At 61.3% G+C, this 922,746-nt stretch carries 821 protein-coding genes, 7 tRNA genes, 2 other RNA genes, 10 pseudogenes and 3 riboswitches (2 of these 843 cut by a window edge); of the genes and pseudogenes, 409 read left to right on the top strand and 431 right to left on the bottom strand.

The genetic code is table 11. From position 1 onward, the window contains the following. Positions 1–684: the 5' portion of an MlaE family ABC transporter permease gene (locus CH92_RS20560; protein ID WP_051517619.1), read on the bottom strand. It extends 414 nt beyond the left edge of the window; the window shows 684 of its 1,098 coding nt (coding positions 1–684); the start codon lies at positions 682–684; its stop codon lies off the left edge, out of view. 394 nt (positions 685–1,078) lie between these two features. On the opposite strand from CH92_RS20560, the gene CH92_RS20555 reads away from it, so the two are divergent. Further along, positions 1,079–1,486: a VanZ family protein gene (locus tag CH92_RS20555; RefSeq protein ID WP_025243641.1), complete on the top strand. Its 408-nt coding sequence runs from the start codon at positions 1,079–1,081 to the stop codon at positions 1,484–1,486. Between the two features lie 7 nt (positions 1,487–1,493). Here CH92_RS20555 and CH92_RS20550 read toward each other — a convergent pair whose 3' ends face one another. Next, a complete protein-coding gene (locus tag CH92_RS20550) occupies positions 1,494–2,171 on the bottom strand; it encodes a DUF2238 domain-containing protein (RefSeq protein WP_025243640.1) in 678 nt (225 codons plus the stop codon). Positions 2,172–2,333: 162 nt separating this feature from the next. On the opposite strand from CH92_RS20550, the gene coxB reads away from it, so the two are divergent. Genes coxB through CH92_RS20520 form a run of 6 tightly spaced genes read left to right on the top strand, consistent with a single transcriptional unit; the run spans position 2,334 to position 8,753 of the window. After that, positions 2,334–3,350, top strand: coding sequence for a cytochrome c oxidase subunit II (gene coxB, locus CH92_RS20545; RefSeq protein ID WP_025243639.1), 1,017 nt, complete (start codon positions 2,334–2,336; stop codon positions 3,348–3,350). Continuing rightward, positions 3,347–5,875, top strand: coding sequence for a cytochrome c oxidase subunit I (ctaD, locus tag CH92_RS20540; RefSeq protein ID WP_025243638.1), 2,529 nt, complete (start codon positions 3,347–3,349; stop codon positions 5,873–5,875). The genes coxB and ctaD overlap by 4 nt, the downstream gene beginning before the upstream one ends. Then, positions 5,872–6,294, top strand: a complete 423-nt coding sequence (locus CH92_RS20535) for a hypothetical protein (RefSeq protein WP_025243637.1) — start codon at positions 5,872–5,874, stop codon at positions 6,292–6,294. Before ctaD ends, CH92_RS20535 begins: the two co-directional genes overlap by 4 nt. Further along, on the top strand, positions 6,291–6,920 hold the full coding sequence (locus CH92_RS20530) for a cytochrome c oxidase assembly protein (protein ID WP_025243636.1): 630 nt from the start codon (positions 6,291–6,293) through the stop codon (positions 6,918–6,920). The genes CH92_RS20535 and CH92_RS20530 overlap by 4 nt, the downstream gene beginning before the upstream one ends. Further along, positions 6,901–8,145 (top strand): c-type cytochrome, encoded by a 1,245-nt coding sequence (locus CH92_RS20525; protein ID WP_200869631.1) that lies wholly within the window; start codon positions 6,901–6,903, stop codon positions 8,143–8,145. Before CH92_RS20530 ends, CH92_RS20525 begins: the two co-directional genes overlap by 20 nt. 2 nt (positions 8,146–8,147) lie before the next feature. Continuing rightward, positions 8,148–8,753, top strand: a complete 606-nt coding sequence (locus tag CH92_RS20520) for a DedA family protein (RefSeq protein ID WP_025243634.1) — start codon at positions 8,148–8,150, stop codon at positions 8,751–8,753. Between the two features lie 61 nt (positions 8,754–8,814). Here CH92_RS20520 and CH92_RS20515 read toward each other — a convergent pair whose 3' ends face one another. The 3 genes from CH92_RS20515 to CH92_RS20505 are packed head-to-tail and all read right to left on the bottom strand — an operon-like array spanning position 8,815 to position 12,391. Next, positions 8,815–9,999 carry a polysaccharide pyruvyl transferase family protein gene (locus CH92_RS20515; protein ID WP_025243633.1) on the bottom strand — a complete coding sequence of 395 codons (1,185 nt, stop codon included), beginning with the start codon at positions 9,997–9,999 and terminating at the stop codon, positions 8,815–8,817. Between the two features lie 8 nt (positions 10,000–10,007). Next, positions 10,008–11,066: a nitroreductase family protein gene (locus tag CH92_RS20510; RefSeq protein WP_025243632.1), complete on the bottom strand. Its 1,059-nt coding sequence runs from the start codon at positions 11,064–11,066 to the stop codon at positions 10,008–10,010. After that, on the bottom strand, positions 11,063–12,391 hold the full coding sequence (locus CH92_RS20505) for a flippase (RefSeq protein ID WP_025243631.1): 1,329 nt from the start codon (positions 12,389–12,391) through the stop codon (positions 11,063–11,065). Before CH92_RS20505 ends, CH92_RS20510 begins: the two co-directional genes overlap by 4 nt. An 884-nt stretch (positions 12,392–13,275) precedes the next feature. Between CH92_RS20505 and CH92_RS20500 the strand changes: the two genes are divergently transcribed. After that, positions 13,276–14,013 carry a 2OG-Fe(II) oxygenase gene (locus tag CH92_RS20500; RefSeq protein ID WP_025243630.1) on the top strand — a complete coding sequence of 246 codons (738 nt, stop codon included), beginning with the start codon at positions 13,276–13,278 and terminating at the stop codon, positions 14,011–14,013. Between the two features lie 186 nt (positions 14,014–14,199). Here the strand turns inward: CH92_RS20500 and CH92_RS20495 are convergent, their stop codons facing one another. From CH92_RS20495 to CH92_RS20475, 5 genes are all read right to left on the bottom strand, one after another. Further along, positions 14,200–14,592 (bottom strand): GFA family protein, encoded by a 393-nt coding sequence (locus tag CH92_RS20495; protein WP_025243629.1) that lies wholly within the window; start codon positions 14,590–14,592, stop codon positions 14,200–14,202. A gap of 316 nt (positions 14,593–14,908) precedes the next feature. After that, a tRNA-Thr gene (locus CH92_RS20490) sits at positions 14,909–14,984 on the bottom strand. Between the two features lie 75 nt (positions 14,985–15,059). Beyond that, positions 15,060–16,292 (bottom strand): methyltransferase, encoded by a 1,233-nt coding sequence (locus CH92_RS20485; protein ID WP_025243628.1) that lies wholly within the window; start codon positions 16,290–16,292, stop codon positions 15,060–15,062. 93 nt (positions 16,293–16,385) lie between these two features. Further along, positions 16,386–17,762 (bottom strand): TRAP transporter large permease, encoded by a 1,377-nt coding sequence (locus CH92_RS20480; RefSeq protein WP_025243627.1) that lies wholly within the window; start codon positions 17,760–17,762, stop codon positions 16,386–16,388. Then, entirely contained in the window at positions 17,755–18,300 is a 546-nt protein-coding gene (locus tag CH92_RS20475) for a TRAP transporter small permease subunit (RefSeq protein WP_025243626.1), read from the bottom strand. The genes CH92_RS20480 and CH92_RS20475 overlap by 8 nt, the downstream gene beginning before the upstream one ends. A gap of 196 nt (positions 18,301–18,496) precedes the next feature. On the opposite strand from CH92_RS20475, the gene CH92_RS20470 reads away from it, so the two are divergent. Then, positions 18,497–19,600: a TRAP transporter substrate-binding protein gene (locus CH92_RS20470; protein ID WP_025243625.1), complete on the top strand. Its 1,104-nt coding sequence runs from the start codon at positions 18,497–18,499 to the stop codon at positions 19,598–19,600. A gap of 65 nt (positions 19,601–19,665) precedes the next feature. Here CH92_RS20470 and CH92_RS20465 read toward each other — a convergent pair whose 3' ends face one another. The 4 genes from CH92_RS20465 to CH92_RS20450 form a co-directional block, all read right to left on the bottom strand. Continuing rightward, positions 19,666–20,091 (bottom strand): OsmC family protein, encoded by a 426-nt coding sequence (locus CH92_RS20465; RefSeq protein ID WP_025243624.1) that lies wholly within the window; start codon positions 20,089–20,091, stop codon positions 19,666–19,668. Positions 20,092–20,194: 103 nt separating this feature from the next. Continuing rightward, the gene (locus CH92_RS20460) at positions 20,195–20,503 is read right to left on the bottom strand and encodes a DUF2388 domain-containing protein (RefSeq protein WP_025243623.1); all 309 of its coding nucleotides are present in this window, start codon (positions 20,501–20,503) and stop codon (positions 20,195–20,197) included. Positions 20,504–20,566: 63 nt separating this feature from the next. Continuing rightward, entirely contained in the window at positions 20,567–24,943 is a 4,377-nt protein-coding gene (locus tag CH92_RS20455) for a PAS domain S-box protein (RefSeq protein WP_038623604.1), read from the bottom strand. 222 nt (positions 24,944–25,165) lie between these two features. Then, complete coding sequence (locus CH92_RS20450; RefSeq protein ID WP_025243621.1) at positions 25,166–26,815, bottom strand: L,D-transpeptidase family protein; 1,650 nt, start codon at positions 26,813–26,815, stop codon at positions 25,166–25,168. Between the two features lie 226 nt (positions 26,816–27,041). On the opposite strand from CH92_RS20450, the gene CH92_RS20445 reads away from it, so the two are divergent. Beyond that, positions 27,042–27,749, top strand: coding sequence for a murein L,D-transpeptidase catalytic domain family protein (locus CH92_RS20445; protein ID WP_025243620.1), 708 nt, complete (start codon positions 27,042–27,044; stop codon positions 27,747–27,749). Between the two features lie 137 nt (positions 27,750–27,886). Here CH92_RS20445 and CH92_RS20440 read toward each other — a convergent pair whose 3' ends face one another. Together CH92_RS20440 and CH92_RS20435 are read right to left on the bottom strand one after the other, a co-directional pair. Next, on the bottom strand, positions 27,887–29,671 hold the full coding sequence (locus tag CH92_RS20440) for a GspE/PulE family protein (protein WP_025243619.1): 1,785 nt from the start codon (positions 29,669–29,671) through the stop codon (positions 27,887–27,889). 399 nt (positions 29,672–30,070) lie between these two features. Continuing rightward, positions 30,071–31,435, bottom strand: coding sequence for an inorganic triphosphatase (locus tag CH92_RS20435; protein ID WP_025243618.1), 1,365 nt, complete (start codon positions 31,433–31,435; stop codon positions 30,071–30,073). Between the two features lie 103 nt (positions 31,436–31,538). On the opposite strand from CH92_RS20435, the gene CH92_RS20430 reads away from it, so the two are divergent. From CH92_RS20430 to argA, 4 genes are all read left to right on the top strand, one after another. Further along, complete coding sequence (locus tag CH92_RS20430) at positions 31,539–32,216, top strand: TIGR00153 family protein (protein WP_025243617.1); 678 nt, start codon at positions 31,539–31,541, stop codon at positions 32,214–32,216. Between the two features lie 39 nt (positions 32,217–32,255). Then, on the top strand, positions 32,256–33,521 hold the full coding sequence (locus CH92_RS20425) for an inorganic phosphate transporter (RefSeq protein ID WP_025243616.1): 1,266 nt from the start codon (positions 32,256–32,258) through the stop codon (positions 33,519–33,521). Between the two features lie 99 nt (positions 33,522–33,620). Further along, on the top strand, positions 33,621–34,775 hold the full coding sequence (gene argE / locus CH92_RS20420; RefSeq protein WP_025243615.1) for an acetylornithine deacetylase: 1,155 nt from the start codon (positions 33,621–33,623) through the stop codon (positions 34,773–34,775). 104 nt (positions 34,776–34,879) lie between these two features. Further along, positions 34,880–36,181, top strand: a complete 1,302-nt coding sequence (argA, locus tag CH92_RS20415) for an amino-acid N-acetyltransferase (protein ID WP_025243614.1) — start codon at positions 34,880–34,882, stop codon at positions 36,179–36,181. 35 nt (positions 36,182–36,216) lie between these two features. On the opposite strand, the gene CH92_RS20410 is transcribed toward argA, so the two are convergent. The 4 genes from CH92_RS20410 to CH92_RS20395 all read right to left on the bottom strand — a co-directional run bounded on the left by CH92_RS20410 (position 36,217) and on the right by CH92_RS20395 (position 40,999). Beyond that, positions 36,217–36,399 carry a hypothetical protein gene (locus CH92_RS20410; protein WP_025243613.1) on the bottom strand — a complete coding sequence of 61 codons (183 nt, stop codon included), beginning with the start codon at positions 36,397–36,399 and terminating at the stop codon, positions 36,217–36,219. Positions 36,400–36,577: 178 nt separating this feature from the next. After that, complete coding sequence (gshA, locus tag CH92_RS20405) at positions 36,578–38,167, bottom strand: glutamate--cysteine ligase (protein ID WP_025243612.1); 1,590 nt, start codon at positions 38,165–38,167, stop codon at positions 36,578–36,580. A 117-nt stretch (positions 38,168–38,284) separates the two neighbouring features. After that, complete coding sequence (locus CH92_RS20400; RefSeq protein WP_025243611.1) at positions 38,285–38,674, bottom strand: PaaI family thioesterase; 390 nt, start codon at positions 38,672–38,674, stop codon at positions 38,285–38,287. Between the two features lie 3 nt (positions 38,675–38,677). Further along, positions 38,678–40,999: a Tex family protein gene (locus CH92_RS20395; protein WP_025243610.1), complete on the bottom strand. Its 2,322-nt coding sequence runs from the start codon at positions 40,997–40,999 to the stop codon at positions 38,678–38,680. A 362-nt stretch (positions 41,000–41,361) separates the two neighbouring features. Between CH92_RS20395 and ompR the strand changes: the two genes are divergently transcribed. Both ompR and CH92_RS20385 read left to right on the top strand, forming a co-directional pair. Beyond that, a complete protein-coding gene (gene ompR / locus CH92_RS20390; RefSeq protein WP_025243609.1) occupies positions 41,362–42,096 on the top strand; it encodes a two-component system response regulator OmpR in 735 nt (244 codons plus the stop codon). A gap of 97 nt (positions 42,097–42,193) precedes the next feature. After that, a complete protein-coding gene (locus CH92_RS20385; RefSeq protein ID WP_025243608.1) occupies positions 42,194–43,510 on the top strand; it encodes an ATP-binding protein in 1,317 nt (438 codons plus the stop codon). A 91-nt stretch (positions 43,511–43,601) separates the two neighbouring features. Here the strand turns inward: CH92_RS20385 and rimK are convergent, their stop codons facing one another. Together rimK and CH92_RS20375 are read right to left on the bottom strand one after the other, a co-directional pair. Then, positions 43,602–44,507 (bottom strand): 30S ribosomal protein S6--L-glutamate ligase, encoded by a 906-nt coding sequence (gene rimK / locus CH92_RS20380; RefSeq protein ID WP_025243607.1) that lies wholly within the window; start codon positions 44,505–44,507, stop codon positions 43,602–43,604. After that, positions 44,504–45,001, bottom strand: coding sequence for an ATP-dependent zinc protease (locus tag CH92_RS20375; protein WP_144381061.1), 498 nt, complete (start codon positions 44,999–45,001; stop codon positions 44,504–44,506). Before CH92_RS20375 ends, rimK begins: the two co-directional genes overlap by 4 nt. A 74-nt stretch (positions 45,002–45,075) precedes the next feature. Here CH92_RS20375 and CH92_RS20370 point away from each other — a divergent pair, with 74 nt between their 5' ends. Beyond that, a complete protein-coding gene (locus CH92_RS20370) occupies positions 45,076–45,468 on the top strand; it encodes an RNA-binding S4 domain-containing protein (protein ID WP_025243605.1) in 393 nt (130 codons plus the stop codon). Here CH92_RS20370 and CH92_RS20365 read toward each other — a convergent pair whose 3' ends face one another. Genes CH92_RS20365 through CH92_RS20290 form a run of 16 tightly spaced genes read right to left on the bottom strand, consistent with a single transcriptional unit; the run spans position 45,469 to position 63,313 of the window. Next, positions 45,469–46,224, bottom strand: a complete 756-nt coding sequence (locus tag CH92_RS20365) for a carbohydrate deacetylase (RefSeq protein ID WP_038623198.1) — start codon at positions 46,222–46,224, stop codon at positions 45,469–45,471. A gap of 8 nt (positions 46,225–46,232) precedes the next feature. Next, positions 46,233–47,390 (bottom strand): GNAT family N-acetyltransferase, encoded by a 1,158-nt coding sequence (locus CH92_RS20360; RefSeq protein ID WP_051517574.1) that lies wholly within the window; start codon positions 47,388–47,390, stop codon positions 46,233–46,235. Beyond that, positions 47,387–48,088 carry a GNAT family N-acetyltransferase gene (locus CH92_RS20355; protein ID WP_025243604.1) on the bottom strand — a complete coding sequence of 234 codons (702 nt, stop codon included), beginning with the start codon at positions 48,086–48,088 and terminating at the stop codon, positions 47,387–47,389. Before CH92_RS20355 ends, CH92_RS20360 begins: the two co-directional genes overlap by 4 nt. Beyond that, positions 48,085–50,010, bottom strand: coding sequence for a hypothetical protein (locus CH92_RS20350; protein ID WP_025243603.1), 1,926 nt, complete (start codon positions 50,008–50,010; stop codon positions 48,085–48,087). The genes CH92_RS20355 and CH92_RS20350 overlap by 4 nt, the downstream gene beginning before the upstream one ends. After that, positions 50,007–51,317 carry a lipopolysaccharide biosynthesis protein gene (locus tag CH92_RS20345; protein WP_025243602.1) on the bottom strand — a complete coding sequence of 437 codons (1,311 nt, stop codon included), beginning with the start codon at positions 51,315–51,317 and terminating at the stop codon, positions 50,007–50,009. Before CH92_RS20345 ends, CH92_RS20350 begins: the two co-directional genes overlap by 4 nt. Next, positions 51,314–52,309, bottom strand: coding sequence for a polysaccharide deacetylase family protein (locus CH92_RS20340; protein WP_025243601.1), 996 nt, complete (start codon positions 52,307–52,309; stop codon positions 51,314–51,316). The genes CH92_RS20345 and CH92_RS20340 overlap by 4 nt, the downstream gene beginning before the upstream one ends. A 3-nt stretch (positions 52,310–52,312) precedes the next feature. After that, positions 52,313–53,449 carry a glycosyltransferase gene (locus CH92_RS20335; RefSeq protein ID WP_025243600.1) on the bottom strand — a complete coding sequence of 379 codons (1,137 nt, stop codon included), beginning with the start codon at positions 53,447–53,449 and terminating at the stop codon, positions 52,313–52,315. After that, on the bottom strand, positions 53,442–54,407 hold the full coding sequence (locus CH92_RS20330) for a glycosyltransferase (protein ID WP_025243599.1): 966 nt from the start codon (positions 54,405–54,407) through the stop codon (positions 53,442–53,444). The genes CH92_RS20335 and CH92_RS20330 overlap by 8 nt, the downstream gene beginning before the upstream one ends. Beyond that, a complete protein-coding gene (locus CH92_RS20325) occupies positions 54,404–55,777 on the bottom strand; it encodes an O-antigen ligase family protein (RefSeq protein WP_025243598.1) in 1,374 nt (457 codons plus the stop codon). Before CH92_RS20325 ends, CH92_RS20330 begins: the two co-directional genes overlap by 4 nt. Beyond that, positions 55,774–56,883 carry a glycosyltransferase family 4 protein gene (locus CH92_RS20320; RefSeq protein ID WP_025243597.1) on the bottom strand — a complete coding sequence of 370 codons (1,110 nt, stop codon included), beginning with the start codon at positions 56,881–56,883 and terminating at the stop codon, positions 55,774–55,776. Before CH92_RS20320 ends, CH92_RS20325 begins: the two co-directional genes overlap by 4 nt. Beyond that, positions 56,856–58,448: a GumC family protein gene (locus tag CH92_RS20315; protein ID WP_025243596.1), complete on the bottom strand. Its 1,593-nt coding sequence runs from the start codon at positions 58,446–58,448 to the stop codon at positions 56,856–56,858. Before CH92_RS20315 ends, CH92_RS20320 begins: the two co-directional genes overlap by 28 nt. 14 nt (positions 58,449–58,462) lie before the next feature. Continuing rightward, positions 58,463–59,464, bottom strand: a complete 1,002-nt coding sequence (locus tag CH92_RS20310) for a polysaccharide biosynthesis/export family protein (protein WP_025243595.1) — start codon at positions 59,462–59,464, stop codon at positions 58,463–58,465. Positions 59,465–59,473: 9 nt separating this feature from the next. Then, positions 59,474–60,121, bottom strand: a complete 648-nt coding sequence (locus tag CH92_RS20305; protein ID WP_025243594.1) for a cobalamin biosynthesis protein CobQ — start codon at positions 60,119–60,121, stop codon at positions 59,474–59,476. Continuing rightward, the gene (locus CH92_RS20300) at positions 60,121–60,885 is read right to left on the bottom strand and encodes a sugar transferase (protein WP_038623591.1); all 765 of its coding nucleotides are present in this window, start codon (positions 60,883–60,885) and stop codon (positions 60,121–60,123) included. Before CH92_RS20300 ends, CH92_RS20305 begins: the two co-directional genes overlap by 1 nt. After that, positions 60,885–61,958: an NAD-dependent epimerase gene (locus CH92_RS20295; protein WP_025243592.1), complete on the bottom strand. Its 1,074-nt coding sequence runs from the start codon at positions 61,956–61,958 to the stop codon at positions 60,885–60,887. Before CH92_RS20295 ends, CH92_RS20300 begins: the two co-directional genes overlap by 1 nt. Next, positions 61,955–63,313: a UDP-glucose dehydrogenase family protein gene (locus CH92_RS20290; RefSeq protein WP_025243591.1), complete on the bottom strand. Its 1,359-nt coding sequence runs from the start codon at positions 63,311–63,313 to the stop codon at positions 61,955–61,957. The genes CH92_RS20295 and CH92_RS20290 overlap by 4 nt, the downstream gene beginning before the upstream one ends. 293 nt (positions 63,314–63,606) lie before the next feature. Between CH92_RS20290 and hslO the strand changes: the two genes are divergently transcribed. From hslO to CH92_RS20275, 3 genes are all read left to right on the top strand, one after another. Continuing rightward, positions 63,607–64,494 (top strand): Hsp33 family molecular chaperone HslO, encoded by an 888-nt coding sequence (hslO, locus tag CH92_RS20285; RefSeq protein WP_025243590.1) that lies wholly within the window; start codon positions 63,607–63,609, stop codon positions 64,492–64,494. A gap of 153 nt (positions 64,495–64,647) precedes the next feature. Beyond that, positions 64,648–66,189, top strand: a complete 1,542-nt coding sequence (locus CH92_RS20280) for a phosphoenolpyruvate carboxykinase (RefSeq protein ID WP_025243589.1) — start codon at positions 64,648–64,650, stop codon at positions 66,187–66,189. Between the two features lie 290 nt (positions 66,190–66,479). Then, a complete protein-coding gene (locus tag CH92_RS20275) occupies positions 66,480–67,082 on the top strand; it encodes a nitroreductase family protein (protein WP_025243588.1) in 603 nt (200 codons plus the stop codon). Positions 67,083–67,164: 82 nt separating this feature from the next. Here the strand turns inward: CH92_RS20275 and CH92_RS20270 are convergent, their stop codons facing one another. Next, positions 67,165–67,413 (bottom strand): DUF2790 domain-containing protein, encoded by a 249-nt coding sequence (locus CH92_RS20270; RefSeq protein WP_025243587.1) that lies wholly within the window; start codon positions 67,411–67,413, stop codon positions 67,165–67,167. 493 nt (positions 67,414–67,906) lie between these two features. Between CH92_RS20270 and CH92_RS20260 the strand changes: the two genes are divergently transcribed. Together CH92_RS20260 and CH92_RS20255 are read left to right on the top strand one after the other, a co-directional pair. After that, on the top strand, positions 67,907–69,832 hold the full coding sequence (locus CH92_RS20260) for a RecQ family ATP-dependent DNA helicase (protein WP_025243585.1): 1,926 nt from the start codon (positions 67,907–67,909) through the stop codon (positions 69,830–69,832). Between the two features lie 207 nt (positions 69,833–70,039). Continuing rightward, on the top strand, positions 70,040–71,674 hold the full coding sequence (locus CH92_RS20255) for a methyl-accepting chemotaxis protein (protein ID WP_025243584.1): 1,635 nt from the start codon (positions 70,040–70,042) through the stop codon (positions 71,672–71,674). A gap of 17 nt (positions 71,675–71,691) precedes the next feature. On the opposite strand, the gene CH92_RS22420 is transcribed toward CH92_RS20255, so the two are convergent. Further along, complete coding sequence (locus tag CH92_RS22420; protein WP_256059228.1) at positions 71,692–71,814, bottom strand: hypothetical protein; 123 nt, start codon at positions 71,812–71,814, stop codon at positions 71,692–71,694. Between the two features lie 358 nt (positions 71,815–72,172). On the opposite strand from CH92_RS22420, the gene CH92_RS20245 reads away from it, so the two are divergent. From CH92_RS20245 to CH92_RS20220, 6 genes are all read left to right on the top strand, one after another. Then, entirely contained in the window at positions 72,173–73,090 is a 918-nt protein-coding gene (locus tag CH92_RS20245) for an aldo/keto reductase (protein WP_025243582.1), read from the top strand. 32 nt (positions 73,091–73,122) lie between these two features. Beyond that, positions 73,123–74,427 (top strand): NTP/NDP exchange transporter, encoded by a 1,305-nt coding sequence (locus tag CH92_RS20240; RefSeq protein ID WP_025243581.1) that lies wholly within the window; start codon positions 73,123–73,125, stop codon positions 74,425–74,427. A 67-nt stretch (positions 74,428–74,494) separates the two neighbouring features. Continuing rightward, positions 74,495–75,076: an Sbal_3080 family lipoprotein gene (locus CH92_RS20235; RefSeq protein ID WP_025243580.1), complete on the top strand. Its 582-nt coding sequence runs from the start codon at positions 74,495–74,497 to the stop codon at positions 75,074–75,076. A gap of 188 nt (positions 75,077–75,264) precedes the next feature. Beyond that, positions 75,265–75,690, top strand: coding sequence for an HPF/RaiA family ribosome-associated protein (locus tag CH92_RS20230; protein ID WP_025243579.1), 426 nt, complete (start codon positions 75,265–75,267; stop codon positions 75,688–75,690). A gap of 153 nt (positions 75,691–75,843) precedes the next feature. Further along, positions 75,844–76,407 (top strand): hypothetical protein, encoded by a 564-nt coding sequence (locus CH92_RS20225; protein WP_025243578.1) that lies wholly within the window; start codon positions 75,844–75,846, stop codon positions 76,405–76,407. A gap of 920 nt (positions 76,408–77,327) precedes the next feature. Further along, positions 77,328–78,476 (top strand): sensor histidine kinase, encoded by a 1,149-nt coding sequence (locus CH92_RS20220; protein WP_025243577.1) that lies wholly within the window; start codon positions 77,328–77,330, stop codon positions 78,474–78,476. Between the two features lie 594 nt (positions 78,477–79,070). On the opposite strand, the gene CH92_RS20215 is transcribed toward CH92_RS20220, so the two are convergent. Continuing rightward, a complete protein-coding gene (locus CH92_RS20215; RefSeq protein ID WP_025243576.1) occupies positions 79,071–79,283 on the bottom strand; it encodes a cold-shock protein in 213 nt (70 codons plus the stop codon). Positions 79,284–79,715: 432 nt separating this feature from the next. Then, on the bottom strand, positions 79,716–80,615 hold the full coding sequence (locus tag CH92_RS20210) for a LysR family transcriptional regulator (protein WP_025243575.1): 900 nt from the start codon (positions 80,613–80,615) through the stop codon (positions 79,716–79,718). A 102-nt stretch (positions 80,616–80,717) separates the two neighbouring features. On the opposite strand from CH92_RS20210, the gene CH92_RS20205 reads away from it, so the two are divergent. From CH92_RS20205 to CH92_RS20190, 4 genes are read left to right on the top strand one after another with little or no spacing between them, the layout of a single operon-like run. Next, positions 80,718–81,956 (top strand): 3-hydroxyacyl-CoA dehydrogenase, encoded by a 1,239-nt coding sequence (locus CH92_RS20205; RefSeq protein WP_025243574.1) that lies wholly within the window; start codon positions 80,718–80,720, stop codon positions 81,954–81,956. Positions 81,957–81,958: 2 nt separating this feature from the next. Then, the gene (locus CH92_RS20200; RefSeq protein ID WP_025243573.1) at positions 81,959–83,749 is read left to right on the top strand and encodes an acyl-CoA dehydrogenase C-terminal domain-containing protein; all 1,791 of its coding nucleotides are present in this window, start codon (positions 81,959–81,961) and stop codon (positions 83,747–83,749) included. A 24-nt stretch (positions 83,750–83,773) separates the two neighbouring features. Further along, a complete protein-coding gene (locus CH92_RS20195; protein ID WP_025243572.1) occupies positions 83,774–84,937 on the top strand; it encodes an iron-containing alcohol dehydrogenase in 1,164 nt (387 codons plus the stop codon). Positions 84,938–84,994: 57 nt separating this feature from the next. Next, positions 84,995–85,438 carry an acyl-CoA thioesterase gene (locus CH92_RS20190; protein WP_025243571.1) on the top strand — a complete coding sequence of 148 codons (444 nt, stop codon included), beginning with the start codon at positions 84,995–84,997 and terminating at the stop codon, positions 85,436–85,438. 285 nt (positions 85,439–85,723) lie between these two features. Here CH92_RS20190 and CH92_RS20185 read toward each other — a convergent pair whose 3' ends face one another. After that, the gene (locus CH92_RS20185; protein ID WP_025243570.1) at positions 85,724–86,182 is read right to left on the bottom strand and encodes a YMGG-like glycine zipper-containing protein; all 459 of its coding nucleotides are present in this window, start codon (positions 86,180–86,182) and stop codon (positions 85,724–85,726) included. 138 nt (positions 86,183–86,320) lie between these two features. Further along, positions 86,321–87,409: a substrate-binding domain-containing protein gene (locus CH92_RS20180; protein WP_025243569.1), complete on the bottom strand. Its 1,089-nt coding sequence runs from the start codon at positions 87,407–87,409 to the stop codon at positions 86,321–86,323. Between the two features lie 200 nt (positions 87,410–87,609). Between CH92_RS20180 and CH92_RS20175 the strand changes: the two genes are divergently transcribed. The 5 genes from CH92_RS20175 (at position 87,610) to fdhD (ending at position 93,699) form a co-directional block, all read left to right on the top strand. Continuing rightward, on the top strand, positions 87,610–88,104 hold the full coding sequence (locus CH92_RS20175) for a formate dehydrogenase subunit gamma (protein WP_025243568.1): 495 nt from the start codon (positions 87,610–87,612) through the stop codon (positions 88,102–88,104). Further along, complete coding sequence (locus tag CH92_RS20170; RefSeq protein ID WP_025243567.1) at positions 88,101–89,663, top strand: formate dehydrogenase beta subunit; 1,563 nt, start codon at positions 88,101–88,103, stop codon at positions 89,661–89,663. The genes CH92_RS20175 and CH92_RS20170 overlap by 4 nt, the downstream gene beginning before the upstream one ends. A gap of 15 nt (positions 89,664–89,678) precedes the next feature. Continuing rightward, the gene (gene fdhF / locus CH92_RS20165; RefSeq protein WP_025243566.1) at positions 89,679–92,522 is read left to right on the top strand and encodes a formate dehydrogenase subunit alpha; all 2,844 of its coding nucleotides are present in this window, start codon (positions 89,679–89,681) and stop codon (positions 92,520–92,522) included. A gap of 75 nt (positions 92,523–92,597) precedes the next feature. Next, positions 92,598–92,837 (top strand): formate dehydrogenase subunit delta, encoded by a 240-nt coding sequence (locus CH92_RS20160; RefSeq protein ID WP_025243565.1) that lies wholly within the window; start codon positions 92,598–92,600, stop codon positions 92,835–92,837. 40 nt (positions 92,838–92,877) lie between these two features. Then, positions 92,878–93,699 (top strand): formate dehydrogenase accessory sulfurtransferase FdhD, encoded by an 822-nt coding sequence (gene fdhD / locus CH92_RS20155; protein WP_025243564.1) that lies wholly within the window; start codon positions 92,878–92,880, stop codon positions 93,697–93,699. Between the two features lie 175 nt (positions 93,700–93,874). Here fdhD and CH92_RS20150 read toward each other — a convergent pair whose 3' ends face one another. Together CH92_RS20150 and yrfG are read right to left on the bottom strand one after the other, a co-directional pair. Continuing rightward, the gene (locus CH92_RS20150) at positions 93,875–95,968 is read right to left on the bottom strand and encodes a hybrid sensor histidine kinase/response regulator (protein ID WP_025243563.1); all 2,094 of its coding nucleotides are present in this window, start codon (positions 95,966–95,968) and stop codon (positions 93,875–93,877) included. Between the two features lie 201 nt (positions 95,969–96,169). Beyond that, complete coding sequence (gene yrfG / locus CH92_RS20145) at positions 96,170–96,850, bottom strand: GMP/IMP nucleotidase (protein WP_025243562.1); 681 nt, start codon at positions 96,848–96,850, stop codon at positions 96,170–96,172. Positions 96,851–96,970: 120 nt separating this feature from the next. Here yrfG and nudE point away from each other — a divergent pair, with 120 nt between their 5' ends. From nudE to CH92_RS20130, 3 genes are read left to right on the top strand one after another with little or no spacing between them, the layout of a single operon-like run. Further along, positions 96,971–97,537 carry an ADP compounds hydrolase NudE gene (gene nudE, locus CH92_RS20140; protein ID WP_025243561.1) on the top strand — a complete coding sequence of 189 codons (567 nt, stop codon included), beginning with the start codon at positions 96,971–96,973 and terminating at the stop codon, positions 97,535–97,537. Beyond that, positions 97,534–98,349, top strand: coding sequence for a 3'(2'),5'-bisphosphate nucleotidase CysQ (gene cysQ, locus CH92_RS20135; protein ID WP_025243560.1), 816 nt, complete (start codon positions 97,534–97,536; stop codon positions 98,347–98,349). The genes nudE and cysQ overlap by 4 nt, the downstream gene beginning before the upstream one ends. A 58-nt stretch (positions 98,350–98,407) precedes the next feature. Next, a complete protein-coding gene (locus CH92_RS20130; RefSeq protein WP_051517573.1) occupies positions 98,408–101,317 on the top strand; it encodes an ATP-binding protein in 2,910 nt (969 codons plus the stop codon). Positions 101,318–101,330: 13 nt separating this feature from the next. Here CH92_RS20130 and CH92_RS20125 read toward each other — a convergent pair whose 3' ends face one another. Together CH92_RS20125 and CH92_RS20120 are read right to left on the bottom strand one after the other, a co-directional pair. Continuing rightward, positions 101,331–102,323 (bottom strand): asparaginase, encoded by a 993-nt coding sequence (locus CH92_RS20125; RefSeq protein WP_025243558.1) that lies wholly within the window; start codon positions 102,321–102,323, stop codon positions 101,331–101,333. A 59-nt stretch (positions 102,324–102,382) separates the two neighbouring features. Beyond that, positions 102,383–103,828 carry an alanine/glycine:cation symporter family protein gene (locus CH92_RS20120; protein ID WP_025243557.1) on the bottom strand — a complete coding sequence of 482 codons (1,446 nt, stop codon included), beginning with the start codon at positions 103,826–103,828 and terminating at the stop codon, positions 102,383–102,385. 151 nt (positions 103,829–103,979) lie between these two features. On the opposite strand from CH92_RS20120, the gene CH92_RS20115 reads away from it, so the two are divergent. Continuing rightward, a complete protein-coding gene (locus CH92_RS20115) occupies positions 103,980–104,801 on the top strand; it encodes a helix-turn-helix domain-containing protein (protein WP_025243556.1) in 822 nt (273 codons plus the stop codon). Positions 104,802–104,854: 53 nt separating this feature from the next. Here CH92_RS20115 and CH92_RS20110 read toward each other — a convergent pair whose 3' ends face one another. Both CH92_RS20110 and CH92_RS20105 read right to left on the bottom strand, forming a co-directional pair. Next, positions 104,855–105,613, bottom strand: coding sequence for a substrate-binding periplasmic protein (locus CH92_RS20110; RefSeq protein WP_025243555.1), 759 nt, complete (start codon positions 105,611–105,613; stop codon positions 104,855–104,857). Between the two features lie 386 nt (positions 105,614–105,999). Continuing rightward, positions 106,000–107,424, bottom strand: coding sequence for an aspartate ammonia-lyase (locus CH92_RS20105; RefSeq protein WP_025243554.1), 1,425 nt, complete (start codon positions 107,422–107,424; stop codon positions 106,000–106,002). A 191-nt stretch (positions 107,425–107,615) separates the two neighbouring features. Here CH92_RS20105 and CH92_RS20100 point away from each other — a divergent pair, with 191 nt between their 5' ends. Continuing rightward, on the top strand, positions 107,616–108,542 hold the full coding sequence (locus CH92_RS20100; RefSeq protein WP_025243553.1) for a LysR substrate-binding domain-containing protein: 927 nt from the start codon (positions 107,616–107,618) through the stop codon (positions 108,540–108,542). A gap of 48 nt (positions 108,543–108,590) precedes the next feature. Here the strand turns inward: CH92_RS20100 and CH92_RS22370 are convergent. After that, positions 108,591–108,748 (bottom strand): annotated as a pseudogene (locus CH92_RS22370) (zinc-dependent alcohol dehydrogenase); the annotation flags it as partial. A gap of 215 nt (positions 108,749–108,963) precedes the next feature. Here CH92_RS22370 and purE point away from each other — a divergent pair. The 5 genes from purE (at position 108,964) to CH92_RS20075 (ending at position 112,162) form a co-directional block, all read left to right on the top strand. Next, on the top strand, positions 108,964–109,455 hold the full coding sequence (gene purE, locus CH92_RS20095; protein WP_025243552.1) for a 5-(carboxyamino)imidazole ribonucleotide mutase: 492 nt from the start codon (positions 108,964–108,966) through the stop codon (positions 109,453–109,455). Then, positions 109,455–110,540, top strand: a complete 1,086-nt coding sequence (locus CH92_RS20090; protein WP_025243551.1) for a 5-(carboxyamino)imidazole ribonucleotide synthase — start codon at positions 109,455–109,457, stop codon at positions 110,538–110,540. The genes purE and CH92_RS20090 overlap by 1 nt, the downstream gene beginning before the upstream one ends. Before the next feature lie 101 nt (positions 110,541–110,641). Further along, on the top strand, positions 110,642–110,893 hold the full coding sequence (locus CH92_RS20085; protein ID WP_025243550.1) for a GlsB/YeaQ/YmgE family stress response membrane protein: 252 nt from the start codon (positions 110,642–110,644) through the stop codon (positions 110,891–110,893). A gap of 50 nt (positions 110,894–110,943) precedes the next feature. Beyond that, complete coding sequence (locus CH92_RS20080; protein ID WP_025243549.1) at positions 110,944–111,474, top strand: DUF3299 domain-containing protein; 531 nt, start codon at positions 110,944–110,946, stop codon at positions 111,472–111,474. After that, on the top strand, positions 111,464–112,162 hold the full coding sequence (locus CH92_RS20075) for a uracil-DNA glycosylase family protein (protein WP_423832678.1): 699 nt from the start codon (positions 111,464–111,466) through the stop codon (positions 112,160–112,162). Before CH92_RS20080 ends, CH92_RS20075 begins: the two co-directional genes overlap by 11 nt. A 5-nt stretch (positions 112,163–112,167) precedes the next feature. Here the strand turns inward: CH92_RS20075 and CH92_RS20070 are convergent, their stop codons facing one another. From CH92_RS20070 to panM, 17 genes are all read right to left on the bottom strand, one after another. Continuing rightward, the gene (locus CH92_RS20070) at positions 112,168–113,247 is read right to left on the bottom strand and encodes an FAD-dependent oxidoreductase (protein WP_025243547.1); all 1,080 of its coding nucleotides are present in this window, start codon (positions 113,245–113,247) and stop codon (positions 112,168–112,170) included. A gap of 230 nt (positions 113,248–113,477) precedes the next feature. Beyond that, positions 113,478–114,374, bottom strand: a complete 897-nt coding sequence (locus CH92_RS20065) for a D-hexose-6-phosphate mutarotase (protein WP_025243546.1) — start codon at positions 114,372–114,374, stop codon at positions 113,478–113,480. A gap of 147 nt (positions 114,375–114,521) precedes the next feature. Beyond that, a complete protein-coding gene (locus tag CH92_RS20060; RefSeq protein ID WP_025243545.1) occupies positions 114,522–115,211 on the bottom strand; it encodes an ABC transporter permease in 690 nt (229 codons plus the stop codon). Beyond that, complete coding sequence (locus CH92_RS20055) at positions 115,208–115,903, bottom strand: ABC transporter permease (protein WP_025243544.1); 696 nt, start codon at positions 115,901–115,903, stop codon at positions 115,208–115,210. Before CH92_RS20055 ends, CH92_RS20060 begins: the two co-directional genes overlap by 4 nt. Positions 115,904–115,965: 62 nt before the next feature. Then, positions 115,966–116,721, bottom strand: coding sequence for an ABC transporter substrate-binding protein (locus CH92_RS20050; protein ID WP_025243543.1), 756 nt, complete (start codon positions 116,719–116,721; stop codon positions 115,966–115,968). Between the two features lie 16 nt (positions 116,722–116,737). Continuing rightward, entirely contained in the window at positions 116,738–117,511 is a 774-nt protein-coding gene (locus CH92_RS20045; RefSeq protein ID WP_025243542.1) for an ABC transporter ATP-binding protein, read from the bottom strand. A 295-nt stretch (positions 117,512–117,806) separates the two neighbouring features. Then, complete coding sequence (locus CH92_RS20040; RefSeq protein ID WP_025243541.1) at positions 117,807–119,864, bottom strand: BCCT family transporter; 2,058 nt, start codon at positions 119,862–119,864, stop codon at positions 117,807–117,809. Positions 119,865–120,081: 217 nt separating this feature from the next. Further along, positions 120,082–120,837: a substrate-binding periplasmic protein gene (locus CH92_RS20035; protein WP_080690046.1), complete on the bottom strand. Its 756-nt coding sequence runs from the start codon at positions 120,835–120,837 to the stop codon at positions 120,082–120,084. Positions 120,838–121,065: 228 nt separating this feature from the next. Continuing rightward, the gene (gene hsdR / locus CH92_RS20030; protein ID WP_025243539.1) at positions 121,066–123,399 is read right to left on the bottom strand and encodes an EcoAI/FtnUII family type I restriction enzme subunit R; all 2,334 of its coding nucleotides are present in this window, start codon (positions 123,397–123,399) and stop codon (positions 121,066–121,068) included. Positions 123,400–123,464: 65 nt separating this feature from the next. Further along, entirely contained in the window at positions 123,465–124,457 is a 993-nt protein-coding gene (rhuM, locus tag CH92_RS20025) for a RhuM family protein (RefSeq protein WP_025243538.1), read from the bottom strand. A gap of 24 nt (positions 124,458–124,481) precedes the next feature. After that, complete coding sequence (locus tag CH92_RS22365; RefSeq protein ID WP_025243537.1) at positions 124,482–125,642, bottom strand: restriction endonuclease subunit S; 1,161 nt, start codon at positions 125,640–125,642, stop codon at positions 124,482–124,484. After that, entirely contained in the window at positions 125,639–127,093 is a 1,455-nt protein-coding gene (locus CH92_RS20015; RefSeq protein ID WP_025243536.1) for an N-6 DNA methylase, read from the bottom strand. The genes CH92_RS22365 and CH92_RS20015 overlap by 4 nt, the downstream gene beginning before the upstream one ends. 113 nt (positions 127,094–127,206) lie before the next feature. Beyond that, a tRNA-Phe gene (locus tag CH92_RS20010) sits at positions 127,207–127,282 on the bottom strand. Positions 127,283–127,454: 172 nt separating this feature from the next. Continuing rightward, the gene (locus tag CH92_RS20005) at positions 127,455–127,727 is read right to left on the bottom strand and encodes an oxidative damage protection protein (RefSeq protein WP_025243535.1); all 273 of its coding nucleotides are present in this window, start codon (positions 127,725–127,727) and stop codon (positions 127,455–127,457) included. Next, positions 127,724–128,791, bottom strand: coding sequence for an A/G-specific adenine glycosylase (gene mutY / locus CH92_RS20000; RefSeq protein WP_025243534.1), 1,068 nt, complete (start codon positions 128,789–128,791; stop codon positions 127,724–127,726). Before mutY ends, CH92_RS20005 begins: the two co-directional genes overlap by 4 nt. An 11-nt stretch (positions 128,792–128,802) precedes the next feature. Further along, positions 128,803–131,028 carry an AsmA family protein gene (locus tag CH92_RS19995; protein WP_025243533.1) on the bottom strand — a complete coding sequence of 742 codons (2,226 nt, stop codon included), beginning with the start codon at positions 131,026–131,028 and terminating at the stop codon, positions 128,803–128,805. A 142-nt stretch (positions 131,029–131,170) separates the two neighbouring features. Then, positions 131,171–131,569, bottom strand: coding sequence for an aspartate 1-decarboxylase autocleavage activator PanM (gene panM / locus CH92_RS19990; protein ID WP_025243532.1), 399 nt, complete (start codon positions 131,567–131,569; stop codon positions 131,171–131,173). Positions 131,570–131,860: 291 nt separating this feature from the next. Here panM and hisB point away from each other — a divergent pair, with 291 nt between their 5' ends. The 7 genes from hisB to CH92_RS19955 all read left to right on the top strand — a co-directional run bounded on the left by hisB (position 131,861) and on the right by CH92_RS19955 (position 136,893). Continuing rightward, on the top strand, positions 131,861–132,454 hold the full coding sequence (gene hisB, locus CH92_RS19985; protein WP_025243531.1) for an imidazoleglycerol-phosphate dehydratase HisB: 594 nt from the start codon (positions 131,861–131,863) through the stop codon (positions 132,452–132,454). Continuing rightward, positions 132,454–133,092, top strand: coding sequence for an imidazole glycerol phosphate synthase subunit HisH (gene hisH / locus CH92_RS19980; protein WP_025243530.1), 639 nt, complete (start codon positions 132,454–132,456; stop codon positions 133,090–133,092). Before hisB ends, hisH begins: the two co-directional genes overlap by 1 nt. Next, the gene (locus CH92_RS19975) at positions 133,092–133,352 is read left to right on the top strand and encodes a DUF2164 domain-containing protein (RefSeq protein WP_025243529.1); all 261 of its coding nucleotides are present in this window, start codon (positions 133,092–133,094) and stop codon (positions 133,350–133,352) included. Before hisH ends, CH92_RS19975 begins: the two co-directional genes overlap by 1 nt. A gap of 35 nt (positions 133,353–133,387) precedes the next feature. Further along, positions 133,388–134,131, top strand: a complete 744-nt coding sequence (gene hisA, locus CH92_RS19970) for a 1-(5-phosphoribosyl)-5-[(5-phosphoribosylamino)methylideneamino]imidazole-4-carboxamide isomerase (RefSeq protein ID WP_025243528.1) — start codon at positions 133,388–133,390, stop codon at positions 134,129–134,131. Between the two features lie 99 nt (positions 134,132–134,230). Next, on the top strand, positions 134,231–135,001 hold the full coding sequence (gene hisF, locus CH92_RS19965) for an imidazole glycerol phosphate synthase subunit HisF (protein WP_025243527.1): 771 nt from the start codon (positions 134,231–134,233) through the stop codon (positions 134,999–135,001). Positions 135,002–135,076: 75 nt separating this feature from the next. Then, positions 135,077–135,823 (top strand): substrate-binding periplasmic protein, encoded by a 747-nt coding sequence (locus CH92_RS19960; protein WP_025243526.1) that lies wholly within the window; start codon positions 135,077–135,079, stop codon positions 135,821–135,823. A gap of 323 nt (positions 135,824–136,146) precedes the next feature. Next, a complete protein-coding gene (locus CH92_RS19955; protein ID WP_025243525.1) occupies positions 136,147–136,893 on the top strand; it encodes a substrate-binding periplasmic protein in 747 nt (248 codons plus the stop codon). Positions 136,894–136,900: 7 nt separating this feature from the next. On the opposite strand, the gene CH92_RS19950 is transcribed toward CH92_RS19955, so the two are convergent. The 4 genes from CH92_RS19950 to gpmI all read right to left on the bottom strand — a co-directional run bounded on the left by CH92_RS19950 (position 136,901) and on the right by gpmI (position 142,010). Then, positions 136,901–137,704, bottom strand: coding sequence for a divergent polysaccharide deacetylase family protein (locus CH92_RS19950; protein ID WP_025243524.1), 804 nt, complete (start codon positions 137,702–137,704; stop codon positions 136,901–136,903). A gap of 3 nt (positions 137,705–137,707) precedes the next feature. Then, on the bottom strand, positions 137,708–139,045 hold the full coding sequence (locus tag CH92_RS19945; RefSeq protein WP_025243523.1) for a S41 family peptidase: 1,338 nt from the start codon (positions 139,043–139,045) through the stop codon (positions 137,708–137,710). A gap of 43 nt (positions 139,046–139,088) precedes the next feature. Then, positions 139,089–140,351, bottom strand: coding sequence for a murein hydrolase activator EnvC family protein (locus tag CH92_RS19940; protein WP_025243522.1), 1,263 nt, complete (start codon positions 140,349–140,351; stop codon positions 139,089–139,091). A gap of 123 nt (positions 140,352–140,474) precedes the next feature. Beyond that, complete coding sequence (gene gpmI, locus CH92_RS19935) at positions 140,475–142,010, bottom strand: 2,3-bisphosphoglycerate-independent phosphoglycerate mutase (protein ID WP_025243521.1); 1,536 nt, start codon at positions 142,008–142,010, stop codon at positions 140,475–140,477. A 140-nt stretch (positions 142,011–142,150) separates the two neighbouring features. Here gpmI and CH92_RS19930 point away from each other — a divergent pair, with 140 nt between their 5' ends. The 3 genes from CH92_RS19930 to secB all read left to right on the top strand — a co-directional run bounded on the left by CH92_RS19930 (position 142,151) and on the right by secB (position 143,402). Next, positions 142,151–142,564 (top strand): rhodanese-like domain-containing protein, encoded by a 414-nt coding sequence (locus tag CH92_RS19930; RefSeq protein ID WP_025243520.1) that lies wholly within the window; start codon positions 142,151–142,153, stop codon positions 142,562–142,564. 2 nt (positions 142,565–142,566) lie between these two features. Continuing rightward, positions 142,567–142,821 (top strand): glutaredoxin 3, encoded by a 255-nt coding sequence (gene grxC / locus CH92_RS19925; RefSeq protein ID WP_025243519.1) that lies wholly within the window; start codon positions 142,567–142,569, stop codon positions 142,819–142,821. An 86-nt stretch (positions 142,822–142,907) separates the two neighbouring features. Next, on the top strand, positions 142,908–143,402 hold the full coding sequence (gene secB, locus CH92_RS19920; protein WP_025243518.1) for a protein-export chaperone SecB: 495 nt from the start codon (positions 142,908–142,910) through the stop codon (positions 143,400–143,402). A 60-nt stretch (positions 143,403–143,462) separates the two neighbouring features. On the opposite strand, the gene CH92_RS19915 is transcribed toward secB, so the two are convergent. Next, positions 143,463–144,440: an NADPH:quinone oxidoreductase family protein gene (locus CH92_RS19915; protein WP_025243517.1), complete on the bottom strand. Its 978-nt coding sequence runs from the start codon at positions 144,438–144,440 to the stop codon at positions 143,463–143,465. Positions 144,441–144,618: 178 nt separating this feature from the next. Here CH92_RS19915 and CH92_RS19910 point away from each other — a divergent pair, with 178 nt between their 5' ends. After that, positions 144,619–145,023 (top strand): flagellar basal body-associated protein FliL, encoded by a 405-nt coding sequence (locus CH92_RS19910; protein ID WP_025243516.1) that lies wholly within the window; start codon positions 144,619–144,621, stop codon positions 145,021–145,023. 31 nt (positions 145,024–145,054) lie between these two features. On the opposite strand, the gene CH92_RS19905 is transcribed toward CH92_RS19910, so the two are convergent. After that, on the bottom strand, positions 145,055–145,504 hold the full coding sequence (locus CH92_RS19905; protein WP_025243515.1) for an EVE domain-containing protein: 450 nt from the start codon (positions 145,502–145,504) through the stop codon (positions 145,055–145,057). Between the two features lie 195 nt (positions 145,505–145,699). On the opposite strand from CH92_RS19905, the gene CH92_RS22150 reads away from it, so the two are divergent. Then, positions 145,700–145,849 (top strand): hypothetical protein, encoded by a 150-nt coding sequence (locus CH92_RS22150; protein ID WP_167332193.1) that lies wholly within the window; start codon positions 145,700–145,702, stop codon positions 145,847–145,849. A 36-nt stretch (positions 145,850–145,885) separates the two neighbouring features. On the opposite strand, the gene CH92_RS19900 is transcribed toward CH92_RS22150, so the two are convergent. The 4 genes from CH92_RS19900 to CH92_RS19890 form a co-directional block, all read right to left on the bottom strand. After that, complete coding sequence (locus tag CH92_RS19900) at positions 145,886–146,503, bottom strand: 5-formyltetrahydrofolate cyclo-ligase (RefSeq protein WP_025243514.1); 618 nt, start codon at positions 146,501–146,503, stop codon at positions 145,886–145,888. Between the two features lie 6 nt (positions 146,504–146,509). Further along, positions 146,510–146,688: non-coding RNA, 6S RNA (gene ssrS / locus CH92_RS21780), on the bottom strand. 33 nt (positions 146,689–146,721) lie between these two features. Beyond that, positions 146,722–147,036, bottom strand: coding sequence for a cell division protein ZapA (locus CH92_RS19895; RefSeq protein ID WP_025243513.1), 315 nt, complete (start codon positions 147,034–147,036; stop codon positions 146,722–146,724). Continuing rightward, on the bottom strand, positions 147,033–147,242 hold the full coding sequence (locus tag CH92_RS19890; RefSeq protein WP_025243512.1) for a TIGR02449 family protein: 210 nt from the start codon (positions 147,240–147,242) through the stop codon (positions 147,033–147,035). The genes CH92_RS19895 and CH92_RS19890 overlap by 4 nt, the downstream gene beginning before the upstream one ends. 122 nt (positions 147,243–147,364) lie before the next feature. Here CH92_RS19890 and CH92_RS19885 point away from each other — a divergent pair, with 122 nt between their 5' ends. The 9 genes from CH92_RS19885 to gcvP all read left to right on the top strand — a co-directional run bounded on the left by CH92_RS19885 (position 147,365) and on the right by gcvP (position 159,687). Next, positions 147,365–147,919, top strand: coding sequence for a YecA family protein (locus tag CH92_RS19885; RefSeq protein ID WP_025243511.1), 555 nt, complete (start codon positions 147,365–147,367; stop codon positions 147,917–147,919). Between the two features lie 14 nt (positions 147,920–147,933). Beyond that, positions 147,934–149,265 carry a Xaa-Pro aminopeptidase gene (gene pepP / locus CH92_RS19880; protein ID WP_025243510.1) on the top strand — a complete coding sequence of 444 codons (1,332 nt, stop codon included), beginning with the start codon at positions 147,934–147,936 and terminating at the stop codon, positions 149,263–149,265. Positions 149,266–149,267: 2 nt separating this feature from the next. Continuing rightward, positions 149,268–150,446, top strand: coding sequence for a 2-octaprenyl-6-methoxyphenyl hydroxylase (gene ubiH / locus CH92_RS19875; RefSeq protein WP_025243509.1), 1,179 nt, complete (start codon positions 149,268–149,270; stop codon positions 150,444–150,446). A gap of 192 nt (positions 150,447–150,638) precedes the next feature. Beyond that, complete coding sequence (locus CH92_RS19870) at positions 150,639–151,859, top strand: 2-octaprenyl-3-methyl-6-methoxy-1,4-benzoquinol hydroxylase (protein WP_025243508.1); 1,221 nt, start codon at positions 150,639–150,641, stop codon at positions 151,857–151,859. Positions 151,860–151,965: 106 nt separating this feature from the next. Next, positions 151,966–152,967 carry an extracellular solute-binding protein gene (locus CH92_RS19865; RefSeq protein ID WP_025243507.1) on the top strand — a complete coding sequence of 334 codons (1,002 nt, stop codon included), beginning with the start codon at positions 151,966–151,968 and terminating at the stop codon, positions 152,965–152,967. A 430-nt stretch (positions 152,968–153,397) separates the two neighbouring features. After that, complete coding sequence (locus CH92_RS19855) at positions 153,398–155,014, top strand: ABC transporter permease (protein ID WP_025243505.1); 1,617 nt, start codon at positions 153,398–153,400, stop codon at positions 155,012–155,014. Positions 155,015–155,156: 142 nt separating this feature from the next. After that, positions 155,157–156,239, top strand: a complete 1,083-nt coding sequence (gcvT, locus tag CH92_RS19850; protein ID WP_025243504.1) for a glycine cleavage system aminomethyltransferase GcvT — start codon at positions 155,157–155,159, stop codon at positions 156,237–156,239. A gap of 77 nt (positions 156,240–156,316) precedes the next feature. Further along, positions 156,317–156,706, top strand: coding sequence for a glycine cleavage system protein GcvH (gcvH, locus tag CH92_RS19845; RefSeq protein ID WP_025243503.1), 390 nt, complete (start codon positions 156,317–156,319; stop codon positions 156,704–156,706). Positions 156,707–156,810: 104 nt separating this feature from the next. After that, positions 156,811–159,687, top strand: a complete 2,877-nt coding sequence (gene gcvP / locus CH92_RS19840; protein ID WP_025243502.1) for an aminomethyl-transferring glycine dehydrogenase — start codon at positions 156,811–156,813, stop codon at positions 159,685–159,687. 97 nt (positions 159,688–159,784) lie between these two features. On the opposite strand, the gene yihA is transcribed toward gcvP, so the two are convergent. Then, a complete protein-coding gene (gene yihA, locus CH92_RS19835; RefSeq protein WP_025243501.1) occupies positions 159,785–160,426 on the bottom strand; it encodes a ribosome biogenesis GTP-binding protein YihA/YsxC in 642 nt (213 codons plus the stop codon). 261 nt (positions 160,427–160,687) lie between these two features. Between yihA and CH92_RS19830 the strand changes: the two genes are divergently transcribed. From CH92_RS19830 to CH92_RS19810, 5 genes are all read left to right on the top strand, one after another. Further along, positions 160,688–161,320, top strand: a complete 633-nt coding sequence (locus tag CH92_RS19830; RefSeq protein ID WP_025243500.1) for a c-type cytochrome — start codon at positions 160,688–160,690, stop codon at positions 161,318–161,320. 182 nt (positions 161,321–161,502) lie between these two features. Continuing rightward, positions 161,503–162,132, top strand: a complete 630-nt coding sequence (locus CH92_RS19825; RefSeq protein ID WP_025243499.1) for a thiol:disulfide interchange protein DsbA/DsbL — start codon at positions 161,503–161,505, stop codon at positions 162,130–162,132. Positions 162,133–162,138: 6 nt separating this feature from the next. After that, complete coding sequence (locus CH92_RS19820; RefSeq protein WP_038623188.1) at positions 162,139–163,008, top strand: endonuclease/exonuclease/phosphatase family protein; 870 nt, start codon at positions 162,139–162,141, stop codon at positions 163,006–163,008. Further along, a complete protein-coding gene (locus CH92_RS19815) occupies positions 163,005–164,858 on the top strand; it encodes a GGDEF domain-containing protein (protein ID WP_025243497.1) in 1,854 nt (617 codons plus the stop codon). The genes CH92_RS19820 and CH92_RS19815 overlap by 4 nt, the downstream gene beginning before the upstream one ends. Positions 164,859–165,000: 142 nt before the next feature. Next, the gene (locus CH92_RS19810; RefSeq protein WP_025243496.1) at positions 165,001–165,780 is read left to right on the top strand and encodes an N-acetylmuramoyl-L-alanine amidase; all 780 of its coding nucleotides are present in this window, start codon (positions 165,001–165,003) and stop codon (positions 165,778–165,780) included. Positions 165,781–165,787: 7 nt separating this feature from the next. On the opposite strand, the gene CH92_RS19805 is transcribed toward CH92_RS19810, so the two are convergent. From CH92_RS19805 to algB, 3 genes are read right to left on the bottom strand one after another with little or no spacing between them, the layout of a single operon-like run. Then, complete coding sequence (locus CH92_RS19805) at positions 165,788–166,195, bottom strand: DUF1330 domain-containing protein (RefSeq protein ID WP_025243495.1); 408 nt, start codon at positions 166,193–166,195, stop codon at positions 165,788–165,790. 35 nt (positions 166,196–166,230) lie between these two features. Then, positions 166,231–168,018, bottom strand: a complete 1,788-nt coding sequence (locus CH92_RS19800) for a KinB sensor domain-containing domain (RefSeq protein ID WP_025243494.1) — start codon at positions 168,016–168,018, stop codon at positions 166,231–166,233. Next, positions 168,015–169,361 carry a sigma-54-dependent response regulator transcription factor AlgB gene (gene algB, locus CH92_RS19795; RefSeq protein ID WP_025243493.1) on the bottom strand — a complete coding sequence of 449 codons (1,347 nt, stop codon included), beginning with the start codon at positions 169,359–169,361 and terminating at the stop codon, positions 168,015–168,017. Before algB ends, CH92_RS19800 begins: the two co-directional genes overlap by 4 nt. Before the next feature lie 294 nt (positions 169,362–169,655). Here algB and CH92_RS19790 point away from each other — a divergent pair, with 294 nt between their 5' ends. From CH92_RS19790 to CH92_RS19775, 4 genes are all read left to right on the top strand, one after another. Further along, on the top strand, positions 169,656–170,090 hold the full coding sequence (locus CH92_RS19790; protein WP_025243492.1) for a ferritin-like domain-containing protein: 435 nt from the start codon (positions 169,656–169,658) through the stop codon (positions 170,088–170,090). 201 nt (positions 170,091–170,291) lie between these two features. Then, on the top strand, positions 170,292–170,528 hold the full coding sequence (locus CH92_RS19785) for a hypothetical protein (RefSeq protein WP_025243491.1): 237 nt from the start codon (positions 170,292–170,294) through the stop codon (positions 170,526–170,528). Between the two features lie 75 nt (positions 170,529–170,603). Beyond that, on the top strand, positions 170,604–170,774 hold the full coding sequence (locus CH92_RS21775; RefSeq protein WP_003282841.1) for a DUF1328 domain-containing protein: 171 nt from the start codon (positions 170,604–170,606) through the stop codon (positions 170,772–170,774). A 488-nt stretch (positions 170,775–171,262) separates the two neighbouring features. Next, positions 171,263–172,492 carry a nucleoside recognition domain-containing protein gene (locus CH92_RS19775; protein ID WP_025243490.1) on the top strand — a complete coding sequence of 410 codons (1,230 nt, stop codon included), beginning with the start codon at positions 171,263–171,265 and terminating at the stop codon, positions 172,490–172,492. Between the two features lie 58 nt (positions 172,493–172,550). Here the strand turns inward: CH92_RS19775 and CH92_RS19770 are convergent. The 5 genes and pseudogenes from CH92_RS19770 to CH92_RS19750 form a co-directional block, all read right to left on the bottom strand. Then, positions 172,551–173,554, bottom strand: a pseudogene (locus CH92_RS19770) (AbrB family transcriptional regulator). A gap of 1 nt (position 173,555) precedes the next feature. Further along, positions 173,556–175,070: a tripartite tricarboxylate transporter permease gene (locus CH92_RS19765; RefSeq protein ID WP_025243489.1), complete on the bottom strand. Its 1,515-nt coding sequence runs from the start codon at positions 175,068–175,070 to the stop codon at positions 173,556–173,558. A gap of 2 nt (positions 175,071–175,072) precedes the next feature. Next, the gene (locus CH92_RS19760; RefSeq protein ID WP_025243488.1) at positions 175,073–175,516 is read right to left on the bottom strand and encodes a tripartite tricarboxylate transporter TctB family protein; all 444 of its coding nucleotides are present in this window, start codon (positions 175,514–175,516) and stop codon (positions 175,073–175,075) included. Between the two features lie 61 nt (positions 175,517–175,577). Next, the gene (locus tag CH92_RS19755; RefSeq protein WP_025243487.1) at positions 175,578–176,552 is read right to left on the bottom strand and encodes a Bug family tripartite tricarboxylate transporter substrate binding protein; all 975 of its coding nucleotides are present in this window, start codon (positions 176,550–176,552) and stop codon (positions 175,578–175,580) included. A 33-nt stretch (positions 176,553–176,585) separates the two neighbouring features. Beyond that, complete coding sequence (locus tag CH92_RS19750; RefSeq protein ID WP_025243486.1) at positions 176,586–177,848, bottom strand: OprD family porin; 1,263 nt, start codon at positions 177,846–177,848, stop codon at positions 176,586–176,588. 178 nt (positions 177,849–178,026) lie between these two features. On the opposite strand from CH92_RS19750, the gene CH92_RS19745 reads away from it, so the two are divergent. Then, positions 178,027–178,698 (top strand): response regulator, encoded by a 672-nt coding sequence (locus tag CH92_RS19745; protein WP_025243485.1) that lies wholly within the window; start codon positions 178,027–178,029, stop codon positions 178,696–178,698. Further along, entirely contained in the window at positions 178,691–180,097 is a 1,407-nt protein-coding gene (locus CH92_RS19740; RefSeq protein ID WP_025243484.1) for a sensor histidine kinase, read from the top strand. The genes CH92_RS19745 and CH92_RS19740 overlap by 8 nt, the downstream gene beginning before the upstream one ends. A gap of 1 nt (position 180,098) precedes the next feature. Here CH92_RS19740 and CH92_RS19735 read toward each other — a convergent pair whose 3' ends face one another. Further along, positions 180,099–182,006, bottom strand: a complete 1,908-nt coding sequence (locus CH92_RS19735; RefSeq protein WP_025243483.1) for a sensor domain-containing diguanylate cyclase — start codon at positions 182,004–182,006, stop codon at positions 180,099–180,101. Positions 182,007–182,412: 406 nt separating this feature from the next. Between CH92_RS19735 and CH92_RS19730 the strand changes: the two genes are divergently transcribed. Further along, entirely contained in the window at positions 182,413–183,378 is a 966-nt protein-coding gene (locus CH92_RS19730; protein ID WP_025243482.1) for a TAXI family TRAP transporter solute-binding subunit, read from the top strand. Between the two features lie 121 nt (positions 183,379–183,499). Next, positions 183,500–186,052 carry a TRAP transporter permease gene (locus CH92_RS19725; protein WP_025243481.1) on the top strand — a complete coding sequence of 851 codons (2,553 nt, stop codon included), beginning with the start codon at positions 183,500–183,502 and terminating at the stop codon, positions 186,050–186,052. A gap of 134 nt (positions 186,053–186,186) precedes the next feature. Here CH92_RS19725 and CH92_RS19720 read toward each other — a convergent pair whose 3' ends face one another. Then, on the bottom strand, positions 186,187–187,872 hold the full coding sequence (locus CH92_RS19720) for a Na/Pi cotransporter family protein (protein ID WP_025243480.1): 1,686 nt from the start codon (positions 187,870–187,872) through the stop codon (positions 186,187–186,189). A 301-nt stretch (positions 187,873–188,173) separates the two neighbouring features. On the opposite strand from CH92_RS19720, the pseudogene recC reads away from it, so the two are divergent. The 5 genes and pseudogenes from recC (at position 188,174) to CH92_RS19695 (ending at position 198,406) form a co-directional block, all read left to right on the top strand. Continuing rightward, positions 188,174–191,390, top strand: a pseudogene (gene recC / locus CH92_RS19715) (exodeoxyribonuclease V subunit gamma). Further along, positions 191,387–194,813, top strand: a pseudogene (locus tag CH92_RS19710) (UvrD-helicase domain-containing protein). Before recC ends, CH92_RS19710 begins: the two co-directional pseudogenes overlap by 4 nt. 277 nt (positions 194,814–195,090) lie before the next feature. Next, positions 195,091–196,941 (top strand): exodeoxyribonuclease V subunit alpha, encoded by a 1,851-nt coding sequence (gene recD, locus CH92_RS19705; RefSeq protein WP_025243479.1) that lies wholly within the window; start codon positions 195,091–195,093, stop codon positions 196,939–196,941. 136 nt (positions 196,942–197,077) lie between these two features. Further along, positions 197,078–197,527: a hypothetical protein gene (locus CH92_RS19700; protein ID WP_025243478.1), complete on the top strand. Its 450-nt coding sequence runs from the start codon at positions 197,078–197,080 to the stop codon at positions 197,525–197,527. Between the two features lie 93 nt (positions 197,528–197,620). Continuing rightward, positions 197,621–198,406 carry a substrate-binding periplasmic protein gene (locus CH92_RS19695; RefSeq protein ID WP_025243477.1) on the top strand — a complete coding sequence of 262 codons (786 nt, stop codon included), beginning with the start codon at positions 197,621–197,623 and terminating at the stop codon, positions 198,404–198,406. A 76-nt stretch (positions 198,407–198,482) separates the two neighbouring features. Here CH92_RS19695 and CH92_RS19690 read toward each other — a convergent pair whose 3' ends face one another. Continuing rightward, entirely contained in the window at positions 198,483–199,391 is a 909-nt protein-coding gene (locus CH92_RS19690) for an AEC family transporter (RefSeq protein ID WP_025243476.1), read from the bottom strand. 184 nt (positions 199,392–199,575) lie between these two features. Between CH92_RS19690 and CH92_RS19685 the strand changes: the two genes are divergently transcribed. Next, positions 199,576–200,775 (top strand): GGDEF domain-containing protein, encoded by a 1,200-nt coding sequence (locus CH92_RS19685; RefSeq protein ID WP_025243475.1) that lies wholly within the window; start codon positions 199,576–199,578, stop codon positions 200,773–200,775. A 12-nt stretch (positions 200,776–200,787) separates the two neighbouring features. Here CH92_RS19685 and CH92_RS19680 read toward each other — a convergent pair whose 3' ends face one another. After that, positions 200,788–201,189 (bottom strand): acyl-CoA thioesterase, encoded by a 402-nt coding sequence (locus CH92_RS19680; protein WP_025243474.1) that lies wholly within the window; start codon positions 201,187–201,189, stop codon positions 200,788–200,790. Between the two features lie 218 nt (positions 201,190–201,407). Here CH92_RS19680 and CH92_RS19675 point away from each other — a divergent pair, with 218 nt between their 5' ends. The 5 genes from CH92_RS19675 (at position 201,408) to phoU (ending at position 208,419) form a co-directional block, all read left to right on the top strand. Next, on the top strand, positions 201,408–202,376 hold the full coding sequence (locus tag CH92_RS19675) for a PstS family phosphate ABC transporter substrate-binding protein (RefSeq protein ID WP_025243473.1): 969 nt from the start codon (positions 201,408–201,410) through the stop codon (positions 202,374–202,376). Positions 202,377–202,585: 209 nt separating this feature from the next. Continuing rightward, on the top strand, positions 202,586–204,862 hold the full coding sequence (locus CH92_RS19670) for an ABC transporter permease subunit (RefSeq protein WP_025243472.1): 2,277 nt from the start codon (positions 202,586–202,588) through the stop codon (positions 204,860–204,862). A gap of 77 nt (positions 204,863–204,939) precedes the next feature. After that, positions 204,940–206,610 carry a phosphate ABC transporter permease PstA gene (pstA, locus tag CH92_RS19665; RefSeq protein WP_025243471.1) on the top strand — a complete coding sequence of 557 codons (1,671 nt, stop codon included), beginning with the start codon at positions 204,940–204,942 and terminating at the stop codon, positions 206,608–206,610. A gap of 81 nt (positions 206,611–206,691) precedes the next feature. Then, a complete protein-coding gene (pstB, locus tag CH92_RS19660) occupies positions 206,692–207,522 on the top strand; it encodes a phosphate ABC transporter ATP-binding protein PstB (protein ID WP_025243470.1) in 831 nt (276 codons plus the stop codon). Positions 207,523–207,696: 174 nt separating this feature from the next. Beyond that, on the top strand, positions 207,697–208,419 hold the full coding sequence (phoU, locus tag CH92_RS19655; protein WP_025243469.1) for a phosphate signaling complex protein PhoU: 723 nt from the start codon (positions 207,697–207,699) through the stop codon (positions 208,417–208,419). A 231-nt stretch (positions 208,420–208,650) separates the two neighbouring features. Here the strand turns inward: phoU and CH92_RS19650 are convergent, their stop codons facing one another. Beyond that, on the bottom strand, positions 208,651–209,565 hold the full coding sequence (locus tag CH92_RS19650) for a LysR family transcriptional regulator (protein WP_025243468.1): 915 nt from the start codon (positions 209,563–209,565) through the stop codon (positions 208,651–208,653). A gap of 89 nt (positions 209,566–209,654) precedes the next feature. Here CH92_RS19650 and CH92_RS19645 point away from each other — a divergent pair, with 89 nt between their 5' ends. Continuing rightward, positions 209,655–210,575 carry a DMT family transporter gene (locus CH92_RS19645; protein ID WP_038623576.1) on the top strand — a complete coding sequence of 307 codons (921 nt, stop codon included), beginning with the start codon at positions 209,655–209,657 and terminating at the stop codon, positions 210,573–210,575. A gap of 100 nt (positions 210,576–210,675) precedes the next feature. On the opposite strand, the pseudogene CH92_RS19640 reads toward CH92_RS19645, so the two are convergent. Further along, positions 210,676–212,024: pseudogene (locus CH92_RS19640) on the bottom strand (GTPase/DUF3482 domain-containing protein). A gap of 177 nt (positions 212,025–212,201) precedes the next feature. Next, the gene (locus CH92_RS19635) at positions 212,202–213,611 is read right to left on the bottom strand and encodes a DUF2868 domain-containing protein (RefSeq protein WP_025243466.1); all 1,410 of its coding nucleotides are present in this window, start codon (positions 213,609–213,611) and stop codon (positions 212,202–212,204) included. Between the two features lie 206 nt (positions 213,612–213,817). On the opposite strand from CH92_RS19635, the gene CH92_RS19630 reads away from it, so the two are divergent. Next, on the top strand, positions 213,818–214,063 hold the full coding sequence (locus tag CH92_RS19630) for a DUF4282 domain-containing protein (protein WP_025243465.1): 246 nt from the start codon (positions 213,818–213,820) through the stop codon (positions 214,061–214,063). Between the two features lie 108 nt (positions 214,064–214,171). Here CH92_RS19630 and CH92_RS19625 read toward each other — a convergent pair whose 3' ends face one another. From CH92_RS19625 to CH92_RS19615, 3 genes are read right to left on the bottom strand one after another with little or no spacing between them, the layout of a single operon-like run. Next, a complete protein-coding gene (locus tag CH92_RS19625; protein WP_025243464.1) occupies positions 214,172–215,683 on the bottom strand; it encodes a tripartite tricarboxylate transporter permease in 1,512 nt (503 codons plus the stop codon). Positions 215,684–215,707: 24 nt separating this feature from the next. Continuing rightward, positions 215,708–216,199: a tripartite tricarboxylate transporter TctB family protein gene (locus CH92_RS19620; RefSeq protein WP_025243463.1), complete on the bottom strand. Its 492-nt coding sequence runs from the start codon at positions 216,197–216,199 to the stop codon at positions 215,708–215,710. A 14-nt stretch (positions 216,200–216,213) separates the two neighbouring features. Then, a complete protein-coding gene (locus CH92_RS19615) occupies positions 216,214–217,191 on the bottom strand; it encodes a Bug family tripartite tricarboxylate transporter substrate binding protein (protein ID WP_025243462.1) in 978 nt (325 codons plus the stop codon). Between the two features lie 218 nt (positions 217,192–217,409). Here CH92_RS19615 and CH92_RS19610 point away from each other — a divergent pair, with 218 nt between their 5' ends. Next, positions 217,410–218,600: a CaiB/BaiF CoA transferase family protein gene (locus CH92_RS19610; protein ID WP_025243461.1), complete on the top strand. Its 1,191-nt coding sequence runs from the start codon at positions 217,410–217,412 to the stop codon at positions 218,598–218,600. 191 nt (positions 218,601–218,791) lie between these two features. Here the strand turns inward: CH92_RS19610 and CH92_RS19605 are convergent, their stop codons facing one another. Then, positions 218,792–219,907, bottom strand: coding sequence for a glycerophosphodiester phosphodiesterase (locus CH92_RS19605; RefSeq protein ID WP_025243460.1), 1,116 nt, complete (start codon positions 219,905–219,907; stop codon positions 218,792–218,794). Positions 219,908–220,060: 153 nt separating this feature from the next. Here CH92_RS19605 and folA point away from each other — a divergent pair, with 153 nt between their 5' ends. After that, on the top strand, positions 220,061–220,576 hold the full coding sequence (gene folA, locus CH92_RS19600) for a type 3 dihydrofolate reductase (RefSeq protein WP_038623185.1): 516 nt from the start codon (positions 220,061–220,063) through the stop codon (positions 220,574–220,576). A gap of 93 nt (positions 220,577–220,669) precedes the next feature. After that, positions 220,670–221,347 (top strand): YitT family protein, encoded by a 678-nt coding sequence (locus tag CH92_RS19595; protein ID WP_025243458.1) that lies wholly within the window; start codon positions 220,670–220,672, stop codon positions 221,345–221,347. Positions 221,348–221,353: 6 nt separating this feature from the next. On the opposite strand, the gene CH92_RS19590 is transcribed toward CH92_RS19595, so the two are convergent. Further along, complete coding sequence (locus tag CH92_RS19590) at positions 221,354–221,809, bottom strand: metallophosphoesterase family protein (protein WP_025243457.1); 456 nt, start codon at positions 221,807–221,809, stop codon at positions 221,354–221,356. Between the two features lie 108 nt (positions 221,810–221,917). Here CH92_RS19590 and CH92_RS19585 point away from each other — a divergent pair, with 108 nt between their 5' ends. Continuing rightward, complete coding sequence (locus tag CH92_RS19585; protein WP_025243456.1) at positions 221,918–223,036, top strand: NAD(P)/FAD-dependent oxidoreductase; 1,119 nt, start codon at positions 221,918–221,920, stop codon at positions 223,034–223,036. Here CH92_RS19585 and CH92_RS19580 read toward each other — a convergent pair whose 3' ends face one another. Further along, positions 223,037–224,425 (bottom strand): nucleobase:cation symporter-2 family protein, encoded by a 1,389-nt coding sequence (locus CH92_RS19580; protein WP_025243455.1) that lies wholly within the window; start codon positions 224,423–224,425, stop codon positions 223,037–223,039. Between the two features lie 149 nt (positions 224,426–224,574). Here CH92_RS19580 and CH92_RS19575 point away from each other — a divergent pair, with 149 nt between their 5' ends. Beyond that, the gene (locus CH92_RS19575) at positions 224,575–224,934 is read left to right on the top strand and encodes a DUF1090 domain-containing protein (RefSeq protein ID WP_025243454.1); all 360 of its coding nucleotides are present in this window, start codon (positions 224,575–224,577) and stop codon (positions 224,932–224,934) included. Positions 224,935–225,027: 93 nt separating this feature from the next. On the opposite strand, the gene CH92_RS19570 is transcribed toward CH92_RS19575, so the two are convergent. Beyond that, on the bottom strand, positions 225,028–226,566 hold the full coding sequence (locus CH92_RS19570) for a nucleobase:cation symporter-2 family protein (RefSeq protein WP_025243453.1): 1,539 nt from the start codon (positions 226,564–226,566) through the stop codon (positions 225,028–225,030). A 483-nt stretch (positions 226,567–227,049) separates the two neighbouring features. On the opposite strand from CH92_RS19570, the gene CH92_RS19565 reads away from it, so the two are divergent. Continuing rightward, on the top strand, positions 227,050–228,783 hold the full coding sequence (locus tag CH92_RS19565; protein ID WP_025243452.1) for a DUF4153 domain-containing protein: 1,734 nt from the start codon (positions 227,050–227,052) through the stop codon (positions 228,781–228,783). 70 nt (positions 228,784–228,853) lie between these two features. On the opposite strand, the gene ilvD is transcribed toward CH92_RS19565, so the two are convergent. The 6 genes from ilvD to CH92_RS19530 form a co-directional block, all read right to left on the bottom strand. Beyond that, positions 228,854–230,692 carry a dihydroxy-acid dehydratase gene (gene ilvD, locus CH92_RS19560; protein WP_025243451.1) on the bottom strand — a complete coding sequence of 613 codons (1,839 nt, stop codon included), beginning with the start codon at positions 230,690–230,692 and terminating at the stop codon, positions 228,854–228,856. A gap of 324 nt (positions 230,693–231,016) precedes the next feature. Beyond that, on the bottom strand, positions 231,017–235,363 hold the full coding sequence (locus CH92_RS19555; RefSeq protein WP_025243450.1) for an MBG domain-containing protein: 4,347 nt from the start codon (positions 235,361–235,363) through the stop codon (positions 231,017–231,019). A 75-nt stretch (positions 235,364–235,438) separates the two neighbouring features. Further along, positions 235,439–237,103, bottom strand: coding sequence for a ShlB/FhaC/HecB family hemolysin secretion/activation protein (locus CH92_RS19550; protein ID WP_025243449.1), 1,665 nt, complete (start codon positions 237,101–237,103; stop codon positions 235,439–235,441). Between the two features lie 125 nt (positions 237,104–237,228). Then, positions 237,229–238,191: an AraC family transcriptional regulator gene (locus tag CH92_RS19545; RefSeq protein ID WP_025243448.1), complete on the bottom strand. Its 963-nt coding sequence runs from the start codon at positions 238,189–238,191 to the stop codon at positions 237,229–237,231. Positions 238,192–238,632: 441 nt separating this feature from the next. Continuing rightward, complete coding sequence (locus tag CH92_RS19535; RefSeq protein ID WP_025243446.1) at positions 238,633–239,829, bottom strand: class I SAM-dependent rRNA methyltransferase; 1,197 nt, start codon at positions 239,827–239,829, stop codon at positions 238,633–238,635. A gap of 166 nt (positions 239,830–239,995) precedes the next feature. Beyond that, entirely contained in the window at positions 239,996–240,535 is a 540-nt protein-coding gene (locus CH92_RS19530) for a type 1 glutamine amidotransferase domain-containing protein (protein ID WP_025243445.1), read from the bottom strand. Between the two features lie 117 nt (positions 240,536–240,652). Here CH92_RS19530 and CH92_RS19525 point away from each other — a divergent pair, with 117 nt between their 5' ends. From CH92_RS19525 to CH92_RS19515, 3 genes are all read left to right on the top strand, one after another. Continuing rightward, positions 240,653–241,516 (top strand): HDOD domain-containing protein, encoded by an 864-nt coding sequence (locus tag CH92_RS19525; protein ID WP_025243444.1) that lies wholly within the window; start codon positions 240,653–240,655, stop codon positions 241,514–241,516. 57 nt (positions 241,517–241,573) lie between these two features. Further along, positions 241,574–242,386, top strand: coding sequence for a bifunctional DNA-formamidopyrimidine glycosylase/DNA-(apurinic or apyrimidinic site) lyase (mutM, locus tag CH92_RS19520; protein WP_025243443.1), 813 nt, complete (start codon positions 241,574–241,576; stop codon positions 242,384–242,386). Positions 242,387–242,501: 115 nt separating this feature from the next. Beyond that, positions 242,502–242,843 (top strand): hypothetical protein, encoded by a 342-nt coding sequence (locus CH92_RS19515; protein ID WP_025243442.1) that lies wholly within the window; start codon positions 242,502–242,504, stop codon positions 242,841–242,843. 321 nt (positions 242,844–243,164) lie between these two features. On the opposite strand, the gene CH92_RS19510 is transcribed toward CH92_RS19515, so the two are convergent. The 6 genes from CH92_RS19510 to CH92_RS19485 all read right to left on the bottom strand — a co-directional run bounded on the left by CH92_RS19510 (position 243,165) and on the right by CH92_RS19485 (position 249,131). Continuing rightward, complete coding sequence (locus tag CH92_RS19510; RefSeq protein WP_025243441.1) at positions 243,165–243,416, bottom strand: YfhL family 4Fe-4S dicluster ferredoxin; 252 nt, start codon at positions 243,414–243,416, stop codon at positions 243,165–243,167. Between the two features lie 138 nt (positions 243,417–243,554). Continuing rightward, entirely contained in the window at positions 243,555–244,037 is a 483-nt protein-coding gene (coaD, locus tag CH92_RS19505) for a pantetheine-phosphate adenylyltransferase (RefSeq protein WP_025243440.1), read from the bottom strand. A gap of 499 nt (positions 244,038–244,536) precedes the next feature. Next, positions 244,537–245,556, bottom strand: coding sequence for a hydrolase (locus CH92_RS19500; protein WP_025243439.1), 1,020 nt, complete (start codon positions 245,554–245,556; stop codon positions 244,537–244,539). A gap of 89 nt (positions 245,557–245,645) precedes the next feature. Next, complete coding sequence (rsmD, locus tag CH92_RS19495; RefSeq protein ID WP_025243438.1) at positions 245,646–246,245, bottom strand: 16S rRNA (guanine(966)-N(2))-methyltransferase RsmD; 600 nt, start codon at positions 246,243–246,245, stop codon at positions 245,646–245,648. Next, complete coding sequence (locus tag CH92_RS19490; RefSeq protein WP_025243437.1) at positions 246,245–247,786, bottom strand: M16 family metallopeptidase; 1,542 nt, start codon at positions 247,784–247,786, stop codon at positions 246,245–246,247. The genes rsmD and CH92_RS19490 overlap by 1 nt, the downstream gene beginning before the upstream one ends. Continuing rightward, positions 247,779–249,131 carry a M16 family metallopeptidase gene (locus tag CH92_RS19485; RefSeq protein WP_025243436.1) on the bottom strand — a complete coding sequence of 451 codons (1,353 nt, stop codon included), beginning with the start codon at positions 249,129–249,131 and terminating at the stop codon, positions 247,779–247,781. The genes CH92_RS19490 and CH92_RS19485 overlap by 8 nt, the downstream gene beginning before the upstream one ends. Before the next feature lie 236 nt (positions 249,132–249,367). On the opposite strand from CH92_RS19485, the gene ftsY reads away from it, so the two are divergent. From ftsY to rpoH, 4 genes are all read left to right on the top strand, one after another. After that, positions 249,368–250,717 (top strand): signal recognition particle-docking protein FtsY, encoded by a 1,350-nt coding sequence (gene ftsY / locus CH92_RS19480; RefSeq protein WP_025243435.1) that lies wholly within the window; start codon positions 249,368–249,370, stop codon positions 250,715–250,717. Next, entirely contained in the window at positions 250,714–251,385 is a 672-nt protein-coding gene (ftsE, locus tag CH92_RS19475; RefSeq protein ID WP_025243434.1) for a cell division ATP-binding protein FtsE, read from the top strand. Before ftsY ends, ftsE begins: the two co-directional genes overlap by 4 nt. After that, complete coding sequence (ftsX, locus tag CH92_RS19470; RefSeq protein ID WP_025243433.1) at positions 251,382–252,392, top strand: permease-like cell division protein FtsX; 1,011 nt, start codon at positions 251,382–251,384, stop codon at positions 252,390–252,392. Before ftsE ends, ftsX begins: the two co-directional genes overlap by 4 nt. A 110-nt stretch (positions 252,393–252,502) precedes the next feature. Further along, positions 252,503–253,357, top strand: coding sequence for an RNA polymerase sigma factor RpoH (gene rpoH / locus CH92_RS19465; RefSeq protein ID WP_025243432.1), 855 nt, complete (start codon positions 252,503–252,505; stop codon positions 253,355–253,357). An 86-nt stretch (positions 253,358–253,443) separates the two neighbouring features. Here rpoH and CH92_RS19460 read toward each other — a convergent pair whose 3' ends face one another. Then, positions 253,444–256,002, bottom strand: coding sequence for a hybrid sensor histidine kinase/response regulator (locus CH92_RS19460; RefSeq protein ID WP_025243431.1), 2,559 nt, complete (start codon positions 256,000–256,002; stop codon positions 253,444–253,446). A gap of 208 nt (positions 256,003–256,210) precedes the next feature. Further along, positions 256,211–256,921: a monofunctional biosynthetic peptidoglycan transglycosylase gene (mtgA, locus tag CH92_RS19455; protein ID WP_025243430.1), complete on the bottom strand. Its 711-nt coding sequence runs from the start codon at positions 256,919–256,921 to the stop codon at positions 256,211–256,213. A 69-nt stretch (positions 256,922–256,990) separates the two neighbouring features. Here mtgA and CH92_RS19450 point away from each other — a divergent pair, with 69 nt between their 5' ends. The 5 genes from CH92_RS19450 to CH92_RS19430 all read left to right on the top strand — a co-directional run bounded on the left by CH92_RS19450 (position 256,991) and on the right by CH92_RS19430 (position 260,831). Next, positions 256,991–257,365 carry a DUF423 domain-containing protein gene (locus CH92_RS19450; protein ID WP_025243429.1) on the top strand — a complete coding sequence of 125 codons (375 nt, stop codon included), beginning with the start codon at positions 256,991–256,993 and terminating at the stop codon, positions 257,363–257,365. 78 nt (positions 257,366–257,443) lie between these two features. Then, positions 257,444–257,659 (top strand): sulfur carrier protein ThiS, encoded by a 216-nt coding sequence (gene thiS, locus CH92_RS19445; RefSeq protein WP_256378236.1) that lies wholly within the window; start codon positions 257,444–257,446, stop codon positions 257,657–257,659. 84 nt (positions 257,660–257,743) lie between these two features. Beyond that, the gene (locus CH92_RS19440; RefSeq protein ID WP_025243427.1) at positions 257,744–258,538 is read left to right on the top strand and encodes a thiazole synthase; all 795 of its coding nucleotides are present in this window, start codon (positions 257,744–257,746) and stop codon (positions 258,536–258,538) included. Positions 258,539–258,609: 71 nt separating this feature from the next. Continuing rightward, positions 258,610–259,320 carry a tRNA (guanosine(46)-N7)-methyltransferase TrmB gene (trmB, locus tag CH92_RS19435; protein ID WP_025243426.1) on the top strand — a complete coding sequence of 237 codons (711 nt, stop codon included), beginning with the start codon at positions 258,610–258,612 and terminating at the stop codon, positions 259,318–259,320. 173 nt (positions 259,321–259,493) lie between these two features. Beyond that, the gene (locus tag CH92_RS19430; RefSeq protein WP_025243425.1) at positions 259,494–260,831 is read left to right on the top strand and encodes a DUF1329 domain-containing protein; all 1,338 of its coding nucleotides are present in this window, start codon (positions 259,494–259,496) and stop codon (positions 260,829–260,831) included. Positions 260,832–261,018: 187 nt separating this feature from the next. Here CH92_RS19430 and CH92_RS19425 read toward each other — a convergent pair whose 3' ends face one another. From CH92_RS19425 to CH92_RS19380, 10 genes are all read right to left on the bottom strand, one after another. After that, positions 261,019–261,342: a DUF3392 domain-containing protein gene (locus CH92_RS19425; protein ID WP_025243424.1), complete on the bottom strand. Its 324-nt coding sequence runs from the start codon at positions 261,340–261,342 to the stop codon at positions 261,019–261,021. Between the two features lie 9 nt (positions 261,343–261,351). After that, positions 261,352–262,566, bottom strand: coding sequence for a radical SAM family heme chaperone HemW (hemW, locus tag CH92_RS19420; protein WP_025243423.1), 1,215 nt, complete (start codon positions 262,564–262,566; stop codon positions 261,352–261,354). Next, a complete protein-coding gene (gene rdgB / locus CH92_RS19415) occupies positions 262,563–263,159 on the bottom strand; it encodes an RdgB/HAM1 family non-canonical purine NTP pyrophosphatase (RefSeq protein WP_025243422.1) in 597 nt (198 codons plus the stop codon). The genes hemW and rdgB overlap by 4 nt, the downstream gene beginning before the upstream one ends. Continuing rightward, a complete protein-coding gene (locus CH92_RS19410; protein ID WP_025243421.1) occupies positions 263,156–263,578 on the bottom strand; it encodes a DUF4426 domain-containing protein in 423 nt (140 codons plus the stop codon). Before CH92_RS19410 ends, rdgB begins: the two co-directional genes overlap by 4 nt. Before the next feature lie 23 nt (positions 263,579–263,601). Beyond that, the gene (gene metW, locus CH92_RS19405) at positions 263,602–264,201 is read right to left on the bottom strand and encodes a methionine biosynthesis protein MetW (protein ID WP_025243420.1); all 600 of its coding nucleotides are present in this window, start codon (positions 264,199–264,201) and stop codon (positions 263,602–263,604) included. A 9-nt stretch (positions 264,202–264,210) separates the two neighbouring features. Beyond that, on the bottom strand, positions 264,211–265,350 hold the full coding sequence (gene metX / locus CH92_RS19400) for a homoserine O-succinyltransferase MetX (protein WP_025243419.1): 1,140 nt from the start codon (positions 265,348–265,350) through the stop codon (positions 264,211–264,213). A 79-nt stretch (positions 265,351–265,429) separates the two neighbouring features. Further along, positions 265,430–267,391, bottom strand: coding sequence for a dynamin-like GTPase family protein (locus CH92_RS19395; protein WP_025243418.1), 1,962 nt, complete (start codon positions 267,389–267,391; stop codon positions 265,430–265,432). A gap of 120 nt (positions 267,392–267,511) precedes the next feature. Next, a complete protein-coding gene (locus CH92_RS19390) occupies positions 267,512–268,102 on the bottom strand; it encodes a YggT family protein (protein WP_025243417.1) in 591 nt (196 codons plus the stop codon). A 276-nt stretch (positions 268,103–268,378) separates the two neighbouring features. Continuing rightward, entirely contained in the window at positions 268,379–269,206 is an 828-nt protein-coding gene (gene proC, locus CH92_RS19385; RefSeq protein WP_025243416.1) for a pyrroline-5-carboxylate reductase, read from the bottom strand. A gap of 12 nt (positions 269,207–269,218) precedes the next feature. Further along, the gene (locus tag CH92_RS19380; RefSeq protein WP_025243415.1) at positions 269,219–269,932 is read right to left on the bottom strand and encodes a YggS family pyridoxal phosphate-dependent enzyme; all 714 of its coding nucleotides are present in this window, start codon (positions 269,930–269,932) and stop codon (positions 269,219–269,221) included. Between the two features lie 66 nt (positions 269,933–269,998). Here CH92_RS19380 and pilT point away from each other — a divergent pair, with 66 nt between their 5' ends. Further along, positions 269,999–271,033 carry a type IV pilus twitching motility protein PilT gene (pilT, locus tag CH92_RS19375; RefSeq protein ID WP_025243414.1) on the top strand — a complete coding sequence of 345 codons (1,035 nt, stop codon included), beginning with the start codon at positions 269,999–270,001 and terminating at the stop codon, positions 271,031–271,033. A gap of 76 nt (positions 271,034–271,109) precedes the next feature. Continuing rightward, positions 271,110–272,255 (top strand): PilT/PilU family type 4a pilus ATPase, encoded by a 1,146-nt coding sequence (locus CH92_RS19370; RefSeq protein ID WP_025243413.1) that lies wholly within the window; start codon positions 271,110–271,112, stop codon positions 272,253–272,255. Here the strand turns inward: CH92_RS19370 and CH92_RS22455 are convergent, their stop codons facing one another. Next, the gene (locus tag CH92_RS22455) at positions 272,256–273,635 is read right to left on the bottom strand and encodes a TIGR03915 family putative DNA repair protein (RefSeq protein WP_025243412.1); all 1,380 of its coding nucleotides are present in this window, start codon (positions 273,633–273,635) and stop codon (positions 272,256–272,258) included. Then, positions 273,635–274,846: a putative DNA modification/repair radical SAM protein gene (locus tag CH92_RS19360; RefSeq protein ID WP_025243411.1), complete on the bottom strand. Its 1,212-nt coding sequence runs from the start codon at positions 274,844–274,846 to the stop codon at positions 273,635–273,637. The genes CH92_RS22455 and CH92_RS19360 overlap by 1 nt, the downstream gene beginning before the upstream one ends. Positions 274,847–274,982: 136 nt before the next feature. On the opposite strand from CH92_RS19360, the gene CH92_RS19355 reads away from it, so the two are divergent. After that, positions 274,983–275,381 (top strand): NINE protein, encoded by a 399-nt coding sequence (locus CH92_RS19355; RefSeq protein WP_025243410.1) that lies wholly within the window; start codon positions 274,983–274,985, stop codon positions 275,379–275,381. Positions 275,382–275,434: 53 nt separating this feature from the next. On the opposite strand, the gene CH92_RS19350 is transcribed toward CH92_RS19355, so the two are convergent. From CH92_RS19350 to gshB, 7 genes are all read right to left on the bottom strand, one after another. Next, a complete protein-coding gene (locus tag CH92_RS19350; RefSeq protein WP_038623181.1) occupies positions 275,435–276,706 on the bottom strand; it encodes a dihydroorotase in 1,272 nt (423 codons plus the stop codon). Then, positions 276,706–277,722 carry an aspartate carbamoyltransferase catalytic subunit gene (locus CH92_RS19345; RefSeq protein WP_025243408.1) on the bottom strand — a complete coding sequence of 339 codons (1,017 nt, stop codon included), beginning with the start codon at positions 277,720–277,722 and terminating at the stop codon, positions 276,706–276,708. Before CH92_RS19345 ends, CH92_RS19350 begins: the two co-directional genes overlap by 1 nt. Positions 277,723–277,732: 10 nt before the next feature. After that, positions 277,733–278,245 carry a bifunctional pyr operon transcriptional regulator/uracil phosphoribosyltransferase PyrR gene (gene pyrR / locus CH92_RS19340; protein ID WP_025243407.1) on the bottom strand — a complete coding sequence of 171 codons (513 nt, stop codon included), beginning with the start codon at positions 278,243–278,245 and terminating at the stop codon, positions 277,733–277,735. 20 nt (positions 278,246–278,265) lie between these two features. Next, on the bottom strand, positions 278,266–278,691 hold the full coding sequence (gene ruvX, locus CH92_RS19335; protein WP_025243406.1) for a Holliday junction resolvase RuvX: 426 nt from the start codon (positions 278,689–278,691) through the stop codon (positions 278,266–278,268). After that, positions 278,688–279,257 carry a YqgE/AlgH family protein gene (locus CH92_RS19330; RefSeq protein ID WP_025243405.1) on the bottom strand — a complete coding sequence of 190 codons (570 nt, stop codon included), beginning with the start codon at positions 279,255–279,257 and terminating at the stop codon, positions 278,688–278,690. Before CH92_RS19330 ends, ruvX begins: the two co-directional genes overlap by 4 nt. 93 nt (positions 279,258–279,350) lie before the next feature. After that, positions 279,351–280,247, bottom strand: coding sequence for an energy transducer TonB (locus tag CH92_RS19325; protein ID WP_025243404.1), 897 nt, complete (start codon positions 280,245–280,247; stop codon positions 279,351–279,353). A 197-nt stretch (positions 280,248–280,444) separates the two neighbouring features. Further along, positions 280,445–281,407, bottom strand: a complete 963-nt coding sequence (gshB, locus tag CH92_RS19320; RefSeq protein WP_025243403.1) for a glutathione synthase — start codon at positions 281,405–281,407, stop codon at positions 280,445–280,447. A gap of 236 nt (positions 281,408–281,643) precedes the next feature. Here gshB and pilG point away from each other — a divergent pair, with 236 nt between their 5' ends. The 8 genes from pilG (at position 281,644) to CH92_RS19280 (ending at position 294,859) form a co-directional block, all read left to right on the top strand. Then, the gene (gene pilG, locus CH92_RS19315) at positions 281,644–282,051 is read left to right on the top strand and encodes a twitching motility response regulator PilG (RefSeq protein ID WP_019339789.1); all 408 of its coding nucleotides are present in this window, start codon (positions 281,644–281,646) and stop codon (positions 282,049–282,051) included. Between the two features lie 44 nt (positions 282,052–282,095). After that, positions 282,096–282,461, top strand: a complete 366-nt coding sequence (pilH, locus tag CH92_RS19310) for a twitching motility response regulator PilH (RefSeq protein WP_021206021.1) — start codon at positions 282,096–282,098, stop codon at positions 282,459–282,461. Between the two features lie 33 nt (positions 282,462–282,494). Further along, positions 282,495–283,031 (top strand): chemotaxis protein CheW, encoded by a 537-nt coding sequence (locus tag CH92_RS19305; protein ID WP_025243402.1) that lies wholly within the window; start codon positions 282,495–282,497, stop codon positions 283,029–283,031. A gap of 79 nt (positions 283,032–283,110) precedes the next feature. Continuing rightward, positions 283,111–285,159 (top strand): methyl-accepting chemotaxis protein, encoded by a 2,049-nt coding sequence (locus CH92_RS19300; RefSeq protein ID WP_025243401.1) that lies wholly within the window; start codon positions 283,111–283,113, stop codon positions 285,157–285,159. Positions 285,160–285,218: 59 nt separating this feature from the next. Next, positions 285,219–286,085 (top strand): CheR family methyltransferase, encoded by an 867-nt coding sequence (locus CH92_RS19295; RefSeq protein WP_025243400.1) that lies wholly within the window; start codon positions 285,219–285,221, stop codon positions 286,083–286,085. Positions 286,086–286,096: 11 nt separating this feature from the next. Continuing rightward, the gene (locus CH92_RS19290; RefSeq protein WP_025243399.1) at positions 286,097–293,347 is read left to right on the top strand and encodes an Hpt domain-containing protein; all 7,251 of its coding nucleotides are present in this window, start codon (positions 286,097–286,099) and stop codon (positions 293,345–293,347) included. Continuing rightward, complete coding sequence (locus tag CH92_RS19285) at positions 293,340–294,392, top strand: chemotaxis protein CheB (protein ID WP_025243398.1); 1,053 nt, start codon at positions 293,340–293,342, stop codon at positions 294,390–294,392. The genes CH92_RS19290 and CH92_RS19285 overlap by 8 nt, the downstream gene beginning before the upstream one ends. Then, entirely contained in the window at positions 294,389–294,859 is a 471-nt protein-coding gene (locus CH92_RS19280; RefSeq protein WP_025243397.1) for a chemotaxis protein CheW, read from the top strand. The genes CH92_RS19285 and CH92_RS19280 overlap by 4 nt, the downstream gene beginning before the upstream one ends. Positions 294,860–294,924: 65 nt before the next feature. Here CH92_RS19280 and CH92_RS19275 read toward each other — a convergent pair whose 3' ends face one another. Further along, positions 294,925–295,653, bottom strand: coding sequence for a 16S rRNA (uracil(1498)-N(3))-methyltransferase (locus CH92_RS19275; RefSeq protein ID WP_025243396.1), 729 nt, complete (start codon positions 295,651–295,653; stop codon positions 294,925–294,927). 79 nt (positions 295,654–295,732) lie between these two features. Further along, a complete protein-coding gene (locus tag CH92_RS19270; RefSeq protein WP_025243395.1) occupies positions 295,733–297,139 on the bottom strand; it encodes an adenosylmethionine--8-amino-7-oxononanoate transaminase in 1,407 nt (468 codons plus the stop codon). Positions 297,140–297,304: 165 nt separating this feature from the next. Here CH92_RS19270 and CH92_RS19265 point away from each other — a divergent pair, with 165 nt between their 5' ends. The 5 genes from CH92_RS19265 (at position 297,305) to adeC (ending at position 304,436) form a co-directional block, all read left to right on the top strand. Beyond that, positions 297,305–297,859, top strand: coding sequence for a cytochrome b (locus CH92_RS19265; RefSeq protein WP_025243394.1), 555 nt, complete (start codon positions 297,305–297,307; stop codon positions 297,857–297,859). Positions 297,860–297,905: 46 nt separating this feature from the next. Continuing rightward, complete coding sequence (locus CH92_RS19260) at positions 297,906–298,481, top strand: YceI family protein (protein WP_025243393.1); 576 nt, start codon at positions 297,906–297,908, stop codon at positions 298,479–298,481. A 214-nt stretch (positions 298,482–298,695) separates the two neighbouring features. Then, positions 298,696–299,868, top strand: coding sequence for an efflux RND transporter periplasmic adaptor subunit (locus CH92_RS19255; RefSeq protein WP_025243392.1), 1,173 nt, complete (start codon positions 298,696–298,698; stop codon positions 299,866–299,868). A 6-nt stretch (positions 299,869–299,874) separates the two neighbouring features. Continuing rightward, positions 299,875–303,009 carry an efflux RND transporter permease subunit gene (locus CH92_RS19250; RefSeq protein WP_025243391.1) on the top strand — a complete coding sequence of 1,045 codons (3,135 nt, stop codon included), beginning with the start codon at positions 299,875–299,877 and terminating at the stop codon, positions 303,007–303,009. Further along, positions 303,006–304,436: an AdeC/AdeK/OprM family multidrug efflux complex outer membrane factor gene (gene adeC, locus CH92_RS19245; RefSeq protein WP_025243390.1), complete on the top strand. Its 1,431-nt coding sequence runs from the start codon at positions 303,006–303,008 to the stop codon at positions 304,434–304,436. The genes CH92_RS19250 and adeC overlap by 4 nt, the downstream gene beginning before the upstream one ends. 93 nt (positions 304,437–304,529) lie before the next feature. Here adeC and CH92_RS19240 read toward each other — a convergent pair. The 4 genes and pseudogenes from CH92_RS19240 to CH92_RS19225 form a co-directional block, all read right to left on the bottom strand. Then, a pseudogene (locus CH92_RS19240) lies at positions 304,530–306,121 on the bottom strand (DEAD/DEAH box helicase). A gap of 236 nt (positions 306,122–306,357) precedes the next feature. Next, on the bottom strand, positions 306,358–307,209 hold the full coding sequence (metF, locus tag CH92_RS19235) for a methylenetetrahydrofolate reductase [NAD(P)H] (RefSeq protein ID WP_025243389.1): 852 nt from the start codon (positions 307,207–307,209) through the stop codon (positions 306,358–306,360). Between the two features lie 81 nt (positions 307,210–307,290). Further along, positions 307,291–308,700 carry an adenosylhomocysteinase gene (gene ahcY, locus CH92_RS19230; RefSeq protein WP_025243388.1) on the bottom strand — a complete coding sequence of 470 codons (1,410 nt, stop codon included), beginning with the start codon at positions 308,698–308,700 and terminating at the stop codon, positions 307,291–307,293. A gap of 23 nt (positions 308,701–308,723) precedes the next feature. Continuing rightward, positions 308,724–308,876, bottom strand: a riboswitch (S-adenosyl-L-homocysteine riboswitch). Positions 308,877–308,967: 91 nt separating this feature from the next. Then, complete coding sequence (locus CH92_RS19225; RefSeq protein ID WP_025243387.1) at positions 308,968–310,221, bottom strand: cation:proton antiporter; 1,254 nt, start codon at positions 310,219–310,221, stop codon at positions 308,968–308,970. A gap of 318 nt (positions 310,222–310,539) precedes the next feature. Between CH92_RS19225 and CH92_RS19220 the strand changes: the two genes are divergently transcribed. Further along, positions 310,540–310,974: a hypothetical protein gene (locus CH92_RS19220; RefSeq protein ID WP_025243386.1), complete on the top strand. Its 435-nt coding sequence runs from the start codon at positions 310,540–310,542 to the stop codon at positions 310,972–310,974. A gap of 72 nt (positions 310,975–311,046) precedes the next feature. Then, positions 311,047–311,493 (top strand): c-type cytochrome, encoded by a 447-nt coding sequence (locus CH92_RS19215; protein ID WP_025243385.1) that lies wholly within the window; start codon positions 311,047–311,049, stop codon positions 311,491–311,493. 23 nt (positions 311,494–311,516) lie between these two features. Here CH92_RS19215 and CH92_RS19210 read toward each other — a convergent pair whose 3' ends face one another. Together CH92_RS19210 and ligB are read right to left on the bottom strand one after the other, a co-directional pair. After that, on the bottom strand, positions 311,517–311,897 hold the full coding sequence (locus tag CH92_RS19210) for a DUF1090 family protein (protein WP_025243384.1): 381 nt from the start codon (positions 311,895–311,897) through the stop codon (positions 311,517–311,519). A gap of 61 nt (positions 311,898–311,958) precedes the next feature. After that, positions 311,959–313,629, bottom strand: coding sequence for an NAD-dependent DNA ligase LigB (ligB, locus tag CH92_RS19205; RefSeq protein WP_025243383.1), 1,671 nt, complete (start codon positions 313,627–313,629; stop codon positions 311,959–311,961). A gap of 376 nt (positions 313,630–314,005) precedes the next feature. Here ligB and CH92_RS19200 point away from each other — a divergent pair, with 376 nt between their 5' ends. The 3 genes from CH92_RS19200 to CH92_RS19190 all read left to right on the top strand — a co-directional run bounded on the left by CH92_RS19200 (position 314,006) and on the right by CH92_RS19190 (position 316,321). After that, entirely contained in the window at positions 314,006–314,935 is a 930-nt protein-coding gene (locus CH92_RS19200; protein ID WP_025243382.1) for an ABC transporter ATP-binding protein, read from the top strand. Continuing rightward, entirely contained in the window at positions 314,932–315,693 is a 762-nt protein-coding gene (locus CH92_RS19195) for an ABC transporter permease (RefSeq protein ID WP_025243381.1), read from the top strand. The genes CH92_RS19200 and CH92_RS19195 overlap by 4 nt, the downstream gene beginning before the upstream one ends. Positions 315,694–315,757: 64 nt before the next feature. Next, positions 315,758–316,321 carry a DUF2780 domain-containing protein gene (locus CH92_RS19190; RefSeq protein ID WP_025243380.1) on the top strand — a complete coding sequence of 188 codons (564 nt, stop codon included), beginning with the start codon at positions 315,758–315,760 and terminating at the stop codon, positions 316,319–316,321. Between the two features lie 63 nt (positions 316,322–316,384). Here the strand turns inward: CH92_RS19190 and metK are convergent, their stop codons facing one another. The 4 genes from metK to CH92_RS19170 form a co-directional block, all read right to left on the bottom strand. After that, positions 316,385–317,575: a methionine adenosyltransferase gene (metK, locus tag CH92_RS19185; protein ID WP_025243379.1), complete on the bottom strand. Its 1,191-nt coding sequence runs from the start codon at positions 317,573–317,575 to the stop codon at positions 316,385–316,387. 15 nt (positions 317,576–317,590) lie between these two features. Further along, a complete protein-coding gene (locus CH92_RS19180) occupies positions 317,591–318,592 on the bottom strand; it encodes an ArsR/SmtB family transcription factor (protein WP_025243378.1) in 1,002 nt (333 codons plus the stop codon). 79 nt (positions 318,593–318,671) lie between these two features. Then, the gene (locus CH92_RS19175; RefSeq protein ID WP_025243377.1) at positions 318,672–319,274 is read right to left on the bottom strand and encodes a LysE family translocator; all 603 of its coding nucleotides are present in this window, start codon (positions 319,272–319,274) and stop codon (positions 318,672–318,674) included. Next, positions 319,271–320,167: a TauD/TfdA family dioxygenase gene (locus tag CH92_RS19170; protein WP_025243376.1), complete on the bottom strand. Its 897-nt coding sequence runs from the start codon at positions 320,165–320,167 to the stop codon at positions 319,271–319,273. Before CH92_RS19170 ends, CH92_RS19175 begins: the two co-directional genes overlap by 4 nt. 166 nt (positions 320,168–320,333) lie before the next feature. Here CH92_RS19170 and CH92_RS19165 point away from each other — a divergent pair, with 166 nt between their 5' ends. The 7 genes from CH92_RS19165 (at position 320,334) to fba (ending at position 327,684) form a co-directional block, all read left to right on the top strand. Further along, a complete protein-coding gene (locus tag CH92_RS19165; RefSeq protein WP_144381055.1) occupies positions 320,334–321,254 on the top strand; it encodes a LysR substrate-binding domain-containing protein in 921 nt (306 codons plus the stop codon). Between the two features lie 106 nt (positions 321,255–321,360). Further along, positions 321,361–323,358: a transketolase gene (tkt, locus tag CH92_RS19160; protein ID WP_025243374.1), complete on the top strand. Its 1,998-nt coding sequence runs from the start codon at positions 321,361–321,363 to the stop codon at positions 323,356–323,358. 164 nt (positions 323,359–323,522) lie between these two features. After that, complete coding sequence (epd, locus tag CH92_RS19155) at positions 323,523–324,569, top strand: erythrose-4-phosphate dehydrogenase (protein WP_025243373.1); 1,047 nt, start codon at positions 323,523–323,525, stop codon at positions 324,567–324,569. Between the two features lie 49 nt (positions 324,570–324,618). Next, positions 324,619–325,779 (top strand): phosphoglycerate kinase, encoded by a 1,161-nt coding sequence (locus tag CH92_RS19150; protein WP_025243372.1) that lies wholly within the window; start codon positions 324,619–324,621, stop codon positions 325,777–325,779. Between the two features lie 110 nt (positions 325,780–325,889). Then, entirely contained in the window at positions 325,890–326,084 is a 195-nt protein-coding gene (locus CH92_RS21765) for a hypothetical protein (protein ID WP_025243371.1), read from the top strand. A gap of 27 nt (positions 326,085–326,111) precedes the next feature. Then, on the top strand, positions 326,112–326,444 hold the full coding sequence (locus tag CH92_RS19145) for an MliC family protein (protein ID WP_025243370.1): 333 nt from the start codon (positions 326,112–326,114) through the stop codon (positions 326,442–326,444). Positions 326,445–326,619: 175 nt separating this feature from the next. After that, entirely contained in the window at positions 326,620–327,684 is a 1,065-nt protein-coding gene (gene fba / locus CH92_RS19140) for a class II fructose-bisphosphate aldolase (protein WP_025243369.1), read from the top strand. 64 nt (positions 327,685–327,748) lie between these two features. Here fba and CH92_RS19135 read toward each other — a convergent pair whose 3' ends face one another. Continuing rightward, entirely contained in the window at positions 327,749–328,126 is a 378-nt protein-coding gene (locus CH92_RS19135; protein WP_025243368.1) for a response regulator, read from the bottom strand. A 216-nt stretch (positions 328,127–328,342) separates the two neighbouring features. Here CH92_RS19135 and CH92_RS19130 point away from each other — a divergent pair, with 216 nt between their 5' ends. The 5 genes from CH92_RS19130 (at position 328,343) to CH92_RS19110 (ending at position 331,169) form a co-directional block, all read left to right on the top strand. Then, the gene (locus CH92_RS19130) at positions 328,343–328,963 is read left to right on the top strand and encodes a class I SAM-dependent methyltransferase (protein ID WP_025243367.1); all 621 of its coding nucleotides are present in this window, start codon (positions 328,343–328,345) and stop codon (positions 328,961–328,963) included. A 202-nt stretch (positions 328,964–329,165) separates the two neighbouring features. Next, complete coding sequence (locus CH92_RS19125) at positions 329,166–329,444, top strand: DUF3509 domain-containing protein (RefSeq protein ID WP_025243366.1); 279 nt, start codon at positions 329,166–329,168, stop codon at positions 329,442–329,444. A 128-nt stretch (positions 329,445–329,572) separates the two neighbouring features. Then, a complete protein-coding gene (locus tag CH92_RS19120; protein WP_025243365.1) occupies positions 329,573–330,046 on the top strand; it encodes a hemerythrin domain-containing protein in 474 nt (157 codons plus the stop codon). A 529-nt stretch (positions 330,047–330,575) separates the two neighbouring features. Beyond that, positions 330,576–330,917, top strand: coding sequence for a hypothetical protein (locus tag CH92_RS19115; protein ID WP_025243364.1), 342 nt, complete (start codon positions 330,576–330,578; stop codon positions 330,915–330,917). Between the two features lie 63 nt (positions 330,918–330,980). Further along, positions 330,981–331,169 carry a hypothetical protein gene (locus tag CH92_RS19110; protein WP_025243363.1) on the top strand — a complete coding sequence of 63 codons (189 nt, stop codon included), beginning with the start codon at positions 330,981–330,983 and terminating at the stop codon, positions 331,167–331,169. Between the two features lie 55 nt (positions 331,170–331,224). On the opposite strand, the gene CH92_RS19105 is transcribed toward CH92_RS19110, so the two are convergent. After that, on the bottom strand, positions 331,225–332,409 hold the full coding sequence (locus CH92_RS19105; protein WP_025243362.1) for an NAD(P)/FAD-dependent oxidoreductase: 1,185 nt from the start codon (positions 332,407–332,409) through the stop codon (positions 331,225–331,227). 213 nt (positions 332,410–332,622) lie between these two features. Next, a complete protein-coding gene (gene yccS / locus CH92_RS19100) occupies positions 332,623–334,809 on the bottom strand; it encodes a YccS family putative transporter (RefSeq protein WP_025243361.1) in 2,187 nt (728 codons plus the stop codon). 192 nt (positions 334,810–335,001) lie between these two features. On the opposite strand from yccS, the gene CH92_RS19095 reads away from it, so the two are divergent. Continuing rightward, on the top strand, positions 335,002–336,480 hold the full coding sequence (locus CH92_RS19095) for a PhoX family protein (protein WP_025243360.1): 1,479 nt from the start codon (positions 335,002–335,004) through the stop codon (positions 336,478–336,480). 254 nt (positions 336,481–336,734) lie between these two features. Here CH92_RS19095 and dbpA read toward each other — a convergent pair whose 3' ends face one another. Then, on the bottom strand, positions 336,735–338,114 hold the full coding sequence (gene dbpA / locus CH92_RS19090) for an ATP-dependent RNA helicase DbpA (RefSeq protein ID WP_025243359.1): 1,380 nt from the start codon (positions 338,112–338,114) through the stop codon (positions 336,735–336,737). Between the two features lie 124 nt (positions 338,115–338,238). On the opposite strand from dbpA, the gene CH92_RS19085 reads away from it, so the two are divergent. The 4 genes from CH92_RS19085 (at position 338,239) to CH92_RS19070 (ending at position 342,173) form a co-directional block, all read left to right on the top strand. Next, entirely contained in the window at positions 338,239–338,757 is a 519-nt protein-coding gene (locus CH92_RS19085; RefSeq protein WP_025243358.1) for an ATP-dependent zinc protease, read from the top strand. A 762-nt stretch (positions 338,758–339,519) separates the two neighbouring features. Next, positions 339,520–339,783 carry a DUF4212 domain-containing protein gene (locus CH92_RS19080; RefSeq protein WP_025243357.1) on the top strand — a complete coding sequence of 88 codons (264 nt, stop codon included), beginning with the start codon at positions 339,520–339,522 and terminating at the stop codon, positions 339,781–339,783. Between the two features lie 6 nt (positions 339,784–339,789). Beyond that, positions 339,790–341,559 (top strand): sodium:solute symporter family protein, encoded by a 1,770-nt coding sequence (locus CH92_RS19075; RefSeq protein WP_025243356.1) that lies wholly within the window; start codon positions 339,790–339,792, stop codon positions 341,557–341,559. 92 nt (positions 341,560–341,651) lie between these two features. Continuing rightward, positions 341,652–342,173: a hypothetical protein gene (locus CH92_RS19070; protein ID WP_025243355.1), complete on the top strand. Its 522-nt coding sequence runs from the start codon at positions 341,652–341,654 to the stop codon at positions 342,171–342,173. A 107-nt stretch (positions 342,174–342,280) separates the two neighbouring features. Here CH92_RS19070 and CH92_RS19065 read toward each other — a convergent pair whose 3' ends face one another. The 11 genes from CH92_RS19065 to CH92_RS19015 form a co-directional block, all read right to left on the bottom strand. Beyond that, positions 342,281–342,502 (bottom strand): hypothetical protein, encoded by a 222-nt coding sequence (locus CH92_RS19065; RefSeq protein WP_025243354.1) that lies wholly within the window; start codon positions 342,500–342,502, stop codon positions 342,281–342,283. Then, a complete protein-coding gene (locus CH92_RS19060) occupies positions 342,499–343,623 on the bottom strand; it encodes a PepSY-associated TM helix domain-containing protein (protein ID WP_025243353.1) in 1,125 nt (374 codons plus the stop codon). Before CH92_RS19060 ends, CH92_RS19065 begins: the two co-directional genes overlap by 4 nt. Then, positions 343,623–346,049: a TonB-dependent receptor gene (locus tag CH92_RS19055; RefSeq protein ID WP_025243352.1), complete on the bottom strand. Its 2,427-nt coding sequence runs from the start codon at positions 346,047–346,049 to the stop codon at positions 343,623–343,625. The genes CH92_RS19060 and CH92_RS19055 overlap by 1 nt, the downstream gene beginning before the upstream one ends. A gap of 130 nt (positions 346,050–346,179) precedes the next feature. After that, a complete protein-coding gene (locus CH92_RS19050; RefSeq protein ID WP_038623176.1) occupies positions 346,180–347,166 on the bottom strand; it encodes a FecR domain-containing protein in 987 nt (328 codons plus the stop codon). After that, positions 347,163–347,681, bottom strand: coding sequence for an RNA polymerase sigma factor (locus CH92_RS19045; protein WP_025243350.1), 519 nt, complete (start codon positions 347,679–347,681; stop codon positions 347,163–347,165). Before CH92_RS19045 ends, CH92_RS19050 begins: the two co-directional genes overlap by 4 nt. 135 nt (positions 347,682–347,816) lie before the next feature. Continuing rightward, on the bottom strand, positions 347,817–348,518 hold the full coding sequence (locus CH92_RS19040; RefSeq protein WP_025243349.1) for a 3'-5' exonuclease: 702 nt from the start codon (positions 348,516–348,518) through the stop codon (positions 347,817–347,819). After that, the gene (locus CH92_RS19035; protein ID WP_025243348.1) at positions 348,515–350,449 is read right to left on the bottom strand and encodes a putative nucleotidyltransferase substrate binding domain-containing protein; all 1,935 of its coding nucleotides are present in this window, start codon (positions 350,447–350,449) and stop codon (positions 348,515–348,517) included. Before CH92_RS19035 ends, CH92_RS19040 begins: the two co-directional genes overlap by 4 nt. 178 nt (positions 350,450–350,627) lie before the next feature. Next, on the bottom strand, positions 350,628–351,032 hold the full coding sequence (locus CH92_RS19030; protein ID WP_025243347.1) for a hypothetical protein: 405 nt from the start codon (positions 351,030–351,032) through the stop codon (positions 350,628–350,630). Positions 351,033–351,043: 11 nt separating this feature from the next. Beyond that, positions 351,044–352,225 carry a hypothetical protein gene (locus tag CH92_RS19025; protein ID WP_025243346.1) on the bottom strand — a complete coding sequence of 394 codons (1,182 nt, stop codon included), beginning with the start codon at positions 352,223–352,225 and terminating at the stop codon, positions 351,044–351,046. Positions 352,226–352,245: 20 nt separating this feature from the next. After that, the gene (locus CH92_RS19020; protein ID WP_025243345.1) at positions 352,246–353,868 is read right to left on the bottom strand and encodes a methyl-accepting chemotaxis protein; all 1,623 of its coding nucleotides are present in this window, start codon (positions 353,866–353,868) and stop codon (positions 352,246–352,248) included. A gap of 199 nt (positions 353,869–354,067) precedes the next feature. Next, positions 354,068–356,248, bottom strand: coding sequence for a malate synthase G (locus CH92_RS19015; protein WP_025243344.1), 2,181 nt, complete (start codon positions 356,246–356,248; stop codon positions 354,068–354,070). 262 nt (positions 356,249–356,510) lie between these two features. Here CH92_RS19015 and CH92_RS19010 point away from each other — a divergent pair, with 262 nt between their 5' ends. Further along, positions 356,511–357,029 (top strand): glycine cleavage system protein R, encoded by a 519-nt coding sequence (locus CH92_RS19010; protein WP_025243343.1) that lies wholly within the window; start codon positions 356,511–356,513, stop codon positions 357,027–357,029. A 12-nt stretch (positions 357,030–357,041) separates the two neighbouring features. Here the strand turns inward: CH92_RS19010 and rarD are convergent, their stop codons facing one another. Then, entirely contained in the window at positions 357,042–357,935 is an 894-nt protein-coding gene (rarD, locus tag CH92_RS19005) for an EamA family transporter RarD (protein ID WP_025243342.1), read from the bottom strand. 195 nt (positions 357,936–358,130) lie between these two features. On the opposite strand from rarD, the gene CH92_RS19000 reads away from it, so the two are divergent. After that, positions 358,131–358,898 carry an SDR family NAD(P)-dependent oxidoreductase gene (locus CH92_RS19000; protein WP_025243341.1) on the top strand — a complete coding sequence of 256 codons (768 nt, stop codon included), beginning with the start codon at positions 358,131–358,133 and terminating at the stop codon, positions 358,896–358,898. Continuing rightward, positions 358,895–360,505, top strand: a complete 1,611-nt coding sequence (treF, locus tag CH92_RS18995; RefSeq protein WP_025243340.1) for an alpha,alpha-trehalase TreF — start codon at positions 358,895–358,897, stop codon at positions 360,503–360,505. The genes CH92_RS19000 and treF overlap by 4 nt, the downstream gene beginning before the upstream one ends. A 67-nt stretch (positions 360,506–360,572) precedes the next feature. Here the strand turns inward: treF and CH92_RS18990 are convergent, their stop codons facing one another. From CH92_RS18990 to CH92_RS18980, 3 genes are read right to left on the bottom strand one after another with little or no spacing between them, the layout of a single operon-like run. Further along, on the bottom strand, positions 360,573–361,070 hold the full coding sequence (locus CH92_RS18990; RefSeq protein WP_025243339.1) for an LEA type 2 family protein: 498 nt from the start codon (positions 361,068–361,070) through the stop codon (positions 360,573–360,575). A gap of 13 nt (positions 361,071–361,083) precedes the next feature. Then, positions 361,084–361,845 carry a slipin family protein gene (locus CH92_RS18985; protein WP_025243338.1) on the bottom strand — a complete coding sequence of 254 codons (762 nt, stop codon included), beginning with the start codon at positions 361,843–361,845 and terminating at the stop codon, positions 361,084–361,086. A gap of 3 nt (positions 361,846–361,848) precedes the next feature. Continuing rightward, positions 361,849–363,231 (bottom strand): NfeD family protein, encoded by a 1,383-nt coding sequence (locus CH92_RS18980; protein WP_025243337.1) that lies wholly within the window; start codon positions 363,229–363,231, stop codon positions 361,849–361,851. 213 nt (positions 363,232–363,444) lie between these two features. Between CH92_RS18980 and CH92_RS18975 the strand changes: the two genes are divergently transcribed. The 7 genes from CH92_RS18975 to CH92_RS18945 all read left to right on the top strand — a co-directional run bounded on the left by CH92_RS18975 (position 363,445) and on the right by CH92_RS18945 (position 371,204). Beyond that, entirely contained in the window at positions 363,445–364,278 is an 834-nt protein-coding gene (locus CH92_RS18975) for an MBL fold metallo-hydrolase (RefSeq protein WP_025243336.1), read from the top strand. Continuing rightward, positions 364,278–364,496 (top strand): hypothetical protein, encoded by a 219-nt coding sequence (locus tag CH92_RS18970; RefSeq protein WP_025243335.1) that lies wholly within the window; start codon positions 364,278–364,280, stop codon positions 364,494–364,496. The genes CH92_RS18975 and CH92_RS18970 overlap by 1 nt, the downstream gene beginning before the upstream one ends. 207 nt (positions 364,497–364,703) lie before the next feature. After that, complete coding sequence (locus CH92_RS21760; protein ID WP_003282625.1) at positions 364,704–364,862, top strand: YqaE/Pmp3 family membrane protein; 159 nt, start codon at positions 364,704–364,706, stop codon at positions 364,860–364,862. Positions 364,863–365,075: 213 nt separating this feature from the next. Next, on the top strand, positions 365,076–368,585 hold the full coding sequence (locus tag CH92_RS18960) for a response regulator (protein ID WP_025243334.1): 3,510 nt from the start codon (positions 365,076–365,078) through the stop codon (positions 368,583–368,585). Position 368,586: 1 nt separating this feature from the next. Continuing rightward, the gene (locus CH92_RS18955; protein ID WP_025243333.1) at positions 368,587–369,405 is read left to right on the top strand and encodes a CheR family methyltransferase; all 819 of its coding nucleotides are present in this window, start codon (positions 368,587–368,589) and stop codon (positions 369,403–369,405) included. After that, the gene (locus CH92_RS18950) at positions 369,402–370,004 is read left to right on the top strand and encodes a chemotaxis protein CheB (protein WP_025243332.1); all 603 of its coding nucleotides are present in this window, start codon (positions 369,402–369,404) and stop codon (positions 370,002–370,004) included. Before CH92_RS18955 ends, CH92_RS18950 begins: the two co-directional genes overlap by 4 nt. 3 nt (positions 370,005–370,007) lie before the next feature. Next, positions 370,008–371,204 (top strand): hybrid sensor histidine kinase/response regulator, encoded by a 1,197-nt coding sequence (locus CH92_RS18945; protein WP_025243331.1) that lies wholly within the window; start codon positions 370,008–370,010, stop codon positions 371,202–371,204. A 19-nt stretch (positions 371,205–371,223) separates the two neighbouring features. On the opposite strand, the gene CH92_RS18940 is transcribed toward CH92_RS18945, so the two are convergent. The 6 genes from CH92_RS18940 to CH92_RS18915 all read right to left on the bottom strand — a co-directional run bounded on the left by CH92_RS18940 (position 371,224) and on the right by CH92_RS18915 (position 376,743). Then, on the bottom strand, positions 371,224–371,877 hold the full coding sequence (locus CH92_RS18940) for an HAD family hydrolase (protein ID WP_025243330.1): 654 nt from the start codon (positions 371,875–371,877) through the stop codon (positions 371,224–371,226). Further along, positions 371,877–372,878 carry an ABC transporter ATP-binding protein gene (locus CH92_RS18935; protein WP_025243329.1) on the bottom strand — a complete coding sequence of 334 codons (1,002 nt, stop codon included), beginning with the start codon at positions 372,876–372,878 and terminating at the stop codon, positions 371,877–371,879. The genes CH92_RS18940 and CH92_RS18935 overlap by 1 nt, the downstream gene beginning before the upstream one ends. Positions 372,879–373,041: 163 nt before the next feature. Next, positions 373,042–373,839 carry an ABC transporter permease gene (locus tag CH92_RS18930; RefSeq protein WP_025243328.1) on the bottom strand — a complete coding sequence of 266 codons (798 nt, stop codon included), beginning with the start codon at positions 373,837–373,839 and terminating at the stop codon, positions 373,042–373,044. Next, positions 373,826–374,674 (bottom strand): ABC transporter permease, encoded by an 849-nt coding sequence (locus CH92_RS18925; protein ID WP_025243327.1) that lies wholly within the window; start codon positions 374,672–374,674, stop codon positions 373,826–373,828. The genes CH92_RS18930 and CH92_RS18925 overlap by 14 nt, the downstream gene beginning before the upstream one ends. A gap of 59 nt (positions 374,675–374,733) precedes the next feature. Beyond that, a complete protein-coding gene (locus tag CH92_RS18920; protein WP_025243326.1) occupies positions 374,734–375,537 on the bottom strand; it encodes an alkaline phosphatase family protein in 804 nt (267 codons plus the stop codon). A gap of 147 nt (positions 375,538–375,684) precedes the next feature. Then, positions 375,685–376,743: an ABC transporter substrate-binding protein gene (locus CH92_RS18915; RefSeq protein ID WP_025243325.1), complete on the bottom strand. Its 1,059-nt coding sequence runs from the start codon at positions 376,741–376,743 to the stop codon at positions 375,685–375,687. 348 nt (positions 376,744–377,091) lie between these two features. On the opposite strand from CH92_RS18915, the gene CH92_RS18910 reads away from it, so the two are divergent. Further along, a complete protein-coding gene (locus tag CH92_RS18910; protein WP_025243324.1) occupies positions 377,092–377,808 on the top strand; it encodes a UTRA domain-containing protein in 717 nt (238 codons plus the stop codon). Positions 377,809–378,192: 384 nt separating this feature from the next. Here CH92_RS18910 and CH92_RS18905 read toward each other — a convergent pair whose 3' ends face one another. The 3 genes from CH92_RS18905 to CH92_RS22345 all read right to left on the bottom strand — a co-directional run bounded on the left by CH92_RS18905 (position 378,193) and on the right by CH92_RS22345 (position 381,652). Then, positions 378,193–378,792 carry a hypothetical protein gene (locus tag CH92_RS18905; RefSeq protein WP_025243323.1) on the bottom strand — a complete coding sequence of 200 codons (600 nt, stop codon included), beginning with the start codon at positions 378,790–378,792 and terminating at the stop codon, positions 378,193–378,195. Between the two features lie 1,376 nt (positions 378,793–380,168). Then, complete coding sequence (locus tag CH92_RS21975) at positions 380,169–381,236, bottom strand: hypothetical protein (protein WP_144381051.1); 1,068 nt, start codon at positions 381,234–381,236, stop codon at positions 380,169–380,171. A gap of 113 nt (positions 381,237–381,349) precedes the next feature. Continuing rightward, positions 381,350–381,652, bottom strand: a complete 303-nt coding sequence (locus CH92_RS22345; protein ID WP_235206175.1) for a hypothetical protein — start codon at positions 381,650–381,652, stop codon at positions 381,350–381,352. Here CH92_RS22345 and CH92_RS22340 point away from each other — a divergent pair. Further along, positions 381,644–381,916, top strand: coding sequence for a hypothetical protein (locus CH92_RS22340; RefSeq protein WP_235206174.1), 273 nt, complete (start codon positions 381,644–381,646; stop codon positions 381,914–381,916). The two genes, CH92_RS22345 and CH92_RS22340, sit on opposite strands and share 9 nt — an antisense overlap. 277 nt (positions 381,917–382,193) lie before the next feature. On the opposite strand, the gene CH92_RS18885 is transcribed toward CH92_RS22340, so the two are convergent. The 14 genes from CH92_RS18885 to CH92_RS18820 all read right to left on the bottom strand — a co-directional run bounded on the left by CH92_RS18885 (position 382,194) and on the right by CH92_RS18820 (position 402,041). Further along, positions 382,194–382,415, bottom strand: a complete 222-nt coding sequence (locus tag CH92_RS18885) for a hypothetical protein (RefSeq protein WP_025243320.1) — start codon at positions 382,413–382,415, stop codon at positions 382,194–382,196. Positions 382,416–382,540: 125 nt separating this feature from the next. Next, the gene (locus tag CH92_RS18880) at positions 382,541–383,128 is read right to left on the bottom strand and encodes a hypothetical protein (protein WP_235206173.1); all 588 of its coding nucleotides are present in this window, start codon (positions 383,126–383,128) and stop codon (positions 382,541–382,543) included. Between the two features lie 25 nt (positions 383,129–383,153). Further along, positions 383,154–383,606 (bottom strand): hypothetical protein, encoded by a 453-nt coding sequence (locus CH92_RS22095; RefSeq protein WP_025243318.1) that lies wholly within the window; start codon positions 383,604–383,606, stop codon positions 383,154–383,156. A 40-nt stretch (positions 383,607–383,646) separates the two neighbouring features. Then, the gene (locus tag CH92_RS18870) at positions 383,647–383,835 is read right to left on the bottom strand and encodes a hypothetical protein (protein ID WP_025243317.1); all 189 of its coding nucleotides are present in this window, start codon (positions 383,833–383,835) and stop codon (positions 383,647–383,649) included. A 121-nt stretch (positions 383,836–383,956) separates the two neighbouring features. Further along, the gene (locus CH92_RS18865) at positions 383,957–385,039 is read right to left on the bottom strand and encodes a hypothetical protein (RefSeq protein WP_235206172.1); all 1,083 of its coding nucleotides are present in this window, start codon (positions 385,037–385,039) and stop codon (positions 383,957–383,959) included. A 17-nt stretch (positions 385,040–385,056) separates the two neighbouring features. Continuing rightward, positions 385,057–388,374 carry a toxin VasX gene (locus CH92_RS18860; RefSeq protein WP_025243315.1) on the bottom strand — a complete coding sequence of 1,106 codons (3,318 nt, stop codon included), beginning with the start codon at positions 388,372–388,374 and terminating at the stop codon, positions 385,057–385,059. Then, complete coding sequence (locus CH92_RS18855; protein ID WP_025243314.1) at positions 388,371–389,261, bottom strand: DUF4123 domain-containing protein; 891 nt, start codon at positions 389,259–389,261, stop codon at positions 388,371–388,373. Before CH92_RS18855 ends, CH92_RS18860 begins: the two co-directional genes overlap by 4 nt. Further along, positions 389,251–391,320 (bottom strand): type VI secretion system tip protein TssI/VgrG, encoded by a 2,070-nt coding sequence (gene tssI / locus CH92_RS18850; RefSeq protein ID WP_025243313.1) that lies wholly within the window; start codon positions 391,318–391,320, stop codon positions 389,251–389,253. Before tssI ends, CH92_RS18855 begins: the two co-directional genes overlap by 11 nt. A 190-nt stretch (positions 391,321–391,510) precedes the next feature. Next, complete coding sequence (locus CH92_RS18845) at positions 391,511–392,029, bottom strand: Hcp family type VI secretion system effector (protein WP_021206448.1); 519 nt, start codon at positions 392,027–392,029, stop codon at positions 391,511–391,513. A 281-nt stretch (positions 392,030–392,310) separates the two neighbouring features. Continuing rightward, entirely contained in the window at positions 392,311–393,771 is a 1,461-nt protein-coding gene (gene selO, locus CH92_RS18840; protein ID WP_025243312.1) for a protein adenylyltransferase SelO, read from the bottom strand. 80 nt (positions 393,772–393,851) lie between these two features. Beyond that, positions 393,852–397,166 (bottom strand): mechanosensitive channel MscK, encoded by a 3,315-nt coding sequence (gene mscK, locus CH92_RS18835; protein WP_025243311.1) that lies wholly within the window; start codon positions 397,164–397,166, stop codon positions 393,852–393,854. Positions 397,167–397,279: 113 nt separating this feature from the next. Continuing rightward, positions 397,280–399,025 carry a potassium/proton antiporter gene (locus CH92_RS18830; protein ID WP_025243310.1) on the bottom strand — a complete coding sequence of 582 codons (1,746 nt, stop codon included), beginning with the start codon at positions 399,023–399,025 and terminating at the stop codon, positions 397,280–397,282. A 192-nt stretch (positions 399,026–399,217) separates the two neighbouring features. After that, positions 399,218–401,020 (bottom strand): acyl-CoA dehydrogenase, encoded by a 1,803-nt coding sequence (locus tag CH92_RS18825; protein ID WP_025243309.1) that lies wholly within the window; start codon positions 401,018–401,020, stop codon positions 399,218–399,220. A 118-nt stretch (positions 401,021–401,138) separates the two neighbouring features. Further along, positions 401,139–402,041, bottom strand: coding sequence for a polyprenyl synthetase family protein (locus CH92_RS18820; protein WP_025243308.1), 903 nt, complete (start codon positions 402,039–402,041; stop codon positions 401,139–401,141). Positions 402,042–402,165: 124 nt separating this feature from the next. On the opposite strand from CH92_RS18820, the pseudogene fni reads away from it, so the two are divergent. The 5 genes and pseudogenes from fni to CH92_RS18795 all read left to right on the top strand — a co-directional run bounded on the left by fni (position 402,166) and on the right by CH92_RS18795 (position 408,125). After that, positions 402,166–403,199 (top strand): annotated as a pseudogene (gene fni / locus CH92_RS18815) (type 2 isopentenyl-diphosphate Delta-isomerase). A gap of 43 nt (positions 403,200–403,242) precedes the next feature. Further along, positions 403,243–404,529: a glycosyltransferase gene (locus tag CH92_RS18810; RefSeq protein ID WP_025243307.1), complete on the top strand. Its 1,287-nt coding sequence runs from the start codon at positions 403,243–403,245 to the stop codon at positions 404,527–404,529. Further along, positions 404,522–405,688, top strand: a complete 1,167-nt coding sequence (gene crtY / locus CH92_RS18805; protein ID WP_025243306.1) for a lycopene beta-cyclase CrtY — start codon at positions 404,522–404,524, stop codon at positions 405,686–405,688. The genes CH92_RS18810 and crtY overlap by 8 nt, the downstream gene beginning before the upstream one ends. Continuing rightward, positions 405,685–407,202 (top strand): phytoene desaturase, encoded by a 1,518-nt coding sequence (locus tag CH92_RS18800; protein WP_025243305.1) that lies wholly within the window; start codon positions 405,685–405,687, stop codon positions 407,200–407,202. Before crtY ends, CH92_RS18800 begins: the two co-directional genes overlap by 4 nt. Further along, positions 407,199–408,125: a phytoene/squalene synthase family protein gene (locus CH92_RS18795; RefSeq protein ID WP_025243304.1), complete on the top strand. Its 927-nt coding sequence runs from the start codon at positions 407,199–407,201 to the stop codon at positions 408,123–408,125. Before CH92_RS18800 ends, CH92_RS18795 begins: the two co-directional genes overlap by 4 nt. A gap of 40 nt (positions 408,126–408,165) precedes the next feature. On the opposite strand, the gene CH92_RS18790 is transcribed toward CH92_RS18795, so the two are convergent. Both CH92_RS18790 and CH92_RS18785 read right to left on the bottom strand, forming a co-directional pair. Further along, on the bottom strand, positions 408,166–408,660 hold the full coding sequence (locus tag CH92_RS18790) for a sterol desaturase family protein (RefSeq protein ID WP_025243303.1): 495 nt from the start codon (positions 408,658–408,660) through the stop codon (positions 408,166–408,168). An 87-nt stretch (positions 408,661–408,747) separates the two neighbouring features. Next, a complete protein-coding gene (locus tag CH92_RS18785; RefSeq protein ID WP_025243302.1) occupies positions 408,748–409,791 on the bottom strand; it encodes an NAD(P)H-dependent flavin oxidoreductase in 1,044 nt (347 codons plus the stop codon). A 145-nt stretch (positions 409,792–409,936) separates the two neighbouring features. Here CH92_RS18785 and CH92_RS18780 point away from each other — a divergent pair, with 145 nt between their 5' ends. Next, positions 409,937–410,776: a 23S rRNA (adenine(2030)-N(6))-methyltransferase RlmJ gene (locus CH92_RS18780; RefSeq protein WP_025243301.1), complete on the top strand. Its 840-nt coding sequence runs from the start codon at positions 409,937–409,939 to the stop codon at positions 410,774–410,776. A gap of 102 nt (positions 410,777–410,878) precedes the next feature. On the opposite strand, the gene CH92_RS18775 is transcribed toward CH92_RS18780, so the two are convergent. Further along, the gene (locus tag CH92_RS18775) at positions 410,879–411,853 is read right to left on the bottom strand and encodes a serine/threonine protein kinase (protein ID WP_025243300.1); all 975 of its coding nucleotides are present in this window, start codon (positions 411,851–411,853) and stop codon (positions 410,879–410,881) included. A 67-nt stretch (positions 411,854–411,920) separates the two neighbouring features. Continuing rightward, positions 411,921–412,628 (bottom strand): ComF family protein, encoded by a 708-nt coding sequence (locus CH92_RS18770; RefSeq protein WP_025243299.1) that lies wholly within the window; start codon positions 412,626–412,628, stop codon positions 411,921–411,923. 83 nt (positions 412,629–412,711) lie between these two features. On the opposite strand from CH92_RS18770, the gene bioB reads away from it, so the two are divergent. The 10 genes from bioB to CH92_RS18720 all read left to right on the top strand — a co-directional run bounded on the left by bioB (position 412,712) and on the right by CH92_RS18720 (position 425,003). Further along, positions 412,712–413,767, top strand: a complete 1,056-nt coding sequence (gene bioB, locus CH92_RS18765; RefSeq protein ID WP_025243298.1) for a biotin synthase BioB — start codon at positions 412,712–412,714, stop codon at positions 413,765–413,767. 84 nt (positions 413,768–413,851) lie between these two features. Beyond that, a complete protein-coding gene (gene bioF, locus CH92_RS18760) occupies positions 413,852–415,033 on the top strand; it encodes an 8-amino-7-oxononanoate synthase (RefSeq protein WP_025243297.1) in 1,182 nt (393 codons plus the stop codon). Next, entirely contained in the window at positions 415,026–415,748 is a 723-nt protein-coding gene (locus tag CH92_RS18755) for an alpha/beta fold hydrolase (RefSeq protein ID WP_025243296.1), read from the top strand. Before bioF ends, CH92_RS18755 begins: the two co-directional genes overlap by 8 nt. Next, complete coding sequence (gene bioC / locus CH92_RS18750) at positions 415,745–416,569, top strand: malonyl-ACP O-methyltransferase BioC (RefSeq protein WP_025243295.1); 825 nt, start codon at positions 415,745–415,747, stop codon at positions 416,567–416,569. Before CH92_RS18755 ends, bioC begins: the two co-directional genes overlap by 4 nt. Next, positions 416,566–417,249: a dethiobiotin synthase gene (bioD, locus tag CH92_RS18745; protein WP_025243294.1), complete on the top strand. Its 684-nt coding sequence runs from the start codon at positions 416,566–416,568 to the stop codon at positions 417,247–417,249. The genes bioC and bioD overlap by 4 nt, the downstream gene beginning before the upstream one ends. A gap of 94 nt (positions 417,250–417,343) precedes the next feature. Then, positions 417,344–417,601, top strand: a complete 258-nt coding sequence (locus CH92_RS18740; protein ID WP_025243293.1) for a hypothetical protein — start codon at positions 417,344–417,346, stop codon at positions 417,599–417,601. A gap of 227 nt (positions 417,602–417,828) precedes the next feature. Next, on the top strand, positions 417,829–419,634 hold the full coding sequence (locus CH92_RS18735; protein ID WP_025243292.1) for a phenylacyl-CoA dehydrogenase: 1,806 nt from the start codon (positions 417,829–417,831) through the stop codon (positions 419,632–419,634). A gap of 150 nt (positions 419,635–419,784) precedes the next feature. Continuing rightward, a complete protein-coding gene (locus tag CH92_RS18730; RefSeq protein ID WP_025243291.1) occupies positions 419,785–421,098 on the top strand; it encodes a GGDEF domain-containing protein in 1,314 nt (437 codons plus the stop codon). A gap of 98 nt (positions 421,099–421,196) precedes the next feature. Next, positions 421,197–422,990, top strand: coding sequence for an acyl-CoA dehydrogenase C-terminal domain-containing protein (locus CH92_RS18725; protein WP_025243290.1), 1,794 nt, complete (start codon positions 421,197–421,199; stop codon positions 422,988–422,990). Between the two features lie 234 nt (positions 422,991–423,224). Further along, a complete protein-coding gene (locus tag CH92_RS18720; protein ID WP_025243289.1) occupies positions 423,225–425,003 on the top strand; it encodes an acyl-CoA dehydrogenase C-terminal domain-containing protein in 1,779 nt (592 codons plus the stop codon). A 380-nt stretch (positions 425,004–425,383) separates the two neighbouring features. Here the strand turns inward: CH92_RS18720 and msrA are convergent, their stop codons facing one another. Then, positions 425,384–426,034: a peptide-methionine (S)-S-oxide reductase MsrA gene (gene msrA / locus CH92_RS18715; protein ID WP_025243288.1), complete on the bottom strand. Its 651-nt coding sequence runs from the start codon at positions 426,032–426,034 to the stop codon at positions 425,384–425,386. Between the two features lie 100 nt (positions 426,035–426,134). Beyond that, positions 426,135–428,810, bottom strand: a complete 2,676-nt coding sequence (locus CH92_RS18710; protein ID WP_025243287.1) for a bifunctional diguanylate cyclase/phosphodiesterase — start codon at positions 428,808–428,810, stop codon at positions 426,135–426,137. 113 nt (positions 428,811–428,923) lie between these two features. Here CH92_RS18710 and CH92_RS18705 point away from each other — a divergent pair, with 113 nt between their 5' ends. Continuing rightward, the gene (locus CH92_RS18705) at positions 428,924–429,451 is read left to right on the top strand and encodes a hypothetical protein (protein WP_235206171.1); all 528 of its coding nucleotides are present in this window, start codon (positions 428,924–428,926) and stop codon (positions 429,449–429,451) included. Positions 429,452–429,564: 113 nt separating this feature from the next. On the opposite strand, the gene aceF is transcribed toward CH92_RS18705, so the two are convergent. Continuing rightward, complete coding sequence (gene aceF / locus CH92_RS18700; RefSeq protein WP_025243285.1) at positions 429,565–431,568, bottom strand: dihydrolipoyllysine-residue acetyltransferase; 2,004 nt, start codon at positions 431,566–431,568, stop codon at positions 429,565–429,567. A gap of 27 nt (positions 431,569–431,595) precedes the next feature. Then, on the bottom strand, positions 431,596–434,241 hold the full coding sequence (gene aceE / locus CH92_RS18695) for a pyruvate dehydrogenase (acetyl-transferring), homodimeric type (RefSeq protein WP_025243284.1): 2,646 nt from the start codon (positions 434,239–434,241) through the stop codon (positions 431,596–431,598). A gap of 279 nt (positions 434,242–434,520) precedes the next feature. Here aceE and glnE point away from each other — a divergent pair, with 279 nt between their 5' ends. The 18 genes from glnE to CH92_RS21970 all read left to right on the top strand — a co-directional run bounded on the left by glnE (position 434,521) and on the right by CH92_RS21970 (position 455,874). Then, positions 434,521–437,466 carry a bifunctional [glutamate--ammonia ligase]-adenylyl-L-tyrosine phosphorylase/[glutamate--ammonia-ligase] adenylyltransferase gene (gene glnE / locus CH92_RS18690; protein WP_025243283.1) on the top strand — a complete coding sequence of 982 codons (2,946 nt, stop codon included), beginning with the start codon at positions 434,521–434,523 and terminating at the stop codon, positions 437,464–437,466. Positions 437,467–437,511: 45 nt separating this feature from the next. Continuing rightward, positions 437,512–438,435 carry a branched-chain-amino-acid transaminase gene (gene ilvE, locus CH92_RS18685; RefSeq protein ID WP_025243282.1) on the top strand — a complete coding sequence of 308 codons (924 nt, stop codon included), beginning with the start codon at positions 437,512–437,514 and terminating at the stop codon, positions 438,433–438,435. A gap of 81 nt (positions 438,436–438,516) precedes the next feature. After that, positions 438,517–439,551 (top strand): lipopolysaccharide heptosyltransferase II, encoded by a 1,035-nt coding sequence (gene waaF / locus CH92_RS18680; RefSeq protein WP_025243281.1) that lies wholly within the window; start codon positions 438,517–438,519, stop codon positions 439,549–439,551. Continuing rightward, positions 439,552–440,553: a lipopolysaccharide heptosyltransferase I gene (gene waaC, locus CH92_RS18675; protein WP_025243280.1), complete on the top strand. Its 1,002-nt coding sequence runs from the start codon at positions 439,552–439,554 to the stop codon at positions 440,551–440,553. Further along, positions 440,553–441,671, top strand: a complete 1,119-nt coding sequence (locus CH92_RS18670) for a glycosyltransferase family 4 protein (protein WP_025243279.1) — start codon at positions 440,553–440,555, stop codon at positions 441,669–441,671. Before waaC ends, CH92_RS18670 begins: the two co-directional genes overlap by 1 nt. After that, positions 441,671–442,477, top strand: a complete 807-nt coding sequence (gene rfaP / locus CH92_RS18665; protein ID WP_025243278.1) for a lipopolysaccharide core heptose(I) kinase RfaP — start codon at positions 441,671–441,673, stop codon at positions 442,475–442,477. The genes CH92_RS18670 and rfaP overlap by 1 nt, the downstream gene beginning before the upstream one ends. Next, positions 442,477–443,211 carry a lipopolysaccharide kinase InaA family protein gene (locus CH92_RS18660; protein ID WP_025243277.1) on the top strand — a complete coding sequence of 245 codons (735 nt, stop codon included), beginning with the start codon at positions 442,477–442,479 and terminating at the stop codon, positions 443,209–443,211. Before rfaP ends, CH92_RS18660 begins: the two co-directional genes overlap by 1 nt. Continuing rightward, entirely contained in the window at positions 443,208–444,659 is a 1,452-nt protein-coding gene (locus tag CH92_RS18655) for a lipopolysaccharide kinase InaA family protein (protein WP_423832608.1), read from the top strand. Before CH92_RS18660 ends, CH92_RS18655 begins: the two co-directional genes overlap by 4 nt. Before the next feature lie 12 nt (positions 444,660–444,671). Continuing rightward, a complete protein-coding gene (locus CH92_RS18650) occupies positions 444,672–446,426 on the top strand; it encodes a carbamoyltransferase family protein (RefSeq protein ID WP_025243275.1) in 1,755 nt (584 codons plus the stop codon). Next, positions 446,413–447,525 carry a glycosyltransferase gene (locus tag CH92_RS18645; RefSeq protein ID WP_025243274.1) on the top strand — a complete coding sequence of 371 codons (1,113 nt, stop codon included), beginning with the start codon at positions 446,413–446,415 and terminating at the stop codon, positions 447,523–447,525. The genes CH92_RS18650 and CH92_RS18645 overlap by 14 nt, the downstream gene beginning before the upstream one ends. Before the next feature lie 6 nt (positions 447,526–447,531). Beyond that, positions 447,532–448,416, top strand: a complete 885-nt coding sequence (locus CH92_RS21750; protein WP_272889399.1) for a DUF6625 family protein — start codon at positions 447,532–447,534, stop codon at positions 448,414–448,416. Next, positions 448,413–449,675 carry a capsule biosynthesis protein gene (locus CH92_RS18635; RefSeq protein WP_025243272.1) on the top strand — a complete coding sequence of 421 codons (1,263 nt, stop codon included), beginning with the start codon at positions 448,413–448,415 and terminating at the stop codon, positions 449,673–449,675. Before CH92_RS21750 ends, CH92_RS18635 begins: the two co-directional genes overlap by 4 nt. A gap of 18 nt (positions 449,676–449,693) precedes the next feature. Next, entirely contained in the window at positions 449,694–451,307 is a 1,614-nt protein-coding gene (locus CH92_RS18630) for an aldolase catalytic domain-containing protein (protein ID WP_025243271.1), read from the top strand. An 8-nt stretch (positions 451,308–451,315) separates the two neighbouring features. Then, complete coding sequence (locus CH92_RS18625; protein WP_025243270.1) at positions 451,316–452,062, top strand: 3-deoxy-manno-octulosonate cytidylyltransferase; 747 nt, start codon at positions 451,316–451,318, stop codon at positions 452,060–452,062. Continuing rightward, entirely contained in the window at positions 452,062–452,718 is a 657-nt protein-coding gene (locus tag CH92_RS18620) for an HAD family hydrolase (protein ID WP_235206170.1), read from the top strand. Before CH92_RS18625 ends, CH92_RS18620 begins: the two co-directional genes overlap by 1 nt. A gap of 80 nt (positions 452,719–452,798) precedes the next feature. Then, a complete protein-coding gene (locus tag CH92_RS18615) occupies positions 452,799–453,989 on the top strand; it encodes an O-antigen ligase family protein (RefSeq protein ID WP_025243268.1) in 1,191 nt (396 codons plus the stop codon). After that, positions 453,989–454,822: a hypothetical protein gene (locus CH92_RS18610; protein ID WP_025243267.1), complete on the top strand. Its 834-nt coding sequence runs from the start codon at positions 453,989–453,991 to the stop codon at positions 454,820–454,822. The genes CH92_RS18615 and CH92_RS18610 overlap by 1 nt, the downstream gene beginning before the upstream one ends. An 83-nt stretch (positions 454,823–454,905) precedes the next feature. After that, entirely contained in the window at positions 454,906–455,874 is a 969-nt protein-coding gene (locus tag CH92_RS21970; RefSeq protein ID WP_144381049.1) for a hypothetical protein, read from the top strand. Here the strand turns inward: CH92_RS21970 and CH92_RS18605 are convergent. Then, the gene (locus tag CH92_RS18605) at positions 455,836–456,447 is read right to left on the bottom strand and encodes a phosphotransferase (protein ID WP_025243266.1); all 612 of its coding nucleotides are present in this window, start codon (positions 456,445–456,447) and stop codon (positions 455,836–455,838) included. The genes CH92_RS21970 and CH92_RS18605 overlap by 39 nt on opposite strands. Before the next feature lie 35 nt (positions 456,448–456,482). Between CH92_RS18605 and msbA the strand changes: the two genes are divergently transcribed. From msbA to hldE, 4 genes are all read left to right on the top strand, one after another. Beyond that, positions 456,483–458,300: a lipid A export permease/ATP-binding protein MsbA gene (msbA, locus tag CH92_RS18600; RefSeq protein ID WP_025243265.1), complete on the top strand. Its 1,818-nt coding sequence runs from the start codon at positions 456,483–456,485 to the stop codon at positions 458,298–458,300. Beyond that, a complete protein-coding gene (locus tag CH92_RS18595) occupies positions 458,300–459,196 on the top strand; it encodes a GNAT family N-acetyltransferase (protein ID WP_025243264.1) in 897 nt (298 codons plus the stop codon). The genes msbA and CH92_RS18595 overlap by 1 nt, the downstream gene beginning before the upstream one ends. Positions 459,197–459,199: 3 nt before the next feature. Further along, a complete protein-coding gene (locus tag CH92_RS18590) occupies positions 459,200–460,594 on the top strand; it encodes a PIG-L deacetylase family protein (RefSeq protein WP_025243263.1) in 1,395 nt (464 codons plus the stop codon). An 82-nt stretch (positions 460,595–460,676) separates the two neighbouring features. Next, the gene (gene hldE / locus CH92_RS18585; RefSeq protein ID WP_025243262.1) at positions 460,677–462,098 is read left to right on the top strand and encodes a bifunctional D-glycero-beta-D-manno-heptose-7-phosphate kinase/D-glycero-beta-D-manno-heptose 1-phosphate adenylyltransferase HldE; all 1,422 of its coding nucleotides are present in this window, start codon (positions 460,677–460,679) and stop codon (positions 462,096–462,098) included. Positions 462,099–462,140: 42 nt separating this feature from the next. Here hldE and CH92_RS18580 read toward each other — a convergent pair whose 3' ends face one another. The 4 genes from CH92_RS18580 to CH92_RS18565 all read right to left on the bottom strand — a co-directional run bounded on the left by CH92_RS18580 (position 462,141) and on the right by CH92_RS18565 (position 465,452). Then, the gene (locus CH92_RS18580; protein WP_025243261.1) at positions 462,141–463,028 is read right to left on the bottom strand and encodes a hypothetical protein; all 888 of its coding nucleotides are present in this window, start codon (positions 463,026–463,028) and stop codon (positions 462,141–462,143) included. A gap of 42 nt (positions 463,029–463,070) precedes the next feature. Beyond that, entirely contained in the window at positions 463,071–463,880 is an 810-nt protein-coding gene (locus tag CH92_RS18575; protein ID WP_025243260.1) for an aldo/keto reductase, read from the bottom strand. After that, positions 463,877–465,052 (bottom strand): NAD(P)/FAD-dependent oxidoreductase, encoded by a 1,176-nt coding sequence (locus CH92_RS18570; RefSeq protein ID WP_025243259.1) that lies wholly within the window; start codon positions 465,050–465,052, stop codon positions 463,877–463,879. The genes CH92_RS18575 and CH92_RS18570 overlap by 4 nt, the downstream gene beginning before the upstream one ends. A 67-nt stretch (positions 465,053–465,119) precedes the next feature. Beyond that, positions 465,120–465,452 carry a DMT family transporter gene (locus CH92_RS18565; RefSeq protein WP_025243258.1) on the bottom strand — a complete coding sequence of 111 codons (333 nt, stop codon included), beginning with the start codon at positions 465,450–465,452 and terminating at the stop codon, positions 465,120–465,122. Positions 465,453–465,598: 146 nt separating this feature from the next. Between CH92_RS18565 and waaA the strand changes: the two genes are divergently transcribed. Beyond that, positions 465,599–466,867: a lipid IV(A) 3-deoxy-D-manno-octulosonic acid transferase gene (gene waaA / locus CH92_RS18560; RefSeq protein WP_025243257.1), complete on the top strand. Its 1,269-nt coding sequence runs from the start codon at positions 465,599–465,601 to the stop codon at positions 466,865–466,867. Positions 466,868–467,016: 149 nt separating this feature from the next. Here the strand turns inward: waaA and CH92_RS18555 are convergent, their stop codons facing one another. After that, on the bottom strand, positions 467,017–468,468 hold the full coding sequence (locus CH92_RS18555; protein ID WP_025243256.1) for a TolC family outer membrane protein: 1,452 nt from the start codon (positions 468,466–468,468) through the stop codon (positions 467,017–467,019). Between the two features lie 184 nt (positions 468,469–468,652). Further along, a riboswitch (TPP riboswitch) is annotated at positions 468,653–468,758 on the top strand. A 103-nt stretch (positions 468,759–468,861) separates the two neighbouring features. On the opposite strand from CH92_RS18555, the gene thiC reads away from it, so the two are divergent. Together thiC and cytX are read left to right on the top strand one after the other, a co-directional pair. Further along, positions 468,862–470,742 carry a phosphomethylpyrimidine synthase ThiC gene (gene thiC / locus CH92_RS18550; RefSeq protein WP_025243255.1) on the top strand — a complete coding sequence of 627 codons (1,881 nt, stop codon included), beginning with the start codon at positions 468,862–468,864 and terminating at the stop codon, positions 470,740–470,742. 334 nt (positions 470,743–471,076) lie between these two features. Next, positions 471,077–472,372, top strand: coding sequence for a putative hydroxymethylpyrimidine transporter CytX (cytX, locus tag CH92_RS18545; protein WP_025243254.1), 1,296 nt, complete (start codon positions 471,077–471,079; stop codon positions 472,370–472,372). On the opposite strand, the gene CH92_RS18540 is transcribed toward cytX, so the two are convergent. Continuing rightward, complete coding sequence (locus CH92_RS18540; RefSeq protein WP_025243253.1) at positions 472,344–473,072, bottom strand: DUF3298 and DUF4163 domain-containing protein; 729 nt, start codon at positions 473,070–473,072, stop codon at positions 472,344–472,346. The two genes, cytX and CH92_RS18540, sit on opposite strands and share 29 nt — an antisense overlap. A 225-nt stretch (positions 473,073–473,297) precedes the next feature. On the opposite strand from CH92_RS18540, the gene nudF reads away from it, so the two are divergent. The 9 genes from nudF to CH92_RS18495 all read left to right on the top strand — a co-directional run bounded on the left by nudF (position 473,298) and on the right by CH92_RS18495 (position 482,663). Further along, positions 473,298–473,915 carry an ADP-ribose diphosphatase gene (nudF, locus tag CH92_RS18535; protein WP_025243252.1) on the top strand — a complete coding sequence of 206 codons (618 nt, stop codon included), beginning with the start codon at positions 473,298–473,300 and terminating at the stop codon, positions 473,913–473,915. Next, on the top strand, positions 473,912–474,358 hold the full coding sequence (locus CH92_RS18530) for a DUF1249 domain-containing protein (protein WP_025243251.1): 447 nt from the start codon (positions 473,912–473,914) through the stop codon (positions 474,356–474,358). Before nudF ends, CH92_RS18530 begins: the two co-directional genes overlap by 4 nt. 174 nt (positions 474,359–474,532) lie before the next feature. Then, the gene (gene cpdA / locus CH92_RS18525) at positions 474,533–475,348 is read left to right on the top strand and encodes a 3',5'-cyclic-AMP phosphodiesterase (protein WP_025243250.1); all 816 of its coding nucleotides are present in this window, start codon (positions 474,533–474,535) and stop codon (positions 475,346–475,348) included. A gap of 125 nt (positions 475,349–475,473) precedes the next feature. Then, positions 475,474–476,091 (top strand): YqiA/YcfP family alpha/beta fold hydrolase, encoded by a 618-nt coding sequence (locus tag CH92_RS18520; protein ID WP_025243249.1) that lies wholly within the window; start codon positions 475,474–475,476, stop codon positions 476,089–476,091. 18 nt (positions 476,092–476,109) lie between these two features. Beyond that, positions 476,110–477,996: a DNA topoisomerase IV subunit B gene (parE, locus tag CH92_RS18515; protein WP_025243248.1), complete on the top strand. Its 1,887-nt coding sequence runs from the start codon at positions 476,110–476,112 to the stop codon at positions 477,994–477,996. Further along, on the top strand, positions 477,993–478,976 hold the full coding sequence (locus CH92_RS18510) for an esterase-like activity of phytase family protein (RefSeq protein WP_025243247.1): 984 nt from the start codon (positions 477,993–477,995) through the stop codon (positions 478,974–478,976). Before parE ends, CH92_RS18510 begins: the two co-directional genes overlap by 4 nt. Beyond that, positions 478,973–479,500, top strand: coding sequence for a retropepsin-like aspartic protease family protein (locus CH92_RS18505; protein WP_025243246.1), 528 nt, complete (start codon positions 478,973–478,975; stop codon positions 479,498–479,500). Before CH92_RS18510 ends, CH92_RS18505 begins: the two co-directional genes overlap by 4 nt. Continuing rightward, complete coding sequence (gene parC, locus CH92_RS18500; protein WP_025243245.1) at positions 479,497–481,755, top strand: DNA topoisomerase IV subunit A; 2,259 nt, start codon at positions 479,497–479,499, stop codon at positions 481,753–481,755. The genes CH92_RS18505 and parC overlap by 4 nt, the downstream gene beginning before the upstream one ends. 269 nt (positions 481,756–482,024) lie before the next feature. Further along, positions 482,025–482,663, top strand: coding sequence for a PqiC family protein (locus CH92_RS18495; RefSeq protein ID WP_235206169.1), 639 nt, complete (start codon positions 482,025–482,027; stop codon positions 482,661–482,663). 272 nt (positions 482,664–482,935) lie between these two features. Here CH92_RS18495 and CH92_RS18490 read toward each other — a convergent pair whose 3' ends face one another. After that, the gene (locus CH92_RS18490; RefSeq protein WP_025243243.1) at positions 482,936–484,498 is read right to left on the bottom strand and encodes an AhpA/YtjB family protein; all 1,563 of its coding nucleotides are present in this window, start codon (positions 484,496–484,498) and stop codon (positions 482,936–482,938) included. A 205-nt stretch (positions 484,499–484,703) separates the two neighbouring features. Between CH92_RS18490 and serB the strand changes: the two genes are divergently transcribed. Beyond that, on the top strand, positions 484,704–485,918 hold the full coding sequence (serB, locus tag CH92_RS18485; protein ID WP_025243242.1) for a phosphoserine phosphatase SerB: 1,215 nt from the start codon (positions 484,704–484,706) through the stop codon (positions 485,916–485,918). A gap of 155 nt (positions 485,919–486,073) precedes the next feature. Here the strand turns inward: serB and CH92_RS18480 are convergent, their stop codons facing one another. From CH92_RS18480 to CH92_RS18460, 5 genes are all read right to left on the bottom strand, one after another. Next, complete coding sequence (locus tag CH92_RS18480) at positions 486,074–488,140, bottom strand: EAL domain-containing response regulator (protein ID WP_025243241.1); 2,067 nt, start codon at positions 488,138–488,140, stop codon at positions 486,074–486,076. A gap of 61 nt (positions 488,141–488,201) precedes the next feature. Continuing rightward, entirely contained in the window at positions 488,202–490,034 is a 1,833-nt protein-coding gene (locus CH92_RS18475) for a hypothetical protein (RefSeq protein ID WP_025243240.1), read from the bottom strand. A gap of 155 nt (positions 490,035–490,189) precedes the next feature. After that, entirely contained in the window at positions 490,190–491,092 is a 903-nt protein-coding gene (asd, locus tag CH92_RS18470; protein WP_025243239.1) for an archaetidylserine decarboxylase, read from the bottom strand. An 11-nt stretch (positions 491,093–491,103) separates the two neighbouring features. Continuing rightward, positions 491,104–491,919, bottom strand: a complete 816-nt coding sequence (locus CH92_RS18465) for a rhodanese-like domain-containing protein (RefSeq protein ID WP_025243238.1) — start codon at positions 491,917–491,919, stop codon at positions 491,104–491,106. A 44-nt stretch (positions 491,920–491,963) separates the two neighbouring features. Further along, a complete protein-coding gene (locus tag CH92_RS18460) occupies positions 491,964–493,478 on the bottom strand; it encodes an HDOD domain-containing protein (protein WP_025243237.1) in 1,515 nt (504 codons plus the stop codon). A gap of 166 nt (positions 493,479–493,644) precedes the next feature. Here CH92_RS18460 and motA point away from each other — a divergent pair, with 166 nt between their 5' ends. Then, positions 493,645–494,496, top strand: coding sequence for a flagellar motor stator protein MotA (gene motA / locus CH92_RS18455; protein WP_025243236.1), 852 nt, complete (start codon positions 493,645–493,647; stop codon positions 494,494–494,496). Positions 494,497–494,504: 8 nt separating this feature from the next. Next, on the top strand, positions 494,505–495,518 hold the full coding sequence (gene motB / locus CH92_RS18450; RefSeq protein ID WP_025243235.1) for a flagellar motor protein MotB: 1,014 nt from the start codon (positions 494,505–494,507) through the stop codon (positions 495,516–495,518). A gap of 41 nt (positions 495,519–495,559) precedes the next feature. On the opposite strand, the gene rsgA is transcribed toward motB, so the two are convergent. Next, positions 495,560–496,591, bottom strand: a complete 1,032-nt coding sequence (gene rsgA / locus CH92_RS18445) for a small ribosomal subunit biogenesis GTPase RsgA (RefSeq protein WP_025243234.1) — start codon at positions 496,589–496,591, stop codon at positions 495,560–495,562. 126 nt (positions 496,592–496,717) lie between these two features. Between rsgA and CH92_RS18440 the strand changes: the two genes are divergently transcribed. Further along, positions 496,718–497,494, top strand: coding sequence for a hypothetical protein (locus CH92_RS18440; RefSeq protein ID WP_038623134.1), 777 nt, complete (start codon positions 496,718–496,720; stop codon positions 497,492–497,494). Positions 497,495–497,556: 62 nt separating this feature from the next. Beyond that, positions 497,557–498,099: an oligoribonuclease gene (gene orn / locus CH92_RS18435; RefSeq protein WP_025243233.1), complete on the top strand. Its 543-nt coding sequence runs from the start codon at positions 497,557–497,559 to the stop codon at positions 498,097–498,099. Positions 498,100–498,155: 56 nt separating this feature from the next. On the opposite strand, the gene CH92_RS18430 is transcribed toward orn, so the two are convergent. The 3 genes from CH92_RS18430 to CH92_RS18420 form a co-directional block, all read right to left on the bottom strand. Then, a complete protein-coding gene (locus CH92_RS18430) occupies positions 498,156–498,797 on the bottom strand; it encodes an oxidoreductase (protein ID WP_025243232.1) in 642 nt (213 codons plus the stop codon). A gap of 20 nt (positions 498,798–498,817) precedes the next feature. After that, complete coding sequence (locus CH92_RS18425) at positions 498,818–500,497, bottom strand: C13 family peptidase (RefSeq protein WP_025243231.1); 1,680 nt, start codon at positions 500,495–500,497, stop codon at positions 498,818–498,820. 75 nt (positions 500,498–500,572) lie between these two features. Continuing rightward, positions 500,573–501,028 (bottom strand): MaoC family dehydratase, encoded by a 456-nt coding sequence (locus tag CH92_RS18420; RefSeq protein WP_025243230.1) that lies wholly within the window; start codon positions 501,026–501,028, stop codon positions 500,573–500,575. 184 nt (positions 501,029–501,212) lie between these two features. On the opposite strand from CH92_RS18420, the gene CH92_RS18415 reads away from it, so the two are divergent. Genes CH92_RS18415 through CH92_RS18405 form a run of 3 tightly spaced genes read left to right on the top strand, consistent with a single transcriptional unit; the run spans position 501,213 to position 502,903 of the window. Then, a complete protein-coding gene (locus CH92_RS18415) occupies positions 501,213–501,575 on the top strand; it encodes a CidA/LrgA family protein (protein WP_025243229.1) in 363 nt (120 codons plus the stop codon). Further along, positions 501,575–502,291 carry an LrgB family protein gene (locus CH92_RS18410; protein ID WP_423833192.1) on the top strand — a complete coding sequence of 239 codons (717 nt, stop codon included), beginning with the start codon at positions 501,575–501,577 and terminating at the stop codon, positions 502,289–502,291. Before CH92_RS18415 ends, CH92_RS18410 begins: the two co-directional genes overlap by 1 nt. A gap of 9 nt (positions 502,292–502,300) precedes the next feature. After that, on the top strand, positions 502,301–502,903 hold the full coding sequence (locus tag CH92_RS18405) for an LON peptidase substrate-binding domain-containing protein (RefSeq protein WP_025243227.1): 603 nt from the start codon (positions 502,301–502,303) through the stop codon (positions 502,901–502,903). A gap of 19 nt (positions 502,904–502,922) precedes the next feature. Here CH92_RS18405 and CH92_RS18400 read toward each other — a convergent pair whose 3' ends face one another. Continuing rightward, positions 502,923–504,242: a bifunctional DedA family/phosphatase PAP2 family protein gene (locus CH92_RS18400; protein ID WP_025243226.1), complete on the bottom strand. Its 1,320-nt coding sequence runs from the start codon at positions 504,240–504,242 to the stop codon at positions 502,923–502,925. Between the two features lie 265 nt (positions 504,243–504,507). Here CH92_RS18400 and CH92_RS18395 point away from each other — a divergent pair, with 265 nt between their 5' ends. The 11 genes from CH92_RS18395 (at position 504,508) to lipB (ending at position 514,647) form a co-directional block, all read left to right on the top strand. Next, the gene (locus tag CH92_RS18395; protein ID WP_025243225.1) at positions 504,508–505,773 is read left to right on the top strand and encodes a glutamate-5-semialdehyde dehydrogenase; all 1,266 of its coding nucleotides are present in this window, start codon (positions 504,508–504,510) and stop codon (positions 505,771–505,773) included. Next, on the top strand, positions 505,773–506,432 hold the full coding sequence (gene nadD, locus CH92_RS18390) for a nicotinate-nucleotide adenylyltransferase (RefSeq protein WP_025243224.1): 660 nt from the start codon (positions 505,773–505,775) through the stop codon (positions 506,430–506,432). The genes CH92_RS18395 and nadD overlap by 1 nt, the downstream gene beginning before the upstream one ends. Positions 506,433–506,446: 14 nt before the next feature. Next, positions 506,447–506,806 (top strand): ribosome silencing factor, encoded by a 360-nt coding sequence (gene rsfS, locus CH92_RS18385; protein ID WP_021209688.1) that lies wholly within the window; start codon positions 506,447–506,449, stop codon positions 506,804–506,806. Positions 506,807–506,813: 7 nt separating this feature from the next. Beyond that, entirely contained in the window at positions 506,814–507,281 is a 468-nt protein-coding gene (gene rlmH, locus CH92_RS18380) for a 23S rRNA (pseudouridine(1915)-N(3))-methyltransferase RlmH (RefSeq protein ID WP_025243223.1), read from the top strand. Positions 507,282–507,297: 16 nt separating this feature from the next. Beyond that, complete coding sequence (mrdA, locus tag CH92_RS18375; protein ID WP_025243222.1) at positions 507,298–509,187, top strand: penicillin-binding protein 2; 1,890 nt, start codon at positions 507,298–507,300, stop codon at positions 509,185–509,187. Positions 509,188–509,225: 38 nt separating this feature from the next. Then, complete coding sequence (gene rodA / locus CH92_RS18370; protein WP_200869681.1) at positions 509,226–510,329, top strand: rod shape-determining protein RodA; 1,104 nt, start codon at positions 509,226–509,228, stop codon at positions 510,327–510,329. A 47-nt stretch (positions 510,330–510,376) separates the two neighbouring features. Next, positions 510,377–511,360, top strand: coding sequence for a lytic murein transglycosylase B (mltB, locus tag CH92_RS18365; RefSeq protein ID WP_025243220.1), 984 nt, complete (start codon positions 510,377–510,379; stop codon positions 511,358–511,360). Further along, positions 511,357–512,346, top strand: coding sequence for a septal ring lytic transglycosylase RlpA family protein (locus CH92_RS18360; RefSeq protein ID WP_025243219.1), 990 nt, complete (start codon positions 511,357–511,359; stop codon positions 512,344–512,346). The genes mltB and CH92_RS18360 overlap by 4 nt, the downstream gene beginning before the upstream one ends. Positions 512,347–512,410: 64 nt before the next feature. Continuing rightward, the gene (locus tag CH92_RS18355; RefSeq protein ID WP_025243218.1) at positions 512,411–513,568 is read left to right on the top strand and encodes a D-alanyl-D-alanine carboxypeptidase family protein; all 1,158 of its coding nucleotides are present in this window, start codon (positions 512,411–512,413) and stop codon (positions 513,566–513,568) included. A 61-nt stretch (positions 513,569–513,629) separates the two neighbouring features. Beyond that, positions 513,630–513,914 carry a DUF493 domain-containing protein gene (locus tag CH92_RS18350; protein ID WP_025243217.1) on the top strand — a complete coding sequence of 95 codons (285 nt, stop codon included), beginning with the start codon at positions 513,630–513,632 and terminating at the stop codon, positions 513,912–513,914. Between the two features lie 76 nt (positions 513,915–513,990). Then, positions 513,991–514,647 carry a lipoyl(octanoyl) transferase LipB gene (gene lipB / locus CH92_RS18345; protein ID WP_025243216.1) on the top strand — a complete coding sequence of 219 codons (657 nt, stop codon included), beginning with the start codon at positions 513,991–513,993 and terminating at the stop codon, positions 514,645–514,647. 90 nt (positions 514,648–514,737) lie between these two features. On the opposite strand, the gene lipA is transcribed toward lipB, so the two are convergent. From lipA to leuS, 6 genes are all read right to left on the bottom strand, one after another. Further along, positions 514,738–515,790 (bottom strand): lipoyl synthase, encoded by a 1,053-nt coding sequence (gene lipA, locus CH92_RS18340; protein ID WP_025243215.1) that lies wholly within the window; start codon positions 515,788–515,790, stop codon positions 514,738–514,740. Between the two features lie 416 nt (positions 515,791–516,206). Then, positions 516,207–517,487, bottom strand: a complete 1,281-nt coding sequence (locus tag CH92_RS18330) for a lytic murein transglycosylase (RefSeq protein ID WP_025243213.1) — start codon at positions 517,485–517,487, stop codon at positions 516,207–516,209. A gap of 60 nt (positions 517,488–517,547) precedes the next feature. Continuing rightward, complete coding sequence (gene arfA / locus CH92_RS18325; protein WP_038623555.1) at positions 517,548–517,706, bottom strand: alternative ribosome rescue factor ArfA; 159 nt, start codon at positions 517,704–517,706, stop codon at positions 517,548–517,550. A 98-nt stretch (positions 517,707–517,804) separates the two neighbouring features. Then, entirely contained in the window at positions 517,805–518,833 is a 1,029-nt protein-coding gene (gene holA / locus CH92_RS18320; protein WP_025243212.1) for a DNA polymerase III subunit delta, read from the bottom strand. 42 nt (positions 518,834–518,875) lie between these two features. Next, entirely contained in the window at positions 518,876–519,481 is a 606-nt protein-coding gene (lptE, locus tag CH92_RS18315; protein ID WP_025243211.1) for an LPS assembly lipoprotein LptE, read from the bottom strand. A gap of 45 nt (positions 519,482–519,526) precedes the next feature. Further along, the gene (gene leuS, locus CH92_RS18310; RefSeq protein WP_025243210.1) at positions 519,527–522,133 is read right to left on the bottom strand and encodes a leucine--tRNA ligase; all 2,607 of its coding nucleotides are present in this window, start codon (positions 522,131–522,133) and stop codon (positions 519,527–519,529) included. Positions 522,134–522,389: 256 nt separating this feature from the next. Between leuS and CH92_RS18305 the strand changes: the two genes are divergently transcribed. Beyond that, positions 522,390–522,848: a hypothetical protein gene (locus CH92_RS18305; protein ID WP_200869630.1), complete on the top strand. Its 459-nt coding sequence runs from the start codon at positions 522,390–522,392 to the stop codon at positions 522,846–522,848. Between the two features lie 71 nt (positions 522,849–522,919). Next, positions 522,920–523,693 carry a YdcF family protein gene (locus CH92_RS18300; RefSeq protein ID WP_025243208.1) on the top strand — a complete coding sequence of 258 codons (774 nt, stop codon included), beginning with the start codon at positions 522,920–522,922 and terminating at the stop codon, positions 523,691–523,693. Positions 523,694–523,723: 30 nt separating this feature from the next. On the opposite strand, the gene lnt is transcribed toward CH92_RS18300, so the two are convergent. The 10 genes from lnt to CH92_RS18250 all read right to left on the bottom strand — a co-directional run bounded on the left by lnt (position 523,724) and on the right by CH92_RS18250 (position 533,455). Further along, a complete protein-coding gene (gene lnt / locus CH92_RS18295; protein ID WP_025243207.1) occupies positions 523,724–525,238 on the bottom strand; it encodes an apolipoprotein N-acyltransferase in 1,515 nt (504 codons plus the stop codon). Between the two features lie 97 nt (positions 525,239–525,335). Then, a complete protein-coding gene (locus CH92_RS18290) occupies positions 525,336–526,184 on the bottom strand; it encodes an HlyC/CorC family transporter (protein WP_025243206.1) in 849 nt (282 codons plus the stop codon). A gap of 38 nt (positions 526,185–526,222) precedes the next feature. Continuing rightward, entirely contained in the window at positions 526,223–526,690 is a 468-nt protein-coding gene (gene ybeY / locus CH92_RS18285) for an rRNA maturation RNase YbeY (RefSeq protein WP_025243205.1), read from the bottom strand. Beyond that, positions 526,683–527,690 (bottom strand): PhoH family protein, encoded by a 1,008-nt coding sequence (locus CH92_RS18280; RefSeq protein ID WP_025243204.1) that lies wholly within the window; start codon positions 527,688–527,690, stop codon positions 526,683–526,685. The genes ybeY and CH92_RS18280 overlap by 8 nt, the downstream gene beginning before the upstream one ends. 144 nt (positions 527,691–527,834) lie before the next feature. After that, a complete protein-coding gene (gene miaB, locus CH92_RS18275) occupies positions 527,835–529,175 on the bottom strand; it encodes a tRNA (N6-isopentenyl adenosine(37)-C2)-methylthiotransferase MiaB (RefSeq protein WP_025243203.1) in 1,341 nt (446 codons plus the stop codon). A 183-nt stretch (positions 529,176–529,358) separates the two neighbouring features. Beyond that, complete coding sequence (locus tag CH92_RS18270) at positions 529,359–529,901, bottom strand: tetratricopeptide repeat protein (RefSeq protein ID WP_025243202.1); 543 nt, start codon at positions 529,899–529,901, stop codon at positions 529,359–529,361. A gap of 120 nt (positions 529,902–530,021) precedes the next feature. After that, complete coding sequence (locus CH92_RS18265; protein WP_025243201.1) at positions 530,022–530,651, bottom strand: hypothetical protein; 630 nt, start codon at positions 530,649–530,651, stop codon at positions 530,022–530,024. 5 nt (positions 530,652–530,656) lie between these two features. Next, positions 530,657–531,940 carry a glutamate-1-semialdehyde 2,1-aminomutase gene (hemL, locus tag CH92_RS18260; protein WP_025243200.1) on the bottom strand — a complete coding sequence of 428 codons (1,284 nt, stop codon included), beginning with the start codon at positions 531,938–531,940 and terminating at the stop codon, positions 530,657–530,659. A gap of 67 nt (positions 531,941–532,007) precedes the next feature. Beyond that, on the bottom strand, positions 532,008–532,646 hold the full coding sequence (gene thiE / locus CH92_RS18255) for a thiamine phosphate synthase (RefSeq protein WP_025243199.1): 639 nt from the start codon (positions 532,644–532,646) through the stop codon (positions 532,008–532,010). A 14-nt stretch (positions 532,647–532,660) separates the two neighbouring features. Next, on the bottom strand, positions 532,661–533,455 hold the full coding sequence (locus CH92_RS18250; RefSeq protein WP_025243198.1) for a hydroxymethylpyrimidine/phosphomethylpyrimidine kinase: 795 nt from the start codon (positions 533,453–533,455) through the stop codon (positions 532,661–532,663). 251 nt (positions 533,456–533,706) lie between these two features. Here CH92_RS18250 and CH92_RS18245 point away from each other — a divergent pair. Further along, positions 533,707–535,638: pseudogene (locus CH92_RS18245) on the top strand (sensor histidine kinase); the annotation flags it as partial. A gap of 274 nt (positions 535,639–535,912) precedes the next feature. Then, positions 535,913–537,562: an acyl-CoA dehydrogenase family protein gene (locus CH92_RS18240; RefSeq protein ID WP_025243196.1), complete on the top strand. Its 1,650-nt coding sequence runs from the start codon at positions 535,913–535,915 to the stop codon at positions 537,560–537,562. A gap of 13 nt (positions 537,563–537,575) precedes the next feature. Here CH92_RS18240 and CH92_RS18235 read toward each other — a convergent pair whose 3' ends face one another. Then, complete coding sequence (locus CH92_RS18235; RefSeq protein WP_025243195.1) at positions 537,576–538,547, bottom strand: threonine dehydratase; 972 nt, start codon at positions 538,545–538,547, stop codon at positions 537,576–537,578. A gap of 80 nt (positions 538,548–538,627) precedes the next feature. On the opposite strand from CH92_RS18235, the gene CH92_RS18230 reads away from it, so the two are divergent. Both CH92_RS18230 and amn read left to right on the top strand, forming a co-directional pair. Beyond that, positions 538,628–539,971, top strand: coding sequence for a PLP-dependent aminotransferase family protein (locus tag CH92_RS18230; RefSeq protein ID WP_038623126.1), 1,344 nt, complete (start codon positions 538,628–538,630; stop codon positions 539,969–539,971). Positions 539,972–540,047: 76 nt separating this feature from the next. Then, entirely contained in the window at positions 540,048–541,520 is a 1,473-nt protein-coding gene (amn, locus tag CH92_RS18225; RefSeq protein ID WP_025243194.1) for an AMP nucleosidase, read from the top strand. Positions 541,521–541,626: 106 nt separating this feature from the next. Here the strand turns inward: amn and CH92_RS18220 are convergent, their stop codons facing one another. From CH92_RS18220 to CH92_RS18200, 5 genes are all read right to left on the bottom strand, one after another. Then, on the bottom strand, positions 541,627–542,199 hold the full coding sequence (locus tag CH92_RS18220; RefSeq protein ID WP_025243193.1) for a HupE/UreJ family protein: 573 nt from the start codon (positions 542,197–542,199) through the stop codon (positions 541,627–541,629). Positions 542,200–542,302: 103 nt separating this feature from the next. Continuing rightward, on the bottom strand, positions 542,303–542,917 hold the full coding sequence (ureG, locus tag CH92_RS18215; protein ID WP_025243192.1) for an urease accessory protein UreG: 615 nt from the start codon (positions 542,915–542,917) through the stop codon (positions 542,303–542,305). An 834-nt stretch (positions 542,918–543,751) separates the two neighbouring features. After that, a complete protein-coding gene (locus CH92_RS18210) occupies positions 543,752–544,429 on the bottom strand; it encodes an urease accessory protein UreF (protein WP_025243191.1) in 678 nt (225 codons plus the stop codon). Further along, the gene (gene ureE, locus CH92_RS18205) at positions 544,426–544,926 is read right to left on the bottom strand and encodes an urease accessory protein UreE (RefSeq protein ID WP_025243190.1); all 501 of its coding nucleotides are present in this window, start codon (positions 544,924–544,926) and stop codon (positions 544,426–544,428) included. Before ureE ends, CH92_RS18210 begins: the two co-directional genes overlap by 4 nt. Before the next feature lie 162 nt (positions 544,927–545,088). Then, positions 545,089–545,571 (bottom strand): GNAT family N-acetyltransferase, encoded by a 483-nt coding sequence (locus tag CH92_RS18200; RefSeq protein WP_025243189.1) that lies wholly within the window; start codon positions 545,569–545,571, stop codon positions 545,089–545,091. A 347-nt stretch (positions 545,572–545,918) separates the two neighbouring features. Here CH92_RS18200 and CH92_RS18195 point away from each other — a divergent pair, with 347 nt between their 5' ends. From CH92_RS18195 to CH92_RS18185, 3 genes are all read left to right on the top strand, one after another. Next, complete coding sequence (locus CH92_RS18195; protein WP_025243188.1) at positions 545,919–546,791, top strand: DMT family transporter; 873 nt, start codon at positions 545,919–545,921, stop codon at positions 546,789–546,791. A gap of 97 nt (positions 546,792–546,888) precedes the next feature. Next, a complete protein-coding gene (locus tag CH92_RS18190) occupies positions 546,889–547,752 on the top strand; it encodes an isocitrate lyase/PEP mutase family protein (RefSeq protein ID WP_025243187.1) in 864 nt (287 codons plus the stop codon). Between the two features lie 58 nt (positions 547,753–547,810). Next, the gene (locus CH92_RS18185) at positions 547,811–548,980 is read left to right on the top strand and encodes an MFS transporter (protein WP_025243186.1); all 1,170 of its coding nucleotides are present in this window, start codon (positions 547,811–547,813) and stop codon (positions 548,978–548,980) included. Here the strand turns inward: CH92_RS18185 and CH92_RS18180 are convergent. Next, a complete protein-coding gene (locus CH92_RS18180; protein WP_025243185.1) occupies positions 548,977–549,696 on the bottom strand; it encodes a TorF family putative porin in 720 nt (239 codons plus the stop codon). The two genes, CH92_RS18185 and CH92_RS18180, sit on opposite strands and share 4 nt — an antisense overlap. Positions 549,697–549,995: 299 nt before the next feature. Between CH92_RS18180 and CH92_RS18175 the strand changes: the two genes are divergently transcribed. Together CH92_RS18175 and CH92_RS18170 are read left to right on the top strand one after the other, a co-directional pair. After that, positions 549,996–550,262 carry a DksA/TraR family C4-type zinc finger protein gene (locus CH92_RS18175; protein ID WP_025243184.1) on the top strand — a complete coding sequence of 89 codons (267 nt, stop codon included), beginning with the start codon at positions 549,996–549,998 and terminating at the stop codon, positions 550,260–550,262. Positions 550,263–550,358: 96 nt separating this feature from the next. Then, positions 550,359–550,805, top strand: coding sequence for a hemerythrin domain-containing protein (locus tag CH92_RS18170; RefSeq protein WP_025243183.1), 447 nt, complete (start codon positions 550,359–550,361; stop codon positions 550,803–550,805). On the opposite strand, the gene CH92_RS18165 is transcribed toward CH92_RS18170, so the two are convergent. From CH92_RS18165 to CH92_RS18135, 7 genes are all read right to left on the bottom strand, one after another. Then, positions 550,802–551,989: a GAF domain-containing sensor histidine kinase gene (locus CH92_RS18165; protein WP_025243182.1), complete on the bottom strand. Its 1,188-nt coding sequence runs from the start codon at positions 551,987–551,989 to the stop codon at positions 550,802–550,804. The two genes, CH92_RS18170 and CH92_RS18165, sit on opposite strands and share 4 nt — an antisense overlap. A gap of 100 nt (positions 551,990–552,089) precedes the next feature. Beyond that, entirely contained in the window at positions 552,090–553,562 is a 1,473-nt protein-coding gene (locus CH92_RS18160) for an NCS1 family nucleobase:cation symporter-1 (RefSeq protein ID WP_025243181.1), read from the bottom strand. Between the two features lie 657 nt (positions 553,563–554,219). After that, positions 554,220–555,920, bottom strand: coding sequence for an urease subunit alpha (gene ureC / locus CH92_RS18155; protein ID WP_025243180.1), 1,701 nt, complete (start codon positions 555,918–555,920; stop codon positions 554,220–554,222). 115 nt (positions 555,921–556,035) lie between these two features. After that, a complete protein-coding gene (locus CH92_RS18150; protein ID WP_025243179.1) occupies positions 556,036–556,341 on the bottom strand; it encodes an urease subunit beta in 306 nt (101 codons plus the stop codon). Next, complete coding sequence (locus CH92_RS18145) at positions 556,338–556,847, bottom strand: GNAT family N-acetyltransferase (protein ID WP_025243178.1); 510 nt, start codon at positions 556,845–556,847, stop codon at positions 556,338–556,340. The genes CH92_RS18150 and CH92_RS18145 overlap by 4 nt, the downstream gene beginning before the upstream one ends. A gap of 64 nt (positions 556,848–556,911) precedes the next feature. Further along, positions 556,912–557,214, bottom strand: a complete 303-nt coding sequence (gene ureA, locus CH92_RS18140; RefSeq protein ID WP_025243177.1) for an urease subunit gamma — start codon at positions 557,212–557,214, stop codon at positions 556,912–556,914. Positions 557,215–557,357: 143 nt separating this feature from the next. Continuing rightward, positions 557,358–558,191: an urease accessory protein UreD gene (locus CH92_RS18135; RefSeq protein ID WP_025243176.1), complete on the bottom strand. Its 834-nt coding sequence runs from the start codon at positions 558,189–558,191 to the stop codon at positions 557,358–557,360. A 483-nt stretch (positions 558,192–558,674) separates the two neighbouring features. Here CH92_RS18135 and CH92_RS18130 point away from each other — a divergent pair, with 483 nt between their 5' ends. From CH92_RS18130 to CH92_RS18110, 5 genes are read left to right on the top strand one after another with little or no spacing between them, the layout of a single operon-like run. Further along, positions 558,675–559,538, top strand: coding sequence for a branched-chain amino acid ABC transporter permease (locus CH92_RS18130; protein ID WP_025243175.1), 864 nt, complete (start codon positions 558,675–558,677; stop codon positions 559,536–559,538). Next, positions 559,539–560,567 carry a branched-chain amino acid ABC transporter permease gene (locus tag CH92_RS18125; protein ID WP_025243174.1) on the top strand — a complete coding sequence of 343 codons (1,029 nt, stop codon included), beginning with the start codon at positions 559,539–559,541 and terminating at the stop codon, positions 560,565–560,567. Continuing rightward, the gene (locus tag CH92_RS18120; RefSeq protein WP_025243173.1) at positions 560,560–561,327 is read left to right on the top strand and encodes an ABC transporter ATP-binding protein; all 768 of its coding nucleotides are present in this window, start codon (positions 560,560–560,562) and stop codon (positions 561,325–561,327) included. Before CH92_RS18125 ends, CH92_RS18120 begins: the two co-directional genes overlap by 8 nt. Beyond that, entirely contained in the window at positions 561,314–562,021 is a 708-nt protein-coding gene (locus tag CH92_RS18115) for an ABC transporter ATP-binding protein (RefSeq protein WP_025243172.1), read from the top strand. The genes CH92_RS18120 and CH92_RS18115 overlap by 14 nt, the downstream gene beginning before the upstream one ends. Positions 562,022–562,045: 24 nt before the next feature. Further along, complete coding sequence (locus CH92_RS18110; RefSeq protein ID WP_025243171.1) at positions 562,046–563,194, top strand: ABC transporter substrate-binding protein; 1,149 nt, start codon at positions 562,046–562,048, stop codon at positions 563,192–563,194. A gap of 81 nt (positions 563,195–563,275) precedes the next feature. On the opposite strand, the gene CH92_RS18105 is transcribed toward CH92_RS18110, so the two are convergent. The 6 genes from CH92_RS18105 to urtA form a co-directional block, all read right to left on the bottom strand. Beyond that, positions 563,276–565,510, bottom strand: a complete 2,235-nt coding sequence (locus CH92_RS18105; RefSeq protein ID WP_051517569.1) for a DUF6351 family protein — start codon at positions 565,508–565,510, stop codon at positions 563,276–563,278. Positions 565,511–565,966: 456 nt separating this feature from the next. After that, positions 565,967–566,665, bottom strand: coding sequence for an urea ABC transporter ATP-binding subunit UrtE (gene urtE, locus CH92_RS18100; protein WP_025243170.1), 699 nt, complete (start codon positions 566,663–566,665; stop codon positions 565,967–565,969). A 227-nt stretch (positions 566,666–566,892) separates the two neighbouring features. After that, positions 566,893–567,732, bottom strand: coding sequence for an urea ABC transporter ATP-binding protein UrtD (gene urtD, locus CH92_RS18095; protein WP_025243169.1), 840 nt, complete (start codon positions 567,730–567,732; stop codon positions 566,893–566,895). Beyond that, on the bottom strand, positions 567,729–568,808 hold the full coding sequence (urtC, locus tag CH92_RS18090; RefSeq protein WP_025243168.1) for an urea ABC transporter permease subunit UrtC: 1,080 nt from the start codon (positions 568,806–568,808) through the stop codon (positions 567,729–567,731). Before urtC ends, urtD begins: the two co-directional genes overlap by 4 nt. A gap of 319 nt (positions 568,809–569,127) precedes the next feature. Beyond that, positions 569,128–570,699, bottom strand: coding sequence for an urea ABC transporter permease subunit UrtB (gene urtB, locus CH92_RS18085; protein ID WP_025243167.1), 1,572 nt, complete (start codon positions 570,697–570,699; stop codon positions 569,128–569,130). 280 nt (positions 570,700–570,979) lie between these two features. Continuing rightward, the gene (gene urtA, locus CH92_RS18080) at positions 570,980–572,248 is read right to left on the bottom strand and encodes an urea ABC transporter substrate-binding protein (protein ID WP_025243166.1); all 1,269 of its coding nucleotides are present in this window, start codon (positions 572,246–572,248) and stop codon (positions 570,980–570,982) included. A 338-nt stretch (positions 572,249–572,586) separates the two neighbouring features. On the opposite strand from urtA, the gene CH92_RS18075 reads away from it, so the two are divergent. Further along, positions 572,587–573,228 (top strand): pseudouridine synthase, encoded by a 642-nt coding sequence (locus CH92_RS18075; protein WP_025243165.1) that lies wholly within the window; start codon positions 572,587–572,589, stop codon positions 573,226–573,228. Positions 573,229–573,235: 7 nt separating this feature from the next. Here the strand turns inward: CH92_RS18075 and CH92_RS18070 are convergent, their stop codons facing one another. From CH92_RS18070 to CH92_RS18055, 4 genes are all read right to left on the bottom strand, one after another. Further along, the gene (locus CH92_RS18070; protein ID WP_021210252.1) at positions 573,236–573,454 is read right to left on the bottom strand and encodes a DUF2788 domain-containing protein; all 219 of its coding nucleotides are present in this window, start codon (positions 573,452–573,454) and stop codon (positions 573,236–573,238) included. Between the two features lie 171 nt (positions 573,455–573,625). Then, on the bottom strand, positions 573,626–574,105 hold the full coding sequence (locus tag CH92_RS18065) for an Lrp/AsnC family transcriptional regulator (protein WP_025243164.1): 480 nt from the start codon (positions 574,103–574,105) through the stop codon (positions 573,626–573,628). A 296-nt stretch (positions 574,106–574,401) separates the two neighbouring features. Continuing rightward, positions 574,402–575,337, bottom strand: a complete 936-nt coding sequence (locus CH92_RS18060) for a cation diffusion facilitator family transporter (RefSeq protein ID WP_038623118.1) — start codon at positions 575,335–575,337, stop codon at positions 574,402–574,404. Further along, positions 575,337–575,753, bottom strand: a complete 417-nt coding sequence (locus tag CH92_RS18055) for a hypothetical protein (RefSeq protein WP_025243162.1) — start codon at positions 575,751–575,753, stop codon at positions 575,337–575,339. The genes CH92_RS18060 and CH92_RS18055 overlap by 1 nt, the downstream gene beginning before the upstream one ends. Positions 575,754–576,060: 307 nt before the next feature. Between CH92_RS18055 and CH92_RS22335 the strand changes: the two genes are divergently transcribed. Both CH92_RS22335 and hrpB read left to right on the top strand, forming a co-directional pair. Continuing rightward, positions 576,061–576,564, top strand: a complete 504-nt coding sequence (locus tag CH92_RS22335; RefSeq protein ID WP_038623116.1) for a hypothetical protein — start codon at positions 576,061–576,063, stop codon at positions 576,562–576,564. Between the two features lie 59 nt (positions 576,565–576,623). Further along, complete coding sequence (gene hrpB, locus CH92_RS18045; RefSeq protein ID WP_025243160.1) at positions 576,624–579,077, top strand: ATP-dependent helicase HrpB; 2,454 nt, start codon at positions 576,624–576,626, stop codon at positions 579,075–579,077. Between the two features lie 63 nt (positions 579,078–579,140). Here hrpB and CH92_RS18040 read toward each other — a convergent pair whose 3' ends face one another. After that, the gene (locus CH92_RS18040; protein ID WP_235206168.1) at positions 579,141–579,848 is read right to left on the bottom strand and encodes a substrate-binding periplasmic protein; all 708 of its coding nucleotides are present in this window, start codon (positions 579,846–579,848) and stop codon (positions 579,141–579,143) included. Between the two features lie 239 nt (positions 579,849–580,087). Between CH92_RS18040 and CH92_RS18035 the strand changes: the two genes are divergently transcribed. Then, positions 580,088–580,930, top strand: a complete 843-nt coding sequence (locus CH92_RS18035) for an SDR family oxidoreductase (protein WP_025243158.1) — start codon at positions 580,088–580,090, stop codon at positions 580,928–580,930. Positions 580,931–580,953: 23 nt separating this feature from the next. Here CH92_RS18035 and CH92_RS18030 read toward each other — a convergent pair whose 3' ends face one another. Next, positions 580,954–581,361 carry a VOC family protein gene (locus CH92_RS18030; RefSeq protein WP_038623112.1) on the bottom strand — a complete coding sequence of 136 codons (408 nt, stop codon included), beginning with the start codon at positions 581,359–581,361 and terminating at the stop codon, positions 580,954–580,956. A gap of 68 nt (positions 581,362–581,429) precedes the next feature. Beyond that, positions 581,430–582,110: a YciC family protein gene (locus CH92_RS18025; RefSeq protein WP_025243157.1), complete on the bottom strand. Its 681-nt coding sequence runs from the start codon at positions 582,108–582,110 to the stop codon at positions 581,430–581,432. A 117-nt stretch (positions 582,111–582,227) separates the two neighbouring features. Here CH92_RS18025 and CH92_RS18020 point away from each other — a divergent pair, with 117 nt between their 5' ends. The 4 genes from CH92_RS18020 (at position 582,228) to CH92_RS18005 (ending at position 585,482) form a co-directional block, all read left to right on the top strand. Continuing rightward, positions 582,228–582,701 (top strand): NYN domain-containing protein, encoded by a 474-nt coding sequence (locus CH92_RS18020; protein WP_025243156.1) that lies wholly within the window; start codon positions 582,228–582,230, stop codon positions 582,699–582,701. Between the two features lie 247 nt (positions 582,702–582,948). Next, positions 582,949–584,274: a DEAD/DEAH box helicase gene (locus CH92_RS18015; protein ID WP_025243155.1), complete on the top strand. Its 1,326-nt coding sequence runs from the start codon at positions 582,949–582,951 to the stop codon at positions 584,272–584,274. Between the two features lie 192 nt (positions 584,275–584,466). Continuing rightward, on the top strand, positions 584,467–585,177 hold the full coding sequence (locus CH92_RS18010) for an AzlC family ABC transporter permease (RefSeq protein ID WP_025243154.1): 711 nt from the start codon (positions 584,467–584,469) through the stop codon (positions 585,175–585,177). Beyond that, positions 585,174–585,482, top strand: coding sequence for an AzlD family protein (locus tag CH92_RS18005; RefSeq protein WP_025243153.1), 309 nt, complete (start codon positions 585,174–585,176; stop codon positions 585,480–585,482). The genes CH92_RS18010 and CH92_RS18005 overlap by 4 nt, the downstream gene beginning before the upstream one ends. A 50-nt stretch (positions 585,483–585,532) precedes the next feature. On the opposite strand, the gene CH92_RS18000 is transcribed toward CH92_RS18005, so the two are convergent. After that, positions 585,533–586,786 carry a TIGR03862 family flavoprotein gene (locus CH92_RS18000; RefSeq protein WP_025243152.1) on the bottom strand — a complete coding sequence of 418 codons (1,254 nt, stop codon included), beginning with the start codon at positions 586,784–586,786 and terminating at the stop codon, positions 585,533–585,535. A 71-nt stretch (positions 586,787–586,857) separates the two neighbouring features. Next, positions 586,858–587,778: a histone deacetylase family protein gene (locus CH92_RS17995; protein WP_025243151.1), complete on the bottom strand. Its 921-nt coding sequence runs from the start codon at positions 587,776–587,778 to the stop codon at positions 586,858–586,860. 77 nt (positions 587,779–587,855) lie between these two features. Between CH92_RS17995 and CH92_RS17990 the strand changes: the two genes are divergently transcribed. The 3 genes from CH92_RS17990 to CH92_RS17980 all read left to right on the top strand — a co-directional run bounded on the left by CH92_RS17990 (position 587,856) and on the right by CH92_RS17980 (position 589,963). After that, the gene (locus tag CH92_RS17990; RefSeq protein ID WP_162163109.1) at positions 587,856–588,419 is read left to right on the top strand and encodes a GNAT family N-acetyltransferase; all 564 of its coding nucleotides are present in this window, start codon (positions 587,856–587,858) and stop codon (positions 588,417–588,419) included. A gap of 81 nt (positions 588,420–588,500) precedes the next feature. After that, the gene (gene tesB / locus CH92_RS17985) at positions 588,501–589,370 is read left to right on the top strand and encodes an acyl-CoA thioesterase II (RefSeq protein WP_025243149.1); all 870 of its coding nucleotides are present in this window, start codon (positions 588,501–588,503) and stop codon (positions 589,368–589,370) included. Further along, positions 589,367–589,963: an HAD family hydrolase gene (locus tag CH92_RS17980; protein ID WP_025243148.1), complete on the top strand. Its 597-nt coding sequence runs from the start codon at positions 589,367–589,369 to the stop codon at positions 589,961–589,963. The genes tesB and CH92_RS17980 overlap by 4 nt, the downstream gene beginning before the upstream one ends. A gap of 160 nt (positions 589,964–590,123) precedes the next feature. Here CH92_RS17980 and trxA read toward each other — a convergent pair whose 3' ends face one another. The 4 genes from trxA to CH92_RS17960 form a co-directional block, all read right to left on the bottom strand. Beyond that, positions 590,124–590,993 carry a thioredoxin gene (gene trxA / locus CH92_RS17975; protein ID WP_025243147.1) on the bottom strand — a complete coding sequence of 290 codons (870 nt, stop codon included), beginning with the start codon at positions 590,991–590,993 and terminating at the stop codon, positions 590,124–590,126. 89 nt (positions 590,994–591,082) lie between these two features. After that, the gene (thpR, locus tag CH92_RS17970) at positions 591,083–591,613 is read right to left on the bottom strand and encodes an RNA 2',3'-cyclic phosphodiesterase (RefSeq protein WP_025243146.1); all 531 of its coding nucleotides are present in this window, start codon (positions 591,611–591,613) and stop codon (positions 591,083–591,085) included. A gap of 64 nt (positions 591,614–591,677) precedes the next feature. Further along, positions 591,678–592,361, bottom strand: coding sequence for a class I SAM-dependent methyltransferase (locus CH92_RS17965; RefSeq protein ID WP_025243145.1), 684 nt, complete (start codon positions 592,359–592,361; stop codon positions 591,678–591,680). Continuing rightward, positions 592,358–592,789, bottom strand: coding sequence for a YbaY family lipoprotein (locus tag CH92_RS17960; protein WP_025243144.1), 432 nt, complete (start codon positions 592,787–592,789; stop codon positions 592,358–592,360). Before CH92_RS17960 ends, CH92_RS17965 begins: the two co-directional genes overlap by 4 nt. 114 nt (positions 592,790–592,903) lie before the next feature. Here CH92_RS17960 and nrdR point away from each other — a divergent pair, with 114 nt between their 5' ends. Further along, the gene (nrdR, locus tag CH92_RS17955) at positions 592,904–593,368 is read left to right on the top strand and encodes a transcriptional regulator NrdR (RefSeq protein ID WP_025243143.1); all 465 of its coding nucleotides are present in this window, start codon (positions 592,904–592,906) and stop codon (positions 593,366–593,368) included. Further along, entirely contained in the window at positions 593,365–594,474 is a 1,110-nt protein-coding gene (gene ribD, locus CH92_RS17950) for a bifunctional diaminohydroxyphosphoribosylaminopyrimidine deaminase/5-amino-6-(5-phosphoribosylamino)uracil reductase RibD (RefSeq protein WP_025243142.1), read from the top strand. Before nrdR ends, ribD begins: the two co-directional genes overlap by 4 nt. Before the next feature lie 38 nt (positions 594,475–594,512). On the opposite strand, the gene CH92_RS17945 is transcribed toward ribD, so the two are convergent. After that, the gene (locus CH92_RS17945) at positions 594,513–595,280 is read right to left on the bottom strand and encodes a hypothetical protein (protein ID WP_051517614.1); all 768 of its coding nucleotides are present in this window, start codon (positions 595,278–595,280) and stop codon (positions 594,513–594,515) included. A gap of 768 nt (positions 595,281–596,048) precedes the next feature. Here CH92_RS17945 and CH92_RS17940 point away from each other — a divergent pair. The 10 genes from CH92_RS17940 to CH92_RS17895 all read left to right on the top strand — a co-directional run bounded on the left by CH92_RS17940 (position 596,049) and on the right by CH92_RS17895 (position 603,171). Continuing rightward, positions 596,049–596,717, top strand: a complete 669-nt coding sequence (locus tag CH92_RS17940) for a riboflavin synthase (RefSeq protein WP_025243140.1) — start codon at positions 596,049–596,051, stop codon at positions 596,715–596,717. Positions 596,718–596,735: 18 nt separating this feature from the next. Then, complete coding sequence (ribBA, locus tag CH92_RS17935) at positions 596,736–597,815, top strand: bifunctional 3,4-dihydroxy-2-butanone-4-phosphate synthase/GTP cyclohydrolase II (RefSeq protein WP_025243139.1); 1,080 nt, start codon at positions 596,736–596,738, stop codon at positions 597,813–597,815. A gap of 193 nt (positions 597,816–598,008) precedes the next feature. Next, positions 598,009–598,485, top strand: coding sequence for a 6,7-dimethyl-8-ribityllumazine synthase (gene ribE, locus CH92_RS17930; protein WP_025243138.1), 477 nt, complete (start codon positions 598,009–598,011; stop codon positions 598,483–598,485). Beyond that, positions 598,482–598,967 (top strand): transcription antitermination factor NusB, encoded by a 486-nt coding sequence (gene nusB, locus CH92_RS17925; protein WP_025243137.1) that lies wholly within the window; start codon positions 598,482–598,484, stop codon positions 598,965–598,967. The genes ribE and nusB overlap by 4 nt, the downstream gene beginning before the upstream one ends. An 11-nt stretch (positions 598,968–598,978) precedes the next feature. After that, positions 598,979–599,941, top strand: a complete 963-nt coding sequence (gene thiL / locus CH92_RS17920; protein ID WP_025243136.1) for a thiamine-phosphate kinase — start codon at positions 598,979–598,981, stop codon at positions 599,939–599,941. A 41-nt stretch (positions 599,942–599,982) separates the two neighbouring features. Next, complete coding sequence (locus CH92_RS17915; protein ID WP_038623109.1) at positions 599,983–600,483, top strand: phosphatidylglycerophosphatase A family protein; 501 nt, start codon at positions 599,983–599,985, stop codon at positions 600,481–600,483. 87 nt (positions 600,484–600,570) lie between these two features. Then, positions 600,571–601,218 (top strand): retropepsin-like aspartic protease family protein, encoded by a 648-nt coding sequence (locus tag CH92_RS17910; protein ID WP_025243135.1) that lies wholly within the window; start codon positions 600,571–600,573, stop codon positions 601,216–601,218. Between the two features lie 119 nt (positions 601,219–601,337). Then, on the top strand, positions 601,338–601,955 hold the full coding sequence (gene ribA / locus CH92_RS17905; RefSeq protein WP_025243134.1) for a GTP cyclohydrolase II: 618 nt from the start codon (positions 601,338–601,340) through the stop codon (positions 601,953–601,955). Then, on the top strand, positions 601,952–602,371 hold the full coding sequence (locus CH92_RS17900) for a hypothetical protein (protein WP_025243133.1): 420 nt from the start codon (positions 601,952–601,954) through the stop codon (positions 602,369–602,371). The genes ribA and CH92_RS17900 overlap by 4 nt, the downstream gene beginning before the upstream one ends. Continuing rightward, positions 602,371–603,171, top strand: a complete 801-nt coding sequence (locus CH92_RS17895) for a cobalamin-binding protein (RefSeq protein ID WP_025243132.1) — start codon at positions 602,371–602,373, stop codon at positions 603,169–603,171. Before CH92_RS17900 ends, CH92_RS17895 begins: the two co-directional genes overlap by 1 nt. A gap of 42 nt (positions 603,172–603,213) precedes the next feature. On the opposite strand, the gene CH92_RS17890 is transcribed toward CH92_RS17895, so the two are convergent. The 6 genes from CH92_RS17890 to CH92_RS17865 form a co-directional block, all read right to left on the bottom strand. After that, on the bottom strand, positions 603,214–605,088 hold the full coding sequence (locus tag CH92_RS17890; RefSeq protein ID WP_025243131.1) for a TonB-dependent receptor domain-containing protein: 1,875 nt from the start codon (positions 605,086–605,088) through the stop codon (positions 603,214–603,216). A 101-nt stretch (positions 605,089–605,189) separates the two neighbouring features. Continuing rightward, positions 605,190–605,405, bottom strand: a riboswitch (cobalamin riboswitch). A gap of 409 nt (positions 605,406–605,814) precedes the next feature. After that, positions 605,815–607,710, bottom strand: a complete 1,896-nt coding sequence (gene dxs, locus CH92_RS17885) for a 1-deoxy-D-xylulose-5-phosphate synthase (protein WP_025243130.1) — start codon at positions 607,708–607,710, stop codon at positions 605,815–605,817. Between the two features lie 121 nt (positions 607,711–607,831). After that, positions 607,832–608,719 carry a (2E,6E)-farnesyl diphosphate synthase gene (gene ispA, locus CH92_RS17880; protein ID WP_025243129.1) on the bottom strand — a complete coding sequence of 296 codons (888 nt, stop codon included), beginning with the start codon at positions 608,717–608,719 and terminating at the stop codon, positions 607,832–607,834. Continuing rightward, positions 608,716–608,958 carry an exodeoxyribonuclease VII small subunit gene (locus CH92_RS17875; protein WP_025243128.1) on the bottom strand — a complete coding sequence of 81 codons (243 nt, stop codon included), beginning with the start codon at positions 608,956–608,958 and terminating at the stop codon, positions 608,716–608,718. The genes ispA and CH92_RS17875 overlap by 4 nt, the downstream gene beginning before the upstream one ends. Positions 608,959–609,051: 93 nt before the next feature. Further along, on the bottom strand, positions 609,052–609,822 hold the full coding sequence (locus tag CH92_RS17870; protein ID WP_025243127.1) for a sulfite exporter TauE/SafE family protein: 771 nt from the start codon (positions 609,820–609,822) through the stop codon (positions 609,052–609,054). Positions 609,823–609,963: 141 nt separating this feature from the next. Further along, positions 609,964–610,392 carry a Cd(II)/Pb(II)-responsive transcriptional regulator gene (locus tag CH92_RS17865; protein ID WP_235206167.1) on the bottom strand — a complete coding sequence of 143 codons (429 nt, stop codon included), beginning with the start codon at positions 610,390–610,392 and terminating at the stop codon, positions 609,964–609,966. Positions 610,393–610,495: 103 nt separating this feature from the next. On the opposite strand from CH92_RS17865, the gene CH92_RS17860 reads away from it, so the two are divergent. Then, a complete protein-coding gene (locus CH92_RS17860) occupies positions 610,496–611,122 on the top strand; it encodes a cation transporter (protein ID WP_025243125.1) in 627 nt (208 codons plus the stop codon). 6 nt (positions 611,123–611,128) lie between these two features. On the opposite strand, the gene CH92_RS17855 is transcribed toward CH92_RS17860, so the two are convergent. The 3 genes from CH92_RS17855 to CH92_RS17845 form a co-directional block, all read right to left on the bottom strand. Next, positions 611,129–612,127, bottom strand: a complete 999-nt coding sequence (locus CH92_RS17855) for an SDR family oxidoreductase (RefSeq protein WP_025243124.1) — start codon at positions 612,125–612,127, stop codon at positions 611,129–611,131. A gap of 34 nt (positions 612,128–612,161) precedes the next feature. Further along, the gene (locus CH92_RS17850) at positions 612,162–613,622 is read right to left on the bottom strand and encodes a vitamin K epoxide reductase family protein (protein ID WP_235206166.1); all 1,461 of its coding nucleotides are present in this window, start codon (positions 613,620–613,622) and stop codon (positions 612,162–612,164) included. A gap of 223 nt (positions 613,623–613,845) precedes the next feature. Beyond that, positions 613,846–614,328, bottom strand: a complete 483-nt coding sequence (locus CH92_RS17845; protein ID WP_038623106.1) for an ATP-dependent zinc protease — start codon at positions 614,326–614,328, stop codon at positions 613,846–613,848. A 321-nt stretch (positions 614,329–614,649) separates the two neighbouring features. On the opposite strand from CH92_RS17845, the gene CH92_RS17835 reads away from it, so the two are divergent. Next, positions 614,650–615,537, top strand: coding sequence for a manganese catalase family protein (locus CH92_RS17835; RefSeq protein ID WP_025243120.1), 888 nt, complete (start codon positions 614,650–614,652; stop codon positions 615,535–615,537). A 139-nt stretch (positions 615,538–615,676) separates the two neighbouring features. On the opposite strand, the gene CH92_RS17830 is transcribed toward CH92_RS17835, so the two are convergent. The 13 genes and pseudogenes from CH92_RS17830 to galB form a co-directional block, all read right to left on the bottom strand. Then, the gene (locus CH92_RS17830) at positions 615,677–617,929 is read right to left on the bottom strand and encodes an MHYT domain-containing protein (RefSeq protein ID WP_235206165.1); all 2,253 of its coding nucleotides are present in this window, start codon (positions 617,927–617,929) and stop codon (positions 615,677–615,679) included. Between the two features lie 263 nt (positions 617,930–618,192). Continuing rightward, on the bottom strand, positions 618,193–619,464 hold the full coding sequence (locus tag CH92_RS17825; RefSeq protein ID WP_025243118.1) for an OprD family porin: 1,272 nt from the start codon (positions 619,462–619,464) through the stop codon (positions 618,193–618,195). Positions 619,465–619,577: 113 nt separating this feature from the next. After that, on the bottom strand, positions 619,578–620,900 hold the full coding sequence (locus CH92_RS17820) for a TRAP transporter large permease (RefSeq protein ID WP_025242122.1): 1,323 nt from the start codon (positions 620,898–620,900) through the stop codon (positions 619,578–619,580). Continuing rightward, positions 620,897–621,424, bottom strand: a complete 528-nt coding sequence (locus CH92_RS17815; protein WP_025243117.1) for a TRAP transporter small permease — start codon at positions 621,422–621,424, stop codon at positions 620,897–620,899. Before CH92_RS17815 ends, CH92_RS17820 begins: the two co-directional genes overlap by 4 nt. Positions 621,425–621,479: 55 nt before the next feature. Beyond that, on the bottom strand, positions 621,480–622,529 hold the full coding sequence (locus tag CH92_RS17810) for a TRAP transporter substrate-binding protein (RefSeq protein ID WP_025243116.1): 1,050 nt from the start codon (positions 622,527–622,529) through the stop codon (positions 621,480–621,482). Between the two features lie 484 nt (positions 622,530–623,013). After that, entirely contained in the window at positions 623,014–623,850 is an 837-nt protein-coding gene (locus CH92_RS17805; RefSeq protein ID WP_025243115.1) for an ABC transporter ATP-binding protein, read from the bottom strand. Continuing rightward, on the bottom strand, positions 623,847–624,767 hold the full coding sequence (locus CH92_RS17800; protein WP_025243114.1) for a FecCD family ABC transporter permease: 921 nt from the start codon (positions 624,765–624,767) through the stop codon (positions 623,847–623,849). The genes CH92_RS17805 and CH92_RS17800 overlap by 4 nt, the downstream gene beginning before the upstream one ends. Before the next feature lies 1 nt (position 624,768). Further along, positions 624,769–625,513, bottom strand: a pseudogene (locus CH92_RS17795) (FecCD family ABC transporter permease). Then, on the bottom strand, positions 625,513–626,421 hold the full coding sequence (locus CH92_RS17790) for an ABC transporter substrate-binding protein (protein ID WP_025243113.1): 909 nt from the start codon (positions 626,419–626,421) through the stop codon (positions 625,513–625,515). Before CH92_RS17790 ends, CH92_RS17795 begins: the two are co-directional and overlap by 1 nt. 234 nt (positions 626,422–626,655) lie before the next feature. Continuing rightward, positions 626,656–627,546, bottom strand: coding sequence for an NAD(P)-dependent oxidoreductase (locus CH92_RS17780; protein ID WP_025243111.1), 891 nt, complete (start codon positions 627,544–627,546; stop codon positions 626,656–626,658). An 11-nt stretch (positions 627,547–627,557) separates the two neighbouring features. Then, positions 627,558–628,652 carry a 4-oxalomesaconate tautomerase gene (locus CH92_RS17775; RefSeq protein WP_025243110.1) on the bottom strand — a complete coding sequence of 365 codons (1,095 nt, stop codon included), beginning with the start codon at positions 628,650–628,652 and terminating at the stop codon, positions 627,558–627,560. Between the two features lies 1 nt (position 628,653). Next, positions 628,654–629,370 carry a 4-carboxy-4-hydroxy-2-oxoadipate aldolase/oxaloacetate decarboxylase gene (locus tag CH92_RS17770; RefSeq protein ID WP_025243109.1) on the bottom strand — a complete coding sequence of 239 codons (717 nt, stop codon included), beginning with the start codon at positions 629,368–629,370 and terminating at the stop codon, positions 628,654–628,656. After that, complete coding sequence (gene galB, locus CH92_RS17765; RefSeq protein WP_025243108.1) at positions 629,367–630,104, bottom strand: 4-oxalmesaconate hydratase; 738 nt, start codon at positions 630,102–630,104, stop codon at positions 629,367–629,369. The genes CH92_RS17770 and galB overlap by 4 nt, the downstream gene beginning before the upstream one ends. Before the next feature lie 157 nt (positions 630,105–630,261). Here galB and CH92_RS17760 point away from each other — a divergent pair, with 157 nt between their 5' ends. After that, a complete protein-coding gene (locus CH92_RS17760) occupies positions 630,262–631,413 on the top strand; it encodes a LysR family transcriptional regulator (protein WP_025243107.1) in 1,152 nt (383 codons plus the stop codon). 171 nt (positions 631,414–631,584) lie between these two features. Here the strand turns inward: CH92_RS17760 and CH92_RS17755 are convergent, their stop codons facing one another. From CH92_RS17755 to CH92_RS17730, 6 genes are all read right to left on the bottom strand, one after another. Continuing rightward, positions 631,585–632,583, bottom strand: a complete 999-nt coding sequence (locus tag CH92_RS17755; RefSeq protein WP_025243106.1) for an MBL fold metallo-hydrolase — start codon at positions 632,581–632,583, stop codon at positions 631,585–631,587. Positions 632,584–632,659: 76 nt separating this feature from the next. Next, positions 632,660–633,916 (bottom strand): gallate dioxygenase, encoded by a 1,257-nt coding sequence (locus tag CH92_RS17750; protein ID WP_025243105.1) that lies wholly within the window; start codon positions 633,914–633,916, stop codon positions 632,660–632,662. An 18-nt stretch (positions 633,917–633,934) separates the two neighbouring features. After that, positions 633,935–635,281, bottom strand: a complete 1,347-nt coding sequence (locus tag CH92_RS17745; RefSeq protein WP_025243104.1) for an MFS transporter — start codon at positions 635,279–635,281, stop codon at positions 633,935–633,937. Positions 635,282–635,442: 161 nt separating this feature from the next. Beyond that, positions 635,443–637,146, bottom strand: a complete 1,704-nt coding sequence (locus tag CH92_RS17740; RefSeq protein ID WP_025243103.1) for a tannase/feruloyl esterase family alpha/beta hydrolase — start codon at positions 637,144–637,146, stop codon at positions 635,443–635,445. A gap of 518 nt (positions 637,147–637,664) precedes the next feature. Continuing rightward, the gene (gene ppa, locus CH92_RS17735) at positions 637,665–638,192 is read right to left on the bottom strand and encodes an inorganic diphosphatase (RefSeq protein WP_015275614.1); all 528 of its coding nucleotides are present in this window, start codon (positions 638,190–638,192) and stop codon (positions 637,665–637,667) included. 139 nt (positions 638,193–638,331) lie between these two features. Beyond that, entirely contained in the window at positions 638,332–639,144 is an 813-nt protein-coding gene (locus CH92_RS17730; RefSeq protein WP_025243102.1) for a zinc-dependent peptidase, read from the bottom strand. A 141-nt stretch (positions 639,145–639,285) separates the two neighbouring features. Between CH92_RS17730 and CH92_RS17725 the strand changes: the two genes are divergently transcribed. Continuing rightward, positions 639,286–639,714: a RidA family protein gene (locus CH92_RS17725; protein WP_025243101.1), complete on the top strand. Its 429-nt coding sequence runs from the start codon at positions 639,286–639,288 to the stop codon at positions 639,712–639,714. Between the two features lie 48 nt (positions 639,715–639,762). Here the strand turns inward: CH92_RS17725 and eutC are convergent, their stop codons facing one another. The 4 genes from eutC to exaC form a co-directional block, all read right to left on the bottom strand. Beyond that, a complete protein-coding gene (eutC, locus tag CH92_RS17720; protein ID WP_025243100.1) occupies positions 639,763–640,578 on the bottom strand; it encodes an ethanolamine ammonia-lyase subunit EutC in 816 nt (271 codons plus the stop codon). 226 nt (positions 640,579–640,804) lie between these two features. Then, on the bottom strand, positions 640,805–642,199 hold the full coding sequence (locus CH92_RS17715; protein WP_025243099.1) for an ethanolamine ammonia-lyase subunit EutB: 1,395 nt from the start codon (positions 642,197–642,199) through the stop codon (positions 640,805–640,807). A 180-nt stretch (positions 642,200–642,379) separates the two neighbouring features. Next, positions 642,380–643,828 carry an ethanolamine permease gene (gene eat, locus CH92_RS17710; RefSeq protein ID WP_025243098.1) on the bottom strand — a complete coding sequence of 483 codons (1,449 nt, stop codon included), beginning with the start codon at positions 643,826–643,828 and terminating at the stop codon, positions 642,380–642,382. A gap of 161 nt (positions 643,829–643,989) precedes the next feature. Beyond that, on the bottom strand, positions 643,990–645,510 hold the full coding sequence (exaC, locus tag CH92_RS17705) for an acetaldehyde dehydrogenase ExaC (protein ID WP_025243097.1): 1,521 nt from the start codon (positions 645,508–645,510) through the stop codon (positions 643,990–643,992). Positions 645,511–645,714: 204 nt separating this feature from the next. Between exaC and mpl the strand changes: the two genes are divergently transcribed. The 3 genes from mpl (at position 645,715) to CH92_RS17690 (ending at position 648,366) form a co-directional block, all read left to right on the top strand. Continuing rightward, positions 645,715–647,064: a UDP-N-acetylmuramate:L-alanyl-gamma-D-glutamyl-meso-diaminopimelate ligase gene (mpl, locus tag CH92_RS17700; protein WP_025243096.1), complete on the top strand. Its 1,350-nt coding sequence runs from the start codon at positions 645,715–645,717 to the stop codon at positions 647,062–647,064. A 299-nt stretch (positions 647,065–647,363) separates the two neighbouring features. Further along, the gene (gene ubiX, locus CH92_RS17695; protein WP_025243095.1) at positions 647,364–647,993 is read left to right on the top strand and encodes a flavin prenyltransferase UbiX; all 630 of its coding nucleotides are present in this window, start codon (positions 647,364–647,366) and stop codon (positions 647,991–647,993) included. 88 nt (positions 647,994–648,081) lie between these two features. Further along, entirely contained in the window at positions 648,082–648,366 is a 285-nt protein-coding gene (locus CH92_RS17690; protein WP_025243094.1) for a YceK/YidQ family lipoprotein, read from the top strand. Positions 648,367–648,379: 13 nt separating this feature from the next. Here the strand turns inward: CH92_RS17690 and queG are convergent, their stop codons facing one another. Beyond that, positions 648,380–649,477: a tRNA epoxyqueuosine(34) reductase QueG gene (gene queG, locus CH92_RS17685; RefSeq protein ID WP_025243093.1), complete on the bottom strand. Its 1,098-nt coding sequence runs from the start codon at positions 649,475–649,477 to the stop codon at positions 648,380–648,382. 187 nt (positions 649,478–649,664) lie between these two features. On the opposite strand from queG, the gene CH92_RS17680 reads away from it, so the two are divergent. From CH92_RS17680 to CH92_RS17630, 11 genes are all read left to right on the top strand, one after another. After that, positions 649,665–651,158 (top strand): bifunctional ADP-dependent NAD(P)H-hydrate dehydratase/NAD(P)H-hydrate epimerase, encoded by a 1,494-nt coding sequence (locus CH92_RS17680; protein WP_025243092.1) that lies wholly within the window; start codon positions 649,665–649,667, stop codon positions 651,156–651,158. Next, positions 651,146–651,616: a tRNA (adenosine(37)-N6)-threonylcarbamoyltransferase complex ATPase subunit type 1 TsaE gene (tsaE, locus tag CH92_RS17675; RefSeq protein ID WP_025243091.1), complete on the top strand. Its 471-nt coding sequence runs from the start codon at positions 651,146–651,148 to the stop codon at positions 651,614–651,616. The genes CH92_RS17680 and tsaE overlap by 13 nt, the downstream gene beginning before the upstream one ends. A 17-nt stretch (positions 651,617–651,633) precedes the next feature. Beyond that, the gene (locus CH92_RS17670; protein ID WP_025243090.1) at positions 651,634–653,049 is read left to right on the top strand and encodes an N-acetylmuramoyl-L-alanine amidase; all 1,416 of its coding nucleotides are present in this window, start codon (positions 651,634–651,636) and stop codon (positions 653,047–653,049) included. Beyond that, complete coding sequence (mutL, locus tag CH92_RS17665) at positions 653,046–654,923, top strand: DNA mismatch repair endonuclease MutL (protein ID WP_025243089.1); 1,878 nt, start codon at positions 653,046–653,048, stop codon at positions 654,921–654,923. The genes CH92_RS17670 and mutL overlap by 4 nt, the downstream gene beginning before the upstream one ends. Before the next feature lie 73 nt (positions 654,924–654,996). Beyond that, complete coding sequence (gene miaA / locus CH92_RS17660; protein ID WP_025243088.1) at positions 654,997–655,968, top strand: tRNA (adenosine(37)-N6)-dimethylallyltransferase MiaA; 972 nt, start codon at positions 654,997–654,999, stop codon at positions 655,966–655,968. A 90-nt stretch (positions 655,969–656,058) separates the two neighbouring features. After that, positions 656,059–656,313, top strand: coding sequence for an RNA chaperone Hfq (hfq, locus tag CH92_RS17655; RefSeq protein ID WP_021206763.1), 255 nt, complete (start codon positions 656,059–656,061; stop codon positions 656,311–656,313). A gap of 12 nt (positions 656,314–656,325) precedes the next feature. Next, positions 656,326–657,627, top strand: a complete 1,302-nt coding sequence (gene hflX, locus CH92_RS17650) for a ribosome rescue GTPase HflX (protein WP_025243087.1) — start codon at positions 656,326–656,328, stop codon at positions 657,625–657,627. A gap of 98 nt (positions 657,628–657,725) precedes the next feature. After that, complete coding sequence (hflK, locus tag CH92_RS17645) at positions 657,726–658,907, top strand: FtsH protease activity modulator HflK (protein WP_025243086.1); 1,182 nt, start codon at positions 657,726–657,728, stop codon at positions 658,905–658,907. Further along, the gene (gene hflC / locus CH92_RS17640) at positions 658,907–659,779 is read left to right on the top strand and encodes a protease modulator HflC (RefSeq protein WP_025243085.1); all 873 of its coding nucleotides are present in this window, start codon (positions 658,907–658,909) and stop codon (positions 659,777–659,779) included. Before hflK ends, hflC begins: the two co-directional genes overlap by 1 nt. A gap of 278 nt (positions 659,780–660,057) precedes the next feature. Next, positions 660,058–661,245 carry an ATP phosphoribosyltransferase regulatory subunit gene (locus tag CH92_RS17635; RefSeq protein ID WP_025243084.1) on the top strand — a complete coding sequence of 396 codons (1,188 nt, stop codon included), beginning with the start codon at positions 660,058–660,060 and terminating at the stop codon, positions 661,243–661,245. A gap of 86 nt (positions 661,246–661,331) precedes the next feature. Further along, positions 661,332–662,627 (top strand): adenylosuccinate synthase, encoded by a 1,296-nt coding sequence (locus tag CH92_RS17630; protein ID WP_025243083.1) that lies wholly within the window; start codon positions 661,332–661,334, stop codon positions 662,625–662,627. Positions 662,628–662,816: 189 nt separating this feature from the next. On the opposite strand, the gene CH92_RS17625 is transcribed toward CH92_RS17630, so the two are convergent. Beyond that, positions 662,817–662,903: transfer RNA gene (locus CH92_RS17625), tRNA-Leu, on the bottom strand. Between the two features lie 103 nt (positions 662,904–663,006). Continuing rightward, a tRNA-Leu gene (locus tag CH92_RS17620) sits at positions 663,007–663,093 on the bottom strand. A 204-nt stretch (positions 663,094–663,297) separates the two neighbouring features. Between CH92_RS17620 and rnr the strand changes: the two genes are divergently transcribed. The 8 genes from rnr (at position 663,298) to dnaB (ending at position 672,748) form a co-directional block, all read left to right on the top strand. Next, positions 663,298–665,823, top strand: coding sequence for a ribonuclease R (gene rnr, locus CH92_RS17615; RefSeq protein WP_025243082.1), 2,526 nt, complete (start codon positions 663,298–663,300; stop codon positions 665,821–665,823). Continuing rightward, positions 665,820–666,569 carry a 23S rRNA (guanosine(2251)-2'-O)-methyltransferase RlmB gene (rlmB, locus tag CH92_RS17610; RefSeq protein WP_025243081.1) on the top strand — a complete coding sequence of 250 codons (750 nt, stop codon included), beginning with the start codon at positions 665,820–665,822 and terminating at the stop codon, positions 666,567–666,569. Before rnr ends, rlmB begins: the two co-directional genes overlap by 4 nt. A 193-nt stretch (positions 666,570–666,762) precedes the next feature. After that, positions 666,763–668,937 (top strand): PAS domain-containing sensor histidine kinase, encoded by a 2,175-nt coding sequence (locus tag CH92_RS17605; RefSeq protein WP_025243080.1) that lies wholly within the window; start codon positions 666,763–666,765, stop codon positions 668,935–668,937. 180 nt (positions 668,938–669,117) lie between these two features. Further along, on the top strand, positions 669,118–669,540 hold the full coding sequence (gene rpsF / locus CH92_RS17600; RefSeq protein WP_025243079.1) for a 30S ribosomal protein S6: 423 nt from the start codon (positions 669,118–669,120) through the stop codon (positions 669,538–669,540). Positions 669,541–669,568: 28 nt separating this feature from the next. Then, entirely contained in the window at positions 669,569–669,799 is a 231-nt protein-coding gene (gene rpsR, locus CH92_RS17595) for a 30S ribosomal protein S18 (RefSeq protein ID WP_019340128.1), read from the top strand. A 34-nt stretch (positions 669,800–669,833) separates the two neighbouring features. Further along, the gene (locus tag CH92_RS17590) at positions 669,834–670,727 is read left to right on the top strand and encodes a hypothetical protein (RefSeq protein WP_025243078.1); all 894 of its coding nucleotides are present in this window, start codon (positions 669,834–669,836) and stop codon (positions 670,725–670,727) included. Positions 670,728–670,747: 20 nt separating this feature from the next. Then, positions 670,748–671,194, top strand: coding sequence for a 50S ribosomal protein L9 (gene rplI / locus CH92_RS17585; RefSeq protein ID WP_025243077.1), 447 nt, complete (start codon positions 670,748–670,750; stop codon positions 671,192–671,194). Between the two features lie 159 nt (positions 671,195–671,353). Beyond that, positions 671,354–672,748, top strand: coding sequence for a replicative DNA helicase (dnaB, locus tag CH92_RS17580; RefSeq protein ID WP_025243076.1), 1,395 nt, complete (start codon positions 671,354–671,356; stop codon positions 672,746–672,748). A gap of 1 nt (position 672,749) precedes the next feature. Here the strand turns inward: dnaB and CH92_RS21960 are convergent, their stop codons facing one another. Together CH92_RS21960 and CH92_RS22415 are read right to left on the bottom strand one after the other, a co-directional pair. Beyond that, positions 672,750–672,902: a WYL domain-containing protein gene (locus CH92_RS21960; RefSeq protein ID WP_144381040.1), complete on the bottom strand. Its 153-nt coding sequence runs from the start codon at positions 672,900–672,902 to the stop codon at positions 672,750–672,752. A 201-nt stretch (positions 672,903–673,103) separates the two neighbouring features. Further along, positions 673,104–673,232 carry a hypothetical protein gene (locus CH92_RS22415; RefSeq protein WP_256059244.1) on the bottom strand — a complete coding sequence of 43 codons (129 nt, stop codon included), beginning with the start codon at positions 673,230–673,232 and terminating at the stop codon, positions 673,104–673,106. Between the two features lie 400 nt (positions 673,233–673,632). Here CH92_RS22415 and alr point away from each other — a divergent pair, with 400 nt between their 5' ends. The 3 genes from alr (at position 673,633) to drt3b (ending at position 678,758) form a co-directional block, all read left to right on the top strand. Further along, on the top strand, positions 673,633–674,712 hold the full coding sequence (alr, locus tag CH92_RS17570) for an alanine racemase (protein ID WP_025243075.1): 1,080 nt from the start codon (positions 673,633–673,635) through the stop codon (positions 674,710–674,712). 795 nt (positions 674,713–675,507) lie between these two features. Beyond that, complete coding sequence (gene drt3a / locus CH92_RS17565; RefSeq protein ID WP_080690017.1) at positions 675,508–676,782, top strand: antiviral reverse transcriptase Drt3a; 1,275 nt, start codon at positions 675,508–675,510, stop codon at positions 676,780–676,782. Beyond that, positions 676,779–678,758: an antiviral reverse transcriptase Drt3b gene (drt3b, locus tag CH92_RS17560; protein ID WP_025243073.1), complete on the top strand. Its 1,980-nt coding sequence runs from the start codon at positions 676,779–676,781 to the stop codon at positions 678,756–678,758. The genes drt3a and drt3b overlap by 4 nt, the downstream gene beginning before the upstream one ends. A gap of 587 nt (positions 678,759–679,345) precedes the next feature. Here drt3b and CH92_RS17555 read toward each other — a convergent pair. From CH92_RS17555 to CH92_RS17540, 4 genes are all read right to left on the bottom strand, one after another. Continuing rightward, positions 679,346–679,918: a recombinase family protein gene (locus CH92_RS17555; protein WP_025243072.1), complete on the bottom strand. Its 573-nt coding sequence runs from the start codon at positions 679,916–679,918 to the stop codon at positions 679,346–679,348. 220 nt (positions 679,919–680,138) lie between these two features. After that, positions 680,139–680,909: a DUF4145 domain-containing protein gene (locus CH92_RS21740; protein ID WP_080690016.1), complete on the bottom strand. Its 771-nt coding sequence runs from the start codon at positions 680,907–680,909 to the stop codon at positions 680,139–680,141. 570 nt (positions 680,910–681,479) lie between these two features. Beyond that, positions 681,480–682,985: a hypothetical protein gene (locus tag CH92_RS21955; protein ID WP_144381038.1), complete on the bottom strand. Its 1,506-nt coding sequence runs from the start codon at positions 682,983–682,985 to the stop codon at positions 681,480–681,482. A gap of 122 nt (positions 682,986–683,107) precedes the next feature. Then, on the bottom strand, positions 683,108–684,580 hold the full coding sequence (locus CH92_RS17540; protein ID WP_025243070.1) for a site-specific integrase: 1,473 nt from the start codon (positions 684,578–684,580) through the stop codon (positions 683,108–683,110). A 237-nt stretch (positions 684,581–684,817) separates the two neighbouring features. Here CH92_RS17540 and CH92_RS17535 point away from each other — a divergent pair, with 237 nt between their 5' ends. Then, the gene (locus CH92_RS17535) at positions 684,818–687,103 is read left to right on the top strand and encodes a YgiQ family radical SAM protein (protein ID WP_025243069.1); all 2,286 of its coding nucleotides are present in this window, start codon (positions 684,818–684,820) and stop codon (positions 687,101–687,103) included. A 53-nt stretch (positions 687,104–687,156) separates the two neighbouring features. Here the strand turns inward: CH92_RS17535 and CH92_RS17530 are convergent, their stop codons facing one another. Together CH92_RS17530 and CH92_RS17525 are read right to left on the bottom strand one after the other, a co-directional pair. Then, the gene (locus tag CH92_RS17530) at positions 687,157–689,121 is read right to left on the bottom strand and encodes a methyl-accepting chemotaxis protein (protein WP_025243068.1); all 1,965 of its coding nucleotides are present in this window, start codon (positions 689,119–689,121) and stop codon (positions 687,157–687,159) included. Between the two features lie 48 nt (positions 689,122–689,169). After that, the gene (locus CH92_RS17525; RefSeq protein WP_025243067.1) at positions 689,170–690,783 is read right to left on the bottom strand and encodes a response regulator; all 1,614 of its coding nucleotides are present in this window, start codon (positions 690,781–690,783) and stop codon (positions 689,170–689,172) included. Positions 690,784–690,998: 215 nt separating this feature from the next. Between CH92_RS17525 and CH92_RS17520 the strand changes: the two genes are divergently transcribed. Next, positions 690,999–692,054, top strand: coding sequence for a DUF2333 family protein (locus tag CH92_RS17520; RefSeq protein WP_025243066.1), 1,056 nt, complete (start codon positions 690,999–691,001; stop codon positions 692,052–692,054). Positions 692,055–692,090: 36 nt separating this feature from the next. On the opposite strand, the gene CH92_RS17515 is transcribed toward CH92_RS17520, so the two are convergent. The 4 genes from CH92_RS17515 to CH92_RS17500 all read right to left on the bottom strand — a co-directional run bounded on the left by CH92_RS17515 (position 692,091) and on the right by CH92_RS17500 (position 696,461). Beyond that, a complete protein-coding gene (locus tag CH92_RS17515) occupies positions 692,091–693,431 on the bottom strand; it encodes a sigma-54-dependent transcriptional regulator (RefSeq protein WP_025243065.1) in 1,341 nt (446 codons plus the stop codon). Between the two features lie 114 nt (positions 693,432–693,545). Continuing rightward, positions 693,546–695,138 carry a sensor histidine kinase gene (locus CH92_RS17510; RefSeq protein WP_025243064.1) on the bottom strand — a complete coding sequence of 531 codons (1,593 nt, stop codon included), beginning with the start codon at positions 695,136–695,138 and terminating at the stop codon, positions 693,546–693,548. Then, positions 695,128–695,364 carry a PP0621 family protein gene (locus CH92_RS17505; RefSeq protein WP_025243063.1) on the bottom strand — a complete coding sequence of 79 codons (237 nt, stop codon included), beginning with the start codon at positions 695,362–695,364 and terminating at the stop codon, positions 695,128–695,130. The genes CH92_RS17510 and CH92_RS17505 overlap by 11 nt, the downstream gene beginning before the upstream one ends. A gap of 95 nt (positions 695,365–695,459) precedes the next feature. Beyond that, positions 695,460–696,461 (bottom strand): outer membrane protein assembly factor BamD, encoded by a 1,002-nt coding sequence (locus CH92_RS17500; RefSeq protein ID WP_025243062.1) that lies wholly within the window; start codon positions 696,459–696,461, stop codon positions 695,460–695,462. Positions 696,462–696,736: 275 nt separating this feature from the next. On the opposite strand from CH92_RS17500, the gene rluD reads away from it, so the two are divergent. The 6 genes from rluD to CH92_RS17470 all read left to right on the top strand — a co-directional run bounded on the left by rluD (position 696,737) and on the right by CH92_RS17470 (position 701,623). After that, positions 696,737–697,711: a 23S rRNA pseudouridine(1911/1915/1917) synthase RluD gene (rluD, locus tag CH92_RS17495; RefSeq protein ID WP_025243061.1), complete on the top strand. Its 975-nt coding sequence runs from the start codon at positions 696,737–696,739 to the stop codon at positions 697,709–697,711. Continuing rightward, the gene (pgeF, locus tag CH92_RS17490; RefSeq protein ID WP_025243060.1) at positions 697,708–698,442 is read left to right on the top strand and encodes a peptidoglycan editing factor PgeF; all 735 of its coding nucleotides are present in this window, start codon (positions 697,708–697,710) and stop codon (positions 698,440–698,442) included. Before rluD ends, pgeF begins: the two co-directional genes overlap by 4 nt. Before the next feature lie 184 nt (positions 698,443–698,626). Then, positions 698,627–701,197, top strand: coding sequence for an ATP-dependent chaperone ClpB (gene clpB, locus CH92_RS17485; protein WP_025243059.1), 2,571 nt, complete (start codon positions 698,627–698,629; stop codon positions 701,195–701,197). Positions 701,198–701,380: 183 nt separating this feature from the next. Continuing rightward, positions 701,381–701,456 (top strand) — tRNA-Asn (locus CH92_RS17480). Between the two features lie 9 nt (positions 701,457–701,465). Then, a tRNA-Pro gene (locus CH92_RS17475) sits at positions 701,466–701,542 on the top strand. Positions 701,543–701,547: 5 nt separating this feature from the next. Further along, positions 701,548–701,623 (top strand) — tRNA-Lys (locus CH92_RS17470). 154 nt (positions 701,624–701,777) lie between these two features. Here CH92_RS17470 and CH92_RS17465 read toward each other — a convergent pair. The 3 genes from CH92_RS17465 to CH92_RS17455 all read right to left on the bottom strand — a co-directional run bounded on the left by CH92_RS17465 (position 701,778) and on the right by CH92_RS17455 (position 705,772). Continuing rightward, positions 701,778–703,073 carry an NAD(P)/FAD-dependent oxidoreductase gene (locus tag CH92_RS17465; RefSeq protein ID WP_025243058.1) on the bottom strand — a complete coding sequence of 432 codons (1,296 nt, stop codon included), beginning with the start codon at positions 703,071–703,073 and terminating at the stop codon, positions 701,778–701,780. Between the two features lie 60 nt (positions 703,074–703,133). Then, complete coding sequence (locus CH92_RS17460) at positions 703,134–703,307, bottom strand: DUF3094 family protein (protein ID WP_038623095.1); 174 nt, start codon at positions 703,305–703,307, stop codon at positions 703,134–703,136. 164 nt (positions 703,308–703,471) lie between these two features. Next, a complete protein-coding gene (locus CH92_RS17455) occupies positions 703,472–705,772 on the bottom strand; it encodes a DUF1631 domain-containing protein (RefSeq protein ID WP_025243057.1) in 2,301 nt (766 codons plus the stop codon). Between the two features lie 332 nt (positions 705,773–706,104). Here CH92_RS17455 and nadC point away from each other — a divergent pair, with 332 nt between their 5' ends. After that, on the top strand, positions 706,105–706,953 hold the full coding sequence (gene nadC / locus CH92_RS17450; protein ID WP_025243056.1) for a carboxylating nicotinate-nucleotide diphosphorylase: 849 nt from the start codon (positions 706,105–706,107) through the stop codon (positions 706,951–706,953). Positions 706,954–706,992: 39 nt separating this feature from the next. On the opposite strand, the gene CH92_RS17445 is transcribed toward nadC, so the two are convergent. Continuing rightward, a complete protein-coding gene (locus tag CH92_RS17445; protein ID WP_025243055.1) occupies positions 706,993–707,424 on the bottom strand; it encodes a YhcB family protein in 432 nt (143 codons plus the stop codon). 249 nt (positions 707,425–707,673) lie between these two features. Here CH92_RS17445 and CH92_RS17440 point away from each other — a divergent pair, with 249 nt between their 5' ends. The 3 genes from CH92_RS17440 to zapE all read left to right on the top strand — a co-directional run bounded on the left by CH92_RS17440 (position 707,674) and on the right by zapE (position 711,004). Beyond that, complete coding sequence (locus CH92_RS17440; RefSeq protein WP_025243054.1) at positions 707,674–708,300, top strand: alpha/beta hydrolase; 627 nt, start codon at positions 707,674–707,676, stop codon at positions 708,298–708,300. A gap of 93 nt (positions 708,301–708,393) precedes the next feature. Further along, positions 708,394–709,752 carry a tryptophan--tRNA ligase gene (locus CH92_RS17435; protein ID WP_025243053.1) on the top strand — a complete coding sequence of 453 codons (1,359 nt, stop codon included), beginning with the start codon at positions 708,394–708,396 and terminating at the stop codon, positions 709,750–709,752. A 157-nt stretch (positions 709,753–709,909) separates the two neighbouring features. Beyond that, positions 709,910–711,004 (top strand): cell division protein ZapE, encoded by a 1,095-nt coding sequence (gene zapE, locus CH92_RS17430; protein ID WP_025243052.1) that lies wholly within the window; start codon positions 709,910–709,912, stop codon positions 711,002–711,004. A gap of 139 nt (positions 711,005–711,143) precedes the next feature. Here zapE and CH92_RS17425 read toward each other — a convergent pair whose 3' ends face one another. Beyond that, on the bottom strand, positions 711,144–712,133 hold the full coding sequence (locus tag CH92_RS17425) for a GlxA family transcriptional regulator (RefSeq protein WP_025243051.1): 990 nt from the start codon (positions 712,131–712,133) through the stop codon (positions 711,144–711,146). 169 nt (positions 712,134–712,302) lie between these two features. On the opposite strand from CH92_RS17425, the gene nfi reads away from it, so the two are divergent. The 6 genes from nfi (at position 712,303) to CH92_RS17395 (ending at position 717,781) form a co-directional block, all read left to right on the top strand. Further along, positions 712,303–713,031 carry a deoxyribonuclease V gene (gene nfi / locus CH92_RS17420; protein ID WP_025243050.1) on the top strand — a complete coding sequence of 243 codons (729 nt, stop codon included), beginning with the start codon at positions 712,303–712,305 and terminating at the stop codon, positions 713,029–713,031. 72 nt (positions 713,032–713,103) lie between these two features. After that, positions 713,104–713,655 (top strand): 1,6-anhydro-N-acetylmuramyl-L-alanine amidase AmpD, encoded by a 552-nt coding sequence (ampD, locus tag CH92_RS17415; RefSeq protein ID WP_025243049.1) that lies wholly within the window; start codon positions 713,104–713,106, stop codon positions 713,653–713,655. 23 nt (positions 713,656–713,678) lie between these two features. Beyond that, entirely contained in the window at positions 713,679–714,515 is an 837-nt protein-coding gene (gene ampE, locus CH92_RS17410) for a regulatory signaling modulator protein AmpE (RefSeq protein ID WP_025243048.1), read from the top strand. 252 nt (positions 714,516–714,767) lie between these two features. Further along, positions 714,768–716,798 (top strand): methyl-accepting chemotaxis protein, encoded by a 2,031-nt coding sequence (locus tag CH92_RS17405; protein ID WP_025243047.1) that lies wholly within the window; start codon positions 714,768–714,770, stop codon positions 716,796–716,798. 99 nt (positions 716,799–716,897) lie between these two features. Then, positions 716,898–717,416: a DUF5872 domain-containing protein gene (locus CH92_RS17400; protein ID WP_025243046.1), complete on the top strand. Its 519-nt coding sequence runs from the start codon at positions 716,898–716,900 to the stop codon at positions 717,414–717,416. Then, a complete protein-coding gene (locus CH92_RS17395; protein WP_025243045.1) occupies positions 717,413–717,781 on the top strand; it encodes a DUF3140 domain-containing protein in 369 nt (122 codons plus the stop codon). Before CH92_RS17400 ends, CH92_RS17395 begins: the two co-directional genes overlap by 4 nt. 186 nt (positions 717,782–717,967) lie before the next feature. Here the strand turns inward: CH92_RS17395 and CH92_RS17390 are convergent, their stop codons facing one another. Genes CH92_RS17390 through ada form a run of 3 tightly spaced genes read right to left on the bottom strand, consistent with a single transcriptional unit; the run spans position 717,968 to position 720,115 of the window. After that, positions 717,968–718,747: a TatD family hydrolase gene (locus CH92_RS17390; protein WP_025243044.1), complete on the bottom strand. Its 780-nt coding sequence runs from the start codon at positions 718,745–718,747 to the stop codon at positions 717,968–717,970. 35 nt (positions 718,748–718,782) lie between these two features. Further along, on the bottom strand, positions 718,783–719,028 hold the full coding sequence (locus CH92_RS17385) for a hypothetical protein (protein ID WP_025243043.1): 246 nt from the start codon (positions 719,026–719,028) through the stop codon (positions 718,783–718,785). Between the two features lie 49 nt (positions 719,029–719,077). Next, positions 719,078–720,115, bottom strand: coding sequence for a bifunctional DNA-binding transcriptional regulator/O6-methylguanine-DNA methyltransferase Ada (gene ada, locus CH92_RS17380; RefSeq protein ID WP_025243042.1), 1,038 nt, complete (start codon positions 720,113–720,115; stop codon positions 719,078–719,080). 158 nt (positions 720,116–720,273) lie between these two features. On the opposite strand from ada, the gene CH92_RS17375 reads away from it, so the two are divergent. Then, a complete protein-coding gene (locus tag CH92_RS17375; RefSeq protein ID WP_025243041.1) occupies positions 720,274–721,164 on the top strand; it encodes a PA4780 family RIO1-like protein kinase in 891 nt (296 codons plus the stop codon). Positions 721,165–721,522: 358 nt separating this feature from the next. Here the strand turns inward: CH92_RS17375 and CH92_RS17370 are convergent, their stop codons facing one another. From CH92_RS17370 to CH92_RS17360, 3 genes are read right to left on the bottom strand one after another with little or no spacing between them, the layout of a single operon-like run. Further along, positions 721,523–723,019, bottom strand: coding sequence for an efflux transporter outer membrane subunit (locus tag CH92_RS17370; RefSeq protein WP_025243040.1), 1,497 nt, complete (start codon positions 723,017–723,019; stop codon positions 721,523–721,525). Beyond that, a complete protein-coding gene (locus CH92_RS17365; RefSeq protein WP_025243039.1) occupies positions 723,019–726,072 on the bottom strand; it encodes an efflux RND transporter permease subunit in 3,054 nt (1,017 codons plus the stop codon). Before CH92_RS17365 ends, CH92_RS17370 begins: the two co-directional genes overlap by 1 nt. A 4-nt stretch (positions 726,073–726,076) precedes the next feature. After that, complete coding sequence (locus CH92_RS17360; RefSeq protein WP_051517568.1) at positions 726,077–727,159, bottom strand: efflux RND transporter periplasmic adaptor subunit; 1,083 nt, start codon at positions 727,157–727,159, stop codon at positions 726,077–726,079. 220 nt (positions 727,160–727,379) lie between these two features. Between CH92_RS17360 and bfr the strand changes: the two genes are divergently transcribed. Continuing rightward, a complete protein-coding gene (bfr, locus tag CH92_RS17355; protein WP_025243037.1) occupies positions 727,380–727,844 on the top strand; it encodes a bacterioferritin in 465 nt (154 codons plus the stop codon). A 93-nt stretch (positions 727,845–727,937) separates the two neighbouring features. Then, complete coding sequence (locus CH92_RS17350) at positions 727,938–728,138, top strand: hypothetical protein (RefSeq protein WP_025243036.1); 201 nt, start codon at positions 727,938–727,940, stop codon at positions 728,136–728,138. Between the two features lie 48 nt (positions 728,139–728,186). Here the strand turns inward: CH92_RS17350 and cueR are convergent, their stop codons facing one another. Both cueR and CH92_RS17340 read right to left on the bottom strand, forming a co-directional pair. Continuing rightward, positions 728,187–728,585: a Cu(I)-responsive transcriptional regulator gene (gene cueR, locus CH92_RS17345; RefSeq protein ID WP_025243035.1), complete on the bottom strand. Its 399-nt coding sequence runs from the start codon at positions 728,583–728,585 to the stop codon at positions 728,187–728,189. A gap of 96 nt (positions 728,586–728,681) precedes the next feature. Further along, positions 728,682–731,063: a heavy metal translocating P-type ATPase gene (locus CH92_RS17340; protein ID WP_025243034.1), complete on the bottom strand. Its 2,382-nt coding sequence runs from the start codon at positions 731,061–731,063 to the stop codon at positions 728,682–728,684. A gap of 155 nt (positions 731,064–731,218) precedes the next feature. Here CH92_RS17340 and CH92_RS17335 point away from each other — a divergent pair, with 155 nt between their 5' ends. After that, positions 731,219–731,410: a heavy-metal-associated domain-containing protein gene (locus tag CH92_RS17335; RefSeq protein WP_025243033.1), complete on the top strand. Its 192-nt coding sequence runs from the start codon at positions 731,219–731,221 to the stop codon at positions 731,408–731,410. Positions 731,411–731,453: 43 nt separating this feature from the next. Here CH92_RS17335 and CH92_RS17330 read toward each other — a convergent pair whose 3' ends face one another. Further along, positions 731,454–732,089, bottom strand: a complete 636-nt coding sequence (locus tag CH92_RS17330; protein WP_025243032.1) for a TetR family transcriptional regulator — start codon at positions 732,087–732,089, stop codon at positions 731,454–731,456. Positions 732,090–732,294: 205 nt separating this feature from the next. Here CH92_RS17330 and CH92_RS17325 point away from each other — a divergent pair, with 205 nt between their 5' ends. After that, positions 732,295–733,494 (top strand): Bcr/CflA family multidrug efflux MFS transporter, encoded by a 1,200-nt coding sequence (locus CH92_RS17325; RefSeq protein ID WP_025243031.1) that lies wholly within the window; start codon positions 732,295–732,297, stop codon positions 733,492–733,494. Between the two features lie 24 nt (positions 733,495–733,518). Here CH92_RS17325 and CH92_RS17320 read toward each other — a convergent pair whose 3' ends face one another. After that, the gene (locus CH92_RS17320; protein ID WP_025243030.1) at positions 733,519–734,532 is read right to left on the bottom strand and encodes a zinc-binding alcohol dehydrogenase family protein; all 1,014 of its coding nucleotides are present in this window, start codon (positions 734,530–734,532) and stop codon (positions 733,519–733,521) included. 107 nt (positions 734,533–734,639) lie between these two features. Between CH92_RS17320 and CH92_RS17315 the strand changes: the two genes are divergently transcribed. Further along, complete coding sequence (locus CH92_RS17315) at positions 734,640–735,557, top strand: LysR family transcriptional regulator (protein WP_025243029.1); 918 nt, start codon at positions 734,640–734,642, stop codon at positions 735,555–735,557. A 29-nt stretch (positions 735,558–735,586) separates the two neighbouring features. Here CH92_RS17315 and CH92_RS17310 read toward each other — a convergent pair whose 3' ends face one another. Together CH92_RS17310 and CH92_RS17305 are read right to left on the bottom strand one after the other, a co-directional pair. Next, entirely contained in the window at positions 735,587–736,537 is a 951-nt protein-coding gene (locus CH92_RS17310; protein ID WP_025243028.1) for an adenosine deaminase, read from the bottom strand. Between the two features lie 469 nt (positions 736,538–737,006). Next, positions 737,007–737,597 (bottom strand): IMPACT family protein, encoded by a 591-nt coding sequence (locus CH92_RS17305; RefSeq protein WP_025243027.1) that lies wholly within the window; start codon positions 737,595–737,597, stop codon positions 737,007–737,009. A gap of 326 nt (positions 737,598–737,923) precedes the next feature. Here CH92_RS17305 and CH92_RS17300 point away from each other — a divergent pair, with 326 nt between their 5' ends. Next, the gene (locus tag CH92_RS17300) at positions 737,924–738,253 is read left to right on the top strand and encodes a four-helix bundle copper-binding protein (protein ID WP_025243026.1); all 330 of its coding nucleotides are present in this window, start codon (positions 737,924–737,926) and stop codon (positions 738,251–738,253) included. A 57-nt stretch (positions 738,254–738,310) separates the two neighbouring features. Here the strand turns inward: CH92_RS17300 and CH92_RS17295 are convergent, their stop codons facing one another. From CH92_RS17295 to dksA, 3 genes are read right to left on the bottom strand one after another with little or no spacing between them, the layout of a single operon-like run. Beyond that, complete coding sequence (locus CH92_RS17295) at positions 738,311–738,952, bottom strand: DUF1826 domain-containing protein (RefSeq protein WP_025243025.1); 642 nt, start codon at positions 738,950–738,952, stop codon at positions 738,311–738,313. Then, entirely contained in the window at positions 738,952–740,154 is a 1,203-nt protein-coding gene (gene zigA, locus CH92_RS17290) for a zinc metallochaperone GTPase ZigA (protein ID WP_025243024.1), read from the bottom strand. Before zigA ends, CH92_RS17295 begins: the two co-directional genes overlap by 1 nt. A gap of 9 nt (positions 740,155–740,163) precedes the next feature. Further along, the gene (gene dksA, locus CH92_RS17285; protein ID WP_025243023.1) at positions 740,164–740,568 is read right to left on the bottom strand and encodes an RNA polymerase-binding protein DksA; all 405 of its coding nucleotides are present in this window, start codon (positions 740,566–740,568) and stop codon (positions 740,164–740,166) included. A 261-nt stretch (positions 740,569–740,829) separates the two neighbouring features. Between dksA and CH92_RS17280 the strand changes: the two genes are divergently transcribed. The 3 genes from CH92_RS17280 to CH92_RS17270 are packed head-to-tail and all read left to right on the top strand — an operon-like array spanning position 740,830 to position 742,118. Then, positions 740,830–741,267 carry a GFA family protein gene (locus tag CH92_RS17280; protein ID WP_336434061.1) on the top strand — a complete coding sequence of 146 codons (438 nt, stop codon included), beginning with the start codon at positions 740,830–740,832 and terminating at the stop codon, positions 741,265–741,267. 21 nt (positions 741,268–741,288) lie between these two features. After that, on the top strand, positions 741,289–741,687 hold the full coding sequence (locus CH92_RS17275; RefSeq protein ID WP_025243021.1) for a VOC family protein: 399 nt from the start codon (positions 741,289–741,291) through the stop codon (positions 741,685–741,687). Beyond that, positions 741,684–742,118: a hypothetical protein gene (locus CH92_RS17270; RefSeq protein ID WP_025243020.1), complete on the top strand. Its 435-nt coding sequence runs from the start codon at positions 741,684–741,686 to the stop codon at positions 742,116–742,118. Before CH92_RS17275 ends, CH92_RS17270 begins: the two co-directional genes overlap by 4 nt. Before the next feature lie 183 nt (positions 742,119–742,301). Here CH92_RS17270 and CH92_RS21735 read toward each other — a convergent pair whose 3' ends face one another. Then, the gene (locus tag CH92_RS21735) at positions 742,302–742,463 is read right to left on the bottom strand and encodes a helix-turn-helix domain-containing protein (protein WP_235206164.1); all 162 of its coding nucleotides are present in this window, start codon (positions 742,461–742,463) and stop codon (positions 742,302–742,304) included. Between the two features lie 87 nt (positions 742,464–742,550). Continuing rightward, positions 742,551–743,009, bottom strand: a complete 459-nt coding sequence (locus tag CH92_RS17260; RefSeq protein WP_025243019.1) for a hypothetical protein — start codon at positions 743,007–743,009, stop codon at positions 742,551–742,553. Positions 743,010–743,283: 274 nt separating this feature from the next. Between CH92_RS17260 and CH92_RS17255 the strand changes: the two genes are divergently transcribed. Then, positions 743,284–744,309: a CNNM domain-containing protein gene (locus CH92_RS17255; protein ID WP_025243018.1), complete on the top strand. Its 1,026-nt coding sequence runs from the start codon at positions 743,284–743,286 to the stop codon at positions 744,307–744,309. 57 nt (positions 744,310–744,366) lie between these two features. On the opposite strand, the gene CH92_RS17250 is transcribed toward CH92_RS17255, so the two are convergent. The 19 genes from CH92_RS17250 to CH92_RS21910 all read right to left on the bottom strand — a co-directional run bounded on the left by CH92_RS17250 (position 744,367) and on the right by CH92_RS21910 (position 760,727). Next, positions 744,367–746,595 (bottom strand): esterase-like activity of phytase family protein, encoded by a 2,229-nt coding sequence (locus CH92_RS17250; protein ID WP_025243017.1) that lies wholly within the window; start codon positions 746,593–746,595, stop codon positions 744,367–744,369. Positions 746,596–746,801: 206 nt separating this feature from the next. Next, entirely contained in the window at positions 746,802–747,683 is an 882-nt protein-coding gene (locus CH92_RS17245; RefSeq protein ID WP_025243016.1) for an isocitrate lyase/PEP mutase family protein, read from the bottom strand. A 788-nt stretch (positions 747,684–748,471) separates the two neighbouring features. Continuing rightward, a complete protein-coding gene (locus CH92_RS17235) occupies positions 748,472–748,942 on the bottom strand; it encodes a hypothetical protein (protein ID WP_025243014.1) in 471 nt (156 codons plus the stop codon). 87 nt (positions 748,943–749,029) lie between these two features. Beyond that, positions 749,030–749,386 carry a hypothetical protein gene (locus tag CH92_RS17230; protein WP_144381036.1) on the bottom strand — a complete coding sequence of 119 codons (357 nt, stop codon included), beginning with the start codon at positions 749,384–749,386 and terminating at the stop codon, positions 749,030–749,032. Positions 749,387–749,478: 92 nt separating this feature from the next. Continuing rightward, positions 749,479–749,877: a hypothetical protein gene (locus CH92_RS21950; RefSeq protein WP_144381034.1), complete on the bottom strand. Its 399-nt coding sequence runs from the start codon at positions 749,875–749,877 to the stop codon at positions 749,479–749,481. A 100-nt stretch (positions 749,878–749,977) separates the two neighbouring features. After that, positions 749,978–750,388 (bottom strand): hypothetical protein, encoded by a 411-nt coding sequence (locus CH92_RS17225; RefSeq protein WP_025243012.1) that lies wholly within the window; start codon positions 750,386–750,388, stop codon positions 749,978–749,980. Between the two features lie 90 nt (positions 750,389–750,478). Further along, positions 750,479–750,781 carry a hypothetical protein gene (locus CH92_RS21945; RefSeq protein WP_144381032.1) on the bottom strand — a complete coding sequence of 101 codons (303 nt, stop codon included), beginning with the start codon at positions 750,779–750,781 and terminating at the stop codon, positions 750,479–750,481. A 95-nt stretch (positions 750,782–750,876) separates the two neighbouring features. Beyond that, positions 750,877–751,158, bottom strand: coding sequence for a hypothetical protein (locus CH92_RS17220; RefSeq protein WP_235206163.1), 282 nt, complete (start codon positions 751,156–751,158; stop codon positions 750,877–750,879). 1,723 nt (positions 751,159–752,881) lie between these two features. Then, entirely contained in the window at positions 752,882–753,133 is a 252-nt protein-coding gene (locus tag CH92_RS21940) for a hypothetical protein (RefSeq protein ID WP_144381030.1), read from the bottom strand. Between the two features lie 771 nt (positions 753,134–753,904). Further along, on the bottom strand, positions 753,905–754,192 hold the full coding sequence (locus CH92_RS17210) for a barstar family protein (RefSeq protein WP_025243009.1): 288 nt from the start codon (positions 754,190–754,192) through the stop codon (positions 753,905–753,907). A gap of 123 nt (positions 754,193–754,315) precedes the next feature. Next, a complete protein-coding gene (locus CH92_RS21935; protein ID WP_144381028.1) occupies positions 754,316–754,648 on the bottom strand; it encodes a hypothetical protein in 333 nt (110 codons plus the stop codon). Positions 754,649–755,043: 395 nt separating this feature from the next. After that, positions 755,044–755,553, bottom strand: coding sequence for a hypothetical protein (locus CH92_RS17205; protein WP_025243008.1), 510 nt, complete (start codon positions 755,551–755,553; stop codon positions 755,044–755,046). Positions 755,554–755,637: 84 nt separating this feature from the next. Next, on the bottom strand, positions 755,638–756,243 hold the full coding sequence (locus CH92_RS21930; protein WP_144381026.1) for a HEPN domain-containing protein: 606 nt from the start codon (positions 756,241–756,243) through the stop codon (positions 755,638–755,640). Between the two features lie 132 nt (positions 756,244–756,375). Beyond that, positions 756,376–756,834 (bottom strand): hypothetical protein, encoded by a 459-nt coding sequence (locus CH92_RS21925; RefSeq protein WP_144381024.1) that lies wholly within the window; start codon positions 756,832–756,834, stop codon positions 756,376–756,378. A 74-nt stretch (positions 756,835–756,908) separates the two neighbouring features. Continuing rightward, a complete protein-coding gene (locus tag CH92_RS21920; RefSeq protein WP_144381022.1) occupies positions 756,909–757,472 on the bottom strand; it encodes a hypothetical protein in 564 nt (187 codons plus the stop codon). A gap of 1,190 nt (positions 757,473–758,662) precedes the next feature. After that, positions 758,663–759,355 (bottom strand): hypothetical protein, encoded by a 693-nt coding sequence (locus CH92_RS21915; protein WP_144381020.1) that lies wholly within the window; start codon positions 759,353–759,355, stop codon positions 758,663–758,665. Between the two features lie 108 nt (positions 759,356–759,463). Then, positions 759,464–759,829, bottom strand: coding sequence for a DUF4087 domain-containing protein (locus CH92_RS17200; RefSeq protein ID WP_025243007.1), 366 nt, complete (start codon positions 759,827–759,829; stop codon positions 759,464–759,466). Positions 759,830–759,913: 84 nt separating this feature from the next. Then, positions 759,914–760,255 carry a hypothetical protein gene (locus tag CH92_RS17195; RefSeq protein ID WP_025243006.1) on the bottom strand — a complete coding sequence of 114 codons (342 nt, stop codon included), beginning with the start codon at positions 760,253–760,255 and terminating at the stop codon, positions 759,914–759,916. An 85-nt stretch (positions 760,256–760,340) separates the two neighbouring features. Next, positions 760,341–760,727 carry a hypothetical protein gene (locus CH92_RS21910; RefSeq protein WP_144381018.1) on the bottom strand — a complete coding sequence of 129 codons (387 nt, stop codon included), beginning with the start codon at positions 760,725–760,727 and terminating at the stop codon, positions 760,341–760,343. 153 nt (positions 760,728–760,880) lie between these two features. Between CH92_RS21910 and CH92_RS17190 the strand changes: the two genes are divergently transcribed. After that, positions 760,881–761,846 carry an integron integrase gene (locus CH92_RS17190; protein ID WP_025243005.1) on the top strand — a complete coding sequence of 322 codons (966 nt, stop codon included), beginning with the start codon at positions 760,881–760,883 and terminating at the stop codon, positions 761,844–761,846. Positions 761,847–762,111: 265 nt separating this feature from the next. On the opposite strand, the gene CH92_RS17185 is transcribed toward CH92_RS17190, so the two are convergent. The 3 genes from CH92_RS17185 to CH92_RS17175 all read right to left on the bottom strand — a co-directional run bounded on the left by CH92_RS17185 (position 762,112) and on the right by CH92_RS17175 (position 764,421). Continuing rightward, complete coding sequence (locus CH92_RS17185; protein WP_025243004.1) at positions 762,112–762,513, bottom strand: VOC family protein; 402 nt, start codon at positions 762,511–762,513, stop codon at positions 762,112–762,114. 166 nt (positions 762,514–762,679) lie between these two features. Next, a complete protein-coding gene (locus CH92_RS17180; RefSeq protein ID WP_025243003.1) occupies positions 762,680–763,975 on the bottom strand; it encodes a PQQ-dependent sugar dehydrogenase in 1,296 nt (431 codons plus the stop codon). After that, positions 763,972–764,421, bottom strand: a complete 450-nt coding sequence (locus CH92_RS17175; protein WP_025243002.1) for a DUF2231 domain-containing protein — start codon at positions 764,419–764,421, stop codon at positions 763,972–763,974. The genes CH92_RS17180 and CH92_RS17175 overlap by 4 nt, the downstream gene beginning before the upstream one ends. A gap of 389 nt (positions 764,422–764,810) precedes the next feature. Here CH92_RS17175 and CH92_RS17170 point away from each other — a divergent pair, with 389 nt between their 5' ends. After that, positions 764,811–765,542 carry a GntR family transcriptional regulator gene (locus CH92_RS17170; RefSeq protein ID WP_025243001.1) on the top strand — a complete coding sequence of 244 codons (732 nt, stop codon included), beginning with the start codon at positions 764,811–764,813 and terminating at the stop codon, positions 765,540–765,542. A gap of 365 nt (positions 765,543–765,907) precedes the next feature. Here CH92_RS17170 and CH92_RS17165 read toward each other — a convergent pair. From CH92_RS17165 to CH92_RS17145, 5 genes and pseudogenes are all read right to left on the bottom strand, one after another. After that, a pseudogene (locus CH92_RS17165) lies at positions 765,908–766,279 on the bottom strand (hypothetical protein); the annotation flags it as partial. 152 nt (positions 766,280–766,431) lie between these two features. Continuing rightward, the gene (locus tag CH92_RS17160) at positions 766,432–767,262 is read right to left on the bottom strand and encodes an NYN domain-containing protein (RefSeq protein ID WP_025242999.1); all 831 of its coding nucleotides are present in this window, start codon (positions 767,260–767,262) and stop codon (positions 766,432–766,434) included. An 88-nt stretch (positions 767,263–767,350) separates the two neighbouring features. Then, positions 767,351–767,809, bottom strand: a complete 459-nt coding sequence (locus tag CH92_RS17155; protein ID WP_025242998.1) for a DUF2214 family protein — start codon at positions 767,807–767,809, stop codon at positions 767,351–767,353. 4 nt (positions 767,810–767,813) lie between these two features. After that, positions 767,814–769,193 (bottom strand): MATE family efflux transporter, encoded by a 1,380-nt coding sequence (locus CH92_RS17150; protein ID WP_025242997.1) that lies wholly within the window; start codon positions 769,191–769,193, stop codon positions 767,814–767,816. A 157-nt stretch (positions 769,194–769,350) separates the two neighbouring features. Continuing rightward, positions 769,351–769,644 carry a hypothetical protein gene (locus CH92_RS17145; RefSeq protein ID WP_025242996.1) on the bottom strand — a complete coding sequence of 98 codons (294 nt, stop codon included), beginning with the start codon at positions 769,642–769,644 and terminating at the stop codon, positions 769,351–769,353. Between the two features lie 209 nt (positions 769,645–769,853). On the opposite strand from CH92_RS17145, the gene CH92_RS17140 reads away from it, so the two are divergent. Then, positions 769,854–770,789 carry an SdiA-regulated domain-containing protein gene (locus tag CH92_RS17140; RefSeq protein ID WP_025242995.1) on the top strand — a complete coding sequence of 312 codons (936 nt, stop codon included), beginning with the start codon at positions 769,854–769,856 and terminating at the stop codon, positions 770,787–770,789. Positions 770,790–770,965: 176 nt separating this feature from the next. Here the strand turns inward: CH92_RS17140 and CH92_RS17135 are convergent, their stop codons facing one another. The 5 genes from CH92_RS17135 to cra form a co-directional block, all read right to left on the bottom strand. Beyond that, positions 770,966–771,526, bottom strand: coding sequence for a DUF4136 domain-containing protein (locus tag CH92_RS17135; RefSeq protein WP_025242994.1), 561 nt, complete (start codon positions 771,524–771,526; stop codon positions 770,966–770,968). Positions 771,527–771,552: 26 nt separating this feature from the next. After that, complete coding sequence (locus CH92_RS17130) at positions 771,553–772,158, bottom strand: DUF4136 domain-containing protein (RefSeq protein WP_025242993.1); 606 nt, start codon at positions 772,156–772,158, stop codon at positions 771,553–771,555. Positions 772,159–772,178: 20 nt separating this feature from the next. Further along, a complete protein-coding gene (locus CH92_RS17125) occupies positions 772,179–772,928 on the bottom strand; it encodes a methyltransferase domain-containing protein (RefSeq protein WP_025242992.1) in 750 nt (249 codons plus the stop codon). Then, positions 772,925–773,230: a nucleotide pyrophosphohydrolase gene (locus CH92_RS17120; RefSeq protein ID WP_025242991.1), complete on the bottom strand. Its 306-nt coding sequence runs from the start codon at positions 773,228–773,230 to the stop codon at positions 772,925–772,927. Before CH92_RS17120 ends, CH92_RS17125 begins: the two co-directional genes overlap by 4 nt. Positions 773,231–773,298: 68 nt before the next feature. Continuing rightward, positions 773,299–774,300, bottom strand: a complete 1,002-nt coding sequence (gene cra / locus CH92_RS17115; protein ID WP_025242990.1) for a catabolite repressor/activator — start codon at positions 774,298–774,300, stop codon at positions 773,299–773,301. Between the two features lie 199 nt (positions 774,301–774,499). Between cra and ptsP the strand changes: the two genes are divergently transcribed. The 4 genes from ptsP (at position 774,500) to CH92_RS17095 (ending at position 782,594) form a co-directional block, all read left to right on the top strand. Next, on the top strand, positions 774,500–777,382 hold the full coding sequence (gene ptsP / locus CH92_RS17110) for a phosphoenolpyruvate--protein phosphotransferase (RefSeq protein ID WP_025242989.1): 2,883 nt from the start codon (positions 774,500–774,502) through the stop codon (positions 777,380–777,382). After that, a complete protein-coding gene (gene pfkB, locus CH92_RS17105; protein ID WP_025242988.1) occupies positions 777,382–778,320 on the top strand; it encodes a 1-phosphofructokinase in 939 nt (312 codons plus the stop codon). Before ptsP ends, pfkB begins: the two co-directional genes overlap by 1 nt. Before the next feature lie 20 nt (positions 778,321–778,340). Then, positions 778,341–780,077, top strand: a complete 1,737-nt coding sequence (locus CH92_RS17100; RefSeq protein ID WP_025242987.1) for a fructose-specific PTS transporter subunit EIIC — start codon at positions 778,341–778,343, stop codon at positions 780,075–780,077. Positions 780,078–780,194: 117 nt separating this feature from the next. After that, positions 780,195–782,594, top strand: coding sequence for a membrane-bound PQQ-dependent dehydrogenase, glucose/quinate/shikimate family (locus tag CH92_RS17095; protein WP_025242986.1), 2,400 nt, complete (start codon positions 780,195–780,197; stop codon positions 782,592–782,594). A 3-nt stretch (positions 782,595–782,597) separates the two neighbouring features. On the opposite strand, the gene CH92_RS22050 is transcribed toward CH92_RS17095, so the two are convergent. The 3 genes from CH92_RS22050 to CH92_RS17085 all read right to left on the bottom strand — a co-directional run bounded on the left by CH92_RS22050 (position 782,598) and on the right by CH92_RS17085 (position 783,887). Continuing rightward, on the bottom strand, positions 782,598–782,753 hold the full coding sequence (locus tag CH92_RS22050) for a hypothetical protein (protein ID WP_158491126.1): 156 nt from the start codon (positions 782,751–782,753) through the stop codon (positions 782,598–782,600). A 161-nt stretch (positions 782,754–782,914) separates the two neighbouring features. After that, positions 782,915–783,256: a zinc ribbon domain-containing protein YjdM gene (locus CH92_RS17090; RefSeq protein WP_025242985.1), complete on the bottom strand. Its 342-nt coding sequence runs from the start codon at positions 783,254–783,256 to the stop codon at positions 782,915–782,917. A 148-nt stretch (positions 783,257–783,404) separates the two neighbouring features. Continuing rightward, positions 783,405–783,887, bottom strand: coding sequence for an acyl-CoA thioesterase (locus CH92_RS17085; RefSeq protein WP_025242984.1), 483 nt, complete (start codon positions 783,885–783,887; stop codon positions 783,405–783,407). A gap of 349 nt (positions 783,888–784,236) precedes the next feature. Between CH92_RS17085 and CH92_RS17080 the strand changes: the two genes are divergently transcribed. Beyond that, positions 784,237–784,917: a c-type cytochrome gene (locus CH92_RS17080; RefSeq protein ID WP_025242983.1), complete on the top strand. Its 681-nt coding sequence runs from the start codon at positions 784,237–784,239 to the stop codon at positions 784,915–784,917. Between the two features lie 32 nt (positions 784,918–784,949). Here the strand turns inward: CH92_RS17080 and CH92_RS17075 are convergent, their stop codons facing one another. Beyond that, complete coding sequence (locus CH92_RS17075) at positions 784,950–785,264, bottom strand: hypothetical protein (RefSeq protein WP_025242982.1); 315 nt, start codon at positions 785,262–785,264, stop codon at positions 784,950–784,952. A 149-nt stretch (positions 785,265–785,413) separates the two neighbouring features. On the opposite strand from CH92_RS17075, the gene CH92_RS17070 reads away from it, so the two are divergent. Beyond that, a complete protein-coding gene (locus tag CH92_RS17070; protein ID WP_025242981.1) occupies positions 785,414–786,952 on the top strand; it encodes a catalase in 1,539 nt (512 codons plus the stop codon). A 77-nt stretch (positions 786,953–787,029) separates the two neighbouring features. Next, positions 787,030–787,581, top strand: coding sequence for an ankyrin repeat domain-containing protein (locus tag CH92_RS17065; RefSeq protein WP_025242980.1), 552 nt, complete (start codon positions 787,030–787,032; stop codon positions 787,579–787,581). Here the strand turns inward: CH92_RS17065 and cynS are convergent, their stop codons facing one another. Continuing rightward, a complete protein-coding gene (cynS, locus tag CH92_RS17060; protein ID WP_025242979.1) occupies positions 787,582–788,031 on the bottom strand; it encodes a cyanase in 450 nt (149 codons plus the stop codon). It lies immediately after the preceding gene. Between the two features lie 156 nt (positions 788,032–788,187). Beyond that, positions 788,188–788,949, bottom strand: coding sequence for a phytanoyl-CoA dioxygenase family protein (locus tag CH92_RS17055; RefSeq protein WP_025242978.1), 762 nt, complete (start codon positions 788,947–788,949; stop codon positions 788,188–788,190). A 476-nt stretch (positions 788,950–789,425) separates the two neighbouring features. On the opposite strand from CH92_RS17055, the gene CH92_RS17050 reads away from it, so the two are divergent. Both CH92_RS17050 and CH92_RS17045 read left to right on the top strand, forming a co-directional pair. Beyond that, entirely contained in the window at positions 789,426–789,887 is a 462-nt protein-coding gene (locus tag CH92_RS17050) for a tetratricopeptide repeat protein (protein WP_025242977.1), read from the top strand. Between the two features lies 1 nt (position 789,888). Beyond that, positions 789,889–790,500, top strand: a complete 612-nt coding sequence (locus CH92_RS17045) for a superoxide dismutase (protein WP_025242976.1) — start codon at positions 789,889–789,891, stop codon at positions 790,498–790,500. A gap of 148 nt (positions 790,501–790,648) precedes the next feature. Here the strand turns inward: CH92_RS17045 and CH92_RS17040 are convergent, their stop codons facing one another. The 3 genes from CH92_RS17040 to CH92_RS17025 form a co-directional block, all read right to left on the bottom strand. Continuing rightward, a complete protein-coding gene (locus CH92_RS17040) occupies positions 790,649–794,305 on the bottom strand; it encodes an AAA family ATPase (RefSeq protein ID WP_025242975.1) in 3,657 nt (1,218 codons plus the stop codon). Further along, positions 794,302–795,537 (bottom strand): exonuclease SbcCD subunit D C-terminal domain-containing protein, encoded by a 1,236-nt coding sequence (locus CH92_RS17035; RefSeq protein WP_025242974.1) that lies wholly within the window; start codon positions 795,535–795,537, stop codon positions 794,302–794,304. Before CH92_RS17035 ends, CH92_RS17040 begins: the two co-directional genes overlap by 4 nt. A gap of 1,147 nt (positions 795,538–796,684) precedes the next feature. Continuing rightward, a complete protein-coding gene (locus tag CH92_RS17025) occupies positions 796,685–797,554 on the bottom strand; it encodes a helix-turn-helix transcriptional regulator (RefSeq protein ID WP_025242972.1) in 870 nt (289 codons plus the stop codon). A gap of 332 nt (positions 797,555–797,886) precedes the next feature. Here CH92_RS17025 and CH92_RS17020 point away from each other — a divergent pair, with 332 nt between their 5' ends. After that, positions 797,887–798,102: a hypothetical protein gene (locus CH92_RS17020; protein WP_025242971.1), complete on the top strand. Its 216-nt coding sequence runs from the start codon at positions 797,887–797,889 to the stop codon at positions 798,100–798,102. Between the two features lie 38 nt (positions 798,103–798,140). Here CH92_RS17020 and CH92_RS17015 read toward each other — a convergent pair whose 3' ends face one another. The 4 genes from CH92_RS17015 to CH92_RS17000 are packed head-to-tail and all read right to left on the bottom strand — an operon-like array spanning position 798,141 to position 800,744. Continuing rightward, positions 798,141–799,469, bottom strand: a complete 1,329-nt coding sequence (locus tag CH92_RS17015; protein ID WP_025242970.1) for a sensor histidine kinase — start codon at positions 799,467–799,469, stop codon at positions 798,141–798,143. After that, positions 799,466–800,131 (bottom strand): response regulator transcription factor, encoded by a 666-nt coding sequence (locus tag CH92_RS17010; protein WP_025242969.1) that lies wholly within the window; start codon positions 800,129–800,131, stop codon positions 799,466–799,468. The genes CH92_RS17015 and CH92_RS17010 overlap by 4 nt, the downstream gene beginning before the upstream one ends. Beyond that, a complete protein-coding gene (locus CH92_RS17005; protein ID WP_025242968.1) occupies positions 800,131–800,436 on the bottom strand; it encodes a PepSY domain-containing protein in 306 nt (101 codons plus the stop codon). Before CH92_RS17005 ends, CH92_RS17010 begins: the two co-directional genes overlap by 1 nt. Next, on the bottom strand, positions 800,436–800,744 hold the full coding sequence (locus tag CH92_RS17000; RefSeq protein WP_025242967.1) for a PepSY domain-containing protein: 309 nt from the start codon (positions 800,742–800,744) through the stop codon (positions 800,436–800,438). Before CH92_RS17000 ends, CH92_RS17005 begins: the two co-directional genes overlap by 1 nt. A 163-nt stretch (positions 800,745–800,907) precedes the next feature. On the opposite strand from CH92_RS17000, the gene CH92_RS16995 reads away from it, so the two are divergent. Together CH92_RS16995 and CH92_RS16990 are read left to right on the top strand one after the other, a co-directional pair. Then, entirely contained in the window at positions 800,908–801,267 is a 360-nt protein-coding gene (locus CH92_RS16995) for a copper-binding protein (protein ID WP_025242966.1), read from the top strand. A 98-nt stretch (positions 801,268–801,365) separates the two neighbouring features. Beyond that, complete coding sequence (locus CH92_RS16990; RefSeq protein ID WP_025242965.1) at positions 801,366–801,632, top strand: PepSY domain-containing protein; 267 nt, start codon at positions 801,366–801,368, stop codon at positions 801,630–801,632. 225 nt (positions 801,633–801,857) lie between these two features. Here CH92_RS16990 and CH92_RS16985 read toward each other — a convergent pair whose 3' ends face one another. Then, positions 801,858–803,651: a thiamine pyrophosphate-requiring protein gene (locus CH92_RS16985; protein WP_025242964.1), complete on the bottom strand. Its 1,794-nt coding sequence runs from the start codon at positions 803,649–803,651 to the stop codon at positions 801,858–801,860. Between the two features lie 194 nt (positions 803,652–803,845). Then, positions 803,846–804,631, bottom strand: a complete 786-nt coding sequence (locus tag CH92_RS16980) for a DUF899 domain-containing protein (protein WP_025242963.1) — start codon at positions 804,629–804,631, stop codon at positions 803,846–803,848. A 177-nt stretch (positions 804,632–804,808) separates the two neighbouring features. On the opposite strand from CH92_RS16980, the gene CH92_RS16975 reads away from it, so the two are divergent. Further along, complete coding sequence (locus CH92_RS16975) at positions 804,809–805,696, top strand: pseudouridine synthase (protein WP_025242962.1); 888 nt, start codon at positions 804,809–804,811, stop codon at positions 805,694–805,696. A 119-nt stretch (positions 805,697–805,815) separates the two neighbouring features. On the opposite strand, the gene CH92_RS16970 is transcribed toward CH92_RS16975, so the two are convergent. Then, a complete protein-coding gene (locus CH92_RS16970) occupies positions 805,816–807,399 on the bottom strand; it encodes a peptide chain release factor 3 (RefSeq protein ID WP_025242961.1) in 1,584 nt (527 codons plus the stop codon). A 587-nt stretch (positions 807,400–807,986) separates the two neighbouring features. Between CH92_RS16970 and CH92_RS16965 the strand changes: the two genes are divergently transcribed. Then, a complete protein-coding gene (locus CH92_RS16965; RefSeq protein ID WP_025242960.1) occupies positions 807,987–809,150 on the top strand; it encodes a type III PLP-dependent enzyme in 1,164 nt (387 codons plus the stop codon). Between the two features lie 75 nt (positions 809,151–809,225). On the opposite strand, the gene CH92_RS16960 is transcribed toward CH92_RS16965, so the two are convergent. Both CH92_RS16960 and CH92_RS16955 read right to left on the bottom strand, forming a co-directional pair. Further along, a complete protein-coding gene (locus tag CH92_RS16960; RefSeq protein ID WP_025242959.1) occupies positions 809,226–810,041 on the bottom strand; it encodes a tetratricopeptide repeat protein in 816 nt (271 codons plus the stop codon). Next, a complete protein-coding gene (locus CH92_RS16955; RefSeq protein ID WP_025242958.1) occupies positions 810,042–810,722 on the bottom strand; it encodes a Fe2+-dependent dioxygenase in 681 nt (226 codons plus the stop codon). Between the two features lie 161 nt (positions 810,723–810,883). Between CH92_RS16955 and CH92_RS16950 the strand changes: the two genes are divergently transcribed. After that, positions 810,884–813,166, top strand: a complete 2,283-nt coding sequence (locus tag CH92_RS16950; protein WP_025242957.1) for a TonB-dependent receptor — start codon at positions 810,884–810,886, stop codon at positions 813,164–813,166. A gap of 351 nt (positions 813,167–813,517) precedes the next feature. Here the strand turns inward: CH92_RS16950 and CH92_RS16945 are convergent, their stop codons facing one another. The 5 genes from CH92_RS16945 to CH92_RS16925 all read right to left on the bottom strand — a co-directional run bounded on the left by CH92_RS16945 (position 813,518) and on the right by CH92_RS16925 (position 818,231). After that, on the bottom strand, positions 813,518–815,086 hold the full coding sequence (locus CH92_RS16945; protein WP_235206162.1) for a sulfite reductase subunit alpha: 1,569 nt from the start codon (positions 815,084–815,086) through the stop codon (positions 813,518–813,520). A 168-nt stretch (positions 815,087–815,254) separates the two neighbouring features. Beyond that, positions 815,255–816,130: a DUF4198 domain-containing protein gene (locus tag CH92_RS16940; RefSeq protein ID WP_025242955.1), complete on the bottom strand. Its 876-nt coding sequence runs from the start codon at positions 816,128–816,130 to the stop codon at positions 815,255–815,257. Between the two features lie 29 nt (positions 816,131–816,159). Then, complete coding sequence (locus tag CH92_RS16935; RefSeq protein ID WP_025242954.1) at positions 816,160–816,669, bottom strand: DUF2271 domain-containing protein; 510 nt, start codon at positions 816,667–816,669, stop codon at positions 816,160–816,162. Between the two features lie 10 nt (positions 816,670–816,679). Next, positions 816,680–817,273, bottom strand: a complete 594-nt coding sequence (locus CH92_RS16930) for a PepSY-associated TM helix domain-containing protein (RefSeq protein ID WP_025242953.1) — start codon at positions 817,271–817,273, stop codon at positions 816,680–816,682. 265 nt (positions 817,274–817,538) lie between these two features. Continuing rightward, positions 817,539–818,231, bottom strand: a complete 693-nt coding sequence (locus CH92_RS16925; protein WP_025242952.1) for an SIMPL domain-containing protein — start codon at positions 818,229–818,231, stop codon at positions 817,539–817,541. 149 nt (positions 818,232–818,380) lie between these two features. Between CH92_RS16925 and CH92_RS16920 the strand changes: the two genes are divergently transcribed. Next, a complete protein-coding gene (locus CH92_RS16920; RefSeq protein ID WP_025242951.1) occupies positions 818,381–819,634 on the top strand; it encodes an ATP-binding protein in 1,254 nt (417 codons plus the stop codon). 33 nt (positions 819,635–819,667) lie between these two features. Then, the gene (locus tag CH92_RS16915) at positions 819,668–820,228 is read left to right on the top strand and encodes a response regulator transcription factor (RefSeq protein ID WP_025242950.1); all 561 of its coding nucleotides are present in this window, start codon (positions 819,668–819,670) and stop codon (positions 820,226–820,228) included. On the opposite strand, the gene CH92_RS22045 is transcribed toward CH92_RS16915, so the two are convergent. Then, entirely contained in the window at positions 820,225–820,455 is a 231-nt protein-coding gene (locus CH92_RS22045; protein ID WP_025242949.1) for a hypothetical protein, read from the bottom strand. The genes CH92_RS16915 and CH92_RS22045 overlap by 4 nt on opposite strands. Positions 820,456–820,497: 42 nt before the next feature. Between CH92_RS22045 and CH92_RS16905 the strand changes: the two genes are divergently transcribed. From CH92_RS16905 to CH92_RS16890, 4 genes are all read left to right on the top strand, one after another. Beyond that, positions 820,498–821,439 carry an AEC family transporter gene (locus CH92_RS16905; RefSeq protein WP_025242948.1) on the top strand — a complete coding sequence of 314 codons (942 nt, stop codon included), beginning with the start codon at positions 820,498–820,500 and terminating at the stop codon, positions 821,437–821,439. A 173-nt stretch (positions 821,440–821,612) separates the two neighbouring features. Next, positions 821,613–822,593 carry a M23 family metallopeptidase gene (locus CH92_RS16900; protein WP_025242947.1) on the top strand — a complete coding sequence of 327 codons (981 nt, stop codon included), beginning with the start codon at positions 821,613–821,615 and terminating at the stop codon, positions 822,591–822,593. Further along, on the top strand, positions 822,586–822,930 hold the full coding sequence (locus tag CH92_RS16895) for a hypothetical protein (protein WP_235206161.1): 345 nt from the start codon (positions 822,586–822,588) through the stop codon (positions 822,928–822,930). Before CH92_RS16900 ends, CH92_RS16895 begins: the two co-directional genes overlap by 8 nt. 17 nt (positions 822,931–822,947) lie before the next feature. Continuing rightward, positions 822,948–823,370, top strand: a complete 423-nt coding sequence (locus CH92_RS16890; protein WP_025242945.1) for a bactofilin family protein — start codon at positions 822,948–822,950, stop codon at positions 823,368–823,370. Between the two features lie 85 nt (positions 823,371–823,455). On the opposite strand, the gene CH92_RS16885 is transcribed toward CH92_RS16890, so the two are convergent. The 6 genes from CH92_RS16885 to gatC all read right to left on the bottom strand — a co-directional run bounded on the left by CH92_RS16885 (position 823,456) and on the right by gatC (position 829,463). After that, complete coding sequence (locus CH92_RS16885) at positions 823,456–824,544, bottom strand: calcium/sodium antiporter (protein ID WP_025242944.1); 1,089 nt, start codon at positions 824,542–824,544, stop codon at positions 823,456–823,458. 30 nt (positions 824,545–824,574) lie between these two features. Continuing rightward, the gene (locus tag CH92_RS16880; RefSeq protein WP_025242943.1) at positions 824,575–825,660 is read right to left on the bottom strand and encodes a calcium/sodium antiporter; all 1,086 of its coding nucleotides are present in this window, start codon (positions 825,658–825,660) and stop codon (positions 824,575–824,577) included. 30 nt (positions 825,661–825,690) lie between these two features. After that, positions 825,691–826,074: a septal ring lytic transglycosylase RlpA family protein gene (locus CH92_RS16875; RefSeq protein WP_025242942.1), complete on the bottom strand. Its 384-nt coding sequence runs from the start codon at positions 826,072–826,074 to the stop codon at positions 825,691–825,693. Positions 826,075–826,253: 179 nt separating this feature from the next. Continuing rightward, on the bottom strand, positions 826,254–827,699 hold the full coding sequence (gene gatB / locus CH92_RS16870) for an Asp-tRNA(Asn)/Glu-tRNA(Gln) amidotransferase subunit GatB (protein ID WP_025242941.1): 1,446 nt from the start codon (positions 827,697–827,699) through the stop codon (positions 826,254–826,256). 10 nt (positions 827,700–827,709) lie between these two features. After that, complete coding sequence (gene gatA / locus CH92_RS16865) at positions 827,710–829,161, bottom strand: Asp-tRNA(Asn)/Glu-tRNA(Gln) amidotransferase subunit GatA (protein ID WP_025242940.1); 1,452 nt, start codon at positions 829,159–829,161, stop codon at positions 827,710–827,712. Between the two features lie 14 nt (positions 829,162–829,175). After that, on the bottom strand, positions 829,176–829,463 hold the full coding sequence (gene gatC / locus CH92_RS16860; RefSeq protein ID WP_025242939.1) for an Asp-tRNA(Asn)/Glu-tRNA(Gln) amidotransferase subunit GatC: 288 nt from the start codon (positions 829,461–829,463) through the stop codon (positions 829,176–829,178). 312 nt (positions 829,464–829,775) lie between these two features. Here gatC and mreB point away from each other — a divergent pair, with 312 nt between their 5' ends. The 8 genes from mreB to tldD all read left to right on the top strand — a co-directional run bounded on the left by mreB (position 829,776) and on the right by tldD (position 841,307). Next, positions 829,776–830,813 carry a rod shape-determining protein MreB gene (gene mreB / locus CH92_RS16855; RefSeq protein ID WP_025242938.1) on the top strand — a complete coding sequence of 346 codons (1,038 nt, stop codon included), beginning with the start codon at positions 829,776–829,778 and terminating at the stop codon, positions 830,811–830,813. Positions 830,814–831,085: 272 nt separating this feature from the next. Continuing rightward, positions 831,086–832,039 carry a rod shape-determining protein MreC gene (gene mreC, locus CH92_RS16850; protein ID WP_025242937.1) on the top strand — a complete coding sequence of 318 codons (954 nt, stop codon included), beginning with the start codon at positions 831,086–831,088 and terminating at the stop codon, positions 832,037–832,039. Next, positions 832,036–832,524, top strand: a complete 489-nt coding sequence (mreD, locus tag CH92_RS16845; protein ID WP_025242936.1) for a rod shape-determining protein MreD — start codon at positions 832,036–832,038, stop codon at positions 832,522–832,524. The genes mreC and mreD overlap by 4 nt, the downstream gene beginning before the upstream one ends. An 84-nt stretch (positions 832,525–832,608) precedes the next feature. Further along, entirely contained in the window at positions 832,609–833,199 is a 591-nt protein-coding gene (locus CH92_RS16840; RefSeq protein WP_025242935.1) for a Maf family protein, read from the top strand. A gap of 89 nt (positions 833,200–833,288) precedes the next feature. After that, the gene (rng, locus tag CH92_RS16835; RefSeq protein ID WP_025242934.1) at positions 833,289–834,746 is read left to right on the top strand and encodes a ribonuclease G; all 1,458 of its coding nucleotides are present in this window, start codon (positions 833,289–833,291) and stop codon (positions 834,744–834,746) included. 417 nt (positions 834,747–835,163) lie between these two features. Next, a complete protein-coding gene (locus CH92_RS16830; RefSeq protein ID WP_025242933.1) occupies positions 835,164–838,970 on the top strand; it encodes a YhdP family protein in 3,807 nt (1,268 codons plus the stop codon). A 46-nt stretch (positions 838,971–839,016) separates the two neighbouring features. Then, positions 839,017–839,862 carry a carbon-nitrogen hydrolase family protein gene (locus tag CH92_RS16825; protein WP_025242932.1) on the top strand — a complete coding sequence of 282 codons (846 nt, stop codon included), beginning with the start codon at positions 839,017–839,019 and terminating at the stop codon, positions 839,860–839,862. 2 nt (positions 839,863–839,864) lie between these two features. Then, positions 839,865–841,307, top strand: coding sequence for a metalloprotease TldD (tldD, locus tag CH92_RS16820; RefSeq protein WP_025242931.1), 1,443 nt, complete (start codon positions 839,865–839,867; stop codon positions 841,305–841,307). A 58-nt stretch (positions 841,308–841,365) separates the two neighbouring features. Here the strand turns inward: tldD and yjgA are convergent, their stop codons facing one another. Continuing rightward, entirely contained in the window at positions 841,366–841,887 is a 522-nt protein-coding gene (yjgA, locus tag CH92_RS16815) for a ribosome biogenesis factor YjgA (RefSeq protein ID WP_025242930.1), read from the bottom strand. Positions 841,888–841,993: 106 nt separating this feature from the next. On the opposite strand from yjgA, the gene pmbA reads away from it, so the two are divergent. Continuing rightward, positions 841,994–843,340, top strand: a complete 1,347-nt coding sequence (pmbA, locus tag CH92_RS16810; protein ID WP_025242929.1) for a metalloprotease PmbA — start codon at positions 841,994–841,996, stop codon at positions 843,338–843,340. A 29-nt stretch (positions 843,341–843,369) separates the two neighbouring features. Here the strand turns inward: pmbA and CH92_RS16805 are convergent, their stop codons facing one another. The 10 genes from CH92_RS16805 to CH92_RS16760 all read right to left on the bottom strand — a co-directional run bounded on the left by CH92_RS16805 (position 843,370) and on the right by CH92_RS16760 (position 850,486). Further along, on the bottom strand, positions 843,370–843,642 hold the full coding sequence (locus tag CH92_RS16805) for an HPr family phosphocarrier protein (RefSeq protein WP_025242928.1): 273 nt from the start codon (positions 843,640–843,642) through the stop codon (positions 843,370–843,372). Positions 843,643–843,650: 8 nt separating this feature from the next. Further along, a complete protein-coding gene (gene rapZ / locus CH92_RS16800) occupies positions 843,651–844,508 on the bottom strand; it encodes an RNase adapter RapZ (protein WP_025242927.1) in 858 nt (285 codons plus the stop codon). Positions 844,509–844,631: 123 nt separating this feature from the next. Continuing rightward, complete coding sequence (ptsN, locus tag CH92_RS16795; RefSeq protein WP_025242926.1) at positions 844,632–845,096, bottom strand: PTS IIA-like nitrogen regulatory protein PtsN; 465 nt, start codon at positions 845,094–845,096, stop codon at positions 844,632–844,634. A 6-nt stretch (positions 845,097–845,102) separates the two neighbouring features. Next, complete coding sequence (hpf, locus tag CH92_RS16790; protein ID WP_025242925.1) at positions 845,103–845,411, bottom strand: ribosome hibernation-promoting factor, HPF/YfiA family; 309 nt, start codon at positions 845,409–845,411, stop codon at positions 845,103–845,105. Positions 845,412–845,491: 80 nt separating this feature from the next. Beyond that, a complete protein-coding gene (locus tag CH92_RS16785; RefSeq protein WP_025242924.1) occupies positions 845,492–847,000 on the bottom strand; it encodes an RNA polymerase factor sigma-54 in 1,509 nt (502 codons plus the stop codon). 148 nt (positions 847,001–847,148) lie between these two features. Then, a complete protein-coding gene (gene lptB / locus CH92_RS16780) occupies positions 847,149–847,874 on the bottom strand; it encodes an LPS export ABC transporter ATP-binding protein (protein ID WP_025242923.1) in 726 nt (241 codons plus the stop codon). Next, entirely contained in the window at positions 847,874–848,422 is a 549-nt protein-coding gene (gene lptA / locus CH92_RS16775) for a lipopolysaccharide transport periplasmic protein LptA (protein ID WP_025242922.1), read from the bottom strand. The genes lptB and lptA overlap by 1 nt, the downstream gene beginning before the upstream one ends. Beyond that, positions 848,409–848,981, bottom strand: a complete 573-nt coding sequence (lptC, locus tag CH92_RS16770) for an LPS export ABC transporter periplasmic protein LptC (protein ID WP_025242921.1) — start codon at positions 848,979–848,981, stop codon at positions 848,409–848,411. Before lptC ends, lptA begins: the two co-directional genes overlap by 14 nt. An 8-nt stretch (positions 848,982–848,989) precedes the next feature. Continuing rightward, positions 848,990–849,511, bottom strand: coding sequence for a KdsC family phosphatase (locus CH92_RS16765; protein WP_025242920.1), 522 nt, complete (start codon positions 849,509–849,511; stop codon positions 848,990–848,992). Next, on the bottom strand, positions 849,512–850,486 hold the full coding sequence (locus tag CH92_RS16760; RefSeq protein ID WP_025242919.1) for a KpsF/GutQ family sugar-phosphate isomerase: 975 nt from the start codon (positions 850,484–850,486) through the stop codon (positions 849,512–849,514). It abuts the gene before it with no gap. A gap of 260 nt (positions 850,487–850,746) precedes the next feature. On the opposite strand from CH92_RS16760, the gene CH92_RS16755 reads away from it, so the two are divergent. The 11 genes from CH92_RS16755 (at position 850,747) to hisC (ending at position 859,368) form a co-directional block, all read left to right on the top strand. Next, positions 850,747–851,562, top strand: a complete 816-nt coding sequence (locus tag CH92_RS16755; protein ID WP_025242918.1) for an ATP-binding cassette domain-containing protein — start codon at positions 850,747–850,749, stop codon at positions 851,560–851,562. Next, a complete protein-coding gene (gene mlaE / locus CH92_RS16750) occupies positions 851,555–852,352 on the top strand; it encodes a lipid asymmetry maintenance ABC transporter permease subunit MlaE (protein ID WP_025242917.1) in 798 nt (265 codons plus the stop codon). Before CH92_RS16755 ends, mlaE begins: the two co-directional genes overlap by 8 nt. Beyond that, positions 852,352–852,810, top strand: a complete 459-nt coding sequence (mlaD, locus tag CH92_RS16745) for an outer membrane lipid asymmetry maintenance protein MlaD (protein ID WP_025242916.1) — start codon at positions 852,352–852,354, stop codon at positions 852,808–852,810. Before mlaE ends, mlaD begins: the two co-directional genes overlap by 1 nt. Before the next feature lie 10 nt (positions 852,811–852,820). After that, positions 852,821–853,471: an MlaC/ttg2D family ABC transporter substrate-binding protein gene (locus tag CH92_RS16740; protein ID WP_025242915.1), complete on the top strand. Its 651-nt coding sequence runs from the start codon at positions 852,821–852,823 to the stop codon at positions 853,469–853,471. Further along, positions 853,464–853,790 carry an STAS domain-containing protein gene (locus CH92_RS16735; protein ID WP_025242914.1) on the top strand — a complete coding sequence of 109 codons (327 nt, stop codon included), beginning with the start codon at positions 853,464–853,466 and terminating at the stop codon, positions 853,788–853,790. The genes CH92_RS16740 and CH92_RS16735 overlap by 8 nt, the downstream gene beginning before the upstream one ends. Further along, the gene (locus CH92_RS16730; RefSeq protein ID WP_025242913.1) at positions 853,787–854,269 is read left to right on the top strand and encodes a phosphate-starvation-inducible protein PsiE; all 483 of its coding nucleotides are present in this window, start codon (positions 853,787–853,789) and stop codon (positions 854,267–854,269) included. Before CH92_RS16735 ends, CH92_RS16730 begins: the two co-directional genes overlap by 4 nt. 98 nt (positions 854,270–854,367) lie before the next feature. Next, on the top strand, positions 854,368–854,607 hold the full coding sequence (locus CH92_RS16725) for a BolA family protein (protein WP_025242912.1): 240 nt from the start codon (positions 854,368–854,370) through the stop codon (positions 854,605–854,607). A 103-nt stretch (positions 854,608–854,710) separates the two neighbouring features. After that, positions 854,711–855,976, top strand: a complete 1,266-nt coding sequence (murA, locus tag CH92_RS16720) for a UDP-N-acetylglucosamine 1-carboxyvinyltransferase (protein ID WP_025242911.1) — start codon at positions 854,711–854,713, stop codon at positions 855,974–855,976. A gap of 117 nt (positions 855,977–856,093) precedes the next feature. Then, positions 856,094–856,723 carry an ATP phosphoribosyltransferase gene (gene hisG / locus CH92_RS16715; RefSeq protein ID WP_025242910.1) on the top strand — a complete coding sequence of 210 codons (630 nt, stop codon included), beginning with the start codon at positions 856,094–856,096 and terminating at the stop codon, positions 856,721–856,723. 132 nt (positions 856,724–856,855) lie between these two features. After that, complete coding sequence (gene hisD / locus CH92_RS16710; protein ID WP_025242909.1) at positions 856,856–858,166, top strand: histidinol dehydrogenase; 1,311 nt, start codon at positions 856,856–856,858, stop codon at positions 858,164–858,166. 146 nt (positions 858,167–858,312) lie between these two features. After that, the gene (gene hisC, locus CH92_RS16705) at positions 858,313–859,368 is read left to right on the top strand and encodes a histidinol-phosphate transaminase (protein ID WP_025242908.1); all 1,056 of its coding nucleotides are present in this window, start codon (positions 858,313–858,315) and stop codon (positions 859,366–859,368) included. Between the two features lie 39 nt (positions 859,369–859,407). Here hisC and algW read toward each other — a convergent pair whose 3' ends face one another. Beyond that, positions 859,408–860,565, bottom strand: coding sequence for a Do family serine endopeptidase AlgW (gene algW, locus CH92_RS16700; RefSeq protein ID WP_025242907.1), 1,158 nt, complete (start codon positions 860,563–860,565; stop codon positions 859,408–859,410). A gap of 217 nt (positions 860,566–860,782) precedes the next feature. Between algW and CH92_RS16695 the strand changes: the two genes are divergently transcribed. From CH92_RS16695 to cysN, 3 genes are all read left to right on the top strand, one after another. Further along, on the top strand, positions 860,783–861,541 hold the full coding sequence (locus CH92_RS16695) for a Nif3-like dinuclear metal center hexameric protein (protein WP_025242906.1): 759 nt from the start codon (positions 860,783–860,785) through the stop codon (positions 861,539–861,541). A 175-nt stretch (positions 861,542–861,716) separates the two neighbouring features. Next, the gene (gene cysD, locus CH92_RS16690; protein WP_025242905.1) at positions 861,717–862,634 is read left to right on the top strand and encodes a sulfate adenylyltransferase subunit CysD; all 918 of its coding nucleotides are present in this window, start codon (positions 861,717–861,719) and stop codon (positions 862,632–862,634) included. Positions 862,635–862,646: 12 nt separating this feature from the next. After that, positions 862,647–864,545, top strand: a complete 1,899-nt coding sequence (cysN, locus tag CH92_RS16685; protein WP_025242904.1) for a sulfate adenylyltransferase subunit CysN — start codon at positions 862,647–862,649, stop codon at positions 864,543–864,545. A 117-nt stretch (positions 864,546–864,662) separates the two neighbouring features. Here the strand turns inward: cysN and CH92_RS16680 are convergent, their stop codons facing one another. From CH92_RS16680 to CH92_RS16670, 3 genes are all read right to left on the bottom strand, one after another. Beyond that, complete coding sequence (locus CH92_RS16680; protein ID WP_025242903.1) at positions 864,663–865,100, bottom strand: YtoQ family protein; 438 nt, start codon at positions 865,098–865,100, stop codon at positions 864,663–864,665. 289 nt (positions 865,101–865,389) lie between these two features. After that, the gene (locus tag CH92_RS16675; RefSeq protein ID WP_038623084.1) at positions 865,390–865,908 is read right to left on the bottom strand and encodes an REP-associated tyrosine transposase; all 519 of its coding nucleotides are present in this window, start codon (positions 865,906–865,908) and stop codon (positions 865,390–865,392) included. 1,197 nt (positions 865,909–867,105) lie between these two features. Beyond that, the gene (locus tag CH92_RS16670; RefSeq protein WP_025242902.1) at positions 867,106–867,573 is read right to left on the bottom strand and encodes a pilin; all 468 of its coding nucleotides are present in this window, start codon (positions 867,571–867,573) and stop codon (positions 867,106–867,108) included. Between the two features lie 225 nt (positions 867,574–867,798). On the opposite strand from CH92_RS16670, the gene pilB reads away from it, so the two are divergent. The 5 genes from pilB (at position 867,799) to yacG (ending at position 872,816) form a co-directional block, all read left to right on the top strand. Further along, complete coding sequence (gene pilB, locus CH92_RS16665; protein ID WP_025242901.1) at positions 867,799–869,505, top strand: type IV-A pilus assembly ATPase PilB; 1,707 nt, start codon at positions 867,799–867,801, stop codon at positions 869,503–869,505. Between the two features lies 1 nt (position 869,506). After that, entirely contained in the window at positions 869,507–870,724 is a 1,218-nt protein-coding gene (locus CH92_RS16660) for a type II secretion system F family protein (RefSeq protein ID WP_025242900.1), read from the top strand. A gap of 2 nt (positions 870,725–870,726) precedes the next feature. Next, positions 870,727–871,593: a prepilin peptidase gene (locus CH92_RS16655; protein WP_025242899.1), complete on the top strand. Its 867-nt coding sequence runs from the start codon at positions 870,727–870,729 to the stop codon at positions 871,591–871,593. A gap of 420 nt (positions 871,594–872,013) precedes the next feature. Then, positions 872,014–872,622: a dephospho-CoA kinase gene (coaE, locus tag CH92_RS16650; protein ID WP_025242898.1), complete on the top strand. Its 609-nt coding sequence runs from the start codon at positions 872,014–872,016 to the stop codon at positions 872,620–872,622. Then, complete coding sequence (yacG, locus tag CH92_RS16645; RefSeq protein WP_025242897.1) at positions 872,619–872,816, top strand: DNA gyrase inhibitor YacG; 198 nt, start codon at positions 872,619–872,621, stop codon at positions 872,814–872,816. Before coaE ends, yacG begins: the two co-directional genes overlap by 4 nt. Positions 872,817–872,867: 51 nt before the next feature. Here yacG and CH92_RS16640 read toward each other — a convergent pair whose 3' ends face one another. Together CH92_RS16640 and CH92_RS16635 are read right to left on the bottom strand one after the other, a co-directional pair. Further along, entirely contained in the window at positions 872,868–873,560 is a 693-nt protein-coding gene (locus CH92_RS16640; RefSeq protein WP_025242896.1) for an energy-coupling factor ABC transporter permease, read from the bottom strand. Between the two features lie 106 nt (positions 873,561–873,666). After that, the gene (locus CH92_RS16635; protein WP_025242895.1) at positions 873,667–874,704 is read right to left on the bottom strand and encodes an NADP(H)-dependent aldo-keto reductase; all 1,038 of its coding nucleotides are present in this window, start codon (positions 874,702–874,704) and stop codon (positions 873,667–873,669) included. Between the two features lie 393 nt (positions 874,705–875,097). On the opposite strand from CH92_RS16635, the gene rplM reads away from it, so the two are divergent. The 7 genes from rplM to CH92_RS16600 all read left to right on the top strand — a co-directional run bounded on the left by rplM (position 875,098) and on the right by CH92_RS16600 (position 879,928). Beyond that, on the top strand, positions 875,098–875,526 hold the full coding sequence (gene rplM, locus CH92_RS16630; RefSeq protein WP_019342644.1) for a 50S ribosomal protein L13: 429 nt from the start codon (positions 875,098–875,100) through the stop codon (positions 875,524–875,526). A 14-nt stretch (positions 875,527–875,540) separates the two neighbouring features. Then, positions 875,541–875,933: a 30S ribosomal protein S9 gene (gene rpsI / locus CH92_RS16625; RefSeq protein ID WP_021209313.1), complete on the top strand. Its 393-nt coding sequence runs from the start codon at positions 875,541–875,543 to the stop codon at positions 875,931–875,933. A 252-nt stretch (positions 875,934–876,185) separates the two neighbouring features. Beyond that, positions 876,186–876,779, top strand: a complete 594-nt coding sequence (gene petA, locus CH92_RS16620) for a ubiquinol-cytochrome c reductase iron-sulfur subunit (RefSeq protein ID WP_025242894.1) — start codon at positions 876,186–876,188, stop codon at positions 876,777–876,779. Beyond that, a complete protein-coding gene (locus tag CH92_RS16615) occupies positions 876,779–877,990 on the top strand; it encodes a cytochrome b (protein ID WP_025242893.1) in 1,212 nt (403 codons plus the stop codon). Before petA ends, CH92_RS16615 begins: the two co-directional genes overlap by 1 nt. Continuing rightward, on the top strand, positions 877,990–878,799 hold the full coding sequence (locus tag CH92_RS16610) for a cytochrome c1 (RefSeq protein ID WP_025242892.1): 810 nt from the start codon (positions 877,990–877,992) through the stop codon (positions 878,797–878,799). Before CH92_RS16615 ends, CH92_RS16610 begins: the two co-directional genes overlap by 1 nt. 85 nt (positions 878,800–878,884) lie before the next feature. Continuing rightward, positions 878,885–879,502: a glutathione S-transferase N-terminal domain-containing protein gene (locus tag CH92_RS16605; protein ID WP_025242891.1), complete on the top strand. Its 618-nt coding sequence runs from the start codon at positions 878,885–878,887 to the stop codon at positions 879,500–879,502. Positions 879,503–879,514: 12 nt separating this feature from the next. Beyond that, positions 879,515–879,928, top strand: a complete 414-nt coding sequence (locus CH92_RS16600; RefSeq protein WP_025242890.1) for a ClpXP protease specificity-enhancing factor — start codon at positions 879,515–879,517, stop codon at positions 879,926–879,928. A gap of 82 nt (positions 879,929–880,010) precedes the next feature. On the opposite strand, the gene CH92_RS16595 is transcribed toward CH92_RS16600, so the two are convergent. The 4 genes from CH92_RS16595 to CH92_RS16580 form a co-directional block, all read right to left on the bottom strand. Continuing rightward, positions 880,011–880,589, bottom strand: a complete 579-nt coding sequence (locus CH92_RS16595; protein ID WP_025242889.1) for a BON domain-containing protein — start codon at positions 880,587–880,589, stop codon at positions 880,011–880,013. Then, the gene (locus CH92_RS16590) at positions 880,586–881,179 is read right to left on the bottom strand and encodes a phosphoheptose isomerase (protein WP_025242888.1); all 594 of its coding nucleotides are present in this window, start codon (positions 881,177–881,179) and stop codon (positions 880,586–880,588) included. Before CH92_RS16590 ends, CH92_RS16595 begins: the two co-directional genes overlap by 4 nt. A 103-nt stretch (positions 881,180–881,282) precedes the next feature. Further along, a complete protein-coding gene (locus CH92_RS16585) occupies positions 881,283–881,651 on the bottom strand; it encodes a YraN family protein (RefSeq protein ID WP_025242887.1) in 369 nt (122 codons plus the stop codon). Further along, positions 881,648–883,408 carry a penicillin-binding protein activator gene (locus CH92_RS16580; protein ID WP_025242886.1) on the bottom strand — a complete coding sequence of 587 codons (1,761 nt, stop codon included), beginning with the start codon at positions 883,406–883,408 and terminating at the stop codon, positions 881,648–881,650. The genes CH92_RS16585 and CH92_RS16580 overlap by 4 nt, the downstream gene beginning before the upstream one ends. Positions 883,409–883,532: 124 nt before the next feature. Here CH92_RS16580 and rsmI point away from each other — a divergent pair, with 124 nt between their 5' ends. The 18 genes from rsmI (at position 883,533) to lpxC (ending at position 902,901) form a co-directional block, all read left to right on the top strand. Then, the gene (gene rsmI / locus CH92_RS16575; protein ID WP_025242885.1) at positions 883,533–884,405 is read left to right on the top strand and encodes a 16S rRNA (cytidine(1402)-2'-O)-methyltransferase; all 873 of its coding nucleotides are present in this window, start codon (positions 883,533–883,535) and stop codon (positions 884,403–884,405) included. A gap of 95 nt (positions 884,406–884,500) precedes the next feature. Next, an RNA gene (gene rnpB / locus CH92_RS21520) (RNase P RNA component class A) lies at positions 884,501–884,859 on the top strand. Positions 884,860–885,152: 293 nt separating this feature from the next. Further along, on the top strand, positions 885,153–885,608 hold the full coding sequence (mraZ, locus tag CH92_RS16570; RefSeq protein WP_025242884.1) for a division/cell wall cluster transcriptional repressor MraZ: 456 nt from the start codon (positions 885,153–885,155) through the stop codon (positions 885,606–885,608). Further along, positions 885,605–886,552, top strand: a complete 948-nt coding sequence (gene rsmH / locus CH92_RS16565; protein WP_025242883.1) for a 16S rRNA (cytosine(1402)-N(4))-methyltransferase RsmH — start codon at positions 885,605–885,607, stop codon at positions 886,550–886,552. The genes mraZ and rsmH overlap by 4 nt, the downstream gene beginning before the upstream one ends. Positions 886,553–886,569: 17 nt before the next feature. Further along, on the top strand, positions 886,570–886,839 hold the full coding sequence (gene ftsL, locus CH92_RS16560) for a cell division protein FtsL (protein ID WP_144381105.1): 270 nt from the start codon (positions 886,570–886,572) through the stop codon (positions 886,837–886,839). Continuing rightward, on the top strand, positions 886,836–888,572 hold the full coding sequence (locus CH92_RS16555) for a peptidoglycan D,D-transpeptidase FtsI family protein (protein WP_025242881.1): 1,737 nt from the start codon (positions 886,836–886,838) through the stop codon (positions 888,570–888,572). Before ftsL ends, CH92_RS16555 begins: the two co-directional genes overlap by 4 nt. Then, entirely contained in the window at positions 888,572–890,035 is a 1,464-nt protein-coding gene (locus CH92_RS16550) for a UDP-N-acetylmuramoyl-L-alanyl-D-glutamate--2,6-diaminopimelate ligase (protein WP_025242880.1), read from the top strand. The genes CH92_RS16555 and CH92_RS16550 overlap by 1 nt, the downstream gene beginning before the upstream one ends. Further along, positions 890,028–891,404: a UDP-N-acetylmuramoyl-tripeptide--D-alanyl-D-alanine ligase gene (locus CH92_RS16545; RefSeq protein ID WP_025242879.1), complete on the top strand. Its 1,377-nt coding sequence runs from the start codon at positions 890,028–890,030 to the stop codon at positions 891,402–891,404. The genes CH92_RS16550 and CH92_RS16545 overlap by 8 nt, the downstream gene beginning before the upstream one ends. Continuing rightward, on the top strand, positions 891,404–892,486 hold the full coding sequence (gene mraY, locus CH92_RS16540) for a phospho-N-acetylmuramoyl-pentapeptide-transferase (protein ID WP_025242878.1): 1,083 nt from the start codon (positions 891,404–891,406) through the stop codon (positions 892,484–892,486). Before CH92_RS16545 ends, mraY begins: the two co-directional genes overlap by 1 nt. A gap of 6 nt (positions 892,487–892,492) precedes the next feature. After that, the gene (gene murD / locus CH92_RS16535; protein WP_025242877.1) at positions 892,493–893,836 is read left to right on the top strand and encodes a UDP-N-acetylmuramoyl-L-alanine--D-glutamate ligase; all 1,344 of its coding nucleotides are present in this window, start codon (positions 892,493–892,495) and stop codon (positions 893,834–893,836) included. After that, positions 893,836–895,068, top strand: a complete 1,233-nt coding sequence (gene ftsW / locus CH92_RS16530; RefSeq protein WP_038623079.1) for a putative lipid II flippase FtsW — start codon at positions 893,836–893,838, stop codon at positions 895,066–895,068. Before murD ends, ftsW begins: the two co-directional genes overlap by 1 nt. Beyond that, positions 895,058–896,128, top strand: a complete 1,071-nt coding sequence (murG, locus tag CH92_RS16525; protein ID WP_025242875.1) for an undecaprenyldiphospho-muramoylpentapeptide beta-N-acetylglucosaminyltransferase — start codon at positions 895,058–895,060, stop codon at positions 896,126–896,128. The genes ftsW and murG overlap by 11 nt, the downstream gene beginning before the upstream one ends. Further along, positions 896,121–897,581: a UDP-N-acetylmuramate--L-alanine ligase gene (murC, locus tag CH92_RS16520; RefSeq protein WP_025242874.1), complete on the top strand. Its 1,461-nt coding sequence runs from the start codon at positions 896,121–896,123 to the stop codon at positions 897,579–897,581. The genes murG and murC overlap by 8 nt, the downstream gene beginning before the upstream one ends. Next, complete coding sequence (locus CH92_RS16515) at positions 897,578–898,522, top strand: D-alanine--D-alanine ligase (RefSeq protein ID WP_025242873.1); 945 nt, start codon at positions 897,578–897,580, stop codon at positions 898,520–898,522. The genes murC and CH92_RS16515 overlap by 4 nt, the downstream gene beginning before the upstream one ends. A gap of 3 nt (positions 898,523–898,525) precedes the next feature. Beyond that, positions 898,526–899,383 (top strand): cell division protein FtsQ/DivIB, encoded by an 858-nt coding sequence (locus CH92_RS16510; RefSeq protein ID WP_025242872.1) that lies wholly within the window; start codon positions 898,526–898,528, stop codon positions 899,381–899,383. Between the two features lie 12 nt (positions 899,384–899,395). Further along, positions 899,396–900,643, top strand: a complete 1,248-nt coding sequence (ftsA, locus tag CH92_RS16505) for a cell division protein FtsA (protein WP_025242871.1) — start codon at positions 899,396–899,398, stop codon at positions 900,641–900,643. Positions 900,644–900,690: 47 nt separating this feature from the next. After that, positions 900,691–901,878, top strand: a complete 1,188-nt coding sequence (ftsZ, locus tag CH92_RS16500) for a cell division protein FtsZ (RefSeq protein ID WP_025242870.1) — start codon at positions 900,691–900,693, stop codon at positions 901,876–901,878. A gap of 111 nt (positions 901,879–901,989) precedes the next feature. Beyond that, entirely contained in the window at positions 901,990–902,901 is a 912-nt protein-coding gene (gene lpxC / locus CH92_RS16495) for a UDP-3-O-acyl-N-acetylglucosamine deacetylase (RefSeq protein WP_025242869.1), read from the top strand. A 101-nt stretch (positions 902,902–903,002) separates the two neighbouring features. Here lpxC and CH92_RS16490 read toward each other — a convergent pair whose 3' ends face one another. After that, on the bottom strand, positions 903,003–903,536 hold the full coding sequence (locus CH92_RS16490) for a ferritin-like domain-containing protein (protein ID WP_025242868.1): 534 nt from the start codon (positions 903,534–903,536) through the stop codon (positions 903,003–903,005). A gap of 256 nt (positions 903,537–903,792) precedes the next feature. Beyond that, positions 903,793–904,191, bottom strand: coding sequence for a Rho termination factor N-terminal domain-containing protein (locus tag CH92_RS16485; protein ID WP_025242867.1), 399 nt, complete (start codon positions 904,189–904,191; stop codon positions 903,793–903,795). Between the two features lie 392 nt (positions 904,192–904,583). Between CH92_RS16485 and rfbD the strand changes: the two genes are divergently transcribed. Continuing rightward, positions 904,584–905,510 carry a dTDP-4-dehydrorhamnose reductase gene (gene rfbD, locus CH92_RS16480; RefSeq protein ID WP_025242866.1) on the top strand — a complete coding sequence of 309 codons (927 nt, stop codon included), beginning with the start codon at positions 904,584–904,586 and terminating at the stop codon, positions 905,508–905,510. A gap of 128 nt (positions 905,511–905,638) precedes the next feature. Next, positions 905,639–906,538 carry an AEC family transporter gene (locus tag CH92_RS16475; protein ID WP_025242865.1) on the top strand — a complete coding sequence of 300 codons (900 nt, stop codon included), beginning with the start codon at positions 905,639–905,641 and terminating at the stop codon, positions 906,536–906,538. A 2-nt stretch (positions 906,539–906,540) separates the two neighbouring features. Here the strand turns inward: CH92_RS16475 and CH92_RS16470 are convergent, their stop codons facing one another. Together CH92_RS16470 and CH92_RS16465 are read right to left on the bottom strand one after the other, a co-directional pair. Continuing rightward, on the bottom strand, positions 906,541–907,296 hold the full coding sequence (locus CH92_RS16470; protein ID WP_025242864.1) for a VC0807 family protein: 756 nt from the start codon (positions 907,294–907,296) through the stop codon (positions 906,541–906,543). An 88-nt stretch (positions 907,297–907,384) separates the two neighbouring features. Next, positions 907,385–908,335 (bottom strand): lysylphosphatidylglycerol synthase transmembrane domain-containing protein, encoded by a 951-nt coding sequence (locus CH92_RS16465; RefSeq protein WP_025242863.1) that lies wholly within the window; start codon positions 908,333–908,335, stop codon positions 907,385–907,387. 204 nt (positions 908,336–908,539) lie between these two features. Here CH92_RS16465 and CH92_RS16460 point away from each other — a divergent pair, with 204 nt between their 5' ends. Further along, complete coding sequence (locus CH92_RS16460) at positions 908,540–909,796, top strand: cytochrome P450 (protein ID WP_025242862.1); 1,257 nt, start codon at positions 908,540–908,542, stop codon at positions 909,794–909,796. 61 nt (positions 909,797–909,857) lie between these two features. Here the strand turns inward: CH92_RS16460 and CH92_RS16455 are convergent, their stop codons facing one another. From CH92_RS16455 to CH92_RS16405, 11 genes are all read right to left on the bottom strand, one after another. Beyond that, a complete protein-coding gene (locus tag CH92_RS16455) occupies positions 909,858–912,650 on the bottom strand; it encodes a hybrid sensor histidine kinase/response regulator (protein WP_025242861.1) in 2,793 nt (930 codons plus the stop codon). A 115-nt stretch (positions 912,651–912,765) separates the two neighbouring features. Continuing rightward, positions 912,766–914,055, bottom strand: a complete 1,290-nt coding sequence (gene purD / locus CH92_RS16450; protein WP_025242860.1) for a phosphoribosylamine--glycine ligase — start codon at positions 914,053–914,055, stop codon at positions 912,766–912,768. A gap of 199 nt (positions 914,056–914,254) precedes the next feature. Beyond that, positions 914,255–915,859 (bottom strand): bifunctional phosphoribosylaminoimidazolecarboxamide formyltransferase/IMP cyclohydrolase, encoded by a 1,605-nt coding sequence (purH, locus tag CH92_RS16445; protein WP_025242859.1) that lies wholly within the window; start codon positions 915,857–915,859, stop codon positions 914,255–914,257. Between the two features lie 83 nt (positions 915,860–915,942). Continuing rightward, positions 915,943–916,263, bottom strand: coding sequence for a DNA-binding transcriptional regulator Fis (gene fis / locus CH92_RS16440; protein WP_025242858.1), 321 nt, complete (start codon positions 916,261–916,263; stop codon positions 915,943–915,945). Beyond that, complete coding sequence (dusB, locus tag CH92_RS16435; protein ID WP_025242857.1) at positions 916,260–917,273, bottom strand: tRNA dihydrouridine synthase DusB; 1,014 nt, start codon at positions 917,271–917,273, stop codon at positions 916,260–916,262. Before dusB ends, fis begins: the two co-directional genes overlap by 4 nt. Positions 917,274–917,470: 197 nt before the next feature. Continuing rightward, a complete protein-coding gene (locus tag CH92_RS16430; protein WP_025242856.1) occupies positions 917,471–918,751 on the bottom strand; it encodes a DUF3426 domain-containing protein in 1,281 nt (426 codons plus the stop codon). Between the two features lie 115 nt (positions 918,752–918,866). Further along, positions 918,867–919,748: a 50S ribosomal protein L11 methyltransferase gene (gene prmA / locus CH92_RS16425; RefSeq protein WP_025242855.1), complete on the bottom strand. Its 882-nt coding sequence runs from the start codon at positions 919,746–919,748 to the stop codon at positions 918,867–918,869. A gap of 147 nt (positions 919,749–919,895) precedes the next feature. Continuing rightward, positions 919,896–921,245, bottom strand: coding sequence for an acetyl-CoA carboxylase biotin carboxylase subunit (accC, locus tag CH92_RS16420; protein WP_025242854.1), 1,350 nt, complete (start codon positions 921,243–921,245; stop codon positions 919,896–919,898). 17 nt (positions 921,246–921,262) lie between these two features. Beyond that, positions 921,263–921,721, bottom strand: coding sequence for an acetyl-CoA carboxylase biotin carboxyl carrier protein (gene accB / locus CH92_RS16415; RefSeq protein ID WP_025242853.1), 459 nt, complete (start codon positions 921,719–921,721; stop codon positions 921,263–921,265). A gap of 80 nt (positions 921,722–921,801) precedes the next feature. Beyond that, entirely contained in the window at positions 921,802–922,245 is a 444-nt protein-coding gene (gene aroQ, locus CH92_RS16410) for a type II 3-dehydroquinate dehydratase (RefSeq protein WP_025242852.1), read from the bottom strand. Between the two features lie 154 nt (positions 922,246–922,399). Then, a protein-coding gene (locus CH92_RS16405; protein ID WP_025242851.1) for a protein-disulfide reductase DsbD crosses the window boundary here: on the bottom strand, positions 922,400–922,746 show its end. Its footprint extends 1,435 nt past the window's final position; only the last 347 of its 1,782 coding nucleotides appear in the window; its start codon lies beyond the right edge, outside the window — the gene reads right to left on this strand; its stop codon occupies positions 922,400–922,402.

The following is a 922,746-nucleotide window of genomic DNA, read 5'->3' as shown; positions in this document are numbered from 1 at the left end:
TTTCATCGCTCCGATCTGCGCGGCGAAGGCGCTGGCGGTGCGCCCGGCGAGCAGGATAGCGGCCAGCAGTACGCCGAATTCGCGCAGGAAGGAAAACGCCACCAGGTTGACCGTGTAAATAGTCGCGCCGAAATCGGCCAGCACCGTGGCGCCGAGAAACGCCACCACGGCGCCGACCAGAAAGGTCAGCAGTGCGACGATGGGGATCGCGTCCAGCCCGGTCTGCTCGATATGCGCCACCAGCGAGGTGATCCGCCACCGGCGTGGACTGAGGATGACGGTGAACAATGTCTGCAGGGTCAGGCCGATAAAGCCGAGCAGGGTGCGTTGCAGGTTCCAGATACTGGACACGCTGCGGCCCACGTGAGCCAGAACATCGGCAATCCCGTTGGTTTCAGGCTTCTGTTGCGCTGGCGGCCTATCCAGCGCGGCGGCGACGGTTTTCAGCAGCGCCTGACGTTCCGCGGGCAGTTCCGGCGCCCACTCGCTCAGGCGGGCCACCCGCGCCGGGCCGAGCAGCTCCGCCAGCAGCCCGGCACCAGCCGTATCCAATTCGCCAAGCGCATGCAGCTCGATCTGATCGGCGTCGGTCACCTGGCGTCGAGCCCGCTCGACCTGACGCCGGAGGGTGGCGTAATGCGGCAGCGTCCAGTCGCCCTCGATCGCCAGAATGACGGCCTGGATATCACCGTTCGGGCGTCGCTGGAGGTTGCCGGGTAGAGAAGTGGGGTGCGTCAACGTGGTGTCCCATCATGCAAGTGGCGATGAAGCTGCACGCCTGGTCGCCGGGGTATTGGCCAGCCTTCCATCATTCGGACCCTGTTCGCGCGGTTACGTTTAGGCGGTGGCCTGCGGCGGCAGCAATGGGTTGGTACCGCGCAATTTGTTACAGGCTGGCACGAACTATCGATGGATTTGGCCCTCCATAGCGTGCACGCCGACGGACATGCTCGGTACGCATCGCATCGAGGGGCTGCTATCTTACGCCGCCTCTGCTGATGTCATCACTAAGCCCGGCATCGGGCCCTGCCAACGTTCCCGTACTTTTTCACGATCCCAGAGAGGCTATCGGTTGCCCATGAATTGCTTGCGTCTCCTGCCGTTTTTCGCGGTTCTGGCGGTCATCGTCTTCAGCGGACTACGTCCGGAGCCCATCCCGCAAGTGTTCGATCAGCAGGACAAGCTGCATCACATGCTTGGCTTTGCGGCCTTGATGTTCTCGCTGCGCCTGGCTTTTTCGCAATGGAGTGTCATCTGGTCGATCGCGGCCAGCGTGGGCGTTTCCGCTCTGATCGAGATCGCTCAGAGCCTTTTGCCTAATCGCGAGGCGTCACTCGGCGACATGCTGGCCAATTCGCTCGGGGTCCTGCTTGGCTGGGGTTGTTCGCATCTGGCGTATCAGTGGTACCTGCGTCGGATCGGCGTGACCAGCGATCCCGAGGTACCTGATGCGGCAGAGCGCCTAGGCCATCCCGAACGCCTCTGAGCCGCTCTCACGACCGCGCGGCTGATCGGCCGGACGAGCCGCGGCGCAGGGCCTGGCGGGCTGCGCCGGACAGCATTGTGGTCAGAACCATGGCGACGATCGCACCGGCCGCTGCCAGGGCCATGTCTTTCTGCGGATCCCAGCGATCGTCCTGGGTGGCGAGAAACGTTCGTCCCTCCCCGGCGCTGAGTGCCTCTGCCCCGAACCACTCGATCAATTCATAGATCGCCGAGGTCGAGAGCACAATGTCCACTGGCAGGAGCAGACTCCAGAGGCCGGGGCGCAAGCCCAGGCGGATAAGCACCTCGCGGATCGGATAGGCCAACAGCAAGCCGTAGCTGAGGTGGGCAAGGCGGTCGAACTGGTTGCGCTCCCAGCCAAGTGCCTGGTTCAGGCTTTCTCCCGTCAGCGCTTGCCACCAGTCATCGTAGGGTACCTTCGCGTAGGTGTAGTGCGCGCCCAGTTGGTGGATGCACAGGTAAATAACGATCAACGTCGCCGCAGCGGGCGAGGGCAGGTAATGCCGGTGGCCGAGTAGCAGGGCGACGGCCAGCACGAGCACCAGCTGGTTTTCCAGCAGCCAGTCATGGCGGTCTACGGGGGAAATGGCCAGCGCTCCCCATATCGCCAGGAACAACAGCAATAACGTCAGCAAATAGCGCCGGTGACTGCGGTCGGCATCCATGTTTTCTCCTTGAACGTCATGTACCTGTCCGTTTGGACCAGCGCAACGACGAGAGAGTCCGTTAGCCCCCGTCAGGCCATCGATACGTGGGGGCGAATACTGCTATCCAACTTTTTGGCGTGCTTGTGTGTCACACGAACGTGATCTTCGACGAGCCGGACCATGTGGTTTCAGCTGAGCAATGACATTCTGCGAGCAAGCCAGTGGCAGCGCGGCTTCTGCTTGGTGCTGGCAGCATTGCTGGCGGCCTGCGATGGCCGGCAATCGGCGCTCGACCCCGCCGGCACCGGTGCCGAAAGCATCGCAACGCTGTTCTGGTGGATGTGCGGTGGAGCGCTGCTGATCTGGGCTGCGGTGATGGCCATCACGCTTTACGCGACTCAGGCGCACCCCGAAGAGCACGGAATTCGCAGCGCCCGTTGGCTGATCCTGGGCGGCGGCGTCATCTTTCCGGTGGTCGTGCTGACCGGCCTGCTGATCTACGGGCTGATGTTGATGCCACAGCTGAGCTCGTCCGAAGACGTTTCCATGCGGGTGGAAGTGTCGGGTGAGCAGTGGTGGTGGCGGGTGCGCTATCGGACTGACGAGGGCGAAGCGATAGATCTGGCCAACGAAATTCGCCTGCCGGTCGGCCAGCGTGTGGCCTTCAGTCTGACCAGCCCGGACGTGATCCACTCGTTCTGGATCCCCTCGCTGGGCGGTAAGGTCGACATGATTCCCGGGCGCACCAATCAGTTGGTGCTTGAACCGACCCGGACGGGCTCCTTCCGCGGCGCCTGCGCCGAGTATTGCGGCACCTCCCATGCGCTGATGGCCTTCCCGGTGGTGGTGATGGAGACAGCGGCATTCGACGAGTGGCTCGCCCAGCAGGCACAGCCGGCGCAAGAGCCGGAATCGGCGCTGCAGCGTCAGGGCCAGCATGCCTTTCTCAGCAACGGTTGCGGCGCCTGCCATCGGGTACGCGGCACCGAGGCGGACGGCACGGTTGGCCCCGACCTGACTCACGTCGGCAGCCGCTTGAGCCTGGCGGCCGGCATTCTGCCCGCCGATATCGACGCCTTCCAGCGCTGGATCGGCCATACCGGAGAGATCAAGCCCGACGTCAGGATGCCCACGTTCGGCATGTTGCCGAATGACCAGCTGACGGCCATGGCGCACTACCTGAAGGGCCTGGAATGAGCGAGCCGATTGAGTACCGCGACCCGCAGGAGAAGGCCCGAGCCGAAGCGCAAGCCGAACGCCTGGCCGCGGCCTGGAAGACGCCCACCGGCTGGCGCTACTGGTCGGCGGTGAACAACACCGAGGTGGGGCTCTGGTACACCGGCGTGTCGTTTCTGTTCTTCCTCTTCGCCGGCGTGCTGGCGATGCTGATTCGCGCTCAGCTGGCCGTGCCGAATAACGATCTGCTGTCGGCTGAAACCTATAACCAGGTGTTCACCCTGCACGGCTCGGTAATGATGTTTCTGTTCGGCGTGCCGATCTTCGAGGCGTTTTCCATCCTGATCCTGCCGCAGATGCTAGGCGCACGGGACTTGCCGTTTCCGCGGCTGTCGGCCTATGGGTTCTGGTGTTTCATCATTGGCGGTGTATTCGTCTGCGGCTCGATCTTCTTCAACGTCGCACCTCAGGGCGGCTGGTTCATGTACCCGCCGCTGACCACCACTTATCAGGACGGCCTCGGCGCGGACATCTGGCTGCTCGGGCTGTCATTCATCGAGGTGTCGTCGATCGCGGCGGCGGTGGAGCTGATCGTCGGCGTGCTGAAAACGAGACCGCCGGGCATGCGTATCAACCTGATCCCGCTCTATTCCTGGTACATCCTGGTGGTGGCGGGAATGATCCTGTTCGCCTTCCCGCCGCTGATCGCCGGCGACTTGCTGTTCGAGCTGGAACGCGCCTTCGGCTGGCCGTTCTTCGATGCCAGCCGCGGCGGCGATCCACTGCTGTGGCAGCACCTGTTCTGGATCTTTGGTCATCCCGAGGTGTACATCATCTTTCTGCCCGCCGTGGCGCTGGTGGCGACCATCGTGCCCACCGCCGCTCAGCGGCCCATCGTCGGCTACACCTTTATCGTGCTGGCCGCGGTGGGTACCGGATTCATCAGCTTCGGGCTGTGGGTGCACCACATGTTCACCACCGGCATGCCGGGCATTTCGCTGGCGTTTTTCTCGGCGGCATCCGAGGCGGTGGCAATTCCGACCGGGGTTCAGATCTTCTGCTTCCTGGCCACGGCGCTGGCCGGGCGCTTCCTCAAATCGGTGCCGATGCTGTTTGTTGCTGGCGCGCTGGCGATTTTCGTCCTCGGCGGCCTGACCGGCGTGATGGTGGCGCTGGCGCCGTTCGACTTCCAGGCCCACGACACCTATTTCATCGTCGCTCACCTGCACTACGTGCTGATCGGCGGCATGCTGTTCCCGGTCATCGCCGGGCTCTATTACTTCTTCCCGCTGGCCATGAGCAAGACGCTGTCCGATCGCCTCGGGCGGATCGCCTTCTGGCTGATGTTCATCGGCTTCAACATTGCCTTCCTGCCGATGCACTTCACCGGCTTGCTGGGTATGCCGCGGCGCGTCTACACCTATGCGCCGGACATGGGCTTCGATGTGCTCAACATGGTGTCAACCGTGGGGGCCTTCATCCTCGCTGGCGGCGTCGCGGTGCTGGTCTGGGACGTGTTGCGGCCCAAGGGCAAACAGTCCTATAGCAAGCGCAATCCGTGGAACGCCGGGACGCTCGAGTGGCTGGCCGAGATGCCCGGTATGCCTTGGGGGTCCCGTTCGATCCCAATCATCAAGAGCCGCTACCCGCTTTGGGATCAGCCCAACCTCATGCGCGACGTCGATGCGGGGCGCTTCTACCTGCCCGATGCGGAGGAGGGCAAACGCGAGACGCTGATCAGCAGCATCATCGATGCCGAGCCGATCCAGTGCCTGCGCGTGCCAGGCCCGACCTTTCTCAGCTTGTGGGCGGCGATCTTCACCGGCGGGCTGTTCATCTTCGCCACATACAGCTGGTATGTCGCGGCGCTCATCAGCGGTGGCCTCGCCCTGATTACCATTTTGATCTGGCTGTGGACCGGCACCGCAATGATTCCGGAGAAGCCGCAGAAGGACATCGGTCTGAATGTAACGGTGCCGCTCTACGCGTCGGGCGCGAAATCGGTGGGCTGGTGGGCGACCTTCATTACCATGATCGGCGACATGAGCGCGTTCGGCAGCCTGGTGTTCGGCTATTTCTTCTTCTGGACCGTGCATGACGATTTCCCTCCCGCCGATGCCTCCGGGCCCGGCGTGTTCTGGCCAGTGCTGGCCCTGGGATTGATTGGGGCATCCTGGGCGCTGACGCTGCTGGCGCGGCGCTGCAATGTCCGGGACCAGGCGGTGGGTTTCTACGGCTCGCTGGGGCTGGCGACAATCTGCACCCTGGCGGGGGGTTATTCGATGTGGGCCGGCCCGCATTTCAGCGGGCTCGACCCGACCAGCAACGTGTATCCCGCGACGGTCTGGGTGCTGGTGCTCTGGTGCCTGCTGCACCTGGCCATCGGCCTGATCATGCAGCTTTACTGCCTCGCGCGCCGCGCCGCCGGCAGAATGACCGCGGTGTACGACATCGATATCCGCAACGTCGCGCTGTTCTGGCATTTCATGCTCATCACTGTTGGCGCGACGGTCGCGGTCATCGCCGGCTTCCCGGAGGTGTCATGAGTGAAAACCTGAGCGAACAGCGGCCCATTGATCAGCAGGCGCCTGAGGCACCGCCGGAAGAACGCGAGTCGCTTTGGCTGCTGACCTTCAGCCCGACCATCTGGGCTGTGCATTTCGTGCTGTCCTACACGGCCACGGCGGTATGGTGCGCGAAGGTGGCGGGCCGCAGCGGCGAGCTGGGCGACATTCGCCTCGCCATCGGCGTACTGACGTTGATTGCGCTGGTCGGCATCGCACTGACCGGCTGGCGCGGCTGGCGCCATCACTCGTTCGGCAATGCAACGGCACCGCATGACTTCGACACGCCGGGCGACCGTCATCGCTTCCTTGGCTTTTCGACGCTGCTGCTCAGCGGCCTGAGCTTCGTTGCGACGATTTTCGTCGCGCTGTGCGTGGTCTTCATCGGGAGCTGCAGATGATCTGGCGCCCCCTGTCGCTGATGCTGGCGCTGGTCACGCTGGCGGTGGTCTGGCTCGGTCCGCTGCCCGCCATGGCCGATCAGCTGTTCGTCGGTCATATGCTGATGCACGTGATGGTGGTGGCGGTGGCGGCGCCATTGATGGCGATCGGACTGGCTGGCGGCCGGCTGGACCTTTCCAGCCGGATGCCTTTTCTTTTCTCACCGATTCTGGCCTCGGTGATCGAGCTGTTCGTAGTGTGGGCCTGGCACATGCCGGCGTTGCATCATGCGGCGCGAACCTCCACGGACGCGCAAATGCTGGAGCAGGGCAGCTACCTGTTCGTCGGGTTGCTGGTGTGGCTCGCGGCATTCGGCGGGGTCAGGCATCGACGTGCCCTGGCCGGAATCGCCGGGCTGCTGCTGACTTCCATGCACATGACACTGCTCGGCGTGCTGCTGGCGATGTCCAGCCGACCACTGTTCGAACACACTGGCTCGGCGCTGTCGGGCCTGAGCCCGCTGGAGGACCAACAACTGGGCGGCGTGATCATGCTGGTGTTCGGCGGCACCAGCTACCTGATCGGCGGGTTGTGTCTGCTCGGTGGACTGTTACAGGACAAGCGCGATGTCGTCTCGCTCAGCTAGGTCGTTGTTCTGCCGCGTGGCGATGCCGGTGCGTCGCGGGTTGCGCTGGCTGACCGGTGGCTCCTGGCGACGTGTGGTGGCGGGCATCGCGCTGCTGTCGGTGCTCGCCGGGGCGGGCGGCTTTCTGCTCGCCTCGCTGGGGCTGGTCGCGATCAGCGCCAGCTCCGGGCATTGGAAGGCGACCGGCTGGATACTGCACTACGTAATGCGCCGCGCGGTCAGCACCCAATCGATGGGCATCGAGGTGCCGCCGCTCGACGATCCGGCATGGGTGCTCAAAGGCGCCGGGCATTATCACACCGGTTGCCTCGCCTGTCATGGCGGGCCCGGAAAGAAGCGCTCGCTGATCGTGCAGCAGATGACACCCGAACCGCCATTCCTGCCGCCGCGCATAGCGCACTGGGAGCCCCAGGAGCTGTTCCTTATCGTCAAGCATGGCGTCAAATTCACCGCCATGCCCGCCTGGCCGGCGCCGCAGCGCGACGATGAAGTCTGGGCAGTGGTGGCCTTCCTGCAAGCGCTGCCGGGGATGTCCGAGCAGCGCTATCGCGAGCTTGCGCTAGGGGATCGCACTGAGGACAGCCGCGGGTCACGGACCGCCGAAGGTGCCGGGACTCAGGACGATGCGCTGGGCCCGGTGCTGGCCGACTGCAGCCGCTGCCATGGCATTGATGGAAACGGGCGTGGCGGGGCCGTGCCACGGCTGACCGGGCAGAGCCAGGCCTATTTGCTCGGCGCCTTGCAGGCCTACGCCGGAGGCCAGCGCTACAGCGGCATCATGCAGCCGATCGCCGCCGGACTTGAGCCGTCTGTGTTGAAGGCGCTGGCCAGGCATTACGCTGAGCTGCCGGTGTCTACCCGAGCGGATGAACCCCAAGCCTCGGCTGAAGCGCTCGAGCGCGGCCGGGCACTGGCCGAACGCGGCGTGCCGGAACGGGGTGTGCCGTCTTGTGTGCATTGCCACGGACCGAAGCGCTCGCCGCGCAACCCGATGTACCCTGGTATTGCAGGACAGTACAGCGGCTACCTGAAGCAGCAGCTGGAATTGTTCACCGCCGGCCAGCGCGGTGGCAGTGAATACGCCAACGTCATGCATAGCGCCGCGCAGCGCCTCACGCCGGAGCAGATGCAAGCGGTGGCGGATTATTACGCTTCGCTGCCGTCAGACGCGTCGCCTCCCCTGGCGGAAGAGGCGCTCAATCCATCCCAGTCACGACAGAGGTAGCGATGTTCGACAAGATCGTCGAAGTGGTTTCGGCATTTGGCTATCTCGGCGTGTTCGCGCTGATGTTGCTGGAAAACATCTTTCCACCTATCCCCTCGGAGCTGATCATGCCGCTGGCCGGCTTCGTCGCGGCGCGTGGCGAGCTGAACTTCGTCGGCGTCATTGCCGTAGGCACGGCCGGCTCGGTGGTGGGTGCGCTGCCCTGGTATTACGCCGGCGCCAAGCTTGGCCAGACGCGCATGAAGCGTCTGGCCAAACGCTGGGGACACTGGCTGACGCTGTCGACGAAAGACATCGACGCGGCGAGTCGCTGGTTCGACCGGCATGGAAAGGCGGCGGTGTTTTTCGGCCGTCTGATGCCGGCGGTGCGAACGCTGATCTCGGTGCCGGCCGGTATCGTCGGTATGCCGATGACCCTGTTTCTGATCTATTCGAGCCTGGGTTCGCTGATCTGGACGGCCCTGCTGGCGCTGGCGGGTTTTGCGCTCGAATCGCAATACGAGAAGGTCGCGGAGTACCTCGACCCGATCTCAACCGGCGTGGTGGTTCTGTTCGTCCTTTACTACCTGTACCGGCTGCTCCGCCAGCGTTTTGCCCGGCCTGACTGAGCAGGTGGGCTGAAGCCCACGCTGCCCTTTCAATGCCTCAACAGGTCGCTGCCGTCGAGGCTCAGACCGCGCCTACCGCCGCGTGGCGATCGTGGCGGATGCGCTCGCATTGATCGATCACCGCGAAGACCTGCTGCCACATCTGCTCGGACTGTTGCTTGAGCTGATCGGTGCGCGCCTGGATCAGCGTCTTGATCCGCTCGCTCTCGTCGATCACCAGATCGATCTTGCGCTTGATCTCGGCCTCGTCGGTGGTGACCTGCACCAGCCCTTCGGGAAATCCGTAGTCTTCGAAGAGCATCTGGTACTTGTGGCTCCAACCCGTCGCCAGCGCCGGCACGCCCTGAGACAACGCACTGACCAGGCCATGAAAACGACTGCCCAGGGTGCCGCTACAGGCCCCGAGGATGCCCTTGATCTCCAGCGCGCCGCTTTCCTTGACGATCGGGATGCCGCCGACGGCTGCCGACAACTCATCAGCCAGCCGTTGGTCATCCTTGCCTTCATGCACCAAGACAAAGGGCTTGGCGTTCTTTTCCAGCAAGTAACGCGTGCAGCTGATCAGAAACGGCAGGTAGGCATCGCGGGTCTGCTGGTCGGTTTTATCGAGCATCCTGCAGTTGGGCACGATGCAGAACCGGTTCTGCTCGGTATCGAAACCCGACGGAAGCACGCCGGTAATCAGATTGGTGAAGTCCGGCGACTGCTTGATCTTGCTCTGCTCGCCGACCAGGCCAGTCAGGTGCTCGTAGGAGACGCGTTCGCGCGGGAAGATCAAGTCGACGTTGTTAACCACGGTCTTCATCGCCGCCTGGTTCTTCTCCGACTTGAACGGCCCAAGCGCCTGGGGCATGAGGATTACGCGGGTGCCGTTCTTCTTCCAGCGCTTGGCCGACTGCGCGAGCTCGGCGCAGGGGCTCTCGCCCCATTGATCGCTGTAGGCGAAGCCGGCCGCGTCGATGACCACATCAACCTCTTTATCCAGCACCACGCCGTACATTTCGCGGAGCTGGCGCGGCGCGAAATTGGCCAAAGTGCCCCATTGAATCCCATAGCGCCACAGCCAGGCCTTGGGATAAAAACCCAGCTGGACCAGCTTGCGGAACGGCTGCTCGGCTTTCTTCGGAGTGGGTGCCATGACGAAGGTAGCGTCTGGATACCGGGCCTTCAGCTTCTGCAGCGCCGCGTGCAACATCAGCTCAGCGCCTTTATTGACGAAGCCTGCCTTTCTGATCTCGATAATCATCGCTTACCTCAGTTGTATACGATCAAGTCTTTCTCGGTCTTCTTGTCCGAATAAGGAATCCCTCCCGTTGGATCGGCGTAACCCACGGCGAGCAGCATCACGGTGCGCTCGTGGTAGGCCAGGCCCAGAATCTTTGCCAGTTGGCGCTCGCGTTCTTCGACGTCCGGCCAGTTGATCGAGCAGCTGGACAGGCCCAGGCTCTCCAGGGCCAGCATCAGTTGCATCGCTGCCAGCGAACCGTCGATATAGACCACGTGGCGGTCGCGCGCTTCGGGGTAGCAGCCCAGATCGCCGACCACGGCGATTACGCACGGCAGGTTGTCGTGGAAGCCCGCAGTGCCGCCGGCGCACTTGGCGACCTCGGCGGCCTTTTCCTTGCCGTTGCTGACATAGAAACGGAACGGCTGGCGATTGCAGGCCGAAGGCGCCAGCGCCGCGGCACGGACCGCCTGCTCCAGCAGCGCGTTGCTGACGGGCTTGTCCTGATACCAGCGCACCGAGCGGCGCCGGCGGAACAGCACCATCAGCTCGTCATAGCTGACCGGGCAGTCCGGCAGTTGGCTGTGCGGGTAGGGCACGCAGCGGCTCGCGTCGTCGCCACCCTCAGTGCTGGAAAAGGCCTGCCTGGCCGAATCGATGCGCGAGGTGCTGCCGACGGCGGAGAAATAGTCGGTAAGGACATCGTTGGCCCACCGTTGCTGGCCGCTGTTCACTCCGGCCTGGGTTGCATCGGCGTAGCAAGCGACTGTCGGGCCTATGTAATCCTCAGCAAAGGTGGCACGACGCGGCCGCATGATCAGCCCTTTCTCCAAGCGATGGACGTTACGCCGCAAGAAAGCGTCGTTCTCGCCCTTACCGCGCATCAGCCGGGCGAACTTGAGACGGCCGAGCAGTACGGCACGGTGCTCCCGGTCGAACTCGCGGCTGATCAGGCAGTAATAGAGTGAGGACAAAAAGCCGTTGGAGGAAAACAGGCGGACCAGGGCCAGATTGGTATTGTCCCGGGTCGCCTTGATCGCATGCTTGACTGGCTCGGGCAAGGCTCTGGCGAGAGACATGAGGCTCATCGGACTGCTCCTACGGCATTGAATACATAACGAACTGGACTGAACATCGACTTGGTCATCATGAAGAACACCGGGCGGGTCTTCTTGTGCACCATCAGCGCAGCGTACGAAGCGACTGCGTAAGAAATGAGGGTCGCCATGGCTGCGCCTTCGCCGCCGTACTGCGGGATTAACACCAGGTTAAGACCGATGTTGGCCAGCGCGCCGAGGCCTTGGGTAATCAGGGAAAACATCAGCGCGCCCTCGATCAGGATCCAGCGACTGAACGCCGCACGCATGAAGATGAACACACCCGCCCAGATATGGATGGTGAGAATCGATGCGGAGTTCTGGTACTCAGCGCCGAACAGCAGCTCAATCAGCGGCCCGGCGACAAGTGACACCAGCACCGCAACGACTATGGCGAGGACGAATAGCACGTCGAGCAGCTGTTGGAACCGCCGGTTGAATAGCGCCGAATCGGCCTCATGCAACTTGATCAGCTTGGGAAAGAAGGAGGCGACGATGGCGGTCGGCAGGAAATACCACGCCTCGGACAGTTGCGCGGCGACGGCATAGACGCCCACTTCCTCGGCGCCGACCATCCACTTGAGCATGACTTGGTCGATCTTCATGTAGATCACGGCGAAGATCGAGCCGAGGTAGATGATCCACCCCTGGCTGAGCAGCTCCCTGGCCTTGGCGAAGCTGGCTTTCCAGCTCATCAGCGAGACAGTCGTGGTGCCCTTGTAGAGCAGTGCCAGGATCACCGCAGCCATCACGAACTGGGCGGTATGGGCGAAAGCAAAGGCCACGACTCCGGCACCGCTGAACACCAGCAACAGCTTGATGGCGGCCGACAGCAGAATCGCGCTGGACTTCGCGATGGCCGGATACTTGGCCTGTACCTGTGACTGGAACCAGTACTCCACCACATCGAATGTCTGGAAGAAGATGGCCGAGGCAACGACCAGCAGCATCCAGAATTCCGTGCCGCCAACTTCCTCGAACAACACCGCGTAAAGAAGGATGAGAGCGAACCCGAGCGCCATGCCGGTCAGTTTCAGCATGAACGTGGTGCCCAGGGTTTCCGGAACCTTATCTGGCTGCTTCACTACCTCCCGCACCACCAGCCCAGCCAGGCCCATATGGCCGGCAGAAGCAAAGATGGCGGTCATGGAAATGGCATAGGCGAGAATCCCGAACTGTTCCGGCCCCAGATAGCGGGCCAGCAGGATCGCCATGAGGAAGCCCACGCCGATGTTCAGCAGCCGCTCCGCCATCATCCACGACGCGTTGAACAGATAGAGCTTGAGTTTGTTGAAAAGAGTCGTGATCGCGGTCATCGAGTGGCCTGGCTCCTCAAGGCTGGCTCCGTGGCGGCAAGCATTGCCTTTCAGTTGCGCTGGAGTGTGGCGACGGACAGCTGACCGCGATTTGCCCGTCATGTTCCGGCCGCTGACAAATGCTTGAGATATAACGGTCGATCGCGCGCAGACCCCCGGCGAAAGGCCACCAGGCTCTCTATACCCGCACATGCAGCACTGGCGGGCACTGTACGAGCGAGACGGGAATGTGGAGCCAGCGTGCATCGAGCCGCGCCATGCGTTCCGTTCCGACCAGCTGCATTGGAGGAAAAGAGCGCATCGGCAACGGCATCTGCAGACGGTCTGCTTAATCTGATGGCGTTTTCATCTCAAAAGTGGAACTTTTGCCATCGTTGCTTCTCTTAATCCTGCTGCCGATGCTAGCCGCACCCTGTCGCACTTCGATGCGTCATGGTGCGCCTAGCACCGGCGTCCAGCTTGCCTCGCTTGGGCTGGGTAAGGCTGCCGCGAAGGATTTCGCAAGCGCCAGGGCCGGCGTGAGGATTGCTGCTCGGAGCGGCTAAAAGGGATAGGACTCAGCCTAAATCGGAAAAGCCCCGCATCGTTTGATGCGGGGCTTTTTTTGTGCCGTGCATCCGGTGCGTTGCAATCCAAACGCCCGGAGGCGCCTTGATCGAAAAAAAACGGCTCATGGTCGCCTGTTGAAACGGATCCTCCATCCGTGTTCGAAAGCTAGAAGCGGAATGCGGGCACAGGCGCGCCAGTCCACACTGAGTCGACTAACGCAGACGAGCAGGCCACTCATGATTTAGGTGCAGAGCAAGGCCGAGTGGGCTATCAGCGCGCTTATCGCTGACGGGTATCGCTTGGGGTGCATGCGAACGGCAAGAGCAGGGTGAGCGATGACCAGTTCAACAGGTGGCTTGGGTTGTGACACGATCGAGCAGCGGATCAGTGGGTTCGACTGGCTGCAGGCCGCTGAGGACTTGGATGCATACGGCTATACCGTGCTCAAAGGGCTGCTTTCACCGCGAGAATGCAAGCTACTGATCGAGTTGTATGACCGGGACGAGATTTTCCGAAACCGAGTCGTCATGCAGCGCCATGGTTTCGGTCGTGGTGAATACAAGTATTTCGGTTATCCGCTTGGGTCGCTCATCGGCGAATTGAGAACCGCGCTCTATCCCCACTTGGCGCCCGTCACCAACCGTTGGAATCAGGCGTTACGCATTGACATGCGCTATCCGCTGGTACTTGCCGATTTCCTCGCCCTCTGCCACGCCGCAGGGCAGTCGCGGCCTACACCCTTGTTGCTGCGGTACGGTCAGGACGACTACAACTGTCTGCATCAGGATGTCTACGGGGAACATACCTTTCCGCTGCAAGCCACGATTCTGCTGTCTCGACCGGGCCACGATTACACGGGCGGCGAGTTCGTGCTCACCGAGCAGCGCCCAAGGATGCAGTCCCGCGCGGAAGTCGTCCCCCTCCAACTGGGTGACGCCGTGATATTTGCAGGCCGGCACCGACCGATCCCAGGCAAACGGGGTTTCTATCGAGTCAACATGCGGCACGGGGTAAGCCGCATCCGCACTGGCCACCGCTACGCGGCGGGGATCATCTTTCACGATGCGCTGTAGCCTTGGGCTTGCTGGACTTGCAGATCAGCTCGATACGCGCAGCACGCGCTCTGAATTTGCCCGACGTTCGTTTGAGTGACAGCACTGGTGTAGCCCGAGCCGAGGTGAGCGCATTTATGCTCCACTCCGGCTTGAAGACCGACGGGGTCAGCCGCCATCAGAACCTCTTGGCGCAGCGCGTGTTACCTACTCTTCCACACGACTCGTGCCTTCACGGTCATGCTCGTATCGCCTCGTGAGTGGAAACGGCGGCAACCAGGACTCGCGACGGACGATCCAGCTTTCATAGGTTGGCATCAATTGGTCTGGAGCATCCAGGGAGCCCAGGTTCACTTCGATTTCGTCTGCAGTGCGGGCAAAAACCGACGAGCCGCAACGGGGACAAAAAAACCGCCCGGCGTAATCGCGTGTTTCGCCTTCGATCGTCACCGCATCCTGCGGAAACACCGCGGCGGCAAAAAACAGAGCCCCGTGATGCTTGCGGCAATCGAGACAATGACAAAGGCCGACCCGGTACGGGAGCCCCGACGCCACAATCCGGACGCTCCCGCAAAGACAACCGCCTTTGAACTGGTCCATGCTGCGCCTCCTTTGAAATCAATCGCTCGGGTTGTTTGCCGCGCGACTTCTACCGGGCGTCCGGGAACGGCGCCCGGCTTATGCGGCTAATGGCTTTACGGCATCGCCAGAATGCACGGGACGGCATACGCTGTTTTTGATTAACGACGCTCTTGATTGTTCATTGGCGTGCTGCGCCGAAAAGACGAGCTGGGGAGGCATGCTGCAAGAATAAACGGAGTCAACCAAAGGGCCTCCGCTGTAGACAAACCTTCCACGCGGAAAACACTTAGGCAACAAAAAAGGGCTACGCTTTCGCGTAACCCTTTGTTCTGTATGGTGCCGGCACCAAGAGTCGAACTCGGGACCTACTGATTACAAGTCAGTTGCTCTACCAGCTGAGCTATACCGGCTAAAAGATGGGCGCCATTATAGCCATTGCTCGCGGCGAGTAAACTGTTTGTTGTCAGTTGTTTGCATCGTATCGTTCAGGTGTTTGCGCGGTGGGCGTCGAGCTCGGCGATTAGCATCAGATTACGGGGGGTCAGCTCGGCTGGGCAGAAGGTGCCCAGCCGTACCGCGTAGCCGTTTTCGGCCAGCAGCAAGGCGCGGTCGAGCAGCAGCCAAAGTTCCAGCGGGCGGCGGAACAGGCCGCGCAGCAGCTCCAGATTGCGTACTTCGGCCAGGCGTTGCCAGCCGCATCGTTCGAGGGCGGTCCAGTCCGGCGCGGGCGGTTCTGGCAGCTCTTTTAACGCGGCCAGGTCGCGGCAGTACCGTTCGAAGCTTTTTTTCAGCCAAGTGGCCGGTAGCGAAGGCGTCGGCAGGTAAGCGTCCTCGCCGCGGAATTCACGTTGAAGCAGGTCGAAGCCCAGGCGCCAAGCCATCGATTGATCGCGTTGGCGCCTTTCCCGGGCGCCGGCGGTAACCGTTTCGTTGAGGGGCAGGCCGAGGTCGTCGCGCGAGAGCTGTAGATCCGACCGTGCGACAAGCTTCGACATCGGCTGGTAGTGGGTGGTCTGGATGCGGTTGTAACAGCAGGGGGCGATTGCCAGTTGGCGGCAGCGCTGCGCGATGCTCAGATCGATCAGGCGGACATGCAGATCGCCGCAGGCATGCAGCGCGACCGGCGTCACCATCGGGTCGAGCAGTGCGGTCGCGCCTTCATCCATCACGTCCTGCTGGCGATGTGTCGCGGGGATGCCAAGTCGCTCGCTGAGACGGCTGCCCGCAGTGACCAGCGTCGAATCCCATTCCAGACAGGTCAGCGCGCCACCGCGAGCAGCCAGAAGACGTCCGAGATGACCCTTGCCCGCGCACCAATCGAGCCAATGTGCTGGGTGCTCACTGAACGCCAGTGCGGAGCCGAAAGCCTGAATCTGCAGCCATTTGCGTCCAGGTACGTCGACCAACTGCCGGACATCAGTGCACGGGTTCGTCGACCCGGGCAGCAGGTCCATGACGCTCAGGCTCTTGGCCTGCGCGGCCAGCTGGGGGAATGGAGCGGGTGCCGTGAGGTCGGCGGGATGGTTGTGCGACGCCTCGGCTTCTGCCAGCGAGCGGCTGCGCAGCCATCGGGCCAGCTCTGGATGGGCCGTCTCCCAGGGCAGGCGCCGGTGAGTGAAAGGGCGCGGTCGCCATAACGCCTGATGGTTCAGCAGAAAGGCGTCGAGCTGCTGAAAGCGTTCGGCCAGCTGCGCGTGACTGAATGTGTCGGTGGCCATGAGGGCTCGGCGATGGTGGCATGGTGCGTATGATCGCGCCAAAACCGGTTGCCGAAAAGTCAGACGCCCGTCGAAACGGGCGTCTGCACGGGACTATTTGCCGTAAATCTGCTCGGGCAGCCAGGTGACCAACCCAGGGAACTGGTAGGCGACTACCAGCAGCAGGAGCTGAATCAGGATGAAGGGGACGACACCTTTGTAGATCGTGCTGGTGGGCACCGATTTGGGCGTCACGCCGCGCAGGTAGAACAGCGCGAAACCGAAGGGCGGCGTGAGGAAGGACGTCTGCAGGTTCAACGCAATCATCACGCCAAGCCATACCGGATCCAGCCCCATGGCCAGCAGTACCGGCCCGACGATCGGCACCACCACGAAGGTGATTTCGATGAAGTCGAGGATGAAGCCCAGCAGGAAGATCACCAGCATGACCACGAAGAAGGCGCCGAGTACGCCGCCTGGAAGCTGGGCGAACACGTCTTCGATCAACACTTCGCCGCCAAATCCTCGGAACACCAGCGAAAACAGCGATGCGCCGATCAGGATCAGGAACACCATGGCGCTGATCTCGGTGGTGCCATAAGCCACCTCGCGCAATTGGCCGAAGTTCAGCTTGCGCTTGTACAGGGCCAGCACCATCGCGCCCAGCGCGCCCAGCGCGGCGGCTTCGGTCGGGGTCGCGTAACCGGCGAGGATCGAGCCGAGCACGGCGCTGATCAGCAGCAGCGGCGGCACCAGCGCGTTGATCAGCTTGCCCCACTCGATCGGGCCAAGCTCTTCCTGCGGCAGCGCCGGCAGTTTCTTCGGCTGAAAGATCGCCACGGCGATGATGTAGAGAATGTACATGCCAACCAGCAGCAGGCCCGGGAGCAACGCGCCGACGAACAAATCTCCGACTGAGACGGTCTTTGGCGAGAAGATGCCCATCTTCAATTGCGCTTGCTGATAGGCGCTGGACATCACGTCACCCAGCAATACCAGCACGATCGACGGGGGAATGATCTGGCCCAGGGTGCCGGTGGCCGCGAGGGTGCCGGTGGAGATGGCAGGGTCGTAGCCGCGGCGCAGCATGGTAGGCAATGCCAGCAGCCCCATGGTTACGACTGTAGCGCCGACGATGCCGGTGCTGGCCGCGAGCAGCGCGCCCACCACGCAGACGGAAATCGCCAGACCGCCGCGCAGGGTGCCGAACAACCGCGACATGGACTCGAGCAGGTCCTCGGCTACACGACTTTTTTCCAGCATCACGCCCATGAACACGAACAGCGGCACGGCCAGCATCGTTTGATTGTTCATGATGCCGAACAGACGGTTCGGCAGGGCGCTCAGGTAGCCAGCGTCGAAGGTGCCGGTGACTACGCCGATACCGGCGAACAGCAGCGAGACGCCGCCAAGGGTGAACGCCACGGGGTAGCCGGCCATCAAGGCTGCGCAAATGCAGACGAACAACATTATCGCCATCAGCTCAACCATGCTTCACCTCCGGCGCCGGCATGCGACCGGCTACGATGTAGCCTGCCTTGATGATCTCGGCAATGCCTTGCAGGGCCAGGCAGAAGACCAGAACCAAGATGATGCTTTTTTGCAGGTAGACGAAATGAAGCCCGCCCGTTTCACTGGAGGCTTCAAACGTCGCCCAGGAATTGCCGACGTAGTCCCAGCTCGCCCAGCCGAGAAACAGGCAGACGGGTAGAAGAAACAGCAGAGTGCCGAGCACTTCGACCAAGGCCTGGTAGCGGGGGCTGAAACGCTGATAGAAGATGTCGACGCGAACGTGGCCGTTGCGCTGCAGGACCCAGGCGGCGGCGCCCATGAAGACCAACGCGTGCGCGTAGAGGACGGCTTCCTGCAGCGCCGCGGCGCCGATGCCGAAACCGTAGCGCAGCACCACGACGACGGCGGTGCCGAGGACCAAAAATATTGTCAGCCAGGCACATGCCTGTCCGAAGCGGGCGTTCACGGCGTCGATCACCCTGGCGAGACCGAGCAGTGGAGGGGCGTGTTTCGACATGGCAGATCCTTTATTGTTATGGCCCAGAAGGCCGGCGATTCTAGGCGGCTGCGCGCCGGAGCCGCAACCGGCAGTACTACGTACGTAGTGAATGTACGTAGTCGCAGTGCTTGAGTGAGAGATAGCCATATGATAGCTAGAACCACCTGAGTTCGGGGGTTCCGATATTCAGCATTACAACAACAAGGAGTGACCCATGAAACGTCGTCAAATTCTGGCCGCCGCAGGTGTCGGTCTGGCTGCAACCGCACTGGCGGGTTGCAACAAGGAAACCGAGAAGACCGCAGCCAAATCCGAAGGCAGCGCAAGCGCCGAAAAATTCAACTGGAAGATGGTTACCTCGTGGCCGAAGAACTTCCCCGGTGTGGGCGTCGGCGCGGAAAACTTCGCCAAGCTGGTCAATGAAATGAGCGATGGCCGCCTGACGGTCAAAGTCTACGCCGCGGGTGAACTGGTTCCGGCACTGGAAGTGTTCGACGCTGTTTCACGCGGTACCGCAGAGATGGGGCATGGCGCGCCTTACTACTGGAAAGGCAAGGTTCCGGCCGCACAATTCTTCTGCGCATTGCCGTTCGGCCCCAACGCTCAGGAAATGAACGCCTGGCTGCACCGCGGCGGTGGCATGGAGCTTTGGGAGGAGGTGTACAAGCCTTATGGTGTATTGCCGATGGCGTGCGGCGCTACCGGCGTACAGACCGCTGGTTGGTTCAACAAGGAGATCAATTCGGTCGACGACTTCAACGGTCTGAAGATGCGTACCCCGGGTCTGGGTGGCGAAGTGCTGACCAAGATGGGTGGGACCGTGGTGAACATGCCGGCCGGTGAGATCTTCACCGCGCTGCAGACCGGTGCCATCGACGCCACCGAGTGGATCGGCCCGTACAATGACCTGGCCCTGGGCCTGCACAAAGCGGCGAAGTACTACTACACGCCAGGCTGGCAGGAGCCGAACGTGACCTTCGAACTGGACGTCAACCTCAAGGCCTGGGAAACCCTGCCGGAGGATCTTAAGGCTATCGTTCGGGCCGCTGCTCGTGCAGTCAATGGCGACATGCTCGACGATTACAACGCCAAGAACATGGAAGCACTGGAGCAGCTGCGCGAACAGGGCGTCGAAGTGCGTCGTCTGCCCGATGACGTGCTGGCCCGCCTGAAGGACGTCGCGGCCGAAGTGGTCGATGCCTCCGCTGCAGCCGATCCGGTTGCCAGTAAGGTCTGGGAGCAGCAGAGCGCCTATCTCAAGCGCCTGTACGGGTACGCCGAGCTGAACGAAAAAGACATCTACAACATCCGCGGCTAAGCGCTCAGCTCTGCCGATACGAAAACGCCGCCCACTGGGCGGCGTTTTCGTTACAGCCCGTCGTATCAGCTTTCCAGGGTTGCGCTCAAACTGATCTGGGCGTTGAGGACTTTGGATACCGGGCAACCTTCCTTCGCCTGATTGGCGATTTGCTGGAACTGATTGTCGTCGGCGCCGGGAACCTTGGCCTTCAAGGTCAGGGCGATCGCGGTGATCGAGAAACCTTCGCCATCTTTGTCCAGGGTAACTTCCGCCTTGGTGTCAATACGCTCGGCGGTCAGACCGGCCTGGCCGAGCATCATCGACAACGCCATGGAGAAACAGCCGGCATGGGCTGCGCCGATCAACTCTTCGGGGTTGGTGCCAGGTGTGTCTTCAAATCGGGTGTTGAAGCCGTAGGGATTGTCCTTCAGGGCGCCGCTCTGGGTGCTGATGGTGCCTTTGCCCGTTTTCAGGTCACCTTGCCAGATGGCGGATGCGGTTTTTTTCATGTTTCCTCCGGATGCTGCAAGTGGATGAATGGCAGAGCTCGCCCGCCGTCTGACCGCACGCGGAGCGATATGGCCGACCAGAGCCGGTCGGCCAGCTTCGTGATTACTGCTGTTCGGCTGCGAGAATGGCGCTCGCCAGTTGCATGTCGCTCGCCTGCAGCTGAGGCTGCTCACTGCGTATCTTCAAGAGCATCGCTTCGAGATAGGGACCGCGAATGGCGCCGTCGCTGGCCACGAAGCTGCCGGCGTCCTCGCGTGCGGCAGCGACCAGTTTGTCGTCGCGGGAGGTCATGTAAGTGGAGGCGGTAGTCGCCCCCGAAGACAGAATCTGACGGACGAAGTCGCCGTCCGCCATTGCCGCGCCAAAGGGAATGCAGCTAAGAGTAATCGCTGCCAGTAGGGTCTTGCGCATGATTGATGCCTCCGCTTGATTCTCCTTTAGAGAGTGCGCGGCGGCTGGCAGAGTTCCTCGTCGTTATCCGCTGCGCTCGATCAGTTGGCGAACCTTGGCGCCGAGCATGTCGATGCTGAAGGGTTTGGCCAGCATGTCCATGCCCGGGGCGAGGAACTCTCCGCGAACCTCGGCGTTCGGTGCATAGCCGGTGATGAACAGCACGCGCAGCGCCGGCCGGTGCTGGCGGGCTATCTCGGCCAGTTGTCGGCCGTTGAGACCCGGCAGTCCGATATCGCTGACCAGCAGATCGATACGCTGATCGCCCTGCAAATGGGGCAGCGCGCTGGCGCCGTCCACGGCTTCGAGAACCTGGTAGCCCAGTTCTTGCAGCACTTCGACCACCAGCATGCGAACGGCGGCTTCGTCTTCTACTACCAGCACGGTTTCATTGGCCTGGGCGCCCTGGATCGCCACGGGTGGGGTGTGATGATCCTCCTGCTGTTGCGTCTGGGTCCGATTGCGGGGCAGGAACAAAGTGATCAGCGTGCCCTGACCAGGCGTGCTGTCGATACGCACATGGCCGCCGGTCTGCTTGACGAAGCCATAGACCATCGACAGGCCGAGGCCGGTGCCCTGGCCGATGGGCTTGGTGGTGAAGAACGGATCGAAAGCCTTGGCGACCACTTCAGCCGGCATGCCGGACCCATTGTCGGCGACACTGAGGGTGACGTAGTCGCCCGGCTCGGGGCCGTCGGGCTGCGAATCGCTGATTTGTACGCAACCGGTCTGAATGACCAGCCTGCCACCGTCGCCCATGGCGTCGCGGGCGTTGATCACCAGATTGAGCAGGGCGTTTTCCAGTTGGTGCGCATCGGTGTAGGCCTGCCAGGGATCCGACTGCAAAACGGTGTCGAGCTGGATGTGCTCGGCCATGGTCCGGCGCAGCATGTCCTCCATCGACCGCACCAGCTGGTTGACATCCACCGGTTGTGGGTCGAGTGACTGGCGGCGGGCGAATGCCAGCAGACGGTGGGTCAGAGCCGCGGCACGGTTGGCCGAACTGGTCGCCGCATCGACATAGCGGCTGAGGTCGCTCAACCGTCCGCTGGCGACCCGGCGCTGGATCAGATCGAGCGCGCCCAGCACGCCGGTCAGCATATTATTGAAGTCGTGAGCGAGGCCGCCGGTGAGCTGGCCGATGGCTTCCATCTTCTGCGCATGGCGCAGGGTTTCCTCGGCGCGCGCGCGCTCACCCATCTCCACATGCAGCAGGTGGTTGATCTCCGCCAATTCGCGGGTGCGCTCGGCAACGCGCCGCTCGAGGTTGTCGTTGAGCTCGCGTAGCGCTTCTTCGGCCGCCACCTGTGCGGTGATGTCGGTGTTGGTACCAAACCAGTGCGTGACCTGGCCGAAGTCATCGCGAATGGGTACGGCGCGTGCGAGAAACCAGCGGTACTGCCCGTCCTTGCCACGCATCGGAAACGTTTCTTCCCAAACCGAACCGATGGCTACGGCGCGCTTCATCGAGGCGCTGACACGCATGTGGTGATCGGGATGGTGCACCGACCGCCAGCCCAGCGCGCGCATGGCTTCAAAGGTGGTGCCGGTGTAATCGTACCAGCGCTTGTTGTACCAATAGATGCGCCCTGTCGGGTCCGCCATCCAGGCAAACTGGCTCATGTTGTCGGCAAGGGTACGGAACTGCTCTTCACTGGCGCGCAAGGCCTGTTCGGCGCGCATCCGCTCGTCTGCGGTCCAGGCGCGGTCGGCGACTTCGCGGATAAAGGAAATGTCGTCTTCGGCCCACTGTCGCGGACGGTCCTGCAGCAAGATCAGTGCGGCGCTCAGGCGCCCTTGTTCCTGCAGCGGCACGCAGACCAGACTTTGTATGCGTCGCAGCCTCAAGCTTGCCGCTTGCGCGGCGGTGCGGGTGTCATGCAGGACGTCGTCTACCACCACCAGTTCGTCATTCTGCAGGTCGTAAACGAAGTCGCCGTAATCGGCGAAGCACATGTGCTCGCTGTAATCACCCAGCGCACCGTCGCTCCAGTAGCGTTCGATAGTGGCGTACTGGCCACCGGGGTCGACGGTCAGGAAGGCGGCGCGGGTTACGTTGAGGGTCATGCCCAAGGCGCGCACAGCCGCCGCGACGATGGTGGCGCTGTCCGGCTGTCCGCGTAGCAGATCGCCCAGTTCCATCAGTACCGATTGTCGCTGCCCGGTTATCTGACGCTCCTGTATCTGTTCCTCGAGCAGGGCGTTCATGCGCAGCAGCTTCAGCTCTGCGTTGCGTTCGGCGGTGATTTCCCGGGCGGTACCGAGCAGGCGTATTCCGCCGTCGGCATCGAGCAGGCGCCGGCCGCGGTTGGTCAACCAGCGGAATCGGCCGCTGGTCTCGTCATAGACTCGATAATCGAGATTCAACTCGCCGTCACCGACGCCTTCCAGGGCGTTGCGGAAGGCATCGAGCAGGATGCGCCGATCATCGGCGTGGACCCGTGCGAGAAATTCGTCGACGGACAGTGCCGACTCGTTCGGGGCGAGTCCGGCAAGCGTCTTGAGCTGCGCATCCCAATGCAGCGTGTTGCGCTCGAAGTTGTACTCCCAGACGCCGATCGAGGCGATTTCGTTGGCCAGGCTGACCCGCTGTTCGGCCTCGAGCAGAGCCTTGCGCGCCCTCGTGCGGTCCGCGGCTGCGCGGATGCGCTCGGCCACTTCGCGCACGAGCGAGATATCGGCTTGGCTCCAAGGTCTTGGTTGACGACTAGCGAACAGTAGAAAGGCGCAATTGGCGGTCTGTTCCAGGAGCGGTGCCAGCAACAGGCTGCGGTAGCCGAGATGATCATGCAGGGCGTCGCAATTTTCAGGACAGCCAGCTTCGTCCAGCAGGTCTTCGAACGGCACGATAAGGCCCTGCGACAACCGCAGGTGCAGGATTTGCGCGCATTCCCCAAGCAGATACGGCTCGGCGTGATTGCCGGCGTCCGGGGGCCAGTACTGGTCGATGACCAAGCCATCGCGCTCGTCGAGATGACCGCTGGCAATGCACTCGATCGACATCAGTGGGGCCAGTTGCTCGGCCATGATATCGGTCAGCTCGATACGGCCATCGGTGTCCTGAAGATGGTCGCTGAGATCCAGCAGGTAGGCCTGCTGCGCCTCGCCGCGCGCGCGCTCGCTAATATCGGTAAAGGTGCAGATCGCACCTTGCAATACCCCATCGCGGTAGAGCGGCGCGACCCGGTACTCCACCGGCAGGCTGCTGCCGTCCTGTCGGAAGAACAGTTCGTATTCGACATGCGCAGGCTCGCCGGTGCTGGCGGTTTGCTGGATCGGGCAATCCTCGACGGCATAGGGCGAGCCGTCGGGGTGGCTGTGGTGAATGACCTGATGGATCTGCTGGCCGAGCACCTGATCCTTGCTGGCAAAGCCGAGCAGTCTGACGAAAGCCTCGTTGCACAGGGTGACGAAGCCGCGGGTATCGACGGAATAGAAGCCCTCGCTGGCCGAGTCCAGCAGGCTGCGGGTAAACGCCTCGCTTTCCAGCCGTTCGGTCTCGGCGCGGCGCCGCTCGTGTATGTCCTGGGCCACCAGCACCCAGTGCAACAGGCGACCGTCCTGGTCGTAGACTGGCGCGCCGGAGCCCTGGAACCAGCGCGGGCATCCGTCGGCAGCGAGCAGGGGCACTTCGAAGCTGCCCGATTTACCGCTTTTCAGCGCCGAGCTCCATTGCTGCAGCACCGCCTCCCGGTGGTCCGGCGCGACGGCGTTCAACCAGCCCCAGCCGGCCGATGCGCTGGTCGACAGACCGGTGAAGTCGCACCAGTAGCGATTGCAGAAAATCAGCGAGCCGCTGGCATCGCATTGCCAGATCACCTGAGGGCTGAGGTCGACCAATGCGCGATAGCGCTCCTCGGCCTCGCGAACCGAGGCCGCATAACTCAACGCGCCCTCGTTACTCGGATCATTCTCGTTGGCTGCGAGGTCGCGGCGCCGCTCCAGCAGCGCCATGAGCTGATGGGCCAGCGTCTGCAAATACGCAAGCTGCCGCTCCGACAGCTGCTGCGGCTGGCTGTCCATCACGCACAGGGTGCCGAGCGGCAAACCTTCCGGGCTGTGCAGCGGCGCGGCGGCGAAGCAGCCGGACAGGCCTGCGGCGAGTGGCTCATCGGCCAGACTGGGGATCACCAGGGATTGTGAACAGCTGATTGCGCGGGCGCAGAGTGCCCGGTCCGGCTCTTGGGGATCGTCTTCGTTGCTGATGAAGCTTTTGAGCCACTGACGATCGCCGTTGATGAACACGATGGCCGCGCTGGAGCAGCCGCACAGCTCCGCCGCGAGCAGTGCCAGATCGTCGAACACCGCTTCTGGCGGGATGCTAATGGTGCGGTAGCGGCTTGGCGCGGCCGGTGGGTTGGCCCCGCTCGCCGTGTTGTTGTCTTGGTTCTCCAGATTCACGATTTCTGCTCGGCTATCCATGGCGGCGAGAATGACGTGCTCAGCCGTATGGCCCGAGCAATTGCGTGTAGCGGTGCTGCTTGATCATCTGTCGGTAGTTGCGGCTGCGAAAGATACTCTGGGTGGGATTTGTGGCAAGTAAACCTTGGCCAGCGGACAACCTGCCAGTGCCGCCGGTCCGGTCGCGGGCCTGCGGCCGCTCGGTCTCCCGTTGCCTGGTGACTACCGGCCACTGACGTCGGGCGGCGGCCCCTCGAGTAACTGTAGCCGGTCGGTGGCCAGCAGTGCGGCCAGCAAGTCGGGGTCGCGATGATAGATGTCTGGCCGGTAGTGCGCATGCCCGGCGCTATCCGCTTCGGCTGTCCAGTACGCCAGAAGTATCGGAGTGGGTTCGGCCAAACCGAGCTCGTGCGTCTGGCCCGTCGCGAGCAATCGAGTGAATCGGTCGTGCTCACCATCGGTCAGTAGCAGATCGACCAACTGCATCACCGACTGGACCCTGACGCAGCCGGAACTGAATGCGCGCTGAGAACGGGCGAACAAGCCCTGGCTCGGCGTGTCGTGCAGGTAGATCGAAAAGGGATTGGCAAAACGAATGACCAGACGTCCGAGCGGATTGTCGGGGCCCGCTGCCTGACGCAGGAGAATCCTGCCGGGGCTGCTCCAGTCGATGTGCTCCGGGTCCAGGATATTGCCCTGGTAGTCGAGCACCTGCAGGTTCTGACTGGCGAGATAGCCCAAGTCCTCACGGATCTTGGGCAGTTTATCTTCGCGCAGGATGGTCGGCGGCACGGTCCAGGTCGGGTTGAGGGTGAGGCGGGTGACCGTCGACTTGATCGCCGGCGTCTGCCGGGTGTCGCGGCCGACCTGGCTGCGAGCCTCCCAGAGTGGTTGATCGTCGCGAAAATAGATGACCCGTCCGCCGGCGATGTCGACCAGCAGCGAGCGTGCCTCGATGTCGCGAGACAGCCAGCGAAACCGTTCCAGGTTGATTTTCAGCTGATTCAGCCGGTCGCTCGGCGTTGCGTTCAGCGCGGCCAGTGTATCGGCGCCCAGTACGCCGTCATCCTGCAGTCCGTGGCGGATTTGAAAGGCTTTGAGTGCCTGCTCGACAGGGCGGCTGTAGCGCGCCTCAAGCTCCCCCGTAGCGACCACGTCAACCAGATAGCCGTCGCTGGCCAGGCGCTGGCGCAACAGCGGCACTCGCGGGTCCGACATGCCAGGGCGCAAGGTCGGGCCCGGCGGGATCGGCAGCCATCGCTGCGCAGGTTCGGCGCGCAGACGCGCATGGGCCTTGCGCAGGTTGTGGTACTGCTCGAGCGCCGGGCGCGCCCTGTCGAAGGCCTGCGCGAGATGCGTCAGACCGTCGTCGGCGATTTCCAGTAAGCGGGCGTCCGCTTCTTGTTGGGCCGCGGCGTTGGGGCTGCGCCAGACCGGCTCTAGACGATCCTGCGGCAAGCGCCCTTGAGTCAGGTGCCGCAGCGCCAGCAGATAGGCGTGTGAGGCGAGGATGTCGCTGCACTCGCGATGCAACGGTTCGGCCGTGGCCGTCTGCATGGCGTGACGAATGGCCTCGGGATGGTAGATCGCTGAATTAAGCCCGTCGTCATCCAGCCCATGGAGTTGCTCGAGCAGTTCATCAAGTTGCGCGTAGGAGGTCCACAACGCTGCGAACTGGTGACGGCGATAGAGTTCGGTCAGCTGCGGCAGAGCGCTTTGATCGATCTCGGCAACGGGACCCTCACAGACGCTGGGCAGCGCCTGCAGGGCGGTGCGGATGGCGTTGTATGGCTCGCTGGTGGGTTGCGCCACCGCCAGAACGGGTACGAGCAACACAGCGCTAACCAGACGAAATGCATGTTTTTTGTACAACGCTTCACTCCCGGTCATCCCACCGACTGCTAGACTGCGCCGCTGATCCGCTGCGGTTTGGGAAGAAACCAGACCCAGCCGGGTCACTACAAAATGATCTGTCAGACGAAGTGGGAGCCTGTCCGCTCCCGTCTGACCTGTTTCGCTGTCGCCTCCCGGGCCGCAGCGTGTAAGGCGCCAGCCAAAAGGGATGTGTGGCCTAGGCGTCGGTGAGGTAGTTCAGCACATGATGGTTTCGTTCCGGCGCCTTTGTCTTTTGGCAGGCCTGATCCTGTCTACGCCGCTTCTGGCGGCCAGCCCCTCCTATCAACCGATCGTGGATCGCCTGGCCCCGCTGGCTCCCACGCTCGACGCTAAAGTGCTCACGCACGCCGTCGCAGCCATGCAATGCGCGGTAAACAACGGCGCCAGCCCGTCGCAGCGGCTAGCGGTAATTGACTTCTCGCTGCCCTCGTCGGAACGACGACTCTGGATTTTCGACCTGCAACAGCGGCGATTGTTGCTAAAAGACTTTGTCGCTCACGGAATGAAATCCGGCGAGAACCTCGCCACGCGTTTCTCCAATGTGCTCGGTAGCCATCAGTCGAGTATCGGTCTGTTCCGCACGGCCGAGAGCTACAGCGGCAAGCACGGCTACTCGCTGCGTATGGACGGACTTGAACCCGGCGTGAACGATCTGGCGCGTGAGCGGGCCATCGTGATTCATCCGGCCGATTATGTGAATCCCGCTTGGATAGCGACCCAAGGCCGCATCGGCCGCAGTCAGGGTTGCCCCGCGGTGCGCCCCGAAGTGGCGCGCATGGTGGTCGATAGCCTAAAGGGCGGCCAATTCATGTTTTCCTGGTATCCGGATCAGGAGTGGTTGCAGTCCTCGGCCTACCTGAACTGCGAACCCTCGCGGGTCGCGGGAATATTGGCGGCGAGGCAGGGCTGACTTTACGGTTAGCAGGTGGGGTCGCGAACAAGGCATCGTCTGGCGTAGGGTGGATCACGCTTTATCGATCCACCGGGCAGTGTCTGTAGATGCAAAATCGACATCCACCCTACGATTCGCCCAGCGTCCAGCCCGGCCTATTTCTGCTCGCTCTGCGGCGTCACTCGTAGAACTTCCTCCAAGGTAGTCAGCCCCGCGGCGATCTTCTGCGCACCGGACAGCCGCAGGCTGTGCATGCCGTCCTTGAACGCCTGGCGGCGCAGGGCGATGAGGTCGGTATCGGCGGTGATAAGCGGTTTGATGGCGTCATTGAGCAACATGATTTCGTAGACCCCGGCACGCCCGCGATAGCCGGTATCGCGGCATTCGATACAGCCAATAGCCTGCTGCGCGTTGCTCGGCAGCGGCGCGTTCCAGGGTTTGGTCAGGGCCTGCCAGTCATCGGCATCGAGCTGAACCGGTGCTTTGCAGTGAGGGCACAGGGTACGCACCAGACGCTGGGCCATGACCCCGAGCAGCGTCGCCCGCAGCAGGTAGTGCGGCACGCCCAGTTCCAACAGCCGCGTAATCGCTGACGGTGCGTCGTTGGTGTGCAGGGTCGACAGCACCAGGTGGCCGGTCAGCGCTGCCTGGATCGCCATTTCAGCCGTTTCCAGATCACGGATCTCGCCGACCATGATGATGTCGGGGTCCTGGCGCATCAGCGCACGCACGCCGCTGGCGAAGGTCAGCTCGATGTTGTGTTGCACCTGCATCTGGTTGAAGGCGCCTTCGATCATCTCGATGGGGTCTTCGATGGTGCAGACGTTTACTTCCGGCGTCGCCAGTTGCTTGAGCGTGGTGTACAGCGTCGTGGTCTTGCCCGAGCCGGTAGGGCCGGTCACGAGAATGATGCCGTTGGGCTGCCCGGTCATGCTCTGCCAGCGCCGCAGGTCTTCAGCGGAAAAACCCAGCTGGTCGAAGCCCTTGAGCAGCACCTCAGGGTCGAAGATGCGCATCACCATTTTCTCGCCGAACGCGGTCGGCAGCGTCGACAGGCGCAGCTCGACTTCGCCGCCGTCCGGCGTCTTGGTCTTGACCCGGCCATCCTGCGGTTTGCGTTTCTCGGCGACATTCATCCGCCCCAGCGTCTTCAGCCGGCTAACCACCGCCATCGCCACCTGCGGCGGGAACTGATAAACATTGTGCAGCACGCCGTCGATGCGGAAACGGACGGTGCCCTGTTCGCGACGAGGCTCGATGTGGATGTCACTGGCGCGCTGATCGAATGCGTACTGGAACAACCAATCGACGATGTTGATGATGTGCGAGTCGTTGGCGTCCGGCTCCTGGTCGCTGGCGCCGAGGTTGAGCAGTTGCTCGAAGTTGCCCGTGCCGCTGACCTTCTGGTCGGTTGCGGTGGCGCCGCTGACCGACTTGGCCAGGCGGTAGAACTCGACGGTAAAGCGCTGCAGGTCGACCGGATTGGCCACCACGCGCTTGATCGGTCGCTGGAGCACGTGGGTGAGGTTGGCTTCCCAGCTTTTAACGAAGGGTTGGCTGCTGGCAATCGTCACCGCCGAGCTGTCCACCGCCACCGCCAGGATTTTGTGCCGCTGGGCGAATGCATAGGACATCAGGGGGGTGACGGCTGCGACGTTGATCTTCAGCGGGTCGATGCGCAGGTAGGGTTGTCCGGCCTGCTCGGCGAGCCAGAGGGTGAGGCTTTCCAGGTCGAGTTTCTTCGCCGGCCGTTTCAGGTCGTCGAGTTGCTGGGCTGCGAGGAACTCCAGCGGATGCTGATGACTGTTCGCTGCACTGCGCCGCAGGGTCATGCATTGCTCGGCGGTTTCCTGCGACAAGCGCCCTTGGGTGACCAAGTCACGCAGCAGGTCATTGAGGTCGAGGAAGCGATCCTGGGCAGGTGAATTCAACACAGACATGGGCTCTTTGGTCGTGGCTGGAGCGAAGGTCAAGCTTGCCGCGAAACGCGCGCTCTGTCTCGCTGAGCAGTTCAGCTTTGCGAATTCGTCGGTGCGTCGTCGATGAGTGACGGCGCCCCTAGGATGCCGGATCGGGGAAAAGCAGGGTAAATGCGGCTTTTGGCATGGTCCGTAACCACCGCTCGGTGAGCGCCACCCGGTGGATCGGTGAAGCGAGATCCACCCTGCGTTTACTCTGTTTGCAGGGTGGGCTTCAGTTTCGTAGGGTGGGCTTCAGCCCACCAAGGTCGCGGCGGGCCTGCAACAGGCAGGCGAGGCTTTGGCCACGGCAGTGTGTGCGAACAAGCGGTGGGCTAAAGCGCAACGCCGCCCGGCCCACCCTGCGCTTTGGCCACCAGCCTACTTGGTCAGCATCTTCCAAGTCTTGACCGTCGACACAACGCGAGCCTGCTCGATACGCGCATCGAGCAGCTCGTCACTCAGCGGTTGTCCTGCAAGCTCGTACAGCTTGCCCAATTCACCATACAGACGGTCGGCTTCCGGCAGCTCCAAGGTCGCGCGGGCCAGGTGCAGCCAGACCAGCAGCCGCTCCATGCGCGGCCGTTGTTCGGCAAGGTCTTCAGGCTGCTGCTGGTAACGCAGCAGTTGCAGTGCCTCGGCTTCTTCGCCCAGCAGGCGTGGCAGCCAGTTGCCCAGCTCGGCTGCACCCTGGCGGTTGCCACGGGTGTTACGCTCGGCGGTCCAGCCCCGGCGCAGCAGCCAGAGCGAGGCACGGAGCGAGAACAGACCCCAGCGCGGCTCGGCTAGCTCAGCGGCGAACTGTTCGGGTGCCGTCTGACGCACGCTTTCGTCATCCCGACCGGCGTCCACTCGCGGCCGCCAATCCTGGATCAGCGCGTCGAGTTGCTCGCGCAGTTCACGGCTGGTGGCGCGCGGTGCGGCCTGACCGAGGCTACTGAGCAACGCGCGCAGTTCGATAAGTTGCTGCAACCATTCAGCGAGCAGCTTCCAATGGCCGTTGAAGCGATATTGTTCGGCGAGCCGCTGGCTGTTGCCCAAGAGCTGCCACGCCAGGGCAGCGAAGGCGTCATCCAACGGCATGGTCGCTTCGAGCTGCGGTGCTGGCAGGCTCAGCGAATAGCTATCGGTGTCATACAGGCGGTAGCCGCGCTCGGCCTTGCTGATATCGCAAGGCATCAGCGCGAGATCAGCGGCGAGCTCGGCGGCCAGTTCCAGCAGGGCTTCGGGTTCGCCCTGGCGCAGCTCCAGCTCCAGTTCGCAGATTTCCTCGCTCTGTTTGCCCACTGAGACCTTGCCCAGGTCCAGTGCTGCTTCGATGACTACCTTGGCCTTGCCGCGACCCCAGGCGATCTCCGCTTTTTCGCGGACGAAATCGGTGGTGAAGATCGGTTTCAGTGTCTTCTTGTCCAGCTCGGCGAGGCTGGTAGGCCAGCAGTCGTCGGTGAGCTTTTTGGTATCCAGCTTGGCCTTGTCCAGGTACCAGTCCCACTCGTTGCGCTCGGACAGGCCGGCAACGCTTTGGCCACGGCTTTTCAAGGTCTGGATGAATTGCTCGCCGTCGCGGCGCAGGCGCAACGCGACCTCTGCCTGAGCAAGCTCGCGGGCGGGCGTGTCGAAATACTGGTTGAATAATTCATGCCGCTGCCAGCCGCTCTTGTTGCGCTTTTTCAGCAGCGGGTGATCACGCAGCGCCAGCAGGGTTTCGCGACTCGCGCGCAGTTTGATTTCGGTTTCTTTCTGCATGATGCCGAGATGATGCCTATGTTGAGTGTGACTGATGTCACGCGGTAGCGGCCCTTTGAGGTCGTCCGTATACTTGCCGCCTTCTGAAGCCGGGGTGTTCCCTATGCCAATCAATCCTTTCGTCAGCCTGTTTGGACGCTCGCCAATCGGGCCGATGCAACAGCACATGGCCAAGTCTCACGAATGTGCCGCCAACCTGGTACCGCTGTTCCAGGCGATCACAGCAGAAGACTGGGAGCGGGTCGAGCTGATCCAGAAGGAAATGGCCCGACTGGAAAACGAGGCCGACAAGCTCAAGAAGAGCGTCCGTCAGCATCTGCCGAAAAGCCTGTTTCTGCCGGTGCCGCGCTCGGATCTGCTGGAGCTGCTGAGTGTACAGGACAAAATTGCCAACCGTGCCAAGGACATCGCCGGCCTCATGCTGGGCCGCTGCATGACCATACCGCCGGCCCTGCAGCCGGAGATGATGGCGTTCGTTCAGCGTAGCGTCGACGCCAGCTGTCAGGCGCTCAAGGCGCTCAAGGAGCTTGATTCGCTGCTCGAAACAGGTTTCGCCGGCCGTGAAGCCACGCTGGTTGAAAAGATGGTCGAAGAGCTCGAGGAGATCGAGCGTGAAACCGACCGCATGCAGATCACGGTGCGCCGTGCCCTGTTCAAGCTGGAAAAGGAATTACCTCCAGTAGACGTAATGTTCCTCTACAAGATCATCGAATGGATCGGTGACGTAGCTGACCGTGCCGAGCGTGTCGGCAACCGTCTGGAACAACTGCTGGCGCGCTGAGGCGCCAGCGTCCTTTCTGGGTTCAACAGGTAATTTTTTATGTCATTTATTGCGGAATACGGCTTCGTACTCCTGGTTCTTGCCTGCGCCTTCGGTTTCTTCATGGCCTGGGGCGTCGGCGCCAACGACGTGGCGAATGCCATGGGCACCTCGGTCGGCTCTCGTGCACTGACCATCAAGCAGGCCATTGTCGTGGCCATGGTGTTCGAGTTCTGCGGCGCCTACCTGGCTGGTGGCGAAGTCACCGAGACCATCAAGAACGGCATCGTCGACGCCGAAATCATCTCGCCCGATCTGATGGTGCTGGGCATGATGTCGGCATTGCTGGCCGCGGGCACCTGGCTGATGATCGCCACCCTCAAAGGTTGGCCGGTTTCCACCACGCATTCGATCATCGGCGCGGTGATTGGCTTTGCAGCGGTCGGCGTATCCACCGAAGCGGTGCACTGGAACGCTATTGGGCCAATCGTCGCGAGCTGGGTGGTGACGCCAATGCTCTCGGGTGTCGTCGCCTTCGGCCTGTTCATGAGCGTGCAGAAGCTGATCATCAACACCGATGAACCTTTCCTCAATGCCAAACGTTTCGTGCCGCTGTACATGTTTCTGACCGGTTTCATGGTTGCGCTGATGACCGTGACCAAGGGCCTCAAGCACGTCGGCCTGTCGCTGACCAGCGGGCAGGGCATCCTGCTGGCGCTCGCCATTGGTGTGTTGGTGGCTTTGATTGGCGTCGCGCTGCTGTCGCGGATCAAGGTCGATGAAGAGGCGGATCGGGGTTTTCATTACGCCAGCGTGGAGAAAGTCTTCGCCGTACTGATGATCTTCACCGCCTGCTCGATGGCCTTCGCCCATGGCGCCAACGATGTCGCCAATGCGGTCGGGCCGCTGGCCGCCGTGGTTGGGGTCATCCAGTCCGGCGGCGCGGCCGAGATTGCAGCCAAGTCGGCGGTGCCGGGTTGGGTGTTGCTGCTAGGTGCCGTGGGCATCGTCATCGGTCTGGCGACCTACGGTTACAAGGTGATTGCCACTATCGGCCAGGAAATCACCGAGCTGACCCCGAGCCGTGGGTTCGCTGCCGAGCTCGCGACTGCGACTACGGTCGTAGGCGCCTCGGCGATCGGCTTGCCGGTGTCGACCACCCACACGCTGGTCGGCGCGGTACTGGGCATCGGCATCGCCCGCGGTATCGGTGCCCTTAACCTGGGCGTGGTCGGATCGATCTTCATGTCCTGGTTGATTACCCTGCCGGCGGGCGCCTTCCTGGCGATCCTGTTCTTTACCATCCTCAAGGCGATCTTCGTCTGATTCGCATCGCTGGCCGCAGTTTTTCCCCGTAGGGGACGCTGCGGCGGCGTATTTCATGTTTCACTGAGCGCCTTCGTTTCCGTCTGTAGGAGACTGCCGGTGCCCATCCCCTCGTTCAAAGATCAGTTCGCCGCTCTGATTGCTGCGCCTTCGGTGAGCTGCACCCAGGCGCATTGGGACCAGACCAATCGGCCGGTCATCGACCTGCTCGCCGGCTGGCTGGGCGATCTCGGTTTCGTCTGTGAAACGCAGGAAATCACGCCCGGCAAGTTCAACCTGCTCGCCAGTTACGGCACCGGACCGGGCGGGCTGGTGCTGGCCGGGCATAGCGATACCGTGCCCTTCGACGGTGAGCTGTGGACCGCAGACCCGTTGCGTCTGCGCGAGGCTGATGATCGCTGGTACGGCCTCGGCAGCTGCGACATGAAAGGCTTCTTCGCACTGATCATCGAAGCCGTGCTACCCCTGCTCGATCAGCCATTCAAGCAGCCGTTGTTGATCCTGGCGACCTGTGACGAAGAAAGCTCGATGTCCGGCGCGCGCGCGTTGGCCGACGCGGGGCGGCCATTGGGGCGTGCCGCGGTGATCGGCGAGCCCACCGGATTACGGCCAGTGCGCTTGCACAAGGGCATCATGATGGAGGGCATCGAGATCCATGGGCAGAGTGGCCACTCCTCCAATCCGGCCTATGGCCATAGCGCGCTGGAAGCGATGCACGAGGCCATGGGTGAGCTGATGACGTTGCGCCGCGAGTGGCAGGACGAGTACCACAATCCCCTGTTCGATGTGCCGCAGCCAACGCTCAACCTCGGCTGTATCCATGGCGGAGACAACCCCAATCGCATCTGTGGGCAATGCTCGCTGGAATACGATCTGCGACCGTTGCCTGGGATGGATCCGGCATCATTGCGCGCAGCGATTTCAGAGCGCTTGCGGCCGGTCGCAGAGAAGCATCAAGTGAAGATCGATCTCGCGCCGCTGTTCCCCAGCGTGCCGGCCTTCAACCAGCCCGCCGATGGTGAGCTGGTCAAACTGGCCGAGCGGCTGACCGGCCACGTTGCCGAGGCAGTGGCCTTCTCTACCGAAGCGCCTTATCTTCAGCAGCTTGGCTGCGAAACGCTGGTGCTCGGCCCGGGCGACATCGCCTGTGCCCATCAGCCGGACGAATACTTGGATCTCGACAGAATCGAACCCACCGTGAGGTTGTTGCGCGCAATGATCGAACACTACTGCTTGCAACCAAGCCGAGGATAGGAGCAGGTTCGGCGATTTCCGAATCGCGGCATGGATCTGCTCCCTGCCTCCCATCACTCGACCCGGCTTCCGGACTGAACAAGCGGTTACCTAAGGCTTTTGCAATGCACAATTACGTCACCTGGCTTCGCGACTCTTCGCCCTATATCAATTCGCATCGCGACCGCACCTTCGTGGTCATGCTGCCTGGCGATGCGCTGGAGCATCCGAATTTCGGCAATATCGTCCACGACCTGGTGCTGCTGCACAGCCTCGGCGTGCGTCTGGTGCTGGTGTTCGGCTCGCGCCCGCAGATCGAAGCGCGGCTGGCCGCTCGGGGCATCGAGCCGCGCTTTCACCGCGACTTGCGCATCACCGATTCGGCGACCCTGGAATGTGTGATCGATGCCGTCGGCCATATGCGTATCGCCCTCGAGGCCCGCTTGTCGATGGACATGGCGGCCTCGCCAATGCAGGGCGCGCGTTTGCGTGTGGCCAGCGGTAACTTCATTACCGCTCGGCCCATCGGCGTGCACGATGGGGTCGATTACCAGCACACCGGGGAAGTCCGTCGCGTCGATCGCAAGGGCATCGGTCGGCTGCTCGATGAGCGGACTATCGTGTTGCTGTCACCGCTGGGCTATTCACCCACGGGGGAAATCTTCAACATCGCTTGCGAAGATATCGCCACTCGCGCCGCCATCGACTTGCAGGCCGACAAGTTGGTGCTCTACGGCTCCGAGCGCGGCCTGCGTGATGTAGGCGGCAAGCTCGTACGCGAGCTGCGTCCGCCGCAGATCCCGGCCTATTTGGAACGCCTCGTCGGCACCTACCAGGCCGAGCTGCTCGATGCCGCCGCCCAGGCTTGTAAAGGTGGTGTGCGGCGCAGCCATGTAATCAGCTACGCCGAAGACGGCTCGCTGCTCAACGAGCTGTTCACTCGCGATGGTGGCGACGGCACCCTGGTGACGCAGGAGCAATTCGAGCAGCTGCGTGAGGCGACTGTCGAAGACGTCGGCGGGCTAATCGATCTGATTACGCCACTGGAAGAGCAGGGCATCCTGGTGCGGCGATCCCGCGAGGTGCTGGAACGCGAGGTGGAGCAATTCACCATTGTTGAGCGCGATGGACTGATTATCGCCTGCGCCGCGCTCTACCCGATCGCCGATTCGGATTCCGGTGAGCTGGCCTGTCTGGCCGTGAACCCGGAATACCGCCATGGCGGGCGCGGCGACGAACTGCTCGAGCGCATCGAGGCGCGGGCACGCAAGCTGGGTCTGAAGACCCTGTTCGTGCTTACCACGCGCACGGCGCACTGGTTCCGCGAGCGCGGCTTCGAGCCCAGCGGAGTCGAGCGTCTACCGGCGGCGCGGGCCTCGCTTTACAACTTCCAGCGGAACTCGAAGATTTTCGAAAAGGCGCTGTGAGCGGCATGGCGACCTCCCCGCCATGCCATCTCGGTTCAATACGGCGTCGTGTCCGGCGCCGCTCCGTGTGCCTTGCTCACCGTTGCACTTGAAAGGAGAGCAGTTCGATCGGTAATCGCTTGGTCAAGCTGGACAATCAAGCCGATCAGTAAAGCGACGGTAATGGCCATGGTCAGGCTTCCTTTGCGGGCCGAGACCAACAGGTCGAACAGGGACATGAACGCACCTCTCTTGTTCTTTTTCTAGTTCAAGTGCCGCTGCGCGTTAATAGCCGAGCGCCGGGGCAGAACATTGGAGAGAACGGAGGGTGCAAAAGATTCAAGCGAAACGGCAGCGATCCCGCAGAGCCGCTCTAACAACCTTTCCAGAGCGGCCATAGCAGGACATAAATACCGTTTATGGTGAAGCGAGGCGGGTCAAACTGCGCTGGTAGTCCGCGACGAAGCTGTCGAAATCTTGCGTATCGCTTGCCTCCACTTCCGCCTGTTGTGCCAGCGAGTCACGTGCCGTCCCGTCGAACCAGGCCATGTCGGCTTCAGGCAAGGTGTGGCTGCGGAAGTAATCGGCGTGCTGGCGTGTCTGGCGCAGGGCGAACTCGCTGAAACTTTCGCCATTGTTGCGGAGCGCGTCCAGTACCTGTGCCGAGGGTGTCAGGGCGCTGTCGGCGATCTTCGCCCGCTGGGCTGCGAGGGCCAGAGTATGCTGTTCATCGCCGTTGCTCTGATCCAGAAGCGCTGCCACCTTGCCGATTTCGTCGACCAGCTCGCTGGCCCAGGCCTGCAACGTGATGTTCTCGCCACCGCGACGCAGTTCCAGCCCCGGCTTGCGGCCCTCCTTGACCACCTTTAGGAAGTTATCGTTGCTGGCGCGGCACTCGCCTTCGACCAGGCATGGGCTCTGTTGCAGCGCGCAGAACAGCAGGAAGGCATCGAGAAAGCGTGCTTCGCTGACGTCGATGCCCAGCGGCAGGAAGGGGTTGATATCCAGACAGCGCACTTCGATGTACTGGATGCCCCGTGCGCGCAGTGCATGCAACGGCCGCTCGCCGCTGGCGGTGACCCGCTTGGGGCGGATGTTCGAGTAGTACTCGTTTTCGATTTGCAGCACGTTGGTGTTGAGCTGCTGCCAGTTGCCGTCGGCGTCCTTGGTGCCCAGCGCCGCATACTCGTGATAGGGCGTCGAGACCGCCTTGTGCAGGCTGCTGGTGTAGCTCGGCAGGTCGTCGTAGCACGGCGTGAGGCCCGCCTGAGCATTGCTTTGGTAGCCCAGATCGCTCATGCGCAGGCTGGTAGCCCAGGGCAGGTAGAGGGTGTCTTCGTCGAGTTGCTCGAGCTGGTGCGACCGGCCACGCATGAAGCTCGCGTCCAGCGCCGGCGAGGCACCGAACAGGTACATCAATAGCCAGCTGTAGCGTCGGAAGTTGCGGATCAGGGCGATATAGCGCCAGGACTGATAGTCCTGCTGTGGGCGGTCGTCACCTTCGTCAGCCTGCAGCACGGACCACAGCGCTTCAGGCAACGAGAAGTTGTAGTGAATGCCGGCGATGCATTGCATGGTCTTGCCATAGCGCAGCGCGAGGCCTTGGCGGTAGACATACTTGAGCCGGCCGATATTGGAGCTGCCATATTCGGCGATGGGAATCTGCGACTCTTCCGGCAGATGGCCGGGCATCGACGGGCTCCAGAGAAACTCGTCGCCGAGCTTGCTGTAGGTGTAGCGATGGATCGCGTCCAGCTCGGCCAGCGTCCGCTCCGGATCTATCTCGGTGCCGGTTATGAACTCCAGCAGCGCCTCGGAATAATCGGTGGTGATCTTCGGATGCGTCAGCGCCGAGCCCAGTGCACGCGGATGCGGCGTCAACGCCAGCTCGCCATGGCCATCGACGCGCAAACACTCGCGCTCGATCCCGTGCAGGCATTGTAAAAGCAGCGGAAGGTTAGGGTGCTCGGCCAACAATGCCAGGCGGTGGGAGAGGAGGTCGCTCAAGTTTGGGTTCCTTCACGCATCAGTCGGCACAATATGGGGCGGCGAGCGATAAGCTTCAAGCCACAAGAGAGGGCTCGGTGTGCTTAGTTGACGCTCGTAGCGTGTTGCCTGCCGCTTTCAGAGGCAGGCGAAGGTTGATTGCGCCTTGGCCACCAGCTTCTCGCCTTGATGAACTTCGGCTTCCAGCACCTGAGTGCGTCTCCCGCCATGCACCACCCAGGCGCGACAGAGCAACTCGCCGTCCGTCACCGGGCGGATGTAGTTGACCTTGCATTCGAGGGTCACGCTGTTCGGCGAGCCATCGCCCAGGCTATGGCTCGCCTGACCCATGGCGGTATCGATCAATGAGAACAGCGCGCCGCCGTGCAGCTTGCCGTGCAGGTTGCGCAAGCCGTCATGCATCTTCAGGCTGAGGATGGCCTCGCCGCCTTCCGCTTTGAGAATCTCAAGGCCTAGCAAGCGCCCGAAGGCGCTGCTGCTGCCGATCGCTTCGGCTTTCGCGCTCACGGTTTATTTCCTCAGGTTTTTGGCATTGGCGAACAGCGCGGCCATGGCGTTGTTGGCCGGTGCAGGCTTGGCTTCGGGCTTGCTCGGCTTACGCTCGCCGCGGCCCTGGCCGTTGCGGTTGTTGCCGCCGCCGCGCATGTTGTCTGCTTTTTCGCCAGGGGTGTCGCTCATGCGCATGGACAGGCCGACGCGCTGGCGTGGGATGTCCACCTCCATGACCTTGACCTTGACGATATCGCCGGCTTTGACCACTTCGTAAGGATCCTTGACGAACTTCTCCGATAGCGCCGAGATGTGCACCAGCCCGTCCTGATGCACGCCGATATCGACGAAGGCACCAAAGTTGGTCACGTTGGTCACCACGCCTTCGAGCACCATGCCGGGCGTGAGGTCGCTGAGCTTCTCCACGCCTTCCTGAAACTCGGCCGTTTTGAACTCCGGGCGCGGATCGCGGCCGGGCTTTTCCAGTTCCTGAAGGATGTCGCTGACGGTGACCAGACCGAAACTTTCATCGGTGAATTGCTTCGGATCGAGACGCTTGAGGAAGCTCGAATCGCCGATCAGTGAGCGAATGTCGCGGCCAGTATCCGTGGCAATGCGCTTGACCAGTGGATAGGTTTCCGGGTGAACGGCCGAGGCGTCGAGCGGGTTGCTACCGTTCATGACACGTAGAAAGCCGGCGGCCTGTTCGAAAGTCTTGTCGCCCAGGCGTGGCACTTTTTTCAGCTCGCTGCGCGCCGTGAAGGCGCCATTGGCGTCACGGTAGGCCACGATGTTCTGCGCCAGTGTGGTGTTCAGGCCAGAGATGCGCGCCAGCAGAGCCACCGAGGCAGTGTTGACGTCGACGCCGACAGCGTTCACGCAGTCCTCGACCACCGCATCCAACGAGCGCGCCAGCTTGAGCTGGGACACGTCGTGCTGGTACTGGCCGACACCGATGGCCTTGGGCTCGATCTTCACCAGCTCGGCTAGCGGGTCCTGCAGGCGACGGGCGATAGACACCGCACCGCGAATCGAGACGTCCAGATCGGGGAATTCCTTGGCCGCCAGCTCCGAGGCCGAGTACACCGAGGCGCCGGCTTCGGAGACCATCACCTTGGTCAGCTTGAGGCCCGGTACCTGCTTGATCAAATCGGCGGCCAGCCTGTCACTCTCGCGGCTGGCCGTGCCGTTACCGATGGCGATCAGGTCGACGGCATGCTTTGCGCAGAGCTTGGCCAGCACGGCGAGGGTGCCATCCCAATCATTGCGCGGTGCATGCGGGTAGACGGTGGCGGTGTCGAGCAACTTGCCAGTGGCATCGACCACCGCGACCTTGCAGCCGGTGCGCAGGCCCGGGTCCAGGCCCAGGGTGGCGCGCGGGCCGGCCGGTGCGGCCAGCAATAGATCATGCATATTGCGGGCGAAGACGCCGATGGCATCGTCTTCGGCTTTTTCGCGCAGCTCGCCGAGTAGATCGGTCTCTAGATGGGTGTAGAGCTTGACCTTCCAAGTCCAGCGCACCACCTCGCCCAGCCACTTGTCAGCGGCACGGCCGCGGTTGGCGATGCCGAAGCGCTCGCCAATCATCACTTCGCCCGGGTGCATGGTGCCCGGCGCCTCGTCACCGACTTTCAGGCTGACGCTGAGCACGCCTTCATTGCGGCCGCGGAAGATCGCCAGGGCGCGGTGCGACGGCGCGCTCTTGAGCGGCTCGTCGTGCTCGAAATAGTCGCTGAACTTGGCGCCTTCGTTCTCCTTGCCCGGCACCACGCGTGCGCTCAGGGTCGCGTTCTGGCTGAGGAAATCACGCAGCTTGGCCAGCAGGTTGGCGTCTTCGGCGAAACGCTCCATGAGGATGTACTTGGCGCCCTCAAGGACCGCCTTGACGTCGGCGAAGCCTTTCTCGGCGTCGACGAAGCGTGCGGCCTCGCTCTCAGGATTAAGCTCGGGGTTGGCGAAGATCGCATCGGCCAGCTCGCCAAGACCGGCTTCCAGGGCGATCTGGCCCTTGGTGCGGCGCTTCTGCTTATAGGGCAGGTAGAGGTCTTCGAGGCGGGTCTTGGTGTCGGCGAGGTCTATCTCGCGCTTCAGTTCGGGCGTCAGCTTGCCTTGTTCCTCGATGCTGGCGAGGATTGATGCGCGGCGATCGTCCAGCTCGCGCATGTAACGCAGGCGCTCTTCGAGTAGGCGCAACTGGGTATCGTCGAGGCTACCGGTGACTTCCTTGCGGTAACGGGCGATGAAGGGCACGGTAGAGCCTTCGTCGAGCAGCGCCACGGTGGCGGCAACCTGTTGCGGGCGCACGCCCAGTTCAGCGGCGATACGGGAATTGATGCTGTCCATGAACCTACCTGGGTCAGTCAAACCATGCAGGCCGAGCCTGCGCGAAAGGGCAGGATTATAAAGGCAGCTGGAAGCTTGAAGCTGAAAGTTGGAGGAAAAAGCTGACTGGCCCGCGAATGGCTTCTCTCACGCACCAGCCCGCCAGACAAATGTCGCTGCCCCGCCACGTCTGCGCCGCGAAACGGCGCGGTCAGTCTGCTTTGGAAGGGCGGGACAGCGTTGAATGGTCGTGGTGGAAGCGCTTCGTGGGTTTCCACTCTACGGGCCGAGCTTTCAGCTTCCGCAAAATCTGCTAACAATGGCTTCCGTTGCGCCGTCATCACTATGCGCATAATGCGTTGACGATTTTTCCGGGAGTTCCCATGAGCAGCACTGCGTCCGCCAGCGAAGGCGAAAAGATCCTCATAGTCGATGACGACGCGCGTCTGCGGCGCCTGCTCGAGCGCTTTCTCGACGAGCAGGGCTATCGCGTGCGTACCGTAGAAAGTGCCGAGCAGATGGATCGCGTGCTCAGCCGCGAGTTGTTTCATCTGGTCGTGCTGGATTTGATGATGCCCGGTGAGGATGGGTTATCCGCCTGTTCGCGTCTGCGCACTGGCGGCAATCAGATCCCGATCATCATGCTCACCGCCAAGGGCGACGAGACCAGCCGGATTCAAGGGCTGGAACAGGGGGCCGACGACTATCTGGCCAAGCCCTTCAATCCGCGCGAGCTGCTGGCGCGGATCCGCGCGGTACTGCGCCGACAGGCGCCACAGGTGCCGGGTGCACCCGGAAGCGAAGACGAGACGGTAGCCTTTGGTGATTACGAGCTGTTCCTCGGTACCCGCGAGCTGAAGAAAGGTGATGAGATACACATGCTCACCACCGGTGAGTTCGCCGTGCTCAAGGCCCTGGTTCAGCACGCCCGCGAGCCGCTGACCCGCGACAAGTTGATGAATCTGGCGCGCGGTCGCGAGTGGGACGCGCTCGAGCGCTCCATTGACGTGCAGATTTCACGCCTGCGCCGTCTGATCGAGCCGGATCCGTCCAAGCCACGCTATATCCAGACCGTCTGGGGCGTGGGTTATGTGTTCGTGCCCGATGGCAATAAGTGAAGCCGCAAACTGCGAGGCTCAAGCTGCAAGGAGAAACGCTACGGCACGGCGCGCCTCTGCTTTTTCTTGCCGCTTGTAGCTTGAGACCTGCAGTTAAATGAAAACCCCGCTCTGGTTCCCGCAAAGTTTCTTCGCTCGCACCCTGTGGATGGTGCTGATCGTCGTGCTGTTCTCCAAGGTATTGATGCTGGTGTACCTGATGATGAACGAGGACGTCATGGTCGATCGGCAGTACAGCCACGGCGCGGCACTGACCCTGCGCGCCTACTGGGCCGCCGATGAAGAGAACCGCGAACGCATTGCCGAGGCCGCTGGCTTGCATCGCATCAGTGATGACGAGGTGCCCCCCAGCGAATATCACTGGCCCTACACGGAAATCTTTCAGCGGCAAATGCAGACCGAACTCGGTGGCGAAACCGAGGTACGGGTGCGTATTCAGCCGCAGACGGCGATCTGGGTGCGGGCGCCGAGTCTGGGCCCGGACTGGCTACAGGTGCCGCTCTATGCGTATCCATTGCGCGGACAGCGAATCTGGAGCGTGCTCGGCTGGTTCCTCGGGATCGGGCTGTTGTCCACCGCGGCGGCATGGATTTTCGTCAGCCAGCTCAACCTGCCGCTCAAGCGGCTGGTCTACGCGGCGCGGCAGATCGGCAAGGGCCGCAGCGTGCGGCTGCCCATCAGCGACACGCCAAGTGAGATGACCGAGGTCTATCGCGCATTCAACCAGATGGCCGAAGACGTCGAACAGGCCGGGCGCGAGCGCGAGCTGATGCTGGCCGGCGTTTCCCATGACTTGCGTACGCCGCTGACCCGTCTGCGCCTATCGTTGGAGCTGATGACCAGCGATTCCGAACTCACCGAAGATATGGTGCGTGACATTGAGGACATGAACGCGATCCTCGACCAGTTCCTCGCCTTCGTCCGGGACGGCAGCGACGAACCGGTGGAAAGCGTCGACCTGGGCGAGCTGGTCCGCGAAGTCGTGGCGCCCTATAACCAGTACGGTGAGAACGTGCGCCTTTGTGTCGAGCCGATGCCACCACTGGCGCTGCGCCGGGTATCGATCAAGCGCCTGTTGGTCAATCTCATCGAGAACGCCTTGCGCTACGGGGGCCATGGTGTCGAAGTCGCCGCTTACGTCTCCGATGACAGCAGCGCGCCCTATGTGGTGCTCAGCGTGCTCGACCGGGGGGTCGGTATCGACCAGGGCGAGTTGGGAGAAATCTTCAACCCGTTCATCCGGGGTGACCGTGCTCGCGGTGGGCAGGGTGCCGGGCTGGGATTGGCCATCGTCAAACGCATCGCTTCTCAGCATGGCGGTGTAATCGAACTGCGCAATCGTGAAGGTGGCGGATTGGAGGCACGTGTCAGCTTACCGCTAGGATTAGTCCTGCCTCGTCAGGCTCGAAGCTGATCGCCAAAAAAAGCGCATAAATGCTAATGCCGATGTCGCGCAAGGCGCAGGACCGTTCCGACGCCTGAGCTGGCGTCGGCTCGCCGGCTGTTCAGCCCTTGCCTTTGGTTCGGGTCAGGTGAGGGCCGGCGTTCTTCTCCAGGTATTGAATGATCAGTCCGGCAACATCCTTGCCGGTCGTTTCTTCGATTCCGGCCAGGCCGGGGGAAGAGTTCACCTCCATCACCAGCGGGCCGTGATTGGAGCGCAGGATATCCACGCCAGCCACGCTCAAGCCCATGACCTTGGCGGCGCGGATGGCGGTCATGCGCTCTTCCGGAGTGATCTTGATCAGGCTGGCGGTGCCGCCGCGGTGCAGGTTGGAGCGAAATTCGCCGGGCTTGGCTTGGCGTTTCATCGCGGCGATCACCTTGTCGCCGACGACAAAGCAGCGGATATCCGCGCCGCCGGCTTCCTTGATGTATTCCTGCACCATGATGTCCTGCTTCAGGCCCATGAAGGCTTCGATCACCGACTCGGCGGCCGTGGCGGTTTCGCACATGACCACGCCGATGCCCTGAGTCCCCTCGAGCACCTTGATGACCAGGGGCGCGCCGTTGACCATCCTGATCAGGTCGGCGATGTCATCCGGCGAATGGGCGAAGCCGGTCACCGGCAGGCCGATGCCGCGTCGCGCCAGCAATTGCAGCGAGCGCAGCTTGTCCCTTGAGCGGGCGATGGCCACCGATTCGTTGAGCGGGAAGACGCCCTGCATCTCGAACTGGCGCAGCACGGCGCAACCATAAAAGGTGACCGAGGCGCCAATCCGCGGGATCACCGCATCGAAACCTTCCAGCGGACGGCCACGGTAGTGAATCTGGGGTTTGTGACTGGCGATATTCATGTAGGCGCGCAGGGTGTCGATCACGACGACCTCATGGCCACGTTGTTGGCCAGCCTCCACCAGGCGGCGGGTCGAATACAAACGTGGGTTGCGCGACAGCACGGCGATTTTCATTGGGCACCGGGAGAGGTAAGGGTCTGGGGTTTTTCCTGCACGTAGGTGCGTGCAGGGTCGACCAGCCATTTGCCGTCCATCAGGGCTTTTGACCCCAGCAGCAGGCGATAGCGCATGGTCTTGCGACAGGTAAGGGTAAATTCCACGGCCCACAGATGAGAGCCCAGCGCCAACAGCGTGCGCACCACATAGCGGGTTTGTGCATGGCCATTGGAACTTTTGATCGTCTTGCGTGCGACTACTGGCGCTTCACAGCGGTGGCGGCTCTGTACCAATGTACCCAGGTGCGCCGTGAAACGGACCCAGCGTTCGCCATCGCGCTTGAATTCGCTGATGTCGGTCGCATGCAAGGCGGAGGTGCTCGCGCCGGTATCGATCTTTGCGCGCAGGCCGACCACGCCGAGCTCGGGCAGAGCGATCCATTCGCGCAAACCGATGACTGTTTGGAGGTCAGGACTGTTCAACAAAAGCGTACCCAGTAGATTTCCGCGCATTCTAGACGGGGTGCATGACAACCGCATCTACCTGTACGAATCTATGACAACAAGACGGCTAACCGAGTTGAGTGATGAGCGAAAAAGATGACGGCAAGGTCCGGTTGGACAAGTGGTTATGGGCCGCGCGCTTCTTCAAGACGCGGGCGCTGGCAAAGGCTGCCATTGAGGGCGGCAAGGTGCACTGCCGTGGCGAGCGCTGCAAGCCGAGCAAGGAACCCAAGCTCGGCGAAGAATTGGTGATTCGCGCCGGCTTCGACGAACGCACCGTGGTCATTCGCGCCTTGTCGGCCGTGCGCAAGGGCGCGCCGGAAGCGCAACTGTTATACGAAGAAACGGCCGAAAGCCTGTCCCGGCGGGAAAACGCAGCGGCTATGCGCAAGGCAGGTACCCTCGGCGTCGAGACCGATGGCAGGCCGAGCAAGAAGCAGCGTCGCGCCTTGCAGCGCTTTCGTTCTGAAGGCTGATCAGAGCTGGGCATACCCAATACGCTGAACCTTGGGAAGGCTACGTTGCAGCAGTTCGTCCAGACGGATTTCGGCGTCCAGGTATTCGTCGCCGAAGCCATCCGCTAGTTGGGTTGGATGGGCGATGATTTCCAGGGTGCCATGCGCGGGCAACCGAGTGTTCGTGAGATCGAAGGGGGTACAAGAGAAGTCCGCAGTTCGCCCGGCAAGCTGGCGCAGGCGGCGGTTGAGTAACCGCTTGAACAGACGCTTGGGCAGGCTGATGTTGCGCCCCAGGTTACGTGCCGGACGCAAGGGCACGTTCTGCTCGGCGGCGAAGCGTGCGAGCTCTTCGCCCACCGGCCACAGGTTGTGAACGTGTTGATGGGAATCCAGATGGCTTGGCCGAATTCCCTGGTCCAGACAGTGTTGCCACTGCGTCTGGATTTCTTGACGTACCGCCTTGCGGACCGGTCGGGAAAGCCAAAGGCAGCGCTGCGTGAGACTTAGGTCGAATTCTCCCGCAGGCGAACAGAACTCTCGATACTGGGTAATGGCCTCAGTCAGAGGTCGTCCATAGGTTAGGTTCAGATGCAGGCCGATGCGACCGCGAAGGCGCTCCGTCTTGATAAGTTGGCAAGCTGCCTCGAAGGCAGGAGCATTGGCCATTAACGTTGCCGAACTGATCACCCCTTGACGGAAGGCAGCGGCGATCACCTGATTGTTTACGCTCGACAGGCCGAAGTCATCGGCGTTGATGATCACTCTGAATGGCATACCGGTTCTCATGAGTCAGCAGGAAGGTTGCTCGATGCGGCTGCGTTCGGCGCCTTGGTCTGACGCCGGCTACGCCACGCCTGCAGCCGCGGCTTGATCCGTACCCACAATCCGTAGGCGAGCCCAAGCGCGATGCCGGCAGGTCTGCGAGAATAGAAGCTCCATCGCAGATGCTCGACCTGACCTGTCATGCGCTCATGAAGTTGATGGCTGGACTGGTGCAGGCTGATCCGTGAGGCGTCAATGTAATCCCAGCCTTCATCGAGCCCCCAATGGAACCACTCGTCCAGCAACAGTCGGCCGCTACCCAGCGAAGCGTATTCGGGCAAAAATGCAAGGTTGTAATCGTATAGCCGACCCTGATCGAGCAGGCCGAGGCGATAGCTGATGCAGCGGCCCTCGAGCGTCAGTTGCACCACACGGACTCGGCCTTCCGCAGCCAGTGCTGTGAATCCCTTGATGGTCCAGTCCCGGTGGGTGCCTGGGCTGAAGATTCCAATTCCGTCATCGCCTTTCCAGCTTGCGTCTTCGACGATGGCGAGCTGTTCCAGGCACGGGCCAATGGTCGTTGCATCGGGCGTGAGTCGTTTCACTACGGCGCCGCAAGCTTGCGCACGTTTGCGTGCGCGGCGCAGCTTGTAGCGGGTATCGCCCGCGACCTCCTGGCGATCGGCTTCGCTCAGTTGATGTTCCGGCACGCGACAGCTGGTGCGCGCTTCCCATTGCCAGCTTTGGCTAGCCCAGTGTTCGAGCAAATTGCGGTGTTTCGGGCTTGCAGGAATTTCGTTGAGCTGCAGCCGCGCATGGGGCATTCGCCTGCGAATGGCCATCAAGGCCGGTTCGAGCAGCTGGTCGGCACCTACGTCCAGCATCAAGCCGACCCGGTCGCTCAGCGGATGGCCCAGGTGCCTGACTTCACTGATCGTCACGCCGAACACGCGAAGTGGACAGCAGATCAGCGGGATGCAACCAACCAGCCGATCGCTCTGCCAGAGCAACAACACCTGCAGCGAGCACGTGGGAGCGAGTTCACGCTCGGCAGCCTGCAACCAGGCCAGACGATTGAACGGCGTGCTTTGTGCCAGTTGCTCGCACAGTGCTTCATACGCCACTGCGGGAAACTTCGGTGAGCACAGGCTTGTTTGCCACTCCAGGCGTTCGGTCATTCGTGGTGCTCCGCCGTGGTCGGCTGGGTGTTGCGGATGTTGAATTTGGATTTGCGTATGTGCTGGAGACGTTTGCCGTCATATCGGGCATAGCGATGGAAGTTCAGGCAATTGAACAGGCAATAGGTGTGAATGCTTTCACCCACTTCCTCGAATCCCAGCTTCACGTGCATTTTCAGCGCGGGCTGGTTGTTCATGTTGACCACTGCCCGCGTGTGGCTGAAACCCTCAGCCAGAAAGGCTTGCCATGGGTCTCGCTGCAACAGCACCGCCATGCCCGTACCCCGATAGGGCTGCGCCACTTCTCCGGCGAACTGATAGATGCGACCGGGCGGCAGACGCAGCCAGCAGTGGTAGGTCTGGTCATCGTAATAGTCACTTCGACTGAACCACGCCATGCCGATTACCTGGCCATCCGCGTCGAGATAGGCTTCACCGAGGCTATCGGAGCGGATGAGCGACAGGAGTCCCGATGTGTATGCCGCGAAATAGCGATCGAACGCCGGCAGTAGCGCCTCCGTGATACGTTCCTTCCGCCAGCTGCTCTGGCGAGGATAACGAGGCGCGGGCAAATCCAACGCGCGCTCCATCCAGATCAGTTCATCGTGGCGATAGACGTAACGTGCCCATAGCAGTCGAGCGCTCCCAATGAGGCCCTTGCGCCTAATCTTGCCGAGCAGGGTGAGTGATTCCGTCATGGTCGTTCCCAATCCATCGAGAACAGCGTTTCTCCCGGCAGAGAAAAGCTGAGGGTGTCCCGGTCACAGCGCCAGCGTCCTTCGCGCTCGGTGCTGTCCGGGCCGAACAGTGTCAACCGGAACGCGTTGGCACAACTGACCGCTTCGATGCGTACCTTCTGCTCTCGAGGCACCTTGTTTACGCCCAGCACACGACGTCGCACCGCACCCTCGGTCGGCGCATCCAGTGCCAAGGCGTCGACTTCGAATGCGTCATTTTCCATTTTCACGACCCGGTTGCCCCAATGCCTGGCGATGAACGCCTGCGCCAGGCCTACCGGTTTGAGTGCGTACCCGCCTTGACCGTCTGCGCGCAGCATGCCTTTCGGGTAATCCGGTTCGTCGGCGGCCTGGAAGTAATTGATCATATCCAGCAAACCGTCCTGTGACGCGTTGATGACGACCGATGCCCACCAGAGCGAGGCGAAATGCGTGTTCTGCTCGTAGGGGCTGAGACTCGATCCGCTGGAGATATTGGTCTGGTCCAGGAGCAATGCCTTGCGCGGCCGGGCATGTTCATCCAGCCCGACCAGTTTCGCTGCAGCGAGGACGCTGTCCCGGTAGACGCGGGTAGCGAGCAGATCGCGCACCATCCACTCATGCCAGGCCAGGGCGTCGATGTATGAGCCGTGGCGCGCCAGTAGACGCGTGGCCCAGCCCGCCCCGCGGCGCTGTGCCGCGTTGTCGCGTGTCGGCCCGTTGACCAGTCGGGAGCTGGCCGGCATCGCAATGCGGACACCTGCAGCATAAGCACCCGTGCTGGCGCGGATCTGCCGACTGAGTACGGCGAAATAGCGTTCGAAGCTGTCGAAGTCCGGATAGTTGAGGTTCGGCTCGTCGGCAACGGCAAGGTAATGCAGGCCGCCACCGAGTGCACGGCTGTCATCCAGCCAGGCAGCGAGACCGGAGAGGGTGGTCGCATCGGCCATCAGCACTGCCCTACGGCCGCTGCCTGCTAGCAATGTGACGCTGCGCTCGATGCCGAAGCGTTCCTGGTAGATCTCGCGAAACGGGCGCTCTCTGTCGGGCTGCTGGCTCAACACGTCGACAAAGCTGTAATAGCCGCCAGCTTGCGGCTTGAGCAGATCCAGCGCGGCAAATGCCGACTCCGGTGGAGCGGCATAGGGTAATTCGATACCGACTGACGGCGCGGGGCCTAGCACGACGTCGTCGAGCCTGAGTCGGACCTCGCCTGGATCCCAGTGCGGAGCTCGCAGATGATCGGGACGCTGGGCGAACAAGTTGGGCGTCCCATCGAGCCAGAAGGCCGCTTTACCGCTACCCACCAGCTTCAATTGCCAGACCTGGTCCTGTTTTGACACAGGAAGGGCGACCTGATCGAAATGCGAGTAGGTGTCGTAGGCTTTGAGCATCAGCGACACTTGCTGCCCGTCCGCCAGCCGGCGTGCCTGTAGTGACTGCACGCCGCCGTGATACTTGCCAGCCAGTACGGCCCGCTCACCGGCGCGAGTGTGGAAATACAAAGTCACGTTACGGCTGACGTCAGCGCTGAAATGCAACTTCACCGGCTCGAGCATGGCAGCGACGCTGTCGGTATGGCTGACCTGGTAGTCGCGAAAGCTGTATCCCGGGATCTCCAGGCGATACGGGGCCGAGGCTTCGGAGAGGGACCACCGCTGCTGCCCACTCGTTTCGCTCGCCAGGATAGTCCGGTCCGCCAGCAACTGGCCTCGGCCATCGACCAGATAAAGGTGCTCTTCATTGGCTTCCGCTTGCCAGGCGGGGTGCCAGCTGATTTGCAGTTGTTGGGTACCTTGCGGGTAGAGGTACAGGGTGCCGTCGCGCAGCGCTTGCCAGTTAAGGTCGGCCGCAACGATCGGGTTGGACAGCAGGCCTACCAGGAGTGCAATGATTCGCTTCATGTCGTGACCTCCCCACCCTTCAGAAGCGGGCGCAGCCGGGCGATATCGCTTGGCAGGATAAACAGCGTATGGATCAGTGGCACCTGACTGATCCGACAATAGAACAGCAGCATCGCCAGGCTGACCGCCAGATACGCCACTGAGGATGCGAGGCCGGCACCAACGATCCCCAGTGGTGGGATCAACAGTAGATTGAGTAACACATTGAGCGCTGCACCGGCGCCCATTATCAGCGATACGCTTCCCGGCCGGTTCTTGCCAAGCAGGTCCAGGCGCAGAATGCTGGCATAGCACAGACCGAACAGGCCAGGCAGCAAGGCTAAGAGGGCGGGATAGGCGGGCGCGTAGTTCACGCCGAACAGGCTTACGATCAGCCACTGGCCCAACAACGCCATGCCTGTACAGGCGACCAGCATCACGGTAGCGGTGACACGCAACGCGAACGGGGTGAGCTGTTTGATGCCTTCACCTTGCCTGAGCAGGCGCTTCATCAGCGGGGTAGTCACTGCCTCCGGTACGATCAGCAGCAGCTCGGCGGCTGCAGTGGCCATTGCGTAGTAACCCAACGCTTCGCTGCCGATAAAAGCGCCGATGAACAGGTAGTCCGAGCGCAACAGCACCTGTTGGAACAAGACGTCGGGGTGACTCTTGCTGCTGTATCGCAGCAGCTCCCGATGACTGCTCGCGTCCCAGCGCAACCGCAATCCATGGAAGCGGCCAAGCCAGTACCAGCCCGCTACCGCCACCAGCGCTATGCCCAGTAGCCAACTGACCACCGCGGCCTGCAACGCCGCGTCTTTCCACATCCAGAAGAGTGCCAGGAACAACACCAGCGGCGCCGCCGATTCGAGCAGCCGAAGGGCGTTGAACGAAGTGACTCGGCCGTCGGCATTGTGCAGCGTCAGCAAGCCGCTCTTGAGGACGGTCAGTGGTACCGCGAGCAGCAGGATCCAGATCAGCGGCCCGAGCTGGCGCGCGGTATCCAGCTCCGAGCCGAACTGATCGGCCAACAGGACCCCGCACAGCGTCAAAAGGCCGGCCGAAAGGCAGCCGAACACCACTATTTGCGTGAGTAGCAGGCCCATGGCGCGTTGCTGGGCGGCTTGATAGCCCAGCGCCGTATTCAACCCGCCGCTGGTAAGCGCAGCCAGCAGATCTGGCAGAGCGCTGAGCAACGCGAACAAACCTCGCTCGGAGGGGCCGAGAATTCGTGCGAGCAGTACGTTGCGCAGCAATCGCAGGCCGATCATGGCCAGGCGAGTGCCTACGCTCAACGCGAGATGACGCAAATATTGATGTCGGCTCACTGCGCCAGGCTCCGCATCAGGCGCCAGGCGAACAGCCCCGGATGACGAGCCATTGGGTGACTGACACCGATGCGGGCCAATGCCAGAGGATCATCGCCGTCACGGTAGAGCCCGGGATGGGTACCGAGGGCGCGCCGGTAACCGAGCTGAGCGACTGCCTGGCGAACGCGGCTGTCGTGATCGCCATTGGGGTAGCAGTAGATCGGTAGCGGTGTTTGGCAATGCGTTGCAAGCGCCAGATGGCTGCGCTGCAGATCGTCGGTTAAGGCTGCATCGTCCAGTTTCGTGAGAATACCGTGCCCGGCACCGTGCGGACCGAAGCGTACCCAGCCGGAACGCTCCAGCTCGGCGACTTGCTCCCAGTTCATCGCATGCAGTGCTTCCTGCGGGCAGGCGTTGGCCAGGTGTTGCAGCGTCGTGGCAGGTAGCGCCTTGAGCGATTGTAGATAGATCGCCAGGGCTCGGCTGCGGCGCCGTTCGGGAAGGGAGTCGAAGTTTGCCGGCAACGGTGGCGCGCCACACTCGGCCAAGCGTTGCAGCAAGAGGCTTCGGGCCGGTGCGCCAGCGCTGCACCACAGGGTTTCACCGATGCTTTCCCACCAGAACCCCCGCGGGTTGCCGATGAAATCGGTCGACAGAAAGATGCTGGCGGGTACCCGATAGTGGGCGAGCAGCGGATAAGCCACTTCCGCGTTGTCCCGCCAACCATCATCGAATGTCAGCGCGATCCGGGTCAGGCCATCCGAGGGGGCGGTGAGCAGATCTTCCAGTGGAACGCATACGAAGTGCTGCCGCAGCCAAGCGAGCAGGCGGGCGAAGGCCAGCTGGCCGATACAGAGCTCGGCCCGGTGAGGCAAGGCCGCTGCGTTGTCGTCGGCCAGCACGCGGTGCAGCATGAGAATCAGGCGTGCACCGCGAAGCTTGTTGCGTCCGCCGGGACTGTTGAACTGAAGCCAACCGAGTGTGGCCTTGCACGTTTGAGAGGGAGTCATGGCTTAGCGATTCTGCTGAGGATTCCATTGCTGATAGCTGTGTCCTCGCAGGAATTGCCAGAGGCCACCGCACATTCCGGCCAGGGTCACAAGCAGGAAGGCCGCCAGCCGGAATGGCTTGGGCAGGATGCCACGGGTGTCGAGCAATCCTAATAGACCGACTGCATAGCCGGCCAGCTGCGCGATCACGAACAGTCGGTAGAACGGTCCAGTGTCGTGCAGCCAGACGCTGCTGAGTAGCAGCGGAACGAGCAGGACTGGCGCCAGTCGACGAATCAGTTTGTGACTGACAAGCGCTACCGCATAGAACCCGTGACGTAAGGGATTCATCAGCGTACGGCGGCAGGCCAGGCTCTGCAGCCCACCGACGGTAACGCGCAAACGACGACGGAACTGCTTGCCGATCTCGTCCACGCCCTGATCGAGTACGACCGCATCGTCGGCATAGACGATACGCTTCCCTGCCACGGGTGCGCAGGTGCTGAGGAAGAAGTCGTCGTTGACCTGTGCTGGCACTGTCTGGAACAGCTCGCGGCGCAATGCGAGCAGCGCGCCGTCAGTGGATACCATGCAGCCGGTGCGGTTCTCGGCACGGCGCAGCCAGGCTTCGTAATGACGGTACAGGCTATCGCCCAGACTCAGCGCATGGCCTGGGTCGGGAATGACCATGTGTCCACCGACGCAGCCTACGTCCGGATCCGCAAAAGGGGCCAGCAACCGGCCGAGGGTGCGCTCGTTCCACTGATTGTCGGCATCGGTGAACACCAGCACGTCTCCGTCGGCCAATGCGACGGCCGCATTCAGCGCGGCGGCCTTGCCACCGCGTGGCAGATCCAGCACCTGGATGCTGGAGTCTTCCAACGCGCGGGCGCGGCTGACGGTGTCATCGCTTGAACCATCGCTGGCGACGATGATCTGCAAGCGCGTGGCTTGATAGTCCTGCGTCAGCAGTGCTCGCAACTTTTGCTCGATGTGTGCTGCTTCGTTGTGCGCTGCGATGACCACGCTGACGGACAACGGCTCGCTGGGGAGTAGCGGCTTGACTCGGGTGAATACGGCAAGCAACGCAAGAGTCAACGGGTAACCCAGATAGGCGTAGGCCGGGAGCAACAGGCAAAGCCAGAACACCAAATCAGCCACGGGCAGGTCTCCTGGCGGTCCAATTGAACAAGCTAAACAGGAAGGCCCCGCCGGCGAGATGCAGGCGCAGCCAATGCAGAATCCACAGTTGCAGCGTAAGCGTCGGGTCACCCTGACGGACACTTTGGCGCAGGCTGAGCAGTAGCGCCGGCGCTGTGCTGACTGCTCCGAACACCAGTGCCAGCGGGAGCAGGCCACCGACGATTGACGATAGCGCCAGCAATGTCGGCAGCCAGTTGCTCAGCGCGAGCATTGGAAAACGCAACAGCCGCCAGTGGGCATACGCCCGGGTGCGCAGCAACTGCAAGTGGCTGCCCTGACGCCAGAGCTCCTTGCCGAACCATTCGCTCCAGCAGGCTTCGTAACCCCAGTGCAGTACGCTGGGCGATTTCAGCAACAGCTGGCGTGCACCCAGGCCGTGCAGGCGCAGGCCGAAATCCTTGTCTTCTCCGGTACGCAACTGCTCGTTGAATCCGCCGGCGGCTTCGAAGGCATCGCGAGGCAGGCAAAGATTGGCGCTGGGCAGCCAGCTTGGACGTTGCTCGGCGGCGGCCGGCAGACTGCGGCGCTGCCAGGCGCGGGCATACCAAGGGGCTTGCCTGGGCGTATCGCACGCCAGGGCGAGCACGTCGGCATCGCCGCGCTCCGCGCGGGATGTCCATTGCCGCAACCAATCGAGCGGCACTTCAATGTCGGCATCGAGAAAGGCCAGGCTGTCATATCGGGCGGTGGCGGCGCCGCGGTTGCGCAGCGCGCCAATGTAAAGACCAGGTTGATGCAATACGCGAGCGCCGCCTGCCTCGGCGAGCGCCGGCCCTTCGTCGCGCGAGCCGTTGTCCACCACGATCAGCTCACAGGCGAGCTCCGCAGCGTCGGCGGCGGCCCGCGCAGCCTTCAGGGTCCGAACGATGTGCCGGGCCTCGTCGAACATGGGGATGACGATGCTGATTCCGTTCACGCGGTGTGCCTCATGCGGGCGAGCCGGGCTTCAGCATCGAGCCTCAGATAGCCGGACAGCCCGAGCATGATCCACAGGTATTTGTGGTTGGGTGCACTGAGGAACATCAAGAACAATGCCACCGCCAGAAAGCTCAGGGCCAGGTGCGTGGCCAGGTCGGCCCGTTCGGCATCGCCGCACGCTTGCGACGCCTGCCGTGCTCGCTCGAAGTTGCGAAGACCGAACAGGATTAGCGCAGTGAATAACAAGCCGCCCGGTATACCAATCTCGCTGAACAACTCCAGATAGGTATTGTGTGCCCGACGGTAGAGATCGGCGGTGCCGGCCTCCTCCGAAAACGCCTTGGCAAAGCCGGTCGCCGCGTAGTGCACCGGGAAGGTGCCCGGGCCGCTGCCGGCCAGCGGATTGTCGCGGATCATCTGGCCGCCGACGACCAGATAGGAAGCACGACGCCCGAGGGAAGCGTCCTGGTGGGCATTGATGCCGGACTTGAGTTCGACAAGCGATTTGATGCGCGCCACGTAATCGGCCGGCAGCGACATCAGACCCAGGGGTATCACAATGGCCGCTCCCAGCAGGACGAAGCCGAAATGCCGCGAGCGGATCTGGCTTAGCTCGGCGCGGTGATGCCAGAGTCCGATCAATAAGCAGCCGACCAGCACCACCAGTCCAGAGCGGGAGTCGGTCTTGGTCATCCCCGCCAGTAACAACAGGGTGACCGCCAGCCAGGCCAGTCGTGTCAGCAGGTGGCGCGCACGCAGCGCAAGCCAGGCGGACATTGGCGCGGCAAAGGCGATCAACAGGGCGAAATAGTTGGCATCTTCGAGTAGGCCGATTGCCCGGCCGCCGACCTGATGCTTGGCCGATACCAACGCCATCGCGCAGGTTGCGGCCACGCTCAGCGAGACCAGCCTGAACAGCATTTTCAGGTCCAGCTCCGCGGCGACCAGCACGGTAATGAAAAACAGCGCCAGACCCACGGCCAGCTCGCGCAGGTGGCCGAAGGATAGGCCATATCGTTCGCTAAACATCAGGCTGATCAGATAGGCGAGGATGAACAGCGAAAGCGGCCGCCAAAGGTTGTTTCGCAAACGCTCGGCTGGCATCTGTCGTAACAGCAACTGCACGGCGAGGATGCCGATCATCGAGACGCCCAGCAGCTTGGCTCCGGTGAATTCGCTGCCCTTGAACAGCCCCTCGAATGGCACCAGCGCGGCGATGGCAAGCAGTCCCCAGGCGGGACGGCGGTACAGGACCGCCAGGCCCGCCAGACCTAACACCACGAAAGGCGCGAGGAAGGGCCACGGGCTGGCCAGTAAGCCCAGGCAAAGCAGTGCCAGCACACCGCCCATGGCCGCCGTTGCGATCATCCTGTCAGCCCTCTGGCTCGGTAGTACAGTTGCGCCCAGCGCTCGGCGAGCCGGGGGAGGTGATAGCGGCTGCGCTGTGTCGAATGCGCCTGAGCAGATAAGCGCTCGGCAAGGCCGGGCTCGCAGATCAGACGCTCGACCTGCTCGGCCAGGGATGCGGTGTCGCCGGGTGTCGCCAGCAGGCCGTCGTGGCCGTGGCTGAGCATGTCCGGTATGCCGCCGACCGCGAACGCTGCCACCGGAATCCGTGCCTGCATGGCTTCGAGCAGCACCATCGGAGTGCCTTCGGTGCGCGAACTGATCACCAGTGCTGACAGCCGTCCAAGCCAGGCGGGCATATCCTGCTGATAGCCCGGCAGACGAATGCGTTCCGCCAGGCCGGCGGCATCGATGCGCGCCTGCAGATGTTCACGTTCAGCGCCATCACCCAGCAGAACGGCACTCCAGTCGAGGTGGCGCTGACACAGCGGGATCAACGCGTCGAGAAACAGATCGGGGCCCTTCTCGGCGCTGAGGCGACCGACGTAGCCGATCCGGGGCGCCTCGGTGCGATCTCCGGCGGGCAGGGCGGTTGGTTCAGGCAGACCATTAGGAATCACCTGGAGCTTGTCCTGGCGAATACCTGCCGCACGGTGGATGCGTTCGATGCTATCAGCGACACAGACCACTTGGCGTACCGGCGGCAGGCGGCACAGTTGCAGGCTCACCCAGGTGTAGAAGCGCTGCTTGGGGCTACGTGGGGTGAAGCCGTGCTGGGTGGTCACCAGGGGCAGGCCAAACAGCGTGGCAGCGATGCAGCCGTAGATCATGCCCTTGAAATTATGGGTATTGATCAATGGCTGCTCGCTGCGGCGCTGGCGCACATGATGCAGCAAGGCGCCCAGACTCCGGCAGGCGAGGCAGTCCACACCTGCCTGGCGAAAGCGCTCGATCAACCCCATGGGTGCGTCGAGGAACACCACCTGATGCCGGCCCTGCATGGCCAGGCAGTGATCCTGCAGCATGCGTTCCGCGCCGTAGAAACCGCCACTGCTGATCAGATGAATGACCGGCAGGGCCGCTGGTCGCTCCACTTCGTTCACTGACGTATCCAGTACCAAACCCATGGCCAGCTCCAGGCCTTCGGTGCCGGTGGTTGTGGAATCTCTTTCTCGTTGATCACCATCAACACAGGTAAGCCGAGGTGTTCGGTCAACTGCGCCGGATGCTTGAAGCGATGATCAAAGAATTCGCGCAGGTAGCCGAGCGCTACGGCGAGCATCAAGCCGGTCAGCAGGCCGAGCGGGAGAATCAGCATAGGCTTGGGAAAGGCCGGCTCTGCCGGTTCGTATGGCCAACTGAGCACTCGCGCATTGGACGCGCTGCCGTCGAGCAGACCTTGCGAGCGGCTCTCCTCATATCGCTGGGTATAGGTGAAGAAGGCCTTGTGGAGCGCATCGATTTCCGTGTCGAAAAGACGAAGTTGTGCCTGTACGTTCTGCAGGTCCCCTACGCGGGCCTTGTATTGGCCGATGCGCTCGGTCTTCTGCGCAATCACCTGTTGCAGCGTGACGAGCTCGCTATTGCGCTCGAGGATGCGGTTCTCCACAACCTTGAGGAACTGGTCGCGCGTACGGGCGATCCGCTCGCGTTGCTGCAGTACCGGCAGGCTGCCCTCCTGGAACGAGGCGGTGGCGTTGCCATAGCTGCTGACCTGGTCGATCAGCTTTTCGCCGAGCTGTTTGATCTCTCGGTCTTCATAGGCGGCGTTGTCCACCGTGTGGGTGAAGGTGAACGGGAAGGTCGCGTCATTGAAGCTGGCCTTACGGGCAGCCGCCAGATTGGTGGTGAGATAGTCGAGCCAGCGCTGGTTTTCCAAAAAGCGGTCACGGTACAGGTTCAGTGCCTGTTCTTCGGTGTTGATCGCATTCAGGCGGAAGGTGATCTCCTCCTTGGGGTCCGATGCGCCAATGCTCTCGAGCAGGCCCCTGCGACGCTCCTCCAGTTCGCCGATGCGCACCTGATACTGGCTCTTTTTCTGCTCGAAAAAAGACTCCGGGAGGTCGTTGGACTGCAGGTTCTGGCGGCTCTTGAGGTAGTTTTCCAAGAGCCGGGTGACCAGCATGGTGCCCAGTTCGGGATCGGGGAAGCTGTAACTCACCGAGATGACATTGGACCCGGGCAGGGTTTCCACGGTAAGCGCTGCGCTGGCCTGCTCGGTCATGGCGTCGATGGTCCCGTCACGTACCGGGTCGATATCAAGTCCCAACGCGTCGCGCAGCGGGTTGATGACGTATTCTCGCAATGGGTTGGCGACATAGGTGCGCAGCGGTTCGAGCACCAGCATGTGGAACACGCCTTGGCTCGGGCTGTACACACCTTCGTTGTGCAGCTGGCGAACGGTTTCGCGCATTAGCGAGGGCGAGCGAAGGATGTTGCTTTCCGTTTCCATGTCGGCCAGCGAGGGCGGCAGGAACTTGTCCGTCTCTTGGCTCAGGGCCGTGTTCGCGTCGCTTTGGGGCAGCTTTTTGGACTGCACCAGGACTTCGGCAGTGATGTCGAAGGTTTGCTTGAGCACCAGCGGCATCAACAGCGTGATGACGGCAAATACCAGGAAGACCCGTTTGATCAGCTGGCGGTTGGCAAAGAAAATCCGCAGAAATTCATGCAGATAGTTTTCTTTCGGAGACATGACCTGCAGCCTGTTCAATTGTCGTCTTCCTTATTGTCGACCCGGTACGAGAAGCCGAAGCCGATTCCGTTGAACAGCAGCACATCGGCGACCTGTTGGCTGATTTCCCCGGCCCGTGCGAGTTTGGTTTTCGGCACGTAAAGCAGGTCGTCCGGTTGCAGATAGGCGAAGGTGTCGGCCGAGGCGTTCAGCGCGTCGCCAACGTCGTACAGCCGGGCCTCCATCTGGTCGCCCTTGCGTCGCATGATCACCACCGAATCCAGGCGCGCCAGCGGGTTGGCGCCGTGCGCCAACGTAAGCGCCTCGAGTACCGAGACCGGCCGCCGGATCGGATAGACGCCTGGTTGGGTCACTTCGCCGAGCACGAAGATCTCATTGGCGGCGGTACTCTTGAGCAGCGCGTCCACTTGCACGTTGGCTGGATGCGCGGCGTAGCGCTCGTTGAGCGTGCTGTTGAGCTGGGCGAGAGTCATGCCCTGGAGCTCGACCGCACCGATGAGCGGAAACATGGCACGGCCATCGGAGCCAACGGTGATCTCGCGACTCAGCCCTGTGGCCGGATGGTTCAGGGTCAGGCGCAGGTTTTCCTCGGCGGTGAGCGGCCGCGGTATCGACAACGAAACAACCGGGCGCTTGAGAATCGTCCGATAGCTGCTGATGACCTTGTCCTGGGCCTGCATGGCCGTCATGCCGGCGATCGCCAGCGTACCGGCGTAAGGCAGCTCGATGGTGCCGTCGGGCATGACCAGCTTGGTGCCGCTGAGCTCAGGTGCAGTGAGAAAATTGATCTCCACCTGATCGCCGGCCTGGATACGGTAAGCCTGCGGGCTTGTGTGGTCGATATAGAAGATCACGTCCAACACGTCCTGAGGACGCAATGTCTTTTCGATCTGGAACACTTCGGTGCGCAGCGCATCGGCGGGTGCGGCTGTCACAATTTCTGCAGGCATGTGCTGCACGGCCGGGCTGGAGCAGCCGGCCAGAGCAAGAAGCAGGGGTATCGGTTTGAGATTCATCATGGCTGCTCAGAGTTGGTCATAGACCCATTTGGGCATGTAGTACTTGCGTGCGTTAAGCACGCTTCCCAGCAGCTTGGCTCCGGCCTGCGCGAGCCGCTGCGCGGCGGCCTGTGCGACTTCCCAGCGCGTTTCTTCGGCGCGCACTACGAGGATCACACCGTCTACCAGCGAACCGATGGTTAGCGTGTCGCCGCCGGTGTAGACGGCTTCGCCGTCGATCACCACGAAGCGATAGCGTTCGCTGAGTTGCGCGAGGAGCTGTCTTAGCGATTCGGCTGACAGCCCGTTGCCGTCATTCCTGCGCTTGCCCAAGGGCAACAAATGGAACGGGTAGGAGGGCAGCTCAACCAGGCAAGCATCCAATGACGTCAGGTCGTTGCCAGCGCCCAGGTCTAGGAACCCCGGCTGTTGTTGCAGGCCCAGCTGGCAGGTGATGCTGTTGGATGAAAGGCTCGCATCAATCAGCAGAACCTTTCCGCTGCACGCCGCGGCGAGCTGCTGGACCATGGTGATGGCACTTGTCGTCACACCGCAGCCGTTATTGGCAGCGGTCAGCAGCAGCACCTGCTGGTCCTGATCGAGGACGGTGGAGGCGAGGTTGATTTCGCTGGGGGTGGCGATGTCCAGACGGATGGTCGGAAGTGAACCGTCCATTAGCTTGCTCCATGGCCGCTGACGACCTTGAAAGGGGTTTTGATGAGGATTTTCAGGTCCAGCCAAGGGCTTTGCCGGGTGATATAGGCCAAATCGAGGGCGACACGGTCTTCGAAATCAATATCGCTGCGCCCGGATATCTGCCAGAGCCCAGTGATACCGGGGTAGATGCTGAGCCGAGCGAGGTGATGGTTGTGGTAGCGCTGCGCGTCGAACGAAGTCGGTCGCGGCCCTACCAGGCGCATGTCGCCGCGCACCACATTGAACAGATTGGGCAGCTCATCGAGGCTGGATCGCCGCAACCAATGCCCTATGCCGGTTACTCTGGGGTCGCGTTCGATCTTGAAGTCCACCGAGTCGGTGCCGTGTTTGTTCAGATGGCGCAGTCCTTCTTTCAACTCTTCGGCGTTCACGACCATGGTCCGGAACTTGAACATGCCGAAGCGGCGCCCACGAAAGCCCGTGCGTTGCTGGACGAAGAAGATTGGCCCCTGGCTGGTGAGTTTGATGCTGATCGCGACCGCGAGCAGCAACGGTGAAAGCGTTATAAGCAGCAGGGCGGCGGACAGGGCTTCGGTTACGCGCTTGGTAAGCGAAAGGCTCCATGGAGTACCACCCGGTCGGCCCAGCAGCCAGCCGCGCTGCTGAAGCAGGACGGCAGCATCGATCTTCCTGCGCAAAGCCGGGTTGCGGCGCTTTTCTCGGCCCGGCCGGTGCTTTTCTGCGACCTGCTCAGGCGCCAGTTCTTCGACGGATGTCTCCATCATGCTACTGCTCCATCGGGCAGGGGCGATCTGGAGTAGTCGTCGAGTATCGGTACGCAGAGCGGGCGTAGGTAATAGTCCCGGAACCATGCGACGAAGCGCGCAAGGCCTTCATCCAAAGAAGTGCATGGCGTGAAGCCGATTGCCGCTTCCAATGCGCTGGCGTCGGCGCAGGTATTGATCACATCGCCTGGCTGCAGCGGCAGCAGTTGCAGCTCGGCCTCGCGTCCCAGCAGGCGGGCCAGCGTGTCGACGTAGGTGCGCAAATGAACCGGGCGGTTACCGCCGATGTTGTAGAGGCGCCAAGGCGCCATGCTGGTCGAGGGGTTCGGCTCGTCGCGGTTCCAGTGTTGATCGTGCCGAGGCGGTAGCGGCAACAGGCGCACCAGACTCTCGACGATGTCGTCAATGTAGGTGAAGTCCCGTTGATGCTCGCCGTGGTTGAACAGCTTGAGTGGCTGACCGTGGCTGATGGCGTTGGCGAACAACACGGGTGACATGTCCGGGCGGCCCCAAGGGCCGTAAACCGTGAAGAAGCGCAGACCGGTCGTCGGCAGACCGAACAGGTGGCTATAACTGTGGGCCATCACCTCGTTGGCCTTTTTGCTGGCGGCGTAGAGTGACAGCGGATGATCGGTGTTGTGCTGTTCTGAATAGGGCGTGCAGTGGTTGGCCCCGTATACCGAACTGGAGGATGCGAAAATCAGGTGCGCCACCGGGCGGCGGCGGCAGGCCTCGAGCAGGTTCAGGAACCCGGCGAGGTTGCTATCCAGATAGGCGCGGGGGTTATCCAGCGAGTAGCGTACGCCTGCCTGCGCGGCCAGATGCATGACTGCTTCCGGACGATGCTCTGCGAAGAGCTGCTCGAGTGCGTGGTCATCCTTCAAGTCGATCCGGTGCAGTGGGAAATTGCCCGCCGTTTCGCGCACCCAGCGCACCCGTGCGTCCTTGAGTTGAGGGTCGTAATAATCGTTGAAGTTATCCAATCCGATAACCTCATGCCCCTCTTGCAACAGGCGCAGCGTGGTATGCGCGCCGATGAAACCTGCTGCTCCGGTCACTAGTATTTTCATGCTGGGACCGACGCGCTTGCGGGGCGGATATAGGGTAGGCCGATGCCGAAGTAATGCAGCCCGGCGTTCGCCAATTGCTGAGGGTTGAACAGGTTGCGGCCGTCGACCACCAGACGTGCTCGGAGCTTTTTCTTCAACTCGTCGAAATCGACCACGCGGAAAGCTTTCCACTCAGTGCAGATCGCCAGCGCGTCGGCATCCTGCAGGGTGTCGTCGCGGGTCGCGCACAGCTCCAAGTCACCTCTATAGCCATAGATGCGGCGGCATTCAGTCATCGCCTCCGGATCAAATGCTCGTACATGGGCGCCCTCTGCCCAGAGCGCCTCCATGAGATAGCGACTCGGTGCTTCTCGCATATCGTCGGTGTTGGGTTTGAAAGCCAGGCCCCAGACGGCGATGGATTTGCCAGCCAGGCCTTCGGGGAACTGAGCCTTGAGCTTGCGCAACATGATTTGACGCTGATCGTCGTTGACTCGGGTGACCATTTTGAGCAGGCGGGGCTCGAGGCCGTTTTCTTCTGCGGTATGGATCAGTGCCTTCAGATCCTTTGGAAAACACGAGCCGCCGAAGCCGCAACCCGGATAAATGAAGTGGTAGCCGATCCTTGGGTCCGAGCCGATACCTTTGCGCACCGCCTCGATATCAGCGCTCAAGCTTTCCGCCAGATTGGCCAGCTCGTTCATGAAGCTGATGCGGGTGGCGAGCATGGCATTGGCGGCGTACTTGACCAGTTCGGCGCTGCGGTTGTCCATGTACATTGTGCGTTCATGATTGCGATTGAACGGCGCGTACAGCTCCGCCATCTGCGCCTGAGCGCACACGTCCTGGCTCCCGATAATGATGCGATCCGGCCGGCTGCAATCGGCGACTGCGCTGCCTTCCTTCAGAAACTCAGGGTTCGAAACGACGCACGCGCTCAGCTGCGTTTTGCCGCGCGCTTCAAGCGCTGCACGTACTTCCGCTCGCACTCTGTCAGCCGTACCAACCGGCACAGTGGACTTGATCACGAGCGTGCGGTCCTGCTCCATTAGGCCCGCAACCTGGCGGGCGACACTCAGAACATGTTGCAGGTCTGCAGAACCGTCCTCGTTTGGCGGCGTGCCCACCGCGATGAAGATGACTTTGCCATGAGTCACGGCGTCGCTCGCCTGAGTGGTGAAATGCAAGCGTCCTGCCTTGATGTTCTCCTCGAGCACGGCGGCCAGACCGGGTTCATGGATAGAGGGAATTCCCCGCTGCAGCTGAGCAATTTTCTGCTTGTCGACGTCAGCACATATGACCTGATGACCTACATCAGCCAGAATGGCCGCCTGAACCAGGCCGACGTATCCTGAACCAAAGACGCTAACTTCCATGATGCACCTGAGATGTCGAAGCTTGACATCAAAATGATATCACTGGCCAAAAGCCAGTTTGATTGAATTTTGTGAGGAGCTGTGCCTTTTCCGATAATTGGATGGCGCCTTTATCTTGACGACGTGAATTTTCTGTCGTCCGAACCGCTGGTCGGCTGCCGGTGCGTTATGTCTGCCACGGCGCCGCGCTCGTCGCGTCCGTTTTTGAATCGGGGCGCTTTTTCTTGGACGGGTGCGAGCCTGCCTCTAGAATTGAGGCTTTCGTTTTATTCCTGACTAAATATGAGCTTGGCATGTCCGATTACACCCAGCGTTTCCTTTTCGACGAAACCGATGTGCGTGGCGAGTGGGTTGGGCTCGAGCGCAGCTATGCCGAGGTTCTTGCCAAGCACAGCTATCCGGAGCCGGTCGCCCAGTTGCTGGGCGAGTTGCTCGCGGCGGCGGCTTTGCTGGTGGGTACGTTGAAGTTCGACGGTCTGATGGTGCTGCAGGCGCGGTCATCCGGCGCGGTGCCTCTGCTGATGGTCGAGTGCTCGAGCGATCGTGAGGTGCGCGGCATCGCCCGGTATCACGAAGAGCAGCTGACGCCAGGCGCGACCTTGTCCGAACTGATGCCTGAAGGCGTGCTGGCGATGACCATCGATCCGGCTAACGGGCAGCGTTATCAGGGGATCGTCGCGCTGGATGGCGTGACCTTGGCAGAAAGCCTGTCGAACTATTTTGCCTCGTCCGAGCAGTTGCCGACGCGCTTCTGGCTTGCCGCCGATGGCCGCCGTGCCTGCGGCATGTTGTTGCAGCAGCTGCCGGCTGATCGCATCCGGGGCGGTGAAGAGCGCGAAGCGAGCTGGCAGCACCTGCGCACTCTGGCTGATACCTTGTCGACCGAAGAATTGCTGGGTCTCGATACTCAGACCGTGCTGCATCGTCTTTACCATGAAGAGCAGGTCCGCCTGTTCGAGCCGCGTTCAATCGTTTTCCGCTGCAGCTGCTCGCGCGAGCGTTCGGCGAATGCGGTCATCAGCCTCGGTCAGCAGGATGCCGAAGAGCTCCTGCAGGAGCAGGGCGGGGCCATCACTATTGATTGCCAGTTCTGTAATCACAGCTACCGCTTCGATGCGGCCGATATCGCTCAGCTATTCGCTGGTGCGGGAACCCAAGGGCCTTCCGGCACGCGTCATTAAAGGGCGAGGGGCGTAGAACCTTTTCGCCATTACGCCCTCATACCCAGCGCAGCGTCGTTTCTGTCATAATCGCGCGCACTTTTTTTCGATGTAGTTCATTGTTTGGTGGGCTACAACAGCATGGAGGATTCGGCCTAGGCCGACGGAAAGCTCATGACGCAAGCTATTAACGCCGTGTACGTTGATATCAGCACCGCTCAGTTGATCGAAGAAGCCATCAAGCGCGGTGAAGGTGAACTGGCCGCCAATGGCGCGCTCGTTGTCAAGACTGGCCACCGGACCGGTCGCTCGCCAGCTGATCGCTATATCGTTGAAGAGCCCAGCACTCAGGATTCTATCGCCTGGGGCCCGATCAACCGCCCATTCCCTGCCGACAAATTCGATGCGCTATGGGAGCGCGTCGAGGCCTTTAACAAGGCGCAGGACCACTTCGTATCCCACGTGCATGTAGGCTCGTCCGAAGGTCACTACCTGCCTGTCAAGATGACCACCGCCACCGCCTGGCAGAACCTCTTTGGCCGCCAGCTGTTCATCAACCCGGAGCCGTACAACGCTGCCGGCAAAGATGAATGGCAGGTTCTTAATGTGGCCAACTTCGAATGTGTTCCCGAGCGCGACGGCACCAACTCCGACGGCTGCGTGATCATCAATTTCGCTGCGAAAAAGGTCCTGATTGCTGGCATGCGCTACGCCGGCGAAATGAAAAAGGCCATGTTCTCCGTGCAGAATTACCTGCTGCCGGAAGCCGATGTACTGCCGATGCATTGCGCCGCCAACATTGGCGAAGACGGTGACGTTACCCTGTTCTTTGGCCTTTCCGGTACCGGCAAGACCACCCTGTCTGCCGACGAGTCACGCTACCTGATCGGCGACGACGAGCACGGCTGGGGCACCGGTGTGGTGTTCAACATCGAAGGCGGTTGCTATGCCAAGTGCATCGATCTGTCCGAGAAGAACGAGCCGGTGATCTGGAAGGCCATCCAGTTCGGCACCGTGCTGGAAAACGTGGTGCTGAATGACGAGCGCGTCGCCGACTACACAGATGACAGCCTCACTCAGAACAGCCGCGCAGCCTATCCTCTGGAGTATGTCGAGAAGCGTTCCGAGAAGAACCTCGGTGGAGAACCGAACGCGGTGATCTTCCTGACCTGCGACCTCACCGGCGTACTGCCGCCCGTGTCGATCCTCAACGAAGAACAAGCGGCTTACCACTTCCTTTCAGGTTACACCGCCCTGGTCGGATCCACCGAAATGGGTTCTGGCAGCGGCATCAAGTCGACCTTCTCCACCTGCTTCGGCGCGCCGTTCTTCCCGCGTCCAGCCGGTGTCTATGCTGAGCTGTTGATCAAGCGCATCCAGGCGTTTGGCTCGAAGGTTTATCTGGTCAATACCGGCTGGACCGGTGGCGGTTACGGCGTGGGCAAGCGTTTCAACATCCCCACCACCCGTGCCGTGATCGCGGCGATCCAGAGCGGCGCGCTGATTGGCGCGGAAACCGAGCATCTTCCGATCATCAATCTGGACGTGCCGAAGGCCGTCGCCGGTGTCGACACCCAGCTACTGAACCCGCGCAACACCTGGGCTGATACCGGTGCCTACGATGAAGCAGCGAAGGAACTGGCGAACAAGTTCATCGAGAACTTCAAGAAGTTCGAGGTCTCTGATGCCATCAAGGCGGCCGGCCCGCAGCTCTAAGCTGTAGCGCACGTGCCTTGGAAAAGCCGCCTACGGGCGGCTTTTTTTGAGCCATCTGAAATTAAAGACAAGCTGTTGAGCACGTTGCGGGGCTTGGCTCTACCTCGTCTGTAACGCAGGGACGCAGCGTGGCTGTTTATCTCACCTCTTTAAGCCAGCGCTGACCGCTGAACCGCCGGTACCCAACGCATCGGGCAGATTGATGGATTCCATCAGCCAAGGCAGATGGATTCGATGATTGGCTGCGCATAGCATAGCGGCCTCGTTTATCCCTTTATTGGAGCTACGCCATGCAGATCGAAGAAGCCATTCAGACCCGTCGCGCCGTTAAAGTCTATGACCCTGCTTTCGAGCTTAGCCGCGAGGAAAAGGACGAGCTGCTGCAATTGACGCTGCTCGCCCCGTCGGCCTTCAACCTGCAACACGTGCGCTTCGTCGAGGTGAGCGATCCAAATTTGCGCGCGCAAATCCGTGAAGTGGGTTGGAATCAGGCGCAGATGACCGATGCCTCGATGTTGGTGGTGGTATGCGCTCAGGTCGATAGCTGGGAAAAGAATGTCCGTCGCGTTTGGGAAGGTGCTCCGGCCGAAGTGCAGGATTACATGGCCGGTGCCATCGACAACTACTACCGTGACAAGCCTCAGGTACAGCGTGACGAAGCCATGCGCAGCTGCGGCCTGATGGCCCAGACGTTAATGCTCGCCGCACGCGGAAAGGGTCTGGATTCCTGCCCGATGGATGGCTTCGATTTCGATGCCGTGGCCAAGCTCATCAACCTGCCGGAAAACCATGTCATCGCCATGATGGTCGCGGTCGGCAAGCGAGCCGCCGAGCCGAAGCCGCGGATCGGCAAGCTGCCGTTCGATGAAGTGATCATTCGCGATCGGTTCTAACCGGTTCCGCACAAGAGTAAACGGTTGAAGCGAGGCGCGCCGATCCTGCTCGGGCAGATCGGCAGCGGCTATTGCGCACCGGTCAGTTCTGGTTCTTGCAAGTATCGGCGAGTGTCCGGTAGGCCAGTTTCCGGATTTCGCCGGAAGAATCTCGATAGGTCATGACCGCGTCGGTCACTTCGCAGTAAGGCGTCGGTTTGATTTTGATGGTCATCACCGAGGCGATATCAAGCTTGGTGCCGTAGGTGTAAGGCTCGGCTTCGGCACTGTTGGCGTGAGCGAGCGAGGCGGCTGAGAGCAGCAGGGCAGCGGTAGCAAGGGTAACGCGCATGGCAGGAAATCCTGTTTTTGATCTATAGGTATGTCCTGTTCGCGGGGCGGGATCACCTGATCCGGCGGCGCTTGTGCTTGTTTTCAGGAGCCCGGCAATCGTAGAAGTTGCTAGCTTGCTAACGATAATTGCCGATTCCAATGCCGCCCATTGATCTAAACGGCTGGCCGTTTCGGTTGCTGGCTCGGCCGGATTACCAGCTGCCGCGCTGCCTTCACGCGTTTTCCAGACGGCTGACCGTTCCTGCCGCGCGGCTTTGCAGTACCGTCTCCTTCCTTTTGCTGCCCTTCGGCTCCGGCCGAACGAGCGACCCGGCATGATCGAGCAGGCTCTCGGCCTGACATTCCGCTACGACAGTTTTCGCATTGGCCGTGGGACGCCGGCTTTTCAAAACCATCGGCTCCTTTCTGGTGGATCGGTGAAGGGTGATCCACCCTACGCCGAGCCCCTCCGTTTGCTACCCTCCGACCTCCAGTCAAAGGAGTGACTCAGCATGATCGAACAGACCCTCAAGCAAACCTTCGGCTACGACGGCTTTCGCCCTGGCCAGGAACAGGCCATTCGCACTGTGGTGGCCGGGCGCTCGGCTGCCGCGATTTTCCCGACCGGGTCAGGCAAGTCGCTGTGTTATCAGCTACCGGCGCTGCTGCTACCGCACCTGACGTTGGTCGTCTCGCCGCTCTTGGCGCTGATGCAGGACCAACTGGCCTTTCTGCACCGCCATGGAATCGCCGCGGCCAGCATCGATTCTGCACAGAGCCGCGAGCAGGCCAACGAGACCATGACGCGCGCCAAGTCGGGCGAGTTGAAAATCTTGATGATTTCGGTGGAGCGCCTGAAGAACGAGCGCTTCCGCCACTTCATCAGTCAGGTGCCGATCTCGCTTTTGGTGGTAGACGAGGCGCACTGCATCTCCGAATGGGGACATAACTTTCGCCCGGACTATCTCAAGCTTCCGGACTACCAGCGCCAATTCAACATTCCACAAACACTGCTGCTTACCGCCACGGCGACGCCACCGGTCATCGCCGACATGCAGGCCAAGTTCGCCATTGCTGCGCAGGACGTGGTGACCACCGGATTCTATCGGCCGAACCTCAGCCTCCTGGTTGAGCCGGTCAGCGGGTTCAACAAGCAACGGCGGCTGGTGGAATGGCTGGCAGACAAGGGCGGCCAACCAACCATCGTCTACGTCACTCAGCAGAAGACCGCCGAGCAGGTCGCTGAACATTTGGCGTCGCGAGGCTTTCCCGCCAGTGCCTACCACGCGGGCATGGCCCACGAGCTGCGCGAATCGATCCAGCGCCGCTTCATGAGTGGCGAGCTCAACTGCATCGTCGCCACCATTGCCTTCGGCATGGGTATCGACAAGTCGGATATCCGCAACGTGGTGCACTACGACCTGCCCAAGTCGGTGGAAAACTACAGCCAGGAAATCGGCCGGGCCGGGCGCGACGGCGAACCGTCGGATTGCCTGGTACTGGCCAATCGCGACAGCCTCAACGTGCTGCAAAACTTCGTTTATGGCGACACGCCGGAACGCGAGGGCATCCGCTGCGTGCTCGACGAGCTTTTGCAAGCGGGCTCGAATGGGCAATGGGAGCTGATGCTCAACCAGCTGTCCGATCAGAGCAACATCCGCCAATTGCCGCTGAAGACCCTCCTGGTGCAACTGGAACTGCGGGGCATCATCGCCCCACGCTTCGCTTATTTCGCCGAATATCGCTTCAAGTATTTACTGGAACCAGAGGTGCTGTTGGCGAAGTTCGAGGGCGAGCGGCGGCAGTTTGTTGAGGCCATCGTGCACAGCTCGGCGTGGGCGAGAACCTGGTGCACTTTGGATTTCGATGCGCTCTATCAGCAGCACGGCGCCGACCGCGCCCGGGTGGTCAAGGCGCTGGAATACTTCCAGGAGAAAGGCTGGATCGAGCTGGAAAGCAAGCAGATGACCGATGTCTATGCGCTGCTGGACTCGAGCTTCGATACCGACGCTTTGAGTACCGAGCTGCATGCCTACTTCAAGCAGCATGAAACAAGTGAGATCACCCGCATCGATAACATGCTGGCGCTGTTCGAATCGCGCGAATGCCTCAGCCAACGGCTGGCGGCCTACTTCGGCGACCGGCGGGCGCCGCTGCAGTGTGGTCACTGCTCGGTCTGCCGCGGCCAGGTGGCGGAGCTTCCCGAACCGCCGTCCCTGGCGCCTCTCGCTGACGTTGATGTGGCGGGCCGGTGCGCGGATTTCAGCCAGCGTTACCGGCAACTCAAGGCCGGCGCGCCCACCGCTGAATGCCTGACGCGCTTTCTCTGCGGCATCAGCGTGCCGGTGTTCACCAAGCTCAAAGCACGGCAGATCTCCGGTTTCGGCTCGCTGGAGGCCTATCCCTACGCCGAAGTGCGCGAGCGGCTGGCGCGGTAGCGCCCGATCTTTCAGCGTGCCCGCCCATCCCATCTGTGATGTCTATCCAGCCGAGTGTTGCGGCGAGATGGCTGGGTTCATAGGCTGCGTTCGGCGTGGCTTGAGGGGCTCCGTCGTCCTCATCTGTGATTGTACAAATATCGACCAACCACCCTGTTGTCGCTGGCAGCGCGGCCGATAAAACGTACAAGCCTCAGGAGCTATGCCATGTCTCGCTTTTTTGCCGACCTCGGATTCCGCTGGAAAATAACCCTGCCTATCAGCGCGCTGGCCGTACTGCTGGCGTTGATGGGTGTTGTCGGTATGCACGGCATCGACCGGGTTGCCAGCTCGAGCGAGCAGTTGGCGACGCGTCACCTGCCGGGCATCAGCCTATTGCTCAATGCCGACCGGGATCTCTACCAGGCGCTTGTCGCAGAACGCAGTCTGCTCGACAGCGAGGCGGCCGAGCACTATCAAGCGCTCAAGGCCAGTCACGCGGAGAATCTCAAGCAGGCCTATGATCGCGTGCAGAAGTTCGCTGCCATGCAGCCTGGTGCCGAGGCGCTGGCATTGGTCGAGCAATTCAATCGCGGTTTTCAGCAGTGGTCGGAGTCCTCGCAACAGGTGATTGCACAGATCGATCGCGAGCCAGAAGCTGCCAGTACGCTGAGCTTCGGCGACAGCGAGGTGCGATTTGATGCCATGCGCGATGTCATCGACAAGCTTGGCGAGCTTGAAGACCAGGCGGCGAACGCCGAAGGCCAGCGTGCAATAGCTGAAGGCGCTGCGACGTCCATGCAGCAACTGGCCGTGCTGGTAGTCGGCCTGCTCGGCTGCGCGCTTTTGATCCTTGGCCTGCCTTTTGTGGTGCTACATCCGATGCGCCGCCTGCTTGATCGTGTTCAGCAAATTGCCGAGGGCGACGGCGACCTTCGCACCCGTTTAGAGGTGCGGTCGGCTGACGAGCTGGGTCAGTTGGGCAACGCATTCAACCGCTTTCTCGACAAGCTGCAACCCTTGATAGCAGAGGTCGGTCGCGTAACCGGCGAGGTCGATGCGGCAGCGCGCAGCATTGCCGATATGGCCGCGACCAACGATCAGCTGATCAGCGGTGAGCACGCAGCGGTGGATCAGGTCAGCACCGCTGCGACTGAAATGAGTGCAGCAGTTCATGAGGTGGCGCTCAATGCGCAAAACGCCTCGGATGCCGCGCGCAATGCGGATGCCCAGTCGCGTCAGGGGGCTGCGGTGGTCAGCAGTACCATCCAGTCGATCCGTCAGCTCGCCCAAGAGGTGGAAGGCGCTTCACAGACCATCGAAGCGTTGGCCGAAGAAGCCGCCAGCATCGGCGCCGTGCTCGAAGTCATTCGCGGCATCGCCGAGCAGACCAACCTGCTGGCGCTCAATGCCGCTATCGAAGCGGCAAGAGCCGGCGAGCAGGGGCGTGGTTTTGCCGTGGTTGCTGATGAGGTCCGAGCGCTGGCGGCCCGGACTCAGGAATCGACCAAGGATATCCAGTTACGCATTGAGCGACTGCAGGGTGGTGTCGCCAAGGCTGTACAGGCGATGCACGCCGGCAGCGGCAAGGCGCGCGACAGTGTCGAACGCGCTGCGGGTGTCGATCAGGTGCTGGCCGAGACCACCCATTCGGTTCAGCGTATCAACGATATGGCCGCGCAGATCGCGACGGCTTGCGAGGAGCAGAGCAGCGTCACCGAAGAGATCGCCCGTAACATCAGCGATATTCGCGATCTTTCCAACGATGCCGCCGCCAATTCCGGCCGGAGCATGCAGGCCAGTCAGCAGCTGTCGGCGCTGTCGCAGAGCCTGGCGACGCTGGTCGGACGCTTCCGCGTTTAAGCTTCAGGCTGCCGCTGTTAGACGCCGGCTTTCGCGCCGGCGTCGAGCGCGTTCCAGAGCAATTTGCCGAGCCCGGTATCGTCTGGCAGTAGCAGTAGACTTAGCAGGAACACCAGAATCAGGCCCAGCGCATAGGCCATGCTGATCAGTCGCTTTCTTCTGCTCCGGCGTGGTCTTGGCGCAGGGGTAGCCGGCATACGGGCGCGCCGGGAAGGGTTCGGGTGCATCATTGTCTCGATAGGGCGGGGCCGGTAGGCGGTTGGAAGCCCATTCGGCACAGGCCGATGGCGATGCGCAGTTAAACGCAAATGAAATCATATTGCCACTATGACTGCGCTTATCCGATGAAGTGATTCTTTACATGGCTGGCGGCCTTTTCCGCATTCATGCAGGCAACTGAAACAAACGGAAAAGCTCTTATTCAGGGGCTGGCCGGTGGTTTCGGCTGCGTCGACCATACTCAAGCCTCGATACGCCGACCGAACCGGAGAACCGCCCATGCAGACGCGCCGCCAGCTGCTCCATCGTTCCGCCCTGTTAGCCACCATTGCCGCCTGTGGCACCTTATGGCCGTTGTTCGCCCGAGCTGCCGAACCGTTGCGCATGCGCAAGATTCCAACCTCGGGCGAATTACTCCCGGTGGTCGGGCTGGGCACCTCCCGTACCCACGACATCAGCCTCGACGATAGTGAAATGCAGGACCTGCTCGAGGTGCTGAGGGTATTAGTCGAAGGCGGCGCCAAGCTGATCGACACCGCTCCGAGCTATGGCAATGCCGACCGAGTGGTGGGCGAACTGGTTCAGCGGCAGAGCGCACGCGAGCAGGTGTTCCTCGCCACCAAGGTATCGTCCACTGGCCGCGAGCGTGGCCTCGCGCAGATCGAGGACAGCTTCAAGGCACTGCAGACCGACACCATCGACCTGATCCAGGTGCACAACCTGCAGGACACCAGCACTCAGCTCGGCCTGCTGCGTGAGCTCAAGGAGCAAGGCCGCATCCGCTATATCGGGGTGACGCACTATGTCGAATCCGCGCATGACCGATTACTCGAGGTGCTCAAGCAGGAGCCTGTCGACTTCGTCCAATTCAACTACTCGGTCAGCGAGCGCAATGCCGAGAAGCAGCTGTTGCCGTACTGCGCCGACAACGGTATCGCGACGCTGATCAACCGACCCTTTACCCGTGGCAACCTGCTCTCGCGGGTGAAGGGCAAGCCGCTGCCGGCGTGGGCGGCCGAGATCGACGCCAGTTCCTGGGCGCAACTGCTGCTCAAGTTCATCCTGGCCGAGCCAGCCGTCACCGCGGTGATCCCCGCAACCTCCACGCCGCGCTATATGGCCGACAACATCCTGGCTGGGCAGGGCCGGCTGCCGGACGCGCGCCAGCGGCAACTGGTCGTTGAAGCCTTCCAGTAACTGCCGTTGCGCGGGATGCCTTCGGAGGCTGAATGATGACTTCGCTTGCCGCGCGGGCTTCCGCGCTGATCAACGCCCGCCCTGGTGAGCTGAAAGCGGCGCTGGCCGGTTTCGGTCTGTTCTTTTGCCTGTTCGCTGGCTATTTCATGCTGCGGCCGATCCGCGAGTCGATGGGTATCCAGGGCGGCGTCGACAATCTGCAGTGGCTGTTCACCGCGACCTTCTTCTCTATGCTGCTGGCCGTGCCGCTGTTTGCCTGGCTCAACTCGCGCGTGGCACGCATTCATTACATCGATTGGGTGTACGGCTTCTTCTGCCTCAACCTGCTGCTGTTTGCCGGGCTGTTCTTTGTTCTGGGCGACAGCATCTGGCTGGCGCGGGTGTTCTACGTGTGGATCTCGGTCTACAACCTGTTCGTGGTTTCGGTGGCCTGGAGCCTGATGGCCGACGTGTTCGATGCGCCTCAGGCACGCCGTCTGTTCGCCTTCATCGCAGCTGGAGCCAGCGTTGGGGGGCTTGTCGGGCCGGCTCTGAGCGCCTTGCTGGTGGGCCTGCTTGGGCAGTTCGGCCTGATGCTGCTGGCGGCGCTGCTGCTGGCGGCTGCGGTGGCGATCAAGCACTACCTGATGGCGTGGCGCGAGGTGCTGGGCGCTGGCCGACCCGGCGCCGAACATGCCGAAAGCCCGCGGCGGCCGGTCGCCGGCAATCCGTTCAGCGGTCTGACGCGGGTGCTGGGTTCCAGCTATCTGCTGGGCATTGCTGCCTTTGTCCTGCTGCTGACCACGGCCAGCACCTTTCTTTACTTCGAGCAGGCGCGATTGGTCGCCGAGCTGTTCCCGGACCGCGCTGAGCAGGTGCGGGTATTCGGCGTGATCGACTTCGTCGTGCAGGCCGGCGCACTGTTGTCCCAGCTGTTCATCACCGGACGCATCGCCCAGCGCCTCGGGGTACGGGTGCTGCTGGTGGCGGTGCCGGCATTGGTCTGCCTGGGTTTCATCGGCTTGGCGATGGCCCCGACTTTCGCCGTGCTGGCTGCGGTGATGATTGTGCGAAGGATCGGCGAGTACGCCTTCGTGCGACCGGGGCGGGAAATGCTCTTCGCACCGCTGGACGCGGAGAGCAAATACAAGGCGAAGAACTTCATTGATACCGTGGTCTATCGTGGCGGCGACGCTATGAGCGGCTGGGTCAAGAGCCTGCTCGACAGCCTCGGCCAAGGTGCGGTGCTAGTCGCCCTGGTCGGCGCCGTCTGTGCCGCGGTGTGGGGTGCCGTGGGCTGGTTCCTCGGTGGGCGTGCCGATCACGTCAATACAGAGAAGCTGGCGGGGCGCGACTAACGGTGCGAGGCGGCTTAGATCGATTGATGGCAAAATGCCTGCTCTCTCATTCGGACAGGACGTCACCATGCGCGCCGCCCCGCTGTTTTTGCTTATCGCGACGCTTTCCATCACTGGCTGCAGTATCAAGCAGACCGTCACGCCTGCCAGCCTGTCCGCCGAGCTGGCTCCGGAAATCTGCACGATTCCCGCAGTGGGCCTTCGCGACGGTTTTAACACCACCTACCAGCAGTTGCTCAGGGACAAAGGCTTCAAAATCCGCCAGTTGGCTGCTGGCAGCAGCCCGGAGCGCTGCCCGCTCAGCACCACCTATACCGGCACCTGGCGTTGGGATCTGCTGCTTTATATGAACTACGCCGACATCCGCGTCTTCGAGAGAGGCCGCCAAGTGGGCCAGGCCGAATATGACGCGCGCTGGGGCAGCGGCCGGTTGGACAAGTTTATCAGCGCTGAAAACAAGATCGCCGAACTGACCCACCAGCTCTTCCACACTAGTGCCCGCGGGCTTGGAACGGCCGGTCCCCAGGTCGCCGAGAGCACGCCGCTGAGCAAGGACGCCTACCGCGCGCAGCAACTGCAGCGGTTGCTGAGTGAAAACCTGCCCTACGAGGAATACCAACGCCGCTATCGGCAGCTGACAGAGGAGTAGCGCGCGGCTTGATAGCAGTAAATGACTCATCATGACTGGCTCCGCCACTCCCTCTGCAATGGTTCACTGACCTGCGGCAGGTGGGGCAATCCTGCCCAGGCGAGAATCCAGCCAGACGAAGCCGCTGAACCTCGGCGGTACAGGCGCCTCGAACCTAAGTAGGTACGTCATAAACCAGGAGTAGTCGCATGCATGTTCAAGTCAACAGCCATCACATCCCCGGTAGCGTCGAGTTGCATGAGTGGGTAGGGTCGACCATAGAGGAGCGGCTGGAGCGATTCGACGAGTTCCTCACCCGGGTCGAGGTGCACGTCAGCGACGAGAACGCACAAAAGGCTGGTGCCGATGACAAGCGCTGCCAAATAGAAGCGCGGCCCAAGGGCCACCAAGCCGTCTCGGTGACCCATAAGGCTGAGTCGGTGCAGTTGGCTGTCGACGGCGCCGCTGAGAAGATGCGCCATGCCCTCGAACACCTGATGGGCAAGTTGGACACCAAAGTATTGTCGGCTGGTGAGATCAACGATCCGTTGCTTGACGAGCAACCGCAGGCCGTCAAGGACGCGATGCTCGAAGAGGAATTCCTGGAAAAGCAGGATGAACTCGATAAGCCATGAGCCCACGCCCCGCCTGATGTCCGGTGGGGAGCACGCTTGAGCTCCGATACAGCTCCCGAATGACGGCCGCCGCTGCGCGCGGCAGCCGTCGGATTTGCGGAACCGGCAGACCGGACGGCTTTCGAAGCCTTATCCCTCTTTTCGGTTACCTCCATGCAGATCATTCTGGTGCGTCACGGTCGACCCGCTCATTCGGCCGCGCCCTGGAGCACGCCGGCCGGCATGAAAGCCTGGGTCGAACGTTACAACGCCGCGAACATAGCCGCTGATGAGCGTCCCGAGAGGCTTGTGCAGCTCGCCGGCTCGGTTGGGGCGGTGCTATGCAGTTCATTGTTGCGGTGCGTGGAATCGCGCTCATGCCTAAGCTGTGAATGCGGCATTGAACCCGATCCCTTGTTCGCCGAGGCGCACCTGCCATACCCGGACTGGCCCGTTCCGTTGTTGCCCTCCCGTGTCTGGCGGGTAGCTTTTCGCACGGCCTGGTTCTGCGGGTTCGCCGATCATACCGAGCACGTTGACGAGTCGACCCGGCGTGCCGGCGCCGCCGCCGAAAAGCTGATCCAGCTGGCTGAAGCGCACGAAAGCGTGCTTCTTATCGGGCATCGGGTCATGAACGTGCTGATTGCAAAACAGCTGCGCAAGCGTGGCTGGCGCGGCCCGGCGTTGCCGCTCCTAACGAAGTATTGGGAACCCAGTCATTACCACAAGCGCCTTTGACCTGTGCCACCCATCCCCCTGCTAAGAACTAATACGTATCGATAGTAGGGCTATTGGCTGCGCTCGGAGCTTTCAGGTTGCAGGACCTGCAAGCGTCGCTCGTCTCGATGCGCCGAGACGCCGCCAGCATGGCGAATGTCCCTTATTCCGGGGCTTACAGCGTGGTTGGCCCGTAATCATCGGTTCCGATAGTGGTGCTCATTGCGCGCTTCATAATGGGCGAGACGATGCGGGTATAGCCAAAGGCTTACAAAAGGTTGCGTCGATCACCGCTTTAGCTTGCTGCGGCGAATGATTAATCTACACCCACTCTGAAGCGCAGGACGCGCTCAGGATCAGGAAGATCGACCACTGCCAGGACGGCGCTCGAAAGGATTCGATACGGTCAGGAAAAAACCCGCTTCGGCGGGTTTTTTGCATTCTGAACATCGGCTTGTTTATCGCCAGTCATGAAACAAGCGCTGGTTCGCTCGTGCGACCGATCTGATTAGGCTGGCCTAGGCTCTTGGGATGCTGTTGGCTAGCAAGCGCGCCGGGGTGGCGAACTGCGCGGCTTTTCACCATCTCTAATCGATGAATAAGCTGCATGCAATTTGTTGTTATGCCTCGCGTATTGCGTTAACGCGGCCACCTTCTGAACGCCTAAAAACGATGCCTAACACTTCGGCATGGAAGAGTAATAACACCTCAGTGGGTTGAACGCGCCGCGCCATGTTGTTTTTACCGATTCGTTTTATATCCGTCGGTCGGAGTCGGCACAATAAAACAATTGGCCGTGATGGCTATACGATACTATCGTTTCTCTCCTTCAATCCCATGCTGTTAGTGGCAAGTAATGCCAATACAGCACCGGCAAACCCCGCCCAGTTTGACGTCCCTGCGCCGAGTTGACCGCCCCTTTATTGCGGAGCTATACCCCGATGCGCCTTGCCCATTTCATCATCAGTAATCTCGAGCCGATTCTGCAGGCATGGGAAGACTTCGCCAAAAGCATTACGCCAGCAACCAGAGCGATGGATTCGGTTGAACTGCGCGACCATGCCGAGCAAATGCTTAGAGCCATTGCGGCAGATCTGCAAACGCCGCAGACGCTCGCTGAGCAAATCGACAAATCTAAGGGCAATGCGCCGGACCGCGAGGACGAAACCGCCGCCGAAACGCACGCGGTGACTCGTCTGGTAGCCGGCTTCACCATCGACCAAATGGTCTCTGAATATCGCGCCTTGCGCTCTAGCGTGTTGATGCAGTGGCTTCGTGAAATCAAAAGCGGCACGGATTTCGAAGTGGAAGACATGATCCGGTTTAACGAGGCCATCGATCAGGCGCTCGCTGAGTCGATCGCAAGTTACTCGCGGGCTGTGGAGGCATCGAGAAATGTTTTTCTCGGTATTCTCGGACACGATTTGCGCACGCCGCTGGGCGCAATACTGCTCGGCTCCGAGGTGCTGCTTCGGGCCGAGGAAATGGGGATCCGGCAGACCAAGATCGCGTCGCGCATCTATACCAGCGTCAAGCGGGCAAACAAGATTGTCAGCGATCTACTTGACTTTACCCGCTCGCAAATTGGCACCGGCATCCCCGTACAGATGACAGAAACCAACCTGACGTTCATATGTGAAAGCATGGTCGAGGAAGTTCGTGCTTACCATCCGCAATGCAATATTGTCCTTGAATCAAGCGCGGAGCTGATTGGCCAATTCGATGCGTCGCGGATGGAGCAGGTGTTTTCCAACCTGATCGGTAATGCCGTTCAGCATGGAAACGAGACCTCGCCAATCATCGTCAGCCTCCAGGCTGATCGCGGCTTCGCGGTGTTTTCGGTACGCAACCAGGGCGAACCGATAGCCGAAGAGGCGATCCCCTACATTTTCAACCCCATGAGCCGGCATTCTCAGTACGCCGCAGGCGAACATGGGCCCAACTCAGGGCTGGGGCTTGGTTTGTATATCGCCGGTGAAATCGTCGCGGCGCATCAGGGGCGTATCGAGGTGGATTCAAAAGCCGACCAGGGCACCGTCTTCACCGTCAGGTTGCCAATGGCTACGCCGGTATGCGGGAACGAGGCGTGACGGCTAGCCGGTTGCGTGACGCGTGCTGATCGGTATGGATGTCGGGAGGCAAGCCCGCATAACAGGCTATCAACAAGAGCGGTTGCAGGTGATGCATGCATTTATCGCGACCGCTCAGCCGGTTAGATATCTCGCTGGCAAAACGGCCCAGTCAGCTTCGGTAGTAGTCCGATCCATATACCAATCGCAGGCTGCACCAATCCATGAGTGCCAAGTAGCGTTTTCCCTCATGGTCTGCCGCAGTGTTTGAGCGGATGGACGCAATGCTGGCCAACCCAGAAGCAATCGACATGGGACGCTACACCGTTGAGCACCGTCTCGGTGGCCTCAGATGAGGCCGACTTGTTGATGGTCAGAGCCGTTCAGCGTCGCGCGATATTGTTAGCGGTACACGCCTAAAACAAACCATCGAGCCGCGACGTACTAGGGGGCGTAATGAAAGGGTCGAGCTATTGGCCGGAGCACGCCCTGCACTGTTTTATAGCCGAAAAAGCAAATGCCCCGAACCAGTCGGGGCATTTGCTTTTATCTACCGCTGCTTTGCGTGCTGTTTTTACATAGCCAGCGAAGCGGGGTTTTCCATACCAGGCGCCTTTAAGAGACTTGAACCTGATCGGCCTGCATCCCTTTCTGACCTTTGGTGGCCATGAAAGAGACCGCTTGGCCTTCGCTCAGGCTTTTGAAACCTGAGCTTTCGATCGAACGGTAATGAACGAACAGGTCTTCACTTCCATCAGTCGGAGTGATGAAACCGAAACCTTTCTCATCGTTGAACCACTTTACTGTGCCATTTTGACGATCAGACATGATGTATTTCCCAAGTTGTTTTTTAGGCTGCGACACTAAACATTCAGCGCCGAGACTGAGAAGCTAGAAGCAAAACGAACCAAGGAGATGAAACTGATGAAACATCAAGCTGGGTGTCGAAGTGTTAATTGCGAAGCAGTGCGAGGCAATATACGCAGATAAAGAAATAAGTACAGATATATATTTTTATTTGTATTTATATAGCTAGATAGGTAGCAAAGATTATCCGTTCGGTGAAGTTAAGCGGCTGTTAATTATCGGTATTATTCGACAGGAACCGTTTGTCATTGAGGCGCTTCCATGCAGTGTTCCGCAGGCCTTGGATTGGAGGCCCCTTGCTGTCCGGCCAAGTCATCATCCCCTCGCTCGTTGAAAAGAAATTTTATTTCCGCATCGAGTCGTTCAGGATGCCCATTGCTCGTGCGAACGGCTTCATTGGCGCGAAACGGCCACGATCTGCTCGATCAGCCACTGCAATGCGGCATCCCGTTCACGCTGGGCGACGCTGACGATATCCAACTGAAAGGCGCCGAGGTCGAACGGCAGATCGAACAGTCGTAAGGGCAACAGCTTCGCGAAATGCCGGGCGAGCTGGGTTGGAAGCACGGCGGCCAGATCGCTGCTGGCGACGATGTGGGCGGCCTGGAGGTAGTTGGGCGTGGTGTAGACGACGTCGCGAGCCAGGTCGTGGTCTTCCAGCCATTGATCGACCATTCCTCGGGTCTGCCCGCCATGGACCCACAGGTGGCGCAGGCGCAGAAATGCCGGAAGATCGAGCGTGTCGCCGACCAGCGGATGGTCCTGGCGTAGCGCGATTTGCAAGGTTTCGTTGGCCCAGCGGCGAGTGTGGAAACGGGTGGGCACGTCGTGAAAGCGGCCCAGCACCAGATCCAGTTCGCCATGATCCAGCGCTTCGGCCGGCAGCGACGGTGTCAGGTGCTTGATCGCCAGCTGGATCCCCGGTGCCACGTTTGCCAGATGCGCCATCAGCGCTGGCATGCAGATCAACTCGACGTAGTCGGTCACGGCAATGACGAAGCGCTGGCGGCTAGTGGTTGGATCGAAGAAGTCACCGGCATTGAGCGTGTGCTCGATCTGCTGCAGCGCATCGCGGATCGGCGCCTCCAGGCTCAGCGCCCGGGGCGTGGGTTGCATGGTGCGGCCGACGCGTACCAGCAGTGGGTCGTCGAGCAATTCACGCAGGCGATTGAGCGCATTGCTGACAGCCGGTTGGCTGAGTGAAAGCCGCTCGGCGGCACGAGAGACGTTGCGATCACGCAGCAGGGCGTCTAGTACGCGGAGCAGGTTGAGATCGAAGCTATAGATATTCATCGGATGAATCGGAAGTATCACAAGACTAAATTTCAAAAATAGTAGCGTCTTCATCTAAGGTAGGTCTTCTGTTTTTTCTGCCTTGCGACGAGGACTGCTGCAATGAGCCAAACCCGCTTCGATATCCAGACCGCCGCCGTGATTGGTGCGGGCACCATGGGCCGCGGTATCGTCATGAGCCTGGCCAACGCCGGCGTGCAGGTGCTGTGGCTGGATAACAACCCCGAGATGCTGGAGCAGGCGCTGGGCGTGGTGGCTGACACCTACGCGCACAACGTGCGCCAGGGTCGCATCGACGAGACTCAAGCGGCTGCGCGACGGGCTTGCATCAGCAAGGCGGCGGATTACCAAGCGCTGGCCGATGTCGATCTGGTGATCGAAGCGGTATACGAAAACCTCGAACTCAAGCAGAACATTTTCCGCGAGCTAGACGGCATCGTTAAGCCCACCGGCATTCTTGCCAGCAACACCTCGGCGCTGGACATCGATGCCATCGCTGCCGTTACCGCGCGCCCGGAGCAGGTCGTGGGCCTGCACTTCTTCAGCCCGGCGCACATCATGAAGTTGCTGGAAATCGTCCGCGGCGCGAAGACCTCGAAAGCGGTACTGGACGCGTCCACCAACTTGGGCAAGCGCATGGGCAAGGTCAGCGTGATCGCTGGCAACTGCCAGGGTTTCATTGGTAACCGCATGCTCGCCACCTACGTACGCGAGGCACGCATGATGCTGCTCGAAGGCGCTTATCCGCATCAGGTAGATGCTGCGCTGCAGGCCTTTGGCTTCGCCATGGGGCCGTTCCGCATGTACGACGTGGTCGGTATCGATCTGGAGTGGCGCGCCCGCGAACTGGCTGGTAAGGGTCAGGACGAGCCGGAGGTACAGGTCGACAATCGCCTCTGCGAGCTGGGTCGTTTCGGTCAGAAATCTCGCATGGGCTACTACCGCTACGCTGAGGGCAGCCGCCACGCTGAGCACGATCCGGAGGTGGATGCGCTGGTGCAGCGCGAGTCCGAGCGCCTCGGATTCCAGCGCCGCGATATCGGCACTGAGGAAATTCTCGAACGCTGCCTGCTGGCGTTGGTCAACGAGGGGGCGAAGATCCTTGAGGAAGGCATGGCCGAGTCCAGTACCGATATCGACACCGTCTACCTCAACGGCTATGGCTTCCCGGCGGAAGTTGGTGGGCCGATGACCTGGGCCGATCGCCAGGGTCTGCCGGCCATTCGTGATCGCCTCAGCGCCTTGGCCGAGCGTCACGGCGAGCACTGGCAGCCTGCCGAGCTGATCGAAAGCCTGGCCACCCTAGGCGGCCGTTTCGTCGATTACAAGAAGGAGGCTTGAGCATGGAATACAAGGCGCCCCTGCGTGACATGCGCTTCGTCTTGCACGAGCTGTTCGACGCCAGCGCTCATTGCGAGCTGCTCGGCAACGGCCTGGATCGCGAGCTGATCGATGGCGTGCTGGAAGAAGCCGCGCGCTACACCGGCGGTGAGATCGCGCCGCTCAATCGCAACAGCGATGAAGAAGGCGTGACCTTGGAAAACGGCGAGGTCCGCACGCCGCAGGGCTTCGTCGAAGCCTACAGGCAGTACGTCGATAACGGCTGGGCAAGCATGACTGGGCCGACCGAGTATGGCGGCCAGGGCTTCCCGCAACTGGTGGCCTGCAACTTCCACGAGATGCTGATGGGCGCCTCGCTGTCCTTCCGCATCTATTCCGGCCTGACCGAAGGCGCGGTGCTGGCGCTGTACAAGCACGGCAGCGACGAGTTGAAGAACGCCTATCTGGAGAAGCTGGTCAGCGGCCGCTGGAGCGGCACCATGTGCCTGACCGAGCCGCAGGCCGGCACGGATCTCGCGCTGCTGCGCACCAAGGCCGAACCCCAGGCGGACGGCAGCTACCGGGTCAGCGGCAGCAAGATATTCATCTCCGGCGGCGAGCACGACATGAGCGAGAACATCGTGCATCTGGTGCTGGCGCGCCTGCCGGATGCGCCGGCCGGGGTGAAGGGTATCAGTTTGCTGCTGGTCCCCAAGTTCATCGCCAAGGCCGACGGTACGCCGGGCGAGCGTAACGCACTGAGCTGCGGCGCCATCGAGCACAAGATGGGCATCAAGGGCGCCGCCACCTGCGTGATGAACTTCGATGGTGCCACCGGTTGGATCGTCGGCGAGCCCAATCAGGGCCTGGCGTGCATGTTCACCATGATGAACGACGCACGTTTCCAGGTCGGCCTGCAAGGTCTCGGCATTGCCGAACAGGCGTACCAGGGTTCGCTGGCCTATGCCCGCGAGCGTCTGCAATCGCGCGGACTGGCTGGCGCTCAGCATCCGGACAAGGTTGCTGACCCGATCATCGTGCATCCTGACGTGCGGCGCATGCTGCTGACGCAGAAAACCCTGGTCGAAGGCAGCCGCATGCTGGCGGCGTACTGCGCCCGTCAGCTAGATCTGGAACACGGCCATCCCGAACCAGGCTATCGCAAGGCGGCGAGCAAGCGCGCGGCGTTGCTGATCCCCATCGTCAAAGCCTTCTTCACCGATATGGGCCAGGAGGTCGCCAGCTTGGGCGTGCAGGTCTATGGCGGCCACGGCTATATCCGTGAGTGGGGCATGGAGCAGCTGATGCGCGACAGCCGCATCACGCAGCTTTACGAGGGCACCAATGGCATCCAGGCGCTGGACTATATCCGTCGCAAGCTGCTCGGTGACGGCGGCGCGGAGCTGTCGGCGCTGCAGGCGGAGTTCAGCGAGATTTGCGACCAGCAGATCGATCGCCCGGCGCTGCGTGAAATGGCGGCCAAGGTGCAGGCGCGGATCGGTGAGTGGCGCGAGTTGAGCGCCGAGATCATCGCTGCGACCGGGCGCGATCCGCAGGAAATCGGCGCGGTGTCGGTAGACTTTCTGCAGTACTCGGCCTATGTGTTGTTGGCCGGGCTCTGGCTGCAGGCAGCGGCGCGGGCCCAGGACGCGCTGGAGCAAGGCGCAGGCGAGCAGGCGTTCTACCAGGCCAAACTGGCCAGCGCGGATTTCTACTTGCGCCGCGTACTGCCACGAGCGAGTGCGTATCGCGAGGCGATCCAGGGCGGTGCGAATTGCCTGATGGCGCTGCCGGAAAGCGACTTCGCGTTTTGAGCTAATCAATCACAGGAGGCACCGATGCATCCGTTCAGCTTTGCTACAACCGCTCAATTGATCTGCGAGCCCGGCTCGTCGCGCCGCCTGGCCAGCCTCTGCCAGGAGCGCGGCGCGCGCTCGGTGCTGGTTGTGACCGACCCGGGCATCACCCGTTTCGGCCTGCTCAGCGAAGTACTGCCGGGCTTCGAGACCGAAGGGCTACAGGTCGCGGTCTACGATCAGGTCATCGCCGACCCGCCGGAGCACATCGTCATGGCGGCGGTAGAACAGGCCAAATCGCTCAAAGCCGATCTCATCATTGGCTTCGGTGGTGGAAGCTCGATGGACGTGGCCAAGCTGGTGGCACTGCTGGCGCATCCGGATTGCTCGCAATCGCTGCAAGACATCTACGGAGTCGGTAACGCCAAGGGCAAACGTCTGCCGCTGATTCAAGTGCCGACCACTGCTGGCACCGGGTCCGAGGTCACCCAGATCGCCATCATCACCACTGGCGAGACGACCAAGATGGGTGTGGTCTCGCCGATGCTGCTGCCGGACCTGGCGCTGCTGGATGCCGATCTCACCCTTGGCTTGCCGCCTGCAGTGACCGCCGCCACCGGTATCGACGCCATGGTGCATGCCATCGAGGCCTATACCAGCGCATTGAAGAAGAACCCCATGTCCGACCTGCTGGCTCGCGAGGCGCTGCGCCTGCTGGCCGCCAACCTCGACGAGGCGGTGCACAACGGGCAGAACCGCGAGGCGCGGCAGGCCATGCTGCTAGGCGCCTGTCTGGCCGGCCAGGCGTTCGCCAATGCGCCGGTGGCGGCGGTGCATGCGTTGGCTTATCCGTTGGGCGGCAATTTTCATATTCCGCACGGGTTATCCAATGCGCTCGTACTGCCGCAGGTGCTGCGCTTCAACGTCAGCGCCGCGACGACGCATTACGGCGAGCTGGCGCCGATCATCCTCGGTGACCGGCTGCGCACCGATGACCCTTCGACCTACGCCGAGCAGCTGATCGAGGAGTTCGAGCAGATGAGCGCACGCGTTGGCCTGCCGACCCGTCTGCGCGATGCCGGCGTGCCGGAAGACATGCTGCCGCAGCTGGCCAAGGAGGCGATGCTTCAGCAGCGCCTGCTCGTCAACAATCCGCGCGAAGTCACCGAGGCCGACGCCTTGGCGATTTACCAAGCAGCATACTGAGCCGCGCGCTGCGTCGCGTTAGCGTGGCGCAGCGCTTTGCCTACTCAAGGATTCCCAATGGCCGAACAACCGCAGCATTTGCGTGCCGACTACCGCCACTTCCAGCCGATCACTACGCGCTGGCATGACAATGACATCTACGGCCACGTGAACAACGTCGTCTATTACAGCTATTTTGACAGCGCGGTGAATGCTTACCTGATTGAACGCGGTGGGCTGGACATTCACGAAGGCGAGGTGGTGGGGTTCGTGGTCAGCTCTTCGTGCGACTACTTCGCCTCGATCGCCTTTCCCGATGCGCTTGAAGTCGGTCTACGGGTTGGCAAGCTCGGCAACAGTTCGGTGCAGTACGAATTGGCAATCTTCAAGGCGGGTGATGACCAAGCCTGTGCGGCCGGGCGCTTCGTGCATGTATTCGTGAATCGTGCGAGTAATCGGCCAACTCCGATCCCGAGTGGTTTGCGCCAAGCGCTGGAAGCGCTGGTTGTGGTGGCCGATTAAGCTCGGGCTGTGCCCGATATATTCCGGTGACCGAAGATTTGCAGCCACCTTGGCGCGCCTTAAGCCAACGAGTTGTAGATCTGTGTAGCTGGGCGCTGGCGTAGTTGCGCCAGTCATCGTCTGGCGCCGATCTCAGTGGTTACGCCAGACGCTGGAAGTGAGTCTTGGTTGGCGAATAAATCAGGGTCCGCAAGCGCTCCTGAATTTCCGCAAAGCCAAGCTCGTCGGACAGCCCCGCTGTGCGTGATTGCCAGATGAATAGCATTGGCGCCGCGGAGCGGCTGTTCAGTCGTGATGCTGCTTGTGTTTGTGCTTGTAGTGACCCTTGGCTTTGCCGGGATGGTAACGGCGATCGTCACGGTAGCGGCGCTCGCTGCGATCGTCATCATCGTCGCCGTAAGCATTGCCAATTGCGCCACCGGCGCCGCCACCCACGGCCGCGCCAATCAAACCACCGGTACTGCCGCCGACGCGCTGGCCGATCACGTTACCTCCTGCCGCGCCGAGCCCGCCACCGATGGCAGCCTCGGTGCGGCTGCGCTTGTCAGCACCAACCATACCGCCAGCGGCGCCGCCGACACCGGCACCGATGGTGGCGCCTGTCGAACCGCCGAGATGCTCACCGACCACCGTGCCGAGTGCACCGCCCAGAGCGCCGCCAACGGCGGCTTCGGTGTTACTTGCCATGGCGAAACCACCGCTGGTCAGGCCGAGAAGGAGGAGGAGCAACTGCGCAGACTTCATGAACACCTCGAGGACAGAGTCGCCTTGCGGCGAGAATGGCGCGATAGACCGTCGTTGCCCATGTGGGTTCCCGCTTCGCTTGTTCGCTCGCCAACGTTGGGATGCGATTCACAATTCTGCCAGTCGGATGATAAGGGTTCAGATCAGGCTTTCTCGGCTCCATTGCTCCAGCGCCTGGGTCAACAGCAGCACCTCGCCCGGGCGGCTCAAGGCGTAGCCCGGCAGGCGGCTGATGCGCGCCTGAAAGTCGGGGTTCTGCAATACCCGTAGCAGCGCGGTCATGGCGGGCAGGTCGAGGCTATCCTCGCGGCACAGTAGGCAGTAGTGCTCGCGCGCGACGGGGATGAAGTCGAGGCCGAACTGGCGCGCCGCCGCTTCAACACCGAAGCCGACATCGGCCATGCCGCTGGCGACATAGGCGGCCACTGCCGCGTGGGTGAACTCCTCGTTGTGCAGGTTGTGGATCGCGGAGCTGTCCAGGCCGTCGCGGCGCAGCAGGTCCTCAAGCAGCAGGCGCGTGCCAGACCCCGGCTCGCGGTTGACGAAACGCATGTCGCCACGCATCAGGTCCGCCAGTCCCTCGATGCCGAGCGGATTGCCGGGGGCGAGTATCAACCCCTGGGTGCGCACGACAAAGGTAATCACCCGCTGGTCGGAGCGTAGCCAGGGCTGGATGCGGTTCATGCTCAGCGCCCCGAGCGGCCCGGCCGGCACGTGCAGGCCGGCCACCTCGCAATCGTGGCGGTGGAGGGCGATCATCGCCTCGCTGCCGCCGCGAAATTGCACGTCCCATTGCCAACTGGGGTCGCGTTCCAGCCACTCGCGCAGCGCCGCCACGGCGAAGCCGTGGCTGGCATGGATGCGCAGGCCGGGATTGCTGGCCTGCAGCACCCGGTTCAATTCCAGCTCCAGCTCGCCAGCGAGGTTGTCCAGCTGGGGCGAGAGTCGCGCGCGGATACGCTGGTCGGCCCATAGCAACTTTTCCCCCAGCGGCGCCAGGCGCGCACCCTTGCCGCGCTCCAGCTCGATCAGCGGGCTGCCGAAGAAAGCCTGCCATTTGCCCAGCAGGTTCCAGGCATGGCGGTAGGAGTAGCCGACCCGAGCGGCGGCCTCGGTCAGCTTGCCGGTGTCGTGTACGGCCTGCAGCAGCTCCAGTCCCTGGGGGTCGAGGCTGCTGCCGTCGTGCTGATGAAAACGCCAGCGCGGCTGGATATCGATACGGATCATATGATCATGACTTCATATTTGTTTGGCTGTATGCCCATGCTAGTGTGCCGTTCATGGGCGCTTTGCGGCCAAGTATAAGAACTTCAATTCATATGTGGCGAGCCCTTTAGGGGCCGCCTGGGATACGCGCCCATCAGCCGTGATGTGTGGCGCTTGTCTCCCGACAGCACCGGTTATAGCCGCCGGCTGGAGCCTAGAACATGGCCACTCTTCCCCAGCGCTTCGCCCCCGAGCATTGCCAGGCCGTCGCCCGCGAGGTATTGGTCGCGCACCGCGGCCAGCCAGGCGCGCTGCTGCCCGTCCTTCATGACATCCAGGACCGCCTCGGCGCGATACCACCGGATTTGTTGCCGTTGATCGCAGAGGACCTCAGCCTGTCACGCGCCGAGGTGCACGGGGTGGTCAGCTTCTACCACGACTTCCGCGCGACGCCGCCGGGTCGCCAGGTGCTCAAGCTGTGCCAGGCCGAGGCATGCCGGTCGATGGGAGTCAAGGCATTGACCGTCGAGCTCGAGGAGAAACTCGGCCTGCAGCTTGGCGAAACCCGCGAAGATGGCAGCCTGAGCTTTGAAGCGGTGTATTGCCTGGGTAACTGCGCCTGTGCACCGAACGCCATGCTCGATGGTGAGGTGCATGGCCGCGTCGATGCCGAGGGCCTGCTGGAATTGCTGGCTGAACGGGAGGTGCGCGTATGAGCGAGGCCATTACCGTCTATGTGCCACGTGACGTCACCGCGCTCAGTCTGGGTGCCGACAAGGTGGTCCAGGCCATCACTGCCGAGGCTGCGGCCCGTGGCATCGAACTGAAACTGGTACGAAATGGCTCGCGCGGGCTGTTCTGGCTCGAGCCTCTGGTCGAGGTCGCCACCGCTGCTGGCCGTGTCGCCTACGGCCCGGTCAAGCCAAGGGATGTCGCCGGTCTGTTCGACAACGGTTTTCTTGAAGGCAAGGCCCACCCGCTGGGCCATGGGCCGACCGATGAGATCGAATACCTCAAGCGCCAGGAGCGGCTGACCTTCGCTCGCGTGGGCATCACTGATCCGCTGTCTCTGGATGACTACATTGCCCACGACGGCTACCGCGGCCTTAAACGTGCATTGGGCATGACGCCCGAGGCGATCGTCGCCGAAGTCACCGAGTCCGGCCTGCGCGGTCGCGGCGGTGCCGCATTCCCCACCGGCATCAAATGGCGCACCGTGCTTGGCTGCGAAGCGGCGCAGAAGTACATCGTCTGCAACGCTGATGAAGGCGACTCGGGCACTTTTTCCGACCGCATGGTGATGGAAGACGACCCCTATGTGCTGATCGAGGGCATGACCATCGCTGGTCTGGCCGTCGGCGCGACCATGGGCTACCTCTATCTACGTTCCGAATATCCGCACGCCGAGGCCGTGCTCAAGACGGCGATCGCCAGCGCCTGTGCTGCCGGCTACCTGGGTGACGACGTGCTTGGCAGCGGAAAGGCCTTCCACCTGGAGCTGCGCCGCGGCGCCGGCGCCTATATCTGCGGCGAAGAAACCGCGCTGCTGGAAAGCGTCGAAGGCAAGCGCGGCACCGTGCGGCCGAAACCGCCGCTACCTGCCATCGAAGGGCTGTTCGGCATGCCGACGGTGATCAACAACGTGATCTCCCTGGCCTCGGTGCCGATCATCCTCGACAAGGGCGGCGCCTATTACAAGGATTACGGCATGGGCCGCTCGCTCGGCACGCTGCCAATCCAGCTGACCGGCAATATCGCCCGCGGCGGCCTGATCGAGAAAGCCTTCGGCATCACGCTGCGCGAGTTGCTTTACGAATACGGCGGCGGTTCGGCCAGCGGTCGGCCGATCCGCGCGGTGCAGGTCGGCGGCCCGTTGGGCGCTTATCTGCCGGAATCGCAGTTCGATACGCCGCTGGATTACGAGGCCTTCGCCGCGCTCGGTGCGGTGCTTGGCCACGGCGGTATCGTGGTGTTCGACGACACGGTCGACATGGCCGACATGGCCCGTTATGCCATGGAGTTCTGCGCGGTGGAATCCTGCGGCAAATGCACGCCGTGCCGAATCGGCTCGACCCGCGGCGAGGAGCTGCTCGACCAGATCATCGTCGCCCGTTCCGAAGGTCCGCAGACGGGACGCATCGAGCTGCTCAAAAGCCTGTGCGACACCATGCTCGGCGCTTCGCTCTGCGCCCTCGGCGGGATGACTCCTTACCCGGTAATGAGTGCACTCAATCATTTTCCAGAGGATTTCGGCGACACCGCCGAAGCCCGCTGATCCGGAGGCATAGACATGGCCCTGTATCGTGAACTCGACTATGGCACTCCCGCCCGCACCGGCGCCCCGGTAACGGTGGAAATCGACGGCACAGCGATCAGCGTGCCCGCGGGCACCTCGGTGATGCGCGCCGCTCAGGAAGCCGGCATTTCTGTGCCCAAGCTGTGCGCCAGCGATAGCCTGGAGCCGTTCGGCTCGTGCCGTCTGTGCACGGTGGAGATCGAAGGCCGGCGAGGCTTCCCGGCCTCCTGCACCACTCCGGTCGAACCGGGCATGAAGGTGCGCACGCAAAGTCCGAAACTGGCGGAACTTCGCCGCGGCACCATGGAACTTTACATCTCCGACCACCCGCTGGACTGCCTGACCTGCTCGGCTAACGGCAATTGCGAGCTGCAGGACATGGCCGGCGTGGTCGGCTTGCGCGAGGTGCGCTACGACCCGGTCAAGACGCATCTGGCCGAGGCCAAGGATGAATCCAACCCCTATTTCACCTATGACCCGGCCAAGTGCATCGTCTGTAACCGCTGCGTGCGCGCTTGCGAGGAGGTGCAGGGCACCTTTGCCCTGACCATCGATGGCCGTGGCTTCGATTCGCGGGTAGCCGCCAGCCAGGCTGAGAACTTCCTCGATTCCGAATGCGTGTCCTGCGGTGCCTGCGTGAATGCCTGCCCGACCGCCACCCTGACCGAGAAGTCGCTGATCGAGATGGGCCAGGCCGAACGCAGCGTGACCACCACCTGCGCGTATTGCGGTGTCGGCTGCTCGTTCAAGGCTGAGGTCAAGGGCAACGAAGTGGTGCGTATGGTGCCGAACAAGAATGGCCATGCCAACCACGGGCATGCCTGCGTCAAGGGCCGTTTCGCCTGGGGTTACGCCACGCACCCGGACCGCATCAAGACGCCGATGATCCGCGACAGTATCAACGAGCCCTGGCGGCCGGTGGACTGGGACGAAGCGATTGGCCATGCCGCCAAGCGTTTCAAGGAAATCCAGGCGCAGTACGGCCGCGATTCGGTCGGCGGGCTGACCTCCTCGCGTTGCACCAACGAGGAAACCTATCTGGTACAGAAGCTGGTGCGAGCGGCCTTTGGCAATAACAACGTCGACACCTGCGCCAGGGTTTGTCATTCACCAACTGGCTACGGCCTGAAAGTCACGCTTGGCGAATCCGCCGGCACCCAGGACTTCGATTCGGTGCTGTCGGCCGACGTGGTGCTGGTGATCGGCGCCAACCCCACCGACGGCCACCCGGTGTTCGGCTCGCAGCTCAAGCGCCGTCTGCGCGAAGGTGCGCGGCTGATCGTTGCCGACCCGCGCGGTATCGACCTGGTGCGCAGCCCGCACATCAAAGCCGAGCACCATCTGCAACTACGCCCCGGCAGCAACGTCGCTCTGCTCAACAGTCTGGCCCACGTGATCGTCACGGATGGACTGGTCAACGAGGCCTTCGTCGCCGAGCGCTGCGAAGCCGAGGCTTTCGAGCAATGGCGCGCCTTTGTAGGCGAGCAGCGCAACAGCCCCGAGGCGATGCAGGAGCTGACCGGCGTGCCGGCTACAGAAGTGCGCGCCGCCGCCCGCCTGTACGCCACCGGCGGAAACGCGGCGATTTATTATGGTCTGGGCGTCACCGAGCACAGCCAGGGGTCTTCGACCGTGATGGCCATCGCCAACCTGGCCATGGCCACCGGCAATATCGGTCGACCAGGTGTCGGGGTGAACCCGCTGCGTGGGCAGAACAATGTGCAAGGCTCCTGCGACATGGGTTCCTTCCCCCATGAACTGCCAGGCTACCGTCATGTTTCCGATCCGGTAGCACGGCCACTGTTCGAGCAAGCCTGGGGCGTCACGCTGCTCGACGAACCAGGGCTGCGGATTCCAAACATGCTGGCGGCGGCGCATGCCGGTACCTTCAAGGGGCTCTATATCCAGGGCGAGGACCCGGCGCAGTCCGACCCCGACACCCAGCACGTCACCGATGCGCTCAAGGCCATGGAGTGCGTGGTGGTGCAGGACCTGTTCCTCAACGAAACCGCCAAGTACGCTCATGTGTTCCTGCCGGGCGCGTCCTTCCTGGAGAAGAACGGCACTTTCACCAACGCCGAACGGCGCATCTCGCCGGTGCGCAAGGTGATGCCGGCGCTGGCTGGCAAAGAGGATTGGGAGGTGACGGTGGCGCTGTCCAACGCCCTCGGCTATCCGATGAACTACACCCATCCGTCGCAGATCATGGATGAGATTGCCCGTTTGACGCCGACCTTTACCGGGGTCAGCTACGCCAAACTCGATCGCATGGGCAGCATTCAGTGGCCATGCAACGACGAGGCGCCGGAGGGCACGCCGATCATGCATGAGAACGCCTTCGTGCGCGGCAAAGGTCGCTTCGTGATCACCGAGTTCATCGCCACTGATGAGCGTACTTCGCGCAAGCGTCCGCTGGTGCTCACCACCGGACGGATCCTCTCGCAGTACAACGTCGGTGCGCAGACCCGACGTACCGCTAACAAGGCCTGGCACGCCGAGGACATCCTCGAGCTGCATCCAGTGGACGCCGAGGACCGCGGCATCAAAGACGGCGACTGGGTCGGCATCAACAGCCGGGCAGGCGAGACGGTGATGCGCGCCAAGGTCACCCAGCGCATGCAGCCGGGTGTGGTGTACACCACCTTCCATCACCCGGAATCCGGTGCCAACGTCATCACCACGGACAACTCGGACTGGGCCACCAACTGTCCGGAGTACAAGGTTACGGCGGTACAGGTGAACAAGGTCGAGGTGCCGTCGCAGTGGCAGCAGGAATTCCAGGCCTTCACCCGCGAGCAGGTCGAGTTCCTGCCGCGGATACAGGTTACCCAGCTGTGAAACCCGGCGGCGGGCCAGTGCGGCCCGCCGGTGGCTCCTGTTTTCTCTTCAGCGCATCGAGGTATGCAGATGGGCATGAATGCCACGCAACTGATCAAGATGGCCAACCAGATCGGGGCTTTCTTCGCCTCACAGCCCGACCCCGTCCAGGCGCGCACTGACTTCGCTCAGCATCTGAAGCGTCAGTGGGACCCACAAATGCGCACGGCGCTCTACGCTCACCTGGACGCCAATGCGGGCGAAGGGTTGAGTGCGTTCGCCGTGCAATCACTGCGCGGGCTGCGTGAGCAGATAGAACCGCAAGTGCGTGCCTGAGTCGAATATCCTTACAGCTCGACTGCAAGGAATCACCGATATGCCTCGTCCTGCGCCCCTCAGTACCGCCGCGCCTGGCGCCAGCTCGGCGCCGGATGTTTACAGCTATGCCGAACTGGACGAAGGGGCAGCCTCAGGCGGTGCGGTGCTGGCCGAGGAATGCGCGCTGGCGATCGCCTATAACGGCATCAGCCATGCGGTGATGATGGTCTCCCCCAGTGCGCTGGAGGACTTCGTGGTCGGCTTCAGCCTGAGCGGTGAAGTAGTTGGCGGTATCGACGAGATACACGACATTCAGCTCAATCGCCGTGGTGACGCGTTCAGCGCCGAAGTGCAGATCGGCAACCGGGCGTTCTGGGCACTCAAGCAGCAGCGCCGCAATCTGGCAGGTACCAGCGGCTGCGGTCTTTGCGGCGTAGAGGCGATCGAGCAGGCGTTGCCGCAATTGACCGCGCTGGCGTCCAGCCCGTTGCCGCCAGCGGCGCACCTGCATGACTTGCGCGCGAGGATTAACGATGCGCAGCGTCTGGCGCGGCAAAGCGGTGCGCTGCATGCCGCGCTGTTCGTTGACGAGCAGGGCGAAGTCGTCCTGTGCCGCGAGGACATTGGCCGCCACAACGCATTGGACAAGCTGATCGGCGCGCTGCGTCGTGAAGGCCGTGACGGCCGACAAGGCTTCGCCGTGGTTACCAGCCGCTGCAGCCTGGAGCTGATTCACAAGGCCGTGCGTGCGGGTTTATCGACCCTGGTCAGCCTCTCCGCACCGACCGATCTCTGTGTGCGCTGGGCGCGCCAGCATCGGCTCAATCTGATCCACCTGCCACACCACAGCGCGCCACGGGTCTACAGTCCCCTGCAATAATGCCCCTGACCCCGGATGTCCGACCGGCATATAACGAGCAGCCGGGAAGCATCGAGACACCCGGCGCTGTTCAGGGTCGGCAGGCCCGGTGATGAACGGGCCGTGCGCCGATCTCGTCGCGAACGGCTCCGGACGATATTTCGATGCGTGTCGCGTGAAGGACGTATCCGCTGCGTTAGAGATCGGGCGTCAGCATGTCGCGCACGCGCGTCGCCAGATGGTCGATTGAGAATGGCTTGCTGATCATATCCATGCCGGTGTCGAGAAAGCCGCTGCTGGCGGCCTGCTCGGCGTAGCCGGTCATGAACAGCACGCGTAACCCGGGGCGGTGCTGACGGGCGATGTCGGCCAGTTGACGACCGTTCATACCCGGCAGGCCGACGTCCGAGATCAGTAGGTCGATGCGCTCGCTGCTCTGCAGAATCGTCGCTGCGGCGTTGCCTTCGGCCGCCTCCAATGCGCGATAGCCGAGCATGCCCAACACGTCCAACACCAGCAGACGCACGGCTGGATCATCCTCCACCACCAGCACGGTTTCACCCTGTAGTGCCTGTGGCGCCTGTCCCGAGGGCTCCGTGAGCGCTGCCAGCGATGCCACCCCGTTGTACGCGGGTAGATAGAGCGTGACTTCGGTACCGTTACCGGGTTCGCTGCGGATCTGCACGTGACCGCCGGCCTGGCGGGCGAAGCCGTAAATCATCGACAGCCCTAGGCCGGTGCCCTGGCCGATGGGTTTGGTGGTGAAAAATGGCTCGAAGGCGGCGGCCAACACCTTGCGCGTCATGCCGAAACCAGTGTCGATCACGCTGAGACTGACGTAGCGTCCGGGGGCCAGCTCGCCCACCTCGGACGGGTGCCGCAACTGCACGTTGGCGGTGGCGATGTAGAGGCTGCCACCGTCGGGCATGGCGTCGCGGGCGTTGATCACCAGATTGAGCAAGGCGCTTTCCAGCTGGTTCTCGTCACTGTTGGCCGGCCACAGATCCGGCGCCAACATGGCGTCGATCAGGATATGACTGCCGAGGGTGCGCGCCATCAGGTCGCGCATCGATTCAACCAGGGCATTCAGATCGACCCGCTTGAGGTTCAGCGGCTGGCGCCGGGCAAAGGCGAGCAGCCGATGGGTCAGTGCGGCGGCGCGATTGGCCGAATTCACCGCGGCATCGATGAAGCGCTGGGTTTCGCCGTGGCGGCCCGACTGGTTGTACCGTTGGATCAGGTCCAGCCCACCGATGATACCGGTGAGCATGTTGTTGAAGTCGTGGGCGATGCCGCCGGTGAGCTGGCCGACCGCTTCCATCTTCTGAGCCTGGCGCAGGGCTTCCTGTGCCTGTTCGCGGCTGGCCATCTCCGTGACCAGCCGCTCATAGACTTCGGCCAGGGCCTCGGTGCGTTCCTGCACGCGGCTTTCCAGCGTCTCATTGAGTTCGCGCAACGCCTGCTCGGCCTGCCAGCGCTCGGTGACATCCTGCGCCAAGACGAAGAAACCCTCCACCTGGCCGTTGGCGTCGCGTCGCGGCAGGTAGTGCATCCAGGTACGGCGAAGCTGGCCGTCCTGATGGGGCATATGCGCTTCGAATATGGCCTCTTCGCCGGCCAGGGCGGCCTCGATCTGCGCGCGGCGCTCGTTGTAGGCTTGCTCGCCGACTACGTCCGACAGGTGCTTGCCGTAAAGCGATTCGGGCGTTTGGCCGAACCACGTTTCATAGTGGCGGTTGTTGTAGCGATAGCACGCCTCGCGGTCGACATAGCCAATGAGAACCGGCAAGGCGTCAGTGATCATGCGGATCTCCGCTTCGCTGCGGCGTAGCGCTTCGCCCTCGCTGTGCCGCAGGCACAACAGTTGCCCGCTGATTGCCTGGCCGTCGCGGATTGGGCTGAGCGCCAGGTCGAGCCAGGCGACGGAGCCATCGGCTCTGGCAAGACGGTGATTGCGCAGCAGGCATGGTCGGCTGCGCTCGCTGGTTTCCAGCGCCTCGATCAGATCAGGCCAGACGGCGCGCCAGGTGGTCGCGATAGGCACACCCAGTGCGGCAGGGTGGCGCTGACCGATCAACGCGGCATGAGCGTCGTTGTACAGCTGTATACCGGTTTTGCCCCATAGCACGCACATGGGTAACGGCGCCTCGAGCAGCGTGTCGAGCAGGACGCGCAGCGAGGTGGGCCAGCTGTCGAGCGGGCCCAGTAACGTGGAACTCCAGTCATGGTCGCGGATGCGTTCGCTCATTTCACTGGTAGCGGCCGGCCAAGGGCCTGGGTTTACTGCCATAGGTTGTCCATCGATGCGCGGCGGGCCAGTTGGCCAGTCGTCGCGTTTACGCGGCATCGTTTGCCTGGTGCGGCGCAGCCGGGGGCTGAGCCTCGTTGTCTTGTCTGTTTGGACGCATCGCCATGCTAATCATTTCTGTCGAACGGCTACTGGCTTAGAAGCGACCTCAGCCCTCTGGAATCGAGTCAGCGCGGCGTCCGTTCAAGCCGGATAGCCCTGCAGGCTGCGAATCAGCTCCAGGTAGTCGTCAACGGCGGTGAATTCTTCAGTGTTTTTTTGCCCGCGACGGCTATCCGGCTCGCTGATCGCCAACAGGTGAGCCACACCAAAATCGCGAGCACTGCGTAATACCGGCAAGCTGTCGTCGATGAACAACGCCGTCGCTGGATGGAAGTCCAGATCCGCTTTCAGGGCATCCCAGAACTGTGCCTGCTCCTTGGGAAAGCCGTAGTCATGCGAGCTGATCAGCCGATCGAACCAGGGCGCCAGCTCGATACGCTCAAGCTTCAGGGACAACGAATCACGATGGGCATTGGTGATCAAGACCACCCGCTTGTCTGCGTCACGCAGGGCGGCGAGAAACTCGTCGGCGGCTGGGCGTAGGGCAATCAGGTGGGCGATCTCGCGTTTCATCTCGCGGATCGGCAGGTTCAGCTCCTGGGTCCAGAAGTCCAGGCAGTACCAGGTGAGTTTGCCCTCGTGCTCATTGAACAGCGGGGCCAGTTCCAGTTCGGCCATGGCGCGGCTGATGCCGTGCAGCTCGGCGTAGCGCTGGGGCAGGCATTCGAGCCAGAAGTGGTTATCGAAATGCAGGTCCAGCAAGGTGCCGTCCATGTCCAGCAGGACGGTATCGATATCGGACCAGGGCATTGAAGCGATCATGACGGGCTCTTTTTCGGCGATTGGTGCAATGGTGCGGCAGTGGTCGGTTCGATGCAAAGCGTTCGCGGCGATGGCAAAAAGGCGGGTTATGATTGCGGTTCGCGTTTCAAGGATATCCCCATGCGCCAGAAACCTACTGTGCTTGCCCGTGAGATCGTTGCCACCAGCCGTCTGTTCCGTGTCGAGGAGCTGCAGCTGCGGTTTTCCAATGGTGTCGAGCGCACCTACGAGCGGCTGGTCGGCCAGGGCACCGGCTATGGTGCGGTGATGATCGTTGCGCTGGATGCCGACGGGCGGGCATTACTGGTCGAGGAATACTGCGGTGGCACCGACACCTATGAGCTGTCGCTGCCCAAAGGGCTGATCGAGCCGGGCGAAGACGTGCTCGATGCCGCCAACCGAGAGTTGAAGGAAGAGGCCGGTTTCGGTGCGCGCCGCCTGGAGTTGATCGCCGAGCTGTCCCTCTCGCCCGGTTACATGAGCCAGAAGATCCAGGTAGTACTGGCCCGCGATCTCTATCCCGAACAGCTGCCGGGCGACGAACCCGAGCCGATGCGCGTCGACCGGATCGATCTGCGCGAGTTGTCGAGCCTGATCCAGAATCCGCAGTTCAGTGAAGGTCGCGCCCTGGCGGCGCTGTATCTGTCGCGAGACCTGCTGACCGAGCGAGGGGAGTTTGCTCAATGAGCCATCCGTATCTGGCCAGGGTCATCGACCTTGTGCGCGACGCCGGGCAGGCGATCCTGCCGCACTGGCGCAACGACGTGCGGGTGCACGAGAAGGCAGACGCCTCGCCGGTGACGGCGGCCGATCTGGCGGCCCATCATCTGTTGGCCGACGGTCTGCGTGCGCTGGATCCGAGCATCCCGGTGCTGTCCGAGGAAGATTGCAACCTGAGCCTGGCCGAACGCGCTGGCTGGACCCGCTGGTGGCTGGTCGATCCGCTGGACGGAACCAAAGAATTCATCGCCGGCAGCGAGGAGTTCACCGTCAACGTGGCGCTGATCGAGCAGGGGCGGGTGTTGTTCGGCGTGGTGGGCATTCCAGCCAATGGCCGATGCTATTACGGCGGTGCCGAATTCGGTGCCTGGCGTGCCGAAGCCGATGGCGCGGCGCAGCCGTTGCAGGTGCGTCACGAACCGGCCGAAGGGTTCACCGTGGTCGCCAGCCGTCGCCATTCGAGTCCGGCGCAGGAACATTTGCTGGACGGGCTGCGCCAACGCTTCGGCGAGCTGGTGCTGGCCAGCGTCGGCAGCTCATTGAAGTTCTGCCTGCTGGCCGAGGGCGCCGCCGACTGCTATCCACGCCTGGCGCCCACTTCGCAGTGGGACACCGCCGCTGCCCAGGGGGTACTCGAGGGCGCAGGGGGGGAGGTACTGGATATTGGCGGCGCTACGTTGACGTACGAGGCGCGTGAAAGCTATCTCAACCCTTCCTTCCTGGCGTTGCCGCGCGGTGTGGCGTGGCGTGCGGGGCTGATCGAGCTGGCGAACCGCTGAGTCGCTCCGCTATCGGTCATTACACTGAAGGCGGTCCGGTTGCGACCATCGCAGAAGCATGGTCAAACGGGCGCCTGAGTCGGATCGCTGGAGCAGCGTAGTGTCGTTGAAAACCCCTGTCGGGATACGTCAATGGATTTGGCGCGCTTTCGTTCAGAGCGCGCTGATTCCGCTAGTGCTAGTCGAAGTGGTGTTGATCGCGGTGTACCTGCTGACCAACACCGCCATTCGCGATGCGCAGATCGAGCATCTGCGCGAGACGGCGCTTGCCGAGCTGCAGACGGCAGTCGACCGTGAGGCGCGGATCATCAGCCAGCAGCTGGAACAGGTGGCGAATGCCACCGCCTTGTTCCGCAATTTCGCCCTCCATGCGCTGGAAGATGGCAGCCCGGTGGCGCCCGCACCGCTGAAGCTTGCCGAGAATGGCGTTCGTTATAGTCCGCTCGATGAGGGCGGCGCGGCCAGCTTCTACTCCGCCGCCACTGCGCCCGAGCAGCAGGATCTGGAAAAGGTGGCGCGCTTGCACCGACTCGATCCGCTGATGAAAGAGCTGCATGCAGGCAACCCGCTGATCGCCAGCCTCTATTTCAACAGCTGGGACAGCTATAACCATATCTATCCCTGGTTCAACACCGCGCAGCAGTATCCGCCGGACATGGACATCCCCCGCTACAACTTCTATTACCTGGCCAACTCCTGGCAAAACCCGGCGCGGCGGGTGGTCTGGACCGACGTCTATCTGGATCCGGCCGGGCATGGATGGATGATGTCGGCCATCGCACCGGTGTATCGAGGCGATTTCCTGGAAGGGGTCAGCGGCATCGACATCACCGTCAGCGGCATCCTGCAACAGATCGCGAGGTTGCGCGTGCCTTGGAATGGCTACGCCATGCTAGTCAGCCGCGACCTCAACATCATGGCCTTGCCCGAAGCGGGCGAGCGCCAGTTCGGCCTCGCGGAGCTGACCGAGCACTCCTATGACGAAGCGATTCGGCGAGAGATCTTCAAGCCTGAGGAATTCCGTCTCGGGCGTCATCCGGGCACCGAAGAGCTGGCCAGGACCATCGTCGCGCAGGCCGACGGTGTGCAGCGCTTGAGCCTTGATGACGGCCAACAACTGGTGGCCTGGGCTACGGTGGGGCCGACCGGCTGGCACCTGCTGGCGGTGGTGGACGAGGCCGCGGTGTTCAGCCAGACCACGACCCTGGCCAGCCACTATCGGCAAATCGGCTACCTGCTGATTGCCGGCCTGTTGCTGTTCTATCTACTGTTCTTCGCTTATATGTGGTTGCGTGCGCGGCGGCTCAGCCAGGCGCTGCTCGCACCCATTGCCAGCGTCTCGCAGATGATGGGACAGATCGGCCTGGGGCAGTGGCGGCCGGAGCCGGCCGCCTCCGACATTCGTGAACTCGACGACCTGGCGCAACACACCCAGGCCATCGGTGGCCAGCTGGAGCTCAGCGAGGCGCAGCGGACGCAGGCGCAGAGACGTGTCGAACTGGTGCTCGAGAGTTCCACCGAAAGCCTCTGGGAAATCGACATGCGCAGCGCCATGCTGCAACTGCGGGGGCGCCTCCCGGACCGCTTCGGCTTACCTGCGTCGAAACTTGGCAATGAACAGTTTTTGCAGCGCATCCATCCGCGCGATCTGCCACGCGTGCATGCAGAGGTGGCGCGCATGCGGACGGGAGATGCCACACGCTATGAGTGCGAGTTCCGCTTTGCCGACGCGCTCGGCGAATATCACTGGCTGCTGAGTCGCGGCCGCGTGCTCGAGCGCGACCCGCAGACCGGCGAGGCCACGCTCTTGGCCGGCACCCATGTCGATATCGATGCGATCAAGCGAGTCGAAGAGGATCTGCGTCACGCCACTCAACTGGCCCAGGCGGCCAACGAGGCCAAGACCCACCTGATGTCGAGCATCAGTCATGAGCTGCGAACGCCGTTGAATGCCATCCTCGGCTTCGCCCAGCTGATGCGCATGGACTGTTCGCCTGAAACCGATCCAGAGGCGGCCGACTACCTCGATGAAATCCTGCTGGCCAGCCGTCACCTGAATCAGCTCCTCGCTGACATTCTCGACTGGTCGAGCCTGCAGGCCGAGCGGCCACGGCTGGAGCTCAAGCGGGTCGAGGTCGGCGCACTGATGCGTGAATGCGCCGAGTTGGTCGCGCTCGATGTGCAGCGCCATGGCCTGCAGTTGGCGCTCGAACTGCCGACGGCACCCATCGAGGTGCTGGCCGAGCCGAGACGGCTGCGTCAGGTACTGCTCAACCTGCTGTCCAACGCGATCAAGTACAACAACCCATCCGGTCAGATACGCCTGGGCATCGAAACGGTCGCCGGGCAGGTGAGGCTGTTGGTCGAGGACACAGGACTGGGCATTGACGAGGCATTGCAGGCACAGCTGTTCGAGCCGTTCCAGCGTCTGGGTCGTGAAAATTCGAATATCCAGGGCGCTGGCATCGGCCTGTCCCTGAGCCTCGAATACGCCAAGTTGATGAGCGGCAGTATTGGCGTGAAGAGCAAGTTGGGCGCCGGTAGCCTGTTTTGGATTGCACTGCCGGTTCTCGTGCCGGAGCCTGTCCTGCCGGCCCACGAGCGGCCGAGAATCGTCTACGTGGAAGACGATCCGGCCAGCCAGCTGTTGGTGCGCAAGGCGTTGGCCGACATCGGCGAGATCAGCGTGATCGATAACGGCCGGACGGCACTCAAGCATGTGCTCGCCGATCCGCCGGAATTGTTGCTATTGGAACTCAATTTGCCCGAGCTTAAGGGCGCCGAATTGCTGGCGCTGCTGCGCCAGACGCCGGCTACACGGGGTTTGCCGGTCATCGTGCTGAGCGCCTCCGACGAGCCAGGTAATGTGATCGACTGTCAGGCTCGCCTGGCCAAGCCGCTGGACCTCGACGAGCTACGCCGGCAGGTCCGCGCCTGTTTGCAGGCGCTGGACCTCAGCCCGGACTGAATCGTCGACGTCGCTAGTCGGCACGCTCGCCGCAAAGATCCAGGGCGAACCAGTGTTCGGTTTCGGTCTGCGACAAACCCGCGCCGAGCAGGGCGAACAGCTTGCCCAGCGCCGCTTCGCGGGTCATGCCTCCGCCGGAGATCAGCCCGCTGGCCGCCAGCTTGCTGCCGGCAGCGTAGATGCTGAACTCGACGTGACCCTGCGGGCACTGGCTGATTGCCGCCAGGACCACGCCGCGCTCATGCGCGTCCTTCAATGCCGCCAGCAGCTCGGCATCGTCCGCCGGGCCCGTCCCGCTGCCGTAGCATTCGAGCACCACCCCCCGCACGGCACAGGCCAGCAGGGCGCGCAGCTGTGACGCCTCGATACCCGGATAGAACGGCAATATCGCAAGGCTGACGGGCTGGCGCGGTTGACGATAGTCGAGCGTGGTCGGGATGCCCTGTGCACGTTCACCCTGACGCAGACGAGGCGCGACACCGAAGGCGTCCAGCGTCGCAGTACCGCGTTTGCTGGCCCGAACGCCAGACATCAGCTTGCCGCTGAAATACAGGAATACGCCAGGCTCGACGCCGGTCTGCAGCGTCTGCATGGCGCCAAACAGGTTGCTCCAGGCATCGCTGCCAGGCGCACCGGCTGGCAGCATGGCGCCGGTCAACAGCACTGGCACCTCTAGCCCGAGCAGCAGGAAGCTCAGGGCGGCGGCGCTGTAAGCCAGGGTATCGGTGCCATGCAGCACCAGCACGCCATCGCAGCCGTCCTGCTCGACACCGGCCCGAATGGCCTCGACCATGGACAGCCAGTTGCTCTGGTTCATGTTGGCGCTATCGATTGCCGGCAGCAGCTCGCGGAATTGCCAATTGGGTAGCGTCAGCTGGGGTTGCTGATCCTGCTGCTCGCGTAGCCTGCTGGCGAAGCCGGACGCAGGCATCAGACCCTCAGCGCTCTGTTGCATGCCGATGGTGCCGCCGGTGTACAGCACCAGGACATTTCTGGAAGCCGGCATAGGGATCTCCTATATGAAAACAGGGGCCAGCGGCCCCTGTTCAAACGATGCGGAGCAACTCAGTGCTGAGGTGCCTGGCTGGCTGCGGTCGCATTCTTGAGCGGCGTATCACTGCCAATCCCGGCTGGCCAGACATTTGGGTCCAGGTCCAGATCGGCGAAGTTCTTCCGATCAAACACCGGCGACTCCACGCCCGCATCACGCTGGCTGTCGTAGTCGCGCATCAGGCGCAGACCAACCTTGAACAGCAGGGCCAGGGCGATCAGGTTGCAGATCGCCAGCAGACCCATGGTGACGTCGGCAAAGCCGAACACCGTGCCCAGATCCTGGATCGAGCCCCACATCACCAAGCCGATCACCATGACCCGGTACACCTGCACCGGCCAGCGTTTCTCGGTGAAGAAGCCCAGCGCATTCTCGCCGAGGTAGTAGTTGTAGATCAGGGTGGTGAACACGAACAGCAGCAGCGCCACGCTGATGAACACCCGGCCCCATTCGCCAACGACCGCAGCGACGGCCGATTGCGTCAGGACCACACCGGCCATCTCGCTGCCCGGCTCGAACACGCCGGAGAGGATGATGATCAGCGCCGTGCAGCTGCACAGCACGATGGTGTCGATGAACACACTCAGCGACTGCACGATGCCCTGCGCCACCGGGTGCTTGACCTCGGCGACTGCCGCCACGTTCGGCGCGCTACCCAGGCCGGCTTCGTTAGAGAACAGACCGCGCTTGACGCCCATGATGATCGCCGCGCCGATGCCGCCGGCAAACGCCGGTTCAAGGCCGAAGGCGCTGCGGAAGATGGTGCCGAAGGCTTCCGGAATGTCGCCCGCGTTGCTGCCGATCACGAAGATCGCCATCGCAATGTAGGAGAACGCCATGATCGGCACCAGCACGTCGGCGAACTTGGCGATGCGCTTGATGCCGCCGAAGATGATCAGGCCGATCACCACCATCAACACGATGCCGCTGACGAAGGTCGGCACGCCGAAGGTGTCGTTCATCGAGCTGGCCACGGTATAGGACTGCACGGCGTTGAAGCCGAAGCCAAAGGTCACCAGCAACAGCAACGAGACCACGATGCCCAGCCAGCGCTGACCGAGACCGTGCTCTATGTAGAACGCCGGGCCGCCGCGATAGCTACCGTCGGGTTCGCGGCGCTTGTACAGCTGCGCCAGGGAGCATTCGAAATAGCTGGTGGCCATGCCGACCAGGGCCACGATCCACATCCAGAAGATCGCGCCAGGGCCGCCGAGCATGATGGCGACCGAGACACCGGCGATGTTGCCGGCACCGACGCGGCCGGCGACGCTGAGCATCAACGCCTGGAAAGAACTGAGCTGGCCCGGCTGGCGTTTGAAGGCTTCGCCGAAGATCTGAAACATGCTGCCGAAGTAGCGAAACTGGACGAAGCGCGAGGCGATGGTGAAGAACAGGCCGAGGCCTATCAGCATCACGATGAGCAGCTTGCTCCAGATGAGATCGTTGAGAAGATCGAGCATGGCGGAAGGGTCTCTCTTGTTGTTTTGACGAGTGTAAGATCGCAGCCGTGAAATGGTTGGCCAGACGCCCCGGTCATGCAATTACGCGGATCGCGGCGAACTGACGCGAGTTGATGCTAGAATCGCGCCGGTCGCATCACTGGGCTCGATCATGCAAGACCACCTCGGCGCCAATCTCAAGCTGCTCTGCAGCCATTACCGCTCGATTGCCGAGGTCTGTCGCAAGCTTTCGATCAACCGGGCGCAATTCAACAAGTACCTGAATGGCCAAAGCCGTCCGACTGCGCACAACCTCAAGCGCATCTGCGATTTCTTCGGGGTCGAGGGCTACGAACTGAGCTTGCCCGGTGAGCAGTTCGCACAGTTGATCGGTCTGCGGCGAAACGATCAGGAGCGCATTGCCGCCAGTGACCCACTGCTGGAACTGTTCCAGCCGATGCGCGACAACGCTAACAGCCTGTCCCGTTACTGCGGCTATTACTTCGAATACGCCAATTGCATGTCGGTGCCGGGGCAGATCCTGTTATCGCTGGTGCATTTGCGCGAGGACCGCGGCAGCTTTGTCTTCGAACGCCAGGAACGCCAGGAACAGTCGCGCCCCGATAATCCCAAACAGGAAGACGGAGTCGTGCGCTGCCGCTACCTGGGCGCCGCCTTCTATCTGCAGGATCGATTGTTTCTCATCGACTACGAGTCGCTGACAGACAATGAAATGAGCCAGACCATCCTGATTCCCAGCTTCAAGAGCCGTATCAGCCGCCTAAACGGCCTGAAGACCGGCGTCTCCAGCGGAGATCGACGCACGCCCGCCTGTACCCGCGTGGTCTGGGAATACCTCGGTACCGAGATTAACCGGGTCAATGCCTACCGGCAGGTGATGCTCTACGGACTGGACGATCCGCGGATCGATCCAGAAATCCGCGAGCGGTTGGCGTCGGCGCAAATGCGCGACGGTTTGTTCGAAATCGAATAGCCGTCCGGCGTTCGCCGGGTCGGCAGGAACCTTCAGGCCGAGCCGATGCGGCTTCAGCAGAGCTCAGGATGCTTGACGCAGCTGCCATAGCCTTCAGTCTTCATCTGTTCCAAGGCGTTTTGCAGGCGAGTGATCACTTCATCCGGCGTGTCCTTGTTGAGTGCCAGGTACAACGGCGCCGAGTTGAATACCAGCACCGTGTTCAGGCCGCTCACGCCTTCCTGCTTGGCGTAGTAGCGCCATACCGGGTCGGACGTCGCCCAGAGGTCGATCTTGCCGGTAAGTAACTTCTGCAGATTTTCCTGATCGCGCAGCGCGTTCACCGGTTCAAGACCTTGAGCCTCGACGCGCTGGCTCACGGCGCTGCTCTTGTAGGCACCGATCCTGTATCCCTTGGCCTGGGCGAGGCTGGTCAGCTTGAGGTTCGAACCGGGCGCCGAGAGCAGGACGCTTTCGTACTGCGCGATGGGGCCGACCCACTTGAACAGTGATCGGCGCTCATCGGTCATCGACGTCGAGAACAGGCCGTGATTGGGCAGATCCAGGGTCGATTGGTAAATGCGATCCCAGGGGAAGCGCAGCGTCATCGAATAGGCGATGCCGGCGCGCTTGAACATCTCGCGCACGGTGTCGGCGCTGATGCCACGGATATGCTCTTCCTTGGCGAAGTTCTTGCCGCCCTCGGCCATGTTGAAGGGCGGGAAGTTCTCGGTCTGCAGGACCACTTCGTAGCCCTTCGGGAGGTCCGCCTGGGCGACCGGCGCGGCAATGAGAGAGCTGAACAACAGGGTAAGCGTGAGTAGTTTGCGCATGAGGCCTCCAGAAAATCGGCGGAGTCTACGCAAGGCCCAAAAAACGCGGCTTGTGCCGTATCACGCTTTGATCAGTGGGGCTGACGCCGCCTCGCCCGGATCGCGGCTCTGTCTGCTGGTTGGCCGGACCGCCGACTCAAGGCGGCCCCACGTGGTTCATTCCTTGTGGCTGCTGTTGTACCTGCCCTGATCCAGCTCGTCCTCGCTGCGCCTGACGCAGGAGAATCCGTTGCGACAGGGCCAGGCGACCGAACAGGCGAAAGGGCGTACGAAGCGTGAAGCTCCGAGCCATTGGGATACGTGTTTGTTGTTTTTATTGGGAAGAGCCATCTGCTGTGGCTCGACATGAATGGCGCCCGGTAGAACTGGCGCTTTTGCAGTTACCGTCAGGCTTTCAGTGGCACCAGTCGCGGCGCGATCATGTTTTCCGGGCGCAGGATGTCGTCGAGGGTGGCGTCGTCCAGCAGCTGTTCTTCGCGCACCAGTTCCAGCACGCCGCGACCGCTGAGCAGCGCCTGGCCGGCGATGCGCGTGGCGTTCTCGTAGCCGATATAGGGATTCAGCGCGGTGATCAGGCCGATGGAGTTTTCCATCAGCTGCCGGCAGCGGTCCTCGTTGGCGGTGATGCCGACGATGCAGTGCTCACGCAACATGTCCATGGCGCGCTGCAGCAAGCGGATCGAGTCGAACAGCTTGAAGGCGATCAGCGGCTCCATGACGTTGAGCTGCAACTGCCCGGCTTCGGCAGCCATGGTTAGCGCCAGGTCATTGCCGATCACTTCGAACGCGACCTGGTTGACCGCCTCGGGGATCACCGGATTGACCTTGCCCGGCATGATCGAGCTGCCCGGCTGGCGCGGCGGCAGGTTGATCTCATTGATGCCGGTGCGCGGGCCGCTGGAGAGCAACCGCAGGTCGTTGCAGATCTTCGACAGCTTGACCGCCAGACGCTTGAGCATGCTGGAAAAGGTGACGAAGGCGCCCATGTCCGAGGTGGCTTCGATGAGGTCGGCGGCCGGTTTCAGCGGATGCCCACTGATGGTCGCCAGGCGCTGGACGGCCAGGGCCTGATAGTTCGGGTCGGCGTTGATGCCAGTGCCGATGGCGGTGCCGCCGAGGTTCACTTCGACCAGCAGCTGCGGCGCGATCAGGCGCAAATGCTCGAGGTCTTCACCAAGCGTAGTGGCGAAGGCCCGGAATTCCTGGCCGAGGGTCATGGGCACGGCGTCCTGCAGCTGGGTACGGCCCATCTTGAGGACGTGGGCGAATTCCTCGCCTTTGCCGGCGAAAGCCCCGACCAGGCTGTCGAGGCTGGCCAGCAGGGTGTCGTGACCCAGCAGCAAGCCCAGGCGGATGGCGGTCGGATAAGCGTCATTGGTCGACTGCGCCATGTTCACGTCGTTGTTCGGATGCAGCTGGCGATACTCGCCCTTGGCGTGGCCCATGTATTCCAGCGCCAGGTTGGCGATCACCTCGTTGGCGTTCATGTTGGTCGAGGTGCCGGCGCCGCCCTGGATCATGTCGACGACGAATTGCTCGTGATGCTCGCCGCGGATCAGGTGCGCGCAAGCTTGGGTAATGGCTATGTGTTTGGCATCGCTGAGATGGCCCAGCTCGCGGTTAGCGTCCGCCGCTGCCTGCTTGACCATGGCCAGCGCCACTACCAATTTTGGGAAGTGCGACAGCGGCACACCGGACAGGTGGAAGTTGCGCACGGCGCGCAGGGTCTGGATGCCGTAATAGGCGTCGGCGGGTACTTCGAGGGAGCCAAGCAGGTCTTTTTCGAGGCGGAAGGATGCAGCGGAGGACATGAGGTTCTCATCCGAGAGCAAAGCGGCATTTGCCGTGAAGGCCGCTAACATAAGCGCTGAGGACCTTTTTCGGCCAATGCCGTTAAACGCTGGCCTATGCACAATCGGCATAATGACGATGTGACGTCGTTTGGCTGGCGAGCGTTATTGCGCTTCATCCCGATCCCATTCCCAGCCTGCCAGGAGCCGGCATGAACATCGAAACCAAGTGGCTGGAAGACCTGGTCGCTCTGGCGGCGACCCGCAGTTTCTCCCAAGCCGCCGAGCGACGCTTCGTCACTCAACCAGCGTTCAGCCGGCGCATTCGCAGCCTGGAGAACACCCTGGGCCTGACTCTGGTGAACCGCGCCCGGACGCCGGTGGAGCTCACCGAGGCGGGGCAACTGTTTTTGGTCACGGCGCGCAACATGGTCGAGCAGCTGGGCGAGGTGGTGCAATACCTGCACAACCTCGAGGGGCAGCGCGGCGAAGTGTTGCAAATCGCCGCTGCGCATTCGCTGGCGCTCGGTTTCTTTCCGGGTTGGTTGGCCCGGCTGCGTCTCGATGGTGTGCCGGTCAACAGCCGGCTGGTGGCAACCAACGTCGGCGAGGCGGTGCATTCCCTGCGCGAAGGTGCCTGCGACCTGATCCTCGCTTATTACGATCCGGATGCTGCGCTGCAGATGGATCCCGAGCTATTTCCGTCGCTGGCACTGGGGCGCACTGAAATCGTGCCGGTGTGCGCCGTCGACGAGGTGGGCAGACCGCTGTTCGATCCCGACAGCGGCCAGACCGTACCGCTGCTGGCCTACAGCGCCGGCGCCTCGCTGGGGCGATCGGTGAACCTCTTGCTGCGCCAGCGCGGCCTGCGCTCATCGACCGTGTACGAGACGGCGATGGCCGACAGTCTTAAAAGCATGGCGATGCAGCGGCTGGGCCTGGCCTGGGTGCCACGGCTCAGCGTGACTGCCGAGCTGGAGCGTGGCGAACTGGTGATCTGCGGCGGCGAGCACTGGCGGGTGCCGCTGGAAATTCGCCTGTATCGCTGTGCGCTGGTACGCAAGGCACCCGTACGACTGCTCTGGCGCAAGCTGGAAAGCGGCGCGGGTCAGGCTGGAGACATGGCGTTCGAAGATTGAGTGTGGCCCGGGCGCGAGCTCAGCGCGTATGGGCCTTCCCTGACATGCTCAGGACAATGCGCCGTCGATGGTGCCCGCACGCATCTGGTCGAAGATCGTGATGTCGTCCAGCTTGCCGGTTGGATGGTCGCCTTGACCAGGCTTTCGGTGGCTAAATCCAGCGCTTCCTGCAGGTCGGCAACGGGGCCGACGATCGAACCGGTGATCCAGCGATGCCGATGGCCTTGAGCACAGCATCGACGATCCCTAGGTGATCGGCGGCATTGCCGGACGCACGGTCGCAGGTGCCGGCGGGCGGGGGCTTGCGCTATACTGCGCGGCCTTCGGTCGGACCGGTTCCGGCCATGTACCTGCACGGCCGCGCTGTTTTCAGCGCGGCCGTTGTTCCTGATGCGCCTAGGCGCCGAAGAGAGGCACGACGATGACCGCACTGGTAGGCGTGATCATGGGCTCCAAGTCCGACTGGTCCACCTTGAGCCACACCGCAGACATGCTGGAAAAGCTCGGCATTCCGCATGAAGTCACCGTGGTGTCAGCGCACCGCACCCCCGACCTGCTGTTCCAGTACGCCGAACAGGCCGAAGCGCGCGGTTTGCGCGTGATCATTGCGGGAGCCGGCGGCGCCGCCCATCTGCCGGGCATGTGTGCGGCCAAAACCCATCTGCCGGTCCTCGGCGTGCCGGTGCAGTCCTCGATGCTCTCGGGTGTGGATTCGCTGCTGTCGATCGTGCAGATGCCAGCCGGTGTGCCGGTTGCCACCCTGGCCATCGGCAAGGCGGGCGCGATCAACGCCGCGCTGCTCTCGGCCAGCATCCTTGGCCATGAGTTTCCCGAGTATCACGCCGCGCTGAAGACATTCCGCGATGAACAGACTCAAACCGTGCTCGACAACCCGGACCCGAGGAACGCGTAATGAAGATTGGCGTGATCGGTGGCGGCCAACTAGGCCGCATGTTGGCCCTGGCGGGGACGCCGCTGGGCATGAACTTCGCCTTCCTCGATCCGGCACCGGATGCTTGCGCTGCTGCCCTGGGCGAGCATTTGCGTGCCGACTACAGCGATCAGGACCACTTGCGCCAACTGGCCGACGAGGTCGATCTGGTGACCTTCGAATTCGAGAGCGTGCCAGCGGAAACCGTTGCGTTTCTTTCGCAATTCGTCCCGGTCTACCCGAGCGCCGAAGCGCTGCGTATCGCCCGTGATCGCTGGTTCGAGAAGTCCATGTTCAAGGATCTCGGCATCCCGACGCCCGAGTTTGCAGATATCCAGTCCCAGGCCGATCTAGACGCCGCCGCGGCTAGCGTCGGCCTGCCGGCGGTGCTGAAAACGCGCACGTTGGGCTATGACGGCAAGGGCCAGAAGGTCCTGCGCAAGCCGGGCGATGTCGCCAGCGCCTTCGCCGAGTTGGGCAGCGTGCCCTGCATTCTCGAAGGCTTCGTGCCGTTCACCGGGGAAGTCTCGCTGATCGCCGTGCGCGGTCGTGATGGCGAAGTCTGTTTCTATCCGCTGGTCCACAACACCCACGAGGAAGGCATCCTGCGATTGTCGGTCGCCAGCATCAATCATCCGTTGCAGTCGCTGGCCGAGGAATACGCCGGGCGCGTACTGACCCAGCTGGATTATGTCGGTGTGCTTGCCTTCGAGTTCTTCGAGGTGGATAGCGGGCTCAAGGCCAACGAAATTGCGCCGCGTGTGCACAATTCCGGTCACTGGACCATCGAAGGTGCCGAATGTAGTCAGTTCGAGAATCATCTGCGCGCTGTGGCAGGTCTACCGCTGGGCTCGACGGCCAAGGTCGGCGAGAGCGCCATGCTCAACTTCATCGGTGAAGTGCCGGCCGTGGAGAGTGTCATTGCCGTCGAGGATTGCCATCTGCATCATTACGGCAAAGCGTTCAAGGTGGGTCGCAAGGTGGGCCATGCCACGCTGCGCTGCCCCGATCGTGCCACGCTGGACCGGCAGATCACCGCCGTCGAGTCTCTGATCAGCCGCGAATGATTCTCTAACCGTCTGGCTTGTTGGATTTGCCAGCGAACTGGCTGGCTCGCCTCCTGTCCGAGAATACGTAACGCTTATTTTCGGACTTGAGGAGATCGCCAATGGGCATCATCGGAACCATCATCATCGGCCTGATCGTAGGCCTCATCGCACGCTTCCTGAAGCCCGGCAACGACAGCATGGGCTGGATCATGACCATCCTGCTGGGTATCGGCGGTTCGCTGCTGGCCACCTATGGCGGTCAGGCGCTCGGTCTCTATGAAGCGGGCGAGGGTGCAGGCTTTATCGGCGCCGTGGTCGGTGCGATCATTCTGCTGGTGATTTACGGCATGGTTACCAGCCGTAAGCATTGATCCGCTCGGGGCCGTGCCTGGCGGCCCCGTTTTCCTACCGTTCGGTTGCCATGCGCCAGATATTTATCTTCCTGCTGCTGTGCTGTATCTCGTTCGTTCAAGCCGCTCCGGCGGAGCTCGACTGGCTCGAGCTGATGCCTGCCGAGGATCGCAAGGCGTTGGAAGAGATGCCGGAAATCGAGCACAACTCCCCTGAAGCCGGTGGTTTCAGTGATCAAGGCGGGCTCAAGCAAGGGAGCGGCCTGCCAGCGGTGATGTATTCGGCCAAGACGGTGCCCTCATTGAATGGCAAGCCGGTGCGTCTCGGTGGTTACCCCGTACCGCTTGAAACCGACAACAAGGGCCGCAGCACCGAGTTCTTTTTGGTGCCCTATCCCGGCGCCTGCATCCACGTGCCGCCGCCACCGCCGAACCAGATCGTGATGGTCCGCTATCCGAGCGGCATAGTCCTGGACGATATCTACGCGCCGATCTGGGTTGACGGCACGCTGCAGATCGAACCGGTCAGCAATGACCTGGCCGATGCGGCGTATGTGATATCGGCCGCCCAGGTGACGCTGGTGGAGGAAAGTGACTTCTAAGCCGAAACGCAGCACGACCTTGCTCGATCAGGCAGAGCGTGACGCTTTCCGCGCGCTCGCAGCCGAGACCGAAGGCATCGATGTATCGGTCTATCAGAAATTCGACAAAGACCCGCTGGAGCCGATCATCGGACTCGGTCGTGCGGACGCGCCCATCGCCTTCTTCGGACGTGATCCGGGGCGCGAGGAGGTTCGTTATGGCGAGCCTTTCATTGGCGGCGGCGGTCAACTGGTGCGGCGTGCGCTCTATCGGCATTTGCACGACAAAGACTTGCCGGATTTCGAGGCGAGCCGGGCGGTCGGCGCAGGCTTTTTCTGGATTAATACGGTGCCCTACAAACCGCTGGGTAATCGCGCCTGGTCGATGGCGGTCAAGCGTCGTTTTCATCCGCTGATGCGCCAGGTGCTGATCGATAACTGGTGCGGTCGCGACATCGTCACGCTCGGTCGCGAGGCTTTTCTCTGGTTCGGCCTGGAGCAGCCGCGCGAGGTGCGCCAGCAGCTTGAGGCGTACTGGCAGCGCGAAGACCGTTTCATTGCCTGTTTCGATATCGAGCTAACAACAGAGCAGGGCGCTACACGGGCGTTTCGTTTGCACCCGCTGCCACACCCATCGCCACGCAACCGCGCCTGGTTCGAGCGCTTTCCGGCCCTGCTGGAAGCCCGCCTGCAGCAATTGCTCGATTGAGCACGTCAATCTACGCCGCCATGACGGCGCATGAAGCGGCGATCGATATGATCCTTCCAGCGGCCCAATAACCGACCTTCGGCCGCCAGGCTGCCCCAGCTCAGCAGTGCGCCGCGTTGACCGTCGGCCAGCAGGGCGAGGCTGTGCGTCGGTGGATGGTAATGGCGCAGTGGCTGGCCGATGGCCGCACGCCCGAGGTTGGTGGCGAGTACGGCGGCCTGGCGCACCGCATGAACGCCGTTGTGAGCGGCGCCGGGAAGGCTGGCGCAGTCGCCGCTGGCGAAAACGTGTGGATGCGAGCGGCTTTGAAGCGCCGAGGAAATTTCTACGAAGCCGCGTGCATCCAATCGCAAGCCAGACTCGCGCAGCCACTCAAGGGGGCTGGGCCCGGTTGCGACGACCAGACGCCGACCCTGCCAGCGGATCTGACCCTCGCCGATCAGCGTATTGCCATGCACCGCCTGGATTGGGGTCTGCTCGTAGACCTGTACGTCGGCCCGTTGCAGTTGTCGTAGCGCGAGGCGGCGCAAGCGTGGCGGATGCCCGGTAAGCAGCTCGCCATCGGAGAACAGATGGATAGCGGGCGCTCGTCCGGCCATGGCCAGCGCCAGCTCGACGCCTGCCGCGCCGCCGCCAAGAATCGCTAACGGTTCGGGGATTTCCTGCCACTGTTGCCAGCGCCGGATGAAGTCGGCGAACGGTTTCACCGAAAGCAGCTCCATGCCGTCGCCGGATTGTTCCGGTAGCCAGGGCAGGGAGCCCAAATTGAGCGACAGCCAGGTGCTGCGTAACGTCTCGCCCGTCGCCAGAAGCAGCTCGGGGGTTTCCGGAAGCAGCGCCACCATCGTGCCCTGGATGAACTCGACTTCGGCCGCTGCACAGAGCTTGGGCAGCGCGATGCGGCATTGGCGGGTCTGGTAACGCTCGGCGATAAGGCCAGGCATCATGCCCGAGTACCAGGCATGGGGTTCGGCCGAGATAAGGCCGATCCGGCCCAAGGGGCGTTCACGGCTGGCCCATTGGCGCAGCGCGCCGAGGTGGCTATGACCAGCACCGGCAAGCAGTAGGTCGAAGTCAGTATTCATGGCGCATCAGAGCAAAGCTGATGCGGACAAGGAACTGGGTTGGCTAGGGCTCGTGTGTCGCAGCGCGGCATCCTTGGCATCGAGATCCTCCAGAGCATCGCAACTGACCGGCAGGCTGCATCAGCAGCCGCCCAGCGGTCGCCAGGGCGGTGATGAGATGCTCGTTGCAGTATAGATTCAATGCGGCTGGATGCCTGAATCTTGGCTATCGAGGCGGTCGACGTTTCGGCCTAGAGCATTTCGACGCCGATCGAGACGCCCAAGGTGTGACTGGCGCCAGGGGACAGCCGGACCATGTCGTCCAGCACGTTTGCCGTCTCGATGCAGAGCATCCGCTGCCAGGCATCATCGGCGAACTGTGACAGGCGCTGCGCCTTGGCAATCCATGGGTTCCACAGCACGGCCGAGCGGGAGCCGAGAGTCTTCAAGGTGATCCGGCGGTTGAGCCCTGGATCACGCAGGCACAGGGTCGGCGGCAGCTCCAGGTAGATACGGTCGGTTTCGCCATCGAAGGCGAGATCGCCCTGCTGCTGGCGTTGCTGCCAGGCGTCCAGGGTTTCGATATAGGGGAGGCCGTCCAAGCCTTCCACCGAAACCTGATGGATGTCGCTGATGGCGAAATAACTGTGTAGCGCCTGGGACAGCGCGACTTCTGCATGACCACGGTTGTGGCTGGTCAGCGCCAAGTGAAGGCCTTTGCCGTCCAGGCGAATTTGCAGCTTCAAGTCCACGGCGTGAGGCCAGCCAGGCAGGCTGCCCGCTTCGTTGCAGGCGAATTCCAGGGTGACGCCGTCGGCGTCGGTGTTGGAGTCCTTCAGCAGCCAGTCGATGTTGCGCACCAGCCCGTGCGCCGGGGCCGGTTGGCTGCCCCGGTAGGCGTCCTGGATTGACTGCGGGTTGCGGATCAGGTCGCCGAACCAGGGCCAGCAAACCGGGACCCCGCCACGCACCGCCTGGCCGCGTTCGAAGGCTGCCTCTTCGCTGAGCCAGATGACCGGCGGCGCATCCCCCTGGCGATAGCTGAGCACCTGCGCGCCCTGTTCGGCGACGATCAGTTCGGCGGCACCGTTGCGGATGCGCCAGCAAGGCAGTTGGTCCATTTCGATGCGCTGGATGTCTACGGGCATGGCAGTCTCGTTGGCAAATGCTGGGTTGTTCTGACCCTGATCACGCCAGAGGATTCCGCCACGGCCCGGTTTTGGCTGGCCGGCCTGCGGGACGGACTCAACAGCTGCCAGACGTGTGTCGAGCCGTCCAGTCTTGGCAGCGGAGTCTCAGCGCCCCTGGCAGGCATCCACGCGCAGCCAGCGCTCCAGCAGTTTGAAGCCCTGCATCAGCATGAACGCAATGATCAGATAGATCAGGCCTGCGGTGAGGAACATCTCTTCGTGCATATAGGTGCGCGCGGCGATCTTGCGCGCCATGCCAGTCAGTTCGAGTAGGGTGATGGTGCTGGCCAGGGCGCTGGCCTTGAGCATCAGAATCACTTCGTTGCTGTAGGCCGGCAGGCCGATTCGCGCCGCGCGCGGCAGGATGATGTGCCACATCGCCTGGCTACGCGACATGCCCAGCGCGCGCGCCGCTTCGATTTCCCCTGGCGGCACATTCTGGATCGCGCCGCGGATGATTTCGGCGATATAGGCGGCGGTATGCAGCGTCATGGTAATGATCGCGCACCAGTACGGATCGCGCAGGAACGGCCAAAGCGCGCTTTGGCGAACCACCTCGAACTGCGCCATGCCGTAGTAGACCAGGAACAGCTGCACCAGCAGCGGTGTGCCGCGGAAGAAAAAGATATAGCCGTAGGGCAGGGCGCGCACCGCCAGGATGCGTGAGGAACGGGCGATGCCCAGCGGCAGCGCGAGAATCAGCCCAGCGACGACCGAAGCGCCGACCAGTTGCAGGGTCAGCCAGGCGCCGTCGAGGAAGCTTGGCAGCCACTTTATGAACAGTTCCCAGCTCATGCGGTGCTCCTGGCGAAGCCGCGACCGGCGCGTTTTTCGAGGAAATACATACCGGTCATGGCGATAACGGTCAGGCCCAGGTAGATGAAGGCGGCGACGACGAAGAAGGTGAAGGGCTCCTTGCTGGCGGTGACGGCGATTTGCGAACTGCGCATGATCTCGTCCAGGCCAATCACCGAAACCAGCGCGGTGTCCTTCATCAGGATCATGAACAGGTTACCCAGGCCGGGCAGGGCCAAGCGCCACATCTGCGGCAGGATCAGCCGCAGGAATATCCGTCGCTTACCCAGCCCGAGAGCCAGCCCGGCTTCGCGATGGCCCTTGGGAATAGCCAGCAACGCGCCGCGAAAGACTTCGGTGGCATAGGCGCCGAAGCACAGACCGAGGGCGATGGTGCCGGCGGTAAACGGGCTCAGGGCAAGATTCTCGATACCGAATATCTCGCCAATGCCACGCACCAGGCCGATGGTGCCGAAATAGATCAGCAGCACCCACAGCAGTTCGGGTACGCCGCGGACGATGGTCGAATAGGTGCCGCCTATCCAGCGCAGGGCGGCGAACGGAGAAGTCTTGGCAAGTGCGCCGAGCAGGCCGAGCACGAGGCCCAGGGCCAGCGCTGCGAGGGCCAGCTGAATGGTCATCCAGGTCCCGGCGATCAGCGCCGGACCGAATCCATGAAGGTCGGGAATCATATGGGCTCAAACACCAAAGCCCGACCTACCAGTGCTGGCGGCCGGGCTTTGATTCAGATGGATCAGTAAATATTGAAAGGGAAGTACTTGGCGTTCAGCTTCTCGTAGGTGCCGTCTGCTCTAATCTCAGCCAGCGCCTTGTTCAGCTTCTCGCGCAATTCATCGTTGCCCTTACGCACGGCGATGGCGATCTTGTCGTTGTCGAACACGGGCTCGCCCTTGAATTCGAAATCCTTGCCGGCATCGCTCTTGAGCCATTCCCACTGCACGAAGGAATCGGCGAGGATGCCATCGACGCGGCCCGAGGCCAGATCCAGGTAGGCGTTCTCCTGGGTGTCGTAGAGCTTGATATCGACCACGCCATCCATGTTGTCTTCCAGCCAGGTGCCGGCGATGGTGGCCCGCTGGGCGCCGATGGTCTTGCCGTCCAGGTAGCTTTCGTCAGTCTTGAAATCAACCGATTTGGGCGCTACGAACTGCAGCTTGTTGGTGTAGTAGTGGTCGGTGAAGTCGACGGCATTCTTACGCTCTTCGGTGACCGACATGGACGCGGCGAGGAAGTCGAACTTGCCAGCGTTCAGGGCGGGAATGATGCCGTCCCAATCGGAGGTCACCACTTCGCACTCGACTTCCATCTTGGCGCAGAGCGCGTGGGCGATATCCAGGTCGAAGCCGACCACCTGGCCGCTGGCGTCGATCAGGTTGAAGGGTGGATAAGCGCCCTCGGTACCGATGCGCAGCTTGTCGGCGGCAAAGGCGTTGGCGCCGAGCATCAGGGTGGCGGCGGCGGTCAGCAGAATTTTCTTATAGCTTTTCATGCGATGTGTTGCTCCATTAGCGATGGCTGGACATGAACTGTTTACAGCGTGCCGATCGGGGGTTGTCGAACACCTGCTCGGGCGTTCCTTGCTCTTCGACCAGGCCCTGGTGAAGAAAAACCACCTCACTGGAGACCTGTTTGGCGAAGTTCATTTCATGGGTGACGAGCAGCATGGTTCGGCCCTCATCGGCCAACGACCGAATCACTGCAAGCACTTCTTGTACCATTTCCGGGTCTAGCGCCGAGGTCGGCTCGTCGAACAGGATGACCTTGGGTTGCATCGCCAAGGTGCGTGCAATGGCCGCGCGCTGCTGCTGACCGCCGGACAGCTGGTTGGGGTAGACATGGCGCTTGTCAGCAATGCCCACCTTGGCCAGCAAGGCTTCGGCGCTTTCAATGGCTTCGGCCTTGCTCAGACCGAGCACGCGCCGCGGCGCCTCGATGATATTGTCCAGGACACTCATGTGCGGCCAGAGATTGAAATTCTGGAACACGAAGCCGAGCTTGCTACGCATCAGGTTGATCTGCTTGGCGTCCGCGGCCACCAGCTCGCCGTCTTTGGCGCGTTTAAGGCGCAGCGGTTCGCCAGCGACGAAAATCTCGCCCTCGTTGGGGTTTTCCAGCAGGTTGATGCAGCGCAGGAATGTCGATTTTCCGGAGCCGGACGAGCCGAGGATGGAGATCACGTCGCCGTCGCGCGCTGTCAGCGAGATGCCCTTGAGTACTTCCAGATCGCCGTAGCGCTTGTGCAGGTTGCGGATTTCCAGTGCTGGGATGGCCTCAGCCATTGAGCTTCCTCTTCTCGGACCAGGACGTTGCGTGGTCCTTTTCTGTGTAAATTGCGCTCCGGCCGACTGCTCGCCTTCCTGGCGAGGCGCAAACCTAGCATGGGCGGGGACATGCGCCAAGCGCGGCGCCATACCAACTTTCGTGACCAGCCGGTCACCGATGGCTGGTCGCGATAATCGGTCTTCTATATATAGATGAATTTAGCGCCGTTGCCCGAAAACCCGGAGCGGAACGCCGACCGATAATTGCGTGACTGGCGGCGAATGCTTACGCTGAGGCGCAGCGCAAGGGCTCTCATGGCTGATCGGGCTTGGGCAGATCTGTTTCGCCGCCCAGCATTTCGTCATGTTCTTCCATTTTCCACGGCAGGCTCCCCGGTGACATGTGCAAGAAGTGTAGGTACTTCTCGAACTGGTCGAGTATGTCGCTGATGATGTCCTGTTGGTCGTAGCCATAAATGTCGTAGTGCTGCCCGCCGCGGCGCAGGAAAACCTCGGCGCGGTAGTACAGCTCATCGGTGTCCGGCCCTTCCGTGAGCGCAAAGGCGGGCATGGCATAGCCGACCATGCGGATTTCGTAGATGAAATCCACCTGCGCTTCCTTGAGCACTTCCAGATAGACGCGGGAATTGGCTTCGTCGATATGCACCTCGGCGTTCCATTCCTGGCCGCTGAGTTCGCGCTGTACGCGGCGCATGGCCTTGAGCACGGTGCTGCTCATGAAGCCCTCGACCTGCTGGCGATCCGGAAAGCTGACCATGCCGGCCAGGCGCTTCTTCCACAGGCCCGGTCCGGCGTTGCTGGCCAGGCGGCTGCTCTGCATGTGGTTCTGCAGGCTGGTTTCGTGATGCCCCTCGATCACCAGGGCGCGCCACATGCCCAGCGCGGCAATCAGCATGATGACGGCGAACGGCAGCGCACTGGCAATCGTCATGGTCTGCAGCGCACTAAGGCCGCCCGCGAGCAACAGCGCTGCTGCCACCACCCCTTCGGTGCTGGCCCAGAACACACGCTGCCAGACCGGCGTATGGATCGCGCCGCCAGCGGCCAGCGAGTCGATCACCAGCGAGCCGGAGTCAGACGAGGTGACGAAGAAGGTGATGATCAACACGACCGCCAGAAACGAGGCGATGGACGTCATTGGCAGCAGTTCGAACAGTTTGAACAGCGCAATGGCGTTATCGGCCTGCACGTCAGAAATCAGCGAGGTATAGCCTTCGACCATGATCAGGTGCAGTGCGGTGTCGCCGAACACCGAGAACCAGAGAAAGGTGAAAATCGTCGGCACGAACATCACGCCGAAGACGAACTGGCGGATCGTCCGGCCGCGGCTGATCTTGGCGATGAACAGGCCGACGAAAGGCGACCAGGCGATGGTCCAGCCAAAGATGAACAAGGTCCAGTTGCCGATCCAGTCGCTGCGCGAATAGGCCTGGAGATTGAAAGTGCGTTCGATGATGTTGTTCAAATAGCTGCCGGTGTTCTGCAGGAAGGTCTCGAGAATGAAGATGCTTGGACCGACCAGAAAGACGAACAGCATCAGGCCTATCGCCAGGATCATGTTCAGCAGCGACAGGTTCTTCACACCCTTGTCGAGACCGGCAACCACCGAGCAGATCGCCAGACCCGTGATGATCGTGATGGCGATGATCTGCACGTTGATACTGATCGGTATCGAGGGCCAGAGGTAGTTGATGCCCGCGTTGATCTGGGTGACCGACAAACCGAGCGTCGTGGCAATACCAAACAGGGTGCCGAGAATGGCGAAGACATCCACAACGTGCCCAATCGGCCCGTAGATGCGCTCGCCAATGATCGGGTAGAGCGCGGAGCGCATGGACAGCGGCAGGCCGTGGCGAAAGGAAAAATACGCCAGCACCAAGCCGGTCAGGCCGTAGATGGCCCAGATATGGAAGCCCCAATGGAAGAACGCGATCTGCATTGCCTGCTTGGCCGAGTCGACCGTTTCCGCCGCACCGGCTGGCGGTGAGGCGTAGTGCAGCACGGGCTCGGCTACCCCGAAGAACAGCAGGGCGATGCCATAACCGGCGGAAAACAGCATGGCGAACCAGGCAGGGAAGCTGTATTGCGGCTCGGAATGATCCGGCCCGAGCTTGATGCTGCCCCAGGGCGTCATCGCAATCCCGACGATGAATACCAGGAAGAACGCCACCGAGAGCATGTAGAACCAACCGAAGTTGGTGGTGATGAAAGATAGCGTTGAACTGAACACCTCGCCGGCCAGGTCCGGGTTGCTGATCGTCCCGATCACCAGCAGCAGGGTGACAACCACTGCTGGAATGAACACCGGGAAAAGAATGATGGACCTGGGTAGTTTTTTGTCTGCTTCCATAGGGGTTGCTGGCCTCCGGTGGGCGGGTGGGACGGAAACGCGCTAAGGCTCCCGAAGCAAAACTGCTATTTGAAGGGTAGACGGTGATTTGGCGTCGAATACTCACCAGAACCTGCGGATGCCCAGGAAAATGTCTTGCAGAATCCGGCACTGGCCCCCCGGCGCAGGCTCGCCCGGGCCGTCACCCTGTTGGTCGGTTGAGTCGCTAGGGATTGGCTCAGTAGGCGGGTTCAAGTTGGTGACGGCGCAAGATCGCGGGCACCGTACCGTCGGCTATCGCCTCGTCCAGCGCTTGCTCGAACGCCTTGAACTGCGCCTCGCTTATGGTGCTGCGCGACAACCCGATGCCATAGGTGATCGGACCCATTTCGCCCGCCTCGCGCAATCCCACGAGGTGCTCGTCTTCGATCAGGTGCCACGCCACGTCCTGATTGAGCACCGCCACCCCCTTCTTGCCGAAGCGTCCGGACGCCAGCATGCGCAACAGGCGCCGGTTGTCTGCAGTCACATGCAGGTGCACGTCAGGCACCGCCTTGAGTCGTTCGGACAGGATATAGGAGGTTCCGGAAGGACCGTAGACACCGACCTGCCGGCCAGCCATGTCGGTCGGTTGGCTGAAGACAAACGTATTGTCGTCGCGAGCAAAGACGCTGTAGCGAGAGGTCACCAACATTCGGGTGATGTGAAATATCTGCTGCCGCTGGGGCGAGCTCACCAATGTGAAGATGCCATCCGCCTGGCCCTGTTCGGCCAGCCGCAGCGCTCGCCGCCAGGGATACAAGGTGATCGCGCAGTCCTGCTGCAAACGTGCGCACACCGCTTGCACCACTTCCACCAGAGGGCCGCCCGCAGCGACGCCGGCATACGTATTGGCCGAGGTATCGGCAGGGTAGGTAAACGGGGGAAAGTCTTCGGTTACGAAGCGCCATTGCGCTGCACTGGCCTGCGCTACAGCGAGCAGTAACCAGATCATCAGAATCGAGAGAACCTTCCGCACTGCTTTGCTCCTTGCGCTGCGTTAAGCCTTCCTTAGCGGATTGATGCAGTCAGGACGATCGGCCCCGTCACGCCGGTATCAGCCTAGCCTAGAATTAAGTCAGAGCGGCTGACACGGCTGTAGCCTTCCGGCCCAGAGAGGCAAAGCGGGCGTCGCTATCTCTGGACTCGGCAAGCGAGTCGCTAAAGAAATGGTGAGAAGCCGCTACGGCTGGATGACGCTCCCTTGCGCGCGATAAAGATGCTGTTGGAAGCTAAAAAACAGGTTCCTGATCAGCTCGGGCCTCCCCAATTCTGTAACTGCATCGCTGATCGCATTCTTGTATCGAAGCTTCAACAAAGGGGAGAGCTTCTCCAGCCCCAGCTCTTCCACACCCTCCTTCACGTACTGCGACAGTACGAAGTCAAGAAAGGCTTCTTGCTTGTCTGTGAATTGCCCATGCAGCGTGCTGCGAGCTCTGCTGGCGCGCTCTTCTCGAGTCTGCGGTTCGATGGAGAAGGCGACGTACGTCAGCACATCAAACAGATCACTATGCTCGGCGTCGATGATGCGCTGCATTTCGTGCAATACCTCGTTGCTAAAGCCGCGTTCAGCCAGGCCTTGCAGGAGCGAAGTGCGAGTATCCGGGGCGCTCCATAGCCCGCGTAGTTCGTCCTCATCTTTGAAAAATTCCGGCAGATTGCCGAATAGATTTTCTAGGAACTGCGCAGCAGACATCGGTTTGCCATCGGCGCCGAGGTACATCGTCGCCATCATGCTCTTAATGCGGCGCACCGAACCGTTGCTAAGTCGGACCTCTATCACGTCCGGGCGTGGATCGCGAGGCGATGTTGGCGGCCTGGGTTCGCGTTTATAGCCGCCTCGCTCCTCGCCGGTACCGACGCCTCCGGTCTCGGCAGGTTCTATCGGTTCGCCATCCCACTCGGGGTCACTGAATAGGTGATGAGCCTTCACGAAGTCATAAATAGTGAAGTAATCCTTGCCATCGAATAAGCGCGTACCACGACCGATGATCTGCTTGAACTCAATCATGTTGGTCACTGGCCGCATCAGCACGATATTGCGGACGTTGCGCGCATCCACGCCGGTGGAGAGTTTCTGCGAAGTCGTGAGAACGGTTGGTATGGTCTTCTCGTTATCCTGAAAATGCCGCAGGTGTTCTTCCCCTCGCGCACCATCATCGGCGGTCACCCGCACACAGTAATCCGGCTCGCTGCTGCGCTTCATCTGGTTGATCAGGTCACGTACTTCCAGCGCATGCTGTTGGGTGGCGCAGAACACCAGCGTCTTCTCGTTCGGCGCGATCTGCTCCATGAACAACTTGACCCGATAGGCTTCCCGCTCCGGAATCTTGATGACTCGATTGAAGTCCGCCTCGAGATAGCGCCGTCCCGCCTCTACCTCGCCTTGGACGACTATTCCGTCGCCTGGCACATGCACGTACTCATCAAGCGTTGTAGCGATCTGCTTGACCTTGAACGGCGTGAGGAAACCGTCGTTGATGCCTTCCTTCAACGAATACACATACACCGGCTCGCCAAAGTAGGCATAGGTGTCGACGTTGTCCTTGCGCTTGGGCGTGGCGGTCAGGCCGAGTTGAACTGCCGGTGCGAAGTATTCAAGGATGCCGCGCCAGTTGCCCTCGTCGTTGGCGCCGCCACGGTGGCATTCATCGATGATGATGAAATCGAAGAAATCCGCTGGGTACTCGCCAAAGTACGGCGTGCCGTTCGGCCCGCTCATGAAGGTCTGGAAAATGGTGAAAAAGATGCTGCCGTTCTTCGGCACCTTGCCTTTTTTACGAATTCCATCCGGCGCGATGCGCAACAGCGCGTCTTCGGGGAAGGCCGAAAACGAGTTGTAAGCCTGATCCGCGAGAATGTTGCGGTCCGCCAGGAACAAAATGCGTGGCTGACGCTGGGCGTCGCGCTTGAGATTCCAGCGGCTCCTGAACAACTTCCAGGCCAGCTGAAAGGCGATAAAGGTCTTGCCTGTGCCGGTCGCCAGCGTCAGCAGAATTCGCGACTGCTGCGCTGCGATTGCTTCCAGCACCCGCTTGATCGCAATGTCCTGATAGTAGCGCGCACCCCAGGTGCCTCCCTTGTCTTCAAACGGAATGGCCGCGAAGCGCTCGCGCCATTCGTTGTGCTCGGCAAAGGTCAGGTTCCAAAGCTCTTCGGGCGTGGGGAAGCTGAGCAAGTCGCCTTCAGCACCGGTGTGCATGTCGATGGCGTAGATACGCTGGCCATTGGTTGCGTAGGTGAAGCGGATTGCCAGCTTCCTGGCATAGCATTTGGCCTGTCCTGCACCCTTGGTGTAATGCTTGTCCAAGGCTTTCGCCTCGATCACGGCCAGCTGAGTGTTGCGGTATACCAATACGTAATCGGCGATCTCCGCCTTGCCGCGTTGCCCCGCACCCTGGATGCGGCCATGAGTGATTTGAAACTCGCGTTGTACGCGGCTGCCATCGACCACGCCCCAGCCGGCTTCACGCAACGCGGGGTCGATATGTTCAGCGCGGGTTTCAGCTTCGTTCACGGCAATATCCTTTTGGCATCATGCCCGGAGCATACCCCTCTGCGGCGTGGGTTTAGAAGGCGGAATCAACCCGCGAGCATGTTCATGATCAGGCGAATCAGCGTGTCTTTCTGCGCCGGGTCTGACTCCGCTACGAGCAAAGCGAGGGCGGCAAGGCCGATATCGTTGATCACTGGCTGGTTTGTTGCGTCCAGCAGGCGCCCATTGCGGTTGAGAAAGTCCACGAACAGAAACGCCCCGCTGCGCTTGTTGCCGTCTGCGAACGGGTGATTCTTGATCACGAAATACAGCAGATGGGCAGCCTTGGCCTCCACGCTGGGGTAGGCCGGTTCGCCGAACACCGTCTGATCCAGATTGCCCAGTAGGCCCGCCAGCCCGTCGCCGCGTTCCAGAGCGAATAGCTCGGTGGCTTCGCCGCGAGCTATCAACTCGGCTTTCAAACCAGCCAGCGCCTGGCGCGCTTCGTCCAGCGTAGGCAGCGCGCCGCCGTCGATAGTGGGCGGGTCGGTCAGCAGGCCTTCGTCATACCGCTGAAGCAAGAGGAAGGTCTGCGCATAACGGGTGACGATATCCACCAGGCCACGGCCGGTGTCGCTGAGTAACTCGGGGCTTTGCGCCGCTTTTCTCACCAGCTGCAGTGCGGCTTCCAATTCCAGGGCATTGGCCTCGAAGCGTTGGCGATTGAGGGTGTAGCCTTGGGTAAGGTGTTCGCGTAGCAAGCGTGTGGCCCATTGGCGGAAGGACACCGCACGCTTGGAACTGACTCGATAGCCCACCGAGATGATGGCGTCGAGGTTGTAGTGTTTGAGCTGGCGTTGGACCTGCCGCTTACCTTCGGTCCGAACTGCTAAGAAATCCTTAGTAGTTGCCCCTTCCGCCAATTCCTCCTCTCGAAAAATGTTCTTCAGGTGCATCAGCACGTTCTCAGGTGACGTTTCGAACAGCTCCGCCATCTGTCGCTGAGTCATCCACACCGTATCGCGCCCGGCATCCAGCCGAACCTCGACGGGCTGGCCCGCCTCGTGAAAGATCACCAGCTCCTGTTGTGCTTTATTCATTGTGTGCTCCTTGCCTCAATGCAGTTATAGCTGGCCGCTGAAGGCTTGGTGTAGCAGCGATTGCTTCAGTTCGTCGAGCGCGGTGAGCTTCTTCTGGTAGATGGATTCGAGGCGTTGGGTTTCGGCGGCTACTTGCTCAAGTGTGATTACAACAAGCATCTGGTCGGCCACTGAATCAGGTATCGGTATCGGAATAGAATTTAAGGCCTTCTGGTTGAGCTTTGGCTGGGCCGCGCCGGTTATATATTCGTCCAGCTTGATGTTTTCGAGGTAGAACTCCACAAAACGCTGAGTGGCCATGTCTTCAAACTTCAAGATATGGGCGTGGTTATTGACCCAGTACTTACCAGAGGCAGGGAAGGCGATTGGCGTTGAGCGCGCAAGAAGGTTGGCACCGTCTTCGGAGACCAACAGCGTGTCGCCGTCGAATATGTATTCAGCAACATAATCAACGATTCCGGATGCCCCGTAGTAGGGGTACTTGCCGGGCTTGCGATCACTTTTTGTGATCGGGATGCGTTTGTTATCCAGATTTGTGGCGATCTGATCCAGCGTCTTAATTCGCCAACTCGAACCGCGTTGTGCGAAAACAAAATGTGCATGGCTTCCAAACAGCTCGCGGACGTTTTTCAAGTTTTTTTCAGCGTTGGTGCGGGCCTTGGCGATGTTGTCGAAGGCTTCGTCGAGAATGGCGACGATTCGCTGTTGTTCAGGAACCGGAGGGAGAACAACAGGGAACTCTGTGATATCACGCTGGTATAAATGCGGAGTGGTTGCCCCGTTTAGCCGTGAATCTACAATCTCTTGGAAGTACGGGCTAGAAAGACACCGAAACAGGAATTTAGGGAGAATCGATGAGCCGCTTCGGATGAGAAGGAGCGACGAATTAATGGTCGCGTTATCTGGAAGTGCTCCTATGACGCCTACTTTCCCTATTCCTGCACCGTCCTTGCAGATCAGCACGTCGCCTTCTTTAAGCATGATTTCAGGGCTTTCAAAATACCGCTCTTGGCTGATATGAAACGCGTCGCGAAAGTCGACATAGTCACCGTAGTTGAGCGAGTGCACTGACAGAAACAAAGGCCCGGTTTTGGTGTACTCCTTCGCTGTGAGACCTCGCCAACCGATTCTTCCCTTCAGCTCAGCAAGCTCCCCTAGTGGTCTACGTTGCCAACCCGCTTTCATAGCATGGCCTTAATTCTGTTTAGGGCATGCAGGCTTTCAGCATCCAGCATCGCAATCTCCTCCATGATCGCCTGCGGGCTGCGATGAGTTATACCCTCGCCAACAACGGGATTCTTCACCGACAGGTCACGGCTCGTCGTATCTATGCTAGCGACATCCAAACTCCAACTCTTCGCCGAATCGGCGAAGGATTTTTGCAGCTCGATAAATTCAGCCAGGTCAGTGTCGGCTAGCGGGTTGGTCTTGCCCATGTTGCGACCGGGGTCGAGTTGGTAGTACCAGACCTTGCGCGTCGGCGCACCCTTGGTGAAGAACAGCACCACGGTCTTCACGCCCGCGCCCTGGAAGGTGCCGCTCGGGCAGTCGAGCACGGTGTGCAGGTTGCAGCTTTCCAGCAGCAGTTTGCGCAAGCTGACCGAGGCGTTGTCGCTGTTGCTGAGGAAGGTGTTCTTGATGACCACCGCGCCGTGGCCGCCGGCCTTGAGGATCTTGATGAAGTGCTGGAGAAACAGGAAAGCGGTCTCACCAGTCTTGATCGGGAAGTTCTGCTGGACTTCCTTGCGTTCCTTGCCGCCAAACGGCGGGTTGGCCAACACGATGTCGAAGCGGTCCTTGTCCTGAATATCGCTGAGGTTTTCCGTCAGGGTATTGGTGTGAATGATGTTCGGCGCTTCGATGCCATGCAGGATCATGTTCATGATGGCGATGACGTAGGCGAGGCTCTTTTTCTCCTTGCCATAGAAGGTGTGCTTTTGCAGGGTTTCCTGCTGGCGGGTGGTCAGGTTCGGCTGGCTGCTGAGGTAATCGAAGGCTTCGCAGAGAAAGCCTGCCGATCCGACCGCGCCGTCGTAAATGCGCTGACCGATGTGCGGATTGACCACCTTGATCATGGCGCGGATCAGCGGGCGCGGGGTGTAGTACTCACCACCGTTGCGCCCGGCGTTGCCCATGTTTCTGATCTTGACTTCATAGAGGTGCGAGAGCTCGTGTTTCTCTGTCTGCGAGCCGAAGCGCAGGCCGTCTACGATTTCCAGCACTTCGCGCAGGTTGTAGCCGCTCTGGATGCGATTTTTCAGCTCGCCGAATATCTCGCCGATCTTGTACTGGATGGTGTCCGGACCTTCGGCCTTCTGCTTGAAACCATGCAGGTAGGGAAACAGCTTGGTATTGACGAAATCCTTGAGGTCATCGCCGGTCAGGGCGCTGTTATGGTCGATCTGGCCTTCCGGGGTCTTCGGCGCAGCCCAGCGCTCCCAGCGGTATTCAGGGTCGAGGATATAGAGGTAATACTTACCCTCCAGCTCGGCCACTACAGCTTTTTCCTGCTCCAGCGCGTCGAGGTATTTGAGAAAAAGCAGCCAGGAGGTTTGCTCGGTGTAGTCGAGCTCGCTGGTACAGCCGGCATCCTTGTGCAGGATGTCGTCGATGTTCTTGAAGGCCTGTTCAAACATGGCGGGCAGCTATTCCGTGAAGTGCCGGCTGGATCATAGCGGGCCGCTGGCACAAATCGCAGGCAATAAAAAACCCCAAGGAGGTTAATTTCGCTTGGGGTTCTCGGTATTAGTGGTGCCCAGGGACGGAATCGAACCGCCGACACGGGGATTTTCAATCCCCTGCTCTACCGACTGAGCTACCTGGGCAACGGGGCGCTATTAGACGGATTTGGCTTTTGCCTGTCAAGCGCGGCCGGGAAAATATTTAGTCAGAACGGGCGTTTAGCGTTGTGACCATGTTCCGGTGAGCGTTCCGGGCCACGGCGATGCGCCGTTGGAGCGAGCCTTGCGCAGGGCTTGACTCGCTTCGGTCAGCGCATCATTCGCTCGGCGGTACGTAGCCTTCGGCCTGGGCGTACTCTTCGCCGGAGAGGAATTTGTCCATCTCGGCCTGCAAAAACTTGCGGTCCTCGGCGTTCATCATGTTCAGCCGACGCTCGTTGATCAGCATGGTCTGGTGTTTCTGCCAGTCGTCCCAGGCCTTCTTCGACACGTTGTTGTAGATATCCTCGCCTTTCGCGCCCGGATAAGGCGGGCGATCCAGGCCAGGCAGTTCTTCTTTGTATTTGCGGCAGTTCACGGTGCGGGTCATGACATCTCTCCTGCGTTCAATTCAGCGGCGGCGCGCTTGAGCAGCGTCTTCACCGGGGCGGCGAGCCCCAGTCGCGGCGGGGTGGCGAGGTTATACCAGAGCCAGTCTGGCTCGGCCACGGCGTCGCCCTCGGACTTCACTCTGATCAGCCAGGGCTCGATGGCCAGCTGGAAATGGCTGAAGGTATGGGTCAGGCCGGGCAGCTCGTGGCGCTGCTGCAGCTGCAGGGCATGCCGTGCGGCGAGTGGATCGAGCGCGGCCAGATCGTCCAGCTCCGGCAGGCTCCAAAGCCCGCCCCAGAGGCCCGTGGGCGGGCGGCGATAGAGCAGGATGGCGCCTTCATGGTTGGCCAGCAGTGGCATCAGGGTGTGCTTCTGCGGCAAGGCCTTGCGCGGTTTGGGGACTGGAAACTCGGTTTCGCGGCCGAGCAGATGGGCGCGACAGCCACTCTTCAACGGGCAGAGCAGACAGCTGGGCTTGCTACGTGTGCAGAGCGTCGCGCCGAGATCCATCATCGCCTGGGTGTAGTGATTGACACGCGCTTGCGGGGTCATGCATTCGGCCACGTCCCAGAGCTGTCTGGCGACTTTCGGTTCACCGGGATAGCCGTCCTGCGCGACGTAGCGGGCCAACACACGCTTGACGTTGCCGTCGAGTATCGGCGCGCGCAGGCCCATGCTCAGGCTGGCGATGGCGCCAGCGGTGGAGCGGCCGATGCCGGGCAGCTCGGCGAGCTGGTCGACGCACTGCGGAAATTCGCCGCCACGCTCGGCAACGATCAGCTTGGCGGTCTTGTGCAGGTTGCGCGCGCGACTGTAGTAGCCCAGGCCGGTCCACAGGTGCAGCACTTCATCTTCGGCAGCGTCTGCCAATGCTTCAACCGTTGGCAGCGCGTCCATGAAGCGATCGAAGTAGCCGAGTACGGTACTGACCTGGGTCTGCTGCAGCATGATCTCCGACACCCAGACCCGATACGGCGTGATGCCCTGCTGCCAGGGTAGATCCTTGCGGCCGTGGCGGTCGTACCAATCCAGAACCGCCGCGCCGAATTGTTCAGGACTCATTGGCTGAGGCGTCATCGGTTGAACAGGCCTTTGAGGGCGTCTTTCAATTCAGGGCTGACCTTGTCTCCAAGCTTTTCTTCGATCTTTTCGTTGAGTTTTTCTCCGGCGAGCCTGCCAGCGATCTTGCCAAGACCGTCCTTGTCGAAGCGGCAAGCCTTGGCGCCTAGCTCCAGCGGGCCGCGGCAACGCAGTGGCCATTCGATGCCAACATAGCGCTCGTTAACCGCGCAGGCCGGATCGGGCATCGCGCCCTTGTCCCCTTCGACGACAATACCGACGCGGTAGTCCATGCCCAGCACACGCAAGTCGACGTCGCCGTTGCCGTTGACCGTCAGGCCGGGAATGCTGACCTTCAGGTCCGGGTTGCTGGCGATGCCGTTGCGCAGGTTCAGGCTGCCCTTCAATTGGCGGAACGGGGTGTCCTTGCTACGCGGGTCGCTGGTGAGGGATTTGCGGTTGAGCGTGGCGATGGCATGGCAAAGTTGCTGTTCGAGGTTGGCGTCGATGAGGATGCCGTTGTCGACGATGAAACCGATGTTGCCGTTGAGGTTGTCAATCCAGGCCTTCTGGCTGTTGCCCTGGCTGCTAAGGTCGCTGTCCAGATTGAGCAGGCCCTTGATAGTGACTTTTTCCCCCTGGCTTTGCAGCAGACGTTCGACCGGGACGCGGGCTAAGCGGGTCTGGGCGGTTATCAACGGTACCTCCGGTCGCACATCGAGGCTGGCCGAAGCATCCACGCGGCCGTTATAGACGCCACCGCGCAGCTCCTGCAGCGTCAGCAGACCACCTGCGCTGCGTGCCTTGAGCACGAAACCGTCGAGCGGCAGTTTCATGGCGGTGAGGCTGCTGATATCCAGATTGATTCGAGTGTCCAGGCTGCGCAGTGTGCTTATCGGCAGGACTGGGGCTTCGCTCCAGGCTTGCTGGGTCGGCTTGTCTGGCAGGGGCGTGGTGCCGCTGCCGATTGCAGCGGCTTCGGTAGCGTCTACCTCGCTTTGGCGAGTCGCGCCGGCCCCATCTTCCTTACCTGGCGGCGGCAGGTAACGATCAAGGTTCAGCTGATCGCCCTTGAGGTCGACTCGCAGTGCCTGTTTAGCGAAATCGCTGATGCCAATCTGGCCGGTGAAAGTGCTGTCATCCAGCTTCAGGTCGAGTTCTTCAAACGTCAGGCTGCTGGAGGTTCCGGTCAGGCGGGTGACCAGTTCGGCTTTGCTCAGCGCGGTGTTGTCAGCCGTCGCCGGAAGCTGTTGGCCGATGCTGTCGAGAAATTCGCGCAGGTTGAGTTGGGCGATTGACAGGGTGCCGGCGATCTTCGGCTGTTCTTGCAGATCGCGCATCTTCAGCTCGCCAAGACCGCGCAATTGGTTGGCGGTGAACTTGAGGCTGGTCCACTCGGCGACGTCGGCCGCGAGATCGGCCAGCAGTTGGCCCTGAGCGCTGAAGGAGAGCGTTTTGCCTTGCAGCGGTTCGCCGGAGGCCTCGCCGCTCAGGCGCAGGTCTTCGAGCTGATAGCGTTGCAGTTTGGTATCGAAGCGCAGCGCGCCTTGCAGTTCGGTACGCGCACGCATTACCGGCTTGTTACTGCCGAAGAAGGCGTTAAGTTTGACCGGAATCGAGGTGGCTTCGCGTATGGCGCCCGTTGTTAGCTCGATGCCCTCGGCACTGAACTGCTGGCCGCTTTTCGCGTCGTGGTAGGACACCCGAGCATCGCTGACGGTCAGGCTATCGATATCGAGTCGCAAGGGGCGCTTGGGGCTGTCGGCCTTTCCCTCGTCAGCCGGGGCTTCGGTCGGTTCCGCTGGTTGTTTGTCGCCAGGCTGCGTTTCGCGGGCGACCGGTTGGCCCACGCCTTCCCAGTTGCCCTTGCCGTTCTCGTCGCGATCCAGGGTCAGATTGAGGCCGTTGAGCGTGATATCGCTCATCTGCACTTCGCGGCTGAGCAGGGGAAGCACCCGGACCGAGAGGCCGAGCATGCGCAGGTCGGCGAAAGGCTGCTGCGGCGTACGGACGCTGGCCAGGGTGGTGTCGTGCAGCTCCAATCCGAGCCAGGGGAACAGGCTCCAGCCGATGTCGCCGGCAATATTCAGCTCGAGTCCGGCTTTGTCGCGGGCAAGTTCGCGAATCTCATCCTTGTAATCGTTGGGGTCGAACAGGTGGGTCAGGGCAAAGCCCAATGCGACGATGAGGAGCAGCAACCCGAGGATTACCAGGCCCAGGATCTTGCCGAGCGCTTTCATGGACAGGTCCTTTGTGTTTGGCGTTCAAAAGCAGCGAGTATAGCGCCGCGGACCATGGCTTCGCCGCAGCTGGCGTTGGAGTGGCTACACGCGCTGGGGTTCCTGGCCGACTGCGCAGGCGCAGGCAACGGTTCAGCCAGAACTAGCTGGGATCCAGTGGCAGATGCGTTCGCGCGGCCAGCGCCTGGGCTTCGAGGTGCGCCGGTGGCGCTACGAGATGCAGCTCGTTCGAGGCTTCGGCAGCCAGACGTCGGCACTCGTCCAGGATCCGTTTGCCAACGCCACGACGGCGAGTGATCTTGCGGACGCACAGGTGCGAGAGACGCCAATGAGGCGCGCCGCGCTGCAGCAGCGCTGCACCGAGCAGACGATCATTGAAACGACCGGCGATCAGGCTACGGTCGGCCAGTCCCGCCTCGATCAGAGCCGCGGCGTCGGCGTAAGGCGCCAGCAGCCAGTGCGGGGCGTCGGCATAGATTTTCATCAGATCGATGCGATCCTGCTGGCTGGGCTCAGTGACGGTTTCGACGAATACGGGCATGCTGACCTGGCAAGCTGTGTGGTTGCCGCAAGCATAACTGTGCCGGCTTGCCAGCGCACGGTGGCCGTGCGCCCTGTTCCGATGGGCTGCATCGTTGGGCAAATCTGCTTTTGGCCGCATCGGGAAGATCTTTACCTGAGGCTTCAGCGACGCCAGACGACGCGATGCAACGGCGATCGCCCGCTCGGCGGCTCGCTAGCCGTCTTGCAAGCCGCCGGGGCGCGTATCCTCGCAGGCGGGTTTACGCCTATAATGCCGATCTTTTTAGCCCCACGATCAGCGGAGCTGTCGATGTCCGAACGTACGGCATGCGTAGAGCGCAACACCCTGGAAACCCAGGTCAAGGCCACCATTAACCTCGATGGCACCGGTAAGTCCCGCTTCGCCATCGGTGTGCCCTTTCTCGAACACATGCTCGACCAGATCGCGCGACACGGGCTGATCGATCTGGATATCGAGTGCAAGGGCGATCTGCATATCGACGATCATCATACTGTGGAAGATGTCGGTATCACCCTCGGCCAGGCCTTTGCCCAGGCCGTCGGCGACAAGAAGGGTATGACCCGCTACGGGCATTCCTACGTGCCGCTGGATGAAGCGCTGTCACGCGTGGTGATCGACTTCTCCGGGCGTCCAGGGCTACAGATGCATGTGCCCTACACCCGCGCGACCGTTGGCGGCTTCGATGTCGATCTGTTCCAGGAATTCTTCCAGGGTTTTGTCAACCATGCACTGGTAACCCTGCACATCGACAACCTGCGCGGGCACAACACCCACCACCAGATCGAAACCGTGTTCAAGGCCTTCGGCCGCGCGCTGCGCATGGCGGTAACGCTGGACGAGCGCATGGCCGGCCAGATGCCTTCGACCAAGGGTTGCCTGTAATGCAGACCGTTGCAGTTATCGATTACGGTATGGGCAACCTGCACTCGGTGGCCAAGGCCCTTGAGCACGTGGGCGCTGGTCGCGTGTTGATCACCAGCGATGCTCAGGTCATCCGCGAAGCCGATCGGGTGGTGTTCCCTGGCGTCGGTGCGATCCGCGATTGCATGGCTGAAATCCGTCGGCTGGGCTTCGACGAGCTGGTCCGCGAAGTCAGCGTCGACCGTCCCTTCCTCGGCATTTGCGTCGGCATGCAGGCGTTGATGGAGCGCAGCGAGGAAAACGGCGGTGTCGATTGCATCGGCCTGTTTCCCGGACAGGTGCGCTTCTTCGGCAAAGATATGGAAGAGGATGGTGAGCGCCTGAAGGTGCCGCACATGGGCTGGAACCAGGTGGAGCAGGCGATTGCCCACCCACTCTGGCACAACATTCCCGCCGACGGCCGCTTCTATTTCGTGCACAGCTATTACATCGAAGCGGGCAGTCCAAGACAGGTGGTCGGTCGCGGCCACTACGGCAAGGATTTCGCCGCTGCGCTTGCTGACGGTTCGCGCTTCGCCGTGCAGTTCCATCCCGAGAAGAGCCACACCCACGGCTTGCAGCTGCTGCAGAACTTTGCCGCATGGGACGGCCGCTGGTAATGAGCCGGGCAAAGCTCAAGGCACCGGTCCTGACGCTGGATTCCGCTCAGGAACAGGCGGCGCAGCAGATCATAAAGCGCTTTCTGGAAGATCGTTTCGAGCTGGAGCTCGGCTCCTTCGAGGCGCAGGAAGTACTCGATCTGTTTGCTCGCGAGATTGCTCCCCTCTACTACAACAAGGCGATTTTCGATGTGCAGACACACCTTAAAGAAAGGTTTGAAAGCATTGAAAGCGACTTGTGGGCGCTCGAGAAGAGCTGACCCTTAACCGACACTTGATTGAACAGGTTCGAGCCATGCTGATTATTCCCGCCATCGATCTCAAGGACGGCGCCTGCGTGCGTCTGCGTCAGGGGCTTATGGACGACGCCACGGTGTTCTCTGACGATCCGGTAGCCATGGCCGCCAAGTGGGTCGAGGCCGGTTGCCGTCGTCTGCATCTGGTCGATCTCAACGGTGCCTTCGAGGGGCAGCCGGTCAACGGCGAAGTGGTCACCGCGATCGCCAAGCGTTATCCGGACCTGCCGATCCAGATAGGGGGCGGCATCCGTACCCTGGAAACCATAGAACACTACGTACGCGCTGGCGTCAGCTACGTGATCATCGGCACCAAGGCGGTCAAGGAGCCGGCGTTCGTTTCTGAGGCCTGCCGCGCCTTCCCGGGCAAGGTGATCGTCGGCCTGGACGCCAAGGATGGCTTCGTCGCCACCGATGGCTGGGCCGAGGTCAGCAGCGTGCAGGCCGTGGATCTGGCGCGTCGTTTCGAGGCCGATGGCGTTTCGGCAATCGTCTACACCGATATCGCCAAAGACGGCATGATGCAAGGCTGCAACGTCGAGGCGACGGTAGCACTGGCCAACGCCAGCCGTATCCCGGTGATCGCCTCCGGCGGCATCCACAACATCGGTGATATCCAGAAGCTGCTCGACACCAACACCCCTGGCATTATCGGTGCCATCACCGGCCGGGCGATCTACGAAGGGACGCTCGATGTCGCTGAGGCCCAGGCGCTTTGCGATCTGAAGTACAAGGACGAGTGATTCGCTGATCTGCGGTAGATCGGTGAAGCGCGATCCACCCTACACATTACTTTCAGCTTGAAGCCTGCGGCTCGAGAAGCTGCTTCCGGAGAAAGTCCAATGGCATTGGCCAAACGCATCATTCCCTGCCTCGACGTGGACAATGGCCGCGTGGTCAAGGGCGTTCAGTTCGAGAACATTCGCGATGCCGGCGATCCGGTGGAAATCGCCCGTCGCTACGACGAGCAGGGCGCCGACGAAATCACTTTTCTCGACATCACCGCCAGTGTCGATAACCGCGACACCACGCTGCACACGGTAGAGCGCATGGCCAGTCAGGTGTTCATCCCGCTGACCGTAGGCGGCGGTGTGCGCAGCGTGCAAGACATCCGCAATCTTCTCAATGCGGGCGCAGATAAAGTCTCGATCAACACCGCGGCCGTGTTCACCCCCGAATTCGTGGGCGAAGCCGCCGAGCGCTTCGGCTCGCAGTGCATCGTCGTTGCCATCGACGCGAAGAAGGTCTCCAGGCCGGGCGAGACACCGCGCTGGGAAATCTTCACCCACGGCGGCCGCAAGCCTACCGGGCTCGATGCCGTGCTCTGGGCGCAGAAGATGGAAGCGCTGGGCGCCGGCGAGATCCTCTTGACCAGCATGGACCAGGACGGCGTCAAGAGCGGCTATGACCTCGGCGTGACCCGAGCCATCAGTGAGGCCGTGCACATCCCGGTGATCGCATCCGGTGGCGTCGGTAACCTGCAGCACCTGGCCGACGGAATCATCGAGGGCAAGGCCGATGCGGTGCTGGCGGCCAGCATCTTCCACTTCGGTGAGTACACGGTGCCAGAAGCCAAAGCCTACATGGCCAGCTGCGGCATCGTGATGCGCTGACCAGGCGCGGCGCAGTCAACCAGGAACACAGCCGCGATTGAGCCGCGGCTGCCGGCTTCTTTAGGGAATTACATCATGTTCAAAACCATGCTTCTGGCGACGGCCGCCAGTCTCTCGCTGATCGCTGGCGCCGCGCAGTCAGCACCGGAGCCGATAAACCTGCTTACCGAGAACTTTCCGCCCTACAACATGGCGGCCGATGGCAAGAATTTCGCGCGTGACGAAAACATCACCGGGATTGCCGCCGATATCGTCCGCGAAATGTTCAGGCGTGCCGGCGTCGACTACACGCTGACGCTGCGTTTCCCTTGGGAGCGCATCTATAGGATGGCGCTGGATATGCCGGGATATGGCGTGTTCGTCACTGCGCGGTTGCCGGAGCGTGAAGACCTATTCAAATGGGTAGGGCCGATCGGTCCGGACGACTGGGTACTGCTGGCGCGCGGCGACAGCACGATCAATGTCAGCACGCTCGAGCAGGCCAGCCAGTATCGCATCGGCGCCTACAAAGGCGATGCGATTGCCGAGCACCTGGCGGGGCAGGGGCTGGAGCCGTCGCTGGTTCTGCGCGACCAAACCAACGTGGAGAAACTGCAAAACGGGGCGATCGATCTCTGGGCCACGGGCGATCCAGCCGGGCGCTATCTGGCCAAGCAACAAGGTGTGACCGGGCTCAAGCGGGTGCTTAAGTTCGACAGCGCAGAGCTCTACCTGGCGCTCAATCACAGTATCCCCGATGAAACCGTAGCCAAGCTGCAGGCTGCTCTGGAGCAGATGCGCGCTGACGGCACGCTGGACACCATCAGCGGTCGCTATCTGTAGCGGTTTGCGTGGCTGCAGCTCCGGTCGACGTACCGAATCGCAGCGTTTGTAACGCTGCGGTGCCCTGTTTCGGAACGCCACGCTGACTTTCCTCAGCTCGCCGGCAGGCCCCTCCTTTCCTTTGATCCGTTACACGACTGCCTGGCTGCGGATGACGGCAATATGATTCCGCGGATTTGTGCGGCTTGTCACATTACAGTGGTCGCCGCGCTGCGTCTGGTTCACAAGTTGCTAAACATAATCGAACGAGGTCCGCATGGAATCTGTTCGGCAGGGCCAGCGCGGTGTCGTTTTGGATATTTGTCGACGTGGGGGAAGGATCGATGAGACGAATTCTAATGGCCGGGCTGTTGCTGTTGATGGCCACCTCGGCAAAGGCAGCACTGCCTGATGACTACAAACTGGTATTGCTGACCGAGAACTTCCCGCCATTCAACATGGCGGCGGACGGCAAGAACTACGCTGCAGACCGCAACATCAGCGGAATCAACGCCGAGATCGTGCGCGAGATGTTCAAGCGTGCCGGGATCGCTTACAACCTGACGCTGCGTTTCCCTTGGGAGCGTATCTACAATCAAGCGCTGGAACACCCGGACCAGGGCCTGTTTTCCACCACCTACACGCCCGAGCGTGAGCCGTTATTCAAATGGGTCGGCCCGCTAGCCAGTACCGGCTGGGTATTGCTGGCTCCGGCCGGCAGCCCGATGCGGCTGAGTTCGCTTGAGCAGGCGCAGCAGTACCGGATCGGCGCATACAAGAACGACGCGGTCAGCCAGCATTTGGAAAGCAAGGGTTTCGAGCCGATCAATTCCCTACGCGACCAGGAAAACATCGGCAAGCTGCTCAAGGGGCAGATAGACCTGTGGGCGACAACCGACCCCGTCGGGCCCTACCTGGCCAAGCAGGAAGGGGTAAGCGGATTGACCACGGTGCTGCGCTTCAACGACGCGCAGCTGTTCCTTGCGCTGAACAAGCAGACGCCAGATGAAGTCGTAACGCGATTGCAGAAAGCGCTGAACGAAATGAAGAGTGACGGCGCTATAGACGCCATCATGCGTCGTTATCTCTGATCAGGCCTCAACGATAAACGCCGTTTGCGCCATGGGCAATCATGGCGCGATTGCCCCGGGTGGCGATCATCTGGCCGATGTCCACCCAATCGATGCCCTGTGCTCCGAGCTTCGGCAACTCCCGCTCCAACAGCGCAAGCGTGGCTGGGTGTGGATGGCCGATCACCACGACTGAACCCTGTTTGCGAGCCAGTTGTATGGCCGCGCGAAACTGCGCGGCGACGGCTTCGGGGCTGGGGTCGTCATCGAGAAAGATATCTCGCGAAAGGCTGGCCAGTCCGATCTGTTGCGCGGCAGCGGCGGCGATCGTTCCGGGGTTGGTGCGGCTGTCGAGAAAGAACAGGTGGCGCTGCTGAAGCTCGCTCATCAGAGCGGCCATGGGCGGCTGCCGATCGGTCATCTGGCTGCCCATGTGATTGTTCACACCACTGGAATGGGGGACCTTCGTCAGTGCGTTGTCCAGGCGGCGATCCAGCTCCGCTTGTGGTAGTTGTGGCTGCCAAGCGTAGGGGCCGCCGGCTGGGGCCATGGGCAGATGCAGCATGACCGTCTTGCCTGCCGTCCTGGCCTGCTCCGCCAGCTTCGTAGCGTGGCGGGTATCTGGCAGAATCGCCATGGCCACCGGGCCGGGCAAGGCGAGAACACGCCCGTCCCGGACGGTATTCTGGCCCAGATCATCGATCACCAAGGCCAGCTTCGGCATTCGCGCGACGGCTGCCAGGCGCTCCGCTCCGTCTGTATCACCGGCCTCCACGCCGGACGCGCCGATCAGTAGCAGGGCTCCCAGCAGATGACGTTCGACCCAGGACATCCGTTACTGACCGCGGGTGAGATTCAACCCCTTGAGCAGATTCAGCGCCTGACCAAGCTGGAAATCTTCATCCTGTGGACGCGGCGAATCGCTGGCGATCGGAGCGCCGCTGGGGCGCTCCGGACCCCCATTGCCGTTACCCAGATGGCCGGCCAGATCGGCTTCCCGAATGCCTTCGGCCGCCTGTTCGCGAGTTAGCTTGGCGCGGGTCACCTCAATGTCGGGCTCGATGCCCTGGGCCTGGATTGAGCGGCCGTTGGGCGTGTAATAAAGCGCGGTGGTGAGCTTGAGGGCGCGGTCGTTGTTCAGCGGCAGCACGGTCTGCACGGAGCCTTTGCCGAAGCTATCGGTACCCATCACTACGCCACGCTTTTGGTCCTGCAGAGCCCCGGCGACGATCTCCGACGCAGAGGCGCTGCCGCCGTTGATCAGCACGACCAAAGGCACGCCTTCGCTGGCGTCGACCGGGTCGGCGCTGAAGCGCAGCTCGGAGTTGGCGATGCGCCCTTTGGTATAAACGATCAGACCATCGGTGAGAAAGTGATCGGACACCTCCACTGCCGCCTGTAGTACGCCGCCCGGGTTGTTGCGCAGGTCGAGCACCAGGCCGTTGAGCTTCTTACCGTTTTCCTTGCGCAGGCGCGCCAACGCCTTACCGACTTCTTCGCCGGTATTGATCTGGAACTGGGTGACGCGCAAATAGCCGTACCCGGGCTCGAGCATCTGGCTCTTGACGCTGTTGACCTTGATCACTGCGCGGGTGAGCTTGACGGTAAAGGGCTTTCCGCCCTCGCGCACCAGTGACAGCGAAATATCGCTGCCCGGCTTGCCGCGCATGATGCTGACCGCGTCCATCATCGACATGCCCTTGGTCGGCTTGCCGTCGATCTTGACGATCAGGTCGCCCGCCTCGATGCCGGCCTTGGAGGCTGGCGTGTCATCGATCGGTGAAACCACCTTGATGAAGCCATCTTCGATGCCTACCTCGATGCCGAGGCCACCGAACTCGCCGCTGGTGCTTTCCTGCAACTCGGCAAAGGCCTCGGGTTCGAGATAGGCGGAATGCGGATCGAGATTGCTGAGCATGCCCTTGATGGCGTTCTCCAGCAGGGTCTTGTCGTCGACCGGCTCAACATAGGCGGCCTTGATTCGGTCTAGCACCTCGGCAAATGTGCGCAGCTCTTCCAGCGGCAACGGTGCCTTGCTGGTCGCGGTGTCCAGTGCAATCGGCTCTGGTGCCAGCTCTGCGGGCGGTTGCTGGGCCCAGGCGCTCCCGCACAGCCCCAGCATGATGGACAGGGCCAGAGTGGTCGGTTGGGCGATACGGCGCAGGTGCAGCATGTCTGACTCCAGTTGTGAGGGGCGCGCTAGCAGCCGGACCGGCCTATCCTTGCGCGCGACACCATTGTGCTGGATCGCTTGGGCGACCCTGTTGGCGAATGGCGAAATACAGTGCGGCAGATTCTTGCCCGCCACTGGTTCCTACGGTGGCGATCGGGTCGCCTGCCTTGACGATCTCTCCAGCGTCGCGCAGCAGACTCTGATTGTGCCCATACAGGCTCAGGTAGCCATTGCCGTGGTCGAGGATCACCAACAGGCCGGCACCTCGCAGCCAATCGGCAAATACCACCCGGCCGCCGTGCACGGCGCGCACCTGGGTACCGACTTCAGCGCCGATCAGCACGCCATCCCATTTGGTTCGAGCATCACCGCCGCGCGGAGTGCCGTAGCGGGCGACCAATCGTCCGTCCACCGGCCAGGGCAGCTTGCCCTTGGCGCTGGCGAACGGGCCGCCGAAATTCCCGCCGGAGCTAGAGACGATCGGCCCTGATGGCGCCGAGGCGGTGCGACCTGCCTGTTGTTGCTGACGGGTTTGCTCTTCGCGTGCCGCCGCGAGCACACGTTGACGCTCCTGTTCGGCTTCACGCGCTTGTCGCGCAAGGGTTTCCTCGATGGTTTTGAGGACTCGCTCCAGCTGCGCCTGCTCCTGCCGGCGCGCCTTGAGTTTCTGGTCGCGACTGGAAAGGTCGCGATCGAGCTTGGCCAGCGTCTGGCGGCGCTCCTTGTGTACCTCAGCGAGCTGGTCGCGACGCTCCTGCAGCCCGTCCTGCTGTTCGGCGAGCGTCGTCTGCTGCGCCTCGATGCCTGCTTCGACCTTGGCCAGTTGGGTGAGCGTTTCGTTGAAGTTTGCGACCTGTTCGAAGCGCGCCTTGCTGAGGTAATCGTAGTAGGTCAGGGTGCGGCTGAATTTTTCCGGATTTTGCTGGTTGAGCAGGAGTTTCAGGTATTCCTGGCGACCGCTCTGATAGGCGGCGCGCGCCTGGATACCAATCAGGCGCTGTTGCTCGACGCGGGCGCCCTCAAGAGTAGTTTTCTCGTCGTTGAGATGTTCCAGCTCCGCTTCGCTGCGATCGATTTCCTGCTGCAGCGAGTCCACCTGCTTTTCCAGCTGGCCCATCTCACTTTCGGTGGTTTGCAGCTGCTTTTGGACAGCGGATTTCTCTTGCTCGATCTGCTTGAGCAGCTTTTGCAGCTCGGCGACGTCCTTGCGCGCCGCTTCGATTTGTTTGCGGGCGTCGGTGCGCTCGTCCGCCATGGCCGAACCAAGCAGGCAGGAAAGCGCGAATGCAAGAAGAATACGAGGCATGTAGTGGACAAGCCGGAAGGTTTTGGATCGCCGTAGTATGCCTAAAAAAGCAGCTGGAAGCTTGAAGCTGGAGGCAAGAGCTTGGCTTCCAGCTTCCAGCTATCAGCTATCAGCTATCAGCTATCAGCTGAGTTCAACGATCGAGCGGCCGGTCATCTCCGCGGGCGCTGGCAGTCCCAGCAATGTCAGCATGGTCGGAGCCACATCGGCAAGCACGCCGCCTTCGCGGATCGTCAGGTTGCGCTTGCCATAGTAGATGAACGGCACCGGCTCGCAGGTATGGGCGGTGTGGGCCTGGCCAGTCATGACATCTTCCATCTGTTCGACGTTGCCATGGTCCGCAGTGATCAGAGCTTCGCCGCCAACTTTGTCCAGCGCCTCGGTGATGCGTCCGATACAAGTGTCCAGGCATTCCACCGCTTTCACGGCGGCTTCGAACACGCCGGTGTGACCGACCATGTCGCCGTTGGCGTAGTTGACGATGATCACGTCGTAGCGCTGATTCTCGATGGCATCGACGATGCGATCGGTCACTTCCGGGGCGCTCATTTCCGGCTGCAGATCGTAAGTGGCGACCTGTGGCGATGGGATGAGGATGCGTTCTTCCCCGGGAAACGGCTCTTCACGTCCCCCGGAAAAGAAGAAGGTGACGTGCGCGTACTTCTCGGTCTCGGCGATCCGCAGCTGGGTTTTGCCATTGTTCGCCAAATATTCGCCAAGCACGTTGGTCAAGGCTGCCGGGGCGAAGGCGCTGGGCGCGGGGATGCTTGCGGCATACTGCGTCAGCATGACGAAGCCGGCCAGCATCGGTACGCGCTCGCGTGGGAATTCGTTGAAATCGGGCTCCACGAAGCAGCGGGTCAGTTCGCGCGCGCGGTCCGCACGGAAGTTCATGAAGACCACGGCATCGCCATCTTCTACACGTACCGGCTCGCCGATGGTGGTGGCTTTGACGAACTCGTCGCTTTCGCCGCGCTCATAGGCGGCGATCAGACCGTCTACGGCATAGTCGGAACGATAGGCCGCCTTACCGTCGACGATCAGGTTATAGGCCTGCGCGACGCGATCCCAGCGATTGTCGCGATCCATGGCGAAGTAGCGACCAATCAGGCTGGCGACGCGGCCCTTGCCTAGGCGGGTGAAGGTGGCCTGCATCAGTTCGATCGAATGCTGAGCGCTTTTCGGTGGCGTATCGCGACCATCGAGAAAGGCGTGCAGATAGATCTTCTCGGCGCCGCGCTTGGCGGCCAGTTCGGCCATTGCCACCAGATGATCTTGATGGCTGTGCACGCCGCCATCTGACAGCAGCCCGAGAATGTGTACGGCCTTCCCCGCGGCAACGGCCTTGTCGACCGTGGCGCAGATGTTCGGGTTTTCGAAGAAATCGCCGTCACGGATGGACTTGGTCACTCGAGTGAAGTCCTGATACACCACGCGACCGGCGCCCAAGTTCATGTGCCCCACCTCGGAGTTACCCATCTGGCCGTCCGGCAGGCCCACATCCATGCCGCTGCCGGAAATAAGACCGTGCGGCTGACTGGCGAGCAGGCGGTCATATACCGGTTTGTTGGCGGCATGGATGGCATTGAATTCAGGACTGTCGCTGTGTCCGAAGCCGTCGAGAATCATCAGTACCAAGGGTTTGGGCGCGGCAGGCATGTATCTGGCTCCTTGCACGAGGGCGCGAAAATGGCGGCCAGTCTACTGGCTGGCCCGTTTGGCGTCACGATTCGCAGGGTTCAGCCCGGTGGAGGGGCTGTGTATACTGGCCCGCATTTTATCCCCCGGGTACCCTATTGATGGTCGCTAACCTGATTGAATTTGTCTCCAACCACTATGTTCTGGTCAGCATCTTTCTGGTGCTGCTGGTCCTGCTTGCCTTCACCGAGGCACGCAAGGGCGGCAAGAGCCTGAGCAATCGTGAACTAACCGGTCTGGTCAATCGCGACGAAGGCGTGGTGTTGGACGTGCGCGCGAAGAAGGAGTTCGACGCAGGTCGTATCGTCGACTCATTGAACATTCCCTACGAGAAGCTGGTCAGCCGAATGGGCGAGCTGGAAAAGCACAAGGGCAAGACGATCATCGTCGTCGACGCCATGGGTCAGCACGCCGGAGCGGCCTGTCGTGAGTTGCAAAAGGCGGGCTTTACTGCCGCCAAGCTTGCTGGAGGAATTTCCAGCTGGCGCGGCGAGAATCTGCCAGTGGTCAAATAAATATGCCTAAAGTCGTCATCTATACCACCGCCTGGTGCCCGTACTGTGTCCGGGCCAAAAGCCTGCTCGATCGCAAGGGTGTCAGTTACGAGGAAATTGCCGTAGACGGCAAGCCGGCCTTGCGTTCTGAAATGGCGAGCAAGGCCGGACGTACCTCGGTTCCGCAAATATGGATCGGCGACGAGCATGTTGGCGGCTGCGACGAGCTGCACGCGCTGGAGCGGGCAGGTCGGCTGGATCCGCTGCTGCAGGCCTGATTCGATACAGTCCTGCCGGACAGCCGACTCGCATCGGCGCTGGCAAGGCGATCTCCAATGCGACATGCACAACAAGAAGGCTTCACATGACTGAACAAGCAAACAACGGCGCAGCGGCTGGTCAGGACGAGCAGGGCGCACAGTTTTCTCTGCAGCGCATCTATGTTCGAGATCTCTCTTTCGAGGCTCCCAAAAGCCCGGAAATCTTCCGTCAGGAGTGGAATCCGAGCGTTGCGCTGGACCTGAACACCAAGCAGAAGACGCTCGAAAACGATTTCCATGAGGTCGTGCTGACCCTGTCGGTGACGGTCAAGACCGGTGAGGAAGTAGCCTTTATTGCCGAGGTCCAGCAGGCCGGCATTTTCCTGATCAAGGGGCTCGAAGCCCAGGCCATGAGCCACACCCTTGGCGCCTTCTGCCCGAATATTCTGTTCCCCTATGCGCGCGAAACGCTCGATAGCCTGGTCACGCGCGGCTCCTTCCCGGCGCTGATGCTGGCCCCGGTGAACTTTGATGCGCTCTACGCGCAAGAGATGGCGCGCATGCAGCAGGGCGGCGAAGCACCTGCCACTGCGCACTGATAATTCTCCGTTTACCCTGCCGTAGAGCGCCAGACGCCCTGCGGTAGCGGCTTGGTCGTTTTAGCGTACCTTCACGACGAGTTTGCCCACAGCCTTGCGCTGCGCCAGCGCGTTGATCGCGTCGGCAGTTTGCTCGAGCGCGAAGGTTTGCGATACCAGAGGCTTGAGCTTGCTTTCAGCGTGCCAGGCAAATAACTGCTTGAAGTTGGCTGCGTTGTCATGCGGCTGGCGCCGGGCGAAGCTGCCCCAGAATACCCCGATGAGCGACGCCCCCTTAAGCAATGGTAGGTTCGCTGGGAGCGAGGGGATTTCACCTGCAGCGAAGCCAACCACCAGCATGCGCCCGTTCCAGGCGATGCTGCGAAACGCCTCTTCGAACAAGCTGCCGCCCACCGGATCATAAATGACGTCCACTCCCTGACCGCCGGTGAGTTCCTTCAGGCGCTCCTTAAGGTTGGTCTCGGTGTAATTGATCAGCTCATCAGCGCCTGCCTTCTTCGCAACCTCAAGCTTCTCGGCGGTGGAGGCGGCGGCGATCACCTTGGCGCCCATAGCCTTGCCGATTTCCACCGCTGCCAGGCCAACGCCGCCCGATGCGCCAAGGACCAAAAGGGTTTCGCCGGGCTGCAGGTTTGCACGCTGTTTCAATGCATGCATCGAGGTGCCGTAAGTCATGCTGAACGCCGCAGCCGTTTCGAAATCCATCGACGGAGGAACCGGCAATACATTGTCTGCAGGAACAGCGACCTGCTCGGCGAAGCTGCCCCAGCCTGTCAGTCCCATGACGCGGTCGCCAACCTTCAGGTGACTGACACTTTCGCCCACGGCGGCGACTACACCAGCGGCCTCACCGCCTGGCGAGAACGGAAACGGCGGCTTGAACTGGTACTTGCCCTCGATGATCAGCGTGTCCGGAAAGTTGACGCCGGCAGCATGTACATCGAGCAGCACCTCGCCCTTCTTGATCCGAGGGCTATCGGTTTGGTCGATGACCAGGTTCTCGGCCGGACCGAATTCTTTGCACAGGACAGCTTTCATCGAGTTTCCTTTTGTCGTTAGAGATGAGGCTATTGACCGTTTCTGGATTCGATCAGTCTAGAAGGCTGCTCGCGTGGTGCAATGAGCATGGCCTGCTCTGATGGCGATACATAAGGGCGGGCTTGGGTCTGCGCCTGGCACTGGTTATGCTGGTGTCCGTACCCCATGGAGTTATCTCGTGAAGCGCACCCTTCTTTTTCTTTTCGCTCTTTGCATGGCGCTGCCCGCGCTGGCCGAAACATCCGAGGCCGATTCGGCCGCCCCGAAAACCGTCTATTACGCGCTAGTCCCTGCGCTGGTCGGTAACTATGGCTCGGAGGCCAGACTGAAATATTACAAGGCTGACATTGCCCTGCGCGTCAGCGGCAGCGAAGCGGAGGCGAAGGTCAAGCATCACGAGCCGTTGATCCGCAATCAGCTGGTGACGTTGTTTTCGCAGCAGACCGACGCCAGCCTCGGAACGGTCGAAGCTAAGGAGGCCCTGCGGCAGGAGGCGCTCAAGCAGGTGCAGACGGTGCTTACCCAGGAAGAGGGTGAGCCGCTGGTAGAGGACTTGTTGTTTAACAATCTGATTGTTCAGTAAGGGTGTGGGGGCATGAGAAGAGCTGGCTGGTTCAGCGCATGCTCAGAATGGCGAGCCACTCGCTTTCACTGACCGGCATCACCGACAGCCTGCTACCCTTCTGTACTAGCGGCATTTGCGCAAGAGCCGGCTCTGTTTTGAGGCGAGGCAGTGTCAGCGTCGATTCGAAGCGTTCGACAAAGCCGACGTCGACGGCGCTCCATGGGTTTTTCGTCTCGCTGGCCTTGGCATCAAAATAGGCGCTGTCGGGGTCAAGCGCTGTCGGGTCGGGATAGCCGGTGCGCTGGATGTTGCCAATTCCGGCGATGCCAGGCGTAGCGCAGCTTGAATGATAAAAGAAGAACTGGTCGCCCTTGGCCATCTGGCGGAGAAAGTTGCGAGCTTGGTAGTTGCGTACGCCGTCCCAGCGACTCGTACCAAGTTGCTCCAGGTTGTGAATGGAAAATTCGTCCGGTTCGGACTTCATCAGCCAATACGGCATGGTCTTTGCTCATAGCTAGTTGCATTGATGAGTTCTCAAACGCAACATCCCCGACAATCGGTTGCCACGCAGGTTTGCGCTGTACCGAGGCATGGCGGAGAATGCCGCGCTTGAGGTTGGCATTGTCGAGTCTGGAAAACTAAAACGATACTGACTCGACGCAACATTGTCGCCTGGCAGGGGGAGGCGAAAATTATGAAACGCAAGCCAGATATTCTTTGGGTCCTGGTGCTGATTTTTGGTCTCGGGGTCGTGACGACGGGCTATACCCAAGGGTTATGGGATCAGCCGGACGCCGCATCTTCGATGGTTCCGATCAGCCATTCGCAGCAGCTTCAGCGCTGAGCGAACCCGCCGCATGGACGCGGCCCTAGCACTGCCTCAGTTCTTCCCGTCTCGTTTCGCATACCAGCCCCGGTCTGTCACCGTAGCCTCCAGGCTCACATCCCAGCTGGCCAATGGCAAGCGATCCACCTTCTGACATTCGTGCGCAAGCCCTAAAAGCGTCGGTTTGTGACCTTTTTTGCGCCTGCTGCGGTATGCCAGGCTGCGATCATAAAAGCCTCCGCCCATGCCCAGACGGCCGCCGTGTTCGTCGAACCCCACCAGTGGCATCAAAATCAAGTCGAGTGACCAGACGGAGCGCTGCCGGGCATGACGGAATGCCGGTTCGGCGATACCGAAGCGATTCGGCTTCAAATGCTCGTTCGGGGTAATCCGTTGGAACACCATACGCGTGCGCGGCCAGGCGTTGAGCACCGGCAAGTAGGTCGCCTTGCCGCGTCGTTGCGCTGCCAGTAATAGCGGACGGGGATCTATTTCGCCGTCATTGGGCAAATACAGAGCAACGTGGCGCGCGCGGCGAAACAGCGGGTGCTGAGCCAGTTGCCGATAGAGGTTTCTTGCAGCCAGACGTTGCTGAATAGGAGAGAGCTGGCGGCGAGCTTGTTGCAATTGGCGTCGTAGCGCCGGGCGCGAGAGGCCTTCGGCTACGAACATGAAATGAGGCTCCCCAGCATGCCGCTGCCAGCGTAGGCCCTTGAACCCGAGAGTTCAAGGTGGCGACTACAGAGTACCTTAAGGCTTTCCGTCAGGCGGACATGCACACCGGCACTACGTGTAGCCTCCATGGTGTTGCTTATCGGGAGAGGGTCATCGCCGACTGGCGAACATGCCAGGGAGTGGCCGGGATTATAACGCAATCTGTCTGCCGTTCATCAGTTGCCGGAAGGGTTTGGATCAGTGGCCAACGCGCTGTCGACCCGCTCGAGCAAAACGCGGACGTGTTCGCGGGCGCTGTTGGCTTCGGCATCCAGCCGGTCATGCTTGTGCAGCAGTTCATGAGTGATGTTGAGCGCGGCCATCACCGCGACGCGGTCGGCGCCGATGACTTTTCCGCTGCTGCGAATTTCCCGCATCTTGCGGTCCAGGTAATGCGCGGCGCCTTCGAGGTTGCTACGTTCTTCGGGTGGGCAGGAAATACAATATTCCTTGTCCATGATATGCACGGTTACGGTGTTCGGCTGGGTCATGAGTCCTGCTCCAGGGCTTTCAGGCGCGAAATCATTGATTCGACCTTCACCCGTGCCATTTCGTTCTTTTCAATCAGATGAGCGCGTTCCTCGCGCCAGGCCTGCTCACTATGAAGCAGCAAGCGATTCTGCACCTTGAGTTGCTCGATGCGCTGAATCAGCTGCTCCAGCTTGGTGGTCAGCAATTGCAGATCGGCGTCTTCCATGGGATTCCCGGTAAGTGGCGCGAGCATTGGGCGGTCCGGCTTCGATGGTCTTGGCTCGTGTGCCGATGCTAGGATACGAGGCCTCATTCTAGACATTAGCGCCTCTGTGCGCCTAGCCGCCAATGCCCATTCAGAACTCGCCATATGCTGCTTTCGCCACATTGCTGGCCAGCAGTGCCCAACCCGTCACACCCGCCGAGCTGCACGGGCTGTTGCTCGGGCGCAGCTGCGCCGGCGCCGGTTTCGATGTCGAAACCTGGTTGACCGATGCCACCGAGCTGCTCGGCGCAGAGCCCGAGGAATCGGTGCGCCAGGCGCTCATAGGCTTGCAGGAGATGGTCAAGGGCGAGCTCGCTGGCGACGACATCGCCATCGTACTGCTGCTGCCCTCCGACGATGCACCGCTCGCCGAGCGCACGCTTGCCCTGGGGCAGTGGTGCCAGAGCTTCCTGGCCGGCTTCGGCCTGATCGCCGGTGACCGTGCGCTGAGCGGTGAGGCGATGGAAGTGCTGCAGGACATGGCCGCGATCGCGCAGATACAGGACTCCCTGGACGAGTCCGAGGACGGCGAAAGCGACTATATGGAAGTCATGGAATATCTGCGCGTGGCGCCATTGCTGCTGTTCACCGAGTGTGCAAAGCCGGCGCCGCCAGCACCTAAGCCCTCCCTGCATTGAGGACCCAGCCGTTCATGACCCGCATCCCGAAGTCGGAATACGCCCGTCGGCGCAAGGCGCTGATGGCTGAGATGGAACCCAACAGCATCGCCATCCTGCCGGCGGCGCCGATGTACATCCGCAACCGCGACGTTGAGCACATTTACCGTCAGGACAGTGATTTTCAATATTTGTCCGGGTTTCCCGAGCCGGAATCGGTGATAGCGCTGATTCCGGGTCGTGAGCACGGCGAATATGTGCTGTTCTGTCGCGAACGCGATCCGGCTCGGGAGTTATGGGACGGATTGCGGGCGGGCCAGGACGGTGCCATCTCCGAGTACGGTGCTGACGACGCTTTCCCCATTGGCGATATCGATGACATTCTCCCTGGTCTGATCGAGGGTCGTTCGCGCGTCTATTACGCCATCGGCAGCAACCAAGAGTTCGATCACCGACTGATGGAGTGGATCAACACCATCCGCTCCAAGGCTCGCCAAGGCGCCCAGCCACCTAACGAGTTTGTTGCCCTCGATCATTTGCTGCACGACCTGCGCCTGTACAAGTCGGCGAACGAGGTCAAGGTGATGCGCACCGCGGCGGAGATTTCTGCGCGGGCCCATATCCGTGCCATGCAAGCCAGCCGCGCCGGCCTCTATGAATACCATCTGGAAGCGGAGCTGGACTACGAGTTCCGCAAGGGCGGGGCGAAGATGCCGGCCTACGGCTCCATCGTCGCGGCCGGCAAGAACGCCTGCATTTTGCATTACCGAGAGAACGACGCCTTGCTCAAGGAGGGCGACCTAGTGCTGATCGATGCCGGCTGTGAGATCGACTGCTACGCCAGCGACATAACCCGCACCTTTCCGGTCGGTGGTCGCTTCTCGCCCGAACAGAAAGCGATCTACGAGCTGGTGCTGGCGGCCAATGAGGAGGCCTTCAAGCATATTGCGCCCGGCAAGCACTGGAACGAGGCGCATGAGGCGACGGTGAAGGTCATTACCACCGGGTTGGTCGATCTGGGGCTGCTTCAGGGCGGCGTCGACGAGCTGATCGCCGCAGAAGCCTACAAACCGTTCTATATGCATCGCGCCGGCCACTGGCTGGGTATGGATGTGCATGACGTCGGTGACTACAAGGTTGGCGGCGAATGGCGCGTGCTGGAGCCGGGCATGGCGATGACCGTCGAGCCGGGCATTTATATCGCCGCCGACAACCAGGACGTGTCGAAGAAGTGGCGCGGCATCGGCGTACGCATCGAAGACGATGTGGTGGTGACCCGAACCGGCTGCGACGTCCTCACCGCCGGTGTGCCCAAGACTGTCTCGGAAATCGAGGCCTTGATGGCAGCTGCCGCCGAGGTCGCGTAGACGTGGGCAGGCTCGCCATCGTGGGCGGCGGATTGGTCGGTGCCAGTCTGGCGCTGGCGCTGCAGAAGGGCGCCAGGGCGCGCGGCTGGACCATCGACCTGATCGAGCCGTTCGAGCCGGGCAATGAGTATCAGCCCAGCTACGACGCGCGCTCCACGGCGCTTTCCTACGGTACGCGGCTGATCTATCAACGGCTGGGCGTCTGGGAGCGGATTGCCGAGCGTGCCGAGCCGATCATGCGCATCCATGTTTCCGATCGCGGCCGGGCGGGCGCTGCTCGGCTCGATGCCAGCACCGAGCAGGTGCCTGCACTGGGCTATGTGGTGGAGAACGCCTGGATTGGCCATTGCCTGTGGCAGGCGCTGGATGATCGGGTCGTGGTTCGTCATTGCCCCGCCGAAGTCGAGCGCATGCAGCCCTTGGACGGCGGCTATCGGCTGATCCTGACCGACCGGCAACAGCTTGACTGCGACTTGGCTGTGCTCGCCGACGGTGGGCGGTCCGCATTGCGCGAGCAACTCGGCATCGAGATCAAGTGCACGCCTTATGATCAAACGGCGCTGATCGCCAACGTGACGCCGGGCAAGCCTCATGGCGGACAGGCGTTCGAGCGTTTCACCGATAGCGGGCCGATGGCGCTGTTGCCGTTGCAAGACAATCGCTGCGCGCTGGTCTGGACCCGTTCGGAGCGGGATGCGGCGCGCCTTGCCGCGCTCCCGGAAGCGGAGTTCCTCGGCGAACTGCAAGAGGCATTCGGCTACCGCTTGGGTGGCTTCCAGCAGGTCGGGGCGAGGCATCTCTATCCGCTGATGCTGGTAGAGGCAGAAGAACAGGTTCGCTCCGGGCTGGTCGTATTGGGTAATGCCGCGCACAGCTTGCACCCTATTGCCGGGCAGGGATACAACCTGTCGCTGCGAGACACCGAGGCGCTTGCAACTGCGCTATTGAACAGTGCAATGGGGCTGGGAAAGCTAGGTGTGTTGCAGGCTTACCAGCAGCAGCAGCGGACGGATCAGCGGCTCACGGTGGGTTTCTCCGACCGGCTGACCCAGTTGTTCGGTGATTCGGCCCGTCTTTCCACCGCGGCCCGCAATGTCGGGCTGCTGGGGTTGGATCTTCTACCTCCAGCCAAGACCTGGTTTGCGCGGCAGGCGATGGGGCTGGGCGTACGCGAGCGCTGAGCGTTTAGGCTAAACGTTCCGGATGAGTCGTTATTTACAGGAATCATCTCAGCATCGAGGGGCTCCGAGCGATTGAAGAGCCTTTGGCAGGCGGCAAGCCTGTCGGCAGAGTATCGAGCGATGCGCGGGGCCATCGATCACGGCCTGCGGGCTCACCAGACAGGCCGCAGACCGGCGCATAGGAGAGCAGCAATGCAAACGGACCTCATCATTGTCGGCGCCGGTATGGTCGGCAGTACCCTGGCCTTGGCACTGCAAGGCGCCGGCCTCACCATCAAGCTGATCGATGCCGGCCCGCTGGCCCCGCGGCCTTTCGCATCCGGCGATTCTTTCGAACCGCGTGTCAGCGCTCTGTCCGCCGCCAGTCAGCGGATTCTCGAGCGCGTCGGCGCCTGGCCAGGAATCGTCAGCCGGCGCGCCAGTCCTTATACCGATATGCATGTATGGGATGGCTCCGGCACGGGCCAGATTCATTTTTCCGCAGCGTCGGTACATGCCGAGGTGCTCGGTCACATTGTCGAGAACCTCGTGGTACAGGATGCCCTGCTGGACGCCTTGAAGGCCCACGGCTCGGTCGAATTGTTGGCCGATGCACGGGTGGAGCAGGTGCACCAGAACGAACACGGCTGGACCCTGACCCTGGCCGATGGGCAACAACTCAGTGCTGCTCTAGTGGTTGCGGCCGATGGCGCCAACTCCGCGGTACGCCGTCTGGTGGGCTGCGATACGCGAGAATGGGATTACCTGCATCACGCCATCGTCACCAGCGTTCGCTGTGCCGAGCCAAATCAGCAGACAGCCTGGCAGCGATTCACCGATGACGGCCCGCTGGCCTTCCTGCCGCTGCAACGCGAAGGCGATCCGCATTGGTGCTCGATCGTCTGGTCGGCCACCGAGGATGAAGCGCAGCGTCTCATGGCGCTGGATGAACAAGCGTTTTGCCAGGCGCTTGGGCGAGCATTCGAATACCGTTTGGGCGAGGTGCTGGAAGCCGATCCGCGCGTGTGCATCCCCTTGCGGCAACGCCATGCCAAGCGCTATGTGCAGCCAGGCCTGGCTCTCATTGGTGATGCTGCGCACACCATCCACCCCCTGGCGGGGCAGGGCGTGAACCTCGGCTTACTCGATGCTGCAGTCCTTGCAGAGGTGCTGCTGGCCGCTGTTGCTCGTGGCGCGCAGTTGGGTGATCCACGAGTGCTGGCACGCTACGAGCGCCGTCGCATGCCGCATAACCTCGCCATGATGGCCGCGATGGAGGGCTTCGAGCGCCTGTTCCAGGCCGATCCTCTGCCGCTGCGCTGGCTGCGCAACACTGGTCTGAAAGCGATTCAGGCCATGCCTGAAGCCAAGGCATTGTTTGTGCGCCAGGCGTTGGGCTTGAGTGGTGATCTGCCGGACCTGGCACGCTTCTGATCGAGTGTTGCTGCGGCCTGCTGGCCTGTGCAGATTGCCGCGTTGAGAAAGTAAATGACATTCACTACTATTCAGCCTCGTTCACAATTGATATAGAGGCTGATCCATGCAGGCAAGCAAAGGTTTATTCGCTGCTCTGGCGCTCACTGCGCTGTCGAGTGCTGCACAAGCTGCCGACGAAGTGGTGGTCTACTCCTCTCGAATCGACGAGCTGATCAAGCCCGTTTTCGACGCCTACAAGGCCAAGACGGGCGTGAATGTGAAGTTCATTACTGACAAGGAAGCGCCGCTGATGGCCCGGATCAAGGCCGAAGGGGAGAACACCCCGGCGGATCTGCTGCTGACGGTGGATGGCGGTAACCTCTGGCAGGCGGAAGAGATGGGCATTCTGCAGCCTATGCACTCCCAAGTGGTGCAAGACAATATTCCCGCTCAGTACCGCTCTTCCACCGACGCCTGGACCGGCTTGTCGTTGCGCGCGCGAACTATCGTCTACTCCACTGAGCGCGTCGAGCAAGGCGAGCTGAGCACCTACGAAGCATTGGCCGATGAGGAATGGGAAGGCCGCCTGTGCCTGCGTACCAGTAAGAAGGTGTACAACCAGTCGCTGACCGCCACCCTGATCGAGACCCACGGTGCCGAGAAAACCGAAGAAATTATCACGGGTTGGGTAAACAACTTGGCCACCGACGTCTTTGCTGATGACAACGCCGTGATCCAGGCGGTCGACGCCGGGCAATGCGATGTGGGCATCGTCAACAGTTACTACTATGGCCGCCTGCATGCGCAGGATCCGGAACTTAAAGCGAAGCTGTTCTGGCCGAACCAGAAAGACCGTGGCGTTCACGTCAATCTTTCGGGTATCGGTCTGACCAAGCATGCACCGCACCCTGAGGCTGCGCAAAAGCTGGTCGAATGGATGACCACGGCCGAGGCGCAAAGCATCTTCGCTGACACCAATATGGAATTCCCGGCAAATCCGAACGTGCAGCCGTCTGCGGAAGTGACCGCATGGGGTGAGTTCAAGGCTGACACCATTCCGGTGGAGGTTGCCGGCGAGCGGCAGGCCGAAGCGATTATGATGATGGACCGCGCTGGCTGGAATTGAGAGGCGGCGGTAAACCCAACGCATCAAAGCCTTAAGTTAAAGCTCGCAGAACAAGAGAAGGTTTGACGGCCTCCGAGCGTTAGCCCGAGGAGGCTAATCTCGCTTGCAGCTTGCAGCTTGCAGCTTGCAGCTTGCAGCTTGCAGCTTGCAGCTTGCAGCTTGCAGCTTGCAGCTTGCAGCTTGCAGCTTGCAGCTTGCAGCTTGCAGCTTGCAGCTTGCAGCTTGCAGCTTGCAGCTTGCAGCTTGCAGCTTGCAGCTTGCAGCTTGCAGCTTGCAGCTTGCAGCTTGCAGCTTGCAGCTTGCAGCTTGCAGCTTGCAGCTTGCAGCTTGCAGCTTGCAGCTTGCAGCTTGCAGCTTGCAGCTTCGGCTGTCGTTATACTCGACGCCCCCGGCATGCCGGGGGCGTTGTCTTTTAGCTTTCGAGGCCTGCGTGTCCCACCCTGTCGAGCACCGTTGGTATCCCATTTCCCTCGCCGTCGCTGCGCTGGTATTGCTGCCGCTGAGCGTCCTGCTATTCAGCTGGGGCGACATCGATACCCGCATCTGGTCGCATCTATGGCAAACCCAGATGCCACGACTGCTTAGCAACACGCTGACGCTGGTCCTGGGTGTCGGCGTCGGGGTGACCGTGCTTGGGGTCAGTCTGGCGTGGCTGACTTCGCTGTGCGAATTTCCGGGGCGGCGCTGGCTTGACTGGGCGCTGATGCTGCCCTTCGCGATTCCCGCCTATGTACTGGCATTCGTCTTCATCGGCCTGCTGGATTTCGCCGGCCCGGTACAGACGTTGGCGCGCGAGTGGTTCGGCAGCGAGGTACGCTTTCCTCGAGTCCGCTCCACCGGCGGGGTGATCATCGTTCTGGTCCTGGTGTTCTACCCCTACGTGTATCTGCTTGCCCGCTCGGCATTCATCGCCCAAGGCAAGGGATTGATGGAGGCGGCGCGAGTTCTTGGGCAATCGCCTTGGCGAGCGTTCTGGAGCGTGGCGTTGCCGATGGCACGACCGGCCATTGGCGCTGGGCTGGCCTTGGCATTGATGGAAACGCTGGCCGATTTTGGTGCTGTCGCGGTGTTCAACTTCGATACCTTCACCACTGCCATCTACAAGACCTGGTATGGATTTTTCAGCCTCACCAGCGCGACTCAACTGGCCAGTCTTTTGCTGCTGGCGGTGATGCTGGTGCTCTACGGCGAGCGCCGTGCGCGCGGTGCGGCCAGGCCCGCCAACGACCGGGCTCGCTCGGCGGTGCTTTATCGCCTGCACGGCTTCAAGGCGCTCGCCGCCAGCAGTTGGTGCGGCCTGGTGTTTCTCTGCGCGTTCGTCATCCCGTTGCTGCAATTGCTGGTCTGGCTCTGGCAGCGTGGGCGATTCGATCTAGACGAGCGCTATATCGGGCTGATTCTGCATACGCTCTATCTGGGTGGCTTGGCGGCATTCACCACGGTCGCGGTGGCGTTGCTGCTCGCTTTTGCCCGGCGTCAGGCTCCGGCGCGCACGGTAAAAACGGCTGTTGGGATGGCGAATCTAGGCTATGCGCTGCCGGGCTCGGTGTTGGCGGTGTCGATCATGCTCGCGTTCAGCTATCTCGATCGCGAACTGGTCATTCCGCTGTCCGAATGGCTCGGCGGCGCCGGCAAACCGATCCTGCTCGGTAGCCTTGGAGCCTTGCTGTTGGCTTATCTGATTCGTTTCATGGCTGTAGCGTTCGGGCCTCTAGAAAGCGCGTTGGCGCGGATCCGCCCGTCGCTACCGCAAGCGTCGCGTAGCCTCGGTGTGGGCGGGCCGGCGCTTTTTTTTCGGGTTTATCTGCCGTTGCTGCTGCCCGGTACGCTGAGCGCCACGTTGTTGGTATTTGTCGATGTGCTGAAGGAAATGCCGGCAACGCTGCTGATGCGGCCGTTCGGGTGGGACACGCTGTCGGTGAGAATCTTCGAGATGACCAGTGAGGGCGAGTGGGCACGTGCCGCCCTGCCTGCGCTTACGCTGGTGCTGGTCGGGCTGTTGCCGGTCGTCCTGCTGATCCGCCGTTCGGCCCGGCGGGCCGGTTGACTCTTCGCTCCATCGCCTCACCGTGACCTGTCACAACCTTGGGGCTACAATGCGCGCCATTCAAAAATCGTCGAGCTTGTCTGCTCGACACTAATGAGCTTCACCCACGCCGCTTCGGCGACCTGCCCGGAAGGAGAAACCCATGGGTCAGCGTACTCCCCTCTACGATCAGCATCTCGCACTTGGCGCCAAGATGGTCGACTTCGGCGGCTGGGACATGCCGCTGCATTACGGCTCCCAGGTAGAAGAACACCACCAGGTGCGACGTGATTGTGGAGTGTTCGACGTCTCCCACATGACCGTCGTTGATGTCGCAGGTCCCGACGCCAAGGCTTATCTCCAGCGCCTGTTGGCCAATGATGTGAACCGCCTCGGATACGAGGGAAAGGCCCTGTACACGGCGATGCTCAATGAGCGCGGCGGCGTGATCGATGACTTGATCGTCTATCTCACTGACTGGGGCTATCGCTTGGTCGTCAACGCCAGCACGCGTGACAAGGATCTGGCCTGGATGCAGGCGCAGGCCGAGGGCTTCGCCGTCGAAGTGACCGAGCGACCCGAACTGGCGATGCTGGCCATCCAGGGGCCGCAGGCGCGAGCCAGGACAGCTGAGCTGGTCAGCCAGCCTCGGGCCGCGCTGATTCAGGAATTGAAACCGTTTCATGGCCGGGCCGCTGGCGACTGGTTCATCGGCCGCACCGGCTATACCGGCGAGGATGGCCTGGAGATCATCCTGCCGTCCGAGCAGGCCCCCGATTTTCTCAGTGAACTGGTCGGGGCCGGTATTTCACCGATCGGGTTGGGCGCGCGCGACACACTGCGCCTTGAGGCTGGTCTGAACCTCTACGGCCAAGACATGACTGAAGACGTCTCTCCGCTGCAGGCCAACATGGGCTGGACCGTGGCCTGGGAGCCGGCCGAGCGTGACTTTATCGGACGCGCGGCGCTGCAAGCTCAGAAAGAGCAAAGCGATCTGCCGAAACTGGTGGGGCTGGTGCTCGAAGAACGCGGTGTGCTGCGCGCGCATCAGATCGTACGGGTCAACGGCGTGGGTGAAGGTGAAATTACCAGCGGCAGTTTTTCGCCTACGCTTGGCAAAGCCATCGCGTTGGCGCGTGTGCCGGCTGCAGCTGGTGACCGGGCCGAAGTGGAAATTCGCGGTAAGTGGTATCCCGTGCGCGTGGTACAGCCGACTTTCGTGCGTCACGGCAAAGTACTGGTGTAAATTCGGCCAACTGCTTCCTAGCAGCGGGCGGTCGAGCTTCGTGCCCGCAAACTGATAGCTTTTTTGAGGACATACGAATGAGCGACATCCCCAGCGATCTGCGTTACGCCGCCAGCCACGAGTGGGCCCGTCTTGAAGCCGACGGCAGTGTAACCGTCGGTATCTCTGACCATGCCCAGGAAGCGCTGGGTGACGTGGTCTATGTGGAACTGCCGGAGGTCGGCCAGCAGCTCACCGCCGGCCAACAGGCGGGTGTGGTGGAATCGGTGAAGGCCGCCTCGGACATCTACGCGCCGATTTCCGGAGAAGTGGTTGCGGTCAACGAGCAGCTCACCGACTCACCGGAGATGGTCAACAGTGAGCCCTATGGCAGCTGGTTCTTCCGGCTCCAGCCGACCGACGCTTCGGAGCTGGACAAGCTGCTCGACGCCGCGGCTTACAAGGCTTCCTGCGACGCCGAAGCCTAAGCGTTCCCATCAAAAGCCTCGCGATGCAGGTATGTGAAAATCGATCACATCGGTTTTCACAATAGCCTGCGTTTAGGGGCTTTCCTTTTTTCGAGAGAGCAGTGATGTCCCAAGTGCCGCGCCTTTCCCAGCTCCAGCAACCTGACGCCTTTTTGCGTCGCCATCTCGGTCCCGATGCGGCTGAGCAGCAGGCCATGCTCGACGCGCTGGGGTTGTCCAGCCGTGAGCAGCTGGTCGAACAGACCGTGCCGCCGGCGATCCGCCTTAAGGGCGAGTTGGCATTACCGCCAGCGCTGGACGAACAGGCCGCACTGGCGCGGCTGCGCAGCTATGCCGAGCAGAACCAACTCTGGACCAGCCTGATCGGCATGGGTTATCACGGCACCATCACGCCGCCGGTAATCCTACGCAACGTGCTGGAGAACCCGGGCTGGTACACCGCCTATACCCCCTATCAGCCGGAAATCGCTCAGGGCCGTCTGGAGGCGCTGCTGAATTTCCAACAGCTGACCATCGATCTTACCGGGCTGGACCTGGCCAACGCCTCGCTGCTCGATGAGGCGACCGCTGCGGCCGAAGGGATGACACTGGCGCGGCGCATGGCCAAGAGCAAGAGCAACCGCTTCTTCGTCGATGAGAACTGCCACCCGCAGACGCTCTCTGTAGTGCAGACCCGTGCCGAAGCCTTCGGCTTTGAGCTGGTGGTCGGCCCGATCGACGATATCGCGGCGCAGGAGGTGTTCGGCGCGCTGCTGCAATACCCCGACACTCACGGCGAGATCCGCGATTTGCGCCCGGCGATCGAGGCGCTGCATGCCCAGCAGGCGCTGGCCTGTGTCGCAGCCGATCTGCTCAGCCTGCTGCTGCTGACGCCGCCGGGCGAACTTGGCGCTGATGTGGTGCTCGGTTCGACCCAGCGCTTCGGCGTGCCGATGGGCTACGGCGGGCCGCATGCGGCCTATTTCGCCACGCGTGACGCGTTCAAGCGTGCCATGCCTGGACGAATCATCGGCGTGTCCAAGGATGCCCGCGGCAACACGGCGCTACGCATGGCGCTGCAGACGCGCGAGCAGCACATCCGTCGTGAGAAGGCCAACTCCAACATCTGCACCGCCCAGGTGCTGCTGGCCAACATCGCCAGCTGCTACGCGGTGTATCACGGTCCCGAAGGGCTCAAGCGCATCGCCCAGCGCACCCATCGACTGACTGCGATTCTGGCAAGCGCGCTGGAGCGACACGGAATCAAGCGCCTCAACCAGCATTTCTTCGACACCCTGACCCTCGAGGTGGGCGGCGCTCAGACCGCTATCCTCGAAAGTGCCCAGGCCGCACGGATCAATCTACGCATCCTCGGTCGCGGCAAGCTGGGCGTTAGCCTCGACGAAACGTGCAACGAGCAGACCGTGGAGCAGTTGCTGGCGGTGTTCCTCGGCGCCGACCACGGACTGGACATCGCCACGCTGGACGCCGGCGACATCGTCAGCGGCATTCCGGCCGAGCTGCAGCGCAGCAGCGCTTATCTGACGCACCCGGTGTTCAATACCCACCACAGCGAAACCGAGATGCTGCGCTACCTCAAGCAGCTGGAAAACAAGGACCTGGCGCTGAACCAGGCGATGATCCCGCTCGGTTCTTGCACCATGAAGCTGAACGCCACGAGCGAGATGATCCCCATCACCTGGCCTGAATTCGCCAACCTGCATCCGTTCGCACCGCAGGAGCAGGCCCAGGGCTACAAGCTGATGATCGACGAGCTGGAGGCTTGGCTCTGTGCGATCACCGGCTTCGACGCTATCTCGATGCAGCCAAATTCGGGCGCACAAGGTGAGTACGCCGGGCTGGTGGCGATCCGCAAATACCACGAGAGTCGTGGCGAAGGGCAGCGTGACATCTGCCTGATTCCTTCATCGGCGCACGGCACCAACCCGGCCTCGGCGCAGATGGTCAGCATGCGCGTGGTGATCGTCGAGTGCGACAAAGCGGGTAACGTCGACCTGGAGGACCTCAAGCGTAAGGCCGCCGAGGCCGGCGACAAGCTGTCCTGCCTGATGATCACCTACCCGTCGACCCACGGCGTCTACGAAGAAGGGATTCGCGAGATCTGCGAGGCGGTCCATGCCCAGGGCGGCCAGGTCTACATGGATGGCGCCAACCTCAATGCCCAGGTTGGCCTGGCACGACCGGCCGATATCGGCGCGGACGTCTCGCACATGAACTTGCACAAGACCTTCTGCATACCTCACGGTGGCGGCGGTCCGGGCATGGGCCCGATCGGCATCAAGGCGCACCTGCAGCCGTTCGTGTCCAACCATCCGGTGATCGAGTTGCAAGGGCCGAATCCGCAGAACAGTGCGGTCAGCGCGGCGCCTTGGGGCAGTGCGAGCATTCTGCCGATCAGTTGGATGTATATCGCCATGATGGGACCGCAGCTGCGCGATGCCACCGAGGTCGCGATCCTCAGCGCGAACTACCTGGCGATGCGTCTGGGAGATGCGTTCCCGGTGCTCTACAGCGGCCGTAACGGCCGCGTGGCGCATGAATGCATCATCGACCTTCGACCACTCAAGGCGCAGACCGGCATCACCGAAGAGGACGTCGCCAAGCGCCTGATCGACTATGGCTTTCACGCGCCGACCATGTCGTTCCCGGTGCCGGGTACGCTGATGATCGAGCCGACCGAAAGCGAGTCGAAGGTGGAGCTGGATCGCTTCGTCGAGGCGATGCTGAGTATTCGCGCTGAAATCGCCAAGGTCGAGGACGGTGCCTGGTCGGCCGAGGACAACCCGCTGGTGCGCGCACCGCATACCCTGGCGGACGTGACCCACCCGTGGGATCGCCCGTACAGCATCGCCGAAGGGGTGACGCCAAGCGCGCACACCCAGGCGCACAAGTATTGGCCGGCGGTAAATCGGGTCGACAACGTCTTCGGTGATCGCAACCTGTTCTGCGCCTGCGTGCCAGTCGAGGATTACCGGGACTGAACGCCGGAATGTAGGGTGGACGTCGCTTTTTACATCCACCGCGATTTCCGCAGGGTGGATTGCTAAACGCGATCCGCCTTGCGGCGTTGTTGCAGCGTCAGTCTTGCTCTTCTGCGTCTTCTTCCAGCATTCCAAGCAACTGAGCCAGTTTCAGTTGCGCTTCCTCCACACCTTGCCGCTTCGGGGCTGAAAACAGCTGAACGCTGACGCCGTCTCCCCAGCCTTTGCGAATGTCGCGCTGAATCGCCAGCAGAGCGTTTTTCGCCGCTCCGAAGGCGAGTTTGTCGGACTTGGTCAGCAGGATGTGCAGTGGCATCTCGCTGGCGCTGGACCAGTCGAGCATCATCCGGTCGAATTCCGTCAGCGGATGGCGAATGTCCATCATCAGAAACACGCCGGCTAGGCTCTCGCGGCTGCTCAGATAAGCCTCAAGGTGACGTTGCCAGTGTTGCTTCAACGGGATCGGCACTTTGGCGTAGCCATAGCCGGGGAGATCGACCAGTCGGTGATCATCATCGAGGCGGAAGAAATTGAGCAGCTGGGTACGTCCCGGCGTCTTCGACGTGCGGGCGAGGCTGGCGTGGGTGAGGGTGTTTAGCGCGCTGGACTTGCCCGCATTCGACCGACCGGCGAAAGCGACTTCAAGGCCCTCGTCAGCCGGGCATTGGTCGACCTTGGCGGCGCTGGTCATGAACGTGGCTTGCTGGCAGAGGCCGAGAATCGGGTTTTTGGGGAGCATGGGGTTTCCGGTGAGTGCGCGGGGTGCGGCAATGGTTCATTTCCGTTTCAAGAGCGCCAGTATATAATGCCGCAGATTTTGTGTGCGCTTTGGTCTTAAAACCGCCCTGTCAGACGGTTCCCTGACTGTCGAAAAGGACACGTCAATAGGCCGTTCGAGTGCCAGATCAGACGCCACTTTTAACGAGCAGGCCATGGCCCCCGCGGTAGGCCTGCCGAATAAGATGTCTTTAAACCCCTTTAGCCGTAGTTGGATGAGCTGATGAACAAAGTACTCGTGAGTCTGCTGTTGACCCTTGGCATCACCGGTATCGCCCAAGCGGCTGGAAATGCCGAAGCCGGTAAAGAGAAGGTTGCAGTTTGTGGCGCTTGCCACGGTGCCGATGGCAACAGTGCCGCACCGAACTTCCCTAAACTGGCAGGCCAAGGCGAGCGCTATCTGTTCAAACAGCTGCAAGACATCAAGGCCGGCAGCAGTCCTACCGCCGAGCCTGGCGTTGGCCGCAAGGTGCTGGAAATGACTGGCATCCTCGAGCCCTACAGCGATCAGGATCTTCAGGACATCGCCGCCTATTTCGCCAGCCAGAAGATGACCGTTGGCATGGCGGACCCGGCATTGGTTGCGCAAGGCGAGGAGCTCTTCCGAGGTGGCAAGGTTGAGGATGGCATGCCAGCCTGCACTGGCTGCCACTCGCCAAATGGAGTGGGTAACAATCTGGCGGGCTTCCCGCATCTGGGTGGCCAGCACGCAGCATACACAGCCAAGCAGTTGACCGAGTTCCGCGAAGGCAACCGCACGAATGATGGCGATGCGGCGATCATGCGCACGGTTGCGTCCAAGCTGAGCAACAAGGATATCGAAGCCTTGTCGAGTTACATTCAAGGTCTGCACTGAGGGTATCGGTTGCGGCCGGCAGCAAGGGCGTTTAGGTCGAGAACCTGAACGCCTTTTTTGTTTTTGGCGCCGCTACAATGATTGTCAAGATATTGAAAAGCGCCGAAAAGCGCTGGCGAGCAGGCATGAATTGCTGCAGCCTGTGGCGCTATCGGTCAGCCGTTCAAAGCCAAGGAGTCATCATGCGTAAACTCGTTCTCAGTGCCGTTCTTGTTACCGCCAGCCTGTTCGGTTTGTCCGCTCACGCGGCGGATTTTCAGGCGGGCAAGGAGTATGTGGAACTCAAGACTCCAGTACCGGTGGCCGAGCCGGGCAAAATCGAGGTAGTCGAGCTGTTCTGGTACGGCTGCCCACATTGCTATCAATTCGAGCCGACGATCAATCCCTGGATCGCGCAGCTTCCGGACGACGTGGATTTCAAGCGTATCCCCGCCATGTTCGGCGGGGTCTGGAATGTCCATGGTCAGATGTTCCTGGCGCTGGAGTCGATGGGCGTCGAGCAGAAGGTTCATGACGCAGTCTTCAATGCCTATCACCGCGACGGCAACAAACTGGACACTCCTGAAAAGATGGCCGAGTTCCTTGCGGGTCAGGGCGTAGATTCGGAGGCGTTTCTGAAGGCCTACAACTCGTTCGGCGTGAAGAGCCGTGCGGAGCAGGCCAAGAAGCTGGCCATGTCCTACCAGATCACCGGAGTGCCGGTGATGATCGTCGATGGCAAGTACCGTTTCGACATCGGCTCCGCGGGTGGTCCGCAACGTGCGCTGGAGGTTGCCGATTTCCTGATCGAAAAAGAACGCGCAGCGCGGTAAGCACCTATGTTGCGCCGTTGGAGTTCACCGCGTCTGGCCGGGCCTCGCCAGGCGAGCGTCAATCCACTCTGTCTGGACTCCAGCGGGCTCCCCTCTGATGGTCGGTTGCGCCTGCTCAGCTTCAACATCCAGGTCGGTATCAGTACCGAGCGCTACCATCATTATCTGACCCGAAGCTGGCAGCATCTGTTGCCGCATCCGGGGCGGGCAGGAAACCTCCAGCGCATTGGCGACCTGCTTGGTAACCACGACCTGGTGGCGCTGCAGGAAGCTGACGGCGGCAGCTTGCGTTCCGGCTACATCAATCAGGTCGAACAGCTCGCTCAGCTCGGGGCCTTCCCTTACTGGTATCAGCAGCTGAACCGCAATCTCGGCCGTTTTGCTCAGCACAGTAACGGCGTGCTCAGCCGTCTCGAGCCGCAGGTGCTGGAAGATCACCCACTGCCCGGTCCGTCCGGTCGCGGTGCCATCCTGCTGCGCTTCGGCGAAGGTGAGGATGCGTTGGTGGTGGTGGTCATGCATCTGGCGCTTGGCGGCGGCGTCAGAACGCGTCAGCTGGCCTATATCCGCGAGCTGATCGGCGGCTATCGTCATCAGGTGCTGATGGGCGACATGAATACCCATGCCAGTGATTTGCTCGAGCATTCACCGCTACGCGACCTTGGGCTGCAGGCACCGCAGATCCAGGCGACTTTCCCCAGTTGGCGTCCGCAGCGTTGTCTCGACCACATATTGCTGAGCTCCAGCCTGACGCTCGAGCGCGTCGACGTATTGGCGCAGGCCAGCTCCGATCACTTGCCGGTCGCCGTGGAGATTCGTCTGCCCGATGCGTTGCGTGGTGATAGGTTGCCCGTTGCGGCGGGTGCGTCGGAATGAGCGATGAGGCACTGCGCTGGAAAGAGAAATATTTGCACTCGCTGGAACAGCAGGAGCAGCTCGAGAAGGGCTGGAATACGCGGCTGGACCTGCTGCGTCGTAGCTTGGTACGCAGCAGTTTTGCCGTGGACGGTGCCGATCCAGCTGTCGAGCAGTGCATGCGCGAGCTGCGTGATGTACTGCGTGACGATGTTCGAGACGATCGGCTGGGTGCCCTGGTCCCGCGGCTCGAGCGAGCGGTGTTGGATACGGAACGCAGCAAGCAGGAACGCCTCAAGCGGCTGACCGAGGCGCTTGATCAGTTGGCTGGGCAACTGCTTGAATTGCCGCTACCCAGCGAAATCCGCGGCCCATTGAAGAGGTTCTCACGCCAGCTCGATGAGCGCGCCGCCCAGTCTCGCGAGCTACCCGGCCTGTTGAGCGAGCTTGGCGAATTCCAGCGTAAGGCGCTGGCAGCGCAGACGGTGGATGTATCTCCTTCGGGGGGCCTGCTAAGTCGTTTGTTCGGCCCGCGCGGGCGCACCGCTGAGGCGGCTTCGGATCTTGCACGTGAGTCGTTATCGGTCGTTGTGGAGCCAAAGGATACGCTTCCAGGCCTGGTCGCTCAGGAGCAGTGCGCAACGGCCGAGCAGGCGCAGCAGCCGGCAGTCGTGGTTCCCCGTACGACGGAATCTGAAGAGGCTCAGGATGCCGCTGATGTCGCGTCACAGCCCCACGAAGAAGACTTCATCCCGGCAGGATCAGCAGCTCCTGCGGTGGCTCAGGAGGCTGATCCGTATCGTTTGCCCCCTTCGCCGGAGCAGGCCTACAGCGCCATCGCCGAACGTGTCGAGTCGACCCTGGTCGGTCTTCTCGATGACTTGCAGCTACCCGAACACCAGCAGCCTCAGGCGCAGGGCCTGCGTGACCGGATAGAGCAGGGTTTGAACTGGTATGAGCTGGTACCGGTGTTGGATGATCTGGCTCAACTGATGCTCGCCGTCGCTGACCAGGGGCAGCGGGAATTCGAGAGCTATCTGAAGCTGCTGAATGAACGTCTAGCCACGATGCAGGACAGCCTCAGCGCGGCACGAGAAGGGCACGTCCAGAGCAAGGAAACGGCTCTGGCGCTGGACGAGCAGCTGCGCCAGCAGGTCGGCGGGCTGCAAAGTAGCATGCTCGAAGCCAAGGATCTGCCGAGTTTGAAGCAGGCAGTTCAGACCCGGTTGGATGGGCTGTTGGAGACGGTTGACGTTTACCAGCGCCAGCGCGGTGAGCACGAGCAACAGTTGAGTGAGCGACTCAGCACGCTGATCGGGCGTGTCGCGAGTCTTGAGCAATCGGCCGCCGGGATGCGCGAGCATCTCGAGGAACAACGACAGAAAGCCTTGCGGGACCCGCTGACCGAGCTACCCAATCGCGCCGGCTGGGACGAGCGTCTGGAGCTGGAAGTCGCGCGCCAGCAGCGCTATGGCGGCCAACTGCTGCTGGCTGTGCTCGATGTGGATCATTTCAAACGTATCAATGACAGTTTCGGCCATCTTGCTGGTGATCGGGTACTGAAGATCATCGCCAACGAGTTGCGCAAACGGCTGCGCAAGACCGACTTCATCGCCCGTTTCGGTGGCGAAGAGTTCACCCTGTTGCTTCCAGAGACGCCGATCGAGGCGGGGCACCAGTTACTCGATAGCTTGCGCTCGAGCATTCAGGATTGCCCGTTCCACTTCAAGGGCGCGCGTATTCAGGTGACGCTGTCGGGTGGGATTGCAGGTTTCGCTGCGACTGACAGTGCCGAACAGGTATTCGAGCGCGCCGACCAGGCGCTTTACCGGGCCAAAGGTGCCGGACGCAACCGTATCGAAGCGGACTGACCGGTCGCACTGGAGCTACCCGGTCACCTCGGTATAATCCTGCGCCTTGTTCTGCGCCACTTCTCGGCGTTGTCATGCGAGTAATTGACCGCTCGATTCAAGCTGAAATCTGCGTCATATCGTTGTCGACCAGAGGTACCGAATGAAAGCCTTGATCCTCGCCGCGTTTGCCTTGTTGCTGGCGGGCTGCGCCAGTGGGCCACGTATCGATACCCGCTATACGTCGCTGGGCCAGGACAGCCGGGCTCAGTTTATCGTCTTGCATTACACGTCCAGTGACCTGCCGCGCTCGCTCGAAATTCTCAAGGGCAATGACGTCAGCAGCCATTACCTCATTGGTGAGTCGCCCGCGACCATCTACCGGTTGGTCGATGAAAACCGCCGTGCCTGGCACGCCGGCGAGAGCCAGTGGATGGGGCGGACGTGGCTCAACTCCAGCTCCATTGGTATCGAGATGATCAACCGTGGCTATATCGAAGACGCGCAGGGGCGGCGGCTTTGGTACCCCTATTCCGAGCAACAGATCGATGCGCTGATTGTGTTGCTCAAGGACATCATGCAGCGCCACGGCCTCAACCCCGGCGCCATCGTCGGTCACAGCGACATCGCGCCGCAGCGCAAGGTCGATCCCGGTCCGCTGTTTCCCTGGAAGCGTCTGGCCGACGCCGGGCTGGTGCCCTGGCCGGACGCCGCTACGGTCGAGCGCCAGCGCAGCCTGTTCGCGCAAGAGCTGCCGAACGTGGCCTGGTTTCAGGTTCAGCTCGCCAGACAGGGCTACAAGGTGCCTGAACACGGTCATCTGGATCTGGAAACGCGTAATGTGATCGAGGCGTTTCAGATGAAATATCGCCCAGCCCGCTTCGATGGCGAGCCGGACGCCGAAACCGCAGCGATTCTCGCAGCGCTTGCAGTGCAGCCCTGACGCATCGTCAGGCGCGAGGGGAACAAGCGATCAATCGCGAGTCGGCCAGCGCAGCGGTGCGATGGAAGGTTGCCGCTCGGTATTCCTCATCCGCCAGCATCGCCAGGAAGGCGTCCGGCGAGGGGTATCGCACCAGCAACATTTCATCCCAGTGTTCCTGCTCCGGCGCGATCAGTGCCAGCTGAGCGGTAGCCGCCAACTGGACGTCGCCTCCCGCCGCTCGCACTTTGCGTATGGCGGTGCGGCTATAGCGTGCATAGGCCTCCTGGCCGCTGCATGGCGCCTGGTCGCTGTCGGCCGGATAAGCTGCTTGCCGGTTGAAGCGCAGCAGATTGAGCATCAGGATCGGCTCGCCGGCCGGCATGTGCTCGGCGAAGCGTTTCAGTTGGTCGGCGCTGGGGTTGAGGCTGGGCATGGGGGGCTCCTTGTTGTTCTTCCGCCCCCGCTGGCTCAGATCGGCAGGGCGATATAGAAGATGGTGCCGTGACCGATTCGCGAATGCACGCCGATACGACCACCATGCAGCTGCGCAATCTCCTTGCATAAGGCCAAGCCCAGTCCGGCCCCCCCTCGGCGACGGCCGATCTGTACGAACGGCTCGAAAATTCGCGCTTGCTGGCTGTACGGAATGCCCTCGCCGTTGTCCTCGACGCTGAGGATCACTCGCTCGCCGTGATGCCGTGCCAGCAGTCGGATCTCTCCGCCGTCCGGTGTGTGCCGCAGTGCATTGCTCATCAGGTTATCGAGCATCCGTTCCATCTGTTGCCGATCCAGCAACAGGCTAGGCAGGGGCGATTGCAGTTCAAGTCTGATATCGACCTCGTTCTGTGCCGCGGCGGCCTGGAAGCGCTGCCGCGCTTGTTCTAGAAGCTCGGCCGGTTCACATGGCATCCGTTCGAGCTTTTGCTGGCCGCTCTGGTAGCGCGAGAAGTTCAGCAGGTCGTTGATCAGCGTGACCAGGCGTTGCATCTCCTCGTGCACGGTGCTGAATAGGTCGGCTTCGCGGCTGGTGTCCGGATAATGAGTCCGCTCGCGCAGCAGGCTGAACGCCATTTGCATGCCGGTTACCGGGGTACGCAATTCGTGAGAGGCACGCAGGACGAATTCGTTGCGCACGCGTTCGAAGGTACGCTGGTCGGTGACGTCGTGCAGCACCATGACCGCGCCGCTGATACGTCCATCGTGATGGTTCACTGGGCTCATGCGCCACGACAGCAGCCGGTGCTCACCATCGGCTTCGATTACCAGATCTTCCGGCGGGCCGGACAACGGCTTGTCGTCCAGCACCTGCTGGGCAGCCTCGTCCAGCTCCGGATAGCCGAGCGCTTGGCCGAGGGTCGAGCCCAGATGCTCGCTTTCCCAGGCCAGCTGCCGTTGTGCGACCGGATTGGCATGCTCCAGCCGACCCTGGCGATCGATAATCAGCAAACCATCGTCGATGCTGTCCAACAGCGCTTGCAAGCGTTGTTGGCCATCGACCAGCGCCTCGACATTGGTCTGTTTGAACTCGTGCAGGGCCTGTGCCATCAAGCCGAAGCGGCGGATCAGCGAAGACAGCTCGGCGATCGGAGAAGCAGGTAAGTGGATGTTGAAATCGCCGCGCCCGATCTGGTCGGCCACCCGGGATAACTGTTCGATGGGATCACCGAAGCGTCGAGCGAAGCTGTGTGCAGTGATAAAGCCGATCAGCAACACTGCAATGCCGGTCAGACCGAGCAGCCCAGCGAGTAACTGTGCCCGTTCACGACTGCGAATCTCGGTGTCGCGGATCTGGGCATAGGCGCTCTGCTGCATGTCGACCATCAACTCGCGCACGCGATTGAAGGCATGACTGGGCGCATTGTCTTCCAGCAGCGACCAGTTCAGGTTGGCGGGGGCTTCCAGCTCCTTGACGAAACTGGCGTACGCATCGCCGATGGCCTGGTACGCCTCTCGGTCGGCCTGCCGAGCCGCCTGTGACAGCCCCTGTGACAGTGCTGTCTGGAATGCGCTGCGGGATTCGTCGAGGGCGGCCTGATCCCGCTTTTCGCGAACCAGTAGCAGAAGGTGATTACTCAGCGCTTGGCGTAATTGCTGGTTGATTTCGATGACGCCAAAGTTTTCCCGGATGAGCTTTTCCTGGCTCTGGGCCATCTGCACCACGCTGATCAGTGCCAGCAACAGCCCCAGCAGCGCTACCGTCATCAGTGCCGAGAAGCCCAGAAACAGGCGGGTTCTCAGCTTCATCTGAAGTCTCATAGGCCGTATTGCTTGCGTTTTCGATAGAGCGTCGAGGCGTCGATGCCGAGAATCCGGGCGGCCTGTTCAAGAGTGTCGCTGGTGCTCAGTACCCCGGAAATATGTGCTTTTTCCAGATCTTCCAGGCTGAGCGGCTCACCGATGCGCGGCGCATTGTTGACGCTTTGGTCGGCCAGACCGAGGTGGGTGACTTCGATCATTTCCTGCGGACAGATGATGCTGGCGCGCTCGACGACGTTGCGCAGCTCCCGTACGTTGCCTGGCCAGCGGTAGGCTTTCAGCGCAGCAATGGAGCTGTCACTGAAGCCTCGCGCTGGACGGCCATAGCTCTTGACGAAGAACGCCAGGAATCGTTCGGCGAGGGTCAGCACGTCCTCTGGCCGCTCGCGCATGGGGGGCAGGTGCAGCGTGATGACATTCAGGCGATAGAGCAGATCTTCGCGGAAACGCCCTTCACGAACCATCTCTTCGAGGTTCAGGTTGGTTGCGGCGAGGATGCGTACGTCTGCGCGCCGTGTGACCGGGTCACCGACGCGCTCGTATTCCTTGTCCTGGATGAATCGGAGCAGTTTTGGCTGTAGAGCCAAGGGAAAATCGCCGATTTCGTCGAGAAACAGGGTTCCGCCATCGGCCTGATTGACCCGCCCCAACGTGCTTTCCGTGGCACCGGTGAACGCGCCGCGGTTGTGTCCGAACAGCTCGCTTTCCATCAGGTCCGCCGACAACGACGGACAGTTGATGGTGATGAAGGCCTTCTTCGCGCGGCGGCTCCAGTTGTGGATCGCCCGGGCCAGCTCGCCCTTGCCGGTGCCGGATTCGCCGAGAATGAGGATATTGGCGTCGGTATCGGCCACCTGTCGCGCGGTCTCCAGCACACTCATCATTGCCGGGCTGTGCGAGCCGAGCGCGTCGCTGCGCTTTTGCACCTCGCCTTCCAGCGCCTCCAGACGTGCCGCCATCTGACGGACTTCCAGTTGCTTGGCCGCCGACAGGCGCAGCTGCTCCGGGCTGCATGGCTTGACCAGATAATCCGCTGCGCCTGCCTGCATGGCATCCACGGCAGTGTCCACGGCCGAATGCGCGGTGACGATCACCACACGCATCCAGGGCGCGAGTACACGCATCTGCTGTAGGACGTCCAACCCGTTGTCTTCGCCGAGGCGCAGGTCAAGAAAGCACAGATCGAACACCTGGCGCTGCAGGATCGCCTCGGCTTGTGAGGCGCTGGCGGCCGTGACCACCGTATAACCGCGATCCTCGAGGCAATAGCGGAAGGTGCGCAGGATCGCGGCCTCGTCATCTACCAGGAGAATGCGGCCACCGGTGTCGGTTGTTTGGTCCATGAATGCTCCAGTTAGGCAAGGCTTGTTTGCTGGCGAATCGGGGTGGAGTGTTTGGGTTTTTGTGTTCGGAAGATGCCGAGTATGGGTCAGCGCCTGCTTTAGTCTACGAAAAGTCTTGCAAGTTGCACGGTGGTGAGGCGCATTTCCTGCAGCATGCAATTAATTTTCAAGCGAAACGGCATGCCAAGCTGCTGATTATAAAGGCACAACGCGGGTCTTTGCGCTGGCACGAGGCTTGCCGCTATTCGTAAGAGCGCCCTGATAGGGCGCATTGCATGGAATTCGGAGGACCTCATGAACGACAACATGACCCAGCTCAACGAGCTGATCGAAATCACCCGCGACGGCCAGCATTTTTATCAGCATGCGCTTGGCGTGGTGGAAGACGTGGAGCTGCAGCACTTGTTTAGAGATATGGCGCAGGCCAAGACCCATATCATCCAGGCGCTTTCGGTGAAAGTCGCTGCCAATCAGGAGCAGCCTGCCCAAGGCGGAACTACGGCCGGCAAGCTTCGCGAGATGTACGCCGACACCAAGGCCCGGCTCGGGCATGCCGATGCAGTGTACATCGACCAACTGGACCAGACCGAGGAGCGCATAATTGCGGCGTTTGAGGACGCGCTGAAAACAGCCCATCCCGACGTCCGGGCGCTTTTAGCCATCGAACTGCCGAAACTGCGTGCCTGTCATGAGCGAATCCATTCACTCAATCATGGCACCTCTAGTTAACGAAAGGCGCTGGGATTAGGCCGTCGTGCAAATCGCCCGGTGCCGACTGGCGGCATCGTGCAATATAAATTGGCGCCCTCGCGTTTTGGATAAATAACTTATTGAATTTAAAGGATAAATTATATTTACAGCGACTGGCATGAGGCCTGCAATATATCCCCTAAGAACAGACATGCACCGCATGCTTAGAAGGAGTTGAGGATGAATCGTCAAGCACGTTTCTCACTGGTAGGCAAAGGTTTCCTGACCGCTGCTGTAGTTACGCTGATCGTTGGCGCCGAGCGGCCGATGTCACAACCGCTCAGCCAGGCACAGCATGAGTCAGCGGAACGAATCCATATGTATGACGCTCAACCAGTAGGGATCGTGCAAACAGGCCCTGCGCCTAAGACGATTGATTATGTGCAGGTGCGGTCGGAACAACGCTGGGTTTTCTAGTGGTAAAGCCGCGAGCCGGATTGTTGCAGATATCGGTCCCGCTGAAGATGTCCTGAACCGAAGAGGAGTTACACCATGCTGAGTTGGGCTATTACGTTCCTGATCATTGCCATCATCGCTGCGGTCCTGGGCTTCGGTGGTATCGCTGGTACCGCAACGGGCATCGCCAAGATCCTGTTCGTGGTGTTCCTGGTGCTGTTTGTCGCTTCGCTGATTTTCGGTCGAGGCCGCGGCCCGCGTGTCTGATGCAACGACGCCGCCCGCAAGGGCGGCTGCAACACCGACGGAGGTAGTACAGGCGGGATGCCAATATTCTGAGGCTTCGCTGCACCGAGGCGAAGCTTGGTAAGAACGACAGGATGATTCGTTCGCGAACATCCGTCAGCCCGTGTAGCGGGGAAGCCAAGGGGTCGGGACGCTCTGTGTGATGGAGTGACCTAGGGGTACAGGGAGTACCTCCTTCACGGACCAGGCTCAGCGAAAGGCAACCGAAGGTGGGCGACCACCTTCGGCTTGCGATGCCCTTCGGCGTGGCCTGCATTTCCGGAATGGGAAATGCGATAGGCTTTTCACCTGACGCGTGCCTGAGCTGGGCTTCCGCGTACATACCCAGCGGCATTGCCGCAAGACGGCTCGCCGTACCCGAGGAATCCTTTTCCTTTCATGGCCCCTGTTCATGGCCGTTCTCCAGCTGCACCGCTATCATCGCGCGCAGTCACTCGTTGGAGAATCACATGCTCAACGGCCTCTGGCTGGGCTTTTTTCTGGTCGCCGCGATTGCTGCGCTTGGGCGATGGCTACTGGGTGGCGACCCAGCGGTGTTCGCCGCGCTGGTGGAAAGCCTCTTCGCCATGGCCAAGCTGGCCGTGGAAATCATGATCGTGCTGTTCGGCACCTTGACGCTCTGGCTGGGCTTCTTGCGCATCGCTGAAAAGGCCGGTCTGATCGAACTGCTGGCCCGTCTGCTGGGGCCGCTGTTCCGCCGCTTGATGCCTGAAGTACCAGCCGGCCACCCAGCGCTGGGATTGATCACGCTCAACTTCGCCGCCAATGGCCTGGGGCTGGACAATGCAGCCACGCCCATTGGCCTTAGGGCTATGCGCGCGCTACAGGAGCTTAATCCCAACAAGGCCGTGGCGAGCAACGCGCAAATCCTGTTTCTGGTGCTCAACACTTCGTCGCTGACGCTGCTACCGGTTTCTATTTTCATGTACCGCGTGCAGCAGGGCGCCGAGGATCCGACTCTGGTGTTTTTGCCGATTCTGTTGGCCACCACCGCTTCGTCCCTGGCGGGCCTGCTGGCGGTGGCGCTGGTGCAGCGCCTACGGATATGGGACCCGGTGGTGCTGGCGTATTTCATTCCCGGTGCGCTGTTGCTCGGGGGCTTCATGGCGCTGCTCGCGGGGCTCTCAGCCACCGCTCTGTCATCGCTGTCATCACTACTCGGCAACCTGACCCTGTTCGGCCTGATCACCACGTTCCTGATCGTCGGGGCGCTGCGCAAGGTGTCGGTTTACGAAAGCTTCGTCGAAGGTGCACAGGAGGGCTTCGACGTCGCCAAGAGCCTGCTGCCTTATCTCATTGCCATGCTTTGCGCGATCGGAGTGTTGCGAGCATCCGGTGCGTTGGACTTCGGGCTGGACGGCATCCGCTGGCTGGTCGAAGCGCTGGGTTGGGATACTCGCTTCGTCGACGCGTTGCCAACGGCGCTGGTCAAGCCGTTTTCCGGCAGCGCCGCACGCGCGATGCTGATCGAGACCATGCAGAATCAGGGTGTCGACAGCTTCCCGGCTTTGGTGGCGGCGACCGTGCAGGGCAGTACCGAGACCACTTTTTATGTATTGGCGGTGTACTTCGGGGCGGTAGGCATCCAGCGCGCCCGACATGCAGTTGGGTGTGCGCTGGCGGCGGATGCGGCCGGGATCGTGGCCGCCATTCTGGTGTGCTATTGGTTCTTCGGCTAAGCGGAGCAGGGGAGTCTGCGCGGAAAAACGGGATAAAAAGAACCCGCCAAACGGCGGGTTAATACGTGGCCCGTTGCCAGAGTCGGAATATCGGCTCAGCCAGGAACATGACGAGGAACAATCGCAACACTTGCAGCGCGGTGACCAGGGCGACCGACAGTTGCAGCGCTTCAGCTGTCAGGCACAGCTCGGTGATACCGCCGGGCATCATCCCCAGCATCAGCGATGTCTGGTTCAGCGTGGCTGCCCAGCCCAGCGCTTCGGCCAGGCCTGCTGCGGCGAGCATCGCCAACAGCGTGAACAGCAGAATGCGCAGCATGAACTGAGGGGCGCTGCGAAAAAACGGCCGGTCGAAATGACAACCCAGCGAGCAGCCGATCAGCCATTGACCGAACTGGCCGACGCCTTGAGGCATGCCCAGATGCAGGTCGAAGACGGCGCTGGCGGCGGCACACACCGTCAGCGGTCCGAGCATCCAGGGATTGGGCTGATCGAGCTTCTTCCACACCAGTGCCAGCAACCCCCCCGCCGGTAGCAGTAGCGCCAGCCATGGCCAGCTGACCGGAGCCGGCGGCGGCGCATCCACCGGCGGCAGGCTCCAGGTGAACACGGCGGGAATGAGCAGTACCACTAGCAACAGCCGCATGCTGTGAGCCGCGGCCACCATTGCCGGCTGCGCGGCGTGCCGGCCGGCCAGGTTGACCATTTCGCTCGCGCCGCCCGGCATGCTGGAGAAGAACGCCGTGGCGCGGTCCGTACCGCTGCGTAGCAGAATGAAAATACCGATCAGGCTCAGCAACAGGGTGCCCAGCGCGCCAGCGAGGATCACCCCGAAATGCTCGACTACCTGCTGCATCACCTCGCTGGTGAAATGCAGACCGATGGCGCTGGCGATCAGCCATTGCCCGGTCTGCCGGCCGCGAGGCACTTCTGCGATCAGCCAGCCGCTGCAGCGCACCGCGATGACCGCCAGCAGCGAGCCGACCATCCAGGGCAGCGGCCAGTTCGCCAGGCTTGCCAGCCAGCAGGCGTCGCCCACCATCCCGGAAGCCAGCGCGGCATCTCAGGCGTGCGCCTCGTTCAGCTTGGTGCGGCGGCGCTGGCGCCACCAGCGCAGGCCGGGTAGGGCCAGCATCAGCGCGGCCAGGGCCCAAAGGATCAGGGTGATAGGGCTACCCCAGAGGATGCTCAGCTCACCTGCGGAGATCGATAGCGCACGACGCAGGTTGTCTTCCATCATCTCGCCGAGCACGAAGCCAAGAATCAACGACGACAGCGGAAACTCCAGCTTGCGTAGCAGGTAGCCGAACACGCCGAGCCCGACCATCAGCACCAGATCGAAGGTGGTGCTGTGCACCGAGTAAACGCCGACCAGGCTGATGGCCGTGATCGCCGGCACCAGGACCCAGTTGGGCACACTGAGCATTTTGGAGAACAGGCCGACCAGCGGAATGTTCATCACCAGCAGAATCACGTTGCCAATGAACAGCGAGGCGATCAGGCCCCACACGACGTCGGGTTGCTGTTCGAACAGGAGCGGGCCGGGCGTGATGTTGTACAGCGTCAGCGCGCCGATCATCACCGCCGTGGTGCCAGAGCCTGGCACGCCGAGGGTCAGCATCGGAATCAGCGAGCCGCAGGCGGAGGCGTTGTTGGCAGCTTCCGGAGCGGCCAGGCCGCGCAGGTCGCCCTCTCCGAACTTCCCGCTGTCGCCGGCCATGCGCTTTTCGCTCATATAGGTCATGGCGCTGGCGATGGTCGCACCGGCGCCTGGGAGGGTGCCGATGACAAAGCCTGCCAGGGCGCTGCGGACCATGGTCCAGAAGGTGAAGCAGAACTCCTTGAAGTTGAACAGCAGGCGTCCGCTGGCCTTGACCGCCTTTTGCCCGCTGTGGGTTTTTTCTAGCATTAGCAGCACTTCGCTGACGCTGAAGAAACCGATCACCACGATCACGAACTGAATGCCATCCGACAGGCTGACGCTGCCAAAGGTGAAACGGTAGACGCCCGTGGTGGAGTCCACGCCGACCGTCGCCAGTCCCAGGCCGATCAACGCCGCCATCAGGGTTTTGACCGGCTTGTCGCCGACCATGCCGCCGAGGCAGGCGATGGCGAAAATCATCAGTACGAAGTATTCCGCCGGGCCGAAGGCGACTGCCCACTTGGCCAGTAGCGGGGCGAACAGCACCACGCCGCAAGTGGCGATGATGCTACCCATGAACGAGCTCACCGCGGACAGCGACAGGGCGATGCCGGCTTTGCCCTGGCGCGCCAGCGGGTAGCCGTCGATGGTTGTCATGACCGCGGCGGCATCGCCGGGTACGTTGAGCAGGATGGCCGAAATACGCCCGCCGTACTCGCAACCCAGGTACACCGCCGCCAGCAGAATCAGCGCCGTTTCCGGCGGCAAACCCAACGCAAAGGCCAGCGGCAGCAGCAGGGCTACGCCGTTAATCGGACCCAGGCCCGGCAAGAGACCGACGATGGTGCCAACAAAGGCGCCGAACAGCGCCACCAGCAGATTCGTCGGTCGCGTGGCGACGTCGAAGCCGTGGAACAAAAAATTAAGCGTTTCCATTTTCAGCTCTCCAGCAAGCGCAGCACGCCGAGTGGCAGCGGCACATCAAGCAACAGGTCGAACAGGCCGTAGAGCAGCACGCCCATCAGCACGCCACTGATCAAGCAAAGCCACAGGCGACCGTTGAACAGCAGGCCCAGGGCGAATGTGGCTAGCGCCGTGGTAATGACGAAGCCGAGCTTTTCGAACAGCAGTGCATACGCCAGCAGTACCAGTACGCAGAGCAGGGCTCGTCGAGCCATCGCCCAGTCGAACGGCGGCGTCGGATCGCCGTGTGGTTTGCACAGCAGCCAGAGTGCCCCGCAGCCCATCAGAAACAGCAGCAGCAGCGGGTAAGCGCGTGGGCCAACCGGGTCGTAGGCGAAGGGCGCCTCGAAACCCCAAGCGAGCAACGCAAGACCGACGCAGGCGAGTAGCCACGCCGCGGCAAATACACGTACGTACATGTGGATTACCTCGAAGGGAGCGGGCAGCAGCTCCCATCCGGAAGCTGCTGCCCAACGGGTGTTACTTGACCAGGCCGAACTCGGCGGCGAGTTCCTTGTAATCGGCGACCTGCTTGTTGACGAAGGTCTTGAGCTCATCGCCAGTCATCGAAAGCGGGAAGAGGTCGCGCTGCTCGCGCAGTTTTGCGAAATCTTCATCGGCCAGCAGGGTGTCGAACTGCGTCTTCCACCAGTTGAAGTCCTCGTCGCTGACTTCCGGGCCCATGTAAAAGCCGCGGATGACCGGCCAGCTGATGTCGTAGCCTTGTTCCTTGGCCGTCGGGATGTTCGACAGCTTGCCTGGTAGACGCTCCTCGGAAAGCACGGCGAGGATGCGGATCTTGCCGGCGTCGAGCTGAGGCGTCACTTCGCCCAGACCGCTGCTGGTGACCTGGACATGACCGCCTAGCATGGCGGTCAGCGTTTCGCCGCCACCTTCGAAGGCCACGTAGCGCAACTTCTTCGGATCGACGCCGGCGGCACGGGCAATCAGTGCGGTCTGCATCCAGTCCTGGCCGCCAATGGTGGCACCGGCGCCGAAGACTACGCTGCTGGGGTCTTTCTTCACCGCAGCGATCAACTCGTCGAGATTTTTATAAGGCGCGTCTTCGCGTACCGAGATGGCGCCATAATCGGTGCCGATACCGGCCAGCCAGCGCACGTTGGTTTCGTCATAACGACCGAACTTACCCTGCGCCAGATTCAGCAACGAACCACTGGAGAACGCCGTGATGGTCGCCGGATCATCGGCGCGCTGAGCGATTACCGCGTTGTAGGCCACCGCGCCGACACCGCCGGGCATGTAGGTGACGCGCATTGGCGCTTCCAGCAGACCTTCGTCTTTCAGGCCGCTCTGGGCCAGCTTGCAGGTCAGGTCGAAACCGCCGCCGGGTTTGGCCGGGGCGATGCATTCGGGGCGTTTGGGTTCGGCCATCAGCTGACTCGAGAGCACCAGGCAGGTCGAGAGCAGCGCGAAACGACGGATTGCATTCTTCATAGTGTTTCCTCTGTTTTCTTATTGTGGACGGATTTACCAGATCGGCAGGTTGTAGCTGACGATCAGGCGGTTTTCATCGGCGTCGCGGGCGAAATCGGAGCGGAACATGGCGTTACGCATGCGCACGGCGACGTTCTTCAACGGCCCGGTTTGCACGACGTACTTGAGCTCGATATCGCGCTCCCACTCGCTGCCGTTGCTGCCGCCGTTGTATTCGGCGTTGTCGCCGGATATGTAGCGTGTAAGAAAGGTTAGGCCAGGTATGCCGACCGCGGCGAAGTTATAGTCGTAGCGGGCCTGCCAGGAGCGCTCGTCGGCGTTGGCGAAGTCATTGATCTGGACGAAGTTGACCAGGTAAGGATCGCCGCCATCGATGTAGGCGTAACCGGTATCGCCGTTCATCTGCTGATAGGCGAGGCTGACTTTGTGGCCGCCCAGGCTGTAGCCCACCATGCCGTTCCAGGCCTGGTTGTCGATCTTGCCGGCGTTGGCCGTACCTGTGTCATCGCTGATCATCAGGCGCAGATCGGCGGTCAGCGCCGAATCCTTGCTCAGCGGCCGGGAGACCTGCAGGTTGAAGAAGTGCTGGCGATAGATGTCGGCGAGTTCGGCCGCGTAGTAGGTACCGGTGAAGGTGTCGTTGAAGGCGTATTTGGCCCCGGCGAACGTCAGGTAATCAGCTTCGGCGGCACTGTCGAAGCGGCCGTTCTTGTTGTTCAGCTGCAGGTCCTGGGAGTTGGTCGATGCACGGTCGATGACCTTGTCCAGGCGCCCTCCGCTCAGGGTCAGGCCGGTCACCTCCTGCGACACCAGCATGGCGCCTTCGAACACCTGCGGCAGGGTGCGGCTGTCGCTGGCCTTCACCACCGGCGTTTCAGGAATGTGGCTGCCGTAGCGCAGTTCGGTCTCGGATATCTTCGCCTTGGCGGTCAGCCCGAGGCGGCTGAATTCGTCCGGGGTGCTGCCGTCGTCGTGTACCGGGAGCAGATCGGTGCCGGTGCGGCCGCCGCCGGAGTCGAGCTTGATGCCAAGCATGCCCATGGCATCGAGGCCGAAGCCGACGGTGCCTTCGGTGAAGCCCGATTCGATGTTGAGCAGAAAGCCCTGCGACCACTCTTCGCGTTTGGACTGGCCGTCACCTTCGCGGAAGTCGCGGTTGAGGTAGATGTTCTGAGTTTGCAGGGTCGCGCTGCTGTCTTCGATGAAATCGGCCTGGGCCAGGGGCGCCAACGAGGCGGCTGCGACGGCGAGGGCGAGACGAGCGTGTACGGAGTTAACTCTGACGGCAGTCAGCATCCTGTATCTCCACTATTGTTTTTGTCGTGGCGGCGTTTTGCCGCGCCAGGTGGATCGAGCCACCTGATGGCGATCCTAGGCGGCGAAACTTTCGCCAGGCTTTCAGGGGTGAAAGCAGCGTGCGGCTTACCTTGTCGCTACACTGGCGGCCCGTTCCGTGTGTGGCAGAGGACAGGCAATGCGGATACTTCTGGTCGAGGACCATCCCCAGCTCGCTGAAAGCGTGGCGCAGGCGCTGCGAGCGGCAGGCTGGACGCTGGATCTTCTGAATGATGGGGTGGCGGCCGATCTGGCGCTGGCGACCGAGGATTATGCGCTGGCGATCCTTGATGTCGGGCTGCCTCGGCTTGATGGTTTCCAGGTGCTGGCGCGGCTGCGGGAACGGGGAAATACGCTGCCCGTACTCATGCTCACCGCACGCGGCGAGGTCACCGATCGCGTGCACGGGCTCAATCTTGGCGCGGATGATTACCTGGCCAAACCGTTCGAGTTGTCCGAGCTCGAAGCGCGGGTCAAGGCACTGTTGAGGCGCAGCGTGGCCGGCGGTGAGCGCCAGCAGAGCTGCGGTGCGCTGATGTATGACCTGGACGCCAGACGCTTCAGCCTCGACCGGCAACCGCTGAGCCTCACTTCGCGCGAACAGGCGGTGCTCGAGGCGCTGATCGCGCGACCCGGGCGCGTTATGAGCAAGGACCAGTTGGCGGCGCAGGTCTTCGGTCTCGACGAGGATGCCAGCGCCGACGCCATCGAGATCTATATCCATCGCCTGCGCAAGAAACTCGAGGGCAGCGCGGTACGTATCGTCACCTTCCGGGGGCTGGGTTACCTGCTGGAGGCGGTGGATGGCTGAAACATTGCCGCTGCGCGTTGGAAGCCTGCGTGCCGGATTATTGCGCCGGCTGGCCGTGCTGCTGACGCTGATGCTGCTGTTCAGCGGCTGGAGTGCTTACTGGAACGGTCGCGCGGCAGCCGATTCGGCTTACGACCGCACGCTGCTGGCCTCGGCCCGAGCCATCGCCGAGGGGCTGGTGGCCAACGACGGCAAGCTGCGCGCCAATGTGCCCTATGTGGCGTTGGACACCTTCGCTTATGACAGTGCTGGGCGCATCTACTATCAGGTGCTCGATACCGAGGGCCGGCTGGTCAGCGGCTATGAGGGCCTGCCAGCCCCGGACGCCGATGTCCGGCGTACCGACGATTATCCGGCGTTGGCCCGTTTCTATGATGGCGAGTTCAGGGGCGAGGGGGTGCGCCTGGTCAGTCTGCTGCAGCCCGTCAGCGAGCCGTCGCTAACCGGAATCGCCGAGATTCGCGTGGCCGAAACCCTGGGCGCCCGCGAACGGATGGCGCGCGGCCTGCTCACCGACACGCTGTGGCGGGTCGGCCTGCTGGCGATTACCGCGTTGTTGCTGGTATGGCTGGCGGTGAGTGCCGCGCTGCGGCCGTTGGGCAAGCTCAGCGAGGCCGTGGAGCTGCGCCAACCGGACGACCTGCGACCGTTGCCGCTGGTGACGGTGCAGCGTGAACTCAAGCCGCTGGTTGCCGCGCTCAACCATTTCACCGAGCGGCTGCGCGGCCAGTTCGAACGTCAGGCGCAATTCATCGCCGATGCCGCTCATGAGTTGCGTACGCCGTTGGCGGCGCTCAAGGCACGCATCGAGCTGGGCCTGCGCGAACAACAGCCGCAGCGTTGGCAGGAGACCCTCGAAGAAGCCGGAGCGCACACGGACCGGGTCATCCATCTGGCCAACCAGCTGCTTTCGCTGGCACGCATCGAAAGTGGCGCGCAAGCAATTGCCGAGGGTGGTGCGCAGCGCCTGGATCTGAGCCGGCTGGCCCGTGAGCTGGGGCTGGCGATGGCTGCGCTGGCGCACAAACGCGGCGTAGCGCTGGCGCTGGAAGCAGACCACCCGGCGTGGATCCACGGAGAACCGACGCTGCTCAGCGAGCTGATGAGCAACCTGCTGGACAATGCCCTGGCGCATACGCCGAACGGCGGCAATGTAGTGTTGCGCGTACGTGAGGAAGGTGTGCTGGAAGTCGAAGACGACGGGCCCGGCATCGCCCCTGATGAACGCGAGAAGGTATTCGCGCGCTTCTATCGCGTACAGCAACAGGGGCAGGGCGCCGGGTTGGGATTGGCGATCGTCGGCGAGATCAGCCGAGCCCATCGCGCCAGCATCGAGCTGGGTCAGGGCACCCTGGGTGGGTTGCTGGTCAGGTTGCGTTTCCCGCCAAACGTCGATTGATTCAGGTCGCCTCGTCCGGCTCGGCGACCGCCACTTGATTGCGACCATTGCGCTTAGCTCGGTAAAGCGCGGCATCGGCGGCGGCGAGCAGTTGGGTCGCGGAACAGGACATTGGCGGCTCAAGCGTGGCCACGCCAATGCTGATGGTCAGGTCGAGGCGAGCCTCGCCGCAAGTCGGGTGCAGCGCGGCCACCGCCATGCGGATCCGCTCGGCCTGCTCGCCAGCCTGGCGGCTGTCGACGCCAGGCAGTGCTATGACGAATTCCTCACCGCCATAGCGCGCCACCACGTCGCCGGCGCGCTGACCGTGCTGCTTGAGCGCGGCGGCGACCAGGCGCAGGCATTCGTCGCCGAAGGGATGCTCGTAGGTGTCATTGACCTGCTTGAAATGATCGATATCCAGCAGCAGCACCGAAAGCGGCTTCTCGACGCGCTGCGCGCAGCGGATCTCCTCATCGATCATCAGATCGAAGTGCCCTCGGTTGGACAACTGAGTCAGCGCGTCGGTGATACTCATCCGCGTGAGCTGTTCGTTGACCCGTTCCAGGCCGCGCTTGGCGTCTTCCAACGCTCGGGTCCGTTCGGACACACGTGCTTCCAGCGCCTCGTTGGCCCGCATTTGCAAATCCAATGTCTGCTGCTGTGCACGCAAGCGTGACTCGCGCTCCAGGCCCAGTGCTTCAGAGGCTTGTAACGCGCTCTGCTGCGCAACGATTCGTCGATCCCGATCGTGGTTGATGCGCTCAGCCAACGCCATCGACAGCAGTACAAACTCAGCGAACATGCCGATCAGCTGTCCGTACAGCGTGTAGGCATTCAGCGCAAGCAGCCCTTCAAGCGCCAATAAATGAATGATGGTGGCCAACAGTAGTGTCGACCAGGCAATGATGAATAGGCGCGCGGAGCGGTTGCCCCGGATCCACAGGTTGATCACGGCAGCCATGGTCAGGATGCAGTGCGCCAGCGCAACCGATTCGGCCGCCAGGTAATTGGCCAGAGACGGCGCAAACAGGGTAACCAGTATGGTCACCGCCCAGTAGGCCATCAGCCCCCAGGTGACCAGCCAGACCCAGCCACCGTAACGGCGGACGCTGAGGAAGCGGCTGGCGAACACTAGCGGGGTGAAGAAGCAAAGGGCCGCTGACAAACCGTAAAAACGACGGGCGATAGGGGGCATATCTGGCCACAGGAACAGCTGGCCGAAGCCGGTTATGGCGAGCACGTAAAACAAGGCGCTGAGCAGATAGGCGACGTAGAGCAGATAGGCCACATCCCGGGTGAACACGAACAAGCTGCTGTTATAGAGAAGGATCACCAGCATGCCGCCGAAAAACAGGCTGATCATGGCCACATCGGTGATTTTCTCGGCGGTGAACCCCGCTTCGTCGGACAACACTAATGGCATGGCCATGAACTCACGGCCTTGAACGTGCATGTACACAACTGCCTTGCCGCCTTGCGCTAACTCGAACGGGAAGACCAGGTTCTGACTCTCGAGCGGCCGATCGTCCATGGGCACATGGTCACCCGCGCGCATCGGCGATCCCCATGCCCTTTGCTCCGGATAGAACAGTCGTACCTGCACATCATCCAGTACCGGCCATTTCAAACTCAGGTACCAGGTGCCGGCCGATAAGGCGCTGCTGCTCTCAAGCGTGAAACGCAGCCAGGCGCCCTGTGGCTGTTTTCTCAGATTGGGCTTTTCCAGTGGCTGCCAGGGCCAGTCTGCGGCATGAGCGGTTTCGAAATCCGCGTCAGGGTGGCCCTTCACCCAATCGATGGCCCCGACTTCCAAGCCTTCACTGTGCTTGCTCACCACTTTCGGCGTGACAGCCGCCATTACGGGAGTCGAAACGACGCCGACCAGTAATATGAGCAGGCTGTAGAGCAGCAGGAGGCGGATACGCATTCAGATTGGGACCTTGTTGAACTTTCTTTGCCGCAACGGAAGCGTAGCAAGTGGACATTGAAACGATACGGATAATGTCGAATTGATACTACATTCAGCCGCGTCAACGATCTGGCCATTTATCGGAAGCCCTGAAGCGCTCAGGGTCGTGCGGCTTCTTCTGTGCTTCCCGTTGACAATGGGTAGCGGACCGAATGAGGAAGTGGACCCAAAAATGTCGGAACGCTAATCCAAAGGGTTAGTCCATACGCTCAGCCCGTTCGTGTGGTTTGGCTTCCGAACGCAGCGGCGTGTCATAAAGCGACAGCGTTATTCGCATAAACCTATGGCCTGCTAGACTCCAAACTTCCGGCGTGGCTCACAAGGTCAGCGGGGCAATCCAAAACAACCAATAAGGAGTGAATCCATGAAAGGCAAATCCTTGGCATGGATATTTTCCGCCGCATTGGCGGGGACTGGTCTGAGCGGCGTGGCTCAGGCGCAAGAACAATTCGTGACCATCGGTACCGGTGGTCAGACGGGCGTTTACTATGTGGCCGGGCAGTCGATCTGCCGATTCGTTAACCGTAACGCCGAAGACCTCAAGTGCAACGCGCCCGCTAGCGGTGGCGGCGTGGCCAACGTCAACGGCCTGCGCAGCGGCGAGTTCAATTTCGGCATCATGCAGTCGGACCACCAGTACAAGGCGATGGAAGGCCTGGAGCCGTTCAAGAACGAAGGCGCGATGGACGACATCCGTGCGGTCTTCTCGCTGCAGAGCGAAGTCTTCACCGTGCTGGCGCGTCGCGACGCCAACATCAAAAGCCTGGACGACCTCAAGGGCAAGCGCGTCAACATCGGCAACCCCGGTTCCGGTCAGCGTGACACCCTCGAAGAAATCATGAAGGAAAAGGGCTGGGACAAGTCGGTTTTCGCGCTTGCAGCCGAGCTCAAGCCAGCCGAACAGGCCAGCGCCCTGGGCGACAACAACATCGACGCCATGACCTACTTCGTCGGTCATCCGAATGGCGCGATCCAGGAAGCCACCACCACCGTCGACGCCGTTCTGGTGCCAATTACCGGTCCGGAAATCGACAAGCTGTTGTCCGAGAAGAGCTACTACACCAAGGCTGAAATCCCAGGTGGCATGTACAAGGGCAATGACGGTGCTACTCAATCGATCGGCGGCAAGGCCGTGCTTTCCACCACCTCCAAGGTCGACGCGGATGTGGTGTACAAGCTGGTCAAGTCGGTGTTCGAGAACCTCGAGCGCTTCCAGCGCCTGCATCCGGCATTCAAGGATCTGAAGGCCGAAGACATGATCAAGGTCGGCCTGTCCGCACCGCTGCACGAAGGCGCCGAGCGCTACTACAAAGAGCGTGGCTGGCTGTAACGGGTTTCGGCCTGCTGCATCGAAGCGGCAGGCTGCCGTCCGCGGCTTTCGTCTGAAAACCCGTGTGCCCCGTGCCACGGGTTTTCGCGGTTCCGATACCTGAAAAAGCAGGCCACATTTCATGCAAGACAAAGAACTCTCTACAGAAGAGCTGATCGCCAAAGACGTTGGTGCGCGGATACCCGAAGGCACCATGGCGAAACTGATTTCGGGTCTGGCGCTGCTCTGGTCGCTGTTCCAGCTGTGGATCGCCTCGCCGCTGCCATTCATGTTGCGCACCGGCGTGTTCAACAATACCGAAGCCCGGGCGATTCATCTGGCGTTTGCCCTGCTCCTGGCTTTTCTCGCATATCCCGCATTCAAACGCTCGCCGCGTGATCGCGTGCCGTTGATCGATATCGCGCTGGGGCTGATCGCCGCGGCAAGCGCTGGCTACCTGTTCGTCGTGTATGAGCAACTGGCGCAGCGCCCCGGCAATCTGACCACGATGGATCTGGTCACTGCCTGTATCGGCATACCCTTGTTGCTCGAGGCCACTCGTCGTGCGTTGGGCCCGGCGCTGGCGATCATCGCGCTGGTCTTTCTCGGCTACAGCCTGGCGGGGCCGTACATGCCGGGCCTGCTGGCGCACCGCGGGGTCAGCTTCACTGCCCTGGCCAACCACCAGTGGATTACCACCGAAGGCGTGTTCGGCATCGCGCTGGGTGTGTCTACCAGTTTCGTTTTCCTGTTCGTCTTGTTCGGCGCGCTGCTCGAGCGCGCCGGTGCTGGCCACTACTTCATCCAGCTGGCCTTCAGCATGCTCGGCCATTTCCGTGGCGGCCCGGCCAAGGCGGCGGTCGTGGCGTCCGGCATGACCGGCCTGATTTCCGGCTCCTCGATTGCCAACGTAGTCACCACCGGCACCTTTACCATCCCCATGATGAAACGCACCGGCTTCTCCGCCGAGAAGGCTGGCGCGGTGGAAGTGGCCTCCTCGGTGAACGGCCAGATCATGCCCCCGGTCATGGGCGCCGCGGCCTTCCTGATGGTCGAATACGTCGGCATTCCCTATGTCGAGGTGATCAAGCACGCCTTCTTGCCGGCGCTGATCTCCTACATCGCTCTGGTCTACATCGTTCATCTCGAGGCGCTCAAGCTGGGTCTCACCGCTCTGCCGCGGGCCAACGTGGCCAAGCCGTGGGTGCAGCGGCTGATCGGGTTCGCCTTTGGCGTTGCACTGATTTCCGGCATTTCGCTGGCCGTCTATTACGGTCTTGGCTGGATGAAACCGGCCCTCGGCGACGGGGCGATCTGGGTAATCGGGGCGCTGTTGGTGGCGGTTTACCTGGCGCTGTTGAAAGTCGCGGCGAGTAACCCGCCGCTGCCCCCGGAAGACCCCGACGCCCCAATCGAGAAGCTGCCGCAGACGCGTCCGGTATTGCTGGCAGGCCTGCATTTCCTGCTGCCGGTGGTCGTACTGGTGTGGTGCCTGATGGTCGAGCGGCTGTCGCCCGGCCTGTCGGCGTTCTGGGGCTCGGTAATACTGGTCATCATCCTGTTGACCCAGCGCCCGCTGCTCAGCTGGATGCGCCGCGATGGCACCCACCAGCACGGCACGTTCATGGACGGTGTGGTCGACCTGCGTGAAGGCCTGATTGCTGGTGCGCGCAACATGATCGGTATCGGCATCGCGACCGCTGCGGCGGGAATCATCGTCGGCGCGGTTTCGCAGACCGGGGTCGGTCTGGTGCTGGCCGATCTGGTCGAGCTGCTGTCGATGGGCAACCTGATGTTGATGTTGCTGCTCACCGCCTTCCTCAGCCTGATCCTCGGCATGGGGCTGCCAACCACTGCAAACTACATCGTGGTGTCGAGCCTGTTGGCGCCCGTGGTCGTGGCGCTGGGGCAGCAGAGCGGCTTGATCGTGCCGCTGATCGCGGTGCATATGTTCGTCTTCTACTTCGGCATCATGGCCGACGTCACGCCACCCGTTGGCCTGGCTTCGTTCGCTGCCGCGGCGGTGTCCAAGGGCGATCCGATCAAGACCGGCATCGTGGCGTTCTACTACAGCCTGCGCACCGCCGCGCTGCCCTTCCTGTTCATCTTCAACACCGACCTGTTGCTGATCGACGTGGACTTCTGGCACGGCGTGGTGATCTTTATCGTCGCGACGGTGGCGATGCTGATTTTTGCGGCAGGCACCCAGGGCTACTTCCTGGTGCGTAGCCGCTGGTATGAAAACATCCTGCTGTTGCTGATCGCCTTCACCCTGTTCCGTCCCGGTTTCTGGATGGATATCGTGCACGACCCCTATCGTGACATTCCGCCGTCACAGCTGGTCCAGGCGATGGGTGCGGTGGAGGAGAACAGCCAGCTGCGTTTGCGCATACGCGGTGAAGACGCCGTCGGTGATACGCGCGAGTTCAGCTTGCTGGCAGCCATTCCTGACGGTGAAACCGGCGAAGAGAAGCTGGAAAAGTTCGGTCTGATGACTTACGAGGAGGACGGCAAAGTGCTGATCGACAGCGTGACCTTCGGTAGTCCCGCCGCCGAGCTGGGTCTGCAGTTCGATCAGGAAATCGTTGCGGTGCGCGCACCTACCGATCGGATGGCCAAGGAGTGGATGTGGCTACCCGGTCTAGCGCTGTTCGGCCTGGTGGTCTGGTTGCAGCGGCGACGCAGGCTGCGTTAATCGGCTAGCCGACGGTCCGGCCCCGGCATGCCCAGCATCGCCGGGGTTTTTTTCGACCCGCCGAAACTCCGAGCCGCCGCTTGCCTTGCATCCGAAGGCGACATTCCTCGCCAGGGTTCTGGCGCGGTTGCGGTTCAGGCCGGCTTCCCTGGGAGCTGATGCTGCTCGGCGTGTTCCTCGCGGGTGGGCTCGGTCGGGAGGCGACTCTTGCCACTGACTTGACCTTCCAGCGCCGCATAGCCGGCGCTGCAGAACAGCGAATTCAGGCGTTTCATGTCGGCGATCAATTCCAGATGCGTGGCGCTGGTTTCGATGCTTTCCCTCACCTGCTGATGCAGCCTATGTACGTGGGCATGGGCCAATTCACGTTCGCGCTTGCGGAACTGGCGCTTCTGCTGCAGCAGTTGGCGGGCGCTGTGGGCGTCTCCGGAAAGGAACACCGACAGGCCCAGGCTCAGATTGGCGCAGAGGAGCGTGTGCAGTTGGCTGAGTTCGTCCAGGCCCCGGTCTGAAAACGATCGGCGCTTGGATGTTTTGAGGTTCTGCACTTTGCCGAGCATGTGCTCGATGATGTCGCCGGCTTGCTCCAGGTTGATCGCCAGCTCGATGATCTCTGCCCAGCGCCGGCTTTCCTGCTCGGCCAGGTCTTCACGCGGCATGCGCGCCAGATAGAGCTTCACACCGCTGTAGAGCGCATCGACATCGTCATCCAGTCGACGGATTTCCTCGCCCGGCTCCGGCCTGTCTTCACGCAGCGCTTCAAGCAAACGTGCCAGCATGGCTTCCACCAGGTCACCGATGCGCAAGGTTTCACGTACCGCATTGGCCAAGGCGAGGGTCGGGGTATCCAACGCGGTGGGATCGAGATGGCGCGGCTGCGCAATGCCATTATCCAGCTCCCGTTCTGGCAGCAGGCGCTCGCAAAGCCGAGCCATCAGGCCCACCGTAGGCAGCAACAGCAGGCAGCGCAGTGAGTTGTACGCCAAGTGAAAAGCGATGACCTGGGTCTGAGCGCTGAAATTCAGCGTTGCCATCCATTCGACCAGCAGCGGCAGCAACGGCAGCACCAGCAGGCCAGCAAGCTTGTAGAGCAAGTTGCCAAACGCCACCCGGCGAGCCGGCACAGGTTGCGGAGTCGCGTTAAGCCAGGCCAGCACGCCGCTGCCGACATTCGCGCCAATGACCACACCGAGGGCGACCGGCAGGCTGATCAATCCGGCACTGGCCAGGGTTGCGGTGAGCAGAACCGCGGCCAGACTGGAATAGGAGAGCACCGCGAACAGCGCCCCCACGACCGCCGCCAGCAGGGTGTCCCCAGCCAGCGAAGCGAACAGCACGCGCATGCCGCGCGCTTCGGTGATCGGTTCGGCGGTGACCACGATCAGTTGCAGCGCCAGAATGATCAGACCAAGACCGATCAACACGCGGCCGAGCTGACCGGTGCGGGTCTGCTTGCGGGACAGGAACAGGCAGACCCCGACCAGGGTGCACAGCGGCGATAGCCACGACAGATCGAACGTCAGAATGCGCGACATCAACGCCGTACCGACATCGGCACCAAGCATGATCGCCAGCGCCGTGGGCAGCGCCATCAGGCCTTGGGAGACGAAGGAGATGGCCAGAAGCGCGGTGGCATTGCTGCTTTGCACCAGGGCGGTGACGCCGATACCGGCGCCGAACGCCAGCGGCGAGTTGGCCATGCTACGGCCCAGCAGTCGGCGTAAATGCGAGCCATAGACGCGCATGATGCCGGTGCGCACGATATGCGTGCCCCAGACCAGCAAGGCGATAGAAGAAAGCAGGTGCAGCAATGTCAGCATCAGATTCCAGTCCCGGCTGTTGGAAAACGGGCACAGCTGAAAGCGCTGAAATAGCAGAGAGCTGTGAGGAGTATAGAAGGTGGACCACGCTCAAGAGGCCGCTGTTCACGAAACTGTCATCGCGGCTGCGTCGCCCGTACAGCCGTTGTCCAACGCTGCGTGCGCGCGACACCTGAGCCTGCCCCCGGGCCGCTTTTAGTGCGACAGCGGTTGTCGCATCAATGCGGCAGACTTGCCCGGCTGCTCGCTCCTGCCGCGGGTGGCCTGTAACCTACCCACTTCGCTTCGTCACGGTCTGCCCATGCTCAGCCTTTACCACGCTCCCGACCTCGAAACCCTTGGCGAGCTGGCCACGCGCCTGCTCGCCCAGCCGCTCAGCGACCCCTTCGCCCCGGCTTTGGTGGTCGTGCCGAGCCAGGGCATGGGCCGCTGGCTGACGCTGGAGCTGGCGCGCAAGCAAGGCATCGCCATGCAGCTGGAAATGCAGCTGCCGGCCCGGTTCGTCTGGGATCTGAGCCGCACCGTGTTGGGCAGTTTGCCGGAACAGTCGGCGTTCTCACCGTCGACCCTGACCTGGAGACTCTACGGCTGGCTGTGCGAGCCGGCCAACCTTGAGCTCGCGCCGCGCCTGGCGCAGTACCTCGACGGTGGCGACGAGCGCCGTCGACTGTCGCTCGCTGCGAAGATCGCTGACGTCTTCGACCAATATTTGCTCTACCGCGACGATTGGCTGGCCGCCTGGGAGCGCGGCGAAACCCTGGACCTCGGCCCCGACGAAGCCTGGCAGGCACTGCTCTGGCGTGAATTGACCAAGGATGGCCATCCACATCGCGCGCGCCTTCTGGGTGACCTGCTGCAGCGGCTCTACAGTGACGAGCCGCTACCCGATCTACCCGAGCGCTTGCTGGTGTTCGGCATCAGCAGCCTGCCACCGCATCACTTGCGTGTGCTCGATGGCCTGGCGCGTCATATCGACGTGGTCGTCTGCGCGCTGAACCCGAGCCGTGAAGCCTGGGGCGAGATTCGTGATATCCGCGAACTGGCGAAGCAACCCGACAGCGGTGCCGACGACTGGTACCTGGATGTGGGCCATCCACTACTGGCTAGCTTGGGCAAACAGGGTCGCGACTTTTTCGATTCCCTGTTCAGCCTGACCGCAAGCGAGGGCAGTCAGGAATTCGGCCTGTATTCCGAAGACGAAGACCTGCACGATGACAGCCTGCTGCACGCCTTGCAGAACGACATCCTACGCCTGCGCACCCGGCTGCCCGAGGAGCGCATCACGCTCGCCGACGACGACCGCTCGCTGGAAGTGCACATCGCCCATTCGCCGCTGCGCGAAGTCGAGATCCTTCACGATCAGCTGCTGGCACGCTTTGCCGCCAATCCATCGCTGAGCCCGGACCAGGTGGTGGTGCTGACGCCGGACATCGAGCGCTACGCGCCGTTCATCGAAGCGGTGTTCGCCCCGCGCGAGGGCAGCCCGCGGATTCCCTACAGCCTTGCCGACCGCAGCCTGCGCGCCGAAATGCCGTTGATCGAGGCGTTTCTCGAACTGCTGCTGCTGGCCCAGAGCCGCTTCGCCGCCGAGGAAATCCTCGCCTGGCTGGAGCAGCCGGCCATCGCGCGTCGCGCCGGTATCGAGAGCGAAGACCTGCCGCTGCTGCGCGATTGGCTGCGCGAGGCCGGCGTTCGCCTGGGCCTGCCGGACGAATCGGCCTTTACCTGGCGCCAGGGGCTGGATCGGCTGATGCTGGGCTTTGCCGCACCGCCGCAATTGGCCGGAGATAATGCGCCGCTGCTCGGTGAGCATTGGCCCCTGGATGCGCTGGAAGGCGCCCGTGCGCAACTGCTGGGACGGCTGGTGGAAGTCGTCGAGCGGCTCGGCACGCTGGCCGATCAACTGGCGCGACCGCGCCCACTGGCCGAATGGGCGGACGACCTGCAAATCCTCATCGACACCCTGTTCGACGAGCGCGAGGCCGGCGACACCTTGCTGCTCCTGTCGCAGGCCTGTGCCTCGTTGCGCGACCAGGCCCAGGCCGCCGACCTCACGCGACCCATCGAACTGGAGCTGGTGCATCAGCAGCTCAGCGCCGTGTTGCAGCAGGGCGGCGGCGCCTCGGGCTTTCTTACCGGCGCGGTGACCTTTTGCACCATGGTGCCGATGCGCAGCCTGCCGTTTCGCGTGGTCTGCCTGCTCGGGCTGGACGATGGCGCCTTTCCCCGGCGTACGCCGCCCTCGGGTTTTGACCTGATCGGCCGCCACCCGCGTCGCGGCGACCGCGCCCGGCGGTTGGATGACCGCTACCTGCTGCTGGAAACCCTGCTCTCGGCGCGCGAGGGGCTGTATCTGTCCTATGTCGGCCGCGACCCGCGGGACAACGCCGTGCTGCCGCCATCGGTACTGCTCAGCGAAGTGCTGGAGGCCGTCGACATGACTGCCGTCTGCCGCGACCCTGCCAGCGCCGATGCCTCGCAACCAAAAGCGCCCAAGGCCAGCGAGAAGATCCTCATCGCGCATCCGCTACAACCTTTCTCGCCACGCAATTTCAGCGATGCCGTCTGCGCGGGTTTTTCGCTGCCCTGGTTCCGTGCCGCTCAGCGCCTGGCCGAACAGCCACAGACCCAGGCGCAGCCGTTCGCCAGCCTGCTCGCCGAGCCGGACGAAGCCTGGCTGACCATCGAGCCCTCGCAGCTGCTGCAATGCTTCCGCCACCCGGCGCGCTTTCTGCTGGAGCAGCGCCTCGGCCTGCGCCTGGCCGAGGACCAGGAAGCGCTCGCCAGCGACGAACCCTTCGACCTGGAAATGCCCGCCTGGAATGGCCTGCGACGCTTGTCGCTGCAGGCGATGGAACACGGCTGGCGCGACGAGGACGAGCGCCKCRKSGCGTGTGCGGCGGGCTGGTTGCCCACCGGCGAGCTGGGGCAGGCAATGTGGGGCAAGTTGCGCGGGCCGGTGCGTGCCTTCGGTCGACATCACCCTGGCGGGTGTGCGGGTGCATGGCTGGCTCGACGGTGTGACCCCGGCCGGGCTGTTCGCCTGGAAGCTCGGTCGCCTCGGCGAGTGGGACCTGCCGCCGTTCTGGCTGCGTCACCTACTACTCAACCTGTCCGCCACGCCGGGCATCGAGCGCCACAGCTTGATGCTCTCGCCGGCTGGTGACTGGCAACTGGGGCCTCTGGCCAACGCGGCCGAACTGCTCGAACCCTGGTTCGCGGCCTACCGCTGCGCCATCCGCGAACCGCTGCCGCTGTTGCCCCGCAGCAGCCATGCCTTCGCCAAGGGCTACCGCAAGCCTGCCCGAGGCAGCGAACCGATTGACTACGCCCGTAAACGCGCCCGCGAAGCCTGGCTCGGCGCCGAGTTCAGCCCCATCGCCCCGGAATCCGAAGACCCCTGGAACAGGCTCGCCTTTCGTGACCGCGACCCGCTGGACGAGCGCTTCGAAACCCTGGCTCAGGAACTGATCGGCCCTGCGCTGGATGCGTTGGCGGATGAGGAGCAAGAAGAATGAAACTCGACCTGCTCGACTCGTCCTTCGATGGCCGCTCGCTGATCGAGGCCAGTGCTGGCACCGGCAAGACCTGGACGCTCACCGCGCTTTACGCCCGCCTGCTACTGGAGCGCCAGCTGTCAGTGGGGCAGATTCTTGTGGTCACTTACACCACCGCCGCGACGGCCGAGCTGCGTGAGCGCATTCGCGCGCGGCTGGCCGACCTGTTGGCCGTCTATGAGGGTACGCCGAGCAGCGACGACTTCCTCAACCGCCTCCACGCCCGGTACCCGGACGAAGCCTCGCGCCGCCGTCTGTTACTGGCGGTTCATGGGTTCGACGAAGCGGCTATCTTCACCATCCATGGTTTCTGCCAGCGCGCCCTGCAGGACGCGGCTTTCGAGGCCGGCGGCGATTTCGATAGCGAGCTGACCGCCGATGACCGCGAGATCATCGACGCGCTGCTCGCCGATGCCTGGCGCAGCGAACTGGCGGACGCCGACCCAGCCTGGGCGCGCTTCCTCGCCAAGAGCCGGATCACACCCGTGTGGTTGCGCCAGCGGCTGCGCAGTCACCTGGGCAAGCCGTACTTGCGTGTTGAACCGCAGGAGTTGCCTGTGCCGGCGGACCTGCGACCTGTCGAGGCGGCCTGGCAGCGGGCCGCGGCACTGTGGGAAAAAGCGGGGACAGCCTGGGTCGCCGAGCTGCTGGCCCACGGCGGGCTCAACCAGAGCACGCACAAAGGCATCAAGTTCGCGCCATGGCAGGCTGAGCTGGACGCCTATTTCGCCGACCCGGCGGTGATGTTCGACCTGCCTGATGGCGCAGCCAAGTTCGGTGTGCGCGCCTTGAGCAAGGCTTGCAAGAAGGGCTTCGACGCGCCGGTGTGCGAGCTGGCCCACGCGCTTGACGAGCTGGCCGATCAGGTGGCCGATGCGCTCCCAGCGGGTAAGCAGCGGCTGATTGCGTTGCAGGTTGCGCTGCTGGAACGGCTCAACCGCGAGCTGCCCGAGCGCAAGGCGGCGCAGCGGCTGCTGGCCTTTGATGATCTGCTCAGTCGCCTGGATCTGGCCCTGCAAGGCCCGGTCGGTGGCGACCTGGCCGCCTCGTTGCGCGCGACTTATCCGCTGGCGCTGATCGACGAATTCCAGGACACCGACCCGATCCAGTACGCCATCTTCAACCGCATCTATGCCAACGGCAGCGACGCCTCCCTGTGTTTCGTCGGCGATCCCAAACAGGCGATCTACGCGTTCCGCGGCGCGGATTTGGCGACCTACATGACCGCGAAGCAGCAGGCCGATCGCGAACCCTTCAACCTGCCCACCAACTACCGCTCGACGCCCGAGCTGATCGCCGCGCTCAACCGTTTGTTCAAGCATCCGCAGCCTTTCGCGCAAAGCGACCTGCAGTACCCGCCCGTAGGTGCCGCCGAAAAGCTGCGGGCCACGCTGCGGCTGGTGGAGGAGGGCGAAGCGGCGCCGCTGTCGCTGGTCTGGCTGGGCGACGATCCGCTGGGCAAAGGCGAGGCCCGAAGGGCGGGCCGGTTTCGATAAGGACGGCGTGTTCACCGTGTTGAAAGGTGGCGACATCGCCGTGCTGGTGGCGAACCATCGCCAGGCGGGGATGATTAGCGAGGAAGCCACGGAGCTCGCCGCAGTGCTCGCCGCCTACGCCGAACCTGGCCGCGAAGGTCTGCTGCGCTATGCGCTGGCCACGCGTTTGCTGGGGCGTAGCGCCGCCGATCTTGCCCGCTGCCAGGATGATCAGCAGCAGTGGGACGCCGAACGCGAAGCCGCCGAGCGCTATCATCAGCTCTGGCAGCAGCAAGGCTTCATGCGTGTGTTCCGTGCTTGGCTCGACGAGCAGGCGGTGGCTGAACGGCTGCTGGCACGGGTCGACGGCGAGCGCCGGCTGACGAATCTCCTGCATCTGGGCGAGCTGCTGCAGGCCGAAAGCCTGCTGCGCCCGGGGCTGGAAGCGCTGCTCGCCTGGTTCAACCTGCAGCGCGGCAGCGAAGGCGCCGGCGAAGAAGCGCTGCTGCGCCTGGAAAGCGATGCCGAGCGGGTACAGATCGTCACTATCCACACCAGCAAGGGCCTCGAATACCCGCTGGTGTTCTGTCCGTTCCTCTGGGACGGCAAGCTGCTCGGCAAGAACCGCGATAGCGCCCGTTGCCACGACGCCAGCGGCCAACCGTTGCTGGACCTGGGCAGTGACGAGTTGGAGGAAAACCTCGAGCGTGCCCGCCAGGAAGTCTTCGCCGAGCAGCTGCGCCTGGCCTATGTCGCGCTGACCCGCGCCCGTGACCGGCTCTGGCTGCATTGGGGCCCGGTGTGCCTGTGCAAGCCGAAGAAGGATGGGACCCTGGCGGACGAAGGCCTGCACAGCAGCGCCCTGGCCTGGCTGCTGCACGGTCGTGACCTTCAGGGCGAGCAACCGTTGACCGAACTGGGCAATCATCTGGCTGACCTTAATGGCGGAAGCTTGCGCCTGGGCATTGAGCGTCTGGTCGAGGAAGGCGAGGGGAGCATGGCCTGCCTGCCGCTGGAAACGCGTGAGGCCAACGCCCAAGGACCAGGGCGCGCGGCGCCGCCGGAGCCGTTGTCGCAGCTCAATCGAGCCCTCTACAGCGCCTGGCGCATCGGTAGTTTTTCGGGCCTCGCCGCCGGTATGCACATGGAAGCGCCGGACCGCGACGCCCTGGCGATCCCCGATGCACGCGAGCCGGGCAGCGGATTCTTCGCTTTCCCCCGCGGCGCGCGAGCCGGTACCTGTCTGCACGCGATCCTCGAAGACTGGGCGCGCGGTAAAGGCGAGCTGCCGACGCTGGTCGAGCCCGCGTTGCAGGGCTATGGCCTGCCGCTGGAGTGGAAGGACATCGCCACGACTCATCTGCAGAAGGTGCTGGAGACGGACCTGGACGGCGCCGGCCTCACCCTGGCCCGTCTGCAATCGGCGCGGCGGCTGCCCGAGCTGGGCTTCACCTTTCCGGTGCAGGAACTCGACGTCATGCGCCTGCGCGCTTTGCTGACCGACCCGGATAATGGCCTCGCCGCTCCCCTGCGCGAGGCGGCGGCGCGGCTCGAATTCGACAGTCTCAAGGGCTTTCTCAAGGGCTTCATCGACTTGACCTTCGAGCACGACGGCCGCTGGTACATCGCCGACTACAAGTCCAACTGGCTCGGGCCGGATGCGAGCTATTACGGTGGTGAGCGGCTACTGCAAGCGCTGGCGGGCGAGCACTACTACCTGCAATACCTGATCTATTTAGTCGCGCTGCGTCGCTTCCTGCGCCAGCGCCTGACCGGTTTCAGGGACGAACAGCTGGGTGGCGCCTTCTATCTCTTCCTGCGCGGCATGCCCGAAGCCGGCGTCTACTTCGCCCGCCCGGACGATGCGCTGCTCGATGCGCTGGATCGGTTATTCGAGGAGGGCAAATGATGCGCCCAAACCATGCAGGCGCCTGCAATGCTGGGTGGGCCGAGTGGCGGTTCGCTTCAGCCCACCCGTTCTGCCGCGGTGCTCGCTTTGGTGGGCTGAAGCCCACCCTACCGGATGGGACGCGGTTACGGCATTCTCAAAGCCGGGAATGCGCTGCTCAGCGCATCGAGCTGCCTGCCGAAAAAAGACAATTGAGCGCAACTGCCCCGGCGACTGTAGGGTGGGCTTCAGCCCACCGCTTTGGCTGCTCAAGCCTACCCGCGTGGAGGTGCTCACGATGACGGTTCTGTCTGGTCTGCCGTTAGGCCCACTGGAGCGGGCCTTCATCGCCAGCCTTCAGCGCCTCGAGCCGGAGACGCCGGACATGGTCCTGCTCGCCGCCGCGCTCTGCTGCGAAGCCCTGGCGTCCGGGGATGTCTGCCTCCCGCTCGCACGCCAGGCTGGCAAGCGCCCCTGGCCTGAAGTCGACTTCAGTCTGCCGCCGCTCGCAGCCTGGCGCGCGCAACTGGCGGCATCGCCTTTGATCGGCTCGCCCGGCGATTACGCGCCGCTGATTCTTGCCGATAATCGGCTTTATCTGGCCCGTTATCAGGCATATGAACAGCAGCTGGCGGAACAGCTGCTGGCCCGTGCGGCGGATACACCGGAGGTGGACGAAGGACAGCTAAGCGACAGCCTCGAGCGGCTTTTCGCCTTCAACGAGCAGAGCCCCGATTGGCAGCGTTTGGCTGCGGCACAGGCGGTGCGCAGGCGCCTGGCCGTGATCTCCGGCGGCCCTGGTACCGGCAAAACCACCACCGTGGTGCGGCTGCTGGCGGCACTGCTGGAGCAGCCGGGCGGCGAACGCCTGGCCATTGGGCTCGCGGCACCCACAGGTAAGGCGGCGGCGCGGATGGCCGAAGCAATCCGCAACGCCAAGGCCGATCTGCCGATCAGCGCTGCGCTCAAGGATGCATTGCCGGACGAGGCGCGCACGCTTCATCGCCTGCTCGGCAGCCGCGGCGACAGTCCCCGGGTGCGCCACGATGCGGCCAATCCGCTGGCGCTGGACGTGCTGGTGGTAGACGAGGCGTCCATGGTCGATCTTGCGCTGATGGCCAAACTGGTCACAGCACTGCCGCCCAAGGCCCGCCTGATCCTGCTGGGCGACAAGGACCAACTGGCAGCGGTGGAAGCCGGTGCGGTGTTCGCCGAGCTTTGTGAAGGGCGCGGATTCGATGCCCAGGCGGCGGCCGACCTGGAACGCATCACCGGCCAGCGCGTGCCAACCGAGACGCCAGGTTCGCGTCTCGGCGATGCGGTGGTTCTCCTGACCCACAGCCATCGCTTCGCCGGCGACAGCGGCATCGGCGAGCTGGCGCGGCGGATCAACGGCGGCGATGCCAAGGGCACGGTTGCACTGCTGCAGGAAAATCGCTCGGATTTGGCCTGGAACGCGACGCCCAGCCCCACGTCACTGATCGAGCGGTTGGAGCAGGGTTACGCCGCCTATCTGCAAGCCGCACGGCAATCGGAGCCGGCCGCAGCCTTTGCAACCTTCAATGGCTTTCGCGCCCTGACCGCCCAGCGTGAAGGCGCCTTTGGCGTGACCGGTATCAACGAAGCGCTAGAAGCGCGCTTCAAGCGCCGCCTCGGCGTGCCGGCGCGTGAACGTTGGTATCCCGGCCGCGCGGTGATGGTCCGCCAGAACGACTATGCGCTGGGGCTGTTTAACGGTGACATCGGCCTGTGCCTGAAAACCGAGCAGGGCCTGCGGGTATTCTTCGAGGGGGACGATGGTTATCGCGGCTTCGCCCCGGCACGGTTGCCGAGCCACGACAGCGCCTTCGCCATGACCGTGCACAAGAGCCAGGGCTCGGAATTCGCCGAGGTACTGCTGGCGCTCCCCGAGCAGCCCAGCCCGCTGCTGACGCGCTCGCTGTTCTACACCGGTATCACCCGTGCCAAGCGCAAGGTGGAAATCTGGGCGTTGCCGGCGCGTCTGGCTGAGGCGGTCAATACCCGCGCCGAGCGCGCGGCTGGACTCGCCGAGCGACTGAGTCTGGGCGGCGCGAAGCCCACAACTGAGGCATCGAGTATGCCGACGCTGGCCAGCGAACCGGCAGGCGATCAGCTCAGCTTGTTCTGAGGCGTGCGCGGCTACTCGAAGCCGGCAAGATTGCGGGGCGTCGCGACCTGTTTCGTGAAGCGGTTGTGCGTATACCCTGGCGGTTTCTGTTCCGATGACGATCGAGATAACTGACAACCGACAACCGGGACATGCAATGAAACTCTTCTTTCTTCTTGTCTGGGGCTTGCTAAGCCTGTCGCTCAACGGCGCCGTGGTGCGCGAGCTCTGGCTCGCCCCGTCCTGGGGCAGCGCATTCGGCTTGCTGCTGATCGCCTATTACAGCGTCTGTTTCTTCCAGCTGATCCGCGCTGCCTATCGACCCTGGGGGCTGCTTGGGCCCAGGCGGCGTAGCGGCTATTGGGTGTGCCTGGTGTTGCTACCGCTGGCGCTCTGGCCACTGAGGTCCGCCTATGACATCTGGCAGGCAGGTGCCTACCGGCTGGACGCCGCAGAGCCCCGCCTCAGCTTGATGGTTTTTCGCCAATTGCTGATCTGGCTGCAGGAGCTGGTCGGCTACCTCGGCCCCATACTGGTGCTGGTCGCGGCTGGCGTAGGCGTGGCGCTGTTGTTATTGCGGCTGTTACGCGGCCAGGTCGTGCGCTAGCGGCGCACGGATGGCATGGAGGCTGCAATGCAAATGTATGCTGCTGATTCGGGTACGTTGCGCCAGGCGTTTAGAGGAGGAAGGAGTGTGTGGATGAAGGGACGCTGGCGCCGCGGATTGCTGCTGAGTCTGGCGATCAGCCTTGGCGCTCATGCCGGCGAAGTGCAGCTGGTGACCGGCGACGATTACGCCCCGCTCACGGGGAAATCGCTCGCGGGGGCCGGCGTTATGTCGGAAGTGGTGCAGGCGGCCTTCGCCCGTAGTGGAATGTCTTCCTCGCTGGCCTGGCAACCCTGGAACCGCGGCTATCTGATGACTCGGCGCGGTGAGTACGACGCGACCTTTCCCTATATCCGTGCCGAACGGCGTGAGCGTGATTTTCTTTACTCGGCGCCCCTGTACGTATCCGAGCAGCATCTGTTCAGCCGCGCCGGCGATGCGCTCGAACTGGAGGATCTCGCCCGGAACGGCCAGCTGAGGCTGTGCCATCCGCTCGGTTGGCAGCTACCTCGCGGCGTTCAGGCACAGGTCGAACAGGGCCTGCTGATACGGCATTCACCGCCTGGCCTGGCCGAGTGCGCGCAGCTGTTGCTGCTGGGGCGTGACGATCTGTTCGTGGCCGATTTGCTGCTGGGGCACCACGCGCTGCTGTCGACCGGCGCCACTGGCTGGCGCTTTCATGTATCCCGTTCGGTACTGAGCCGGCAGACGATGCATCTCATCGTTCCACGCAGCCGTGCGGGGGCTAAAGCGCTGATCGAACGGTTCGATCAAGGGCTGGCGGCCTTGCGTGCCAGCGGGGACTATCAGCGGCTGATCGAACGGATGCTGGCCAACGACGCACTGGCAGAGGTGCAGCCGTTCGACGAAGCCCGCTAGCGTCCCGTCGACGGGCCTGCGGCAGATGCCCGGGCAAGGACGCCGGTCATCTGATCAGCTTGGGGTCTCGGCAGCCTCAGCCATTGAGCAGCGTCAGCACCAGCGGCAGGCTGGCGGCTGCCAGCAGCGTCTGCAGGGTGATGATGCCGGCCATCAGATGGCTGTCGCCGCCGAGCTGGCGGGTCAGAACATAGGCGGTTGGTGCCGTAGGCAGGGCGAAAAAAAGCACCAGAATGGTGGTCTCCATCGCTGGCAGATGGACGAGACGGGCCACTGCAAAGGCCAACAGCGGCACCGCCAACAGGCGCAGGGCACTGTTCCAGCCGAGGGCGGGAATTTCGCCGCCGAGCTCTCGCGGTTTCAGCGCGGCCCCGACACACAGCAGACCCAACGGCAGGCTTGCAGCGGCGAGCAAACTCAGCAGGCGATCAGTACCGCCGGGTAAGCCCAGGCCGGCGAGGTTCACCAGGGCGCCGGCCAGGCAGGCCAAAATCAGTGGATTCTTCAGGATCGGCAGTAACAACGAGCGCACGCTGACACCGCGTTCGGCGGTCAGCGCCCATACCGACATCACATTGACCGTGGGCACCATCAGCGCCAGCATCAACGCCGCCAAGGCCAGTCCTTCCTTGCCGAAAAGGCTGCCCACCGCTGCCAGCCCCAGATAGGTATTGAAGCGCAGCGCCCCCTGGGCAAACGCACCGAAGCGCGCGGCCGGCCAGCCGCGCACTCGCTTGAGCAGCAGCAGGCCCGCCCAGGCCAGGCCCAGCCCCAGCATGACCGCTCCGGCCAGATGCGGCAGCGCCGGGTTATTCAGCGGCGCGGTGGCCAGGCTACTGAAGAGCAGCGCCGGGAACAGCACGAAGTAGTTGATCCGTTCGGCACCCGGCCAGAAGGACTCGCTGGGAAAATCCCGCAATCGCAGAAAGTAGCCAGCGATGATCAGGGCGAAAAGGGGCCAGAGGGCGAGTAGAAGGGCTGTCACACGATACATCCAACAGTGCAGGTGACCCGATAGTGGAGCGTTGCGGCGACGTCGGCAAGTGATGGGCGTGGCAAATGCAGGTGGCAAATGCACATGGCAGACCGCGGCGTGCGCGTTCATCGGGAAATCGGCCGGCCTGATGTCTAAGTGATATCATTGCCGCGCCTGTACATGAGCGACACCTATGCAAAGCCTAGAACATCAGTCTGCCGAGGATTTTCGGGACACGCCCTATGGCAGGCAGCTGCTGCAAGGGTTTCGCTTCTTGTTCTTCGTACCGGAACTGGAACTCGAATTTCGCCGCTATTTGAACCGTCAGGCCCGTCTGGCGCAGCAGCTCGGAGCCTGCCTGCTGATCCTGGTGGTTACAGGCTATCTGTATGCCGAACAGCAGTTGTTTATACAGTCTGATCCGCGATGGCTGCGCGAACTCACTCTGCTGCGCCTGCTGGAAACGCTACCGGGGCTTGCGATCCTGCTGATGTCGCTGTTTCGCAAGCGGGTCCGAATCATTGCCAATCGACTGTTTCCGCTATTGCTCGTGCTGGTTGGCATCGTCGCCTCGCGGATCGATATCCAGTATGAGACGGCCCAGCCTGAAATGGCATTCCGCTACGGCGCTGGGTTGCTGATCGTCTGTTCGTTCTTCTTCCTCGGAATTACCTTCTGGCGGGCCCTGGTCAGCGCGGCAGCGATCGTGCTGATCGACGTGTTGATGGCCGCGATGATTCTTTCATCTTTCGAGATGAAAGTGCATTGGATCTCGGTCAGTTATTACCTGCTGTTACTGGTAATCGGGGCGGTCAGTCGTTACGTCCACGAGTACTCGCAGCGCGAACAGTTCCTGGTGCGCAGGTTGCTCGGCTGGGTCGCGCAGCACGACGCGCTGACCGGGCTGGCCAACCGCCGCAGCTTCGACACGGCCCTGAACCAGACGCTGTTGCAGGCGCGGCGTGACCGCCAGCCGCTGGCGCTGCTGCTGCTCGATCTGGACAACTTCAAGGCCTACAACGACAACCTCGGCCATCCGGCCGGCGATGCGCTGATACGGGACTTCGGTGCCTTGCTGGATCGCTTCTCGCGGCGACCGATGGACCTGGCCGCGCGGGTTGGCGGTGAGGAGTTCGCCGTGCTTCTGCTCAATTGCGATACCGCTTCGGCGCAAGCCATTGCGGGACAGATCCTGTCGACGCTCGCCGAACATGCCATACCCCATCCCGCATCGGCTCAGGGACGTTGCGTGACGACGACCATCGGCGTCGCGATGTGGCAGCCGGGGCAGACCGCCGAACAACTCTACCAGGCCGCTGATGCCGCACTGTATCGAGCCAAGCAGGACGGCAAGAATCGCTACGCACTGAGCCCCGCTCCATCAGCGGAGTGAACGATGCGCCACTCAGCGACGCGGCGTGACCGTGCGAGTACGGCCGCTGCCGTCGATGGCGACGAAGACGAACACTGCCTCGGTGACTTTGCGCCACTCACTGGATAGCGGGTCGTCGCTCCAGACTTCCACCAGCATGCGAATCGAGCTGCGCCCGACTTCCAGGGTCTGGGTATAGAAGGACAGTTGCGCGCCCACGGCCACGGGCACCATGAACGCCATGCGGTCGATGGACACCGTTGCCACGCGGCCTGCTGCCACACGGCTGGCCATGGCGGTTCCGGCCAGATCCATCTGGGATACCAACCAACCACCAAAGATGTCGCCGAAGCCATTGGTTTCGCGCGGCAGGGCAGTCAGCTGCAGGGCCAGATCGCCCTGCGGGATTGGGTCTTCCTGTTCGTATTCGGTCATCGGCTCGGACTCGCGGCGCGTTTGTATTCTGGCGCGGAACTCCCACGGTAGTGCGGGCCGGGCCGAGTATAGCGGCTGCGCGTGGCCGCAGCGACAGACGCGAAACACTTCTTTGCCGTCACCAGATTGTCATATTCCCTTCATAGAGTGTTCACACGGCCTGCAGACAATGGCCCCCGTTCCAACACACTCGAGCACACCCCTGCTAGGAGCAAGGTATGACACTGAATCGTTTGATGGCGGCCCTGACTTTCGTAGCCGCTGGCGTCGGCGCTGCCAACGCAGTAGCTGCAGTTGACCCGACGTTGCCGGCCTATGAAAAGACTTCCGGCGTTTCCGGTAACCTGTCCAGCGTCGGCTCCGACTCCCTGGCCAACCTGATGACCCTCTGGGCTGAAGACTTCAAGCGTAACTACCCCAACGTCAACATTCAGATCCAGGCTGCCGGTTCGTCCACCGCGCCGCCAGCATTGACCGAAGGTACCGCCAACATCGGGCCGATGAGCCGCCCGATGAAGGACAACGAGATCCAGGCCTTCGAAGAAAAATATGGCTACAAGCCGACCGAAGTCCCGGTTGCCATCGACGCCCTGGCCGTTTTCGTGCACAAGGACAACCCGATCAAGAGCCTCGATATCGAGCAGGTCGATGCGGTTTTCTCCAGCACCCGCCTGTGCGGCGGCGAGAAAGACATCAAGACCTGGGGCGACCTGGGCCTGACCGGCGAATGGGCCAGCAAGCCGATCCAGCTGTTCGGTCGTAACTCGGTGTCCGGCACCTACGGTTACTTCAAGGAAGAGGCGCTGTGCAAGGGTGACTACAAGTCCAACGTCAACGAGCAGCCGGGTTCGGCTTCGGTTGTCCAGTCGATCTCCAGCACCCTGAACGCCATTGGTTATTCGGGTATCGGTTACAAGACCTCCAGCGTCCGTGCCGTGCCCCTGTCCAAGGGCGGCGAAGCCTTTGAAGCCAACGAAGAGAACGCTCTGGCTGGCAAGTTCCCGCTGGCACGTTTCTTCTACGTTTACGTCAACAAGGCGCCGAACAAGCCGCTGAGCCCGATCGACGCCGAATTCCTCAAGCTGGTGCTTTCCAAGCAGGGTCAGGACGTCGTGGTCAAGGATGGCTATATCCCGCTGCCGAAGAAAGTCGTCGACAAGACGCTGAAAGACCTGGGCCTCAACTGAGACCAGCCGCCGGCCTCGCGGTAATTGCCGCGAGCTGAGCAGGACGCCCGCCACGCCATGCGCGTTGGCGGGCGTCGTCGCGTCACTGCGCTGTAATTTTTCTGTCACACAGCTGCATTAAATTAAGCGCCCGACCGGCCATCAAGCCAGGGAAAGACTCGCGCCAATGGCGCAGCAGTTTTAGCGGCCTGAGCGGCCAGGACCTTCGCATGAACGATATAGAGACCATGAGCGCGAATTCCGATGTGCAACGGCTGGACTTCAATACCCCGGCTCTGCAACGCAAGCGCCGCATCCGAGCACTGAAAGACAACCTGGCGCGTTGGTACGTTTCCATCGGCGGCCTCGCCGTGCTCGGTGCGATCACGTTGATCTTCTTCTATCTCGGCCAGGTTGTTGTGCCCATGTTCCAGGGCGCCGAACTGCAGGCACGAGATGCGCAGCAGCCGGCCTGGCTGGCCGACGCGGCTGAGCCTCTGCTGCTGGCGATGGAAGAGCAGAACCAGGTTGCCCTGCGTCTGGGCAGCGACGGCGCCGTTCGTTTCTTCAGCGTGCCCACCGGCGAATTGCTGCGCAGCATCGACCTGCCGCTGCCTGCGGGCAGTCATATCGTTTCAGTCGGCCAGGACACGCCGGGCAATCGCCGCATCGTCCTCGGTCTGGACAATGGCCAGGTGCTCGTTGTCGAGCACAACTACAAAATCAGCTATCCGGACGGCCAGAAAACCATCACGCCGCAGCTGGATTATCCGTTCGGCCAAGAGCCGCTGCAGCTAGACCCCGAAGGCCGTCCTATCACCCACGCGGCTATCAGTCTGAACGGCAAGACGCTGCTGGTTGCCGGCGCAACGGATGGCGTCCTGCATGCCCTGCAGATTTCCGCTACCGAGAACATGCTGACCGGCGAGACCAGCCTTGAGCAGGAGCGGCTGCGACTTCCGCAACTGTCCGATCCAATCAAGGCGTTGCGCATCGACCCGCGCCACATGTGGCTGTTCGCGGTGAGCGGCCGGGCCAGTGTCGACGTCTTCGACCTGCGCCGCAAGCAACTCAACGGGCGTTACAAGCTGCTCGGTGGCAGCGGTGAAATCACCACCGTGTCTTGGTTGCTCGGCGGCATTTCTCTGATGGTCGGCGACTCGTCCGGCGGCATCGGCCAGTGGTTCATGGTTCGCAGCGACGATGGTCAGGCCGAGTTGAAGAACGTGCGCAACTTTCAGCTGGGTGATCACCCGGTCAGCCAGATCATTCCGGAAGAGCGTCGCAAAGGCTTCCTCGCCCTCGACACTGCCGGCACCCTGGGCGTCTTTCATAGCACCGCACACCGTACCCTGCTGAAGGAGCAGGTCGCCGAAGGCGCCGCCATCGCCGCCATGTCGCCACGTGCCACTCGCCTGATGGTGGAGTCCGGCAATCAGTTGCAGCGCTTCGTGGTCGACAACCCGCACCCGGAGATTTCCTGGAGCGCACTGTGGGGCAAGGTCTGGTACGAAAGCTACCCGGAGCCCGACTACGTCTGGCAATCGACATCCGCCACTGGCGACTTCGAGCCCAAGCTGAGCCTCTCGCCGCTGGCCTTCGGCACGCTCAAGGCAGCCTTCTACGCGATGCTGCTGGCGGCTCCGCTGGCGATCTGCGCGGCATTCTATACCGCCTACTTCATGGCACCGTCACTGCGCCGCAAGGTCAAGCCGGTAATCGAACTGATGGAAGCACTGCCGACGGTGATCCTCGGCTTCTTCGCCGGCCTGTTTCTCGCGCCGTATCTCGAAAACCATCTGCCGGGCATCTTCAGCCTGTTGCTGTTGATGCCCGTCGGCATTCTGCTCGCCGGCTGGCTGTGGAGCCGGCTACCCGAAGGCATCCGTCTGAGCGTACCGGATGGCTGGGAAGCAGTGCTGCTGATTCCGGTGATCCTGGCGGTGGGCTGGGGCTCGCTGGCAGTCAGCGGTCATCTGGAGAACTGGTTCTTCAACGGCGATATGCGTCACTGGCTGTCGCACGAGATGGGTATTCCCTTCGATCAGCGCAACGCACTGGTGATTGGCCTGGCGATGGGTTTCGCAGTGATTCCGACTATTTATTCGATCGCCGAAGACGCCGTTTTCAGCGTACCCAGAAGCCTCACGCTCGGCTCGCTGGCACTGGGGGCAACGCCTTGGCAGACGCTCACTCGCGTGGTCCTGCTGACCGCCAGCCCGGGCATTTTCTCGGCCTTGATGATCGGTATGGGGCGTGCCGTGGGTGAAACCATGATCGTGCTGATGGCCACCGGTAACACGCCGATCATGGAAGCCAACATCTTTGAAGGCATGCGCACCCTGGCGGCCAACGTCGCGGTGGAGATGCCCGAGTCGGAAGTAGGCAGTACGCACTACCGCGTACTGTTCCTCGCCGCGATGGTGCTGCTGATGTTCACCTTCGTGATGAATACCCTGGCCGAGCTGATCCGCCAGCGCCTGCGCCGCAAGTACGCCAGCCTGTAACACAAGGCACGCCTGCGGGCGGCCAAGGACGCAGCCGGTGACGGCTGCGACAAAGATTTCGACAAAGGTATCGATTCGTGAAAAAGGATTCGCTGAACACCTGGATCAAGAGCGGCACCCCTTGGGTCTGGATGAACGCCGGCGCGGTGTCCATCGCCGTGATCATGACCCTCGGCCTGCTGGCGGTGATTGCCGTGCGCGGCTTGGAGCATTTCTGGCCAGCCGACGTGGTCGTCGCCGATTATCAGGTGCCTGATGCCGAGCCACGGGTGATGGCCGGTGAAGTGGTGCAAGCGGAAGAAGTACCCCGCGCACGTCTGGCCGCCAGCGGTCTGCCGGTGGATGTCGAGGGCGGCGAGTTCATGACCCGTGAGCTGCTCAAGGTCGGCAACCGTGAGGTCTATGGCGCGGATTTCTCTTGGGTCATCGGCGAGTGGTTGAGCAATCCACGCAAGCCGGCGGATCTGATCACCCTGGAGCGCCGTGAGTGGGGCAATTTTTATGGCGAACTGCTGAACGTCAAGGAGGACGGTCAACTGGTCGCTGAAGGCGATGCCGCCTGGGATGAACTGCAGCAGCGCATCAAGCGCATCGACGAACTGCATACGCAGATCGCCCGACTGGAGCAGGTCGATATCGGCCGCATCAACTATGGTCTGGAGCGCTTGCGCCTGAAGACCCGCAAGCTGGAGCTCGACGACCAGCTCGACGCAGCTGCGCAGGAAGAGCTCGATACCGAGCGCGCCCAGTGGGATACCGAATACAAGGCGCTCGAGGGGGAACTCGTGGCGCTCTACCAGGGTTTCAACCGCGACAGCATCACCATGCGCACCATGGACGGTCAGGAAAAGGTGATCAGCCTCGGCAAGATCGTGCGCGCCTACCGCCCGAACGCCATGTCGACAGTCGACAAGTTGGGCTTCTACTTTGCCAAAGTGTGGGAATTCGTCAGCGACGAACCGCGTGAAGCGAACACCGAGGGTGGCATCTTCCCGGCAATCTTCGGGACGGTGCTAATGACCCTCATCATGGCGGTGATCGTTACCCCGTTCGGCGTGGTTGCCGCAGTCTACCTGCGCGAATACGCCAAACAGGGTGTGCTGACCCGCATCATCCGCATCGCGGTGAACAATCTCGCCGGCGTGCCTTCGATCGTCTACGGCGTGTTTGGCCTGGGCTTCTTTGTCTATGTGTTGGGTGGCTCGCTCGATCGCATCTTCTATCCCGAAGCGGCGCCGGCGCCGGTGTTCGGTACGCCCGGCCTGATGTGGGCCTCGCTGACCTTGGCGATCCTCACCCTGCCGGTGGTCATCGTCGCCACCGAGGAAGGCCTGGCGCGCATTCCGCGGATTCTGCGCGAAGGCTCGCTGGCGTTGGGTGCGACCAAGTCGGAAACGCTGTGGAAGGTGGTGCTGCCGATGGCCAGCCCGGCGATGATGACCGGACTGATCCTGGCCGTGGCGCGTGCCGCGGGTGAAGTCGCGCCGCTGATGCTGGTGGGTGTGGTCAAGCTGGCACCGAGTCTGCCGCTCAACGGTAACTACCCCTACCTGCACCTTGACCAGAAGATCATGCACCTGGGCTTTCACATCTACGACGTCGGCTTCCAGAGCCCCAACGTCGAGGCGGCGCGGCCATTGGTCTATGCGACGGCGCTGCTCCTGGTGCTGGTGATTGCGACGCTGAACCTCTCGGCCGTCGTGATCCGTAACCATCTGCGCGAAAAATACAAAGCGCTCGACCACTAACAGCCGACAGACCCGCTGGAGGCCCGGTGCTGCAACGATCGCAGCCCGTGCTTCTAGCCTCCAGCGATACGGAGACATCTCATGTCACAAGCAAAGACGCATTCCATTGACATCTCGGCGCTGGGTCGTGACAAGCGCGCGCTGAGCCTGGCCAACGAAGCGATGGCCATCGAAGTGCCCGACCTGAGCCTCTACTACGGCCAGAAGCAGGCGCTGTACAACGTCAGCATGAGCATCCCGCGCCAGCGCGTGACGGCCTTCATTGGCCCGTCCGGCTGCGGCAAATCGACGTTGTTGCGCTGCTTCAACCGGATGAACGATCTGGTCGACGGCTGCCGCATCGACGGGGCGATCAACCTCGACGGCACTAACATCTACCGCAAGGGCGAGGACGTCGCCGACCTGCGCCGCCGCGTCGGCATGGTGTTCCAGAAGCCCAACCCGTTCCCCAAAAGCATCTACGAGAACGTCGTCTACGGCCTGCGCATCCAGGGCATCAAGCAGAAGCGCGTGCTCGACGAAACCGTCGAATGGGCGCTCAAGGGCGCGGCGTTGTGGGAGGAGGTCAAGGATCGCCTGCACGAGTCGGCGCTCGGCCTTTCCGGTGGTCAGCAGCAGCGTCTGGTGATCGCCCGCACCATCGCCGTACAGCCCGAAGTGCTGCTGCTCGACGAGCCGAGTTCGGCCCTCGACCCGATCTCCTCGCTCAAAGTCGAAGAACTGATCTACGAGCTCAAGGCCAAGTACACCATCGTCATCGTCACCCACAACATGCAGCAGGCTGCGCGGGTATCCGATTACACCGCGTTCATGTACATGGGCAAACTGATCGAATACGGCGATACCGATACGCTGTTCACCAACCCGGCCAAGAAGCAGACGGAAGACTACATCACCGGCCGCTACGGTTGATGCCATGGGAAATCTCCTCTGGCTTTGTCGGGCGCGCTTGCCGTACTACTCGTACTGTCAGCGCGCGCCCTCCGCGCCAGTGAAGATTTCCCAAGGGCCTCAACGTCAACTCGAATTTTTCCAGGTGCGCTGCGCACCAGAGCCGCGTAGCGGCAGCCTCCTCGGAGCGAAAAGATGATCAGCAAAGACAGCCACACCCAACACATTTCCCAACAGTTCAACGCCGAGTTGGAGGAGGTGCGCAGTCGCCTTCTGGCCATGGGCGGGCTGGTGGAAAAGCAGGTCAATGACGCGGTTACCGCGCTGATCGAAGCCGATTCCGGACTGGCGCAGCAGGTGCGCGAGGTCGATGATCAGATCAATCAGATGGAGCGCAACATCGACGAGGAGTGCATCCGCATCCTCGCCCGCCGCCAGCCTGCAGCGTCCGACTTGCGCCTGATCATCAGCATCTCCAAGTCGGTGATCGACCTTGAGCGTATTGGCGACGAAGCGACCAAAATAGCCCGGCGTGCCATCGAACTCTGTGAAGACGGCGAATCGCCGCGTGGTTACGTCGAGGTTCGCCATATCGGCGATCAAGTGCGGCGGATGGTGCAGGAAGCGCTCGATGCCTTCGCCCGCTTCGACGCTGAGCTGGCGCTGTCGGTGGCGCAGTACGACAAGACCGTCGACCGCGAATACAAGACCGCATTGCGCGAGCTGGTCACCTACATGATGGAAGACCCGCGCTCGATCTCCCGCGTGCTCAGCGTGATCTGGGTGCTGCGCTCGCTGGAACGGATCGGCGACCATGCGCGCAACATCGCCGAAATGGTGATCTATCTGGTGCGCGGCACCGACGTCCGTCACCTCGGCCTGACGCGGATGGCCGAGGAAGTGGCCAAGCGCGACTGAGCTGCCGGTGCGAGGCGCTGGCTCAGCGGTGGGCCAGCGTCGTTTTGGAATACCGAATGCTTGCCTGGTGGGCTGAAGCGGAGCGCCGCCCGGCCCACCCTACAGGGTGGCTCGGGAAGCAAGCGCTGCGCCGCGATTCCCCCAGGGTGCGCCACGCGTCCAGCGATAAGCCTCGCTGTCTCGCCGGTAGGGCGGGCTTCAGCCCACCCTACCGCCCGTACGGCCTGTCTCTCAGCGCGACGCCAAGGCCTCGCTGAGATAATCGATCAGCGCTCGCTGCTTCGGCGGCAGGTGCTGGTTGGGCCGCCAGAGCAACCAGGCGGCGCCTTGATACGAGCCGGTGTAACGCCATTGCGGCAGCACTTCGCGCAAGCGGCCCTCTGCCAGCGCCTGAGCGGCGGTGAAATGCGGCAGGACGGTGATGCCCAGATCGGCCAGCGCGGCTTCCAGTCGCGCTTCACTGTGGTTGCTGATGTAGCGGCCACGCACGGTCACCACTTCCTGTTGTTCCCCGTCGCTGAAATGCCAGCGGTTGTCGCCACTGTGCTCGCCCAGATACAGGCAGCTGTGCCGTAGCAGCTCTTGCGGGTGCTGCGGAGTGCCGCGCTGTTGAAGGTAGGCTAGGCTGGCGCACAGCAACTGCCGTACCGGGCCGAGCGGCTTGCCAGCGAGGCCTTCGGGCGGCTGATCGGTCACCAATACCAGCAGGTCGAAGCCATCGTCGATCAGATCCGGGCTCTGGTCGCTGATATGCAACTGCACGTCGACCTCGGCGTAGCGGCGCAAAAACCCAGGCATCAGCGGGCTGATGACGAACTTGCCGTAAGCCTTGGGCACGCTCAGACGCACCAGCCCGCGCGGGCTGCTCATCAGCCGTTCACCGATGGCCAGAGCCTGGTCGGCTGCATCCAGCATCGTTCGGCAATGCGCATAGAACTCGCGACCTGCCTCGTTCAGCCGCAGCTGACGGGTGGTGCGTTCCAGTAATCGCAACGACAGCGCCTTTTCCAGCCGCGCCACCTGGCGACTCACCGCCGACGCGGTGCTGCCCAGCTGCCGGGCCGCTGCGGAAAAGCTCCCCGCTTCGACCACGCGCACGAAGACGGCCATGCCGGGTAGCAGCGTCGTCTGATCATTCGTTCTCATGGTGAACAAGTCCTTTTCCGAATCGCTGGATTATCGACCTCAGCGTATCAATGGACAATCGCCTCATTCAGTTGAAGCGGGTGGGTAGCATGCGCGATTGGCGGGGCAGGGCACGACGCAACCTCTGGCTGGCCGATGCCATGCTGCTGATGGTGGCGATCATCTGGGGCAGCAGTTATGCGGTGGCCAAGCAGGCGCTGTGGTTCTACCCGGTGCTGGGGTTTCTGGCGATTCGCTTTGGCCTGACCTTCATCCTGCTGTTGCCGCAGCTGCGCGGTGAGGGGCGGCGCGCGATTCGTCCGGGGCTGCCGCTGGGGCTGGTGATGCTGGGCATCTTCCTGTGCGAAACCTGGGGTGTGATGCTCACCAGCGCCAGCAACGCTGCCTTTCTCATCAGCCTGTGTGTGGTATTCACGCCGTTTGTGGAGTGGGCGATGGTTCGCCAGCGGCCGAGCAACCTGCTGTTCGCCGCTTGCGCGTTATCGCTGGCCGGGTTCTGGTTGTTGACGGGCGGCACGAGGCTTTCGCTCAACCTGGGCGACGGGCTGATGTTGGTGGCAGCATTGCTGCGCGCGGTGTTGGTGTGTCTGACCCGGCGGCTGACCGCCGACCGGCAGATACCACCGATGGCACTGACAGCGGTACAGAGCGGAGTGGTGGCGTCAGGTTGCCTGGTGCTGGGCCTGTCGCTACCGGGCGGATTGCCTGCCGTTCCACAGAGCCCTGCGTTCTGGGCTGCGGCACTGTATCTGGTGGGCTTCGCCACGTTGTTCGCGCTCTACGTGCAGAATCTGGCGCTGGGGCGGACCAGTGCGACGCGGGTGTCTTTGCTGATGGGATCCGAGCCGCTGTTCGGTGCCCTCATCGCCGGTCTCTGGCTCGGTGAGCAGCTGGGGTTGCAGGGTTGGATCGGCGGGCTGCTGATCATGATCGCGACGCTGGGGACCCTGCGTCTCGGCCGTTTGGAGGCACCGGTCGCATCCAATAGCGGGTTACCGGCACGCACGTGAGAGGGGCTGCCGGCATTGGTCAAGCCAGATTCCTCGAACTCGACGCGGTGGGCTGAAGCGCAGCGCCGCCCGGCCCACCGACGGGCGACTAGCCGCCGTATCAGTCGCTGCGCTGCAAACTGGCGACCAGCTCCGCCAGTTGCTGTTGCCGCTCGGCCTGCTCCAGGCGTGCGCCGGGGTTTAGCGAGGACCACTCCGGGTGCGCACGGCAGCGATGCAGCGCCTCGGGCAGCTTGCCCTCGCGCCAGGCCTTGTCGTCTGGCGTATCGAGTCGGATCGCGTCCATCGCGGCATGCCCCCGGGCGGCGAGGGCGGTCAGCAACTGCCGCTGGCGCAGGGCGAGCAGGCGCAGTACTGCATCGTCGACGGTTAGTTCGCGCTGGCCCTTGAGCTTGCCCAGCAGACGGTTGCCGTAGTGCCGTGCGGTCTGCGCGCCGCCGCCGGCAAGCGCGCCTAGTAACGCCGCCGCACCCATCGTGATGCCGCCGACCATCAGGTCGACGCCGGCTCCTGCATCTTGACGCCCAACTCCTTGAGTGTTTCCGGGTTGAACAGATCGTCGCCCCAACGGCCGTCGAGTAGCGGCAGGTCCGCAGCGGCGGCATCCTGCATGCGAAAGCCGTAAAGGCGCAGCAACGCCTCGACGCAGCGCTGTTCGCGGGCGCGCACCGCATCGTGCAGTTCACGAATGGCGCCGCGCTCCAGTTCCGGCTGTGCGGCAACGCTGCGCCGCACAGCCGCGACGTCCACCAGCAGTTCGGCAATCAGTCGGTTGCCCTCGCTCAGCCGCGCCATCGCCTGGGCTTCGTGGTCATCGATCAGGCGCTGCAGTTTGGGTCGCGATTGCTCCAGCAGCAGCGCCAGGCTTTCGTACAAGCGGCGCTCGCCGTCGATCGGCGGCGCCACGCTGTCGAAACGCACCAGCGCATGCAGGCCGAGCCGTGCCAGGGCTTCACGCCACTGCTCTTCACGGTGGCCGGGCTGAGCGACGAAGTTGAGCACCGGCAGCAAGGGTTTGCCACACCCGGCGAGCACCGCGAGCTCGTCCTTGTATTTGGCCAGGACCGGCTCGCGAGCGTCGATCACGTAGAGCCCGGCATCGCTGGCCAATAGCTGGCGCAGCACTTTCGCTTCCTGCTCGAAACGCTGGCGCGCCTCGCTGCTGTCGAGAAAGCGTGCCGTGCGGGCCGGGCCGTCGAGACGCTCGCCGGGGCGCTCGATCCGCTCCAGATGGTCGAGCAGGGCGATGGCATCCTCCAGGCCAGGGGTGTCGTAAAGCTCCAGCAGCGGCTCGCCATCGACGGACAGCCGCGCGCCTTCGACGTGGCGAGTGGTGCTCGGCCGATGGGACACCTCACCGAAGCCGACATCCCGAGTGAGGGTACGCAGCAGTGAAGTCTTGCCAACATTGGTATGGCCGACCAAGGCGAGTTTGAGGGGCGCGCTCATGGGCGTTCCCCTTCGGGGTTTCTGATGACGCTCGTTTGGCTTGCCGCCACCCAGCGGCTGCAGCCTGCCCTGGGGTTTGGGGGAGAGTAGGGCGGGGGCACCTCGCTGACGGTGCCTAGCGAAAGCTCTCTACCATCGAGTTTCACCCGCCCTACGATGGATGAGCGGATTTTTTTCTCAATCATGGCCGTTCTCCAGCCAGGTCATTGGTGCGCTGCTGGAATGAACCAGGCTGAGGCTGTCGAGGGCCTGCCGCCAGTCCTGCAAACGGTCGCTGTCCAACGCTTCGCCGGTTGGCGGTTGTAACAGCCAGACACGGCTCTGCGCAGCGCAACGGCTGAGCTCGCCGATCAGCGCCAGGGTGCCGCGGTCTGGTGAGCGACGCGGATCGCAGGCGATGGCCAGGCGTTGCGGTGGAAAGCGCGTCAGCTGTTCGAGCAATCGCCTGCGTTGCTCGCGGTCATCCAGTACGCCCGCATCGGCGACGGACTTTGGCAGCTTTGGCGGCCAGGGATGGCCCTGGTCCAGTTCGATGCCAACCAGTACCGCGCCCTCGCTGCCGTCCAGTTGTGCGCCCGCGCTTGGCGCATGCAAATGTGCCGGGGCCGCGTCGGTGATGCCGAGGCGTTCACTGGGGGGCTGAAGGCGCTCACGCAGCAGTCGGTAGGCCGGTAGCTGCAGATCGAGTCGTAGCTGTGCCCGTCCACATCGCCAGCGCCACAGACAAAACAACGCCAGTAGCAGGCGCGGCAGCAGGCCGTAGACCAGTACCACGCCAACTAGCCAGCCGGCCCAGCTTTGCCGGGCGGTCTCGGCGCTGCCGGCCAAGGTACTGCCGGCTAAGGCGCCGCTGGCACGGATCTGGTCGATATCCGGGACGCTGAAGCCGAGCAGTGCGGGCAGCGCGCCGAGCGCCTGGGTCAGGCTGATGAAGGTGCTTTCGCCGAGAATGGTGGTTTCCCAGACGAAGCCATAACGTCGCGTGGCCAGCATCGCCAACAGGGTTATTAGCGTGCTGGACATCGCCAGCAGCCACAAACCGTGCACGCCAAGCCCCAACAGCCAACGGCCCAGACGCCGCTGTTCCAGCACAGCCAGCAGTGCCGGCGCCAGCTGCATGGCACGTGCATCGCGAGCGAGCTTTTCGCTGAGCCACAGCCACAGCCGCCCCAGTGCACCGCCGGCATCGCCTGTGAAAAAGAAGCCCAGCAGCCAACCCAGCAGCGTCAGCAGATTCAGCCCGAGCAAGCTGCCCAACGCCCAGAACACATTGACCGGCCGTACGCCGTCACCCAGCGCTGCCAGCGCCAGCCCGGCCCCGGTGAACAGCGCCAGCAAAACCAGCGCAAAGCCGGCCAGCCGTGCGCCCTGGCGCCAGTGCCGCAAAGCGTCGATCAAACCGTCACGGCGCGCCAGCCACAGCGCGCGGAATTCGATCAGCTCAGCAAGTGCGCCGCCCTGCGCGCGGGCCTGGCGGTTGGCCTCGGCATCGTCCAGCGGCCCGGCATGCTCTTCGCGCAAGCGCACGGCTTCGGTCAGCCAGAGGCGGTCGAGGGGGTTCGGCGGCGGCAGGAGAGGTGGGGACACGCGATTTCTCGTAGAGGGGCTCGGTCCTGAGGATAACCGTTGCCGGTCAGAAGGGTGAGTTCGGTCATGCTGATCCGCATGGTGATGCTGCTAGCATCCGCCGCCGATCAAAGATCGGCCTGCGGTTCGCCGCATCACCAGCCAGGGACAGCCGGTTCGCAAGCGGTGCTTGCACGCCTTCCCGTAAACCAAAAAAGGACTTTGCCATGAAAGACGTCTTCTTCTTCGACTCCATGCTGACGCCGAAAATCATCACCCTGCTTTATTGGGTCGGCCTGATCAGCGTGATCACATGTGGGATCGCCGCCATGTTCGGTATGTTCGGCGCGGGCTTTTGGTCAGGCCTCGCTATTCTGGTAGGCGGCGTGATCGGTACTCGCCTCTGGTGCGAGCTGCTGATCGTGATGTTCAAGATCAACGAGAACCTGAAAGCGATTGCCAATCGTCAGTGATCGGCTCCAGGCGGCATTCTTGCCGCCTGTTTCAGCGCCGCTGTTCGGCTTGGCGCGTCCCCTTACCCGCAGCGCTGCTGATCGAAGAACGGCGCTTTCAAATCCCGATTAGCCGACGGAATTATCCTGCGCGCCATTGCCCATCGAACGCTTGACGCGGTCCTGCCAGTAACGGCGAATGGCGAAGAACAGCGAAAGTGCAGTGAGGGTGATGAAGATCCAGGTGATCGGGCCGCGAAAGAAGATCATCGGGTCACCGCGGCCGATCAGCAGTGTGCGCCGCAGGTTGTCCTCGAACATCGGCCCGAGTATGAAGCCGAGCAGAAAGGGCGCGGTGGCGAAACCGGTGCGGTTGAACACGTAGCCGACCACCCCGAAAAACAGCATCAGGCCGATATCGAACACGCTGTTGTTCACCGCGAAGGAGCCGTAGATGCAGAACATCAGCACGATTGGCAGCAGGATTGCCTTGGGAATGTCCGCCACCAGCGAGAAGTATTTGATCACCCCGTGGCCGACGCACAGCAGCACCGCCGAACTCAGCATGATCCCGCAGAACAGCGCGTAAATCAGCGTGAGGTTTTCCTGAAACAGCACCGGACCGGGCGTCAGCCCATGGATCATGAAGGCGCCGAGAATGATCGCGGTGATCACATCCCCGGGAATGCCGAGCGACAACAGCGGGATCAGGGTCGCGCCGGCCACACCGTTGTTGCCCGACTCCGCAGCGGCAACGCCCTCCAACTCGCCCTTGCCGAAGTTGGCGGCGTTCGGCGAGCGCCGTTTGGCTTCGCTGTAGGAAATGAAGGTAGCCGCCGTGGCACCGGTACCGGGAATCGCTCCGATGATCACGCCGATCAGCGAGCCGCGCACGATGGTTTTCAGGCTCGCCTTTAATTCCTTTAGCGTCAGGCCCACGCCGCTGGTGACGGCGCGAATGTGTGGCTCCGCCTTTTTCAGATAAAAATCGATCACCTCCGGCACGGCGAACAACCCGATCAGCAGCGGCACGAAGGACACTCGGTCCATCAGGTTGTAATTGTCGAAGGTCAGCCGTTGACTGCCGTAGACCACGTCCATGCCGATGGAGGAGACGATCACCCCGAGACTGGCCGCGATCAGGCCCTTGATCGCTGATTCGCCAGCGATGGAGATGATGACCGTGAGCGAGAAGCAAATCAGCCAGAAGAATTCCGGCGGACCGAAATTCAGCGCGATCTTGGCCAGATAGGAAGCGAACAGGATCAGTGCCAGGTTCGACAGCACGTCCGCGATGCAAGACGAATAGAGCGCCATCTGCAGCGCCTTCTTGGCCTTGCCTTGCTGAGTCAGGGGATAACCGTCGAGCAGGGTGCAGGCCGCCGCGGGCGAGCCGGGCGTGTGGATCAGGATGGCGGTGATCGAGCCGCCGTACATGCCGCCCTTGTAGATGCCGACCAGCAGTAGGATGGCGGTCACCGGCTCCAGGGAAAAGGTGAACGGCAGGGCCAGCGCGACCGCCATGGTCGCGGTGAGACCGGGAATGGCGCCAACGACGACACCAATCAGCACGCCGATAAAAATGGCGATGAAATTGTCGACGCTTAGGAACAGGCTCAGAACGTCGGAAAAGTGTTCCATTCGGTCACTCGCGAAAGAGGCGGGTCAGTCCCAGAGCGTGCCCGAGGGCAGCGGGACGTTCAGGACATGGATGAACAGCAGGCTCACGATCCACGGCAAAACGATTGCCAGCACATAGAGCCAGAGCTTGCGCACCGGGTGGGCGGCGAACAGCAGGAGGGTGCCGAGAATGCCGGCGGCGATGGCGCCCAATGGCTCGAACAGCAGCCAGTACGCGCCCAGCCCGGCAAGCATCAGCAGCCAACGCCATGGCGGCGCGCCTTTCTCGGGGGCTACCGTGCGCACCGGTGGACGCAGGCAGCCTTCGACAATGAGCGCCAGCGACAGCATCGCGATCAGCCAGCCGGCCACGTTGGGAAGCCAGCGTGGCGACTGCATCGGATTCTCGACCATCGGTGCTTCTTCGATGTAATTCGGCACCAGATAAAAAACAAACACCAGCGCGGCCAGCAGCCAGAGAGCGCCGAGCAGCGTATTGATATTGGCCCAGCGCGGACGACCGATGGCAGCGCTCATGCAAGGACCTGCCTTTACTGGAGTTCAGCCTGGCCGGCGACGTGCTGCCAGCGCTGGACGTCCTCTGCGACGTAGTCGCGGAATGCATCGCCTTCCTGGCTCGCCGCTTCGCCGCCGATCTGTGCGGCAAAGTCTTTGAAGCTCTGATCGTCCATGACCTTTTCCAGCGCGCGCTGCAGTGTCTGCACGGCTTCGTCGGGCATGCTGTCGTCGGCGATCAGGCCGAACCAGGCGGTGGTGACAAACTCGCCCAAACCCTGATCGGCGCCCAGCTTGGATAGCGGCTCGACGTCCGGCAGGTAAGGCGAGGCGTCCTTGGAGGTGACGGCGAGCGCCTTGAGTTTGCCGGACTTGATATGCGCGAGCACGGTCGGCATGTTCTCGAACGACACGTCGACATCGCCGCTGAGCAGTGCCGGCAGCGCCTCGCCGCTGCCGCGAAACGGCACGTGGGTCATCTTGGTGCCGGTCATGGTTTTGAACAGCTCGCCGGACATGTGGATGGAGCTGCCGACGCCAGCGGAGCTGAAGGTCATCTCCTTGGTCTTGGCGGCCTCGATGAATTGCTCCACGGAGTCATAGGGGCTGTCCGCCGGCACCACCATGACGTTGGGGATTTCGATCACGTTGCGGATGAATTTGAAATCCGTCACCGGATCGTAGGGCAGCTTCTTGTAGATCACCGGGCCAATGGTGTGCCCTGGCGAGGCCATGAGGATAGTGTGATCGGCGCCACGTCCGCCGCGGGCCAGTTGCCCAGTGGCAGTGGTCGATCCGGCGCCTGGGCGATTCTCGACGACGACGGTGCCGATCTCCTGCTGCAGAAGGTCGGCAACCTTGCGTGACAGCACGTCCGTGGTCCCGCCGGGGGCGTAAGGCACTACTAGCCGAACCGTGTCGGTTGGCCAGTCGGCGGCCTGGGTCAGCGAGGCGAGGGGCAGTGTGATGGCCAGGGCGAACAGGCACAGCGAGCGCTTCAGAGTAAGGGGCATGGCGATGTTCTCTTCTTGTAGTTGTAATCGGGCGATGCAGCAGTCGGCCGGCGCAGACGGCCTTGTCCACCATAAAGGATCGAACCGTACCGATTGCCGCTCTAACGGAAAACCGTTCGGTAATCGCACGGATCTTGCTCAGGCATCGGTTGTGGTTTCGACCTGCTTGAGCCAGTTTCGATTCCCTCGTTCATTCACAATAAAAACTGGGAGTGCCGATGAGCGTTCTTAAAGGCATCAAGGTACTGGACCTGACGCGTATCCTCGCCGGGCCCTGGTCGACCATGGCTCTGGCCGACCTCGGTGCGGAAGTCTGGAAGATCGAAAGTCTCGAAGGTGACGACACGCGCACCTGGATGCCGCCTGCCAAGGCCGGGATTTCCACCTATTACCTCAGCGCCAACCGCAACAAGCAGAGCCTGGCGGTGGATATGCGCAAGCCCGAGGGCCGTCAGCTAATTCTCGACCTCGCAGCGCAGGCCGATGTGGTGGTGGAAAACTTTCTGCCGGCCAGCCTCAAACGCCTGGGGCTGGATTACGCGACGCTGTCGGCGCTGAATCCACGGCTGATCCACTGCTCCATTACCGGCTATGGGCATGACAACCCGCTGGAGAACCGCCCGGGCTACGACTTCATCATCCAGGCCGAAAGCGGCTTCATGTCGATCACCGGTGAGAAAGACGGCGAGCCGATGCGCCTGGGCGTGGCGTTCATCGATCTGGTCACCGGCATGAATGCCGTGCAGGGCATTCTCGCCGCGCTCTACGAACGGGAGAAGTCCGGACGCGGCCAGGCGGTGGATATCGCGCTGTCCGACAGCGCGCTGCACTTTCTCGCCAACGTGGCGTCCGGCTATCTGAATACCGGCAAGGTGCCGCAGCGCTTCGGCAATGCGCACGCCAGCATCGTCCCGTACCAGCTGTTCAACACGGCTGACGGGCGCATCGCACTGGCGGTGGGCAACGACGAGCAATATCGACGCCTGTGCCTGGAGGTGCTTGCTCGCCCCGAGCTGCACAGCGACCCGCGTTTTACCCAAAACAAAGGCCGCACCGAGCACCGCGAGCTGCTGCTACCGCTGTTACAGGAGGCGTTCAGCCGCTGGGACAACGAGGCGCTAATCGCCGCGTTGCGCACGCAGGGGATTCCGGTCGGTGAAGTGAAGGATGTGGCCCAGGCGTTCGAATCGGAGACGGCTCGTTACCGCGATCTGGTGATCAGCGCCGAGCACCCGCTCGCGGGTGAGGTGCGTATGGTGCGCAGCCCGCTGCGCTTGTCGCGCACGCCAACCGTCCCACCCCAGGCTCCGCCGCTGCATGGGCAACACACCGACAGTGTGCTCGCTCGGGTGCTCGACAAGAGCGAAGCCGAGCTGGCGGCGTTGCGTGAGGCCAGAGTGATCGGTTGATCAGCCGCTCCTCGAGGGCTTTCACAGCGGCGTTTGCCCGTTCGCTCACCCCGGGTTGACCGAGCCAGCGGTGCCCGGTTAGCGACGCGGTTCCAGCATTAGACTTGCTGTGCGACCGCGTCTCCTTCCAGGCTCTCGGCCTCGTCGAACAATCTGTGCAACGATGTCTTGAAGCTCGGATCGCCTATCCCTTATTTATTTGCACGCAGGCGCACGGCAATGTCCGGCTGATCGATGAACAACCCGTCGATCCCGGCGTCCAGGTAGGCGCGGATGTCGGCCTCGATGTTGCCGCGGTCGGAGGGCGAGTCGCCCTTGCGCAGGTCGGTCGGCAGGAAGGCATTCTCGGCGCGGAAGGTATAGGGATGCACTTTCAGCCCCGCCGCATGGGCGTTCGCCACGAAATCGGTGGGTTGGCCAAGGTTGCCGTTGGCATCGCGCGGAATGATGTAGCTTTTTTCCGGGCCGACGCCCGCCGCATAGCGCGAGATCGCGCGTAGCCCCTCGGCTGTGGCCATCTGTGCGTAGTTCAGGTCGCTGCCTCGCACCTGTTGGTCGTACGGTTGCCCGCCGCCGAACAGCTGCACCAACCGCAACTGCGTCAGGCGGCTGAGGGTTTTCAGGTTGTCGATTTCGAACGACTGGATATACACCGGTGCGCTGCGACCGGCATAGCCGTTACGGTGCAGCGTGCGCACCAGCGGCTTTTCCATGGCCAGGCCGATCTGCTGGAAATGGGTCGGATGCTTGGTTTCGGCGTACAGACCGATGCGGCGGCGTTCGCTCAGCTGCAGGGTTTTGACCAGATCGATGATCTCCTGCAGCGTCGGGATTTCCAGGCTCTGGTCGAGACGGGAATTACCGGGGCGGATGTCCGGGATGCGCTCGATGGCGCGCAGGGTCTTCAGCTCGGCCAGGGTGAAATCCTCGCTGAACCAACCGGTCAGGCTGACGCCATCGACCATCTGGGTGCGCTTGCGGTCAGCAAACTCAGGGTGTTGCGAAACATCGGTGGTCAGCCCCAGCTCGTTGTCGTGACGGGCGACCAGCTCGCCGTCGCGGGTCATGACGAGGTCCGGCTCGACATAGTCGGCACCCTGCAGGATGGCGAGCGCATAGGAGGCCAGGGTGTGCTCGGGTACGTAACCGCTGGCGCCGCGGTGGGCGATGACCAACGGATGGGGCTCATCGCGTCCATACTTGGCCGCGACCGAGGCGTCGGGCGTGGCGGCAAACGCGGCGATCGGTAGCAGCAGGCTACAGGTGGTAAACAGCTGGCGCAGGGTAAGGCGGCTGTGGTGGGCCATCGTCGGCATCTCCATGGAAGGGGAGCGGTAAGCCTGAAACGTGAGAGTGACGACAACCTGACGTTTTGGTAAAGCGAAGATGACCGTTCGACGATGTTGACGTGTATCTGGCGGCGCTGACTGCTCCGGGGACGCTCTGTTATTCTCGCCGCCATGAATCAAACCTCACTTCCCCTCGCCATGATCGCGGCCCTAGCGGACAACCGCGTCATCGGCCTCGACAACAAGATGCCCTGGCACCTGCCGGCTGACCTCAAACACTTCAAGGCCACAACCCTTGGCAAGCCGATCATCATGGGTCGCAAGACCTGGGATTCCCTCGGTCGTCCGCTGCCGGGGCGGTTGAATCTGGTAGTCAGCCGACAGCCCGACTTGCAACTCGAGGGAGCTGAAACCTTTACCAGCCTGGACGCCGCGCTGGCTCGCGCCGAGCAATGGGCGCGCGAGCAGGGCGTCGACGAGCTGATGCTGATCGGTGGTGCGCAGCTCTACGCGCAGGCGCTGCCCCAGGCACAGCGCCTGTACCTCACCCGCATCGAAGCGAATCCTGAGGGCGATGCCTATTTCCCGGCTTATGACGAGGCCGAATGGGAGCGCACCGACAGCCAGCCGCACCCGGCCGAGGGCGCCGCCCCGGCTTACCGGTTCGAGACCTGGCAGCGCCGCTGAGCCGGATTCGTCCACACCGTCCTTGACTGGCGCCAACTCATCGTCTGGCGCCACGCCCTATGCTTTCCATCCGATCGCCACGAGACAGTTTTCATGCAGGACCAGAGACCGGGCGCGGCGCAGGCCGCAGCCGAGCACGCTGATGCCGAACCGGCTGAACGCATTGCCGCCATTTTCGTCCGCCACCCGCTCTGGGAGGATGCACTGGCGCTGCTGCTGGGGACCGCCATGGTGGCCCTGGGGATCGCCTTCTACAGCCACGCGGGGTTGCTGACCGGCGGCACGGTCGGGCTGGCCTTTCTGCTCAAGTACTTCGCCGGCTGGCCCTTCGGGCTGGTTTTCTTCACCCTGAACATCCCGTTCTACCTCCTAGCGATCTGGCGCATGGGCTGGAGCTTCACGCTGCGCACTGTCATTGCGGTGGGGCTGGTGTCGCTGCTGGCTGAACTGACGCCGAGTTGGATCCGTTTCGCCGAGTTGAACATCTACTACGCCGCACTGTTCGGCGGCTTCGCCATGGGCGTCGGGCTGCTGATGTTGTTCCGCCACAAGGCCAGCCTCGGTGGGGTGAACATCCTGGCGCTGTTCCTGCAGGAGCGCATGGGCCTGCGCGCCGGCACCTTTCAAATGGGCATCGATGCGTTGATCGTGCTCGCGGCCGTGTTCATCGTGCCGCCGGAAAAGGTCGCGCTGTCGGTGCTCGGCGCCGTGGCGTTGAATCTGGTGCTGGCGATCAATCATCGCGCCGATCGTTATATGGGCGTCAGCTAAGTTCCTTCAGCCCAGCGTGACCAGCTGCGCACGTGGCTGGCCGTCTTCGATATCCAGCAGCGCCAGGCTGATTGGCAACGTGAAGCGGCGGCGGCCGGCGCTGCCCGGGTTGAGGTAGAGCACGCCGTCGACCTGCTCGATCTTCGGCTGATGCGAATGTCCGGCGATGACCACGTCGACACGCTCGGCGACGGGGTCGATCTTCATCGTCTTGGCGTCGTGTGTGATGTGGATGCGCAGCCCGCCAATGTTCAGGTCGAGGTGCTCCGCAATTGCCGAGGCCCATTCGCCGCTGTCCACGTTGCCGCGAATCACATCGAGCTGCGCCAGCTCGCGCAGACCGTCCAGCACATCGGGTTTGCCGATGTCACCGGCATGGATGATCCGTTCGCAGCCTTGCAACGCGGCGATCGCTTCGGGCCTCAGTAGGCCGTGAGTGTCGGAGATGACGCCGATGCGCATGCTGACTCCAGTCATTTCGAGGACGGTTAGAGGTTAAGGCAACCGAGACTTGGCTGCGGTTCGATATTGCGGCAGGCTGGCGGCCGCCGAACGAAGAGGAATGAGTGAATGGAGCGGGTCGATTGCGTTGTCATCGGTGCTGGAGTGGTGGGGCTCGCCGTTGCGCGCGCCATGGCGCTGGCAGGGCGCGAAGTGCTGGTGTTGGAAGCCGAGTCGGCCATCGGCTCGGGCACCAGTTCGCGCAACAGCGAGGTCATCCATGCCGGCATTTATTATCCGCAAGGTTCGTTGAAGGCGCGCCTGTGCGTGGCCGGACGGGACGCGCTGTACGCCTTCTGCGAAAGTCACGGGGTGCCGTATCGGCGCTGTGGCAAGCTGATCGTCGCCACCGACGAATCGCAGCTGGCCGGTCTCGATCAGCTGCAGGCCCACGCCCAGGCCAACGGGGTCCATGACCTGCAGCGCCTCGATGTGGACCAGATAAAAGTCTTGGAGCCGCAGCTCAACGCCGTTGCCGGGCTGCTGTCGCCGAGTACCGGTATCGTCCACAGCCATGCGTTGATGCTGGCGCTCCAGGGCGATGCGCAAACCGCGGGTGCGCTGCTGGCGTTGCGTGCACCGGTCTCGGCAATCGAGGCGACGGCCACCGGGTTGCGGGTCGATGTCGGCGGGGACGAGCCCATGGCCCTGCTCGCCACGTGCGTGATCAACTGCGCCGGGCATGCGGCGCCTTGGATCGCGGGCTACACACGCGGCCTGGCCGCCAAGTCGGTGCCGCCGCGCTATTTCGCCAAGGGCAGCTATTTCAGTCTGGCGACCTCCACGCCGTTTCGGCATCTGGTCTATCCGCTGCCCGAGCCCGGCGGGCTGGGCGTGCACCTGACCCTGGATCTTGGCGGTCAGGCGCGTTTCGGTCCAGATGTCGAGTGGGTCGACAGCCTCGATTACACAATGAACGAAAGCCGCGCAGGCGGTTTTTACGCCGCGATCCGCCGTTACTGGCCGGGGTTGCCCGATGGCGCGCTGCAGCCGGCCTACACTGGCATTCGCCCGAAGATCAGCGGTCCGGATGAAGCAGCTGCGGACTTCCGCATCGACGGGCCTGCCGAGCATGGCATCGCCGGGCTGGTGAATCTGTTCGGCATCGAATCGCCTGGACTCACCGCGGCCCTGGCGATTGCCGATGAGGTCTGCCTGCGCCTCGCTCAGGACGCGCGCGCCGGTTGATCAGGTAACCTGCTCTGCGCTTGCGGGCGACTCGGGCAGGAACCAGTTCATCAGCAGGGCGCAGATGCCTCCGGTGGCCACACCAGATTCGAGCACGTTGCGCAGTGCCATCGGCAGGTTCGCCAGGAACTCCGGTACCTGAGAAAAGCCCAGGCCCAGCGCCAGCGAAACCGAGATGATCAGCAGCGCGCGGCGGTCCAGCTGTATGCCTGCAAGGATATTGATACCCGCCGCTGCCACCGCGCCGAACATCACCAGGGCGGCGCCGCCGAGTACAGGCTCTGGTACCGCCTGCAGCACCCCAGCGACTGCCGGGAACAGCCCGAGCACCACCAGCATGGCGGCGATCCACATCCCGACGTAGCGGCTGGCGATGCCGGTCAGCTGAATGATGCCGTTGTTCTGCGCGAACACAGAACTGGGAAAGGTATTGAACAGGCCCGCCAGCAATGAGTTGGCGCCGTTGACCAGCACGCCGCCCTTGATGCGCTGTATCCACAGCGGGCCCTCGACCGGCTGGCCCGATAGTTTGCTGGTGGCGGTGATGTCGCCAATGGCTTCCAGCGAGGTGACCAGGTAAATGACCACCATCGGAATGAACAGGCTCCAGGAAAAGCTCAGGCCGAAGTGCAGCGGCATCGGCACCTGGAACAGTGCGGCCTCGTGCATGCCGGCGAAGTTCAGCCGGCCCAGGTAGGCGGCCAGCGCATAACCGATGGCCAGCGCGATGATGATCGCGCAGCTGCGCAGCCACACCACCGGCAAGCGGTTGAGCACGATGATCGCCGCCAGCACCACGCCGGACAGCAGCAGGTTCTCGCGGCTGGCAAAGCTACCGTCGCCCATGGCCGCGTAGCCGCCGCCCATGCTGATCAGGCCGACCTTGATCAGCGTCAGCCCGATCATCAGTACCACGATGCCGGTCACCAGCGGGGTGATTAGCCGCTTGATGAAGGGCAGCACGCGCGAGACGCCCATTTCGATGAAGGAGCCGGCGATTACCACGCCGAAGATCGCCGCCATCACCGTCTCCACTGGCGTGCCTTGCTTGACCAGCAGCACGCCGCCGGCGATCAGCGGACCGACGAAGTTGAAGCTGGTGCCCTGCACGATCAGCAACCCGGCGCCGAGCGGGCCGAACCGCTTGCACTGGAGAAAGGTAGCGATGCCGGAGATCACCAGTGACATGGAGACGATAATGTTGGTGTCGCGGGGCGAGACGCCGATGGCTTGGCAGATCAGCAAGCCGGGCGTGACGATGGGCACGATGATAGCCAGCAGATGTTGTAGCGCGGCAAGAAAGGCGATCCATGGGCGTGGGCGGGAATTGAGTCCGTAGACGAGTTCGTCCGATATTTCAGAGGCGGTTCTGTTGCCGAGAGCGCTCATGGCCATCCTTCCAGGCGAAAGGGCGCGATTCTACGGGGCGCAATGCCATGCGGACAACGCAGCGCGCGTAGCTCGTCGGGCTTCGGTGTGCGCTTGAGCTTTCCACACGTCCACTACAATTACCGGAGCTCAATCGAAAGGTGCTTTGAATGAAAACTGCTGTCGCAATGGTATTGCTGATGTTCACCACTGGATTGGCTCACGCCCAGGAAAGCTGTGCCGGAAAGGAAGCGAACATTCGCCGTCAGCTTGACCACGCGCGCGATAACGGTAACGCCGGACAGATTCGCGGTCTCGAAACCGCATTGGACAAGGTCCGGACCCACTGCACCAACGAGGGTCTGCAGGCCGAACGACAGGATGATATAGACGAGGTGCGGGAAGAAATCAGCGAGCGTGAAGCCGATCTGCGCGAAGCTTTGGAGGATGGTGAGCCGCAGAAGGTCGAAAGGCGTGAACGCAAGCTGGACGAATCCAGGGAAGAACTGCGCCAGCTATTGGAAAAATAGCTGATCCAACAATATCGAAAACAGACCTGAAGAAATTGATGCCTGCCTCGGTGAGGCGAGCATCAATATTTCATTGCTGACCTTACCGCGGCGCTATTCAGCTGTAGGTACGGATTCCTTCACCTTGGCCTGTGGTGGCTGGGTGGGGGCGCCGTGGTCTTCGGCGCCCACTACTTGCACCTCGTTGCCGTCCACGTCATACAGCTTGCCGTCGTGGAAATGGTCGCCGTGGTTGAGGGCAGCGATATCCTGGAAACGCAGGGTTCGTTCGTTGGCCGCGGCGAAGACCGATTGCTGATCCGAGTTGCCGACTGTCAGGTGGTTGAACAGCAGATTCAGCAGTATCGCCATGATCGCGGCCGAGCTGATGCCTGAGTGAAAAATCGTCTCGAACCAGGCCGGGAACTGGTGGTAGAAGGAAGGCGCCGCGATCGGGATCATGCCGAAGCCGATCGAAGTGGCGACGATGATCAGGTTCATGTTGTTGCGATAGTCGACCTGCGCCAGGGTGCGGATGCCACTGGCCGCCACCGTGCCGAACAGCACCACTCCCGCGCCACCGAGTACCGCCGTTGGCACGGCCGCAACCAGTCGACCCATGACCGGAAGCAGGCCGAGTGTCACCAGTATCAGACCGGCGAACGCGACCACGTAGCGGCTCTTCACGCCGGTCACCGCGACCAGGCCCACGTTCTGCGCGAACGCGCTCTGGGTGAATGAGCCGAACAGCGGCGCCAGGCTGCTGGAAATCATATCCGCCCGCAGACCGTTGCCGAGGCGCTTGGAGTCGACCCGAGTGCCGATGATTTCGCCCACCGCGAGGATGTCCGCTGAGGTTTCCACCAGGGTGACGATGATCACGATCAGCATCGACAGAATCGCCGCGACGTGGAACTCAGGCATGCCGAAGTGCAGCAGTTGCGGCATGGCCACGAGCGGGCCGTCGAGCACCTGCGAAAAATCCGCCATGCCGCAGAACACCGCAATGACAGTGCCGATCACCATTGCCAGAAGGATCGACAGGCGCGAGATGCTGGCGCTGCCCAGCTTGCTTAATAACAGCACGGTGCAGAGAGTGACGGCTGCCAGACCGATATTGGCCACGCTGCCAAAAGTCGGCGACTGGCTGTTGCCACCCATGGCCCATCGCGCTGCGACCGGCATGAGCGTCAGACCGATCGTAGTGATGACGATGCCCGTCACCAAGGGTGGAAAGAATTTGGTGATCCGCGAGAATACGGGCGTGATCAACAGGCCGATCAGCGAAGCGGCGATCACCGCGCCGAGCACGGCGGGCATTCCGCCAGCGCCCTCGCTGCCAATGATTGCAATGATGGTCGCCACCCCGGCAAAGGAGACGCCCTGCACCAGCGGCAACTGACAGCCGAAAAACGGCAGGCCGAGGGTTTGCAACAGCGTGGCAAGGCCACCGGCGAACAGAGAAGCGGCGATCAGCAGGCCAATGTCCGCCGGAGACAGTCCGGCAGCCTGGCCCACGATCAGCGGTACGGCAACGATGCCACCGTACATGGTGAGCACATGCTGCAGACCGTAGGCCAGATTGGCACCGATACCTAGATTTTCGTCTTCCGGGCGGTTCTCAGGTGACGTTTTTGCGGATGAGGCTGTCATGGTGATCCCTTTCTCGCAGTTGTTCTTGTGCGATCAATGTAGACAATTAAATTCTTTATTGGCTACTTATTTGTATACATTTTTGGTTCGTAGGATCCGGCTCCCATGGCGACGAGCTTCGCCAGCGGGCGAACCAAGGCCCTCCAGCGCTGTTTTCCATCACAGAGACGCGGTCGGCTAACCGACGACTGGTTACCGTGGAATGCACAGCCTCGGTGGAGGGAGACCGCAGAGAGGTGGATCGAAGGGAGTGGCGGCGGCAAGCAAGGCAGTGCCGTCATGTCAGGCTTGTACCGCTTAGAAGAGGCAGATTGGCTGATCGACTCGGTCACACTGGCGAAGGCGTCACGTTGCGGTGGCCAAGACGGCCCCATAACCTGCTCTGCCTATATTGGCGCCGAGATGCTGAGCCGCCGGCAGCGGATCAAGGCGGCCGTCAACGGCCCTGTCGGCCAGATCGGATTTGCAACGGAAGGAACACGCATGCAACCGGAAAGTGAGGGGCGACCCTTCGTGGCATTTCTGGCGTTGGGCCTGTTGCAGGGCCTGACGCTGTGGATGGCGAGTGAGAGTTGGCCTCACGGGACGCTCTGGCGGTCACTGTGCTCGGCCCTGGTCGTGCTGGTTGTGGTCGGTGGCTGGCAGTTGCAGATGCTCTGGGGACATTTGCGTGAAGCGGATCGATGGAAGCTGCTGCTTCCCGCGGTTCTGCTGCCCGCTGTGTTGGCTGCTGGGCTCGCCGTTCAGTTCGATCAGCCGCGCTGGTATCGCCTGGGTGAAACGACCGGCACGCTGCTGCTCTGGAGCCAGCTGGCACTGGCCTACATCCTCACGCCGTTCATCCAGGCACGTGACCCCGCGCATCGTCGGCGCTTCGACTATAGCGCGCTTTACCGCCACGCCTGGAACAACGGATTGCTGCTGTTCATGGCGCTCGTCATGCTCGGGGTCTTCTGGCTGCTGATCTGGCTCTGGTCGGGCCTGTTCAGCATGCTCGGCGTTGATCAGTTCAAGCGGCTTTTCAGTTCGCAAGGCTTCGTCTGGATAGCCAGTGCCATGGTCGTCGCCGCTGGGCTGCGCATCGGACTGGAGCGCGGCCAGGTCATCGATGCGCTGCGCAATGTGCTACAGGCCATGTGCCGTTTTCTACTGCCGTTGACGGTGGCGATTCTGCTGCTGTTCGTGGTCTTTCTGCCGTTCACCGGTCTGGCTCCGCTATGGGCGACACGCCATGCGACGCCGATCCTGCTGGCGCTGGTGTTCGCGAATATCGTGTTGCTCAACGGTGTCGTGCAGGATGGCCTGCAGACCGCCCATTACCCCCGGCCCCTGCGGCTGCTGGCGGACGTCAGCTCGCTGTGCTTACCGTTGCTGGCCGGGCTCGCGATCCATGCGCTGTGGCTGCGTATCGGCCAGTACGGACTGACGCCCGATCGCGTGCTGGCCGCGTTGCTGGCCCTCGTCGCGATGCTGTATGGGCTGGCGCTGGTCGCCGCGGTACTGCGGCGCGGTCCTTCGTGGCTGAGCGGCCTGAGGCAGAGCAATCCACCCATGGCGCTGTTCGTCGCGTTTCTTCTGGTGCTGTTGCATGTCCCGGCGCTCAGTCCGCTGCAATTGAGCGCCGCCAACCAGTATCAGCGACTGCGTGATGCTCATGTGCCGGTCGAACGCACCGACCTAGGTGCGCTGCGCTTTCAGCTGGGCGAGCCGGGACGACAGTATTTGCAAGCGCTGCGTCAGCAGCTAAATGAACCTTGGGAAGACGACGCGCGGCGCGCCCGGCTCCAGGCCCATCTGCAACGGCTCGACTGGGTGAACAACTACTGGGCGTGGAAGCACAAGCGGGAAGCCTCCGAGACGCCTCCGTTGCCTTGGATAGGCGAGCCGCTGCCGGATGCCGATGGCTCGCTTGCCCATGCAGTCGGTACTCAACCTTGCAAGGCAGCAGACTGCGGGATGTTCGCTGTCGATCTGGATGACGATGGCCAGCCGGAAGTGCTGCTGATCAGTGATGCGCGACCGAGGGCCATGACGGTGATTGGTCGTCGCGATGACGATGTATGGCGCCATCGGGGGCATTTGCAGGTACCGCAAGGGGCACTCAACGGCAAGGCGCTGGTCGACCGCCTGCGTAACGGGGCTTTTCAGCTCGTTCCATCACGCTTCCAGGCGCTACAGATAGACGGCATTCGATTGGAGCCAGCAATCACCGAGTAAACGTGAGCCCATGAGAAAAAAGCCCGACGCGAAGGTCGGGCTTTTTATTTTCAGCGAATGACTCTGGCGGTCAGTCTTCCAGCATCGCCTTGTTACGCACCGCGCCCTTATCGGCGCTGGTGGCGAGCAGAGCGTACGCCTTGAGCGCTGTGGTCACCTTACGCGCGCGCGGTGCGGCGGGCTTCCAGCCCTTCTTGTCCTGCTCGATGCGGCGGTGGGACAACTCTTCATCGCTGACCTGCAGGTTGATGCTGCGGTTGGGGATGTCGATCAGCACCTTGTCGCCGTCCTGCACCAGGCCGATGGCGCCACCCGCGGCGGCTTCCGGCGAGGCATGGCCGATGGACAGGCCCGAGGTGCCGCCGGAGAAGCGGCCATCGGTGAGCAGGGCGCAATCCTTACCCAGCCCCTTGGATTTCAGGTACGAGGTCGGATAGAGCATTTCCTGCATGCCCGGGCCGCCCTTGGGCCCTTCGTAGCGAATGATGACGATGTCGCCGGCCTTCACTTCGTCATTGAGGATGCCCTTCACGGCGCTGTCCTGGCTTTCGAAGATCTTCGCCGTGCCTTCAAAGACATGGATGGATTCATCCACGCCTGCGGTTTTCACCACGCAGCCGTCAAGGGCGATGTTGCCGTAGAGCACGGCCAAGCCGCCTTCCTGTGAATAGGCGTGCTCGACGCTGCGGATGCAGCCTTCAGCGCGGTCCAGGTCCAGCGTGTCCCAACGGGTCGACTGGCTGAACGCCGTCTGTGTCGGGATGCCGGCTGGACCTGCCTTGAAGAACGTGTGTACCGCCTCGTCCTGAGTCTGGGTGATGTCCCACTGCGCGATGGCTTCTTCCATGCTGCGGCTGTGCACAGTCGGTACGTCGGTGTGCAACAGGCCGCCGCGGGCCAATTCGCCGAGAATGGAGAAGATGCCGCCGGCGCGGTGTACGTCTTCCATGTGGTACTTCTGGATGTTCGGCGCGACCTTGCACAGCTGCGGCACTTTGCGCGACAGGGCGTCGATGGCGCGTAGGTCGAAGTCCACTTCGGCTTCCTGGGCAGCGGCCAGCAGGTGAAGGATGGTGTTGGTGGAGCCGCCCATGGCGATGTCCAGGGTCATCGCGTTCTCGAACGCGCGGCGGCTGGCGATGTTGCGCGGCAGTACCGATGCATCGCCTTCGCCGTAATAACGCTGGCACAGCTCGACGACGGTGCGACCGGCGCGCAGGAACAGCTGCTCGCGGTCCGAGTGGGTGGCCAGGGTCGATCCGTTGCCCGGCAGGGCCAGACCCAGGGCTTCGGCCAGGCAGTTCATGGAGTTGGCGGTGAACATGCCGGAGCAGCTGCCGCAGGTCGGGCAGGCGCTGCGCTCGTATTCGGCAACCTTTTCGTCGGAAGCGCTTTCGTCGGCGGCGATGACCATGGCATCGACCAGGTCCAGACCGTGGCTGGCCAGCTTGGTCTTGCCGGCTTCCATCGGGCCGCCAGAAACGAACACCACCGGGATGTTCAGGCGCAGGGCGGCCATCAGCATGCCGGGGGTGATCTTGTCGCAGTTGGAAATGCAGACGATGGCGTCGGCGCAATGCGCGTTGACCATGTATTCCACCGAGTCGGCGATGATCTCTCGCGAAGGCAGCGAATAGAGCATGCCGTCGTGGCCCATGGCGATGCCGTCGTCGACCGCGATGGTGTTGAATTCCTTGGCCACGCCGCCGTGCTTCTCGATCTCGCGGGCGACCAGCTGACCCAGGTCCTTCAGGTGCACGTGGCCGGGCACGAACTGGGTGAACGAGTTGGCGATGGCAATGATCGGCTTCTTGAAATCTTCATCCTTCATGCCGGTGGCACGCCACAGCGCGCGGGCACCGGCCATGTTGCGGCCGTGCGTGGAGGTTTTCGAGCGGTAATCGGGCATGACGGTGGTCCTGCGGCTAATTCGGTTGTGTGTGCTGTGAGCGTCGTCGAACGGCAGGTCGCCGTGTGGTTAGGGGGCTGCATGACAAAACGGGATCACCGTTTCGTACGGCCTGGACTCACGGACTCGCCGGAGGATTTCTGGCGAGGAATGATCGGATTCTACGCCGCGCCTGGCGTCAGGGGAAAGGCTGGCCTGGGCGAACGGACCAGCGCCCGGGATTGGGCGCCGATTGTTGCACCGAGGAATGGGACGGCTACTCGCCTCAGCCGGGCCGGGGAGCTTGCTAACCGACTCATCCTGCCTGAAGGGTTTACTCTGTGACTACAGTCCGTCGGGCATTCGGATACCGGTCCCGCTGATCTGATAAGGGTCGCTCGTGCTGAATGAAATCGTTTCCTGGGCGGCGTCATTGCTGGACTGAATGGCGGCGAGAATATTGTTGTAGGACGGTGGCGCAGTGGTTGGTTCGCTGCTTGGTTGGGGGGCGATGCTCAGCACGCCATCGACGAAGGCAATGTCGTAGTTGGCCGAGGTCAGGCCACTGGCGCTGAGGTCATAACTGCCGGCATTGACCGCGCCCTGGGCGCTGCCGCCATAGGTGAGGCCGCCGCCGAGTACGGAGGCCCCCTCGCCATTGACGAAGCCGCTGTAGCTGACGCCATTACCACCGCCGAAGGCAATGCCGTCGAAGGTCTTGCTGGCATCGAGGGCGGTGATGCTGAGGGCGGCTTTGTCGATGGTCAGGGCACCGTCGACAAAGGTCAGGCTGTAGTTGCCGTCCGTACCGCTGGCGCTGTGGGTATAGCGGCCTGCGTTGATGCCGCTGCCGCCATTGGTACTCACGCCGCTGAGCACGCCTGCCGTTTCACCGTTGACCAGGCCGGTAGCGGTAAAGCCGGTAATGCTCTGCTGTTGGCCGTTGTAGGTCACCAGGCCGCTGTTGGCAGTGACGGTGGCCTGGGCCTTGTCGACGTTGAGGCTACCTGCGGTGTAGTTGATGGCGTAGTTATCAGCGCTGAGGCCGCTGGCGTTCAGGTCATAGCTGCCGGCATTGATCGCGCCCTGTGCGCTACCGCCGTAGACCAGCGTGCCGCCGAGCACGCCAGCGTTCTCGCCATTGACGAAGCCGCTATAGGTGACGCCATTACCGCCATTGAAGGCGAGACCGTCGTACGTCTTGCTGGCGTCAGCCGCGGTGACAGTGAGCGCGGCCTTGTCGATGGTCAGGGCAGTATCGGCGTAGCTGATGTCGTAGCCCTGCTGACCCGAATACAGCCCGTCCAGGCTGAGACCACCATCGGTGGTGCTGTAGCTGCCAGCGTTCTGCGAGGCGCTGGAGTAGGTCAGGCTACCAAGCAGCAAATCATCATCCAGGGTATCGCCAAGATCAGTTGTATATCCGCTGGTACCGCTGCTCTGGCCATCGTAGGTTTTATTGCCGATATCCGTCGCCGTGATGGTCACGCTCTGCATAAAGCTGCGCAGCAGCGGTGCGGTTTGCCCCTCATAGATTCTCCACACCGCGTCGCTGGCGCCGCTGGTGGCCAGGTCCCAGGTGGCATAGTTGGAGGCGTCGCGTAACGCCGTGCTGTCCAGGCCGCGTAGATTCTCCACGGTCGCAGATCCACCAATGGTGCCCGCGCCGGGGCCGGTGAAGGTGTCGGTATTCCAGAACGAGTCCGCTACGCGTCCGGTTGATATATCGCCTACCAACCCCCCTACGGACGTCACTCCGCTCACACCGCCAGTGGCGTAGGTGTATTCGATCAAGCCGCCGGAATACCCGGCCAAACCGCCTACATACTGTGTGCCCTGTACCTGACCGGTGGCATAGGCATTGCGGATGGTGCCTGTGTTGGTACCTATGAGGCCGCCGGTAAATACGACTCCGGTGACGTTGCCCGTGGCATAGGAGTTTTCCACCAGGCCCCAGTTCTCACCGGTCAGTCCACCGACGACGTTCTCTGCGCCGTTGACATCGCCAGTGGCATAGCTGTTGCGAATGATGCCGTTGTCCCGATTGCGTGCCACCAAACCACCCGCGCCGCGCGCCGTGGCGCTGACGGTTAAGTTGGTGTAGAGGTTACTCAGTACGCCGCCGTAGTTGATGCCTACCAGGCTGGCTGCATTGGACCCGCCATGAACGCTGCCACCCACCATTCCCAGGTCGTGAATCTGCGCCCCGGCGGTGGTCTGCCCGATCAATGCCACTTCGCTTTCGTTTGCGCGATTTATCCTGAGGTCGCGAATCAGGTGGCCTTGACCATCCAGCGAACCGGTAAAGGGGGTGCTGGCGTTGCCCACCGGTTTGAACCCTGCCGCTCCCCAGACATCGCCGTAGTAGCCATTACCGTCGGCTGCAAGCGCTGCACCGAGATTCAGGTCGGTACCCAGACGGTAGCTGGCTGACAGATCCAGCGCCATCAATTGCAGGGCATGGGGCGTGAAGAGGGTCGTCGAGTATTCGCTGCGCAACATAGGCCGTGTATCTCCCTCGAACATTACCCAGGTGTCGGTGAAGTCGAAGCCGGCATAGGTGGCTTGGGTGCGGGCATTGGTGGAATCGATGCCAGTGCCGGCGGCACTGCTTGCTTGGCCGGTCGAGTCCATGTCCCAGTAGCTGTTGGTGACCGTAGCGCCGTCGCCATCAACATTCCCCACCAGCCCGCCAGTGCCGGTCACTCGGCCGCTGGCGTAAGCATTGGTCAATGTGGTGCCCTGCACGGTGCTGCCGATCAGCCCGCCGATGGCACTACCCGTACCGGTCACCGCTCCCGTTGCATAGGCGTCCGTGACCGAGGCGGCACGGTTACGGCCGATCAAACCACCCACCTCGCTCGCCCCGCTGACCGTGGCTGTAGAGGAAGACTGGCTGACGACGCCCTGATCGCTCCAGCCCACCAGCCCGCCGACCCTATCGCCCTGCGCAGATACCTGTCCGGTGACATGGGTATTGGTCAGGCTGGCAGTGTTACCGCTCAGCCGTGCCACCAGGCCACCCACCGTGGCTGCGCCAGTGATGGAAACATTGGCTAGGGTCAGATCGCGGAGGGTGGCTGCAGTCAGGCCGAACAGACCGACAGTCGACTCGCTCGGGCGATTGATGACCAGGCTGTCGATGGTGTGCCCGAGGCCGGCGAAAGTGCCGCTGAAGCCATCGATAGGAGCGAAGCCGGCTCCAGCGTTCCAGGTACTGGTCGCATCGGCATCGAGATCGATGGCGAGCGCGTAGTGGCCACTTCCCGAGATGCCTTGCAGGGCGCTGAGGTCGCGGATCATGGTGTAGTCAACGCCGCCGAGACTAAGCCCGGCATTGTCTCCGGAAAGGGTAATGCGTGCCCCGTGGTTCAGGCTATAACCGTTGCCATAGGTCAGCACGAGCCCAGCACTTTCGCCGCTGGCGGTGATGTCCTTGTTGACGTTTATACGCCCGTGAGCATCGAGCGTCAGCGTGGTGTCCGCGCCCCAGCTCACGGCAGCATTGACGTTGATGTCGCCACTTTCGCTGCCGCTCGCCACGGTCTGTAGCGTGACGCTGGTGTTCTGCAGGTTGGCGCTGAGGGTGGTGGCGCCGATGCCGCTCGTGGACTGGCTGGCGCTGCCGGCGCTGACGGTGAAGTCGGTAGGGTCGATCAGCCAGGTGCCGGTTTGGCCAGCGGCGGCCCTGGTGGTGACACTCGCTCCTTCAGCAATCTGCACATGGGCGCCACTGGTGTCGATAAAGCCGCCATTCCCGCCAGCGGGCGCGCTGGCGTCGAGGGTGCCGGCAACCTGTACGGTGCCGCCGTCGAAGTCGCCGAGTAGAACGATCTTGCCTTCCTTCTTGCCGAGGGTGCGGGCCTGGATCACGCCGGTGTTGTTGACCACCGTCTGCAGCAGGGCATCGGCTGCGCTGGCAGTGAGGATGATGTTGCCGCCGTCGGCCTGGATCAGTTGATGGTTTTCCACGAGAGCATCTTTCACCGCCTCGTCGACCTGCAGGTTGAGCAGCCCGTCGCCGGCAAAATCCAGTGTCATTGCATTGCCGGCTGCCATGGCCACCGTGCCCTGGTTGGCGACTATCAGCCCGTTGTTGCTCACCGTGCCGCCGAGCAGGGCCACGCTGCCGCCGTCGGCTGTGGTGATCTGGCCGTTGTTGATGACGCTGGCATTGTTGCCGGTACCTTGGAAGCGGTAGTTGCCGGCCTCAAAGTCGCTGTTGCTGATGTTCAGCGTGGAAGCGACCAGGCCACCGACGTTGACACTGGCGCCGGCCCCGAACAGCACGCCGTTGGGGTTTATCAGGAACACCCGGCCATTGGCTTCGAGGGTGCCCATGATCTTCGAGCCGTCTGCGCCAAGTACTCGGTTGAGGGCGATCGAGTCGGTGCCGGGCTGGTTGAAGGTCACCTTGTGGCCAGTGCCGATATCGAAGCTTTGCCAGTCGACCGCCAGCTTGTTGCTGGATTGGTCGATGACCATCTGGTTAGCGGCCGGCGTGCTGATGCTGCCGCTGCCGGCGACTACCTGGCCGCCGTTTGGCAAGTCGGCCGCCAGGGCGAGCAAAGGGCTCGACAGCAGGACGGCGAGCACAGCGCCTGCCCCTTTTCCGCAGCGTCGGGCATGTTCGTGGGTCACGCTCCAGACGCCGAGGCTAGAGTTCCAGACGAGGGCGTAGCTGCGGTTCATGGAGGTTTTCCTCGTGTCGCTTGGCTGGCACCGGCGTTTGTGACCGGCGTTGTTATAAGGCTGAGCCGTCCAGGGCTAGAACGTCCGCACCACCTGTGCCCAGATGCGCGGAGAGCGCTCTACATCGCTTTCGGCTGGGGCGTTGCCGAGCTTCCAGGCGGCAACGGCACCGACCTGCCAGCTGTGGGCGGCCCAGCGCATGCCGATACCGGCGCCGGATAGGCTGCGATGGTTGTCTTCGTCAATCCAGGTGTTCTTGTTCAGACGCACCTGGCCGTGATCGACGAAGCTAGACAACTGCCAGGACTCGTTCAGCGCATAACGCAGCTCAAGGTTGGCCAGCCAGCCCTGGTCGCCGGAGGCTTCACCCTGCGGGTAGGCGCGTACGCCGTAGGCACCGCCGAGGTAGAGCTTTTCCGAGCTGTCCAGGTTGCGGTTGGCCCATTGGCCCTGGAGCTGGCTGTAGAGGCTGAAGCGCTCCGTGAGGCGCTGCAGGCGTACCAGGCTCGGGTTGACCTTGGTGAATTGGCCGCGGCTGCCCGCGCTGAGGTCGTCGATGCGCTGTTGAACAGGGTCGTCGATGTTCAGGCTGCCTTGGCTCAGGGCCAGGGCGAAACTGTTGAGGCCGCCACCTAGCAGGGTATCGCGGCTGTTGCCGACGAGTGAGAGGACGAGTACGCGGGCGCGCTTATGGCTTTTCTGGTCGAACAGGTCGATGTCGTCCGTGAGGCGCTTGTCGTCGAACTGTAGCTGGCCGTAGAGGCTGAAATCCCGCGAGCGCACCAGCGGCTGCAGGAGGAAAGCGCTGGCGATACGCGCATTGCCGTGAGCGTCGAGGTCATCGAAGTCCTTGCCCAGTTGGTAGTCCATGTCCGAATAGGCCACGCCCACCTGTGTCGCCCAAGGGCCGAGCGGCAACTGATAGGCAATGCGGCCGTAGCGCTGCCCCTCTTCGGAGCCCGTTGCGCGCAAGCTCAGACGGTCGCCGAGAGCGAATGGGCTGTTCAGATGAAGAGTACCGCCCAGTCGGTACTGACCGACAAAGCGGTTTCCGTAGTTGTCGGCATCTACCGAGCCCTCGATCAGCGGGGCGCGCTGCAGGTCCACAAGCAAGTCTGTGGTGCCGGTGCTGGCCCCGGGGCGCAGGGTTGATTTTACCTCCACACCAGGGGTGTCCTGGAGCAGCAACAGGCTGCGCTCGAGCGGCCTGCTCTGTACCGCATCGCCGGGTTGCAGGGCCGTCATCGGGGTGAGGGCGCTGCCACGCAGCCCGGCCTGGTCGTTGATCTGCACCCGACCGTAGCGGCCCTCAAGAACGGTGATCCTGAGCATGCCACCGTCGATCTCCTGGGCCGGCAGGTAGGCGCGGGCCAGCGGATAGCCGCGCTCTCGGTAGGCGCTGGTGATGCGATTGGCTGCACCTTGCAACTGGCCGATCGTCAGTTCTCGCCCCGGGAGGTCGACGAGCAACTCAAGCAACTCCGTACTGGTCAGGGCCTGGTTGCCATCGAAAGTGAACCCATTGATCAGCAGGCGCTGGCCGGCGTCGGCGGCGGGGTCGACCGGAGCGTCGGGCAGGTTGAGCTCGAGGCGCTGCCGCTCTGGCAGTTGCAGAGGAGACTGGTCGAGACCTTGCTGCACCTGGCCGGCGTCCGGGGCTATGGCGGCGTGCGCGGCTGGCAGCAGAAGGCCGATAGTCGGTACCAGTGCAACGGACAACAGGCTCGTGGCGAGGCGCATGGTGGTCAGCTTCCCTGTGTTACACGCGGGCTCCCCGAGACGGTCTGTCCGGTGCGTGTCGAAAAAAGGCGTAGCTTAGGAAGGGCGTGGCCATTTCGGCTTGATAGTTCTTGCGCTCTTGCGCCTCAGCTTTCCAGGCCCAGGGCGATATCCAGCCATTGTCTGGAGCCGTCGCCCTGCCAGGGTGGCTGACGATAGAGCTCATAACCGCCCTGAGGCACGAAGCGTTCGCCGGAGCGCTGTGGCCAGGCCGTGGCCAGCGCGCGATAGGCGGCGAACACTTCGCTGTAGGGGGCATTATGTTCCAGGCAAGCATAGCGACCGCCTGGCAGGGTGAAACGGCTCAAGGGCGACTGACCGATGGGATGGCCAAGATCAGGCACAGCGCAGTCGTAGCGCACCAGGTCGTTGGGAGTGATTTCAGGGTTGTCGGTAATCACGCCGACGGCCTGCGCCTGCCCCAGCGGGTAACCGATTCGCTGCAATTCCTCGGCGAAGCGCTGCCAATTCTCGGCGACGCGCGCGTAGCTGCCATAGAAACGCATCCCGATAAGGGGGCGATCTTTCAGGCTGACGATTTGTACCGCTTGCGCTCGACGGTGTTCCTGCTCGGTCGTGGGAATAATCGCCTGACGGGCAAACTGCCGGTACTGGGTCGGCGTTCGACCGAACTGTCGATGAAAGGCGCGAATAAATGCTTCATGACTGGCGTAGCCCATCGAGAAGGCGATAGAGAGCACCGGCTCCGGGTAGATCAATAGATGAATGGCGGCGCGGTCGAGGCGTGTACGGCGAATGTATTCACTGGGGCTCTCGCCCATCACCTTGCGGAAGCGACGCTGGAAGTGGAAGGCACTGAGGTGGGCGCAGGAGGCCAGACGATCAAGAGACAGCGGCCGCTCCAGATGCGCCTCGATGTAGCGGATCGCGAGCAGGATGCGCTGATCTTCCAGTACCTGCGGTGGCGGGGTGGCGCGTTCATGAGGCTTGCGAGACCCGGCATGTGGTTCGGCGAACAGCAAGGCGCGCTCCTGCTCTGCCAGGCGTTGTTCATTTGAGTGTCGGGCGTGTACCAGGTCTGCATCCATGGTCAGGGCGTGTCGCGCTCGAGGCAGGTTGATAGGCGGGGCGGGCCCTGTCTCTATGACGTCAGGCGATAATAACGGCGATGCGGTTCAGACGAACAGCGCCACATTACTCCGCGCGTTGGCCTGCATGAGGGACGTTATATCTCAATGCGGAATCGCGATGCCGCGCAACCGCTCGGCGCAGCAGTTCGATGGTTACCAAGCGGGGAATGGGAACAGAATCGACAGGGTGACGATGGCCAGGATGCCCTGGGTTGGTCTGCTCATACAGCCCCGAGAACATCTGCCGCGCAATGGTGCGTTGCTGCGCGCCGGCCATTGAACCGGATCACCATCACTTCGCCGAGCGAAGTGATGAAGCGAGCAGCACACTGCTGCCCATTCCTGGACGGGCCCCGCGGCCTAGTCCACCTTATGGCACCGACCCACCGGTTACACCGCTTAGCTGTTGGGCAGCAAGCGTACGGTCAGACTCTTGATATAGCGGGTCTCGTTGATCGCCGGATGCACCGGGTGGTCCGGCCCCTGCGCGCCGCGCTCGAGCAGTTGGATGTTGCGATCCAAGTGACGGGCGCTGCCGAGCAGGATGTTCTGCAGGTTGTCTTCCTCCAGGTGCATCGAGCAAGAGGCGCTGACCAGGATGCCGTCCTTGTTGAGCAGGCGCATCGCGGTTTCGTTGAGACGGCGGTAGGCGGCTTCGCCGTTCTTGATGTCCTTCTTGCGCTTGATGAAGGCGGGCGGGTCGGTGATGACCACGTCGAAGCGCTCTTCAGCGTTCTTCAGTTCCCTCATCGCTTCGAAGGCATCGCCTTCCACGCAGGTCATCTTCTCGGCGACGCCATTGAGCGCGGCATTTCGCTCGACGCCATCGAGGGCGAAGGCTGAGGCGTCAACGCAGAACACTTCGCTGGCACCGAACGCCGCAGCCTGCACACCCCAGCCACCGATATAGCTGAACAGGTCGAGCACACGCTTGCCTTTGACGTAAGGGGCCAGTCGCGCGCGATTCATGCGGTGGTCGTAGAACCAGCCAGTCTTCTGGCCCTGCAGTACGGGCGCTTCGAACTTGACGCCGTTCTCTTCCAGCGCGACCCATTCCGGAACTACGCCGAAGGCAGTGTCGACGTAGCGCTCCAGGCCCTCGGCATCGCGGGCGCTGGAGTCGTTTTTCCACAGCACACCGCGCGGCTTGAGCACCTGCACCAGCGCTTCAAGCACCGCATCCTTATTGCGCTCCATGGTGGCGGAGGCCAGCTGAACCACCAGGTGATCGTGGAAACGGTCCACAACAAGGCCTGGCAAAAGGTCCGAATCGCCGTAGATCAAGCGATAGCAAGGCTGATCGAACAGGCGCTCGCGCAGCGACAGGGCGACTTGGATGCGATGCACCAGCAGCGACTTGTCCAGGCTGTGCTTAAGGTCGCGCGATAGCAGGCGTGCACAGATCAGGTTGTTGGGCGAGACGCCAACGATGCCCAGCGGCTTGCCGCCAGCCGCTTCGAGGATCGCCTGGTCGCCGGCGGCGAAACCGCTCAGCGGGGTGGCAGCGGTGTCCACTTCGTTGCTGTAAACCCACAGATGACCGGCGCGCAGACGGCGATCGGCATTGGCTTTAAGGCGCAGGCTGGGCAGGGTCATCGGGAGGGCTCCGGGAAAAGGGCGCGATTATAGGGGAGAGGGCGGACAAAAGCGCTGTGGATGCCGTGTGACTCGGGAAGAAACGTAAATGTAAGAAAGAGTTGGAAACTGCATCAGTCCGGCGAGGCATCGGTGCTCTGGTGGCTCCGATGCCTCGGGACGGGTGTCAGGCAGAGAGTGCCTTGACCAACGCTTCGCTGAAGGCAGGGATATCGTCCGGCTTGCGGCTGCTGATCAGGTTTCCATCGACCACCACCTGCTCGTCGACCCAGTTGGCGCCTGCATTCTTCAGGTCATCGGTAAGCGATGGCCAGCTGGTCATGCGCTTGCCCTTGACCAGGTCGGCTGAGGCTAGCAGCCAGGCACCGTGGCAGATGACGGCGATGGTCTTATTGGCACGCGCCGCGTCGCGAACCAGTTCCTGCGCCATTTCGTCGGTGCGGATGGTGTCGGAATTGACCACGCCACCAGGAAGCAGCACGGCGTCGTAGTCGTCCATCCGAATGCTGTCGAAGGTTTTGTCGACATGAAATTTGGTCGCCGGCGTCGTGTGGTTCCAGCCCGTCACTTCACCGTTCGATGACGAAATGATTTCTGCGGTCGCACCGGCGTTCTCCAGCGCTTCCTTCGGGCCCGTCAGCTCGACCTGTTCGAAACCGTCGGTCACCAGGATCGCGATGCGTTTGCCTTTCAGAGAATCAGCCATTTCGTTTCCTCTTCGTTGGTTTGCCTGTTGGTCTACTTGAAATCCGACCATGAACTCGGCCAAAGTTCGCACTCTTTCTTTAGTGGCCTAGTGCTACTCGCGAGGCGGGTCGCTTCCATGTCCATCGAACTCACAGACGAACAGATCCGCAGCGTGCTGCAGGGCATAAGTGTTCCCCCGCAACCTCAGATCATGGTCGACCTGCAAATGGAGCAGGTTATGCCCGACCCTGATCTGCGCGCCATCGCCAGGCTGATCAGCCAGGATCCAGGCCTGTCGGGCGCATTGTTGAAGACGGTCAACTCACCGTTCTTCGGTCTGGCCAATCGCATCGCTTCGATTCAGCAGGCCGTCAATCTGCTCGGCTGTCGCTCGGTGATCAACCTGATCAATGCGCAGTCGATCCGCGGCGAGCTCACCGACGCGGCCATCGTCACCCTCAACCGCTTCTGGGATTCGGCCCAGGACGTCGCCAGCACCTGCCTGACCCTGGCCAAGCGCATCGGGCATCCCGCGGCGGACGAGGCGTACACGCTGGGTCTTTTCCACAATTGCGGTATTCCTCTGATGCTGACCCGCTTTCCGGAATATATGGCGGTGCTGGAGGAGGCCTATGCCAGCGTCGGGGCCGAGACCCGCATAACCGATATCGAAAATCGAGTGCTCAACACCAATCATTCGGTGGTCGGGTATTTCGTGGCGCGCTCGTGGAAGCTACCGCAGCACTTGTGCGAGGCGATCGCCAACCACCACAACGCAGTGGCGCTGTTCAATGACGAATGGAGCGATCCGCAGGTCAAGACGCTGCTGGCGATCCTCAAGATGGCCGAGCACATTTGCGCCTGTCATCGCGTGTTGGGTGATCAGCCGGAAGACCACGAATGGGATGCTGTGGCGCAGTTGGTGCTCGAATATGTTGGCCTCTCGGAATACGATTTCGAATGCCAGCGCGAAATCATTCGCGAACTGGGGGTTGGCTGACCCGACTGTGCCTTAGCTGCTAAGGTCGCCCCCCGGTCCTTTGTCGATTTGTCCCGTATGCCCGAACTCCCAGAAGTCGAAACCACCCGCCGCGGCATCGAGCCGCACCTGATCGGTCAGCGTGTCAGTCGCGTGATCGTGCGCGAGCGTCGGTTGCGCTGGCCGATTCCGGACGACCTCGACGTGCGTCTGTCCGGCCAGCGCATCGAGGCGGTCGAGCGGCGCGCGAAGTACCTGCTGATCAAGGCGGAGGCAGGCACGCTGATCGTTCATCTGGGCATGTCCGGCAGCCTGCGGCTGGTGCCGGCCGATCTGCCGGTGGGCAAGCACGAACACGTCGATATCCTGCTCGACTCCGGTATGGCGCTGCGCTACACCGATCCGCGTCGTTTCGGAGCGCTGCTTTGGAGCGATGAGCCGCTGAGTCATGTCCTGCTCGCCAATCTCGGGCCGGAGCCGCTCAGCGATGCCTTCGACGGCGACCGGCTGTTCCAACTGTCGCGTGGCCGTAGCATGGCGATCAAACCCTTCATCATGGATAACGCGGTGGTGGTTGGTGTAGGCAACATTTATGCGAGCGAGGCGTTGTTCGCTGCCGGCATCGATCCACGACGGCCGGCCGGTACGGTTTCGCGGGCGCGTTATCTGAAGCTTGCCGTCGAGATCAAGCGGATCCTCGCCTACGCTATCGAGCGCGGCGGGACGACCTTGCGCGATTTCGTCGGCGGTGACGGCAAGCCGGGCTATTTCCAGCAGGAGCTATTCGTTTACGGTCGGGGTGGGGATTTCTGCAAGAGCTGCGGCTCGACGTTGCGCGAGATTCGTCTGGGCCAGCGCGCCAGTGTCTACTGCGGACGCTGCCAGCGATGATGCCGTCCGAGTGTGCAGGCATTGACGGTGTTCACGATCAACAACCGACGGCCACTGCTATAGTGGCCGACACTACAATCATCTGCCTCGTTTCGCCCAGCTGAAGGACCACACCATGAATCTGTTTCGCTCCACTGCTGTTGTCTTGGCCCTGTCCACTGGCCTGCTGGCGATGCCGGCCCAGGCGCAATCGGTGCAGCAGAACGCCAGCGGCGATCCCATGTACACCGTTGAAGCCCCAAAAGCCTTTTCCATCGTCGGCGATCTGCTGATTGCCCGTCCGCTGCTGATCGCGGCGACCGTCATCGGTGCCGGCCTGTTCGTCGTCAGCCTGCCGTTCAGCGCCATGGGGGGCGGCATCAAGGAAACCGGGCAAGCGCTGGTGGTCGAACCAGGCGCCGCCGCCTTTGCCCGCTGCCTCGGCTGCACCCGCGTCGGCTACAACCGTCAGGACTGATTCAAGCCAGCATCATCGGATCGCCCTTTACTCGATCTGCCTTTCTCACGGCTTCGCCGCTTGATCGCGCGCGAAGCCGTGCTGTTTTGAGAAACTTACTCTCGTCGTTCATGAGCCCATGCTGCTGCGATTCTGATCTTGCGGTGGGTGCTGAATGCGCACAACCGTAACGGCCTCGGTGGCGTTCGAGGTTATCCGGAGCGACCCGGAACGTTGAATGTGTTGCCGGGGCTGGTTACATGCTGATGGAGTTGTCAGCTTGGCTGACGGGGTGATGAGGCCGGTCTCGCCGCCAGGGGGATGCCGCAGAGCGTCTGCCGATCAGGCCTTGCCGGTGATGATCAGGTACTTCTGCATCAGTTCGTCTTTGCTCTCGACATTGCTTTCATCGAGCGGGATGCAATCCACTGGGCAGACTTGCTGGCACTGCGGCTCGTCGTAGTGGCCGACGCACTCGGTGCAGAGATTGGGGTCGATGACGTAAATTTCCTCGCCTTGGGAAATTGCGCTGTTCGGGCACTCGGGCTCGCACACGTCGCAGTTGATGCAGTCATCGGTGATTATCAGGGACATCCAGCTAGCTCCAGCTACGGCATGGGCCATAGCGCAGTAAAAACGACGCGCCAATTTTGCCGCATCCGTTCGCCGGGTGCACGCGGCAGTGCTTCCCCATCTGTCGGTCCTTGCGCCCGTGGCGCCCCGTAGAGTGCCCTAGCGCGAGGCGTAGCGCTCGGTCAGCGCTTTCATGACCGAAGGATGGACGAACTTGGTTACATCGCCGCCAAGGCGGGCGATTTCACGCACCAAGGTCGAGGAGATGTAGGAAAACTTTTCCGATGGCGTCAGAAACAGGCTTTCGACGTCAGGCGCCAGTTGCCGATTCATATTGGCCAACTGAAATTCATATTCGAAGTCGGACACCGCGCGCAGGCCGCGCAGCAGAACGTTGGCCTTCTGCTCGATGACGAAATGCGCCAGGAGCGTGGAGAAGCCCAGCACCCTGACATTGGGCAGGTGCGCAGTGACTTCCTGGGCCAGCGCTACGCGCTGCTCGAGTGGAAACAATGGATTCTTGTTAGGACTGGCAGCGACCGCAATGATCACCTCATCGAATAGACGTGAGGCGCGCTCGACCAGGTCGGCGTGGCCCATGGTGATTGGATCGAAGGTTCCCGGATACAGCACTCGATTCATCGCGGCGTCCTGACGCATGCGTGGGGGGTGGATGGTAGCGGCTGGGTAACGGCAGCGTAAAGCATCAAAGCGGAGGTCTGCATCAATGCCTCACCAAGCGCGCGCCCAGCTGGCCACGCGCTTGGCGTCAGTCATTTGCTGAGCGCGCTGCGTCTCTACCAGGGGTTCGTCGGTGCCGGACCCTTGACATGGCGCCACAGCAGATGGAAGCGCGGGCAATCAACGCCCCGATCATCGTGACGTCCTGGGTGCGGTTTCTCTGCAGCATGCAAGCTCGCCTGATGTGGGGTTGGATAAGGACAGGCTGCGTCGGGCAATTATTCAGATACTCATGCTCAAAGAAGAATTTGTAGCGGACGGCACGCGTCCGGCGGTCGGTGATGCTTCCACGGCTCCATGTTCCGTTCACGATGGAACCGCGCATCAGAGCGCCAGGCGGGCAAGACTCGGCGCGATAGTCAGGGTCCCCGGCCGGCTCGGTACGCTCGCTTGATGCCAATCAGCGTCCTGCCAGCCACTCCGGTATACGACGCTCCAAGTAGTAGCGGGGCCTGAGCGGTGAGCCCTCGACGAAGCCGACGTGTCCGCCGCTTCGGTGCAGTTCCAGGGTGGTGGATATCGAAAGTTCAGTGGGTTCGGGCACGCTGTGGCGGAAGACGAAAGGATCGTTTTCGGCCTGGATCAGCAGGGTCGGGATGCGGATGTCGGGGAGGAAGTAGCGACTCGAGGCGCGGCGATAATAATCGTTGGCGTCGGTGTAGCCATGCAGCGGGGCGGTGAAGCGGCCGTCGAAGTCCCAGAAGGTGCGCATGCCTTGAAGGGAGCCGAGGCGCTGCAGAGCAGTCAAGTGCTCGGTATTGCCCTGACTGGCGAACAGGTGCTGCTTGTTCTTCACGTAGGCCACCATCTCGCGCAAGAAGTGCGCCTGATAAACCCTGGAAAACCCCAGGCCGATGCGGTCGGCGCACTGATCGAGACGGAAGGGTACCGATACCGCCACGGCCTTTTGCAGTGGAGCCGCCACGCCGGCTTCGCCGAGGTATTTGAGCAGCACGTTGCCTCCCAGCGAGTAACCCACCGCGTATAGGGGCGCTAGCGGCCGGGCGGTCTGCAGATGCGCGATAACTTCGGCCAAATCATCGCTGGCGCCGGAGTGGTAGGCGCGCGGCAACAGATTGGGCTCGCCGGAACAGCCACGCCAATTGATCGCGACGCTGGCCCAACTGCTTTCGGCCAGTTGCTCCTGCAGGCCGAGCACGTAGTGGGACTTAGACGAACCGGTCAACCCGTGCAGCACCAGCACCAACGGTGCTTCAGGATCATGCGGGCCATGCCAGTCAAGGTCGATGAAGTCGCCGTCGGCGAGCCACAACCGCTCGCGGCGGCGCTGCAGGGATGGCGCACGTCGACAGAAGGAATTCCAGAGCGTTTGCAGATGCCCGCCGCGCAGCCACCAGGCGGGAGCGAAGGTCGCGCCCGGTTCGGGTGCAGCCGTGGTTTCGGGAAAGGACACGGACACTGAATGGCCCCATTACTGATTGCGGTACATCCCGCGGCTCTGCGTCTTGGCGGATCGCTGCCATCGTGTGTTTTGCGCGAACCCTGTTGTCAGGTTTCGCCGCTGCGCTCCCACAGCGCGTAATGGACGCTGCCGGCCTTCTTCTCGCGATGCAGCCGCCAGTTGCCGGGGAGCCCGAGGCTCGACGGCATGGCTTCGCTTTCGGTATAGACCCAGGCATGCTTGGCCAGCCAGCCCTTGTGCTCCAGCAGCTCGCAGGCGGGTTGCAGCAAATTTTTGTTGAACGGCGGATCGAGAAACACCAGATCGAATGGTGTCGGCGTCTGGGTTTCCAGATATCGCAACGCATCGCTTTGCAGCAACTGGCCCTGGCCGCAGCTCAGCGTATCCAGGTGTTTGCGCAGGCCGGCGATGGCGTTGGCATTCACATCCAACGCCAACGCCATGCTGGCGCCACGGGAGAGCGCCTCGAGATAGAGCGCGCCGCTGCCGGTAAAGGGGTCGAGCACACGGGCCCCGGACATATACGGCGCGAGCCAGTTGAACAATGTTTCTCGGACCCGATCAGGCGTCGGTCGCAGGCCTTCGGCATCGGGAAAGCTGAAGCGCCGGCTGCGCCATTCGCCCCCGATGATGCGAAGCTGCCCTTGCCCCCCGTGGGCGGATGGACGGATGGGTGGGTTGGCCATCAATGCTCCGGAACGCTGCTGGGTTGTTCGAGGGGCTTCTCGCTCGGCGCCGGCAATGGTTTTTGCTCGACCTGCGGGCCGGCGGTGACGATCACGAAGCCGTCTGGGCTGAGATGCTTGTTCATTGCCGCCTTGACTTGTTCGACCGATAACGCCTGGACCTGTTGCATGAAGTCTTCGAGATAGGTCAGCGGCAGGTTATAGAATCCGATGCTGCCCAGCTGGCCGACAATGTCGGCATTGCTGGCGGTGGATAATGGAAAGCTGCCGGCGATCTCGCGTTTACTGCGCTCCAGCTCGGCGCGGGTCGGGCCTTTCTCAAGGAACTCGGCGACCAAGCGCTGCACCAGCTGCAGGGTGGCCTCGGAAAGTTCGGCGCGGGTCTGCAGGTTGATCATGAACGGGCCATTGGTCTGCATGGGGCTGAATCCGGAATAGATGCCGTACGTCAGTCCGCGCTTCTCCCGTACTTCTTCCATCAGGCGGGTCCCGAAGCCGCCGCCGCCAAGGATCTGATTGCCCAGATAGAGCGCGGCGTAGTCTGGGTCGCCACGAGGGATGCCGAGCTGCGCCAGCATCAGATGGGTCTGGTTGGACGGAAACTCAATCTGCTTCTGGCTTGCGACGGACGCGCTTGGAGTGGGTGGTGCAGGCAGTGCGGCGCCTTGCGGCAAAGCACTGGATATCTGCTCGGCAATCGCTTCGGCTTGCGTGCGGTCAAGGTCGCCGACCAGCGCGATCACGGCGTTGCCAGCGGCGTAGGCTTTGGCATGGAAGGCACGCAGCTGGCCGGCATCGATGCCAGGAATGGTTTGCGGCGTGCCCTCGCTGGGGTGCGCGTACGGGTGGCTTCCGTAGAGCTGCTCGAACAGTTCGAGACTGGCCAGCTTGCCCGGGTTCTGCTTCTGAAGTTCGAAGCCGGCCAGTACCTGATTCTTGATCCGCTGCAGCGAATCCTCGGGAAAGGTCGGCTGCCCGACCACCTGGCTGAACAACTGCAGTGCCGGCTCACGTTTGTCCGGTGCACTGAGGCTGCGCAGGCTGGCGACTGCCATGTCGCGATAGGAGCCGTTACCAAACTCTGCGCCGAGGCCCTCGAAGCCTTCGGCAATGGCGGTGACATCCTTGCCTGCGATCCCTTCGTTGAGCATGGCATTGGTCAACATGGCCAGGCCCGGTACACCGCCGTCCTGGCTACTGCCGCCAGCAAACGTCAGGCGTAGATCGAACATCGGCAGCTGATGGGCTTCGACGAACAAGACCCGCGCTCCTCCTTCGGTCTTCCAGCTCTGGATATCCAACGAGCGGCGAGCGAGCGGTTGATCGCCCAATTCGTCCAATGACTGAAGACGCTGGTCTCGTTCGGCGGCGTCCCGGGCGATCGCCTGGCCGGATTCGGCCGGAGTGGTCACTGTCCCGGTCGAGGGGAGCGGAATCTTGGCGGCGGCTTCACCGGTTTCCTCGCTGCAGCCGGTCAGGCCAAGTCCGAATGCCAGCGCCAGGACGAACACGCCGCGGCGCAACAGGTTGCGATCACTCATCGCTGGGCTCCTCGGGTAGGACATGGGCAACGCTCAGGCGCGAGCGGGTGAAGTAGGTGCGAGCAGCCTGCTGAATATCGTCTGGCGTTACCGCCTCGAGTGCGCTGAGTTCTTCATCCATCAGGCGCCAGGACAGGCCGACTGTTTCCAGCTGGCCGATGGTAGTGGCCTGCTGGGCGATGGAGTCGCGCTCGTAGACCAGGCCGGCAATGACCTGGGCCCGTACACGCTCCAGCTCCTCTTCCGAGGGTGCGGTCTGCTTGAGCTGTTCGAGTTGTTTCCAGAGGCCGGCTTGCACCTCTTCCAGGGTCCGGCCTTTCTGCATATTGGGCGCAGCGCTGAGCACGAACAGCGAGTCGCCGCGGGCGTAGGCGTTGTACCAGGCCGAGGCGCTGGTCACCAGTTCCTCGCCGCGCTCGAGTTGCTGTGGCAGGCGGGCGCTGTAGCCGCCGTCCAGTAGAGCGCTGATCAGGCGCAGGGCATGAATCTGACGCGGGTTCTTCCCGGTGGCCAGACTCGGCGTGTTGAACGCCATGATCAGGCTGGGTACCTGGGTTTTCACATGCAGCGTGAGCCGCCTCTCGCCGGGCTCGGCCAGTTCCAGCGGGCGCTTGGCGCTGGGGATCGGATGACTCTCTATCGGACCGAAATAGCGCTCTGCCAGCGCCTGTACCTCGTCGCGCGTCACGTCACCAACCACCACGAGAGTAGCGTTGTTAGGGGCGTACCAGGACTGATACCAGTTGCGCAGCTCCTCGATCGTCATGCGATCGAGGTCAGCCATCCAGCCGATCGTCGGGGTGTGGTAACCGCTGGCGGGATAGGCCATGGCCTTGAAGCGTTCATAAGCCAGTGCGCTTGGCTTGTCGTCGGTGCGCAGCCGGCGCTCTTCCTTGATCACCTCGATTTCGCGGGCGAACTCGTCGGCTGGCAACTTGAGGCTGGCGAGGCGGTCGGCCTCCAGTTCGAAGGCGACGGCCAGGCGGTCGCGCGCCAGCACCTGGTAATAGGCGGTGTAATCGTCGCTGGTGAAGGCGTTCTCCTCGGCACCGAGCTCGCGCAGGATGCGCGAGGCTTCCCCGGCCTCCAACTTGCGGCTGCCCTTGAACATCATATGTTCGAGCGCATGGGACAGCCCGGTCTGCCCGGGTGCCTCATAGCTGGAGCCGACCTTGTACCAGAGCTGGGAAACCACGACCGGGGCTCGGTGATCCTCACGCACGATCACCTTGAGGCCGTTGTTCAGCATGAACTCGTGGGTGGGGTGACCGTCGGCCGCGAGGACCAACGGCACGTACAGGGCGCCGAGTAACAGGGCGGCGGCGCGGCGTAGCATCAGGGGCATATTCAGGGCTCGTTCAGAAATGAATCCCGCCGCAACGATGCCGGCAGGCGGGAACACGCAGGGCATGGTACTGGGTGCAGAGGTCAGGGCAAAGCGGCGGAACGTCGGATTGGCCTCGTACCGTGGGGTAGGGGGACGGCCGCGCTTAGCACAGGCGGTTGCGCAGTGCTAGGATAGCCCCCGTCTGGCCGGTGGCGTGGCCGCCGGCGTTTCGCCCTCTTGAGAAAATCTTCTCCATGTTTGGTTCCAACGACGATAAGAAGACGCCGGCTGCGGCTGGCGAAAAGAAAGGCTTGTTTGGCTGGTTGCGCAAGAAGCCGCAGCCCCCCGCCGAGCCCCCCGCTGCCGAGCCGCCGGAAGACAGCCAGCCGTTCGCTGACGAACCCGATACCGCTCTGCTCGAGGAACAACCGAGCGAACAGCCGCCGCGCGAAGAGCCACAGCACGCCGAATCCGGCATCGACCAGCCGGAGCCCGCCGCAGAGCCGGAAATCAAGCCGGAAGCCGTCCTGCATGCCGAGCCCGAGCCCGAGCCCGAGCCTGCGGCAGAGCTCGTTCAGCCGCCCAAGGAGCTGCCGGAAGCGCCGATCTTGGCCGACATCGCCGTCGAGCCGGTCGCGCGTCCCGCCGAGATCAAACTGGGCTTTTTTGCTCGTCTCAAGCAGGGGCTGTCGAAGACCAGTGCCAGCATTGGCGAAGGCATGGCCAGCCTGTTTCTGGGCAAGAAGGCGATCGACGACGAATTGCTGGATGAACTCGAAACCCGCTTGCTGACGGCGGATGTCGGCGTCGAAGCCACTACGGCGATCATGCAGAATCTCGCGCGGCGGGTTTCGCGCAAGGAACTGGCCGACAGCGGTGCGCTGTACAAAGCGCTGCAGGAAGAACTGGCCGGCCTGCTCAAGCCGGTCGAGCAGCCGCTATTGATAGATGCGGGCAAACAGCCGTTCGTGATTCTGGTGGTTGGCGTCAATGGCGTCGGCAAGACCACCACCATCGGCAAACTGGCTAAGAAGCTGCAGCTTGAAGGCAAAAAGGTCATGCTGGCCGCTGGCGACACTTTTCGCGCGGCGGCGGTCGAACAGCTGCAGGTGTGGGGCGAGCGCAACAATATCGCCGTGATCGCTCAGCACACCGGCGCCGATTCCGCCTCGGTGATCTTCGACGCGGTGCAGGCGGCCAAGGCCCGAGGTATCGATGTGCTGATCGCCGATACAGCCGGTCGGCTGCACACCAAGGACAACCTGATGGAAGAGCTGAAGAAGGTCCGTCGGGTGATGGGCAAGCTCGACGAGACTGCGCCGCACGAGGTGCTGCTGGTTCTCGATGCCGGCACCGGCCAGAACGCCATCAACCAGACCAAACAGTTCAATCAGTCAGTGGAGCTGACCGGCCTGGCGCTGACCAAGCTCGACGGCACCGCCAAGGGTGGGGTGATCTTCGCGCTGGCCAAACAATTCGGCACGCCGATCCGCTACATCGGTGTCGGTGAGGGTATCGACGACCTGCGCACCTTCGAGTCGGATGCCTTCGTCAATGCATTGTTCGCCGAGAAGGGCACGAGCGGAGGTAGCGCCTCGTCATGATTCGTTTCGAGCAGGTCGGCAAGCGCTATCCCAATGGCCACACCGGATTGCACGAGCTGTCCTTTCACGTGCAACGGGGCGAGTTTCTCTTCGTGACCGGCCACTCCGGCGCTGGCAAGAGCACTTTGCTGCGCCTGCTGCTGGCGATGGAGCGACCCACCAGCGGCAAGTTGCTGCTGGCGGGGCAGGATCTGTCGCGCATCAGCAATGCGCAGATTCCCTTTCTTCGTCGGCAGATCGGTGTGGTATTCCAGAATCATCAACTGCTGTTCGATCGCACCGTATTCGACAACGCCGCTTTACCCCTGCAGATACTGGGATTGAACAAGCGTGAGATCGGTCAGCGGGTGATGACCGCGCTGGAGCGCGTCAGCCTCAAGGACAAGGCGCTGCAATATCCATCCGATCTCTCGACTGGGCAGCAGCAACGCGTCGGCATCGCTCGCGCCGTGGTGCATCGTCCGGCACTGCTACTCGCCGACGAGCCGACCGGCAACCTCGACCCGCGGCTGGCAGCAGAAATCATGGGTGTATTCGAAGACATCAATCGCCTCGGCACGACCGTTCTGATTGCCAGCCATGACCTGGCGCTGATTGCCCGCATGCGTCACCGGATGCTCACGCTGCAGCGCGGTCGATTGATTGGTGATGGGGAGGCAGCCCGATGAGCGCGCCCGAGCAAAACCCGAACCCGGCGGAGCGCGCCGGTGGCGTACGCAACAAGCCCGAGCAGCCCGGAAGCAACGAGCCGGACTTCAAGACGCTATTCCATGCCTGGCTGGAAAGTCACCGAGCCAGCGTGGTTGACAGCGTTGGTCGTCTGATCAAACAGCCGATCGGCAGCTTCTTCACCTGTCTGGTCATGGCGGTGGCGTTGAGCTTGCCCATGGGCCTGGCACTGTTGCTGGACAATGTCGAGCGGCTCGGCGGGTCCTGGCAGCGCGCGGCACAGATTTCACTGTTCATGCAGCTCGACGTGGATGCGCAGCGAGGCCAGGCGCTTCGCGAGCAGATCCTGGCGATGCCGGATGTATCAGAGGCCAGCTGGATCAGCCGCGAGCAGGCGTTAGAGGAATTCCAGCAATTATCCGGGCTTGGCGAGGCCCTACGCGAACTTCCGGAAAATCCATTGCCCGGCGTGATCCTGGTGACCCCAAGCGAGGTCGACCGCGACAACCTTGAAGCCCTGCGTCAGCGCCTGGCAGAGCTGCCAGGCGTGGAGCAGGCACAGCTGGACCTGCTCTGGGTCGAACGGCTGAGCGCCATACTCAAACTGGGCGATCGTTTCGTCTTTGGCCTCAGCCTGTTGCTGATCGCGACGCTACTGCTGGTGATCGGCAACACCATTCGTCTGCACATCGAAAACCGCCGGACCGAGATTGAAGTGGTCAAGCTGGTAGGGGGCACCGACGGTTACGTGCGTCGTCCCTTCCTTTATATGGGTGCCTTGTACGGGTTGGGCGCCGGCTTGATCGCCTGGTTGCTGCTGGCTTACGGGCTTGGCTGGCTGAACGAGGCGGTTGTTGGGCTAGCCGGCTTGTATGGTAGCGATTTCGGCTTGGCTGGGGTTCCGGCCGAAGACGGCTTGTCACTGGTGCTTGGCGCCTTGCTTCTGGGCTACATCGGTGCCTGGCTAGCGGTCGCGAGACATCTTAGTGAGCTCGCCCCGCGTTGATAAACTATTGATATGTATCGTTTTTATTAGCTGTAAGGAAACTTTTCCATAGACTTGCAGTCTCAGTCGGCAGTGCTAAACTGCTGCAGCTTCATTATCGGAGGATCTGCATGACAACTAATCTGCAACCTGTTCAAGCGCTGGTTCCGGGAGGCAATCTCGAGGCCTATGTGCAGACGGTTAACAGCATTCCGCTGCTTACGGTCGAGCAGGAACGCGACTTGGCAGAGCGCCTGTTTTATAACCAGGATCTCGAGGCCGCGCGTCAGATGGTGCTTGCTCACCTGCGTTTCGTCGTGCACATCGCTCGCAGTTATTCGGGCTATGGCCTGGCGCAGTCCGACCTGATCCAGGAAGGCAATGTCGGCTTGATGAAAGCGGTCAAGCGCTTCAACCCGGAAATGGGTGTGCGCCTGGTGTCTTTCGCCGTGCATTGGATCAAAGCTGAGATTCACGAATTCATTCTGCGCAACTGGCGCATCGTCAAGGTCGCCACGACCAAGGCGCAGCGCAAGCTGTTCTTCAATCTGCGCAGCCAGAAGAAGCGTCTGGCCTGGCTGAACAACGACGAGGTCGAGCGGGTTGCCGACAGCCTCGGCGTTGAAGCGCGTGAGGTGCGCGAGATGGAAAGCCGCCTGACCGGACACGACATGGCCTTCGATCCGTCCGCCGATGCCGATGACGACAGCGCCTACCAGTCGCCTGCACATTACCTTGAAGATCACCGTTACGATCCGGCGCGGCAACTCGAGGATGCGGACTGGAGCGACAATTCCAATTCCAGCCTGCACGAGGCGCTGGACACCCTGGACGAACGTAGCCGGGATATCCTGCAGCAGCGCTGGCTGAGTGACAACAAGGCGACCCTGCATGATCTCGCCGCCAAGTACGGTGTATCTGCAGAGCGGATCCGGCAGCTTGAAAAGAATGCGATGAACAAGCTCAAGGGTTCCATTCAGGCCTGACAAGGTCTGATCATCCCAAGAGGCGCTGCAACTGCAGCGCCTTTTTTATGCCTTGAGCCATTGCGGATCAGATCGACTGCCGCGCATCAGGGAGGATGTCTGGAGCTTTCCAGGGTATCGGTGAGTGCGATCAACAATTGCGCCGCACTGATGGGTTTGTGTAACCAAGTGATGCCGGTATCGTCATCGTGCTGCTCGAACTGGCTGGCTGCTGAAATCACGATGATCGGCAAATCCTGCGTATCAGGCGTGGCGCGTACCTCGTCGATCAGTTCGCGCCCGCTACCGTCGGGCAGGTGCAAGTCGAGCGTCATCGCCTCGTAACGGGTGCTGGCGAGCTTGGCCCGTGCCGCATGCAGGCTCTGCACGCGATCGACCGCATAACCGGCGTCACGTAGCATCAGGTGCAACAGTCGGCCGGTATCCGGCTCGTCCTCGATTACCAGCAGGCGTGGCTGACCTTGATCGGCCGTAGAGGTGGTCGATTCAAGTATCGGCAGCTCGCACCAGAAAGTGGTGCCGCGGCCCTCCGCCGTATCGAAGCCGACCCGTCCGCCCATGCGCTCGATGAATTCTTTGGTAATGGCGAGTCCCAGCCCGGTGCCGCCTTTCTGGCGACTGTCGGAAGCGTCCGCCTGGGCGAATTTTTCGAACACGCGGGACTGGAAACTGGGCGGAATGCCCGGACCTTGATCGGTGACATTGATGCGCACGTGACCGGTATCGGACAGGCTGCAATTGAGGACCACTTCGCCACCTTCGGGTGTGTACTTGATGGCGTTCGACAGGAAGTTGGTCAGCACCTGCTGCAGGCGCAAGCCATCGACCCAGACGTTGACCTGCACCGGATCGCGCAGTACGCAATTCACTCCGAAATGCGCGGCGAAGGCCTGGTTGCTGGCCAGAGCCTCTTCCAGTAACCGGCAGAGCGAGTGCTCGCGCATATCGAAGGACATCTTGCCGGCGGCGATTTTTTCCATATCCAGCAAATCATTGATCAGATAGCCCAGGCGCAGGCTGTTGCGATGAGCAATTTCCAGCATCTGGTGCATCGCGGGTGGAACCTCGCCCATCGCACCGCCGGTGACCAGGCCCAGGGCACCACTGATTGAGGTCAGCGGGGTGCGCAGCTCATGGCTGACCGTGGAGACGAATTGATCTTTCATCTGCTCGATGCGCTTATGCTCGGTCAGGTCCATGCTGGTGCCACTGATACGCAGCGGCTGGCCTTCCCGGTCGCGCTGAATGTAGCCTCGGATCAGGACCGGGATCAGCTTGCCGCTCTTGTGCTGAAAACGCAGCTCGGTGGTGAAGTGGTCGACCGGCGAAAGCATGGTTTGCGCCAGTTGCTTCTTGGCCTGCGGTAAGTCTTCGGCCGCTATCATCCGTTCCCAAAGCTTCAGGTCCGAATGCAACTCGCTGGGGCGATAGCCGAGCATGTGCCAGGCGCGCGGTGAGGCATAAAAAGTTCCAGCATTCAGGTTCAGATCCCAGAGACCGTCGTTGCTGCCCTTGAGGGCGAGACTTAGGCGCTCTTCGCTGAGTTGCAGGGCTCGTTTGTTCTCCCGGATATGATCGGTCATCTGCTGAGCCAGCGCCTCGGCACGTCTGCGTCTGAGGGTTAGCGAAGAGGTGAGGAAGAACAGCAGGACGCTCAGGCCAACGCCAAGGCCGAGCACTTGTTCGTTGCTGGCCTGAAAGAATGTCTCAAACTCCGGCAGGCTCTCCAGGCGCAAGGTCCAAGTCTGCCCATACAGGTCAAGCCGCACGACTTGGCTGTGCTGAGCAGGCTCGCTTCGCGCCTGGTCCCTGCTGGCGAAGATCAGCTGCTCGGGCTGCTCGTCATCCCCGGCATAGATGTGCAGGCTCAGGTTCGGATCGGCTGCGCCAAGAATGCCGCGCATCAGATCATCCATCCGGTACGGGCTATAGACGAACCCCTTGAGCGCTTGCAGCCGTTGCTGGGGCGAGCGGATCGCTTCGCCAGGCTGGTAGAGCGGCACGTACATGAGGATGCCTGCCTGCGCCTTGCCGTGGGTCTCCTGACGTAACCTGACCTTTCCGGTGATATGGGGTTGCCCGGATTCGGCCGCCTGGAGCATAGCTTGCCGACGTACAGGCTCGGTGAACATGTCATAGCCAAAGGCGGCCAGGTTGCGATCTTGGAAGGGTTCTAGATAAACCACCGGCGTATGCAGCGAGGCCTCTTCGTCGAGCGGGTGCACATCGTAATCGGTGAAGTCTTGGCTGCGAATGCTCTGGATATGCGTCTCGAGTTCCTCGGAACGTACCGCCTCGGCAAACCCCACCCCTTGGACGCCGGGGTAGTGCTCGGCCAACCGCAAGCGTTGGTTATAGGCACGCCACTGAGCTCGCGTGACCTTATCGCTGACGTCAAACAATCCGGCGGCGCCGAGCAGGACCTGTTCATGGTCGATCATGCGTTTGCCGATGGCTTCGGTGGTGGTGCCCACGAGAAAGGCGAATTGCTGGGCCGCAGCGCGGTCCTCTTTCAGCATCAGATGCTGAAGAATGGCCAGCTGGACCAGCAGGCTGAACGCCAGAACGAGCCAGGCGACGCTGTTACGTCGATGAAAGAGTTGCCGCACCTTGTTCAAGGGCGTATTGGTTGCGGTTTCGCTCATGCTATCGCTGCCGTGCGTTCAGTGCGAATGGCGAGGCGACGGCTGCACTTCTGCCGACGACCTCCTGCATGCGGGACGTGATCCTGCATCTCGCAACTTGTTGGTTGCAGCTTACTCGCTGCGATGGCGCACTGCCATAACGCTCCGTCAGGCTGCCTCGGCCTAGATGGTGCACAAGATGATTGTCCTTTGCGCACCGATGGCCCTGCTAGCGCTGCTTGGCTGTTCGTAGCTGGTTCAAATAATGGCCGCCGCCCAACTGACGCATTTGCTGACGAATCCAGCTGGCACGTCGACGGACATGCGGGCCGGGACGCCCAGCGCTCCACTCGCGAGGATTGGGCAGCACCGCCGCCAGCTGGCTGGCCTGGCCAGTAGACAGGTAGGCCGCACCTTTACCGAAATGATGCTGCGCCGCCGCCTCGGCGCCGAAGATGCCGTTGCCCCATTCGACACTGTTCAGATAAACCTCCAGGATGCGTTGCTTCGGCCACAGCAGCTCTATCCAGGCAGTGAACCAGACTTCGAAGCCTTTGCGCACCCAGCTGCGGCCGGACCAGAGAAACAGGTTTTTCGCGACCTGCTGGCTGAGGGTACTGGCGCCACGTAGCGAGCCGCCTTGTTCGTTGTGTGCGAATGCGGCGCGGATGGCGGCGATATCGAAGCCCCAGTGATCGGCGAACTTCTGATCTTCGGCAGCGATCACGGCCATTTTCAGATCATCCGGCAGCACCTTCCAGGGCCGCCAGCTGCGTTGCAGGTCGATGCTTTCGTCGCTGGTCCAGGATTCGATCTTGCGTTCGACCATGAGCGCTGTGAAAGGCGGTGGAACCCAGCGCAGCACCAGTACCAGCAGCACGGAAAGCGCGGTCAGCCAGAGCAGCAGTTTGGTGAGGCGGCGCAGCAGGGCTCGGAGCATGGGCGTGGTCGGGACCAGGGGGAACGGGCATTATAACGGGCTCACCACAGCCTGACTGGAAACGCCGTAATGATTCGTCCCTTTCTTCTGCTTGCCGCGTTCTTCGGACTGACCGGCGTGGCGCTCGGCGCCTTCGCCGCGCATGGCTTGAAAAGCCGTCTCGGAGCCGATTACCTCGCGGTATTTCAGACCGGCGTGCACTACCAGTTGATTCACGCCCTGGCGCTGTTCGGGGTGGCCTTGCTCGCCTTGCATGCACCCAGCCGTCTGCTGGTCGCAGCGGGTGGTTTGTTCGCGCTTGGCGTTCTGTTGTTCTCCGGCAGCCTGTATCTCCTGACCCTGACGGGTATCGGAAAGCTGGGCATCATCACGCCGATTGGCGGCACAGCATTTCTGGCCGGGTGGATCTGCCTGATGCTGGCCGCCTGGAATCTCCGCGGCTGATCGCCGCGAGAGATGAATGGCAGCGTGCGCCGCCTTGGTGCTCCGAGGCGATCGGGCTAGAATGCGGGCCCCTTGGCAATGGTGGCGATCACTATGCAGATTCAGTTGAACGGCGAGCGCTACGAGCTACCTGACGGTCAGTCGGTGGCCGATCTGCTGCAGCGCCTGGAACTGACTGGGCGCCGGCTGGCGGTCGAGCTCAATCGTGACATCGTGCCGCGCAGCCAGCATGGCGCGACGGTACTGGTCGAAGGCGATCAGATCGAAGTCGTGCATGCCATTGGTGGTGGCTGACGAGCCCGCTACCTCGATAACTCCGGACGTCGCCCGTGCAGCGACGTACTTCTTCGCTTCATTACAGATGAACAGGATGGTCGCATGAGCCCAGTTCCGCACGACAAACCCTTTACGCTTGCCGGCCGCACTTATCAATCGCGCTTGCTGGTAGGCACCGGCAAGTACAAAGATCTCGACGAGACCCGCGCCGCCATCGAAGCTTCCGGCGCCGAGATCGTCACCGTCGCGGTGCGCCGCACCAACATTGGCCAGAACCCGGGTGAGCCGAATCTGCTCGACGTCATCTCGCCGGACCGTTACACCATTCTGCCGAACACCGCCGGTTGCTACGACGCCGCCGAAGCGGTGCGAACCTGTCGCCTGGCCCGCGAGCTGCTCGACGGCCACAAGCTGGTCAAGCTGGAAGTGCTGGCCGACCAGAAAACACTGTTCCCCAATGTCATCGAAACCCTGAAAGCCGCCGACGTGCTGGTGAAGGACGGCTTCGACGTGATGGTCTACACCAGCGACGATCCGATCATTGCCCGCCAGCTGGCCGACATGGGCTGCATCGCGGTTATGCCGCTGGCCGGCCTGATCGGCACCGGTCTGGGGATCTGCAATCCCTACAACCTGCGCATCATTCTCGAAGAAGCCAAGGTACCGGTGCTGGTGGATGCTGGCGTAGGTACGGCGTCGGACGCCACTATCGCCATGGAGCTGGGCTGCGAGGCGGTCCTGATGAACAGCGCCATTGCTCATGCGCAGAATCCGGTGTTGATGGCCGAAGCCATGAAATACGCAATTGATGCGGGCCGTCTGGCCTATCTAGCCGGACGTATGCCGAAGAAACTCTATGCCAGCGCCTCTTCGCCTCTGGAAGGCCTGATCCGCTAATTTCTCTTCCCGTTACCGGCCGTGCGCTCGCCCGATCGCGCGGCCGGTTCTTGTTATCTGCAGGTTCGTTCATGAGTGACATTTCCTCTCCGGCCGACGGCCAACGGCGCATGCGCACCATCAAGAGTTTCGTGATGCGTGCCGGTCGCATGACCGAAGGCCAGCAGCGAGGCCTGGATCAGGGCTGGCCACGGTTCGGCCTGGAACTGGCCGACGGCCCGCGCGACTTCGATCAGGTGTTTGGCCGGCAGGCGCCGCGCACCTTCGAAATCGGCTTTGGTATGGGGCATTCCACGCTGGAGATGGCCGCGGCGGCACCCGAGCAGGACTTCATCGGGGTCGAGGTGCATACACCGGGCGTAGGCGCGCTGTTAAATGGGCTTGTGTCACAAAATCTCGATAATGTGCGCGTATACAGTTGCGATGCGCTTGAAGTGCTGCGTGAATGCGTCCCCGACGCCAGTCTGGATCGGGTACTGCTGTTCTTTCCTGATCCCTGGCACAAAAGTCGCCACCACAAGCGGCGCATCGTCCAGCCGGCATTCGCCGAACTGGTACGGCAAAAACTCAAGGTCGGCGGTGTGTTGCACATGGCGACCGACTGGGAAGCTTATGCCGAGCACATGCTCGAGGTCATGAGCATCGCGCCGGGCTATCGCAACCAGGCGGTAAACGGCCAGTACGTCGAGCGCCCACAAGAACGCCCGACGACCAAGTTCGAACGCCGTGGCGAGCGCCTCGGCCACGGGGTCTGGGACCTCAAGTTCGAACGCGTCGACTGACAGAGGGTGGGCGCCTATAGCGCTCATCATGGCCGTACCACGCGGTCTCAGGAAGATCTGACAAGAGCGGAGCGCCAGGAAGGCACGATCCCCCAACGCACAACTAATAGAGCCCTGTCTTCTGGCAGAGGCCGTCGTCTGCCGCGTCCGTTGCGCGGCAAGGAGCAAAAGCGATGTACAGAAAATTTGGAATTCTGCTGCTGGCGGCCTGGGTGTGCCAGGCCCACGCCAAGGTGGATGACGCGCAGGCTGCTCGTCTGGGACAGGACCTGACCCCGTTGGGCGCCGAGCAGTCGGCCAACGCCAGTGGCAGTATCCCGGCATGGACCGGTGGGGTACAGCCGCCCGCCAACTATTCGAGCGGGATGCATCACCCGGACCCCTATGCCGCCGATCCGGTGCTCTACCGCGTCGACAGCAGCAATGTCACGCAATACGCGGCGCTTTTGTCCGAAGGCCTCCGGGCATTGGTCGAGCGCTATCCGGACTTCTACCTGCGCGTGTTCCCGACACGTCGCAGTGCCGCGGCTCCGCAGCGCATCTATGACGAGACGCGCGCCAATGCCACCGCTGCCGAGCTGATCGCCAATGGCAACGGCATCAAGGGCGCTGTCGCTGGCATCCCGTTCCCGCTGCCCCAGGACGGCATGGAAGTGATCTGGAATCACATCCTTCACTACAAGGGTGAGCAGACCCACATGATCAACAACCAGGCCGTGGTGATCAACGGCAGGGCCAACCTGATCAAGCGGGATCGGCACATCTATTACGTCTACAACCGCGAGGGCATGAGTAAGGCGCAGCTGGACAATACCCTGCTCTATTACAAATATCGGGTCACCGCTCCAGCAAAGCTCTCCGGGACCTCGCTCGTGGTGCAGGATCCGATCGACCAGGTATTGTCGATCCGCAAGGCCTGGCGGTATAGCCCGAGTGACCGCCGCGTACGGCGCTTGCCCTCGCTGGCCTATGACTCGCTGCAGCCGGACACCAGCGGGCTGGCGACAGCGGATGTGGTGGATACCTTCAATGGCGCGCCGGACCGTTATGAATGGAAGCTCGTCGGCAAGCGGGAAATGCTGGTGCCCTACAACAGCTATGCCGTGCACCAGCAGGGCATCTCCTACGACTCGATCGTGGGTCCGCGTACCCTGAACCCTGAACTGCTGCGCTATGAGCAGCACCGCGTGTGGATCGTCGAGGCGAAGCTGCGCAAGGGCTTCAGTCATCCCTACGCCATGCGTCGTTTCTACATCGATGAGGACAGCTGGCAGATTCTGGCGGTTGACCTGTTCGACCAGGATGCCGAGCTGATCGGCCTGCAGGAAAGCCATCCGATCAGCTACTACGAAGTCCCCATGTTCGGTAGCACGCTGGAGACCTTGTATCACCTCAAGGATGGCAACTATTTTGTCGATGGCCTGGACAACAACGAGCCAATGTACGACTTCAACGCCCAGATGGGACCAAGAGACTTTTCTCCGGCGGCACTGCGTCGCGGCGCTAACTAAGCGCTTAGAGCCAGATCAGGCGCCTACGCGCCTGGCAGAGCCCTGGCTTCCCTGGCCAGGGCATCCTTCCGACGCCCGGCGCCCCGCTGCGGCAGCTCGAGCCGAAGCCGTTGGGATGATCGGTGGCGGCCTTGCTGCGGATCTCGCCAACCCGACTTATCAACGCTCGGAGCGCGGCGTAGACGGCCTAGGTGCGATCCGCCAGAACTCCGATCAGGAAGAACACCAGCAACAGCACCGGCGCGAGGGTGTAGTTGTTGAAGTGGCCCAGGCCCTGGGCCAGCCAGGGAGTAATGAAAATGATCGCCAGGCCGTAGCCCACCGCGCAGACCAGCACGAAAATCAAGGTGCGGAAGAAGAAGTTCAGCCCGCCGATGGAGCGCTGTACCCAGGCATTGATACTTGGTCCGAACAGTACAAACAGGGTGGCCATAATCGCCAGGGAGATATCGAACAGGTGGTGACGGCTCCAGCGCGACAGCGTGGCGATAAGGTCGAGTACGAGATCCATTCTGGGTCCTTAGGGCAGGAAAAGTTGCAGCAAGTCGTTCAGGAACAGCTGGCCTTTCGGGGTGGCGACCAAGCGCTGCGGATCGCTCTCCAGCAGCCCACGCGCTTGGGCTTCGCGCCGGCCCTTGGCAAGCTGCTCGGCCGAAAGCCCGGTGCGCTGAGTGAACAATACCGCGGGCACGCCGTCGTTGAGGCGAAGCACGTTCATCAGAAATTCGAACGGCAATTCGTCCGGATCGAGTGGCTTGTCTCCCGCGCGGAAGCGTTTTGTGGGGTCGAGATAGTCCTTGGGCAGGCGAGTCTTCCAGAGGCGACGGATTTGTCCGTCAGGGCTTGTCGACTTGCCATGAGCGCCGGCACCGAGACCGAGGAAGTCGCCGAATGTCCAGTAATTGAGGTTGTGTCGCGCCTGGTGTCCGGGCTGGGCATAGGCCGAGGTTTCGTACTGACCGTAGCCATGCTCGGCGAGTAGCGCCTGGCCGGCTTCCTGGATATCCCACAAGGTCTCATCCTCGGGAAGCACGGGCGGCTTGCTCCAGAACTCGGTGTTGGGCTCGACCGTCAGTTGATACCAGGACAGGTGCGTTGGCTGCTGGGCAATGGCAATTCGCAGGTCGCTCAGCGCATCGTCCAGGTGCTGGTCGGGCAGGCCGTGCATCAGATCCAGGTTGAAGTTATCGAAGCCGGCCGCGCGCGCCATATCGGCGGCGCGTACGGCTTCTTCGCCATCGTGGATGCGCCCCAGTGCCTTCAGCTTGGCGGCTTGGAAGCTTTGCACGCCGATCGATAGGCGATTGATACCCAGGTTGCGATAGTCGCGAAACTTCGCCTGTTCAAAGGTGCCTGGGTTGGCTTCAAGAGTGATCTCGATGTCAGCGGTAAAACCGACCCGTTGTTGCAGTCCGTCGAGAATCCGGCCCAGCGCCTGGGCCGAAAACAGGCTCGGGGTCCCACCCCCGAAGAAAATCGAGGTGAGCGCGCGTCCCTGTATCTGATCCAGATCGCCGTCAAGATCGGCTAGCAGCGCCGCGACATAGGCGTCTTCGGGCAGCGCCGGACCGGCTGCGTGCGAGTTGAAGTCGCAGTAGGGGCACTTGCGCACGCACCAGGGGATATGGACATACGCTGCCAGTGGCGGTAGTTGGAAGCCTGAGTTCTGAGGCTCAGTGCTGCTGGTGTGTTTTTCGCTTCCAGCTTCCGGCTTCCGGCTTCGGGCTCCGCTCATGCGATTCCGAGGCGCTGTTTGAGCAGTGCCATGGCTCGCGCACGGTGACTGAGCTGATTCTTGTCCGCTGGTGCCATCTCGGCACTGGAACAGTTACGCTCCGGGACCCAGAACAGCGGGTCATAGCCGAAGCCATGCACGCCCTGAGGAGCTTGCAGGATGCGCCCATGCCACAGGCCTTCGCAGATGATTGGCAGCGGGTCGTCGGCATGCCTGACCAACGCGAGCGCACAGACGAACTGCGCACCGCGTTCGGCATCCGGCACGTCCTTGAGCGCATCCAGCAGCTTGGCATTGTTCGCAGCATCGCCCTGGCCGTCGGCGTAGCGCGCCGAGTAGATGCCCGGCGCGCCGCCGAGATAATCCACCGCCAGGCCCGAGTCATCAGCCAGCGCTGGCAGACCGGAAACCCTGGCCGCGTTACGGGCCTTAAGGATGGCGTTCTCGACAAAGGAAAGCCCGGTTTCTTCCGGTTCCACGTCGCTGAATTCGCCAACCGGGCGTACACGCACCGTGTCGCCCAGCATGGCCTGCAGTTCCTTGAGCTTGCCGGCGTTATGGCTGGCCAGCACCAGTTCGTTGAAAGGCATCATTCGTCTGGAAAGAACTCTTGAGTGAAGTCGAAGTTGATCGGGGCGATGCCGCTAGGCTGCACATTCAAATTGAAGCGCAGCACCTCGCGCGATTCGAAGGGAAACTGTGCGAGGTAGTAAATGGCCTCGTCGCCTTCCTTGAGCTGCTTGAAGGTCAGCGGGTAGTCCTGCCCGAGCAGGTTCTTCACCGAACCGCCGACCTGCGCGGCGACCGGTTTGCCGGACTTGAGCACCGAAACGTTGACCACGCCCTGGGTCTTGCTGCGCACCAGGCCCGCCGCAGCGGCGATGTCCGGCTGCAAGAAGCTTGAATTGAAGGCAATGTAGTGAACGTCGTGCTCGCCCACACTGTGTTTGCGCTCGGCCATGGCAGGCAGCGCCAGCAGCAGGGCAAGCAGGCATATCAGGCTAGGTCTCATGGTTTCCTCCAGCGGTGAAGCGGTCAGCGGGCAGGTCCGGTGACGCGATAGATGCCAATCTCGCCGATCAGGTTCGGCCACAGGCGGCTCGTCACGCCGTGCTTGTGATGGCGGTCGACCGCCAGGCGTTCGAGCACCCGAGCACCGAGTTCACGGCAAAGCCGCTCGAAGTCCTCGAACGTGCAGAAGTGAATGTTCGGTGTGTTGTACCACGTGTAGGGCAGGAATTCAGAAACCGGCATGCGGCCCTTGCTGGCCAGATACCAGCGGCAGCGCCAGTGACCGAAATTGGGAAAGGTAATGATGCACTCGCGGCCGACACGAAGCATTTCCTTGAGCAGCTCGTCCGGGTAGTGGACGGCCTGCAACGCCTGGGTCATGACCACCATGTCGAAGCTGTCGCTGGCGAAATTGCCCAAACCCTTATCGAGGTCCTGCTCGATGACGTTGATGCCCTTGTCGATACAGGCGGCGATGTTGTCAGGATCGATTTCCAGGCCGTAGCCGCTGACCTGCTTGTTGTCCCGCAGCCAGGCCAGCAGCTCGCCATTGCCGCAACCGAGGTCGAGCACGCGGCTACCCGCCGGGATCCAGTCTTGGATGATGTCCAGATCGGCGCGCATGTGGTTTCCTTATAAAACGATGCGGTTCATGTAGCCGCGAAACGCCTGCAGATAACGGGGAATGGGAATCAGAAAGGCGTCGTGGCCCTGGGGGGCGTCGATTTCCAGGTAGCAAACGTTCTTGCGTGCCGCCATTAGCGCGTCGACGATTTCGTGCGAGCGTTCCGGGGAAAAGCGCCAGTCGGTAGTGAAGGAAATCACGCAGAAGTCCGCCTTGGCTGTCGACAAGGCTTTGGCCAGATCGTCATCAAACGCCGCCGCCGGGTCGAAATAATCCAGTGCCTTGGTCATTAGCAGGTAGGTATTGGCATCGAAGCGGCTGGAAAACTCTTCACCCTGATAGCGCAGGTAGCTCTCGACCTGGAACTCGACACTGTTGAAGTCGTAGTTGAGTTTTTCGCTCTTGAGGCCTCGGCCGAACTTGGTGCCCATGGCGTCATCGGACAGATAGGTAATATGCCCGACCATGCGCGCCAGCATCAGCCCGCGCTTGGGAATTACGTTCTGTTCCTGGAAGTGCCCGCCATGAAATTCCGGATCGGAGAGAATCGCTTGGCGCGCCACCTCGTTGAAGGCAATGTTCTGCGCCGACAATTTAGACGCCGAAGCGATGGCGACGCAGTGGCGAACCCGCTCCGGGTAGCTCATGGACCACTGCATCGCCTGCATGCCGCCGAGGCTGCCGCCCACCACCGCAGCCCACTGTTCGATGCCCAACACGTCGGCCAGACGTGCCTGGCTGTTGACCCAATCCTCCACCGTAACCACAGGGAAGTCCGCCCCGTACGGTTTGCCGGTCAGTGGGTTGATGCTGCTGGGGCCGGTCGAGCCGTTGCAGCCGCCGAGGTTGTTCAGGCTGACCACGAAGAAGCGGTTGGTGTCGATCGCCTTGCCCGGCCCGATGCAACTGTCCCACCAGCCGGGTTTATTCTCGTCCATGTTGTGGAAACCGGCCGCATGATGGTGGCCGGACAGCGCGTGGCAGATCAGCACGGCGTTACTGCGCGCGGCGTTCAGTTCACCGTAGGTTTCGTAGATCAGCTGGTAGTCGTTGAGCGTGCGGCCGCAAGCGAGTGCCAGCGGTTCGGCGAAATGCTCGACCTTCGGACTCACCAGACCAACGGAATCGGCTGGAATAGCTGTGGGCATCGAACCTGGCTCGTGGTGGAAGAAGGCGGCAAAGTCTAAAGGTTAGCGCGCCTCAATTCACCCTCAATCGCAACGCCGCTCAGCCCAGGCTGGCGCTGGTGAGGCTGACGATCTTGCCCTGACGGCGGATCGGAGCCGGCCGCCGCAGCAGTCGCAACATTTCTCCGGCCTGCGCCAGCTGTTGCTCCAGTTCGAGGCTGTAGCGGGCCAGCAGGCGACCGCGCTGACTGCTTTGCTGGCTTTCCTGTGCCAGGCCTTTTAGCTGCAGCAGGTGCGCTTCGAGCTGCTGTTTGTGTTCCAACGAATGTTGCATCAGCGGCATCAGCGCTTCGTCGGCCCATTGCTCAGCCTCCTGACGCAAGCGCTGATGCATTCCAATGACTTCCTGCACCAGGGTGGCGAAGAATCGACGGGTCAGAGTGCGCTGCTCGGTAAGCAGCGTTTTGAGCTGCAGACGAAACTGGTCCGCCTTGTTCTGCAGTCCCTTCAGCTCTTTTTGGTAAGGAGCGAGCCGGAACAGGGGGCCGTCGACGCCGTGCAGCGGGTTCTGCTCGTTGTGGCGGGCATATATGGCCGACACGATCTTGTTCGCCAGCGCCGCCTCATGCTCAAGCGCACCCAGATCCTGCTCGACCGAGCGGAAGAAATGCAGAATGCTCAGATTGATACCCAGGGTAGTCAGGCTGCCGGTCAGGCTGCGGCGCAGGCGTGCCAGATGTTCTTCCAGGCGTTCGGCGCGTACGGTGTTGCGCAGCAACTCGCCCTGACGCTGTAACAGGCGCTGGTTGGTCTTCAGCTGCAGCAGCCGCTTGTGGTGCTGATTGTGATCGTGGCGGGTACGGGCGGTCAGTTCCAGTAACAGCTGCCCGCTATCCTGGCGGCGGTCGTCGAGCAGTTCGCTCTGTTCTCGAACCTTGGCCAGGCGCTGGGTCAGGATGTGCTGGCTGTTTTGTAGCAATGCGAGTACTTGGCGCACCACTTGCTGTTCCAGCAGGCGCTCCTTCTGGGCAAGGATGCGTTCGCAAAGCAGCTGCTCCAGCGCCAGTAGCCGGCTGCGCTCAAGCAGCGTCTGGTCGCCGCGAATCTTCGCGAGCAATGCTTGTTTGGCCGAGAGCGGCAGCACGTCTTCGACTGCGATGCCCAGTTGTTGGGCGGTACTGGTCTGCATTCGCTGAATCGCATCATTGACGAACGTGTCGCCCGACACGTCATCCCAGAGCACGTCAATCTTGTTTAGTACGGCGAACAGGCGGTGTCGCCTGCCATCATCGAGCTGATGGATATGCAGCTGCCATATATTCATATCACTGGCGGTCACGCCGGCGTCGGCTGACAACAGGAAAATCACTGCCTGTGCACTTGGCAGCATCGACAGGGTGAGTTCCGGCTCGCTGCCCAGCGCGTTGAGGCCCGGCGTATCGAGTATGCGCAACCCTTGGCGCAACAGCGGGTGATCGAAGTTGATCATCGCATGTCGCCAAGCCGGCACCATCACTTCACCGGCAACCTCCGATTGTTCCAGTGAGTCGGAGTGGAAGCCGAGGTGGAGGGCTTGCTCTACCGGCATCGACTTCGTGGAGGCAACCTGAGTGAAGGCTTCGACCATGGCGTCCGGGTTGTCCAAATCCAGCGCAATGTTCTGCCAGAGGCGTGGACTGCGCTTGAGCTGAGCGATGCTGGTGTCTTCCAGGCGCGACTCGATCGGCAGCAGGCGGATATAGGAACGCTCCGCGCGCGGATCAAAAAACAGTTCGGTCGGACACATGGTGGTGCGCCCTGCACGCGAGGGCAGGATGCGTTGGCCGTACCCCGAGAAAAACAGGCTGTTGATCAACTCCGTCTTGCCACGAGAGAACTCGCCGACAAAGGCCAAAGTGATGTGATCGGTGCGCAGCAATTTCAATGCACGGTCCAGTCGGACGTCAACCGCCTCCGAGCTGAGGCGGTTGTGCGCCAACCAACTGCGGTAGCGGGTAATCTCCCGAACCAGGTCGCGCTTCCAGGTGACGTACGCATCCACCTGCCGGTCGAGTCGTTCCATGATCGTGGTGCTTCCTGAAAGGCGAATCGCGCGATTATCCCAGTCGCAGGAAGCGGGTCAATCGATCAACTGTGATCTACCGCCCAAAGGCCGTAAGTGGCGATCGGGCGGTTCCGCGGGTCAGATCAGCGAGCGGAGGATGTTGGGCATATGGGTCATCATTGCCAGATTGTTGATCACTAGCATGTCCAGCAGCTTGATCGCCAGAAAGGCAAAGATTGGTGAGATATCCAGCCCGCCGAGATTGGGCAGCAGGCGGCGGAAGGGTGCAAGTGCCGGTTCGCAGATCTGGCTGACCAACTGAGCGCCGGGGTTGTGGCTACCCGGCGCGACCCAGGACAGGATCACGCTGATGATCAGCGCGTAGAAGAAGATGTTCAGAAACAGCCCGGTCACGCCAATCAGCGCCCAGACAAGCAGCTGCAGCGGGTTGCCTATAGTGCCGTAGGCAATCATCAGGATGGCCGCCATCAGCAATACCTGAACAATGATGCCCAGCACTAGCGATGACAGGTCCAGCCCTCCGATGCTGGGGATTACTCGGCGAAGCGGTCGCAATAATGGATGCGTGGCGCGCACGATGAACTGGCTCAGCGGATTGTAGAAATCGGCCCGGACCAACTGCAGGATAAAACGTAAGAGAACGATCAGCAGATAGAGACTGCCGAGCGTCTGGACGATAAGAATCAGGGCTTGCGAAAGCTGTGACATGAAGGCTCCTTAGGATCTGTTGATGTTTCGTCGCGAGCCGCGTTGCTGCGTCAAATGACGCCAGGCAAGGCGCGGGACGCAGGTAATGGTTGTTCCCTTGACAAGTCTCGCAACGCCGCATGGCGTCATTTGCCGCGCAACCCGAAGGGCCGGGCCTGTTTTTGCGCGGTGCGGCGTTATTCGTCGTTCATTTGGAATGACCAAACTTCTCTCCTCATGCCTTGCTCCGCGCAAAAACAAGCTCCGGCGCGGCCGCGAACGAAACGTCAACAGACCCTAATTGCCCAGTTGTTCGGCGAGTTCGGCTGAGCGTTGTGCGGCCGCATTCATCGCCTGTTGGACCAGGCTCTCGAAGCCGCCTGCCTGGAAGGCTTTGATCGCCGCTTCGGTGGTTCCGTTCGGCGAGGTAACGCGGCGACGCAGTTCGGCTGCTTCGACATCGCTTTCGCAGGCCATCCGTGCGGCGCCCAAGGCAGTATGCATGGTCAGCTGCGCCGCGGTGTCGCGCGGCAGACCCAGTCGCTCGCCGGCGGCGGTCATGGCTTCGATCATCAAGAAGAAATAGGCCGGGCCGCTGCCGGATACTGCGGTCACCGCATCGATCAAGGCTTCTTTGTCCAGCCAGAGCGCCAGGCCCACCGCCGATAGCAGTTGTTCGGCCTGTAGCTTTTGCTCAACACTGACCTGCGCGTTGGCGAACAATCCGCTGACGCCCTGACGCAGCAACGCGGGTGTATTCGGCATGCAGCGCACGATGGCCCGTGGCGTCTGCGGTCCAAGCCATTCCTGCAGGCTGGCGCAGGTGATACCTGCGGCGATCGACACGATCAACTGATTCGATTGCAGGAGGGCGGCCAGGTCGCGGCAGACCGACTGCATCATTTGTGGCTTGACCGCCAGCAGAACGACATCGGCACCGGCCAGGGCTTGGCCATTGTCGGCAAAGGTCCTGATGCCGTGGGTGGCTTCCAGCTCGGCGCGCTTGTCGGCACCGGGGTCGCTGGCGCAGATGGACGTGGCGGGTACGCCTTGGGCACGCAGCCCGCCGATCAGGCTGGCGGCCATGTTGCCGCCGCCGATGAAGGCGATACGGGGTGTGTTCATGCGTAGGTTCCTTTATTTATGCGCAGGTGCTGCCGGAGCGGTCCGCGATGGCGACGCGCGGGCGCCGAACAGGGCAGTGCCGATGCGGACCCAGGTGGCGCCTTCGGCGATGGCGGCCTCCAGATCCTGGCTCATGCCCATAGAAAGAGTGTCGAGGTCGAGGTCGAGGTCATCTTGCAACCGGCGCAGGCGAGCAAAAGCGGCACGCTGCTCGGCAGGATCGTCGGTCGGCTCGGGAATTGCCATCAACCCACGTAGACGCAAGCGGGGCAGGGCAGCAATTGCTTGCGCCAGTTCTGGCACATCTTCGGGTTCGCAACCGGACTTGCTGGTCTCGCCACTGACGTTGACTTGCAGGCAGATATTCAAGGGCGGCAGCGGATCGGGACGCTGATCGGAAAGACGCTGGGCGATCTTCAGGCGGTCCACCGAATGGACCCAGTCGAAGTGCTCGGCGATCGCCTTGGTCTTGTTCGACTGGATCGGGCCGATGAAATGCCAGGTCAATGGCAGGTCGGCGAGCTCGGCCTGCTTTTCAAGGGCTTCCTGCAGATAGTTCTCGCCGAAATCGCCTAGACCAGCACTGGAAGCCTCGCGAATCGCGGCGGCCGGTTGGGTCTTGCTGACCGCCAACACACGCACCTCGTCGGGATCACGCGCCACAGCTTGCGCCGCCTCACGGATGCGCGTTGCGACCTTTGCAATATTGTTCGCTATCGTGGACATTACCTGCGCCTGCCACCTTAGGGTCTGCGCGGCATTCTACCTGCTTGCTTGTAATTGGGGAGTCCCATGGATATCACAGAACTGCTGGCCTTCAGCGCCAAGCAGGGTGCGTCTGACTTGCACCTGTCTTCCGGCCTGCCGCCGATGATCCGCGTTGACGGCGATGTGCGCCGGATCAATCTGCCGGCGATGGACCACAAGCAGGTGCACGCACTGATCTACGACATCATGAACGACAAGCAGCGCAAGGATTTCGAGGAATTTCTCGAGACCGACTTTTCGTTCGAAGTGCCCGGCGTGGCACGCTTCCGGGTCAACGCGTTCAACCAGAATCGCGGTGCCGGTGCGGTGTTCCGGACCATTCCGTCGAAAGTGCTGACCATGGAAGATCTCGGTATGGGCGAGGTCTTCCGCAAGATTACCGATGTACCTCGAGGGCTGGTGCTGGTCACCGGGCCGACCGGTTCGGGCAAGTCAACCACCCTGGCGGCGATGCTCGACTATCTGAACAACACCAAATATCACCACATCCTCACCATCGAAGACCCGATCGAGTTCGTCCACGAGTCGAAAAAGTGTCTGGTCAACCAACGTGAAGTGCACCGCGACACACTGGGCTTCTCCGAAGCCTTGCGCTCGGCGCTTCGTGAAGACCCGGACATCATCCTCGTCGGCGAGATGCGCGACCTGGAAACCATCCGGCTGGCGCTGACCGCTGCGGAGACTGGGCACTTGGTGTTCGGTACCCTGCACACCACCTCGGCGGCCAAGACCATCGACCGGGTGGTCGACGTATTCCCGGCTGAAGAAAAGTCGATGGTCCGCTCGATGTTGTCCGAATCTCTGCAGGCGGTGATTTCCCAGACCCTGCTGAAGAAGGTCGGTGGTGGTCGGGTGGCCGCGCACGAAATCATGATCGGCACGCCTGCGATCCGAAACCTGATTCGAGAGGACAAGGTGGCGCAAATGTATTCCTCGATCCAGACCGGCGGTTCGCTGGGCATGCAGACGCTCGATGCCTGTCTCAAGGGACTGCTGGCCAAGGGACTGATTTCGCGCGACGCGGCCAAGGAAAAGGCCAAGCAGCCGGAAAACTTCTAACCTACGGGAGGCCTGCGACGTCGTCGCCGGCTTCCGCTTCGCTACAACGCGGCTTCGCCAGACTACGAGAACGATGATGGAATTCGAGAAACTGTTGCGCCTGATGGTTGAAAAGGGCGGCTCCGATCTGTTCATTACTGCTGGCGTGCCGCCGTCGATGAAGGTCAACGGCAAGATCCTGCCGGTGAACAAAACGCCGATGTCGCCGGAGATGACTCGCGAAACCGTGCATGCCGTGATGAACGAGCAGCAGCGCCGCGAGTTCGCGGAAAACCACGAATGCAACTTTGCCATCAGTGCGCGTGGCATTGGTCGTTTTCGTGTCAGCGCCTTCTATCAGCGCAACCTCGCCGGCATGGTGCTACGCCGTATCGAGACCAATATCCCGACGCTCGAAGATCTGAAACTGCCGGACGTGCTGAAAAAACTGGCGATGACTAAGCGCGGTCTGGTGCTGTTCGTCGGGGCCACCGGCACCGGCAAGTCCACTTCGCTGGCGGCGATGATCGGCTATCGCAACAAGAACTCCAGCGGCCATATCATTTCGATTGAAGACCCCATCGAGTTCATTCATCAGCATCAAAGCTGCATCGTTACTCAGCGTGAAGTCGGTATCGACACCGACTCCTTCGATGTGGCGCTGAAAAACACCCTGCGTCAGGCGCCGGATGTAATTCTTATCGGCGAGGTGCGGACGCGCGAAACCATGGACTACGCCGTGGCGTTCGCCGAAACCGGCCACCTGTGCCTTGCGACCTTGCACGCCAACAACGCTAACCAGGCGCTGGATCGAATCATCAACTTCTTCCCGGCTGATCGTCAGCAGCAGGTCTGGATGGACCTGTCGCTGAACCTCAAGGCCATCGTCGCCCAGCAACTGATTTCCACGCCCGACGGTAAAGGCCGGCGGGCGGTCATCGAAGTGCTGATCAATACGCCGCTGGCGGCCGACCTGATCCGCAAGGGCGAAGTGCACGAGCTCAAATCACTGATGAAGCGCTCTACTGACCTCGGCATGCAGACGTTCGATCAGGCGCTCTACAACCTCTACGTGCAGGGCGAAATCACCTACGAAGACGCACTGCTGCATGCCGATTCGTCCAACGACCTACGCCTGATGATCAAGTTGGGCTCGGAAACCGATGGCGAACATCTGACCTCCGTATCCCAGGGGCTCACTTTGGAAGTCAGCGATGACGATCCGGGGCGTAGCTTCCGCTGATCATGCGCCTCCGCCGCTCAGGCGTTTCGCCTGTTTTAAGGCCAGTACGAGAGCGTCATATGCCCACTGACGCTCGCTTGGGGAGTTCCATAGCATCTCGCTAGGGTGATCCCCAACGAGAACTCTTCGGCCTGCAAGATCTTCCACCAGATGGCCGTATGCTTTCGCAAAGTCACCGCCCTCACCTAAAAGCGCTTGCGTCGCTGTTTGCCCTAGAGCAACGATCGCCATTGGCCTCACTCGATCCAGTTCGACTTGCAGGCAGGGGCGACAGGTCGCAACTTCTTGTGAAGACGGCATGAGCAGTTGGCGGCGAGCTCGTGCCTTGATTTCCACCAGATGATTGAAGTGCTTGACTGCATGAGTCATATGCACCTGACTGCGATCCAGTCCGGCATCTTTCATTGCCTGATCCAGAAGCCGCCCTGCCGCACCTCCAAAAGGGCGCGCGCCTGGTTGGTCCGCCAGCAGGACGATACCGGCCTGTTTCGTGGCTGCGGCGATTCGCGAGCCGGGCCGCTTGGGGCAGTTCTGGCAGCGTGGTTGGTTCGTCTTCGAGCCGATGGCTTGCCCGGGCATGCTGCCCACAGTTGCGCACTGGCCATTTAATTGGCCCCCCGCGCGCGCTTCGCTCATGAGTTTGGGGATCATTGGTCCCTCGGGTAAGTGCTTCCAGAAACGTACCGGCATGTTGGTTTCCAGCACGCTGCGATTGAGCCGCGCCGGGTTGAACGTGCTGCCGTAATACGTCAGCCACAGGGCTTCATTTCGATCATCGGTCTCTTGCACTAACTGTTGCCACTCGGGCGGGCATGGATGGGCGTGGTGCAGCCGTTCGCCATCCCAGTACACGCCGTCATTGGGGGTTGCGATCATCCAGGTCTGGCGGCCCAGGCGCTCGGCGAAATGTCCGGAGGCGCTGGCTAAAATATCGTGAGCTGGTTCATGCCAGGCCACCAACTGCGGGCCTCCGGCCGTCGCATCCCGTGACTTGAAGCGCAGAAATGCATGTAGATGATGGGCTTCGCGGCGTACGGCCTTCAGGCGCTTATGCAGTTCACTGCCGTCGACATCGCCCGCCAGCCTGGCGGTCTGATCGCCATGGGCAACGCGCCAGAGAATCCGATACAGCAGCGCCCAGCGGTTGTCGCAACGAAATTGCGAGGCACCTTCCAGCTGCTCCAGCAGCACGCGAGACACGCGCAGAGGGCGATCCTTTGCGTTGTCCGGTTGCGGCTCATCCAGTTGGTCGAACAAATCCTGAATTTTCTGATTTTCCTGCACCCAGGTCAGCTGATGCGGTGCCAGCCCCCGCCGCACCAGTGTTCGAGCGACCTCGCGCCAACCGGCGAAGCTGCCATCGAAATGGATTTGCCACATCACCACAAGCCCATCTGCCTGGGCGCCTCGCTTAATTGCTGGCGCAGCAGCAGCGATTCCTGGGTTGCCTGAGCGGGTCGGTAGTCCTGGGTGACAATAAACGGCTTGGCCTTTTCCAAGGCGCAGCGCAAGCGGCCGACATCTTCGAAGCGGATTCGCTTCTGTCGGCGCAGGGCGACCAGGCGCTGGGCGCTGAGCATGCCGATGCCGGGGATGCGGGCGATCATGGTCACATTGGCGCGATTCAAGTCGACAGGAAAGTGTTGGCGGTTGTTTAAGGCCCAGGCCAGTTTTGGGTCGATATCCAACGCCAAATTACCGGGGCCCGCGAGCAGTTCGCTGGCCCGAAAACCATAGCCGCGCATGAGAAAGTCGGCTTGGTAGAGGCGATGCTCACGTAGTAATGGCGGCGCCTCGAAGGGAACGGTCTTGGGGCTGTGAGGGATTGGACTGAATGCGGAGTAATAGACCCGGCGCAGGCGGTAATCGCCATACAGTGACTGCGCGGTATGCAGAATGGTGCTGTCGTCAGTGGCATCGGCGCCAACGATCATCTGTGTGCTTTGCCCGGCTGGAGCGAAGCGCGGCGAACCTTCCTCCGCCTGGGCTTCGGTTTCTCCTTGATGGATCGAATGCATGGCCTGTTTGATCGTCACGACCTGCTTTTCCGGTGCCAGGCGGATCAGGCTGGTCTCGGTGGGCAGTTCGATATTGACGCTGAGGCGATCGGCGTAGCGGCCGGCCTCGGCGATGAGCAGCGGGTCGGCGTCCGGGATGGTCTTCAGATGGATATAGCCGCGGAACTCATGCTCCTCGCGCAGCAGCTTGGCCACTCGATTGAGCTGTTCCATGGTGTAGTCGGCCGAGCGAATGATTCCAGAGCTGAGAAACAGACCGCTGATGCAGTTGCGGCGGTAAAAATCGAGCGTCAGCGTCACCACCTCTTCCGGCGTAAAGCGCGCACGTGGTACGTCACTGGAGCGGCGATTCACACAGTATTGGCAGTCGTACAGGCAGAAGTTGGTCAGCAGCACCTTGAGTAGGGCCACGCAGCGCCCGTCCGGCGTGAAACTGTGGCAGATGCCCATGCCGTCCGTGGCACCCAGTCCGCTGCGGCCCTTGGAGCTGCGCTTTGGTGCGCCGCTGCTGGCACATGACACGTCATATTTGGCGGCGTCGGCAAGGACGCTGAGTTTTTCGATCAGCTGCATGAGGATCATCAATGTACTGTTTGCATATACAGTATCACGATCATTTCATCGCGCAGCGGCCCGTTCGGCGGACATTTCGAGGAACCGAGAATCGGATAAGCTCAACGTGCTTTCCAAACCAGACTGCGAGGCTCAGATGCGGCAGAACACCCATAGCACCCTGATTGGCTATCTTCTGTGGATTTTCGGATTTCTCGGTTCCCACCGCTTCTATTACGGCAAGCCGATTACTGGCACGATCTGGTTCTTCACGCTCGGCCTGTTCTTTGTCGGCTGGATCATCGACCTGTTTCTGATCCCGTCGATGGACCGGGAGGCCGACCTGCGCTTCCAACCCGGCCCGATCGACTACACCGTCGCCTGGATTCTGCTGACCTTCCTTGGCCTGTTCGGCGTGCACCGGATGTATCAGGGCAAATGGATTACCGGCCTGATTTATCTGTGCACCGGCGGGCTGTTCTTCGTGGGCGTGCTCTATGACTTCTGGACGCTGAACAGCCAGGTGTCGATGCGCAACATGGAAAAGCGCTGGTAACGGCGAGGTTTCCAGGCGGTCCGGCCTTTGGGCGGGCCGCCTGGATTTGCGGGTTAGCCTTGAAAGGCGATTCTGCCGTCAACGATCGTGTGGCGTACCGCACCCGGCAGACAATGGCCGATGAAGGGACAATTGCGGCCCTTCGAATGCCAGGTTTCGCCAGCGAGTGTCGAGCTGCGTGGATCGAACAGGACCAGATCGGCGGCGTCGCCTATAGCCAGGCGTCCCGCCGGGAGCCGCAGCGCGGTGGCCGGGCCGCTGCTCAAGCGTGCAAGCAGGGTCGGTAGATCGAGCAGACCATCTTCGACCAGAGTCAATGCCAGCGGCAGAAGGATTTCCGCACTGCTGATGCCAGGCTCGGTTTCGCCGAACGGTGCCTGTTTGGCATCCGCTTCGTGAGGCTGATGATGGCTTGAAATTGCGGAGATGACGCCGGCTTTGACTGCTTCACGCAGGCCGTCACGGTCGGCTGCGCTGCGCAAAGGCGGCTGCACATGATAAAGGCTGGAGAAGCCGTGCAGAGCTTCATCAGTCAGGATCAGTTGATACATTGCCACATCGGCAGTGACCGGCAGGCCGCGTGCCTGGGCGTCGGCGATCATCTGCGCGCCGCGGGCGGTGCTGAGCTGGCTGAAGTGGGCGCGCACTCCGGTCTGCTCGACCAGCAGCAGGTTTCGCGCCAAGGCAATGGTTTCGGCTGTTTCAGGGATTCCCGCCAGCCCGAGAAAAGCCGCTGCGGGCCCATCGTGGGCCAGGCCACCGGCGGCGAGGTCGGCGTCCTGGGAATGGATGACCACGGTGAGGTCGAAGGTCGCTGCATATTCCAGCGCGCGGCTCAGGTTTCGGTTGCTGGCGAAGTTGGTCAGGCCATTGCCGAAGGCGACACAGCCGGCATCGCGCAGCGCCACCAGCTCGGCGAGCTGCTCACCCGCCAGGCTGCGCGTCAGGGCGCCAATCGGAAAAACCTTGGCATGGCCGGACTCACGGGCGCGGTCGAGAATCAGCTCGGCGACCGCGGCGGTGTCCAGCACCGGTTTGGTGTTCGGTGGACAGCACAGGCTGGTGATGCCGCCGGCCGTGGCAGCCAGTGTCTCGCTGGCGATGTTGCCCTTGCGACTGTAACCCGGCTCGCGCAGGGCTACGGATAGATCGACCAGCCCGGGGGCGGCGACCAGCCCTTGTGCATAGATGCTGTGCGCCGCGTTGAAGCCTGCGGGCGCCTGGCCTATGCCGACGATCAAGCCGTCCTGGCAATAGATATCAGTGACTTCATCGCGCCCGTTGGCGGGGTCGATCAGGCGAGCGCCGAGGATTTCGGTTGGCATCAGTTCTGCTCCTCGGCAGCGTATTCGGTTTCGAGCTGGCGCTGGGCGGTCTGGCCACTCATGGCCATGGAGAGCACCGCCATGCGAACCGCGATGCCGTAGGTCACCTGGTTGAGGATCACCGACTGGGTACCGTCCGCCACCGCCGATTCGATTTCGACGCCGCGGTTGATCGGGCCCGGATGCATGACGATGGCATCCGGCTTGGCCAGCGCCATACGCTGCGTGGTCAGTCCGTAGAGACGGTAGAACTCACCCTCGCTGGGCAGCAGGCCGCCCTGCATGCGCTCACGTTGCAGGCGCAGCATGATCACTACATCGACATCGCGCAGTCCTTTATTCATGTCGTGGAAAACACTGACGCCGTACTGCTCCAGGCCGATCGGCAGGAGCGTTTTCGGACCGATAACACGGATGTCCGGGCAGCCGAGCGTTTTCAGCGCGAGCATGTTGGAACGGGCTACCCGCGAATGCAGGATGTCGCCGACGATGGCCACCGACAGCTTCTCGAAGTCACCCTTGTGGCGGCGGATGGTGAGCATGTCGAGCATACCCTGGGTGGGGTGCGCATGGCGCCCGTCACCGCCATTGATGATTGCGACGTCCGGGCAGACGTGTTCCGCGATGAAATGTGCAGCGCCCGAATCGGCGTGGCGCACAACGAACATGTCGGCCGCCATGGCTTCGAGGTTGCGCAGCGTATCGGTCAGGGTTTCGCCTTTGCTGGTCGACGAGGTCGAAACGTTCAGCGTGATCACGTCCGCCGAGAGGCGCTTGGCCGCCAGTTCGAAAGTGGTGCGGGTGCGCGTAGAATTCTCGAAGAACACGTTGCAGACGGTCTTGCCGCGCAGCAGCGGGACCTTCTTGACTCCCCTGGCACCGACTTCGAGAAAGGAGTCGGCGGTATCGAGGATTTCGGTAAGCAACGTGCGTGGCAGGCCATCCAGCGATAGGAAATGGCGCAGCTGACCATTGTCGTTCAGCTGTAACGGCCGCTTGGCGTCAGTAGGCGTCATCGCGAGGGTCTCAATTGGCGGAGGCGAGGGTCTGGTACTCGAGAGCGAGCGGTGCCGGGCCGAGCAGCTTCACCCGTTGGTCGGAAGGCAAGGACAGCGTTGCGCCGACTACGTCTGGCCGGATCGGCAGTTCGCGGGCGTTGAGATCCAGCAGGCAGACCAGACTGACGCTGGCGGGGCGGCCATAGTCGAACAGCTCGTTGAGCGCGGCGCGCACGGTGCGCCCGCTCATCAGCACGTCGTCGATCAATACCAGATGCTGGCCTTCTATCTCGAAGGGAAGCGCCGAGGGGCGAACCTGTGGGTGCAGGCCATTCTGGGTGAAATCGTCGCGATAGAACGACACGTCTAGCACGCCGAGGGCTTCCTGCTTGCCGCGCAGGTCCAGTAGTGCTTGGCCTACCCAGACGCCGCCGGTGTGGATGCCAATAAAAAGAGGCTCCGATATGCTGTGGCTGCTCAGGTGTTCCTCCAGCGCCGCGGCCATTTCGGGCAGTAGCTGATCGGGGTTTGGCAGGGTCATCGTTTCTCCTTGATCACGCATCAGAGGGTCTGCGCTGTCAGCCAGCCTTCGAGTAAAAGCGCCGCGGCGAGGGCGTCGACCGGGCGCTCGCGATAACCGCCTTGTTGGCCGCCGCGCAGACGCTCGCCTTTGGCTTCGTAGGTCGTCAGCCGCTCGTCGTGGGTGTGCACTGGAAGGTTGAAGCGGCCGTTGAGGCGCCGGGCGAACTTCTCCGCGCGGGCGCTCATCTCGCTGGGGCTGCCGTCCATATTCAACGGCAAGCCGACCACCAGCGCATCCGGTTGCCATTCGCGCAACAATGCTTCGATCTGCGACCAGTCGGGCACGCCGTTCTGCGCCTTGAGCACACAAAGCTCCCGAGCCTGGCCGGTAACCGCTTGGCCGACTGCGACGCCGATCTGCTTGGTACCGTAGTCGAAGCCCAGCAGCAGGCGCAGGGGGCTCATGCGTGACCGACCTGGCTGCTGAGGAGCCGGAGGTCGACCCCCAACGAGGCGGCTGCAGCCGCAAGGCGTTGGTCGTAGGGCAGGTCAAAAAGAATGTGCGGCTGCGCCGGACAGCTCAGCCAGGCGTTGTCGACCAGTTCGGCTTCGAGCTGGCCCGGTTCCCAGCCGGCATAGCCGAGGGCGACGAGGTGCTGTCTGGGACCGTAGCCGTCGGCAATGGCGAAGAGCACGTCTTGGGATGTGGTCACGCCTAGCTCGCCGAGGCTGAGTGTGGCTTGAAACTGGGCGTCAGCCGGATGCAACACGAAGCCTCTGTCGGTCTGCACAGGACCGCCAGCGAAAACAGGCAATTGCTGGCTGGCGGTATCGACCGGTTCGTCGGGGCGCAGCTGGTCGAGTATGTCGGCCAGGTTCAGCCCGCTCGGGCGATTCACGATGAGCCCCATTGCGCCTTCCCGATTGTGTTCCACGAGATAGATCAAGGCGTGGGCGAAATTGGGGTCCGCCATGTGCGGCATGGCGATCAGAAAATGATGCTTGAGGTAATTTGGCGAGGTCGCGTTCATGGACGCTAGCTTAAGCGTTGCGGGCGAAGCCGTGAAGCCGCATGCGTTGGCTGCCACGCTGGCGGTAGAGTCGGGTGTGCCTGATTCGGCCGATCAGCGGCTCGAAAGCCTGTCGCCGCGCTCGAAGCGCCAGGTTCTGATGATTTCGACCTGGTCGAACTTCTGCGCCAGTTCTCCCGAGAAGGGCGCAAACGGCGCTGCGAGTCTGACGATGCGCATGGCCGCCTCGTCCAGGACCGCTTGTCCTGAGGACTCAAGAACCCGAAGCTCCTGCACTGCGCCGTTGCGGTCGACGACCACCAGCATGCGCAGGCTGCCATAGATCCGTTGACGACGCGCTTCGTCGGGGTAGTTGAGGTTGCCGATGCGCTCGACTTTCTTGCGCCATTCGTCGCGGTACCAGGCGCTGATGTCCCGCATGGTGGCCGCGCTATTCTGGCGACTGACGCGGGGCCGCTTGGCGTACTGCTCGACTTGCTGCGCAAGCTCCGCCTCAAGACTGGCAATTTCCGAGCTGAGCTGCGAGCTGTCATAGACAGGCGCCGGCTGCGCCTCAGGCTGCGGTTTGTTCTTCTGGGGTTTTGCCGGCGTTTTGTCTGGCTGCGGCGCGCGGGTCGCGACTGCAGTTTTCGGGGCCTCGCTGCGATTGCTGGGCGGCGGCGAAGAGGCCGGCGTCACCTTGCGCACCTGAGTGTCCTGAAACGGCGCTTGTTCGGTCGTTTTCGGGGAAGCCTTGTGCTCCAGCGTGCCGCTGCCCTGCTGGTTGTCCTGTGCGAGAAAATCGGCGTCCTTCGGCTTGTCTTCGCTTTTGAACGTGGACAAGGTGATTTCCAATGACTTGCTGATCTGCATCGGTTCGGATAGCGAGAAGCCGAGGCCGAGGATCAAAGCTGCGTGCAGCACGGCTGCGAGAAATATCGTGAAGCCGAGACGGTCCGCCGGACGGACGCCGGTATGGGCAGGAATGGGTTGGCGTGTAGCGGCGTTCATCGCATTACAGTCGGCTCGAAGTGCGCGCAGTCTGCCCAGCACGGCTGTAAAAGTCTATGAACCAGGCGACAGCTTTGCTGCGTAAGGTAACGTCAATTTATGGCGCGTTATGGCGCGTTATGGCGCGGCGCAGCCCGGTGACTGTAGATTACGCGTGGATGGTGGCGGTTGGTTGGTACGCCAACCGCGCACTGGTCTCAGGCTTTGGAGCGGCGCTGCAGTTTGGCCTCGATGGCGTCCATCAGGCGCTCGCCGATCCGGGTATCGAACGCATTGTCGATCTCGCGAATGCAGGTCGGACTGGTGATGTTGATCTCCGTCAGAAAGTCGCCAATCACGTCCAGTCCGACGAAGAGCAGCCCGCGCTTGCGCAGCTCGGGTCCTACACGGGCGGCAATCTCTCTGTCTCGATCAGAAAGCGGTTGTGCAACGCCGCGCCCTCCGGCGGCGAGGTTGCCGCGCGTTTCGCCGACCGCTGGGATGCGTGCGAGGCAGTACGGCACCGGTTCACCGTCGATCATCAGTATTCGCTTGTCGCCATCCTTGATCGCTGGGATATAGCGCTGCGCCATGATCTGCCGGCCGCCGTGCTCAGTCAGTACCTCGAGAATCACCGAAAGGTTCGGGTCGCCTTCGCGGTGACGGAAAATCGAAGCACCACCCATTTCATCCAATGGTTTGAGAATGATGTCACGCTGCTCGCGGGCAAACTCCCGCAGAATGTCGGACCGTCGACTGACAAGCGTCGGTGGCGTGCATTGCGGGAACTGGGTAGCAAAGAACTTCTCGTTGCAATCGCGCAGGCTTTGCGGTCGGTTCACCACTAGCGTGCCGGCTTGCTCGGCAAGTTCAAGCAGGTAAGTTGCATACACGTATTCGCTGTTGAATGGCGGGTCCTTGCGCATCAGGATGACGTCAAGCTCGGCTAGCGCTATGTCGGTCTCGTCTTCTGTCTCGTACCAGTGCTGGGGATCGTTGAAAACTTTGATCGGGCGCATGCGGGCGCGCGCTTCGCCGCCGAGCTGGTAGAGGTCTCGTTGCTCCATATAGCAGATCGTCCAGCCGCGAGCCTGGGCGGCCAGCAGCATGGCCAGCGAGCTGTCCTTCTTGAAGGCGATCTGCGCGATTGGGTCCATGATGATCCCGACGCGAACAGTCATGAGGTGATCTCCAACGAGGGGCAGAACGGAGCTGCCGGGGGCTTGAAATGTCGACGCAGATTGGCGGCGGTTGTGCGTTGGGTCAAGGAAAATCCCACTGCCCCGGCGGCAGATAGCTTGCATTTGAGGAGTGTGCTAAAAAGGTCCGGCGATTGGGTGCAGCCCATCGATGGCAGGGCCTCTGGCGCACTGACATAACGATAAACTACGACTCACCGAGGCGATGGTAGGGCGAAATGGAACAGCACTCCGAGGGCTTGAAGGTCATGGTGATCGACGATTCGAAAACGATTCGTCGCACCGCCGAAACGCTGCTGAAGAAAGTAGGTTGTGATGTGATCACGGCGGTGGATGGCTTCGATGCGCTCGCCAAAATCGCGGATAGCCACCCGCGCATCATTTTCGTCGATATCATGATGCCGAGGCTTGATGGCTATCAGACCTGTGCGCTGATTAAGAACAACAGTTCTTTCAAGTCCACCCCGGTGATCATGCTGTCCTCTAAGGATGGCCTGTTCGACAAGGCCAAGGGGCGGATCGTGGGGTCGGATCAGTACCTCACCAAGCCTTTCAGCAAAGAAGAGTTGCTCGGTGCTATCAAGGCGCATGTGCCTGATTTCGCACCGGTAGAGCAAGTATCCTGAAGTTCGGCCCTGTGTGCCGCTGATGCCTTTCCCACGGAGAAACCATGGCTCGCGTTCTGATTGTTGATGACTCGCCGACCGAGATGTACAAGCTGACGGCCATGCTGGAAAAGCATGGTCATGTCGTTCTGAAAGCCGAGAACGGGGCCGATGGCGTAGCGCTTGCTCGTCAGGAAAAGCCGGACGCGGTCCTGATGGATATCGTCATGCCCGGCCTGAACGGTTTTCAAGCTACTCGTCAACTGACCAAAGATGCTGAAACCAGTCACATTCCGGTGATCATTGTGACCACCAAGGACCAGGAAACCGATAAGGTCTGGGGCAAGCGTCAAGGTGCCAAAGATTACCTGACCAAGCCAGTGGATGAAGCGACACTGCTGAAGACCTTGAACGCCGTGCTTGCGGGCTAATCGGCGGTTTCGTAATCAAGGGATGTTGCCAGCATGTCGGATACGCCTACGCCGTTTCAGCGACTTCTGGAAATCGATGCCCGTTGCCGAGCGCTGGCGGCTGGACTGCCTTCACAGCAGGAAGCCATCCAAACCTGGGCAGGTATCGGTTTTCGAATGGGGGGGCGACTGTTCGTTGCTCCGATGGGGGAGGTCGGCGAAATACTCCACGAGCCCCGCTACACGCTGCTGCCCGGAGTGAAGGCCTGGGTGAAAGGTGTGGCGAACGTCCGCGGTCGGCTGTTGCCAGTCATGGATCTGTGCGGTTATTTCGGTTTGGAATTGTCGCCGTTGCGCAAGCAGCGGCGGGTGCTGGTGGTCGATCATCAGGAAGTGTTCGCGGGGTTGACGGTCGACGAGGTGTTCGGCATGCAACATTTCCCGGTGGATGCCTTCTCCGAACGATTGCCGCCGGTTGAGGCGTCGATTCAACCCTTTATTCATGGTGTCTTTCAGCGCGAGCAGCCTTGGTTGGTATTTAGCCCGCACGCGCTTGCCGCGCACCAGACCTTTCTGGACGTGGCGTATTGATTTAGGTGAGGTCGGCTGACGCCGGCCTTTTGGTTCTTCGAAGGAAACGTTACGGGTGGTCCAGGCGGGGGCCGGAAAAATGAAAAAAATGAACGCAAATGCTTTGCTGGCAGGGATACGCAGCAATACGCTGATCGCTGGGCTATTTATTCTTCTCATCGTGTCGATGGTGCTGTTGTTCGTGAACTTTGCGTACATCAATACCCAGGCAGACTATGACAATGAGTACATAGGACACGCAGGTGAGCTGCGAGTTCTGTCTCAACGCATCGCGAAGAACGCGGTGGAAGCGGCCGCCGGTACGCCAGACGCGTTCGGCTCGTTGAAAGACGCACGCAACGACTTCAGCGAGCGCTGGGCCTACCTTTCCGAAGGTGATGATCGCATCGGGCTGCCAGCGGTTCCGCAATCGCTTCAGGCCGAAGTCGCCGCGGTGCAACAGGACTGGGACACGCTACGGCAGAACACGGATGCGATCCTCGCCAGCGAGCAAACCGTTCTTTCCCTGCATCAGGTCGCCACGACTCTCGCCGAAACCATCCCGCAGCTGCAGGTCGAGTACGAAGAGGTAGTAGATATTCTTCTGGAAAGTGGCGCACCGGCTGCCCAGGTTTCTGTTGCTCAGCGCCAGTCGCTGCTCGCAGAACGTATCCTGGGTTCGGTGAATAAGGTGCTTTCCGGAGATCAGGACTCGGTTCAGGCCGCTGACATGTTTGGTCGTGATGCCAGCTTGTTCGGTCGAGTGCTCAGCGCAATGCTCGAAGGCAACGAAGCCATGGGCATCACGCGTGTTAACGATGCTGAAGCGCTCGACCGCCTGGCTGCAATTTCCGAGTTGTTCCAGTTCGTTTCTGGCTCCGTGGACGAGATTCTTGAGACCTCTCCGGAGCTGTTCCAGGTGCGTGAGTCTTCGAACAGTATTTTCGAAGTTTCGCAGACTCTGCTCGACAAGACTTCCGTGCTGACCCAGGGTCTTCAAGGTCGTGCCGATGCCCGTTACGTCAACGCGCTCGCGGGCTATGTTCTTGGCGCGCTGGCTCTGGCCTCGATTCTGCTGATCGGTCTGGTAATGGTTCAGGAAACACGTCGTCGTCTGAGTGAAACGGCGGAAAAGAACGAACGTAACCAGACGGCGATTCTCCGCCTGCTCGACGAAATCGGCGACCTGGCTGATGGTGACTTGACGGTGGCCGCCACGGTTACCGAAGACTTCACCGGTGCCATCGCAGACTCTATCAACTACTCCATCGACCAATTGCGCGATCTGGTCGAAACGATCAACCAGACTGCCGTTCAGGTGTCGGGCGCGGCCCAGGAGACCCAGGCGACTGCGATGCATCTAGCAGAAGCGTCCGAGCATCAGGCCCAGGAAATCGCCGGGGCTTCCGCGGCGATCAACGAAATGGCTGTCTCGATTGATCAGGTATCGGCCAACGCCGCAGAATCTTCTGCGGTGGCAGAGCGCTCCGTAGCCATTGCCAACAAGGGCAATGAGGTCGTTCACAACACCATTACGGGCATGGATAACATCCGTGAGCAGATTCAGGATACGTCCAAGCGGATCAAGCGGCTGGGCGAATCTTCCCAGGAGATCGGTGACATTGTTAGCCTGATTAATGACATTGCCGACCAGACCAACATCCTTGCATTGAACGCGGCGATTCAGGCCTCCATGGCTGGCGATGCAGGTCGAGGCTTCGCGGTGGTTGCGGACGAAGTACAGCGCCTTGCCGAGCGTTCATCGGCGGCGACCAAGCAGATCGAGGCGCTGGTCAAGACCATTCAAACCGACACCAACGAAGCGGTTATCTCGATGGAACAGACCACCTCCGAAGTGGTACGAGGCGCGCGCCTGGCACAGGACGCGGGTGTTGCCCTGGAGGAGATCGAGAAAGTATCCAAGAGCCTAGCGGCTCTGATTCAGAACATCTCCAACGCGGCGCGTCAGCAGGCTTCGTCGGCTGGTCACATCTCGAACACCATGAACGTCATCCAGGAAATTACCTCGCAGACGTCTTCGGGGACCACGGCGACCGCGAAGAGCATTGGTAACCTCGCGAAGATGGCCAACGAAATGCGTCACTCGGTATCCGGCTTCACCTTGCCGGAAACGCAGGATCAGGCCTGACTGGAGAGCACGGCGGCCGGCCATGGCTGCTGTGAAAGTTCATGAGTAAGGGGCAGGACATGCAGCCAAGCGTTGACTGGTCACTGAGACCCTTGGCTGATATGTCGTCAGCTGAGTTTCGTGACTGGCAGGTCTTGCTCGAAGAGCGCTCCGGCCTCGTAGTGACCGAGCAGCGGAGAGTGTTCCTGCAGGCCAACCTGAGCAGCCGCATGCGCGAAGTCGGAGCGGCTGATTATGCCAGTTATTACCATCAGGTTACCGACGGCCCACGCGGCGCGGTGGAGTGGTCGACCCTGATGGACCGCCTGACGGTTCAGGAAACCCGTTTCTTCCGTCATCCGCCTTCTTTTTCAATGCTTGCTGATTACATACAGCAGCGTCACGACTCGCGCGACGCTGTGCTGCCCTGGTCGCTGTGGAGTGTGGGTTGTGCAAGCGGTGAGGAAACATACTCAGTGGCGATCTGTGCTGCTGAGGCGCTGAAGCGTATAGGTGGCGAGGCGCAATATGGAGTAATAGGCACGGATATCAGCTTGAGCGCATTGAGCCGGTCTAGAGATGGCCTCTACAGCCGTCGTCGGCTCGATCAATTGGATCCCGACCTGCGCGAACGATATTTCCAGGCAATGCCTGATGACCGTTTCCAAGTAATACCCAGCCTGGCAGCTCGCGTGTGTTTTGCCAGACTTAATGTGCTGGAACTGGCTGGTGCGCCAATGTCCGATATGGACGTCATTTTTTGTCAGAATCTGTTGATTTACTTCCGTCGCTGGCGCCGCCGCGAAATCCTCAATCGTCTGGTCGAACGCCTGGCGCCGGGGGGATTGCTGGTTATCGGCGCGGGCGAGGTAGTCGGCTGGCGGCATCCGGAGCTAGTGCCGGTAGCCGATAGTCAGGTTCTGGCCTTTACCCGGAAAAGTTTATGAGCGGAGTCGCTATGGGTGATCGGCATGATTATGTCGCCCTGGAGTGGGTGAAAGGCGAGATTGCCGAAACGTTGAAGCAGGCGCGGCAAGCCTTGGAAGCATTCGTCGAAAACCCGCAAGACTCGACGCGGATGCGCTTCTGCCTGACCTATGTGCATCAGGTGCATGGCACCCTGCAGATGGTGGAATTTTATGGCGCTGCACTGCTTGCCGAGGAAATGGAGCAGCTCGCTCGTGCGTTGCTGGACGAGCGCGTCGCCAGTCAGACCGAAGCGCTTGAAGTGCTCATGCAGGCGATTCTGCAAATGCCGGTCTATCTGGATCGCATACAGAGCGCTCGTCGCGATCTGCCAATGGTCGTGCTGCCGCTGCTCAATGATCTACGCGCCGCGCGCGGCGAGAAACTGCTATCGGAAACCAGCCTGTTTTCACCCAATATGTCCGCTCGGGCGCCGGCTCTTTCAGAGGAGTTTCTGGCTCAGCGGCAAACTGAGGATTTGCCGGGGCTGCTTCGCAAGCTACGGCAGATGCTGCAGGTCGCGCTGGTCGGTGTCATCCGCAATCAGGACCTGCCCACCAATCTGGGTTATATGGCACGGGTCTTCGCTCGCCTGGAAATGCTCTGCCGAGATGCACCGCTGGGTGCGTTGTGGCAGATCGCATCGGGCGTCGTCGAGGGGCTCGCCAGTGGGGCGGTCGCCAACGGCACCACGGTTCGGAACCTGCTGCGCCAGGTCGACAAGGAGCTCAAGCGTCTCGTTGCGCAAGGCGCCGACGGTATCAACCAGCCGGCACCAGATGAGCTGACCAAGAATCTGCTCTTTTACATCGCCAAGGCGCCCACGGAGTCGCCACGCATCAAGGCTTTGAAGGCTGAATACAGCCTGGACGATGCGCTGCCCGACAGTACCCTGGTCGATGAAGAACGCGCCCAGCTGGCAGGCCCGGATCGCGGTGCGATGCGTTCGGTGGTGGCAGCGTTGTGCGAAGAGCTGGTTAGGGTCAAGGACAGCCTGGATCTGTTCGTACGCAGCGACCGCTTGGTCTTGACCGAGCTGGGGGCCCTGCAGCCGCCGCTCAAGCAGATTGCCGATACGCTTGCAGTATTGGGATTCGGTCAGCCACGCCGGATCATTTTGGATCAGATCGGTGTGGTCGAAGCGTTGGCGCAAGGGCAACAGAAGCCCGACGACGCGGCGCTGATGGATGTAGCGGGTGCGTTGCTATATGTCGAGGCGACCTTGGCTGGCATGGTTGGCGGCACGTCTGACGAGCGAGGAGAAGAGAGCCACCTACCTACTACCGATGTCGCGCAAATTCACCGCCTGGTTATTCGCGAGGCGCGTACTGGGCTCGAGCAGGCCAAAGATGCGATCATCGAATTCATCGCCTCTCAGTGGAATCACCAGCATCTGGCGCGCGTACCGGAGCTTTTGACCCAGTCGCGTGGTGGGTTGGCAATGGTTCCGCTTGCTCGCGCGGCGGCGTTGCTGGATGCCTGCAACCGCTACATTCAGGAACAGCTCCTAGCCAAGCAGGCTATCCCCGACTGGCAGAGCCTGGATACCTTGGCCGATGCCATCACCAGCGTCGAATATTACCTCGAGCGGCTCAGCGAAGACTGCGGCTCGCAGGGCGACCTGATTCTTGATGTTGCCGAAGAAAGCCTGCAAGCCTTGGGCTACCCGCTACGTGAGCAACCGTCGACGTACGAGCGTGATCCTATCGCTCTTGAGGCGAATCTCGAGCTGTCCGATCCGCTGGACGAAATCGAGGTGTTGCTTCCGGAGCCCGCTCCGGAGCTCTTGAATGGCGAGCCGCTTGAGCAGGCTACTGCCGCCCAACCAGATAACATTTCGGCTGTTGAGTTGACGCCTGTCGATACCGATTTGGCTATCGATTGGGCTGCCGAGGGCGAGGGCTTTAATGTCGGCGATATAGTTGAGTCTGACGCATCCGACTGGCCGGGTGAGACCAACGATCTTGTGGACTCTACACTTTCGCCGCCCAGCGTTACCGAGCCAGACGACCATCTGGTGGGGGCTGACGAGCAGGCCGATGATTCGCTCGGTGACACAGCGGCATGGAGCGAGGCCGACATGGCCGAGTTCGATATGCCGGAGGTAGAGCTGCCGGAGTTGATGGAACAGCCTGTTGCCGCTGAGCCGGTGATGAGCATGGAAGACGTAATGGCTGCGCCGACCGTCTCGATCAATCCGCCGGCCCTGCATGTTCCTCCAAGTTTGCTGCCGCCGCCTGAAGGCGAGGAGCCGGTCGATGAGGACCTACTCGAGGTATTCATCGAGGAAGCGGCTGAGGTCCTCGAAACAATCGGCGAGTATCTGCCACGGTGGTGCGCCGACGCCACGGATAAGAACGCGCTCGGTGAAGTGCGAAGAGCCTTTCATACGCTCAAGGGTAGTGGACGCATGGTCCGCGCGCTGATCATCGGTGAGCTCGCCTGGTCTGTCGAAAACCTGCTCAACCGTGTCCTCGACCGTAGCATTGATGCGAGCGAACCGGTCAAGAAACTGGTGACCGATGTCGTCGCGCTGATGCCAGCATTGGTCGAAGAGTTTGCTGCCAAGGCGCAACGGCAGCGTGACGATGTCGATCGATTGGCCGCCAACGCCCACGCGCTGGCCAAAGGACAGCCCACCGATCCGGATCCGCAGGGTGGCGTTGCGCTTGACGAGCCCGTGCAGGAACCGGTTGTTGAGGATGTGCTGGACCCCCAGCTGCTCGAGATCTTCCGCAACGAGGCGGAATCCCATCTCACCACGCTGGTCGATTTTCTTGCTGATTGCGCGCAACGCCTTCCGCAGCGGGTTACCGACGCCTTGCAGCGGGCCCTGCATACGCTTAAGGGCAGTGCACATATGGCCGGGATTCTGCCGGTTGCGGAGATCGCCACTCCGTTGGAAAAAATGGTCAAGGAGTTCAAGGCCAATCTGATACCGATGGATATGGCTGAGGCGGAGCTGCTACATGATGCAGAGCAACTGCTGCGTTGCGGACTAGGCAACCTCGAGCATGACCCGCTTGCACCCATCGACGGGGCCGATGAATTCATCGCGCAAGTCCATGCGCTGCATCAGGCTCGGCTGGCGGATGCCAGCGAGCGTGGCGACAACGAAGCGGGTGAGCCGCGCGATCCTGGCATGATTGCGCTGTTTCTGTCGGAAGGCATGAACATCCTGCTGGACGCCGAAGATCTTCTGCGAAGCTGGCGCGAGCACCCTGCCGAACGCCAGGAGCTGAGCGCGCTGCTGGAAGAGTTGACGACGCTCGGGCTCGGTGCGCAGATGGCCGATCTGCCGCAGATCGATGCGTTGTGCCAGGTCCTACTCAACCTCTATGCGGTTGTACAGGACGGCCGCCTTCCAGTCAGTGCGCGCTTCTTCGATGACGCCGAGCAAGGTCATGAGGCGTTGGTCGGCATGATGGATCAGGTTGCTGCCGGTCTGCAGGTGGCCGGACAACCCGAGCTGGTGGCCCGTCTCGAAGAGCTCTTGGCTGAGGCGATCGATACGCACGCATACGAGCTACCGACCGGCGATACACAGCCAGAGCTCTCTATTCCGGCAGTTGCGATTGATGGCTTGACCGAGGGTCCTATCGAAGCCGAAGCCGAAGCCGAAGCCGAAGCCGAAGCCGAAGCCGAAGCTTGGCCAGTCGAGTCTCAATCGGAGCAGGGCGAGCTGGATGAGGAAATGGTCGAGATTTTTCTCGACGAAGCTGTCGACCTGCTTGAAAGCGCTGGCGGAGCGCTGGAGCGCTGGCTGGGAGATCCCGCCAATCAACTGGCACTCTCGGCCCTGCTACGTGACCTGCATACGCTCAAAGGCGGTGCGAGAATGGCCGAAATTCGGCCGATCGGCGATTTGGCGCATGAACTCGAAACCCTTTATGAGGGGCTTTCAGACGGTCGCTATGTGCATACCAACGATCTCGCCAAGCTGCTACATCGCAGTCACGATCAGCTTGCGGTTCAGCTGGAACAGCTCCAGGCGCAAAAGCCAATGGATGCTGCCACGAAGCTCATCGAGCACATCAAGGCCTATCGGCAAGGTGTCACGCCAACATTCGAAAGTGCTGTTTCCAGCCCTAATGAAACGCTAGTTATTGATGAGGATGCGCAGGGGAAGGAGCCTCTCGCCGATGCGCCGGAGTCACTGGCATCAACGGGCCAGCTCGAACAAGCACTGATCGCGCAAGGTGCCGAGGAGAACCAGGCCGAGGCTGAGACGGCAGCGCCATCCGACAGAGATTCCGCTCAAGCCGAAGACGAGGCGGTACCGGACGATGCTTGCTCCATCGAGCCGGAAGCGCCGGGAGAAGATGCGCCGCCGTTCGCAGCAGAAGCTGAGGTCGAAGAGCTCGAAGCATTCGAGGTGCCGGAACCTACACCGATGACGGAACCCGCCAGGGCTGAAACCGACAGTTTCGAGCACCGCGATCCCGAATTGGTCGAAATCTTTCTAGAGGAAGGTTTCGACATCATCGAACGCGCTGGCGCATCGCTACAGCGTTGGATGGAAGACGTCGGCAACAGTTTTGAAATCGAAGCGCTACAGCGCGATCTGCATACGCTTAAAGGCGGCGCGCGGATGGCGGACATCCGGGAGATCGGTGATCTAGCGCATGAGCTTGAATACCTGTACGAGGGGCTGTGCGCCGGCAATTATCGATCGAGCCCGGCACTGTTCAGATTGCTGCAGACTTGCCATGATCGGCTCGCGGCAATGCTCGATGCGGTGCGCGTCAACGGTGAGCTGCCGAGTGGGCAGGATCTGATTGCGACCATTCGACGGTTTCGATCGAATCCCGAAGAGCAATTGAGTATGCCCAGCAGCGTCGCCTTGAAGGCGGCTCAGGACGCTGCCCAGGACGCCGCCGAAGCGGAAATTCTAGACATTTTCGTCGAAGAGGCGGATGACCTGCTGGAAGAGATGGATGCCGCACTGGGGCGGTGGGAAGCCACCCGCGATAGCGCGGCCCCGTTGGTCGACATGATGCGTGTGCTGCACACGTTGAAGGGCGGCGCGCGGTTGGCGGCGCAAAATCGCTTGGGCGATATGGCGCATGACCTCGAACAACGCCTCAGCGAGACGCAACTGCAGGGTGGGCCTTGGGCGGACAGCCTGTTTCTGGATGTACAGGGCGGCTACGACGCTTTGCTCAAGGAAGTCGAAACGATGCGCTCGCGCTTGGCGAGCGAGCCTGAGGCCATTGCCGCCGAGCAGGCGCAGGACAGCCAGGATGATGATCAGCCCGACTCGTCCGTCATCGTGCTCGAAACGCCTATCGTGGCCGCCAGTGTCCAGGCGCCGACCGACAATACGCCTGCCAAAGTCCTGCCGTTCATCCGTCGCGCCGAGCAGGCTGCATTGGATGCTGCCTCCCGCCGGGCGCCGCAGGAACTGGTGAAAGTACCAGCCGACCTTCTGGAGGGATTGGTCAATCTGGCGGGTGAAACCTCGATTTTCCGGGGGCGTGTCGAGCAGCAGGTTAGCGACGTCGGTTTCACGTTGGGCGAGATGGAAGCCACCATCGAACGCGTACGTGACCAGCTGCGGCGACTGGATACCGAAACCCAGGCACAAATTCTCAGTCGCTATCAGGCCGAAGCGGAGCGTGCCGGATATGACGATTTCGATCCGTTGGAAATGGATCGCCATTCGCAGCTTCAGCAACTTTCTCGCGCACTGTTCGAGTCTGCCTCCGACCTGTTGGATTTGAAGGAAACCTTGGCCGCTCGTAATCGTGACGCCGAAACGCTGCTGTTGCAGCAGGCACGGGTCAATACTGAGCTCCAGGAAGGCCTCATGCGCACACGCATGGTTCCCTTCGACCGGCTTGTGCCGCGCTTGCGCCGGATTGTGCGCCAGGTAGCGGGTGAGCTGGGCAAACAGGTCGAGTTTCATGTCGGCAACGCAACGGGTGAGATGGACCGCAGTGTGCTCGAACGTATCGTCGCGCCGCTGGAACACATGCTCCGCAATGCCGTGGATCACGGTATTGAAATCGCCGCCAAGCGTGCGGCCGCGGGCAAACCGGAACAGGGCAACATTCGTCTGGATCTGAGCCGCGAAGGTGGGGATATCGTTCTGGCATTGAGCGATGACGGCGCGGGCATCAACCTCGAGGCCGTTCGTCGCAAGGCGATCGAACGCGGTCTGATGCTTCCCGGCAGCGATCTGACGGATCACGAGATTCTGCAATTTATTCTCGAGGCAGGTTTTTCCACTGCCGAGAAGGTGACCCAGATATCCGGCCGCGGTGTCGGCATGGATGTGGTGCACTCTGAGGTCAAGCAGCTCGGCGGCTCCATGAGCATCGAATCGACGCTTGGCAGCGGTACGCGCTTTCTGATCCGCCTGCCGTTTACCGTGTCGGTCAACCGGGCACTGATGGTTTATTCCGGCGAGGATCTCTATGCGATTCCGCTGAACACCATCGAAGGTATCGTGCGGGTATCGCCTTACGAGCTGGAAGCCTATTACCAGCCAGGCGCTTCACGTTTCGAATATGCAGGGCAGACCTACGAGTTGCGCTATCTCGGCGAGCTTCTGAACAACGGCCAACGGCCCAAGCTGGTCGGTCAGAGCTTGCCTTTGCCGGTGATCCTGGTGCGCTCGAACGAGCACAGTGTGGCAGTGCAGGTCGATAGCCTAGCCGGTTCCCGCGAAATCGTGGTGAAGAGCCTGGGCCCGCAGTTTGCCACCGTACCGGGAATTTCCGGTGCGACCATTCTGGGTGACGGTCGAGTAGTGGTGATTCTCGACCTCCTCGCGACCATCCGTGTATTGCATGCGCATCTGCTCACGCAGCAGCAACCGTTGCGGCTGCTCGGCGAAGACGAACCGGTCGAGATCGAAGTCGATCGGCCGACTTTGGTCATGGTAGTGGACGATTCGGTTACCGTGCGTAAGGTCACCAGCCGTCTGCTCGAACGTAACGGCATGAATGTATTGACGGCGAAGGATGGTGTCGACGCGATCACTCAACTGCAGGAGCGCAAGCCGGACATCATGCTGCTGGACATCGAAATGCCACGCATGGACGGTTTCGAAGTAGCGACCCTGGTGCGTCACGATGACCATCTGAAGGATCTGCCTATCATCATGATCACCTCGCGAACCGGCGAGAAGCACAGGGATCGGGCAATGGCCATCGGTGTGAATCAGTACCTCGGCAAACCGTATCAGGAGTCGTTGCTGCTCGAGACCATTCAGCAATTGGTCAAGCGCCATGACTGAGGTCGCTGCGGCCCGCATTGGCGTGATCGCTGACACCTCACTGCAACGGCATGTGCTGCAGCAGGCGTTGAGCGCCAATGGCTACAAAGTGGTGCTCAACAGTGATCCGGCGCGGCTACAGGAAGCAGACCTGATGGCTGTGGACGCCGATCTATGGCTTGTTGATCTGGCCCAGACGGAAGATTCGCCATTGGTCAATGCGCTGCTGGAACGAGACAGTTGTCCGGTACTCTTCGGCGAGGGGCACGCCCCGGAACGTCATTCCGAACACTATCCGCGCTGGGAGCGGCGCTTGTTTAGCAAGCTGAAGCGGCTTGTCGGTGATCCGTCCCGGGTCGTTGGCCCACGTCTGGAAGTGCTGCGCGGACAGGCGGAACGCCCCGCACGCCTGGAGCTGCCCGGCGCACTGGCAAATGCCGAGTCGCTCGCCGGAGAACCTGCTCGTGACGTCTGGTTACTGGCGGCTTCGCTGGGAGGGCCCGAGGCGGTGAAGGCCTTTCTCGACACATTGCCGAGTGGTTTGCCGCTTGGGTTTATATATGCTCAACACATCGAGGCCAGTTTCGAGTCGGCACTGTCGCAAGTAGTGGGGCGACACAGCCAATGGAGCGTCAATCAGAGTCGAGAAAACGACTCCATTCGCTGCGGTGAGGTCGTGGTGGCGCCCATCAGTCAGGAAATGAGTTTCGGCAAGGACGGTTCCATGCTGTTCAACGCTCGCGGCTGGCCAGAGCCCTACAGCCCGTCCATCGATCAGATGATGCTTAATCTAGCGCAGCAGTTTGGCAGCCGCTGTGGCGTTATTGCCTTCAGCGGTATGGGCAGCGATGGCAGCGCGGCGGCCGCCTATGTGCTGCGTCAGGGGGGGAGGGTCTGGACTCAGCGTGCCGATTCCTGCGTCTGCTCGAGCATGCCGGACAGCTTACGCGAAGGCGGCTACAGCTCCTTCAGCGGCGATCCGCGCGAACTGGCCCAAGCCCTGGTCAATCACTTTGCGCAACAGGTCAATGAACCCGTTGCGGCTCTGCAACTGGATAACCCATGAGTCAATCCGCTATTACCCAAGAAACTTCCGCCAGCATCACCGGATTGTTGGTGCCGCTGGCTGACCGTACGCTGCTACTGCCCAACGTTGCCGTCGCCGAGTTGATTCCCTACCGCGCGGCCCAGTCAGCCCAGGGCACCCCATCCTGGTTTCTCGGTCAGGTTTCCTGGCGAGACCTGACCTTGCCGCTGCTGTCATTCGAGGCGGCGTCCGACGGCCAGCCTGAAGTAGGCACCCAGGCGCGGGTGGCGGTGCTCAATGCCCTGGGTGGGCGCGACCATGTGAAATTCATTGCATTGCTGGTGCAGGGCATTCCTCGCTCGGTGAAGGTTGATTCGAGCCTGGCGCATTCAGACGTGACGCTGGCGCCCCTGGAACTTGACGCGGTCAACCTGGGCGACGTGCAAGCGCGAATTCCGGACCTGAATGCGCTGGAGCAAAAGCTGGCGGATGCGGGCCTGATCTGACGGGTCAGCCACACATTCCGCTAGGCGGGCGGTCGGTGGTTAAACCGCGACCGATGCCAGCATCGTCAGACGTCGGTCTGGAAATCGCCCCATAGCTGTTGTGCCACACTCAAGGCCACCACGGGTGCGGTCTCGGTACGTAAGACTCGTGGTCCAAGACGGGCCGGTTGAAACCCGGCGCTATGTGCCTGTTCGACCTCCGCATCATTCAGCCCACCTTCGGGGCCGATCAGAAATGCCAGCGTAGCGGGCCGTTGATGTGCCGTCAGCGGTTCGGCCAGCGGGTGCAGAACCAGTTTCAGATCCGCCTCCACTGCTAGCCATTCCTGCAGCGACATCGGCGGATGGATGGTCGGGATCACCGAGCGTCCGCACTGCTCGCAGGCGCTTATGACGATCTGGCGCCAGTGGGCTAGGCGTTTGTCGGCTCTTTCGTCTTTCAGGCGAACTTCGCAACGCTCGCTGACGATTGGCGTTATCTCCGTGGCGCCCAGTTCCGTCGCCTTCTGAATGGCCCAATCCATTCGTTCGCCGCGCGACAGGCCTTGGCCAAGATGAATTTTTAGCGTCGGTTCGGGCATGCCTGCCAGCTGCTCGCGCAGTTCGACTTTCACTTGCTTCTTGCCTGCCTCGATCAGTTCGCCCCGGTATTCCTGACCGCTGCCATCGAACAGTTGCACCACCGCGCCGGTTGATAGCCGCAAGACTCGGCTGATGTAATGAGCCGAGGCTTCCGGCAGATTTTGCGTGCCAAGCGAGAGTGGTGCGTCGATGAAAAACCGGGATATGCGCATCGGAAAAGCTACGGTCGAAAGTTGAAGCCGCAGTCTATAGCGTTAGCTGCGGGCTCAGAAGCCCGCGCTGCGCCCCGTGCTAACCCGGATCGCGAAACTCCTTTGGCGCACCCGGAGCGACTGGGACGCTGACAGCCGTGCGCGTCGCGATATCGATGCCTTCGGTGGCCACTTCGGCGAGAAAGTCGATCTGCTCTTCGGTGATGGTGTAGGGCGGTAGGAAATACACCACACTGCCCAGCGGCCGTAACAGTGCGCCGCGTTGCAGCGCATGCTGGTAGACCTTCAGACCGCGACGTTCCTGCCAGGGGTAGGCGGTCTTGCTGGCCTTGTCCTGCACCATCTCGATCGCAACTGCCATTCCGGTCTGCCGGACCTCGGCGACGTTGGGGTGATCGGCCAAATGAGCAGTGGCGCTGGCCATGCGAGCGGCCAGGGCTTTGTTCGCCTCGAGGACGCCGTCCTGCTCGAAAATATCCAGGGTCGCCAGCGCCGCGGCACAGGCCAATGGATTGCCGGTATAGGTGTGTGAATGGAGAAAGGCGCGCAAAGTCGAGTAGTCGTCGTAGAACGCCTGATACAGCTTGTCGGTCGTCAGTACCGCGGCCATTGGCAAGTAACCGCCGGTGAGCGCCTTGGACAGGCAGAGAAAATCCGGCGCGATGCCCGCCTGCTCGCAAGCGAACATGGTTCCGGTTCGGCCGAAACCGACCGCGATTTCATCGTGGATCAGGTGCACATCGTAGCGATCGCAGGCCTCGCGCAGCAGTTTGAGGTAGACCGGGTGATACATGCGCATGCCGCCGGCACCCTGAATGAGCGGCTCGACGATCACTGCCGCGATTTGCGCATGGTGCTCGGCCAGGGTCCGCTCCATATGGGCGAACATGTTGCGCGAGTGCTCTTCCCAGCCCATGCCCTCAGGACGCAGATAGCAGTCCGGGCTGGGGACCTTGAAGGTATCCAGCAGCAGCGGCTTATAGGTGTCTGTAAAAAGTGCCACATCGCCTACCGACATGGCCGCCACGGTTTCGCCGTGATAACTGTTGGTCAGCGTGACGAAGCGCTGTTTGTTCGGCTGACCACTGTTGCGCCAGTAGTGAAAGCTCATCTTCAGCGCGACCTCAATGCCGGTCGAGCCGTTGTCGGTATAGAAGACCCGCTCGAGGCCCGCAGGGGTGATCCGCACCAGGCGTTCGGATAGTTCGACCACCGGCTGATGACTGAAGCCGGCAAGCATCACATGTTCGAGTTGGTCGAGTTGATCTTTGATGCGTTGATTGATGCGCGGGTTGGCGTGACCGAATACATTGACCCACCAGGAGCTGACCGCATCCAGGTAACGCTTGCCATCGAAATCCTCGAGCCAGACGCCTTCGCCACGCCGTATGGGGATAAGCGGAAGCTGTTCGTGATCTTTCATCTGGGTGCACGGATGCCAGAGTACGGAAAGGTCACGCTGCATCCAGCTGTCGTTCAGGTTCATCTTGGCTCCTTGGCATTGGCGTCGGCGCAGCCTAGCAGAAACCGGACGATGGCTCTGACGCGGAGCATCTATCTGCTTGCCCGATAATTTGAAACGAAAAATGCGAGTCATTTCGATCTGTAAGCCGTTAGGCTAATCGTCCTGTTCCTCTATCGAGACGCAACCATGCAATGGCGCAATTCGCCTAACAACTACGGACTGGTGAGTATCACCATGCATTGGCTCATGGCGGTTGCGGTGTTCGGCCTGTTCGCGCTGGGCTACTGGATGGTCGGTCTGAACTACTACAGCAGCTGGTATCACACCGCCCCTGATATCCACAAAAGCGTTGGCCTCGTGCTGCTGGCGCTGATGATCTTCAGAGTCATCTGGCGGTTCAGCAATCGCGGTCCGGGGCCATTGCCCGGGCATTCTTCTCTGGTGCGCCGGGCCACCAAGGCAGGTCATGGTCTGCTGTATCTCGGCCTGTTCGCGGTAATGATCTCCGGTTACCTGATTTCTACCGCAGAAGGCCGCGGGATCGAGGTGTTCGGCTGGTTCGAGATCCCGGCGCTGGTCACCTCGATTCCTGACCAGGAAGACGTGGCCGGCGTGGTGCATCAGTACCTCGCCTGGGCCCTGGTGATTCTTTCCGGGCTGCATGCACTGGCGGCATTGAAACATCATTTCATCGACCGCGATCCGACGCTCGATCGCATGCTCGGCCGCGCCGATGCGTGACGACCCGCTAGACCACCTTCGGATCACTTTTAAAAAGGAGCGACCCATGTTGAAAAAAACCCTCACAGCACTTGCCCTGAGTTCGATAATCCTCGCTGGCCCGGCGACCGCCGCCGATTATGTGATCGACACGAAAGACCAGCACGCCTTCGTCAATTTCAAGATCAGCCATCTCGGCTACAGCTGGCTCTGGGGCAGCTTCAAGGAATTCGACGGCGGCTTCAGCTTCGATGCCGACAAGCCCGAGGCCAGCAAGGTCAAGGTCAGCCTGCAGACTGCCAGCGTCGATACCAACAATGCCGAGCGCGATAAGCATTTGCGCAGCGAGGACTTCCTCAACGTGTCGGAGCATCCGGACGCGACCTTCGAGTCGACCTCGGTCAAGCCCACCGGTGAAGGCACCGCAGACATCGCCGGCAACCTGACGCTCAATGGTGTGACCAAGCCGGTGGTAATTGCCGCCAAGTTCATCGGTGAGGGCAAGGATCCATGGGGCGGCTATCGCGCAGGCTTCGAAGGCACAACGACACTCAAGCTGAAGGATTTCGATATCAAGATGGACCTGGGGCCAGCCTCCCAGACAGTCGACCTGATCATCTCGGTCGAGGGCGTGCGTCAGTAAGCGCGCTCCGTTCAACCGACGCCGGCGAAAGCCGGCGTTCTGCTGTCTGCGCAGCCGATGCGCAATCTGCCCAGGCTCGTTGCGATAGAGCGTTGCAACTCGATCAGCTGTTTACAAACAGTTGTGCATGTAAGTATATTCCTTCTCATTCTGCCATCCGAATTTTCCCAAGCTGTCCGCGCTTCGGGACTGTCTGTTCAATGAGGTCGCCTTCATGTCAATCAAACCAGCCAATGCTGCTCTGGTCCCCTTTCTCGTTGTTGCAGTTTTGCTCGGCGGCTGTCGCGACGATCAGGCCGAAGGGGCAGCAGCGGCCGCGCCCGAGGAGAAGCCGCAGGTTGGCATCGTGACCCTGAAAGCTGAGCCGTTTGCATTGACTACCGAGCTACCGGGCCGCACCACGGCCTACCGTGTTGCCGAGGTTCGTCCGCAGGTCAATGGGATCATTCAGAAGCGCTTGTTTACCGAAGGCAGTGAAGTGAAGAAGGGGCAGCAGCTCTATCGGATCGATTCGTCGGTCTACGAGGCCACGTTGAAAAGTGCCGAGGCACAGCTAGCCTCGGCCAAGTCGCTGGCCGATCGTTATGGGCTGCTGGTCAAAGAGCAGGCGGTGAGCCAGCAGGCCTACGACGAGGCCCGGGCGGCGTCGCTGCAGGCTCAGGCCGAGCTCGAACGGGCGAAGATCGATGTCCGTTACACCAAGGTGCTTGCGCCCATCTCCGGTCGTATTGGCCGCTCTGCAGTGACCGAAGGGGCACTGGTCAGCAATGGCCAGACGCAGGAACTGGCAACTATTCAGCAGTTCGATCCGATCTATGTCGATGTGACCCAGCCGGTGCAGGACCTGATCGCGTTGCGCGGTGATCTGGAAAGTGGTCGGCTGCAGCAGGCCGGCGACAACGCTGCCAAAGCCCGACTGATATTGCCGGGCGGCTCCGAGTACGGTCATGAGGGTACGCTCGAAGTGTCTGAGGTAGCCGTGGACGAAGGCACCGGCTCGGTCACCCTGCGCGCCGTGTTCCCGAACCCGGACAAGAACCTGCTGCCGGGTATGTTCGTCCACGCGCGGCTGTTGGCCGGCGTTCGCCAGGAGGCCTTGCTGGTGCCGCAACAGGGCGTCACCCGCAATGCTCGCGGCGAGCCGACAGCGATGGTGGTTGGTCCGGATAACAAGGTCGAACTGCGCCAGATCAAGACGGAGCGCGCAGTGGGCAACCGCTGGCTGGTCAGCGACGGCTTGCAACCCGGCGACCGGGTCATCACCGAAGGGCTGCAGTTCATTCGCCCGGGCGCCGAGGTCGATCCACGCCCGGCCGGTAATGTCCAGCAGGGCGGGCCGGCCAGTGATCAGGCTGGCGCAGCGCCGGCCGCTGGCCAAGGGGAATAACCGAACATGTCCAAATTCTTTATCGATCGGCCGATCTTCGCCTGGGTTATCGCCCTGGTGCTGATGCTCGCCGGTACGCTGGCGATTCTCAATCTGCCGGTCAATCAGTATCCCAGTATCGCACCGCCCAACGTGGCGATCTCGGTCAACTACCCGGGCGCTTCGGCGCAAACGGTTCAAGATACCGTCGTCCAGGTCATCGAGCAGCAGCTCAACGGCCTAGATGGGCTGCGCTACATCTTCTCGGAGAGCAACTCCGACGGTAGCATGACCATCAACGTAACGTTCGAGCAGGGCACCAATCCCGATATCGCCCAGGTACAGGTGCAGAACAAGCTGCAGCTGGCTACCCCTTTGCTGCCGCAGCAGGTCCAGCAGCAGGGCATCCGCGTATCCAAATCGGCGCGCAACTTCCTGATGGTGGTCGCGCTGGTGTCCAAGGACGGCCAGCAGAGCAACTACGATCTGGCCAACTACATCGTGGCCAACATCCAGGATCCGATTTCCCGTACACAGGGTGTTGGTGACTTTCAAGTGTTCGGCGCTCAATACGCCATGCGCATCTGGCTTGATCCTGCCAAGTTGCAGCAATATCAGCTGACCGCTGTTGATGTCCGCTCGGCGATACAGGAGCAGAACGTCCAGGTATCGTCCGGCCAACTCGGTGGTCTGCCCGCGCTGGAAACCCAGCAGCTCAACGCCACCATCATCGGCAAGACGCGTCTGGAAACACCTGAGCAGTTCCGCAAGATCCTGTTGAAGGTCAACGCAGACGGCTCTCAGGTGCGCCTACGCGACGTCGCCAAAGTCGAGCTCGGCGCGGAGAGCTATGCGATTCGCGCCGAATACAACGGTCAGCCTGCCGCAGGCCTGGGCATTCGCCTGGCCGCCGGTGGCAACGCGCTGGACACCGCCAACGCGGTGCGCGAGACCATATCCGAGCTGGAACCCTTCTTTCCGCCGGGCGTCGAGGTGGTTTACCCGTACGACACCACGCCAGTGATCTCGGCCTCGATCGAAGGTGTGGTGCACACGCTGGTCGAAGCCTTCGTGCTGGTCTTTCTGGTGATGTTCCTGTTCCTGCAGAATCTGCGGGCTACGCTGATTCCGACATTGGCCGTACCGGTGGTGATCCTCGGCACTTTCGCGATCCTGCTGACGTTCGGCTACAGCATTAACACACTCACCATGTTCGCCATGATTCTGGCTATCGGTCTGCTGGTGGACGATGCCATCGTGGTGGTGGAGAACGTCGAGCGGGTGATGCGCGAGGAGGGGCTCTCCGCCAAAGAGGCGACGCGCAAGTCCATGGGGCAGATCCAGGGCGCGCTCGTGGGGATCGGCGTGGTGCTTTCAGCCGTGTTACTGCCGATGGCCTTCTTCGGTGGCTCCACCGGGGTGATCTACCGCCAGTTCTCCATCACCATCGTCTCGGCCATGGTGCTGTCGGTGCTGGTCGCGCTGATTTTCACGCCGGCGTTGTGCGCCACTATCCTCAAGCCGCACGACGGTGACCACGAAGGCAAGCGCGGCTTCTTCGGCTGGTTCAACCGCACCTTCGACCGTGGCACCCGTCGCTACGAAAGCGGCGTGGCTGCTTTGTTGCGGCGCAAGGCGCCTTACTTGTTGATGTATCTGCTCATCGTTGGCGTGATGGTCTGGATGTTTACCCGCATTCCCACCGCGTTCCTGCCTGAGGAAGACCAGGGCGTGCTATTCGCCCAGGTGCAGACGCCAGCCGGCTCGTCCGCCAGCCGCACCCAGGAGGTGGTTGAGCAGATGCGCGACTACCTGTTGAAAGAGGAAAGCGAGACGGTACGTTCGGTGTTCACCATTACCGGCTTCAACTTCGCCGGTCGCGGCCAGAGCTCTGGCATGGCCTTCATCATGCTCAAGCCATGGGAGGAGCGCACCGAATCCGGGCAGGGTGTGTTCGACCTGGCCCAACGAGCCCAGGGGTATTTCTTCAGCCTGCGCGACGCCATGGTGTTCGCCTTCGCACCGCCAGCGGTGATGGAGCTGGGCAATGCGACCGGTTTCGACGTTTATCTGCAGGATCAGGCCGGGCTCGGTCACGAGGCCCTGACCCAAGCGCGTGATAAGTTCATGGAGCTGGCGGGTCAGGATCCGACGCTAACCGGGGTTCGCTTCAATGGCCTGCGGGACGAGCCGCAGTACCACCTGATCATCGACGATGAAAAGGCGCGTGCTCATGGTGTATCGCTCGCAACGATCAACGACTCGCTGTCCATCGCTTGGGGTTCGAGCTACGTCAACGACTTCATCGACCGCGGGCGCGTCAAGCGCGTTTACATGCAGGGCGAGCCCTCCTCGCGGATGAATCCTGAGGACCTTGGCAAGTGGTATGTGCGCAACGATGCCGGCGAGATGGTGCCGTTCACTGCCTTTGCCACCGGCGAATGGACCTACGGGCCACCCAAGCTGACGCGCTTCAATGGCGTGCCGGCGATGGAGATTCTCGGCTCTGCCGCCCCGGGCTACAGCTCCGGCGAGGCGATGGCCGCAGTCGAACGGATCGCCGAGCAATTGCCCACCGGCATTGGCTACTCCTGGACAGGCCAGTCCTATGAGGAGCGCCTGTCCGGATCGCAGGCGCCGGCCCTGTATGCTCTGTCGCTGCTGGTGGTGTTCCTCGCGCTCGCGGCGCTATACGAGAGCTGGGCGATTCCGTTCTCGGTCATGCTGGTCGTGCCGCTGGGTATCGTCGGCGCACTGGCGTTCACCATGGGGCGTGGGCTGTCTAATGACGTCTTCTTCCAGGTGGGGCTGCTGACTACCATTGGTTTGTCGGCGCGTAACGCGATCCTGATCGTCGAATTCGCCAAAACGCTGCATGAGCAGGGCATGACATTGGTCGACGCGGCAATCGAAGCCTGCCGCATACGTCTGCGGCCTATCGTGATGACCTCGCTCGCGTTCATGCTCGGTGTGCTTCCGCTGGCGATTTCCAGCGGCGCGGGCGCGGGTAGTAAGCATGCAATTGGTACTGGCGTGATCGGCGGCATGCTCAGCGCCATGTTGTTGGCCATATTCTGGGTACCGCTGTTCTATGTTGTGGTGTCTTCGCTGAGTGGGCGCAGAAAAAAGGTCGCTGATGAACCGAGGGGAGATTCGCAATGAACAAGTCGGTAATGACCCTGGCACTGATGACCGCGTTGAGCGGCTGCTCCCTGATTCCCGAGTACCAGCGTCCTGATGCTCCCACGGCGGCCAACTGGCCGGAGGGCGAAGCCTATGAGGGCGTTGTCAGCGCGGCTCAGGGGCAACAGAAGCTGGACTGGGAAGCATTCTTCCGCGACCCGGCACTGCGCCAACTGATTGGTGTGGCGTTGGAAAATAACCGCGACCTGCGTGTCGCGGCGCTTAACGTCGATGCCTATCGTGCGCTGTATCGCATCCAGCGAGCCGACCTGCTGCCAATCGTGAGCGCTGACGGTACTGGCAGTCGCACACGGACGCCAGGCGACCTCAATCAGACCGGACAGAGCACGATAAGCAGTCAATACAGTGCAACGCTCGGGGTGTCTTGGGAACTGGACTTGTTTGGTCGTCTCGGCAGTCTGCGTGAGCAAGCGTTGCAGGAATACTTCGCCACCGAAGCGGCGCAGCGCAGCACGCAGATCAGCCTGATCGCTAGCGTTGCAAACGCCTGGCTGACGTTACAGGCCGATCAGGCCCTGCTGCAGGTCAGCCGCGACACATTGAAAACCTACGAGCAAAGCCTCGGTTTGACGCAACACAGCTTCGATGTGGGCGTCGCCTCGGCGCTCGATCTGAGCCAGGCGCGCAGCGCCGTGGATACGGCGCGGGTCCGCATCGAACAGTACACACGCCAGGTGGCGCAGGATCGCAATGCGCTGACGTTGCTGCTCGGACAGAGCATCCCTCCCGGTAACCTGCCGGCTCCCGGCGAATTGCAGCGCGAGCAACTGGCAGCGTTGCCTGTCGGTCTGCCGTCTGACCTGCTGCACAAACGACCGGACATCATTCAGGCGGAGTATCGGCTCAAGGCGGCCAATGCCAATATCGGCGCGGCCCGAGCGGCGTTCTTCCCGAGCATCAGCCTGACCGGCGCGGCGGGCACGGCAAGCAGCGAACTGTCTGGCTTGTTCGGCGGCGGCTCTCGTTATTGGAATTTCTCGCCAAGCATCAGTGTGCCGATCTTCAATGCCGGACAACTGCGCGCCAACCTCGACTACGCTGAAATCAGCCGCAACATCCAGGTAGCGCAATACGAGACGGCTATTCAGACCGCCTTTCGCGAGGTGGCCGATGGTCTGGCTGCCCAGGCCACCTATACGCGTCAGGTGCAGGCGCAGCGCGACCTGCTCGATACCAGCGAAGACTACTTCCGCTTAGCGGAGCGACGCTACCGAACCGGTGTGGATAGCTACCTGACGCTGCTTGACGCCCAGCGCCAGCTGTTCGAAGTGCAGCAGCAGTACATCACTGATCGCCTGGCGCAGATGGTCAGTGAGGTCAATCTGTTCAAGGCGCTGGGTGGCGGCTGGGACGAGCAAGCAGAGCCTATTCCCGGCGAAGGCTGACTGTCGTCGGGGCGCATCCGCCACGCCTGCACTGCAGGCGCACCAATAAAAACGCCGCCCGGAGGGCGGCGTTTTTATTTAGGCATTTCCCGCTCAGCGATTGCGGGTCAGCAAGGCTGGTTTCTCACCGCGAGGTTTCGTCGGTAGCTGGTCCAGTTGGTCAGCGCTGGGTAGCCGATCGAGCTTCGACTCCTTGCGGATGATCACTGGCTGCTTTTCCTTCGGCTTCGCAACGACGTCCTGGCGAGCGCCGCCGTCATTATCGATCCGGCGACCCTCGTTCTTGCGCCGTGGTTGGCTACCGCGCGATTGCCCCTGCCGTTTGCCTTTGCCCTGGCTGGCACCGGCACCGGCACCACCTGGAGAGGCTCCAGCACCGCGCGGTCCAGCCTGTTCCGTCCACGGCGGTTGCGCTCGCGCTCTTTCGGCTCGCCGCTCGGCTCCGTCGCCTTGGCAGCGCGTGGCTTGCGCTCGCTGTTGCGGGCGGGACGCGGCTGACGTGGCTCGCGTACTTCGGGCTTCTCGGCCTCAATGGTGCTGGCGTCGAAGCCCATCAGATCGCCGTCTGGAATCTTCTGCTTGGTCATCCGTTCGATGCCCTTGAGCAGTTTCTCCTCGTCGGGCGCCACCAGTGAAATCGCCTCGCCACTACGACCGGCGCGACCGGTACGGCCGATACGGTGTACGTAGTCTTCCTCGACGTTGGGCAACTCGAAGTTGACCACATGAGGCAGCTGATCGATATCCAGGCCGCGCGCGGCGATATCGGTAGCGACCAGAATCCGCACCTGGTTGGCCTTGAAGTCGGCCAGGGCCTTGGTGCGGGCGTTCTGGCTCTTGTTGCCATGAATCGCGACCGCCGGCAAACCATGCTTGTCGAGGTATTCGGCGAGACGGTTGGCGCCATGCTTGGTGCGGGTGAACACCAGCACCTGTTCCCAGGCACCCTGGGTGATCAGATGGGCCAGCAGGGCGCGTTTGTGCGAAGCCGCCAGGCGGAACACCCGTTGTTCGATGCGCTCGACCGTGGTGTTTGGCGGTGTAACCTGAATCTTTTCCGGCTCGTGCAGCAGTTTGCTGGCGAGGTCGGTGATGTCTTTGGAAAAGGTCGCCGAGAACAGCAGGTTCTGGCGTTTGGTCGGCAGCTTGGCCAACACCTTCTTGACGTCGTGAATGAAGCCCATGTCGAGCATGCGGTCGGCTTCATCGAGGACCAGGATTTCCACGTGGGATAAATCGATGGCCTTCTGGTTGGTCAGGTCGAGCAGGCGGCCGGGGCAGGCGACCAGAATGTCGACGCCCTTGGCCAGCGCTTGAACTTGTGGGTTCATGCCGACGCCACCGAAGATCACCGCGCTTTTCAGCGGCAGATCGCGGGCGTAGACCTTGAAGCTGTCGTGAACCTGGGCAGCGAGCTCCCGGGTGGGCGTCAGCACCAGCACGCGCGGTTGGCGCGGACCATGACGGTGTTCCCGGTCGGGATGGCCGCCCGGGAAGAGAATTTCCAGTACGGGAAGTGCGAAACCACCGGTCTTGCCGGTGCCCGTCTGTGCAGCGACCATCAGGTCGCGTCCTTGCAACACGGCGGGAATGGCCCGCTGTTGCACCGGTGTAGGCTGGGTGTAACCGGCAGCCTCGACGGCACCGGCCAAAGCCTCGGAGAGACCGAGGGAAGCAAAGGACATGAGTAATCCTGTCTTGTATAGGGCGATGCCCTGGGATGGTCATGCCTGGCTCGAATCGCGACTGGCGTGCGATCCCGTCCGGTCCTGCCGCATCTCGACGATGACGACATCCGGGCGTAAGCCTGGCGGAAGCACGGAGTATAACAGAGCCTGTTAACACCGCATTGGTAGGACAGTGTGGCAGTTCGCAGGTTCATTGACCAGCTCCCTGTTTTTCCAGGGAGCTGTTCGATGGCTCAGCGGACCAACTTTAGGTTGTCCCAGATGGCCAAGCTAGGCTCGGCCTGGTTCAGCGTGTAGAAGTGCAAGCCCGGTGCGCCGCCAGCCAGCAACTTTTCGCACATTTCGGTAATTACCTGTTCACCGAACGTCTGAATGCTTTCAATGTCATCGCCGTAGGATTCCAACTGCTTGCGCACCCAGCGCGGAATTTCAGCGCCACAGGCGTCAGAGAAACGCGCTAGCTTGCTGTAGTTGGTGATCGGCATGATGCCAGGGATGATCGGCGTTTCCACACCCAGCTTGCGCACGCGCTCGACGAAGTAGAAGTAGCAGTCGGCGTTGAAAAAATACTGGGTAATGGCACTGTCAGCGCCGGCCTTGGCCTTGCGCACGAAATTGGCCAGGTCACTCTCGAAATTACGCGCCTGCGGATGCATTTCCGGGTACGCGGCAATTTCGATATGGAAGTGATCGCCGGTTTCGTTACGAATGAATTCCACCAGTTCGTTGGCGTAGCGCAGCTCGCCGCTGGCCATGCCCATGCCTGACGGCAGGTCTCCGCGCAGGGCGACGATGCGCTTGATGCCAGCGTCTTTATACAGGCCGATCAGCTCGCGCAGCTCTTGCTTGCTATCGCCTACACAGGAGAGGTGCGGTGCGGTGGGCACCTTCACTTCGCCGTCGAGTTGCAACACGGTGTTCAGGGTGCGATCGCGAGTCGAGCCACCTGCACCGTAAGTGCAAGAGAAGAAGTCCGGCTTGTATTCGGCCAGGCGCCTGGCGGTGGCCATGAGCTTTTCATGCCCTGCGTCGGTCTTGGTCGGGAAGAACTCGAAGCTGAAGTTACGGCTACGTGTGTGTGACATGACAGTTCCTTTGAGCGATCAGCCGCACCCACCCCCCGGGCGAAAAGGCTCGTCCGGGAAGTGGTGCAGCCGTGGCTTCGATTAGTAGCGGTAGCTATCCGGCTTGAACGGACCTTCGACTTCCACACCGATGTACTCGGCCTGGCTCGGGGTCAGGCGGGTGAGGACACCACCAAAGCCCTTGACCATTTCGGCTGCGACTTCCTCGTCGAGCTTCTTCGGCAGCACCATGACGGTGACGTTCTTGGTCTTCTCGGTGACCGGCAGGTCGGCGAACTTCTCGTTGAACAGGTGGATCTGCGCCAACACCTGGTTGGCGAAAGAGCCGTCCATGATCCGGCTCGGGTGGCCGGTGGCGTTGCCCAGATTCACGAGACGGCCTTCAGCCAAAAGGATCAGGTAGTCATCGTTGTTTGCATCGAAGCTGCCTGGGCCGGTGCGATGGATCTTGTGCACCTGCGGCTTGACCTCTTCCCACGCCCAATTTTTGCGTGTGAAGGCAGTGTCAATCTCGTTGTCGAAGTGACCAATATTGCACACCACGGCGCGCTTTTTCAGCGCCTTGAGCATGCCGGCATCACAGACGTTGGCGTTGCCGGTGGTGGTGACGATCAGATCGATCTTGCCCAATAGTGCGGTGTCGATGCAGCTGTCAGTGCCGTCGTTCAGGCCGTCCTTGTAGGGCGAAACCAGTTCGAAGCCGTCCATGCACGCTTGCATGGCGCAGATCGGGTCGACTTCCGACACCTTGACGATCATGCCTTCCTGACGCAGCGACTGCGCCGAGCCCTTGCCCACATCGCCATAGCCAATCACCAGCGCCTGCTTACCGGAGAGCAGGTGGTCGGTGGCGCGCTTGATGGCGTCGTTCAGGCTGTGACGGCAGCCGTACTTGTTGTCGTTCTTGCTCTTGGTGACCGAATCGTTGACGTTGATCGCCGGGATCTTCAGGGTGCCTTTCTTCAGCATGTCCTGCAGGCGATGTACGCCGGTGGTGGTTTCCTCGGTGACGCCATGCACGCGCTCGAGTACCTGCGGGTACTTGTCATGCAAGATCTGGGTCAGATCGCCGCCGTCGTCGAGGATCATGTTAGCGTTCCACGGCTGACCGTCCTTGAGGATGGTCTGCTCGATGCACCACTCGTACTCTTCCTCCGTTTCACCCTTCCAGGCGAACACCGGGATACCGGCGGCGGCGATCGCAGCGGCCGCCTGATCCTGAGTGGAGAAAATGTTGCAGCTGGACCAGCGTACTTCGGCACCTAGGGCGGTCAGCGTCTCGATCAGTACGGCGGTCTGGATGGTCATGTGGATGCAGCCGAGGATCTTCGCGCCTTTGAGCGGCTGCTCGCCGGAATATTTGTGGCGCAGGCCCATCAGGGCGGGCATTTCCGATTCGGCGATGATGATCTCGCGGCGACCCCAGTCAGCCAGGGAAATGTCGGCGACTTTGAAATCGTTGAAACCGGCAGGCGTCATGACAGCACTCATTGAAGAGTTCTCCATTCGTTTTATGCGAATGGGCGCCGTTGATGCGTATGGTTAACGCCCCATCCGAGCCTGACAGGTGAAGCCTGATCTGGACTCGCTATGCCGCGGCAGTTCAGCCGCGCGGCCCGCAAGATCCATCACCGATTTTCATTCCTGCTGCAGCGCCCCTCGGACAGGTGGCGGGCACGGCCGAGCGGTGTCGGCGGTGTGAAGCCCGGCGATTATAGCCGTGACTGCGAGCAATCCCAAGCCCGGCGCGCACCTGCGTCAATGGTCGCCTGCGCTGTCACGCGTGCAAATATGGCGGACCAGTCGCCCGATGCTCAGGCCCTGAACCAGAATCGAGAACAGCACCACGAGATAGGTGATATTGAGAAGCAGGTTTCGCTCCTCACTGGCCGGCAGAGCGAGCACCAGCGCAACCGAGATGCCGCCACGCAGTCCGCCCCAGGTCAGGATGCGCACCGTGCCGTTGGGTAGCGCGCGACCCAGTGCGCGCAGCAATAGCGCAGGTGGGCCCACGGCGACCAGGCGCGTGCCGAGGATCAGTAACGTCACGCACAAGGCGATCAGCAGGTACTGTGCACTGAATGGCAGCAGCACCAGCTCCATGCCGATCAGCACGAACAGCACGGCGTTAAGTATCTCGTCGAGCAGCTCCCAGAAGTTGTCCAGGTTTTCCCGCGTGTGTTCGGACATCGCGTGGCGGCGACCCTGGTTGCCGATGATCAGCCCGGCCACCACCATGGCGATCGGGCCGGAAACGTGCAGGTGGGTCGCCAGGGTATAGCCGCCAAGCACCAGCGCGAGGGTCAGCAACACCTCCACCTGGTATTGGTCGATGCTCTTGAGCAGCGCGAAGGTCAGCGCGCCAAGCAGGCCGCCAAGCAAGATGCCGCCTCCGGCTTCTTCGAAGAACAACCAGACGGCCTCGCCAGCCCCCGGCGCTTCCCCCCGCGCCAGTACGCCCAACAGCACGGTGAAGACCACTACAGCGACCCCATCGTTGAACAGCGACTCGCCGACGATGGTGGTCTCCAGGGCTTTTGGCGCACCCGCCGAACGCATGATGCCGAGCACGGCGATAGGGTCGGTCGGCGAGATCAGCGCACCGAACAGCAGGCAGTAGATCAATGGCGGCTGTAGCTCGAACAGGTCGAGAATGTACCAGGTGCCCAGCCCGATCACGGCGGTGGAGAACAGTACGCCGACGGTTGCCAGCAGGCCGATCGCCCAGCGTCGGGCACGCAGATCGGCCAGGTTGATATGCAGTGCGCCGGCGAACAACAGAAAGGACAGCATGCCGTCCATCAACAGATGATTGAAATCGATGCGCCCGACCAAAATTTCGATCTGCTCCTCGATCGAGGGCAGCCCCAGCACCGCCAGTCCGTGCAACAGCACCGAGAACACCAAGGCGGTGGCCATTACGCCGATGGTCGGAGGCAGGCCGATGAAACGGTAATTGAGATAGGCGAGCAGCGCCGTGAGGCTGATGAAGATGGCCGACAGTTCGAGCATGAATTCCGGATACCTTTTCGCAGGTGAGTTAGGCAGTGGACTGGACATCGATGCAATTGGTGCCGGGCAGCGCTGCGAACCGCGGCAACCCAGGCGAGGCAAGACCGGCGGCGGAGCGGCAACTACTGCAGGCTGGTCAGCCCCTCGCTCATGCGTAGCCGCGCCCGTTGGGTGCCGGCCTACTGAACCGCAGACGCCCGGCGTCCGCTGCTATCCTCGGCGCGTCTCTGGCGGGGATACCCGAACGTGCTCGCGAGCGGGCGGTCAAACGGAGAGCTCTGGTGAATCTCGCCGGGCGAAACCACAGGAGCCGCCAGCATGAACCTCTTGTTCCGTTCCGTTCCGCTTGCCCTGGTCGCCGTGTTCAGCCTGCCGGCTGCCGCCAACTCTTGCTATGTCAGTGCCGATACCTCTGGCGCCGTTCCACCGCCGGTTGTGACAGAAAAGTGTTTCGAATACGAAGGCGTGGACGACAATTCCATCGATTGGGTGTGTCAGGACAACGAGGCGATCAAGAATTCCCACCGGGAAATTCGGGACAGCTGTCCCGCAGGGCATTTTGGCGTCTGCACTGCCGCGCTGACACCGGAAACCCTGGCCAACGAACGCGCCACCGGTACCCAGGCGGATAACGGTACCCTGCCGACCACCGTGCCCGAGGAGGCCCGGATTGTCACTTACCACTATCAGGCGACTGATCGCGCCCAGGCCAAGATCGACTGCGAGAGCGCGGGCGGTGAATGGTCGCAGTAGCCTCGAGGCGTTTGGTGAATCGGTCGCCTGGGTAGATAATCGCCGGCCATCGTAGTCCCGAGTGGTTGTGCCATGAAACTGATGCCGTTGTGTGTGTCTCTGATCGCCGTCCTTGCACTGGCCGGTTGCGACCGCATCGATCCCAATTCGCCGCTGGGTAAGCGCAAGGCGATCTACCAGCAGATGCTCGACACCAAGGAAGACCTCGGCGGCATGCTGCGTGGTCGGCTGACGTTCGACCCCGAGGGCTTCGTCAGTGGCGCGGCAAAGCTGGACGAGCTATCGCGCCAGCCCTGGCAGTATTACCCGGAGGTCAAGGAAGAGCAGAGCGAGGCCCGGGATGATGTCTGGCAACAGCAGGAGCGCTTCAACCAGCTGGCTCGCGAGTTGGAAGCGAACACAGCCGCGCTGGTCGCGGCGACGGCTCAGGGGCAGGTGACCGCTGGCAGCGTCGGATCCGCATTCCAGCGTGTCGAAGACACCTGTGAGGCCTGTCATAAGAAGTTTCGCAACTATTGATCGTCTGGTAACGCACCCGGCTGTCAGCGTTTGGCCGCTTCCAGTGCGCGGCGCGCCTGATCCAGGCGCCGCTTGCTGATCTCGATGACCTGCGGATCGCCGGTGCTCAGCGCTTCGCGCAACTGTGCCTCACGTATCGTTGCCAGGTGCGTCGCGCGTTCGATTTCGTCGTGATTGGATTGCACCGCAACGACACCGCGGCAGCGCTCGGCGAGGCCATGCAGCCTTGCTTCCAAGGCGACGCGCTGGTTGGTGTCATCCATCAGGCGCGCCTCCTTGATTTGCTCGCTGATGCGCTCGCGGGTTTGGCTGCACGCGGTGTTGGCTTCGGGCGCTGCCAGGATTTTCTGAGTGCCACAGAGGCTGAATAACAACAGCGCCAAGAGGGTTCGCCGGTCGGCCATGCCTTCATCCTTTTTTCTTATTCTCGATGTCGTATGACTGGACTCGATCAGCGAAGTGCCGTCAAAAGCCGGCTATCCCGGTCTCGTGTAGCTGCTGCCGGAGACGAAGGACCTCCGGTGTAGAAAAGAAAGCGCGCAGCTGTCGGGCACGAGTTGCGCCGATTCCCGGCCTGGCTTGCCATTGCTCCGGGCTGGTCGCGGCGAGGCTATCCCAGTTGTCGGCGAGCTGAGTGTCGCCGGTGGGCGGCACACCCAGCGCCTGCAGCCACGCCGTAAAGGGGCGCTCTCGGGCTAGCTGAAAACTGCTCGCCAGGCTGCTGGCGCTGGCTTCGCCAATGCCGGGGACCGATTGAAGACGGCGTTGATCGAGTTGCAGCCAGTCGAGCAAGCCCGCGACCAGACCGGACTCCACCAGGGTTTGCCAAGTCCCTGGTCCGAGTTGCGGCAGGTCCAGCCCTTTCTTACCGCTGAGCCAGACCAGACGCGCCACGAACTGCTGCTCGCAGCCAGGGCTGGCCTGCCAGCAACTGAGCGCGTGGTACGCATCAGCGGCAGGGGCGTCGACCGGTTGGCGATGTTGCGCGCGCCAAACCACCCCCTCGTACCGAGGAATGGTCAGGCCGGCCAAGGCGATCGCGACCTGATCGTCGGGGCGGATATCCGCCTCCTGCCAGCGCGGCAGGGAGCCGAGGCTGACGCGGCTGATACGCCGGTCGTCGAGCTGCAACGGATCCAGCTCCAGTACCGGCGTGATCTTGCCCGTGCGACCGATGCTGAACTGCACCTTGCGTACGCGGGCGACAGCCGTGCGCACCGGGTATTTCCAAGCAGCCGCCCAGTTCGGCGGCTGGGCTTGCCATGCACCGCTGTTCGGGCGTTCCCCTTGGCGCAATACGATGCCATCGCTTGCAAACGGCAGGGGATGATGAAACCAATGGTCCCGCCAGTGTGCGGCATGGGCGATCGTGTCGATGGGCATGGTCAGCTCGGCGCTTTGCGTGAAGCCCATCGCGGTCAATCCGTCCAGGCGTGCCTGCATATCGGACGGGCCGTTAGGCCAATCCCAGACGAAAAGGCCGATCCGTCTGGCGGTTGCCTGATCGAGCGTTTGGCGCGCCATCGCCCCGGCGACCCGACCGCGGGCGCCGACGCTGCCGGCTGTGGCCTGTACGTGGTGCTCGAGCTGCCAATAGAGTTCGCCCTGCAGGATGACTTCGCCAGCCAACGGCAGCTGCGACGGCACGGCCGGTAGCTGGCGGGCGCGGGCTGTCCAGTCCTGACCGCGGCTGCCATCGCCGCGGCTGACGGCCTGAACCAATGAGCTGTTTCGGTAGTGCAGCGTCACGGCGACGCCGTCGACCTTCGGCTGGATCCATAGGTCAGTGCGGCGGGCCATCCAGGCGGTCACGGCAGCGCGGTCGGCGAGTTTCGCCAGCCCGGTCTGGGCAACCGGGTGCGGCACGTCCCCCGTCGCGGTTGCCAGCGGGTCTGCCGGAGTGACTGAGCCTTGCGCAAAGCAGTCGTTCCAGTACCGCAGGCGGCTGCGCGCCTGGTCATAGACTTCATCGTCGACCAGGGCGATGCCTTGACGGTGGTAGGCATCGTCCCATTCGGCGAGTTGCCGCTGCAACGCACGGCTTTCCAGATCGGCACGTTCGGCTGTCCAGTCGGGGCATTGGGCCGAGGACAAGACAGGGGCGAGACACAGCAATAGCGTGATGATGGGGCGCATCGGAGCATCCTTGCTCGTTGGGGCCTTGCATTCTGCCAAGCGGGCCGCCACGGGACCGTGCGCTGGTGCATGTTGAGCCGCTCGCGGTCGCAAATCCATCCGGACGGCGCCTCACTTGTCGCAGCGATGAGAGAAGGGCGCTGGAGTGAACCATGTCTGCACACCGCGGCCAGAATCCGAGTGACCTCGTCGCGAAGCCGTGAGTGGATTGGTCGAACAAGCCCATTTTGAAAATTCGGTGATACGGCCTGTTCGTCAGGCTGCAGGTCCAGTCTTGCTGCTGTGTCGACGCATGATCGATATCAGCGGTATCGATTAGTGAGCTAATCACCTGCGTCGTACAATCGTCAGCCAATCTTTGCGGAGTGATTCATCAGTGCAGCCCGTGATTTCCATCGAACAGCTGAGCAAGACCTATGCGTCCGGCCATCCGGCGCTGAAAAAGATTGATCTGCAGATCCGCAAAGGCGAAATCTTCGCGTTGCTCGGCCCCAACGGGGCGGGCAAGACAACACTGATCAGCATTGTCTGCGGCATCGTCAATCCGGGCAGCGGCCGGGTGCTGGTGGACGGCTACGACATCATCGGAGACTACCGTCAGGCTCGTTCGAAGATCGGCCTGGTGCCGCAGGAACTGGTCAACGAGGGCTTCGAGAGCGTCTGGGCCACGGTACGCTTTTCCCGTGGTTTGTTCGGCAAGGCGCCGAACGATGCCTATCTGGAGAAATTGCTGCGCGACCTGTCGCTGTGGGACAAGAAGAACGCGCGGATCATCGAGCTCTCCGGTGGCATGAAACGCCGCGTGATGATTGCCAAGGCGCTGTCCCACGAGCCGAGCATCCTGTTCCTCGACGAGCCCACCGCCGGCGTCGACGTCGAACTGCGCCGGGATATGTGGCAGATGGTGCGTGGGCTGCGCGAGCGCGGCGTGACCATCATCCTGACCACCCATTACATCGAGGAGGCCGAGGAGATGGCCGACCGCATCGGGGTGATCAGCAAAGGCGAGATCATCCTGGTGGAGAACAAGCAGGTGCTGATGCACAAGCTCGGCAAGAAGCAGCTGACCCTGCATCTGCAGCGGCCGCTGGATGAGATTCCGCCCGAACTGGCCAATTATCCGCTGGAGCTGGCCGATTCAGGCAACCAACTGGTGTTCACCTTCGATACCCAGCATGACGACACGGGCATCGCCGACCTGCTCAAACGTCTCGCGGCGCATGGCATCGACTTCAAGGATTTGCAGTCGAGCCAGAGTTCGCTGGAGGAGATTTTCGTCAGTCTGGTAAAAGGCAGCCGCACATGAATTTTTACGCAATCCGTGCCATTTACCTGTTCGAGTTGGCGCGAACCTGGCGCACGCTGCTACAGAGCATCGCCACGCCGGTAATTTCCACCTCGTTGTATTTCGTCGTGTTCGGCTCAGCCATCGGCTCGCGTATGGAAGCGATGCACGGCATCCCTTACGGCGCGTTCATCATTCCCGGCCTGATCATGATGGCGCTGCTCACCGAGAGTATTTCCAACGCATCGTTCGGCATCTATATGCCGCGCTATTCCGGGACTATTTACGAGGTGTTATCCGCCCCGGTGTCGTACCTGGAAATCGTCATCGGCTATGTCGGCGCGGCAGCAACCAAGTCACTTGTGCTTGGCGTTGTGATCCTGCTGACGGCGCGATTGTTCGTCGACTATGAGATTCAGCATCCGCTGATGATGACGCTGTTCCTGGTACTTACCGCGGTGACCTTCTGCCTGTTCGGTTTCATCATCGGCATCTGGGCCGATGGTTGGGAGAAGCTGCAGATCGTGCCGTCGCTTATTGTCATGCCGCTGGCCTTCCTCGGTGGCAGCTTCTATTCCATCGAAATGCTGCCGCCGTTCTGGCAGAACGTCACGCTGTTCAATCCGGTGGTGTACCTGATCAGCGGTTTCCGTTGGAGCTTTTACGGCGTGTCCGACGTCAGCGTTGCGGTCAGCCTGGGCATGACACTGGGCTTTCTGGCCCTCTGTCTGGTAGCCATCGGGTGGATTTTCAAGACGGGCTATCGGTTGAAAAACTGATACCGTCCCCTTTCATTTTCTCCGCATTGCTGGTGCGGGAACGTCGTCTATCATCGAGGTATCTATGAAGCTCATCCCATCTCTCGCCATGTTGACTGCCCTCAGCCTGGCGGCAGGCTCCGCCACCGCCTTCAATCTCGGCGAAGCCGCCGGAGCGGTGTCGGGCATCACTGGCAAAAGCACTAACGCCTCGCAGACCCAGGCACTCAGCCTGGTCGGCCAGCTCGATGAATTGGGTGTTACGCCTGAGCAGGCGCTGGGCGGAAGCGGTGCGCTGTTGCAACTGGCCAAAGAGGAGTTGAGCAGCACAGACTATGCCGAGCTTGCCAAGTCCGTGCCCGGTATCGACAAGCTCACCGGTGACAGCGGCCTTGATCAGCTCAGCCAATTGGGTGCGCTGACCGGTTTATTGGGTAAATCCGACACCCAGGTGGATGCACAGGCCGCTTCGGCAGTCGATAGCGTAGAGAGCATGGCTGACGTCAATCAGGCATTTTCCGCACTGGGCATGGATGCCGGCATGGTCGGCCAGTTCGCACCCATGCTGCTGGAGTACCTTGGCGGCCAGGGGGTAGGTGGGTCGCTGTTGCAGAGCCTGGGAAGCATCTGGGGCGTCGGCGGCAGCTGAAGCAAGACAAAGGAAAGCCCCGCTCAGCTCGCGCTGGCGGGGCTTTTGCTTGCAGCTGCTTGTTTAAAGTCCCGCAGCAGCGCGCAGGGCGTCGGCCTTGTCGGTCTTTTCCCAGGTGAAGGCGGTGAAGGTGTCGCCACCGACCGTCATTTCATAGGGGGCGCGACCGAAGTGGCCATAGGCTGCGGTGGCCTTGTACATCGGGTGTAGCAGGTCGAGCATGGTGGTGATCGCGTAGGGGCGCAGATCGAAATGCTCGCGGACCAGGGCGACGATCTTTTCGTCGCTGAGCTTGCCGGTGCCGAAGGTGTTGATCGAAATCGACGTCGGCTGCGCCACGCCGATGGCGTAGGACACCTGGATCTCGCAGCGCTCGGCAAGGCCTGCAGCGACGATGTTCTTCGCCACGTAGCGACCTGCGTAAGCGGCCGAACGGTCGACCTTGGACGGGTCTTTGCCGGAGAACGCGCCGCCGCCGTGACGGGCCATGCCGCCGTAGGTGTCGACGATGATCTTGCGCCCGGTCAGGCCGCAGTCGCCCACCGGTCCACCGATGATGAACTGGCCGGTCGGGTTGATGTGGAACTGGGTGTCCTTGTGCAGCAGTTCGGCCGGGATCACGTGCTTGACGATCAACTCCATCACCGCTTCCTGCAGGTCGGAATGCTTGACCTCCGGGTTGTGCTGGGTGGACAGGACGATGGCGTCGATGCCAACCACCTTGCCACCTTCGTAGCGGCAGGTGACCTGGCTTTTGGCATCCGGGCGCAGCCACGGCAGCAGGCCGTTCTTGCGCGCCTCGGCCTGGCGCTCGACCAATGCATGGGAGAAGCGGATCGGAGCCGGCATCAGCACGTCGGTTTCGTTGCTGGCGTAGCCGAACATCAGGCCCTGGTCGCCGGCGCCCTGATCTTCCGGCTTGGAGCGGTCGACGCCCTGGGCGATGTCCACCGACTGCTTACCGATGATGTTGATGATGCCGCAAGTGGCACCATCGAAGCCGACTTCCGAACTGTTGTAGCCGATGTCGACGATGACGTCGCGCACCAGTTGCTCGAGATCGACCCAGGCGCTAGTGGTGACTTCGCCGGCGACGATCGCAACGCCGGTCTTGACCAGGGTTTCACAGGCCACACGGGCGTGTTTGTCCTCGGTGATTATGGCGTCCAGCACCGCATCGGAGATCTGGTCGGCGATCTTGTCCGGGTGCCCTTCGGACACGGACTCGGAGGTGAAAATCGAGTATTCGCTCATCTATCGGTTCCTAAATTACCGGTGGGTGAGTCGGCTGTCAGCGGCGGGCCGGGAAAAGTACCGGGCCTGGATCTGAAAACCGTTCTTCAAGCCAATGTAGAGGCTCTCGCCGGGCGTGAGCCCCGCGGCATCGGCCCAACGGGCCAGATCGTCCTGTTCGAAGCCCAACCAGAGATCGCCGCAGGCCTCCTTGGCCCAACTCTGGTTGTGGCTGCACAGCTCGGTGATCAGCAGGCTGCCGCCCACGTTCACTAGCCGTGCCAATTGCTTGAGTGCATCACCTGGCGCTGCCAGATGATGCAAAACCATGTTCAGCACGACGCAATCCGCAGCCGGACATTCGTCCTGCAAAGCGTCGGCAAGTTTCAGCTCGACATTGACCAGTGCGGCCTGTTCGCAGCGGGCACGCGCCAGTTCGAGCATGGCGGGGCTGTTGTCCACCGCCACCACCTGCGCGAATCGATGGGCCAGTTCAGGCAAAAAGCTGCCGTCGCCAGGGCCAACTTCGAGTGCCGTCGCCGAAGGTGCGAAATTCAGCGCATCGAGCAGGGCCACCACGCTATCGCGATACTGTGGCAGTCCAGCAATCAGATCTTGGCGCGCCCGAAAACTGCCCGCCATGCGCGTGAAGAAATCCTCGCTGGCCGCACTGCGCTGGGCATGCACCGCGGCGATTCGTGCCTGGACGTCGAATGGCAGCACCAATTGATCGACTTCCTCCAGTAAGGCGGCGTGCAGCTTGCCGCCAAGGCTGTCGCTCTGCGGCAGGGCACGGCGATAGAAAATCGCGTTGCCTTCGCGCCGGGTCGCCAGCAGGCCGGCCTGGGTCAGCACCTTCAAATGGTGGCTGATGCCCGATTGGCCGGTGGCAAAGATCTGCGCCAGCTCGAGTACGCCAAACGAGTCATTGGCCAGCGCACGCAGTACGTTCAGGCGCAGCGCATCGCCACCGGCCTTGCACAGGGCGGCGAGCTGATCGTTATCATCGAAGGAAATCTGGGGAATGCGCAGGCTCATAGGCCGCGCAGTCTAGTCGGTCGTTTTTCGTCCAGCAATGGCTGTATCAAAAAGTTTTGATATTGGATAAGCCTGCGGCTCAGTTCACCAGGCTGTTTACACCCATGCCACACGAGACGAGCCCGAGCCCCAGCAGGAAGAAGCTTGGCAGTAAATTGAGTACATTTTGCAGTCGCGCATGGCTGGCGAGGCGCCGCGCCGCCAGGCTGTAGGTAATCAGAATGGAAATATCGACCAGTGCCCATATCGCGATCAATGCCGCTGCCTGGGGCGCGAAGGGCTGTGCGGGAAGGATGAAGCCAGGCAGGAAGGCAAGGAAGAACAGAATGTCCTTGGGGTTCGATAGGCCGACCGCCATGGCGCGCCAGAAATAGTGCACATGCGACCTTGGCAGTTGCGGCTTTTCGTCATCGCCGCCGCACAGCCCGTCCGCGCCGAGCCAGATCAGGTAAAGGCCACCGAGCACCTGGCCCCATTCGAGAATGACGGGTTCCAGGTCCAGTGCCAGATAGATCAGCACCAGCGCTGCGACCAGTAAGATCTGAGCGGAGAGCACGCCGCCGAGAATGGTCCAGGCTGGCCAGCTGCGCCGCGCGTCGGCGATAACCAGTGCGACGACCGGGCCGGGGGAGGCGATCAGCAAGACGACCGCGGCGGCGAAGGCGAGGTAAGTGGCGTTCATAGTTCGGTCACCAGTTCGAATATGCGCGACTGTTTGCCCAGTTTTTCCGTATAGAAACGCAGGTTGCAGCTGGCGAAGGTGCGTTGCATCCAGCGATCGCTGCCATCGAAGCGGGCGGTGAAGGGGCTGCGCGCATGCGCGGTGTGGCGGTTATCGATGATCAGCAAGTCGCCGCAGCTCATACGCACGGGCTCTACAACTTCCCAGGCGAGGCTGCGCAGGGTATCGAGTGAGCGTTGGGCGCGGTCGCTGTAGGCGACCATGAACTGCGGATCGAAACGGAAAAAGGGCGCGTCGGGATCGCCATAGAGGACGGTCTGATGCTTGTTGATATCGATGCGCTGGTTCTTTTCCGTGGCGCCGTAATCGGAGAAGAAGTTGTACGGCTCGTTGAGGAAAAACGCCTGTTGCTCGTAGCTCAGCCGTTCGAGGATGCGATCGACCGACGCAATGTAGGTGATCGCTTCTGCTGCGGGATCCTGCCGCAGGCACAGCAGCAGTAGATAATCCGGCTGGACCGCGTGAAAGGCGTTTTCGGTATGCAGGTCGAGTTCGGTATCGAAACTGTCCGAGGTAGCGGCCCGCGATTGTGTCTGCTGCGGAAAGAAGTTATTGACGATGCCGCCGCCGGACTCCTGAACGTAGCCGATTGGCTCGCCCAGGAGGGCGGTGGCTTGCAGCAGCAGTCGTTCGCTGCTGTCGTCCGGTTTGCAGATTTCGGCGCGGGAGGCAGGGGTTGGAGGGATGTCGCCGACATCTGTGCCCTCCAGCAGTAGAAAGCCCTTCGGGTCGCCGAACAGCCTGAAGTTGAGAATCTGCGCAATCTGCTCCTGGCTTAGGCCACCATTGCTGATGCTGGCGGACAAAAGTAGGTCAAAGTTGCGATCGGACATGTCATTCTTCCCTGCATTTATACGAGGCGAGCGCCTCTTCTTATGGTGTTGATGCCATCGTGTTGCGGGCTCGGTTGCCGGCGCAGTATTGGTGGGGTTCGAGAGGGTGCAAAATGGAAAATACGTCCGTCTGCGATGAGTTTTACTCATGCTGGAGCGGGGCGGCATGACGCTGCGGATGCCTCCCTTGTACGCGCTGCGTGCTTTCGAGGTGGCGGCGCGCTTCGGCTCGTTCACCCAGGCGGCCGAGAGCCTCTGCATCACCCAGAGTGCAGTCAGTCGGCATGTGAAAGCGCTGGAGGGAAACCTCGGCTGTCAGCTTTTCGAGCGCCGCGGTTCCCGGTTGGCGCTGACCGATACCGGGCGTTTGCTCGCGCAGGAGCTGAAGGTCGGTTTTCGCACCATCGAAAACGCCTGCATCGCGGTCAACCGCCAGCAGGACGCGCTGAGGCTCAAGGCCCCTTCGACGCTCACCATGCGCTGGTTGCTCGGCGCGTTGGACGACTTCCAGCTGACACACCCGCAAAACCGGGTGCAGCTCACCAGCGCCTGGATGGATCTGGACACGGTTGATTTCCATAACGAGCCGTTCGACTGCGCGATCCTGCTTGGACATGGCGGTTTTCCTGCCGACTGGAATCGGGTCAAGCTGTTCGATGAGTGGCTGGTGCCGGTGTGTTCGCCTCACGTGCTTGGCAGTACGCATTGGACTGCGGACCAACTGGCCGCGGCCGAACTGATCCATCCTTCACGCGACTGCCGCGATTGGCGGCGCTGGCTGCAGCGGGTCGGGCTGATCGACGCCGTTGCCTGGCAGCAGGGCAAGCTGTTCGACACGCTGGAGCTGGGCATCTCCGCCGCGGCGCAGGGGCACGGCGTGTCCATTGGCGATCTGGCGTTGGTCGCTACCGAGCTGCGCAAGGGTGCGCTGGCGCTGCCGTTCGATCAGGCGGTGCGCTCCGGCGACAGTTATTACCTGGTGTGGCCGGCGACCGGGGAAACGCCGGTGACGCTGAGCCGAATGAAGGACTATCTGCTGGAGCATCTGCCGGATGTCGGCAACCACGGTGTACGCCTGCTCGACTGAGTGGATCGGCGATGACGGAACGCGCGTGTATTCAGTCATTGCCCCGCCACCCTCGGTAGGGGAAAATGGCCGCCTTTTCCAGTACCACCCCGCAGGAGATTCAGCGATGCCCAGCCGTCGTGAGCGAGCCAATGCCATCCGCGCCCTCAGCATGGATGCCGTGCAGAAAGCCAACAGCGGCCACCCGGGTGCCCCCATGGGCATGGCGGACATCGCCGAAGTACTCTGGCGTGATCACTTGAAGCACAGCCCGACCAATCCGCAATGGGCCGACCGCGACCGCTTCGTGCTGTCCAACGGCCACGGTTCGATGCTGATCTATTCGCTGCTGCACCTGACCGGCTACGACCTGTCCATCGATGACCTGAAGAACTTCCGCCAGCTGCACAGCAAGACCCCGGGTCACCCGGAGTTTGGCTACACCGCGGGCGTCGAAACCACCACCGGGCCGCTCGGCCAAGGGTTGGCCAACGCCGTGGGCTTCGCCCTGGCGGAAAAGATCATGGCTGCGCAGTTCAACCGTCCCGGCCATGAGATCGTCGATCACAACACCTATGTGTTCATGGGCGACGGTTGTCTGATGGAAGGTATCTCGCACGAGGTCTGCTCGCTGGCTGGCACCCTCGGGTTGAACAAGCTGATCGGTTTCTACGACGACAACGGCATCTCCATCGACGGGGAAGTCCATGGCTGGTTCACCGACGACACGCCGCGCCGCTTCGAAGCCTACGGCTGGCAAGTGATCCGCAACGTCGACGGTCATGACGCCGACGAAATCCAGATCGCCCTCGAAACGGCCCGCAAGAGCGACCGTCCGACGCTGATTTGCTGCAAAACCATCATCGGCTTTGGCGCGCCGAACAAGCAGGGCAAGGAGGAGTCCCACGGCGCAGCGCTCGGTGATGCTGAAATCGCCCTGACGCGTGAGGCGCTGGGCTGGAAGCATGGCCCGTTCGAGATTCCTGCGGACATCTATGCCGAATGGGACGCCAAGCAGAAGGGCGCCGATGCGGAGAACCAGTGGAATCAGCGTTTCGCCGCCTATCAGGCCGAATTCCCGGCGCTGGCCAGTGAGTTCACGCGGCGGATGGCCGGCGAGCTGCCAGCCGACTTCGCCGAAAAGGCTTCCGCGTACATTCGTGAAGTGGCCGAGAAGGGCGAAACCATCGCCAGCCGCAAGGCCAGCCAGAACTGCCTGAACGCCTTCGGCCCGCTGCTGCCGGAACTGCTCGGCGGCTCGGCGGACCTCGCCGGTTCCAACCTGACGCTGTGGAAGGGTTGCAAGCCGGTAGTCGCCGAGGACGCCTCGGGCAACTACATGTACTACGGCGTGCGCGAGTTCGGCATGGCCGCGATCATGAACGGCGTTGCCCTGCATGGCGGCCTGATTCCTTATGGCGCGACCTTTCTGATGTTCATGGAATACGCGCGCAACGCCGTGCGTATGTCGGCGCTGATGAAGCAGCGTGTGCTTTATGTTTTCACCCATGACTCCATCGGTCTGGGCGAAGACGGCCCGACTCACCAGCCGATCGAGCAGCTGACCAGCCTGCGCACCACGCCGAACCTGGATACCTGGCGCCCGGCCGACACGGTCGAGTCGGCGGTGGCCTGGAAGCACGCGGTCGAGCGCAAGGACGGTCCGAGTGCGCTGATCTTCTCGCGCCAGAACCTGCCGTATCACATCCGCGACAACGAAACCGAGTCGTCCATTTCCAAGGGTGGCTACATCCTCAAGAACTGCGCTGGCGAGCCTGAACTGATCCTCATCGCCACCGGTTCGGAAGTCGGTCTTGCCGCGCAGGCCTACGACAAGCTCACCGCGCAAGGCCGTAACGTGCGCGTCGTCTCCATGCCGTGCACCAGCGTCTTCGACGCTCAGGACGCAGCCTGGAAGCAGCAGGTCCTGCCGGTTGAAGTCGGCGCGCGCATCGCCATCGAGGCGGGTCACGCCGATTACTGGTACAAGTACGTCGGTCTCGACGGTCGCATCATCGGCATGACCACCTACGGTGAATCGGCTCCGGCCGGCCAGCTGTTCGAGGAATTCGGCTTCACCGTCGACAACATTCTCAGCGTTGCCGAAGAGTTGCTGGAAGACTAAACAAGCAGCTGGAGGCCTGAAGCTGGAAGCTTGTAGCAAGAGCAACCTGGAACAGGCCTAAGGGATCACAGCAGCTGAGAAGTCGCAGCTGGAAGTTGGAAGTGGCAGCAGCATTTCCGGCTTTCGGCTTCCGGCTTCCAGCTTGCCCAAAAGACGAGCCGTGAATGTCCCGAACTCCCCGCTACCGCGTTGCCCTTAACGGTTACGGTCGCATCGGTCGCTGCGTGCTTCGTGCGTTTTACGAGCGCAATGCGGCTTTCGATTTCGAAATCGTCGCCCTCAACGACCTCGCCGATATGGCGAGCCTCGAATACCTCACCCGCTTCGACTCTACCCATGGCCGCTTTCCCGGCGAGGTGGCTGTAGAGGGCGATTGCCTGCGTCTGAACGGTCACGGTGTGAAGGTATTGCGCGAGTCGACGCCCGAAGCGGTGGACTGGCGCGGCCTGGGCGTGGATCTCGTGCTGGAGTGCTCCGGCGCGTACAACACGCGCACCGGCGGGCAGCGCTTCCTCCATGCCGGTGCGCCGCGCGTGCTGTTCTCGCAGCCTATGAGCGGCGCCGCGGACGTTGACGCCACCGTGGTGATGGGCATCAACCATGAGCAGCTGACCGGCACCGAGCAGCTGGTATCCAATGCGTCCTGCACCACTAATTGCGGCGTGCCGCTACTCAAACTTCTTAACGATTCGATTGGCCTGGATTACGTTTCGATCACCACGATTCATTCGGCGATGAATGATCAGCCGGTCATCGACGCCTACCACCATGACGATCTGCGCCGCACACGGTCAGCCTTCCAGTCGGTGATTCCCGTCTCGACCGGCCTCGCGCGCGGTATCGAGCGCCTGCTGCCGGAACTCTCGGGACGGATTCAGGCCAAAGCCGTGCGAGTGCCGACGGTGAATGTGTCCTGCCTGGATATCACGCTGCAGACGACCCGCGATACCGATGCGTCGACGATCAACCGGATCCTGCGTGAAGCCGCGCAATCCGGCCCGTTGAAAGGCCTGCTCGCGTATACCGAGCTGCCCCATGCCAGCTGTGATTTCAACCACGACCCGCATTCGGCGATCGTCGATGGCAGCCTGACGCGCGCCTCCGGGCCGCGGCTGGTGAACCTGCTGGCCTGGTTCGACAACGAATGGGGTTTCGCCAACCGCATGCTCGACGTAGCCGGTCACTATTTGCAGGTGTCCCACCGCACCTGACGCCACACCGCTTGAAGACATCGCCGTTTTGAACTTAAGGGAAGATCACATGACCGTTTTGAAGATGACCGACCTCGACCTCCAGGGTAAGCGCGTGCTGATCCGCGAGGACCTCAACGTGCCGGTTAAGGATGGCGCGGTGAAAAGCGATGCGCGCATTCTGGCTTCGTTGCCAACTATCAAGCTGGCGCTGGAAAAGGGCGCGGCGGTGCTGGTCTGCTCGCACCTGGGGCGCCCGGAGGAGGGCGTTTACAGCGAGGAGGACAGCCTCAAGCCGGTCGCCGACTACCTGAGCAAGGCGCTGAATCGCGAGGTGCCGCTGATCAAGGACTATCTGGACGGTGTCCAGGTAAAAGCCGGAGAGTTGGTGCTGCTGGAGAACGTGCGGTTCAACAAGGGCGAGAAAAAGAACACCGACGAACTGGCGCAGCAGTACGCCGCGCTCTGCGATGTCTTCGTCATGGACGCCTTCGGCACCGCCCACCGCGCCCAGGGCTCGACCCACGGGGTGGCCAAGTTTGCCAAGGTTGCCTGTGCCGGCCCGCTGCTCGCAGCTGAGCTGGACGCCCTGGGTAAGGCGTTGAAGAGCCCGGCCCAGCCTATGGCGGCCATCGTTGCCGGCTCCAAGGTTTCGACCAAGCTGGACGTGCTCAACAGCCTGAGCCAAGTCTGCAATCAGCTGATCGTCGGCGGCGGCATCGCCAACACCTTCCTTGCCGCCGCCGGCTTCCCGGTAGGTAAATCGCTGTATGAAGCCGATCTGGTCGATACCGCCAGGGCGATCGCCGCTAAGGTCAGCGTACCGCTCCCGGTCGATGTGGTGGTCGCCAAGGCCTTCGCAGAAGACGCCGAAGCCACGGTCAAGGCCGTAGCCGACGTCGCCGAGGACGACATGATTTTGGATATCGGCCCGCAGACCGCAGCCAACTTCTCGGAATTGCTGAAGTCTTCGAAAACCATCCTGTGGAACGGCCCGGTTGGCGTGTTCGAATTCGATCAGTTCGGTAACGGCACCAAGGTGCTGGCGCAGGCGATCGCTGAAAGCCCGGCGTTTTCGATTGCCGGTGGCGGCGACACCCTGGCTGCGATCGACAAGTACGGTGTCGGCGAGCAAATCTCTTACATTTCCACTGGCGGTGGTGCGTTTCTCGAGTTCGTCGAAGGCAAGGTGCTGCCTGCTGTCGAGGTGCTGGAGCAGCGCGCCAACTAAGGCGACCTGCAATTGATGGCGTTGTGTCGTTACAGGCGCAGCGGCAAAAGGCAACCCTCGGCATTCGGTGCTGTCTCTGTTTCTGTCCCAACGAGGAATGGAGGCTCACCATGCGTTACGCCGCAATAGCTGTTTGCTGTCTTGGTCTGGCCGGTTGTGCCGGGGGTACGCCGGAGTCGGCCTGCGAAGTGTTCGATCCGCCACCGGTACAAAGCCCGACCGCTCAGAATGATCAACGCGTCCAGATGCAGAGCACCGGTGACCCGACCGCAGGTACCGCGGCCGATGTGCGGGACTGTCCCTGAGCCATACGTATCAAGCAAGGAGGAGCGATGAGAGGTGTGTTCATCCCGGTTGTCGCGTTAATGCTCGGCGGATGCGGTCACTGGCAATCTGGCCCGGACGCCCCGTTTGTTCGCTGGAAATGCCAGAGTCAGCAGAACATCGCCTGGCGCTACGCCGACGAGAGCCATCAGACGGTGGACCTCAGAATAGGCAATAGCGAACAGGTACACACCCTGCGCAAGGAACCTGCCACCCGTGGTGCTTTCTATAGCGATGGTGTTGTGGCTTTCCACGACAAAGGCAACGAGGCGCTGGTCTATCGGCTCGCCGACGACAAATTGCTGGCCCATGGCTGCAGTGCTTCGCTGATTACCATTTGATACGCCCGCGCGCCTCCACTGGTGTGAGGCGAATGGACGGCGTTTTCGCCAGAGCTGATGGCTTTTGGCCCGTCCGCCACTACAATGCCGCGCCTATAGCGCGGTGCTTGAACACCGCCAGCCCCTGGGGCAGGCTTTACACGATTAATCGACCCTAACCGGGAGAAAGGAAAACATGGCACTCATCAGCATGCGCCAGATGCTCGACCACGCCGCCGAATTCGGCTACGGCGTGCCGGCTTTCAACGTGAACAACCTCGAGCAGATGCGCGCCATCATGGAAGCGGCCGACAAGACCGACTCCCCGGTGATCGTCCAGGCGTCGGCCGGTGCCCGCAAATATGCCGGCGCGCCGTTCCTGCGCCACCTGATCCTCGCGGCCATCGAAGAGTTTCCGCACATCCCGGTGGTCATGCACCAGGATCACGGCACCAGCCCGGACATTTGCCAGCGCTCGATCCAGCTGGGCTTCAGCTCGGTGATGATGGACGGTTCGCTGAAGGAAGATGGCAAGACGCCGTCCGATTACGAATACAACGTCCGTGTGACTCAGCAGACCGTCGCCTTCGCCCACGCCTGTGGCGTTTCGGTGGAAGGCGAGCTGGGTTGCCTGGGTTCGCTCGAAACCGGCATGGCCGGTGAAGAGGATGGTGTCGGCGCTGAAGGCACGCTGGATCACAGCCAGCTGCTGACCGATCCGGAAGAAGCCGCCGATTTCGTTGCCAAGACCAAGGTCGACGCCCTGGCCATTGCCATCGGCACCAGCCACGGCGCCTACAAGTTCACCAAGCCGCCAACCGGTGACACCCTGTCGATCCAGCGCATCAAGGAAATCCACCAGCGTATCCCCGATACCCATCTGGTGATGCACGGCTCTTCCTCGGTACCGCAGGAGTGGCTGAAGATCATCAACGAGTACGGCGGCGACATCAAGGAAACCTACGGCGTGCCGGTCGAGGAAATCGTCGAGGGCATCAAGTACGGCGTGCGCAAGGTCAACATCGACACCGACCTGCGCCTAGCCTCCACCGGTGCGATCCGTGAGTTCATGGCGAAGAACCCCAGCGAGTTCGACCCGCGCAAATACCTGGCCAAGACCGTGACCGCTATGCGCGACATTTGCATCGCCCGTTACGAGGCCTTCGGCACTGCGGGTAATGCGTCGAAGATCAAGCCTATCTCCCTGGAAGGCATGTTCGAGCGTTATGCGCGCGGCGAGTTGGACCCCAAGGTCAACTGAGTCGCCGCTACAAACCACGAGCCCGCTTATGCGGGCTCGTTGCGTTAGAAGGCAGCGTTCGTGGCTAGGCGAGCAGTTGCTGAATCTGGGTCCTTAGCCTATCCAGCGAAAAAGGTTTGGCAATGATCGGGGCGGTGCGAACGATCGGGCTGCCGGACTCGTGAATTTCGATCGGATAACCGCTAATGAAGATGACCTTCATCTCTGGACGCAGCTTGAGCGCCGGCTCAGCGATCATCACACCAGAAATGCCCCCGGGTAATCTGAAGTCGGTCACCAATAAATCCAGCTGCGGCTTGGTCGCCAGAATCTCGAAAGCCTGAGTGGAATCCGACGCTTCCAGAACCTTGTAACCTTCGTCGGCCAGATAGTCGGACAACAGGCGAAGAATGTGTGGTTCGTCCTCAACGAGCAGGACGACTTTGGTGGGTGTTGGGTTCATCGAAGCGATTCTCGACGTTTCGGTGGACGTTTGCGTCAGGCCGGTGATTAATCCGGCTCGGGACAAGCACGTTGGAGCGTTGAGGCATTCCGCAAGTTCAGGGTCACAAGACCATTCGTCAAGCCTTTATTGGCGCGCCACAGTAGAACGGGTGCGCGTCGGCAATCAAACCATGCCCCATGAGGGCTAAAGCGCCAACCATTTTCGGGAGCCATCATGACCGACGAAACCCCCCGTACCATCGCCGACCGGACCCTGGACGACTATCGTGCCAATGCCGAGGCGTTTCGCGAAGGTACCCGTGACCACGACGTCAGCCAGAACATCGACGCGCTGCTGCGGCATATTCACGGCGAGCCGCCCTTTCGCATACTTGATCTGGGCTGCGGTCCGGGGCGCGACCTCAAGGCCTTCACGGCGCGGGGCCATGTCGCCGTCGGGTTGGAAGGAGCCGAGCCCTTCGTGCAGATGGCGCGGGCCGAAACCGGTTGCGAAGTGCTGCACCAGAACCTCCTGCAACTGGATCTTCCCGCCGGAGCGTTCGATGGCATCTTCGCCAATGCGGTGCTGTTCCATGTGCCCAGCCGAGAAATCGCCGGCGTTCTGCTGAAGCTGCATGCGGCACTTCGCAGCGGAGGCGTGCTGTTCGCCTCCAACCCGCGTGGCAACAACCAGGAAGGCTGGAGTGGCGCGCGCTATGGCGCCTGGTATGACTGGCCAACCTGGAATGGATTGCTTCAGTCGGTGGGCTTCGTCGAGCTCGAGCACTATTACCGGCCTACGGGTTTGCCTCGTGACCAGCAGCCTTGGCTCGCCAGCGTCTGGCGCAAGGGTTGAGCGGGGGACATCAGGAGGCAGCGGTTGTTCATCGGGCAAAGCAGAATGCATGCCGAGAAACTTGGGTTCATGCGTTTTGCATGCAGCCAAAACGCTATTATGTGACGTAAGTCACTGAATTTCGTGGATTTAACTATCTCCTCCGGTTGGCACGAACGCTGCTCCATCTATGGACGCTGGACCATAACTGGAGTACACAATAATGATTGCCGCTGAAAAAGTTCTCTCTGCCGCGTTTCCAGAGTTCGAAGTAATTACCCACCCGCGTCCGGACGGCGGGCTCTTACTGACGTTGCGTAACGATGATCGGGATGTCATCAAGCGCGCCCTTTCCAAGGGACAGACCCAGACCAATATTCAGCTGGAATGGGTCATCAGCTCGATACGCCGTGACCTGGCGCTTGAGGCTGGCATGTCGCCGGCTATCGCCCGCTTGCAAAGCCAGAGCCGCACCGGGCTGCCTACTTACGAGTACGCCTGAGCCACGCGCCCGGCTTGCAGGACTGCAGGCCGGTCGACTGTACACGTTGCGCACTCCAGCGCAGGCGATCCGACTGGGCCGAAAGAGCCTGGATGCTTCGCAAAGCCTGATAGCGATGAGGAATCCATATGAACGCCATCGACCTGTTGATAGATGATCACGAAAAAGTGAAAGACATCCTGACGCGTTTGACCGAGAGCACCGAGCGTGCCGTCAAGACTCGCGCCGAGCTGCTGCAGAAGCTGGAGATGGAAATCACCATTCACACCCAGCTCGAGGAGCAGATTCTTTATCCCGCCTACAAGGAGGCCGGAGGCAAGGAAGAGCTGAAAATGTATTACGAGGCGAAGGAAGAGCACCGCGCGGTTGATTCGCTCGTGCTGCCCGACCTCAAATCGACCGATCCGTCGACTTTCGAGTTTTCCGGCCGTGCCAAGGTGTGCAAGGAGCTGCTTGAGCACCACATCGAGGAGGAAGAATCAGAAATGTTCCCCAAGGCCCGTGAACTGTTCGGTCAGAGCCGATTGGAAGAAATGGGCGAACAGATGGCCGAACTGAAGGAGCGTCTGAAGAAGGAGCTCAGCGCCAAACAAGCGGCCTGAGTGCTGTAGCCGGGGTGCCTAACCCCGGTTTGCTTGACTGGGTCCCGAGTTGTTTGGATCGGTTTTGCTGATGCCTCGATCTTGCTCGGCTATCTGAGCGCTATCCACCTCGCATCTTCAGAGTTGACCGCCGTTCTATGTCGCTGCGCCCGGCGGACGCCGTTCGGCCGCCATCCTCACGGGCGATTATCGTCCCGGCTTATAGCCTCGGCTTGGCGTTGAGCGCCGAAGGGGTGAGCGCCCCGAACAATCGCGATTCTCTGTTCAACGAGGGCTGTCAGAACGTCCAGCGTTACGGTCAGCCGGCCCAGCCGCACTGCAATCCCAGTCAGCGACGCAGCGTATTTCCAAGGGCGCTTGCTGCCGCAGGCCAGCCAAACGTCATTGGAAATCGACTTTGAGTACGGCCGTCAGCGCTAGCTTTGGCGTGCCAAGGCACTCTTGGCGATAGCAAGGGTCAACTTCTGTGGAATCGATGATTCAAGAATTCGCTGGCTACCCGCCGGCTCACTCTGTAGGAGGTGACCCCATGCGTCTTGCTTATTTATCTGCCCCTGTTCTAGGTCTGTTGCTGGTTGGTTGTGGCCCGGATGAGGAGCCCAAACGCGACGAAATGCCGCCGCAGCCCACAACCGAGCAGCCTGCTACACCACCGGCCACCACGCCGCCGGCCGGCTCTGACACCGGCACTGGCGCCGGTACGGGTGCAGGCCCAGGCACCACTGGCACCGGCACGGGTGCAGGTGCGGAGACCGGTACCGGAACCGGTATGGGCACCGCGCCAGCTGACAACGGCAGCGGTATGGGCACTGAGTCGGGTGCTGGTACTGCGCCCAACACCAATGGAAGCGGTACGGGTACTTCGCAGTAAAAGCCTCGAACCCGTGGGGTGTCTCGCGAGTCTGGCGAGGCACCCACTTTGCAGGAGAACCGTATGAAATCGAAATGTATCGTTGCCGCCGCCGCGTTGCCGCTTTCGCTGATGCTTGCCGCCTGCTCGCCAGACGATGAGCCCTCGGCGATGGACAACAACAGCGACAATCAGCAGGAGTATCAGAACACCGCGACTGACCCGGCTGGGCCACGCGAGGTTTCGCCGCCATCGAACCTGTCCAACGAGTGACGGCGCACCGCCACCGGAGCATTCCTGGCGGGGACAACATCAATAAAGGGGCGAGTCAGACGTATTGCGCCGCGGCGTAGGCGGACGCCCAGGCCCATTGGAAATTGAACCCGCCCAGGTGACCGGTGACATCGAGCACTTCGCCGATGAAGTACAACCCCGCTGCCTTTTGCGATTCCAAGGTTTTCGACGATACCTCGCGAGTATCCACGCCGCCCAGCGTTACTTCTGCGGTGCGATAACCTTCGGTCCCGGCGGGCACCAGCTGCCACTTGCCAAGTTTCTCCGCCACCTCTTCAAGCTCGCCCTGGCTGTACTGCTTCAGCGGCTTGGAAACGAACCAGTGCTCACTCAGCAGCCCTGCCATCTTGCGGGTGAAAAGCTCGCCAAGGAGTGTCTTCAGCTCGGTGTTGGGTCGCTCGCGTCGTTGCTCGTCCAGCCACTCGACGAGGTTCAGATGCGGTAGCAAATTGATCTCGATGGCATCGCCCGATTGCCAATATGAGGACACCTGGAGAATCGCTGGCCCGGAAAGGCCGCGATGGGTAAATAGGATATTTTCGCGAAAACTCTGGCCGTTGCAGCTGACCAGGCAGTCTTCTACCGAAGTGCCGGACAACGCTTCGCACATGCCCTTTAGCTGCGGCTCGGTGATGGTGAACGGCACCAGACCGGCGCTGGTCGGCAGCACGTTGTGGCCGAATTGCCGCGCGATCTGGTAGCCGAAGCCACTGGCGCCGAGCGTCGGAATCGACAGCCCACCCGTGGCAATGACAAGCGACTGGCAGACAAGCTCGCCGGCGTCGCTCTGCAGCTGAAAACCGCTTTCAGTTCTTTCCACGGCCTGCACCGCGATGTTCAGCCGCATATCGACTCCAGCCTGCTGACATTCGTCGAGCAACATGGCGAGAATGTCGCTGGCCTTGTGGTCGCAGAACAGCTGGCCGAGCTTCTTCTCGTGATAGGGCACGCCGTGGCGGCTGACCATCTCGATGAAATCCCACTGGGTATAACGAGCCAGCGCGGATTTGCAGAAGTGCGGATTGGCGGAGAGGAAGTTCGCCGGCTCGGTGTACATATTGGTGAAATTGCAGCGCCCGCCACCGGACATGAGAATCTTCTTGCCCGCCTTGTTGGCATGGTCGAGTAGCAGCACCCGACGACCCCGTGCCGCCGCGGTGAACGCACACATCAGCCCTGCCGCGCCGGCACCGATCACCACTACATCCGTCTGCAACACCGCTCACCTCGGTCAGGCCTGAGAACGCGGCATGGTACCCCGCCGGCACGGTCCACGCATTGCTCTTGGGCGCTTGGCGCTGATCGAGCAGATCGGCTCGGTTCGTGCGCTGCGAACCAGTGCGCTTGGCCATCGACCGGGACAAGGGCATGAGCGTTGTCGCGGGGGCAGAGATTTCAATATTCGCTGGCTGCCGGCTCCCGGATCGCTGCCTCAGGGCTGAGGCGAGGGTGCCCGGCGAACCAGGTGGCTGGCCATGCTGCGTAGTGGCGCCAGTTGACGACAGATCAGACCCAACTGCGTCTGCAGCAGACGATGCGCATCGTCCATGTCTTCGGATGCCTGTTCAAGCTGCTGCGCGAGGGATTCTTCGTCTTCGCTGTAAACAGCCACCGGCTGGTTGCTCCGCAAGGCTGCCGCCAACTCATCGAGGCCGCCCGCCAGGCGTTGCGCCGCGCTTTCCAGCAGGTCGTCGCGGGCGTCGTCGGGCAAGCTCTCGCGATGCGCGCCCAGCCCCGACAGGTAATTGAGCAGGGTGTGCGAGAGGATCAGAAAGCGAAAACCGGTCTCGGCATCCTTTCGGAAATGGCCCGGTTCCAGCAGCATGTTCGACAGCGTGGTCGACAGTGCGGCATCGGCGTTGTGGGCGTTGCGTCGGGCCAGCCGGTAAGCGAGGTCGTCGCGCTTGCCGCTCTCGTACTGGTGCATGATCTGACGCAAATAATCCGCGTTGCGGCTAAGGGTATTGGCGACCACCTGATTGAGGCGGCGGCCTTGCCAGTCTGGAAGGATCAGAAAGACCGCGGCAGCGGCAATCAGGCTACCCAGCAGGGTGTCGACCAGGCGCGGCCAGATCAGCCCGTAACCGTCGCCGACCTGGTTGAAGCAGAACAGCACCAGCAGCGTGATCGCCGCCGTCGCCAGGGTGTAGCGGCTGCTTCGCGTGGCGAAGAACACCACGCCGGCAACCACCGCGAACAGCGCCTGAATCTGCTGGCTCGGGAACAGATCGAACAGCGCCCAGCCCACCACCAGCCCCAGCACGGTGCCGGTCACCCGCTGCACCAGCTTGATCCGAGTCGCGCCGTAGTTCGGTTGGCAGACGAATACTGTCGTCAGCAGCACCCAGTAGCCCTGTTCTGGATGAATCGCATGCAGCACCGCGTAGCCGCAGACCAGCGCCAGGCTCATACGCAGGGCGTGGCGAAACAGCAACGAGGTGGGCGTCAGTTGCAGGCGGATGCGCGCGAAGGCGTCGCGTACCGATTGCGGATCGCGGTCCAGCAAGCTGCTGTCCTGCTCGCCCTCGAGTGCATCCGGGTTGCTGGCGCTGGCGAGCTGGCGCTGCATTGTCGACAGGTTGCCCGACAAGGCGCGCAGTGAGCGCAACAGTCCACGCCAGGCAGGGTTGCTCTGCATCCGCAGGTGTTCCAGCGACGACTCGAGGTCGGCCAGCGCCTGCGCATTGGCTTCGCTGTAGCGGAAGGGTTGGCGCAGCTGTACTGCGTTGGCCAGTTCCGCACAGGCCACACCCTGCAGCCGCAACAGTCGGCCGCAGCGGAACAGTACATCGCTGTGGAAGAAGGCCTCGGCCAACGCCTGATAGGGGTAGTGCGAGGAACTGACACGCTCATGCAGGTCCTGGGCGAGGAAATAGAGCTTGAGGTAATGGCTGATCTTCACCCCCGGTCGTCCAGTACCGAGTCGGTGCAGCAGGGTTTCCTTGGTGGCGTTGAGTGCGCTGACGACGCGACCGTTCTGCTGCGCCAGTTGCAGGCGGCGCTCCTCTACATCGAGTTGACGCACCGGCTCGAATAACGAGGCCTTGAGTTTGAAGTACCGGCCCAGTTCCCGGTACAGCCTGGCCAGGCTCTGCTGCACCGGCTGGTGCGAAAACAGCGCATTCCAGAGCACCGACAACAGTCCGTACCAGGTTGCCCCGGCCAGCAGCAATAATGGATCGCGCCAGGGATGAAGCGCCTCGCCGCCGCGCTGATCGGCGGCGATCATGCTGTAAATGGATAGGATCAGCGTGGCCTGGGCAATGGTCGCGTATCGCTCGCCCAGGGCGCCGAGCATGACCAGAGCGAACGCGGCGACAGCCATGCCAAGGGCGAACAGCCACGGGTAAGGAAACAGTAGTTGCACTGAGGCCGTCGCGATGCTGAAGCACAGCAGTGTAACCAGCAGGGCCGAGAGCCGGCCGAGCCAGCTATCGTCGGTCTCCGCCAAGGCGCTGGCGATCACCCCGAGAAACAGGGGGATGGCCAGCGTGGGCTGTCCGAGGTACCAACTGAGGCCCATGCTGCCGGCCAGAGCGATCAATACGCGAAGGCTGTAGCCGAACTTCTCCAGGGCCCAGAGGCGGCGCAGGGAATGGCTGAGCGATGGTGAACGCATGGGGCAGTCGAACCTGGCTGTGGAAAGGGGGTTGGACGTCTGCGGCGTGCAGACGTCACGGCTTGCGATGCAAAGCTTATACCGTCCATCCGTCCCGTATCACCGGAACGCCATCGCTTGGTCATCGTTCCGCCGTAATCGTCTGGCTTCATTCCATGCGCCCCTCCCCATTCCGATAAAAGAGGACACCGCATGAACCGTGAACATGATGCCAGCCGCCGCAACCTGCTCAAGGGCAGCGCCATCGCCGCCGTGGTGGCCACCACGCCGTTTCTTGGTACGTTGCAAGCCTTCGCAGCGCGCAACGCACAAGGCCGCGGCGCCGGAGTGGTCCGTAGCAGCTACGGCCCGCTGCGACCGACCAAGGATCTGAGTACCGGCCTGGAGTTGCTGCAGTTGCCCGACGGCTTCCAGTACAGGAGTTTCTCCTGGACCGGCGATCTGATGGAAAATGGCCAGCCGGTCCCCTCGTCTCACGACGGCATGGGCGTCATCAATGTGCGTCGCGGTCCGAATGGTCCGGAAATCGTGCTGGTGCGCAACCATGAAGTCGGCACCGGGAGCCTGATCGAAGCCAATGGTATCTATGACGGTGTCACGCTCGCCAACGGCCAGCGTCCGGCCGGGGGCACTACTAACCTGTACGTGTCGCGGGACATCGAGCAGCCGGTACGCACCCTGCCCAGTCTGGGAGGCACGCGTACCAACTGTGCTGGCGGCGTTTCGCCGTGGGGCACCTGGCTGTCCTGTGAAGAAACCACCGCCGACTACCGCAGCGTCGGCGGCCGCGCCCACGGCTATGTCTTCGAAGTGACGGCAGACCCGGCGCTGACCACCGGTCAGCCAATCATCCAGATGGGCCGCTTCGCCCATGAGGCGGTGGCCGTCGACCCACGCAACAGTTACGTCTACCTGACCGAAGATGCGCGCAACCAGGCCGGTTACTACCGCTACATACCGACCGATGCCAGCCAGCAACCGGGTTCGCTCGCCGTGGGCGGTATCCTGCAGGCGGCGCGGGTGCGCAACCGGGCGCTGGTCGACTTGCACGCGCCGAAGCAGGGCGACAGCTACCAACTGGAGTGGGTTGAAGTAGCGGATCCGGATCTCGATCCGCAGCCGGAGGGCAGCGGTCCCTTCGCCCAGGCCCGTCAGGCGGGAGGTCTGAGCATGAGCCGTGGCGAGGGCATCTGGTACAGCGAAGGCAGGCTGTTCATCGTCGACACCAGTGCCGGTGCCGACGACCAGGGGCGTGCCGGTTATGGCCGCGGTGCGGTCTGGATGCACGACTTGGCGACCGATCGGCTGACCTGCATCTTCGCCTCCACCGATGCCGAGGTCGCCAACAACCCGGACAACATCACCGTCAGCCCGCGCGGCGGCCTGTTGCTTTGCGAGGATGGCGGCGGCGTGCAGGATGTGTACGGCTTCGGCGAACGTCTGTTGGGGCTGACTACGGCGGGTGAGGCCTATATTTTCGCCAAGAACAATGTGGCATTCGACGACATACAGGCCGCGGCCGCCGGCAAGAAGGTGTCCGGTGGCGATTACCGCAACCGTGAGTTCTGCGGCGCCTGTTTCGACCCGAGTGGACATTTCCTCTTCGTCAATATCCAGACCCCAGGCATCACCTTTGCCATCTGGGGCCCGTGGGCGCGTGGGTCGTTGTAAGAGAAGCAGCGGGAAGCCTGAGGCAGGAAGCCGGAAGTAAAGCCTTGCGCTTGGACTTGTGGGGTGGGTGTCGCGTCTTATGTACACCGTGGCCGCGAGTGGCGGATCGGTGAAGCGTGATCCACCCTACGTCAGCTTCGTCGGATGGGTGCAACCCATCGAAGCCGGTGCAAAAAGCCAGCGGCGTCGGGTGATGGAGCCGGACGAAAACCCGCGCACCCGCGCGAAATTCCCGCTTTGGCTTCCAGCCAGTCTTAAAGCTGCCTCACCTTCAACGACCGCCCCTTGATCTTTCCGGCATTCAAGCGGTTGAGCGCCTGTTTGGCTGCACCTCGCTCGACCGCAACGAATGCCTGGAAGTCGAAAATCGCGATCTTGCCGACCTGCGTGCCCGGGATGCCTGCATCGCCGGTGAGCGCGCCGAGAATATCGCCGGGGCGCAATTTGTCCTTGCGGCCCGCGCCAATGCAGAGCGTCACCATCGGCGGTTGCAGCGGGCCGCCAGGCTGCGCTTTCAGCTCGCTAAGGGGCTGCCAGTTGAGCGGCGCCTTCTGACGCTCTTCGATGGCGCGTGCACGGTGTGCTTCGGCAGGCGCGACCAGGCTGATGGCGATTCCCTTTTTGCCGGCGCGCCCGGTACGCCCGACACGGTGGATGTGGATCTCCGAATCGCGCGCCAGCTCGACGTTGATCACCATGTCCAGCGCATCGATATCCAGGCCACGGGCGGCGACGTCGGTCGCGACCAGTACCGACAGGCTGCGATTGGCGAACATCGCCAGGACCTGATCGCGGTCGCGTTGCTCCAGATCGCCATTGAGCGCCATGGCGGAGATGCCCTTGGCGCTGAGTTGGTCGACCAGCTCCTGGCACTGTTGCTTGGTAAAGCAGAACGCGACACAGGTTTCGGGGCGGAAGCTGGCGAGGATGCGCACCACGGCTTCCATCCGGTCGTCCGGATCGATTTCGTAGAAGCGTTGTTCGATCTGGGTGTCGTCGTGCAGCGCTTCGGCCTTCACCTGCTGCGGGTCGCGCATGAAAGTCGCAGAAAGCTGCTTGATGCCGGAAGGATAGGTGGCCGAGAACAGCAGCGTCTGACGCTTGCTCGGGGTCTGTCCGATGATTTCGGCAATGGCGTCGTAAAAACCCATGTCGAGCATGCGGTCGGCTTCGTCGAGCACCAGCGTGTTGAGACCATCGAGTTTCAGAGAGCCCTTTTTCAAGTGTTCCTGAATGCGTCCGGGCGTGCCGACGATGACATGCGCACCGTGCTCCAGCGAGCCGATCTGCGGGCCGATGGAGACGCCGCCGCAAAGGGTGAGGATCTTGATGTTGTCGGCCGAGCGCGCCAGCCGGCGCAGTTCCTTGGCGACCTGGTCGGCCAACTCACGGGTCGGGCAGAGCACCAACGCTTGGCAGCCGAAATAGCGCGGATTGAGCGGCTCGAGCACTGCGATGCCGAAGGCGGCCGTTTTTCCACTGCCGGTCTTGGCCTGTGCGATGAGGTCCATACCCTTGAGCATCACCGGCAGACTCTGGGCTTGGATCGGCGTCATCTCGGCGTAGCCGAGGGCGTCGAGGTTTGCCAGCGTCGCGGGGCTGAGGGGCAGGGTGGCGAAGGCTGAACTGGGCACGGTAGTCATCTGCAAGAGGAGGTGGCGGGCAGTCTAACAGGCCTGTGCGGTCGTCGCGTGGCCGGAACGGATACAGCCGAAGCGAGTCCCAAAGGAAGTCAATGGATACTCCCAGGAGGCTGTTTTGTCCCGTTTGTTGTTGCTGCTCAGTGCGCTATCCCTTCCCGCCATTGCCGCAGAGCCGACGCTCTTTGGCCGCTATGAACAGATCAAGGTCGAGGATCTCGGCAAGACGCTCAAGGCCAAGATGGACACCGGCGCGATGACCGCCTCGTTGTCGGCTCGGGACATCGAGCGTTTCGAACGTGAAGGCGAGGACTGGGTGCGCTTCCGCCTGGCGGTCGAAGGCGCTGGCGACACCTTTTACGAGCGGCCGCTCGCACGCATTGCCGAGATCAAGACCCGGGCAGAGGAGGCGGCAAGCGATGACGATACCGATCTGGAGCGTGGGCCGGACGTCGCCGAGCGGCCGGTGGTCGAGATGCAGCTGTGCATCGGCGACCAGCTACATGACGCCGAAGTGAACCTCACCGACCGCAGCCATTTCCGCTACCCCCTGCTGATCGGCGCCACCGCGATCCGCGACCTCGAAGCCGCCATTGATCCGGCGCAGAAGTATACGGCGGGCCGCCCAGCCTGCTGAGCCAACCTGCCGGTATATATAGCAGGCAAGGGTGATCGGTAGGTTGGCGCCAGCTGCGCTTTAGCCTGCCTGGTGAGCGTTAACAGCCGCCCCTGTTCAAATTCTGCACAGACATCATCTGCAGCCCGACCACTGAGTCGGGCTGCTTTGCTTCTGATCCTGCGTGGCGGTCTTCTGAAATGATTAAGAAGCGGTAGTACAGCGTGGCGGACTACGCAAAAGAAGATGTAGACGTGAAGGTGAAATGTGCGACGCACTTCATCTAACTGGGAGCTTATTCGGAAAGCAGTCAATTAATTCCCGCGTAGCTTCTATATATATTGCAGGGAACTGCTGTTTTTATGTTCGTAACATTAATGGGTATATCAGTAACAAAACGTCCACTGGCTTTTATCGGGTGGTCGGGATTGATTCGACGGGAAGGAAAGGAGCAATGATTTGCTCTGTTTAGCAAGTGCAATGAGTTGGTTGTATCGGTGGACTGCGACTCGCATGGTTTCGAAAATAGCCGTTCATTTTTGAGGGCTATTTGTCGGTGCCGTCTCCGTCACGTTCGCCGATTGCACAACGCGCCCCGACATCACGGCTCAGTAGCTGCTCGTTGCCAACTGATTTCATCCCGAAGAACGTCCGGAGACGGCTAAAAGACGGGCATACAGGCGTCCGTCAGACTAAAGTCGGGGCTTTCTTTCCGTGATGCTTCCTTGCTAGATTCACGCTGTGGTTTCCTTTACCCGTAATAACAATAAGACGGAGAACGTCATGGCCGACGACGACAAAAACAATGCTGCAGCGTACTGGAAGGCGAATGTTCGCCTGATAACAATAAGCCTGGTGGTATGGGCTCTCGTTTCTTATGGCTTCGCCATCATCTTGCGTCCATTGCTGGCAGGTATCCCGGTTGGGGGATCGGACCTGGGCTTCTGGTTTGCAACTCAAGGCTCCATTCTGACGTTCCTGGCGATCATCTTCTTCTATGCGTGGCGGATGAACAAACTGGATCAAGAATTTGGTGTTGAGGAGTAACCCGCCATGAGTCAATTTTGGATCAACATGCTATTTGTGGGCGCGTCCTTCATGCTGTACTTCGGTATTGCATATTGGGCTCGCGCTGGATCGACCAAGGAATTCTACGTCGCCGGTGGTGGTGTTCATCCCGTGACCAACGGGATGGCGACTGCGGCAGACTGGATGTCCGCGGCTTCCTTCATCTCCATGGCGGGTATCATCGCTTCTGGTGGTTACGCCACATCGACCTATCTGATGGGCTGGACCGGTGGTTACGTCCTGCTGGCGATGCTGCTGGCTCCGTACCTGCGCAAGTTCGGCAAGTTCACCGTACCGGACTTCATCGGTGACCGCTTCTACAGCCGTGGTGCACGACTGGTGGCGGTCATCTGCCTGATCCTCATCTGCGTCACCTACGTGATCGGTCAGATGTCGGGCGCCGGTGTGGCCTTCTCTCGCTTCCTCGAAGTGAGCAACAGCACCGGTATCTGGATCGCGGCAGGCGTCGTGTTCTGCTACGCGGTATTTGGCGGCATGAAGGGCATCACCTACACCCAGGTGGCCCAGTACGTCGTACTGATCATTGCCTACACCATTCCGGCAGTGTTCATCGCCATGCAACTGACGGGCAACCCTATTCCTGCGTTCGGTCTGTTCGGGGATCACGTCGAGTCTGGCGTGCCGTTGCTGACCAAGCTGGATCAGGTCGTGCGTGACCTCGGCTTCCAGGCATTCACCGCTGACGTCGACAACAAGCTGAACATGGTGCTGTTCACCCTGTCGCTGATGATCGGTACGGCGGGTCTGCCGCACGTCATCATTCGTTTCTTCACCGTTCCGCGTGTGGCTGATGCGCGTTGGTCTGCCGGTTGGACTCTGGTCTTCATTGCGCTGCTGTATCTGACGGCTCCTGCCGTGGGCGCCATGGCTCGCCTGAATCTGCTGGACACCATCTACCCAGAAGGCCCGCAAGCCGAAGCGATTCGCTTCGAAGAGCGTCCGGACTGGATGAAGACGTGGGAAGAGACAGGTCTGATCTCGTGGGCCGACAAGAACAGCGATGGTCGTATCCAGCTTTATAACGATACCAACGCCGATTTCGCGCCGACCGCGAAAGAGCGTGGCTGGAATGGCAGTGAGCTGACCGTCAACAATGACATCATTGTTCTGGCCAACCCGGAAATCGCTAACCTGCCAGGCTGGGTCATTGGCTTGATCGCTGCCGGTGGTATCGCCGCTGCGCTCTCGACGGCAGCGGGTCTGTTGCTGGCGATCTCCTCGGCAATCAGTCACGACCTGATCAAGAACATCATCAATCCGAAGATCAGCGAAAAAGGCGAAATGCTTGCGGCGCGGATTTCCATGGGTTGTGCGATTGTTTTGGCAACCTGGCTGGGGTTGAATCCACCGGGCTTCGCGGCACAGGTGGTGGCACTGGCGTTCGGTATTGCCGCTGCTTCTCTGTTCCCGGCGCTGATGATGGGTATCTTCTCCAAGCGCGTGAACAGCAAAGGCGCGGTAGCAGGCATGGTGGTAGGTCTGGTGAGCACACTGGTCTACATCTTCCTGTACCTTGGCTGGTTCTTCATCCCGGGCACGGCGTCCTTCGCCAATACGCCTGACAACTGGATGCTGGGCATCTCTCCGCTGTCCTTTGGCGCAGTAGGTGCGATCATCAACTTCGCAGTTGCCTACGCGGTATCGATGGCTACTGAGGCACCGCCGCAGGCGATTCAGGATCTGGTCGAAAGCGTTCGTACCCCGAAGGGTGCTGGCGCTGCACTTGATCACTAATGCAACCAGCGATCAGATCATGGATCTGACCCGCGGTTGAGGCACAAGTCGGGCTTCCATTTGGAAGCCCGATTTTTTTAAGGAAGCTGTACATGTTCTGGCATCTAATCGCTGCAGTCGTCGCCGCATTGGCGGGCGCAGGCATCGCACTGTTACTGCGCAACCTGTCTCGCAAGAGATTGCCGAAGTGGATCATCCCGGCTTTCGCCGGCCTGGGTATGCTCGGCTATACCATTCACTACGAGTACACCTGGTTCGAGACCAAGCAAGCACGACTGCCAGAAGGAGCTGTGGTGGTTGCGAGTGAGGAGGGCGAGATGCTGTGGCGGCCCTGGACCATGATGTTTCCGATGCCCTTGGGCTATACGGTTCTGGATGGCGCCAATGCCCAGGTCGAAGAGACCAGTCAGGGGCGCGTTGCTCGTTTCGTTCTCTATCGCTTCAAGAAGCAGCATCTGATGTCCACAGTGACGAGCGGTCCTTATCAGTTGCTCTGCAACGAGAGAACAATGTTCCGGCTAAATGAGGCAGGGCAGGCCAAGTTCGAAACCATGACCAAGCTGGATGTCGATTCGCCGCTTTACCAGACCGTTTGCCTGGCTGGCCAATCATAGGTTGCGGTTAACAATCGAGCATTATCGATCCGGGCGGACCGGTAGCGGCGCGCGCTTGCACATAGTGCGCACCGGCTAGCCGAGCCTCTCCGAATATGGTCGGCGCATCAGCTCATTGATTTGCCTGAGGGTCGTTGGGCGTGCGCGCTATCGGTCGTGACCCTTCTGGGGCAGATCAGCGGCCATATACCCAGTAGCGCGGGAAGACCCAGGCCGACCCAGGCGAGCGCATCCCACCAGCCATCGCCCAGCAATGCCGCGAAAAGACCGGAAAGCCCAAGCAGGGCGATCACGGCCGGTAGCCTGAACGTCGCCTTGCGCCAGCTCATGTCGTTACCTCACGCGCCACCGTCTGGGTACCACGGCGCCGAACCCACCACAGGTAGAGCCCGCTGCCGAGCACGATGATCGTCAGTATGTCGAGGATGGCCCAGAGAATCTGCATTGGCCGGCCGCCGTAGTCGCCGAAGTGCAGGGGTTGGGACAGCCCCAGCGCGTCCATGTACCACGGGCGGTCTCCGACCGCAGTGACCTCCAGCGTTTGCGCATCGATCAGTACCGGCGTGAACAAATGTGAGGTCAGATGGCTGCTGCCGTTCATGAATACCGAATAGTGGTGCTCGCTGGAAAAGCGCGTGCCGGGGAAGGCGATGAAGTCCGGCTGCATACCCGGTGCAGCCTGTGTGGCGATCTCCAGTAGATCAGTGGCAGGAGCTCGCCTCGTCAGTGGTGGAGCGTCTTGGTAGGGTTCGAGCATCGTCGTCAGCGACTCAGCACGCCAGGCCTCGATCAGCAGATCGGCGCACGCGCTGATGACGCCGGTGATGCCCACCACCAGCGCCCAGCTGAGCGTGACGACCCCGATCAGGTTGTGCAGATCGAGCCAGCGCGTCCGGCTGGAGCGATCATGGCGCACCTGGGCGAATTCCAGACGCCGCATAAAGGGCGCGTACAGGACCACGCCCGAGATGATCGCCACGACGAACAGGATGCCCATGAACGCCAGCAGAAGCTTGCCCGGCAACCCGGCGAACATGTCGACGTGCATGCGCAGGAAGAACATCATCAGCCCTCCATTGGCGGCGGGCATCTCCAGGGCTTCACCAGTGCGCGCATCGAGCATGAAGGTGTAGGACGAATTCGGCTCGGTGCCCGCCGTAGCGGCAGTAATCGCGAATACGCCAGCGGGTTCGTCATCTTCCCAGCCTAGGTATTGCACCACTTCGTTCGGCCGATGCCGCTCGGCCGCACTGACCAGCTGCTGCAGATCCAGATGTGGCGTCTCGGCGGGCATCTGCCGCAGCTCCGGCGCATCTCCGAGCAGATGTTCCAGTTCATGGTGAAAAATCAGCGGCAACCCGGTGATGGCGAGCATCAGCAGGAACAGGGTGCAGATCAGGCTGGTCCAGGTATGAACGAAGGACCAGCGGCGGATGGTAGTGGCCCGCATCAGAATTCCAGCTGCGCCGACAGCTTGAGCGTGCGGGGTGCCCCAATGTAATGGCTGCTCAGCCAGTATTCCTCGTCGGTCAGGTTGCTCAGGTTGGCGCGCAGAGTGAGGGCGCGCTCATCCGCCAAGGCCATGCGATAGCGCCCGCCCACATCGAAAGTGGTGAACGAGGGGATGGTATTGTCGTTGGCCTCGTCGGTGTATTGCTTGCCGGTGTAAAAGGCGCCACCGGTGAGCGTCAGCCCGGGTACGCCAAAGATCGCGTATTCACCGTACAGCTTGGCCAAGTGTCGTGCCACGTCGACCGGGCGGTTGCCGTCGTTGGCAGCATTCGCCGCGCCTTCTACGACCGGATCGAGCAGGGTGACGCCGCCCACCAGCGTCAGCGCTGGGGTAACGTTGCCGGTTACGCTGAACTCCAGGCCCTTGTTGTTCTGCATGCCGTCCTGGACAAAAACGTTGGCGGCGTTGGTGTAGGTGTTGGGCTTCTCGATGTCGAACAGCGCAACGGTGTATAGCGCACCGCCGAGCTCGGCTTTCGCGCCGATTTCATACTGTTCGCTGACGATCGGCGCCAGCGCCTGGCCGGCATTGTTCGTGCCGCTCGGCGCCACGCCACCCGTCTGCAGACCTTCGATGTAGGTCACGTACGTCGTCAGCCACTCGACCGGCTTGTAGACGAGCGAGACGTTGGGCGAGGTTTTAGTTTCGCTATAGCCCTCAATCTCCGGGGCGGAGCCGAACGCTTCGACCCAGACGAAGTTGTCGCTAAAGGTTTTGATGCGTGAGTGCGTCACGCCAAGGATCGTCGACCACTGCTCGTTGAAGGTGATGACGTCGCCGATCAGCACGCTGTCGGACTGGCTGCGGCTGGCCAGATGGTAGTCGCCGTCGCCAAGGTCGTAGGCCGGTTTGGCGGCCTGCGGCTGCTCGCCGAAGGGTACTTCGGGCGTGACCGACACATATTGCGGACCCGGATAAGGAATGTAATCCGTGTTGTAGCGAACCCGGGCTATGTTGCCCTGGTAACCGAAGGTCATCTCATGGCCGATGCCCACGGTGTCGAAAGCCGCGTCGACGAACAGGTTGCCCGAGGTCTCTTCGGTTTCCACTGGGGCGAAAGCGTAGAGCGGCTGGCCGTACACGCCGGCCGAATTCACGGTTGGCCCCGTATAGGCGTATTCGGTCGTGTACTGGCTGTAACCGAGCGCGCCGCGCAGGCTGAACACGTCGCTCAGGCGCCACTGGAAGCGGCTGCCGACGCGGTCGTGGCGGCTGTCGTTGTAGGTCCAGCGCTGGCTATAGAGCTCGTCGTTCTCCAATTCGTCTGCATCTGGCCGGAATGCTTGATCGGCGAAGTACCAGTAGCTGGTCAGGCCGCGCGTCTCGCTCTGCTTGTGCGAGGCGTCGAACTGGATGAGCAGGTCGTCGCTGACGTTCCAGTCCAGCGCGACGCTGGCCATGTGGCGGCGTTCGACCTGTCCGTCGATGGCGGTTTCACCATCTTGGGCGAGCAGGTTGACGCGGTAGGCGAAGCGACCTTCGCTGTCGATCGGCCCGCCGAAGTCGCCATGCAGGTACTGGTTGTCACCGCCGGGGGTGCCATAGGTCACGCTGTTATAACGCTCGGCAGTAGGGCGTTTGAGCACGTAATTGACCAGTCCGCCGGGGCTGGCCGGACCATAGAGGAAGCCGGACAGACCGCTGAGGATCTCCAGCCGCTCCATCTCTTCGATGAAGTTGCCGCCATCGTAGCCGTTGCTGAAGCGCAGGCCATCATTGGCGATGCTCAGGTTGCCGACGCCGCTGAAGCCGCGAATAGCCACCGCGCTGGCGTAGCCGGCGCTGGTCGGGGAGGTGAACTGCGTGGTCGGACTGAGCTTGAAGATGTCGTCGCTAGAGGTGGCCTGGATGTTGTCCATCAGTTCCGAGGAAATCACCGTCACCGAATAGGGAGCATCCTGAAGTTCCATTCCACCCAGCGCGCCGACATTTCGCACGGCGCTGGCGCGATAGCCGCTTTCTTCGCCGCCGTCGGCCAGCGCCTCGGTTGCCGTCACGGTGACATCCGGCAGTGCCATCGCATCGGTTGCTGCCTGCTGCAAGCTGAAGCTGCCCGAAGCACTCTGACGAAGTTCGAGCCCGGTGCCGCGCAGGGCTCGCGACAGGGCACCCTGGCCATCGAAGCGGCCATTTACCGGCTCGGCCATGCGATTGCGGGTCAGTGCGGGATCAATGCTGAGTACCAACCCCGCTTCCGCGGCGATGCGATTGAGTGTCGAGCCGAGTGGTCCGGCCGGCAAAGCGTATTCGCGAACCTCGTCATTGACCGTCGCGGCGTTGGGGCTCTGTGCCAGCAAAGGCAAGGGCGCGATGGCAATGGCAACGGCGAGAAGACTAGGGCGGAAAAGAGCAAACGGCTGCATTTGTGAATAACTCCCGAATAGGAATATGTCTCAGTATCCATCAAGCCGAAGCAGAATCGAAAAGTGATAGAGGCCAAGGAAAATATTTTTGAATCACCTGGCTACCACCTTCTGGGCAGAGGTGTTGCAATCATTCGCCGGGATGGGCGACCGACTCGGTCGGCACCACCTTTACCCACCAATCGGTATGCCGTTCGATCCGTACCGGTAGGCTGGGTGGCAGGGCGGCCAACGCGCGGTCGGTGTCATGCAAGGGAAAGCTGCCACTGATACGCAGGGATTCGAGACTCGGGTCGAGGCCGAGATAGCCGTGGCGATACTCGCCCAGTTTCGCCAGCAGTTCACTCAATGGCAGATCCTCGACGACCAGCATGCCGCGGCTCCAGGCGTCCGCCGCAATGGGCGCTTGCTGGCTGTCGCCAAGATGGTCGCGGTACATCACCACCTGCTCGCCCGCTTGCAGGGTTCGGCCTGCCTGAAGACCGCCCGGGAGTGCGGCGACAGCCGAGCGGAGCACGATCAGGCGGGTGGCGTCCCTTTCGCGACGAACGATGAAACGTGTACCCAGGGCGCGCAGGTCGCCCTGCTCGGTTTCCACGATAAAGGGTCGCGGATCGTTGCCTGAGGCGGTTTCGATCAAGATTTCACCCTGATGAAGCAGCAGCCGGCGCTGATGTTCGTCGAAGCGGATATCCAGCGCGCTGCGACTGTTCAGCTGGATATGGCTGTGGTCGGCCAGCGTAAGACTTTGCTGCTCGCCGCTGCCGGTGCGCTCATCGGCCAGCCACACCGGCAAAGGCTGTGACTGGAGTGTCAGTCCTACCCCCACCGTGCCGAGCAAGACCAGACCGAGAAAGGCGCGACCGGTGGTGCGCCGTCGCTTGGACGTCGCGCTGACTTGCAGCGCATGCCGCGCGCTGGGCGAATTGATGCTGCCCAGTTGCTGGTCGATGCCGCCCAGTTGTGCCCAGGCTTTGGCATGCTCGGCGTTATCGCTCAGCCAGCGCTGGAGTTCGGCGTTGACGTGGGGGCCAGCCGTTTCGTCACCGAGGCGCAGTTGCCAGGCGATGGCTTCATCGAGGACACGGCTCGATACCGGTTGGCGGTCGATGTTCATGTGGGCTCGCCGTAAACCGCGATGTAGCACTGGCGCAGCGCCTGAGCCAGATATTGCCGCACGCGAGGGACCGAAACGCCGAGACGCTGAGCGATCTCGCCGTGCGTCATACCGTCCAGGCGGTTGTAGAAGAAGGCCGCACGCGCATTCGCCGAGAGCTGGCCAAGCAGGGTGTTCACCTGACGCAGGGCTTCGATGACTTGAAGTTGCTCTTCGGCGCTGGGCTGTGTGTCTTCCGGCTGAAGCGCCAGCTCATCGAGATACGCACGTTCCAGTGCGCTGCGACGGAAATGATCGATCAGCAGGCCGCGCGCGATGGTCGCCAGTAACGCGCGCGGTTCGCGCACGCCGAGCAGATCATTGCGTTTGAGCAAGCGCAGAAAGGTGTCCTGGCTCAAGTCCTCGGCGCGGTGCGGACAGGCCTGATAGCGCCGCAGCCAACTGAGCAGCCAGTCGCGATGATCGCGATACAGCGAATCCACGAAGAGTTGGTTGGGCGACTCACCAGCCGACAAGGCGAAGCTCCAAGGCCGGATTGGCCGCTAACGAGAACTATTCGCATGATCGCAAGTTGCCGCCATTGCTGCAACGACAGATTGTCGGCTCGCGGCGGCGATGCGCACTGGAGCTATCGGTGTTTGCCGTTTACATCACAGGCGCGCGTGCTGGCGCTGTCGCCAGTTGGCCAGGCGCTGGTTCAACGCCACAAGACTGTCCGCGCCCTGCCTGTGCGCCTTGCTGAAAAGGATCAATGCCAGCTCGGCGGTGGCCAGTGCATCGGCGCTGGCGTGATGGCGCTGCAGCACCTGCAGCCCGAAATGGCTGCACCACTCGTTCAGGCCATTGTGCCGCGGACGGTTGTCGGGACAGAGCATCGGCGCGATTTCGGCCACGTCGATGAAGGGATGGCGCAGCTTGTAGCCAAGCGTCTGCCTCAGCGCACGGGCCAGCATGCGCTGGTCGAATATGGCGTGGTAGGCCAGGATCGGGCTGTCGCCTACGAACTCCATGAAATCCAGCAGCGCCTCGACCGGATCGTCACCGGCCTCCAGTTCGCTAGGGGCGATGCCATGGATCAACACGCTTTCGCTGATCTTCTGCGCCGGCCGCAGCAGGGTTGACTGAAACTGATCGCCCAGGTCGATGGCGCCGTCCTCGATTACCACCGCGCCGATGGACAGGACGATGTCGCGGCGCATGTCCAGGCCACTGGTTTCAACATCCAGCACCACCAGACGCTGTTCTCGAAGCGGACAGGTGCCGAGCGCCGCCGGTTCGGGCAGCCGCTCGCATCGTTGCAGTTGCTCCAGTCCGAGGACGGGTCCGCGTCGTTTGAACCAGGGCATATTCATAACTGATAGCGCAGAGCCAGACTGCTTTGCAGGCGCTGGGCCTGGCGGAAGGATTCGCGCAGGATACGTCGATCCAAATGATTGAGGCTATCCGGGTCGAGCCGGTTGGAGTAGGGCTGTCCGTCGCGAGCCTGCTGCTGGTGCTGCTGCATGCGCGTCTGCTGAATGAAATGGTAGGCCTCTTCATAGGCCGCGCCATCCTTTTCGTCGATAACGTCTTTTTCGACCAACTGGCGCAGCCGATCGAGGGTATTGCAGGTGGCGATGCCGTGACCCAGTGCGAGCAGGCGTGCACCGTCGACGAAGGGCGTCAGGCCTTGCACCTTGAGGTCCAGGGTCGGTTTGCCCTCGCCCTTGCGGGTCACCACGAAATCGCGGAAGCGGCCCACCGGTGGACGATGGCGCAAGGCATTGTCGGCGAGCATGCGCTGGAACAGACGGTTCTCTCCGATCTCCTCGAGCAAATCGTGACGCAACTGCTCGTAACCGTCACACGGTCCCCAGACGGCCCGCAGATCGAAATAGATGGTGCTGCTGAGCAGGTTTTCCGGCGTCGACTCTCGAATAAACGAGCTGAAGCGGCGCTGCCACTCCTGCCTTGAGAGGCACAGCTGAGGATTGCTGGCCATGATGTTGCCCTTGCACAGGGTGAAGCCGCAGGTGTCCAGGTCCTGGTTGATACGCTCGGCGAGCGGCAGCAGGCGCCCGCGGATATGCGCGGCTTCGGCGCCATCGGCGGCCTCGAACAGGATGCCGTTGTCCTGATCGGTATGAAGCGTCTGTTCCCGGCGGCCTTCGCTGCCGAAGCACAGCCAGGTAAACGGAATCTCCGGGTCACCGAGCGCTTCGATCGCCAGCTCGATCACCCGGCAGACGGTATGGTCGTTGAGCAAGGTGATGATATGAGTGATCTGCGTCGAGGAGGCGCCGTGCGCCAGCATGTTGTCGACCAGTTGCAGGATACGGCTGCGGATGATCACCAGCGTCTCGACGCTGTCGGCGTGAGATATCGCCTGTGCGAGATGCACCAGATCGACGCGCTGCAGCGAGAACAGATCGCGTTCGGAAATGACGCCGCACAGCAGCCCGTTTTCGACGATACAGACGTGGGCAATATGTCGTTCGGTCATGGCGATCGCCGCATCGAATGCGCTGGCGTCCGGCGGCAGATGGAAGGGGTCTGGCGTCATGAATCGAGAGATAGGCGCCGATAGCTCTGTGGTGCCGGTGGCGATCACGCGCCGGAGGTCGCGCAAGGTAAAGATGCCTTGCGGGCGCATGGCTTCATCGGTGATCACGATGCTGCCGACATTACTGTCGTTCATCAGGCCAACCGCTTCGGGTAACGGCATGGCCGGCAGACAGGAGACTGGATGGTGCAACGCCAGCTCGCCGATACGGGTATCCAGCGAATACTGCGCGCCGAGGCTTTCCACCGCGCGCATCTGTGCCTGCTGGTTAACCAGGTCGAGCAGGCTACTTACTCCACGCATGGCGAAATCGCGGAACGCGGCGGACTTGGACACCAGTTTGATGAACGCCGGTTTGTTCAGTAGAAAGCAGAAGGTGTCTTCCGCGGCGAAATGTCCAGTACGGGTGGCGCGCTCGCCCATCAATGCCGCCATCGGGAAGCATTCGCCGACGATCACTTCGAAGGTGGTGTCGGTGCCGCGCTTGCTGGTGTGCGGACGCTGACCATGCACGCGGCCCTGCTTGATGATGTAGAAGTGCTCGACCACGCCATCGTCTGGCGAAATGATGCAGTCACCTTCACTGTAGAACCGCAGCTGGCAATTCTCGACCAGATAGGCGAGATGCCCCGGCTCCATCTGATTGAACGGCGGGTACTTACGCAGAAATTCCATGGTCCCGTGGATGTTCTGCAAGACGGCAGTCTTGCCTGCCTCGGCGAAAGCATCGGCTTTGCTCATGGTTCGCTTCCAATTTTGCGGCCAATGGTGGGCTGCGGGGCCGGATGGGCACATTGGACGTAAGTCTAGTCGCGGCCAGCGCGGCCGGGCGGACGGGCATCAGTTGTTTCGCCCAGGGATGCCGGATATTTGCAAAAAAAAACCGCCTGGAAGGCGGTTTTTTCAAAGCGACGTCAGATCACGGCAGGGTAAACAGTACCTTGACCGAATCGGTGACCGCGGCGCTGTCAACGTAGCCGATGGTGTCTGCTTCGGCGGCAACCTTGGCAATCATCGCCGCGTCGTCAGCGACACTGGACATCGGCTGGCCCTTGCCGGTGAACACCAGGCCCGACCAGTACGACTTCAGCTGCGATTCATTCTTGCTGGTAACCGCGGAGTAGAAGCTCTCCTTGGCCGGCGTCCAGTCCTTGAGGTCGACGCCTTTCATGGACTTGTCTTTGCCCAGGAAGATGTTGGCGACCTCGGACTGCGAGGGCGCCTTGGTCGCGCCTGGATTGACGATTACGGCAACTTCGGCTTGGGCCATGGAGATCATGCCCAGCAGTGCTGCGCTGCCGAGGATGCGAAGGAATACTTTCATCTGGACGCTCCTCAGAATACGAAATCGACGCCGACGGAAACGATATCGCCGTCGTAGTTGCGGGCCGGGGCGCCAGCCAAACCGGTGCGATCGAAAACCTCGTTTTCGTAGAGTTCTTGAGCATTGCGGGTAAAGACGCCGTCATAGCCATTTTGGGTATCGACGCGCTTGTACTCGCCTTTAACCACTACGGTCGGGGCAGCCTGGTAATTGAGGCCAAGCGTCCAAGAGCTCTGACGGCCGCCATTGTCGTCCAACTGCGCGTAAGTCACGTGTGGCAGGAAATCACCAAAGCGACGGCCACCCATCAGGTAGAAGGAGTCGATGGATGCCATACCGTCATTCTCGATCATGCGCGAAGTCCACTCGTTGCTGCTGATCCAGGTGCCGTTATCGTACTGGTAGCCGATGGAGGTGAACTTGCCTTTCTCTTTGTCAAGGGCCAGCAGCGAGCGCTGCTCGGCGACGCCCACGCCCGGACCAAAAGGCTGCGGCAGAATGCTAACCACGTTCCCAACGATATCGGTCTTGATATCCGCTTCGACGTAACCGATGCGCAGCGTGCCGAAATCGTTGGTCGCCAGGCTTACGCTGGCGCCGAACAGCTTGCCGTAGTCGATATCGAACTGCTCGTCGTAGGCGTAGTAGTCACGGTTCTTCGCCTGACCGCCAGCCACCTGGAAAGTCACCGAGCCGTAGGACAGCGGCACGGTGTAGACCGCATCGACGCCTTCGTAGTTGGTCACCTGGACCTGGCTGTAGACCTCATCGGGCAGGCGCAGCCAAGGATAGCTGTAGCCGACATCGAGGCTTTCGGAATACATGTAGACCGGGCTGCGCAGGCGGCCGGCGCGGAGCATCAGCTGGTCGGTGGTCTGCCAGGAGAGATAGGCCCACTCCAGATTGGCTTTCCATTCATCCTGCTGCGCCTTGGCGGTGGCCTGAACGGTCACGCCGACGGTGTCGGTGACGCCATAGCTCAGCTGTGCGCCGAACTTGGACAACTGGTCGCCGCGCCAGGAATCGTTGGTCTGACCTTGCACGCCATAGCTGCGGCCTTCGTCTTCACCACCCAGATGGGTGAATCCGACGGTGCCGAAACCGTTGAAGCGATGCTCGCCCTGTTCAAGGGCAAAGGCTGGGGTGGTTGCCAGGCAGGCGGCTGCCAGGCCGATAACACGTACTGCGGTCATCAGGATGCTCCTAAAGCAATTTAAACGCGGAATTGGGCCGTGGCCGCACGCAGGTGATCGCCCGTGCTGACCAGTTGCTCGCCCAGCCGGGCGGTGGCTTCGGCGCCGTTTGCGGTTGCTTGCGCGTCCTGCTGCAACACTTGGGTTTCTTGTTGAATGGAACTCGACAGGCCGATCTGCTCCTGAGTGAACTGGGCGATGCCGGCGTTGAGTTCGTCGATCTGGTTGACGGTGCGGGCGATGGTCTCGAGCAGCTGGGTCGCTTCGACCGAGCGCTCGATGCTGGCGCGTGATTTCTCGCCATTGCTGTTCATGACATTGAGCACGGTGTTGGCGCTGCTTTGCAGGCGCTGGATGATCTGCTGGATCTCGGCGGTGGAGGCGGCGGTCTTCTGCGCCAGGTTGCGCACCTCATCGGCGACCACGGCAAAGCCACGGCCCTGTTCGCCGGCGCGGGCGGCTTCGATGGCGGCGTTGAGGGCGAGCAGGTTGGTCTGTTCGGCGATGCTGCGGATCACCGTGAGCACCGAGCCGACTTCCTGGGTTTCTTCTTCCAGCTGTTCCATGGCCTTCACGGCGCTCATCACGCTGTTGCCCAGATCGCTGATCCCACTGGACAGGCTGCCGACGTGCTCGCGCGCAGTGGCGGCTTGTCGGGCAGCGGAGTTGGCCTCATCGGAAGCCTGTTGCGAGCGCTGCGCTACTTCCTGAATGCTGCCGGTCATGGTGAGGATGTCGCGGGTGATCGAGTCGGTGTGATGCTGCTGCGACTTGGCGTTTTCTTCCGAGCCCTGGGTCAGGTTGTACAGCTCCTTCGACACCTGGCCGAGAGGGCTGGCGGCCTCGATGATCTGGCGAATGGTGTGCTGTAGCTTGTCGAGAAAACCATTGAACAGCTCGATCATCGCGCCGATTTCATCATTGGACTTAACATTCACGCGCTGCGTCAGGTCGCCATCGCCACGGGCAATGGACTGCAGGGAGGCGATCACGCCGCGCACGTTGGCCATCACGCTGCGAATCACCAGCCAGGCACCGAGGCTGACCACCACGATGAGTACGAGGGACAAGATGATGCCCAGGCGAGTGGTGCTTTCGTTCGCTTCGCGGGTCTCGGCAAGGGTCTGTTGGAAGTCGGCATAGGCGCCCGCACGAAAATCAGTGGCCTGCTTCTGCGCTTGGGCCAGGTCACTTGCCATGCGATCGAGGCTCGGGCGCAGGTCGTCGAACGAAGCGCTGCCGCTGATCAGTTTCGTCGATGCGCCAAGCGCGTTATCCGCATAGGCCGTAACCGCATTGCGCCAGTTGTCGAGCGCCTGTCGCCGTTGCGGCTGGCTGACCAACAGGGTGGCGAGCGCCTGTTGCTGCCTATCGATCTCGCCAAGCACTTCCCGGGCTTCGTCAAGGATGCCTGGCTCGCCCGCGGCTACGGCGTTGTTCAGCAGGCCGGGAATACGCGAGAACTGGAAGATCACCGCATCGGCTTTTTCGAGTGTCGGATAGCTCTGTGTTTCCAGCGTCACCAGCCGCGAGTCGGTTGCCGACAGCTGTAGCGAGGTGTAGCCGACGTACAAAACGAGCCCGAGCAGCGCGACGGCGGGGACCAGTGACAGCTTTGCGGTCAGCGAGAAATTCTTGAACATGCATCGACTCCACGGCGGGCGGCGGATACTACGAGATGGTGATTGATGGCGCAGTGCCACCTGTCGGATAAAGTGTGACTGGATTTGCCAAGGCGGTCACGTTATCGGTTGGCGAATGCCGAACTTGAACGTCGCTCAGCGGAATTCAGACATAAAAAAACCGCCCCGTAGGGCGGTCGATTTGCGGCTGGTCTTCGGCTTACAGGCCGTTCTTGGCCTTGAACTCGCGACGGCGGCGGTGCAGCACCGGCTCGGTGTAGCCGTTGGGCTGCTTGGTACCTTCTAGCACCAGCTCCAGCGCGGCTTGGAAGGCGACATTGTTATCGAAGTCTGGGGCCAACGGGCGGTAGGTCGGGTCACCCGCGTTTTGGCGATCCACAACCGGCGCCATGCGCTTGAGGCTTTCGACTACCTGATCCTTTGTCACTACACCATGACGCAGCCAGTTGGCCATGTGCTGGCTGGAAATACGCAGGGTGGCGCGGTCTTCCATCAGTGCGATGTCATTAATGTCCGGCACCTTCGAGCAACCGACGCCGGCGTCGATCCAGCGGACCACGTAGCCGAGGATACCCTGAGCGTTGTTGTCCAGCTCGTTGCGCTTGTCTTCTTCGCTCCAGTTGGTGCTTGGTGCCAGCGGAATGGTGAGGATGTCGTCGACCGAAGCTTTTTCGCGCTTGGCCAGTTCGGCCTGACGGGCGAACACGTCGACCTTGTGGTAGTGCATGGCGTGCAGCGTCGCGGCGGTGGGCGAGGGGACCCACGCGGTGTTGGCGCCGGCCATGGGATGGCCGATCTTCTGCTCGAGCATGCTCGCCATCAGGTCGGGCATGGCCCACATGCCTTTGCCGATCTGCGCCTTGCCCTGCAGGCCGCACGCCAGGCCGACGTCGACGTTGTTGTTCTCGTAGGAGCCGATCCACTTCTCGGCCTTCATCGCCGCCTTGCGAACGACCGGGCCGGCTTCCATGGAGGTGTGGATCTCGTCGCCGGTACGGTCGAGGAAGCCGGTGTTGATGAACACCACGCGCTCGCGCGCTTCCTTGATGCAGGCCTTGAGGTTGACCGTGGTGCGGCGCTCCTCGTCCATGATGCCGACTTTCAAGGTATTGCGCGGCAGGCCGAGCACGTCTTCGACGCGGCCGAACAGTTCGGTGGCGAAGGCGACTTCTTCCGGGCCATGCATCTTTGGTTTGACGATGTACATCGAACCTGTGCGGCTGTTGGCGCGGGTGGTGTTGCCCTTGAGGTTGTGCATCGCGGCCAGGCCGGTGAACAGGCCGTCCATGATGCCTTCCGGCACTTCGTTACCATCCTTGTCGAGGATGGCGTCGTTGGTCATCAGGTGACCGACGTTGCGGATGAACAGCAGCGAGCGGCCATGTAGGGTCAATTCACCGCTGCCGTCGGCCTGGGTGTAGACGCGGTCCGGGTTCATGGCGCGGGTGATCCGCTTGCCGCCCTTGTCCAGCTCCTCGACCAAATCGCCCTTCATCAGGCCGAGCCAGTTGCGGTAGACAACTGTCTTGTCGTCGGCATCGACCGCAGCAATGGAGTCTTCGCAGTCCATGATGGTGGTGAGCGCCGATTCCATCAGCACGTCTTTGACGCCGGCCGCATCGGTCTGGCCGATGGGGCTGGACGGATCGATCTGGATTTCGAAGTGGATGCCGTTGTGCTTGAGCAGCACGGCAATTGGTGCGTGGGCGTCACCCTGGAAGCCGCGCAGCTGGGCGGGCGTCTGCAGGCCGGTGCTGGTCCCGTCTTTCAGCGCGACGACCAGTTTGCCGCCTTCGATGCGGTAGCTGGTGGAGTTGGCGTGCGAGCCGGTTTCCAGCGGAGCGGCTTGATCGAGAAAGGCGCGCGCGTAGGCGATGACCTTGTTGCCGCGGACTTCGTTGTAGCCCGGGCCTTTGCTCGCGCCATCGTCTTCAGAGATGGCGTCGGTGCCGTAAAGCGCGTCGTACAGGGAACCCCAGCGAGCATTGGCGGCGTTCAGGGCGAAGCGCGCATTCATGATCGGCACCACCAGCTGCGGGCCGGCCATGCGGGCGATTTCTTCGTCGACGTTCTGTGTAGTGGCCTGGAAGTCTTCGGCTTCCGGTAGCAGGTAACCGATGTCCTGCAGGAAGGCTTTGTAGGCCACTGCATCGTGGGCCTGACCGGCACGGGCCTGGTGCCAGGCATCGATCTGCGCCTGCAGGTCGTCACGTTTGGCCAGCAGCTCGCGGTTCTTCGGCGCCAGGTCGTGGATGACGCTGGAAGCGCCGGCCCAGAAGGCATCGGCATCAACGCCAGTACCAGGAATCGCTTCGTTGTTCACGAAGTCGTACAGGACTTTGGCGACCTGCAGGCCACCGACTTCAACGCGCTCAGTCATCTCTCGCCTCACTTGGTTCTTTCTATCCGACACGGACGATAGGGGTCTTGTAGTCCGGGTCGGCGGATACTACATGAAGCCGGTCGGAAAATCAGTCCGCTGCGATTGGCGCGGCCGAGGCCCGCAAGTCGATAGGCCATTGAGTACGATGGGCCGGCAGTTTGTTCTATACCTATGGAGCCGGATGCCGCTGGTACGGTCCATAACGTCATCATGCGCACGATCAGCTCCGGCCGGCGTACACACTATTGAGGAGTCACCGATGGATCATCTCGTCCTAACCGTCATTGCCGAAGATCAGCCTGGGCTGGTCGAGCGCGTGGCCAAGTGCATCGCCGAGCATGGCGGCAACTGGCTGGACAGTCGCATGTCGCGCATGGCTGGCCAGTTCGCCGGGATTTTGCGGGTCGCGGTACCGAAGGACGCTCAGGCCGGGCTGACCGACGCGTTGCAGCAACTGGAGCGTCAGGGGATTCGCGTGGTATTCGCCCGTAGCGGCGAGCTACCCGAACGCAGCTGGCAGATGATCCAGCTGCGGCTGGTGGGCAACGACCGTGCAGGTATCGTGCGTGACATCACCCGTCTGCTGGCGGGGCACGGCATCAATGTGGAAAGCCTGAACACCGATGTTCTGCCCGCGCCAATGACCAACGAGCTGCTGTTTCATGCAGATGCGCGCCTGGCGGTGCCGGTCGAACTGTCCCTCGATGAGCTCCAGCAGCACCTGGAAACCCTGGCCGATGAGTTGATGGTGGAGCTGAAGCTGCAGCCGGCCGAGTGAGCATTCCCGCCCTCAGGCCACGGGCCCCTTGCGCATCAGCCGCCAGGCGTCATAGCTGTACACCGCCAGGCCTGCCCAAATCCAGATGAAGGCGAGCTGGCGGTCAGCGGGGAAGGGCTCGTTGAACACCCACACCGCCAGCACCAACAGCAGGGTCGGCGTGATGTACTGCAGGAACCCCAGCGTCGAATAGGGCAGGTGGCGCGCGGCGGCGTTGAAGCACAGCAGCGGCAACAGCGTCACCGGCCCGGCCGCAACCAGCCAGAGCGCTCCCGGCTCGGTCCAGAACGACCACTCGGTGCTTGGTCCGCTGCCGAAAAACAACAGCCAGCCCAGGGCGATCGGCAACAGCAGCCAGGTTTCCACCACCAGGCCCGGCAGCGCCGCCACCGGCGCTTGCTTGCGCAGCAAGCCATAGCTACCGAAGCTCAGCGCCAGGGCGATGGATATCCAGGGAAAATCGCCGAGCGTGATCAGCTGCAGCGCCACCCCAACCGCCGCCATCGCCACGGCCAGCCATTGCAGCGGACGCAACCGTTCGCGCAGCACGATCAACCCGAGCAGCACATTGACCAGCGGGTTGATGTAGTAGCCCAGGCTCGCTTCGAGCATGTGGTTGTGGTTCACCGCCCAGACGTAGATCAGCCAGTTGGATGCGATCAGCACGCTGGAAATCATCAGCACGCCAATCCGCCGGGGATGTGCAAGCAGGTCCTGCCACCAGCCCGGATGGCGCCACAACATGAGTACCAGCGTGCCGAACAAGGCCGACCAGATGGCACGCTGAGTGACGATTTCCAGCGCCGCATACTGTTCGATGGACTTGAAGTAGAGCGGGAACAGGCCCCAGATGGAGAAGGTCGTCAGACCCAGCAGATACCCTTTACGCAGATCGGCAGTGGCCATGGATGTCCCGGAACGCAGCAGCGGAGAGCCGGCTATTTTGCGCCTGTGCGAAGGGATTTGTCTGCCGTTGTGGCTGTTCTGCACTGTCGTGAGCGCGTCGCCTGCAGGCCGGTTGAACGCGGCCGGCGACAGCCCGTCTCAAGATGACGACCAAGTGGGTCGCTGCGGCGACCCGACAGCCACACGAGGTATTCGATGAAACTGCAGAACAAGGTCGCGCTGGTCACCGGAAGCTCCCAGGGCATCGGCCGTGGCATCGCCGTGCGCCTGGCCGAGGAGGGGGCCGATCTGGTCATCAATGGCCGGCACGATGACGACGAATCCCGGGAAACTCTCGAGCAGGTTCGCGCGCTGGGTCGCCATGCCTGTTTCATTGCGACCGATGTCGGGGTGGTCGCCGAGTGCCAGCGGCTGGTGGCGCAGGCGATCGAGCAGATGGGCCGTCTCGATATTCTGGTCAACAACGCTGGGGTGCAGCGGCACAGCCCCTTTCTCGATGCGGGCGAAGGCGATTACGACCTGGTGCTCAACGTCAATCTGCGCGGGCCGTTTTTTCTCGCTCAGGCGTTCGCGCGGCATCTACGCGACACCGGCCGGGGCGGGCGGATCATCAACAACAGCTCGGTGCACGAGGAGCTGCCGTTTCCAAACTTCACCGGCTACTGCCTCAGCAAGGGCGGGCTGAAGATGCTCATGCGCAACCTGGCGATCGAGCTGGCGCCGCTGGGGATCACCGTCAATAACGTCGCGCCGGGTGCGATCGAGACGCCGATCAACCGAGCCCTGATGAACCAGCCGGAGAAGCTGGCCGGCCTGCTGAACAACATTCCCGCCGGCCGCCTCGGCCAGCCACGCGACGTGGCCGGTGCCGTGGCCTTTCTTGCCTCGGACGAGGCCGATTACATCACCGGTACTACACTGGTGGTTGATGGCGGACTGCTGTGGAGTTACACCGAGCAATGACCGACACCGATCTGAGCCCTTTCGATTACGACACTCATGCGGTTTCTGATGCCGATACCCTGACACCCGCGGACCGTTATCAGGAATTGTTCGTGGCGGTGCAAACGCAGCGTGTATTTCCTGACAGCAAGACCTTTGTCGACTGCGCGCCACGCCAGCATCCGGAGCGGATTCTAGACCGCTATCGGGCTCGTAGCGACGAGCCCGGTTTCGACCTGAAAGCCTTCGTGCTGGAACATTTCGAGGTCTACGAAATAGCGCCAACGGAGTTCGTGGCCAACCCCGACGACAGCCTGGCCGAGCACATCGACCGGCTCTGGCCGGTGCTGACCCGTCGGCCGCGGCAGCACCCGGAATTTTCGTCACTGTTGCCCTTGCCGCACGATTACGTCGTGCCGGGCGGTCGTTTCACCGAGATGTACTACTGGGATTCCTACTTCACCATGCTTGGCCTGGACGAGAGCGGGCATTGCGAACTGCTGCGGTCGATGGCCGACAACTTCGCCTACCTGATCGACACCTACGGCCATGTGCCCAACGGCAATCGGTCCTATTACCTGAGCCGCTCGCAGCCGCCGGTTTTCGCGCTGATGATTGATCTTTTCGAGGACACCGGTGTGCATCGCGCCAGCGATTACCTGCCGCAACTGCGTAAGGAATACGCCTTCTGGACCGAGGGCAGCGAACACTTGCGCCCCGGTGAGGCCCATCGGCGCTGTGTTTGCCTGCCCGACGGCAGCGTGCTCAACCGATACTGGGACGAACGCGACACCCCCCGCGAGGAGTCCTATCTCGAAGACGTGGAAACCGCGCGCTCATCGAGCCGGCCGGCGCACGAGGTCTATCGCGACCTGCGCGCCGGTGCCGAGTCGGGCTGGGATTTCAGCTCGCGCTGGCTGGGCGACCCACAGCGCCTGTCGAGCATTCGCACCACCAACATCATTCCGGTGGACCTGAACAGCTTTCTGCACAAGGTCGAATGTCAGATTGCCCGTCTCAGTGATCAGAAAGGCCGGCATGAGTGTGCCGAAGCGTTCCGCCAGCGCGCCAATGCGCGCCTGACGGCGATCAACCTGTATCTGTGGAACGATCGGGACGGCGCCTATTTCGACTACGACTGGACGCTGCAACAGCCGCGCACCAACCTTACCGCCGCTACTCTGACGCCGCTGTTCCTGCGGCTGGCCAGTGACGAGCAGGCGGGGCGGGTGGCCGACATCGTCCGTGAACGGCTCCTGGCGCCTGGCGGGCTGTCGACCACCGACATTGCCGGCAGCGGTGAGCAGTGGGACCGTCCCAACGGCTGGGCGCCGCTGCAATGGATGGGCATTCGCGGGTTGCAGCACTACGGTCACAAGGCGCTGGCGCTGCAGATCGAGGAGCGGTGGCTGAGTGTCGTCTCGCTGCTGTTCGAGCGCGACAGCAAGCTGGTGGAGAAGTATGTGTTGCGGCCCAGCGCCGAGCATGCCTGTGGTGGTGAATACCCTTTGCAGGACGGTTTCGGCTGGACCAATGGCGTGACCCGCAAGCTGATGCAGGACGACCCGAACCACGAGGCCCACCGCTGCCGGGCCGGTCGATGCCGGGCGGATTGGGCAGTGGATTAATTCTGGGCGGCGCCCGGCCAGATACTTCCGACATGCTGGCTACTGCATGGCCGGTCGATGGATGCCCTTATGGATTGCGGCGGTAGGGGCCGGTCAGGATGCCGTTGAGGTCCAGGCTGCCTTTCTCGACGAAGCGCTGGGTGCCGAACAGGCCGCCGGCCAGCTTACCCCGCAGCACGTAGGGCACTTCGTCCATGCCGATGTTCTCGGCCAGCCCCAACGCCTGGCGCGCTGCCGAGAAAGCGGAAATTGTCACCGGTACGCTCAGCACCGTTTCGCCGAAGCGCGGCACGCTGCCGCTCGCGTTACTGACGCCGCTGGCCAGACGCCGGCCATTGACTTCCAGGTCGAGCGCTACGCCGTTGTAGTCGAGCGCCATGTCGTTGGGATTCTGAATACGCAGCTTGACGTCCATGCGCAGCTCCAGGCCTTCGCCGGGCAAGGGCTGGATACCGGCAACCTGGACATTGAGCGGGTCGCGCTGACTGAAAACGGCGCAGCCGGCCAGGCTCAATATGAGCAGGACGACCGATAGCAGAGGTGCAACGGGTACTACTGGGCGCATGCGCATGGGCGTTCTACTCGGATTTCTTGGTGAGGTTGCCCAGGCCTTGCAGCAGTTCCATGGGCAACGGGAAGACGATGGTCGAGTTTTTGTCACCGGCAATGTTGCTCAGCGTCTGCATGTAACGCAGCTGCATGGCGCCGGATTGGCGACCGAGCATCTCGGCGGCCTGCATCAGTTTCTCCGACGCCTGCAATTCACCCTCTGCATGAATGACCTTGGCGCGCCGCTCGCGTTCCGCTTCGGCCTGGCGCGCGATGGCACGGATCATCGACTCGTCGAGGTCCACATGCTTGATCTCGACGTTCGCCACTTTGATGCCCCAGGCGTCGGTCTGGGCGTCGAGGACTTGTTGAATGTCGTTGTTGAGCTGCTCGCGCTCGGCCAGCATGTCGTCCAGATCGTGCTTGCCCAGTACCGCGCGCAAGGTGGTCTGGGCCAGCTGGCTGGTGGCCGAATGGTAGTCCTCGACCTGGATGATGGCTTTCTCGGCGTCCAGCACGCGGTAATAGACCACGGCATTGACCTTCACCGACACGTTATCCCGGGAGATCACGTCCTGGGTCGGCACGTCCAGCACCAGGGTGCGCAGGTCCACCCGGACCATCTGTTGAATGCCTGGAATGACCAGAATCAGTCCTGGTCCCTTGACCCTCCAGAAGCGACCCAGCTGGAACACTACGCCACGTTCGTATTCACGAAGGATGCGAAAGGTCGATGCCAGCAAGGCGATCACGAGTACCAATACCGCGATAAAGCTCAATTCAAACCCCATGATTCACCTCTTCTCGATGGGCGGCGCATCGGCCGCAGTAACGTCCAGTTGCAGCCCGCGCCTTGCGATGACGCGCACCTGTTGACCGGGATGTAATGGCACCGGGCTTACCACCCGCCAGTGTTCACCCTGCAGCTGCACCCAGCCGCAAGCGGGGTCGGCCGCGTCGATGCGCGTCACTGGCGCCAGGCTGCCGACCAGCCCGGCGTCGCCGCTGACCAGGCGTCGCCGGCGTGCCTTGAGCGCCATGCTGACGATGGCGAACACCAACAGCGCGCTGACTACGGCCAGCGTGCCGATCAAGGCCAGCGGAATGCCGTAGCCCGGTACATCGGTGTCGAACAGGATTACCGCACCGGTGACGAAGGCGACCACGCCGCCCAGGCCGAGCACGCCGAAACTGGGTAGGAAGGCCTCGGCGATCATGAAGCCCAACCCCAGCAGGATCAGCGCCACGCCGGCGTAGTTCACCGGTAACAGCTGCAGCGAGTACAACGCCAGCAACAGGCAGATACCGCCGATCACGCCGCCACCGCCGGTGCCCGGGTTGGAGAACTCGAATATCAGGCCGTAGATACCGACCATCATCAGGATCAGCGCCACGCTGGGGTTGGTGATCACCGCCAGCAGGCGCACTCGCCAGTCCGGATCGTAGTGATCGAGGGTGGCGTTGGTCGTGTGCAGCGTTCGTTCTCCCGTACGGGTCAGAAGGGTCTTGCCATCGAGTTGGGCAAGCAGGTCTGCAAGATCGGTTGCGAGATAGTCGACCACGTCGAGGTCCAACGCTTCGTTGGCCGACAGGCTGACCGCCTCGCGCACCGCCTGCTCGGCCCATTCGGCGTTGCGTCCGCGCAATTGCGCCAGGCCGCGAATGTAGGCGGCCGCATCGTTGACTTGCTTGCGGCTCATGGCATCGCCGCCGCCCTCGCTTTCCGGCGCTTGCTTATCCGGTTGTTTATCGGGCGGCGCGCCGGGCGCACCGCCAATTTGCACGGGGGTGGCGGCGCCGAGGTTGGTGCCCGGACTCATCGCGGCGACATGGCTGGCATAGAGCATGTAGGTCCCGGCACTGGCCGCGCGTGCGCCGCTGGGCGTGACATGGGTGGCGATCGGCACGGGGCTGGCGAGGATTTCCTTGATGATCGCGCGCATCGAGCTGTCCAGGCCGCCGGGCGTGTCGAGCTGCAGCACCAACAGCTGTGCGTCGGTTTGCGCGGCGCGGTGTATGCCTCTGACGAGGTAGTCGGCACTGGCCGGCCCGATCACCCCATCGACCCGCAGGACGGTCACTGGCGCAGCAGCCAGGGCCATGCCGACGCACCCCAGCCACGCGATCAGCAGCAACGACAGCAGTCCTGCCAGTTGATCAAAGCGGCGGTGGCGCATGGGCGAGGTCCTCCCAGAGCGGCGATTGGCGAGACGGTGACGCGGCAGTACCAGAGAGGATAGTTCAGCTGGCGCGGGGCCCCTGTCGTGCGGGCGAATCATTTGCCGGCCGAATGGAAACGGCCTGAACTCTATCGCGCTATCGGGCCTCACAATTCAGAAGAAGGTCGTTGCGCACGAAGTGTCCCGCCGGCTCGGCCATGAGGAGTGTCCATGCGTATTCATCATCTCAACTGTGGCTGCATGTGCCCGCTGGGTGGGCGGTTGTTCGACGGTTTCAGCCAAGGGCTGACGGCCAGTCTGGTGTGCCACTGTCTGTTGATCGAGACCGAGCAGCACGGCCTGGTGCTGGTCGACACCGGTTTCGGCAGCTGCGATGTACTGGAGCCGCGCAAGCGCCTCAGTTCTTTCTTCATCGCGCTCAATAACGTCAAATTCGAACGCCACCTCACGGCGCTGGAGCAGATACGCCAGCTGGGTTTCGATCCGGGAGACGTCCGACATATTCTCCTGACGCACCTGGACTTCGATCACGCCGGTGGGCTGGAGGATTTTCCCGAGGCGCAGGTTCATGTGTTGCAGCGGGAAATCGACGCGGCGCGTTCGACCCATAGCTTTATCGGCCACCAGCGTTATCGCCACAAGCAATGGGACGAGGTGCGCAACTGGCAGTTCTACCAGCCGGGTGGCGATACCTGGTTCGGCTTTCAGGCGGTCCGGGAAATGCGCGGACTGCCGCCGGAGATCCTGCTAATCCCGTTGACTGGCCACACGCACGGCCACGCAGGCGTCGCGCTGCAGAGTGGCGACGGTTGGTTGCTGCACGCCGGCGATGCCTATTTCTATCGCGACGAAGTGGGCCAGAACGAGCGCCACTGCACCCCGGGGCTACGCCTCTATCAGCGCATGATGGAAGTCGACCGCCCGGCGCGCCTGGCCAATCAGCATCGGCTCTGGACCCTGTCGATGGAGCACAAGGGCGAGGTGACGCTGTTCTGCAGCCACGATGCCAAGGAATTCGAGCGCATGCGTGCGGGGTCGCACTGATGCCGCCGCAAGACGACCGCGTCGGCGGGGCGGTGCGCACCATGATGGGCTATGTACGCTGGGTCGGCCTTGTGGCCTGCTCGCTGGCGGGTCTGGGCTATCTGCTGGTGGGCAACTTCAATATAGCTGGTCTGATGCTGGCACTGGCTGTGCTGTCGTGGATCAACATTCGGCGCAAGCGCGAGGGGCGCTCCGGATCACCGCCGGCCGGCCGTTAGGGGCGCGGGCGGGCTGTCTGGTGATGAACACGCGCGGGGCGATCGCCCGCTACCGGTTGCGGTAAGCGCCGCCTGGCGGCAATGGCTGCCGCTCGTTTCCACGTCTTCAGAGCCCGGTGGCGGGCCATCGCCAAAGGAACCCCCAGGGTCTGATCGGGTCGATTCACAGTAGGCTTTCAGCCAGAACCAGACCTTAGGGGACCCAAGATGGACCTGATTCGAATCATCATCGCGATACTTCTGCCTCCGCTGGGGGTATTCCTGCAAGTCGGCTTCGCTGGCGCCTTCTGGTTGAACATTCTGCTGACGCTGCTGGGCTACATTCCGGGCATCATTCACGCGGTCTGGATCATCGCTCGGCGCTGAGGATCGGTATTGCGGCACAAAAAGCCCGGCCATTCAGCCGGGCTTTTTGTGCTTGCAAGCGAGGCGGTGTAAAGTCCCCGGTCGATTTTGCATGAGGCCATCTCGCGCAAATCTCCCTTGAACTTGACGGGATCGGAGCGTGCGCCTTCGGGCGACGCAGCTGCCCGCGCTGCCGTGGGCACTGTCACTGCGCAGCACACGGGAAGGAACCACATGGGCGACTCTTTCATCGATCAGAACAACTTCAGGCGCATCCTCAACCGCAACGTGGCGGTTCCGCTTGGTTTCGGATTTCTCAGTGCGTTTTTCTTCGGCGCCATCGTCTATTTTCTGCTGAGTGTCAGCCACTGGGTCGAGCGCTCAGTCGTTGGGGTTTCCTATGCTCACGAGACGCTCAAAATAATGGGGGATCTGGAAGCCTCGATGCGCGGCTACCTGATCACCGGCGAGGATGTTTTTCTCGAGCCCTATCGGCGTGAGTTGCCATTGCTGGACACCCAGCTGGAATTGCTCAAAAAATATGCAGCTCATGACCCGGTGCAGTTGAACCGCATTCGGCGCGCTGAGCGGTTGCATCGGCAATGGGTCGATTTTGCCGAGGCGGCCATTGGCCGTCGGATCCAGGGGCTGCCGATCGATGACTATGTGCGCAGCAAGAGCGGCTTGGACATGAAGGACGAGCAGCGCAAACTGCTCAACGACTTCATCGCCTATGAGCGGCAGGTCAGAGCCGAGCGCACCGGGACGTCGGAGACGATTACCACGGTGCTGATCGGCAGCTTTCTTCTGTTCAGTTTGATCTTCAGCGGATTGCTGGTGTATTTCGGTCGACGCGACCTGCTCAGCCTGTCCGACAGCTATGCCGAATCGCTGGAGCAACAGCGGGCCCATGCAGCTGCGCTGGAAAAACAGGCCTGGTATCGCACCGGGCAGACCCTGCTCGGCGAGTCGATCATTGGCGAACAGGCCTTGCCGACGCTGGGACAGAATGTGCTCAGTTTCCTTTCGCGTTACCTCGAGGTTGCGGTCGGTGCGCTCTACGTGACCCAGGAGGGCAAGCTGGAGCGAGTCGCGGAGTTCGGCTGGGACAAAGACAGATTGCGCAGCGATCGCACCTTGGCGCTCGGCGAAGGGCTGGTGGGTCAAGTGGCGCTGGAGCGCCGGATGATGAGGCTCGACAGCCTGCCGCCCAATTATCTGAAGGTTAGCTCGGCGCTGGGCAGTGCCGATGCCAGATCCGTGCTGATCGCCCCGGTGGAAGACAACGGCATGCTCAATGCCGTGCTGGAAATCGGCTTCCTGCGGCCGTTGCGTGAAGAGGACAGCGAGCTGCTGAGGCGCATCAGCGAGGGCATCGGTTCGGCCATTGAAGCTGCGCGCTACCGCCAGCGCCTGCAGCGTGTACTGGCTGAAACCCAGCAGCTCAACGAAGAATTGCAGGTCCAGCAGGAAGAGCTACGCGCCGCCAACGAGGAACTCGAGGAACAGTCCAGCGCGTTGCGCGAGTCGCAGGTGCACATGGAAGAGCAGCAGGCCGAACTGGAACAAACCAACGAGCAGCTTGCCGAGCATACCCAGGAACTGGCGCGCCAGCGCGACGAGATGGACTTGAAGAACAACCGTCTGCGCGAGGTCCAGTTGATGCTTGAAGAGCGCGCTGATGAGCTGCAGCGCGCCAGCCGCTATAAGTCCGAATTTCTTGCCAACATGTCTCACGAGCTGCGCACCCCGCTGAACAGCTCGCTGATTCTGGCCAAGTTGCTGGCTGACAACCCGGACGACAATCTGAGCGAAGATCAGGTGCAATTCGCGCGCTCGATTTATTCGGCCGGCAACGACCTGCTCAATCTGATCAATGACATCCTCGACATCTCCAAGGTCGAGGCCGGCAAACTCGACGTGCACCCAGAACTGGTGATGCTGACCCGCATGGCCGACGGGCTGAAGAGCCTGTTCCTCGCCCAGGCGCTGGATAAGTCGCTGCAGTTCGACATCGAATTGGGCGATGGGCTGCCGACGAGTCTCTACACCGATCGCCAGCGGCTCGAGCAGGTCCTAAAGAATCTACTGGCGAATGCCTTCAAATTCACCGAAAAAGGCTCGGTCACCCTGCGTGTGACGCGCCACGACGAACGTCAGATTGCCTTTGCCGTGCAGGATTCAGGCATCGGCATCGCTGAAGATCAGCAGGCGGTGATTTTCGAGGCGTTCCGCCAGGCAGACGGCACCACTAACCGGCGTTACGGCGGGACTGGCCTCGGGCTGTCGATTTCCCGCGAGTTGGCTCAGTTGCTTGGCGGTACCATCGAAGTGCACAGCGAGCCGGGCGCCGGCAGCGTGTTTACCCTGATTGTCCCGGATCATTACAACGAGCCCGCAGCTGAACAACAGTCGGCGCGTTTGCCGGCCCCGTCTCAGCCGGCCCCGATCACTGCCGCGGACACGCGCCCGCACCCGACTCCTCCGGCCGCAGCGGTACGGATCGACGAGCCGGCGCCACCGGCGCTCGCTGATGACCGCAGCAGAGCGCCGTTCAGCGAGCGCTCGGTGCTGGTCATCGAGGACGATCCGCATTTTGCCTGCATCCTGCGCGACCTCGCACACGAGCTGAAATACAACTGCCTGATCGCGCAGAGCGCCGATGCCGGTTTCGACACCGCCGTCGAGTACCGACCCGATGCCATCTTGCTGGACATGCGTCTGCCCGACCATTCAGGCCTGACCGTGCTCGAGCGTCTCAAGGAAGACCCCATCACCCGGCATATCCCGGTGCATGTCGTCTCCGTCGAGGATCGCAAGGAGGCGGCCCTGCAGATGGGGGCGATCGGCTACGCGATCAAGCCGACCAGCCGAGACGATCTCAGGAAGGTCTTCAGTCGGCTGGATGCAAAGCTGGCGCAGAAGGTCAAGCGCATCCTGTTAGTCGAGGACGACGCCCGGCAGCGCGAAAGCGTGTCGCGGCTGATCGAGGATATCGATATCGAAATCACGGCGGTGGAGTTCGGCGAGCAGGCCCTCGAACTGCTGCGCTCCACCGTTTTCGACTGCATGATCATCGACCTCAAGCTGCCCGACATGGATGGCCACGAGTTGCTCGAGCGCATGGCAAGGGAGGAAATCTGCTCGTTCCCGCCGGTCATCGTCTACACCGGGCGCAACCTGACCCGCGACGAGGAAGCCGCGCTGATGAAATACTCGCGCTCGATCATCATCAAGGGCGCGCGCTCGCCGGAACGGCTGCTGGACGAGGTCACGCTGTTCCTGCACAAGGTCGAATCGGATATGCCCCCGGAGCGGCAGAAGATGCTCAAGAGTGTGCGCAGCCGCGAAAAGGCCTTCGAGGGTCGCAAGATCCTGGTAGTAGACGACGATGTGCGCAACGTCTTCGCACTGACCAGCGCGCTGGAGCAGAAGGGGGCGCTGATCGAGATCGCCCGCAACGGCCATGAGGCCATCTCGCAGTTGCAGAACGTCGACGATATCGATCTGGTGCTGATGGACATCATGATGCCCGAGATGGACGGCTTCACCGCGATGCAGGAAATCCGCAAAGATTCGCGCTTTGCGAAGCTGCCGATGATCGCGGTCACCGCCAAGGCCATGAAAGACGATCAGGATCGTTGCCTGAACGCTGGCGCTAACGATTACCTGGCCAAACCCATCGATCTTGATCGCCTGTTCTCGCTGATCCGCGTCTGGCTGCCTAAAGTGGAGCTTCTGTGACATGCCCGAACGCTCCCAGATCATCGAAATCAAGTTGCTGATCGAGGCGATTTACCTGCGCTACAGCTACGATTTTCGCGACTATTCCGGCGCCTCGCTCAAGCGCCGAATACTGCTGGCGTTGAAGCAGATGCGCTGCGATAGCATTTCGGAGCTGCAGCGCAGAATCCTCTATGAACCACAGGCGTTCATGGAGCTGCTGCAGTATCTAACGATCCCGGTGAGCGAGATGTTTCGCGATCCGAGCTACTTCCTGGCGCTGCGCGAGCACGTGGTACCGGTGCTGCGTACCTATCCATCGTTGAAGATCTGGATTGCCGGTTGCAGTACGGGGGAAGAGGTCTATTCGATGGCGATCCTACTCAAGGAAGAGGGCTTGCTCGAGCGTACGATTCTCTACGCGACCGATATCAATCCGCGTTCGCTGGAGCAGGCGCGCCGGGGTATCTTCGATATCGGCGACATGCGTCAGTACACCGAGAACTACCAGCGTGCCGGCGGCAGGTACAGCCTCAGCAATTACTACACCGCGGCCTATGATTCGGCGATCGTGGATAAGTCATTGAAAGAAAAGGTAACCTTTGCCGATCATAGCCTGGCGACGGACAGCGTGTTTGCCGAAACTCAACTGGTTTCCTGCCGCAATGTCCTGATCTATTTCAATAAGCCACTGCAGGATCGGGCCTTTGGTCTGTTTCACGATTCCTTGTGTCACCGCGGATTTCTTGGGCTGGGCAGCAAGGAAACCGTGGAATTCTCCGGCTACGCTGGACGCTACGAGGCGTTCGACAAGCAGGAAAGGATCTTCCGCAAGCTATGAAATACGCGGTCACCGACACTTCAACCAAGCCCCTTGTCCGGCGCATCGATGCCGTGGTGATCGGCGCTTCGGCCGGCGGTCTGGCCGCGTTGAGTACGTTGGTCGAAGGACTGCCAGGCAATCTGCGTCAGCCGTTGCTGATGGTTCAGCACATACCGCCGAGCGGGCCGACCCAATTGGCCGAAATATTCCGGAGAAAGACGGCACTGCAGGTCAAGGAAGCGGATGACAAGGAGGTGGTGCGCGCCGGAACCTTGTATTTCGCGGCACCTGGTTACCATTTGCTGGTGGAAGCGGATCTGTCCCTTTCGCTCAGCCAGGACGATGCCGTTCATTTCTCGCGCCCCTCGATCGACGTGCTGTTCGAATCGGCCGCCGATGCCTGGGGCGAGCGCGTCGCCGGCATACTGCTAACCGGTGCCAACGAGGATGGCGCCGCGGGACTGGAGGCGATCAAACGAGCAGGCGGTATCACCATCGTTCAGGATCCCGAGGAAGCCGAGGTTCCGACCATGCCGCTTTCCGCACTCCAGCGCTTTGCGCCGGATTACATCTTGCCCTTGCGCGATATTCATAATTTGTTGCGCGAACTGGAGTGACCCATGCCCGACCATCCCGATGAAGCGAACCTGCTGATCGTCGATGATTTGCCGGAAAACCTGCTGGCGCTGGATGCCATTCTCAGGAACCCCGGTGTTCGCGTTCATCAGGCCGAATCGGCGGAGCAGGCGCTCGAGCTGCTGTTGCAGCACGAATTCGCGCTGGCCATTCTCGATGTCCAGATGCCTGGCATGGACGGTTTCCAGCTGGCAGAGCTGATGCGTGGCACCGAGCGTACCAAGCACATCCCGATCGTCTTCGTCAGCGCCGCGGGCCGCGAGTTGAATTACGCCTTCAAGGGCTACGAGAGCGGTGCGGTGGATTTCATGCACAAGCCGCTCGATACCCATGCGGTGCGTAGCAAGGTCAGCGTGTTCGTCGATCTGTATCGCAATCGCAAGCGAATGGCGCATCAACTCGAAGCGCTTGAGCGCAGCCGTCGGGAGCAGGAAGTGCTGCTCGACGAGCTGCGCAGCACCAAAGCCGAGCTGGAAGACGCGGTACGCATGCGCGACGATTTCATGTCGATCGTCTCCCATGAGCTGAAAACACCCCTCAACACGCTGATTCTCGAGGTCCAACTGCGCAAGCTGCAGCTTGGCCGAAACAATCTCGCCGCCTTCAGCGAAGACAAGCTGCGGCAGATGGTCGACAAGGACGAACGGCAGATTCAAAGTCTGATCCGCTTGATCGACGACATGCTCGACGTCTCACGGATTCGCACCGGCAAGCTGTCGATCCGCCCCAGCCGCGTCGATCTGGGCGCGCTGACGGCCAGCGTCGTGGAGAATTTCGCGGCGCAGATGGAGGCCAGTGGCTGCACGCTGCTGTTCCAGCGCCCAGAGCCGATAATTGGAGTCTGGGACGAGTTTCGTATCGAGCAGGTGCTGGCGAACCTTCTGACCAATGCGATGCGCTACGGCTCAGGCAAGCCGGTGCAAGTCAGTGTCGATGCCAGCGCGACGACAGCCTGTATCGAAGTACGCGACCAGGGCATTGGCATCAGCCAGAACAGCCTCGAACGGATCTTCTGCCAATTCGAACGCGCCGAGGGCAGCGAGAGCAGCGCCGGGCTCGGGCTCGGATTGTTCATCGCCGAGCAGATCGTCAAGGCGCATAGCGGTCGCATTCAAGTCGAAAGCGAAGAGGGCAAGGGCGCGCTGTTCCGCGTTCTGCTGCCGCTGAACGCCGAGGCCTGAAATGGCCTCGGCGGACCTTTCAGCGCCAGGTTAGTTGCGGCCAGCCCCTGGCCTCGGCTTGCTCGCGCAGCAGAGGGTCGGGATTCACTACGTAGGGATGCGCCACCTGCTCGAGCAGCGGCAGGTCGTTGATCGAGTCGGAGTAGAAGTGCGCGCCGTCCAGCGATTCGCCCGCCGCATCGGCCCATTCGCGTAGTCGTGCCACCTTGCCTTGTCGGTAGGTCAGCACGCCGCGGGTGTTGCCGCTGTAGAAGCCGTGCTGCTCCTCCAGCTGGATCGCCAGCACTTCTCCGATGCCGAGCCGTTCGGCGACGGCCCCGACGAGAAATTCTGCCGAAGCGGATATCACCAGAATGCGGTCACCGGCTTTGCGATGTTCGGCGATATGGCGCATGGCATCGCTGTAGATCAGCGGTTCGATCACGTCCTCGACGAACGGCTCCACCACATGGGCTACCTCTTCGGCGGTGCGGCCCACCAGCGGTGCCAGGCTGAACGCCATGTAGTCCTCCATCGCCAGCCGTCCGAAGGCGTATTCGGCCATCAGCTCGGCGTCCTTACGCAGAAAAGACTCAGCGTCCACCCAGCCAATCTTAGCCATTTCGTGCGACCAGAGACTGGCGCAATCGCCATCGATCAGGGTTTCGTCCAGGTCAAAAATTGCTAATGCCATCAAGCCACCTCGTGAATTGCCGAAGCGTCGATGGTAAGGCTTACCTGGCGGCCGTGGGGATGAAGATCAGCGGCTGAGCGATTGAGCACGTCCACCAATAGCTCGACGCCACGCGCTTCGACCCGATAGCGGATCACATTGCCGAGCAGGCTGTGGCTCTTGATCACAGCGGAGATTGCTTGGTGCCCCTCGGCGACATTGGCCAGAACGATGGCTTCCGGGCGGATCGCCACCTGCGCGTCGATTGGGCGCTGCAGCAGGCGTGACGCAACATCCGCCGCGAGCAGGTTGTAGTTGCCGATAAAGCCTGCGGCGAAGGCATCCACCGGCGCGGTGTACAGGGTTTCGGCGTCCGCACTCTGGACGATGCGCCCGGCGTTCATCAACAGGATGTGGTCGGAGAGTGTCAGTGCCTCTTCCTGGTCGTGGGTAACGAAGAGGGTGGTCAGTCCCAGCTCCTGCTGGATCGCGCGGATCTGTTCGCGCAAGTGCTTGCGAATGCGTGCATCCAGCGCCGATAAGGGTTCGTCGAGCAGCAGCAAACGAGGGCGCGTTACCAGTGAACGGGCAAGTGCGACGCGCTGGCATTGCCCGCCCGAGAGCTGGCTGGGGTAGCGCCGGGCGAAGTCGTTCAGCTCGACCATTGCCAGTACTTCCGCCACCCGCCGCGTGCTTTCTTCCCGCGCGACCTTCTGCATCCGCAGGCCAAAGGCGACGTTCTGCTCAACGGTCATGTTGGGGAACAGCGCGTAACTCTGGAACACCATGCCAATCTGGCGCTTCTGCGGCGACAGCGGCACCAGGTCCTCACCGTCGAGCAGAATCTGCCCGCCATCCACCTCGGTAAGCCCGGCGATACACCGCAGGAGTGTGGATTTGCCGCACCCAGAGGGACCGAGCAGGGTTATCAGCTCGCCCTTGGCGACCTCGCAGCTGATATCGCTGAAGACCTGGGTTTCGCCAAAGGCTTTATGTAGGCCGCGGATAGAAAGGTAGCTCATGGGGTGGCCCTGGCTGGATTAGTCGCTGCAGTGGTCGGGATGGGGTGAGCGGCGCTCCGCTTCAGTCCACCGCATCTACGAGGCGCCCGGTTCGGTGGGCTAAAGCCCACCCTACGGAGCTTCTTCTCCAGCACATTTGTGCTCTCGGGCGTTTCGTAAACCATTAGGGTTTGTCTCGATTCATTCTCGTCGCGGCCCAGGTGAACACCAGTACAAAGAAGAAGTAGGAAATCACCAGCGCACTGTTGAAATGGCCGCTGCTGTTTTTCATGTTGTTCAGGTACACCTGCAGCGTTTCGTAGCGCGTGCCGACCAGCAGGTTGGCGAACACGAACTCGCCGAACAGAAAGGAGAACGACAGGAACAGCGACACCATCAGTCCCTTGCGCAGGTTCGGCAGTACGACCAGGAACGCCGCCTTCCAGCTGCTGGCGCCAAGCAGGTGGGCGGCGTCCATCAGGTCGCGCAAGTTGATCGCCTGCAGGTTGTTACTGATCGCGCGATACATGAATGGCAGCGCGATGGTGAAGTAGGCGCCAATCAGAATCCACGGCGTACCGACCATCGCCAGCGGCCCCGAGCCGTACAGCTGCAGCAGCCCGACCGAGGACACCACCGGCGGCACCGCGAAGGGCAGCAGGATCAGGATGTTCATCAGGCCGTCGAGCTTCGGGAAGTGGTAATGCACCACGAACAGCAGCGGCAGGATCAGCACCACGGCTAGGCCCAGGGCGCCTAAGCAAACCAGCAACGATTGACCGAAGGCACGCAGGAAACGCGCGTCGCTCCACAGCCGGAGGTACCAGTCGATGGTCAGGCCATCGGGCAGAATGGTCGCCGACCAGCTGCTTGAGATCGAATAGAGAAAGGTCGCCGCCAAGGGCAGCAACAGGATCAGGAACAGCAGCCAGACCACCACCCGGTGGTAGAGCAGGCCGCGTCGGGCTTCAGCGGCTCGCATGGTAGCTCCTCTTCAGCAGCAGCTGGTGCGCCACGGTGATCACCGCCATCAGCCCCACCAGCACCATCGCCAGGGCACTGGCCATGTGCGGATCCAACGAGATATCACCGGAAATCATCGCCGCGATGCGGATCGGCAACACATTGAAGTTGCCGGTGGTGAGGTAGTAGACGGTGGCGTAGGCGCCCAATGCGTTGGCCAGCAGGATGACGAAGGTACCGAGCAGCGCAGGTGTCAGCACCGGCAGACCGATATGGCGCCAGTAACTCCAGGTGCCGGCCCCCAGCAAGGAGGCCGATTCGCGCCAGTCCTCGCGCAACGCGTCGAACGCGGGGTAGAGCAGCAACACGCCCAGCGGAATCTGGAAATAGGTATAGAGCACGATCAGGCCGGTCTTGGAGTAGAGATTGAAGTCCTCGATGATTCCGGCCTGCTTCAGCAGGATCGTCAGCGCCCCGTTGAAGCCAAGCAGAATGACGAAGGCGAACGCCAGCGGTACGCCAGCGAAGTTGCTGGTCATGTTGGAAAACGCCATGACGAAATCACGCAGTTTGGAATCGACCTGGCGCAGCGAGTAGCTGCCGAGAATGGCCATGACGATGCCGAACAAGCTGGACCAGAACGAGATCTGCAGGCTGTGTTTGATGGCCTGAAGATAGAACTTCGAACTGAACACCTTCTGGAAATTGGCCAGGCCCCAGCCGTCCGCGGTATGCAGACTATTGAGCGTGACCCACAGCAGCGGGGCGATCTGGAAGGCGAAGAAGAACAGCGCGAAGGGCAGCAGGCAGAGCAGCGCCAGATGCTTGCTGCGCGCTGGTCTGCGGCTGACCATGGTCGGAGCAGCATGTTCGCGAATGGCCGCGGTCTTGAGGTTGTTCTCAAGCGGCGCGGTCATTTCAGCAGCTCCCGGCATGCCGGCTTGTCATGCGGCACGCCGAGCAGTTCGCACAGCGTGCCGCACAGCTCGGTCTGTTTCGGTCGGGCGCTCGCGTCGAGGCTGAATGCCGAACCCAGTACGAACAGCGGCACCTCGCGCTCTTCCGGCAGCAGGCCATTGTGGGAGCGATCGCTGTTCATGCCGTGGTCGGCGGTGATCAGCACCTGATAGCTCTCATCCAGCCAGCGCTGCAGATACTCGGCCAGCAGGACGTCGGCGCGGCGCGCCGCATTGCGGTATTGAGACGAATCCAGGCCGTGCTTGTGGCCGGCGTCGTCGATGTTCATCGGGTGCACCAGCAGGAAATCCGGGTTATGCCGCAGCCGCAAGCTCTCTGCGTCGGCGAACAGGTGGGAATCCGGGTAGTGGTCTTCGTAGTAGAAATGGCCATGCTGGATCGGCAGCTCGGGGGTCTCGCTGTGACGGTCGCGTGCGGCGTGAAACGGCGCGCGGTTGTACAGCTCGCTGACCCAGTGGTAAGCCGCGGCCGCCGTGATCAATCCGGCATCACGGACGTTGTGGAAAACGCTGCGCTCGGTGGACAGCCGCACCACGTCGTTGTGCACGATGCCGCTCTCGATGGGCGGAACGCCGGTGAGGATGCATTCGTACAGCGGTCGGGACAGTGCGGGCAGCTCGCATTGCAAGCGGTACAACGCGCCGCGACCGGCGATGCAATAGGCCTGTAGATGTCCGAGCGCGTGCTCGGCGACCTGATAGTTGAGGCCGTCGAGCACGACGAGAATGGCTTTTCCCATGCTTGCTACCCTGCTTGCCTTGGTAGGAGACGCCGAGTCGTTGCTCCTACAGGTATGTCTCCAGTTCGTAGGGTGGGCTTCAGCCCACAGTCCGCGTTTTTTTGGGGCTAAAGCCCATCCTACGATCCTGAGCCGGTTGGCTGCCGGTCACTCCATTTCGATGATCACGGTTTCCTGCCACTGCTGCGGCAGCGCCTTGGACGTCGCTTCCCAGGCTTCGGCGTTCTCGATGGGTTTGACCTTGGCGTACTGCTCGTTCGGTAGCAGCTTGGCCTGCACCTCGGCGGGCAGGGTCAGGTGCTCGGCGCGGATCGGTCGCGCGTTGCCCTTGGCCAGGTTGATCTGCCCGGCGTCGGAAAGGATGTATTCGCGTGCCAGCTTGGCGGCGTTGGGGTGCTTGGCGTACTTGTTGATGATGGTGGTGTAGCCGGAAATCACCGAGCCATCGGAAGGGATCAGCACCTCGAAGCGGCTGGGGTCGATCTGATCGCGGTAAGACAGGCCATTGAAATCCCAGACCACGCCCACTTCCACTTCGCCGCGTTCCAGCGTCTGGATGGTCGGGTTCGACAAGGACAGGCGGCCCTGCTTGGCGATCTCGGCAAAATAATCCAGGCCCGGCTGGATGTTCGTCTCGTCACCGCCGTTGGCGATGGCAGCCGCCAGCACCCCGCTCACCGCCTGGGCCGCTGCGCTGACGTCGCCGATGGCGACCTTGTACTTGCCATCCTTGAGCTCGGCCCAGGAGGACGGCGCCTTGTCGACCAGCTGCTTGTTGACGATGAAGGCGATCGAACCGGTGTAGGCCAGCATCCAGTGGCCGTCCTTGTCCTTCGCCCAGTCCGGGATTTGCTCCCAGTTGCTCGGCTTGTACGGCTGGGTAACGCCCTGCTGCACGGCGATCGGCCCGAATGCCGCGCCGACGTCACCGATGTCGGCGGTGGCGTTGTCTTTCTCGGCGGCGAATTTGGCGATCTCCTGGGCCGAACTCATGTCGGTGTCCATGTGCTTGAGACTGTACTTCTTCTCCAGGTCCTGCCAGGTGTCCTTCCAATTGGCCCAGCTGTCCGGCATGCCGACGCTATTGACCTCACCCTCTGCGCGAGCCGCCTCTTCGAGGCCTTTCAGGTCCGTTTGTGCAGCGTTCGCCGATGTCGCCAGGGCGATCGCCGATCCCAGCAGTGAAGCCAGCAGCAGTCGTTTCATCAGAAGCTCCTTTCGCAGGTTGGTCTAGGTCAGCAAGACTGAAGCCAATCTAGGGGGTGCAAATGACATTTTGATGTCGTTGCCTCCGCCGCCGCCTCTTGGGGGCGACACCGCGACAGGAGTGCCGTAGCAAGCCTAGCTCAGCCTGAGAAGCTTGCCTGGCGTGGCTCCATCGAAAGTTGCCGATACGCTTGAGTGGACCGAAACACCCGCTGTGGCGGCCGGCATTGCGTGCCAATGTCATGCGGCGGTCATCCGGCTTGCCTAACCTGAAAAGCGTTTGCGGGTGAAATGACGAGAGCAAGCGCTCCGTCCTGGTGCTGGACTAGTCCAGTTGAGGAGAAATTGATGCGTGACGAGTCACCACGGGCGGTTACGGCAATCTGTCGGTCCTTGCAGGAGCAGATCGCCCATGGATTGCTGCAGCCCGGCGGGCAGTTGCCATCCGAGCGCAAACTCAGCGAGCTCTTCGATACCACGCGCATCACGCTGAGAGAGGCGCTGGGCCAGCTCGAGTCGCAAGGGTTGATCTACCGAGAGGATCGCCGTGGATGGTTCGTCTCACCGCCTCGGATCGCTTACAACCCGCTGGTGCGTAGCCACTTCCACGCCATGGTCCGCGAGCAGGGCAGGCTCCCGGCAACCGAGGTATTGTCTGCCCGGTTAGTGCCCGCCGCAGCGGACATCTGCGCGCGACTGGGATTGCCCGCGCTGTCCGGTGTCATCCAGATCCGCCGCGCCCGGCGCATCGACGGTCGGCTGGTGCTCTACGTTGAACACTATCTGAACCCCAGCTACTTCCCAGACATTCTCGACTACGACCTGACCCGCTCGCTGACCGAGCTATATGCCAGCGAATATGACATCCGCTACGGCCGCGTCCGCTTCGACATGGTCCCCACCGCCCTGCATCCCGAAGCCGCCACCACCCTGCGCACCGCCCCCGGTAGCCCCGCCCTGCGCATCACCCGCCTCAACCGCGACCAGCACGAGCGAATCATCGATTGCGATGTGGAGTACTGGCGGCACGATGCGATTCATGTGTGTGTGGAGGTGCCGGAGTGAGGGTAGGCCGTTTAGGTGGGTTGGGCCAGCAACGTCAGATTCGCTTTGCACTCAGCGATTGATCGTTCCAGCTGGGTGAGCGTATGGCCCACCGCGAGGTCGGCAGGCTTACCCATTCGGCGAATTCGGAAGCTGAGAGGACGCGGGGAGGGAGCTTCTAGTGAAGCAACATCGTAATGAGCGGTCCAAGTAGTGGACCGCTTGGTCGGAGCGCTGTCTGGGCTTTTCGGCACGATTTCCATAGCGAAGCCGTTGTTGCCCGTTCAGTGCGAGCATTCAGTCAGGCGTCGAGGGACAAATCCTGCGCGTGCTAAAAAATTATTAATCGGACAGTGCCCGTCGAGGCGCACGCGTTATCGCATCGTTTCTGAGCTGGCGGCCAATCTAATGAGTTCTCAGCGCCGCGATTTCTTCCTGTGGAGCTATAAGCTGCATGTCGATTTGGTTCGCTCCAGATAGTGCGGACAGCCTCCGTAGATCTTGCAGGACTAGATGCATTGGCCTAAAGGTATTGATCAGTACGTGCGGCGTTTCTCCGGCGCGGGAGGTACTGATTCGGTATTGTCGCCACCGGTGGGGCCCCAAGCGTCCCTCGTACACCACTTTCGATTCCAGGATGATCGAGGTGATCTCGGTAAACGGAATCAGAATCTCGGCAGAAAGCTCCGAAAACTGGCCGCATTCGAATATCAGCAGTAGCCCCCTCTGTACTGCATACGCCTCGATCTTGTCCTCGGGAACTCCGCGCCCACGCAAGTAAAGGACAACAAATGGCACAATTGGCGTCGCCAATCCCATGGTGCCCGCGAGCCAGTCACGCTCGGTTATCACGCCAAACAAGAACAGCCCGAGTGAGGTTGCAAGACATGCTAGAAAAATTTTTCCCTGGTGAGTATTGGGCTGCCGCACCAGCGGTTCATATCGATCAAACTTGTCATCGGTGAAGTGGCAGTTATTGGCGTAAAGTCGGACCCGTTGTTGCAATGACCATTCCTTATTAGCCAAGAGGCTAGTTACTGTTTAGTTGCGATGGATATTTAGCGGAAAGGGAACAGATTTATTTTCGGCTGTTGTTCAACCCCCATAACTCACATGCTGCGCCATCAGGTGCGGGCGGCTGAAAGTGTCGATCTGGGGGATGCGTTCGGTAATTTCGCGCACCTTGGTATTCAACGTTTCGTCGTCCAAGTCGGGCCAGCAACGTAACTCCGATGTTGGCCTAGAGGTGTCCGCTAGCGGCGCAATCCAGCAGAAATTAGGCTGACGAAGTTCGGTGCGGCAAATAATCGAGGTGATCACGAAGCAATGGACTTAGTTGGGAGATATATGTCAGCGCGTCCGTCGTGCTACCTGTGCTGTGGCTGTGATGTCCACGGTACTCGTCGTTACTAAATTGCCGAGGCCTGGGGCGTCCTGTTCCTTGCGGTGGGATTGGCCTAGGTGGATCTCGCCGCTAGCCAGCATGTCGTACATATTCCCGCGGATTTCACTTGTGTAAAGCGTGCCGTCTCGCTGATAGCTCAATGCACCGGCGTAAATGGCGCGATTACTACTGACACGGGCGATTTCGAAGGATGTTGACTGTCCATTGCATTGCCCGGTCCATCGGTCGCCGACAGAGACGTACTCCGGCTGATGAGGCGGCAGCATTAGGCATAGCATCATAGCTAGCCTACCGGGTGCCAGCAGGTTTAGGCTATCAGCGTCCCCTGTCTTAGGAGCATAACCTTGCAGCTCCATGAAGCCACCATCACGGTCAAGGTAAATCTGGAAAGGTTCTTCAGTGATTGCCTTGAATACCCGCCAGCTGGCGTTTAGCGGATGGTCCAGATCCCTAAGGCCAGGGTGCTTGATCTCATAGTCCCCAGCGGACATATCGTTCATCTGAGTAAGATTTTGACGCGTGTCGATCGGAAAAGCATTGTCCCAACATTTGCCCGAGTGGCCACGTAGTCCACATGGGCTGTCAAAATCACGCCATCGGCTTCCACTGACGTAACTTTGAATACCAATCCAAACTCGGTAGTGCTTTCTTTCGGCTCGATACTTGATAATCGCGGAAAGAATCTCACGCCACGTTTAGTCGTGGCCAGAACGCGGTATCGGCTAGTATCGCCGGAAGCGAAGGATACCGGGAGGTGCACTTCGGTTGGTTGCGGAACCTGTACTTCTGCGTTTTCGACGACGGGACTCTCATTGGATGTCTGTGCATCGCAGCCCAGTTGAGCGAGGCTGACTAAAATCATCGCGCATGTGGCTGGATGCCTGAAGGAGGCCCAATTGAGTGAACAATTCATGTGATATCCGGTGTAAGAGAGAGATAGCGAGCGGAAAGGGGCAGATTTATTTTCGGCTGTCGTTCAATCTCCGTAACTCACATGCCGCGCCATCAGATTGGGGCGGCTGAAGGTGTCGATCTGGGGGATGCGTTCGGTCATTTCGCGCACCTTGGCTTTGAAGCTTGCATCGTCCATGTCGCGCCAGTAGCGGGGGTCGCGGCCGGTATGGCGGTCGTGTCCGGCGGTGATGGGGTCGAGGTGGCGGAAGGCTTCCAGCTCCGGGGTGTCCGGCTGGGGTTTGCTGATATCCATATAGTTCTGCAGGTAGTCCCAGAGTGCGCAGGGCACGGAGGTGCTGCCGCTGGCACCGACGAAGTTGGCCATATTGATCCAGATATCCCGGTAGCGATGGACGATGCACAACACGTTGTTGGGCAGGCCCTGACGATCCGGTGTAGTAGTGACATAGGCATCGAACTCGTAGAACGGGGCGACCTTTTCGCCGATAGTGCCATTCTTCTTGTATTCGCCGTTATTGTCGTAATCGAACACGGTGACCAGTCCGGTACGGCGGTTGAACTCCCACAATGGTCCTCTGGAAGGTTTGATCCAGAGTTTCGGAAAGTGATTTATTACAAGCCAGCCTATTCCCCAAGCAACTAGTAAAGGAAGGCAGAAGAAGATGAACATCTCGAATAGACCATCTAAAAAAAAACGCCACCAATCAGGCTTCCCGAAATCGATGCCTATAAAGCACGAGACAAATACAAAGGGGGAAATGATTATTGCTCCTCCTCTTCCAATGATCTGCATATATATCCAGAACTTTGAGCTTGCTGGTAGTTGGGCGTGGCGGATTTTCTCGTTGTCCAGCCTGTCGTGAAAATCGATATGTTCAAATGGTTTGGGTATATATTCGCCACGACTCTTTTGCTCGCTCCTGACCCTGTCGAGCTCTTCCTGATAACGCAAGTCCGCTGGTTTGATATTTGTCAGTACGCACGGGGGGAGCATGTCCTGAGTACTTCCCCAAGGTAGACGCATACTGCCGAAGCGGCGCAGCCAGGGCTGTTCGCTGGCCGGCGGCTGGTCGGGAATATGCTCTGCGCTGTAGGCGCTGGGGCTGTAGAAGGCATCAGGATTCGGCATGGGTCTTCTCGTTGGCCCAGAAGGGGAAGGTTGGTCGTGTTGAAGTTCGGGGCTGGCGCCTTGCTTGCATCCGTCTCTCCGGCATGCGCAGTTTATCCAGCCTTTCTGGCTGCTCAGCCGCCGTAGCTCACATGTCGGGCCATCAGGTTGGGGCGGCTGAAGGTGTCGATCTGGGGAATGCGTTCGGTCATTTCCCGCACCTTGGCTTTGAAGGCGGCGTCGTCCATGTCGCGCCAGTAGCGGGGTTCGCGGCCGGTATGGCGGTCGTGTTCGGCGGTGATGGGATCGAGCTGGCGGAAGGCTTCCAGCTCCGGGGTTTCCGGCAGGGGTTTGCTGACATCCATATAGTTCTGCAGGTAGTCCCAGAGTGCGCAGGGCACTGAGGTGCTGCCGCTGGCACCGACGAAGTGGGCCATATTGATCCAGATATTCCGGTAACGATGGACGATGCACAACACGTTGTTGGGAAGGCCCTGACGATCCGGCGTGGTGGTGATATAGGCATCGAACTCCTAGAACGGGGCGACCTTTTCGCCGATAGTGCCATTCTTCTTGTATTCGCCGTTATTGTCATAATCGAAGACGGTGACCAGCCCGGTACGGCGGTTAAATTCCCAGAGTGGGCCTCTGGAGGGTTTGATCCAGAGTTTGGGGAAGTGATTGATTACGAGCCAGCCTAGCCCCCACATCAATAGAGAAGGTAGGACAACAAAAACAAAAGCATCTAAAAGGTTTTTTGATAGCTCGCTTTGCCAGCCTACTTGTGTGTAGTTAGTGATTGATGCAAATGAGAGAAGTGCAATTGGAGATAGAAAAAAACCCCTACATCTCCAAGCGTCTTTAAGTAAATCCAAAATTTTGAGCTACCAGGGAACTGAGCATGCCTGATTTTTTCGTTATCTAAACGATCATGCAGGTCTAAATGCTCCAGTAATTTCGGAACATAGTTTCCGTGTTCTACTGCTCTACTTTTTCCTTTGTGATCGTCTCCACCAAACGTAAATCAGTTGGTTTGATATTCGTCAGTACACAGTAAGGGAGCATGTCCTGAGTGCCCCCCCAGGGCATACGCACGCTGCCAAAGCGGCGTAACCACGGCTGTTTCTCGGCTGGTGGTTGCTCGGGAATCTGCTCCGGATCGTAGGCGCCGGGGCTGTAGAAAGGGTCAGGATTCAGCATGGGTCTTCTCATCGGCCCAGAACGGAACGTCGGTCGTGTTGAAGTTCGGGGCTGGCGCTTTGCTTGCATCCGCCTGCCGCATGCCGCAGTTTATTCAGCCTCTCTGGCGGGTCAGCCGCCGTAGTTCACAGTTTTGTGTGCAGGGCTTTTACCTGCTGGCTCAGGCGCTGTAACTCGGCGCTGGGTTTGGCCCATTGCTCGGGCGGCAGGGGTTTGGACCATTCATGCATGGTGCGCGGCAGGGCGGCGCGGCTTTTGCGTTTGATGCTGCGGATATCCCATTCGGTCATGTAGTTGGGCAGCGTCCAGAGCGTCATTACATGGTAGAGGTACCAACCGAAAACGCCGAATACGCCCACCTCGCCCTCGCGGAAGCGGCGGTGCAGGCGCTGACGGGCATTGCGGAAGGTGTGCAGGCCTTCGTGGGGCGGGTCGTCCGGGCCTTGTAGTTCCAGCGGATCTTGGATGTCCTTGAGGCTATGCACCTCGTACTCCATATAGGCGCGAATGGCCTCCCAGTTGCTGATGGCCAGAGGTAGACCGGCGCAGGGGAACTCCAAGGTACAGTCGCGCCCGCTGGGCGCATGATGAAAGCCCACGCCCATGGCGTACTGACGCTGCACGCCATACTGGGTAGCTCCCTGAGCCTGAATCACCCAAGCGGAAAGCGACTCCCAGGGCACGGCAATTGGATCACGATCGCCAATGGGCACAAAGCACACTTCGCGGCGTTGGCGGTTAAAGCGGGTGGGTCTTATATGGCTGGCTTTGCTGCGAGTCTGGAGCCAAACGAAAAAGCTGAGAGCGCCGCAAGAGAGTCCTGTAACTGCGCCTACCCATTGCGCTTCGCCATACGTGCCGTAAAAAAAATCTTTCGCATCGTCCAGCCCCCCCCACGCCCAACGCCAGTAAAGCTGCAATCATGGGTAGCAAATAAGTGATCATTGCAAAGAGTGCGAAAGGCCCGCCAATCAGCATTTGCCAGCCAAACACCTGGGGCAACCCTGTACCAAAGTCCAGATAGGTCTCATTCATCTCGCCCACGGCATGACTGTAATCCTGCGCCGGATGCTGGGTAGGTAGGGGCAGCGGTGCCAGGTAGGTGATTTGCCCGGAAGGAAAGGGTTGGGTATCGCCCGCCTTGGGTTGCTGCTTGAGAAACTGTGTAGCGTTGCTGTCGGGCAGGGTCATGACGGGCCTGTAGCGGGTAAAGAAGCGAGTCGAGAGTCAGCTAGGCGGCCGGCGCCCCACGAGGTGTTTGCTCGCTAGTTAAGTAGCTGTCTTCATTATCGTGTTGCAGGCGAATCATATGGTGTATCGCCTGATACTGGCCTTGCGCATTGCGCGTTTCGATACGCAGGGCCAGCAGCAACTCCGTGATGGCCACGCCCTCGATTGCGGAGGGAGGTGCCAGATGCATCGAATGCGCCTTCGAGTATTGGCGGCATGATGCGATTCAAGTGTGCCTGGAGGTGCCGGAGTAGGAAAAGCTGGTAGGCGTCGCTGACAATTGCCCCCACTGGGTTACTGCTTGGCTTAGGCTACGCTCGCGGTTTGCCCAGTGTGCTGTCGAAGTAATCCATAAAGTTTTGGCCATTGGCGAAGGCTTTTTCGATTTCAGCAGTTTCTGCCAGCAGCGCGCTGCAGGGTTTGGCCCATTGCTCTGGCGGCAATGGCTGAGACCACTGCTCAATGCTGGCGGGCATGGGTTTCATGCTGTAGCGGTGGTCCCACTCGGCGACCCAGTAAGGGAAGCGCCACCAGGTAACGACATTGCGCACGTACCAAAACGCCACGCCGAAGGCCGAACAGTCGCCCTCACGGTAAGCCTCGCGCATGGATTCACGCTCTTCATCAAAAGTATGGCGCCCCTCGTAGGGGGCTTTGCCGGGGCCAAAGGCCGGGCCTTGTTCCATATACACGCGAATGGCCTCCCACTTGGACAGGCCATGGGCAGGGGTCAGTACGCCCTGATTAAGGAAGTGTGTCTTGTCGGTTTTCGGGTTGTCGAGGGCCATACCCAGGGTATAGGTACTCATGATGCCCTCGCCCGTGGTGCCGGTGCTGACCGAAACCCACACCACCAGCTCTTCCCACGGCTGAATGATCGGCTCGTCCGAACCGCTGGGGAAATAGCAGACCTCGCGGCGCTGGCGGTTAAAGCGCATGGGCCGGGTGCGGGCTTTTTGTAGGGTGGTGCTGATGACTGAATAGCAGCCCAAAATAGCTATGAAGCCGCCACCTAGTAAGGCCAGTAGCGAATAAAAACGGAGGCCTTCAAGCATGCTCATTACATGAGTCATAAACGTCCGTTCGTGAGGATCACCAAAAAACATGGCCAATTCAACTAATGGGAGCACTATCAAACATGAAATCAGAACGCACATTAGGACCCAAATCATGAGCTGGGCCTGGAATGCTTTGTTGAAGTTACTTTGTCCCACATCGAGATAAGTGTCGTTAACTTCCAGAAAGCTGCCTCCCAGGTCCATCGGCGCATGGCCGGTGGGCAGTGGCAGGGGGGCCAGAAACAGTGCTTGGCCGGTGGCGAAGCTGCGCATTTCTCCCGCACTGGGTCGCTGGTTCTTTAGGTCGAAGTCGGGGTCTGCGGGGGCTTTGGCCATAAGGGCAATTGGGTCCTTTAGCTGGTGGCAGGTTGGTCGAGGGTATCCAGCGTAAGCGGCAGGCTGGGGGCATTGGCGTTGCGTACACGCAGCAAGGCGACTTCGGCCATGGGTTTGCCTTGCTGGGCAAGCAGGGTCAGGCTTTCAAAGCGTTTGATATGTACCTCGTTGCTGCCTGCCAGCGGCGGGTAACGCAGCTCGATGGCCAGGCCATGCTGGGCATTAGCCTCCTGCGGGTAGATCTCCAGCCCCAACAGCAGCGGCTCGTGCAGTTTACTGAGTAATTTGAATTGGTAGAGCAGCGGCTCGGTCCAGGGTTGCCAATCGTTACGCTGTTGGTTACTGAGCCAGTAGGCGGCCAGGCTGATGCTACTGTCATCCAGCTCAGCGGCGATAACGCCGGGGACCTGCAGGATAAACAGCCCGGCGGTCTTGTCAGGTTGTAACGCTGCCCTCGGCGCAGCGGTGATGGTGGCCAGGCGCAGGTGCTCGGTCGCCAAGGGGCGCTGAGCATCGCGCAGGCCCCAGGGGCCTTGTTGCAGCCAGTCGTCGAGCTTGCTCAGGTTATTGCGGTTGTATATCCACTCGCCGCCCAGTTGCAGGCCGGTCAGGGCCAAACCAATCAGGTTGGCCCGCGCGGCGATGCTGACCAGGCGGCCTCCGGCGACAGCCCAGGCCGCAGCGCGGGCTTGCTGGGTATCCTTTAGCACGCCAATCACAATGCCGCTTGAGCGAACTAAGGCCCAACTGTTAATACCCACTTGCCCGGCATCGCCCACGCCTGTAATCCCTGCACCCGCTAGCATGCCCGCATCGCCGCGGCGCAGGCCCTCGTTAAATTTATCGATACTACCCTTCAAGCTGGTGGATGCAGCGAGCAGGCTGAAAGCATAGGCGGGCAAACCAAAGCTAGCGGTGAGCTTGCCTAGCCGTGCGGCCGTGGTGATTTTGCCGGCGACACTGGCGTAGTTGTTAATTGCTACCGAAAGGCTGGTAACCGCAATGCCCTGAGCGGCAGCTGCGACTCCCGCCATCATTGAGAAAAATGCATTTGCAAGGGCGACACGGTCGGCCCAGTTACTATCTGCTTTCCGTTGAAACTCAGCACTCACCACCACAAAATTGCGTATCTGCCAAACCGCCACGACCGAGGCAAACATATCCGCCCCGACCGAACGGAACACGCCCTCGCCCAACCCCTTAAATGGCCGCTTTAGACGGAAGTCCTCGGCCATGTGCTGAAATTCGGCAACCTGAGTGCTGTTAAGGCCCTTGATCTTGACTCCGGCCTTGCTTGGCCCTTCGCCCACCGGGCTAAGGGCGCTGGCCACGCGGCTTTCTAACGGCAGCAGGTTTGCTTGCAGAGCTTTGCGCTCTGCCAGCAGGCTGCGGTGGCTACCGTGGGGCAGCCGGCCCCGGCGCTCAAAGGCGAGGGTTTGTCTGATTTTGTGTTTCAGGGCGGTAAGCGTGCTGCGCAGCTCGGCCAGCTCGCGGGTATCGGCCTCAAATGCATGAATCTGGCTGGCTGCCGCGAACTCCAGGGTGATGCCACCTTGGCCAAAGGCCCGCAGCACATCCAGCCACGCCGCCCCTGGCAGGGCACGCAGCACTTTGCCGGGGTCCAGCGGGGCTGCGTTGCGCAGCCCTTGCATGGCACCGTCCATGGCCGCGGCCAGGCCCAGTTGTTTGGCCGGCTCGTAGGCGGTATTGCGCAACTGATTCAGGGTGATGCCCGTTTCGCTGAGGTGGAAAACACTCGGCAGTTGTTGCTGGACCAAGCCCTTGAACTGGACGCTAAGCTCATGTGCGCCGCTGTAGTCATTGCTGGCCATGGCCGTATCACGCATGCCCTTGATCAAGCTGGAGAGCTTGGTCTGCATGTCGATCTGGTCGCTGTGACTTAGGGTGAAAAACCCAGGTAGGCTTAGCTGCGGGTATTTATCCAGCAGCGCCGCCACGGCATCGGTGGCTTTGTCGGTACGGCAGATATCTTTCAGGCAGGCATATTCGGTGGCGAGCGCAACTTCTATTTGCGTACTCGACTGGGGGTCGAAGTACCAGGCCGCACGGTGGAAGCGTTCTGCTGCAACCATGGCAATACGGTCTTCGGTGATCAGGTCAAGTCGCTCGTTCCAGCGTTTGAGCTGGGCGCGCTGTTGTTTGAGAAACGCCTCCATACCGGGGCGATCAGTCAGATCGCCTATGCCTCGCTGTCCCCACTTTGCCCCTTCCAGGGCATCTTCAGCATTCTCATCAAGGCTCTCGATAAAGTCCTCGTACTTCGCATAGAGGGGCGCGCCGAGGCTCTGGCGCATGCGCATACGTGAGGCATTAATGGCGCCACGGTGTGTGCCGGGACCATGCCACTGGGTCTGATGCTTGATGTTGATGTAGTCACTGATGCTCTGACGTTGGGTCAGGTCGGTTTCTTCTTCAAGCTTGGCGAAGCGAGGATCCTGCTTGGCTGCACTGAGCATTTGCTGCTCATTCAGGCGGTACAGCGACTCGATGTAGCAGCCGATCACATACTTCTTCTGGGTTGTTTCGGCACTGCTCCAGTCGATGATCCAGCCGGCAGCGAGATCTTGGTGGCTCGCCAGGTCACGCAGCACACCAATGTCGTCACGCACCACCAGGTAGAGGTGGTCATTTTCGTACTGCGGATTCAGGCTTTTCTTAAGCATGCCCAGCTGGGTTTGCTGGTACAGCGACGGTTGCTCCCACGCGTAATCCTTTACCTCTTCAGGATGCACACCTTGACCTGCGCTTGTTGTGGCGGGCTTCTCCGCCACTTCGGCCAGCCACTTGTTGACTTGGTGAGTGGTCAAAAGGTCGGCGGCACCTTTCTCACAATCCACCCGGCTGAGGTCAACGGCTTGCATGAAGTAACGACGCTCTTTTGGGCTGTTGAGCACTTGAGCGCATTTTGCGGCGGTCCACTGCACCTCGGAGTAGGCCACATGCAGCGGATCATTACGGGAGAAAATCAGTTGGGCTGCGCCGACGCTGGTCTCCCGCTTGTCGGCAATGACCTCGGCCTTGTTCCACAGCAGTTGGGTAATCACACCCTTGGCAATGCGGTACTCATGCAGAATGGCTTTAGGCTGCTTGCTGACGATCACATACAACCAGCCATCGCGAATCAACCGAATACCCAATGGCCGCGATTCAAGTGAGTAAGGCAGGCTCAGCTCGGCGGATGGGTCCAGGCGTTCGACCAGGCCATAGCGCAAGGGTAGCAACTGCACCTTGTTCTTCATGTGCGGGCAGGCGCCGATTGGGCTCTTGGCGTCGCTTTTGGCTTTGTCAGCGTGGTTGGGGTTCTTGCTGCTCATGAGGAACTCCTTTGCGCTGACTGGGCGCGGGCGTAGGCCAGATCCGCCGCCTGTTCGATACGTTGGGAGGGCGTACGTGAAGACTTGTGCGTCAGCAATTCGGCAATGTCGGCATGCGCCTGCATTGCGTCATCACCCAACAGGCCGAAGATGTTGGCGTAGAGAATGATGTCCTGTTCGCTATTAAAGCCCTGGGCATAGGCCTGTTCCGCCAGCATCCGTAGGTGCTGCCAGCGCTCTGGCGAGCTTAGGGCCTGTTGGTAATCGGGAAAATACTCGCGCAGGTGCTGGTCGAGGCGGATAAGGATGCCGCGAAACGCCACCTCGCCGAGCCTCTCCAGTTGCGCGTCGGATAGCCGATAGGGCCGATCATGGCGGGCGACTGCTGCCGAGCCTGGGCATTGAAGCTGATGCCAGCTGTTCTGCGTGCGGTCGGCGGCGACGATCTGTTCGATGGGGCCCCATAGCGTGGCATCTGCGTCGCGCTGGGTGGGCTCAACTAGCGCCTGCATCACCGCCGGGTCAGCCAGCCGTAGCAGCATCGCCTCGCCTTGTGGGTGGCGCACGGCTACCAGCCAGCGCAGGTGGTTCAGCACCTCATCTCGGCTGGCGCGACTGAACAGCAGGTAGCCCCATTCGTCGTGGCTGTTTTGCACAAACGCGGCCAACGCGGGGTCTTGCTGCCCGTTCAGACGAATCAGGCAGGGCGAGACATCACTCAGCTGAGCCCAGGGTGTGTCTAGGTAGAGTACGTCGAAATCGGGCGATTCGGACCACTCATAGAGCCGTTGCGCCAGACCATCGACACTGATGCCGTCCAGCAGCAGGTAAGCGGAGGCGCCCCAGGGCAGGGCTGGTGGCAGTTGACGCAAATCGTTAGTTGGCATCTGCGGCCTCCAGCTTGGCGGCCTCGCAGATGAGGCACAGTGGTTGCTTGCGCATCAACGCCTGCTTCTGCGCCTGAATCAGCAACTCCCCCGCCTTATCCGCATCCGCCGCCTTGACCTTGCCCGGTCGAACCGGCGCCGCGCCTGAGCCGTTGCCCGGACTTCCGCCCGAGTTCATCCTGATCAAAGGCCCGACCATGGTGATGCCGCTACCGTCGAGCTTGATAAAGCTGCCGCCAGCCTTGAAGGTCAGTTCGCTGCCGGCTTCGAGGACGACTTTCAAGCCGCTGGAGAGGTGGATTTCCTGGCCGGCTTCGATGAACTGGCCGGTACCGATCTTCACGTGTTGGTTGTTGCCCACGGTCAGGTGGTCGTTGGCTTTGACTTCGCTGCGGCGGTCGCCGTGGGTGGTGCGGTGTTCTTCGGCGCGGAATTCGCTGTAGCTGTTGGCCTCGACGGTGTCGTGGCGTTCGTGTCCGACGCGGATTTTCTGGTCATGCTCGATGTTTTCATCCCAGTCGCGCTGGGCGTGGATATATATCTGTTCGGCGCCCTTGCGATCCTCGATGCGCAGCTCGTTGTAGCCGCCGCCACCCGGGCTGCTAAGGGTTTTGAAAACGCTGCGGGTCTTGTTGGCCGGTAGCTCGTAGGGGACCGCATTCTCCTTGTGATGGAGACAGCCGGTGATCAGTGGCTGGTCGGGATCGCCCTCAAGGAAGGTGATCAGTACTTCCATGCCGACGCGGGGGATGGCGATACCGCCGTAATGGTCACCGGCCCAACTCGATGAAACGCGTAGCCAGCAGCTGGTCTTGTCGTCGGCCTGGCCGTGGCGGTCCCAGAAGAATTGCACTTTTACCCGACCATATTCGTCGCAGTGGATCTCTTCGCCGGCAGGGCCGGTGACGACTGCGCTCTGGCTGCCGAGGATGCGTGGCTTGGGGTGGCTGAGCGCGGGGCGGAATGGAACGGCCCACGGCGTGGCGGCGAAGTGGTTGCGATAGCCTTGAGTGAAGTCGGTGTCGCCTGTTGGCGCTTGCGTCACGTCGGGTGAGGAGCCGGTGACCGACTCCTCCAGCACCTGCGGCTGCTTGCCTTCGTGGTGAATCTCGGTGAGCAGCCATAGCTGATTCCAGTTGCCGCGCGGGTGATCGCCGAGTGAGAGGAAGTGGCCGCTGATCAGCCGCGGCTGATCGCTATCGCCCTCGGCCAGCTCGAAGTCATGACGGTGGCGTTCCAAGGCGCGCCGGGACAGGTGTTTGCCGCGCTCACGGTCGACGAAGCGGCCTGGATAGTCGTAGTCCTCGAGGTCGGGCTGAGTGCCGCCCTGAATCGCCGCTTCCATCGTCAGACGGGGTTTCTCGAAGTCGTAGTCGCGGCGGGTGACGCGGCTGGTACGGGTCTCGATGCGCACCCCGAAGCGCTTGATGACCGGCTCGTCGGCGACCAGGCCGCTGTCCTGCTGGTAAGCAACCGGGGCAAGTGTTGGAAACACCGTCTGGTCATCGCCGAACACCAGCATATGGCCGGTTTCGCTGTGCCGGAAATGGTAGTGAACGCCTTCCTCTTCGCAGAGCCGCTGGATGAAGTGCAGGTCGGTTTCGTCGTATTGAACGCAATAGTCTCGCGTGGGATAGATCACCGGGCCGAGGTCGAAGCGATGGCTGTCGCCAGTGAGAATGCCGTGCTCTTCGAGCACCTGGGCGATGATCTGCGGTACTGAGAGGTGCTGGAAGATGCGCTGGTTGGTCCGGTGCGCCAGATAGGCAAGCCTCGGGACGATCACCAGTTGATAGCGCGTCAGCCGTTTGCCGGACTCGCCTTGGGCGGCGCGATAGATCTGACCGTGGATGCCGCCGCCATTCCCGGCGAATGTCAGGAACGCGGACTGCTGAAGCAGGCTTTCCAGATCTAGATCTGGGCGCTCGCTGACCAGCTCCAGTTCGAAGCGGTAGGGCTGGCTGATGGCTTCTCGGCCGCTGAACTCGAGCACTTGAAAGTCATGCTCGATGCCTTCGATGTGCAGGGAAAAGTGCTTCTGGTTGGCGGGGGCGAACATCCTTGTTCCTCCTGGATCCGTCCATGGTGTGCGCCAGGGCGCATGCGGGGGCTTGATGTACCACGCATCGACGGCGTTGCGGTGCGCTGGGTCGCGCATTGCTTCGCCGCGGTTTCAATTTCTATGACTGTTTCGCAAAAAAGCTTCAGCCGGGACATGCCCGGCCAAAGTCATTGGTGCGGTGATCGCCTTAGCTGGCGATCGGGGTGCGCCAGTCGTCGGAGCCGGAAGTGCCGGAGACTTCATGAGTCCAGACGATCTTGCGATAGGTGAAATACACGTCTTCCAGGTGAGTGAAGTGCGACATGTTGGGGTCCTGGCAGTTGGGCATGCGCGACTGCACGTCGACGATCACTGCGTCTTCCAGTTCGATGGTGAAGTAGTGCTCCTGGGTGCCGGTGGAGGAGGTGCGGTACCACTCCAGGCGGCACTTGTTCAGGCGCTCACCGGAGGTCAGGGCGTTGAAAATCAGCGGTGACGACTTGTCGAACACCTTAGTGATCATCAGCGGCTTGTGTACGCGCTGGCCGGTGGGCTGGCCCGACTGCGGGTCGCGCGGAATGATGACTTGGTGCTGGAAGGCCTGCACCAGAATCTGGTCTTCATGTCCTTCCTGGAAAATATTGCCGACCGAGTCCTCGGTGAAAGTGCCTGCGGTGATCAGGCCTTGCTTGGTGCCTTCGAGGGACAGATACGCGGGTGTTGGCATGGGTGCTCTCCTTGCTTTGTTGAATGCCGGAATGGCTAATCAACTTCTACAAGGTGCGTGCCAATTAAATAAAAACGTTATTTTTCAATTGCTTGTGTTTTGTTGCTGGTCGGCGTTCTGCTGGCCCTGTGGGTCTCTTCACATTTAGTTGGGCAACATCTTGCCGACCCTGTGCAAGGTTTGGCGCATAGAGACGGCAGGCCAGACATCACGGGCCGGGACACCATTGAAGCCACCTCGGCAGACGGAGCCCTGCGCAGTATCTTGCGCAAGGCTATGGCTCAGGACGAGCAGCTGATCTCCAGATGCTTGCCCCATTCCGGTGGGCGCTCGGCGTAACGCTCCATGCCAGGTTGCTCATCGAAGGGCCGGCTGAGTACGGCATGCAGTTCGCGCACCTGGCCGAAATCGCCTGCTTCAGCGGCCTCGATGGCCTGCTGGGCGAGGTAATTGCGCAAGATGTACTTCGGGTTGACCGCATGCATGCGCGTTTGCCGGGTAGCGTGGTCGTCACCTTCACGCTGAGTTCGCTGGAGGTAGTGCGCGGCCCAGTCATCGAATGCCTGGATGTCGATGAAATCCTCACGAAGCCGAGCCAGGGCCTGCTCGGGTGCGTGATCGCCAAGTTCGCGGAAGAAGTTCGTATAGTCGATGGAGCTGTCCTGCATCAGTTGCAGCAGACGCTGCACCAGCGTCTTGTCGTCGTCCTCTGCGGTTCGAAAACCCAGGCGCCGGCGCATCAGGTCGAGCCAGGCGGATTCGTAGATCGGCAGGAACAGGTTCATCGTCGCGCGCAATTGCTCGATCGCGATAAAGGGCGTCAGCGCCTGGGCCAGTGCGGCCAGATTCCAGTGCGCGATGGGCACCTGATTCTCGTAGGAATAGCGTCCGGCATCGTCGGAATGGTTGCAGATGAAGCGTGCATCGAAGTCATCGAGAAACGCGTAAGGGCCGAAGTCGAAGGTGATGCCGAGGATCGACATGTTGTCGGTATTCATCACGCCGTGGCAGAAGCCATACGCTTGCCAGTAGGCGATCAACTCGGCGGTGCGCTCCAGCACCTGGCGGAAGAATGAGTGATATGGCTCGGGATGCTCGAGGCAGTCGGCGAAGTGGGATTCGACGACGTGATCGAGCAGCTGCTTCAGCTCGTCGTGCTGTTTGGTGTAGTAGAAGAATTCGAAGTTGCCGAAGCGTACGTGGCTCTGGGCCAGGCGTAGCAGCATGGCGCCGCGCTCCCGACGTTCGCGATAGACCGGCGTGTCCGAATCGGTTACGCAGAGCGCGCGCGAACTGGGAATGCCCAAAGCGTGCAGATGTTCGCTGGCGAGGAATTCGCGAATCGATGAACGCAGCACGGCGCGGCCATCGCCCATGCGCGAATAAGGCGTCTTGCCCGCGCCCTTGAGGTGCAAGTCCCAATGCTGGCCCGCCTCGTTGACCACCTCTCCGAGCAGCAGGCCACGACCGTCGCCCAGGCGCGGGTTGTAGCTGCCGAACTGGTGACCGGAGTAGACCATCGCCCGCGGTTCGGCGGCGTTCCAGAGTTTGTGCCCGGAGAACAGCTCGGCGAACAGCGGATCGTCAGCCACCGCTGGGTCGAGATCGAGCAGCGCCATGGCTGCTTCGCTGGCAATCACCAGGCGCGGTGCGTCCAGTGGCTGGGGCGTCACCTCGGTGGAAAAGACGTCACCCAATTGGGCGAAGCGGTTGTCGAAATCAAGCTCGGTGAGAGTCTTCACGGGGGCTCCGGCGCTGTCCTGTTCGGCGCCCGGTGAGTGGGCGCATTTGAGTTTGGAGGCCGCGTCGGTGGCGACGTTCCTCAGGCCGGACTGTCGGCTGGCGGCTGCGCGGGCTTGTCGCCAGTCGGGTTCAGCCTGGGTGCGGTACCCAGCTGCAACTGCTTGCCGTCGAGGTTCTTCAGGAACACATCGATTTGGCGGAAGGCGATGTTGATGCCGGCCTTGGTAAATTCACGATCGATGTAGCGGTTGATTTCATCGGTCGCCGGGTTGCGGTCGCCGAGATCACGCACGTGGATGCGCAGCTCGTGGTCCAGAGTACTCTCGCCAAAGGCGAGGAAGAACACCAAGGGTTCCGGGTCCTTCAGTACCCGTGGGTTGTCCTGCGCTGCCTTGTAGAGCAGTTTCTTAACCAGATCCAGATCCGAACCGTAGGCGACACCGACCTTGATGGTCACTCGGGTCACGGTGTCGCTCAGCGACCAGTTGATCAGTTGGCCGGTGATGAATGTCTTGTTTGGAACGATGATGTCCTTGCGGTCGAAATCGGTGATGGTGGTGGCGCGGATGCGGATCCGGCTGACCGTACCGGACAGGTTGCCGATGGTCACCACATCGCCAATGCGCACCGGTCGTTCGAACAGGATAATCAGGCCGGAAATGAAGTTGGCGAAGATCTCCTGCATGCCGAAGCCGAGCCCGACCGATAGCGCGGCAACCAACCATTGCAGCTTGTCCCAGCTGACTCCGAGCGTCGACAAGGTGGAGACGATGCCGACGCTGGCAAGGGCGTAGGACAGCAGCGTGGTGGTGGCGTAGGCGCTGCCTTGCGCCAGATGCATCTTCGAAAGCACCAGCACTTCCAGCAGGCCGGGAAGGTTGCGTGCCAGTGCCACGGTGACGGCGATGATCAGCAACGCGCCAAGCAGGTTGTTGAGCGTGATGGCGTTGCTGGTAGCGGCATCGCCCGTGCCGCTGGCGAATTCGTACAGCACCACGTTATCCAGATAGGACACCACGCTGATCAGGTCGGACCAGACCCAGTACAGCACCGCGAAGAACAGGCCGAACATGGCCAGGCGAGTCAATCGCAGCGACTGTTGGTTGACCTGCTCGATGTCCATCCCGGCCTCGCCGGTGGATTCGCTGGTGTCTACTCCCTCGTCGGCATGCGCTTCGCGCCTGGCCAGTGCGCGCTGGTAGGCCAGGCGTCTGGCGGCGACGGTCAGGCCGCGAATGAGCGTGGCCTCGATGACGATCCAGGCGAGCAGCAGATACAGGGTGTCGATCAGGCGGCCGGTCAGCTTCAGCGCCGTGTAGTAGTAGCCGAAAGCCACCACCACGATCAGCGCCAGCGGCAGGACACTGAACAACAGGCCGATGAAACGCCTGAACGGTGGTGCGTTCTGGCTCGTGGGGCCTTTGAGCAGCAGGCGGGTCAGGCGCCAGCTCATCAGTGCGAAGCAGACCAGCACTACGACGATCCCGATGACGTCATCGACTAGGCTGCCCGGTTGGTGCTCTGCGATTGCCACCACCGCGACCAGGGCTATTACCACCAATCCCAATCGGCGGATTTCATTGCGCAGGAATACCACCTGCGGGCGGAACCAGCCGAAATGCGTTTCGGCCACGCGGTTCGGCGAAAGCATGCGGTAGGCGCTGTAGAACACCAGCCAGGCCTGCGCCATCTGGTAGAACGCGGCGCCGAGGCTGATGTTCTGGCCGCGTCCGTCCATCTGCAAAACGTAGCCGCAAAGCGCCATGAACAGCGTGCCGGGAAGCGCCAGCAACAGGTTCAGCAGCAGCGCCAAGGGAGTGTGCAACTGGCTGTCGTTGCGGAAATGACCGATGTCGCTGCTGAGCGAGTCGAGTTTCGCGTTGATAGCGTTGCGGCGCCAAAGCAGCAGCCCGATCAACAGCAGCAGCGGCACGAAGAACAACGGACGCTCGAGCAGGCCGGCGCCGAGTGCGTCGAACACCGAGGCCCAGGGCATCGCCCGCAGCTGACGGTCCAGCAAGGTTGGCACGCTCTTGAACCAGTCCAGGTCGAGCGGTTTATTGCTCGGAATCCAAAACATCTGCTCGTCCAGCGTCTCGCGCATGGCCTGGGCTTTGGACTGCAACTGACGTTGGTTCAACTGCAGCGTAATCGACTCGCTGAGCAGGGCGTTGAGTTCGTGGTTGAGACGATCGAGCAGCTCGCGGCGGGTAAGTACCAGCTCCATCAATGCGCTGCGCAGTTGCGGCGTGGCCTCGCTCGGCGGTTGGTTGGCGAGCTGTTGGTCGACATAGTCCTCGACATTGCCGCTGATCTCGCGGCGCTGATTGAGCTCGAACTGGTAAAGCCGGATGTCGGCGATTTCGTCGGCCAGGTCCTTGTCCAGTTTCAGCTGCGGTAGCGCCTGCTGTTGCTGATACAGAACCTTCGAGAGCAACAAACTTCCCTCGAGCACGGCGATTTGTTCCTCGAGCGCCTGATCCGCCTGGTTCAGCGTGTCGAGTTGCTGACGGGTCTGCAGGTTCTGTTGGGTCAGGTCGTTGAGCCGTTCGGTGGCGCGCAGCAGGTAGCCGGACAGACGGCGGTTCTCAGCGCTTTCGGCGGGCAGAAGCTTGTCTGAGCCGGCCTTCTCGGCTTTCAGCGAGAACTCGGCGACGGTCTGCTCTGACTCTTCCCGCCGCTTGTCATTGATCGCCGTCTGCAGCGCCATGTTTTCCTGTTCGGCGCGCGCGATACGCTCGGACAGCAGGTCGCGCCGCGCGACGCCGAGGTCTTGCAGCTGGCTGTTGCCGGCCAGTTCGTTACGGCGCAATTCGATCTGAGCGTTGAGCGCGGCTTTCTCGGCGCTGAGCAATGCGCGGCGCTCGTCGTTCAACGGCTTGCCGCCCTCGCGACCGGCCTTGAGCAGATTGTTGATCTCCTCGATACGAGCCTGATGATTACTGATATCCGCCTGAGCGCGTTCCGGGCGTGTCTGTGCGCTGATGATCATGCTATTGGCGGCGGTCAGCGCCGTTTGCCAGGCGGACACCTGCTCGACGCGTTCGTCCAGCCGCTGCTCGAGCTCGGAGACCGTCAGCTTGGCCAGCTTGGGCGCCATGTCGCTGGTATCGCTGCTCTTGAGTTTGCTCAGTTCCTGCTGCGCCGTGGCGATTTCCTTCGTTGCCCCGGCCAGTTCGGTCTTGAGGTCGGTCAGGCGCTTTTGCGCGGTTTCGGTTTGCTCCGTAAAACGCTGGGCACTTTCACTCACGCTGGGTTGGGCGTCTTTCGATGTTTCTGCCTCGGCAGCTTGCTTGCCGGGCAGGCCGGGCACCGTGGGGGCTGCTTGAACAGAGGCGAAAGGCGAAGCGATGACGAGCAATGTCGCCAGCATGAAGGTGCGCAAGGAGGCCATGAGTACTATCGAAAGGCGGAAATGAGTGCAGCAGTCTAAGGGCTGCGAATGGCCGAGGCGAGTCCGCAGATCGGAACGCTTCTACTGCGCGACATACTGCGCGCATGCACTCGTCAGAAGTGCAAACTGGGGCCGGGCGTGTTGCCTTCCGGAAACTTCAGACCGACCTTGCGCACTTCGCCGTGTTCCATCGAGGCGATGGTCCAGGTCAGGCCATTCCACTCGACGTGATCGCCGACGACAGGCTTGCCGCCAACACGTTCGGCCATGAATTGGCCGATCTGCTGATCGCCGTTCACGTCGCCCAGTTTCAGTCCGTAGAGCGCCGCCAGTGCGCTCATCTGGGCTTCGTTCTCGAGAATGAAATCGCCGAAGAAACGCATGTCGCGCCCGCGCTGTGGCGCCTCGCTGAACAGCTTGCCGAGCGCCGGCAGGTCCTCCTCATGGCCGATCACACAGAGGATGTCGTCAACCTGCAGGCGCGTGCTACCGGACGGGTGTAGCAGCGCCTTGCCGCGAAACAGCGCGGCAATGCGCGTGCCGGTCGGCATTTTCAGTTCACGCAGGGCGGCGCCCACGCACCATTTCTTGGCCGTCAGTCGATAAATGAACATTTCCCACTGACTGGTGGCATGGATCTGCAGGCCGGCGCGGGAAATCGGCAACGGCGAAGGCGGAATCTCTACCTTGGCTTTCTTGGCCGCCCAGGTCAGCGTCGTACCCTGCAGCAGCAGCGAGACCAGTACGATAAAGAAGGCGACGTTGAAGAACAGCTGGGCGTTTTCCAAGCCGGCCATCAACGGGAATACCGCGAGGATCACCGGTACTGCGCCGCGCAAGCCAATCCAGGAAATGAACAGGCGCTCGCGCAGGTGAAAGCTGCGGAAAGGCAGCAGCCCGATGAACACCGCAAGCGGGCGGGCAAACAGGATCATCCACAGCGACAGCGCCAGCGCCGGCAGGGCGATTGGCAGCAAATTGCTGGGCGTCAGCAGCAGGCCCAGTACCAGGAACATGCCGATCTGGCTCAGCCAGGCCAGGCCGTCGAACATGTGCAAGATGCCGTGACGGTTGCGGATCGGCCGGTTACCCAGCAGCAGGCCGCAGACATAGACCGCGAGAATGCCGCTGCCGCCGATGGCGCCGGATAATGCATAAATCATGATGCCGCCGGCCACCGCCAGCAGTGGGTACAGGCCGTCGGCGACCGAGAGCCGATTGATCAGGTACAGCAGCAGCCAGCCGCCAGCCAGGCCGAGGAGGGTGCCGATGCCGAACTGCTGCAGCAGGCTGATGAAAAAGCTCCAGCCGAACCCGGTCTGGCCCGACGCGAGCATGTCGATCAGCGCAACGGTCAGGAACATGGCCATCGGGTCGTTGCTGCCCGATTCGATTTCCAGCGTCGAGCCGACGCGCTCGTTCAAGCCGCGGCCGTTGAGCAGATTGAAGACCACCGCGGCGTCTGTAGAGCCCACAATGGCGCCTATCAGCAGCCCCTGCATCAAAGGCAGATCGAACAGCCAGGCCGCGGCCAGACCGGTCAAGCCGGACGTAACCACCACGCCGGCCGTTGCCAAAGAGAAGGCCGGCCAGAGCGCGACGCGAAAGGTGGCGGCGCGGGTGCGCATGCCGCCGTCGAGCAGGATGATGGCCAGGGCCAGGTTGCTAATCAGAAACGCCAGCGAGTAATCGTCGAAGACGATGCCGCCAATGCCATCGACGCCGGCCAACATGCCGACGGCGAGAAAAATAACCAGGATCGGCACGCCGAGACGTGTCGACAACGAGCTCATCAGGATGCTCGCCGCAACCAACAGGGCACCGATAAAAAACAGTTGGTTGATGTTGCCGATATCCAAGCGCACGCTCCGTGGTTGAGTGCCGCTGACAAACATGCAGGGCGCATGCCAGCGATTCTAACCTGCTGATTTGACGTACTGTCAAAAAAGCCCGGCGGAGCGACGGACGTTTCACGGTAGACGGAGTGTCAGCGGTCGACTCCCGTGGAGGTCATCCGGCATGCGCCTGGCTCGGCGCATGCTGTGCATGGTTTAAAACCAATCTTCCTGCATGCCCAGACAGGTGTCGTCGCGACCGGCTAGCAGATCCAGCTCGTGATGACAGCTTGGCACCTCCCAGGTCAGAAAGTAGCGCGCTGCCTGCAGCTTGCCGCGGTAGAAGTCCGCGTCGGCCTCGTTGCCTTTCGCCAGCCCCTGTTCGGCACGAATCGCCTGTTCCAGCCAGCGCCAGCCAATCACGGTGTGGCCGAAGATTTTCAGGTAAAGCGCCGAGTTGGCCAGCGCCTGGTTGATCTTGCCGGCCATCAGATCGCCGAGCAAAGCCTGGGTCACTGCGGTCAGGCGTTCCAGCAGCTGCTCCAGCGGTTGGCGCATTGCGTCCAGCGAGCTGATTTCGCTTGCGCGCTTACAGGTGGCCTGAATCAGCCCGAGCAGCTGCCGTAGCCCGGCGCCGCCGTTCTGGGTGAGCTTGCGGGCGAGCAGATCGAGCGACTGAATGCCGTGGGTGCCTTCATGGATCGGGTTCAGGCGGTTGTCGCGGTAATACTGCTCGACCGGGTATTCACGTGTGTAACCGTGGCCGCCGAGGATTTGGATCGCCAGCTCGTTGGCCTTGAGGCAGAACTCCGAGGGCCAGGATTTGACGATCGGGGTGAGCAGGTCCAGCAGCTCGTGGGCGTTCTTGCGCTCTTCCTCGGTCGCTGCCGTCTGTTGTTCATCGACGATGCGCGCGGCATACAGGCCGAGATCGAAGGCGCCTTCGACGTAGGCTTTCTGCGCCAGCAACATGCGTTTGACGTCGGTGTGCTGAATGATCGGTACCTGCGCCGATGCGGGATTCTTGCCGTCGGGCAGGCGGCCCTGCGGCCGTTCGCGAGCATAGTTGAGCGAGTACAGGTAACCCGCGTAGCCGAGCATGATCGCACCCATGCCGACACCGATGCGCGCGTCGTTCATCATCTGGAACATGTACGACAGGCCCTTGTGCGGCTCGCCCACCAGATAGCCGACGCACTCGCCGTTGTCGCCGAAGTTCAGTGCGGTGGATGTCGTCCCGCGCCAACCCATCTTGTGGAACAGCCCGGCCAGGATCACATCGTTTCGGTCGCCCAGCGAGCCGTCGTCGTTGACGAGAAACTTGGGCACGATGAACAGGCTGATGCCTTTTACGCCGGGCGGTGCGTCCGGCAGTTTGGCCAGGACCATGTGCACGATGTTTTCCGACAGCGGATGGTCGCCGCCGGAAATGAAAATCTTGTTGCCCTTCAGGCGATAGGTGCCATCGCCGGCCGGCTCGGCACGGGTGCGCAGGTCTGACAGGGATGAACCGGCGTGGGGCTCGGTCAGTGCCATGGTGCCGAAGAAGCGGCCTTCGAGCATCGGCTGGAGGAAGCGCTGCTTCTGCTCGTCACTGCCGAACACTTCGATCAGGTGCGAGGCGCCCATGGTCAGCATCGGGTACGAGGAGGTACCGATGTTGGCCGACTGGAAATGCGCGAAACAGGCCCGCGAGAGCAGATTGGGCAGTTGCATGCCGCCGTCGTCGAAGCTGCGCGAGGCGTTGTGAAAACCGGCTTCGATAAACGCATCGACGGCGGGCTTTACCTCCGGAATCAGCACCGCTTCGCCATCTTTGTAGATTGGCTCGTTCTCGTCGGCCTTGCGGTTGTGCGGAGCGAAGAGGTTCTCGGCGATGCTGCGGGCTGTATTCAGCGCCGCGTCGAAGGTTTCGCGGCTGTGGTCGGCGAAGCGCTCGCGCTGGGTCAGGGCCTCGGCATCAAGCACTTCATAGAGTTCGAAGGCCAGGTTGCGTGGGCAAAGCAGCGTCTCGGACATGAATATTCCTCCGTTTTTATGCGACCGAGTCTAAGGAGGCGTCGAGATGGATGCCTAGCACCATACATTCGAGTGATAAAGCGACACAGAAATCCTAGTGGTGCTTGTCAGGCCCGGTTCACCGTGGTCTTGCGCAGAAGTACTCGATAAACCGCGCCAGATGACCGTCACCGATGCCGGCGGCGATCAAGTGGTTTTCGGCGCATGCCAGATGGTCTTCGATGCGTTGGCTAGCCGCATCTCGACCCAGCAGGGCGACGACGGTGCTCTTGCCGGCATCCTTGCCGGCGTCTTTGCCGATCTGCTGGGGGCTCAGCTGATCGGCTAGATCATCGAGCAACTGGAAGGCCTGCCCCAGCTCGTTGGCGAAACCGCTGAGGTGATAGGTGCGCGTGGCGCTAGCTCCAGCCAGCAGCGCGGCGAACTCGACCGCCGCGGTAAATAGCGGGCACGTTTTCAGGCAATTGGTTTGAGTGATGGCCTCGAGCGGTCGTGCTTGCTTGCCCTCGCGCAGGTCATGGAATTGACCACGACTCAGACCCTGCGAGCCAGTTGCTTGGGCGAGCAGCCGCACCAGCTGGTTGCGGATATCCGCAGCGATGTCCTGGGGTGAGGCGACTATGCTGAAGGCGTGGCTGAGCAGCGCCACTGAGCCCAGAACGGCGGCGTCCTCACCGTACTGACGATGGATGGTCGGCCTGCCGCGTCGCAGCTCGGCGTTGTCCATGCATGGCATGTCATCCAGAAACAGCGACGCGGCGTGGACCATCTCCAGTGCGCACGCAAGATCGAGCCCGACGGCCACGGCCGGCTCGTCCTGCAGGTCCTTGAGTGCCAGCATTAGAAGCAATGGTCGGGTCCGCTTGCCGGAGGCGAGGGTTCCTTCTCGCATGGCGGTGCCGAGCACGTCCGATGGCGGCGTCTGCGGCAGCCATTCATTAAGCCTTTCGTCAATCTGCGCACGTAACGCTCTAACCGTCTGGTCGAAGTCGTGTTGCGTATTCGGCAAGGCACTGGCCACAGGTGATCTCCTGTATCGGGCTCTCATAGCGAGGCAAATCTTGTACATTATTTTTGGTATGTACAGGTTCGGCACTTTTTAATGACCACAATCGTCAACATAAGGTCATCGAGCGAGGCGCTGCATGGATAACGAAATGATTGCCGGACGTAAAAACGATCACCTGGACATCGTGCTGGACCCTGGTCGCGGCGGTGCCGTGGTGAATGCCGGCTATGCTGCGCTGACATTCGAGCATTGCGCCTTGCCGGAATTGCATCTGGACGACATCGACATCCGTACTGAACTGTTTGGCCGGCCTTTAGCGGCGCCGCTGCTGATCAGTTCGATGACTGGCGGTGCGGCCCGGGCCACGCAGATCAATCGCAACCTGGCCGAAGCCGCCGAGTCGCTGGGCATCGCGCTTGGCGTCGGCTCGCAGCGCATCGCGCTGGAAACCGGCGCCGATCAAGGGCTGACCCGACAGTTACGTCAGCTGGCCCCGAGTATCCCGCTGCTGGCCAATTTCGGTGCTGCGCAGCTGGTTGCCGGCTACGGTCTGGACCAGGCGCAGAGGGCGGTCGACATGATCCAGGCCGACGCCTTGATCATTCATTTCAATCCGTTGCAGGAAGCCGTGCAGATGGGCGGCGACCGTGACTGGCGCGGCGTGCTGCAAGCGATCGAAGCCTTGGCGGCGCGCCTGCCGGTACCGCTGGTGGCCAAGGAGGTCGGCGCGGGGATCTCGCCCAGGGTGGCGCAGCGGCTGTTGGATGCAGGGGTTGCGGTCATCGTGGTACCAGCTGGGCCGCGGTCGAAGCCGAGCGCATTCTCGACCCGAAGCAGCGCGCTATTGCTCAGGCGTTCGCGGGGTGGGGCATCCCCAGCGTGCAGGCCATCGCTGGGGTACGCCGCGCGTGCCCGGAGGCGCGCTTGATCGCGTCGGGTGGCATTCGCGACGGCATCGATGCGGCCAAGGCGATCCGCCTCGGTGCCAATATTGTCGGCCAGGCCGCGGGCGTGCTGGACGCAGCGTTGATTGGACCGCACGCGGTCGTCGATCATTTCCAGGTGTTGATTCAGCAGCTTCGCATCGCCTGCTTTTGCACGGGTTCGGCCGACCTGGCAGCGCTGGCACGAGCGCCGCTGTTGCCGGCCTTCGATCCGAACGGTTTCTGATGCGACCGCTGCGCCGTGGCGCTGACAGGAAAGGTGCCCACCGATGACGCATTTCGCAGTGATTTCGCCGCCGTTCCTGAGCCATCTGCGAGCCATGGAGGCAATCGCGTCTGAGCTGCTCGCCCGAGGTCATCGGGTCACCTTCGTGCAACAGGCGGACGTCGCCGCGGCATTGCGCCATCCGGCCCTGGGGTTTGCCCAGGTCGGCGCCGGCTCGCATCCACCCGGCTCGCTCAAGGCCGTCATCGACCGCGCGGCCCGGCCGGGGGGGCCGTGGGGCATCCACCGGGTCATCGTGGACATGGCTGCGGCGACCGAGATGTTCTGCCGCGATGCACCGCCGTCGCTGCGTTCCATCGGCGTCGAGGCGCTGATCGTCGATCAGATGGAGCCTGCCGGTGGGCTGCTGGCTGAGCACCTCGGCTTGCCCTTCGCGTCGGTGGCCTGTGCATTGCCGGTCAATCGCGAGGCGCTGGTGCCGCTGCCTGTGATGCCCTGGCGCTACCAGCCCACACCCTGGGGCGAGCAGTTGAACCTGCACAGCAGCAAGGTTTACGACCGCACAATGAAGGCGCATGCGGAGGTCATTGCGCGTCACGCCGCGGCGTTCGGCCTGCCGCCTCGTCAACGCCTCGACGAATGCCTGTCGCCGCTCCTGCAACTGAGCCAGACGACAACGGGCTTCGACTTTCCGCGTACGCAGCTACCCGCGCATTTTCATGCGGTCGGCCCGCTGCGCTCGGCATTAGCCGATGAGCCTGTTCTGGAGCTGCCCGTCGCCAACGGTCGGCCGTTCGTGTTCGCCTCGCTGGGAACGTTGCAGGGTGATCGCTTCGGGCTGTTCGAGCGCATCGCCGAAGCCTGTCGCGAGCTGGACCTGCAACTTCTGATCGCCCATTGCGGCCGGCTCGATAATCGCCAGGAGGAGCAGCTGCTCAAGGCCGGCGCCGCCTGGGTCACCGACTTCGCCCCGCAGCGTGTGGTGCTTGCGCGGGCCGATGCGCTGATCACTCATGCCGGTCTGAACACCGTGCTTGACGCGCTGGAAGCGGGCGTGCCGAGCCTGGCGCTGCCGATCGCCTTCGATCAACCGGGCGTCGCCGCGCGAGTGGTGCATGCGGGCGTAGGACTGAAGCTCGATCCTCGTCTGGCCAGCCGACGGCGTATGGTGCAGGCGCTGCGTCGGTTGCTGCGCGAACCCGGCTTTGCTCAGCGCCGCGTGCTGGGCGAGGAGGCGCGCACGGCGGGCGGCGCGCTGCGTGCCGCGCAGCTGATCGAGCAAGCATTGCGGATTGAATCGCCAGTTCCCCTGGGAGCCGAACATGGCTGACGCGAACCTGATCTTCGTCGGCGGCGGCCTGGCCAATGGGTTGCTGGCCCTGCGCCTGCGCCAGCAGCGGCCCGACCTGCGTCTGCTGATACTGGAACAGGGTGAAACGCTGGGCGGCAACCACACTTGGTCCTTCCACGAGCACGACCTCACATCAGCGCAGCACGCCTGGTTGGAAACCATGGTGGGTAATCGCTGGCCGGGCTACGAAGTGATTTTCCCGGATATTCAGCGGCGCCTGGATAGCGGCTACGCGAGCATTTTTTCCCATCGGTTTCATCAACACCTAGTGGCTGAGCTGGCAGATGGTGTGCGGCTGAACGCCACGGTCACGCACGTCGAACCCCAGCAGGTTCGCCTGGCTTGCGGCGAGGTGCTCCAGGCCGACGCGGTGATCGATGGACGCGGCGTCAGGCAGACTGCTCAGCTAGCGCTGGGTTTTCAGAAGTTCCTGGGCCAGCAAGTACGGCTGCATCGCCCGCATGGCCTGCTCCAGCCGATCATCATGGATGCTAGCGTCGCGCAGCACGACGGCTACCGTTTCGTCTACGTGCTGCCGCTAAGCGCTGACAGCCTGCTGATCGAAGACACCTATTACGCCGACGGCGACGCGGTGGCCCTCGACACGCTGCGCGCCAACATAGCCGGTTACGCCAGCGAGCGTGGCTGGGGCATCGCCGAGGTGCTGCGCGAAGAGCAGGGTGTGCTGCCCATCGTGCTTTCAGGCGACTTGCCGGCGTTCTGGGACGAGGCGCGTGGCGTGCCGCAGACGGGGCTGTCCGCCGCCTTGTTTCATCCCACCACCGGTTACTCGCTGCCCGACGCCGTGCGCCTGGCCGATCACTTGATTGCGTTGGATCGCTGGGACGCCGACGGGCTGTTCGCCGCCATCCGCGACTATTCATTGGCGCTATGGCGACAGCGCGGCTTTTTTAGATTGCTCAACCGCATGCTGTTCATGGCTGGCCCGGCGGATCGACGCTGGGCGGTGATGCAGCGTTTCTACCGCCTGCGCGAACCGCTGATTCAGCGCTTCTACGCGGCCAACCTGACCACCTGGGACCGCTTGCGCATCGTCTCTGGCAAACCTCCCGTGCCGGTGGGCGAGGCGCTGCGGGCGCTGGCTGCCGGCAATCTGCACCACAAGGACAAGCGATGAACGAGGCAACTGGCGCTGTGAAACGGGCGGTCGTGATTGGGGCCGGCTTCGGCGGGCTGGCGCTGGCGATCCGGCTGCAACGCGCGGGTATTCAGACGACGGTGCTGGAAAAACGCGACAAGCCGGGCGGGCGCGCCTATGTCTATCACGATCAGGGTTTTACCTTCGATGCCGGCCCGACAGTGATCACCGATCCACCGGCCCTCGACGAGCTGTTCACCGGCGCCGGCAAGCGCATGGCCGACTACGTGGAGTTGCTGCCGGTCAGCCCGTTCTACCGGCTGTGCTGGGAGGACGGGTACAGCTTCGATTACGTCAACGATCAAGTCGAACTGGACCGGCAGATCCATGCCCTGAGTCCGAAGGATGTCGCTGGCTATCAGCGCTTTCTCGCCTATTCCCGTGCGGTCTATGAAGAGGGCTACGTCAAGCTCGGCACCGTGCCCTTTCTGTCTTTCCGCAGCATGATCGGCGTCGCCCCACAGCTGGCCAAGCTGCAAGCCTGGCGCAACGTGTACAGCATGGTGGCCAAGTTCGTGGAGAACGATCGGCTGCGCCAGGCGCTGTCTTTTCATTCGTTGCTAGTGGGCGGTAATCCTTTCGAGACCTCGTCGATCTATGCGCTGATCCATGCGCTGGAGCGCCAGGGCGGCGTCTGGTTTCCACGCGGCGGCACCGGTGCGCTGGTGCAAGGGATGGTCCGGCTCTTCGAAGACCTTGGGGGCAAGCTGGAGCTGAATGCAGAGGTGGCGCGTATCGAGTTGGCCGGTGGGCGAGCGAATGCGGTGATCACGAAAGACGGCCTTCGTTTTGACACCGATGCGGTGGCCTCCAACGCCGATGTGGTCAACACCTATAAGCAACTGCTCGGGCATGAACAGCGTGGGCGCGAAGAGGCCAAACGGCTGTCCGGCAAGCGTTTCTCGATGTCGCTGTTCGTCATTCATTTCGGCCTCAAACGTCGCCATGAGCACCTGCAGCATCACACGGTATGTTTCGGCCCGCGCTATCGCGAGCTGATCGACGAAATCTTCAAGCGCGAAACCCTCGCCGACGATTTCTCTCTCTATCTGCATGCGCCCTGCGTCACCGACCCGTCGCTGGCGCCGGAAGGCTGCGCCAGTCATTACGTGCTGGCCCCCGTGCCGCACCTGGGCACCGCGGATATCGACTGGGCGGTGGAGGGGCCGAAGTACCGCGACCGCATTTTCGAGTACCTCGAGCGTCACTATATTCCGGGCCTGCGCGACGATCTGGTCACTCACCGGATCTTCACGCCGCACGATTTCCGTGACGAACTCAACGCGCACCTTGGCTCGGCGTTTTCGCTGGAGCCGATCCTCACCCAAAGTGCCTGGTTCCGCCCGCACAACCGGGACGATGAGATCCCCAACCTGTACATCGTCGGCGCCGGCACTCATCCAGGTGCGGGAGTGCCCGGTGTGGTGGGCTCGGCCAAAGCAACGGCAGGGCTAATGCTGGAGGACTTCATGTTGGAGGAGCAGGCCAGATGAACGACGAGGTGATCGACCACTCGACGCAAGCGATCAACGTCGGCTCGAAAAGCTTCGCGGCGGCGGCGAAGCTGTTCGACGAACGCACCCGGCAGAGCGCGGTCATGCTTTACGCCTGGTGCCGTCACTGCGACGACGTGATCGACGGCCAGACCCTCGGTCATGGTCAGGTCGACGGTGATCGCTCGACCGGCGAAGCTCGCCTCGCAGAACTGGTAGACCTTACAGAACGTGCTTATGTTGGGGAGCCCATGAGCGATCCGGCCTTCGCCGCCTTCCAGCAGGTGATTCAGCGCCACCGGATTCCCCGGGAGCATCCGCTGGAGCATTTGGCCGGATTTCGCATGGATGTGCAGGACTATCGCTACCAGACCCTCGATGACACGCTGCTCTATTGCTACCGCGTGGCCGGTGTGGTGGGGCTGATGATGGCGCGGGTGATGGGTGCAGAAGCGGAGCCGACCCTGGACCGTGCCTGTGATCTAGGCCTGGCCTTTCAGCTGACCAATATCGCCCGCGATATCGTCGAGGACGCCCAGATCGGGCGCATCTACCTGCCGGCTGAGTGGCTGGTTGAAGTGGGTATCCCTGAGAATGAGGTCGCGCTGCCCCAGCATCGCTCGGCATTGGCGGCGCTGGCGGCGCGGCTGGTGGATCTGGCCGAGCCGTACTACCAGTCGGCGTCTCAGGGGTTGCGTGACTTGCCGCTACGCTCGGCCTGGTCCATTGCCACGGCCCATGGTGTCTACCGGCAGATCGGCATCGAAGTGAAGGCGCGGGGCGCGGCGGCGTGGGACACACGCGTATCGACCAGCAAGGCGCAGAAGCTGCAGTTTCTGCTGGGCGGTGGGGTGTTGGCGCTGGCGTCGCGGCGGATGCGGTTCAGGCCGCGTCCTGATGCGTTGTGGACGCGCCCGCGCTAACGAGGCCGGTCAGGAAGCGACTTCGCATCTTTCGGGCGAATCAACGGTCGCTTGTCTTGCGCAATGGGCCATCGTGCAGCTCGCGCAGTTGCTGCTTGAGCACCGGCAGCGGCGGTGCGTAGAGGAAGCCGAATGACACGCAGCGCTCCTTGCCTTCTACCGCGTGGTGCAGGCGGTGGGCCTGGTAGAGGCGCTTGAGGTAGCCGTTGCGCGGCACGTAGCGCAACGGCCAGCGGTGGTGCACCAGGCCGTCATGCGCAACGAAATACAGTGCGCCATAAGCCGTCATGCCGGCACCAACCCACTCCAGCGGGCCGTAACCGGCTGTACCCAAGGCGATCAGCAGAATTGCGACCCCGGCAAAGACGATCGCGTACAGATCATTTTTTTCGAACCAGCCCGTGCGTGGCTCGTGGTGGGATTTGTGCCAGCCCCAGCCCCAGCCATGCATCACGTACTTGTGCGCCCACCAGGCGAACAGCTCCATGCCGGCCAGGGTGGCGAGAAATACCAGGGTGTTGGTCAGCACGGTCATGTTCGATCCGCTGGTTCGACAGGTCGCACCAGTCTACGCGTTGCATCGTGCGCGTCGACCCGGCTCCGATATCTGGCTCTGGGCATATCAGTCTGGCCAACCCGCCGCTAGCGCACGGGTCAGTTGCGCGGCCGGGATGGCCTGGCAGCCGCTTGCATTCTGCCCCGCCCAGAGTGGCGAAAAATCGCTGATCCCCTGGGGCTCGGCAGTGGCGCGCAGACTGCCAATCGCATTGCCGGCCAAGGGAAAGGCCGGCACCGCGGCGGGTCGTGGGCCGAGCTCGCGGATCAGTCGGTTGATCATGCCGCGGGCGGGGCGGCCAGAGAACAACGTGGTCAGCACCGTGCTGTCCGCGCCCGGGCTTTGTAGCGCCTGACGATGCAGCGCGCTGGTGCGGCTTTCGTCGCACAGCAGGTAAGCCGTGCCGACCTGTACGCCGGCCGCGCCGAGTGTCCGCGCGGCGGCGACACCGCGCGTATCAGCGATGCCACCGGCGGCGATCACCGGCACATCCAGCGAGGTCACCAGCTGCGGCAACAGGGCGAAGGTACCGACCTGGGTGTCTATGTCCTCGCTGAGAAACATGCCGCGATGACCACCGGCCTCGACACCCTGGGCGATCACCGCGTCGACGCCTTGCTCCTGCAACCAGCGGCCTTCTTCGAGGGTCGTGGCGCTGGACAGAATTTTCGCACCGGTCGCGCGCACGCGTTGTAGCAACTCCGGAGCGGGCACGCCGAAATGAAAGCTGACCACCGCCGGACGGTAACGCTCGACCACCTCGGCCATCGCCGCATCGAAGGGCTTGCGTGTGGCACCGGCAGGAATGCTCGCTGGGTCGATCTGGTGCTCGCGCAGAAAGGGCGCCAGCAAGTCCAGCCACGCCTGTTCCCGCTCCGGCTCGATGGCGGCCGGCTGGTGGCAGAAGAAATTGACGTTGTACGGCCGGTCCGTCAGTGCCGCCATGGCATTTAGCTCGGCGTCCAGCGTCTCGGCGTTGAGCATGCCCGCCGGAATCGATCCCAGGCCGCCGGCCATGGACACCGCGGCGGCAAGCTGATGATTCTGCGAGCCGGCCATCGGCGCCTGGATAATCGGCAGTCGAATGCCGAAGAGGTCTCGAATATCCATCCTGGGTTCCTTTTCGCGTGCATCGGAAACGGGTCACTTTAGCAGCGGCTGGTCGAAACCTTCGCCTGATTCGGCTGACGCCGCGCCTTGCCTCTCTGAATCGGCAGGCTGCGCGGTTAGACTGTGCGCTCTTCAGGAGTGCCCGATGAATTACCGCCACGCTTTTCACGCCGGCAATCACGCCGACGTGTTCAAACACCTTGTCCTGTCCCGCCTGTTCGCCTTGCTCGCACGCAAGGAGGCGCCGTTCGCCTACCTCGACAGCCATGCCGGCGTCGGTCTGTATGACCTCGCCGGTGATCAGGCCAGCCGCACCGGCGAATGGCTGCAAGGCATCGCCCGGCTGTGGCACGCAGACGACGCTCCGGCAACGACCGCAGACTATTTGAACGTGATCCGCGCGCTCAATCCGGACGGCGTGCTGCGCTACTACCCAGGATCGCCGGAACTGGCCCGGCAGCTCAGCCGTCCGCAGGATCGCCTGCAGCTCAACGAGAAGCACCCCGAGGATGGTCGTTTGCTGAAGGACAACATGGCCGGCGATCGCCGTGTCGCGGTGCATTTGGGGGAGGGTTGGCACGTGCCGCGGGCGTTGATGCCGACCCAGGAAAAACGCGTGGCGTTGCTGATCGATCCTCCCTTTGAGCAGGCTGACGAACTGGCCCGCTGCGTGCAGGCGCTCACCGAAGCGCTGGGGCGCATGCGCCAGACCATCGGGGTGATCTGGTATCCAATCAAGGATGAGCGTCAGCTCAAGCGCTTCTATCAGGACCTGTCGCGTAGCGGGGCGCCCAAACTGCTGCGCGCCGAGCTGTTCGTTCACCCCACCGACGAAGCGTTGCGGCTCAATGGGTCGGGTCTCGCCATCAGCAATCCGCCGTGGGGGCTGGAGGAAGAATTGCGCGAACTACTGCCCTGGCTGGCCAAGCTACTCGGCCAAAGCGAAGGCGGCTGGCGGCTGGACTGGTTGATCGAGGAGAAGTAGCAGAGGCCGGAAGCGGCGTAGGGTGGATGTCGATTTTTACATCCGCCGAGACTCCGCCCGGTGGGTCGGTGAAGCGTGACCCACCCTACGCGAGCTTCCCGTTCAGAACAGCTTCAGCGGCTCTTCCTGCAGCGCGGACATCTGCTCACGCAGAATCAACACCTGATCGCCCCAGTAGCGCTCGGTACCAAACCACGGGAAGCTCATCGGGAAGGCTGGATCATCCCAGCGGCGGGCCAGCCAGGCGCTGTAGTGCATCAGGCGAATGGCGCGCAAGGCTTCGATCAGCGGCAGTTCTCGCGGGGTGAAGTCGTGAAATTCGTTGTAGCCATCGACCAGCTCCGACAGCTGTCCGAGTCGCTCGTGACGCTCACCGGCGAGCATCATCCAGATGTCCTGAACCGATGGCCCCATGCGGCAGTCGTCCAGGTCCACCAGGTGGAAGGCGTCATCCCGGGCGAGAATGTTGCCCGGATGGCAGTCGCCATGCAGTCGGATCGGTTGGAACTCGGTGCGGGCGAACACATCGTCCACACGCTTCAACAGGTCCCGAGCGACTGATTCGTAAGCGGGTAACAGGCTTTTCGGTATGAAATTGCCATCCAGCAAAGTCGCCAGCGAATCGTGGCCAAAATTCTGCGCACTGAGGGTTTCACGGTGCTCGAACGGGCGACTGGCGCTGACCGCGTGCATGCGGCCGAGCAGCTGACCGAGGCGGTAGAGCTGGTCTAGATTGCCAGGCTCGGGTGCGCGGCCTCCACGACGAGGGAACAACGCGAAGCGAAAACCGGCATGTTTGAAAAGCGTCTCGCCGCCGCACTCCAGCGGGGCAACCACTGGTATTTCGCGATCGGCCAACTCTCGGGAGAACTGGTGTTCCTCGAGTATGGCCTCGTCGCTCCAGCGGCCGGGCCGGTAAAACTTCGCCACGATAGGCGTTTCGTCCTCAATGCCTACCTGGTAGACGCGGTTTTCGTAGCTGTTCAATGCCAGTACGCGAGCGTCGCTGATAAAGCCGGCACTTTCCACCGCATCGAGCACAAGATCGGGTGTGAGTGTGTCGAAGGGGTGGCTCATGGTCGGCTCCGTAAAGGGGTCGCCAGTGTATTGCACTGGCGCGTTTACACAACCGCGGCTCTGCCGCCTAATCGCCGGGCTTCGGTGTGCGTGCCAGGCAATAGATATCGACCCTCTCGGCGCCTGACTGTTTCAACAGGCGCGCCAGCGCTTGGGCGGTTGCGCCGGTGGTAAGGACATCGTCTATGACCGCCACATGGCGGCCGACGATCTGCGTTTCGTCTGTCAGCGCAAAGGCTTGGCGTAGATTGCGGCGCCGGCTGGCGGCATCCAGCTCTTGCTGCGACGGGGTGTCCTGAATGCGCTGCAACAGCTCACACTGGACCGGGATGTTCAACGCAGGGCTCAACCAGTCGGCGAGCATCTGTGCTTGGTTGAAGCCGCGCTGGCGCAGACGTTTGCGCGCCAGGGGCACCGGCAGCAGCAGAGTCGGACGTGGCAGGCCTTCGTCGAATCGGTGTTGCAGGTAGCGCGCCAGCTGCTCCGCTAGCAGCCGGCCGAATGGCCAGCGCGCCTGGTGTTTGAAGCGGGTGATCAGGCTGTCCACCGGAAAGGCGAAGCGCCAGGGCGCCGCTACCTGGTCGAAGGCGGGCGGACGTTTGAGACACTGACCGCAGATCGTCCCGATCGCTGGTAAGGGCAGCGCGCAGATTGCGCAATGCCCGCCGAGCCAGGGCAGCTCGGCTTCGCAGGGGCCGCATAAGGATTGGCCGACCTCGCAACGTTCATCGCAAAGCTGGCAGAAGTGTTCGTATTTCAACCACTTGTAAACCATGATTCCTTTCCAGGTTGACAGCGCCTTTGGCTTGGCTAACCATTTCGCATCCGTGCCAAGAACTCTATTACCAAGGAACGCCCATGAGCGCCACAGCCGCTTCCGTTACCCGTCATGACTGGAGCCTCTCCGAGGTCAAGGCGCTCTTCGAGCAACCCTTCAATGACTTGATCTTTCAGGCTCAAGCCGTGCACCGCCAGCACTTCGATGCTAACCGTGTGCAGGTTTCTACCTTGCTGTCGATCAAGACGGGCGCTTGCCCGGAAGACTGCAAGTACTGCCCTCAGTCGGGCCATTACAACACCGGTCTCGATAAAGAAAAGTTGATGGAAGTACAGAAAGTGCTGGAAGCCGCCGCCGAAGCCAAGGCGATCGGCTCGACGCGCTTCTGCATGGGCGCCGCCTGGAAGCACCCATCTGCCAAAGACATGCCTTATGTGCTGAAAATGGTCGAAGGCGTTAAGGCGCTGGGGCTGGAAACCTGCATGACCCTCGGCAAGCTCGATCAGGAGCAAACCAAAGCGCTGGCTGCGGCAGGCCTGGATTACTACAACCACAACCTCGATACCTCGCCGGAGTTCTACGGCAACATCATCACCACGCGCACCTACGCGGACCGCCTGGAAACGCTGAGCTACGTGCGCGAGTCGGGCATGAAGATCTGCTCCGGCGGCATCCTCGGCATGGGCGAGTCGCTGGATGATCGCGCCGGCTTGCTGATCCAGCTGGCCAACCTGCCGGAGCATCCCGAGTCGGTGCCCATCAACATGCTGGTGAAGGTGAAGGGCACGCCGTTGGCCGACGAGCAGGACGTCGACCCCTTCGACTTCATCCGCATGCTCGCCGTCGCACGGATCATGATGCCCAAATCTCACGTGCGGCTGTCGGCCGGACGCGAGCAGATGAACGAGCAGATGCAATCGTTGGCCTTCCTGGCTGGCGCTAACTCGATCTTCTACGGCGAGAAGCTGCTGACCACCGGCAATCCGCAGGCTGACAAGGACATGCTGCTATTCAAGCGCCTGGGCATCCAGCCCGAAGCGCGTGAAGAGCATGACGACGAAGTCCACCAGGCCGCGATCGAGCAGGCTCTGGTTGAGCAGCGCGACAGCAAACTGTTCTATAACGCAGTCGTTTAAGAGCAGCGCTGTAAGCCATAAGCCGGAGGCTTGAAGCGATTCGGCGCGGTTTTCGGCGTTCAGCTTCCAGCTTCGAGTGAATCCATGCCTTTCGATCTGCAATCCCGCCTAGTCGAACGCCGCGCGGCCCATCTCTATCGCCATCGCCCCCTGCTGGATACACCGCAGCAGCCAGAGGTGACGGTCGACGGCGAGCCGCTCTTGGCTTTTTGCTCCAACGACTACCTCGGGCTTGCCAGCCATCCAGAGGTGATCCGCGCCATGCAGCAGGGCGCGGAGCGTTGGGGCGTGGGTGGCGGCGCCTCGCATCTGGTGATGGGCCACAGCACACCGCACCACCAGCTTGAAGAAGCGCTCGCCGAATTCACCGGCCGGCCACGAGCGCTGCTGTTTTCCACCGGCTACATGGCCAACCTTGCGGCCGTTACGGCGCTGGTGGGGCAGGGCGATACGGTGCTCGAAGACCGGATCAATCACGCCTCGCTGCTCGATGCCGGACTGCTCAGCGGTGCGCGCTTCTCGCGTTATCTGCACAACGATCCGGCCAGCCTGGCCAAGCGGCTGGAGAAGGCGACCGGCAATATCTTGGTGGTAACTGACGGTGTGTTCAGCATGGACGGTGATCTGGCCGACCTGCCAGCCCTGTGCGCCACCGCAAAAGCCCGCAACGCCTGGGTGATGGTTGACGACGCCCACGGTTTCGGTCCGCTGGGCGCGAACGGCGGTGGCATCGTCGAGCATTTCGGCTTGGGCATCGACGACGTGCCTGTGCTGGTCGGCACGCTGGGCAAGGCGTTCGGTACCGCAGGTGCCTTCGTGGCCGGCAGTGAAGAACTGATCGAGACGCTGATTCAGTTCGCCCGGCCCTACATCTACACCACCAGCCAGCCACCGGCGGTCGCCTGCGCGACCCTGAAAAGTCTGGAGTTGCTGCGCAGCGAAGCGTGGCGCCGCGATCACCTGAATCGCCTGATAGCACGCTTTCGCCAAGGCGCTGCCGAGATCGGGCTGACCCTGATGGACAGCCCGACGCCTATTCAGCCGATTCTGGTCGGCAGCAGCGAGCGTGCCTTGAAGCTCTCCGCCGCCCTGCGCGAGCGGGGGATTTTGGTCGGCGCGATCCGCCCGCCCACCGTGCCGGCCGGCAGCGCGCGGCTGCGCGTGACCTTCAGTGCGTCGCATAGCGAGGCGCAGGTGGAACGACTGCTGGATATCCTGGCCGAATGCTGGAATCGATTGGCCGAGGAGCCTGAAGCGAATGCGTAATCAGCTGATCTTATTGCCCGGCTGGGCGTTCGGCCCGGCCGCGTTGCAGCCGCTGTGCGAGGCGTTGGTCGAACTGGCGCCCAATCTCGACGTCGTGATCGAGCCCTTGCCCGAACTGAGTGAGGCGCACGCCTGGCTCGACGAGCTTGACCAACGCCTGCCGCGCGACAGCTGGTTGGCGGGTTGGTCGCTGGGCGGCATGCTGGCCTCACAACTGGCGGCGCGTCGCGTCGATAGCTGCCGCGGGCTGATTACCATCGCCAGTAACCCCTGCTTCCGTGCCCGGCCGCAGTGGCCGGAAGCCATGGGTGCGGACATTTTCGACGCCTTTCACGAGGCGTTCCGGCTCGACCCTGAGGAAACCCTTAAGCGCTTCCGTTTACTCTGCAGCCGGGGTGGCTACGATCCGCGGACACTGGCTCGGCAACTGGAGGTCAGTCAGTCCCAGTCGTCGTCGCAGGTGTTGGATGCGGGTTTGCAGTTGCTGGCTGAGCTGGACGGGCGTGGTGCGCTGCACGGTTATTTCGGCCCGCAGTTGCACCTGTTTGCCGGTAACGATGCGCTGGTGCCGGCAGCTGCCTGCGGCGCGCTGCGGCGTTGGATGCCTGGCATCAAGGCCGAGCTGATGGCCGGCGCGAGCCATGCCCTTGCACTGGAGCGGGCCGATGACGTGGCGGCGGCGATGGTGGCCTTCATCAACGGCGCCTCGGCATGAGTGAGTCGGTCGTGCTGCACGCGCCAGGTGCCGAATCTGCGCTGCCCGATAAGCGTCAGGTGGCCGCGTCGTTTTCCCGCGCCGCGGCCAGCTACGATTCGGTGGCCGATCTGCAGCGAGCGGTCGGTAACGTGCTGTGCGATCGCTTGCCTTGCGGTCTGCGCCCCGCAGCGTGGCTTGATCTGGGGTGTGGTACCGGCTATTTCTCCCGTGCCTTGGCGAGCCGTTTTCCCATCGCCGATGGTGTGGCGATGGACATCGCCGAAGGCATGTTGCAGCACGCGCGACCGCTAGGCGGCGCTGACGCGTTCGTGGCGGGCGACGCCGAGTGTCTGCCGTTGCGCGACGCATCGGTCGACTTGATTTTCTCCAGCCTGGCGCTGCAGTGGTGCGAAGAATTTTCCTCGGTGCTGAGCGAGGCGAACAGAGTGCTGCGCCACGATGGAATCTTCGCCTTCAGCAGTCTGTGCAGCGGCACCCTGCAGGAATTGCGCGACAGCTGGCAGGCGGTGGATGGCTTCGCCCACGTCAACCGTTTCCGCAGTGAGCAAGCCTACCGGCAGCTTTGCGCTGCCAGCGGTTTGAGCGTGGTGAGCCTCGATATGCAGCCGCAGGTGCTGCACTTTGCCGAGTTGCGCCAGCTGACCGCCGAGCTCAAAGCGCTTGGTGCGCATAACCTGAACCCTGGCCGGCCCGGCGGGCTTACCGGGCGGGCGCGAGTTCGCGCGCTGATCGACGCCTACGAGCGCTTCCGCACCCCTGCCGGGTTACCGGCGACCTATCAGGTGATCTACGGCGTGCTGCGCAAGGATGATCGATGACTGCGTTTTTCGTGACGGGCACCGACACCGAAGTCGGCAAGACGACCATTGCCGCCGGACTGCTGCATGCCGCGCGTCTTGCGGGCCTCAGCACCGCGGCGGCGAAGCCGGTGGCGTCGGGCTGCGAGATGACCGTCGACGGGCTGCGCAACAGCGATGCGCTGGCGTTGCACGGCGAGTGCACCCTGCCGATGCGTTACGAGGAGGTCAATCCGTTCGCCTTCGGGCCGGCCATTGCGCCGCACCTGGCCGCACGAGAGGCCGGCGTCGATTTGAGCGTGGCGCGGCTGGTGGACCCGGTCCGACAGGTGCTGGCATTGCAGGCGGACTTTTCGTTGGTAGAGGGGGCCGGCGGCTGGCGCGTCCCATTGGCGGGTCGCGAAATGCTTTCCGAGCTGGCGGTGCAGCTCGGATTGCCGGTGATTCTGGTGGTCGGGGTGCGTCTAGGTTGTATCAATCACGCCTTGCTTAGCGCCGAAGCCATCGAGCGCGACGGGCTGCGATTGGCGGGTTGGGTTGCCAATATCGTCGATCCTTCGACGTCGCGATTGGAAGAAAACCTCGCTACGCTGGCCGAACGCTTGTCAGCGCCTTGCCTGGGCCGCGTCCCGCGCCTGCCGGCAGCGTGCCCCGGTGATGTGTCGCCTTATCTTGATCTAGGTCCGCTCATTACCGCTTGAGAAGTTTGTGGGCCCGCTTATCGCGATCTGTCACTGGCGGCAGCGCTCGGGCTCTGCTTCAATGATGGCTAACTGATCGCACGGGGATCGCAACATGCAGATCAATAACAACCTCCTTTCTGCCGGACTGGGCGCGTACCAGGCCGGACAGCAACGTGTCGATAACGCCGGCACTGCGCTCGCCGCGAGTACCTTGCCGGCTGCCGAGAATTCCCAGACAGTCGCCGATGCGATCGAGCTCACCGAGCAATTGGTTCAGATGAAAGTCGGTGAGCACACCGCGAAAGCGGGCGTGCGACTGTTGCAAACAGCCGATGAAGTGCTCGGTACCCTGATCAATACCAAAGCCTGACACCGCTGGCCGCTCTGGCCGGCGTTCTTTGCCCTAGCGGCGCTTTCTCTCTTATCTCGATATTCATGGCGCCCGACCAACGGCGTCCTGGCCCCTGCTTGACATCGCGCAGGCCTAAACGTATGTTTCAAACGCCTGTTTGACCTGCCGCGTTGGCGGTCACATTCCAAATCCAAGAGTGGCCGGTCGGTCACCTGAACCAAGAACCCACCGCTGAGGTTTACGCTATGCCTGACTACAAGGCCCCCTTGCGCGATATCCGCTTTGTACGCGACGAACTGCTCGGCTACGAAGCGCACTACCAAAGCCTTCCGGGTTGTGAAGACGCCACTCCGGACATGGTCAACGCTATCCTCGACGAAGGCGCCAAGTTCTGTGAGCAGGTGATCGCCCCGCTGAACCGCGTCGGAGACATCGAAGGCTGCACCTGGAGCGAGTCCGGTGTAAAGACGCCGACCGGCTTCAAGGAGGCCTACCAGCAGTTCGTCGAAGGCGGCTGGCCGAGCCTGGCCCACGACGCCGAGCACGGCGGCCAGGGGCTGCCGGAGTCGCTGGGTATGGCGATCAGCGAGATGGTCGGAGAAGCTAACTGGTCCTGGGGCATGTATCCCGGTCTGTCGCACGGCGCGATGAACACCTTGCACGAGCACGGCACGCCCGAGCAGCAGCAGACCTACCTGACTAAGCTGGTGTCCGGCGAGTGGACCGGCACCATGTGCCTGACCGAGCCGCATTGCGGCACTGACCTGGGCATGTTGCGCACAAAGGCCGAGCCTCAGGCCGATGGCAGCTACAAGGTCTCTGGCACCAAGATTTTCATTTCCGCTGGCGAGCACGACATGGCGGACAACATCGTCCATATCGTTCTGGCCCGCCTGCCCGATGCGCCGCAAGGCACCAAGGGCATCTCGCTGTTCATCGTGCCGAAGTTCCTGCCGAGCGTCGAAGGTGGCGTGGGTGAGCGTAATGGTGTGTCCTGTGGCTCGCTGGAGCACAAGATGGGCATCCACGGCAACGCCACCTGCGTGATGAACTTCGATGGCGCGACGGGCTTTCTGATCGGCCCGCCGAACAAGGGCCTGAACTGCATGTTCACCTTCATGAACACGGCGCGTCTGGGTACTGCGCTGCAAGGGCTGGCTCACGCCGAGATCGGTTTCCAGGGCGGCATCAAATATGCCCGCGAGCGTCTGCAGATGCGTTCGCTGACGGGGCCCAAGGCGCCGGAAAAAGCCGCTGACCCGATCATCGTGCATCCGGACGTACGGCGCATGCTGCTGACCATGAAGGCCTTCGCCGAAGGCAACCGTGCGATGCTCTACTTCGCCGCCAAGCAGGTCGATATCACCCAGCGCAGCGCCGACGAAGAACAGCGCAAGGCTGCCGATGCGATGCTCGCCTTCCTGACCCCCATCGCCAAGGCGTTCATGACCGAGGTGGGCTTCGAGTCGGCCAACCACGGCGTGCAGATCTATGGTGGCCACGGCTTCATCGCCGAGTGGGGCATGGAGCAAAATGTTCGCGACAGCCGTATCTCCTGCCTGTACGAAGGCACCACCGGCATCCAGGCACTCGACCTGCTGGGCCGCAAGGTGCTGATGACCCAAGGTGAGGCGCTGAAGGGCTTCACTAAGGTGGTGCACAAGTTCTGTCAGGCCAACGAGGGCAATGAGGCGGTCAAGCAGTTCGTCGAGCCGCTCGCCAAGTTGAACAAGGAGTGGGGCGACCTGACCATGAAGGTCGGCATGGCCGCGATGAAGAACCGCGAGGAAGTCGGTGCCGCTTCGGTGGACTACCTGATGTACTGCGGTTACGCCTGCCTGGCCTACTTTTGGGCCGACATGGCGCGCCTGGCATCGGAAAAGATTGCTGCCGGTGAAGATGCCGATGGTTTCTACACCGCCAAGGTGCAGACCGCGCGCTTCTACTTCCAGCGCATCCTGCCGCGCACCCGCACTCACGTCGAGACCATGCTGTCTGGTGCCGACAATCTGATGGACATGGACGAGGCCCACTTCGAACTGGCGTACTAAGGTTCGAGGGGTATCCAAACCGCCGCTTCGGCAGCGGTTTTTTTTGCTTCGACGAACTCGATTCGTACCTGTGCGCTTCTTGTCGGATGATTGCCTGATCGAGTGCTGGCACAATGCTTGTCTCCTTCACGGCTACCTGCCGGAGCTGTCGTGTCTCGTCCGAACGCTGCACGTTTTTTCAGCCATTTCTACGCGCCGCTGGCATTGCTGCTCGGCGCCCTGGTGGCCTCACGGCAGCCGAATCTCAACGAATTTTTCACCTCGCTGTTCAACGTACTCCCCACCGTTTTGCTCCTGCTTGGCGGAGCGTTCTGCATCGCTTACGGGCGCCTGCGCGAGACGTGCCTGCTGCTGATCGTCTACATCGTTTACTTCGTGCTGGATACCCAGGCGGACCACTACCGCATTACTGGAACACTGTTACCTGAAGCCGCGTTGACGTTCCATCTTTGCAGCCTGTTGTTGCCGGTGCTCTATGGTCTGTACGGGTTGTGGCAAGAGCGGGCTCATCTGCTGCAGGATGGCCTGGCGCGGATGGCCGTGATGTTCGCTGTGGCGGCGGTTGCGTTGGCTCTGGCGCGGCGTTTTCCGCAAGCATTACTCGACTGGCTGATAGAAGTCCGGTGGCCATCGTTAGTGGCGGACTGGCTACAGCTGATCCAGCTCGCCTATCCGGCGTTCCTGCTGGCGCTGACCGGTTTGCTGTTCCAGTACGTGCGTCGGCCGAGACCGGTTCACGCGGCTCAGTTCGTCGGGTTGATCGGTTTGTTGCTGATGCTGCCGCAGGTGTTCAGTCAGCCCGGCGCGCTCAACGTCATGAGCAGCCTGATGATGCTGGTACTGGTCGTGGCGATTGCACAGGAGGCCTACCAAATGGCGTTTCGGGATGAGCTCACCGGACTGCCTGGACGCCGTGCGCTCAACGAACGCTTGCAACGACTGGGACGGCAATACGTCATCGCCATGGCTGACGTGGATCGCTTCAAGGCGTTCAACGATACCCATGGGCACGACGTTGGCGACCAGGTGCTGCGGCTGGTGGCAAGTCGGTTGCGCAAGGTGGGTGGCGGCGGGCGTGCCTATCGTTATGGCGGCGAAGAGTTCGCTTTGGTTTTTCCGGGACGCGATCTGCAACATTGCCTGCCTCACCTGGAGGCGGTCCGGCAGGCGGTCGAAAGCTATCCACTGCAGCTGCGCGACAAGGTCACCCGACCCAAGACCGCCGAGCAGGGACGGCAACGTCGCGGTGCCGGTACCGCTGGCGCGGTTTCAGTGACCGTGAGCATCGGAGTTGCCGAGCGGCTGATGACACAGCGCAGTCCAGAAGAGGTTATCAAGGCGGCGGACCAGGCCCTTTACAGCGCTAAAGGCGCGGGCCGTAATTGCGTTCGGGCGCATGGCGAGAACCGCCGCGGCGCCGTACGCACCTCCAAACAAAGGGCCACCGACGCTGGACAGTTATGACGACGCATTCATCGTCTGCAATGTGATTGTTGAGCGGCCTGGTCTGCCGGTAGCGTGCTGCTTATAACAATGCACCGCGCTGTCTTCTGGAGAACGATATGCCCGCCTACAAGGCTCCCCTGCGCGACATGCGCTTCCTGATCGATGAAGTGTTCGACTTTAACGGCAGCTATGCCGCGAACGGCGCGGACGACGCCACACCGGACATGGTCAGCGCCATCCTCGAGGAGGGCGCCAAGTTCTGCGAGCAGGTGCTCGCGCCGCTCAATCGCAGCGGTGATGAAGAGGGCTGCCATTTCGACAACGGTGTGGTAACGACTCCCAAGGGATTTAAGGAGGCCTTCAGCCAGTACGCCGAGGGCGGCTGGATGGGCCTGGCTTCGGACCCGACTTATGGCGGCCAGGGCTTGCCGCATTCGCTGGGGCTGGTCATTGGCGAGATGGTCGGCTCGGCCAATACGTCCTTTGGCATGTACCCAGGACTGACCCACGGCGCGATGGCCGCTATTGCGGCCCACGGCACCAACGACCAGAAGCAGGCCTACCTGACCCGCATGACCGAGGGTCGCTGGACCGGCACCATGTGCCTGACCGAGTCCCACTGCGGCACGGACCTGGGCTTGATCAAAACCCGCGCCGTGCCGCAGGGTGACGGCAGCTACGCCATCAGCGGCACCAAGATCTTCATCTCCGCCGGCGAGCACGACATGAGCGAAAACATCGTGCATCTGGTGCTGGCCAAGCTGCCCGATGCGCCGGCCGGCACCAAGGGCATCTCGTTGTTCATCGTGCCAAAGTTTTTGCCTGATGCGACGGGCGAAGCAGGCGAGCGCAACGGCGTCGCCTGCGGTTCCATCGAGCACAAGATGGGAATCAAGGCGTCCGCCACCTGCGTCATCAATTTCGACGGCGCCACGGGCTTCCTCATCGGCGAGCCGAACAAGGGCCTGAACTGCATGTTCACCATGATGAACCATGCGCGACTGGGCACGGGAATGCAGGGGCTTTGCAATGGCGAAGCGAGCTATCAGGGCGCTGTTCAGTACGCCAACGAGCGTCTGCAGATGCGCGCACTGAGCGGTGCGAAATTTCCAGACAAGCCAGCCGATCCGATCATCGTCCACCCGGACGTGCGGCGCATGCTGCTCACCATGAAAGCCTTCAACGAAGGCAACCGCGCGCTGGCCTATTTCACCGCACAGTTGCTCGATCAGATCCACAGCCCGGACGAAGGTCAGCGTCAGGAGGCCGAAGCCCTGCTGGCCTTCCTCACGCCGATCTGCAAAGCGTTCATGACCGATACCGGTCTGGAGGTGACTAACCTGGGCATGCAGGTGTTTGGCGGCCACGGCTATATCCGCGAGTGGGGCATGGAACAGCTGATGCGCGATTGCCGCATCGCACCTATTTACGAAGGTACCAATGGCATTCAGGCACTCGACCTGCTCGGTCGCAAGGTCCTCGGCAGCCAAGGCAAACTGATGCTCGGCTTTACCAAGCGGGTGCATCGATTCTGCGAAGCCAACGTCGCACATCCTCAGTTGCAGAGCTATGTGTCGCAGCTGGCCGCCATAAACCGTGACCTGGGCGAGATGACCCAGCGGATCGGCATGGCGGCCATGAAGAACCCCGACGAAGTCGGCGCGGCGTCTGTCGATTATCTGATGTATTGCGGCTACCTGATTCTCGGTTACTTCTGGCTGCGCATGGCCGTGGTTGCCCAGAGCAAACTGGAAGCGGCCGACGGCGATACGGCGTTCTATCAAGCCAAGCTGATCACAGCCGAATTCTATTTCGCGCGCATCCTGCCACGTACCGCCGCGCACAAAGCGGCTATCGAAGCCGGTGGCGCAAGCCTGATGAAACTGCCTGCCGACCAGTTCATCTTCTGACTTTCCTGTTTGCCCTACGCCCGCCTTGTGCGGGCTTTTTTTATGTGAACGGGTCGGAGAACCTGCGGCCTCAAACGGTATGCAGCGGCACCTGAAATCGGGGTGCAGCCACCATCAGCCTGAGAACCGTTTAGTCACTTTAAGACCCTTCGGGCGTCTGTTGGTCTTCAGTTAGACTCGCAAAACTGCTCCGGCCAACCGGCCAGGCGACACGTTTCTGCGAGGTCCTTTTCCATGGCTGACTACAAAGCACCGCTGCGCGATATGCGGTTCGTCCTGAATGAAGTCTTCGATGCCGCGAAGCTCTGGCAGACGTTGCCAGCGCTGGCGGATGTCGTGGATATCGAAACCGCCGAAGCGATTCTCGAGGAAGCGGGCAAAATCACCGCCAATACCATCGCTCCGCTCAACCGCAGTGGTGACGAAGAGGGTTGCCACTGGGTCGACGGCGCGGTCAGCACGCCGGCCGGCTATCCCGAGGCCTATCGCCTGTACGCCGAAGGCGGCTGGGTTGGCGTCGGCGGCGACCCGGCCTATGGCGGCATGGGCATGCCCAAGGCGATCTCTGCGCAGGTCGAGGAAATGATGAACTCTGCGAGTCTGGCGTTCGGCCTCTACCCGATGTTGACCTCCGGCGCCTGCCTGTCTATTTACGCTCACGCCAGCGAGGAGCTGAAGCAGAAATACCTGCCAAATATGTACGCCGGTATCTGGTCCGGTTCGATGTGCCTGACCGAACCGCATGCCGGAACCGATCTGGGCATCATCCGCACCAAGGCGGAGCCCCAGGCCGATGGCTCCTACAAGGTCAGCGGCACCAAGATCTTCATTACCGGCGGCGAGCACGACCTGACCGAGAACATCATTCATCTGGTGCTGGCCAAGCTGCCCGATGCGCCTGCCGGCTCACGCGGCATTTCTCTGTTCCTGGTGCCCAAGGTCATGGTTAGCGAAGACGGCAGCCTGGGTGAGCGCAACAGCCTGAGTTGCGGCTCCATTGAGCACAAGATGGGTATCCTGGCCTCGGCCACCTGCGTAATGAACTTTGACGGCGCCACTGGCTGGATGGTTGGCGAGCCGAACAAGGGTCTCGCGGCGATGTTCACCATGATGAACTACGAGCGTCTGGGCGTCGGCATTCAAGGGTTGTCGACCGGTGAGCGTTCGTACCAAAGCGCCATTGAATATGCACGCGAGCGCACCCAGAGTCGCGCCCCGACCGGCCCGGTGGCGCAGGACAAGGCTGCCGACCCGATCATCGTGCATCCCGATGTGCGCCGAATGCTGTTGACCATGAAGGCTTTGAACGAAGGAGGCCGTGCCTTTTCGAGCTACGTCGCGCTGCAACTGGACATCGCTAAATTCAGTGATGACGCCGAGGCCCGTCAGCGTGCCGAGGCGCAGGTGGCATTGCTGACACCGGTGGCCAAGGCCTTTCTGACTGACATGGGGCTGGAAACGACCATTCACGGCCAGCAGATTTTTGGCGGACACGGCTTCATCCGGGAGTGGGGTCAGGAGCAACTGGTGCGCGACTGCCGCATCACCCAGATCTACGAAGGCACCAACGGTATTCAGGCGCTGGATCTGCTGGGTCGCAAGGTAGTGGGCAGCGGCGGAGGGCTCTATAAAACGTTCTCCGACGAAATTCGCCGCTATTGTGCGGCAGCCGACTCAGAACTCGGCGAGTTCATCGCGCCGCTCAAGTCCGCGGTGGATAACCTTGACGAGTTGACTGCCTTCGTCCTCGACAGCGCGAAGAACAATCCCAACGAGATCGGCGCCGCCTCGGTGGAATATCTCCATGTGTTCGGGTACACCGCTTACGCCTATATGTGGGCACAGATGGCGGGCGCAGCGTGGGGCAAGGAAGGTCAGGATGAGTTCTATGCAAGCAAGCTGGGCACGGCACGTTTCTTCTTTGCGCGCCTGCTGCCACGTATTCATTCGCTGACCGCATCGGTCCGGGCCGGCAGTGCTTCGCTGTATCTGCTCGATGCCGCGCAGTTCTAAAATGATTAATCCGTAAAGGCACAATGAAATTAATTCGCCATGTATGGGAACAATGAGCCACTACCCCAGTCATAAACCTGCATCGTTTGTAGTCAATCACTTACACGCCGAGCCAGGGATGGGCTCCTTGTAAGTGATTGCTTACAAATTGTGGTGCAAAATTGCCACTACAGGTCTTATCGATCGAGCGGTAATCTTTTGCGCTATGGACGCGGCGTAGGGAAGCGCATAGGAAAACACGGAAGCGTAGCGGAACGACGCCAGGAAGGCGCAAGTCACGGATGTCAGGATTCAGTCTGCAAAGGCCCCGCTTCGGCGGGGTTTTCTTTTTCTGGGCAGAAATGCAGCTGGGCAACTCTGGAGCTTAAGCAGCGGCAAATCTAGACGGCTGGCATGCATACCCCAGTGCCGCCGAGCCCACAATAGCCACCCGGGTTCTTCGCCAAGTATTGTTGGTGATAGGCCTCGGCATAATAGAACGGCGGCATCTCACCGATCTCCGTGGTGATTGGTCCCAACCCTTGCTTGTCCAACTCGGCTTGAAAACGCGCCTTACTGTTGCGGGCCTGTGCACATTGCGCATCATCCAGACAATAGATCGCTGACCGATACTGGGTGCCCGTGTCGTTTCCCTGGCGCATGCCCTGCGTCGGGTTGTGAGACTCCCAGAACAGTTTCAGGAGCGCGTCATAGGTGATCTTTTGCGGGTCGAATATCACCAGCACGGCCTCTGTATGCCCGGTCAGGCCGGAGCAGACTTCCTCGTAGGTGGGGTTCGGCGTGTGGCCGCCGGTATAACCTACAGCCGTGCTCCAGACACCGGGCTGTTCCCAGAACCGCCGTTCTGCGCCCCAGAAACAACCCATGGCGAATATTGCCTGCTGCAGGTGAGCCGGAAAGGGGGGTTGCAGTGAATTGCCGTTGACGAAGTGCGCGGCGGGAACAGGAACTGCCGTGGCGCGCCCAGGGAGGGCTTGCTCAGCGTCGGGGAGAGCCTGTTTGTGAACGAGAATTTGCGAACGGAGGGTCATGGTAGTCCTCAAACCTGAGTAGATGGGGCTGCTGGTAGCCTAGGCTACTCGGCGCGCAAAACCAACGCGTGGTTCCTCAGGCCCTACACGGACGAACGGTTTACAGCCAGTGCGGATAACGGCGCAGTGAAACGAGGAGTTGGTTGCCGGGGATGGGCTTGTCAAACAAATAGCCCTGGCCGATATCGCAGCGCTGATGACGCAGAAAGGCCAGTTGTTCAGGCGTCTCGATGCCTTCGGCGACTACCTTCAGGTTAAGGTTGCGGGCCATGGCGATCACGGCGGAGGTGATTTCGATGTCGTCCTGGTTGCCTGGGATGTCCTTGATGAAGCTCCGGTCGATCTTGATCACATCGATGGGGAATTTCTTCAGGTAACTCAGCGACGAGTAGCCGGTGCCGAAGTCATCCATCGCCAATGTCACCCCGAGGGCTTTCAGGCCGATCAACTGCTGGCGCGTCTCCTCAGTGGCTTCGAGCAGCAGACTCTCAGTCAGCTCTAGCTCCAAACAGCCTGGCCGCAACCCTTCTTCGGACAGAATGGTGGCGATCGAGCCGACCAGTTCGGGGTCTGAAAATTGCTTCGGTGAAAGATTGATCGCGATCTGCGGCGAGCCGATACCCAGCGCAGCAAGCTGTAGGCCCATCCGGCACGCCTCGCGGGCCACCCATTTGCCGATGGGGATGATCAATCCGGTTTCTTCGGCAACACTGATGAACTGATCGGGCCGGATCATGCCTTTTTCGGGGTGATTCCAGCGCAGCAATGCTTCCAGCCCCTGCAGTCGACCGCTACGCAGGCAGAGCTTGGGTTGGTAGAAGACTTCTAGTTCGTTTTGCACCAGTGCGCGGCGCAGGTTGTTTTCCACGAAGAGCTTGTAGTTGGCTTCGGCGTGTAAGGCTTCGGTGAACACCTGAACCTGATTCTTGCCGTTGGCCTTGGCCTTGTGCAGGGCCTGGCCTGCGTGCTTCATCAGCGTTTCCGGGTCGCGACCGTGCAGTGGTGAGCAGGCAAGACCCAGCGAGGCGCTGACACTGATCAGTTGCTTGTCGACAAACAAGGGCTTGTCCAGGATGCGCAACACCTGATTTGCCAGATGCTGGCCTTCCTCCAGGTCCATGTCGTCGAGGAGAAGGGCAAACTCATTGCTGGCGAAGCGCGCCAGAACACTGTCCCGGTTGAGGCTGTTGCGCAGACGCCGGGCGAGGCTGGCCAGCAACTTATCGCCGGTTTGATGGCCCAGGCTGTCGTTGATCCGCTTGAAGTTGTCGATGTCCACCAGCAGCAGGCACAGTTGTGGCTGCTTGTCGTTGGCGAAGCGCTCCTCGATGCTGCGGATAAAGAATGGTCGATTGCCGAGGCTGGTCAGGTTGTCGGTGTAGGCCAGGCGCTCGATGTGTTGTTGCGCCACCTTGCTATGAGTGATGTCTTCGTAGATGCCAATGTAATGTGTCAGTTCGCCGTTCTCGCCGTATACCTTGGAGATCGACAGTTGACCCCAGTATGGCTCGAGATTCTTGCGTCGACTGCGAAACTCGCCCTGCCAGCTATTGTTTTTAGCCAGGCTGGATGAGGTGTCGAAAAGCAGCTCGCTGAGGTTTTCCAGCGTAGTCAGCTCTGCGAGACGGCGTCCACGGACCTCATCGGCGGAAAACTGCGTGATGGCGGTAAAGCTCGGATTGACGTAATCGACGACGCCGTTCTTGTCGACCAGTATGAACGCGCTTGCGCTCTGCTCCACTGCGCGCTGGAACAGGTGCAGGGTATGCGTGGCGCTGAGTCGTTGCTGATTGGCCAACACCTGTGCGTACTGATCCGCCAATTCACCCGCGAAGGCCACTTCATCGGCATGCCAGACGCGTGTGCTACCGGAGTGCTCCAGGCAGAGCACGCCAATCACTTCCCCGCCTACTCGAATGGTTGCGTCCAAAATGGAGGCGATTCCCCGCGGTTTGAAAAAGCTGTCGATCAGTTCCTGGGTGCGAGGGTCTTCCCGGACGTTGGTCACGTCGATGGCGCGGCCGCCATGCAGTGCTTCCAGGTAACGAGGGCAGGCAGATATATCCAGCGCTGACGGGTATTCCTGGCTGTCGTTGTCACGCCGGTAAGCGGCAACGGCTTCAAGCTGGTTGCCGTTCAGGTGCCAGATCGCCGCGCGCGCGATACCATAGGCTTCGCAGGCGGCCTGAGTAATCAGCTGTGCAGCTTCAAGTTGTGGATCGGCTGAGCTATAACGGTGCCGGGCCAGGCGCACGATCAGGCTCTGCTGCGCCCGTGAACGAATCAGGTGTTCGAGATGCACATCGGCGGTTTGCTGGTAAATATCCGCTGAAAGATTGGGTGCCGCCTCGGGCAATCCCTGTAGAGGTACCGTGTCAGTTGAACGCGGTTCGACGATCAGGTAGCCCCGTAGTAACTCGCGGCCATACTGCTGGCAGAGTTCGCCGATCTCCAGTAAATCCAGCAAGCCGTTAGCCGAATGCAGGCAATAGCGGATGGAGTAATGGCCCTGAGTGGCCAGTTGGGCCTGGACGATATCGTGCGTTCGCAGACGCACTGCTGGCTCCATCAGGCTGGCGTAGGGGGAATCTATCAGTGAGCACAGTTCGTGGGCCGGCAGACCAAAATGGCGCTCACACGCGGGGTCCAGGTAAAGCAATGCCCAGCTGGATTCATTCAACCGTTCGAAACGCAGCATCCCGAGCCTGGAAGGCACTGGCAACTGCGTCACAACCTCGGTCGCCAAACGGCTGGCGGCATCGGTATGTATTTTCATCGAGCGGTTTGCTTCCAGTATGCTGCGGGGAATCGCCTCGCTAGCCGCAAATCACGGCGTTTTCCTGTGCGAAACGATGGCTAAATAATATTAAGCTACAGCAAGGGTGCATCATGCGACAGGGACTGACAAGCCTGCTTTCGAAGTTACTGTTGATCTCGTTTTTTCTGGGTGCCAGCGTACCGCTGCAGGCCGCTGAAACGGGCACTTTGGCCTCCGAGGAGTCGGCGAACTATCTGGCGGAGTTGAAGGCGCTCTATCTTACCTCCGATGAGCGAAAAGCCCTGCTCGCACACAGTAACGCCTTGCTGGAAACCCATGCTTTGAAAGCGGCCTATCAGGTCGGACAAGCCAATCGGCGGGACCTGAGTTACCGCTTGAGCCTGGGGGCGTCTGGAGAACTGCGTATCCGCGAAGAGCAGCGCGATGCGTCTGGCAATATTGCCGTGCGTAACCGCAGCCTCTCGGTTTTTGGTATGGATCCCTATTTGCAGTATCAATGCCCGCCAGAAGGCATCGTTTGCTCGTTCACCAGCCCGGGCGGCGGCGAACCCTGGTTGACCATACTGCGTGATGCCAAGGGGGCCGAAGAACTGGCCAAGGCATTGTCCTTTCTGTTTCGCAATTTGCAGAAAGGCTAGGCAGCTGCTCGCCGCCACACTGAACTAAAAAGCCCCAGCTTTGGGGCTTGGGGCTTGGGGCTTGGGGCTGAAACGAATAGCCCCGGGCGGCGGGGCTATTCAGCATCAAACGATCACAACAGCATCGTACGGATATCCGCCAACAGCTCGGAAAGACGCTTGGTGAAGCGCGCGGCTGCCGCGCCGTTGATGACGCGGTGGTCGTAGGACAGCGACAGCGGCAACATCAGGCGAGGTTGGAAGGCCTTGCCATCCCAAACCGGCTGCATGGTCGCCTTGGAGACACCCAGAATCGCCACTTCCGGCGCGTTGACGATCGGCGTGAAGCCGGTGCCGCCAATGTGGCCGAGGCTGGATATGGTGAAGCAGGCGCCCTGCATGGCGTCCGGCGAAAGCTTCTTGGTGCGGGCCTTCTCGGCCAGCTCCGCGGCTTCGCCCGCCAGTTGCAGCAGACTCTTCTGGTCGACGTTCTTGATCACCGGTACCAACAAGCCGTCCGGGGTATCCACGGCGAAGCCGATATGGACGTACTTCTTGCGGATCACGGCCTTGCCGCTTGGGGCGAGCGAGGCATTGAATTCCGGCAGTTCCTTGAGCAGATGTGCACAGGCCTTGAGCAGCAGTGGCAAGACGGTCAGCTTGACGCCAGCCTTCTCGGCAACTGCTTTCTGCGATACGCGGAAGGCTTCCAGCTCAGTAATATCTGAGGACTCGAACTGAGTCACGTGTGGCACGTTCAGCCAGCTGCGATGCAGGTTGGCGGCGCCCACCTGCATCAGGCGCGTCATCGGCACTTCTTCGACTTCGCCAAACTTGCTGAAATCGACTTCCGGGACCGGCGGGATGCCTGCGCCACCTATCGCGCCCGCCGCGGCCGTCGCTTGTTTGGCCTTGTTCATCATGCCCTTGACGTAGGCCTGGACATCTTCCTTGAGAATCCGCCCTTTCGGACCGGTGCCCTGAACATCAGCCAGCTCGACACCGAACTCGCGTGCAGTCATGCGAACCGCAGGGCCGGCGTGCACCTTGGTGCCTGCCTTGCTCGGTCCAGTCACAGCCGGGGCTGGCGTTGCGGACGCTTTAGCTTCCGGCACGCCTTGCTTGTTCGGTGCCACGGCCTGTTGCTGAGGCGCTGCTTCCTGCTGCGGCTTCGGCTCGGTTTTTCTCGCCGGGGCTGCGCCTGCGACCTTCAAGGTCAGGATCAGGTCGCCGGTCTTGGCTTCGTCGCCTACCTTGATCGACAGCGATTCCACGACTCCAGCCTTGGGTGCCGGGATTTCCATGCTGGCCTTGTCGGATTCGAGGGTGATCAGCGACTGATCCGCCTCTACGGTATCGCCAGCCTTGACCATGACCTCGATAACGTTTGCGCTGCCGCTGGAGCCGATATCCGGGATACGAACCTCTTCAACGGATTCGCCAGCGGCTTCGGCAGGTGCTTCAGCGGCCTGCTCGGTGAGCTTTTCCTGAGGCTGGCTTTGCGGTGCACTACTGGCCGTTGCCGGCTTGCTTGCTGCTGCGCCTTTGAGGATCAGGATCAGATCGCCCGTGCCGACTTCGTCGCCCACCTTGACCGAAATGCTCTCGACCACGCCGGCGGCAGAAGAGGGGATCTCCATGCTGGCCTTGTCGGATTCGAGCGTGATCAGCGGCTGCTCGGCGGCGATGGTATCGCCAACCTTGACCGAGATTTCGATGACGCTGGCTTTGCCGGAAGAGCCGATATCCGGCACCTTGATTTCCTGCGACTCGCCTTCCTCAGCCGAGGCGGACGGGTTGTCGTCCCCCGGAGGGGTTGGTTCTTCAGCTTCATCAGCCGGACCGCCACTGCTCGCACCGGCGGGCTCGGCAGCGGCTTGCGCTGGCGCCTCGCTGGCCTGTGCTTCTTCGCTTTCAAGCTCCAGCAGCTCATCACCTTCTTTCAGGCGGTCGCCCAGCTTGACCTTCAGGCTTTTCACAACGCCCGCCTTGGGCGCAGGAATCTCCATGCTGGCCTTGTCGGACTCGAGCGTCAGGATGCTCTGGTCGGCTTCGATGCGGTCGCCGACCTTGACGAACAACTCGATTACTTCACCCTCACCGCTGCCGATGTCGGGTACGCGTATGGTTTCACTCACAATAGGTTCTCCTGTGCGCACGCAGCATCAGCAATCCAGCGGATTGCGCTTCTCGGGGTCAATACCGAACTCGGTGATGGCCTTGGCCACGGCCTTGCGTTCGATGGCCCCGCGATCGGCGAGTGCCTGCAGTGCAGCGACTGCGACCCAGCGACGGTCTACTTCGAAGAAGTCGCGCAGCTTGGCGCGCGAGTCGCTGCGGCCGAAGCCATCAGTACCCAGCACTTGGTATTCGCGTGAAGGAACCCACTGACGAATCTGGTCAGCGAACAGCTTCATATAGTCGGTCGAGGCTACAACCGGGCCTTCGCGGCCTTCCAGGCACTGCTCGACGTACGTCTTGCGCGGCTCTTCGGTCGGGTGCAGGCGATTCCAGCGATCCACGGCCAGGCCGTCGCGGCGCAGTTCGTTGAAGCTGGTCACGCTCCAGACGTCGGCGCCTACGCCCATCTTGGCGAGGATATCCACTGCGGCGCGCACTTCGCGCAGAATGGTGCCGCAGCCCAGCAGCTGAACGCGATGCTTGAAGTCGCCCTTGGCTTCCTCGAGCAGGTACATGCCCTTGAGGATGCCGTCTTCGACGCCCTGCGGCATGGCCGGCTGCTGGTAGTTTTCGTTCATCACGGTGATGTAGTAGTAGACGCTCTTCTGCAACTCCATCATCTCGTGCATGCCGTGATGCATGATCACTGCCAGCTCGTAGCCGTAAGTGGGGTCATAGCTGCGGCAGTTGGGGATGGTGCTGGCGAGGATGTGGCTGTGACCGTCCTCGTGCTGCAGGCCTTCACCGTTCAGCGTGGTGCGTCCGGCAGTACCGCCCAACAGGAAGCCGCGAGTCTGCGCATCACCGGCGGCCCAGGCCAAGTCGCCGATACGCTGGAAGCCAAACATCGAGTAGAAGATGTAGACCGGCAGCATTGGTTGGTTGTAGTTGCTGTAGGCGGTGCCCGCCGCGATGAACGAGGAGAAGGCGCCAGCTTCGTTGAGGCCTTCCTGCAGGATCTGGCCGTCTTTTTCTTCGCGGTAGTACATCACTTGGTCGCGGTCGACCGGCTCGTACAGCTGCCCCACCGGGGAGTAGATGCCCAGCTGGCGGAACATGCCTTCCATGCCGAAGGTGCGCGCCTCGTCGGCCAGAATTGGCACGATGCGTTTGCCCAGGTCCTTGTCCTTGACCAGCTGCGAAAGAATCCGGCCAAAGGCCATGGTGGTGGAAATTTCGCGGTCGCCGGAGCCGTCAAGTACCGCCTTGAGTGTTTCCAGTGGCGGCGTCGGGATGCTGAAACTCTTCGGCCGGCGCTGCGGCAGATGACCGCCGAGCTTCTCACGGCACTTGCGCAGGTACTTCATTTCCGCGCTGTCTTCGGCCGGACGGTAGAACGGCAGCTCCTCGAGCTGCGAGTCGTTGACCGGGATGTCGAAGCGATCGCGGAATTTCTTCAGGCTGTCGATATCGACTTTCTTGGTGTTGTGGGCGATGTTCTTCGCCTCACCGGCACCGGTGCCGTAGCCCTTGATCGTCTTGGCCAGAATGACCGTTGGCTGGCCCTTGTGGTTGACCGCCTGGTGGTAGGCCGCATAGACCTTGTAGGGGTCGTGACCGCCCCGGTTGAGCTTCCAGACTTCCTCGTCGGACAGCTTCTCGACGCGCTTGAGCAGCTCCGGATCGGCGCCGAAGAAATGCTTGCGCACGTAGGCGCCGTCTTTGGCCTTGTAGTTCTGGTATTCGCCGTCGATCGCCTCGTCCATGCGACGCTGCATGCGACCGTCGTCGTCCATTGCGAACAGCGGGTCCCACATGCGGCCCCAGATGACCTTGTTGACGTTCCAGTTGGCGCCTTTGAACACGCCTTCCAGTTCCTGGATGATCTTGCTGTTGCCGCGTACCGGGCCGTCCAGGCGCTGCAGGTTGCAGTTGATGACGAACACCAGGTTATCGAGATTCTCGCGGCCGGCCAGGGAGATGGCGCCAAGGGTTTCCGGCTCGTCGCACTCACCGTCACCGATGAAGCACCATACGCGCTGCTTGCCTTTGGGGATGAAACCGCGGTTTTCCAGGTACTTCATGAAGCGTGCCTGGTAGATCGCCGTGATTGGACCCAGGCCCATGGAGACGGTCGGGAACTGCCAGAAGTCCGGCATCAGGTGCGGGTGCGGGTAGCTCGAAAGCCCCTTGCCATCGACTTCCTGGCGGAAATTGAGCATCTGATCTTCCGTCAGTCGACCTTCAAGGAACGCACGCGAGTAAATCCCCGGCGAGGCGTGGCCCTGATAGTAGATCAGGTCGCCGCCATGCTCCTCGGTAGGAGCCTGGAAGAAGTAGTTGAAGCCGATGTCATAAAGCGTCGCGCTGGAGGCGAAGGTGGAAATGTGTCCACCCAGATCCGGGTCCTTCATGTTCGCGCGCATCACCATCGCCAGCGCGTTCCAGCGGACCAGGGAGCGAATGCGTCGCTCCATGAACAAATCGCCGGGCATCTTCGCTTCGCGGGTGACAGGAATGGTGTTGCGGTACGGCGTGGTGATGCCGTAAGGAAGTGGCGTGCCGCTACGGGTGGCCAGTTCCCCCATCCGGGTCATCAGATAGTGGGCGCGGTCTTCACCTTCGCGGTCGAGTACTGACTCGAGGGCGTCCAGCCATTCCTGGGTTTCGACGGGATCGAGATCTTGCATGGCTTGCTCCAGGGCGGAAAGGCTTCCAGAATCGGTTGCCTGCTTCGCGGCCGGCTTTGTGGGCCGGTGCGTATATGTTCTTGGATGTTTGGCCGGGGGTAGAGCCGGGCTCTGTAGTTTTACTACAAAACAGCCGTTGATTCAGCCCCCCGCTACATTTTTTCGTAGTAAAACTACAATCTCAGCGGTTCGGCCTGATTCGCTGGTTCCGGCATAAACTGCTCTAGCACGGGTGCTCCCGCTTGCGCAGTAGTCAGTCAAGGCATTAAGGAACTTTTTATGAGTCTGCCCTTATTGATTGCATTACCGACGTCGTTCCAATCTTTGGTCACCCGAGCCGAGGAGACGTTCCTCGGTACGGTACGCGACTCATCGGCGCAGGCGGAACAGCAATTTACCGCTTGGCCGTCGGCGCGTCGCGAAGCATTCGGCCGGGTATGTGCAGCCAGTGACTTCGTCAGCGAACAGGTTAGCCGAGATCCCGAGATGCTGCTCCAGTTGGCCGAGTCCGGGCTGTTGGAGCGATCGTTGCGCAACACGGAGATGCGCACGGCACTCGCCGAGATGCTCAACGAGTGCACCGATGATGACGGTCTGGCTCGCCAGTTACGGCGGTTTCGCAATCGGCAGCAGGTGAGGATCATCTGGCGCGATCTGACGCGTCAAGCGGATCTGGCCGAGACGTGCGGCGATTTGTCCGACATGGCCGACGCCTGTATCGACCTTGCCTACCAGTGGCTTTATGCGCGCCACTGCGAGCAGTTCGGCGTACCCACCGGCCGGCGCAGCGGTGACGCGCAGCACATGGTCATCCTCGGTATGGGCAAGCTGGGTGCTCGCGAGCTTAATCTGTCCTCCGATATCGATCTGATCTTCGGTTATCCCGAAGGCGGCGAAACCGTCGGCGCCAAACGGTCACTGGATAATCAGGAGTTCTTCATCCGTCTCGGCCAGCGGCTGATCAAGGCGCTGGATGCGCCGACTCTGGACGGCTTCGTTTTTCGCGTGGACATGCGCTTACGGCCTTACGGCTCATCGGGCTCGCTGGTGCTGAGCTTCAATGCGCTGGAGCAGTACTACCAGGATCAGGGCCGCGACTGGGAGCGTTACGCGATGATCAAGGCGCGGGTCGTAGCCGGTGATCAAGGGGCGGGTAAAGAGCTGCTCGATATGCTGCGGCCGTTCGTCTATCGGCGTTACCTCGACTTCTCCGCCATCGACGCGCTACGCAGCATGAAGCAGCTGATCCAGCAGGAAGTCCGGCGCAAAGGCATGGCCGCGAACATCAAGTTGGGTTCCGGCGGTATCCGCGAGGTGGAATTCATCGCGCAGGCGTATCAACTGATTCACGGCGGGCGCGACCTGAGCCTGCAGCAGCGGCCGTTACTCAAGGTGCTGGCGACTCTGGCCGGGCAGGGCTACCTGCCATCGGCGGCCGTCGACGAGTTGCGCGAGGGCTATGAGTTCCTGCGCTACACCGAGCACGCGTTGCAGGCCATCGATGACCGTCAGACACAAATGTTGCCGGACAGCCAGATCGACTGTGACCGCGTGGCCTTCATGCTTGGGTTCGACAGCTGGGAAGCCTTCCATGAGCGTCTGTTGCATTGGCGTGGCCGGATCGACTGGCATTTTCATCAGGTGATTGCAGATCCCGACGAAGACGAAAACGCTGAAGGCGAGGCGCTCGTCGGAGGCGAATGGCTGCCCTTGTGGGAGCAGGATTGGGATGAGGAGTTCGCCTGCCGCCAGCTGGCGGATGCGGGTTTTCATGATGGCCAGGCAGCCTGCGTGCGTCTTGCCGCGCTGCGCAGCGGCAGTCAGGTACGAACCATGCAGCGCCTTGGGCGGGAGCGGCTCGATGCCTTCATTCCTCGCTTGCTGGCGCAGGCGGTCGAGCAGGATGATCCAGATCTGGTGCTCGAGCGGGTATTGCCGCTGGTCGAAGCCGTCGCGCGACGTTCGGCCTATCTGGTCTTGCTGACGGAAAACCCCGGTGCGCTGCAGCGGTTGCTGGAGCTCTGCGCCGGCAGCCCCTGGATCGCCGAACAGATCGCGCGTTTCCCGTTGCTGCTTGACGAGCTGCTCAATGCCGGGCGGCTGTTCAGTCCGCCGCAGGCCCCGGAGCTGGCGGCTGAGCTGCGTGAACGGCTGGCGAGAATTCCCGAAGACGATCTCGAACAGCAGATGGAGGCGCTTCGACATTTCAAACTGGCGCATCGGTTGCGAGTCGCTGCGTCGGAGATTGCCGGCACCTTGCCGCTGATGAAGGTCAGCGATTACCTGACTTGGCTCGCCGAAGCGGTCCTCGAGCAAGTGCTGGCGCTGGCCTGGCGGCATACGGTGGCGCGTCATGGTCAGCCGCGGCAAGTGGACGGAAGCCTATGCGATCCGGCGTTCGTGATTGTCGGCTACGGCAAGGTCGGTGGTATCGAGCTCGGCCACGGTTCCGATCTGGATTTGGTGTTTATCCATGATGGCGACCCCAATGCCGAAACCGATGGCGTCAAGCCCATCGATGGCGCCCAGTTTTTCACCCGGCTGGGCCAGCGCATCATTCATCTGCTGACCACCCAGACCACCTCTGGTCAGCTTTACGAAGTCGATATGCGGCTGCGACCTTCCGGTGCTTCCGGGCTGCTGGTCAGCTCGCTGAGTGCCTTCGATCGCTACCAGAGCCAGGAAGCCTGGACCTGGGAACACCAGGCATTGGTGCGTGCTCGCGTGTTGGTCGGCTGTCCGCAGCTGACGGCGGATTTCGAGGCGGTACGCGCGGCGGTACTCGGCCGTGCGCGTGATCTCGAGCCATTGCGCCGCGAGGTCAGCGAGATGCGCGCCAAGATGCGCGACAACCTCGGCACCCGTGCGACGCAGGCGGGCTTGGGTGAGAAGGCGTTCGAGGCGGAGGGCGAGTTCAATCTCAAGCAGGATGCCGGTGGTATCGTGGATATCGAATTTATGGTGCAATACGCGGCTTTGGCGTGGTCGCACCAGCATCCGCAACTGCTGCGCTATACCGATAACATCCGCATTCTCGATGGGTTGGAGCAGGCCGGGTTGATGGCCGGCGATGAGGTTCGGCTGCTGCAGGATGCCTACAAGGCATACCGCGCCGCGGCTCACCGGCAATCACTGCAAAAACTGCCCGGGGTCGTGAGTGGGGACCAATTTCATGACGAGCGTCGCGCGATAATGCGCATCTGGCGTGAGCTGGGGCTCAGCTGATCTCGTCTGCAAACACAGCATTTATCGAATTCCGAGGTGGCAACAATGTCGATGGCCGATCGTGATGGCGTGATCTGGTATGACGGTGAGCTGGTTCAGTGGCGCGACGCGACCACCCATGTGCTGACTCACACCCTGCATTACGGCATGGGCGTTTTCGAAGGCGTGCGTGCCTACGACACACCGGCCGGCACCGCGATCTTCCGCCTGCAGGCGCACACCGATCGCCTGTTCGACTCGGCGCACATCATGAACATGAAGATGCCGTACTCGAAGGACGAGATCAACGAGGCGACCCGCGCTGCCGTTCGCGAGAACAACCTGGAAAGCGCCTACATTCGCCCGATGGTCTTTTACGGATCCGAAGGCATGGGCCTGCGCGCCAGTGGTCTGAAAGTGCACGTAATCGTCGCCGCCTGGCACTGGGGTGCGTACATGGGTGATGAGGCGCTGGAAATGGGCATCAAGGTGCGCACCAGCTCCTTCACCCGGCACCACGTCAACATCAGCATGACCCGCGCAAAATCCAACGGTGCCTATATCAACTCCATGCTGGCCTTGCAGGAAGCCATTTCTGGCGGTGCCGACGAAGCCCTGATGCTCGATCCGGAAGGCTATGTCGCTGAGGGCTCGGGCGAGAATATATTCATCATCAAGGACGGCGTGATCTACACCCCGGAAGTCACCGCCTGCCTCAACGGCATCACTCGCGGGACCGTGTTGACGTTGGCCGATGAGCTCGGCATCAAAGTGGTGGAGAAGCGTATTACGCGCGACGAGGTCTATATTGCCGACGAAGCCTTCTTCACCGGGACTGCCGCTGAAGTCACCCCGATTCGCGAAGTCGACGGCCGCAATATCGGCGTCGGTCGTCGCGGTCCGGTCACCGAGCGCATCCAGAAGGCCTATTTCGATCTGGTGTCTGGCAAGACCGATGCGCACGCCGAGTGGCGAACGCTGGTCAAATAAAGCCGGAAGCTGGAAGCCAACAGTCGGAATTGAAATAATTCCGGCGTTCGCTTCCAGCTTCAAGCTTATGGCTTCTCGCTTATGAATATTCTGATTGTGGGTCCCAGCTGGGTCGGCGACATGGTGATGGCGCAGACGTTGTTCGTCTGCCTGAAACAGCGCCATCCCGATTGCCAGATCGACGTGCTCGCACCGGAGTGGAGTCGCCCGATTCTCGAGCGTATGCCCGAAGTGCGTCAGGCGCTGAGCTTTCCGGTCGGGCACGGCGTGCTGGATATGGCGACGCGGCGCACTATCGCGCAGAGCCTGCGTGGCCAATATCAGCAGGCGATCCTGTTGCCGAATTCGTTAAAGTCGGCGCTGGTCCCGTTCTTTGCCGGTATCCCGAAACGTACGGGGTGGCGCGGCGAGATGCGCTTCGGCCTGCTCAATGACATACGCAAGCTGGACAAGCAGCGCTATCCGCTGATGATCGAGCGCTTCATGGCACTGGCCTATGAGCCCGGCACCGAGCTGCCCAAGCCGTATCCGAAACCGTCACTGCGCATCGTTGAGGAAACACGCGATGCCGCGTTGGCACGTTTCGGTTTGACGTTGGACCGACCTGTGTTGGCGCTCTGTCCCGGAGCGGAGTTCGGCGAATCCAAACGCTGGCCAGCCGAGCACTTCGCCAAGGTGGCGGAGGCGAAAATTCGTCAGGGATGGCAGGTCTGGCTGTTTGGTTCGAAGAATGATCATGCCGTCGGCGAAGAAATTCTGCAGCGGCTGATCCCCGGGCTTCGCGAAGAAGCGCTGAACCTCGCTGGCGAGACCAGCCTGGCCGAGGCCATCGACCTACTTTCATGTGCCGAGGCGGTTGTCTCCAACGATTCGGGACTGATGCACGTCGCGGCGGCGCTCGGTCGCTCGCTGGTGTCAGTTTACGGTTCTACCTCGCCTGCCTTTACGCCACCGTTGTCCGAGCAGGTCGAAGTCGTACGCCTGGGTCTCGATTGCAGCCCTTGTTTCGAGCGAACCTGCCGTTTCGGCCACAACAATTGCATGCGTGAACTGCAACCGCCGCTGGTCATCGAGGCTCTGGATCGCTTGGTTCCGCAGCCGGTCGAGGTGCGCTGAGTGAGGGTTCTGCTGATCAAGACCTCCTCGCTGGGCGACGTCGTGCATACGCTTCCTGCGTTGACCGATGCGCAGCGAGTCCTTCCCGGGATTCAGTTCGACTGGGTCGTGGAGGAGGGCTTCGCCGAGATCCCGGCGTGGCATCCTGCGGTGGCGCAGGTCATTCCCGTGGCGATTCGCCGTTGGCGAAAGCATCCTCTGCAAACCCTTCGTTCTGGTGAGTGGCGACGCTTCAAAGCGCGTTTGCGCGAGGCCCACTATGACCTGGTCATCGATGCGCAAGGTCTGCTCAAGAGCGCCTGGCTGACCCGTTACGTCAATGCCTCGGTCGCCGGCCTGGATCAGGTCTCGGCGCGGGAGCCGCTGGCGTCGCGCTTTTACGATCGCCGCTACGCCGTGCCGCGTGACCAGCATGCCCTCGAGCGAGTGCGGCAGTTGTTCGCGCAATCGCTCGGTTATCCGGTTCCCGAAACGATTGCCGATTACGGGCTGGATCGTAGCCTCCTAGCGACACCTAACGAGCAGCCCTATCTATTGTTTCTGCATGGCACTACCTGGCCGAGCAAACATTGGCCGGAACCCTACTGGCGCCAATTGGCCGAGCGCATGAGCGACTTCGGTTGGGCGATCCGTCTTCCTTGGGGCAATGCCGACGAAAAGGCGCGCGCCGAGCGCATCGCCAGCGGACTGGGCGGCGTATCGGTATTGCCCCGGCTGAATCTCGGCGGTATCGCCAAGGTAGTCGCCGGTGCGCGTGCCTGTGTGGCGGTGGATACGGGGCTCGGCCATCTGGCCGCGGCACTGGATATACCGAGTATCTCGCTTTACGGCCCGACCCTGCCCGGCCGTGTCGGTGCGTACGGACGTTCGCAAGTGCATCTGTGCGCCAGTGGCCCGAACGCCGGTAAGGGCGATCGGCATAAACCCTGCTTCGACGACCTGTCACCCGAACGCGTCGCCAGCGAACTCAAGGCCCTGTTGCGGTCATCGGAGACACCCTGATGCAGCTGGCCTTCATCCTTTACAAGTATTTTCCTTTCGGCGGGCTGCAGCGCGACTTCATGCGCATCGCGCTGGAATGCCAGCGTCGCGGACATGTCATTCGGGTCTACGCAATGATCTGGGAAGGTGAGGTGCCCGAGGGCTTCGAGGTGCTGATCGCACCCGTCAAGGCGATCTTCAACCACACCCGTAACGAGCGCTTTACCGCCTGGGTCGAGGCGGACCTGGCAAAGCGCCCGGTAGACCGCGTGATCGGCTTCAATAAAATGCCTGGGCTCGATGTGTATTACGCGGCAGACCCCTGTTTCGAAGACAAGGCACAGACCCTGCGCAACCCGATCTATCGTCGCTGGGGGCGCTATAAGCATTTTGCGGAGTACGAACGTGCGGTGTTCGATCCGCAGTCGAAGACTGAAATTCTGATGATTTCCGAGGTCCAGCAGCCGCTGTTCGTCAAACACTACGCAACGCCCGCCGCGCGCTTTCATCTGCTTCCTCCGGGCATCGCTCAAGACCGGCGTGCGCCGAGCAATGCCGCTGAGATTCGCCAGGCGTTCCGCGACGAATTCACACTGGGCAGCGAAGAGCTGTTGCTGGTGCAGATCGGCTCCGGCTTCAAGACCAAGGGCCTCGACCGCAGCCTTAAGGCGGTAGCCTCGCTTCCCCGCCAGTTGAAAAGGCGCGTGCGCCTGTTCGTCATCGGTCAGGACGACCCGAAGCCCTTTCAACTGCAAGCGAAGACGTTAGGAATATCCAGCCAGATCGAGTTTCTCAAGGGGCGCAGCGATGTTCCACGTTTTCTGCTCGGGGCCGATCTGTTGATCCATCCGGCTTACAACGAGAACACCGGCACCGTCCTTTTGGAAGCCTTGGTCGCCGGTTTGCCGGTGCTCGTCACCGATGTCTGCGGTTACGCCCATTACATCGCGGACGCTGACTGCGGGCGCGTGGTGTCCAGCCCGTTCGATCAAAACCAGCTCGATCGCATGCTGGCCGAGATGCTCGCCGATGACGGGCAGCGCAGTCGCTGGGCATACAACGCCCTGGCTTATGCTAACCGCGCCGACCTTTACAGCATGCCCGAGCGGGCAGCCGATGTGATTCTGGCGGAGCGTTAATGAAACTTATCCTCGCAGAACCCTTCAAGACGCTCTGGGCTGGTCGTGATCCGTTCGAAGCGGTCGAACAATTGCAAGGCCAGGTATATCGGGAGCTGGAAGGCCGCCGTACGCTCAGAACGGAAGTCGAGGGTCGCGGCTATTTCGTCAAGATTCATCGTGGCATCGGCTGGGGTGAGATCGTCAAGAATCTCAGTACTGCCAAGCGACCGGTGCTCGGGGCGGGTCAGGAGTGGCGCGCCATCCAGCGGCTGCACGACGTGGGTGTGCCGACCATGACGGCTGTGGGCTATGGCGAGCGAGGCGGTAATCCCGCTACCCAGCATTCGTTCATCGTGACCGAAGAGTTGGCGCCGACGATCAGCCTCGAAGACTACAGCACTGATTGGCTGCAAATTGCGCCTGAGCCCAGGCTCAAGCGTGCGCTGATCGAAGAGGTTGCCCGCATGACCGGTACCATGCATCGCGCCGGTGTAAATCATCGTGACTGCTATATCTGCCATTTTCTGTTGCATACCGACAAACCAGTAACCGCCGAAGATTTCCGCCTGTCGCTGATCGACCTGCATCGCGCGCAGGTGCGCCGGCAGACACCACGTCGATGGCGCGACAAGGATCTGGCTGGCTTGTATTTCTCGGCGTTAGGCATCGGCTTGACCAAGCGCGACAAGTTGAGGTTTCTACGGAGCTACTTTCAAGCGCCGCTGCGCCAGATCCTACGCGACGAGGCGGCGCTGCTGTCGCGTCTGGAGAGCAAGGCCGAGAAGCTGCAGGACCGTAAGCTGCGCTACGGGAATGCGCTCTGATGGCTGGCTGGACACTGGACCCGGCCTATGCCGATCTGAGCGAAGACTTCGGTAGTCTGGAGTGCGTGTTCAAGCTCGAAGGCGAGCGGCTGACTCAGGACGACCTGTCGGAGGTCATCCGCATCGAGCGCAACGGTGTGCGCTATTACGTGAAGCGGTACTCCGGGGCGGGCAAAGGGTTGCGTCGATTGGTTGGCCGCCCGCGGGTCAAGGCCGAATGGCAGAATCTGATGCTCTTTCGTCGCTGGGGCATTCCGACCGCTCCGATTGTGGCGTACGGGCTGGAGCGCCGCAATGGTGCTTTTTTGCGTGGAGCGCTGATTACCAAGGAGCTGGCGCAGACTGAGGATCTAGCCCTGCTAGCCAACACTGCCGATGTACGGCTGCGGGACGGGCGGTGGGTGCAGGATGTCAGCCTGCAACTGGCACGTTCGGCACGGACGATGCATGACCGCGGGTTTGTTCACAATGACCTCAAGTGGCGCAATCTGCTGGTCGATCCCCAGCGTCGGCTGTATCTGATCGACTGTCCCACTGGTGACTTTTGGCGCGGACCGCTATTGCAGAGGCGCATCGTCAAGGACCTGGCTTGTCTGGACAAGGTTGCCAAGTACCAGCTAACGCGGACGCAGCGCTTGCGTTTCTATCTGCAATACAGCGGTCACCGGAAGCTGGATAGTCGAGACAAGGCCAGGGTCAGGGCGGTCTTGAGGTTCTTCGAGGGTCGTGAATGAACAGATTGAAGCTCGGCGAGCTGGCAAAAGCCGGTCGTAATCCGTCGCTGCCACTGGTTCTGGATCTCTCTTCGGGCGAAATGCTCATCGAGTCGTGGTTGCGTGTCTTGCCGGGGCAGCGTTATGTCGGGCGGGCTGAGTGGAAAGGGCGTCAGGTATTGGTCAAGATGCTGGTCGGAGATAAGGCTGGTCGACACTACCAGCGTGAGCGGCAGGGTGCTGCGCTCTTGGTTGAGCAGGGCCTACCGACGGCTACTCTGCTGGACGAGGGGTGGGTTGAGCGAGAGGGTGGGTGGCTGACGTTCGGTTATCTCGAGGGGGCTTGGAGTCTCTGGAGCCTTTGGCGGGAAGCCGAGCAGGATACGCCGCTGTCTTCCGCCCAGGAGCAGGTACTCGCGGATGCGCTCGCGCTTATCGCACATATGCACGCGCGCGGCATCTGGCAGGCTGATCTACACCTCGACAATCTGCTGCGTGCAGGCAATCAGCTCTATGTAGTTGACGGCGGTGGCGTGAAGGCGGAAGTGCCCGGAAGCCCGTTGTCCCGGGAGCGGGTGCTGGAAAACCTTGGTGTTTTCTTCGCCCAGTTGCCGGCGGAGCTTGAGCCGTTCATCGAAGAGGTGCTGGTGCACTATCTGCTCGCCAATAGCCAGCATGCGTTGCCGTTGGAGGCGTTGCTCAAGGAGATCCGCAAGACTCGCGCCTGGCGTCTAAACGATTACCTGAAGAAGGCCGCGCGCGATTGCAGTCTCTTCAGCGCGCGTATCGGAGCATTCGGTGCGCAGGTGGTGAGGCGCGATGAGGAATCAGGCCTGCAGGCGGTGCTTGCCGACCCGGATGCGTTCATCGTCAAGGGTAGGCTCTTCAAGACCGGCGGCGCCGCTACCGTAGCGCAGGTCGACCTAGATGGGCGGCCATTGCTGATCAAACGCTACAACATCAAGAATCCGCTGCATTGGCTCAAGCGCTTCTGGCGCCCAAGCCGGGCGTGGCATAGCTGGATCGAAGGCAATCGCCTTGATTTTCTGGGGATCGCCACGCCGCGCTTGCTGGCTGTAATCGAGCGCCGCTGGTTGTGGCTACGTGGCCCCGCTTGGCTGATTACCGAATTGCTCCCCGGTGAAGATATAATCGCGCGTTTTCAGCCGTACCTGGATAGCTGTCCGCCCGAGGAAGAGTTGTCCGCGCTGGACCAATTGTTCGCGGCGCTGATTCGCGAGCGCATCAGTCATGGCGATCTCAAGGGGCACAACCTTTTCTGGGAGCGGAGCCGCTGGGCACTCATCGATCTCGATGCCGTTCAGCAACATGGCAGCGATACCAGCTTCGCCCGGGCCTATGCCAAGGACCGCGCACGTTTTCTGCGCAACTGGCCGGCCGACTGCGCCCTGCATCGACTGCTTGACCAACGTTTACCCGCGGTGCCCGGCACCAGCATCGAAGATTAAGAGGCAATACCCGTGGCATTGACGATTCTCGGCCTTTCCGGCGCCCTCAGTCATGATCCTTCCGCCGCCCTGTATATCGACGGCAAGCTGATCGCCGCCGTCGAAGAAGAGCGCTTCGTGCGTGACAAGCATGCCAAGAACCGCATGCCGTACGAATCCGCCAAATTCTGCCTTGAGCAGGCCGGCATCAAGCCGTGCGACGTCGATGTGGTGGCAATTCCGTTCGCACCCATCAGCATCTTCGAAAAGGCGCGCTGGCACTATGCAAAGCGTTACTGGTACGCACCGGATCGTGCGCTGGATGCCATCCTTATGGGCAACCGCCGCTACTACCGCTACAAGAAACGCATTGAATGGTGTCTCCAGCAGCTCGGCTTCGACCTGAAGAAGGTCAAGCTGCAGCCGGTCGAGCATCACCTGGCACATGCCTCCAGCGCTTACCACTGCTCCGGTTTTACCGAGAAGACCGCGATCCTCGGCATCGACGGCAAGGGTGAATACGCCACCACCTTCTTCGGCTGGGGCGAGAATGGCAAGATCCACAAGATCAAGGAATTCTACGACCCGGATTCCCTTGGCGGTCTCTACGGCGCGATCACTGAATATCTCGGTTTCGAGATGCTTGACGGCGAATTCAAGGTCATGGGCATGGCGCCCTACGGCGATGCCGCCAAGTATGACTTCTCTCGCCTGGCCACGTTCGAGAACGGCGAGCTGACCATCAATACCGAGTACGCCAATGTCATCGGCTTCCGTCGTTACAAGGAGAAGGGCAAGGGCTATTACTTCTCGCCCAAGCTGATCGAGTGGCTGGGCCCCAAGCGCGAAGGCGATATCGCCGACGATCCCTACATCCATTACGCGGCCGCCATGCAGGCGCTGTTCGAAAAGCTCGTGCTGCAGATGATGGACTATTACCTGGGCGACATCATTCGCGAGACCGGCAAGATTGCTTTCGCCGGCGGTTGCGCGCTTAACGTCAAGCTCAACCAGAAGATCATCGCCCGCGACGACGTCAAAGAGCTGTTCGTCCAGCCTGCCTCCGGCGATGCCGGGACCGCGGTTGGTGCGGCTGCCTACGTCTCCCACCAGCGCGGTGTACCGGTGGAAAAGATGGAGCACGTCTATCTCGGCCCGTCTTATTCCAACGAAGATGTCATCGCGGCCTGTGCCCGGCACCCGAACCAGCCGGTGTTCAAGCAGATCACCAACACCCCCGAGCGCATTGCCATGATCATGGCGGACGGAAACCCCGTGGCCTGGTTCCAAGGGCGCATGGAGTTCGGCCCGCGCGCTCTTGGCGGCCGTTCGATCATCGGCTGTCCGAGCGTGCCGGGCGTGGCCGATCGCATCAACGAGCAGATCAAGTTCCGCGAGCGCTGGAGACCCTTCTGCCCGTCCATGCTCGATACAGTTGCATCACAAATGCTCAAGGTCGATCACCCCAGCCCGTTCATGACCTTCACCTTCGAGGTCAACGAGGGTTGGAAGGAGCGCGTCGGTGAAGTGGTTCACGAGGATGGCACGTCGCGCGCCCAAGTACTGGAGCGCCGGCACAATCCGCGCTGGTACGACCTGATGCTGGAGCTGGAGAAGCTGACCGGTAACGGCGTGTCGCTGAACACCTCGCTGAACCGCCGTGGCGAGCCGATGATCTGTTCGCCAGCCGATGCGCTGAACATGTTTTATGGCTCGGATCTGCAGTACCTGATCATGGAGGACATCCTCGTGGTCAAGGAGGGCAAGGGTTGGTATGACGGCGTCTGAGCAATGGGTGCTGCAGTTCTGTCATAGCTATGACGGTCCGTTTCTCGATTGTGCGCGGCAATACGCCGCGCTTTTCGTTGGCACGTCCCACAAGGTATGTACTGTCTATCTCACCGGCGCTCCGAGCGATCATGTGGCGGAGGGTTCGCCTTCCGATGAGGTGATCTTCCTCGATTACAGCAGCCGCGACGTACGTGGCCTGAAGCTGCGCGCAATTCGCGATATCCGCAGGATATCCAGAGCACGCAATTTCGCTTTCTGTATCGCTCATCGGTTCAAACCAGTTTACGTGGCGTTGCTGGGAACTAACTTGCCGGTGATTGGAGTGCATCATGCGTTTGGTGACTACCAACGCCGCTCACGTCAACTGTTCGCCAATCATTATTGCAAGCGCCTTGCCCTGCTCGGTGTTTCCAACGCCGTACGCGATGACCTCCGAGCCTGCTTGCCGAAATGGCCAGCTGAGCGCATCCATACTTTGTACAACCGTATTGATATAGCCGCCGTGCAGGCAGGACAGGTTTCCCGTGAAGAGGCGCGTGCATTTCTGCAACTACCTCAGGATGCCTGGATCGTTGGGAACGTGGGCCGCCTCCATCCGGACAAGGATCAGGCAACGCTGATCCGTGGCTTCGCCCAGGCGCTGCCTAATCTGCCTGGCGGCAGCCTGCTGGCCATCATGGGTAGCGGTAAGCTGGAGGACTCGTTGAAAGCACTGGCTATCGAGCTAGGCGTTGCTAGGTCGGTGCGTTTTCTCGGGCAGGTGCAGCGGGGGCGGTGCTACTTCAAAGCGTTCGATTTGTTCGCGTTGACATCAGATCATGAACCTTTCGGAATGGTGTTACTTGAAGCCATGGCGGCCGGAGTTCCGGTTGTCTGCAGCGATTGTGGTGGTGGCAAAGAGGTAGTGGCCAGCCACGGGATGTTGTTTCCGCTGGCGGATTCGGAAGCCTTGTCCTCCCTGTTGATGATTCAGTCTTCATTAGCCGAAATTGACCGCTGCGAAATTATCTCTTCTCAGTCTGCGCGATTACAGCAAGAATTCTCCGATGCCATAGCAGTGGAAAAATTCTGGTACTTCTATAGACATATTGAGTAGTGCGTGATGGTCCAAACTCCAAGCATAATTATAATTATTCCCTATTTTGGAAAATGGCCGTTCTGGATGCCTTTTTTTATCGAGAGTTGTAGGGCTAATCCGAATATCAACTGGCTGTTACTTGGGGACTGCGCTGTTCTGGAAGATTTGCCGAATAACGTGGAGCAGCGTTTTTTTGCTTTTTTAGATTATTGTGCATTCGTATCCGAGTGTCTTGGAATAAATTTCAATCCTTCAAATCCGTATAAGCTATGTGACCTCAAGCCAGCTCTTGGATTTATACATGCTGAGGATGTGGCTGGGTATGATTTTTGGGGCTTCAGCGACCTCGATTTGATATACGGCGACCTTCGCTCATATTTTTCGGACGAGCGCTTGCGCAAATACAAGGTGCTTTCTACGCATCAGCGTCGAATTTCCGGCCATTTCTGCTTGTTGCGCAACGAGCCTGAGCTGAATAGTCTTTTCTGGAAAATACCTGATTTCGTCCGTCGTGCCGAAGATCCAAAAAATCATGCGCTGGACGAGGGCGGATTCAGCCGAATATTTCTTAGGCGCAAGAATTTTCCCAAACCACTCTTTGAACTTGTCGGCCTTTTCAATCGCTGGCGCCGCGTCGCCGAGTTCGAAGAGGCCTTCAGCACGCCTAATGGTATTAGGCCGTGGACTGATGGTACACAGGACTATCCAGCGTACTGGGTGTGGCGTAATGGGCGCCTGCAGAACGCCAAGGATGGTGATAGGCAGTTTCCATACCTGCACTTTTTGGTGTGGAAAAAAGATTGGCAGCAGAGTTCGCAGCCAATGAGCTATGAGCAAGCGCAGGTCCTGGCAAGTAGAAGAAATTGGCGAATCGATCGCGACGGATTTCATATTGGAGATGACCAATGAATCGTCGCAACAGCGTATGGGCGATGAAAGCGCATGAGCTGGACACCTATCGCTGGCGCATGTTGCGCGAAGAGCACTGCTGGCTGGCAAGCGTGCTGCGCTTCGGTCGCGACGCAATCAGCGATATCTCATTTGGTTTGCGTTCCCGCTTTCGCTTGTCGCGGCAGGTCAATGCCGAACCCTGTGATTTTCTCTTACTGCAATCCGCGCCGAAGGTAATTGCTTTCCAACGAAAGCGGCGCTTTATGGAAGCGCTTCGCGGCCGAGGCCATTCGCTGATCGAAACGGCATTGCCGGAGCCTAAGAGCATCCTCGCGCAATGCCTGCTAGTACGCCCTCCGGAGCCGGTGCCGTTACGCTACTTTGGTTATGCCGCTTATGCTCAGTGGCTCGTTCTGCGGCATCGTCCGCGCATTCTGCTCAACGACCGCAACGGGAGCTTGTACGCCCCGTTTCTGCGTCTGGCATTGAATGCTGAGGGTGGCCTTCTGGTTCATCTGGCCCATGCAACCACCGTGGAAGGCTCCAAGCGCCTGGGGATGAACGACTACGACTTTTATTTCCTGTTTGGCCAAAGTTCTCTGGAGGCATTGCGAGGAAGAAATCTACGATTCGGAGTGTCCAGTGCGGTGATGGCGGGCTCGCATATGATCGACGATACGTTCGACCTGTCGCCGTCGGATGCGGGGCACAAGGCCGTTCTCGTGCTCGGGGTGGGGCCTGATAAGGAGAAGGAATCAGGATACACACGCACTTATGAGCTGATCCGCGCCTGGGCTGAGCGTAACCCGGATCATCAAGTGCTGATCAAAGCACATCCGCGGAGTCAGGTTCCGTTCTGGAAAGATGCCTCTGATTCCCTGCCCAATCTCCAGGTTTTGCCGAAGGAGTGCGACTTGGCTCAGGCCTTGGCGCGCGCCTCAGTGGTGATCAATATCATGTCCAACGCCGTTATCGAGGCTGCCCTTGCTCGCAGGCCGGTCGTCTACGTGAACTGTAGTGGACAAAGAGATATATTCGAGCAGGAACGTTTCTTTGGTCCTTGTGTTCAGGATGCGAGCGAGCTGGAACGGCGTGTACGGGATCTTGAAGCTGATTATTGTGCACGTGTACTGATTGCCGAGAGCTTTGCGAAATATCATCTCGCCGCAGGTAGCCATGGCCTGCAACGAAATATCGAACTGCTGGAGCAACTACTGACCTCTGGGCGCTGCGAGGCTGTGCTACTGCCGTCCGCCGGGCTAGAGGCTCGGCAGTGAAAGGAAGAGGATAATCCAATGATTGATCGATGCACGGTGCTGCTCGATTGCACACTCCGCGACGGCGGTTATTACAACAATTGGGACTTCGATGAAGCGCTGGTGCAGGATTACCTGCTTGCGATGGCTGCGATTTCCGTCGATTACGTCGAACTGGGATTCCGAGGATTTTCTGCGCCAGGTTTTCGTGGTGCATTCGCTTACACCACCGACAGCTTCCTGCGCAGCCTGGATATTCCCCGTGGATTGAAGATCGGCGTAATGGTCAACGCCAGCGAGCTTTTAGGTTACGCCGAAGGTCTGCTGCCAGCACTGAACCGTCTGTTCGTTTCGGCAGACCGGTCGCCAGTGCGCTTGGTGCGGCTGGCTTGCCATGTCCATGAGTTTGAAGCGGCGCTACCGGCTTGTGACTGGTTGCATCAGCAAGGTTATGTTGTCGGCATCAACCTGATGCAGATCGCCGATCGGGATCCCGCAGAGATCGAACAGCTCGCCCGACTCGCCCAAGCGTATTCGCTGGATGTGCTGTATTTCGCCGATAGTATGGGAAGCCTATCTCCTGACCAAACGTCCGGCGTGATAGAAGCGTTACGTCGTGGCTGGCAAGGACCGTTGGGTATCCACACCCACGACAATTGTGGCATGGCGCTGGCAAACACTCTGCGCGCGATCGGCGATGGCGTGAGTTGGGTAGATAGCACAGTTACCGGCATGGGCCGTGGGCCGGGTAATGTACGCACGGAGTACGTAGTCATCGAGCTGATGGAGAAGCGAAGCGGGCCAGTCAACGTCGCGCCGCTGTTCAATTTGATCTCTCGGCATCTACAACCGTTACAGCAGCGGCATGGTTGGGGTACGAACCCTTACTATTTTCTGGCAGGCGTGTACGGCATTCATCCAACCTACATTCAGGAAATGTTGGCTGATTCGCGGTATGCGGAAGAAGACCTCCTGGTGGTGATTGACTTCCTCAAGAATCAGGGAGGTAAGAAATTCAATCCAGGAACGCTTGAGTCAGCTCGACACTTTTATTCCGGCGAGCCCCAGGGCAGTTGGGCCCCCAAGGATCTCATCGCGGGTCGCGAGGTTCTTTTGCTGGGCAGTGGGCCGGGTGTGGATCGACATCGGCAGGGCCTGGAAGATTACATCCGCCGAGCGAAACCTTTCGTCATCGCACTGAATACTCAGAGCGATATCGCGAGCGAGCTCATTGACGTTCGAGCCGCTTGCCACCCATTCAGGCTGATGGCCGATTGTCGCGAGCACGTAAAGCTGCCTCAGCCTTTGATTACGCCTGCACATATGCTGCCGGCCGAGGTGCGCGCTGCGCTCGATGGCAAGGTCATGCTCGACTATGGAATTGCGGTGCAGGCTGCGACGTTCGAGTTTGCCGAGCAACATTGCATCTTGCCGACGTCCTTGGTGGCAGCCTATGCACTGGCCGTAGCCGCCAGTGGTGAAGCGATAAGGATATTGCTCGCCGGATTTGACGGGTACTCGGCCGACGACCCGCGAACGCTCGAAGTTAATCAATTACTCGAGGCTTTCCAGCAAGTCACCGGTGCGCCGGAATTGCTTGCGGTGACGCCAAGTCGCTATCAGATCCCTCGCGGTTCCATTTACGCTTTATGAGTTCCAAGATGCTTTCAAGCCCTCCTGAATATGCGGTGATCATTCCGGCTCGCTACGAGTCCGGCCGTTTTCCGGGCAAGCCTTTGGTGAGCCTCTTGGGCGTACCCATGGTTGTGCGTACTTATCGGCAGTGCATCCGTGCCTCTCCGCCGGAGCGGGTATATGTAGCCACTGATGACCAGCGCATCGAAGCCGTGTGTCGTGAGCACGGTATCAATGTGCTGATGACTTCAAGCGACTGCCTTACTGGAACCGACCGTGTTGCAGAATGCGCTGCGCAGCTCAATGCGGAAGTATTCATCAATGTGCAAGGGGATGAGCCAGTCTTCAACCCGGATGACCTTAGGGTATTCATTGAGGAGCTAGCTGCCTATCCCGATGAGATCTTGAATGGCTTCTGCGCAATTGATTGCGAGGCCATGTATCGCAGCAGCAGTACTCCGAAAGTCGTTATGCGTCCAGATGGACGGCTGTTGTACATGTCGCGCTCCCCAATACCCGGTAATAAGTCGCATGCGTTTGAACGCGCTTGGAGGCAGGTGTGCGTTTACGCGTTTCCTCGCCGTGCTCTGCAGGATTTTGCTGCTCGGGCGACAAAAACTCCGCTGGAGGAAATGGAGGACATAGAGATACTCCGGTTCATCGAGTTAGGCTGGGAGGTACGCATGGTCGAGTTGTCTGCGCAGTCTGTCGCAGTGGATAACCCGGAAGATGTCGCCCGTGCCGAAAAAGTTATTCGTGAGCAGGGGCTATAGTGCGCGCATTAACGGAGTATCGGTCACTCATATTTGATTGCGATGGAGTTTTGCTTGATTCAAATCGCGTAAAAACCGACGCATTTTACCAAGCCGCACTTCCATTCGGAGAGGGCGCAGCAAATGCTCTGGTTAATTACCATGTCGCCAACGGCGGCGTTTCTCGCTATCGAAAATTCGAATATTTTCTGGGCGAGATAGTTAAGCATGAGAATATGGAGCCCCTGAATGAACTACTTTCTCGATACGCGGAGCGAGTCCGCGAAGGGCTGCTCACCTGTCGCGTCGCGGAAGGTCTTGACGAGCTCAGATCGGCGCTACCGAACAGTAACTGGATGATTGTGTCCGGCGGCGATCAAGGCGAGCTGCGCGAAGTGTTTGAATCGCGGGGCCTATCCCACTACTTCAATGGCGGTATATTTGGCAGCCCAACTGACAAACAGGAGATACTTTCACGGGAGCTTAAGTGCAGTAATCTGGTCCTTCCGGCGGTTTTTTTTGGGGATAGCCGCTACGACTACGAAAGCGCGATGAAATTTGGGTTGGATTTTGTTTTCATCAGTCAGTGGACGGAGTTTTCCGGTTGGCAGGATTATTTCGCAGATCAGTCCACGGCTGTGGCTCATTATGAGAGCATCAGCTCTCTGCTGGATTGAATATTGGATCGTTCTTTCGGCAAGCCATTTGCCGCCGGGGATGAGTTGTTCTTGGATAGGTCGCCGCTTGGGTTTTAATAATGTTTTATATGGTAAGTCGTTTTTTAAAGAAGCGGTTATGTCTGATCGCTTTGCTGCCAGTTGCAGTTGTACTGTTGGGCCGATACTGGTGGCCTGGCGAGACTTCGGCTTGGGCAAGTAGCACTCGGTTTGCGCTGCTTACTTTTCTGGTCTGCCTTGTTTTTGTCGGGAGGTCTGTTTTTGCAAGGCTTGACAAGAAGCTTGGCGTTGTTCTGCTTTTGTTTGGCGGCTGGGTAGTTCTGAGCGTTGCGCTGTTCGATGGACAGTCGGAGGTTCTGCGGCGCGGCTTGGTCTTGGCGGTGTTCATCTGCGCTGTCGCTGTGCTCAAAATGGATGGCGAAGCCGCGTTGCTCAACCTGCTGCGCGCGGCGGCCTTGGTCGGCACCGCTGCCGCTCTGGTAACGATTTACTTTGAGTTGGAGCGGCGCGGGCTCGATTTCCGCTACAGAGCGTTTCGCCTACACAGCTCAGGGGTTCCTGGTTTCGCCGAGTTCTTCAATCCGATCATTTCCGGTATGCATATGGCTTTCGCCGGTTTGACGGCGTGTTGGTGCGTGCTATTTGCCCGAACGCCTGCGGCGCGTATTTTTTGGTTTTGTTGTCTGAGCGTAATTGCCATCTATGTATTCCTCACCTATTCGCGGAGCGCATGGCTTGCTTTAGGGCTGGGGGGGCTTGTGTTGCTGATTCTTCGCGGGCGCGCAATCTCCTGGGGCATTTTCGTAGGTGCGATGATTCTTGCGCTGGTCGTGATAACAATAAAGTTCCCGCAAGTGTTTTCAGTCGAGGTTGAGCGCGGCACCACCAATAGAGACCTCATTTGGGCGATGGTCATCGATAGCATGCCCGGCTATTGGCTCGCGGGCCATGGCGCTGGGGTTGAGATGAGCCAGATGTCGATCCCAGGCCAAACGGTAGTAAATACACACAGCCTCTACCTGGAAGTGCTTTTTCAATACGGTGTGGTTGGCTTGCTGCTTTTCCTTGTTGCCCTGCTGATGGCGACAAGGGCAATGTGGACTGACCGCTCTAATCTTTCAGTATTGGGCGTCTCTCTCCTCTCGGGCAGTATTGGCGTGATGTTCTTTGAGTTACATTCTTTCATCCACTCGCCGAATCTAATCTGGTTGTGGATCTGGTTCCCGTTAGCGATTGCGTTGGGGAGTCAAATCAAAAGGAACGCGCAGTGATGAATGTTCGAAGTCTGAAACTGGAAGGTGGCCAGGGCCTTCGCTTTAATGATTTTGCTCCCCTGCGTGGCCGATGCAATGGTGCGCTGTTCATCATCGCGTCGGGGCCATCGGTAAATGAGTTTCCGATGGCTCGTTATCGGAATGTGCCAATGATCGCGGTGAATGGATCAATTGCTCGCTTCGTTGACGAGGGGGTCGAACCGCTCTTTTACATGTGTGACGACCGGGGGGTTGCTGCGCGTAAAGGGCTCGCTGTTGCCGAAGGTATAAAACGCTCTGCCAATGCCGCCCTGAGTCGATCAGCGTTCAATGAAGTGGCCAAACAAAATCCTCACTTATTGAGCAGCGCGAACCTGTTCCTGTTGGAGCGGGTGAATCGTAGTTTGGGACGCGCTGCTATGTCGGATCGTCGGTTCGCCTGGCAAGTCAGGAATGACCCCGATTATGCGGTGGAGTGGTCGCTGTTTCGGCAGAAACCTAACCGAATCGGATTCAGTCGGAACATGGCGAACGGCTATTTCAATGGAAGAACCATTGCCTATGCAGCCTTGCAACTGGCCTATCATTTGGGCTTCGACAATGTTTTTCTCGTTGGCGTAGACATGACTCCCGAAGCTGGGCAGTTCTATGACCCGAAAGGCGAGGTAGTCCCCAGCCGACTTGGCGATGATTATGCTGACTATATCTTGCCTAGCTTCGATCTTATGGCCAGAAAAGTCGTTGACTCGCGTTTTGCTGTATATAACCTGTCTCAAAATAGCCGCCTACCCGCAAAAATCATCCAGAAGATAACGTACGAGAAGTTGGATCACTTGCTGACTGATATTTAGTTGCGTTGTCGATTTTCTGGTTTGCGGAGCTTTTTTTTCGGCTAGGGCTGCCTGCATCCAGTAGCGTCCTTGGGGAGGGCCGTATGCAACTTTTTGATTCTTTGATGCGGCGAATCGGCCTCGGTAGGGGGTTCCCCGAAATAAAACAGATTGCTGAAAAGCACGCATTGCGCGATGACCATATCGCCTACGAGCGAGCGCTGAGTCGTTACGACTCGGGTATTATTTTTGACGGAGCTTGCGATTTACGGAGTTTCACCGGGACTGGTAAGGGACGATACACGCTAAATTGCTACCGAAAGCTGCGTTGCGACGGCCGATTGCTATTCGAGAAAACCTACTCGGTAGAGTCCTTGGATTGGACTAAGTGTCAGTATTTCTATGCGCATATTCACCCTCGGCTCAACCAAACAGCCATTCGAGTGCCTGCATTGCTCTGGTCGATGACTGGAAAGCGATTGGCAGTGGCTAGATTCGATTATGTCGATTTTTCTCCAGTCACCTCGCAGTCTTATATGGGCGAAGCTGTTTCGATCTCTAAGCAGCTCTCCAGCCTCGGTCCGGCTCTGCCTTGTGTCCCTGCGGATCTGCTTGATTTGTCGAAACATTTTGGCTTTGAGCGATGCTTCCAAAAAACTGTAGGCGTAATAGAGCGAGCAGGCGAAAATGCCGAATTGCTGCGGTCAATGCGCAGCCGTTGCGAGGCGCTGCCAAGATTCATTGGGCATGGAGATTTGAGCAGACCAAACATGGGGCAAGACACCTTGCTTCTGGACTGGGATAATTTTGGTTTCTATCCGCCGGGGTTTGATCTGGCACTTGCTGCTGTGCTGGCGGGCGATCTTTTGGGAGGCAGCGAACTACGAAAACTTGCGTCTAAAGTGTATGAGCCTGTCAATGAACACTGCTCGTTTCAGGACTTCTGCTTTTCGCTGATCTTCTTTTACGGTGTGTTCCTTTCCGCCCGAAAAGCCGAACATAAGCTTTCTTGTCTAAGGTTGTTAGAGCGGAACCTAGAAGGTTCGGTCTGTCGCGCTGTAGCTTTCAATTAACCTGTCTATGGGAAATCCTGAAATCTTTCTGCGTTGCAGGTAACGTCGAAGATGGTCGAGGTTTCTTTTCGCTTCCCAGCCGCTTAGGCGCCGCCGCTTCTTGACGAGGTCGAGGAAATCAATCAGGCCAAAGCCTCCCTCCGGCAGAAGAAGTACATTTCCCAAGTGCAAGGAACGGAAATAAATTCCTTGTTGGTGCAACCTGAAAATGAATTCGGCGAACTCTGGAATCAGATTATCTATCTCAGTTGGATTTTCTCTAAGCAGTGTCTCTAGCGACGTGCCAGGAAGAGGTTGATAGGTGCACGCACTAAGCCCTTTATCCCGGTCAAGCCATAAAGTTTCGACGACTTCGGGCGCTGGGATACCCAGCTTCGCCAATGTTTCTGCGTTTCGTGCGAAACGTTTTGCTGGTGGGTTGATCCTGGCAAGCCAGTGATGGCGTCTTGTATGAAATATTTTGAAGATCAGGCCGTCCTGTAACAGCGCCACCTTCGGTCCTCTGCTGTCTTTTTCCAGCACAGTTCCGTGCTCCAGCCAATCCTGCAGTTCCCGTGCTGTTACAATCCGCATCTTGTTCCTCTAGCCAGTCGTATGGGGCTTGCCGAATGGCCAATTCTACTCAGCAATCCAGTCTCACTGTGTATCTGCGATTGCTGCGCTACGTGCTTCCCTACTGGGGGCTGTTCGCGGTCAGCCTTGCCGGCTTTCTGATTTTCGCTTCGACCCAGCCGATGCTGGGCTACATGCTCAAGTTTTTCGTCGATGGGCTGAACAACCCCGAGGCCAGTTTCTTTGGCCAGGTCCCCTACTTGCAGGAGCACAGTTGGCTCGCCGAGCTCAAGCTATTGCAGGCCGTCCCGCTGCTGATCATCTTCATCGCGCTCATGCAGGGCATCGGGTCGTTCCTCGGCAATTTTTTTCTTGCAAAGGTTTCGCTCGGACTGGTGCATGACCTGCGGCTGGCGCTGTTCAACAACATGCTGTCACTCCCCAATCGCTATTTTGACAGTCACAACTCCGGGCATCTGATCTCGCGGATCACATACAACGTGACCATGGTCACCGGCGCGGCGACCGATGCGATCAAGGTCGTGGTGCGCGAGGGCATGACCGTGATTTTCCTGTTCGCCACGCTGCTGTGGATGAACTGGAAGCTCACGCTGGTGATGCTGGCGATACTGCCAGTGATCGGTTTCATGGTGTCTAGCGCCAGCAAGAAATTCCGCAAGCAAAGCAAGAAGATCCAGCTCGCGATGGGCGACGTAACCCATGTGGCGTCGGAAACCATTCAGGGCTACCGCGTGGTACGTAGCTTCGGTGGCGAGCCCTACGAGCGGGAGCGCTTCCTGGCGGCGAGCTCGGAGAATACCGCCAAGCAGCTGCGCATGGTCAAGACTAACGCCGTTTACACGCCGAGCCTGCAGCTGGTCATCTACAGTGCCATGGCGGTGCTTATGTTCCTGGTGTTGTTGTTGCGCGGCGATGCGTCTGCTGGCGATCTGGTCGCCTACATCACGCTGGCTGGGTTGCTGCCCAAACCGATACGTCAGCTCTCGGAAGTCAGCTCGACCATCCAGAAGGGCGTGGCCGGTGCGGAAAGTATCTTCGAGCAGCTCGACGAGGAGCCAGAAGTCGATCGGGGCACGCTTGAGCGCAAAGCCGTCAGCGGGCATCTCGAAGTGCGTAACCTCGATTTCGTTTATCCAGGTACCGACAAGCGCGTGCTACACGACATTAGCTTTACCATCGAGCCGGGGCAGATGGTCGCGTTGGTTGGGCGCTCAGGCAGCGGCAAATCCACGCTGGCGAATCTGATCCCCCGCTTCTATCACCATGAGGCAGGCCAAATACTGCTCGACGGTGCGGATGTCGAGTCCTACACGTTGCGCAACCTGCGTCGGCACATCGCGCTGGTAACTCAGCAGGTGACGCTGTTCAACGATACGGTGGCCAATAACATCGCTTACGGCGATCTGGCTGGCGCACCGCTGGACGACATACGCCGTGCGGCCCGCGATGCGTACGCCGATGAGTTCATCGAGCAGATGCCGGAGGGCTATCAGACCATGGTCGGCGAAAACGGCGTGCTGCTGTCCGGCGGACAGCGTCAACGCCTGGCGATCGCTCGTGCATTGTTGAAAAACTCACCAGTGCTGATTCTGGACGAAGCCACATCGGCGCTGGATACCGAGTCCGAGCGGCATATCCAGGGCGCGCTGGATCATGTCATGCATGGCCGAACCACGCTGGTCATCGCGCACCGCTTGAGTACGATCGAGAAGGCCGACCAGATTCTGGTGATGGAGCAGGGCCGCATCGTCGAGCGAGGTACCCACGCCGAGCTGCTGGCCACGAACGGCGCCTACGCCAGGCTCCACGCAACTCAGTTTAAGGATGAAGTGCCTGAAGAGCAGGAATCCTGATGTTGCAGTTCCTGCAGAGCTGGCGCGAGCGTGGCTGGCGCACCATTGACGCGTCGACGTATGCCGAGGTCTGGCATCGCTACGGCGGCAGCGTGGCCACCCATCCAACAGTGGTCGAGCGGCTGGCCGGCCTCGCCGATATTCCGGTGCGCTACCTGGGCTGCGAACAGGCAGGCGAGCTGATTGCGGCAGTCCCCTGTTGGGGGCGGCACCTGGCGCTTTCCAAGGATGTGCTGAAGAAGACCGGCAAGCGCGGCCTGTTCGATCTGGGCAACGCCGAGATCATTCTACCGGTCGCCGGACAGGCCCGCGTGCCGGTCTGTCAGCGCATGCGCTACGTGTCCGAGCTGAATGCTGCTGCGATCAGCACGTTGCGCGAGCAGCCGGAGGGCTTGGCGCTGGCGCGTGAGCCTGAGGAGTATTCGAAGAAATTCCGCTACAACCAGCGCCGCGAACTGCGCCTGTTGGAGGAGGCCGGCGGCGGATTATGTCCGATGCAGGATTTCTCGCCGGGTGAGCAGGCCGCAATGTATGCCGACCTGTTCCAGCGCCGTTGGAATTTCGAAGCGCCTGGTAAGGGGCATCTGCAAGAGGTCTTCACGCTGCTGCGTGAGTTCATGGCCGGCTCGGTGGTCCTACTCGACGAGCAGCCCATCGCCGTCCAGGTGCTTTACCGGGTCGAAGCGCCGAAGTGGGTGTCGATCGAGTACATCAACGGCGGTGTCGATCCGCAGCAGCGCGTCTTCAGCCCCGGCAGCGTCCTCAGCTTCGTCAATACTCAGGCAGCCTGGGCCGATGCCCGGGCGCTTGGCAAGCCGCTGCGCTACTCCTTCGGCCGTGCGGACCGTGAGTACAAGGACCGCTGGTGCAACCGCGTTCCGGTCTACCAGGTGTGAGCCATGAGTGCACGCAAGCAGCATCTGCTTAAACGTCACCGTAAGCATAAGCGCATCGCGCTGCTCGTCGCGCTCGTTGTTCTGTTGCTGATTGGCGCGCTAGTTAGCTGGTGGCTGATACCGCTGCTGGTGGTTCTCGGCTGGATCGCCCATGAGGCATGGTTCGCCGATCATCTGTTCTACCGGCCGCAGGACGACTACCGCTACGCCTTTCCCGAAGATGCTAAGCGCTATCCGGTGCGCATCGAGAACGGCCGTCTGGTGCTGGCGGACGACTTCGGGGCTGCAGATACGCTGACTCTCGAGATCAATATGAAGGCCAGCTGGCTAGGGCGCTTGCGCGACCCACAGGTATGGATCGGTGAGGACCGTCAGGATTTCGAGCGCGGCGCTGCGGGTAGGCGTTACCTCAACCTTTCCGGTCAGCACGAGCTGCTCGTCCAAGGCAGACTGAACGTTCGAGGGCGTTTCTGCCGGCTATCGAACGATGCGACGCTCTACGCGATGCGCAATCCGGACTACGCCGAGCGCCGGATCTTGATCATTGCACCCCATGCTGACGATGCCGAACTGGCAGCCTTCGGCTTGTACAGCCGAGCAAGCGACGTCGCCATCGTGACGCTGACTCAGGGCGAGATCGAGGCAAAGAACTTTCAACGACTGGGTTTGGATCAGGCTGCTGCGGCCCGATTGAAAGGCCGCCTGCGCAGCTGGGATAGCCTTGCGATACCCCTCTGGGGCGGCGTGCCGCAATCGCGTTGCGTGCAGCTCGGCTATTACTGCCTGCAACTGCCGGCCATGGCGGAGGAGCCGGAACGCGCGTTTGGCTCACGAGAGTCGGGCGAGCAGGACATCCGCAGCGTACGTCAGCACAACCCTCTGACGCTGCCGGCAGATGTGGATGGCGTGCCGAGCTGGGACAACCTGCAGGCCGACCTGCGCGCGCTGTTGACGCATTTTCGCCCCGAAGTTGTGGTCACGCCGCATCCTGAACTCGATCCGCATTCCGATCACGTTGCTGCCACGCGCGCAATCTGTCAGGCGATGGACGAGGGTGACTGGCTACCAGAAACGCTCCTGCTCTATGCCAACCATCTGCACGATAACGACCGTTGGCCGATGGGTCCGGCTGACGGCGGCGTGGCGTTGCCTCCCGCCATCGAGCCGCTTCCGGCCGATCATCTTTGGAGCCCGACGCTGGCCGCAGATATGCGGCTGAACAAGGCTATGGCCATGGCCATGCAGCACGATCTGCAAGCGCCGCTGCCGCTGAAAAAGCGCCTGCGCCGTTTTATCCAGGCCCTCCTTGCCGGCCGGCGTTGGCCGCGCACTGGCAATGATGAGTTCTTCCGCAAGGCGGTGCGCCGACACGAGCTATTCTGGGTGCGTAAGCTATAACGCCTCGCTGGTGGCCTGGGCCGGCGGTTTGCGCACGCGTGGTATGATCACCGCCGCTTTTTTCTTCTTCACCGGAGCCCCAATGAAACTATCCATGCCCCGATTCGACCAAGCCTCCGTTCTGGTGGTGGGTGATGTCATGCTCGATCGTTATTGGCATGGCGGCACTTCGCGGATATCTCCGGAAGCGCCGGTGCCGGTCGTTCGGGTCGATCAGGTGGAGGATCGGCCGGGTGGCGCGGCGAACGTCGCGTTGAACATCGCCGCGCTGGGTGCTCCTGCAGCACTGGTCGGCGTGACGGGGGTGGACGAGGCGCAGCAAAGCCTGGCGGACAGTTTGGCTGCGGCTGGCGTCAAGGCGCATTTCCAGTCCATCGAGCACCAGCCGACGATCATCAAGTTGCGCGTGATGAGCCGTCACCAGCAGCTGTTGCGGATGGATTTCGAGGAGCCCTTCGATACCGATCCGGCTGCTTTATTGACGCAAGTCGATGGCTTGCTGGATGGCGTGAAAGTCCTGGTTCTCTCGGATTACGGCAAAGGGGCATTACGCAATCACCAGGCGCTGATTCAGGCCGCGCGCCGGCGTGGCATTCCGGTGTTGGCCGATCCTAAGGGCAAGAATTTCGAGATCTACCGTGGCGCCTCTGTGATAACACCGAATCTCGGTGAGTTCGAGGCCATCGTCGGGCATTGCGCTGATGAGGCCGAGCTGGTGACCAAGGGCGCCGAGTTGATGCATGACCTGGAGCTGGGGGCGTTGCTGGTGACGCGTGGCGAGCACGGCATGACTCTGTTGCGCCCGCAGCATTCACCGCTTCACCTGCCGGCCCGCGCGCGGGAAGTATTCGACGTCACCGGTGCTGGCGATACCGTGATATCCACATTAGCCGCGGCAATCGCAGCCGGTGAGGAATTGCCGCAATCCGTGGCGCTGGCCAATCTCGCCGCTGGTATCGTTGTCGGCAAGCTGGGTACCGCATGCATCAGCGCTCCCGAATTGCGTCGTGCCGTACAGCGTGAGGAAGGCTCCGAAAGGGGCGTGATGACGCTTGAGCAATTGCTCACCGCTATCGAGGATGCCCGCGCCGAAGGCGAGAAGATCGTCTTCACTAACGGTTGTTTCGACATTCTGCATGCCGGTCATGTGACCTATTTGGAGCAGGCCCGGGCTCAGGGTGATCGGTTGATCGTCGCGGTCAACGACGATGGCTCGGTGAGCCGTTTGAAAGGGCCCGGGCGTCCGATCAATTCGGTCGACCGCCGTATGGCGGTACTGGCCGGTCTCGGCGCGGTGGATTGGGTCGTTTGCTTTCCAGAGGACACGCCGGAAAACCTGCTGGGGCAGGTGAAGCCGGACATCCTGGTCAAGGGTGGTGATTACGGCGTCGATCAGGTTGTGGGCGCGGATCTGGTCACTGCCTACGGTGGTGTCGTAAAGGTCCTGGGGCTGGTGGAAAACAGCTCGACCACCGCAATCGTCGAGAAGATACGCAGCCGCTGAAGGGTACCAGCGAGCGCTGGGCTCGCCAGCCGGCGTTGGCTGTTATCGACACGCTGCGGCGGTGGTCGTATCGATCCAATCGCGCCAGCGGATACGTTCGTCCCGCACGACCCATTCATGTTGCGGTGCAAAACTTTCCGATAACCACAACCCACGCGTGCTCGCCGGCACCGGCTGGCCCTTGCGCAGGGTCAGCAATGCCGCAGTCGGTCGCCCCTGGTGCAGCGGAATCAGATACAGGTCGGGGCGGCTGCGATCGAGCTGTGCAACCAGTTTGCCGTCCTCGAGGCGCTCATCGACGTGGAACAAGCTCAATTCCCGGGTTTCCTTTGGCAGCTCCAGACGCATGTCATAGACCAGTTGCAGCGATGCGGTTGGCAGGTGCACATATGCTCTCGGCCGCTCCATCAGAGTCATCTGGCCGCATTGGACCGGTCGGGCCGAGCCGGACAGCGACGCCAAGCTGAAATGCACCGCTTCGCGATAGCGCAAGCTGCCCTGATAGGGCGCAGGTAGCCAGATGTCGCCGAAGCGGCCGGCGAGCCAGCCTTCCGGGGTTTCCAGCAGGCATTCTTCGGCGACCTCCTGAATGGCGGTCAGCAGTGGCAGGCTGAGTTCATGTGCGGGTACATAGCCAGAGATCAGCTTCAGAACGACGTCACCGCGGTCCAGGCGCTGCTGACGCACCAATACCCAGTACTCCTGACCCTGCCAGCAGAGCGTCAGACGTACCGATACGCCGAGATTGGCCAATTGGAGGCAGAACCTCGCCGGGTCGTCGATATGGACGGATCGCCGCCGTTCGAGCATTTCGCTGAAGTTCAGCGGTCGGCCGAGGCTCTGATAACGGAGATGCTCCGGGCTGGCCTCTACGAGTAGCGGCAGCGTCTTGAATGCGGTTGGATTCTTGCGGATCAGCACGCGCGGCATTCGGCTCCTCCTTGCGTCGGGGCGGCCGTATGGCCGTCGTTATTATTGTTGGGACAAAACGGCTGCAGCGGTTCGCACGTTATCTGACAAGTGTTGCGGGGTGATGGTGCCAATTATGGCGGCGCCGATCCCCGGATGCGCAAACAGCAGCTCGAAGCTCGCGCGCACCGGATCCTCGCCTGATTTCAGGCAGACGTGGCCGCTGGCCAGTGCTTTTTTCACCAGGATGCCCTTGGCGTGGCTTGCAGCGTAGTCGAGTACCGGACGTTCGGCCTGCTCGTTGAGGTTGTAGGTCACCATGGCGCAGTCGCCCTGCTCGAGTGCCAGCAGGCCGCCTTCGACAGTCTTGCCAGAAAGACCATAGCCGAGAATTTTGCCCTCGCGCTTGAGTTCGGCAAGCGTCTCGTAAACGCCGCTGTCTCGCAGAATCTCGACGTCTCGCCCATCGGAATGCACCAGCACCAGGTCAATCCGGTCGGTCCGCAGCCGTTTGAGGCTGCGTTCGACGGATAAACGGGCATGGGCGGGTGAGAAATCAAAATGCGATTGGCCATCGACGAATTCTTCACCCACCTTGCTGACGATGATCCACTGATCGCGCTGGCCTTGGAGTAGAGCGCCCAGACGTTGCTCGCTAATGCCATAAGCCGGCGCAGTGTCGATCAGGTTGATGCCCAGGTCGCGGGCCAGTCCGACCAAGTGGCGCGCCTGCGCATCGTCCGGGATGCTGAATCCACTAGGGTATTTAACCCCTTGGTCGCGGCCCAGTTTGACGGTGCCGAGACCCAATGGCGAGACCGTCAGACCGGTGCTGCCCAGCGGGCGATGCAGATCGTGCAGCGTCGTTGTCATGACAGCAGCCCCTCCCAAAAGGGGCGCGTGACCGACGGTTGAGGGAAGTCGGGTAAAGGAAGATGCTGCTGAGGGCGGATGCCGTCGCGAGTCAGTGCAGTTTGGACGCGGTCGGCGAAGTCCGGCGATAGCGCCAGTTTGGTCGGCCAGCCGACCAACAGTCGTCCCTGCTCGGCGAGGAAGGCGTTGTCTGGTCGTGCTTGTGCGGACTGAGCGGGCTCGGCGCGATCGATGCGCAGCGTGGCCCATTGCGCTGACGAGAGATCGATCCAGGGCACCAGTTCGGCCAGCTCTTTCTTCGCCGCAGCGATCTGAGCCGCTTCGTTGCGCGCCACGCCGCCCGCTTCGGCCAGGTCGCCACCCAGGTACCAGACCCATTCGCCGTCGGCGGCCGGATGACTGGTCACGGTGATCCGCGGCTTGGCGCCGGCCCCGAGACAATGGGCATAGAGCGGCTTGAGCGTGGCCGCTTTGACGATGACCATATGGAGCGGGCGTTTTTGCATCGACGGTTGGACGATATCCAGCGCGTTCAACAGCTCGGCATTGCCGGCGCCTGCGGTCAGGACGATGCGCTGCGCGCTGATCGCGCGACCGTCGATGACCAACCCGGTCAGTTCACCGTTTTCTCTGAGCGGTTCGATCCGGTCGGCTTTCAGCACGCCGGGGCCGGCCAGCTCCGCCAAGCGTTGAATGAGGCTGGGTACGTCCAGCACCAGTTCGCTGAGCCGATAGACTTTACCTTTGAAGCGTGGATCCTGCAGCGCCGGGGGCAGTTCGTCGCCCTTCACCTGGCCGACGCGCGAGCGCACCGCCTTGCTAGCGAAAAAGCTGGTGAGGTTGCCGGTCAGGGTTCCGGGAGACCATAGGTAGTGCGCATCGGAGAGCAGCCGAACACCGGAGAGGTCCAGCTCACCGTCGCCGGCCAACGCCTCGCGCCAGCGGCGTGGCATGTCGGCGATGGCTTCCGACGCGCCGGTTAGCGCGCCGCTCAACGCATACTTGGTACCGCCGTGAATGATCCCCTGCGATTTGACGCTTTGCCCACCGCCGAGGACGCCTTTTTCAACCAGCAGGGTCGAATACCCTTGCTGGCGCAGGCGCGCATTCAGCCATAGGCCGGCGACGCCACCGCCTACGATTAGGACGTCGGTGCTCAGGGAATCGGACATGGACGGGCCTCGTTGTGAAATCAGGCGGGCAGTATAACTGCTTGGCCGTCGGCATCATTCCATACGGCTAGTGGCCTGTGGTGCTGGAAAACATCTGAATCACCACGACGCCCGCAATGATCAGTCCCATGCCGAGCATGGCTGGGATGTCGAGTTTCTGCCCATAGATCAGTGCAGCCGCGATGCTGACCAGGACGATACCGAGACCGGCCCAGACGGCGTAGGCAATTCCCACCGGAATGGTCTTGACCACCAGGCTGAGCATCCAGAACGAGATGCTGTAGCCGACGACTACCAGAAACAGCGGCAGCGGTCGGCTGAAACCTGCCAGCGCTTTCATGGACGTGGTGGCGATCACCTCAGCGGTAATAGCAATGGCGAGGTAGATATAGCCAGTCATAAAAAATCTCCGGTTGGTGCAGTTCGTATGAGCGCCGCGGTTAATTCGGCTTCGGCCGTGTGGGCAAGTTCTCCGCACGGTAGCGGATTTTCACAACGCGCTGCGCAGTGGCCGTTGCGCCGGCGCCTTTGCTAAGCTCCGCGCCCATGAATCGTGCCCTCTATGCGTTGCTGTTCCATCTCGCCTTGCCGCTCATACTGGTTCGCCTGCTGTGGCGCGCCCGGCGGGCGCCGGCCTATTCCAAGCGTATTGGCGAGCGCTTCGCTCTACGGCTGCCGGAGCTTCAGCCAGGTGGCATTTGGGTTCACGCCGTCTCGGTGGGCGAGAGCATCGCTGCGGCGCCGATGATTCGTGCGCTCATGGCGCGCCACCCGGACTTGCCGATCACTGTGACCTGCATGACGCCGACCGGCTCCGAGCGCATCAAGGCGCTGTTTGGCGATACCGTCCAACATTGCTATCTGCCCTACGACCTGCCGTGGGCAGCGTCGCGCTTCCTCGATCGGCTGCAGCCGAAGCTGGCCGTGGTGATGGAAACCGAGCTGTGGCCCAACCACATCCATCAATGTGCCCGACGCGGCATTCCGGTAGCGCTGGCCAACGCAAGGCTCTCCGAGCGATCGGCGCGTGGTTATGCGCGGTTTGGCCGGTTGACTGCGCCGATGCTGGCCGAGCTGAGCCTGATTGCGACACAAACCGAGGCGGAGGCCCAGCGCTTCAAGCAACTTGGTGCTCGGGACGCCAGCGTGCAGGTGACCGGCTCGATCAAGTTCGATCTGACCATCGATCCCGCTCTGCCTGAGCGTGCGGCGCAACTTCGCCAACAATGGGGCGCAGCGACCAGGCCGGTCTGGATCGGCGCGAGTACTCACACGGGTGAAGACGAGATACTGCTGGCGGCGCACCGTCTGCTGGTCGAAGAGCAGCCGAGTGCCTTGCTGATCTTGGTACCACGCCACCCCGAGCGCTTCGGCTCGGTATACGAACTGTGCCGAAAACAGGGTTTCCCCACCGTACGACGGTCACGCGATGAACCTCCACAGACGCAGACGCAAGTGATGCTCGGCGACACCATGGGCGAGCTGCTGTTTTTGTACGCGCTGGCCGACGTCGCCTATGTCGGCGGCAGCCTGGTGCCTACAGGCGGACATAACCTGCTGGAGCCGGCCGCATTGGGCAAACCTGTCCTGACCGGGCCGCATCTGTTCAATTTTCTCGATATTGCCGCGCAGCTTCGTGATGCCGGTGCGCTTGGCGAGGTCACCAGCGCCCCCGAACTGGCCGCCGCGATCAAGCTATTCTGGGGCGACCCGGAGCAGGCCGAGCGCGCTCGCGCTGCCGGGCTGGCGGTACTGCGGAATAATCAGGGCGCGCTGGATCGTTTGCTGGCTGGCCTGAAGGCGTTGCTCGGCTAGAGCCCGATAAGACGTCGCAGGTGGAGAAGCCAATTTATCTGCCGCCGCGCCTGCGTGAGCGTTGCCTCAGGCAGCCATTGCAGCGCTGGCACTTCTCTAAGGTAGCTCGCTCCGCCTCGTTATAGAGGCGGTTTTGCGCTGCGTGCTGTCTAGTCGATGCGCACCGGTCGCCCGATACTCTCGGAAAGATCGGGCGGCAGGAAGTCCGTGTCCGGATCGTAATCGGCTTTCAGATAGCGCTGCAGATCCTCCAGGTCGCCCGGGTTGAGCGTGCCGGCGGCCTGCTTCAAGCGCAGGTTGTCGAGAATGTAGTCGTAGCGCGCATTGTTATAGTCGCGCACTGCGGCGAACAGGCGGCGCTGAGTGTCGAGTACATCGACGATATTACGTGTCCCGACTTGATAGCCGATATCGGTAGCTTCCAGTGCACTCTGGTTGGAAATGATCGACTGCCGACGTGCCTGCACCTGTTCGACATCGGTGTTTACTGCTCGATGCAAATTGCGGGTGGACTCGACTACCTGGCGGCGCAGGCTTTCACGCTGTTGCTCGGTCTGGGTCAGCTGGTAGAAGGCTTCGCGGCCAAGTGAGGTCGTCAGGCCACCGCTGTACAGGGGGATGTTCAATTGCAGGCCGATGCTGCGTTGCTCGACATCACCGGTGTAGCGGGGGATGCCCGTGACGGCTTCGCTACCCGTATTGGTGAAGCCCAAGCTGTCATTGTCTCCCTTGCTATAGCGCGCTACGGCGTCCAGTGTCGGCGCATGGCCCGAGCGACGCTGGCGCAAGGTTTCCTCGGCAGCATTGACTGCCTGGTTGCTGGCCAGCAGGTCGAGGTTCTGCTGGGTCGCGGTATTCACCCAGGCGCTGGCGTCGTTGGGCACCGGAGGCAATACTGGCAGGCTGTGCTCGATGCCTTCCAGCGCCAGGTATTCGCGGTTGGTCAGGGTGAACAGCGCCTGGAACGAATCGTCGACCTGACGTTGGGCAAGCAGGCGGTTGGCTCTTGCGGTATCGAAGCCTGCCTGGGCTTCAAGCACATCGGTGCGGTCAGAAAGGCCCACTTCGAAGCGCTCGTTGGCCTGATCGAGCTGGCGCTGGAAGGCCGACTGCTCCGCCTTGGCCGCGGCGAGGTTGTCTTGAGCGCGCAATACCGCGAAATACGCTTGAGCGGTCAGGCGGATCAGATCCTGCTCGGCGATCGAGTATTCCAGCGCTGCCTGCTCGCTGATGGCCTCAGCCGCCTGCAGCTGGAACCAGCGGTCGGCGCGAAAGATCGGCTGGCTCAGGGTAGCCTGGTAGACGGTGCCGCTGCGCTTCAGCGAGCGTGAACCCATGCTGGTGTCGACGTCAGTTCGGGTGTTGCTCATCTCTGCGGCGCCGCTGAGGTTCGGAAGCAGGCCGGCACGTGCCTGTGGCACGACTTCCTGAATCGCTTTGTACTGAGCGCGCGCCGCGGCGAGATCGGCATTGTTCTCGACGGCCTGCTGGTAAACGCTGATCAGGTCGGTACGGGCGGAAAGCGGAGGTGCTGTCTCGGCCCATGTCAGCCCCGACGAGGCGGCGGTCGCGGCGAGTGCCAACGTGAGTCTGCGCAGCATATGCGTCTTTCCCTGAAGCGAAATGATGGGCAAGGCTATGCCCCGTCATGCGGGCGGTCAAGGCGCTTGAGCAAGGTGTACAAGACCTTGATGGCGCTGATCAGGCAACACGGATGCCGGGACCTATAGTGACCCGGCGGTCGCTCGGCATGGCTTTCCGCTGAACTCTTGATTAGACTCGGTCCCGTTCTTGTCGGGGTGCCTTGAGTGAAAGGCTGAGATCGGATAATCCGGATCCCGTTGAACCTGATCAGGTTAAGGCCTGCGTAGGGAACAAGATGTGCTCGCCTCCTTCTCCAGCGAGTCTCTCGGCGCCAATCCCGGCGCACCCCGATGCCCTTTCCCCGCCGTGTTTTTCAGGTTCGCTCCGACAACTATCGAGGAGCTAGCCTGATGCGTGCAGAACAACAAAACCTCAGTGAATCCGCCCAGGTCGACCAAGGGTCGATCCAGCCTTTCCCGCGTTCGCAGAAAATCTACGTGCAGGGCTCGCGCCCGGATATCCGCGTCCCCATGCGCGAGATCAGTCTCGATGTGACGCCTACTGATTTCGGTGGCGAGATCAACGCGCCGGTGCTGGTCTATGACACCTCCGGCCCCTACACCGATCCGACTGTGAGCATCGACGTGCGCAAGGGGCTGGGTGACGTGCGTTCAGCCTGGATCGACGATCGCGGCGACACCGAACAGCTCGATGGCCTGACTTCACAGTTCGGCCAACAGCGCTTGGCGGATGCCGAGCTCACGAAGATGCGCTTCGCCCATGTGCGCAACCCGCGCCGTGCCAAACCCGGCAAGAACGTCAGCCAGATGCACTACGCGCGTCAGGGCATCATCACGCCCGAAATGGAATATGTCGCCATTCGCGAAAACCTGAAGCTGCAGGAAGCGCGCGCGGCGGGCCTGCTCACCGAGCAGCACGCCGGGCAAAACTTCGGCGCCAGCATTCCCAAGGAAATCACGCCGGAATTCGTGCGTGACGAAGTCGCCCGCGGCCGGGCGATCATTCCCGCCAACATCAACCATACCGAGCTGGAGCCGATGATCATCGGCCGCAACTTCCTGGTGAAGATCAATGGCAACATCGGTAACTCGGCGCTGGGTTCTTCGATCGAAGAGGAAGTCGCCAAGCTGACCTGGGGCATCCGCTGGGGCTCGGACACGGTGATGGACCTGTCGACCGGCAAGCACATCCACGAAACCCGCGAGTGGATCATCCGCAACTCGCCGGTGCCGATCGGTACCGTGCCGATATACCAGGCGCTGGAGAAGGTCAACGGCGTCGCCGAAGACCTGACCTGGGAGCTGTTCCGCGACACGCTGATCGAGCAGGCCGAGCAGGGCGTTGACTACTTCACCATCCACGCCGGCGTGCTGCTGCGCTATGTGCCGCTGACGGCCAAGCGGGTTACTGGCATCGTCTCGCGTGGCGGCTCGATCATGGCCAAGTGGTGCCTGGCGCACCACAAAGAGAACTTCCTCTACACCCATTTCGAAGACATCTGCGAAATCATGAAGGCCTACGATGTCAGCTTCTCGCTGGGTGATGGCCTGCGCCCGGGCTCCATTGCCGATGCCAACGATGCCGCGCAGTTCGGCGAGCTGGAAACCCTCGGCGAGCTGACCAAGATCGCCTGGAAGCACGACGTGCAATGCATGATCGAGGGCCCCGGCCACGTGCCGATGCAGCTGATCAAGGAAAACATGGACAAGCAGCTCGAATGCTGCGACGAGGCGCCGTTCTATACCCTCGGCCCGCTGACCACCGATATCGCGCCGGGCTACGACCACATCACCAGCGGCATCGGTGCGGCGATGATCGGCTGGTTCGGTTGCGCCATGCTCTGCTACGTCACGCCCAAGGAACACCTGGGCTTGCCGAACAAGGATGACGTAAAGACCGGGATCATCACCTACAAGATCGCCGCTCACGCCGCCGACCTTGCCAAAGGCCATCCGGGTGCGCAGATTCGCGACAACGCCTTGAGCAAGGCGCGCTTCGAGTTCCGCTGGGAAGACCAGTTCAACCTCGGCCTCGACCCCGATACCGCGCGCAGCTACCACGATGAAACCCTGCCAAAGGACTCGGCCAAGGTCGCGCATTTCTGCTCCATGTGCGGGCCGAAGTTCTGCTCGATGAAGATCACCCAAGAAGTGCGCGAGTACGCCAAGGAGAACGGCTTGACCGACGAGCAGAAGGCCATCGAGGCCGGCTTCGCCGAGCAGTCCTCACGCTTCAAGGATGAGGGGTCGGTGATCTACAAGCAGGTATAGCGGGCGGAGTACGACGCCTTAGTAGGATGGATGCCGCTTTTTACATCACCGTGGCTTCGCTTGGTGGATCGATGAAGCGTGATCCACCCTACGTCCAGAAGGGGTGCGCGGCGTGCCGCTGAAACCGGTGCCGCCATCCAGCCGGCTAGTACTGGATGACCCGTAGGGTGGAAAACGGCAACGCCTTTTCCGCGCATCGAGTCCAGCCGGGCTGCTGCAATGGATCGTCGCCAGTCGGGAGCTGCAAGTAAATAGCCGCTTAATTCCGTTCGTGAGGCGAAACACTCGCGCTCATGGTTGTATGCCGGGCATCCGGCTTCTCCGAGAAAACAATGTGAACATTCCGAATCGTTATTCCCCCCATCAGGTCGTTGCCGCTGAACACCGTGTCTTCGGCGGGCGTGATCTGTTTTCCTTGTGGTTCTCCCTCGGTATCGGTCTGATGGTGCTGCAGCTCGGCGCTTTGCTGGCGCCAGGGCTGGGCATGAGCGGCGCCTTGCTGGCCATTGTCAGCGGCACGGCAGTCGGCGTGCTGTTGCTTGGCGCCGTCGCGGTGATCGGCAGCGACACTGGCTTGTCGTCGATGGCCAATCTGAAGTGCACGCTGGGTGACCGCGGTGCGGTATTGCCCGCGTTGCTCAATCTGGTACAGCTGGTCGGCTGGGGCGCGTTCGAAATCATCGTCATGCGCGACGCGGCGAGTCTGCTCGCCGCCCGTGCGTTCGGCGAGCAGAGCTGGCTGATCAGCCCCGCATTCTGGACGCTGTTCTTCGGCGGGCTGGCCACGCTGCTGGCGATCACCGGTCCGCTGACCTTCGTGCGACGGATCCTGCGCAAGTGGGGGATCTGGCTGTTGCTCGGTGCGTGCGTCTGGCTGACCTGGAACCTGTTCGACAAAGCCAATCTTGGTGCGCTCTGGGGCAGGCAAGGTGATGGCTCGCTGCCCTTCGCTCTGGGCTTCGACATTGCTATCGCCATGCCGCTGTCGTGGCTGCCGCTAATCGCTGATTACTCGCGCTTCGGCAAGGCGGCACGTCGCGTCTTTGGCGGCACAGTGCTAGGCTTCTTTGTTGGCAACGTCTGGCTGATGAGTCTGGGCGTGGCCTATACCCTGGCGTTTGCCGATAGCGGTGACGTCAACGCGCTGCTGCTGGCGCTGGCCGGGGCCGGGCTGGGTATCCCGCTGTTGCTGATTCTGCTCGACGAATCAGAAAACGCCTTCGCCGATATCCATTCGGCGGCGGTGTCGGTCGGCATATTGCTGCCCTTCAAGGTCGAGCGGTTGGCGCTGGCCATCGGTGTGTTCTGCACCTTTATCGCCTGGCTCGCGCCGCTGGCCGAATATCAGAACTTCCTGCTGTTGATCGGCTCGGTGTTCGCGCCATTGTTCGGCGTGGTGCTGGTGGACCATTTCCTGCTCCGGCGCCGCGGCCTGTTGCCGGCGCCCAGCGCGGCCTTTCGCTGGCAGACACTGTTGGCCTGGGGTTGTGGCGTGGTCACCTACCATGTATTGGCCAGCGCCTGGCCTGAGATCGGCGCCAGCCTGCCGGCACTGTTCTTGTCTGGCGGGCTGTTATGGTTGCTGAGCCGCTTCGGTCTGGTTACGGCAGGTACGCCGGTTTCAGAATAGCGGCGAGTTCCTGGTAAGGAATTTCCAGTTCAGGATGGCCGCTCGAATACGGTGCGATGCTGTAGACGTCATATTTGAGCAGCACTTTGTCGCGTAGCAGCGCGACATTGGCGGTCCGCTGGAACGGCCACTGGCGGGAAAACGCGGCGTCATGCTGGTTCGCTACCAACCAGCGCTGATGCGCTTGTGCGGCGGCACGCCAGAAGGCGCCTTCCTTGCCGGGAAGAAGGACGTCGGTAAGCTCAAGTTCGCGGTCCTGCTCACGGTCATAGTTGATGAAGCCGCGCCCCGGCATGCCGTGGGCGCCACCGGTGTACAGATAACTCGACAGCTCAATGACCAACAAGGCGTCATGCTGGTCGCGCAACTTGGCCTGCAAATAGCTGCTCCAGCCGCGCTCGGCGTCGGCCAAAAAATCCCGCTGATAACCCTCCAGAGTGGCTGGCACCTTCGCATCCGGGCTGTTCACAGTCATCTTGCGTAGCCGCTGGTCGATCAGCGCGTTCAGGGCAGGCTCATCGGCGAATAGCTGGGTATCGATATTCACCAGCGGGCAGCCATCGTCGTGTTCAGCGCAGCCGGCGGGGCGTTGCTCGCTGACAATCTGTCGAACCTCGACGGGCCGCTCTCCGCCAAAGTGCTGGCAGGCGCTGAGTAACAGGCTAAGGGCGATCAGTGCAAAGGTTTGGCGAACAGGCATCAAGGCTTTTTGGCTCCTGCAGGTTTGAGGTGCGGTTTCGAGTGCCAACGAGTTGGGAAGTTCGTAAACGGGGCGACAAGCAATTTTTCCCCATGCGAGTGGTCTGCAAAGGGCTGCGCCTGAGGAAACGGCGCGCTAGGATGACACCTGAGAGACCGCTCACGCCGTGACGGTTGCAGCCTTTCCGTCGCCGCAGGCGCGGACAAACCGATATGTGAGTGATTCATGACTGACACTTTCAACCCCGGCCCGAATGATATCGAGATCGTTGAGCGAGAGCAGTGCTTCAGCGGCTTCTATCGCCTGGATCGCCTACAGTTGCGTCATCGTCTGTTCAGCGGTGGTATGGGCCGCCAGCTGGAGCGTGAGCTGTTCGTCCGTCACGACGCGGTCTGCGTGTTGCCTTACGACCCGCGCCGGGATGAAGTCGTGTTGATCGAGCAATTCCGAGTCGGTGCGATAGGAAAAGTCGCGAATCCGTGGCTGATCGAACTGGTTGCCGGTCTGATCGACAAGGACGAGCAACCCGAAGAAGTTGCGCGTCGCGAAGCGGTTGAGGAGGCCGGGCTGGAGGTCGCCGAGTTGTGGCCGGTGACGACTTACTTCCCGTCGCCGGGCGGCAGCACCGAGCGTGTGCATCTTTATGTCGGACACTGCGACAGCTCCAACGCCGGCGGCGTGTTCGGCCTGGATGAAGAGGGTGAGGACATCCGCGTGCACGTCTGGTCGGTACAGCGGGCGTTGCAAGCGGTGCGCGACGGCGGCATCGATAACGCCGCGAGTATCATCGCGTTGCAGTGGCTGGCCTTGAATCGCGACGAAATCAGGGGGGCATGGACATGAGGCGAACGCGCGAACGATACCGCGTCGACCTGCTGGAGCTGCAGGCGGCCTGCGAGGCGAATTACCTGCGGCTGATGCGCCTGCTGCCCGATATGCGCAACCAGCCGGAAACGCGTCGAATTGCCATGAGTCAGGGTGATCGGCTGCTCGGCGTGCTCGTGCTAAAGGTAGTGGAAAGCTGCCCCTATACCACCACCGTGCAGATCAGCCAGCAGGATTGCCTGCCCTGGTTGCCGGTTCCGCAGATGGACGTGCGGGTCTATCACGATGCGCGCATGGCTGAAGTCATCAGTGCCGAGAATGCCCGGCGTTTCCGCGGCATTTATAGTTACCCCAACGCGCAGATGCATCAGCCTGACGAAAAGAATCAGCTCAATCTGTTCCTGGGTGAATGGCTGGGGCATTGCCTGGCGTGTGGTCATGAGCTCGAGCCGGTGCTGTAAACGGCGATCCGCATTGAGGCGCTCGCTGCATTAAAAGCATGACCGTCTTTCGTGCGCAGCCAGCACCGGGTTCGTCTGCAGTGCGTTCTGTGATACATGCCCGCATCGCGTGGTTTACCCCTGTGACCGCCAGCCACCATAATTCGTCTGCCATTTCGCCAAAGGAGACGGGGCTTGGCTGCTTCGACCCTCACTGCTGAAAAAGACTCGGTACTGCTCGTGCAGTTGACCGATAGTCATCTGTTCGCCGAGGCGGGTGGCAAGCTGCTGGGCCTGGATACGGGCGAAAGTTTGCAGCGCGTTGTCGATCTGGTTCTCGAAGAGCAGCCCCGCATCGACCTGATGCTGGCAACGGGAGACCTTTCGCAGGACGGCTCGCTGGCCTCTTACCAACGCTTTCGTCAGCTTTCCGAGCGTATTGACGCACCGGTGCGCTGGTGCCCTGGCAATCACGACGAACTGGCCGCCATGCGAGAGGCCACCCGTGACAGCGAAATCATGCTGCCGGTTCTGGACATCGGTGCATGGCGGGTCATCCTGCTCGATACGCTGGTGCCTGGTTCCGTATTCGGGATGCTTCGCGACGATCAGTTGGAGTTGCTCGAGCGGACCCTGCAAGAGGCTCCTGAGCGTCATCACCTGGTCTGTCTGCATCATCACCCGGTCACCATTGGCAGTCGCTGGATGGACAGCATCGGCCTGCACAACCGCGACGCACTATTCGCAGTGCTTGATCGTTTCCCTTGTGTTCAGGCGGTGCTCTGGGGGCACATTCATCAGGAGTTCGACGCCTTGCGCGGTGGTGTCCGACTCCTCGCCACGCCATCGACGGGCGTGCAATTCGCTCCGGGCAGCGAGGATTTCCTGGTGGATACGCGTGCGCCGGGGTACCGCTGGTTGCGCCTCTACGTCGACGGGGCGCTCGAAACAGGGATCTCGCGAGTGATCGGCACGACTTTCGAAGTCGACTACAGCCTCAAAGGTTATTGAAAGTCAGCTGCTTCGGCTAACGCGCGCAACTGGATTGCAGGGTCGCGCGACTCGGTTCATGCGGCTTGCAGCCAGCGCGGCTCGCCTAGTAGCCTTTCCGTCTTTTGCCAGCTCAGCGAACCAGCATGACACTTACCCGACCCGCCATCCTTTACATGCACGGCCTCAACAGCTCCCCACGGTCCCAAAAGGCCAGCCAGTTGACCGCCGCGTTGGCGCGCATCGGCATGAGCGCATGGCTGCAAGTGCCCGCGTTACATCACCATCCGCGGCATGCTATCGCCCAGCTCGAGGCGGCCATCGCCGAGTTGGGACGCCCCGTGCTGGTCGGCAGCTCGCTCGGCGGATACTATGCCACGCACCTCGCCGAGCGCCACGGGCTCAAGGCCCTGCTGGTCAATCCGGCCGTGACGCCGCACCGTCGCTTCGATGGTTATCTCGGACCGCAGACCAATCTCTACACTGGCGAGGTCTGGGAGCTTACCGAAGATCACGTCGTGGCCTTGGCCGAGCTGGAAGTGCCGCCACCGCAGGACGCCGAGCGCTATCAGGTCTGGTTGCAGACGGGCGACGAAACCCTCGACTACCGTCAGGCGGCCGAGTTCTACAGGGGTTGCGCGGTACGCATCCAGGCCGGTGGCGATCACGGCTTCCAGGGTTTCGCCGACCGGCTTCCAGCTCTGCTGGCGTTTGCCGGCTTTGATCCGTCGATTTTCGTAGACGTCGATTTTTCCGATTTATAAGGACATCACGAGACGCACATGTCTTACACCGCAGAAGCCATTGAAGTCCTCTCCGGCCTGGATCCGGTGCGCAAGCGTCCGGGCATGTACACCGACACCTCGCGGCCCAATCACCTGGCCCAAGAGGTCATAGACAACAGTGTCGACGAGGCGCTGGCCGGTCATGCCAGCGCCGTCCAGGTGATCCTGCACCAAGACAACTCCCTTCAGGTGATCGACGACGGCCGGGGCATGCCGGTGGATATCCACCCTGAAGAAGGCGTCTCGGGCGTTGAGCTGATCCTCACCAAGCTGCACGCCGGCGGCAAGTTCTCCAACAAGAACTATCAATTTTCCGGCGGCCTGCATGGGGTTGGCATCTCCGTAGTGAATGCCTTGTCGACCCGGGTCGAGGTGACGGTCAAACGGGACGGCAACGAATACCGCATGGCCTTCGCCGACGGCTTCAAGGCCAGTGAGCTGGACATCATCGGCTCGGTCGGCAAGCGCAACACCGGCACCAGCGTGCATTTCTGGGCCGACCCGAAGTATTTCGATTCGCCGAAGTTTTCCATCAGCCGACTCAAGCATGTGCTCAAGGCAAAGGCCGTGCTGTGCCCAGGGCTCAACGTCAGCTTCGAGGACAAGAGCACCGGTGAAAAGGTCGAGTGGCACTACGAGGACGGCCTGCGCTCCTACCTGGTGGATGCCGTCAACGAGTTCGTCCGCCTGCCTGACGAACCCTTCTGCGGCAGCCTCGCCGGCAACAAGGAAGCGGTCGACTGGGCCTTGCTGTGGCTGCCCGAGGGTGGCGACAGCGTGCAGGAAAGCTACGTCAACTTGATCCCTACCGCGCAGGGTGGCACCCACGTCAACGGCCTGCGTCAGGGCTTGCTGGATGCCATGCGCGAATTCTGCGAGTTCCGCAATCTGCTACCGCGCGGCGTCAAGCTGGCGCCTGAGGACGTATGGGAGCGGATCGCCTTTGTACTCTCGACCAAAATGCAGGAGCCGCAGTTTTCCGGCCAGACCAAAGAGCGCCTGTCGTCCCGGGAGGCGGCGGCGTTCGTCTCCGGTGTGGTCAAGGATGCCTTCAGCCTGTGGCTCAACGCGCATCCCGAACTGGGTATGCAACTTGCCGAATTGGCGATCAGTAACGCCGGACGCCGGCTCAAGGCAAGCAAGAAGGTCGAACGCAAGCGCATCACCCAGGGCCCGGCGCTGCCCGGCAAACTGGCCGATTGTGCAGGGCAGGATCCGGCGCGCTCGGAGTTGTTTCTGGTCGAGGGTGATTCGGCCGGCGGGTCGGCCAAGCAGGCCCGGGACAAGGAATTCCAGGCGATCATGCCGTTGCGGGGCAAGATCTTGAATACATGGGAAGTCGATGGCGGCGAGGTACTGGCGAGCCAGGAAGTTCACGACATCGCGGTCGCCATCGGCGTGGATCCCGGTGCGGCGGATATGTCTCAGCTGCGATATGGAAAGATCTGCATCCTCGCTGACGCCGATTCGGACGGCCTGCACATCGCCACGCTACTTTGTGCGTTGTTTGTTCGTCACTTCCGGCCACTGGTCGATGCCGGTCATGTCTATGTGGCGATGCCGCCGCTGTACCGCATCGATCTGGGCAAGGACATCTTCTATGCTCTGGACGAAGCCGAGCGCGACGGAATCCTGGATCGGCTGTTGGCCGAGAAGCGCCGAGGCAAGCCTCAGGTCACTCGATTCAAGGGCCTCGGCGAAATGAATCCGCCGCAGTTGCGCGAAACCACCATGGATCCCAACACTCGCCGGCTGGTGCAGTTGACGCTCGATGATTTCGACGGCACCCGTGAAATGATGGACATGCTGCTCGCTAAGAAACGCGCCGGTGATCGCAAAAGCTGGCTCGAATCCAAGGGCAACCTGGCCGAGGTGCTGATTTGAACCGCCGCTGGATCGCGCTGTTGGTTGCGCTGGCGGTACCGGCTTGGGCCGCTGGCGACGTTCCTGAGTTGGCGCTGGTCAGTGAGCACCCTGTCGAGGGAATCGCCCATGGCAACCTCTCTGGATTGGCTTGGTGCGGAGACGGGCTTTGGGCCATTTCTGACCGGGAAGACGATCGGCTATACCGCCTCGATGCGAGTGAAACCGTCTGGCGAGCCGAAGCCGAGCAGTTCGACTTACCGCCCGTGCCGAACACCGGTTTGTCGTGGGGCGTGCGCATGCGGGCCGCCATTACCGGCATGGTGCGCGGCGGTGAAATGGACTTCGAGGGGCTGAGTTGCGACAGCCTGGGCAACCGCTATCTGGTCAGCGAAGCGCACGCGGCAGTGCTGCGAGTCAGCCCGGCGGGTACGGCGGAATGGCTGAACCTGCCTGATGGCCTGGTCCGCCAGGCGCGCGCGAGCGGGATGTTGCTTCAGTTCAACGCTATGTTCGAGGGCGTCACTGTCGATCCGGAGGCTAATCGGCTGTGGCTTGCGGCCGAACACAATCGCCGCGGTCTGATGGTTATGCATCGTAAGCAGAGCGTCTGGCAATGCACCGGCGGTTGCGTATTGCTGGCTGAAGGAGGGCGCGAGTCACCGCCATCGGCGATGAACGAAAACGACCAGCCGCGGCGCTTTTCCGGCCTGGCTTTCCATCGGGACAAGCTGTTCACCCTGGAGCCCGTTCGGCATCAGATCTGTCGGCGCAAGCCGGCGACCGGCGATAGCGAAGCATGCTGGACCTATGCCGGCACGGCACTGGCGGACTCGCGTCGCTATGACACGCCCTTCGGTAATGCCGAAGCGCTTTGGGTAGACACGGAGGGTGCCTGGATCGGCGTCGATAACAACGGGCTCACGCGTACCGACGGTGAAAAACGGCCGATCGTCTGGCGCTTCGCCGCGCCGAAGGGCGGCTGGGGTGTCAAACAGTGACCCAGCCTGCCGGCCGCCGTGCCGGCCGCGTCATGCTGGTGCTGGCGTGGGGGGCGGGTTTACTGCTGGCCACGCGGTTTTTCGCCGACTGGGAGCAGAGTCGCTTCAATCCCAACCGTGAGCCCATTTCGGTGGTGCAGGACGACCAGATCGAGGTGCGCCTGGAAAGTAATTTCCAGGGCCACTTCGTTGCTGATGGGCTGATCAATGGCCGGTCGGTAACCTTTCTATTGGACACCGGTGCAACCGATGTGGCGATACCCGCTGAGCTGGCGGAGCGCATTGTTTTGCCCCGTGGCGCCCCTGTGGCGCTGCAGACCGCCAACGGTCGGACGACCGGCTATCGTACAGTGCTCGATAGCCTCGTCCTTGGAGACATCGTGCTGCGAAACGTGCCCGCCCTCATCGCGCCAGGCTTTGTCGGCGAAGAGGTGCTGCTCGGCATGAGTGCCTTGAAACAACTCGAATTCACCCAGCGCGCCGGCACTCTGGTGCTGCGCCAACACGCCACGGATCGACCATGAGCGAAACTATCGACCTGAGCCTGGACGGCGTGGAGCGTCGCTCCCTTGCCGACTTCACTGAGCAGGCTTACCTCAATTATTCGATGTACGTGATCATGGATCGCGCGCTACCGCATATCGGCGACGGGCTCAAGCCGGTGCAGCGGCGGATCATTTATGCGATGAGTGAGCTGGGCCTGAACGCTGACTCAAAGCACAAGAAATCGGCGCGCACCGTTGGTGACGTGCTCGGCAAATTCCACCCCCATGGCGACTCGGCCTGCTATGAAGCCATGGTGCTGATGGCTCAGCCGTTCAGCTATCGCTACACGCTGGTCGACGGTCAGGGTAACTGGGGGGCGCCAGACGACCCTAAATCATTCGCCGCCATGCGGTATACCGAAGCCCGCCTGTCGCGCTATTCGGAGGTGCTGCTGTCGGAACTGGGGCAAGGCACAGTGGAGTGGGTGCCGAACTTCGATGGCACGCTCGACGAACCCGCGACGCTGCCGGCGCGTCTGCCCAATCTGTTGCTCAACGGCACCACCGGTATTGCCGTGGGCATGGCCACCGACGTGCCGCCGCACAATCTGCGCGAAGTCGCCGCTGCCTGTGTGCGCCTGCTCGACGAGCCCGGCACGTCGATTGAGCAGCTCTGCGAACATGTGCAGGGCCCGGACTATCCGACCGAGGCGGAGATCGTCACGCCACGTGCTGATCTCCTGAAGATCTACGAGACCGGCCGGGGCTCGGTGCGGATGCGGGCCGTGTATCGCGTCGAGGATGGCGATATCGTCGTCACTTCGCTGCCGCACCAAGTGTCCGGCTCCAAGGTGTTGGAGCAGATCGCCTCGCAGATGCAGGCCAAGAAGCTGCCCATGGTGGCCGATCTTCGCGACGAATCGGACCACGAAAACCCTTGTCGGATCGTCATCATTCCGCGCTCCAATCGGGTCGATGCGCACGAGCTGATGCAGCACTTGTTCGCGACCACCGAGCTGGAGTCCAGCTACCGGGTCAATACCAACGTCATCGGCCTCGACGGTCGGCCGCAGGTAAAAAACCTCAAGGTGCTGCTCAGCGAATGGCTCACCTATCGTATCGGCACCGTGCGCCGGCGCTTGCAGTTCCGCCTGGACAAAGTGGAAAGACGCCTGCACCTGTTGGAAGGCTTGTTGGTTGCCTTTCTCAATTTAGACGAAGTGATCCAGATCATTCGCACCGAGGACCAGCCCAAGCCGGTTTTGATGGCGCGTTTCGAGCTGTCTGAGCTGCAGGCCGACTATATCCTCGACACCCGTCTGCGCCAGCTGGCGCGGCTGGAGGAAATGAAAATCCGCGGCGAGCAGGACGAGCTGGCCAAGGAGCGGGAAAAGCTGCTGGCGCTGCTGGGCAGCGAAGCCAAGCTGAAGAAGCTGGTGCGTAAGGAGCTGATTGCCGACGCCGAGACCTATGGCGACGACCGTCGCTCGCCCATCGTGGCGCGGGCCGAGGCGCGGGCACTCTCGGAAAACGAATTGCTGCCTTCCGAGCCGGTCACCGTGGTGATCTCCGAGAAGGGCTGGGCGCGCTGCGCCAAGGGCCACGATATCGACGCCACCGGGCTCTCCTACAAGGCCGGTGATGGCTTCCGGGCTGCCGCAGGGGGTCGCTCCAATCAGTACGCCGTGTTCATTGATTCCAGCGGTCGCAGCTATTCGCTGGCGGCGCACTCGCTGCCTTCGGCCCGCGGTCAGGGTGAGCCCTTGACCGGACGATTGGCTCCGCCGCCCGGCGCCAGTTTCGAATGCGTGCTGCTGCCTGATGACGAGGCGCTCTATGTGATCGCTTCCGATGCGGGCTACGGTTTTGTGGTCAAGGGCGAAGACCTGCAGGCCAAGAACAAGGCCGGCAAGGCGCTGCTGTCGTTGCCGGCAGGTGCGCGTGTGGTGGCCCCGCGGCCGTTGAGCAATCGCGATCAGGACTGGCTGGCAGCCGTCACGACCGAAGGCCGCCTGCTGGTGTTCCCGATCCGGGATCTGCCGCAGTTGGGCAAGGGCAAGGGCAACAAGATCATCGGAATCCCAGGCGATCGCGTCGCCAGCCGTGAAGAATACCTGACCGATCTCGCCGTGCTACCTGAAGGTGCGACGCTGGTCTTGCAAGCCGGTAAGCGCACCCTGTCGCTCCGAGCCGATGATCTGGAACACTACAAGGGTGAGCGCGGGCGGCGCGGAAACAAGCTACCGCGCGGCTTCCAGCGCGTTGACGCACTGTTGGTGGAGGCGCTGAGCTGAGAGGGAAGTCCATTAGAGGCTGGCTTCCAGCGGCCGTTTCACGGAAGATAGCGGCCTTCCAATTTTCATCCGATCGCGGTGTAGTTGCTGCAGTCCTCTGTCGCGTCGGGAATCAAGACAATCGGTACGACGGCAAAGGTGATAGGCGTAACGGAGCGGGCAGACGTCCGCTGGCTTACCGCGTCGCCTGGTCCGGTACCAAGGTAGAGACGAACGTGCAGCGCCTCACAACTGTTTTGCTACTAGCCTGTACCAGCCTCGTTGGCTGCGTGACCCAACCCGTGCCGATGTACCGGCTCGACAACGGTACTGCGGAAATGCCCGCGCAATCCGCTAACGGCGCATCGATACTGCTGGGCCCCGTGACACTGGCAGATTATTTACAGCATGACGCACTGCTGCAGCGCCTGCCGGATGGAAGCCTGGCCGCCGATGGCCAGCAGGCTCGCTGGGCGGGCGATCTGCAAGGTGATATCAATCAGCTGCTGTTGCGCCAGCTGGCTTGGCGCTTGAAGACCCAGAGCCTCGAGCTGAGCCCCGGCGGCAAAGGCTTCAACCCTGACGTGCAAATCGAACTCGAAATCACCCGATTGGACTCTGGCCCGCAACATCCCGCGGTGCTGGAAGCTCAATGGCGCCTGTTGGACAAGCAGGGCAAGCGCCAGGGCAGCCGCCTGATTCGGCTGCAGGAAGAGCATCAGGGCAGTACGACCGATCAGGTGCGTGCGCAGAGCCTGTTGTTGCAGCGACTGAGCGAGATGATGGCATCCGCTATCGAACCGATGGCCATCGCCAAAACGCGTACCAAGCAGAACGTCAGCAAGGCTCCGAGCAAGTCGGAGGCGTTACCTCCGGCGATCCCCGCGGTCGAGCCGATCAGGACCGATCTGGAAGTGTTTCGCTTCTGAGGGTTACGAGCGTTGGCGTAAGCTGATTGCAGCACGAGGCCCGGCTGGGGGAGCGCCATAAGCGCTTACCCGCCGGGCCTCGTGCTGTGTGCGGTTCAAGTTGCCAGTTGGTTGACTGTCTGCGCCAAGGCGTGTGCCGCACGCTTTCGGCTTTCCTGGACCTGAGTGTGCGTGCGTGCGCATGAGCGCGTCGGACGGCACGGTAATCGCGGCGGGCTGCTTACCGCCTTGTGCCGCTTGGCAGGCGCCTCGTTGAAGATGTTGGAGTGGCCTCAGTTGCGTCCGCGAAGCTCGTGCATGCGTGCGAGCTGGCGCTCGAGCAAGGACGGGTAGGGTTCGAGCAGGCGTTCGACGCAGCAGGCACCTTCCGGGCTGGCAATGGAGCGGATGCGCGCACGCTGGCGGATCAGGCTGTCCTCGCCAATTCCGCGCTCGACCAATAGCAAATTGCGGCTGTGCTGGGACATGGCCAGCGCTGCTTGCGCCGGCTCGCTGAGCAGCAGGTCGCCCTGGCTGAGGTCGTACAGGCCTTCGCCCTGGGTCAGCCCCAGTTGTAGCTGCAGGGTGATGCCGCTGTCAGCCACTTCGATCTGCAAGGCGTGCCCCAGTGCTCGCATCAGCTCGCCGCAGCACAGGGCGTGGGTCAGGTAGTTCTGCTCGTCGTCCTGGCTGTGAAACAGCATCAGGCTGCTACCATCACTGAGCGTATGCAGCTCGGCCTGATAGAGGGTGGCGGCTTGCTGTAGGCAGTCGCTGTAGCGTTGCAGCAGCTCGGTAAGCCGCGCGCGCGGTAGGCGCCGCAACTGCTCCTGAGCGCCGAGCTGAATCGCCAGCACGGCGCTTTTACCGGACAGTGGGGGCGTCTCCGGTGCGACCCTTACCGGTGCGGGTTTCTGCTGCGGCTTGGCTTCCTCGAAGGGTGGATCCTCATCGTACGGATCCAGGTCGCCTGCCTCGATTGGCGTGTCCGGTGCGTCAACCTTCAGCGGCATAGGCTCGTCATCGTCTTCAGCGTCTAGGCGATCGCCAAGATCGGTCTCGGAGCGCTCATAGTCCGTGGTTGGCGCCGCCGCGGGAACTTCGAAGTGCGCCGAGTAGATATCCTGCATGCTCTCGTCCAGCTCGATCTCCGGCTCGGGCTCTTCGGGTACAAGACGAGCCTGCAGTTGTCGCGCCAAATCACCGATCTCATCGTGTCGGCCCGCACCGGGCGCCGGATCGTCCGGGTCGCGCAGCCACAGTCGCAACTGCATCAAGGGGAGCGAGAGCTGCCGGCCCAAGCGCATGCTGAGCGTCAGCGTAAGTGCTAGCAGGATCAGGCTGAGCAGCCCCATGCTTTGCAGGCTGATGGTCATGGGTTGCTGGAATTGCCGCATGTCGAGGCTGATGCGCAGATGCCCGGCAATCACCTCCTGAAAGCTGATGGGCGTGGAGTAGAGCCCTTCCTCGTCGCCTAGCAGGTTTCGTTGCGGGCGCGTGCCCGATTCGGCCAGCACGCGGTTGTCTACGCTGTAAATCGCAGCATGAGCCACCAGCGGGTTCTTCACCAGATTGCTCAGCAAGACATTTAGGCTGAGTATGTCGTTGGCCACCAGCAGATCGGTGGCCGAGGCGGCCGTCTGGGTAAGCAGGCTCTGTCCCAGGGCATCGGCTTGCTGTTCCATCGCATGCTTGAACTGCATGCCCATGACCCAGGCGTAGATAACCAATGCCAGCGCGACCAGCAGCAGGGTGTGACTGGCTACGCGCAATACCAGCGGAACGCGCCGCTGGCGCAGGGCGCGATAGATGAGCAAGAAGAAGTTGTCGGGCTTGACGGATACGGGCCGGTTCACAGAGCGCGGCTCTACTCTTAAGGAAGGTGCCGCGCAGTATACGGAAAGCGCACTGGGGGCTGAAGGTCTCCGGGTCAAAGCTGACGAATTGCAGCAAAGATGGCGCCTTGGACGCCGGGTTGATTGCGTCTGGCGGGTACCGTGACGTTCAGCGGCCGGTTGGCTGTTGTAGAATGCCCGCCTTCTTTGCCTTAGGAGCTGCGCCTTGCGCGAAATCGTCCTGATTAACATCACCGGGGAAGATCGCCCCGGGCTGACCGCGGCCATTACCGGCGTGCTCGCCCAAGGTGGCGTGAATATTCTGGATATCGGTCAGGCGGTGATTCATGACACCTTGTCGTTCGGCATCCTGGTGGAAATTCCCGACACCGAACGTGCTTCTTCGGTGCTAAAGGACGTGCTGTTCATGGGTTACAAGCACGACCAGCAAGTGCGCTTCACGCCGGTCGCTGAGGCAGACTATCAGCAATGGGTCGCGGGCCAGGGCAAGCCCCGGCACATCGTCACGCTGTTGACCCGCAAGGTCACTGCCGAGCAGCTGCAGCGTGTCAGTTCGATCACCGCTAAATATGGCCTCAACATCGATCACATCGACCGTCTCTCTGGCCGCCAGCCGCTGGACATGCCTGAAGATCTGGGCAAGGGCTGCATCGAGTTCTCGGTGCGGGGTGAGCCGGACGACACCGCGGCGTTGCGCGCCGAGTTTCTCAGTGTGGCGCAAGAACTCAATGTCGATATCGCCTTCCAGCGTGACTCGGTGTTCCGCCGCAATCGCCGACTCGCGGTGTTCGACATGGACTCGACGCTGATCGAGGCTGAAGTCATCGACGAACTGGCCAAGGTGGCCGGCGTGGGCGGTCAGGTTTCGGAAATCACCGAACGAGCGATGCGCGGTGAGTTGGATTTTCGCGCCAGCTTCAAGGAGCGTTTGGCGCTACTCGAAGGCCTTGAGGAGCGCGCATTGGCTGAAGTCGGTGCGAGCCTGCGGCTTACCGAGGGCGCCGAGCTGCTGTTCGCCGAATTGAAGCGGCTGGGCTACAAGACGGCAATCCTTTCGGGCGGCTTCACTTACTTTGCGCGTCAGTTGCAGGCCAGGCTTGGCATCGATTACGTCTATGCCAACGAGCTCGAAATCGTCGACGGCAAGCTCACCGGCATTGCCCAAGAGCCTATCGTCGACGCCCAGCGCAAAGCCGATCTGCTTCGCGAACTGGCCGCACGGGAAGGTTTGCGCCTGGAGCAGACGATTGCCGTCGGCGACGGCGCCAATGATTTGCCGATGCTCGGGCTGGCCGGGCTGGGTGTGGCCTTCCGGGCCAAACCACTGGTCAAGCAGTCGGCTAAACAGGCGATCTCGACCTTGGGGCTGGACGGAATTCTCTATCTGCTCGGTTTCAGGGATCGGGAAGGGATGGAATAAAAGCGAGCCTGAAGCCTGAAACCGGGATGCTATGTTGGGGCGTGTAGCGCTTTCTGCAGCGAGAGGAACGAGGTAGGCTTGATCAGCGCGTGTCAGCCCGCACACTCATCGCCTCCAGCTCCAGCTCCAGCTCCAGCTCCAGCTCCAGCTCCAGCTTATTCCTCGTCCGAGGCGAAGTTGTAATCCATCGACTGACTCGGCCCTTGCAAATACTGACCTTGAATATAGCCAACACCGGCTTGCCACAGCGTGGCCAGGACCGTGGCGCTATCGACGAAGGGCACAATGGTCTGCTTGGCCTGTTCATGCAGGTCCGCCAGTAGCTGCTTAAGTGCTTCCTGGTTCTCCTGGCGACTCAGGTCCTGGGTATAGGAACCGTCGATTTTCACAAAATCGACGTTGAGGTGCTTGAGCGTATTGAATGGGTTCAGCACGCAGCCGAACTGGCTAAGGGCGATGCGGCAGCCCAGCCCGATCAGTCCCTGGGTCAGTGCTTTCGCCTGTCGCAGATACGCGACGGCGTCATTCTCGTCGAGCTGGAAGATCAGCGAATCAGGTGGCAGTTTGGATGCTTTGAGCGCAGCTCCGAGCCAGGTGAGTAGTGACGGATCCTGCAGGCTGGCGTCCGACAAATGAATCATCAGCCGTGTGTTATGGCCCTTGTTGCGGTGCTCGGCGAGCAGTTTGATGGAGTTGAGCAGTACCCATCGGTCAATCTTAGTGGCCAGCCCCGCTTCTTTCGCCGCATCGAGGAATTCGCCGGGTGGGACCTCGACCCCTTGCGGATCGAGCAGGCGTAGCAGGACTTCGTAGTGCTCGTGACTGTCGCCACGTAAGCTAATGATCGGTTGGAATAGCAGGCGAAAGCTGTTTTTTTCCAGCGCCTGTTGCAGCATCGCGAGGACATTGCCTCGGCTGGCGGCCTTGGCTAGCTCGCCGGCCGGGTCGTAGATTCGAAGCGCGTTGCCATCGGCAAGCTCTTCGGCGCAGCGGTGCGCGCGGTCGATCACGTCTCGCGCTTTCGCGGTCCGCTCGTCCAGCGCTGCGACACCGATGCTCAGACTGGTCTGAACGGTGCGGCTGCCAACATCGAACAAATGCGCTTCGACTTTGCGCAGCAGTTCGGTCAAGGGTTGCTCGAGCTGAGCAGGTACGGCAGCGGGCATCAGCACCGCAAACGCATCGTCACCGAAACGTGCCAGCTCGGCTGCTTCGTGAAACTGCTCGCGTAGCAGCGTGGCCAGCTCGGCCAACAATCGGTCCGAATCGCCGAGGCCGATGTCGGCCTGCAGGCTGGCAAAGCGATCGATCCGGATGTAAGCGAGACTTGAGCTCTGTCCGGCGTTGACGGCGCGCTCGACTGCGCCGTCCAACAATTCGAGGAAATGGTTACGGTTGTAAAGCCCTGTCACCAGGTCCTGGCTGCTGATTTCGCGCAGCTTTTCCAGTTCGGCGTTACCCGTCTCTGCGCGAATGACCACCTGGATACAGGGCTCACCGTCATAGCTGGCCGGGGAAAAGTGCATGCGGGCCTTGAAATTGCCGCCATCGGCGCGAATGCCGCCGCATACCAGTTCGGCGCTGCCCTGAATGCTTTGATAATTCTTCAGAAAGCTCTTGAACTCCCCCTGGTCGCAGGAAGCGATCAGATCGATCATCGGCATGCATTCGAGTTCTTCCACGTCGTCGTAGCCGAATAGCTCGAGATAGGCGCGATTGGCGTAGATGTGCATGCCGTCGTGGACGTATGCGATGGCATCCACGGAGCTCTCTAGCAATAGCTGGCAGCGCTTCTCAGCCTCGCGCAGCGCCAGCTCTGCGGAGCGACGTGTGCGGCGCTCGTCAAGATTCGCCAGCTCTCGATTGGCGACCAGAATCAGCCATTCGTCCTCACCCTGCGGTAGCGCGCCTTGAGCACCGAGAGCGAGTGCTTCGGTGATCGCATCGACATCATTGCCGTCGATCAATTGGATCACCGGAATGTCTTTGGCTTGCTTGCGGATGGCGCCGATGACTTCGCTGGGATCGAGATTGGTGCTGGTCGGTGCGCTGATCAGCAAATCCCAGGTTTGCTGGAGCACATCGGCAAGGTCCTCGCTGGAGGTAAGGCGATGCACGCGCGTCGCCTGGCCTGCATTGCGAAACAGGCTGACCAGTCGCTCAGCTTCATTCTGCGAATCCTCAAGGATCAGCAGGCGGATTGTTTTCTTTTGCGGGGCCATGGCTGCAGCTTTGGAACGCGCCGGAGAGGGGCGTGAAGGCTAAAAAACGGTGAGCCGCAATCTACAGCGTGTTCCAGAGCGAGTCAAAATCTTCACCGCCGGGGGACGCCTGGCCTCCCCGTGCTGTGATCGACGTCTCCTGGGGAGCGGTTGCGATACCCACCAACTGATATTCGAACTGGTTGTAACTGCCAGAGCCGGTTTGACGACGGCAAAGCAGCGCCCGGAGTTCATTACCATTCTGGTTGATCTGCACTTTCTGCCCTTCCTGAAAGGGAAGTCGCGGAACGATCAGTGTCGCCGGACGAGAAATTACGCTGATCTCCGGCAACAGCAGGGCTCGCAGATATTCGCTGCCTTGTTCGGTTTTGCGTAGCAGGCGCAGGCCGCAAGGATGTGCAGAGGGGGCGATGAGTTCCACCCCCATCTGTGGGCCGCTGCCGCGAACCTGACGGATCCACCGCACCACCGCGACGCTCCAGGTCTCACTGGTGGGATCTTGCAAGCCTAGCAACTCGCCCGTCTGAAGCTGTGCTGGCACTTCGCTCGGCCAGGACAGGCAAAAACCACCGGGGCTGTGATCGACCCGCTGTACCTCGAATGTTGGAAAGGAGAGGTCGCTCGATGGGCTCGATGGGCTCGATGGGCTTGCGGGCTCGTGCTCATCCGCTTTCTCCTCCATGACGGGGCGGACGAACTCGATATAGTCGTTCGGCAGGATTGGGTCATCCTTGACCACGGCGGCATCGTACGCAACGGACCAGACATCGGGTGCAGCATTGTTCAGTTTGAACACGGCGGGAGCGGCGTCTGGCCGTTTCAGGAGCTCGCCAAACTGGCGCTGGCCTGCCAGGTAGTAATGCAGCGCACTCATGCCGATGCATATTTTCATGGTGCCCTGTGCGGGGGTGCGCTGGAAGCTGCGCTCGGAAATGTCGCCCCAGGCGGCGCTCACATGCTGCAGCAGATCGAGGCTCAACCCCTCGGGTATCGCGAGCGCCTTCTCTTCGGCGGTTTCCGCTGGGGACTGTAGGTGCTTCTGGATAGCCTGGACCAGCCCATGCGGATCGATGCCGAGCAGGTCTGGCCGTTCCGCCGCGGTAAACATCGATCGATAGCGCGGCGGGCCATCGATGCGAGAAGACACGCCGAACAGGCTGGACGGGTTTTGTGCGGTCTGCAGGCGAACCAGCGCGCTCCAGGGTTCGAGTAGCTGCGCCAATTGGGCGATGTTCTGTTGGCGCATCTGATTGCAGCGGGCGCTGCCGATCATCAATGCAACGATATAGCTCTGTTCGGCGCTCAGACCCTTGACTCGGTAGCTCAGGTCGTCACGCACCAGGGTGCGGTGAATGCCGTGTGTCACGGCAATGGCGTATAACCGATGAAGTTCGAGCCACAGACCATCGGGTGTCGGCCTGTACAGTTGGGTCGAGCGAACCAGCATGGCGCAAAGGCTACGGATTGCCCGCTGCAACGAGATGGTAAGTAGCTGCAGGCGTTCGCGTCCGGTCTGCGGAGCCAGCTCTACGGCAATCAGCTTGTAGCCGATAGCGAGGTGATTGTGCAGTGCCTGGCATAAGCTGGCGACCTTGCGCGGGCGCTCGCCGAGCACGATTGGCTGATTGATGAAGTAGCGTTCCAGCTCACGGCAGACGAAGTGGATTTCCGGTCGCAGCAATTCGAGCAGTTGCAGACGGATCTGGGCCGTGGTGCGTAGCTGGTTGAGTTCCAGCATGGCCTGATAGAGCTGCCGTGCAGTTTCGCCGAGATTGGCCTTGGGCAGGCCGGAAAGCCAATGCTTGATGCCGCGCACACTGGGTTCGCAGAAGGATAGCTCCTGTCGATCCGGCGTCGGTACACGCAACAGCAAGGGTTGGCTCTGGTTTTCCACACAATGATCTCCGTGACAGTCCCTGACGCATCGTCTTTGACTCGGCGGTGCGTCCAGGCGTTCGCCAGCGGTGATGTCAAAATGGAATCGTTTCGAATGACATCATAACGAACGAGGAGGGGTTGGCTAGTACCAGCCGACCGTTGGTTCAGGGCCTACGCCAGATCCGTATCGGAAGCCGGCGTGACAGCCGGCGGCACCGGCTTGGCCACTCCCAGTCCATCACCCATGCATACCGGCGTCAAGGCTGATAGCTGTTCGGCCCAGCTGACCTGATCCGGCCCGAACAACAAAATCACCGTGGAGCCGAGCTTGAATCGCCCCATCTCGGCGCCTTTCTCCAGGTGGATGAGGGATCGGCTCGCCTCGTCGTAACGGACGGTTTTGAGCGTGCGCTTGGGCGGCGTGACCAGTCCAGCCCACACCGTCTCGATGCTGGCGACGATCATTGCACCGACCAGCACCATGGCCATTGGCCCACGCTCAGTATCGAACAGGCAGACCACTCGCTCGTTGCGGGCGAACAACTCCGGTACGCCTTCGGCGGTCACGGTGTTCACCGAGAAGATGCGACCCGGCACATAGACCATCTCGCGCAGGGTGCCGGCCAGCGGCATATGCACCCGGTGATAGTCCTTGGGGGACAGGTACACGGTAGCGAAATCGCCACCCATGAAGGGCGCCGCTCGTTGGTGATCGCCGCCGAGCAGCTCCATCACGCTGTAGCTATGGCCCTTGGCTTGAAAGATCCGGCCTTGCTCGATCCGGCCGAGCTGGCTGATTGCGCCATCGCACGGGTTGAGGATCGCACCGGGTGTCGGATCCAATGGCCGAGCGCCGTCTTTCAGTGCACGGGTGAAAAAGGCGTTGAAATGCTCGTAGGCTGTCGGGTCTTCGACCTGCGCTTCGCGCATGTCAACCTGAAAGTGCCGAACAAACCATTTGATGAAGGTGTTTTTCACCCAGGGCAGGCGGCACTCGGCGAGGCAGCCGGCGAGCCGGGAGATCAGGTGATGCGGGAGCAGGTACTGGACGAATACGAACAAGCGATCTTTCATGGGTGACCTTTTCATTGCTGGATCGGGGTGTCGGGCAGGTTGCCCCATTCGCCCCATGAGCCGGGATATCCTTTGATTCGGGGGTAGCCCAGGGCCTTGGCCAGCAGGTAGGTGAAGCCGGAGCGATGATGCGTCTGGCAGTGGGTGATGATTTCCTTGTCGGCCGTGATGCCGAGCGCCTCCAGCCGTTCGGCGATGTCTTCGCGGATGCGCAGCGCGCGCGTCGGGTCCATCGCCGCGGTCCATTCGAAATTGATCGCGCCCGGGATGTGGCCGGCGCGTGCCGCAAGTGCCTTCTCGCCGCGGTACTCCTCGGGCGAGCGGGCATCCCATATGACCAGGTCGGGTGCGCCGAGCCGGCTTTCGATGTATTCGCGGGTGGCGCTAGGCGTCTCATCGAGTGTCAGGGTGACCGACCCGCCTGCGTCGACAGGCTTGTCTTGCGACAGCGGCCGCTGCTCGGCTAGCCAGGCCTGCAGGCCGCCGTTCAGGTAGTGATAGCGATAATGCCCGATGACATCCAGCAACCAGATGAAACGCCCGGCCCAGCCGCCCCCTTCGTCGTCATAGACGACATAGACCGCATCGGGGTGATGCCCCAGTGCACCGAAAAGGGCTTCCAACTGGGGTTTTCCCGGCAGATGCCCCGGTGCGGGCGGCTGGCCGAGCTGAGTCTGCTTGGGATCGACGAATCGTGCGCCGGGCAGATGGCCTTCGGCGTAGCGGGTCACGTTGGTCAGGTCGACCAGGATCAGCTCGGGTGCGTTCAAGCGTTCGGCCAGATCGGCCGGTTCGATTACCAGGGGTAGGGCTGAAAACGCGGACACGGCGAGCCTCGGTCGGACGGAAAGGGCCAAGTCTAGCGAAAAAATCAGCGGCCGCGTTTGCTGAACGTCGCCAGGGAGCGCTCTATGCATTGGATGGTCTTGGTAAAGCCCTGCAGGCCCATTTCGCTGAACGCGGTGTTGTCCTGGTCCGCCACCAGCAGCATGGTCACCCGACCCTCGTAACCGACAGAGCGCAGCAGGACGTGCTCGCTAGGGAACAGCGCCTTCAGCGTGCCCGGCAGCAGCGCGGAGAACTGCGCCACGTTGTCCGGCTTGAGCCGTAGCAGTGCGGGCTTTTCGATCAGCCTGCGCAGCACCTGGCTCTGGTCCGGGTCGAGCGTCAGCCGGGCAGCCTCGCGCGGTAGGCCGCTGGTTTGCTGGCTGACCAGCCGCTGTTGCTTGCGATCGACGAGCATCAACAGCACCCGTTGCATGCCGGCGCAGGTCAGCGCTTTGCAGGCGGTAGCGGTGAGCTGGACCACATTGTCGTACGGACTGGGTTCGCTGAGCAGTTCACGGCAATGTGCGCGCCACTGCGCCAATGCAACGATATCCGGCAGTTTCGCGACTCTCTCTTGCTGGAACCTGCTTTCCCATGGCCAGAGCAGGCCCTGTGCTGGATGCCAGAGATCGGTCTTTCCGATCGCTTGCGCACTGGCCGCGGCTTGCTGATGCGTCATTTGCTGCAGCTCGGCCAGCGGGACCTGAAGATAAAGGCCGGCGAGCCGCTGCCAGCGCAGGCTGTGAGTACCGCTCCAGCTGTGGTGCGCCGAGAGTGCCAGCCCGTTGGCGAGCAAAATGGTATTGCTCGGCAGGGTGAGCCAACGGCGCAACGGCGGATCGGCGTCGAGCATCTGTTGCTGATGCAGGGGGTGCTCGTTGTCATGGGCGATATGCAACGCTTTGATCAGCATGCGACGATGCTCGCTGAGCAGTCGGTAACCCTGGGCAATCCAGCCAGGCAGGCCCCAGTGTTCAGCGGTCGCCACGCAGAGCTCCAGCAACGACACGCCAAGCAGTGACTGTTCGACCTGACGGGCAGGCTCACGCTTGACCAGTACCCTTTGCTCCCAGGCCTCGAGCAATTCCGGGTGGGCTGCGACCAGCGCCCAGACGGGCGCGAGGAACAGCAGACTGCTCCAGTGAATTTCCTGCCAGAGCCTCGCGAGGCGTGAGGCGAAAAGACCGTTGGCTTGCTGGCTGGCATGGCTGCTGATCAGCATGATTTGTCGCAGCGGAGCGGGGATATCGCCAGGGCGGGTTGCTGGAGTCAGTGCGAACAGGGCTTCGGCGCGTTTCAGACCGATGCGGCTGAGCGCAACTTCCAGGCTTTCTGCCGGCTTGTTAGTTGCCGCCGCGTTGCGGTTGGCTTCGCGAATCACGATGAGCGCCAGGACCGGACTCTCTTGGATCAGATCGGCGATCTGGCGCATGGACATGCTGCTGTCACGCAGCGCCCGCTGGACGCGCGCATACGGATCGGCGGCTGCGGGCAACACGACGGCGTCCAGGGCCTTGATCCAGGCGGCAAGTGTGCAGGGGAGTGGGGTCGTAGTCATGGCGCCGTCAAACTAGCATTTCATCGGGATGGCCTTTAGTCTGGCGCAAAAGTTCCGATAACCAGAACAATTCTTTTCATCTGCCCCTTCGCCTGGCCCCAAGATCCTGCGATACCGCATGGCTTGTTCAGGTGTCCTGAGATCAGGTTTTCAGACGTACCTACCTATGGCAAAAATTATCGGCATCATTGTGGTTATCGCCAGCGTGCTCGGCGGTTTCATACTGTCAGGCGGCAAGCTCGGCGCGCTTATTCATCCGTTCGAGGTAATGATCATCGGCGGCGCCGCGCTTGGGGGGTTTTTGCAAGCCAACCCCGGCAGCACCACCAAAGTGGTGTTCAAAAAATCGCTGCAGATGTTCAGCACGCGATTTACCCATAAGTACTACCTGGAAGTGTTGGGGATGCTCTATGAGATTCTCAACAAGAGCCGTCGCGAAGGGATGATGGCCATCGAGGCCGATCTCGAAGACCCCACGGCCAGCCCGATCTTCAGCAAATACCCGGCAATCCTCAAGGACGAACGAATGACTGCGTTCGTTTGCGATTATCTGCGCATCATGTCGTCCGGCAACATGGCCCCGCACGAACTGGAAGGGTTGTTCGATATGGAGCTCAATGGCCTTAAAGAGGAGCTCGAACATCCGTCCCACGCGGTGGCAAAGATCGCCGATGGCTTGCCCGCAATGGGGATTGTCGCCGCGGTGCTTGGTATCGTGATCACCATGTCGGTTCTGGCATCGGCTACCAACGCCGAGATCGGTGAAAAAGTCGGCACGGCGCTGGTGGGTACCTTTCTTGGCATCCTTGCCTCCTATGGCTTCTTCGGCCCGCTGTCGGCGGCGCTTGAGCATGATGCCAAGGAAGAGCTGAATCTTTATGAGGGCATCAAAGCAACGCTGGTTGCCTCTGCGTCGGGCATGCCGCCTACGCTGGCCGTGGAGTTCGGCCGCAAGGTGCTCCTGCCGGCCCACCGCCCGAGCTTTGCCGAGCTTGAACAAGCCATGCGTGGCAGCTAAACGCGATCATGGACAATACCCAACCAATCATCGTCAAGCGGGTCAAGAAATCCGCGGCTGGTCACCATGGTGGCGCCTGGAAGATTGCATTTGCCGACTTTGCGACCGCCATGATGGCGTTCTTTCTGGTGATGTGGCTGATGTCTTCGGCAACGCCGGAGCAGAAGCGCGCCATTTCCGGTTATTTCCAGGATCCGATCGGCTTCACTGAAAGTGCCAGCCCGCATGTGATTGACCTGGGCGGGACACCGACGCCTGCGCCGGACCGTACGCTCAACGACGTGATCGATCCCGCCGTACAGCAGACAGAAGCGGTAGCACTCGATGCCGAGCAGACGGAAAGTTTTGCCGAGCAGCTGGATCGTGAGCGTCTCGATCTGCTGCTGCAGGAGTTGCAGAACAAGGTCGACGAGAATCCGGATCTGACTCGTTTCAAAGACCAAATTCTCTTCGAAATCACCCAGGATGGCTTGCGGATTCAGATTATGGACGCCGCCAACCGCCCAATGTTTGCGCTCGGCAGTGCACGGCTTCAACCCTATTTCGAAGACATTCTGCTGGCGATGGCCGACACCATTCGCGCGGTCCCGAACAAGATCAGCATCAGCGGCCATACTGATGCCAAACCTTATTCAGGGCGAGGCGATTTCGGTAACTGGGAGCTGTCCGCCGGGCGTGCCAATGCGGCGCGGCGTACCCTGGTAGCCGGCGGATATCCCGAAGACCAGCTTGCGCGTGTGGTGGGCTATGCCTCATCGGCGCTGTTTGATCGGGAAAATCCCTTGAATCCGGTCAATCGACGCATCGATATTCTGGTGTTGACCAAGAAAGCCCAGCGCGACATCGAGGGCGAACAGTCGGATGCGACAGATGCAACGACTGCCTCCGAGCAGGCTCCGGTGAATAGCGCTCCGGCGCCGGCAACAGGTGAGCCTGAGCCGCTTCCGCCTTCACAAGTTCGCAAGCGGTTGAATATTTTTGAAGATGGCGTGCTGCAGTTCGACGAGCCCGGTTCCGACTGAGCTGGGCGTCGCGCTATCGATTGAGGGTCGCCTGGCAGAGTCTAGTAGTCGGCTTCCGGCAAGCTGCTGATGATATGCCGGTAGCTGGCCATGCGTTGCGGTTGGATCTGCCCCTGCTCCAATGCCTTCAACAGCGCGCAGCCTGGCTCGCGGTCGTGCTTGCAATCGCGGAAGCGGCAAAGCCCCAATAACTCCTGAAACTCGATGAAGCCGGCTTCTACATCGGCGCGGCTGACATGGCCCAGACCGAATTCGCGAATGCCTGGTGAGTCGATCAGCTCGCCGCCGCCGGGAAAGTGAAAGAGGCGGGCGGTGGTGGTGGTATGGGTGCCCTTGCCGGTCATTTCAGACAGTGCTCCGACGCGGGTATCGACACCTGGCAACAGGCTGTTGACCAGCGACGATTTGCCTACCCCGGACTGGCCGACGAATACGCTGACATGACCGTCGAGCCGCGCTTGCAGTGCGTCCATCCCCGCGCCGTCATGGGCGGACACTTCCATCAGCGGGTAGCCCAGGGTCCGATACACCGACAGCAGCGCGTTGAGTGCGCCTTCGTTCTGTGGATCGATCAGATCGGCCTTGTTCAACAGCAGCAAGGGCGTGATGCCCGCATGCTCGGCGGCGATCAAATAGCGATCGATGAGGTTGGCGTGGGGTTCCGGCAACGGCGCAAAGACAATGACGATCAAATCGACGTTGGCGGCCACGGGTTTGAGTTGGCCGCGTGTGTCGGGTCGGCAAAGCTCGGATTGGCGCGGTAGCTGGGCAACGATCACCCCGATGCCCTGATTTCCGGGACGCCAGACCACTCGATCACCCGTCACCAGCGCAGGCAGGTTGGCTCGCAGGTGACAACGGAAAACCTGGCCACTGTGTTCGCCTTCCTGCGCCTCGACCTCAACCTGAACGCCAAAATGGGCGATCACCAGGCCGGTCTGTTCCGGGCCGAGATCGCCGCCTTCCAGCTCTTCGATGGCTCGAGATTCCCGGCGTGCCGCGCGTGAGGCACGCTCTTCCTGGATCTTATCGATACGCCAGCTTTGTCGACGGTTGAGGTGGCGTTTGGCCATTTTTATGCGGAGCCCGGATTGGGGAAAGTAGGCGAGTCTAGCATGCCGCCAGGTGCGGCTACGGGCCTGTATGGGGCGTTGCCGGGCGGTTAGACTTTGCGACTGGTCCTTTTGCGAAGATCATCCATGCCACCCATTGTCTTTGCGCGATTTCCCGCCCTGCTGGCGTTGTTCAGCCACTTATCGTCACTGCTTGTCAGCTGGCTGCTGTTGCTGGCATCGGCACGGTTGGCGGATTGGTCTATCAGCCTGTTGACCGCCGCGTGGCTACAGGGCTCACTCGCTGCGCTGTTCGGCCATATATTCGGACTGTCGCGCTGGTGGTTGCCGATCAATCTCGGCTTCGTGCCGGGGCTGGTACTGCTGCAGGGCCATACAATGCCGCCCTGGCTGCTACTGGCTGGCTTCATCGCGCTGCTGCTGTTGAACTGGAATGCGTTGACCGAGCGGGTGCCGCTGTACCTGACTGGTACGGCAGCGGAGCGGCGGCTGATCGAGCGGCTGGCACAGTTGCCCAATGATTTTCGTTTTATCGATCTTGGAAGCGGTCTCGGCGGTACCCTGCTGCGGCTGGCGCGCGCCTACCCGTCGGGGCACTTCATGGGGGTCGAGACGGCGCCGCTGACCTTTGCGCTGTGCTGGTTGCGCTGCCTGCCGCAGCGCAACTGCCGGGTGCGCTTTCGCAGCTTCTGGCGTGCCTCATTGGGCGACCACGATGTGGTCTATTGCTTCCTTTCTCCCGCACCCATGCCGGCGTTGTGGCAGAAGGCGCGAAGCGAGATGCGCCCGGGCGGGCTGCTGATCAGCAACAGCTTCGAAGTACCGGGCGTCGAGCCGCAGGAAATCCTGCCGGTCGACGACTGGCGGCGCTCGCGGCTGCTGATCTGGCGGCCCGGTGGCTGAAGCGCGACCTGACGGCCATCCTGCGAGCGGCTAAACTGCGCGCCACAGCCAAGGAGCTCACCATGCAGAACCCACAGAACCTCATCTGGATCGATCTGGAAATGACCGGCCTGGATCCGGACAACGATGTCATCATCGAGATGGCAACCATTGTTACCGACAGTCAGCTGAACGTCCTGGCTGAAGGGCCGGTCATCGCCATCCATCAGAGCGACGAGATTCTCGCGGGCATGGATGAGTGGAATACCCGCCAGCATGGCGGTTCCGGTTTGACGCAGCGCGTGCGTGAAAGCCAGGTTTCAACCGAGGAGGCCGAAGCCCGGACGCTGGCGTTTCTCGAACAGTGGGTGCCCAAGGGCAAGTCGCCGATCTGCGGCAACAGCATCTGTCAGGATCGGCGCTTCCTGTACCGTCGCATGCCTCGTCTGGAAGCTTATTTCCATTACCGCAACCTGGACGTTTCGACCCTCAAGGAGCTGGCCGCGCGCTGGGCGCCAGAGGTCTTGGCAGGCTTCAAGAAGGGCGGTACGCACCTGGCGCTGGATGATATTCGCGAATCGATCGCCGAGCTGCGCCACTACCGCGAACACTTCATCAAGATCTGAGCTTCAGGCTTCAGGCTTCAAAAGCGGCAGACTCCCTGCCGCCTTTTGCCTGCCATCTATTTTCCCAGACGCCTCAATTCGTCCGACTCGACTATTCGCGTACCGTCGCCTTCCTCCAGCGCCAGCCGCCAGAGTGCGCGGGCGAGGGTGCAGGCGGCGATGCCGCGGTACTTGCCCGGCAATAGATAAGAGAGCGGAGCCGTCAGCCGTTCCACCGGGCGCACCTCCATGCGCGGCCCCAGCAACTGCGATGGGCGGACGATGGTCAGTTGCGGCCAGTCCTGCGCGCGCAGCGCCGCCTCCATCTCGCCCTTGACCCGGCAGTAGAAAATCGAGCTGTCCGTGTTGGCGCCCAATGAGCTGATGACCAGCAAATGCCGCGCGCCCAGCTCGCGGGCGCGTCTGGCGAACGCCACGACCAAATCATGATCGATGGCGCGGAAGGCGTCCTGGCTTCCGGCCTCCTTGATGGTGCTGCCCAGGCAGCAGAACGCGGTGTCGATTTCACCTGCCAGCTGTGGCAACAGCGCTTGCAACTGACCGACCGGGTTTTCGAGCCGTGAGTGCTTGGCCAAAGGTTTGCGGCTGGGTGCCAGCACGCTCTCCACTGTGGGTTCGTTGAGCAGGCGGTCAAGCAGATGCTCGCCGGTCAGCCCGGTGGCGCCGGCAAGCAAAATGCGCTGTGGCGTCAGATACATGGTTTGGCTTCCTGTAACGATCAGTCGGTTGGCGTCAGCTGTTGTTGGTTCAGCGTCCGCCAGTGTTCGACAACCTGTTCCGGTGCCCATATTTGAGGCTCCGAAGCCTGATAGTGGTCGGCTTGTTCGCGTTCGGCAACCCTCGCCTGTGCCAGCGTGAAAGCCTCCACAATATCTTTGGTTTCTTGCAGGGCTTCGGCGAACAGAGCCCGGCCGAAATAGGTGAAGTCGCTTTCCTCGGAGCAGCCGAACGACACCCGGTCGGCGCGAGCGGCGGTAATCACCAGGGTGTGCGGGCTTTTCAGCGGTTCGATGAAACCACCTGAATAGCAGGCCGAGATCACGACCACCTTGTTTCGCTCGGCGAGTGGTACCAGCAGCGTCGCCAGGTCCGCCGCGGGCAGGTCCTCGAGCGCGACTCGGGGTTGTGCCAGTACCAGCTGATGGTCGGCGGAACCGTGACTGGTCAGGTAGATGAAGATCAGATCTTCCTCGCCGCTGCGCTCGGCCAGCTGCTGGATGGAGCGTGACAGATTCTCGCGAGTGGCCAGCGGTCGATCGGAGAGATGATCACGGTGGTTGACCAGGGTGATCTGGCCGTGGGCGGCGAAGCGTCCGGCCAACAATTGGTCGACATAGTCCACTTCGCGCAGGAACACGCTCTGTTGGCCATCGCCGGCCATGGTCAGGCTGTAGAGTTCAGCCGCGGGGGTCGATGCCGGTACCGCGTCGAGGGCCGCTTTGAGCAGTTGCCCTTGGCGCAACAGGCCGATTTCCAGCGGATCGGGCAGTTGCTTGCCGGCAACGTCATGACTCAGGCGACCGGCGCGCCAGGTGCCGCTCTGTGTCGTGCCGTCAGCGCGGGCGAGCGTGGCCGGCCCATCAAGCCGGCCCGCACGAAATTGCCCTGTGTAGCGGCTACCGTCCGGCTGTTGGAGGACGCCCTCGCCGTGGTATTGCCAGCGCTTGAATCCGCCGTTGTAACGCGTGCCGTCGATGCCGACGTATTCGCCTTCGCCGCTCAGTTCGCCGTATTTGAAGGTGCCTTTCCAAACATCGCCGCTGACCTCTTCGTAACGGCCCTGGCCGTGGAACTGGTCATCTTGGAACTGTCCTAGATAATGTTCACCGTCGCGTCCGCGAAAGACGCCGTCACCGTTCAGGCGGCCGTTGATGAAAGTGCCGCTGAACTCGCCGCTTGCGTCGCGGCGGATGCCTTCGCCATAAGGCTGGCCTTCGACGAATTCGCCGTCGTACGTCGCCCCATCCGCGCTCTGCAGTTTGCCGGTGCCGTGGTAGAGGTCGTTCTGGAATTCACCTTCGTAGCTCAACCCCGGCTCGGTATAGCGCCCTTGGCCGTTGAGGCTGCCGCGCAGAAAGTGTCCCTCGTATACGCCGCCCGTGGCGTAGCTGAAACGGCCCTGGCCGTCGAACAGCCCCTGCTTGAATTCGCCTTCATAGCGGTCACCATTTGCGCCTTGCCAGATGCCCTGGCCGTACCACTGACCGTCTCGGAACGCGCCGCGATAGTGGCTGCCATTGGGGTAGTCGATTCGTCCTTCGCCCTGCAGCAGCCCATCGACGACCTCGCCGCGGTAGCGCCCGCCGTCCGGTAGCACGGCATCGGCGGGCAGCAAGGGCTCGCCGTCACCGCAGGCGGTCAGGAGAAAGGCGAGCAGAAACGGGGCGAGGTGGCGCATGCGGCGATCCAGAAAGGCGATGCCGGGAGTATGCCGCAAACCAGGCGGGGTGCGGCAATGGCGCACCCCGTCGAATCAGACAATGCAGAGCGCCAGGGTTTCGGCGATGTAGGCGGGTTTTTCTACACCTTCGATCTCCATCACCGCGCGGCCTTTGAGCAGCCACTGCCCCGGGTTCTTCTCGTAGGCGTCGAGCAATGTCGCCGCCACGCGCACCCGTGAGCCGACTCTGACCGGCTGAATGAAGCGCAGGCTGTCGAGTCCATAATTGACGCCCATCTTGGTGCCTTCGGGTCTGACCATGAGGCTCTCCATCAGCATCGGCAGCAACGACAGCGATAGATAGCCGTGCGCAATGGTCCCGCCAAAAGGGGTCTGCGCGGCCTTCTCTGGATCGATATGGATGAACTGGTGGTCGCCGGTGCAATCGGCAAACTGGTCGACTCGCTGCTGATCGATGGTGAACCATTCGGAGCGGCCGAGCTCCTTGCCAATGTAGTCCTTGAGTTCTGCTACGGGTACCTGCGGCATATGTCCTCCGGGCGTTTGTTGTTTTATTCGGTACAGCGCGGACGGCTAGATCAGCATGCGCCTAGTGGCGAATCAAGCACGCATGCTGTTGCGAATGGCGGGTCATAGGCAGGGCCGGCATACGCAGCAGGTTTCGTTGTGGGGAGATGCCTATAATTGCGCTTCTTTTGCTTCGGAGACGTTCATGCTGCTACGCGGGCTAACCTGGCTGGTGCTGTTCCAACTGCTCGGCACCGCGCTCAACGTGATGGTTTTGCCGATACTGCCTGGGCCAATCATCGGGCTTCTGCTGCTGTTTCTGGCGCTATTGGCACGCGGCCAGGCCAGCGAATCGCTGCAGTTGGCGGCCCGGAGCTTGTTGCGTTATCTGCCGCTGCTGCTGGTCCCGCCAGCCGTGGGCGTGATCGCCTATACCGAGGCGATTCTGGATGATTTCTGGGCCATCGTCGGGGTGTTGGTGCTTTCGCTGCTGGTGTCGCTGTTATTTACCGGCTGGCTGATGCAGGCGTTGATTCGTCGCCAGCAACGCAAGGCGGGCCGAGCATGATGACAGTGCAATGGCAGGCGGCCTGGGACGCCGTAATCCATCATCCACTGTTTGGCGTGGCGATCACCCTGGCGGCCTTTCAATTGGCTTATGCCGCCTACGAAAAGACCCGCTGGGTGTTTCTGCAACCGGTACTGGTATCGATGCTCATGGTCATCGGCATCCTGCTGGCCTGCGGCCTCAGCTACGACGAATATCGCGGCAGCGCGCAGATGCTCACCGTGCTGCTCGGGCCGGCCACCGTGGCACTGGCAGTGCCGTTGTATCTCAATTTGCGGCGCATCCGTGAGCTGTTCGGGCCGATCATGCTTACCCTGCTGTTGGCCGGTACCGGCGCCACGGCGCTGGGCATGGCCCTGGCCTGGGCCTTCGGGGCTGATCAGATGATTCTCATGACCCTGGCGCCGAAGTCCGTGACCTCGCCCATCGCCATGCTGGTGGCCGAGCAGATCGGCGGGGTGGTGGCGCTGGCGGCGGTGTTCGTGATGATCACCGGCATCATCGGCGCGATCGTCGGTCCGGAACTGTTGCGCCGGTTTGGCGTTCAGCATCCTGCGGCACGAGGCATGGCGCTGGGCCTGACCGCCCACGCGGTGGGCACTGCACAAGCGATGCAGGAAGGCGACGAGTGTGGTGCCTTCGCGGCGTTGTCGATGAGTCTGATGGGCGTGATGACGGCGGTGCTGCTACCGCTGGCTGTGTTGCTGTTGTCATAAGGAGTCCGCATGAAGTTGCCGTTGTTTCCGCTCGATACCGTGTTGTTTCCCGGTTGCACCCTTGATCTGCAGATATTCGAGGCGCGTTATCTGGACATGGTCAGCAACTGCTTGAAAGGCGAACATGGCTTCGGTGTAGTCCGCCTCATCGAGGGCAGCGAGGTGGGCCTGGCCGCGACCGAATACGCCTTGACCGGTTGCGAGGCGCTGATACGGGACTGGCAGCAGCGGCCCAACGGTTTGCTGGGCATCCGGGTCGAGGGCGGCCGTCGCTTCGATGTGCTATCGGCGCAGGTGCAGCGTGATCAGTTGACCGTGGCCGAGATCAGTTGGCGCGACGAAGGTGACGATTTGCCCCTGGGTGACGAACACGCTGATCTGGCGATTCTGCTGGAGGCTCTCGGGCAACATCCCTTGGTCGAATCCCTGGGTATGGGCGGCACCGTGCAGGGGCAGCGTTCCCTGGCGCACCAGCTGGCCTATCTGTTGCCGTTCCAGCCGGAACAGAAGGTCGAACTGCTGCAGTTGGACGATGCACCGCTGCAACTGCAGCGCATTCAGCATTGGCTGGAGCAATTACAGGGCGACGCAGTCGATAGCGACGACGAGTAGGGTCGCGGTTGCCGGTAGGCTACTGATAGCGATACAGCAATAAGGCGCCTGGCAATGCCCAGATCGAAAACGCGCCGATCAGGCCCAGGGTTGCGGGTAGAATCAGCCACCACACCTTGGGCGAAAGTGCGTTCATCGGTGCGCGCCATTGCACGATGGTCAGGCTTGCGGCGCAAATAGTGGCGGCCAGAACCGCGCCAGCGATCACGTCGGTCGGCCAGTGCACCCCCAGATAGACTCGTGACAACGCGATGGCGGTTGCCGGCAGTCCCGCCAGCAGCACCCAGGCGAGGCGCAGGCGCGGTGGCTGGCCGCGCCCTGCAAGGACCCCGAGAGTGAGAAAGAACGCGAATGCCGCCGAGCTATGACCGCTGGGGAAACTGAAGCTGTGCAGGGGTTCGAGCAGGATTTCCGGGCGGACCCGCCCGAACGTCGCCTTCAGCGCGCCGTTGGCCATTGCCGTGCCCAGCAGCGTGAGGATGGCGAACGCCGCCGCACGCCATTGCTTCACCACGATTAGCAACAGGCTCAACAATACCGCAGCCCAGAGCTGGGTATGGAAATCGCCGGCGCGTGTGACTACGACTACGAAACGATCGAATATCGGGCTGCGCTCGCCTTGGACAACTTTCATCAGGCCTTCGTCGAACTCCACCAGATAAGGCCAGCCGAAGAACAGGCCGATCAGAATGACGGCGCTGAGACCGGCGGCCAACGGCGTGACCCAGCGCATCTGATGCAGGCTGCAATGCACCACACTGCCGAGGAGCAGCAGCAACGCTGCCAAAACAATGCCTGCTTCGCCCCAGAAGCCGTCCGGCAAAGGCAGTCGCACGGCGGCACCGGCCGTCCAGCCCGGCAGCAGATAGGCCATCGACCAGCCCGCAGCGGCAATCAGGCTGACCAGGAAAAAGCGCCCGAAAGGCATGTCGAGCATCCCTGCCGTGAGTGGCAGCATGGGGCGCAGCGGGCCGATGAAGCGGCCTACAAGGAGGCTGGCGATACCGTAGCGCTCGAAGTACAGCTCGGCGCGGGTCAGCCATTCGGGATGGTCGCGCAGGCCGCGCATGCTGCGAATGTTCTGGTGATAACGCCGGCCCAGGCCGTAAGACAGCAGATCGCCCAACAGGCCCCCGGCGTAGCCCAGCAGCAACGTCTCGCCAAGACTCAGCACCCCGCTGCCGGCGAGCACAGCGATGGCGAACACCATCACGGTGCCAGGCATCAGCAGGCCGACCACGGCCAAGCATTCCAGGCAAGCCACCAGGAACAGGCTCAGACCCAGCCATTGCGGATTCTCAGCGAGCCAGCTATTCAGAGCGATGAGCCATTCGGGCATGGGTTTTTCCTTGAATCGAGACGGTTTCGACCCGGCAGCTGGCGCGCCGGTTTCAACCTTAACCATGATAATGCTGGACGTGGTGGCGAATGGTTCCCGACCGATGGCTTGATCCCGCGTTGCCTGGCTGCGCATTGTTACCGCTGCGGGCAGTGGTTGTTCCACGTGCATCCGGTGCGTTACGGCCATTCGCCCGGCACCGCTGTGCGGGAGGGTTCTTGGCGGCTATAATCAGCGGCTTTCCCTCCATCAGGCCAGCCAGACCATGACCGAGTCCGTACTCGACTACATGACCCGCCTCGGTCGCGCCGCGCGCGAGGCGTCGCGTGTGCTTGCACGTGCCACCACCGCGCAGAAGAACCGGGCGCTGCACGCCGCCGCCGCCGCGCTCGATGCCGCGCGCGAAGAGTTGGTGGCAGCCAACCAGCAAGACCTCGCGGCAGGGCGCGCGAATGGCCTGGACGAGGCCATGCTCGATCGACTGGCGCTGACCCCGGCGCGCATCGACGACATGATCGAAGGGCTGCGTCAGGTGGCGACCCTGCCCGATCCCATCGGCGAGATTCGCGACATGCGCTATCTGCCTTCAGGTATTCAGGTCGGCAAGATGCGCGTGCCGCTGGGCGTGGTCGGCATCATCTACGAGTCGCGGCCGAACGTGACCATCGATGCTGCCAGCCTCTGCCTGAAGTCTGGCAATGCGACCATTCTGCGCGGCGGTTCGGAAGCGATTTATTCGAACCAGGCGATTGCCCGATGCATCCAGCTGGGGCTGGCCGAGGCCGAGTTGCCGGCAGCAGCGGTACAGGTCGTTGAGACCACCGACCGTGCCGCCGTTGGCGCGCTGATCACCATGCCTGAATATGTTGATGTCATCGTGCCGCGCGGCGGCAAGGGCCTGATCGAGCGCATTAGCCGCGACGCCAAGGTGCCGGTGATCAAGCACCTGGACGGCATTTGCCACGTGTTCATCGATCAGGCAGCCGATGTCGACAAGGCCATTCGCATCGCCGACAACGCCAAGACCCAACGCTACGCGCCTTGCAACACCATGGAGACGTTGCTGGTGCATGGTGCCATCGCGGCGCGAGTGCTGCCGCCACTGGCCGCCATCTATCGCGACAAGGGTGTCGAGCTGCGCGGCTGTCCACGGAGCTGCGAGCTGCTCGGTGTCGACGTGGCGGCTGCCAGTGAAGAGGATTGGGCCACCGAATACAACGCACCGATTCTGTCGATCAGGGTGGTCGACTCTCTTAACCAGGCGATCGAGCACATCAACCGCTATGGTTCGCAGCACACCGACGCGATCGTCACGGAAAACTTCACGGATGCTCGCCGCTTCATCACCGAAGTCGACTCGGCATCAGTGATGGTTAACGCCTCCACCCGTTTCGCCGACGGGTTCGAGTACGGGCTAGGTGCAGAAATCGGCATTTCTACCGATAAGCTTCACGCGCGCGGCCCGGTTGGCCTGGAAGGGCTGACCAGCGAAAAGTATGTGGTGTTTGGCGACGGCCACGTGCGTACTTGATGAGCGCTACTGGCGCGCCACGGCGCATCGGCGTTCTCGGCGGTACCTTCGATCCGGTGCACATAGGGCACTTGCGCGGGGCGCTGGAAGTGGCCGAAACGCTGGGGCTGGACGAGGTTCGTCTGGTTCCGAATTTTCGCCCCCCACACCGTGAAACACCTAACAGCTCTGCACAGGACCGTCTGGCCATGGTCCGGTTGGCAGTGCAGGACCTGCCCCAGCTCGCGGTCGATGCGCGCGAGCTGGAGCGCGACAAGCCGTCGTACACCCTCGACACGTTGGAGTCGCTGCGTGGAGAGCTGGAGCGCGACGATCAGATTTTCCTTATCGTCGGTTGGGACGCCTTTTGCGGGCTTCCCAGCTGGCATCGCTGGGAAGAGCTGCTCGAGCACTGCCACATCCTTGTCATGCAACGGCCGGATGCCGACAGTGAGGCGCCGGAAGCGCTGCGTGACCTGCTCGCGGCACGCAGCGTGAACGATCCGCTGGCGCTTTCCGGCCGCGGTGGACAAATCGCTTTCGTCTGGCAAGCACCGCTCGAGGTGTCGGCAACGCGAATTCGTCAATTTCTGGCCAGTGGCCGGTCGGTCCGTTTCCTGGTCCCCGACGCCGTACTGGCTTATATCAACGCGCACGGACTGTACCGGGCGTCGAACTGAGGTTGTTTCAAGCTATGCAAAATGATTCGTTGGTCCAGCTCGCCGTGAGCGCCCTGGAAGATCTTAAAGGCGCCGACATCACCACCATCGATGTGCGCGGCAAGACCAGTGTCACCGATTTCATGGTGATCGCCAGCGGTACCTCCAGCCGTCACGTGAAGTCGCTGGCCGACAACGTGCTGGAGAAAGTCAAGGAGCAGGGCGTGCGTCCGCTCGGCAGTGAAGGCCTGGATGGCGGTGAGTGGGCCCTGTTGGATCTGGGTGATGTGGTGGTGCATGTGATGCAGGTACCGACTCGCCAGTTCTACGATCTCGAGCGTCTCTGGCAGGGTGCCGAGCAGAGTCGCGCGCAGCACGCAGGCGAGCAGGAATAAGCGATCCATGCGGATCAAGCTGATCGCGGTGGGCTCGAAGATGCCGCGTTGGGTCGAAGACGGTTGGCACGAATATGCCAAGCGTCTTCCATCCGAGCTGCCGCTGGAACTGCATGAAATATCGCTTAACACGCGCGGCAAGAATGCCGACGTGGCGCGGTTGATTCGTCAGGAAGGCGAGGCCATGCTGGCGAAGGTCCAGCCCGGTGAACGAATCGTCACGCTGGAAGTGACGGGACGGCCGTGGAGCACCGAGCAGCTGGCCGCCGAACTGGAGCGCTGGCGCCTCGATGCGCGCAACGTCAACCTGATGGTGGGCGGGCCGGAAGGGTTGGCGCCCGAGGTTTGTGCGCGCAGTGAGCAGCGCTGGTCGCTTTCGCCGCTGACCTTGCCACATCCGCTGGTGCGCATCCTCATCGGCGAGCAGATTTATCGCGCCTGGACGTTGCTGTCGGGTCACCCTTACCACAAGTAGTACAGCCAAACCCAAGATGTCCCAGCCGATTCCCCTCAAGGACCATGAAAAAGACGCCCGTTTGGTGCGTCAGCGCGTGCTTGTGGGCGCGGCGATGGTATTGCTGCTGATCGGCCTGTTGATTGCGCGTTTGTATTACCTTCAGGTCATCCAGTACCAGTACCATTCGACGCTCTCGGAAAACAACCGCGTCCATGTCCAACCCATTCCGCCCAACCGTGGACTGATCTTCGATCGGGCCGGCAAGATCATCGCCGACAACCGCCCGAGCTTCAGTCTGACGGTCACTCGCGAGCGCGCGGAAGATTGGCGCAAGACGCTGGATACCGTGGTCGAAGTGCTTGAACTGTCGAGCGAGGAGCGCGAGCTGTTCGAAAAGCGCGTGCTACAGGGGCGCCGGCCATTCGAGCCGGTGCCGATTATGTACGAGTTGTCTGAGGAACAGATCGCTCGCATCGCCGTGGATCAGTTCCGCCTGCCCGGCGTCGAGGTCGCGGCGCAGCTGGTTCGGCATTATCCGCAGGGTGAGCATTTTGCGCACTCGGTTGGCTACGTCGGCCGGATCAACGAGGCGGAGGTCAAGCAGCTCGATCCGGTCAATTACAGCGGCACCCACCATATCGGCAAGACCGGCATCGAGCGCTTTTATGAGGACTCTTTGCATGGGCAGGTGGGCTACGAAGAAGTCGAAACAAACGCTCGCGGGCGCGTGTTGCGGGTGCTCAAGCGCACTGATCCGATTCCTGGCAAGGACATCACGCTGACGCTCGATTTAGAACTTCAAAAAGCGGCCGAGGCCGCGCTGGCCGGGCGTCGAGGCGCTATCGTGGCGTTGCAGCCGGCAACCGGTGAAGTGCTGGCGATGGTCAGTCAACCGAGCTTCGATCCCAATCTGTTCGTCACGGGCATCAGCTTCAAGGCGTACGGCGAACTGCGCGATTCGATCGACCAGCCGTTGTTCAACCGCGTGCTGCGCGGCTTGTATCCACCGGGTTCGACGATCAAGCCGATGATGGCGATTGCCGGTCTCGACTCCGGTGTCACCACCGAAGAAGCCAAAGTGTTCGATCCCGGTTTCTTTCAGCTGCCGAACGTGAAGCACAAGTATCGTAACTGGAACCGGGGTGGAGACGGCTGGGTGAACCTGGAGACGGCGATCTATCGTTCCAACGACACCTATTTCTACGACTTGGCCCATAAGATGGGCATCGACCGGATGTACGAATACATGACCCGCTTCGGCATCGGTCAACGTGTGGCGCTGGATATGTTCGAGGAAACTGCCGGCTTGATGCCTTCACGTGAATGGAAGCGTGCGCGTTACCGCCAACCCTGGTATCCCGGCGAAACCGTCATTTTGGGGATCGGGCAAGGTTACATGCAGGCCACGCCGCTGCAACTGGCCCAGGCGACCGCGCTGATGGCGAATCACGGCAAGTGGATTCGCCCGCATCTGGCGAAGAGCATCGAGGGCGTATCGCCCGTTGATCCGAATCCGATGCCGGACATTCGGTTGCGTGACCCGCACTACTGGGATGCCGCGATCGGCGGTATGGAAAAAGTGTTGCACGGCGCGCGCGGCACAGCAAAGAAGGTCGGTGATACGGCTCACTATCGCATCGCCGGTAAAAGCGGTACCGCACAGGTGGTCGCCATCAAGCAGGGCGAGCGATACGACAGCGACAAGCTCGCCGAACGGCACCGCGACCACGCCTTGTTCATCGCGTTCGCACCGGTGCATGACCCGCAAATCGCGGTAGCGGTCATGGTCGAGAACGGTGAGTCCGGCTCCGGTGTTGCGGCCCCGGTGGCCAAGCAGGTCATGGACGCCTGGTTGCTGAACGAAGCTGGCGAGCTGAAGGCGGCGTTTGCGCCCCCGCTGACAGCCGAGGGGTCTAAACCATGAGCGGGACATTCGATCGCACGCTTTCGACCTCCGACGTGATGCGCCGGCGGGCGACACTGCTGCAGCGCATGCATATCGACGGCGTGCTGCTCCTGCTGCTGTTGCTGCTGGCGGCCGGTAGTCTGTTCGTTCTCTATTCAGCGGGCGGCAAGAACTGGGACTTGCTGATCAAGCAGGCCACCTCTTATGGCATCGGCCTGGGCGCACTGCTGGTCATCGCGCAATTGGAGCCGCGATTCATGGCGCGCTGGGTTCCGCTTGGCTATCTGCTCGTCGTCGCGTTGCTGGTGGCGGTGGACTTCGTCGGGTATACGGCGATGGGGGCGACTCGCTGGATCAGCATTCCCGGCGTGATTCGCTTTCAGCCGTCCGAGTTCATGAAGATCATCATGCCGATGACGGTGGCCTGGTATCTGTCCGCTCGGGCCTTGCCTCCTGGGTTCAAGCACACCCTGGTCAGCCTGGGACTCATCCTGACGCCCTTTGTGCTGATTCTTAAACAACCGGATTTAGGTACCTCGTTGCTGGTACTGGTTTCCGGTGCGTTCGTGCTGTTCATAGCCGGGCTGCGCTGGCGTTGGATCCTGGGGGCGATTGCTGCGCTGGTACCGATTGCCGTCGCCATGTGGTATTTCGTCCTGCATAACTACCAGAAGCAGCGCGTACATACTTTCCTCGACCCGGAAAGCGATCCACTGGGAACCGGCTGGAATATCATCCAGTCGAAGGCGGCGATTGGCTCGGGCGGCGTGTTCGGTAAAGGCTGGTTGATGGGGACCCAGTCGCATCTGGATTTTTTGCCCGAAAGCCATACGGACTTTATCATTGCGGTCCTGGCCGAAGAGTTCGGTCTGGTCGGCGTCTGTCTCTTGCTGCTGGTGTATCTGTTGCTGATCTCGCGGGGGCTGGTGATCACGGTTCAGGCGCAGACGCTGTTTGGCAAGTTGCTTGCCGGCGCGCTTACCATGACCTTCTTCGTATATGTTTTCATCAATATCGGTATGGTCAGCGGATTGTTGCCGGTCGTAGGGGTGCCGTTGCCCTTTATCAGTTTTGGCGGCACTTCATTGGTGACCCTGCTATCGGGGTTCGGGGTTTTGATGTCGATCCACACCCATCGCAAGTGGATTACGCAGGTTTGACTAGAGTGAATTTCTTGAATCCATTACGGCGAGGCTGGTTGGCACGAGTGCTCTGCGGAGCAGGTCTTTTCGGGGCGTTCGGCAATACCCCAGGGGCTTTTGCGGCGGAATACCAGGGCGAGAAGGTCGCCGAGTTCGTTCGCGAAATGACCCAGGATTACGGGTTTGCCAGTGAGCAGCTGATTGAAATGCTGGCTCAGGCGGAGCGCAAACAGGCGATCCTCGACGCCATTTCCCGACCGGCAGAGCGGGTCAAGCCCTGGAAGGAATACCGGCCGATCTTCATCACCGACTCACGGATCGCACAGGGGGTCGATTTCTGGCGCGAAAATGAGGCCACGCTTTCGCGCGTCGAAAAAGAGTACGGCGTGCCGGCCCAAATCATCGTAGCGATCATTGGCGTCGAGACCTTTTATGGTCGCAACACCGGCAACTATCGCGTCATTGATGCATTGTCCACGCTGGGCTTCGATTATCCGCCGCGCCAGCCGTTCTTCCGTCAGCAGCTTAAGGAGTTCCTGTTGTTGGCGCGTGAGGAGCAGGTCGACCCGCTGACCCTCACCGGCTCCTACGCCGGCGCGATGGGCCTGCCGCAATTCATGCCGAGCAGCTTTCGCGCCTATGCCGTGGACTTCGACGCCGACGGCCATATCGACATCTGGAAGAACCCGGTCGATGCCATCGGGAGCGCCGCCAACTACTTCAAACAGCATGGTTGGATTACCGGTGCGCCAGTGGTGGCACGGGCGACCGTCAAGGGTGAGCGATACGAACAGGGCCTGACCGAGGGCCTCGAGCCGGTCAAGACTGCTGCTGAGCTGCGTGAGCTTGGCTGGCAATGGCAGGCCGAGGCGCAGACGGCTGACGATACCGCGGTGACGGCCTTCCGTCTGGACGGCGTCGAAGGCGACGAATATTGGGTAGGCTTGCCGAATTTCTATGTCATCACGCGTTACAACCGTAGCGTGATGTACGCCTTGGCGGTGCAGCAGCTCGCCGAGCAGATGGTTCAGGCGCGAGGCATGCCATGAGGATTCGTTTGTTGGTGGCGATAGCTGTCGCTGCCCTCGTTGCCGGTTGCTCCTCTTCGCCGACGTCGCAATCACCAGCGCCTGCTCCGAGTGCGGGTATGAGCGGCCCCGATGACTATTCACGGCCTCACAAGGACGGCGCTCCTTGGTGGGACGTTGACGTTTCCAGTATTCCCGATGCGACGCCAATGCCCCATAACGGGGCGTTCAAGGCCAATCCCTACACGGTATTGGGCAAGACCTACTACCCACTCGGCGACGGCCGCAACTATCGAGCGACTGGCACGGCGTCCTGGTACGGCACCAAGTTCCACGGCCAGCCGACCGCCAATGGCGAGAAGTACGATCTGTACGGCATGAGTGCGGCACACAAGACGCTGCCGTTGCCCAGCTATGTGAGGGTGACCAATCTCGACAATGGCAAGACAGTGGTGCTGCGGGTCAATGATCGCGGTCCGTTCTACTCGGATCGAATCATCGATTTGTCCTTCGCGGCGGCGAAAAAGCTGGGCTACGCGGAAACCGGGACGGCACGGGTCAAAGTCGAAGGCATCGATCCCGAGCAGTGGTGGGCCGAGCGTGGCCGGCCGGTGCCAATGGTGCTGGCGCAACCACAGAAAGTCGCCAGTAAACCCTCCGGTGCCTCGCTTGCACAGCCGGTCGAGCAGTACGCGCCACCGCCAGCGCAGCATGCAGCTGCAACCTTGCCGGTCCAGGTCGATCGCAGCGACAAGGCGGCTGCAGCCAAATCAGGCGTGTTTCTTCAAGTCGGTGCCTTTGCCAATCCGGACGCTGCCCAACTGCTGCGTGACAAGCTCAGCAGCATGACTACCGCGCCGGTGTTCGTAAGTTCGGTGGTTCATCAGGAGCAAATTCTTCACCGCGTGCGCCTTGGACCGATTGACTCCGTGGATGAAGCCGCGCAGCTCGAACAGAATGTCCGCCTCGCCAATCTGGGAAGCCCCCGGCGAGTACGTGACGACTGAGGGGGCGTGTCACGTGGACAAGCGACACCGATCAACTTTAGCCCATCAATTTTTTGAGAGAACAATGACTATCACCACCTTCGTGCACCGCCTGTTTCTTCTCGCCGTGCTGGTCGTAGCGCCGGTAGCCTGGGCCGAGCCGATCATTCCGTCAGCGCCACAACTGGCGGCAAAATCCTACGTTCTGATGGATGCGGCCAGCGGTAAGGTGTTGGTCGAGACGGCGGGCGATGAGCGTCTGCCGCCGGCCAGCCTAACCAAGCTGATGACGGCTTACATCGCCACCCTGGAGATCAAGAAAGGTCAGATCTCCGGCAGCGACATGGTTACCATCAGCGAAAAGGCCTGGCGCACCGGCGGCTCGCGGATGTTCATTCAGGTCAACACGCAGGTTTCGGTCGACGATCTGCTGCATGGCATCATCATCCAGTCTGGCAATGACGCTAGCGTAGCGATGGCTGAGCATATCGCCGGCAGCGAAGAGGCCTTCGCGGACCTGATGAACAGCACGGCGCAGCGGTTGGGCATGAGCAACACGCACTTCATGAACGCCACCGGGCTTCCTAACCCGGAACATTATTCGTCTGCCGCCGACATGGCAAAACTGGCCCGCGCGATCATTTATGAAGACCCGGCGCACTACGACATTTACGCTCAGAAGGAATTCTTCTGGAACAACATCAAGCAGCCCAACCGTAACCTGCTGCTGTGGCGCGACAAGACTGTTGATGGCCTTAAAACCGGACATACCGAGGAGGCGGGCTACTGCCTGGTGGCTTCGGCATTGCGCGACGGCATGCGTCTGATCAGCGTCGTGTTCGGCACCAACAGTGAGCAGGCCCGAGCCGCCGAGACGCAAAAATTGCTGACCTACGGCTTCCGCTTCTTCGAAACCCGGACCTTTTATCAGCAGGGTGTCGAGCTGGCCAAGTCCCGGGTCTGGAAAGGCCAACAGGATCAGGTCAGCGCCGGCTTGGCGAACGACCTGACCCTCACCCTTCCACGCGGACAGATGGACAAGCTGCAGGCTGGCCTGACCTTCAACCCTGAGCTGACAGCGCCTATTCAGCAGGGCGATGTGGTCGGCAAGGTCGAGGTTAATCTCGATGGTCAGGTGTTGCAGAGCACTGATCTGATCGCGTTGGAGACCGTGGAGGAAGGTGGGCTGTTCCGTCGTTTCTGGGATAGCATTCAGCTGTTCTTCTTTAATCTCTTCAACTGATGCCACCTGAGCGCGCCTTGGTTATCCGCCGGGCGCGCTTGCGGATCACGAGTCCGTCGCCATGACCGAAAGCAAAAGCGAAACACAGCCGCCAAAAATAGAATTTCCCTGCGAACGCTATCCGATCAAGGTGATCGGCGACGCGGGCGAGGGGTTCTGCGAGGCGGTAGTAGAGGTGATCCGGCGGCATGCGCCGAACTTCGACGAGACCACCCTGGTGACGCGCGACAGCCGCAATGGACGTTTCCTCTCCGTGCAGGTGCTGATCACGGCAACCAGCGTCGAGCAACTGCAGGCGATCCACGTCGATTTACGTGCGACCGGGCGCGTACATATGGTGCTCTGATGAGAGCCTATCCATTGACGGCAAACTTGGTTGTCGTAGTGGGTGTGTACGGTTTTGACAAATTGGGTATTCAGTGATGAGTGCAACGATGCTCGGCGTTCGCGAGCTGGGGCTGGTTGAATATCAGACGGCCTGGCAGGCCATGCAACGCTTCACCAACGGGCGTCTGCCGGTCACTGATGATGAAATCTGGATGCTGCAGCATCCACCAGTGTTCACGCAGGGGCAGGCCGGCAAGGCCGAGCACCTGTTGCTGCCCGGTGATATTCCAGTGGTCCAGGCCGATCGTGGTGGTCAGGTGACCTACCATGGCCCAGGGCAACTGGTGTGTTATCTGATGCTGGATGTCCGGCGACTGGGCATCGGTGTCCGCGAGCTGGTCAGCCGTATCGAACTGAGCCTGATCGATCTGCTTGCGAGCTACGATGTGCAGGCCTTCGCCAAGCCTGACGCGCCTGGCGTCTACGTTAACGGCGCGAAGATCGCATCGCTCGGCCTGCGCATCCGCAACGGTCGCTCATTTCATGGCTTGGCACTGAACGTGGATATGGATCTGGAACCCTTCGGCCGTATCAACCCCTGCGGATACGCCGGCATGACCATGACCCAGCTGGCCGATCTGGTCGCTGGGCCGATAGCATTTTCCGAGGTCAGTGCCCGTCTGCGTGAACAGCTGGTCAAGCACCTCGGCTATGCGCAGCAGCAGGCTCTGACGGGCGCGATAGACTGCTAAGCCGGGCGTTTGCTTATCCATCGGGCCCACGGCGGATATGAAAAAAACGCCTGCCCTAGGCGAAGTATAGGGCAGGCATTGTTTGGCCGCTCAGTTCAGATTAAGAGTCGGAATCAGACTGCTGTCGAACGGCTGACCCGGTACCGGTACCGGCACGGCCAGGCCCAGGTTGTTCTTCTCGAAGACCCGGTCAGCTCGGTAGCTGGAGCGCACCAGCGGGCCGGCGGCGACTTCCATAAAGCCCTTTTCTAGACCGATATCGCGGAAACGGTTGAATTCCTCCGGGCTGACCCAGCGCTTGACCGGCAGGTGATTGCGGGTTGGCTGCAGGTACTGGCCGAGGGTGAGAATGTCCACGCCGATAGCGCGCAGGTCGTCCATGGTCTGCAGTATTTCCTCGTCGCTTTCGCCCAAGCCCAGCATCAGGCTGGTCTTGGTCAGCATTTCCGGGCGATGGCGCTTGGCATGTTCCAGCACGCGCAGGGTTTTCTCGTAGCCTGCGCGGGGGTCGCGTACTTCACGGGTGAGGCGCTTGACCGTCTCGACGTTCTGCGCGAAGACTTCCAGGCCGGAGTCCGCTACGCGTTCGATGGCTTGCAGATCGCCGTCGAAGTCCGGGGTCAGGGCCTCTACCACCACCTGCGGAGTGCGCTCCTTGATGGCGCGCACACAGGCGGCGTAGTGTGCGGCCCCCCCGTCGTCCAGGTCGTCTCGGTCCACCGAGGTCAGTACGATATAGCGCAGCGCCATCAGCTCCACTGATTTAGCGGTGTTTTGTGGCTCCTCTTTATCCAGCCAGCCGTTGGGATTGCCGGTATCCACCGCGCAGAAGCGGCACGCGCGGGTGCATACCGAGCCCATCAGCATGATGGTGGCAGTGCCGTTGGACCAGCATTCGCCGATGTTTGGGCAGTGGGATTCCTGGCATACGGTGCTCAGGCGGTGTTCGCCGACATTGCGCTTGACCGCTTCGAAGCGGCTGCCGCTGGGTGCCTTGACCCGCAGCCACTTGGGCTTGGGTTCGAACACTTGGGGTTCGCTTGAGGCGCGGCGTTTCTGCCCGTCCTTGATCGCGGTGATGCCCTGGGTGGTGCGGAATTTATCGCCGCTAGCAACAGTTTTGGGTTGGGAGATATCGGACATCGGCAATCTGGGCTCCGCTAGAGACTCCGTGGACGAGGCGGCTTTTGGCCGCCGCGCAGTTTATCACAGGCACTGACCGTTCAGTCCGTCTACTGCCGTGCGGCCCAGGCTGGCGGCCAGCCGCCGAGCGGGCGCGGGGGTTCAACTTGCAACTGGCTGGCGAGATGCTGCAGGGCCGGCATTACAGTGAGCGCCGCGCATCCTGCGAGGTATTGTTGTCAGCATCCTGCGGCCGTGGGGCTGGTCGATGTGTAAGCCGCATTCATGCCCAGCTCACTTACCGGCCGGTACTTCACATGCACTATCAGAAGGAAGCAATGCCTATCAGGGATGGCCCGACGAAGCTGCGTGCCCTGCCTGCGGAGATCGACGGCTTGGGGCAGAGCATGGCCGAACGGTTCGACCATGCATGCTCGTTAAGGCTCTGCCCGCAGCCGTCCCAGCAATTCTTGCGTCGGATGACCATCGGCAGGCCAACCCAACTGTTGCTGGAAACTACGAATGGCATTGCGGGTGTTGGCGCCGATGATGCCGTCTGCAGTGCCTGGGTCGAAGCCTTGATTCGACAGGCGCTCCTGCAGCTCAAGACGCTCGGAACGGCTAAGGGGTTGTTCATCCTGCGGCCAGCTTGCGCGCACCTTGCCAGCACCGGCGAAGCGCTCGGACAGCAGGCCGATCGCCAGCGCATAGGATGACGAGTTGTTGTAGCGCAAGATAGCCCGGAAATTATCCAGCACCAGGAACGCGGGGCCGCGATAACCCGCAGGAAGCAACAGGGTTGCGCTCGTCTCATCCATGCCTGCCGGCAATTCGCTCAGACCTAGGCGGCGCCACTCGTCCAATGGCTTGCGGATGTTACTGTCGGCCAGGGCATAGTCGAATCCGTCCGGTAGCCTGACTTCGAAGCCCCAGGGCTGCCCAGCCTTCCAACCGGAGGCCTGCAGATAATGGGCGGCTGAGGCCAGTGCATCGGCCGAGCTGTTCCAGATATCTCGGCGGCCATCCCCGTCGAAATCCACCGCGTGGGTGTTATAGGTGGTCGGAATGAACTGCGTCTGCCCCATGGCGCCCGCCCAGGAGCCGCGAAGTTGATCAGCGGTGACATCGCCGTGGTCAAGGATCTCCAGGGCTGCCAGCAGCTGGCTTTTTGCGAAGCCGGGTCGTCGCCCTTCGTGCGCGAGTGTGGCCAGCGAGCGGATAACGCCCTTGTCACCTACGATCTTCCCGAAGCTGCTTTCCAGCCCCCAAATCGCCACCAGGGTATTGCGGTCGACGCCGTAGTGCTTCTCTATGTCGTCCAGCGTCGCTTCGTGTTGGTTCAGCAGTTGTTTACCGCCATCGACCCGCTGTCGGGAAAGGGCGCCGTTCAGGTACTGCCAGACCGGTCGAGTGAATTCGGGCTGACTGCGATCGGCGATGATAACGCTCGGATCAGGCGTTACCCCTGCGAAGGCGCGGTCGAACACTTGGGCGGAGATCCCCGCCTGAAGGGCTTCACTGCGAAATGTGTCGCGCCATTGCGTGAAGCTTTGCGGCGATGGTGCGATTTCGGACCACTCGCTCGAGGTGCGCCCAGAGCTGGCCGGCAAAGGCTGGCCCGGCGTGACGGGCTCGGCGGCGCAAGCGACCATGATGCTCAGGGCTGATCCGGCAATCAGGGTACGCAGCAGCAATATGGGAACGAAGGTGTAAAGCATGCGCCACTCTCGGCAGGTCAACGGCACGTGACATTAACACGCTTTGATTTGCTTGGCTTTTCAAGCCGCCAGAAGGACCGAAGCCTCCCAGTTTGTCGACTGGGAGGCTTCGCGGCGGTAGCTGCCTTTGCCTTTTTTCGGTTGCTCCTGGCGGCTGCGAAACAAGGGTTGCGCCACCACTGATTTAGCCTTGTTTGGCCGTTTTCGTTGTTTGCTCATCATCTACCCTCCTGATTGCCCATGATCGAGCCGGGGGATCATAAGGGTTGTACGAAATATGTCCAGGAGCTATGGCAGCACAGCGACTGCGATAAGCGCTACAGCCCGATCCGTCGTCCGCTCAGCTGAAGACAGAGATCCGTCAGGCCGATCCAGGGATCACCTTCGGATTGGCCTTTGATCTGCTCGTCGATGCGCTGAGAGTCCATCAGCAGGCGTTGCCAGCCCGCCGCATCGTGGCGTTGCAGGGCCTTGCTGACCAACGGCTTGCGCTTGTCCCACACTGGAGGGCGGGCCTGGCTGAAGGCGCGATCGAGTGGTACGCCCTGGCTGTACTGCTGGGCAATATTGGCCAATTGGCGAACCTCGCGAGCCACGGCCCAGAGAATAACGGGCGCTTCGACACCCTCGCCACGCAGGCCTGCGAGCATTTGCAGGATGTGCTCGGGCTGGCCCAGCAGCGCTGCATCGATCAGGCCGAAAACATCATAGCGAGCGCTGTCGGCGACGGCCGCCTGCACGGTCTCGGCCGTCACCTGACCATCTACGGCGAGGAGCTTGAGCTTTTCGATCTCCTGTGCGGCCGCCAGGAGGTTGCCCTCGACACGCGCAGCAATCAGCTCCACGGCGTCCTGCTCGGCGGCAAGTCCGGCCTGCGACAGGCGCTGGCGAATCCATTGCGGCAACTGCTGTGCGTCCACGGGCCAGATCTGCAGGAACTGGACCTGCTTGCCATCGATCAGCGCCTTGGCCCACTTGGTTTTTTGCGCACTGCCGTCGAGCTTTGGCAGGCTGATCAGCAGCACGGTGTCCTCGGCGGGACGTGCGAGATACTCGATCAGTGCGGCGGCGCCCTTGTCGCCAGGCTTGCCGTTGGGGATGCGCAGCTCCAGCAGGCGTCGCTCGGCAAACAGCGAAAGGCTGGCGCCGGCTTCGATGAGTTGCCCCCAGTCGAAGCCGGTCTCCACGTTGAGCACCTGACGCTCGGTGAAATCCTGCTGGCGGCAGGCGCCGCGGATGGCATCGCAGGCTTCCTGGCAAAGCAGATGCTCATCGCCACTCACCACGTAGACGGGTGCTAGCGATCCTTGCAGATGCTTGGCGAGTTGGGCGGGGGGGAGCTTCATGCGTTTGGGAGGCGGTAGCCACCAGTGGTGGCTACCTTTTCATCACTGGATTGGAAGTTCGATTGGAGACTGCATTGGCCGCTGGCTCTGTTCGCGCATCTGCGCTTCGATGGCCTCGGCTTCTGCGCGCTTCTTGGCTTCGGCAGTCTGTTGAAGTCGGTCAAGCTCTGCCGGCGTGATGCTGCGGATACGCATGCTCAGCTGTTGCAGCAGTTCGCGGCGCATTTCCTGGCGAAGCTGGCCGGCTTCCTGATCGGAACCGATGAGGTTGCTGCTGTCGTGTACATAGACTTTCTGCACTTCGACGCTGTCCTGCATCAGAACGGTGTTCTGCGGCCCGCGGAATTCGTAATCGAGCACACTGGACAGTTCGTATTCGGCACTGCGCGCCGCAGTCGTATAGCTGGCGGTGCGCTGGCGGGTCTGCTCGCTTACCAGATCCAGGGTGTAGCGCGCGCTCGGAGAGACGCGTACGCCGTTGTCCTTGAGTAGCTCTTCGAGCTGCATCGCAGTCTCGCCATAGCTGTCGCGGGCCTCAAGGTTGAGCTCATCAAGGGCGAAACTGGTGTCGCCGGTTCCGCGCAGCTGGAAACCGCAGGCGCTCAGGAGCAGGGCCAGGCCGGCCACCGCGAGATTGCGTTTGATCATCTTGTTATCCCCTTGCCAGCCGTGGCGCACCGCGCCAGGGCGAATTCAATTAGCGACGATATTGACCAGTTTGCCCGGCACCACGATGACCTTGCGGATGGTCAGGCCTTCGGTGAAGCGCACCACGTTCTCGTTGGCGCGAGCACTGGCTTCGACGGCCTCGCGCGAGGCGCTAGCCGGCACTTCGATCTGCCCGCGCAGCTTGCCGTTGACCTGTACGACCAGCGTCAGGCTGTCCTGCACCAGCGCAGATTCATCGACCTTCGGCCACTGTGCATCGATGATCGAACCGCTGTTACCCAATTGCTGCCAGAGTTCATGGCAGATATGCGGGGTGATCGGCGCCAGCAGCAGGGCGACGGTTTCCAGACCTTCCTGCAGCAAAGCGCGATCCTGCTCGCTTTCGGCTGCGGCCTTTTCCAGCACGTTCATCAGGGTCATCACCTGGGCGATGGCCGTGTTGAATTTGTGGTGCTGACCAACATCCTGGCTGGCCTGCTTGATGGCCAGGTGGATGGCGCGGCGTACGGCTTTCTGCTCATCACTCAAGCTGGAAATGTCCAGCGGGGCGAAGCCGCCAGCGCTGACATGCGCATGCGCCAGACGCCAGACGCGGCGCAGGAAGCGGCTCGCGCCCTCGACGCCGGTGTCGGACCACTCCAGGCTCATGTCTGGTGGCGAGGCAAACATCATGAACAGGCGGCAGGTGTCGGCGCCATAGGTGTCGATCATCGCCTGCGGATCGACGCCATTGTTCTTCGACTTGGACATCTTCTCGGTGCCGCCGATTTCCACCGGCAGGCCGTCACTGGCAAGTTTGGCACCGATGACCTTGGCCTTGGCATCGCGCTCGACGATGACGTCGGCCGGGTTGAACCAGTCCTTGCCGCCGTTTTCCAGGGTGCGATAGTAGGTGTCCGCAATCACCATGCCTTGAGTCAGCAGGTTCTTGAACGGCTCGTTGGAGCTGACCAGCCCTTCGTCGCGCATCAGCTTGTGGAAGAACCGCGCGTAGAGCAGGTGCAAGATCGCGTGCTCGATGCCGCCGATGTACTGATCCACCGGCAGCCAGTGGTTGGCTGCTGCAGGATCGACCATGCCCTGGTCATAGTGCGGCGATGCATAGCGGGCGAAGTACCAGGACGACTCGACGAAGGTGTCCATGGTGTCGGTTTCGCGCTTGGCTGCGGCACCGCATTTCGGGCAGCTGCAATCGTAAAATTCTGGCATGCGCGCCAGCGGCGAGCCGGCGCCGTCCGGCACCACGTCCTCGGGCAGGACTACTGGCAACTGGTCTTCTGGGACCGGCACGTCGCCGCAGCTCTGACAATGGATGATTGGGATCGGGCAGCCCCAGTAACGCTGGCGGCTGATGCCCCAGTCGCGCAGGCGGAACTGGGTGCGGGCTTGGCCGAGGCCTCTGCGCTGCAATGCGGCTTCCATGGCATCAAAGGCGCCGTCGAAGTCCAGGCCGTCGAATTCGCCGGAGTTGATCAGCTCGCCATGTTCGCCGTAGGCATCGTTCCATGGGGTGGGCGTCTCGTCACCGGCACTGGTGCGGACCACCGGCTTGATTGGCAGGTCGTATTTGGTGGCAAAGGCGAAGTCGCGCTCATCATGGGCCGGCACTGCCATGACCGCGCCTTCGCCGTAATTCATTAATACATAGTTGGCGACCCATACCGGCAGCAACTCGCCGGTCAGTGGGTGTTGCACGCGCAGGGATGTGGCGAGGCCTTTCTTCTCTTGGGTGGCGATATCGGCTTCAGCGACGCCGCCACGCTTGCATTCGTCGATAAACGCCTGCAGCTCCGGATTACCCAGTGCCGCGAGGGTCGCCAGGGGATGTTCGGCGGCGACGGCAACATAGGTGGCACCCATCAGCGTATCGGGACGGGTGGTGAAGACCTTCATTACCCCTTCGCTGCCGATGCTGGCGACGTCGTAGGGGAAGCTGATCTCCATGCCGCGCGACTTGCCGATCCAGTTGCGCTGCATGGTCTTGACCTGCTCGGGCCAGCCGTCCAGTTCGTCCAGGCTCTCCAGCAGCTCATCCGCATAGGCGGTGATCTTGAAGTAGTACATCGGGATTTCGCGCTTCTCAATCAACGCGCCGGAACGCCAGCCGCGGCCGTCGATGACCTGCTCGTTTGCCAGCACGGTCTGGTCGACCGGATCCCAATTGACGGTGCCGTTCTTGCGGTAGATCACACCCTTTTCGTACAGGCGGGTGAACAGCCACTGCTCCCAACGGTAGTAGTCGGGCTTGCAGGTGGTAACTTCGCGCGTCCAATCGACCGCCAGGCCCAGGCTTTTCAGCTGGGTGCGCATGTAGTCGATATTTTCGTAGGTCCACTTGGCCGGCGCGACCTTGTTCTTCATCGCCGCGTTCTCAGCCGGCATGCCAAACGCGTCCCAGCCCATGGGCTGCAGCACATTCTTGCCCTGCATGCGCTGGTAGCGGGCGATCACGTCACCGATGGTGTAGTTGCGCACGTGGCCCATATGCAGCTTGCCGCTGGGGTAGGGGAACATCGACAGGCAATAGAAGGTGTCCTTGCCTGGCTGTTCGCTCACTTCAAAGGATTTCTGCGCGTCCCAATGGGACTGCGCGGCGGCTTCGATTTCGCGGGGCTGATACTGTTCGTGCATGGCTACTGGCGTTGAATAGGGGCTGGCTGTTCGCGAAGCGGCGACGGGCTGCGGAAATGCCGGGTAAGACCTGGCGAAGACGGCGGCGCAACGGGCTGAATGCGAAAGCATGGAAGCGCCGTAGCATACATGACCCCCCGTGACCGAGGGAAACCTGATTTGCCGGCGCTACACGGCCCCGTTGGTCGCGGGCATCGTTGTCGTTCGAGTCTGAGCTACGCTTGTACAGGGGGCGGGACGAACGAAGAGGTGAATCATGGGTAAAGAGCGCCAAGTAGATGAGGGCAACCTTTACGGACGGGTGTTGCAACGGCTGACGGTAGCGCTGGAAGAGGCGGAGCGAACCGCGGGTAATGATTCCGGCACGACGACCGAGCTGGAAGTCGCCGGACTGACGCCGGCGGAGTTCGATCTGATCCGCGCCTACCTGCAGCAGGATTCACAATGGCTGTCGGGCTGGCACGCAGCTGCCGAGGAACAGGCGCAGTTGGTGCGCCAGGCGACGCGCCCGGCACTGCGCAATGTGCTACGCCATCATCCTCATCCGGGCAAACGGAGTAAGCAGGCGCCGTTGTCGCTGCAGCAGGCGATGAACTGCGCGCTCTGCGGCGCCAGTGTAAGTTGGCCGGAAGGGGCGGGGCCGGTCGCCTGTTCGGCCTGTGGCTCTCAACTGCTCCGTGCGAGGCAGCGATTGCATACCTACCCAAAGCATTGACGGCGTCCTTGCTGCCGACAAGCGGACGCCCTGACAGGTAAAGTGCAGCGACCGATCTACCGGAGCTGCCCATGCCGATTCGCTATTTCTTCAAGCAACTGCTGCTGCCGCCGGGCGGCCTTTTATTGCTGTTGCTCGCCGCCTGGTGGCTTAGGCGTCGAGCGCCGCGGCTGGCCGCGCTCTGTTTCGTACTGGGATTTGGAGGGCTGTGGCTGATGAGCCTGCCGGTCACGGTGGAGTGGGCAGCGCGCATGATCGAAAGCGAAGTCGCGCTGGATCGATCGCAGTGGAGCGGCCTCGAGCAGCGAGCGCAGGCGATTGTGGTGCTTGGCGCCGGCCGAGAGCAGGCCGACCCGGGGTGGGAGGCCGATCAACCCAGCCATATCGCCCTCGAGCGGCTGCGTTACGCCTCGCGGTTGGCCAAGGCATCGGGCCTTCCGATCCTGGCCAGCGGCGGATTGCACTATGGCCAGCCGCCGAGCGAAGCCTTGCTGGCAGCCGAGGTATTGAAGCGTGATTTCTCCACCCCGACGCGCTGGCTCGAAGAGCGCAGCCGTACCACCTGGGAGAACGCACGGTACAGCGCTGAGTTGCTCAAGGCCGCCGGGGTCGAGCAGATCGTCCTGGTGACATCGGCGTCGCACATGCCAAGGTCGCGCTGGTGTTTCGAGCAGAACGGCTTGCAGGTGATTGCCGCGCCCATGGGCTTCGTCGGGGTACCCAACGGCCGGCCCTTTGGCGGCTGGCTGCCGGAAGCGAAAGCCGTCTGGCAGAACGGGTTGCTGCTCAACGAGGCGGTGGGAATGTTGGTATATCCACTGCTTTACGCTGACAAGGCCGAGTGACCAGGTACCGTCGCTCGGCGGGAATCGCGGTCAGGCATGCCGCCTGCGAATCACGCCCCAGCCGAGTAGCACCACACAGACCGCAATCAGCGGCCACGAGCGCCATTGCAGGTACGGCGTCAGCCCCTGCATGGGCGTGACTTCCCCGTAGAGGACTGTTTCTTCGAACGCCGGCACCTGCTCGGTGATGCGCCCCTGCGGGTCGATCAGCACGGTGACGCCGTTATTGGTCGCGCGAATCATCCAGCGCCCGGCTTCCAGTGCACGCATTTGTGCCATCTGCAGGTGCTGCAGCGGTCCGATGGAATGACCGAACCAGGCGTCGTTGCTGACCGTCAGCAGGATGTCGCTCTGTGCCGCAAGGCTGGCGGCGAATTCCGGATAAACCACCTCGTAGCAAATGAAGGGCGCGATTCGATAACCCTTCGCCTGTAGCAAGGGTTGCTCAGGCGTACCACGGGCAAAGTCCGACATCGGCAGATCGAAGAACTCGATTAGCCCGCGCAGCAGGTCCTGCAGGGGCACATATTCGCCGAAGGGCACCAGCTTCTGCTTAAGGTAAGTGCCCTTCGCATCGCCAACACTGGTCAAGCCGTTGTAGTAGCGCAGTTCGCCTTCGGCGTTGGGCTGGCGTACCGGCACCCCGGTGATCAAGGCTGACTGTCGGTCATTGGCGAAGCGGCTCATCATGTTCAGATAGCCTTCGGCTTGCTCCTTGAGGATCGGTACCGCGGTTTCCGGCCAGACGACAAGGTCGACCGGGCGGCTACGGAAGGTCATGTCGCGGTAGAGCAGCAGTTGCATTTCGAGCTTCTTCGGGTCCCATTTGATGCTCTGGGCGACGTTGCCCTGCATCGCGGCGACCGTGATCGGCTCGGCCTTGACGGTCGTCCAGGCATGCTGGCCGACGCCCAGCGCGCCGCCCCATAGCACCACCAGAATTGACAGCGAGCCAATCAGCGCACCCTTGTGGGAGCGCAGGCGAGGCAGTTCCACCAGGAGGGCGGCGCTCAGCACGATGGCGAAGCTGAGCAGCCAGACGCCGCCAATGGGCGCGAGCCCGGCCAACGGACCCTCGAGCTGGCTGTAGCCGGCATAAAGCCAGGGGAATCCGGTCAGGACCCAGCCGCGCAGCGCGTCCAGCGCGAGCCACAGTGCGGCGAACACCAGCGCAGCGCGAAATGGCGCGCCGCCAGTTGGCTTCAGCCAGCGCGACCACAGCCAGCCGAGCAAGGCGAAGAACAGGGCTAGGCCGGCGGTGAATCCCAGGGTCAATGCGCCCGCAAGGATCGGCGGCGCCGCGCCGAAGTCATGAATGCTGACGTAAACCCAGCTGACACCCGAGGCAAACAGGCCGAATCCGTAGCACCAGCCGCGACCGGCGGCCTGTTTCGGGGTCAGCTCACGCAGGCCGAGATAGATCAGCCCGATCGACAGCAGGGCTAGCGGCCAGATATCGAAGGGTGCAAGCGACAGGGTGGTCAGGGCGCCAGCGGCAAGCGTCAGCAGGTTGCCCGGCCAGCCGGGGCGGGTAATCCAGCGCATGGGGTTTCCTTGAAAGACCGCCGCCAGTACGGGAGGCCGGCGGCGGGAATACGGAGCGGACGAGTCTACCGAAGGTTTCGCTGCGCCGGCAGGGAGCCTAGCGGCTTTCCGGCTCAGTACGAGTCAGGCGCAGCATATGCACGCGGCGGCTGTCGGCGTTCAGTACACGGAAGCGGAACCCGTCGATCTCGGTAACCTCGTTGCGCTTGGGTAGATGGCCGAAGGTGCTCATCACCAGGCCGGCCACCGTATCGAATTCTTCGTCGGGGAATTCGCTGTCGAAGAACTCGTTGAAGCTGTCGATCGGCGTCAGTGCCTTGACCAAGAAGTCGCCGCTGGGCAACGGGCGGATATAGCTGTCTTCCTCGATGTCATGTTCGTCCTCGATATCGCCGACGATCTGCTCGAGCACGTCTTCGATCGTCACCAGCCCGGCAACGCCGCCGTATTCGTCGATGACGATCGCCATGTGGCTGTGGTTCGCGCGGAACTCGCGCAGCAGCACATTGAGGCGCTTGGATTCGGGAACGAAGGTGGCCGGACGCAGCAGGTCCTTGATATCGAAAGGCTGCTGGTCGCCCTGCAGGATCAGCGGCAGCAGATCCTTGGCCAGCAGCACCCCGATGACCTCGTCGAGACTGTCGCCGACCACCGGGTAACGCGAGTGTGCGGCGGAAATGATGGCCGGCAGGAACTCTTTCGGTGACTGGTCGGCCCTGATGCTCATCACCTGCGAGCGCGGCACCATGATGTCGCGGACTTGCAGATCCGCCACCTGAATGGCGCCTTCGACGATCGCCAGGGCTTCGTTGTCCAGCAATTTGTTCTGGTGGGCGCCGCGCAGTACTTCCAGCAGCTCCTCACGATTTTTCGGCTCATGGGCAAAAGCCTGGGTGATTTTCCCAAACCAGGACTTTTGCCCGTTGCTCGATCGGTCTTCGCTCATGTTTTTGACTCAATGGTCCTTGCAGTTGCCCGTTCGGGCTATTCGGTGGCGTAGGGGTCGGAGTGCCCCAGTTCCGCCATCAGTTGACGCTCGAGGTTTTCCATTTCTTCGGCTTCGTCGTCTTCGAGGTGATCGTAACCGAGCAGGTGCAGGCAGCCGTGAATGACCAGATGCGCCCAATGGGCCGGCAGCGCCTTGCCTTGTTCGGCCGCCTCGCGTTCGACCACCGGTACGCAGATCACCAGGTCGCCCAGCAGCGGGATATCCAGCAGCGGAACGCCGCCCGGTCCGTCCGGTACGTCCGCCGGGAAGGACAGCACATTGGTGGCGTAGTCCTTCTGCCGCCAGGTGCGGTTCAGCTCGCGGCCCTCGGGTTCGTCCACCAGGCGAATGGTCAGCTCGGAATCAGCGGTGCGCTGACGCAGTGCCAGTTCACACCAGCGCCGCAGGTCCGCTTCGTCAGGCAGCGCGCCGTTGCTAGCGCACTGCACATCCAGCTCAATCATCGCGACTTTCCGCAGCGCTGCGTTTGCCAGCCTGGGGCTGGCGGTCTTCGAAGGCCTCGTAAGCCTCGACGATGCGCTGCACCAACGGGTGACGCACCACGTCCTTGGGCTTGAAGTGCATGAAGCTGATGCCATTGACGTCTTTGAGTACCTCGATCACATGGGCCAGGCCGCTTTTGGTACCGCGCGGCAGATCGACCTGGGTGATGTCACCAGTAATCACGGCCGTGGAGCCGAAGCCGATACGGGTAAGGAACATCTTCATCTGTTCCAGCGTGGTGTTCTGGCTCTCGTCGAGGATGATGAAGCTGTTGTTCAGGGTCCGCCCGCGCATATAAGCCAACGGTGCAATCTCGATCACCTGCTTTTCGATCAGCCGCGCCACGTGCTCGAAACCGAGCATTTCATAAAGGGCGTCATAGAGCGGGCGCAGATAGGGGTCGATCTTCTGAGCCAGGTCGCCGGGCAGGAAGCCGAGCTTTTCCCCGGCCTCCACGGCCGGGCGTACCAGCAGGATGCGTCGGATTTGCTCGCGCTCCAGTGCGTCGACGGCGCAGGCGACGGCCAGATAAGTCTTGCCTGTACCGGCCGGGCCAATGCCGAAGTTGATGTCGTTGTCGAGGATCGACTGCACGTAACGCTGCTGATTGGCGCCGCGTGGGCGGATATTGCCTTTACGGGTGCGCAGCGAAATGTTCGGCGTGGTGGACGAGTTGTTCAGCTCCTCCATGGCCGATTCCTGCAGGAACAGGTGAACCATGTCTGGCGAGAGCTCGTTGCTCTTCGTCTCGCGGTACAGGCGGCGCAGCAGGTGTTCTGCCGCTTGGGTGACATCGGCTGGACCGATCAGCTCGAACTGGTTGCCACGGTTGCGGATTTCCAATTCCAAGCGTTGTTCGATCAGGCGCAAATGCTCGTCGAACTGGCCGCAAAGATTGGCGAAGCGGTTGGCTTCAAAGGGTTCAAGGGTAAAACGATGAGGTTCTATGGGGGCGTTCAAGGGCTTTTGATTGACCTGCTCTGCATAAAGATAGAGTGAGGATAGCGCCGTGCGGCAAAAAAAGCAGCGGCGTGCCGGCCCTGGCAATCCGAGGTTAGCGTGCGGCTGCCGCTCGTCCGAGCGACAGCCGTCGTGCCGTTCTGCTCAGCTTGTGACTTGCTCAAGCAAGGTGCCCCGCAATGAGTGCGGCAGGGCATCGTCAATGTGCACCTCGACAAACTGGCCGATCAACCGTGGATTATCGCAGCGGAAATTCACGATCCGGTTGTGCTCGGTGCGACCCTGAAGCATGCCAGGGTCTTTTTTAGAATAGTCGGTGACGAGAATGCGCTGCTGGGTACCGACCATTCGCCGGCTATTCTCGAAGCCCTGCTGGTTGATGCGTTGTTGCAGGATTGCCAGACGCTGCTTCTTGACCCCGTCAGGGGTCTCGTCGACCAGGTCCGCCGCCGGCGTGCCGGGCCGCGAGCTGTAGACGAAGGAGTAGGAAAAGTCGAAGCCGACATCCTCGATCAGTTTCATGGTCTGTTCGAAGTCCTTCTCGGTTTCGCCAGGGAAGCCGACGATGAAGTCCGAACTGATCAGGATGTCCGGCACTGCTGCTTTCAGCTTGCGAATGCGCGACTTGTATTCCAGCGCCGTATGGTTGCGCTTCATGGCGGCCAATACGCGATCGGAGCCCGCCTGCACCGGCAGATGCAGATATTTCACCAGTTCCGGCACCTCGGCGTGGGCCTGAATCAATGCATCGGAAAACTCTAACGGATGGCTGGTGGTGTAGCGAATCCGGTCGATGCCGTCGACGGCTGCCACCACGCGAATCAGTTCAGCGAGATCGGCGGTTCGCCCGTCATGGGTGGCGCCGCGGTAGCCATTGACGTTCTGACCGAGCAGAGTGACTTCGCGCACGCCGTTCTCGGCCAGGTGGATCACCTCGGCGAGCACGTCATCGAATGGCCGGCTGACTTCCTCGCCGCGGGTGTAGGGCACGACGCAGAAAGTGCAGTATTTGCTGCAGCCTTCCATGACCGAGACGAAGGCCGTGGGGCCGTCTACACGGGGCTCGGGCAGGCGGTCGAATTTTTCGATCTCCGGAAAGGAGATATCAACCTGTGGCTTCTTCGTGGTGCGTGCCGCGTCGATCATTTCCGGCAGACGGTGCAGGGTTTGCGGGCCGAACACCACGTCCACGTAGGGCGCACGGTCGCGGATCGCCGCGCCTTCCTGGCTCGCCACGCAGCCGCCAACACCGATCACCAGCTGCGGGTTTTCCAGCTTCAATTCACGCCAGCGACCCAGCTGCGAGAACACCTTCTCCTGCGCTTTTTCACGAATCGAACAGGTGTTGAGCAGGATCACGTCGGCTTCCGCCGGATTCGAGGTGATCTCGAGAGGTTGCTGCTCGCCCAGCAGATCCACCATGCGCGAGCTGTCGTACTCGTTCATCTGGCAGCCATGGGTTTCGATATAGAGCTTGCGGGTCATGTTACGGGCCGGCGTTGTGCAAAAAATGACCGGCGATTATACGGCCAGGACGAGGACGATAAAAGCGAAAGCCGTAAAGCCGATAAAAGCGCCGAAGAGTGGGAAGCTGGGCGAAGAAAGCGGCCTGGAATTGAAATGATCGGCAGGGCGCGCAAGCGCTGAGACTGTTCAGCCTTAAAACCGTTACTGCCTTGACGGTGCGTTTTCGCCGGCAGTTTGTAGATCCATCAGGTAGTCGCGAAAGATCTGTCCGAGTACCTGAGTAGCGATCTCCAGTTCGTCGCGGCGCATCTGCGCAGAAACGCGATCGGCTGTATCCAGCGCGTCCTCCTCGCCGTTGACTGCGGACATCTTCAATACCACATAGGCCTGAATGTTATTCGCCGGTACGCCTTCGCCGCGAAAGAACATCACGCCGAGTCGATGCTGGGCCAGCGCGTGCCCCTTCAGCGAGGCTTGCTCGAACCAGTGCAGCGCTTTGCTCGGGTCACGAGGCGTGCGGCGGCCGTCGTAATGGTACTCACCGAGTTCATAGGCGGCTTGTACATCACCTTCGCTGGCGGCCTGCTCGCATGCGCGCAGGGCTTCACGCATCGCTTCCGGGACGGTATTGAGCGCACAGCGGGAAGTTGCCGGAATCAGCAGCGAGTTGCCTCCCGCAGTGGCGAGCAGGGGCGTGAGAAGCAGCAGGCAGCCAAGGGCGAGGCTGCGGCCGGTGCGAATCATGGGTCAAGGCGCCTCGAAGAGCAGGGCGGTGGCTGAAGGACCGGCGAAAACGAGCCGACGTTCACATTATGGATAAGCAGCTGTCCGCTTACAAAGGCTTTGATGAGGCGTGTTCGGCTTTTATGCGGGTGCCCTGTTTGCCTCGCGCAAATTACCCGGCAGATTGAGTAATAACCAGGCAATGATCGGGCAGGCCAATGCGAGCCAAAATTGCTGATAGGGGCCGAGAGGATTGGGCCCGATCGACAAACCGCCCCAGGGCTGCAAGGCCAGTATCAGAGCCCCGCTGGCCACGCCAGCACTGGTCTGCAGACGCGCGGGCCAGTGCAGCAAGCCCGCATAAATTACCAGCAAAGCGCTGAGCAGGCCCAGCGTGAGCGCGTAAGGTGCGCTCCAGCCAAGCTGCCGGGCGAGTTCGAAGAAGGCGCACAGGCCGATCACTATTCGCCCCCATGTCGGCCGGCTCCAGATCCATCTGCGGCTCAGAGTCAGCGCCACCACTCCGACCAGCGGTAGCCCTAGCAGCAGGGTTGCTTGCATCAGCCAACGTTCGGCTTCGAGGGTATCGAGGCCGATCGACAGTCTTGCTGCGGCGCAGGCCCCGCTTCCGGCTGCCAGACTGAAGGCGAGCAGCGCGCAAAACAGGGCGGGCTGGTCCGGCTCGCCATAACCGCGGCGGGCCGTACCGATCCAAATCGCGCTGGCCAGTGCGGCCAACGTCAGCAGCGTGGCTTGCAACAGCTCGGGCATTGGGCTCACTTCAGTCTAGCGAAAGCGCGCTCGGCGGCATCGAGCGTCAGCTGAAGCTCCTTGTCACCGTGGGCAATGGAGGTAAAGCCCGCTTCGTACGCGCTGGGTGCGAGGTAGACGCCGCCTTCGAGCATCAGGTGGAAGAATTGCTTGAAGCGCTCGGCGTCGCTGGCCATCACGTCCTCGAAGGAGACGATATCTTCCGCGTCGCTGAAATACAGGCCGAACATGCCGCCGACCTGGGTGGTGACGAAAGGAATCCCAGCCGCCGCTGCGCGCTCTTTCAAGCCCTGCAACATGGACGTGGTGTAGTACGTGAGTTCGGCGTGAAAACCGGGGCGGCTGATCAGCTTCAGCGTGGTCAGGCCGGCAGCCATCGCCAGCGGGTTGCCGGACAGTGTGCCGGCCTGATAGACGGGGCCCAGCGGGGCGATGCGTTCCATGATTTCGCGCTTGCCGCCAAAGCAGCCGACCGGCATGCCGCCACCGATGATCTTGCCGAAGGTGGTCAGATCCGGAGTCACGCCATAGTGAGCCTGGGCGCCGCCGAGCGCGACGCGGAAGCCGGTCATCACTTCATCGAAAATCAGCACCACGCCGTGCTTGTCGCACTGCTCGCGCAGCCCCTGCAGATAACCGGGCGCTGGCGGGACACAATTCATGTTGCCGGCGACCGGCTCGACAATGATGCACGCGACTTCGCTGCCGACCTCTGCAAGCATCTGCTCGACCGCGGCCAGATCGTTGAACGGCAGGGTCAGCGTGTGTTTGGCGAACGCTGCCGGCACGCCCGCGGAACTGGGCACGCCTTGAGTCAATGCACCGGAGCCGGCTTTGACCAGCAGGCTGTCGGAATGACCGTGATAGCAACCCTCGAACTTGATGATGCTGTCGCGGCCGGTATAGCCCCGGGCCAGGCGAATGGCGCTCATGGTCGCCTCCGTCCCCGAGCTGACCATGCGCATCATTTCCATCGACGGGACCAGGCTGCTGACCCGTTCGGCCATTTCGGTTTCCATCGCAGTCGGCGCGCCATAGGACAGGCCATGCGCCAGTTGACTGCGTACCGCGTCGAGGACGTCGGGATGGCTATGGCCGAGAATCATCGGGCCCCAGGAGCCTACGTAGTCCACATAGCGCCGGTCGTCTTCGTCCGTGACATAGGCGCCTTCGGCGTGCTTGAGGAATATCGGTGTGCCGCCAACGCTCCGGAATGCGCGCACCGGGGAGTTGACGCCGCCCGGGATGTGATTCTGGGCGCTGGCAAAAAGTGTTTCGGAACGGGACATGAGGGGCCTCTCAGGAAAGCAAAAAATGCAGCTTGGACGGGTGCGGCAGGGCCTGCCATGACATCGGTCAGACGCCGACGAACAACTCACTGAACGCGCGTGCGCGACGCTCGACCTCGCTGGCCGACTCGGCCGCGAACAGCGCATGCACCACCGCGACCAGGCTGGCGCCGCGAGCGATCAGGCCTGGAGCATTTTCCAGGGTCACGCCGCCGATCACGGTGATAGGCAGGGTGAAGCGTTGACGTGCCTGTTCTAGCATCTCCGGGGTGGCGGCCGGGGCGCCGGGTTTGGTGTTGGAATCGAAGAATCGGCCAAAGGCGACATAGCTGGCACCTTCGGCAATGGCCTGTTCAGCCAGATCCAGGCGGGCATGGCAGGTCGCCCCGATGATGGCTTTACGGCCCAGCAAGGCGCGGGCCACCGAGAGCGAACCGTCTTCCTGGCCCAGGTGCAGGCCAACGCCCAGGCGTGCCGCCAGTTCTGCGTCGTCATTAATGATCAATTGTGCCGCGTGGCGCTCACAGAGTTCGCGCAGGGCCTCGGCCTCGCGCAGACGGCGCCGGTCATCGTCAGATTTGTCGCGGTATTGCAGCAGCCTTGCGCCGCCCTTCAGTGCCGCTTCGGCGTAGGGCAGCAGGCGCCCGTCGGCCAACAACTTACTGTCAGTAATGGCGTAGAGGCCGCGCAAAGGGTTGTCTTTCATGTGCAGCACTCCAGTCAGGCCAGATCCAGCGGTAGGCGACGGGGGATGTACTGTCCGCGACCAGGTGCTTCGGCGTCTCGCAGCGTGCGCCAGGTGTAATCGAGAGCGGACTTCACAGCACTGGCGAGCACTTCACCGAGCGCCAGGCGACCGGCCAGGGCGCTAGCCAGGGTGCAGCCGGAGCCGTGGTAGCTGCCCGGCAGGCGCTGACAGCTGAAATCGTGTCGACCACCGTCGCGGGAGTACAGGCGATTGTGCACTTCCGTTTCGTCGCCATGGCCTCCGGTGATCAGCAGGTGACGAATATAGGGCAATAGCCTCTCGGCGCACTGGTCGGCGCTGCCCTCGGGCAGTTCGGCGAGTATCCGCGCTTCAGGCAGGTTCGGCGTGGCGAGGGTAGCAGCCGGAAACAGGCGCTCGCGCATGGCATAGCCAACCTCGTCTTTGCCCAGTGCGCCACCACCTCCGGCACGCAACACCGGATCGCAGACCAGCGGTACGCCGGGCAGTTGCTTCATGATTTCCAGTACCGTCTCGACCATTTCTACCGAACCGAGCATGCCCAGCTTGACGGCGGCAATCGGCAGGTCGGCGATAACGGCATAGGCCTGGGCGAGCACCCAATCGCGATCGAGTACACGGAAATCGCTGACGTCGACGGTATCCTGCACGGTCAGCGCGGTGACAGTCGGGGCGGCGTGGCAACCCTGAGCGATCAGCGCCTCTATGTCGGCTTGCAGTCCGGCGCCGCCACTCGGGTCGTGGCCGGAAAGGCATAGAACGACAGGGCGGGAGCAAGGGCCGGTCATCGATGAGTTCCCCGAATGCGTGGCTGAATGAAGTTGGCCGCGGGCTTACAGCCCGATTTTCAGGCGGGCGAGCTTACCATCAATCGCCCCGCGCGGCTTGCGCAGAGGACGGTTGAGCGCATTGGTCGTGATATCGGAGAGAACCTGCCGTTGGGGTTGATTGGGGCATGCTAAAGTGCCATCAATTTTGCGGGTCGCGAATCATCAGGGCGCTGGAACCTCTGACGCGCCCCGGCAGGTCTTACATCGCCATGCGCTATTTTTTCATCCTCATGCTCGGTCTACTGCCATCCTTGGCCAGCGCGATCGAATTCGACCAGAACACCCGACGGCTGCCGCTTGGGCACGCCATGGCGGTGCTGGAAGATCCCGGTCGGGATGCCACCATCGAGGACGTTCTCGCGCTCGATGCCGCCGGGCGTTTCGTTGATCATCAGGACGACGTACTCAACGCCGGCTATTCACGCTCGGCATTCTGGTTGCGCGTCGACCTGCTGTACCGAGCCAATCAATCCAATGAACGCAACCGTTGGTGGCTCGAACTGGCGTATCCGCCGCTGGATCTACTGGAGCTTTACTTGCCAAACGCGCAGGGTGGCTACCGTCTCGCCCAGCGGAGTGGTGACGCGCTGCCGTTCAGTCAGCGGCAGATCAAGCAACGCAATCATCTGTTTGAGCTGCAGCTGGTGCCGAGCCAGCCCCAGCGCATTTATCTGAGGCTGGAAAGCCAGGGGTCGATCCAGGTGCCGCTGACGTTGTGGGAGCCGGTGGCTTATCTGGAGGAGCAGTCGGCCCACATCTATGTACTGGCCATCATCTACGGCGTGCTGTTGGTGATGCTGATCTACAACCTATTCATCTACCTCAGCGTGCGTGATCGCAGCTACCTTTACTACATCCTCTATATCGGTTCGTTTGGTCTGTATCAGGTCTCGGTCAACGGTCTGGGGGTGCAATATCTCTGGCCCGGGTCGCCATGGTGGGCCAATGCTTCCACGCCGTTGCTTATTGGCGCAGCGGGTCTTTTTGGTTGTCAGTTCGCCCGCAGCTTTCTGCATACCCGCGAGCACAGTCCCTGGATCGACCGTATCCTGCTCGCGCTGATGGTGCTCGGGGCGGTGACCATGGTGCTGTCGGTCACCTCCAGCTACGCCCTGTCTCTGCGTTTGGCCACCTTTCTGGCGCTCTGGTTCATCTTGGTGATCTTCATCGCCGGCAGCGTCGCCTGGTACCGCGGGATGCGTGTGGCGCGTTACTTCATGTTCGCCTGGACGACCTTTCTGATCGGGGCGCAGATCAACACGCTGATGGTCCTCGGCTATCTGCCACATAACTTTTTCACCATGTATGCCGGGCAGATCGGTTCGGCCATAGAGGTCGCTCTGTTGTCGCTGGCGCTGGCCGACCGCATCAACGCGATGCGCGAAGAGCGCGCCATGATGCTGCAGGAGACCGGCCGCAAACTGGAAAAGCTGAACCGCGAGCTGGCCGAAAGCAACCGCCTGAAGGACCAGTTCCTGGCCAACGTTACCCACGAATTGCGCACGCCCATGCATGGCGTATTGGGCAGTCTTGAGCTCATGCAGACGCTGGAACTGAGCGGCGAGCTCGACCAGTACCAGCGCATCGCGACCAGCTCGGCGCGCGAGATGATGCGCCTGGTCAACGATATTCTCGCGCTGACCGAGCTGCAGGCGGGCAAGCTTCAAGTGCGCAGCAAGCCGTTCAGGCTGCGGGCAATCATCGACGAGCTGTACGTTATCTATGGCGCTCGAGCTGCGGTGCGTGGATTGAGCTTCGAGCTCGAAATCGCCAGCCATTTGCCCGATATGCTGGAGGGCGATGCCGCCAAGCTGAAGCAAAGCCTTGGTTATCTGCTGGACAATGCCATCAAATTCACTCGGCAAGGACGCGTGGTTCTGGCACTGAGCGGGCATGAAGAGGCAGAGTCCCGATTCGTGCTTGAGGCGGATGTGATCGATACCGGTGCCGGCTTCGAAGCGTCGATCAATGACTCGCTGTATCAGCATTTTCGCCAGTTGGACGGCAGCATGACCCGGCAACACGGCGGTCTGGGCATCGGCCTTTCGCTATGCCGACAGCTGGTCAAGCTACAGGGTGGAGACATCTCGCACCATTCCGATCCTGGCCGCGGTAGCCGTTTCTCAGTGCGCCTGCCGCTCCGCCTGCTTTAACGCCCCGTTCGGCTCTGCCCTAGGCAGCGGCGGGCGGGCGCCCATCTCCAGCCACCGATACCCTATCGCGATGCGCAGGTTTTGGCCGAAACCACACTTTTTCAACGCAATCATGCGTGCTTCACTTTATCTCGCGGTTCGTCGCGAGAGACGAGCCGAGTCGGCCCGGCGATGTCCAGACGGCGAAGAGGTAATCCTCGAAATCACCGCAGTGTGTCTTCAGCTGGGTCGATCGCCGCTTTCGCCTGCCAAGGAGACCACCATGAGCCTGCATCAATACGCCGAAACCCACGAGGTGCTGAACCAGGTCCCGCCGCTGGACGGTACCAACCTGTACCGCCTCGACCTGCCATTGCAGGAGTGGGTGCGGCGTTACAAGGGTGGCTGGGCCGAGTCGCGGCTGGATGCCTATGGCGCCCTGGCGGGCGGTCCGTTGATGGTTGCGGGCTTTCTCGCCAATGAAAACAAACCGGTATTTAAGAGCCACGACCGCTACGGACACCGCATCGATCTGGTGGAGTTCCATCCGGCCTATCACGAACTGATGCGCACCGCGATCGTCCACGGCATACCCTCGCTGCCCTGGACCGACCCTCAGCCGGGTGCCCAGGTCGCCCGTGCGGCATTGATGTATCTGCACAACCAGGCCGAGTCAGGCACCAGCTGCCCGTTGACCATGACCTATGCCAGCGTGCCTGCCTTGCGCCTGCAGCCCGGCGTCAGCGAGCACTGGTTACCCAAAATCCTCAGCCTCGAATACGACCCGCGCAACCTGCCCATGGAGCAGAAAAGCGGCGTGACCATCGGCATGGCCATGACCGAAAAGCAGGGCGGCACCGACGTGCGAGCCAACACCACCCGCGCCCAGGCCGTCGGCGCAAGCGGTCCGGGCCAGCTGTACGAGCTGGTGGGGCACAAGTGGTTCTGTTCGGCCCCCATGTGCGATGCATTCCTGACCTTGGCGCAAACCGACAAGGGCCTGTCGTGCTTCCTATTGCCGCGCCACCGCCCCGATGGCAGCCGTAACCCGTTCTACATCCAGCGATTGAAGAACAAGCTGGGCAATTGGTCGAACGCCTCCAGCGAGGTCGAATACCGCGGGGCCCTGGCCTGGATGATCGGCGAGGAAGGGCGCGGCGTGCCGACAATCATCGAGATGGTCTCCTCGACCCGCTTCGACTGCATGATCGGCTCCAGCTCGCTGATGCGTCAGGCGCTAACCCAGGCCATGCACCACTGCGCGCATCGCCAGGTCGGCGGCCGCGTTCTGGCCGAGCAACCGCTGATGCAGAACGTGCTGGCCGATCTGGCGCTGGAAAGCGAGGCCGCGCTGGCGCTGACCCTGCGCATGGGGCGCGCGCAAGACAATCCCTTCGATGAGCAGGAAGAAAAGTTTGCCCGGCTGGTTACTGCCATCGGCAAGTATTGGATCTGCAAGCGCGCGCCGGCGATGGTCGCCGAGGCCAGTGAATGCCTGGGCGGTGCCGGCTATGTCGAAGAAACCATCATGCCGCGGCTGTACCGCGAGGCGCCGGTCAATTCGATCTGGGAGGGCTCGGGCAACGTGCAATGCCTGGACGTGCTGCGCGCCTTGTCGAAAGAACCCGGCGTGATCGACGTGCTGTTCGCCGAGCTCGGCGACGGCCATGGCGACGTGCGCCTTCGGGCGCATATTGCCCGTCTGCAGGCTGCATTCATTGATACTGACGATATCCAGTACCGCGCCCGCCAACTCACCGAGGATGTGGCCGTCGCGTTGCAAGCCAAGCTGCTGCTCGAAGCAGGCAACAGTGCCGTCTCCGATGCGTTCATCAGCAGCCGCCTGGACGGCCACGGCCGGGCCTTCGGGACCCTGCCTCGCGGGTTGGATATCAGCGCGTTGCTGGCGCGCAGTGCGCCGTTCATCGATTAGCTGGCCGTGCTGCTCAGGCGGCAGCCCGGGCTTGCTCGGCCAGAATATGCGCCAATAGCTGCCGATCGATATTGCCGCCGCTGAGCACCACCGCGATGCGCTCGCCACGGTTGCTGTCTCTCTCCTGCATGGCCGCGGCCAGCGCGGCGGCGCCGGCGCCTTCGGCGAGGTTGTGGGTGTCTTCGTGGAGGGCGACGATGGCCTGGCGGATCTCGGCGTCGTCGACTCGCACGATGCGCGCGGCGCCTTCGCGGATGATCTCCAGTGCGTCTGGCGACGGCATACGGCAGGCCATGCCGTCGGCGAAAGTGTCGGCGGTTTCGGTACAGACGATGCGGCCCTGCTCGAAACTCTGGGCGTAGGCATCGGCAGCGCTGGAGACCACGCCGATGATCTCCGTATCCAGGCCCAGCAAGTCGCGGGTGCGGATCATGCCGCAGATCCCTGAACCGAGGCCGATGGGCACATAGACGCGGCGTAAATCCGACACCGCTTCGAACAGCTCCAGCGCGTAGGTGGCGACGCCGCGGATCAGGTCCGGATGCAGCGACGGGACGAAGTGCCAGCCGTTCGCCTCGGCCAGTTCACCGGCCCGCTGGCGGGCCGTGTCGAAGTCGCGACCGTATTCGATGACCTCGGCGCCACAGGCGCGCATGGTCGCGTTCTTTTCCAGAGAATTGCCCTCTGGTACGACTACCGTCAGACGCATGCCGGCGTTGCGCGTGGCCATGGCCAGGCTGATGCCATGATTGCCGCGGGTTGAAGTGACCAGCGCCGGCACTTGCGCTTGGCGCTTGAGCAGTTCATTCACGTAGACGATACCGCCGCGCACCTTGAATGCGCCGGCCGGAGTGTGGTTCTCGTGTTTGAGCCAGACGTCGCAGCCAAGCCGCTCGGCCAGCAACGGCCAAGCGTATTGAGGGGTCGGCGGTACGCTCTGGTGGATCAGCTGCGCTGCCTGACGTAATGCATCTAGATCGAACATAGAAAGCTCCTTGACGGGTTTGACGTCGATCCTAGGCGGCCGGCATTGTATGGGTAAATATTTATATTGCATGGCAGACAATGTGGTTACCCATCCTCGAAACCAATGATCAACCGCGCTATCTGGCGCTGGTCGATGCCATTGCGTCGGCCATTGCACGGGGCGAGCTGCAACCGGGCGATCGACTGCCTCCGCAGCGCCGGCTGGCCTGGGCGCTCGGCCTCAACCCGAGTACGGCCATGCAAGCCTATCGCGAGGCGGCGCGTCGGCATCTCGTGGGGGGTGAGGTAGGGCGTGGTACCTATGTGCTGGCCAGCAGCCGCGAGGCCAGTCTGTTCCGACTGAAAACGCCGGAGGCGCATCCGGAGCTGGTCGACTTGTCGACCAATCTTCCTGTACTCGACCCTGACGATAACGATATGCAGCGCAGCATGGCGGAACTGTGCGCTACAGGTGCGCTGGCGAGCCTGCAAGGCTACCCCTCGGCGCGTAGCCTGCAGCGCGGTCAACTTGCGGTGAGTAGCTGGTTGCGTAATCGGACGCTTGAAATGCCACCGCAGCAGGTGCTGCTCTGTGCGGGGGCGCAGCAGGGTGTATTCGCCGCGCTGATCGGGCTGTGCGAGCCCGGTGAGGCGGTGCTGGTTGAAGCCCTGACGTCCCCTGGTATCAAGGCCGCCGGGCGTCAATTACGGCTGCCGTTGCACGGCGTGGCGATGGACGAGTTCGGCATCCTGCCGGACGATCTCGACCGTCAGGCCCGTGCCACCTCGGCGCGCGTGGCTGTGTTGACCCCGTGCATGCAGAACCCCACCGCCGTCAGCATGAATGCACAGCGCCGCGAAGCCATCGCCGCCGTGGCGCGACGTCGCGGCTTGCTGATCATCGAGGACGACATTTACGGCGCGCTTGGCGACGAGCCGCCCTTGGCCGCGGCACTGCCCGAACGTACCTTGCTGATCAGCAGCCTGTCGAAGACGGTGGCGCCAGGTTTGCGCCTGGGTTTCATTGCCGGCCCGGACCAGTGGCTCTCGTGTATCGACCCCGAAAGGCAGGCGACCAGTTGGGCCTTGTCGCCGCTATGCCTGCGGATCGGCAGTGACTGGCTCGAGGACGGCACCGCGGCGCGTCGGCTGGCCTGGCAACGGGAACAGATGACGCGGCGTTGGCGGCTGGCGCAGAAACTGCTTGGATCGGCCTCATCAGGCGCCTCGCCGCATCTGTGGCTGCCATTGCCGGATGATCGAGATCTGCTGGCGCTGTGCCGCGATGCGGGGGTCGAAGCCGCCACAGCGGACGTTTTCGCCGTTGGGCACGGGGCACCCAATGCGCTGCGCCTGAGCCTGACGGCCGCACCGAGCCAGGCGGTTTTGAAGGCACGACTCGAGACGCTCGCCGCAAGCTTGAGCCAGGCCCGCGGCCCATGATGTCTGCCATCAGGTGCTACCGCTGTCATCGAACAGCAGGCAAGATGTTTCCAACGACTGAACAAGGAAATCCAGCATGAACCCAGCAGGCGAGACCTTTCGCATTGCCACCAGCGCTGAAGCTGCCGTGGACTACCTTGCTGAACTCCACCAGTGCGCCACCGTGGCGCTCAACCGGGCCCTCAAGCGCTACGTCACCAGCCGTACCGAGCCGGGTGTCGAAGAACGTAGTCTGTTCCGTTATCCACAATTGCGCCTGACCTACGAATGCCACGGTGAGGTGCCGGCCTCCACTCGAGCGTATGCCAAGGTGCAGGCTCCGGGCGTCTACAGCGTCACCGTGACCCATCCGGCGGCCTTTCGCAGTTACCTGCTCGACCAGTTGCGACCGCTGATGCTGGACTTCGGCGTCAAGGTCGAAGTGGGCATCAGCGAACGCGCCATTCCCTACCCCTATGTGATCGAGCAGGGCGATGAGCTGGCCGGCACCGGCGTGACCGCGGCCGAGCTGGCGCGCGTATTTCCCAGTACCGACCTGTCCGCCGCCACCGATGACATCGCCGACGGGCTCTATGACTGGGAACATGCCGATCCCTATCCGCTGGCACTGTTCGACGGTGCCCGAGTGGATTTCTCCCTGCGCCGGCTGGTGCATTACACCGGTAGCGACTGGCGGCACGTGCAGCCCTGGATCCTGCTGACCAACTATCACCGCTACGTCGACCAGTTCATCCGTCATGGCCTCGACATGCTGCGCGACGACACCCGTTTCGTGCGCATGGTGCTTCCGGGCAACATCATCATCGAGCGCGGCATGGACGAGGGCGAGGCACAGGCGATCATCGGCGGTGTGCTCTGGCACCGCTACCAGATGCCGGCCTATCACCTGCAGGCCAAAGACGGCGACGGCGTCACCCTGGTGAACATCGGCGTCGGCCCGTCGAACGCCAAGAACATCACCGACCACCTCGCCGTGCTGCGTCCGCATTGCTGGCTGATGATCGGCCATTGCGGCGGGCTGCGGCAGTCGCAGTCCATCGGCGACTACGTATTGGCCCACGCTTACATGCGTCGTGACGGAATTCTCGATCGTGTGCTGCCCCCGCACATCCCGCTGCCGGCGCTGGCCGAAGTGCAGCAGGCGCTGCAGGAAGCCGCGGCGCAAGTGACAGGCGACAAAGGCGAGGCGCTGAAGAAGCGGCTGCGCACCGGCACCGTGCTGACCTACGACGACCGCAACTGGGAGCTGCGCTGGGCGCAGGAACGGCCGCTGATCAACCTGTCGCGCGCCGTGGCCGTGGACATGGAGAGTGGCACGATTGCCGCCCAGGGTTACCGTCTGCGGATACCTTACGGCACCTTGCTGTGCGTCTCGGACAAGCCACTGCACAGCGAGATCAAGCTGCCGGGTTCGGCGAATGCGTTCTACGAGCGGGCCGTCACCCAACATTTGAAAATCGGCATCGCCGCGCTCGACCTCCTGCGCAGCCAGCTCAACTCGCTGCATTCGCGCAAGCTGCGCAGCTTCGACGAGCCGCCGTTCCGGTAGGACAGCGGCAAGTTATAAGCGACAAGCTGCTAGAGAAAAGCCCGAGGTGAACTCGGGCTTTTGTTTTTCCGCCGTTACCTGCCGCTTGAGGCTTGCCGCTGCTTTTTCACGCTGCCAGCAGCCAGGCGCCAGCCAATGCGGACACAGCACCAGCGATGCGAACCAGCGGAGCAGCCACCTGGGGCAGGTTGCGGGCCACGGCATATCCGATGCCATGCAGCGCTGCGGTAGCTGCCACGAATCCTGCGGCATAGCCCCACGGGCTGGACAGTGCGGGTAATTCCAGACCATGCGCCACGCCGTGGCTGAGGGCAAATAGCGCAGTCAGGCTGGCCGCAACGGCCAGCGAGGGGCGCACCGCCAATGCCACCAGCAGCCCGAGCGCCAGCACCGAGCCGGCAATGCCGGTTTCCATCAGCGGCAGTTCGATGCCTGAAAAGCCGAGCAGGCCGCCGATCAGCATGGTCGCGACGAAAGTCAGCGGCAGCGCCCAGCGTGCCTTTCCGGTTTGCTGCGCGGCCCAGAGGCCGACGGCGACCATTGCCAGCAGGTGATCGAGACCGAAGATCGGGTGAGCGATACCGGACATCACGCCTGCGTGGTCATGGCCGGAATGGGCGAAGGCCAGCGTCGGGCTCAGCAGCACGGCTGCGGTGAAAAAGATGTTCTGTAGTTTCATGAGATTTCCCTTGAGTTGCCTGGCGCGTGGTAAACGAGCCAGGTAGAACGGCGTTTGCTCGGCAAAGGCGCGAGGACTCTTGCGCCAACCGTGGAGTTCTCCGTCAGGCGGCGCTGAGCATTCCCTGTTTCTCGATGAAGGCGATGATCTCGTCGAGACCTTGGCCGACCTTCTGGTTGCTGAACACGAATGGCTTGTCGCCGCGCATCTTGCGGGTGTCGCGGTCCATGACATCCAGTGAAGCGCCGACCATGGGCGCCAGGTCGACCTTATTGATCACCAGCAGGTCGGACTTGCATATGCCCGGCCCGCCCTTGCGCGGCAGCTTGTCGCCGGCCGACACGTCGATTACGTAGATGGTCAGGTCGGACAGTTCGGGACTGAAGGTGGCGGAAAGGTTATCGCCACCGGATTCGACGATGATCAGGTCGAGGCCGGGGAAGCGCCGATTGAGCTGATCGACCGCTTCCAGGTTGATCGAGGCGTCCTCGCGTATCGCTGTGTGCGGGCAGCCGCCGGTTTCTACGCCGATGATGCGCTCGGGCGCCAGGGCCTCGTTGCGCACCAGAAACTGCGCGTCTTCCTGGGTGTAGATGTCATTGGTCACCACCGCCAGGTTGTAACGCTCACGCAGGGCCAGGCAGAGCGCGAGGGTCAGCGCCGTCTTGCCGGAGCCGACCGGGCCACCGATGCCGATGCGAAGGGGTTGGGTGCTCATGGGTGTACTCCTCTAAAAGGCAGCGTGGCTGCCTCGGGGTTGATGCGAAGTTGCGTGCCGCTGCCGCTGCCGCTGCCGGTGGGGCAGGGGATGGGCTTCGTTGGGGGAGCGTGGAGGTCGCAGCCACGCTCGGCGTGACGCGGCGCGAGGCGCAGAGCACCAGGAATGGGTTACCCAGCTGTAGTCCGGGAACCATCAGGCCGTTGTCGACTCTGGCGCAGCTGTTCGGAGGATCGATGGTGGCGTACGTGACGTTGTAGGGCGCTGCGCTTTCCTCGGCGCCACCTACAGGTTGCGCCTTGCACGGCGCCTCACTTTTCTTTGTTTGCGCAAAGAAAAGTAAGCAAAAGAAAGCGCACCCCGGCATCCAGGTTTTGCTGCGCAAAACTACCCTCCCTCCGGTGTTACTCCGGGGGTCGTCGCGAAGGGACGCCCCTGTCCCTTCACGCATGGATGCCGCGAGAGGCGTATAGGGCCATGGATGGCCCTTGTACGCCGGCCCCCGGAGTGGCGATGGAGCGAGGGAACCCCGGCGCAGCCGGGGCCGGATGCAGGGGCAAGCGTTTTTGCTTACTTTTTTGGGGGCCGGCCGTCCGGCGTTTGGAAAAAGTGAGTCGCCCAGCAGAGCGAAACCAATGCATCGGCCAACTCGCTTACCCACCCGAAATTCCCAACCCAAAGCCAACAAAGCGTTGTCAGAGGGGCGACCCATATCAAGGGTCAACGAGGATGCGGCGGTCTGGGACCAACCGAACCCATCATCACGTGGGTGCGCTCCATTAGCGAGCAAGCTCGCTCCAACAGACTCGCACGACAAAGCGAAACTCGCCCTGCTCATGACCGAAACAACCTACTGTACTGCCGCTCATGAGCCATGCTCGTCAAGGCCAAGCCGAAAGCCGCACTGCCCCAGTGTTCCTGCTCGATAACGGTTGCGTCGCGCTGGGCCTGCTGCAGAGTCGGCAGCAACTCGGAGGTCAGCCGCTGCGCAGACTGCTGGCCGAGCGGCAGCGTCTTCATCAGCACCGCCAGTTGGTTTTCCAGCCAACCCCAGAGCCAGGCGCCGAGCGCGTCTGCGGGCGCAATCCCCCAGGCACGCGCAGCCAACGCCCATCCCAATGCCAGACCGGGTTCGTTGACACGCTGGAATAGTGCACGGGCTGGGGCGTCCAGCTCCGGCAGGTTGCTTAGCAGCTGCTTTAGCGAATAGCCCATTTGCCGGGCTTCCAGCCGCAGCTCGCGGGTCTCGCGGCTGGCACGATGGACGGCCGCCAGTCGCTCCAGCTCCTCCCAGTCGCCCGCCACGGCTGCTTCGCAATGCGCCAGCAACAGCGGAGCTTCGAAGCGTGAGAGGTTGAGCCGCAACTGATCGCTCAGCCAGCGGCAAGCGCTGGATTCGTCGTGCACGAGGTTCTGCTCCACGGCCAGTTCCAGGCCCTGGGAGTAGCTGTAACCGCCAATGGGCAGTTGCGGGCTGGCCAGCCGCAACAAGGCAAAGGCGGCCGGATTCACGTGCGCACGCCGAACTGATGCAGGCGCGGCGCATAGCTGAATTCGGCCTCGCCGGCATGGGAATGGTGATGGCCGCCACCGTAGGCGCCGTGCTCCGGCTGGAAGGGCGCTTCGATGGCTTCGACACGAGCGCCGAGCTGCAGCAGCATGTCCTTGAGCACGTAGTCGTCGAGCAATCGCAGCCAGCCATCGCCGACCTGCAGGGCAACATGGCGGTTGCCCAGGTGATAGGCGGCGCGAGTCAGCTCAAAGGCGCTGGCGCAGGTCACGTGCAGCAACTGCTCGGGGCGGGCGCGGACTGCAACGATGCGGCCGTCCACCGCCTGCAGACATTCGCCGTCGTGCAAGGGCGGCTGGCCGCGTTCGAGAAACAGGCCGACCTCCTCGCCCTGGGTGGTGAAGCAGCGCAGCCGCGATTTGCTGCGGGCCTCGTAGGTCAGTTCGAGTTCGGCGTCGCGGTGGGCGCAGGGGGCGGTGCGTTGATGAATGACCAGCATGGGCAGTTCCGGTTGTACCAATAGGTACAAGCAGAGCAAGGCCCTTGCCAACCTGCCGCACCGCCTATTACGCGGGTTGCAGAAGGGGGCGTGCGTGAAAATGGGGCTTCGGCTGTCTCGCCGTGGTGCGTTAGCCAGAAGGTCGCACTGATATGGTGCGAATCAGTGCAGCGTACGCACCATATAGACGGCAGGAATCTGATAGCTGGCGAGGTTGCTGGTCTGCGGTTGATCCAGTTGGGTATGTGCGGCGTAACCGAGGCGAGTCCAGAACGCTTCCGAATCCTGAACCGAGACCAGCGCCGAATATCGCAGTTGCTGGGTTCGGGCCTGCTCCAGGTTCTTGCGTACCAGTGCCGGGCCGATACCGCGGCCGCTGGCACGAGCGGATACGGCGAGATCGTGAAGGTACAGGCAGTCGGCTTCAGCGTGGGGCTGGAACGCGCCATCCAGCGGCGTCACCGCGCCGACACGCGAATGGTAGGCGAAGAGGTAGGCGCAGACGCCGAGGGCGTCTTCCGCAACCCAGGCCAACTGAGGGCAAGCGGCGAAACGGGCGCGGATCACCGCTTCGTCCTCCAGGACTTCGGCGGCATAGGATTCTTCCTGAATCGACATCACGGCAGGAATATCGCGCGCCTGCATCGCTCTCAACTTGAACATCTGAACCACTCGAACGGGCTCGGGCCGGCTGTGCGGCCCGTAACGGGCCGGCGATCATACGCGATCGGCCGAACAAGCGTGAGCCCGCCGACGGAGGGTAGGGCGGGCAGTGTCCTCGCGATACGCCCGCGCTCGGGTGGTACGGCAGCGATGCAGATAAGTGATCGTCCTGGCCGGGACGGTTTTAGCGCTCTTGCAGTAAATGGCTTGGCACCGTGCCACGGTTGCTCCCCGGTACGATTGGTCGGCCAAAGGCATATGGCGACTGACGGCAGCAAAATTTGCGGGCATAATTCTTAGGTAGCTACCTATCTTCGCGGTCGATCTCCTTGAACAACTCACATCACCCTTTACTTGGTGTCCTGCTCATCCTTTTTTCGTGCCTGATCCTGGCCTCGCACGATGGGCTGTCCAAGCACTTGACGCAGCTTTACCCGGTCTTTCTGGTGATCTGGGCGCGGTACCTGGCGCAGACGATTCTGATGTTCACACTGTTCACGCCGCGTATGGGGCGGCGGGTGTTCCATACGCTGCGGCCCTGGCTGCAGCTGTGCCGTGGCCTGAGCCTGGTCTGCGTGAGCATGTTGTTCATCAGTGGCCTGGGTTACATCCCGCTGGCTGAGGCCACGGCGGTGATCTTTCTGACGCCGCTGCTGGTGACCATCGCATCGGCGCTGCTGGGCGAACGGGTCAGCTACAGCCAGTGGATGGCGGTGGGCTGCGGTCTGCTTGGCGTGCTGATCATCGTGCGTCCGGGCGGTGCGTTGTTCACCCCAGCGATTCTGCTGCCCTTCGGCGCGGCGATCAGTTTCACGGTCTATCAGTTGATCACCCGTCGGCTCAGTACCACCGATCACCCGGTGACCAGCAACTTCCTCACCAGCCTGGTCGGCAGCCTGGTGATGAGCGTGCTGGTGATCTTCAATTGGCAGACGCCGACACTGCACGACGCGGTGATGATGGCCGCGCTCGGGGCGATGGCGATGAGCGGGCACCTGCTTCTGACCAACGCGTTCCGCTTTGCCAGCGCCGCCACCCTGGCGCCGTTCACCTACGCGCAGATCATCTTCGCCGGGATGGTGGGCTTTTTCGCCTTTGGCCATGTGCCTGACCTCGGCGCGATGGCAGGCATGGCGATCATCATTGCCAGCGGCCTGTGCATGGCCTACGTACAGGGACGCCAACCGCGTCCGCGGTTTTGAAATAACGTGGATGTGCCGTCGGGCCATCCGCGCAGCTTCCAACACTTGACTCAACAGGGGCGACTCGACCCTTGCGTGCGCTTTATCAGGAAAACACATGCAACGAATTTCTCATCATTCCCTGCGTAACGAATTCCGTCGGCTGCTGGCCTCGGATCGCTGCTATCACACCGCCTCGGTATTCGACCCAATGTCGGCGCGCATCGCCGCCGATCTTGAATTCGAAGTAGGCATTCTCGGCGGCTCGGTTGCCTCGCTGCAGGTACTGGCGGCACCGGATTTCGCACTGATCACACTCAGCGAATTCGTCGAACAGGCGACCCGTATCGGACGCGTGTCGCGCCTGCCGATTATTGCCGACGCCGACCATGGTTATGGCAACGCGCTCAACGTGATGCGCACCGTGGTCGAGCTGGAGCGCGCCGGCATTGCCGCGTTGACCATCGAAGACACGCTGTTGCCGGCCAAATTCGGGCGCAAGTCCACCGACCTGATCGGCATGTTCGAGGCGGTCGGCAAGATACGGGCAGCACTCGAGGCGCGCATCGATCCGGAGCTCGCCGTCATCGCGCGCACCAATGCCGGCGTGATCGGCCTGGAAGAGGTCATCGCCCGCGTACAGGCCTACGAGGCGGCCGGCGCGGATGCCATCTGCCTGGTCGGCATCGAGGATTTCGAGCAGCTCGAACAGGTAGCGGAAAAGCTCAAGGTGCCGCTGATGCTGGTCACGTATGGCAACCCGAAACTGCGCGACAACGCCCGGCTGGCGGAGCTCGGCGTACGTATCGTGGTCAACGGCCATGCAGCCTACTTCGCCGCGATCAAGGCGACCTACGACTGCCTGCGCGAACAGCGTCAGATCGATGCTTCGGACCTCAACGCCTCGCAGCTGTCGGTCAAGTACTCGACCGCCGAGGAATACATGGTCTGGGCCGAGGAATACATGCAGGTCAAAGAGTGACCAGTCATGCCTGACGGCAGTTGCCGTCGTCCCTTTTCCCTGTGCTTGCGGAGATCCGATGAGCCCACGCCTGTTGACCTTCATGGTGGCATTCGCCGCGTTTCTCGGCCCTTTCACGCAAACGGTCTATGCGCCGATCCTGCCGGAGCTGGGCGAGGCGCTGCAGACAACGCCATTTTTGATCAACCTGAGTATCTCGATTTTCACCTTCGTGCTGGCCTTCATGCAGATCATCTACGGCCCGCTGGTGGATCGAAGCGGGAGGCGACGTTGCCTGCTGCTCGGCCTGGCGTGTTATGTCGTCGCGTCGATCGGCTGTTTCATGTCCACCCATATCGAAACATTGTTGATGTTTCGAGCGCTGCAGGCGGTGGGCATCGCGGCAGGTGCGGTGGTGGCGGTTACGGTAATCGGCGATCGGTTCGAGGGCGCCGAGCGCGGCCGGGCGATGGGCTCCTTTCAGATGATGGTGGCGTTGGGGCCGGTGGTTGGACCGGTGGTGGGCGGTTTCGTTGGCGAGCACGTGGATTTCCATTACGTGTTCCTGTTGCTGGCCGTGGTGGGCGGTGTCGCTTTGCTGAGCAATGCCATCTGGCTGGAAGAAACCCGCCCGGCGAACAGCACGCCCCGTGCTTTCCATCCCAGCGAATACCTGGACGTAGCGCGTAATCGGCAGGGCCTGGCGATCATGTTGCTGAGCTTCGTGCAGTATTACGCTTTCTACAATTACCTGGTGTTCATGCCACGTGTGCTCGACACCGCCTACGGTCTGAGTGCGAGTGAAAAGGGGCTGGTGTTTCTACCATTGTCGATTGCCGTAGTGGTCGGCAGTTTCGCCGGGGGGCGACTGTTGGGCCGATGGCGACCTCGGCCGGCATTGATCATTACAGCGACCTTGAACGCGCTCAGCGTGCTGTTGTTCATCGCTGTGGCGCAATGGTCGCTAGCCGCTCTGGTGCTGGCTGTGAGCGCGTTCGGATTGTTTCTCGGATTGTCCCTGCCGGTACAGACCACCCTGTTGATGGATCTGTATCCGCACAACCGAGCCACCGCAGTCGGCAGTTATAACTTCTTCCGCTTCATGGGCATGGCCGCCGGGCCGGTACTCGGATCCTGGCTCTATCAGGACGGCAATGTCGCCCTGCTTTACGGATTTGCCGCGGGCGCCTTCCTTCTGGCCGTCTGGCACGCGCGGCTGCGCTTCAAGCAAGCCTGCCAGCGCGGCTAGAACAGCGAGCGCTCGGCCTTGAACATGAAATAGCTTTCGCAGTAGCTGTTTTGCCCCGAGTAGACACCGCACTCGCTGCCACGGAGGCTGGAGTCGGTGTAGGAAAGGTCCATGCGCATGCCCAGCCAGGGCTTCGACAGATTCAGCGACCAGTCATTGAAGACCTCAACGCGGCCGCCGGGGTAATACATCGGGCTGTCCATCGAGTGGCTGGCATACTTCAGGCGCAGGTCGACGGCGAGCGGGCTGACGGCGCCCAGTTCCAATAGCAGGGTGCTGTCGGTGCGACCCGGCCCGCTGCTCAGTGCGCCACCAAGCCGACTACCTGCCAAATTGAAGCCTGCATAGAACTCGTGTCGGTCCGCATCCTCCAGCTCGGGATAGCTGTAGCGGATGACGCCCAGCTCGTAGCCTGGCGCCTGGTCGAAACGATGCTGCATGTAGCCAGCATAGGTATCGAGCTCCAGCTGTTTGCCCTCGAGTATGCCCATGCTGGGCGCCCACTGGCCGACATACCAACCGCTTTCGTGCGTCAGATCCAGCCCGCCGCGAAAGGTGCTGGCCGCAGTTGGGCTGACGAGTCCTTGAGCCATGCTGCGGCTGGGGGCCGTGCCAAGGCGCAGATCGAACTGGCCTACCTCGCGCTCAACGACTTCCGGTTGGCTGGCACATCCGCTGAGGCAAACGATCAGCGCCGTCAGAACGTTTTTGTACATGCACCGCTTTCCCGGTTAATTGGCTAATGACGGCCGTCACGCGACCACATCGAAGCAAAGGCTCGTAGCAGAGCGTCTAGCTCGGTGTTCGGATCTGACTTTATATCGATCGGCTGGAAGGATAGACAATGCAATTCACAGATGAGCCCCGCTCGTCGTTTTGACGCCAGCGAATCGACGGGTGGCGACGTTGAGTTATGCCGTGCGGCCGCGTTTATCGGAAACGGCGCTATTGAACGGTGCTGGGGGGCCGGCACTCCAACCCATAGACTCTGTTGCCGAATGCGCGGGAGGTTGCGATGGCCACTGGTTGGGCAAACGAAGGTGCCGTTCAGGATCAGATCGACAGCACCATTGATGATGCGGTGCAGCGTGCGCGTAGCCGGCTTGGGCGCGGCGAAAGCCTGGCTCGGTGCGAGGAGTGCGATGCCAAGATTCCCGAGGCGCGGCGTCAGGCGGTTCCGGGGGTAAGGCTATGCATCAACTGTCAAACCGAGCTGGATAAGCAGGAAGCAAAATTCAGTGGCTACAACCGCCGTGGCAGCAAGGATAGCCAGCTGCGTTGAGCCGGGGAGCGAAAAATTTCGGTAATGCAGGCACTCGTGGCTCGGCGGCCTGTCACACCCGGATCGCCCACCGTTTCATGGATGAGGAATAACGTCATGATGATTTTCGAAGCACTACGCCTGAGTCACGATATCCAGCGCGAATTGTCCGAGCGTCTGGTGCAGACCAGTGGCGACAGCGCCGAGCGGCACGACCTGTTCGCTCAGCTCAAGTATGAACTCTGGGTGCATTCGGTTGCAGAGGAGCGGCACTTCTATATCCCCCTGATGCACGACGACAGTGGCGTCGACCTGTCCCGTCATGCAATCGCCGAGCATCACGAAATGGATGAGATGGTCGAGGCGCTGGAGGACACCGACCCCAGCAGTCCGAGCTGGCTCGCCCAGGCTCGCAAGTTGTCGGACAAGGTTCATCACCATCTGCAGGAAGAAGAACACAAGTTTTTCCAGATGGCCGGCAAACTACTCAGTGATCGGCAGAAGACCCAGCTGGCGGGCGCCTATCTCGACGCTTACGACCTGATGAAGGCAGAACACGCCTAAACGAAGGCAGCTCCTGTCGGCATGCTGAAAGTGAATGTGGTCCCCGCTTCGGCGGAAGAGGTTACGTACATCCTGCCACCATGGGACGTGGCTATTTCGTTGGCGATATACAGCCCCAGACCAAGTCCTGATTGGGTGTTCGATGCCTCTCGCCAGTAAGGTTGGAATAACCGCGTCAGGCGGTCTGCCGGTATGGGCTCGCCTTGGTTGTTCACCGACAGCAGCAGGCACCCATTCTCAATGCGCGCTTTTACATACACCGGCCCTTCCGCTGCCCCATGAACCAGCGCATTGGCGAGCAAATTGGACAGCAGTTGCGCAAGACGGTCCGCATCGCAGCGGACACGCTCGAGTGGTTCGATGTCAGCCTCGATTACCCGTTGCGGATAGGCGCTGCGCATCTCCGAAACGATATGCGTCAAGGTGTCATGCAGCGTGTCGCATTCATTGCTCTGCAACGGGATGCCATTGCCCAGCCGTCCTCGCGCGAAGTCCAGCACGTCGTCCACCAGGCGCGACGCACGGCGGGTCGCCGTGAGCATGTGCTCGGCAATCCCGGTAATCGCGGCTTCGGTTGAACGTCTCAGAAGCAGCTGCGCGCCTGACATGATCGATGAAAGCGGATTACGCAGGTCATGCCCGAGCAGGGCAATAAACTGCTCGCGCAGTTCTGCCGTCTGCTGGGCATCGAGCAGAGCTGCTTCGGTTGCTTCAAAGCGTTCCTCTGCTTCCAGTTGAACGGCCAGCAGCTTGGCGAAGGACTCCATCATCGGCAGGACCGAGATCTCCGCCAAGTTGGCCGGCAACGGGTCAAGCGCGCAGACGGTGCCGAAAAAACGTCCGTCGGTGCGGAAAACCGGGGTCGAGATATAGCTCTCGAAGCCATACATCTTGGGGGTGTGGTGATTGCAGTAGCGCTCGTCCTCACTCACATGGCCGATGATTATGGTTTCGTGGGAGGCATGTATTTCGTGGCACAACGTAGTGGTCACATCCAGTTCGCCGCCGACCTGCAGACCGAAATTGATCCGGTCGAGCACAGCGCAGGCTGTCCACGAATCGCCGGTGACGCGTGCTACCGCAGCGAACCGAAGACCCGTGGTTTCAGATATCACCTGAAGGATCGCCGGCACGGCGTTGATGCGGCTGATAGCCGAGATGTCTGCAGTTACCGATCGGTTCATGAAATGCAACGGCGGCGTGGTGGCGGCCAGGCACTTTATCATGAGTGCATAACGAAGCTGAATCGGACCGTAGACCGACCGGTCCGATTTGCATCGATAGTTACGCCTGACTCGTGACCCGAGGCGTGGCGCTGGTTGGAAGGATTTGCTTGCGCATCAGCAGGTAGTGAACCACCGCGCCGAACAAGGCGCCGAGCAGCCAGGCGAAGCCCGACAGACTTTCCAGCCCCGGGGTCCAGACCGAAGCCACTGAAAAAACCGAGCTGACGCCGAACGCGATGATCGCCTTGCGATTCCACCCAGCGTTGAAGTAGTAGGCGGAACCGGGCTCAGCCGAGAACAGCTGTTGCACATCCAGCCGTTGCCGGCGGACCAGGTAGTAGTCGGCCACGATGATGCCGTACAACGGCGCCAGCACGGCACCCAGCGTATCGACGAAGGCGGCAATGCCCACAGCGCTGATGAAGGACACCCACAGCGCGCCGATGAAGAAGGCAATAGCAGCTGTGATGAAACCACCCGTGCGTGCACTGATGCGCGAAGGCGACAGGTTAGCGATGTCATAGGCCGGCGGAATGAAGTTAGCAACCAGGTTGATGCCCACCGTGGCCGCAAAGAAAGTGATGGCGGCGATCAGGGTCAGGCCGACGTTGTCGATACGCGCGACGATGTCGGTGGGATTGGTCAGCGTCTCGCCGAATACCACTACAGTGCCGGCAGTGATCACCAGGGCGATCAGCGAGAAGATCGCCAGGCTCACCGGCAGGCCGAGAAAGTTGCCGATGCGCATTTGCCGCTCGTCCTTTACGAAACGGGCGAAATCGCCGTAGTTGATCACCACGGCTGCGAAGTAGGCGACCATGGTGCCAACGACGGCGGCGAAGGCCGCGACCTGCCCACCGGCGTAGCTGCCCGTGCCGCTGAAGATACTGCCCAGCGCGCCCGCCAGGCTTGGACCGGCCTGATAACAGATGGCGATCATCATGGCGATCATCACCAGATACACCAGCGGGCCGGCCCAATTGAGGAAACGCGTGATCCAATCCACGCCGCGTATGAACAAGGCGACCTGGAAGACGCAGACGATCACGTAGGCAATCCAGTCGATCGCGGTCAGGCCCAGCAGGGTGGTTTCCGAGCCGGGGCCCGCCAGGGTGCGAATCAGCAAGGCGACCGCGGTCGAGGCGAAGTAGGTCTGCACGCCGTACCAGAAGATCGCCACGATGCCGCGTACGACTGCGGGGAAGTTCGCGCCGCGCACGCCCATGCTGGCGCGTGCCATGACCGGGAATGGGATGCCGTACTTGACGCTGGGTTTGCCGGTCAGCTGCACCAGCCCCATGACGATAAAGCCCGCCAGCACGATGCCCGCCAGCACGGCCCAGCCATTCAGGCCGTAACTGATGAACAGCGTCGCCGCGAGGGTGTAGCCGAACAGACTTTGTATGTCGTTGGACCAGACGTTGAAGATTTCGAACCAGCCCCACTTGCGTTTTGCCGGGGCGAGCGGAGCAAGGTCAGCGTTATACAGACTGGGATCGATCTGTTTGATCTTGAAGTCGTCATGATTCATCTGGGTGCGCTCTGAGCAAGACTGTGGGCATTTTTTTGTATGCAGTTCTTGTTCCGCGTATGGCAGGGCTCGCGAACAGTTCGGGGGGCGACGACAGCTTCGCTGTACCGAACCTCAATGAAGCGTAGACGTGGAAGGGCTTTGCGTTAGAACTTTTGTATACAAATAAGGAGGCGAGGACGTGCTTTCTGTTCATTCACCTGCACTTTTCTGCAGCCCCGGAGCCGGCTTTCGCCCGATTTACGTGCAGGCGAAGAGCAGCGGTTCTCTGCGCTTACGTGCCCCTCTTGTGCGAGGGGCGCCCTGCGTAATCGCTTTTTGTAGGCGCGAGCTTGCTCGTGATCAAACAGGCCACCGCCAGAGTTTCGCCAGCCTGGTTTTACAAGAAGTGGCGTGTGGCTGTAGTTGCGGTGAATGACTCAACGCCGTAGCCGCAAACTGAACGATGAAACGAAAGCCTATGCCCTGCTGATTTATAAACAGGCGCAGCGCTCGTCGGGATACCGCTGTTGTAGGCGCGAGCCTGCTCGCGATCAGGGTGATCGAAAAGCTTCGCCAGCAAAGCTGGCTCCTGCAGAGCGAGCGGTGTGGCCATGTTGTCGGAGAATCTGTGTACTCCTGCCGCGTACGATGCCCAGCGAACGACAGCCGCCCTGATCAAAATAGGAAATACCGCTGCGCCATTGGCAGTACTTCAGCCGGCTCGCACCAAAGCAATTGGCCGTCGGCCCTCACCTGATAGTTCTGCGGGTCGACGTCGATATCCGGCGTGCAGTCGTTGTGGATCAGGTCCTTCTTCTGCACCGAACGGCAGCCTTTCACCACGCCGATCTTCTTCTTCAGCCCCAACTTTTCGGGCACGCCAGCCTCGAACGCAGCCTGGCTGATGAAGGTAAAGCTCGACGCATGCAGCGAGCCGCCGTAGCTGGCGAACATCGGCCGGTAGTGCACGGGTTGCGGCGTTGGGATCGAGGCGTTGGCGTCGCCCATCAGGCTGGCGGCGATGGCGCCGCCCTTGAGGATCAGCGTCGGCTTAACGCCGAAGAAGGCCGGACGCCACAGCACTAGATCGGCCCATTTGCCCACCTCGATGGAACCCACCTCGTGGCTGACGCCGTGGGTGATCGCCGGATTGATGGTGTACTTGGCGATGTAGCGTTTGGCGCGGAAGTTATCGTTGCCCGCGCCGTCGCCAGGCAGGGCGCCGCGCTGTTTCTTCATCTTGTCCGCGGTCTGCCAGGTGCGGGTAATCACCTCGCCGACGCGGCCCATGGCCTGGCTGTCGGAGCTGATCATCGAGAACGCGCCGAGGTCATGCAGGATGTCCTCGGCGGCGATGGTTTCGCGGCGTATGCGGCTCTCGGCGAAGGCCACGTCCTCGGCGATGCTCGGGTCGAGGTGGTGGCAGACCATGAGCATGTCCAGATGCTCATCGATGGTGTTGCGGGTGAATGGCCGGGTCGGGTTGGTCGAGCTCGGCAGCACGTTAGGGAAACCGCAGGCCTTGATGATGTCCGGCGCATGGCCGCCACCCGCGCCCTCGGTGTGATAGGTGTGGATGGTGCGGCCCTTGAAGGCGCCAAGCGTGGTTTCGACGAAGCCGGATTCGTTCAGGGTGTCGGTGTGGATCGCCACCTGCACGTCGTACTGGTCGGCCACGTTCAGACAGTTGTCGATGGCCGCTGGGGTAGTGCCCCAGTCTTCGTGCAGCTTGAGGCCAATAGCGCCCGCCTTGATCTGCTCGATCAGAGGCTCCGGCAGCGAGGCGTTGCCCTTGCCGGTGAAGCCGATGTTCATCGGGAAGGCATCGGCGGCCTTGAGCATCATCGCCATGTGCCATGGGCCGGGCGTCACCGTGGTGGCATTGGTACCGGTGGCCGGCCCCGTGCCGCCGCCGATCATGGTGGTGACGCCGCTCATCAGCGCTTCCTCGATCTGCTGGGGGCAGATGAAGTGAATGTGCGAGTCGATGCCGCCCGCGGTGAGAATCATGCCTTCTCCGGCGATGACTTCGGTCGCGGCGCCGATGGCGATGGTCACATCGGGTTGAATGTCAGGGTTGCCGGCCTTGCCGATGGCGGCGATGCGGCCGTCCTTGAGACCGACGTCGGCTTTGACGATGCCCCAGTGGTCGAGAATCAGTGCGTTGGTGATCAGCGTGTCGACCACGTCTGCGGCGCACAGCTGGCCCTGGCCCATGCCGTCGCGGATCACCTTGCCGCCGCCGAACTTCACTTCCTCGCCATAGGTGGTGAAGTCCTGTTCGACCTCGATCCACAGCTCGGTGTCAGCCAGGCGTACCTTGTCGCCGACGGTGGGGCCGAACATGTCGGCGTAGGCTTGGCGGGAAATCTTCATCCGTTTCGTCTCGCGTAGGGTGGATGACCGAAGTCATCCACCGATCCTGGTCACGGTGGAAAAGCCTTCGGCGTTTTCCACCCTACGAAGCTTGCTTGTCTCTTGCGGCTGCGCTCTAAAGCGCGCCCATTACCCGTCCGGCAAAGCCGAACACCCGGCGATCACCGGCCAGATCGACCAGCTCCACGTCGCGGCTCTGGCCCGGCTCGAAGCGCACGGCGGTGCCTGCTGGAATATTCAGCCGCATGCCGCGCGCGGCGGCGCGGTCGAAGGCGAGGGCGTCGTTGGTTTCGAAGAAGTGGTAGTGCGAGCCGACCTGAATGGGCCGGTCGCCGCTGTTGGCCACGGTCAGCTGCAATGTACGGCGGCCTACGTTGAGCTCAATGTCGCCGGGCTGGATCTGGTATTCGCCGGGAATCATGGTTTCGATGTCCTGTTCAGGGTCAGTTGCATCATGGTCAGGTCCAGCCAGCGGCCAAATTTGCAACCGACCTGACGCATCTGCGCAGCGTGGATGAAGCCCAGTTGCTGGTGCATGTGGATGGAGGCGCGGTTTTCGCTCTCGATGGCGGCGATCATGACGTGCTTGTGCAACTCGCGGGCGCGCTTGATCAGCGCCTGCATCAGGCTACGACCCACACCACCGCCACGTTGGCCTGGGCGCACGTAGACCGAGTTTTCCACGGTGTGGCGGAAGCCGTCGTGAGGGCGCCAGGGGCCAAAGGAGGCGTAGCCAGCAACCTGGCCGTCGTCGTCGATTGCCACCAGCACCGGGTAGTTCTGTCCATGGCGCTCGGCCAGCCAGGCGCGGCGGTTGTCGAGGTCGACAACCGCGTCATTCCAGATCGCCGTGCTGTTCTGCACCGCGTCGTTGTAGATCTCTAGGATGCCTTCGAGGTCGGCGTCCAGGGCGTCACGTATCTGCACGGTGAAATCCTTCAAGCGGTTCGGGGTCATCACGGCTGGGCCGCAACAGACATTGACCTCTCTTTCACGGGATTGGTTGATGCACGGTGACCAGCTTGGTGCCGTCGGGAAAGGTCGCTTCCACCTGGAGCTCCGGGATCATCTCCGGCACGCCTTCCATCACCTGTTCGCGGCTGAGCAGTGTCGTGCCGAAGTGCATCAACTCGGCCACCGTCTGGCCGTCGCGGGCGCCTTCGAGCAGCGCGGCGGAGATGTAGGCCATGGTTTCCGGATAGTTGAGTTTCACCCCGCGTGCCAGGCGCCGCTCGGCCACAAGGCCGGCGGTGAAGATCAGCAGCTTGTCCTTCTCTCTTGGTGACAAATCCATAACGGCTCCGGTTGTAGGGTGGATGTCGCTTTTTCACATCCACCGGCTCGTGGCGGCAACCACGCAGCGATAATTTCGGGGCGGCCACGCACGTAGGCCTGGCCCGCGTAGGGTGGGTAACGGCGCAGCCTTACCCTCCGTGTTCATGTGCTCCATATCCTCGGGGGTACCGCTTCGTGCCCTAGCAGTGCTGGACGCAGCAGGCGCCAAAGGTCGATTAGCCAGGCGCGCGCGTGCAGGGCTTCGCCTGCCAGACAGCGGCCTATGACAATGCCAGGCAGTTGCGTCAGATCACCGCGGACCCGACTGGGAAGTTCGCAGCAGCGCTCCATCAGCTCGGCATCGATCTCGCCGGTCACGATCAACGTGGCGAACACCGGATTGCCATCGAGGCCGATCGGCGAGTCCAGCAGGGCGTCGTCACCGATCACGCGTTGGCGTTCGTGCCAGAGCAATTCGCCGTCGCGACGAATATTCAGCTGTGCCTGGAAATGACCTGCGTCGAAACGCTCGCCGCTGGCCGGTCGACCCAACGCAATGATGTCCCAATAGAACAAGCGCGCGTTGCCTTCCAATTCGATGGTCGTGGTGAGCTCGGCCTGCGCCGCTGAATAAACGATGGTTTCCTGTGGCAGCCATTCCAGCGTGGCTTCGGGTCCGACGTGCAACTGCACATTCTGAAAAGCGGGGCTACCGGCGCGATACCATTTGGCCGCTCCAGGGCTGGTGAGTTGCGCCCAGGCACCGCGGCCCACCGTGGCGCTGATGTCCAGTCGGTCGCCACCCGCAATCCCGCCCGGCGGGTGCACGATGATGTGTTGGCAGACTTCTGGCCCTTCCGGATAGAGGTGCTTCTGCACCCTCAGCGGTCCGCTGTGCCGTCGCAGCACCGGACGCGTCGCGTCATCGAGGCGGGCGTAGCCCAGCTCGAGTTCGGCATTCCAGTGTGGCTTGAACAGAGGTGTCAGTGCGGTCATGGGCCATGCGACGTCAGGAGTCATGCTTCATTCCGAGCAATAGTCGTGCCTCCCGCGCCACAGCGGTGCGCAGCGCGGGCTCACAAGCCTGTGAAGGCATGAATGGGTCGGTCGATGAGCTGGCTGCTCGCCTTCTGCGCCCTCAAATGGTGCGCGTGAAGAAATCTGCGTTACGGGTGATCCAGCTTGGTGCAAACAGAACAGGGCTCGCTGCGGCGCGCTCGGCTGGATGCAACCCCTGAACAGTCGAGGCTAATCAGATCGACCGGGCAATCACTGAAATAGATTGTTGCGTGCATCACGCTGCTTTATGGGGCTTTATCTCTTCCGGGCTGCTGGTTTGACGGGGGTGCAAGCGAGTGCCAATGTCAGTCAGGCGAAGAATTCCGGTGTGCCGGCGGCTGGCGAATTTGACCGGCTTGTCTGCAGCAATCGGCACATCGCTCGGTGGCACATAACAACAAGATCCACGGAGACGCCGCATTGAATCTATTGTTTCAGCAAGTGCTCAACGGTCTGACCCTGGGCAGCATCTACGGGCTGGTCGCCCTTGGCCTGACGCTCGTTTACGGCATTCTGCACATCCCCAACTTCGCCCATGGCGCGCTGTACATGGTCGGTGCGTTCGCGTCGTACTTTTTCATGACCGATATCGGCCTGCATTATTGGATCGCCATGCTGGCGTCCGGGGTGGTGGTGGCCGTGCTGGCGGTGCTGTCCGAGCGGTTGGTGTTCCATCCACTGCGCAATGCGCCGCCGATCCACGACAAGATCGCGGCAATCGGCATCCTGCTGTTTCTCGAGGCGGTGGTGCAGATGCTCTGGGGGTCGGACTTCCGCCGCATGGCCTCGCCCTACGGCGGCATCCTCAATTTCGACGGGCTGATCATTCCCGAGCAGCGCCTGCTGATCATCGTCGGCGCCTTTACCCTGATGCTGGCGCTGCACCTTTTCCTGCGCAAGACGATGCTCGGCTCGACCATCATCGCCATGGCACAAAGCCGCGAGGGCGCATTCCTCGTCGGCATCGACTCCAATCGTGTGGCAATGCTGACCTTCGCCATCTCCGGCATGCTCGCCGCCTTCGCCGCGACGCTCTACGCACCGATCAACCTGGTGTACCCGGCGATGGGGCATCTGGTGATCATGAAGGCCTTCGTGATCATCGTGCTCGGCGGCATGGGTAGCATTCCGGGCGCCATTCTCGGCGCGATGATTCTCGGCTTCGCCGAAAGCTTCGGTGGCTTCTACCTGTCCTCGGACTACAAGGACATCATCGCCTTCTCGCTACTGGTGGTAATCCTGTCATTGCGCCCGACCGGGCTGTTTGCCAAGGGGGCGCACTGAATGCATCGTTTCGCTTCGTTACTGACCGGCCCCGGCTGCAAGCTGGTATTGCTGGCATTAGCCCTGGCATTCCCGCTGTTCGCCAAGAGCGAATATCAGGTTTACGTGATGGCCAGCGCCTTCATCTGGGCCATCGCGGTCTACGGCCTGAACATCATCACCGGCTACTGCGGCCAGCTGAACCTGGCCCACGGCGGCTTCTTCGCCATCGGCGCCTATACCCTGGCGATTCTCACCGCTGACCATGGATGGAATTTCTGGCCAGCATTCGTGGCGGCCGCGCTGGTTTCAGCTGCAGTCGGCGCGCTGGTCGGCATCGTCTCGCTGCGCCTGAAGGAACACTTCTTCGCCATCTTCACGCTCTGCGTGGGCTTCATCATTTACCTGCTGATCGACAAGTGGGAGGAGCTGACTCACGGCGCCATCGGCATTCGCGGCATCGCTGCACCGGATGGCTTCGGGCTGGTGGATTTCAGCCAGACAGTGCCGTTCTACTACCTGGCACTGCTGTTTCTGGTGTTGGCGATCTGGTTCGCCGGGCGCCTGGCGCGCTCGCTGCTGGGCCGTACCTTCATGGCCATCCGCAACGGTGACGCCCTGGCGCAATCGCTGGGCATCGACCTGATGCGCAATAAGCTGTTGGCGTTCGTTCTCTCGACGACCTATGCCGGTGTCGCCGGAGGACTCTACGCCTCGATGATCCGCTTCATAGGCCCGGAGGAAGCCAACCCCAATCACACCTTCGACATGATCACCTACCTGCTGGTCGGCGGTTTCGGCACCTTGTTCGGCCCGCTGGTAGGCACCGTCGGGGTCGTCTGGATCACCCAATCGCTGCAGTTCCTCGAGGACTACCGCATGATCATTTTCGGCCCGCTGATCGTGGTGCTGGTGATCTTCATGCCACGCGGTGTGATCGGCACCTTCCTTGGCTGGAAGCTGCGCAAGGACACCGCAGCGGCACGTGCCAAGGACCCGCGCGCTGCTACCAAAGTCACTCCAGGCAGCGAGGTGAACAACAATGCTTAAGGTCGAAAACCTGACCCGTATGTTCGGCGGCCTGGCGGCGGTACACGACGTCAGCGTCGAGTTCGAAGCGCGCAAGATCAACGCCATCATCGGCCCCAACGGCGCCGGCAAGAGCACCTTCTTCAACCTGATTTCCGGGGTTCACAGGCCGAGCTCTGGACGCATCCTGATCGACGGCCACGATGTATCGCGGATGCGCTGCGATCGCGTGGCCCGGCTCGGCGTCGGTCGCACCTTTCAGACCACGCACCTGTTCGAGCAGGCCACCGTTCTAGATAACCTGATTGTCGGCCATCGGCTGCGCACCCGCTCGGGGCTGTGGGACGTGCTGATCAATTCCAAACGCTTGCAACAGGAAGAGCGCGAGTGCCGAGAGAAGGCCCGCGCCGCGCTGGATTTCGTCGGTCTGGCGCATCTGGAAAATCGGGTGGTGCTGGATATCTCACAGGAGGAGCGCAAGCGCGTGGCGTTTGCCCTGGCACTGGCTACCGAGCCGAAGCTGGTGCTGCTCGACGAGCCGGCGGCGGGGGTCAATCCCGAGGAAACCGAAGGCCTGGCCGAGCTGATCCGCAAGATGCCCGAGCATGGCCTGACCGTGTGCCTGATCGAACACAAGATGGACATGATCATGGGCCTGGCGGACAAGATCATGGTGCTCAACTACGGGGAGAAGATCGCCGAGGGTACGCCCGCCGAGATCAAGGCAAACCCGGCCGTCATCGAAGCCTACCTGGGGAGCGACTACGATGCTGCAGCTTGAACGGGTCGATGTCTGCTACGGCAGTTTCAAGGCGCTGAACCAGGTTTCCATGACGGTTGGCGCCGGCGAACTGGTGGTGTTGCTCGGCGCCAACGGTGCGGGCAAGACCACCCTGTTCAACACCATCAGCGGGCTGCTCAAGCCAACGGCTGGCAGCATCACGCTGGAGGGCAAACGCATCGACGGTCTCAAACCATCCGGCCTGGTTGCCGCCGGCGTGGTGCACTGTCCAGAGGGCCGCAAGCTGTTCCCGCAGATGTCGGTCTCGCAGAACCTCGCGCTCGGCGCCTATCTGCATCGCCGTGACGGGGAGGGCAACAAGCGCAACCTGCAGGAGGTGCTCGAGCTGTTCCCCATACTTCACGACAAGCGCCACCAGCCGGCTGGGTCGCTCAGCGGTGGGCAGCAGCAGATGGTCGCGATCGGCCGGGCGCTGATGAGCCGTCCGCGGCTGCTGATGCTCGACGAGCCCTCGCTCGGGCTGGCCCCGCTGGTGGTCAACCAGATGTTCGAGGTGATCTCGCGCATCAATAAATCCGGCACCAGCGTTTTGCTGGCCGAACAGAACGCCTTTGCGGCGCTGAAGATCGCTCACCGCGCCTATGTAATCGAGGGCGGCAGCCTGGTGATGGAAGGTGACCAGCAAGCCATGCTGGGTAACGAAGCCGTGCGCAAAGCCTACATCGGCGCCTGATCAGTCATGACCAAGGAGACAACAATGAACACGCTCAAAGCGCTTGGAATGGCGATTGCCACCCTGTCCGCAGCTCATGCCGGCGGCGTATATGCTGAGCAGACGCTCACTATCGGTTTCACCGGCCCGCTCAGCGGCGGTGCCGCGCTCTATGGCGAGAACACCCTGTCGGGCCTGCGCATGGCCGTTGAGGATACTAACGAGGCCGGCGGTATCAAGATCGGCGACGAGACCTACAAGGTCAATCTCATCAGCCTGGACGACAAGTATTCACCGAGTCAGGCGGCGACGAACGCCAAGCGCCTGGTGAAGGAGTCGAATGCCGCTGCCGTGTTCGTCCCCCATACCGGCGGCGTATTCGCTCTGCAGGATTTCAACGTCGCTGACGACTTCCTGATCATGGCCTACACCAGCGTGCCGTCGGTGACAGCGCAGGGCAATCCGCTGACGGTGCGCATTCCGCCAGAGTTCACCGGCTACGTCGACGCCTTTTCCGACTACGCGCTCAAGCATTACGGCAAGAAACTCGGCATTGCCGGTGCGACCCACGAGTACGCCAAGATCTGGACCGACATGATGACCAAGGCCTGGGAGCAGAAGGGCGGGGAGATCGTCGAAAGCAATCCCATGGATTACAACAAGTCGACCGACTTCTATACCGGCGTCAGCAGGGTGATCGCCTCCAACCCGGACGTGATGTTCGTTGGCGGTGCCTCGGAACCGACCGGGCTGGTCATGCAGCAGGCGCGGCAGTTGGGCTTCCAGGGCGGCTTTATCGTCATGGATCAGGCCAAGCTCGACGAAATCGCCGCGGTCATCGGCGGCCTGGAGTTGCTGGAAGGCTCCGTGGGTGTCGTGCCGCTTTCCGAATACGACAGTGAGGTCGCCAAAGTTTTCATCGATCGCTACCAGAAGGCACACGGCAAAGTGCCGGGCTCGGAGGCCGCCTACAACTACCTGGCCTTCCATGCGCTGGCCAAGGCCATGGAGCTGGCGGGTAGTACCGAGCCGCAGCAGGTCCGCGCCAAAATGAATGAGGCACTGACCGCCATGGACCCGAAGTTCAACCTCTATTCGGTCAAGGGCATGACCGACAACGGAGGTTTCATCACGCCGACCACCATGGCCGTGGTGGAAGGCGGCAAGATCGTCAGCAAGCAGATCGGCGAGTGATAGACCGCTACCCGGACAGTGCTCGCCGTGAATGATCCTCGCCTACGTGCTCCGCATCGATAGATGCGGAGCACTTGGGTTTCAGGGGCGGTGTGGCAGCCGGTCCCTGTGGTAACGCCCGTAACCGGTGTATTCGAGCCATGTGCCGATCAGGTCGGTCTGGCCTACGCCGGGTGCTTCCCACTGACAGACGCCCGCAGGAAAGATGCGGGTCAGCCGTGCATAGTCCGCCGAGCTGAATTGCACTTCGTAATCCCTGGGGTCGACCGCCCGTAGCTGGCATTTGATGATGTTGGACTCGATGGGACCGCCAGCAACCATCCGCGGAGAGGGGAACGCCGGGTAGAGATCGTTACAGGTTGACGTGCCGGGGCCGCCAAAACGTTGCGTCTCGGGAATAAAGTTCGGCGTCGTCTCGCGTGACCAGCAGCCATCCTGAAGGTCGGCGGGCTTGTTGCGCACCACCTTCTCGGCTTTAGGCGCGTGGCGGGTATCGGCTGCGATGCGTGCCAGCCAATGGTCCATTGCCTCCAAGGCACGGTCCTGGATGTAGGCGACGCGGCCGGGATACGCCGCGTCGTCAGCAGTGTTGCTGCCACCGCTCCACATGACGTGGTTATCGATGTGTCCATTGGCCTGGCGCAACCGTTCGCGGGTCGAGAAATGGTGAAACCTGAGATGGATGTCGCCGCCGGGTTGCAGGTCGGTGTAGAGCTGGTCGTAATCCAGGATCGGCATCGACGCCAGCCCGCCGCCGCCGTTGAGCATCCTCCCGGTCTGGTAGGCCGCGCGCGTGGCTCGCAGGTCGGCGGTCATGCGTTGCGGTATGAAGTTGGCGTCGATGTCCATGCCGCCGATGTTCTCGTTCAGGTCGAGGAACTGCTCGATGCTGATCTCGCCGGCATTCAATGCCTGTAGCCCGTACTGGATGCCGACGTTGTCCAGCGGCCGGCGAGCGAAGCCGGTCTGTGGATCGATTCCGTAGCTGTTGATCGCGTGGTCGTAGATAGTCGCGCGTGCGCCGCGCGGGTTGTCGGTCGGGTCGTAACGCAGCGAAGAATCCACCGAGGCGTCGAACTCTGCGGAAGCTCGATCAGTTCGACCGGGCACCGGGTCCAGACGCGCCGCACCGTTATCTAGATTGGGAATGGTCGCGAACACACCGAAGCCGGATGCCGCTCGCAGCTGTTCCTCGGTCCAGGCCACGTTGGCATTCTGGTAGTAGTGCCAGAGCAGGCGCGAGTCGGCAAGCGTGTGTGCAGTGCCGAAGGCGACTTCAGGGAAGCTGCAGGAGGGAATGATGCCGTCGAGAAGGCCAGGGTAGTTATCGCCGATCTGATGCTGCTGGTACGAGCCGCCGGAGCATCCCCAGCCAATGGTGTAGCGCGGCCGGCCATAGGTCTCGATGAAGCGCTCCTTGACCATCATCATGGTCTCGGCTGCCAGTAAATCATCGCAGTTGTTGCCGAACACGTTCAGCGACGCCGAGGCGGTTGCGAAGCCTCGAGACAGCTCGCGGTTATCCAGCACGCCGCCGGTGCTGTTGCCCTGGCGGTACCAGCCAGAGCGGCATCCTCCGCCGAAGTTGTAGACCAGCCGGCCGTTCCAGGCGCCGTCACGCCGGAAAATCGACGGACCGGGCCGCGTCGGGTCATCCAGTACGGCAGTCTGGTAGATGGCGCGGTTGATGACCCCGCTTTCCAGCCGCACCACGTAAGGCACAGTGACGCCGTCGAGAGTGGTGGTCATCGCCAGATCGCCGGGCGGTACCGAAGGGTCATACGCGAGGAACTGCCCGGACTGGGTCCGATAGAGGTAATCCACACGACGTTTGACGGTGCAGTTTTCGTCAAGCGGTTCGCCCAGCATGCCACCGCCGGGGTAGACCTCGTACTCGCTGGTTTCGCAGACGAAGGGCGCCTGTTTCGGGCCGGCGAAAACGGGTCCAGACAGCGGGTGCGAGACCAGCGTCAGCCAGGCCGGGCCGCTGCCTCTGGCTTGCGCGACGAGTCGGTTGCGGCCTTCCTTGAGGCCCTCGACCAGACCGATCAATGATCGGCCGTTCTCGCTCAGGCGGAACGCGCCGGTCACGTCGGTCTGGTTCAGCCTGACGCGGAGCCCTTTGGCTGCGGCAGGATTAGGCAGACCGATACGAATAAGGGCATCGCCGCCGCTGAGTTTGTCGGGCCGGTTGGAGAGGCTCTCGAGCGTCAGGCGCGGAGCCGCCTGGACGGCACTGCAAAGCAAGAGCGAAACGAGGCCGTACTGAACCGCACGGCGAGTATGCCGGTGCTGCCGGTTTATTGTTTTTGTCATGGGTGTATCCCTCGGTTTACGGGGTTGCCGCATGGCGTACTTGCACCGAGAAGCCGATTGCACGCGAGGTCTGGCCTGGTTGCCTGCGTGCGGTTTAGCGTAGAAGTCGAAAAGCCGGTTGTTACCGCTGGCCGACCGCCGGCTGTCGGCCCTGGCGCAAGCGCGTAAGGCCAGACTGCGCAGGCGCAACGCAGCGACGGCGCAGAGCATCACCGGTCGCCCGGTCGGGTATTCGCTTGTTGTGGTTTGCCGGGGACATCCGGCACGAGGAAGGGCAGGGGCAGGGCGCAGGCGAACCGTTAGGATTTCGCTCCGTCGGGACGAGGCGCGTACCGAGGTGTGTGCGCTCGGCTATCGGGTCATGCGCTGCCTGCTCTTACAGTGCCGCCAGAGCTGGCGGTGTGCGGCGCAGGGTGCTCGCCACGCCCGGTGCGAGCAGCGCAGCGGTGGCACGTCTCAGATCGCGACCAGCCCACGCACCCCTTCGGCTTCCATGGTGTCGCCGCGGCCTTGCTGAATGATTTCGCCGCGGCTCATCACCAGGTACTGGTCGGCCAGTTCGGCAGCGAAGTCGTAGAACTGCTCCACCAGCAGGATCGCCATGTCGCCGCGGGCAGCGAGTTTCTTGATCACCACGCCGATTTCCTTGATCACCGAGGGCTGGATGCCTTCGGTGGGCTCATCGAGGATCAACAGGCGCGGCTTGCTCGCCAGAGCACGGCCGATCGCCAATTGTTGCTGCTGACCACCTGAAAGGTCACCGCCGCGGCGGTGTTTCATTTCCTTGAGCACCGGGAACAGCTCGTAGATGAACTCGGGCACTTCCTTGGCTTCCTTGGCGCTGAAGCGTGAAAGCCCCATCAGCAGATTTTCCTCGACGGTCAGGCGACCGAAAATCTCCCGCCCCTGCGGCACGTAGGCGATGCCGGCGTGTACGCGCTGGTGCGGTTTGAAGCCGGTGATCGGCTTGCCTTCCCAGTTCACCGCGCCTTCCTTGGCCGGGATCAGGCCCATCAGACACTTGAGCAGGGTGGTCTTGCCGACGCCGTTGCGCCCGAGCAGGCAGGTGACTTCCCCAATTTTTGCGTCAAACGACAGCCCGCGGAGGATGTGGCTGCCGCCGTAGTACTGATGCAGTTGCTGGACTTGCAGCATGTGCGACTCCTTCACTTTGGTGGATAAGCCTCTGGCGTTATCCACCCTACGATTAGGTTTGCGTTGATGCGGGCAACGGCGCTCGGCCAGGCCTGCTGAATACGCGCGGAAAAGGCTTCGCCGTTTTCCGCCCTACGTTCGGCGGGCGTAGGGTGGATGACGCTTCATCCATCCACCGTTGGCTGCCATGGGTGAATGAAACCGGCGCCATGAACCTTGCGAGCCGCTCAGCGGCCCAAATACACCTCGATCACCCGTTCATCGTTCTGCACGGCTTGCAACGAGCCCTCGGCCAGCACTTGGCCTTGATGCAGCACGGTGACGTGGTCGGCGATGGTGTCGACGAAGCCCATGTCATGCTCGACCACCATCAGCGAATGCTTGCGCGCCAGGCTCTTGAACAGTTCGGCGGTAAACTCGGTTTCCGCGTCGGTCATGCCGGCGACCGGCTCGTCGAGCAAAAGCAACTGCGGGTCCTGCATCAGCAGCATGCCGATCTCGAGAAATTGTTTCTGGCCGTGGGACAGGAGACCAGCCGGGCGATAGCGCGAATTGTTCAGGCGGATGGTTTCCAACACCTCGTCGATGCGGTCCCTTTGCTGGCCGTTGAGTTTGGCTTTGAGACTGGCCCACACGGATTTGTCGGTCTTCTGCGCCAGCTCCAGGTTTTCGAAAACACTCAGCGCCTCGAATACGGTCGGCTTCTGGAATTTGCGGCCAATACCGGACTGGGCGATTTCCACTTCGCTCATGCGCGTCAGGTCGAGTGTGTCGCCGAAAAAGGCCGTGCCGCTGTCGGGACGTGTCTTGCCGGTGATGACGTCCATCATGGTGGTCTTGCCTGCGCCGTTTGGGCCGATGATGCAACGCAGTTCGCCCACACCGATGTAAAGGCTGAGATCGGTCAGCGCCTTGAAACCGTCGAAGCTGACGTTGATGTCTTCCAGGCTGAGGATGGTCCCGTGGCGAGCATCCAGGCCTTTGCTTTTGGCTCGGCCAAGGCCGATGGCATCGCGGCCGCTGCCGTCGAGTGGATCGATGAGTTCGGGTACGGCTACCGTTTTCATTGTTCGCCTCTCCTGCGGAGTAACCCAATCACGCCCTTGGGTAGATACAGCGTGACGACGATGAACAGCGCCCCCAGGGCGAACAGCCAGTACTCGGGAAAGGCCACGGTGAACCAGCTCTTCATGCCGTTGACGATGCCGGCGCCCAGCAGTGGGCCGATCAGCGTGCCGCGGCCACCCAGGGCCACCCAGACGGCGGCTTCGATGGATTGCGTCGGCGCCATTTCGCTGGGGTTGATGATGCCTACCTGCGGCACGTAGAGCGCGCCGGCCAGGCCGCAGAGCACCGCCGACAGCGTCCAGATGAACAGCTTGTAACCGCGCGGATCGTAGCCGCAGAACATCAGGCGGTTTTCCGCATCCCGCAGCGCGGTGAGCACGCGGCCGAACTTGCTGCGTGCCAGGCGCCAGCCGAGGAATAGGCTGCCAGCGAGCAGCGCGACGGTGGCCAGGAATAGCGTGGCGCGGGTGGCCGGTGCCGAGATCGAGAAGCCGAGGATGGTCTTGAAGTCGGTGAAGCCGTTGTTGCCACCGAAGCCAGTCTCGTTGCGGAAGAATAAGAGCATGCCAGCGAAGGTCAGCGCCTGGGTCATGATCGAGAAGTACACGCCCTTGATCCGCGAGCGAAAGGCGAAGAAGCCGAAAACGAAGGCCAGCAGCCCGGGCGCCAGGACCACCAGGCACATCGACCAAAGGAAGCTCGAAGTGCCGTACCAGTACCAGGGCAGTTCGGTCCAGGCGAGAAAGCTCATGAATGCCGGCAGCCCGTCGCCAGCACTTTCACGCATCAGGTACATGCCCATGGCGTAGCCGCCGAGGGCGAAGAACAGGCCGTGGCCCAGCGACAGCAGACCCGCATAGCCCCAGACCAAGTCCAGCGCTAGCGCGACGATGGCGTAGCAGAGGATCTTGCCGACCAGCGTCAGGGTGTAGGCCGAGACATGAAAGGCGTTGTCCGCGGGCAACAGGTGCAGCAGCGGCATGGCCAGAAGGATGGCGAGCACGACTCCGAGGGCTACGGCGGTGAGCTTTGGGCCGGCTTTCTGCGCGGCCGTAAGCGTGAGTGGCTGATTCATGGGCGGCAGCCTCTGATCTGGGCAGCGGATGTAGAGCCGAATGCATTCGGTCGGGCGTTGGACGAGGCCGTCCGTCTGTAGGGCTGGTGTGGGCGCTGGCCGAACAAGTTCGGCCCTACGGAGGAATCGCGTCTGCCTGAGTTCATCCCGGCGGCGTATAGGAAATGCAGGGCAAAATTCGTTCGACCGGAAAGGCATACGAACCGTAGCGCCGAATGTGTTCGGCCAATGGCGCGAGTGGATCGGTTCGAACGCTCGTGCCTGGTGACGCGTGCGAAACGTAGGGCCGAATTCATTCGGCAATTGCGCGAGAAAGCCTTCAATCGATGACCCTCCCTTTTAGCGCGAACAACCCCTGCGGACGTTTCTGGATGAACAGGATGATCAGCGCGAGGATAAGGATCTTGCCCAGCACGGCGCCAATCTGTGGTTCGAGGATCTTGTTGGCGATGCCAAGGCCGAAGGCGGCGAAGATACTGCCGGCCAGCTGGCCGACGCCGCCGAGGACCACCACGAGGAAGGAATCGATGATGTAGCCCTGGCCGAGGTCCGGGCCGACGTTACCGATCTGGCTCAGCGCAACACCGCCGAGCCCGGCGATGCCGGAGCCCAGCCCAAAGGCCATCATGTCGATGCGCCCGGTGGGCACGCCACAGCAGGCGGCCATGTTGCGGTTCTGGGTTACGGCGCGCACGTTCAGACCCAGGCGCGTCTTGTTCAGCAAGAGCCAGGTCAGGAGCACCACGAACAGCGCGAAGCCGATTATCACCATGCGGTTATAGGGCAGCACGAGGTTCGGCAGCACCTGCAGCCCGCCGGACAGCCAGCCGGGATTGGCGACTTCCACGTTCTGCGCACCGAACAGGACGCGTACCAGTTGAATCAGGATCAGGCTGATGCCCCAGGTCGCCAGCAGGGTTTCCAGCGGGCGGCCGTAGAGGTGGCGGATCACGGTGCGTTCCAGCGCCATGCCGATGGCGGCGGTAACGAAGAAGGCCACCGGCAGCGCCACCAGCGGGTAGAACGCCAGTGCGTCCGGGACGAGCCGGGCCATCAGCACCTGCACCATGTAGGTGGAGTAGGCACCCAGCATCAGCATCTCGCCGTGGGCCATGTTGATCACGCCCAGCAGGCCGAAGGTGATGGCCAGGCCCAGCGCGGCGAGCAGCAGGATCGAGCCCAGCGACAGACCGCTGAAGGCCTGGCCGAGCAGTTCGCCGATCAGCAGTTTGCGCTTGACCTGGGCGAGGCTGGTCTCAGCCGCCTTGCGCACGGCGGCATCGGCCTCGGCTTCATCGGCCAGCAGGTTTTCCAGCCGGACCCGGGCCATTGGAGCGCCAGTTTCGCCGAGCAGGCGGACGGCTGCCAGACGCACGGCCGGATCTTCGGCGCTCAACTGCAGGTTGGCGAGCGTCAGTGTCAGCGCTTCGCTAACGACCGGATCGTCTTCGGCTTCCAGGCGCTGCTCGAGCAACGGCAACTGCTCCGGCTTTCCGCTTCGCTGCAGTCGCTTGGCGGCGCTCAGGCGCTGGGTTGGGTCATCGGAAAACAATTGGTGAGTGGCCAGTGCAGTATTGAGGAGCCCGCGCAGGCGATTGTTCAGACGCAGCTTCTTCGGCGTGCCAACAGGTTCGGCTTCGCCCTCAAGGGCACGGTAATCACCGTTCTCCTCGATAAAAGGAATCTTGTTCTTGTCGATCGCCACATGGTTGGCGCGCAGGGCTTCGATCAGCTCCAACCGCTCAGGGGCTGGCGCATTGGCCCAGTCTTCCAGCAGCTTGGCTTGTTTTGCCGGGCTCGCTTTGGCGTAGTTGGTCGCGTCTCCGGCGTGCGCCGCCCAGGGCAGGGCCAGCAGGAGCAACAGGAAAATTCGGTACAGGGCAGTGTTCATTCGTTTGTTCCCCAGGGACCTCGTAGCTCTCTTGGTGGAGCTTGTGATGGTCGACAGGTGGATGAGAAAGGCGTCGACTCCGCGTCCCGGTCCACCCTACAAAGCCGAGCGAATGTAGGGTGGATGGCGCTTCATCCATCCACCGAAGCGCCGTATGGTCGACCCAAACCCTTCGGTGGGACGGGCGGATGCCGTAGGGTGGGCTTCAGCCCACCGATCCACCGTGCTGGTGGGCTAAAGCCCACCCTACAAAAGCCGTACGGCGTTGCTGTCACGTTGATCAGTTCGACTTCACCGCGTAATCAGGCTTTTTGTCATTGCCGGGGATATACGGGCTCCACGGCTGCGCGCGGACAGGGCTTTCGGTTTCCCAGACCACCGAGAACTGCCCGTCATCCTGGACTTCACCGATCATTACCGGCTTGTGCAGGTGGTGGTTCTTCTCGTCCATGGTCAGGGTGTAGCCGCTCGGCGCCTCGAAGGTCTGGCCAGCCAGCGCGTCGCGGACCTTGCCGACGTCGGTGCTGCCGGCCTTCTCGACGGCCTGCGCCCACATATGGATACCGACGTAAGTGGCCTCCATCGGGTCGTTGGTCACCGCCTTGTCAGCGCCCGGCAGGCCCTTGTCCTTGGCGTAGGCCTTCCACTTGCTGACGAAGGCTTCGTTGACCGGGTTTTCCACCGACTGGAAGTAATTCCAGGCGGCCAGGTGACCGACCAGCGGCTTGGTGTCGATGCCGCGCAGTTCTTCTTCACCGACCGAGAAGGCGACCACCGGGACGTCTGTGGCTTCCAGACCCTGGTTGGCCAGTTCCTTGTAGAAAGGCACGTTGGAGTCGCCGTTGATGGTCGACACCACGGCGGTCTTGCCGCCAGCGGAGAACTTCTTGATGTTGGCGACGATGGTCTGGTAATCGCTGTGGCCGAAGGGGGTGTAGACCTCTTCGATGCTCGATTCCGGCACGCCCTTGCTGATCAGGAAGGCACGCAGGATTTTGTTGGTGGTGCGCGGATAGACGTAGTCGGTGCCGAGCAGGAAGAAGCGCTCGGCGCTACCGCCGTCTTCGCTCATCAGGTACTCCACGGCCGGGATGGCCTGCTGGTTTGGCGCGGCGCCGGTGTAGAAGACGTTGGGCGACAGCTCTTCGCCTTCGTACTGCACGGGGTAGAACAGCAGCCCGTCGAGTTCTTCATAGACGGGCAGCACGGATTTACGCGACACCGAGGTCCAGCAACCGAAGGTCACCGCGACCTTGTCCTGGGTCAGCAGCTGCCGGCCTTTTTCTGCGAACAGCGGCCAGTTGGATGCCGGGTCGACCACCACCGGCTCGAGCTGCTTGCCGAGCACGCCGCCCTTGGCGTTGATCTCGTCGATGGTCATCAGCGCCATGTCTTTCAGCGAAGTTTCCGAAATGGCCATGGTGCCGGACAGCGAATGCAGGATGCCGACCTTGATGGTCTCGGCGGCCTGCAGGGTGAACGGGAACAGGCCGCTGAGCATCAGGGCACTGGCGGCGAGGGTGGACTTCAGTAGGGGACGGCGTTTCATGGTGGGCGGCTCCTTGGCTGTCCATGCGCAACTGTGGGGTTGGTCCTTCGGGACTGGGAGCGCTATCGCAGCATCCGTGCCAATTTGCCGGTAAGCCTTCTGTTCCGGCGCTTTGCGGCCGATTATGGAAATGCGCTATGGCGGGGCGTGGACGCGTCATTGTCCGATAACGGTGCGCTTGGTGAGGTCTTGGAGCACGCCATGCGCCTTTGTGGTGCCAATCGGTTGCAGCTGTGATTCAGCCGGTTCGGTGTCTGTACGATCGCCGGCGTTCACTGGCCCTTGCTGGTCAGCAACGCCCGTCCTAGCATGGCCGGCCTGCTATCAAAGGCTCTGCCATGCCTCGCATCTCTCGTCCCCGTCCACCGCGCCCTGCAGCGGCGCGATCACAACCCCGCCGCGTGGCCAAGGCACCGCCGGCCGAGCCGCGCCTGTTGCTGCTGAACAAACCTTTCGACGTGCTCACCCAATTCAACGATGCGGATGGCCGCGCCACCCTCAAGGACTTCGTACCGGTGCCGGGCGTTTACCCAGCCGGGCGACTGGACCGGGACAGCGAGGGGCTGTTGCTGCTGACCAATGACGGGCAGCTGCAGGCACGGATTGCCGACCCCAAGCACAAACTGGCGAAAACCTACTGGGTCCAGGTAGAAGGCGAGGTCACCGCTGAGCAACTGCAGCGCCTGCGCGAGGGGGTCGAACTCAACGATGGCATGACACTACCGGCCGAAGCCCGGCAGCTCGATGAGCCCGAGTTATGGCCACGCAACCCGCCGGTGCGTTTTCGCAAGAGCGTGCCGACCAGTTGGCTGGAACTGGTAATCCGGGAAGGGCGCAACCGTCAGGTTCGGCGGATGACCGCTGCGGTGGGTTTACCGACGTTGCGGCTGGTGCGGGTACGCATCGGCGACTGGACGCTGGATGGCCTGTTACCCGGTGAATGGCGGGAGGCACCGGCGCGGTTACCGCGCCAGCACTGAAATCAGGTCAGTGCGGGATGCCTTGTGACACTTCGATGATGTAGCCAATGATCGGCTTGGCGAGGAAGGCGAACAGGCACAGGCCCAGACCCAGGAACAGAATGGCGGTGCCGAGCCGCCCGGCTTTCGACTTCTTGGCCAGATCCCAAATGATGAAGGCCATGAAAGCCATCAGGCCGCCGACCAGGACGATCATCATCCACTTTTCGAAAACTTCCGGCTCCATCGATTTCTCCGCTTGGCTAAGTCTGGATGCAGACGACAACAGCTATGACAGCGGGCGGGCCGGTTATTAGCGAGCGAAGCGCTTTTCGAATAGGGCGCGCAGGGGCATAGCAAGGCGGCGGCGAGTATACGCCAGGACCGGCATCAGTGACCTTCGCCGCGGCAATGGGTCTCAGGTACGCAGGTGTTCCAGGGGCAGTTCGGTGCTGGAGGAGACCTGGCGCAGAACGAAGCTCGACCTGACGCTGGAAACGCCTTCGATGCGCGTCAGTGTGCCGAGCAGAAACGCCTGGTAGTGCTCCATGTCCGGCACCACCACCTTGAGTTGGTAGTCGGCATCCATTCCGGTGACCAGGCTGCATTCGAGCACTTCTGCGCATTTTCCGATCACCCCTTCGAAATGCTCGAAGCGCTCCGGCGTGTGCCGGTCCATGCCGATCAGCACGTAGGCGGTCAGGGTCAGGCCGAGCTTTTTGCGGTCCAGCAGGGCGACCTGGCGAGCGATATAGCCGTCGTCTTCGAGTTGTTTGACCCGCCGCGAGCAGGGCGAGGGTGACAGGCCGATGCGTTCGGCCAGCTCCTGATTGGAGATACGGGCGTCGTGCTGCAATTCCTGCAGAATGCGCAGATCGTAGCGGTCAAGTTTGCTCATTCCAGATGGCTCTCTTTGCTCTGTTGCGCAGAACTATGCGCTTACGAGAGCAGATTGCGCAACTTGGCTGTATTCGAGCAATTTTCGCAAACATCTAGCGTCGCGCGAGGCGTAAGCTTTATTCAACTTCAGCCCCCGGCAGAACTGACGCGGTCCTTATCCCGCCGCGCCAACCGTATACCTTATCGAGGCTATCGGTCCGGGCCAGCACCGCCCACAAGGCGCTGCCGAAGAAACCGCCACAAGCGGCCAGCGAACAGAATTAAAAAAAGACCACGTCTCGGCGTGGTCTTTTTTTATGCGGTGCCGGTCGGCTCGTGGGTTGGGCGTGGCTTCACCACTTCCAGCGGATCGGCATGTACCAGCACTTCGGCGCGAGGGTACTTGGCGTGAATTGCCGCCTCGACCTGATCGCACAGGGCGTGCGCCGCGATCAGCGGCAACTGGCCAGGCAATTCCAGATGCATCTGTACGAACCAGCGGGTGCCGGAAATGCGGGTGCGCAGGTCGTGGCAACCGACCACCCCAGGTACGGCGCAGGCCAGCTGGTGCATATCCTCACTGATCTCCAAGGGCAGCTCGGTATCCATCAGCACCGCGCCAGCTTCCCGGACGATGCTCAGCGCGCTCCAGAAAATGTAGACGGCAATGGCGATGCCGAAGACGGCGTCCAGGCGCTCCCAGCCGTAGCCGGCCAGCACCAGCGCGACGAGGATGCTGGTATTGAGCAGCAAGTCCGAACGGTAGTGCAGCGAATCGGCACGGATCGCCGTCGAGCCGGTTTCACGCACCACATGGCGTTGATACATCAATAGCGCCACGGTCAGCGCCAGCGACAACAGCATCACCGCGATGCCCAGGCTCGGTGCGCCCAACGACTGGGGATGCAGCATGCGATCGACGCCCTGCACGCAGACGAGGATCGCACTGACCGAAATGAAGGCGCCCTGGCCAAGCCCGGCCAGGGCCTCGGCCTTGCCGTGACCATAGCGATGGTCCTCATCGGCGGGGCGCAGCGAGTAATGCACCGCCAGCAGGTTGAGCAGCGAGGCGGCGCCGTCCAGCAGTGAATCGGTGAGGCCCGCCAGCAGGCTGACTGAACCACTCAGCCACCACGCCAGCGCCTTGCTTGCAGCCAACGTCAGTGCCACGACCAGAGCAAGGTGCGTGGCTCGACGCATCAGCCGCGCATGCTCGGCGCTGATGCCCTTGCGCTCGCGGGTATGTTGCATCAGGCGGCCGGACGCAGTCCGAAGGCGGCGAGTTGCTCGACACTGCCGGTGTGCTGGATCAGTCGTGGATCATCCAGCGGCAGACTGCGGCCGGTTTCGGCTTCGATGATGGCTTTGAGCTTGGCTTGATCGATCACGCCGTCGGCGCCGATGGCTTCCTGCAGTTTCTCAGGTGCCATGGAGTAGCTGTCGTCGGGCAGATAGATCGCGCCGGTAGCGAAATCGATGCCGAAGGCGATCAAGCCCGGAATCACGTAGAACAACAGGCCTATGGCGTTGGCGACGGCGATGGCGGGATCGATCTTGCCGTCGATCTGCCCGCGGCGGTCAGGGTAGAACAGCGTGCCGCACGCGGCCAGTTGGGTGAACAGGGAGACGGCCAGCACGCCGCCGATGACACGGGAACGAGTACGCATAAGGACCTCCTGGAAAAGTGGCGCAACTATACAAGGGCTGTGTGATGTTTTCTCGATATCAGACCGCTTCCGATGGGTCAGTGTTCGCGTGCGGTACTGGTCATGAAAACGGCGATAGAAACGGTTGGCGCTGGCACGCCTGGAATGATCTCGGGCGCATTGCCCGCTACGCGCATGATTCGGCTAGGCCGGTCTTTGCAGCGCCCTCAAAGCTTTTACCAAGACCTTACGTTTGATTGACGATCTGCCCGTGTCGACGCCCGGATAATCAGCTCCGCAGCATCCCGTCGTCTTCTGGAGTCGCATCATGCCCGGGTCCTTTTCACGTACAAGCATCGCCGCGTTACTTTCGATTTTGCTCAGTGCTCCGGCATTCGCCGCGCCTGGGCATGGCCCGGGCCCGCAGGCGCGCCATGATGGCCCCAAAGCTCGCTATTTCCACCCCGGGCCGCGGCACGGCCATGGTCTGCCGACCGGAGCGCGGGAGCTGTGGATCGGCAGCATGCTCTACTTCGTCGCCGCCGGTACCTATTACCTGTGGAATGCCGAGCGCAACGTCTATGAGCCGGCCAGCCCTCCGCCGGTGGTGCAGGTCAGCGAAGCCGGGCGTTATGATGTGATCGCCTATCCGGCCAGTGGTCAGAGCGCTGAACAGCAGAGCCGTGATCGTTACGAATGTCATACCTGGTCGGTCAGCCAGAGCGGCTTCGATCCGGCAACCGCACAATCCGCACCGCCTGCGACGGCGGCCGACACCTATCGGCGAGCACTCGGTGCCTGCCTGACCGGACGTGGCTACAGCGTTAACTGACAGCAGCTCGTGTGTGGGCGAGGCGCTGCGGTATCCCGAACCGTCCACTCCGAGTATCTATGATTGCCCTGCCCATCGATGAAGCCCTGCCAGCCCTGCGCCAGGCCCTGCTAACGCGCGACGAAGCGGTGCTCGAAGCGCCGCCCGGCGCCGGCAAGACCACCCGGGTGCCGCTGGCCTTGCTGAACGAACCGTGGCTGGCGGGGCAATCTATCCTGATGCTCGAACCACGACGCCTCGCTGCGCGCGCGGCGGCCGAGCGGCTGGCCAGCGAGCTGGGCGAGAAGGTCGGCGAAACCGTCGGCTATCGCATCCGGCTCGAAAGCAAGGTCGGGCCGCATACCCGTATCGAGGTGGTCACCGAAGGTATTCTTGCGCGTCGCTTGCAGGACGATCCGGCGCTCGAAGGCGTCGGGTTGGTGATTTTCGACGAATTTCATGAACGCAGCCTCGATGCCGATCTGGCACTGGCGCTGACGCTCAATGCCCGCGTGCTATTGCGCGATGAACCTTTGAAGCTTCTGTTGATGTCCGCCACGCTGGAAGGCGCGCGCCTGTCGGGCCTGCTCGACGATGCACCGGTGGTGCGCAGTGAAGGGCGCATGTATCCGGTCACTCAGCGCTGGGGCCGGCCTTTTCAGGCCGGCGAGCGCATCGAGCCGCGTGTCGTTCAGACCGTGCTGCAGGCCTTGGACGAGGAGCCCGGCAGTGTCCTGGTCTTCCTTCCGGGGCAGGCCGAGATCCGCCGTGTGAACGAAATGCTTGCCGAGCAGCTGACGAGTCGAGTCGAGGTGATGCTCTGTCCGCTGCACGGCGAGTTGGAGCTGACCGCCCAACGTGCGGCCATCGAACCGGCGCCGGCCGGCAAGCGCAAGGTAGTGCTGGCGACCAATATCGCTGAAACCAGCCTCACCATCCAAGGTGTACGGGTGGTGGTCGATGCCGGCTTGGCGCGCGTGCCGCGGTTCGATCCCGGCCGCGGCATGACACGCCTGGAAACGCGCCGTATCTCGCGCGCGTCGGCTACGCAGCGGTCCGGACGGGCGGGGCGCCTGGAACCGGGTGCCTGCTTTCGCTTGTGGTCCGAAGAGCAGCACGCGCAACTGGTCGCTTATGGCGACGCGGAAATCCTGCAGGCCGATCTGGCCGGTGTGGCCTTGCAGCTGGCGCGCTGGGGTGTCGAACCGGACGAGCTGGCCTGGCTGGATATGCCGCCGGCTGCTGCGTACGCCCAGGCGCAGGCTCTGCTCCAGCGCCTCGGCGCGCTCAGTCGTAACGCCCGTGGCGGCTGGCAATTGACCGCTCACGGCCAGGCCATGGCCGAGCTGCCCGCACATCCGCGGATCGCTCACCTGCTGTTACGCGGGCAGTCACTGGGCCTCGCGTCGCTGGCGGCTGATCTCGCCGCCCTGCTGGTCGAGCGTGATATCCAGCGCGGCGGTGGTGTGGACGTCTCTACGAGGCAGTTTCGCGGCCTGCTGCGCGGCCCGGCGGTGCCCGCGCCGGCCAATGCTTCGGATCATTTTTGGCACGGCGCGCTGCTGGCGTTCGCCTATCCCGACCGGATCGCCCGCCAGCGGCGTGAGGGTGGCGGCGAGTACCGTCTGGCCAATGGACGGGCGGCGGTGTTCGGCGAGCCGGATGCGCTGATGAGGGAGAATTGGCTGGTGATCGCTGAACTGGGCAGTCGTCAGGGTCAGCGTGAGGAGCGCATCTATCGTGCCGCTGCGCTGGATCCAACGTTGTTCGATGAGGTGCTGGCCGAGCAGGTCAGCATGCGTGACGAGCTGGAATGGGACGAGCGCGAAGGCGTACTGCGGGCCGAGCGGCAGCGGCGCGTCGGCGAACTGGTGCTCAGTCGCGAACCCTTGCCTGGGCTGGATGACGAGGCGCGGGGCCGCGCCCTGCTCGGGCTGGTCCGGCGCAAGGGTCTGGAGCTGCTGCCTTGGACGCCGGAGCTGCGCCAGTGGCAGGCCCGCATCGCTTTGCTCAGGCAGATCGATCTGGATGCCGGCGTCGTCAGTGAATGGCCGACTGTCAGCGACGATGCGCTGCTCGAGCGGCTGGAGGACTGGTTGCTGCCGTACCTGGGCAAAGTCTCGCGGTTGACACATTTCGCCCAATTGGACCTAAAGGGCGTGCTCGCGACCCTGTTGCCTTGGCCGTTGCCGCAGCGCCTCGACGAACTGGCGCCGGTGGCCATTGCGGTGCCATCCGGCTCGCGGGTGCGGCTCGACTACAGCGAGTCGCCACCGGTGCTGGCGGTGCGCCTGCAGGAGCTGTTCGGCCTGGCCGATACGCCACGCATTGCCGCAGGGCGTCAGGCAGTCAAGCTGCACCTGCTGTCACCAGCGCGCCGGCCGGTGCAGGTGACCCAGGATCTGGCCAGCTTTTGGGCCAACACCTACGCCGAGGTGAAGAAAGACCTCAAGGGTCGCTATCCCAAGCACTACTGGCCGGATAATCCTTTGATCGCCGAACCCACCGCGCGCGCCAAGCCACGTGGCACCTGAGGCGGTGCCAATACCGTGCGTATCGAGCCTTGGCGGAGCGCAACAGGCTGGGCTCGCCGCGCTTTATTCCGGCAGGCTCATGTCTTCACCGGCCGCCGCCATCTCGGCATAGGCTCGATCCAGTGCATTGATGATATTTCGGCTGTTATCGGCATGGCGCGAGACGATGAAGCGAATCGGCATCTGGTGGATTGTCTCGTAGGGCAGCGCCGGCAGGCCGAGGCGTTGCAACAGCTGATTAACTGGAATCTGATAATCGAGCAGATAGTCGGCGCGACGATGCTGCAGCATCTCCAGCGCCGAGGCGTGGTTGCTGGCGCGGTGTAGGCGAATGTCCAACTGCGGGTCGTGCAGCATCTGATTCACCGCAGGCCAGTAGTTATAGCCGCCGATGACGATGACACCGCGCCCAGCAAGGCTTTGGGGGACATCGGGTGGCGGGGTGTCGGGCCGGTGATAAAGATTGAGACTGATCTGCGCGAGGGTTTCGCGCCCTTCGAGCGTATCGGTCAGCAGCTCCGGTTTGCCTGGTGCGCCGGGCCAGACATCGACGGTGCCGTCCTTCAGGGCCGCATACAGGCGTGCGCTCGGCAGCCCGCGGAACCTCGCATGAAAGCCGGCGCGCTCGAGCACCTTGCGCGTCAGGCCCACCACTGGCCCCTGCGGCCGGCTCTGCGCATCGGTGTAGATGGCCGGCGGAAAGTCGTAGTAGCCAACGGTCAGGGTTCGTGGCGACTCAGGCCCGGACGCGGCGAAGCAAGGACCTGCCAAAGCTGCTGCAAAAGACATCCAGAGTAAAGGCTTCAAGGTAATTCACTGCCCCTTGTGGTTGCACCGCCCAAGCATGGCGGCGAGTGGCTTCACTGTCCAGAATGGCACGACTACGCGAGTCGCCCGGTGTCGCTCGTTCGCGCAGCCGCGAACCGGTGACGGGCCGACTATGCTTAAAGCATGAATGGCGCCATGGCCGGCAGGTTGTGGTGCTCGATCAGGCTCAGGTGGAGTGGTTCATGTATCGCAAGGTTTTCGCCAGCAAAGTATTCGATCGCAAGGTGGTGCTGATCACCGGGGGCTGCGCGGGGATAGGTCGCGCCCTGACCGAGCGGATGGCTCAGGCCGGTGCGCGAGTGGTGATTTTCGATCTCGATCAGAACGCGATCGATGGTCTGGTGCAGCACCTGGTCGATCATCACAACGCCGATGCCCTGGGCCTGCGCTGCGATGTTTCGGATGCGGAGGCGGTGCAGCAGGCCGTTGCGCTGGTGGTGGAACGCTTCGGCGGCATCGACGTGCTGATCAACAATGCGGGTATTACTCACCGTAGCCGCGTCGCCGAAACCAGCCTGGCGGTGTTCGAGCGGATCATGGCAGTCAACTTCTATGGGGCGCTGCACTGCACCCAGGCCGCGCTGCCGAGCCTGATTGCGCGCGATGGTCAGATCATCGTGCTCAGCTCCCTTTCGCAGTACGCGCCGGTGCCTGACCGAGGCGCTTACAACGCCAGCAAGCATGCGCTGCATGGCCTGTTCGAAACCTTGCGCAGCGAGTTGGTCGACACCGGCGTCAACGTGATGCTGGTGTGTCCCGGTTATACCGCGACCGATCTGCGCAAGAACGTGCTGGTCGGCGATGGATCCACCGCACCGCAGCCGGCGCTGGCCGTGGGGCGCGTGGCATCGCCGCAGGATGTCGCCGAGTCGATCTATCAGGGAGCGCTGAGACGGCGCCGGCTGTTGGTGTTGTCCAATCTGGACTGGCGCGCGCGGCTGGTGGCGCGCTGCTTCCCGCGGTTGTTCGAGCAGTTGCTGCTGCCGCGGCTGGCCGGTGCCCGGGCGTCAACCGGCACCGGCTAGGCGATCAAGGCGCTGCTGTACAGTCACTGCATCAACGTCATGTCCCAGAAGGCGGCTTCGATCTTGTGACCATCGAGATCGCGCACGAAGCAGCCATAGTAAGGCTCGCCATACTCTTCCCGTGGCCCCGGTGCGCCTTCGTCCATTGCACCAGCGCCCAGGGCGGCGCGATGAAAGGCATCGACTGACGCCTTGCTCGCCGCGAAGAAACCGACGTGCGTTCCGTTGCCGACAGTTGCCGTTTGGCCATCGATAGGCGCTTGCAGCCAGAATTCCGGGTACTCGCGGCCCCAGGCGATTGCCCCCGGGTGGGCCATGATGCGCTTGCAGCCCAGGGTCGCCAGGACTTGGTCATAGAAACCTGCGGCTTGCTCGAAACGGTTACTGCCGAGGGATACGTGGGACAGGATGCTGGGGTTCTGGTCGGCCATGGCGGAGCGCTCGGATGGATGGAACCACCAAGCCTAGCCCGGCGGAGGGCTCGCCGCCGCCCTGACGGTCAACCTCTCTCGTCGAGGCCGATAGCCGGCTCGCTGCAGAGCATGAAACAGCGAAACAGCACCACGGTTGCCAGCAGTTGCAGCAGACCGACAGCGCTATCGACCAGCACGGCCAGCAGGCTGGGTGACGCCTCGCTGGTTCCAAATTGCGCGGCGAGCCAGGCTTCCAGAAGCCACAGCGGTAGCAGCACGGCGAGGATGCAGCCGAGCACGAGGAAAAAGTGGCCGCGGGTCTGCCGGAAGCTTTCTTTCAGCGCAGCCAACGGGCTCAGGCCACGCAGGACCAGCAGGTATTCGGCGAAGGCGATCTTGGTCATCACCCAGAGCCCCGGCAGTACGAACAGCGACGCGCCAAGCATGATCAGCAGGGTGCCGAGCCCCGTCAGCACTGCCAGCGACGGCCATAACGGCAGTGCGCGAGCCAGTACCTCGCGCAGCGCTGGCGAATATCCGCGGCTGCGGGCATCGAGGAACAGGATCAGTGCGCCGATATAGAGCGGGTAGAAGATCATGCCAACCAGCAATTCCTGCGCTGGCACGACATTCTTGCCGAACAGATGCTCGACGGCTAAACGGGTGCAACTCTCCAGTGCGATCAGTGGCAGGCAGAGCCGCGCGATGGATGCCAGGTTACGGGAGTAGAAGAACCAAGCATCACGGAGGATGGACAGGACATTCATCGCGGTCGGGACAACTCTCGGAGAAACAGGCGCGCACTTTAGCCCAAGGAAGCGGGCGGCGACATGTGCTGTATTGCCGTCCATACTGGTCAGCCCTTTCACCGTTCGGGTCGCCGCGTGAAGAAAATCGCCTTGTTTGCCGATGTGCAGAACCTCTACTACACGGTGCGCCAGGCCCATGGCTGCCATTTCAACTACGCCGCGCTGTGGGCCGAGGTCAGCGCCCGTGGCGAGATTGTCGAGGCCTACGCCTATGCCATCGATCGGGGCGATCCCAAGCAGCAGCAGTTTCAGCAGATCCTGCGTAACCTGGGCTTCACGGTGCGGCTCAAGCCCTACATCCAGCGCAGCGACGGCTCCGCCAAGGGCGACTGGGACGTCGGAATCACCATCGATGTGCTGGACACCGCCGGGCATGTCGACGAGGTGGTGCTGGCCTCCGGCGATGGTGACTTCGACCTGCTGCTCGACCGCGTGCGCGCCGGTGGCGCCGAGGCGACGGTCTATGGTGCGCCCGGCCTGACGGCCAACTCGCTGATTCGTGCCGCCAGCCGTTACGTGCCTATCGAGGGCAAGCTGCTGTTGCGTTAGAGGTGGCGGTTAGCGGTATAGAACCGAAAGCGACACTGTGCCGGTGTTACATTCGCCGGTCTCACCCGAAGCGGCTCTCGGTCAGTCACGCTTTGCCGACCCGGCGAGCAATGTTGCGGTGGATGTAGAAAGCGACATCCACCCTACGCTTGGCTTCCAGCTTCCAGCTTCCAGCTTCCAGCTTCCAGCTTCCAGCTTCCATTCCGAGTAAACTGCGCACCTCGTTTTCGTACTCCCGGTTTTCGCCATGACCTTCGCCTCCCTGGGCCTGATCGATCCGCTGCTGCGCACCCTCGAATCCCTCGACTACACCCAGCCGACGCCGATTCAGGCCAAGGCCATTCCGGCCGTGCTCAAGGGCCGTGACCTGATGGCCGCGGCGCAGACCGGCACCGGCAAGACCGCCGGTTTCGCCTTGCCGCTGCTGCAACGGTTACTGCATGAAGGGCCGCAAGTGGCGAGCAACTCGATTCGCGCCCTGGTGCTGGTGCCCACCCGAGAGCTGGCCGAGCAGGTGCATGAGAGCTTCCGCGCCTACGGCCAGAACTTGCCGCTGCGCAGCTATGCGGTTTACGGCGGGGTCAGCCTCAACCCGCAGATGATGGCTCTGCGCAAAGGCATCGACGTGCTGGTGGCGACGCCGGGGCGGTTGCTCGATCTGTATCGACAGAACGCGGTGAAGTTCAGCCAGGTGCAGACCCTGGTGCTGGACGAGGCTGACCGTATGCTCGACCTTGGCTTCTCGGAGGAATTGGACGCGCTGTTCAGCGCTTTGCCGAAGAAGCGCCAGACCCTGTTGTTTTCCGCGACCTTCTCCGATGCGATCCGGCAGATGGCGGGCGAGCTGCTGCGCGACCCGCTGTCCATCGAAGTCAGCCCGCGCAATGCCGCCGCGAAGACGGTCAAGCAGTGGCTGGTGCCGGTGGACAAGAAGCGCAAGTCCGAGCTGTTCCTGCACCTGCTGGCGGAAAAGCGTTGGGGGCAGGTGCTGGTGTTCGTCAAGACACGCAAGGGCGTCGATCAGCTGGTGGACGAGCTGCAGACCGAGGGCATCGGCAGCGACGCCATCCATGGCGACAAACCACAGGCCTCGCGGTTACGCGCGCTGGAGCGCTTCAAGGCGGGCGAGGTGCAGGTGCTGGTAGCCACCGACGTCGCCGCGCGCGGACTGGATATTCATGACTTGCCGCAGGTGGTCAACTTCGACCTGCCGATCGTCGCCGAAGACTACGTGCACCGCATCGGCCGTACCGGCCGTGCCGGCGCGACAGGTGAGGCAGTGTCGCTGGTCGCTGCCGATGAAGTCGATCAGCTCGCCGCCATCGAAACGCTGATTCAACAGGTCCTGCCGCGCCATGACGAGCCGGGTTTCGTTCCCGATCACCGGGTGCCGACCACCCAACCCGGCGGCCAGATCATCAAGAAGCCGAAGAAACCGAAGAAACCCAAGACCGCCACCGGCAAAGGCCGCATCCATCTGGGTAACTGGTTCGATGAAAGCGAAAAGCCCAACGCCAAGCCGATCCGCAAGGTGCCAAGTCTGGGCGGGGCCAAGCCGGCAAAGAAACGCTAGCGAAAACCTGATCGCCCCCCGCCTAATTATGCGGCTCGATCGATTGGGTGCTCTGCTGCAGCCACAACGATCGTGCCAGCCTGGATGAATGTCGAACGCTAGCTGATAGTTGTCGTTTGGAAGACTTCTGTTACACAGTGGTGCCGATACGCTCCGCTGCACCCTCTGAAATGGCAACAAGCGAGGTGCCTTTTGGCAAGTACCGATGCAGAACTTCAACGGCTCAGTCGTCATGACGTATGGGCCGGGTTCAAGCAGCTGACGCCCATTTCGCTGTTTGTCATCGTATTTGGGTTGGCCTTCGGCCTCGCTGCAACGCAGGCGGGGCTGGATGACCATTCCATCATCATTATGAGCAGCCTGGTCTTTGCCGGCGCCTCGCAGTTCGCATCGCTGGAGCTCTGGGGGACGCATGTGCCCGTCGTTCCACTGATAGTGACCGTGTTTGCCGTCAACGCTCGGCATTTATTGATGGGGGCGACCCTGTACCCCTGGCTGCGTCATCTACCGCCGCTGAAGCGCTATGCCGTGATGTTCGTCGTCTCGGATGCCAACTGGGCCATGTCCATGCAAGCGTTCAGTCGCGGGAAGCCGGGATTGGGCATTCTGTTCGGCGGCGGCCTTGCGCTCTGGACGTTCTGGGTGCTGGGTACCTGGCTGGGTCTGTATTTCGGCAGTGCCATCCACGATCCGGTCAGTTGGGGGCTGGACATGGTCATGGGATGTTTCCTTCTGGCGATGGTTGTCGGCGGGAAGAAAAACCTGCGCATGACCGTTATCTGGATAGTGGCTGGATGCGCATCGATGTTGGCGTACTGGTACCTACCCACCAATAGCCACGTGGTGGCTGGCGCGCTGGCTGGCGGGATATTGGGCGCGCTGTGGATGGAGAAGAAAAAATGATGATAGAGACGGCGGAGTCCGGCGCGCTGATCATCATCCTGATCATGGCGGTGGTGACCTTGGTGACTCGCTGGGGCGGTGTGTTTGTCATGTCGTTTGTGCCCATCAGCCACAGAACCGAACAATTCATCGGCGCCATGTCTGGCTCGGTGCTGGTGGCGTTGCTGACACCCATGGCCGTCAATGGAGACAACGGCGCACGGCTGGCTTTTTTGGTCACAGCCGCGACGATGCTGCTGGTCAAGAAGCCCTTGCCTGCGATCGCGGCCGGGGTGATTAGCGTGGCGCTGTTCAGGCATCTATGACTATCGGCTCGATCGCTGTGCATTGCGGTCGCGGTTCTATCAGGCGGATGTCAGCCCTGTAGCCAGCGAAGCATGCCTGCCGCCGCCGCACGGCCGCTGGCAAAGCAGGCGGTCAGTAGATAACCGCCAGTCGGTGCTTCCCAGTCGAGCATTTCGCCGGCGCAGAACACGCCGGGCAGCTGGCGTAGCATCAGGCCATCGTTCAGCACTTCGAACGGAACGCCACCGGCGCTGCTGATGGCTTCGTCCAACGGCCGCGGCCGCAGCAGCGTGATCGGTAACGCCTTGATCGCCGCGGCGAGCGCGGCGGTGTCCTGGAACGCCTCGGCACGGGTCAACTCGCGCAGCAGGCCGGCCTTGACACCATCGAGGCCAAGCTGACGTTTGAGATGCTTGGCCATGGATTGCGAGCCTCGGGGCTTGGCCAGCGCCTGAGCAATTCTTTCCAGCGGATGATCGGGCAGCAGGTCCAGCAATACGGTGGCCTGGCCATTGAGCTCGATGGCCTGACGGATCTCGGCGGACAGCGCATAGATCAGGCTGCCTTCGATACCCGTAGCGGTGACGACGAGCTCACCCTTGCGCGGTACGCCGTCGGTCAGCCCGAGGCTGACCGTCTTCAGCGGCGCGCCGGCGAATTTTTCCTGCAGGTGCTGGCTCCAGCCGGCCACCTCGAAACCGCAGTTGGCCGGCCGCAGGGGCGCGACGTCGATACCACGATCGTGCAGCAGCGGCATCCAGGCACCATCGGAGCCCAGTCGCGCCCAACTGCCTCCGCCCAGAGCCAGCAAGACCGCATCGGCGCTGACGTGCAGGTCGCCGTCCGGGCCGTGCAGATGAAGGCTGCCGTCGCTGTGCCAGCCGAGCCAGCGGTGACGTGTGTGAATTCGCACACCGGTGTCGCGTAGACGCCGCAGCCAGGCGCGCAACAGCGGGGCGGCCTTCATGTCCGATGGGAAAACGCGCCCCGAACTGCCGACGAAGGTGTCGATCCCCAGGCCGTGAATCCATTCGCGCAGCGCATCGGGGGTAAGGGCCTCGAGCAGGGCGCGCAGCTCCGGCGCGCGTTCGCGGTAGCGAGCAACGAAGGGCTCGAAGGCTTCGGAATGGGTGATGTTCATTCCGCCTACGCCGGCCAACAGGAACTTGCGACCAACCGAGGGCATGGCGTCGTACAGGTCGACCGTGACGCCGGCCTGGCTCAGGACTTCGGCGGCCATCAGTCCGGCAGGGCCGCCGCCGATGATGGCGACGCGAGATTCAGCAAGAGGCATGGTTGCAGCCGGCAGTTGCGGGGCGGGCATTGTAGCGGCTGACCCAGACGCGGGTCATTTCTGTGGCGTGGTCAGGCCGTAGCGGATTCATGCCACGCCTCTCAACCCAATCCGTGGCGGCGCCAGGCTTCGGCGGCGCTGAAGTGCAGCTGCGCGTGCCGACGGGCCAACAGCGCTCGATCCTTGTCGTAGCCGCCACCGATCACGCCGACTACCGGAATATCCCGGCCCAGGCAATGCTCGATCACCGCGCTGTCTCGCATCGCCAGCCCTTCGTCAGTGAGGTCGAGCAAGCCCAGCGCATCGTCGCGATGAACGTCGACGCCGGCGTCGTAGATCACCAGATCCGGCTGATACAGCGGTAACAGGTAGTTGAGCGCGTCGTCGACCGCCTTGAGGTATTGCGTGTCGGCAAGGCCCGGCGGCAGCCCGATATCCCAGTCGCTGCGGGCCTTGCGTGTCGGAAAGTTCTTCTCGCAATGCAGCGATACCGTCACCGCGTCGGCCGTGTGCTCGAGAATCCGCGCGGTGCCGTCGCCCTGGTGCACGTCGCAATCGAAGATCAGCACGCGGCCAACGCGGCCGCTCTCCAGTAGCGAGAGGGCGATCACCGCCAGGTCGTTGAAGATGCAAAAGCCCGAGGCGTGGTCACGATGGGCGTGGTGGGTGCCGCCCGCCAGATGACAAGCCAGCCCGTGCTGCAATGCCAGCTCCGCGGCGAGTAGCGAGCCGCCGACCGCGCGCACGGTGCGTTGCGCCAACGGCGGGCTCCAGGGTAGACCCAGGCGGCGCAGTTCCTCGTGACTCATGTCGCCGCTGCAGTAACGCTCGACATATGCGCGATCGTGCGCGAGCGCAAGCAGGTCGGTCGGGCAGAGCTCGGGGCGCAATAGCGCCTCGTCCGTGGTCAGACCGCTGGCGACAAGATGATCGCGCAGCAGTCGGAACTTCTCCATGGGGAAGCGATGCCCAGGCGGCAGCGGCGGGCTGTAATCATCATGAAATATCAGCGGCAGGAACATAGATCGGCGCCCGAATGGTCTGCCGAAAGTATGCCTATTAGGCAACGACCCTCTCAAGGAACAGCATGGAAGAAGCGATGACGCGTCTTGAACTGGACTCCCTACGTCTGCGGCTGCGCGGCTGGCGGGACGACGATCTCGATCCCCTGACCGAGATGTGCGCCGATCCACGGGTGATGCGCTATTTCCCGGCGTTGCTCTCGCGTGATGACTGCGCCGCGGCGATGGCGCGCTGCCGGATGCATTTCGCCCGGCACGGTTTCGGCTTCTGGGCGCTGGAGCGCAAGGACGACGGGCGCTTCATTGGCCTGACAGGGCTGGCCTGGAGCCGTCTGGACTTGCCATTTTGCCCAGCCGTAGAGATTGCCTGGCGACTCGTCCGCGACCAATGGCGACAGGGGCTGGGGCGGGAAGCGGCGCAAGCGTCGCTGGCCTGCGCGTTCGAGCGCCTGCAGCTACAGGAGGTGGTGGCGTACACCGCCGCGATCAACGAGCCGTCCAGGCAGTTGATGAGCGCACTGGGCATGCAACACGAAGCGCAGCATGACTTTGAGCATCCAGACGTAGCCGAAGGTCATCCGTTGCGTGCTCACGTGTTGTATCGGATAACGCGGGAAAACTGGAACGATGCCCGACGATAAGTCCAATTGCTGGAGCGAATCCGGTGAAATACGTAACATTGCGCGCTTGCCCCGTGCCCGCATAGCCATAGGAACACCGCCATGACCGACACCCTAGACACGCTCGTCAACCTGCTGTCGCTGGAACGAATCGAGGAAAACCTTTTTCGCGGCGCCAGCCAGGACCTGGGTTTTCCGCAGCTGTTCGGCGGCCAGGTGGTTGGTCAGGCGTTGTCCGCTGCGAGCCAGACCGTGACGCCGGAGCGCCATGTGCATTCCATGCACGGCTATTTCCTGCGCCCCGGCGACTCCCATCAGCCTGTGGTCTATGACGTCGACCGGGTGCGTGATGGCGGCAGCTTCAGTACCCGTCGCGTCAGTGCGATTCAGAAAGGCCAGACCATCTTTACCTGCAGCGCCTCGTTTCAGGCGGACGAGACCGGCTACGCTCATCAGTTACCAATGCCCGAGGTGGCCGGGCCGGAAAACCTTCTCAGCGAATGGGAACTGATGCATAAGCTGACACCGCTGGTTCCCGAGCGCATGGCAGAGAAGCTGCGCCGGCCCAAGCCCATCGAGATTCGTCCCGTGACGCTGCAGGATCCAATCAACCCGCAACCGATCGAGCCGATTCGGCACATCTGGTTTCGCGCCGATGGCTCGCTGCCGGACAACCCCGCACTGCACAAATATCTGGTCGCCTATGCCTCGGATTTCAGCTTCATCGGCACCGCACTGCAACCCCATGGTGTGAGTTCCTGGAGCAAGTTCATCCAACTGGCGAGCCTCGACCATGCCATCTGGTTCCACCGGGAAGTGCGTGCGGACGAGTGGTTGCTGTATGCCATGGATAGTCCCTGGTCCGGCAATGCCCGCGGTTTCGCCCGCGGTAGTATCTTCAATCGTGCCGGTGAGCTGGTCGCCTCGGTGGCTCAGGAGGGGCTGATTCGGGTACGTGAGGATTGGAAATGAATCTGGCCGGCGTACGGCACTGGGTGTTCGACATGGACGGTACGCTGACTATCGCCGTGCATGACTTCTCGGCGATCAAGCGGGCGCTGGACATCCCGGAAGACGACGACATCCTTCACCACCTTGTTGCGCTGCCGGCCGATGAGGCTGCAGGCAAGCGCGCCTGGTTGCTGGAACACGAACGTGAACTGGCCTACGCAGCCACGCCGGCACCGGGCGCTCGCGAGCTGGTGGAGGAACTGTGCGACCGGGGCTGCCGGCTCGGCGTGCTGACGCGCAACGCCCACGAACTGGCGCTGGTGACCCTGCAGGCGGTGGGACTGGGCGAGTATTTCGCCAGCGAAGATATCCTCGGCCGCGATGAAGCCCCGCCCAAGCCCGATCCCGGCGGTCTGCTGCATCTGGCGGACAGATGGTCCGTCGAGCCGAGCGAGCTGGTGATGGTGGGCGACTATCGCTTTGACCTGGAATGCGCCAAGGCGGCCGGTGCGCGTGGCGTGCTGGTCAATGTGCCGGTTAATCCATGGCCGGAACTGACCGATCTACATGCCCGCGATTGTTTGCAGTTGCGCGAGATGCTGGCGGGCCAGTGAGCGGGAAACAGCATCCGCCCGCGGGAGTGGCATTGCTCCAGTGTCATTCCGGACCCACCCGCCGCGAATCGCGCCGCCTACGAGAAGCAGATCCGCGGGGGCTTGGTATTGCTTGGCTTGAGTTTTTCCCGGCTCAAGGCGGGTGCCCTTTCTGCTGGGCTCAATACAGGGCCTGGTACAGCTTGCGCCGATAGGTGGTGACCAGCGGGTGGTCGCTGCCCAGCAGATCGAATACCTGCAGCAGCGTCTTGTGCGGCAGGCCTTCGGCGTAGCCGCGGTTGCGCACGAACAGCTTCAGCAGACCGTCCAGTGCCGCGTCGTGCTGCTGCCGCGCCAGTTGCTGGATGGCCAGTTGATAAGCCGCTTCGTCGTCCTCGGCGTTTTGCGCCAGGCGGCTCTTGAGATCGGCGACTTCCGGCAAGTCATTGGCCTGACGCAGGAAGGTCAGCTGCGCGCGGGCGCCAGCCAGCGCCTGCTTGTGGGCGTCACCTTTGACGGCGTCGAGCACCGTTTCGGCCTCGGCCAGTTCGCCGCGTTCGGCCAGGCAGCGGGCATAGAGGATCAGACCCGCGGCGTTCTCGTTGTCCTCGGCCAGCAACTGCTTGAGCAAGTTTTCCGCCTCGCCAATGCGCCCTTCGGCAAACAGCGCCTGGGCGGTTTCCAGCAGATCGGCCTCGGGGGCGGCGGGCGCGGCTACGTGCGGTTCGAGCATGGCGCGAATCGCTGATTCCGGTTGGGCACCGGCGAAACCATCGACGGGCTGGCCGTCCTTGAACAGTACTACGGTAGGCAGGCTGCGCACGCCGAAGCGGGCCACGACGTCCTGCTCAATGTCGCAGTTGACCTTCGCCAGCAACAGCTCACCTTGGTATTCCTCGGTGATCTTTGCCAACAGCGGCATCAACGCCTTGCATGGCGCGCACCACTCGGCCCAGAAGTCCACCAGCACCGGCTTGTGGAAAGAGTTTTCCAGCACCAGCTGCTCGAAGTTGGCGCTGCTGACGTCGAAGATGTAGGGAGTCTGGCTCATCGGGGTTCTCGGAATGGGCGCATGCGAAATGAGGCGTGCATGTTAAGTGGGGGCGCGCCGAAGCGGAAGCAAGTGGCGCGCGTCGCGGTTCAGCCGCCCGGCGCCGTCAATGGCCAGTTCTCCAGCTCGCGGTAGCGCACGCCATGCTCGGTGTTTTCGGACAGGAAGAGGCCGAAGTGCTCCACCTGCCATTTGAAGCTGGGCGGTGCCCCGTCTGGCTGCGCCTGGGGCTCGCGCGACAGCGTCATGTGCGGCAGGAACGGCCGCGAGTCGAGCGCGAAACCGTGAGCGGACAGACCGGCATGCAGCTGTTCGACCAGTTGGCTCAATGGTGGAGGGACCTGGCTTGGAATCAGGGAGACGAAACCGTGGCCGATCGTCTGCAACCGATCCAGCCTTAGCGTGAAGGGGTCAGCGCGCAGGTGGTCTCCGAGCTGCTTCAGCCCTTCCAGCTTCGCGGTCGGCTGGCTACCCAGAAATGCCAGTGTGAGGTGCAGGTTGGCCTGCGCCACGGGACGACCGCCGAGGTTCTGGCTGTCGCGCCAGCTACAGATGGTCTCCGCCAGCGGAGACGGGCAGGACAGGGCGAAGAACAGACGCAGGGGTTTCTCTGTGGACATGATGGCCTCCTCTGGGGCTCGGCTCATGCTGCAGCGACGCTACGCCAGCTATCTGCGATAGACCTCAGCCGGCAGCCAGGGATTCAGCCTCGGCGTGGCGACTGGCCTGGTAAAGACTGACCCGACGGAATTCCGCTGGCTCGGCCAGATCCGGCCAGGTGCAGGCATCCAGAATCGCCAGGCGGCCGTACAGCGCATGCTGAAAATCGCGCACCCGCGAGTCGGCGACCAGCGCCTGGCGGCCACGGCTGAGGAATTGATCGAGCAGCGGCAGGTTGGCGCGATCGTAGAGCACATCGGCGACGATGATCAGGTCGTAGCGATCCGCTTCGGCGAAGAAATCAGCTGAATAGCTCAACTGCACACCGTTGAGCGCCGCGTTGGCGCGGCAGGCCGCCAGCGCCAGCGGATCGAGGTCGCAGGCCACTACTTCCAGTGCGCCGGCCTTCGCCGCGGCGATGGCGGCGACGCCCGAGCCCGAGCCGAAATCCAGTACCCGCTTGCCGCGCACCCATTCCGGATGCTCGGCAAGCCAGCGCGCCAGTACCAGGCCGCTGGCCCAGCAGAAGCACCAATAGGGCGGCTCTTCGAGAATCCGCCGGGTTTCCTCCGGGCTGAAGGCGCGGTCCATGTTTGCCGCATCGATCAGCCACAGACGAATGTCGGTATCGGGCAGCGTCTCGATGCTCAGACGGGCATCGCCAAGCAGGTCGGCCAGCGCCGCTTGTAATGCAGCCGGCGGGATCAAGGCGCCGGTACCAGTCGCAACGGGCCGAGGGACTGGCTGGCCGGGCTGCTGACCTGCACAGCAGGCAAGCGCATGATCAGCTGACCGGAGCGGGTCACTCGACCACGCAGCTCGACCTGCTGATCTTTTGGAAACTTTTCGGCGTTGAATTTGAGGATGAACGGCAGCTCATTACCTCGGCCTTTGAGTTGCACGCTGCTCAACAGGCGATCGGGCTGGTCGCGACGGTTGACTTCCAGCAGCGCCAGCTCGACTTCGCTGTCGGCTGGGACGCCGATTAGACTGCCATGCAGCTCGTGCAGCGGTGTCACGGCCGCGGGCGGATCCTCGAAGGTGACGGGCGCCGAGGGGCGCTGGGATTGCTGGCTCGAACAACCCACCAACACCACCACTAGTAGAACGGGCAGAACAAAAGGACGTAACGGCACGAACGGCTCCGAAATCTGGCAGTAATGCGCGCCTGTATAGCAACAAACCGCTCGATTTGTCTTGCCGACGGGATGCGCTACCATGGCTCTCCCGACGTCTGACAGCTCTAAACCATGCATTGTCCCTTCTGTGGTGCACATGACACCAAAGTCATCGATTCGCGCCTTGTGGCCGAGGGCGATCAGGTGCGCCGCCGCCGCGAGTGCCTCGCCTGCGGCGAACGTTTCACCACCTTCGAAACCGCCGAGCTGGTTATGCCGCGGCTGATCAAACAGGACGGCAGCCGCCAGCCGTTCGATGAGGAAAAGCTGCGTGCCGGCATGCAGCGCGCACTGGAAAAGCGCCCGGTGAGTGTCGAACGCCTGGAAGAGGCCATCGCCCATATCAAGCATCGGCTGCGGGCCACTGGCGAGCGGGAAATCAAGTCGCGGGTACTCGGTGAGCTGGTGATGGTCGAGCTGCAGAAACTCGACGAGGTTGCCTATATCCGCTTCGCTTCGGTCTACCGCCGCTTCCAGGACCTCAACGAATTCCGCGAGGAAATCGAACGCCTGTCTCGCGAACCCGCGAAAGAATGACTGCCGCCGATCACGCCTGGATGGCCCGAGCCCTGCAGCTGGCGCGCAAGGGGTTGTATTCGACGCATCCCAATCCACGTGTCGGCTGCGTGATCGTAAAGAACAGTGAACTGATCGGCGAGGGCTGGCATGTGCGAGCCGGCGAGCCGCATGCCGAGGTGCATGCCTTGCGCCAGGCTGGCGAGCGTGCCCGCGGCGCCACCGCTTACGTCACGCTTGAGCCGTGCAGTCATCACGGGCGTACGCCGCCTTGTGCCGCTGCACTGGTCAACGCAGGCGTAGGGCGCGTGGTTGCTGCCATGCAGGATCCTAATCCGCAGGTGGCCGGTCGCGGTTTGGCGCGTCTGCGCAGCGCAGGGATCGAAGTCGCCAGCGGAGTGCTGGAGACCGAAGCGTTCGAACTCAATCGCGGCTTTATCAAGCGCATGGAAACCGGGTTGCCTTATCTACGGGCGAAACTGGCGATGAGTTTGGATGGTCGGACCGCCATGGCCAGCGGCGAAAGCCAGTGGATCACCGGTCCGGCGGCTCGGGCCGAGGTGCAGCGTCTGCGTGCGCAGTCCAGCATGGTGCTGACCGGCGCCGATACCGTGCTGATGGACAACGCACGGCTGACGGTGCGTGCCGCCGAGCTTGGGCTGGATGAGGAACTGAGCTCGCTGGCGATGCAGCGCCCACCGCTGCGGGTGCTGGTCGATGGCCGGCTGCGTGTGCCACTGGACGCGCCGTTTTTTCAGGCCAGCCCAGCACTGGTGGCTACGGCAGCGATCGGACGCGCCGAGCAGCACCGCGCCGCTGGCCATGAGGTAGTGGAACTGGCGAACGGCGACGGGCGGGTCGATCTGCACCGCCTGTTGCGCGAACTCGCCAGCCGCGGCGCCAACGAAGTGCTGCTCGAAGCCGGTCCTCGCCTCGTCGGAGCGTTTGCCGCGCGGGGCTTGATCGACGAATACCAGATCTTTGTTGCCGCCAAGTTTCTCGGCTCCTCGGCGCGTCCGCTGCTGGAGCTACCGCTGGCGCGCATGAGCGAAGCGCGCGAGCTCAGGATCGTTGATATCCGCGCGGTCGGCGATGACTGGCGGATCATTGCTCATCCGTCTGGCTGACCTGCGCCGAGGGCATGACCGGTATTACGTCATGCCCCTCAATTCACCGGCTTCAACCCATTGTGATCCAGGCTGGCGCGGCGCTTGTTGGAGCCCAGTAACAGCCGTGCAAGCGGGCTGTCGTGATGTGGATTGCCGAAGTGGAACAGCGCAGTGGCGCGCAGCATGGCGGGGTCGCATTGATCGTTGGCGTGCAGGCTGCGGTATCCCCAAAACAGGTAGAGATTGCCCGGTACCAGCTTGAGCCGGATCGGCCGTAACCAACCGCGCCTGACGGCGAACGCCACCAGCTTCTTGCTTGCCGTGTTATGCAACAGCGCCTTCTCGATCACGTTGCGCAGGGCGTTGAAGCGCACGGGCCGAAGGTTTGGAAAAATCATCAGATCGCCACAGTGTTCGCCCTCGGTCGGGATGAACAAGGGGAGCAGGGCTGTAACCGCCGTGGCATCGAAGTGGTAGAAGTGCGACTGCTTGAGACCGCTGCGGCCCTGGAGGCAGCGGATCACCGGGAATATCTGCTCCATTGCGGCTGGCTCCCGGCCGGTCTGGAGTCGATACAAGCCTGTCAACATCTCCTTGAATGGCGGGGAAAGCGCCAGCGCCGCAACGATGCTGCCGCCCAGTGCTTCGATGCCATGGATCGCGAAATATTCGCCGCCATGGCTCGTCGCCTGTTGCTCGATGAAGGCGCGGCCCTGTTCGAGCATCTCGGGCGAGAGGTAGTTTTGCAGCACAGCGAAGCCGTTTGAATCGATCTCGGCCGCCCATTGCGCAGCCGGCTCCTGCAAAATGGTAGGTCCTGGCATTTCCATCTCTCGGCACCTGCATAAAAGGGACCGGAGCGTGTTCCTTATCGCGGCCTGATGCGCGGGATCTTCCGAATGCGAGTTTCCCTGGCGCGGCGCATCATTACGCGCAATGCAGGAGCGACGTTCCATCCTGATCGTCTTTCCTGTCGTCTCCTCGGGCGGTGTCCCGCCGGAGAGGCGCAGCGATGCCTATGGACAAACAAGCGAAACGGGAGTTTCACGTAGTGCTCAAAAATGTTGGAACGGACTGCTGCCGATGGCTCGCCCAGTGACTATTTCCGTTGTGTCGCAATCGTTTGCAGGCTGCAGAGCGGGCGCATCTGTGGTAAAAACTGCGCCGGGCCTTAACACGGCCCACGTTCTCAGGGCGGGGTGAGATTCCCCACCGGCGGTAATGACACAGCCAAAAAGCTGAAAGCGTAGCGAGCGCAGGTCAGGCAAGGCGTGATTCGACGAGAAGGCGAGCTTTACGGCAGTAAACAAGACTGCGGTAAATGAGCATTTCGAGGAGGATTACAACGCAGCATGGCCTGCGCGCAGTAGCTTTCAATTGGCGTCTAGCCCGCGAGCGCTTGTCTTCGACAAGGTCAGCAGACCCGGTGTGATTCCGGGGCCGACGGTATAGTCCGGATGAGAGAGAGCGGGATGCCTCGACGGGCGCCGTTCGTGCGCGCGTCTACTCCCTATCGATCTGCAACGCCCTGTTTTGTCTAAAACAGGAGTTCGTCATATGCATCGTTTCAACAGCCTTCCTTGGGAGGCCACATGTTCACAGGAATAATCGAATCCATCGGCACCATCGGTGCCATGACGCCCAAGGGCGGTGACGTCCGGGTGCTGGTCGAAACCGGGAAGCTGGACCTGGCTGACGTCAAGCTTGGCGACAGCATTGCGGTCAACGGCGTCTGCCTGACCGCCGTCGAGCTGCCGGGCAACGGCTTCTGGGCCGATGTCAGCCGCGAGACGCTGGCGCGTACCGCTTTCGTCGATCTAAAGACTGGCAGCCGGGTGAACCTGGAAAAGGCACTGACACCGACCAGTCGTCTCGGCGGGCATCTGGTCAGCGGTCACGTCGATGGCGTCGGCGAGGTGGTGGCGCGCGAGGAAAACGCCCGCGCGGTGCAGTTCCGTATCCGTGCGCCGCGCGAGCTGGCCAAGTACATCGCGCTCAAGGGCTCGATCACGGTCGATGGCACCAGCCTCACGGTCAATTCCGTGAACGGTGCCGAGTTCGAGCTCACTATCGTCCCGCATACGCTGGCCGAAACCATCATGGTCGACTACCGCACCGGGCGGAAGGTGAATCTGGAAGTGGATCTGTTGGCGCGCTACCTCGAGCGCCTGCTGATGGGCGACAAGGCCGCCGAGCCCAATGCCTCGGGCCTGACCGAAAGCTTCCTGGCCGAAAACGGCTATCTGAACCGGGCTCGTTAATTAGAAGGATCGGGCACCATGGCTCTGAACACCGCTGAAGAACTGATCGAAGACATCCGCGCTGGCAAGATGGTCATCCTCATGGATGACGAGGACCGCGAGAACGAGGGCGACATCATCGTCGCCTCGGAGTGCGTGACCGCCGAGCACATCAACTTCATGGCCCGTTTCGCTCGAGGCCTGATCTGCATGCCGATGACCCGTGAGCGCTGCGAGACCCTGCAGCTGCCGCTGATGGCGCCCCGCAATGGTTCGGGTTTCGGCACCAAGTTCACCGTATCCATCGAAGCGGCCGAGGGCGTGACGACCGGCATCTCCGCCGCCGACCGCGCCCGCACCGTGCAAGCCGCCGTGGCGAAGCATGCCGTGGCTGAAGACATCGTCAGCCCGGGGCACATCTTCCCGCTGATGGCGCAACCGGGCGGCGTGCTGGCGCGTGCCGGGCACACCGAAGCGGCGTGCGACCTGGCGCGAATGGCCGGTTTCGAACCGTCGGGGGTGATCTGCGAAATCATGAACGACGACGGCACCATGGCGCGTCGCCCTGAGCTGGAGCTGTTCGCCGAGCAGCACGGGCTGAAGATCGGCACCATCGCCGACCTGATCCATTATCGGATGATCCACGAGCGCACCGTCGAGCGGGTGTCCGAGCAGCCGCTGGAAACCGAACTGGGTCAGTTCAAGCTGGTGACCTACCGCGACGAGGTTGAGGACACCGTGCACATGGCGCTGACCCGCGGCGACATATCGCCAGAAAATCCCACTCTGGTGCGCGTGCACAATATGGAGCCGTTGCGTGATCTGCTGCTGGTCACCGTGCCGGGACGCTGGAGCCTGCGCGCCGCGATGAGCGAAGTGGCCAAGGCCGGCAGCGGCGTGGTGCTGCTTCTGGGCAATCCGCTGACCGGGCCGCAGTTGCTGGCCCAGCTCAATCGGCAGCAATCGCCGAGCCCGGCGACCTACAGCACGGTGGGCGCCGGTTCGCAGATTCTTCGTGACCTCGGCGTGCGCAAGATGCGCCTGATGAGTTCGCCGATGAAGTTCAATGCAATATCCGGCTTCGACCTGGAAGTTGTAGAATACCTGCCCGCTGAGTAAGGCTGCCGTGCTACTGCGCTTGGACATACCGAGTTGATAACAGGCGAGGCTTGCTCATTAACAGCCGATGCTTCTGAACTGGAAGCATCGCAGCCTCACCTGTTTTCGCCTTGTCTATCCTGCGCTCGCTACGCGCTGATTCGCCGGGCCGCCTTTGCCCACAAGCTCTTTAACGCTATATGAGATTGTTTCCATGACACTGAAGACCATCGAAGGTACCTTCATCGCCCCGCAAGGCAAGTTCGCCCTGGTCGTTGGCCGCTTCAACAGCTTCGTTGTTGAGAGCCTGGTAAGCGGTGCCGTTGACGCGCTGCTGCGCCACGGTATCCCGGAAGACGCCATCACCATCATCCGCGCGCCGGGTGCCTTCGAAATCCCGCTGGTGGCGCAAAAAGTCGCGCAGCAAGGCGAATACGACGCCATCGTCGCCCTCGGCGCGGTCATTCGTGGCGGCACGCCGCATTTCGAGTACGTCGCAGGTGAGTGCACCAAGGGCCTGTCGCAGGTGTCCATGGAATTTGGGGTGCCGGTCGCTTTTGGCGTACTGACCGTCGACTCCATCGAACAGGCCATCGAGCGTTCCGGCACCAAGGCCGGTAACAAGGGCGCCGAAGCCGCACTTTCCGCTCTGGAAATGGTGAGCCTGCTGGCGCAGCTGGAGGCCAAGTGAGCCTTAATCACGACGATAGCCAGGACGCCCCGCAGCCCAAGGCCAAGGGCAAGATCGCGACGCGCCGTGTAGCCCGCAGCCTGGCGATGCAGGCGCTGTATCAGTGGCACATGGCGGGCCAGAGCCTGAACGAAATCGAGGCGCAGTTTCGCGTCGACAATGATTTCTCCGGTGTCGACGGCACCTACTTCCATGAGCTGCTAACCGGCGTGGCCCGAGCCAAAACTGAAGTCGACGGCGCCATCGTGCCGCATCTCGATCGCCCGCTCGAAGAGCTCGATCCCGTGGAATTGGCTGTTCTGCGTCTGTCGACCTTTGAGCTGATGCACCGCATCGACGTGCCGTACCGGGTGGTGATCAACGAAGGCATCGAGCTGGCCAAGGTGTTCGGCGCCACTGACGGTCACAAGTTTGTCAACGGCGTGCTGGACAAGCTGGCGCCCAGCCTGCGCAGTGCCGAGGTTGGCGCTCACAAGCGCTGAGTTTGCACGGTCTGATGGGTGAGTTCGAGCTGATCCGCCACTATTTCGCCGCCGCCGCTTGTGCCAGGGCTGGCGGCGAAGTCGTGTTGGGCATCGGTGATGATTGCGCCTTGCTGGCGTTACCAGCGGGCGAGCAGTTGGCGGTTTCCAGCGACACGCTGGTCGCCGGTATCCATTTCCCCGATTCTTGTGATCCCTACTTGCTCGGTCAGCGTGCGCTCGCGGTTTCCACCAGCGATCTGGCGGGAATGGGTGCCACACCGATCGGCTTCACCCTTGCCCTGACCCTGCCCCAAGCTGACTCCAGCTGGCTCGCCGAATTCGCACGTGGCCTCGACACGATGGCGGCCGGCTGCGCCATGCGTCTGATTGGCGGCGACACCACTCGCGGCCCGCTGAGCATGACGCTGACGGTGTTCGGTCGGCTGCCGGCGGGTCAGGGGTTGCTGCGCAGTGGCGCACAGCCGGGCGATCTGCTGTGTGTGGGCGGCGCGCTTGGCGATGCGGCCGGTGCGCTGCCGTTCGTGTTGGGCGAGCGCGAGCAGGGGACGGCGGACGCGGCGGCGTTGCTGAGACGCTACTGGTTGCCACAACCGCAGCTGGCGCTCGGACAGGCGCTACGCGGCAAGGCGAGCGCGGCGCTGGACATCTCCGATGGGCTGCTGGCCGACTGTGGGCATATCGCCGCCGCGTCCGGCGTCCTGCTGTGCATCGACCAGCAGACGCTACCGCTTTCGGACGCGCTGGTGCGGTTAGCTGGTGCTGATCAGGCCCTGCAATACGGCCTGAGCGGCGGCGACGATTACCTACTGGCGTTTACCTTGCCGGCCGACGAGCTGGCAGGCTTGCAGGGCGATGGATGGCCGGTTCATGTGATCGGGCACGTTGCGGTCGGGGCGGGTGTGCAGTTGCGCAATGCCGATGGCCAGGCGATCGCGCTCGCCAATCAAGGCTACAACCATTTCAGTGGCTGAGCGGGCTGGATAGCGCCGCCAGAATAAAAGAGGACAGCCGTTTGACCGATTCCCTGCCGACTCCTGCCGAACCGATTCCGTTATCGGTGTGGGGCAACCCTTGGCACAACCTGGCGTTTGGCCTGGGCTCCGGGACGCTGCCGAAGGCGCCGGGAACCTGGGGCTCATTGGTGGCCCTGGCGTTCGTGCCGCTGTGGCAGACGCTGCCGGGGTGGGGTTACGGTCTGGTGATCATCGCTAGCATGCTGTTCGGCATCTGGTTGTGCGGCAAGGTCGCGCAGGATCTGGGCGTGCATGACCATGAAGGCATCGTCTGGGATGAGTTCGCCGGCATCTGGATCACCTTCTGGCTGGTGCCTGCGGGCTGGTACTGGCTGGCGCTCGGATTCGTCGTGTTTCGCCTGCTGGACATACTCAAGCCGTGGCCGATCAGCTGGGTGGACCGGCATGTGCATGGAGGCCTGGGAATCATGCTCGACGACATCCTTGCCGGCTTTGCCGCCTGCGCTCTGATGCACCTGGCGGTGCTGGGGCTGGGTTGAGGCGCGGGCTGTGCGTCTGGTCGCTGTATCGACGGCGGTACTCATGGAAGAATGCTGAGCTATCCCGTTTCAAGGAAGCCGCTCCTGATGCGCTCCGTATTTCTGCTGTTCGCAGCCTCTCTGTCGTTCCTTTCCTTTGTTGTCGCAGCGGCGCCGCGGGTACAGGTGGTCGGTCTGTTTCCCGGTGCCGCGGTGGTGAATGTCGATGGCCAGCGCAAACTGGTGCGGGTCGGTCAGGTAGGGCCGGGTGGTGTCGAGGTGGTGAGCGCCGACTCCAACGGCGCGGTGCTTCGGGTCGAGGGTGTCGAGCGCAGCTATACGCTGAGCCGCGAACTGAGCGCCGGGTTCGCCGAGCCTGATCGCCGGCAGCTGAGTATCGCGCAAGGGCAAGGCGGCCACTATTGGGTAGCCGGCTCCATCAACGGCCAGTCGGTGCAGTTTCTCGTCGATACAGGGGCTACCTCGGTCGCGATAAACGAGATCCAGGCGCGACGTCTGGGAATCGATTATCGCGTCGACGGTAAGCCAATCGTGGTCAGCACCGCTGGCGGCACGGCCAAGGCTTGGCGAGTGCATCTGAATAGCGTCAAGGTGGGTGCCATCGATGTGCTCGGTGTCGAGGCTGTAGTGGTGGAGGGCGGAGCGCCTTCGGATGCGTTGTTGGGGATGAGCTTTCTCAGTCGAGTCAGCTGGCGGGAAGATCAGGGTGTGCTGAAACTCGAATCGAAAATCTAGGCCTAGTGGCGTTCTCGCCAATCCAGCCATATCGGTCCGGGTCCGCGGCATCTTCCGATACAGCTTGGCGCGGGACTGCTGTTACAATATCCGCTTTTCCGCCTTCTGGAGTTTCTCCGGTGTCTGTCGTGTTCGTCGCCGCTTCCAAACTGCCGACGCCGTTCGGTGTGTTCACCATGCATGGTTTTCTCGATCAGGATACTGGCAAGGAACATGTCGTACTGACGCTGGGCGATGTTGCGGACGGAAAGCCCGTATTGGGTCGTCTGCATTCCGAATGCCTGACGGGCGATGCCCTTTTCAGTTTGCGCTGCGATTGTGGTTTCCAGCTGGAAGCCGCACTGCGCGCCATTTCGGAAGAGGGGCGCGGTGCGCTGCTCTATCTTCGTCAGGAAGGTCGCGGTATCGGGCTGCTGAACAAGATCCGCGCCTACGAATTGCAGGATGGCGGTGCCGATACCGTCGAAGCCAATGAGCGCCTCGGCTTCGCCCCCGACATGCGCGACTACGCGATCTGCCTGCCCATGCTCGAGCATCTGGGCATCGCCGAAATCAAGCTGATGACCAACAACCCGCGCAAGGTCAAGGCTCTGCAAGGCTTCGGCATTCGCATCGCCGAGCGCATGCCGCTGCAGATCGCGCACAATCCGCACAACCGCAAGTACCTCGCCACCAAGGCCGGCAAGCTTGGCCATATGCTCGGCGAAATTCACCAGGGCGAAGCCGAGCAGTCGTGAACCGCACGGCGACCCGCCGCCAATTGGCGCTCGAAGGCTGGCGGTATCTGCTTTTCATGGTCGTACCCGTGCTCATCAGCAGCCAACTTCCCCAACTGGCGGGCCGCTTCGGCGAGCCGCTCGCTCTGCCATTGTTTCTCGTCGGTCTCGCCGCGCTGTTTCTCAATTTGCCCCGTTTTACGGCTTACAAACACGCCCTGATTGCTACCGAAAAAGATCTGGGTGGTGATGCCGAAGCGTCTGCCTGGACGGCGTTGCGCGCCGTCCGGCTGCGGGCTTTGCGGACCGCCGCGCTACCGGCGTGGCTCGCCGCCATCGGTGCGCCGCTCGGCCTGGAACCCGTCGCGCAAGTGTTGCTGGTCTCGGGCAGTCTGGTGCTGCTGTTGCTCTACCGAATTCCGCGTCAGCTGCAATGATGCGCGCGCTACTGCTGGCCGTCGCGCTGCTGGTTTCGCCTTTGCTTGCGGCAACGGAGCGGGTGATCAGCCTGGCGCCTTCGCTGAGCGAAATCATGCTGGAACTGGATGCCGTCGATCTGCTGGTCGGCGTCCTCGACGGCGGCGAGCGGCCAGCTGCACTGGGCGGTTTGCCATCCGTGGGGCGGCTCGGTCAGCTGGAAATGGAAAGCCTGCTCGCGCTGCAACCGACGCTGGTACTAGTCAGGCCGGACAGCATCAGCCAGGCGCAACGTGAGCAACTAACGCAATTCGGCATCCCGGTGCTGGTTGCACAGCCGACGTCTCTGGCCGAGCTGTCCGAACAGTTCGCGCTGATCGGCGAGCGGGTTGAGCGGAGTGCGCAGGGCAGGGAGCTCGAGCGAGCGTTCCAACAGGGCTTGGATCGACTACGTCGACGTTACCATCGCGAGCGTCCGCTGACGGTGTTCTATCAGATCTGGAATCGCCCGCTGTACACCCTCGGCGGCCGACAGATCATCAGCGATGCCATCGAAGTCTGCGGTGGTCGCAACGTGTTCGCCGATCTGCAACTGCCTGCGCCTCAGGTCAGTATCGAGTCTGTGCTATCGCGCAACCCTGAAGTGATTCTCGCTGGCAGCGGCGCTCAGCTGTCCGAGTGGAAAGCTTGGCCGCGACTCGCAGCAGTGCGCAAGGGCCAGCTATGGGAAGTGCCGGACAAGGGCCTGGAACGGCCGAGCTTCCAGATGCTGGGCGCGATCGGGAAGCTCTGTGAGGTGATGGCTGGAGCGGAGCGCTGAGCCGGGCCGGTCACCCGGTCCGGTTCTGCGTTGGGGCTAGCCTTATAGGGAAGGCGACCAAGTGACGGCAAATAGGACGGTGCGGCCGGCTTCGCGATAACCGTAATTCTGCATAGGGTCCATCCAGGACGGGCCGGTGGGGCGGTCGTAGGTCGCCAGAGCGTATTTGCGATCGAACAGATTATTGAGCTTGGCGTCCCAGCGCAGCTCGGCATGGCTCTGCCAGCCCGCCCGCAAGTCAATGACGCCGTAGCCGGACAGCTGCCGAGAATTGGCTGCGTCATCGTAACGGCTGCTCGAAACATGCCAGCTGGCACCGGCCGAAAGCCTATTGAAGGTGCGATCCAGGTCGAGGCTAAGGGTACGTTTCGCCCGGCGGGCCAGGGTATGGCCACTATCTCGGTCGCGTGGGTCGATCAGGCTGAGGGCCAGACTGGCCTGCCATCCGAGCAGTTCGCGCGCCACACTTGCCTCGAAGCCGTTGATGCGCGCCTGGGCGATGTTCTCTGGGCGGTTGGCAGCGCCATCCCAGGCGATCATGTCTTCCACGTCGGTGCGATAGAGCGCGACCTCTAGCCGGGTCGGCTCGAAGTCGCCGCGCCATTGCAATTCGTACGTTTTCGAGGTCTCGGGTGCTAGGTCGGGATTGCCCGCTCCGGGATAGTAGAGATCGGAGAAGGTAGGCGCACGGAAGCCTTCGCCGTAGCTGAGAATCCAGCGCTGCGACTCGCCGACTGGCAAGCTGAAAGCCGCGTTCCAGCTGTTCTGGCTACCGAACTGCTGGTTGTCATCATGGCGCAGACCTAGTTCAGTACCGAAACGATCACCCTGATAGCTGTGCTGGGCGAAAAAGGCCAAGTTGTCGCGGCTGTCTTCTTCGTAGGCGGTGGTCGCGTCGAGGCGGTCTTCGTACCAGTCGCTGCCGAGCGTGAGCTGTTGTGCTTCGGCGAGATCGATGCGGTTGACCCAAGCCGCGGAGTGGCGCGTAGTTTCAAGCTGCCCGTTGTTCCAGTCGCTGGCTGCACCGACCACCTTGTTGCGGTCGAAGCTGCGCCCAAGCTCCAGGCGGCTGTTCCAACGTCCGCCCAGCTGACCGTCGAGATAGCCGCTGTAGCTGCTGAGGCGGAACTCGTCTTGCGGAGTGCCAGGGGCGAATTCGTACGCATCGTCGTATTCGTTCTCGCCTCGTTGGTCGTTGAGGCTAAGGCCGGCTTTCCAGTCGCGGTTCAGCTCATGATCGAGCTTAAGGTGTAGCGCGCGATTACGTTGGCCATCGTGGTCGCTATCGGCGCCCTGGCTATCACGAGTGATATCGAAGCCTGCCGTTTCATCGAGACTGGCACCAAGGTGGACGCGAGTCTGCTCGGTGCCGGTTGATAGATTGAGGCTGCGTTGGAACGTCTGGTCGCTTCCGGCTGCCAGCCGTATTTCTGGATGCACGCCTGGTTTTCCGCTTCGGGTGAATATCTGAATCACCCCACCGACGGCGTCTGCGCCGTAGAGTGCCGAGCGCGGACCACGAATAACCTCCACGCGATCGATGTTGTCTATCGCCAGATAATCGAGCCGGGCAAAGCCACTGGTCGAAGAAGCGATGCGCTGTCCATCCAGCAGAACCAGCGTTTGCGCCGTTCCGGTGCCGCGCACGGACAGCGACGGCAGCCCGCCGGCGGTGGATATGCTGACACCCGGTACGCGCCGAAGGAGCTCCGGTACGCTACGCGCCTGCAAGCGCTCGATGTCGTCGCGGGTAAATACAGTATTGGCAGCGATCGCTACCTCGCGCGGTTCGGCCTGGCGCGCTGAGGTGATGACCATGCCTGGCAGCTGATACCCGGCGTCGGCGGTATCGGTATCGGCCAACACGTAGGCGGTTGGTATAAGCGCAACGGACAGCGCGAGACGGGAATACTTCATTTTTAATCGAATCCTCAAAAGATCAGCGCTTTTGAGGAGGGCAGAAACAAGCGCGAGGACAGAGACAGCCAGCCGCGCTTGACGGTGCTGCCCTCCGCAACACCAGTCGAATCCGCCAGGCCGGTCTCCGGGCTTTCGACACGCACCCGGCTCGCCTTCCCATGCGATGCACAGTGGCCGTTGAGCGGGGCGGTGATCCGGCGGATCACGGTCGATTACCGTTGCGGGGGCAGCGCCGGCCTTGCTCAACGAGCGCACCGGCTTCCCGTTTAATGCGGACCTTGCGGTCACGCACACCTGGGCGGATTAGAAATCGCGGGAACCTTAAGGGCTGGGCTGAGGAAAGACAAGCGATAGCACGAGGCGCCTCAGACTAAGGCATCGAAGATCGGAACTCACCGCTTGGATCAGGATGCGGCTTTGCGCGCTAGCGGGTTGGTTCGCGTGGCCAAGGAACGAGCGCAGGGTGGGTTAGCGGCATATTCCTTATCGGAGCCCACTGCACAGGGTGGGCGCCGAGTAACCCGCCAATGCGATGGTACGGTTGGCTACCATGGTGGGTTACGGCGCTGGCAACTCCGCGTCGATCTGTACATCAACGGATTGACGTCTAACCCAACCTACTGGCTGCGGTGTAGGGTGGATCATGCTCCACCGATCCACCGAACAGAGTAAAGGCGAGAAACCCGCCTCGTAGCCATCCGCGGCGGCGTGACCGCTCTGAGGCTACGCGTCCAACATCGCCAGGCGCGCGCGTATCGATGCCTCGATACCCGCAGCATCGAGGCCGCATTCCTTCAGCATTTCGCCGGGCTTGGCGTGCTCGACGTAGTAGTCCGGCAATCCTATATGGAGGATCGGTTTCTGCAGGTTTTCGGCTGCGAGGAATTCGCCGACGGCACTGCCGGCCCCGCCCATGATGCTGTTTTCCTCGACGGTCACCAGCAGGTCGTGGCTGTCGGCCATCTCGCGCACCAGTGCTTCGTCCAGGGGTTTGACGAAGCGCATATCGACCACGGTAGCGTCGAGCGCTTCAGCGATCTTCAGTGCCTCGGTCAGCTGAACACCGAAGACCAGCAAGGCGACATTGTTGCCCTGACGACGCACCACGCCCTTGCCGATTTCCAGCGGCTCGAGTCCGGGCTCGATCGCTGCGTTCGGGCCCGTGCCGCGCGGGTAACGCACCGCCGCGGGACCCTGGAAGTGATAGCCGGTGGTAAGCATGCGGCGCATCTCGTTCTCGTCGCTTGGGGTCATTACCAACATGCCGGGGATGCAGCGCAGATAGGACAGATCGAAACTGCCGGCATGGGTCGGACCGTCTTCGCCGACCAGGCCGGCGCGGTCGATGGCGAACAGCACGTCGAGATTCTGTACGGCGACGTCATGGATCAGTTGATCGTAGGCGCGCTGGAGGAAGGTCGAATAAATCGCCACCACCGGCTTGGCACCCTCGCAGGCCATGCCGGCGGCCAAGGTGACCGCGTGCTGCTCGGCGATGGCCACGTCGAAATACCGATCCGGGTAGCGCTCGCTGAAGTCAATCAGATCGGAGCCTTCCTTCATCGCCGGGGTGATGCCGGTCAGACACGGATCGGCGGCGGCCATGTCGCACAGCCATTGGCCAAAGACATTGGAGTATTTCGGGCCGCTGGGTTTCTTCGGCGTGGCGGGAGCACCCACGGGCTCCAGCTTGCTGATCGCATGCCAGGTGATGGGGTCGACTTCCGCCGGGGCGAAGCCTTTGCCCTTCTTGGTCACCACGTGCAGGAATTGGGGGCCGGCCAGGTCGCGCATGTTGCGCAGGGTGGCGATCAAGGTCGGCAAGTCATGGCCGTCGATAGGGCCGATGTAGTTCCAGCCAAGCTCTTCGAACAGGGTGCCGGGAACCAGCATGCCCTTGGCGTATTCCTCGGTGCGGCGGGCGATTTCCCAGGCGCCCGGCAGGCGCGACAGGACCTTCTTGCTGCCCTCACGCATGCTCGAATAGGTGCGGCTGGAGAGAATCTTGGCCAGGTAGTTGGACAGGCCGCCGACGTTGCGCGAGATCGACATGTCGTTGTCGTTGAGCACGACCAGCATGTCGGCGCCAACTTCAGGCGCATGGTTCAGGGCCTCGAACGCCATGCCGGCGGTGAGCGCGCCGTCGCCGATTACGGCAATGGACTTGCGCTTCTTGCCTTGCAGGCGGGCGGCGATGGCCATGCCCAGTGCGGCGCTGATGGACGTACTGGAGTGGCCGACGCCGAAGGTGTCGTATTCGCTCTCGCTACGACGCGGGAAGGCGGCGAGGCCATCCTTTTGGCGCAGGCTGGCCATACGCTCGCGGCGTCCGGTGAGGATCTTGTGCGGATACGCCTGATGGCCGACATCCCACACCAGGCGGTCGGCCGGCGTGTCGTAGACGTAATGCAGGGCGATGGTCAGCTCGATCACGCCGAGGCCGGCGCCGAAGTGCCCGCCGGTCCGGCCGACGCTGTACAGCAGGTCCTGCCGCAATTCGTTGGCGAGTTCATCAAGTTCCGCTTCGCCCAGTCGGCGCAGCTGCTCGGGAGTCGCCGCGCGATCTAGAACGGGCGTCGCAGGGCGGACCCGAGGAATCTCATGGAACGTCTTGGGCATCGGGCGAATCGTTTTGGCTGAAAAAAGAGCCGCAGTTTACCCGATGGTTACAGCGAGAAGAATGACTCAGGCATCAACGGTCATCGCTGGTCGTTCAGCGACACGGCTGCTGGGCCAGGATTCAGCTGCGGCGTTCGACGATGAAGCACGCCAGTTGGCGTAAAGGCTCGGCGGAAGCACCGAAGGGCGCGACCGCTTCGAGCGCCGTATCCCGTAGCTCGCGTGCGTAGATCTTGGCCGCATCCAGGCCCAGTAGAGCCGGGTAGGTGGGCTTGTCACGGGCAATGTCGGCGCCCTGATGCTTGCCGAGCGTGACGGTGTCGCTCTCCACGTCGAGAATGTCGTCCTGCACCTGGAAGGCCAGGCCAATAGCCTCTGCGTAGCGCTGCAAGGCGGCGAGCGTGTTGGCATTGGAGCGACCGCTGGCGAGCGCGCCGAGACGCACACTGGCTTCGATCAGCGCGCCGGTTTTGTGTCGGTGCATCAGCTCCAGCGCTTCACGGCCCAGTTTGCGGCCGACCGATCCTAAATCGATCGCCTGTCCGCCGACCATCCCGGCCGGACCCGCCGCGCGTGCGAGGCTTGTGACCATCTCCAGGCGTAACGCCGGATCCCGTGGGTTGTTCGCCTCGGCCGCCAGCGCTTCGAAGGCCAAGGTTTGCAGGCCGTCGCCGGCGAGGATCGCGCAGGCTTCGTCGAAGGCCTTGTGAGTGGTCGGCTGGCCACGGCGTAGATCGTCATCGTCCATCGCCGGTAGGTCGTCATGCACCAGCGAATAGGCATGGATCAGCTCGACGGCGCAGGCCGCGCCATCGGCTTGCACGCTATCGCCCCCGAGCGCCTCGCAGGCGGCGTAGACCAACAGTGGGCGCACGCGCTTGCCGCCATTCATGACGCTGTAGCGCATGGCCTGGTAGAGGCGCTCGAGTTCGTGGCGTGGCGGGATGAAAAGAGTATCGAGACAGCTGTCGACGCGTTGCTGGCAGCGTTTCTGATAGTCGCCGATCATGCTTCCGGATCCACCTCGAAGGGTGCTTCCTGCAATTTGCCGTCGCGCTCGAGAAGCATCTGCACCTTCTGCTCGGCTTGGCTGAGGGCAGTCTGGCAAACACGGGTCAGACCGATGCCCTGCTCGAAGCAGGTCAGCGAATCCTCCAGCGACAGCTCGCCACTTTCCAGGCGCTCGACCAGTTGCTGCAACTCGGCGAGGGATTGTTCGAAATCGAGGGCGACTTTCTTGCGGGCCATGGCGGAACCTGTTCTCTGCGGCTGCTCTGAAACGGGCGCGACACTAGCAGAGCTGGATGGCATAAGCCATAAGCCGGTCGGTCTAGGCAGCGATCAACGCCAATAGGTGGCCTGGAAATAGTAGAGCGTCATGCTGCTACCGACCACGATGACAAAGGCCCGCAGCCAGTTGGCCGGCAGCTTCTTGCTCAGCGCACCACCGGCGTAGCCGCCCAGCGTGGTGCCGATCAGCAGGATTGCCAGCTCGTACAGGCTCACGCGGCCGGCAATAATGAAGGTGGCTGTGGCGACGCTATAGATGACGGCGGAAATGAGGTTCTTCAGGGCATTGGCGCGAACCAGCGGGTGCCCTTCGATGGAGAATGCCGCCAACTGCAGAATACCCATGCCCGCGCCGAAATAGCCGCCGTAGATGGACACCAGGCCATGCGCCGCCAGTGATGCTGGCGCATGGGGCGGCACGGCACTGCCATCCTTGCGACGCGCCGCCAGCCAACGGCTCAACCAGGGGCTGGCAGCGAACAAGGCGGTGGCGACGAGCAGCAGCCAGGGAATCAGCAGGCTGAATACGTCATCGCCGCTGGCGAGCAGCAGCAGGCCGCCGAGCAGGCCACCGATCAATCCCGCCAGTAGCAGAGGGATCAGATAACGGCCCAGTGGCCGTAGCGCCGAGCGCGCCGCCCAGGCACCGGCGAGGCTGGCGGGCCAGAGCGCCACGGCATTGGTCGCATTGGCCGTGACCGGCGGTAGCCCGGTGGCCAACAGCGCCGGGAAGGAAAAGAAGGTACCGCCACCGGCCAGGGCATTCATGCCTCCCGCGGCGAAACCGGCAGCGATGAGTAGCAGCATGTCGAACAGGGGCATTGGGCGGGCTCGCGGCAAAAGGACGCAGATTATCCCTGCCGCTGCGCCTCGCCAAGCGTAAGACGCTCTGTGAGCGCTCCGCTATGGCCATGGATTGGCGTGGCCGTCGAGTGGAAATGATGCTGCCGCGTGGGTCGCTCTCTACTGGTCGGACAGCGGCCCCGTCTGGTCCGCCGCCGTGTTGGCCAGCTCGTTGATGATGCCGCAGCCTTGCGCAGCGTCGTTGCCGGTGCAGCAACTGCGCAGCGCCTGTAACTGATGCTCCAGGGCCTGGAGGCTCTCCAGTCGCGAGCGGACGCGCTCGAGCTGCTCGTCGATCAGCAGGTTGATGTCGCCGCAGCTGGCGTCCGGCTGGTTGGAAAACTCCAGCAGCCGGCGGATATCGGCCAGACCAATGTCCAGTGCACGGCAGTGACGGATGAACACCAGGTGCGCCAGCTGCTGGGAAGAATAGGAACGGTAGCCATTGGCGCCGCGCTCCGGTGCTGGCATCAGCCCGACTTTCTCGTAGTAGCGAATGGTCTCGACTTCGACGCCTGCCGTGGTACTCAGCTCGCCTATGCGCATCATGGTCTCCTTCTCGCTGCAGTGCCGCCCACAAAAAAATGGGGCTTGACCCTGGAGCTGCTCCAGGGTGTGCAATGGCTCCGAATATAGTTCAGGAGGCAATCCTATGTCGTCGAGATGCTGTGATTCCGGCTGTTCAACCCCGGCGGTCAGCCCGGGCTTTCGCAGAGCCCTGTGGGTCGCGCTGGCGATCAATCTGGTCATGTTCGTCGTGGAAATCATCAGCGGGCTGCGGTCCGGCTCGGTCTCTCTGCTGGCGGACGCCATCGACTTCGCCGGTGATGCCGCCAACTACGGCATTACTCTGGTGGTGCTGTCCATGGGACTGGTTTGGCGCGCGCGCGCGGCTATGGTCAAAGGCCTGTCGATGTTGGCCTTCGGTGTGTTCGTGCTTGGCCGCGCCGGCTGGTCTGTTTATGCCGGCGTGGTACCGGAACCTCTGACCATGGGCGTCATCGGTGCGCTGGCGCTGGTCGCCAATGTCATCGTGGCGCTGATGCTCTATGCGTTTCGCGAGGGTGACTCGAACATGCGCTCGGTCTGGCTGTGCAGCCGCAACGATGCGCTGGGTAACATTGCGGTGATGATCGCCGCGGCCGGCGTCTTCGGTACGGGTACGGGTTGGCCTGATCTCGTCGTGGCGCTGATCATGGCAGGACTGGCGCTGTCTGCCGGCTTCTCGGTGGTGCGCCAGGCAAGGCAGGAACTGGGCGGGCTGCAGCATCAGGGCTGACGCCGATCAGCCGGCGATGACCGCCACTACCGCGATGACGATTACGCCCGTCACCGCCAGTCCGGCAGCGGCTAGCTTGCCCACCGTCTCGGAACTCAGACCCAGTGCCTTGTGTTTTGCCTGAGCGCCGAAGCGGCCTTCGATGCGGTGCAAGCCTTCCACCGGCTGGACAAGATTGTCGGATTGCTCGTCGCTGGCTGGCTCGTCGGTCATCTGTCCGCTCCAGGCCTGCTTGGCCATCATCCGGTCGAGCAGGCCGGGCATGAACATATTGCCGATGATCGCCTGGAACGAGGCGCGCCCGAGCCACAACTCGCGCGGCGCATCAGTTGCCGCGCGGACGATCGCGCGCGCGGCCACCTCGGGCGTATGGATCGGCGGGACCGGCTGCGGCCGCTTCTGCATCTTGTTGCGCGACCAATCGAACTGCGGCGTGTTGTGCGCTGGCAGCTGCACCATGGTCAGCCGCACCCGGCTGTTGGTGTGGATCAATTCGCAGCGCAGCGAGTCGGTAAAACCGCGAATCGCGAACTTGGCAGCGCAGTAGGCCGATTGCAGCGGTATCGCCCGATAGGACAACGCCGAGCCCACCTGGATGATGGTGCCGCGGTTGCGTGATTCCATATGGCGCAGGGCCGCCAGCGTGCCGTGGACGAAGCCGAGATAGGTCACCTCGGTCACGCGCTTGTATTCCGCTGCGCTGATCTTGTTCACCGGACCGAACACCGTCGCCATGGCCGCGTTGACCCAGATCTCGATTGGTCCAAGTTCCGCCTCGATCTGATCGGCTGCTCGATCGATCGCTTCGGCGTCGGCGACATCCGCGGCGATCGACAGAACGTTCGCGCCGGTCGCCTCCAGTTCGCTGCGGGTGTCCGCCAGGCCCTGTTCGCCGCGCGCAATCACGGCGATCCGGTAGCCAGCCTGGGCGAAGGCGTGCGCCGTTGCACGTCCTACACCGGCGGTTCCGCCGCAGATTACGGCTGTCTGTTGGCGGTCGGTCATGTCAGCGCTCCATTTTTGTGAGGGAAGGCTGCCGCTAACGCAGCAGGGCATTCCAGCCGGCATAGCGATGGTTGATCGGGCCGCGCGGCAGGCTCAGGCCGATGACCAGCGCGCCAGCCACCAGGCTGCCCACGGTGGCGGCGAGTCCGGCACCGTCGAGAAAGGCGGGTGAGGCGAGCAGCCAGGCACCGATCGGCAGGTTGAGAAAGCGCAGTGGTCTCGCCACCTCGGCGAACGCCAGCACCGAGACGGTGATCAGCAACGAGCCCATCAGGTGGTCGCTGTTGGCCATCGCACCTTCGGTGCCGAAGATCAGGCGGGTGCACATCAGCCAGACGCCGAGGACACAAAGCAGTGCCAGGCCCCATGGCAGGTTTACGCCGCGAAGCCCTTTGAGCGTCATGGCGGAAAGATCCCCATCGAATTCGGGCGTGTTGTCCTCGCGCGCGCCCTCCATGGCATCGCCCTGGAAGAAGGTCTTCCAGAACGGTTTGCCACGGCGGCGCGCATCCTTGAGGAACTGGCCCATGGCGACCAGTTCATCCAGCGCGTAGGGCATCATCACCAGCATCGCCAAGGCCTGGATCAGGCACAGGGTGCACCAGGTGTTAATGAAGATCGGCTGGGCAATGATAAAAAAGATGCTCACCGCGCCCAGCGGCACCACGACCACACCGAACGCGGCCACCATCCAGGGCATGGTTCGCCAGCGGCGCGCATCGCCCATCACCGCCATCAGCAGCTCGATCATGTAGGCCATGACGCCGACTCCCGCGTCGGAGACCGGCCAGGCGCGCGACATGTCGGACGTGATGATGGTTTCCGTGCCGTTGGGCTGGGTGCCGAAGAAAGGATCCCAGGCATTCGAGGTATGGCCGAGCTGATAGGCCGCCAGGTAGCGCGCCAGGAGAATGCCGATCACCGCGAGGATCGCGATGGGTAGCCGTTGCAGCCAGGTTGAGGGGTTATAGTCCCAGCCTGGTGGCACCGCGGCTTTTTGCATCATCCCGGACATGCTCATGCCCGGCATCATCGGCACCAAGGTCGAAAAGGTGATGACCAGCCCGCCGACCAACAACGCATTGCCATAGCTGGCCGGCGAAGGCGTCCAGAACAGCAGCGGGGCGAACATCAGCCAAAGCCCCATGACCGTGTTGGCCCACTGCGCCCATGCCATCCGCTTCAGCGAAAACACCGAGAGCAGCACGATCAGCACGCCGCAGATCACGTCGTTCCAGGTCATCAGCAGCGCGCGGGTGGCCACCTCGGGTACGTCGCGCTCGGAGGCCAGGCGGGCGAGATCCAGGTCCGTGCCGGCGATGTTCGAATAGCCGAAGATGAAGGGTGCGCTGAGCAGCCAAAAGCCGAGCAGGGCATTCGCGAAATGGCACCACAGGGTGGCGAGACGGCGACGCTCCATCATCTGCATGTGATCTTCCATGCCCATATCCGAGGGCATGGCGGCTTGCCGTAAATATTCGCCTTGATGCTCCATGTACCTCTCCTCGTTTCGAAGTGATGGCTGCATGTCGCGTTCGGGCCGGTGCGGGCATTCGCAACCGAACGTCAATCAATCGCTGGTCAGTTGACCGGAAGAGACCGTGAGGAGTTGCAGAAAAACGGTGCGGATCGTTCAGCCGACTCGCCCCGGTCGTCGGCAGCCGTTGCCTTCGGTTCCGTTGGCAGGACCGAGGCGGCAGATGCGTACGCAGCGGCCTCTATGCCGAACAGTCCGGTTCGACAGTGAAAGTCTTGGAGGAATCCACCAGCCCTATGTCTTCCAGCGCACGACGCCCGATGAGCACCGGATAGTTCATCTTGTCGCGATCGTTCAGCGAGAACTGCTCTTCGTAAATCCGGTTGCCAAGGCACACTTTCATCAGCACCACGGGCCGTTTCTCCGCTCCACCGGCCCCGCGCACCTTGATGTCCCGTACTACTTCCCGCTCCATGCGTTTCTCGGTTTTCTTGTCGGAATCGATGTCTTCAAGCTCAAGGGTGAAACGCACCCAGTCATTGCCATCCTTTTCGAATCGATCGATGTCCTCGGCGTGCATCGAGGAGGTCAGCGCGCCGGTATCAAGTTTGAATTTCACGGCAACTTTCTCTGGAAAAATCAGGCCCTTTTCGACCCAGCCGAGCACCTGGGGCGAATCGGCCAGCGCAGGCGTGACGCAGGCGAGTAGCGTTAACCCCGCCATACCGAGTGCTTTGGCGTGCCTAGGGCTTTTCGAACGGAGCATCTGTCACCTCGATCAGTGGACCACGGCAACGATAGAGTCGCCGGCCCTCGATACGTTCAGCAAAACAGGCAATGCGCACCGGTGCGCGCAGACAGCTTGGGCGAATGGTCAGTCCATTGACTTCGCTCATGGACTTCATTGAAAAAAACAATCGGACGGCTGCCATGGCCTGTACTCCATCCATAGGGTCTCTTGCGAATGTGCTGAATCGCCGCGACCCCTTATTTAACGATTCGAAGGAAGCAGTCCCCAAGGAAGTCCAAAATTGAGAGGTGAACTATGTTCGTCCACAACAAAAGGCTTCAATACACCGTGCGAGTAGCAGGCCCTAATCCGGGGCTGGCTAACTTGATGCTTGAGCAGTTCGGCGGTCCGCAAGGCGAGCTTGCTGCCGCCATGCGCTATTTCACTCAGGGCGTGTCCGAGGATGATCCAGGCCGCAAGGACATGCTCATGGACATCGCGACCGAAGAGCTCAGTCACCTCGAGGTGATTGGCTCCATTGTCGGCATGCTCAACAAGGGCGCCAAAGGCGACCTGGCGGAGGGCGTCGAGAAGGAGGCGGATCTGTATCGCTCGCTGACGGGCGGCGGCAATGATTCGCACATCACCTCGTTGCTGTACGGCGGCGGGCCGGCTCTGACCAACTCCGGCGGGATCCCCTGGACAGCGGCCTATATCGACACCATCGGCGAACCGACGGCGGACCTGCGTTCCAACATCGCCGCTGAGGCCAGGGCCAAGATCGTCTACGAGCGCTTGATCAACGTGACCGATGACCCGGGGATCAAGGATGCGTTGAAATTCCTCATGACCCGCGAAATCGCTCACCAAAAGTCGTTCGAGAAGGCGCTACACGCCATTCAACCCAACTTCCCTCAGGGCAAGCTGCCGGGCGAGCCGCAATTTGCCAACGTCTACTACAACCTGTCGCAAGGCGAAGGCGATCTGCGCGGGCCCTGGAATCAGGGGCCTGAATGGGATTTCGTCGAGAGCCCGGAACCGGCCGTGGACGGTGGGGATGGCAAGTCTTCGGTCGATCTGAGCAAGGCTCAGCAGAAGGTGGTGCAACAAATGGCGGTGCGGACCCAGTCCGATGTCTCCGTCGACCCGATGACAGGAGCGGATCTCGGCTCGGGTGCAGCCGTCAAGAAAGGCAAAGCCTGACGGGAGAAGTTCGTGGCCGATGCGGCTGAACCAGTCCATCGGCTGCGTCCCTTAAGGGTTTGAAGGAGCAGAAAACGCCGGCCTTGATGGCCGGCTTTTTCCTTGTCGTACCGTCTCGGTGGCTGCGCTCGGTCGAGGGTTAGCGTCGATGGTGCAGCGGCACCACCACGCCTGTGTTCGGGCGTCCAAGCGTTTCGCCGATGGCCGTCGTAAGCGTCTGCTGCGTGAACGGCTTGGCCAGTGTGTGCAGTCGCCGGCCTTCTTCGGACAGCTCCGCAAAGCCGCTTACCAAAAGGATTGGCAGATTCGGTCTCTCGTCCTGCACGATCTTGGCAAGTTGGGTGCCGGTCATGCCGGGCATCATCTGATCGGTGATGAGGATATCGAAGGCTACCGACTGGCGTAGGATATCGAGCGCTGCCTCGCCGCTGTCCACCGCAGTCACTCGATGGCCCAAATCCTCGAGAAGCGCCGCCGTGTTGGCCAATACCAGCGGATCATCATCCACCACCAGCATCGACAGCACCGACACGGACGCAGCGGTGGCCTCGTTCAGTTCGGACGATGTCGACACGGTGGCTTGAGAGGCAACGCCCAGCGGCAGCCACAACTCAATGGTGGTGCCCCGGTCCGGCGCACTCTCAATCTCCAACCGGCCGCCGGATTGTTCGGCCAGCCCATGCGCCATCGACAGGCCCAGCCCAGTGCCTTTGCCCGGCCCCTTGGTGGTGAAGAACGGCTCGGTGGCGCGGGTGAGGGTCTCCGGGCTCATCCCGGTGCCGGTATCGCGCACGATCAGCGCAACGTATTGTTGCTCCGCTTCGCGCAACTGGCCTTCGATGCAGATTGTGCCACCGCCGGGCATGGCGTCCCTTGCGTTGACCACCAGATTGATCAGCACCATCTCCAGCTGATTCCCATCGACATAGGCTGGCGGCAAGCTGAGCGGGAAACGGGTTTCGATGCTGATATTCGCGGTCACCGAGCGTTGCAACAGCTCGCGCATGTTCAGCACCACATCATGCAGTACCACCGAGCTCGGGTTCAGCTCCTGCTTGCGAGCGAAGGCCAGCATTCGCTGCACCAGGCTCGTCCCGCGCTGCGTGGCCAGAAGTGCATTTTCGACCAGGCTGCCGACACGGGGGGTGTCGCTTGGCAGGCGTTTGCGGAGCAGTTCGAGATTGCCACCAATCACTGCAAGCAGGTTATTGAAATCGTGGGCGATGCCGCCGGTCAGCTTGCCGACGGCTTCCAGCTTCTGTGCCTGGCGGAGCGCGGCTTCAGCGTGCCGCCGTTCGGTGATGTTCACCAGCCCGCCGATGATCAGTGTGCCGCGTGTGGTCTGTTCGAGACGGCTGGAGGCGAGCACATCGATAAACGCGCCAGCTCTGGCCACCAGGCGATACTCGGCATCGAGGCACTCGCCGGTCTTCAGCAGTAGCGGCCAGTCCTGACTGAGCATCTGGCGTGCGGAGCGCTCGGTCATGAAATTGATCAGCGGGCGGCCGATCACGTCCTCGCGCCGATAGCCCACCAGGCTGAGCCAGGCGTCGCTGACCGATTGCAGGCACCCCTCCTGATCCAGCGAATGCAGGGGCAGCGGCGTCTTGCTGTACAGCTCGCGGAACCGCTCTTCGCTCTGGCGCAACGCCGCGGCTTCACGCTCGCTGATCACTGCCATGCGCCGGTCGTGCATCGACGCGGCCAAGCCGATGAACAGCACGATGAAGGTCGAGCCAGCGACCGCCAATGCGAGGGTCAACAAGTCGAGGCCGTTACCCGAGGGGGCGGGCATCGCATCGTGCAGCGGGGTGAAGTGTGCGGCCACCATGGCCGAGTAGTGCATGCCGGCCACGGCAAAACCCATGGCGACAGCCGAGACCGCCTGCAGCATCAGGCGCCGGCTGCGGACGGATAGCCAGAGCGCGACGGTGGCGGAGCCGATCGCGATGAGGAAGGAGATCGCGACCCACAGCCGGTCATAGGACAGCTCGGCGTGCATCGTCATGGCCGCCATGCCCATGTAATGCATCGAACCGATACCGAGGCCCATGAACAGACCGCCGACGCCAAGCGTGCGACGACTTAGGCCCTGGCTGCTCACGGCGAAAAAGCTGATTGCCGTGACCGCGATCGGCACGACCAGCGACCAGAGCGTGAGGGCGAGATCGTAACGGATCTCCATCCCGGGCATACCGAAGGCGAGCATCCCGACGAAGTGCATCGACCAAATGCTGCCGCCCATGGATACGGCGGCCGAGCACAGCCAAGCGTGGTGGATCCACCCCGTCGAAGCGCGAGCGCGGCTAGCCAGGTCGAGCGCGGTGAAGGAGCCGGCAATGGCGATCAGGATGGACAGGGTCACCAATGCGATGTTGTAGGTCGTAGGCATCATCAGCTCCGTACTGCCAAGCGAGGCTGTTGCTCTATTACTAGACGAGTCGCGGAAGCGGCGCCAGGTTCCCCAGGGAGGGCATGACGCGTGAGGGTTGCGACCAATGTGCATTTGTCAGCACGGTCGACGCGGTAATAAATGGAGGGCCGGCCGCTGGGGCAGGGCAGCAGGCGCGGGGGAAAAAAAGCCCGTCATCTGACGGGCCAAGGCAATCACGCGCAGGAGAGACGCGTTACAACGGGAGCGTTGCGGTGTAGCGGTTACAGGATCGACAGCGGGTAGTTGAAGATCAGACGGTTCTCGTCGAGGTCACGCGTGTTGGCCTGGGAGCGGAAGCTCGAGTTGCGCCACTTAATATTGAGGTTCTTCGCCGGACCGTTCTGGATGGTGTAGGCCACCTCGGTTTCGCGGCCCCATTCCTTGGCATCGTCGTCGGTGGCAGTCTCGATGTTGTCGCCGCTGATGTAGCGGTTCATCAGCGTCAGACCAGGCACACCCACGGCAGCGAAGTTGTAGTCGTGGCGAACCTGCCAAGAGCTCTCGCCGGCGTTGTCGTAGCTGTTGTTGAAGCTATCGTTCGCCAGGGTGCCGCCGCTTGTGCCATTGACGCGCATCCAGGTGTCGCCGCTGACTTTCTGCAGGCCCACATAAAAGGTATTGCCGCCGGTTTTCAAGCCGAACAGACCGGAGTAGGTCTTGTTGTCGAGATTGCCCGCCAGGGCGCTGCCTTCTTCATCACCCTGGAAGTAGCCAAGGTTCGCAGTCAGAGCGAGATCGTCACCCAATGGCTGGACGTGCAACAGCTGCACGTACTGCTGCTCGTAGACGTCTTTCAGCTCGGCGGTCCAGAGGCCAACGGTGGTCTGTTTGTTGTTGAAGGCGTATTCGCCACCGATGAAGTTGAAGCGGTCAGAAGTGGCTGCACCTGCACCCTGCATGGACATGTCTTCCATGCTGGCGTCGTCACGGGTGCTGTTCTGGCGGAACTGGCCACCGTAGAGGGTCAGGCCGTCGATTTCCTTGGAAGTGATCATGCCACCCTCGAAGGTCTGCGGCAGCGAGCGGCCGTCGTCCGAGCGCAGGATCGGCAGCACGGGCATCATCTCGCCGATCTTCAGTTCGGTGTTGGAGAGCTTGGCCTTGGCGGCCACGCCGAAGCGGCCATAATCGTCGGCCGGACGGTTGCCGTCGTGGGTCGGTAGCAGGGCGGTGCCGTAGGTGCCGCGGCCGCCGTCGAGCTTGATCGCCAGGCCAGCGAGCACGTCGACGCCAAAGCCGACCGGGCCGGGCGTGTAGCCGGACTGGATGTTGAGGATGAAGCTCTGGGTCCATTCCTCGGCTTTGGTGCGCTGTACCGAGTCGTCGCGGAATTCACGACCGATGTAAAAGTTGCGCGCATTGACCGTGATCTTGGTGTCGTCGACGAAGCCTTCGGCGCTGGCGGCCAGCGGGACGAGGGCGGCGATGGTCGCCGCGAGCAGTGTCGGTACCAGAATGCGGCTTGCTTGGGTGTTGTGGGTGAGGTGCTTCATTGTTGTTGTTTTCCTTTTTCAAGGTTAAGGGCTCCCCATCGCCGTTGCGGAATTCGAAAGCGCAGGGGAGTGATGCAGCCGCCGCAGGCGGCAATTCGATTAGCCGGTCGAGGTCATGACAGCCACCGCACCAGGCACAGGGTGATCGACGGGAACAGCACCAGGATCACCACGCGAACGATGTCGGAGATGAGAAAAGGCACCACGCCGCGGAAGGCGTCGCGCAAGCTCACGTCGCGGGCCATACTGCTGATCACGTAGACGTTCATGCCCACCGGCGGGGTGATCATGCCGATTTCCACCACCATCAGCGCCAGGATGCCGAACCAGATAGCCTTTTCGGTCTGGTCCAGGCCGTAGAAATCCAGGCCCATGATCAGCGGGAAGAAGATCGGGATGGTCAGCAGGATCATCGACATGGTGTCCATCACGCAGCCGAGGATCAGGTACAGGATAAGGATCCCCGCGAGCACCACGAAGGGCCCGACGCCGCTGTTGGTGATGGCTTCGGCCAGCGCCACAGGCAACTGGGAGACGGCCAGGAAGGAATTCATGATGTCGGCGCCCAGCAGGATCATGAAGATCATGCCGGTAGTCACCGCGGTGCCGTAGAGCACTTCCTTGAAGCCGGCCCAGCGCATGCCGCCCAGCACCACGGCGAAGAAGCCGGTGCCCACGGTGCCAATCGCGGCTGCCTCGGTTGGAGTGAACCAGCCGCTATAAATACCGCCCAGAACCAGAACGAAGATGAGGAAAACCGGCCACACGCCTTTCTGCGCGGCAAGACGTTCACGCCAGGTCATGCGCGGTTGGGCGGGCCCTGCGTCGGGGTTCATGCGTACGTAAATGGCGATCGCGATCATGTAGCCGATTGCAGCCAGCACGCCGGGAATGAAGGCGGCCATGAACAGCGCCGAGATGTTTTCCTGGGCCAGGATGGCGTAGATCACCAGCACCACCGAAGGCGGAATGAGTATGCCCAGTGTGCCGCCAGCGGCCAGGCTACCGACCGCCAGCGAGCCGGAATAGTTGTACTTTTTCAGCTCGGGCAGCGCGACCTGGCCCATGGTGGCTGCGGTGGCAATCGAAGAACCGCAAACTGCGCCAAAAGCGGCACAAGAGCCTATCGCGGCCATTGCCAGGCCACCGCGCCAGTGGCCGATCATTGCCGCTGCGGAGCGGAACAGGCCGGACGCGAGCCCACCCCGCGAGGCAAATTGGCCCATCAGCAGAAAAAGCGGAATGACCGACAGGTCATAAACGGTGAATCGACCGTAGGCGACGGTCTTGATGTAGCTCAGCAGGGGCGCCCAGCCACTGATGGCGACGTAGCCGCCGACGCCGGTCAGCAGCATGGCGATGGCGATCGGGATGCGCACCACCAGTAGGACGAGAAGGATGGCGAGGAACAAGCCGCCGATTTCAACACTGCTCATGCGGGTTTACCCTCACCACGAAAATCCTGCCAGGCGGTGTACAGGGCCACCAGCGCCAGCAATGCAAAACCGGGCGCGAAGGCGGTCATCGACCACCAGATCGGCACGCCCATGATGATCGACTCCTCACCGGTGCCGTAGGCATCGAGCATGCCCACCAGTGACCGCCAGGCCAGCAGTGCTGCGGCCAGGGCCATCAGCAGGCCGCCCAGGGCATCGAGTCCGTTGCGTACCTGCGCCGAGGCATGCAGGGTGAAAACATCGACGATGACATTGCCGCGGCGCAGCTGGCACAGCGGCAGGAAGAAGACGATGGCGATGCCGCAGCCCATCTGCACCAGCTCGACGTCGCCGAGCAGCGGCTCGTCGAACAGCGCGCGCATGGCAATGCTGTAAGTCGCCATCAGGGTCATGGCCACCAGCAGCAGGCCGCCGAGGAAGGCCAGCAGGCGGGAAAGGACATCGAGCAGGCGGCCGAACGCACCTTCAGGCACGGCTGGAGCCTGGAGTACGGGTTCACTCATGGGGTTCTCCGGAAGGGGGCGGCGCCAGCCCGGGGACGGCGCCACTTCAGCGGGATTACTGTTGCTGCTGGTACTTCTTGACCAGGTCGCGGGCGTCCTGGAGCAGGGCGGCACCGTTGTCGTAGCCCTTGTCCTCGACTTCGTCGATCCAGTCCTTGTCCAGGCGCGAGGCGACCTTCATCCACTTCTGCTGCTCTTCGATCGGCAGCACGTAGATTTCATTGCCTTCCTTCTTTGCCAGCGCATGGCCGGTCTCGACGACCTGGGTATCGAACAGGCGACCGGCCTGACGCGAAAACGCCAGCCCGCTGTTGTCGTCGATCACCTTTTTCAGGTCCGCCGGCAGCTTGTCGTAGACGGCCGAGTTCATCGCGATGATCACTGTGGTGTACATCAGCGCAGGCTGACCGGGCGCCATCTCGGTGTGGTACTTGACCAGCTCGTGCAGCTTGAGCGCCGGCACCACGTCCCAGGGCACGATGGCACCGTCGACCACGCCCTTGGACAGCGCCTCGGGAATCTGCGGCACCGGCATTGCCACCGGAGTACCGCCGAGCAGGCTGATCAGTTTGGTGGAGGTGCGGTTGGCCGCGCGGATTTTCTTGCCGCGGAAATCGGCCATCTTCTTGATCGGCTTCTTGGTGGTGTGCACCAGCGCGCCGTCGGTCACGTGGGTGGCCAACAGGTGCATGCCCTGGAATTCCTTCTGTCCGTGTTCCTCGATGAAGGTCCACATGGCCTGACTGGTGGCTTCGGCCGAGGTGCTCATGAAGGGCTGCTCGAAGGCGGAAATCAGCGGGAAGCGACCGCTGTTGTAGCCGGGCAGGGCCCAGATGATGTCGGCAACGCCGTCACGCACCTGGTCGACCAGCTGGGGCGGTGTGCCGCCGAGTTGCATCGAGGGATAGAACTGGAACTGGATGCGCCCATCCGATTCCTCGGTGATCTTCTTTGCCCACGGCTCGAGCAGGTTGGCCTGGGTCACCGAGTGCGCGGGAAGCTGATGGTGCACCTTGAGCACCACCTCCGCGTCGGCGGCGTGTGCGGCCTGGCCTAACGTGCCGGCAACCGTGAGGGCGAGCAGTATCTTCGACAATCTGGTCATTGCGGTTTCCTTTTGTTGTTGTTGTAAGCCATGCGCGTGGTGATCACCGCGCGCATGGCTCGACCGGTCCGCCCGTTGCGCCTACGCCCAGGCGCATGGCGGATCGGCTCTGAAGTCGTCCGGGATAGTTGCACGCGTCTCTGTGGCCGGAACAATGCGTAACAGTGGCCCGGCTATGCATATTGTTTATAGGCGAAATGCCATCAACCCTCTTGAACCCCTCTCGCCGGGCCTCGCGATCAGTTGCGAGTTCGCCGAATCGCCGTCAGACGCCGCTGCGTGAAGCCCAGAATGCCAGCGCGCCGGCCGGCCGAGGCGTATGTCCGCAAAACGGCCGATTGACGCCCTCCTGTTCGCCGCGCCAACTCTGCGAGTCGCTCAGGCGGTAAACAAGCTGATAATCGCCAAACTGTTCGAACAGCGAACGAAATCCGCGTCGCTGTTACAGAGATTCAGGCGATGAGCGGCAGGGCGCACCGAACCTTCAGGGCGCGGCCTTAGGCAGGCGCGTCACCCCGGCGATGATCGGCGAGCCATGTACCGGATCGCGCAGCAGCGTGCAGTGCACACCGTAGAGGGCGTGCACCAACTCTGGTGTGACCACTTCGTTGGGCACGCCCTCGGCGATCACCCGTCCGTTCTGCATGGCGACCAGGTGATCGGCGTAATGGCAGGCGCTGGCCAGGTCATGCACGACCATGACCACGGTCTTGCCGGCGGCGGCGAGCTGGCGGATGAGCTCGAACACCTCGATCTGATGGCCCAGGTCCAGCGCCGACGTCGGTTCGTCGAGCAGCAGCAGCGGGGTGTCCTGGGCAATGGCCATGGCGATCCAGGCGCGCTGGCGCTGGCCGCCGGACATCGACTGCAGCGGGCGGTCGGCCAGTTCGGTGAGGTTGGCGACCTGCAGCGCCGCCTCGACGATCGCCTGGTCGCGCTCGCTCCACTGGTGCAGCAGGCGCTGATGGGGCTGGCGACCGAAGCGGATCAGTTCGGCGACAGTCAGTCCGTCCGGCGCGCTGGCGTCCTGCGGCAGCAGCGCAAGTTGGCGCGCGACCTCCCGGGTTGGCAGACGATTGATCGCCTCGCCATTGAGCAGCACGGCGCCAGCGCTGGGCTTGTGCAGCCTCGCCAGTCCCGCCAGCAGCGTGGATTTGCCGCAGCCGTTGGGGCCGACGATGGCGGTGACCTGGCCGCTGGGCAGCTGCAGATCGAGGTCGCGCAGCACCGCGGTATCGCCATAGCCCATGCTCAGCTGGCGCGCTTCGAGACGGGACTCGGCGCGGGCACCGTCGATCAGGATGGAAGGAATTTCGCTCATGACAGCGTCCGGGAAGATTGGCGTAGGAGGATCCACAGCAGGTAAGGGCCGCCGATGATCGCCATGATGATGCCCACTGGGATCTCCACTGGCGCGAGCAGCGTGCGCCCGGCCCAATCGGCGATCAGCATCAGCAGGGCACCGGCCAGCGCCGAATTCAGGATCGGCACGCCCTGCTGGCGACACAGATAGCGCGCCGTCTCAGGCGCGACCAGGGCGGTCAGCCCGACCGGGCCGACGACTGCCACGGCCAGCGCGGTGAGCCAGACGGTCAGCGCCAGGCTTGCTACGCGCATGCGAGACAGATGGATGCCGAGGCCGGTGGCGACATTGTCGGAAAAGCGCATCGAGGCCAGCGGGTGACCCAGCAGCTTGGCCAGGGGCAAGCCGACGACGACGCCGATCGCGAGCAGCCAGACCGATTGCGCCGGCCGTGCATTGAGGCTGCCGACCGTCCATGGATAGGCGGCGTTGGCCGCATCGATGTCGGCGCGCGCCAGCAGCAGGTTATAGCCCCGCCCGCCGGCGCCCATGGCCAGGGCGAAGGTCAGCACCGCCGCAGTGGTAGCGCCGGACAGCGCCAGCATCGGTGGCGCCAGGCTGGTTGGCAAGGCGGTCGCCCCGTCATCGATGCCGATCACCCCGGGCGTCGCCAGGCGGTTGCGCGCCAGCGTCTGCAACAGGCAGCCGGCAGCCCCCAGCGCCGCGCGCCCATTGCCCAGCGAAGCCTGCAAGGCCTGCCAGGGCGTCAGCGCGGTGCCGGCGGCCATCAGCCAGAGCAGCGCGACCGCGAGCGCTACCGTCAGGCCAAGCCCGACCAGCAAGCCGCGGCGCTGCACCAGCAGACGGAAACCACCGATACGCACCAGCCAGTGCCCGGGTGGCGCTTGTAGCGGGGAGGGGGTGATGGTGTTCATGTCACAGCGTCGGCAAGCGATGGCTGCGCACCACCGCGATCAGAATCGGCGCGCCGACGAATGCGGTGACCACGCCCACCGGCAGTTCGTAGGGGCGGACCAGGAGGCGCGACAGGACGTCGGCCAGCAGTACGACGCAGGGCCCGAGTACGACCGACAGCGCCAGCGTGCGGCGCACGTCGCTGCCCACCAGACGGCGCGCGAGAAAGGGCACGACCAGGCCGAAGAAGCCGATCGGGGTGGCCCAGGCCGCTGGCGACCCGCTCACCGAGTGCCAGCGCCGCCAGCGGCCGAATCAGCGGCAGCGGGATCGAGCAACGCCCGACCAACCGCGCTTCGACCAGCAGTACCAGCACGCAACCGATCATCGCCCCGGCCACGGAAACCATCAGACTCAGGCTGCCGGCACTCGCGCCGAGGCTGATCGCCAGCACCACGGCGAACGACGCGCCTGCGCTCACGCCGAGCAGCCCGGGCTCGGCCAGCGGGTTGCGCGTGACCGTCTGCAAGAGCAGGCCCGCGGCACCGAGGGCCACCCCCACCAGCAAGCCGAGTTCGGTGCGCAGCCCGCGCAGTTCGAACACCACGAAGCGGGCGTCGTCGTCACCGCCGCCCAGCAGCGCCGCCAGGCTCGGCCCGACGCCGAGATCACCGGCGCCAAGCAGCAGGCTGATCAGGCACATCAGCAACAGCAACGGCGCTGCGAAGAGCAGCGCCGTTGGCAGGGATAGACGAGCCATGCGCATCAGTCAGCCAGGGCTCGCTCCACGTCGTCGAGCACGTGCTGTGCGGCCAGATAGCCGGAGCTGCTGCTCCAGATCTGCCCGTCGACGCTGACCACGTGGTCGTTCTTGACCGCCTCGAGGCGCTTGAACGCCGGTTGCTCGCGTGCCTCGTCCAGCGCCTTGCTCCCGTCGGGGTTCAGCGTGGCGAGGAATATCCAGTCGCCGTCGGCCTTGCCGAGGTTTTCCAGGCTGAGGATGTCGGTGTGCGGGCGTTCGGTTTCGGTCGCCAGGGTGTTGGGTTTGAAGCCGAGCGCCTCGAGCAGCTGGCCGACGAATAGCCGGCTGGACATCAGGAACGGGCCTTGCGGGTTCCAGCGCACCACGCTGACCTGCTGGTCGGCCGGCAGCTGCTTGCGCAGGGCGACCACGCGCGCATCGATCTCGCCGATGCGCTCATCGGCCTTTGCCGCCTCGCCGAGCGCCTGCGCATAGACGCCGAACAGCGTGCGCCAGTCCTGGAACGAGCCGCCCTTGGGCACGATGGTCGGTGCGATCAGGCTGAGCTTGTCGTACTGCGCGCGCGGCAGTTCGGTGGACGCAAGAATCAGGTCCGGCTGCAGGCTCAGCACGGCCTCAAGGTTCGGCTCGCGGACGGTACCGACCAGGGCGATGTCGCCAGCCTTGGCCTTGAGGTAGTCGGGCACGTCGCTGCCGCCGCGGCTGGCCAGCGTACCGACCGGTTGCAGGCCGAGCGACAGGGCTGCATCGAGCGCGTTGTCGCCGAGCGCCACGACGCGCTGCGGGTGGCCCTCGAGCTGGACCGGCCCGTAGGCGCTGTCAATGGTGCGTGTTTCGGCCAACACCGTTGTGCTGAGCAGGACGCCGAGGACCAGCGCGGCCAGCTGGCGGAACGGTTTGAGATGCGGCATTGGGGGCTCCTGGGTGCGTTTGAGAAACAGGCTGCGGCCGCGCCGGCCGCCGGGGGCATCATAGATACGCCGCCCGTTAACGAAAATCTCTCGCATTTACGAGATTTTTACATTCAAGAATGCATGTTGCAAGAACCGCTGCTCAGGGGCTATCCAGGTACTGCCATGGGCACCGACGACAACGCCGCCTCGGTTGAGCCAGGGCGGCGTTTGGATGACGAGCAACGGCGTGAATCAGTGTTGGCGTAGCCGGTCGGCCAGGCGCTGCCAGTCGAAGGGGGCGAGATCGTCGTAGCGCAGGCCGAGTGCGGCGATGGCGTCGACCAGGCCGCGCTGGGTCTGCACGATTGCCTCGCTCATATGCGGCTCGACGCCGGCGGCCCGTACCGTCTCGGCGACCTCTTCCATCTCTTCGGCACGGCGACGGCCATGTTCGGCGACGCGGCTGATGAGGTAGCTAGGCAGCTCGCCGTCCCACCCCATCGACGGAAAGCTCTTGTGCAGCGAAGCCAGCACTTCGGCCTCGGCGCCATAGTGCCTCGCCGTGTTCAGGCATTCGGTGGTCAGTGCTTCGAGACCCTTGATCATTACGCTGCGGCACATCTTGATCGCCGAAGCGACGCCGATCTGTTCTGCCACGACACGTGTCGCGAAGCCGAGCGCGTTGAGCGTCGCTGAGAGTTCGACCGCCTCCTGGCCGCCGAGCAGGATCGGTGTCTGCAGCCGTTTGGGCGGTACCGGCGCCATCACTGCGGCGTCGACATAACCGGCGCCGCTCGGCTCGAGCGCCGCGCTGGCCGCCTGCTTGGTGGCGGGCGCGACCGAGTTGATGTCCATGAACAGCTGCCCGGCCTGCATGGCGGTCGCGGCCGTCTTCGCCACGTCCAGCGCACTGCCGGCGGTAACCGCCGAGATCACCAGCGGCACCGACTGCACCGCACTGGCAGTGCTGTCGCACAGGCGCACGCCGAGGCGTTCGGCCTTGGCTACCAATTCGCCGCGGCGATCGGGCTCGTCCAGCAGGCGATCATAGACCTGCACGGTGATGCCCTGGGCGGCGAGGTCTTCGGCCAGGATGCCGCCCGCTTCGCCGAAGCCGATCAGGCCGATGCTGTCGAGTTTCATGTCGATGCCTCCTATGAGCCCGATGGGTGGTCGCCCGACCAGACCACTCCGGGAATGCAGACGAAACCGTCGAACAGCAGACGCGCCGTGCGCACCAGCCCACAGCCGGCCAGCTGACCGTCCTGCAGGCGCAATTCGACGCTGAACTCACCGGTGGGATGCTCCACCGACAGGCGACGCACGTCGCCGGCACCAGTATTGGCCAGTTTTGTAGCGACCGAGCCTTCGACCAGACAGGCGCTGGCCGCGCTGACCGCCCCGAACACGCCAATAGACGTATGGCAGCGATGCGGGATGAAAGTGCGCGTGCTCAGCGCACCGCCTTCGCGCGGCGGCGCGATCAAACACATCTTCGGCACGGTGCGCTGGCTGACGTCGCCGAGGTTCATCAAGGCGCCGGCCTGCAGGCGGATCGCTTCCAGACGGGCCTTGAGCGGCTCGTTGGCGTTCAGCTCGCCGGGCGTTTCGTAGCCGCTGACGCCGAGATCCTCGGCACGCAGCAGGATTACCGGCATGCCATTGTCGATACAGGTCACCGCGATGCCGTCGAAGGTGTCGCGCGGATTGCCGGTCGGCAGCAGGGCGCCGCAACTGGAGCCGGCGACGTCCTCGAATTGGATCACTTGCGGTGCCGCCGCGCCGGGCACGCCGTCGATGCGGGTATCGCCGTCGTAGCGCACCTGGCCGTCGGGCGTTGCAACATGGGCGACGGCGATCTGGCCGGTGTTCTCCATGAAGATGCGCACCGGCGTCTCGTCGCCGCGCACCGGGACCAGGCCTCGCTCGATGGCGAACGGGCCTACGCCGGCGAGAATGTTGCCGCAGTTCTGTCCGTAGTCCACGCGTGGCTCGCTGACCACCACCTGAGCGAACAGGTAGTCGACATCCGCATCGTCACGCGTGGACGGGCGCACGATCGCGACCTTGCTGGTCAGCGAATCGGCACCGCCAATGCCGTCGATCTGACGCGCGTCCGGCGAGCCCATGACGGCGAGCAGGACCTGATCGCGAAGCGTGGTGTCAGCTGGCAGATCGTCGGCGAGGAAGTAGGCACCCTTGGAGGTGCCTCCCCGCATCTGCAGGCATGGGATGCGGGTCTGGCGCATATCAGCCTTCCAGGTCTTCGAGGCGATCCACGTAGCGCAGGCCCTTCTCGGCAAGGCGTGGACGCATGTTATAGATGTCGAGCCCCAGCTCACCCTTGGACAACCGCACCCGCTTGGCCTCTTCGGCGTCAGCGCGCTTGCGCGTGGCCTCGAGCACTTGAGTCACCTCGTCGCGACGCACGATGACCACGCCATCGTCGTCGGCCACCACCACGTCACCGGGGTTGACCAGTTGCCCGCCGCAGATCAGCGGCAGGTTCACCGAACCGAGGGTTTCCTTGACCGTGCCCTGGGCGTTGACCGCTTTGGACCAGACCGGGAAGCCCATTTCGCGCAGAGTATGAGTGTCGCGGACACCGGCGTCGATCACCAGGGCGCGCACGGCGCGGGCCTTGAGCGATGTGGCCAGGAGGTCGCCGAAATACCCATCGGTGCAGGGCGAGCTGGGCGCGACGATCAGCAGATCGCCAGGGCGGCACTGCTCGACCGCGACATGGAACATCCAGTTGTCACCTGGCGCTACCAGCACGGTGATGGCCGAGCCGGCCAGCGATACGCCTTGCTGAATAGGACGGATGTTAGACGCCAGCAGCCCTTTGCGGCCCTGGGCTTCGTGCACAGTGGCGACACCATGGCGGCCCAGTTCGTTGATCAGCTCGCGGTCGGCACGCTCGATGTTACGCACGACGATGCCGGTCTTGCCGACGAGGCCGCTCATGCCAGGCTCTCCGTGACGACGCGTGGGAACACGCTCTGGAAGCCTTCGGCGTAGATGATGTTCTTGCTCGCGGTGATGCCGATGTTGCGCTTGGCCTGGACGCCGCGCTGCAGGGCTACGCGGGTGTAGTACTCCCACAGGTGCTCCTGGCCGGCCATGCACTGGATGGCGGCGTACTTCTTGTCCCAGACCTCGGTAATGTCGAGGAAGGTGTCCGGGCGCCACTCGCACTGCTCGGGCTGGTGCGGCTCGAAGGCATACACCGGTGGCGCGCCGACGATCTTCTCGCCCGGCTTATAGCCTTCGGCCTGGGCGATGATGCGCGCCTCCTGGGTCAGGTTCATCGCCAGTGGATGGTCGTAGTTGTAAGGGTCCTTGATCGAGTGGCTCAAGACGAATTCCGGCTGCACGCGGCGGAAAACGTCGGCCAGGCGGAACAGGGTGTCCTTGTCGGCGCGCATCGGGTAGTCGCCGATGTCGAAGAATTCAACGCTGGCACCCAACACTTCGGCAGCGGCTTCGGCCTCGCTGCGGCGGGCGGTCTTGACCTTTTCTTCGGTCATCTCGCCTTTGCGCCAGAGCTTGGCGGACTCGCCACGCTCGCCAAATGACAGGCAAACAATATGCACGGCGTAGCCGAGCTTGACGTGCTGGGCGATGGCGCCGCCTGCGCGCCATACGAAGTCGGCGGAATGGGCACTGACGACGAGGGCGGTTTTTTGTTGTTGCGACATGGTATGTGGCTCCTCTTGCGATGCGAAGAGGATGGCACCGCGGCGCCTGTCGGTTGAAATGCAATCGACGGCTCGCGCCATACCTTTTATTTATTGCCCCACCGCCATGTCGGCGGCATAGTGGCGCCGTCCGCCGCCCCGAGGAGCTTCGAGCGCTATGAGCCGCGATCTTCCGAACCTGATGCAGGTGCGCGCCTTCGTTCGTGTAGCGGATCAGGGCAGCGTTTCCCGTGCCTCGTCGATGCTCTATCGCGCCCAGTCGGTGGTAACGCGAGCCATCGCCGATCTGGAAACGCGGTTGGACGTGGCGCTGTTCGAGCGCCACGCCAACGGTATGCGTTTGACCGATCCGGGCGCTCGGGTGCTGCCCCGTGCGCAACGCGTGCTGGCCGAGCTGGAAAGTGTCCCGCTTCTGCTCGGGCGCGATCCCGGTCAGACCACCGAGCCGCTGTATCTGTATCAGGCGCGGCGCCTGCAGCTATTCGTCAAACTCTGCGAAACCCACCATATGCAGACGGTCGCCAATCTGTTCGGGCTCAGCCAGCCGGCCGTCAGCGCGGCGCTCAAGGTGCTGGAGGACGGGTGCGGCGAGCGGCTGTTCGAGCGCACACCGCGCGGGCTGCAACCGACCCAGGGCGCGCTGCACGGCGCCATCCACGTTGGCGCCTTGCCGCTCGGACGCACACGCATCCTGCCTGAAGCCATCGTGCGGCTGACCGCAGCGCACCCCGGCGTGCAGGTGATGACCAACGAAAGTCCATTCGATCTGCTGGCCACCGAGCTGCGCGCCGGGGATCTGGACTTTGTCTTCGGCGCGCTGCGCCCGGCCGAATACGCCAGTGACTTGCACGGCGAGCAGCTGCTCATTGAGGAAATGGTGGTGCTGGCGCGGCGCGGACATGCCCTCGGAGCCAAGCGCCTGACGCCGCAGGATCTGGCGCAGGCGCGCTGGGTGCTGCCGCGCGCCTCGACGCCAGCGCGCGCCAAGCTCGACGCCAGCTTTGCCGAACTCGGCATCGCCCCGCCGAGACCGATCGTCGAAACCGGCGACCTGGCGCTGATTCGCGGGCTGTTGTTGCAGTCGGACATGCTGGCCGCGGTTTCGGCACATCAGCTGGAACATGAGATCGACTCGGGCGAACTGCAGCCGCTGCCCTTGCCGTTGCGCCATACCACCCGACCGATCGGTCTGATCTACCGGGCCGGCGGCCTGCATTCACCACCGGCGGCGGCGCTGATGGAACAGATCCGCGAGGTCATTCGGGACATCCAGAAGCGCCAGCCGCCGGGCACCGGGCCATTGGCCTAAGGTGGCAGAGCAAGGATCGACGATTCGCGAGCAGGCTCGCGCCTGTCAGATCGCCTACTTGTCGGCTGGGTTGGGAGTCCACTTGCTGGCGAAGCGATGGGGCGACACGCGCTGCCCGGCACCGGTTTGATTGTTTTTACCGTTGGGGCCGGGAGCGTCTGGCGGGCGTGCTTATGCGCCGCTGTCCGGGGTATGCACGGTGACCGTGTCGCCGATATCGATGCGCATGAGGTCGGTGCCGACCTTCAGCGGGCCCGACCAGAGCTGCTCGGTGCGCGACTGCAGGTGCGCGTCGTCGTTGGCGGCGTTGCGCGGGCCCGGCCGCGAGATGTGCGAGTACACCGCGAGCTTCGGCTTGGCTTCACTGAACAGACGGCCGGCCTCTTCCGGTGAGGTGTGATGACCGAGGATCGGCTTGGCCCAGGCGTCATTGGCCGACTCCGGCGCGATGATGCAAACCTCGTGAACCAGCAGGTCGACGCCGCGCGCCGCCTCGAGCACGCGCCGGTCATAGCGGGTATCGCCTGACAGCACCACGCTGTGCCCGGCGTGGTCGATGCGAAAGCCGTACGACGGCTTGATCGCCTCGCCGTGGTCGACTTCGAACGCGGTCACGCGCACCCCGTTGCGTTCGAACACCACGCCGTCGTGGCTGAAGGTATGGGTTTCGATCTTGGCGATGTCTCGGCTGATCTCGCCGTCTTTAACGCGGATGTCGACGTCGGGCGCGAACATGGCGTACATCGCGTCGGCGATCGGCTCGATGCCGGTCGGTCCGTAGAGTTGGAACGGCGTGGTGCGACGGTTCTGCGGGGTCGGCAACAGGCTGGTCGCCCAGAGGTCGGCCAGGCCGTTGAGGTGATCGGAATGGAAGTGGGTGATGAAGGTGGCGTCCACCTTGCCCAGCGGAACGCCAAGCTGTGACAGCCGGATACTCGAGCCGCGGCCGGCGTCGAATACCAAGTTCAGGCCGCCAGCCTGGATCAGGGTGGAGTAGCCGAACCGGTCGGCGCTCAGCGTCGGGGTGCCGGTGCCTAGCAGGGTGACGCTGATGGCGGGCTTGGCCGCAGCGTCGGGCGTGGCCGCGGCGCTCTGATCGGCTTTCGGAACCTGCGCGCAGGCAGCGAGGCCGGCGGCGAACAGCGGGAACAACCAGGCACGTGGCGTCATTGTTAGTCTCTTTTTTGTAGTTGTTGTGGTCCGGCACGGGTGGAGCGAGCGGGCGACATGGGCCGCCCGCGTGGGGTCAGCTCTTGCGCGCGACCCCGTATGTGACCTGCTGGTTGCGGGTCTTCTGGAACTCTTCGAGCGTCTGTCCGCGCATGGCCGAATAGATGTGCAGGTTGGAAACCCCCACCACGGCGCCGAGCTTTTCCAGCCCGAAGAAGATCGCGCCGTACTGGATCAGCGCGCGCCAGTCGCGGCGGCGCAGCATGTCGCGCTCTTCCTCGGTCAGCGCGGATTCTTCGAACAGGGCTTCGGGCTCGCTGAGAAAGCGCTCGCGCCAGGTTGGCTCGATCATCCGCCGCAGGAACTTGTTCAGCCGGTAGCCCTTGGCGCTGCGGGCAAGGTCGAACGGGTAAGTACCCTCGAGCTTCTCCACGCCGTCCAGCTGATGCTGCATGTGCGCGCGGTGGCGTTCGATGGCCGCGACCGGCAGCGGCTGGTCCTGGTTTTCCAGCAGCAGTGTGCAGATGGCTGTCATCGACGGCAGGTAGTAACCGTGGTGCACCTTGTTGACCTGCGCCGAGAGCGCGCCGCGCATGATCAGCCAGGTGATCACTTCGGCGCCTTCCAGCCCGCCAAGGGTGGCGTATTCAGCAATGGTCATCTCGGTCAGCTTGACCGGGTCGTTCACCAGTAGGTCGGTGAACTGCTCGTCCCAGTCGGTGTTGTTGAAGCCGCAGCGCTCGCCATGCACCTGGTGCGACTGGCCGCCAGTGGCGACGATCGCCACTTTCAGATCTTCGGGGTAGCTTTCGATGGCCTTGCGTAGCGCCAGGCCAAGCTTGTAGCAACGCGCCGCACTGGGGATCGGGAATTGCAGCACACCGACCTGCAGCGGGACGATTTCCACCGGCCAGCCGCCGTCATGCGGCAGCAGCGCTGACATCGGCGAGAAGAAGCCGTGGTCCAGCGGCTTGTCGCGGAAGAAACTCATGTCAAATTCGTCGGCCATCAGGCTCTCACCGATATGCCGCGACAGCGCAGCATGCCCGCCGACGCCCGGCAGGTCACGGGCGTGGCCGCCTTCGTCAGCGACGTCGTAATGTTCATCGACACCCAGCGAGAACGCGCCGTAGTGGTCGAAGAAGAACGAGGTGACGTGGTCGTTGAAGATGTAGAACAGCACGTCGGGCTTCTTCTCGCCGAGCCATTGCTTGATCGGCTCGAAGCTCTCGAAGATCGGCGCCCAGGCCGCCTCGGTCTGTTTGTCGTGATCCACCGCGAAACCGATGGTCGGAGTATGCGATACGGCGAGGCCGCCGATGATGCGTGCCATGTGTCAGTCCTTTTAGTGTCAGTGCGCCGCAACGGCGCGGTTGGCGTGGCGAGCGGCATGGCCGTTGGCGAGGATCGCCAGGGCCGCGATGAATGCAGGCACGCCCAGGAGGGCGAAGAGTGTCGGCAGGCCAAGGCCCATGCTAAGCACCACTCCGCCCACCAGGGAGCCGAAGATGGCGCCAAAGCGACCGATGCCGAGCATCCAACTCACACCCGTGGCGCGGAATTCAGTCGGATAGTAATTCGGGGCGAAAGCATTGAGGCCGGTTTGTGCGCCGCTCATGCAGAAGCCGGCAGCGATCACGCCGAGCGTCAGCAGGCTGGATTCGAGGCTGAACGCGCCGAGCAGCAGGATGCAGGCTCCGCCCAGGGCATAGGAGCCGGCAATCACCCGGTTGGGGTTGCGGCGGTCCATTAGCCAGCCGACCACCAGCGCACCGACGGTGCCGCCGATCTGGAACAGCCCGGTGATGGTCGCGGCGCGCTCGATGGATACGCCGCCATCGCGCAGCAGCGTTGGCAGCCAGCCCATCATCAGATAGATGACCAGCAAGCCCATGAAATAGGTCAGCCACAGGGCCAGGGTACCGAAGCGGTACTTGTCGCTGAACAGCATGCGTACCGGCGTCTTGGTCGGTTCGCTGGAATCGCTGGAGTCGCTGGTGACGAAACGGGTGCTGCCATCGAAGCGCCCACCGATTTTGTTCAGCACTGCGGCAATCCTGTGCGCGGGTGCCTTGCTAGCGGCGAGGAAGCGGGCAGACTCGGGGAGGAACAGCCAGAGGAAGGGAAGCAGCAGCAGGGGCAGCACGCCGCCAGCGGCCAGCACCGATTCCCAGCCATGGGTGGGCAGCAACCAGGCCGCGAGGAAGCCGCCGCCGCCCGAGCCGAGGTTGAATCCGGTAAACATCAGGGTGATCAGCAGGGCGCGCTTTCCCGCCGGAAGATATTCCGACACCAGCGTGGTGGTATTGGGCAGCGCGGCGCCCAGCGCGATTCCGATGACCAGGCGCAGGCCGGCCAGCTCATATGGATTGCGGGCAAAGGCGCAGGCCAGGCTCAAGGCGCTGAAGACGGTGACGGCGGTGAGCAGGACGGTCTTGCGACCGAAACGGTCGGCGTAAGGGCCGGCCGCCAGCGCACCGATCGCCAGGCCGACCATGCCGGCACTCATGACCGGCCCGAAGGCGGCCCGTGACAGATCCCATTCCTGCATCAGCGAAGGGGCGATGAATCCCATAACTGCAACATCGAAGCCATCGAATACGACGATCAGAAAGCACAGCCCCAGAATCAGCCACTGGTAGCCGGAGATAGGCCGATCATCGATCCACGTCTTGATATCGACTGTGGCATTACCCATAGCGCTCACCTTTTGTTTTTGTAGACGAGAGGGAGACCGGTAACGAACCGGTCTCCCTCGTATTCGGGTGGTCCGACTTTAAGCGCACCCAGGTGAATAAGCGTCTGGTAAATCGTTAACCGGATATCTGTTTTATTTATCCAGCCGGCTGCTAGCTGGGGTTAGAGCTCGCGCGGCGGATAAGGCGTATAGAAATCCGAGCCTCGCCAGCTGGGCGTCGGCGCGTTGGTCAGAGGCGCGCCGCGCTTGTAGTGTCCGCCGTTGTCCGAGTGACCGCGGCCGATGTACCGAGCGACGTAAGGGTATGGATAGACGGGGCGACCCTCGACGGCCTGTACCGGCTTACCATGCGCTTTCCCTTTGGACTTGGCTTGCGTGGCGACGGTCGTGCTTTCTTCCTCTTCCGCGCGCACCATGATTTCGTCTGGTGCCTGTCCGGTTTCGACCCAGCGCATGACCGGGGTCAGCAGATCCATCTCGCTCGGCCCTTCGCCACCACTGCAGTGGTACATCCCGGGTACCAGATACAAGCGCTCGAACCGATTGACCTGGCGCTGGCCCATGTAGCGCTGGAGCGCTTCGTGGTAAGCAATGGTGTTAATGGGGGAGATGTGATTGTCCGACCAGCCGTGCCAGAGGATCAGCTTGCCACCCTGACGGGCAAAGGCCGACAGGTCGGGGTTTGTCGAGTCGAACAGCGGGTGGCGAGCGCGTAGGCGGTCGAAGGTCTCGGCGGTAAAGGTCAGCTGGTCCAGGGTGAAGTCCGGTTGTGCCGGTTGTTCGAAGGTCAAATAGCGCAGCGCATCGAGGGCGATGGTTTCGCTGAACAATTGTCCATCGGCCGTCTCCGGTACGAATACGCCTGCCCAGGCCAGTTCCGATCCCGGTTGTGGGCCGCCGACGGCCAGCCGCTCTCCCGTCTCGACATCAACAGGGCCCGAGTAGATCTTCTGGACGGTCTGGACTTCTGCGGCGGTCAGGCACTGGCTTGTGCTTTCATCATCCGCACATTGAATGGTGGCGGGATCGAACTGACAGGCTCTGGGGTCGGTGAGCAGTCCATCAAGCTGACCATCGAGCCCGTCGCATTGAGCCAGCACGGCCTGATGCAGCAGCGGCAGACGGGAGGCAACAAGGACGGCTTGCCCATTCGGGCCCTTGTTGACCTGAGCCTGCCAGCCGTGAAGCAGGGAGTTCTGTACCTGGAAGTTCATGGCGGGTGCGCCAGCAACGATGCCATCGAAGTCATCCGGATACCGCTGCGCTTCGACCAACGCTTCGCGCCCGCCATCCGAGCAGCCGCTGAAGTAGGAGTGTGCCGGTTGCTGTCCGTAGAACGCTTCGATCAGAGCCTTCGAGGCCAGAGCCGTCAGGTGTACCCCGCGGTGGGCGAAGTCGGCGCGCTTCTGCGGATCCGTGCCGAAAGCGCCACCGCTATCCTGGTGGCCCATGTCTGTGCTGGCGACTACGAAACGGTCTGCCTCAAGCGGAACGCAGCCCTCGGCGGCCGGGGCATTGAGGGAAATGCGCCCGCATAGCCCGCCGCAGCCGACCTGTAGGTATCGCTGGGTCCAGGTCTGTGTAGGAAGCTCCACCTTGAACCCGATGCTGGGCGCCAGCACCCCTTCAACCGCGCAGATGGCAACGCCGCTATCGGTCACTTGCTGCTGAGCCGTGACCACGCGACTGCCGGCTCCGCCGATCGTCGTGAGATCAATAGCAGACAGCGACGAGCAGCTACCGGTCGGTTGGACAACGGGGAGCCGCGCCAGCTCGTCGCGTTTGCCATGCGACTGGCCTCCACCGGCAAGCGCGGTACTTGCCAGGGCAGTCAGCAACAGGCTTGCTGCCAAAGGTATTTTCATCATGGGGTTGCACCTCTTGTTTTTGTGGGGGTGCTCTGGAATTTAGGCGAGACGAGGTGCGACGCCGCAGGGAAATTATTATCCGGCTATCTGTTCTGTTTATCAGGTACTCGTCGGTCTGTTCGTGCGCGATGGCGTTGGTGGTGGCGAGGGTCGTCACGCGTAGCCTGGATCAGCGAAAGCCCTTCGCTGGACGATGGCCAAAGGGTCGCTCTATTGGAACTCGCAGTGATGACGATGCGCCCCAAGCCGTGGTTACGGTAGCGGTGGATCATCCAAAAGCATTATCTATAGAAGCGTCACGGGCCAGATTGCGCTCACCTAGGTTCGACCGAGTCTGGTGGCGCCGGGAATAGCTCGCCAGGCTGGTCGTAACCGTACCCTAAGCGGTCGGCGTAACCGAGACGTCTAACCTAAGCGTCCTCCAGCGAATGACGCGGAGACGCAAACCTTATTCAGGACGGAATGTAGGCAATAAAAAAGCCGGCTTGTGGCCGGCTTTTCTTCAGTGCTTCGGCTTACTTCTGATAAGCCTCGGCAGCTTTGATGATGGCGGCGCGGGCGGCGTCGGCGCCTTCCCAGCCTTCGACCTTGACCCACTTGCCCTTCTCCAGATCCTTGTAGTTCTCGAAGAAGTGCTTGATCTGCTCGATCAGCAGCGGCGGCAGGTCGGTGTATTCCTTCACGTCCACATACAGCTGGCTCAGCTTGTCGTGCGGGACGGCGATCAGCTTGGCGTCGCCGCCGGCTTCGTCGGTCATGTTCAGTACGCCGACCGGACGGCAGCGGATGACGGAGCCTGGGGCAACCGGGTAGGGGGTCACGACCAGTACGTCGAGCGGGTCGCCGTCGTCGGCCAGGGTGTGCGGGATGAAACCGTAGTTGGCCGGATAGAACATTGGGGTGGCCATGAAGCGGTCGACGAACAGGCAGTCGGTGTCGTGATCGATTTCGTATTTGATCGGCGCGTGGTTGGCCGGGATTTCGATGGCGACGTAGATGTCGTTTGGCAGGTCTTTGCCGGCCGGGACTTTGCTGTAGCTCATGGACATTGCTCCGTGGTCGGCCGAAGCGGCCTGGGGCGAAAAAAGTGGGCCCGATTATAGGCGCACTGTCGGGCGTTTTGCCATGCCAGCGATGGCGGACCTTCGCGGCCAGGCAATGCGCGCATTCGACGGTCGGAAGTCAGTGAGGTTCCGCGTATTGCGGATGGCTGTCCTGTAGGCGCCGCAAGCGTGCCAGCGGATCCTGGCGATAGAAGGCGGCAAGCTGCTGATAGACGTCGGGGTAGGCGGCATGCAACAGGTCTGGCGCGGCGAAGAAGTACTCGCTGGTGACCGCAAAAAATTCAGCCGGATTCTCTGCCGCGTAGGGATCGATCAGGGTTTCGGCGTTTGGATCGGCATCCAGGGTGGTATTGAGCGAATCGTAGGCGCGCTGCATCGCGGTCGCCCAGTTGTCGATGCGCATGCTGCTGTGCAGCGGCGGCAAGCCGTTGGCGTCGCCGTTGAGCATGTCCAGCTTGTGCGCCAATTCGTGAATTACCAGGTTGTAGCCTTCCCAGTTGCCGCTTTCCTGGACACCTGGCAGCGCCAGGATCACTGGGCCTTGCAGCCAGGCCTCGCCGCTGTGCTCGCCGTCCCACTCATGCACCACGCCAGCCGAGTCGCGATGCTTCTGTGGGCTGTGGAAATCGCCTGGGTAGATAACGATCTCATGGAAGCCCTGATACCAGTTGAGGTCGGCCAGATGCAGCAGCGGCAGCTGGGCCTGGGCCGCCAATCGTAGGCGGTCTTCCATTTGCAGTTCGACGCCGGGGAGGGCGGTGATTCGCTTGGCATGCAAGAACAAGATGCTGCGCTGGCGGAGCCGCTCGGTTTCCTCGGCATTCAAGCCGTCGAGAATCGGCAGGCTGTCGAGCACGCGCTGCCAGATGGCGGGCTCGATGGCGAAGCGGGCGAGGATGCGCTTGCGGCGCCAATCGCGAAAAGACCACATGAAGATGCTTCCAGCCAGGGGCCTCAACCTTAAGCGGGGCGTAGGGCCTCGGCAAGCTGCCGTCGTAACCGCGTTGGCGCTCCGCTATGGTAAGAGGCAGAAGCGCTGGCGTTTCCTTGTGCTTAAGCTTGGAGGGATGTCATGACCGATCCAAAAACTTCATCCAGACCGACGCTGATCAATCCGCCTGGCCTGTACGACCCCACGCCAAATGGCTACTCCCATATAGCCGTCGTGCCAGCTGGCAATCGGTTGGCGTTCATTGCGGGGCAAGGCGGGGAGGCGGAGGACGGTCGGCTCTCGGACGATTTTCGTGAGCAGGTGCGACAGGCCATGGCCAATCTGCTGATAGCCATCGAAGCTGCAGGCGGTGAGCCGTCACAAGTCGCCAAATTTACGGTTTTGATCGTCGATCACAGTGAGCAGCGATTGGGCGTGCTCGGTGAGGAGCTCGAGCGGGCCTTCGGTGTGCAAATGAAGCCAGCCTGCACGCTGATTCCGGTGCCGCGGCTGGCGCTGGATGGAATGTTGTTCGAAATCGACGCGGTAGTGGTATTGCCGGAAGTCTGAAGCGGTCGCCCGGTGAGTCGGCTTGCGGCACATCGAAACGGCCGCGATTCAACTCAGTAGGAAGTTGCCAGTCTTCGGCGTGCCGTCGTCCAGGCTGAGCACTTCCGCTTCGTCCTTGAGGTTCACCCCGGAGAGCTGGCGGCGACAGGCTTCGCGCATCAGGTGGATCAGGCGGTGGGCGGCGAGGTTGTAGCTCAAGCCCTCCAGGCGGATGTTGGAGATGCAGTTGCGGTCGGCATCGGTGCGGCCGACTTTCGGTGCGTAGGTGAAGTACAGGCCGAGGCTGTCCGGCGAGCTCAGGCCGGGGCGTTCGCCCACGAGCATCACCACCATTTTCGCCTTGAGCCGCTCACCGACCTCGTCGCCCAGCGCGACGCGGCTTTGTTGCACCAGGCAGATCGGCGCGAGGCTCCAACCGTCCTTTTCGATCTGCTCCTCGATGCGCTGGAGCAAGGGCAGGGCGTGACGTTGCACGGCGAGTGCGGACAGGCCGTCGGCGATGACGATGGCCAGGTCGTAGCCTGCCGCGTATTGCTGCGCATGATCATTTACCCGCTGGGCCGAATCGTCGCTCAATCGCCGCCCCAGATCCGGCCGCTGCAAATAGGTGTCGCGGTCCGGGGCGGCGCTGTGCAACAGCAGGATGCGATGGCCACACTGTTCAAGTTGCGCGGCCAGGTCTTCGGTATCGAGCGCTAGATGCACGGCATCGCGGGCCTGGGCATGTGCGAACTGGAAATCCAGCTGAGCGTCCGTAGGCAGGCTGGCCCCGGCGCGGCCGAGAGCAATGCGGGCCGGAGTGAGCTGGCGCAGGTGAGCCCAGGGATTGGTGACGGTGGTCGGGGGTGGAGCACGCGTGCTCATTTCAGTTGCTCCGTTTTGTCTTCCGCGCAAGCAGCGCAGGGGTCTGCCGAAGCGGCGGCCTGATGTAATGAGGCTGAGTTTAGAGCTGTTAGGTGTTCTTGGTCGCCAGCCTGCTGGCACCTAAAGAAAACAGGCCGTGCCGCACCTGTCCGAGCCAGCTTGCTGGCGATTCCATGCAAGCAACCCGCCGAATCTGTAACCGAGAGCCCGTTACGCGGATACGGCGTCATGCCATTCGCTCCAGAGCCTGACGGAAGGCCGGTGGAAGTTGACTGCCCATGTGTAAGCGGCCGCCGTCCTGGCGCAGGATGTCCATCTTTGCCAGCCATGCCTCGAATTCCGGTGCGGGTCTGAGGCCCAGGCTCTGGCGCAGGTACAGGGCATCGTGAAACGAGGTGGTCTGGTAGTTGAGCATTACGTCGTCCGAGCCGGGGATGCCCATGATGAAGTTGATGCCAGCAGTGCCGAGCAGGGTGAGCAGTACATCCATGTCGTCCTGATCGGCTTCAGCGTGGTTGGTGTAGCAGATGTCGCAACCCATGGGCACGCCGAGCAGCTTGGCGCAAAAGTGATCTTCCAGCCCGGCGCGGATGATCTGCTTGCCGTTGTAAAGATATTCCGGGCCGATGAAACCGACCACGGTATTGACCAGCAGTGGCTTGAACTTGCGCGCCACGGCATAGGCGCGGGCCTCGCAGGTCTGCTGGTCGACGCCATGGTGTGCGTTGGCCGACAAAGCGCTGCCCTGGCCCGTTTCGAAGTACATCAGGTTGTCCCCGACCGTGCCGCGCTTCTGCGACAGGCCGGCCTCGTAGCCTTCCTGCAACACCGCCAGGTTGATGCCGAAGCTGGTATTGGCCGCTTCGGTGCCGGCGATGGACTGAAACACCAGGTCCAGCGGCGCGCCACGGTTGATCGCCTCGATGGAGGTGGTGACGTGGGTGAGGATGCAGCCTTGGGTCGGGATTTCGTAACGCTGGATGATGGCGTCGAGCATTTTCAGCAGCTCGCAGATGCCGCTGGTGCTGTCGGTGGCCGGGTTGATGCCGATCACCGCATCCCCGTTGCCGTAGAGCAAGCCGTCGACAATGCTCGCGGCGATGCCGGCGGCCTCGTCGGTGGGGTGGTTGGGTTGCAGGCGAGTGGACATGCGTCCACGCAGGCCGATGGTATTGCGAAAGCGGCTGACCACGCGGACTTTTTGCGCAACCAGGATCAGGTCCTGCACGCGCATGATCTTCGATACCGCGGCGACCATTTCAGGCGTCAGCCCCGGTGCCAGTGCTTTCAGTGCAGCCTCATCGGCAGCATCGCCCAGCAACCAGTTTCGGAAATCGCCGACGGTCAGGTGACTGACCGGGGCGAAGGCTTCGGCGTCGTGGCCGTCGATGATCAGGCGGGTGACTTCATCGGTTTCATAAGGGATCAGCGCTTCGTCGAGAAAGCGCTTGAGCGGGATTTGCGCCAGGCACATCTGCGCGGCGACGCGCTCGGCATCGCTGGCCGCCGCGACTTCAGCGAGAAAATCGCCGGAGCGCGCCGGACTGGCTTTGGCCATGACCTCACGCAGGCTGTCGAAGCGCCAGGTCGTGCCGCCTACGCTGTGAATGTATCCCGCCATGCTCCGTCTCCCGTAGCAGGTCCTGAACATCACCTGCATTGGCGTTACTGCGTTGAAAGCAGTCTCATTTGCGAGCCAGTCGACATGCTCATTTCCAACATAAGCTCGTACGCGAACCCGGCCTGCTTCAGTCAGCCAATGATGTGCACGGTTCGGTGGGCTAAAGCCCACCCTACTAAACTACTTCAACGTCGCTTCGGCATTCTCGATCGCCGCAAACTCTTCTTCCGGCGTACCGGCCACTAGATGGTGCCGGCTGTAGAAGGCGAAGTAGGCGATAAATATCCCGTAGATCACCACGGCGGCGATCACCACCCGTGGGTCGACCAAGAATCCGGCGACCACCGCGATGCAGGCCAGCACCAGCGCCCCGCCGGAGGTCAGCACGCCGCCGGGTGTCTTGTACGGGCGATGCAGATCCGGACGGCGCATGCGCAGGACGATATGCGAGGCCATCATCAGCACGTAGGAGATGGTCGCACCGAACACCGCCACCAGGATCAATAGATCGCCCTGGCCGGTCAGCGAGAGCAGAAAGCCGATGATGCCCGGAATCACCAGTGCCATGACCGGCGCCTTGTTCTTGTTGGTCAGCGACAGCTTGCGCGGGAGGTAGCCTGCCCGCGACAGCGCGAAGATCTGCCGGGAATAGGCGTAGATGATCGAGAAGAAGCTGGCGATCAGCCCAGCCAGACCCACCAGGTTGACGAAGCCGCTCATCCAGGTCGACGACCCGTAGGCGGTGGTCAGCGCTTCGACCAGCGGATTGCCGGATTCGACCATGGTGCTGGAACCCGCGCCACCGGGGCCGACCAGCAGGATCAGCCCAGCGAAGGCGGCCAGAATGAGCATGGCGCCGATCAGCCCACGGGGCATGTCGCGCTGCGGATTTTTGGTCTCCTCGGCCGCCAGCGGCACGCCTTCGACCGCGAGAAAGAACCAGATTGCATAGGGAATCGCCGCCCAGATGCCGACGTAACCGTAGGGCAGGAAACTGCTGGCGCCAGCGGCGGTGGTCGGTGCGATGTCCAGCAGCTTGTCGACCGAGAAGTGCGGCACCATCGCCACGATGAACACACCCAGCGCCAGCGCCGCGATTGCGGTAATGACGAACATCAGCTTCAACGCCTCGCCGACACCAAATATGTGGATGCCGATGAAGATGATGTAGAACGCGAGGTAAATCGCCCAACCACCAATGCCGAATAGCGACTCGCAATAGGCGCCGATAAACACCGCGATGGCGGCCGGCGCGATGGCATATTCGATGAGGATCGCCGTGCCGGTGAGGAAGCCGCCCAGCGGGCCGAAGGCGCTACGGGCGAAGCCATAACCGCCGCCCGCGGTGGGAATCATTGAGGAGAGTTCGGCGAGCGAGAAGCACATGCACAGGTACATGGTCGCCATCAGCAATGTGGCGATGAACAGTCCGCCCCAGCCCCCCTGGGCTAGGCCGAAGTTCCACCCGGCATAGTCGCCGGAGATCACGTAGGCAACGCCCAGGCCCACCAGCAGGACCCACCCGGCGGCGCCTTTCTTCAGTTCGCGTTCCTTGAAATAGGTGCTGCCAACTGCTTCGAAATCGATGGCGTGTGTCGGGGGTGTCGCACTGCTGTGTTCGAGAGCCATGGGAATCATCCTCTGATGGGTTCGGGTACGGCAGGATCGTTAAAGCAAGCGCTGTGCCTTCGAGCTGTCTTGAGCGTTTCCAAGGCTATTGGGAAGGGAAAGGAGCAACGGGTGCCCCAACCCGACGCCTTGCAGCGCGGGCGGGCACCTTTTCAGGGCTGCTAGAAGAATCCCAGTGGATTGATGTCGTAGCTCACCAAGAGGTTTTTGGTCTGCTGGTAGTGGTCAAGAATCATCTTGTGCGTCTCGCGGCCGACGCCGGACTTCTTGTAGCCGCCGAACGCCGCGTGGGCGGGATAGAGGTGGTAACAGTTGGTCCACACACGTCCGGCCTTGATCGCCCGGCCCATGCGGTAGGCGCGGTTGATGTCGCGGGTCCAGACGCCGGCACCCAGCCCATACTCGGTGTCGTTGGCGATGGCCAGGGCTTCGGCTTCGTCCTTGAAGGTGGTCACGCCGATCACCGGGCCGAATATTTCCTCCTGGAACACACGCATCTTGTTCGTGCCCTTAAGGAGCGTCGGCTGGATGTAGTATCCGGTAGCGAGCGAGCCTTCGAGCTTCTCCACGCCGCCCCCGGTGAGCACTTCGGCGCCTTCCTGCTTGGCGATCTCCAGGTAGGACATGATCTTGTCGAACTGCTGCTGGCTGGCCTGGGCGCCGACCATTGTGTCGGTATCCAGTGGGTCACCGCGCTTGATCTGCGAGACCTTCTTCATCACCGCTTCCATGAAGGGGCCGTAGATCGACTCCTGTACCAGCGCCCGCGATGGGCAGGTGCAAACTTCACCCTGGTTGAAGAAGCCCAGGACCAGACCCTCGGCGGCTTTCTCGATGAAGGTCGGCTCGGCTTGCATGATGTCTTCGAAGTAGATATTTGGGCTCTTGCCGCCCAGCTCCACGGTGCTCGGGATGATGCTCTCAGCGGCGCGCTTCATGATGTGCGAGCCCACCGGGGTGGAGCCGGTGAAAGCGATCTTGGCGATGCGCTTGCTGCTCGCCAGGGCCTCGCCGGCTTCACGACCATAGCCCTGGACGATGTTGAGCACGCCGGGTGGCAGCAGGTCGCCAACGACTTCCATCAGTACGGCGATGCCCAGCGGCGTCTGCTCGGCGGGTTTCAACACGACACAGTTGCCTGCAGCCAGCGCCGGGGCGAGCTTCCACGCGGCCATCAGAATCGGGAAATTCCACGGGATGATCTGTCCGACCACGCCCAGTGGCTCGTGGAAATGGTAGGACGCGGTGTGTTCATCGATCTCGGCGCTGGTGCCTTCCTGGGCGCGGATGCAGCCGGCGAAGTAGCGGAAGTGATCGGCGGCCAACGGGATGTCGGCATTCAACGTCTCGCGCACGGCTTTGCCGTTGTCCCAGGTTTCGGTGATGGCGAGCATTTCGAGGTTTTGCTCGATGCGATCGGCGATCTTCAGCAGGACAAGCGAGCGCGCCTGCGCGCTGGTCTTGCCCCAGGCATCGGCGGCGGCATGGGCAGCGTCGAGGGCCTTTTCGATATCGGCGGCGTCGGAACGGGGGAATTCGGCGATGGGCTGGCCGTTGACCGGGGACAGGTTGGTGAAGTACTGGCCGTTGACCGGCTCGACGAACTCACCGTTGATGTAATTGCCGTAACGGGACTTGAAGGAAACGACAGCGCCTTCGCTGCCGGGATGGGCGTAACGCATGGTGAGTCTCCAGAACTTGTAATTGTGTGGGACTGCTGTGATTCAGCGTAGAACAAAGCCCGTTCGTCGGCAGGGTAGGCGACGTGCGGTGTCGGGGCTTGCAGGCGAGTGCTGTGCTAATCTGCGCCGCAGTTTTCGACGCCGATTCGCGTGGCTGTGCCGCCTGCTCCGATCGGTTGGCGCAGCGCTTTTCAGAGGTCATTCATGCACATTCATATTCTCGGCATCTGCGGCACTTTTATGGGTTCGCTGGCGGTGCTGGCCAAGGAACTCGGCCACCGCGTCACCGGCTCCGACGCCAACGTCTATCCCCCCATGAGCACCCAGCTCGAAGCTCAGGGCATCGAGCTGACTCAGGGTTACGAACCCAGCCAGCTCGAACCGGCGCCGGACCTTGTGGTGATCGGCAACGCGTTGTCGCGTGGCAACCCGGCCGTGGAGTACGTGCTGAACAAAGGCCTGCCCTATGTCTCCGGCCCGCAGTGGTTGGCCGATCACGTCCTTCAAGGGCGCTGGGTGTTGGCCGCTGCCGGCACTCATGGCAAGACAACCACCAGCAGCATGCTCGCCTGGGTACTGGAACACGCCGGCATGAGCCCGGGCTTCCTCATCGGCGGTGTGCCGCAGAACTTCGGCATCTCGGCACGCCTGGGCGGCACGCCGTTCTTCGTGGTCGAGGCGGACGAATACGACAGCGCCTTCTTCGACAAGCGCAGCAAGTTCGTTCACTACCGCCCGCGCACGGCGATCCTGAACAATCTCGAGTTCGACCACGCCGATATCTTCCCAGACCTCGCCGCGATCGAACGACAGTTCCACCATCTGGTGCGCACCGTGCCCAGCGAAGGCCTGATCATTCATCCCGAGTCTGAAACGGCGCTCAAGCGCGTGATCGGCATGGGCTGCTGGACGCCCGTGCAGACCACCGGCGACGGCGGGCAATGGCAGGCCAAGCTGCTAAGTGCCGACGGCTCGCGCTTCGAAGTGATTTTTGAAGGCGCCGTGCAGGGCGTGGTCGACTGGGAATTGACCGGCCTGCACAACGTCAACAATGCCCTGGCGACGCTCGCCGCGGCACGTCATGTCGGCGTATTGCCGAAGCAGGGCGCCGAGGCGCTGAGCGAATTTCGCAGCGTCAAGCGGCGCATGGAGAAGGTCGCCGAGGTCAACGGCGTGACCATCTATGACGACTTTGCACATCACCCGACGGCCATCGCCACCACGCTGGATGGTTTGCGCAAACGCGTCGGTGATACGCCCATCATTGCCGTGGTCGAGCCGCGTTCCAACTCGATGAAGCTCGGCGCGCACCGTGAAGGCCTGGCCGACTCGGTGGCGCTGGCCGACCAGGCTATCTGGTATGCGCCGGCCAATCTCGGCTGGGACCTGGCTGCTACTGTGGCCGGCTCGCCGGTGGAGACGACTGTTTGCGATTCGCTGGAAGCGATCATCACCAAGGTCAAAGCCGATGCCACGCCGGGCACCCAAGTGGTGGTGATGAGCAATGGCGGTTTTGGTGGGCTGCACGTCAAGCTGGCCAAGGCTTTGAGCTGATCGCTCAAGGTGGAAAACGCTTCGCGGTTATCCACCCCACGTAGGGTGGAAATCGCCGAAGGCATTTCCACGCGTAAGGTTGCGACGGTAAAAGCGCCAACATCGGGTAACGGTGAAAACGCTTCGCGATTCTCCACCCACGAGTTTAGGAATACGGCGAATTTGTTTTCAAAGCGTCGCGAGCAAAGCTTAGGCAAGGCGAAACCTTGCGAGAAAGCGGAGCCTGCTGGCGCAAGTGAGCATTTCGAGTAAGGTTTCAACGCAGCATAAGCAAGCGCAGCAGCTTTGGGAGCAAATGCATGAGCGGACCGGAACGCATCACCTTGGCCATGACCGGCGCCTCCGGCGCGCAGTACGGCCTGCGCCTGCTCGATTGCCTGATCCAGGAAGATCGCGAGGTGCACTTCCTGATCTCCAAGGCCGCGCAGCTGGTGATGGCCACCGAGACCGATGTTGTGCTGCCGGCCAAACCCCAGGCCATGCAGGCGTTTCTTTCCGAATACACCGGCGCGGCGGCGGGGCAGATCCGCGTGTTCGCCAAGGAAGACTGGATGGCACCCCCGGCTTCGGGCTCTGGCGCGCCGACCGCGATGGTAGTGCTGCCCTGTTCGACCGGCACCCTGTCGGCCATCGCCACGGGGGCCTGTAACAATCTGATCGAGCGCGCGGCGGACGTTGCGTTGAAAGAGCGTCGCCAACTGATCCTGGTCCCGCGTGAAGCGCCGTATTCGAGCATCCATCTGGAGAACATGCTCAAGCTGTCGAATCTCGGCGTGACCATCCTGCCGGCATCACCCGGCTTCTATCATCAGCCGCAGACCATTGATGATCTGGTGGATTTCGTCGTCGCGCGGATCCTCAACCTGCTAAATATCCCGCAGGACATGCTGCCGCGTTGGGGCGAGCACCATATCGTCAGCGACGACTGAACATGACGGCGTAGGGTGGTGAACGCAGCGATATGCGTTCGATGACCTGGTGTGACGGCCAAACGGGGCACTAATGAAACGATCGGCCATGCGACTCTATCTGACCTTGCTGGCAGTCTCGCTCCTCTCCGGCTGCGCCACGGTGCGCACCCTAGATGCCGCCAAGCCTGGCGCACCCATCGTCTATTCGGGCACTCGCCTGGACTGGTACAGCCTCAATGGTGGTTGCTGCCCACTCGACCGTTTCGGTGCGACGGCGCCCAAGCATGCGGCGTTCGATCTACCAGCGAGTCTGTTGCTCGACACGCTGTTGCTACCGCTCTCGCTCGCGGCCGTGCTCGGGCTGGGGTTGAACGTGCAGGGCGGTCTCTGACGATCGCGCTCGCTCAGGAAAGAGGCGCCGCGACAAGCGCCTCAGTCTGGCGGGCTTCATGCTGCGCCAGTGCCCACTCGACGTGTTCGCGTACGAGCTCCGAAGGGTCGTCGCGGCGCGCCTGCAGCGCTTCAAGCACGGGGATGCTCGACGGTGCATTGCCCAGCCCCACGGCGAGATTGCGCAACCAGCTCTGATACCCCGTCCGCCGCAGTGGCGAGCCTTCGGTGCGACTGAGAAATTCCTCTTCGGTCCAGCGAAACAGCACTGCCAGTTCGGCGTTGTCGAGGCTGTGGCGGGGCTGGAAGTCGGTCTGCTCGGTCGGTTTGGCGAAGCGATTCCAGGGGCAGACCATCTGGCAGTCGTCGCAACCGAACACCCGATTGCCGATCTTCGACCGCAGCTCGATCGGGATCGAGCCCTTCAGCTCGATGGTGAGGTAGGAAATGCAGCGCCGCGCATCGAGCAAGCGCTCGCCGACGAAGGCTTCGGTCGGGCAGATGTCCAGGCAGGCGTGGCAGCTGCCACAGTGGTCGCGCGCAGTGGGCTCGTCGACCGGCAGATCGATGTCGACGAACAATTCGCCGAGGAAGAACCAGCTGCCGGCCTTGCGGTTGAGAACCAGTGTGTTCTTGCCGATCCAGCCGAGGCCGGCCTGCTGCGCCACGGCTTTTTCCAGTACCGGTGCGCTGTCGACGAAGGCGCGGAAGCCGAAGGGGCCTATGACTTGCTGAATGCGTTCGGCCAGCTGCTGCAGACGCTTGCGGATCAGCTTGTGGTAGTCGCGTCCCAATGCGTAACGCGAGACGTAGGCCTTCTCCGGGTGCGCCAGCTGCTCGGCCATGCGCGTGTCGCCCGGCAGGTAATCCATGCGCAGCGACACCACCCGCAACGTGCCCGGCACCAGTTGCTCCGGGTGGGAACGTTTGCTGCCATGGGCAGCCATATAGTCCATCTCGCCGTGATAGCCGGCCGCCAGCCAACGCTCGAGGTGCGCCTCGTGCTCGCCCAGGTCGACACCGGTGATGCCGACCTGCTGAAAGCCGAGCTCGCGGCCCCACTCCTTGATGGAGTCAGCAAGTGCGACGGGGTCGAGAGTGGTACTGGACATGGCTTCGGTTGTCGGGCGTTACGGCATGTGATGGGTAGCTGATGTTCGGTTCGGTGCGGTGGCTGTTACAGCTGCCGCGCTGTGCGCCCCTGAGGTGGTGACATCCATGTTGTCCGCCGTCGACGCGCTGCGGGCGGCCAGGCAGGCGCATGCGTATAATTCTGCCAGATATTCGCTCGGGTGATTCATGTCCCAGACCACCGATACACTCCCCAACCGTCTTTACTCGGCCGCCCAGGTGCGTGAACTCGACGCTCGGCTGATCGCCGCCGGTACGCCCGGTTTCGAACTGATGCAGCGCGCCGCCCACGCAGGCTGGCGCGCTTTGCGCCGCCATTGGCCGGATAGCCAAGAAGTCACCGTGCTGGCCGGGCGCGGTAATAACGCTGGAGACGGGTATCTGATCGCAGCACTGGCGCAGCGTGCCGGTCGTCAGGTTCAGGTTATCGCAGTGGGTGACCCCCTCCAGCTGCAGGGCGATGCTGCCAGCGCCTTCAATGAAGCACAGGCAGCCGGCGTGCGGGTGACTCCCTGGTCGTCTGGCGCCGAGCTGCACGGCGTGCTGGTCGATGCGCTGCTTGGCACCGGTATCACTGGCGAGGTGCGCGAGCCCTACGCAAGCGCCATTCGCGCCATGAACAAAAGTGCGCTACCGATCCTCGCGGTCGATTTGCCGTCGGGGTTATGTGCCGACACCGGGTGTCTGCTGGGCGAGGTGGTGCGTGCCGAACTGACCGTGACGTTCATTGGCCTCAAGCTCGGCCTGTTTACCGGAGAGGGGCCGGACCGGATCGGCGCGCTGGTCTTCGATGACCTACAGGCCGATGCCCAGGCGATCGAGCAGAATGCGTACGCCGCAGTGCGTTTGTCCGAAGCGGGTCTGCCCAAGCTCGCGCCCCGTTCCCCGACTGCTCATAAAGGCAGCTTGGGTCAGGTGTTAGTGATCGGCGGCGACCTTGGTACTGGTGGTGCCGCTTTGCTGACGGCCGAGGCGGCACTGCGCTGCGGGGCCGGCATGGTGACCCTGGCCACGCGCCCGGAGCACGTCACCGCCGCGCTGGTGCGACGCCCGGAGATCATGTGCAGCGGCGTCGAGTCCACGTATGCGTTGACGGGGCTGACTCAGCGCGCTGATGTGTTGGTGATCGGGCCAGGCCTGGGGCAGGCGCCGTGGGGGCGCAGTTTGCTGTCGCTGGCCCCGCAGTGCCGCGTCCCTCAAGTGTGGGATGCCGATGCGCTGAATCTTCTGGCGACTGGCGCGGTCGAGTTGCCGAGCGATTGCCTGCTGACGCCGCACCCAGGCGAGGCCGCACGGTTGTTGGGCATCGCACAGGTCCAAGCCGACAGGCCGGGCGCGGCGCGTGCCCTGGCTGCTCGTTTTGATTGCGCGGTGCTGCTCAAGGGTGCTGGCACCCTAATCGCCGATCGTGATGGACGCTTGGCGCTGTGTGATCGCGGCCACCCGGCGATGGCCAGCGCCGGCCTCGGTGATGTGCTGGCTGGTGTCGCCGGCGCGCTGCTGGCGCAGGGTCTGCAACCTTACGATGCGGCGTGCCTCTCGGTCTGGCTGCACGCCACGGCCGGTCACCGCCTTGGTCAGCAGGGCCGAGGCCTTGCCGCCGCTGACCTGATCCCGACCATCCGCCAATTGCTCGAGGAACATTCGCCATGCCTGACGTGACGCTCATTGCTCCAGACGAAGACGCCATGCTGGCGCTGGGTGCGCGTATCGCCCAGGCGACCGGCGGTCGGGGCGTGATCTACCTGCATGGTGATCTCGGCGCAGGCAAGACGACGTTGTCACGCGGGCTGATTCGCGGTTTTGGTCATGAGGGTAAGGTCAAAAGCCCGACCTTTACCTTGGTCGAACCCTACGAAACGCCGGCCGCACGCGTCTTTCATTTCGACCTGTACCGGCTCGTCGATCCGGAAGAACTGGAATTTTTAGGCATTCGCGACTATTTCGAAGGGGACGCCTTGTGCCTGGTAGAGTGGCCAGAACGTGGCGCCGGCATTTTGCCAAAGGCCGACCTGGACATTACCATTACGCCCCAAGGCGCTGGCCGCTCGCTGCGTCTTACGCCACGAGGCGAACGTGGAGTTGGCTGGTGTTCTGTCCTGACCATCGGTAATCAATGAATAACATGGGGTTGGGTATGCGCATGCGCGCGCTGGTAAGTGGTTTGGCATTGATGCTCGCGGCCCTGCAGGCCCTGGCTGCTTCCGACGTGCAGAGCGTACGTTTGTGGCGGGCGCCGGATAATACGCGCCTGGTATTCGATCTCTCCGGTCCGGTAAAGCACAACGTTTTCACCCTGACGGCGCCGGACCGCATCGTGATCGACGTCGATGGCGGCAATCTGCCCAAACCGTTCGAGCAGTTGCCATTGGAGAGCACCCCGATTTCCGGCCTGCGTGCGGCCAAGTACGATGCCGATACGTTGCGGGTGGTGATCGACCTCTCTTCCCATGTGACACCCAAGAGTTTTACCCTGACCCCGAATCAGCAGTACGGTCATCGGCTTGTGGTCGATCTGTACGATGAGGGCGCAGACCCGTCCACTACCGCAGACGTTCCGGCGACGACCACGCCAAGCACGCCCGCGGCCCCCGTATCACCGACGTTACCTACGTTGAGCCTTCCGTCACTCCCAAGCAGCAAGCGTGACATCGTGATTGCCATCGACGCGGGTCATGGTGGTGAGGATCCGGGAGCGATCGGCCCGGGCAAAATCTACGAGAAAAACGTGGTGCTGCAGATCGCCAAGGAATTGCAGCGCCAGATCAATGCCGAAAAGGGCTTCCACGCCGAACTGGTGCGTACGGGCGACTACTTCATTCCATTGCGCAAGCGCACCGAGATAGCGCGCAAGAAGGGCGCGGATCTGTTCGTCTCGATCCACGCCGACGCGGCGCCTCGCTCATCCGCCTACGGCGCCTCGGTATTCGCGCTGTCGGATCGCGGCGCCACCTCGGAAACCGCACGCTGGTTGGCTGACAGCGAGAACCGTTCGGACCTGATCGGCGGCGCCGGTAATGTCAGTCTGGGAGACAAGGATCAGATGCTCGCTGGCGTGTTGCTGGATCTGTCGATGACGGCCTCGCTCTCATCCAGCCTCAATATCGGACAGAAAGTCTTGAGCAACATGGGGCGTATCACGCCGTTGCACAAACGCCGAGTGGAGCAGGCCGGCTTCATGGTGCTGAAGTCACCGGATATTCCTTCGATCCTGGTGGAAACCGGCTTCATCTCCAACCCGTCCGAAGCACGCAAACTGCAAACCTCCGCTCATCAACAATCGCTGGCACGCTCGATTCGCAGCGGTGTACGACAGTTCTTCCAGGAAAACCCGCCGCCCGGCACCTATATCGCCTGGATGCGTGATTCCGGCAAGATCGCCAGTGCGCCCCGCGAACACGTGGTTCGTTCCGGTGAAAGTCTGGCGCTGCTTGCCGAGCGTTATCAGATCAGCCTGCCGGCGCTGCGCAATGCAAACAGCCTGAAGAGCGACGTGATAAAGATCGGTCAGACCTTGAAGATTCCAGCCACCACCCTAGCGGCGCAGCCATGACTGAGGCGGCGCGCATCCAGCTGCTCAATCCGCGGCTGGCGAACCAGATTGCGGCGGGGGAAGTCGTCGAACGGCCCGCTTCGGTCATCAAGGAGCTGCTGGAGAACAGCCTCGATTCGGGCGCCTCGCGTATTGAGGTGGATATCGAACAAGGCGGGGTGAAACTGCTTCGCGTACGTGACGATGGCTGTGGAATTGCCGCCGAGGACTTGCCGCTGGCGCTGGCTCGGCACGCGACCAGTAAGATTCGCGATCTTGAAGACCTGGAGCGGGTGATGAGCCTGGGTTTTCGGGGCGAGGCGCTGGCATCGATCAGTTCGGTGTCGCGGTTGACGCTCACTTCTCGCACTTCCGATGCCGCTGAGGCCTGGCAGGTCGAAACCGAGGGTCGGGACATGGAGGCTCGCGTCCAGCCGGCAGCTCATCCGGTCGGTACGTCCGTCGAGGTGCGCGACCTGTTCTTCAATACGCCCGCCCGTCGCAAGTTCCTGCGCACCGAGAAGACCGAATTCGACCATTTGCAGGAAGTGATCAAGCGACTGGCTTTGGCGCGCTTCGATGTGGCCTTCCATCTGCGCCACAACGGCAAAGTGGTGCTTGCCCTGCATCAATCCCGCGATGCCGCTGCGCGAGCGCGGCGTGTAGCGTCAGTATGCGGTCCGGCCTTTCTCGAGCAGGCGTTGCCCGTGGAAATCGAGCGCAACGGATTGCATCTGTGGGGCTGGGTCGGTCTGCCGACGTTTTCTCGCAGCCAGGCGGATCTGCAGTATTTCTACGTCAACGGACGTATGGTCCGTGACAAACTGGTCGCCCACGCCGTGCGCCAGGCGTACCGCGATGTGCTGTTCAATGGCCGTCACCCGACCTTCGTGCTGTTCCTCGACGTCGATCCGGCGGTGGTGGACGTCAATGTTCACCCGACCAAGCACGAGGTGCGTTTTCGCGATAACCGCATGGTGCATGACTTCCTGTACGGTACGCTGCACCGCGCGCTGGGTGACGTGCGTCCGGAAGATCAGCTCGCCGCGCCGGCCAGCGTTGCGCCGGTCACCCAGGCAAGGGGACTGGCTGGCGGAGAGTTCGCCGGGCAGAACGAGATGAGTCTCGCGGCCAGCGTGCTCGAGCAGCCGCAGGGCGAACAGCCTGCTTGGCGGGTGGGCGGTGCCGGCTATCAGGCACCCCGGCAAATGCCGGTGGGGAATGTTGCCGAAGCCCAGGGCGCCTATCGGGAATTCTTTTCGCCACTGGCCGAAGTCGGTCCGGCGGCGTTGCCGGAGAGTCAGCAGGATATTCCGCCGCTGGGCTATGCGCTGGCCCAGCTCAAGGGCATCTATATCCTTGCGGAGAATGCGCAGGGGCTGGTGCTGGTGGATATGCACGCCGCTCACGAGCGGATCATGTATGAGCGGCTGAAAACCGCGATGGCCAGTGAAGGTTTGCGAGGGCAACCGTTATTGGTGCCCGAGTCGATCGCGGTCGCCCAGCGAGAGGCGGACTGTGCCGAGGAGCATGCTCACTGGTTCAAGATGCTCGGGTTCGAGCTGCAGCGCCTGGGGCCGGAAAGCCTGGCGATCCGCCAGATTCCTTCGTTGCTCAAGCAAGCCGAAGCGACGCGACTGGTTCAGGATGTGCTTGCCGACCTGCTTGAATACGGCACCAGTGACCGCATTCAAGCGCATCTCAACGAATTGTTGGGCACGATGGCTTGTCACGGAGCGGTTCGAGCCAACCGCCGCCTCACCCTGCCGGAGATGAATGGTCTGTTGCGCGATATGGAGCAGACCGAGCGCAGCGGTCAATGCAATCATGGTCGCCCGACCTGGACCCAGATGGGTATGAGTGATCTGGACAAGCTGTTCCTCAGGGGGCGGTAAGTTCTATTCGCCAGCCTCGCCATCACACCGGTTGCGCGTTGCGTAGCCGAATCACCTGCCTCTCGAGCTCTCGATGTCCCGACTGCCTCCCGCCATTTTCCTCATGGGCCCTACTGCCGCAGGCAAGACCGACCTGGCAATAGAGCTTGCCAAGCAGTTGCCCTGTGATCTGATCAGCGTGGATTCGGCGTTGGTGTATCGGGGCATGGATATCGGTACCGCCAAGCCTTCGGCCGAGCTGCTGCGGGCATTTCCGCACCGGTTGATCGATATCCGTGATCCGGCGCAAAGCTACTCGGCGGCTGATTTTGTCGGTGACGCACTGGCTGCGATGGCGGAAATTGTCGCGGCTGGGCGCATCCCGCTGCTAGTTGGCGGCACCATGCTCTATTTCAAAGCGTTGAGCGAAGGCCTCGCCGATATGCCCGCTGCCAACGCATCGGTGCGCACCGAGCTGGAAGCGCAGGCGGAGGTGGAGGGGCTGGCGGCGCTTCATCGGCAGTTGGCAAAAGTCGACCCGGAGTCGGCGGCGCGGATTCATCCCAACGACCCTCAGCGTCTGATCAGGGCGCTGGAGGTCTACCGGGTCAGCGGTATCAACATGAGTGAGCACCGCGCCCGACAAAGGTTGCAAAAAGCTGGAGCAGGCACGCCAGACGGCTGCGTCTTGCCTTATACTGTCGCGCAGTTGTCCGTTGCGCCCGCGCAGCGGCAGGTCTTGCATCAGCGTATCGAACAACGCTTCGTGGCGATGGTTGAACAGGGCTTTGTCGAGGAGGTCGAAACCCTTCGTAGGCGTGGCGATCTACATCCCGAACTGCCTTCCATGCGTGCCGTAGGCTATCGTCAGGTCTGGAGTTATCTGGACGGTGCCTATTCGCGAGAGGAAATGGTTCAGCGCGGCGTCATCGCAACCCGGCAACTGGCCAAGCGTCAATTGACATGGTTGCGGGGGTGGGAGGGGGTTCACTGGTTGGAAAGCTCGGCCTGCGACAATCTGCCGCGAGCATTGAAATACTTGAAGACGCTCACCATATTGAGCTGACACTGTAATTTGACCGGCTATTCTCAGATCTCTGATCGGCCGTGTTTGATTCTAAAAATTAATGAAAAGATCCTTTAAGGAGTGCGGCACATGTCAAAAGGGCATTCGCTACAAGACCCTTACCTGAACACTTTGCGTAAGGAACGCGTTCCGGTTTCCATCTACTTGGTCAACGGTATCAAGCTCCAGGGTCAGATCGAGTCATTCGACCAATTCGTCATCCTCTTGAAGAATACTGTCAGTCAGATGGTATACAAGCATGCTATTTCGACCGTTGTTCCCGGCCGTCCGGTGCGTCTGCCGGCAGCTGGCGATGCGGAGCAGTCCGAGTCGGGTAACGACTAAAGGGGGCCTTCATTGTTCTTCGAACGTCCCGGTGGTGGTGAGCGGGCTATCCTGGTTCATCTGGATGGTCAGGATCCAGCGGCGCGTGAAGACCCTCAGGAGTTTCGGGAGCTGGCACGGTCAGCAGGCGCCGAAACTGTCGGTTTCGTCAATGTAGCCAAGCATCAACCTTCCGCCAGGTTTCTAATCGGCAGCGGCAAGGTTGAAGAGCTGCACGATCTCGTCAAGGATGGCGAGGTCGAGTTGGTCATCTTCAATCACACACTTACTCCCAGTCAGGAGCGCAATCTCGAGCGTGCGCTCGAATGCCGTGTGCTCGATCGAACCGGTCTTATTCTGGATATCTTCGCCCAGCGTGCGCGTACGCATGAAGGCAAGCTGCAGGTCGAGCTGGCCCAGCTGGAGCATATGAGCACGCGTCTGGTGCGTGGCTGGACTCACCTTGAGCGGCAGAAAGGTGGCATCGGTCTGCGGGGGCCGGGCGAGACCCAGCTGGAAACGGACCGGCGCTTGTTGCGCGTGCGGATCCGTCAGATCAAGCAGCGTCTGGAAAAGGTTCGCGGTCAACGTGAGCAGGCTAGACGGGGTCGCCGCCGCGCCGACATTCCGCTGATATCCCTTGTGGGCTATACGAACGCCGGCAAGTCCACGCTGTTCAATGCGCTAACTGAATCCGATGTTTATGCGGCCAATCAGCTATTCGCCACGCTCGATCCGACGTTGCGTCGTCTCGAGTTGGGCGACCTGGGGCCGGTGGTGCTAGCCGATACGGTGGGCTTCATTCGCCACTTGCCTCACAAACTGGTCGAATCTTTCCGAGCCACGCTTGAAGAGTCGAGCAATGCTGATTTGCTCCTGCATGTCATCGACGCGCACGAACCCGAGCGGGATCAACAGATTGAGCAGGTGCTGGCGGTGCTGACCGAAATCGGCGCACACGAGCTGCCGATTCTGGAGGTCTACAACAAGATCGATCTGCTAGAGGGTATTGAGCCGCAGATCCAGCGCAACGCCGACGGTGTGCCGCAGCGGGTCTGGGTATCGGCACAGCAGGGGCTGGGCCTCGACTTGGTGAAACAGGCCGTCGCGGAGTTGCTTGGCAATGATCTGTTCGTGGGCACGCTTCGACTTCCGCAGCGTCTTGGGCGGCTGCGGGCGCAATTGTTTGACTTGGGAGCGGTGCAATCCGAGTCCCATGACGAAGAGGGTGGCAGCCTGCTTGACGTGCGATTACAGCGAGTCGAGCTGCACCGCCTCATCAGTCGTGCAGGTCTTGAGGCGGAGCAGTTTTTCGAACAACACACTTTGCAATAAAGCTCGGGGGGCTTTTGAGCCGTTCGTTCCGGGCTTTCGGTAGCATTGGCGGGCGTGCCGTCTGGTGCGTCTTTAGCTTTATTTGAATGGAGAGCGCTATGGCTTGGAATGAGCCGGGTGGCAACTCGAACAACCAGGATCCCTGGGGTAGCGGTGGCGGTGGTCGTCGCGGCGGTGGCGATCAGAAAGGTCCGCCGGACCTGGATGAAGCTTTCCGTAAATTACAGGACAGCCTCAACGGCATGTTCGGTGGCAGGAAGCGCGGGGGCGGTTCGTCAGGTGGCGGCACCGGTCGGCGTGGCGGTTTCGGGCTGGTCTGGATCGGCCTGGTGCTGCTGCTTGCCGTCTGGCTGTTCAATGCGATCTATATCGTCGATGAGCAGGAGCAGGCGGTGGTATTGCGCTTCGGCAAGTACCACGAAACCGTAGGGCCGGGTCTGAACATTTATTTCCCGCCGTTTGATCGTAAGTTTCAGGCTAACGTCACCCGTGAGCGTTCCTACAGCAAGCAGGGGCAGATGCTTACCGAGGACGAGAACATCATCGAAGTGCCATTGACCGTGCAATACAAGATCAGCGATCTGCAGGCCTTTGTACTTAATGTTGAAGATCCGGAAGCATCTTTGCAGCACGCGACCGACAGTGCCGTGCGTCACGTGGTGGGCTCGACTGCCATGGATCAGGTGCTGACCGAGGGTCGTGAGGCCATGGCGGGTGAGGTAAAAGAGCGCCTGCAGCGTTTCCTCGATAATTACGGCACCGGCATCATCGTCACTCAGGTCAACCTGCAAAGCGCGGCGGCCCCGCGTGAAGTGCAGGAAGCCTTTGACGACGTGATCCGTGCGCGTGAAGACGAGCAGCGCGAAAAGAATCAGGCCGAGTCCTACGCCAACGGCGTCATTCCTGAAGCGCGCGGCCAGGCCCAGCGAATGCTGGAAGAGGCGAGCGGCTACCGCGATGCGGTGATCTCACGTGCTCAGGGTGAGGCGGATCGATTCTCCAAGTTGGTTGCCGAATACCGCAAGGCGCCGGACGTGACGCGCGAACGTCTGTATCTCGAGACCATGCAGGAAGTCATGGGCAATACCAGCAAGGTCCTCGTGACCGGCGAGAGTGGGCAGAACAACCTGCTCTATTTGCCCTTGGACAAGATGATCAACAGTCGAGGGGCTACCTCCGAGCGTTCTGCCGCGACGTCCGCTTCGGGCGCTTCGACTCAAACCACACGACTGCCCCCGGAGTTGGATCCGCGTGAAGTGCGTACAAGGGAGGTCCGCTAATGAGCAATAAATCCCTGACCGCCCTGATTGTGGGTGTGGTGCTTGCGATCGTGCTGTGGAATAGCTTCTACATCGTCTCGCAGACCGAGCGTGCGGTGATGCTGCGCTTCGGCCGCATCGTCGAACCCGATGTAAAGCCGGGTCTGCACTTGAAGATTCCTTACGTGAACAGCGTGCGCAAGTTCGATGCGCGCCTGATGACGCTCGATACCAGTACGGCGCGTTTTCTGACACTTGAGAAGAAAGCGCTGATGGTCGACTCCTACGCCAAGTGGCGAGTGGATGATGCCGAGCGCTTCTACACCGCAACTTCAGGCATGAAGCAGATCGCCGATGAGCGACTGGCGCGGCGCCTGGAGGCTGCGTTGCGAGATCAGTTTGGTAAGCGAACCCTGCACGAGTCGGTGTCGGGTCAGCGCGACGAACTGATGAGTCTGGTGACCAACAGCTTGAACCGCGCGGCTCAGCAAGAGCTCGGTATCGAAGTGGTCGATGTTCGCGTCAAGGGTATCGATCTTCCTCGCGAAGTGAACCGCAGCGTATTCGAGCGCATGAGCTCCGAGCGGGAACGTGAAGCGCGTGAGCATCGGGCGAAAGGTAAGGAATTGGCTGAAGGCATTCGTGCCGATGCTGATCGTCAGCGTCGCGTGCTGCTTGCCGAAGCGTTCCGCGAGGCTGAAGAACTGCGCGGTGATGGCGATGCGCAGGCGGCGGCTATTTATGCGGCGGCGTACGGCCAGGATCGGGAGTTCTACTCCTTCCACCGCAGCCTGCAGGCCTATCGCGAGAGCTTCGCCAACAAGGAAGACGTGTTGGTACTGGATCCCAAGAGCGATTTCTTCCGCTATCTGGAATCCTCGACGGCGCAGTAACCAAGAGGTCGCCCGGGGGACGATACTGTCCACCGGGTGACCCGTTGGCGAAACATTGTTATGATCCGCGAGCCGGGGAGAGCCCGGCTTTTTTGCGTCTGCGCCCCAGTGGAAAGCAGATGGACCCGTGCATGGTTAGCCATGCGGATCCCCTTGCGGGGCATGGCGCTGTCGCCATGGTTCGAACACAATCGCACGCGACCGATGGGCGGCTCAGGCTGTAGCCCCGGTGTTCGTCTGCTTGACTAGGCTTGCCGTATCGAGAGGTGATTGGCGAAATGGCAACGGTAGACCGCTGGCTCCTGCCAGATGGCATCGAAGAGGTGCTGCCGCCCGAGGCGGCGCGTATCGAGACCGCGCGACGTCGCGTGCTGGACCTGTTCCAGCGCTGGGGCTACGAGTTGGTCATTACTCCTCATGTGGAGTTTCTCGAGTCACTGCTCACTGGAGCGGGACAGGATCTTGATCTCAAGACGTTCAAGGTTATCGATCCGTTATCGGGCCGGCAGATGGGCTTGCGCGCCGATATCACACCGCAGGTGGCGCGTGTGGATGCACATACCTTGCGCCGCGAAGGGCCCAGCCGCTTGTGCTACGCCGGCAGCGTGCTACATGCCAAGCCGCAGGCGCTCGCGACTTCGCGCAGCCCGATCCAGCTAGGTGCCGAGCTTTATGGTGACAGCAGCACTTCCAGCGATCTCGAGGTGATCAGCTTGATGCTGGAAACCCTCGGTCTTGCCGATGTGCCTGATGTGCATATGGACCTGGGGCACGTGGGCATCTATCGCGGACTGGCGCGTGCGGCGGGTCTGTCCGGGGATGTCGAGCAGCGCCTGTTCGATGCGCTACAGCGTAAGGCGATGGGCGAAATCGCGGCTTTGACCGCCGATGTGACGCCTGCGCTCGCAAACATGCTGCGCGCGCTGGCGCGACTCTGTGGTGGGCGTGAGGCGCTGGATGCTGCGCGTGCTGCGCTGGCTGATGCGCCAGTTGTGGTACGCGAAGCGCTCGAATGTCTTGTTCAGATCGCCGACCAGCTAGCGGTGCGGTATCCGGATATCCCGCTGTATTTCGATCTGGGCGAGCTGCGAGGCTATCACTATCACACCGGGGTGGTGTTTGCGGTGTTCGTACCGGGTGTCGGCCAGTCGATTGCTCAGGGCGGCCGTTATGACGATATTGGTGCGGATTTCGGGCGGGCGCGGCCGGCGACCGGCTTTTCGACGGATTTGAAGACATTGGTCAGCTTGGGTAATGCGCAGCTCGTGACCCCAGCCGTGGGTATATGGGCGCCGTACAGCACCGATCCTTCGCTATGGCAGGCGATCTGCCGTCTGCGCGAGCAGGGTGAGCGCGTTGTGCAGGCACTTGACGGTCAGCAAGGCGACGTTGCGATAAGCGTCGCCTGCGACCGGCAGCTAGTGTTGCACGAAGGTTCCTGGGCGGTGACGCCGCTGGCTCGTTGATGCGGGCTGCGCAAAATACGCCAGGCAGGTTTTCCAGATTTTTTCGCCGGTCGTAACCGGTATGCTTCGCCAAGAGGACAAGGTTTATGGGTAAGAATGTCGTGGTCCTGGGCACCCAATGGGGTGATGAGGGCAAGGGCAAGATCGTCGATCTGCTAACCGACCAGGCGGCGGCCGTGGTGCGTTTCCAGGGTGGCCATAATGCGGGGCACACCTTGGTCATCGACGGCGAAAAAACCGTTCTGCATCTGATCCCCTCCGGCATTTTGCGTGAAAACGTGCAGTGTCTGATTGGTAACGGTGTGGTCGTGGCGCCGGACGCGTTGATGCGTGAGATTACCAAGCTGGAAGAAAAGGGCGTACCGGTACGTGAGCGTTTGCGTATTAGTCCTGCCTGTACGCTGATCCTGCCGTATCACGTTGCGCTGGATCAGGCGCGTGAAGCGTCGCGCTCCGAAGGCAAAATCGGCACCACAGGCCGTGGTATCGGTCCGGCGTACGAGGACAAGGTGGCTCGTCGCGGGCTGCGTATCGGCGACCTGTTCAATCCCGAGCGCTTTGCCGTTAAGCTGCGTGAGCTGCTCGAGTATCACAACTTCATCCTGCAGAATTTCTACAAGGTCGAGCCCGTCGATTTCCAGAAGACGCTGGACGAAGCGCTTGGTTATGCTGAAATACTCAAGCCGATGATGACAGACGTGTCGGCTCGCCTGCATGAGCTGCGCAAGCAGGGCGCGCGCATCATGTTCGAAGGTGCTCAAGGCTCGTTGCTGGATATCGACCACGGTACCTATCCGTACGTCACCAGCTCCAGCACCACGGCTGGCGGCACGGCTACGGGTTCCGGTTTCGGGCCGCTGTACCTGGACTATATTCTTGGTATTACCAAGGCCTACACGACTCGTGTCGGTTCCGGCCCGTTTCCGACGGAGCTGTTCGATGAGGTGGGTGCGCGTCTGGCGGAGCGTGGTCACGAGTTCGGCTCTACGACTGGACGGGCACGGCGTTGCGGCTGGTTTGATGCGGTCATTCTGCGTCGCGCCATCGAAATCAATAGCGTGTCGGGCATCTGCCTGACCAAGCTGGATGTACTCGATGGGTTGGAGACCATTCGACTCTGCGTCGCATACAAGGATCACAACGGCGAAATGCTGGTCGATGCGCCGACCGATGCTGACAGTTATCAGGGCCTGCAGCCGGTTTACGAAGAGCTGCCGGGCTGGTCTGAATCCACGGTTGGCTTGAAGTCGCTGGAGGAGCTGCCAGCCAATGCTCGCGCTTACATCAAGCGCATTGAAGAGTTGGTCGAAGCGCCGATCGATATCATTTCGACCGGCCCGGATCGTAACGAGACAATCGTGCTGCGCCACCCGTACGCCTGATCGTAACCGTTGAACAAAAGACCGCCGTTGGGCGGTCTTTTTGTTCTTGTCGAATGCGCTGCGTAGGGGAGTGCGCTGTGCTGTTGGCGCCGATAAATGTCGGCTTCGTGCTGACACGCTGTTCTATTCGGGTCGCCTTGGGGCAGAAACGAAAAAACCGAGCTAAGAGCTCGGTTTTTTCTTGAAGAGTGGTGCCCAGGAGAAGACTCGAACTTCCACGATGTTGCCATCGCTAGGACCTGAACCTAGTGCGTCTACCAATTCCGCCACCTGGGCACATTGCGATGATTGCTCATCGACTTCTCTGTCGGTTGCTGGTCGAGGTCGACAGCCTCGTGCCTATGAGATGCTTGCGAAGCGCAAGAATTTCATCAATAAGTGGTGCCCAGGAGAAGACTCGAACTTCCACGGTGTTGCCACCGCTAGGACCTGAACCTAGTGCGTCTACCAATTCCGCCACCTGGGCACTGCAAACGATGATACTTCATCGTTTCCGTGTTACAACGTCTACCAGACATTGTGGGCGCGAACTATACGGGCGAGGTTATGCCTTGTAAAGCCCCGCACAGGAAAAATAATTCGCTCGAAAGCTGCCGCCAGCATGCGTTTCGCGCTTCAATAGATATAGGGCGTTCTGCCTCTATAAATGAATGAAAGGTGACATCTCTTAATGGCCGATTGGCAATCCCTCGACCCCGAGGCCGCACGTGAAGCGGAAAAGTACGAAAACCCTATTCCAAGTCGCGAGCTGATTATTCAGCACCTGAGTGAGCGCGGCTCACCAGCGGCGCGTGAGCAGCTGGTGGAAGAGTTCGGATTATCCTCCGAAGATGATATCGAGGCTCTGCGCCGCCGTTTGCGTGCGATGGAGCGTGACGGTCAGCTGATCTACACCCGGCGCGGCACTTATGCCCCGGTGGACAAGCTGGACCTGGTTTGTGGTCGCGTCAGCGGCCATCGCGACGGTTTCGGTTTTCTGATTCCCGATGATGGCAGTGATGATCTGTTTCTGAGCCCTGCACAGATGCGCCTGGTGTTCGATGGTGATCGCTGTCTGGCCCGGGTGGCCGGGCTCGATCGCCGCGGTCGCCGCGAAGGTGCCATCGTCGAAGTGATCAGCCGCGCGCATGAAACGATTGTTGGGCGCTATCAGGAAGAAAGCGGCATCGGTTTCGTCATGGCCGATAACCCTAAGATCCAGCAGGAAGTTCTGGTGACACCGGGTCGCTCGATGGATGCCAAACCGGGGCAGTTCGTCGAAATCAAGATCACTCACTGGCCGACTCAGCGTTTTCAGCCTCAGGGCGACGTGGTCGAAGTGATCGGCAACTACATGGCGCCGGGCATGGAGATCGACGTTGCGCTGCGCAGCTTCGATATTCCCCACGTTTGGCCTGATGCGGTGAAGCGTGAAGCGGCCAAGCTAAAGCCGGAAGTGGAAGAGAAGGACAAGCACAAGCGTGTCGACTTGCGGCACCTTCCGTTCGTTACCATCGATGGCGAAGATGCACGCGACTTCGATGATGCCGTCTATTGCGAAAAGCTCAGCGGCTGGAAGCTGTTTTCCGGTGGTTTCCGCCTGTATGTGGCCATCGCCGACGTGTCGCACTATGTGAAAGTGGGCTCGGCACTCGATCAGGAAGCTGAAGTGCGTGGCACCTCTGTGTATTTCCCCGAGCGGGTGGTACCGATGCTGCCGGAAGAGCTTTCCAACGGGCTCTGCTCGCTGAATCCGCACGTCGATCGTCTGGCCATGGTCTGCGAAATCACCCTGAGCAAATCGGGGAAGATGACCGACTACCAGTTTTACGAAGCCGTCATCCATTCCCACGCGCGACTGACCTATAACAAGGTCAGCAGCATGCTGGAGCAGCCGTCATCGGCAGAGGGCAAGCGCCTGGTCGGTGAGTACGGCGAAGTACTTCCACACCTCAAGCAGCTGTATGCGCTGTACAAGGTGTTGCTCAAAGCGCGTCACACACGCGGTGCGATCGACTTCGAAACCCAGGAAACGCGGATCGTGTTCGGTGCCGAACGCAAGATCGCGGCGATCAAGCCTACCGAACGCAACGATGCGCACAAGCTGATCGAGGAATGCATGCTGTGCGCCAACGTGGCCACGGCGCGCTTCCTGCAAGATCATGACATTCCCGGCCTGTATCGCGTTCACGATGGTCCTCCACTGGAACGGCAGGAGAAACTGCGGGCCTTCCTTGGCGAGCTGGGTCTGAGCTTGCATAAGGGTAAAGAGGGGCCAACCCCGAAGGATTATCAAGCGTTGCTCGAGCGCATTCAGGGGCGCCCCGATTTCCATGTGATCCAGACGGTGATGCTGCGGTCGCTCAGTCAGGCGGTCTATAGCCCAGACAACAACGGCCACTTCGGTCTGAACTACGAGGCCTATGCACATTTCACCTCACCGATCCGTCGCTATCCGGATCTGCTGATCCATCGCGCGATCCGCAGTGTGATTCGCTCACGCCGCGACACCTCCCATGTGCGGCGCGAGGGTGCGACCAGCATGCCCAAGGCTCGCATCTATCCGTACGACGAGGCGGCGCTGGAACAGTTGGGTGAGCAGTGCTCGATGACAGAGCGCCGCGCCGACGAGGCGACCCGCGACGTGGTGAATTGGCTCAAGTGCGAGTTCATGAAGGACCGAGTCGGTGAAAGCTTCCCTGGCGTCATTACGGCGGTCACCGGGTTCGGCCTGTTCGTCGAATTGACCGATATCTATGTCGAGGGCCTGGTGCATGTGACCGCCATGCCCGGCGATTACTACCACTTCGATCCGTTGCATCATCGCCTCTCTGGCGAGCGCAGCGGCCGCAGTTTCCGTCTCGGTGACAGCGTCGAAGTGCGGGTAATGCGTGTCGATCTAGACGAGCGCAAGATCGACTTCGAGTTGATCAGTGGTGGTAGCAAGACCGAGAGCCGCGAATCCGGCTCGGCGGATAACCGCGGCGCACGAAAGGATAATCGCAGTAAGAAAGGCGCCGAATCGTCAAAAGGGCGTGAGCCAGTCAGTGCCGATGTTCGCAAAAGTCGCGAAATGAAAAAGGCGTTACTGTCTGACGCAAAAAGTGGCGCAGCGAAGAGCAAGCCCAAACGCAGCTCGGCGAAGCCCAAGACGTCGAGCAAATCTCCATCCAAGCCGGATGGCGGTGCGCCGCGCAAGCGTAAGGCCAAGTCATGAGTGATCTTGAAAAAATCTACGGCCTGCACGCCGTAGAGGCATTGCTGCGCCACCATCCGAAGCGGGTCAAGCAGGTCTGGCTGGCCGAGGGGCGCGGCGACCCGCGAGTGCAGGCATTGATGCAGCTGGCTGCACAGTCCAAGGTTCGTGTCGGTCAATGCGAGCGCCGCGAGATGGACGCCTGGGTTGAAGGTGTGCATCAGGGGGTGGTTGCCGAGGTCAGTCCCAGCCAGGTCTGGGGCGATGCGATGCTCGATGAGTTGCTGGACCGGACCGAGGGCGCGCCGCTGCTGCTTGTGCTCGACGGCGTCACCGACCCCCACAATCTAGGCGCCTGCCTGCGTACCGCCGATGCAGCCGGTGCGCTGGCGGTGATCATCCCCAAGGACAAGTCCGCCAGTCTAAACGCCACGGTGCGCAAGGTTGCCTGTGGTGCGGCGGAAGTCATTCCACTGGTCGCGGTCACCAATCTCGCGCGTACGCTGGAAAAGCTGCAGCAGCGTGGGTTGTGGATCGTGGGCACGGCTGGTGAAGCCGAGCAGGACATCTACGATCAGGATCTCAGTGGCCCCATCGTTCTGGTGATGGGCGCCGAGGGCAAAGGCATGCGACGCCTGACCCGCGAGCACTGTGATTTCCTGGTCCGGTTGCCAATGGCCGGGAGCGTCAGCAGCCTCAATGTATCGGTCGCCACTGGCGTCTGCTTGTTCGAAGCGCTGCGTCAGCGTCGTGCGGCAACCCGCTGAAGACTTGATGGGGCGCCGTCAGGCGCCGGTCCGCTCTTGAAAGCCGCTCCTCTCGAAACGGATTGTTTCTCGCGCGGTCAATTATCTGTTCTGGGGCTGACTGGCGGTCTCTGAGTTATGTTTGGTTGATGCCTGTGTACACGGGCACAGCGTTTGATTGCGGCCGGCGACAGGCTCGCATCATGGAGGTTGTATGCCGCAACGCCCGCCTTTCGAGGCACTGTTCAGGTCTTCTCCGAACGCCTATCTGCTGCTTGACCGAGAGCTCATCATCCAGGATGCCAACGAGGCATACCTGAAGCTCACGGCGCGAACGCTCGAAGACATCGTCGGGCGCCGCATACATGACGCGTTCGCTGCGGATCCGCAGGCGCCCGAAACCAGCCATGTCGAGCAGCTGCTGCAGTCCTTTGCCCGGGTACTTCGCAGCAAGGCTTTGGATACGCTGCCGGTCATCCGTTACTCGATCGCGGTGAGTCCCGATAGCGGGGCGTCCTACGAGGATCGTTACTGGAGCGCGACCCATACGCCGCTGCTTGATGAGCAAGGCGAAGTCACTGCTATTCTGCAGCACACTGTGGATATCACCGAGCTGCAGTCGCTGAAGGCGTCCCTGCGCTCGAGTGAGTTGCGAGGCCAGCCTTTGCAGCAGATCGAGGCCGCGATCATGTCCCGCGCCCGGTCGATGCAGGATGAAGGCAATCAGCTGCGTCAGCTGTTCGCCCAGGCGCCGGGCTTTGTCTGTTTTTTGCGGGGGCCAGAGCATGTATTCGAGTTGGTCAACGAGGCCTATCAGCAACTGACAGGTCATCGCGAGCTGATCGGAAAAAGGGTGCTCGATGCCTTGCCCGAGCTTCAGGGGCAGGCATTTATTGACCTGCTGGATCAGGTTTATCGGTCCGGCGAGCCTTACATCGGCAGGGGAATGCGGGCGCTGCTGCAACGTCATCCCAACACGGAGCCTGAAGAGGTCTTCGTCGATTTCGTATTCCAGCCGATCATCGAACGCGATGGGCAGGTCTCTGGCATTTTCGTACAGGGCAGCGACGTGACTGAGCAGCAGCGCAGTCAGCGGGAATTGCAGGCGCATCGCGAGCATCTCGAGGAACTGGTTCGCGACCGGACAAGCGACCTGATGCGTAGCGAAGCCGAGCGGCGAGTAGCAGAGGCAGCCCTGATGCAATCGCAGAAGCTCGAGGCGGTGGGTAAGCTGACCGGGGGCATCGCCCATGACTTCAACAACATGCTGCAGATCATCGGCGGCAATCTTCAACTGTTGCGCCGTAACCTGAGCACCGATGCGACTGCGCAGCGGCGTTTGGAATCGGCGGTCGGCGGCGTGGAAAAAGGCGCACGACTGGCGTCCCAGTTGCTCGCGTTCGCCAGCCGTCAGCCGCTTCAGCCGCAGTCGGTGGATCTGGGTGAGCTGCTTGAACAGATGAGCGAGCTGCTGAACGGCGCATTGGGCCGGGCGGTGCAGGTAGATGTCGATATCCAGCCAAATCTGTGGCCAGTTTTTGTCGATGTGGGCAACCTGCAGGCCGCAATTCTCAACCTGGCGGTCAATGCGCGCGATGCGATGCCCGGGGGCGGTACGTTGTGCGTGCGCTTGTGCAACCGCTCGCTGGATGCAGAACAACTTGCGTCGCAGCCCGGTGCCGCTGCAGGGCCTTTTGTTGAGCTAAGCGTCATCGACGAGGGCGAGGGCATGTGCCCTGAAGTTTTGGAGCGGGCATTCGAACCGTTCTTCACGACCCGCCAGAATGCCAATGGTTCTGGTCTCGGTCTGAGCATGGTTTATGGTTTCGTCAGACAGAGCGGCGGCTTCGTCGTGCTCGAAAGCGAAGAGGGTCGTGGCACTTCTGTCAGGGTTTGCCTGCCAGCCACCGTTGCTGAGGGCGCGCGCGGGATTCATGAACCGTTGATTAGCAGCGTTCAGGAGTCAGCGACCGCGGCCAGCTTCAGTGCGGCCGAGGTGCCGATGGAGAAGTCCGATGGCTTGAGGATTCTCTTCGTCGAAGACGACCCGACTCTGCGTATGTTGACCGGCGAGGTGATGGAGGAGCTCGGTCATGATGTCTGTCTCTGCGAGTCGGCGGAGGCTGCACTTGAGATGTTGAGTCAGCGTCAGTTCGATGTTCTCCTGACGGATGTCGGGCTGGCTGGTATGAGTGGCATCGAGCTGGTGCGCCAAGCCAAGTCGCACGATGCGGCGCTGAGTTTGGTCATCGCCTCCGGTTATGCCATCAGTGCCCGAGACGAAGGTCTGGACGATCTGCGCACCATGCTCAAGCCCTATGACATCCATCAGGTCAGGTCCTTGCTCGAAAGCATTCGGGCTGAGCGGTCTGCCTCGGCGCGCGGTTGAATCTGGCTGGTTAAATAATCACCAAAGCTCCTTGCGTGGTGGGACGGGCTTCTCTAGAATTGCGCCCCTTGCCCGGATGGCAGGCGTTTGCGCGCCTCTCTGGCTGGCAAGTCAACATAACTGATTCACTCCTTGCCTGACCCGCGTTGTGCGGCAGGCTGCAACCCGTAAGGAGCAACAATGCGTCATTACGAAATCATCTTTCTGGTCCACCCCGACCAGAGCGAGCAGGTTGGCGGCATGGTGGAGCGTTACACCAAGCTGATCGAAGAGGACGGTGGCAAGATCCATCGTCTGGAAGACTGGGGTCGCCGTCAGCTGGCTTACGCCATCAACAACGTACACAAGGCTCACTACGTGATGCTGAACGTTGAGTGCAGCGGTAAGGCACTGGCCGAGCTGGAAGACAACTTCCGCTACAACGACGCCGTCATCCGTAACCTGGTCATTCGTCGCGATGAAGCCGAGACTGAACAGTCCGAGATGCTGAAGGCTGAGGAAAACCGTAGCGAGCGCCGTGAGCGTCGTGATCGCCCTGAATCTGACTCTGTCAACGATAATGACAGTGACAGCGACAGCCGCGACAACAACGCTGACGAGTAATCCACGGACCTATTGAGGAGCCTATTTCATGGCACGTTTTTTCCGTCGTCGTAAGTTCTGCCGTTTCACTGCAGAAAACGTGAAAGAGATCGATTACAAGGATCTCAACACGCTGAAGGCCTACATTTCCGAAACCGGCAAGATCGTTCCTAGCCGTATCACCGGAACCAAAGCACGCTATCAGCGCCAGCTGGCTACCGCTATCAAGCGCGCCCGCTTCCTGGCCCTGCTGCCCTATACCGACAGCCACGGCCGTTGATCGAACTGTTCGGCAGACGTAAAGGATAAATCGCATGCGCGCCCTGGCTGACTTCATCATGCGCGGCCGTATGCAGGCGATTGTTGTAGTGGCTGGCTCTGCAGCGCTGCCGATGTTGTTCTGGCTGTGTGCTGCGGCAGGAAGTCTGGTGTTGTTGCGTCGCGGGCTGAATGACGCGCTGGGCGTATTGGTCTGGGCTGTATTGCCCGCAATGGTCTGGTGGTACTTCGGCGATCCGCGCACGTTGCTGGTATTGCTGGGATCGTTCGGGTTAGCGCTGCTGTTGCGCAACCAGCGCTCCTGGCCCCGGGTGATGCTGTGCAGTGTGGGGCTCGGGTTGTTGTATGCCTGGGCGCTTGGAGTGGTTTTTGGCGAGCCGATCGCGGCGCTCGCCGCTGAGTTGCAGAAAATGCTGCCCGACATGCTGTCGGACGCCTATCAGCAACTTTCGGTGGAAGAGCAGGCGCGTTTGGGGGCATTGCTGACGCCGGTTCTGACCGGCTTGTTGGCGGCGCTGTTGCAGATCACCACGTTGCTCAGTCTGATTCTCGGACGGTATTGGCAGGCGCTGTTGTACAACCCAGGTGGCTTCGGCCTCGAGTTTCGGACGCTGCGTTTTTCTCCAGCGCCGGCAATGGTGCTCCTCGCGGGCATGTTGCTTGGTCCGAGTCTCGGTGTGCAGCTGGCAATGCTGGCTCCGCTGTGCAGTGTTCCGCTGGTGTTCGCCGGTATTGCACTGATGCATGGGCTGGTGGCGCAGAGCCGGATGTCACGGTTCTGGCTGGTGGGGCTTTACGTCACGCTGGTACTGTTCATGCAATTGATTTATCCGTTACTGGCCGTCATGGCCATTGTCGACAGCTTGTTTGATTTTCGCGGTCGGGCATCTCGTGATGACGATGCGGGACCTGCGAACGGTGAAGGTTAAGTTAAAGAGGTAAGACTCAAATGGAAGTCATCCTGCTGGAAAAAGTCGCAAACCTGGGCAACCTGGGCGACAAGGTAAACGTCAAGTCTGGTTACGGCCGCAACTACTTGCTGCCGCAGCGTAAGGCTACTGCCGCCACCGCGGCAAACATCGCCGAGTTCGAAGCTCGCCGTGCCGACCTGGAAAAAGCTGCTGCCGAGCGCAAGGCGTCCGCCGAAACTCGTGCTGCTCAGCTGGCTGAACTGGAAGTCACCATCACTGCTACTGCAGGCGATGAGGGCAAGCTGTTCGGTTCCATCGGTACGCACGACATCGCTGATGCCCTGACCGCCTCCGGCGTTGAAGTGGCCAAGAGCGAAATCCGCCTGCCGAACGGCACCATCCGTCAGGTTGGTGAGTACGACGTAGCTGTGCATCTGCACACCGACGTCGAAGCAACCGTGAAGCTGATCGTGGTTGCCGGCTGAGACTAGCCTGCGTCTGGCACCCCTGGTACCTGACGCGTAACATCGGGCACGTTTCCATGCGAGTGGAACGTGCCCTTTGTCTTTTCTGAACATAAGAAGTCTGTTGCCGTTTCGTCGAACCGCACTGAACGATGGCAGGCCCCGAGAATTCCGAGTGCCATGAACGACATCAGCGTCCCCCAACAGTACGATCTGGAAACCGCAGCGCTCAAAGTGCCGCCACATTCCATCGAGGCCGAGCAGGCTGTGCTTGGCGGGCTGATGCTGGATAACAACGCCTGGGAACGGGTGCTTGATCAGGTGTCGGATGGCGATTTCTATCGCCATGATCACCGGCTGATCTTCCGCGCCGTTTTCACTCTGGCCGAGCGCAACTCGCCGTTCGATGTAGTTACGCTTTCCGAACAGCTGGACAAGGAAGGTCACCTGTCACAGGTCGGCGGTCTCGCCTACCTCGGCGAGCTGGCGAAAAACACCCCGTCCGTGGCAAACATCAAGGCCTACGCGCAGATCATCCGCGAGCGCGCCACGCTGCGCCAACTGATCGGCATCAGCAACGAGATCGCCGACAGCGCCTATGCGCCGCAGGGGCGTACGGGCGAGGAGATTCTCGATGAAGCCGAGCGACTGATCTTCCAGATCGCCGAAGCGCGCCCCAAGACGGGCGGGCCGATGGGGATCAACGACATCCTGGTCAAGGCGATAGACCGGATCGATTCGCTGTTCAATGCCGGTGAGGCGATTACCGGCATATCGACCGGCTTCACGGACCTGGACGAAGCCACCAGTGGCCTGCAAGCGGCCGATCTGATCATCGTCGCCGGGCGTCCCTCTATGGGTAAGACCACCTTCGCGATGAACCTAGTGGAAAACGCCGTGCTGCGTTCCGACAAGGCGATTCTGGTGTTCTCGCTGGAAATGCCGGCCGATTCCATCGTGATTCGTATGCTGGCCTCCTTGGGCCGTATCGACCAGACCAAGGTACGGACCGGTAAGCTCAGCGACGACGACTGGCCACGGCTGACCTCGGCGGTCAACCTGCTCAACGATCGAAAGCTGTTCATCGACGATACCGCGGGCATTTCGCCCTCGGAAATGCGCGCCCGGACGCGGCGTCTGGCGCGTGAGCACGGCGAAATCGGCATGATCATGGTCGACTACCTGCAGCTGATGCAGATTCCGGGCTCCAGTGGCGATAATCGCACCAACGAGATTTCCGAGATCTCCCGCTCGCTGAAAGGCCTGGCCAAGGAATTCAACTGCCCGGTGATCGCGCTGTCGCAGCTCAACCGCTCGTTGGAACAGCGACCGAACAAGCGCCCGGTGAACTCTGACTTGCGTGAATCGGGGGCGATCGAGCAGGACGCCGACATCATCATGTTCGTCTATCGGGACGAGGTCTATCACCCGGAAACCGAATACAAGGGTGTGGCTGAAATCATCATCGGCAAACAGCGGAACGGCCCGATCGGCACAACCCGTCTGGCGTTCCTCGGCAAATACTCGCGCTTCGAAAATCTGGCGCCGGGCAGCTACCAGTTCGACGACGAATGAGTCAGGTCCTGTAGGACGGCGCCATGGCCTCGCCACAGAGATAGGGGGCGAGGTAATGCTCCAGTCGTTGTCCAGGACCCGATTGGTAAGTTTCGTCGAGGTTGTCCAGGCTGGCCACTCGGTCGATGCGAAAGTTGCGGAAATCGTTGCGCAACTTGCACCACCTACACAGCGTTCAGGTCTGCCCCCGGAAGAACAGACCCAGCGGCCAGATGCGACGCAGGCTGGCTTGCCCGCTTTCGTCGCGGTAACTCAGGAGTTTTCGCCGTTGGCGGATCGCCTGGCGTAGCTGACCGAGCCAATGCACGGGATAAGCGTTCACCTCCGGCGCAAACAGACGGTGCCGTTGAGCTCGTCACGCAGGGCGGTGGGCAGCACGCCATGGATTTTCGCCAATGCCGCTTTGCTGTTCGGGCGCGTGGCTCAGGCAGCCACCAATGCCGCTCTCCGGGTCGTAGGGAAACAGGCCCATGTGTCCGCCCATGCCCTCCATCGTCTCCAGCCGGGGTTGCCAGGGCCTGCTCGTAGAAGCGGTGGGCGTGTTCGAAGTCACTGACAAACAGTTCGAACAGTTGATTGCATTCTTTCTCTCTCCTTCGAATGGACGATGTCGCTAGGGTGGCGCCGTCGAGGGCGCGATTTGGCCTGCGAAGGCCACTTTAAGTCAGCGCTACTGACAGTCTGGTGTCAGCAGCGTCGACGGATTTCTTCTGGCGGTTGGAAGGCCGAGCGGCAGAGAAGACGCAAGGGGGGCGGCTTGACGCATGCCGCCGACTGAGCGGATTCGTGTCGCCCGGTGTGCGCGTATTGATTGGCGCCGGCGTTTGCAGCTTATTGGGCGAGGGTTAAGATGATCGGCCCCAGTACGCCGCTGAGCCCGCTCCATGCGCCCGCTAATTGCATCCATCGATCTGTCCGCCCTGCGTCACAATTACTCCTTGGCCAAACGCTGCGCCCCGGGCCGCCGAGCCTTCGCGGTGGTCAAGGCCAACGCCTACGGGCATGGCGCGTCAGCGGCAGTGGAATGTCTGTCGGATATCGCCGACGGTTTTGCAGTCGCTTCGCTGGAAGAGGCCGAACAGGTCAGAGCCGTCGCTGCTGGCGCGCGTCTGCTTTTGCTGGAAGGGTGTTTCGAGCCTGATGAATATGTCAGAGCGGCCGAGCTGGGGCTGGATGTCGCGGTTCAGGGCGAGGCGCAGGCGATCGCATTACTGGAGTCGTCTATCATTCAGCCAATGAATGTGTGGATGAAGCTCGACTCCGGCATGCATCGCCTGGGATTCTCTGCCGCAGCATTGCGCGAGTGGCACGCTCGCTTGAATGACGCGCCCCAGGTCGCCGAGCTCAACCTGATGAGTCATTTTGCCTGTGCTGATGAGCGCGGCCATCCACTTAACGAAGCGCAGCTTGAGCAGTTCGTCGGGCTGCTGGATCTGGATTTTGCTCACCGCTCGTTTGCCAACTCCGCGGCTGTGTTGACGTTGTCAGCAGCGCATATGGATTGGCTGCGCCCCGGCATCATGCTGTATGGCGCGTCGCCGTTCGCCGAGCTGAGCGCGGCTGCATTGGGGCTGAAGCCCGTGATGACGCTCACGGCGGCGATCATCGCAGTTCGCGACGTGGCGGCGGGCGAGAGTGTCGGCTATGGGGCCGGCTGGGTGGCGCAACGTTCATCGCGTATCGCCACGGTCAGTTGCGGCTACGCCGATGGCTACCCCCGTACGGCGCCGCCAGGCACTTGCGTGGTCATCCAGGGGCGGCGGGTGCCGCTGGCTGGGCGGGTGTCGATGGACATGTTGGCGGTGGACATTACCGATCTGCCGCAGGCGGCCCTCGGTGATGAAGTTGAGCTATGGGGCGCGCAGGTGCCGGTCGACGAGCTCGCCCAAGCCTGTGGCACCATCGGATACGAGTTACTGACCAAGGTTACGCAGCGCGTGCCACGGCGTTATATCGGCGGCTGACCGGCGTTTCGCCTGTTTGTGTTTGGGTAAAACCGACTAGCACAGTCGGCCTTCCTGATCATTTTTTGTGCTATATTCCGCGCCCGTTTTCGTTGCCCCGGTTTCTAGCCATGCACGCAGCCAAGCCCCTTTTCGATTATCCCAAGTCGGGGAAAGGTCTTGACGTTTCGCTGAAACCCGCACAGTAAGCAGACCCCATTCCCACGGGGTGCCGACATTCTGTATCACCTTTCGGTGTATGTCAGCTCAGGCTTGGATAGAAGTGGTCATGCATCTGGACGTTCGGACCGGCCAATCGACTAGGTGTCTGCACCGTAGCTCCGATGTCGACGTGCTTAAGCTCGTATGTTTGCCCCCTGGGAAAGCACCAAACCATTGCTTTGGCGGACTGTGCCATGCATAGGCGTCCTCTTTCAGCGCGTCCGGGTATCTTCGATACCGGTCGAGCGTTCCGAGGACAAGCGCTTGCTGGTAGTTTTGGGTGACAAATGTTCAGCTGTACCTATAGTGTTTAGTCCATAGCCTGCCGAAAATCAAACGGCCCCGGTTGACAAGTTTGTCCGGTGGAGAGGCCCGCACCGACTGTATCTGAAAGACTTCGGAAGGTATCATCGCGACATTTCGGCGCTTTGTGATTCGTCGTGATTTGTCGGTGCTTTTTGAGAATTTCCGGTGTAACTTCGTTCGTAAATTTTCACCGTGAGATTTAGCAGTTTCGGGTTTTCAACGATTTACATAATGCAGAACCCGTCATGGAAGCTAATTAAATAGTCTGCCACTAATAAGGATAAGGCAGTGATTGAGATACCATACACTGCAAAAGCTCTTACAGAATGCATTGGCTTTCAGGATGTCATAAAGAATCCTCACCTTCAGGACCGTTCAAGACGTGCTGATGAAGCAACCGCAGCCCTGGCAGAATTAAGAGCTGGCTCGGTCTTTAATGGTTCACTTCGAGAGATTTCGCTTGGTAGCGCTAAGGGCTATGTTTTTACTACCCTAGCAGCAAAAATGGTATCTCGCTTGATATCAAGAAATATCAAGGCAAACTACCATATAAAGCAGTCAGACAGGCAAACGATAATCTCTAACGTGTTATCTTTTTTTAAAGAGGGCACGCCTTATGCAGTCTACCGATTCGACTTAGTGAGCTTTTACGAGTCCATTGACCGTAAAGTATTATTTGACCGGCTCATGGCTGATAGTAAATGCTCGTGGCGTACGTTAGTGCTGCTTGACCAGCTATTTGCAGTGATTGATATTTGTGGGGTTGCTGGCCTGCCACGAGGGTTAGGGGTTAGTGCTACCCTCTCTGAATTTTATCTATCAAGTTTTGATCAGGCGATTAAAAGTGATGTTGACGTGTTCTACTATGCTCGGTTCGTTGATGACATCATCGTCATCACGTCTGGTCGAGAATCGAAGAATGATTTCGAGAAGAAACTTTTAGAGTTTTTGCCAGCCGGGCTAGACTTCCACAAAGTCGGAGACAAACGCAGTTATCACACTATCCCGAAGGCTAAAGAGCCTCATCTAGGCTTAGAGCAAAAAAAGTTCCAGATAAAGTATCTGGGATATCAAATGAAAATATTTGAGTGTTGCTCGGAAGAGGCGGTTCTGGGTAGCCTTCGGCGTAAAGTGGTCTGCGATATATCGCAAGACAAAGTTCTTAGGATTAAGAAAAAGTTTATCGCTGCGATTTCTAGTTTTTTATCCAGCGCGCAGCTGCCGCCTGACTATTTGTTGTTGAAAAATAGAGTGCGTGCCTTAACCGGAAATTACAACATCAACGACCCGATGTCTGGTATAGAAATAAAAACCGGCATTTACTTTAACTATATCCAGAAAAATTATATCGGCCACTGCTCCCTTGATGAGCTCGATGTTTTTATGAGGGGAGTGTTGTTTTCATCTAAGCATCAATTATCTAGACGAATTGCTTCTGCGCTCACCTTGCAGCAACGCAAGCTTTTGGCCGGGTATAGCTTCAAAACTGGCTTCAAGAAAATAAGATTTCATTCCTTTAAATACGAAACACTGCGTAAAATAAAAGAGTGTTGGCGAAAATGAAGTCAGGAAATCGCAGGGTTAAAAAAGAAGATTCCGCACGGGTGCTTCTAACCGAGACATGCCCGTATGAGGTGCCCATAATATTCAGCAACACTGGCTTCTATTGGCATGTTAAGAAGTACGAGTCTGGTACTAGTTTGTTCCCTCGCGTTATGGATTACCTATTTCATGGTAGCTTGACTGAAGAATATACCCTTCCGCTAACTTACAAGGTTCGCAAGGATGAGGACTCGTTTAGGGTCGTATCATTGTTGCATCCAAGAGTTCAGATAGGTTTCGTCGAGTTTTACAAAGAATTCAGCGATCAGATACTATTGGCTTGTTCAAAAAGCCAATTTAGTATCCGTCGGCCAAGCAAAATTGCCGGAAAGTATTTCGCTAAAAATCAGAGCGAAAACATAAGAAAATACCGGGCGGAATCATTGTCTCTTGCTTCAAGTGAAGTTAAATACAAGCATTTGACTTCTTACTTTTCTTACTCAGATTACACTCGGTTATATCGGTTTTTTGACTCGTCTGACTTCCTCAGCCTAGAAAGACAATATTCCTCATTCTGGTCGCTAGATATCTCAAAGTTTTTTGATAGTATTTATACACATTCCATTGACTGGGCGTTGAAAACTAAACCTTTCTCGAAGACAAATACCGGCACAAAGAATACATTCGGTGCTGTCTTCGATAGATTGATGCAGGTTTCGAATTATAATGAAACTGCTGGAATAATAATTGGTCCGGAAATTTGTCGAATATTTTCTGAAGTCATATTCCAACAAATTGATTTGAATGTCGAGACGGAGCTAGGAAGGGTAGGCTTTGAGTGTGGGCGTGATTATGTGATTCGTCGTTATGTCGATGATATATTTATTTTTGCTACGAATGATTCCGTTGCTTCGGTTGTAGCAAAGTGCGTTGAAGTTCACGCTAAAGAATATAAGCTAAACCTCAATAAATCAAAAACGACGAAGGCCAGTCGGCCATTTGTTACGAGTAAGACAAAATCGCTTCGCTTGATCAAAAATGCGCTGTCCAACTTTGAATTAAAGCTGGTGTCCAAAGGCGAGGACGGGGAAGGCGAGTTTGAGCCCCGCCGTGTTTTTAATCGCAAAAAGCTATGTATAGCGTTTCTTAATGAAGTGAAATCGGCTTGTATCGATGACGCTGCGGCTTACGGACTGGTTTGCGGCTATCTCATGTCCGCCCTCAAAAATCTACTAGTAAGAGTGGCTGAGAAAAATATAACCCGAACTTTCGAAGACAAGGCTGGGCTTAAAAAATACTCAGATTTCTTTCATGTTATTCTAGAGGTAATATTTCATTTATATACGGTTAGCCCTGGGCACAAAGGCTCCGTTAATTTGTTCGTGTCATCCACGGTGGCATGTTCCTTTTTTAGTAGACATCTGCCTGACGAAATAGACTCTATCAAAAGTAAAATCTACACGTCTTGTCGATCCTTTTTTGAAAGCAGCGAATACGCAAAGATGGCGGCCGAGAATGGTGATTATGCTTTGCTTGAAGCGTTAAATTTGCTTGTGTTGCTTAAAGAGATTGGTGAGGACTATCTGGTTCCTCGTCAATTGTTGGAGTCACTTGTAAAGATTTCAGAACGGCGAAGGTTTTCGTACTTCGAGATAGTTGTGCTCTTGTACTACATCGGTAACAATGCGAGCTATGCTTCTATAAAAAGAAGTATAATAAAAGATATAAATTCGATTTTAGAGTCTGTTTCGGATTTGCGGTTGAGCTCTGAGAAGCTATACTTATTTTTGGATTCAATGACCTGCCCGTATCTCGATGAGGCGTTCAAGTCAAAGCTTGCTGCTAAGTTGCTCAAGCAAATTTATTCAGCCGAGGCTACACCTCAGGAAATATCTGAACTGACGCTAAAGCTCGGTAAGTATCCTTGGTTTGTTTCTTGGGCTAATGTGGACTTTGTGACAGCCTTAGAAAAGAAGGAGTTGCTGAGGGGCTATTAGAGTCGTATGATCCAATTGCAGGGTGTACCAGCCAGCTTTACGGCCTAGTGTCATAGGGCTGGCTAACCGAAACCTGATTGTCGTTTTGCTCAGGATGAATAATTCGACAGGAAGGGGAAGGGATCATTTGCTTCAAGGATGGCGGTCTACCGCACACACTATACTGGCTGGACATCCTGCACTGTTTATCGCTTGGGCGTAGAACTAATTACGTTCGCTCTTGATAGGTTTATTATGAGTTTTTCCGAAAACCTCTGATTTCCATATGCGCGTTCAGCGTTGACATAGATGTTGACGCTGGATCAAGGCCATGAGCGCCACGTGTTCTATGATCGCCAAACCGAGCGATTGCCTTGCTGCTTCGTACTGTTCCCCGGTGTATCAATTTCTCGGCATAACATTTCGTGGGCGACCGCCAAATATGAATACGGGCGTCGTACAGACGTGTTACGCCTCAGGCATACACGAAGGGACATGAAAAAACGTTGCCTCTAGAACGGTTCAGCGTTGCCCTTGGGGGCTTTGTGAGGGATTGGGGCAGCAGAAAACTGCCAAGTGAAACAGTGCCTATGCAGGTTAACTGCGAGTTACCTAGCTGGGTTCCATAGACGTTTGATTGTCGAGAGGCTAACCGATAGCTCCTTAGCGACTGCCGATTGGCTCAAGCCCTCAGCCTTCAATTTCTGCACATTAGATTCGTTTGTCGCAGCGGGGCGACCAAGTGCCCTGCCTTCCTTCTTGGCCCGCTCAAGGCCCGCCTGGGTACGTTCCCGAATTCGGTTGCGTTCGAACTCAGCGAAAGCAGAGAAAATCTGCAGCATTAGCTTACCTTCCGAGCTAGTCAGGTCGTGCTTGCCAAGGTCAAGACTCACCAGATTGATACCGCGATTAGTCAACATGGTGATGGTCTGCTGCACGTCGATATTGTCCCTACCCAGACGATCTAGTTTGAGTACGACAAGGGTGTCTCCTGCTTCTAGCTTGTGATCGACCAAAGCTTTGAAGGCAGGACGTTTCATTGCCTCGATGCTACCGCTGATTGTCTCGGAAATTACACGTTGAGGATTTGTCTCATATCCCGCCTGTTCAACTTTCAGCATTTGGTTTTCTGTCGTTTGTTCGACTGTTGAAACACGACAGTAAACGAAGGTGCGGGACATCGTGCAAGCCTCTAGTGTCAAAAACGTAGGGTCACAATACCTTATGGTGTCAGAAAAAGAAATGCTATTTTCTGACACCAGAAGACGAGCCGATGAGCATAGGTTCATAAACGGTCGTTTTTGAGCTTTACCAATCCCGCCCCGAAGTGGGCGGGAGTTCATTTCATAATGCACAATTGGCGAACCGCAGCTGCTCGCCCAGCTCAGCCACGGCGTACCGCTAGACGCTTCCAGTCCTAGGAAGCCTGCTTATAGGTCCTCTACTACTATTAATAGCTTCTGCCAAGTCTTGAATCTTCCTCTTTCGGTCGCTGTAAACCTCTTCAAGAAGTAGCTCCATAATTTCCAAAGCGTTCAACGCGTCATCAAATTCCACTTGTATCCCTGGGTGACTCCCGTAATTACCGAGCCACCGGATGGCGTCGAATAATGCACGAACACTTTGATTGTCATCTCCAAGCATCTGGATTCTGCGACCAAAAGAAAGGTAACCCTCGCCCGATTCGGGATGAACAGGAACGCCAAGAGTTGTAAGGATTTCCTCGGCTGCTGCCCTTAAGCTATTGCAACATGTAGAGGGACTTGAGAAATACGATGAAAATGCCGTTCGTAAAGCAGATACGACCTCAGCTGGTGACTCAGCCGGAAAGTCGATCAACTGTAATGTGGGATGAAAAAAAGATGGACGATAAAATTCTACATAGCCCCTATCCCAGTCTCCATCCGGTCCTTCAAAATACTCTTCTTCAACTGATCCATCGCCCACTACGAAAACCGATTCACTGCATGAAGAGCATTTCAAAGTGCAACTAAAAATAAGTCTAATGAATTCCGGTTCCCAATATTCTTCCCTATGCTCAGCTTTGGAAGCGACTGTCTCTTTGGAATTGAAATCGCCTTCAAGGCGGAGTTCGCCCTTATAGCAATATGGGCATGTATATCTATGAATCGATTCTTTGGTGAAAACAGATTTCAATATTTTTTTATCCATTGCTCCTACTTCCTTTTTTCTTTCGCTATGAGTTTTCTCTGGATGGTCATGCTTTATATCTGTCAGTGATAATCCGTTATATCAAAAATAAAGATTTTTTGCAGCCAGTAACCGCTAGTGACTGGTAGAAACGATAGCTGTTAACTGTTTGTATAACCGCGTTACCCTTCGGTATACGTATGGTTACCAGGCGCTGAACGCAGTGAGGCGCTGCCCGAAGGGCAATGTCACTCGTACAGATCGATTAAGCGGTAATGATTGGTGGGAACGAGCAAACGTCAGCTGTTTGTATAACCGCGTTACCCTTCGGTATACGTATGGTTACCAGGCGCTGAACGCAGTGAGGCGCTGCCCGAAGGGCAATGTCACTCGTACAGATCGATTAAGCGGTAATGATTGGTGGGAACGATTAAAGTCACTGATTTAAACCAAATATAAACGATAAAATATAATCCTTAGATACTGTTATGGCTCGCCTTGAGCGGCGAGTGGACTCCCTCGATGAGGGAGCCCATTTTCTCTGAATTCATAATAGTTCTATTAACGAAACGTAGAATTTCTGTACGGCAGTCAAAGAATCCCGCCCTGCGGATTGGCGTATAAATTGATTTTTTTATAGGCAGTGGACTGTCCAAATCCCGCTTCCATTAACGATTTAACGATAGCGCTTCTTGCCTGTCCAAATTCCAGGCATTTTTTAATGATATCCCGAGCGCAGTCGTCGCGCTTGGCGGTTTCACTTGGCTCTCGGTTGATCATAAATGGGGGGGTCATAAGAGATCGATCAATGGTTGCGTTAGGTATGCATTGTTCGCGTAGAAACTCGCATACTTCATCGTCTTGTACATAAAGTGAAACGTGTAGCGTATTCCCCCTCTTTCTAATAGCTGTTCTTGTGACATCTTGTAGAGCCCGTTCTAGCTTCTCGGTGACACGCCAAGCCTCATGTAACTTTCCAGGCATGATTCCAAGTTTCCCCTCCAATGCGCTAAGAATCGGCTTATGATTCGGGCTTGCCTGGCCGCTGTAAACAAGAACGGCGGCGGTATACGCATTGTATGAGTTGATTCCTCTATTGTCTCCAGGGCATGCCTCTACGCCAATCAAATCTATTACTGATTTTGAGTTAAACCAATTATTGCAAAAAAGTAACATTGGTCTGCTTTTGTTGTGGTGATAAGCTTTGGATATTATTTCATCTATGTATTGATTGTTTGTCCCAAGATGTTCGTGAAATCCCTGGCCATCCTTTGTTGTAAGCGCCTTTGTCTTAGACCATCTCATTGGACATAAAGGGTAAATTACCACCTCGCTTTCGTACGCATAGTCAGGTGGCGAAAAGCGTGAGCTAATGAATTCGAAACCTTTTGCCTGCGCTATCGTGTGGAAAACACCTCCAGCTAACGTAGCTGTTAGTATATGTACTTCGCTAGCGACACTTGCTTTTTCAAAAAAATCTGTGGTTTTTCCAGTTGCGATGCTGAATTCGTCGTCTTTTCTGTACGGTTTAATGAAGACAACACCGTCGTGTAGTAAACAGTCGTAAATTCGACGCTCGAACACTGAGCAAGCGCTTCCAAAATAGCTTGAACTGCCAGCGCGGCTATACGAGTCAACTAACTCTCTGACGTGCTGAAATTTGTCGTGGCGAATCTCTAGCCGATTTTCAACATGTTTTAAGTTTACGAGTAGAGAGTCTAGATCGGCTTGCTTGATGTTTCTACAGTCAACGTCCAGAATTCGTGGCACCTCGTCAACTGCCAAGATGTATTCGGCTAACAGCTTAGAGTCCACTTCCATTAATGCTGCATGTGTAGTGATTACGAACGAAATGCCATTCTGCAGTGCTTCTGTCAGATATCTGCCGCGCTTTCCAATGGTTTCATCACCAATGATTGGCTTGCATTCCAGTTGCAGTGATTCGCATCTTTCAACCACTTCTCCTACTAACTTTAGTGTCGGTAGAGCTAGCACCAGCTTTCTGCCTAAGAACATCCAAATTTTTGCTCGTCGCAGAAAGTGCTCTGTTTTTCCACTGCCTGGAACGCCAATTGATACATAAATTTTCTTTCTCACTTACTTTTATTCCGTTTGCTTGTTTGAACGTAATATAGTTCTAACACGAAAATCAGCAGGTTTAAACAAATCTGGATCGTTTTTCTAGCTTATGTTTGATGCAATGGTTGGTTTGGTAAAGATTATGATTTAATCGCCTTGAGCGCCGTAGTTGCTCGGTCGATGCCCCCCTGAGGGGTTAATTTAAGCAATTTTATAAAATTGTTTTGCGTGTTAATTAAGTTGGCGGCTTCTGCGATGCTTGGTATCTTCTTCATTTCTTCTGCCATCCTCATTAATGGATTGATTCCGTATCCATTGCCAGCGCTCCCTGATGCGTGACCAGTGATCCAATCACTCACTTCTTTAGGTATGCCATGCGCCCTAGCAAGCGTTTTGAAAGAGTGCCTGAACGCATGGAGCGGGTGGCGGCCCGGTCGATAAATACCAAGACGCTGGGTTAATAAACTCCAATGCTTTGCCACGATTCCTGAGTAACGTCCCGATACCTTGTCTAGCTGCGCAAAGACTCTGGAGGATGGCTCCCGCCCTTCCACAAGCTCCAAAAAACCCAGTATCAGCAGGTCGCCATGAAGAGGTATGTCCCGACGACTGCTATTGGTTTTGACTGATTTATCCGGGCGGTCATCGATGATCCGGATGAACCATTGGCCGCTTTCGTGCTGGCGGACATCGCTCACGTAGAGCTGTGCGATTTCCTCTCGTCTTGCACCTGTGTAGGCCGCTAAAAGCGGCAGCCAGAACACAGCGTTACCTGGTCGGCCGGTGGCATATCGTTGGCTTTGAAAATCGGAGTGACTGAATAGTCTGACGAGCTCTTCCCATTTGTAGCCTTTATCATCATCCAGATGGCGTTTCGGTTTAGCTGCATCCAATTTACGAAGCACGCGTGATGCAGTAACTGGATTGGATGAGATATGGCCGCTTTCCACGGCGAATGACATTAAGGACGACAGCCGTGCAACGGTTAACCGAACGGTTGTAGATGAGAGGGTGGGGGTATCCGGCTTGGCCAGCATTTTCAGTTGTGCGATACAGGCGCTCTTGGTTTTGCGTCCCCTAATGACAGGAACCATTGCCAGCTCGACGGCGAAGGTTTGGATGTGGGATGACGTGATCCGATTGATGGCAAGATCGCCGATTAACTCGATGAACCTATCAACCACCTTGCGCAACTGGGATTCGTGATTGGCTCGTACGTGCTCCGGCCGACTGATTAGCGCCATCGACTCGATATGCCTGTTAAGGACCTGGGAGAGCTTTGGAAGCGAACTGGGCTCTTGCCCTGGGACTGCAACCTTTGAAGCTGAATTGAGCGCATACGCGCTGCTAGGGGCTTTGCCGTGGGCGTTGCCGGGAAGAGCGTCGAGGGTCTGTCTTGAAACCCCTCCGTGTAGCCGTGCTTCGTTGATCAGTCGTTCAGTTGCCGCGTAAGCGTCGGCAAAGAGAGCTTTGGCCTGTCGAAAATCTGTTGTCCCTAATGAGCGTCGAATCTCGACCCGGCCGATGATGGGACGCAAAGCTTGTGGAACAAAGCGGCGTATGTAGTACACCCCGCTGTCCGGATGGCGCCATGGTTGGGCGATAAGAGCCATGTTGCTGTACCTACCTTCTGTATCAGTTGGTAGGAAACGAGGTCTGCTTTAGGTTGGAAGCCAACGTACGGCTGGCGTGGGAACAAAAGGCAGCGCGGAAACCTCTGAAATCCGCTGATGCGCCAGAACGTCCGGAATTACTACGAAATCGAGTAAAGGCCGACTGGCGCAGTCGGCCTTCCTGATCATTTTTTGTGCTATATTCCGCGCCCGTTTTCGTTGCCCCGGTTTATTGCCATGCACGCAGCCAAGCCCCTGTTCGACTATCCCAAGTACTGGGCCGAGTGTTTCGGCCCAGCACCGTTCCTGCCGATGAGCAGGGAGGAGATGGATCAGCTCGGCTGGGATTCATGCGACATCATTATCGTCACCGGTGATGCCTATGTGGATCATCCTTCATTCGGCATGGCGATCATTGGTCGCCTTCTGGAAGCGCAGGGTTTTCGCGTTGGCATCATTAGCCAGCCGGACTGGCAGAGCAAAGACGCCTTTATGAAGCTCGGCGAGCCGAACCTGTTCTTCGGCATCGCCGCTGGCAACATGGATTCGATGATCAACCGCTACACGGCCGACCGAAAGGTCCGTTCCGACGATGCCTACACGGCAGGTGGCCTGGCCGGGAAGCGTCCGGATCGCGCCAGCCTGGTCTATAGCCAGCGTTGTAAGGAGGCCTACAAGCACGTCCCAGTGGTACTCGGCGGCATCGAGGCCTCGCTGCGCCGGATCGCTCATTACGATTACTGGTCGGACAAGGTTCGCCGCTCGATCCTGATGGACGCGACCGCGGATATCCTTCTGTACGGCAACGCCGAGCGTGCCATCGTCGAGGTGGCGCAGCGGATGGCGCGTGGTGAATCGGTCGAGCAGATTACCGATGTGCGCGGTACCGCCTTTATCCGTCGTGACGCGCCCCAGGGTTGGTTCGAAATCGACTCGACCCGCATCGATCGCCCCGGCAAGGTCGACAAGATCATCAACCCCTATGTGAATACCCAGGATCTGCAAGCCTGCGCGATCGAGCAGGAAAAGGGCGCCGTCGAAGACCCGAACGAGGCCAAGGTTGTCCAACTGCTGCCGAACCCGCAGATCGAGCGCGACAAGACGGTGATTCGTCTGCCGTCGTTTGAAAAGGTCCGCAACGACTCCGCCCTATATGCTCATGCCAACCGTGTCTTGCATCTGGAAACCAACCCCGGTAACGCGCGTGCGCTGGTGCAGCGCCATGGCGATCACGATATCTGGCTGAATCCGCCGCCGATCCCGCTGACCACTGAGGAGATGGATTACGTGTTCGCCTCGCCATACGCGCGCGTGCCGCATCCGTCCTATGGTGGCGAGAAGATTCCGGCCTACGACATGATTCGCTTCTCGGTAAACATCATGCGTGGCTGTTTCGGCGGCTGCACGTTCTGCTCGATCACCGAGCACGAAGGCCGGATCATCCAGAACCGCTCGCACGAATCGATCCTCAATGAGATCGAGGAAATGAAGAAGCTGCCGGGCTTCACCGGTGTTGTGTCGGACCTCGGCGGGCCGACCGCCAATATGTACCGCATCGCCTGCAAGAGCCCAGAGATCGAAACGCACTGCCGCAAGCCGTCGTGCGTGTACCCAGGCATCTGCGAGAACCTCAATACCGACCACAGCTCGTTGATCGAGCTGTACCGCAAAGCGCGCGCGCTGCCAGGCGTGAAGAAGATCCTGATCGCGTCGGGACTGCGCTACGACCTGGCGGTCGAGTCGCCGGAATATGTAAAAGAGCTGGTCACTCATCATGTCGGCGGTTACCTGAAGATCGCTCCGGAACATACCGAGCGCGGACCGCTGGACAAAATGATGAAGCCGGGGATCGGCAGCTACGACAAGTTCAAGCGCATGTTCGACAAGTATTCGAAGGAGGCGGGTAAGGAGCAGTACCTGATCCCGTACTTCATCGCTGCGCATCCGGGGACCACTGACGAGGACATGATGAACCTCGCACTGTGGCTCAAAGCCAACGGCTTCCGCGCTGATCAGGTGCAGGCCTTCTATCCGTCACCGATGGCCAGCGCCACGGCGATGTACCACAGCGGCAAGAACCCACTGCGCAAGGTTACTTATAAGAGCGAAGGTGTTGCTATCGTCAAGAGCGAAGAGCAGCGCCGTTTGCATAAGGCCTTCCTGCGCTATCACGATCCGAAAGGCTGGCCGATGCTGCGCGAAGCCTTGCAGCGGATGGGACGTGCCGACCTGATTGGCAGTGGCAAAAATCAACTGATCCCGGCGCACCAACCCGCGGCCGAAGGCTACCAGAGCGCCCGGCGCAAGAATTCGACCCCGGTGGGCAGCAAAAAGGCGGGGCAAGGCGGCAAGATTCTCACCCAGCACAACGGCCTGCCGCCGCGCAGTCACGATGGCAATGCCTGGGATAAGCGTGAGCAGGCCAAGGCGGCCGCTGACGCGCGGCGCAAGGCGGCTGCAGGCGGCGCTAAACCATCTGGCAAGAACCGCAAGCCGTCGCAGCGTCCTGTTGCGCCGCGCTGATCATGCCCCCGCCACGGGCTTCCGTGACGGGGTCAAACGGTGAGGCCGTCGCGTTAGTATTTAAACGCAAGCGTCGCCTGGTTCAGGTCTCCTGCCAGGCGCAGCATCTGCTCGCTCTGCTCGCGGCCGCGGCTGATGTGTTCCAGGTTGCTGTCGCCCAACTGGTGGATGCGCTCGCTATGCTCACGGATTTCGCTCACGGCATCGCTCTGCTGTGCAGTGGCCGATTCGATCTGCTCCGCCATATGCTCAATGGTGCCAATCGTGGTGACAATCTGGTTCAACGCCAGATCAGCTGTCTCGGCCAGCTCGGCGGTGGCTTCGGCATGATTCACCTGAGTTCGCATGGCCGCTACAGATTGATGAGCAGCCCTCTGTAGATTGCCGATCAGCTGCTGTATCTCCTCGGTGGCACCGCTGGTGCGCTGAGCCAATGTGCGGACTTCATCGGCAACAACGGCGAAACCTCGGCCCTGTTCGCCGGCCCGGGCCGCCTCGATAGCGGCATTCAGAGCCAGGAGATTTGTCTGCTCGGCGATGGAGCGGATAACGATAAGCACTTTACCAATGACGCTGGTTTCATCAGCCAGCTGCTCGATGGCCTGGGCGTTATGCCGTACTTCGCTGACGAGGCCCTGTAGGCCGGTGAGGCTCTGGCTGATCACCTGCTGCCCATGACTGACTGCCTGGCCTGCCGCTCGGCTAGCTTCTGCGGTCTGACTTGCACCGTTGGCCACGTCCTGAATGGTCGCTTCCAGTTCGCTCAGCGAATCGCGGATCTGCGCGGTGTCGTCGGTCTGCCGGCTGGCGCCCTCATGCAGGTCACTGCTCATCTGGGCCAGGGTGCGGCTGCTGTGATCCACCTCCTGGGCCTGTTGGCGCAGTGTGCCGACCAGCATCAGCATGTAACTGCGCAGTTGATTCAACGATGCCGCGATTTCGATCATTTCTGGGGTTTTCGACTTGAGTTGCGCAGCCACGCCGAAATCGCCCTGAGCCCAAGCGGATAACGTCGGAGCGAGTTGTCCCAACGCGCGCGTGACCTGGCGCTGCAAACGGTCGATGGCGAGCGCAATCAGCAGTATCAGCGCAATGATCGAGCCCTGGATGAGTCGTACCTCCAGCTGGATGCGCCCATGTTCGGCACGGATTACCGGCTCGAGCTCGGCAAGTGCCCGCTGCAACGTCGCGATTTTCTGCTCGCTGCTAGCCATCAACTCGCTGCGCTGGCGGATCAGTTCGCGTGTTCGTTGAAGTTCGGCGGGGTAGCGATTGATCAGGCCAAGCAGTTCACGTTTCAGCGCGACTCCTTGGTCTTCGCTTGCCTGCTCCTGTTGTTCGCCGAGGTCCAGCAATGCGGCGAAGGCACTGGCTCCCGAACGTTGTGCACTGGCGACGCCGAGCAAGGGCAGCGCATCGAGCGTGTCCGCTTCCTTGCCCAGCGCCTGCAGGGCCTGTTCCACTTCTATCGCCAGCTCATCCTGCCCGCTGCTGACCAGCTTTCCGCGCGCGTGGCTCAGGCGTGGCAGTTGACGGGCAGCTTCGAAGAGTGGGGTCTGATACTCCCTGGCCGCCGAATTTTCGGCGCCTTGCGTTGCGTAATGGTGCAGCTGCGTCAGTGAGCCGGCCATCTCTCGTTCGGCCTGCAGCAGCAGTCCTTGTGGGTCGCCGGCGAGCTTGCCAGCTGCCAGCAGGTCGGTTGCGGTAAACCGGCTGAGGTCTTCCAGGCTCGGTCGTAGCCGGTCGGCGAACTGGCTCGGTAAGGCCGTCACATCTGTCGAAAGATTATCCAGCGCCTGTAGCGCGGCACTGTGGGATACCGCATTGCCGCTAGCCAGGTAATCTTTGACGTTACTGGCGACCTGATGCTCGAAACGCTGGGAGAGCCCGAGGTAGCGGTCCATCAGTTGATACGGGCGTTGCAGTGCGCGCTCCGACCACCAGAGCGTGACGCCTAGTGCGACGCATATCGCAACAAGCAGGCATGTATTGAGTGTGGTGAGCGACTTCAGGCGCATGCTTACCTCCAAACGGCAGGGAGGTCGGCAATGTATGGCTATTTGATGTCATTCGCGTGACAGGGTGAACCGCTCGACTCGATTGCGGCCGCCGTGTTTAGCGCGATAAAGGGCTTCGTCTGCCTGCTGGGTCAGCGCCTTGATGTCGGTATCGGATGTCAGCTCGGCAATGCCACAGCTGAAGCTGCAAGAAAAGTCCACCTGTTGCGCCGGATAGCGTATCTCGGCAAAACGTCGGCGAATCTCGTCGAGCACTTTCACCGCATCTTCCGCCCGAGTATGCGGTAGCACCACCGCGAATTCCTCACCACCATAGCGGCCGATATGATCGGTCTTGCGCAGGCGCTGTTTGAGGAATAAGGCCAGGCTCTTGATGACCCGGTCTCCCATGGGATGCCCATAGCTGTCGTTGACCTTCTTGAAGTGGTCGATATCGATCATCGCGAAGCACAGTGGCTGGCCGTCGCGGCGGGCTCGCGAGCTGGCATCCTCAAGCAGCTGTAAGCTGTGTGTATGGTTGTACAGCCCGGTGAGACTGTCCCGTACGATTCTGGCCTTGAGATGGCGCGCCCGCTCGGCACGGGTTCGCACCGTGGCGATCAAATGGCTGGGCTTGATCGGCTTGGTCAGGAAATCGTCACCCCCTTCGTTCATCGCATCGAGCTGCTTCTCGAGATCGTCTTCCGCCGACAGGTAGATGATCGGCACGCTCACGTAGCGTTCGTGCTGGCGAATCACCTTGGCCAATTCGGTGCCCATGCACTCAGGCATGTACATGTCGAGGATGATCAGGTCGGGTTGAAACTCGGCCAGATAGTTGATGGCCTGAATCGGCTCGTTGAGCGTCTGGGTGATGATCCCCGCATTGTTCAAGACCCTCTCGGTGTGCGTCGCCTGCGCGCGGGAGTCGTCGATGATGAGCACCCGAAAAGGCTCGTAGTGGGCGGTGCGGGTGAAGATTTCTATCTTTTCCAGGAGATTCGAGGCGTCGATGGTGCCGGTAAAAAAATCCAGCCCACCGGCGCGCACGGCGGCCAGCCGCATAGGTGTATCGGTTTCCTGATGGCTGAAGAAGATCAATGGCAGCTTCTCCTCCAGGCCTTGTTGTATACGCTCGGCGAGCTTCAGGCCTTCGCCGGAGCCATTGAAGTCGACATCCATGACCAGCGCCGCGGGATGACGCTCATGCATGGCCGTCAGAAATTCGCTGTCGCTGGTAAACGCCCTGGCGGCCATGCTGAAGAATTCGAGTTGACGGACCACGTGCTTGGCGCGCTCATGATCCTCCAGCGCGATGTAGACGGGTTTACTCAGTGGCGGAACGTAGCCAGATTGCCCGCGCGGATCGCCGTGGCGCAGACCGGTGCGCGCGAGGCGATAGATCAATTGACTGAGGGTGGCGATGGTGTCGCTCGACAAGCGTCCGCGGTTGTCCTTGATATCAGCCAGGCAGCTGTCGATGCCGAGTGCGAGTTGGCGATGCTCGATCTGCTCGAAGCGTTCGGCAAACCGGCGCAAGCGCTGATTGGCGTCAGCAAGCGCGGTCCGGTAGTTGTCGTTCCATTCACCGCGCTGCAGCTGTTGCCAGACTTCGAGCACCTCTCGTGCTTGATGGATGACTCGTTGCGCGAAGTGTTGTTTTAATTCTTCCTGGTCCGACATGTCCGGTTCCCTGGCCCGCTGCGGCAGTGCTTTCAGAGGCCACTATGGTGGCGCCATGCTACCACTGTTGTGGGCGTTGCAAAGGCTCTGGATAAGCGGTCTGGTTCTCATTATGGGGCTTGCTGCGGATGAGCTGCGTTATAGTGGTTCACACGCCGTAACGCTCGCCCTTACCGGCGGTCGAATCTTGAACTCCAAAAGAAGGACAGATGCCCATGTTGGACTGGAAGAACCGCTTTGGCCGCCTCGGCTCGTCGGGAAATACCGCCAGAGCGGAAGGGGCGACACGCAACCCGCTAGTGCTGGCATTCGCCGTGGCGATCGGACTCTACTTGCTGGTTGCGCTGCTGGTGGGCTGGTACTGGAGTTCCGAGCCTGACCGCTTCCCCGTGCAACAGCATGTGCGACAAGCGGCCGACACGTCACAGCGGCAGATCGTCAACGGCTACACCACGGTCGAGACGCTCAGGCGGGTTGCCAGCACTTTGCTGGACAAGCCGGGTGGCTATCTGACCAATGACGTTGCACCTCCCGGCCTGTGGCTGGACAACATGCCCAGCTGGGAATACGGCGTACTGGTACAGGTTCGCGATCTCAGCCGTGCACTACGCAAGGATTTTGCCCGCTCCCAGTCTCAGTCGACCGAAGACGCCGATCTGTCCAAGGCCGAGCCCTTGTTCAATTTCGACAATCGCAGCTGGGCGTTGCCGGCCAGCGAATCGGAATACCGTAACGGCATCCGCTTTCTGGATCGCTATCTGGCGCGTTTGAGCGACCCCGCACCCAAGGCGCAGTTTTATTCACGCGCCGACAATCTCAACAACTGGCTGGGAGATGTAGGAACCCGGTTGGGGTCGCTGTCGCAGCGGCTGTCGGCCAGCGTCGGTCGGGTACGCCTGGATGCCCGTGTTTCACCTGAGTTAGAGCGTGACGGGGTGCAGCAAGTGGTCGAGGAGCAGCGCGTCGAGACGTCCTGGCTGCAGATCGACAACGTGTTCTACGAAGCGCGAGGGCAGGCGTGGGCCTTGTCGCATCTGTTGCGTGCCATCGAAGTGGACTTCGCCGACGTGCTGGCCAAGAAGAACGCGGCGATCAGCGTCAGACAGATCATTCGCGAACTCGAGGCCGCACAGGAGCCGCTCTGGAGTCCGATGGTGCTCAACGGCAGCGGTTATGGTGTGCTGGCCAACCATTCGCTGGTGATGGCGAACTATATCTCGCGGGCGAATGCGGCGATCATCGACCTGCGCAATTTGCTGTCGCAGGGGTAAGGCTCAGGCGGCCCTTTTGGGGCCGCCGCTTGCAGCTCAATCCAGCCCGAGCTTCTTCAAACGATAGCGCATGGATCGGAACGATAGCCCCAGCCGTTGGGCGGCCGCCGTGCGATTCCAGCGAGTTTCTTCCAGTGCCTGCATGATCAGCTTGCGCTCGACCTCCTCGAGGTGGTCTTCGAGATTGTCGATCTGCGCAAGGCTCGCCTCGCCGTTTTCGGCCATGCCCGGCGCGTCGGACAGGCGCAGATCGCTGGGCTTGATTTCCTCGCCTTCACAGAGCGTGTAGGCGCGCTCCAGCATATTTTCCAGCTCGCGCACGTTGCCAGGGAATCGATAATTCTGCAGTTTCGCCAGTGCTTCGGGATGCAGTCGTGCCGCCGTGTCGCCGCATTCCTGGGCGAGGCGACGAAGCATGACCTCGGACAACTGAGCGATGTCTTCGCGACGCTCGCGCAGGGGCGGCACACGTAGTTCGATGACATTCAGACGATAGTACAAATCCTGGCGGAAACGCCCTGCGGCGACTTCGCTGGCCAGATCCTTGTGCGTAGCGCAGAGAATCCGTACATCGACCACGACTTCCTTGGCCCCGCCGACCGAACGCACGGCTTTTTCCTGAATCGCGCGCAGCAACTTCACTTGCATCGGCAGGGGGAGGTCGGCCACTTCATCGAGAAACAGCGTGCCGCCGTTCGCCGCCTGGAACAGACCCGGTTTGTCTTCCATGGCGCCGGTGAAGCTGCCTTTTTTATGCCCGAAGAATTCGCTTTCCATCAGCTCCGACGGGATCGCGCCACAGTTAACCGGAACGAATGGGCGTTCATGACGCGGGCCCTGCTCATGGATCAGTCGTGCCACCAGTTCCTTGCCGCTGCCGGATTCGCCGCTGATATATACCGGGGCCTGGCTGCGCGCCAGTTTGCCGATCTGCTTGCGCAGCACGTTCATCGGGGGCGAGGCGCCGAGCAAGCGACTATCGACCGTCAGCTCGTTGGGGTTCGGATTACGCAGTCGCAGTGCGGTGTTGACCAGCTCGCGTAGCCGGCCGAGATCCACCGGCTTGGTCAGAAAGTCGAAAGCGCCAGCCTTGAGCGCGCCGATGGCGGTGTCGAGGCTGCCATAGGCGGTGATCATTGCCACCGGCAGGTGCGGATACTGTTGCTGAATGAACTGCACCAGCTCCAATCCGCAACCGTCCGGCAGGCGCATGTCGGTCAGGCACAGATCATAATGCTCGCGCGCCAGGCACTCGCGAGCCTCCTTGAGGTTGCGGGCGCTGCGGGTGTCCAGCTTCATGCGTCCCAGGGTGATCTCCAGGAGCTCCCGGATATCGGGTTCGTCATCGATGATCAGCGCTTTCTGGCGGGCAGTCATGGTCTCGGTCTTTTTTTAACTGACGGTGGCGCAGGGTCCGCAATGTTAACGCTACGGTGCGAGCTTTGTACCGCGACCGTGGCTGATTGTGACCTGTTGCGTGCTTGGCAGGCCTCAGCTCAGCTTACGCGGATGCGCGAAAACGATGCGAAAACAGCTGCCGCCTTCATCTCGTTCACGGTAGTCCAGACGGGCTTGATTGCTTTCGCAAAGCTCTCGGGAAATATATAGGCCCAAGCCCGTGCCCTTGTTCTCTGTCGTGAAGAACGGCTCGAAAATATTCTGCACCTGCTCGGGCGGCACGCCCGGACCATCGTCGAGGACTTCGAGCGTCGGCAAATCGCTGGTCTCATCGCGGAATACCTGCAGCCAAACCTGCGCTTGGCCATGTTTCTGGCCACTGTAGCGCAGGCCGTTCTGTACCAGATTGGTCAGCACCTGGATCAGCTGGTTTGGGTCCATGCGGGTTTGTAGCAAACTGCCTCGGGTTTCCACATGTATGCGCTGGCCAGGCGGCAGTGACTCACGAAATTCACTGGCGAATCGATGTACCCAGTATTTCAGGTCCAGCAACTGCGGCTCGGCCTGTCGCCGGCGTGACAGCTGAAGCACATTCTCGATGACCAGGTTCATACGTCGCGAATGGTCCTGAATGATCTGCGTCAGCCGCAGGTCCCCGGCATCCAGCACTTCGGATTCCTGTAGCAGCTGCGCTGCATGGCTGATCGCGCCGAGCGGATTGCGAATCTCATGGGCGATGCTGGCGGTTAATCGACCGAGCGAGGCGAGCTTGAGCTGCTGGGCCTTCTGTGCGATTTGCGAAGTGTCTTCAAGAAAAACCAAGGTGTCCTGCTTCACGCCATGCTGCAGAGCGGCGAAGCTTGGCTGCAGTGTGGCGCCGTCGGGGGTTGCCTTGAAGCTGCGCGGGCGCAGGGTGGGGTTGTCGCGCCATTGCTGAAGCGCTCTGATCAGCTCGGGGCAGCGAGGGGCTAGGCGTTCGCCGGTCAATGATTGTTGAGCGAGCAGCTCCAGCGCACCTTGGTTGGCAAGCAGCACGCGTTCCTGCGGATCGAGGACGATGATCCCGGTGCGCATACGTTGCAGGATCTGGGCATTCAGCGCTTCGAGATTGGCGACTTCCTCGGCGCGTTGGCGGGCAAGCGTTTCGCTGACCTGCAGCCGTCGGGTCAGGCCTTGCACCAGCAGCGCGGCGGCAAAGCATAGTGTGCCCAGCGCAGCGGCCTGGACGTACTGACTGCTGGCCGCGGTGTCGCTGACGCTGAGGTAGAACGTCAGGTAGATGAGGCCGGTCGCGGCAACTGCGGCGATGAAAAAGCCAATGCGCCCGTGCAGCAGAATGTTAGCGATGGCGACGGCGACAATCAGCAGGTTGCCAATCCCGCTGGGTGTGCCACCGGCGAAATAGAACAACGCCGCGAGCAGGGTGACGTCCAGCAGCGCGAGCGCCAGAACCGGTAGCTCCCGCTTCGGGTTCTGCAGCAGCACGGCGAAAAGGATGTTGAGAATCAGATAGAGCCAGGCGCCGTGGTGAAACGCCGCCGGGTTGATCATGCGCATCAGGTCGTTGTGCAGGTCGCTGCTGATGAGCAGGACCAACACGAGGCCGATTGCGACGCGATAAAGATGGTAGAGCCGAAGGATTCGCCGGCCCTGGAGGCCGAGAAATGTCAGGCGCTCAGTTCCCACCCGAATGACGGTCCTGTTCCAGATGGGCCTGACTGCAATACCACCGCTCATGGCTCTGCAGCGCCTGTTCACGCGGCAGATGCACACCGCACTGCGCGCAGCGAACCGTCATCACGGTAGTCTCTTGCGGTTTACGGGTTGTAGTGGGCTTGCTTGTCAGTCGACGCCAGAGCCAGAACGCTGCGGCAATCAGAACGATCCAGAACAACAGGCGAAACAGACCCATATTTCTACTTCCTGGCAAAGCCATGCGGGCCTGCCGGTCTGGCAGGCTCCGTGCGAGGTGGAGCGCTCTGGTCGATGATTCAGAGGCGGGTTGTCTCAGTCGAACAGGCCGAAGGTCAGGTAGCTCCACCAAGAGCGGCCTTCGCCTTGTTGCTCGTTCTCCGCTTCGGCGTCCCTCAATACCGGACGCAGTTCATCCGGAAGGTCCTGGGCGGCGTTCTCATACTGCCGTACCACGTCGCGGTTGGATTGCGAGCTGTCCGGTGCCTTGTTTTCCGTTTCGATCAGGCCGAGGGTGGCGCGGGATAACCAGCTCCGATTGTCGGCTTCCTGCTGGCGAGGCACGAACTCGCCGTCTTCCAGGCTTGGGTGGTCCGGGTAGTTGAGCTTTAGCGTTTCCAGGCTGGTGTTGGCGAGTTCGTCGAGCCCCAGGCGCTGGTAGGCTTCGGTCATGACCGCCAGGCCATCGCCGACCGCGGGGGTGCCCTGGAAGTTTTCTACGATGTAGCGCCCGCGATTGGCAGCGGCGACATAAGCCTGGCGGCGCAGGTAATAGTCGGCGACATGGATCTCGTTCGCCGCCAGCAGGTTGCGCAGATAGACCATCCGTGCCTTGGCGTCCGGCGCGTAGCGGCTGTTCGGAAAGCGTGTAGTCAGCTGGGCGAATTCGTTGAACGAGTCGCGAGCGGCGCCTGGGTCACGCTTGGTCATGTCCAGTGGCAGAAAGCGTGCAAGCAGCCCACGATCCTGGTCGAAGGAGGCCAGCCCTTTCAGGTAATAGGCGTAGTCGACACTAGGATGCTGCGGATGCAGGCGGATGAAGCGCTCGGCAGAGGAGCGGGCGGCTTCGGGCTCGGTGTTGCGGTAGTAGGCGTAGATCAGCTCCAGCTGCGCCTGCTCGGCGAAGCGGCCGAAGGGATAACGGGATTCCAGAGTCTTCAGTTTGTTGATGGCGCTGGTGTAGCTCTTGTTGTCCAGGTCGGTCTGCGCCTGACGGTAGAGTTCCGCTTCGCCGAGGTTTTCGCTAATGATGTCGTTGGACGAACAGGCAGCGGTAAGGGCGAAAATGGCGATCAGCAGCAGGTGTTTCACTCGCATGGCGGCTTGCGTCCCTGTGACGGCTGGCTGTCTCGCGCGGAGCCGTCCTGTTATGATGGGCGCCCCGGCTGGCCGGGACAAAGACGCCGTATTTAAACACAAGCGTGTTCTCGAAACCAAAGCCCGACCTATGTCTCCGTCGAAGGGATACCTTGGCGGGTGGCCCAACCATACGACATGCCAGTCGACCCAGGCAGCGCGACACTTGTTGCGCACAGTTGCCTTTCTCATCGAACCGCATTTTTGCCTCCCTCAATTATGAAGCGCCCCTAATTATGTCCACGATCTCCACTCAGGCCATTCATCTTCGCGCCGAGGTGCCGTTCGCCCTCGGCGGGCAGCGCCTCGATCAGGTCGCGGCTCAGCTGTTTTCCGAGCACTCCCGTTCACGCCTCGCTGCGTGGATAAAGGATGGGCAGCTTACGGTCGACGGCGCTGCGTTGCGTCCGCGTGACACGGTGCATGCCGGTGCCGTTCTGGAACTCTCGGCTGAACAGCAGGCACAGGGCGAGTGGGTGGCGCAGGACATCCCACTGGATATCCTCTTCGAGGACGAGCACATCCTCGTATTGAACAAGCCGTCCGGTCTAGTGGTGCATCCGGCGGCCGGGCACGCCGACGGTACGTTGCTCAACGCACTGTTGCATCACGTGCCGGACATCATCAATGTGCCGCGCGCCGGTATCGTGCATCGGCTGGACAAGGACACCACCGGCCTGATGGTGGTTGCCAAGACGCTGCAGGCGCAAACGCGGCTGGTCGAGCAGTTGCAGGCGCGCAGCGTCAGTCGCATCTACGAGGCCATCGTCATCGGCGTGATCATCACTGGTGGCACTGTCGATGCACCGATCGGGCGCCATGGCCAGCAGCGCCAGCGCATGGCCGTGGTCGAAGGTGGCAAGCCCGCTGTCAGCCACTACCGCGTGCTTGAGCGCTTCCGTTCGCATACGCACGTCAGGGTCAAGCTGGAGACCGGCCGCACGCACCAAATCCGCGTGCACATGACGCATATCGGTTATCCGCTGGTGGGCGACCCGCTATATAGCGGGCGCTTCCGAATTCCACCGGCGGCCAATCCGACCATGGTGCAAACGCTGCGCGACTTTCCACGCCAGGCGCTGCACGCGCGCTTCCTAGAGTTGGACCACCCGGTCACTGGCCAGCGGCTGAAGTGGGGGTCGCCACTGCCGGACGATTTCGTCTGGTTGCTGACACTGTTGCAGCAGGATCGCGAGGCATTCGTCGGGTGAGCGACCGGCCAGCCGACTGGATCTGCCCCGAGTGGCCGGCGCCTGCTCGCGTGCGGGCGTGCGTCACCACTCGTAGCGGTGGGGTGAGCCTGGCGCCTTTCGATAGCTTCAACCTGGGCGACCATGTGGGCGACGCCGTGGATGCGGTAGCTGCCAATCGGCTGGATTTGCGGCGCGTGCTCGGTTGCGAGCCGGCCTGGATGAGTCAGGTTCATTCGAATATTGCAGTCGAAGCCTATCCGCGGAGTTGTCCCACCGCCGATGCCATTTGGACGGGCGCGCCGGGCATCGCTTGCGCCGTCCTGACCGCCGACTGTCTGCCGGTGCTTTTTTGTGATCTTGTCGGGACCCGAGTCGCGGCCGCGCATGCGGGATGGCGCGGGCTGGCCGCGGGAATACTCGAGGCTACCGTGGCATCCATGGGTGTTCCTGGCACGCAGTTAATGGCCTGGCTCGGCCCGGCGATCGGGCCCGATGCCTTCGAGGTTGGCGCCGAGGTGCGCGAGGCGTTCGTATCACGACATGCCGCCGCAGCCGAAGCCTTTGCCCTCAGCCGCAACGCCGGCCGCTACATGGCCGACATCTACCAGCTGGCCAGCATTCGCCTGGCTGACTGCGGCGTCACGGCGGTATTCGGTGGCGGCTTCTGCACGGTCAGTGACCCGCGTTTCTATTCCTATCGTCGTGCCGCTCGCACCGGTCGCTTCGCCAGCTTGATCTGGCTCGACTGAGCGTCGAAGCTGTCTCGATCTTTCCGCCGGGTCGCCGGCAGCACCGTGGTAATCCCCGAGATGACCTGCGTCAATGCCATCCGGCTTGAATCTCCAATAATCAACCTTATCTAAGTTCCATCTCGCAGGCTTTTGCCGAGGTGCGATTGAGTGCGCCGGCCTGCCTAACCAGAAAGGTGATTACATGCGTATCGATCGTCTGACCAGCAAGTTGCAACTTGCGCTCTCCGACGCCCAATCCATCGCGGTCGGCCTCGACCATCCATCTATCGAACCGTTGCACTTGATGCAGGCGCTGCTCGATCAGCAGGGTGGCTCGATCCGGCCGCTGTTGATGCAGGTGGGTTTCGACATCAACGGCTTGCGCCAGGCACTAACCAAGGAACTGGACCAGCTGCCTAAACTGCAGAATCCGACCGGCGACATGAACATGTCGCAGGATCTGGCGCGCCTGTTGAACCAGGCAGACCGGCTGGCACAGCAGAAGGGCGACCAGTACATCTCCAGCGAGCTGGTGCTGCTCGCCGCGTTGGACAGCAACACTCGGCTGGGCAAGCTCTTGCTGGCCCAGGGCGTAAGCAAGAAAGCGCTGGAGAATGCCATCAGCAATCTGCGCGGTGGCGATGCAGTCAACGATCCCAACGCCGAGGAGTCGCGGCAGGCGCTGGATAAATACACCGTTGATATGACCAAGCGCGCAGAGGACGGCAAGCTCGATCCGGTGATCGGTCGCGATGATGAAATCCGCCGAACCATTCAGGTGCTGCAGCGGCGTACCAAGAACAACCCCGTGCTGATCGGTGAGCCCGGCGTGGGCAAGACCGCCATCGTCGAGGGGCTGGCCCAGCGCATCGTCAACGGTGAAGTGCCGGACGGGCTTAAGGACAAGCGCTTGTTGGCGCTTGACATGGGCTCGCTGATCGCCGGTGCCAAGTTCCGTGGCGAGTTCGAGGAGCGTCTCAAGGCCGTCCTCAATGAGCTGTCGAAGCAAGAGGGGCGTGTCATCCTGTTTATCGACGAGCTGCACACCATGGTCGGTGCCGGCAAGGCCGAAGGTGCCATGGACGCAGGGAACATGCTCAAGCCGGCTCTGGCCCGAGGCGAGCTGCATTGTGTCGGCGCAACCACGCTCGATGAGTATCGCCAGTACATCGAAAAGGATGCGGCGCTGGAGCGGCGTTTCCAGCGCGTGCAGGTCGATGAACCGAGCGAGGAAGACACCATCGCCATTCTGCGTGGCCTGAAAGAGCGCTACGAAGTGCACCACGGCGTGTCAATCACCGACGGCGCGATCATCGCCGCGGCGAAACTATCGCATCGCTACATCACCGACCGGCAGCTGCCGGACAAGGCCATCGATCTGATCGACGAGGCGGCCAGCCGCATTCGCATGGAGATTGACTCCAAGCCGGAGGAGCTCGATCGCCTCGACAGGCGCCTGATTCAGCTAAAGATCGAACGTGAGGCGCTGAAGAACGAAGACGACGAGGCGACCAAGAAGCGCTTGGCCAAGCTCGACGAGGAGATCGTCAAGCTGGAGCGCGAATATGCCGATCTCGAGGAGATCTGGAAGTCGGAAAAGGCCGAAGTGCAGGGCTCGGCTCAGATGCAGCAGAAGATCGAGCAGGCCAAGGTCGACCTCGAGGCTGCGCGGCGCAAGGGCGACCTGTCGCGTATGGCCGAGTTGCAGTACGGCATCATTCCCGATCTGGAACGCAGCCTGCAGATGGTCGACCAGCACGGCAAGACGGAGAATCAGCTGTTGCGCAACAAGGTGACCGACGAGGAAATCGCCGAAGTCGTGTCCAAGTGGACCGGCATTCCAGTGTCGAAAATGCTCGAGGGCGAGCGCGAGAAGCTGTTGAAGATGGAAGACCTGCTGCATCAGCGCGTGATCGGGCAGCATGAGGCGGTCGTTTCGGTCGCCAATGCGGTGCGTCGTTCGCGTGCCGGGCTGGCTGATCCGAATCGCCCCAGCGGTTCCTTCCTGTTCCTCGGCCCGACCGGGGTGGGCAAGACCGAACTGTGCAAGGCGCTGGCAGAGTTCCTCTTCGATACCGAGGAGGCGATGATCCGCATCGACATGTCCGAGTTCATGGAAAAGCATTCGGTGGCGCGTCTGATCGGGGCGCCACCGGGCTACGTGGGCTACGAGGAGGGCGGATACCTGACCGAGGCGGTGCGCCGCAAGCCTTACTCGGTGGTGCTGCTGGACGAGGTCGAGAAAGCCCACTCGGATGTGTTCAACATTCTGCTGCAAGTGCTCGAAGACGGTCGCCTGACTGATAGTCATGGGCGCACGGTGGACTTCCGCAACACTGTGATCGTGATGACGTCTAACCTGGGTTCGAGCCAGATCCAGGAGTTGGTGGGGGATCCAGATGCCCAGCGCGCGGCGGTCATGGACGCGGTCAGCAGCCATTTCCGGCCGGAATTCATCAACCGGATCGATGAGGTGGTGGTATTTGATCCTCTGGCACGTGAGCAAATTGCGGGCATCGCTCAGATCCAGCTAGGCCGTCTGCGGCAGCGTCTGGCAGAGCGTGAGCTCAGCTTGGAACTCAGCGACGAAGCCTTAGACAAGTTGGTCGCGGTGGGCTACGACCCGGTCTATGGTGCGCGGCCTCTGAAACGGGCCATTCAGCGCTGGATCGAGAACCCGCTGGCGCAGAACATACTGTCCGGTGCCTTCGAGCCGGGTTTCGCCATTGTCGGCAAGGTGGAGGGCGACGAGATACATTTCGCCAAGGCCTGAGTCGGGCTGGCAGAGTCGTCCGCGCGGGGCGGCTCTGCCGACGCTCCGGTGTCGCTCGCAACGCATTGTAGTAAATCGCATTTTTTCTGTTGACAGGCGCGTCGAGAACCGTAAAATGGCGCGCCTCTGAAGGGGGTTTGCAAGGCGGTACGGCAAGCCACTTGAAGAGCTGGAAGTGATAGTTCCGCGATAGCTCAGTCGGTAGAGCAAATGACTGTTAATCATTGGGTCCCAGGTTCGAGTCCTGGTCGCGGAGCCAATTTCCAATCGGGGTATAGCGCAGTCCGGTAGCGCGCCTGCTTTGGGAGCAGGATGTCGGGAGTTCGAATCCCCCTACCCCGACCAATTTTGGGTCGTTAGCTCAGTTGGTAGAGCAGTTGGCTTTTAACCAATTGGTCGTAGGTTCGAATCCTACACGACCCACCAAACTGCCTGAGCAAGGCTGAAGAAACCGGAAGATTCCGAGCGAATCTTCCGGTTTTTTATTGCCTGTCGTTTATGCCAGCCTTTGCTGATGTCTCCTGCTTCCGGTTCGCGCGTCGCCGCCCCCTGCACGGGGAGGCGACGACGTGGCTATCCGTCAGTGCAGCTTGAGGCGGGGTACCGTGCTGGTGCTGAGCTTGTCGCCGATCATCATCAGCCCCGTACGAGCGACTCCATACAGCGCGATTTGGTGCATCCGGTACAACGAAACATAGAACATTCTCGCCAGCCAGCCCTCTAGCATGACATTGCCAGTAAGGTTGCCCATCAGATTGCCGACCGCGGAGAAGCTCGACAGGGAGATCAGGGAGCCGTAGTCGCGGTAACGATAATTAGGCAGGCTTTCGCCTTGGAGTCGTCGAGCGAGCGATTTGGCGAGCAGGGAGGCCTGCTGATGCGCCGCCTGCGCCCGCGGCGGTACGTTGCGGTCACTGTCCGGTTGTGGGCAGGCCGCGCAGTCGCCGAAGGCGAATATGTTCTCGTCTCGAGTGGTCTGCAGGGTTGGCAACACCTGCAGCTGATTGATTCGGTTGGTTTCCAGACCATCTATTTCGTGCAGGAAATGCGGTGCTCTGATCCCGGCCGCCCATACCTTCAGCGTGGCGGGTACGAAGTCGCCATTGGTGGTGTGCAATCCTTCGTCCGTCACCTCGCTGACTGCGGCGTCGGTGAGTACGCTCACGCCCAGGTCAAGGAGCGTCTGAGTCACCGGCTGGCTGATGCGCTCCGGTAGCGCTGGCAGAACCCGCGGGCCGGCTTCTATGAGCGTGATGTGGACGTTTTCCGGCTTGATGCCGCCTAGGCCATAGGCGGCGAGTTCGCGTGCGGCGTGGTGCAGTTCTGCTGCCAGCTCGACGCCGGTAGCACCGGCGCCCACGATGGCCATGTTGATGGTGCCGTGGTAGCCCTCGCTGGCGTGCGCGCGCATGTAGCGGCTGAGCAACTGGCGGTGAAAGCGTTCAGCCTGCTCCCGCGTGTCGAGGAAAATGCAGTGCTCGGCGGCGCCCTTGGTGCCGAAGTCGTTGGTGGTGCTGCCGACCGCGATCACCAGGGTGTCATAACTGAGCGTGCGAGCCGGTACCAGCTCGACGCCGTGTTCGTCGAACGAGGCGGCGAGGTGTACGCATTTCCGTTCCCGGGCCAGACCGCTCATGCGGCCCATCTGGAACTCGAAGTGGTTCCACTTCGCCTGGGCGACATAGTTGAGCTCATCGGCTGACGAGTTCAGCGAGCCGGCGGCCACCTCATGCAATAAAGGTTTCCAGATGTGCGTCAGGTTGGCGTCGATCAGCGTGATGCGGGCCTTGCCGCGCTTGCCCAGGGTTCTACCCAGGCGGGTGGCAAGTTCCAGGCCGCCGGCGCCGCCGCCGACGATTACGATGCGATGTGTCATGGAATGAACTCATAAGGCTTTGCGGAATTCGGTCGAGCAGCTGGGTGAGGGATGAATTACTCATAACACCAGGTGGCTCAGGAAGCGGCTCAACAGGCCTAGGCCGACGACCACGACCAATACCAGCACTAGAAGCAGCCATGGCCGAAAGGGCCGGCGCTCAACTTGGTGCTGCGGCGCATTGAGGTACTGGTCAACAAGTTTCTGGTCTTCGGGATTCAGGCGGCTGGGCATACGCACCTCGAAGGAAGGATGCAGGCATTCTAACGGTGCGACGGTAAAAGCCAAGCGCGATGGCTGAGCGGCCGGGGCTTCGGTGGGGTGGCAATGCGATGTGGGGCGGGATTGCTGGTGGGAGCGGCACGGCATACAGGCTGCTTCCTGTATGCCGTGCGGGTCTAGCGACCGTTGCTTTTCAGGCTGCGGAGGTTGCCAATCACTGACTCCAACGCACGGTCGAAGAGCAGGGCATCGTTGAGCAGGCGTATCGCGTTGCGACGGAATTCGATGGCTAGTCCCATACGGGTCTTTTCCAGGACTTTCATGCCGGTGCGGTTGACGAAGATGTATTTGCCCGTGGGTTTGATCACGGCGGCCAGCTTGCAGCGAAGCTTGTGATCCTCGTCTTCCTGGAATTCGACCCAGCTGCCGACTCGCAGATTGTCAACCTGCGTCAATGCTTCGTCGTTGTCGGCCAGATTGACTTCGGGCTCCTGCTCGCGGCTTTCGCCGGGAGCCAACAAGACGATTTCCTCGTTAACCTCGACCATTGGGGGAAAGGCGGTGCTTTCCTCGGTATGGTCTTCGCGGGGAGGCAGTTCCATTTTCTGCTCGGTGAAGAGCTTGTCGTTCGCGCCCGTATGGTTGGCCGGGATTGCGTGAGCCGGTTCAATGGGCGGGTTGAGTTGTTGCAGTGTCTGCACGTGCAACGCTTCGAGCCGAGTGAAGAAGTCGCTGGTGGAGAAGGGGTCGAACGCCGCGCTAGCCAAGCCCTCGCGGAGATTTTTCAGCAGGCTCGGCACAAGTTCCAGTAGTTGCGCGCGAGCTTCGGCGTCTTCGTGCGGCGTCACGCTCCAGATCAGATCATCCATAGTGGCAAGGGCGGCTTGCCACTGTTCTGACTGGGTGCCGTGCTTGAGGCAGGTCAACAGCAGGACCTTGCTCCATGCCTCTTGGAGCAATCGGACCACGACCTCGGGAAGCGTTTTCCCCAGCAGGCGCTGATTGAGCGCGTGCTCAACCTCTTTGCGCGCCATCTCGGCTTTGGCACGCCCTTCTTCGGCATCCCGTGTGCGCTGCTCGAGCAGTTCGCTGCGACGGCGCTCATCGCCGGTGAAGGCGAGGAAGTCGGCAAGCAATTCGGAAAAGATTGCTGGATCGTCGACGAAGTCATTGAGCAGGCGAGACACGACCTGCTCGATCTTCTGGTACAGACTGTCTCGCTGAGACTCGTCCTGATCGACCCAGCCCATGGCGGCCGAGGCAATTTCGTTGAGCAGGCGGCGGGCCGGATGGCTGCCACGGCTGAAGAATGTCTTGTCGAGAACGGCGACTTTCAGCACCGGGATCTGTAGGCGCCCGATCAGCGCTTTGAGTGAGTCGGGCAGGGTGCGATCGTCAAGTATGAACTCGAACAGCATCGACACCAGGTTTATGACGTCCTCGTCGACTTCACCGACTACACGTGATTTTCCGCTCTTGGCGCTGACTCGATGCAAAAGCTGCTCGAGCTGGCCCTGCAGATCGTATTCGACTACCTGCTGAGGTGCGCGTGACTGAAGGTGCGAGAGCAGCCGCATCAGGTCGTTGCTGGAGATCGGGACGGCATCGCTGGGAAGGTTGCGGGCTGGCAGCGCGCTTCCACGCAGCTCTGAAAGCAGGGCCTGCAGAGTGCCAAATGCTTCGTGAGCACCGTCATCGCTGAATGCAGGTGCTTCGCTGAAGCCTGTGCCGGAACGCGGTGCGCTGCTTCCAGATGCGCCTGGACGACTAGGCGAGCGGCGCGGTTGGGCGGATTGCAGCTCCGGCAAAATGCCCGCTGCCACCAGTGTCTGGTTCGATTCGGCATATAGCTGGTCAAGGTCCGTCAGCACGTAGCGTTCGAACAGTTTGAGAATGATCAGCTTGACCTTGATTTCGACGCCCAGGCTGCGGCAGGCCTCGAGAAAATATTCACACAGCTGTTGGGGGCCGAGCGGGTTGTTCTTGTCGTCCAGTTTTTTGCTGACCAGCACATTAATGCGGGTGGTGAGGTGGCTGAGCGACTGACTGGCGCGGCTTATAACCTTGGCGACCATGGTATCGATCGCGACCGACTCTTCCAGTTCGTCGTTCTGCACCAGCGCCAGGCTTTCAAAGGATGCTTCCGACTGTGCCGGTTTACCAATTTCGTACTGATTGAGTTTGGCGAAGGACTCGAAAACCTGTTGCAGGAAGCTGCGCTCGATACCGCGACGCTTCATGCGCAAGTCGCGCATGGCTTCGAAGAACGCATTCTGCTCAGCATTGCTGGTAGCGCGATCGGCAATTTCGAAGAGTGAGTCGTCGGCGTTATCGAACAGCGTCTGCAATGCCAGCCGCAGCTGCTGGGCTGCTTTGTCGCGCACGCTGATGAGCGCGACAGGTAGTCTACCTGCCGGCGAGGTCGGCTTTTGCTCAGGGGCGGCCTTCAGGTGCACCACTTTCGCATCGGTTCGCATTGAGACTCTCCGGTCGCCTGTGATTCAGACGCTCAACACCGTGTAGCATGCCGCTGATCAAGGGCAGGGGCAACGGCTTGTCAAATTTGGCAAGGGCTCGCCATTTCCGTGGCGCCAATTTATGGGCCCATTATAGGCACCTTGTTGATTAGCCTAGCGCGGATTTGTTTTGGACATGATGTAGCTCACACATACTCGCCGAATTCCTACGGACGGTCGGAAAAAGGATGCAACAGCGCAAGGACACCTGACGCAACCCCCCTCGCTGTTCGAGCCGTGCTGCATGATCGGTCGAAGCTTTATACTCTCGCCGAATTACATGGGAGCCCGTCGTGACCAATATCACCCTTGCGGACTTGTCCGCTGAGATCGAAACCAATGTGCGCAAAGCGCTGGCCGAAGATGTCGGTAACGGCGATATCACGGCGCAGCTGATTCCGGCCGAGCGACTCGCCCATGCAGCGATCATCACCCGTGAAGCAGCCGTTATCAGCGGCACTGCCTGGGTCGATGCGGTGTTTCGGCAGCTGGACCCGCGGGTTGCGGTGCATTGGCAGGTGGCGGACGGCGAGCAGGTGGTGGCCGATCGCGTACTGTTTCACCTCCAAGGTCCTGCGCGTGCGTTACTCAGCGGCGAGCGCGCGGCGCTGAACTTTTTGCAAACGCTCTCGGGCGTTGCAACCCGTTGCCGGCACTATGCCGATCTTGTTGCAGGCACCGGCGTGCAATTGCTCGATACCCGAAAAACCATTCCTGGGTTGCGTCTGGCGCAGAAGTACGCTGTCACCTGTGGTGGCTGTCATAACCATCGAATCGGTCTGTACGACGCCTTCCTGATCAAGGAAAACCACATCGCTGCCTGCGGCGGGATCGCCGAAGCCGTTGCAGCTGCTCATCGCATCGCGCCGGGCAAACCGGTAGAGGTCGAGGTGGAGAGCCTTCATGAACTGGAGCAGGCGCTAGATGCAGGTGTCGATGTCGTGATGCTCGATGAGTTGAGTCTGGAAGACATGCGCACCGCGGTCGGCATTGCGGCAGGGAGAGCGAAGTTGGAGGCGTCGGGGGGAATCGATGATGAGACGCTGCGCGCGATTGCCGAAACCGGCGTGGACTATATTTCGATCGGCGCACTGACCAAGCATGTCCGAGCGGTCGACCTGTCGATGCGTCTGACGCAGTAGCGCTTGCGCAAAAGCGGCACCGAGGTGCCGCCATCCGACTCAGTGCTTGCTTTTCAGTCCGAAGTTCTCATGGAGCGTGCCGGGGACATCGGTGTCCTTGGGCGCGTAATCCTTCGGCGGCTCGGTGAACGTCGGTGAAGTAAGACGCTCCCGATGGCTGTGGCTTTCCTCGCTGTGCAGTGCGGCGAGCAGACGCTGGCGGGTCTGTTCGTCCAGCGCGAGCTTGTCGGCGCCCTCGGACAGATGATCCTGCATGTCCTGATAGCTGTTGGTCAGCTTGCGCAGCAGGCTGGCAGTCGTATTGAAATGAGTCACCACTTCGCTTTGATAGGTATCGAAGCGCTCCTGCAGCTCATCCACCTGACGCTGTGTGCTGGTCGGCGCGTTGTTGCGCGCGATCAAAAAACCAATGGCGATGCCGACAATCACGCCGACAATTGGGAGCAACCAGGTCGCGAGGGTCTGTTCCACGAGTACTTCCTCTATATAAACGGCTTGCTTTCAGGCCGCGAAAAACCATGTGGCGCGCTCAGACGGGGCGGCTATCAGGCCAGGACGCAACTGATAGCCGGGATCTGCAGCGCCTTGTGCAGTGGTTTTCCCACGGCCTGATACGTTAACGTCTCGTACCTGCCCTGTATACCGCGACGCGATGCGAGCGGCTCAGGCGACGTGTATGCAAGACGAGTCGACTTGCCCCAAGGTCACGGAGTTACTTTCTTGAAACGTGAAAAGCCTATATCGATCGACGGTCCGGCCGGCGTGCTGGAGGGCTTGTATTTCGATCAACCGGACGCACGCGGACTGGCACTGATCTGCCACCCCAACCCCGTCAAGGGCGGGACCATGCTGAATAAAGTGGTCTCGACGCTGCAGCGCACGGCCCGCGATGCGGGCTATGTCACGCTTCGCTTCAACTTTAGGGGAGTCGGCGGCAGCGCGGGCAGCCATGACATGAACACAGGCGAAATCGACGATGCAGAAGCGGCGTTGCAGTGGCTGCGGGCACAGCATCCCGAGTTGCCTCTGACGCTGCTCGGGTTTTCATTCGGCGGTTTCGTTGCCGCGGCACTGGCTGGGCGGGTCGAGGCGCGCGCCGAGCCGCTGGAAAAACTGTTCATGGTCGCGCCGGCGGTTTCGCGATTGGCGGATCAGCCGCTGGCCGAGCGCTGTGCGCTCACCATCATCCAGCCGGACGATGACGAAGTGATCGATCCCGTCTCGGTGCATGCCTTCTCCGCCGAGCTGCGGCGCCCCCACGAGCTGCTGAAAGTGGCAGAATGCGGCCACTTTTTCCACGGCAAGCTGGTGGATCTGAAAGAGTTGGTGGCACCGCGGCTGGCGTAGCGCGCTGACGGTGCAGGCGATTTTGCCTGGCCCTCATAGCTACCCGTTCAACGGTCCATTGGCCGCTTGCGCTGACTGAATTGAGACGATCGTATGAAAACCCGAATCCTTACCGGTATCACCACTACCGGCACGCCCCACTTGGGCAACTACGCCGGCGCCATCCGACCAGCTATCGTGGCCAGCCGGGAGGCCGATGCCGACTCCTTCTACTTCCTCGCTGATTACCACGCATTGATCAAATGCGACGATCCGTTGCGTATCCAGCAATCGCGTCTGGAGATTGCCGCCACGTGGCTGGCCTGTGGGCTGGATGCGGATCGGGTGACTTTCTATCGTCAATCCGACATCCCCGAGATTCCGGAGCTGACCTGGTTATTGACGTGCGTTGCCGGCAAAGGTTTGCTGAACCGCGCTCACGCCTACAAGGCCTCGGTGGATAAAAATGTCGAGCTGGGCGAGGACCCGGATGCTGGCGTCACCATGGGGTTGTTCAGCTATCCGGTATTGATGGCCGCGGACATTCTGATGTTCAACGCGCATAGGGTGCCGGTCGGTCGCGACCAGATTCAGCATGTGGAGATGGCGCGCGACATCGGTCAGCGCTTCAATCACCTGTTCGGCAATGGCAAGGAATTGTTCACCTTGCCGGCCGCGGTGATCGAGGAAGGCGTGGCGACGCTGCCGGGTCTCGATGGTCGCAAGATGTCCAAGAGCTACGACAACACCATCCCGCTGTTCGCCAGTGCCAAGGCGCTGAAAAGCACAATTGCCCGCATCGTCACCGACTCGAGGTTGCCGGGCGAGCCGAAGGATCCGGACGATTCCCACCTGTTCACGATCTATCAGGCGTTCGCAACGCCGGCGCAACTGGCCGAGTTCCGCGCCGAGCTGGTCGATGGGCTGGCCTGGGGTGAGGCCAAGGAACGTCTGTTCCAGCTGCTTGACAACGAGCTGGGCGAGGCGCGTGAGCGCTATCACTCGCTGATGCAGCGCCCCGGCGAGCTGGAAGACATCCTGCAGGCGGGCGCCGCCAAGGCACGCAAGATCGCCAAGCCGTTTCTCGGCGAGCTGCGTGAGGCGGTCGGTTTGCGCAACTTCCGCAGCGAAGTGGCAAGTGCCGCCCCGGTCAAGAAGAAGGGCGGCAAGGCCGCTCGGTTCGCCAGCTTCCGCGAGAACGACGGCAGCTTCCGTTTTCGCTTTTTTGCCGCGGATGGCGAAGAGCTGTTGCTGTCGCACCCGTTCAGCGATCCCAAGGCGACAGGCGTGATCAGTCAGCGCCTGATCGCCCAGGGGGTGGATGCGTTGGAACTCCGTGCTGACGAAGACAATCAATTCACCGTGTGGCTGGACGGCGAATGCATCGCTGAAAGCCCCGCCTACGGCGATGACGAGGCGCTGGAAGCTGCCATGCAGCGCCTGCGCCAGGCCTTGGCCACGCTGGCCGTTTGATCCCCCGCACGAGTTCGCCGGTCGCTGCTCGGTCGGCGCATTCCTGTCGAAACCCTGTTACCACTCGAGGCTTGAGCGCTTGAACGACCTGCGTAAATTGCCAACCACCGAGGGCGCGGCTAAAGTGTCGGCCCCGTTTCACTACCCAGACCCCGCCATGACCCCCCTTGAGCGCTATCAGGAAGACCTGAAACGTCCCGATTTTTTCCACGATGCCGCCCAGGAAACTGCCGTGCGTCATCTGCAGCGTTTGTATGACGACCTGGTTGCCGATGACCGCAACAAGTCCGGGTTGCTCAGCAAGCTGTTCGGCAAGAAACAGCAGGAGCCGGTCAAGGGCTTGTATTTCTGGGGCGGCGTTGGTCGCGGCAAAACCTATCTGGTCGATACGTTTTTCGACGCGCTGCCGTTCGAGCAGAAAACGCGCACCCACTTCCACCGCTTCATGAAGCGCGTGCATGAGGAAATGCGCACCCTCAAGGGCGAGAAGAATCCGCTGACCATCATCGGTAAACGTTTCGCCGACGAATCGCGGGTGATCTGTTTCGATGAGTTCTTCGTCTCCGATATCACCGACGCGATGATTCTCGCAACCCTGCTCGAAGAACTGTTCAAGAACGGTGTGAGCCTGGTGGCGACCTCCAACATCGTTCCGGACGGCCTGTACAAGGATGGGCTGCAACGCGCTCGCTTTCTGCCGGCGATCGAACTGCTGAAAAAGCACACCGAGATTGTCAACGTCGATAGCGGCATCGACTATCGCTTGCGCGCACTCGAACAAGCCGAGCTCTACCACTTCCCGCTGGATGCCGAAGCGGAGCAGAGCCTGGAAAAGAGCTTTCGCAGCCTCCTGCCGGAACAGTGCCGAGTGCAGGAGAACGAAGCGCTGATGATCGAGAACCGCGAAATCGTTGCGCGCAAAACGGCCGGCGGAGTCGCATGGTTCGAGTTTCGCGAGCTCTGCGATGGTCCGCGCAGCCAGAACGACTACATCGAGCTGGGCAAGATCTTCGATGCGGTGCTGGTTTCCAATATCGAGCGGATGGATGTATCCAAGGACGACATGGCGCGGCGCTTCATCAACATGGTCGACGAGTTCTACGACCGCAATGTGAAGCTGATTCTCTCCGCCGAAGTCGAACTCAAGGACCTATATGCTGGCGGCCGCCTGGAGTTCGAATTCCAGCGCACGCTGAGTCGCCTGCTGGAAATGCAATCGCACGAATATCTGTCACGCCCGCATAAGCCCTAAAAGCAGCTGTAAACCTGAAGCTTAACCGTGCAGAAGCTTACATATGTCGGGCGTAGGCTGCGTCAGGCTTCACCGGCCGACGAGCGGATACAAAGGTGGATGTGAAAAGCGCCATCCACCCTACGTGCACTTTCAGTTTCTAGCTTTTCAACCTGTACTGCTGCCGGTACTGATTCGGCGATAGCTCGGTATGCTGGCGGAACAACCGTGCAAAGAAACTCGCATCGTCATAGCCGACCTCATAGCTGATGGTCTTGATGCTCTTGCGGGTGGTGGAGAGCAGAGTCTTGGCCGTCTCGATGCGCAGTCGCTGCAAGTAGTGCAGCGGCTTATCGCCCGTCGCCGTCTGAAACCTGCGCATGAAGTTGCGAATGCTCATCCCGTGATCGCGGGCGACGTCTTCGAAGCGGAATTTCTCCGCGAAGTGCTCTTCCAGCCACTCCTGAATCTGCAGGACCCGGGTGTCCAGGTGGAGCTTCTGTCCGCCGAAACCGATGCGGCCGGGGCTGTAGTTGCGTCGTACCTCAAACAGGATGTCGCGCGCCATGCCTTGGGCGATGTGCGCTCCGCAGAAGCGCTCGACCAAGTGCATGTAGAGGTCGCATGCCGAGGTGGTGCCGCCTGCGCAATAGAGGTTGTCGCTGTCGGTCAGATGCTTTTCCTGCGTGAAGAGCACGCGCGGAAAGCGCTCGGTGAATTCGCGCGCGAAGCGCCAGTGTGTAGTGCCTTCACGCTCGTCGAGCAGTCCTGCGGCTGCCATCCAGAAAGCTCCCGAGGCTTCACCGCAGATGGCGCTGCCGGCCACGTGTCGCGCCTGTAGCCAGGGCGCAACCTGGGGATACTGTCGGCAGAGCGCGTCGAAATCCCCCCAGAATGCCGGGAGGATCACCGCATCGGCATCATCCAGAGCCCCGTCGACTTCGATGCGGGGGCCGCTGAAGGTACTGACAGACCGGCCATCGGGGCTTACCAGCACTGTCTCGAATGCTGGCGTGAGGTTCAGGCCCAGCTGCTTGCCATACCGCAGGCTGGCCATGTGAAAGAAATCCTTGGCATGCAGCAGGGTCGATGCGAATACCCCGTCAGTGGCCAGAATGCTGATACGTTTCAATGGTTGGGCTGTGAGCATGCCTTTTCTTCTGACTATTACGATTGTTTTTATAAGGGCAAAGTAGGGTAAAACTGCCGCAGTCCGGCGGGAGCGTCTTATTTTTTTGCGCGACTGTCCAGTCAGTCTTCAGTCTAAGGCGGGGGAACCGCTCTGGGCGCTGCTGATCTGACAGACAGGAGGGCTTTTCATGACAGTCAACACACCGCCGGTTCGTCCCGAGGCATTCGATGGTTGGGATGGTAGTCCTGCTTCCGCCCGGGAGCTGCAGAAGCAGCTGGCGGGCAAGGTTGTATTGGAAGATGGCTTTGGTTCGCTGCGGCTGATTGCGGGCGTCGATGTCGGGTTTGAGGAGGGCGGCAAGATCACCCGCGCTGCGGCGGTGCTGCTCGATGCCGAATCTCTCGAGCCGGTTGCTCAGGCATTGGCGCGAGTTCCGACCTGCATGCCTTATATTCCCGGATTGCTCTCCTTTCGCGAGCTTCCGGCTGTGCTACAGGCACTCGAATCGCTCGGGCAGACGCCCGATCTGATCTTTTCCGATGGGCACGGCATTGCGCACCCGCGCGGCCTCGGCATTGCGGCGCATCTTGGCGTGATAACGGGCTTACCGACAATTGGCGTGGCCAAGAAGATTCTCACCGGCCAGCATGCGCCGCTTGGCGAACGGCGCGGTGATCAGGTCGATCTGCTGGACAAGGGCGGCAAAGTGATCGGCACCGTATTGCGAAGCAAGGACAAGGTACGCCCGCTGATCATCTCGCCAGGTAACCGCGTCAGCCTGGCGGCCGCACCGCAGCTGGTGATGCGCTATGTCACCCGCTACCGGCTGCCGGAACCGACGAGACTGGCCGACCGCCTCGCCTCGCGTCGCGATGAGAAGCGTGCTGGGCCCCAGCAGATCACGGGCATCGAATAGCGCACGCCGCTTGCAGCGTGCGGCTCGCAGGCGCTAGCCTGCAGACCCGCAGATTACCCAGGTCTCGCCGCGATGCAGCTGGATCACGCGACAGGTTGGTGCCGCGGCATTCGCCATTGCCCCTCGCCCAATTTCAACCAGCGCCCGGACGGCGAGATTTCGCTACTGGTCATCCACAACATCAGCCTGCCACCCGGGTGCTTCGGCACCGGCAAGGTTCAGCAATTCTTTCAGAACTGTCTGGCCAGCGACGAGCATCCCTTCTTCGAGGAGATTGCCAGCCTGCAGGTCTCGGCGCATTTCCTCGTCGAACGTGATGGCGCGGTCACTCAGTTCGTCTCCTGCCTGGATCGTGCTTGGCACGCCGGGGTGTCCTGTTTCGGCGATCGTGAAAGCTGCAACGATTTCTCCCTCGGTATCGAATTGGAGGGCACTGATGAAACGCCCTTCAGCGAAGCCCAGTACGACAGCCTGATCCGCCTCTGCCAGTTACTGCAGCAAGCGTACCCGGCCATTACACCGGAGCGCGTCTGCGGCCACAGCGATATCGCACCGGGGCGCAAGACTGACCCGGGCCCGGCATTCGACTGGCAGCGCCTGCGCGCGGCCTCGATCGTTGTCTGAACCGGCCTTCATAGGATGCGAACATGATTTTTTTGGTGGTGCTGCTGGTTCTGCTCATCGACAAGCTCACCGATTGGCGGCGTGATGTGCAGCACGACGGCCCCTGGCTGCGCCTGCTACAGCGAGTCGAAGGCCATTCGGGGACGGCGTCCAGACCATGGTTGGGCCTATCGCTGTTGGTGCTCCTGCCGGTGCTGTTACTGGCTTTACTGCTGATGGCTCTCAAGCCGCTGGCTTACGGTTGGCTCAGCCTGCCATTGCATCTGCTCGTGTTGCTCTACAGCCTGGGGCGTGGCCAAGGGAAGCTCGAATTCGGGGCCTTCCGCGACGCCTGGCGCCGGGGCGATGACGAGGCCGCCATGCTGGTAGCCGAACGCGACCTGGGCCTCGGCGCATCGGATGCGCCGAGTCTTCTGCGCGCCGTCGAGGCGCAACTGCTCTGGCGCAGTCATCAGGGCTTCTTTGCGGTGATCTTCTGGTATGTATTGCTCGGGCCGATGGCCGCACTGGCTTACCGGTTGCTCGCATTGACGATCGAGCATGCCGGGAGCGAGGCCATGCGGGAACGAGCTGGGCAAATTCGGCACGCGTTCGATTGGCTGCCGGTGCGAGTCCTGCTTGCCAGCTTCGGCTTGGTTGGCAACTTCGTTGCGGTCAATCGCGCCTTGCTGCATGACCTGCTGCATTGGGATATTCCCGCTCCGCGGCTGCTGGCCGGGGTTGGCCCGGCTGCGGCCGACCTGGGCGAGCCCTATCAGGGCGAGGCAGGTCTCTCTCGGCTCGACAGCCTTGCCGCGTTGCTGGTTCGCGCCCGCATGCTCTGGTACGCAGCCATCGCGCTCTGGGTTCTTCTTTTCTAGCCCTATCCGACACCAGCTGCGGAACCGCACCTGACAGCAACCCGCAGCGGCTACCGAACGTCGCATAAGCAGGGTGGATAGGCCGGAATCGGCGCGCCTTCTGCCAGTTGTCGGGCCATCATCCTGCCATTACCTTAAGTTACATAAACCGCGACCGATATCCCGTATAAGTGTCCCGCGCCACCTCTCTGACGAGCCCTGCCGCGGCCCTTGATGCTGCCGGCAATACAATAAGAAACTGGGAGACGTCTTTTGAAAAGTTTGTTGTATCCCGCGATTGCATTCATGAATCGTCTGAGCTTCGGCATGAAGTTCAGCCTGATCAGCGTGCTGTTCTTCGTCCCCATGCTGTTGACCAATTTCTATCTGGTGCGTGATTCGTATCGGGAATTCGTCGGCACCCGAACCGAGCTGCAAAGCCTGGAGCTGCTGGGGACGGCGTTGCAGATGCGTCGTGAGATGGAAGGCTGGAAAGATCTGGTGGAGATCGAAAACATCATCGGTCAGACCGGTGAAGTGCAGGCGCTGGTGACCCGGCTGACCAATGCCGAGCGTGAACTCTCGACTCGGATGCAGAGCCTCGCGCCAGTCAGCGAAAACCCTGAGCAGGTCGCCGAATTCAACACGCGCCGAGATGAACTGGATGCGGCGTTGCGCGAGGCTCAGGCGCAGCAGTCGTTACAGGCCAAAGCGGCGATGGCACGTGCACTGCTGGGCAAGGCTCAAGTGATGATCAAGCTGATCGCCAGCCAATCGGGTCTGAGCCAGGACGGCCAGCGCGATGTGCGAATGCTGTCCGAATTGCTGACCTCGGTTACGCCCTCGATTACCGCCGCGCTCGGCGAAGGCCGAGCAGTCGGTTCCTACACCTTTGGCCAGGGCTACCTGAATTCCGATGCCAGCAACAAGCTGGACGACCTATTGCTCGAGCTGGAGAAACAGCAGGCGCAGTACGGTGCCCAACTGCAGGACGTGCTCGGCAGCAGTGCCGCCGCGCTGCATCAGCTCGAAAGCTACACCGAAGCCAGTCGCGCGTCCTTGCAGGCCAGCAGCGATATCTTCCAGGATCAAGTGATCATGGCCGAGGCCCTGGACCGTCCCTGGGAAAGTTTTTACGACCAGATCAGTATCGAGATGGCGAAGACTTATTCGCTCAATGACGCCATTCTCGGCTTCCTCGATGATGAGCTGGAACAGCGACTGGAGCAGAAGCGTCTGCTGATGACCCTCTTGCTGGCCGCGCTGGCAGTGGTCTTCGTCCTCGTGGTTTATCTCTATAGCGCCTTTTACATGTCCACTCGCGCGTCGCTGCGTAGCCTCGGTGCGACCATGGACCGCGTGGCTGCCGGGGACATGACCGCCCGTTTCAAGGTGCAGAGCCGCGACGAGCTGGGCGAGTTGGGCCAGGTATTCAACGAGACCGTGGCGAAGATCCGCGAGCTGATCGAGCGGGTCGGCCAGACCGTCGGCGAGGTGGAGCGTCAGGCGTCACGTGTCGAGAGCATTTCCGGCGAGAGCAACCAGACCGTTTCCGAACAGCGCGGGCAGATCGAGCAAGTCGCGACGGCCATGAACGAGATGTCGGCGACCGCGCAGGAAGTGGCGACCAGCGCCGAGGCTGCGGTTGGCAGTGCGCAAAGCGTCAATGATGAAACCGTCAGCGGCCGCGGCCTGGTGACGGCTCAGGTCGATGGAATCGGGCGATTGGCAGCGGAGATTGATCAGTCGGTCAAGGTCATCAACCAGCTGGCCAGCGACAGCAAGGCCATCAGCCAGGTGCTGGATGTCATCAAGGGTGTAGCCGAACAGACCAACCTGCTGGCGCTCAACGCAGCGATCGAGGCGGCGCGTGCTGGTGAGCAGGGGCGCGGATTCGCGGTCGTTGCCGACGAGGTGCGCAGCCTGGCCAAGCGCACCCAGCAGTCCACCGAGGAAATCGAGCAGATGATCGGGCGGCTGCAGGGTGGTGTCGGTGCTGCGGTCAAGACCATGCATTCGAGCCATTCGATGGCTGAGGAAACCGTCAATCAGTCGGCTCAGGTCCAGCAGGCGCTGGAGAACATTCTCGGCGCCGTCGGTGTGATCGTCGATCAGAATCAGCAGATCGCCGCCGCTGCGGAAGAACAAACCGCCGTTGCGCACGACATCGATCGCAACATTGTCGCCATCAACGAAGCCGGCCAGCGTACCGCTGAAGGGGCCGGACATACCGAGCAGGCGAGCCGCGAGCTCACCGAGCTGGTAGGTCGCTTGCAACAATTGATCGGCGCATTCCGGGTTTGATCGTCAGCCGCCGGTGACGCTTGGCCATCCATCGGTGGCTATGAACAATCCCTCCCGCTCCCGGGTCTGCCGAACAGGCAAACCTGGGAGTTGTGCTTCATGTCCAGCACCGCAAAGAAAACCGACCCCGCATTGTGGGATCGGGTCAAAAAAGAGGTCACCGATGGCGACAAGGGCGGCGAGCCCGGCCAGTGGTCTGCGCGCAAGGCGCAATACGCCGTTCAGGAATACAAGAAGCGCGGCGGTGGCTACGAGGGCAAGAAATCATCCGACAATCATCTGCGCGAATGGACCCGCGAGGATTGGGGTACCCAATCTGGCAAACCTTCTGGCGAAACCGGTGAGCGATACCTGCCCAAGCATGCGCGCGAATCGCTAAGCGAAAAGGAATACGCCCGCACGACGCGCAAGAAGCGGGCGGATTCTCGGCGCGGCAAGCAGCATTCAAAACAACCCGCAGACGTTGCGCGCAAAGCCAGTCGCGAGCGCGAGCCGGCTCTCAGTGGGCTGAATAAACCCGAACTCATGCGCCGTGCCGCGCAGCGAAACATTCGCGGCCGATCAAAAATGAAAAAAGACGAACTGGTTGCCGCTCTGGAACGAGAGGGCGAACGATGAGTGAGTTCGACGAAAAAACGCGGCAGGGCATCCGCGATGAATTTCATCAGGTCGTGAACATGCCGCCCACCGCGCTGCGCCGTTGGCTCGAGAGCGAAACCAGCCGCAGCGTCGGCATGACCAGCGAGGGCGAAAAGGTTACTGCGCCTGGCGATGGCGAAGCGGTTGGTCATGCGATGGGTGAGCGCATCCTCGAGCTCAAGGGACGACGCCAGGCTGAATTAGATGATGCCGATTACCAGGCGATGCGCAAGGTGATCGGCTACGTTCATCGTCATCTTGCCCAGCGGCCCAAAGGCGACATACAAGACAGCCGCTGGCGGCATTCGCTGATGAATTGGGGGCACGATCCGCTCGAAGACTGAGCTCAGGCTGCCGCGTTCGAAACCGGAGGCGAGCGTCTGCTCTCTACGGCTTGGTTTGTAACAGCGCGGGCTCGGCGCGGCGGTTAATCCGAATGCGAACCAGCCGAGTGATCGTGCTGAGCTGCCGCGGGATATCGGCGCGCTACAGCAAGGCGGCGGATTTCATAACGTTTTTCAACGCCGTGCTTAGCGCCAGCCAAACAGCTCACAGCTGTTTCGATAACTCGCGTCGGCCAGCTCCTCAGGGCTAATGCCGCGCAATTCGGCCAACTCGCGACAGATGTCCGGCAGAAACTCCGGACTGTTGCGCTGACCTGCGTGGCTGTGCGGCGCGATGTCGGGTGCGTCGGTTTCCAGCACGATGCTGTCCAGCGGTAGCTGCTGCAGCACCCGGTGCATACGATGCGCCTGCGGCCAGGTTCCCGCACCACCCAAGCCGAGTTTGTACCCCAGCTTGATATATTCACGCGCTTCCTCCCAGCTGCCGCTGAAAGCGTGGGCGATACCGGCGCGCTTGAGCTTGCGCTCCTTCAGGGTGGCGATCATCTGCGCGTGGGCACGGCGCACATGTAGTAACACCGGCAGTTCGAACTCGTCAGCCAGTTCCAGCTGGGCTTCGAGCAATCGTTGCTGGCGGGCTTTGTCGGGGGCTTCGATGTAGTAATCCAGGCCGATCTCGCCGATGGCGCAGAGCTTGTCCTGTCCGCGAAGACGGACCAGCCAGTCACGCAGCTCATCGATGTGTTCCGCTTGGTGGTCCTGGAGAAACACCGGGTGCAGGCCCAGCGCTGCGTAAACGGCCGGTTCGTCCGTCGCCAACTGCCAGACGCGCGCCCAATTGGCCTGGTGCACGCCAAGCACGAGCAAACGCTCCACACCTGCCTCGCGGCAGCGCGTGAGCACCTCACCGCGGTCGGCGTCGAAAGGGTCGAAGTCGAGATGGGTGTGGGTGTCGATCAGGCGCACGGTTTCTCCTGGGCTGGTACGGGTTCGAGCAGCGTTCAGCGATTCGGCTCTTCCTCGATCTGGATGTCGCTGACACCCAGTTCGGCCATGCGGCTGTCCTCGCTGGGGCGCACCGGAATCTCCCAAGGGGCATCGGTCGCCGCGCGTGGCTCGCGAACATGATGCAGCAGAATCTCCAGTTCGGCTTGCTCCATGTCCGGTTCTTCAAAGGAGCTGAGCGTCAGCGACGACGGGTTGCCGTTGATCAGGTAGTGGATGCGATAGCGTTTCAGTTCGGTCATGGCGGCTCTCGACTCCGGGGGTGTGGAGTATCGGACCGCCAAATCGCCGTCAGGCTCCCGAATCCTCGCGCTCCGATTCGAGCAGCGCCGCTTTGCGTTCGAGTCCCCAGCGATAACCGGTCAGCGATTGATTGGCGCCGACGACCCGATGACAGGGCACCAACAGCCCGACCGGATTGCTGGCGCAGGCTCTGGCGACGGCCCGGGCGTGGCTGTCGAGATGTTCGGCCAACTCGCCGTAGCGCCGCGTCTGGCCCCTGGGGATGTCCTGCAGCGCTTGCCAGACGCGCTGTTGAAACGCACTGCCACGCAGGTCGAGTGGCAACCGCGCGGCGCGCGAGGGCTCTTCCAACTGAGCCAGGATCGAGCGCAGCCACTCGCCCAGTCCTTCCTGATCCCGGAGCAACTCGGCCGCGGCGAAGCGCGACTGCAGTTCGCTCAGCAGCGCCTGTTCGTCGTCTCCGAACAACAGCGCGCAAATCCCTTGGTTGCTGGCCGCGATCAGCAGCAACCCCAACGGGCAGGCGCTGGTTGCATAGCGCAGGGACTCGCCGGCACCTTTACGGCGGCGCTGTGCCGGACTCAATGCCGTGACGCTCTGGTAGGCCCCGCGCGTACTGCCAAAGCCCGCATCGAGGGCGGCTCCTAACACCGAGTCGGCGGCAGGCAGCCGCGTCTCCAGTCGTTCACGGCGTCGGGCGGCCGCCCAGGCGCGTGGCGTGAGGCCGGTGCGGGTTTTGAACCCGCGCGCCAGGTGCGACGAGGACAGGCCGATACGCGCGGCCAGTTGCTCCAGCGTCATCGGCTCGGGGCTTTCATCCAGCAGGCGACAGGCGGCAATAACCAGCGCATCCAGCTGTTCGGCTGGGCTCTGCCCCTGTGGCGAGCAGCGTCTGCACGCGCGGTAACCGGCGGCTTGGGCATCCGTGGCATTGCTGAAGAAGCTGACGCCGTCACGCCGCGGACGACGCGCCGGGCAGCTTGGGCGGCAGAAGATTCGGGTCGAGCGAACGGCGAACACGAAGCGATCGTCGTAGCCGGCGTCGCGTTCGCAGAGGGCTTGCCAGCAGCGGTCGAAATCGAGCATTGCGGTGCTCCCTGAGTGATTGATTTCGATTGTCCGTCCTGCTCACCCTGGATGCCAATCCACAACGCGCTTTTAAACTTGCTGGCGAGCATGGAAGCCCGCTGACGATTACCGTAACCTGCAGACCTGCATAGTCGAAAAGGGTCTGTAAGCTGCTGATGAAAACGCCAAAACGACTCGAGCCGCTGGTCGAGGATGGGCTGATCGACGAAGTGCTGCGGCCGCTGATGAGCGGCAAGGAAGCAGCGGTCTATGTGGTGCGCTGCGGTGACGAGCTGCGTTGCGCCAAGGTCTACAAGGAAGCCAACAACCGCAGCTTCAGACAGGCCGTCAAATACCAGGAAGGCCGCAAGGTTCGTAGCAGCCGCGATGCTCGCGCCATGGCCAAGGGTTCCAAGCACGGGCGCAAGGAGAAGGAAGAAAACTGGCAGAACGCTGAAGTGGCCGCCTTGTTCAGGCTGGCGGATGCGGGCGTGCGTGTGCCCAAACCGTATGACTTTCTCGATGGCGTGCTGCTGATGGAGATGATCTCCGGCGAAGACGGCGATGCCGCGCCACGCCTCAACGACGTCGACCTGCACCCCGACGATGCGCGGGAATTTCATGCCTTCATGATCCATGAAGTGGTCAAGATGCTCTGCGCCGGCCTGGTGCATGGCGACCTGTCCGAATTCAATGTGCTGCTCGATGAGCATGGGCCGGTCATCATTGACCTGCCACAGGCAGTCGATGCGGCGGGTAACAACCACGCCTTCGAGATGCTCGAACGGGACGTCGGCAACATGTCAGCTTATTTCGGGCAGTTTGCGCCGGAGCTAAAATTCACCCGTTACGCCAAGGAGATGTGGGCGCTGTACGAAGACGGCAAGCTGACACCGGATTCCGAGCTGACCGGTGAGTTCGCCGAACCGGAAGACGCCGCCGATCTGGATGCCGTGATGCGGGAAATCAAGGCGACCCTCGCTGACCAGGCGCGAAAGGAAGCCCTGCGCAACGCCACGGACGAACCCAGCGACGAACCGCCCACGCCGCCCTGGATGCGTAACTGACCGGCGGTGATCCGCGGGGCAGGCATCGAGGGCGCTTTGCCCCGCTTTCCGTAGGCGCGAGTGTGCTCGCGAACCTGGCGGTCGAGTAATTCGACAAAGGCAACGCCAGCAAGGACTGCGCGTCCTGCTGGCTCTTACAGGAAATGGACTCGCTCTGATGCGCAAGTCCAATGTCCGCTCATTCCGTGGCAGGGCACCCGAAGGAAATCACGTCTTACGCCGCCTCTTGAGGAGCGAGCTTGCTCGCGGTCCGGGTCTTCGCCGTGGTGGTGAGTGAAGGACCGCTCGCAAGCGCCTGGCGTACTCTGGCTACCGGAACGCTTTCCAGTGCTGCTGAGCATCGCTCAGCCAGATGCTTTCAGTCCACGCGCTCCGAGTCCGACGTTTTCGGCGCTGGCTCTACGTCCTGCACCGCACTCGGATCCATTTCCCAGCCGCCGCCCAGCGCGACGAACAACGCCACCTGCGCTGTTGCCAACGCCGTGCGGCCTTGCAGCGCTTGCTGGCGAGCGCGCAGCGAACCGCGCTGGGCGTCGAGCACTTCGTTGAGGTTCGCTTCGCCCAGTCGATAGCTCTTTTGCGCCAGCTCATAGGCATAGGCGCGATGGCGGAGGGTGGTGCGCAGCGAGTCCAGACGGCGTTGTTGCCCGTCGATGCGCACCAGTGAGCGCTCGACCTCTTCGAGCGCTTCGGCCAGCGCCTGCTGGAAGCCGAGGTAGGCACTTTCGCCTTCCACATCCGCCAGGTCGATCGCCGCACCGCGCCGGCGGTAGTCGAGAAAGGGCAGGCCGAAGGTCGCTCCGAGGCGGGCGAAATTCGACGCGGTAGAAAAGGCATCACCCAACGCCAGCCCCGAGCGCCCGACTGCCGCCTGCACGGCAAGCGTCGGGAACAGATCGCGGCGGGCGGCTAACGATTGCAGTTGGGCTGCTTGCAACTGCGCCGCTTCGGCAATCAGATCCGGGCGCCTTCGCAGCAGGTCCAGCGGCTGTCCGGGCGGGATGGGCTTGTCAGCCAGTGGAACCTTGGCGTCGGGTGTAAGCCGCCGGGCGGTGCTTCCTGGCGGTTCGGCGAGCAGCGTATCCAGTGCCAGCCTCGCTTCGGCCAGGTTGATTTCCAGCTCATCCAGATCCGCCTGCAGCGAGGCGCGTTCAGCGGTGCTGGCCTCGACGTCCAGCCGGGTGACCTCACCCGCCTCGAACAGTCGGCTGGCGATATGTTCGAGGCCTTTCGCCAGCTCGATCCCTTCAACCAAAAGCGCGCGTTGCCCCTCAAGGGCGCGCAGTTGCATGTAGCCCTGCGCCGTATTCGAGGCGACCGCCAGCCGTGCCGCAATGGCTTGGGCTTGGGCGGATCGAATCTGTTGGCGCGCACTGTCGGTTCGCGCGCGGGTGGCACCGAAGATATCCAGCTCCCAACTGGCCTGTAGCGCCAGTTCCCAGTTGTCGAAGGTAATCACGTCTTCATCCGGAATGAATTCGCCGATGGGGCTGTTGGGATCCTGTGCGTTGTTGTTTTCGATCCATTGACGGCTGGCCGAGCCGGGCAGATCGAAGGTGGGAAACAGGCCCGCCCGCGCCTGCCGCAATTGTGCACGCGCGGTGTCGACGCGCAGCATGGCCAGGTGGATGTCGCGATTGTTCTCCAGCGCCTGACGCACCAGCCTTGTCAGTACTGGATCGTCGAATCGCTGCCACCAATCGGCAAGCGCCTCGGCGTCGGCTGGCTGCTGGCGCACTGCATGAAACCAGCTATCCGGCACATCGGGTGCCGGCCGCTCCGGCACGCTGGAGCAGGCGCCGAGGGCCAACGCCAGTGCCCAGACCAGGGGCGTACGGGGCAGTCGGCTCGGCATCAGGTTTCCTCCGGTTTGACGCGCATGAACAGCAGGTACAGACAGGGCACCGCCAGCAAGGTGAGCAGAGTGGCGAAGCCCAGCCCGCCCATGATGGTCACGGCCATGTTGGCGAAGAAGGGGTCGAACAGCAGCGGCACCATGCCCAGCACCGTAGTGCCGGCCGCCATCATCACCGGTCGCAGGCGCGAAGCGGAGGCTTCGATGATGGCCGTCAGTCGAGGGACTTCGTCTGCTATCTGCCGGTCGATCTCGTCCACCAGCACCACGGCGTTCTTGATCAGCATGCCCGTGAGGCTGAGCAGGCCGAGCAGGGCCATGAAGCCGAACGGCTGGCCGGTTACCAGCAGCCCGAGCGTGACGCCGCACAGCGCCATCGGCACCACCAGCCAGATCATCAGTGGCTGACGGACCTTGGCGAACAGCAGCACCGTCACCAGCACCATTGCCAGGTAGGGCACCGCGAGCGTGCTGGACAGCGCCTGCTGGGCATCGGACGACTGTTCGTGATCGCCGCCCCATTCCAGCGAATAGCCGATCGGTAATTCGATGCCCTCGATCAACGGACGAATGCGCTCAAAGGCGACGTTGGTGTTCTCGCCGTCGCGCGGTTCAGCACGGACGGCGATGGTCCGTTCGCGGCCGTAACGGCGAATCATCGACTCCTCGGTCGTAGCCTCGATGCCGTCCGCAACCTGGGCCAGCGGCACATAGCTGCGGGTGGCCGGGCTCCAGATCAGCCGTTGCAGGAGATCGCCCGGTTCGACGCGATCCACCGGGGTGGCGCGCAGGAGGATCGGGATCAGCTCGTCCTGATCGCGGAACACACTGACCTGCTGGCCATCGCTGGCCACCGACAGCGCCTGCGCCACCTGTTGACGGGTCAGCCCGGCATCGGCCAGGCGGTCCAGGGCCAGCTGCGGGCGCAGCACCGGCACAGGCGAGCGCCAGTCGTCGCGGATGTTGAAGACCTGGCCCTGTTCGTGAAGGATTCGCTGACCTTCGGCCGACAGCCGGCGCAACTCGTCATTGTCAGGGCCGCTGATCCGCGCTTCGAGCTTGGCTTCGGCGTTGGGGCCGAACATGAATTGCGCGGCGGCAACGTCCGCAGACGGGTAGCGGCCCGGCAGTGTCTGGTTCACCTCGCGAACCAGATCGGCGATCACCTCGGCCTCTTTGGTGCGTACCAGAAAGTGCATCAGCGCCGGGTTGGGCTGTTCCGGCGCGTAGGTAAGCATGAAGCGCGACGCGCCCGCGCCGACAAAGGTCGACACATCGGTGACACCGTCCAGCTGCTTCAGATAACCCTCGACATCCTCGGCGATGCGGCTGGTTTCGCGAATGTGCGTGCCCTGCGGCAGGAACAGGTTCACGTAGAAGATCGGCGTGCTCGATGGCGGAAAGAAGCTCTGTGGCACGCGGCTGAAGCCCAGCACGCTGAGGACCGTCAGCACAACTAAGATGCCCAGCGTCAGCCAGGGCCGACCCAGCACAACGCCCGCGATATGCCGGTAGCGGTTGTAGATCGGCCCGCTGTAGGCATCGTCCGGGTTAGCGTCTTGGTCCTGTTTGTCACCCTTGCGCTCGAGCAGGTAATGCCCGAACAGCGGCACCACCAGCAGCGCCAGCAGCCAGCTGAGCAGCAGCGACGCGGCGATGACGAAGAACAGCGAGAAGAGGAATTCACCTGTGGTGTCCTGCGACAGGCCGATTCCGGCAAAGGCCAGGATGCCGATGATGGTCGCGCCCAGCAGCGACCACTGCGTCTGCTGCAGCGTCTTGCGCGAGGCTTCGAGGATACTTTTGCCGCGCTGTTTCTCGATCAGCATGCCGTCGCAGACCACTACGGCATTGTCCACCAGCATGCCCATGGCGATGATCAGCGCGCCGAGGGAGATGCGTTCCAGCTCGATCCCACCGATCCACATGAGCAGCAGCGTGCCGAGCACGGTAAGAAACAGCACGGCGCCGATGATCGCGCCGGCGCGTACACCCATGGCCAGGCACAGCACGCCGACGACAATGGCCACGGACAGGAAGACGTTGAGCGCGAAGCTGTTGACCGACTCGTTGACGATGCTGTGCTGTTGATACAGCGGATGCAGTTCGGCGCCCAGCGGCATCAGGTGCTGCATGGATTCCAGCTTCGCCTCGACGCTACGACCGACTTCGACGATGTTGCTCCCCGACACACCACTGATACCCAGGGTCAATGCCGGCTCGCCGTTATGGCGGATGATCTGGCGTGGCCGTTCGGCGTATTCGCGTTTCAAGGTGGCGATGGAACCCAGGTCGACGCTTTGCTGGCCCTGGCCCACCGGCAATGCACGCAGCGCATCCAGGGAATCGAACGCGCCGGTCGGGCGGATGTGCACGAAGAATTCGCCGGCCCGCACGCCGCCGGCTTCCACCGCTGCGTCGGCATCGGTCAGCGCCGCAACCAGCTCTTGTGGAGACAGCTTCAGTGCGGCCAGACGCGCCTGATCGACTTCCACCAGAATTCGCTCTTCACGCACGCCGGCCAGTTCGACCTGGCCAACGCCGTCCGCCGTGATCAGCCCGCGGCGCATGTCCTTGGCGACTTCATGCAGCTCTTCCAGCGTCAGGCCTTCACCGGTCAGGGCAAAGAAGATGCCGTAGACATCGCCAAAGTCGTCGTTAACCAGCGGTGGGTCCAGGCCGGGAGGCAGCTGTTGCCGAGCATCCTCGACCTTGCTGCGCAGCTGATCCCAGATCTGGTCGAGCTGCTCACCGGAATAACGGTCCTGAATTTCGACACGGATTTCCGCCAGGCCGATCATCGAGCGCGAGCGGATTTCCTTGACCTCGGAGAGCTCCTGGATGGCGCTCTCCAAGGGTTCGGTCACTTCCTGCTCGACCTCGAGCGCGGTCGCGCCGGGATACTGCACCGTGACGATGGCTTCCTTGATGGTGAATTCGGGGTCTTCCAGGCGGCCCATTTCGAAGAAGGCGAGCACGCCGCCGACCAGGCAGATCAGTACCAGCACCCAGATGTTGACCGGTTTGCAGATGGCGTAACGCGCTAAATCCATCCGTTTACTTCCGCCGTTCGGCTTTGATCGGTTGGTCTTCCGACAGTTTGCTGCCGCCCGCTACCACTACCAGCATGTCGTTGTTCAGCTCGCCGCTGACCACCGCGTGATCGTTTTCGATGCGCTCTAGCTGCAAATCCTGGCGTTGGGCATGGCCGTCCACCGCCAACCAGAGGTAATGGCTGCCGTTCGGCGCTGTTTGCACGGCGTTGAGTGGCAGGCGGAAGCGCGGCTGCGGATGGTCTTGCGGAGCAGGCGGGCGCTGCAGGCGAACCCGCATGGCCATTCCCGGCAGCAGGTTGTAGTCGGCCGGCGGCTCGCCCTGCAGTGTCAGGCTGTAGGTGCGTGAGCCTTCGCGGGGCTGGGTGCTGTGTTCCTTGTAGGCCAGCGGCAGGGTCAGGTCGGCGATCACCAGTTCGCCTTCGGCCTCCAATGTTTTGTTCAGCGGGATGCTCAGCGCCGCGCTCTCTGGCAGGTCGACCGTGACCTCGATGTGTTGATTGTTCTGCAGCTCAAGCACGGGCGTACCCGTGGCGACCACCATGTCCGGTTCGACCAGCCGGCGCGCGACCACACCATCGAACGGTGCCTCCAGCGTGCTGTGATTGATATCGCGGAGGGCGCTGTCACGGGCGACCCGCGCCGCCACCACATTGGCCTGCAGCGGCTCGACCGCGGCGGGGGCGAGAATCCCCTCGGCCAAAAGGGCACGCTTGCGCGCCAGATCTGCCTCCAGCTGGCGCAGCCGCGCCTCGGCTTCGCGCAGTTGCAGCTCGTAGTCGGTGTCATCGAGCTTGGCCACCGGCTGACCTTTTTCAACGCGTTCGCCCTCGTCGACAAGGATCCGCTCGACACGGCCCGGCACCTGGAACGCCAGCTGCGTGCTGGTTACGCTTTCGACCACGCCGGGAAAGCTCAACGACTCGGGGCCGTTATCAATGCGCTGCAGCGGCTCGACGACGGCGACGCGTGGCGGGACTTGCGCTGGCTCCTTGTCTTCGGAACAGCCGGACAGGGACAACAAACTGCAGATCAATGCGGTGATGCAGAGAGACCGTGAATGGTTTCTCGACGATAAAAGCGGCATCCGTTCTCCTGGGCGATAAAGACGAGCAGGGCGTCGCGGCGACCGTACGAAACGCGGCGGCAAACCAGTAGAACCCCGCTCTGGCTCGGGAGTTCGGCCTATGCTGAAGTGACCCGCTGGTCAGCCGGCTTTGCCTGCGGCGATGGGGCTGCGGTCAATCTGCCGATGATTGGGCGTATCATTGCCCGGCGTTCCAATGTCAGTGCAGGAGAGAGTCGCAATGCAAGGTCAGCCACAGGTCATCGAATATCTGAAAGAACTGCTGCGTGGGGAGCTGGCGGCGCGCGATCAGTATTTCCTGCACTCGCGGATGTATGCCGATTGGGGCTTTACCAAGCTCTATGAGCGGATCAATCACGAGATGGAAGAGGAAACCCAGCACGCCGACGCGTTGCTCAAACGCATTCTTTTCCTCGAAGGCACTCCAGACATGACGCCGGAGGCGATGCATCCAGGCCATACCGTGCCGGAAATGTTGCGAGCCGATCTGGCACTTGAGTACAAGGTGCGCGAAGCCCTGGCCAAGGGCATCACGCTGTCTGAGCAGCATGGCGATTACCAGACGCGGGAAATTCTCGAGCTGCAGCTGTTGGACACTGAAGAGGATCACGCCTACTGGCTGGAGCAGCAGCTCGGCATGATCGATCGCATCGGGCTAAAGAATTATTTGCAGTCGCAGGCCTGACGACTAATCGTTATTTTATCGTTTTGGGAACTGCATCACTCCGCAGGGTTCAATACGCCAGTATCCGAGCCTAGTTATCACATGGAGTGGTGAATGATGAAGCGTCTGAATGGAGTCGTTCAAGGTATCGTTGTATTCATGGGTGCGTTGGCACTGTTGATGCTGATGACCTATCTGCTTAACCGGGATAAGAGTGTCCTGAGTCAGTTGCTCAGCGCGCCGATGATGCTTGAGATGAGTATCATGACCGCGCTGATCTGCGTCTTGGTCTGGACTGCTCACCGCCGGCACTAGTCGATCTTGACGCTCTGAACCGTGCTGTCGACGGTGCTGATGCATGCTTCAACAGCATCCACGTGACTCTAAATCCTTGAGAATAGGACAGTCCGGGCGCCCATCGCCGTGGCAGGAATCGACAAGCGCTTGCAACGTATCTCGCAGGCCAACCAGCTCCGCGATCTTCTGGTTCAATGCTTCGATGTGCGCGCCAGCCAGCTCCTTCACATCGGCGCTGGCGCGCTGGCGGTCCTGCCAGAGCGTGAGCAGCTTGCTCACTTCCTCCAGCGAAAACCCCATGTCACGCGAGCGCTTGATGAAGGCGAGGCGGTGCAGGTCGTCCTCGCCGTAGTGACGGTAGCCGTTGGCGCTGCGCACGGCGGGGGAGATCAGGTCGATGGACTCGTAGTAGCGAATCATCTTTGCCGACAACCCGCTTTTCTTTGCTGCTTGGCCAATGTTCATATGCGCATCCAGACGAATCGGTGTGAGGTTGTTGTGGGCAGGGTCGGCGCGGTGTTCCATCGGCACCCTGCCGGCCACAGCGCGTATGGCGGCAGGTTATTCCTTCGGCTCCCAGCGCTTGAGCAACAATGCATTGCTGACCACGCTGACACTCGACAGCGCCATCGCCGCACCTGCCACCACCGGGCTGAGAAAGCCCAAGGCCGCCAGCGGGATGCCCACCAGGTTGTAGATGAAGGCCCAGAAGAGGTTCTGCTGGATCTTGCGATAGGTGCGTCGGCTGATCTCCAGCGCCGCCGGTACCAGCCGGGGATCACCGCGCATCAGGGTAATGCCCGCGGCGTGCATGGCCACATCGGTGCCTCCGCCCATGGCGATGCCCACATCGGCGGCGGCCAGCGCCGGCGCATCGTTGATGCCGTCGCCGACCATTGCTACCACCGCGCCGCCTTTTTTCAGCTCGGCCACCGCGGCGGCCTTGTCGGCCGGCAGCACCTCGGCGTGCACGCTGTCGATGTGCAGTGCTTCGGCCACCACGCGCGCACTGCCGCGGTTGTCGCCAGTGATCAGGTGGCTGCGGATATGCCGTGCGTTGAGGGCGGCGATGGCTTCGGCGGCGCCGTCCTTGAGGCTGTCGCCGAAGGCGAACAGGCCGAGCACGCGAGGCTGCGGCGCTGTCTCGATCAGCCAGGACAGGGTGCGGCCTTCGTTCTCCCAAGCTTCGGCTTTGCCCGCCATTTCGCCCGGTTGCAGGCCGTTGTCGTCCAGCAGCCTGCGGTTGCCCAGCGCCAGCGAGCGGCCATCGAGGTCACCGGCAATCCCGCGCCCAGTGAGCGACTGGCTCCGCTCCACATCGGTGACCGTAATGTCCCATTCTGCGCAACGGTCGAGTACCGCTTGGGCGAGGGGATGTTCGCTGCCGCGCTGCAGCGCTCCGGCCTGCTGCAACAACTTGGAATCGTCTCCGTCGACGGCATGCAGATGAACGATGCGTGGCTTGCCGGAGGTGAGCGTGCCGGTCTTGTCAAAGGCAACGGCTGTCACGGCATGCGCGACCTCCAGAGCTTCGGCATCTTTGATCAATATGCCGTGACGCGCCGCCACGCCCGTGCCGGCCAGAATCGCCGCCGGGGTGGCCAGGCCGAGGGCGCAGGGGCAGGCGATCACCAGCACGGCGACGGCGTTGATCAGCGCGACTTCGGCCGGCGCGCCAGCCAGCATCCAGCCGATCAACGTCAATAGCGCAATCACCAGCACCGCCGGGACGAATACCTGGCTGACCTTGTCTACCAGCTTCTGGATCGGCGCCTTTGCCGCCTGGGCATCCTCGACCAGGCGAATGATGCGCGCCAGCACCGTCTCGCCACCTAATGCGGTGGTGCGGACCAGCAACCGGCCTTCGCCGTTTATCGCGCCGCCGGTAATGCGGTCGCCGGGCATCTTGCTCACGGGCAGGCTTTCACCGCTGATCAGGGCCTCATCGGCCTGGCTCTCGCCTTCGACCACCTCGCCATCGACCGGGAAGCGCTCACCTGGCTTGACCAGCACCAGATCGTTCAGCCGTAGCGCGGCGATGGCGACATCCTCCTCGCGACCATCGACGACTCGCATCGCGCGATCCGGGCGCAGCGCCTCGAGGGCGCGAATGGCGGCGCTGGTCTGGCGCTTGGCGCGGCTTTCCAGGTATTTGCCGAGCAAAACCAGCGCGATGACCGCCGCCGAAGCCTCGAAATACAAGTGCGGCGTCTGCCCAGCCGGCGCCATCCACCATTGATAGAGGCTCAGGCCGTAGCCCGCGCTGGTGCCGATGGCGACCAGCAGGTCCATGTTGCCGGCGCCAGCGCGCACGGCCTTCCAACCTGCGATATAAAAACGCGCACCGAGAATGAACTGCACCGGGGTGGCGAGCAGCAACTGCAGCCAAGGCGGCAGCATCCAGTGAAGGCCGAACAGCTCACCGAACATCGGCATCACCAGCGGCGTCGCCAGTAATAGCGCGACGATTACCGCGAGACGTTCGCGCTGCAGGCGGTTCTCGGTCCTGTCGCTATCCGGTTGTTCGATACCGCTGGCCCGGGCTTCGTAGCCAGACGCCTCGACGGCCTGGATCAGGACCGCAGGCTCCACCGTCCCGAGCAACTCGACGTGCGCTCGTTCGCTGGCGAGATTCACCGAGGCGCTGCGGACCCCCGGCACCTTGAGCAGGGCACGTTCGACGCGGCCCGCGCAACTGGCGCACGTCATCCCGTCGATCGCCAATTCCAGCGACCGCACCGGCACACCATAGCCAGCGTTTTCCACCGCCTGAACCAGCTCCTCGACCTGGCCTTCGGTGGCTTCGACACGCACCTGTTCGCCAGCCAGGTTTACGGCGGCGCTTTGTACGCCGGGCACTTTCAACAAGGCACGCTCGACCCGGCCGGCACAGCTGGCGCAGGTCATGCCGTTGATGGGCAAGGTGTAGGTTGAGCTGGGCATGATTGGCTCCCGAATGGCCTGTGGCCAATGATGTTCAACCTTTACCTTGTGGGAAGGTCAAGTCTAGTAGCCAATTGGCGCAGCGAAAGCCACTGGACTTTCGCGCCTGCATGGCAAGCTCGATTTATCCATAGACAGCCACGGAGACCTCATTGATGCAGACCTTCAACGTAACAGGCATGACCTGCGCTCATTGCGAGCGCGCCGTGACCCGTGCGATCCAGGCGCGCGATGCTCAGGCCAGGGTTCGCGTCGATCTGCAAGCCAGTGTGGTACAGGTTGAGGGCAACCTGAGCGCCGCGGCGATTCGCGAAGCGATCGAGGAGGAGGGCTATCAGGTCCGATGAGCGGGTCGCGCCTGGCACCAGGCGCACATGAGGCGAAAGGCGCTCAGGTAAGCGCCTTGGCTGCGTCGTCCCAGTTGCGGATCAGGCCTCGGAAGAGCGGATCGACCAGGGCCGGGCAATCGACTTCCGGGTCGAACAGGCTGGCGTCGCGGGTCCAGTCACTGAACAGGCCGACGATCAGAGCATGGACCGAGCGTGCGGCGAGTCGCGGTGTTACGCCTGGGTACAGGTTGTCGGCGGCGCGCTCGAGCATCCCTTCACAAAGCTCGATGAACATGTTGATGAACGCATGATGGCGCTCTTCGGCTTCGCGCAGTTCCTCGGTGAACTCACAGCGGTGCAGCAGTATGGTCATCACGCGGCGTTTCTGTTCGTCACGGCCTAGCGCGCTGATACCTTCGATGCAGAGGTCGCGCAGCGCACGCAAGGGCTGCTGCTGGGTGCAGCTGCAAAGCCGCTCGGTCATCTGTTCCGGCGGCAGCCGCACCTGATTGAGCATTTCATGAAACAGGTGAGCCTTGTTCTGAAAATGCCAGTACACGGCGCCACGGGTCACGCCGGCATCGCGGGCTATCTGATCGAGGCTGGTATGCGCCACACCCTTGTCTAAAAACAACCGCTCGGCGGACGCGAGCAGCGCAATACGGGTCTTTTCGGCGTCTTCTTTGGTTCTTCGCATGTCTGAGCTACGGCAGCATCGGGCTGCGTTGAGGCCCTTGGAAGGGCGGATGATACGGAGCTGTCCTTCAATCTCTGCAACTTTGGTTGTTTACAATCGTCTGTGTATGTAACAGCATCTCACCTTCTCTGTAAATGTTCGATCTCGGCTGCGGCTTCGCTGCATATCGATGCGTCGACTATTCCGCTTCGCGAGTTTTTACCAAATGCCCCTTTCGATTCTGCTCATTCTGGGCGCGCTCAGCGCTTTCGGCCCCTTGGCCATCGACTTTTATCTACCCGCATTCCCCGCAATGGCGCATGCGTTCGCGACGGACGTCGAACACGTCCAGCTGTCGCTGGCGGCGTATTTCGTCGGTCTTGCCTTCGGTCAGTTGATCTACGGGCCGCTGGCGGATCGCTATGGGCGGCGCTTGCCGCTGCTGGTCGGCGTCACGCTGTTCACCCTTGCCTCGGTGGCCTGCGCGTTCGCGCCATCGCTCGATTGGTTGATAGCCGCACGTTTCGTCCAGGCGCTGGGCGGTTGCGCCGGAATGGTGATCACCCGCGCGGTCGTCCGAGACAGCTGCGATCCGGTGCAGGGGGCCAAGGTTTTCTCCCAGCTGATGTTGGTGATGGGTGTCGCGCCAATTCTCGCGCCGCTGGCGGGAGGGTTGCTGCTCAACACCTTCGGTTGGCAATCGATATTCGTCTCGCTGACAGCATTCAGTGCACTGTGCGGGATCGCGGTCGCGCTGCGGTTACCGGAAACGCTGCCAGCCGACGCTCCGAAGCTTCCCTTGAGCGGCACCTTTGGTCGCTATGTCGCCTTGTTTCGCGACCGTGAATTCATTGTCTTCGCGCTCGCTGGCGGCGTGGCGATGGCGGGCATGTTCGGCTATATCGCCGGCTCGCCCTTCGTCTTCATCGAGCTGTACGGCGTGCCGGCCGAGCACTATGGCTGGTTGTTCGGCAGCAACGCGGCGGGCTTCATCATCGTTTCGCAGGTCAATGCGAGGCTGCTCCGGTCGCGCGGTCCGGGCTTCTGGCTGCGGCGTTTCGTCTGGTTCTACTTCGCGTGCGGAGCGACGTTGCTCGCCGTTGCATTGAGCAGGCCGGATGTGCTCTGGCCGCTGCTGATTCCGCTGTTCGCGGGCCTGGCGAGCCTCGGCAGCATTCTGCCGAACGCCACGGCCTGCGCCATGGCGAAGCAGGGCCAACAGGCTGGATTGGCGTCGGCGCTGATGGGCAGTCTGCAATTCTGTATCGCCGCCGTTGCGTCGGCCGCGGTCGGTTGGCTGCACAATGGCACGGCCGTACCGATGGCATTGGTGATCACGGTATGCGCGCTGCTGGCGGCATGCCTGGCTTGGTACACCGGTCAGATTGCTAGTCCGCAGCGCAGGCAGGAAGCCGCCTCGTCCTGAGGCGGCACTCAGCCGACCTACGCGTCAAAAGCCTTCGAGGACGATCTTGCCCTTGGCCTTGCCGCTTTCGATGAAGGCGTGGGCGCGGCGCAGGTTCTGCGCGTTGATTGTCCCGTAATGCTCGCCCAGGGTGGTTTTGAGTACGCCGTTGTCGATCAGCTCGGCGACGCGGTTGAGCAGCGTGTGCTGCGCGATCATGTCCGGCGTCTGGTACAGCGAGCGGGTGTACATGAACTCCCAGTGCAGCGATAGGCTCTTGCGCTTGAGCAGGCTGATGTCGAGGCCCGCCGGGTCGTCGATCAGCGCCAGGCGGCCCTGAGGCTGTAGCGCCTCGACGATCTGAGGCAGATGCAGATCGGTGTGTGTCAGGCTGGCGACATGGGTGACGTCTGCGATGCCTAGACGTTGCAGTTCGGCGGCGAGCGGCTGGCTGTGATCGATCACTTCATGCGCGCCGAGCTCACGCACCCAGGATTGAGTATCGCTGCGCGACGCGCTGCCGATCACCTTGAGTCCAGTCAGCTGCCGTGCCAGTTGGGTGAGGATGGACCCAACGCCACCGGCCGCACCGACAATCAATAGGCGCTGATCGTGGTCTTCCTTTCCTTCGCTGATCTGCAGGCGTTCAAACAGCAGTTCCCAGGCGGTGATCGAGGTCAGCGGCAGCGCCGCGGCGGCAGCGAAATCCAGCGTGGCCGGTTTGCGTCCAACGATGCGTTCATCGACCAGATGCCGTTCGCTGTTAGCGCCGGGCCGATCCAGCGCACCGGCGTAGAACACCTCGTCGCCAGGCTTGAACAGGCTGACGTCGCAACCCACCGCGCGCACCACCCCGGCTACATCCCAGCCGAGTACTTGGTGCTGGCCGTTTTCCGGCTGCACGCGCATACGGATCTTGGTATCCACCGGGTTTACCGAAATGGCGTGTACTTCGACCAGCAGATCACGAGGCCCGGGCGTCGGCTCCGGTAGTTCGATGTCGAGCAGCGAGTGAGGGTCATCGATGGGCAGGCACTGCTGGTAGCCGATGGCTTTCATGATGTTCTCCTTGGGTGGCATGAGCATGGGTTGCCGCTATGTTCGGCTTTCGCCTTAGCAAGAAAAACAGCATATTGCGAACAGGCTCTTTCAACGGATTATTGAAAATGTTGCGCACCGATGATCTGCAGGTGTTCGCTTTGACCGCCGAACTGGGCAGCCTGTCCGCCGCGGCTCGGCGGTTGGAGCTGTCGCCAGCGGTGGCTAGCGCTGCGCTTAAACGACTGGAGGCGGTGCTGGGTTGCCGCCTGCTGGTGCGTTCGACTCGCAGCTTGAGGCTGACGGGGGAGGGTGAGCAATATCTGCCCCATGCACGCTCGGCCCTGCAAAGCCTGCGCGAGGGGCAGCAATTGCTGGCGGGCGGCAAGGCGACGATCAGCGGCCAGTTGCAACTGACCGCGCCATCAGATTTCGGTCGTAACGTGCTACTGCCTTGGCTCGACGAGTTTCAGCTGCAGCATTCGCAGATCAGCCTGCGACTGCTGCTCGCCGATCGCAACGCTGATCTCTTTCGCCAACCGGTGGATATCGCCTTGCGCTACGGCCTGCCGGAAGATTCCAGTCTGGTGGCGCTACCGGTGGCGGCCGCTAATCGGCGCGTCTTGTGCGCCGCGTCTGACTACCTGGCGCGTCATGGCACGCCGCAGCGACTTGGCGATCTGGCCGAACACAATTGCCTGCGTTTCACACTGGCCGGTCGCGTTCATGGCCGCTGGCGTTTCCACGACGGGCGTAGGGAGCAAATACAACAGGTGGCGGGCGATCGCGTCAGTGACGATGCCGATGTGGTGCGTCGTTGGGCCCTGGCAGGCCGGGGGCTGGTCTACAAGTCCTGGCTGGATGTTGCGCAGGACGTGCAGGCGGGAAGGTTGACAGTCCTGCTGCCGGATCTACTCGGCGAGCCGGCGCCGCTGAATCTGATCTGCGCCCATCGCGCGCACCTGGGCGAAACCCTGCGACTGTTGCGCGAGCACCTGATCGAGCGTTGCCAGTCGTTGCTCGAGCAGGCGCCGTTCGCGCATTGAAGCGGGCCACGGCTAGCGGCCCGTTCGCCTCAGTTGGCCAGCCGCGCGTCCAGGCTGTTCTGCGCCAGGCGCCGCGCCTGGTTCTCGGTCATGCCCAGGCTGTCGTGCAGGGCCATGAAATTCTCGGTGACGTAGCCGCCGAAATAGGCGGGGTCGTCCGAGTTCACCGTGACCTTCACGCCCTGTTCCAGGAGATCCAGGATGTTGTGCTGGCTCATGTCGTCGAACACGCAGAGCTTGGTGTTCGATAGCGGGCACACCGTAAGCGGAATCTGCTCGTCGATTAGCCGTGCGATCAGTTTCGGATCCTCAGCAGCGCGGACGCCGTGGTCGATGCGGCTGACCTTGAGCAGGTCCAGCGCTTGCCAGATGTAGTCCGGCGGACCCTCCTCGCCGGCATGGGCGACGGCGAGAAAGCCTTCGGCTCGCGCCTTGGCAAAGACTCGTTCGAACTTGCTCGGGGGATGACCCATTTCCGAACTGTCGAGGCCGACCGCAAAGAAGACATCACGGAAGGGCATCGCCTGTTCCAGCGTCTTGAAGGCTTCTTCCTCGGGCAGGTGACGCAGGAAGCTCAGGATAAGACCGCTGCTCACACCCAGTAACTCGCGCCCATCGGCGAGAGCGCCGCTGATGCCGCGCATGGCGACTTCGAACGGAATGCCGCGGTCGGTATGCGTCTGCGGATCGAAGAAGGGTTCGGTGTGCACGACGTTCTGCGCCTCGCATTTCTGCAGGTAGGCCCAGGTCAGGTCGTAGAAGTCCTGCTCGGTGCGCAGTACATCGGCGCCAGCATAGTAGAGGTCGAGGAATTCTTGCAGGTTGCCGAAATTATAGGCGCTGCGCAGCGCATCGACGTTGTCCCAAGGCAGGGCGATCTTGTTGCGCTCGGCCAGGCGGAACAGCAGTTCCGGCTCGAGCGAGCCTTCCAGGTGAAGGTGCAGTTCGGCTTTGGGCAGGGTATTGAGCCAGTCGTACATGGGCTAGTTCTCGTCATCTGATTTGCGAGGCATTCTAGTCATGAGTGCCTGCAACCGATATGCCGGTGTGCGGCCTGCTTCGATAGTTGAGCAGGACAAGATTGCCGAGGCATGGCGGCAAGATGAATAAGCGATGACATTGACGGAATTTTGATCAGCGTCGCCAAGCGCAGCAACCATCAGGGCTCGGCGGGTTATTCCCAACGTTATCCACAGACTTCTCCACTTCTTTCGGGCATAACTTTCGAACCGTTTTGCCATGATTGATGGCTAAACGATTGCACGGCTAAAAAAGGCGAAAAACGCTTCATATTCATGTATTTGAGAGGCTTCGCTAAGGCACTAAGACAGATTTGTTCAATAAGTGAACAAGTTTGCGCAGGCCGCGCCGTTTCGGTGTCGCAGCCACTCATCAAAAGGTTATCCACAACGCGCTCCACAAGAAATGTGGGCAATAAAGGCGGCGCAATTAGCGCTCAGCATCCGACAGACGGCTCCGTCCACGGCTGATATCGGCGAGCAGTTGCTGCAGCCCTTGGCGTTGTGCGCTCGGTAGTGCGAGGACCAGTTCAGCGCCCTCGGCATCGAAGGTTTCGCTTTCGATCAGCGCCTCATGATCACCCAGGCACGCTTTGAGCAACGCCAGCTCGGCAAAGCGGCAATGGCAACGGCAGCGCACCCTGGCCACCAACGGCAATCGCTCCCCTGCTTGCAGGCATTTCGCCGCGCAGCCGCCATAGGCGCGTGCCAGCCCGCCTGTGCCGAGCTGAATCCCGCCGAACCAGCGCGTCACCACGACCACCACCTGTTCGCAATCCTGGCCTTCGATGGCTGTCAGCATGGGCCGTCCAGCCGTGCCGCCGGGTTCGCCATCGTCACTGAAACGGTACTGGTTGCCGATTTTCCAGGCCCAGCAATTGTGCGAGGCGGTGCTGTCGCTGACTGTCTGGATGAACGCCTGCGCGTCCTCCGGCTGAGCGATCGGGGCAGCCTTGGCAATGAAGCGACTCTTACGAATCACTTCCTGGTAGTCGCAAGGCGTAGCGAGGGTAAAAGGCATGGGTGCTAGGACGGCAACAAAAGCGTGCATTGTAACGGGTCACCCAGTGCGTGTGCCGCTCCCGGTACCGCCCAGCCAATCGGGTGAACTTCCACTGATGATGCGACACACAACTATGTGCGTCTGACTGCTGGTTCGAGATCAGACGCGAGGGATTTCGCGGCCAGGATGCGAGCCTCAGGCCCATCCGTTCTGTCAAGCGGCCAGGCTTCTACCGACGAAGGCGACCGCAGATGTTCGGTGTTGCGCCTCCCTGTTAGCAAAAAGATTGGATACCGAAGGCGTTCGAAGCCTGCGTTATTTACCAGCTCCGGGAGGATCATTCCATGCTCAATTCGACCTACCAATCCTGCATTCAGGCCTGCTCCAATTGTGCTGTCGCCTGCGAAACCTGCGCCGCGTCCTGCCTGCGCGAGGACGACGTGAAAATGATGGCGCGCTGCATCCAGTTAGACCGCGACTGTGCCGATCTCTGCGCGCTCGCCGCGGTGCTGATGACCCGTGATAGCGGCCTGGCCAAGGAAATATGCCGCATTTGTGCACAAGCCTGCCGTGAGTGTGGCGAGGAGTGTGGCAAACACCAGATGGATCATTGCCAGGCCTGTGCCGAGGCGTGCCGCAAGTGCGCCGCTGAATGTGAAAAGATGGCGGCCTGATAGAAATCACGCTGCGATCGCAGGGCCGAGCAGCTATCGCTGCCGGTCCTTTCTACTTCAGGCTAGCCAGTCCAGCGTCAGGATCAGCCTGCGTTCCCCAGATCCAACCGGCGGTGAACGGTGGATGATGCCGGCCCCTTCGTTACCCTGCCATTTCTCGCCTTTGAACAGCGCGACCTCACCCGCTCGCAGATGCTCGATGTTCCTGATGTCGGCTGGCTCGGCACTTGGCTCACCCAAGCGTTGGCGGGGCATGGCGTCTTCCCGGAGCCACTCGCTGCCAACGCCCGCATAGGTGGTGATCAGCCTTAGCGGCACGTGATCCACGTGAAAGCGTGGACACATCGCCTTGTCCAGTATCCGTAGGCGCAGCCCGACGCGGCGTGCGTCTATCAGGCAGGCGAACGCGCTCGTCAGCCAGGCGACATCGGCGACAAACCCGGCGTGTCCGACGATGTCCCGATAGGCCTTTGCCAGAGGCGGTAACTGCAGATCGTCCGCATTGGGTTCAAGCGTGAGCGATTCGGCCAGCGGCTCGCCCAGCACCAACAGGGCTTGGGCGAAGTCGGCGATGGGCTGCGGCAACGGGCGCTTCCACACCGCCAGGTTAACGCCATCGTGCAGCGCGTCGCCTAACACCGCAGGTGTGTCGCCAAACACCTGCTGCGGATACGGCCGGGCGAGTGGGTGCACCAGCATCACGCTACGTCCTGCTGCCAGGGTCCGAATGGGTCGGGCATTCGCAACCAGCGCTCTGGACCGAGGTTCCATTCGAGGTCACTGAGCAGGCAGGTGTCGAGCTCGGCGCGCAGCTGGTCGAAGTCGATGTGCTGGCCGATGAAGACCAGTTCCTGGCGGCAGTCCCCGCAGTCATCGTCCCATTTCAGGCGAATGGCGGTTCGCGCATCGTCATCGGCGGGCCACTGCGCTTCCGGCGTGAAACGCCACCAGCGTCCTGCGTATTCATAGCGCATCAACCCACCGGCTTGGGACCAGCTGCCGGCTTCTTGTGGGCGGCTCGCGAGCCAGAAGTAACCTTTCGAGCGCAGCAGGCGCCCATTGGTCCATTCGCGATCAAGGAAGTCATGAAAACGTTGCGGATGGAAAGGGCGCCTTGCCAGGTAGGCAGTGGATGCGATGCCGTATTGCTCGGTTTCCGGAATATGTTCGCCGCGCATTTCCTTGAGCCAGCCCGGCGCCTCGGCCGCACGGTCGAAGTCGAAGCGGTGGGTGTCGAGGATCTTCGCCAGCGGCGCGCGGCCCATGCTCATCGGCAGAATTTCCGCCTGCGTGTTCAAACGGGTCAGGATCGCCGTGAGCTCGTCGCGTTCGACGCTGGAGATCAAATCGATCTTGCTGATCAGAATGACGTCAGCGAATTCGACCTGCTCGATCAGCAGGTCAGTGATCGAGCGCTCGTCATCTTCGCCAAGGGTTTCACCGCGTGTCGCCAGGCTGTCAGCGGCATGGAAATCTCGGAGGAAATTCACCCCATCGACCACCGTCACCATCGTGTCCAGGCGCGCCAGATCGGAAAGGCTCTGACCTTGCTCGTCGCGAAAGGTAAAGGTTTCGGCCACGGGCAGCGGCTCGGAGATGCCCGTGGATTCGATCAGCAGATAGTCGAAGCGGCCTTCCCGGGCCAGCTTGCCGACTTCATCGAGCAGGTCTTCACGCAGGGTGCAGCAGATGCAGCCATTGCTCAGTTCCACGAGCTTCTCTTCGGCGCGATTGAGCGTCACGTCGCGCTGGACCTCAGCACCGTCGATGTTGATCTCGCTCATATCGTTGACGATCACCGCCACACGAAGTCCTTCACGATTTTTCAGAATGTGATTGAGCAAGGTGCTCTTGCCTGCGCCAAGAAAGCCGGACAGGACGGTGACGGGGAGGCGGTTCATGGCGGTCTCTCAGGCGATTCGTTGGTGTTTTTCGAGCGCTTCCTGGCGCTCTTTGGCTTCAATGCACAGCGTCGTGGTGGGGCGCAGCAGCAGACGTTTCAGGCCAATGGGTTCGCCAGTTTCGGCACACCAGCCATATTCACCGCGCGCTAGGCTGTCGAGGGAATCGTCGATCTTGTCGAGCAGCTTCTTTTCTCGCTCCAGCAGCCTTAGCTGCCACTGACGTTGCTCTTCGGCGGTGCCGATATCGGATGGATCGCTGCTGGGCTCCTGCTCGCGAAGCATCTGAAATTCTTCGGTGATACGGGCCTGCAGCTCGGTGCGCTGGCGCAGCAGCAGCGCCCTGAAAAAGGCTTGCTGAGCTTCGTTCATGTAGCAGTCGGCTGGCTGGGCGAGGAGTTCGGCTTCGGTCATGGCTGCGGTGCGAGTCGTTGTGATGCTTGAGTTATAACATAACAATTCACGGGCCGTGCAATATGAAACTAATGGGTGTTCAATCGAGGATTTCGGAAATTTCGCATCTGATGCCGGTGACAGGTGCGGCTTTAGTCGGCTACGTGACCTGTACCGCAACGTCAATCAGGGTTCTGGGCGCGGGCATGTTGCATCCAAATCATGGTTCATGAGCCCTGCAATGTATGGGTTGCTCGGCGCTTCTGACTCGCTTTCTCAACGATGCTCTATCATCCGTCTCCTTTGTACGGAATGCGGCAGATGACGATGCACAAGGGCAGTTGCTTATGCGGCGCAGTAAGTTTCGAGCTGAAGACCGAACCCCGAGCCCCCACCCATTGCCACTGCCGGATGTGCCAGAAGCAGCACGGGGCCGCCTTCGCCAGTTACGCCAGCATTCTCAAGTCGGATTTGACGTACCTGTCTGGCGAAGACCTGCTCGCCTCATACAACTCATCTGCAAGCATCATGAGACGGTTCTGTAGCCGGTGCGGGTCGAACATCGAGTGGTCGGGTAGCGAGCGTTACCCCGATTGGGTGTCAATCACGTTGGCCTCTTTGGATACGCCCTTCAAGCCCGAGCGGGCGGAGGACGTTCATCTCGAATCCGCGGCATGCTGGTTGGCAGGCCCCTACCAAGGTGCGGCTACGACCCGCTGATTGCATAAAAAGGAACAGTCAATGTTCAAAGTGAAGGCAACCCAACATGTCCTGGCAGTCAACGACCTCGAACGTACCGAGCACTACTTCCTCAACGAACTCGGTTTTTCACTTCGCTTCCGCGTAGAGGGCTGGTCGTTCATCAGCCTGGGTACATTTCATGTGATGCTGGGCCATTGCGTGGACGAAATGTCGGCCGGTGAGGCGCATGACCATGCCTACTTCGCCTATGTGAATTGTGAAGGCATCGACGATCTTTACCGCGACTACCAGCAGCGCGACGTCATTATCTTCCAACCCCTGTCGGACAAGCCGTGGGGCTTTCGCGAGTTTGGCGTGGCTACGCCAGAGGGCCATCGAATCGTGTTTGGGCAGGATATGCAGAGTAGCGAAGCTGTAACGCTAGACGAGACGTCATGAACGAAATGACTCGAATCCGCTTCTCGGAGATTGAGCAGTTCGTGCCCGAGCAGCCGGGTCTCTATGAAATCCACGTTGTAGACGGGAAGCCTCTGAAAGTCGGGATCAGCATCAACCTGCGAAAGCGGCTGATCCAGCATCGTCGGTCACGCCAGAGCCGTTTGATCCTTAAGGCCGGCGGTGGCTGGAACAATCCGACCGATGTCCGGAGCAGCCAGTCGATTCTGGCGAAGCATCTGTTTTTCTCCGGCGAAATCGATGGATTCGATCTAACCCGCGAGGCGGGGCGGCAGGCATTTCTCGAGCAGCGCTGCTACATCCTGTTTTGCGCCACCGCGACGCGCGAGGAGGCGCGCGCGATGGAACGGTTGAAAGAAGCGAGCGGTGCGTTTGCGTTTACAGGACGGGTTTATCGACCAGAGACGCGGTGACGAAACCCGGCCGGCCTGCAGCCGGCAATCACGCGACCTGTCGCTGCCGATAGGCCTCGCCGATCTGTACCAGCACGACCAGCGTCACGATGGGTAGGAGTCAGTTCAGCCCGATGCTGGCCGCCCCATCCGGCTCCGTTGCCCGTCTCGCCGCCTTGCTCGAGTGCGCGCAGTTGCGCTGCGTCAGGTGCCGCCCAGCGTTGCGCAAAGCCGGTACTGGCCCGGTGTCATACCGACCACGGCTTTGAAATCGTGAATGAAGTGAGCCTGATCGGCGTAGCCGCATACCCGCGCGGTATCCAGCAGCGATTCCCCGGCCCGCAGCTCGCCGCGCGCCAGCGCCACACGCTGAATGCGACTGAACTGCTTGGGCGTCAGGCCTACGTGATGATTGGGTGACGCCCCCGGTTCAGATCCTGGGGCTCTCGCCGTTCAGGACTTGAGGTCCTGGTTGCTCATGGCGCAGAAGCTCTGTGCCTGCTTCGTTGGGGAGAGCGCTCGCAGTTGTGCCATGCATTGGGCCTGGCTAGGGATGCGCGACGCACTGAGCGCCGCATTCTCGTCGACGCTGACCAGGTATGCCCGGTTGTAGCGCGGGCCGTCGCCCCAGCTGCTGAACCGTTGCTCGCCGAAGGCGCAGCGGTACTGCATATGGCCGGAGAACCCTTTGAATCGGTCGCTCCGAAAGATGTGCCGGTATTTTTGCCAGTCGCGGGAGCGTTGGCCCTCACGCACCGCTTCGAGGCAGCTTTCCAGCTCGGTGATGTCCGGCTCATGCAGGAATATCGTCTGAGCCAGGGTGGACCCATCCAGCTGCATCGTCGCCACGAGATAGACGCGCTGTTCATCTGCCTGCGTCGATAGCGCCATCAATAGCCCAAGCGCCAACATCCCTGTTCTGATCATTCTGTAGTACTCCGGGGTGAACCATCCTGTCGAGGGCGGCACCCTAGCCGACGAGCACGGCAGGAACAAGCCGATCATCGATTGAGCGGCCCAGGTTAAGGCCCGCACGGCGCACTCTGTTTAACAGAACAAACGTGACGAACAAATCTCAGCGCTGCGTTCTTCAATCAGTCGGGAAATGAAATGTTGCATGCCTTTGCAACCATGCGTCGGGCTTTGCGATAAATTGCGCTGCCTTAGGCAACGAAAACACCCCTACATGTCTCTCCTGATAGCGTTCGCTGTCTTATCCATCCTCGTTTCATTCATCTGTTCGATCCTTGAAGCCGCGCTGCTTTCGCTTACGCCGAGCTTCATTGCGCACCAGAAAGCGTCCCGCCCCAGGCTTTATGAACGCCTCAAAGAACTGAAAGACAAAGTGGACCAGCCACTTGCGGCCATTCTGACGCTGAACACCGTCGCGCACACGGTAGGTGCGACCGGCGTAGGCGCGCAGGTGACCGTCGTGTTCGGCAACGGCTATGTCGGTGCCGCCTCCGCGGTCATGACCGTGCTGATTCTGGTGCTTTCGGAGATCCTCCCCAAGACCATCGGCGCCCGTTACTGGCGCTCGCTTGCACCCTATTTGCCACCTCTGCTGAGCGGGATGATCTGGATCCTCAAGCCCTTCATCCTCCTGTCCGACATGATCATGCGGCTGATTGGCGGTAAAGAACCGGAGCACGACATCCGGCAGGAAATCAAAGCGCTGACGATCTTGGGCCGCGAGAACAAAAGCCTCGACGAGGACGAGCAGCGCGTCATCAGCAATATTCTCGACCTGCACGAAATCAAGGTTCGCGACGTCATGACGCCGCGCACCGTGTGCGACTACACCGGGCCTGATACGGCGATTGGTGCGTTCAAGGAAAAGGTCGCCGACAGCCAATTCTCGCGTTACCCGGTTATCGGTAACGACGAAAACCCATTGGGCGTCATATTTCGCTATGACGCGCTCGCGGCGACCGACGATGAAGCGCCTGTTTCCTCGATCATGAAACCCATGAAGGTCGCGCCCGAAATGACCAGCGTCGAGCACCTCATGACCCAATTGCTGCATGAGCGGCAGCATATGTGCCTGGTCTACGACGAGTTCGGCAGCTGGCGCGGGCTGGTCACCCTTGAAGACATCATGGAGACCATCCTCGGCAAACCCATCATGGATGAAACCGACGACATTCCGAACATGCGGCGCTTTGCTAAACGACGCTGGGATCACCGCATCAAGCGAACCCGGGAGGGATAAGCTTGAATCATCTCCGTCGCCCGACCCATGACGGTCGGGCGAGGGGATTGATATGACTTAGCGCTTGACCGTCCCGAGGCGCATGAAGCGCGTCTCGCCGCTGGCGTCTTCCACGCCATCGTTGTCGGTCACGACGAACAGGCGGCCTTGCTTATCGACCGCCGCGCCCTCGACCTTGTCCAGCACCCAGCCACCGGTGCTCTTCAGCTCCGGCAGCAGGTCACGTTCCAGGCGCTTGGTCACCAGCGGGAAGGTCTGGTCTTCGGCGGCGGGTTGCTTGCCGCTCAGATCGATACGGTAGAGGCGTTTCACCTCAGCGGCAGGGCCTTGCTGATTGTCGCGTTCGATCACCAGGAACTGGCCATTGCCGATCGAAGTGAGTTCGGACAGCCCGACCCAACCGCCTTCGACCGCCGGGTCGAGCGGGTAGTGATAGAAACCCCACTCGCCGCTCGCCGGATCGAGCACGCCGATGCGCGCCTTGCCGGCCGGGTCGTTCTTCCACTCGCGCTGGAACACGACGTACACACGCGTGCTGGCGCCTTCGCCGACCACCGAGACGCCTTCGAAGCCACTGCTGGTCTGCTGCGCCGCGACGTTGGCAGGCAGTGCGTATTCCTGAAGCACGTTCCCAGCGGCGTTTGCACGGATCAGCAGGTTCGGCTTGTTCTTGCCGTCACCCTCGGATGCCAGCCAGAAATCACCATTTGCAGCCTGGGCGATACCTTCCAGGTCATAGTTGACGGTCCCGCCGGCTTTGCGCAGTGCGGTCTGCCCATCAATGATTGCCGGCGTTTTGCTCGTGTCGATCTTGAAGATGCGCGAGGCCTCGTAGTAACTGTCCGGCACGGCATAGAGACGGTTGGCCTGCGTACGGTCCGCGACCATGCCGCTCAACGCACCCCACGGGATCAGGGCGCTGTCGGTGGAACGGATTTCCGGGTACGACGTTTTTTTTGCGCCGTATTGATAGATCGAGATCGTCGAGCGATAGCCATCCTCGGCCGAGTCTTCCTCGCTGCTGACCACCAGCAGGTTACGCGCAGGGATCGGCAGGATGCCTTCCGGCCCCATTCCAGCCGGCAGCAATTGGTGCATGACCGGCGCCCACGGGTGAGCCACGTCGTAGACGGCCACGGCGTTACCGCGCTCGCTGCCAACGAACAGAAAGTCCTGCTTGCGGAAGCTCGCCGAGGCGATGCCTTCCGGCTCGATGCCTTTGTTCTCCGAGCGGCTTTCCGGGTAGTGCCCGGCACGGATGAAGGCGTGCTCCATCGAGGCGCCGGCTTCGTACCAGACACGGCCATTGAAATCGAACAGGGTGAAGCTGCGGCTGCCGCCTTCATCGCCATTGGCGTCTTGGTAGTCACCTTCGTTGGCCGTCGCCACCAGCGGGCCGACCCAGGAAATGGCATCCGGTTCGCGGCGCTTGGCCTTAAGCACGCCAACCGGCTCGATGCGGTCGTTCTCTTCCACATCCACGCCTTCCAGATCGACCTGGCCGGCGCTGAAATGGCGTAGCACGCGACCGCGACGCAGATCGACCAGCACGATGTGATTGTTCTCCTGCAGGGTAACGGCCGCGACGTCCTGATCATTGATGCTGACGTACTCGGGCTCAGGATCTTCCGCTGCTATCTCAGCCAAGCCGGTGAGGTCGACATCCCGTGTGCTCCAGCGCGATGGTTGGCCCTTGAGGTCGACGATGCGCAGAAAGCCGCCCGGCAGCTGCGGGATCAGGCCATCGTTCAGGTCCTCGTCACGCTCGTTTTCGATCGCTACGGCTGCATACCGGCCCTTGGGGCTGATGGCGATGGAGTCCGGCTGGCCACCCATGGGCAGCGTGGCGACGCGTTTGGGCTGTGCGGGGTTGCGAATGTCGAATACCGCCAACACGCCATCGGGCTGAGCGAAACTGAGCGAGGTATTCACGGCAACCAGTGCGAAGTGCTGATGCACGGCAACCGAGGTCGGCTCGCCTTCCAACTGCACAAAGCCTGCAGACTTCGGCGATTTAGGGTCGCGAATGTCCACCAAACCAATCCGCTCGCCGGGGCTGTCGGTGTAGATCAGCGTGCGGCCATCGCGGCTCACGGCGGTGATCTCAGCAACGGTCTGCTTGGAGGCGTCTTCGTCCGCGCCGAGGTTGCGGTACACAGGAAAGGTCGCGACCCGCTCGAAATACGCCGCACTCCGGGACGAGGCGGCCTGTGAGGCCAGCGGCAGCAGGGCCAGTGTCAGGGCGGTCGATAGCGCAGTGCGGGTCAGGCAGGTCGGTCTTTTCATGCGGGCCTCGGCGTTTGGCGATGGGGGTTAGCCAAAACACGCTAGGCCGGGTTTGTTACCGGACGGTGACGAGGTTGCGCTTGTTTCGCCTTGAGTTACGGCACGTCGAGGATCAACCGCGACCCAAAAATGCACCAGACCCAGACGGGCAACCTGCGACATGGGCCGAACGCTGCCGATTGCTTCGTTTGTCCAAACACCGAAACTTAGCTACGCGGCTTTGTCGCGTCGGCTGCAGCGCCTGATTGCGTAGCAGGTCCGCCGGCCTCTTCGAAAATGCGGTTCAACTCGGAGAACGGCGCCGCGCCCGCGAGTCCGTTGAAGCTGCCTTCCTCGGCGATCGCCCGCGCTGCTCGGATGAAGCTGCCCCACGCCGTTCGCGCAAGGGCGGAGCCGACGCTGATACGGCGCACGCCGAGCCCTGCCAGATCCGCGACCGTCAGGCCCATATCACCCATCACGATCGCGTTTACCGGTTTCGGCGAAACGGCTTCCACGATCGTACGAATCTCCTCGGGTGTCCGTGGGCCGGGAGCGAACAGAACGTCGGCGCCCGCTTCCGCATACGCGGTCAGTCGGCGCAACACGTCGTCGAATGGTTCCGGGCAACCCACCAGATAGCTTTCGGCCCGCGCCGTAAGAAGCACCTGCACACCCTTTGCATCGATGGCTGCACGAGCGGCTCGGATGCGCTCGACCGCAAGTGGCAGTTCATACAGCTCGCCAGGTTCCCCGGTAGCATCTTCAATGGACAGACCAGCAACGCCAGTATCGACGCATAGCGAGACGTTAGCCGCGACACCCTCGGGTTCATGAGCGTAGCCAGACTGAAAATCCGCGCTGATGGGCAGCTCCGTCGCGGCGACGATACTGGTGATGTGCTCCAGGGCCGTCGCGACGGGCAGCCCCCATACCGTGTCCGGTTGACCCTGTGCGAACTGAAATCCCGCGCTGGTCGTCGCCAGCGCCCGAAAGCCGCAGTGCGCCAGAAACCGCGCCGTGCCGATGTCCCAGGGATTGGGAATGACAAAACACCCGGATTCGTGGAGTTCTGCAAACGCCGCACGGCGGCTCGCAAACTTGTCCATAAGATCTCCTTGTTTATCTTTAAGCGTTTGAGCACCTGGCAGACCCAGACGCTGCTCCATCGTTGATCAACGGCCCTGCGAGGTCGCGAAGCATGCAGTAGCCAGTCGATGAAAAGGGCGGGCATCCATAGAACGAGCTCGCTCATGTCGGCTCTCTAACCTTCCTAACACTTGTTGCAAAACGCCTAATTGGCCAGCGGCGCGACTCGCTTGAATATAGACGCCACTTGCGCACTGGCTTGATGGAAAAGGCGAACGACTGCTGGACAAGCATTGAAGTATTCGTACGCGATTACCGCACGGTGCAAGGCCCGGAGCTGTGCAGCGAATACTCTGTTTCGCTTCCATGACGACGCTCTGTTTGCAAGGCCTAACGCTTGAATCTAGCCGCGCCACGACGCAGCGTCGATTTGAATGAATGGTTTGGCCACAACCTGCCGTATAACCAGGCAAGCGCAAGCCCATACACAAGCCACTGCAGCACCATTACCGCCACGACCAGCGCTGCCGTCGGGGCTGCCCCGCCAAAAGAACCAAGTGCAAAAAGCATGGCCGGCAAGTTCGCGGCCGATGCGAGATTCGTAAGCAGCGGGTGGACAACGACCCAATTGGCCGCCGGGGAGCTCTCGCCAAGGACAAGCCAGGTAAGGAACAAGCCAAGCGAAGCTATTGCGACGGCGTGAATTACGAGGCGCGACATGCTTTCTCTGTCTCTGACGTTCGGTTATGGGGCGGGTTTTAGCCCGTCCCAATGAGCGAAGTGAGCGGTTTGGACCATTTGTTATGGGTTACTTGCCCGCTTTACCTGCTTCCAGAATAGGTAACCCAGCCTCGGTTGGGATATAAATTCTCTCTCCCTTACCGTCTTGAAGGCCTTTAATCCAAATGTACCTTAGGTATTCATCATTCCCTTTCAGAGACTCACCTATTATTCGATTTGACTCTGCTGCTGCTTTTGCACGCTCAATATCAGCGAGACCTTCAGCTTTAGCACGCACTACTTGTGCGTTGCCTTCGGCTTCTGCCAGTGTGACTCGTGCTTTTGCTTGCATTAGCGATGCTGTTTCTCTTGCCCTCGCTTCCTCAATTAGTATTTGCTTAGACCACTCGGCTTCTTTTAATGCAGCCATTCCGTGCATTTCCATCCGATACAAATTGTACTTCGGCCATGTCCACAGTGATAGCGCAACCAAAATAACCGAGATAAAAATAAGAAACAAAACGGACCCAAAGGCTAAAGCCTGTCTATTTTGATACACCAACTTACTCCTTGTTATGCATAACGTTTGGTTAAGGGCGGGTTTTAGCCCGTCCCAATGAGCGAAGTGAGCGGTTTGAGCGCGCTGTTATGTTGCAGCGCTCGACGATTTTCTTGGGACGATTAAGCACGCAGAGAGATAAGCGCACAAGGTGAGGATGCTGAGATTCATCGCAAGCATTTTATTTCTTGCGAAGAGCATTTTTTCAGAATTTTTTTCTGCAAGTTCAGATAATGCTTCTGACATTATTTCGTCGCGCTCGCACTTCATACGCTGCAGCTCTTTCATTTTTGAAACGTACGGCTCACCAAGAAACGCCTCAGACATTTGCTTTTTTGTTTCATTAGTGAGCGCGGAGTTAAGAGCCCCATAAGTTAGAGTGGTTACGATTATTAGAACTGCTGCGCCGATCCTTCGGCGGCTAGGTTTTAGTGCCGCTAGCACGTTATTACTCCTGTAACATAACGATTAACCTAAGGGGCGGGCTTTAGCCCGTCCCAGTGAGCGAAGCGAACGATCTGAACCGTTTGTTAGGCTTATTCTGCGATGCAGAATGAAGCTTCTTTCCCATTGGAAATTAATGAGCCAAGCCATACACCAGGCCCGCAACCATAAAAACTACCAAGGCTCACCCAACCCTCGTGGCGCGTGGCTGGCTCATTATTTTCGAAACTTACTTTAATGTAACTCTTGCATACGGGAAGTTTTAATGGAATCGGGACTATTGCCCATAAAGTAGCTCCGCACCACTTCCGCTCTGACTTTAAGGTCACGCTACCATTTTCTGGATGCTCGCTCTTGCTCCAGAAATGCTTAGCTCCATTCGCATAATATATAGCTGTAGCTTTTGATGTTTTTGATTGCTGAATGTCTGTGTGTATTCCTACACATCCGCCGACGCTAATTAATGCAGTAAAGAAAAATACAGTTTTCATGCGAAGCCTAACGTTTGGTTAAGGGGCGGGCTTTAGCCCCTCCCAGTGAGCGAGGCGAACGACTTGAACCACTTGTTATGCGCTGCATATTATGCCTGGACTAAGTTAATGTCTTTCTACTTATGAGGTTGTGTGCGAAAACGTAAGATATAGAGGCGATTGCCCCGCCTAATAACAGCGTAGGCCAGATATAGTCAAATGCAGCTGTAAAGTCTACTTCCATGCTCTGCATTATGTATGGGATTGAACTTGCACTGCTTCCTGTAATGGCTGCTGCGATAATTGCAACAACATAAGATACTAATATTGCCGCTTGGATTTTTACACTTTTTATGTTGGTTTTTATTAGTCGAATTGCGTAAGCGAGAGATGTTAACGAAATAGCTAAAAGAGAAAGCATGCTAGTAGCCCAGTATGCAATACCTCTGGCTTCTGCTAAGAAAAGAAACACGCCAAGGCAAGCAGCGATTACTGCGATAAAGAGCATTAAGGTGATGTTGAATTTACGCATGTTACTTCCTTGTGCATAACGTTTGGTTAAGGGGCGGGCTTTAGCCCGTCCCAGTGAGCGAAGCGAACGGTTTGAACCAGTCGTTATGGTTCAATGGCACACAACCTCCCTTGTGACAACTTGATACGATGCGCCAATATCCACACCGTTGATATATGCAGGAGAGCGCGGCGTTGAAAAATCACCATCATCCTTATAGGAAAACTTTCCGGTGCCGCATAGCTCCTCCGCCTTTGAATCAATCTTCTCAAGCAGAGAGGGCACGGATGCAAGCATGTTTCCAGAGGCTTCTAATTTGTATTTGCCAGGTGCCAGTTCGACATGTCGAGCTGGGAACATCTGCGCGCATCCAGAAAGCAATATAGCTAGCCCTAGAGCGATGTGGTTTTTCACTGATATCTACCTTGATTCATAACGATTAAGCTAAGGGGCAGGCTTTAGCCTGTCCCAGTGAGCGAAGCGAACGATTTGAGCGCCTTGTTAGCCGCTCACCACAGAATACTTTCAATTTCATCGTATTTATCCGCAACTTTTAGGTATGCGTCAGCCCAGCCACTGCTCATGCTAACCTCTTGCAACGGGCCAGTTGGAGCAAACAGCACTGATATTTTTACTTTTTCAGGTAAAACGCCGGTTTTTATTGAGGCTATTAGTGAAAGCATCTCTTGCTTTGCTTCTTCTCTGCTCTCCCAGTATGACCAACAGAAATCGTTGTCCGGGAGCGACACGAGCTCAATAGCTGATTCGAGAACATGAATGAGGCTACCCATTGGATTGCCTCGATCAATCCCGTCATTTATTAACTGCCTAGAACGCTCTAGTGTCATGTGTTGGCTAACGATTAAGCTAAGGGGCGGCGGAACGCCGTCCCGGCGAACGAAGTGAGCGCTTTGAGCGCATTGTTAGGTTTCATTGCACGCCCCGTTTTGAGCCGATGTGTTTTGCCCCGATATCTATTAAGAAATAGGCAGAGATAGGTAACGACAACCAAAATAGGATCGGGCTCCAGAACATGCTGAAGGCTAGCCATGGTAGTAGGTCAACGCCACCAGCTGAGCATGGGGCGAGATTTTTAATATTTCCTTGGCAGTTGAAGTAATGATCGGAAAAAACTCCTAGCTTCCAGACGATGAAAAGGAGAGCTGGGGGAATCACTGCCAAAGTGTATTTAGACATCCATGTCATGCTGGAACCTAACGTTTGGTTAAGGGGCCGGCTTTAGCCGGTCCCGAGTGAGCGAAGCGAACGACTTGAACCACTTGTTAGGGGTTACAGCGCCCATGGTGTATTAAGTGCTGGGTGTGGTGTGTTGAGTTTATTGGTGTGCAAGTGGTTTATAAACTTGCGCAGGCCAAGAAATGCTCCGACAGAAACTGCGAGAATTATTAATCGTAGGACAAGCAGAATTAGACTGTCAGAGTTGATATGGGATTCAATAAGGTCTGTTCTTATAAAGCGTGCAGTGCCAAAAAATTGAAATGCGGCAACTATACCGATGACTGCTCTAATAATTCTAAGGGTTAGATACATGGTCTGATTCCTTTCGGATATTCCCTAACGTTTGGTTAAGGGGCGGGCTTGAACCGTTTGTTAGGTAGCGATACGAACTAAAGAGCCGACCCATCGTACTGCCAGCGAAATACAAACCGAATATGGTTGGAATGCCAAAAATTAAGTACGAGGCAACCCATCCGAGTGACGCCAAAAATTCCCCCAACCCTAGAGCTTGAAACGGACCGATTTGAAAGGCGATAGGAAGCTGTAAAATCACAAAGCGTCCTTTCGCATCGCCCTGGATGACGAGTGAAGCAATAATGCAACCGACAGTAATTACGGCATAGACCAGGGATAGCGCTGCCCCTGCTTTGCTAAAGCGTGTGCTCATACGAACCTAACGTTTGGTTAAGGGCGGGCTTTAGCCCGTCCCAGTGAGCGAAGCGAACGATTTGAACCACTTGTTAGGCATTCACTAAAGTCGAACACGGTTACGGAAAGCCTTTTTCGACGAGCCACGCCTTATATAATTTTTTACCTACATACTTGAGTTTTAAATGATCTGCGCAGCTAGTTGCACGTTGAATCATCATGAACGCCTCGCCAAACCGATCATGGTTCAAGTTTTGTGGTTCGCCTAGGTTGTGATGTTTAACAGTATTTCGACCCGCATTCCATGACTTAAATATTTCCTGCTTTGATATATGTGGGTGCCCCAAGCGTGTTCTTGTTCGATTTGCCCATTGCCATAAATTTTCTAGGGGATGAGTGCCTGTTTGTTCTTGAATGATTCTAGAGAGAATTTCTTCGGAGGCACCAAGTAGTGTGAGTGCAGAGATATATCGGCCACTCAGAAACAGGCCGATTCCGTCCTCTAACTGCTCGCGCGCTAATGCGATTTTGTTGTTCGAGCCATTTTGCCTAACGATTAAGATAAGGGGCCGGCTTAGCCGGTCCAAGCGAACGGAGTGAGCGATTCCAGCGGCTTGTTAGACGCATTCAGCCTTCGGTTGCGCTTGAATCATCTGGACGAAGCATTACATATATAGCCATACCTACGAGAGCGATGAAGCCGAAAGCCATAATTTTTACTCCGCTTATACCCAGTAATAAGCCAAGCCCTACACAAGCTATGGGATACCCGGTAATCCCCGCGACAAAATAGAGCGCTTTACCATCAGCTCCTCGGACGGTTGTGGCTAGAAGCCAGCCTGCCGCCATAGTTCCCAGTACTGCCCAGAGTGTAATCACGGAATTACTCCGTTTTTGTCTAACGTTAAGTTAAGGGGCGGGCTTTAGCCCGTCCTAGTGAGCGAAGCGAACGACTTGAACTTATAGTTAGACGCGGTGGCAAGTCGGACATCAAATTTACAGGCGACGCTGACTTTACCTCAAGCCGAACCGAAATGGTGGGCAACGAGCATGCAAACGTTTGCCGGCATGGCAAAGCCTTGCGGGCCAAGCCTTTTGTGCCGATGAAGGGCCGTGAGTGCCTAGCAAAAAGAGAACGACAGTCAGTCATTTTGCGTGCCGAAACGGATAGAACTCAGCCCGTTTTGCAAAAGGAAAAGACAGGCTTCGATATTGCGATTTTGTGGCCTGAACATATTGGATGCTTCCTTGCATATTTAAACCGCCAAATTTGCAGCCGCTTCTAACGTTTGGTTAAGGGGCGGGCTTTAGCCCGTCCCAGTGAGCGCAGCGAACGGCTTGAACCACTTGTTAGAGCGGGGGCAAAGCAAACACCCACACTCCATTTGATACCTCTGAAGCCGCGAACAATTTATCTCTTTGCCCAATCTCAGCAGACCATATCTGGAGCTCGACAACCCTGCCATCATGCGACGGCACGCTCACCACCTCAGATAAATTTTTCCAGCGCGTGCGCCAGATGTTCGCGCCCTCAAAATACGAAGCTAGTTGTTTATCACTCGCGATTTTCCACATAAGCGCTCTAACGATTAAGCTAAGGGGCGGCGGAACGCCGTCCCAGCGAACGAAGTGAGCGCTTTGAGCGCATTGTTAGGTGACGTCACTCAGTGCTACTCGTACTTGTGGTGACTGTTCCTGTATTTCTTGTAGACGACGAAGGAAATTACCATCTTCTATAGAGGTAAGAGCCTCGGCGTGGATAAAAAGCAACTCCACATCGCCAGGCCAACCTGGCCCACCTGCCGAGATTGCATCCCAGAAAGCAGCCATATTTCTACCAAAGAAAACCGCGCCTTCAGGGCGCACTGTTTCGAGGTAGAGCTGCCAGAAACCCTCTTCATCGCCGACCTTTTGGCAGTCGATAACTATGGTGTCCATGCGTTACCTAACGTTTGGTAAAGGGGCGGGCTTTAGCCCGTCCCAGTGAGCGAAGCGAACGACTTGAACCGCTAGTTAGACCGCTAACAGACAAGCGGTTTTAGTTCAGATCAAGATTTTGCATTAGGCATCCGATACGTAAGCGCTCATGGACGCAGCTTTATGTTTAGTATACCCACCGACATAAATGCGAGCGTTTTCATAGGGTATTAGCTGATGCGCCGTTCCAGCTGATATATGAACATAAGCCCCAGAGTGCGCAGAAATTGGAAACCCATCAGCCTCAATCTCCAATTCACCGCTAATTACGAAAAAGTGAAGATCAGCATTATAAATGCACACGCCTAACGGTATCTCGTTTTCACAACATTCGTGCGGGAAGAGCCCCATTCCAATGATCTCTTTAACAATCTCATCGGAATTCTCGCCGTGGCCATTTTCAACAAGAATGCTCATAGGGCACCTAACGTTTGGTTAAGGGGCGGGCTTTAGCCCGTCCCAGCGAACGGAGTGAGCGGCTTGAACCGCTTGTTAGGCAGCGGAGCATAGCGGGCCTCGCTGGCTGATACCGCAAATGGCTGAGTGGATTCGAACGTTCAAACCAGTACGTGCTGACTGATTCACACCGCTGCATGCTTCTGGTGGCCAGAGTCGGAGCCAAAGCGCGCAAAAACGACGCGCTAGCGGGCACTGCGACGGATGCGTATTGAAAGAGAAACGGGCGGCGGAGAAACAAACTTCCATGTATGCACGAGCCTTAAAAGAAATGACGCCTAACGTTTGGTTAAGGGGCCGGCTTTAGCCGGTCCCGAGTGAGCGAAGCGAACGGCTTGAACCACTTGTTAGGCTGCTTAGCTAATTACGGGAACCCCCACGATATACGGAGGAAGCCCGGCAGGATATCGCTGCATAAAAAGCGGGAAATTCTTCTTGTAATTATCCGAGCTTTCTACGGCCTGCAGCCAATCTGTTGCGCCAGCCAATATATCTCCACAGAAAATAGCTGCATCAATGTTCAGGGCATCATTGAGCACATTGTTATGGAAAACATTGGAGGTTTGCCCAGGCTCGACGAACAGAATACGGCGGAACCCAAGCTTTGGATGTTGTGCTCGGCCCTGATGTAAAACCGCACACCGATAGAAATAGCATGCTTCGCCGGTCAGGGTTGCCCGACCACAAGCGAAATACTTTGGGGCAACGTATTTATCAAACCATGCAATGTACTTTGCCTTATTAGCCTGGCCGTCATCTGACTCCATTGCGCCGCAGATATCAGGGATCGTGAGGCTGGCATATAGCGCGAGATAGTACGCATGTCCGTTCACTGCTGCTTGGATTTGCGAAAGTAAATCTTTCATACCACTCCCTTTGGCCTAACGATTAAGCTAAGGGGCGGGCTTTAGCCCGTCCCAGTGAGCGAAGCGAACGATTTGAGCGCATTGTTAGATACCGTAGACGACTCGGTTCAGCTTGGATACCAAGTTTTCAATGAACTCAGAGCACTTGTTAGCATATGCAGGCTGCATATGACGAATTGCTCCATTGGCCTCTCTATCGCCTTCGTGGGCTATTTGATTTCTGCGTTTTACATAGTTAGCAAGAATACGCTTTAGATCTGAAGCACTAGTGTTAGGCCCAGACCATATTTGAGACACGGATTCAAAAACATTTTGATGACCAATTAGATCGTACCCTGCAATTATTTTTTCAGGAGCTTGATAGGATAAAAATGAAAGTGTCTTTTCATTCAGCCTCTCAGATAGCTCTAGGTAAATATTAGCTGCCGATATTATCGGGATTGCCTCTCTGAAGTTTGCTCCACTCTTTATGGGGATAATACTGGCCATCGCGTCACATAGAGACGGTGGAATAGAATCCATGCGTAGCGCTTGGGGGATTTGTTCTTTTAATACGGCATGGACGTACGCGTCTAAAGCCGAAAGTGAGGTGACTACAGCTGAGCGTGGCAGCCATAATAAGTCTTCGTTTTGTGGAGTCAGCCTCCCTCTTTGACCAAGCTGGCGGTGACCTCGCAGTTCTTTGTACATATCTGTCAGCTCTTGAGCTGCAGAAACGCTGTGTTGAAAGTGTTGGTAAGCGTTCATAAGGTATCTAACGTTTGGTTAAGGGGTCGGCTTTAGCCGGTCCCAGTGAGCGAAGCGAACGACTTGGACCATTTGTTAGCGGTTTTCACGCGATGCTTTGAATGAATATGTTGAAGGTTCAAGCCTAAACAAAATATCTGACAGCTTAATTTCAAATGGTAGTTTCTCGCGGCCTAAGCTTTCACGCATTGCTCTGCACAGGCGTGTGAACGCTAAAATTTCCTGTTCTTTTTCTAGCGTGCCGCCTTGAAGCCAGAATTTCTCTAGGCACTCAACAACCTCTGGACTGGCGCAAATACAAATTCTGGTTTTTGCGTCGTTCAGCGCACCGAGCTCTCCAATTTCATCTTGAGTGCGACCGGAACGCCGTGCCGAGAACAAAACAGATGTCGCATTAATAAAGTCTTTGTATGACTCCAATCTCAAGTTTGCCAGCTCATCATTGCGGCTTTTTCGCTCAGATAAATAATGCCCTATCAGGGCGCCTACAAGTCCTGTGACTATCGAAATAAGTACGGCTAGCGTAGATGTCATTTGAATACCGCTAACGTTTGGTTAAGGGGCGGGCTTTAGCCCGTCCTAGTGAGCGAAGCGAACGATTTGAACCGCTAGTTAGGTTTGCTGTGTATTTCTCTAAATTTAGAGGCCAATTCCAGTGCGGCTAAAGAATATTCTTTTGCATCGGAACTTTCGATTATTTCTGAGCTATGCGCAGCTTTGTTTCTGAGGTCTTTAAGCTTTGCATAAAGCTCGTAGGTGGATTGGCTTATTATCCCTTGCGTTTGCATTTCTCTAACTGCTGCGTTCCCAGATACTCGACCTTTGGCCCCTCTAACGGCTAAACCGCTATGCAGTGCTGCGGATATTGTTGCAAGCTCAACTTCACGCCAGGCATCTACAACTGCGCCATTAGGTGAAAGTTCAGCTAGACGCTGTAGTTGGATTCCTTTGGAGTCTAAAGTATTTGGCTCATTTATAAATTCGCTTTCTTCAGTTATTAGGCGCGCCTCTATTAGCTCGGCGCCAAACTCAGCTCTGACTCCTCCTGCTTCAACAGCGTTAATTCGTGCAATTAGCTTTAGAATCGGGGGTCTTAATGCAGAGGCAATGGCTAGCACTGTTATCGGCCATGCCAATATTTCAATAAGTTTGATTATTTGCTCAGCTTCCATGCGGATTCCTTTGCGAACCTAACGTTTGGTTAAGGGGCGGGCTTTAGCCCGTCCCAGCGAACGGAGTGAGCGGCTTGAACCGCTTGTTAGGCAGCGGAGCATAGCGGGCCTCGCTGGCTGATACCGCAAATGGCTGAGTGGATTCGAACGTTCAAACCAGTACGTGCTGACTGATTCACACCGCTGCATGCTTCTGGTGGCCAGAGTCGGAGCCAAAGCGCGCAAAAACGACGCGCTAGCGGGCACTGCGACGGATGCGTATTGAAAGAGAAACGGGCGGCGGAGAAACAAACTTCCATGTATGCACGAGCCTTAAAAGAAATGACGCCTAACGTTTGGTTAAGGGGCCGGCTTTAGCCGGTCCCAGCGAACGAAGTGAGCGACTTGAACCGCTTGTTAGGCAGCGGGGCAAAGCGGGCTTCGTTGATGAATACCCCACAGTGGCCGAACCCGAAAAAACCATCAAGCCCGAAATAGGTGACAGGTTCACACCTGTGCACGGTGCCAGTGCGCCAGCCTGGGCGAAGTTCGAGCGCGAGCCGGCACGGACAACACGGCGCACTTTAGTGCTGCGCAAAACTTGCAGAGTGGTGATTGAAGCGCCGGAAGATAAAACAACTTTCATACTTTGCAAGTGCCAAAAAAGAAATGACGCCTAACGTTTGGTTAAGGGGCGGGCTTTAGCCCGTCCCTAGTGAGCGAAGCGAGCGACTTGAACCAGTAGTTAGAAGTTCTCGCGCACGGATGACTTATTTTTAGGCTCCCAGTAACCGCCGCTGCCGTGATATGTCTCGGCGTGTAGGCGAAATTGCTCGCTGCAATTTGAACAATAAAAATTATATTCAACAATGTCGCCCCATGCTTCGCCTGATGCAACGGCTGAAAAAGAATATTGATTTATAGACTCGAGGTCTGGCAGTTCGATAATTGTGCCGTCTTCTAGGTTTTGCTTGGCGATTTTAATTGCTTTGAGTAAGTCGTTTGGCTGCCGAATCGGGTAGCGAACACAAAGATCGGAGCACTTTTCGCACGGCATCAGACGATAACCTCTAACACTGGAGTTAAGCCGCAGACCGTAGCGGAGCGAATGGTTGTGCAATAATGCGCGTAGCGCATGCACAACCGTTTGCGGAGCGTAGGGCTGTCGGCTTGAACGACCTGTTATGTGCTGCACGTTAATTGGCCCAAGATTATTTTATTGCTTTTGAAAGAGCATATGAATTAAAGACCCACCAAGAGCTTAAAAGTGGACTTATTAGTATTAATGCCACACCCGAATTTTTTGCGTATTCCATGTTTATCAGAATAAGGGACACAAAAAACTGAAACGAGGTATTGAATAACGATCCAACAAAAACAGTTTTGCTTAGTTTCCTGCGCTTTTTACTGAAAAGACGACCAAAACAAACCAACAAGACAAAATAACTAGCAATATTAGAAACTGTAAGGGTAGAGAAAAACAACAACCCAAATATGTCGTTGGTATTTACAAGCGTCGCGTAAATCAACATGAATGTGATTAACGCAACCCCTCCAGCTTGGGGCAAGACCAATAGCGCACTTAAAATCTTGAGTATCATTTCGCCACATTCTGAAAACACATAACGTTTGGTTAAGGGGCGGGCTTTAGCCCGTCCCAGCGAACGAAGTGAGCGGCTTGAACCGCTTGTTAGGCAGCGGAGCAAAGCGGGCCTCGCTGGCTGATGCTGCACAATGGCCGAATGGCTTCGAGGCTTCAAGCCAGTACGTGATGACTGATTCACACCGTTGCATGCTTCTGGTCCCCGAACTCGGAGCGCAGGCGGACAAAGGCGACGTGCTAAATGGAAGCGCAACGGATGCGTATAAAAAGCGGAACTGGCGGCGGCGAGACGAACTTCCATGTGTGCACGAGCCTTAAAAAGAAATGACGCCTAACGTTTGGTTAAGGGGCGGGCTTCAGCCCGTCCCAGTGAGCGAAGCGAACGATTTGAACCATTTGTTAGGGGAGTTCAGCGTAGGGGTATTTTGTCGTAAATGTTCGGATCTTCCAAACATTGCTTCAATAATAATTGCTCTCCACTGTAGACCTCCAATATTTCTGAGTTCTCTTTGTTCGTTTTGACGTTAAGGCAGACGCATGAAAAGCCGTAATAACCATTCGTGCGGACAAATTCATTTTGGTCAATGGTTGGCATATTTTCCATTGAGTCTTCGTTGATAAAGCCTCTGCCTTGTATTGATATCGTCCACTCAGATTCGCTATCAATTAACCATAGGTTTGCTGGCGTGGGATTTTCTAGCCAGCCACAGCGTTTTTCCGCTGACATGACGCTGAAAGGCAATACGACAAGTAGGATTGAGAGTACGCGATGCAATTTAGTGTTTTCCCTAACGTTCAGGTTAAGGGGCGGGCTTTAGCCCGTCCCGAGGGAGCGAAGCGAACGGTCTTGAACCGCATGTTAGGCATTTCCACTGGAGCTTGCCTTGAACTCTTGCCAGAGGATCCATAGGTCAGCACCGATTACGTTGTATGCCTCCAGTGGCCCAGCCATGTGCTCATCAAATAAACGGACAAATTCTCTATGGATAATGGCCGTAACCTCTGAAGAGCTTCTGCAAAGATGTAGCTGAGGTAGGATTGCATCTACTTCGGGGTCGTACTCATCCAGATTTTCTCCGAAATCAAGACCAGCGGGATCATGTTTGAAAAGCAAAGCCTCAGCTTTTTCGTAGAGAGACCCATAGGTTTCGCGCAATTCCTTACGCCGCTTTGCTACTGATGACACTTCGGATTCTGACATCTGCTGCGCCTAACGATTAAGCTAAGGGGCCGGCTTTAGCCGGTCCCAGTGAGCGAAGCGAACGATTTGAGCGCATTGTTGTACATCAACACACGTTAAAAAATAGGCTTCCATTTGACAGTGTAGGCGTAACTAAATATTTGAATGAACCTCTATCGCCTAGGTTTATTTGAAAATACCAAGGGGTGTTGGGGTTTTTCTTTTTTGCGGAAATCAGCCCGTCAATTATTTGTTGCTCATCAATTTGAAGCATGTCTAATTTCGAATGATCGCTGGCTAATTCAATTGCATCGGAATAGCAATTGGATTCTTTGTTTCTCACGCGAAGGTTCGATGATAGATCGACGGTTAGTAAAATTCCCTCTGCTGACTCATGTAAAAAAAATTCTGTGCCATTTAGGTTGTTTGAAAAATTACCGTGACTGTACGTGATTGAAATATGCGCTGCCGTTTTTCGTAGTATGCGCTTCACTAATGTCTCCTTGATGTACAACTGTAATTAGACACCAATTGGTGTATAAGACGCCGAACGGGCTTGGTGTATAACATTCCTTGTCATTGAGACTCTCCTTGTCTAGGCTGGGCGTTTCCGAGGGACGATGAATGTATAAAGGAGTTATACACCATGGATGGGAAGCCGCGTTTACTGGATCAGGTGCGAGAGCAGATCAGGCTCAAACATTACTCGATCAGAACTGAGCGTGTCTATTGTGAGTGGGTCAAGCGCTACGTTCGCTTTCATCAATACAGGCACCCGGCCGAGATGGGCGCGCCAGAGGTAGAAGCCTTTCTTTCCGACCTCGCCGTTCGCCGCGATGTGTCGGCTTCTACGCAGAACCAAGCATTGGCTGCGTTACTGTTTCTCTACAAGCAGGTTCTTAAGCAAGATTTACCCTGGCTGGGTGAAGTGGTGCGGGCAAAAAAGCCGGCTCGATTACCCGTTGTGCTTTCGATGGATGAGGTGCATCAGCTGTTGGAGCATCTGGATGGCGCAGTCGGGCTTGTTGCGCGGCTTCTATATGGCGGCGGTATGCGCCTCATGGAGGGCGTTCGACTAAGGGTCAAGGACGTCGATTTTGCTCGCAATGAAATCATTATTCGTGACGGCAAGGGCCAGAAGGATCGCGTTACGGTTCTGCCTGCGAGTCTGGTTGCGCCGCTTAAACAGCAAATTGCCCGCGTTCGCGCGATTCATAATCAAGAGCTGGCCGAGGGCAGGGGAGACGTTTATTTGCCCGACGCGCTGTCGCGTAAATATCCCAACGCCCCATGGGAGTGGGCCTGGCAGTACGTATTCCCAGCAGCGGGGCTGTCAGTGGATCCGCGTAGCGGCGCTGTGCGTCGACATCATCTTGATGAGAAGCGCGTGCAACGGGCCTTCAAGCGCGCGGTCATGGCGTCCGGCATAGCCAAGTTGGCGACGCCACATACGTTGCGACATAGTTTCGCCACCCACCTATTGGAGAGCGGGCAGGACATTCGCACCGTGCAGGCACTGCTGGGGCACGCCGACGTAAAAACAACGATGATCTATACGCACGTGCTCAACCGTGGTGGTTTGGCCGTGCTGAGCCCTCTGGATCGGATGTGATAGCGCCGGCTGGATATGGCAACCGCGGCGGTGATGTCGCGTTTGATTTAAAAGCAGAATCCTCCTAGCCCTCCCGGTAGCTCCAGTGCCCGATTGGTACCGCCGACTATCCGCACGCTACATTTTTCCGTGCGTCCGGAAGAAAGGTCATTGTCCAAGGCTCGGAACAGCCGGCCCGCGGCGTTGTGGTGAAGGGCCATCGGTCCAGTGCAATCACCTCAGGCGCTACGGTTGCAGCGAGCGAGCGAAACCTGGGCTTGGAGCGTCAACGCTGGCCGCACGGAAGCGCTTCATACAGTTCCAGCGGCAGGTTGTCAGGGTCGGCAAAAAAGGTGAATCGCTGCCCGGTGTATTCATCCACCCGAATCGGCTCGACGACCACGCCTTTGGCTTCGAGCGAGGCTTTGCACGCCGCCACGTCATTGACCAGAAACGCCAGGTGACGCAAGCCTTGCGCTTCCGGACGAGACGGGCGGGGCGGGGCATCGGGAAACGAGAACAGCTCGATCTGACCTCCATCCGGCAGGGCAAGGTCGAGTTTGTAGGATTGGCGCGTCTCCCGGTAATGCTCAGCGATGACGGCAAGGCCGAGCGTCTCGGTGTAAAAGCGCTTCGAGACGGAATAATCCGAACAGATGATCGCAGCGTGATGAATCGAGCGCAGCATGCGGATATCCAGCTAAGCGGTACGCAACAGTAAACCCTGGACGCGGTTGCGGTCCCCTCGCGCAGCGGGGGCCGCTATTCGGCCGTCCTGCCAACCGCGATCATTGGGCGCGGTATCAGCTGACGACCGTCAGGCCGTCGGCTTCGCTTGGTCAGTTACCCGCGCATCACTGCGTCCGTGTTACCCGCCACACGGTATTAGCGAGATCGTCCGCGACAATGAGCGCGCCGCTCGGGTCCACTGTCACCCCAACGGGGCGTCCCCTTGTCTTACCTTCGGCGGTCCTGAAGTCGGTGACGAAATCAACCGGGTCCCCGGAAGGTTTTCCGTTACTGAACGGCACGAAGACGACTTTGTAACCAGATGGGTTCTTTCGATTCCAGCTGCCGTGCTCGCCAACGAACACACCTTCAGCGAACTGCCCACCCATCGATGGCATGGAAAAGTCCAGGCCGAGCGCGGCGACATGGGCACCCAGCGCATAATCCGGCTTGATCGCGGATGCCACCTTATCGGGATCCTGTGGCCGCACCCGGTCGTCGACGTTCTGCCCCCAGTAACTGTACGGCCAGCCATAGAAGCCGCCTTCGCGTACCGAAGTGAGGTAATCCGGCACCAGATCCTCACCCAGCTCGTCCCGCTCGTTCGCAACTGCCCATAGCTGGTCAGAACCGGGTTGTATCGCCAGCGCTGTCGGGTTTCGCAGGCCAGTTGCGTAAGGCTTGTGGGCGCCCGTCTGCGCATCTATCTGCCATACCATGGCTCGGTCGATCTCAACCTCCATCCCGCGCTCGGTGATGTTGCTGTTGGAACCGATGCCAACGTACAGAAAGCGACCATCCGGGCTGACCGTAAGCGCCTTGGTCCAGTGATGGTTGACCTCGGACGGCAGGTCGGTGACCTTGGTGGGCTCGCCGCTGGCTTGGGTCTGGCCGTCCTGGTAGTCGAAGCGCACCAGTGCGTCCTGATTCGCCACATACAGGTTGCCGTCGTGGAAGGCCAGCCCGTACGGCGCGTTGAGGTTATCGGCGAACACGTTCTGGGTTTCGTACACCCCGTCGCCATCGCCATCACGCAGCAACGTCAGGCGATCACCACCTTTGACTGAGGTATTGCCTTTGGCCTTGATATAGCCGGCGATCACATCCTTCGGCTTGAGCTTGGCGGCGTTGCCACCCTTGCCTTCGGCCACAAGAATGTCGCCATTGGGCAGAACGAGCGTCTGACGCGGGATCTTCAGGTCAGTCGCGATGGCGGTGACGGCATAGCCCTGCGGCACCGTCGGCTTCTGATCACCCCACGGCGACGGTTCAGCAATCTTCATGCTCGGCAACAAGCCGCGCTGCGGCTCGGGAAGCTTGGGATCTGCGCCATGCGTTTGTGCAACGCTCTGGTCCTCGCCACCGCATGCGCTCAGAAACAACGCGACTGTCAGGGCGCTTAGTGGGCTCGCATATTTCATGCTTCACCTCCATCACGCAGGTTGGTGAAACCGATCCACGTCGCCGCACAGGCCAGCAGGGTCACGATTACCGACAGGACCAGGCCTCCGGGCATCGCTGCCCAGGCGTCCTTGGCATGCTCGAGCGCGTTGACGAAGCCCAGCACCCAGGTCACAAGCAACAGCACCAGGTACACCAGCGGCCGGCCCTTTTTATGATGCGCTCGGACCAAATTGACCAGCGCGAACAGAATCGCCAGCCCGCAAAAAACCAGGCCTCCGGCGATCAGCCACGACGAGAAATTGCTCCACTGAATTTCATAGGTGCGGTAGTAAGCGATGTCACTCAGCATGGCGCCGAGAAACAGGGGAACGGTCCCGGCCAGAAGCGTCGCATGCAGTGGGTTCGGTACGTGCCGGGAGATGCTATGTGTCGTGTGGCGAGTGTTGTGGGTGATAACGGTCACAAAGGCGTCCTCATCGCTGGGCAATTTGGCGGGCCGTCGTAGATGCGCTGGCCCGCCAGGTTTGCTCTGAATGTGCATAAGAGGGGATTGTGCCGCTGAGGTAATAGTTCACTCCGATTGGCGCGCCAGTGCGACCGGAATGATCGCCTCGGCACGCTGGCCGCCCGTTTGGATAGCTGATATTCAGCGGTCGCGGCGATGCGCTGTTGATTTCTCAGCCGCTCTATTTGTTCACGCTGGACACGCAGCCGCGCGGGTCCGATGAGCAGACCAGCGAGCGAGTCGAGGTCGCCCGAGCATGTTCGGCGGATGCTTTATTCGCCCCTTGGCTTGACCGGAGTTCGGCTGCGCTATGATGGCGTCCGTCAGGTCGAGGAGCGGGAGTCCCTATGAGTAAGCCGGGTCAGCGGGTCTTGATCGCGCTGCGCAAGATGATTGCCTCCGGGGAGTTGGCGGCGGGCGAGCGCATTGCAGAGATCCCCACGGCGGAGTTGTTGGAGGTATCCCGCACGCCGGTGCGCATTGCCTTCCGTACCCTGGAGCAGGAGGGATTGCTGGCCAAGAGCACCGGGCGCGGTTACACGGTGCGCGCGGTCAGCCCGGTCGAAATCGCCGGTGCGGTCGAGGTGCGCGGTGTGCTCGAGGGCTTGGCCGCGCGTCAGGCTGCCGAGCGCGGTATCGATGCCGAGGTGCGTCAGGCTCTACGCGAATGCCTCGACCAGGGTGACCGATTGTTCGAAAAAGGCTACGTGGTGGAGGAGGATCTAGAGGGCTACCACGAGCTGAACATGCGCTTCCATCAGCTGATTCTCACCGCCAGCGGCAATCCGGCCATCACCGACGCCCTGTCGCGTAACGACCACTTGCCGTTCGCCTCGGTCAGCTCGTTGGCGGTCGACCTGCACGACATGGCTCGCGAATATCGCCGCTTCAACTTCGCCCATATGCAGCACCACGCGGTGTTCGATGCCCTGGTCAACGGACAGGGCGCGCGGGCCGAGGCGATCATGCGTGAGCACGCCAACGCGACCCTGCGCTACGCGGAGGTGTTCGGCCCGGCCAAAACCGCCAGCGAAGGGCTGAAGGTGATCCACAAGGGGCAGACGGAAGACCGCGAGTAACGGCGGCCATGCCGAGCCACCCGACCGCATGGATGTTGCACGTAAACGGATCTACAGATTCAGCCAGCCGCCGAGCATCCGCAATAGGCCCTCGCCGCTGCCCGACGGACTTGTGGCATCTCAACGGGGGCGCGCGGCCCGGCTAATGCAGCACGTAGCTCAGACTGGTTGCGAACAGGCTGTGCCCGAACTGGCGCGATCTCCGTGTTCGTTTCTCGTGCTCGAACAATCGGTTCGACGGCCACTCAGCGGTCGCGGCTGGAGCCTTCCCGCGACCGCATCGCGCCATCCTCTGTGCCTGGTGCCGCAGGTGCTTCGGGGGTGGCGTCCGGCTCGCTGGACGGCACCGCAATCGGCTTTCCGACGCTCTGGTTGGCGGCGCGACAGGTCAGTTCCGCGAAGGGCTTGTCTGGCGAATAATCACCCGGCACCCGCTCGACCCGCTGACTGTTCGAGGTAACGGTGAAAACCGGTGGCGCCGAGGTGTCCGCCCGAGCTTCGTCCGGCACATGGAATTCACAGGTCACGCTGTCTCCGCTCTTGTTCATGACCCGGACCGCCCGAATCCCCACCAGCTCGACACCGGCCTCGGCGCTCGTCGAGGTGGGCACGCCCATGGCGCTGACCTCGACGTCGAGCCCGTTCAGGTGCGTGATGACCTCGGGTTTCGGTGTCTGGGCAAAAGCCATCGGCACGCAAAAGGCCACGCCGCAGGCGATGAGAAAGGGTTTGGTCATGTGAACCTCCTGGAGTGGTGTGTGCTTAGAAGGGGTCGATGGACGAGGGTTCGGCGCTGCTCAGTGGGATTGGTTCCAAATGATTGCGAATGCTGCTGCGGCGGCAGCGCACGCGGGTAAGTGCGCCGCGGTCAGGCTGGATGGCTGCGAGGCTATTTCGCGGATTTGAGATTGCGCGCATAAAGCGCCTTGCCGCCGGTGGAGGTGGTCCCGCGGGTTTCCAGTTCGAAGCGCTTGGGCTGGGATTTGATCAGGTCGCTGAGTTTCTTGTAGCCATAAAGCCGGGGGTCGAAAGCTGGGCGAAGCTTGCTGATGTTCGAGCCCAGCAGACCCAGCTGGACCCAATCATCTTCATCGTCCGCAATGTCGCTGAGAACCTTGGCGATGAAGTCCACCGGCACCTTCTGCGACTTGACCTGAGCGCTCTTGTCGGCGGCCTTGGTGTCTTCCTCGGCTTTCTCCGGCGTCACTTGCGTGGAAGGCTTTTCGCCATTGCTGGGCGGCTCCTGGGATGTCTTGGGCGCGTCGGCACGGAGGATTTCGGTGTAGATGAACTTGTCGCAGGCGGAGACGAACGGCGAGGGCGTCTTCTGTTCGCCGAACCCGTAGACGGTCAGGCCTTCCTCGCGCAGGCGGGCGGCCAGACGGGTGAAATCGCTGTCGCTGGAAACCAGGCAGAAGCCGTCGAAACGCCGGGTGTAGAGCAGGTCCATGGCATCGATGATCAACGAGCTGTCGGTGGCATTCTTGCCGGAGGTGTAAGCGAACTGCTGAATCGGCTGGATCGAATAATCGAGCAGCACTTTCTTCCAGCTGCCGAGGTTGGGCTTGGTCCAGTCGCCGTAGATGCGCTTGACGCTGGCGACGCCGTACTTGGCGATTTCCTCGAAAAGACCCTCGACGATGGCCGCCGGTGCGTTGTCGGCGTCGATCAATACGGCGAGGTGAATCTGCTGTCGGGTGCTGCTGGGCTTGGCGGCCATGAGGTCGTCCCTGAGTGGGTTTGGGTCGACCTTAACGTCAGTGGCGGGGCGTCGGCCAGAGGCAATGTGCGTTGCGGGGCTTCATGCCTTACTGCGCAATCACGCCGAAGCCCCGCGCCATCAAGGTGGCCAACAGCGGAATCAGTAACAGGGCAAGCAGTTCGACGCGGATGATCAGCTTCACCCAACGGGTCGCCGCTGGGGTGATGGACGGGAGCTGGCCGGCCTTCAGCGCGGGGCGCCAGCGCAGAAAGGTGACGGTGGGGTAGATGGACAACAGCGCGACGACCACGAACACACCGATCTTGGCGTGAAAGAAGCTGTTGTTGAGGTAGTAGTCCATGCCCTTGCCGTAGCGCATGGCGCGGGCGGCGCCGGTGACCAGCACCAGGCCGGCGACGATGCCGAATGCAGTATCGGCGCGGAACAGGCTGCGTGCCCGCTTGAGGTTCAGCGGCTGGTTGAACAACTGATGCTCCAGCACCAGAAGCGCGAAGAGCAGGAAGATCGCCACGAAGTGCAGGTAGGCAGCGACGGCGTAGGCCATTTATTCAGTGTCCTTTCGATAGGGTTGCTGCCGATGCCGCATGGGTCGAGTGGAACCATTGCTGCTGGCGCTGCAGGCGTCGGGCGATGCTGGCAAGGCAGATACCCCGCAGCAGCATGAAGGCGAGAAACGCCAGCCACAATCCATGATTGCCCATTGCACGCAGCAGCCAAGCCAATGGTAGCGAAATCGCCACGGCAAGAAGCATCGCGTTACGCATTTCTCGCGCACGCGTGGCGCCGATGAAGAGACCGTCGAGCAGATAGCTCCAGACCGCGACCAGGGGCAGCACGGCCAGATAAGGCAGGTAGACGATCGCCATTTCGCGCACGGCGGGAATGTCGGTCTGCAGGCCGATGAACAGCTCGCCGCCCAGCAGAAAGAACAGGCCGAAGGCGAGGCTGGCGAGCAATGACCAGCCGCCGGCAACGGTGAGGATACGGCGCAACTCGGTCCGATTCTGCGCCCCGATGGCATGGCCACTGAGGGCTTCTACCGCATGAGCCAGCCCGTCGAGCGCATGGGCGGTGAGCATCAGACCATTGAGCAACAGCGCGTTGGCGGCGACGGTGGCATCGCCCAGGCGGGTCCCTTGGACCGTGACCAGGAAAAACACCAATTGCAGCGCCAGCGATCGCAGGAATATGTCGCGGTTGACGGACATAAGGGGTTTCCAGCTCGCCCAGCGACGCAGTGCATGGCGGTCCAGGCGACCGGGATAGCGCAACAGGGCGCCGCGGGTAAGCGCCAGGCCGATCACCACGCCGCTCCACTCGGCGATCACCGAGGCGCGTGCGGCGCCGGCCACGCCCCAGTCCAGTCCGATGACGAACCAGAGGTCCAGGGCGACGTTGGTCAGGTTGGTGGTGAGCAGGATAGCCAGCGGTGCGCGGGCGTTCTGGGTTCCGAGAAACCATCCGATCAGCGCCAGGTTCGCCAGTGCTGCGGGCAAGCCGAACAGGCGCGTATGGAAGTAGTGCTGCGTCAGGCTGTCGAGTTCGGCCGAGGGTTGCATCAACTGCAGGGCATAGCCCTTGAGCGGCAGGGCGACCAGGCTCAGCAACAGCGCAAAGCCGAGCGCCAACATCAGGCCTTGCAGCAGAACCTGGCGCAGGGCGCCACCATCGTTGCGCCCCGCGGCCTGGGCGGCGAAGCCGGTGGTGCCCATGCGCAGAAAGCCCATGACCCAAACCAGCAGGGTGTAGAGACTACCGCCCACCGCGACCGATGCCAGCTGATGAGCATGCGGCAGATGGCCGATCACGGCGCTGTCGACCAGGGCGACCAGCGGTACGGACAGGTTGGACAGAATCATCGGCGCAGCCAACGCCCAGACCCGTTTATGAGTGGGGACGTGCTGCCAGGCGGTCAGTAGCCGTGACATGTAAAACTCCAGGACAGCGGAGCATGATACGTCGCGGTCGCCCTGAACGCAGCCCGAGCACGGCATGAATGGGAAGGCTGCGGTAACTGCCTGCGCGTGAGTGAGCGATAGGAAGACGCGGCGGGCGCGGCTGGGTCGCCGCGACGGGCGGGAAGGCTCAGTGAATCAACCAGCTCAACAGCCACAGCCCCAGAAACAGATAGATCACCCCCGCGATGATCGAGCGCCGAATGAAAGCGCGAACGGCCGCGACCAGTAGCATCAGGCCGATCGCCAAGGCGATCAGACTGATCAGCGAGCGGTCCATGCCCAGTGTTCTCGACAGCCCTTCCAGGAAGTTGGCCCCGGCGTCGGCGAACAGGCCAAAAAAACCGCTGAGCGCATCGACGATATAGCGAATGATCGTGCCGAGTGCCTGGCCCAACCATTCGAAAAAACTTTCCACCCGCATGGTGCTCTCCTGCCGTGATCGGGGACTGCAAGCGTAGCCGCTCCTCGGGGCATTGGGCTATCAATCCGTCCGGCAGTTCCCACGGTTGGGGTTGAACCTGCTTCCAGGTGGTGGGTCAGTACAGGCTGATTGGCGCTTTATTGGTCACCGTCACGCAATTGCAATCCTTTCCGAGCAGGCTGTTCGCCATTGCTCTAGCGAGAAAATATATGCCATTCGTTACTGATGCGCGGCCGCAGTGGCTGCCGGGAACACGCCCCGGCGCCTGGGCGCTGGGTCTGCTGGCGGTTGGTCTGCTCTACGCGACGGCGACCTTTCATCTCGATGAGCGGGTGTTTTATTCGCTGCAATCGGCTTGGCACGAAGACAGCCGCCAGGCGCGCAGCCTTTGGTTGCCGGAATATAAAGTGCGTATCGAGGCGCAGCCGGTGGCGTCGGTGGGCGACAATCTCTCCGGGCTGACCTTCGATGAACGCCGCAACCACCTCTGGGCGGTGGTGAACAATCCCGAAGAACTGGTGGCCCTGGACCTGAACGGCGAGTTCATTGCGCGTTATCCGCTGAAGGGCTTTACCGACGTCGAAGGCATTACCTACCTGGGCGACAACCTGCTGGCGGTCGCCGAAGAGCGCAGCCAGTCGATCGTGATCCTGCCGGTCCCGGCGCAACACGGTGATCTGCGGCGTGCAGACTATGCGTCGGTCTCGTTGCCGACGGGAGCGTCGGATAATTCGGGGTTCGAGGGCTTGGGCTACGATCGTGAAGGCGATCGGCTCTTCGTGGTCAAGGAGCATTCGCCGCGCAAGCTCTATGAGATTCAGGGCGTCAAGGCCAGCCTGCATGGCCAGCTGAACCTGAAGATCATCGATCGCGAGGCATGGATAGCGGACAAGGACATGGCCAGCGATCTGGCCTCGGTGCACTTCGATGAGCGCACTGGCCATCTGGTGCTGCTCAGCGAGGAAGCGAAAATGGTGCTGGAGCTCGATGGCCAAGGCGATCTGGTCAGTTTTCGCTCGCTGTGGAGCGGGTTCGCGGGGCTGAAAAACAGTGTGCCGCAGGCCGAGGGCATGACTTTCGACGCGCACGGCAACCTCTATCTCGTCAGCGAGCCCAACTTGTTCTACGCCTTCGAGCGCAAATAGCCATTCGCTCGCTCCGCCGCTCCGCCGCTCCGCCGCGGCGAATCATCCATGTTTACCGAAGATCTGCAGCAGGCCGGCAAGCTTGCCGAGGCGCTTCGAGGATTGTCGAAACCCCGCCCAGCTGAAGCGATCGAGGCGCATCGCCATGCCCGATTGTCCGCGGGCTGAATGTTGATTCAGTGTGGCGGGTACTGCGAAAGCACCTTCGTAACGGTTTCACGGAACATTCCGGCGCGCTCCTGCGGGTCGCCGGGATTGTCGCGCAGGACCTGTTCGGCACTGCCGCGCCAGACGAGCTTGCCGTCAGCGGCATCGTAGAAGTCCACCTGCAAGGTGCCGACCTGGTAATGGATGGTGCGCGTATCGGTGAACATTGGCCCGCCCCAGAAGCCGTTCCAGGGGCTGCCCCAGGCCCCCATCGAGGAAGTGGTGTACTGCTGGGAGCGCTGATCGACGATGAACCAGGCCTGGATCAGTACGTCAGACTGGCTGCCGGCCGCGGCCTGGCGCAGGCCGCGCTGGTCGAGCTGCTCGCTCACCGCACTGCGGATGCGCTGCTCGGTGAGGTCGCTCTTGATCCTTGGGTCGTCCGGGCGATATTGCAGCGCCGGCTCTTTCCAGCTCCAACTGCGATACGCGGAAAAGTCCCGCTGTGGATCGAAGTCGCGTTGCACCTGCGTACTCTGGCAGGCCGCCAGGAGCAACAGCAGGGGAAGCATTATCAATTGCCGCACCATATCGATTCTCCTCAACGAACCTGCATTCAGCGCGGAGGATAGTCCGCCAGCGCGCGATTCACCGCTTCTCGTGCCGCGTCCTTGCGCTCGGCCTGCTTGTCGCCGCTGCGGGCCTCGGCGCGGTTGCTCCAGACCGTCTGGCCGGAGGCGCTGTCGATCATCTCGACGCGCACGGTGACGACTTGCTCTTCATAGTTACGGACCAACGGCGCGCTGACGCCAATGCCGGAACCGTAGCCGGGGCCATATCCGCCATAGCGACCGGCACCGATGTGGCTGCCGTAATCGTCGTAAACCTGTCGTACACGCGTCTCCATCTGCGCGCTGGCGCTGATCTGCACGTCGCCTTTGGTCCCTGTAGACGCCGGGCGCAGACCGCGCTGATCGAGGGCGCCGGCAACCATCTCCTGCAACTCCTCGCCGGCAAGCGACGCGGTACCTGCCGGCGGGTTACGCCAGCTCCAGTTCTGGTAAGCAGAGAAATCCCGGGGCGCGGCCGGGTAGGTGGGCGACTGGATATGTTCGACCGGCGGGGCCGGTGGAATCGGCGCGGACTCGCTGTTGTAGGGATTGCTGCTCTGGCAGGCCGCGAGGCTGAGGCAGAGCAGGGGCAACGCAGCACGCATCAACATGATGACCTCCCGGCCGGCGCTCAGCTCGGCCGGCACAGCCAGTGCAAGTAACGCCCGAGACCGGCGAAGGCGGGATGGCGGCGGTAGGCCAGTTCCATCTCGATCAGATCGGCAGGCTCGGTGCGGGCCTGGAAATCGGCGGGCATGTAATCGTGAAATACCCGCACGCCACTGTTTGCTTCGACCCGCCAGTGCGGTGCGAGTTGCGCCGCCAGTTCGCGCGGGTCGAGCGGCTGCTGTGGCGTCAGGCTCTGGCGCTCGCCAGCAAAGGATTGCGTGCGCAACTTCTTGAAGTGCCCTTTGAGCAGGTTGCGGTAGATCAGCGCATCGCGGTTGTAGAAGGCCAGCGACAGCCAGCCGTCGGCTGCGGTCAGGCGATGCAGCACCGGCAGGATCGCCTGCGGTTCGGCCAGCCACTCCAGCACGGCGTGGCAGATGACCAGATCGAAACGGCCCTCGACGTGGTTTTCCACGTCTTGCCAGGGCGCCTGGATAAAGGTGGCGTGCTGGCCTGCTTCGGCAAATCGCTCGCGTGCGCCTTCGAGCATTGGCTCGGCGGGTTCGGCGAGCGTCACCTGATGACCTTGCTGCGCCAGCCAGAGGCTCATGTGGCCGAGGCCGGCGCCGATATCCAGCACCCGCAGCGGGCGCCCCGGCAGAATCTCCGTCAGGTCCGCCTGCAAAACGGCGAGACGGATTGCGCCCTTGGCGCCACCGTAGATCTTCTCGGCGAAGCGCGTGGCCAGCTCGTCGAAATGGCGGTCGCTCATCGGGCGAACCGCCGCTCGTTGTCGGCCAGCTTGGCCAGCAGCGCCTGCTCCATGTCGATGCCCAGCTCGCTGCACATCAGCAACAGGTACATGAGGATGTCGCCGACTTCCTGCCCAGCGTGTTCAAGCGTGTCGGCCGACAGTTGACGCGACTCGTCCTCGTTCAGCCACTGGAATATTTCCACCAGCTCGGCCATTTCCACGCTGGCGGCCATGGCCAGATTCTTCGGACTGTGAAAGCGCTGCCAGTCGTTGCGATCGCGGATCGCATGCAGGCGTTGGGTAATCTGTTCGATGTTCATCAGCAAGCGGCTCGTTCGGAGGCGGCTAGCTTCCGTCACTGCGCCGCTACCCGCAAGGGGCAGGCGCCTCAGGCCGGCGCGTCTGTGCGGCGCACCTTGAGCACCCGTGCAACGGCGCGTTCGCCAGACTGGTAGTCGCCCTGCTCGATGGCGCGAATCGCCTGGTCCAGCGCCAGCTCGGCGATCTGCGTGTGTTGTTGAGAAATGGCGTTGACCCGGATCGGCAGGAAATCCAGCAACTGCGCATCGCCGAAAGTGCCTAGGCGCAAGGCTTCGGGCCATAACAGTTGACGCTCCTGCAGGGCATCGAAGACGCCCTCGAGCAATACATAGGCGGTGGTGATCAGCGCGTCGGGCAACGGGCCGCGGTCGAGCAGAGCGAGCATCTGCTCGCGGCCGCACGCACGGCTGAACTGCTCGGCCTGCAGCACGCTGACCTGCCCCCGGTGATGCGCCAGGGCCTGGCGGAAGCCCTGCTCGCGCTGTTGGCTGATGCGTAAGGTCGGTCGCGCACTGATGAGCGCGACATGCGCATCTATCGGCGCATGCAGTGAATGGGTCAGCTGGGTGGCGGCTTCCTTGTCATCGCTGACTACCGAACAGAAATGCTCGGCATCCAGTGCCCGGTCGAGGGCGATGATGGGCGTACCGCCGCTCAACAGCTTGCGGTAGCTGGCGTCATCCGCCGGCAGGCAGCTGGCAACGATCAGTGCATCGCAGCGGCGCGAGCGCAGCACCTGAATGACCTGGCGTTCGGTGTCCGGTTCGTCATCGGAACCGACGATCAGTAGCTGATACCCCCGTTGGCGGGCACGCTGTTCGAGCAGTTTGGCCAGGCGCGCATAGCTGGGGTTTTCCAGGTCCGGGACGATGAAACCGAGCGTTCGCGACAGCCCGCGACGCAGGCCCGCAGCTTGCTGGTCGAGCTGGAAGCCTTGCTGCTCGGCCACGGCCATGACCCGCTCGACGGTGGTCTGGCTGATCCGCCGCTGCGTCGCTTTGCCATTGAGTACGTAGCTGGCGGTGGTCAGTGAGACGTTAGCGAGGCGGGCGATGTCGATCAGTTTCAAAAGCAATCCAGGTCTGAGACGGGTGGTGCGCATTCGGGCTTCTAGAATCACTCAATATTGCGTAATGTGCCAGCCTAAGGTGAAACGTTTCAGCAGCTGACCGGTCATAAGCGCCAGCCCGGTATCCGGCGATTCCGGGACCCTGTCGATTGCACCGTACCGGCTATAAAAACAATCGCGAGCCCGCAAGGAGCCTTCCATGCTTGAGTTGAATGCCCAGCACATCCACATGCATCAGACGGCCGCCGACAAGCCAGCCGCTCTGGCCCTGTTGGGCGAGGTATTGGTGGCCGACGGGTTGGTGGCGCCCGGTTACCTCGATGGGCTGCGCGCGCGGGAAGCCCAGGGCTCGACCTTTCTCGGACAGGGCCTTGCGATCCCGCACGGCACGCCGGATACCCGCGATCAGGTGTTCACCACCGGCGTGCGTTTGTTGCACTTCCCCGAGGGCGTCGACTGGGGTAACGGTCAGCAGGTGTATCTGGCCATCGGTATCGCCGCACGCTCCGATGAGCATTTGCGGCTGCTGCAATTGCTGACCCGAGCGCTGGGCGAGGGCGACCTCAGCGAGGCGCTGCAAAAGGCCGAGTCCCCCGAAGCGATCATCGATCTGCTGCAAGGCGCGCCGCAGGCGCTGGCGCTCGATGGCGAGCTGGTGGGGCTGGGCGTCGCCGCCGATGATTTCGACGAGTTGGCCTGGCAAGGCGTCAAGCTGCTCAAGCGCGCCCAGTGCGTGGAGCCCGGCTTCAATGCCGGATTGGCCCTTGGCCAGGCGCTACCGCTAGGCGATGGCCTGTGGTGGCTGAGCAGCGAGCAGTCGGTGCTGCGGCCCGGGCTGGCGTTCGTCACGCCCGCCTCGGGTCTGGATCACCAGGGACAGCCCCTGAACGGGCTGTTCGTGCTCGCCAGCCTGGGAGAAGCGCACCGGGCGATGCTCGAGCGGCTGTGCAATCTGCTGATCGAAGGTCGTGGCCGGGAGTTGAGTCAGGCGACCTCCAGCCGCGTGGTGCTCGAAGCCCTGGGCGGCGAGGTACCGGCTGACTGGCCCAGTGCGCAGGTCCCGCTGGCTAATCTGCACGGCTTGCATGCACGGCCGGCCAAGCAACTGACCGAAATCGCCCAGGCGTTCGACGGCGACATTCGTGTGCGTCTGGCCGGCAGCGAGAGCGTCGGGGTATCGGTCAAGAGCCTGAGCAAGCTGCTCGCGCTGGGGGCGCAGCGTGGCCAGGTGCTGGAATTCCTGGCCGAGCCGACGATTGCCAGTGATGCGTTGCCGGCGTTGGTTCGCGCGGTCGAGGACGGCCTCGGCGAAGAGGTCGAGCCGCTGCCGGCACCGGGCGAGGCGAGCGGGCTGCAGGCTGTCGCGGCGCTGCCCGATGAGGCGGCTATCGAACAGGCGGCATTGCGCCACGGGGAGCGGGTCAACGGCATCGCCGCGTCACCCGGCATTGCCATCGGACCGGTTCTGGTGCGCAAGCCGAAAGTGATCGATTACCCCAAACGGGGCGAGTCGCCGGTAGTCGAACTGCAACGGCTGGACGTAGCGCTGGATAAGGTTCACGGCGAAATTGGCGTACTGATTGAAGATAGCCAGATCGACAGCGTTCGCGACATCTTCACTACCCACCAGGCCATGTTGCGCGATCCGGCGTTGCGCGAAGAAGTCCAGGCGCGCTTGCAGAAGGGGCTCAGCGCCGAAGCGGCCTGGATGGACGAAATCGAAAGCGCGGCGCAGCAGCAGGAAGCCTTGCACGACAAGTTGCTGGCAGAGCGCGCGGCGGATCTGCGCGACGTCGGCCGCCGTGTGCTGGCCTGCCTGACCGGTGTCGAAGCCGAGCAGGCACCGAGCGAAGCCTACATTCTGGTGATGGACGAGGTGGCACCCTCGGATGTCGCCACGCTCAATGCTCAGCGGGTCGCCGGCATTCTCACTGCTGGCGGTGGCGCTACCTCGCACAGCGCGATCATCGCCCGCGCGCTGGGCATTCCGGCGATCGTTGGAGCGGGTCCGGGCGTGCTGGGGCTGGCGCCGAATACCCTGTTGCTGCTCGACGGCGAACGCGGCGAGCTGCTGGTCTCGCCGACCGACGCGCAGCTCGAGCAGGCGCGCAGCGAACGTGCCACACGTGAGGAGCGCAAACGTCTGGCTAACGAGCGACGCATGGAGCCGGCGACCACCCGTGACGGCCATTCGGTGGAGATCGCTGCCAATATCGGTGCCGCCGGTGAAACGCCCGAGGCGGTGGCGATGGGTGCCGAGGGCATCGGTCTGCTGCGCACCGAGCTGGTGTTCATGAATCATTCCCAAGCGCCGGATCAGGCGACCCAGGAAGCCGAATACCGCCGCGTATTGGAAGCCCTCGAGGGGCGCCCGCTGGTGGTGCGCACGCTGGATGTCGGCGGTGACAAGCCACTGCCCTACTGGCCGATGCCGGCAGAAGAAAACCCCTTCCTCGGTGTGCGCGGCATTCGCCTGAGCCTGCAACGCCCGGACATCCTCGAAACCCAGCTGCGCGCCTTGCTCGCCTCGGCCGATGGCCGCCCGCTGCGGATCATGTTCCCCATGGTCGGCAACATCGACGAATGGCGCTCCGCCAAGGCCATGGTCGACCGTTTGCGGGTGGAGCTGCCGGTGGCCGATCTGCAGGTCGGCATCATGATCGAGATTCCGTCCGCTGCGCTGATCGCACCGGTGCTGGCGCAGGAAGTCGACTTTTTCAGCATCGGCACCAACGACCTGACGCAGTACACCCTGGCGATCGATCGCGGCCATCCAAGCCTGTCCAGCCAGGCGGATGGGTTGCATCCGGCGGTGCTGCGGTTGATCGGCATGACCGTCGAAGCCGCCCACGCGCAGGGCAAATGGGTCGGTGTCTGCGGCGAGCTGGCGGCCGACGCGCTGGCGGTGCCGATGCTGGTGGGGCTGGGCGTCGATGAGCTGAGTGTCTCGGCGCGCAGCATCGCATTGGTCAAGGCGCGGGTGCGCGAGCTGGATTTCGCCGCCTGCCAGCGGCTGGCCCAGCAAGCGCTGATGCTGCCGGGCGCGCATGAGGTGCGCACCTTTGTCGGGGAGCACTGCTAATGGCACGCGTTCTGACCGTCACACTGAACCCGGCGCTGGACCTGACCGTACAGCTGTCGGCGTTGCGCCTGGGCGAGGTCAACCGTAGCGACAGCCTGCAGGTGCATGCCGCCGGCAAGGGGCTCAACGTGGCCCAAGTGCTGGCCGATCTCGGCCATCAGCTGACCGTCACCGGCTTTCTCGGCGAAGGCAATCCACAAGCCTTTGAGCAGCTGTTTGCCGCGCGTGGCTTTGCCGATGAATTCGTCCGCGTGGCAGGAGAGACCCGCAGCAACATCAAGCTGGCCGAAGCCGGCGGGCAGGTCACCGACATCAATGGCCCAGGACTGGCGGTGAGCGAGGCGCAGCGCGACGCATTGCTGCAGCGGCTCAAGCGACTGGCACCGGCCCATGAGCTGGTGGTGGTCGCCGGCAGCCTGCCGCGCGGTGTGGATAGCGAGTGGTTCGTCGAACTGCTGCGCACGCTCCAGCAGCTCGGCGTGCGGGTCGCGCTGGATACCAGCGGCGCGGCCCTGCGTGACGGGCTGGCGATCGCGCCCTGGTTGATCAAACCCAACGAAGAGGAGCTGGCCGAGGCCCGTGGAATTCCGCTCGCCGAATCGCAGGCACTGGCCCGTGAGGCCTGGAGACTGCAGGTCGAAGGGGTTGAGCATGTGGTCGTGTCGCAGGGTGCCGAGGGGGTCAGCTGGTTCTCGCCGGGCGCGGCCTTGCGCGCGCAACCGCCCAAGGTCCGAGTGGTCAGCACGGTCGGCGCCGGCGACTCGCTGCTGGCCGGGATGCTGCATGGTTTGCTGGAAGGCTGGCCGGCCGAACGCACCTTGGCGCACGCCACCGCCATCGCTGCGCAGGCGGTCGGGCAGGTTGGTTTCGGTATCAGCGACCCGGCTGGACTCGCCGAGCTAGAAGCGGCAGTTCGGCTTCAGCCGCTCAGCCAATAATTCGAATAAGAGGTGAAGGAATGAATCTTCTCATCGTCACGGCCTGCCCCAATGGAATGGTCACCAGCGTGCTGACGTCACGCCTGCTCGAGGCGGCCGCCCATCGTCTGGATTGGTCGACTGCCGTGGAAGTCCACGATCCCAAAGCCATCGGTTCGCCGCTGACCCCTGCGCAGATCGCCAGTGCCGATTTGGTCGTTGTGGTGAAGACTGGGCCGCTTTCGTTGCAGCGTTTCATCGGCAAGCGTGTCGCTCAATCGACGCCGTCCGAAGCCCTGCTCGATCCCGAAGCGTTCCTGCGCAGTGCCGCGGACAGCGCCACCGAGTTGCAGCAGGACGACGAAGCGGATGCCGCGCACACCAACGGCAAGCCCAAGCTGGTCGCCATCACCGCCTGCCCGACCGGCGTTGCGCACACCTTCATGGCGGCCGAAGCCTTGCAGCAGGCGGCGGTGCGCAAGGGCTACGACCTGCAGGTGGAAACCCGTGGCTCGGTGGGCGCGCGTAATGTGCTCGAGCTAAAGGCCATCGAAGAGGCGGACGTGGTGTTGCTGGCTGCGGACATCGAAGTGGACGTCGCGCGGTTTGCCGGCAAGCGGGTGTTCCGCTGCGGCACTGGAGTGGCGCTGAAGCAGCCCGAGGCGACTCTCGACCGTGCGCTGGAAGAAGCGACGGTGCTCAGTGGCAGCGCGGCAGCCAGTAGCGGCGGCGAGCAGAAGGGCGAGAAGACCGGCGTCTACAAGCATCTGCTGACCGGCGTGTCTTACATGCTGCCAATGGTGGTCGCAGGCGGCCTGCTGATCGCACTGTCATTCGTCTTCGGCATCGAGGCGTTCAAGGAAGAGGGCACCCTGGCCGCCGCCTTGATGCAGATCGGTGGCGAGACGGCCTTCAAGCTGATGGTGCCGCTGCTGGCCGGTTACATCGCCTATTCCATCGCCGACCGGCCGGGCCTGGCGCCGGGCATGATCGGCGGGCTGCTGGCCGGCACCCTCGGCGCGGGCTTCATCGGCGGGATCATCGCCGGCTTCGTCGCCGGTTACGCGGCCAAGGCGGTCAATCGCTGGATTCCGTTGCCGGCCAGTGTCGAGTCGCTCAAGCCGATTCTGATCATCCCGCTGCTGGCCAGCCTGTTCACTGGCCTGGTGATGATTTACATCGTTGGCACGCCGGTGGCGAAGATGCTCGCCGGGCTCACCGAATTCCTCGACACCATGGGTACCTCCAACGCCATCCTGCTCGGGCTGCTGCTCGGCAGCATGATGTGCGTCGACCTCGGCGGGCCGGTGAACAAGGCCGCCTATGCCTTCTCGGTTGGTCTGCTGGCCTCGCAAAGCTATGCACCGATGGCTGCCACCATGGCCGCGGGCATGGTGCCGCCGATCGGCATGGGCATCGCCACGCTGATCGCTCGGCGCAAGTTCGCCCAGACCGAGCGCGAAGCCGGCAAGGCAGCGCTGGTGCTGGGTTGCTGCTTCATTTCCGAAGGCGCGATTCCCTTCGCCGCAAAAGACCCGTTGCGGGTGATCCCGGCCAGCATTGCCGGCGGCGCGCTGACCGGTGCGCTGTCGATGGCCTTCGGCGCGAAACTGCTGGCGCCCCATGGCGGCCTGTTCGTGCTGCTGATTCCCAATGCGATCAATCACGCACTGTTGTATCTGCTGGCGATTCTGGCGGGCAGTCTGGTCACCGCGGTGATCTATGCGGTGATCAAAAGGCCCGAGGTACAGCCGCTGGCTGTCGGTGCGGTGGCTTGAGCGGGGGCGCAATAAGGTGAACTAAGGCCTCGCTGCCGTATCCACTAATAGCTGGCTGGCGCGTTGTTTCAGAACGTTTCGCCAGCTGTTGGTGAATGAATCGGCAGGAGAGTCTGGATGAGTATCGAATATGGGCCCCGTCCCTTGCGCATCACATTAACCGCAGTTTTCGTGCTGGTGCTGGGTGCGCTGATGACCGTTGGCGGTGGATATCTCGCGATATTGGGTGGGTCCTGGTACTACCTGATCGCGGGCATCGGTCTGCTGGTGGTCGCCGCGCTGCTGTTCGTCCGCCATCGTGCGGCGATCTGGCTGTATGCGCTGCTGCTGTTGGCGACACTGGTCTGGACGGTCTACGAGGTCCGTTTTGACTGGTGGCAGCTCGCGCCGCGGATCGATCTCTGGTGCCTTCTCGGGCTGTGGCTGATCCTGCCTTTCGTCAATCGCTATGTGGATGATCGCCTGGTCTGGCGCGACGGTGCCAGCGGTTTGCTCGGTCTGGGTTTGGTGGCCGGCGCGCTGATGGCCGGCTATTCGCTGACGCAGGACTATCACTCGATCACCGGCGAATTCAGCGATGCACAAATGCAGGGTCTCGACCCGCAAGGGCAGGCTGATCGCGCCGATAGCGAGTGGCCGTCGTACGGTGGGTCCAAACAGGGTGACCGGTACTCGACGGCGGATCTGATCACGCCTGAGAACGTCGGCAAGCTGGAAAAGGCCTGGGAATTCCATACCGGCGACCTACCGGGACCGAACGATCCGGGCGAGTTCACCTACGAGGTCACGCCGCTCAAGGTGGGTGACAGCCTCTTCGTCTGCACGCCCCACAGCATTGCCATTGCCCTGGATGCCGACACTGGCGAGGAGCGCTGGCGCTTCGATCCGAACATCAACCGCGATGCCAAGTATTACCAGCACATGACCTGCCGCGGCCTCGCGTTTCACGATGCCACGGCCTATGGCGCGAGCGTGCCTGCGCAGCCGGATCAGCCTGCAGCGCGCTGCGAGCGCCGGTTGTTTCTGCCCACCAATGACAGCACGCTGATCGCGCTCGATGTCGAGGACGGCAAGCCGTGCGAAGACTTCGGCGATGACGGTGTGGTGGATCTCAAAGCCGGTCTCGGTGAAGGTGCGCTGGGCGTCTACCTGCCGACATCACCGCCGGTGGTGACCGAGAAGCTGGTCATCGTGGGCGGCTCCGTCACCGATAACGGTGCGGTGGATTCTCCCGGCGGCGTCATTCGCGCCTACGACGTACGCAACGGTCGGCTGGTGTGGAATTTCGATCCAGGCAATCCGGACGCCACCGAACCCCTCGCACCGGGCGAGACCTACGTGCGCAGTACCCCTAACTCCTGGACCGTCGCTACCGCCGATGAATCGCTGGGCCTGGTCTACATCCCGACCGGCAACCAGACCCCGGACCAGTGGGCGGAGCCGCGCACGGCCGAGGCGGAGCGCTTCACCGATACGCTGGTGGCGCTGGATCTGGCGACCGGTGAGGTGCGCTGGGAATTCCAGACCGTGCATCACGACCTTTGGGATCGCGATCTGCCTTCGCAGCCAACCCTGGTCGACATTGAAGGGCCGCAGGGCAAGGTGCCGGCGATCATCCAGCCGACCAAACGTGGTGACCTTTACGTGCTCGACCGCCGCACCGGGGAGCCTATCGTGCCAGTCGAGGAGTTTTCCGTGCCGCAGGGCACCGATTACGGTGACGTTACCGCCCCGACTCAGCCGGCGTCGGCACTCAGCTATGCGCCTGACGAACCGCTGCGTGAGCGCGACATGTGGGGCGGCACGCCACTGGATCAGATGATGTGCCGCATCCAGTTCCGCAAGCTGCGTTATGACGGTGACTTCACGCCGCCGTCGCAGAAAGGCTCGCTGATCTACCCGGGCAACGTCGGCACCTTCAACTGGCCATCGGTCGCGGTCGACCCCAGCCGGCAGCTGCTGTTCGGCGCGCCGAATTACCTGGCGTTCGTTTCGACCATGGTCAAGCGCAGTGATGTCGACCCGGACGAGCGCTCCGGTGGGGGCGAAACCGGTCTCCAGCCCAACCTGGGCGCGCCGTACATGGTCAGACTGGAGCCGCTGCTTTCAGTGCTGGGCCTGCCATGCCAGACCCCGCCGTGGGGCTACGTCACGGCCGTTGACCTGCGCACCATGAAAAAGGTCTGGATGCACAAGAACGGCACCAGCCGCGACAGCGCACCGCTGGGCGTTCCGTTGCCCGTCGGTACGCCTGCGTTGGGCGGCCCGATCGTAACTGCCGGCGGTGTCGCCTTCATGAGCGGCACTCTGGACTACTACCTGCGCGCCTACGACCTGCAGAACGGCAAGGAGCTGTGGAAAGGGCGTTTGCCCGCCGGTGGTCAGGCGACACCGATGACTTACGTGTCGGAAAAGACCGGCAAGCAGTACGTGGTGCAAATGGCCGGTGGACATGGCTCGTTCGGCACCAAGATTGGCGATTCGGTGATCGCCTGGACGCTCGATGAAGAGCAGTAGCGCTCATCGCCGCGTCCTTGGATCACTGGCGGCGTCCAGTCCGGCGAAGTAGTGGCTGACCGGACGGTGAACAGGGCCGCTGCGATGCCCGCTGCTGGTGGTGGATTGGAACACCACCAGCGGCTTCGGCAATTCCCAATGGATGCTTTCGCCGGTCACCGATGAATGCCTCGGCTACATTGCGCGGCTTGAGCTGCGCGGGGTACCGGCGGACCAGTCGATCTCAACGCGCTTACTTGAAGGGCCTGCCTGCGACGCTTGGCCCGTAGCCCGTATGGCTGAATCTGTCGCAGGGATGCGGGGTTGATCCGTGTGTCCGTTCAGACCTTGCGTACGAATTCGGATTTCAGCTTCATCGCGCCGATGCCGTCGATCTTGCAGTCGATGTCATGGTCGCCGTCGACCAGGCGAATGTTCTTCACCTTGGTGCCGACTTTGACCACCAGCGACGAGCCTTTGACCTTGAGGTCCTTGATCACGGTGACGGTATCGCCGTCCTGCAGGGCGTTACCCACCGAATCCTTGATCACCTTTTCGTCTTCGCCGGTCGATTCCGCCGCGTTGGCCGACCACTCGTGCGCACACTCCGGGCAGACCAGCATCTGGCCGTCTTCGTAGGTGTATTCGGAGTTGCATTGGGGGCAGGCTGGCAGAGCGCTCATGGCGAAACCTCGATTGGCGTATGCGAAAAGCCGCGCATTGTATAGGGTTTTGTCCCTGTTGCGGTCTGGCTTTCCATGCCGCCGCCGGGTGCCGCGCGCCGTCGTTGCGTCCCGCAAAAGCGCTCACGGGACGTTGCGTTTGCTTGACTCAGTAATCGTCCTTGATCGCCCGGTAGCGCTCTTCCAGCTCGCGGCGGATTTGCCGGCGGTGCTGGGCCTGGGCGAAGCGGCGTTTCTGATCGGGGGTCTGCGGGTGCAGGGCGGGCACGGGGGCGGGGCGACCATCTTCTCCGACCGCCACCATGGTGAAAAAGCAGCTGTTGGTGTGGCGAACGGTTTTCTGCCGAATGTCTTCGGTGACGACCTTGATGCCGATTTCCATCGAGGTGGTCCCGACATAGTTCACCGAGGCGAGAAAGGTCACCAGCTCGCCGACATGCACGGGCTGGCGGAAATTGACCTGGTCCACCGACAGCGTGACCACGTATTGCCCGGCGTAGCGGCTGGCGCAGGCATAGGCGACTTCGTCGAGGTATTTCAGCAGCGTGCCGCCATGGACGTTACCGGAAAAGTTGGCCTTGTCCGGTGTCATCAGTACGGTCATGGTCAGTTCGGCATGTCCATCTAGCATGGTGCGCGGCTCGTGCTGGCAAAAAGGGTCGCTACTTTAGTCGAATACGAGGCGGCTGTGTGCGCCCAACGAGGCCTGCCTTCCGTTTATTTATCAAGGGTCAATGTGGCATTAGCGCGCATCTTACGAGAAGCATAGCTTAGGCGCTTGGATGGTTCTGCCCGGGGTTGCGCTGGCGCGAGCAGCACCGTACTGAACCAGCACGGCCACGGTGCGAACCGATGCACGCCCTGCGCAACCCCCGCCGAGGGGGTGAGGCTTTATTGACTTGCGCCAGTATCCCAAGCGTATTTCTCCCTATAGTCCGGGGCTGCCTTCAGGCTCACATCAATCCGTACCGGACTCGCTCATGCGCCTCTCGACCCTATTACTGCTCAGTTGCCTCGCTCCTGTCGCCCATGCCAGTGAGGAGGCGATCGAACGCTTTCATTACTTGATGGGCGATGCCGAGCGGCGCCAGCAAGCCTACGCGGCCGGCCAGGAGCGTGCGCTGTTCTGCGGTTATTGCCACGGGGAGAACGGCAATAGCAAGCGGTCCCACATTCCCAACCTGGCGTCGCAGAACCCGATCTATCTGTTCCAGTCGTTCGAAAAGTTCGCCAAGGGCGAGCGCATCGACTTCGTGATGTCGAAGCTGGCCAAGAGCCTGACGCTGGATGACCGCGTCAACATCGCTGTTTATTTCAGCCAACAGGCAGTTGCGGCCCCGGCAGCCGCGAAGGACCCGGCCTTGAGCCTGCAGGGCCAGGCGCTGTTTCAGCGTACGTGTGTCGGTTGTCACGGCGATCATGCCCAGGGCATGGAAACGATGCCGCGTCTGGCGGGGCAGCCTGCTGATTACATACGCAAGGCGCTGACCCGGTTTCGCAACAACGACCCAAGCCGAGCCGGATCGGTGATGGTCGGTATGGCCAGCAAGCTGTCCGAAGCTGATATCGAAGCCCTGGCTACATTCCTGAGCCAGCTTACCTTGACTGCCCAACAGGAAAAGCGCGCCAGTGCCGAGCTGCTTGGCGCAACGGTTCGCTAGTCAGCAATGATCGGCGCGAGTCGACCCGGAGGTCAGGCTTCGGGCCCGCTCAAAGCTCTGCTGGAGGTCGCCATACGCCGCCCGGCATGGAGCAGGTAGCCCGCTGCGCTGACCAGAATGCCGACGATAGGCGCCAGCCATGGCGAGATGTAGGCGCGCATTTCGTACATGCCGCCCAGTGCCGGCAGGGTGCCGATGAAGGCGCCGACCCGCGTGTCCAGCCGGCGCGACGCTTGGTGTACAGCGAGTTGCTGCCAGCCGCGGTGAAGCGTCACGGGTGGATAGCGGTGCGTCCTGCCCCGGTTGAGGTCAACGGTACGGAACTGCTCCGGAATCGAACGTACCACGCCTGTACGCGTGATCTCCCGGCTCTATATCGGCAACCAGAATTTGCCTATCACGCCGCTTCGCTTATTCAATTGGGGAGTAAGCGCTTGTCCTTCTAGCCTTGCTCGGCGTTCCGCGACGCAACCTAAAACTAGAAAAGGACGTGACGATGTACCGAAACCTGCTTGGCTTTTCGCCATCGCGACTGATGCTCGGTGTAATTGCCGCCAGCGTGCTGTCGCTTTCTGCCCATGCGGCTCCTCTTACCCGCGACAACGGTGCGCCCGTCGGCAACAACCAGAACTCGCAAACTGCCGGCCCCAACGGCTCGACCCTGCTGCAGGATGTGCAACTGCTGCAAAAGCTCCAGCGCTTCGGTCGCGAGCGCGTGCCCGAGCGCGTCGTGCATGCGCGCGGCACCGGCGCCCATGGCGAATTCACCGCGACCGACGACATCTCCGATCTGTCACTGGCGAAGGTTTTCGAAAAGGGCAGCACGACGCCGGTCTTCGTGCGGTTCTCTGCCGTCGTGCATGGCCTGCACTCACCGGAAACCCTACGTGACCCGCGTGGTTTCGCCACCAAGTTCTACACGGCCGATGGCAACTGGGACCTGGTCGGCAACAACTTCCCGACCTTCTTCATCCGCGACGCGATCAAGTTCCCGGACATGGTCCACGCGTTCAAGCCCGATCCACGTACCAATCTGGATGACGACACACGTCGCTTCGACTTCCTCTCGCATCATCCGGAGTCCACTCGTACCCTGACCCTGCTGTACTCGAACCAGGGCACGCCAGCCAGCCTGCGGATGATGGACGGCAACGGCGTACACGCCTACAAGCTGATCAACGATCAGGGCGACGTGCACTACGTGAAGTTCCACTGGAAGAGTCTCCAGGGCCTGAAGAACCTCGATCCCAAGGAAACCGAGGAGATGCAGGGCAAGGATTACAGCCACCTGACTTCCGACCTGATTGCCGCCATCGACCGGGGCGACTATCCGAAGTGGGACCTCTACATTCAGGTGCTCAAGCCTCAAGACCTGGCCAAGTTCGACTTCGATCCGCTGGATGCCACCAAGATCTGGCCTGACGTGCCGGAGCGCAAGATTGGCCAGATGGTCCTGAACAAGAACCCGGACAATGTGTTCCAGGAGACCGAGCAGGTCGCCATGGCGCCGGCCAACCTGGTGCCTGGTATCGAGCCGTCGGAGGATCGTCTGCTGCAAGGCCGTCTGTTCTCCTATGCCGATACTCAGATGTACCGCGTCGGCGCCAATGGCATGAGCCTGCCGATCAACCGTCCCAAAGTCCCGGTCAACAACGGCAACCAGGATGGCCAGCTGAACAGCGGACACACCACCACTAGCGTGAACTACCAGCCGAGCCGTCGCGAGAACCGCGAGGAGACTCCGCGGGCGGTCTACAGCAAGACGGCGCTGAGCGGCACCACGCAGCAGGCGCCGATCTACCGTGAGCAGAACTTCAAGCAGACCGGCGAGCTGTATCGCTCGTTCAGCAAGAAGGAGCAGCAGGACCTGATCAATACGCTGGGCGGTGAGCTGGCTAAGACAGATCAAGAAGCGCGCTACCACCTGCTGTCGTACTTCTACAAGGCGGATGCCGAGTACGGCGAAGGGCTGACCAAGGTCGCGAAGTCCGACCTCCAGCGGGTCAAGGCGCTGGCCGCCAACCTGCAGGACTGATGCAGCAACAGGCCGTCGCCACGCACGACGGCCACTGACCCGAGCCCGGCTCGGGTCACCTATTTCAGGAGCAGAGCATGAAGTGCCTTTATCTAGTGGCTGCCTTGCTGCTCGGCAGTGGGCAGGCATTCGCCGCGTCGGAACTGAACGCGGTACCGAATGACGCCAAGCAGGTCCAGACCCAGTTACGCGACTACTTCTTCAACGCTGCACGCTTTGGCGATAACGAAGTGCTCGACGAATTCATCCAGGCCGGATACGACCTGAACACCGCCGACGAGAAGGGCTACACCGCCTTGATCCTGGCGGCCTACAACGGCCACCCGGATACGGTGGAGCGGCTTATCACCGCCGGTGCCGATGCCTGCGCTGAGGACAAGCGCGGCAATACTGCCCTGATGGGCGCGATCTTCAAAGGCGAGCTGCGCATCGCCAAGCGCTTGCTGGCCACCGAATGCGACCCCGACCAGCGCAACAAGGCCGGCCAGACCCCAGCGATGTACGCCGCGCTGTTCCAACGCGATGCTCTGCTCGAAGCGCTACGCGAGCGCGGAGCCGATCTCGAGGCAACCGATCCGCTGGGTAACAAGGTCGAGAGCCTGGCGCGTGGCGAAATCCGTACCCGCTGATCAATAACTCTTGTACGGCAGGAACTTGCCCGACAGCACAACGTTTACGCGATCTCCCTTGGGGTCTGCCTGACGCTCGATGCCCATGGAAAAGTCGATGGCGCTCATGATGCCGTCACCGAACTCCTCGTGGATCAGCTCCTTGATCGTGCTGCCGTAGACGTTGACGAGTTCGTACCAGCGATATATCAGCGGATCGGTGGGCACTGTGGTCGGCAGTGACCCTTTATAGGGCACGATCTGCAACCAGGCGATGGCCTCGTCCGACAGTTCGAACAGCGAGCCAATGGTCTCCGCCTGGGTCTTGTCGAAGGCCATCTGGCCGAGGCAACCTGCAGTGGTCCATTCCTTGGACATGCCTATGGTTTCAGCGACCTGCGTCCATTTCAGGTTCTTGCGCACCTTGGCGGAGACGATCATCTGGGTTACTTGGCTGCGGCAGGAAATCATCGCGGGTCCTCTCAACGTTGGCGGAGCCGGCCGCAGGCTGCGGCCAGATACCCACGTGGATGCAGAGGATGTGCCAGGTGTCCGAAGGGCTGGTTTACAGACTAAAGGCGTGCAGGGGCTTCGGTCGGGTCTGGTTCGATGTGCGTTGATGTGGACTCAGTCGTATTCCGAGGCCTCATGTTCGCCGAGCAGGCGGCGCTGCCTCGGCGTAGCAGCGGCAATCACCGCTGGGTTGAAGCGCCACTGCAGGTAGGGCGAGAACTTCTGCGCGACCATGCGCCGGCCGTAGTGCACCTGCAGCAGATAGCGGCTGCGGTCGGCGGTGCGGTTGCGGCTGCCGGCGTGCCAGAGGTCGCTGCGAAACATCAGCACATCGCCGGCTTCACAGAAGATTGGTTCGGCCTCGCGGCCCTGCCAGCTGGTCTCGTCTACACGCGGTTTACGGCCGGCTCGGTGGCTACCGGGAATCACCCAGGTAGGGCAGAGATCCGCATCGATCCGGTCGAGATAGATGTGCGCCGTACAGACCTGCATCGGCAGCTTGAAGGCGGGATCGGCCAACAACGCTTCCGGTAATTCCATCGCGAGGTAGTCGGCATGCAGCTCGCCGCCGACAAAGCCCGGATGGCTACGCCAGGCGGTCTGTCCGATCACGTGGCAATCGGCGCCGAGGCAGGCTTCGGCCAGCTCGATGACGCCCGGCAGATCAAGGTAGGGCAGCCAGAACGGGTCGCGATTGAATACGCACTTGTAATGATCATCCACCAGGCCCTGGTAATCCCAATGGATGGGCTCGAGCTGGTCGATGGTGACACGCACCTCGTCAATCTGTCGCGGCTGCAGCACGCCGCGCAATAGCATGTAGCCTTGCTCGTGCATGGCGCGCAGCGCGTCGGCGGTGTGCTGAGTTCGTGACATGGCAACAGGCTCGGCGGGGCTCAGCTTATCGACAGTTTGCTGAAAGCTTCGGTTCGTATGCTGTCGTCGCTGCGATGACCTGTTGTCGCGGCAGGCGCATGGCCACAAGCGATGAGCCCGTTTCATCCTTTCTCGTGCGAATCTCGGCGGCGTGGCCACAAGCGGCGTCTGCCGGTTCGCTTCTAGCGCAGCTCATCAAGCAATCCCGAGGCATCCTCTTCCTTGGGCCCTCTTCCAGAGGTTCTGCCGACCGTTCCGCTCCAGCGCGGCCAGTTGTTCCTGGGTCTCTTTCAGATCGCTCAAATCAGTTTCGGCAAAGCGCACGTTCGTCGGTGTGATGGATCGATCGCTTGTCCGCGCAGTCAGTAAATGATAATTAAACTCATTAGCGCAGGACTGTCGGCGCGCGCTTCTACGCTGCACCTTGCTCGCTGTGCACCTCCCATCCGCTGAAGCATCGCTTCAAGGAGACCACCATGGAGCACTGGAAACGGACCATCGAACTGGCCAACCGGTATTTCAGCCGAGGCGAATACATTGATGCCCGAGAACACTATCTGCAGGCCCTGGCGCTAAGCAGGGTGCTGTTCGAACGCTGGCACGACGCCGATGAAGCGGTCGCCGCGTACGTCATATCCCATCACAACCTTGCCGATGTGCACCTGCGGTTGAGGCAACCTGAGGAGAGCGCTGAATACCTCTGCGCCATCCATGAGCACCTGCTCAAATGCCTCATCGATCTGCGCCTGAAATCCGAGTTGCGCGAGGCATGCCTACGGCACAGCCGGCATAGCTATGTCGAGCTTTTGCAGTTCACGTCCGAACATGGCGAAACCCCGCGCATCCGCCGCGTACTCAAACGCAGCGCCAACCAGCCTGCATCAATGCTGCAACAGCAGGCTCTCTTGCATGAAGGCCCCTCTCACGGAGTTCATTGACATGCCACATACGCTTCCCGATCTTCCCTATGCTTACGACGCGCTGGAGCCTCATATCGATGCCCAGACCATGGAAATACACCACACCAAACACCACCAGACCTATATCAACAACCTCAACGCGGCGCTGGAAGGCACCGAGTGGGCTGAGATTCCGGTAGAAAAACTGCTGACGATGATCCAGCAGCTGCCGTCCGATAAACACGCGGCGGTGATCAATCAGGGCGGCGGCCACGCCAACCACTCGCTGTTCTGGACAGTCATGGCCGTCAACGCGGGCGGAACGCCGGACGGCGAGCTGGCCAAAGCCATCGATGAGCAGCTGGGCGGCGTCGACAAGTTCAAGGACGCTTTCACCAAGGCGGCCGTGTCCCGCTTCGGTAGCGGCTGGGCCTGGCTCAGCGTGACGCCCGAAAAGAAGTTGGTCGTGGAGCACACCGGCAACCAGGACAGCCCGTTGATGAACGGCAACACGCCGATCCTCGGTCTGGACGTCTGGGAGCACGCTTACTACCTGCGCTACCAGAACCGTCGGCCGGAATACATCAACGCCTTTTACCAGGTGATCAACTGGCCGGAAGTGCAGCGACGTTACCAGGCTGCAATGGGCTGACGGCAAGGCGAGCACAGCATCCATCGCGCAACGCCCCTACAGGACACCGACGTCAGGCGTCACGCCTCGATGTCCGCTCCGTAGGGGCGAAGTTATTCGCCCCTACGGAGCGCGCAATCTCGGTTTTCATATGGCGCCTGCCATCGTTTCAAAGTCCGCCCGCGCCCACGATCCTCAACCCGCTCTGACCATTGCCCATGCGCTGCACCTGGATCTGCACCGGGATGCGCTCATGCATTTCCGCCACGTGTGAAATCACCGCCACCTTGCGACCCTGGGCCTGTAGCGAGTCCAGCGCGTCCATGGCGATCTGCAGCGATTCGGGGTCGAGGCTGCCAAACCCTTCGTCGATGAACAACGACTCGATCTTCAGCTTGCTCGACGCCATCGAGGCCAAGCCTAATGCAAGCGCCAGCGAGACAAGGAAAGTCTCGCCACCTGACAGCGAATGCACCGAGCGCAGTTCGTCGCCCATTTCCGTATCCATTACCAGTAACCCCAGCGGGCTGCCGCCGCGCTTGAGCCGGTAACGCCTGGCCAGCTGTCGCAGTTGCACATTGGCATGCTGGACCAAGAGGTCGAGGTTGTAGGCTTGGGCGATCTTGCGGAAGGCGCCGCCATCGCTTGAGCCGATCAGCGCGGCGATGCGGCCCCAGCGCTGGCTTTGAGCGGTCGCCGCGGCGATTTGCTCAAGTAGGGTTCGGCTCTGATTGCGACGGCGATCGTCGTCGAGCAACACGGCGCGGGTTTCGCTAGAGCGCTGTTCGGTGTTGTCGCAGCTGGCTTTCTGACTACTGAGTTGGGCTTCCAGGGTTTCGGCGTTCGGTGGGTTTGGCTGCGAAGCCTGATGCGCCTTCAGCCGCTGCTCGCAGCCGTCAAGGCGTTCGCGACTGCGGGCGAGCTGTTCGGTGTTGGCGCGCAGACGTTCACGCGCTTCGGCGAGCAGCGTGTCGTCCAATTGCAACAGCTGTTCCAGGGTTGCATCGTCTAGATCGGGATGGGCGGCGCGCCAGGTCGCGAGTTCTTCGCTGAGCGTGCTGCGCTCGGCCAGCAGCTCGGCACGGCGCTGAGCGCAATTGTGCTGCTCGCCCGCGAGCCGGGTCAGCTCGACTCGAGCCTCGTTCAGTTGCCGGTCGATTTCGGCCTGCTGCTGGCGGGCGAGCTGGATCGCATTTTCCAGTTGCTGTTGCCAGATTTGCGCGCTGGCCTGCTCGCCCAGACTGTCGCGCAGGCTCTGCCGGCAAACCAGCTCGCGGGCTTCGAGGTCGGCTTGGCGGGCCGCGCACGCCTTTTGCTGGTCGAGACGATGCTGTTGCTGCAGTTGCTCGCGCTCCAACGCGGTCTGCCGCTGCTGTTGCTCTTCGGCGACTTCTGCCTGTTGGTCGATCTGCTGACGCCGGGCCTCGACCTGACTGTCGAGCTGCATGAAGGTTTCGGCAGGCGCCTCGCGCCAGCGGGCCAGGAGGGCGGCAGGTAGTAGAGTGGCGAATTCGGCCAGCTCTTCGTCCAGGCGTTCCTCGTCGCGGGCGATTGCCTCGCGCTGGCCGGTGAGGGCCTGAGTAGCCTGGACGCAGCTGTCACGCGCGCGCTGCCAGTCGTTCTGCAGGGTTTCGCTGCGCTGCTGCAGCGCTAGCAGGTCACGCTGGCGAGCACTGGCCGTGGCGATGTCGGTTTTCAGGGTGGCGAGCTTCCCGTCGAGCCTGGATTGGCGCTCTGTTTCAGGCTCCGTTAGCAGCTCGGTATAGAGGGGCAGGGCGGCCAGTTGCGGTTCCAGCTTCGCCAGCTCGTCGGCGATCTCCGTCTGTCGCTGCCCGTTCTGTTTGATGCCGGTGGTCAGGGCGATGTGCTGGTCGCGCAACGCCTGGAGTTTTTCGTCGTGATGCTTCAGCTGCAGCTGGGCCTGCTCGGCTTCGCGCTCGTCGCCTTGATCGAGGGCGGCGAGCAGCGCCTTGCCGTCATGCCAGGGATGTTCGAGGCTGCCGCAGACGCTGCACGGCTCACCCGGGGCAAGGGCCGCGCGCAAAGCCTCGACATTGGCGCTGCGGGCCAGGCGCTGGCGCTCCAGCAGGGCCTGTACCACTTTCAGCGCCTTTTCCGCGTCGTCCCGTTCTGTGCGAGCAAGCTTGCCGGCTTGCGTCAGGGCGACGAGTTCTTGCTGCTGGCGGCTCTGCTCGTCGAGCAATGCCTGTTGCTGATTTGCCAGTTGCTGCTGGCGGGACCAGAGCCCGAACAGGCTTTCACCTTCGCGCTGGGCTTCGCGCCAGGCGTCGAGCCGGGTATTGAGCTGCGCGAGCTGCTCGGCCAGGCCTGTTTCCCCGCCAATCTCGACTTGCAGCGCGTCGAGCGCCTGACGTGCGTGTGCTTGTGCGGCTTCGGCTGTCTTGGCTGCGGTTTCCAGGGCAGGGAGTTCCTGACGACCCTGCTGCAGGCGAGCCGCGATCTGCACGGCCTGCTGCAGGCGGGGCCGGTAGCCATTCCAGGCTGCGCACAACGGCTGCAATTCGGCGCTGCGGGCAAGCCCATCGGTCAAGGTCGCCAGCTGGGTCGCGGCCTGTTCCTGTTGCTGCGTTAATTGAGCCAGGGACCCTTCGCCGGCCTTGCTTGCGGCTTCGGCCTGGTCGGTTTGGCGCCGCGCGTCGCCCAAGTCGTTGGTCAGATGGCTCAGGCGTTCCTCTTCCCGGCGCGCCTGTGCCAGTTGAGGCTCGGCAGATTTGAGCGTCTGCTCCGCTGCTTTCAACGCATCGGTCGATCTCTTGCAGAGCTGCTCCAGCTCGTCGAGCCGCTGCTGCACTGCGCTGTGCTCGCGACCATGGCGGGCCAGGTTTTCCTCGACCTTCGCCAGCAGCGGTGCCAGCGCCTGCTCGCGGAGGAAGCGATGCCGTTGTGGTGCCAGGAGCTCGAATAGCGCGAGGATGCGGCGGGCGTCGGCCAGGTTTTCGTGTTCGGTTTCAGCATCGGCCAGCTGCTGCCTGGCCTTGTCGCGCTCGCCTTGCAAGCGGGCCATGTCCTGTAACCACTGGCTTTGCTGTTTCAGCGTTTCGAGCTGCTGTTGCAGCGTCTTGAGTTCGGCCAGTTGTCTCTGGTGCTGGGCCTCCAGCGCCTGGCGTGCTTCGGGTTCCAGTGGCTGCACGCCGCCGGCCTGTTGTTGCAGGGCGGTGAGTACTTCTCGGGCGCGCTTGGCCGCTTCGAAGGCGGCCTGGCCGAGGCGGCTGTAGAGGCCGGTGTCGGTGAGTTTTTCCAGCAGGGTGCCGCGGTCGTTGTCGTCGGCCTTGAGGAATGCTGAGAATTCGCTTTGGGCCAGCAGCACGGCACGGGTGAACTGCGCCAGGGTCAGGCCGAGCTTGGCTTCGAGGAGCTCCTTGAACTCGCGTTTCTTACCGCTGGCCAGCAACTGGTCGCGGTCCAGGTCGAGCAGGCTCTGGTTGCTGGCTTGCAAACGGCCGTCGACCTTCTCGCGGGCGCGCTTGACCTCCCAGCGAGCGCGGTAGCGATGCTGGTCGACGCCGACGAAATCCACCTCTGCATAACCACTGCCGCAGCCGCGGCGTAGCAGGTTGCGTTCGTCGCCACTGCCGATCTCGTCGTTGCCGTCCGGCACCTTGCTGAGCAGCGAGGCGCCGTCGAGTCGTGGCGTGCTGCCGAACAAGGCCAGACACAAGGCATCGAGGATGGTGCTTTTGCCGGCACCTGTAGGCCCGGTGATAGCGAACAGGCCGGCGCTGGCCAGGGGTTCAGCGCTGAAATCGATGACCTGTTCGCCGGCCAGTGACGCGAGATTTTTCAGGCGGATCGCGAGGATCTTCATCGCGTTTCTCCTTCATCGGCAAATTCGACGCCTTGCAAGAGGCTGGCGAAGTCCTCTAACGCCTGGTCGTCCGGCGGGTTGCCGAACTGTTCCTCCCAGGCGCGAGCGAAGAGCTCCTGCGGCGTGATCTGGTCGAGGCCCGGAAGCACCTCTGATTCAGCCTCGCCGCGCTTGCCGACGTATTCGCTGGCGATGCGCACCAGCCGGCAGGCTTTGCCTGCAAGCTCGGTTTCGATGCGCTGGCGCAGGTCTGGAAGAGGTTCGTCGAGCTGTACACGCACCTCCAGCCAAGGCAGGTTTTCGGCGAACAGGCCCACCGGCGGCAGAGCCGCCAGTTGACTGATGACCTCGGCCAGCGGGGCGCGGCCGATGCGGATCATCTCCACGGCGCGCGGCACTGGCAGGCTTTCGATCCGACTCAACTGGTCGCCATCGAAACTCACCAGCAACACCTGATGTGGGTAGTTGATCTCGCCGAACGACAGCGGCAACGGCGAGCCGCTGTAACGAATGCGTTCCTGCCCGGCGACCTTCTGCGGCTTGTGCAGGTGGCCGAGTGCGACGTAGGCGATGGGTTCGGGGAACAGGCTGGCGGGCAGCGCTTCGGCATTGCCGATGACGATATTGCGCTCCGAATCTTCCGATACGGCACCGCCGGCCATGTGCGCGTGGCTCATGGCGATCAGCGCCTGGCCGGGCTGGCGCTGGGCTTCAGCGGCCGCGATCAGGTGCTGGTGAACGTGACGGATGCCGAGCATGTAATCCTCGCCCGCTTCACCACCGGTGACTTCCGCTGGGCGCAGAAAGGGCAGTGCCAGGCACCAGCCGGCAACCTCGCCCTTGGCGTCGTGCAGCGGTACCAGCAGCCGACCGTGATCAAGACTATGGTCCGCCAGCCAGCTGATGCGGCCGATGGCATGGGCGTTCAGACGCCTCATTAATGGCCCGGGCAGCTCGATGCGCCCGCCGGAGTCGTGGTTGCCGGCGATCATCACGATATCCAGTTGTGGCAGTTTCTCGTGGGCGCGGACGATGAAGTCGTAGAGCCGTTCCTGTGCCTTGAGCGGTGGGTTGACCGTGTCGAAGATATCGCCGGCGATCAGCAGAGCGTCTGGCTGATGTTCGGTCAGCTGACCGAGCAGCCAGGCGAGGAACTGCGCGTGCTCGTAGTCGCGGTCCTGGCCATGGAGGGTCTGGCCGAGGTGCCAGTCGGAAGTGTGGATCAGGCGCATACGAGGGGTCTTTTTTCGTTGGAGTCGCGGCGGGGCGCGACTGGATACGGAAGTTTGGGCGCTGAGGTCGTGTGAAGGTTGCCGGGGCGAGGGGGACGCCGAGTTCCTGCTTGCAAAGCTGTTTGTGTCTGATGTGTAACGCCGATTAACGGAGTTTGCTGGGGCATTGGTTTCGCCCTGCTGGGCGAGTCCCTTTTGGCAGTCGCACGGATGGCCGCCCCGCCAAAAGGAACCAAAAGGTCTTGCCCCTGCATCCGGCCCCGGCTGCGCCGGGGTTCCCTCGCTCCGGTGACGCTCCATGGGCCCGCCGCGAAGGGCCATCCCTGGCCCATCGCGGCTCTCGCGGCATCCATGCCGCTCAACCCCTTCCGCGCCACCTGCGCTCGGCCTCCTGAACGGGGCGATCCGGTGGTGCCTGATGGGCCGTGCAACGGAGTGGATATGCGGGCTACACAGAATGTAGGGTGGGTAACGCGAAGCTTACCCACCGGGTTCGACGTGCTGAGATCCGAAACCGATCCGCTCCTCGTCGGTGGAATGGGGGCTTGGGTGTGAGTTGTTTGGATACTCTCAAATACCGATATCGATTGTAGTGTCGTGCTCGAACGTAGGATGGATTGCACCCATCCTACGAGCTGAAAATCCTTGAGTAGCAACAGAAACAACGCGTTTTGCTTGTTCCGATAAGTGCGATCTACCAGACGACGCAGAACGCCCCTTTCAGGAGGCCGAATGAAATCCGCGCGGAGGGGAGCGAGCGGCATGGATGCCGCGAGAGGCGTAAAGGGTCGGGGCCGCCGTCGGTATGGATGGCCCTTGTACGCCGGCCCCCGGAGCGTGGATGGAATGAGGGAAGTCGAGCGCAGCGAGACCCGAATGCAGGGGCAAGCGTTTTTGGTTACTTTTTTGGGGGCCGGCCGTCCGGCGTTTGGAAAAAGTGACTCGCCCAGCAGGGCGAAACCAATGCTTCGGCCAGTCTGGCCAACCGAGTGCATCCACGAAACAGAAGCCAGCGAGGCGCCGTACAAGGCGCAACCTGCAGGTCGAGCTGAGTAAAGCGAGGCGCCCGACGTCGACGCCTGGGCAGGTGCCCAGGCGCGAGCAAGATCGCTCTTGGCGGGAATACAAGTGCGCAGTGGCCCGACCATCAATACAACCACGCCTTCAACCCCTGAAGATTCCTCACCTGAATCTGCTGCGCCGCCGCATTGGCCAGCACGGTATTGGGATCAATCTGATACCGCTGCAACACGTACTGCACCAGTGCGCCACGCGTCGCGATCCGCAGTTCGTCGTCATCCATCCCGTAATCGGTCGCGATAATCGCCTTCTGCTCGGCGGTCAGCCGCACATCAGGCTCGATGATCACCTCGACCGGCGTGTTCCAAGCCTCGTCGGTGTCCTGGGTGTTATCGGTTTCATCCATCAGATCCGGCTCGCCGCGAAAGCGGCTGAGCACGAAGTCACGAAAGCCCCGATTCTTCTCGCAATAGGCGCGCACGTGCCAGCGTGTCCCGGTAAAGACCAAGGTGTGCGGCGCCATCACGCGAATCTCGACGTCGGGGTGAGCGAGGGACACGTACTCGGTTTCCAGTCGCAGTCCTTCACGGCAGGCTTTCAGAATCGGCCGCAGCACCTCGGGTCGGATGCTGCGGTCGGGCATGTGCAGCACCTCGGTGTGCGCGTAGGCCAGCGCCAGACCTTCGATATGTGGCGCGCGGTCGCGGTTCTGGTCGAGCAGGTGCAGGTAAGCGCCGGCGCTGCCGTCAATAAACAGTGGCTCAAATTGCTTGCTTGGTTTGTAGCCCTTCAAATGGCGATCATATGTAAGGTTTTTCGGCGCATGCTGGTTCAGGTACGTGTTGATGTCCTTCGAGGCTTGCTGCCGGCTGATGCCGAAACTCTGCATCAGATGACCCGTGGTCAGGCGGCCTTCCCACCAGGCCACCGTCTCGATCAGGCGATAGCGCAACGCCAGATCCCAGCGGATCTGGCTGATCGATTTTTTCCTTTTCATGTTCGCCTCATCTGCCGGAAAACTTTACATGCGACTATCGGGTGGCTCGACGTGTCGCGTGAAGCTACATATATTCGGAGCGTACATCAAGCGAGCCGAACGAGGACGATGACATCATGAGCCTGTTATTGAATGCGCTGCTGCTTTCCGCGACCGCCTTTGCCGGCATGGGTATTCTGGCCTGGCTGGCCTACGGCAAAGGCGAGGGAAAGTGAACCTGGGCAGACGCCCTCATTACGGTTTTTTGTCGACAGACGGTCATCCGATGAGTGGTTTGGAATCTCCTGGTGCTTTGGCGGGTCTTTGTTTCAGACTCAGTGTACGAGGCCTTCATGAAAACCCTTTCCCGCCACCTTGCCGACAATTTTCCGGCTGATTACAAGACCCGCGTTGAGCCGCAGGACGATGGCTATCTGGTCGTCCGTGTCGGCTACCCGATCAACGGCACCGAAGCCATTCGAATGGTTTCCGGTCGTCAGGTACAGAACGATCTGTTGGTAGAAACCATCCTGGAAGACATGCGTAACGAGCTAGCCCGCGCGCAGTGATACCTTGCCCTCATCCGCCTGTTTCAAACCCCTGATTGTTATTCTTTGCGGCGCTGCTGCGTCTGCAGGTGCACGCTCGCTCGCAAGCCACCGAGCGGACTCTGCTCCAGCGTTAGCCGACCGTTCCAGGCGGCCAGAATATCCCGCACGATGCCAAGCCCCAGCCCGTGTCCTTCGGCACGCTCGTCGAGGCGAATGCCGCGTTCGAGTACCGCTTCGCGCTGGTCTTCCGGAATTCCCGGTCCGTCATCTTCTACCTGAATAAGGTAGCCGCGAGGCGTAGGCTCGATGCTCAACAGCACCTCCGAGCGGGCGAACTTGCAGGCGTTGTCCAGCAGGTTGCCGAGCAGTTCGAGCATGTCTTCTCGATCCCAGGGTAGGCGGCAATCTTCATGCGTACGCCAATGCAGATGAAGGCTGCGACGGTGAATCATGTTCAGCGTCTCGAATAGCGGCGCGAGTTCTTCGGCGCAATCGAAATAGGCGCCGGGCAGCACGTCGCCGGCCAACCGCGCGCGCCCCAGTTCGCGGGCGACGCGTTGCTGGATCTGCTCCAGCTGTTCGCGAAGAGTCGCCTGCAACTGCGGATGAGCCTGCAGCTCCTCGTGTCGAATAAGGCTGCCGAGCACTGCCAGTGGGGTTTTCAGCGCGTGGCCCAGATTGCCCAGCGCGTGCCGCGAACGCTTCAGGGTCTCGTCGGTGTGCGCCAGCAGGTGATTGATCTGTTCCACCAGCGGTTGCAGTTCAAGCGGTGCCTGAATGTCCAGCTGCTGACGCTCGCCCTGCTGCAACTGCGCGATCTGCTGCCGTGCGCGCTCCAATGGGCGCATGGCGAGCTTCACCGCATAGCGCTGCAGCAGCAGGAACACCAGCAGCGCCAGACCGACCAGGCCCAGGCCGCCCAGACGAACCTGGGCAAAGCTCTTGAGCACCGGGGTGTAATCGCGCGCGACGCTGATGACGATGCTCTGCCCGTCGCGTCGGTATTCGGCACGAAAGCTCAGCAGCCGCTGATCTTGCGGCCCTTCCAGCAGGTCGTTGGCCAGCCCGTTGGACGTGGGCCAGGTCGGTTCGGCATCCCACAGCGAGCGTGATCGCCAGCTACGCATCGGCAGGTCGATGCGGAAATAGTGGCCGGAGAAGGCCCGTTTATAGCGTGGATTGAGCCGGTTGGAGTCTAGCTTGAAGCCGTCCGGGCCCTGTACAACGGCGATCAGCAGGCCTTCGGTTTCTTCCCTCAGGTCGATGGCCAGGTTGCGTCGAAGGCCGGCTTCGAATAACCACAGACTGGTCTGCACCAATAGCAGACCGACCAGCAGCAGGCCTGAAATCAGCCCGAGGCTGAGGCTGCGCTGAATGGACCTCAAGGCGCGCCGCCGAAGCGATAGCCCTGGCCGCGACGGGTCTCGATCAGTTCGCGCCCGAGCTTGCCGCGCAGGCGATTGACATGCACCTCGATGACGTTGGAGTCGCGCTCGGTTTCGCCGTCATACAGATGTTCGGCCAGCTGGGTTTTCGACAACAGCTGATCGGGATGGAGCATGAAGTATCGCAACAGGCGAAATTCCCCGGCGGTCAGCTCGATGTCCTGGCCGTCCTTATGGCAGCGTTGACGTGCTTCGTCCAGGGCCAGCCCGCCGACCTGCAATAACGGCTGGTTGGCCACACCATGGGCGCGGCGCAGCAGCGCTTGGATGCGCAACAGCAGTTCTTCGGGATGGAAGGGTTTGGTCAGGTAATCATCCGCGCCGGCTTTGAGCCCTTCGATGCGTTCGGCCCAGGAATCACGGGCGGTGAGAATGAGCACCGGGGTCGCCAGGCCTCGTGAGCGCCAGGCGCGCAAGACATCCAGCCCCGGCTTGCCAGGCAGGCCGAGGTCCAGAACGATCAAGTCATAGGGCTCGCTGGTGCCTTGGTAATCGGCGTCGCGGCCATCGGCCAGCCAATCGGTGGCGTAGCCTTGGCGCGCAAGGCTGGCCTGCAGTTCATCGGCCAGCGGTACGTTGTCTTCGACCAGTAGCAGACGCATCAGTCTTCTTCGTCCTTGAGCAGGCGGCCGTCGCGTGCGTCCAATTCCAGTTCGCGCGCGACGCCGTCGGCTGTGAGCAATTCGATTTCATAGACGTAGATCCCGTCCTCTTCTTCCAGTTCGGCTTCCAGCAGACGAGCGCCCGGATAGCGCGCCATGGCGTGCTGCAGAAGTGTCTCCAACGGCACGATCAGCCCTTCGTGGCGCAGCTGCAGCGCTTCATCCTGATCCAGGTCGCGGCTCGCCGCCGGGGTGGCAGCGAGCAGCAGGGCCAGTGGCGTGGTGAAGAGGATGGCGCGATTCATTAGTCGTCCTGATGGTCGTTGAGCACTTCGCCGGTCTTGGCGTCGAGTTCCAGGTCCCATTGCACACCTTTGTCGTCACGCAGTTCAACCTGATAGACGTGGCGGCCGTATTCCTCTTCCAGCTCGGTCTCCTCGACTTTGGCACCCGGGTGTTTGGCCAGTGCCGCTTCGTTGAGTTTCTCGAACGACTGGATAGTGCCCGCGTCGCGCAGTTTCAAGGCTTCATCGGGGCCCAGGTCGCGGGCCATGGCCAGGTTGGCGCCGAGGGCTAGGGTGGCGGCGGTGATCAAAGTAGTCAGTGTTTTCATGGTTTCGTTTTCCTGTGTGGGTTTCGACGATTCACAGGTTACGGAGCTCGGCTTACGCGAACCTGAACGGCGCGTATCGATGCAATCTGACGATGTCTGCCAGCAATAGCAGCGTGTGAATTGTCAAATGCAGGGTACGTCTGTCGGTTCAGGGAGGTCTGCCATGAAGCTGGTCCACTGCCTCATCTTCAGCTTGTCACTGCTCATTACACCCGCCTTTGCGCAGGATTTGCTCAAGCCGCCGGCGCAGGCTGATTCGCCAACGATCGATGATGGCTCGGCGACTGACGTCATCTCGGAGCCGGTGGTCAATGCCAGTGGCCGGATCGAGGCGATCGACGCTGACGCGGGACTGGTGACCATCGCCCACGACGCCGTGCCGGCGTTGAAGTGGCCTGCCTCGACCATGGATTTCCAGGCTCGGCGCGAGCAACTGGAAGGTCTTGCGGTCGGTGATCAGGTCCGCATCAGCTTTCAGAGTGAAGGCGACCAGGCGGCACTGGTATCCATCGAAAAGCGTTGAGCCTATGTGGCTGGATGACGGGAACCCTGCGGCGAAATTCTGCCTCACATGCATAGCAGCTGGGCTGCCGACTTACCGTAAGCCATGAGGACGCTTCGATGTACAACAAGAAACTGACCGCCGCACTCGCAATCGCTGTACTTGGATCCGCCAGCACCGTCGCCTTGGCGGACAGGCCCGGCACCGGCTGGATTTCGCTTGAGCAGGCCGTGGAGAAAGCCAAAGCGGCTGGCTATACGCAGCTGTATAGCATCGAAGCCGACGACGACAGCTGGGAAGGCGAGGGCACCAAGCAGGACGGCAAGACCTACGAATTCCGGATCGACGGCAAGACCGGCGAAGTGACGCGAGACCGGGAAGACTAGCCCGCAGCATCCGATTTCCGGTCAGACGAAGCTCCGCCGTAGATTCGGAGCCGAACGTGCAGCGATACGATCCAGCCTCGAAAGAGGCCAGTACCACAGGCAATACATTTTCCAGCGACAGGTTGACCCCGCCCTAGGTCGGAACACCGAGTGGGGATGCGGTGGCCGCCGCCCCAAGGCGCGGATGGCAGCGTCCCGCTGTCGCCTTATTCGGGCGTCTTTGCCTTAGTCCTTGCGATGCCCGGGCAGAACCTTGCTCAGCACCTGCTTGGCAGACTGCTTGATGATTCCGCCCTGGTCCGGGTCGCCATGCAGCAAGGCCGACGCATAGGCCTTGGCCTGCTCCAGCTTGATGTGCGGCGGCAGCGGCGGCACGTCTGGGTCGGTCTTGAATTCGAGCAGTACCGGCCGGTCCGCGGCGAAAGCCTCGTCCCAGGCGGCCGCGACCTGATCTTCACGGTCGACGTAGATGCCCTTCAGCCCGATGGACTCGGCGAAGCGGTGATAAGGCACGTTGGGAATATCCTGCGATGCCTCGAACTTCGGATCGCCTTCCATCACGCGCTGCTCCCAGGTCACCTGATTGAGGTCCTCGTTGTTGAAGACGCAGCAGACCCACTGCGCGTTCTGCCACTCCTTCCAGTATTTGGCGACCGTTATCAGCTCGGCCATGTTGTTCATTTGCATGGCGCCATCGCCGACCATGGCCACGACCGGGCGGTCCGGGTGGGAGAACTTGGCGGCGATGGCATAAGGCACCGCTGCGCCCATCGAGGCCAAGCCTCCGGACAGCGATCCCATCATGCCGCGGCGCATCTTCACGTCGCGGGCATACCAGTTGGCGCAGGAGCCTGAATCACTGGTGATGATGGCGTTATCCGGAAGGCGAGGCGACAGCTCGAACGCGACGCGCTGCGGGTTGATCGGATGGGCCTCGACCATGGCACGCTTTTCCAGCACATCTTCCCAGTCCATGCGCCACTCTTCGATGCGCTTGCGCCACTTGCGCTCGGTTTTTTCTTGCAGCAGTGGCAGCAGCGCGCGCAGGGTTTCGGCCGAGTCGCCCTGCAGATTCACCTCCATCGGGTAGCGGATGCTGAGCATGTCGGCCTTGAGGTCGATCTGCACGCCGCGCGCCTGACCTTCCTCGGGCAGAAACTCGGAGTAGGGGAAGCCCGAGCCGATCATCAGCAAGGTGTCGCACTCGGTCATCAGCTTGTAGCTCGGCTCGGTGCCAAGCAAGCCGATGGACCCAGTGACCCAAGGCAGATCGTCCGGCATAGCCGCTTTGCCGAGCAGCGCCTTGGCGACCCCGGCACCAAGTTTCTCGGCGACGGCGATCACCTCGTCGGTGGCATTCAGCGCACCGGCACCGACCAGGATAGCCACCTTCTCACCGGCGTTGAGAACCTCGGCCGCGCGTTGCAGATCGGCCTCGTAGGGCACCGTCTTCGGTCGGGTGTAACCGATACCCGAATGCACGGCGCCATGGGCGCGCGGCGGCTCGCTGTATTCGGCTTCCTGAATGTCGCTGGGCAGGATCAGTGTCGTGACCTTGTGTTCGCCCATCGCGGTACGGATCGCCCGGTCGATCAGGTGTCTGACCTGCGCCGGTGCGCTGGCCTGCTCGACGAAGGCGCCGGACACGTCCTTGAACAGCGCCGGCAAGTCGATCTCCTGCTGATAATGGCTGCCCAGCGCGGTACGGGACTTCTGCCCTGTGATCGCCAGCACCGGCATGTGATCCAGGCGCGCGTCGTATAGGCCGGTGATCAGGTGCGCCGCACCAGGGCCGGACGTGGCGATACAGACGCCCAGGCCACCGCTGAATTTGGCGTCGGCGCAGGCCATGAAGGCGGCCATCTCCTCGTGCCGGGCCTGGATGAAACGGATCTTCTCATTCGCGCGATTGAGCGCACCGAATACGCCGTTAATGCCATCGCCGGGGTAGCCGTAAATGCGGCGGACGCCCCATTGATAGAGGCGTTCGATTAAATAGTCACCCACTGTCGTTGTCATGGAAACCTCGCGTGATTCGGGCATAAACCGTTCAGGCAAGCAGGGCGTGTGCATCGGAAGCGCTTACACGCCACAGCATTCGACCTGCGATGAGTCGGCCTTGGCAGCCCTGAGGAAATGCCTGGCTGTTCTAGTCTGGACCGGGCAGCGCGGTGAGGGTTTCCCAGAACATCATCGCGGCGACGGGTGAGTGTTCAGGAGCGCTGACAGCAGTCCGCCGATGGTCCGCGGTCGGCTGAACTGACGCGCCCAGTCGGGTCGACCTGATCGCCGCTGTCGTAACGGTCGTGATGGCGTACCCAGTCGGTCAGGTTATGTTGCGGTCCGTTTTCGTTGCGGCCGTTGGGCGTCATGTCGAGCAACACATAGCTGCCGAGCAGCTCTTCGGCACCGCGCCCGTAAGCCGAAAAGGTGTGGAAGATGCGTCCGTCTTCGTCGCGATAGAACACGCTGAAGCCCGAAAGCTCTTCACAGACGAACGGCTGCCAGGTGAAGTTATAGAAGACCTTGCCCTCGACGATGTCCTCGGGGTCGAACGAGACATGGAAGTCGCGGTTGAAATCGCTACCGGCAGACGATACCCAGCGGACGTGCCAGCCCATGCGCTGGCGGAAGGCGTCGAGTGCCGAGAAGGGCGCACGCGACACGGCGGCGAAGCTAACGTCATGGTGGGTCAGGTGCACCAGCGCGCCCTGCAGATGGTCCATCTCGAAGGAACAGCCGACGCAGCCTTCCTGCCAGTCGGGCCCGAACATGAAATGCTTGATGATCAGCTGGCTGCGCCCTTCGAACAGCTCGGCCAGGCCCACCGAACCCTGTGCGTCCTGGAATCGGTAGTCTTTGTCCACCAATGCCCAGGGCAATTCGCGGCGGGCGGTGGCGAGCGCTTCGCGCTGGTGGGTGACCTGCTTTTCCCTGAGCAGGTGTTCGCTGTGGGCGGCCAGCCATTGCTGACGGGATACGATCGAATGGTTGTTCATCGTGGACCTCCGCTTACGGGACGAGCGAATGAAGCATCGATGGTTTCGATGCATGCCCAGATAGTCGACCGGCACCGATCCAAATCGACACCGCCGTGCGAAGTCGGCATGAGTCGACGGCTGGCGCGATGCAGTCGGGTATCATCCCTAGCCATTTCCTCCATGTGCGCCGCTGTCATGTCCGCCACTGCCCCCAACGCCCGCAGTACCCTGCATTTGCCCCAGGGCGACTGGCTCACGGTGCTCGATTGCTTGTGCGCACATTTCCCCGCAATCGATCGCGTCACTTGGCTCGATCGCTTTGCCAGAGGCCGCGTGCTGGGCGCCGATGGGCAACCGTTGGCGCCGCCGCATCCCTATCAGGTCGGGTTGAAGGTGCACTATTTCCGCGAGGTGCCGGACGAGAAGCCGATCCCCTTCGAGGAACAGGTGTTGCATCTCGACGAGCATCTATTGGTCGCCGATAAACCGCACTTCCTGCCGGTGATACCGGCCGGCGAATACGTCAACGAAACCCTGTTGGCGCGCCTGAGCAAACGCCTGGACAATCCGGATCTGGTGCCCATCCACCGTATCGACCGGTTGACCGCCGGGCTGGTGCTGTTTTCCACCAATCCCGAAAGCCGGGGCCGCTATCAGGCGCTGTTTCGCGAGCGCCGGATCGACAAGCGCTACGAAGCGATCTGCCCGGCGCTGCCCGATCTCGACTTTCCGCGTCGAGAGCAATTGCACATGGTCGAGGGCGAGCCGTTCTTCCTGATGAAGCAAGGCGAGGGCGCGCCCAACAGCGAGACGCGTATCGAGGTGCTGGAGCGCCGTGATGCGTTCTGGCGCTACGCGCTTTTTCCGGTCACTGGACGCAAGCATCAACTGCGCTTGCAGATGGCCACGCTGGGGGCCGGGATCTGCAACGATCCCTTCTATCCGGAGCTGATCGAGCGCAGTCGTCGCGATCAGGACGACTACGCCAAGCCGCTCAAGTTATTGGCGCGCGGCCTGGAATTTCGCGATCCGCTGAGCGGCGAGCCGCGGCACTTCGAGAGTTGCCTGGCGCTGGATTGGTAGAGATTCGTATCGTGCGGCGGAAGCGCAGGCCGCAGTGTCTTGCCTCGCTGAAGGCCACTCCTGCAGGGAATTTCAGGCATTCTCGTAGGCACCAGGCCGGTGCCTACGAATGATCGCGGTCAATGGTGTTCGCGCGTCGCCCTGAACTTCACATCCGGCCAGCGCTCTTCCATCAGGCTCAGGTTGACCCGTGTCGGGGCGAGGTAGGTCAGGTGGCCGCCGCCGTCGACTGCCAGGTTTTCATAAGCCTTGTCGCTGAATTCCTTGAGCTTCTTTTCGTTGTCGCACTCGATCCAGCGCGCTGACCAGACGTTGATCGCCTCGTAGGCGCACTCGACCTTGTATTCCTCCTTCAGGCGGCTGGCGACGACGTCGAACTGCAGCACACCCACCGCGCCGAGGATGATGTCGTTGTTGCGCTCGGGGAAGAACACCTGGGTGGCGCCTTCCTCGGCCAGTTCCTGCAAGCCTTGGCGCAGCTGCTTGGATTTCAGCGGGTCCTTCAGGCGGACGCGGCGGAACAGTTCCGGGGCGAAATGCGGGATGCCGGTAAAACTAAGGTTTTCGCCTTCGGTGAAGGTATCGCCGATCTGGATGGTGCCGTGGTTGTGCAGACCGATGATGTCGCCGGCCCAGGCTTCTTCCAGTTGCTCACGCTCGCTGGAGAAAAAGGTCAGGGCGTCGGCGATGCGGATGTCCTTGCCGATGCGCGCGTGGCGCAGCTTCATGCCCTTTTCGTACTTGCCCGAGCAGATGCGCATGAAAGCGATGCGGTCGCGGTGCTTGGGGTCCATGTTCGCCTGGATCTTGAAGACGAAACCGGTGAACTTGTCCTCGACCGGCTCGACCACTCGCTCATTGGCCGCACGCGGTAGCGGGCGCGGAGCCCAGTCGACCACGGCATCGAGCACATGATCGACACCAAAGTTGCCCAGCGCAGTGCCGAAGAAAACCGGGGTCAGCTGGCCCTTGATGAACTCGTCCTGGTCGAACTCATGGCAGGCACCCTGCACCAGCTCGAGCTGCTCGACGAAGCGGTCGTATTCGTCGCCGATGTGCTTGCGCGCTTCGTCCGAGTCGAGCTTCTCGATGATTTTTACGTCGGTGCGCTCGTGTCCGTGGCCCGGCGTGTAGACGATGATGTAGTCGTCCTTGAGGTGATATACACCCTTGAAGTCGCGGTAGCAGCCGATCGGCCAGGTGATGGGGGCGGCCTTGATCTTCAACACCGCTTCGATCTCATCCAGCAATTCAATGGGGTCGCGGATGTCGCGGTCGAGCTTGTTGATGAAGCTGACGATGGGCGTGTCGCGCAGGCGGCAGACGTCCATCAGGGCGATGGTGCGCGGCTCGACGCCCTTACCGCCGTCGAGCACCATCAGCGCACTGTCGACTGCGGTCAGGGTGCGGTAGGTGTCTTCGGAGAAGTCTTCGTGGCCGGGGGTGTCGAGCAGGTTGATCATGTGCTCGCGATAGGGGAACTGCATCACCGAGGTGGTGATGGAGATGCCGCGCTGCTTTTCCATTTCCATCCAGTCGGAGGTCGCATGGCGGTCGGATTTACGCGACTTCACCGTGCCGGCCACGGCAATCGCCTTGCCCATCAGCAGCAGCTTTTCAGTGATGGTGGTCTTGCCCGCGTCGGGGTGGGAAATGATGGCGAAGGTGCGGCGCTTCGCGACTTCGGCGGCCTGAGAGGTCATGGCGGTCCCGGTATTGAAAGCGTGTCGGAAAAAGCCGGCGATTATAGCGCAAAGGACGTGCCCGAGCGTGCCCGTCAACGGGCCGCCAATCCGCAGCGGGGCGAGACAGAGGGAACATCGCCGCACTGCATCTGTCGGTTTGAAGTAAGGCAGGTTCGCCGACGCGGCAAAAAATGGAGCGAGTGCGGATTTTTCGTTGATCTGTAACAGCTGTGGTTCTAAAGTTCGCGCCCGAACGTCCATGCTGGCAACGATCCATCCGGCTCAAGTACTGACGACGAGAGATCAGTTTTTTCCAAGGCAATTGACAACGTAGCGAGCGAGGATCAGGCAAGGCAGAAGCCAGCGAGAAAGCGGAGTTTACTTTTGTAAATGAGCATTTCGAGGTGGGTTCTAACGCAGCTTGATCGAGCGCAGTAGTTGTCATTTGGCTTGGCTGTGATACTCGGCGACACTGCCTTGGGAAGTAGGCGAACCAAAGTGGGGAAACTGATCAGGCGTTCTTCTTAGGTCTGTCCGCTTCGTAGTGAAGTCGGGCAGACACTTGTCCCCAATCCGACTTTACGTTTCCCGATTTGGAGCCATGCATGTCGATCAAGATCGAAGATTACTATTCCCGACCTACCTTCCAGAAGATGAAGGACTTCGCTGACCAGCACGAAACACCGTTCGTGGTCATCGACACCCAGACCATCGACAAGGCGTACGACGATTTGCGCGCCGGTTTCGAATTCGCCAAGGTCTACTACGCGGTGAAGGCCAACCCGGCCGTCGAGATCATCGATCTGCTGCGCGACAAGGGCTCGAGCTTCGACATCGCTTCGATCTACGAGCTGGACAAGGTGATGTCCCGCGGCGTCGGCCCGGAACGCATCAGCTACGGCAACACCATCAAGAAAGCCAAGGACATCCGCTACTTCTACGACAAGGGCGTGCGCATGTTCGCCACCGACTCGGAAGCCGACCTGCGCAACATCGCCAAGGCCGCACCGGGTTCAAAAGTCTACGTACGCATCCTGACTGAAGGCTCGACCACGGCCGATTGGCCTCTGTCGCGCAAGTTTGGGTGTCAGACCGACATGGCCATGGACCTGCTGATTCTGGCCCGTCAGCTGAAGCTGGAGCCCTACGGCATTTCCTTCCACGTCGGCTCACAGCAGCGTGACATCTCGGTATGGGACGCCGCGATTGCCAAGGTCAAGGTGATCTTCGAGCGTTTGAAAGAAGAAGACGGCATCGAGCTGAAGATGATCAACATGGGTGGCGGCTTCCCGGCCAACTACATCACCCGTACCAACAGCCTGGAAACCTACGCCGAAGAAATCATCCGCTTCCTCAAGGAAGACTTCGGTGATGACCTGCCGGAAATCATTCTCGAGCCGGGTCGCTCACTGATTGCCAACTCGGGCATTCTGGTCAGCGAAGTGGTGCTGGTGGCACGCAAGTCGCGTACCGCCGTCGAGCGCTGGGTCTACACCGACGTGGGCATGTTCTCCGGCCTGATCGAAACCATGGGCGAAGCCATCAAGTTTCCGATCTGGACCGAGAAGAAGGGCGAAATGGAGGAAGTGGTCATCGCTGGCCCGACCTGCGACAGCGCCGACATCATGTACGAAAACTACAAGTACGGCCTGCCGCTGAATCTGGCCATCGGCGACCGCATGTACTGGCTCTCCACCGGTGCTTACACCACTAGCTACAGCGCCGTGGAATTCAATGGCTTCCCGCCGCTGAAGGCCTATTACATCTAAGCCTGACCCGTTGGGCCTCACCAACGCAAAACGCCGCGAAGTTCGCGGCGTTTCTGTGTCTGCTATTCAGCTGCGTTAGGCGTCGGATCCGAGCGGTTCAGGGCGGTTCGCTGCGATTTGGCGGGCGATCAGCCTGTCGCCCTGGTCACCGGTATCGGCGCAGCGGACCGCGTAGGCACTCGCAATATCGGCAATCGATTCGATTCTCGCTGTCAGCAGCTCATCCCGCGCCTTACGCAGAAACTTCAGGTGACCAAGCGCCAGTGCCTGAATCAGCCAATGGCGGGCTTCGTCCCAGCGTTGTTGACTGATGAGTACCGCAGCGTAGCTGTACTGACCGCGGAAATCGCCGCCCTCGGCGGAGCGGCGATACCAGTTCCAGGCAGCAACCTGATCAGCCGGCACCACCAGGCCTTCTTCAAGGTAGCGGCCCAGCAGATTCATCGACTTTGCATGGCCCAGTTCTGCCGCCTGGCGATACAGCCGTAGAGCCTGCGGCTGGTCCTGCGCCACGCCTCGGCCGGTAGCGAGCAGGTTGGCGAGGTTGTACATGCCCCAGTCGAGGCCTTTTTTTCCCGCCTTCTGATACTCACGGACTGCCGATGACGGATCCGGATCGCAACCCCAGCCATGCTCAAGGCAGCGACCAAGCATATTGTGCGCCATCGCGTTGCCTTGCGCCCGGGCGATGCGGAACCAACGAACGGCTAACCCAAGGTCACGCTGAATGCCGCGACCCTCCAGCAGGATTTGGCCGAGCATGACCTGCGCGTCCGCCAGGCCGGTTTCAGCTGCGGTGAGAATGGTCCGTGCGGCCTCGCGCGGCTCGCCCGCCAGCAAGTCGGGCAGCTGTTCCGAGGTGACCTCCTCACGACGGGATAAATAGCTCACTCAAACGTCCGCCCATCGACGCAGGAGGTTGTGATAGGTGCCGGTCAGCTGGACGAGGGAAGGATGATCCGGCACGTCGCGGGCCAGTTGCTGGATCGCCTGGTCCATTTCATAAAGCAGGGTGCGTTGACCATCATCGCGGATCAGGCTCTGGGTCCAGAAAAAAGAGGCGATGCGCGTCCCGCGGGTCACCGGCTCGACTTTGTGCAGGCTGGTCGCCGGATAAAGCACGAGGTCGCCTGCGGCGAACTTGACCCGCTGTGTCCCGTAAGTGTCCTTGATCACCAATTCGCCACCGTCGTAGTCATCCGGATCACTGAAGAACAGGGTCGAGGAAACGTCGGTACGGACGCGCTCCGGACTGTTCTTTACCTGGCGAATGGCGTTGTCGATGTGATAACCGAACGAGCCGCCTTCGCTGTAGCAATTGAATAGCGGCGGGAAGACTTTATGTGGGAGCGCGGCGGACATGAACTGCGGGTTCTGCCAGAGACGCTGCAACATCGCCTCGGAAATCTCTCTTCCAAGAGGCGAATCCTCTGGTAGCTGGAGATTGTGCTTGGTCTTTGCCGATTGATAGCCAGCGGTGACTTTGCCATCAGCCCAAGGGGCCTTCTCCAGCGCGCTGCGGATACGTTTGGCTTCATCGGAATTGAACAGAGCAGGGATGTGGAGAAGCATGGTCGGTTTATCGCATGGGCAGCTGAGGCGCAAATGGTAATTAGCCTCTGACCAGTTGGCGAGAGGCCAGGGAATATTTCAAAAATATTCTTATATGGAATTGATATTGATTATTGTTTGATCTAGATTTCGCGGCCTCCGACTTTTTAATGAGAACAATGATGTCGATGATGTCTTCGGATCGTTCTGCGACCCCTCGCCTGCTCGCCACCGCTGTAGGCGTTGCCATATCCGGTATGTCTGCTGCGCAATCGGCGCAAGCCGATCAGACCGAGCCCCTCAGCCTCGGCACCACAACGGTGACGGGCGACGCGCTGGAAGGTGACTACAAGGTCGAGCAGGCGCAATCATCCAAGTTCACCGCGCCGCTGCGCGACACGCCACGCTCGGTCACAGTCGTACCGCAGCAGGTCCTCAAAGACACCAACTCGCTGAACCTGCAGGACGCTTTGCGCACCGTGCCGGGTATCACCATGGGTGCAGGCGAGGGGGGCAATCCCACGGGTGATCGCCCATTCATCCGCGGGTTCGACTCGCAGAGCAGCATGTACCTCGACGGTGTACGTGACACCGGTGCCCAGTCACGCGAGATTTTCGCCGTAGAGGCAGTGGAAGTGGTCAAGGGTTCCGACTCGGCCATGGGCGGCCGCAACTCGGCCGGCGGCAGTATCAACCTGGTGAGCAAGAAGGCTCATCTCGGCAACTCGCTGGATGGTGGCTTCACCTGGGGTTCGGATCAGACACAGCGCTACACCCTCGATGGCAACTATCAGTTCAACGAGAGCACGGCCGGCCGCTTGAACCTGATGAAGCATGAAAACAACGTTGCCGGTCGTGATGCGGTCAACAACGACCGTTGGGGCCTGGCGGCGTCGCTGGCTTTTGGCCTGGGCACGCCCACCCGCGTGTTCCTTGATTACTACCACATGGAAAATGACGATCTGCCGGATTCGGGCATTCCCTACAGCTTGAATGCAGGATCCACCGCTGGGCGTACCTCAGCCAATCCGGATAAGCCGACCGATGGCGGCGACAGCAGCAACTTCTATGGTCTGACGGGGCGGGACTTCTCCAAGGGCCGTGCGGATATCTCGACGATCGCCATCGAGCATGATCTGAGCGACAACCTGACAGTGAAGAACACGCTGCGCCACGGTAGCTCGATGCAGGATTACCTCTGGAGCCAGCCGGACGACAGCAAAGGCAACATCCTCAATGATCAGGTGTTCCGCCGCGCCAACCAGCGCGTCAGCAATACCACCAGCACCATCAACCAGACCGAGCTGTTCGGCGAGGCCATCGTTGCCGGCTTCAAGAACAATTTCTCCGTTGGGATCGAGCTGGGCCGCGAAACCGTAGACCGTTCTGGGTACAGCCTGCCTGGTACCAGCGCCGGCACCTGTACTCCGGCGCTCGTGGCTTCCGGCGACTGCACCTCGCTATCGAACCCGAACCCCGACCAGGCCTATACCGGCTCCATTACACGTAATTACTACGGCACCGAGACCGATGCTGATACCCGCGCGCTCTGGGCATTCGACACGCTCGAGCTGACCGAGCAGTGGCTGTTGAACATGGGCGTACGCTACGACTATTTCGAAACCAGCGCCAAGACCAGCGCTGCAACCGGCGTTACCGAGATCGAAGACACCAGTGAGTTCGTCACCGGCCAGTTGGGGCTGGTCTACAAGCCGGTCGAGAACGGCAGCATCTATGTGTCTTACGCCACGTCGGCGACACCTCCAGGGTCCACGGTGGGGGAAGGTTCGGAATCCAATTCCCTGAACGACGGAAACGGTACAGCCGGCAGCATTCGCAGCGATATGGAGCCGGAAGAGACCACCAACTACGAGGTAGGCACCAAGTGGGACCTGCTTGATAACCGCCTGTCCCTGGGGGCCGCGGTATTTCGGACGGAGAAGGACAACGCGCGCGTATTGGCGTCCGATTTCACCTACGAAAACGTCGGCAAAACCCGTGTCGACGGCTACGAGCTGACTGCTACCGGTCGCCTGACGCCGAAGTGGAACGTGTTTGCCGGATACAGCTATCTCGACAGCGAGCTGGTCGAGGGCGGTGCCGTTGGCAGCCGCGCGGGTGCAGTGTCAAGCCAGGTGAATCCGGACAACGGCAATCAGTTGGCGAACACACCGAATCATTCTTTCAGTCTGTGGACCACTTATGACGTGACCGACAAGCTGGCTGTAGGCGGCGGGGCGTTCTATGTCGACGAGGTATATGGCAATACCGCCAATACGGTGATGATTGATTCGTACTGGCGCTACGACGCGATGGCCAGTTACAAGGTCAACAAGAACCTCGACTTCCAGGTCAATGTGCAGAACCTGACCGATGAGACGTACTACGACAAGGCTTACAGTGCACACTACGCTAGCCAAGCCGCAGGCCGCACTGCATTGTTGAGCACCAACTTCCACTTTTGATCGATGCTTGAAGCAGGGGCCATTCACGCCTTGAGACGATAACGATGAACCCCGCCAATGGCGGGGTTTGTTTTTTCGTGCTGCCGAGTTTCGTGTTTAGTCGTGAAATCACGGCTGCGACGTCGAGATCGAAAGCTGCGACGCCTGAAGTTATACAGTCGTGACGTCCGCTGCGGCTCGTTTGCAGATCCGAATCGTGCATGCCGTGGCTGGTGCAAGCGCGCAGATTTATACGCTTGATCGCCTCATCGGGAGCTGCTTCGCATGGAGCGTCTGTTACTGCAATCCAGTCATCCAATCGCCAAAGATGGCTCTCGCTCCTATGGATCGCAAAGCTGTAGAACACAGGAATCAATAGAGGTCCCGTCGGTAGCGGCCCTGGTCAGTCAGATCCTGCAGCACTGCCTCGCCTAACATGCCAGCGAGAAACTTTTGCACGTCGCGGCCCATGCCTTCGAGGCTCCCGCATACGTAGAGGGCGGCGCCTTCGTTGATCCATTGCCGCAACTCATCTGCCGCATCACGCAGCAGGTGCTGGACATAGACCTTTTCCGCTTGGTCGCGGGAAAACGCCAGGTCGATTCGCTGCAGATGACCGGACTGAACCCAGCCGTCCAGTTCGTCGCGCAGCAACTGGTCGTGCGCGGCGCTGCGCTCACCAAACATCAGCCAGTTACGCGATCCCGGTATAGCGGCACGTTCATGCAGGTGCGCGCGCAGCCCCGCCAGCCCCGTCCCATTACCGATAAGAATCATTGGCCGTTGCGGATCTGTGCCATGGAAACCGGGGTTGGAGCGGATGCGCAAGTCGATCAGGCTGCCAGGCGCAGCGTGCTGACAGAGCCAGCCGGAGCCGAGCCCTAGACGTCCGTCCGGGTAACGGGCCTCGCGCACCAATAGCTGTACATGCCCCTCGGCCGGAATCGAAGCGATGGAGTATTCACGGTGGGGCAGGCGGGGGAGCGCCAGCAGCGTTTCTAGGGTGCAGCCGGACAACGCACTGGGTTCTGGCGGTAGGCGACGCGAGGCGAGGGCCGCAGCCAGTGATTGCTTGTTTTCGACGGGATGTGACGGGTCGAGGCCGAGTTGCCGAAGCAGATGCTGCATGTCCGATTGCGCGTGACGTGGTCCGACCTCGGCGATGTCACCCGCTTGCCAATACGGCATCTCTCCTTCGGGACAAAGCGTCAGCTGAAAGACCGGCGCGCCCTGGCTACCCGGGTTAAGCAGTGTTCGGCTCAGCAATCGCCAAGGCCGGTAGGGCGCGGGCTGCCAGTCGGTGAAGTCGCTGCGACCGCAGAGGTGAGCCAGCTGGTGCTGCCAGTGGCGCAGCGTGCCGGGATCGGCGCGGTCAGCCTCCAGCCGATCGAACAGCGGCAGCGCACCCAGTGCGCGCAGGCGGCTATCGATTCTTCGGGCGAAGCCGCAAAAGTGGGTGTAATGCTGATCGCCCAGTGCGAGCAGGGCAAACTCCAGAGAAGACAGGTCGAGTGATTCGCGCAACAGACGTTGCTCGAAGCGAGCCGCATTGTCCGGCGCTTCGCCTTCGCCGTAGGTGCTCAGGATGAACAAGGCGCGGCGTGACTTGCTTAGTGTGGTCAGATGCAAGGTGTTCAGGCGGCGGACATCCACCTTCACGCCGGCATCGCGCAACTGCTCGGCGCTGCGCTCGGCCAGTTCGCGTGCCTGCCCGCCCTGGCTGGCATACCCGATGAGCAGCATGTCGGGCGCCAAAGCGGAATGAGTGGGTTGCGTACGCGTGCGGTGGTTGCGCCAGAGGTGCAGGCATATGCCGGCGTATGCCATGACGACCAGCAGTGCCGAGACGCTCCGGGGCGGTTGCCACCAGAACAGCCCTGCGGCGAGTGACAGGCACGCCAGCAGCGGGGCGTAACGCAGGAGCACGGTATTGCGGACCAAGGTAGCCGTCTCCTGGATCTGGCTGTCGATAATCAGGGTTGCTTGTGTGACGCCGTTGCGGCTGCATGTGCGGACGATGTGGCGTCCGGCCACATTGAGCGCTACAAGACGTTGCGAACGAGACGTGCCCGTAGCGACAGTTTTCGCCGCCGCTACGGCGCTGCAGGATTACTGCGGAAGCACTTCAAGTGTGGCGCTGTAGCTGGCACGGCGTTCGGTAGCCGGCTCGGTCACGCCTTTGTCGGTCTTCAGCTCGGCCTCCAGCCAATACATGCCGGCTTCCGGCCAGGTGATGCTGATCTTGCCCTGAGCGTCGGTCTTGGCTTTGATTTCACCCAATTCGTCGCGGTAGCGGTTGCCGCCTGGGATCACACTGATCTCGACGTCAGCGGCCGGCTGTCCATCGAGCAAAAAGACGAACTCGGCCGCCTCGCCTGCGAACAAGTCGTTGGGGTGCGTGACCGGTGATAGCTCGAGGCCCTTGCCAGTAGGTTTCAGCACCTCTTTAGTGGGGTTGCCGGATGTGACGAAGACTTCCATGCGAGAGCTGCTCTGAGCGACCTTGAGGTCGTCGGCCTTGCTGGGGACGTCCTTGGCGAAGCTGTCGGCTTTGCCCATCCAGCGGTGGGGCTTGCCGTCCTCTTTCCAGCTTGCAAACAGGCCGTCATTGGCGACGGCCAGCTTGTACGTGCCCTTTTGCGTCAGGTGCAAATCGAAGGTGCTGCGGTAGCGTCCCAGGTTGCCGTTTTCGGCTTTGAGTGAGGAGCCATCCGGCGCGATCAGTTGCAGCTCCGGTACGGGCCGCGGACGCATGCCCGGTGGGCCGCCGGCTGAGGCTTTATCGAGATCGCCGATGCCCTTGAGGCGCAGCGGGAAATGTTCGAAGTAGAACAGATCGTTGGAAACGGCCGCGTCTACGGTGATCCAGGGATCCTCGCCGGAGAGGACAGTAGCGGATGGCAGCATCCAGGCGCGGTGGGCCTGGGCGGACAGTGGCAGGCAGACGGCCAATGCCAGAGCAGTCCATTTGATCATCGGTTTCATCGCGTGGTTTCCTTGATTCAGACGTGAGTTCAGGGATTGAGGGTGAGAGAAACGGCGCCCAGCTCGCTTTCGCCCTGGGCTTGATGGGTCTGCTGCGTCGAGGCGGGCCAGCTGAACGGAACACGTACCAGCTCGCGGCCGCCGACTTCGCGTGCGGCTTCGACCACTAGCCGATAGTCGCCCGGCGGCAAGTCCTTTAGCGGGGCCTTGCTGTCGTCAAAGGACAGGGTGTGGCTACCGACGGCACGGGTGGCGGCACTGACGCCGTCCACCGGCAATTCGAGGCTGCGTCCGCTGCGACGCCACCACTGACGCAAATCCTTCAGCCATTTCTCGCCTTCCTTGTCCTTCATTTTCCCGTCGTACCAGACCGCCAGGTCGGCTACATGACTCTGATCGGTTTTTTCCAGCCATATCGCAACGTAGGGGCGGTGATACTCGGCGACCTGCAATCGTGGAATTTCAACGGATACCTGCAGATCGGCGGCCAACAGCGGGGCGCAGAACAGCGTGAGTGGCAACAGCAGGGATTTATGCATCGCAGGTCCTTTAGTGAATGAATAGCAGGGCCAGCAGGACAGGAATCACCAGTCCCAGCCCGACCAACGGCCAGGTGCTGGGGCGTCCGCTTGCGTGCCGTTGCAAGAGCAACAGGCCGGTGAGACTGAAAATGACGCAGGCCGCGGCAAAGATGTCGATGAACCAGCTCCAGGCCGTGCCGGTATTGCGGGCCTTGTGCAGGTCGTTGAGGTAGGAAACCCAACCGCGGTCGGTGGATTCGTAGAGCAGCTCGCCGCTTTCCAGTTCGAGGCTAAGCCAGGCATCGCCACCGGGGCGGGGCAGGGCGACATAGAGCTCGCCATCGGTCCACTCGGCGTCCTGCTCGTCGAGCTCGAGGCTAAGTTCGCTTTCAAGCCAGCGGTGCAGCGCGTCTGGCAAACCGGCTTCGGGCGGTTGTGTCTGCAGTTGTTGCTGCAGCGCTTGTGGAAGCCTGGCCTGGTGCTCGGTAATCCTCGGCTTCGCCTCGATTTGCGCCGCATGATTCAGCGTAACGCCTGTGACGGCGAACAGCAGCATGCCGACCAGGCACAGTGCGGAGCTGATCCAGTGCCATTGGCGCAAGGTGCCGAGCCAGAGTTGCATGAATGTCCTTGGTGACGAGAGCGACGGCAGGATTCTAATGAACGTTCCGGTTCAAACGCTAATAATTTACAGAGGACATACATTCGCGTTAACGAGTGACGCCGGAGCGGCGTTCGCAACGTCGAGAGCGATGCTCATTTGCTAATGCAGGCCGCGTTCGAGCGTGCCGCGATCCAGGGAGAGGTATGTGTCGCTGTGGGTGACAGCTTCATGTGCAAGCAAGCCGAGGCTGCGTGGCCTCGGCGTGCCAGTATGGTGGTGTCGATCAGGGCATCTGCACTTCGATAACGCCGTCGGCGCTGACGCTGACCTGGCGAGTGCCGGCTTCAACTTCTGGCGTCGGCATCGAATCCATGCTCTTCATGGCGAAGTTGCGCATCACCGGCTGATAACCGCCGCCGCTGCCCAGGTTGAGGCTGACGATGCGGTAGTCGGCGCCACCCAGTGCTTCTGTGGCCAATTGTGCGCGGGCACGGAAGGCAGCAACGGCATTCTTGAGCAGGGCGTCTTCATTCTGCTTGCGGATCGCGTCGGACACGCTGAACTGCATACCGCCCATTTTCAGGTCCTGCATCAGTTCCCCGGTCAGCTTGGACAATGCGGCGAAATCACCGCTTTCCAGGCGCAGCTCGGCGCGCTCGCGCCAGGCGGTGATCTGCTGGCCTTTTTCCTCATAGACCGGATAGCTGCTGCGACTGCCCTGGCTGACCACGATGCCTTTCGCCTGGCGAGCACGTTGCAATGCCTTATTCATGGCCTGGGTGGTTTGCGCAGCCAGTTGCGCCGGATCTTCATGCTGGGCCTCGCTGTACAGCGTGACATGCATGCGGTCATGAGCGACCTCGCTGCTGGCCTCGGCATGCAGCGAAATCTGGTTGTAGTGTTGCTCGTCGGCGACAGCGGGAAGGCAGGTGATGCAGGCCAGCAGCGCAAGGCTGCGGGGGGCAAGTACGAACATGAAAACTCCTGAATTCGATAGCACCAGCGGTGCGGCGCAGAGACTTTAGCGGGTTGACGGGCGCTCTGCAGATTTTCGTGCGTCGCGTTGCCGCAGCTCAGTCGTCGTTCAGGCAGCTTGGTTATACTCGCGACTCCTTTGGAGCACCCATGTACGCATCCGTTCAGCTGCTGTCGGCCAGTCGCCAGAATCTTCGTCTGCTTACCCTGATCCGCATCCTCGTGCTCGCTGCTCAGGCGGGCGCGGTGGGGCTCGCCTACGCTACCCAGCTGTTCGGTCTGCCATGGTTTCACCTGGGGGTCACGCTGGCCGTCTCTGCGCTGATCTGCCTGGGCACCGCGCTACGGCTGCGTGGGCCTTGGCCGGTGACCGAGCTCGAATACGCCGTGCACCTGGGCACCGATCTGCTGATCCACAGTGCACTGCTTTATTATTCGGGCGGCTCGACCAATCCCTTCGTCTCTTATTATCTCGTACCGCTGACCATCGCTGCGGCGACCTTGCCATGGCTGTATTCCGTGGCATTGTCCGGCTTGGCGCTTGCGGGGTACACCTTGATGCTGGTGTGGTACGACCCGGTCATCGTGCCGCCAGTCGATCGCACCACGCTGTTGGTCTATGGGATGTGGCTGAGTTTCGCGCTGGCAGCGGCGTTGATCACCTTTTTCGTCGCGCGCATGGCCGAGCAGTTGCGTCGCCAGGAACAATTTCAGGCCCAGCGGCGCGAAGAAAGCATGCGTGATCAGCAATTGCTGGCCGTGGCCACACAAGCGGCTGGCGCTGCCCATGAGCTGGGGACGCCCTTGGCGACCATGAGCGTGCTGCTCAAGGAGCTGCGCCAGGACTACCAGCAGCCTCAGTTGAATGAAGACCTAGCGCTGCTGCAGTCGCAGGTTCAGCTGTGCAAGGAGAGCTTGCGCCAACTGGTGCGGGCGGCTGAGGCGGACCGGCGTCAGGCGGTCGTCGAACAGACCGTGCGCGAGTGGGTCGAGTCGGTGCTGCAGCGCTGGCATCTGATGCATCCGGAGGCCACGTATCGTTTCCAGTGCCTGGGCAAAGGCACCTCGCCGCGCCTGATGCCTCCGGCGGATCTGGGACAGTCGCTGCTCAACCTGCTGAATAACGCCACCGATGCCAGCCCGGACAATCTGGACATCCGTCTGGACTGGGACGCGCAGTGGATCAAACTGACCATCCGAGATCACGGAGCGGGCGTACCGTTGGCCATCGCCGAACAGATCGGCAGACCCTTCATCACGACGAAGGGCAAGGGCTTCGGCCTCGGCCTGTTTCTGAGCCAGGCCAGCGTTACCCGCGCCGGCGGTACGGTGAAGCTCTACAATCACGAAAACGGTGGCACCCTGACCGAGTTGCGCTTGCCGCATGGTTCGGTGCGGGCCTGAGTCTGACGTGATCACAATGCGAGGAATGCGAACATGACCGAAGAGTTGCAGCACGAAGGCGAAGATCAGCCTCATCTGCTGCTGGTGGATGACGACCCCACATTTACCCGTGTCATGGCGCGAGCCATGAGTCGTCGGGGTCTACAGGTCAGCATCGCCGGATCGGCCGAAGAAGGCCTGGAGCTCGCGAAGCAGGAATTGCCTGACTACGCGGTGTTGGACCTTAAGATGGAAGGCGATTCCGGACTGGTCCTGCTGCCCAAGCTGCTCGAACTGGACCCGGAGATGAAGGTATTGATTCTCACCGGTTATTCGAGCATCGCCACCGCTGTCGAGGCGATCAAGCGTGGCGCCTGCAACTACTTGTGCAAGCCCGCCGATGCCGACGATGTGCTGGCGGCATTGCTTTCCAAGCATGCCGATCTGGATACGCTGGTGCCGGAAAACCCGATGTCGGTGGATCGCCTGCAGTGGGAGCACATACAGCGCGTGCTCGCCGAGCATGACGGCAATATCTCTGCCACGGCGCGCGCTCTGGGTATGCACCGGCGGACGTTGCAACGCAAACTGCAGAAGCGTCCGGTAAGGCGTTAAAGAAGCAGTGTCTGAAGCTTGAAGCGGGTCGACTGGCGGCTCGCATGCACAGTAGCGGCAAGCGGAAAGAAAAGTTTGGCGGAATTCAAAACGGCCCGAAGACTTTCCAGCTTCCAGCTTCCAGCTTCCAGCTTCCAGCTTCCAGCTTCCAGCTTCCAGCTTCCAGCTTCCAGCTTCCAGCTTCCAGCTTCCAGCTTCCAGCTTCCAGCTTCCAGCTTCCAGCTCATAAGCGACTACCATAGGCGGCGTCTCTGCGGCCGAGCCCATCCATGCTTTCAGTTGCCATCCAGACCCTGGGTATTACCACCCCGGTCTTCGTCATGCTGTTTATCGGTGTAGCGCTCAAGCGGCTGGGCTGGATCGACGCGGCCTTTATTCAGACCGCTTCGGCCCTGGTGTTCAAGGCCACGATGCCGACGCTGCTGTTCATCTCGATCATTCGAGCCGATCTGGACGCCGCGCTGCAGCCGACGCTGTTGGCCTATTACGTCATTGCCACCGTGACGACTTTTTTTCTGGCCTGGGCCTGGGCGCTCTGGCGCTGCCCGCTGATAGACCGTGGCGTCTATATTCAGGGGGCGTTTCGGGGCAATAACGGCATCGTTGGTCTGGCGCTGGCGACCAGCCTCTACGGCGACTACGGGCTTTCGCTGGGTGGTGTCCTGGCAGGCGTGGTGATACTGGTCTACAACAGCTTGTCGGCATTGATTCTGGCTATCTACAACCCGGACGGGCGCGCCAGCGCCGACGCCATCCTGCTCAGCATCCTGCGCAACCCCTTGGTCATCGGGGTGACGGCGGCCGTCCCCTTTGCCTATTGGCAGATCCCGCTGCCGGACTGGCTGATGACTTCGGGCCAGTATTTCGCGCAGATGACCCTGCCGTTGGCGCTCATCTGCATCGGCGGCACGCTATCGCTCTCGGTGCTGCGTGAAAGCAGTCGCATTGCGATGAGTTCGAGTCTGATGAAAATGGTCTGGCTGCCCGCGCTGGCGACAGTGGGAGCCTGGCTGTGCGGCTTTCGCGGTGCGGATCTGGGCATTCTGTTTCTCTACTTCGCTTGCCCGACGGCCTCGGCCAGCTTCGTCATGGCACGGGCGGTGAACGCCAATCATCAGCTGGCCGCGATCATCATCGTAATTACCACACTGATGGCGGCGCTGAGCATCAATGTCGGGCTCCTCCTGCTCGGCTGGCTAGGCTGGATCTAGCCCAGCCGGTCGGGATTGTGATCGATTTCGGCTTTCGGACGATGAGACGCTCTGAAATGGTCTTAATCGGACAATAGGCCTCAGAAAAAACTAACCGCTTCCGACACATTAGTCCTGGATGACCGATGGCTGCCTGCCTGAGGTTGGCCGCCTTGTTTCCGGGGGAATGCATGATGTCGTTTTTCATACCTTCGAGCCGTTCGCTGACCCGCGATGCTAATCGTGTCGTAAGCCTGCGCCGCAAGCTCGCCCCGGGGCTGGCCTTGTTGCTGCTGGTCAATTTCGGAACCTTTGCCGGCGGCGTCTGGATCGGGCGAGATATGGGCTCCGTGGAGGAATCCGTCCTTATGGGCGAGCCTGGCCTGGACAGTGAGGGTCGTTTCGCCATCGCGCGCGTCGGCAAGGTGGTAGGTCGGTTGAAATCGCTGCAGTCGGATGTGCTCGCGCTGCAGGAAATGATGGGTGAACAGCGCATCCTGAATGAGCAGCTTTCAGCCCTCGACCCAACACTGTTGCCACTTCTGGTGCCGGAGCAACCGGCCGACAGCTCAGGGCAGGGCGGTATCTTGCTGCCGCCACAAGGCTGCTCGAATGAGCTGTCACTGAAGGCCGATAGCGTATCGCTGGATGATCTGCAGCGCACCGAGACCTCGGCGCGCTGTTTGCGGGTGGTACTCGACGGGATGATGCAGCGCGTGGCCGAGCGCAACGCCGCGCTTATGGCGATTCCATCGCGCCGTCCTGTTGGTGCGGCCCGGCTGGGGTCGGCCTATGGCAACCGAATAGACCCGTTCAGAAAGCAGGCTGCCTTTCACTCGGGAGTGGATTTTGCGTTGCGCTCCGGTTCCGACGTGCACGCCGCGGCCGGAGGGCGGGTTCGCTTCGCCGGTACCCGTGGCGGATACGGCAAGGTGGTAGAGATCGACCACGGTAATCAGCTCATGACTCGCTACGCACATCTGTCGCGAAGGTACGTGCGAGCGGGAGATCTGGTGACGCCAGAGCAGCGGATCGGCGCCGTGGGTTCCACAGGCCGCTCCACCGGCCCGCACCTTCATTTCGAGGTGCTGCACAACGGCCGATTCGTCGACCCGCAGCGCTTCCTCGCCCTTGGCGATTTTGAACGTGCCGACGATGCTCAGGCTGATGATTAGAAGGCCCAATACCCGCGAGCTGGTGCGTGCCGAACACCGCCTGCTGGCCGCTCGCCCCATCCGCCCATGGCTTTTGGTTTGCGCGACGATGCTCTGCCTGATCGCCGCCTTACTGTACTTACGCAACCATGAAAACGCCGCGCACGAACAGCGGCTTGCCACACTGGTCGCTGAAAGTCAGGCGCTTCAGGACGCACTCGAGCAGGGCCGCTTGCAGCGCCAGGAAGCCGAGGCGACGCAGGAGCAACTGCTCGGGCGCATCGCCCTGCTATCCGCGCAGATCGAGCGATTGCAGACTGACCTGGCGTTCTTCCGGCAGCAGAAGAAAGCCCGTTAATGATTCTGGAGTAGATGATGTTCAACAAAAAGAAGGCGGTGCGAGTCAGCATCGACCAGTTCTCAAGCCTGATTTCCGGCAATGTCTCGTTGGTCGGGGACATGGAGTTCGAGGAAGGGCTGAAAGTCAGTGGCACGGTGAAGGGCAACGTATGCCACAAGCCAGGAACCCATAGCCTTCTGGCGCTGAGCACTGATGGGCGAATCGAGGGTGATGTCAGCAGTTACGATGCGCTGATCGACGGCACCGTCGTTGGGGACCTGGTGGTCGAGCATCTCCTCGAACTGCATTCCAATGCGAGGGTGCAGGGCAATATCCGTTACCGCCAACTGAGCATGGAGAACGGTGCCGTGGTCGACGGCACGCTGCATCGGATGGGTGACGAAGAAGAGACCGCACAGGTGGTTGAGCTGCCGCGGTTGCAGGTTCGCGAAGGTTGATTGACGCGGCCATCGAGCAACGCGGCCGGCTTGCGGCCCGTCGCGGCGCGTTTGGCGATCAAGTCACCCAGAAAGCGCTATCGGTTCAGCGCTGTTTCCGCCAAGCCCGGCTGGCAATCACCAGCAAGGTCACCAGGGTAAGCGGTACGGCATAGCCAATCATCGCGTCGCCAAACGTCTCGGCAAACGGTTGCCCGGTGCTCGCCATCACCAGATAGAGCGTATAGGCGACGTAATAGGCCAGAAATAACAGGCCTTCCCAGCGGTTGATGCTATAGCCGGTGAAAAAGATCGGTAGGCAAGCCAGGGCCACGGCGATCATGACCGGGAAGTCAAAGGCCAGCGCGTTGGCGGCCACCCCGATCGCTTCCGGCGATACCAGCGAGGCCAGTCCCAGTACGCATAGAAGGTTGAAGATATTGCTACCGACGATATTGCCCACGGCGATGTCGCGCTCTCCGCGGATGGCCGCGAGGATCGAGGTGGCCAGCTCCGGAAGCGAGGTGCCGACGGCAATTACGGTCAGGCCGATCACCAGTTCCGACAGACCCAGCGCGCGCGCCAGCGATACGGCACCTTCCACCAGAAAGTGGGAGCCGGCCACCAGCAGCACCAGCCCACCTATCACCAGTCCTGCATTGATCAGGCTGGCGTAGGGCTTGGGTTGGGCACTGAGGCCGAATTCTCTGGCGAACTCATCATCGGCCGTTGCGGCTGCACTGGCGCGACGGCTGCTGATGATCAGGAACAACGTATAGCTGACAACCAAGGCAAATAGCAGCGCGCCGTCGAGCCGGCTCAATGCACCGTCCCAGGCCAGCGCGTAGGTGAGCAAGCTGGCGCCGATCATGATCGGCACATCGAGACGAATCAGCTGACGGGATACGATCAACGGCGCGATCAGTGAAGTCATGCCGAGGATCAGCAGCACGTTGGCGATGTTGCTTCCGAGCACGTTGCCGATGGCGATATCGCCGCTGCCATTGATCGATGCCTGCACACTTACCGCCGTCTCCGGAGCACTGGTACCGAAGGCCACGACGGTGAGGCCGATGATCAGCGGCGGAATGCCGAACTGCGCCGCCAGCTTGGCCGCGCCGCGCACCAGCACCTCGGCGCCAGCAACAAGAAGCACCAGGCCGGCGATCAAATAGACGAATGTCATCAGGGACACGAAAGGGCGCTCCAGGAGGGAAAGGGGGGCTCAGCGCTGGTATTTCCAGGCGCGCAGAAAGATCACCAAAAGCGTGATGGCGGTCAAGGGCAATACGTACCAAGTCATTGCATGGCGCAACAGACTGATTGCCGGCAGGCCGGTGGAGAACATCACCAGATACAGCGTATAGGCCAGGTAATAGCCGAAGAACAGCGAGCCTTCCCAGCGGTTTATGCGGTAGCCGGAAAAGAAGATCGGCAGGCAGGCGGCAAACACCGCGAGCATGACCGGCAGATCGAAGGCCAGCGCATTGGGCGAAATGGACAGGCCATTGGTCGAGACCAGTGCCCCGGCGCCGAGCACGAGCAGCAGGTTGAAGATACAGCTGCCGACGACGTTGCCGACGGCGATATCGCGCTCGCCTCGGTAGACGGCCAGCAATGAAGTCGCCAACTCGGGTAGCGAGGTGCCGACGGCAATCACGGTGAGGCCAATGACCAGTTCCGACAGGCCAAGTGCTCGCGCCAATGCCACTGCGCCTTCGATCAGCAGGTTGGACCCTGCAATCAGCAGGCCCAGCCCAAGCAGGATCAGCAACAGCTGCAATACCCAACCGAATGGCTTGGCCTGCCCCTCGGCGCTGTACTCGACGGCGAACTCGTCCCGTTGTGCGCGCTGCTTCTCGCGTCTGCTGGCGATGACCAGAAACAACGTATAGAGCAAAAGAAGCGCCAGCAGAACGCAGCCGTCCAGACGACTGACGGTACCGTTCGAGGCGAGGCCGAAAGTCAGCACTCCGGCGCCGATCATCACCGGCACGTCGAGGCGCACCAGCTGACGCGATACCAGCAACGGGGCCACCAGGGCGGACAGACCGAGAATCAGCAGGATGTTGGCGATGTTGCTGCCGATTACATTGCCGACGGCGATGTCGCCGCTGCCGTTCAACGAGGCCTGGATGCTGACTGCCGTTTCCGGTGCGCTGGTGCCGAACGCGACGACGGTCAGGCCAATGATCAGCGGGGAAATACCAAAGCGCGCGGCCAGCTTCACGGCGCCGCGTACCAGCGCTTCGGCGCCCACCACCAGCAATACCAGCCCGGCGATCAGATAGGCGGAAATCATCAAACTCATCGAAACTCCGTGTTCGGGCGCGCGGCCCTGTCAGTCCACTCTTTCGATTTTTACCCTGACAATGCCGTCTTCGAGCAGGTCGAGCTTGTCGGCAGCGGTGCGCGACAAATCGATGATTCGTCCCGGCTTGTATGGGCCCCGATCGACGATACGCACAGTGACCTGCCTGCCATTGTCCAGGTTGGTCACCTTCACCCGCGTACCGAATGGCAACGTCATGTGTGCGGCAACCCGTTCGTTCTGATTGAAGGTTTCGCCGCTGGCGGTCTGCTCGCCGTGAAAGCTGCGAGCGTAGTAAGAGGCTTCGCCTTCCTGAATGAAGGTGCTTTTGGCTTTCGGTTCGACGTCCGGCTTTTCGCCGCAGCCGCTCATCAGGCCCAGGAACAGCGCAGCAAGCAGCAGTCTGGTTCGCATGAGCTACCTTTCCTGGACGGAGTCAGTCGAATACCGGCCTGCGGAGCAGGCAATGGCCTCGAAAAACTTGGAGCGTCAAACGAGGCAGCCGTTCAGCGTTTCGGCGGGCGCCTACACGCGAGCTGTCCGCCCTGCGGGCAGGGCGCAAGCGAGGCGGGCCCGGCCCGCCTCTTGTCGGTTCACCCCTCGAGCTTGCTTTTGAGCAGCTGATTGACCTGAGCGGGGTTGGCTTTGCCCTTGGACGCCTTCATGGCCTGACCGACGAAGAAGCCGAACATCTTGCCGCGCTTGGCTTCATCCGAGGCGCGGTATTGTTCGACCTGCTCGGCGTTGGCCGCCAGCACCTCGTCGAGCATCTTCTCGATAGCGCCGGAGTCCGTGACCTGCTTGAGACCTTTCTTCTCGATGATCTCATCGGCCGAGCCTTCGCCGGCGGCCATCGCCTCGAAGACCATCTTGGCGATCTTGCCGCTGATGGTGTTGTCCTTGATGCGCTGGATCATGCCACCCAGTTGTTGGGCAGAGACGGGCGACTGATCGATATCCAGATTGTCCTTGTTGAGCAGGCTGGAGAGCTCGCCCATAACCCAGTTGGCGGCCAGCTTGGAGTCACCGCAGACCTGCTGCACCGCCTCGAAGTAGTCAGCCATCTCGCGGCTCGCGGCCAGGACATCGGCGTCATAGGCGGACAGGCCGAACTTGCGCTGAAAGCGCTCGCGCTTCTCGACCGGCAGTTCCGGTAGGCTGGCGCGTACCTCGTCGAGGAAGCTCTGTTCGATCATCACGGGCAGCAGGTCGGGGCAGGGGAAGTAGCGATAGTCGTTGGCTTCTTCCTTGCTGCGCATAGAGCGCGTCTCGTCCTTGTTCGGGTCGTACAGGCGGGTTTCCTGGACAACCTTGCCGCCGTCCTCGATCAGCTCGATCTGACGCTGCACTTCATGGTTGATCGCCTTCTCGATGAAGCGGAAGGAATTGACGTTCTTGATCTCGGCGCGGGTGCCGAACTCGGCCTGACCTTTGGGGCGTACCGAAACGTTGCAGTCACAGCGCAGCGAGCCTTCAGCCATGTTGCCGTCGCAGATACCCAGGTAGCGCACCAGCGCGTGAATGGCTTTGACATAGGCCACCGCTTCCTTGGCGCTGCGAATGTCTGGCTCGGAAACGATTTCCAACAACGGCGTGCCGGCACGGTTGAGGTCGATCCCACTCATGCCGTGGAAGTCTTCGTGCAAGCTCTTGCCGGCGTCTTCTTCCAGATGCGCGCGAGTGATGCCGATGCGTTTCTGCGAGCCATCTTCCAAGGTAATGTCGAGGAAGCCCTTGCCGACGATGGGATGGTCCATCTGGCTGGTCTGGTAGCCCTTGGGCAGATCCGGGTAGAAGTAGTTCTTGCGGGCGAAGACGTTCTTGCCGGCGATCTCGGCATCAATTGCCAGGCCGAACTTGCAGGCCATGCGCACGGCTTCGGCATTGAGCACCGGCAGCGTGCCGGGCATGCCCAAGTCAATTAGGCTGGCCTGGGTGTTGGGCTCGGCGCCAAAGGTGGTGGCGCTGCCGGAGAAGATCTTCGATTCAGTCGCGAGCTGTGCGTGGATTTCCAGCCCGATCACGGTTTCCCATTGCATGTGTTCGTCCTCAGAATCCGCTCGGTGCTTGTTTATGCCACTCGGTGACCTGTTGGTACTGGTGAGCAACGTTGAGCAGGCGGCCTTCCTGGAAATACGGAGCCAACAGCTGCACGCCCACCGGTAGACCATCGATAAAGCCCGCTGGCATTGAGAGACCGGGGATGCCAGCCAGGTTGGCGGTAATGGTGTAAATGTCTTCCAGATAGGCCGAGACCGGGTCGGCGTTCTTCTCGCCGAGCTTCCAAGCCAGGTTGGGTGTGGTCGGGCCAAGAATCACGTCGACTTCGTCGAATGCGCTGACGAAGTCGTTCTTGATCAATCGGCGGATCTTCTGTGCCTTCAGGTAGTAGGCATCGTAGTAGCCGGCGGACAACGCATAGGTGCCGACCATGATCCGGCGTTTGACCTCATCACCGAAACCTTCGGCGCGAGAGCGCTTGTAGAGATCAGTCAGGTCGGCCGGGTTCTCGCAGCGATAGCCGAAGCGCGCGCCATCGAAGCGCGACAGGTTGGAGCTGGCTTCGGCCGGCGCGATCACATAATAGGAGGGGATGGCGTGCTGCATGTTCGGCAGGCTGATTTCTTTCACCGTTGCGCCGAGCTTCTTCAGCACTTCGACCGCAGCCATTACCGCGTCGGCGATCTTGGCGTCCAGGCCGGCGCCGAAGTATTCCTTCGGCAGGCCGATGCGCAGGCCGGTCAGCGGCTTGTCGAGGGCGGCGAGGTAATCATCCAGCGGCTGATCGACGCTGGTGGAGTCCTTGGGATCGAAGCCGGCCATGGCGCCGAGCATCAGCGCACAATCTTCGGCGGTGCGAGCCAGCGGCCCGCCCTGATCAAGGCTCGAGGCGTAGGCAATCATGCCCCAGCGCGAGACGCGTCCGTAGGTTGGTTTCAGGCCTGTCAGGTTGGTCAGTGCCGCAGGCTGACGGATCGAGCCGCCAGTGTCACTGCCGGTTGCGGCGGGCAACAGGCGTGCCGCCACTGCCGCGGCCGATCCGCCGGAGGAGCCGCCGGGCACCCGGGTCAGGTCCCAGGGATTCTTCACCGCGCCGTAGAAACTCGATTCGTTGGCTGAACCCATGGCGAATTCGTCCATGTTCAGTTTGCCTAGCGAGACGGCACCGGCGGCGGCGAGTCGTTCGACGACCGTGGCATCGTAGGGCGACTTGAAGCTGTCAAGGATCTTGGAGCCGCAGCTGGTGCGTACGCCCTCGGTGCAGAACAGATCCTTGTGACCGATCGGCGCACCCAGAAGCGCGCCGTTTTCACCTTTGGCGCGGCGTGCATCGGCCGCCCGTGCCTGAGCGATGGCCTGCTCTTCGGTGATGGTGATGAAGCTGTTCAACTGCGGGTCGAGCGTCTGAATGCGCGTGAGCAGCGAGCGGGTCAGTTCCTCGGCGGAGAACTGCTTGTCGGTCAAGGCGCGAGCGATTTCGGCGAGGGTCAGTTGGTGCATGTCGGCGTCCTTCATTACTCGATCACCCGCGGGACCAGATACAGGCCGTCTTCAACGGCTGGCGCGATCGCCTGGTAGGCATCACGCTGGTTGCGTTCTGTGACCGCGTCGGGGCGCAAGCGCTGATGGGTTTCCAGCGGATGAGCGAGCGGCTCGATGTCGGTGGTGTCGACCGCTTGCATGCGGTCGACCAGGCCCAGGATGTTATTCAGGGTCTCGGTGGTGCGGGGCAGGTCGTCTTCATTCAGGCCCAGGCGGGCCAGATGAGCGATCTTCTCCACCTCGGAGCGTTCAAGCGCCATCGGGATTCTCCAGCGGGAAGCGAATCGGTACGCCTTCCGTCGGCAAAGGCCGACGCAAGAGCAGCAGGGTCGAGCCGCAGCAGCGAGCATTCGAGCCCGGAAAAGCCGTCAATCTTACATGTCTGCGGCGCTCGCCGGTAGCACGGCTGCGGCTTACCGGTCATCCGACGGACTTTTCCTCCTGGTTATTTTTTGAGCAGTGGCTCACGTCTGTCCAGACGAGCGCCTACGAGCGCCTTGCCCTAACTTCGCACCATTGTTAGAGTTTGCGGCACTTTTTTCCCCACGCGTTTGCCCCAGGGCCCTTTCCCCATGTTCAAAAAACTGCGTGGCATGTTTTCCAGCGATTTGTCGATCGACCTGGGCACTGCCAATACCCTTATTTATGTGCGCGACCGCGGCATCGTCCTGAACGAGCCCTCAGTGGTTGCCATTCGTTCGCACGGCAACCAGAAAAGTGTCGTCGCGGTGGGCACCGACGCCAAACGCATGCTCGGCCGGACCCCTGGCAACATCAACGCCATACGGCCCATGAAAGACGGTGTGATCGCCGACTTCAGCGTTTGTGAAAAGATGCTGCAGTACTTCATCAACAAGGTTCATGAGAACAGTTTCCTGCAGCCCAGCCCGCGCGTCCTGATCTGTGTTCCCTGCAAATCGACCCAAGTTGAGCGTCGCGCCATTCGTGAGTCGGCGCTTGGTGCTGGTGCGCGGGAAGTTTTTCTGATCGAAGAGCCGATGGCCGCGGCCATTGGCGCCGGGCTGCCGGTCGACGAAGCGCGTGGCTCGATGGTCGTCGATATCGGCGGCGGTACTACCGAGATCGCGCTGATTTCCCTCAACGGGGTGGTTTACGCCGAGTCTGTGCGTGTTGGCGGCGACCGCTTCGATGAGTCCATCGTCACCTATGTACGTCGCAACTATGGCAGCCTGATCGGTGAGTCCACCGCCGAACGCATCAAGCAGGAAATCGGCACCGCGTTCCCGAGCAGCGATGTGCGCGAAGTCGACGTTCGCGGCCGTAACCTGGCCGAAGGCGTGCCGCGCAGCTTCACCCTCAATTCCAACGAGGTCCTCGAGGCGCTGCAGGAGTCGCTGGCGACTATCGTCCAGGCGGTCAAGAGTGCGCTGGAGCAGTCCCCCCCCGAACTAGCGTCGGACATCGCCGAGCGCGGTCTGGTGCTGACCGGTGGTGGCGCGTTGTTGCGTGACCTCGACAAGCTGCTGGCACAGGAGACCGGCCTGCCAGTCATCGTGGCGGAAGAGCCGCTGACCTGCGTTGCGCGTGGTGGTGGCCGAGCGCTGGAAATGATGGACCGTCATGCCATGGATCTGTTGTCCACGGAGTGAGTGACAAGCGCTAGCAAGCCGTTTAAAAAACTAGCTGCATTGGCAAATACTTCGTTGAAAACAGCCTCAGAATGCTCATTTAGAAACCTAAACTGCGCTTCTTCGGCTGTTGTCGCCTCGTCTTGCCTGCCTCGCCTACGTTTTTCAACGGCCTGATAAGCTCCAAGCGCAAGCCGATAGCAGGGGCTGCTCTGCTCTCGGCTTGTCGCGTTTAGTTTGAAGCCTGCAGCTGCGAGGACCCGCCCATCAAACCACTATTCGCCAAAGGACCTTTGCTCGGGGTGCGCCTACTGGTGCTCTGCGTGCTCTGTGTCGCGTTGATGGTAGTGGATGCACGCTTCGAGACGCTAAAGCCTTTGCGCAGCCAGATGGGGCTGGTATTGACGCCCTTTTACTGGCTGGCCGACCTGCCGGTGCGGACCTGGCAGCGGGCGACCGAGCAGATCAGCAGCAGCACCAGCCTGGTGGCCGAGAACGAGAAGCTCAAGGCCGAGGCGCTGTTGATGCAGCGGCGTCTGCAGAAGCTGGCGATGCTGACCGAGCAGAATGTGCGTCTGCGCGAGCTGCTCAATTCCGCTGCCCTGGTCGACGACAAGGTGATCGTCAGCGAGCTGATCGGACTGGATCCCAACCCCTTCACTCATCGCATCCTGATCGATAAGGGCGAGCGCGACGGCGTGTTTCTCGGCCAGCCGGTGCTCGACGCCAGTGGATTGATGGGGCAGGTCGTCGAGGTCATGCCCTACGCTGCTCGGGTGCTGCTGCTGACGGACGTGACCCATAGCATCCCGGTGCAGGTCAATCGCAACGGTTTACGCGCGATAGCGGTGGGCACCGGCAGCCCTGACTATCTCGAATTGCGCCATGTCGCCGAGACGGCCGACATCAAAGAGGGCGATTTATTAGTCAGCTCCGGGCTCGGGCAGCGTTTTCCCAGCGGTTATCCGGTCGCACAGGTTACCGAGGTGGTGCGTGGTTCCGGACAACCCTTCCTGATCGTTCGCGCCATTCCCACTGCCATGCTCAATCGCAGCCGCTATCTGTTGCTGGTCTTCAGCGATGCAAGGACGCCGGAGGAGCGAGCCACTGCGGCCGCGAAGGCTCAGGAGTCAGCCGACCGCGATGCCGCCGAGCAGGCGGCACCTGGGCCTGACGCTTCAGCTGAGCCACAAACGCCGACCTCTGCGCCGGACGCTGCGGCGCCGGATAATGAGAGTCGGCAATGATCAGCGGGCGCTTGAACAATGGCTGGGTCATCTGGCTGTCGCTATTGCTGGCGCTGCTGCTCAGCGTGGCGCCGATGCCCGAACGCTTCGGGCTGGCACGTCCGCTCTGGCTCGGCATGGTTATCGCCTACTGGGCGATCACCTTGCCCCATCGTGGCGGGATGGCGACGGCGTTCTTCTTCGGACTGATGCTCGATGTACTGTCCGGCACGCTGCTGGGGCAGAACGGCCTTCCGCTGATTCTGATCACCTTTCTGGTGTTGAGTCTGCAGCAGCGTCTGCGGATGTTTCCGCTGCTGCAGCAAAGCCTGGTGCTGCTGGTGATTCTGGGGCTCGGCCAGTTGGTGCAGTTGTGGCTCAACACGCTGACAGGCAATCGCCCGCCAACGCTGCTGTTTCTCGTCCCCGTGCCGGTCAGTGCATTGCTCTGGCCTTGGATGTTCGTCGCCCTGCAATGGGCGCGGCGGCGCTTCAACGTCTACTGAGCCGTTGCCGGTGGCTGCCGAGTTGCTTCCGGGGCCCGCCTGGATATGCGAACCTGCTCCGCTCGTTTTGCCCAAGGAGCCAGCATGCCCGCATTGTTTCTCGCCTCCGCGTCGCCACGACGCCGTGAATTGCTGACTCAGATCGGCGTTCCATTCTCCCTTCTTACGGTATCCATCGACGAAACGCCGAGCGCCGCGGAATTGCCTGACGCGTACGTCCAGCGTTTGGCACGCGAGAAGGCCTTAGCGGGCCTGTCGCTGATCGACGATGACTCCGCGTGCGTGCTGGGCGCAGACACCACGGTCGTGCTGGATCAGCAACTTCTTGGCAAGCCCGCCGACAAGGCGGATGCACTGGCGATGTTGCAGGCGCTTTCCGGTCGCGAGCATCAGGTAATGACTGCCGTTGCACTGGCCAACAGGTCGGGATGCGTGGTGCGTCTGGTCACCAGCCGGGTGCGCTTTCGACCGATTCGGCTCGACGAAGCCGAGGCTTACTGGGCCAGCGGCGAGCCCCGGGACAAGGCTGGTAGTTACGCTATTCAGGGCTGGGGGGCGATCTTCGTCAGCGCGCTGGAGGGCAGTTATTCGGCAGTGGTCGGGCTGCCGTTGTGTGAGACGGCCCAACTACTCGACGCCTATGGGCTCCGTTACTGGTGTAAAAGCTTGGTATAGAGCCTGGGGCTTGGCGGCTTATGCCGTTAGAATCGAGCCAACTCGTCAGCTTCGGCTGCTATACCCACCGCCATCGGCCGAGAACAATAATGAGCGAAGAAATCCTGATGAACATCACCCCCATGGAGTCGCGGGTGGCGGTGGTGGAGAACGGTGTCCTGCAGGAAGTGCATGTCGAGCGGACTCAGCGTCGCGGCATCGTTGGCAACATTTACAAAGGCAAGGTGGTTAGGGTGCTGCCCGGTATGCAGGCGGCCTTCGTCGACATCGGCCTGGAGCGTGCGGCCTTCATCCATGCCTCGGAGATCTCCAGCCGTGAGGGCAACGCCGTCGAACCTATCAGTGCGTTGGTGCATGACGGGCAGGCGTTGGTCGTACAGGTCACCAAGGATCCGATCGGCACCAAGGGCGCGCGGCTGACCACGCAGCTGTCGATACCTTCGCGCTACCTCGTGTACATGCCCAAGACCAGCCACGTGGGGATTTCCCTGCGCATCGAGGACGAAGCCGAGCGCGACCGTCTCAAGCAGGTGGTGGCTGAGTGCATCGCAGCAGAAGGGATCAAGGAAACCGGTGGCTTCATTCTGCGAACCGCAGCCGAAGGCGCCGGCAGCGATGAGATTCTCATGGATATCCGCTACCTGCGCCGTCTGTGGGAACAGATCGACGGTCAGATGAAGACTGCCGGCGCACCCTCGCTCATCTATGAAGATCTGTCGCTGGCCATGCGCACCCTGCGGGATCTGGTCAATCCGCGCATCGAGAAGATCCGCATCGACTCGCGGGAAAACTTCCAGAAGGTCAGCCAGTTCGTCGGTGAGCTGATGCCCGAGCTAAATGAGCACCTCGAGCATTACCCTGGCGAGCGGCCAATCTTCGATCTGTACAGTGTTGAGGACGAGATTCAGAAGGCTCTTGAGCGCAAGGTCATGCTCAAGTCCGGCGGCTATCTGATCATCGACCCGGCCGAAGCGATGACCACCATCGACGTCAATACCGGGGCGTTCGTGGGCCATCGCACCCTCGAGGAAACCATTTTCAAGACCAACCTCGAGTCGGCCACCGCCATTGCCCGTCAGCTGCGGCTGCGCAACCTTGGCGGAATCATCATCATCGACTTTATCGACATGGAGGACGAAGAGCATCGTCGCCAGGTCTTGCGCACGCTGGAGAAGCAGCTGGAGCGTGATCACGCCAAGACCAATATCATCGGAATCACCGAGCTGGGGCTGGTACAGATGACCCGCAAGCGCACCCGCGAAAGCCTCGAGCAGGTGCTGTGCGAGCCGTGCATGTGCTGCCAGGGCAGGGGCAAAATGAAGACCCCGGAGACTGTCTGCTACGAGATTTTCCGCGAAATCCTTCGCGAGGCCCGCGCCTACCAGCCCGAAGGCTATCGCGTACTGGCGAATCAGAAGGTCATTGACCGGCTGCTCGACGAGGAGTCGGGTAATGTCGCCGATCTCGAGAGCTTCATCGGTCGCTCGATCAAGTTCCAGGTGGAGACCATGTATTCGCAAGAGCAGTACGACGTGGTGCTGCTCTGACTAGGGACTGTTGCCGTTTCGCTGCGAGCCGCGTTGCTGCGCCAAATCTCGCCAGGCAAGGCAGCGCCCGCTCCCGGCGGGCCTGCTGCATTCACCCCATCCATGTGGATCGCGCGGGGCACAGGTAATGGTCGCTCCCTTACCAAGTCCTGCAACGCCGCCTGGCGAGATTTGCCGCGCGACCCGTCGGGGCAGGATGATTCTTGTGCGATACGGCGTTTCTCGTCGCTTATTTGGAACGACTAAACTGCACGACTCGTGCGATCTCCATGGATGGGGTGACTGCCGCAAGCCCGCCGGGAGCGAGCACGGCCTTGTCTCGCGCAATAACCGGCTCCGTCGCGGCCGCGACGAAACGGGAACAGACCCTAGATGCAAGCCCAGCCATCCGGGCCCGGGTGTGCGGAGCGTATCCGTATGAGTCGGCTCCTTTCATTTGTTCTCCTCTTTCTGCGCCGCAGCCTCTGGCTGGGTGCGATCGGACTGATGCTCCTGGCGCTATACGTGAGCCTCGGTCGGCAACTGGTGCCGCTGGTCGCCGAGTATCGCCTCGAAGTCCAAGACAAGGCGCGCGAACTGTTGAGCGTGCCGATCGAGCTCGGCAGTCTGGAAGGTCGCTGGGAGGGCTTCTCGCCGCGGTTGCTGGCCCACGACGTGATTCTCGGCGAAGGTGATACGGCGATGCGGCTGGATCGCCTGGCACTGGTGCCGGATGTTGCCGCCAGTCTTCTGTCTCGTCAGCTGCAGTTGAAGACGGTGGAATTCATCGGTGTCCATTTGAATCTGATCCAGGACGCGAATGGCAGATGGCGCGTCGGTGGCCTACCCGAGCGCGGCGATCAGGCGCCGACCGACGTGCCGAAACTCTTGGGTGAGCTGCAGAAGATCCAATATCTGCGACTGCTGGATAGCCAAATTACGATCGAGGCGCACGCCGAAGCGCCAGTCACCCTGACCTATGCCAATCTCGAGCTGCATACCGTTGGCGAGCGTTTGCGCCTCGACGGGCACTTGCTGCTGCCGGACGGCCAGCCGCTGAGTACGCATGCTCAGGGGCGAGTGCAGGCCAATGACTGGCAAGCCAGTGAAGCCGAGCTCTACCTCAGCCTGCCGCAGAGCGACTGGGCGGCCTGGTTGCCGGAGAGCCTGACGGGTAGCTGGGCGCTCGATCAGCTTCAGGCAGGCGGTGAGGTGTGGCTCGACTGGCGCGAGCACGGGCTGGCCCGTGCGGTGGCTCGACTGAACGTACCGGTGCTGCGCGCGGGCCGATCGCAGCGGGATCCGGTCCAGATCGAAGACCTGGCAGTGAACGCCTATGTCGATCAAGCGGACGAAGGCTACCGACTGCAATTTGATGGTCTGGCCTTCACGTTCGCAGGAAACCGTTGGCGGGATACCGCAGTGGTGATCCAGCAAAACATCGCCGAGGATCGCTGGCGTCTGCAAACCGATCACATCGCCGTCGGCCCGGTGGCGGCACTGGCCCATGCCATGGTGCCGCTGCCCGAACTGGCAAACGAATATCTGCTCGGGCTGGCTCCGAGCGGAACCTTGCGTAACCTGCAGCTTGACTATCGTCCGGCGGCACCCGGAGTCGAGCGTTTGGCATTCACCGCCAATCTTGAGGAGGTCAGCATCGCTGCGCACCATTGGGTGCCGGCCGTGCGCAACGTCAGCGGTGCGATACAGGGCAATCTCGCCGGCGGTGAGCTGCGCTTCGACAACCGCGATTTCAGCCTTCATCTGGCTCAGCTGTTTCCGCGGCCCTGGGACTACTATCGTGCCCGTGGCAGCCTGCGCTGGAAGCTCGACGACCAAGCCGTCACGCTCGCTTCGCCCTACTTGCAGGTCGAGGGCGAAGAGGGACAAATAGCCGGCGATTTTCTGATCCGTTTAATGCGCGATCCGGCGGCTGAGGACTACATGGATCTACGTGTCGGTATGCGTGACGGGGATGCCCGCTTCACAGAGAAATACCTGCCGACACGCTCGCCGGCGCTGAGTCCGGCTCTAAGCGAATGGTTGAACACGGCGATTCGCAGCGGCACCGTTGAACAGGGGTACTTCGAGTACCAAGGCTCGATAAGCAAGGGGGGCGACGATAATTCGCGCAGCTTGAGCCTGTATTTCAAGGTGCGGGATGCCGAGCTCGCATTTCAGCCCGGCTGGCCAATCCTGCGAGAAGGCCGTGGTGAGGTGTTAATCGAGGACAGTGGCGTGCGGGTCCGTCTTGCCGAGGGCCGGATGCTCGACAGCCGGTTACATGACGCTACGGCTGAAATACCGCATGTTCCCGGTGCTCAGGCACTGCAGCTTAATGTCGAAGGGCGAGTAGACGGCCATCTGCGCGATGCGCTGACACTGATGCAAGTGGCGCCCATCGGCACGAGTGAGCTGTTCGCAGGTTGGCGCGGCGAGGGACCATTGAGCGGGACACTCAAGCTGGACATACCGCTGGCCAAGGGCGGGCGACCTCAGGTGGTTGCCGATTTTTCCAGTACCGATGCTTCGCTGTTCATCAGGCAGGCAGACCTGCAGCTCGATGCGTTGGGCGGCGAGTTTCGTTATGACAGCGAGCGGGGGTTCAGTTCCAAGGCGTTCCGCGGCCGCGCGCTGGGCAGCCCCATACAGGGCAAGGCCCTCGCCGATGGGGCGCCGGGCGAGCCGTCCACACGGATCGAAGCGTCGGGCACCGTGGCTCTGCAGCGACTCCTGGCGTGGAGGAAGATCGAACAGCCGCTGCCCGCCTCTGGAGAGCTGCCGTTCAGGCTGAGTTTGAACCTGAGCGGCACCGACAACCAGTTGCAAGTCGATTCCTCCCTGCTGGGCACCGCTCTGGCGCTTCCGGCACCGTTCGGCAAGACGGCCGAGGAGCGGCGCGACACCACGCTGCAAATGACCTTTGGTGGCGATCGACAGCGCTACACGCTCCGACATGGGACGCTGGCAGCGCTGGCGTTTATCGTGCCGAGCGGCGACTGGGCCGAAGGCGACGGTGAGCTAGTGTTGGGCGGTGGCGCGGCGAATCTGCGCACCGATCAGGGCCTCTACGTGCGAGGCAAGCTGCCGCAGCTCGAGCTGGCTGCATGGCAAGCGGTGCTGGAAGCCTATGGCCAGTCGTCGACGAATCAGGCGAGCAAGAACACGATGCTGCGCCAGGCCGACCTCGACATCGGCGCGTTCGATGGATTCGGCACGCATATCGACAATCTCGCCGTCGAGTTGCGCCGTCTTTCCTCGGGCTGGCTGCTTGGCCTGGACAGCGAGACGGTGGCCGGAACCGTACGTTTGCCGGATACCGATGGCGAGCCCATCGCAGTGGATCTGTCGCGTGTGCGGCTTCCCGCAGACGTACCGAACAGTCCCCAGACGCAGCCAGAGGATGCGCTGGCGGCCGTCGATCCGAAGCGCTTGCCCGCGATGAATATCACCGTGGCCGAAGTACTTCGGGGCGATGAGCCGATGGGGTCGGGGTCGTTGAAAATGCGGCCGAGCACGGATGGCGTAGCATTCACGGATCTCGCCCTGGATCTGAAAGGCTTGAAGTTGGGCGGCTCCGGCGGCTGGGGTGCCACACGGAGCTGGTACAAGGGGCGCCTGGAAGGTGAAAACGTCGCCGATGTGCTGCTGGGCTGGGGGTTTGCGCCCTCGACCACCAGCAGGGACTTCCGTCTGGATGTAGACGGAAGCTGGCCCGGCTCTCCTGCATTCTTCGCCCTGAGCCGATTGTCCGGCAGGCTCGATGCTCGGCTGCGCAAGGGCCAACTGCGCGAAGTGGATGGCAGCGCACAGGCGCTGCGGGTCTTCGGTCTGCTCAATTTCGACTCGATCGGCCGGCGTCTGCGATTGGATTTCTCGGATCTGTTCAGCAAGGGTCTGAGCTACGATCACATCCAGACTGAGCTGGTCGCGACGGACGGCGTCTACGTGACTTCGCAGCCACTGACGGTGGTCGGGCCGTCCAGCAATCTGGAGTTGAATGGCCAACTGGATCTGGTTAAAGATCAGATTGACGCCACGCTGCTGGTAACGCTTCCAGTCAGCAACAACCTGCCATTGGCGGCCCTGATCGTCGGCGCGCCTGCAATCGGCGGCGCCTTGTTCGTCGTGGATAAGCTGTTGGGAGACAAGGTTGCCCGCTTTGCCAGCGTTCAGTACAAGGTCGAGGGGCCATGGCAGGCGCCCAAGATCACCTTTGACAAGCCCTTCGAGAAGCCCAACTGAATGTCATTTCCAGCGGGCGGCTGAGTGCCGTCAGGGGTAATCAAGCATGAGCCTCGCCGTAATTCAGATGGCCAGTCAGGCCGACATCCGAGCGAATCTCGCCAGCGCAAGGCGGCTGCTGGAGCGGGCCGCCGAGAGTGGTGCGCGGCTTGCGGTATTACCGGAAAACTTCGCCGCCATGGGGCGTCCCGATCTGCCGGCGGTCGGCCGGGCCGAAGCAGAGGGGGGCGGGCCGATCCTGCCATGGTTGAAACAGACGGCCCGCGACCTCAGGTTATGGATAGTCGCTGGCACGCTGCCGTTGCCTCCAGACGACCAGCCGCAAGCGAAGGTCCGGGCCTGTTCGCTGCTTTTTGACGATCAGGGCCAACGGGTCGCGCGTTACGACAAGCTGCATTTGTTCGACGCTGAGGTGAGCGACGCGCGAGGCCGCTATCGGGAGTCGGATGACTACGCGGCGGGGGATCGACTGGTGGTCGTCGATACGCCGGTGGGGCGACTAGGCATGACGGTATGTTATGACCTGCGTTTCTCCGAGCTGTACGCGGCGCTGCGTCTGGGCGGCGCCGAGCTGATCAGCGCCCCTTCGGCGTTCACTACCGTGACCGGCCAGGCGCATTGGGAGATGTTGATACGTACGCGGGCCATCGAGACGCAATGCTATATGCTGGCCGCAGCGCAGGGTGGTGAGCACCCTGGCGGACGGCTGACTCATGGGCATTCGTCTATCGTGGATTACTGGGGGCGCGTGTTGAGCGAGCAGATAACCGGCGAAGCGGCGCTGACCGTCGACCGAGATGCCGTCGAACAGGCTGCGGCACGTCAACGCATGCCGGTGTCGAGTCATCGCCGATTCGCCGCGCCTCGCATTGTAACGGGCACTTTGGAGTAGATATGAGTGAACTGTTGTTACCTGTCACCGAGCGCCTGCTGACACCGGGTGGATTGGGTCTCGATGATCTGCCGGGTTTGCTCGGCGAGCTGGCCGGCCCCGGTATCGATGCTGCGGATCTGTATTTCCAGGACCAGGTGACCGAGTCCTGGGTGCTGGAAGATGGCATCGTCAAGGAAGGCAGCTTCCATCTAGAGCAAGGCGTGGGAGTCCGCGCGCTGTCCGGTGAGAAGACCGGTTTCGCCTACAGCAACGCGATTACCGCCGATGCGCTGCGCCAGGCTGCCGAAGCGGCTCGCTCGATTGCCCGCGGCGGCCAGCAAGGCCGTGTGCAGGTGCTGTCGAAGGCTGCCTTCGCGCCGCTGTATGGCCGGGACAATCCGCTAGAAGGGCTTGGTCGAGCAGAGAAAGTCGAGTTACTCAAGCGTATCGACGTCGCCACGCGGGCGCTGGATCCGCGTATCAAGCAGGTTACGGTCAGCCTGGCGGGCGTCTGGGAGCACATTCTGGTGGCTGGCCTTGACGGCGGCATGGCAGCGGACATTCGTCCGCTGGTGCGCTTCAACGTCAGCGTCATCGTGGAGCAGAACGGCCGCCGTGAACGTGGCGGCCAGGGCGGAGGCGGGCGTACCGGATACGATTATTTCCTCAGCGAAGACCGGGCGATGGACTATGCCCGCGAGGCGCTGCGGCAGGCGCTGGTCAACCTCGAAGCGGTTGCGGCACCGGCCGGTACGCTGCCGGTGGTACTCGGGCCGGGCTGGTCCGGAGTATTGCTGCATGAGGCCGTCGGTCATGGGCTGGAAGGCGACTTCAACCGCAAGGGCAGTTCTGCCTACAGCGGTCGGATAGGTCAGCAGGTAGCCTCCAAACTGTGCACCATCGTCGACGACGGCACGCTGGCTAATCGCCGCGGGTCGCTCAGCGTAGACGACGAAGGCACGCCTACCCAATGCACCACGCTGATCGAGAACGGCATACTCAAGGGCTACATTCAGGACAAGCTCAACGCGCGCTTGATGGGTGTTGCCCCGACGGGCAATGGCCGGCGCGAGTCCTATGCTCACCTGCCAATGCCGCGAATGACGAACACCTACATGCTGGCGGGCGAGAGCGATCCGGAGGAAATCATTCGGTCGGTGAAAAAGGGCATCTATTGCGCGAGCCTTGGCGGCGGACAGGTGGACATCACCAGCGGTAAGTTTGTGTTCTCGACCAGTGAGGCCTACCTGATCGAGGACGGCAAGATTACCGCCCCCGTGAAGGGCGCCACCTTGATAGGCAACGGACCGGAGGTGATGAACAAGGTATCGATGGTCGGTACCGACCTGGCACTGGACAGCGGCGTTGGCACCTGTGGCAAGGACGGCCAGTCGGTACCGGTCGGCGTCGGTCAGCCGACCTTGAAGATCGACGGCATCACGGTGGGAGGAACCGGAGCTTGAAGCTGGAAGCCAGAAACTGGAAGCAATGCAAGCCACTTTGAGCTTCAAGCTGAAGCTTTTATCTCAGCCCACGCAGCGTCTCGTCCAGTTCGCGAATGTACTTGAAGATCTTGCGGCTGGCTGCTGGAGGTTTGTTTCGTGCCGCTTCGTGCTGGGCGTGGCGGATTAGACTGCGCAGGTGCTGACGGTCGGTCTCGGGGTACTCCGTAACGAAGGCTTCGAGGGTTTCGTCGTTACCGGCGATGAGACGGTCACGCCAGCGTTCCAGCGCATGGAAGCGTTCATTGTATTGGCGGGTGGAGGCGTCGAGCTGGTCAACCAGAGCCAGGATGGCGTCGACGTCCTGATCGCGCATCAGCTTGCCGATGTACTGCAGGTGACGTTTGCGTGCGATATGCGCGGTGTGCTTCGGCGCGTCGCCCAGCGCTTTGCGTAGAGCATCGGTGAGTGGCAGGCGGTCCAGTACGTCGGGCTTGAGGGTGGTGAGGCGCTCACCCAGCTCCTGAAGGGCGTGGAGTTCACGCTTGACCTGGGTTTTGCTTTTCTCCTCGAAGCCGTCGAGATCGGAAATATCAGACATGGGGCTGGTCCAGTAGGGAATGCCGCCATGATAACAGCAGCCTTGCCGTGGAGCTCAGTCGAGCACCCTTGGCTGCGATTGGATCGAATCAGTTGTTGGAGTGTTTATGAGCGAAATTGAGGGAATCGGCCCGCACGCATTGCCCGAATTACGTGAAAAAGTCGCGCGGATCATAGAGGAGGCCAAACGGCAGGGCGCCAGCGCCTGCGAGGTATCCGTCTCGATGGAACAGGGCTTGTCGACCACGGTCCGTCAGCGCGAAGTGGAGACGGTCGAGTTCAATCGTGATCAGGGTTTCGGCATCACGCTGTATCTCGGCCAGCGCAAGGGCTCGGCGAGCACCACTGGCGGCGGCGATGAAGCGGTTCGCGAAACGGTGGCGGCCGCGCTGGCGATCGCCAAGCATGCCTCAGAAGACGAGTTCGCCGGGCTTGCCGATTCAGCCCTGATGGCCAAGGATCTGCCTGATCTAGATCTTTATCATCCGTGGGATATTGCTCCGGATCAGGCCGTGGAACTGGCGCTTGCCTGCGAGGCGGCCGCTTTTGATACCGATAAACGCATTCTCAACGCTGATGGCACCAGCCTTAGCACCCATCAGGGCTGTCGCGGCTATGGCAACAGCCACGGTTTTATCGGTGCTTACTGCAGCACTCGTCACAGCCTTAGCAGCGTGATGATTGCAGAGGCCGATGGCCAGATGCAGCGTGACTATCACTACGACGTCAGCCGTGTCGCTGGTGACCTGGCGTCCGCCGAGTCGATTGGCCGGCGTGCCGCCGAACGCGCCGTTCGCCGTTTGGGTGCTCGTCCCGTACCGACCTGTGATGTTCCGGTGCTGTTCTCCTCGGAGCTGGCGACGGGGTTGTTCGGCCACTTCCTCGCGGCGATTTCCGGCGGCAACCTCTATCGCAAATCCTCCTATCTGGAAGATGCGTTGGGACAGACGCTATTTCCCGAGTGGTTGAGTCTCGACGAACGCCCGCATTTGCTCCGTGGGCTGGCCAGTTCGGCCTATGATGGCGATGGCCTGGCGACCTATGCCAAGCCATTCGTCGAAGACGGCAGGCTTCTTTCCTACATATTGGGTACCTACTCCGGACGCAAACTGGGCATGCCCAGTACAGCCAACGCGGGTGGCGTGCACAATCTCTTCGTTACTCACGGCGATGAAGATCAGGCCTCACTGATTCGTCGCATGGGTCGCGGGTTGTTGGTCACCGAGCTGATGGGGCAGGGCTTGAATCTGGTCACGGGCGACTATTCGCGTGGTGCCGGCGGTTTTTGGGTGGAGAACGGAGAGATCCAGTTCCCGGTGCAGGAAGTCACCATCGCCGGCAATTTGCGCGATATGTTCCGCCAGATCGTCGCGGTGGGCTGTGACGTTGAGACGCGCAGTAGCATTCACACCGGGTCGGTATTGATCGAGCGGATGAAGGTGGCGGGCAGCTAGAACGGCAGCACAGCGTTGGTTGACGTGGCTTATTCGCCTTCTTCGAAATAGTTTTCGATCAGCGCGATCAACGCATCGAGCGCGTCCTGCTCCCGTTCGCCTTCGGCGTGCAGATGCAAAGCGGTGCCTTTGCTGGCGGCGAGCATCATCACGGCCATGATGCTTTTGCCGTCGATGAGGCTGGCAGGGCATCGCCCGACTCGGATATCACAGGGGAACTGGTTGGCGACACCGACGAACTTGGCGGCCGCGCGGGCATGCAGCCCCAGCTTGTTGATGATGGTGATTTCGCACGAGGGCATGTGAATTCCTAAGCCAGGTCGCGGTGGCGGACCTGGACGTTCTTCAAGGAGTCGCGCAGCGCCTGACCGAGTCGCTCAGCCAGATAGACCGAACGGTGGTGTCCACCGGTGCAACCAATGGCTACCGTCACATAGGCGCGATTGCTGGCGGCGAAACGCGGAAGCCATTTACTCAGGTAAGCAAAAATATCCTGGAACATCTCTTCGACATCCGTTTGTGTCGCGAGGTAGTCGATGACGGGCTGATCCAGTCCGGAAAAATCACGCAGGTCGGCCTTCCAGTACGGGTTGGGCAGGCAGCGCACGTCGAAGACCAAGTCGGCGTCTACCGGCATGCCTCGTTTGAAACCAAAAGATTCGAAGAGAAACGCCGTGCCCGGTTCAGGTTTGTTCAGCAGGCGCAGTTTCAGCGTGTCACGGAGCTGATAGAGGTTCAGGTGCGTCGTGTCGATCTTCAGGTCGGCGTGGTCGATGATGGGAGCCAACAGCAGCTCTTCGTCATGAATGGCTTCAGCCAGGGAGCGGTTCTGATTGGTCAGCGGGTGTCGCCGACGTGTTTCCGAGAAGCGCTTGAGTAACGTCTCGTCCGCCGCATCGAGATACAACACATCGCACTGGATATAGCGGGCGCGGACGTCTTCGAGCAGTTCCGGGAAGCGCTTCAGCTGGCTCGGCAGATTGCGCGCATCAATGGATACCGCGACTTGCGGCTGCAGCAGCTCGGTATGCAGCAATGCCCGCTCTGCCAGCTCCGGCAGGAGGCCGGCGGGAAGGTTGTCGATGCAGTAGAAGCCGTTATCCTCGAGCACGTCGAGCGCCGTGCTTTTGCCCGACCCAGAGCGGCCACTGACGATAATCAGGCGCATTGCAACATCATGTCGGTCAAAGCGCGGGCGCGAAGGCCTTGCTGCACGCAGCGCCGGCGGGTTGGGTGTCGGCAGATGGAAGGCACGTCTCTTTCCTCACTCAGCGTAGGCGATGCCGTTGCGCTAGCGACCGCTCTGAATATCGACGATGGCCTGATACAGATCCTGTCCCGTGGAGGCCTGGCGTAAACGTTCACGAACGTCCTCGCGGTCCAGCATGCTGGCGATCTGACGAAGCAGTTCGAGGTGTTCGTCGGTTGCCGCTTCCGGCACCAACAGCACGAACAGCAGATCGACCGGTGCACCGTCGATGGCATCGAAGTCCACTGGCGCATCAAGCCGCAGCACCGCGCTGAGCGGCGATGTGCAGCCGGGCATGCGGCAGTGAGGGATTGCAATTCCGTTGCCGAAGCCGGTGGAGCCAAGCTTTTCGCGGGCGATGAAGCTTTCGAAGATGGCTTGGGAGTCCAGGTCTGGAAGGTCTTGTCCGAGCACCTTGGCGATCTGTTCCAGAACGCGTTTTTTGCTGCCGCCCGGTACATTCACCAGGGAACGACCGGGGGTCAGGATATTTTCGATTCGGATCATGATGGGTCAGCGAGCTAGGGCGCCCTGGTTATGGTCGAGCTGTTTTTCTTTGTGCTTGATGAGCTGCCGGTCGAGCTTGTCAGCAAGCAGGTCTATGGCCGCGTACATGTCCTCGTGTTCGGCATTGGCGACGACTTCGCGTCCGGCTACGTGCAGCGTGGCTTCGGCCTTCTGCCTGAGTTTTTCAACCTGAAGGATTACCTGGACGGCAATGATGCGGTCGAAATGCCGTTCCAGTCGGTCGAACTTCTCCTCGACGTAGTCACGCAGGGCTTCTGTGATTTCCAGGTGAAGGCCAGTGATGTTGACTTGCATACTGCATCTCCTTTTTGCCACGTGCGAATTGGCGGGCTGAGTACCCGCCACCGGAAGAAATCGACCAGGTCGCCTGGCATTTACATCAACCGCTTACGCTCGCTGGATGGGGCGATACCGAGTGATTCGCGGTACTTGGCGACGGTGCGGCGTGCAACTTGAATACCCTGTGCCTCCAGTAAACCAGCGATCTTGCTGTCGCTCAATGGCTTTTTCGGGTTTTCCGCGGCGACCAACTTCTTGAGGATCGCTCGTATGGCGGTGGAGGAGCACTCGCCGCCTTCGGCCGTACTGACGTGGCTGGAGAAGAAATATTTCAGCTCGTAGATGCCACGAGGCGTGTGCATGTACTTCTGCGTCGTGACCCGCGAGATCGTCGATTCATGCATGCCGACCGCTTCGGCGATGTCATGCAATACCAGCGGCTTCATGGCTTCGTCGCCATGCTCGAAGAAGCCGCGCTGGTGCTCGACGATTTGAGTGGCGACTTTCATCAGCGTCTCGTTGCGGCTGAGCAGACTCTTGATGAACCAGCGTGCCTCCTGCAACTGGTTGCGCATGAAGGTGTTATCGGCACTGGTGTCGGCACGCTTGACGAAGCCGGCATACTGCGGATTCACCCGCAGGCGCGGCATCGCCTCCTGGTTCAGTTCGACCAGCCAGCGGCTATTGTGCTTGCGCACAATCACATCGGGCACGACATACTCCGGCTCGCCTGCTTCGATCTGCGAGCCGGGTCGTGGATTTAGCGTCTGAATCAGATCGATGACCTGGCGCAGCTCGTCTTCCTTGAGCTTCAGGCGGCGCATCAGCAGGCTGTAGTCGCGTCCACCGAGGGTGTCCAGGTGGTCGCTGACCAGTCGCATCGCCTCGCCCAGCCAAGGGGTTCGCTCGGGAAGCTGACGCAGCTGCAGCAGCAGGCATTCGCGTAAATCTCGTGCACCGATCCCGGCAGGTTCGAATTGCTGGATACGGCGCAGCACCACTTCGATCTCATCGAGCTCGATTTCTAGCTCGGGATCGAAAGACTCAAGGACTTCTTCGAGGGTTTCGTCGAGATAACCCTGGGGATTGATGCAATCGATCAAGGTGGCCGCAATCAGGCGGTCGGTGTCGCTCATCGGGGCGAGGTTGAGCTGCCAGAGGAGATGACTTTGCAGGCTTTCACCGGTGGAGGTGCGGGTGGTGAAGTCCCATTCGTCGTCGTCACTGCTGGGCAGGCTGCTGGCGCTGGTCTGGTAAATGTCTTCCCAGGCGGTGTCAACGGGCAGTTCATTGGGGATGCGGTCGCCCCAGTCGCCTTCCTCGAGGTTCTCCACCGTGTTGATGGGTTCCTCATAGTGGTTGTCCGGCTCGCTCAGTTCGTTCGAAGTGCTTTCCGGTTTCTTTTCGATCGACTCGGCCATCGGATCGGAGTTGTCGAAGTCGTCTCCGTCCTCTTCGCGCTCGAGCATCGGATTCGAGTCCAGCGCTTCCTGGATCTCCTGCTGGAGATCGAGCGTGGATAACTGGAGTAATCGTATGGCTTGTTGCAGCTGCGGTGTCATCGTCAGCTGCTGGCCCATCTTCAGGACTAGCGATGGTTTCATGGCAGAGGACTTCGAACCTTGTTTGCCGGCGCAACCGCGCCTGTTCCGATTTCGCTGGCGCCGCTGGCGCCGATGTAAGCAAATTATATGCCTGCCAACGAAGCCTTTGCCTAGCCCCGGATGTTCGTCTCGATGGAAAAAATAGGCATCAGAGTCGGAATTCGTGTCCGAGGTAGACTTCTTTGACCAATTGATTGGCCAGGATCGTTTCTGCGTCGCCCTCGGCGATCAGTTGGCCATCGTTGACAATGTAGGCGGTTTCGCAGATATCCAGCGTCTCGCGCACGTTGTGGTCCGTGATAAGCACGCCGATGCCCTTCGCCTTGAGGTGATGGATGATCTGCTTGATGTCCCCGACGGAAATCGGGTCGACGCCGGCGAAGGGCTCGTCGAGAAGGATGAACTTGGGCGCAGTGGCAAGGGCCCGTGCGATCTCTACACGGCGCCGCTCACCGCCTGACAGGCTCATGCCCAGGCTGTCGCGGATGTGGTGGATGTGGAATTCCTGCAGCAGCCCTTCCAGAGCCTGTTGGCGACCGCTGCGATCCAGATCCTTGCGAGTTTCCAGGATCGCCATGATGTTGTCGGTCACCGACAGCTTGCGAAAGATCGAGGCTTCCTGCGGCAGATAGCCGATGCCGGCCCGGGCGCGGCCGTGCATGGGCAGGTGGGTGACGTCCTGGTCGTCGATCAGTACTCGACCCTGGTCGGCCTTGACCAGGCCGACGATCATGTAGAAGCAGGTGGTCTTGCCGGCGCCGTTCGGTCCGAGCAGGCCGACGATTTGCCCGCTCTCGATGGACAGGCTTACATCGCGCACGACCTGACGGCTTTTGTAGCTTTTCGCCAGATGCTGGGCCTTGAGAATTGCCATTACTCGGTTTGCTCCGCAGCCTGCTGATCTTTCTTGCGCGGCTGGATGACCATGTCCACGCGAGGGCGAGGCGTGGTGACATCGGTGTCGGTGGCGCGTCCGGCATTGACGATCTGCCGCTGAGTGTCATAGACGATCTTCTCGCCTTCGAACGTGTTGCCTTCCTGGACGACCTTCGCCTGGTCGATCAGTACGATGCGTTCGTTGGCGGCGAAATACTGGATGGTCAGGCCATACGCCTTGACGATTTCCTTGTCCACTGCCGGCTTCTGCTCGTAGTAGGCGGGCTTGCCGATGGAGGTGAAGACCTCGACATCGCCATTCTTGCTTTGGGTGATGGTTACCGTATTACCGGTGATCTTCATGGTGCCCTGGGTGATGACCACGTCGCCGCGATACACGGCAACGCCCTGTCGATCATCCAGTTCCGCCGTGTCGGCCTGCACGCGGATCGGCTGATTGCGGTCCTCGGGAAGTGCATGGGCGTTCGTGCCGAGCAGGAAGATGCTCACACCGAGGAGGAAAGGAAGGGTCTTAACGCAGCTCATGCTGGCCTCTTACATTGGATAGCAGGAGCATCCTGCCTTCGTTCAAGTACGCTTTCATACCCGTGGCGGTCGTTACGCCGTTTGCGGCGACGATTCTAACGGGTTGGCGGGTCTCGGCGTAATCCTTCTCGGGAAAGACCGTCATTCGGCTGGAGGTGACGATCGTCGGGCGGCCCTCGGCGTCGTTGCGTTCGACTTTGACGTTGTCGATCAACTCGACTTCCTCGCCCTGCGGGCCGACTTCGCCGCGTTCACTGGTTACATGCCACGGCAGGTCGGAGCCCCGATAGGAATGCAGATCGGGGCGGGTCAGCAAGCTGACGTCGCTGGCCTTGACGTGCTCAACCTTCTCGGCGGATAGCTCGTAATTACGCTTGCCGTCTGGCTGATACTGAATGGTCCGAGAGTTGATGACGTAAAAATCGATCGGCGTTTTAACGCCTTGGCTCACGGGAGCTTCCTGCATGAAACTCTCGGGACGGATATTCCAGTAGCCAACTGCAACCAAAAGCAGGGCGATCAGTACCAGGATGGCAGGGAGGCGGATTCTGCTCAGCATTAAAACCTCTAGAGGTAGGCGGCTTGGGCGTCGTCGAGGCTGCCCTGGGCGCGCATGATCAGTTCGCAGAACTCTCGCGCTGCGCCCTCACCACCGCGGGCGGCGGTGACACCGTGGGCATGCTGGCGGACGAAGGCATCGGCACTGGCCACCGCCATGCCCAGGCCGACACGGCGAATTACCGGCAGATCGGGCAGGTCGTCACCCAGGTAAGCGACTTCAGCGTAGTCGAGCCCGAGTTCGGTGAGTAGCTCATCGAGGACTACCAACTTGTCTTCGCGGCCTTGGTACAGGTGCTGAATGCCGAGGTTCTGCGCTCGGCGCTCAACTACCGGTGTTTTGCGGCCGCTGATGATCGCGGTGCGCACCCCGGAATTGATCAGCATCTTGATCCCGTGACCATCAAGGGTATTGAAGGTCTTGAATTCACTGCCGTCGACGAGAAAGTACAGCTTGCCGTCCGTCAGCACGCCATCGACGTCGAAAATGGCCAGGCGGATATCGCGGGCGCGCCTCAATAGGTCGTTCATTTACATCACTCCTGCGCGCAGCAGATCATGCATGTTCAGCGCGCCGACCGGCCGGTCGCTTTCATCGACCACCACCAGTGCATTGATCTTGTTGTCTTCCATGATCTTCAGTGCCTCGGCCGCCAGCATGTCGGCGTTGGCGGTCTTGCCATGACTGGTCATGACTTGATCGATGCTGGCCTGACGCACGTCGATACCCTTGTCCAGCGTGCGTCGTAGGTCGCCGTCTGTGAAGATTCCAGCCAGGCTGCCGTCTGCCTCTATTACAGCCGTCATGCCGAGCCCTTTCTGGGTCATTTCCAGCAATGCTTCGCGCAAGGGCGTGTTGCGCTTGACCAACGGCAGGCGATCACCGGCGTGCATCACGTGTTCGACCTTGAGCAGCAGGCGCCGGCCCAGCGCGCCGCCCGGATGGGAGAAGGCGAAGTCCTCGGCGGTGAAGCCGCGGGCTTCCAGCAGGGCGATCGCCAACGCGTCACCGAGTACCAGGCTGGCGGTGGTCGAGGAGGTGGGAGCTAAATTCAGCGGGCAGGCCTCGATGGCGACGCTCGCATCGATGTTCACTGCCGCCGCCTTGGCCAGCACCGACTCGGGGTTGCCGGTCATGCTGATCAGGGTGATGCCCAGTCGCTTGATCAGCGGCAGCAGCGTCACGATCTCGTTGGTACTGCCGGAATTGGACAAGGCCAGCACGACGTCCTCACGGGTAATCATGCCCATGTCGCCATGGCTGGCTTCGGCCGGATGGACGAAGAATGCGGTGGTGCCGGTGCTGGCGAGCGTGGCGGCAATCTTGTTGCCAATATGGCCGGACTTGCCCATGCCGACCACGACGACGCGGCCCTTGCTTTCGAGGATGAGCTCGCACGCCTTGACGAACTGCGTGTCAATGCGTGTCGTGAGTTGCTCGACTGCCTCTATCTCCATGCGGATAGTGCGCTGGGCAGTCTCGATCAGCTGGCTGCTTTGGCTCATGTTCGCGTCGTCGCCTGAATGAAAACGCGAGATTATAACGGCAAACCCATCTGTACTCACCGAAAAGCTTACGACCGCGATCCGCGGTGGCTGAAGAATTTGGAAGCGAACGAACCTATGCCTGCTCATGTGCTGATACAGACAGTGATTTGGGAGGCCTGAGGCGCAGTGCTATAGTTCGCGCCGCCAAAACGGCTCTGCGAGGTATCTCCGAAGGCTCGGAGGGCGTCTGATTCGCATGCCGTATCCAAGGAGATCCGATGAGCGCCGCCAACGCTAACGCCGTCGAGCTGAAGGGTGTCACCTTCATGCGCGGGGAGCGCAGCATTTTCAACAATATCGATATCGTCGTACCGCGAGGCAAGGTGACGGCCATCATGGGCCCATCCGGCTCCGGTAAGACGACGCTGTTGCGCCTGATCGCCGCCCAGCTCAGGCCTAATCGCGGCGAGGTTTGGGTGGATGGAACCAACCTGCCGACGCTGTCGCGCCGTGAGCTGTTCGATATGCGCAAGCGGATGGGTGTGCTGTTCCAGAGCGGCGCCTTGTTCACTGATCTCGATGTCTTCGAGAACGTGGCCTTCCCGCTGCGGGTGCATACCAAACTGCCGGAAGAGATGATCCGCGACATCGTCCTGATGAAGCTGCAAGCGGTGGGATTGCGCGGGGCGGTGGAGCTGATGCCTGACGAGCTTTCCGGTGGAATGAAGCGTCGTGTGGCACTGGCGCGCGCGATTGCACTTGACCCGCAGATCCTCATGTACGACGAGCCCTTCGCGGGTCAGGATCCGATCGCCATGGGCGTCCTGGTTCAGCTGATTCGCATGCTCAACGATGCCCTGGGTATCACCAGTGTTGTGGTTTCCCACGACCTAGCTGAAACGGCGAGCATCGCTGATTACATTTATGTGGTGGGTGATAGCCAGGTGCTGGGGCAAGGGACACCGGCCGAGTTGCGCGAATCGAAAAATCCACGGATTCAACAATTCATGAAGGGCATGGCGGACGGCCCTGTGCCGTTTCATTTTCCGGCAGCGGCCTATGCCGACGATCTGCTGCGAGGCTCCGATGCGTAAGCGTTCATTGATCGAGCGAGTCCGGATGTTTGGCGAGGCCGGATTGAACGTTGTCGCGGCGCTAGGGCGCGCGACGCTGTTCCTGTTTCACGCGCTGTTCGGACCCAGTGGGTTGAGCAATCGATTTGCTTTGTTGGTCCGGCAGCTCTACTCGGTCGGCGTATTGTCGTTGGCTATCGTGGTGGTGTCCGGCATCTTCATTGGCATGGTGCTGGCGCTGCAGGGCTACAGCATTCTCAGCAGCTATGGCTCCGAGCAGGCGGTAGGGCAGATGGTGGCCTTGACGTTGCTGCGCGAACTGGGGCCGGTGGTCACCGCTTTGCTGTTCGCCGGGCGCGCAGGGTCTGCGCTGGCTGCCGAAATTGGCAATATGAAATCCACCGAACAGCTGTCCAGCCTGGAAATGATCGGCGTCGATCCGCTGAAATACATCATTGCGCCGCGGCTATGGGCTGGCTTTATCTCCCTGCCGCTGTTGACCGTGATTTTCAACGTTGTCGGCATCTGGGGTGGGGCGATGGTCGCGGTGGACTGGCTTGGTGTCTATGAGGGCTCGTTCTGGGCCAACATGCAGAACAGCGTCACCTTTACCTCGGACGTGCTCAATGGCGTTATCAAGAGCATGGTGTTTGCCGTCGTGGTCACCTGGATCGCCGTGTTCCAGGGGTATGACTGCGAACCGACCTCCGAGGGTATCAGCCGCGCCACCACTCGAACCGTGGTTTACGCCTCGCTGGCCGTGCTCGGCCTCGACTTTATTCTGACCGCCTTGATGTTTGGAGATTTTTGATGCGTATCCGCACCCTGGAAATCGGTGTTGGCCTGTTCCTCCTGGCGGGCGTTCTGGCGCTCCTGTTGCTGTCACTGCGCGTCAGTGGCCTGAACGTCGCCAGTGCAGACACCTACAAGCTGTACGCTTATTTCGACAATATCGCCGGTCTCAGTGTCCGATCCAAAGTCACCATGGCCGGTGTGACCATCGGCAAGGTGACCGCGATCGATCTGGACCGCGAAAGTTATACCGGCCGTGTCACGCTGGATATCCAAAAGGACATCGACATCTTTCCGGTCGACTCGACGGCGTCGATTCTGACCGCCGGCTTGCTAGGCGAGAAATATGTCGGTATCAGCGTCGGTGGAGAAGAGAAAACCCTAGGGGATGGCGATACGATTCGCGACACCCAGTCGTCCCTGGTGCTGGAAGAGCTGATCGGCAAGTTTTTGCTTAATTCAGTCAATAAAGAATGAGGAGTTCCACATGATCAATGCCCTGCGTCGCGGCTTGCTGGTACTGCTGGCCACCCTGCCCATGCTGGCTCTGGCAGCCCCAAGCGCTCACGAGGTGATCCAGAAAACCACTGATGAGCTGCTCGCCGATCTCAAGACCAACAAGGATCAGTATCGCCAAGACCCGAATGCGTTCTACGACTCGCTCAACGACATTCTCGGTCCGGTGGTCGATGCCGAAGGGATTTCTCGCAGCATCATGACTGTAAAATACTCGCGCAACGCCAGTCCTGAGCAGATGACCCGCTTTCAGGAAAACTTCAAGCGCAGCCTTATGCAGTTCTATGGCAACGCCTTGCTTGAGTACAACAATCAGCAGATCCGTGTGTTGCCGGCCAATGGCAAGCAGGACCCTGAGCGCACCAGTGTCGGCATGGAAGTGACCGGTCGTCAGGGCGAGATATATCCGGTGTCTTACACCATGGTCAATCACGACGGCGAATGGCGAGTCCGCAACGTGATCATCAATGGCATCAATATCGGCAAGCTGTTCCGTGACCAGTTTGCCGATGCCATGCAGAAGAACGGTGGGGATCTGGACAAGACCATCGACGGCTGGGCCGAGGTGGTCGCGCGGGCCAAGGACACCAAGGCTGGCCAGCAGGCGGCGGGCGATGAGTGAGACACGTGTCGAGGGCGGCGCCAGCGGTGAGCTGCGGCTTTTCGGCGTGCTCGACTACCAGTCCGGGCCGGCGCTGCGTCGAGCCGGCCAGGACCTGATCCGCGAGGGCAAAGGTCAGCGTTTGCTGATTGATTGCTCGTCGGTGGAAAAATCCAGCAGCGTCGGGCTTTCGCTGCTGCTGGCCTTTACCCGCGACGCAATCGGCGCCGGTCGTGAAGTCGCCATCGTCGGGATGCCCGGCGACATGCGTGAAATCGCCAGAGTGTCCGGCCTGCTGGATGTCCTTTCTCTGGCGGATGAAACAGAAGGAGTGGCTTGATGCTGCGCTGGGCCGAAGCGACTCGCGGCAAAGTGCATGCGATAGCCGAGTCGTTGGGCAATCTGCTGGTCGAGACCTTTCATTACCTGTCGCTGTTCGCCATCGGTGCGGTCACCGCGTGGGCTGGACTGGTGGCCTTCCTGGGCATGATTGAAAAAGGCAGTATCAGCGTTGACGACATCCTGCTGCTGTTCATCTACCTTGAGCTCGGCGCGATGGTTGGCATTTATTTCAAGACCAACCATATGCCGGTGCGTTTCCTCATTTACGTGGCGATCACGGCACTGACCCGCTTACTGATCTCGGATGTCTCGCATCACCACCGGCCGGACATGGGCGTGGTCTATATTTCCGGGGCTATCCTGCTGCTGGCTTTTGCCATTCTGGTGGTGCGCTTTGCTTCCTCAAGATTTCCTGCAGTCACGGCGGGCAACCGACACTCGCGCCCGGCGGATAGCGAGGCGGAGACGCTCGAGTAAGGGAGCTTCGTCACCCCATGTGGCTTCGGGGTTCGCAGCCTTCGGGCTTTTTTGTATGATGGCCGGCCGCGCGCGTCCGGCGCCGATCGAGGTTGAACATGCAGGCCGTAGAAGTTAAGAATTTCCTGGAAGAGAAGCTTCCGGGTGCACAGGTGGAAGTCGAAGGCGAAGGCTGCAATTTCCAGCTGAACGTGATCAGCGACGAGTTGGCTGGTCTGGGTCCGGTCAAGCGTCAGCAGCAGATCTACGCTCACCTGAACCCCTGGATCGCCGACGGCAGCATTCACGCGGTCACGATGAAATTCTTCAGCCGTGCCGACTGGCTTGCGCGTAGCTGATCGCCGGTCGCGACAGACATCTTTTCAGCCCGTGCGCAGGCCCTGAGGCCGCGCACGGCTTCTCTTCGCAAGTGCTTCGCGCCTGCGGGTTATGGGAACATCCATGGATAAATTGATCATTACCGGCGGTGCCCGCCTCAACGGCGAGATTCGTATCTCCGGTGCCAAGAACTCGGCTCTGCCCATCCTGGCGGCTACCCTGCTTGCCGATACCCCGGTAACCGTCTGCAACCTGCCGCACCTGCACGACATCACCACCATGATCGAGCTCTTCGGGCGCATGGGTGTGCAGCCGGTCATCGATGAAAAACTCAGTGTCGAAGTTGACGCCAGCAGCATTCAAACGCTGATCGCGCCTTACGAGCTGGTCAAGACCATGCGCGCCTCGATCCTCGTGCTCGGGCCCATGGTGGCGCGCTTCGGTGAGGCAGAGGTCGCCCTGCCGGGCGGTTGCGCCATCGGTTCGCGGCCGGTGGACCTGCACATCCGTGGCCTGGAGGCGATGGGCGCGCAAATCGATGTCGAGGGCGGCTACATCAAGGCGCGGGCACCGGCTGGTGGCTTGCGTGGCGCGCATTTCTTCTTCGATATCGTCAGCGTGACCGGTACCGAGAACATCATGATGGCGGCCGCGCTGGCCAACGGCCGCAGCGTGCTGGAAAACGCCGCCCGCGAGCCGGAAGTGGTTGATCTGGCCAACTTCCTCAACGCCATGGGCGCGCAGATTTCCGGTGCTGGCACCGACACCATCACCATCGACGGCGTGAAACGCCTCGGTGGTGGTCGCTACAGCGTAATGCCGGACCGCATCGAAACGGGCACCTACCTGGTCGCCGCCGCCGCGACCGGCGGTCGGGTGAAACTCAAGGACACCGACGCCACCTTGCTTGAGGCGGTATTGCACAAGCTCGAAGAGGCCGGCGCGCACATCGACACCGGCAGCAACTGGATCGAGCTGGACATGAAAGGTAATCGGCCTAAAGCGGTGAATGTCCGCACTGCGCCTTACCCAGCGTTCCCTACCGACATGCAGGCGCAGTTCATTGCCATGAACGCAGTCGCCGAAGGCACTGGCACGGTTATCGAGACGGTGTTCGAAAACCGCTTCATGCACGTCTACGAAATGAACCGCATGGGTTCGCAGATACTTGTCGAGGGCAATACCGCTATCGTTACCGGCGTGTCGAAACTCAAAGGCGCACCTGTCATGGCGACCGATCTGCGTGCTTCGGCGAGCTTGGTGATTGCTGGTCTGGTGGCCGAAGGCGATACCTTGATCGACCGCATCTACCACATCGATCGTGGTTACGAGTGCATCGAAGAAAAGCTGCAATTGCTGGGCGCCAAGATCCGCCGCGTACCGGGCTAGCATCGGCAGTAGGCCATGGCCGCGCGCTCCGTCGAGCCGCGGCCATGCCGAGATCTGTAATTGCTGCTCCTGCCTGCGCCAAGGCCGCCATCAATAGGCTTCAAGGAATAACCGCCCATGCTCACCATTGCCCTTTCCAAAGGCCGCATTCTCGACGACACCCTGCCACTGTTGGCCGCGGCAGGCATCGTTCCAACCGAGAACCCGGAAAAAAGCCGCAAGCTGATTATCCCGACCACGCAGGATGATGTGCGTTTGCTGATTGTGCGTGCCACGGACGTGCCAACCTATGTCGAGCACGGCGCGGCGGATCTCGGCGTGGCGGGCAAGGACGTACTGCTGGAATACGGCGGGCAAGGCCTGTATGAACCGCTGGACTTGAAAATCGCCAACTGCAAACTGATGACGGCCGGTAAGGTGGGTGCAGCGGAGCCCAAGGGGCGGCTGCGGGTAGCGACCAAATTCGTCAACGTTGCCAAGCGCTACTATGCCGAGCAGGGTCGCCAGGTCGATATCATCAAGCTCTACGGCTCAATGGAACTGGCGCCGCTGGTGGGGTTGGCTGATAAGATCATCGACGTCGTCGATACCGGCAATACGCTGCGGGCCAACGGGCTGGAGCCGCAGGAACTGATCGCCATGATCAGTTCGCGCCTGGTGGTCAATAAGGCGTCGATGAAGATGCAGCACACGCGTATCCAGACGCTGATTGATGCCTTGCAGAGCGCAATCGCGCATCAGAGCTGACTCTTCTGCCGGCCGCTGATCGGCCGGCTCAGCTATCCGTGCCATTGCTAAATTCTCAGGTGCCCGCACGGCTGGCTTGTTAATCTAGAGGCGCCTGACTTTTGCTGTCCGCATCCCTCATGAGGCCTCGTTATGACTGCTCCCATCGACATTCGCCGACTCAACGCCGCTGATCCGGACTTCTCGCGGCATCTGGATCATCTGCTGAGTTGGGAAAGCGTGTCCGATGACAGCGTCAATCAGCGTGTGCTGGAGATCATTCAGGCAGTGCGTGAGCGCGGCGATGCGGCACTGGTCGAGCTGACGCGTCGCTTCGACGGTCTCGACGTAGGCTCAATGGCGGACCTGATCCTGCCGCGCGAGCGCCTCGAACTGGCACTTGAACGGATCAGTCCCGCGCAGCGGAAGGCGCTGGAAGCAGCCGCGGAGCGTGTGCGGGTCTACCACGAAAAGCAAAAACAGGATTCTTGGACCTACACCGAAGCCGACGGCACCGTGCTCGGCCAGAAGGTCACGCCACTCGATCGCGCTGGTCTCTATGTACCGGGCGGTAAGGCGTCCTACCCGTCATCGGTACTGATGAATGCGATCCCGGCGAAAGTCGCCGGAGTGCCGGAAGTGGTCATGGTCGTGCCCACGCCCCGCGGCGAAATCAACGAATTGGTACTGGCGGCTGCCTGCATCGCGGGCGTCGATCGGGTGTTCACGATCGGGGGCGCGCAGGCCGTCGCCGCGCTGGCCTATGGCACCGAAAGCGTGCCGCCGGTGGACAAGATCGTCGGCCCAGGCAACATTTACGTCGCGACCGCCAAGCGCCACGTGTTCGGCAAGGTCGGGATCGACATGATCGCCGGGCCGTCCGAGATTCTGGTGGTTTGCGACGGCCAAACCGATCCGGACTGGATCGCCATGGACCTGTTCTCCCAGGCCGAGCACGACGAAGATGCGCAATCGATCCTGGTCAGCCCGGACGCGGCGTTTCTCGACCGGGTCGCCGAGAGCATTGCGCGCCTGCTGCCGACCTTGGAGCGTAGCGAGATCGCCCACGCCTCGTTGCAAGGACGCGGGGCGCTGATTCAGGTCGCCGATATGCAGCAAGCGATCGACGTGGCTAACCGCATCGCGCCCGAGCACCTTGAACTCTCCGTCGCTGACCCCGAGCAATGGCTACCGCAGATTCGCCATGCCGGTGCGATCTTCATGGGGCGGTACACCGCCGAAGCCTTGGGCGACTACTGTGCTGGGCCGAATCACGTCTTGCCGACCTCGGGCACAGCGCGATTTTCCTCGCCGCTGGGGGTTTACGACTTCCAAAAGCGCTCGTCGATCATCAATTGCTCGGCTGCGGGCGCATCGGAGCTGGGCAAGATCGCCTCGGTGCTTGCTCGCGGCGAGTCGCTGACCGCGCACGCTCGCAGTGCGGAATACCGAATCAAGCAGTAAGGCCGAACGCGGCGCTGAGTTAGGGGCTGGAACGAAGGGAAGGGCGCGTAAGGTGAATGTCGCTTTGCATCCGCCGAGGCACTAGGCAGCACCTCCGTCGTTCAACTCCTGCGATCTAATGATTGATACCGATGGAGAAAAGGGCAGTGAGTAAATTCTGGAGTCCCTTCGTCAAGGAACTGGTGCCCTATGTGCCGGGTGAGCAGCCGAAGCTGGCTAACCTGGTCAAACTCAACACCAACGAGAACCCATACGGCCCATCGCCAAAGGCGATCGAGGCGATGCAGGCCGAAATTAACGACAGTCTGCGGTTGTATCCGGACCCTAACGGTGATCGCCTCAAGCATGCGGTCGCTGACTATTACAATGTGCAGCCGGGGCAGGTCTTCGTCGGCAATGGGTCGGACGAAGTGCTCGCCCACGCCTTCCACGGCCTCTTTCAGCACGGCAAGCCACTGCTGTTTCCCGATGTGACGTACAGCTTCTATCCGGTCTATTGCGGTCTGTACGGCATTGATTTCGAGGCCGTTGCGTTGGATCGGCAGTTCCAGATCGACGTGGACGATTATGTCCGGCCAAACGGCGGGATCATATTCCCTAATCCCAACGCCCCGACTGGCTGCCTGCTGGCATTAGAGGCAATCGAGCGCCTGTTGCAAGCCAACCCCGATTCGGTGGTGTTGGTGGATGAGGCCTATATCGACTTCGGAGGCCGCTCGGCCATTGCGTTGGTGGACCGTTACTCGAACCTGCTGGTTACCCAGACGCTATCGAAGTCTCGCTCATTGGCAGGGCTACGCGTCGGCTTGGCAGTCGGGCATCCGGACCTGATCGAGGCGTTGGAACGCATCAAGAACAGCTTCAATTCCTATCCGCTGGACCGCATCGCGATTGCTGGCGCGGCGGCGGCCTTCGACGACCGCGAGTATTTCGAACAGACCTGCCAGCGAGTGATCGCCAGCCGCGAAACGGTGATTGCTGCGATGCAGGATTTGGGCTTCGAGGTGCTGCCGTCTGCGGCTAACTTCATCTTCGCTCGACACCCGCAACGTGAGGCCGCCCAGCTCGCTGCGGGGCTTCGTGAGCAAGGCGTCATCGTGCGGCATTTCAAGCAGCCACGAATCGAACAGTTCCTGCGGATCACCATTGGTGCACCGGAGCAGAATCAAGCGTTGCTCGATGCATTGAAAGGCATCGCCTGACCGACCCGATTGCAGCAAGCAACGAAGGTTGCCTGCGGTTTATTGAGGGCTCTTCTCTACCAGTGGACGCATCCCGACTTCGGCGGTCAGCGTCAGGGGCTTGCCGTTGCGTAGGATGTCGATGTTGATTTCGTCGCCAGGTCGCGCGCGAGCGAGCTGATTCATCGAACCGCGGCCATCGACGGCCTGCTGCCCATCGATGCTGAGAATCAGGTCCCCCGGCAGCAGACCGGCGCGTTCAGCGGGGCCATCGCGATAGACCCCGGCTACCACGATCCCCGGCCGGCCGGCCTGGCCGAACGACTCCGCCAATTCTGGGGTAAGGGATTGCACCTCTACGCCGAGCCAACCGCGAATCACCTGGCCGTGCTCGACAATGGATTTCATCACATCCATCGCAAGCTTCACCGGAATCGCGAAACCGATACCCTGCGAGCCGCCGGACTCGGAGATGATTGCCGTGTTGATGCCGATCAGGTGACCCGCGGTATCGACCAGTGCACCACCGGAGTTGCCTCGGTTGATGGCTGCGTCGGTCTGGATGAAGTCCTCGTAGGTATTAAGGCCCAGCTGGTTACGCCCTGTGGCGCTGATGATGCCCATGGTCACGGTTTGGCCTACCCCAAACGGATTGCCGATCGCCAGCGTCACGTCGCCGATGCGGATGCCGTCGGAGCGGCCAATGGTAATCGCCGGTAGGTCGGCCAGATCGATCTTCAGCACCGCCAGATCCGTCTCCGGGTCGCTGCCTATCACCCGCGCAAGGGTTTCCCGGCCATCGCGCAAGGCCACGACGATCTGCTCGGCGTTGGCCGTAACGTGGTTGTTGGTCAGCAGATAACCCTCTGGGCTCATGATCACCGCTGAGCCCAGGCTCGACTCCATGCGGCGCTGCCGTGGCAGGTTATCGCCGTAGAATCGCCGGAACAGCGGATCGTCCTTGAGCATCGGCGGCTGGCTGGAGCTGTCGATCACCTTGGTGGTGTAGAGATTGGCAACGGCGGGCGCTGCACTGCTGACCGCATTGGCATAGGAGTAGGGGCCTTGTTGCGGTATGCCCACTAACGGCGTTTGCTGCAGCTTATATTCCGGCTCGTCGCTCAGGCCTACCAGATGCGGGTAGCGCTGAATGATCAGCAGGGCCACTAGCAGGCCTACCAGCAACGGCCAGCCAAGAAAACGCAGGGCATTGATCATCGCGATTGGAAATCCGGACAGGTTGCGGAGGGCTATAGCGCCCCTTAAGGTGGCGGCATTATACGAAGCTGGCAGCGAATTGCAGCCTTGCCGATGGTGAATCTGTGCGGATTGGCGAAGCGGTTGGCTATGTCATTTTCCAGATTGACGCCGGTGCGGCCTTTCGTCTTCGCTAGCCAGCATTGTTCCCATTGATTTCGATACGAGGATTGTTTCCATGGCCGTTGCGCTGATTACGCTGGTCGAAGAGGCTGATCGCTACCTGAACGCCGCGAAGATCTCCGACTATTGCCCCAACGGCTTGCAAGTGGAGGGGCGGCCGCAGGTTCGGCGCATCGTCAGCGGCGTAACCGCCAGCCAGGCGCTGCTCGATGCGGCGGTCGAGGCGCAGGCCGATGTGGTGCTGGTGCACCACGGCTATTTCTGGAAGAACGAAGACCCGCGAGTCGTGGGTATCAAACAGCGCAGGCTGAAGACGCTGTTGAGCAACGACATCAGCCTGCTTGCCTACCATCTGCCGCTCGATGTGCATCCAGAGGTCGGCAATAACGTGCAGTTGGCGAAGATGCTCGGGCTGACCGTGGAGGGGCCTCTGGAGCCTGAAAACCCCCGCTCGGTTGGCCTTGTCGGCTCCCTCGATTCGCCGCTCGCCCCTGCCGACTTCATGCGTCGGGTAGAGTCGGCGCTCGGGCGCGAACCGCTGATGATCGAAGGGGCAGAACCGATCAGGCGGATTGCTTGGTGTACGGGCGGCGCCCAGGAATATATCGATCAAGCCGTGACGGCCGGTGTCGATGCCTATCTGACGGGAGAGGTTTCTGAGCCCACGGTGCACATCGCGCGGGAAAATGGACTGAGCTTTTTCGCCGCCGGTCACCATGCCACGGAGCGTTACGGGGTTCAGGCGCTTGGCGAATATCTGGCGAAGCGATTCGCTATCGAGCATTTGTTCATCGATTGCCCGAACCCTGCATGACCGGTAGCGCCGGTTGCCTTTAGCCGTGTTCCATAAGGAATAGAGCGCGGTTTCGTCGGCATAAAGCTAGAGCATTTCGATCTAAAAGACGGCCTGATTAGAATTTTGCGCCGTGGTAAAGTTGCGGCCTCGTTCCGGCCGTGCCGGCCGTCCACCTGCAAATTCGTGAGTAGCCATGGTCGACAAACTGACGCATCTGAAACAGCTGGAGGCGGAAAGCATCCACATCATCCGTGAGGTGGCCGCCGAATTCGATAACCCGGTGATGCTCTATTCCATCGGCAAAGATTCGGCCGTGATGCTGCATCTGGCGCGTAAGGCGTTTTTCCCTGGCCGTTTGCCGTTCCCGGTGATGCACGTCGACACTCGCTGGAAATTTCAGGAAATGTACCGCTTCCGCGAGAAGATGGTCACCGAGATGGATCTGGATCTGATCACTCATATCAACCCAGACGGTGTCGCGCAGAATATCAACCCGTTCACCCACGGCAGCGCCAAGCACACCGACATCATGAAAACCGAGGGCCTTAAGCAGGCGCTCGACAAGCATGGCTTCGATGCGGCGTTCGGCGGCGCACGGCGTGACGAAGAGAAATCGCGGGCGAAAGAGCGCGTGTATTCCTTCCGCGACAGCAAGCATCGCTGGGACCCGAAGAATCAGCGTCCCGAGCTGTGGAATGTCTACAACGGCAACGTCAAGAAGGGCGAATCCATCCGCGTCTTCCCACTGTCGAACTGGACCGAACTGGACATCTGGCAGTACATCTACCTGGAGCAGATCCCGATCGTGCCGCTGTACTTCGCCGCCGAGCGCGAAGTCATCGAGAAGAACGGCACGCTGATCATGATCGACGACGAGCGCATCCTCGAACACCTCACCGACGAGGAAAAGGCGCGTATCGAAAAGCGCATGGTTCGTTTCCGTACCCTCGGCTGCTACCCGTTGACCGGTGCGGTGGAATCGACTGCTTCGAGCCTGCCCGAAATTATCCAGGAAATGCTCCTGACGCGTACTTCCGAACGTCAGGGCCGTGTCATCGATCACGATGGCGCAGGTTCGATGGAAGAAAAGAAACGTCAGGGCTACTTCTAAGGATTCCGCACCATGTCTCATCAGTCTGATTTGATCAGCGAGGACATCCTCGCGTACCTGGCCCAGCACGAACGCAAAGAGCTGCTGCGCTTCCTCACTTGCGGCAACGTCGACGACGGCAAGAGCACCCTGATTGGGCGCCTGCTGCACGACTCGAAGATGATCTATGAAGATCATCTCGAAGCGATCACCCGCGATTCGAAGAAATCCGGCACCACGGGCGATGACGTCGACCTGGCGTTGCTGGTCGACGGCCTGCAGGCCGAGCGCGAGCAGGGCATCACTATTGATGTCGCCTACCGCTATTTCTCCACCGCCAAGCGCAAGTTCATCATCGCCGACACCCCCGGCCATGAGCAGTACACACGCAACATGGCCACCGGCGCGTCCACCTGCGACCTGGCGATCATCCTGGTCGATGCACGCTACGGCGTGCAGACCCAGACCAAGCGCCACAGCTTCATCACCTCACTGCTGGGCATCAAGCACATCGTCGTGGCCATCAACAAGATGGACCTGATGGAATTCGATCAGTCCGTTTTCGAGCGCATCAAGGCCGACTACCTGGCCTTTGCCGAACGCATCGAGCTGCAGCCGACGTCCTTGCACTTCGTGCCCATGTCGGCGCTCAAGGGCGACAACGTGGTTAATCGCTCGGAGCGTGCGCCCTGGTATGAAGGCCAGTCGCTGATGGAAATTCTCGAGAGCGTTGAGATTGCCGGCGATCGCAACTTCGACGACCTGCGCTTCCCGGTGCAGTACGTCAGCCGTCCCAACCTCAACTTCCGGGGCTTCGCCGGTACCCTGGCCAGCGGTGTCGTGCGCAAGGGCGACGAGGTGGTGGTGTTGCCATCCGGCAAGCGCAGCAAGGTCAAATCCATCGTCACCTTCGATGGTGAGCTGGCACAGGCCACGCCGGGCGAGGCCATTACTCTGACCCTGGAAGATGAGATCGACGTGTCGCGTGGCGACATGCTGGTCCATGGCGACAATCAGCCCCGCATCGTCGACAGCTTCGACGCCATGTTGGTATGGATGGCCGATGAGCCGATGCTGCCGGGCAAAAAATACGACATCAAACGTGCTACCAGCTACGTGCCGGGTTCGATTGCCAGCATTACCCATCGGGTGGACGTGAATACCTTGGAGCACGGCGCCGCCAGCAGTTTGCAGCTCAACGAGATTGGCCGGGTCAAGGTCAGTCTCGATGCCTCGATCGCCTTAGATGGCTACGCTCAGAACCGCACCACCGGCTCGTTCATCGTCATCGATCGCCTCACCAACGGCACCGTGGGTGCGGGCATGATCATCGCCGATCCGGTTGTTCAGGGCTCGTCCGGACATCATGGCGCGTTGGCTCATGTATCTACCGAAGAGCGCGCGACGCGCTTCGGACAGCAGCCGGCAACCGTGCTGTTCACTGGCCTTTCTGGTGCAGGCAAGAGCACGCTGGCCTACGCGGTGGAGCGCAAGCTCTTCGATATGGGGCGCGCTGTTTATGTGCTAGACGGCCAGAATCTGCGTCACGACCTTAACAAAGGCCTTCCGCAGGACCGCGCCGGCCGAACCGAAAATTGGCGCCGCGCCGCTCATGTGGCGCGCCAGTTTAACGAGGCAGGCTTGCTGACCCTGGCCGCATTTGTCGCGCCGGACGCTGAAGGCCGCGAGCAGGCCAAGGCGCTGATCGGCAGCGATCGAGTCGTAACCGTCTACGTCCAGGCTTCACCGCAGGCCTGCCAGCAGCGTGATCCTCAGGGATTGTACACGGCAGCCGGCGACAACATCCCAGGCGAATCCTTCCCCTACGATGTGCCGGGCAACGCCGATCTGGTTATCGATACCGAGTCGCTGACGGTAGAAGAGGGTGCCAAGCAGGTCATCGATCTGTTGCGTAAGCGCGGCGCTATCTAAGTCGACGAAGTAAGGCAAAACGCCCTGCAGATGCAGGGCGTTTTTGTTTGCGTCGGTTTCTTTGCAGGGTATCTCGAAGCGCTACGCACAGCACCTGTGCTAGGGCTGCGGTCGGCCTTAGCGCACCACGTACTTGAGAATATCTACGACTTGGTCCGTGGTCGTTGCCCAAGCCATAGCGGCTGCGTCGACCTCTTTCAGCGGATGGACGACATCTTCGCCATGCAGCGTCACATAAGGCTTGCCCAGCGCCGCGCAGTAGCCCGCGTCGAAGGCTGCGTTCCACTGCTTGTATTTGTCGCCGAAGCGCACCACCACCAGATCTGCTTGCTGGATCAGCGTCTTGGTGCGGATCGCGTTAACCTTGGACGACTTATGGTCGCGCCAGAAGGCATTGGGCTCGGCACCGAGGCTATCCCCGGCCGCATCGCTGGCCTCATGATCGGTTACGGCGGAAGTGAAAACCACGTCCAGCTCGGCAGCAGCAGCTCCACGCTTGATCTCGTCACGCCAGTCGGTGTGGATTTCACCAGACAGGTACACGGTAAAGCTCATGGTTCCTCCTAAAAAAGTCGGTCTCGCCTGCGTGTGTCTCAAGGCAAGGAGGGGCCGATGCTAGCCCAGCGATATGCAGAAGGGCCAGGTTGTAATAGCCAAAGGCGTAATTAGACTGGATGAGTACGGTAGTGATGTGCGTTGGGCGCAGCTGATTCGCGGTGAATGATGGAAGCGCCTCCGGATTCGCGATGCTCCAACGATGTAGGTTGGATTAGCCGAAGGCGTAATCCGACGTTCGGTTTGTGGCAATTCCATATTACGAATTACGGGGCGCACGCTCGGCCTCTTACACCAGAAGCTTAGGGTCACCCGCCCAGTCGGCAGGATACAGTCCGGCACGTACGTCACGATGAAAGCTCGAGTAGGGCCAATCCCCTACACGGCGAACCAGACCATGCTTGAGCGGGTTTACATACACATAGTCGACATGGCGCCGGAAATCGGTTTCGTCGCGGATTAGATGTTCCCAATAACGACGCTGCCAAATGCCACGCTCGCCCCGATGCAGGCGTACAGCCGAACGATATTCGTCCGGAGGTAAAGCACGGCAAAAGAACGTCTTGATCAATCGCCAGCGCAGCGGATAGTCCGCATCATCCGGCGGTAGCGTCCAGACACAATGCATATGCTCGGGCAGCACCACCCAGGCGTCGATGGTAAAAGGATGGAGCCGATGTACACGCCGGACGGAAGCGCGCAGTACATCAACATGCCGCACCAGCAGATCATTGCCGTGGCGTTCAAGAAGATTAACGGTAAAAAACCAACTCGCCCCCGGCACGAGGGCGCGACGATAGTTAGGCATCCTTGCCTCTCCAACATTTTACGAACCCGCAGTGTAAGCCGGATCATTTGCCGGCGATGTGCCCCGATTCGCGGTAAACGGCGGAAGCCTTTTCGGTAATTCCATTTGGAGAAAGTGATCCGACGATCCGCGACGCCAAGCCAACGTAGGTTGGATTAGCCGAAGGCGTAATCCGACGTTCGAGAGGGTGGGTGCGGTTGCGGTGTTGGGCGATGGATGCAGCCGATTCGCGGTAAACGACGGAAGCGCCTTTGGCGATTCCATACTACGACGGTGATCCGCCGTACCGCGGTTCATGGTACGAAACACGATCCACCATGCCGGGTACCGAGGTACGAAGGTGAACCGCCGTGCCGCGGTCCGACGATCCGCGACGCGCAGCCAACGTAGGTTGGATTAGCCGAAGGCGTAATCCGACATTTGAGAGGGTGGGTGCGGTTGCGGTGTTGGGGCAAGGATGGAGTTGGTTCGCGGTAAACGACGGAAGCGCCTTTGGCGATTCCATCCTACGAAGTGATCCGCCGTACCGCGGTACGACGGTGATCCGCCGTGCCTCGGTCCGACGATCCGCGCCGCCCAGTCAACGTAGGTTGGATTAGCCGAAGGCGTAATCCGACGGTCGAGAGGGTGGGTGCGGTTGCGGTGTTGTGCGATGAATGCAGCGGGTTCGCGATTACGACGGAAGCGCCTTTGGCAATTCAATCTTACGGAAAGCGATCCGCCGTACGTCGGTCCGAACAGCAGAACGCCCCGCACGAAGGCGAGGCGTTTGTTTGCAACGGCGGATACAGTAGGTTCGCGGTGAACGACGGATTACGCTTCGCTAATCCATCCTACGAATTGATCCGCCTTACCGCGGTCCGACGATCCGCGACGCCCCAGCCAACGTAGGTTGGATTAGCCGAAGGCGTAATCCGGCGTTCGGGGTGCGCCGCAAAAAACTGTATCACGGCCCCCAAACAGCAAAACGCCCCGCACGAAGGCGAGGCGTTTAGTTTGCAACGGCGGATACAGCAGATTCGCGGTGAACGACGGATTACGCTTCGCTAATCCATCCTACGAATTGATCCGCCTTACCGGGTTGATCCGCCATGCCGCGGTACCCATAAAACCCCCACTGTTGAAGGCGGGGGTAAGGGTGCGGGTCAAGCCATGTGTAACCGAGCGGGATTCATACGCCCTTTGTGGCTATAACTTTCAGCGGCAGTTCGCTGGGAGGAATTTGCTATCAATTGTAGTAGTAGCAGACGAGCAATCCCAAGTGATCGAACCGGTAGAATTGTCGTTGGCAATTGCAGCGTCGTTGATCTCGGGAACGAATGCCAATACGTTGTTGGTACCAAGCTGCGGTATCCCAGCCATAGTGATCGAAATAGCGCCGGTAGTGGCGCTAACTGCTACAGCAGATATCAAGTCGGTAGTCAGATTATCTTGATCTGCCGCAATTTCCGTAGAGTAAGCTGCAACGCCTGCGATGCCGTTATCAGCAAACACATCGGTGACGCCGATTTTGAGTGCGCTTGCAGCGATCATGCCTTCGGAGACTTTCGCCCGTACCGTGTAATCCTGGTACGCCGGCAGAGCCACCGCAGCCAAAATACCAATGATCGCCACGACGATCATCAGTTCAATCAGGGTAAAACCTTTTTGCATCTGAGCTTTCATGTGTTTCTCCTTGAAATGTTCAGGCAGTTGAGCCTGCTCTCCTCTCTGCAGCCGGCGTGCCAACTTTGTTAGCCTACGATTTGCGCGGCTCTACGAAGCAATGTGAACCGTGCACGCTGTCTGGATTCGGACGCTTCTGACAAATTTCGTCACCTGCGATGACGCCGTTTGGCACGCCTGGCTATCTGCGTTATAAGGCGGCATTAATCCAGAAGAACCGTGCCCATGACCGACAACGTTGCCCTTTCCGGCCTGGCCAAGCAGATGGTGCTAACCGGCCTGCTCGACGACAAGACTGCACAGCAAGCGCAACAGCAGGCGGTGCGTAACAAGCTGTCACTTGTGACCTATGTTGTGCAGAACAAACTCGCCAATGGCCGGGCGGTGGCTGAGCTGGCGGCTGAGCAGTTTGGGGTTGCATACATGGACCTCAACGCGCTGGATAAGGAAAGCCAATTAAAGGACGTTGTGTCTGAAAAATTGGCGCGTCAGCACCGTGTATTGCCGCTGATAAAACGTGGCCACAAGCTGTTTGTAGCCGTGTCGGATCCGACCAATCAGCAGGCTGTCACGGATATCCAGTTCAGCACCGGGCTGACGACCGAGGCGATCCTGGTCGAGGACGACAAGCTCGGGTTGGCCCTCGACAAGTTTTTTGAAAGCGCGACCTCCGGCCTGGAGGATCTCGGTGACGTGGACCTGGACGGGGTCGACGTTCAAACCGTATCGGATGATGATTCAGCGAATGATGGTGCAGGCGAGGCCGCCGACGACGCGCCGGTGGTTCGCTTCGTCAACAAGATGCTGCTCGATGCCATTCGTGGCGGATCCTCCGACCTGCACTTCGAGCCTTACGAAAAAGCATTTCGCGTACGGCTGCGTACGGATGGCATCCTGCATGAAGTCGCGCGGCCTCCGATCCAGCTTGCGCCCCGTATCTCTGCACGTCTAAAAGTCATGGCCGGCCTCGATATATCCGAGCGGCGCAAGCCGCAGGACGGCCGGATCAAGATGAAGCTGTCCAAGACCAAGGCCATCGACTTCCGCGTGAACACGCTGCCGACCTTGTGGGGCGAAAAGATCGTGATGCGGATTCTCGATCCGTCCAGTGCCCAGATGGGCATCGATGCGCTGGGTTACGAAGAGGATCAGAAAGAGCTGTACATGAATGCCCTCAAGCAACCACAGGGCATGATTCTGGTAACCGGGCCGACCGGATCGGGAAAGACCGTTTCGCTTTACACCGGCTTGAATATTCTCAACACGGTAGACGTGAATATCTCCACTGCTGAAGACCCAGTGGAAATCAACCTGGAGGGCATCAACCAGGTCAACGTCAACCCTCGCCAAGGCATGGACTTCTCTCAGGCGCTACGTGCATTCCTGCGCCAGGACCCGGACATCATCATGGTGGGTGAGATTCGTGACCTGGAAACCGCCGAAATCGCCATCAAGGCGGCTCAGACGGGTCATATGGTGATGTCTACCTTACACACCAACAGCGCCGCGGAAACGCTGACGCGACTTCGGAACATGGGCGTTGCGGCTTTCAACATCGCCACCTCGGTAAACCTGATTATCGCCCAGCGCCTTGCGCGCAAGCTCTGCGGTAGCTGCAAGAAAGAAGTGGAGTTGCCGCGCGAGGCATTAATGGAAGAGGGCTTCCCTGCCGATAAGATCGGCACCTTCAAAGTTTACGGCCCGGTGGGCTGCGAAAACTGCAAGGGCGGATACAAAGGCCGTGTCGGTATTTATGAAGTGGTTAAAAACACGCCGGCCCTGGCCAGGATTATCATGGAGGACGGCAACTCCATCGACATTTCCACCCAGATGCGTAAAGACGGCTTCAACGATCTGCGTACATCGGCTCTTGTAAAAGCCATGCAGGGCGTGACCAGCCTGGAAGAAGTCAACCGGGTGACCAAGGACTAACATGGCGCAGAAAGCGGTAAAAACCAGTGTCTTCACCTGGGAAGGGACGAACAGACAGGGCGCAAAGATAAAAGGCGAGCTGAGCGGCGTAAGCCCCGCACTGGTCAAGGCGCAGTTGCGCAAACAGGGCGTCAATCCGCAGAAGGTGCGCAAGAAGTCGGTGTCGCTGTTCAGCGCCGGCAAAAAGATCAAGCCCATGGACATCGCCCTGTTTACACGGCAGATGGCAACCATGATGAAAGCCGGCGTTCCGCTGCTGCAGTCGTTCGACATCATTGGTGAGGGTTTCGATAACCCGAACATGCGCAAGCTGGTCGACGACCTCAAGCAGGAGGTTGCCGCGGGTAACAGCTTCGCGACGGCGCTGCGTAAGAAACCTCAATACTTCGATGATCTCTATTGCAACCTGGTTGATTCGGGCGAGCAGTCCGGCTCTCTGGAAACCTTGTTGGATCGCGTCGCGACCTACAAGGAAAAGACCGAGGCGCTGAAGGCCAAGATCAAGAAAGCCATGAATTACCCCATCGCGGTGGTGCTGGTTGCGATCATCGTGTCGGCCATTCTGTTGATCAAGGTGGTCCCACAGTTTCAGGACGTGTTCGCCAACTTTGGTGCGGAACTCCCTGCGTTTACATTGTTTGTAATTGGCATATCCGAAGCGCTGCAGGCGTGGTGGCATCTGGTGTTGCTTGCCATGGTTGGCGCTGCTTACGCCTTCAAGACGGCCCACGGCAAGTCCGAGGGTTTTCGTAACTGGTTTGACCGATTCCTTCTCAAAATGCCGATCGTGGGTGACATCCTCTACAAGTCAGCGGTGGCGCGCTTCGCGCGGACCCTGGCGACCACCTTCGCGGCGGGTGTGCCTCTAGTCGATGCGTTGGATTCGGTCGCCGGAGCTACTGGCAATGTGGTGTTCCGCAACGCGACGATGAAGGTCAAGAGTGATGTGTCCAGCGGTATGCAGCTGAACTTCTCCATGCGCACCACTGGCACATTCCCGAGCATGGCGATCCAGATGACCGCTATTGGCGAAGAGTCCGGCTCGCTGGATGAAATGCTGGCCAAGGTTGCGACCTTCTATGAAGACGAAGTGGACAACATGGTCGATGGGCTGACAGCGTTGATGGAGCCGATGATCATGGCGGTTCTTGGTGTGCTGGTTGGCGGCTTGATCATCGCCATGTACCTGCCGATCTTCCAGTTGGGAGCTGTGGTTTAAGAATGGATGTGGTGACTTTTCTGGCCAGCAATACGCTGGCCTTTGTTTTATGCACGTTGGTGCTCGGCCTATTGGTTGGCAGTTTTCTCAACGTCGTAATCCATCGCCTGCCGATCATGATGCAGCGCGATTGGCGCGCTCAGGCTCGAGAGTTTCTGGAACTGCCTGCCGAGCCAGCTGCGACATTTAATCTGATCCTTCCAAATTCCCATTGCCCGCATTGCGATCACGAGATACGCCCGTGGGAGAACATCCCGTTGGCGAGCTGGCTGGCGTTGCGCGGCAAGTGTTCTTCTTGCCGCGCGCCGATCGCTAAGCGCTACCCGTTGATCGAACTGCTCTGCGGGCTGTTGTCCGCCTACGTCGCCTGTCATTTCGGTTTTTCCTGGCAGGCTGGTGCGATGTTGCTTCTGACCTGGGGGTTGCTGGCGATGAGCATGATTGATGTCGATCATCAGCTGTTGCCCGACTCCATCGTGCTGCCGCTGCTTTGGCTGGGGTTGATCGTCAATCAGTTCGGGCTGTTTGCTACGTTGCCTGACGCGCTTTGGGGGGCGATTGCCGGCTATCTCAGTCTTTGGTTGGTGTACTGGCTGTTCAAGCTGGTGACTGGCAAAGAGGGCATGGGTTACGGCGATTTCAAGTTGCTGGCGATGCTAGGAGCTTGGGGCGGCTGGCAGGTTTTGCCGCTGACCATCCTGCTGTCATCTGTAGTGGGCGCGGTGTTGGGTACGATCATGCTGCGTGTGCAGAAGGCCGATAGCGGCACCGCCATTCCTTTTGGGCCGTATCTGGCGATCGCTGGTTGGATCGCGCTGCTGTGGGGTGACCGGATCACCTCAAGCTATCTTCAATTCGCCCAGTTCTGAAACTTGAGCGCCCCGCCTAGTGGAAGAGGCGTCGAGAGGCTGCGCTCCATGCTAAGCATGGCGTGATCAAAACTGAAGATTCCGTCTAGTCATATGCTCCAGCGTGGGAAATGCCTTCTGGGAGTGTTTGCCTGCTTGTAGGGAGGACGGGCGTAGCACGTCTAAGGGCTGTGTTTCCCCGTGGAGCGTAGGGAGCGGTCAACGCAAATGCCAAGGCTTGCCTTTGATTACCGCGCCCTTGTAGGAGCCGATCGCGGTGTCTTGCGCCGTGCCTGTCTACTGCCTGCTTGAAGTCGATAGCTCGCTCCACGGGTGGGTCCAATCAGCTCGCTGATTGGGCCGCGCATGGCGTCGCCTCTTGCATCCTTGCCTTTCAGGCGTTACTACTGCGCGTCGTTTTTCGGGTCTGGACAATTCGTGATGAAGCCATGGGTGCTTGGTTTGACGGGCGGCATCGGCAGCGGCAAGAGCGCGGTGGTTGAAGAGTTCGGCAGGTTCGGGGTGCATTGGGTCGACGCCGATCATGCTGCGCGCTGGGTCGTTGAGCCAGGCAGACCTGCGCTGAGGGAGATCGCCGGACGTTTTGGCGAGACCGTTCTGGCCGCTGATGGCAGCCTGGACCGGGCAGTGCTGCGTGAGCTGGTGTTCCGCGACCCGGAACAACGCAAGTGGCTCGAGGCGCTACTGCATCCGCTGATTCGTCAGGAAGTCGCTGAGCATCTCGCTCGGGCGACATCTCCTTACGCCATCATGGTGTCGCCGCTACTGGTGGAGTCCGGCCAGTATCGTCAGGTCGATCGTGTGCTGGTAGTCGACGTGCCTGAAGCATTGCAGTTGGAGCGTGCCGTCCGGCGTGATCAATCCAGCGAAGCGCAAATTCGGTCCATTCTTAACGCTCAAGCCGGCCGCGAGGAGCGCTTGCGTCATGCCGATGATGTCCTGGTCAATGACCGCGATCTGGCATGGCTGGAAAGTGAAGTGGAGCGTTTGCATAATTTCTATCTGACGCTACGAGGAGGTCAGGAATGAGTAGTACGGTTGTTGAATGCCCTACCTGTGGCGCACCGGTCGAGTGGAGCGTTAGGAGTCCGAATCGGCCGTTCTGTTCGGAACGTTGCAAGTTGATCGATCTTGGCGCCTGGGCTTCGGAAGAACATGCGATTCCGGGCAACGAACTCGAAGATGATCTGTTCTCCGAAGATAAACCACCGCGTCAGCATTGAGTCAGGGGCCGAGCGGTGAGCGTAGCCATGTTGGCTGGATCGCAAGGCAGCTCAAGCCTGCTTGTCGCTGTCGTCTTTCCAGGGGGCTTGTAGGTAGCGGCTGCGGTTGAAGGTTTCCATCCAGTCTGGATAGAACACAACCAGTGCGCTCACGACGGTTCCGTTGATGAACGCCTCGGGAAACATCACCAGCCAGATATAGCCGGCGAAGTCGTCCAGCCAGGGCGGCATCGGGTAGCGGCCGTCAGCTAACAATACCCCCAGTCCGGCCAGTATGCAGAGAAGCGCCGCGAGGCCGGCTGCAAAGAATCCCGAAAAGAAGATGTAGACGAAGAGGTTGCGGGGCTGAGTGCGTTCGACCGCGATCGCACAGAGCTCTGTCACCGTAACCGGTATGAGCACGAGCAGTACGCCGTTCAGGCCGAGGGCTTCGAGCTGTTGATGGCCGGTGATGAAAAGGCCAAGCTGGGCGACAAAAGCGGCCAGAATTGCCAGCGGCCAGTCCAGAAGCAGCGTAACAGCGGTCAAGCCGATGAAATGGAAGGACAGGCCAGAGTCGAAATCCCGGCGAACCAGCCAAAGCAGGAAGATTGCCAATACTGCGCCGAACAACAGATGCTGACGACGGGTGTCGCTGAACAGCTCCACCCAGGGCGCCCGCAGGCAGGCTAGGGCCAATCCGGCTCCATAGAGCAACCAGCCCAGCAATAGGCTGGAGGATGCGAGCAGTTCTGCGGCGATCATCTCAAGTCTCCTCGCGGCGGGGTTGCCTTCTGCGTCGTTGCGGCACCACTGCGGGCTCTAAGTCGACCCCCTCCGTACTACATGCGAGCGGTTGCTCCGGGGTTGCTCAAGGAGCGGGGTTGGGCTGTTCGGTGTGAATAGCTTCTATAGCTTCGAGTATCTCGGCGGGTAGCTGCAGCTCGATGCTAGCGATGTTGCTATCCAATTGTTCGATTGAAGTGGCGCCAATGATATTGCTGGTAACGAAGGGCTGCTGGGTCACGTATGCCAAGGCCATTTGAGCTGGGTCCAGGTCATGCTGTCGGGCCAGTGCTACATAGCGAGAGCAGGCTGCTTGCGCCTGAGGGTTAAGGTAGCGTGCAAAGCGGCTGAACAGTGTGATCCGCGCGCCGGCCGGTCGCGCGCCTTGCTCGTATTTGCCGCTGAGCATGCCGAAGGCTAGCGGTGAGTACGCCAGCAGACCACACTGCTCGCGAATGGCGATTTCGGCCAGGCCGACCTCGAAGGAGCGATTGAGCAGATTGTAAGGGTTCTGGATCGAAACGGCGCGCGGCCAGCCCCTGGATTCTGCGAGCTGCAAAAACTTCATGGTGCCCCACGGGGTTTCGTTCGAAAGCCCGATGTGGCGGATTTTTCCAGCCTTAACCTGCTCGTCGAGCGCGTCGAGGGTTTCCTCTATGGGCGTAAAATCCTGCTCTTGGTGACGGTAGCCGAGCTGGCCGAAGAAATTGGTGCTGCGTTCCGGCCAATGCAATTGATACAGGTCGATCCAGTCTGTCTGCAGGCGCTGCAAGCTGGCGTCCAGTGCGGCGACGATATGCCGGCGATTCATTTTCAACTGGCCGTCACGGATGTGGCTGATGCCGTTACCAGGCCCGGCAATCTTGCTGGCCAGGATCCAGTCTGCACGGTTTCCGCGGTTCTTGAAGTAGTTGCCGATGTAGCGCTCTGTAGTGGAGTAGGTCTCCGCGCGCGGCGGCACCGGATACATTTCGGCGGTATCGATGAAGTTAATGCCTGCGGCCTTGGCACGATCAAGTTGTGCGAATGCTTGGTCCTGATCGTTTTGCTCGCCCCAGGTCATGCTGCCCAGGCACAGCGAGCTCACTTTCAATTCGGTACGTCCGAGTTGGCGCCGTTCCATGCAGTATCCTTTTCGTATGTTGGGTGGTGGTTCGGATTGTGGGCTTGGTCGATAAGTTCGTTGTTTCGATCAATCCCTCAAGGGAGCCCGAGCGCGGCATTCGATTATGCCCCGGCGACAGTAGAGGCGGAAATCCTTGGCGATTCATGGTTCAACGCGCTTGCTATTTTTCTCGTAATCCGGATAATTCCGCAGCCTGTCGCCGGGGATGCCTAGCCCGCTGACGCAAAACCAAGGTAGGGGATGCCTAGCCTGCCGAACACTGCCGTAGCGGACGCGCTGACCCGAGCCCCCGATAGCGTCTGTTTCCGGCTGTCCTGGCCTTGCCAGGGCGAGCACCATTCAGTAAGATTCGCCGTCTTATTTTCAGGGCGGCCCCTGAGGCTATAACGAATGAAGACTTTTACTGCTAAACCGGAAACCGTCAAGCGCGACTGGTTCGTCGTCGACGCTGCCGGCCAGACCCTGGGTCGTCTGGCAACCGAAATCGCTAGCCGCCTGCGTGGCAAGCACAAGGCGGAATACACCCCTCACGTCGATACCGGTGATTACATCGTCGTTATCAACGCCGAGCAAGTGCGTGTTACCGGTGCGAAGACCACCGACAAGATGTACTACTCTCACTCCGGTTTCCCGGGTGGCATCAAGTCGATCAACTTCGAGAAGCTGATCGCCAAGGCGCCAGAGCGTGTGATCGAGACCGCGGTCAAAGGCATGCTGCCTAAGAACCCGCTGGGTCGCGACATGTATCGTAAGCTGAAGGTGTATAAGGGTGCCAACCACCCGCATACCGCTCAGCAGCCCCAAGAACTGAAGATTTAACGGAATAGTTCATTATGTCGGCGACTCAAAACTACGGCACTGGCCGTCGCAAGACTGCAACCGCGCGCGTATTCCTGCGCCCGGGTACTGGCAAGATCTCCATCAACAACCGCGAGCTGGACAACTTCTTCGGGCGTGAAACCGCTCGCATGGTGGTTCGTCAGCCTCTGGAACTGACTGAGACCGTCGAGAAGTTCGATATCTACGTCACCGTTCTTGGTGGTGGTGTGAGTGGTCAGGCCGGTGCGATCCGTCACGGTATCACTCGCGCTCTGATGGAATATGACGAGACTCTGCGTCCTGCTCTGCGCAAAGCCGGCTTCGTTACCCGCGATGCTCGCGAAGTCGAACGTAAGAAAGTCGGTCTGCGTAAAGCGCGTAAGCGTCCGCAGTACTCGAAGCGCTAATCCCGCTTCACCAAAAAAACGCCCAGCTTTTTTCGAAGCTGGGCGTTTTTTTATGGGCGAGACTTTATCCGTGCGACAGCGTGTCGCGTAGAGAGAGCCCCGATTTTCGGGGCTTCGCGCCAGGTTGTATCCGGTTATTACCTTGTCATGCGAGGGGCTTTTCTTTACCATTTGGCGAATTTTTTCGCGGCTGTTTTACGTAGTAGACGCCTGCTTTCGGTAGGCCATAAGAAACTGATGGGAGACGACTGAATGAGCAATGACGGCGTGAATGCTGGCCGGCGTCGCTTCCTCGTAGCCGCTACTTCGGTAGTAGGTGCTGCAGGAGCGGTGGGTGCCGCGGTCCCGTTCGTGGGATCGTGGTTCCCGAGTGCCAAGGCCAAGGCAGCCGGTGCACCGGTTAAGGTAAATATCAGCAAGATCGAGCCAGGCCAGCAAATGGTTGCCGAGTGGCGCGGTCAGCCGGTGTTCATTGTGCGTCGTACCGAGGAGGTGCTGGCCAACCTGGGCAAGCTCACCGATACCGTCGCTGATCCGAAGTCCGAGGCGTCCGAGCAGCCGACATACGTGGATCCCGTGGTGCGCTCGATCAAGCCGGAGGTTCTCATCCTGGTTGGGTTGTGCACGCATCTTGGTTGCTCCCCGTCCTTCCGGCCGGAAGTGGCACCGCCTGATCTGGGGCCTGAGTGGCTCGGTGGTTATTTCTGTCCGTGCCATGGTTCGAAGTACGATTTGGCTGGCCGCGTGTTCAAGGGTCAGCCCGCTCCGCTGAACCTGCCGGTTCCCCCTCATACGTACGAGACGGACGCTTTGGTCGTCATTGGCGTTGATCAGGAGAGCGCATGATGAGCAAGTTCATGGAATGGGTCGATGCCCGCTTCCCCGCGACCAAGATGTGGGAAGACCATCTCAGCAAATATTACGCACCGAAGAACTTCAACGTTCTGTACTTCTTTGGCTCGTTGGCCTTGTTGGTGCTGGTCAACCAGATCCTGACCGGTATCTGGCTGACAATGAGTTTTGAGCCGTCCGCCGAAGGTGCATTCGCGTCTGTCGAATACATCATGCGTGACGTGGAGTACGGTTGGATCATTCGCTACTTGCACTCCACCGGTGCGTCAGCGTTCTTCGTCGTGGTCTATCTGCATATGTTCCGCGGCATCCTCTACGGTTCCTACCAGAAGCCGCGGGAGCTGGTGTGGATCTTCGGCATGATGATCTATCTGGCATTGATGGCTGAAGCCTTCATGGGTTATCTGCTGCCGTGGGGGCAGATGTCCTACTGGGGAGCGCAGGTGATCATTTCACTGTTCGGTGCCATCCCGGTCATCGGCGGTGATCTGACCCAGTGGATTCGTGGTGACTACCTGATTTCGGGAATAACCCTGAACCGCTTCTTCGCGTTGCATGTCATCGCATTGCCGATCGTGATTCTCGGGCTTGTCGTGCTGCATATCCTGGCATTGCACGAAGTTGGGTCGAACAACCCAATGGGCGTGGATATCAAGAAGAGCAAGAACGAGGCGGGCGTGCCGCTTGACGGTATTCCGTTCCATCCGTACTACACGGTAAAAGATATCGTCGGTGTGGTGGTGTTCCTGTTCGTATTCTGCGCCATCGTGTTCTTCTTCCCGGAAATGGGTGGTTATTTCCTCGAGAAGCCTAACTTCGAGGTGGCGAACGCCTTCAAGACCCCTGAGCATATCGCTCCCGTCTGGTACTTCACGCCGTACTACGCGATTCTTCGCGCGATCCCGGACAAGCTACTTGGCGTTATTGCGATGGGGGCCGCCATTGCTGTGTTGTTCGTGCTTCCTTGGCTGGATCGCAGTCCTGTCAAATCCATGCGCTACAAGGGCTGGATGAGCAAGCTCGCGCTGGTGCTGTTCTGCATTTCCTTCGTCATTCTCGGCGTGCTTGGCGTGCTTTCCCCTACGCCTGAGCGCACATTGGTATCTCGGATCTGTACTGCCATTTACTTCGGTTACTTCATCCTGATGCCGTTCTACACCAAGCTCGAGAACACCAAAGTAGTTCCGCAAAGGGTGGCTGGCTGATGAAAAAGCAATTTGCTGCATTGATTCTTGCACTGGTGCCGGCATTTGGTTTCGCCGCTGGAGGCGGCGTTCACCTTGATGAAGTCGACGTTGATCTGACCGACAAGGTGGCGTTACAGGACGGCTTGAAAACGTTCGCCAACTACTGCATGGGCTGCCACAGCGCGCAATATCAGCGTTACGAGCGTGTCGCGACGGATCTGGGTATTCCCGAAGACATCATGCTCGACAACGTCGCCTTCAGTGGTGCCAAGATCGGCGACCACATGAAGATCGGGATGAAGCCGGATGATGCCAAAACCTGGTTCGGTGCGGCGCCGCCTGACCTGACCTTGGTGGCGCGGGTGCGGGGTAATGATTGGCTCTATACCTATCTGCGCAGCTTCTACGAGGACCCTACGCGTCCATATGGGGTTAACAACACCGTCTTCCCGAACGTAGGCATGCCTCACGTGCTGGCGCCGCTTCAGGGCCGTCAGGTGCTGCCGAGCAAGCTCCCTGAGGGTGAGTCGGTAGCGTGCAAGCAAGTTCAGGTCGTTGAGGATGGTAAAAAGCAGTTCGATCCGCTGACCGGCACTCCGATTACGCACGAGGATTGCCATGTCATGACGGTTGTGGAAGGCACTGGCAAGCTGACCGAGGCGGAGTACGACGAGAAGATCAAGAACCTGGTGACCTTCCTGGCGTACTCGGCAAATCCGGTTAAATTAGAGAGTCATCGGATAGGTACCTACGTACTGCTGTTCCTGGCGTTCTTCTTCGTATTCGCTTATTTGCTGAAGCGGGAATACTGGAAAGACGTCCACTGATCCTTCCCGGTTTTGCGGTACTCTGCGCGCGCCCTTATGGGCGCGTGTTTTTTTCTGCCACTAAAATTCTAATGAGGAGGGACCCATGGCCGCTACCAATCGGTTGGCCTGCTATTCCGATCCCGCCGACCATTATTCGCATCGGGTGCGCTATGTGCTTGCCGAAAAAGGGGTCAGCGTCGAGATAATCGACGTCAATCCGGCGCATTGTCCGGTCAGGTTGACCGAGGTAAACCCATACGCCAGCGTGCCGACACTGGTGGACCGTGATCTTGCGCTGTATGAGCCGAGCGTGATTACCGAGTACCTGGAAGAGCGATATCCCCATCCGCCATTGCTTCCGGTGTATCCGGTGGCCAGGGCCAACACCCGGCTGTTAGTGCATAGAGTTCAGCGGGACTGGTGTGCGCTGGTGGATCGGATCGCTGATCGACGTACTGCCGATACGGCGCGGGCCCAGGCGCGCAAGGAGCTGCGCGAGAGCCTTACAGGCGTATCGCCAGTCTTCGCCGAGAAGGCATTCTTCATGAGTGATGAGATCAGTCTGGTGGATTGTTGCCTGTTGCCTATCCTGTGGCGTTTGCCCAAACTCGGAATAGAGTTGCCGCGCGCGGCGAAACCGCTGCTCGATTACATGGAGACCAACTTTGCTCGCGAGGCCTTCCAGGTCAGTCTATCTGCCGTTGAGCGCGGCATGCGCTAAGAGGGGCTGTATATGACTTCAAGCCGTCCTTATCTGGTTCGGGCGTTGTATGAGTGGATCGTCGACAATGACTGCACGCCGCATTTGCTGGTTAATGTCGAGCATCCGGGCGTTCGTGTGCCTGACGGATTCGCCAGTGATGGTCAGATCGTGCTGAACGTGGCGCCAGGCGCGGTTCGTCATCTTCAGATGGATAACCAGGCGATCAGTTTCGAAGGCCGCTTCGGTGGTGTCCCGCATGGCTTGCATGTTCCATCTGCTGCGATCATGGCAATCTATGCGCGGGAAAACGGGCAGGGCATGGTGTTCGAGATTGAGCCTACCCCACCTGACGACAGTACGCCCGTTGACGACTCGTCCGCAGAACCGAGCGCTTCGCCGCGTCCAGCTTCGGCAGGGCGCCCTAGCCTGAAAGTCGTGAAATAAGCAGCGGCAGGCCTCAATTCATCCCGGCGGCGGCGCTTTGGTTCCGCTCCGGTTGGATCGAGGCTCAAAGCCGGGTGCTGTCTTAGTCGATATATTCGAACAACTTGACGATGCGTTGCACGCCGGAAACGCCTTGCACGACGCTCGTTGCACGATCGCCTTCCTGGCGAGTAACGAGACCTAGCAGATAGACGATGCCGTTCTCTGTGATGACTTTTATGCGTGAGCCGGGAACGCTTGCGTCGGCCAGCATCTGTGTTTTGATTTTAGTGGTCAGCCAGGAGTCATTGCTGCGAGCCAGGGCGGAGGAGGGTTTCAGTACTTGAAGCTCGTTGTGTACGCGTTTGACGCGCTGTACTGAGCTCGCAGCCTGCTCGGCCATTTGCTTGAGGTCTTCACGTGGCACTTGGCCGGCCAGCAGCACCACGCCGTTGTAACTGGCAACGATGATGTGTGACGCCTGGTCCAGATCCGGATGAGCCTTGGCGATATTTACGGAGGCTTTCGTTTCGATCAGGGAGTCATCAATCGTGCTGCCTATCGTGCGGGTTCCTCGGTTGTCATTGATGGGATCATCACGCGTGGCGGTGAGAACCGAGCTGCAGCCGGTAACGGCCAGGCACAATGCAAGCGTAAGCGTGTGCAGTCGAACCGAATTCATTCTTCGCTCCCGAACAGTTGGTTATCGATCAGATCACACAGGCAGTGGATGGTGAGCAGATGAACTTCCTGGATGCGTGCGGTCACTTTCGCAGGCACACGAATCTCGACATCTTCCGGTAGCAACAGGGAAGCCATTCCGCCGCCGTCGCGACCAGTGAGCGCCACCACGACCATCTCCCGGTCATGCGCCGCCTGTATCGCCTGGATGACGTTGGCTGAGTTGCCGCTGGTGGAGATCGCCAGCAGCACATCACCGGGCTGGCCAAGCGCTCGGATCTGCTTGGAAAAAACCTCGTTGTAGCTGTAGTCATTAGCGATTGAAGTCAGCGTTGAACTGTCTGTCGTCAGAGCGATAGCAGGGAGGCTAGGGCGCTCCCGCTCGAAACGGTTGAGCAGCTCCGAAGAAAAATGCTGTGCATCGCCGGCCGATCCGCCGTTGCCACAGGTCAAGATCTTGCCTTCGCTGAGCAGCGTGTTGACCATGACTTGCCCGGCCTGTTCGATGCTGGGCGCCAGCACCTCCATAGCGTTCTGCTTGGTCTCTATGCTGGCCTGGAAAAGCTGACGTATACGGGATTGCATATCCATCGGTGTTTAACCTTCAGGTGACGGGCTGGGCTGCTGAGCCGTGCCTTAGAAAATCTTGAGGGCAGAGGAGGTTCGCCGAGCGCCGCAGACGGGATTCTGGTCTTCAGCTATCGAACGCATTTCGGATCCAGTTGGGCTGTTCTGCGGTGCCAATCGTCCCCGCTATGGCGACTACGTCAAAACGGCAGGGGTGTTTCGCCCAGCGGCTCTCCCTTAGCAGAAAAAGCTGCGCTGCCTTGATCAGCTTCTGCTGTTTGCGCAGGTCAACGCTCTCGAGCGCACCACCCCATGCCACGTGGCGCCGGTAGCGAACCTCGACGAATACTACTGTATCGCCATCGAGCATGACCAGATCAAGCTCGCCGTTACGGCATGTCCAGTTCCGGTGCAGCAGGCGCAGCCCGTGCGTTTGCAAATGGCGCTGCGCGAAGTCCTCGGCGAGCTGTCCGCTGACCTGTTTGCTGGTCGTCAATAGGGAGTGTCCGCGAGCGGCTGGACTTGCCCGTCGTGAAATTCGGCCCACGGCAGGCTCCGCTCGATTCGCTGCTCGGGCGTAATGCTGAGCGTGCCGGACAGCCCGTCGAGTTGGGTCTCAGGCAATACCAGGAGCTGATTCAGGCGCGGCGCCAGCAGGTAGGCGTCGGCCCCCATGGCGTACAGCCTGCCCAAGCTACCGCGTGCTTGCGGCCACTTGCGCTCGATTTCCTGGCGAAGGGGAAGTTGGGGGTTGAGCAGCCAGGGCGTTTCGGTGAAGCGAATGCCTTCGAGATCGAGATATTGGGTGCGGTTATCGGTGGCCGCGTGCAGATGTGAAGTGGCGTACACCGGTAGGTCTCCAGCGTATTGAAAAATCAAGGTGGGCCTGACCTGCTGCGCTTGCTGCGGCGTCGCCGCAAGGAACAGGAAATCGATGTCCTGACGACGGGATGGCTGCGACTCGCCGCCCTCTCTGCTGCGGATCTGTAGCAGGTCGGCTATCTGATTGGCCAGTTCTATCGGTTCGGCCAGGGACTCTGCGGCGACCACCGTTCCGCCCAGATCCTGCCATTCTTGGCGGAAGGCTTGGAACACTCGATTGCCCCAGTCGCCACGGGGCGTCAGGGCTACTGCCCGGCGGTGCCCATCGGCCCAGGCGCGACGGGCTACTTCGCGCGCTTCGTCTTCCGCGGCCAGGCCGAACTGGAACAGCTGCGGTGGCGTCTTCTGGTCCGCATCGCTGTAGTTGAGGGCAAGGGTGGTGATCGGTAGCTGTTCGCGGTTGGCCAGCTGACGGACCATGTCCTTTTCCAGTGGGCCGATGACCAGCTCGACTCCGGACGTGGCCGCCTGCCGATAGAAGTCATCGAGCGAGGAAAGACGCGTGCTGTCGAATAGCTCGATTTTCAGGTCTTGCCGTGCCGCAAGGTGGGCGGCAAGAAATCCGTCACGCAACGCGCGCGCTACGCTGGCCAGGGGGCCGTCCATGGGCAACAGTAGCGCCACGTGCGATAGGGGTTTGTCTGCAAGTTCACGAAGCTTTATCAGCGACGCTGGCAGGCGCCGTGCGGCTGGGTGATTGGGGTTCTGCTGCGTCCAGGCATCGATCGCACGTTGCTGCTGACCGATGGTGCCGGCCTGTTTCACCGTTGCTGCCAGCGATAACCAGCCGGAAAGGTCAGCGTCAGCGGTTGGCTGCAATTGGTCGACTGGCAGGCTCGATACAAGCGACCAGATCGCCTCGTGATTCTGCTCGGCTGACTCACCGCTCAGCAGTGGTGCAATAAAGGTGCGCTCGCGTGCTGCATCGAGCGGTTGATCGTTTGCTTCGAACGCCTGTGCGCGCGCTAACTGAGTGCGCACTTGCTGATCTACAGGCAATTCTGCGAGGCGCTCGAAGGCGGGATGCTGCAGCGCTTGGAGGGCGCTCTGCGGTTCATTGTTCGCCAGCGCCAGTTCTGCTTCCAGAGTTTTGGCAAACATCTGCTGAGCCGGCATCAACTGCTCGATAGCGACCTGTTCGAGTATCTGCCGAGCATGCGCTTGGTTGCCCTGACGCATGCTCTGGTCGGCAGCCGACAATCGCAGCAAGGCAGCCTTGGCAGGGTCGCTGGTGTCGGCCTCCTCCAGCATTTGTTGCGTTGATGCCTGCGGGGTCCGAGGTAGTTCGCCCAGTGTTGAAGACGGCGAGCTGGCACAGGCCGAAAGCACGGCGGCAATGCATAAGAAGAGAAGCGGGCGAAAGCGAACCATCATGTGATTGATCCTAGAGGCGCTGGCGAGTGTCGGTGGATTGTACCCAAGCACTGTTGGGGCTGCGATGTCACGGCCGCTAAACGGGCTACAATGCGCGTTTTCAGAAATTGAGGTATGCCCTGTGACTGCGTCAGGTGATGTGAATTCCGCTGCAGGCACGCTCTATGTCGTCGCTACGCCTATTGGCAATCTCGAGGATATTAGTGCGCGGGCGCTGCGCGTGTTGGCCGAGGTGACGCTGATCGCTGCAGAGGATACCCGCCACTCGGCCCGGCTGCTGCAGCACTTCGGTATCGCTACCCCGCTGGCTGCATGTCATGAGCACAACGAGCGGGATGAAGGGGGGCGTTTCATCAGGCGGCTTCTGGCGGGTGATGACGTGGCGCTTATCTCCGACGCGGGCACGCCATTGATATCTGACCCGGGCTACCACTTGGTCAGGCAGGCGCGTGCGGCAGGTATACGAGTCGTGCCACTGCCTGGCGCCTGTGCGCTTATTGCTGCGCTTTGTGCCGCTGGTCTGCCTTCGGATCGTTTCATCTTCGAGGGGTTTCTGCCTGCCAAGCAGGTCGCTCGCCACGCACGCCTGAATCACCTGCGGGAAGAGTCACGCACATTAATCTTCTATGAGGCACCGCATCGTATCCTCGACGCGCTGGGCGATCTGGTGACGGTATTTGGACCGGGCCGTCCCGCCGTATTAGGACGGGAGCTGACCAAGACATTCGAGACGTTGAAGGGGTTGCCGCTGGGCGAGCTTCGCAATTGGGTAGAGTCTGACAGCAATCAGCAGCGCGGTGAATGCGTGCTTGTGGTCGGAGGCTGGCAGGCGCCGCAGGGCGATGATGCTGTCGATGCGAATGCGCGCAGGGTGTTGGACTTGCTGCTGGCTGAGCTCCCCGTTAAGCGTGCGGCGGCGGTTGCTGCGGAGATAACGGGGGTCAGGAAGAACCTGCTCTACCAGTTGGCTCTGCAAGCCAAGAAGGCGAACTGAAACGAAGCGGCGTGCCATCGAGCATAGGCGGTTGACGCCTTTGGCGTGACGGCCGGCTTGCAGGGGCAGGCGCGGCAAAGTACTCTGGCGGCCGGAGAGTCGATCGGACAGTCGCTGTCTCTTTTTGTTCAACAAGAAGGGAGGGAGGAAAGTCCGGGCTCCATAGGGCGAAGTGCCAGGTAACGCCTGGGAGGCGCGAGCCTACGGAAAGTGCCACAGAAAATAACCGCCTAAGCGCTTCGGCGCCGGTAAGGGTGAAAAGGTGCGGTAAGAGCGCACCGCACGGCTGGCAACAGTCCGTGGCTAGGTAAACCCCACTTGGAGCAAGACCAAATAGGGATCCATTGGCGTGGCCCGCGCTGGATCCGGGTAGGTTGCTAGAGGCAGTCAGTGATGGCTGTCGTAGAGGAATGACTGTCCTCGACAGAACCCGGCTTACAGATCGACTCTCCGACCCCCCCTCTCCGTAACGTCCCGCTTTTTAGTCCAAAATAATCTTGCTCTTAACAAAGTACTTTAACTTTGCGGCGCAGGTTTTTGGGTTATCTGAATATCTCCTCGGTGCTTGTACTCCGCTTTACCGCTTATCCCTTATTTGCTCGCTAAATTACCGTCCCGTAAGGGTTTTTCCCGTCAGGCTCACCTTGACGGTGGGGCTGCTGCGTTTCTATAGTGCGCGGGAGTGGTAGGAAGTGGAATGAAGTGGGTATTTATGGGTACGAATAGCTAATCAGGGGAAGCGCAGCCGTGTTTCGCGGAGCAAACGCCATCAGTCTCGATACCAAAGGGCGGCTAGCCATGCCCAGCCGGTATCGTGACGAGCTCGTTTCGCGCTGCGAAGGTCAGCTGATCATCACCATCGACGCTGTTGATCGCTGCCTCTGTATTTACCCTCTTCCGGAATGGGAGCAGATCGAATCCAAGCTCCGCGAGTTGCCATCATTGCGAGAAGAAAGTCGGCGGCTGCAGCGCCTTCTGATTGGTAACGCGGTGGATTTGGAAATGGATGGCAATGGCCGGGTGCTGGTGCCGCCACGCTTGCGGGAGTACGCGGGTCTGGACAAGCGGGCCATGTTGGTCGGTCAGTTAAACAAATTCAGCTTGTGGAACGAGGACGACTGGAACGCACAAGCAAATGCGGACCTGGCGGCCATTAAACAACCCGGCGGTTTGCCGGAAGAATTGCGCGACCTAATCCTGTGAACCAGACCAGCAGCTATAGCCACATCACCGTGTTGCTCGACGAAGCCGTTGCGGCGCTCGCTGTGCGAGCGAATGGTCGCTATCTGGACGGTACCTTCGGGCGCGGAGGGCATAGCCGTCTGCTGCTGCGGCAGCTTGGGCCTGATGGCTGCTTGCTAGGCTTCGATAAGGACCCGCTAGCAATCGCTACGGGGCAAGCACTGGCGGCCGAGGATGGCCGCTTTGTCGTTGTGCAGGGAAGTTTCGCCGAGCTCGGCGCTGAAGTTGCGCAACGCGGTTGGACCGGCACTTTGAGCGGCGTCCTGCTGGATCTAGGCGTGTCTTCGCCGCAGCTGGACGATCCCGAGCGCGGGTTCAGTTTCCTCAATGATGGTCCGCTCGACATGCGCATGGACCCCAGTCGCGGAGTAAGCGCAGCCGAGTGGATTGCCACCGCCGGCGAAGAAGATATCGCCCGGGTCCTCAGGGATTATGGCGAAGAGCGTTTTGCCAAGCGGATGGCTCGCGCCGTTGTGCTGCGTCGAGCCGAGCGGCGTTTCGAACGTACGGGCGATCTCGCTCAGGTGCTGACGGTCGCTAATCCCGCTTGGGAAAAAGGCAAGAACCCTGCGACCCGAGCTTTTCAGGGACTGCGCATTTTCATCAATAACGAGCTCGGCGACTTGGAGGCCGGGCTTGACGCCGCGCTCGAGGCGCTCGAGGTCGGTGGCCGGCTGGTCGTGATCAGCTTCCACTCGCTTGAAGACCGTATCGTCAAGCAGTTCATGCGCCGTCATGCCAAGGGCGAGGCCGACAGCCTGCCGCGCGATCTACCCATTATTCCCGAGAGGTTTGTGCCGCGCCTGAAATTACTGGGCAAGCCGCAATACGCGTCCCCCGAAGAGGTCAAGGCCAACCCTCGCTCACGCAGTGCTGTGATGCGCGTTGCGGAGAAACTGCGGTGAATCAGCCTCGCCGTGCCATGCCCAGTGGCAGCCTGCTGATGCTGGTGCTATTCGTTGCCGTGCTCCTGTCGGCGATCGCTGTTGCCTATAGCGCGCACTGGAATCGCCAACTACTCAATGAGTTGTATGGCGAGCTCAGCGTGCGCGATAAGGCGCAGGCCGAATGGGGCCGCCTGATTCTGGAGCAGAGCACCTGGACGGCTCACAACCGTATCGAGACGCTGGCATCCGATCAGTTGAAGATGCACATCCCGCAAGCGGCCGATGTCAGGTTGGTGGCGCCATGATAAAGCTTGAAGGGGCTCTTTATCCTTGGCGTTTCCGTATCGTTCTGACCTTGTTGGCGCTGATGGTTTGCGTAATCGCCTGGCGAATCGTCGATCTGCAGGTAGTCGACCATGGCTTTTTGAAAACACAGGGTGATGCACGCAGTGTGCGGCATATCCCCATTCCGGCACATCGTGGTCTGATTACTGATCGTCATGGTGAACCCTTGGCGGTGAGTACGCCCGTGACCACGCTTTGGGCTAATCCCCGCGAGCTCCAGGCCGCCCAGGCGCGCTGGCCTGACTTGGCGGAGGCCCTTGGTCAGGAGCCGACAGCCCTTGCGCAGCGCCTCAAGGACCAGGCCGAGCGTGAGTTTATCTATCTGGTGCGTGGGTTGACGCCCGAGCAAGGCCAGCGTGTGCTGGATCTGAAAATCCCGGGCGTCTATTCACAAGAAGAGTTTCGCCGTTTCTATCCTGCGGGCGAGGTCGCTGCTCAGGTGGTCGGATTCACCGACATAGATGATCGTGGTCGCGAAGGGCTGGAACTGGCGTATGACGAGTGGCTCGCTGGCGTGCCTGGCAAGCGCCAAGTGCTCAAGGACCGCCGTGGACGGCTGATCAAGGACGTGCAGGTCGTTAAGAACGCGAAGGCCGGGAAGGCCTTGGCACTATCTATCGACCTGCGTCTGCAGTATTTGGCGCACCGTGAGTTGCGTAATGCGCTGCTGGAGTTTGGTGCCAAAGCTGGCAGCCTGGTCATGCTCGACGTGAAAACGGGTGAGGTGCTGGCCATGGTCAACCAGCCGACCTACAACCCCAACAATCGCCGCAATTTGCAGCCGGACGCCATGCGTAACCGAGCGATGACGGACTTGTTCGAGCCGGGCTCGACCATGAAGCCAATCTCCATGAGCGCGGCGCTCGAATCGGGCCGCTGGAAGCCCAGCGACATCGTCGAAGTATGGCCAGGATCGCTGCGCATCGGACGCTATACCATTCGCGACGTTTCCAGGACCGAAGGTCGGGAGCTGAATCTGACTGGCATCCTGATCAATTCGTCGAACGTTGGCATGAGCAAGATCGCGTTCGATATTGGCGGTACGGCGATCCATGAAGTCATGCGCAAAGTTGGCTTTGGCCAGGACACGGGTTTGGGTTTCCCAGGCGAACGAGTCGGCAACCTGCCCAGTTATCGGGAATGGCGTCAGGCCGAGACCGCCACGCTTTCCTATGGTTACGGCCTCTCGGTAACCGCCGTGCAGCTGGCTCATGCATACAGCACCTTGGCCAACGATGGCCGCTTGGTGCCAATGTCGCTCACTCGCGTGGACCGGCAACCGGAAGGCGCCGAAGTGGTTTCGCCTGAGGTCGCCAAAACCATCCAGGGCATGCTGCAGGAAGTCATCGAGGCTCCGCGTGGCGTCTTTCGCGCCCAGGTGCCGGGCTATCACGTGGCTGGCAAGAGCGGTACCGCGCGCAAGGCCTCGGCGAGCAGTCGGGGCTATCAGGAAAATGCCTATCGTTCGATGTTCGCCGGTTTCGGGCCCATGAAGGATCCTCGTATAGCCATCGCGGTGGTGATCGATGAGCCGAGCAAGAGCGGCTACTACGGCGGCCTGGTGTCTGCTCCGGTGTTCAGCCGTGTGATGTCCGGCGCGCTGCGCTTGATGAACATTGCACCTGACAACCTGCCTCCTCCAGAAGAAATCAAGACGGCCGAGACGGCCAAGACGAAGGGAGGACGGATCTGATGCCGATGCCCCTGAATCAGCTACTTCCCCAGGCCGCGGGTAACATCCTCATACGCGAGCTGACTCTGGACAGCCGCAAGGTGCGTCCGGGCGATCTTTTCCTGGCCGTGCCCGGACACCAGCAGGACGGTCGTGTGCACATTGCGGACGCCATTTCACGTGGCGCGGCGGCGATCGCATACGAAGCCGAAGGCGCCGCTGAAATGAGCACTGCCAGTGCCGTGCTGGTGCCGGTCCGTTGCTTGGCGGAGCAACTGTCTGCCATTGCTGGGCGATTCTACGGGGAGCCAAGCCGCAGCTTGCATTTGGCTGGTGTCACCGGGACCAACGGCAAGACAAGCGTGACCTACTTGATCGCTCAGGCTCTGGATCGTCTGGGCGAGCGCTGCGGCATCATTGGCACCCTCGGCACTGGTTTTCATGGTGAGTTGATACTCGGCCAGCACACCACCCCCGACGCCATCGGCGTACAGGCAAACCTGGCTAATCTGCGCAAGCAGGGCGCGCGAGCCGTGGCGATGGAGGTCTCGTCCCATGGATTGGCGCAGGGTCGGGTTGCCGCCTTGGCGTTCGATGTGGCCGTGTTTACCAATCTATCTCGCGATCACCTGGATTATCACGGCTCCATGGAAGCCTACGCAGCGGTCAAGGCTCAGTTGTTCAAGATGCCTGGGCTCAGCTGTCGAGTAATCAACCTGGATGATTCCGTCGGGCGTGCCCTGGCGGCAGAGCGCGCGGAGTCGCGGCTGATCACGTATAGCCTGGACGACGCCTCCGCCTACCTCTATTGCCCGGAAGCGCAGCTGGACGATAACGGCATTCATGCGCGGCTGGTTACCCCTCAGGGCGAACGTTCTCTGCGTAGCCCGTTGCTGGGTCGTTTCAACGTCAGCAACCTGCTCGCAGCGGTGGGTGCCCTGCTGGGGATGAATTACCCGCTAGATGAAATTCTCGCCGTGCTGCCGGACATCCAGGGGCCTGCAGGTCGTATGCAGTGCCTTGGCGGCGGCGACCGCCCATTGGTGGTGGTTGATTACGCCCATACGCCCGATGCTTTGGAAAAAGTACTCGATGCACTGCGCCCGCATACTCGGGGCAACTTGCTGTGCCTATTCGGCTGTGGCGGCGATCGTGATCGCGGCAAACGAGCGCTGATGGCCGACGTGGCCGAACGATTGGCTGATCGCATCGTGGTGACCGATGACAATCCGCGCAACGAGGACCCATTGCAGATTCTCGACGAGATCCGTGCAGGCTTCAGCGATCCCGAACGCGCCATCTTTATTTCCGGCCGCGCCGAGGCGATCGCCCAATGCATTGCTGGCACTGGAATTGACGATGTCGTGCTGCTCGCCGGCAAGGGGCATGAGGATTATCAGGAGATCAAGGGTGAGCGCCTGCCGTTCTCCGATCTCGATCAGGCCTCGATTGCCCTGGCTGCCTGGAGGGATTCCGATGCTTGAAGCCATGCGCCTGAGTGATCTGATCGAGCCGCTGTCGGCCGAGCTGATCAATGCCGATACGGCCTTCAGCTCGGTCAGCACCGACAGCCGCGCCATCGAGCCGGGGCAGCTGTTCGTGGCCCTGACCGGGCCTCGTTTCGACGGCCATGCCTACCTCGCTGAGGTCGCGGCCAAGGGGGCCGTTGCTGCCTTGGTCGAGCGGCATATGGAGAATGTTTCGCTGCCCCAGTTGGTGGTTGGCGATAGCCGAATAGCGCTGGGGCAGCTAGGCGCGTTGAACCGTGCGGCGTTTACCGGCCCGGTCGCCGCGATCACCGGGTCCAGCGGTAAAACCAGCGTCAAGGAATTGCTCGCCAGCATTCTGCGTGCTGCCCATGGCGGCGATGCGGTATTGGCCACTCGTGGCAATCTCAATAACGATCTTGGCGCTCCGCTTACATTACTGGAGCTGGCTCCTCAGCATGAGGCGGCGGTTATCGAACTGGGTGCTTCGCGTGTCGGAGAGATCGCCTATACCGTCAGCCTGACGCAGCCGGATGTCAGCTTGATTACCAACGCCGGCACTGCCCATGTTGGCGAGTTCGGCGGGCCGGAGAAAATCATCGAGGCCAAGGGTGAGATACTCGACGGACTCGGCGAAAATGGTGTCGCCGTGCTTAATCGCGACGATCGCGCCTATCCGATCTGGGAGCGTCGGGCGGCGGGCAAGCGCGTGGTGAGCTTCGCGGTGCAAAGCCCGCTGGCTGATTTCCATCCCGCTTCGATTGCCTATGATCTGCGCGGTTGCCCGAACTTCGTCCTGACCGGTCCATCCGGGTCCGTACGCATCCAGCTGAATCTGCTCGGCCGCCACAGCGTGGCCAATGCGCTTGCCGCTGCAGCCGCTGCGCACGCATTGGGTGTCGCGCGCGAACACATCGTTGAAGGACTCGAGAACCTGCAGCCAGTCAAAGGCCGAGGCGTCGCGCAGATGCTCAGCAACGGTGTTCGCCTCATCGATGACACCTACAACGCCAACCCTGCCTCTATATGCGCGGCCATCGATGTGCTGGCCGGCTTCGCCGGGCGCACCGTGCTGGCACTGGGCGACATGGGCGAGCTGGGTGAGTGGGCTGAGCAGGGCCACCGCGAAGTGGGCAGTTATGCCGTAGGCAAGGTCAGTGCCTTGTTTGCGGTAGGGCCGCTGATGACGCATGCCGTCAATGCCTTCGGGGCCGGCGGTCGTCATTTCGCCGATCAGCAAAGCCTGATCGAAGCGCTGCGCCTGGAGCAGGGCAACGCCACCACCATTTTGATTAAGGGATCCCGGAGCGCCGCGATGGATAAGGTCGTCGCAGCGCTTTCCGCGTCCAGCATGGAGAAACACTGATGCTGTTGCTACTCGCCGAGTATCTGCAACGATTCCACACGGGCTTCGCGGTCTTTCAGTACCTGTCGCTGCGTGGAATTCTCGGCGTGCTCACGGCGCTGGTACTCTCGCTGTGTATGGGGCCCTGGCTGATCCGCACGCTGCAGCTGCGCCAGATCGGCCAGGCCGTACGGACTGACGGACCGCAAACGCACCTGTCCAAATCCGGAACGCCGACGATGGGCGGCGCCCTGATCCTCAGCGCCATCGCCATCAGCACTTTGCTCTGGGCCGATCTGGCCAACCGCTATGTATGGGTGGTACTTGCCGTCACGCTGCTGTTCGGGGCAATCGGCTGGGTTGACGATTACCGTAAGGTGATCGAGAAGAACTCGCGTGGCCTGCCGAGCCGCTGGAAGTATTTCTGGCAATCGGTCTTCGGCCTCGGCGCCGCGATCTTCCTTTATACGACTGCGCAGACGCCGATCGAGACCACGTTGATCCTGCCTCTGCTGAAAAATATCGAAATCCCGCTGGGGATCGGCTTCGTGGTGCTGACCTACTTCGTCATCGTCGGCTCCAGCAACGCGGTCAATCTCACCGATGGGCTAGACGGCCTGGCGATCATGCCGACGGTGATGGTCGGCGGCGCGCTCGGCATCTTCTGCTATCTGTCCGGCAACGTGAACTTCGCCGACTACCTGCTGATTCCCTACATCCCCGGCGCGGGTGAGCTGATCGTGTTCTGTGGGGCGCTGATCGGTGCCGGGCTCGGCTTTCTCTGGTTCAACACCTATCCGGCGCAAGTATTCATGGGGGACGTCGGTGCCCTGGCGCTCGGTGCCGCGCTGGGAACCATCGCGGTGATCGTACGGCAGGAAGTCGTGCTGTTCATCATGGGCGGTGTGTTCGTGATGGAGACCCTGTCGGTGATTATCCAGGTGGCTTCTTTCAAGCTGACCGGCAAGCGGGTCTTCCGCATGGCGCCGATCCATCACCATTTCGAACTCAAAGGCTGGCCCGAACCCCGGGTAATCGTGCGCTTCTGGATCATTACGGTGATTCTCGTGCTGGTCGGTCTCGCTACGCTGAAATTGAGGTAATAAAGAGTGCTCATCGCTTCCGATCAGTTCCGCATCGTCGTAGGTCTCGGCAAGAGCGGTATGTCCCTGGTTCGCTACTTGGCGAGCCGTGGGGTACCGTTTGCCGTTGCCGATACGCGCGCGAACCCGCCGGAGCTGGCCACTCTGCAGGCGCAATATCCGAACATTGAAGTTCGTTGCGGCGAGCTCGATCCGCAGTTTCTCTGCCGGGCCAGCGAGCTATTGGTCAGTCCCGGGTTGCCGATCAGCACACCGGCGCTTCAGGTTGCCGCATCGAAAGGGGTGAAGCTGGCCGGTGATATCGAGTTGTTCGCCCGCGAAGCCAAGGCGCCGATAATGGCGATCACTGGTTCGAACGCAAAAAGTACGGTGACCAGCCTTGTCGGTGAAATGGCAGCAGTTGCCGGTCGCAAGGTGGCCGTGGGTGGCAATCTGGGCACGCCCGCACTGGATTTGCTCAACGATGACGTCGAACTTTACGTACTCGAACTTTCGAGCTTTCAGCTGGAAACGACCGATCGCTTGAACGCCGAAGTCGCGACCTGCCTGAACGTCAGCGAAGATCACATGGATCGCTATGACGGATTGCCGGCCTACCACCAGGCCAAACACCGGATTTTCCGCGGCGCGCGACAGGTTGTGATCAACCGCGACGATCGCCTCAGCCGCCCTCTGATTGCCGATGATGTCCCAGCATGGTCGTTCGGTCTAGGCAAGCCCGACTTCAAGGGCTTCGGGTTGTTCGAGGAAAACGGCGAGAAATACCTCGCTTTTCAGTTCGACGCGTTGATGCCAGTTAATCAGCTGAAGATTCGCGGCGCCCACAATCAATCCAACGCCCTGGCAGCCCTGGCGCTGGGACACGCGGTGGGGCTGCCGTTCGAGCCGATGCTTGCCACCCTGCGTAATTTCGCCGGGCTCGCCCATCGCTGCCAGTGGGTCGGCGAGCGCAAGGGCGTCAGCTATTACGACGACTCCAAGGCGACCAATGTCGGCGCTGCGCTGGCGGCAATTGATGGCCTGGGCAGCGACATCGACGGTGAGTTGGTCCTGATCGCCGGTGGCGACGGTAAGGGCGCCGATTTTTCGGCGTTGCACAGCGCGGTCGCGCGTCACTGCCGGGAAGTCGTTCTGCTGGGACGCGATGCCGATCAGCTCGCCGCGGCACTTGATGGGGCCGCGCCGATTCATCGTGTCCAGACCCTTCAGCAAGCCGTGCAGTTGGCTTCCAAGCTGGCGCAACACGGCGATGCGGTGCTGCTTTCGCCTGCCTGCGCCAGCTTGGACATGTTCGAAAACTTCGAAGATCGCGGACGCCAGTTCGCCGCTGCGGTGGGGGCGCTTAGCTGATGCTCGCCTTCATGCGCAACGCACCAACGCCGCTATTCGGCCGGCGGGGTCTTGACCTTGATTTTCCGATGCTCGCCGGCTGCTTGGCGTTACTGGGTTTGGGCCTGGTCATGATTACCTCGGCGTCTTCCGAAGTCGCGGCGGTAAACACCGGCAATTCGATGTACCACATGGTTCGTCATCTTGTGTACCTGCTGCTTGGCCTGGGTGCGGCCGGCGCCGTATTGATGGTGCCACTCTCGGCATGGCAGCGGTTGGACTGGATTCTGCTGTTGGGCGCGTTCGCGCTGCTGGTCCTGGTGCTGATCCCGGGCGTCGGCCGCGAGGTCAACGGCTCCATGCGCTGGATCGGCTTCGGCGCCTTCAACGTGCAGCCTTCTGAATTGGCCAAACTGTTCGTCGTGGTTTACCTCGCCGGTTACCTTGTGCGCCGCCAACAAGAAGTGCGCGAGAGTATGTGGGGCTTCCTTAAGCCGTTTCTGGTGCTGCTGCCGATGGCAATGCTGCTTTTGCTCGAGCCAGACTTTGGTGCGACCGTAGTAATGATGGGCGCAGCGGTGGCGATGCTGTTTCTCGGCGGAGTCGGTTTGATCCGGTTCAGCCTGTTGGTCCTGTTGGCCGTCGGTGCGGTGTTTATCCTGGTGCAAACGCAGGAGTACCGCCTGCAGCGGTTGATTACCTTTACTGATCCATGGGCCGACCAGTACGGCGCCGGCTATCAGTTGACCCAGGCCCTGATCGCATTTGGCCGTGGCGAATGGCTGGGTGTCGGTCTCGGCAACAGCGTCCAGAAGCAGTTCTACCTGCCCGAAGCCCACACCGACTTCGTGTTTTCTGTCCTGGCTGAGGAGCTGGGTATGCTCGGCGCGCTGCTGACGATCCTGCTGTTTGCCTTCGTCGGGGTGCGCGCTTTGTACATCGGATTGGCGGCCGAGCGAGCACGGCAATTCTTCGCCGCCTATATCGCCTGGGGCGTGGCGTTCCTCTGGCTTGGACAGTTTCTGATCAATGTCGGTGTGAACATCGGGTTGTTGCCGACCAAGGGCTTGACCCTGCCGTTCCTCAGCTACGGCGGTAGCTCGCTGGTTGTGACCTGTGCCAGCGTGGCGCTGCTGCTGCGCATCGAGTGGGAAAGCCGCACCGTACTAGGCAGCGAGGACGCCGAGTTCAGCGAGGAAGACTTCGCCGAAGGGCCTATGCCGAAAGGTAAGGAGGCCGCACATGGGCGCTAACGTGCTGATCATGGCCGGCGGAACCGGTGGACATGTGTTTCCTGCATTGGCCTGCGCCCATGAGTTTCAGAGTCGCGGTTACAGCGTGCACTGGTTGGGGACGCCCCGCGGGATCGAAAACGAAGTGGTTCCCGCAGCAGGTTTGCCGTTGCATCTGATTCAAGTGAGTGGTCTGCGCGGCAAAGGCTTGGTTTCGCTGCTAAAGGCGCCGTTCCAGCTGCTGCGTTCGCTCGGTCAGGCACGGCGCATCATGCGCGACATCAAGCCGGTCTGCGTGCTGGGGCTCGGCGGTTATGTGACCGGTCCCGGTGGCCTGGCCGCGAAGCTCGCCGGGGTGCCGCTGATCATCCATGAGCAGAACGCTGTCGCTGGAACCGCCAACCGTAGCCTAGTGCCCTTTGCGCAGCGGGTCTGCGAGGCTTTCCCGAATACGTTCAGCGAGAGCGCCAAGCGGCGTACGACCGGCAATCCGGTGCGCCACGAGCTATTTCTCGAAACGCCCAGGCAGACGCTGCTCGGCCGTAGGCCTCGGCTGTTGGTGCTGGGGGGCAGCTTGGGTGCTGAGCCCTTGAACAAGCTACTGCCGGAAGCGCTCGGCCAGATGGCGGTTGAGCTGCGACCTGAGGTGTTCCATCAGGCCGGCAAACAGCACGCTGAGATTACGCAAGACCGCTATGTCGCGGCGGGCGTCGAGGCCGAAGTCGCGCCCTTCATCAAAGACATGGCTCGTGCCTACGCCTGGGCCGATCTGGTGATCTGCCGCGCTGGCGCCCTAACGGTATGTGAACTGGCGGCGGCCGGATTGCCAGCTTTTCTGGTGCCGCTGCCGCATGCAATCGACGATCACCAGACCCGCAATGCCGAGTACCTGGCGAAGGAGGGCGCAGCCGTTCTTCTGCCCCAAGCAAAAACCGATGCTGCCGTGTTGGCCGCGCAGCTGACCGAGGTAATGATGCAGCCGGAAAAACTCAAAGCCATGGGAACCACGGCACGTCGCCTGGCTCGACCGGATGCCACCCGCACCGTCGTCGATATCTGCCTGGAGGTGGCGCATGGCTAAATCCCCCGCAGCGGTCAAGGCCGAAGTGCGCCGCATGCGCCGCATTCGCCGAATTCATTTCGTCGGGGTTGGTGGCGTCGGCATGTGCGGTATCGCCGAAGTGTTGCTTAACCTTGGGTACGATGTCTCCGGCTCTGATCTGAAAGCTTCCGCGAGCACCGAGCGCCTGCAGAATTTCGGCGCGCAGATCTTTATCGGCCATCAGGCTGGCAACGTAGCCGGGGCTGATGTGCTGGTGGTGTCCAGTGCGGTAAATGCTGCCAATCCCGAAGTGGCGTTCGCCCTCGGACAGCGGATCCCGGTAGTGCCCCGCGCCGAGATGCTCGCTGAATTGATGCGGTATCGTCACGGCATCGCTGTCGCCGGCACCCACGGCAAGACCACGACCACCAGCCTGCTGGCTTCGGTGTTCGCCGCCGGCGGGCTGGATCCAACCTTCGTTATCGGTGGCCGTCTGACCGCAGCGGGCACCAATGCCCAGTTGGGCACCAGCCGCTACCTGATAGCCGAAGCCGACGAGAGCGACGCCAGTTTCCTGCATCTGCAGCCGATGGTCGCGGTAGTGACCAACATCGATGCCGACCACATGAGCACCTATGGTGGCGACTTCGGCAAACTGAAGCGGACCTTCGTCGAATTTCTGCACAACCTACCGTTCTACGGGCTGGCAGTGCTTTGCGTGGATGATCCGGTAGTGCGTGAGATCGTTCCCCAGGTGGGTCGACCCATCACCACGTACGGCACCCGTGAAGATGCCGACGTACGGGCTATCAACATCCGCCAAGAAGGGATGCGCACCTACTTCACCGTGCTGCGCGATGGTTTCGAGGCGCTCGATGTCTCGGTAAACATGCCAGGCAACCACAACGTGCTCAATGCCTTGGCCACTATCGCCATCGCTACGGACGAGGGGATCGACGACGACGCCATCGTTCAGGGGTTGTCGCAGTTTGGTGGTGTCGGTCGGCGCTTCCAGGTTTATGGAGAGCTGCCTGTGGACGGTGGCAGCGTGATGCTGGTCGACGACTATGGCCATCACCCGCGTGAAGTGGCCGCCGTGATCCAGGCGGTTCGGGGCGGTTGGCCCGAGCGTCGGCTGGTCATGGTCTATCAACCCCATCGTTTCAGCCGAACCCGTGATCTGTACGACGATTTCGTACAGGTGTTGAACGATGCCAATGTGCTGCTGCTGATGGAAGTGTATCCAGCCGGAGAAGAGCCCATTCCAGGCGCTGACAGCCGTCATCTGGCGCACAGTATCCGTCAGCGTGGGCAACTCGACCCGATCTATATCGAGCGAGGCATCGAGCTCGCCCCGTTGGTCAAGCCGCTGCTGCGCCCCGGCGACATCCTGCTTTGCCAAGGTGCCGGCGACATCGGTGGACTGGCTCCGCAACTCATCAAGAGCCCCCTGTTTGCTGGCGATGCAAGCGCCACGAGGAAAAGCGAATGACTGCCCTGCAATCGACTCGTGATCCCCAGGCTTTCGGCCGGGTCGCCGTGCTCCTCGGCGGTAAGAGTGCCGAGCGCGAGGTGTCCCTGAAATCCGGCGCTGCGGTGCTGGCGGCGTTGCAGGCTGCGGGCGTCGATGCGTTCGGCATCGATGTCGGTGATGACCTGCTGACGCGCCTGAGCAGCGAACATATCGATCGTGCGTTCATCGTGCTGCACGGGCGCGGCGGCGAAGACGGCAGCATGCAGGGCCTGCTCGAATGCGCCGGGATTCCCTATACCGGCAGCGGCATTCTCGCGTCCGCGCTGGCCATGGACAAGCTGCGCACCAAGCAGGTCTGGCAGAGCCTCGGCCTGCCGACCCCGCGACATGCCGTGCTGGCGAGCGAGGCGGATTGCCATGCCGCTGCGGAGACGCTGGGCTTTCCATTGATCGTAAAGCCGGCGCATGAAGGCTCCAGCATCGGTATGGCGAAGGTTGGCGGCATCGCTGAGCTGATCGCCGCCTGGCGCGCAGCGAGTGCCTACGATGCTCAGGTACTGGTTGAGCAATGGATCCAGGGGCCTGAATTCACCATCGCCACGCTGCGCGGCGCAGTACTTCCACCGATTGGTCTGGGCACCCCTCACACCTTCTACGACTACGACGCCAAGTACGTGGCCAACGATACCCAGTACCGCATTCCCTGCGGTTTGGATGCGGTCAAAGAGCAGGAACTCAGAGATCTCTCCGCGCGTGCCTGCGAAGCCGTAGGGATCCAGGGCTGGGCCCGTGTCGATGTCATGCAGGACAGTGCCGGCGCTTTCTGGCTGCTGGAAGTGAACACGGTGCCGGGAATGACCGATCACAGCCTGGTGCCGATGGCGGCGCGTGCCGCAGGGCTGGATTTCCAGCAGCTGGTGCTGGCCATTCTCGATGCCAGCATGACGGTAGGACACTAAGCCATGATCGCTACGCTGCGTCACTCGCAACCCACCACCGGCCGTGCTTCACGCAAGCCGGCGCAGCGGGGCGCGAGCCGTTTGGTGCAACGTGAGCCGCTTTCGGCACGCTTGCCGCGGCCCAGCCTGAGTTCGTTCAAGCGTGTCCTGTGGCCGGTATTGCTGGTGGCGCTGGTTGTCGGGGTTTACGAGCTGGGGCAGCGCCTCGCGCCGTATGCCGACCGGCCTATAGCCAAGGTCAGCGTTCGGGGCGAATTGACCTACGTCGACCAACAGGCTGTGCAGGCGCGCATGGCGCCGTTCGTCGAAGCCAGTTTTTTCAAGGTTGATCTCGATGCGTTGCGTCACGACCTTGAGCAGATGCCGTGGATCGCACATGTCGAGGTGCGTCGGATCTGGCCGGATGAGGTCATGGTGCGTCTTGACGAGCAACTGCCGGTGGCTCGCTGGGGCGATGAGTCATTGTTGAACAACAACGGTCAGGCCTTTGCGCCCAATGACCTGACTCAGTATGAACACTTGCCGCAATTGCATGGTCCGAAGCGGGCCCAGCAGCGGGTCATGCAGCAGTATCAGATGCTCAGCCAGATGCTGCGGCCGCTCGGTTTTTCCATCGCCCGCCTGGAGCTGCGGGCGCGGGGCAGCTGGTTCGTGACGACCAAGCAGGGCGTTGAGCTGTTGCTGGGAAGAGACCAGATAATCGAAAAAATGCGGCGCTTCACTGCCATCTACCAGCAAGAGCTGGCGCAGGAGAGCGACAGAATTGCGCGGATCGACCTTCGCTACGCCAACGGACTTGCCGTCGCGTGGCGCGAGCCGAGCCCGACCGCGACGGATGAACCCGTCGTTGCGAAGAATTGAGGAATGAAACACATGTCTAGCGTGCAAAGCGGCAAGATGATCGTCGGTCTCGATATCGGCACCTCCAAGGTGGTGGCGTTGGTGGGCGAAGTGACACCGGACGGCGAAATCGAGATCGTTGGAATCGGTACCCATCCATCGCGCGGGCTGAAAAAAGGCGTGGTGGTCAATATCGAGTCGACCGTTCAATCGATTCAGCGCGCCGTCGAAGAAGCGCAGCTGATGGCCGGCTGCCGCATCCACTCCGCGTTTGTCGGCCTGGCCGGTAACCATATCCGCAGCCTCAACTCGCATGGCATCGTTGCCATTCGTGATCGGGAAGTCAGCAGTGCGGACCTCGAACGCGTGCTCGATGCCGCGCAAGCTGTAGCAATCCCGGCGGACCAACGGGTGCTGCACACCCTGCCGCAGGATTATGTGATCGACAACCAGGAAGGCGTTCGCGAGCCGCTGGGCATGTCGGGCGTGCGCTTGGAAGCCAAGGTCCATGTTGTTACCTGCGCCGTCAATGCGGCACAGAACATCGAGAAATGCGTGCGTCGCTGTGGGCTCGAAGTGGATGACATCATTCTCGAGCAATTGGCTTCGGCACATGCCGTGCTGACTGACGACGAGAAGGAATTGGGCGTCTGCCTGGTGGATATTGGCGGCGGCACGACCGATATCTGCATCTTCACCGAAGGCGCGATCCGGCATACCGCGGTCATCCCGATCGCCGGTGATCAGGTCACCAACGACATCGCCATGGCGCTGCGTACGCCGACTCAGTACGCCGAGGAAATCAAGATCCGGTATGCCTGCGCACTGGCGAAGCTGGCCGGGCCAGGCGAAACCATCAAGGTACCGAGCGTCGGTGATCGTCCGCCTCGGGAACTCTCGCGCCAGGCACTAGCCGAAGTCGTGGAGCCGCGTTACGACGAGCTCTTCACGCTGATTCAGGCCGAACTGCGTCGCAGCGGCTACGAGGATCTGGTCCCGGCAGGGATCGTTCTCACCGGCGGCACAGCGAAGATGGAAGGTGCCGTCGAGCTGGCCGAGGAAATCTTTCACATGCCGGTGCGCCTGGGCGTACCGCATAGCATCAACGGACTCACGGATGTGGTCCGCAACCCCATCTATTCGACGGGCGTGGGCCTGTTGCTATACGGCATGCGCAAGCAGACCGATGGCGTCTCCATGTCCGGTCTCGGCAATTTCGCCGAAGAACCCAAAACATCTGTCGTGGACCGGCTCAAGAGCTGGATCCAGGGCAATTTCTGAGCAGTGCGGCTGTACCTAAAACTAGAAAGCTGGAAGGAGAGAGGGAAATGTTCGAACTCGTAGATCATACCCCGCAAAGTGCAGTGATCAAGGTCATTGGCGTAGGCGGAGGCGGCGGCAACGCCGTCAATCACATGGTGCGCAACAGCGTTGAAGGCGTGGAATTCATCTGCGCCAACACCGATGCCCAGGCGCTGAAGAAAATCGAAGCGCGGACCGTACTGCAGTTGGGCTCCGCGATTACCAAGGGGCTGGGTGCCGGTACCAATCCCGATATCGGTCGTCAGGCCGCGATGGATGACCGCGAGCGCATTGCCGAGGTGCTGCAGGGCGCCGACATGGTGTTCATCACCACCGGCATGGGCGGCGGTACCGGCACTGGAGCCGCACCGGTCATCGCTTCGGTCGCCAAGGAAATGGGCATTCTCACCGTTGCAGTCGTGACCCGTCCGTTCCCGTTCGAAGGCCGTCGCCGTATGCAGGTCGCCGACGAAGGCATACGCCAGCTGTCCGAGTGCGTCGACTCGCTGATAACGATCCCCAACGAAAAGCTGCTGACCATTCTTGGTAAGGATGCGAGCCTGCTGGCTGCATTCGCCAAAGCAGACGACGTGCTCACCGGTGCTGTACGCGGCATCTCCGATATCATGCAGCGCCCTGGCCTGATGAACGTCGACTTCGCTGACGTGAAAACCGTCATGGGCGAGATGGGTATGGCCATGATGGGCACCGGTTGCGCTACCGGCCCGAACCGAGCGCGCGAGGCCACCGAAGCGGCAATTCGCAATCCGCTGCTGGAAGACGTCAACCTGCAGGGCGCCCGTGGCATCCTGGTCAACATCACCGCTGGTCTGGATCTTTCGCTCGGTGAGTACGCTGCAGTGGGCGAGATCATCGAAGCCTTTGCATCCGACGAGGCGACCGTCAAGGTCGGTGCCGTGATCGATCCTGACATGCTCGACGAGTTGCACGTAACCGTGGTCGCGACTGGCCTCGGTCCGCGTCATGAGAAGCCGGTCAAGGTAGTAGACAATACGCTACAGACCGCGGCCGTCGCTCCTCAGGCCGCGCCAGCGCCGCGCCAGGACCAGGCGGCGGTGAACTACCGGGATCTGGATCGCCCAACCGTCATGCGCAATCAGGCCCATGCAGCTGCTACGGCAGCGAAGATGAATCCACAGGAAGACCTGGACTATCTTGATATTCCGGCTTTCCTGCGTCGTCAGGCTGATTGATTGAATGCATCAGGAGTATAGGGGTGATTGGTATTCAGCAAAGTGGGGTTCTGCTATGATCGCCACCTTTGTTGGAAACCATTCGCAACAGCGCAATAGCGAAACCAAGCCATGATCAGACAACGCACCTTGAAGAACATCATTCGCGCCACTGGCGTTGGCCTGCATTCGGGGGAGAAGGTATACCTGACCCTGAAGCCGGCACCCGTGGACACCGGAATCGTGTTCTGTCGCACCGATCTCAACCCGCCGGTACAAATCGCCGCTCGGGCCGAGAACGTTGGTGAAACGACCATGTCGACAACGCTGGTCAGCGGCGACGTCAAGGTCGATACCGTGGAGCATTTGCTGTCGGCGATGGCTGGACTTGGCATCGACAATGCCTTTGTCGAGCTCTCCGCATCGGAAGTGCCGATCATGGACGGTAGCGCTGGCCCCTTCGTATTCTTGATTCAATCGGCCGGCCTGCAGGAGCAGGACGCCCCCAAGAAGTTCATCCGCATCATTCGCGAAGTTTCGGTGGAGGATGGCGACAAACGCGCCACATTCCTGCCATTCGAAGGCTTCAAGGTGAGTTTCGAGATCGATTTTGACCATCCGGTTTTCCGTGGTCGCACCCAGACCGCCAGCGTGGATTTCTCCAGTACTTCCTTCGTCAAGGAAGTTAGTCGTGCGCGAACCTTCGGTTTCATGCGCGACATCGAATTCCTCCGCTCGCACAATCTGGCCCTGGGTGGGAGTGTCGAAAATGCGATCGTGGTCGACGAAGACCATGTGCTCAACGAAGACGGCCTGCGGTATGAGGACGAGTTCGTGAAACACAAGATTCTCGATGCAATCGGTGATCTCTACTTGCTGGGCACCAGTCTGATCGGCGAATTCCGCGGCTTTAAATCCGGACATGCCTTGAACAATCGTTTGCTGCGCACCTTGATGGAACAGAAGGACGCGTGGGAAATGGTGACGTTCACTGATTCCCAGACCGCACCGATCTCCTACATGCGTCCGGCAGCTGCCGGCTGAGCAGTACTCTCTTTCCTTATTTAAGGCCACCTTCGGGTGGCTTTTTTTTTGCTGCGCGCGAAGCGACGGGCAAGGCTGCCCCTCGCTTGCGGATGTGGCTGTCAGTTCATGCCGTCGAGCAGCCCGGCCATGTCGTCGGCGTGCTCTTCCTCTTGGGCGAGGATGTCTTCGAAGATCCGTCGTGTGGTCGGATCCTTGTCGCCGATGTACTGAACGATCTCGCGGTAGCTGTCGATCGCGATGCGTTCGGCGACCAGGTTTTCGAAAACCATATCACGCAGGCCGTTGCCTTCGGCATATTGGGCATGCGCGCGCTCAGTGAGGCTGTCCGGGTTGAAATCGGGTTCGCCGCCGAGCTGTACGATGCGTTCGGCCAGCCGGTCGGCATGTTCCTGCTCTTCGTTGGCGTGTTCGAGAAACTCATCAGCGGCAACGCTCGATTTCAGTCCGGTGGCCATGTAGTAGTGGCGCTTGTAACGCAGATAGCAGACCAGCTCGGTGGCTAATGCCTCATTGAGCAGGTTGATCACAGTGTCGCGATCCGCCGAATAGCTCTCGGTCACCGCGCCGTTTTCGACATGTTGGCGAGCACGCTCGCGCAAGGTCTTTTTGTCGCTCAATTGTACGTAGCTCATCACGGTCTCCTGAGTTCTGTAACTGGCTTATTGTCCAGCCACGCTGGCCGCTGCGCCTGGCGGCGTCTCGCTGGGCCCTAAAGCTGTGATAGGTGGGGAGATAGAAAGTTTAGCCAGTCCCGTCGTTCTCAGGGCGCTCCGGCTTGCCGGGCTCTTCTATGGGAACTGGCTCGCCAGGCTCCTTGCGCTCAGGTTCCGGAATGGGACTTGGCGTCCCATCATCCTGCGGATCGGGGTCGTGCATAGGTGTACTCCTTCAGCTGAGCGCCTTTATTAGCTCATCCTTACGCATTTTCGAGCGACCATGGACATCGCGCTCACGCGCCTTTTGCATCAGCTCGTCGCGAGTGAGGTCGGTGAGCGATGTGCTGCCGCTGCGGTTACTGCGGGCTGAACCCTTATTGGGAGAATCGCCGGAACGAGCCTTGGCTGCCCGATGCGCCGAATCCTTGCGATCGGCACGCTTGGTTGTCTCGCTTTTCTTTTGACCAGAGCCCCCTTTGCGCTCGCCACCGCCTGATTGTTTATTGACCGTGGCCCAGGCTCGGGCTTCGGCCTCTTTTTCCGACACCCCGCGTTCTTCATAGCTCTCTTCGATATGTTCGGCTTTGCGTTGCTGCTTATCGGTGTATTTGGATTTTTCACCTCTGGGCATGATTGCTTTCCTCGTGTCGTTAGAACGATGCGGGACCCGCAAGCCCTGCCGCTGCGTTGGTTTGCGTGACAGCGCCTGTCCTGTTTGGTACTCATGGCGGGCCCTGAGTTTCACGCGTGTTAGGATTGCGCGTCCTGTCTCACACAGGTCCTGTCTGGCATGGCTATGACTATGACTATGACTATGTTGGTAGGTGCCGAGGCTAAACAGGTAGGCGGATATCGCTGCAATAATTCTTATTTCACTTGGGCGGAACGAAAATTCGTTTATGCTGGACTTACCAAGCATGGACCGCGCTATCTCGGTAGTTGTAGCGCGATGTGCTGTATCGAATCTGTTGTACAAATCCATGCTTGCCACTACCGGTGAGCTTTGAATGAGGCGATAACCAGATGCGAATTCTTGTATGCGGAGCCGGTGGCCAGGTTGGCCACGAGTTGGTAGACCGTGCGCATGCGTATGGTCTCGAGGCGCTTGGCATGACTCGTGCGCACCTGGACATCACCGCTGCTGATCAGATTGAGGCTCTTGTCAGCCAGCTCAAGCCGGCGATGATCATCAATGCGGCCGCTTACACGCATGTCGACAACGCCGAGACGCACAGCGAGCAGGCTTACGCGGTCAACCGAGATGGTGCCAAGAGGTTGGCTGAAGCCGCGCGGCGAGCCTCCATTCCGTTGCTGCATATCTCAACCGACTACGTGTTTTCCGGCGAAGCCCGCGCGCCTTATCGCGAGGAAGACCAGGTTTCACCGACTGGTGTTTATGGTGCCAGCAAGCTGGCAGGCGAAGCCGCGATCCAGGCTGTGCTGCCTGAACATCTGATCCTGCGAACCAGTTGGGTATATGGCACGCATGGCCACAACTTCGTCAAAACGATGCTGCGCCTGGCACACCAACGCGACTCGCTATCGGTAGTCGCGGATCAGTTTGGCTGCCCCACACAGGCTGGTAGCATTGCGGATGTCCTTCTGCAGTTGGCCCAGCGTTATGCGCGGGAGGGCACGCTTACATGGGGTCTCTATCATTACAGCGGTCGATCACCCTGCACGTGGTTCGATTTTGCGGTGGAGATTTTCCGACAGGCAGAGGCCAAGGGTCTGCTGGCCAAGCAGCCGCAGGTGTCCTCTATCACGACCGCACAGTACCCGACGCCTGCCCGACGTCCTGCGTGGTCCGTGCTTGATTGTGCCAAGTTCGAAGCGACCTTCGGCATCGATACGCACGATTGGCGTGACGATCTGTCCGTTGTGCTCGATATGCTGAGCACGAAAGCGCCTGATGCCGCAGTAGGCGCCGCGCAGCCTTCTCAAGCCTGATCGCCCTTCGCTGAGGTGGATTGGAGGCGGGGCCGCGCCTAACGAGGTGATCTGGCTCGCGACTCGGAGTATTCTTTGCGGCCTTTTTCGGGGCGACACCAAGTCGCACCGGTTGCTGGAGAAGCCGCGTGGTCGTGTTCCAGGCAATTTTGCCTATCTTTGGCTTGATCATGCTCGGCTATCTGCTGGGCTGGCGACACTGGCTTGCTGGCGAAGCGGCGACCGGACTGGCCAATATCACCTTCAAGCTGTTCATGCCGGCGGTCCTGTTCACCGGTATCGCCCGTGCGCAGCTGAGCGATGGGATGTCGCTCATGCTACTGCTGGGATATTTCGGGCCGGTTCTGGCCGTTTTCGTCTTGGTCGGGCTGGTTGCGCACCGCTTGCTCGGGCGCGCGTCACCGCTCGGACTGACGGCAGCCTATTCGAATAATGTGCTGGTCGGGATTCCGCTGGTGACCACGTTGCTTGGGTCGGGAAGCCTGGTGTACGTATTTGCCATCCTGGTGTTCCACAGTCTGATTCTGTTTTCACTGCAGAGCTTCTACAACGCATTCGGTTCAGAACAAAAGGTCAGAGGCGCGGCGCTGCTGAAAAATCTTGCCAACCCGCTCATCGTGGGCCTGTCGCTGGGTGCCTTGCTGAATCTATCCGGCTTCGATCTGCCACAGCCGATGTGGCGCATCGCTGACTGGCTGGCTCAGGCAGCCCTGCCTTGCGCGTTGATCGTGCTGGGCATCAGTCTGTCGCGTTATCGCTTGCGTCCCAGCGCGACGGCACTGGCGCTCACATTGATCAAGTTAGGCCTGTTTCCGTTGCTGGTGTGGTATCTCGGTGGATTGTTGCCCGGCCTGAGCCACGAAGCGCGCAGCGTGCTGGTTCTGCTCGCGGCCTGCCCAAGTGGCGTCAACGTGCTGGCCTTCGTAATCAATCAGGAAGATACCCGTGCGGTCAGCTCGACCGTGTTCCTCTCTACCTTGTTTGCAGCGATCAGTCTGCCGTTGTGGATGCTGCTGATGTCGACATGACGTCAGGTCTCTTTGTCATGGCGATCGGCATGCTTATGCGAGGCGATGATGTCCTCGAGGCGCAGTCCGGTCAGGCCGTGGATAGTGCGCCAGAGATAGTAGAAGATGCCCATCATCATCGCCATGCTCGGGATCGCGATCATCGGATAGCTGAGTAACGTCATACGTCCCAGTTCGGCATTGAATGCTTCGCTGCCGGCCGGGCTGTTGACGATCCATTTGGCCAGCACGTAGTTCATGAAGGACGAAAAGAAAAAAGTACCGCTAAGGAAATAGGTGGCGCGCAGCAACCGTGTTTCGAAGTGAGCGGTCTGCCCGTTGCGTTCGAGTTGTTCGTGAACCTTCTCGACGTTCAGCACCTTGGGGTTGTAGAGCAGCGTGCGGATCAACGGAAAGCGGGTGCGGGTTGACGACAACACGACGATGCCAATGATGCCGGGAATCGCCGCTTCCTTGATGGCCAGCCATTGAGGGTCGAGCTGCAGCAGGCCAATGCCTCCGGTCAGCAGTACGCTGACCATCCCCAGAAGGGCGATCCAGTTGAACTTGCGATATTTCGCCAGCTCGAACAGCCCCCAGCCGAGTGGAAAGGCCAGCGCCATCAATAGTGCACCGTCTGCGCCGAGGCGATTTTCACCGCTCATTTTCATCAGAATCAACGACGGAATTACGATGCTGATAGCCAGATCGATCAAGGGCCGAGGTTTATGTTCGACTGGCTGCTCGGAGCCGGGTGGGTTGGTACGGATATCGGTCATGTGTTCGGTTTCGTCTCGGAAGAGGCCGAATGATCGCTCGGGAACGCACGCATAGCCATAGTGCAATGGTGGAGTCTATGTCGGCAGATTACTGGCCGGCGGCGCCTTTGCGGCGTCGCTCCGACCATTGTGCCGTTTCGAACACTGCCACCACCAGAATCGCAAGGGCAAATGGCACTAACAGGTAGAACGCTCTGAATACGATCAGCGCCGCCAGGACGTCGGCGGTGGGCAGTTCCGGCAGGGCGGCGAGAAACGTTACCTCGAGCACACCGAGCCCCCCGGGTGCGTGGGATAGCAACGCCAGCGAGAAGGAACCGAGAAACACCCCGAACACCACCAGGTAACCGGGATTCTGCGCCGCGGGAAGGGCGAAATAGATAATGGCCGCTGCACAGGCGAGTTCCAGCGGCGCGGCAATCAACTGGCGGCCAACGATGGGTAGGCGCGGGTAAGTGATTCGCCATTTTCCTACGTGCATCGGCGCGAAATGTCGCCACGCGCCAATCACGTAAAGGCCAACCAGGCACAGCAGCGATGTACCAATCGCGATCGATAGCCATGGATCGGCATCGATGAGCCTGTTCAGCAGATCTGGCCGCAGGATCAGCACGGCTCCGCCGGAAAGCAGGATGCCGAGGAAAAATGTCAGCGAGCAGAACACGATCAGCACGCCGATTTCATGAGGCGTAAGTCCCTTGCTGCGATACGCACGGTAACGCACGACCGCGCCGGAAAAGACTGAGGCCCCTACGTTGTGTGCCAAAGCGTAGGTGGTGAATGAGCACAGCGTGATGAACCACCATGAGATGGTCCTACCGAGATGGGCGATGGCGATGCGGTCGTACCAGGCGAGCGCACTGTAGGCGCCAAGCGTAGCCAGTCCGGCCAACAGCCAGTTGCGGTGACTGATGGCCCCGAGGCTGTCGGTGAGCTCAGCCAGGGAAAGATTACGAATCTCTTGATAGAGCAGATAGCCTGAAAGCAGTACCGCCATGATGCCGACAAGGGTCCAGGCGACATCGCTCCTCTTCATCATTGCATGGGCTCCTTGGCGACAGCATTTGCCTCGAAGCGAAGGTTCGGACAATTGGGTGATACACGCGTCGCGGAATAATTCGGCCGGTCTTTTATCGGCAGCGGACCTCGCAATTTGTTCATTCTCTATAAGTGCGGCGTGTGGAAGGGCACCTGGGTAGCGCTATGAGGTCCACCGGACGATCCCATTCATCGAGGTGTGCTTATGCCGGATATCCCCCACGACTCACAGACGGAAAGCTCGCTTTCGCTGCTTAGCGAAGGTTACTCGTTCATCTCCAGTCGGTGCCAGCGGCTCGGCTCGGACCTGTTTCAAGTTCGCCTGCTGATGCAGAACACCATATGCATGAGCGGCGAGGAGGCGGCAAAGCTGTTCTACGACGAGCAGTTGTTCCAGCGCGAGCACGCGGCGCCACGCATGCTGCAGAAAACACTGTTTGGCCAGGGGGGCGTGCAGGGGCTCGATGGCGAGGCTCATCGGCATCGCAAGCAGCTTTTTCTCTCCCTGCTGACCGAGGCGGCGGTAGCCGAGCTGGTGCGGCTGAGCGAGGCCAATTGGCAGGCAGCTATCGAAACGTGGCAACAGTGCGATCGCGTGGTTTTCATGCCCGAAGTACAGGCGATCCTCACGCGCACTGCATGCGACTGGGCCGGAGTGCCACTTGAGGAGGGAGAGCTGCTCCATCGTCGTGATCAGCTGGCTGCGATGATAGATGGGGCGGGTGGTGTTGGGGCGCGTCACTGGCGCGCGCGCAAGGCCCGTAAGGAGGCGGAAAGCTGGATGATCGAGCTGATCAGCCGGGTGCGCGCCGGAACACTGGTGATTGATGAGTCCCGGCCGCTGGCTGTAGTCGCTCGGCATCTCGATCTGGACGGCGCGGTACTGAAGGAGCGGATCGCTGCCGTGGAAATGCTCAACCTGCTACGACCGACCGTAGCGGTGGCACGATTCGTCACTTATGCCGCGCTGGAATTGCTGGCACACCCTCAATGGCATCAACGGCTCCAGCAAGAGGACGCTGTCCTGGAGCCCTTTGCGCAGGAAGTCCGCCGGCTTCACGCCTTCTTCCCCTTCACTGCGGCGCGTGTGCGCAAGGATTTCGAATGGAGGGGCTATCACTTTCCGAAAGACACACGGGTGCTGCTGGACCTCTACGGTACCAATCGAGACGCACGGCTCTGGGTGCAACCCGAGGCATTTCGGCCCGAGCGCTTTGCCGCCTGGGATGGCGGTGCTTTCAATTTCATTACTCAGGGCGGTGGAGACGCCGCGAGCGGGCATCGCTGCCCTGGAGAGCCTCTGGCGATAGCCCTGCTGAAGAGTGCGCTGTGCATGTTGACCCGTAGAATGAGCTATGCGGTGCCTGCGCAGAGTTTGCATATGGACCCGTCACGAATGCCTGAGCAACCTGAAAGCCTGCTGATCATCTGCGACGTTCGGCCTTTGTCGCCGGCCGGCTAGGACTGCGATCCGGAAGTGCGCGTGTGGCGTGCGGTGATCCGCAGCAAACGAGGTGGTAGGTTTATCGATCTGCTGCGGCCGCTCTGATACGGACCCAGTGCTCAATCAGTTCGCGCAACTGGGACATCTCGACAGGCTTTGCCATGTGCCCGTCCATCCCGGCGTCGCGGGCGCGCTCGCGGTGTTCGCTGAGAATATGGGCAGTCAGGGCCACTACCGGCGTTCGCGGGCGGCCTTCGGACGCTTCCCAGGCACGTAGCCGCGCGGTGGCCTCGAAACCGTCCATGATCGGCATTTCGCAGTCCATCAGCACAAGATCATAGGGTTGAGTTTTGATCGAGGCGAGCGCTTCTTCTCCATTACTAGCCGTATCCGGCTTGAGGTTGAGCTTGCTCAACATGCCTCGAATGACCTTGGTGGAAATGCTGTTGTCTTCTGCCACCAGGATGCGGAAGTCGTCCGGCACGGAAAGCGGTGTGGCGGCTTGGATCGTGGTGGATTGCGCAATGGCGCTGGTGCGACGAGCAAGCTCGTCCGCCAGGGTGGTCTTCAGGGTGTAGCCGGCCACGGGTTTGGCCAGGATGCGTTTGATGCCGGCGTTACGCGCGATGATTTTGCTTGGCGCGTTACTCATGCCGGTCAGCATGATCAGCAGAATGTCGTGATTCAGGCTGAAGTCTTCCTTGATCCGGCTGGCCAGTTGCATGCCTGTCATGCCGGGCATGTCCTGATCGAGCAAAACCACATCGAAATATTCACGCAGGTGCGCCTTTGTACGCAGAAGCGCCAACGCCTCTTTGCCCGAGGCCACCGCACTGACTTCCAGCCCCCAACTGCTGCATTGCTGGCTGAGCACCTTTCGGCAGGTATCGTTGTCATCCACCACTAACAGCCGTGCGCCTTTCAGCTGATCGTCCAGATCACTGCCGGGTTGCTCCGAGATGTCCGCACCCAGCGGCAGGCTGATCCACAACGTATTGCCAGCGATGCCACCGGTCTGAATGCCGAACTCCCCATCCATCAAGTGGACGAGCTGCCTGGCGATGATCAAGCCGAGGCGGCCGCCGTGACGGGTCGCGGCGAGGAAGTCGCGGCTATCCAGGGCGGCATTGAGCAGAGCATCGCGTTCCTGTGCTTCCAGCGGTCGTCCACTGTCCTGCACGGTGATACGCAGCCGTGGTTTCCCCTCATGGTCATCCACCGCCGCGATCAGCAGCACCTCACCTTCCTCGGTCTGTTTGAAGGCGTTTTCGAGCAGGTTCAGCAGGGCCTGACGCAAGCGGGTCGGGTCGCCCGCAACGACATGCGGCATCTGCGGCTGGACAAAGCTGATCAGCTCGACTTTTTGCTGCTCGGCCTTGGCGCGAAAGATGCTCAGGCAGTCTTCAATCAGAGCGTTGAGGTCGAATTGGACATCGTCCAGTTCGATCTGCCCAGACTCCAATTTGGAGATATCGAGAATCTCGTTGATCAGGTTGAGCAGCTCGTTGCCGGAGCTGTGAATCGTCTGCACATAATCGCGCTGCTTGGCCGACAGCGAGGTGCTGAGCAATAGCTCGCTCATGCCAAGCACCCCGTTCATTGGGGTGCGAATTTCATGGCTGATCTTCGCCAGGAAGTCCGCCTTGGTTTTTAGCTCGGCACTGGTGACCGCTTCGGCTGTATGCTGATTGCGGCTGTCCGATTGGATCTGACGCTGCCGCTCGAGCAATGCGAAGCTGAGGATCAGCCCGGAGCACGTGGCCACGCTGAACATAATGCCGGTCAGCCAGTCTGGATCGAACTGGTTGAAGCCCAGCAGGATAGGCAAAACGAAGACGAAACCGCCATCGAACAACATCATGCCGGCGACTAGCAGGCGGGCTGGGTCATAACGCTGCCGCCAATGATAGATGGCCACTGCGGTGACGCTGATGGCTGTGACCAGCACCATGGCGTAAATCAGCCAGCTGAACCAGAGCTGGCCGGTAAACAGTATGATCGCCGCCAGTGCGCTGACTAGGCCCGCTTGCAGTGCAAGGAGCCAGGTTGTCCAGGGCGTTCTGCGGTGATGAAAGAAGCCAAAGGTGAAGGCCAGCAAGGAAATACAAGTCGCCAATGCGGCCATATCGGCAATCAGGGGTTGGCTGTAGATCAGTTTCGGTGACCACACGGCCAGCAGACCGAGGTTCGCCACGGCACAGGTCAGCAGCGCGCCGTGCAGCAAGGCGAGCCATATATGGCTGTAGCTGAAGGTATAGGCGAAGCGCAGCAGGTTGTAGATCATCAGCAAGGCGAGGGCGCCGAACAGTGCCCCGAACAGGTAGGCCGGGCGGGTCTGCTTGACCAGCCCCGCCTCATCCACCGTATGGAACCAGGCCATGATGGGGTGCGACGACTGTAAGCGGATGTAGGCTTCGCGAGGAACGTTGTCGCTGGGTAGGGAAAACAGGTACGCACGGGCAGGTAACGGTCGGGATTCCAGCGGCCGCAGCTCGCCGGTTTCTACATGGCGCTCGACCTTGCCGTCACGCAGCAGATAAAAATCGAGAAATTGTACGCGAGGCGCAAATATCCACAGCCAGTTCGGGTGAGCAAAGGCGGGCAAACTCACCTGTAGCCAGACGGCGCTATCGCTCGCCGGAGCGGCATAGGAGCGTTGGTCTATTCGCTGGAACAGACTGCGTTGTTCCAAGATTTCCGCAAGGGTGAGCCGGTTTGATTGGTCGACGAGCAATCGCCAGTTGGGCTCTGTCGCCTGTGCGGCGTCAATGGCTGCCAAAGGCGAGGGTGGCTCGATGGCCGCGGCGAATGCACTCAGCGCAGCCAGCAATAGACTGAAGGTAAAAGCAATGGCGACCCAGAGTCGACGCACGATTGAAGTCCCTTCATCTGTGTGACGGTGGATTATAGCCATCGCAAAGAAACCCGGTAATGTGCGCAACGAAAGATAAAGCCTGCCGTTGCGCACATTGCAGCGATTTTCTCGCTCAGCTCTCGCCTTGTTCGCGCGAAATGGCACGATAGCCGATGTCGTGGCGATAGAAGTGGCCTTCCCACTCGATGCGAGCGGCCAGTGCGTAGGCATTCTGCTGAGCGGCTGAGACGGTTTCGCCCATGGCCGTTGCGCAAAGCACTCGACCGCCGGAGGTGGTGACCCTTCCGTCCTTCAACGCGGTGCCGGCATGGAACACTTTTCCGTCCAACTGAGCGGCAGCTTCCAGGCCGCGGATCGCTGCGCCTTTGCTGTAGTCGCCGGGATAGCCACCTGCGGCGAGCACAACGCCTAGGCTCGGGCGCGTATCCCACTGCGCTTCGATCTTGTCCAGCGCCTTGGCCAGGGCCGCCTCGACCAGCAGCACCAGGCTGGACTGCAGGCGCAACATGATCGGCTGGGTTTCAGGATCACCGAAACGACAGTTGAATTCGATTACCTTGGGCGCGCCACTGCGGTCAATCATCAGGCCGGCATAGAGGAAGCCCGTGTAGACATTGCCTTCCGCCGCCATACCCTTGACGGTTGGCCAGATGACCTCGTCCATGACGCGCTGATGGACCTCGGCGGTGACCACCGGTGCCGGGGAGTAGGCGCCCATGCCGCCGGTGTTCGGGCCGGTGTCGCCGTCCCCGACGCGTTTGTGATCCTGGCTGGTGGCCATCGGCAACACATTGGCGCCGTCGACCATGACGATGAAGCTGGCTTCCTCGCCGTCTAAATATTCTTCGATCACCACCCGTGCACCCGCATCGCCAAAGGCATTGCCGGAGAGCATGTCACGCACGGCGTCCTCGGCTTCCGCCAGCGTCATGGCGACGATCACACCTTTGCCAGCCGCCAGGCCGTCGGCCTTGATCACGATCGGCGCGCCTTTCTCCTGGAGATAGGCCAGAGCCGGTTCGACGTCGGTGAAATTCCTGTAGTCCGCCGTCGGTATCTTGTGACGGGCCAGGAAATCCTTGGTGAAGGCCTTGGAACCTTCCAGCTGCGCGGCGGCGGCGGTCGGGCCGAAGCAATCGAGACCGCGCGCGCGGAACACGTCCACCACGCCTCTGACCAACGGCGCTTCGGGGCCGACGATGGTCAGCTGTACGTTCTGCTCGGCGAAGTCTGCCAGCTGCTCGATGGCCAGCACGTCGATGGCGACGTTTTCGCACTTCGCTTCGGTAGCGGTGCCTGCATTACCGGGGGCGACGTAAACCTTCTTTATGCGTGGGTCTTGCGCGACCTTCCAGGCCAGTGCGTGCTCGCGGCCGCCGCTGCCGATGATCAATACGTTCATTTCTCTCTCCCAATGGAGGCGGGCCGGTAGCCCGCTTGGTGGATAAGCGAAGCGTTATCCACCCTACGAATACCGAGGTCGCGATCGGGCTGGTAGATGCAAGGCGCCCGATTCTTCACCCAGCGGAGTTGCCTTCTGGCAATGAGCATGGGGGAAGAGTCGGGCAACGCCGCAGATGCCTGTCCGAGTGCGGCCGATTTTAGTGCCTAAAGTGGCGCATGCCGGTGAATACCATTGCAATGCCGGCTTCGTCTGCAGCGGCGATTACCTCGGCGTCGCGCATCGAGCCGCCGGGCTGGATCACCGCGGTGATGCCGGCCTTGGCTGCATTATCGATACCATCGCGGAAGGGGAAAAAGGCATCGCTGGCCATCACGGCGCCCGGAACTGGCAAGCCGGCGTGCTCGGCCTTGATCGCGGCGATACGCGCGGAGTTGACGCGGCTCATCTGGCCTGCGCCAACGCCTACTGTCTGACGGTTCTTGGCGTAGACAATGGCATTGGATTTGACGAATTTCGCCACTTTCCAGGCGAAGATCAGGTCGTGGATTTCCTGTTCGGACGGGGCACGCTGGGTGACGACCTTGAGGTCGGCTTCACCGATCATCGCGATGTCGCGGCTCTGTACCAGCAGGCCGCCGTTGACGCGCTTGAAATCCCAGCCCGGCGCGCGCTCGGTTGGCCACTGGCCGCATTCGAGCAGACGTACATTCGCTTTGCTCGCGACCACCTCACGGGCTTCGGCAGAAACGCTCGGCGCGATGATCACCTCGACGAACTGGCGCTCGACGATGGCTTGTGCGGTGTCGCCGTCCAGCTCGCGGTTGAAGGCGATAATGCCGCCGAATGCCGACTCGCTATCGGTGGCGTACGCCAGTTCATAGGCTTGGCGGATGCCGCCTTCGTCTTCCGGGACCACGGCGACGCCGCAGGGATTGGCGTGCTTGACGATGACGCAGGCCGGCTTGACGAAACTCTTCACGCACTCCAGTGCGGCGTCGGTATCGGCGACGTTGTTGAAGGACAGCTCTTTACCTTGCAACTGACGGGCGGTGGCGATACAGGCTTCGTCGGCGGTTTCGACGTAGAACGCCGCGATCTGGTGCGGGTTCTCGCCGTAGCGCATGTCCTGCGCCTTGACGAACTGGGTGGTGAAGGTGCGGGGCAGCAGACTGCGGCCTTCGGTTGATAGGGCTTCGGCGCTCTGGTCGACCGTACCCAGATAGTTGGCAATCATGCCGTCATAGGACGCGGTGTGCTCGAAGGCCTTGAGCGCCAGGTCGAAACGCTGGGCATAGGTTAGACCGCCGTTCTGCAGGTTCTCGATGACGCTGGCGTAGTCGTCGGCATTGACCACGATGGCGACGTCCTTGTGGTTCTTAGCGGCGCTGCGGACCATGGTCGGGCCGCCGATATCGATGTTTTCAATGGCATCCGGCAGGGAGCAGCCGGGCTTGGCGACAGTGGCGGCAAAGGGATAGAGATTGACCGCGACCAGGTCGATCGGGTTGATGCCATGTTCAGCCATGACCGCCCCGTCAAGATCGCGACGGCCGAGAATGCCACCGTGGATCTTTGGATGCAGCGTTTTCACCCGGCCGTCCATCATTTCCGGAAAGCCGGTGTAATCGGCGACCTCTACCGCAGCAATATCGTTTTCGCGCAGCAATTTGAAGGTGCCGCCGGTGGATAGAATCTCGACGCCGAGCGCGACGAGCTCGCGGGCGAAATCAATCACGCCTGTCTTGTCGGACACACTGATCAGCGCGCGGCGGACGGGAAGGCGAGTGCTTTGGTCGGTCATAGACATTTCCTAGGGCTACAGGCTACTGCGGGACGCCCCAGGCGAAACGGCTTGCTACCGTTCCCTCGGAGCTCGCCGCTGTGTCAGAGAAGGTCGTACTGCTTGAGTTTCTTGCGCAAGGTGCCGCGATTCAGGCCCAGCAGCTCGGAGGCCTTGGTCTGGTTGCCCTTGACGTAATTCATCACGGTTTCGAGCAGCGGCGCCTCCACTTCGGAAAGCACCAGGTTGTAAACGTCCGTGACGTCTGCGCCTTCGAGATGGGCGAAATAGTTGTGCAACGCCTTTTCCACACTGCCGCGCAGGGTCTGGCCTGCTTCGCTCGGTGTGTTGAGGTGTTGCTTGAGGTTCACGTTGTCGCTCACGGATGTTATTCCAGTTGCCAGTGTTTCGTTCAACAGCGTCATGCAGCCACCCCTTTTCCATCCCCTGAATCAGGGCCTGTTCGGCGTTCGGCCAGAAATGCCCGAACACTGGCGCATTGCGCGTCCCTGTCTTCCAAACCATTGAACCGGGCACGGTATTCGCGCGCGCCGGGTAGTGTTGCGAGATACCAACTGACATGCTTGCGAGCTATCCGCACGCCCATGACATCGCCGTAGAAGGCATGAAGCGCACCCAAGTGCTCCAGCAGGATGCGTTCGATCTCGGTCAGATCTGGCGGAGCCAGCAGCTCGCCGGTAGCGAGGTAGTGATTGATCTCGCGGAAGATCCAAGGTCTACCCTGGGCCGCGCGGCCAATGAGCAGTGCATCGGCACCTGTCGCCTTCAGAACCTGACTTGCCTTTAATGGCGTATCGATATCGCCATTGGCAAATACCGGAATCGATACCGCCTGTTTGATCGCTGCGATGGTGTCGTACTCCGCGTCGCCGGTATAAAGGTCGGCACGTGTACGCCCATGCACCGCCAACGCTGCGATTCCGGATTGCTCGGCGATCTTCGCCACCGTGAGTCCGTTCTTGTTTTGCCTGTCCCACCCGGTGCGGATCTTCAGCGTCACCGGTACATCAACCGCTTCGATCACGGCCTCGAGTATCTCGCGGACCAGTCGTTCATCTTTCATCAGCGCCGATCCGGCGGCCTTGTTGCAGACCTTCTTCGCCGGACATCCCATGTTGATGTCGATAATCTGCGCACCCATCTCGACGTTACGAGCGGCAGCCTCGGCCAGCATCTGCGGATCACCCCCGGCGATCTGCACGGAGCGCGGCTCCGGGTCACCCTCATGCAACAGGCGCAGACGCGACTTGCGACTGTTCCACAGGCGTACGTCACTGGTCACCATCTCCGAAACCACCAGGCCCGCGCCGAGGCGCCGGCATAACTGGCGGAACGGCTGATCGGTCACGCCAGCCATGGGCGCGAGGATCAATCGATTCGGAAGGACGTAAGGACCGATGCGTACCGCTGACATGAAGATTCCCTGCTTGGAGCCTGCTTGTTAGGTCGATCGGGACAGCAAAAAAGGGTGTGCATAATACCCGCTCCGGATGACGGGTTAAAGGCTGTTCTGAACAAATTCTGAACAGTTTCGAGCTTATAATCAGCAGCGCAATGGGCGCCTATGCGACGAATGGCAGCGTGCGGCGTGACGTTTCTGGCGGTAGCTGATTAGTCGGGGGAGCGGAAACTCAGGCTGTAATTCACCGCTTTGGTGCCTGGGTCGAGAATGTCCAGCGCGATATGAATGGGAATCTGCGAGGGCATCTCACGCTGACCGGCGAGCTCTCCGGAGAGATACTCGCCAGGTTTGAAGGTGCGCTGTGCCAGCGTCTGTCCCTGGATATCGGCGAAGCGGACTTCCAGCAGCGGGAACGGCTGAGCGAAAGCCGCGCGGTTGTAGATGATCGCATCCACAACCAGCGCTCCAGAGAAGTCCGGATGGCTGCGTACCACCAGATTGCTGCTCTTGATCTGGCTGATATCAACCCTGGGCGGCAGCTCGCAACCCAGAGCAGGGCAGAGGCGCTCGAGCCACGGGCGGTATTCGTTCTGCCGGGCTATCTCGTCGAAGTTGTACGCCACATACTGGCTCGCTAGTGCAAGTAGGGCGATCAGATTCAAAAGCCCCCACCCCAGCCAGCGGCCCCAGGGACGCTGGCGCGCTTCCCAGTCTAGCTGCAAAGGCTCGTCGTCGAGCTCGAATAACGGGTCCTCGCGCTCTTGGCGTCCCGAATGTCCCGGTTCGTACTCGTTTTCAGCTCCGGTACGTTTCGCAAGAGCGGGACGCGGCGGCTCCTCGTTGGGCTCGATAAGACTGTCGAGGACCGGCTCTACGCGCTCTTGTGAATCAAGCTGCGTGCTCAGCGGGCCGCGTGGGACAGCGAGCGGGCTTGGCAGAGCAGGTCGCTCATCGCTAACGGGGGTGAACTGTAAATCCACCGCAGAAGGGCTCGGTTTGGCGATGGAGGGTGGCTCCGCTTGCGTCCGGTGCTTCATGGCTGGCGTGTCGGTTTCCGCCCTCAGCAGTTGCTCAGTCCAGACCTCGTCATCGGCGGTCGATTGGTCCTCCAGGTGTGGCTGCAAGCCTTCGCTGGATTGCGGTTGTAGCTCGAGAAACTCGCGCGACAGCTCCAGTTCCTGTCGTTCGAGCTTCGCCAATTCCTCATCCAGATCCAGGCTGTCCAGGTCCAGATCATCGTGGATCCACAGCGTGCTCTCGTCTGCCGTGGATCTCGCCAGTGGCGTGTGGGCTTGCACCTGCTGGCGGTCGACCATCGCCGAATCCGCATCGAGCTCGTTGGCCGTATCGTTCCCTTGCAGGTGGCGAGCAGCATTGAACAGCTCCACGCAGGCTCCACAACGCACCACGCCACGGGCGGCGGCAAGCTGGGCGCGGGTGACGCGGAAGCTGGTGCGACAATGCGGGCATTGGGTGACGAAGCTGGTCATGCGTTGGTCCGGCGGAAATGCCCGTAGTCTAGCGCATGCGCAGCGATGAGCGGCAGTGGCGACTTGCGGCGGATATCGAGATAACGCGGTATTACAAGCGCGCTATCTGCTTGGCTCAGGGCCGGCGGATGCCGCTAATGCGTACCCAGCCGTCTTTCTCTGCGGTCGGGTCAAGATCGAATTGGTCCGCGTAGGCGCTCCGAACCTCTTCGGCCTGTTCGCCCAGAACCCCGGACAGGGCTAGACGGCCGCCAGGTTTGACCCGTTCGATGATCCGTGGCGCCAATGCCACCAAGGGGCCAGCGAGGATATTGGCGACAACCACGTCGGCCTGGCCCTCCGGTAACTGCTCGGGTAGATATAGCGGGAAGCGTGCTGGATCGATACCGTTACGCCCGGCGTTGTCGCGCGATGCCTCGATGGCCTGCACGTCGATGTCGGTACCCACCGCCTGCTTGGCGCCCAGGAGCAGCGCGGCGATGGCAAGAATGCCCGAGCCGCAGCCAAAATCCAGCACTTGCATGCCCTCCAGCGATTGTGCATCCAGCCACTCCAGGCACAGCGCAGTGGTGGGGTGGGTGCCGGTGCCGAAGGCAAGACCGGGATCGAGCAGCAGGTTCACCGCGTTCGGCTCGGGTGCGGCGTGCCAGCTGGGCACGATCCACAGGCGGCGGCCAAAACGCATCGGCTGGAAGTTGTCCATCCAGCTGCGCTCCCAGTCTTGGTCCTCGATGTGCTCCAGCTGATATGTGGGTAAGTCACCGCCGATCAGGAGTTGCAGATGGGCGAGCAGGTTGATTTCGTCCACATCTCCTTCGAACAAAGCCAGCAGGTGCGTGTGTGACCACAGCGGCGTGGTGCCGAGATCGGGCTCGAATATCGGCTGGTCTTCGGCGTCCATGAAGGTTACCGATACCGCGCCGACGCCCAGCAGCGCGTCTTCAAGGGCTTGTGCCTGTTCTGGGGCAATGGCGAGACGAAGTTGTAACCAGGACATGAAGGCCTCATGGAGTAGGCGACCGCGGGCGCTGGCGGTCCGAAAAGTGGGCAAGCTTACTGCGCTGCAGCACCGGCTTCCAACATTTGCGGCGCGTCAGAAACGACAAAGGCCGCCATTGGCGGCCTTTGTCAGTTCAGCACTGGATCAGTGCTTGTCCATACCTAGCTTCTTCTCCAGGTAGTGGATGTTCACGCCGCCCTTGCAGAAACCCTCGTCGCGAACCAGATCCCGATGCAGTGGGATATTGGTCTTGATGCCATCGACGACAATTTCGTCCAGCGCATTGCGCATGCGCACCATGGCTTCTTCACGCGTGGCGCCGTAGGTGATCAACTTGCCAATCAGCGAGTCGTAGTTCGGTGGTACCGAATAGCCGCTGTACAGATGCGAGTCGACTCGCACACCATTGCCGCCTGGTGCGTGGAAGTGCTTGACCTTGCCCGGGCTTGGCAGGAAGTTCGACGGATCTTCAGCGTTGATTCGGCATTCCAGCGAATGACCGCGAATGACAACGTCTTCCTGCTTGATGGACAGCTTGTTGCCGGCGGCAATGCTGAGCATTTCCTTGACGATGTCCACGCCAGTGACCATTTCGGTTACCGGGTGTTCGACCTGCACTCGAGTGTTCATCTCGATGAAGTAAAACCGGCCATCCTCATAGAGAAATTCGAAGGTGCCAGCTCCGCGATAACCGATCTCGACGCACGCATCGGTACAACGCTTGAGCACTTCGGCGCGGGCGTTTTCGTCGATATAAGGGGCTGGTGCCTCCTCCAGGACCTTCTGATGGCGACGCTGAAGCGAACAGTCACGGTCGCCCAGGTGAATGGCGTTACCTTGGCCGTCGGAGAGTACTTGGACTTCCACGTGACGTGGATTGCCAAGGAATTTCTCCAAATAGACCATTGGATTGCCGAACGCTGCGCCCGCCTCAGTGCGGGTCAGCTTAGCCGACTTAATCAGTTCTTCTTCTTCGTAGACCACGCGCATGCCGCGCCCGCCGCCGCCTCCGGCTGCTTTGATAATGACCGGATAACCCACCTCACGGGCGATGGCCAGTGCTGTTTGCTCGTCTTCCGGCAGCGGGCCGTCGGAGCCGGGCACCACGGGCACGCCTGCTTTGATCATGGCGTTCTTGGCTGAAACCTTGTCGCCCATCAGGCGAATGGTTTCGGCTTTCGGTCCGACGAAGGCAAAGCCGGAATTTTCCACTTGTTCGGCGAAGTCGGCGTTCTCAGCGAGGAAGCCATAGCCTGGATGGATTGCCGTCGCGCCGGTCACTTCCGCCGCGGCAATGATCGCTGGAATGTGCAGATAGGAATTGGTCGCAATGGCCGGGCCGATGCAAACGGACTCATCCGCCAGGGCCAGGTGCATCAGCTCGCGATCGGCGGTGGAGTGCACCGCGACAGTCTTGATTCCCAGCTCCTTGCAGGCTCGCAAAATCCGCAGGGCGATTTCACCGCGGTTGGCGATCAGTACTTTTTCCAACATCGCTGGTTCTCCGCGGTTCAAACGATGGTGAACAGCGGCTGGTCGTATTCGACCGGCTGCCCATTCTCCACCAGGATGGATTCGATGGTGCCGCTGGTTTCGGCCTCGATGTGGTTCATCATCTTCATGGCTTCGACAATGCAGAGGATGTCGCCCTTCTTGACGCTCTGGCCCACTTCAACAAAGTTGGCCGACTCCGGCGAGGAGGCGCGGTAGAAGGTGCCGACCATCGGCGAGCGAACCACGGTGCCGTTGAGCTTAGGCTGCGCCGGTGCCACGTCGGCGGCTGCTGGGGCTGCGGCCGGAGCGGCGGCGGGGGCGGCCATCGGTGCCTGAGCGTAATAGGGCTGCTGCATCGCCACTTGCTTGCTGTGGCGGCTGATGCGGACAGATTCTTCGCCCTCGTGAATTTCCAGCTCATCGATACCGGACTCTTCCAGCAGCTCGATCAGTTTCTTGACTTTGCGAATATCCATGAAGCGTTGACTCCCAAGTAAGTTCAAAGGGCATTGCTGCTCGCTTCTTCGAGGCCGGGCGCGTGTCGCGCGCGGTCCTGTCAGGAAGCAGCGAGTTGTTCCAGGGCGGCCTCCAATGCCAGGCGGTAGCCGCTGGCGCCAAGACCGCAGATCACCCCTACCGCGACGTCCGAAAAGTAGGAGTGATGGCGGAAAGGTTCACGCTTGTGCACGTTTGAAAGGTGCACTTCGATGAATGGGATGCTCACCGCCAGCAGCGCGTCACGTAACGCGACGCTGGTATGCGTAAAAGCGGCGGGATTGAACAGTATGAAGTCCACACCTTCGCTGCGTGCGGCATGGATACGCTCGATGAGCTCGTACTCGGCATTGGACTGCAGATGCAATAGGTGATGGCCAGCATCGCGGGCCCGCTGTTCCAGATCCTGGTTGATCTGCGCCAGCGTGACTGCGCCATAGACGCCGGGTTCGCGAGTGCCGAGCATATTCAGATTCGGGCCGTGGAGGACCAGAAACGTTGCCATGAGTATTCCTTGTTGTTCTGTCCGATCCGCGCCCCGGCGGCCGCAGATGGGTGAAGGGAAAAACTATGCACGAAGCGGGGGCTGACTGTCCAGTCATGTCTTGATCGGCGTAAATGCCGACATTATGGCTGGAGATTGCCGCAAGGATCCCTTGCTAGAGAAGTGTCTCGGCGCGATTCAACCGTTCAGCGAACTGCCTTGCGTCGATTTCGCCGACGACACGTACTTCAGCCAGTTCCGTTCCGTCACGACCGAAGAACAGGATTGCAGGGGGGCCGAAAAGTTTGTAGCGGTCGAGTAGCGCGCGCTGTTCCGGATTGCTGTCGGTGATATCGAAGCGAATCAGGCGGTAGTCGGCCAGGCGGGGAACGATCTGCGGATCGGCGAATACCTCACGCTCGATCACTTTGCAGCTGATACACCAATCGGCGTACCAGTCGAGCATCAACGGTTGGCCGGCTGCACGCGCCGCGTCGAGCTGGAAGTCGAGCTCAGCAGGCG

Origin of the sequence: Stutzerimonas stutzeri (assembly GCF_000590475.1) — a bacterium.
GTDB lineage: Bacteria > Pseudomonadota > Gammaproteobacteria > Pseudomonadales > Pseudomonadaceae > Stutzerimonas > Stutzerimonas stutzeri_D.
The sequence above is the reverse complement of the archived record's forward strand: the minus strand, read 5'-3'. Positions and strand labels throughout refer to the sequence as shown.

Bases quoted from the DNA above. Each gene is read 5' to 3' on its own strand.
- queG (WP_025243093.1), bottom strand. From the start codon at position 649,477: ATGTCCAGTACCACTCTCGACCCCGTCGCACTTGCTGACTCCATCAAG.
- CH92_RS17065 (WP_025242980.1), top strand. From the start codon at position 787,030: ATGAAGTGCCTTTATCTAGTGGCTGCCTTGCTGCTCGGCAGTGGGCAG.
- hisF (WP_025243527.1), top strand. From the start codon at position 134,231: ATGGCATTGGCCAAACGCATCATTCCCTGCCTCGACGTGGACAATGGC.
- waaA (WP_025243257.1), top strand. From the start codon at position 465,599: ATGAATCGTGCCCTCTATGCGTTGCTGTTCCATCTCGCCTTGCCGCTC.
- CH92_RS22455 (WP_025243412.1), bottom strand. From the start codon at position 273,635: ATGTGGCAAATCCATTTCGATGGCAGCTTCGCCGGTTGGCGCGAGGTC.
- CH92_RS17845 (WP_038623106.1), bottom strand. From the start codon at position 614,328: ATGGCGGGGTTAACGCTACTCGCCTGCGTCACGCCTGCGCTGGCCGAT.
- CH92_RS19290 (WP_025243399.1), top strand. From the start codon at position 286,097: ATGGGTGATCGGCATGATTATGTCGCCCTGGAGTGGGTGAAAGGCGAG.
- CH92_RS17875 (WP_025243128.1), bottom strand. From the start codon at position 608,958: ATGGCCCGCAAGAAAGTCGCCCTCGATTTCGAACAATCCCTCGCCGAG.
- CH92_RS17255 (WP_025243018.1), top strand. From the start codon at position 743,284: ATGTCTCTCCTGATAGCGTTCGCTGTCTTATCCATCCTCGTTTCATTC.
- CH92_RS19960 (WP_025243526.1), top strand. From the start codon at position 135,077: ATGTTCAAAACCATGCTTCTGGCGACGGCCGCCAGTCTCTCGCTGATC.
- CH92_RS20035 (WP_080690046.1), bottom strand. From the start codon at position 120,837: ATGATCTGGTTACTGCTCGCTGTAGCGCAGGCCAGTGCAGCGCAATGG.
- CH92_RS20435 (WP_025243618.1), bottom strand. From the start codon at position 31,435: ATGCAGAAAGAAACCGAAATCAAACTGCGCGCGAGTCGCGAAACCCTG.
- parE (WP_025243248.1), top strand. From the start codon at position 476,110: ATGTCTTACACCGCAGAAGCCATTGAAGTCCTCTCCGGCCTGGATCCG.
- argA (WP_025243614.1), top strand. From the start codon at position 34,880: ATGCACAATTACGTCACCTGGCTTCGCGACTCTTCGCCCTATATCAAT.
- CH92_RS18135 (WP_025243176.1), bottom strand. From the start codon at position 558,191: ATGACCGCACTGACACCTCTGTTCAAGCCACACTGGAATGCCGAACTC.
- galB (WP_025243108.1), bottom strand. From the start codon at position 630,104: ATGTCGCAACAACAAAAAACCGCCCTCGTCGTCAGTGCCCATTCCGCC.
- CH92_RS16460 (WP_025242862.1), top strand. From the start codon at position 908,540: ATGCCGGATATCCCCCACGACTCACAGACGGAAAGCTCGCTTTCGCTG.
- CH92_RS16655 (WP_025242899.1), top strand. From the start codon at position 870,727: ATGGATGTGGTGACTTTTCTGGCCAGCAATACGCTGGCCTTTGTTTTA.
- CH92_RS17145 (WP_025242996.1), bottom strand. From the start codon at position 769,644: ATGCGGGTGGAAAGTTTTTTCGAATGGTTGGGCCAGGCACTCGGCACG.
- CH92_RS17260 (WP_025243019.1), bottom strand. From the start codon at position 743,009: ATGTTGGCGCTTGGGCTATTGATGGCGCTATCGACGCAGGCAGATGAA.
- hflC (WP_025243085.1), top strand. From the start codon at position 658,907: ATGAGCAATAAATCCCTGACCGCCCTGATTGTGGGTGTGGTGCTTGCG.
- CH92_RS19800 (WP_025243494.1), bottom strand. From the start codon at position 168,018: ATGAGACTTCAGATGAAGCTGAGAACCCGCCTGTTTCTGGGCTTCTCG.
- CH92_RS20280 (WP_025243589.1), top strand. From the start codon at position 64,648: ATGACGCAAGCTATTAACGCCGTGTACGTTGATATCAGCACCGCTCAG.
- CH92_RS19595 (WP_025243458.1), top strand. From the start codon at position 220,670: ATGCAGGACCAGAGACCGGGCGCGGCGCAGGCCGCAGCCGAGCACGCT.
- rfbD (WP_025242866.1), top strand. From the start codon at position 904,584: ATGCGAATTCTTGTATGCGGAGCCGGTGGCCAGGTTGGCCACGAGTTG.
- CH92_RS17010 (WP_025242969.1), bottom strand. From the start codon at position 800,131: ATGCGTCTGCTACTGGTCGAAGACAACGTACCGCTGGCCGATGAACTG.
- CH92_RS21765 (WP_025243371.1), top strand. From the start codon at position 325,890: ATGCGTTACGCCGCAATAGCTGTTTGCTGTCTTGGTCTGGCCGGTTGT.
- CH92_RS17890 (WP_025243131.1), bottom strand. From the start codon at position 605,088: ATGAAGTATTCCCGTCTCGCGCTGTCCGTTGCGCTTATACCAACCGCC.
- CH92_RS17320 (WP_025243030.1), bottom strand. From the start codon at position 734,532: ATGAAAGCCATCGGCTACCAGCAGTGCCTGCCCATCGATGACCCTCAC.
- CH92_RS17680 (WP_025243092.1), top strand. From the start codon at position 649,665: ATGTCCCAGACCACCGATACACTCCCCAACCGTCTTTACTCGGCCGCC.
- ureE (WP_025243190.1), bottom strand. From the start codon at position 544,926: ATGCTGGTCATTCATCAACGCACCGCCCCCTGCGCCCACCGCGACGCC.
- CH92_RS18925 (WP_025243327.1), bottom strand. From the start codon at position 374,674: ATGGTCAGCCGCAGACCAGCGCGCAGCAAGCATCTGGCGCTGCTCTGC.
- CH92_RS20475 (WP_025243626.1), bottom strand. From the start codon at position 18,300: ATGTCGAAACACGCCCCTCCACTGCTCGGTCTCGCCAGGGTGATCGAC.
- CH92_RS19720 (WP_025243480.1), bottom strand. From the start codon at position 187,872: ATGCTGACATTGCTGCACCTGCTTTCTTCTATCGCCTTGCTGGTCTGG.
- dusB (WP_025242857.1), bottom strand. From the start codon at position 917,273: ATGTCAGCGGTACGCATCGGTCCTTACGTCCTTCCGAATCGATTGATC.
- CH92_RS16470 (WP_025242864.1), bottom strand. From the start codon at position 907,296: ATGACCGATATCCGTACCAACCCACCCGGCTCCGAGCAGCCAGTCGAA.
- msrA (WP_025243288.1), bottom strand. From the start codon at position 426,034: ATGACCCTCCGTTCGCAAATTCTCGTTCACAAACAGGCTCTCCCCGAC.
- mrdA (WP_025243222.1), top strand. From the start codon at position 507,298: ATGTCCCAGCCGATTCCCCTCAAGGACCATGAAAAAGACGCCCGTTTG.
- CH92_RS20430 (WP_025243617.1), top strand. From the start codon at position 31,539: ATGCCAATCAATCCTTTCGTCAGCCTGTTTGGACGCTCGCCAATCGGG.
- CH92_RS20445 (WP_025243620.1), top strand. From the start codon at position 27,042: ATGATGGTTTCGTTCCGGCGCCTTTGTCTTTTGGCAGGCCTGATCCTG.
- CH92_RS20465 (WP_025243624.1), bottom strand. From the start codon at position 20,091: ATGAAAAAAACCGCATCCGCCATCTGGCAAGGTGACCTGAAAACGGGC.
- rng (WP_025242934.1), top strand. From the start codon at position 833,289: ATGAGCGAAGAAATCCTGATGAACATCACCCCCATGGAGTCGCGGGTG.
- CH92_RS17325 (WP_025243031.1), top strand. From the start codon at position 732,295: ATGCCCCTTTCGATTCTGCTCATTCTGGGCGCGCTCAGCGCTTTCGGC.
- proC (WP_025243416.1), bottom strand. From the start codon at position 269,206: ATGAACACACCCCGTATCGCCTTCATCGGCGGCGGCAACATGGCCGCC.
- prmA (WP_025242855.1), bottom strand. From the start codon at position 919,748: ATGTCCTGGTTACAACTTCGTCTCGCCATTGCCCCAGAACAGGCACAA.
- CH92_RS22415 (WP_256059244.1), bottom strand. From the start codon at position 673,232: ATGGGCGGACACATGGGCCTGTTTCCCTACGACCCGGAGAGCGGCATT.
- CH92_RS16915 (WP_025242950.1), top strand. From the start codon at position 819,668: ATGACCGAAGAGTTGCAGCACGAAGGCGAAGATCAGCCTCATCTGCTG.
- CH92_RS17835 (WP_025243120.1), top strand. From the start codon at position 614,650: ATGTTCGTCCACAACAAAAGGCTTCAATACACCGTGCGAGTAGCAGGC.
- CH92_RS18670 (WP_025243279.1), top strand. From the start codon at position 440,553: ATGCAGCTGGCCTTCATCCTTTACAAGTATTTTCCTTTCGGCGGGCTG.
- CH92_RS18610 (WP_025243267.1), top strand. From the start codon at position 453,989: ATGAATGTTCGAAGTCTGAAACTGGAAGGTGGCCAGGGCCTTCGCTTT.
- CH92_RS20200 (WP_025243573.1), top strand. From the start codon at position 81,959: ATGGAATACAAGGCGCCCCTGCGTGACATGCGCTTCGTCTTGCACGAG.
- CH92_RS19280 (WP_025243397.1), top strand. From the start codon at position 294,389: ATGAGTCAATCCGCTATTACCCAAGAAACTTCCGCCAGCATCACCGGA.
- CH92_RS18035 (WP_025243158.1), top strand. From the start codon at position 580,088: ATGTATCGCAAGGTTTTCGCCAGCAAAGTATTCGATCGCAAGGTGGTG.
- yrfG (WP_025243562.1), bottom strand. From the start codon at position 96,850: ATGATCGCTTCAATGCCCTGGTCCGATATCGATACCGTCCTGCTGGAC.
- CH92_RS20220 (WP_025243577.1), top strand. From the start codon at position 77,328: ATGCGCCTTGCCCATTTCATCATCAGTAATCTCGAGCCGATTCTGCAG.
- CH92_RS16830 (WP_025242933.1), top strand. From the start codon at position 835,164: ATGAGTCGGCTCCTTTCATTTGTTCTCCTCTTTCTGCGCCGCAGCCTC.
- CH92_RS20350 (WP_025243603.1), bottom strand. From the start codon at position 50,010: ATGAAGCGAATCATTGCACTCCTGGTAGGCCTGCTGTCCAACCCGATC.
- CH92_RS18825 (WP_025243309.1), bottom strand. From the start codon at position 401,020: ATGTCCGAGACGCTGCTTTGCCCACGCAACCTGGCCTTCGAACTCTAT.
- CH92_RS19410 (WP_025243421.1), bottom strand. From the start codon at position 263,578: ATGAGACCTAGCCTGATATGCCTGCTTGCCCTGCTGCTGGCGCTGCCT.
- nfi (WP_025243050.1), top strand. From the start codon at position 712,303: ATGACAGTCAACACACCGCCGGTTCGTCCCGAGGCATTCGATGGTTGG.
- CH92_RS19260 (WP_025243393.1), top strand. From the start codon at position 297,906: ATGTTGAAAAAAACCCTCACAGCACTTGCCCTGAGTTCGATAATCCTC.
- CH92_RS19890 (WP_025243512.1), bottom strand. From the start codon at position 147,242: ATGGAAGACGCCGATCTGCAATTGCTGACCACCAAGCTGGAGCAGCTG.
- CH92_RS19995 (WP_025243533.1), bottom strand. From the start codon at position 131,028: ATGAAAGCGCTCGGCAAGATCCTGGGCCTGGTAATCCTCGGGTTGCTG.
- CH92_RS18870 (WP_025243317.1), bottom strand. From the start codon at position 383,835: ATGCATCTGGCACCTCCCTCCGCAATCGAGGGCGTGGCCATCACGGAG.
- CH92_RS19745 (WP_025243485.1), top strand. From the start codon at position 178,027: ATGCGGATACTTCTGGTCGAGGACCATCCCCAGCTCGCTGAAAGCGTG.
- CH92_RS17630 (WP_025243083.1), top strand. From the start codon at position 661,332: ATGGGTAAGAATGTCGTGGTCCTGGGCACCCAATGGGGTGATGAGGGC.
- CH92_RS16605 (WP_025242891.1), top strand. From the start codon at position 878,885: ATGGCCGCTACCAATCGGTTGGCCTGCTATTCCGATCCCGCCGACCAT.
- CH92_RS19955 (WP_025243525.1), top strand. From the start codon at position 136,147: ATGAGACGAATTCTAATGGCCGGGCTGTTGCTGTTGATGGCCACCTCG.
- CH92_RS20235 (WP_025243580.1), top strand. From the start codon at position 74,495: ATGCGCGCCGCCCCGCTGTTTTTGCTTATCGCGACGCTTTCCATCACT.
- ptsP (WP_025242989.1), top strand. From the start codon at position 774,500: ATGCTTGAGTTGAATGCCCAGCACATCCACATGCATCAGACGGCCGCC.
- CH92_RS20150 (WP_025243563.1), bottom strand. From the start codon at position 95,968: ATGGCAGTAAACCCAGGCCCTTGGCCGGCCGCTACCAGTGAAATGAGC.
- CH92_RS17070 (WP_025242981.1), top strand. From the start codon at position 785,414: ATGTACCGAAACCTGCTTGGCTTTTCGCCATCGCGACTGATGCTCGGT.
- CH92_RS17305 (WP_025243027.1), bottom strand. From the start codon at position 737,597: ATGCCTTTTACCCTCGCTACGCCTTGCGACTACCAGGAAGTGATTCGT.
- hisA (WP_025243528.1), top strand. From the start codon at position 133,388: ATGCTGATTATTCCCGCCATCGATCTCAAGGACGGCGCCTGCGTGCGT.
- CH92_RS16680 (WP_025242903.1), bottom strand. From the start codon at position 865,100: ATGAGCTTTACCGTGTACCTGTCTGGTGAAATCCACACCGACTGGCGT.
- CH92_RS22095 (WP_025243318.1), bottom strand. From the start codon at position 383,606: ATGACCCTGCCCGACAGCAACGCTACACAGTTTCTCAAGCAGCAACCC.
- CH92_RS19940 (WP_025243522.1), bottom strand. From the start codon at position 140,351: ATGCCTCGTATTCTTCTTGCATTCGCGCTTTCCTGCCTGCTTGGTTCG.
- CH92_RS16765 (WP_025242920.1), bottom strand. From the start codon at position 849,511: ATGAACGACCTATTGAGGCGCGCCCGCGATATCCGCCTGGCCATTTTC.
- coaE (WP_025242898.1), top strand. From the start codon at position 872,014: ATGAAGCCATGGGTGCTTGGTTTGACGGGCGGCATCGGCAGCGGCAAG.
- CH92_RS19000 (WP_025243341.1), top strand. From the start codon at position 358,131: ATGAAACTGCAGAACAAGGTCGCGCTGGTCACCGGAAGCTCCCAGGGC.
- ada (WP_025243042.1), bottom strand. From the start codon at position 720,115: ATGCTCGATTTCGACCGCTGCTGGCAAGCCCTCTGCGAACGCGACGCC.
- yjgA (WP_025242930.1), bottom strand. From the start codon at position 841,887: ATGTCTGATATTTCCGATCTCGACGGCTTCGAGGAGAAAAGCAAAACC.
- CH92_RS18125 (WP_025243174.1), top strand. From the start codon at position 559,539: ATGCATCGTTTCGCTTCGTTACTGACCGGCCCCGGCTGCAAGCTGGTA.
- miaA (WP_025243088.1), top strand. From the start codon at position 654,997: ATGTCCCGACTGCCTCCCGCCATTTTCCTCATGGGCCCTACTGCCGCA.
- ppa (WP_015275614.1), bottom strand. From the start codon at position 638,192: ATGAGCTACAGCAAAGTCCCGGCCGGCAAAGACCTGCCAAACGACATC.
- CH92_RS18170 (WP_025243183.1), top strand. From the start codon at position 550,359: ATGATGATTTTCGAAGCACTACGCCTGAGTCACGATATCCAGCGCGAA.
- CH92_RS20080 (WP_025243549.1), top strand. From the start codon at position 110,944: ATGCGCCAGATATTTATCTTCCTGCTGCTGTGCTGTATCTCGTTCGTT.
- rpsF (WP_025243079.1), top strand. From the start codon at position 669,118: ATGCGTCATTACGAAATCATCTTTCTGGTCCACCCCGACCAGAGCGAG.
- CH92_RS21775 (WP_003282841.1), top strand. From the start codon at position 170,604: ATGCTGAGTTGGGCTATTACGTTCCTGATCATTGCCATCATCGCTGCG.
- urtC (WP_025243168.1), bottom strand. From the start codon at position 568,808: ATGAATCAGCCACTCACGCTTACGGCCGCGCAGAAAGCCGGCCCAAAG.
- CH92_RS17170 (WP_025243001.1), top strand. From the start codon at position 764,811: ATGAGTAAGCCGGGTCAGCGGGTCTTGATCGCGCTGCGCAAGATGATT.
- CH92_RS19130 (WP_025243367.1), top strand. From the start codon at position 328,343: ATGACCGACGAAACCCCCCGTACCATCGCCGACCGGACCCTGGACGAC.
- CH92_RS17025 (WP_025242972.1), bottom strand. From the start codon at position 797,554: ATGAAAAGGAAAAAATCGATCAGCCAGATCCGCTGGGATCTGGCGTTG.
- CH92_RS18595 (WP_025243264.1), top strand. From the start codon at position 458,300: ATGTTGCAGTTCCTGCAGAGCTGGCGCGAGCGTGGCTGGCGCACCATT.
- CH92_RS19430 (WP_025243425.1), top strand. From the start codon at position 259,494: ATGTACAGAAAATTTGGAATTCTGCTGCTGGCGGCCTGGGTGTGCCAG.
- cueR (WP_025243035.1), bottom strand. From the start codon at position 728,585: ATGAACATTGGCCAAGCAGCAAAGAAAAGCGGGTTGTCGGCAAAGATG.
- CH92_RS16805 (WP_025242928.1), bottom strand. From the start codon at position 843,642: ATGCCCTCGTGCGAAATCACCATCATCAACAAGCTGGGGCTGCATGCC.
- pilB (WP_025242901.1), top strand. From the start codon at position 867,799: ATGACCGACAACGTTGCCCTTTCCGGCCTGGCCAAGCAGATGGTGCTA.
- CH92_RS17830 (WP_235206165.1), bottom strand. From the start codon at position 617,929: ATGCCTACGACCTACAACATCGCATTGGTGACCCTGTCCATCCTGATC.
- CH92_RS18655 (WP_423832608.1), top strand. From the start codon at position 443,208: ATGAACAGATTGAAGCTCGGCGAGCTGGCAAAAGCCGGTCGTAATCCG.
- CH92_RS16785 (WP_025242924.1), bottom strand. From the start codon at position 847,000: ATGAAACCATCGCTAGTCCTGAAGATGGGCCAGCAGCTGACGATGACA.
- motA (WP_025243236.1), top strand. From the start codon at position 493,645: ATGGCAAAAATTATCGGCATCATTGTGGTTATCGCCAGCGTGCTCGGC.
- CH92_RS17085 (WP_025242984.1), bottom strand. From the start codon at position 783,887: ATGCTAGATGGACATGCCGAACTGACCATGACCGTACTGATGACACCG.
- urtE (WP_025243170.1), bottom strand. From the start codon at position 566,665: ATGCTGCAAGTCCAGCAACTGCATCAGTACTACGGCGGCAGCCACATC.
- CH92_RS16485 (WP_025242867.1), bottom strand. From the start codon at position 904,191: ATGCCCAGAGGTGAAAAATCCAAATACACCGATAAGCAGCAACGCAAA.
- bioC (WP_025243295.1), top strand. From the start codon at position 415,745: ATGAGTGAGTCGGTCGTGCTGCACGCGCCAGGTGCCGAATCTGCGCTG.
- CH92_RS16905 (WP_025242948.1), top strand. From the start codon at position 820,498: ATGCTTTCAGTTGCCATCCAGACCCTGGGTATTACCACCCCGGTCTTC.
- CH92_RS17635 (WP_025243084.1), top strand. From the start codon at position 660,058: ATGGCAACGGTAGACCGCTGGCTCCTGCCAGATGGCATCGAAGAGGTG.
- CH92_RS17945 (WP_051517614.1), bottom strand. From the start codon at position 595,280: ATGCCAGGACCTACCATTTTGCAGGAGCCGGCTGCGCAATGGGCGGCC.
- CH92_RS18290 (WP_025243206.1), bottom strand. From the start codon at position 526,184: ATGAGCGAAGACCGATCGAGCAACGGGCAAAAGTCCTGGTTTGGGAAA.
- mlaD (WP_025242916.1), top strand. From the start codon at position 852,352: ATGCGTATCCGCACCCTGGAAATCGGTGTTGGCCTGTTCCTCCTGGCG.
- coaD (WP_025243440.1), bottom strand. From the start codon at position 244,037: ATGAATCGAGTGCTGTATCCGGGAACCTTCGATCCAATCACCATGGGC.
- ybeY (WP_025243205.1), bottom strand. From the start codon at position 526,690: ATGATTGAGCTGGATGTGCAGTGCGCTAGCAACGGCGCGCTGCCTGAC.
- CH92_RS19530 (WP_025243445.1), bottom strand. From the start codon at position 240,535: ATGGCTGATTCTCTGAAAGGCAAACGCATCGCGATCCTGGTGACCGAC.
- CH92_RS16840 (WP_025242935.1), top strand. From the start codon at position 832,609: ATGCCCGCATTGTTTCTCGCCTCCGCGTCGCCACGACGCCGTGAATTG.
- CH92_RS19930 (WP_025243520.1), top strand. From the start codon at position 142,151: ATGGTCGCTAACCTGATTGAATTTGTCTCCAACCACTATGTTCTGGTC.
- CH92_RS19510 (WP_025243441.1), bottom strand. From the start codon at position 243,416: ATGTCCCTGATAATCACCGATGACTGCATCAACTGCGACGTGTGCGAG.
- CH92_RS18330 (WP_025243213.1), bottom strand. From the start codon at position 517,487: ATGCTTTACACCTTCGTTCCCATATTGCTGCTGCGTACCCTGATTGCC.
- ureC (WP_025243180.1), bottom strand. From the start codon at position 555,920: ATGAAGATTTCCCGCCAAGCCTACGCCGACATGTTCGGCCCCACCGTC.
- CH92_RS17520 (WP_025243066.1), top strand. From the start codon at position 690,999: ATGTTGGACTGGAAGAACCGCTTTGGCCGCCTCGGCTCGTCGGGAAAT.
- thiE (WP_025243199.1), bottom strand. From the start codon at position 532,646: ATGAAAGACAACCCTTTGCGCGGCCTCTACGCCATTACTGACAGTAAG.
- CH92_RS16825 (WP_025242932.1), top strand. From the start codon at position 839,017: ATGAGCCTCGCCGTAATTCAGATGGCCAGTCAGGCCGACATCCGAGCG.
- rlmB (WP_025243081.1), top strand. From the start codon at position 665,820: ATGAGTGATCTTGAAAAAATCTACGGCCTGCACGCCGTAGAGGCATTG.
- CH92_RS18065 (WP_025243164.1), bottom strand. From the start codon at position 574,105: ATGAGCAAACTTGACCGCTACGATCTGCGCATTCTGCAGGAATTGCAG.
- CH92_RS19605 (WP_025243460.1), bottom strand. From the start codon at position 219,907: ATGGCCCACCACAGCCGCCTTACCCTGCGCCAGCTGTTTACCACCTGT.
- CH92_RS17980 (WP_025243148.1), top strand. From the start codon at position 589,367: ATGAATCTGGCCGGCGTACGGCACTGGGTGTTCGACATGGACGGTACG.
- phoU (WP_025243469.1), top strand. From the start codon at position 207,697: ATGATCAGCAAAGACAGCCACACCCAACACATTTCCCAACAGTTCAAC.
- CH92_RS19810 (WP_025243496.1), top strand. From the start codon at position 165,001: ATGAAAGCCTTGATCCTCGCCGCGTTTGCCTTGTTGCTGGCGGGCTGC.
- CH92_RS16995 (WP_025242966.1), top strand. From the start codon at position 800,908: ATGAAGCTGGTCCACTGCCTCATCTTCAGCTTGTCACTGCTCATTACA.
- CH92_RS17740 (WP_025243103.1), bottom strand. From the start codon at position 637,146: ATGAAAATACCTTTGGCAGCAAGCCTGTTGCTGACTGCCCTGGCAAGT.
- CH92_RS19145 (WP_025243370.1), top strand. From the start codon at position 326,112: ATGAGAGGTGTGTTCATCCCGGTTGTCGCGTTAATGCTCGGCGGATGC.
- CH92_RS19370 (WP_025243413.1), top strand. From the start codon at position 271,110: ATGGAATTCGAGAAACTGTTGCGCCTGATGGTTGAAAAGGGCGGCTCC.
- CH92_RS21975 (WP_144381051.1), bottom strand. From the start codon at position 381,236: ATGCCGAATCCTGATGCCTTCTACAGCCCCAGCGCCTACAGCGCAGAG.
- CH92_RS18200 (WP_025243189.1), bottom strand. From the start codon at position 545,571: ATGCAGGCGCGCGATATTCCTGCCGTGATGTCGATTCAGGAAGAATCC.
- CH92_RS16640 (WP_025242896.1), bottom strand. From the start codon at position 873,560: ATGATCGCCGCAGAACTGCTCGCATCCTCCAGCCTATTGCTGGGCTGG.
- CH92_RS20120 (WP_025243557.1), bottom strand. From the start codon at position 103,828: ATGCTCGATCTTCTCAACGATCTCATCTGGAGCAAGCTGCTCATCGTG.
- CH92_RS17815 (WP_025243117.1), bottom strand. From the start codon at position 621,424: ATGAGTGAACCCGTACTCCAGGCTCCAGCCGTGCCTGAAGGTGCGTTC.
- CH92_RS16515 (WP_025242873.1), top strand. From the start codon at position 897,578: ATGACTGCCCTGCAATCGACTCGTGATCCCCAGGCTTTCGGCCGGGTC.
- nrdR (WP_025243143.1), top strand. From the start codon at position 592,904: ATGCATTGTCCCTTCTGTGGTGCACATGACACCAAAGTCATCGATTCG.
- CH92_RS16740 (WP_025242915.1), top strand. From the start codon at position 852,821: ATGATCAATGCCCTGCGTCGCGGCTTGCTGGTACTGCTGGCCACCCTG.
- CH92_RS18915 (WP_025243325.1), bottom strand. From the start codon at position 376,743: ATGAAACGACTGCTGCTGGCTTCACTGCTGGGATCGGCGATCGCCCTG.
- CH92_RS16490 (WP_025242868.1), bottom strand. From the start codon at position 903,536: ATGAGCTACGTACAATTGAGCGACAAAAAGACCTTGCGCGAGCGTGCT.
- bioD (WP_025243294.1), top strand. From the start codon at position 416,566: ATGACTGCGTTTTTCGTGACGGGCACCGACACCGAAGTCGGCAAGACG.
- CH92_RS17800 (WP_025243114.1), bottom strand. From the start codon at position 624,767: ATGAACACCATCACCCCCTCCCCGCTACAAGCGCCACCCGGGCACTGG.
- ptsN (WP_025242926.1), bottom strand. From the start codon at position 845,096: ATGATCCGAATCGAAAATATCCTGACCCCCGGTCGTTCCCTGGTGAAT.
- CH92_RS18185 (WP_025243186.1), top strand. From the start codon at position 547,811: ATGAGCCCACGCCTGTTGACCTTCATGGTGGCATTCGCCGCGTTTCTC.
- CH92_RS17040 (WP_025242975.1), bottom strand. From the start codon at position 794,305: ATGAAGATCCTCGCGATCCGCCTGAAAAATCTCGCGTCACTGGCCGGC.
- CH92_RS22335 (WP_038623116.1), top strand. From the start codon at position 576,061: ATGCCCGGGTCCTTTTCACGTACAAGCATCGCCGCGTTACTTTCGATT.
- CH92_RS18575 (WP_025243260.1), bottom strand. From the start codon at position 463,880: ATGACAACGACGCTGCACGATCTGCATCGCCCGCTGGGCAGCACCGGT.
- CH92_RS18000 (WP_025243152.1), bottom strand. From the start codon at position 586,786: ATGCCCGCCCCGCAACTGCCGGCTGCAACCATGCCTCTTGCTGAATCT.
- msbA (WP_025243265.1), top strand. From the start codon at position 456,483: ATGGCCAATTCTACTCAGCAATCCAGTCTCACTGTGTATCTGCGATTG.
- ahcY (WP_025243388.1), bottom strand. From the start codon at position 308,700: ATGAGTGCTGTCATGACGCCTGCCGGTTTCAACGATTTCAAAGTCGCC.
- ftsZ (WP_025242870.1), top strand. From the start codon at position 900,691: ATGTTCGAACTCGTAGATCATACCCCGCAAAGTGCAGTGATCAAGGTC.
- CH92_RS20185 (WP_025243570.1), bottom strand. From the start codon at position 86,182: ATGAAGTCTGCGCAGTTGCTCCTCCTCCTTCTCGGCCTGACCAGCGGT.
- CH92_RS17865 (WP_235206167.1), bottom strand. From the start codon at position 610,392: ATGATGCGCATAGGCGAGCTGAGTACCACGGCAGGCGTCGAAGTCGAG.
- CH92_RS17500 (WP_025243062.1), bottom strand. From the start codon at position 696,461: ATGCGAGTGAAACACCTGCTGCTGATCGCCATTTTCGCCCTTACCGCT.
- CH92_RS19050 (WP_038623176.1), bottom strand. From the start codon at position 347,166: ATGAACATCGACCGCCAACCGGTATCGAGCCGTGTCCTCGATGAAGCC.
- CH92_RS16600 (WP_025242890.1), top strand. From the start codon at position 879,515: ATGACTTCAAGCCGTCCTTATCTGGTTCGGGCGTTGTATGAGTGGATC.
- CH92_RS18885 (WP_025243320.1), bottom strand. From the start codon at position 382,415: ATGCTGAATCCTGACCCTTTCTACAGCCCCGGCGCCTACGATCCGGAG.
- petA (WP_025242894.1), top strand. From the start codon at position 876,186: ATGAGCAATGACGGCGTGAATGCTGGCCGGCGTCGCTTCCTCGTAGCC.
- CH92_RS20525 (WP_200869631.1), top strand. From the start codon at position 6,901: ATGTCGTCTCGCTCAGCTAGGTCGTTGTTCTGCCGCGTGGCGATGCCG.
- CH92_RS18115 (WP_025243172.1), top strand. From the start codon at position 561,314: ATGCTGCAGCTTGAACGGGTCGATGTCTGCTACGGCAGTTTCAAGGCG.
- CH92_RS17155 (WP_025242998.1), bottom strand. From the start codon at position 767,809: ATGGCCTACGCCGTCGCTGCCTACCTGCACTTCGTGGCGATCTTCCTG.
- CH92_RS20500 (WP_025243630.1), top strand. From the start codon at position 13,276: ATGACCAGTTCAACAGGTGGCTTGGGTTGTGACACGATCGAGCAGCGG.
- CH92_RS19490 (WP_025243437.1), bottom strand. From the start codon at position 247,786: ATGAGTGATCGCAACCTGTTGCGCCGCGGCGTGTTCGTCCTGGCGCTG.
- CH92_RS18025 (WP_025243157.1), bottom strand. From the start codon at position 582,110: ATGAATGTCCTGTCCATCCTCCGTGATGCTTGGTTCTTCTACTCCCGT.
- CH92_RS20160 (WP_025243565.1), top strand. From the start codon at position 92,598: ATGAATGCCACGCAACTGATCAAGATGGCCAACCAGATCGGGGCTTTC.
- holA (WP_025243212.1), bottom strand. From the start codon at position 518,833: ATGAAGCTCCCCCCCGCCCAACTCGCCAAGCATCTGCAAGGATCGCTA.
- CH92_RS18580 (WP_025243261.1), bottom strand. From the start codon at position 463,028: ATGCCGCGCGTGCTGATCCGCAAGAATCCAACCGCATTCAAGACGCTG.
- gcvP (WP_025243502.1), top strand. From the start codon at position 156,811: ATGTCCCAAGTGCCGCGCCTTTCCCAGCTCCAGCAACCTGACGCCTTT.
- CH92_RS19395 (WP_025243418.1), bottom strand. From the start codon at position 267,391: ATGGAACGACTCGACCGGCAGGTGGATGCGTACGTCACCTGGAAGCGC.
- folA (WP_038623185.1), top strand. From the start codon at position 220,061: ATGAATCAAACCTCACTTCCCCTCGCCATGATCGCGGCCCTAGCGGAC.
- CH92_RS18005 (WP_025243153.1), top strand. From the start codon at position 585,174: ATGATGATAGAGACGGCGGAGTCCGGCGCGCTGATCATCATCCTGATC.
- CH92_RS18440 (WP_038623134.1), top strand. From the start codon at position 496,718: ATGCCACCCATTGTCTTTGCGCGATTTCCCGCCCTGCTGGCGTTGTTC.
- CH92_RS17400 (WP_025243046.1), top strand. From the start codon at position 716,898: ATGTCCAGCACCGCAAAGAAAACCGACCCCGCATTGTGGGATCGGGTC.
- CH92_RS19570 (WP_025243453.1), bottom strand. From the start codon at position 226,566: ATGACAGCCTCATCCGCAAAAACGTCACCTGAGAACCGCCCGGAAGAC.
- CH92_RS19740 (WP_025243484.1), top strand. From the start codon at position 178,691: ATGGCTGAAACATTGCCGCTGCGCGTTGGAAGCCTGCGTGCCGGATTA.
- CH92_RS17535 (WP_025243069.1), top strand. From the start codon at position 684,818: ATGCACGCAGCCAAGCCCCTGTTCGACTATCCCAAGTACTGGGCCGAG.
- CH92_RS20290 (WP_025243591.1), bottom strand. From the start codon at position 63,313: ATGGAAGTTAGCGTCTTTGGTTCAGGATACGTCGGCCTGGTTCAGGCG.
- CH92_RS20170 (WP_025243567.1), top strand. From the start codon at position 88,101: ATGAGCGAGGCCATTACCGTCTATGTGCCACGTGACGTCACCGCGCTC.
- ftsY (WP_025243435.1), top strand. From the start codon at position 249,368: ATGTTTGGTTCCAACGACGATAAGAAGACGCCGGCTGCGGCTGGCGAA.
- dksA (WP_025243023.1), bottom strand. From the start codon at position 740,568: ATGACCGAAGCCGAACTCCTCGCCCAGCCAGCCGACTGCTACATGAAC.
- CH92_RS18645 (WP_025243274.1), top strand. From the start codon at position 446,413: ATGACGGCGTCTGAGCAATGGGTGCTGCAGTTCTGTCATAGCTATGAC.
- alr (WP_025243075.1), top strand. From the start codon at position 673,633: ATGCGCCCGCTAATTGCATCCATCGATCTGTCCGCCCTGCGTCACAAT.
- CH92_RS18945 (WP_025243331.1), top strand. From the start codon at position 370,008: ATGCCCGACCATCCCGATGAAGCGAACCTGCTGATCGTCGATGATTTG.
- CH92_RS16510 (WP_025242872.1), top strand. From the start codon at position 898,526: ATGATCGCTACGCTGCGTCACTCGCAACCCACCACCGGCCGTGCTTCA.
- CH92_RS21930 (WP_144381026.1), bottom strand. From the start codon at position 756,243: ATGTACAAAGAACTGCGAGGTCACCGCCAGCTTGGTCAAAGAGGGAGG.
- lptE (WP_025243211.1), bottom strand. From the start codon at position 519,481: ATGATCAAACGCAATCTCGCGGTGGCCGGCCTGGCCCTGCTCCTGAGC.
- aceE (WP_025243284.1), bottom strand. From the start codon at position 434,241: ATGCAAGATCTCGATCCCGTCGAAACCCAGGAATGGCTGGACGCCCTC.
- CH92_RS20060 (WP_025243545.1), bottom strand. From the start codon at position 115,211: ATGAGCTGGGAACTGTTCATAAAGTGGCTGCCAAGCTTCCTCGACGGC.
- CH92_RS17810 (WP_025243116.1), bottom strand. From the start codon at position 622,529: ATGACCAGATTGTCGAAGATACTGCTCGCCCTCACGGTTGCCGGCACG.
- CH92_RS19020 (WP_025243345.1), bottom strand. From the start codon at position 353,868: ATGTTCAAGAATTTCTCGCTGACCGCAAAGCTGTCACTGGTCCCCGCC.
- CH92_RS20005 (WP_025243535.1), bottom strand. From the start codon at position 127,727: ATGACCCGCACCGTGAACTGCCGCAAATACAAAGAAGAACTGCCTGGC.
- CH92_RS20040 (WP_025243541.1), bottom strand. From the start codon at position 119,864: ATGGAAGCAGACAAAAAACTACCCAGGTCCATCATTCTTTTCCCGGTG.
- CH92_RS16580 (WP_025242886.1), bottom strand. From the start codon at position 883,408: ATGGTTCGCTTTCGCCCGCTTCTCTTCTTATGCATTGCCGCCGTGCTT.
- CH92_RS19615 (WP_025243462.1), bottom strand. From the start codon at position 217,191: ATGCCCCTTACTCTGAAGCGCTCGCTGTGCCTGTTCGCCCTGGCCATC.
- CH92_RS20215 (WP_025243576.1), bottom strand. From the start codon at position 79,283: ATGTCTGATCGTCAAAATGGCACAGTAAAGTGGTTCAACGATGAGAAA.
- CH92_RS18060 (WP_038623118.1), bottom strand. From the start codon at position 575,337: ATGCAACATACCCGCGAGCGCAAGGGCATCAGCGCCGAGCATGCGCGG.
- purH (WP_025242859.1), bottom strand. From the start codon at position 915,859: ATGACCGACCAAAGCACTCGCCTTCCCGTCCGCCGCGCGCTGATCAGT.
- CH92_RS17315 (WP_025243029.1), top strand. From the start codon at position 734,640: ATGTTGCGCACCGATGATCTGCAGGTGTTCGCTTTGACCGCCGAACTG.
- ilvE (WP_025243282.1), top strand. From the start codon at position 437,512: ATGTCGATGGCCGATCGTGATGGCGTGATCTGGTATGACGGTGAGCTG.
- CH92_RS16900 (WP_025242947.1), top strand. From the start codon at position 821,613: ATGTCGTTTTTCATACCTTCGAGCCGTTCGCTGACCCGCGATGCTAAT.
- CH92_RS16725 (WP_025242912.1), top strand. From the start codon at position 854,368: ATGCAGGCCGTAGAAGTTAAGAATTTCCTGGAAGAGAAGCTTCCGGGT.
- CH92_RS17180 (WP_025243003.1), bottom strand. From the start codon at position 763,975: ATGAAATATGCGAGCCCACTAAGCGCCCTGACAGTCGCGTTGTTTCTG.
- CH92_RS17295 (WP_025243025.1), bottom strand. From the start codon at position 738,952: ATGCTGGTGCACCCACTCGCCCGGCCGTATCCGCAGCAGGTGTTTGGC.
- waaF (WP_025243281.1), top strand. From the start codon at position 438,517: ATGAATATTCTGATTGTGGGTCCCAGCTGGGTCGGCGACATGGTGATG.
- CH92_RS17990 (WP_162163109.1), top strand. From the start codon at position 587,856: ATGACGCGTCTTGAACTGGACTCCCTACGTCTGCGGCTGCGCGGCTGG.
- recD (WP_025243479.1), top strand. From the start codon at position 195,091: ATGACGGTTCTGTCTGGTCTGCCGTTAGGCCCACTGGAGCGGGCCTTC.
- hrpB (WP_025243160.1), top strand. From the start codon at position 576,624: ATGATTGCCCTGCCCATCGATGAAGCCCTGCCAGCCCTGCGCCAGGCC.
- rpsR (WP_019340128.1), top strand. From the start codon at position 669,569: ATGGCACGTTTTTTCCGTCGTCGTAAGTTCTGCCGTTTCACTGCAGAA.
- CH92_RS19585 (WP_025243456.1), top strand. From the start codon at position 221,918: ATGGAGCGGGTCGATTGCGTTGTCATCGGTGCTGGAGTGGTGGGGCTC.
- CH92_RS19645 (WP_038623576.1), top strand. From the start codon at position 209,655: ATGCGCGATTGGCGGGGCAGGGCACGACGCAACCTCTGGCTGGCCGAT.
- CH92_RS17745 (WP_025243104.1), bottom strand. From the start codon at position 635,281: ATGGGTAATGCCACAGTCGATATCAAGACGTGGATCGATGATCGGCCT.
- CH92_RS18520 (WP_025243249.1), top strand. From the start codon at position 475,474: ATGACACTTACCCGACCCGCCATCCTTTACATGCACGGCCTCAACAGC.
- mtgA (WP_025243430.1), bottom strand. From the start codon at position 256,921: ATGCTCCGAGCCCTGCTGCGCCGCCTCACCAAACTGCTGCTCTGGCTG.
- pilT (WP_025243414.1), top strand. From the start codon at position 269,999: ATGGATATCACAGAACTGCTGGCCTTCAGCGCCAAGCAGGGTGCGTCT.
- CH92_RS19270 (WP_025243395.1), bottom strand. From the start codon at position 297,139: ATGAACCTGAACGACAGCTGGATGCAGCGTGACCTTTCCGTACTCTGG.
- CH92_RS18860 (WP_025243315.1), bottom strand. From the start codon at position 388,374: ATGAGCAGCAAGAACCCCAACCACGCTGACAAAGCCAAAAGCGACGCC.
- CH92_RS16965 (WP_025242960.1), top strand. From the start codon at position 807,987: ATGTCGATCAAGATCGAAGATTACTATTCCCGACCTACCTTCCAGAAG.
- CH92_RS19730 (WP_025243482.1), top strand. From the start codon at position 182,413: ATGAAAGGCAAATCCTTGGCATGGATATTTTCCGCCGCATTGGCGGGG.
- CH92_RS19225 (WP_025243387.1), bottom strand. From the start codon at position 310,221: ATGCTCGAACTGTCGGCCATCTTCATCAGCCTCACGGCGCTGCTCGCC.
- CH92_RS22345 (WP_235206175.1), bottom strand. From the start codon at position 381,652: ATGGCCCACTTCGTCGGTGCCAGCGGCAGCACCTCAGTGCCCTGCGCA.
- CH92_RS20530 (WP_025243636.1), top strand. From the start codon at position 6,291: ATGATCTGGCGCCCCCTGTCGCTGATGCTGGCGCTGGTCACGCTGGCG.
- CH92_RS19350 (WP_038623181.1), bottom strand. From the start codon at position 276,706: ATGCCAACCGAAATCCTCGGCGCTCGCCTGATCGACCCCGCCAACGGG.
- CH92_RS18480 (WP_025243241.1), bottom strand. From the start codon at position 488,140: ATGGCCCCGCAAAAGAAAACAATCCGCCTGCTGATCCTTGAGGATTCG.
- CH92_RS19330 (WP_025243405.1), bottom strand. From the start codon at position 279,257: ATGAACGCGACCTCGCCAAATTACCTCAAGCATCATTTTCTGATCGCC.
- CH92_RS18030 (WP_038623112.1), bottom strand. From the start codon at position 581,361: ATGGCCGACCAGAACCCCAGCATCCTGTCCCACGTATCCCTCGGCAGT.
- CH92_RS20485 (WP_025243628.1), bottom strand. From the start codon at position 16,292: ATGGCCACCGACACATTCAGTCACGCGCAGCTGGCCGAACGCTTTCAG.
- CH92_RS17425 (WP_025243051.1), bottom strand. From the start codon at position 712,133: ATGCTCACAGCCCAACCATTGAAACGTATCAGCATTCTGGCCACTGAC.
- CH92_RS16990 (WP_025242965.1), top strand. From the start codon at position 801,366: ATGTACAACAAGAAACTGACCGCCGCACTCGCAATCGCTGTACTTGGA.
- CH92_RS18970 (WP_025243335.1), top strand. From the start codon at position 364,278: ATGCCGCCGCAAGACGACCGCGTCGGCGGGGCGGTGCGCACCATGATG.
- CH92_RS18710 (WP_025243287.1), bottom strand. From the start codon at position 428,810: ATGAAAATACATACCGATGCCGCCAGCCGTTTGGCGACCGAGGTTGTG.
- CH92_RS18420 (WP_025243230.1), bottom strand. From the start codon at position 501,028: ATGCCGCAGGTACCCGTAGCAGAACTCAAGGACTACATTGGCAAGGAG.
- CH92_RS17850 (WP_235206166.1), bottom strand. From the start codon at position 613,622: ATGGAGCATCAAGGCGAATATTTACGGCAAGCCGCCATGCCCTCGGAT.
- CH92_RS18540 (WP_025243253.1), bottom strand. From the start codon at position 473,072: ATGCCTGTTCGCCAAACCTTTGCACTGATCGCCCTTAGCCTGTTACTC.
- CH92_RS18605 (WP_025243266.1), bottom strand. From the start codon at position 456,447: ATGCGGATTGTAACAGCACGGGAACTGCAGGATTGGCTGGAGCACGGA.
- CH92_RS20210 (WP_025243575.1), bottom strand. From the start codon at position 80,615: ATGAATATCTATAGCTTCGATCTCAACCTGCTCCGCGTACTAGACGCC.
- CH92_RS19165 (WP_144381055.1), top strand. From the start codon at position 320,334: ATGACGCTGCGGATGCCTCCCTTGTACGCGCTGCGTGCTTTCGAGGTG.
- CH92_RS18625 (WP_025243270.1), top strand. From the start codon at position 451,316: ATGCTTTCAAGCCCTCCTGAATATGCGGTGATCATTCCGGCTCGCTAC.
- CH92_RS19190 (WP_025243380.1), top strand. From the start codon at position 315,758: ATGAAGCTCATCCCATCTCTCGCCATGTTGACTGCCCTCAGCCTGGCG.
- CH92_RS17555 (WP_025243072.1), bottom strand. From the start codon at position 679,918: ATGTCCCGCACCTTCGTTTACTGTCGTGTTTCAACAGTCGAACAAACG.
- CH92_RS20460 (WP_025243623.1), bottom strand. From the start codon at position 20,503: ATGCGCAAGACCCTACTGGCAGCGATTACTCTTAGCTGCATTCCCTTT.
- algB (WP_025243493.1), bottom strand. From the start codon at position 169,361: ATGGACCAAACAACCGACACCGGTGGCCGCATTCTCCTGGTAGATGAC.
- CH92_RS16755 (WP_025242918.1), top strand. From the start codon at position 850,747: ATGAGCGCCGCCAACGCTAACGCCGTCGAGCTGAAGGGTGTCACCTTC.
- hslO (WP_025243590.1), top strand. From the start codon at position 63,607: ATGTCCGATTACACCCAGCGTTTCCTTTTCGACGAAACCGATGTGCGT.
- CH92_RS19700 (WP_025243478.1), top strand. From the start codon at position 197,078: ATGAAACTCTTCTTTCTTCTTGTCTGGGGCTTGCTAAGCCTGTCGCTC.
- CH92_RS17140 (WP_025242995.1), top strand. From the start codon at position 769,854: ATGCCATTCGTTACTGATGCGCGGCCGCAGTGGCTGCCGGGAACACGC.
- tkt (WP_025243374.1), top strand. From the start codon at position 321,361: ATGCCCAGCCGTCGTGAGCGAGCCAATGCCATCCGCGCCCTCAGCATG.
- CH92_RS19620 (WP_025243463.1), bottom strand. From the start codon at position 216,199: ATGAGCGCTGCCATCGGTCGTCCGCGCTGGGCCAATATCAATACGCTG.
- lptC (WP_025242921.1), bottom strand. From the start codon at position 848,981: ATGCTGAGCAGAATCCGCCTCCCTGCCATCCTGGTACTGATCGCCCTG.
- CH92_RS17525 (WP_025243067.1), bottom strand. From the start codon at position 690,783: ATGTCGGACCAGGAAGAATTAAAACAACACTTCGCGCAACGAGTCATC.
- CH92_RS20410 (WP_025243613.1), bottom strand. From the start codon at position 36,399: ATGTCCCTGTTCGACCTGTTGGTCTCGGCCCGCAAAGGAAGCCTGACC.
- CH92_RS20395 (WP_025243610.1), bottom strand. From the start codon at position 40,999: ATGGACAGCATCAATTCCCGTATCGCCGCTGAACTGGGCGTGCGCCCG.
- CH92_RS19545 (WP_025243448.1), bottom strand. From the start codon at position 238,191: ATGGATGCAGACCTGGTACACGCCCGACACTCAAATGAACAACGCCTG.
- CH92_RS20360 (WP_051517574.1), bottom strand. From the start codon at position 47,390: ATGACCGAACGCCTGGAGTGGCAAACAAGCCTGTGCTCACCGAAGTTT.
- rlmH (WP_025243223.1), top strand. From the start codon at position 506,814: ATGCGGATCAAGCTGATCGCGGTGGGCTCGAAGATGCCGCGTTGGGTC.
- CH92_RS20535 (WP_025243637.1), top strand. From the start codon at position 5,872: ATGAGTGAAAACCTGAGCGAACAGCGGCCCATTGATCAGCAGGCGCCT.
- CH92_RS17050 (WP_025242977.1), top strand. From the start codon at position 789,426: ATGGAGCACTGGAAACGGACCATCGAACTGGCCAACCGGTATTTCAGC.
- CH92_RS20090 (WP_025243551.1), top strand. From the start codon at position 109,455: ATGAAGATTGGCGTGATCGGTGGCGGCCAACTAGGCCGCATGTTGGCC.
- CH92_RS18305 (WP_200869630.1), top strand. From the start codon at position 522,390: ATGGGTAAAGAGCGCCAAGTAGATGAGGGCAACCTTTACGGACGGGTG.
- ampE (WP_025243048.1), top strand. From the start codon at position 713,679: ATGATTTTTTTGGTGGTGCTGCTGGTTCTGCTCATCGACAAGCTCACC.
- CH92_RS19150 (WP_025243372.1), top strand. From the start codon at position 324,619: ATGACCGTTTTGAAGATGACCGACCTCGACCTCCAGGGTAAGCGCGTG.
- CH92_RS19755 (WP_025243487.1), bottom strand. From the start codon at position 176,552: ATGAAGAATGCAATCCGTCGTTTCGCGCTGCTCTCGACCTGCCTGGTG.
- CH92_RS16550 (WP_025242880.1), top strand. From the start codon at position 888,572: ATGCCGATGCCCCTGAATCAGCTACTTCCCCAGGCCGCGGGTAACATC.
- CH92_RS17245 (WP_025243016.1), bottom strand. From the start codon at position 747,683: ATGGACAAGTTTGCGAGCCGCCGTGCGGCGTTTGCAGAACTCCACGAA.
- CH92_RS19725 (WP_025243481.1), top strand. From the start codon at position 183,500: ATGCAAGACAAAGAACTCTCTACAGAAGAGCTGATCGCCAAAGACGTT.
- CH92_RS19870 (WP_025243508.1), top strand. From the start codon at position 150,639: ATGCAAACGGACCTCATCATTGTCGGCGCCGGTATGGTCGGCAGTACC.
- CH92_RS19135 (WP_025243368.1), bottom strand. From the start codon at position 328,126: ATGAACCCAACACCCACCAAAGTCGTCCTGCTCGTTGAGGACGAACCA.
- clpB (WP_025243059.1), top strand. From the start codon at position 698,627: ATGCGTATCGATCGTCTGACCAGCAAGTTGCAACTTGCGCTCTCCGAC.
- CH92_RS16925 (WP_025242952.1), bottom strand. From the start codon at position 818,231: ATGTTCGTACTTGCCCCCCGCAGCCTTGCGCTGCTGGCCTGCATCACC.
- CH92_RS20105 (WP_025243554.1), bottom strand. From the start codon at position 107,424: ATGTCCTCCGCTGCATCCTTCCGCCTCGAAAAAGACCTGCTTGGCTCC.
- CH92_RS16615 (WP_025242893.1), top strand. From the start codon at position 876,779: ATGAGCAAGTTCATGGAATGGGTCGATGCCCGCTTCCCCGCGACCAAG.
- CH92_RS18405 (WP_025243227.1), top strand. From the start codon at position 502,301: ATGAAGTTGCCGTTGTTTCCGCTCGATACCGTGTTGTTTCCCGGTTGC.
- CH92_RS17385 (WP_025243043.1), bottom strand. From the start codon at position 719,028: ATGACCGAACTGAAACGCTATCGCATCCACTACCTGATCAACGGCAAC.
- hemW (WP_025243423.1), bottom strand. From the start codon at position 262,566: ATGAGCGGAGCCCGAAGCCGGAAGCCGGAAGCTGGAAGCGAAAAACAC.
- rplM (WP_019342644.1), top strand. From the start codon at position 875,098: ATGAAGACTTTTACTGCTAAACCGGAAACCGTCAAGCGCGACTGGTTC.
- CH92_RS17275 (WP_025243021.1), top strand. From the start codon at position 741,289: ATGTTCAAAGTGAAGGCAACCCAACATGTCCTGGCAGTCAACGACCTC.
- pilH (WP_021206021.1), top strand. From the start codon at position 282,096: ATGGCTCGCGTTCTGATTGTTGATGACTCGCCGACCGAGATGTACAAG.
- epd (WP_025243373.1), top strand. From the start codon at position 323,523: ATGTCCCGAACTCCCCGCTACCGCGTTGCCCTTAACGGTTACGGTCGC.
- CH92_RS20425 (WP_025243616.1), top strand. From the start codon at position 32,256: ATGTCATTTATTGCGGAATACGGCTTCGTACTCCTGGTTCTTGCCTGC.
- CH92_RS18395 (WP_025243225.1), top strand. From the start codon at position 504,508: ATGACCGAGTCCGTACTCGACTACATGACCCGCCTCGGTCGCGCCGCG.
- CH92_RS18940 (WP_025243330.1), bottom strand. From the start codon at position 371,877: ATGGCATTAGCAATTTTTGACCTGGACGAAACCCTGATCGATGGCGAT.
- CH92_RS20240 (WP_025243581.1), top strand. From the start codon at position 73,123: ATGATGACTTCGCTTGCCGCGCGGGCTTCCGCGCTGATCAACGCCCGC.
- CH92_RS19830 (WP_025243500.1), top strand. From the start codon at position 160,688: ATGAACAAAGTACTCGTGAGTCTGCTGTTGACCCTTGGCATCACCGGT.
- pilG (WP_019339789.1), top strand. From the start codon at position 281,644: ATGGAACAGCACTCCGAGGGCTTGAAGGTCATGGTGATCGACGATTCG.
- CH92_RS19775 (WP_025243490.1), top strand. From the start codon at position 171,263: ATGCTCAACGGCCTCTGGCTGGGCTTTTTTCTGGTCGCCGCGATTGCT.
- ribBA (WP_025243139.1), top strand. From the start codon at position 596,736: ATGGCTCTGAACACCGCTGAAGAACTGATCGAAGACATCCGCGCTGGC.
- arfA (WP_038623555.1), bottom strand. From the start codon at position 517,706: ATGAGCAAACAACGAAAACGGCCAAACAAGGCTAAATCAGTGGTGGCG.
- CH92_RS17185 (WP_025243004.1), bottom strand. From the start codon at position 762,513: ATGCTGCGCTCGATTCATCACGCTGCGATCATCTGTTCGGATTATTCC.
- purD (WP_025242860.1), bottom strand. From the start codon at position 914,055: ATGAACGTATTGATCATCGGCAGCGGCGGCCGCGAGCACGCACTGGCC.
- CH92_RS18150 (WP_025243179.1), bottom strand. From the start codon at position 556,341: ATGATTCCCGGCGAATACCAGATCCAGCCCGGCGACATTGAGCTCAAC.
- lpxC (WP_025242869.1), top strand. From the start codon at position 901,990: ATGATCAGACAACGCACCTTGAAGAACATCATTCGCGCCACTGGCGTT.
- CH92_RS19790 (WP_025243492.1), top strand. From the start codon at position 169,656: ATGAACGACAACATGACCCAGCTCAACGAGCTGATCGAAATCACCCGC.
- crtY (WP_025243306.1), top strand. From the start codon at position 404,522: ATGGCTGACGCGAACCTGATCTTCGTCGGCGGCGGCCTGGCCAATGGG.
- rsmD (WP_025243438.1), bottom strand. From the start codon at position 246,245: ATGGCCAACCCACCCATCCGTCCATCCGCCCACGGGGGGCAAGGGCAG.
- CH92_RS17055 (WP_025242978.1), bottom strand. From the start codon at position 788,949: ATGTCACGAACTCAGCACACCGCCGACGCGCTGCGCGCCATGCACGAG.
- CH92_RS18105 (WP_051517569.1), bottom strand. From the start codon at position 565,510: ATGACAAAAACAATAAACCGGCAGCACCGGCATACTCGCCGTGCGGTT.
- fdhF (WP_025243566.1), top strand. From the start codon at position 89,679: ATGGCCCTGTATCGTGAACTCGACTATGGCACTCCCGCCCGCACCGGC.
- CH92_RS18230 (WP_038623126.1), top strand. From the start codon at position 538,628: ATGTGGTTACCCATCCTCGAAACCAATGATCAACCGCGCTATCTGGCG.
- CH92_RS19065 (WP_025243354.1), bottom strand. From the start codon at position 342,502: ATGAGCTGGCGCAAGGCGACGTTCAGGCTACCGGCCGTGATCGCCCTG.
- CH92_RS17340 (WP_025243034.1), bottom strand. From the start codon at position 731,063: ATGCCCAGCTCAACCTACACCTTGCCCATCAACGGCATGACCTGCGCC.
- CH92_RS20055 (WP_025243544.1), bottom strand. From the start codon at position 115,903: ATGATTCCCGACCTTCATGGATTCGGTCCGGCGCTGATCGCCGGGACC.
- pfkB (WP_025242988.1), top strand. From the start codon at position 777,382: ATGGCACGCGTTCTGACCGTCACACTGAACCCGGCGCTGGACCTGACC.
- CH92_RS18350 (WP_025243217.1), top strand. From the start codon at position 513,630: ATGACCGAAAGCAAAAGCGAAACACAGCCGCCAAAAATAGAATTTCCC.
- CH92_RS19525 (WP_025243444.1), top strand. From the start codon at position 240,653: ATGTCCATCGAACTCACAGACGAACAGATCCGCAGCGTGCTGCAGGGC.
- metW (WP_025243420.1), bottom strand. From the start codon at position 264,201: ATGCGCGCCGATCTGGACATCATCCAAGACTGGATCCCGGCGGGTAGC.
- CH92_RS17020 (WP_025242971.1), top strand. From the start codon at position 797,887: ATGAAAACCCTTTCCCGCCACCTTGCCGACAATTTTCCGGCTGATTAC.
- rsgA (WP_025243234.1), bottom strand. From the start codon at position 496,591: ATGGCCAAACGCCACCTCAACCGTCGACAAAGCTGGCGTATCGATAAG.
- CH92_RS18630 (WP_025243271.1), top strand. From the start codon at position 449,694: ATGATTGATCGATGCACGGTGCTGCTCGATTGCACACTCCGCGACGGC.
- CH92_RS19515 (WP_025243442.1), top strand. From the start codon at position 242,502: ATGAATCTGTTTCGCTCCACTGCTGTTGTCTTGGCCCTGTCCACTGGC.
- CH92_RS18920 (WP_025243326.1), bottom strand. From the start codon at position 375,537: ATGGGAAAAGCCATTCTCGTCGTGCTCGACGGCCTCAACTATCAGGTC.
- CH92_RS19735 (WP_025243483.1), bottom strand. From the start codon at position 182,006: ATGCGTATCCGCCTCCTGCTGCTCTACAGCCTGCTCATATTACTGGTC.
- zapE (WP_025243052.1), top strand. From the start codon at position 709,910: ATGACCCCCCTTGAGCGCTATCAGGAAGACCTGAAACGTCCCGATTTT.
- CH92_RS16660 (WP_025242900.1), top strand. From the start codon at position 869,507: ATGGCGCAGAAAGCGGTAAAAACCAGTGTCTTCACCTGGGAAGGGACG.
- mreB (WP_025242938.1), top strand. From the start codon at position 829,776: ATGTTCAAAAAACTGCGTGGCATGTTTTCCAGCGATTTGTCGATCGAC.
- CH92_RS19095 (WP_025243360.1), top strand. From the start codon at position 335,002: ATGAACCGTGAACATGATGCCAGCCGCCGCAACCTGCTCAAGGGCAGC.
- CH92_RS17360 (WP_051517568.1), bottom strand. From the start codon at position 727,159: ATGCCGCTTTTATCGTCGAGAAACCATTCACGGTCTCTCTGCATCACC.
- CH92_RS17770 (WP_025243109.1), bottom strand. From the start codon at position 629,370: ATGAGCGGCCTCGTCGGCAAGACCGGCATCGTCGTGCGTAACATCGAG.
- murC (WP_025242874.1), top strand. From the start codon at position 896,121: ATGGCTAAATCCCCCGCAGCGGTCAAGGCCGAAGTGCGCCGCATGCGC.
- accC (WP_025242854.1), bottom strand. From the start codon at position 921,245: ATGTTGGAAAAAGTACTGATCGCCAACCGCGGTGAAATCGCCCTGCGG.
- CH92_RS18785 (WP_025243302.1), bottom strand. From the start codon at position 409,791: ATGGATATTCGAGACCTCTTCGGCATTCGACTGCCGATTATCCAGGCG.
- CH92_RS19060 (WP_025243353.1), bottom strand. From the start codon at position 343,623: ATGCGGGCCACTACCATCCGCCGCTGGTCCTTCGTTCATACCTGGACC.
- tssI (WP_025243313.1), bottom strand. From the start codon at position 391,320: ATGTTCGCCCCCGCCAACCAGAAGCACTTTTCCCTGCACATCGAAGGC.
- CH92_RS20125 (WP_025243558.1), bottom strand. From the start codon at position 102,323: ATGCCGGCTTCCAGAAATGTCCTGGTGCTGTACACCGGCGGCACCATC.
- urtD (WP_025243169.1), bottom strand. From the start codon at position 567,732: ATGAAAACGGTAGCCGTACCCGAACTCATCGATCCACTCGACGGCAGC.
- CH92_RS20260 (WP_025243585.1), top strand. From the start codon at position 67,907: ATGATCGAACAGACCCTCAAGCAAACCTTCGGCTACGACGGCTTTCGC.
- CH92_RS19055 (WP_025243352.1), bottom strand. From the start codon at position 346,049: ATGCAGCCGTTTGCTCTTTTCCGCCCTAGTCTTCTCGCCGTTGCCATT.
- CH92_RS17160 (WP_025242999.1), bottom strand. From the start codon at position 767,262: ATGGCCGCCAAGCCCAGCAGCACCCGACAGCAGATTCACCTCGCCGTA.
- gcvT (WP_025243504.1), top strand. From the start codon at position 155,157: ATGGGTCAGCGTACTCCCCTCTACGATCAGCATCTCGCACTTGGCGCC.
- CH92_RS19325 (WP_025243404.1), bottom strand. From the start codon at position 280,247: ATGAACGCCGCTACACGCCAACCCATTCCTGCCCATACCGGCGTCCGT.
- lptA (WP_025242922.1), bottom strand. From the start codon at position 848,422: ATGAGCTGCGTTAAGACCCTTCCTTTCCTCCTCGGTGTGAGCATCTTC.
- CH92_RS18865 (WP_235206172.1), bottom strand. From the start codon at position 385,039: ATGGCCAAAGCCCCCGCAGACCCCGACTTCGACCTAAAGAACCAGCGA.
- eutC (WP_025243100.1), bottom strand. From the start codon at position 640,578: ATGAGCACGCGTGCTCCACCCCCGACCACCGTCACCAATCCCTGGGCT.
- rhuM (WP_025243538.1), bottom strand. From the start codon at position 124,457: ATGAATAAAGCACAACAGGAGCTGGTGATCTTTCACGAGGCGGGCCAG.
- CH92_RS16970 (WP_025242961.1), bottom strand. From the start codon at position 807,399: ATGACCTCTCAGGCCGCCGAAGTCGCGAAGCGCCGCACCTTCGCCATC.
- ribE (WP_025243138.1), top strand. From the start codon at position 598,009: ATGACACTGAAGACCATCGAAGGTACCTTCATCGCCCCGCAAGGCAAG.
- CH92_RS19760 (WP_025243488.1), bottom strand. From the start codon at position 175,516: ATGTACGTACGTGTATTTGCCGCGGCGTGGCTACTCGCCTGCGTCGGT.
- dxs (WP_025243130.1), bottom strand. From the start codon at position 607,710: ATGCCCAAGACGTTCCATGAGATTCCTCGGGTCCGCCCTGCGACGCCC.
- CH92_RS21970 (WP_144381049.1), top strand. From the start codon at position 454,906: ATGCAACTTTTTGATTCTTTGATGCGGCGAATCGGCCTCGGTAGGGGG.
- cysN (WP_025242904.1), top strand. From the start codon at position 862,647: ATGTCTCATCAGTCTGATTTGATCAGCGAGGACATCCTCGCGTACCTG.
- CH92_RS18780 (WP_025243301.1), top strand. From the start codon at position 409,937: ATGAATTACCGCCACGCTTTTCACGCCGGCAATCACGCCGACGTGTTC.
- CH92_RS18400 (WP_025243226.1), bottom strand. From the start codon at position 504,242: ATGCCCGAATGGCTCATCGCTCTGAATAGCTGGCTCGCTGAGAATCCG.
- CH92_RS18855 (WP_025243314.1), bottom strand. From the start codon at position 389,261: ATGCCAACTAACGATTTGCGTCAACTGCCACCAGCCCTGCCCTGGGGC.
- CH92_RS17330 (WP_025243032.1), bottom strand. From the start codon at position 732,089: ATGCGAAGAACCAAAGAAGACGCCGAAAAGACCCGTATTGCGCTGCTC.
- rluD (WP_025243061.1), top strand. From the start codon at position 696,737: ATGTCCACGATCTCCACTCAGGCCATTCATCTTCGCGCCGAGGTGCCG.
- rsfS (WP_021209688.1), top strand. From the start codon at position 506,447: ATGCAAAATGATTCGTTGGTCCAGCTCGCCGTGAGCGCCCTGGAAGAT.
- rfaP (WP_025243278.1), top strand. From the start codon at position 441,671: ATGAAACTTATCCTCGCAGAACCCTTCAAGACGCTCTGGGCTGGTCGT.
- CH92_RS19345 (WP_025243408.1), bottom strand. From the start codon at position 277,722: ATGACGCCTACTGACGCCAAGCGGCCGTTACAGCTGAACGACAATGGT.
- fba (WP_025243369.1), top strand. From the start codon at position 326,620: ATGGCACTCATCAGCATGCGCCAGATGCTCGACCACGCCGCCGAATTC.
- CH92_RS20045 (WP_025243542.1), bottom strand. From the start codon at position 117,511: ATGGCTGAGGCCATCCCAGCACTGGAAATCCGCAACCTGCACAAGCGC.
- CH92_RS18635 (WP_025243272.1), top strand. From the start codon at position 448,413: ATGAATCGTCGCAACAGCGTATGGGCGATGAAAGCGCATGAGCTGGAC.
- CH92_RS18795 (WP_025243304.1), top strand. From the start codon at position 407,199: ATGAACGACGAGGTGATCGACCACTCGACGCAAGCGATCAACGTCGGC.
- mpl (WP_025243096.1), top strand. From the start codon at position 645,715: ATGCACATTCATATTCTCGGCATCTGCGGCACTTTTATGGGTTCGCTG.
- CH92_RS16940 (WP_025242955.1), bottom strand. From the start codon at position 816,130: ATGAAACCGATGATCAAATGGACTGCTCTGGCATTGGCCGTCTGCCTG.
- ligB (WP_025243383.1), bottom strand. From the start codon at position 313,629: ATGCGCCCCATCATCACGCTATTGCTGTGTCTCGCCCCTGTCTTGTCC.
- trxA (WP_025243147.1), bottom strand. From the start codon at position 590,993: ATGAGCCAGACTCCCTACATCTTCGACGTCAGCAGCGCCAACTTCGAG.
- CH92_RS18955 (WP_025243333.1), top strand. From the start codon at position 368,587: ATGCCCGAACGCTCCCAGATCATCGAAATCAAGTTGCTGATCGAGGCG.
- ubiX (WP_025243095.1), top strand. From the start codon at position 647,364: ATGAGCGGACCGGAACGCATCACCTTGGCCATGACCGGCGCCTCCGGC.
- orn (WP_025243233.1), top strand. From the start codon at position 497,557: ATGCAGAACCCACAGAACCTCATCTGGATCGATCTGGAAATGACCGGC.
- CH92_RS21740 (WP_080690016.1), bottom strand. From the start codon at position 680,909: ATGGATAAAAAAATATTGAAATCTGTTTTCACCAAAGAATCGATTCAT.
- grxC (WP_025243519.1), top strand. From the start codon at position 142,567: ATGCCTAAAGTCGTCATCTATACCACCGCCTGGTGCCCGTACTGTGTC.
- asd (WP_025243239.1), bottom strand. From the start codon at position 491,092: ATGAAAGATCGCTTGTTCGTATTCGTCCAGTACCTGCTCCCGCATCAC.
- ftsX (WP_025243433.1), top strand. From the start codon at position 251,382: ATGAGCGCGCCCGAGCAAAACCCGAACCCGGCGGAGCGCGCCGGTGGC.
- CH92_RS16930 (WP_025242953.1), bottom strand. From the start codon at position 817,273: ATGCAACTCTGGCTCGGCACCTTGCGCCAATGGCACTGGATCAGCTCC.
- CH92_RS18735 (WP_025243292.1), top strand. From the start codon at position 417,829: ATGCCTGACTACAAGGCCCCCTTGCGCGATATCCGCTTTGTACGCGAC.
- CH92_RS19250 (WP_025243391.1), top strand. From the start codon at position 299,875: ATGTCCAAATTCTTTATCGATCGGCCGATCTTCGCCTGGGTTATCGCC.
- yihA (WP_025243501.1), bottom strand. From the start codon at position 160,426: ATGCTCCCCAAAAACCCGATTCTCGGCCTCTGCCAGCAAGCCACGTTC.
- CH92_RS16955 (WP_025242958.1), bottom strand. From the start codon at position 810,722: ATGCTTCTCCACATCCCTGCTCTGTTCAATTCCGATGAAGCCAAACGT.
- CH92_RS20205 (WP_025243574.1), top strand. From the start codon at position 80,718: ATGAGCCAAACCCGCTTCGATATCCAGACCGCCGCCGTGATTGGTGCG.
- CH92_RS18660 (WP_025243277.1), top strand. From the start codon at position 442,477: ATGGCTGGCTGGACACTGGACCCGGCCTATGCCGATCTGAGCGAAGAC.
- CH92_RS19865 (WP_025243507.1), top strand. From the start codon at position 151,966: ATGCAGGCAAGCAAAGGTTTATTCGCTGCTCTGGCGCTCACTGCGCTG.
- panM (WP_025243532.1), bottom strand. From the start codon at position 131,569: ATGCCCGTATTCGTCGAAACCGTCACTGAGCCCAGCCAGCAGGATCGC.
- CH92_RS18530 (WP_025243251.1), top strand. From the start codon at position 473,912: ATGAGGCGAACGCGCGAACGATACCGCGTCGACCTGCTGGAGCTGCAG.
- CH92_RS17515 (WP_025243065.1), bottom strand. From the start codon at position 693,431: ATGACTGCCCGCCAGAAAGCGCTGATCATCGATGACGAACCCGATATC.
- rodA (WP_200869681.1), top strand. From the start codon at position 509,226: ATGCGCCGGCGGGCGACACTGCTGCAGCGCATGCATATCGACGGCGTG.
- CH92_RS19115 (WP_025243364.1), top strand. From the start codon at position 330,576: ATGCGTCTTGCTTATTTATCTGCCCCTGTTCTAGGTCTGTTGCTGGTT.
- CH92_RS19305 (WP_025243402.1), top strand. From the start codon at position 282,495: ATGTCGGATACGCCTACGCCGTTTCAGCGACTTCTGGAAATCGATGCC.
- ftsA (WP_025242871.1), top strand. From the start codon at position 899,396: ATGTCTAGCGTGCAAAGCGGCAAGATGATCGTCGGTCTCGATATCGGC.
- CH92_RS19025 (WP_025243346.1), bottom strand. From the start codon at position 352,225: ATGACCGCAGTACGTGTTATCGGCCTGGCAGCCGCCTGCCTGGCAACC.
- hisB (WP_025243531.1), top strand. From the start codon at position 131,861: ATGTCCGAACGTACGGCATGCGTAGAGCGCAACACCCTGGAAACCCAG.
- cysD (WP_025242905.1), top strand. From the start codon at position 861,717: ATGGTCGACAAACTGACGCATCTGAAACAGCTGGAGGCGGAAAGCATC.
- CH92_RS16980 (WP_025242963.1), bottom strand. From the start codon at position 804,631: ATGAACAACCATTCGATCGTATCCCGTCAGCAATGGCTGGCCGCCCAC.
- CH92_RS20520 (WP_025243634.1), top strand. From the start codon at position 8,148: ATGTTCGACAAGATCGTCGAAGTGGTTTCGGCATTTGGCTATCTCGGC.
- CH92_RS17195 (WP_025243006.1), bottom strand. From the start codon at position 760,255: ATGTCAGAATCCGAAGTGTCATCAGTAGCAAAGCGGCGTAAGGAATTG.
- CH92_RS20550 (WP_025243640.1), bottom strand. From the start codon at position 2,171: ATGGATGCCGACCGCAGTCACCGGCGCTATTTGCTGACGTTATTGCTG.
- CH92_RS19070 (WP_025243355.1), top strand. From the start codon at position 341,652: ATGTTCTGGCATCTAATCGCTGCAGTCGTCGCCGCATTGGCGGGCGCA.
- CH92_RS17870 (WP_025243127.1), bottom strand. From the start codon at position 609,822: ATGCCCCTGTTCGACATGCTGCTACTCATCGCTGCCGGTTTCGCCGCG.
- CH92_RS16555 (WP_025242881.1), top strand. From the start codon at position 886,836: ATGATAAAGCTTGAAGGGGCTCTTTATCCTTGGCGTTTCCGTATCGTT.
- CH92_RS17095 (WP_025242986.1), top strand. From the start codon at position 780,195: ATGAGTATCGAATATGGGCCCCGTCCCTTGCGCATCACATTAACCGCA.
- CH92_RS17860 (WP_025243125.1), top strand. From the start codon at position 610,496: ATGTCGTCGAGATGCTGTGATTCCGGCTGTTCAACCCCGGCGGTCAGC.
- fdhD (WP_025243564.1), top strand. From the start codon at position 92,878: ATGCCTCGTCCTGCGCCCCTCAGTACCGCCGCGCCTGGCGCCAGCTCG.
- CH92_RS19175 (WP_025243377.1), bottom strand. From the start codon at position 319,274: ATGAACGCCACTTACCTCGCCTTCGCCGCCGCGGTCGTCTTGCTGATC.
- CH92_RS18235 (WP_025243195.1), bottom strand. From the start codon at position 538,547: ATGTTCGATCTAGATGCATTACGTCAGGCAGCGCAGCTGATCCACCAG.
- hfq (WP_021206763.1), top strand. From the start codon at position 656,059: ATGTCAAAAGGGCATTCGCTACAAGACCCTTACCTGAACACTTTGCGT.
- CH92_RS17910 (WP_025243135.1), top strand. From the start codon at position 600,571: ATGCGCTCCGTATTTCTGCTGTTCGCAGCCTCTCTGTCGTTCCTTTCC.
- CH92_RS17750 (WP_025243105.1), bottom strand. From the start codon at position 633,916: ATGGCACGCATCATCGGCGGCCTCGCCGTATCGCATACTCCGACCATC.
- gpmI (WP_025243521.1), bottom strand. From the start codon at position 142,010: ATGCCTGCCGCGCCCAAACCCTTGGTACTGATGATTCTCGACGGCTTC.
- CH92_RS16675 (WP_038623084.1), bottom strand. From the start codon at position 865,908: ATGCCTAACTATCGTCGCGCCCTCGTGCCGGGGGCGAGTTGGTTTTTT.
- CH92_RS17760 (WP_025243107.1), top strand. From the start codon at position 630,262: ATGAGCCGCGATCTTCCGAACCTGATGCAGGTGCGCGCCTTCGTTCGT.
- ribD (WP_025243142.1), top strand. From the start codon at position 593,365: ATGACTGCCGCCGATCACGCCTGGATGGCCCGAGCCCTGCAGCTGGCG.
- CH92_RS19285 (WP_025243398.1), top strand. From the start codon at position 293,340: ATGACTGAGGTCGCTGCGGCCCGCATTGGCGTGATCGCTGACACCTCA.
- CH92_RS17310 (WP_025243028.1), bottom strand. From the start codon at position 736,537: ATGTACGACTGGCTCAATACCCTGCCCAAAGCCGAACTGCACCTTCAC.
- CH92_RS20070 (WP_025243547.1), bottom strand. From the start codon at position 113,247: ATGAATACTGACTTCGACCTACTGCTTGCCGGTGCTGGTCATAGCCAC.
- trmB (WP_025243426.1), top strand. From the start codon at position 258,610: ATGAGTGACATTTCCTCTCCGGCCGACGGCCAACGGCGCATGCGCACC.
- CH92_RS19580 (WP_025243455.1), bottom strand. From the start codon at position 224,425: ATGAGCGCTCTCGGCAACAGAACCGCCTCTGAAATATCGGACGAACTC.
- rarD (WP_025243342.1), bottom strand. From the start codon at position 357,935: ATGGCCACTGCCGATCTGCGTAAAGGGTATCTGCTGGGTCTGACGACC.
- CH92_RS20480 (WP_025243627.1), bottom strand. From the start codon at position 17,762: ATGGTTGAGCTGATGGCGATAATGTTGTTCGTCTGCATTTGCGCAGCC.
- CH92_RS19825 (WP_025243499.1), top strand. From the start codon at position 161,503: ATGCGTAAACTCGTTCTCAGTGCCGTTCTTGTTACCGCCAGCCTGTTC.
- accB (WP_025242853.1), bottom strand. From the start codon at position 921,721: ATGGATATTCGCAAAGTCAAGAAACTGATCGAGCTGCTGGAAGAGTCC.
- ctaD (WP_025243638.1), top strand. From the start codon at position 3,347: ATGAGCGAGCCGATTGAGTACCGCGACCCGCAGGAGAAGGCCCGAGCC.
- CH92_RS17370 (WP_025243040.1), bottom strand. From the start codon at position 723,019: ATGCCGAGCCGACTGCCCCGTACGCCCCTGGTCTGGGCACTGGCGTTG.
- mreD (WP_025242936.1), top strand. From the start codon at position 832,036: ATGATCAGCGGGCGCTTGAACAATGGCTGGGTCATCTGGCTGTCGCTA.
- CH92_RS18590 (WP_025243263.1), top strand. From the start codon at position 459,200: ATGAGTGCACGCAAGCAGCATCTGCTTAAACGTCACCGTAAGCATAAG.
- CH92_RS16975 (WP_025242962.1), top strand. From the start codon at position 804,809: ATGTCCGCCACTGCCCCCAACGCCCGCAGTACCCTGCATTTGCCCCAG.
- CH92_RS17210 (WP_025243009.1), bottom strand. From the start codon at position 754,192: ATGGACACCATAGTTATCGACTGCCAAAAGGTCGGCGATGAAGAGGGT.
- CH92_RS20100 (WP_025243553.1), top strand. From the start codon at position 107,616: ATGAACATCGAAACCAAGTGGCTGGAAGACCTGGTCGCTCTGGCGGCG.
- zigA (WP_025243024.1), bottom strand. From the start codon at position 740,154: ATGAACCGCCTCCCCGTCACCGTCCTGTCCGGCTTTCTTGGCGCAGGC.
- CH92_RS17280 (WP_336434061.1), top strand. From the start codon at position 740,830: ATGCTCTATCATCCGTCTCCTTTGTACGGAATGCGGCAGATGACGATG.
- CH92_RS19625 (WP_025243464.1), bottom strand. From the start codon at position 215,683: ATGGAACACTTTTCCGACGTTCTGAGCCTGTTCCTAAGCGTCGACAAT.
- urtA (WP_025243166.1), bottom strand. From the start codon at position 572,248: ATGAAACGCCGTCCCCTACTGAAGTCCACCCTCGCCGCCAGTGCCCTG.
- nudE (WP_025243561.1), top strand. From the start codon at position 96,971: ATGCGCCAGAAACCTACTGTGCTTGCCCGTGAGATCGTTGCCACCAGC.
- CH92_RS19610 (WP_025243461.1), top strand. From the start codon at position 217,410: ATGAGCGTTCTTAAAGGCATCAAGGTACTGGACCTGACGCGTATCCTC.
- CH92_RS19950 (WP_025243524.1), bottom strand. From the start codon at position 137,704: ATGTCCTGGGTCGAACGTCATCTGCTGGGAGCCCTGCTACTGATCGGC.
- CH92_RS16985 (WP_025242964.1), bottom strand. From the start codon at position 803,651: ATGACAACGACAGTGGGTGACTATTTAATCGAACGCCTCTATCAATGG.
- CH92_RS17820 (WP_025242122.1), bottom strand. From the start codon at position 620,900: ATGAGCAGTGTTGAAATCGGCGGCTTGTTCCTCGCCATCCTTCTCGTC.
- CH92_RS19125 (WP_025243366.1), top strand. From the start codon at position 329,166: ATGATTGCCGCTGAAAAAGTTCTCTCTGCCGCGTTTCCAGAGTTCGAA.
- CH92_RS19390 (WP_025243417.1), bottom strand. From the start codon at position 268,102: ATGTCACAGCTTTCGCAAGCCCTGATTCTTATCGTCCAGACGCTCGGC.
- CH92_RS19630 (WP_025243465.1), top strand. From the start codon at position 213,818: ATGAAAGACGTCTTCTTCTTCGACTCCATGCTGACGCCGAAAATCATC.
- rimK (WP_025243607.1), bottom strand. From the start codon at position 44,507: ATGAAAATCGCCGTGCTGTCGCGCAACCCACGTTTGTATTCGACCCGC.
- CH92_RS17855 (WP_025243124.1), bottom strand. From the start codon at position 612,127: ATGACCGACCGCCAACAGACAGCCGTAATCTGCGGCGGAACCGCCGGT.
- CH92_RS18015 (WP_025243155.1), top strand. From the start codon at position 582,949: ATGACCTTCGCCTCCCTGGGCCTGATCGATCCGCTGCTGCGCACCCTC.
- gatC (WP_025242939.1), bottom strand. From the start codon at position 829,463: ATGGCGCTTGAACGCTCCGAGGTGGAGAAGATCGCTCATCTGGCCCGC.
- urtB (WP_025243167.1), bottom strand. From the start codon at position 570,699: ATGAACACTGCCCTGTACCGAATTTTCCTGTTGCTCCTGCTGGCCCTG.
- CH92_RS17335 (WP_025243033.1), top strand. From the start codon at position 731,219: ATGCAGACCTTCAACGTAACAGGCATGACCTGCGCTCATTGCGAGCGC.
- CH92_RS18800 (WP_025243305.1), top strand. From the start codon at position 405,685: ATGAACGAGGCAACTGGCGCTGTGAAACGGGCGGTCGTGATTGGGGCC.
- CH92_RS18960 (WP_025243334.1), top strand. From the start codon at position 365,076: ATGGGCGACTCTTTCATCGATCAGAACAACTTCAGGCGCATCCTCAAC.
- CH92_RS20370 (WP_025243605.1), top strand. From the start codon at position 45,076: ATGAGCGAAAAAGATGACGGCAAGGTCCGGTTGGACAAGTGGTTATGG.
- CH92_RS17350 (WP_025243036.1), top strand. From the start codon at position 727,938: ATGATGAAGCGTCTGAATGGAGTCGTTCAAGGTATCGTTGTATTCATG.
- CH92_RS20115 (WP_025243556.1), top strand. From the start codon at position 103,980: ATGCAAGACCACCTCGGCGCCAATCTCAAGCTGCTCTGCAGCCATTAC.
- bioB (WP_025243298.1), top strand. From the start codon at position 412,712: ATGAGCGCCACAGCCGCTTCCGTTACCCGTCATGACTGGAGCCTCTCC.
- CH92_RS18300 (WP_025243208.1), top strand. From the start codon at position 522,920: ATGCCGATTCGCTATTTCTTCAAGCAACTGCTGCTGCCGCCGGGCGGC.
- ompR (WP_025243609.1), top strand. From the start codon at position 41,362: ATGAGCAGCACTGCGTCCGCCAGCGAAGGCGAAAAGATCCTCATAGTC.
- CH92_RS20300 (WP_038623591.1), bottom strand. From the start codon at position 60,885: ATGGAGACATCCGTCGAAGAACTGGCGCCTGAGCAGGTCGCAGAAAAG.
- CH92_RS20340 (WP_025243601.1), bottom strand. From the start codon at position 52,309: ATGACTCCCTCTCAAACGTGCAAGGCCACACTCGGTTGGCTTCAGTTC.
- CH92_RS19565 (WP_025243452.1), top strand. From the start codon at position 227,050: ATGCAACCGGAAAGTGAGGGGCGACCCTTCGTGGCATTTCTGGCGTTG.
- CH92_RS18950 (WP_025243332.1), top strand. From the start codon at position 369,402: ATGAAATACGCGGTCACCGACACTTCAACCAAGCCCCTTGTCCGGCGC.
- CH92_RS17825 (WP_025243118.1), bottom strand. From the start codon at position 619,464: ATGAAGCACCTCACCCACAACACCCAAGCAAGCCGCATTCTGGTACCG.
- CH92_RS17755 (WP_025243106.1), bottom strand. From the start codon at position 632,583: ATGACGCCACGTGCCTGGTTGTTCCCGCTGTTCGCCGCCGGCCTCGCT.
- CH92_RS18720 (WP_025243289.1), top strand. From the start codon at position 423,225: ATGGCTGACTACAAAGCACCGCTGCGCGATATGCGGTTCGTCCTGAAT.
- CH92_RS17780 (WP_025243111.1), bottom strand. From the start codon at position 627,546: ATGAAACTCGACAGCATCGGCCTGATCGGCTTCGGCGAAGCGGGCGGC.
- CH92_RS17150 (WP_025242997.1), bottom strand. From the start codon at position 769,193: ATGTCACGGCTACTGACCGCCTGGCAGCACGTCCCCACTCATAAACGG.
- mutL (WP_025243089.1), top strand. From the start codon at position 653,046: ATGACTGAGGCGGCGCGCATCCAGCTGCTCAATCCGCGGCTGGCGAAC.
- CH92_RS20515 (WP_025243633.1), bottom strand. From the start codon at position 9,999: ATGATTATCGAGATCAGAAAGGCAGGCTTCGTCAATAAAGGCGCTGAG.
- CH92_RS18565 (WP_025243258.1), bottom strand. From the start codon at position 465,452: ATGACTGGCTATATCTACCTCGCCATTGCTATTACCGCTGAGGTGATC.
- gcvH (WP_025243503.1), top strand. From the start codon at position 156,317: ATGAGCGACATCCCCAGCGATCTGCGTTACGCCGCCAGCCACGAGTGG.
- CH92_RS18160 (WP_025243181.1), bottom strand. From the start codon at position 553,562: ATGAATCATGACGACTTCAAGATCAAACAGATCGATCCCAGTCTGTAT.
- CH92_RS17895 (WP_025243132.1), top strand. From the start codon at position 602,371: ATGCGCGCGCTACTGCTGGCCGTCGCGCTGCTGGTTTCGCCTTTGCTT.
- CH92_RS17790 (WP_025243113.1), bottom strand. From the start codon at position 626,421: ATGCCGCATCTCAAACCGTTCCGCCAGCTGGCCGCGCTGGTCCTCGGC.
- hisG (WP_025242910.1), top strand. From the start codon at position 856,094: ATGCTCACCATTGCCCTTTCCAAAGGCCGCATTCTCGACGACACCCTG.
- CH92_RS19030 (WP_025243347.1), bottom strand. From the start codon at position 351,032: ATGAAAGTATTCCTTCGCATCCTCGGCAGCGCAGCACTGCTGGGCATG.
- exaC (WP_025243097.1), bottom strand. From the start codon at position 645,510: ATGCGTTACGCCCATCCCGGCAGCGAAGGCGCTGTCGTTTCCTTCAAG.
- CH92_RS19265 (WP_025243394.1), top strand. From the start codon at position 297,305: ATGCAATGGCGCAATTCGCCTAACAACTACGGACTGGTGAGTATCACC.
- CH92_RS17775 (WP_025243110.1), bottom strand. From the start codon at position 628,652: ATGCGCCAGACCCGCATCCCATGCCTGCAGATGCGGGGAGGCACCTCC.
- cysQ (WP_025243560.1), top strand. From the start codon at position 97,534: ATGAGCCATCCGTATCTGGCCAGGGTCATCGACCTTGTGCGCGACGCC.
- yacG (WP_025242897.1), top strand. From the start codon at position 872,619: ATGAGTAGTACGGTTGTTGAATGCCCTACCTGTGGCGCACCGGTCGAG.
- CH92_RS18240 (WP_025243196.1), top strand. From the start codon at position 535,913: ATGAGCCTGCATCAATACGCCGAAACCCACGAGGTGCTGAACCAGGTC.
- CH92_RS20510 (WP_025243632.1), bottom strand. From the start codon at position 11,066: ATGAGCCTCATGTCTCTCGCCAGAGCCTTGCCCGAGCCAGTCAAGCAT.
- CH92_RS19680 (WP_025243474.1), bottom strand. From the start codon at position 201,189: ATGACCGAATACGAACAGGAAGACCCAATCCCGCAGGGCGATCTGGCC.
- hpf (WP_025242925.1), bottom strand. From the start codon at position 845,411: ATGCAAGTCAACATCACTGGCCTTCACCTGGAAATCACAGAAGCCCTG.
- CH92_RS20495 (WP_025243629.1), bottom strand. From the start codon at position 14,592: ATGGACCAGTTCAAAGGCGGTTGTCTTTGCGGGAGCGTCCGGATTGTG.
- CH92_RS18740 (WP_025243293.1), top strand. From the start codon at position 417,344: ATGCAGATCAATAACAACCTCCTTTCTGCCGGACTGGGCGCGTACCAG.
- CH92_RS18075 (WP_025243165.1), top strand. From the start codon at position 572,587: ATGCCTCGCATCTCTCGTCCCCGTCCACCGCGCCCTGCAGCGGCGCGA.
- CH92_RS17375 (WP_025243041.1), top strand. From the start codon at position 720,274: ATGAAAACGCCAAAACGACTCGAGCCGCTGGTCGAGGATGGGCTGATC.
- CH92_RS17725 (WP_025243101.1), top strand. From the start codon at position 639,286: ATGACCGATCCAAAAACTTCATCCAGACCGACGCTGATCAATCCGCCT.
- CH92_RS19425 (WP_025243424.1), bottom strand. From the start codon at position 261,342: ATGGATCTCGTACTCGACCTTATCGCCACGCTGTCGCGCTGGAGCCGT.
- CH92_RS19675 (WP_025243473.1), top strand. From the start codon at position 201,408: ATGACACTGAATCGTTTGATGGCGGCCCTGACTTTCGTAGCCGCTGGC.
- pmbA (WP_025242929.1), top strand. From the start codon at position 841,994: ATGAGCGAAATTGAGGGAATCGGCCCGCACGCATTGCCCGAATTACGT.
- rapZ (WP_025242927.1), bottom strand. From the start codon at position 844,508: ATGCGCCTGATTATCGTCAGTGGCCGCTCTGGGTCGGGCAAAAGCACG.
- parC (WP_025243245.1), top strand. From the start codon at position 479,497: ATGAGCGAAACTATCGACCTGAGCCTGGACGGCGTGGAGCGTCGCTCC.
- CH92_RS17250 (WP_025243017.1), bottom strand. From the start codon at position 746,595: ATGAAAAGACCGACCTGCCTGACCCGCACTGCGCTATCGACCGCCCTG.
- CH92_RS18360 (WP_025243219.1), top strand. From the start codon at position 511,357: ATGAGGATTCGTTTGTTGGTGGCGATAGCTGTCGCTGCCCTCGTTGCC.
- CH92_RS18355 (WP_025243218.1), top strand. From the start codon at position 512,411: ATGACTATCACCACCTTCGTGCACCGCCTGTTTCTTCTCGCCGTGCTG.
- yccS (WP_025243361.1), bottom strand. From the start codon at position 334,809: ATGCGTTCACCATCGCTCAGCCATTCCCTGCGCCGCCTCTGGGCCCTG.
- lptB (WP_025242923.1), bottom strand. From the start codon at position 847,874: ATGGCAATTCTCAAGGCCCAGCATCTGGCGAAAAGCTACAAAAGCCGT.
- rpoH (WP_025243432.1), top strand. From the start codon at position 252,503: ATGACAACTAATCTGCAACCTGTTCAAGCGCTGGTTCCGGGAGGCAAT.
- CH92_RS17190 (WP_025243005.1), top strand. From the start codon at position 760,881: ATGGATGGGAAGCCGCGTTTACTGGATCAGGTGCGAGAGCAGATCAGG.
- CH92_RS19120 (WP_025243365.1), top strand. From the start codon at position 329,573: ATGAACGCCATCGACCTGTTGATAGATGATCACGAAAAAGTGAAAGAC.
- tsaE (WP_025243091.1), top strand. From the start codon at position 651,146: ATGCCTGACGTGACGCTCATTGCTCCAGACGAAGACGCCATGCTGGCG.
- CH92_RS18570 (WP_025243259.1), bottom strand. From the start codon at position 465,052: ATGTCCGATTCCCTGAGCACCGACGTCCTAATCGTAGGCGGTGGCGTC.
- CH92_RS21920 (WP_144381022.1), bottom strand. From the start codon at position 757,472: ATGGAAGCTGAGCAAATAATCAAACTTATTGAAATATTGGCATGGCCG.
- CH92_RS19210 (WP_025243384.1), bottom strand. From the start codon at position 311,897: ATGGCCGACCGGCGAACCCTCTTGGCGCTGTTGTTATTCAGCCTCTGT.
- tesB (WP_025243149.1), top strand. From the start codon at position 588,501: ATGACCGACACCCTAGACACGCTCGTCAACCTGCTGTCGCTGGAACGA.
- CH92_RS19550 (WP_025243449.1), bottom strand. From the start codon at position 237,103: ATGCGCCTCGCCACGAGCCTGTTGTCCGTTGCACTGGTACCGACTATC.
- CH92_RS18460 (WP_025243237.1), bottom strand. From the start codon at position 493,478: ATGACTACGACCCCACTCCCCTGCACACTTGCCGCCTGGATCAAGGCC.
- CH92_RS16920 (WP_025242951.1), top strand. From the start codon at position 818,381: ATGTACGCATCCGTTCAGCTGCTGTCGGCCAGTCGCCAGAATCTTCGT.
- CH92_RS19010 (WP_025243343.1), top strand. From the start codon at position 356,511: ATGGATCATCTCGTCCTAACCGTCATTGCCGAAGATCAGCCTGGGCTG.
- CH92_RS16430 (WP_025242856.1), bottom strand. From the start codon at position 918,751: ATGACCAGCTTCGTCACCCAATGCCCGCATTGTCGCACCAGCTTCCGC.
- CH92_RS19975 (WP_025243529.1), top strand. From the start codon at position 133,092: ATGAGCCGGGCAAAGCTCAAGGCACCGGTCCTGACGCTGGATTCCGCT.
- CH92_RS19180 (WP_025243378.1), bottom strand. From the start codon at position 318,592: ATGAGCCTGCGCATTCCCCAGATTTCCTTCGATGATAACGATCAGCTC.
- CH92_RS18430 (WP_025243232.1), bottom strand. From the start codon at position 498,797: ATGTATCTGACGCCACAGCGCATTTTGCTTGCCGGCGCCACCGGGCTG.
- CH92_RS19650 (WP_025243468.1), bottom strand. From the start codon at position 209,565: ATGAGAACGAATGATCAGACGACGCTGCTACCCGGCATGGCCGTCTTC.
- purE (WP_025243552.1), top strand. From the start codon at position 108,964: ATGACCGCACTGGTAGGCGTGATCATGGGCTCCAAGTCCGACTGGTCC.
- CH92_RS20270 (WP_025243587.1), bottom strand. From the start codon at position 67,413: ATGCGCGTTACCCTTGCTACCGCTGCCCTGCTGCTCTCAGCCGCCTCG.
- CH92_RS16950 (WP_025242957.1), top strand. From the start codon at position 810,884: ATGTCGATGATGTCTTCGGATCGTTCTGCGACCCCTCGCCTGCTCGCC.
- eat (WP_025243098.1), bottom strand. From the start codon at position 643,828: ATGGCTCTCGAACACAGCAGTGCGACACCCCCGACACACGCCATCGAT.
- CH92_RS17365 (WP_025243039.1), bottom strand. From the start codon at position 726,072: ATGGATTTAGCGCGTTACGCCATCTGCAAACCGGTCAACATCTGGGTG.
- CH92_RS19750 (WP_025243486.1), bottom strand. From the start codon at position 177,848: ATGCTGACTGCCGTCAGAGTTAACTCCGTACACGCTCGTCTCGCCCTC.
- CH92_RS19255 (WP_025243392.1), top strand. From the start codon at position 298,696: ATGTCAATCAAACCAGCCAATGCTGCTCTGGTCCCCTTTCTCGTTGTT.
- murA (WP_025242911.1), top strand. From the start codon at position 854,711: ATGGATAAATTGATCATTACCGGCGGTGCCCGCCTCAACGGCGAGATT.
- CH92_RS19575 (WP_025243454.1), top strand. From the start codon at position 224,575: ATGAAAACTGCTGTCGCAATGGTATTGCTGATGTTCACCACTGGATTG.
- CH92_RS21915 (WP_144381020.1), bottom strand. From the start codon at position 759,355: ATGGAAGTTCGTCTCGCCGCCGCCAGTTCCGCTTTTTATACGCATCCG.
- CH92_RS20320 (WP_025243597.1), bottom strand. From the start codon at position 56,883: ATGGGTTTGGTACTGGATACGTCAGTGAACGAAGTGGAGCGACCAGCG.
- tldD (WP_025242931.1), top strand. From the start codon at position 839,865: ATGAGTGAACTGTTGTTACCTGTCACCGAGCGCCTGCTGACACCGGGT.
- CH92_RS21950 (WP_144381034.1), bottom strand. From the start codon at position 749,877: ATGAAAACTGTATTTTTCTTTACTGCATTAATTAGCGTCGGCGGATGT.
- CH92_RS17005 (WP_025242968.1), bottom strand. From the start codon at position 800,436: ATGAATCGCGCCATCCTCTTCACCACGCCACTGGCCCTGCTGCTCGCT.
- CH92_RS19075 (WP_025243356.1), top strand. From the start codon at position 339,790: ATGAGTCAATTTTGGATCAACATGCTATTTGTGGGCGCGTCCTTCATG.
- CH92_RS22420 (WP_256059228.1), bottom strand. From the start codon at position 71,814: ATGGCCTATGCGCTGGGCCTGATTCTGGTGTTCCTGCTAAGTCTACTG.
- CH92_RS17035 (WP_025242974.1), bottom strand. From the start codon at position 795,537: ATGCGCCTGATCCACACTTCCGACTGGCACCTCGGCCAGACCCTCCAT.
- ilvD (WP_025243451.1), bottom strand. From the start codon at position 230,692: ATGCCCGATTACCGCTCGAAAACCTCCACGCACGGCCGCAACATGGCC.
- mlaE (WP_025242917.1), top strand. From the start codon at position 851,555: ATGCGTAAGCGTTCATTGATCGAGCGAGTCCGGATGTTTGGCGAGGCC.
- CH92_RS18270 (WP_025243202.1), bottom strand. From the start codon at position 529,901: ATGATTCGCACCGGCCGCAGCCTCGCCCTTGGCTGCCTGCTGCTTCTC.
- CH92_RS19670 (WP_025243472.1), top strand. From the start codon at position 202,586: ATGAACGATATAGAGACCATGAGCGCGAATTCCGATGTGCAACGGCTG.
- CH92_RS16895 (WP_235206161.1), top strand. From the start codon at position 822,586: ATGATTAGAAGGCCCAATACCCGCGAGCTGGTGCGTGCCGAACACCGC.
- murG (WP_025242875.1), top strand. From the start codon at position 895,058: ATGGGCGCTAACGTGCTGATCATGGCCGGCGGAACCGGTGGACATGTG.
- CH92_RS17300 (WP_025243026.1), top strand. From the start codon at position 737,924: ATGCTCAATTCGACCTACCAATCCTGCATTCAGGCCTGCTCCAATTGT.
- treF (WP_025243340.1), top strand. From the start codon at position 358,895: ATGACCGACACCGATCTGAGCCCTTTCGATTACGACACTCATGCGGTT.
- hisH (WP_025243530.1), top strand. From the start codon at position 132,454: ATGCAGACCGTTGCAGTTATCGATTACGGTATGGGCAACCTGCACTCG.
- CH92_RS16590 (WP_025242888.1), bottom strand. From the start codon at position 881,179: ATGGATATGCAATCCCGTATACGTCAGCTTTTCCAGGCCAGCATAGAG.
- gatA (WP_025242940.1), bottom strand. From the start codon at position 829,161: ATGCACCAACTGACCCTCGCCGAAATCGCTCGCGCCTTGACCGACAAG.
- CH92_RS18190 (WP_025243187.1), top strand. From the start codon at position 546,889: ATGCAACGAATTTCTCATCATTCCCTGCGTAACGAATTCCGTCGGCTG.
- CH92_RS17125 (WP_025242992.1), bottom strand. From the start codon at position 772,928: ATGAGCGACCGCCATTTCGACGAGCTGGCCACGCGCTTCGCCGAGAAG.
- CH92_RS20015 (WP_025243536.1), bottom strand. From the start codon at position 127,093: ATGTTTGAACAGGCCTTCAAGAACATCGACGACATCCTGCACAAGGAT.
- rdgB (WP_025243422.1), bottom strand. From the start codon at position 263,159: ATGATGCCTTTCAACGAACTGGTGCTGGCCAGCCATAACGCCGGCAAG.
- CH92_RS16610 (WP_025242892.1), top strand. From the start codon at position 877,990: ATGAAAAAGCAATTTGCTGCATTGATTCTTGCACTGGTGCCGGCATTT.
- coxB (WP_025243639.1), top strand. From the start codon at position 2,334: ATGTGGTTTCAGCTGAGCAATGACATTCTGCGAGCAAGCCAGTGGCAG.
- CH92_RS17995 (WP_025243151.1), bottom strand. From the start codon at position 587,778: ATGTTCCTGCCGCTGATATTTCATGATGATTACAGCCCGCCGCTGCCG.
- CH92_RS17465 (WP_025243058.1), bottom strand. From the start codon at position 703,073: ATGACACATCGCATCGTAATCGTCGGCGGCGGCGCCGGCGGCCTGGAA.
- hflK (WP_025243086.1), top strand. From the start codon at position 657,726: ATGGCTTGGAATGAGCCGGGTGGCAACTCGAACAACCAGGATCCCTGG.
- CH92_RS19915 (WP_025243517.1), bottom strand. From the start codon at position 144,440: ATGAAAGCTGTCCTGTGCAAAGAATTCGGTCCGGCCGAGAACCTGGTC.
- CH92_RS18615 (WP_025243268.1), top strand. From the start codon at position 452,799: ATGTTTTATATGGTAAGTCGTTTTTTAAAGAAGCGGTTATGTCTGATC.
- CH92_RS17135 (WP_025242994.1), bottom strand. From the start codon at position 771,526: ATGGTGCGGCAATTGATAATGCTTCCCCTGCTGTTGCTCCTGGCGGCC.
- CH92_RS17540 (WP_025243070.1), bottom strand. From the start codon at position 684,580: ATGGCTCTTATCGCCCAACCATGGCGCCATCCGGACAGCGGGGTGTAC.
- CH92_RS17000 (WP_025242967.1), bottom strand. From the start codon at position 800,744: ATGAAAACACTGACTACTTTGATCACCGCCGCCACCCTAGCCCTCGGC.
- CH92_RS19900 (WP_025243514.1), bottom strand. From the start codon at position 146,503: ATGTTCGTAGCCGAAGGCCTCTCGCGCCCGGCGCTACGACGCCAATTG.
- CH92_RS20230 (WP_025243579.1), top strand. From the start codon at position 75,265: ATGCATGTTCAAGTCAACAGCCATCACATCCCCGGTAGCGTCGAGTTG.
- CH92_RS18220 (WP_025243193.1), bottom strand. From the start codon at position 542,199: ATGAAACTACAGAACATCTTTTTCACCGCAGCCGTGCTGCTGAGCCCG.
- CH92_RS17805 (WP_025243115.1), bottom strand. From the start codon at position 623,850: ATGAGCGAAATTCCTTCCATCCTGATCGACGGTGCCCGCGCCGAGTCC.
- CH92_RS20325 (WP_025243598.1), bottom strand. From the start codon at position 55,777: ATGATCGCAACGGCGGCCATGGGCGGTGTGCTGGCACTGCTTTGCCTG.
- CH92_RS19535 (WP_025243446.1), bottom strand. From the start codon at position 239,829: ATGACCCTGCCCAGCCTGCGCCTTAAAGCCAATGCCGATCGCCGTCTG.
- CH92_RS16735 (WP_025242914.1), top strand. From the start codon at position 853,464: ATGAGTGAGACACGTGTCGAGGGCGGCGCCAGCGGTGAGCTGCGGCTT.
- miaB (WP_025243203.1), bottom strand. From the start codon at position 529,175: ATGACCCGCAAGCTCTATATCGAAACCCATGGCTGCCAGATGAACGAG.
- CH92_RS19380 (WP_025243415.1), bottom strand. From the start codon at position 269,932: ATGTCCACGATAGCGAACAATATTGCAAAGGTCGCAACGCGCATCCGT.
- nudF (WP_025243252.1), top strand. From the start codon at position 473,298: ATGACTGACACTTTCAACCCCGGCCCGAATGATATCGAGATCGTTGAG.
- gshB (WP_025243403.1), bottom strand. From the start codon at position 281,407: ATGACTGTTCGCGTCGGGATCATCATGGACCCAATCGCGCAGATCGCC.
- CH92_RS16635 (WP_025242895.1), bottom strand. From the start codon at position 874,704: ATGGAACGGCGCCAACTCGGACGTACCGAATTGAAAGTGAGCTCGCTG.
- CH92_RS18910 (WP_025243324.1), top strand. From the start codon at position 377,092: ATGCGTGACGAGTCACCACGGGCGGTTACGGCAATCTGTCGGTCCTTG.
- CH92_RS19590 (WP_025243457.1), bottom strand. From the start codon at position 221,809: ATGCGCATCGGCGTCATCTCCGACACTCACGGCCTACTGAGGCCCGAA.
- CH92_RS18810 (WP_025243307.1), top strand. From the start codon at position 403,243: ATGACGCATTTCGCAGTGATTTCGCCGCCGTTCCTGAGCCATCTGCGA.
- CH92_RS19895 (WP_025243513.1), bottom strand. From the start codon at position 147,036: ATGACCCAGCCGAACACCGTAACCGTGCATATCATGGACAAGGAATAT.
- lipB (WP_025243216.1), top strand. From the start codon at position 513,991: ATGAGTGCAACGATGCTCGGCGTTCGCGAGCTGGGGCTGGTTGAATAT.
- CH92_RS16875 (WP_025242942.1), bottom strand. From the start codon at position 826,074: ATGCGAACCAGACTGCTGCTTGCTGCGCTGTTCCTGGGCCTGATGAGC.
- lnt (WP_025243207.1), bottom strand. From the start codon at position 525,238: ATGCGCTGGATTACCCGCCCCGGCTGGCCGGGCAACCTGCTGACGCTT.
- CH92_RS18935 (WP_025243329.1), bottom strand. From the start codon at position 372,878: ATGAGCTACCTTTCTATCCGCGGCCTACATAAAGCCTTTGGCGAAACC.
- CH92_RS17730 (WP_025243102.1), bottom strand. From the start codon at position 639,144: ATGTGGTCTTTTCGCGATTGGCGCCGCAAGCGCATCCTCGCCCGCTTC.
- CH92_RS17100 (WP_025242987.1), top strand. From the start codon at position 778,341: ATGAATCTTCTCATCGTCACGGCCTGCCCCAATGGAATGGTCACCAGC.
- CH92_RS18410 (WP_423833192.1), top strand. From the start codon at position 501,575: ATGACAGTGCAATGGCAGGCGGCCTGGGACGCCGTAATCCATCATCCA.
- CH92_RS19080 (WP_025243357.1), top strand. From the start codon at position 339,520: ATGGCCGACGACGACAAAAACAATGCTGCAGCGTACTGGAAGGCGAAT.
- CH92_RS18770 (WP_025243299.1), bottom strand. From the start codon at position 412,628: ATGGTTTACAAGTGGTTGAAATACGAACACTTCTGCCAGCTTTGCGAT.
- metF (WP_025243389.1), bottom strand. From the start codon at position 307,209: ATGTCACACACACGTAGCCGTAACTTCAGCTTCGAGTTCTTCCCGACC.
- CH92_RS18930 (WP_025243328.1), bottom strand. From the start codon at position 373,839: ATGCGAGCCGCTGAAGCCCGACGCGGCCTGCTCTACCACCGGGTGGTG.
- CH92_RS20085 (WP_025243550.1), top strand. From the start codon at position 110,642: ATGGGCATCATCGGAACCATCATCATCGGCCTGATCGTAGGCCTCATC.
- ftsW (WP_038623079.1), top strand. From the start codon at position 893,836: ATGCTCGCCTTCATGCGCAACGCACCAACGCCGCTATTCGGCCGGCGG.
- ftsL (WP_144381105.1), top strand. From the start codon at position 886,570: ATGCCCAGTGGCAGCCTGCTGATGCTGGTGCTATTCGTTGCCGTGCTC.
- rpsI (WP_021209313.1), top strand. From the start codon at position 875,541: ATGTCGGCGACTCAAAACTACGGCACTGGCCGTCGCAAGACTGCAACC.
- CH92_RS18070 (WP_021210252.1), bottom strand. From the start codon at position 573,454: ATGGAGCCGGAAGTTTTCGAAAAGTGGATGATGATCGTCCTGGTCGGC.
- lipA (WP_025243215.1), bottom strand. From the start codon at position 515,790: ATGTCCGATATCTCCCAACCCAAAACTGTTGCTAGCGGCGATAAATTC.
- gatB (WP_025242941.1), bottom strand. From the start codon at position 827,699: ATGCAATGGGAAACCGTGATCGGGCTGGAAATCCACGCACAGCTCGCG.
- CH92_RS20305 (WP_025243594.1), bottom strand. From the start codon at position 60,121: ATGGACGGTTCACTTCCGACCATCCGTCTGGACATCGCCACCCCCAGC.
- CH92_RS18705 (WP_235206171.1), top strand. From the start codon at position 428,924: ATGCGACAGGGACTGACAAGCCTGCTTTCGAAGTTACTGTTGATCTCG.
- CH92_RS20505 (WP_025243631.1), bottom strand. From the start codon at position 12,391: ATGACCGCGATCACGACTCTTTTCAACAAACTCAAGCTCTATCTGTTC.
- CH92_RS18265 (WP_025243201.1), bottom strand. From the start codon at position 530,651: ATGCCCGAGCTGTTGCAAGCCACGCTGCTGACGTTGGCCGCACTGGCC.
- CH92_RS17045 (WP_025242976.1), top strand. From the start codon at position 789,889: ATGCCACATACGCTTCCCGATCTTCCCTATGCTTACGACGCGCTGGAG.
- CH92_RS19015 (WP_025243344.1), bottom strand. From the start codon at position 356,248: ATGACTGAGCGCGTTGAAGTCGGTGGCCTGCAGGTCGCCAAAGTCCTG.
- CH92_RS17940 (WP_025243140.1), top strand. From the start codon at position 596,049: ATGTTCACAGGAATAATCGAATCCATCGGCACCATCGGTGCCATGACG.
- CH92_RS16545 (WP_025242879.1), top strand. From the start codon at position 890,028: ATGCTTGAAGCCATGCGCCTGAGTGATCTGATCGAGCCGCTGTCGGCC.
- ureG (WP_025243192.1), bottom strand. From the start codon at position 542,917: ATGAGCACCCAACCCCTTCGCATCGGCATCGGTGGCCCGGTCGGCTCC.
- cynS (WP_025242979.1), bottom strand. From the start codon at position 788,031: ATGATTTCCTGCCGCAGCCAAGTAACCCAGATGATCGTCTCCGCCAAG.
- CH92_RS19765 (WP_025243489.1), bottom strand. From the start codon at position 175,070: ATGGAAACGCTTAATTTTTTGTTCCACGGCTTCGACGTCGCCACGCGA.
- CH92_RS16880 (WP_025242943.1), bottom strand. From the start codon at position 825,660: ATGAGTTTGATGATTTCCGCCTATCTGATCGCCGGGCTGGTATTGCTG.
- CH92_RS20050 (WP_025243543.1), bottom strand. From the start codon at position 116,721: ATGAAAAGCTATAAGAAAATTCTGCTGACCGCCGCCGCCACCCTGATG.
- CH92_RS19215 (WP_025243385.1), top strand. From the start codon at position 311,047: ATGAAACTGATGCCGTTGTGTGTGTCTCTGATCGCCGTCCTTGCACTG.
- pstB (WP_025243470.1), top strand. From the start codon at position 206,692: ATGTCACAAGCAAAGACGCATTCCATTGACATCTCGGCGCTGGGTCGT.
- CH92_RS19040 (WP_025243349.1), bottom strand. From the start codon at position 348,518: ATGAATATGCCCTGGTTCAAACGACGCGGACCCGTCCTCGGACTGGAG.
- CH92_RS19295 (WP_025243400.1), top strand. From the start codon at position 285,219: ATGCAGCCAAGCGTTGACTGGTCACTGAGACCCTTGGCTGATATGTCG.
- CH92_RS16695 (WP_025242906.1), top strand. From the start codon at position 860,783: ATGGCCGTTGCGCTGATTACGCTGGTCGAAGAGGCTGATCGCTACCTG.
- CH92_RS19885 (WP_025243511.1), top strand. From the start codon at position 147,365: ATGCCCATTCAGAACTCGCCATATGCTGCTTTCGCCACATTGCTGGCC.
- amn (WP_025243194.1), top strand. From the start codon at position 540,048: ATGAACCCAGCAGGCGAGACCTTTCGCATTGCCACCAGCGCTGAAGCT.
- glnE (WP_025243283.1), top strand. From the start codon at position 434,521: ATGAGTCTGCCCTTATTGATTGCATTACCGACGTCGTTCCAATCTTTG.
- CH92_RS19805 (WP_025243495.1), bottom strand. From the start codon at position 166,195: ATGCCCAGCCTCAACCCCAGCGCCGACCAACTGAAACGCTTCGCCGAG.
- CH92_RS20355 (WP_025243604.1), bottom strand. From the start codon at position 48,088: ATGACGGAATCACTCACCCTGCTCGGCAAGATTAGGCGCAAGGGCCTC.
- CH92_RS18415 (WP_025243229.1), top strand. From the start codon at position 501,213: ATGCTGCTACGCGGGCTAACCTGGCTGGTGCTGTTCCAACTGCTCGGC.
- CH92_RS17505 (WP_025243063.1), bottom strand. From the start codon at position 695,364: ATGGGTCTGTTTCGCCTGTTGTTCTGGATCGTTCTGATTGCCGCAGCG.
- CH92_RS17670 (WP_025243090.1), top strand. From the start codon at position 651,634: ATGCGCATGCGCGCGCTGGTAAGTGGTTTGGCATTGATGCTCGCGGCC.
- CH92_RS20255 (WP_025243584.1), top strand. From the start codon at position 70,040: ATGTCTCGCTTTTTTGCCGACCTCGGATTCCGCTGGAAAATAACCCTG.
- CH92_RS18755 (WP_025243296.1), top strand. From the start codon at position 415,026: ATGCGTAATCAGCTGATCTTATTGCCCGGCTGGGCGTTCGGCCCGGCC.
- CH92_RS19555 (WP_025243450.1), bottom strand. From the start codon at position 235,363: ATGAACCGCAGCTACGCCCTCGTCTGGAACTCTAGCCTCGGCGTCTGG.
- CH92_RS17460 (WP_038623095.1), bottom strand. From the start codon at position 703,307: ATGCCCAGCCGCCTGAATCCCGAAGACCAGAAACTTGTTGACCAGTAC.
- CH92_RS20065 (WP_025243546.1), bottom strand. From the start codon at position 114,374: ATGCCCGTAGACATCCAGCGCATCGAAATGGACCAACTGCCTTGCTGG.
- CH92_RS16670 (WP_025242902.1), bottom strand. From the start codon at position 867,573: ATGAAAGCTCAGATGCAAAAAGGTTTTACCCTGATTGAACTGATGATC.
- CH92_RS19355 (WP_025243410.1), top strand. From the start codon at position 274,983: ATGCGGCAGAACACCCATAGCACCCTGATTGGCTATCTTCTGTGGATT.
- CH92_RS20180 (WP_025243569.1), bottom strand. From the start codon at position 87,409: ATGATCCGTATCGATATCCAGCCGCGCTGGCGTTTTCATCAGCACGAC.
- CH92_RS19785 (WP_025243491.1), top strand. From the start codon at position 170,292: ATGAATCGTCAAGCACGTTTCTCACTGGTAGGCAAAGGTTTCCTGACC.
- bioF (WP_025243297.1), top strand. From the start codon at position 413,852: ATGCCTTTCGATCTGCAATCCCGCCTAGTCGAACGCCGCGCGGCCCAT.
- leuS (WP_025243210.1), bottom strand. From the start codon at position 522,133: ATGCACGAACAGTATCAGCCCCGCGAAATCGAAGCCGCCGCGCAGTCC.
- CH92_RS16760 (WP_025242919.1), bottom strand. From the start codon at position 850,486: ATGAGCCAAAGCAGCCAGCTGATCGAGACTGCCCAGCGCACTATCCGC.
- CH92_RS19195 (WP_025243381.1), top strand. From the start codon at position 314,932: ATGAATTTTTACGCAATCCGTGCCATTTACCTGTTCGAGTTGGCGCGA.
- CH92_RS19170 (WP_025243376.1), bottom strand. From the start codon at position 320,167: ATGTCCGATCGCAACTTTGACCTACTTTTGTCCGCCAGCATCAGCAAT.
- CH92_RS19485 (WP_025243436.1), bottom strand. From the start codon at position 249,131: ATGCCCCTGATGCTACGCCGCGCCGCCGCCCTGTTACTCGGCGCCCTG.
- CH92_RS19300 (WP_025243401.1), top strand. From the start codon at position 283,111: ATGAAAAAAATGAACGCAAATGCTTTGCTGGCAGGGATACGCAGCAAT.
- CH92_RS20225 (WP_025243578.1), top strand. From the start codon at position 75,844: ATGCAGATCATTCTGGTGCGTCACGGTCGACCCGCTCATTCGGCCGCG.
- CH92_RS20110 (WP_025243555.1), bottom strand. From the start codon at position 105,613: ATGCGCAAACTACTCACGCTTACCCTGTTGTTCAGCTCTCTCATTGCC.
- CH92_RS20295 (WP_025243592.1), bottom strand. From the start codon at position 61,958: ATGAAAATACTAGTGACCGGAGCAGCAGGTTTCATCGGCGCGCATACC.
- CH92_RS17605 (WP_025243080.1), top strand. From the start codon at position 666,763: ATGCCGCAACGCCCGCCTTTCGAGGCACTGTTCAGGTCTTCTCCGAAC.
- CH92_RS21760 (WP_003282625.1), top strand. From the start codon at position 364,704: ATGGACCTGATTCGAATCATCATCGCGATACTTCTGCCTCCGCTGGGG.
- CH92_RS20385 (WP_025243608.1), top strand. From the start codon at position 42,194: ATGAAAACCCCGCTCTGGTTCCCGCAAAGTTTCTTCGCTCGCACCCTG.
- CH92_RS18165 (WP_025243182.1), bottom strand. From the start codon at position 551,989: ATGAACCGATCGGTAACTGCAGACATCTCGGCTATCAGCCGCATCAAC.
- motB (WP_025243235.1), top strand. From the start codon at position 494,505: ATGGACAATACCCAACCAATCATCGTCAAGCGGGTCAAGAAATCCGCG.
- ruvX (WP_025243406.1), bottom strand. From the start codon at position 278,691: ATGAGCCCCCTGCGCCTGCTGCTGGGCTTCGACTACGGTACCAAGCAG.
- ftsE (WP_025243434.1), top strand. From the start codon at position 250,714: ATGATTCGTTTCGAGCAGGTCGGCAAGCGCTATCCCAATGGCCACACC.
- bfr (WP_025243037.1), top strand. From the start codon at position 727,380: ATGCAAGGTCAGCCACAGGTCATCGAATATCTGAAAGAACTGCTGCGT.
- CH92_RS18990 (WP_025243339.1), bottom strand. From the start codon at position 361,070: ATGCGCCCAGTAGTACCCGTTGCACCTCTGCTATCGGTCGTCCTGCTC.
- CH92_RS18180 (WP_025243185.1), bottom strand. From the start codon at position 549,696: ATGTACAAAAACGTTCTGACGGCGCTGATCGTTTGCCTCAGCGGATGT.
- CH92_RS20365 (WP_038623198.1), bottom strand. From the start codon at position 46,224: ATGCCATTCAGAGTGATCATCAACGCCGATGACTTCGGCCTGTCGAGC.
- CH92_RS19695 (WP_025243477.1), top strand. From the start codon at position 197,621: ATGAAGGGACGCTGGCGCCGCGGATTGCTGCTGAGTCTGGCGATCAGC.
- CH92_RS16935 (WP_025242954.1), bottom strand. From the start codon at position 816,669: ATGCATAAATCCCTGCTGTTGCCACTCACGCTGTTCTGCGCCCCGCTG.
- CH92_RS18980 (WP_025243337.1), bottom strand. From the start codon at position 363,231: ATGCGCCACCGCCGCTTTGATCAACTGGCAGGACTGCTGTCGTTGCTG.
- rplI (WP_025243077.1), top strand. From the start codon at position 670,748: ATGGAAGTCATCCTGCTGGAAAAAGTCGCAAACCTGGGCAACCTGGGC.
- CH92_RS18055 (WP_025243162.1), bottom strand. From the start codon at position 575,753: ATGCGTACTCGTTCCCGTGTCATCGGCGGCGTGCTGGCCGTCTCCCTG.
- CH92_RS20375 (WP_144381061.1), bottom strand. From the start codon at position 45,001: ATGCGCGGAAATCTACTGGGTACGCTTTTGTTGAACAGTCCTGACCTC.
- ispA (WP_025243129.1), bottom strand. From the start codon at position 608,719: ATGATCGGCGACTATCAGAAACGCTGCCAGCAACGCGTCGACAGCTGT.
- CH92_RS21925 (WP_144381024.1), bottom strand. From the start codon at position 756,834: ATGACATCTACGCTAGCCGTACTTATTTCGATAGTCACAGGACTTGTA.
- CH92_RS17530 (WP_025243068.1), bottom strand. From the start codon at position 689,121: ATGCGCCTGAAGTCGCTCACCACACTCAATACATGCCTGCTTGTTGCG.
- ampD (WP_025243049.1), top strand. From the start codon at position 713,104: ATGCAGCTGGATCACGCGACAGGTTGGTGCCGCGGCATTCGCCATTGC.
- secB (WP_025243518.1), top strand. From the start codon at position 142,908: ATGACTGAACAAGCAAACAACGGCGCAGCGGCTGGTCAGGACGAGCAG.
- CH92_RS20190 (WP_025243571.1), top strand. From the start codon at position 84,995: ATGGCCGAACAACCGCAGCATTTGCGTGCCGACTACCGCCACTTCCAG.
- CH92_RS19905 (WP_025243515.1), bottom strand. From the start codon at position 145,504: ATGCCGTATTGGCTGATGAAGTCCGAACCGGACGAATTTTCCATTCAC.
- CH92_RS19275 (WP_025243396.1), bottom strand. From the start codon at position 295,653: ATGCGCATATCCCGGTTTTTCATCGACGCACCACTCTCGCTTGGCACG.
- CH92_RS20245 (WP_025243582.1), top strand. From the start codon at position 72,173: ATGCAGACGCGCCGCCAGCTGCTCCATCGTTCCGCCCTGTTAGCCACC.
- CH92_RS18175 (WP_025243184.1), top strand. From the start codon at position 549,996: ATGGCCACTGGTTGGGCAAACGAAGGTGCCGTTCAGGATCAGATCGAC.
- CH92_RS17455 (WP_025243057.1), bottom strand. From the start codon at position 705,772: ATGCGAACCGATGCGAAAGTGGTGCACCTGAAGGCCGCCCCTGAGCAA.
- drt3b (WP_025243073.1), top strand. From the start codon at position 676,779: ATGAAGTCAGGAAATCGCAGGGTTAAAAAAGAAGATTCCGCACGGGTG.
- aroQ (WP_025242852.1), bottom strand. From the start codon at position 922,245: ATGGCAACGTTTCTGGTCCTCCACGGCCCGAATCTGAATATGCTCGGC.
- CH92_RS22150 (WP_167332193.1), top strand. From the start codon at position 145,700: ATGAAACGCAAGCCAGATATTCTTTGGGTCCTGGTGCTGATTTTTGGT.
- CH92_RS18110 (WP_025243171.1), top strand. From the start codon at position 562,046: ATGAACACGCTCAAAGCGCTTGGAATGGCGATTGCCACCCTGTCCGCA.
- mscK (WP_025243311.1), bottom strand. From the start codon at position 397,166: ATGGCCTCCTTGCGCACCTTCATGCTGGCGACATTGCTCGTCATCGCT.
- CH92_RS17270 (WP_025243020.1), top strand. From the start codon at position 741,684: ATGAACGAAATGACTCGAATCCGCTTCTCGGAGATTGAGCAGTTCGTG.
- CH92_RS22045 (WP_025242949.1), bottom strand. From the start codon at position 820,455: ATGAGCTGGAAGCTGGAAGCTGGAAGCTGGAAGCTGGAAGCTGGAAGC.
- CH92_RS17590 (WP_025243078.1), top strand. From the start codon at position 669,834: ATGCGCGCCCTGGCTGACTTCATCATGCGCGGCCGTATGCAGGCGATT.
- CH92_RS18425 (WP_025243231.1), bottom strand. From the start codon at position 500,497: ATGCGCCACCTCGCCCCGTTTCTGCTCGCCTTTCTCCTGACCGCCTGC.
- CH92_RS20310 (WP_025243595.1), bottom strand. From the start codon at position 59,464: ATGAATCTCAAACCGATACCCCTGCTTCTTGCTCTGGCCGGCTGCTCC.
- CH92_RS19945 (WP_025243523.1), bottom strand. From the start codon at position 139,045: ATGCTGCACCTGCGCCGTATCGCCCAACCGACCACTCTGGCCCTGTCC.
- CH92_RS20315 (WP_025243596.1), bottom strand. From the start codon at position 58,448: ATGTCTCCGAAAGAAAACTATCTGCATGAATTTCTGCGGATTTTCTTT.
- CH92_RS16890 (WP_025242945.1), top strand. From the start codon at position 822,948: ATGTTCAACAAAAAGAAGGCGGTGCGAGTCAGCATCGACCAGTTCTCA.
- CH92_RS20175 (WP_025243568.1), top strand. From the start codon at position 87,610: ATGGCCACTCTTCCCCAGCGCTTCGCCCCCGAGCATTGCCAGGCCGTC.
- ureA (WP_025243177.1), bottom strand. From the start codon at position 557,214: ATGGATTTGTCACCAAGAGAGAAGGACAAGCTGCTGATCTTCACCGCC.
- fis (WP_025242858.1), bottom strand. From the start codon at position 916,263: ATGACGCTGTTGAACGAAACACTGGCAACTGGAATAACATCCGTGAGC.
- CH92_RS17080 (WP_025242983.1), top strand. From the start codon at position 784,237: ATGCGCCTCTCGACCCTATTACTGCTCAGTTGCCTCGCTCCTGTCGCC.
- CH92_RS17130 (WP_025242993.1), bottom strand. From the start codon at position 772,158: ATGTTGATGCGTGCTGCGTTGCCCCTGCTCTGCCTCAGCCTCGCGGCC.
- CH92_RS20195 (WP_025243572.1), top strand. From the start codon at position 83,774: ATGCATCCGTTCAGCTTTGCTACAACCGCTCAATTGATCTGCGAGCCC.
- CH92_RS18845 (WP_021206448.1), bottom strand. From the start codon at position 392,029: ATGCCAACACCCGCGTATCTGTCCCTCGAAGGCACCAAGCAAGGCCTG.
- CH92_RS18775 (WP_025243300.1), bottom strand. From the start codon at position 411,853: ATGAGCCACCCCTTCGACACACTCACACCCGATCTTGTGCTCGATGCG.
- CH92_RS19360 (WP_025243411.1), bottom strand. From the start codon at position 274,846: ATGCAGCTGATCGAAAAACTCAGCGTCCTTGCCGACGCCGCCAAATAT.
- hemL (WP_025243200.1), bottom strand. From the start codon at position 531,940: ATGTCCCGTTCCGAAACACTTTTTGCCAGCGCCCAGAATCACATCCCG.
- mutM (WP_025243443.1), top strand. From the start codon at position 241,574: ATGCCCGAACTCCCAGAAGTCGAAACCACCCGCCGCGGCATCGAGCCG.
- CH92_RS19815 (WP_025243497.1), top strand. From the start codon at position 163,005: ATGAGCGATGAGGCACTGCGCTGGAAAGAGAAATATTTGCACTCGCTG.
- hisD (WP_025242909.1), top strand. From the start codon at position 856,856: ATGACTGCTCCCATCGACATTCGCCGACTCAACGCCGCTGATCCGGAC.
- CH92_RS18975 (WP_025243336.1), top strand. From the start codon at position 363,445: ATGCGTATTCATCATCTCAACTGTGGCTGCATGTGCCCGCTGGGTGGG.
- CH92_RS17090 (WP_025242985.1), bottom strand. From the start codon at position 783,256: ATGAGCGCTCTGCCAGCCTGCCCCCAATGCAACTCCGAATACACCTAC.
- CH92_RS19450 (WP_025243429.1), top strand. From the start codon at position 256,991: ATGATTCGTCCCTTTCTTCTGCTTGCCGCGTTCTTCGGACTGACCGGC.
- CH92_RS20470 (WP_025243625.1), top strand. From the start codon at position 18,497: ATGAAACGTCGTCAAATTCTGGCCGCCGCAGGTGTCGGTCTGGCTGCA.
- CH92_RS18250 (WP_025243198.1), bottom strand. From the start codon at position 533,455: ATGACCGGCCCTTGCTCCCGCCCTGTCGTTCTATGCCTTTCCGGCCAC.
- CH92_RS17690 (WP_025243094.1), top strand. From the start codon at position 648,082: ATGCGACTCTATCTGACCTTGCTGGCAGTCTCGCTCCTCTCCGGCTGC.
- CH92_RS18725 (WP_025243290.1), top strand. From the start codon at position 421,197: ATGCCCGCCTACAAGGCTCCCCTGCGCGACATGCGCTTCCTGATCGAT.
- hldE (WP_025243262.1), top strand. From the start codon at position 460,677: ATGAAACTATCCATGCCCCGATTCGACCAAGCCTCCGTTCTGGTGGTG.
- thiC (WP_025243255.1), top strand. From the start codon at position 468,862: ATGCGTGCAGAACAACAAAACCTCAGTGAATCCGCCCAGGTCGACCAA.
- CH92_RS19110 (WP_025243363.1), top strand. From the start codon at position 330,981: ATGAAATCGAAATGTATCGTTGCCGCCGCCGCGTTGCCGCTTTCGCTG.
- CH92_RS20130 (WP_051517573.1), top strand. From the start codon at position 98,408: ATGGTCAAACGGGCGCCTGAGTCGGATCGCTGGAGCAGCGTAGTGTCG.
- CH92_RS18555 (WP_025243256.1), bottom strand. From the start codon at position 468,468: ATGCTGCGCAGACTCACGTTGGCACTCGCCGCGACCGCCGCCTCGTCG.
- pepP (WP_025243510.1), top strand. From the start codon at position 147,934: ATGACCCGCATCCCGAAGTCGGAATACGCCCGTCGGCGCAAGGCGCTG.
- CH92_RS16595 (WP_025242889.1), bottom strand. From the start codon at position 880,589: ATGAATTCGGTTCGACTGCACACGCTTACGCTTGCATTGTGCCTGGCC.
- CH92_RS17220 (WP_235206163.1), bottom strand. From the start codon at position 751,158: ATGGGTAGCCTCATTCATGTTCTCGAATCAGCTATTGAGCTCGTGTCG.
- CH92_RS16465 (WP_025242863.1), bottom strand. From the start codon at position 908,335: ATGATGAAGAGGAGCGATGTCGCCTGGACCCTTGTCGGCATCATGGCG.
- CH92_RS17715 (WP_025243099.1), bottom strand. From the start codon at position 642,199: ATGGCGGGATACATTCACAGCGTAGGCGGCACGACCTGGCGCTTCGAC.
- CH92_RS19220 (WP_025243386.1), top strand. From the start codon at position 310,540: ATGAACCTCTTGTTCCGTTCCGTTCCGCTTGCCCTGGTCGCCGTGTTC.
- algW (WP_025242907.1), bottom strand. From the start codon at position 860,565: ATGATCAATGCCCTGCGTTTTCTTGGCTGGCCGTTGCTGGTAGGCCTG.
- CH92_RS18120 (WP_025243173.1), top strand. From the start codon at position 560,560: ATGCTTAAGGTCGAAAACCTGACCCGTATGTTCGGCGGCCTGGCGGCG.
- CH92_RS18985 (WP_025243338.1), bottom strand. From the start codon at position 361,845: ATGGGGTTTGAATTGAGCTTTATCGCGGTATTGGTACTCGTGATCGCC.
- CH92_RS19460 (WP_025243431.1), bottom strand. From the start codon at position 256,002: ATGAGCGAAACCGCAACCAATACGCCCTTGAACAAGGTGCGGCAACTC.
- CH92_RS21935 (WP_144381028.1), bottom strand. From the start codon at position 754,648: ATGAGCATTCTTGTTGAAAATGGCCACGGCGAGAATTCCGATGAGATT.
- thiS (WP_256378236.1), top strand. From the start codon at position 257,444: ATGGTGGCGATCACTATGCAGATTCAGTTGAACGGCGAGCGCTACGAG.
- CH92_RS18790 (WP_025243303.1), bottom strand. From the start codon at position 408,660: ATGACCGTGCTGACCAACACCCTGGTATTTCTCGCCACCCTGGCCGGC.
- CH92_RS20440 (WP_025243619.1), bottom strand. From the start codon at position 29,671: ATGTCTGTGTTGAATTCACCTGCCCAGGATCGCTTCCTCGACCTCAAT.
- CH92_RS19685 (WP_025243475.1), top strand. From the start codon at position 199,576: ATGCAAAGCCTAGAACATCAGTCTGCCGAGGATTTTCGGGACACGCCC.
- CH92_RS19440 (WP_025243427.1), top strand. From the start codon at position 257,744: ATGAGCCCAGTTCCGCACGACAAACCCTTTACGCTTGCCGGCCGCACT.
- CH92_RS17120 (WP_025242991.1), bottom strand. From the start codon at position 773,230: ATGAACATCGAACAGATTACCCAACGCCTGCATGCGATCCGCGATCGC.
- mutY (WP_025243534.1), bottom strand. From the start codon at position 128,791: ATGAGTCCTGAACAATTCGGCGCGGCGGTTCTGGATTGGTACGACCGC.
- CH92_RS17225 (WP_025243012.1), bottom strand. From the start codon at position 750,388: ATGCGTAAATTCAACATCACCTTAATGCTCTTTATCGCAGTAATCGCT.
- pyrR (WP_025243407.1), bottom strand. From the start codon at position 278,245: ATGACCCTGCCAAACCCCGATCAGCTACTGCCCGAAATGGCCGCGGCG.
- CH92_RS20555 (WP_025243641.1), top strand. From the start codon at position 1,079: ATGAATTGCTTGCGTCTCCTGCCGTTTTTCGCGGTTCTGGCGGTCATC.
- metK (WP_025243379.1), bottom strand. From the start codon at position 317,575: ATGAGCGAATACTCGATTTTCACCTCCGAGTCCGTGTCCGAAGGGCAC.
- CH92_RS19820 (WP_038623188.1), top strand. From the start codon at position 162,139: ATGTTGCGCCGTTGGAGTTCACCGCGTCTGGCCGGGCCTCGCCAGGCG.
- nadD (WP_025243224.1), top strand. From the start codon at position 505,773: ATGAGCGCTACTGGCGCGCCACGGCGCATCGGCGTTCTCGGCGGTACC.
- CH92_RS22365 (WP_025243537.1), bottom strand. From the start codon at position 125,642: ATGAAAGCGGGTTGGCAACGTAGACCACTAGGGGAGCTTGCTGAGCTG.
- CH92_RS20275 (WP_025243588.1), top strand. From the start codon at position 66,480: ATGCAGATCGAAGAAGCCATTCAGACCCGTCGCGCCGTTAAAGTCTAT.
- dnaB (WP_025243076.1), top strand. From the start codon at position 671,354: ATGAACGACATCAGCGTCCCCCAACAGTACGATCTGGAAACCGCAGCG.
- CH92_RS17395 (WP_025243045.1), top strand. From the start codon at position 717,413: ATGAGTGAGTTCGACGAAAAAACGCGGCAGGGCATCCGCGATGAATTT.
- CH92_RS19035 (WP_025243348.1), bottom strand. From the start codon at position 350,449: ATGAGCAAAGCCGATGCTTTCGCCGAGGCAGGCAAGACTGCCGTCTTG.
- CH92_RS21750 (WP_272889399.1), top strand. From the start codon at position 447,532: ATGGTCCAAACTCCAAGCATAATTATAATTATTCCCTATTTTGGAAAA.
- thpR (WP_025243146.1), bottom strand. From the start codon at position 591,613: ATGTCCACAGAGAAACCCCTGCGTCTGTTCTTCGCCCTGTCCTGCCCG.
- adeC (WP_025243390.1), top strand. From the start codon at position 303,006: ATGAACAAGTCGGTAATGACCCTGGCACTGATGACCGCGTTGAGCGGC.
- mraY (WP_025242878.1), top strand. From the start codon at position 891,404: ATGCTGTTGCTACTCGCCGAGTATCTGCAACGATTCCACACGGGCTTC.
- CH92_RS17435 (WP_025243053.1), top strand. From the start codon at position 708,394: ATGAAAACCCGAATCCTTACCGGTATCACCACTACCGGCACGCCCCAC.
- metX (WP_025243419.1), bottom strand. From the start codon at position 265,350: ATGCCCACAGCTATTCCAGCCGATTCCGTTGGTCTGGTGAGTCCGAAG.
- CH92_RS17205 (WP_025243008.1), bottom strand. From the start codon at position 755,553: ATGAAAGATTTACTTTCGCAAATCCAAGCAGCAGTGAACGGACATGCG.
- rnr (WP_025243082.1), top strand. From the start codon at position 663,298: ATGGCCGATTGGCAATCCCTCGACCCCGAGGCCGCACGTGAAGCGGAA.